The 912012-nt window shown below is 64.3% G+C and carries 816 protein-coding genes, 5 tRNA genes, 1 other RNA gene, 6 pseudogenes and 2 riboswitches (2 of these 830 running past the window's edge); of the genes and pseudogenes, 366 read left to right on the forward strand and 462 right to left on the reverse strand.

Annotated features, from left to right (window positions below; translation table 11 throughout):
- From C4E04_RS11900 to C4E04_RS12000, 21 genes are all read left to right on the forward strand, one after another.
- On the forward strand, positions 1-528 hold the 3' portion of the coding sequence (locus tag C4E04_RS11900) for a hypothetical protein (RefSeq protein WP_109597702.1). Its footprint begins 27 nt before the window's first position; only the last 528 of its 555 coding nucleotides appear in the window; the start codon falls outside the window, past its left edge; it ends in the stop codon at positions 526-528.
- Entirely contained in the window at positions 525-2120 is a 1596-nt protein-coding gene (locus C4E04_RS11905; RefSeq protein ID WP_109597703.1) for a phage portal protein, read from the forward strand. Before C4E04_RS11900 ends, C4E04_RS11905 begins: the two co-directional genes overlap by 4 nt.
- Positions 2117-4090 carry a phage major capsid protein gene (locus tag C4E04_RS11910; protein WP_109597704.1) on the forward strand — a complete coding sequence of 658 codons (1974 nt, stop codon included), beginning with the start codon at positions 2117-2119 and terminating at the stop codon, positions 4088-4090. Before C4E04_RS11905 ends, C4E04_RS11910 begins: the two co-directional genes overlap by 4 nt.
- An 84-nt stretch (positions 4091-4174) precedes the next feature.
- Positions 4175-4468 carry a Rho termination factor N-terminal domain-containing protein gene (locus C4E04_RS11915; protein ID WP_109597705.1) on the forward strand — a complete coding sequence of 98 codons (294 nt, stop codon included), beginning with the start codon at positions 4175-4177 and terminating at the stop codon, positions 4466-4468.
- A complete protein-coding gene (locus tag C4E04_RS11920) occupies positions 4468-4809 on the forward strand; it encodes a hypothetical protein (RefSeq protein WP_109597706.1) in 342 nt (113 codons plus the stop codon). Before C4E04_RS11915 ends, C4E04_RS11920 begins: the two co-directional genes overlap by 1 nt.
- Positions 4810-4811: 2 nt before the next feature.
- Complete coding sequence (locus C4E04_RS11925; RefSeq protein WP_210204566.1) at positions 4812-5354, forward strand: phage tail protein; 543 nt, start codon at positions 4812-4814, stop codon at positions 5352-5354.
- Positions 5330-5932, forward strand: coding sequence for a hypothetical protein (locus tag C4E04_RS11930; protein WP_109597707.1), 603 nt, complete (start codon positions 5330-5332; stop codon positions 5930-5932). Before C4E04_RS11925 ends, C4E04_RS11930 begins: the two co-directional genes overlap by 25 nt.
- Positions 5929-6564: a phage baseplate assembly protein V gene (locus tag C4E04_RS11935; RefSeq protein WP_109597709.1), complete on the forward strand. Its 636-nt coding sequence runs from the start codon at positions 5929-5931 to the stop codon at positions 6562-6564. The genes C4E04_RS11930 and C4E04_RS11935 overlap by 4 nt, the downstream gene beginning before the upstream one ends.
- 42 nt (positions 6565-6606) lie before the next feature.
- Positions 6607-6954: a GPW/gp25 family protein gene (locus C4E04_RS11940; protein ID WP_371681992.1), complete on the forward strand. Its 348-nt coding sequence runs from the start codon at positions 6607-6609 to the stop codon at positions 6952-6954.
- Positions 6954-7859, forward strand: a complete 906-nt coding sequence (locus C4E04_RS11945; protein WP_109597710.1) for a baseplate J/gp47 family protein — start codon at positions 6954-6956, stop codon at positions 7857-7859. Before C4E04_RS11940 ends, C4E04_RS11945 begins: the two co-directional genes overlap by 1 nt.
- The gene (locus C4E04_RS11950; RefSeq protein WP_162559374.1) at positions 7852-8472 is read left to right on the forward strand and encodes a phage tail protein I; all 621 of its coding nucleotides are present in this window, start codon (positions 7852-7854) and stop codon (positions 8470-8472) included. Before C4E04_RS11945 ends, C4E04_RS11950 begins: the two co-directional genes overlap by 8 nt.
- Before the next feature lie 17 nt (positions 8473-8489).
- On the forward strand, positions 8490-9698 hold the full coding sequence (locus C4E04_RS21185; protein WP_210204567.1) for a phage tail protein: 1209 nt from the start codon (positions 8490-8492) through the stop codon (positions 9696-9698).
- Positions 9699-9710: 12 nt separating this feature from the next.
- Complete coding sequence (locus C4E04_RS21190; protein ID WP_210204568.1) at positions 9711-10142, forward strand: hypothetical protein; 432 nt, start codon at positions 9711-9713, stop codon at positions 10140-10142.
- A gap of 27 nt (positions 10143-10169) precedes the next feature.
- On the forward strand, positions 10170-10493 hold the full coding sequence (locus C4E04_RS11965) for a hypothetical protein (RefSeq protein WP_109597712.1): 324 nt from the start codon (positions 10170-10172) through the stop codon (positions 10491-10493).
- A 134-nt stretch (positions 10494-10627) separates the two neighbouring features.
- Complete coding sequence (locus C4E04_RS11970; protein WP_109597713.1) at positions 10628-12061, forward strand: phage tail sheath C-terminal domain-containing protein; 1434 nt, start codon at positions 10628-10630, stop codon at positions 12059-12061.
- 12 nt (positions 12062-12073) lie between these two features.
- Complete coding sequence (locus C4E04_RS11975) at positions 12074-12580, forward strand: phage major tail tube protein (RefSeq protein ID WP_109597714.1); 507 nt, start codon at positions 12074-12076, stop codon at positions 12578-12580.
- 54 nt (positions 12581-12634) lie between these two features.
- Positions 12635-12919, forward strand: coding sequence for a phage tail assembly protein (locus C4E04_RS11980; RefSeq protein WP_109597716.1), 285 nt, complete (start codon positions 12635-12637; stop codon positions 12917-12919).
- A 140-nt stretch (positions 12920-13059) separates the two neighbouring features.
- Positions 13060-15336 (forward strand): phage tail tape measure protein, encoded by a 2277-nt coding sequence (locus C4E04_RS11985; RefSeq protein WP_109597717.1) that lies wholly within the window; start codon positions 13060-13062, stop codon positions 15334-15336.
- A complete protein-coding gene (locus C4E04_RS11990) occupies positions 15333-15749 on the forward strand; it encodes a phage tail protein (RefSeq protein WP_109597718.1) in 417 nt (138 codons plus the stop codon). Before C4E04_RS11985 ends, C4E04_RS11990 begins: the two co-directional genes overlap by 4 nt.
- Positions 15733-15945: a tail protein X gene (locus C4E04_RS11995; protein WP_109597719.1), complete on the forward strand. Its 213-nt coding sequence runs from the start codon at positions 15733-15735 to the stop codon at positions 15943-15945. The genes C4E04_RS11990 and C4E04_RS11995 overlap by 17 nt, the downstream gene beginning before the upstream one ends.
- Positions 15936-16979 carry a phage late control D family protein gene (locus tag C4E04_RS12000; protein WP_210204569.1) on the forward strand — a complete coding sequence of 348 codons (1044 nt, stop codon included), beginning with the start codon at positions 15936-15938 and terminating at the stop codon, positions 16977-16979. Before C4E04_RS11995 ends, C4E04_RS12000 begins: the two co-directional genes overlap by 10 nt.
- 68 nt (positions 16980-17047) lie before the next feature.
- On the opposite strand, the gene C4E04_RS12005 is transcribed toward C4E04_RS12000, so the two are convergent.
- Positions 17048-17122 (reverse strand) — tRNA-Lys (locus tag C4E04_RS12005).
- Positions 17123-17329: 207 nt separating this feature from the next.
- Between C4E04_RS12005 and C4E04_RS12010 the strand changes: the two genes are divergently transcribed.
- Positions 17330-19723: a transketolase gene (locus C4E04_RS12010; RefSeq protein WP_109597720.1), complete on the forward strand. Its 2394-nt coding sequence runs from the start codon at positions 17330-17332 to the stop codon at positions 19721-19723.
- A 147-nt stretch (positions 19724-19870) separates the two neighbouring features.
- Here C4E04_RS12010 and tgt read toward each other — a convergent pair whose 3' ends face one another.
- From tgt to coaD, 6 genes are all read right to left on the reverse strand, one after another.
- Positions 19871-21055, reverse strand: a complete 1185-nt coding sequence (tgt, locus tag C4E04_RS12015; protein WP_109597721.1) for a tRNA guanosine(34) transglycosylase Tgt — start codon at positions 21053-21055, stop codon at positions 19871-19873.
- A gap of 65 nt (positions 21056-21120) precedes the next feature.
- The gene (queA, locus tag C4E04_RS12020) at positions 21121-22203 is read right to left on the reverse strand and encodes a tRNA preQ1(34) S-adenosylmethionine ribosyltransferase-isomerase QueA (protein WP_109597723.1); all 1083 of its coding nucleotides are present in this window, start codon (positions 22201-22203) and stop codon (positions 21121-21123) included.
- A gap of 62 nt (positions 22204-22265) precedes the next feature.
- On the reverse strand, positions 22266-22733 hold the full coding sequence (locus C4E04_RS12025) for a peptidylprolyl isomerase (RefSeq protein WP_109597724.1): 468 nt from the start codon (positions 22731-22733) through the stop codon (positions 22266-22268).
- Positions 22734-22795: 62 nt separating this feature from the next.
- A complete protein-coding gene (locus C4E04_RS12030; RefSeq protein WP_109597725.1) occupies positions 22796-23266 on the reverse strand; it encodes a hypothetical protein in 471 nt (156 codons plus the stop codon).
- A gap of 66 nt (positions 23267-23332) precedes the next feature.
- Positions 23333-23884 carry a peptidylprolyl isomerase gene (locus tag C4E04_RS12035; RefSeq protein WP_109597726.1) on the reverse strand — a complete coding sequence of 184 codons (552 nt, stop codon included), beginning with the start codon at positions 23882-23884 and terminating at the stop codon, positions 23333-23335.
- 33 nt (positions 23885-23917) lie between these two features.
- Complete coding sequence (gene coaD / locus C4E04_RS12040; RefSeq protein WP_109597727.1) at positions 23918-24418, reverse strand: pantetheine-phosphate adenylyltransferase; 501 nt, start codon at positions 24416-24418, stop codon at positions 23918-23920.
- 341 nt (positions 24419-24759) lie between these two features.
- Here coaD and C4E04_RS12045 point away from each other — a divergent pair, with 341 nt between their 5' ends.
- Complete coding sequence (locus C4E04_RS12045; protein ID WP_109597729.1) at positions 24760-25371, forward strand: hypothetical protein; 612 nt, start codon at positions 24760-24762, stop codon at positions 25369-25371.
- Between the two features lie 48 nt (positions 25372-25419).
- On the opposite strand, the gene gyrA is transcribed toward C4E04_RS12045, so the two are convergent.
- Positions 25420-28110, reverse strand: a complete 2691-nt coding sequence (gyrA, locus tag C4E04_RS12050; RefSeq protein ID WP_245416320.1) for a DNA gyrase subunit A — start codon at positions 28108-28110, stop codon at positions 25420-25422.
- A gap of 405 nt (positions 28111-28515) precedes the next feature.
- Between gyrA and C4E04_RS12055 the strand changes: the two genes are divergently transcribed.
- Both C4E04_RS12055 and C4E04_RS12060 read left to right on the forward strand, forming a co-directional pair.
- Positions 28516-29073: a LemA family protein gene (locus C4E04_RS12055; RefSeq protein WP_109597731.1), complete on the forward strand. Its 558-nt coding sequence runs from the start codon at positions 28516-28518 to the stop codon at positions 29071-29073.
- Between the two features lie 12 nt (positions 29074-29085).
- On the forward strand, positions 29086-30105 hold the full coding sequence (locus tag C4E04_RS12060) for a M48 family metallopeptidase (RefSeq protein WP_109597732.1): 1020 nt from the start codon (positions 29086-29088) through the stop codon (positions 30103-30105).
- Here C4E04_RS12060 and C4E04_RS12065 read toward each other — a convergent pair.
- Positions 30102-30956 (reverse strand): protein phosphatase 2C domain-containing protein, encoded by an 855-nt coding sequence (locus C4E04_RS12065; RefSeq protein WP_109597733.1) that lies wholly within the window; start codon positions 30954-30956, stop codon positions 30102-30104. The genes C4E04_RS12060 and C4E04_RS12065 overlap by 4 nt on opposite strands.
- 69 nt (positions 30957-31025) lie before the next feature.
- Here C4E04_RS12065 and C4E04_RS12070 point away from each other — a divergent pair, with 69 nt between their 5' ends.
- From C4E04_RS12070 to C4E04_RS12080, 3 genes are all read left to right on the forward strand, one after another.
- On the forward strand, positions 31026-31658 hold the full coding sequence (locus tag C4E04_RS12070; RefSeq protein ID WP_109597734.1) for a MarC family protein: 633 nt from the start codon (positions 31026-31028) through the stop codon (positions 31656-31658).
- 95 nt (positions 31659-31753) lie between these two features.
- Positions 31754-33010 carry a calcium-binding protein gene (locus tag C4E04_RS12075; protein ID WP_109597736.1) on the forward strand — a complete coding sequence of 419 codons (1257 nt, stop codon included), beginning with the start codon at positions 31754-31756 and terminating at the stop codon, positions 33008-33010.
- 349 nt (positions 33011-33359) lie between these two features.
- Positions 33360-34616 carry a calcium-binding protein gene (locus tag C4E04_RS12080; RefSeq protein WP_162559375.1) on the forward strand — a complete coding sequence of 419 codons (1257 nt, stop codon included), beginning with the start codon at positions 33360-33362 and terminating at the stop codon, positions 34614-34616.
- A gap of 142 nt (positions 34617-34758) precedes the next feature.
- Here C4E04_RS12080 and C4E04_RS12085 read toward each other — a convergent pair whose 3' ends face one another.
- From C4E04_RS12085 to C4E04_RS12100, 4 genes are all read right to left on the reverse strand, one after another.
- Positions 34759-35871, reverse strand: a complete 1113-nt coding sequence (locus C4E04_RS12085) for a M20 family metallopeptidase (protein ID WP_109597738.1) — start codon at positions 35869-35871, stop codon at positions 34759-34761.
- Positions 35872-36250: 379 nt separating this feature from the next.
- The gene (locus tag C4E04_RS12090) at positions 36251-36757 is read right to left on the reverse strand and encodes a single-stranded DNA-binding protein (protein ID WP_109597739.1); all 507 of its coding nucleotides are present in this window, start codon (positions 36755-36757) and stop codon (positions 36251-36253) included.
- A gap of 123 nt (positions 36758-36880) precedes the next feature.
- On the reverse strand, positions 36881-37231 hold the full coding sequence (locus C4E04_RS12095) for a hypothetical protein (RefSeq protein ID WP_109597740.1): 351 nt from the start codon (positions 37229-37231) through the stop codon (positions 36881-36883).
- Positions 37232-37362: 131 nt separating this feature from the next.
- Positions 37363-39045, reverse strand: a complete 1683-nt coding sequence (locus C4E04_RS12100) for a M10 family metallopeptidase C-terminal domain-containing protein (protein WP_109597741.1) — start codon at positions 39043-39045, stop codon at positions 37363-37365.
- A 266-nt stretch (positions 39046-39311) separates the two neighbouring features.
- On the opposite strand from C4E04_RS12100, the gene uvrA reads away from it, so the two are divergent.
- The gene (gene uvrA / locus C4E04_RS12105) at positions 39312-42296 is read left to right on the forward strand and encodes an excinuclease ABC subunit UvrA (protein ID WP_109597743.1); all 2985 of its coding nucleotides are present in this window, start codon (positions 39312-39314) and stop codon (positions 42294-42296) included.
- A gap of 636 nt (positions 42297-42932) precedes the next feature.
- On the opposite strand, the pseudogene C4E04_RS21740 reads toward uvrA, so the two are convergent.
- The 11 genes and pseudogenes from C4E04_RS21740 to C4E04_RS21405 all read right to left on the reverse strand — a co-directional run.
- A pseudogene (locus C4E04_RS21740) lies at positions 42933-44147 on the reverse strand (ATP-binding protein); the annotation flags it as partial.
- A 69-nt stretch (positions 44148-44216) separates the two neighbouring features.
- Positions 44217-44927, reverse strand: a pseudogene (locus C4E04_RS21745) (PAS domain-containing protein); the annotation flags it as partial.
- Positions 44928-44931: 4 nt separating this feature from the next.
- Entirely contained in the window at positions 44932-45576 is a 645-nt protein-coding gene (locus C4E04_RS12115; protein ID WP_109601066.1) for a chemotaxis protein CheX, read from the reverse strand.
- Between the two features lie 53 nt (positions 45577-45629).
- Entirely contained in the window at positions 45630-46013 is a 384-nt protein-coding gene (locus C4E04_RS12120; protein ID WP_109597744.1) for a response regulator transcription factor, read from the reverse strand.
- Positions 46014-46142: 129 nt separating this feature from the next.
- Complete coding sequence (locus C4E04_RS12125; RefSeq protein WP_109597745.1) at positions 46143-46385, reverse strand: hypothetical protein; 243 nt, start codon at positions 46383-46385, stop codon at positions 46143-46145.
- Positions 46382-48379, reverse strand: a complete 1998-nt coding sequence (locus C4E04_RS12130) for a chemotaxis protein CheA (RefSeq protein WP_109597746.1) — start codon at positions 48377-48379, stop codon at positions 46382-46384. Before C4E04_RS12130 ends, C4E04_RS12125 begins: the two co-directional genes overlap by 4 nt.
- A complete protein-coding gene (locus C4E04_RS12135) occupies positions 48372-49148 on the reverse strand; it encodes a protein-glutamate O-methyltransferase CheR (RefSeq protein ID WP_245416321.1) in 777 nt (258 codons plus the stop codon). The genes C4E04_RS12130 and C4E04_RS12135 overlap by 8 nt, the downstream gene beginning before the upstream one ends.
- A 77-nt stretch (positions 49149-49225) precedes the next feature.
- Entirely contained in the window at positions 49226-50326 is a 1101-nt protein-coding gene (gene cheB, locus C4E04_RS12140; RefSeq protein ID WP_109597747.1) for a chemotaxis-specific protein-glutamate methyltransferase CheB, read from the reverse strand.
- Positions 50323-51792 (reverse strand): chemotaxis protein CheW, encoded by a 1470-nt coding sequence (locus C4E04_RS12145; RefSeq protein ID WP_109597748.1) that lies wholly within the window; start codon positions 51790-51792, stop codon positions 50323-50325. Before C4E04_RS12145 ends, cheB begins: the two co-directional genes overlap by 4 nt.
- Before the next feature lie 3 nt (positions 51793-51795).
- On the reverse strand, positions 51796-53790 hold the full coding sequence (locus tag C4E04_RS12150; protein ID WP_245416088.1) for a methyl-accepting chemotaxis protein: 1995 nt from the start codon (positions 53788-53790) through the stop codon (positions 51796-51798).
- A 410-nt stretch (positions 53791-54200) separates the two neighbouring features.
- Entirely contained in the window at positions 54201-54371 is a 171-nt protein-coding gene (locus C4E04_RS21405; RefSeq protein ID WP_245416089.1) for a hypothetical protein, read from the reverse strand.
- A 201-nt stretch (positions 54372-54572) separates the two neighbouring features.
- Here C4E04_RS21405 and C4E04_RS12155 point away from each other — a divergent pair, with 201 nt between their 5' ends.
- Positions 54573-55346, forward strand: coding sequence for a DUF2778 domain-containing protein (locus tag C4E04_RS12155; RefSeq protein WP_245416090.1), 774 nt, complete (start codon positions 54573-54575; stop codon positions 55344-55346).
- A gap of 24 nt (positions 55347-55370) precedes the next feature.
- Here C4E04_RS12155 and C4E04_RS12160 read toward each other — a convergent pair whose 3' ends face one another.
- Positions 55371-56519 (reverse strand): amidohydrolase, encoded by a 1149-nt coding sequence (locus C4E04_RS12160; RefSeq protein ID WP_109597751.1) that lies wholly within the window; start codon positions 56517-56519, stop codon positions 55371-55373.
- Positions 56520-56682: 163 nt separating this feature from the next.
- On the opposite strand from C4E04_RS12160, the gene C4E04_RS12165 reads away from it, so the two are divergent.
- Entirely contained in the window at positions 56683-57387 is a 705-nt protein-coding gene (locus C4E04_RS12165; protein ID WP_109597752.1) for a glutathione S-transferase N-terminal domain-containing protein, read from the forward strand.
- A gap of 420 nt (positions 57388-57807) precedes the next feature.
- Here the strand turns inward: C4E04_RS12165 and C4E04_RS12170 are convergent, their stop codons facing one another.
- Positions 57808-59484 (reverse strand): M10 family metallopeptidase C-terminal domain-containing protein, encoded by a 1677-nt coding sequence (locus C4E04_RS12170; RefSeq protein ID WP_162559376.1) that lies wholly within the window; start codon positions 59482-59484, stop codon positions 57808-57810.
- Positions 59485-59678: 194 nt separating this feature from the next.
- On the opposite strand from C4E04_RS12170, the gene C4E04_RS12175 reads away from it, so the two are divergent.
- Positions 59679-60044, forward strand: a complete 366-nt coding sequence (locus tag C4E04_RS12175; RefSeq protein WP_162559377.1) for a hypothetical protein — start codon at positions 59679-59681, stop codon at positions 60042-60044.
- A 9-nt stretch (positions 60045-60053) separates the two neighbouring features.
- On the opposite strand, the gene hutC is transcribed toward C4E04_RS12175, so the two are convergent.
- Entirely contained in the window at positions 60054-60818 is a 765-nt protein-coding gene (gene hutC, locus C4E04_RS12180; RefSeq protein WP_245416091.1) for a histidine utilization repressor, read from the reverse strand.
- A gap of 192 nt (positions 60819-61010) precedes the next feature.
- Here hutC and hutI point away from each other — a divergent pair, with 192 nt between their 5' ends.
- The 11 genes from hutI (at position 61011) to C4E04_RS12235 (ending at position 72297) form a co-directional block, all read left to right on the forward strand.
- Entirely contained in the window at positions 61011-62219 is a 1209-nt protein-coding gene (hutI, locus tag C4E04_RS12185; RefSeq protein WP_109597755.1) for an imidazolonepropionase, read from the forward strand.
- Positions 62216-63763 (forward strand): histidine ammonia-lyase, encoded by a 1548-nt coding sequence (gene hutH, locus C4E04_RS12190; RefSeq protein ID WP_109597756.1) that lies wholly within the window; start codon positions 62216-62218, stop codon positions 63761-63763. The genes hutI and hutH overlap by 4 nt, the downstream gene beginning before the upstream one ends.
- A gap of 64 nt (positions 63764-63827) precedes the next feature.
- Positions 63828-65492, forward strand: a complete 1665-nt coding sequence (gene hutU, locus C4E04_RS12195) for a urocanate hydratase (RefSeq protein ID WP_109597758.1) — start codon at positions 63828-63830, stop codon at positions 65490-65492.
- 9 nt (positions 65493-65501) lie between these two features.
- Complete coding sequence (locus tag C4E04_RS12200; RefSeq protein WP_109597759.1) at positions 65502-66101, forward strand: HutD family protein; 600 nt, start codon at positions 65502-65504, stop codon at positions 66099-66101.
- A gap of 170 nt (positions 66102-66271) precedes the next feature.
- Entirely contained in the window at positions 66272-67201 is a 930-nt protein-coding gene (locus C4E04_RS12205) for an ABC transporter substrate-binding protein (protein WP_371682064.1), read from the forward strand.
- Positions 67202-67312: 111 nt separating this feature from the next.
- Positions 67313-68089: an ABC transporter permease gene (locus C4E04_RS12210; RefSeq protein ID WP_109597761.1), complete on the forward strand. Its 777-nt coding sequence runs from the start codon at positions 67313-67315 to the stop codon at positions 68087-68089.
- Complete coding sequence (locus C4E04_RS12215) at positions 68086-68877, forward strand: ABC transporter ATP-binding protein (protein WP_109597762.1); 792 nt, start codon at positions 68086-68088, stop codon at positions 68875-68877. Before C4E04_RS12210 ends, C4E04_RS12215 begins: the two co-directional genes overlap by 4 nt.
- A 271-nt stretch (positions 68878-69148) precedes the next feature.
- Positions 69149-70834: a methyl-accepting chemotaxis protein gene (locus tag C4E04_RS12220; RefSeq protein ID WP_109597763.1), complete on the forward strand. Its 1686-nt coding sequence runs from the start codon at positions 69149-69151 to the stop codon at positions 70832-70834.
- A 220-nt stretch (positions 70835-71054) separates the two neighbouring features.
- Positions 71055-71546 carry a GAF domain-containing protein gene (locus tag C4E04_RS12225; RefSeq protein WP_109597765.1) on the forward strand — a complete coding sequence of 164 codons (492 nt, stop codon included), beginning with the start codon at positions 71055-71057 and terminating at the stop codon, positions 71544-71546.
- A 17-nt stretch (positions 71547-71563) separates the two neighbouring features.
- Positions 71564-71914 (forward strand): VOC family protein, encoded by a 351-nt coding sequence (locus C4E04_RS12230; protein WP_109597766.1) that lies wholly within the window; start codon positions 71564-71566, stop codon positions 71912-71914.
- An 83-nt stretch (positions 71915-71997) separates the two neighbouring features.
- Complete coding sequence (locus C4E04_RS12235) at positions 71998-72297, forward strand: porin (protein ID WP_109597767.1); 300 nt, start codon at positions 71998-72000, stop codon at positions 72295-72297.
- Here C4E04_RS12235 and C4E04_RS12240 read toward each other — a convergent pair.
- The 4 genes from C4E04_RS12240 to C4E04_RS12255 all read right to left on the reverse strand — a co-directional run bounded on the left by C4E04_RS12240 (position 72294) and on the right by C4E04_RS12255 (position 76053).
- Positions 72294-72665: a hypothetical protein gene (locus C4E04_RS12240; protein ID WP_109597768.1), complete on the reverse strand. Its 372-nt coding sequence runs from the start codon at positions 72663-72665 to the stop codon at positions 72294-72296. The genes C4E04_RS12235 and C4E04_RS12240 overlap by 4 nt on opposite strands.
- A 160-nt stretch (positions 72666-72825) precedes the next feature.
- Complete coding sequence (locus tag C4E04_RS12245; RefSeq protein ID WP_162559378.1) at positions 72826-73224, reverse strand: hypothetical protein; 399 nt, start codon at positions 73222-73224, stop codon at positions 72826-72828.
- A gap of 316 nt (positions 73225-73540) precedes the next feature.
- The gene (ilvD, locus tag C4E04_RS12250) at positions 73541-75385 is read right to left on the reverse strand and encodes a dihydroxy-acid dehydratase (RefSeq protein WP_109597770.1); all 1845 of its coding nucleotides are present in this window, start codon (positions 75383-75385) and stop codon (positions 73541-73543) included.
- Positions 75386-75522: 137 nt separating this feature from the next.
- The gene (locus C4E04_RS12255; protein WP_109597772.1) at positions 75523-76053 is read right to left on the reverse strand and encodes an Lrp/AsnC family transcriptional regulator; all 531 of its coding nucleotides are present in this window, start codon (positions 76051-76053) and stop codon (positions 75523-75525) included.
- Between the two features lie 124 nt (positions 76054-76177).
- Between C4E04_RS12255 and C4E04_RS12260 the strand changes: the two genes are divergently transcribed.
- Complete coding sequence (locus C4E04_RS12260; protein ID WP_162559379.1) at positions 76178-77122, forward strand: DMT family transporter; 945 nt, start codon at positions 76178-76180, stop codon at positions 77120-77122.
- Between the two features lie 80 nt (positions 77123-77202).
- Positions 77203-77613: a four-helix bundle copper-binding protein gene (locus C4E04_RS12265; protein WP_109597774.1), complete on the forward strand. Its 411-nt coding sequence runs from the start codon at positions 77203-77205 to the stop codon at positions 77611-77613.
- Positions 77614-77696: 83 nt separating this feature from the next.
- On the opposite strand, the gene C4E04_RS12270 is transcribed toward C4E04_RS12265, so the two are convergent.
- The 3 genes from C4E04_RS12270 to C4E04_RS12280 form a co-directional block, all read right to left on the reverse strand.
- Positions 77697-78578, reverse strand: coding sequence for a GyrI-like domain-containing protein (locus tag C4E04_RS12270; RefSeq protein ID WP_109597775.1), 882 nt, complete (start codon positions 78576-78578; stop codon positions 77697-77699).
- Between the two features lie 99 nt (positions 78579-78677).
- A complete protein-coding gene (locus C4E04_RS12275; protein WP_109597776.1) occupies positions 78678-79199 on the reverse strand; it encodes a DUF6790 family protein in 522 nt (173 codons plus the stop codon).
- 135 nt (positions 79200-79334) lie between these two features.
- Positions 79335-80075, reverse strand: a complete 741-nt coding sequence (locus C4E04_RS12280) for a hypothetical protein (protein WP_109597777.1) — start codon at positions 80073-80075, stop codon at positions 79335-79337.
- A gap of 399 nt (positions 80076-80474) precedes the next feature.
- Between C4E04_RS12280 and C4E04_RS12285 the strand changes: the two genes are divergently transcribed.
- Positions 80475-80630: a DUF1127 domain-containing protein gene (locus tag C4E04_RS12285; RefSeq protein ID WP_109597779.1), complete on the forward strand. Its 156-nt coding sequence runs from the start codon at positions 80475-80477 to the stop codon at positions 80628-80630.
- Between the two features lie 72 nt (positions 80631-80702).
- Here the strand turns inward: C4E04_RS12285 and C4E04_RS12290 are convergent, their stop codons facing one another.
- Positions 80703-81455 carry a glucose 1-dehydrogenase gene (locus tag C4E04_RS12290; protein WP_109597780.1) on the reverse strand — a complete coding sequence of 251 codons (753 nt, stop codon included), beginning with the start codon at positions 81453-81455 and terminating at the stop codon, positions 80703-80705.
- 91 nt (positions 81456-81546) lie between these two features.
- Between C4E04_RS12290 and trmFO the strand changes: the two genes are divergently transcribed.
- Positions 81547-82962: a methylenetetrahydrofolate--tRNA-(uracil(54)-C(5))-methyltransferase (FADH(2)-oxidizing) TrmFO gene (trmFO, locus tag C4E04_RS12295; RefSeq protein ID WP_109601074.1), complete on the forward strand. Its 1416-nt coding sequence runs from the start codon at positions 81547-81549 to the stop codon at positions 82960-82962.
- An 18-nt stretch (positions 82963-82980) separates the two neighbouring features.
- Here the strand turns inward: trmFO and C4E04_RS12300 are convergent, their stop codons facing one another.
- From C4E04_RS12300 to yajC, 6 genes are read right to left on the reverse strand one after another with little or no spacing between them, the layout of a single operon-like run.
- Positions 82981-84318: a chloride channel protein gene (locus tag C4E04_RS12300; protein ID WP_109597781.1), complete on the reverse strand. Its 1338-nt coding sequence runs from the start codon at positions 84316-84318 to the stop codon at positions 82981-82983.
- Between the two features lie 47 nt (positions 84319-84365).
- Positions 84366-85214 carry a phytoene/squalene synthase family protein gene (locus C4E04_RS12305; protein WP_109597782.1) on the reverse strand — a complete coding sequence of 283 codons (849 nt, stop codon included), beginning with the start codon at positions 85212-85214 and terminating at the stop codon, positions 84366-84368.
- A 13-nt stretch (positions 85215-85227) separates the two neighbouring features.
- Positions 85228-85614, reverse strand: coding sequence for an Mth938-like domain-containing protein (locus C4E04_RS12310; RefSeq protein WP_109597783.1), 387 nt, complete (start codon positions 85612-85614; stop codon positions 85228-85230).
- Between the two features lie 4 nt (positions 85615-85618).
- Entirely contained in the window at positions 85619-86557 is a 939-nt protein-coding gene (gene secF, locus C4E04_RS12315) for a protein translocase subunit SecF (RefSeq protein WP_109601076.1), read from the reverse strand.
- Positions 86558-86568: 11 nt separating this feature from the next.
- Positions 86569-88176: a protein translocase subunit SecD gene (gene secD / locus C4E04_RS12320; protein ID WP_109597784.1), complete on the reverse strand. Its 1608-nt coding sequence runs from the start codon at positions 88174-88176 to the stop codon at positions 86569-86571.
- Between the two features lie 34 nt (positions 88177-88210).
- A complete protein-coding gene (gene yajC / locus C4E04_RS12325; RefSeq protein WP_245416092.1) occupies positions 88211-88546 on the reverse strand; it encodes a preprotein translocase subunit YajC in 336 nt (111 codons plus the stop codon).
- Between the two features lie 190 nt (positions 88547-88736).
- On the opposite strand from yajC, the gene C4E04_RS12330 reads away from it, so the two are divergent.
- Positions 88737-89651, forward strand: a complete 915-nt coding sequence (locus C4E04_RS12330) for an ATP-binding protein (RefSeq protein WP_245416093.1) — start codon at positions 88737-88739, stop codon at positions 89649-89651.
- Between the two features lie 183 nt (positions 89652-89834).
- Here the strand turns inward: C4E04_RS12330 and C4E04_RS12335 are convergent, their stop codons facing one another.
- From C4E04_RS12335 to C4E04_RS12400, 14 genes are all read right to left on the reverse strand, one after another.
- A complete protein-coding gene (locus C4E04_RS12335) occupies positions 89835-91019 on the reverse strand; it encodes a peptidoglycan DD-metalloendopeptidase family protein (protein ID WP_245416094.1) in 1185 nt (394 codons plus the stop codon).
- A 215-nt stretch (positions 91020-91234) separates the two neighbouring features.
- On the reverse strand, positions 91235-91945 hold the full coding sequence (locus C4E04_RS12340) for a protein-L-isoaspartate O-methyltransferase (RefSeq protein WP_109597789.1): 711 nt from the start codon (positions 91943-91945) through the stop codon (positions 91235-91237).
- Positions 91946-91961: 16 nt separating this feature from the next.
- Positions 91962-92723, reverse strand: coding sequence for a 5'/3'-nucleotidase SurE (gene surE, locus C4E04_RS12345; RefSeq protein ID WP_109597790.1), 762 nt, complete (start codon positions 92721-92723; stop codon positions 91962-91964).
- Position 92724: 1 nt separating this feature from the next.
- Complete coding sequence (serS, locus tag C4E04_RS12350; protein ID WP_109597791.1) at positions 92725-94089, reverse strand: serine--tRNA ligase; 1365 nt, start codon at positions 94087-94089, stop codon at positions 92725-92727.
- 100 nt (positions 94090-94189) lie between these two features.
- Entirely contained in the window at positions 94190-94990 is an 801-nt protein-coding gene (gene tatC / locus C4E04_RS12355; protein ID WP_109597793.1) for a twin-arginine translocase subunit TatC, read from the reverse strand.
- The gene (tatB, locus tag C4E04_RS12360; RefSeq protein WP_109597794.1) at positions 94987-95529 is read right to left on the reverse strand and encodes a Sec-independent protein translocase protein TatB; all 543 of its coding nucleotides are present in this window, start codon (positions 95527-95529) and stop codon (positions 94987-94989) included. Before tatB ends, tatC begins: the two co-directional genes overlap by 4 nt.
- Before the next feature lie 77 nt (positions 95530-95606).
- Positions 95607-95849, reverse strand: coding sequence for a twin-arginine translocase TatA/TatE family subunit (locus C4E04_RS12365; protein WP_109597795.1), 243 nt, complete (start codon positions 95847-95849; stop codon positions 95607-95609).
- 55 nt (positions 95850-95904) lie between these two features.
- Entirely contained in the window at positions 95905-97026 is a 1122-nt protein-coding gene (locus C4E04_RS12370; RefSeq protein WP_174219270.1) for an ABC transporter ATP-binding protein, read from the reverse strand.
- Positions 97023-97751, reverse strand: a complete 729-nt coding sequence (gene scpB / locus C4E04_RS12375; RefSeq protein ID WP_109597796.1) for an SMC-Scp complex subunit ScpB — start codon at positions 97749-97751, stop codon at positions 97023-97025. Before scpB ends, C4E04_RS12370 begins: the two co-directional genes overlap by 4 nt.
- A gap of 1 nt (position 97752) precedes the next feature.
- Positions 97753-98553, reverse strand: a complete 801-nt coding sequence (locus tag C4E04_RS12380; RefSeq protein ID WP_109597797.1) for a ScpA family protein — start codon at positions 98551-98553, stop codon at positions 97753-97755.
- Between the two features lie 38 nt (positions 98554-98591).
- Positions 98592-99611, reverse strand: a complete 1020-nt coding sequence (gene nagZ, locus C4E04_RS12385; RefSeq protein ID WP_109597798.1) for a beta-N-acetylhexosaminidase — start codon at positions 99609-99611, stop codon at positions 98592-98594.
- 101 nt (positions 99612-99712) lie between these two features.
- Positions 99713-101053 (reverse strand): SPOR domain-containing protein, encoded by a 1341-nt coding sequence (locus tag C4E04_RS12390; RefSeq protein ID WP_109597800.1) that lies wholly within the window; start codon positions 101051-101053, stop codon positions 99713-99715.
- Positions 101054-101172: 119 nt separating this feature from the next.
- Positions 101173-102933 carry an arginine--tRNA ligase gene (gene argS / locus C4E04_RS12395; RefSeq protein ID WP_109597801.1) on the reverse strand — a complete coding sequence of 587 codons (1761 nt, stop codon included), beginning with the start codon at positions 102931-102933 and terminating at the stop codon, positions 101173-101175.
- A 78-nt stretch (positions 102934-103011) separates the two neighbouring features.
- Entirely contained in the window at positions 103012-104220 is a 1209-nt protein-coding gene (locus tag C4E04_RS12400; protein ID WP_109597802.1) for a deoxyguanosinetriphosphate triphosphohydrolase, read from the reverse strand.
- A 94-nt stretch (positions 104221-104314) separates the two neighbouring features.
- On the opposite strand from C4E04_RS12400, the gene erpA reads away from it, so the two are divergent.
- Positions 104315-104641 carry an iron-sulfur cluster insertion protein ErpA gene (gene erpA / locus C4E04_RS12405; protein WP_109597803.1) on the forward strand — a complete coding sequence of 109 codons (327 nt, stop codon included), beginning with the start codon at positions 104315-104317 and terminating at the stop codon, positions 104639-104641.
- A 78-nt stretch (positions 104642-104719) separates the two neighbouring features.
- Entirely contained in the window at positions 104720-106588 is a 1869-nt protein-coding gene (locus C4E04_RS12410) for a hypothetical protein (protein ID WP_109597804.1), read from the forward strand.
- A 466-nt stretch (positions 106589-107054) separates the two neighbouring features.
- Here the strand turns inward: C4E04_RS12410 and C4E04_RS12415 are convergent, their stop codons facing one another.
- Complete coding sequence (locus tag C4E04_RS12415; protein WP_109597806.1) at positions 107055-109355, reverse strand: NADP-dependent malic enzyme; 2301 nt, start codon at positions 109353-109355, stop codon at positions 107055-107057.
- Positions 109356-109457: 102 nt separating this feature from the next.
- On the opposite strand from C4E04_RS12415, the gene C4E04_RS12420 reads away from it, so the two are divergent.
- Positions 109458-110078 (forward strand): CatB-related O-acetyltransferase, encoded by a 621-nt coding sequence (locus C4E04_RS12420; protein ID WP_109597807.1) that lies wholly within the window; start codon positions 109458-109460, stop codon positions 110076-110078.
- Here C4E04_RS12420 and C4E04_RS12425 read toward each other — a convergent pair.
- Genes C4E04_RS12425 through aspS form a run of 3 tightly spaced genes read right to left on the reverse strand, consistent with a single transcriptional unit; the run spans position 110050 to position 113842 of the window.
- Positions 110050-111141, reverse strand: coding sequence for an acyltransferase (locus C4E04_RS12425; protein ID WP_109597808.1), 1092 nt, complete (start codon positions 111139-111141; stop codon positions 110050-110052). The genes C4E04_RS12420 and C4E04_RS12425 overlap by 29 nt on opposite strands.
- 2 nt (positions 111142-111143) lie before the next feature.
- Positions 111144-112037: a glycosyltransferase family 2 protein gene (locus C4E04_RS12430; protein ID WP_109597809.1), complete on the reverse strand. Its 894-nt coding sequence runs from the start codon at positions 112035-112037 to the stop codon at positions 111144-111146.
- Positions 112034-113842, reverse strand: a complete 1809-nt coding sequence (gene aspS, locus C4E04_RS12435) for an aspartate--tRNA ligase (RefSeq protein ID WP_109601081.1) — start codon at positions 113840-113842, stop codon at positions 112034-112036. The genes C4E04_RS12430 and aspS overlap by 4 nt, the downstream gene beginning before the upstream one ends.
- Before the next feature lie 501 nt (positions 113843-114343).
- On the opposite strand from aspS, the gene C4E04_RS12440 reads away from it, so the two are divergent.
- From C4E04_RS12440 to C4E04_RS12450, 3 genes are all read left to right on the forward strand, one after another.
- Complete coding sequence (locus C4E04_RS12440; RefSeq protein WP_245416095.1) at positions 114344-114730, forward strand: hypothetical protein; 387 nt, start codon at positions 114344-114346, stop codon at positions 114728-114730.
- Between the two features lie 44 nt (positions 114731-114774).
- Positions 114775-115935, forward strand: a complete 1161-nt coding sequence (rnd, locus tag C4E04_RS12445) for a ribonuclease D (RefSeq protein WP_109597812.1) — start codon at positions 114775-114777, stop codon at positions 115933-115935.
- 103 nt (positions 115936-116038) lie between these two features.
- Positions 116039-116629, forward strand: a complete 591-nt coding sequence (locus C4E04_RS12450) for a hypothetical protein (protein ID WP_162559380.1) — start codon at positions 116039-116041, stop codon at positions 116627-116629.
- Between the two features lie 81 nt (positions 116630-116710).
- On the opposite strand, the gene C4E04_RS12455 is transcribed toward C4E04_RS12450, so the two are convergent.
- The 7 genes from C4E04_RS12455 to C4E04_RS12485 form a co-directional block, all read right to left on the reverse strand.
- Positions 116711-117250: an NUDIX hydrolase gene (locus C4E04_RS12455; protein ID WP_109597814.1), complete on the reverse strand. Its 540-nt coding sequence runs from the start codon at positions 117248-117250 to the stop codon at positions 116711-116713.
- Between the two features lie 108 nt (positions 117251-117358).
- Positions 117359-117982 carry a 2OG-Fe(II) oxygenase gene (locus C4E04_RS12460; RefSeq protein WP_109597815.1) on the reverse strand — a complete coding sequence of 208 codons (624 nt, stop codon included), beginning with the start codon at positions 117980-117982 and terminating at the stop codon, positions 117359-117361.
- Between the two features lie 92 nt (positions 117983-118074).
- A complete protein-coding gene (ppx, locus tag C4E04_RS12465) occupies positions 118075-119598 on the reverse strand; it encodes an exopolyphosphatase (RefSeq protein ID WP_109597816.1) in 1524 nt (507 codons plus the stop codon).
- A 2-nt stretch (positions 119599-119600) separates the two neighbouring features.
- Positions 119601-121925 carry an RNA degradosome polyphosphate kinase gene (locus C4E04_RS12470; protein WP_174219271.1) on the reverse strand — a complete coding sequence of 775 codons (2325 nt, stop codon included), beginning with the start codon at positions 121923-121925 and terminating at the stop codon, positions 119601-119603.
- A complete protein-coding gene (locus C4E04_RS12475) occupies positions 121912-122604 on the reverse strand; it encodes a DnaA ATPase domain-containing protein (protein ID WP_109597819.1) in 693 nt (230 codons plus the stop codon). Before C4E04_RS12475 ends, C4E04_RS12470 begins: the two co-directional genes overlap by 14 nt.
- Positions 122597-123712: an AI-2E family transporter gene (locus C4E04_RS12480; RefSeq protein WP_371682065.1), complete on the reverse strand. Its 1116-nt coding sequence runs from the start codon at positions 123710-123712 to the stop codon at positions 122597-122599. Before C4E04_RS12480 ends, C4E04_RS12475 begins: the two co-directional genes overlap by 8 nt.
- 31 nt (positions 123713-123743) lie before the next feature.
- Complete coding sequence (locus C4E04_RS12485; RefSeq protein WP_109597821.1) at positions 123744-124277, reverse strand: CDP-alcohol phosphatidyltransferase family protein; 534 nt, start codon at positions 124275-124277, stop codon at positions 123744-123746.
- Positions 124278-124420: 143 nt separating this feature from the next.
- Between C4E04_RS12485 and purM the strand changes: the two genes are divergently transcribed.
- Positions 124421-125491 (forward strand): phosphoribosylformylglycinamidine cyclo-ligase, encoded by a 1071-nt coding sequence (purM, locus tag C4E04_RS12490; RefSeq protein ID WP_109597822.1) that lies wholly within the window; start codon positions 124421-124423, stop codon positions 125489-125491.
- A complete protein-coding gene (gene purN / locus C4E04_RS12495; RefSeq protein ID WP_109597823.1) occupies positions 125488-126135 on the forward strand; it encodes a phosphoribosylglycinamide formyltransferase in 648 nt (215 codons plus the stop codon). Before purM ends, purN begins: the two co-directional genes overlap by 4 nt.
- Positions 126136-126355: 220 nt before the next feature.
- Here purN and C4E04_RS12500 read toward each other — a convergent pair whose 3' ends face one another.
- The 3 genes from C4E04_RS12500 to ndk form a co-directional block, all read right to left on the reverse strand.
- Positions 126356-126718: a hypothetical protein gene (locus C4E04_RS12500; protein ID WP_109597824.1), complete on the reverse strand. Its 363-nt coding sequence runs from the start codon at positions 126716-126718 to the stop codon at positions 126356-126358.
- An 86-nt stretch (positions 126719-126804) separates the two neighbouring features.
- Positions 126805-128964, reverse strand: coding sequence for a molybdopterin-dependent oxidoreductase (locus C4E04_RS12505; protein ID WP_109597826.1), 2160 nt, complete (start codon positions 128962-128964; stop codon positions 126805-126807).
- A 330-nt stretch (positions 128965-129294) separates the two neighbouring features.
- On the reverse strand, positions 129295-129717 hold the full coding sequence (gene ndk / locus C4E04_RS12510) for a nucleoside-diphosphate kinase (RefSeq protein WP_109597827.1): 423 nt from the start codon (positions 129715-129717) through the stop codon (positions 129295-129297).
- A 219-nt stretch (positions 129718-129936) separates the two neighbouring features.
- On the opposite strand from ndk, the gene C4E04_RS12515 reads away from it, so the two are divergent.
- Entirely contained in the window at positions 129937-130347 is a 411-nt protein-coding gene (locus C4E04_RS12515) for a DUF2147 domain-containing protein (protein WP_109597828.1), read from the forward strand.
- A gap of 195 nt (positions 130348-130542) precedes the next feature.
- Here C4E04_RS12515 and C4E04_RS12520 read toward each other — a convergent pair whose 3' ends face one another.
- Positions 130543-131250, reverse strand: coding sequence for a glutathione S-transferase N-terminal domain-containing protein (locus C4E04_RS12520; protein WP_109597829.1), 708 nt, complete (start codon positions 131248-131250; stop codon positions 130543-130545).
- A 194-nt stretch (positions 131251-131444) separates the two neighbouring features.
- Between C4E04_RS12520 and C4E04_RS12525 the strand changes: the two genes are divergently transcribed.
- A complete protein-coding gene (locus tag C4E04_RS12525; protein WP_109601083.1) occupies positions 131445-131693 on the forward strand; it encodes a hypothetical protein in 249 nt (82 codons plus the stop codon).
- Positions 131694-132778: 1085 nt separating this feature from the next.
- Here C4E04_RS12525 and C4E04_RS12530 read toward each other — a convergent pair.
- Both C4E04_RS12530 and C4E04_RS12535 read right to left on the reverse strand, forming a co-directional pair.
- Positions 132779-133459, reverse strand: a complete 681-nt coding sequence (locus C4E04_RS12530; RefSeq protein WP_109597830.1) for a 3-oxoacid CoA-transferase subunit B — start codon at positions 133457-133459, stop codon at positions 132779-132781.
- Complete coding sequence (locus C4E04_RS12535; protein ID WP_109597832.1) at positions 133459-134193, reverse strand: CoA transferase subunit A; 735 nt, start codon at positions 134191-134193, stop codon at positions 133459-133461. The genes C4E04_RS12530 and C4E04_RS12535 overlap by 1 nt, the downstream gene beginning before the upstream one ends.
- Positions 134194-134382: 189 nt before the next feature.
- Here C4E04_RS12535 and C4E04_RS12540 point away from each other — a divergent pair, with 189 nt between their 5' ends.
- The gene (locus C4E04_RS12540) at positions 134383-136176 is read left to right on the forward strand and encodes an AsmA-like C-terminal region-containing protein (protein WP_109597833.1); all 1794 of its coding nucleotides are present in this window, start codon (positions 134383-134385) and stop codon (positions 136174-136176) included.
- Here the strand turns inward: C4E04_RS12540 and C4E04_RS12545 are convergent.
- The 4 genes from C4E04_RS12545 to C4E04_RS12560 all read right to left on the reverse strand — a co-directional run bounded on the left by C4E04_RS12545 (position 136170) and on the right by C4E04_RS12560 (position 140701).
- The gene (locus C4E04_RS12545; protein WP_109597834.1) at positions 136170-136973 is read right to left on the reverse strand and encodes an ABC transporter permease; all 804 of its coding nucleotides are present in this window, start codon (positions 136971-136973) and stop codon (positions 136170-136172) included. The two genes, C4E04_RS12540 and C4E04_RS12545, sit on opposite strands and share 7 nt — an antisense overlap.
- Positions 136970-137875 carry an ABC transporter permease gene (locus C4E04_RS12550; RefSeq protein WP_109597835.1) on the reverse strand — a complete coding sequence of 302 codons (906 nt, stop codon included), beginning with the start codon at positions 137873-137875 and terminating at the stop codon, positions 136970-136972. The genes C4E04_RS12545 and C4E04_RS12550 overlap by 4 nt, the downstream gene beginning before the upstream one ends.
- A 2-nt stretch (positions 137876-137877) precedes the next feature.
- The gene (locus C4E04_RS12555; protein WP_109597836.1) at positions 137878-139077 is read right to left on the reverse strand and encodes an ABC transporter ATP-binding protein; all 1200 of its coding nucleotides are present in this window, start codon (positions 139075-139077) and stop codon (positions 137878-137880) included.
- 142 nt (positions 139078-139219) lie between these two features.
- On the reverse strand, positions 139220-140701 hold the full coding sequence (locus tag C4E04_RS12560) for a DHA2 family efflux MFS transporter permease subunit (protein WP_245416096.1): 1482 nt from the start codon (positions 140699-140701) through the stop codon (positions 139220-139222).
- Here C4E04_RS12560 and C4E04_RS21410 point away from each other — a divergent pair.
- Positions 140685-140861, forward strand: coding sequence for a hypothetical protein (locus C4E04_RS21410; protein WP_245416097.1), 177 nt, complete (start codon positions 140685-140687; stop codon positions 140859-140861). The genes C4E04_RS12560 and C4E04_RS21410 overlap by 17 nt on opposite strands.
- A gap of 3 nt (positions 140862-140864) precedes the next feature.
- Here C4E04_RS21410 and C4E04_RS12565 read toward each other — a convergent pair whose 3' ends face one another.
- Entirely contained in the window at positions 140865-142064 is a 1200-nt protein-coding gene (locus C4E04_RS12565) for an HlyD family secretion protein (RefSeq protein ID WP_109597839.1), read from the reverse strand.
- A gap of 145 nt (positions 142065-142209) precedes the next feature.
- Between C4E04_RS12565 and C4E04_RS12570 the strand changes: the two genes are divergently transcribed.
- Positions 142210-142878, forward strand: a complete 669-nt coding sequence (locus tag C4E04_RS12570) for a TetR/AcrR family transcriptional regulator (RefSeq protein WP_109597840.1) — start codon at positions 142210-142212, stop codon at positions 142876-142878.
- Between the two features lie 70 nt (positions 142879-142948).
- On the opposite strand, the gene C4E04_RS12575 is transcribed toward C4E04_RS12570, so the two are convergent.
- The 4 genes from C4E04_RS12575 to C4E04_RS12590 all read right to left on the reverse strand — a co-directional run bounded on the left by C4E04_RS12575 (position 142949) and on the right by C4E04_RS12590 (position 147946).
- Entirely contained in the window at positions 142949-143635 is a 687-nt protein-coding gene (locus C4E04_RS12575; RefSeq protein WP_109597841.1) for a Crp/Fnr family transcriptional regulator, read from the reverse strand.
- A gap of 134 nt (positions 143636-143769) precedes the next feature.
- The gene (locus C4E04_RS12580) at positions 143770-144924 is read right to left on the reverse strand and encodes a DegT/DnrJ/EryC1/StrS aminotransferase family protein (RefSeq protein WP_109597842.1); all 1155 of its coding nucleotides are present in this window, start codon (positions 144922-144924) and stop codon (positions 143770-143772) included.
- Positions 144924-146528 (reverse strand): Gfo/Idh/MocA family oxidoreductase, encoded by a 1605-nt coding sequence (locus tag C4E04_RS21625; protein ID WP_109597843.1) that lies wholly within the window; start codon positions 146526-146528, stop codon positions 144924-144926. The genes C4E04_RS12580 and C4E04_RS21625 overlap by 1 nt, the downstream gene beginning before the upstream one ends.
- Positions 146529-146581: 53 nt before the next feature.
- The gene (locus C4E04_RS12590; RefSeq protein WP_109597845.1) at positions 146582-147946 is read right to left on the reverse strand and encodes a nucleotide sugar dehydrogenase; all 1365 of its coding nucleotides are present in this window, start codon (positions 147944-147946) and stop codon (positions 146582-146584) included.
- A gap of 244 nt (positions 147947-148190) precedes the next feature.
- On the opposite strand from C4E04_RS12590, the gene C4E04_RS12595 reads away from it, so the two are divergent.
- Positions 148191-150065: an ABC-F family ATP-binding cassette domain-containing protein gene (locus C4E04_RS12595; protein WP_109597846.1), complete on the forward strand. Its 1875-nt coding sequence runs from the start codon at positions 148191-148193 to the stop codon at positions 150063-150065.
- 217 nt (positions 150066-150282) lie between these two features.
- Here C4E04_RS12595 and C4E04_RS12600 read toward each other — a convergent pair whose 3' ends face one another.
- From C4E04_RS12600 to C4E04_RS12615, 4 genes are all read right to left on the reverse strand, one after another.
- Positions 150283-150657, reverse strand: a complete 375-nt coding sequence (locus tag C4E04_RS12600) for a hypothetical protein (RefSeq protein ID WP_109597847.1) — start codon at positions 150655-150657, stop codon at positions 150283-150285.
- A gap of 7 nt (positions 150658-150664) precedes the next feature.
- Complete coding sequence (locus C4E04_RS12605) at positions 150665-152224, reverse strand: S10 family peptidase (RefSeq protein ID WP_109597848.1); 1560 nt, start codon at positions 152222-152224, stop codon at positions 150665-150667.
- 66 nt (positions 152225-152290) lie between these two features.
- Complete coding sequence (locus tag C4E04_RS12610; RefSeq protein WP_109597849.1) at positions 152291-152743, reverse strand: DNA polymerase III subunit chi; 453 nt, start codon at positions 152741-152743, stop codon at positions 152291-152293.
- 58 nt (positions 152744-152801) lie between these two features.
- On the reverse strand, positions 152802-154292 hold the full coding sequence (locus C4E04_RS12615; RefSeq protein WP_109601085.1) for a leucyl aminopeptidase: 1491 nt from the start codon (positions 154290-154292) through the stop codon (positions 152802-152804).
- A 242-nt stretch (positions 154293-154534) separates the two neighbouring features.
- Here C4E04_RS12615 and lptF point away from each other — a divergent pair, with 242 nt between their 5' ends.
- Genes lptF through rsmA form a run of 5 tightly spaced genes read left to right on the forward strand, consistent with a single transcriptional unit; the run spans position 154535 to position 161249 of the window.
- Positions 154535-155695, forward strand: coding sequence for an LPS export ABC transporter permease LptF (gene lptF / locus C4E04_RS12620; RefSeq protein WP_109601087.1), 1161 nt, complete (start codon positions 154535-154537; stop codon positions 155693-155695).
- Between the two features lie 2 nt (positions 155696-155697).
- The gene (lptG, locus tag C4E04_RS12625; protein ID WP_109597850.1) at positions 155698-156783 is read left to right on the forward strand and encodes an LPS export ABC transporter permease LptG; all 1086 of its coding nucleotides are present in this window, start codon (positions 155698-155700) and stop codon (positions 156781-156783) included.
- Positions 156784-156814: 31 nt separating this feature from the next.
- Complete coding sequence (locus tag C4E04_RS12630; protein ID WP_109597852.1) at positions 156815-159364, forward strand: LPS-assembly protein LptD; 2550 nt, start codon at positions 156815-156817, stop codon at positions 159362-159364.
- Positions 159361-160380, forward strand: a complete 1020-nt coding sequence (pdxA, locus tag C4E04_RS12635) for a 4-hydroxythreonine-4-phosphate dehydrogenase PdxA (protein WP_109597853.1) — start codon at positions 159361-159363, stop codon at positions 160378-160380. The genes C4E04_RS12630 and pdxA overlap by 4 nt, the downstream gene beginning before the upstream one ends.
- On the forward strand, positions 160377-161249 hold the full coding sequence (rsmA, locus tag C4E04_RS12640) for a 16S rRNA (adenine(1518)-N(6)/adenine(1519)-N(6))-dimethyltransferase RsmA (protein WP_109597854.1): 873 nt from the start codon (positions 160377-160379) through the stop codon (positions 161247-161249). The genes pdxA and rsmA overlap by 4 nt, the downstream gene beginning before the upstream one ends.
- Before the next feature lie 17 nt (positions 161250-161266).
- Here the strand turns inward: rsmA and gmk are convergent, their stop codons facing one another.
- From gmk to C4E04_RS20895, 8 genes are all read right to left on the reverse strand, one after another.
- A complete protein-coding gene (gene gmk, locus C4E04_RS12645) occupies positions 161267-161923 on the reverse strand; it encodes a guanylate kinase (RefSeq protein ID WP_109597855.1) in 657 nt (218 codons plus the stop codon).
- Positions 161920-162810 carry a YicC/YloC family endoribonuclease gene (locus C4E04_RS12650; RefSeq protein WP_109597856.1) on the reverse strand — a complete coding sequence of 297 codons (891 nt, stop codon included), beginning with the start codon at positions 162808-162810 and terminating at the stop codon, positions 161920-161922. The genes gmk and C4E04_RS12650 overlap by 4 nt, the downstream gene beginning before the upstream one ends.
- A 111-nt stretch (positions 162811-162921) precedes the next feature.
- Positions 162922-164250: an endolytic transglycosylase MltG gene (mltG, locus tag C4E04_RS12655; protein ID WP_109597857.1), complete on the reverse strand. Its 1329-nt coding sequence runs from the start codon at positions 164248-164250 to the stop codon at positions 162922-162924.
- Between the two features lie 99 nt (positions 164251-164349).
- On the reverse strand, positions 164350-165612 hold the full coding sequence (gene fabF / locus C4E04_RS12660) for a beta-ketoacyl-ACP synthase II (protein WP_109597859.1): 1263 nt from the start codon (positions 165610-165612) through the stop codon (positions 164350-164352).
- A gap of 66 nt (positions 165613-165678) precedes the next feature.
- Complete coding sequence (locus C4E04_RS12665; protein WP_109597860.1) at positions 165679-165915, reverse strand: acyl carrier protein; 237 nt, start codon at positions 165913-165915, stop codon at positions 165679-165681.
- 234 nt (positions 165916-166149) lie between these two features.
- Entirely contained in the window at positions 166150-166887 is a 738-nt protein-coding gene (gene fabG / locus C4E04_RS12670) for a 3-oxoacyl-[acyl-carrier-protein] reductase (protein ID WP_109597861.1), read from the reverse strand.
- A 10-nt stretch (positions 166888-166897) separates the two neighbouring features.
- Positions 166898-167845, reverse strand: a complete 948-nt coding sequence (gene fabD / locus C4E04_RS12675) for an ACP S-malonyltransferase (protein WP_109597862.1) — start codon at positions 167843-167845, stop codon at positions 166898-166900.
- Between the two features lie 60 nt (positions 167846-167905).
- Positions 167906-168073: a hypothetical protein gene (locus C4E04_RS20895; protein ID WP_162559381.1), complete on the reverse strand. Its 168-nt coding sequence runs from the start codon at positions 168071-168073 to the stop codon at positions 167906-167908.
- 387 nt (positions 168074-168460) lie between these two features.
- Between C4E04_RS20895 and rpoZ the strand changes: the two genes are divergently transcribed.
- From rpoZ to C4E04_RS12720, 9 genes are all read left to right on the forward strand, one after another.
- A complete protein-coding gene (gene rpoZ / locus C4E04_RS12680; RefSeq protein WP_109597863.1) occupies positions 168461-168874 on the forward strand; it encodes a DNA-directed RNA polymerase subunit omega in 414 nt (137 codons plus the stop codon).
- Between the two features lie 163 nt (positions 168875-169037).
- Positions 169038-171218 (forward strand): bifunctional (p)ppGpp synthetase/guanosine-3',5'-bis(diphosphate) 3'-pyrophosphohydrolase, encoded by a 2181-nt coding sequence (locus C4E04_RS12685; protein ID WP_109597864.1) that lies wholly within the window; start codon positions 169038-169040, stop codon positions 171216-171218.
- Positions 171219-171224: 6 nt separating this feature from the next.
- Positions 171225-171917, forward strand: coding sequence for a gamma-glutamyl-gamma-aminobutyrate hydrolase family protein (locus C4E04_RS12690; protein WP_109597866.1), 693 nt, complete (start codon positions 171225-171227; stop codon positions 171915-171917).
- Positions 171918-172224: 307 nt separating this feature from the next.
- A riboswitch (TPP riboswitch) is annotated at positions 172225-172336 on the forward strand.
- Positions 172327-172935, forward strand: coding sequence for a YkoF family thiamine/hydroxymethylpyrimidine-binding protein (locus C4E04_RS12695; RefSeq protein ID WP_109597867.1), 609 nt, complete (start codon positions 172327-172329; stop codon positions 172933-172935). Its footprint overlaps the riboswitch before it by 10 nt.
- 49 nt (positions 172936-172984) lie before the next feature.
- Positions 172985-173569, forward strand: coding sequence for an ECF transporter S component (locus tag C4E04_RS12700; RefSeq protein ID WP_109597868.1), 585 nt, complete (start codon positions 172985-172987; stop codon positions 173567-173569).
- The gene (locus C4E04_RS12705) at positions 173544-175229 is read left to right on the forward strand and encodes an ABC transporter ATP-binding protein (RefSeq protein WP_109597869.1); all 1686 of its coding nucleotides are present in this window, start codon (positions 173544-173546) and stop codon (positions 175227-175229) included. The genes C4E04_RS12700 and C4E04_RS12705 overlap by 26 nt, the downstream gene beginning before the upstream one ends.
- A complete protein-coding gene (locus tag C4E04_RS12710) occupies positions 175223-175969 on the forward strand; it encodes an energy-coupling factor transporter transmembrane protein EcfT (protein ID WP_109597870.1) in 747 nt (248 codons plus the stop codon). Before C4E04_RS12705 ends, C4E04_RS12710 begins: the two co-directional genes overlap by 7 nt.
- Positions 175970-176070: 101 nt before the next feature.
- On the forward strand, positions 176071-176655 hold the full coding sequence (pyrE, locus tag C4E04_RS12715; RefSeq protein ID WP_109597872.1) for an orotate phosphoribosyltransferase: 585 nt from the start codon (positions 176071-176073) through the stop codon (positions 176653-176655).
- A gap of 243 nt (positions 176656-176898) precedes the next feature.
- Positions 176899-177558 (forward strand): NYN domain-containing protein, encoded by a 660-nt coding sequence (locus C4E04_RS12720; RefSeq protein WP_109597873.1) that lies wholly within the window; start codon positions 176899-176901, stop codon positions 177556-177558.
- A 31-nt stretch (positions 177559-177589) separates the two neighbouring features.
- On the opposite strand, the gene C4E04_RS12725 is transcribed toward C4E04_RS12720, so the two are convergent.
- Positions 177590-178378, reverse strand: coding sequence for a crotonase/enoyl-CoA hydratase family protein (locus C4E04_RS12725; RefSeq protein ID WP_109597874.1), 789 nt, complete (start codon positions 178376-178378; stop codon positions 177590-177592).
- Between the two features lie 94 nt (positions 178379-178472).
- Here C4E04_RS12725 and C4E04_RS12730 point away from each other — a divergent pair, with 94 nt between their 5' ends.
- Positions 178473-179081, forward strand: coding sequence for a TetR/AcrR family transcriptional regulator (locus tag C4E04_RS12730; RefSeq protein ID WP_109597875.1), 609 nt, complete (start codon positions 178473-178475; stop codon positions 179079-179081).
- On the opposite strand, the gene smpB is transcribed toward C4E04_RS12730, so the two are convergent.
- Together smpB and dapA are read right to left on the reverse strand one after the other, a co-directional pair.
- On the reverse strand, positions 179062-179535 hold the full coding sequence (gene smpB / locus C4E04_RS12735) for an SsrA-binding protein SmpB (protein ID WP_109597876.1): 474 nt from the start codon (positions 179533-179535) through the stop codon (positions 179062-179064). The genes C4E04_RS12730 and smpB overlap by 20 nt on opposite strands.
- Before the next feature lie 4 nt (positions 179536-179539).
- Positions 179540-180424, reverse strand: a complete 885-nt coding sequence (gene dapA, locus C4E04_RS12740) for a 4-hydroxy-tetrahydrodipicolinate synthase (RefSeq protein WP_210204571.1) — start codon at positions 180422-180424, stop codon at positions 179540-179542.
- Positions 180425-180599: 175 nt separating this feature from the next.
- On the opposite strand from dapA, the gene C4E04_RS12745 reads away from it, so the two are divergent.
- Both C4E04_RS12745 and C4E04_RS12750 read left to right on the forward strand, forming a co-directional pair.
- Positions 180600-182711 carry a lytic transglycosylase domain-containing protein gene (locus C4E04_RS12745; protein WP_245416098.1) on the forward strand — a complete coding sequence of 704 codons (2112 nt, stop codon included), beginning with the start codon at positions 180600-180602 and terminating at the stop codon, positions 182709-182711.
- A 44-nt stretch (positions 182712-182755) separates the two neighbouring features.
- On the forward strand, positions 182756-183649 hold the full coding sequence (locus C4E04_RS12750; protein WP_109601093.1) for an alpha/beta fold hydrolase: 894 nt from the start codon (positions 182756-182758) through the stop codon (positions 183647-183649).
- A gap of 222 nt (positions 183650-183871) precedes the next feature.
- On the opposite strand, the gene C4E04_RS12755 is transcribed toward C4E04_RS12750, so the two are convergent.
- From C4E04_RS12755 to C4E04_RS12770, 4 genes are all read right to left on the reverse strand, one after another.
- The gene (locus C4E04_RS12755) at positions 183872-185173 is read right to left on the reverse strand and encodes a porin (protein WP_109597877.1); all 1302 of its coding nucleotides are present in this window, start codon (positions 185171-185173) and stop codon (positions 183872-183874) included.
- Positions 185174-185677: 504 nt separating this feature from the next.
- Positions 185678-186793, reverse strand: coding sequence for a 4-hydroxyphenylpyruvate dioxygenase (gene hppD, locus C4E04_RS12760; RefSeq protein WP_109597879.1), 1116 nt, complete (start codon positions 186791-186793; stop codon positions 185678-185680).
- Between the two features lie 79 nt (positions 186794-186872).
- The gene (maiA, locus tag C4E04_RS12765) at positions 186873-187499 is read right to left on the reverse strand and encodes a maleylacetoacetate isomerase (protein WP_109597880.1); all 627 of its coding nucleotides are present in this window, start codon (positions 187497-187499) and stop codon (positions 186873-186875) included.
- Positions 187496-187996 (reverse strand): MarR family winged helix-turn-helix transcriptional regulator, encoded by a 501-nt coding sequence (locus tag C4E04_RS12770; protein WP_109597881.1) that lies wholly within the window; start codon positions 187994-187996, stop codon positions 187496-187498. The genes maiA and C4E04_RS12770 overlap by 4 nt, the downstream gene beginning before the upstream one ends.
- Before the next feature lie 115 nt (positions 187997-188111).
- Between C4E04_RS12770 and hmgA the strand changes: the two genes are divergently transcribed.
- Entirely contained in the window at positions 188112-189479 is a 1368-nt protein-coding gene (hmgA, locus tag C4E04_RS12775; protein ID WP_109597882.1) for a homogentisate 1,2-dioxygenase, read from the forward strand.
- A 111-nt stretch (positions 189480-189590) separates the two neighbouring features.
- Here hmgA and C4E04_RS12780 read toward each other — a convergent pair whose 3' ends face one another.
- Positions 189591-190679, reverse strand: a complete 1089-nt coding sequence (locus tag C4E04_RS12780; RefSeq protein ID WP_109601095.1) for a TRAP transporter substrate-binding protein — start codon at positions 190677-190679, stop codon at positions 189591-189593.
- A gap of 183 nt (positions 190680-190862) precedes the next feature.
- On the opposite strand from C4E04_RS12780, the gene C4E04_RS12785 reads away from it, so the two are divergent.
- The 3 genes from C4E04_RS12785 (at position 190863) to C4E04_RS12795 (ending at position 193111) form a co-directional block, all read left to right on the forward strand.
- Positions 190863-191879, forward strand: coding sequence for a fumarylacetoacetate hydrolase family protein (locus C4E04_RS12785; protein ID WP_109597883.1), 1017 nt, complete (start codon positions 190863-190865; stop codon positions 191877-191879).
- Positions 191876-192256, forward strand: a complete 381-nt coding sequence (locus C4E04_RS12790) for a VOC family protein (RefSeq protein ID WP_109597884.1) — start codon at positions 191876-191878, stop codon at positions 192254-192256. The genes C4E04_RS12785 and C4E04_RS12790 overlap by 4 nt, the downstream gene beginning before the upstream one ends.
- Positions 192257-192343: 87 nt before the next feature.
- On the forward strand, positions 192344-193111 hold the full coding sequence (locus tag C4E04_RS12795) for a tellurite resistance TerB family protein (protein ID WP_109597886.1): 768 nt from the start codon (positions 192344-192346) through the stop codon (positions 193109-193111).
- 46 nt (positions 193112-193157) lie between these two features.
- Here the strand turns inward: C4E04_RS12795 and thrS are convergent, their stop codons facing one another.
- The 3 genes from thrS to C4E04_RS12810 all read right to left on the reverse strand — a co-directional run bounded on the left by thrS (position 193158) and on the right by C4E04_RS12810 (position 196031).
- Positions 193158-195185 (reverse strand): threonine--tRNA ligase, encoded by a 2028-nt coding sequence (gene thrS / locus C4E04_RS12800; RefSeq protein WP_109597887.1) that lies wholly within the window; start codon positions 195183-195185, stop codon positions 193158-193160.
- A 73-nt stretch (positions 195186-195258) separates the two neighbouring features.
- On the reverse strand, positions 195259-195591 hold the full coding sequence (gene yidD, locus C4E04_RS12805; protein ID WP_174219272.1) for a membrane protein insertion efficiency factor YidD: 333 nt from the start codon (positions 195589-195591) through the stop codon (positions 195259-195261).
- Positions 195588-196031, reverse strand: coding sequence for an iron-sulfur cluster assembly scaffold protein (locus C4E04_RS12810; protein WP_109597888.1), 444 nt, complete (start codon positions 196029-196031; stop codon positions 195588-195590). Before C4E04_RS12810 ends, yidD begins: the two co-directional genes overlap by 4 nt.
- A 137-nt stretch (positions 196032-196168) precedes the next feature.
- On the opposite strand from C4E04_RS12810, the gene folE reads away from it, so the two are divergent.
- Both folE and hisI read left to right on the forward strand, forming a co-directional pair.
- A complete protein-coding gene (folE, locus tag C4E04_RS12815; protein WP_109597889.1) occupies positions 196169-196804 on the forward strand; it encodes a GTP cyclohydrolase I FolE in 636 nt (211 codons plus the stop codon).
- A 66-nt stretch (positions 196805-196870) separates the two neighbouring features.
- On the forward strand, positions 196871-197281 hold the full coding sequence (gene hisI, locus C4E04_RS12820; RefSeq protein WP_109597890.1) for a phosphoribosyl-AMP cyclohydrolase: 411 nt from the start codon (positions 196871-196873) through the stop codon (positions 197279-197281).
- Between the two features lie 10 nt (positions 197282-197291).
- Here the strand turns inward: hisI and C4E04_RS12825 are convergent, their stop codons facing one another.
- Complete coding sequence (locus C4E04_RS12825; protein ID WP_109597891.1) at positions 197292-198116, reverse strand: FkbM family methyltransferase; 825 nt, start codon at positions 198114-198116, stop codon at positions 197292-197294.
- Positions 198117-198278: 162 nt separating this feature from the next.
- Here C4E04_RS12825 and map point away from each other — a divergent pair, with 162 nt between their 5' ends.
- Positions 198279-199100: a type I methionyl aminopeptidase gene (gene map / locus C4E04_RS12830; RefSeq protein ID WP_109597893.1), complete on the forward strand. Its 822-nt coding sequence runs from the start codon at positions 198279-198281 to the stop codon at positions 199098-199100.
- A 47-nt stretch (positions 199101-199147) separates the two neighbouring features.
- Here the strand turns inward: map and C4E04_RS12835 are convergent, their stop codons facing one another.
- Positions 199148-199420, reverse strand: a complete 273-nt coding sequence (locus C4E04_RS12835) for a hypothetical protein (protein ID WP_109597894.1) — start codon at positions 199418-199420, stop codon at positions 199148-199150.
- A 147-nt stretch (positions 199421-199567) separates the two neighbouring features.
- Between C4E04_RS12835 and radC the strand changes: the two genes are divergently transcribed.
- Positions 199568-200257, forward strand: a complete 690-nt coding sequence (gene radC, locus C4E04_RS12840; protein ID WP_109597895.1) for a DNA repair protein RadC — start codon at positions 199568-199570, stop codon at positions 200255-200257.
- 597 nt (positions 200258-200854) lie between these two features.
- Here radC and C4E04_RS12845 read toward each other — a convergent pair.
- Both C4E04_RS12845 and C4E04_RS12850 read right to left on the reverse strand, forming a co-directional pair.
- Complete coding sequence (locus tag C4E04_RS12845) at positions 200855-201451, reverse strand: exopolysaccharide biosynthesis protein (protein WP_109597896.1); 597 nt, start codon at positions 201449-201451, stop codon at positions 200855-200857.
- Between the two features lie 141 nt (positions 201452-201592).
- Complete coding sequence (locus C4E04_RS12850; RefSeq protein WP_109597897.1) at positions 201593-201862, reverse strand: usg protein; 270 nt, start codon at positions 201860-201862, stop codon at positions 201593-201595.
- 238 nt (positions 201863-202100) lie between these two features.
- Between C4E04_RS12850 and C4E04_RS12855 the strand changes: the two genes are divergently transcribed.
- The gene (locus tag C4E04_RS12855) at positions 202101-203555 is read left to right on the forward strand and encodes a patatin-like phospholipase family protein (protein WP_162559382.1); all 1455 of its coding nucleotides are present in this window, start codon (positions 202101-202103) and stop codon (positions 203553-203555) included.
- A gap of 92 nt (positions 203556-203647) precedes the next feature.
- Entirely contained in the window at positions 203648-204499 is an 852-nt protein-coding gene (locus tag C4E04_RS12860) for a methionyl-tRNA formyltransferase (RefSeq protein WP_109597900.1), read from the forward strand.
- Positions 204500-204514: 15 nt separating this feature from the next.
- On the opposite strand, the gene C4E04_RS12865 is transcribed toward C4E04_RS12860, so the two are convergent.
- Both C4E04_RS12865 and C4E04_RS12870 read right to left on the reverse strand, forming a co-directional pair.
- Positions 204515-206077, reverse strand: a complete 1563-nt coding sequence (locus tag C4E04_RS12865) for an oleate hydratase (protein WP_109597901.1) — start codon at positions 206075-206077, stop codon at positions 204515-204517.
- A 173-nt stretch (positions 206078-206250) separates the two neighbouring features.
- Positions 206251-206778, reverse strand: coding sequence for a flavin reductase family protein (locus C4E04_RS12870; protein ID WP_109597902.1), 528 nt, complete (start codon positions 206776-206778; stop codon positions 206251-206253).
- Between the two features lie 273 nt (positions 206779-207051).
- On the opposite strand from C4E04_RS12870, the gene C4E04_RS12875 reads away from it, so the two are divergent.
- The 11 genes from C4E04_RS12875 to C4E04_RS12925 all read left to right on the forward strand — a co-directional run bounded on the left by C4E04_RS12875 (position 207052) and on the right by C4E04_RS12925 (position 217586).
- Positions 207052-207972 (forward strand): branched-chain amino acid ABC transporter permease, encoded by a 921-nt coding sequence (locus C4E04_RS12875; RefSeq protein ID WP_109597903.1) that lies wholly within the window; start codon positions 207052-207054, stop codon positions 207970-207972.
- Positions 207973-207984: 12 nt separating this feature from the next.
- Positions 207985-209400, forward strand: a complete 1416-nt coding sequence (gene livM / locus C4E04_RS12880; protein WP_109597904.1) for a high-affinity branched-chain amino acid ABC transporter permease LivM — start codon at positions 207985-207987, stop codon at positions 209398-209400.
- On the forward strand, positions 209400-210242 hold the full coding sequence (locus C4E04_RS12885; RefSeq protein ID WP_109597906.1) for an ABC transporter ATP-binding protein: 843 nt from the start codon (positions 209400-209402) through the stop codon (positions 210240-210242). Before livM ends, C4E04_RS12885 begins: the two co-directional genes overlap by 1 nt.
- Positions 210239-211012 (forward strand): ABC transporter ATP-binding protein, encoded by a 774-nt coding sequence (locus tag C4E04_RS12890; protein ID WP_109597907.1) that lies wholly within the window; start codon positions 210239-210241, stop codon positions 211010-211012. The genes C4E04_RS12885 and C4E04_RS12890 overlap by 4 nt, the downstream gene beginning before the upstream one ends.
- Positions 211012-211374, forward strand: a complete 363-nt coding sequence (locus C4E04_RS12895; RefSeq protein ID WP_109597908.1) for a DUF6867 family protein — start codon at positions 211012-211014, stop codon at positions 211372-211374. Before C4E04_RS12890 ends, C4E04_RS12895 begins: the two co-directional genes overlap by 1 nt.
- A 125-nt stretch (positions 211375-211499) precedes the next feature.
- Complete coding sequence (locus tag C4E04_RS12900) at positions 211500-212627, forward strand: branched-chain amino acid ABC transporter substrate-binding protein (protein ID WP_162559383.1); 1128 nt, start codon at positions 211500-211502, stop codon at positions 212625-212627.
- 163 nt (positions 212628-212790) lie between these two features.
- A complete protein-coding gene (locus tag C4E04_RS12905; RefSeq protein ID WP_109597909.1) occupies positions 212791-213402 on the forward strand; it encodes a helix-turn-helix domain-containing protein in 612 nt (203 codons plus the stop codon).
- 9 nt (positions 213403-213411) lie between these two features.
- Positions 213412-213963, forward strand: coding sequence for a GNAT family N-acetyltransferase (locus tag C4E04_RS12910; protein WP_210204572.1), 552 nt, complete (start codon positions 213412-213414; stop codon positions 213961-213963).
- A gap of 126 nt (positions 213964-214089) precedes the next feature.
- A complete protein-coding gene (locus tag C4E04_RS12915) occupies positions 214090-215571 on the forward strand; it encodes an ABC transporter substrate-binding protein (RefSeq protein WP_109597910.1) in 1482 nt (493 codons plus the stop codon).
- 228 nt (positions 215572-215799) lie between these two features.
- Positions 215800-216747, forward strand: coding sequence for an ABC transporter permease (locus C4E04_RS12920; RefSeq protein WP_109597911.1), 948 nt, complete (start codon positions 215800-215802; stop codon positions 216745-216747).
- Positions 216744-217586 carry an ABC transporter permease gene (locus tag C4E04_RS12925; protein ID WP_109597913.1) on the forward strand — a complete coding sequence of 281 codons (843 nt, stop codon included), beginning with the start codon at positions 216744-216746 and terminating at the stop codon, positions 217584-217586. The genes C4E04_RS12920 and C4E04_RS12925 overlap by 4 nt, the downstream gene beginning before the upstream one ends.
- An 8-nt stretch (positions 217587-217594) precedes the next feature.
- Here C4E04_RS12925 and C4E04_RS12930 read toward each other — a convergent pair whose 3' ends face one another.
- Complete coding sequence (locus tag C4E04_RS12930) at positions 217595-218605, reverse strand: LLM class flavin-dependent oxidoreductase (protein ID WP_109597914.1); 1011 nt, start codon at positions 218603-218605, stop codon at positions 217595-217597.
- Positions 218606-218820: 215 nt separating this feature from the next.
- Here C4E04_RS12930 and C4E04_RS12935 point away from each other — a divergent pair, with 215 nt between their 5' ends.
- Complete coding sequence (locus tag C4E04_RS12935; RefSeq protein ID WP_162559384.1) at positions 218821-219573, forward strand: hypothetical protein; 753 nt, start codon at positions 218821-218823, stop codon at positions 219571-219573.
- A gap of 222 nt (positions 219574-219795) precedes the next feature.
- On the opposite strand, the gene C4E04_RS12940 is transcribed toward C4E04_RS12935, so the two are convergent.
- Both C4E04_RS12940 and C4E04_RS12945 read right to left on the reverse strand, forming a co-directional pair.
- Positions 219796-221145, reverse strand: a complete 1350-nt coding sequence (locus C4E04_RS12940) for an amidase (protein ID WP_109597916.1) — start codon at positions 221143-221145, stop codon at positions 219796-219798.
- Positions 221146-221335: 190 nt separating this feature from the next.
- Complete coding sequence (locus C4E04_RS12945; RefSeq protein WP_109597917.1) at positions 221336-221971, reverse strand: TetR/AcrR family transcriptional regulator; 636 nt, start codon at positions 221969-221971, stop codon at positions 221336-221338.
- 81 nt (positions 221972-222052) lie between these two features.
- Here C4E04_RS12945 and C4E04_RS12950 point away from each other — a divergent pair, with 81 nt between their 5' ends.
- Positions 222053-222688, forward strand: a complete 636-nt coding sequence (locus tag C4E04_RS12950; RefSeq protein ID WP_109597919.1) for a glutathione S-transferase N-terminal domain-containing protein — start codon at positions 222053-222055, stop codon at positions 222686-222688.
- A 37-nt stretch (positions 222689-222725) separates the two neighbouring features.
- On the opposite strand, the gene pobA is transcribed toward C4E04_RS12950, so the two are convergent.
- Positions 222726-223895, reverse strand: a complete 1170-nt coding sequence (gene pobA, locus C4E04_RS12955; RefSeq protein WP_109597920.1) for a 4-hydroxybenzoate 3-monooxygenase — start codon at positions 223893-223895, stop codon at positions 222726-222728.
- Positions 223896-224033: 138 nt separating this feature from the next.
- Between pobA and C4E04_RS12960 the strand changes: the two genes are divergently transcribed.
- Positions 224034-224909 carry a helix-turn-helix domain-containing protein gene (locus C4E04_RS12960; protein ID WP_109597921.1) on the forward strand — a complete coding sequence of 292 codons (876 nt, stop codon included), beginning with the start codon at positions 224034-224036 and terminating at the stop codon, positions 224907-224909.
- 204 nt (positions 224910-225113) lie between these two features.
- On the opposite strand, the gene C4E04_RS12965 is transcribed toward C4E04_RS12960, so the two are convergent.
- The 13 genes from C4E04_RS12965 to C4E04_RS13025 form a co-directional block, all read right to left on the reverse strand.
- On the reverse strand, positions 225114-226190 hold the full coding sequence (locus C4E04_RS12965) for a 3-carboxy-cis,cis-muconate cycloisomerase (protein ID WP_109597922.1): 1077 nt from the start codon (positions 226188-226190) through the stop codon (positions 225114-225116).
- 12 nt (positions 226191-226202) lie between these two features.
- Positions 226203-227408 carry a 3-oxoadipyl-CoA thiolase gene (gene pcaF, locus C4E04_RS12970; RefSeq protein ID WP_109597923.1) on the reverse strand — a complete coding sequence of 402 codons (1206 nt, stop codon included), beginning with the start codon at positions 227406-227408 and terminating at the stop codon, positions 226203-226205.
- 2 nt (positions 227409-227410) lie between these two features.
- Entirely contained in the window at positions 227411-228196 is a 786-nt protein-coding gene (locus C4E04_RS12975; RefSeq protein WP_109597924.1) for a CoA-transferase subunit beta, read from the reverse strand.
- A 4-nt stretch (positions 228197-228200) separates the two neighbouring features.
- Positions 228201-229046 carry a CoA transferase subunit A gene (locus C4E04_RS12980; RefSeq protein ID WP_109597926.1) on the reverse strand — a complete coding sequence of 282 codons (846 nt, stop codon included), beginning with the start codon at positions 229044-229046 and terminating at the stop codon, positions 228201-228203.
- Between the two features lie 19 nt (positions 229047-229065).
- Entirely contained in the window at positions 229066-229692 is a 627-nt protein-coding gene (gene pcaG / locus C4E04_RS12985) for a protocatechuate 3,4-dioxygenase subunit alpha (RefSeq protein ID WP_109597927.1), read from the reverse strand.
- Positions 229692-230417 carry a protocatechuate 3,4-dioxygenase subunit beta gene (gene pcaH / locus C4E04_RS12990; protein WP_109597928.1) on the reverse strand — a complete coding sequence of 242 codons (726 nt, stop codon included), beginning with the start codon at positions 230415-230417 and terminating at the stop codon, positions 229692-229694. Before pcaH ends, pcaG begins: the two co-directional genes overlap by 1 nt.
- 6 nt (positions 230418-230423) lie before the next feature.
- Positions 230424-230786, reverse strand: coding sequence for a 4-carboxymuconolactone decarboxylase (pcaC, locus tag C4E04_RS12995; protein ID WP_371682066.1), 363 nt, complete (start codon positions 230784-230786; stop codon positions 230424-230426).
- A 22-nt stretch (positions 230787-230808) separates the two neighbouring features.
- A complete protein-coding gene (gene pcaD, locus C4E04_RS13000) occupies positions 230809-231603 on the reverse strand; it encodes a 3-oxoadipate enol-lactonase (protein ID WP_109597930.1) in 795 nt (264 codons plus the stop codon).
- Between the two features lie 8 nt (positions 231604-231611).
- Positions 231612-232328, reverse strand: a complete 717-nt coding sequence (locus C4E04_RS13005; RefSeq protein ID WP_109597932.1) for an ABC transporter ATP-binding protein — start codon at positions 232326-232328, stop codon at positions 231612-231614.
- Positions 232309-233073, reverse strand: coding sequence for an ABC transporter ATP-binding protein (locus C4E04_RS13010; RefSeq protein WP_109597933.1), 765 nt, complete (start codon positions 233071-233073; stop codon positions 232309-232311). Before C4E04_RS13010 ends, C4E04_RS13005 begins: the two co-directional genes overlap by 20 nt.
- Complete coding sequence (locus C4E04_RS13015; RefSeq protein ID WP_109597934.1) at positions 233070-234140, reverse strand: branched-chain amino acid ABC transporter permease; 1071 nt, start codon at positions 234138-234140, stop codon at positions 233070-233072. The genes C4E04_RS13010 and C4E04_RS13015 overlap by 4 nt, the downstream gene beginning before the upstream one ends.
- Positions 234079-234942: a branched-chain amino acid ABC transporter permease gene (locus C4E04_RS13020; RefSeq protein WP_109597935.1), complete on the reverse strand. Its 864-nt coding sequence runs from the start codon at positions 234940-234942 to the stop codon at positions 234079-234081. The genes C4E04_RS13015 and C4E04_RS13020 overlap by 62 nt, the downstream gene beginning before the upstream one ends.
- Positions 234943-235014: 72 nt before the next feature.
- On the reverse strand, positions 235015-236190 hold the full coding sequence (locus tag C4E04_RS13025) for an ABC transporter substrate-binding protein (RefSeq protein WP_109597936.1): 1176 nt from the start codon (positions 236188-236190) through the stop codon (positions 235015-235017).
- Positions 236191-236402: 212 nt separating this feature from the next.
- Here C4E04_RS13025 and C4E04_RS13030 point away from each other — a divergent pair, with 212 nt between their 5' ends.
- Together C4E04_RS13030 and purU are read left to right on the forward strand one after the other, a co-directional pair.
- Positions 236403-237185, forward strand: coding sequence for an IclR family transcriptional regulator C-terminal domain-containing protein (locus tag C4E04_RS13030; RefSeq protein ID WP_109597937.1), 783 nt, complete (start codon positions 236403-236405; stop codon positions 237183-237185).
- 73 nt (positions 237186-237258) lie between these two features.
- Entirely contained in the window at positions 237259-238122 is an 864-nt protein-coding gene (gene purU, locus C4E04_RS13035) for a formyltetrahydrofolate deformylase (protein WP_109597939.1), read from the forward strand.
- Positions 238123-238128: 6 nt separating this feature from the next.
- Here the strand turns inward: purU and C4E04_RS13040 are convergent, their stop codons facing one another.
- The 5 genes from C4E04_RS13040 to C4E04_RS13060 all read right to left on the reverse strand — a co-directional run bounded on the left by C4E04_RS13040 (position 238129) and on the right by C4E04_RS13060 (position 243534).
- Positions 238129-238881 carry a glycerophosphodiester phosphodiesterase family protein gene (locus C4E04_RS13040; protein ID WP_109597940.1) on the reverse strand — a complete coding sequence of 251 codons (753 nt, stop codon included), beginning with the start codon at positions 238879-238881 and terminating at the stop codon, positions 238129-238131.
- Positions 238882-238892: 11 nt separating this feature from the next.
- Positions 238893-239813 (reverse strand): ABC transporter permease subunit, encoded by a 921-nt coding sequence (locus C4E04_RS13045; RefSeq protein ID WP_109597941.1) that lies wholly within the window; start codon positions 239811-239813, stop codon positions 238893-238895.
- A gap of 2 nt (positions 239814-239815) precedes the next feature.
- Positions 239816-240727, reverse strand: coding sequence for an ABC transporter permease subunit (locus tag C4E04_RS13050; RefSeq protein ID WP_109597942.1), 912 nt, complete (start codon positions 240725-240727; stop codon positions 239816-239818).
- A 72-nt stretch (positions 240728-240799) separates the two neighbouring features.
- Positions 240800-242119 (reverse strand): extracellular solute-binding protein, encoded by a 1320-nt coding sequence (locus C4E04_RS13055; RefSeq protein WP_371681993.1) that lies wholly within the window; start codon positions 242117-242119, stop codon positions 240800-240802.
- Between the two features lie 35 nt (positions 242120-242154).
- On the reverse strand, positions 242155-243534 hold the full coding sequence (locus C4E04_RS13060; RefSeq protein ID WP_109597943.1) for a sn-glycerol-1-phosphate dehydrogenase: 1380 nt from the start codon (positions 243532-243534) through the stop codon (positions 242155-242157).
- Positions 243535-243711: 177 nt separating this feature from the next.
- Between C4E04_RS13060 and C4E04_RS13065 the strand changes: the two genes are divergently transcribed.
- A complete protein-coding gene (locus tag C4E04_RS13065; protein ID WP_109597944.1) occupies positions 243712-244671 on the forward strand; it encodes a sugar-binding transcriptional regulator in 960 nt (319 codons plus the stop codon).
- A gap of 7 nt (positions 244672-244678) precedes the next feature.
- Here the strand turns inward: C4E04_RS13065 and C4E04_RS13070 are convergent, their stop codons facing one another.
- Positions 244679-245251 (reverse strand): SH3 domain-containing protein, encoded by a 573-nt coding sequence (locus tag C4E04_RS13070; RefSeq protein ID WP_162559385.1) that lies wholly within the window; start codon positions 245249-245251, stop codon positions 244679-244681.
- Between the two features lie 25 nt (positions 245252-245276).
- Complete coding sequence (locus tag C4E04_RS13075; protein WP_371681994.1) at positions 245277-245777, reverse strand: invasion associated locus B family protein; 501 nt, start codon at positions 245775-245777, stop codon at positions 245277-245279.
- A gap of 210 nt (positions 245778-245987) precedes the next feature.
- On the opposite strand from C4E04_RS13075, the gene C4E04_RS13080 reads away from it, so the two are divergent.
- The 3 genes from C4E04_RS13080 (at position 245988) to C4E04_RS13090 (ending at position 248299) form a co-directional block, all read left to right on the forward strand.
- Complete coding sequence (locus tag C4E04_RS13080) at positions 245988-246422, forward strand: hypothetical protein (protein ID WP_109597948.1); 435 nt, start codon at positions 245988-245990, stop codon at positions 246420-246422.
- Positions 246423-246557: 135 nt separating this feature from the next.
- The gene (locus tag C4E04_RS13085; RefSeq protein WP_109597949.1) at positions 246558-247529 is read left to right on the forward strand and encodes an ABC transporter ATP-binding protein; all 972 of its coding nucleotides are present in this window, start codon (positions 246558-246560) and stop codon (positions 247527-247529) included.
- A gap of 8 nt (positions 247530-247537) precedes the next feature.
- Positions 247538-248299, forward strand: a complete 762-nt coding sequence (locus C4E04_RS13090) for an ABC transporter permease (RefSeq protein WP_109601105.1) — start codon at positions 247538-247540, stop codon at positions 248297-248299.
- Positions 248300-248410: 111 nt separating this feature from the next.
- On the opposite strand, the gene C4E04_RS13095 is transcribed toward C4E04_RS13090, so the two are convergent.
- Positions 248411-248501: transfer RNA gene (locus C4E04_RS13095), tRNA-Ser, on the reverse strand.
- A gap of 215 nt (positions 248502-248716) precedes the next feature.
- On the opposite strand from C4E04_RS13095, the gene C4E04_RS13100 reads away from it, so the two are divergent.
- A complete protein-coding gene (locus C4E04_RS13100; RefSeq protein ID WP_162559387.1) occupies positions 248717-248980 on the forward strand; it encodes a hypothetical protein in 264 nt (87 codons plus the stop codon).
- 21 nt (positions 248981-249001) lie between these two features.
- Here the strand turns inward: C4E04_RS13100 and C4E04_RS13105 are convergent, their stop codons facing one another.
- From C4E04_RS13105 to C4E04_RS13115, 3 genes are all read right to left on the reverse strand, one after another.
- The gene (locus C4E04_RS13105) at positions 249002-249793 is read right to left on the reverse strand and encodes a glycosyltransferase family 2 protein (protein ID WP_109597951.1); all 792 of its coding nucleotides are present in this window, start codon (positions 249791-249793) and stop codon (positions 249002-249004) included.
- A gap of 74 nt (positions 249794-249867) precedes the next feature.
- A complete protein-coding gene (gene gstA, locus C4E04_RS13110) occupies positions 249868-250488 on the reverse strand; it encodes a glutathione transferase GstA (RefSeq protein WP_109597953.1) in 621 nt (206 codons plus the stop codon).
- Positions 250489-250616: 128 nt separating this feature from the next.
- On the reverse strand, positions 250617-251423 hold the full coding sequence (locus C4E04_RS13115) for an endonuclease/exonuclease/phosphatase family protein (protein ID WP_245416325.1): 807 nt from the start codon (positions 251421-251423) through the stop codon (positions 250617-250619).
- A 335-nt stretch (positions 251424-251758) separates the two neighbouring features.
- On the opposite strand from C4E04_RS13115, the gene C4E04_RS21580 reads away from it, so the two are divergent.
- From C4E04_RS21580 to C4E04_RS13140, 6 genes are all read left to right on the forward strand, one after another.
- Positions 251759-251884 carry a hypothetical protein gene (locus C4E04_RS21580; RefSeq protein WP_256385737.1) on the forward strand — a complete coding sequence of 42 codons (126 nt, stop codon included), beginning with the start codon at positions 251759-251761 and terminating at the stop codon, positions 251882-251884.
- A gap of 169 nt (positions 251885-252053) precedes the next feature.
- On the forward strand, positions 252054-254582 hold the full coding sequence (locus C4E04_RS13120) for a heavy metal translocating P-type ATPase (protein WP_109597955.1): 2529 nt from the start codon (positions 252054-252056) through the stop codon (positions 254580-254582).
- Entirely contained in the window at positions 254579-255058 is a 480-nt protein-coding gene (gene cueR, locus C4E04_RS13125) for a Cu(I)-responsive transcriptional regulator (RefSeq protein WP_109597956.1), read from the forward strand. Before C4E04_RS13120 ends, cueR begins: the two co-directional genes overlap by 4 nt.
- 224 nt (positions 255059-255282) lie before the next feature.
- Complete coding sequence (locus C4E04_RS13130) at positions 255283-256032, forward strand: L,D-transpeptidase (protein ID WP_109597957.1); 750 nt, start codon at positions 255283-255285, stop codon at positions 256030-256032.
- 62 nt (positions 256033-256094) lie between these two features.
- Positions 256095-256754: a metallophosphoesterase family protein gene (locus C4E04_RS13135; protein WP_371681995.1), complete on the forward strand. Its 660-nt coding sequence runs from the start codon at positions 256095-256097 to the stop codon at positions 256752-256754.
- Between the two features lie 182 nt (positions 256755-256936).
- Entirely contained in the window at positions 256937-257386 is a 450-nt protein-coding gene (locus C4E04_RS13140) for a hypothetical protein (protein ID WP_109597960.1), read from the forward strand.
- Between the two features lie 85 nt (positions 257387-257471).
- On the opposite strand, the gene C4E04_RS13145 is transcribed toward C4E04_RS13140, so the two are convergent.
- Positions 257472-257732 (reverse strand): hypothetical protein, encoded by a 261-nt coding sequence (locus C4E04_RS13145; protein ID WP_109597961.1) that lies wholly within the window; start codon positions 257730-257732, stop codon positions 257472-257474.
- A 449-nt stretch (positions 257733-258181) separates the two neighbouring features.
- Between C4E04_RS13145 and C4E04_RS13150 the strand changes: the two genes are divergently transcribed.
- Positions 258182-259258: a transglutaminase-like domain-containing protein gene (locus tag C4E04_RS13150; RefSeq protein WP_109597962.1), complete on the forward strand. Its 1077-nt coding sequence runs from the start codon at positions 258182-258184 to the stop codon at positions 259256-259258.
- A 1015-nt stretch (positions 259259-260273) separates the two neighbouring features.
- Here C4E04_RS13150 and C4E04_RS13160 read toward each other — a convergent pair.
- Positions 260274-262076 (reverse strand): acyltransferase, encoded by a 1803-nt coding sequence (locus tag C4E04_RS13160; protein WP_162559388.1) that lies wholly within the window; start codon positions 262074-262076, stop codon positions 260274-260276.
- 201 nt (positions 262077-262277) lie between these two features.
- Between C4E04_RS13160 and C4E04_RS13165 the strand changes: the two genes are divergently transcribed.
- Together C4E04_RS13165 and C4E04_RS13170 are read left to right on the forward strand one after the other, a co-directional pair.
- The gene (locus tag C4E04_RS13165; protein ID WP_162559389.1) at positions 262278-263510 is read left to right on the forward strand and encodes a D-glucuronyl C5-epimerase family protein; all 1233 of its coding nucleotides are present in this window, start codon (positions 262278-262280) and stop codon (positions 263508-263510) included.
- Positions 263511-263819: 309 nt separating this feature from the next.
- Positions 263820-265157, forward strand: coding sequence for a hypothetical protein (locus tag C4E04_RS13170; RefSeq protein ID WP_162559390.1), 1338 nt, complete (start codon positions 263820-263822; stop codon positions 265155-265157).
- Between the two features lie 337 nt (positions 265158-265494).
- Here the strand turns inward: C4E04_RS13170 and C4E04_RS13175 are convergent.
- From C4E04_RS13175 to C4E04_RS21630, 8 genes are all read right to left on the reverse strand, one after another.
- Positions 265495-265570: transfer RNA gene (locus tag C4E04_RS13175), tRNA-Phe, on the reverse strand.
- A gap of 207 nt (positions 265571-265777) precedes the next feature.
- Positions 265778-266008 carry a DNA gyrase inhibitor YacG gene (locus C4E04_RS13180; RefSeq protein WP_109597968.1) on the reverse strand — a complete coding sequence of 77 codons (231 nt, stop codon included), beginning with the start codon at positions 266006-266008 and terminating at the stop codon, positions 265778-265780.
- Between the two features lie 15 nt (positions 266009-266023).
- On the reverse strand, positions 266024-266656 hold the full coding sequence (locus C4E04_RS13185) for a Maf-like protein (protein ID WP_109597969.1): 633 nt from the start codon (positions 266654-266656) through the stop codon (positions 266024-266026).
- A 122-nt stretch (positions 266657-266778) separates the two neighbouring features.
- Complete coding sequence (locus C4E04_RS13190; RefSeq protein ID WP_109597970.1) at positions 266779-267618, reverse strand: phosphatidylcholine/phosphatidylserine synthase; 840 nt, start codon at positions 267616-267618, stop codon at positions 266779-266781.
- Positions 267619-267804: 186 nt separating this feature from the next.
- The gene (locus C4E04_RS13195; RefSeq protein WP_162559391.1) at positions 267805-268551 is read right to left on the reverse strand and encodes a hypothetical protein; all 747 of its coding nucleotides are present in this window, start codon (positions 268549-268551) and stop codon (positions 267805-267807) included.
- Between the two features lie 2050 nt (positions 268552-270601).
- Complete coding sequence (locus tag C4E04_RS13200) at positions 270602-271303, reverse strand: phosphatidylserine decarboxylase (RefSeq protein ID WP_109597972.1); 702 nt, start codon at positions 271301-271303, stop codon at positions 270602-270604.
- A gap of 53 nt (positions 271304-271356) precedes the next feature.
- Positions 271357-273213 carry an ABC transporter ATP-binding protein/permease gene (locus C4E04_RS13205; protein ID WP_109597974.1) on the reverse strand — a complete coding sequence of 619 codons (1857 nt, stop codon included), beginning with the start codon at positions 273211-273213 and terminating at the stop codon, positions 271357-271359.
- A 162-nt stretch (positions 273214-273375) separates the two neighbouring features.
- Complete coding sequence (locus tag C4E04_RS21630) at positions 273376-274794, reverse strand: LysM peptidoglycan-binding domain-containing protein (RefSeq protein WP_305777679.1); 1419 nt, start codon at positions 274792-274794, stop codon at positions 273376-273378.
- Positions 274795-274923: 129 nt separating this feature from the next.
- Here C4E04_RS21630 and C4E04_RS13215 point away from each other — a divergent pair, with 129 nt between their 5' ends.
- Both C4E04_RS13215 and gltX read left to right on the forward strand, forming a co-directional pair.
- On the forward strand, positions 274924-275523 hold the full coding sequence (locus tag C4E04_RS13215) for a TIGR00730 family Rossman fold protein (protein WP_109597975.1): 600 nt from the start codon (positions 274924-274926) through the stop codon (positions 275521-275523).
- 150 nt (positions 275524-275673) lie between these two features.
- On the forward strand, positions 275674-277014 hold the full coding sequence (gltX, locus tag C4E04_RS13220) for a glutamate--tRNA ligase (RefSeq protein WP_109601109.1): 1341 nt from the start codon (positions 275674-275676) through the stop codon (positions 277012-277014).
- Between the two features lie 184 nt (positions 277015-277198).
- Here gltX and cimA read toward each other — a convergent pair whose 3' ends face one another.
- The 3 genes from cimA to cysS are packed head-to-tail and all read right to left on the reverse strand — an operon-like array spanning position 277199 to position 280766.
- On the reverse strand, positions 277199-278794 hold the full coding sequence (cimA, locus tag C4E04_RS13225) for a citramalate synthase (RefSeq protein ID WP_109597976.1): 1596 nt from the start codon (positions 278792-278794) through the stop codon (positions 277199-277201).
- The gene (locus C4E04_RS13230; protein WP_109597977.1) at positions 278791-279300 is read right to left on the reverse strand and encodes a GNAT family N-acetyltransferase; all 510 of its coding nucleotides are present in this window, start codon (positions 279298-279300) and stop codon (positions 278791-278793) included. Before C4E04_RS13230 ends, cimA begins: the two co-directional genes overlap by 4 nt.
- A complete protein-coding gene (cysS, locus tag C4E04_RS13235) occupies positions 279300-280766 on the reverse strand; it encodes a cysteine--tRNA ligase (protein WP_109597978.1) in 1467 nt (488 codons plus the stop codon). The genes C4E04_RS13230 and cysS overlap by 1 nt, the downstream gene beginning before the upstream one ends.
- A gap of 290 nt (positions 280767-281056) precedes the next feature.
- Here cysS and C4E04_RS13240 point away from each other — a divergent pair, with 290 nt between their 5' ends.
- Positions 281057-281386, forward strand: a complete 330-nt coding sequence (locus C4E04_RS13240; RefSeq protein WP_109597979.1) for a hypothetical protein — start codon at positions 281057-281059, stop codon at positions 281384-281386.
- 343 nt (positions 281387-281729) lie between these two features.
- On the opposite strand, the gene C4E04_RS13245 is transcribed toward C4E04_RS13240, so the two are convergent.
- Both C4E04_RS13245 and C4E04_RS13250 read right to left on the reverse strand, forming a co-directional pair.
- Positions 281730-283463 (reverse strand): NAD+ synthase, encoded by a 1734-nt coding sequence (locus C4E04_RS13245; protein WP_109597980.1) that lies wholly within the window; start codon positions 283461-283463, stop codon positions 281730-281732.
- A gap of 80 nt (positions 283464-283543) precedes the next feature.
- Positions 283544-284017: a cupin domain-containing protein gene (locus tag C4E04_RS13250; RefSeq protein WP_109597981.1), complete on the reverse strand. Its 474-nt coding sequence runs from the start codon at positions 284015-284017 to the stop codon at positions 283544-283546.
- 99 nt (positions 284018-284116) lie between these two features.
- Between C4E04_RS13250 and C4E04_RS13255 the strand changes: the two genes are divergently transcribed.
- Positions 284117-284770, forward strand: a complete 654-nt coding sequence (locus C4E04_RS13255) for a TetR family transcriptional regulator (RefSeq protein WP_109597982.1) — start codon at positions 284117-284119, stop codon at positions 284768-284770.
- Positions 284771-285012: 242 nt separating this feature from the next.
- Here C4E04_RS13255 and C4E04_RS13260 read toward each other — a convergent pair whose 3' ends face one another.
- Positions 285013-286398, reverse strand: a complete 1386-nt coding sequence (locus C4E04_RS13260; protein WP_109597983.1) for a class II 3-deoxy-7-phosphoheptulonate synthase — start codon at positions 286396-286398, stop codon at positions 285013-285015.
- Between the two features lie 452 nt (positions 286399-286850).
- Positions 286851-288518, reverse strand: coding sequence for a cadherin domain-containing protein (locus C4E04_RS13265; protein ID WP_162559392.1), 1668 nt, complete (start codon positions 288516-288518; stop codon positions 286851-286853).
- Between the two features lie 887 nt (positions 288519-289405).
- On the opposite strand from C4E04_RS13265, the gene C4E04_RS13270 reads away from it, so the two are divergent.
- Both C4E04_RS13270 and C4E04_RS13275 read left to right on the forward strand, forming a co-directional pair.
- Positions 289406-290488 carry a type III polyketide synthase gene (locus C4E04_RS13270; RefSeq protein ID WP_109597986.1) on the forward strand — a complete coding sequence of 361 codons (1083 nt, stop codon included), beginning with the start codon at positions 289406-289408 and terminating at the stop codon, positions 290486-290488.
- Between the two features lie 5 nt (positions 290489-290493).
- The gene (locus C4E04_RS13275) at positions 290494-291282 is read left to right on the forward strand and encodes a methyltransferase domain-containing protein (protein ID WP_109597987.1); all 789 of its coding nucleotides are present in this window, start codon (positions 290494-290496) and stop codon (positions 291280-291282) included.
- On the opposite strand, the gene murI is transcribed toward C4E04_RS13275, so the two are convergent.
- The 4 genes from murI to C4E04_RS13295 all read right to left on the reverse strand — a co-directional run bounded on the left by murI (position 291254) and on the right by C4E04_RS13295 (position 294666).
- On the reverse strand, positions 291254-292120 hold the full coding sequence (gene murI, locus C4E04_RS13280) for a glutamate racemase (RefSeq protein ID WP_109597988.1): 867 nt from the start codon (positions 292118-292120) through the stop codon (positions 291254-291256). The two genes, C4E04_RS13275 and murI, sit on opposite strands and share 29 nt — an antisense overlap.
- Before the next feature lie 31 nt (positions 292121-292151).
- On the reverse strand, positions 292152-293354 hold the full coding sequence (locus tag C4E04_RS13285; protein ID WP_109597989.1) for an alpha/beta hydrolase: 1203 nt from the start codon (positions 293352-293354) through the stop codon (positions 292152-292154).
- A 72-nt stretch (positions 293355-293426) separates the two neighbouring features.
- A complete protein-coding gene (locus C4E04_RS13290; RefSeq protein ID WP_109597990.1) occupies positions 293427-294149 on the reverse strand; it encodes an RNA methyltransferase in 723 nt (240 codons plus the stop codon).
- 223 nt (positions 294150-294372) lie between these two features.
- Positions 294373-294666: a hypothetical protein gene (locus C4E04_RS13295; RefSeq protein ID WP_109597991.1), complete on the reverse strand. Its 294-nt coding sequence runs from the start codon at positions 294664-294666 to the stop codon at positions 294373-294375.
- A gap of 276 nt (positions 294667-294942) precedes the next feature.
- Between C4E04_RS13295 and C4E04_RS13300 the strand changes: the two genes are divergently transcribed.
- From C4E04_RS13300 to C4E04_RS13310, 3 genes are all read left to right on the forward strand, one after another.
- Positions 294943-295326 carry a phospholipase A2 family protein gene (locus tag C4E04_RS13300; protein ID WP_109597993.1) on the forward strand — a complete coding sequence of 128 codons (384 nt, stop codon included), beginning with the start codon at positions 294943-294945 and terminating at the stop codon, positions 295324-295326.
- Positions 295327-295437: 111 nt separating this feature from the next.
- Positions 295438-296652, forward strand: coding sequence for an NADP-dependent isocitrate dehydrogenase (locus C4E04_RS13305; protein ID WP_109597994.1), 1215 nt, complete (start codon positions 295438-295440; stop codon positions 296650-296652).
- A gap of 152 nt (positions 296653-296804) precedes the next feature.
- On the forward strand, positions 296805-296999 hold the full coding sequence (locus C4E04_RS13310; protein ID WP_109597995.1) for a hypothetical protein: 195 nt from the start codon (positions 296805-296807) through the stop codon (positions 296997-296999).
- Positions 297000-297038: 39 nt separating this feature from the next.
- Here C4E04_RS13310 and C4E04_RS13315 read toward each other — a convergent pair whose 3' ends face one another.
- Positions 297039-297356 (reverse strand): hypothetical protein, encoded by a 318-nt coding sequence (locus C4E04_RS13315; protein ID WP_109597996.1) that lies wholly within the window; start codon positions 297354-297356, stop codon positions 297039-297041.
- 330 nt (positions 297357-297686) lie between these two features.
- Between C4E04_RS13315 and C4E04_RS13320 the strand changes: the two genes are divergently transcribed.
- Entirely contained in the window at positions 297687-298151 is a 465-nt protein-coding gene (locus tag C4E04_RS13320) for a GFA family protein (protein WP_245416100.1), read from the forward strand.
- Positions 298152-298166: 15 nt separating this feature from the next.
- Here the strand turns inward: C4E04_RS13320 and C4E04_RS13325 are convergent, their stop codons facing one another.
- From C4E04_RS13325 to recA, 5 genes are all read right to left on the reverse strand, one after another.
- Positions 298167-298931 (reverse strand): SDR family oxidoreductase, encoded by a 765-nt coding sequence (locus tag C4E04_RS13325; protein WP_109597997.1) that lies wholly within the window; start codon positions 298929-298931, stop codon positions 298167-298169.
- Between the two features lie 108 nt (positions 298932-299039).
- Positions 299040-301013: a VWA domain-containing protein gene (locus C4E04_RS13330; RefSeq protein WP_109597998.1), complete on the reverse strand. Its 1974-nt coding sequence runs from the start codon at positions 301011-301013 to the stop codon at positions 299040-299042.
- Between the two features lie 89 nt (positions 301014-301102).
- On the reverse strand, positions 301103-302269 hold the full coding sequence (locus C4E04_RS13335) for a cyclic nucleotide-gated ion channel (protein WP_109598000.1): 1167 nt from the start codon (positions 302267-302269) through the stop codon (positions 301103-301105).
- A 13-nt stretch (positions 302270-302282) separates the two neighbouring features.
- Positions 302283-304934 (reverse strand): alanine--tRNA ligase, encoded by a 2652-nt coding sequence (gene alaS / locus C4E04_RS13340; RefSeq protein ID WP_109598001.1) that lies wholly within the window; start codon positions 304932-304934, stop codon positions 302283-302285.
- Between the two features lie 370 nt (positions 304935-305304).
- Positions 305305-306396, reverse strand: coding sequence for a recombinase RecA (recA, locus tag C4E04_RS13345; RefSeq protein ID WP_109598002.1), 1092 nt, complete (start codon positions 306394-306396; stop codon positions 305305-305307).
- A gap of 287 nt (positions 306397-306683) precedes the next feature.
- Between recA and C4E04_RS13350 the strand changes: the two genes are divergently transcribed.
- The 3 genes from C4E04_RS13350 (at position 306684) to C4E04_RS13360 (ending at position 308535) form a co-directional block, all read left to right on the forward strand.
- On the forward strand, positions 306684-307049 hold the full coding sequence (locus C4E04_RS13350; protein WP_109598003.1) for a helix-turn-helix transcriptional regulator: 366 nt from the start codon (positions 306684-306686) through the stop codon (positions 307047-307049).
- Positions 307046-307582, forward strand: coding sequence for an SRPBCC family protein (locus tag C4E04_RS13355; RefSeq protein ID WP_109598004.1), 537 nt, complete (start codon positions 307046-307048; stop codon positions 307580-307582). The genes C4E04_RS13350 and C4E04_RS13355 overlap by 4 nt, the downstream gene beginning before the upstream one ends.
- Before the next feature lie 113 nt (positions 307583-307695).
- Positions 307696-308535: a hypothetical protein gene (locus C4E04_RS13360; protein ID WP_109598005.1), complete on the forward strand. Its 840-nt coding sequence runs from the start codon at positions 307696-307698 to the stop codon at positions 308533-308535.
- A 57-nt stretch (positions 308536-308592) separates the two neighbouring features.
- Here the strand turns inward: C4E04_RS13360 and cckA are convergent, their stop codons facing one another.
- Together cckA and C4E04_RS13370 are read right to left on the reverse strand one after the other, a co-directional pair.
- Positions 308593-311130 carry a cell cycle histidine kinase CckA gene (gene cckA, locus C4E04_RS13365; protein WP_109598007.1) on the reverse strand — a complete coding sequence of 846 codons (2538 nt, stop codon included), beginning with the start codon at positions 311128-311130 and terminating at the stop codon, positions 308593-308595.
- A 437-nt stretch (positions 311131-311567) separates the two neighbouring features.
- The gene (locus C4E04_RS13370; protein ID WP_109598008.1) at positions 311568-311975 is read right to left on the reverse strand and encodes a hypothetical protein; all 408 of its coding nucleotides are present in this window, start codon (positions 311973-311975) and stop codon (positions 311568-311570) included.
- Between the two features lie 263 nt (positions 311976-312238).
- Here C4E04_RS13370 and C4E04_RS21585 point away from each other — a divergent pair, with 263 nt between their 5' ends.
- Positions 312239-313516, forward strand: a complete 1278-nt coding sequence (locus tag C4E04_RS21585; RefSeq protein ID WP_256385739.1) for a hypothetical protein — start codon at positions 312239-312241, stop codon at positions 313514-313516.
- A gap of 67 nt (positions 313517-313583) precedes the next feature.
- On the opposite strand, the gene dksA is transcribed toward C4E04_RS21585, so the two are convergent.
- The 3 genes from dksA to C4E04_RS13390 form a co-directional block, all read right to left on the reverse strand.
- Positions 313584-314003, reverse strand: coding sequence for an RNA polymerase-binding protein DksA (dksA, locus tag C4E04_RS13380; protein WP_109598010.1), 420 nt, complete (start codon positions 314001-314003; stop codon positions 313584-313586).
- A gap of 273 nt (positions 314004-314276) precedes the next feature.
- Positions 314277-315329, reverse strand: coding sequence for a hypothetical protein (locus C4E04_RS13385; protein ID WP_109598011.1), 1053 nt, complete (start codon positions 315327-315329; stop codon positions 314277-314279).
- On the reverse strand, positions 315304-316677 hold the full coding sequence (locus tag C4E04_RS13390) for an MBOAT family protein (RefSeq protein ID WP_109598012.1): 1374 nt from the start codon (positions 316675-316677) through the stop codon (positions 315304-315306). Before C4E04_RS13390 ends, C4E04_RS13385 begins: the two co-directional genes overlap by 26 nt.
- Positions 316678-316963: 286 nt before the next feature.
- On the opposite strand from C4E04_RS13390, the gene C4E04_RS13395 reads away from it, so the two are divergent.
- Positions 316964-317389 carry a CopG family transcriptional regulator gene (locus tag C4E04_RS13395; protein WP_210204573.1) on the forward strand — a complete coding sequence of 142 codons (426 nt, stop codon included), beginning with the start codon at positions 316964-316966 and terminating at the stop codon, positions 317387-317389.
- 81 nt (positions 317390-317470) lie between these two features.
- A complete protein-coding gene (locus C4E04_RS13400) occupies positions 317471-318574 on the forward strand; it encodes a PHB depolymerase family esterase (RefSeq protein WP_109598015.1) in 1104 nt (367 codons plus the stop codon).
- An 11-nt stretch (positions 318575-318585) separates the two neighbouring features.
- Here the strand turns inward: C4E04_RS13400 and C4E04_RS13405 are convergent.
- Positions 318586-319269: pseudogene (locus C4E04_RS13405) on the reverse strand (YcjF family protein); the annotation flags it as partial.
- A gap of 320 nt (positions 319270-319589) precedes the next feature.
- Between C4E04_RS13405 and C4E04_RS13410 the strand changes: the two are divergent.
- On the forward strand, positions 319590-323597 hold the full coding sequence (locus C4E04_RS13410) for an autotransporter domain-containing protein (RefSeq protein WP_162559393.1): 4008 nt from the start codon (positions 319590-319592) through the stop codon (positions 323595-323597).
- A gap of 40 nt (positions 323598-323637) precedes the next feature.
- On the opposite strand, the gene C4E04_RS13415 is transcribed toward C4E04_RS13410, so the two are convergent.
- From C4E04_RS13415 to C4E04_RS13425, 3 genes are all read right to left on the reverse strand, one after another.
- Complete coding sequence (locus C4E04_RS13415) at positions 323638-324624, reverse strand: YcjF family protein (RefSeq protein ID WP_109598017.1); 987 nt, start codon at positions 324622-324624, stop codon at positions 323638-323640.
- A complete protein-coding gene (locus C4E04_RS13420; RefSeq protein ID WP_109598018.1) occupies positions 324621-326069 on the reverse strand; it encodes a YcjX family protein in 1449 nt (482 codons plus the stop codon). Before C4E04_RS13420 ends, C4E04_RS13415 begins: the two co-directional genes overlap by 4 nt.
- 151 nt (positions 326070-326220) lie before the next feature.
- Entirely contained in the window at positions 326221-327105 is an 885-nt protein-coding gene (locus C4E04_RS13425; protein WP_109598019.1) for a branched-chain amino acid aminotransferase, read from the reverse strand.
- A 158-nt stretch (positions 327106-327263) separates the two neighbouring features.
- On the opposite strand from C4E04_RS13425, the gene C4E04_RS13430 reads away from it, so the two are divergent.
- A complete protein-coding gene (locus C4E04_RS13430) occupies positions 327264-327947 on the forward strand; it encodes a haloacid dehalogenase type II (RefSeq protein ID WP_109601113.1) in 684 nt (227 codons plus the stop codon).
- An 85-nt stretch (positions 327948-328032) separates the two neighbouring features.
- On the opposite strand, the gene C4E04_RS13435 is transcribed toward C4E04_RS13430, so the two are convergent.
- From C4E04_RS13435 to C4E04_RS13445, 3 genes are all read right to left on the reverse strand, one after another.
- On the reverse strand, positions 328033-328725 hold the full coding sequence (locus tag C4E04_RS13435; protein WP_109598021.1) for a glutathione S-transferase family protein: 693 nt from the start codon (positions 328723-328725) through the stop codon (positions 328033-328035).
- 5 nt (positions 328726-328730) lie between these two features.
- The gene (locus C4E04_RS13440) at positions 328731-330116 is read right to left on the reverse strand and encodes a M20/M25/M40 family metallo-hydrolase (RefSeq protein ID WP_109598022.1); all 1386 of its coding nucleotides are present in this window, start codon (positions 330114-330116) and stop codon (positions 328731-328733) included.
- A gap of 78 nt (positions 330117-330194) precedes the next feature.
- Complete coding sequence (locus C4E04_RS13445; protein ID WP_109598023.1) at positions 330195-331736, reverse strand: helicase HerA-like domain-containing protein; 1542 nt, start codon at positions 331734-331736, stop codon at positions 330195-330197.
- 123 nt (positions 331737-331859) lie between these two features.
- Between C4E04_RS13445 and C4E04_RS13450 the strand changes: the two genes are divergently transcribed.
- Together C4E04_RS13450 and C4E04_RS13455 are read left to right on the forward strand one after the other, a co-directional pair.
- Complete coding sequence (locus C4E04_RS13450) at positions 331860-332240, forward strand: hypothetical protein (RefSeq protein ID WP_109598024.1); 381 nt, start codon at positions 331860-331862, stop codon at positions 332238-332240.
- A gap of 154 nt (positions 332241-332394) precedes the next feature.
- On the forward strand, positions 332395-333021 hold the full coding sequence (locus tag C4E04_RS13455; RefSeq protein ID WP_109598025.1) for a LysE family translocator: 627 nt from the start codon (positions 332395-332397) through the stop codon (positions 333019-333021).
- A gap of 21 nt (positions 333022-333042) precedes the next feature.
- Here C4E04_RS13455 and scpA read toward each other — a convergent pair whose 3' ends face one another.
- Positions 333043-335211, reverse strand: coding sequence for a methylmalonyl-CoA mutase (scpA, locus tag C4E04_RS13460; protein WP_109598026.1), 2169 nt, complete (start codon positions 335209-335211; stop codon positions 333043-333045).
- A 232-nt stretch (positions 335212-335443) separates the two neighbouring features.
- On the opposite strand from scpA, the gene C4E04_RS13465 reads away from it, so the two are divergent.
- Both C4E04_RS13465 and C4E04_RS20900 read left to right on the forward strand, forming a co-directional pair.
- A complete protein-coding gene (locus tag C4E04_RS13465; RefSeq protein WP_109598028.1) occupies positions 335444-336337 on the forward strand; it encodes a DUF817 domain-containing protein in 894 nt (297 codons plus the stop codon).
- Between the two features lie 39 nt (positions 336338-336376).
- Entirely contained in the window at positions 336377-336718 is a 342-nt protein-coding gene (locus C4E04_RS20900) for a hypothetical protein (protein WP_162559394.1), read from the forward strand.
- A 53-nt stretch (positions 336719-336771) separates the two neighbouring features.
- On the opposite strand, the gene C4E04_RS13475 is transcribed toward C4E04_RS20900, so the two are convergent.
- The 3 genes from C4E04_RS13475 to C4E04_RS13485 all read right to left on the reverse strand — a co-directional run bounded on the left by C4E04_RS13475 (position 336772) and on the right by C4E04_RS13485 (position 340080).
- Positions 336772-337167, reverse strand: coding sequence for a hypothetical protein (locus C4E04_RS13475; RefSeq protein WP_109598029.1), 396 nt, complete (start codon positions 337165-337167; stop codon positions 336772-336774).
- Between the two features lie 40 nt (positions 337168-337207).
- Positions 337208-339085: a methylmalonyl-CoA mutase family protein gene (locus C4E04_RS13480; RefSeq protein ID WP_109601115.1), complete on the reverse strand. Its 1878-nt coding sequence runs from the start codon at positions 339083-339085 to the stop codon at positions 337208-337210.
- Positions 339086-339168: 83 nt separating this feature from the next.
- Complete coding sequence (locus C4E04_RS13485; RefSeq protein ID WP_109598030.1) at positions 339169-340080, reverse strand: LysR family transcriptional regulator; 912 nt, start codon at positions 340078-340080, stop codon at positions 339169-339171.
- Positions 340081-340213: 133 nt separating this feature from the next.
- Between C4E04_RS13485 and gstA (C4E04_RS13490) the strand changes: the two genes are divergently transcribed.
- The gene (gene gstA, locus C4E04_RS13490; RefSeq protein ID WP_109598031.1) at positions 340214-340834 is read left to right on the forward strand and encodes a glutathione transferase GstA; all 621 of its coding nucleotides are present in this window, start codon (positions 340214-340216) and stop codon (positions 340832-340834) included.
- A 60-nt stretch (positions 340835-340894) separates the two neighbouring features.
- On the opposite strand, the gene C4E04_RS13495 is transcribed toward gstA (C4E04_RS13490), so the two are convergent.
- Positions 340895-341875: an alpha/beta hydrolase gene (locus tag C4E04_RS13495; protein WP_109598032.1), complete on the reverse strand. Its 981-nt coding sequence runs from the start codon at positions 341873-341875 to the stop codon at positions 340895-340897.
- Between the two features lie 263 nt (positions 341876-342138).
- Here C4E04_RS13495 and C4E04_RS13500 point away from each other — a divergent pair, with 263 nt between their 5' ends.
- The gene (locus tag C4E04_RS13500; RefSeq protein ID WP_371681996.1) at positions 342139-342810 is read left to right on the forward strand and encodes a DUF3750 domain-containing protein; all 672 of its coding nucleotides are present in this window, start codon (positions 342139-342141) and stop codon (positions 342808-342810) included.
- A gap of 55 nt (positions 342811-342865) precedes the next feature.
- Positions 342866-343851: pseudogene (meaB, locus tag C4E04_RS13505) on the forward strand (methylmalonyl Co-A mutase-associated GTPase MeaB).
- Positions 343852-344153: 302 nt separating this feature from the next.
- Here meaB and C4E04_RS13510 read toward each other — a convergent pair.
- Positions 344154-345161 (reverse strand): asparaginase, encoded by a 1008-nt coding sequence (locus C4E04_RS13510; protein WP_109598035.1) that lies wholly within the window; start codon positions 345159-345161, stop codon positions 344154-344156.
- Positions 345162-345350: 189 nt separating this feature from the next.
- Between C4E04_RS13510 and C4E04_RS13515 the strand changes: the two genes are divergently transcribed.
- Together C4E04_RS13515 and C4E04_RS13520 are read left to right on the forward strand one after the other, a co-directional pair.
- Entirely contained in the window at positions 345351-346658 is a 1308-nt protein-coding gene (locus C4E04_RS13515; RefSeq protein ID WP_109598036.1) for a UDP-glucose/GDP-mannose dehydrogenase family protein, read from the forward strand.
- Between the two features lie 87 nt (positions 346659-346745).
- Positions 346746-346982 carry an Lrp/AsnC ligand binding domain-containing protein gene (locus C4E04_RS13520; protein ID WP_109598037.1) on the forward strand — a complete coding sequence of 79 codons (237 nt, stop codon included), beginning with the start codon at positions 346746-346748 and terminating at the stop codon, positions 346980-346982.
- A gap of 15 nt (positions 346983-346997) precedes the next feature.
- Here the strand turns inward: C4E04_RS13520 and C4E04_RS13525 are convergent, their stop codons facing one another.
- The 3 genes from C4E04_RS13525 to C4E04_RS13535 all read right to left on the reverse strand — a co-directional run bounded on the left by C4E04_RS13525 (position 346998) and on the right by C4E04_RS13535 (position 351401).
- Positions 346998-348080 (reverse strand): transglycosylase SLT domain-containing protein, encoded by a 1083-nt coding sequence (locus C4E04_RS13525; RefSeq protein WP_109598038.1) that lies wholly within the window; start codon positions 348078-348080, stop codon positions 346998-347000.
- A gap of 160 nt (positions 348081-348240) precedes the next feature.
- Positions 348241-348687 carry a Crp/Fnr family transcriptional regulator gene (locus tag C4E04_RS13530; protein ID WP_109598039.1) on the reverse strand — a complete coding sequence of 149 codons (447 nt, stop codon included), beginning with the start codon at positions 348685-348687 and terminating at the stop codon, positions 348241-348243.
- A complete protein-coding gene (locus C4E04_RS13535) occupies positions 348684-351401 on the reverse strand; it encodes an ABC transporter ATP-binding protein (protein ID WP_109598040.1) in 2718 nt (905 codons plus the stop codon). The genes C4E04_RS13530 and C4E04_RS13535 overlap by 4 nt, the downstream gene beginning before the upstream one ends.
- Positions 351402-351587: 186 nt before the next feature.
- On the opposite strand from C4E04_RS13535, the gene C4E04_RS13540 reads away from it, so the two are divergent.
- The 10 genes from C4E04_RS13540 (at position 351588) to C4E04_RS13585 (ending at position 364395) form a co-directional block, all read left to right on the forward strand.
- Complete coding sequence (locus tag C4E04_RS13540; RefSeq protein WP_109598042.1) at positions 351588-352832, forward strand: glycosyltransferase family protein; 1245 nt, start codon at positions 351588-351590, stop codon at positions 352830-352832.
- Between the two features lie 11 nt (positions 352833-352843).
- Complete coding sequence (locus C4E04_RS13545) at positions 352844-354115, forward strand: glycosyltransferase family 4 protein (RefSeq protein ID WP_109598044.1); 1272 nt, start codon at positions 352844-352846, stop codon at positions 354113-354115.
- Entirely contained in the window at positions 354112-355251 is a 1140-nt protein-coding gene (locus C4E04_RS13550) for a glycosyltransferase family 4 protein (protein ID WP_245416103.1), read from the forward strand. Before C4E04_RS13545 ends, C4E04_RS13550 begins: the two co-directional genes overlap by 4 nt.
- A complete protein-coding gene (locus tag C4E04_RS13555; RefSeq protein ID WP_109598046.1) occupies positions 355239-357164 on the forward strand; it encodes a glycosyltransferase in 1926 nt (641 codons plus the stop codon). Before C4E04_RS13550 ends, C4E04_RS13555 begins: the two co-directional genes overlap by 13 nt.
- Before the next feature lie 37 nt (positions 357165-357201).
- The gene (locus tag C4E04_RS13560; RefSeq protein ID WP_109598048.1) at positions 357202-359067 is read left to right on the forward strand and encodes an ABC transporter ATP-binding protein; all 1866 of its coding nucleotides are present in this window, start codon (positions 357202-357204) and stop codon (positions 359065-359067) included.
- Positions 359064-360983: an ABC transporter substrate-binding protein gene (locus C4E04_RS13565; protein ID WP_109598050.1), complete on the forward strand. Its 1920-nt coding sequence runs from the start codon at positions 359064-359066 to the stop codon at positions 360981-360983. The genes C4E04_RS13560 and C4E04_RS13565 overlap by 4 nt, the downstream gene beginning before the upstream one ends.
- On the forward strand, positions 360980-361999 hold the full coding sequence (locus C4E04_RS13570) for an ABC transporter permease (RefSeq protein WP_109598052.1): 1020 nt from the start codon (positions 360980-360982) through the stop codon (positions 361997-361999). The genes C4E04_RS13565 and C4E04_RS13570 overlap by 4 nt, the downstream gene beginning before the upstream one ends.
- Positions 361996-363159 carry an ABC transporter permease gene (locus tag C4E04_RS13575; RefSeq protein ID WP_109598054.1) on the forward strand — a complete coding sequence of 388 codons (1164 nt, stop codon included), beginning with the start codon at positions 361996-361998 and terminating at the stop codon, positions 363157-363159. Before C4E04_RS13570 ends, C4E04_RS13575 begins: the two co-directional genes overlap by 4 nt.
- A 154-nt stretch (positions 363160-363313) precedes the next feature.
- On the forward strand, positions 363314-363922 hold the full coding sequence (locus C4E04_RS13580) for a hypothetical protein (RefSeq protein ID WP_109598056.1): 609 nt from the start codon (positions 363314-363316) through the stop codon (positions 363920-363922).
- A 95-nt stretch (positions 363923-364017) separates the two neighbouring features.
- On the forward strand, positions 364018-364395 hold the full coding sequence (locus C4E04_RS13585; RefSeq protein ID WP_109601119.1) for a putative quinol monooxygenase: 378 nt from the start codon (positions 364018-364020) through the stop codon (positions 364393-364395).
- 74 nt (positions 364396-364469) lie between these two features.
- On the opposite strand, the gene C4E04_RS13590 is transcribed toward C4E04_RS13585, so the two are convergent.
- The gene (locus tag C4E04_RS13590) at positions 364470-365942 is read right to left on the reverse strand and encodes a DEAD/DEAH box helicase (RefSeq protein WP_109598058.1); all 1473 of its coding nucleotides are present in this window, start codon (positions 365940-365942) and stop codon (positions 364470-364472) included.
- A 334-nt stretch (positions 365943-366276) separates the two neighbouring features.
- On the opposite strand from C4E04_RS13590, the gene C4E04_RS13595 reads away from it, so the two are divergent.
- From C4E04_RS13595 to wecB (C4E04_RS13610), 4 genes are all read left to right on the forward strand, one after another.
- Positions 366277-367497, forward strand: a complete 1221-nt coding sequence (locus tag C4E04_RS13595) for an MFS transporter (protein WP_109598060.1) — start codon at positions 366277-366279, stop codon at positions 367495-367497.
- An 83-nt stretch (positions 367498-367580) separates the two neighbouring features.
- Positions 367581-369101 carry a glycerol-3-phosphate dehydrogenase gene (locus tag C4E04_RS13600; protein WP_109601121.1) on the forward strand — a complete coding sequence of 507 codons (1521 nt, stop codon included), beginning with the start codon at positions 367581-367583 and terminating at the stop codon, positions 369099-369101.
- A gap of 32 nt (positions 369102-369133) precedes the next feature.
- Positions 369134-370618, forward strand: coding sequence for a glycerol kinase GlpK (glpK, locus tag C4E04_RS13605; protein WP_109601123.1), 1485 nt, complete (start codon positions 369134-369136; stop codon positions 370616-370618).
- 50 nt (positions 370619-370668) lie between these two features.
- Positions 370669-371712 carry a non-hydrolyzing UDP-N-acetylglucosamine 2-epimerase gene (wecB, locus tag C4E04_RS13610; RefSeq protein ID WP_109598062.1) on the forward strand — a complete coding sequence of 348 codons (1044 nt, stop codon included), beginning with the start codon at positions 370669-370671 and terminating at the stop codon, positions 371710-371712.
- A 174-nt stretch (positions 371713-371886) separates the two neighbouring features.
- Here the strand turns inward: wecB (C4E04_RS13610) and rfbA are convergent, their stop codons facing one another.
- The 7 genes from rfbA to C4E04_RS13645 all read right to left on the reverse strand — a co-directional run bounded on the left by rfbA (position 371887) and on the right by C4E04_RS13645 (position 379773).
- Positions 371887-372756, reverse strand: a complete 870-nt coding sequence (rfbA, locus tag C4E04_RS13615) for a glucose-1-phosphate thymidylyltransferase RfbA (RefSeq protein ID WP_109598064.1) — start codon at positions 372754-372756, stop codon at positions 371887-371889.
- A complete protein-coding gene (gene rfbD / locus C4E04_RS13620) occupies positions 372753-373661 on the reverse strand; it encodes a dTDP-4-dehydrorhamnose reductase (protein ID WP_109598067.1) in 909 nt (302 codons plus the stop codon). The genes rfbA and rfbD overlap by 4 nt, the downstream gene beginning before the upstream one ends.
- Positions 373662-373675: 14 nt before the next feature.
- The gene (gene rfbC, locus C4E04_RS13625) at positions 373676-374215 is read right to left on the reverse strand and encodes a dTDP-4-dehydrorhamnose 3,5-epimerase (RefSeq protein ID WP_109598069.1); all 540 of its coding nucleotides are present in this window, start codon (positions 374213-374215) and stop codon (positions 373676-373678) included.
- A gap of 79 nt (positions 374216-374294) precedes the next feature.
- Positions 374295-375353, reverse strand: coding sequence for a dTDP-glucose 4,6-dehydratase (gene rfbB / locus C4E04_RS13630; RefSeq protein ID WP_109598071.1), 1059 nt, complete (start codon positions 375351-375353; stop codon positions 374295-374297).
- A gap of 243 nt (positions 375354-375596) precedes the next feature.
- The gene (locus C4E04_RS13635) at positions 375597-376751 is read right to left on the reverse strand and encodes a DegT/DnrJ/EryC1/StrS aminotransferase family protein (RefSeq protein WP_109597842.1); all 1155 of its coding nucleotides are present in this window, start codon (positions 376749-376751) and stop codon (positions 375597-375599) included.
- Entirely contained in the window at positions 376751-378355 is a 1605-nt protein-coding gene (locus C4E04_RS21635; RefSeq protein WP_109597843.1) for a Gfo/Idh/MocA family oxidoreductase, read from the reverse strand. Before C4E04_RS21635 ends, C4E04_RS13635 begins: the two co-directional genes overlap by 1 nt.
- Before the next feature lie 53 nt (positions 378356-378408).
- Positions 378409-379773: a nucleotide sugar dehydrogenase gene (locus C4E04_RS13645; protein WP_109597845.1), complete on the reverse strand. Its 1365-nt coding sequence runs from the start codon at positions 379771-379773 to the stop codon at positions 378409-378411.
- A 301-nt stretch (positions 379774-380074) separates the two neighbouring features.
- Between C4E04_RS13645 and wecB (C4E04_RS13650) the strand changes: the two genes are divergently transcribed.
- Entirely contained in the window at positions 380075-381115 is a 1041-nt protein-coding gene (wecB, locus tag C4E04_RS13650; RefSeq protein ID WP_174219273.1) for a non-hydrolyzing UDP-N-acetylglucosamine 2-epimerase, read from the forward strand.
- Positions 381116-381186: 71 nt separating this feature from the next.
- On the opposite strand, the gene C4E04_RS13655 is transcribed toward wecB (C4E04_RS13650), so the two are convergent.
- The 14 genes from C4E04_RS13655 to C4E04_RS20910 form a co-directional block, all read right to left on the reverse strand.
- Positions 381187-383952: a VCBS repeat-containing protein gene (locus tag C4E04_RS13655; RefSeq protein ID WP_109598073.1), complete on the reverse strand. Its 2766-nt coding sequence runs from the start codon at positions 383950-383952 to the stop codon at positions 381187-381189.
- Between the two features lie 541 nt (positions 383953-384493).
- Positions 384494-386986, reverse strand: coding sequence for a glycosyltransferase family 4 protein (locus C4E04_RS13660; protein WP_109598076.1), 2493 nt, complete (start codon positions 386984-386986; stop codon positions 384494-384496).
- 315 nt (positions 386987-387301) lie between these two features.
- Complete coding sequence (locus tag C4E04_RS13665) at positions 387302-387727, reverse strand: HIT family protein (protein ID WP_109598078.1); 426 nt, start codon at positions 387725-387727, stop codon at positions 387302-387304.
- A 195-nt stretch (positions 387728-387922) separates the two neighbouring features.
- A complete protein-coding gene (gene asnB / locus C4E04_RS13670) occupies positions 387923-389860 on the reverse strand; it encodes an asparagine synthase (glutamine-hydrolyzing) (protein WP_109598080.1) in 1938 nt (645 codons plus the stop codon).
- Positions 389861-389979: 119 nt separating this feature from the next.
- Positions 389980-391881, reverse strand: coding sequence for an asparagine synthase (glutamine-hydrolyzing) (gene asnB / locus C4E04_RS13675; RefSeq protein ID WP_109598082.1), 1902 nt, complete (start codon positions 391879-391881; stop codon positions 389980-389982).
- Between the two features lie 6 nt (positions 391882-391887).
- Complete coding sequence (locus tag C4E04_RS20905) at positions 391888-392862, reverse strand: glycosyltransferase (protein WP_162559395.1); 975 nt, start codon at positions 392860-392862, stop codon at positions 391888-391890.
- 630 nt (positions 392863-393492) lie between these two features.
- Positions 393493-395001: a glycosyltransferase gene (locus C4E04_RS13685; RefSeq protein ID WP_109598086.1), complete on the reverse strand. Its 1509-nt coding sequence runs from the start codon at positions 394999-395001 to the stop codon at positions 393493-393495.
- An 809-nt stretch (positions 395002-395810) separates the two neighbouring features.
- Complete coding sequence (locus C4E04_RS21750; RefSeq protein WP_109598088.1) at positions 395811-396188, reverse strand: EamA family transporter; 378 nt, start codon at positions 396186-396188, stop codon at positions 395811-395813.
- A 73-nt stretch (positions 396189-396261) separates the two neighbouring features.
- A complete protein-coding gene (locus tag C4E04_RS13695; protein WP_109598090.1) occupies positions 396262-397005 on the reverse strand; it encodes a bifunctional 2-polyprenyl-6-hydroxyphenol methylase/3-demethylubiquinol 3-O-methyltransferase UbiG in 744 nt (247 codons plus the stop codon).
- Entirely contained in the window at positions 397002-397928 is a 927-nt protein-coding gene (locus C4E04_RS13700; protein ID WP_210204574.1) for a class I SAM-dependent methyltransferase, read from the reverse strand. Before C4E04_RS13700 ends, C4E04_RS13695 begins: the two co-directional genes overlap by 4 nt.
- Positions 397921-399918, reverse strand: a complete 1998-nt coding sequence (locus C4E04_RS13705; RefSeq protein ID WP_245416104.1) for an NAD-dependent epimerase/dehydratase family protein — start codon at positions 399916-399918, stop codon at positions 397921-397923. Before C4E04_RS13705 ends, C4E04_RS13700 begins: the two co-directional genes overlap by 8 nt.
- Positions 399915-400817 carry a transketolase family protein gene (locus C4E04_RS13710; RefSeq protein ID WP_109598092.1) on the reverse strand — a complete coding sequence of 301 codons (903 nt, stop codon included), beginning with the start codon at positions 400815-400817 and terminating at the stop codon, positions 399915-399917. Before C4E04_RS13710 ends, C4E04_RS13705 begins: the two co-directional genes overlap by 4 nt.
- Entirely contained in the window at positions 400814-401692 is an 879-nt protein-coding gene (locus C4E04_RS13715) for a 1-deoxy-D-xylulose-5-phosphate synthase N-terminal domain-containing protein (RefSeq protein WP_371681997.1), read from the reverse strand. Before C4E04_RS13715 ends, C4E04_RS13710 begins: the two co-directional genes overlap by 4 nt.
- A gap of 27 nt (positions 401693-401719) precedes the next feature.
- Positions 401720-403585 (reverse strand): hypothetical protein, encoded by a 1866-nt coding sequence (locus C4E04_RS20910; protein WP_162559396.1) that lies wholly within the window; start codon positions 403583-403585, stop codon positions 401720-401722.
- Positions 403586-404215: 630 nt separating this feature from the next.
- On the opposite strand from C4E04_RS20910, the gene C4E04_RS13720 reads away from it, so the two are divergent.
- The 3 genes from C4E04_RS13720 (at position 404216) to C4E04_RS21640 (ending at position 407558) form a co-directional block, all read left to right on the forward strand.
- Positions 404216-405004 (forward strand): ABC transporter permease, encoded by a 789-nt coding sequence (locus C4E04_RS13720; protein WP_109598094.1) that lies wholly within the window; start codon positions 404216-404218, stop codon positions 405002-405004.
- The gene (locus C4E04_RS13725; RefSeq protein ID WP_109598096.1) at positions 404997-406898 is read left to right on the forward strand and encodes an ABC transporter ATP-binding protein; all 1902 of its coding nucleotides are present in this window, start codon (positions 404997-404999) and stop codon (positions 406896-406898) included. Before C4E04_RS13720 ends, C4E04_RS13725 begins: the two co-directional genes overlap by 8 nt.
- A gap of 141 nt (positions 406899-407039) precedes the next feature.
- Positions 407040-407558 carry an acyltransferase gene (locus tag C4E04_RS21640; RefSeq protein ID WP_109598098.1) on the forward strand — a complete coding sequence of 173 codons (519 nt, stop codon included), beginning with the start codon at positions 407040-407042 and terminating at the stop codon, positions 407556-407558.
- A 100-nt stretch (positions 407559-407658) separates the two neighbouring features.
- Here the strand turns inward: C4E04_RS21640 and C4E04_RS13735 are convergent.
- A pseudogene (locus C4E04_RS13735) lies at positions 407659-408430 on the reverse strand (IS5 family transposase).
- Between the two features lie 396 nt (positions 408431-408826).
- Positions 408827-409861 carry a glycosyltransferase gene (locus C4E04_RS20915; RefSeq protein WP_162559397.1) on the reverse strand — a complete coding sequence of 345 codons (1035 nt, stop codon included), beginning with the start codon at positions 409859-409861 and terminating at the stop codon, positions 408827-408829.
- Positions 409862-410235: 374 nt separating this feature from the next.
- Here C4E04_RS20915 and C4E04_RS13745 point away from each other — a divergent pair, with 374 nt between their 5' ends.
- Complete coding sequence (locus C4E04_RS13745; protein ID WP_109598102.1) at positions 410236-411165, forward strand: Gfo/Idh/MocA family protein; 930 nt, start codon at positions 410236-410238, stop codon at positions 411163-411165.
- A gap of 65 nt (positions 411166-411230) precedes the next feature.
- The gene (locus C4E04_RS13750) at positions 411231-411545 is read left to right on the forward strand and encodes a hypothetical protein (protein ID WP_162559398.1); all 315 of its coding nucleotides are present in this window, start codon (positions 411231-411233) and stop codon (positions 411543-411545) included.
- A 683-nt stretch (positions 411546-412228) separates the two neighbouring features.
- Here the strand turns inward: C4E04_RS13750 and C4E04_RS13755 are convergent.
- Positions 412229-413056, reverse strand: a complete 828-nt coding sequence (locus C4E04_RS13755; RefSeq protein WP_109598106.1) for a creatininase family protein — start codon at positions 413054-413056, stop codon at positions 412229-412231.
- 110 nt (positions 413057-413166) lie between these two features.
- Positions 413167-414771: an ABC transporter substrate-binding protein gene (locus C4E04_RS13760; RefSeq protein ID WP_109598108.1), complete on the reverse strand. Its 1605-nt coding sequence runs from the start codon at positions 414769-414771 to the stop codon at positions 413167-413169.
- 443 nt (positions 414772-415214) lie between these two features.
- Between C4E04_RS13760 and C4E04_RS21645 the strand changes: the two genes are divergently transcribed.
- The 13 genes from C4E04_RS21645 (at position 415215) to C4E04_RS13830 (ending at position 431212) form a co-directional block, all read left to right on the forward strand.
- Positions 415215-416927 carry a hypothetical protein gene (locus C4E04_RS21645; protein ID WP_305777680.1) on the forward strand — a complete coding sequence of 571 codons (1713 nt, stop codon included), beginning with the start codon at positions 415215-415217 and terminating at the stop codon, positions 416925-416927.
- A gap of 9 nt (positions 416928-416936) precedes the next feature.
- A complete protein-coding gene (locus C4E04_RS13770) occupies positions 416937-418166 on the forward strand; it encodes a M10 family metallopeptidase C-terminal domain-containing protein (RefSeq protein ID WP_109598113.1) in 1230 nt (409 codons plus the stop codon).
- Between the two features lie 443 nt (positions 418167-418609).
- Positions 418610-420583 (forward strand): Hint domain-containing protein, encoded by a 1974-nt coding sequence (locus C4E04_RS13775; RefSeq protein WP_109598115.1) that lies wholly within the window; start codon positions 418610-418612, stop codon positions 420581-420583.
- Positions 420571-424158 (forward strand): calcium-binding protein, encoded by a 3588-nt coding sequence (locus C4E04_RS13780; RefSeq protein WP_109598117.1) that lies wholly within the window; start codon positions 420571-420573, stop codon positions 424156-424158. Before C4E04_RS13775 ends, C4E04_RS13780 begins: the two co-directional genes overlap by 13 nt.
- A 121-nt stretch (positions 424159-424279) precedes the next feature.
- Entirely contained in the window at positions 424280-424486 is a 207-nt protein-coding gene (locus C4E04_RS13785) for a hypothetical protein (RefSeq protein WP_109598119.1), read from the forward strand.
- The gene (locus tag C4E04_RS13790; protein ID WP_109598121.1) at positions 424455-424811 is read left to right on the forward strand and encodes a winged helix-turn-helix domain-containing protein; all 357 of its coding nucleotides are present in this window, start codon (positions 424455-424457) and stop codon (positions 424809-424811) included. Before C4E04_RS13785 ends, C4E04_RS13790 begins: the two co-directional genes overlap by 32 nt.
- 71 nt (positions 424812-424882) lie before the next feature.
- Complete coding sequence (locus C4E04_RS13795; RefSeq protein WP_109598123.1) at positions 424883-425197, forward strand: transposase; 315 nt, start codon at positions 424883-424885, stop codon at positions 425195-425197.
- Between the two features lie 1147 nt (positions 425198-426344).
- Positions 426345-426899: a rhodanese family protein gene (locus C4E04_RS13800; RefSeq protein WP_109601133.1), complete on the forward strand. Its 555-nt coding sequence runs from the start codon at positions 426345-426347 to the stop codon at positions 426897-426899.
- A gap of 10 nt (positions 426900-426909) precedes the next feature.
- Entirely contained in the window at positions 426910-427692 is a 783-nt protein-coding gene (locus tag C4E04_RS13805; protein WP_109598125.1) for a sulfite exporter TauE/SafE family protein, read from the forward strand.
- 165 nt (positions 427693-427857) lie between these two features.
- Positions 427858-428313 carry a TIGR01244 family sulfur transferase gene (locus tag C4E04_RS13810; RefSeq protein ID WP_109598127.1) on the forward strand — a complete coding sequence of 152 codons (456 nt, stop codon included), beginning with the start codon at positions 427858-427860 and terminating at the stop codon, positions 428311-428313.
- The gene (locus C4E04_RS13815; protein WP_109598129.1) at positions 428313-428699 is read left to right on the forward strand and encodes a DUF302 domain-containing protein; all 387 of its coding nucleotides are present in this window, start codon (positions 428313-428315) and stop codon (positions 428697-428699) included. The genes C4E04_RS13810 and C4E04_RS13815 overlap by 1 nt, the downstream gene beginning before the upstream one ends.
- Positions 428700-429227: 528 nt before the next feature.
- Entirely contained in the window at positions 429228-429716 is a 489-nt protein-coding gene (locus C4E04_RS13825) for a Spy/CpxP family protein refolding chaperone (protein ID WP_245416106.1), read from the forward strand.
- Positions 429717-429907: 191 nt separating this feature from the next.
- Entirely contained in the window at positions 429908-431212 is a 1305-nt protein-coding gene (locus C4E04_RS13830; protein ID WP_109598135.1) for an NRAMP family divalent metal transporter, read from the forward strand.
- Positions 431213-432412: 1200 nt separating this feature from the next.
- Here C4E04_RS13830 and C4E04_RS13835 read toward each other — a convergent pair.
- The gene (locus C4E04_RS13835; protein WP_109601136.1) at positions 432413-432847 is read right to left on the reverse strand and encodes a DUF1622 domain-containing protein; all 435 of its coding nucleotides are present in this window, start codon (positions 432845-432847) and stop codon (positions 432413-432415) included.
- A gap of 651 nt (positions 432848-433498) precedes the next feature.
- Between C4E04_RS13835 and C4E04_RS20920 the strand changes: the two genes are divergently transcribed.
- Complete coding sequence (locus tag C4E04_RS20920; RefSeq protein ID WP_162559399.1) at positions 433499-433720, forward strand: hypothetical protein; 222 nt, start codon at positions 433499-433501, stop codon at positions 433718-433720.
- 113 nt (positions 433721-433833) lie between these two features.
- Here the strand turns inward: C4E04_RS20920 and C4E04_RS13845 are convergent, their stop codons facing one another.
- From C4E04_RS13845 to C4E04_RS13860, 4 genes are all read right to left on the reverse strand, one after another.
- Positions 433834-434307 carry a YidH family protein gene (locus tag C4E04_RS13845; RefSeq protein WP_371681998.1) on the reverse strand — a complete coding sequence of 158 codons (474 nt, stop codon included), beginning with the start codon at positions 434305-434307 and terminating at the stop codon, positions 433834-433836.
- Between the two features lie 139 nt (positions 434308-434446).
- Positions 434447-435955 carry an arylsulfatase gene (locus C4E04_RS13850; RefSeq protein WP_109598142.1) on the reverse strand — a complete coding sequence of 503 codons (1509 nt, stop codon included), beginning with the start codon at positions 435953-435955 and terminating at the stop codon, positions 434447-434449.
- Positions 435956-436126: 171 nt separating this feature from the next.
- Positions 436127-436633: a hypothetical protein gene (locus C4E04_RS13855; protein WP_109598144.1), complete on the reverse strand. Its 507-nt coding sequence runs from the start codon at positions 436631-436633 to the stop codon at positions 436127-436129.
- A complete protein-coding gene (locus C4E04_RS13860) occupies positions 436633-437565 on the reverse strand; it encodes a formylglycine-generating enzyme family protein (protein WP_109598146.1) in 933 nt (310 codons plus the stop codon). Before C4E04_RS13860 ends, C4E04_RS13855 begins: the two co-directional genes overlap by 1 nt.
- A gap of 341 nt (positions 437566-437906) precedes the next feature.
- On the opposite strand from C4E04_RS13860, the gene C4E04_RS13865 reads away from it, so the two are divergent.
- The 5 genes and pseudogenes from C4E04_RS13865 (at position 437907) to C4E04_RS13880 (ending at position 443000) form a co-directional block, all read left to right on the forward strand.
- The gene (locus tag C4E04_RS13865; RefSeq protein ID WP_109598148.1) at positions 437907-438497 is read left to right on the forward strand and encodes an HdeD family acid-resistance protein; all 591 of its coding nucleotides are present in this window, start codon (positions 437907-437909) and stop codon (positions 438495-438497) included.
- A 1235-nt stretch (positions 438498-439732) separates the two neighbouring features.
- Positions 439733-440635 carry a hypothetical protein gene (locus C4E04_RS13870; RefSeq protein ID WP_210204575.1) on the forward strand — a complete coding sequence of 301 codons (903 nt, stop codon included), beginning with the start codon at positions 439733-439735 and terminating at the stop codon, positions 440633-440635.
- A gap of 173 nt (positions 440636-440808) precedes the next feature.
- A pseudogene (locus C4E04_RS13875) lies at positions 440809-442254 on the forward strand (DUF1254 domain-containing protein); the annotation flags it as partial.
- 234 nt (positions 442255-442488) lie between these two features.
- Positions 442489-442686 (forward strand): hypothetical protein, encoded by a 198-nt coding sequence (locus C4E04_RS21460; protein WP_245416328.1) that lies wholly within the window; start codon positions 442489-442491, stop codon positions 442684-442686.
- A gap of 26 nt (positions 442687-442712) precedes the next feature.
- Positions 442713-443000, forward strand: a complete 288-nt coding sequence (locus tag C4E04_RS13880) for a hypothetical protein (protein ID WP_109598150.1) — start codon at positions 442713-442715, stop codon at positions 442998-443000.
- Positions 443001-443326: 326 nt separating this feature from the next.
- Here C4E04_RS13880 and C4E04_RS13885 read toward each other — a convergent pair.
- Positions 443327-443402: transfer RNA gene (locus C4E04_RS13885), tRNA-Lys, on the reverse strand.
- 102 nt (positions 443403-443504) lie between these two features.
- Positions 443505-444362, reverse strand: coding sequence for a phenylalanine 4-monooxygenase (gene phhA / locus C4E04_RS13890; RefSeq protein WP_109598153.1), 858 nt, complete (start codon positions 444360-444362; stop codon positions 443505-443507).
- 125 nt (positions 444363-444487) lie between these two features.
- On the opposite strand from phhA, the gene C4E04_RS13895 reads away from it, so the two are divergent.
- Positions 444488-444964: an Lrp/AsnC family transcriptional regulator gene (locus C4E04_RS13895; RefSeq protein ID WP_109598155.1), complete on the forward strand. Its 477-nt coding sequence runs from the start codon at positions 444488-444490 to the stop codon at positions 444962-444964.
- A 240-nt stretch (positions 444965-445204) separates the two neighbouring features.
- Here C4E04_RS13895 and C4E04_RS13900 read toward each other — a convergent pair whose 3' ends face one another.
- The 6 genes from C4E04_RS13900 to cobT all read right to left on the reverse strand — a co-directional run bounded on the left by C4E04_RS13900 (position 445205) and on the right by cobT (position 450544).
- Complete coding sequence (locus C4E04_RS13900) at positions 445205-446938, reverse strand: Ig-like domain-containing protein (protein WP_162559401.1); 1734 nt, start codon at positions 446936-446938, stop codon at positions 445205-445207.
- Between the two features lie 315 nt (positions 446939-447253).
- Entirely contained in the window at positions 447254-447460 is a 207-nt protein-coding gene (locus C4E04_RS13905) for a hypothetical protein (RefSeq protein WP_109598159.1), read from the reverse strand.
- Between the two features lie 12 nt (positions 447461-447472).
- A complete protein-coding gene (locus C4E04_RS13910) occupies positions 447473-448264 on the reverse strand; it encodes an enoyl-CoA hydratase-related protein (protein ID WP_109598161.1) in 792 nt (263 codons plus the stop codon).
- Complete coding sequence (locus C4E04_RS13915) at positions 448261-448926, reverse strand: uracil-DNA glycosylase family protein (protein ID WP_109598163.1); 666 nt, start codon at positions 448924-448926, stop codon at positions 448261-448263. Before C4E04_RS13915 ends, C4E04_RS13910 begins: the two co-directional genes overlap by 4 nt.
- 70 nt (positions 448927-448996) lie before the next feature.
- Positions 448997-449518, reverse strand: a complete 522-nt coding sequence (locus tag C4E04_RS13920) for a thermonuclease family protein (protein ID WP_109598165.1) — start codon at positions 449516-449518, stop codon at positions 448997-448999.
- Positions 449519-450544 carry a nicotinate-nucleotide--dimethylbenzimidazole phosphoribosyltransferase gene (gene cobT, locus C4E04_RS13925; protein ID WP_109598167.1) on the reverse strand — a complete coding sequence of 342 codons (1026 nt, stop codon included), beginning with the start codon at positions 450542-450544 and terminating at the stop codon, positions 449519-449521.
- A gap of 78 nt (positions 450545-450622) precedes the next feature.
- Between cobT and cobS the strand changes: the two genes are divergently transcribed.
- From cobS to C4E04_RS13940, 3 genes are read left to right on the forward strand one after another with little or no spacing between them, the layout of a single operon-like run.
- Positions 450623-451459: an adenosylcobinamide-GDP ribazoletransferase gene (cobS, locus tag C4E04_RS13930; protein ID WP_109598170.1), complete on the forward strand. Its 837-nt coding sequence runs from the start codon at positions 450623-450625 to the stop codon at positions 451457-451459.
- A gap of 18 nt (positions 451460-451477) precedes the next feature.
- Entirely contained in the window at positions 451478-451675 is a 198-nt protein-coding gene (locus C4E04_RS13935) for a DUF1289 domain-containing protein (protein ID WP_109598172.1), read from the forward strand.
- A gap of 2 nt (positions 451676-451677) precedes the next feature.
- Entirely contained in the window at positions 451678-452388 is a 711-nt protein-coding gene (locus C4E04_RS13940) for a TIGR02281 family clan AA aspartic protease (RefSeq protein ID WP_109598174.1), read from the forward strand.
- On the opposite strand, the gene C4E04_RS13945 is transcribed toward C4E04_RS13940, so the two are convergent.
- The 5 genes from C4E04_RS13945 to dusA form a co-directional block, all read right to left on the reverse strand.
- Positions 452372-453223, reverse strand: coding sequence for a sulfite exporter TauE/SafE family protein (locus C4E04_RS13945; protein ID WP_109598176.1), 852 nt, complete (start codon positions 453221-453223; stop codon positions 452372-452374). The genes C4E04_RS13940 and C4E04_RS13945 overlap by 17 nt on opposite strands.
- Before the next feature lie 280 nt (positions 453224-453503).
- Entirely contained in the window at positions 453504-454280 is a 777-nt protein-coding gene (locus C4E04_RS13950) for an ADYC domain-containing protein (protein ID WP_109598178.1), read from the reverse strand.
- 53 nt (positions 454281-454333) lie between these two features.
- Positions 454334-454660, reverse strand: coding sequence for a hypothetical protein (locus tag C4E04_RS21200; RefSeq protein WP_162559402.1), 327 nt, complete (start codon positions 454658-454660; stop codon positions 454334-454336).
- A gap of 414 nt (positions 454661-455074) precedes the next feature.
- Positions 455075-455383: a hypothetical protein gene (locus C4E04_RS13960; RefSeq protein WP_109598180.1), complete on the reverse strand. Its 309-nt coding sequence runs from the start codon at positions 455381-455383 to the stop codon at positions 455075-455077.
- A gap of 221 nt (positions 455384-455604) precedes the next feature.
- A complete protein-coding gene (dusA, locus tag C4E04_RS13965) occupies positions 455605-456609 on the reverse strand; it encodes a tRNA dihydrouridine(20/20a) synthase DusA (RefSeq protein WP_109598183.1) in 1005 nt (334 codons plus the stop codon).
- 238 nt (positions 456610-456847) lie between these two features.
- On the opposite strand from dusA, the gene C4E04_RS20930 reads away from it, so the two are divergent.
- The gene (locus tag C4E04_RS20930) at positions 456848-457150 is read left to right on the forward strand and encodes a hypothetical protein (protein ID WP_162559403.1); all 303 of its coding nucleotides are present in this window, start codon (positions 456848-456850) and stop codon (positions 457148-457150) included.
- Between the two features lie 79 nt (positions 457151-457229).
- Here C4E04_RS20930 and ybaK read toward each other — a convergent pair whose 3' ends face one another.
- From ybaK to C4E04_RS14000, 7 genes are all read right to left on the reverse strand, one after another.
- Positions 457230-457712: a Cys-tRNA(Pro) deacylase gene (gene ybaK, locus C4E04_RS13970; protein WP_109598185.1), complete on the reverse strand. Its 483-nt coding sequence runs from the start codon at positions 457710-457712 to the stop codon at positions 457230-457232.
- A gap of 26 nt (positions 457713-457738) precedes the next feature.
- Complete coding sequence (locus C4E04_RS13975; RefSeq protein WP_109598187.1) at positions 457739-458335, reverse strand: urease accessory protein UreE; 597 nt, start codon at positions 458333-458335, stop codon at positions 457739-457741.
- Positions 458336-458393: 58 nt separating this feature from the next.
- On the reverse strand, positions 458394-458879 hold the full coding sequence (locus tag C4E04_RS13980) for a nucleoside deaminase (protein WP_109598189.1): 486 nt from the start codon (positions 458877-458879) through the stop codon (positions 458394-458396).
- A 167-nt stretch (positions 458880-459046) separates the two neighbouring features.
- Positions 459047-460045, reverse strand: a complete 999-nt coding sequence (xdhC, locus tag C4E04_RS13985; RefSeq protein WP_109598191.1) for a xanthine dehydrogenase accessory protein XdhC — start codon at positions 460043-460045, stop codon at positions 459047-459049.
- A gap of 10 nt (positions 460046-460055) precedes the next feature.
- Positions 460056-462500, reverse strand: a complete 2445-nt coding sequence (xdhB, locus tag C4E04_RS13990; protein ID WP_109598193.1) for a xanthine dehydrogenase molybdopterin binding subunit — start codon at positions 462498-462500, stop codon at positions 460056-460058.
- Between the two features lie 4 nt (positions 462501-462504).
- The gene (xdhA, locus tag C4E04_RS13995; protein WP_109598195.1) at positions 462505-463986 is read right to left on the reverse strand and encodes a xanthine dehydrogenase small subunit; all 1482 of its coding nucleotides are present in this window, start codon (positions 463984-463986) and stop codon (positions 462505-462507) included.
- A 119-nt stretch (positions 463987-464105) separates the two neighbouring features.
- On the reverse strand, positions 464106-464546 hold the full coding sequence (locus C4E04_RS14000; RefSeq protein WP_109598197.1) for a VOC family protein: 441 nt from the start codon (positions 464544-464546) through the stop codon (positions 464106-464108).
- Between the two features lie 192 nt (positions 464547-464738).
- Here C4E04_RS14000 and pepN point away from each other — a divergent pair, with 192 nt between their 5' ends.
- Positions 464739-467390 carry an aminopeptidase N gene (pepN, locus tag C4E04_RS14005; protein ID WP_109598199.1) on the forward strand — a complete coding sequence of 884 codons (2652 nt, stop codon included), beginning with the start codon at positions 464739-464741 and terminating at the stop codon, positions 467388-467390.
- Between the two features lie 248 nt (positions 467391-467638).
- Positions 467639-469912, forward strand: coding sequence for a PAS domain-containing sensor histidine kinase (locus C4E04_RS14010; protein ID WP_245416107.1), 2274 nt, complete (start codon positions 467639-467641; stop codon positions 469910-469912).
- A gap of 131 nt (positions 469913-470043) precedes the next feature.
- On the opposite strand, the gene C4E04_RS14015 is transcribed toward C4E04_RS14010, so the two are convergent.
- The 21 genes from C4E04_RS14015 to C4E04_RS14115 all read right to left on the reverse strand — a co-directional run bounded on the left by C4E04_RS14015 (position 470044) and on the right by C4E04_RS14115 (position 497307).
- On the reverse strand, positions 470044-471597 hold the full coding sequence (locus tag C4E04_RS14015) for a calcium-binding protein (protein ID WP_162559404.1): 1554 nt from the start codon (positions 471595-471597) through the stop codon (positions 470044-470046).
- Between the two features lie 251 nt (positions 471598-471848).
- Complete coding sequence (locus C4E04_RS14020) at positions 471849-473339, reverse strand: calcium-binding protein (RefSeq protein WP_162559405.1); 1491 nt, start codon at positions 473337-473339, stop codon at positions 471849-471851.
- Between the two features lie 804 nt (positions 473340-474143).
- Positions 474144-477095 carry a bifunctional [glutamine synthetase] adenylyltransferase/[glutamine synthetase]-adenylyl-L-tyrosine phosphorylase gene (locus C4E04_RS14025; RefSeq protein WP_109598207.1) on the reverse strand — a complete coding sequence of 984 codons (2952 nt, stop codon included), beginning with the start codon at positions 477093-477095 and terminating at the stop codon, positions 474144-474146.
- 89 nt (positions 477096-477184) lie between these two features.
- A complete protein-coding gene (locus tag C4E04_RS14030; RefSeq protein WP_245416108.1) occupies positions 477185-478633 on the reverse strand; it encodes an ATP-binding protein in 1449 nt (482 codons plus the stop codon).
- Positions 478630-479328: a response regulator transcription factor gene (locus tag C4E04_RS14035; RefSeq protein ID WP_109598210.1), complete on the reverse strand. Its 699-nt coding sequence runs from the start codon at positions 479326-479328 to the stop codon at positions 478630-478632. Before C4E04_RS14035 ends, C4E04_RS14030 begins: the two co-directional genes overlap by 4 nt.
- A 162-nt stretch (positions 479329-479490) precedes the next feature.
- Positions 479491-480699, reverse strand: a complete 1209-nt coding sequence (locus C4E04_RS14040; protein WP_109598212.1) for a trypsin-like peptidase domain-containing protein — start codon at positions 480697-480699, stop codon at positions 479491-479493.
- 116 nt (positions 480700-480815) lie between these two features.
- On the reverse strand, positions 480816-481265 hold the full coding sequence (locus C4E04_RS14045; RefSeq protein WP_109598214.1) for a cytochrome c-type biogenesis protein: 450 nt from the start codon (positions 481263-481265) through the stop codon (positions 480816-480818).
- 3 nt (positions 481266-481268) lie between these two features.
- A complete protein-coding gene (locus C4E04_RS14050; RefSeq protein ID WP_109598216.1) occupies positions 481269-483251 on the reverse strand; it encodes a heme lyase CcmF/NrfE family subunit in 1983 nt (660 codons plus the stop codon).
- Between the two features lie 12 nt (positions 483252-483263).
- Positions 483264-483743: a cytochrome c maturation protein CcmE gene (ccmE, locus tag C4E04_RS14055; protein ID WP_109598218.1), complete on the reverse strand. Its 480-nt coding sequence runs from the start codon at positions 483741-483743 to the stop codon at positions 483264-483266.
- Entirely contained in the window at positions 483740-484840 is a 1101-nt protein-coding gene (gene ccmI / locus C4E04_RS14060) for a c-type cytochrome biogenesis protein CcmI (RefSeq protein WP_109598220.1), read from the reverse strand. Before ccmI ends, ccmE begins: the two co-directional genes overlap by 4 nt.
- A 71-nt stretch (positions 484841-484911) precedes the next feature.
- Positions 484912-486246: a sensor histidine kinase gene (locus tag C4E04_RS14065; RefSeq protein WP_109601140.1), complete on the reverse strand. Its 1335-nt coding sequence runs from the start codon at positions 486244-486246 to the stop codon at positions 484912-484914.
- A gap of 59 nt (positions 486247-486305) precedes the next feature.
- Positions 486306-486980, reverse strand: coding sequence for a response regulator transcription factor (locus C4E04_RS14070; protein WP_109598222.1), 675 nt, complete (start codon positions 486978-486980; stop codon positions 486306-486308).
- A 15-nt stretch (positions 486981-486995) separates the two neighbouring features.
- Entirely contained in the window at positions 486996-487310 is a 315-nt protein-coding gene (locus tag C4E04_RS14075) for a PepSY domain-containing protein (RefSeq protein ID WP_109598224.1), read from the reverse strand.
- Between the two features lie 72 nt (positions 487311-487382).
- Positions 487383-487592 (reverse strand): hypothetical protein, encoded by a 210-nt coding sequence (locus C4E04_RS14080; protein WP_109598226.1) that lies wholly within the window; start codon positions 487590-487592, stop codon positions 487383-487385.
- The gene (locus C4E04_RS14085; RefSeq protein WP_109598228.1) at positions 487589-488149 is read right to left on the reverse strand and encodes a glycoside hydrolase family 108 protein; all 561 of its coding nucleotides are present in this window, start codon (positions 488147-488149) and stop codon (positions 487589-487591) included. Before C4E04_RS14085 ends, C4E04_RS14080 begins: the two co-directional genes overlap by 4 nt.
- Position 488150: 1 nt before the next feature.
- A complete protein-coding gene (locus C4E04_RS14090) occupies positions 488151-489680 on the reverse strand; it encodes a DUF2793 domain-containing protein (RefSeq protein ID WP_109598230.1) in 1530 nt (509 codons plus the stop codon).
- Positions 489681-489790: 110 nt separating this feature from the next.
- Positions 489791-490927: a GGDEF domain-containing protein gene (locus C4E04_RS14095; RefSeq protein WP_109598232.1), complete on the reverse strand. Its 1137-nt coding sequence runs from the start codon at positions 490925-490927 to the stop codon at positions 489791-489793.
- Between the two features lie 109 nt (positions 490928-491036).
- Positions 491037-494903, reverse strand: coding sequence for a glycoside hydrolase/phage tail family protein (locus tag C4E04_RS14100; protein ID WP_109598234.1), 3867 nt, complete (start codon positions 494901-494903; stop codon positions 491037-491039).
- Between the two features lie 14 nt (positions 494904-494917).
- Entirely contained in the window at positions 494918-495343 is a 426-nt protein-coding gene (locus C4E04_RS14105) for an NlpC/P60 family protein (protein ID WP_109598236.1), read from the reverse strand.
- Positions 495344-495528: 185 nt separating this feature from the next.
- A complete protein-coding gene (locus C4E04_RS14110) occupies positions 495529-496419 on the reverse strand; it encodes a DUF2163 domain-containing protein (RefSeq protein ID WP_109598238.1) in 891 nt (296 codons plus the stop codon).
- 249 nt (positions 496420-496668) lie between these two features.
- Entirely contained in the window at positions 496669-497307 is a 639-nt protein-coding gene (locus C4E04_RS14115) for a DUF2460 domain-containing protein (protein ID WP_109598240.1), read from the reverse strand.
- Between the two features lie 89 nt (positions 497308-497396).
- On the opposite strand from C4E04_RS14115, the gene C4E04_RS14120 reads away from it, so the two are divergent.
- A complete protein-coding gene (locus tag C4E04_RS14120) occupies positions 497397-497639 on the forward strand; it encodes a YdcH family protein (protein WP_109598242.1) in 243 nt (80 codons plus the stop codon).
- Between the two features lie 6 nt (positions 497640-497645).
- Here C4E04_RS14120 and C4E04_RS14125 read toward each other — a convergent pair whose 3' ends face one another.
- A complete protein-coding gene (locus tag C4E04_RS14125; protein ID WP_109598244.1) occupies positions 497646-498302 on the reverse strand; it encodes a phage tail tape measure protein in 657 nt (218 codons plus the stop codon).
- A 109-nt stretch (positions 498303-498411) separates the two neighbouring features.
- Here C4E04_RS14125 and C4E04_RS14130 point away from each other — a divergent pair, with 109 nt between their 5' ends.
- Positions 498412-498573, forward strand: a complete 162-nt coding sequence (locus C4E04_RS14130) for a hypothetical protein (RefSeq protein WP_162559406.1) — start codon at positions 498412-498414, stop codon at positions 498571-498573.
- 49 nt (positions 498574-498622) lie between these two features.
- Here C4E04_RS14130 and C4E04_RS14135 read toward each other — a convergent pair whose 3' ends face one another.
- The 6 genes from C4E04_RS14135 to C4E04_RS14160 form a co-directional block, all read right to left on the reverse strand.
- Positions 498623-498823: a rcc01693 family protein gene (locus C4E04_RS14135; RefSeq protein ID WP_109598248.1), complete on the reverse strand. Its 201-nt coding sequence runs from the start codon at positions 498821-498823 to the stop codon at positions 498623-498625.
- Complete coding sequence (locus C4E04_RS14140; RefSeq protein ID WP_109598250.1) at positions 498820-499167, reverse strand: gene transfer agent family protein; 348 nt, start codon at positions 499165-499167, stop codon at positions 498820-498822. The genes C4E04_RS14135 and C4E04_RS14140 overlap by 4 nt, the downstream gene beginning before the upstream one ends.
- Positions 499168-499219: 52 nt before the next feature.
- On the reverse strand, positions 499220-499630 hold the full coding sequence (locus C4E04_RS14145) for a phage major tail protein, TP901-1 family (protein WP_109598252.1): 411 nt from the start codon (positions 499628-499630) through the stop codon (positions 499220-499222).
- Between the two features lie 49 nt (positions 499631-499679).
- Entirely contained in the window at positions 499680-500090 is a 411-nt protein-coding gene (locus C4E04_RS14150) for a DUF3168 domain-containing protein (protein ID WP_245416109.1), read from the reverse strand.
- Positions 500087-500422, reverse strand: coding sequence for a phage head closure protein (locus C4E04_RS14155; protein ID WP_109598257.1), 336 nt, complete (start codon positions 500420-500422; stop codon positions 500087-500089). The genes C4E04_RS14150 and C4E04_RS14155 overlap by 4 nt, the downstream gene beginning before the upstream one ends.
- Positions 500423-500678: 256 nt before the next feature.
- Positions 500679-501239 (reverse strand): head-tail connector protein, encoded by a 561-nt coding sequence (locus tag C4E04_RS14160; RefSeq protein ID WP_162559407.1) that lies wholly within the window; start codon positions 501237-501239, stop codon positions 500679-500681.
- Between the two features lie 21 nt (positions 501240-501260).
- Between C4E04_RS14160 and C4E04_RS14165 the strand changes: the two genes are divergently transcribed.
- Complete coding sequence (locus C4E04_RS14165; RefSeq protein ID WP_109601142.1) at positions 501261-502016, forward strand: trypsin-like serine protease; 756 nt, start codon at positions 501261-501263, stop codon at positions 502014-502016.
- Between the two features lie 87 nt (positions 502017-502103).
- The gene (locus C4E04_RS14170; protein ID WP_109598261.1) at positions 502104-502913 is read left to right on the forward strand and encodes a trypsin-like serine protease; all 810 of its coding nucleotides are present in this window, start codon (positions 502104-502106) and stop codon (positions 502911-502913) included.
- A 19-nt stretch (positions 502914-502932) separates the two neighbouring features.
- Here the strand turns inward: C4E04_RS14170 and C4E04_RS14175 are convergent, their stop codons facing one another.
- From C4E04_RS14175 to C4E04_RS14200, 7 genes are all read right to left on the reverse strand, one after another.
- The gene (locus tag C4E04_RS14175) at positions 502933-504168 is read right to left on the reverse strand and encodes a phage major capsid protein (protein WP_174219275.1); all 1236 of its coding nucleotides are present in this window, start codon (positions 504166-504168) and stop codon (positions 502933-502935) included.
- Between the two features lie 77 nt (positions 504169-504245).
- Entirely contained in the window at positions 504246-504443 is a 198-nt protein-coding gene (locus C4E04_RS14180) for a hypothetical protein (RefSeq protein ID WP_109598265.1), read from the reverse strand.
- A gap of 107 nt (positions 504444-504550) precedes the next feature.
- Positions 504551-505087 carry an HK97 family phage prohead protease gene (locus C4E04_RS14185; protein ID WP_109598268.1) on the reverse strand — a complete coding sequence of 179 codons (537 nt, stop codon included), beginning with the start codon at positions 505085-505087 and terminating at the stop codon, positions 504551-504553.
- Positions 505087-505236, reverse strand: a complete 150-nt coding sequence (locus C4E04_RS20935; protein WP_162559408.1) for a hypothetical protein — start codon at positions 505234-505236, stop codon at positions 505087-505089. The genes C4E04_RS14185 and C4E04_RS20935 overlap by 1 nt, the downstream gene beginning before the upstream one ends.
- A complete protein-coding gene (locus tag C4E04_RS14190; protein WP_109598270.1) occupies positions 505233-505433 on the reverse strand; it encodes a hypothetical protein in 201 nt (66 codons plus the stop codon). The genes C4E04_RS20935 and C4E04_RS14190 overlap by 4 nt, the downstream gene beginning before the upstream one ends.
- A 328-nt stretch (positions 505434-505761) precedes the next feature.
- Positions 505762-506778: a hypothetical protein gene (locus C4E04_RS14195; RefSeq protein WP_109598272.1), complete on the reverse strand. Its 1017-nt coding sequence runs from the start codon at positions 506776-506778 to the stop codon at positions 505762-505764.
- A gap of 120 nt (positions 506779-506898) precedes the next feature.
- Entirely contained in the window at positions 506899-508077 is a 1179-nt protein-coding gene (locus tag C4E04_RS14200) for a phage portal protein (protein ID WP_109598274.1), read from the reverse strand.
- 140 nt (positions 508078-508217) lie between these two features.
- Here C4E04_RS14200 and C4E04_RS14205 point away from each other — a divergent pair, with 140 nt between their 5' ends.
- Positions 508218-508607 carry a DoxX family protein gene (locus C4E04_RS14205; RefSeq protein ID WP_109598276.1) on the forward strand — a complete coding sequence of 130 codons (390 nt, stop codon included), beginning with the start codon at positions 508218-508220 and terminating at the stop codon, positions 508605-508607.
- A gap of 4 nt (positions 508608-508611) precedes the next feature.
- Here C4E04_RS14205 and C4E04_RS14210 read toward each other — a convergent pair whose 3' ends face one another.
- The 4 genes from C4E04_RS14210 to C4E04_RS14225 form a co-directional block, all read right to left on the reverse strand.
- Positions 508612-509958 carry a DNA-packaging protein gene (locus tag C4E04_RS14210; protein ID WP_109598278.1) on the reverse strand — a complete coding sequence of 449 codons (1347 nt, stop codon included), beginning with the start codon at positions 509956-509958 and terminating at the stop codon, positions 508612-508614.
- Entirely contained in the window at positions 509873-510406 is a 534-nt protein-coding gene (locus C4E04_RS14215; RefSeq protein ID WP_162559409.1) for a hypothetical protein, read from the reverse strand. The genes C4E04_RS14210 and C4E04_RS14215 overlap by 86 nt, the downstream gene beginning before the upstream one ends.
- Positions 510407-510619: 213 nt before the next feature.
- Positions 510620-511114 carry a DUF1772 domain-containing protein gene (locus C4E04_RS14220; RefSeq protein WP_109598282.1) on the reverse strand — a complete coding sequence of 165 codons (495 nt, stop codon included), beginning with the start codon at positions 511112-511114 and terminating at the stop codon, positions 510620-510622.
- A gap of 351 nt (positions 511115-511465) precedes the next feature.
- The gene (locus tag C4E04_RS14225) at positions 511466-512512 is read right to left on the reverse strand and encodes an endonuclease/exonuclease/phosphatase family protein (protein WP_109598284.1); all 1047 of its coding nucleotides are present in this window, start codon (positions 512510-512512) and stop codon (positions 511466-511468) included.
- A gap of 168 nt (positions 512513-512680) precedes the next feature.
- Between C4E04_RS14225 and C4E04_RS20940 the strand changes: the two genes are divergently transcribed.
- The 17 genes from C4E04_RS20940 to C4E04_RS14305 all read left to right on the forward strand — a co-directional run bounded on the left by C4E04_RS20940 (position 512681) and on the right by C4E04_RS14305 (position 533418).
- A complete protein-coding gene (locus C4E04_RS20940; RefSeq protein ID WP_162559410.1) occupies positions 512681-512830 on the forward strand; it encodes a hypothetical protein in 150 nt (49 codons plus the stop codon).
- Positions 512831-512945: 115 nt separating this feature from the next.
- Positions 512946-514406, forward strand: a complete 1461-nt coding sequence (locus C4E04_RS14230; protein ID WP_109598286.1) for a sensor histidine kinase — start codon at positions 512946-512948, stop codon at positions 514404-514406.
- A 136-nt stretch (positions 514407-514542) separates the two neighbouring features.
- Complete coding sequence (locus C4E04_RS14235) at positions 514543-515631, forward strand: TRAP transporter substrate-binding protein (protein ID WP_109598288.1); 1089 nt, start codon at positions 514543-514545, stop codon at positions 515629-515631.
- Positions 515632-515764: 133 nt separating this feature from the next.
- The gene (locus tag C4E04_RS14240) at positions 515765-516370 is read left to right on the forward strand and encodes a DUF2939 domain-containing protein (protein ID WP_109598290.1); all 606 of its coding nucleotides are present in this window, start codon (positions 515765-515767) and stop codon (positions 516368-516370) included.
- Between the two features lie 344 nt (positions 516371-516714).
- Entirely contained in the window at positions 516715-517806 is a 1092-nt protein-coding gene (locus C4E04_RS14245) for an AI-2E family transporter (protein WP_109598292.1), read from the forward strand.
- A gap of 408 nt (positions 517807-518214) precedes the next feature.
- The gene (locus C4E04_RS14250) at positions 518215-518823 is read left to right on the forward strand and encodes a DNA-3-methyladenine glycosylase I (RefSeq protein ID WP_109601144.1); all 609 of its coding nucleotides are present in this window, start codon (positions 518215-518217) and stop codon (positions 518821-518823) included.
- Positions 518824-519408: 585 nt separating this feature from the next.
- Entirely contained in the window at positions 519409-520989 is a 1581-nt protein-coding gene (locus tag C4E04_RS14255; protein WP_109598294.1) for an ABC transporter substrate-binding protein, read from the forward strand.
- 84 nt (positions 520990-521073) lie between these two features.
- Entirely contained in the window at positions 521074-522045 is a 972-nt protein-coding gene (locus tag C4E04_RS14260) for an ABC transporter permease (RefSeq protein ID WP_210204638.1), read from the forward strand.
- A 10-nt stretch (positions 522046-522055) separates the two neighbouring features.
- Complete coding sequence (locus C4E04_RS14265) at positions 522056-522892, forward strand: ABC transporter permease (RefSeq protein ID WP_109598298.1); 837 nt, start codon at positions 522056-522058, stop codon at positions 522890-522892.
- Between the two features lie 7 nt (positions 522893-522899).
- A complete protein-coding gene (locus C4E04_RS14270) occupies positions 522900-524525 on the forward strand; it encodes an ABC transporter ATP-binding protein (RefSeq protein ID WP_109601146.1) in 1626 nt (541 codons plus the stop codon).
- A 20-nt stretch (positions 524526-524545) separates the two neighbouring features.
- Positions 524546-526243, forward strand: a complete 1698-nt coding sequence (locus C4E04_RS14275; protein ID WP_109598300.1) for a thiamine pyrophosphate-binding protein — start codon at positions 524546-524548, stop codon at positions 526241-526243.
- Between the two features lie 24 nt (positions 526244-526267).
- Positions 526268-527314 carry a histone deacetylase family protein gene (locus tag C4E04_RS14280; RefSeq protein WP_109598302.1) on the forward strand — a complete coding sequence of 349 codons (1047 nt, stop codon included), beginning with the start codon at positions 526268-526270 and terminating at the stop codon, positions 527312-527314.
- 26 nt (positions 527315-527340) lie between these two features.
- Complete coding sequence (locus C4E04_RS14285; protein ID WP_109598304.1) at positions 527341-528771, forward strand: aldehyde dehydrogenase family protein; 1431 nt, start codon at positions 527341-527343, stop codon at positions 528769-528771.
- 152 nt (positions 528772-528923) lie between these two features.
- On the forward strand, positions 528924-529592 hold the full coding sequence (locus C4E04_RS14290) for a GntR family transcriptional regulator (RefSeq protein WP_245416110.1): 669 nt from the start codon (positions 528924-528926) through the stop codon (positions 529590-529592).
- Between the two features lie 50 nt (positions 529593-529642).
- The gene (locus tag C4E04_RS14295; protein ID WP_109598308.1) at positions 529643-530899 is read left to right on the forward strand and encodes a Zn-dependent hydrolase; all 1257 of its coding nucleotides are present in this window, start codon (positions 529643-529645) and stop codon (positions 530897-530899) included.
- 142 nt (positions 530900-531041) lie between these two features.
- Complete coding sequence (locus C4E04_RS14300) at positions 531042-532103, forward strand: phosphotransferase (RefSeq protein WP_109598311.1); 1062 nt, start codon at positions 531042-531044, stop codon at positions 532101-532103.
- Between the two features lies 1 nt (position 532104).
- A complete protein-coding gene (locus C4E04_RS14305) occupies positions 532105-533418 on the forward strand; it encodes an aspartate aminotransferase family protein (RefSeq protein WP_109598313.1) in 1314 nt (437 codons plus the stop codon).
- Between the two features lie 9 nt (positions 533419-533427).
- Here C4E04_RS14305 and C4E04_RS14310 read toward each other — a convergent pair whose 3' ends face one another.
- Together C4E04_RS14310 and C4E04_RS14315 are read right to left on the reverse strand one after the other, a co-directional pair.
- Positions 533428-533748: a cupin domain-containing protein gene (locus C4E04_RS14310; protein ID WP_109598315.1), complete on the reverse strand. Its 321-nt coding sequence runs from the start codon at positions 533746-533748 to the stop codon at positions 533428-533430.
- 262 nt (positions 533749-534010) lie between these two features.
- Positions 534011-535006 (reverse strand): ABC transporter substrate-binding protein, encoded by a 996-nt coding sequence (locus C4E04_RS14315; protein ID WP_109598317.1) that lies wholly within the window; start codon positions 535004-535006, stop codon positions 534011-534013.
- A 121-nt stretch (positions 535007-535127) separates the two neighbouring features.
- On the opposite strand from C4E04_RS14315, the gene C4E04_RS14320 reads away from it, so the two are divergent.
- The 6 genes from C4E04_RS14320 (at position 535128) to C4E04_RS14345 (ending at position 540467) form a co-directional block, all read left to right on the forward strand.
- Positions 535128-535790, forward strand: a complete 663-nt coding sequence (locus tag C4E04_RS14320) for a TetR/AcrR family transcriptional regulator (RefSeq protein WP_109598319.1) — start codon at positions 535128-535130, stop codon at positions 535788-535790.
- A gap of 96 nt (positions 535791-535886) precedes the next feature.
- A complete protein-coding gene (locus C4E04_RS14325) occupies positions 535887-536702 on the forward strand; it encodes an ABC transporter permease (protein WP_109598321.1) in 816 nt (271 codons plus the stop codon).
- The gene (locus C4E04_RS14330) at positions 536699-537742 is read left to right on the forward strand and encodes an NAD(P)-dependent oxidoreductase (RefSeq protein WP_109598323.1); all 1044 of its coding nucleotides are present in this window, start codon (positions 536699-536701) and stop codon (positions 537740-537742) included. Before C4E04_RS14325 ends, C4E04_RS14330 begins: the two co-directional genes overlap by 4 nt.
- Positions 537729-538574: a GNAT family N-acetyltransferase gene (locus tag C4E04_RS14335; RefSeq protein WP_109598325.1), complete on the forward strand. Its 846-nt coding sequence runs from the start codon at positions 537729-537731 to the stop codon at positions 538572-538574. The genes C4E04_RS14330 and C4E04_RS14335 overlap by 14 nt, the downstream gene beginning before the upstream one ends.
- 22 nt (positions 538575-538596) lie before the next feature.
- Entirely contained in the window at positions 538597-539658 is a 1062-nt protein-coding gene (locus tag C4E04_RS14340) for a dihydrodipicolinate synthase family protein (RefSeq protein WP_109598327.1), read from the forward strand.
- Complete coding sequence (locus C4E04_RS14345) at positions 539655-540467, forward strand: ABC transporter ATP-binding protein (protein ID WP_109598329.1); 813 nt, start codon at positions 539655-539657, stop codon at positions 540465-540467. The genes C4E04_RS14340 and C4E04_RS14345 overlap by 4 nt, the downstream gene beginning before the upstream one ends.
- Before the next feature lie 59 nt (positions 540468-540526).
- On the opposite strand, the gene C4E04_RS14350 is transcribed toward C4E04_RS14345, so the two are convergent.
- From C4E04_RS14350 to C4E04_RS14375, 6 genes are read right to left on the reverse strand one after another with little or no spacing between them, the layout of a single operon-like run.
- Complete coding sequence (locus C4E04_RS14350; protein ID WP_109598331.1) at positions 540527-542470, reverse strand: CocE/NonD family hydrolase; 1944 nt, start codon at positions 542468-542470, stop codon at positions 540527-540529.
- Complete coding sequence (locus tag C4E04_RS14355; protein ID WP_109598334.1) at positions 542467-544053, reverse strand: ABC transporter substrate-binding protein; 1587 nt, start codon at positions 544051-544053, stop codon at positions 542467-542469. The genes C4E04_RS14350 and C4E04_RS14355 overlap by 4 nt, the downstream gene beginning before the upstream one ends.
- An 18-nt stretch (positions 544054-544071) precedes the next feature.
- Positions 544072-545103 (reverse strand): ABC transporter ATP-binding protein, encoded by a 1032-nt coding sequence (locus tag C4E04_RS14360; protein ID WP_109598336.1) that lies wholly within the window; start codon positions 545101-545103, stop codon positions 544072-544074.
- Positions 545100-546074, reverse strand: coding sequence for an ABC transporter ATP-binding protein (locus C4E04_RS14365; RefSeq protein ID WP_109598338.1), 975 nt, complete (start codon positions 546072-546074; stop codon positions 545100-545102). Before C4E04_RS14365 ends, C4E04_RS14360 begins: the two co-directional genes overlap by 4 nt.
- A gap of 10 nt (positions 546075-546084) precedes the next feature.
- Positions 546085-546987 carry an ABC transporter permease gene (locus C4E04_RS14370; RefSeq protein WP_109598340.1) on the reverse strand — a complete coding sequence of 301 codons (903 nt, stop codon included), beginning with the start codon at positions 546985-546987 and terminating at the stop codon, positions 546085-546087.
- A complete protein-coding gene (locus C4E04_RS14375; RefSeq protein ID WP_109598342.1) occupies positions 546984-547958 on the reverse strand; it encodes an ABC transporter permease in 975 nt (324 codons plus the stop codon). Before C4E04_RS14375 ends, C4E04_RS14370 begins: the two co-directional genes overlap by 4 nt.
- 202 nt (positions 547959-548160) lie before the next feature.
- On the opposite strand from C4E04_RS14375, the gene C4E04_RS14380 reads away from it, so the two are divergent.
- The 8 genes from C4E04_RS14380 (at position 548161) to C4E04_RS14415 (ending at position 557989) form a co-directional block, all read left to right on the forward strand.
- The gene (locus C4E04_RS14380) at positions 548161-549078 is read left to right on the forward strand and encodes a LysR family transcriptional regulator (protein ID WP_109598344.1); all 918 of its coding nucleotides are present in this window, start codon (positions 548161-548163) and stop codon (positions 549076-549078) included.
- Positions 549079-549209: 131 nt separating this feature from the next.
- Positions 549210-549827 (forward strand): phosphohydrolase, encoded by a 618-nt coding sequence (locus tag C4E04_RS14385; RefSeq protein ID WP_109601148.1) that lies wholly within the window; start codon positions 549210-549212, stop codon positions 549825-549827.
- Positions 549828-550017: 190 nt separating this feature from the next.
- The gene (locus tag C4E04_RS14390; RefSeq protein WP_109598346.1) at positions 550018-550536 is read left to right on the forward strand and encodes a tyrosine phosphatase family protein; all 519 of its coding nucleotides are present in this window, start codon (positions 550018-550020) and stop codon (positions 550534-550536) included.
- Positions 550537-550589: 53 nt separating this feature from the next.
- Positions 550590-553301 carry a DUF2339 domain-containing protein gene (locus C4E04_RS14395; protein ID WP_109598348.1) on the forward strand — a complete coding sequence of 904 codons (2712 nt, stop codon included), beginning with the start codon at positions 550590-550592 and terminating at the stop codon, positions 553299-553301.
- 37 nt (positions 553302-553338) lie between these two features.
- Positions 553339-553587, forward strand: a complete 249-nt coding sequence (locus tag C4E04_RS14400; RefSeq protein ID WP_109601150.1) for an exodeoxyribonuclease VII small subunit — start codon at positions 553339-553341, stop codon at positions 553585-553587.
- A gap of 85 nt (positions 553588-553672) precedes the next feature.
- A complete protein-coding gene (gene dxs / locus C4E04_RS14405) occupies positions 553673-555589 on the forward strand; it encodes a 1-deoxy-D-xylulose-5-phosphate synthase (RefSeq protein WP_109598350.1) in 1917 nt (638 codons plus the stop codon).
- Positions 555590-556008: 419 nt separating this feature from the next.
- Complete coding sequence (locus C4E04_RS14410; RefSeq protein WP_109598352.1) at positions 556009-556737, forward strand: TlyA family RNA methyltransferase; 729 nt, start codon at positions 556009-556011, stop codon at positions 556735-556737.
- Positions 556730-557989 carry a class I SAM-dependent RNA methyltransferase gene (locus C4E04_RS14415; protein ID WP_109598354.1) on the forward strand — a complete coding sequence of 420 codons (1260 nt, stop codon included), beginning with the start codon at positions 556730-556732 and terminating at the stop codon, positions 557987-557989. The genes C4E04_RS14410 and C4E04_RS14415 overlap by 8 nt, the downstream gene beginning before the upstream one ends.
- A gap of 33 nt (positions 557990-558022) precedes the next feature.
- On the opposite strand, the gene C4E04_RS14420 is transcribed toward C4E04_RS14415, so the two are convergent.
- From C4E04_RS14420 to C4E04_RS14450, 7 genes are all read right to left on the reverse strand, one after another.
- Positions 558023-559333: a GTP-binding protein gene (locus tag C4E04_RS14420; RefSeq protein ID WP_109598356.1), complete on the reverse strand. Its 1311-nt coding sequence runs from the start codon at positions 559331-559333 to the stop codon at positions 558023-558025.
- Positions 559334-559340: 7 nt separating this feature from the next.
- Positions 559341-564776 carry a DUF4082 domain-containing protein gene (locus tag C4E04_RS14425; RefSeq protein WP_245416111.1) on the reverse strand — a complete coding sequence of 1812 codons (5436 nt, stop codon included), beginning with the start codon at positions 564774-564776 and terminating at the stop codon, positions 559341-559343.
- A gap of 70 nt (positions 564777-564846) precedes the next feature.
- A complete protein-coding gene (locus C4E04_RS14430; RefSeq protein WP_109598358.1) occupies positions 564847-565359 on the reverse strand; it encodes a hypothetical protein in 513 nt (170 codons plus the stop codon).
- Between the two features lie 87 nt (positions 565360-565446).
- Positions 565447-566196: an SOS response-associated peptidase gene (locus C4E04_RS14435; RefSeq protein ID WP_109598360.1), complete on the reverse strand. Its 750-nt coding sequence runs from the start codon at positions 566194-566196 to the stop codon at positions 565447-565449.
- A gap of 10 nt (positions 566197-566206) precedes the next feature.
- On the reverse strand, positions 566207-567196 hold the full coding sequence (gene corA, locus C4E04_RS14440) for a magnesium/cobalt transporter CorA (protein WP_109598362.1): 990 nt from the start codon (positions 567194-567196) through the stop codon (positions 566207-566209).
- Between the two features lie 77 nt (positions 567197-567273).
- Entirely contained in the window at positions 567274-568104 is an 831-nt protein-coding gene (locus C4E04_RS14445; protein ID WP_109598364.1) for an NAD(P)-dependent oxidoreductase, read from the reverse strand.
- Positions 568105-568119: 15 nt separating this feature from the next.
- Complete coding sequence (locus tag C4E04_RS14450; RefSeq protein ID WP_109598366.1) at positions 568120-569901, reverse strand: acyl-CoA dehydrogenase; 1782 nt, start codon at positions 569899-569901, stop codon at positions 568120-568122.
- 89 nt (positions 569902-569990) lie between these two features.
- Between C4E04_RS14450 and C4E04_RS14455 the strand changes: the two genes are divergently transcribed.
- Positions 569991-570977 carry an L-threonylcarbamoyladenylate synthase gene (locus C4E04_RS14455; protein ID WP_371681999.1) on the forward strand — a complete coding sequence of 329 codons (987 nt, stop codon included), beginning with the start codon at positions 569991-569993 and terminating at the stop codon, positions 570975-570977.
- A gap of 10 nt (positions 570978-570987) precedes the next feature.
- Here the strand turns inward: C4E04_RS14455 and wrbA are convergent, their stop codons facing one another.
- Positions 570988-571587 carry an NAD(P)H:quinone oxidoreductase gene (wrbA, locus tag C4E04_RS14460; protein ID WP_109598371.1) on the reverse strand — a complete coding sequence of 200 codons (600 nt, stop codon included), beginning with the start codon at positions 571585-571587 and terminating at the stop codon, positions 570988-570990.
- A 174-nt stretch (positions 571588-571761) separates the two neighbouring features.
- Here wrbA and C4E04_RS14465 point away from each other — a divergent pair, with 174 nt between their 5' ends.
- Positions 571762-572682: a LysR family transcriptional regulator gene (locus tag C4E04_RS14465; protein WP_109598373.1), complete on the forward strand. Its 921-nt coding sequence runs from the start codon at positions 571762-571764 to the stop codon at positions 572680-572682.
- Between the two features lie 144 nt (positions 572683-572826).
- On the opposite strand, the gene C4E04_RS14470 is transcribed toward C4E04_RS14465, so the two are convergent.
- The 5 genes from C4E04_RS14470 to C4E04_RS14490 all read right to left on the reverse strand — a co-directional run bounded on the left by C4E04_RS14470 (position 572827) and on the right by C4E04_RS14490 (position 578916).
- Positions 572827-573813, reverse strand: a complete 987-nt coding sequence (locus tag C4E04_RS14470; protein ID WP_109598375.1) for an MDR family oxidoreductase — start codon at positions 573811-573813, stop codon at positions 572827-572829.
- Between the two features lie 89 nt (positions 573814-573902).
- The gene (locus tag C4E04_RS14475) at positions 573903-575144 is read right to left on the reverse strand and encodes an MFS transporter (protein WP_109598377.1); all 1242 of its coding nucleotides are present in this window, start codon (positions 575142-575144) and stop codon (positions 573903-573905) included.
- Between the two features lie 173 nt (positions 575145-575317).
- Positions 575318-576718, reverse strand: a complete 1401-nt coding sequence (locus C4E04_RS21650; RefSeq protein ID WP_109598379.1) for a M10 family metallopeptidase — start codon at positions 576716-576718, stop codon at positions 575318-575320.
- Positions 576719-576803: 85 nt separating this feature from the next.
- On the reverse strand, positions 576804-577991 hold the full coding sequence (locus C4E04_RS14485; RefSeq protein WP_109601154.1) for a cell wall hydrolase: 1188 nt from the start codon (positions 577989-577991) through the stop codon (positions 576804-576806).
- A 118-nt stretch (positions 577992-578109) separates the two neighbouring features.
- The gene (locus C4E04_RS14490; protein WP_210204641.1) at positions 578110-578916 is read right to left on the reverse strand and encodes a helix-turn-helix domain-containing protein; all 807 of its coding nucleotides are present in this window, start codon (positions 578914-578916) and stop codon (positions 578110-578112) included.
- Positions 578917-579091: 175 nt separating this feature from the next.
- Between C4E04_RS14490 and C4E04_RS14495 the strand changes: the two genes are divergently transcribed.
- Positions 579092-579493: a hypothetical protein gene (locus C4E04_RS14495; RefSeq protein ID WP_109601156.1), complete on the forward strand. Its 402-nt coding sequence runs from the start codon at positions 579092-579094 to the stop codon at positions 579491-579493.
- 33 nt (positions 579494-579526) lie between these two features.
- On the opposite strand, the gene C4E04_RS14500 is transcribed toward C4E04_RS14495, so the two are convergent.
- The 3 genes from C4E04_RS14500 to ppdK all read right to left on the reverse strand — a co-directional run bounded on the left by C4E04_RS14500 (position 579527) and on the right by ppdK (position 585494).
- A complete protein-coding gene (locus C4E04_RS14500; protein ID WP_109598383.1) occupies positions 579527-582289 on the reverse strand; it encodes a PAS domain-containing sensor histidine kinase in 2763 nt (920 codons plus the stop codon).
- Positions 582290-582450: 161 nt separating this feature from the next.
- Positions 582451-582801 (reverse strand): GFA family protein, encoded by a 351-nt coding sequence (locus C4E04_RS14505; RefSeq protein ID WP_109598385.1) that lies wholly within the window; start codon positions 582799-582801, stop codon positions 582451-582453.
- A gap of 14 nt (positions 582802-582815) precedes the next feature.
- A complete protein-coding gene (gene ppdK, locus C4E04_RS14510) occupies positions 582816-585494 on the reverse strand; it encodes a pyruvate, phosphate dikinase (RefSeq protein WP_109598387.1) in 2679 nt (892 codons plus the stop codon).
- A gap of 198 nt (positions 585495-585692) precedes the next feature.
- On the opposite strand from ppdK, the gene C4E04_RS14515 reads away from it, so the two are divergent.
- Entirely contained in the window at positions 585693-587729 is a 2037-nt protein-coding gene (locus tag C4E04_RS14515) for a calcium-binding protein (RefSeq protein ID WP_162559411.1), read from the forward strand.
- A 355-nt stretch (positions 587730-588084) separates the two neighbouring features.
- Here the strand turns inward: C4E04_RS14515 and C4E04_RS14520 are convergent, their stop codons facing one another.
- The 5 genes from C4E04_RS14520 to C4E04_RS14540 all read right to left on the reverse strand — a co-directional run bounded on the left by C4E04_RS14520 (position 588085) and on the right by C4E04_RS14540 (position 593992).
- A complete protein-coding gene (locus C4E04_RS14520) occupies positions 588085-588735 on the reverse strand; it encodes a L,D-transpeptidase (RefSeq protein WP_109598391.1) in 651 nt (216 codons plus the stop codon).
- Between the two features lie 97 nt (positions 588736-588832).
- Positions 588833-591076, reverse strand: a complete 2244-nt coding sequence (gene glyS, locus C4E04_RS14525) for a glycine--tRNA ligase subunit beta (RefSeq protein WP_109598393.1) — start codon at positions 591074-591076, stop codon at positions 588833-588835.
- 14 nt (positions 591077-591090) lie between these two features.
- Positions 591091-591483 (reverse strand): endonuclease domain-containing protein, encoded by a 393-nt coding sequence (locus C4E04_RS14530; protein ID WP_245416112.1) that lies wholly within the window; start codon positions 591481-591483, stop codon positions 591091-591093.
- A gap of 344 nt (positions 591484-591827) precedes the next feature.
- Positions 591828-592784, reverse strand: coding sequence for a glycine--tRNA ligase subunit alpha (locus C4E04_RS14535; RefSeq protein WP_109598397.1), 957 nt, complete (start codon positions 592782-592784; stop codon positions 591828-591830).
- A 326-nt stretch (positions 592785-593110) separates the two neighbouring features.
- The gene (locus C4E04_RS14540) at positions 593111-593992 is read right to left on the reverse strand and encodes a S49 family peptidase (RefSeq protein ID WP_109601158.1); all 882 of its coding nucleotides are present in this window, start codon (positions 593990-593992) and stop codon (positions 593111-593113) included.
- A 180-nt stretch (positions 593993-594172) separates the two neighbouring features.
- Here C4E04_RS14540 and C4E04_RS14545 point away from each other — a divergent pair, with 180 nt between their 5' ends.
- Entirely contained in the window at positions 594173-594469 is a 297-nt protein-coding gene (locus tag C4E04_RS14545; RefSeq protein WP_109598400.1) for a hypothetical protein, read from the forward strand.
- A 64-nt stretch (positions 594470-594533) separates the two neighbouring features.
- Here the strand turns inward: C4E04_RS14545 and C4E04_RS14550 are convergent, their stop codons facing one another.
- Positions 594534-595274, reverse strand: coding sequence for a tRNA1(Val) (adenine(37)-N6)-methyltransferase (locus C4E04_RS14550; protein WP_109598402.1), 741 nt, complete (start codon positions 595272-595274; stop codon positions 594534-594536).
- Positions 595267-595491, reverse strand: coding sequence for a DUF2007 domain-containing protein (locus C4E04_RS14555; protein WP_109598404.1), 225 nt, complete (start codon positions 595489-595491; stop codon positions 595267-595269). Before C4E04_RS14555 ends, C4E04_RS14550 begins: the two co-directional genes overlap by 8 nt.
- A gap of 111 nt (positions 595492-595602) precedes the next feature.
- Here C4E04_RS14555 and C4E04_RS14560 point away from each other — a divergent pair, with 111 nt between their 5' ends.
- The 3 genes from C4E04_RS14560 to C4E04_RS14570 all read left to right on the forward strand — a co-directional run bounded on the left by C4E04_RS14560 (position 595603) and on the right by C4E04_RS14570 (position 599231).
- Complete coding sequence (locus tag C4E04_RS14560) at positions 595603-596622, forward strand: polyprenyl synthetase family protein (RefSeq protein ID WP_109601160.1); 1020 nt, start codon at positions 595603-595605, stop codon at positions 596620-596622.
- A gap of 365 nt (positions 596623-596987) precedes the next feature.
- On the forward strand, positions 596988-597797 hold the full coding sequence (locus C4E04_RS14565) for a MetQ/NlpA family ABC transporter substrate-binding protein (RefSeq protein WP_109598406.1): 810 nt from the start codon (positions 596988-596990) through the stop codon (positions 597795-597797).
- Positions 597798-598325: 528 nt separating this feature from the next.
- A complete protein-coding gene (locus C4E04_RS14570; protein WP_109598408.1) occupies positions 598326-599231 on the forward strand; it encodes a LysR family transcriptional regulator in 906 nt (301 codons plus the stop codon).
- On the opposite strand, the gene mutY is transcribed toward C4E04_RS14570, so the two are convergent.
- A complete protein-coding gene (gene mutY / locus C4E04_RS14575) occupies positions 599219-600334 on the reverse strand; it encodes an A/G-specific adenine glycosylase (protein ID WP_109598410.1) in 1116 nt (371 codons plus the stop codon). The genes C4E04_RS14570 and mutY overlap by 13 nt on opposite strands.
- Before the next feature lie 60 nt (positions 600335-600394).
- Here mutY and C4E04_RS14580 point away from each other — a divergent pair, with 60 nt between their 5' ends.
- The 9 genes from C4E04_RS14580 to C4E04_RS14620 all read left to right on the forward strand — a co-directional run bounded on the left by C4E04_RS14580 (position 600395) and on the right by C4E04_RS14620 (position 608664).
- Positions 600395-600916 (forward strand): DUF721 domain-containing protein, encoded by a 522-nt coding sequence (locus C4E04_RS14580; protein ID WP_109598412.1) that lies wholly within the window; start codon positions 600395-600397, stop codon positions 600914-600916.
- A gap of 72 nt (positions 600917-600988) precedes the next feature.
- On the forward strand, positions 600989-601624 hold the full coding sequence (locus C4E04_RS14585; RefSeq protein WP_109598414.1) for a DsbA family protein: 636 nt from the start codon (positions 600989-600991) through the stop codon (positions 601622-601624).
- Between the two features lie 33 nt (positions 601625-601657).
- Positions 601658-605116: a chromosome segregation SMC family protein gene (locus C4E04_RS14590; protein WP_109598416.1), complete on the forward strand. Its 3459-nt coding sequence runs from the start codon at positions 601658-601660 to the stop codon at positions 605114-605116.
- Positions 605117-605324: 208 nt separating this feature from the next.
- Positions 605325-605699, forward strand: a complete 375-nt coding sequence (locus C4E04_RS14595) for an AtpZ/AtpI family protein (RefSeq protein ID WP_109598417.1) — start codon at positions 605325-605327, stop codon at positions 605697-605699.
- A 56-nt stretch (positions 605700-605755) separates the two neighbouring features.
- Positions 605756-606484, forward strand: coding sequence for a F0F1 ATP synthase subunit A (locus tag C4E04_RS14600; RefSeq protein ID WP_109598419.1), 729 nt, complete (start codon positions 605756-605758; stop codon positions 606482-606484).
- Positions 606485-606541: 57 nt separating this feature from the next.
- Positions 606542-606766 (forward strand): F0F1 ATP synthase subunit C, encoded by a 225-nt coding sequence (locus C4E04_RS14605; RefSeq protein ID WP_109598421.1) that lies wholly within the window; start codon positions 606542-606544, stop codon positions 606764-606766.
- A gap of 120 nt (positions 606767-606886) precedes the next feature.
- Positions 606887-607435: a F0F1 ATP synthase subunit B' gene (locus C4E04_RS14610; RefSeq protein WP_109598423.1), complete on the forward strand. Its 549-nt coding sequence runs from the start codon at positions 606887-606889 to the stop codon at positions 607433-607435.
- Positions 607436-607448: 13 nt separating this feature from the next.
- Positions 607449-607934: an ATP F0F1 synthase subunit B gene (locus C4E04_RS14615; RefSeq protein WP_109598425.1), complete on the forward strand. Its 486-nt coding sequence runs from the start codon at positions 607449-607451 to the stop codon at positions 607932-607934.
- Positions 607935-608001: 67 nt separating this feature from the next.
- Positions 608002-608664, forward strand: a complete 663-nt coding sequence (locus tag C4E04_RS14620) for an HAD family phosphatase (protein WP_109598427.1) — start codon at positions 608002-608004, stop codon at positions 608662-608664.
- Positions 608665-609178: 514 nt separating this feature from the next.
- Here C4E04_RS14620 and gcvPB read toward each other — a convergent pair.
- The 5 genes from gcvPB to gcvT are packed head-to-tail and all read right to left on the reverse strand — an operon-like array spanning position 609179 to position 614141.
- A complete protein-coding gene (gene gcvPB, locus C4E04_RS14625) occupies positions 609179-610750 on the reverse strand; it encodes an aminomethyl-transferring glycine dehydrogenase subunit GcvPB (protein ID WP_174219276.1) in 1572 nt (523 codons plus the stop codon).
- On the reverse strand, positions 610750-612090 hold the full coding sequence (gcvPA, locus tag C4E04_RS14630) for an aminomethyl-transferring glycine dehydrogenase subunit GcvPA (RefSeq protein ID WP_109598432.1): 1341 nt from the start codon (positions 612088-612090) through the stop codon (positions 610750-610752). The genes gcvPB and gcvPA overlap by 1 nt, the downstream gene beginning before the upstream one ends.
- Before the next feature lie 19 nt (positions 612091-612109).
- The gene (locus C4E04_RS14635) at positions 612110-612583 is read right to left on the reverse strand and encodes an OsmC family protein (RefSeq protein ID WP_109598434.1); all 474 of its coding nucleotides are present in this window, start codon (positions 612581-612583) and stop codon (positions 612110-612112) included.
- A 20-nt stretch (positions 612584-612603) separates the two neighbouring features.
- On the reverse strand, positions 612604-612978 hold the full coding sequence (gene gcvH / locus C4E04_RS14640) for a glycine cleavage system protein GcvH (protein WP_109598436.1): 375 nt from the start codon (positions 612976-612978) through the stop codon (positions 612604-612606).
- 20 nt (positions 612979-612998) lie between these two features.
- Positions 612999-614141 carry a glycine cleavage system aminomethyltransferase GcvT gene (gcvT, locus tag C4E04_RS14645; RefSeq protein WP_109598438.1) on the reverse strand — a complete coding sequence of 381 codons (1143 nt, stop codon included), beginning with the start codon at positions 614139-614141 and terminating at the stop codon, positions 612999-613001.
- A gap of 157 nt (positions 614142-614298) precedes the next feature.
- A riboswitch (glycine riboswitch) is annotated at positions 614299-614391 on the reverse strand.
- 172 nt (positions 614392-614563) lie between these two features.
- Between gcvT and C4E04_RS14650 the strand changes: the two genes are divergently transcribed.
- The gene (locus C4E04_RS14650; protein ID WP_162559412.1) at positions 614564-615871 is read left to right on the forward strand and encodes a hemolysin family protein; all 1308 of its coding nucleotides are present in this window, start codon (positions 614564-614566) and stop codon (positions 615869-615871) included.
- 12 nt (positions 615872-615883) lie between these two features.
- Here the strand turns inward: C4E04_RS14650 and C4E04_RS14655 are convergent, their stop codons facing one another.
- The gene (locus C4E04_RS14655) at positions 615884-616618 is read right to left on the reverse strand and encodes a FadR/GntR family transcriptional regulator (protein ID WP_109598442.1); all 735 of its coding nucleotides are present in this window, start codon (positions 616616-616618) and stop codon (positions 615884-615886) included.
- A gap of 181 nt (positions 616619-616799) precedes the next feature.
- Between C4E04_RS14655 and C4E04_RS14660 the strand changes: the two genes are divergently transcribed.
- The gene (locus C4E04_RS14660) at positions 616800-617774 is read left to right on the forward strand and encodes a bile acid:sodium symporter family protein (protein ID WP_109598444.1); all 975 of its coding nucleotides are present in this window, start codon (positions 616800-616802) and stop codon (positions 617772-617774) included.
- A gap of 39 nt (positions 617775-617813) precedes the next feature.
- On the opposite strand, the gene C4E04_RS14665 is transcribed toward C4E04_RS14660, so the two are convergent.
- On the reverse strand, positions 617814-618857 hold the full coding sequence (locus tag C4E04_RS14665; RefSeq protein ID WP_109598446.1) for a ketopantoate reductase family protein: 1044 nt from the start codon (positions 618855-618857) through the stop codon (positions 617814-617816).
- A 10-nt stretch (positions 618858-618867) separates the two neighbouring features.
- A complete protein-coding gene (locus C4E04_RS14670) occupies positions 618868-619482 on the reverse strand; it encodes an NIPSNAP family protein (RefSeq protein ID WP_109598448.1) in 615 nt (204 codons plus the stop codon).
- A gap of 140 nt (positions 619483-619622) precedes the next feature.
- Between C4E04_RS14670 and C4E04_RS14675 the strand changes: the two genes are divergently transcribed.
- Complete coding sequence (locus tag C4E04_RS14675; protein ID WP_109598450.1) at positions 619623-621116, forward strand: MFS transporter; 1494 nt, start codon at positions 619623-619625, stop codon at positions 621114-621116.
- Here the strand turns inward: C4E04_RS14675 and C4E04_RS14680 are convergent, their stop codons facing one another.
- The 9 genes from C4E04_RS14680 to C4E04_RS14720 form a co-directional block, all read right to left on the reverse strand.
- The gene (locus C4E04_RS14680) at positions 621117-622265 is read right to left on the reverse strand and encodes a M20 family metallopeptidase (protein ID WP_210204577.1); all 1149 of its coding nucleotides are present in this window, start codon (positions 622263-622265) and stop codon (positions 621117-621119) included.
- Positions 622266-622294: 29 nt separating this feature from the next.
- Positions 622295-623047, reverse strand: coding sequence for an SDR family NAD(P)-dependent oxidoreductase (locus tag C4E04_RS14685; protein ID WP_109598452.1), 753 nt, complete (start codon positions 623045-623047; stop codon positions 622295-622297).
- A gap of 23 nt (positions 623048-623070) precedes the next feature.
- A complete protein-coding gene (locus tag C4E04_RS14690; RefSeq protein ID WP_109598454.1) occupies positions 623071-623964 on the reverse strand; it encodes an ABC transporter permease in 894 nt (297 codons plus the stop codon).
- Positions 623961-624974 carry an ABC transporter permease gene (locus C4E04_RS14695; protein WP_109598456.1) on the reverse strand — a complete coding sequence of 338 codons (1014 nt, stop codon included), beginning with the start codon at positions 624972-624974 and terminating at the stop codon, positions 623961-623963. The genes C4E04_RS14690 and C4E04_RS14695 overlap by 4 nt, the downstream gene beginning before the upstream one ends.
- The gene (locus tag C4E04_RS14700) at positions 624971-625840 is read right to left on the reverse strand and encodes an oligopeptide/dipeptide ABC transporter ATP-binding protein (RefSeq protein WP_162559413.1); all 870 of its coding nucleotides are present in this window, start codon (positions 625838-625840) and stop codon (positions 624971-624973) included. Before C4E04_RS14700 ends, C4E04_RS14695 begins: the two co-directional genes overlap by 4 nt.
- Before the next feature lie 218 nt (positions 625841-626058).
- Positions 626059-627039: an ABC transporter ATP-binding protein gene (locus C4E04_RS14705; RefSeq protein WP_162559414.1), complete on the reverse strand. Its 981-nt coding sequence runs from the start codon at positions 627037-627039 to the stop codon at positions 626059-626061.
- 116 nt (positions 627040-627155) lie between these two features.
- On the reverse strand, positions 627156-628709 hold the full coding sequence (locus tag C4E04_RS14710; RefSeq protein WP_109598462.1) for an ABC transporter substrate-binding protein: 1554 nt from the start codon (positions 628707-628709) through the stop codon (positions 627156-627158).
- Positions 628710-628890: 181 nt separating this feature from the next.
- Positions 628891-630708 (reverse strand): CocE/NonD family hydrolase, encoded by a 1818-nt coding sequence (locus C4E04_RS14715; protein ID WP_109598464.1) that lies wholly within the window; start codon positions 630706-630708, stop codon positions 628891-628893.
- Between the two features lies 1 nt (position 630709).
- The gene (locus C4E04_RS14720) at positions 630710-631828 is read right to left on the reverse strand and encodes a mandelate racemase/muconate lactonizing enzyme family protein (protein WP_162559415.1); all 1119 of its coding nucleotides are present in this window, start codon (positions 631826-631828) and stop codon (positions 630710-630712) included.
- 382 nt (positions 631829-632210) lie between these two features.
- Here C4E04_RS14720 and C4E04_RS14725 point away from each other — a divergent pair, with 382 nt between their 5' ends.
- The 6 genes from C4E04_RS14725 to tcuB all read left to right on the forward strand — a co-directional run bounded on the left by C4E04_RS14725 (position 632211) and on the right by tcuB (position 640900).
- Positions 632211-633896, forward strand: coding sequence for a M28 family peptidase (locus tag C4E04_RS14725; protein ID WP_109598468.1), 1686 nt, complete (start codon positions 632211-632213; stop codon positions 633894-633896).
- A gap of 117 nt (positions 633897-634013) precedes the next feature.
- Positions 634014-634712, forward strand: coding sequence for a GntR family transcriptional regulator (locus C4E04_RS14730; protein WP_109598470.1), 699 nt, complete (start codon positions 634014-634016; stop codon positions 634710-634712).
- Between the two features lie 157 nt (positions 634713-634869).
- Positions 634870-635871 (forward strand): NADPH:quinone reductase, encoded by a 1002-nt coding sequence (locus C4E04_RS14735; protein ID WP_109598472.1) that lies wholly within the window; start codon positions 634870-634872, stop codon positions 635869-635871.
- A gap of 32 nt (positions 635872-635903) precedes the next feature.
- Positions 635904-637670 (forward strand): M28 family peptidase, encoded by a 1767-nt coding sequence (locus tag C4E04_RS14740; RefSeq protein WP_109598474.1) that lies wholly within the window; start codon positions 635904-635906, stop codon positions 637668-637670.
- Positions 637671-638367: 697 nt separating this feature from the next.
- Positions 638368-639756, forward strand: a complete 1389-nt coding sequence (gene tcuA, locus C4E04_RS14745; RefSeq protein WP_109601164.1) for an FAD-dependent tricarballylate dehydrogenase TcuA — start codon at positions 638368-638370, stop codon at positions 639754-639756.
- Positions 639743-640900, forward strand: coding sequence for a tricarballylate utilization 4Fe-4S protein TcuB (gene tcuB / locus C4E04_RS14750; protein WP_109598476.1), 1158 nt, complete (start codon positions 639743-639745; stop codon positions 640898-640900). The genes tcuA and tcuB overlap by 14 nt, the downstream gene beginning before the upstream one ends.
- A 107-nt stretch (positions 640901-641007) precedes the next feature.
- On the opposite strand, the gene C4E04_RS14755 is transcribed toward tcuB, so the two are convergent.
- From C4E04_RS14755 to C4E04_RS14805, 12 genes are all read right to left on the reverse strand, one after another.
- The gene (locus C4E04_RS14755) at positions 641008-641418 is read right to left on the reverse strand and encodes a PRC-barrel domain-containing protein (RefSeq protein WP_109598478.1); all 411 of its coding nucleotides are present in this window, start codon (positions 641416-641418) and stop codon (positions 641008-641010) included.
- 101 nt (positions 641419-641519) lie between these two features.
- The gene (locus C4E04_RS14760) at positions 641520-642149 is read right to left on the reverse strand and encodes a histidine phosphatase family protein (RefSeq protein WP_109598480.1); all 630 of its coding nucleotides are present in this window, start codon (positions 642147-642149) and stop codon (positions 641520-641522) included.
- 53 nt (positions 642150-642202) lie between these two features.
- Complete coding sequence (locus tag C4E04_RS14765; protein WP_109598482.1) at positions 642203-642871, reverse strand: phosphoglycolate phosphatase; 669 nt, start codon at positions 642869-642871, stop codon at positions 642203-642205.
- A 103-nt stretch (positions 642872-642974) separates the two neighbouring features.
- Positions 642975-644072: an ABC transporter ATP-binding protein gene (locus C4E04_RS14770; protein WP_109598484.1), complete on the reverse strand. Its 1098-nt coding sequence runs from the start codon at positions 644070-644072 to the stop codon at positions 642975-642977.
- 31 nt (positions 644073-644103) lie between these two features.
- Entirely contained in the window at positions 644104-645846 is a 1743-nt protein-coding gene (locus C4E04_RS14775; protein WP_109598486.1) for an iron ABC transporter permease, read from the reverse strand.
- Between the two features lie 83 nt (positions 645847-645929).
- Complete coding sequence (locus C4E04_RS14780) at positions 645930-647255, reverse strand: ABC transporter substrate-binding protein (RefSeq protein WP_109598488.1); 1326 nt, start codon at positions 647253-647255, stop codon at positions 645930-645932.
- A gap of 191 nt (positions 647256-647446) precedes the next feature.
- Complete coding sequence (locus tag C4E04_RS14785; protein WP_109598490.1) at positions 647447-648796, reverse strand: sigma-54 dependent transcriptional regulator; 1350 nt, start codon at positions 648794-648796, stop codon at positions 647447-647449.
- Positions 648793-650700 carry an ATP-binding protein gene (locus C4E04_RS14790; RefSeq protein WP_109598492.1) on the reverse strand — a complete coding sequence of 636 codons (1908 nt, stop codon included), beginning with the start codon at positions 650698-650700 and terminating at the stop codon, positions 648793-648795. The genes C4E04_RS14785 and C4E04_RS14790 overlap by 4 nt, the downstream gene beginning before the upstream one ends.
- A complete protein-coding gene (locus tag C4E04_RS14795; RefSeq protein ID WP_109601166.1) occupies positions 650697-652079 on the reverse strand; it encodes an ABC transporter substrate-binding protein in 1383 nt (460 codons plus the stop codon). Before C4E04_RS14795 ends, C4E04_RS14790 begins: the two co-directional genes overlap by 4 nt.
- Positions 652080-652685: 606 nt before the next feature.
- Complete coding sequence (locus C4E04_RS20945; RefSeq protein WP_162559416.1) at positions 652686-652850, reverse strand: hypothetical protein; 165 nt, start codon at positions 652848-652850, stop codon at positions 652686-652688.
- 83 nt (positions 652851-652933) lie between these two features.
- Entirely contained in the window at positions 652934-653521 is a 588-nt protein-coding gene (locus C4E04_RS14800) for a hypothetical protein (RefSeq protein ID WP_109598494.1), read from the reverse strand.
- 41 nt (positions 653522-653562) lie between these two features.
- On the reverse strand, positions 653563-654075 hold the full coding sequence (locus C4E04_RS14805) for an invasion associated locus B family protein (RefSeq protein ID WP_371682000.1): 513 nt from the start codon (positions 654073-654075) through the stop codon (positions 653563-653565).
- Between the two features lie 322 nt (positions 654076-654397).
- On the opposite strand from C4E04_RS14805, the gene coxB reads away from it, so the two are divergent.
- The 11 genes from coxB to C4E04_RS14855 all read left to right on the forward strand — a co-directional run bounded on the left by coxB (position 654398) and on the right by C4E04_RS14855 (position 666829).
- A complete protein-coding gene (gene coxB / locus C4E04_RS14810) occupies positions 654398-655258 on the forward strand; it encodes a cytochrome c oxidase subunit II (RefSeq protein WP_109598498.1) in 861 nt (286 codons plus the stop codon).
- A 26-nt stretch (positions 655259-655284) separates the two neighbouring features.
- On the forward strand, positions 655285-656901 hold the full coding sequence (gene ctaD / locus C4E04_RS14815) for a cytochrome c oxidase subunit I (RefSeq protein WP_109598500.1): 1617 nt from the start codon (positions 655285-655287) through the stop codon (positions 656899-656901).
- Between the two features lie 123 nt (positions 656902-657024).
- The gene (locus C4E04_RS14820; protein WP_109598502.1) at positions 657025-657981 is read left to right on the forward strand and encodes a heme o synthase; all 957 of its coding nucleotides are present in this window, start codon (positions 657025-657027) and stop codon (positions 657979-657981) included.
- A 4-nt stretch (positions 657982-657985) separates the two neighbouring features.
- A complete protein-coding gene (locus C4E04_RS21115) occupies positions 657986-658144 on the forward strand; it encodes a hypothetical protein (protein ID WP_174219278.1) in 159 nt (52 codons plus the stop codon).
- Between the two features lie 15 nt (positions 658145-658159).
- On the forward strand, positions 658160-658753 hold the full coding sequence (locus tag C4E04_RS14825) for a cytochrome c oxidase assembly protein (RefSeq protein WP_109598504.1): 594 nt from the start codon (positions 658160-658162) through the stop codon (positions 658751-658753).
- A 66-nt stretch (positions 658754-658819) separates the two neighbouring features.
- Entirely contained in the window at positions 658820-659680 is an 861-nt protein-coding gene (locus C4E04_RS14830) for a cytochrome c oxidase subunit 3 (protein WP_109598506.1), read from the forward strand.
- A gap of 120 nt (positions 659681-659800) precedes the next feature.
- Positions 659801-660172, forward strand: coding sequence for a DUF983 domain-containing protein (locus tag C4E04_RS14835; RefSeq protein ID WP_109598509.1), 372 nt, complete (start codon positions 659801-659803; stop codon positions 660170-660172).
- Positions 660169-660942, forward strand: coding sequence for an SURF1 family protein (locus tag C4E04_RS14840; RefSeq protein WP_109598511.1), 774 nt, complete (start codon positions 660169-660171; stop codon positions 660940-660942). Before C4E04_RS14835 ends, C4E04_RS14840 begins: the two co-directional genes overlap by 4 nt.
- Positions 660943-661054: 112 nt before the next feature.
- A complete protein-coding gene (thrC, locus tag C4E04_RS14845) occupies positions 661055-662470 on the forward strand; it encodes a threonine synthase (RefSeq protein WP_109598513.1) in 1416 nt (471 codons plus the stop codon).
- On the forward strand, positions 662467-663750 hold the full coding sequence (locus C4E04_RS14850) for a pitrilysin family protein (protein ID WP_109598515.1): 1284 nt from the start codon (positions 662467-662469) through the stop codon (positions 663748-663750). The genes thrC and C4E04_RS14850 overlap by 4 nt, the downstream gene beginning before the upstream one ends.
- A gap of 244 nt (positions 663751-663994) precedes the next feature.
- Positions 663995-666829, forward strand: coding sequence for an EAL domain-containing protein (locus C4E04_RS14855; protein WP_109601168.1), 2835 nt, complete (start codon positions 663995-663997; stop codon positions 666827-666829).
- Positions 666830-666843: 14 nt separating this feature from the next.
- On the opposite strand, the gene C4E04_RS14860 is transcribed toward C4E04_RS14855, so the two are convergent.
- Positions 666844-667455, reverse strand: a complete 612-nt coding sequence (locus tag C4E04_RS14860; RefSeq protein ID WP_245416113.1) for a YqgE/AlgH family protein — start codon at positions 667453-667455, stop codon at positions 666844-666846.
- Between the two features lie 98 nt (positions 667456-667553).
- Between C4E04_RS14860 and C4E04_RS14865 the strand changes: the two genes are divergently transcribed.
- Both C4E04_RS14865 and C4E04_RS14870 read left to right on the forward strand, forming a co-directional pair.
- Positions 667554-668387 carry a protein-disulfide reductase DsbD domain-containing protein gene (locus tag C4E04_RS14865; protein WP_162559417.1) on the forward strand — a complete coding sequence of 278 codons (834 nt, stop codon included), beginning with the start codon at positions 667554-667556 and terminating at the stop codon, positions 668385-668387.
- A 78-nt stretch (positions 668388-668465) separates the two neighbouring features.
- A complete protein-coding gene (locus C4E04_RS14870; protein WP_109598521.1) occupies positions 668466-668948 on the forward strand; it encodes a peroxiredoxin in 483 nt (160 codons plus the stop codon).
- A 9-nt stretch (positions 668949-668957) separates the two neighbouring features.
- Here the strand turns inward: C4E04_RS14870 and rnhA are convergent, their stop codons facing one another.
- The 3 genes from rnhA to ispH are packed head-to-tail and all read right to left on the reverse strand — an operon-like array spanning position 668958 to position 671371.
- Positions 668958-669446: a ribonuclease HI gene (gene rnhA, locus C4E04_RS14875; protein ID WP_109598523.1), complete on the reverse strand. Its 489-nt coding sequence runs from the start codon at positions 669444-669446 to the stop codon at positions 668958-668960.
- Entirely contained in the window at positions 669443-670408 is a 966-nt protein-coding gene (locus C4E04_RS14880; protein WP_109598525.1) for a homoserine kinase, read from the reverse strand. The genes rnhA and C4E04_RS14880 overlap by 4 nt, the downstream gene beginning before the upstream one ends.
- Before the next feature lie 3 nt (positions 670409-670411).
- Positions 670412-671371: a 4-hydroxy-3-methylbut-2-enyl diphosphate reductase gene (gene ispH, locus C4E04_RS14885; protein ID WP_109598527.1), complete on the reverse strand. Its 960-nt coding sequence runs from the start codon at positions 671369-671371 to the stop codon at positions 670412-670414.
- Positions 671372-671513: 142 nt separating this feature from the next.
- Between ispH and C4E04_RS14890 the strand changes: the two genes are divergently transcribed.
- Genes C4E04_RS14890 through C4E04_RS14900 form a run of 3 tightly spaced genes read left to right on the forward strand, consistent with a single transcriptional unit; the run spans position 671514 to position 675485 of the window.
- Positions 671514-673367, forward strand: a complete 1854-nt coding sequence (locus tag C4E04_RS14890) for a monovalent cation:proton antiporter-2 (CPA2) family protein (RefSeq protein WP_109598529.1) — start codon at positions 671514-671516, stop codon at positions 673365-673367.
- A complete protein-coding gene (locus C4E04_RS14895) occupies positions 673367-674746 on the forward strand; it encodes an MATE family efflux transporter (RefSeq protein WP_109598531.1) in 1380 nt (459 codons plus the stop codon). Before C4E04_RS14890 ends, C4E04_RS14895 begins: the two co-directional genes overlap by 1 nt.
- Positions 674747-674786: 40 nt before the next feature.
- Entirely contained in the window at positions 674787-675485 is a 699-nt protein-coding gene (locus C4E04_RS14900; protein WP_109598533.1) for a DUF937 domain-containing protein, read from the forward strand.
- Between the two features lie 5 nt (positions 675486-675490).
- Here the strand turns inward: C4E04_RS14900 and C4E04_RS14905 are convergent, their stop codons facing one another.
- Positions 675491-675817, reverse strand: coding sequence for a DUF1127 domain-containing protein (locus tag C4E04_RS14905; RefSeq protein ID WP_109598535.1), 327 nt, complete (start codon positions 675815-675817; stop codon positions 675491-675493).
- A gap of 206 nt (positions 675818-676023) precedes the next feature.
- Here C4E04_RS14905 and C4E04_RS14910 point away from each other — a divergent pair, with 206 nt between their 5' ends.
- Complete coding sequence (locus C4E04_RS14910) at positions 676024-676953, forward strand: LysR substrate-binding domain-containing protein (RefSeq protein WP_174219279.1); 930 nt, start codon at positions 676024-676026, stop codon at positions 676951-676953.
- A gap of 21 nt (positions 676954-676974) precedes the next feature.
- On the opposite strand, the gene C4E04_RS14915 is transcribed toward C4E04_RS14910, so the two are convergent.
- Entirely contained in the window at positions 676975-677919 is a 945-nt protein-coding gene (locus tag C4E04_RS14915) for a DMT family transporter (RefSeq protein WP_245416114.1), read from the reverse strand.
- 376 nt (positions 677920-678295) lie between these two features.
- Between C4E04_RS14915 and C4E04_RS14920 the strand changes: the two genes are divergently transcribed.
- Both C4E04_RS14920 and C4E04_RS20950 read left to right on the forward strand, forming a co-directional pair.
- The gene (locus C4E04_RS14920) at positions 678296-678796 is read left to right on the forward strand and encodes a hypothetical protein (RefSeq protein WP_109598539.1); all 501 of its coding nucleotides are present in this window, start codon (positions 678296-678298) and stop codon (positions 678794-678796) included.
- Complete coding sequence (locus tag C4E04_RS20950) at positions 678793-678951, forward strand: hypothetical protein (RefSeq protein ID WP_162559418.1); 159 nt, start codon at positions 678793-678795, stop codon at positions 678949-678951. Before C4E04_RS14920 ends, C4E04_RS20950 begins: the two co-directional genes overlap by 4 nt.
- A 28-nt stretch (positions 678952-678979) precedes the next feature.
- Here C4E04_RS20950 and C4E04_RS14925 read toward each other — a convergent pair whose 3' ends face one another.
- Both C4E04_RS14925 and C4E04_RS14930 read right to left on the reverse strand, forming a co-directional pair.
- Entirely contained in the window at positions 678980-679186 is a 207-nt protein-coding gene (locus C4E04_RS14925) for a hypothetical protein (RefSeq protein ID WP_162559419.1), read from the reverse strand.
- A 98-nt stretch (positions 679187-679284) separates the two neighbouring features.
- Positions 679285-679722 carry an Lrp/AsnC family transcriptional regulator gene (locus C4E04_RS14930; protein ID WP_109598543.1) on the reverse strand — a complete coding sequence of 146 codons (438 nt, stop codon included), beginning with the start codon at positions 679720-679722 and terminating at the stop codon, positions 679285-679287.
- Positions 679723-679853: 131 nt separating this feature from the next.
- Between C4E04_RS14930 and rocF the strand changes: the two genes are divergently transcribed.
- The 3 genes from rocF (at position 679854) to C4E04_RS14945 (ending at position 682383) form a co-directional block, all read left to right on the forward strand.
- A complete protein-coding gene (gene rocF / locus C4E04_RS14935) occupies positions 679854-680783 on the forward strand; it encodes an arginase (RefSeq protein ID WP_109598545.1) in 930 nt (309 codons plus the stop codon).
- Between the two features lie 3 nt (positions 680784-680786).
- Positions 680787-681842, forward strand: a complete 1056-nt coding sequence (locus tag C4E04_RS14940) for an ornithine cyclodeaminase (protein ID WP_109598547.1) — start codon at positions 680787-680789, stop codon at positions 681840-681842.
- Between the two features lie 79 nt (positions 681843-681921).
- Positions 681922-682383, forward strand: coding sequence for a GNAT family N-acetyltransferase (locus C4E04_RS14945; protein ID WP_109598549.1), 462 nt, complete (start codon positions 681922-681924; stop codon positions 682381-682383).
- Positions 682384-682497: 114 nt separating this feature from the next.
- Here the strand turns inward: C4E04_RS14945 and C4E04_RS14950 are convergent, their stop codons facing one another.
- From C4E04_RS14950 to C4E04_RS21655, 7 genes are all read right to left on the reverse strand, one after another.
- A complete protein-coding gene (locus C4E04_RS14950) occupies positions 682498-684201 on the reverse strand; it encodes an ABC transporter substrate-binding protein (RefSeq protein ID WP_245416331.1) in 1704 nt (567 codons plus the stop codon).
- Between the two features lie 138 nt (positions 684202-684339).
- Positions 684340-684621, reverse strand: a complete 282-nt coding sequence (locus C4E04_RS14955; protein ID WP_109598553.1) for a DUF2160 domain-containing protein — start codon at positions 684619-684621, stop codon at positions 684340-684342.
- Positions 684622-684634: 13 nt separating this feature from the next.
- Positions 684635-685411 (reverse strand): carbohydrate ABC transporter permease, encoded by a 777-nt coding sequence (locus tag C4E04_RS14960; RefSeq protein WP_245416332.1) that lies wholly within the window; start codon positions 685409-685411, stop codon positions 684635-684637.
- A 104-nt stretch (positions 685412-685515) separates the two neighbouring features.
- Positions 685516-686412 carry a carbohydrate ABC transporter permease gene (locus tag C4E04_RS14965; RefSeq protein ID WP_109598555.1) on the reverse strand — a complete coding sequence of 299 codons (897 nt, stop codon included), beginning with the start codon at positions 686410-686412 and terminating at the stop codon, positions 685516-685518.
- Positions 686409-687509, reverse strand: coding sequence for an ABC transporter ATP-binding protein (locus tag C4E04_RS14970; RefSeq protein ID WP_109601174.1), 1101 nt, complete (start codon positions 687507-687509; stop codon positions 686409-686411). The genes C4E04_RS14965 and C4E04_RS14970 overlap by 4 nt, the downstream gene beginning before the upstream one ends.
- Before the next feature lie 10 nt (positions 687510-687519).
- Entirely contained in the window at positions 687520-688608 is a 1089-nt protein-coding gene (locus C4E04_RS14975; protein WP_109598557.1) for an ABC transporter ATP-binding protein, read from the reverse strand.
- Positions 688609-688886: 278 nt separating this feature from the next.
- Positions 688887-690296, reverse strand: a complete 1410-nt coding sequence (locus tag C4E04_RS21655; RefSeq protein ID WP_109598559.1) for a M10 family metallopeptidase — start codon at positions 690294-690296, stop codon at positions 688887-688889.
- 278 nt (positions 690297-690574) lie between these two features.
- On the opposite strand from C4E04_RS21655, the gene C4E04_RS21755 reads away from it, so the two are divergent.
- The 3 genes from C4E04_RS21755 (at position 690575) to C4E04_RS14995 (ending at position 693440) form a co-directional block, all read left to right on the forward strand.
- Positions 690575-692062 carry a DNA-3-methyladenine glycosylase 2 family protein gene (locus tag C4E04_RS21755; protein ID WP_109598562.1) on the forward strand — a complete coding sequence of 496 codons (1488 nt, stop codon included), beginning with the start codon at positions 690575-690577 and terminating at the stop codon, positions 692060-692062.
- 95 nt (positions 692063-692157) lie between these two features.
- Positions 692158-692976: an isocitrate lyase/phosphoenolpyruvate mutase family protein gene (locus C4E04_RS14990; RefSeq protein ID WP_109598564.1), complete on the forward strand. Its 819-nt coding sequence runs from the start codon at positions 692158-692160 to the stop codon at positions 692974-692976.
- A gap of 155 nt (positions 692977-693131) precedes the next feature.
- Complete coding sequence (locus C4E04_RS14995; protein WP_109598566.1) at positions 693132-693440, forward strand: hypothetical protein; 309 nt, start codon at positions 693132-693134, stop codon at positions 693438-693440.
- A 3-nt stretch (positions 693441-693443) separates the two neighbouring features.
- On the opposite strand, the gene C4E04_RS15000 is transcribed toward C4E04_RS14995, so the two are convergent.
- From C4E04_RS15000 to C4E04_RS15010, 3 genes are all read right to left on the reverse strand, one after another.
- A complete protein-coding gene (locus tag C4E04_RS15000; protein WP_109598568.1) occupies positions 693444-693971 on the reverse strand; it encodes a peptide deformylase in 528 nt (175 codons plus the stop codon).
- A gap of 76 nt (positions 693972-694047) precedes the next feature.
- Positions 694048-695352 (reverse strand): NAD(P)/FAD-dependent oxidoreductase, encoded by a 1305-nt coding sequence (locus C4E04_RS15005; RefSeq protein ID WP_109598570.1) that lies wholly within the window; start codon positions 695350-695352, stop codon positions 694048-694050.
- A gap of 96 nt (positions 695353-695448) precedes the next feature.
- Entirely contained in the window at positions 695449-695688 is a 240-nt protein-coding gene (locus C4E04_RS15010) for a DUF3297 family protein (protein WP_109598572.1), read from the reverse strand.
- A gap of 167 nt (positions 695689-695855) precedes the next feature.
- Between C4E04_RS15010 and C4E04_RS15015 the strand changes: the two genes are divergently transcribed.
- From C4E04_RS15015 to C4E04_RS15025, 3 genes are all read left to right on the forward strand, one after another.
- Positions 695856-696299, forward strand: coding sequence for a MarR family winged helix-turn-helix transcriptional regulator (locus C4E04_RS15015; RefSeq protein WP_109598574.1), 444 nt, complete (start codon positions 695856-695858; stop codon positions 696297-696299).
- 80 nt (positions 696300-696379) lie between these two features.
- A complete protein-coding gene (locus tag C4E04_RS15020) occupies positions 696380-697915 on the forward strand; it encodes an MFS transporter (RefSeq protein WP_245416335.1) in 1536 nt (511 codons plus the stop codon).
- A 21-nt stretch (positions 697916-697936) separates the two neighbouring features.
- Complete coding sequence (locus C4E04_RS15025) at positions 697937-698998, forward strand: HlyD family secretion protein (RefSeq protein WP_109598578.1); 1062 nt, start codon at positions 697937-697939, stop codon at positions 698996-698998.
- Positions 698999-699117: 119 nt separating this feature from the next.
- Here C4E04_RS15025 and C4E04_RS15030 read toward each other — a convergent pair whose 3' ends face one another.
- Positions 699118-699327 (reverse strand): hypothetical protein, encoded by a 210-nt coding sequence (locus C4E04_RS15030; protein WP_109598580.1) that lies wholly within the window; start codon positions 699325-699327, stop codon positions 699118-699120.
- 65 nt (positions 699328-699392) lie between these two features.
- Between C4E04_RS15030 and C4E04_RS15035 the strand changes: the two genes are divergently transcribed.
- A complete protein-coding gene (locus C4E04_RS15035) occupies positions 699393-699842 on the forward strand; it encodes a hypothetical protein (RefSeq protein ID WP_109598582.1) in 450 nt (149 codons plus the stop codon).
- A gap of 858 nt (positions 699843-700700) precedes the next feature.
- Here C4E04_RS15035 and C4E04_RS15045 read toward each other — a convergent pair.
- Positions 700701-701114, reverse strand: a complete 414-nt coding sequence (locus C4E04_RS15045) for a VOC family protein (RefSeq protein WP_109598586.1) — start codon at positions 701112-701114, stop codon at positions 700701-700703.
- A 108-nt stretch (positions 701115-701222) separates the two neighbouring features.
- On the opposite strand from C4E04_RS15045, the gene C4E04_RS15050 reads away from it, so the two are divergent.
- Complete coding sequence (locus C4E04_RS15050) at positions 701223-701924, forward strand: HAD family hydrolase (protein ID WP_109598588.1); 702 nt, start codon at positions 701223-701225, stop codon at positions 701922-701924.
- Positions 701925-701951: 27 nt separating this feature from the next.
- Here C4E04_RS15050 and C4E04_RS15055 read toward each other — a convergent pair whose 3' ends face one another.
- The 3 genes from C4E04_RS15055 to C4E04_RS15065 form a co-directional block, all read right to left on the reverse strand.
- Positions 701952-702692: a 16S rRNA pseudouridine(516) synthase gene (locus C4E04_RS15055; RefSeq protein ID WP_109598590.1), complete on the reverse strand. Its 741-nt coding sequence runs from the start codon at positions 702690-702692 to the stop codon at positions 701952-701954.
- Positions 702689-703606, reverse strand: coding sequence for a class I SAM-dependent methyltransferase (locus C4E04_RS15060; protein WP_109598592.1), 918 nt, complete (start codon positions 703604-703606; stop codon positions 702689-702691). Before C4E04_RS15060 ends, C4E04_RS15055 begins: the two co-directional genes overlap by 4 nt.
- 84 nt (positions 703607-703690) lie before the next feature.
- On the reverse strand, positions 703691-704023 hold the full coding sequence (locus C4E04_RS15065) for a hypothetical protein (RefSeq protein ID WP_109598595.1): 333 nt from the start codon (positions 704021-704023) through the stop codon (positions 703691-703693).
- Positions 704024-704189: 166 nt separating this feature from the next.
- On the opposite strand from C4E04_RS15065, the gene C4E04_RS15070 reads away from it, so the two are divergent.
- Positions 704190-704501, forward strand: a complete 312-nt coding sequence (locus tag C4E04_RS15070; RefSeq protein ID WP_109598597.1) for a hypothetical protein — start codon at positions 704190-704192, stop codon at positions 704499-704501.
- A gap of 70 nt (positions 704502-704571) precedes the next feature.
- Here the strand turns inward: C4E04_RS15070 and C4E04_RS15075 are convergent, their stop codons facing one another.
- Positions 704572-705015, reverse strand: a complete 444-nt coding sequence (locus tag C4E04_RS15075; RefSeq protein ID WP_109598599.1) for an Rrf2 family transcriptional regulator — start codon at positions 705013-705015, stop codon at positions 704572-704574.
- An 80-nt stretch (positions 705016-705095) separates the two neighbouring features.
- On the opposite strand from C4E04_RS15075, the gene C4E04_RS15080 reads away from it, so the two are divergent.
- The gene (locus C4E04_RS15080; protein ID WP_109598601.1) at positions 705096-705524 is read left to right on the forward strand and encodes a group III truncated hemoglobin; all 429 of its coding nucleotides are present in this window, start codon (positions 705096-705098) and stop codon (positions 705522-705524) included.
- A gap of 4 nt (positions 705525-705528) precedes the next feature.
- Here C4E04_RS15080 and C4E04_RS15085 read toward each other — a convergent pair whose 3' ends face one another.
- The 6 genes from C4E04_RS15085 to C4E04_RS20955 form a co-directional block, all read right to left on the reverse strand.
- Positions 705529-706707, reverse strand: a complete 1179-nt coding sequence (locus C4E04_RS15085; RefSeq protein WP_109598603.1) for an NAD(P)/FAD-dependent oxidoreductase — start codon at positions 706705-706707, stop codon at positions 705529-705531.
- 103 nt (positions 706708-706810) lie between these two features.
- On the reverse strand, positions 706811-709213 hold the full coding sequence (locus tag C4E04_RS15090) for a glucose/quinate/shikimate family membrane-bound PQQ-dependent dehydrogenase (RefSeq protein ID WP_109598605.1): 2403 nt from the start codon (positions 709211-709213) through the stop codon (positions 706811-706813).
- A gap of 86 nt (positions 709214-709299) precedes the next feature.
- On the reverse strand, positions 709300-710247 hold the full coding sequence (locus tag C4E04_RS15095; protein ID WP_245416336.1) for an alpha/beta fold hydrolase: 948 nt from the start codon (positions 710245-710247) through the stop codon (positions 709300-709302).
- Between the two features lie 203 nt (positions 710248-710450).
- Positions 710451-710696, reverse strand: a complete 246-nt coding sequence (locus tag C4E04_RS15100; protein ID WP_109598610.1) for a hypothetical protein — start codon at positions 710694-710696, stop codon at positions 710451-710453.
- Positions 710697-710819: 123 nt separating this feature from the next.
- Positions 710820-712655: a DEAD/DEAH box helicase gene (locus C4E04_RS15105; protein WP_109598612.1), complete on the reverse strand. Its 1836-nt coding sequence runs from the start codon at positions 712653-712655 to the stop codon at positions 710820-710822.
- 66 nt (positions 712656-712721) lie between these two features.
- Positions 712722-713051 carry a hypothetical protein gene (locus tag C4E04_RS20955; protein WP_162559420.1) on the reverse strand — a complete coding sequence of 110 codons (330 nt, stop codon included), beginning with the start codon at positions 713049-713051 and terminating at the stop codon, positions 712722-712724.
- A 235-nt stretch (positions 713052-713286) separates the two neighbouring features.
- On the opposite strand from C4E04_RS20955, the gene C4E04_RS15115 reads away from it, so the two are divergent.
- From C4E04_RS15115 to C4E04_RS15130, 4 genes are all read left to right on the forward strand, one after another.
- Positions 713287-715266, forward strand: coding sequence for a calcium-binding protein (locus tag C4E04_RS15115; protein ID WP_109598617.1), 1980 nt, complete (start codon positions 713287-713289; stop codon positions 715264-715266).
- A gap of 531 nt (positions 715267-715797) precedes the next feature.
- Positions 715798-716121: a hypothetical protein gene (locus C4E04_RS15120; RefSeq protein ID WP_109598619.1), complete on the forward strand. Its 324-nt coding sequence runs from the start codon at positions 715798-715800 to the stop codon at positions 716119-716121.
- 155 nt (positions 716122-716276) lie between these two features.
- Positions 716277-716591 (forward strand): quaternary ammonium compound efflux SMR transporter SugE, encoded by a 315-nt coding sequence (gene sugE / locus C4E04_RS15125; RefSeq protein WP_109598621.1) that lies wholly within the window; start codon positions 716277-716279, stop codon positions 716589-716591.
- A gap of 114 nt (positions 716592-716705) precedes the next feature.
- Positions 716706-717878: a YihY/virulence factor BrkB family protein gene (locus C4E04_RS15130; RefSeq protein ID WP_109598623.1), complete on the forward strand. Its 1173-nt coding sequence runs from the start codon at positions 716706-716708 to the stop codon at positions 717876-717878.
- Between the two features lie 18 nt (positions 717879-717896).
- On the opposite strand, the gene C4E04_RS15135 is transcribed toward C4E04_RS15130, so the two are convergent.
- The 3 genes from C4E04_RS15135 to C4E04_RS15145 form a co-directional block, all read right to left on the reverse strand.
- Positions 717897-719267, reverse strand: coding sequence for a glutamate--cysteine ligase (locus C4E04_RS15135; RefSeq protein WP_109598625.1), 1371 nt, complete (start codon positions 719265-719267; stop codon positions 717897-717899).
- Between the two features lie 314 nt (positions 719268-719581).
- Positions 719582-720721, reverse strand: coding sequence for a carboxylate-amine ligase (locus C4E04_RS15140; protein ID WP_109598627.1), 1140 nt, complete (start codon positions 720719-720721; stop codon positions 719582-719584).
- A gap of 170 nt (positions 720722-720891) precedes the next feature.
- Positions 720892-721650: a 16S rRNA (uracil(1498)-N(3))-methyltransferase gene (locus C4E04_RS15145; RefSeq protein ID WP_109598629.1), complete on the reverse strand. Its 759-nt coding sequence runs from the start codon at positions 721648-721650 to the stop codon at positions 720892-720894.
- A gap of 207 nt (positions 721651-721857) precedes the next feature.
- Here C4E04_RS15145 and C4E04_RS15150 point away from each other — a divergent pair, with 207 nt between their 5' ends.
- Positions 721858-722322 (forward strand): hypothetical protein, encoded by a 465-nt coding sequence (locus tag C4E04_RS15150; RefSeq protein ID WP_109598631.1) that lies wholly within the window; start codon positions 721858-721860, stop codon positions 722320-722322.
- A 16-nt stretch (positions 722323-722338) separates the two neighbouring features.
- The gene (gene ubiA / locus C4E04_RS15155; protein WP_109598633.1) at positions 722339-723280 is read left to right on the forward strand and encodes a 4-hydroxybenzoate octaprenyltransferase; all 942 of its coding nucleotides are present in this window, start codon (positions 722339-722341) and stop codon (positions 723278-723280) included.
- Between the two features lie 6 nt (positions 723281-723286).
- On the opposite strand, the gene C4E04_RS15160 is transcribed toward ubiA, so the two are convergent.
- From C4E04_RS15160 to C4E04_RS15170, 3 genes are all read right to left on the reverse strand, one after another.
- Complete coding sequence (locus C4E04_RS15160; protein WP_109598635.1) at positions 723287-724507, reverse strand: multidrug effflux MFS transporter; 1221 nt, start codon at positions 724505-724507, stop codon at positions 723287-723289.
- A 62-nt stretch (positions 724508-724569) separates the two neighbouring features.
- Positions 724570-724989 (reverse strand): glyoxalase/bleomycin resistance/extradiol dioxygenase family protein, encoded by a 420-nt coding sequence (locus C4E04_RS15165; RefSeq protein ID WP_109598637.1) that lies wholly within the window; start codon positions 724987-724989, stop codon positions 724570-724572.
- A gap of 64 nt (positions 724990-725053) precedes the next feature.
- Positions 725054-725515: a MarR family winged helix-turn-helix transcriptional regulator gene (locus C4E04_RS15170; protein WP_109598639.1), complete on the reverse strand. Its 462-nt coding sequence runs from the start codon at positions 725513-725515 to the stop codon at positions 725054-725056.
- A 91-nt stretch (positions 725516-725606) separates the two neighbouring features.
- On the opposite strand from C4E04_RS15170, the gene C4E04_RS15175 reads away from it, so the two are divergent.
- From C4E04_RS15175 to lpxK, 7 genes are all read left to right on the forward strand, one after another.
- Positions 725607-726053, forward strand: a complete 447-nt coding sequence (locus C4E04_RS15175) for a nuclear transport factor 2 family protein (protein ID WP_109598641.1) — start codon at positions 725607-725609, stop codon at positions 726051-726053.
- 144 nt (positions 726054-726197) lie between these two features.
- On the forward strand, positions 726198-727580 hold the full coding sequence (locus tag C4E04_RS15180) for a hypothetical protein (protein WP_109598643.1): 1383 nt from the start codon (positions 726198-726200) through the stop codon (positions 727578-727580).
- A 120-nt stretch (positions 727581-727700) separates the two neighbouring features.
- A complete protein-coding gene (locus C4E04_RS15185; protein ID WP_109598645.1) occupies positions 727701-728504 on the forward strand; it encodes a 3'(2'),5'-bisphosphate nucleotidase CysQ in 804 nt (267 codons plus the stop codon).
- Positions 728505-728564: 60 nt separating this feature from the next.
- On the forward strand, positions 728565-728798 hold the full coding sequence (locus tag C4E04_RS15190) for a DUF4170 domain-containing protein (RefSeq protein WP_109598647.1): 234 nt from the start codon (positions 728565-728567) through the stop codon (positions 728796-728798).
- Between the two features lie 12 nt (positions 728799-728810).
- On the forward strand, positions 728811-729563 hold the full coding sequence (locus C4E04_RS21660) for a lysophospholipid acyltransferase family protein (RefSeq protein WP_109598649.1): 753 nt from the start codon (positions 728811-728813) through the stop codon (positions 729561-729563).
- Positions 729560-730849 (forward strand): 3-deoxy-D-manno-octulosonic acid transferase, encoded by a 1290-nt coding sequence (locus tag C4E04_RS15200; protein ID WP_109598651.1) that lies wholly within the window; start codon positions 729560-729562, stop codon positions 730847-730849. The genes C4E04_RS21660 and C4E04_RS15200 overlap by 4 nt, the downstream gene beginning before the upstream one ends.
- Positions 730849-731880, forward strand: a complete 1032-nt coding sequence (gene lpxK / locus C4E04_RS15205; RefSeq protein WP_109598653.1) for a tetraacyldisaccharide 4'-kinase — start codon at positions 730849-730851, stop codon at positions 731878-731880. Before C4E04_RS15200 ends, lpxK begins: the two co-directional genes overlap by 1 nt.
- Here lpxK and C4E04_RS15210 read toward each other — a convergent pair.
- On the reverse strand, positions 731872-732087 hold the full coding sequence (locus tag C4E04_RS15210; protein WP_109598655.1) for a DUF2093 domain-containing protein: 216 nt from the start codon (positions 732085-732087) through the stop codon (positions 731872-731874). The two genes, lpxK and C4E04_RS15210, sit on opposite strands and share 9 nt — an antisense overlap.
- Before the next feature lie 73 nt (positions 732088-732160).
- Positions 732161-733732, reverse strand: coding sequence for an exodeoxyribonuclease VII large subunit (gene xseA, locus C4E04_RS15215; RefSeq protein ID WP_109598657.1), 1572 nt, complete (start codon positions 733730-733732; stop codon positions 732161-732163).
- 203 nt (positions 733733-733935) lie between these two features.
- Here xseA and C4E04_RS15220 point away from each other — a divergent pair, with 203 nt between their 5' ends.
- The 8 genes from C4E04_RS15220 to C4E04_RS15255 all read left to right on the forward strand — a co-directional run bounded on the left by C4E04_RS15220 (position 733936) and on the right by C4E04_RS15255 (position 741916).
- Entirely contained in the window at positions 733936-735675 is a 1740-nt protein-coding gene (locus tag C4E04_RS15220; protein ID WP_109598660.1) for a calcium-binding protein, read from the forward strand.
- 232 nt (positions 735676-735907) lie between these two features.
- Positions 735908-736004, forward strand: an RNA gene (gene ffs / locus C4E04_RS15225) — signal recognition particle sRNA small type.
- Positions 736005-736050: 46 nt separating this feature from the next.
- Entirely contained in the window at positions 736051-737877 is a 1827-nt protein-coding gene (locus C4E04_RS15230) for a DNA polymerase III subunit gamma/tau (protein WP_109598662.1), read from the forward strand.
- Positions 737878-737887: 10 nt separating this feature from the next.
- Positions 737888-738208, forward strand: coding sequence for a YbaB/EbfC family nucleoid-associated protein (locus C4E04_RS15235; RefSeq protein ID WP_109598664.1), 321 nt, complete (start codon positions 737888-737890; stop codon positions 738206-738208).
- Between the two features lie 9 nt (positions 738209-738217).
- Positions 738218-738823 (forward strand): recombination mediator RecR, encoded by a 606-nt coding sequence (gene recR, locus C4E04_RS15240; RefSeq protein ID WP_109598666.1) that lies wholly within the window; start codon positions 738218-738220, stop codon positions 738821-738823.
- A gap of 325 nt (positions 738824-739148) precedes the next feature.
- Entirely contained in the window at positions 739149-739991 is an 843-nt protein-coding gene (dapD, locus tag C4E04_RS15245; protein WP_109598668.1) for a 2,3,4,5-tetrahydropyridine-2,6-dicarboxylate N-succinyltransferase, read from the forward strand.
- Positions 739992-739995: 4 nt separating this feature from the next.
- A complete protein-coding gene (dapE, locus tag C4E04_RS15250; protein ID WP_109598670.1) occupies positions 739996-741153 on the forward strand; it encodes a succinyl-diaminopimelate desuccinylase in 1158 nt (385 codons plus the stop codon).
- A gap of 172 nt (positions 741154-741325) precedes the next feature.
- Positions 741326-741916 carry a hypothetical protein gene (locus tag C4E04_RS15255; RefSeq protein WP_109598672.1) on the forward strand — a complete coding sequence of 197 codons (591 nt, stop codon included), beginning with the start codon at positions 741326-741328 and terminating at the stop codon, positions 741914-741916.
- A gap of 4 nt (positions 741917-741920) precedes the next feature.
- On the opposite strand, the gene truA is transcribed toward C4E04_RS15255, so the two are convergent.
- From truA to def, 4 genes are read right to left on the reverse strand one after another with little or no spacing between them, the layout of a single operon-like run.
- Positions 741921-742664, reverse strand: coding sequence for a tRNA pseudouridine(38-40) synthase TruA (gene truA / locus C4E04_RS15260; RefSeq protein WP_109598674.1), 744 nt, complete (start codon positions 742662-742664; stop codon positions 741921-741923).
- Between the two features lies 1 nt (position 742665).
- Positions 742666-743172, reverse strand: coding sequence for a GNAT family N-acetyltransferase (locus C4E04_RS15265; RefSeq protein WP_245416115.1), 507 nt, complete (start codon positions 743170-743172; stop codon positions 742666-742668).
- A complete protein-coding gene (gene fmt, locus C4E04_RS15270) occupies positions 743169-744101 on the reverse strand; it encodes a methionyl-tRNA formyltransferase (RefSeq protein ID WP_109598676.1) in 933 nt (310 codons plus the stop codon). The genes C4E04_RS15265 and fmt overlap by 4 nt, the downstream gene beginning before the upstream one ends.
- The gene (gene def / locus C4E04_RS15275; protein ID WP_109598678.1) at positions 744098-744619 is read right to left on the reverse strand and encodes a peptide deformylase; all 522 of its coding nucleotides are present in this window, start codon (positions 744617-744619) and stop codon (positions 744098-744100) included. The genes fmt and def overlap by 4 nt, the downstream gene beginning before the upstream one ends.
- 96 nt (positions 744620-744715) lie before the next feature.
- Here def and C4E04_RS15280 point away from each other — a divergent pair, with 96 nt between their 5' ends.
- From C4E04_RS15280 to C4E04_RS15300, 5 genes are all read left to right on the forward strand, one after another.
- Positions 744716-745900, forward strand: coding sequence for a DNA recombination protein RmuC (locus C4E04_RS15280; RefSeq protein ID WP_109598680.1), 1185 nt, complete (start codon positions 744716-744718; stop codon positions 745898-745900).
- 115 nt (positions 745901-746015) lie between these two features.
- The gene (locus C4E04_RS15285) at positions 746016-746519 is read left to right on the forward strand and encodes a ferritin-like domain-containing protein (RefSeq protein ID WP_109598682.1); all 504 of its coding nucleotides are present in this window, start codon (positions 746016-746018) and stop codon (positions 746517-746519) included.
- A 191-nt stretch (positions 746520-746710) separates the two neighbouring features.
- Positions 746711-747127: an HIT domain-containing protein gene (locus tag C4E04_RS15290; RefSeq protein ID WP_109598684.1), complete on the forward strand. Its 417-nt coding sequence runs from the start codon at positions 746711-746713 to the stop codon at positions 747125-747127.
- 22 nt (positions 747128-747149) lie between these two features.
- Entirely contained in the window at positions 747150-748052 is a 903-nt protein-coding gene (gene nudC / locus C4E04_RS15295) for an NAD(+) diphosphatase (RefSeq protein WP_109598686.1), read from the forward strand.
- A gap of 199 nt (positions 748053-748251) precedes the next feature.
- A complete protein-coding gene (locus C4E04_RS15300; RefSeq protein WP_109598688.1) occupies positions 748252-749271 on the forward strand; it encodes a LacI family DNA-binding transcriptional regulator in 1020 nt (339 codons plus the stop codon).
- Here the strand turns inward: C4E04_RS15300 and C4E04_RS15305 are convergent.
- The 16 genes from C4E04_RS15305 to C4E04_RS15375 form a co-directional block, all read right to left on the reverse strand.
- Positions 749229-750953, reverse strand: a complete 1725-nt coding sequence (locus C4E04_RS15305; protein WP_109598690.1) for a metallophosphoesterase — start codon at positions 750951-750953, stop codon at positions 749229-749231. The genes C4E04_RS15300 and C4E04_RS15305 overlap by 43 nt on opposite strands.
- Before the next feature lie 16 nt (positions 750954-750969).
- Positions 750970-751839, reverse strand: a complete 870-nt coding sequence (locus C4E04_RS15310; protein WP_109601177.1) for an inositol monophosphatase family protein — start codon at positions 751837-751839, stop codon at positions 750970-750972.
- 100 nt (positions 751840-751939) lie between these two features.
- Complete coding sequence (locus C4E04_RS15315; protein ID WP_109598692.1) at positions 751940-753091, reverse strand: ABC transporter substrate-binding protein; 1152 nt, start codon at positions 753089-753091, stop codon at positions 751940-751942.
- A 99-nt stretch (positions 753092-753190) separates the two neighbouring features.
- Positions 753191-754327 (reverse strand): ABC transporter ATP-binding protein, encoded by a 1137-nt coding sequence (locus C4E04_RS15320; protein WP_109598694.1) that lies wholly within the window; start codon positions 754325-754327, stop codon positions 753191-753193.
- Positions 754327-756186, reverse strand: coding sequence for an iron ABC transporter permease (locus tag C4E04_RS15325; RefSeq protein WP_245416116.1), 1860 nt, complete (start codon positions 756184-756186; stop codon positions 754327-754329). The genes C4E04_RS15320 and C4E04_RS15325 overlap by 1 nt, the downstream gene beginning before the upstream one ends.
- Entirely contained in the window at positions 756173-756355 is a 183-nt protein-coding gene (locus tag C4E04_RS20960) for a hypothetical protein (protein WP_162559421.1), read from the reverse strand. Before C4E04_RS20960 ends, C4E04_RS15325 begins: the two co-directional genes overlap by 14 nt.
- A 306-nt stretch (positions 756356-756661) precedes the next feature.
- Entirely contained in the window at positions 756662-757492 is an 831-nt protein-coding gene (locus tag C4E04_RS15330; RefSeq protein WP_245416117.1) for an inositol monophosphatase family protein, read from the reverse strand.
- A gap of 15 nt (positions 757493-757507) precedes the next feature.
- On the reverse strand, positions 757508-758131 hold the full coding sequence (locus C4E04_RS15335) for a protein phosphatase (protein ID WP_109598696.1): 624 nt from the start codon (positions 758129-758131) through the stop codon (positions 757508-757510).
- A 95-nt stretch (positions 758132-758226) separates the two neighbouring features.
- Positions 758227-759354: an ABC transporter ATP-binding protein gene (locus C4E04_RS15340; protein ID WP_109598698.1), complete on the reverse strand. Its 1128-nt coding sequence runs from the start codon at positions 759352-759354 to the stop codon at positions 758227-758229.
- A 35-nt stretch (positions 759355-759389) separates the two neighbouring features.
- Positions 759390-760628, reverse strand: a complete 1239-nt coding sequence (locus C4E04_RS15345; RefSeq protein ID WP_109598700.1) for an ABC transporter substrate-binding protein — start codon at positions 760626-760628, stop codon at positions 759390-759392.
- A 48-nt stretch (positions 760629-760676) separates the two neighbouring features.
- Positions 760677-762512 (reverse strand): iron ABC transporter permease, encoded by a 1836-nt coding sequence (locus C4E04_RS15350; protein WP_109598702.1) that lies wholly within the window; start codon positions 762510-762512, stop codon positions 760677-760679.
- A 405-nt stretch (positions 762513-762917) separates the two neighbouring features.
- Positions 762918-764612 carry an ABC transporter ATP-binding protein gene (locus C4E04_RS15355; protein WP_109598704.1) on the reverse strand — a complete coding sequence of 565 codons (1695 nt, stop codon included), beginning with the start codon at positions 764610-764612 and terminating at the stop codon, positions 762918-762920.
- A 1-nt stretch (position 764613) separates the two neighbouring features.
- On the reverse strand, positions 764614-765429 hold the full coding sequence (locus C4E04_RS15360) for an ABC transporter permease (protein ID WP_109598707.1): 816 nt from the start codon (positions 765427-765429) through the stop codon (positions 764614-764616).
- A complete protein-coding gene (locus C4E04_RS15365) occupies positions 765426-766370 on the reverse strand; it encodes an ABC transporter permease (RefSeq protein ID WP_109598709.1) in 945 nt (314 codons plus the stop codon). Before C4E04_RS15365 ends, C4E04_RS15360 begins: the two co-directional genes overlap by 4 nt.
- A gap of 21 nt (positions 766371-766391) precedes the next feature.
- The gene (locus C4E04_RS15370; RefSeq protein ID WP_109598711.1) at positions 766392-767939 is read right to left on the reverse strand and encodes an ABC transporter substrate-binding protein; all 1548 of its coding nucleotides are present in this window, start codon (positions 767937-767939) and stop codon (positions 766392-766394) included.
- 4 nt (positions 767940-767943) lie between these two features.
- Entirely contained in the window at positions 767944-768834 is an 891-nt protein-coding gene (locus C4E04_RS15375) for a hydrolase (protein ID WP_109601181.1), read from the reverse strand.
- A 206-nt stretch (positions 768835-769040) separates the two neighbouring features.
- On the opposite strand from C4E04_RS15375, the gene C4E04_RS15380 reads away from it, so the two are divergent.
- Entirely contained in the window at positions 769041-769730 is a 690-nt protein-coding gene (locus tag C4E04_RS15380) for a GntR family transcriptional regulator (RefSeq protein ID WP_109598713.1), read from the forward strand.
- Here C4E04_RS15380 and C4E04_RS15385 read toward each other — a convergent pair.
- Both C4E04_RS15385 and C4E04_RS15390 read right to left on the reverse strand, forming a co-directional pair.
- The gene (locus C4E04_RS15385) at positions 769727-771295 is read right to left on the reverse strand and encodes an ABC transporter substrate-binding protein (RefSeq protein ID WP_109598715.1); all 1569 of its coding nucleotides are present in this window, start codon (positions 771293-771295) and stop codon (positions 769727-769729) included. The genes C4E04_RS15380 and C4E04_RS15385 overlap by 4 nt on opposite strands.
- A 133-nt stretch (positions 771296-771428) precedes the next feature.
- The gene (locus tag C4E04_RS15390) at positions 771429-772589 is read right to left on the reverse strand and encodes a C45 family peptidase (protein WP_109598717.1); all 1161 of its coding nucleotides are present in this window, start codon (positions 772587-772589) and stop codon (positions 771429-771431) included.
- Positions 772590-772674: 85 nt separating this feature from the next.
- On the opposite strand from C4E04_RS15390, the gene C4E04_RS15395 reads away from it, so the two are divergent.
- The 3 genes from C4E04_RS15395 to C4E04_RS15405 all read left to right on the forward strand — a co-directional run bounded on the left by C4E04_RS15395 (position 772675) and on the right by C4E04_RS15405 (position 776443).
- Complete coding sequence (locus C4E04_RS15395; protein WP_109598719.1) at positions 772675-773565, forward strand: GntR family transcriptional regulator; 891 nt, start codon at positions 772675-772677, stop codon at positions 773563-773565.
- 73 nt (positions 773566-773638) lie between these two features.
- The gene (locus C4E04_RS15400) at positions 773639-774982 is read left to right on the forward strand and encodes an aminotransferase class III-fold pyridoxal phosphate-dependent enzyme (protein WP_109598721.1); all 1344 of its coding nucleotides are present in this window, start codon (positions 773639-773641) and stop codon (positions 774980-774982) included.
- A 30-nt stretch (positions 774983-775012) separates the two neighbouring features.
- On the forward strand, positions 775013-776443 hold the full coding sequence (locus tag C4E04_RS15405) for an aldehyde dehydrogenase family protein (protein WP_109598723.1): 1431 nt from the start codon (positions 775013-775015) through the stop codon (positions 776441-776443).
- Positions 776444-776478: 35 nt separating this feature from the next.
- Here C4E04_RS15405 and C4E04_RS15410 read toward each other — a convergent pair whose 3' ends face one another.
- Genes C4E04_RS15410 through C4E04_RS15420 form a run of 3 tightly spaced genes read right to left on the reverse strand, consistent with a single transcriptional unit; the run spans position 776479 to position 778606 of the window.
- Positions 776479-777015 (reverse strand): GNAT family N-acetyltransferase, encoded by a 537-nt coding sequence (locus C4E04_RS15410; protein ID WP_109598725.1) that lies wholly within the window; start codon positions 777013-777015, stop codon positions 776479-776481.
- Positions 777012-777866, reverse strand: coding sequence for a prephenate dehydratase (locus C4E04_RS15415; RefSeq protein ID WP_371682001.1), 855 nt, complete (start codon positions 777864-777866; stop codon positions 777012-777014). The genes C4E04_RS15410 and C4E04_RS15415 overlap by 4 nt, the downstream gene beginning before the upstream one ends.
- Positions 777863-778606, reverse strand: coding sequence for a 3-deoxy-manno-octulosonate cytidylyltransferase (locus tag C4E04_RS15420; RefSeq protein ID WP_109598729.1), 744 nt, complete (start codon positions 778604-778606; stop codon positions 777863-777865). The genes C4E04_RS15415 and C4E04_RS15420 overlap by 4 nt, the downstream gene beginning before the upstream one ends.
- Positions 778607-778869: 263 nt before the next feature.
- On the opposite strand from C4E04_RS15420, the gene C4E04_RS15425 reads away from it, so the two are divergent.
- The 17 genes from C4E04_RS15425 (at position 778870) to C4E04_RS15505 (ending at position 797590) form a co-directional block, all read left to right on the forward strand.
- A complete protein-coding gene (locus tag C4E04_RS15425; RefSeq protein WP_109598731.1) occupies positions 778870-779415 on the forward strand; it encodes a cytochrome c family protein in 546 nt (181 codons plus the stop codon).
- A gap of 138 nt (positions 779416-779553) precedes the next feature.
- Positions 779554-781395 carry an extracellular solute-binding protein gene (locus C4E04_RS21205; RefSeq protein WP_109598733.1) on the forward strand — a complete coding sequence of 614 codons (1842 nt, stop codon included), beginning with the start codon at positions 779554-779556 and terminating at the stop codon, positions 781393-781395.
- Positions 781392-783257 (forward strand): extracellular solute-binding protein, encoded by a 1866-nt coding sequence (locus tag C4E04_RS15435; RefSeq protein WP_109598735.1) that lies wholly within the window; start codon positions 781392-781394, stop codon positions 783255-783257. The genes C4E04_RS21205 and C4E04_RS15435 overlap by 4 nt, the downstream gene beginning before the upstream one ends.
- A gap of 12 nt (positions 783258-783269) precedes the next feature.
- On the forward strand, positions 783270-783665 hold the full coding sequence (locus C4E04_RS15440) for a DUF4260 domain-containing protein (RefSeq protein WP_109598737.1): 396 nt from the start codon (positions 783270-783272) through the stop codon (positions 783663-783665).
- The gene (locus C4E04_RS15445) at positions 783665-784774 is read left to right on the forward strand and encodes a microcin C ABC transporter permease YejB (protein ID WP_109598739.1); all 1110 of its coding nucleotides are present in this window, start codon (positions 783665-783667) and stop codon (positions 784772-784774) included. Before C4E04_RS15440 ends, C4E04_RS15445 begins: the two co-directional genes overlap by 1 nt.
- A gap of 1 nt (position 784775) precedes the next feature.
- Positions 784776-785942: an ABC transporter permease gene (locus C4E04_RS15450; protein WP_109598741.1), complete on the forward strand. Its 1167-nt coding sequence runs from the start codon at positions 784776-784778 to the stop codon at positions 785940-785942.
- Positions 785939-787567: an ABC transporter ATP-binding protein gene (locus C4E04_RS15455; protein WP_109598743.1), complete on the forward strand. Its 1629-nt coding sequence runs from the start codon at positions 785939-785941 to the stop codon at positions 787565-787567. The genes C4E04_RS15450 and C4E04_RS15455 overlap by 4 nt, the downstream gene beginning before the upstream one ends.
- 5 nt (positions 787568-787572) lie before the next feature.
- Positions 787573-788583 carry a cation diffusion facilitator family transporter gene (locus tag C4E04_RS15460; protein ID WP_109598745.1) on the forward strand — a complete coding sequence of 337 codons (1011 nt, stop codon included), beginning with the start codon at positions 787573-787575 and terminating at the stop codon, positions 788581-788583.
- 64 nt (positions 788584-788647) lie between these two features.
- Positions 788648-789868 (forward strand): phosphopentomutase, encoded by a 1221-nt coding sequence (locus C4E04_RS15465; protein ID WP_109598747.1) that lies wholly within the window; start codon positions 788648-788650, stop codon positions 789866-789868.
- Between the two features lie 161 nt (positions 789869-790029).
- Positions 790030-791292, forward strand: coding sequence for a GTP cyclohydrolase II (locus C4E04_RS15470; protein ID WP_109598749.1), 1263 nt, complete (start codon positions 790030-790032; stop codon positions 791290-791292).
- A gap of 116 nt (positions 791293-791408) precedes the next feature.
- Complete coding sequence (locus C4E04_RS15475; RefSeq protein ID WP_109598751.1) at positions 791409-792665, forward strand: URC4/urg3 family protein; 1257 nt, start codon at positions 791409-791411, stop codon at positions 792663-792665.
- 36 nt (positions 792666-792701) lie between these two features.
- Positions 792702-793331, forward strand: coding sequence for a uracil phosphoribosyltransferase (upp, locus tag C4E04_RS15480; protein WP_109601183.1), 630 nt, complete (start codon positions 792702-792704; stop codon positions 793329-793331).
- Positions 793273-794286 (forward strand): 2-dehydro-3-deoxygalactonokinase, encoded by a 1014-nt coding sequence (locus C4E04_RS15485; protein ID WP_109598753.1) that lies wholly within the window; start codon positions 793273-793275, stop codon positions 794284-794286. The genes upp and C4E04_RS15485 overlap by 59 nt, the downstream gene beginning before the upstream one ends.
- A gap of 138 nt (positions 794287-794424) precedes the next feature.
- A complete protein-coding gene (locus C4E04_RS15490) occupies positions 794425-795807 on the forward strand; it encodes a M17 family metallopeptidase (protein ID WP_109598755.1) in 1383 nt (460 codons plus the stop codon).
- A 75-nt stretch (positions 795808-795882) separates the two neighbouring features.
- Positions 795883-796230: a MarR family transcriptional regulator gene (locus C4E04_RS15495; RefSeq protein WP_109598757.1), complete on the forward strand. Its 348-nt coding sequence runs from the start codon at positions 795883-795885 to the stop codon at positions 796228-796230.
- Positions 796227-797090, forward strand: a complete 864-nt coding sequence (locus tag C4E04_RS15500; protein WP_109598759.1) for a C40 family peptidase — start codon at positions 796227-796229, stop codon at positions 797088-797090. Before C4E04_RS15495 ends, C4E04_RS15500 begins: the two co-directional genes overlap by 4 nt.
- Before the next feature lie 110 nt (positions 797091-797200).
- The gene (locus C4E04_RS15505; protein WP_109601185.1) at positions 797201-797590 is read left to right on the forward strand and encodes a hypothetical protein; all 390 of its coding nucleotides are present in this window, start codon (positions 797201-797203) and stop codon (positions 797588-797590) included.
- A gap of 175 nt (positions 797591-797765) precedes the next feature.
- Here the strand turns inward: C4E04_RS15505 and C4E04_RS15510 are convergent, their stop codons facing one another.
- The 10 genes from C4E04_RS15510 to C4E04_RS15555 all read right to left on the reverse strand — a co-directional run bounded on the left by C4E04_RS15510 (position 797766) and on the right by C4E04_RS15555 (position 807102).
- Entirely contained in the window at positions 797766-798707 is a 942-nt protein-coding gene (locus C4E04_RS15510) for a glyoxylate/hydroxypyruvate reductase A (protein WP_109598761.1), read from the reverse strand.
- On the reverse strand, positions 798704-800026 hold the full coding sequence (gene deoA / locus C4E04_RS15515; protein WP_109598763.1) for a thymidine phosphorylase: 1323 nt from the start codon (positions 800024-800026) through the stop codon (positions 798704-798706). The genes C4E04_RS15510 and deoA overlap by 4 nt, the downstream gene beginning before the upstream one ends.
- 1 nt (position 800027) lies before the next feature.
- The gene (gene deoC, locus C4E04_RS15520) at positions 800028-800789 is read right to left on the reverse strand and encodes a deoxyribose-phosphate aldolase (RefSeq protein WP_109598765.1); all 762 of its coding nucleotides are present in this window, start codon (positions 800787-800789) and stop codon (positions 800028-800030) included.
- Complete coding sequence (locus C4E04_RS15525) at positions 800782-801600, reverse strand: purine-nucleoside phosphorylase (RefSeq protein ID WP_109598767.1); 819 nt, start codon at positions 801598-801600, stop codon at positions 800782-800784. The genes deoC and C4E04_RS15525 overlap by 8 nt, the downstream gene beginning before the upstream one ends.
- 5 nt (positions 801601-801605) lie before the next feature.
- On the reverse strand, positions 801606-802010 hold the full coding sequence (cdd, locus tag C4E04_RS15530) for a cytidine deaminase (protein WP_109598769.1): 405 nt from the start codon (positions 802008-802010) through the stop codon (positions 801606-801608).
- Position 802011: 1 nt separating this feature from the next.
- Entirely contained in the window at positions 802012-802917 is a 906-nt protein-coding gene (locus tag C4E04_RS15535) for an ABC transporter permease (protein WP_109598771.1), read from the reverse strand.
- 2 nt (positions 802918-802919) lie between these two features.
- Positions 802920-804023 carry an ABC transporter permease gene (locus C4E04_RS15540; RefSeq protein ID WP_109598773.1) on the reverse strand — a complete coding sequence of 368 codons (1104 nt, stop codon included), beginning with the start codon at positions 804021-804023 and terminating at the stop codon, positions 802920-802922.
- Entirely contained in the window at positions 804020-804454 is a 435-nt protein-coding gene (locus C4E04_RS15545; protein ID WP_109598775.1) for a VOC family protein, read from the reverse strand. Before C4E04_RS15545 ends, C4E04_RS15540 begins: the two co-directional genes overlap by 4 nt.
- Entirely contained in the window at positions 804454-805977 is a 1524-nt protein-coding gene (locus C4E04_RS15550; RefSeq protein WP_109598777.1) for an ABC transporter ATP-binding protein, read from the reverse strand. Before C4E04_RS15550 ends, C4E04_RS15545 begins: the two co-directional genes overlap by 1 nt.
- 120 nt (positions 805978-806097) lie before the next feature.
- On the reverse strand, positions 806098-807102 hold the full coding sequence (locus C4E04_RS15555; protein WP_109598779.1) for a BMP family protein: 1005 nt from the start codon (positions 807100-807102) through the stop codon (positions 806098-806100).
- 152 nt (positions 807103-807254) lie between these two features.
- Between C4E04_RS15555 and C4E04_RS15560 the strand changes: the two genes are divergently transcribed.
- Positions 807255-808085, forward strand: a complete 831-nt coding sequence (locus C4E04_RS15560) for a molybdopterin-synthase adenylyltransferase MoeB (protein WP_109598781.1) — start codon at positions 807255-807257, stop codon at positions 808083-808085.
- 42 nt (positions 808086-808127) lie between these two features.
- Here C4E04_RS15560 and pheT read toward each other — a convergent pair whose 3' ends face one another.
- The 6 genes from pheT to C4E04_RS15590 form a co-directional block, all read right to left on the reverse strand.
- Positions 808128-810551, reverse strand: coding sequence for a phenylalanine--tRNA ligase subunit beta (gene pheT, locus C4E04_RS15565; RefSeq protein WP_109598783.1), 2424 nt, complete (start codon positions 810549-810551; stop codon positions 808128-808130).
- A 121-nt stretch (positions 810552-810672) separates the two neighbouring features.
- A complete protein-coding gene (pheS, locus tag C4E04_RS15570; RefSeq protein WP_109598785.1) occupies positions 810673-811755 on the reverse strand; it encodes a phenylalanine--tRNA ligase subunit alpha in 1083 nt (360 codons plus the stop codon).
- A 172-nt stretch (positions 811756-811927) separates the two neighbouring features.
- Positions 811928-812299: a 50S ribosomal protein L20 gene (gene rplT / locus C4E04_RS15575; protein WP_109598787.1), complete on the reverse strand. Its 372-nt coding sequence runs from the start codon at positions 812297-812299 to the stop codon at positions 811928-811930.
- A 40-nt stretch (positions 812300-812339) separates the two neighbouring features.
- Positions 812340-812540, reverse strand: coding sequence for a 50S ribosomal protein L35 (gene rpmI / locus C4E04_RS15580; protein WP_109598789.1), 201 nt, complete (start codon positions 812538-812540; stop codon positions 812340-812342).
- Positions 812541-812754: 214 nt separating this feature from the next.
- Complete coding sequence (gene infC, locus C4E04_RS15585; protein ID WP_245416118.1) at positions 812755-813276, reverse strand: translation initiation factor IF-3; 522 nt, start codon at positions 813274-813276, stop codon at positions 812755-812757.
- 132 nt (positions 813277-813408) lie between these two features.
- The gene (locus C4E04_RS15590; protein WP_174219282.1) at positions 813409-814653 is read right to left on the reverse strand and encodes a glycosyltransferase family 4 protein; all 1245 of its coding nucleotides are present in this window, start codon (positions 814651-814653) and stop codon (positions 813409-813411) included.
- 66 nt (positions 814654-814719) lie between these two features.
- Here C4E04_RS15590 and C4E04_RS15595 point away from each other — a divergent pair, with 66 nt between their 5' ends.
- Positions 814720-815466, forward strand: coding sequence for a carboxylesterase (locus C4E04_RS15595; RefSeq protein ID WP_109598794.1), 747 nt, complete (start codon positions 814720-814722; stop codon positions 815464-815466).
- Here C4E04_RS15595 and C4E04_RS15600 read toward each other — a convergent pair.
- The 3 genes from C4E04_RS15600 to argH all read right to left on the reverse strand — a co-directional run bounded on the left by C4E04_RS15600 (position 815463) and on the right by argH (position 817732).
- Positions 815463-815729 (reverse strand): DUF1150 domain-containing protein, encoded by a 267-nt coding sequence (locus C4E04_RS15600; RefSeq protein WP_109598795.1) that lies wholly within the window; start codon positions 815727-815729, stop codon positions 815463-815465. The two genes, C4E04_RS15595 and C4E04_RS15600, sit on opposite strands and share 4 nt — an antisense overlap.
- Positions 815719-816189, reverse strand: coding sequence for an Hsp20 family protein (locus C4E04_RS15605; RefSeq protein WP_109598796.1), 471 nt, complete (start codon positions 816187-816189; stop codon positions 815719-815721). The genes C4E04_RS15600 and C4E04_RS15605 overlap by 11 nt, the downstream gene beginning before the upstream one ends.
- 178 nt (positions 816190-816367) lie before the next feature.
- Complete coding sequence (argH, locus tag C4E04_RS15610; protein ID WP_109598797.1) at positions 816368-817732, reverse strand: argininosuccinate lyase; 1365 nt, start codon at positions 817730-817732, stop codon at positions 816368-816370.
- A 243-nt stretch (positions 817733-817975) separates the two neighbouring features.
- On the opposite strand from argH, the gene C4E04_RS15615 reads away from it, so the two are divergent.
- The 6 genes from C4E04_RS15615 to C4E04_RS15640 are packed head-to-tail and all read left to right on the forward strand — an operon-like array spanning position 817976 to position 824290.
- Positions 817976-819571, forward strand: a complete 1596-nt coding sequence (locus C4E04_RS15615; protein ID WP_109598798.1) for an ABC transporter substrate-binding protein — start codon at positions 817976-817978, stop codon at positions 819569-819571.
- A gap of 8 nt (positions 819572-819579) precedes the next feature.
- Positions 819580-820638, forward strand: a complete 1059-nt coding sequence (locus tag C4E04_RS15620) for an ABC transporter permease (RefSeq protein ID WP_371682002.1) — start codon at positions 819580-819582, stop codon at positions 820636-820638.
- A complete protein-coding gene (gene nikC, locus C4E04_RS15625) occupies positions 820638-821570 on the forward strand; it encodes a nickel transporter permease (protein WP_109598801.1) in 933 nt (310 codons plus the stop codon). Before C4E04_RS15620 ends, nikC begins: the two co-directional genes overlap by 1 nt.
- Positions 821567-822406: an ABC transporter ATP-binding protein gene (locus C4E04_RS15630; protein ID WP_109598803.1), complete on the forward strand. Its 840-nt coding sequence runs from the start codon at positions 821567-821569 to the stop codon at positions 822404-822406. Before nikC ends, C4E04_RS15630 begins: the two co-directional genes overlap by 4 nt.
- A gap of 7 nt (positions 822407-822413) precedes the next feature.
- Positions 822414-823190: an ABC transporter ATP-binding protein gene (locus C4E04_RS15635; protein WP_109598805.1), complete on the forward strand. Its 777-nt coding sequence runs from the start codon at positions 822414-822416 to the stop codon at positions 823188-823190.
- Between the two features lie 32 nt (positions 823191-823222).
- Positions 823223-824290 (forward strand): dipeptidase, encoded by a 1068-nt coding sequence (locus C4E04_RS15640; RefSeq protein ID WP_109598807.1) that lies wholly within the window; start codon positions 823223-823225, stop codon positions 824288-824290.
- Between the two features lie 100 nt (positions 824291-824390).
- Here C4E04_RS15640 and C4E04_RS15645 read toward each other — a convergent pair whose 3' ends face one another.
- From C4E04_RS15645 to C4E04_RS15660, 4 genes are read right to left on the reverse strand one after another with little or no spacing between them, the layout of a single operon-like run.
- Positions 824391-825230 (reverse strand): ABC transporter permease, encoded by an 840-nt coding sequence (locus C4E04_RS15645; RefSeq protein WP_109598809.1) that lies wholly within the window; start codon positions 825228-825230, stop codon positions 824391-824393.
- Positions 825231-825233: 3 nt separating this feature from the next.
- Complete coding sequence (locus tag C4E04_RS15650) at positions 825234-826097, reverse strand: ABC transporter permease (protein ID WP_109598811.1); 864 nt, start codon at positions 826095-826097, stop codon at positions 825234-825236.
- Positions 826094-827194, reverse strand: a complete 1101-nt coding sequence (locus C4E04_RS15655) for an ABC transporter ATP-binding protein (protein WP_371682003.1) — start codon at positions 827192-827194, stop codon at positions 826094-826096. The genes C4E04_RS15650 and C4E04_RS15655 overlap by 4 nt, the downstream gene beginning before the upstream one ends.
- 53 nt (positions 827195-827247) lie before the next feature.
- Positions 827248-828321, reverse strand: a complete 1074-nt coding sequence (locus C4E04_RS15660) for an extracellular solute-binding protein (protein WP_109598813.1) — start codon at positions 828319-828321, stop codon at positions 827248-827250.
- A 186-nt stretch (positions 828322-828507) separates the two neighbouring features.
- Between C4E04_RS15660 and pip the strand changes: the two genes are divergently transcribed.
- Positions 828508-829452 carry a prolyl aminopeptidase gene (gene pip, locus C4E04_RS15665; RefSeq protein WP_109598815.1) on the forward strand — a complete coding sequence of 315 codons (945 nt, stop codon included), beginning with the start codon at positions 828508-828510 and terminating at the stop codon, positions 829450-829452.
- Between the two features lie 24 nt (positions 829453-829476).
- Here pip and C4E04_RS15670 read toward each other — a convergent pair whose 3' ends face one another.
- Positions 829477-830262, reverse strand: a complete 786-nt coding sequence (locus C4E04_RS15670; RefSeq protein ID WP_109598817.1) for a 3-hydroxybutyrate dehydrogenase — start codon at positions 830260-830262, stop codon at positions 829477-829479.
- A gap of 195 nt (positions 830263-830457) precedes the next feature.
- Here C4E04_RS15670 and pxpB point away from each other — a divergent pair, with 195 nt between their 5' ends.
- Together pxpB and C4E04_RS15680 are read left to right on the forward strand one after the other, a co-directional pair.
- Positions 830458-831204 (forward strand): 5-oxoprolinase subunit PxpB, encoded by a 747-nt coding sequence (gene pxpB, locus C4E04_RS15675; RefSeq protein WP_109598819.1) that lies wholly within the window; start codon positions 830458-830460, stop codon positions 831202-831204.
- Entirely contained in the window at positions 831201-832226 is a 1026-nt protein-coding gene (locus C4E04_RS15680; RefSeq protein ID WP_109598821.1) for a biotin-dependent carboxyltransferase family protein, read from the forward strand. The genes pxpB and C4E04_RS15680 overlap by 4 nt, the downstream gene beginning before the upstream one ends.
- Positions 832227-832274: 48 nt before the next feature.
- On the opposite strand, the gene C4E04_RS15685 is transcribed toward C4E04_RS15680, so the two are convergent.
- The 9 genes from C4E04_RS15685 to uxaC form a co-directional block, all read right to left on the reverse strand.
- A complete protein-coding gene (locus tag C4E04_RS15685; protein WP_109598823.1) occupies positions 832275-834476 on the reverse strand; it encodes a malate synthase G in 2202 nt (733 codons plus the stop codon).
- A 154-nt stretch (positions 834477-834630) separates the two neighbouring features.
- Positions 834631-836139 carry a sensor domain-containing diguanylate cyclase gene (locus C4E04_RS15690; RefSeq protein ID WP_109598825.1) on the reverse strand — a complete coding sequence of 503 codons (1509 nt, stop codon included), beginning with the start codon at positions 836137-836139 and terminating at the stop codon, positions 834631-834633.
- Between the two features lie 136 nt (positions 836140-836275).
- A complete protein-coding gene (gene manD, locus C4E04_RS15695) occupies positions 836276-837484 on the reverse strand; it encodes a D-mannonate dehydratase ManD (RefSeq protein ID WP_109598827.1) in 1209 nt (402 codons plus the stop codon).
- A gap of 20 nt (positions 837485-837504) precedes the next feature.
- A complete protein-coding gene (locus C4E04_RS15700) occupies positions 837505-838989 on the reverse strand; it encodes a mannitol dehydrogenase family protein (RefSeq protein ID WP_109598829.1) in 1485 nt (494 codons plus the stop codon).
- 7 nt (positions 838990-838996) lie between these two features.
- On the reverse strand, positions 838997-839839 hold the full coding sequence (locus tag C4E04_RS15705) for an ABC transporter permease (protein WP_109598831.1): 843 nt from the start codon (positions 839837-839839) through the stop codon (positions 838997-838999).
- A gap of 7 nt (positions 839840-839846) precedes the next feature.
- Entirely contained in the window at positions 839847-840755 is a 909-nt protein-coding gene (locus tag C4E04_RS15710) for an ABC transporter permease (RefSeq protein WP_109598833.1), read from the reverse strand.
- 10 nt (positions 840756-840765) lie between these two features.
- Positions 840766-841839, reverse strand: coding sequence for an ABC transporter ATP-binding protein (locus tag C4E04_RS15715; protein ID WP_109598835.1), 1074 nt, complete (start codon positions 841837-841839; stop codon positions 840766-840768).
- 18 nt (positions 841840-841857) lie between these two features.
- Entirely contained in the window at positions 841858-843045 is a 1188-nt protein-coding gene (locus tag C4E04_RS15720) for an ABC transporter substrate-binding protein (protein WP_109598838.1), read from the reverse strand.
- A gap of 48 nt (positions 843046-843093) precedes the next feature.
- A complete protein-coding gene (uxaC, locus tag C4E04_RS15725; protein WP_109598839.1) occupies positions 843094-844497 on the reverse strand; it encodes a glucuronate isomerase in 1404 nt (467 codons plus the stop codon).
- Between the two features lie 213 nt (positions 844498-844710).
- Between uxaC and C4E04_RS15730 the strand changes: the two genes are divergently transcribed.
- The 5 genes from C4E04_RS15730 to C4E04_RS15750 all read left to right on the forward strand — a co-directional run bounded on the left by C4E04_RS15730 (position 844711) and on the right by C4E04_RS15750 (position 854389).
- A complete protein-coding gene (locus C4E04_RS15730) occupies positions 844711-845346 on the forward strand; it encodes a GntR family transcriptional regulator (protein ID WP_245416119.1) in 636 nt (211 codons plus the stop codon).
- Positions 845347-845408: 62 nt separating this feature from the next.
- A complete protein-coding gene (locus C4E04_RS15735) occupies positions 845409-846938 on the forward strand; it encodes a UxaA family hydrolase (protein WP_109601191.1) in 1530 nt (509 codons plus the stop codon).
- A gap of 171 nt (positions 846939-847109) precedes the next feature.
- Positions 847110-849095: an autotransporter assembly complex family protein gene (locus C4E04_RS15740; protein ID WP_109598844.1), complete on the forward strand. Its 1986-nt coding sequence runs from the start codon at positions 847110-847112 to the stop codon at positions 849093-849095.
- A gap of 8 nt (positions 849096-849103) precedes the next feature.
- The gene (locus C4E04_RS15745) at positions 849104-853384 is read left to right on the forward strand and encodes a translocation/assembly module TamB domain-containing protein (protein ID WP_162559423.1); all 4281 of its coding nucleotides are present in this window, start codon (positions 849104-849106) and stop codon (positions 853382-853384) included.
- Positions 853385-853498: 114 nt separating this feature from the next.
- A complete protein-coding gene (locus C4E04_RS15750) occupies positions 853499-854389 on the forward strand; it encodes a LysR family transcriptional regulator (RefSeq protein ID WP_109598848.1) in 891 nt (296 codons plus the stop codon).
- A 156-nt stretch (positions 854390-854545) separates the two neighbouring features.
- Here the strand turns inward: C4E04_RS15750 and C4E04_RS15755 are convergent, their stop codons facing one another.
- Positions 854546-858553 (reverse strand): Pls/PosA family non-ribosomal peptide synthetase, encoded by a 4008-nt coding sequence (locus C4E04_RS15755; protein WP_109598850.1) that lies wholly within the window; start codon positions 858551-858553, stop codon positions 854546-854548.
- 20 nt (positions 858554-858573) lie between these two features.
- Positions 858574-859335, reverse strand: a complete 762-nt coding sequence (locus tag C4E04_RS15760) for a 4'-phosphopantetheinyl transferase superfamily protein (protein ID WP_109598852.1) — start codon at positions 859333-859335, stop codon at positions 858574-858576.
- A 350-nt stretch (positions 859336-859685) separates the two neighbouring features.
- Here C4E04_RS15760 and C4E04_RS15765 point away from each other — a divergent pair, with 350 nt between their 5' ends.
- The 3 genes from C4E04_RS15765 to C4E04_RS15775 all read left to right on the forward strand — a co-directional run bounded on the left by C4E04_RS15765 (position 859686) and on the right by C4E04_RS15775 (position 861185).
- Positions 859686-860450, forward strand: coding sequence for a rhodanese-related sulfurtransferase (locus C4E04_RS15765; RefSeq protein ID WP_109598854.1), 765 nt, complete (start codon positions 859686-859688; stop codon positions 860448-860450).
- Positions 860447-860668, forward strand: a complete 222-nt coding sequence (locus C4E04_RS15770) for a SlyX family protein (RefSeq protein ID WP_109598856.1) — start codon at positions 860447-860449, stop codon at positions 860666-860668. Before C4E04_RS15765 ends, C4E04_RS15770 begins: the two co-directional genes overlap by 4 nt.
- Before the next feature lie 67 nt (positions 860669-860735).
- Positions 860736-861185 (forward strand): DMT family transporter, encoded by a 450-nt coding sequence (locus C4E04_RS15775; RefSeq protein WP_109598858.1) that lies wholly within the window; start codon positions 860736-860738, stop codon positions 861183-861185.
- Between the two features lie 34 nt (positions 861186-861219).
- Here the strand turns inward: C4E04_RS15775 and lpdA are convergent, their stop codons facing one another.
- From lpdA to C4E04_RS15800, 5 genes are all read right to left on the reverse strand, one after another.
- Entirely contained in the window at positions 861220-862617 is a 1398-nt protein-coding gene (gene lpdA, locus C4E04_RS15780) for a dihydrolipoyl dehydrogenase (RefSeq protein ID WP_109598860.1), read from the reverse strand.
- A gap of 4 nt (positions 862618-862621) precedes the next feature.
- Positions 862622-863941 (reverse strand): dihydrolipoamide acetyltransferase family protein, encoded by a 1320-nt coding sequence (locus C4E04_RS15785; protein ID WP_109598862.1) that lies wholly within the window; start codon positions 863939-863941, stop codon positions 862622-862624.
- A 1-nt stretch (position 863942) separates the two neighbouring features.
- Positions 863943-864956, reverse strand: coding sequence for an alpha-ketoacid dehydrogenase subunit beta (locus C4E04_RS15790; RefSeq protein WP_109598864.1), 1014 nt, complete (start codon positions 864954-864956; stop codon positions 863943-863945).
- A 2-nt stretch (positions 864957-864958) separates the two neighbouring features.
- Entirely contained in the window at positions 864959-866191 is a 1233-nt protein-coding gene (locus tag C4E04_RS15795) for a 3-methyl-2-oxobutanoate dehydrogenase (2-methylpropanoyl-transferring) subunit alpha (RefSeq protein WP_109598866.1), read from the reverse strand.
- 630 nt (positions 866192-866821) lie between these two features.
- Positions 866822-867619 carry a DeoR/GlpR family DNA-binding transcription regulator gene (locus tag C4E04_RS15800; protein ID WP_210204579.1) on the reverse strand — a complete coding sequence of 266 codons (798 nt, stop codon included), beginning with the start codon at positions 867617-867619 and terminating at the stop codon, positions 866822-866824.
- Between the two features lie 476 nt (positions 867620-868095).
- On the opposite strand from C4E04_RS15800, the gene C4E04_RS15805 reads away from it, so the two are divergent.
- The 4 genes from C4E04_RS15805 to C4E04_RS15820 all read left to right on the forward strand — a co-directional run bounded on the left by C4E04_RS15805 (position 868096) and on the right by C4E04_RS15820 (position 872239).
- Entirely contained in the window at positions 868096-869097 is a 1002-nt protein-coding gene (locus C4E04_RS15805) for an ABC transporter ATP-binding protein (protein ID WP_109598869.1), read from the forward strand.
- Between the two features lie 111 nt (positions 869098-869208).
- Positions 869209-870453 carry an ABC transporter substrate-binding protein gene (locus tag C4E04_RS15810; RefSeq protein ID WP_371682067.1) on the forward strand — a complete coding sequence of 415 codons (1245 nt, stop codon included), beginning with the start codon at positions 869209-869211 and terminating at the stop codon, positions 870451-870453.
- Positions 870454-870518: 65 nt separating this feature from the next.
- Entirely contained in the window at positions 870519-871433 is a 915-nt protein-coding gene (locus C4E04_RS15815) for a carbohydrate ABC transporter permease (RefSeq protein ID WP_109598873.1), read from the forward strand.
- Positions 871430-872239, forward strand: a complete 810-nt coding sequence (locus C4E04_RS15820) for a carbohydrate ABC transporter permease (protein WP_109598875.1) — start codon at positions 871430-871432, stop codon at positions 872237-872239. The genes C4E04_RS15815 and C4E04_RS15820 overlap by 4 nt, the downstream gene beginning before the upstream one ends.
- 156 nt (positions 872240-872395) lie before the next feature.
- Here C4E04_RS15820 and C4E04_RS15825 read toward each other — a convergent pair whose 3' ends face one another.
- The 3 genes from C4E04_RS15825 to C4E04_RS15835 all read right to left on the reverse strand — a co-directional run bounded on the left by C4E04_RS15825 (position 872396) and on the right by C4E04_RS15835 (position 879607).
- Positions 872396-873880, reverse strand: a complete 1485-nt coding sequence (locus C4E04_RS15825; protein WP_162559424.1) for a sensor domain-containing diguanylate cyclase — start codon at positions 873878-873880, stop codon at positions 872396-872398.
- Between the two features lie 61 nt (positions 873881-873941).
- Complete coding sequence (locus C4E04_RS15830) at positions 873942-877286, reverse strand: EAL domain-containing protein (RefSeq protein WP_109598879.1); 3345 nt, start codon at positions 877284-877286, stop codon at positions 873942-873944.
- 128 nt (positions 877287-877414) lie between these two features.
- Positions 877415-879607, reverse strand: coding sequence for a heavy metal translocating P-type ATPase (locus tag C4E04_RS15835; protein WP_245416339.1), 2193 nt, complete (start codon positions 879605-879607; stop codon positions 877415-877417).
- Positions 879608-879770: 163 nt separating this feature from the next.
- Here C4E04_RS15835 and C4E04_RS15840 point away from each other — a divergent pair, with 163 nt between their 5' ends.
- Positions 879771-880187: a helix-turn-helix domain-containing protein gene (locus C4E04_RS15840; RefSeq protein WP_109598883.1), complete on the forward strand. Its 417-nt coding sequence runs from the start codon at positions 879771-879773 to the stop codon at positions 880185-880187.
- Positions 880188-880200: 13 nt separating this feature from the next.
- On the opposite strand, the gene C4E04_RS15845 is transcribed toward C4E04_RS15840, so the two are convergent.
- From C4E04_RS15845 to C4E04_RS15855, 3 genes are read right to left on the reverse strand one after another with little or no spacing between them, the layout of a single operon-like run.
- The gene (locus tag C4E04_RS15845) at positions 880201-881100 is read right to left on the reverse strand and encodes a U32 family peptidase (protein WP_109598885.1); all 900 of its coding nucleotides are present in this window, start codon (positions 881098-881100) and stop codon (positions 880201-880203) included.
- 19 nt (positions 881101-881119) lie between these two features.
- Complete coding sequence (locus tag C4E04_RS15850; RefSeq protein ID WP_109598887.1) at positions 881120-882097, reverse strand: peptidase U32 family protein; 978 nt, start codon at positions 882095-882097, stop codon at positions 881120-881122.
- Positions 882088-882645 carry an SCP2 domain-containing protein gene (locus C4E04_RS15855; RefSeq protein WP_109598889.1) on the reverse strand — a complete coding sequence of 186 codons (558 nt, stop codon included), beginning with the start codon at positions 882643-882645 and terminating at the stop codon, positions 882088-882090. Before C4E04_RS15855 ends, C4E04_RS15850 begins: the two co-directional genes overlap by 10 nt.
- A gap of 110 nt (positions 882646-882755) precedes the next feature.
- On the opposite strand from C4E04_RS15855, the gene C4E04_RS15860 reads away from it, so the two are divergent.
- From C4E04_RS15860 to C4E04_RS15870, 3 genes are all read left to right on the forward strand, one after another.
- Positions 882756-884273: a UbiD family decarboxylase gene (locus tag C4E04_RS15860; RefSeq protein WP_109598891.1), complete on the forward strand. Its 1518-nt coding sequence runs from the start codon at positions 882756-882758 to the stop codon at positions 884271-884273.
- Complete coding sequence (locus tag C4E04_RS15865) at positions 884270-884848, forward strand: UbiX family flavin prenyltransferase (RefSeq protein WP_109598893.1); 579 nt, start codon at positions 884270-884272, stop codon at positions 884846-884848. The genes C4E04_RS15860 and C4E04_RS15865 overlap by 4 nt, the downstream gene beginning before the upstream one ends.
- Before the next feature lie 244 nt (positions 884849-885092).
- Positions 885093-885719, forward strand: a complete 627-nt coding sequence (locus C4E04_RS15870) for a glutathione S-transferase family protein (RefSeq protein WP_109598895.1) — start codon at positions 885093-885095, stop codon at positions 885717-885719.
- Positions 885720-885781: 62 nt separating this feature from the next.
- Here the strand turns inward: C4E04_RS15870 and C4E04_RS15875 are convergent, their stop codons facing one another.
- From C4E04_RS15875 to C4E04_RS15915, 9 genes are all read right to left on the reverse strand, one after another.
- Positions 885782-887269, reverse strand: coding sequence for an NAD-dependent succinate-semialdehyde dehydrogenase (locus tag C4E04_RS15875; protein ID WP_109598897.1), 1488 nt, complete (start codon positions 887267-887269; stop codon positions 885782-885784).
- 48 nt (positions 887270-887317) lie between these two features.
- Positions 887318-888595 carry a 4-aminobutyrate--2-oxoglutarate transaminase gene (gene gabT / locus C4E04_RS15880; RefSeq protein ID WP_109598899.1) on the reverse strand — a complete coding sequence of 426 codons (1278 nt, stop codon included), beginning with the start codon at positions 888593-888595 and terminating at the stop codon, positions 887318-887320.
- A 56-nt stretch (positions 888596-888651) separates the two neighbouring features.
- A complete protein-coding gene (locus C4E04_RS15885) occupies positions 888652-889578 on the reverse strand; it encodes a LysR substrate-binding domain-containing protein (RefSeq protein WP_109601195.1) in 927 nt (308 codons plus the stop codon).
- Positions 889579-889690: 112 nt separating this feature from the next.
- Positions 889691-890665, reverse strand: coding sequence for a formimidoylglutamase (gene hutG / locus C4E04_RS15890; RefSeq protein WP_109598901.1), 975 nt, complete (start codon positions 890663-890665; stop codon positions 889691-889693).
- A 6-nt stretch (positions 890666-890671) separates the two neighbouring features.
- The gene (locus C4E04_RS15895) at positions 890672-891436 is read right to left on the reverse strand and encodes an amino acid ABC transporter ATP-binding protein (RefSeq protein WP_109598903.1); all 765 of its coding nucleotides are present in this window, start codon (positions 891434-891436) and stop codon (positions 890672-890674) included.
- Positions 891433-892101: an amino acid ABC transporter permease gene (locus C4E04_RS15900; protein ID WP_109598905.1), complete on the reverse strand. Its 669-nt coding sequence runs from the start codon at positions 892099-892101 to the stop codon at positions 891433-891435. Before C4E04_RS15900 ends, C4E04_RS15895 begins: the two co-directional genes overlap by 4 nt.
- Before the next feature lie 30 nt (positions 892102-892131).
- Positions 892132-892875, reverse strand: coding sequence for a glutamine ABC transporter substrate-binding protein (locus tag C4E04_RS15905; RefSeq protein ID WP_109598907.1), 744 nt, complete (start codon positions 892873-892875; stop codon positions 892132-892134).
- Between the two features lie 19 nt (positions 892876-892894).
- Entirely contained in the window at positions 892895-893620 is a 726-nt protein-coding gene (locus C4E04_RS15910; protein ID WP_109598909.1) for an IclR family transcriptional regulator, read from the reverse strand.
- Between the two features lie 238 nt (positions 893621-893858).
- Positions 893859-894734 (reverse strand): GGDEF domain-containing protein, encoded by an 876-nt coding sequence (locus C4E04_RS15915; protein ID WP_109598911.1) that lies wholly within the window; start codon positions 894732-894734, stop codon positions 893859-893861.
- A 399-nt stretch (positions 894735-895133) separates the two neighbouring features.
- Between C4E04_RS15915 and C4E04_RS15920 the strand changes: the two genes are divergently transcribed.
- On the forward strand, positions 895134-897893 hold the full coding sequence (locus C4E04_RS15920) for an autotransporter domain-containing protein (protein WP_162559426.1): 2760 nt from the start codon (positions 895134-895136) through the stop codon (positions 897891-897893).
- Positions 897894-898093: 200 nt separating this feature from the next.
- Positions 898094-898816, forward strand: coding sequence for an MOSC domain-containing protein (locus tag C4E04_RS15925; RefSeq protein WP_109598915.1), 723 nt, complete (start codon positions 898094-898096; stop codon positions 898814-898816).
- A 32-nt stretch (positions 898817-898848) separates the two neighbouring features.
- On the opposite strand, the gene C4E04_RS15930 is transcribed toward C4E04_RS15925, so the two are convergent.
- The 5 genes from C4E04_RS15930 to C4E04_RS15950 all read right to left on the reverse strand — a co-directional run bounded on the left by C4E04_RS15930 (position 898849) and on the right by C4E04_RS15950 (position 905792).
- Entirely contained in the window at positions 898849-901983 is a 3135-nt protein-coding gene (locus C4E04_RS15930; protein ID WP_109598917.1) for an efflux RND transporter permease subunit, read from the reverse strand.
- 23 nt (positions 901984-902006) lie between these two features.
- Positions 902007-903209: an efflux RND transporter periplasmic adaptor subunit gene (locus C4E04_RS15935; RefSeq protein WP_245416120.1), complete on the reverse strand. Its 1203-nt coding sequence runs from the start codon at positions 903207-903209 to the stop codon at positions 902007-902009.
- A 193-nt stretch (positions 903210-903402) separates the two neighbouring features.
- Entirely contained in the window at positions 903403-904977 is a 1575-nt protein-coding gene (locus C4E04_RS15940; RefSeq protein WP_109598919.1) for a bifunctional diguanylate cyclase/phosphodiesterase, read from the reverse strand.
- 276 nt (positions 904978-905253) lie between these two features.
- Positions 905254-905329, reverse strand: a tRNA-Ala gene (locus C4E04_RS15945).
- 82 nt (positions 905330-905411) lie between these two features.
- Positions 905412-905792, reverse strand: coding sequence for a TIGR02300 family protein (locus C4E04_RS15950; RefSeq protein WP_109598921.1), 381 nt, complete (start codon positions 905790-905792; stop codon positions 905412-905414).
- Between the two features lie 165 nt (positions 905793-905957).
- On the opposite strand from C4E04_RS15950, the gene aroA reads away from it, so the two are divergent.
- The 4 genes from aroA (at position 905958) to C4E04_RS15970 (ending at position 909210) form a co-directional block, all read left to right on the forward strand.
- Positions 905958-907307 (forward strand): 3-phosphoshikimate 1-carboxyvinyltransferase, encoded by a 1350-nt coding sequence (gene aroA / locus C4E04_RS15955; RefSeq protein ID WP_109598923.1) that lies wholly within the window; start codon positions 905958-905960, stop codon positions 907305-907307.
- Positions 907308-907315: 8 nt separating this feature from the next.
- Positions 907316-907945, forward strand: a complete 630-nt coding sequence (gene cmk, locus C4E04_RS15960; RefSeq protein WP_109601199.1) for a (d)CMP kinase — start codon at positions 907316-907318, stop codon at positions 907943-907945.
- A gap of 67 nt (positions 907946-908012) precedes the next feature.
- A complete protein-coding gene (locus C4E04_RS15965) occupies positions 908013-908819 on the forward strand; it encodes a DUF1194 domain-containing protein (RefSeq protein WP_109598925.1) in 807 nt (268 codons plus the stop codon).
- A gap of 13 nt (positions 908820-908832) precedes the next feature.
- Positions 908833-909210, forward strand: a complete 378-nt coding sequence (locus C4E04_RS15970; protein ID WP_174219283.1) for a methylglyoxal synthase — start codon at positions 908833-908835, stop codon at positions 909208-909210.
- A gap of 6 nt (positions 909211-909216) precedes the next feature.
- On the opposite strand, the gene hrpB is transcribed toward C4E04_RS15970, so the two are convergent.
- Positions 909217-911685, reverse strand: coding sequence for an ATP-dependent helicase HrpB (gene hrpB, locus C4E04_RS15975; RefSeq protein WP_109598929.1), 2469 nt, complete (start codon positions 911683-911685; stop codon positions 909217-909219).
- Between the two features lie 40 nt (positions 911686-911725).
- Positions 911726-912012 carry the 3' end of an HAD family phosphatase gene (locus tag C4E04_RS15980; protein ID WP_245416121.1) on the reverse strand. The gene runs 331 nt beyond the window's last position, so the window shows 287 of its 618 coding nt (coding positions 332-618); its start codon lies off the right edge, out of view — the gene reads right to left on this strand; it ends in the stop codon at positions 911726-911728.

Raw genomic sequence — 912012 nt, forward strand, 5'->3', positions numbered from 1 at the left:
CTGCCGGCAACGGCAACCGCCGGCCTGAATTTTTCGGCCAGCGTGTCCGCGCCAGAATATCCGGCCCCTGACTGGGCGCTGGCGCTGTACCTGCGCGGGCCGAATCCCATCAACCTGAATTCAACCCCTGACGGCACCGCGCACACGTTCGCGGCCGCCGCAGCCGCCACGGCCGAATGGGCCGCTGGCGACTACTGGTATTCCCTGCGCGCGACGAACGGCACCGACACGGTGGAACTGGAAACTGGAACCATCCGCGTCCTGCCTGACCTGGTGGCCGCAGGCGCCGGATATGACGGCCGCAGCCAAGCGCAGATCGCGCTGGACGCCATCGAAGCCGTGCTGGCAAAGCGCGCGACCATCGACCAGGAACGATACCGCATCAACAACCGCGAACTGTACCGCACGTCGATTTCTGACCTGCTGAAACTGCGCGCGTTCTATGCGGCGCAGGTGAAGCGGGAAAACGGCATCAAGTCAGGCCGTTCGACATTCGGCCGGCAAATTGCCGTGAGGTTCACCGCATGAAATTCTGGAATTTCGGACGCACAGCAGAACCCGCACCGGCGCCGCTGGCGCCTGCAGAACAGACGCGCACGCGCACCCTGCTGTCCGTGCGCCGTGCTGCTGCGCGCATGTTCAAGGCGGCCAACGTCATGCGTACCGACAAGTGGGAAACGACGCCCACGACGCCGGACGAATTCATTTCTCGCCAGCAGCGCGTCCTGGTGGCGCGTTCCCGGCACCAGTGGGCGAATAACGATTACGTGCGCAACTTCGTGCGCCTGGTGCGCCAGAACGTGGTGGGTCCGCAGGGCATCATCCTGCAGGCCCAGGCGCAAAAAACGCGCGGCGGAAAGCTGGACAAGCCGCTGAACGACGCCATCGAAGCCGCCTGGGAAGAATGGAGCAAGGGCAAGAATTGCGACGTGACCGGGAAGCGCAGCCTGTGGAAAATCCAGCGCCTGGTGATGAACACCACGGCGCGGGACGGTGAATTCATCATCCGCAAGGTGTACGGAGCCGATGCTGGGCCGTGGGGTTTCGCCCTGCAACTGATCGACCCGCAGCGCCTGCCGCCCGATTACGACGTGTCCAGGCTGAAAAACGGCGGATTCATCCGCCACGGAATCGAGTTCAACCGCTACGGCCGCGCCGTCGCGTACCATTTCGGATCGGACGACGAAAGCGACAGCCAGTATTACCATGTGAGCGGGCGCGGGTATATCAGGATTCCAGCCGACGAAATAATCCATGGCTTCCTGGAAGAAATGGTGGGGCAGCGCCGTGGCCTGCCATGGTCCAGCACTTCGCTGTTTCGCCTGCACCACCTGGCAGGCTTCGAAAACGCCGCCGTGCAGAACGCGCGCGCGTCCGCCAGCAAAATGGGGTTCATCGAATACGCGGACGGGTTCGGCCCCGAATGCGAGGACGACGAAGGCGTGGAAATCGACGCGGAGCCGCTGTCGTTCCATGAGTTGCCACAGGGCGCGAAAATCGCGGAATGGAACCCGCAGTACCCCAGCGGCGAATTCGCGGTGTTCAACAAGGCCATGCTGCGCGGCGCTGCCGCCGGCTGGGGCGTGGCGTACAACAACGTGGCCGGGGACCTGGAAGGCGTGAATTTTTCCAGCATCCGCCAGGGCACGCTGGACGAGCGCGACCACTACAAAGACCTGCAGCAGTGGCTGATTGAAACGCTGATGCAAGAAATTTACGACGAGTGGCTGCCGCGCGCGCTGCTGTCCAATCGGATACTGGTGGCGAACAAACCGGTTCCGGCCAGCAAGCTGGACGCCTGCAAGCAAATTTCGTGGCAGGGACGGCGCTGGCAGTGGATCGACCCCACGGCGGACGTGAAGGCGGCCGTGGAATCGAAAAACAATTTGCTGGCATCGCCTGGGCAGATCATCCGCGAATCCGGCCGCGACCCGCAAACCGTGTGGCAGGAATCGGCGCGCGACGTGCGCGCCATGATCGACGCATACGTGGCCGAAGGTATCCCCGAAGCCGCCGCCACGGAAATGGTGATGCTGGCCATGGCACCGGGCCGTCTGCCGACGAAGGCAGGCGAGAAGCCCGCCGACAATCAACCCGACACCAAAAAGGCACCGGAATGAACGAAAAGGAACTGGCCAAGCGGCTGAAAGAAATCCGCGAACGCGGCCTGATGCAACGCGAAGCCAGCGTGGTGGGTGTGGACTTGAACGCGCGCACAGTCGAACTGTCGTTTTCCAGCGAGGAAGAATACCGCCGCTGGTTCGGCATTGAAGTGCTGGACCATTCGCCTGGCGCGGTACGCCTTGACCGCCTGAACGATGGCGCCGCCGTGCTGTGGAACCACAACTGGAACGACCAGCGCGGCGTGGTGGAATCCGCCCGCATAGACAAGGACCGCAAGGGCCGGGCCGTGGTTAGGTTTTCGAAGTCCGAAGATGGCGAAGAAATGCTGCAGGACATTGCGGACGGCATCATCACCAAGGTTTCCGTGGGCTACCAGGTGCACGGCATCAAGTTGAAAGAGTCGAAAGACGACGCGGACGTGTACCTGGTGACGGACTGGGAGCCTTACGAAATTTCCATGGTGAGCGTGCCCGCCGACGCCACCGTGGGCGTGGGGCGCGCTGCGGAAATCCCACAAGAGGAAATGCCCGCCAGCGCGGCGGACAATGGCACCATTCGTAATTCTGAACCGGCGAATAACCCGACCCCTAAAGGCAGGAATATGCACGAAAAAATCATGCGCGATGCGCAAGGCAATCTGGTTCGCGCCAAGGTGGACGACGCCGGCGCCATCCAGGAAATCATCGAAGTTATCGAGCGTGCCGGTGACGGCGAACGTTCGCACGTTCAGCGCGGCGCCGATGCCGAACGCAATCGCGTGCGGTCCATCACGGAACTGGGCACGCAATACGACCAGCGCGACCTGGCCATGGAATTCATCGGCAACGGCAAATCGCCCGAAGAATTCCAGCGCGCGCTGCTGGACAAGATGAACGAGCGCAGCGCCAAGCCGATCAAGGACGCGCCCAGCGCGAGCCTGGGCATGTCCGACCGCGAGGTGCGGAATTTCAGCGTGTTTCGCGCCGTGCGCGCCCTGCTGCCGAACGCCAGCCAGGCCGACCGGGACGCCGCCGCGTTCGAATTCGAATGCAGCCGCGCCGCCGAAAAGCAATACGGCAAGGAAGCCCAAGGCATTCTGATTCCGCAGGACGTGCTGGATCGCGCGTTCAACGCTGGCGGCGCCGCGAACACTCCGACCGGCGCGACCAGCGGCGCAAACGTGGTGGCCACCGAACTGCTGGCTGGTTCGTTCATCGAAATGCTGCGCAAGCGCACCACCATCATGCGCCTGGCGCAGACGATGGGCGGCCTGGTGGGCAATATCGAAGTGCCCAAGCAAACCGGCGGCGCGACCGCGTACTGGGTGGGCGAAGGCGCCGACGCGATCGAGGGCACGCCGGTTATCGGCCAGATCGCCATGACGCCCAAGACCGTGGCGGCCTACACCGACATCACCCGCCGGCTGCTGATGCAATCGACGCCGGACGCCGAAGGCATCGTGCGCCGTGACCTGATCGCCGCCGTATCGCAGGCCATCGACCTGGCCGGGTACTACGGCAGCGGCGCCGGCAACGAGCCGCGCGGCATCAAGAACTACACCGGCATCAACGCGGTGGACCTGGCTGGCGCCTCGCCCACCTACGCCGAAGTGGTGCAGATGGAATCTGAAATCGCCGCCGATAACGCGGACGTGGACAGCATGGCCTATGTGGTCAACGCCATCATGCGCGGCGCGCTGAAAACCACGCAGAAGTTCACCGGCACGAACGGCGCCCCGGTGTGGGAACCCGGCAACACCCTGAACGGCTACCGCGCCGAAGTCACGAACCAACTGGCGAACGGCGATGCGTTCTTCGGCAACTTCGCGGACCTGATCGTGGGCCTGTGGGGCGGGCTGGACCTGACGGTGGACCCGTACAGCCTGTCCAAGTCCGGCGGCACCCGCATCGTGGTGTTCCAGGACGTGGATTTCGCCCTGCGCCGCCTGGAATCGTTCTGCTACGCCAGCGCCAGCGTGGTCCCGTAATGGAAGGCTGGAACGGATAGCAGCACCCTAACAGGCCGCCCATAAACCGGCGGCCTGTTTTACAGCCACCGGAGATTTCCAAGCATGAAAACCTACGAACTGAAACTGACCCGCGCCATGGTGATCGAAGGCGGCGTGGTTCGCGCCGGCACCCGCGTGATGCTGGACGAGGCCGTCGCCAAGGATTTCCTGCGGCGCGGCAAAGCCGAATTGGTGAGCGCGCCGGCCGATGATGGCGATGGCGGCCAGGTGGACCTGGGCAAGCTGAACAAGGCCCAGCTGCTGGAGGTTGCAGAACAACTGGGCATCCAGGACGCCGCCGACATGACGAAGGCGCAACTGGTGGAAGCCATCGAAGCGGCCGGCGGGGCTGAATAATGTCGGCGCCGTCCTGGGAAAACCTGGACGATTTTCTGCAGGACGAAACGGCCGGCGGCTTCGCAGTCCCGGCCGTTATCACCCTGCAGGGCGCCGGCACGCGCACGGTATGGGGGATCTTCGATGACCCGTACCTGAACGCGGACCTGGGGGAATACGAAGCCGACACCAGCGCACCACGGTTCACCTGCAAGGAAGCTGACGTGGACGGCGTGGGGCGCGGCGATTACTGGCAGCGCCTGGATGCCATCACGCGCCAGCCTGTCGGGCCGGTTTACAGCATCATGACGGACCCGCAAAGCGACGGCGCCGGCATGGCCATCTTGCGCATGGAGCCTTAGCGGTGGGGATCATCGAACTGGACCTGGAGGCCCAAGGAATCCAGAGCGCCATCCTGGACCTGCAGGCGACCGAAGCGCAGGTGGCCAAGGCCCTGAATTCGACGCTGGGAAAAATGGCGGCCTGGATGCGCTCCAGATCGGTGAAAGGGCTGTCGTCCGAACTGCAGGTGCAACAGAAAATCATCCGTCGTCGCCTGAAATCGTTTCGGATGAAGCGCACGGCTGACGGGTCCAGCATCACCGTATGGTATGGCCTGGACCCTATCGCGCTGATCTACCTGGGCGCGCGCCAGACGAAGCAGGGCGTGGTCGCCGGAAAACACAAGGTTGACGGAGCATTCATCCGCACAGGGCGAAATGGATCGCGCCAGGTTTTCAAGCGGCGCGGCGCGGCGCGGCTGCCGCTGGACAAGCAGCGCCTGGATATCGAGGACAAGGCGAACACCTATCTGGAAGATAAGGTGATCGGTGACGTTGCGTTTGAGACGCAATTCCAGAAAACCTTTGAGCATGAATTGCAATGGCGAACGCGAACACAGAAATAGACCTTGGCGAATTGCACGCCGGCATCGAATCCGCCATACGGGCGCAATTCCCTGCGCTGAAACTGGTGGAGTTCTACCGCGAGGAAGAAGAACGCAAGCCGCCGACCGTGGACCAGATGCCCGCGTGCCTGCTGGAATTGTCTGAAATGGAACCCACGCCGGACGTGGACCCAGGCACCGAACAACTGGCGGTAAACGCGCGGTTCGAAGCGCGCCTGGTGATCGGGTTTCGCACGCCCCGCGCAAAGCTGGAAATCCGTAAGCTGGCCGCCGCGCTGGCCGTGTTCCTGCGCCTGAAGCGGTGGCCGCATCCGACGATTGCCGGAAAAACGATACCGACAGGGCCGGCCGAAGTGACCAGCATCGTGCCTGACAATTTCAACCCGGAACTGGACCGGTACGAAGTCTGGCGCGTGGAATGGCTGCAGCCGCTGCACCTGGGCACCAGTATCTGGAAAGACGAAGGCGTGACGCCGCAGACGCCGCTGTACAGTTTCAAGCCTGATATCGGCGCGGGAAACACCGACCAATACCTGAACGCAGCCCCTGACGCGGCGGCAAGCGGGGGCGGCGCATGAGTTACGCAGGGACTGACACAGACCGCCGGCTGGGCAACGTCATCAGTATCGGCCGTATCAAGGCAGTGGACCCTGCAAAGGGCCTGGCGCAGGTTGACATGGACGGGCCTGATACTGACTGGATACCGTGGGCGACGGCGCGCGCCGGCGGTGATCGCACGTACTGGTGCCCGGAGGTGGGCGAACAGGTGGTGGTGGCCGCCCCCAGCGGAGAACTGGGTAATGCGGTGATTATCGGCTGTCTGTTTCAGGACGCGCACCCGGAACCGGCCGACAGCGCAGACACGCATCGCACCGTGTACGCGGACGGCACCGTGGTGGAGTATGACCGCGCTGCGCACGCCATGAAAATCGACGTTTCGGCCAGCAGCGGAACCGTGACGGTTATATGCAAAACCGCGACCGTGCAGGCGTCCGAATCCGTTACCATCGACACGCCGGAAACCACCTGCACCGGAAACCTGACTGTGGCAAAAAGTCTGACTATGGGCGGCGGCGGCGGCAGTGTGAATATCACCGGGCCAGTGGCGATAAACGGGCCGACGCTGACGCACAACGGCAAGGAAGTGGGCAGCACGCACACGCACAGCGGCGTCCAGTCTGGCGGCAGCAGCACAGGCGCCCCGAATTGACGGAAATCCCACAAGAGGAAGCGGCCGCGCCCAGGCCGCACAATGCTGCGCATGAACGGGATAAACGCCACCACCGGTAAAAGCCTGGACGGAATCGCGCACCTGCGCCAGTCCATCCAGGACATACTAACGACGCCAATCGGCAGCCGTGTGATGCGCCGCGACTACGGCAGCCGCCTGTTTGAACTGGTGGACGCGCCGACAAACCGGGAAACCATCGTGGACATTTACGCGGCAACTGCCGAGGCCATCGCGCGCTGGGAACCGCGTTTCCAGGTTACGCAGGTGATGATTGCCGGCGCACAGCCCGGCCTGGTGGAACTGGACCTGTTCGGCAACTACCTGCCGGACGGCCAAGAAATCACCATTGACGGCATCGTGGTGCAATAATGGCCGGCGCATTTACCGCTGTTGACCTGTCCAGGCTGCCTTTCCCCGATGCGGTGGAAACGCTGGACTTCGAAGTCATCCTGGCCGACATGCTGGCGGACCTGCAGGCCCGCGATCCGTCGTTTTCCGCCATGGTGGAATCTGACCCCGCGCACAAGATTCTGGAAGTGGCGGCGTACCGCGAACTGCTGCTGCGCCAGCGCGTGAACGAAGCCATTAAGGCCGTGACGCTGGCGTATGCTACCGGCACGGACCTGGACAACATCGCCGCAAACTATGACGTGACGCGCCAGCTGATCGCGCCAGCGAACCCTGACACGATCCCGCCCACGCCGGCCGTATATGAAGATGACGCCAGCCTGCGCCGGCGCGTGCAACTGTCGTTCGAAGGGTTCAGCACTGCAGGGCCGGAAGGCGCGTACATTTTCCATGCCCTGGGCGCCGATCCGCGAGTGCTGGACGTGGGCGTTTACGGGCCGCCTGAAACCCCCGGCGTGGTCCAGGTGGCCGTCCTGTCGCGCGAAGGCGACGGAACCGCGCCGGCCGATTTGCTGGCCGCCGTATCGACCACGCTGTCTGCCCAGGACGTGCGCCCGCTGACCGACCAGGTTCAGGTGCTGGCCGCCACCATCGTGCCGTATGCCGTGGAAGCGACCCTGACATTTTACGATGGGCCGGACCCACTGGTGGCGATCGCAGCGGCGCAGGCTGCGCTGGATGAATACGTGGACCGTCAGCACCGCATGGGCCGAGACGTTACGCTGTCCGGCCTGTACGCGGCGCTGCACCAGGAAGGCGTGCAGAATGTGACGCTGACGCAGCCGGCCGCCAGCGTCGTGATCGCCTGGAATGAGGCGTCATACTGCACCGGAACCACCATCATCAACGGCGGCACAGATGAATAGCGCCACGCTGCTGCCGCCCAGCGCGACCGACCAGGAACGCGCCCTGGAATTGGCCACCGCCAGGCTTGGCGACGTGCCTGTGCTGGTGCGAGAGGCGTGGAACCCGGATACCTGCCCTGCTGAACTGCTGCCGTGGCTGGCCTGGGCGTTTTCAGTTGACGAGTGGCAGGAAAGCTGGAGCGAAGCGGAAAAACGCGGCGTGATTAAAAGCGCGCTGTACGTGCACAAGAAAAAGGGCACGCTGGCCGCGCTGAAACGAGCCGTGGCTCCGCTGGGCTACATCATCCGCATCATCGAATGGTTCGAAGAAACGCCGCATGGCGCCCCGTATACGTTCCGCTTGGAAGTGGGTGTGCTGGACAAGGGCGTGAACGAAACGATTTACCAGCAGATGGAACGCATCATCAGGACGTACAAAAACGTGCGTTCGCAAATGCTGTCCCTGACCATCAAGGGCGAGGTTTCAGGCAAAGCATATTTCGCTGCCGGGATGATGTCCGGCGTGGAAACCACGGTTTACCCTTATGTGGCGGAAGATATTGAAAGCATCGCCGGCATGTACTGGGCGGCCGGCGAACAATCGGCCGACACCGTGGCCGTGTATCCGGTTTAATTCAAAAGGAACGAACAGTGGCCGCGACTTATTACACACTGCTGACCAATATCGGACAGGCGAAGATAGCCAACGCCATCGCGCTGGGGCAGACTGTTGCCTGGACGCACATGGCCGTAGGCGATGGCAACGGCAACCCGACCACGCCGACACAGACGCAGACCGCACTGGTGCGCGAGACATACCGGGCGCTGATTAACCAGCTGACAGTGGACCCTGACAATCCGAACTACATGGTGGCGGAAATGATTATCCCCACCAACGTGGGCGGCTGGTCCGTCAACGAGGTGGGCATTTTCGACGCGGACGGCGACCTGATCGCGGTGGCCAATTTCCCCGCCACGTACAAGCCTCAACTGGCCGAGGGCAGCGGCCGCGACCTGGTGGTGCGGATCGTCATCCAGGTTTCGAACGCAAGCGTGGTGACGCTGAAAATTGATCCGGCCATTGTCCTGGCCAGCCAGAAGTGGGTGGCCGATCAATACGTGAAGAAAATCACGGTGGCAGGCGGCACAACCGGCCAAGTGCTGGCGAAGTCCAGCAACGCGAACGAAGCGTTTGCATGGGTTGACCCTACCGCAGCCGTCAGCGTGCTGGTGGATGCGAAGCCGGAACGGCAGACGCTGGCGGACCTGCAAACCGTGGTGAACCTGGCCGTGCTGACCACGCAGGCCCTGGCCGTCTACATCGAAGGCGTGCGCCTGATCGAAACGATCGACTACACCGTCAATAGCGCCACGCAATTCACGCTGGCACGTTCGTACCCTGGCGGATCGCGCATCCATATGTACCAGAACGACCCCACCAGCGTGATCGCGGACGCCAGCGAGGCGCAGCGCGGTTTCGTTCAACTGGCGACGACCGCAGAAGCGCAGGCGCTGCTGAATGACGCGCACGCGCTGACCCCGAAGAAACTGGCGGATGCGTTCAAGGGCGGCAATCAGTCTTTGGTGACGAGCGGCTATCAGAAGCTGCCGGGCGGACTGATTATTCAATATGGCACAGGAACAACGAACGGAAGTGGAAACCTAGCAATCACATTTCCGGTTGCGTTCCCTGTTGCTTGCCGGTCGCTTGTCGGAAGCCCCATAGCTCCGGGCCAAGGCGTCGCGGTTAGGTTATCTTCTGTGCCTACGCCTACCGCTGGAGGGTTACAAACCTTCAGCACGGGAACCGGTAATGCACAAAGCAACACCGAAGTTTATTGGCAAGCTATCGGTTATTAAAAGAGGAAGAAAATGTTCTACTCTGCAAGCACAGGCGGCTTCTACTCGAAAGAAATTCACGGCAGCAACATCCCCGCCGATGCAGTCGAAATCACGGACGATGAACACGCCGCGCTGATGGCGGGCCAGGCCGCAGGAAAGCGCATCGTGCCCGACGAAAATGGACGCCCGATCCTTGCCGATCCGCCGCCCGCACCGCCATCAATTCCGAAGCGCGTGACGCGGCGCCAGGGCCGGCTTGCATTGCTGGACGCCGGCCTGCTGGACGCGGTGGAATCCGCCATCGACGCCATCACTGATCCGACAGAAAAACGAGCCGCACAAATCGAATACGAGGCCGAAACATGGGAGCGCGGCAACGCATTCCTGATGGGCATGTGGGCGCAGATTGGCGGCACGGACGCCGACCTGGATGCGTTGTTCGTGGCAGCGAACGCAAAATAATTTCAGTTTCAATTACCAGGGAGGCGTATGGCCGAAGCACTGCGCAGCATCACGAACAAAACACTTTCGGGCAGCGGCTGGCAGGAATTGCCTGGCGGGATGATCCTGCAATGGATGCCGATCACGCACACGCTCGGGCAAGGCCAAAACCAAAGCTACACATGGCCAAAGCCTTTCCCGAATGCCGTTCTGCATATCCAGGCCACCGACAATTCGAACCCATCGGCTGGCGCTGTCGTGTGGGCCGTGAATGACCAGGGCCTGGCAGGATTTAACGCATTCTGGAACTACAGCAACCAGACCGGCGGGACGACGAGCCGCGCCGCGTTCGTGTTCGCAATCGGGAAATAACCCAATCCGAACGCCTGTTTACCGCCCATTCGTGGGCGGTTTTTTTGCGCGGAAATCCCACAAGAGGAAACAGGCGGCCACCATGGCGACAATGGGCGCATTCGTAATTTTGTGCCCGCCCGCTAAGGAACGCCATGGCCGTTGACCAATTTCTGCACGGTGTTGAAACCATCGACATTGACACCGGCGCGCGCCCCATTTCGACCGTTCGCGCCAGCATTGTCGGCATTGTCGGCACCGCCCCCAGCGCAGACGCCACCGCGTTCCCGCTGAACAAGCCCACGCTGATCGCCGGCAGTCGCCGCGAGGCCGCCAAGCTGGACACGCTTGGCACCGGCGAAGGCACGCTGCCGTCCGCCGTGGATTCGATCATGGACCAAGCCGGCGCGGTGATCGTGGTGGTGCGCGTCGAGGAAGGCGCCACCGACCAGGAAACGCTGGCCAATGTCCTGGGCGGTGTGGACGCGCTGACTGGCCAGTACGAGGGCGTGCACGCATTCAAGGCCGCCGAATCCATCCTGGGGTTCGCCCCGCGCATCCTGCTGGCGCCGGGGTTCACGCACACCCGCGTGGAAGGCGGCGTTATCACGCTGACCGGCGTGGAAGGCAGCGGCTACACTGACGGCACGTACACGCTGACCGAATCCGGCGGAACCGGCGGAACCGGCGCGATTGCCACGGCCACCATCGTGGGCGGCAAGGTGACGAAGCGCACCATCGTGAACAGCGGCAGCGGCTACACCGTCGCCCCCACGTTCTCGCTGCCGGCCGAAGCCGGCGCGGGCACCGGGGCCACGTTTGTGGCGACCATCGGCATGGCAGGAAACGCTGTGGTGGCCGAACTGATCGGCATTGCCGAGGCCCTGCGCGCCGTCATCATCGCGGATGGCCCGAACACGAACGACGCGGACGCCATCGCCTACGCCGGCGATTTCGGCAGCAAGCGCGTGTACCTGGTGGACCCGCAGGTGCTGAAAACCGACGACGCCGGAGCCCTGGTGACGGAATGGGCAAGCCCGTGCGTGGCCGGACTGATCGCCAAGTCCGACGCGGAACGCGGATGGTGGTGGTCCCCGTCGAATCAGAACATCAACGGCATCCAGGGAACGGCGCGTCCCATCGACTTCAAGCTTGGCGACTTCAATGCGCGCGCCAATCTGCTGAACGAAAAGAACGTGGCGACGATCATTCGCCAGGATGGCTATCGACTGTGGGGCAATCGCACCCTGTCGTTCGATCAGAAATGGGCGTTCCTGTGCGTGGTCCGCACCGCCGACATCATCGCGGACAGCCTGACCGCCGCGCACCTGTGGGCAGTGGACAGGGGCATCACCAAGAATTACGTCACGGACGTGGTGGAGGGCGTGAACGCATACCTGCGGTATCTGACCAACATCGGCGCGATCCTGGGTGGCGAATGCTGGGCCGATCCCGACTTGAACACGCCCGACCAGATCGCGCAGGGTAAAATCTTCTTCGACTTCGATTTCACGCCGGTTTATCCTGCCGAACACATCACGTTCCGCAGCCACCTGGTGAACGATTACATCAAAAACATCTTCGCATAAGGACAGCCCAAAATGGCCGCACGCGACATTCGCAAAAATTTCAGCCTGTGGGTGGATGGCCGCAATTACGCCGGCCAGGTGGAAGAATTCAACGCCCCCAAGCTGACCCTGCAGACCGAAGATTTCCGCGCCGGCGGCATGGACCTGCCGGTGAAAGTCACCATGGGCATGGAAGCCATGGACTGCGATTTCAGCCTGAAAGCCTACGACCGCGACGTGCTGGCGCTGTTCGGCGTTGTCGAGGGCGCAAGCGTGCCGCTGGTGGTGCGCGAGGCCCTGGAATCGTTCGACGGCACGGTTACGCAGGTGGTTCGGACCATGCGCGGGAAAATCACCGAACTGGACGAAGGCACCAGCAAGCCGGGGGAAATCCCGATGCTGAAAGTGTCGATGAACCTGACCTACTACAAGATGCAGCACGGCGACCGCGTGGTGCACGAAATCGACGCCGAAAACATGGTGCGAACCATCAACGGCGTGGACGCCCTGTCCGCCATCCGCAGCGCGCTGGGCATGTAAGCAACGGCCGGCGCAGACCGGCCGATTCCAACACGACAAACGACAGGTGAAACCATGGCCAAGCGCCAGACCCCCGATTACATCAAGCTGACCGAAGGCCAGGCGGCCGTTACGCTGTCCCGCCCCTTGGAAATCGACGGCGCGAAAGTGAACGTGCTGACGATGCGCGAACCGCTGGTGATGGACCAACTGGCAGCACAGAAAGCCGGCGCGGATTCGTCCAGTCAGGAAATTTCGCTGATGGCGAACCTGTGTGGGATCGTCCCCGATGACCTGCACAAACTGCCGCTGCGCGATTACGCGCGCCTGCAGGTGGCCTTCGGTTTTTTTACCGACTGACGCCCGATTATATCCGGCAGGGCGCCATCGCCCTGGCATCGCACACAGGATGGTCCCTGGCGGAAATCAAGGCGTTAAGCGCGGCTGAATTCGTGTGGTGGCTGGAAGGGCTGCCGAAGAAAACAGACTAGGAAACGGATGTGGCAAGCAAACGCCTAAGCGCATCAATCGTTATCGGCGGCGCCATTTCCGGTACGCTGCGAGGGGCGTTCGCCAGCGCAAACAAAAATCTGGTCCAGCTGGGCGCCGCCGTGCGCAAGCTGTCCGCAGAACAAAAAACGCTTTCCAAAGGCATCGACACGTTCGGCCGCATGGGCAAGAACGTGGACGGATTGCGAGAGAAATACACCCGCGTCACGGCGCAACTGGAAAAGATGCGCGCCGCCACCGAACGCCTGGCGCGCGCCGAACGCGCCCGCGAAGCGAACCTGGCCAAGCGGGCCGAACTGCGCGGCCAGATGGTGGACGCGGTGGCCATCGGGGCGGCTGCGGCGGCGCCGATTGCGGCGGCCGTGAAATTCGAAAATGCCATGCTGGGCGTAGCCAAGCAGCTGAATGGCGCGCGCGATTCAAGCGGCAAGCTGACCAAGACCTATTTCGACATGCAGGCCGCCATCCAGAAACTGGGGCGGGAATTGCCTGTTTCGACAAACGCCATTGCTGAAATGGTGACTGCCGGCCTGCGCATGGGCGTGGCGTCTGACCAGGTGCTGGAATTCGTGCGCCGCAGCGCGGAAATGTCCACGGCGTTCGAACTGCCGGAAGCCGACCTTGCCGAAAGCATGGGCAAGATTGCCGGCCTGTATAAGATCCCCATTCCGGCCATCGGCGCGCTGGCAGACAGCATCAACTACCTGGATGACAACGCCATCAGCAAGGGCGGCGACATCATCGAATACATGCAGCGCGTGGGCGGCGTGGCATCGGCCGTCAAGATCACCAGCACGGAAGTTGCTGCGCTGGGGTCCACGCTGCTGACCCTGGGGGAGCGCACGGAAACCGCCAGCACAGCCACAAATGCGATGATGCAGAAGCTGGCCGCTGCCGACAAGGGCACCAAGAAATTCAAGTCTGCCGTCCGGGAAATTGGCCTGTCCACGGCAACGATCCAGAAGGGCATGCAGGTGGATGCCATGGGCACCATGCTGAAAGTCATGGATGCCATATCCAAGCTGCCGATGGACAAGCAGCTGGGCGTGATGGTGGAACTGGTGGGGCTGGAACATTCCGACACCATGGCCAAGCTGGCGAACAACACCGGCGAACTGCGCAAGCAACTGGAACTGGCCAACAGCGAGGCAGCCAAGGGCAGCATGTCGCGCGAGTTTCAGGCGCGCATGCAGACCACGAACGCCCAGTGGACCGTATCAAAAAACCGCCTGACTGAAATCGGCGTGACCATCGGCAGCGTGATGCTGCCGGCGCTGAACGATCTGATGCAGACCGTGGGGCCAGTGGTTTCTAAGTTCGCTGAATGGGCGAAGGACAACCCGCTGCTGATGAAGGCCCTGGTGGGCACCGCCACCGCCCTGGTGGGCCTGCGCATCGGCACGCTGGCCTTCGGCTACGGCCTGACGTTCATCAAAGGCGCCGCCTTGTCCGCGTGGTCCGCCATCGCCAAGCTGCGCGCCGGCGTGACGCTGGCCACCGCGCGGTTCGGCGGCATCGGCGGCGTGGTGCGCCAGGTGGGGTTCGCGCTGGTTCGCACGCCCTGGGGCGCTGCCGTGGCCGGCCTGGTGGCCGCCGGCGTCCTGGTGTGGCGCGAATGGGATCGCATCAAATCATTTTTCAGCGGCCTGTGGACTGGGATCACCGAAGGGCTGGCGCCAGTCAAGGCGCGCATTGATGAATGGTCCGCATCGTTCCCTTTCATCGGCAAGGCCATTGACGCGGTGGGCACGGCGGTTTCCGGCGTCATCGACTGGTTTGGCCGGCTGTTTGAGCCGGTGAACCACAGCAAGGCAGAACTGGAAGCGGCCGGCAAGATGGGGCAGAACCTGGGCGAATGGATCGCCAAAGGCATCGACCTGGCGCTGGTGCCGCTTGGCCTGCTGATTGACGGCCTGCGCTGGGTTTCCGACAACATCGGCAGCGTGATTTCTTCCGTCAAATCCATCGCCACCGAAGGCGCCGACAAGGTTTCGTCCGCCTGGGATTCCACCAAGTCCTTCCTGGGGTTCGGTGATGACGAAGCAAAGCCGGCGGCGGGCGGCGGGCAGGCCGCGCCTGCGCTGCCATCGCCGGCAGCGCGCGGGGCGGGCAACAGCTACCAGGACAACAGCCAGACCACGATCCAAGTGACGCAGCAGCCAGGGCAGAGTCAGGACCAACTGGCCAAGAAACTGGCGGACGAAATCGAGCGGCGCAAACAGCAGCGCGAACGCGCCGCGATGACTGATGGGGCGTACGCGCAATGATCGGATACACCATCGCCGGGTTCACCATGATGCGCCTTGGCAACTTTTCTTTCGGCATCAACACGGCCGCATATCAGGAACTGCGGCGCGATGCTGAATACAAGTGGCCGGCACAAGAGCGGTTCGGCCAGGACGACGCGCTGCAGTACACCGGGCCAGGCCAGGAAAGCATCACGCTGTCAGGCGTTATCCTGACCGCATACCGGGGCGGCGCTGGGCAACTGAACCAGCTGCGAAGCCTGGCCGCACAGGGCCGCCCGCAGCTGCTGGTGTCCGGCCTTGGGGCCATCATGGGCCGGTGGGTGATCGAGCGCGTAAGCGAAGGCCAGACGGTATTCGCGGCCGCCGGGCATCCGCGCCGCCAGGAATTCACGGTTCAACTACGGAAATATGGCAATGGCTTTGGAATATAGGACCAGCGACGGCGATACCGTCGATTTCATCGCCTGGAAGCACTACGGCACCACGGACGGCCTGGTGGTGGAACAGCTGCTGGACGCAAACAAGGGGCTGGCAGATATGGGGCCGGTGATGCCTGCTGGCGTGCTGGTGCTGCTGCCTGAAATCGACACCACGCAAAAGGCGCAGGGTATCAAACTATGGGACTGACGCCCGCGTTTCGCCTTGTGGCGAACAGCGCCGACATTACGGCCGCCATCCTGGACCGGTTCGTAAGCCTGACCCTGACGGACGAAGCCGGCATGGAGTCGGACACGTTTGAAGTGACGCTGGCGGATCACGACCCGCTGGCACCCATTGCCATGCCGGCAACAGGGGCCGAACTGGAAGTGTTCCTGGGTTACGACAACATGGTGCAGCGCATGGGCCTGTTTGTCGTGGACGAAGTGGAACTGTCCGGCTGGCCTGGGCAGATGACCATACGCGGCAAGGCCGCGCCGTTTTCTACCAGCAAGGGCGGAAAAACCGACCTGCAGACGCAGAAATCGCGTAGCTGGGAAAAGGGCACGAAGATGGGCGCCCTGGTGGCAAAGATCGCCGGCGAACACGGCATGGAGCCGGCCGTATCCGAAAGCCTGAAATCCATCACGCTGCCGCACCTGGACCAGACAGAGGAAAGCGATATTTCGTTTCTGGTGCGCGTGGCCAAGAGGTACGACGCCATAGCCAAGCCGGCCGGCGGCAAGCTGGTGATGGCAAAGCGGGGCGAATCGAAGAACGCCAGCGGCGAAGAACTGCCGCCCATCCTGGTGCACGCCAGCCAGGTTTCCGCCTGGCGCATGACGCTGGCCAAGCGGGAAAGCCCTGGAACGGTGATTGCCTATTATCACCAGAAACGCAGCGCCAAGCGGATCGAAGTTAAGGTGGGCGAAGGTGAGCCTGTGCGCCGGCTGCGCCATTGGTATCCTGACGAGAAGGCCGCCAAGGATGCCGCCCAGGCGGAACTGGATAAGCGCGCCAGGGGCGAACACAAATTCAGCCTGACGATGCCTGGCGACCCCATGCTGGCCGCAGAATCGCCGCTGGTGGCATCCGGGTTTAGGGCCGGCGCCGATGGCGAATGGATTGTGACCCGCGCCGTGCATAGTTTGTCTAAAGGCAGCGGCTATCAGTGCGACGTGGAAGCCGAGAAGCCGAACGACGCGGAGGATGATGACGGCGCGGGCGCCAGTGAGGCAGCGTGATTCGCTGTTATGATTTTCGCAAACCGATACCAATACCGTTACCAAATCGGCGTTTTTTGGTAACGGTATGGTGGGCTGGCTGGGATTCGAACCCAGGGTCTACCGATTAAAAGTCGGGCGCTTTACCACTAAGCTACCAGCCCTTGACCGCCTGATAATCTACCTTTCAAAAAACTGTTTAAAAGTCAGATGCTCTACCGGCTGAGCTACGCGCTCCCAGAGGTGAGCCCGAAATAGGGGCTATCGGCTGGCGGGTCAATCAAAAAGGCCTAGTATGGGACCCGAATTCCGCAACCGCTGGGCGGCCTCGCGAATCCTTCGCGATTCCGCTCCCGATCCTGGGCATTCTCATGACCGATCCCCGCCTGCCCTTTCTCTCCGAGTTCGAGCGCAAGATCCTGTGGCTGTCGAGCTGGACCATCCACAACGCCAACCATGTCCGCCCGAACCAGGACGGGCTGAAGATCGGTGGGCATCAGGCTTCCTCGGCCTCGCTGTCCACCATCATGACGGCACTTTACCTTGCGGTCCTCCGGCCTGAGGACCGGGTGGCCGTGAAGCCCCATGCGAGCCCGATCTTCCATGCGATCCAATATCTCCTCGGTCATCAAACCCGGGAGAAGCTGGAGAATTTCCGCGGCTACAAGGGCGCGCAATCCTACCCGTCCCGCACCAAGGACATCGACGACGTGGACTTCTCCACAGGCTCGGTAGGCCTGGGCGTGGCCCAGACGCTCTTCGCCAGCCTCGTCCAGGACTACGTGAAGGCCCATGGCTGGCGGAAGGAGCATCCCGAGGGTCGCATGATCGCCCTCGTGGGCGATGCCGAGATGGACGAGGGCAACATCTTCGAGGCCCTGCTGGAGGGCTGGAAGCAGGGCCTGCGCAACACCTGGTGGATCATCGACTACAACCGCCAGAGCCTGGACGCGGTAGTCCGCGAGGGCCTCTATGCCCGCTTCGAGGCGATCTTCCGCTCCTTTGGCTGGGACGTGGTGGTGCTCAAGCACGGCTCGCTGATGCAGGAAGCGTTCCGCGAGCCCGGCGGCGAGAAGCTGCGGCAATGGATCGATTCCTGCCCGAACCAGCTCTATTCCGCCCTTACGTTCCAGGGCGGGGCCGCCTGGCGCAAGCGTCTCCTTGACGATCTCGGCTACCAGGGCGACGTGACGCGCCTGATCGAGCGCCGGTCCGACGAGGAGCTGGCGCGGCTCATGTCGAATCTCGGCGGGCACGACCTGCCGAGCCTCCTCCAGGCCTTCGAATCCGTCGACCACGACCGCCCGACCGTGTTCATCGCCTACACGATCAAGGGATTCGGTCTGCCGCTCGCGGGCCACAAGGACAACCATGCGGGTCTCCTCACGCCGACCCAGATGGAGGGCTACCGAGCGAGCGCCAAGGTGCGGCCGGGGCATGAATGGGACAAGTTCGAGGGACTGAGCCTGCCGCAGGCGGAGTTGGAGCGTTTCCTCGCCTCCGTGCCGTTCAACGCACAGGGCACGCGCCGCCACGAAGCGCCGAAGGTGCCGGTGCCGGAAACGCTCCCGACGCCGCAGCAGCCGACCATGTCGACCCAGCAGGGCTTCGGCCTCATCCTCAACGAGCTCGCACGTTCGAGCGAGCCGCTCGCGGACCGGATCGTCACCACTGCGCCGGACGTGACCGTCTCGACCAATCTCGGCGCCTGGGTGAACCGGCGGGGGCTGTTCGCCAAGGAAGAGATGAAGGACATCTTCCGCTCGGAGCGCATCCCCTCCACCTTCACGTGGGATTTCAGCCCGAAGGGTCAGCACGTCGAGCTCGGTATCGCCGAGATGAACCTGTTCATCCTGCTCTCGGCGCTGGGACTGTCCCATTCCCTGTTCGGGGAGCGGCTCCTGCCCATCGGCACCCTCTACGATCCCTTCATCGCGCGCGGTCTCGATGCCCTGAACTATGCCTGCTACCAGGATGCCCGCTTCATCGTGGCCGCGACTCCGTCTGGCGTCACGCTCGCGCCGGAGGGCGGCGCGCATCAGTCGATTGGCACGCCACTCATCGGCATGGCGCAGGACGGGCTCGCGTCGTTCGAGCCGGCTTTCGTGGACGAGCTCTCGGTGATCCTGCGCTGGGCCTTCGACTATCTCCAGCGTGACGGAGAGGGCCAGCCCAATGAGCGCTCCTGGCTGCGCGACGAGACGGGCGGCTCGGTCTACCTGCGCCTATCGACCCGCACGGTCGACCAGCCGCAGCGAGAAATGACGCCGGACCTCGCAGCCGACATCGTGGACGGCGCCTACTGGATGCGCAAACCCGGCCCCAATGCGCAGGTGGTGGTGGCCTATACGGGCGCGGTGGCGCCGGAAGCCATCGAGGCCGTGGGTCTCATGGCGGAGGACCGTCGCGATATCGGACTTCTCGCGATCACCTCGGCGGACCGTCTCAATGCCGGCTGGACCGCGGCCCAACGCGCACGCGAGCGCGGCCTCGTCCATGCCCGCAGCCATGTGGAGCGCCTGCTCGGGGACCTGCAGCCCCATTGCGGCCTCGTGACAGTGCTCGACGGCCACCCCGCGACGCTGGCCTGGCTCGGTTCCGTCATGGGCCACCGCACCCGTTCGCTGGGCGTGGAGCATTTCGGCCAGACCGGCACCGTGCAGGATCTCTACCGCCATTTCGGCATTGACGCGCAGGGCATCATCGCGGCCGCCGAGATGATCGCACCGGGCCGTCCGATCCGGCATTTGCGGGCGCTGGGCTGAGGCAGGCCACGCCGCTCACTTACCTCTCCCGTGTGGGAGAGGTCGAGCGCAGCGAGGGTGAGGGGTTGCGGCTTCTCCGGGGAGGGCACGCCCCTCACCCCTGCCCCTCTCCCCATGGGAGAGGGAGAAGCACCTTTTGAAGAACGCTCAGTCGTCCTCGCCGCCTGTGGGGACATTGTCCAGATGCCGGCCTTCCTCGCTGTGGCCGTCACGCTCACCCTTGGCCCAGCCTTCCTTGACCTCGGCGATGTGGTCTTCCAGGCGCCCTTCCGCGATGGCCTTGCGCAGACCGGCCATCAGGTCCTGGTAATAGGCCAGGTTGTTCCAGGTGAGCAGCATCATGCCGAGGATTTCGTTCGCGCGGACGAGATGGTGGAGATAGGCGCGCGAATAGGTGTTCGAGGCGACGCACTTCGAAGTCTCGTCGATGGGGCGGATATCCTCGGCGTATTTGGCGTTGCGCATGTTCATGCGCCCGTGCCGGGTGAAGACCTGGCCGTGACGGCCGGCGCGTGTGGGCATGACGCAGTCGAACATGTCGACGCCGCGGCGAACTGCCTCGACGATGTCATCGGGCGTACCGACACCCATAAGGTAACGCGGCTTCTCCTTGGGCATATGCGGCTCGACCGTCTCGATCATGCGCAGCATCACGTCCTGCGGCTCGCCCACGGCGAGGCCGCCGATGGCATAGCCCTTGAGGTCGAGACCCGCGAGTTCCTTCGCGCTCTCGATGCGCAGCCGCTCGACCGCGCCGCCCTGGACGATGCCGAACATCGCCTTGCCGGGCTGCTCGCCGAAGGCGATGCGGCAGCGCTCGGCCCAGCGCAGGGACAGGCGCATGGCCTTCTCGGCCACCTCGTCGGTACAGGGCAGGCGCACGCATTCGTCGAGCTGCATCTGGATATCGGAGCCGAGCAGGCCTTGAATCTCGATGGAACGCTCGGGCGTCATCACATGGGTCGAGCCATCGATATGGGACTGGAACGTGACGCCGGTCTCGTCGACCTTGCGCAGGGCCGCCAGGGACATGACCTGGAAACCGCCCGAATCCGTGAGGATCGGATAGGGCCAGTTCATGAACTTGTGCAATCCGCCGAGCCGCGACACGCGCTCCGCGCCGGGGCGCAGCATGAGGTGGTAGGTATTGCCGAGCACCACGTCGGCGCCGAGCGCCTTCACCTGATCGGGATACATGGCCTTGACGGTCGCGGCCGTGCCCACCGGCATGAAGGCGGGCGTACGGATCACCCCACGCGGCATCCGGATCTCACCGGTGCGCGCGGCACCGTCGGTCTTCGAAATGGTGAAGGTGAATTGCTCGGTGGTCATTCAATAACCCTGACGATCATGGTGAAAACAATCAACGAGGCGCAGGCGCACCTTGCCGACCACGCCTATTCTCCCCTGAACAGCAGGCTCGCATCGCCATAGGAGTAGAAGCGGTAACCTGTCTCGATGGCGTGCGCATAGGCGGCACGCATGGTGTCGAGACCCGCGAAGGCCGAGACGAGCATGAACAGGGTCGAGCGTGGGAGGTGGAAATTCGTCATCAGGACGTCTACGGCCCTGAACTGGTAGCCGGGTGTGATGAAGATATCTGTATCGCCTGAGAATGGCGCGATCGTACCATCGTCGCGGGCCGCGCTCTCGAGCAGGCGCAGGGACGTGGTGCCGACGGCAACGATGCGCCCTCCCCTTGCCCGGGCCTCGTTGAGGGCCTGCGCGGTCGCGGCCGAGACCGTGCCCCATTCCGCATGCATCCGGTGCTGCGCCGTATCGTCCGCCTTCACGGGCAGGAAGGTGCCGGCCCCCACATGCAGGGTCACGAAACGGCGGGTGATGCCGCGCTCGTCGAGGCGGCGGAACAGGTCGTCGGTGAAATGGAGGCCCGCAGTCGGTGCCGCGACGGCACCCTCATCCCGGGCATAGACGGTCTGGTAATCGGCTCGGTCCTTCTCGTCGGTGGGGCGCTTGCCGGCGATGTAGGGGGGCAGCGGCAATTCGCCGAGCCGCGCGATGGCCTCATCGAGAAACGGCCCGGCGAAGGAGAAGTGCAGGGTCACGTCCCCACCTTCGCCTTTTGCCTCCACTTCGGCATCGAGGCGCACCAGCTCGCAGGCCGTGCTTTCAGACGCCTCGCCGAAGCGGATCCGGTCGCCCACGTGAAGCTTTTTTGCGGGACGCGCGAAGGCGCGCCAGCGGTCGCCCCCCTCCCGCTTGTGCAGCATGATTTCGACCCGTGCGGCCGTATCCTCACGCACGCGCATCCCGTAGAGCCGGGACGGGATGACCTTCGTGTCGTTCAGTACCAGCACATCGCCGGGCCGAAGCAGATCCGGAAGATCGCGGACCACGCGATCCTCGAAAGGCGCACCACCGGGCCTGACCACAAGCATGCGCGCCGCATCTCGCGGCTCCGCGGGGCGAAGCGCGATGCGATCCTCAGGCAGATCGAAATCGAAAAGGTCGACGCGCATGGAATGTCCCGATTGTCATCCCGGAGCGCCTTGAAGCGCTCCGGGATAACGGTTCGATCAGCTTACGCTGCGTCCGCCGCGACCTTCATGGAGACGATGCGGTCCGGCTCGCGCACGGGCTCGCCGCGCTTGATCTTGTCCACGTTCTCCATGCCTTCCGTCACCTTGCCCCAGACCGTGTATTGCTTGTCGAGGAAGCGGGCGTCGTCGAAGCAGATGAAGAACTGCGAGTTGGCGGAATGCGGATTGTTGGTCCGCGCCATGGAGCAGACTCCGCGCACATGCGGCTCGGCGTTGAACTCGGCCTGAAGATCCGGAAGGTCGGAGCCGCCGGTGCCGGTGCCTTGCGGGCAGCCGGTCTGGGCCATGAAGCCGTCGATGACGCGATGGAACGCGATGCCGTCATAGAAGCCCTGGCGCGCCAGGGTCTTGATCCGCTCCACGTGCTTGGGCGCGAGGTCGGGCCGCAGCTCGATGACGACCCGCCCCTTGGTGGTCTCCATGATGAGGGTGTTCTCGGGATCTGCCATCGGTTTCTCCTGGTCTGGCATGTCTTGAAAGAAAGTCTTGGAAGAAAAGCGTTCCTGCCCGATCACATAGGCCGCGTGTCGGAGAAACGGAAGGTGAAAATGCGCCCGGCCACGGCCGCCCCGAGCTTGTCGGAGAACGGCAGAGGCGTGCAACGCGTAAAGGCTTCGCGCACGGATCGCGTGAAGGGCTCGCGCTGGTCCGGCTGGTTGCCTGCCCGGTAATAGGTGATGCGGGGCTGGCCCAGCACCTCACCGTTACGCTTGAAGGCGATGCGCAGCGTGATCTCCTGGCCCGAGAGGCCGCTGCCTGCGGGCGGCTTCCAGCAGGCCTGGAGCGCGTGGAAGATGCCCGTGAGCGTATCGATTTGGAGAGCGCGCTCCCCCTCGCCCGGGCGGATGATGCCGGTGACACCCTCGGGCAGGCTCGGTGCCGGGTCGAGCTCACGGAGCCTGTCCCGGCCGTCGTCGAGCGGGGACAGGTCCTGCGCTGCCGCAGGGCCAAGGCAGGATGCGAGGAAGAACGCGGCGAGCATCTGCCGCGCCCCTACGGATTTTCGAATCGTCCTTGCTGCCATCCGCCCGTCGCTCCGATTTATGCCTTACTTGGCGTCCGTCGCGAGCTGCATCTTCACGATTTTGTCGGGGCCTGACACCATGCCGTTGGCGGCGGAATTGCCCTTCTTGATCTTATCGGCCACGTCCATGCCGGACACGACCTCACCGAAGAGCGTGTACTGCCCGGTGAGCGGGCCGCAGCCCTCATAGCAGATGAAGAACTGGCTGTTCGCCGAATTCGGATCCTGCGAGCGGGCCATGCCGACCGAGCCCTTCTTGTAGGGCGTCTTCGTGAATTCGGCCGGGATGTTGGGCAGGTCGGACTTGCCCGTACCGGTCCCGGTGGGATCGCCGGTCTGGGCCATGAAGCCCTCGATCACCCGATGGAACGGAACGCCGTTGTAGAAGCCCTGCTTGGTCAGCGCCTTGATCTGCTCCACATGCTTGGGAGCCAGGTCCGGGCGGAGCCGGATCGTGATGCGGCCGTCCTTCGTGTCGAGATAGACCGTGTTCTGCGGATCGGCGGCCGGCTGCTGGGCTGCGGCGGGAACGAGGCCGGCGAGCACGAGCGCTCCGGCTACAAGCAAACGCTTCATGATGAGGAATCTCCTGATCGGGGATGATGAATTTTATGGCCGGTTGAATCTGGCCTTCAACCGCTGGACGACAAGGTCCGGCACGAAGGCCGAAACGTCGCCGCCCATGCCGGCGATCTGGCGCACGAGCGTGGCCGTGATGGGGCGGACCGGCGGCGAGGCCGGCAGAAATACGGTCTGGACTTCCGGCGCCATGGCGGCGTTCATGGACGCCATCTGGATCTCGTAGTCGAAATCGGTCCCGTCCCGCAGCCCCCGGACGATGAGGCTCGCCCCGTGGCGCCGGGCGGCCTCCACGGCGAGGTCGCCGAAGGTCGTCACCTCCAGCTCCGTCCCGGCCGCGGCCGCCACGGGCCCGCAGACCGCCCGAAGCAGGTCGACCCGCTCCTCGGTCGTAAGCAGGGGCGTCTTGGACGAATGAACTCCGATGGCGATCACCAGCCGGTCGACCAGGCCGCAGGCTTGGCGCACCACGTCCAGATGGCCGTTCGTGACGGGATCGAAGCTGCCGGTATAGAGCGCGGTGCGGGTCATTGCCCTAAGGCGTAGCTTGAGAACGGCCCGGGAGCAAGCGGTGCAGCAGGGGGGTGGGCAAGCCGTGCGGCTGCACACGTCAGGCTTGACCACAGCATGCAACAAGGGGGCGACCTCACGAAGGAGGGTCGCATGATCGTTCGTCTCCTGATCGTCGCCGCCACCGCCATTGCGGTCCTGAGCCCTGCCGCCCTCGCCAGCCTGACGTAATTGCTTCCGGCCCGGGCAAGGAGCCCTTCGGCGCAGCACCTCGCCAGCCACGGCCATATCGTCTCCAGGGACTTGTGGCTTAGCGGCGGTTCGATAAAAATGAAATCTAGTTTCATTGATTGGTGCCGCCCATGCCCTTCCGGTTCCGCCTTTGGACCCTCCTTGCGCTCCTATCCCTGGTCTCTTGGGCCACCTTGGCCCCGCCGGGCGCTCACGCGCAGGAGCAGAGGGGCTCCTCCGCCGTCATCGAGGGCCTCCCGTTTCCCGATAAGGTTGCGGGCCTCGTTCGCGGACCGACAACCACCTATCCGCAGGCGGGCTACGGCTTCAGTGTGCGCTACACGGGCGGGCGGCAGAGTTGGGCTGATGTCTATCTTTACGACAAGGCGCTCGATCTTACGGCACCATCGAAGGATGCTCTCAAGATCGAGATGTCCGCAGTGCTGCGCGAGATCCTGATGGTTGCGGATGCTCGTGGCGTCCGGAACGACACGAAGGTCGAGGCCACCACATTGGACGGCAGCATGGCGTCGGCCCGCCTCCGGATTGGCTCGGATAAGGCGCAGATTCTCTCCTTCGCGTTCCTGACTATCGCGCACGGCAAGTTCTTGAAGATCCGCTTCTCCACCCGGGACCTCCGGACGGGCCGGAAGCAGGCGGAAGCCTTCCGCGACGCGACATTCAAGCGGATCCAATCCACCAAGCCGGTTCTTCAGCCGAAGCGAGATCCCCGCTACATCTGACGCCGCCGAAGATGGCATGAAAAAAGGGCGCCCGAGGCGCCCTTTCTCTTAATCCTCGCCGTTGCCGGCACTCTCGTCGCCGGCCTCGGAATCGTCGCCATCCTCCTCGGCATCCTCGCCGTCGATGTGCTCCACCGAGACGACGCGCTCCTTGCCCTTCGTCGAAAAGACCGTGACGCCTTGCGAGTTGCGGCCGACCGTGCGGATGCCGTCCACCGGCACGCGGATCAGCTGGCCGCCATCGGTGACGAGCATGATCTGGTCGGAATTCTCGACCGGGAAGGAGGCCACGAGCTGGCCGTTGCGGCTGTTCACGGCCATGGCCGTAATGCCTTTGCCGCCGCGGCCTGTGATGCGGTACTCGTAGGACGAGGTCCGCTTGCCGTAGCCTTTCTCCGAGATGGTGAGGATGAACTGCTCGAGGGCGCTCATCTCCGTATAGCGCTCCATGGAGAGCGCATCGGCCGAGACGTTCTCCTCGTCGCCAGCCTCATGAGCCTCGCCCTCGCCGTTCATCTGCTCGCCCGTGACGGCGCGGCGCATCTTGAGATAACCCGCGCGCTCCTCGCTCGTCGCCTCCACGTGCCGCAGGATCGCCATGGAGATGATGCGGTCGCCGTCGGCCAGGTTGATGCCGCGAACGCCCATGGAGTCGCGACCCTTGAACACGCGCACCTCGGGCACCGCGAAGCGGATGCACTGGCCCTTCGCAGTGGTGAGGAGGACGTCATCGTTCTCCGTGCAGATCTGCACGTCCACGATACCCTCGCCCTCGTCCAGCTTCATGGCGATCTTGCCGCCCCGGTTCACCTGGACGAAGTCCGACAGCTTGTTGCGGCGGACCGTGCCGCGGGAGGTCGCGAACATCACGTCGAGCGTGTCCCAGGACGCCTCGTCCTCGGGCAGCGGCATGATGGTGGTGATGCGCTCGTCCTGCTCCAGGGGCAGCATGTTCACCAGGGCCTTGCCCCGGGCATTCGGAGCTGCGAGCGGCAGGCGCCACACCTTCTCCTTGTAGGCCTTGCCCTTGGACGAGAAGAAGATCACCGGCGTATGCGTGTTGACCACGAACAGGCGCGTGACGAAATCCTCCTCGCGGGTCGACATGCCGGACCGGCCCTTGCCGCCCCGGCGCTGAGCCCGATAGGTAGAGAGCGGGACGCGCTTGATGTAGCCCGCATGCGATACGGTGACGACCATGTCCTCGCGGGCGATCAGATCCTCGTCGTCGACGTCGGAATCCCAATCGACGATCTGGGTCTTGCGCGGTGTCGCATAGGCGTCGCGGATCTCGGTCAGCTCGCCCTTGATGATCCCCATGATGCGCTCGCGGGAGCGCAGGATGTCGAGATAATCCGAGATCTCGGCTGCGAGCTTCGACAGCTCGTCCCCGATCTCGTCCCGGCCGAGGGCCGTAAGGCGCTGCAGGCGCAGGTCGAGGATCGCGCGGGCCTGGGTCTCCGAGAGGCGGTAGGTGCCGTCCTCGTTGATCTTGTGGCGCGGGTCGTCCACGAGCGCGATGAGCGGCGCGATGTCCTGGGCAGGCCAATCGCGGCCCATGAGGGATTCGCGGGCGGTGTTCGGATCGGGCGCCGTGCGGATGAGGCGGATCACCTCGTCGATATTGGCCACCGCGATGGCGAGACCGCACAGGACGTGGGCGCGCTCGCGGGCCTTGTTGAGCAGGTACTTGGTCCGGCGGGACACGACCTCCTCGCGGAAGTCCACGAAGGCGCTGATCAGGTCCCGGAGGGTCATCTGCTCGGGACGGCCGCCGTTCAGCGCCACCATGTTGGCGCCGAAGCTCGTCTGGAGCGGCGTATAGCGGTAAAGCTGGTTCAGGACCACGTCCGCCATCGCGTCGCGCTTGATCTCGACGACGATGCGCATGCCGTCGCGGTCGGATTCGTCCCGCAGATCGGAGATACCTTCGATCCGCTTCTCGCGGACGAGCTCGGCGATCTTCTCGATCAGCGAGGCCTTGTTCACTTGGTAAGGGATCTCGGTGAAGATGAGAGCCTCACGCTCCTTGCGGACCTCCTCCACCTCGGACTTGGCGCGCATGACGATGGAGCCGCGGCCCGTGGTATAAGCGGAGCGGATGCCCGCATGGCCCAGGATCAAGGCACCCGTGGGAAAATCCGGACCCGGGATGATCTCGATCAGCTGTTCGGTGGAAATGTCCGGGTTGTCGATATAGGCGATGCAGCCGTCGATGACCTCGCCCAGATTGTGGGGAGGCATGTTGGTGGCCATGCCGACAGCGATGCCGCCGGCGCCGTTGACGAGCAGGTTCGGATAGCGCGCCGGGAGAACGGCAGGCTCGAATTTCGACTCGTCGTAGTTCGGATTGAAATCGACCGTGTCCTTGTCGATATCCTCGATCAGAGGCATCGCCGCCCGGGTCAGGCGGGACTCGGTGTAGCGCATGGCCGCCGGAGGATCGCCGTCCACCGAGCCGAAATTGCCCTGCCCATCCACGAGCATGACGCGCATGGCGAAATCCTGCGCCATACGCACCAAGGCGTCGTAGATCGACTGGTCGCCGTGCGGGTGGTACTGACCCATCACGTCGCCGACGATGCGCGACGACTTTACGTGCTTCTTGTCGGGCGTGTAGCCGCTCTCGTGCATCGCGTAGAGGATGCGCCGATGCACGGGCTTGAGGCCGTCGCGGGCGTCCGGAAGAGCGCGGCTCACGATCACGCTCATGGCGTAATCGAGATAGGAGCGCTTCATCTCGTCGACGATGGAGATCAGCTTGACGTCGCTGGCCGGCTGATCGCCCCCGGGGCCGCCGGTGCTCTTATCGTTCGGATCGGTCAAAGTCGGTCTTTCTCAAAACAGTCTGCCCTGAAGACCCGTGGCGGTTTTGCGACCGCATCGTTCAGGCCTGGGCGACCCTTGCGAATCCAAAGAAAATCAAGTTCTTAGATGGTCGATCGGGAGCCTTTTTTCAAGGCATTTCAAGCGTTTTCCAAAGGCGAGAGCGGCCTTTGGAGGGCACAAACCGCCACATGCCCGAGCCCCGGGGCGAAATCCTCTCTCCGGGCTCCCAAAACCGCCCTTTCTGAAATGTCATAACTTGCCGTTCCGGCATAGCCGTGGCATGGGTGACGCAAGGATATTCAGGGGGCAAATGCCATGAATTGGGTCGTTTGGGTGGGCATCGCCCTCGTGGTGCTCTTCGGGGTCTCGGTCTACAACAGCCTCGTCACGCTTCGGGCGCGGGTGAACCAGGCCTTTGCGGATATCGACGTGCAGCTCAAGCAGCGCCACGATCTCGTCCCGAACCTCATCGAGACCGTGAAGGGCTACGTCGCCCATGAGCGGGACACCCTCCAGGCCGTCGTGGAGACCCGCAACGCTGCCCTGAAGGCCCATGGGCCCGCCGACCAGGCGGCTGCCGAGAACGCCCTGTCCGGGGCCCTCGGACGGCTCGTGGCTCTCGGAGAGGCCTATCCGGACCTCAAGGCCAGCGCCAATTTCCAGCAGCTGCAGACGGACCTTGCCGATATCGAGGACAAGCTCGCCGCCGCCCGGCGCTTCTTCAACAACGGCGTCGCCGAGTACAATGCCGCCATCCAGCATTTTCCGGCGGTTCTCTTTGCCGGGCTGCTGGGCTTCCGGTCGCAGGCCTTCTTCGATGTCGGCGAGACGGAGCGCAAGGCCCTCGAGGCGCCTCCGAAGGTCGCGTTCTAGGCAGGCCTCCCCATGCTGCCGGCCTTCGGCCTCCACACCCATATCCAGGCCAACCGGCGGCGCTCGGCCCTGCTGATCGCCGGGCTCTTCCTGCTGTTCTACCTGATGTCCCTCGGGCTGACGCTCCTCGCGCGAGCCTTGCTGGACGACGGCTCCGGGGCGTTCGAGGCCCTCTTTCAGGCGGCTCTTTGGGACTGCCTGTGGGCCTCACCCCTCGTCACCGCCCTGGTGGCGTTCTGGGTCTGGTGCGGGTTCCGGTTCAACGGCTTCATCCTGGAGCTGACCACCGGCTCGCGCGCATTAAGCCGGAGGAGCGACCCTCGCCTCTACGGCCTCCTTCAGAACCTCTGCATCTCGCGGGGCATGACGATGCCCAAGCTGCGCATTCTGGACGTGAAGGCCCCGAACGCCTTCGCGACCGGCACGCGGCCGGAGCAATATACGATCACGGTCACGCGCGGCCTGCTCGACCTCCTGGACGACCGGGAGATCGAGGCGGTTCTTGCCCACGAGCTCACCCATATCCGCAACGACGACGTGCGGACCATGATGGTCGCCGTGCTGGTGGTGGGCGTCATGTCGTTCATTGGCGAGATGGTCTATCGCGCCCTGCGGGAGAGCCCGGACCTCCTGACGGATTCTTCCGATTCGAAGAAATCCGGCGGCGGGAAGCTCCTGGCCATCCTGGTCGCGGTGATCTTCATCATGCTGGCCTGGGCCCTCTCGGTGGTGATCCGGTTCTCGCTCTCGCGACGCCGCGAATATCTGGCCGATGCGGGATCCGTCGAGCTAACGAAGAACCCGGACGCCATGATCTCCGCCCTGCGCAAGATCGACCGCAAGGGCGAACTCGAAGGCGTGCCCTCGGCCGTGATGGAACTGTGCCTCGACAACCCGCGCTCGGGCTTCGCCGACCTCTTCGCCACCCATCCGTCCATCGAGGATCGGGTTGCGGCGCTGGTGCGCTATGCGGGTGGACACGCTCCGGCACCCGAGGCGGCCACAGCCGCCCCTGAGGCGCCGGCTGTCTAGGCCCTTAGCAGCAGGGCCGTGGCGTCATCGCTCTCCTTGAAGCGGGGAAAGCGCGTTCCGGACGGGTCCACAACGGTCTCGATCTCGCGCGCCCGATTCACCAGCGGCTCCAGCCCGTCCTTGAGCGCTGCCTCGACAAGGCTCTTCGCATCCATCTCGTTGTAGAGGTCCACCAGGGCCGAGAAGCCGTCGCTCGTGAGCAGGATGACGGTGCCGTCCTCGCACGGCACCTGCTCGTGCCGCAGGCGGTCCGCGGCTGCCGGGTCGAGGCCGAGCAAGGGCAGCCCCCTGCCCTCCTTCTGCCGCTGGCGCCGTTCCGTCAGCCAGTTCTGGAAGGCAGGTGCCTCGAAGATCGTCCGAGGGGTCGCGCCACTGGCACGCAGGAGTTCTGCAGCCTTGGCCGATTCGTAGACGCGCAGCTCCGGCGCCTCCCCGACGATGTGCAGCGCACCGTCCGGCTGGCGCACGAAGGCCGTGGTGTCCGCAAAGGTCCACACGTCCAGCCTGTCGCCCGCGCGATAGATCAAGGTCATGGCCCCGACCGGCCAGGTGACGGGGTCGCGGCGCTCCTCCGGAGCCCGGGCCAGAAAGATCTCCCGCGCCTCCTCCATCACATGGCGCAGCAGCGCGGGCCCGTCCCCGTTATAGGCGCGGGCCGCCAGATCCGAGAGGCGCTCGGTCGCGAAGCGCGCGAGCCACGTGGCATCGCTCTTCTCGTCCATGATCGGCGGCGTGCCGGGAAAGATCGAGGTGTCGATCACCCAGGCCCAATCGCCGGAGGCGCCGCAGGAATCCTCATTAGCCTTGTCGGGAGAGCCGGGCCGGCTGATCCGCTCGACAACCGTGAACATCGTATCGCTCCCTCTCGTCAAAACCCTCGAAGGACCCCATAAAGCAAAGCTCACGATAAGGTCCAGCCGATGCTCTTCGACTTCGTTTCCGCCGCCCTGGTCACGCTCCTCGTGACCCTCGATCCGCCGGCCCTTGCGCCCATGTTCATCTCACTGACGCGGGGCATGAACGCCGAGGAGCGCAAACGGGTCGCCATTCGGGCGAGCCTGATCGCCTTCTGCATTCTGGCCTTCTTCGGCCTGGGCGGTGAAGTGCTCCTGCGGCTCCTGGGCGTCGGCATTCCGGCCTTCCGCATCTCGGGCGGCCTGCTCCTGTTCTGGATCGCCTTCGAGATGGTGTTCGAGCGCCGCAACGAGCGCAAGCAGCACACGGCCGATATCGCCATCACGGAGGACCATATCCGCAACGTGGCCGCCTTCCCGCTCGCCATCCCGCTCATGGCCGGCCCCGGCGCGATCACGGCCGTCATCCTCCTGGCGGGGCGCGCAAACGGGGACGTGATCTATCTCTCGTCCCTCATGGCCCTGATCGCGCTGGGTGTCGCCAGCTGCTTTACGGTCTTCATGGCGGCCGAGCGCGTCTCCCGCATGCTCGGCGTCACCGGCAACATCGTCCTGAGCCGCCTCCTCGGCGTCATCCTCGCGGGCCTTGCGGTGCAGTTCATCATCAACGGCGTGGAGGCGCTGTTCAGGGCATCGTAAAGACCATTGCCTGTTTCATTCATTTCCTAACGTCAATTTTTGGAACGATACATCATCTAAATGATTATTCGTTATGATATTATAGGAGACTTAGAATGGCTCTCTTTGTGGGCGGTCGCAATGTTTACGCGGTCACAGGAACGGAATTTGGCGACACGATTTACGGACACACAAGCGGAACCGTCAATTCCGGGGCTATCGAGAGGCATAAACTTTATGGATATGGCGGCAACGACAAACTTTATGGCGACGCCTTCATCCTTCAAGGGAGTGCAACGGGTGGCGTAGACCTGTTTTATGCCGGTGAGGGCAATGATTACGTTTATGGCGACGCCTATAAGATTAGAGGCAACGCCAAGGGATACAATGACACCCTTTATGGCAATGATGGCCGAGATAATCTGTATGGGGACGCCAAGTTTCTCTACAATACCGCGCATGGCGGGAATGACCGCATCTATGGCGGGGACGGCAATGACAACATCTATGGCGACGCCGTAGGCCTGCTCAACTATTCCGCTGGCGGAAACGATTATCTCTATGGCCAACTAGGCAACGATTACATCTACGGTGACGCCTACCGGATGACGGGATATACTAAAGGCGGCAAGGATACGATTATCGGCAGCGCCGGTAACGACTACATCACCGGCGACGCGAAGCAGATGCAGTATGCATCCCAAGGAGGCAACGATCGTGTTCTTGGCGGGACCGGAAACGATTTTATCGCCGGAGACGGTACTGGCATGGCAGGGCTCACCGTAGGTGGCCATGACATTCTCTTCGGGGATGAGGGGAACGACAGGGTGGTCGGCGATGGTTGGATTCTCGAATCAGGGGCGAAAGGCGGCAATGACGTTGTTAGGGGCGATGCTGGCAATGACGTCGTTTATGGGGATGCGCCACAAATCAGAGTAGGCGCAGTGGGAGGCAGCGACTACGTGCTTGGCGGTGCCGGCAATGACGAAGTCTATGGCGACTTCCTCGTCGAGCCTGTTCGCCTGTATATGGATGCCGGCCCCAATGCCAACGATACAGTTGATGGCGGGACCGGCAACGATACCCTCGGAGGAGGCACCGGCAGCGACGTCTTCGTTTTCCACAAAGGCGACGGCACGGATGTCATCCGCGACTTCTCCGGCGTGAATTGGAGCGATTCCGACCATGACAGGATTGACTTGACCGATTGGCATTTTGCCTCGTTCAGCGCGCTGGAGCCCTACATTCACTACAACACGACCGCTCCTGGCGAGGTAACCATTACTCTCCCTGAAGGCGAAACGATCTATCTGGCAAACCTTCTGCAGAAGGGCGGGACACACCAGCTGACCGCATCCGACTTCATTCTTTAGCTTTAAATTTCAGGGGCCGGCGACACACCATAAGCCGGCCCTATCTAAATCTAACGAGCCGCTTCTGTACTCAAAATCCGCTGTCTTACAGCTCTCACCACAGCCTCGAGCTCAAACCCGGAACTGTAGTCTACTGTTTTCACGAAATTATTCATACATAAGCCCTTCCATTCTTAGGACCTTTTTCCAGTCATCTTCGTGGCCGCTCCAGTCCCTCTGCCGAAAAGCCCCATACGAAATTTGTCGCACGCGTAAAAATTCACATAAGCCAGGCTTGTATCGCGCTAAAACATTATAATAGAACTTACGATATGTGATCCCGTTACGGGATATGAGTGAGGAACACGCAATGGCAACGATTATAGGCGGCTCCGGCCGGCAGATTCTGAAGGGTACGCCCTCCACCGACCGCATTTTCGGCGATACTAGCGGGGCCTACTCGTTCCAGTCGGGTGGTGATGACAAGCTCTATGGATACAACGGCAGCGATACGCTGTATGGCGACGCCCTGCGCCTGACCGGTACCGCTCTTGGCGGCAAAGACCTGTTCTACGGCGGCAACGGCAACGATACCATCTATGGTGATGCCCTACAGCTGCGAGACTACGCCACTGGCGGGTCCGACACGCTCTATGGCCAAAGTGGCAACGATCACCTCTATGGGGATGCCAAATACCTTTATCAGAAGGCACATGGAGCAGGCGACAGGCTGGTCGGCGGTGACGGCATCGACACGCTCTACGGAGACGGCGTCGCACTCTTCAATTATGCCGTCGGCGGCAACGACATCCTTTCCGGCGATCGTGGAAAAGACACCCTTTATGGCGATTCCTACCGTCTCGAAGGACGCTCTTCGGGCGGCAACGATTCTCTCTCAGGCGGTGATGGCGTCGATTTCCTGTATGGCGATGCGAAATACATGAAATACGCCTCGAAAGGCGGCAACGACCAGCTCATTGGTGGCTCAGACGGGGACAGTCTGTTCGGTGATGGCGTGCGCATGACGGATCACTCAGTCGGCGGTTCCGACACGCTTTTTGGGGAGACGGGCGATGATGCACTCTATGGGGATGCCTATTACATGGGCTCAGCGACCCATGGCGGCAACGACAGCCTGATAGGCGCTGACGGCAACGATACCATCTTTGGCGACGCCTATAAGATCGAATATAATGGACGAAGCGGAGCCGATACATTGAGCGGAGGGGCCGGCGACGACGCCCTCTACGGCGACGATTTCCAGGACGGCAGCACGACGATCATATCGAGCGTGCTAGGAGGAAACGACCGCATTGATGGCGGGACCGGCAACGACTTCCTGGCTGGTGGATTGGGCAGCGACGTCTTCGTGTTCCACAAATGGGATGGACGCGACGTGATCTGGGACTTCTGTGGAACAGCCTCCAAAATTCCTCAGGGTGACAAAATCGACCTGTCCGACTGGCACTTTGCATCCTTCGATCAGCTGACGCCCTACATCCACTACAACTCGCTGGACACAGGCGCCGTCACCATCGATCTGCCGGAGGGCCAGACCATCATTCTGCTGCCGGTGGGCAATAACGGCGGCATTCAGCAACTCACGGCGGCAGATTTCATCCTTTGAAGCCACCGATCTGGGAGCAGCGTAAGAGCCTTGTGATGGCAGGGACGGTCTTGTCCCTGCCATACTGCATGTACCACGCGGCTCATGCTTCCCGGAAGGCGCAGGCCGATTTCCGGCCTAACGCGGAGATCGACAGTGGCGCTCAGCGCAGGGTCTCCAGGAGCCGAGTCATAAGCTTCTGGCGCGGCGCGATGGACGAGATCAGCCCGTATTCGTTGAGGGTGTGCGCCCCATCGCCGTCGATCCCGAGACCGTCCAGCGTGGGAATGCCGAGGGCTGCGGTGAAATTGCCATCGGAACCGCCGCCGACCTTGTCGGACGAGACCAGATCGAAGCCGATCTCGGCCGCGAGGCCTCTGGCGTGGTCGAAAAGCTTCCCCGTGCCTTCGGAGCGCTCGTAGGGCGGCCGGTTCATGCCGCCGGTCACGGTCACCTTGAAATCGGGGTTCTGCGGCCTCAGGCCGAGGAGCGCCCGCGTCATTTCCTCTCCGTCTGCAACCGTCTCGACCCGCAGGTCCACCGGGAAACGGCAATGCTGCGGGATGGTGTTAACCGCGGTGCCGCCGCTGACCATGCCGACAGTCGTCGTGATGCCACGGGCGTAATCCGTCAGGGCCTCGACCGCCTGGATCTGCCGGGCGGCCTCGTAGATGGCGTTGCGGCCATCCTTGTGGCGAGAGCCCGCATGGGAGGGGCGGCCTTCCACGTGCACGTCGAAGCGCCCCACGCCCTTGCGGGAGGTCACGATCCGGCCACCGTCGCGGGCAGGCTCCGTCACGAGCACGAAGGACGAGCGACGCCCGATTCCCTCGATCACGGGCCGCGTCATGGGGCTGCCGATTTCCTCGTCCGGCGTCACGATGAACACCATCGGCCGCGCCGCGGTGCCGCGCCGGGCCACATCCTTGAAGGCCTCGAGGGCGAAATAGGCGCCGCCCTTCATGTCGTAGACGCCCGGTCCGTAGAGCCGGTCGCCCTCGATCCGTAGCGGTAGGTCGCGCTCGATGGTGCCCACGGGATGGACGGTGTCGAGATGGGACAGGAGGAGGAGCGGCGCCTCGTCGCTCTGCGGCCCAGCGCGCAAAACGAGGGCGTCGCCCAGCCCCTGCTCTCCGGGAAGCCGCTCCACGGCCACGGGTGCATCGGCCATCTGGGCAACCACGAGATCCATCATCCGGTTCACGCCCGCCGTATCGTGCGTGGGGCTTTCCGTGCGGACCCAGGAGAGGAGCGTGTCGAGGGAGGAGGACGTCATGGCGAGGTTCGATCCGGGCTTGTTAAGGAGGCTGAGGGGCGCACGGTTTTTATCTCGCCCGGACGAGCCTGTCACCCGGGCCCGGGGTGCAGACCGCCCGTCTCAATACGGATAATTGCCACAGAAAGTACGGAAAAGCCCAGTTTCTGTATATGAGCATTCCCCGCCGATGATCTGTAGGCTTACGCTACGGATCTTTGCCTCTGAGGCATCGTCGCGCAGAAGATGGGAATGGCTCGAATAAGGGGAATCCACCATTATTGGATGAGCGGAGATGTCATTTCCTTTCGACCATTCCTTTGGGGCGACCCCTTTCCAGAGCGTGGGTGAGGATTTGCGCCCTTGTGAGGCCCCTCACCACACGCAGAGGTGAATTTGCCTAGAACGGAATGTCGTCGTCGAGGTCGTTGAAGCGCGAGCCGCCGCCGCTCGGTGCGGCCGCCGGACGGCGCTCCATCGGCGAGGAGCGGCCGAACTCGCCGCCGCGGCTGACCTGGCCTTGCTCCTCCTCGCCATATTCCGACGAGCCGCCGCCGCGGCTGTCCAGGATCGTCAGCTCGCCGCGGAAGCGCTGCAGCACCACCTCGGTGGTGTATTTCTCGGCCCCGCTCTGGTCCTGCCATTTGCGGGTCTGCAGCTGCCCCTCGATGTAGACTTTCGAGCCCTTCTTCAGGTACTGCTCGGCCACCCGGGCCAGGTTCTCGTTGAAGATCACCACCGAGTGCCACTCGGTCTTTTCCTTGCGCTCGCCCGAGGCCTTGTCCTTCCAGGTCTCCGAGGTGGCGATCCGCAGGTTCACCACCGGCTCGCCCGAATTCAGCCGGCGCACCTCAGGGTCACGCCCCAGGTTCCCCACCAATATCACCTTGTTCACACTGCCCGCCATGGGGATGCCTCCTGTTCGCTTCAGGCTGTTCTGTCGCCCTGAACCTTGCGGCACAAGGCGCAGCCAGGGTTCTGCACAGCTCTGTCCCCAATAATCGGAGCTTTCAGGTCGGCCGGGAGGTGCCTAAGGCTTCAGGGACTTCTGCGCCTCTTCCAAGAAATGTTGGCAGGCGTTCTCGTCTCCTGCCTTGTCGGCCTCCCTTGCACGTCCCAGGGCCTCCAGGCCCGCTTGCAGGGCCTTTCCCTCACCGAGCGCTCCTTCGGCTCTCGCGATCGACTCGGGCGTCGGCTCACGATGAAGGAGCGCTCCTGTACTTTCGCGGGAGGCGGAGCCTGCCCCTGCGGTCGTGTCGACCCGGGTATCCAGCTGGGCTTGCAGCCGGTCGATGGCCGCTATGCACGGCCCCGCATGACCGGCTGGGATCGAAAGAAAGACAAATGCTGCGGAAAGGGCCGCTGTTCGTGCGATGACCATGATGTGCTCTCCCATGCTGGTTGGCGCGGGACATCCCGGCTGCATCGAAGACTGACGGCATTATACCTGAAACGGCCAAAGCCCGCCGCTCCACAAACTGACGTGGAGCTGCGGGCAAAGAGTCATCTTCCTCAAATGACCATGAAGTCGTGATAGGTCATTTTGAGGCCCTTCTTGAGCGTGGCAAGCTCGACCGCCTTGTGACTGCCTGAGCCATCGGAATCATAGAAAAGCACGCCCTTCTTGTTGTCGTAGATCAGGTAATCGTTCTTGTCCTTGGCCTTGGAGCCGAGGGTGAAGAAGCCCTTGTTGAGCTTACCCGGCTTTGTCTCCGTGCCCTTGCCGAGCTTGGCCATGTACTTATTGTCGAGCCAGATCGTGTCGTCCTTCACGGAAAAGTCCGTGATCTTGTCCATATTGGCCTTGCTGGGCTTGGTGTTGAACACGAAGATGTCCTTGCCCGCCCCGCCGGTCAGCACATCCTTACCGAGCCCGCCATAAAGCTTATCGTTGCCGCCCTGACCGATCAGGGCATCGTTCTTGGAGCCTCCCGTGAGGACGCGATAGCCGTTGACAACCGGCTGACCGCCCGAGCCGGAGCCATTGCCCGCTCCAGGATTCGTGCCCGGCCCGGGAGCGGTGCCCGACTTCAAAACCCCGTTCACATACACCTTCTCGATCGCCGGGTCCGCGAAATCGAAGGTTGCGTAGACGGTGTCGGTGCCGCCCGAGTCGATCACGACGTCGTTCGGTGAATCGACATAGTACGTATCGTTGCCGGCTCCGCCGTCGAGGATGTTGGTCGCGCTGTTCCCGATCAGCGTGTCGTCGAACGCGCTGCCGGTGGCGTTCTCGATGACCACGCCATTGGCAATGGTAAATCCGCCTGAGATGCCTTTCTGTGCCGAGATGTAACCGCCTGCATGCGGATCGCCCTGCTGCAGGCTGGCGGCCCGCAGGTCGATCGTCACGCCGGCCGTCGAGCCTGCCGCGCTGATGGTGTCCGTGCCGCCCGCATCCCAGATCGAGGACCAGCCCGTGCCGGGTACATTCGCGGTCGGCAGGGTATAGACGTCGTTGCCGGCGGCGGTGGTCATGTTAGGGCCGTAGAGAGCCTGCAACGCCGCGATATCGAAGGCACCGAGACCGCCCTGGTAGCCATACTGCCCTTTCTCAGCATCGGGCGGAGCCGTGTTGAGGCCGTCATTGTCCGACATGATGGTATAGACGGTCTGGTTCAGGCCGAAATCGCCCAGGTCGTTGGGTGCATGTACACCGGGGAATGACGTCGCATCGCCCAACACGCCCCCGCTATGGGACGGTGCCAAGCCTAAGCCGATCCCAATCTCGTGAATCATATTCGAACGGCTTCGGCTGCCGAATTGGAAGTCAAATTGCGTCGTGCTGTTGAAGAGCCCCCAGCGCTGGCTGTAATCCTCGCTCTGGTCCGGCGACTCGTGCCACCCGGCAACGCTCAACATTGCTCCGTACCACCACCAGACGATGTTGGCGTCCCGGATATCCTGCACTCCCGAGAATGTAATGTTGGCTACGCTCGAGTAGAGGCCAGCGATCTCGTTGGCGAGTGCTTGATAGTCATTGAACCAGATCCCCCTGTAAGCGGGGTCCGTCAACCATCCATTTTCAAGCACAGGGTGCACGGTTGCCGTAGCGAGAAGGTAATCGCTGTCCTCTTGCCCGAGATAGGCGTAGAGCGGCTCCTGAGACATATCCCAGGCCTTGCCGCCCCAGATCAGCGCGTCGACATAAGGATTTCCATAGCCGCTTCCGGCAACATTCTTGAGAGTAGCCATCACCAAATTTCCCGCAACAGGACAGGATTCCGATATATATTTTGTAATAGTATACTATCCCATCGAAATCCACACCCTCAATTGTAACGGTGTACTATTACATGATACTGAGCACTTCTCCATTCGCCCCATTGCCCTCCGTACCCTCTTTGTTCTAGCATTGCGAACCTGGAATCATCCGCCGCATTGCGCCGGCGGGTGGTGCAACACATATCCGGGGACTGGCCTGACAGGGCCGACACTCTCTATTCAAGGCACTGCGGGCAATGGCTAAACTCGACGACCTGTTCAACCGCGCGAAGGCGGGAGACCCGGATGCGCGCGTCATCTCCGTCCGGGGCGCGCGGGAGCACAACCTCAAGAACGTCGACCTCATGGTCCCGCGGGACAATTTCGTGGTCTTCACGGGGCTGTCCGGCTCAGGAAAATCGTCCCTCGCCTTCGACACGATCTATGCCGAGGGCCAGCGGCGCTATGTGGAATCGCTCTCGGCCTATGCCCGCCAGTTCCTGGAGATGATGCAGAAGCCGGACGTGGACCAGATCGACGGCCTGTCTCCGGCCATCTCCATCGAGCAGAAAACCACCTCCAAGAACCCGCGCTCGACGGTCGGCACCGTCACGGAAATCTATGACTACATGCGCCTTCTCTGGGCGCGGGTCGGCATTCCCTATTCGCCCGCCACGGGCCTGCCCATCGAGAGCCAGACCGTCAGCCAGATGGTCGACCGCATCCTCGAACTGCCCGAGAAGACGAGGCTCTTCCTCCTGGCCCCCGTGGTGCGAGGCCGCAAGGGCGAGTACCGCAAGGAGATCGCCGAGTTCCAGAAGAAAGGCTTTCAGCGCCTGAAGATCGACGGCGAATATTATGCCATCGACGAGGTTCCGGCCCTCGACAAGAAGTACAAGCACGATATCGACGTGGTGGTGGACCGCATCGTGGTGCGGGCCGACATCGCGGCGCGCTTGGCGGATTCGCTCGAGACGGCGCTCGACCTCGCAGATGGCATCGCGGTCGTCGAATATGCGGACGAGAAGGACGAGAAGGGGCAACCGAAGCGCGTCGTCTTCTCGTCCAAGTTCGCCTGCCCGGTCTCAGGCTTCACGATCCCCGAGATCGAGCCGCGCCTGTTCTCGTTCAACAACCCCTTCGGCGCCTGCCCGACCTGCGGCGGCATCGGCCACGAGATGCGCATCGACCCGCTGCTGATCGTGCCCGACGAGAGCCTGCCCCTCAAACGCGGCGCCGTCGCGCCCTGGGCGAAGTCCACCTCGCCCTATTACGGCCAGACGCTGGAGGCCATCACCCGCCACTACAAGGGCTCCATGACCAAGCCCTGGAGTGAGTTGTCCGACAAGGTGCGCGACGTCATTCTCTACGGCTCGGGCGACGAGGCGATCCGCATGGCCTATGACGACGGCCTGCGCGCCTACGAGGTGAGGAAGCCCTTCGAGGGCGTGATCCCCAATCTGGAGCGCCGCTACAAGGAGACCGAAAGCGACTGGGCGCGCGACGAGATCGGCCGCTTCATGAGCGAGACGCCCTGCGCCTCCTGTGGCGGAAAGCGCCTGAAGCCGGAAGCGCTTGCGGTCAAGATCGCGGGTTCCGACATCGGCGATGCAACGGCCCTTTCGGTGAAGGACGCCCATGCCTGGTTCGGCGACCTCACCAAGAAGCTGACGAAAAAGCAGAACGAGATCGCCGGCCGGATCCTCAAGGAAATCCGCGAACGCCTCACCTTCCTGGTCGATGTGGGCCTGGAATATCTGACCCTTGCGCGCTCCTCCGGCACCCTGTCGGGCGGCGAGAGCCAGCGTATTCGCCTCGCGAGCCAGATTGGTTCAGGCCTGACGGGCGTCCTCTATGTGCTGGACGAGCCCTCCATCGGCCTGCACCAGCGCGACAACGAGCGCCTGCTCATGACCTTGAAGCGCCTGCGCGATCTCGGCAACACGGTGATTGTCGTGGAGCACGACGAGGACGCGATCCTCCAGGCCGATTACGTGTTCGATATCGGCCCGGGCGCGGGCATCCATGGCGGTAAGGTGGTGGCCGAGGGCACTCCGCCCGAGATCATGGCGAACCCGAAATCGCTCACGGGCAAGTACCTGACGGGCGAACTCTCCGTGAAGGTGCCGGAAAAGCGCCGCAAGCCCAACAAGAGCCGCATGCTGAAAGTGGTCGGCGCGAAGGGCAATAACCTGAAGAACGTGACGGCCGAGATCCCGCTCGGCACGTTTACGTGCATCACGGGCGTCTCGGGGGGCGGCAAGTCGACCCTCGTCATCGACACGCTCTACAAGGCTGTGGCGCGCAAGCTCAACGGCGCCCTGGAGCATCCGGCACAGCACGACCGCATCGAGGGCCTTGAGCATCTCGACAAGGTCATCGACATCGACCAGTCTCCCATCGGGCGCACGCCGCGCTCGAACCCGGCCACCTATGTGGGCGCCTTCACGCCGATCCGCGAATGGTTCGCGGGCCTGCCCGAGGCGAAGGCGCGGGGTTATCAGCCGGGGCGCTTCTCGTTCAACGTGAAGGGTGGCCGCTGCGAGGCCTGCCAGGGTGACGGCGTCATCAAGATCGAGATGCACTTCCTGCCCGATGTCTACGTCACCTGCGATGTGTGCAAGGGCAAGCGCTACGACCGCGAAACGCTGGAGGTGAAGTACCGCGAGAAATCCATCGCGGACGTGCTCGACATGACGGTCGAGGAGGCGCGCGAGCTGTTCAAGGCCGTGCCGTCGATCCGCGAGAAGATGCAGACCCTCGCCCGCGTCGGGCTCGATTACGTGCATGTGGGCCAGCAGGCGACGACGCTTTCGGGCGGCGAGGCGCAGCGCGTGAAGCTCTCCAAGGAGCTCTCCAAGCGCGCCACGGGCCGCACCCTCTACATCCTCGACGAGCCGACCACGGGCCTTCACTTCCATGACGTGGCGAAGCTCCTGGAGGTGCTGCACGAGCTGGTCGAGCAGGGCAACAGCGTCGTGGTGATCGAGCACAATCTGGAGGTCATCAAGACCGCCGACTGGATCATCGACATGGGCCCCGAGGGTGGCGACGGCGGCGGCCGCATCGTCGCCCAGGGCACCCCGGAAGACATCGCCCAGTCGACGGAGAGCCATACCGGCCGCTTCCTGAAGGAAGTGCTGGAGCGGCGGCCGCTTAAGAAGGTCTCCGAGGCGGCTCCGAAGAAAGCCGAGACAGCTTCGAAGAAGGCCAGGAAGGCACCCCGGCAGGCGGCGGAGTAAGCAAAAGGAATGCACCGCGACCATCATGATGACCGTGATGGAGTTGGAGCGTATGCGCGAATGCGACCTTTAGCCGATAAAATCTCTGGAAGTCTGAATCGGTGTGCCTCTCGTGGTAGAAAGTAAATTCCGTTGGAATCGAAGCCTCTTCCGTTTGTGGTTTCAGTCACCCCGGTACGGCTGGCGGAACCGTATAGCAGCCAAAGATCACGGCGATCGAGCCCTATGAAGGGAGGAAAGCCCTCCGCCCGTATCAGCCACTAGTTCCGTGGACCAAGGGGAATAAAACGGACTTTGTGCCCGGAACCTAGGTCCCGGATGGACGATGAATGCGCGGCTCACGCAACGACAAATGTCGCTCAGTTCCTAGCAAGCTCCAGATCACCATATGAGATTGCGGATAACTCTCGAGATGGGCACGAAACAATTCGTATGCATATAAGATTTGTTTTTTGCGAAAGCCGGCGTCAAACGTCATATTGATTTCATCTGCTTAGTGTTATGTCTCCACAGCTTGCCGCTGCTTGGAGCCCAGACACACGTTTAATGGAGTTTCATCGCTGCAACATGGTGAGCGACATTCAGGAGACTTTTCTATCTTTTAAGTCACGTGAGGCTGCTTCAGAATGAGTTTTCCTATCTCATACCTTGGATCATATTTCTGATCCGAGTTGCTAGTGCCTCTACTGCGAATGGCTTGGCTATCATCTCCATTCCGGGCTCGAGAAAGCCATTTGCCAGTGTCGCATTCTCGGCATAGCCGGTGATAAAGAGGACTTTCAGGCTAGGACGCGTCTCGCGGGCTGCATCGGCAAGTTGTCGCCCATTGATCCCGGGCAGACCGACATCCGTGACGAGCAGATCCACATGTTGTCGTGATTGCAGGATTTTGAGACCCGCAGGTCCATCCGGCGCTTCGAGGGCACGATAGCCCAGATCCTGCAGGACCTCGACGATAAGGTTACGGATGACCGGCTCATCCTCGACCACAAGCACCGTCTCGCCCGCCTCTGCACGGGGGGCCTCAGCAAGAGACGCTGCAGACAGTTCCTCCTGAGCTGCCCCGTGGTGGCGAGGCAGGTAGAGCCTGATCGTCGTACCTTTGCCCACCTCTGAGTAAATCTTGACGTTCCCTTCGGATTGCTTTGCGAAACCATAGACCATCGAGAGACCTAGCCCCGTGCCACGGCCTAGGGGCTTCGTCGTGAAAAAGGGTTCGAAGACCCGTGCAATGACATCCGGTGGAATTCCCGTCCCTGTGTCCGTGATGCAGATCGCCACATATTGTCCTGGCCGAAGGTCGGGCTCGGAGGCCGTGTAGACATCGTCGAGATAGGCATTTGCCGTCTCGATGGTGAGCTTTCCTCCATCTGGCATGGCATCGCGCGCATTGATGGCGAGATTCAGAATGGCACTCTCAAGTTGGTTGGGATCGCATAGGGTCGTCCACAACCCACCTGCGGTGACAATCTCTAAAGCATGTAATGGGCCGATGGTACGACGGAGCAGTTCCTCCATGGAGGCGATAAGCTGGTTGGCATTGACAGGCTTTGGATCAAGCGGCTGCCGACGTGCGAAGGCCAGCAGACGATGTGTGAGCGCAGCAGCGCGCTGGGCCGAGCTCATTGCAGCTTTGGCATAGCGCTCAATATGCTCCGTCCGGCCTTGAGTGATGCGGGTCTGCATGAGGTCAAGGGAGCCGACGATCCCGGCGAGGAGATTGTTGAAATCGTGAGCAATGCCGCCCGTGAGCTGCCCGACCGCCTCCATCTTCTGGGCCTGGCGAAGCTGATCTTCAGCCCTTAAAAGCTCTCGTGTCCGCTCCTGGACGCGCTCTTCCAAGGTATGGTTCAGCTGTCGCAACGCCTCCTCGGATGCCCGTCGCTCGTTTATATTACGGAGAATGGCTGTCACGAATACGCGCTTGTCACTCTGCCAGCGCGCGGCGGAAACTTCCAGAAAGCTGACAGATCCGTTCTTGCGTCTCGCCATAACCTCCACGGGACGGGCCATGATGTCCCCTGCAAGAATACTTGCCCAAAGCTCGTTCCACATCTCTGGTTCGTCCAGGAGTGAAGCCATTTTCAGACCGACGAGATCGCGGGCTCCATAACCGAATTCCTTAGCCGCCGATTGATTGGCAAGCTGGATGATGCCTTGCGCATCAAGGGTGAGGATTGCGTCTGGGGCACTAGACACGACAGCGTCGTAGCGCGCATTCTGGCGCTCGCGTAAGACTTGTTCCCGTTGAACCGCAACCGTGACGTCAGCAATTTGCACCAGACACTGGCGATGGGGCAGCGCTCCGAGCGGACGGACAGAGATATTATGGATAAGGTCTCTCCCGGAACGTGTCCGCAACGGCAGGAGAAGACGGTGCAGGGAATGAGTTAAAAGTCTTGATGAACCTGTTTCCAGAACGTCCGCAATCGCTGCTTTGAGGCCGGGTGAGATCGCTCCTGGAAACAGCTCGTCCAAGCGTTTTCCGGAAGCCTCTTGAGAGGAGATTTCGCTTGCCGACGCGAACCATGAGTTCCAGGCAACCACATGCATGCTGCCATCGAGCACAATGAGGCCGGTATCTAGGGTGTCGAAAACCGTCGATAGAAGTTCATCTTCAATTCGATGCATGTGATCAGGATGCCATCCCGTCCGTCGCCCGTTCGATGAACTCGCTGAGTAGGTTTTTGAGTACGGCCAGTGAAGGAATATCCATCAGCATGACGATGTAACCGCTGATATCCCGTTGCCGGACCGTAAAGTTGATATAGAGGAACATCACTACGTCGCTACCCTCGAGCGGCGGCGCGAGGCTGAAGAGCTCTGTTCCTTTTCCCCGAATAATTTCAGGCAGGGACATTTTGAGGCTGCGGTGGAGCATGTTGGCGATCGTGCCTAAGCAGCCGTTTAGGAGAATGTTGCCGGTCTCTGCCAGAGCTTCCTGCTCCAGCTCGATGATATCTTCGAGTGAAAGCTCTCCACCGGTCACTGCTCTGACGAGTTCAAGGCTTTTGGTCTCCGGAAAAATCAGCAGGGCGCGGCCTGTGATATCACCTTCGAAGACTTGATGAACCGCCACGAGTTGGCCGGCCTCACGCCCTTCAAGAATCTCGATAGCCCGTGCGCGATGCACGAGTTCGACCGCCGGCACCGACAGATGTACCTGCTCACCGACCATCTCGCGGAGGCTGAACGCGGCACGGCTGACACCGATGTTCACGAGCTCAGTCAGAGCATCGAGCTCCAGCTCGTTCAGCACTTCGGATATCGCTGATGCCATCATCTCATGCCTCGGCCGCGACATATCGCCAAATGCTTCCAAAACAACATCCCTTATGCCGCACTCGACCGCAGGCGCAGGGCTGCTCCGGAAATGAATCCCCTCAACCCCTCTTCGGTCAGTGGCTTGCTGACAAAAGTAGCATTCACCTCGCGCGCACGGGCGATCACCTCATCCTGGATATTGGCCGTAATGACCGCAATCGGCATTGTTGGATGGATAGAGCGAATCTCCTTGGCCAACTCGAGACCGTCCATCTCAGGCATATTGAAATCGATCATAGCCACATCGATCTTCCGCTTGCCTAAGGTGTCGAGGGCTTCTTGAGCATTGCCGGCTTCTATCCTGTCCCATTCGGGCTGGAGCGCAGCCAAAGTCTTGGCTGCTACGATGCGCGCAAGCTTGCTATCGTCAATAATTAGAACCGTTATTGCCACTCGGATACCCCGCTAGGCATAAACCGCCCGGAACGACCAGTTAAGTATGGAGGAGATGGGCTAGGTGCCTCTTTTAGAGGATACTGAAAGAATAACAACTTTTTAGCCCGTCTGCGGCTCTGATTTGGCTCATTTCCCGCCTGCCAAAGCGGGGAAAATCCAGTCTCGAAGAAAGGTATCCTTGGTCGTTCCCCTGATGGCGGGCCGAAAAGCCATCAAAATTTGCAGCACAGCCGTGTGGATATGCCGGACTTCCGTTAGATCCACGATCCTCGCTTGATCTGCCTGGAGCCAGCCCAGCAATGGTTCCGCATCCTCAACGCGACAGTCCTCCTCTAGATGGATAATATTGCCATCCAGACGTACGCTCATCTGATTAGCTCCGGAACATCGAGAATCATGAGGACTTTGCCGTCGCCGAGCAACGTCGTCCCGATGACGCCAGGCATTCCCGCGAGAATACCCGTCATAGGTCGCATTAGAACGTCCATCCTCTGGTCAAATCCATCCACTGCAATCCCGACCAATTCGTCGCCAAGTGCCATCACCATGACTTTCAGGACCTGGGACGGTACCGAGAGGCGCGGCACCTCCAGAAGGTCAGCAAGCCTCAGGAGGGGAAGTGTCTTGTCCCGCAGGACAAAGGCCTCAGATGTCCCAATGGCGAGAATACGGGAGCTCGGCACGAATGTCGTCTCGATAATCCCATCGAGAGGAATGCCGTAGAGTTCGTTGGCAAGCCGCACAACCATGACCTTCGTCATGACAATTGTCGACGGAAGCGACAGTGAGATCGTCGTGCCTCGACCCTGCAGGCTCCGGACATTGGTTTGGCCGCCCAGGCGCTCTACTGCAGAGCGAACGGCATCCATACCCACTCCCCGGCCCGACAGGTCGGTCACCTCCGAGGCTGTCGAGAAACCCGGAGCGAAGATCAGATTGACGACTTCGGCATCGCTCAAGCGATCAAGATTCTCTTCCGAAGAGATGCCGCGTTGGCGCGCCGTCTCTCGGATCGTCGCCGGGTCGACGCCGCGCCCATCGTCCTCGACCTCGACCCTAACACGGTCGCCATCACGGAGCGCCCGCAGCACGATTCTAGTTTTTGCTGACTTTCCAGCCTCTACGCGGAGATGTTCGGGCTCCGCGCCATGGCCAACAGCATTGCGGAGAAGATGCAGGAGAGGCTCGAAAAGACCTTCTACGATAGCCTTATCCGCCTGAACCTCCTCGCCTTCCATGGTAAAATCGATTGCCCTGCCCAGCTGTCCTGCGATCTCACGCACCGCACGCGGGAAGCGCCGGAAGATATCCCGCATAGGCATCATGCGAACATTCATGACAGCCCCGTGCATTTCGGTTACGAGGCGCTCGATGGCGGCGTGGTTCGCTAGCAGGCTCTGCGCAAGATGCTTTCCATCCAGCCCGTCGCTGATCTGCCCTGCAAGGTGTCCCAGTGCATTCTTGGCAATGACCATTTCACCGATGAGATCGGCCAACCTGTCGATCCGGGTCGCATCGACCCGGAGAGTCCGCGTACCAGCCGTTTCGGTTGAACCGATCGAGATCCTAGATGCCGCTTCATTGAGGACTGTGCCGAGGACTTCGCTTTCGACAGATCGGGTGATCTCATGAATGACGACTTGATCCGGGACAAATCGGAATACTGCCTTGACGCTCTCTATTTCGGCACCGGTGAGTGCCTCGAAACGCAGATTGCAGGCGAACGGGTCAAACTCTGCAGCAGGTGGCCAAGGGTCCCGGTTCTTCACTCGGAGCGCCAGGAGATCCGGAACTGATCGCAGGAGGGCAATCGGGTCGTCACCGGCAAAAAAACTATCGATGCGCGGTATGTACCGGATTGCCACAATGGGAGCATTCTGTGGCCTCAAGCCTACTAGATTGCGGCTCTCCTGCGTGAAAAGCTCCTTAATCCACTCGTGTTCAGCTTCTGGGATCGCGACAGCCGTCTGTATGGGAGGCTCGTCGAGAAGGGAGCGCAAAGCTCTTGCTAAGCGGTAGCCTTCGTCCGCGGCACCTGTCGGGAGCTGCCCTGCCTGTTCAATCTCGGCGACCCATCGCTCTATCTGACCAAGACATGTGAGGAGGATGTCTATCGCGTGGGTATCAATGCTGGTTCGCTTCTCCTTCAGAGCGCCTAGCAGGTCCTCCGCGGCATGAAGCGCAAGCCCCATGGGCGCAAAATCGAAAAGGCCGACTGAACCCTTAAGGGTATGAACGGCTCGAAATGCACTGTTCATAGTCGCGGCCGCCTGAGGATCGCGCTCTAGAGCCAAGAGGTCATCCGTTGCCTGCTGGATGAGCTCATGCGCTTCGGTGATGAAGTGCTTGAGAAGATCATCCATCGCGGTTGCTCCCGGGCCGTTGATAGACAACCGCGTCGTCGAAGCGGCAAAGGTCGAAGCGCTTAGAGATTCGACTCATCGACTCAGTATGACCGAGACAAATGTAACCTCCGGGATTCAGGGAGTTGTAAAGATTGCTGACTGCTAGGAGCCGGGAGGAGTCATCGAAATAAATGAGGACGTTGCGGCAGAAGATAATATCGAAATGGCCTTGCGCGGCGACGGAAACGGAATTGACCAGATTGGTGGACGTGAACTTCACCGACTCCCGCATATCCTGGATCAGCCTGCGCTGGCCGCTCCGGGCAGGTTCGAAATAGCGGGCGATGACATCGGTGGGTAGTCGCGAAAGGGCACGCTCGCCGTAATATCCAGCTTGGGCGGCCGCGAGGGCCTGTGTGTCAATGTCGGAGCCAACAATCTCAATATGATAGGCATCGACCATAGGCCAGTTCTCGAGCAGCCAGATGGCAATGGAATAGGGCTCCTCGCCGGTCGAGCACGGAGCCGACCAGATCCGCACCAGATCCCCCGGTTGCCTGCCCTGTACGATACTGGGCAAGAGCGAGCGGCTCAGACAACGGAGCTGGTGCTCTTCACGGTAAAAATAGGTTTCGTTCACCGTAAATGCGTTGATCAGTTGCTCGACTTCTTCCTCGTCGGACTCAAGACACGTGAAATAGGCGGAGAATGTGCGTGTTCCGGTCGCCGTCATGCGTTCAGCGATGCGCCGTTCGATATAGTACCGCTTGCTTTCGCCGAAGATCATACCTGTGCTGCGATGCAGGAACTGACAAAGACGGCGGATCTCATCTGGCGTCAGCGATTCTGCTTTGCGCGATCTACTCACGAGCGGCCTACCATTCCCATGATCTGATCGGCGATCCGCTCTAATGGAGCAATGACCTGTGCGCCGCCGCGCCGAACGAGCTCGCCTGGCATTCCCCACACGACAGCGCTCTCTTCCGCTTCTGCGATGGTGCGACCGCCTTCTCCCTTCAGGCGCGTCATGGCCTCAGCGCCATCGCTGCCCATCCCGGTCATCAGCACACCGAGCAATCGCTCGGCTGCGAAATGCTGCATGGCGCTATCCACCAGTCGATCAACGCTCGGGTGCCATCGATGCTCCGGCAGCGAGGGGGCTGCCAGAACCAGCGGGCCATTTGGACGGTTGCCGATGATGACATCCGCATCGCCCCGGCCGATATAGATGTAGCCGGGAGCAAGCGGCATCGGATGAGCCACTTCTATTACTGTCAGAGCGCACAACTTATCGAGCCGACGCGCCAAGGGGCCCGTGAAAGAGCTCGGCATGTGCTGCGCCACCACGACGGGCCATGGGAAGCGGGCTGGCAGCTGGGACAGCACGGTATCCAGTGCCGGCGGCCCCCCCGTAGAGGCCCCGATCAATACAACACCATGAGCCGGTGCAAACTTGATCTGCCGTCTAGGGAGCGCTTCAGTTGCAGGGAGCCGTGGCAATGCGGAGTGGGGCCGATATTCCAAACCACTGCGCAGCCTGACCCGCTCAGCCAGTCTGAGGCTGCTGGGCAGTCGAGCCCGTGATGCGGCCCGAACCGTCCCGACAATCTTAGGGGCGAGAGTGTCGATTTCCAGCGAGATGGCTCGGTCAGGCTTTGTGATGAAGTCGACGGCTCCAAGCTCGAAGGCTTCAAGAGTCGTGCTGGCGCCGGCCTCCGTGAGAGAGGAGACCATCACCACGGGACATGGGCGCTCGAGCATGATCCGGTCAAGACAGGTGAGCCCATCCATCTCGGGCATGTTCACATCAAGCGTGATGACATCTGGCTTGAAAGCCGTCAGCTGCTCCAATGCTTCGATACCATTGCGAGCGAAGGCAATCTCGAAATCTCCCTCAGCGGTGAATATCCCTCCGAGGAGGCGCCGCATCAAGGGAGAGTCGTCGACGATGAGCAGCCGGGTCACGAAGGGGGCCGCTCCGAGGCTTCCTCACACATGGCTGCGAGCAGATCCTTCTCGGCTCTATCGAGCAGCTCCCGCGGGTTGAGCAGAAGGATCATTCTGTCTTCAACTTCAATGTTGGCAATGCGGTCGATCACTTCGCTCCCGTCCGCTGCCAAGTCCGGGGTTGGACGAAGCTGGTCTCGCGGTATGCTGATAACGTCCGACACGGCGTCGACGATGAACCCCGCCTGCATCTGGTCGATCCTCACGACGACGATACGCTCCCGCCGCCGCTCCCCCTCTCCGTCGAGATTGAAGCGCCGTCGCTGATCGATCACGGGAACGACATTCCCCCGCAAGTTCATCACGCCCTCGATGAAGGCAGGAGCCTTGGGTAGAGGCGTCAGCGTGTCGGGTACGCGGACCACTTCATCGACGGACCCGATAGGCAGCCCGTATTCTTCACCTCCCAAGCGGAAGATGATGAACTGCTCGTCGGCCACCGAAGGTCCGGCGTCTCTACTCATATCCTGGTTCTGCTCCGTTTGAGATACGATCTGCTCTACTAGAGGGCGATCCTTGAAAAGATGCTCGGTGGACAGCACAGAGACCAGCCGCCGTCCATTCTCGAGGCGACATATGCCCTGGATCTGAGCCTCTGTATTCCCTCGTGTCAGGATCGTCGGAACGGGATCAACCGCGCCTTCGGGAAGCTGGAGAATTTCTCTCATTCCGTCTATGGAAAGTCCGACAAGCCCCTTGCCGACCCGCGCCACGACGACCCTGGTCTTGCCGCCGGATTGCGGTCCAGCTTTCCGAAGACCGAGAAGCTCACGCAATGACACCAACGGCAGCAACTGCCCACGTAGCGCGATCACGCCCAACATAACCGAATCCGTCTGCGGAACTGCCGCGATATCCTCTGGCAGGGTGACCACTTCAAGAATGGAGGCAAGCGGCAGCGCGAAATCCTGTCCGGCTACGGCAAAGCACACGAGAGCAACCTTGTTTTGGACTGCACTATCCTGCTCGTGAAGTCCATGCACAGCTGAGGATCGCTTGCGGTGAGGCCGGTGGGCGAAGCGATAAAAATCCTTAGCCAGTAGTGTGTCCAGATCCACCATTCTAACGGGCGCGAGGCCTTCGCGATCTGTAGCCGCGTCTTCAGAAGCAAGAGCGGCCCTCCCAAGCGAGGCTACTTTGTCGATCAGGAGTCCGACTGGATCGCCTCGGTCGATCACCACGACACGTGACTTAGAGGAGGGGCCTCCTTCCTGCCCAAGAAGGCCGCGCAGTGATATCACTGGCATCACGGCCCCTCGAAGATTCGCCACGCCGAGCAGGCTTGGCGGCCCGAGAGGAACGCGGGTCACGGCCGGGGGACGGATAACCTCGGCGATATCAGACGTTGGGAAAGCGAAACGTTCATCCCCTACGTGTACCGTTAGAAACGACTGTGTGACAGCCGACGAGGCCGCCTCGCTCATGCGCTACGACTCCACCGTCTGGAGCTCGTCCGTCAGGGAGGCGATCTCCTCGATCGCAGCGGCCAGATCCTCGGCGCCCCGTGCCTGTTGGCGTGCTGCGGTGGCGGCCTGTGCGGCGGCACTCCCAGCCTGCTCGGCAACTGCCGCAACCTGCTGAGTGCCGAGCCGAACCTCACGCACTGCCGTTAGGATCGCTTCAGAGCCGGATAGAATGGCGGTGCTGCCCTGACGGAGGGCATGGATATCCGCTTCCACAGCCCCGAGCCTTTCGGCGATCAGGGCATTCCTAGCTGCCTCAGCCTGTGTAATTGCAGCACTTTGCTCTAGGTCACGCCTGACGATGGCGATCTGATCGCGGATCTGGCGAACGACATCCTTGATCCGGTCCGCGTTTTCGGAAGCGTCTCGCGCTAGATTGCGGATATCGCCGGACACGATCGCAAAGCCACGGCCAGCCTCGCCTGTCCGAGCAGCTTCGATGGAACCGCTTACAGCCAGCATGTTCGTCTGGACCGCTACAAGGGCAATGCCGTCAACGATCTTCTCAATCCGGCGGCCGGATTCGTCCAGGCCACCCATCAACTTGATCACGGCCTGCGTATCCTTCAGAGCCTCCTCGACACCAGCCGCCAGTCTCATTGTTGCGGTACGGTTGTCCTGTAGATCGACCGCGAGAGCCTCGATACGCTCGACCGCAGTGCTGGATACGTCCCGCGATGCAGCCGTTGCCCGCTCGATCTGCTCCATGGCGGCGTTGGCCTGTTGCGTGGCCGCTGCCTGCATCTGAGCCCCTCGACTGATTTGATCGACGGCCGCCATGATCTCACCGGCGGCTCCTGAGAGTTCCTGGATTGCAGCTGACAGCTCCTCGGCGGCGGACCCGACCTGCTCTGCACTAGATGACCCTGCGGCGCCACCTTGGAGATCGTCTGCGAGAGCGGCCAAGGCCTGTGCGGTCTGCTGGCTTTGATCGAGCGATATACTCTGCTGTTGAACGGCACGCTGTGCCTCGGCCGCGGCCGCAGCCTGTTCCTCGGCCGCACTGGCGACCTGCTCCGCGCCCCGTTGGGCCTCTCGGATGGCAGTCTCAGCTTCGACGGCCGTAAGGAGAATCGCTTGGCTTCCCTTGGCCAAACGGGACACATCGTTGCGGATCTTGTCGAGAGCAGTCACAACGGCGCGACCGATCTGGGCTTCACCGGATGCGGTTTCTGCCCCGGTCCTGATGCGCTCTGCGACGGAGCGAACTTCGTTGCCGATACCTTCCGCGAGTACCTGAATATCCTGCGCACTTTTCTCCGACGCGCCGGCAAGCGCGCGGACCTCGTCGGCAACAACCGCAAAGCCGCGCCCGCCCTCTCCGGCCCGGGCAGCTTCAATCGCCGCATTCAGGGCCAGAAGATTCGTCTGGTCGGAAATTTCTCCGACCGCGTTAGTAATCTCACCGATCTCGGTAGCTCGCTTCTCAAGAAGCGACACGATTTCGACCATCGTCCGTTGACGGGTCGCATTGGTCTCGACGGCGGCGACAGAAGCATCGATTTGGGCCCCTGTCTCGATCAGAAGACTCTGAAGACCTGCTGTTCTCGTCTGAATGGCTTCGGCATGCGTCCGTGCATCCGCAAAGGACGCGCTCAGGTTCAGGATGGCAGAGAGGGATTGCTGTGAGGCTCCGGCTGCCTCCTCGGCCCCGCTCGCAATTTGCTCCATGGAGCGCCGAAGTTCCTCTGCCGCGGACGAAGACTCGGCAACACCGCTCGCCAATTCCTCCGTCGCAGCCCCAATGCGCTCGGCGGCCTGCAGCCTCCGCGCCTTAGCTCGTTCAAGGGTCCGGCGTTGGGAGGTTACTCCTCGCCCTGTAGGTATGTTTGCTACAGGCGCTTCGTCGCCCGGCGGGCGCGTGGGCCTCTTGCCCGGAAGCTCGGACGTCTTGACCAGTGGCATAGAGATCCCTTGAGATTTGTTCGCGCTGTACGGGAATGCCGTCTCGACCGCCAAGCCATCCGCCAGCTTCGTCGAAACGGAAAAGAGAAGATCTGCCATTTATAATTGCGGATCACGTCCCGGCAAGGCATCCCTTGGATTTATGCCAGCAAAAGCCGCATGTTAGAATTTTCTCGGCATATAATCCTCCCTCGCCATTATTAAATTCACAATCAGTGAATACGGAGATCAGGGCGTAATACTATGTATAGGCGCCCCGTGCGCCGGCGCACGTTTGTCGCGGGGCCGATTATCCGTCCTTTAACCAAAACGTCGTTTCATAGGCGCCATCGAAATGTCTTTCTGCGCAAGGCACTCCCGGTGCGCCGTCCGTCCGGGCGGCGTGCTCCGGCCTCATCGTTGGCCGGCAGCCTTGCGCAGCGGCGTGTTGCGTAGAGTTCGCCATGGTGCACATCTCCTATCCGTCAGGCGGCCGCGTTCGGCGCCGCAGGCAGCGGAATCCTCTTCTGACGGTTGCTCTCCCGTTTGCTGCGCTCCTGGCGCTTGCCGCTGGTCCCGTGGCATTTCTGAGCGGCCGCACGGCGCAGGACATGGCCGTCCCGGCGCCAGGTCCGGCCGTCAAGACAAGCGTTCAAGAGGCCGCCCCCGCCGTCCCGGTGAGGACGTATGACCAGGCATTGATTGACCCCAAGCCTACCCTCGCGCCTCAACGGCTGAATTTCGCGCGGAATGCGCCCCTCGCCCCCGCTTTCAGCGCATCTACTGCGCGGCAAGCGGCCCAGGCCGTGGCATCCGCGCCGGAAGTCCAGCCGCAGCCGCTCCCCCCGGTCCCGCCCATGAGGGTCGCGCAAGCAGATCCGCCTGTGATCGCGCCCTTGCCGGTGCCACGACCGGCCGATTTGCGGGTGCCACGCCCCACCGAGCCTGCACAGGCCGTTCGCACGCCCGCCGGGCCGACTCGCGGCGCAGCCCTCGCGAGCGCAGCGCCCTCACGCCCAGCCCGGGCGGAAGAGGCGACCAACAACCCCTCCTTCATCGAGCGGCTCTTCGGCATAAAGAAGCCTTCTCCACCCGAATCCGCGCTCGGCTATGCGGCATTGGAAAACGGCACCGGCAGCATCGCACCGCGCGCCAGCTTCAACCCGAACCCCGGGGTGTCGCCTGGTACAGGGACCGCCGTGTACGATATCAGCGCCAAGATCGTCATCATGCCGAACGGCGAGCGGCTCGAGGCCCATTCTGGCCTCGGCGACAAGCTCGACGATCCGCGCTTCGTGCATGTGCGGATGCGCGGCGCCACGCCACCCGGGACCTACGTCCTCACTGAGCGCGAAAAGCTGTTCCACGGTGTACGCGCCCTGCGCATGACGCCCGTGGGCGGCAGCGCCGCCATCCACGGGCGCGACGGGATCCTGGCCCATACCTACATGCTCGGGCCGAACGGGGATTCGAATGGCTGCGTCTCGTTCCGGGATTACGACCGCTTCCTTCAGGCCTACCTGAGGGGCGAGGTGAAGCGCATCGTCGTCGTAGCTGGACAGAAGCTGGACATGCTTCCGCGCGTTGTCGACAGTCCCTCCCCGCGCCAGCGGTCCGCGCGGGCTACATGAAGAGGAACGGTTACAAATCGAGCCCTATCCCAGCAGGTCGCGCAAGGTCCGCATGAAGACGCGGGCGCCGATTCCGATCAGGTCGTCGGGGAAGTCGTAATCGGGATTGTGCAGGCTCGGATGGTTCTCGCCCGCTCCGAGGAAGAACATGGCCAAAGCGGCCTTGTCGCCGAAATGGCCGAAATCCTCGGAAGGGCGCATGGGCAGGTCGCCCTGGTCCCATTGCACGCCCTCGGCATCGAGGGCCCGACCGAGATGGGCGACCGCCTCGGGCGCGTTCTCGCAATGGCGGAACACGTCATGATAGGTGATCTCCAGGCCGAGCCCGTTGCCGTTCGCAACCTCAGTGGCCAGCGCCTCGGCGCGGCCGCATAGGCTCTTCATTCCGGCATCCGTGAGAGTCCGAAGGGTCGCCCAAATCTCGGCACGACCGGGCGCGATGCCGAAGGCTGGCTCGCCTACCCGGGCATGGGTGACGGTCACCATCGTAAAGCCCTCATCCAGGGGGCCTCCTCGGCCCAGAGCCGTCAGTGCCGGCATGAGAGCCGCAACAGCCTCGACCGGCGAGAGGCCGAATTCCGGCATGGACGCATGGGCGGTCTTACCGGTCAGGACAATACGCATGCCTCGGGAGGCGCAACTCACGGGTCCGGCGATCAGCGCCGCCTTTCCCAGCGGCAGGCCGGGCAAATTGTGCAGCGCGAAGGCGAAATCCGGCGTGATCTCGGAATAGCGCGGATCGGCCACCACGGCGGCGGCTCCGGCGCCGTTCTCCTCGGCCGGCTGGAACATCAGGATGGCGCGCCCGCGCTGTGGGCGATTGCGGCCGAGGCCCCGCGCCAGGGCGGCCAGGATCGCCATGTGCCCATCGTGTCCGCACAGGTGCGCCTTGCCGGGCGTGGTGGAGCGATGCGGGATGTCGGCAATCTCCTCGATCGGCAGCCCGTCGAGCTCCGCGCGGATCATGACGGAAGGCCCAGGCTCCCGGCCCTCGTAGATCGCCGCGACCCCATGCCCGCCGAGGCCCGTCACGATTCGGTCAGCGCCAGCGGAAGCAAGGAACGCCTCGACTTCCCGGGCAGTCGCGGCCTCCTCGCCCGACAATTCGGGCATCTGGTGGAGCCTGCGTCGCCACGCGGTCAGCTCGATCACATCCTGGTTCGTGAGGAACATGCGGTCATCTCCCAGCTTGCGCGAAGGGTATGGCCGGCACCGACCCCCCGCAACTCCACCGGCGCGGCCCCGTATTCCGAAACGCCAGCGGGGTTTGCATTTTCGTCACTTGACCTCGGAGGCCCGTTCGTCCCGGATGGTGCCACCCAATTCGGAGTCTCGGATGACAGACCTGTCCGCCTTCCCCATCACCAAACGCTGGCCCGCCCAGCATCCTGACCGCCTCCAGCTTTATTCCCTGCCGACGCCGAACGGCGTGAAGGTCTCGATTGCCCTTGAGGAAATCGGTCTCCCATACGAGCCGCACCTCATCGAGATCGGCAAGGACGAAACCTGGACACCCGAGTTTCTCTCGCTCAACCCGAATGGCAAGATTCCGGCGATTCTCGATCCCGACGGTCCCGGCGGCAAGCCGCTCGCCCTGTTCGAATCCGGCGCGATCCTGCTCTATCTCGCGGAGAAGACCGGCAAGCTCCTGCCGACCGATCCGGCCCTGCGCTACGAGACCATCCAATGGGTGTTCTTCCAGATGGCGGCTGTAGGCCCGATGTTCGGCCAGCTCGGCTATTTCCATAAGTTCGCGGGCCGCGAGATCGAGGACAAGCGTCCCCTCGAGCGCTATCGCGCCGAATCGAAGCGTCTGCTCGGCGTGCTCGATAAGCGGCTCGAAGGACGCGAGTGGATCATGGGAGCGGACTACACCATCGCGGACATCTCGCTCCTCGGCTGGGTGCGCAACCTCGTCGGCTTTTACGGCGCGCGTGAACTCGTGGAGTTCGACGCTCTCGCCAATGTCCCTGCCTGGCTGGAACGCGGCCTCGCCCGCCCCGCCGTGCAGCGGGGGCTCGACATCCCGAAGCGCTCCTAAGCCTTCTTCGAACCATCCGGGCCCGCTTCTTCGGAAGCGGACCTCGATCCGCGAGAGCTGACCAGGACTAGAGCATCGTGCGGAAAAGTGGACCCGGTTTTCCGCGTCAACGATGCTCTTACCCAAAGAGAAAGCATCGGATGAGTCCCAAAAGTGCAAATCCACTTTTGGGTCCGATGCTTTAGGGCAAGCAGCCAAGACCGACGGAACAAGACGGGGGCGAAGCTCGACGTGATTCTTCTCCTTGTGCCCGTGTAGTGGCATGAGGCGCCATGTCCTGGAATCTTGGTGCTCGTGCCCTCGCCTCCATCTCCTCCCCGCAAGGGGGAGGAGAGTAGGAATGCGCTGCCGGGGTCATTACGCAAACACTTAAGATCCATGGAGGAGCAGAGCCGGCATGGATCTCGGAGTTCCCTTTGCTCAAATGACCATGAAGTCGTGATAGGTCATTTTGAGGCCCTTCTTGAGCGTGGCAAGCTCGACCGCCTTGTGACTGCCTGAGCCATCGGAATCATAGAAAAGCACGCCCTTCTTGTTGTCGTAGATCAGGTAATCGTTCTTGTCCTTGGCCTTGGAGCCGAGGGTGAAGAAGCCCTTGTTGAGCTTACCCGGCTTTGTCTCCGTGCCCTTGCCGAGCTTGGCCATGTACTTATTGTCGAGCCAGATCGTGTCGTCCTTCACGGAAAAGTCCGTGATCTTGTCCATATTGGCCTTGCTGGGCTTGGTGTTGAACACGAAGATGTCCTTGCCCGCCCCGCCGGTCAGCACATCCTTACCGAGCCCGCCATAAAGCTTATCGTTGCCGCCCTGACCGATCAGGGCATCGTTCTTGGAGCCTCCCGTGAGGACGCGATAGCCGTTGACAACCGGCTGACCGCCCGAGCCGGAGCCATTGCCCGCTCCAGGATTCGTGCCCGGCCCGGGAGCGGTGCCCGACTTCAAAACCCCGTTCACATACACCTTCTCGATCGCCGGGTCCGCGAAATCGAAGGTTGCGTAGACGGTGTCGGTGCCGCCCGAGTCGATCACGACGTCGTTCGGTGAATCGACATAGTACGTATCGTTGCCGGCTCCGCCGTCGAGGATGTTGGTCGCGCTGTTCCCGATCAGCGTGTCGTCGAACGCGCTGCCGGTGGCGTTCTCGATGACCACGCCATTGGCAATGGTAAATCCGCCTGAGATGCCTTTCTGTGCCGAGATGTAACCGCCTGCATGCGGATCGCCCTGCTGCAGGCTGGCGGCCCGCAGGTCGATCGTCACGCCGGCCGTCGAGCCTGCCGCGCTGATGGTGTCCGTGCCGCCCGCATCCCAGATCGAGGACCAGCCCGTGCCGGGTACATTCGCGGTCGGCAGGGTATAGACGTCGTTGCCGGCGGCGGTGGTCATGTTAGGGCCGTAGAGAGCCTGCAACGCCGCGATATCGAAGGCACCGAGACCGCCCTGGTAGCCATACTGCCCTTTCTCAGCATCGGGCGGAGCCGTGTTGAGGCCGTCATTGTCCGACATGATGGTATAGACGGTCTGGTTCAGGCCGAAATCGCCCAGGTCGTTGGGTGCATGTACACCGGGGAATGACGTCGCATCGCCCAACACGCCCCCGCTATGGGACGGTGCCAGCCCTAGACCGATCCCAATCTCGTGAATGATGGTCGACCGGACCTGGCCGCCATGCTTGAATCCACCCGGTGAGAAGCTGTTGAAGATGCCCCAACGTTGGCTGTAATCCTCGCTCTGGTCCGGGGATTCATGCCATCCGGCCACATTGCCCATTCCTCCATACCACCACCAGACGATGTTGGCGTCCTGGACATCGTCGGGCATGGCGAACGGAATATTGGCCACGCTCGCATAAACACCGGCAACCTCAGCAAAGGTATCCTTATAAATATCGTACCAGCTGGTACGGAAAGACCCGTCCGAGTACCAATCGTTCGGAAACGCAGGATGCACAGTTCTCGCGGCATCAAAGTTGGAATTTTCGCCGAAAAAGACGAGGAGCGGCTCCTGGGACACGTCCCAAGCCTTGCCGCCCCAGATCAGCGAATCGACATAGAGGTTTCCGTAGCCGCTTCCGGCAACGTTCTTAAGAGTAGCCATCGTCTGCTTCTCCAGCACGAAAGTGATGTTCTATGATATTTCATTACCTGAAATGTCATTCCGTGCGCAACCGCACGTCTGCAAGTCGTCGCAGGGCCTGTCCACGCGGGCGTTTTCCTTGCAGTGTCTCCCTCGAATCGTCACAGGTCGCGAAGCACTGCAGACTGGACAGCCTGGTTCATGGGGAGAGAAACTTGGCTCTTAGGAATGCTGTGATTTCCACTGCGCAGATGAAACGATGCCTTCGCCCAAACTTCATAAAGAGCGCCGCCCTCCTCCTCGGCGCATGCCTCCTCGCAACACCCGTTGGGGCAAGTTCCGACGATGCGTGGCAGGCGATGCGGGACAAGCTGCGGCAGGGTTGCCTCGCCCAGGCGAAGATAATGGGTCTTGGGCAGGTGGAAGTGGCCATCGATCCCTTCGGGTCTGAGAGCTACGCGCTGGCCATCCTCACACGGCGCACCTCGGGTAAAGATAAGAAACCGCCCGTCGCCAGCGTATGCCTCATGGATAAGGCGAGCGGCCGCGTCGAGATCGGCGGAGAGATTCCGCTTAAATGAGGCGGCTCCTCACGGCCCGGCAGTCGCCCCCGGCGTGGCAGGCGAGAAACGACCCACCAAATGATGCCGGTCGCCTGGATAGGCGATGCGTGCCTCGGTCACGAAGGCCCCGGCCTGCCAGGTACGGCGTTCCAGGACCAGGCAGGCGGCGCCGGTCTGGATCTGCAGCCGCTTGGCAAGGGCGCTATCCGCACTCATGGCGCGTACCACATGTTCGGCGTCCGTCCAGGGCACGCGCCGCAGAAGCCACGTGCCGGGAGGATCCTTGGCGAATGTCTCGTCCGCCGCCTCGGGCACCGTCGCAAGATTGATCAGCCTCTGCTCATAGGCGCCCGGCACCTCGTCCATCAGATGCAGGGTCGTCAGGGACAGCATCTCGGTGCCGGCGGGCAAGCCGGTGCGTTGCGCCGCCGCGGCATCGAGAGGCTCGATCGTCCGGCGCAGGATCTTGAAGCGATAGGTCGTTCCGGTGCGGGCAGCCTCCAGGGCGAAATCTTGAATCTCCAGGACTGCCCGCTCCTTGCTGGGCTCCGCCACGATGGAGCCCGCGCGCCGGCGGCGGGTGATGAGCCCGTTAGCGGCTAGGGTCGAAAGCACCTTGTTCACGGTCATGCGCGAGCAACCGTATTCGGCCATCAGCTCGTGCTCGAATGGCACCCGGTGGCCCGGCGGCCACTCGCCGGACATGATCCGCGCCTCGATATCGTCCCGGATCCTCTGGTAGAGATGTTTCCCGCCGGAGGACTCGATCTTCGCCATGTCTGCGCCGCTCATGCGCCGATCCTCGCCGTCAGCGATCACGGTGGCGCTGTCCGCCCGGAATTGTCTGCGCCCACGCCGTCATCGCCCCACCTCCCCGATCCCGACGCCTCACCGGCAACTCCATCGCACGGCGTCGAATAAGTCTAGACAATAAAATTTGTTCGCGCTTATGTATAGACATTAACCGCCTGAGAGGAGCCCGCCATGCGCTTCGACCGGATCTGGCACAATGCCCGCCTCGCCACTCTTTCCGAGAGCCGAGAGGGGCTTGGGATCGTAGAAAACGGCGCCGTTGCGGCTCAGGGTGGAAGGATCGCCTTCGCTGGGCCGGTGAGCGACCTGCCGTCCCGCTGGGACGCTGCGGAGCGGATCGACTGCGAAGGCCGCTGGATTACGCCCGGTCTCGTAGATTGCCACACCCACCTGGTCTTCGGCGGCGACCGGGCCCATGAATTCGAATTGCGCCTCAAGGGCGCGAGCTATGAGGAGATTGCCCGCGCGGGCGGCGGCATTCTCTCGACCGTCAAGGCGACCCGCGCGGCCGACGAGGATTCGCTCGTGGCCGGCGCCCTCCCCCGCCTCGACCATCTCATCGCCGAAGGCTGCACTACCGTAGAGGTCAAGTCGGGCTACGGCCTCGACCGGGAGACCGAAGCGCGGATGCTGCGCGCCGCGAGGCGTCTTGCGGCCGAGCGGCCGGTAACGGTGGTCACGACCTTTCTCGGAGCCCATGCCCTGCCGCCAGAGGCGAACGGTGAGAAGGACGCGTATATCGAGTCGGTCTGCCGGGACATGCTACCCGCCCTTGCTCGCGAGGGACTGGTCGATGCGGTCGACGCCTTCTGCGAGGGCATCGCCTTCTCGCCGGAGCAGACGGCTCGCGTCTTCGAGGCCGCCAAGGGCCTCGGCCTGAAGGTGAAGCTCCATGCCGACCAGCTTTCGAACCTCCACGGCGCGAAGCTCGCCGCCGGCTTCGGGGCCCTGTCGGCGGACCATCTCGAACATACCGATGAGGACGGCGCTGCCGCCATGGCGAAGGCCGGTACCGTTGCGGTGCTCCTGCCCGGCGCCTTCTACATGCTTCGCGAGACGAAGCTGCCGCCGTTGGACGCATTCCGTCGCCATGGGGTGCGGCTCGCTCTAGCGACGGACTGCAATCCAGGCACCTCGCCGCTGACCTCGCTCCTTCTTACCATGAACATGGGCGCGACCCTGTTCCGCCTGACCGTCGAGGAATGCCTTGCGGGTATCACCCGCGAGGCGGCCCGCGCCCTCGGTCGGCTAAGCGAGGCTGGGACCCTGGAGGTCGGCAAGCAATGCGACCTCGCCATCTGGAACATCGAACGCCCGGCCGAGCTGGTCTACCGCATCGGCTTCAACCCCCTGCATGCCCGTATCTGGAGAGGACAATGACCGGAACCGTCACGCTCACGCCCGGCTCCGTCGCGCTGACGGACTGGCACAGGGTCTATCGCGGTGCGGCCGTCGCGCTCGACGCCCAATGCCGCCCGAAGATCGAGGCAGGCGCCCGCACCATCGAGGCCATCGTCGCAAAGGGCGATCCGGTCTACGGTATCAATACGGGCTTCGGAAAACTTGCGAGCGTTCGCATCGGCGCAGCCGATCTGACGACGCTTCAGCGCAATATCGTGCTCTCCCATGCGGCAGGCGTCGGCGAGCCTCTGCCCGTGCCGGTGGTGCGGCTCGTCCTGGCGCTCAAGCTCGCAAGTCTCGCCCAGGGCGCGTCGGGCGTCCGATGGAGCACCGTGGAACATCTCGCCCGCTGCCTGGAAGCGGGGCTCGTTCCGGTCATTCCCGGCCAGGGATCGGTGGGAGCTTCCGGAGACCTCGCGCCCCTGGCCCACATGACCGCGGCCCTGATGGGCGTCGGCGCCTTCTCGGTGAAGGGCGAGACGGTTCCGGCCGAGATAGCGCTTCGGGATGCGGGCCTCGAACCCCTTGTCCTCGGTCCCAAGGAGGGCCTTGCGCTCCTCAACGGCACACAGGTTTCTACGGCTCTCGCGCTCGCAGGCCTCTTCGAGGCGGAGCGAGTGTTCCAGGCCGCGCTCGTGACCGGGGCTCTCGCGACCGACGCCGCGAAGGGCTCCGACGGTCCGTTCGATCCGCGCATTCAGGATCTGCGCCGCCATCGCGGGCAGATCGAGGTGGCGGCCGCCCTGCGGGCCCTGATGCGCGGCAGCGCGATCCGCGCCTCCCACCTCACCAACGACGAGCGGGTGCAGGATCCCTATTGCCTGCGCTGCCAGCCGCAGGTGATGGGCGCCGTGCTCGACCTGCTGCGCCAGGCCGGTAACACTCTCGCGACCGAGGCGAACGGCGTGTCGGATAACCCGCTCGTCTTCTCCGAAACCGGGGAAGTGATCTCGGGCGGCAACTTCCACGCGGAGCCGGTGGCCTTCGCGGCCGACATGATTGCCATGGCGTTGTGCGAGATCGGCTCGCTCTCCGAGCGGCGCATCGCCATGCTGGTTGATCCGGCGCTTTCGGGCCTTCCGGCCTTCCTCACCCCGAAGCCCGGGCTCAATTCCGGCTTCATGATTCCGCAGGTCACGGCCGCCGCCCTCGTATCCGAGAACAAGCAGCGTGCCTATCCGGCGAGCGTCGATTCCATCCCGACCTCCGCCAACCAGGAGGACCATGTGTCGATGGCGACCCATGGGGCGCGGCGCCTGATCCCCATGGCGCAGAACGCCGCGAACGTGATCGGCATCGAGCTTCTGGCCGCCGCGCAGGGTTGCGATTTCCATGCGCCCATGCGCTCCAGCGAGTCCCTGGAGGCTGCCCGTGCGATCCTGCGCGCCAAGGTGCCCCACCTGGCCGACGACCGTCACATGGCGCCCGAGATGGAACTTGCCGCGGCCCTCGTGACCTCCGGGGCGCTCGCGGAAGCGGCCGGTCATGCGTCCCTCCCGTCCGTCACCGGGAGACAGCCGTGACGTCCGCTGCCTTAGTGCCCTGCCCCGCATTTTCGACATATCCGGCCTAAGAGAGGAACCGCCCATGCCCCGCATCGACAATGCCCGCGTGATCCGCGCCGCGCACGGAACCGAGCTGTCGGCCAAGAGCTGGCTCACGGAAGCGCCCCTGCGCATGCTCATGAACAACCTCGACCCGGACGTGGCCGAGAAGCCCGGCGAGCTCGTGGTCTATGGCGGCATCGGACGCGCCGCGCGGGACTGGGAGAGCTTCGACCGCATCGTCGCGGCCCTGAAGAACCTTGAAGCCGATGAGACGCTCCTGGTGCAGTCGGGCAAGCCCGTCGGCGTCTTCCGCACCCACGCGGATGCGCCGCGGGTGCTCATCGCCAATTCCAATCTCGTCCCGCATTGGGCGACCTGGGACACGTTCCATGAGCTCGATCGCAAAGGCCTCATGATGTACGGCCAGATGACCGCGGGGTCCTGGATCTACATCGGCAGCCAGGGCATCGTGCAGGGCACCTACGAGACCTTCGTGGAGGTCGGCCGGCAGCATTATGGCGGGGACCTTTCCGGCCGCTGGATTCTCACGGCGGGCCTCGGCGGCATGGGCGGCGCGCAGCCGCTCGCGGCCACCATGGCAGGCGCTTCCTGCCTCGCGGTGGAATGCCAGCCGAGCCGCATCGAGATGCGCCTGAAGACCGGCTATGTGGACCGCCGGGCCGACAGTCTCGACGAGGCACTCGCCATGATCGAGCAATCCTGCCGGGAGAAGAAGCCCCTCTCGGTCGGCCTTCTCGGCAATGCGGCCGAGATCTTCCCCGAGATCTACCGCCGCGGCATCCGCCCGGATGCGGTGACTGACCAGACCTCTGCCCACGACCCGATCAACGGCTACCTGCCGAAGGGCTGGAGCCTCGCCGAATGGGAGGCGAAGCGCGAGAGCGATCCCAAGGCCGTCGAACACGCGGCCAAACGCTCCATGGCCGAGCACGTGCGCGCCATGCTCGATTTCCACAAGGCCGGCGTACCGACCCTCGATTACGGCAACAACATCCGTCAGATGGCCAAGGAGGAAGGCGTTGAGGACGCCTTCGCGTTCCCGGGCTTCGTGCCGGCCTATATCCGCCCGCTCTTCTGCCGCGGCATCGGCCCGTTCCGCTGGGCGGCCCTGTCAGGGGATCCGGAGGACATCTACCGCACCGACGCCAAGGTGAAGGAGCTCCTGCCGGACAACAAGCACCTGCACAACTGGCTCGACATGGCCAGGGAGCGCATCAAGTTCCAGGGCCTGCCGGCCCGCATCTGCTGGGTCGGCCTCGGCGACCGTCACCGCCTTGGCCTCGCATTCAACGAGATGGTCGCGAAGGGCGAGTTGAAGGCGCCCGTCGTGATCGGCCGCGACCATCTCGATTCCGGCTCGGTGGCGAGCCCGAACCGGGAGACCGAGGCCATGAAGGACGGCTCGGACGCGGTCTCCGACTGGCCCCTGCTGAATGCGCTCCTCAACTGCGCGTCCGGCGCCACCTGGGTGTCCCTGCACCATGGCGGCGGCGTCGGGATGGGCTTCTCCCAGCATTCCGGCATGGTGATCGTCTGCGACGGCACGCCGGAAGCCGCCAAGCGCATCGAGCGCGTTCTGTGGAACGATCCTGCGACCGGCGTCATGCGCCACGCGGATGCGGGCTACGAGATCGCGATCGACTGCGCCCGCGAGCATGGGCTCAACCTCCCCAGCCTGCGCTGAGACTTTCTGATGGCATCACGTGTGATCCGCGCCGCCGATCTCGCCAGGGTTCCCTGGAAGAACGGCGGCGGCACCACCGCCGAGGTCGCGGTTTTTCCGCCGGGCACGGACCTCGACGGGTTCGGCTGGCGCATCAGCATGGCCGATGTCGCCTCGGACGGACCCTTTTCGGTCTTTCCGGGCATCGACCGGACCCTGATCGTGGCCGAGGGTGACGGGATCGAACTGATCGTGGAAGGCGTGCCCTACCGCCTGGAGGGAAGCGGCGCCAAGCTATCCTTCTCCGGGGATGACAGCACCGCCGGAAAGCTGCTGTCCGGCCCGATTCGCGACCTCAACGTGATGACGCGGCGAGGGCATTTCCAGCATCGGACACGCATTCTCGAATCCGGCGTCGCACTGCTGTCAGAGGGTCTTGCCGCAGCCTTCATCGTCGCTCTGGGCGGCAGCCTCGATGTGCAGACGGACGGAATCGTCCATGCCCTCGCGCCCCTCGACACCCTGTCGATCGAGCCGACCTCCGACCTTATCCCCCTGTCTGGCGCCGGACGCGCGGTCCTGATCGAGATCGAGCCCACGGCAGCGGAGGAGGATGACTCCCAGGCATGATACGAAAGGGTGTACCTTCGTCATGTCTATACATTTGACATCGCGCCGCGCGCGTGTTGCGATCCGCTTCACGCGCTTGCAAAACCCGTACAGAACAGAGCGACCAGAGGCGTCGGCGGGTCCCGTCGGGCAAGGCGAAGGGTGAAGTGGAGGTCACGATGAAAGCAATCATGGGTGGATTGGCGCTCCTTGCGCTAGCGACAGGCGCCGCCTCGGCGCAGGAGACGAAGGTGGCGGTCGGCATCTCGGGCTGGACGGGCTTCGCGCCACTCACGCTCGCCAAGGAAGCCGGCATCTTCAAGAAGAACGGCCTCGACGTCACCTTGAAGAAGGTCCCGCAGGCGAGCCGTCACCTCGCCATCCAGTCCGGCGACATTCAATGCGCCGCAACCACGGTCGAGACCTGGGTCGTGTGGAATGCCAACGGTGTCCCGACGAAGCAGATTTTCCAGCTCGACAAGAGCTACGGCGCGGACGGAATGGTGGTGCGCAGCAACACCGCGTCCATCAAGGACCTGAAGGGCAAGACCGTGGCGGCCTCCGCGCCCGGCACCTCGCCCTATTTCGCGCTCGCCTGGATGTTGAAGAAGAACGGCCTCTCGGTGAAGGACGTCACGGTCGTCAACATGGAGCCCGGCCCTGCCGCCCAGGCCTTCATCGCCGGCCAGAACGACGCGGCCATGACCTACGAGCCCTATCTCTCGTCCGTGCGCGCCGCCCCCCAGGCCGGAAAGATCATCGCCACCACCCTCGACTATCCGATGGTCATGGACACCTTCGGCTGCACGCCGAAATTCCTCGAAGACAACCCGAAGGCCGCCAAGGCGCTCGCCGACAGCTACTTCGAGGCCCTTGACATGATCGCCAAGGATCCGGCCAAGTCCTACGAGATCATGGGTGCCGACGTGAAGCAGACCGGAGAAGCCTTCGGAGCCTCCGCCAAGTTCCTGCGCTGGCAGGACCGCGAGGCGAATAAGAAGTTCTTCGGCAGCGAGTTCAAGACCTTCTCGGACGAGGCCGCGGACCTTCTGCTGGAAGTCGGCATCATCAAGCAGAAGCCCGACATGAACGCTCTCGCCGATACGCGCTTCATCCAGTAGGAACGAACGCTCCTGCGGTGTTCCGGCCTCACGTCGGAACGCCGCTCCCTCATCGAACCTCCGTTGCCGCCCGGCAGACTCCTACCCGTCGGGCGGCGGAACAGTGCTTGCATGAACCGACCCCTCGAACCTGTGAGCCAGGGCGTCCGCATCGTCCTCGGCATCTCTTTCTTCGTGCTCTTCGTCGCGGCCTGGGCCATTGCGACCCTGGGCGGATTCGTGTCGCGCACGTTCCTGGCCGACCCGATCACCATGCTCAATGACGGGTGGCTGCTCCTCACCCGGTTCGGCTTCCTCACCGATATCGGCGTCACCGTGTGGCGGGTGCTCGGCGGCTTTGTGATGGCTGCCATCGTCGCCGTGCCGCTCGGCGTGATGATGGGCGCCTACAAGTCCATCGAGGCGCTCCTCGAGCCCTTCGTATCCTTCGCGCGCTATCTGCCGGCCTCCGCCTTCATTCCGCTCCTCATTCTCTGGGCGGGCATCGGCGAGATGCAGAAGCTCCTGGTCATCTTCATCGGATCCGTCTTCCAGATCATTCTGATGGTGGCAGTCGCCGTGGGCAACACGCGCCGCGACCTGGTCGAGGCCGCCTATACGCTGGGCTCGAACGATCGCGGCGTGGTCAAGCGCGTACTCATCCCGGCCAACGCCCCCGAGATCGCCGAGATCCTGCGGCTCGTGCTCGGCTGGGCCTGGACCTACGTGATCGTCGCCGAGTTGATCGGCTCCTCCTCGGGCATCGGCCACATGATCATCGACAGCCAGGCGCTTCTCGCCACCGGCCAGATGATCTTCGGGATTATCGTCATCGGGATCATCGGCCTGATCTCGGACTTTCTGTTCAAGGGCCTGAACCGGGCGCTCTTTCCGTGGCGGCTCGCATGACCAGCACGATCCTGACCATCGACAACGTTTCGCGGGTCTTTCCCGGCATGCGTGGGGGCGAACCGGTACGCGCTCTCGAGCCTACGAGCCTCACGGTGGCCGAGAACGACTTCATCACCATCCTGGGCCCGTCGGGCTGCGGAAAATCCACCCTCCTGCGCATCGTCGCGGGCCTCGACCGGCCGAGCACGGGCCAGGTCTCCCTCAAGGGCCGGGCGATCAAGGGGCCGGGCGCCGACCGGGGCATGGTGTTCCAGTCCTACACCCTGTTCCCGTGGCTGACGGTGGCGGACAACATCGCCTATGGCCTGCGCGAAAAAGGAGTGCCGCTCGCACAAAGGCGCGAGATCGTGGCCTCCTACATCGAGAAGGTGGGGCTGCGCGGATTCGAGAACCATTATCCCAAGCAGTTGTCCGGCGGCATGCAGCAGCGCACGGCCATCGCGCGGGCGCTCGCGAACGATCCCGCCATCCTGCTCCTCGACGAGCCGTTCGGCGCCCTCGACAACCAGACCCGCTCCCTCATGCAGGAGCTTCTGCTGGGGATCTGGGAGCGCGAGCGCAAGACCGTGCTGTTCGTGACCCACGACATCGAGGAGGCCATCTTCCTCGCCTCTCGCGTGATCGTCATGACAGCGCGGCCGGGCCGGATCAAGGCTGACATTCCGGTCGACCTGCCGCATCCGCGCCACTACACCATGAAGACCAGCCCGGCCTTCTCGGACCTCAAGGCGCAGCTCACGGAAGAGATCCGCGTCGAGGCCATGCGGGCAAGCGAGATCCATTGACGGAAGGCTTGGGCGAACCTCGGCAGGGTGCTATTTTTGTAATATTCACTCAGTATTGGCGCGCATGTGCCGCAAAGAAAACTGCGCCCAAGACTGCGCTTCGCGACATTTTCCGCATCACCCGTAAGCTCTTCGTAACGATACCTCCTGTAGATTTCCATTGACCGGCTGCGCCGGCCTCTCCGCGACATTCAGGATATCGTGCCGGCGACGAAGCACGACGTGTGCGACGAGGCCTGCCTCGGCCGGACAAAGGCCATTGGGGGCACATATGTCTTTAGCGAAACTCTGGAATATCAGCGGGCGGTTCTATGCGGGCATGGCGATGAGCATCGTCGCCCTCGTCGCGCTCGCCATCTACGGATCCTCGACGATATCGAACGTCCTCGTCGGCCAGAAGCAGGCCGAACTGAAGCATCTGACGGATGTGGCCGTCAGCATCATGGCGGATTTCGAGGCCAAGGCCTCGCGCGGGGAAATGAGCGTCGACGACGCCAAGAAGCAGGCCTTGGCCTCCCTCGAAATCCTGCGCTACAGCGGGGAAGAGTATTTCTTCGCCCATAACTTCAATCAGATCACGGTCATGCACCCGTTCAGCAAGCAGCTGATCGGCAAGGACCAGTCGGGCCTGAGAGACCCCACCGGGCGCCCCTTCGTGACCGAAATGGTCAATGCCGCCAAGGCAGGCGGCGGTTTCGTCGAGTATCAATGGCCAAAGCCGAACCAGACCGCTCCCAGCCCGAAGCTGACCTATGCGGCGCCCTTCCCCAAGTGGCAGATCATGATCGGCACGGGCGTCTATATCGACGATCTCCAGGCGCTCGCATCCTATTACCGGAACCTGTTCCTCGGCCTGATCGGCGTGGCGCTGGTTCTTCAGCTCGCCGTAGCCTTCGGCCTCGGGCGTAGCATCTCGCGGCCGATCCAGAAGCTCGTTGCCAGCATGCGGGGCCTCGCGGCGGGCAATCTCGACACGCCGGTCGAGGGAACGTCGCGGCACGATGAAATCGGCGTCATGGCCGGCGCCGTCCAGGTGTTCAAGGATGCGATGATCGCGAAGGCCGAGGCGGACGCCGTGGCGGCACAGGAAGCCGATGCCAAGACACGCCGGGCCGAGATGCTCGACCGGCTGACGAAGCATTTCGAGGCCAACGTAATGGCCCTCACGGACGGTCTGACAGCCGCCTCCTCCGAGATGCAGGCGACGGCCCAGTCCATGGCCCAGGTGGCAGACCGTACGACCCATCAGGCCGTGAACGTGGCCTCGGCAGCGCAGCAGACCTCGATGAACGTCCAGACCGTCGCGGCCGCCACCGAAGAGCTCTCGATTTCTATTCGCGAGATCGCCTCTCAGGTGAACCAGTCCTCGCAGATCGCCGACCGTGCCGTGGCCGATGCGCAGCGCACCAACGAGACCGTGCAGGCACTGGCCGAGACGGCCGAGAAGATCGGAACGGTGATCCAGCTCATCAACAGCATTGCGGGCCAGACCAACCTTCTTGCGCTCAACGCCACCATCGAGGCGGCGCGCGCAGGCGAGGCCGGCAAGGGCTTCGCGGTCGTGGCCTCCGAGGTGAAGGAGCTTGCGAACCAGACCGCCAAGGCCACGGACGAGATCTCGTCTCAGATCGGCTCCGTGCAGCAGGCAACCGCAGAGGCCGTCAACGCGATCCACTCCATCGTGAAGACGATCTCGGAAATGTCCCAGATCTCCGTTTCGATCGCGGCCGCCATGGAGCAACAGGGCGCCGCGACGTCGGAAATCTCCCGCAACGTGCAGGAAGCGGCACGTGGCACCGAGATGGTCACGGGCAGCATCGACGATGTCCGTAACGGCGCTGGAGAGACGGGCGCTGCCGCCTCGCAGGTACTCGGCGCCGCGCAGGGATTGGCGCAGCATTCCTCCAGCCTCGGCGAGGAGGTCGCCACCTTCCTGCAGGGCGTGAAGGCCGCATAATAGCCTCCTGCAAGGCACCGAACGAAGTTGGGGCCGGACATATGTCCGGCCCTTTTTTCATCAGCACAACGTATAGTCCGTATCGGAAATCCTCTGAATTTTTGCAGCCCATGCCTGGCACGCACGGTTTTCGGCTTCCCTGTCTGCGTGAGGCACGGCAAGAAGATTCCGGGCCGGCAATCAACCGGCTTTCCCTCCTTAGATTCCGCATAAGGACGACATGATGACGGATCTCCAGCGATTGGCCCTGCAGGTTCAGGAAGCCTGGGCCGCGCCCGACCAGCCCCGCGCCGTTCTCGAGGCCGCCGGGGAGGCTTTCGCTAAAGCCGTGGGCTATCGCCTCTACACAGTCACGCGGATGCTCGCGGGCGGGAAGGAGGTGGAACGCATCCACTCGACCAACCCGGAGGTCTACGCTGTCGGTGGCCGCAAGCCGGTGCTGCCGAACGCCTATACGCAGCGCGTGCGCAGCGAGATGAAACCGTTCCTGGCCAAGACTCCCGCGGGCTTCGCGCCGCTCTTTCCGGACCATGAAACCATTACGGGCCTGGGCCTCGGCTGCGTAATGAACCTGCCCATCGTCTTCGGCGGCGCGGTGCTGGGGACCGTCAATTTGCTCGACCGGGAGGGCGTCTACGATGAGAGCCACGTAGAGCCGGCCATGCTCATCGCGCGGCAGATCCTGCCGGCTCTCCTCGAACAGGGTGCCTGAAGACGAAGGAGGTTTCCATGAAGGTGAAACGGATCGTCGCCAATATCGCGAGCCAGGATTTCGAGGCTGCCCGGCGCTTCTATCACGATGTGCTCGGTCTCGAATTGCTCATGGATCACGGCTGGCTCGTCACTTACGGCTCGCGTGAAGCCATGAATGTCCAGATCAGCATTGCGGTGCAGGGCGGCTCCGGCACGCCGGTTCCCGACCTTTCGATCGAGGTGGACGATGTCGACACGGCCCTCGAGCGCATGAAGCAGGCGGGGTTTCCCATCGAATACGGACCCGCCAATGAGCCCTGGGGCGTGCGGCGCTTCTTTGTGCGCGATCCCCTCGGCCGTCTGGTCAACATCCTGACGCATCTCTGAGACGCTCCAGACCCCTTCGACAAAAGGCGCGCAAAGCCGCCCATCCTGCGCTATGGTGCGAGTTGTCTGGACTGGAGAGGCCGATGCAAAGACCCTTTCTCATCCTGGCCGCCGCCGGCCTCGGGCTGGCGGGCCTCGCCGCCAGCACCTTCCCGGCGGCCGCCTGCCCGCCGGGCTTTTCAGCCCTCCAGGGCTCCGACACCTGCGTGCGCATCAGCGGCCGTGTCCGTGCCGACACGGTGATCGGCTCCAGCCGCTCGCGGGGCTCCGATTCCGTACGCACCGGCGCCAGCGGGCGCGTCCAGCTCGATTTACGCAAACAGACCGAATACGGACCGTTCCGGGCGGTCATCCGCGCAGAGGGAATGTCGCGGGTACCTTAAGACCCTCGCTTGGCATTGAATGTCACCCGCAGGCGCTTCCAGATCGGATAGTCCTTTGCAAAGGGCGCCAGGATGGCAAACGGAGCGCATCGTTCAAATGCCCTGACGGCTGCCCGCGCGACGGGAGACTCAGGATCGCCCTCCACGACAATCGGCGCCTGGGCGAGCGTCCCGTCGTGGTTCAAGCCGACTTCGAGCTTCACGGGAGGGTCGTTCCGCGCAGTGTACGGGATGACGAAGCATGATCGAACCTGGGGTTTCAGGATTTTCTCGAGCTCATCTCTCGGGCTCTGCGCATGCACCGTGCAGGCGGCCGCACCTAACGTAAGGGCGAAGGCAGTGACCCTGACGATCCGCCGGTTCATCATTCCGGAACCTCAACAGGATACCTCCCTCTGCGGCGGGAGGATCTTCCAGCTGAACCAGAACATGAAAGAAATATAGTTACGACATCTGTTGGGTCTCACCCACAGAGTAAGCCCCACCGGCGGGGCCGGCGGGGCTTGGCTTAGCTCTCAGCGCTAACTGTTAGCGTGGGCGCGTATTGCCATAGGTATAGGGATTGGTCACCTGCGACCCGCTGGCATTCGGAACCGGACCGGGTCCGTACATGGGCTCATACGCAGGCGCAGGCTGCATGAGGATCGAGCCGGTATTCGTCACGTCCATGCCGGGGGCCGTGCCCATATTGTAATAGGAGCACGGATTGGTCGCCATCGACCCGCTGGCGTTGGGCGGCGGCGGGCAGGTACCGACCGTCACTCCCTCTCCGGGGACCATAGCCCCGGGCGGGCCATAAGCTCCAGGGTTCGTTGTGAGCGATCCGCTCGCGTTCGGCACAGGGGTCGGATAAAGATAAGGCTGCGCCATGGCGCCGGCCGTGCCGGCGATGAACACGAGGGCCGCCGTCATCATCGTTCGTCTCATGTCGTCTCTCCCTGCTTGAGATGCGGTGCACGGACGGCACCGTCAGGTCAGAGGCCAACGCGAGCCCTTTCTCAAAGTTTCGAGCCGGAACGGCGGCAAGCCGTCATGACAGGGGCTGCCAGCCAAGCTGACGACATAAGGCCAAGCCTTTGAACACAAAGGAATATCTTCGAAACGAGCAATAGGATGCGAAGCGTGGCCGGACTTCAAACCTGCGTGAATCCGCCGCTCCCGGCTCCATGAAAAAAGCCCCGCCGCAGGATTGAGCAGCGGGGCCATTTGAATGGCGTTTCGTCAGCAGGCTCACGGCCTGCGTTTAATCCGGCAGGACGCGCACAGCACCGCGGGCGGCGCTGGTCGCCATGGCCGCATAGGCCTTCAGCGCGGTCGAGACCTTGCGCGGACGCTCCGCGTGGGGCTTCCAGGCCTTGGCGCCCCTCGCCTCCTCGGCGGCGCGCCGGGTGGCGATGACCTCATCGGACACCGCGAGCCGGATCGTGCGGTTCGGGATATCGATCTCGATCCGATCCCCCTCCTCCACGAGGCCGATAAGGCCGCCTTCCGCGGCTTCCGGCGAAGCGTGGCCGATGGAAAGGCCCGAAGTGCCGCCCGAGAAGCGGCCGTCGGTGATGAGCGCGCAGGCCTTTCCGAGACCCTTCGATTTCAGGTAGCTCGTGGGATAGAGCATCTCCTGCATGCCGGGACCGCCGCGCGGCCCTTCGTAGCGGATCACCACCACATCGCCGGCCTTCACGGCTCCGCCGAGGATTCCCTTCACGGCATCGTCCTGGCTCTCGAAGACCTTGGCCGGGCCGCTGAAGGTGAGAATGCTCTCATCGACGCCCGCCGTCTTCACGATGCAGCCGTCCTCCGCAAGATTGCCATAGAGCACCGCGAGGCCACCATCCTTCGAGAAGGCATGGGATTTCTCGCGGATCACGCCCTTCTGACGGTCGAGGTCGAGTTCCTCCCAGCGGCGGTCCTGGCTGAAGGCCACCTGGGTCGGCACGCCGCCCGGCGCAGCCTGAAAGAAGGTGCGGACGGCCTCGCTGTTGGTGCGCATCACGTCCCAGCGGTCGAGCGCGTGGCCCAGGCTCTCGCTGTGGACGGTGGAAGTGTTCCGATGGATGAGGCCAGCGCGATCGAGCTCGCCGAGAATGCCCATGATGCCGCCGGCGCGATGCACATCCTCGATGTGGACATCGGCCACTGCGGGCGCGACCTTGCAGAGCACAGGCACCCGGCGCGACAGGCGGTCGATGTCCTTCATGGTGAAATCCACCTCGCCCTCGTGGGCGGCGGCCAGTAGGTGCAGCACTGTGTTGGTGGAGCCGCCCATGGCGATGTCGAGGGTCATGGCGTTCTCGAACGCCTCGAAGCTTGCAACGGAGCGCGGCAGCACGGATGTGTCGTCCTGCTCGTAATAGCGGCGCGCCAGATCCACGATCAGGTGGCCAGCCTCCACGAAGAGGCGCTTGCGGTCCGCATGGGTCGCCAGCACCGTGCCGTTGCCCGGCAGCGAGAGGCCGAGCGCCTCGGTCAGGCAGTTCATGGAATTGGCCGTAAACATACCCGAGCAGGAGCCGCAGGTCGGGCAGGCGGAGCGCTCGACGGCCTGCACTTCCTCGTCGGTGTAGCTGTCGTCGGCCGCCACCACCATGGCGTCGACAAGATCCATGGCCTTGAGCTTGCCGCGCAGGGTCAGCTTGCCGGCCTCCATGGGCCCGCCGGACACGAACACGGTCGGGATGTTGAGGCGAAGCGACGCCATCAGCATGCCGGGAGTGATCTTGTCGCAATTGGAGATGCACACCATCGCGTCCGCGCAATGGGCATTGACCATGTACTCGACCGAATCCGCGATGATTTCGCGGGACGGCAGGCTGTAGAGCATGCCGTCATGGCCCATGGCGATGCCGTCATCCACCGCGATGGTGTTGAATTCCTTGGCGACGCCGCCCGCCTTCTCGATCTCGCGGGCGACCATCTGGCCCAGATCCTTCAGGTGGACGTGGCCGGGCACGAACTGGGTGAAGGAGTTCACCACGGCAATAATAGGCTTGCCGAAATCCTCGTCCTTCATGCCCGTGGCGCGCCAGAGCCCGCGGGCGCCGGCCATGTTGCGGCCATGGGTGGTGGTACGGGAACGATATTGCGGCATAGCGAGACCTAAAATTGCAAAAGACGCACGAAGGGTGGAGGTTTATTACACAGGCCGGAGCGTCCGTCCAAGCCAAAGGATGTCGCGCTGGCGGCACAGCGGACGAGGCAGCCATGCCGGGGATTCATGCCTGACGCTCAGTCGCAGTCCGGCTCACCTGCCGAGCCAACCGCCTCGCGACCTCCACTACGCTTGAGATGGGATAGGGGCAGCGGCGCCTCGGACTTGGTCCGGGTCAGGACGAAGTTGGAGCGGATGTCGCCAATCATGGGCAGGGTCAGGAGCTTCTCGGTCAGGAGCCGCTCATAGGCCTTCAGGTTGGGGACTACGATCTCGACCACGAAATCCGCCGTTCCCGAGACCATGTGGCAGGCCACCACCTCGGGCATTCCGGAGAGTGCCTCCTGAAGGGCCCGGGCGTTGTCGCGCGAGTGCTTCTCGACCTTGATCTCCACGAAGACCGTCAGGCCGAGACCGACAGAGTCCCGGTCGAGCACGGCCCGATAGGCTCGGATGAAACCGTCCCGCTCTAGCCGGCGCACCCGTCGCAGGCAGGGCGATGGAGACAGCCCGACCCGATCCGCCAGCTCGTTGTTGGTCAGCCGACCGTCATCCTGCAGGGCCGCGAGAATTTTCAGGTCAATGGCATCGAGGGCAATGTAGGGCATTTGCGAAGCCTGTAGTCCATCCGGCGCAATTTCCTGCCAGGATATGAGCATATCCGGGCTGAACTTCGCAAGGACATGCCCTGCCCCTCTCTGCCATCCTGCGCTCGCATCGCGGAGAATTTCCATGTCCGGCACATCCCTGTCCGATTCTACCTCCGGCAGGCTTTCGCCTGCCCTCGCCCTTAACCGCAGCCCCCGGCTCGGATGGATCGCGGGCCTCGTCACGGTCATCATCTGGGCTTTCTGGATGGTCGGGACCCGCCATGCGGTGACGCACGACCTCCCGCCGGCAGCCGTCGGCATCGTGCGCTTCGCGGTTCCGGCGCTCCTTCTCGCGCCGGCGGTGTGGCGCAGGGGTTTCTGGCCCAAGGATCTGCCCTTCCGAACGAAGCTCGGCCTCCTGTGCTCCGGCGCCCCATTCTTTCTCATCGTCGCCACCGGTATGGAATCCGCGCCGGCGGCCGATATCGGCCCCCTGCTGCCCGGCACCATGCCGCTTTTCGTTGCCCTCATCGGGTATCTCGTCCTTGGCGAAACCCTCGGGCGGACGCGCCTTTTCGGCTTTGCTATGATCCTTCTCGCGGTCCTATGCGTCGCGGGCCCCAGCCTCCTCGGCGCGGGCAACGGGGCATGGCGCGGGCACCTGCTGCTCCTGAGCGGCGCCTGCCTGTGGGGGATCTTCACCCATGCTTACAAGCGCAGCCGCCTGACCGCCCTTCAGGCTGCAGGCCTCGTCGGGCTCTGGTCGCTGGCTCTCCTGCTCCCGCTCGGCGGTCCCGCCCTCGTCCGCGCCGCCGGGGACGGACTTGCGGACGCGATCCTCGTACAGGCGGTGCTCCAGGGTTTCCTGTCCGGCGTGGTGGGTCTCGTGCTCTACGGCTACGCCATCGATCGACTCGGCGCTTCCCGGGCCGCGGCCCTGTCACCCCTCGGTCCCGTCCTGGCCGCGATCCTGGCCATTCCGCTCCTGGGCGAAATACCGAGCCTCAACGCGGTCCTGGGCATCGGTCTCGCGACGCTCGGCGTCCTCCTGGCGAGCGGAATCTTCGCGGCCAAAGAGAAAGCCTGAACGATTGCCTGCGGGAACCATGCGGATCGTCAGGCTTTGGCACACGGGCTGGGCACCCCTCGACAAACAGGAGAGCCGTTATGCACGCACAGGAGATGATCCGCTCCCATCCGCAGGTCCAGGGCCGGACAAACGATGCGCTGATCCGCTGCATCGAGGAATGCTACGACTGCGCCCAGATCTGCACCTCCTGCGCCGATGCCTGCCTTGGCGAGGAAATGGTGCAGCAACTCAGGCAATGCATCCGCCTCAATCTGGATTGCGCCGATATCTGCATGGTCACAGGAACAATGGCCACGCGACGGACCGGCTCGAACGAGGAGCTGCTGCATCGGATGATCGAGACCTGTGCCATGGCCTGCCGGCTCTGCGCGGAAGAATGCGAACGCCATGCTCAGCATCACGAGCATTGCCGGGTCTGCGCAGAGGCCTGCCGCCGCTGTGAGGAGGCCTGCCGCAGCGCCATGAGCGGCATGGGCTCCCGTCACTAGGCCTACACCCATCAAGACCGAGCTTGGAAGGACGCGGCCTGTCCGTTTTTCAGTCCGGAGGGACAGGCCGCTGCCGGAAAGCGCTATTTCAGCGGCAGAAACACTTCCGCGACCGCCTCGTGCTCTGGCACCTCCGGAAAGAAGCTCAGCCTCTGGCAATAGATCGGGAAGTCGCGCGCTTCCTCGCCACTGGACGGAAGCCAGTCGCGGTAAAGAAAGAGCGCGGCGGGCTCCAGATTATCCGTGTTGCCGACGACGCGCAGCACCGCGCAGCGCCCGCCGGGGATCTCGCCCGCCTTGATCTGCTCGCCATTCGCCGCGACCGGTTGGTCGGTTCCGACACAAAGATCCACGCTGTAATCTGCGGGCGATTCAGGTCTCCGCTCGGAACGCCAGACCGTGAAGGTTGCGTTCGTCCTGGGATGCAGGCCGGAGGCCCTGCGCCACGCGATGAACCGCTGGATCGTGGCACCCAGCATCGCCGGATCGCCCCGATGCTCCATGATTGCCACGGGTGTGGGGGGCACTTCGCGGATCGTCACGTCGTCGGTGGTGAAAGTCTTCTGCATGAACTTGCTCCTCGCATTGTCGAGAGGCCCGAAGGCCGCAAGCCACCGCTCCCAGTCGGGAGATTTTCGGAACGACGAAGGCGATTGCCCGAACCGTTGCCGAAAGGCGCGGGCGAAGGCGTCCGGTGCATCGTAGCCGGCATCCATCGCAATGTCCGTGACGCTTTGGGCGCCCATATAGGCCAGCCGGTGCGAAGCGCGCTTCATCCGGGCGAGCTGGACATAGCGATGCACGGACAGCCCGAAGGTTGCCGTGAACTGCCGGTGGAAGTGAAACTTTGAGAAGGCCGCAACACCGCTCAGCGTTTCCAGATCCAGATCGCTTCCGAGGTTCCGGTCGATATAGTCCAGAACCCGCTGCATCCTGGCATGGTAGTTTCGAAGCGCCGCCTTCATCGTCCCTCCTGAGTGGCGGCTCCAGCTAATGGGTGACAGCCTTATCGCGCTCGACCGATCTTGCGGATTTGTTCCGCGCTGCAGAGCATGGTGAAGATCCTACCGTGCATAGTTCAGGCGAGGGTCCTGCTCCCGGCTCAGCCAGAGCAGCACGAAGCCGATCAGCGGGATGAAGATGTCCGTGTAGAAGATCACTCCCGCATTGCCGGGCGCATAATTGTGCGCCTCCACCATCTGGATCACGTGGCCGATGGCGGCTCCCCAGAGAAAGCATGCGGGCCCCAGAATGGCCGCGAGGCGCATGCCCGCCCCTCCCCTGGAGGCCAGAAACCCTACCAGCGAAAAACCGAGGCTCGCGAAGCCCACCTCCTTCTGGAACGGGCTCGTCTGCCAGCCGATGAAGCTGGCGGCCATTTCCGAGAAGAAGACATGCATGACGAAATTGTAGAGGAACGTGACGCCCAGCGCGAAGAACAGGAACCAGGACAGCATCGCCTCGACGACGACCGGGCGCGACCAGGGCTTTGGATGGCGCAGGAGCGCGATGAGGGCCGCGATCAGCCCGGCGACGAAGAACGTGAGCGTAAAATTGCTCAGAAGGAAAACGATGACCTGTTGCATGGCGCCCCCGCGGCCCAGTTGGTTTCAGGGCACTGTGGCGCTTTGCGACCTTTGCCGCAAGACGAACCCGCACCGTGGCGCGGCATGAGAAAGGGGCCGGAAACCGGCCCCTTTCGCGGGTTCAAACCAGGGGTCTTATCGGGTCATGCCGCCATCGGGCCGCTGCAGGCGCATCTCGGTGGTACCGCTCTCGGTGCGGCTGCGGGTCGAGATCGAGCCCGTCGCCTCGGGAGACGAGGAGCGCTCACGTACCGAAGTCGACACATTCACGTCCCGCGAGGGACGGACGCTGGTACGACGCTGCTCCACCGAGACGCCAACCCGCGGCGCCTCCTCGCGGACATGTCGCACAGTGCGTCGGGTCACGGACACGCTCGGCTCGTCCACCTCATAGCGGCGGACAGTGTGCCGGCGGACCTCCACGGGCTCGTGCACCACGTAATGGCGGCGCTTCTTCACAACGACCTTCGTAGAGGGCTTCTTCTTGGTCTTCACGACGATCTTCTTGGCCGTGGGCTTCTTCTTGACCACGGTCCGATGCACGACAGTATCGGGCTCGTCATAGGACGTGACCGTGCGGTGGCGGGTCACCGAGACGCTTGGCTCCTCGACCTCCCGGATCGTGCGGGTGCGGTGGACCGTGACGCCGCTGCGCTCGCGGGTCTCGACGCCGGCGCGGATACCGCCGTCCATATGGGTGCGGACACGGGTTTCAACCCCGGCGGCCGGAGCCCGACCCTCGGTGGAGCGGCGCAGGACGGTCGTGCCGGTCTCGGTCCTCACCTGCGACGGGGAGGCATCCGGGGCGGACGGCGCCTGGGCATAAACGGTGGTGCTCAACAGGGCCAGACCCACGCTCAAGGCGATCTTCTTCATTGCACATCTCCTCCTAAGCAATTGTGCGGAGAAAACGGCACTTGGCGATACGGGTTCCTGAATTTCAGAATATTACAAACTATTTATTCAGCGTGAACTAAGATGAATATTCATTCATAACTCGTGCATGCCTATAGGCGAGCCAGACTCTTGGCAGGTTGAACAAATTTCCTACAGCAAAGCTTCTCAAGACTTCGGGAAAGGCATAAAAGCTCGACCAGGCTCCGATGCGCAGGCGACATGACTCGTTAACGCGCTTTAGCTCGGTATGCTACTAAAGCATAACAGCCCTCTGATATCGCCACTCCTCTTCGGCACCGCACTCCCTTATATGCTGCATTGCACACGCAAGAACAAAGGCCGCCGGTCGCCGGGGCCGGCTAACTCGAGGAGCTTCCAATGTTCGTGACCTACATTCTCTCTAAAGTCCGCGCCTACATGCGTTATCGTGAGACCGTCCGTGAGCTTTCGCAGCTTTCCGACCGCGAGCTCGACGATCTGGGCATCTCCCGCTTCCAGATCGAGAGCATCGCTCGCGAGCACGCTGTCGCCTAACTGATTGCTGCACTGCAGCAAAAGCCCGCGCCCGCCTTTCGGCGGGCGTTTGCTTGTCTGGGGATGAATTCCTCACCGGCCGCCAGAAACGGGAAGGTTGGCGCCTGTGATGTAGGAGGCCGCGTCCGACATCAGGAACAGGACCGCCTCGGCGATTTCCTCCGGCTCTCCGATCCTCTGCAAAGGAATACTGGTGCGCAGCCTTTCCACCCGCGCTGCATCGCCCGTGCTCTTTTCGTGAATTTCGGTTCGGGTCATGCCCGGCGAAACCGCGTTCACGCGTATTCCGTCATCTGCCAGCTCCCGGGCGAGCCCCGTCGTCAGGGCATCGACCGCGCCCTTGGACGCCGCATACCAGACATATTCGCCGGGGCTTCCGAGCCGGGACGCAACGGACGAGATATTGACGATCGAGCCGCCCTTTCCGCCCTGGCGGGTGGAAAGGCGTCGCGCCGCCTCCCTGGCAACCCATAGGGCCCCCAGCACATTGATCTCGACACAGTCGCGAATCGTCTCGTCGGGCGTCCGTTCCAGGCGTCCGGACCGGCCGGTGATGCCCGCATTGTTCACCACATGAGAGAGCGAGCCCAAAGCAGCCTGCGCCTCGTCGAAAATGCGCACCACGTCGGCCGAAACGGCCATATCGCCCTGGCACGTCACCACCGCAGCACCGGCTGCCCGGCAGGCTTCCGCCACGCGCTCCGCAGCCTCCCGCTCCGATCTGTAATTGATCGCTACGTCATAGCCGCGCTCGGCGGCGCGCTGCGCCACCGCGGCGCCTATGCCGCGGCTTCCACCTGTTATAAGCACGACCGGTCGTGTCATGGCCATCATCCTGAACCTGGCTGGAAAGGGAAAGGCCCAGCTTGACCTGCGCCGGACGGCCGGTCAACAAAGCCCGTTCGAGAGGAATTCCATGAGCAAGCTTCAACCGATCCATGTCGTCGGCGGCGGCCTCGCCGGTTCGGAAGCGGCCTGGCAGATCGCGCAGGCCGGCGTCCCCGTCATTCTCCATGAGATGCGCCCTGTCCGCGGCACCGACGCCCACAAGACCGACGGCCTGGCCGAACTCGTCTGCTCGAACTCCTTCCGCTCCGACGATGCCGAGACCAACGCGGTCGGCCTGCTCCACCAGGAGATGCGCGCCCTCGGCTCGCTCATCATGGCGAAGGGCGACATCAACCAGGTTCCGGCCGGCGGCGCCCTGGCAGTGGATCGGGATGGTTTCTCGGAGGCAGTGACTGCAACGCTCAAAGCTCATCCCCTCGTCACCATCGAGCGGGGCGAGATCGCCGGGTTGCCTCCGGAGGACTGGTCCTCCGTGATTGTGGCGACCGGCCCGCTCACGTCGCCTGCCCTGGCGGAGGCGATCCTCGGCCTTACGGGGGAGACGTCGCTTGCCTTCTTCGACGCCATCGCGCCCATCGTCTACCGCGAGTCCATCGACATGGACATCGCGTGGTTCCAGTCGCGCTACGACAAGATCGGCCCCGGCGGCACGGGCAAGGACTACATCAATTGCCCGATGACGAGGGAGCAGTACGAGGCCTTCGTGGATGCGCTGATCGTCGGCGACAAGACCGAGTTCAAGGAGTGGGAGAACACCCCCTATTTCGACGGCTGCCTGCCCATCGAGGTGATGGCCGAGCGCGGACGAGAGACGCTCCGCCATGGCCCTATGAAGCCGGTCGGCCTCACCGATCCGCGCAACCCGGACCGGAAGCCCTATGCGATCGTGCAGCTGCGCCAGGACAATGCCCTCGGCACCTTGTTCAACATGGTGGGTTTCCAGACCAAGCTGAAATACGGAGCCCAGACGGGCATCTTCCGCATGATCCCAGGCCTGGAAAAGGCCGAGTTCGCGCGGCTCGGCGGCATCCACCGCAACACCTATCTGAATTCGCCCAAGCTCCTCGACCCGGTGCTGCGTCTCAAGGCCATGCCCCGCCTGCGCTTCGCGGGCCAGATCACCGGCTGCGAGGGCTATGTGGAGAGCGCGGCCGTGGGCCTGATGGCAGGGCGCTTCGCGGCGGCGGAACGGCTCGGCCGTCCGCTCTCACCCCTGCCCGCCACCACGGCGCTCGGCGCCCTCGTCAACCACATCACCGGCGGCCATATTGAGACCATCGACGAGGGCCCGCGCTCCTTCCAGCCGATGAACGTGAATTTCGGCCTGTTCCCGCCGGTGGAATTTGCCGCCAAGGACGAGGCCGGCAAGCGCCTGCGCGGCCCGGCCAAGTCGGTCGCCCGCAAGAAGGCCCTGACCGACCGCGCCCGCGCCGACCTCGCGGCCTGGAAGGCGAGCCAGGAGATGCCGGCAGCGGCGGAGTAAAGACCTAGGGCTTGCCGGTCAGGATGCGTTAGGCGAAACGGGCGGCTCCTTGGGAGACGTCTCGGCTCCTTTCGGCGGAGCAGCCGGAATGAACGCCTGTGCGAGAGCGTGGTAGATCGGCTCTGTCCCCATGAACCGGGAGACGCTGTAGCCGATCAGCGCCGTCGCCATGAGCGGCAGCGCCATGGCATGGTCATCGGTCATTTCCATCACGATCACGAAGGATGTGATCGGCGCCTGCACGACACCGGCAAAATAGCCGACCATTCCGAGAATCACGACCGCTGCGACGGGGGTTTCGGGCAGGAGAGCCGAGAGGTTCGATCCAAGCCCGGCCCCGATGGCCAGCGACGGGGCAAAGATTCCGCCCGGAAGTCCGCTCAAGGACGAGAGGATGGTTGCCACCATCTTCATAAGCCCGAACGACGCCGGAACGCCGGACCCTCCGTCGAGCAGGGCCTTCGCTTCCTGATAGCCGGTTCCGTAGATCGTGCCGCCCGATGCGAGCCCGAGCAGGGCAACGAGCAGCCCGCAGCTCGCTGCGAAAACCACAGGGTAGCCGGACATGAAGGCCCGCAGCGGCCCTGTCCTCAGACGCGAAACCATCACGACGACCTGGCTGAATATCCCTCCGAGAAAGCCGCCGCAGACGCCGCAGAGCGGAACTGCTAGCCACTGCGTGACCGATACGAGGGACACGGCGGTGTGGCCGAAATAGGTGTAATTGCCGAGCAGAGCCATCGATGCCATGCCGGCGATGATGACGGTCGTCAGGACGAGACCGCTGGTTCGCTGTTCGAAGGAGCGGCTCATCTCCTCGATGGCGAAAACGATGCCGGCAAGAGGCGTGTTGAAGGCGGCCGCCACACCGGCCGCGCTGCCGGCCAGGATCACGCCCTGGTAGTGCCGCTGCGAAATCCTTCCGACCGCGTGGAGGATGGAGGCCCCGACCTGCACGGTCGGCCCTTCCCGGCCGATGGACGCTCCACATAACAGGCCCAGAAGCGTCAGAAGGACCTTACCAAAGGCAATGCGGAGAGATACGAGGTGCTTTCTGAGCGTCTCGTCATGCACTTCGCGCGCCGCGATGGCTTGGGGAATTCCACTACCCTGCGAACCCGGAAAGAAACGCTTCGCCACCGCAACCGACACGGCAAAGCCGAGGGGTGTCAAGACGAGGGGCAGATAAGGCGAGATTTTCAGCAGGTCCCGGAAAATGACCTGCGCCTCGTCCGCCGCAATCGCGAACAGGGCCGCAGCGAGACCCGCCAGCGCACCGCCGCACCAGAACACCGTGCGGCTGCGCCAATACGGAATCGAGCGCAGGACCCGGAGCCGGTCGAACGAGCTATGCACGCAACCAACCTTTCATCAACGTTCGTCTACACAAAGGCACGAGAGCCTTAGAACGCGCCCCGCCACAGGGCCCAGATCTTGCGCCATCGAGGGATATCGACCTCCGTATGGAAAGGGTCGTAATCGCGCCGCTCCATGGCCTTCAGGTAGGGCTGGACGAGAGCCAGGGATCGGAAGGCCGGCTGGGCCTCGGCGGGTATCGTGGCCTGCAGGGTCCTGACCTGTTCGAGATGCCGCCGGGCAACGGCGCGCATGTCCCCGAGCGCTCCCTTGAGGCCCGGGCCGCCCCGTCCGGTCACGATATCGTCGCGCACCACCCCGTGGCGGGCGAGGATCTCGGCCGGGATGAAGACCTGGCCCTGGCGAGCGTGCCAGGGGAAGGCCCTCAGCAGCCCCGTCACCGCATAGGCGACGCCCGCATGGCCGGCCGCATCCGCATGGCCCGGATCGGTGCCGCTCATCAGCACGATGCCGGCGAGGCGGACGAGGCTCGAGGCTGTCTCGCCGCAATAGCCTTCCAGGTCGTTGAGCGACGGCATGGGATCGTCGTAGAGGTCGAAGATGCGCGCATCGATCAGGCTGACCAGCGCCGAACGCGGCAGGCGGAACTTGACGATGGTGTCGTCGAGGGCGGCCGCGATCGGGTTTGCGCGCACGTCTCCCCTCACCTCGCCCTGGAGCGCATCCCGCCACCATTGCAGGCGGATTTCCCCAAGCATGGCTTCGCGCACGGAATCGCGCACGCGGGCGATCTCGTAGTTGAAGGCGTGGAGTGCGTGGAGGTGCGGGCGCTTGTCAGCCGGGGCGAACTGGCTCGACCAGAACCGGTCGGGATCGGCCTCGCGGACGAGCGTCTCGCAATGGGAATAGGCGAAAGTCAGGTCCTCGGCGGCCATGTCAGGGCACCCTTCAGGCCACGGCAATCAGCGCCGCCGCGACCTTGCGGTTCTCGGCCAGCAGGATGTTGTAGGTGCGGGCGGCCGCCCCGCTCTGCATCACGTCGAGGCCGATATGGGCCTCGCGGAAGCGCTGGCGCAGACGCTCCGGAACGGCCGCGACGTCCAGGCCGGTCCCGAGGAGCAGAAGGTCGATATCCTCCGCCTCCGCAAAGGCCGGGCCGAGGGATTCTGCCGTAATCTCCGCGACTGACGAGACCGGCCAAGCCATGATGCCCGACGGCAGGACCAGGATCGATCCGCGATGGGACATGTCCGCGAAGCGGAAGCCGCCATTGCCGTAGGCATCGATGGGATAACGCCCCGGCACGAAGCCGTCGTAGATGCGTCCGCCGCTCATGGCCTCACTCCGCCGGAGCGACCTTGCCCTCCGGCGCCTTCGCGGTCTCCGTGCTGCGCAGGCCGATATAGATCAGCATCGGCGACGAGATGAAGATCGCCGAATAGGTGCAGATCACCACGCCGTAGAGCATCACCTGAGCAAAGCTCTCGATGGCGCGGCCGCCGAAGATCACGAGGGCGACGAGCGACAGCGCCGTCGTGGTGGCGGTCATCACCGTGCGCGACATGGTGGTGTTGATCGACAGGTTCAGGAGTTCCTTGACCGGCATGGTCTTGTAGCGGCGCATGATCTCGCGCGTACGGTCGAACACCACCACGGTCTCGTTGAGCGAATAGCCTACGATCGTCAGGATCGCGGCAATCGACGTCATGTTGAACTCGTGCTGGGTGATCACGAAGAAGCCGACCGTGAGCACGATGTCATGCAGGGTGCCGATAATGGCCCCGATGGCGAGCTCGCGCTCGAAGCGGAACCACAGGTAGAACAGCACCGCGACCACCGACAGGATGATGCCGATGGTGCCGGACTGGACCAGTTCGCCCGAGACGCGCGGCCCCACGGTCTCGACGCGGCGGAACTCGTATTCGCCCCCGAAGGTGTCGCGCGCTTTCTGGACGACGGCGCTCTGCGCGGCCTCGCCGCCCTCCTGGATTGGGAAGCGCAGCGACAGGCCGCCGGCCGTGCCAAATTCCTGAACCTCCACGTCGCCGAAGCCGAAGCTCTGGGCCGTCTGGCGGATCTTGGCCACATCGGCCTGGCCCGATTTGGCCTGCAGCTCCATGAGCGTTCCGCCCTTGAAGTCGATGCCGAAATTCAGGCCGACCGTCATGAGCAGAATCACGGTCAGCACCGACAGGGTCGCCGACAGGGGGAACGAGAAGCGCCGGAGGCGCATGAAGTCGAAATGGGCGTGTTCGGGCCAGATACGGATGAGGCGCACGATCAAATTCCTTAGAAAGGAAGAACTTTCGGACGCATCCAGTGGTACCAGAGCGCAATCATCATGCGCGTCAGGGTCACGGCGGTGATCACCGTGGTCAGGATGCCGAGGATGAAGACCACCGCGAAGCCGCGCACCGGCCCCGATCCGAGGAAGAACAGGATGACGGCCGCAATGGCCATGGTGCTGTTCGAATCGACGATGGTCGCGAAGGCGCGCTCGAAGCCGGCCTGGATCGCGGACGGAATGGAGCGCCCAGCATGGGCCTCCTCACGGATGCGCTCGTAGATGAGCACGTTCGAGTCCACGGCGGTGCCGATGGTGAGCACGATGCCGGCGATGCCCGGCAGGGTCAGGGTCGCCTCCAGCACCGACATGAGGCCGAAGATGAGGCCCACATGGACGAGGAGCGCGATGTTGGCGAAGAAGCCGAAGACGCCGTAGGTCACGAACATGAAGATCATGACCAGAATGGCCGCCACATAGGTGGCCTTCTTGCCCGCCTCGATGGAGTCCTTGCCGAGGCCCGGGCCGACCGTACGCTCTTCCACGACGGTCAGCTTGGCCGGAAGCGCGCCGGCCCGCAGGAGCACGGCGAGGTCCTGGGCCTGCTGCACGGTGAACCGGCCCGAAATCTGGCCTGATCCGCCCGTGATGGCCGACTGGATGGTGGGCGCCGAGATCACCTCGTTATCGAGGACGATCGCCAGCGGCCGGCCGATATTCTCCGAGGTCGCCTGCCCGAAGCGCTGGGCGCCGCGGATGTTGAAGCGGAAATTGACGATGGGCTCATTGGTGCGGCTGTCGAAGGCCGGCTGCGCGTCAACGAGATCGCCGCCCTCGACGATGACCCGGCGCTCCACCGGCACCTTCTGGCCGCCGGCATCGCGCATGGGGAGCATGTCCACGTCGGTGGCGCCCTGCTGCCCGAGCATGCGGAATTCCAGCTTGGCTGTTCGGCCAAGGAGTTCCTTGAGGCGCTGCGGGTCCTGGAGACCCGGCACCTGCACGAGGACGCGGTCAGCGCCCTGCCGCTGGATGCTCGGCTCCGTCGTGCCGCCGAAGTCGATGCGCTTGCGGACCACCTCGATGGACTGGTCGACTGCCCGGCGCACCTTCTCGTTGATGCCCGCCTCCGTGTAGGTGAGCGTGATCAGGCCGTCGGGCGTGCTGGAGACCTCGACGTCGCGGCCGCCGCCCTGGCCGAGCACCGCATTGCCGATGGGCTGGGAGAGCTCGCGCAGGCGCGGCAGGATCTTGTCCCGCTCGGCTGCGTCCGGCACGCGGATCTGCACTCCACGGGGATTGAGCTGAATGCCGCCCTGAGGCGACACCCGGGCCTCGCGGAGCACCCGGCGCACGTCGTCGCGCAGCTGGGTGCTCTGCGTGCGGATGAGGTCCTGCACGTCGACCTCGAGGAGGACGTGGGATCCACCCTGAAGGTCGAGCCCGAGCACCACCGCGCGGGAAGGGATCAGCCAGGACGGCACCCATCCTGGCAGGGAGTGCTGGAATGCTTCGCGCTGCTCGCGGCTCATCAGGCTCGGAACGGCGAGAAGAAGGCCGATCAGGATGACCGCCATGGTGGCGATGATCTTCGACTTCGAGAAGCGCAGCATCGTCAACTCAACCTTTTCTGGGAGAAGGCCCTGTTCAGGCCTTCACCGGCTCGCTCTTGGTCCGGACTTCGGAAATGTTGGAGCGCGCGACCTTCACCTTCACGCCGTCCGCGATCTCGACCTCGATGTCGGTGCTGTCTTCGAGGACACGCGTCACCTTTCCGACGATTCCGCCGGAGGTCACCACGACGTCGCCGCGGCGCACGTTCTTGATCATCTCCTGATGCTCCCGCACCCGGCGCTGCTGCGGACGGATGATCAGGAACCACATGATGACGAAAATGAGGATGAAGGGGACGATATTCGTGATCAGCGAAGTCATGTCTCCCCCGGTGGGGGCCCCTTGCGCGAAGGCGGGCGTGATGAACAAGCGGCTCTCCATGGAGTAAGGCGCGTGGCTGGCCTTGTGGCCTGCCCGCGCCGGGACAGTGTCAGAACGGGGCGGACTATACCCATCGACTTCGCGAAATCAATGAAGTTGCGGGGATTTCCAGAGTCTCCCGCCATGGACGGTATCCCGCTTCCGCGATAAGCAAGGGTTTTTATCCCTCATGAGCGTCATGTCCAAGCCTCTCTCCGACCCTTCCCGCCCCTCGGATCCGAGTTCCGCCCTTGCGTCCCCAGACGCTTTGGAGCTGCTGCGCCGCATTGCGGACGCTCTCGACCGGCTCTCGCCCACGGCTCGGGTTCACGCGGATTTGACCGCGGCGGACGCCTTCGTCTGGCAACCGGCCGCCCGCCGACTCGTGCCGGTGCCGAAGGTCAACCGGGTTGAGATGAGCCTCCTGCGCGGCATCGACCGGGTTCGGGACACCCTGGCCGAGAACACTCGCCGCTTCGCCTCGGGCCTTCCGGCCAACAATGCCCTGCTCTGGGGCGCCCGTGGCATGGGCAAGTCGTCGCTGGTCAAGGCGGTCCATGCGGAGGTGAACCATGTGAGGGCACCCGAATCGCCGCCTCTCAAGCTCATCGAGATCCACCGGGAGGATATCGAGTCCCTGCCGGACCTGATGTCCCTGCTGCGCGCGGATCCGCACCGCTTCGTGATCTTCTGCGACGACCTCTCGTTCGATTCCGACGACACCTCCTACAAGTCCCTGAAGGCGGTGCTGGAGGGCGGCATCGAGGGCCGGCCGGGCAACGTGATCTTCTACGCCACGTCGAACCGCCGCCATCTCCTTCCACGGGACATGATGGAGAACGAGCGCTCGACGGCCATCAACCCGGGCGAGGCCGTGGAAGAAAAGGTTTCCCTCTCGGACCGCTTCGGGCTCTGGCTCGGCTTCCACAAATGCAGCCAGGACGAATATCTCGACATGGTCTTCGGCTACGTGGACCATCTCGGCCTCACGGGCGACCGGGACACGATCCGCGCCGAGGCCCTCGAATGGGCCACCACCCGCGGCGCTCGCTCCGGCCGCACCGCCTGGCAGTACATCCAGGATCTGGCTGGAAGGCTGGGGAAGGCGATCTGACGAGCGCCGCCCCAATCCCCTCCCCGTCACTGCGGGGTGGTCCGTAAAATCAGGCCCGGAATGACGAGAGTGGTTCGGGGACATCCTGCCTTGTAGACGCGAAAAAGGGACGGTGGCTGAGCTCCACCGTCCCCTTCCGGGATCAGCCTCGGGTCTCGAAAGCCGACCTAAACTGCTTGGCGATCAGCCGCCGAGATGCTTGAGCGGGTCGACCGGAGTGGCGCCCTTGCGGATCTCGAAATGGAGCTGGGGCGAAGTGACGTTGCCGGTCTGGCCGGAAGTGGCGATCACCTGGCCGCGCTTGACCTGCTCGCCGCGCTTCACGTTGAGCGAGCCGTTATGGGCGTAGGCCGAGACGAAGCCGTTCTCGTGCCGGATCAGGACGAGGTTGCCGTAGCCCTTCACCTCGCTGCCCGCATAGGTGACGGTTCCGGCCTCGGCGGCCTTCACGGGCGTTCCTTCGGGGACCGCGATGTTGATGCCCTCGTTGCCGCCATTCGCGCCGAACCCGGCGATGACACGGCCACGGGCCGGCCAGCGGAAGTCGCCCGACGGCTCAACGCTGGCGGTCTGCTCCGGCTCCTGGACGGGCTCTTTCTTGGCGACAGGCTGCGGTGCGGGCGCAGCGGCCACCGCCGGAGCGGCGGGCTGGGGCGCAGCCACAGGCTTCAACGGCTGAGGCTCGGCCACGGCCGCGACCTTCTGCGGCTCTACCGGACGCGGCGCAGACACGAGGGGCTCGCTGCCGGCGGTCGCGACCTTCACGGGGGCGACCGGCTCGGCTTTGGCCACGGCGGAGCCGGGGCGGACATGCTTCGGCGCGCCGACCGGTTCGACCGGCGCGGCATCGGCCTTCTTGTTCTCGACGAGACGGAATTTCGGCTGAGGAGCAGCGGGCTGCGCGACAGGAGCAGGCGCGGGAGCCCGAGCGGCCGAGGCGACCTGCGTGCCGGAACCCGCGCCGTAGACCGGGATCACCAGACGCTGGCCTGGGCGGACCTGAGAGGGGCTCGTCAGGCCGCTGGCCGCGATGATCGCGCTGGCCGGGACACCGTAGCGCTGGGAAATTCCATTGAGCGTATCGTTGCTGCCGACTGTGATCGTCGTTCCGCCAGCGGAGGACCATCCGCCAGTGCCACCGGGAGCGCTGCGCACCGGGGCGGGCGCGGAAGCGATCTGCGTCGGCTGCGCGGCAGGCTGAGACAGAGGCTGGGATTGAATGGGCGGCAGAGCCTGTGACTGCACCGGCGAGGTCGGCATGGCGGCCATCTGCTGCGGCTGAGGCTGGGCCTGCGGCGCGGATGCGCTGCTGTCGAACCTGTCGCTTGCCGAGAATGGATTGGAGAACGGATTGTCGGCGAAGCGCATCGTGTCCGAACTACAGGCTGCCGCGGCACTCCCGATCACGCTCACCAGAGCGATCCGCGAAATCGCGACCCAATGCCCAGAACCCCTACGCTGCCGCATAACTTTACCCCAACCGACGCAACTCGATGGCGGGATTAAAACCGTATTGAGGTTAAGCAACCGTTTCCGGTCTGAATTTTGTCGTAACCGTAAGTGAAAAATTTTTGCGACGCCCGTCAGAGCGTCTCGGCGACGCCCCGCACGAGAGGCGAGAGGCGCAGAACAGCGCCGAGTTCCTGGCGCAGTTCGCCCTCCTCGGTCCGCTCGACCGTCACGAGCCGGGGCGGAGCACCCTCCCCGGCCAAAGCCCCCACGAGGCGCCCACCCGGCCCCAGCAGCGCCGTGAGCGCATCGGGGATCTCAGGGACCGTGCCGTTGAGGAGGATGCGGTCGAACCGCTCGCGCGGGCGCAGAGCGAGCCCGTCCCCGACCTCCATGCGGACCTTGCCGGCCTCGACGATCTTCAGGTGCTGACGCGCGGCCTCCGCGAGGGTGTTGAAGCGCTCGACCGTGGAGATGTCCGCGCCGAGCCGCGCCAGGAGCGCCGTGACATAGCCTGTTCCGGTGCCTACCTCGAAGACGTGCTGGCCCGGAGAGACCCGAAGGGCGAGCAGCATGGCCGCGACAGTGCCGGGGCCCGTCATGGTCTGCCCGCAGGGCAGCGGGAGAGCGACGTCGGTCCGTGCCAGGTCCGTGAAGCGGCGGGGCGCGAAGACCTCGCGGGGGACGAGTTCCATGGCGCGCAGGAGAGCCGTATCGCGGATGCCCCGCGCCCGCAGCGACAGGATGAAGGATGCGACACCGACCGCCTGCTCCTCGGCGCGGCGATCTTCCTGCCCGTCGAGGGGAAGGTCGATCCGGTCCGGTCGGGGAGCCTGGTCCGTCATGGGGTCGGCAGGCTCCTCACTCGAAGGCCCGCGCGTAGCGCGTCAGGCTGGGCTCGTCCGTCATGTCGAGACGTAAGGGCGTCACGGCGATCCGGCGGTTGGCGATGGCCCAGAGATCCGTGCCGTTGCCGGGCGTGAAGGGTTTGCGCTCGAAGGCGATCCAGTAATAGGGATTGCCGCGTCCGTCCTCGCGCTCGTCGAGGCGAAGCAACTCCTGCGTCCGCTGGCCCTGGTTGACCACCGCCGCGCCCTCGACCTCCTCCGGTTCGCAACCCGGGAAGTTCACGTTGACAAGGGTCCCCGGATCGATGCCGAGATCCAGGATCCGGCGGATCACCTTCGGGCCGTGATGCTCCGCGCAGTGCCACGGGAGTTCATGGCGGCCGCCGGCCCCATAGGCCTGGGAGAGCGCAATGGACGGAACGCCGAGGATCGTGCCCTCGATGGCGCCCGCGACCGTGCCCGAATAGGTCACGTCCTCGGCCACGTTCTGGCCGCGGTTGACGCCGGACAGGACGAGATCCGGCTTGGCGCCCCTCAGCAGGTGACGCACGCCCATGATCACGCAGTCGGTCGGCGTGCCCTTCACGGCGAAGTGGCGCTCCGAAATCTCGCGCAGGCGCAAGGGATCGTTGAGGGAAAGCGAATGGGCGACGCCGCTCTGGTCCGTTTCCGGCGCCACGACCCACACGTCGTCCGAGAGGGACCGGGCAATGGCCTCGAGGCTCTTCAGCCCCGGGGCGTGGATGCCGTCGTCGTTGGTGCAGAGAATGCGCATGTCAGGCCTGCCGCTCCAGGCGGGCGAGGCCGCCCATGTAAGGCTGCAGCACCGTCGGGATCGTCACGCTGCCGTCCGGATTCTGGTAGTTCTCAAGCACCGCAACGAGGGTGCGGCCGACCGCGAGGCCGGACCCGTTGAGGGTGTGCACAAAGCGCGGCCCCTTGCCGTCCGCAGGGCGGTAGCGGGCATTCATGCGCCGGGCCTGGAAATCGGTGCAGACCGAGCAGCTCGAAATTTCCCGGTACGTCCCCTGCCCCGGGAGCCAAACCTCGATGTCGTAGGTCTTGGCGGACGCGAAGCCCATGTCGCCGGTGCACAGGGTCATGGTGCGGAACGGCAGGTCGAGCTTCTTCAGCACGTTCTCGGCGCTGGCGAGCATCCGCTCATGCTCGTCCGTGGAAGTCTCGGGCGTGGTGATCGACACGAGCTCGCATTTCACGAACTGGTGCTGGCGGATCATGCCGCGGGTGTCGCGGCCAGCCGCACCGGCCTCCGCCCGGAAGCTCGGGGTCAGGGCCGTGAAGCGCAGGGGCAGCTCTTCTTCGGAAAGGATCTGCTCGCGCACCAGATTGGTCAGCGAGACTTCGGCCGTGGGGATCATCCCGTAGCGCGCATCCTTGACGGCCTTGCGGACCGTCTCGGCAGGCGCCTCTCCTGCGATTGCCGCGGCCAGGATCTCCTCGAGGGACGAGCCCGGAATGGCCCAGAACTGGTCGTATTCGAATTTCGGCAGCTGCGCGGTGCCGAACATGGCCTCGTCGCGCACGAGAAGCGGAGGGTTCACCTCCGTATAGCCGTGCTCGGTCGTGTGCAGGTCGACCATGAACTGGCCGAGCGCGCGCTCCAGCCGGGCAAGGCCGCCCTTGAGCACCACGAAGCGCGAGCCGGAGATGCGGGCCGCGGCCTCGAAATCCATCAGGCCGAGTTCCTCGCCGATCTCGAAATGCTGCTTCGCGCTGTTCAGCGTCCGCGGCGTGCCGGAGCGGTGGCGCTCAACATTGGCGGTCTCGTCGGGGCCGACCGGCACCTCGTCCTTCGGAAGATTGGGAATGGCCGCAAGGGCCTCGAACAGCGCCTTCTCGGCCTCGCGCTCCTCCTGCTCCAGGGCCGGCACGCTCGCCTTGAGGCGAGCGACCTCGGCCATCAGCTCCTGGGCGCGGGCCTCGTCCTTCTTGGCCTTGGCCTGACCGATCTCCTTCGAGAGCGCGTTGCGGCGCTCGAGGGCGGTCTGGAGGGCCGAGACGGCGCTCTTGCGGCGGTCGTCGAGGGCGATCAGGGACGCGGACAGGGGCTCCAAGTTCCGGCTCAGGAGGCCCTTGTCGAAAGCCGCGGGATTCTCGCGGATGAAACGAATGTCATGCATGGGACCGACCGTACTGAAAGACGCGGCCCTTGTGTTGCACCATGGCCGCCCCCTGAATCAATGCCGAGACTGGCGGGCGGCCATTAAAGGGAGATGGCCCCTATCCGGCTGCCGCGCGCGCGGCCTCGGCTTCCGCGCGCTGCTTCTCGACCATACGGACGGAGAAGATGGACGCCTCGTAAAGAAGCAAGGTGGGGATCGCAAGGGCGAACTGGCTGATCACGTCCGGCGGCGTAAGGACGGCCGCCAGAATGAACACCACTACGATGGCGTAGCGGCGCTTGCTCTTGAGAAACTCGGAATCGATGAGCCCGGCCCGGGCCAGCAGGGTCAGGACGACCGGCAGCTGGAAGCAGACCCCGAATGCGAAGATCAGCGTCATGATGAGCGAGAGATACTCACTCACCTTCGGCAGGAACTCGATGCTCGGGGACGAATCGGTGGCAAGCTGCTGCATGCCGACCGAGAAGCGCATGAGCAGCGGCATCGCGATGAAATAGACCACCGCGGCCCCGATTGCGAACAGGATCGGCGTCGCGAAGAGATAGGGCACGAAGGCCCGCCGCTCGTTCTTGTAGAGACCCGGCGCGACGAACTTGTAGATCTGGATCGCGATGATCGGGAAGGCCAGCAAGCCCGCGCCGAAGGCCGCAACCTGGATCTGGGTGAACAGGTATTCGAGCCCGTGGGTATAGACGAGATGCGCCTTCTCGGGCGAGCCGACCGCGACCACATAGGGCCAGACGAGCGCATTGTAGATATACCGCGCCCCGGCGAAGCAGACGAAGAACATCAGGACGAAAGCCACAAGGGCCTTGATCAGGCGGGAGCGCAGCTCGGTCAGATGCTCGATCAGAGGCGCGCGCGACGCCTCGACCTCATCCTCTTCGACGTTCGTCATTCGGATTTCGTATCAGGTTTGCCCGTCGCCGGGATAGCCGGATCCGGCAGGGTCGGCGAAGCCTCCCCTCGGACCTCAGCCTCATGTTTCAGGGCAGCGGCGATGGATTCCGCCGGATCGACGATCGGCGGAACGGAGGGGATCGGCAGGGCGATGGTCGGATCGGCAGGCGCGGAGGGATTGGCCTCCCCCCTCCCCTGGGCGGCAGCCTCGGCCACCGTCTCGGTCGGGCTCTTGGGCTGAACGGACGTCGATTCGACCGCCCCTTTCAATTCGTCCCGGATCGTCTGCATGGGATTGAAGCCCCGGTTCACGGATGCCACGGAATCGTTGAGGCCCTGGAGCTGGCGCTTGGCATCGTCGAGCTCGGCCTCACGCATGGCCTCCTGGAACTGGCCCTGGAACTCCGAGGCCATGCGGCGCAGCTTTCCCGTCACCTGGCCGACGGTGCGCAACGCCTTCGGCAGGTCCTTCGGCCCGATGACGATCAGCGCCACGGCGCCGATGACCATCACCTCACCCCAGCTCATGTCAAACATGGCGCGGTCCCAACCCTGCCCTCAACGCTACTCTCTCCCGCGGGGCCCGCGAAGGCTCCGGACGGCCCCGGCGGTGATCAGCCGACCTTGTGGTTCGTCGTGGCCGTGGGAGACGGAGTCGTCGCCTGGTGGTCGATGGTCCGCACGGGCTCTGCGGGCTCCACGGGCTTGGCGGCAGTGTCGTCCTCGGCCATGCCCTTCTTGAAGGCCTTAATGCCCTTCGCCACGTCGCCCATCATGTCCGAAATCTTGCCGCGTCCGAACAGCAGGACGACGATCAGACCTACGACGATCCAATGCCAGATACTCGCGCCACCCATGGCAATCCTCCTGCGCCTCCCACGGGCGCGGTCTCAACTGAAACGTGCCGCCAACCTAGGGATCGGAGGCGGCGAAAACAAGGACATCCTTCGGATCGATCTCGATTCCCACATCCTGTCCTTCCTTAACGGGAGCAGGATCATGGATGCGGGCCTGGAGAGGCCGGTCGACGCCCTGGACGTCGATGTGAATCATGTCGACCTCCCCGAGAAAGCGCCGCGACACCACCCGGCCCGGCAGGCAGAAGCCAGAAGGCTTGAGCCGCAGGCCCTGTGGCCGCACGCAGATCACCGCGGGACCGTCGGGAAGGTGCGAAGCCGGAAAAACGCCGACCGGGCAGGATGCCTGCCCTCCTCTTACCACGCCGCGAACCTCGTTGAAATCACAGAAGAACCGTGCGGCAAAAAGGCTGACCGGGTGCTTGTAGATCTCCTCGGAGCTGCCTTCCTGGATCACGGTGCCGGCCCGCATGAGGACGATCCGGTCCGCGATGCGCATCGCCTCCTCCGGATCGTGGGTCACCACGATGGTGGTCGCGCCCGTTTCGCGCAGGATCGCGACCGTCTCGTCCCGGATCGCATCGCGCATGCGCCGGTCGAGGTTGGAGAACGGCTCGTCCATGAGCAGGACGCCGGGGCGGGGCGCAATGGAGCGCGCCAAAGCCACCCGCTGCTGCTCGCCCCCCGAGAGGGTATGCGGAAACTCGTCCGCGTAATGGTCGAGCCCGACCCGGGACAAGGCCCGGTGGGCCGCGATCCCCGCCTCGGCGCTCGAAAGGTCCCGCAGGCCGAACATGACGTTCTGAAGGATCGTCATATGGGGGAAGAGCGCGTAATCCTGGAACATCAGCCCGATGCCGCGGCGCTCAGGCTCCACATAGGCGTCAGGACCGCTCACCTCGAGCCCGTCCATCAGGACCCGGCCCGAGCTCGGCGTCTCGACGCCGGCCGCGATGCGCAGAAGAGTCGTTTTTCCGCAGCCCGAATGGCCGAGAAGGCAGACCAGCTCGCCCGGCTCGACCGTGAGCGACACCCCGTCGAGGGCGCGCATGGCGCCATAACTCTGGACGATGTTCTCGAAGGTCAGCCGGGCCGGAATGGAAGCGCCCGCCGTCCCGCGCTGTCCCCAGCGCGGCAGGCGGAATCGGTCCCGCATCTGGGCGCGTCCCTCGGTCATTCCTTGTCGGCCTCGTCGGCGCCGCCCTCGTGCATGTCGAGAGGCTGGAAGAGATCGTCGTTGTCGAGCGGGTCCTCGTCCTCGCGCAGGGCCTGGTCGTCGGACGGCACGGGCACGGACAGGTCCGGCGGCACGCGCCCTTCGATGAAGCCCGCCCCCTTGAGCTCCTCGAGCCCCGGGAGGTCCTCGATGGCGTCGAGGCCGAAATGCTCCAGGAAGCCGGGCGTCGTGCCGTAGGTCACGGGCCGTCCGGGGGCCTTGCGGCGTCCGCGCAGGCGGATCCAGCCGGTTTCGAGCAGGGTATCGAGGGTGCCCTTGGAGGTGGCGACGCCGCGGATTTCTTCGATCTCGGCCCGGGTCACAGGCTGGTGATAGGCGACAATGGCCAGGGTCTCCATGGCGGCGCGGGAGAGCTTGCGCTGCTCCATCACGTTCCGGGCAAGGACGAAGGCCAGATCGCTGGCGGTGCGGAAGGCGAAGCGCCCCGCCACGCGCACGAGATTGACGCCCCGGCCGGCATAAAGGGCCGTCAGGTCCTCGATGATGGCGCCCACATCCGCCCCTTCGGGCAGGCGTCCGGCCAGATCATCCACGCTGAGCGGCTCGGCGGACGCGAAGAGAAGGGCCTCGGCGATACGCATGGCCTCGTCGTGATCCGGAACCTGCGGAGCCGGGACCTCGGCAGTATCGTCGGTTTCGTCGGCAATGTTGTCGCTGGTGTCCATGTCAGGCTCCCGCCTCCGCTGGATCCGCGACCGGCTTGACCCAGACGGGGGCGAAAGCCTCGTCCTGACGGACCGAGAGCTTGCCCTCCCGCACCATTTCCAGGGCCGCGGACAAGGTGGAGGCCAGCACGGTCGGGCGCATCGAAGGCTCGACCATGTATTCCACAAGATAACTATCGAGGGTGGTCCAGTCGCTCAGGTGTCCGACCAGCCGCTCCAGGGCCTCGCGGGCTTCGAGCAGGGACCAGACATTGCGCTTGTGCAGGGAAACCCTGGTGTTGAGCTGGATCTGCCGCTGCCGGGCATAGGCCTTGAGAAGGTCGTAGAGGCTCGCCTCGTAGCGGGCGTCCCGGCGGACCACCACCGGCTCGGGCGCGCCGCGGGCAAAGATGTCCCGGCCGAGCCAGTCCCGCTCGCCGAGCTTCTTGGCGGCCTCGCGGATGGCCTCCAGCCGGCGCAGGCGCAAGGCCAGCGCCGTGGCGAGGTCCTCGGCGCTGGGCTCCTCGCCCTTGGGCGGTTCCGGCAGCAGGAGGCGCGACTTCAGGTAGGCGAGCCAGGCGGCCATGACGAGATAATCCGCCGCCAGCTCCAGGCACATGCGGCGGGCTTCCTCGATGAACGCGATGTATTGCTCGGCAAGCGCCAGGATGGAGATCTTGTGGAGGTCCACCTTCTGCCGGCGGGCAAGCTCGAGCAGAAGGTCGAGGGGCCCCTCGAACCCGTCCACGTCCACATGCAGGGCGGGCTCGCCTTCGGCCCGCTCCACGGGGTCGACATCCTCGAAGGGTAAGGCCTCTGCCATCAACGACACTCTCTCGGACCAGCGCGCAGCATTGTAGCCTATGCCACCATGGCGAGCGCGGCATCGAGCCTTGCGCGGGCATCCACAGGATCAAACGGCTCAGTGTCGTGGCGGATCCGCCTCAGCGCAGCCTCGGCCCGACGAAGGGCATCTCCCTCGAGGACCGGCGTGCCCTCGGCGACGGCGCTCATCTCGTCCATGCGGCCATTGCAGTGGAGGGCCATGTCGCAGCCGGCCGCGAAGGCCCGCTCGGTCCGCTCCCGGTAAGAGCCTGACAGGGCCTGCATGGAGAGATCGTCCGTCATGACGAGGCCGTCATAGGCCAGATGGCCGCGGACGATCTCCGACATGACGATCGGTGATGTTGTGGCCGGATTGTCGGGGTCGAGGGCCGTGTAGACCACGTGGGCCGTCATGGCGAGGGGCATGTCCGACAGGATGCGGAAGGGCGCGAAATCGTGCCGCTCCAGCTCCTCCCGGGAGGCTTCCACGACGGGCAGCGCCAGATGGCTGTCGGCCCCGGCCCGGCCGTGGCCCGGCATGTGCTTGACCACCGGCAGGACGCTGCCGGCCAGCAGTCCCTCGGCGGCCGCACGCCCGAGGACGGCCACATCGGCGGGCGTCCGGCCATAGGCCCGGTCGCCGATCACGTCATGGGCGCCGGCGATCGGCACGTCGAGCACGGGCAGGCAATCGACCGTGATCCCGACCGCGCGCAGGTCATGGGCAATCAGGCGCGCGCCGAGACGGGTCACCTCGCGCCGCACCAGCGGATCGTTGGCATGGAGGCGGCCATAAGTGCTTCCGGACGGATATTTCGGCCAATGCGGAGGTCCGAGCCGTTGGACCCTGCCGCCCTCCTGGTCGATCAGGATCGGCGCATCCTCGCGACCGACCGTCTCCCGCAAAGCCGCGCACAGGGCCCGGACCTGGTCCGGGCTCTCCACGTTGCGCCTGAACAGGATGAAGCCCCAGGGCGCGGCGTCCCGGTAGAACGCGGCCTCGTCGGCGGTCAGGGCGGTGCCGGAGCATCCGGCAATAAAGGCGCGGGTCATCATTCCCGGGCCTTAAGTCCCCTGCCCGGCAGGGTCAAGAACAACCGCCGCCGCAGGGCTGCGGCGGCGCATTGCGTTGTGGGTTCGCGGAGGTCAGTTCTTCGTCAGTTCTTGGCCACGAAGCACTGGCCGCCCTGCCCCTGAAGCTTGGAGCAGAGGGTCGAGGCCTCGTCCCGTGGCATGGGGCCGACGCGCACCCGATAGATGGTATTGCCGTTGACCTCGGCCTTCCGGATCAGGGCCGGCTGACCCTCGAGATCCGGATATTTCTTCTGGAAGCCCGCGAGGGCCTTCTGCGCCGCACTCTCCGAGCTGGCGAGACCGAGCTGGACCGCGAAGCCGCCGGCCGCGACCGTCTCGGCGGGAGTCGCCGGGGCCGGAGCGGTGGCGGCCGGCTGGGCCGAGGCAACGCGCTGCGGCTTGGCAGGCTCGCTCGGCGCTTCCGCAACCGGAGCGGGCTTGGGCGTCGCCGGAGCCGGTGTCGCTGCCGCAGGCTTCGGCTGGGCCGGAGCCGGGGCCGCCTGCACGGCGGCCGGCATGGTCATGGTCGGAGGAGCCGCAGCAACCGCAGTCGCCTCGGCATTGCCGCCCTCCGGCTGGACCGTGCTGCCGTCCGGACGGATCGTCACGGTCCGGACCTTGCGCGGCTCGCCAAGATTGAGCCCGGCCTGCTGCGCCCCGCCGGTCGCGCCGGTGGATTCGGAGGCATTCATCCGGACGGCCTGCTTCACGTCGACGGGCTGCTCGGAATGGTTGACGACCTTGGTGTCCGGATTGTTCGTCCGCTCGTAGATCTGCTTGTTCTGGTTGGGAATTTCGACGCCGCCGGGGTTCTGCGGCTGAACCTTGACCGGGTCGTTATTGGCCGTGATCAGGGGCGGCTCGCCGCCCCCGAGTGCCGCCTGGGAACCGCTCATCATGAAAGCCGCACCGCCACCGAGGACCACGGCACCGAGCACGGCGCCGATGGCGATCATGCCCTTGCGCGAGCGGGGCCTCTCGGCCACGTCGTACCCGTCCATGTCGTCCTGGTAGGCCGGGGCATGGGGGTCGTTTCCGTCGTAGTATTCCTGTCCGTAGGCAGCCTCGTCATAGGCCTGAGCCTGAGCGGGGGCCTGCGGCTGCTGATACGCGTAGGCCTGCCCCGCCGGGGCCACCGGCTCGCCATAGGCGTGGGGATCGTACGAGGGCTGAGGGCTCTGGGGAGCCGGCGCCTCCGGGCGTACCGCGAAGAAATCGTCCATGGGCGGCTGGGCGGACCGGGGCCGTGCGGGCGGTTCGTTCGCCAGGAGGGACTGGAATGGATCCTCCTGCCCAACGATCCGCGCGAGCTCGGCCAACGGGTCACCGCGGCCGCCGGAGGCTGCAGGCTGTGCGGGGGCGCTCTGCGCCTGGGCGATTTGCCGCTCGATCTCGTTCAGATCGACCGCAAAACGGGGCTTCATTGATTCGCTCATCGCGCCGGACCTCCGGGTAATGCGATGCGAACGCCCATCGTCCGCATCGGCACGACGTTAGGGAACCCGGCACAGGCGCTCAGAGACGGGATTCCCGCCTCGGAACGTCAACGCATCTCGTCGGGAGCCGTAACGCCCAGGATTGCAAGTCCCGCCGCCAGCACACCCTTCAGGGCATGCACCAGTGCGAGCCTCGCTTTTGTTGAATCTTTATCAGTTTGATTAACAAAGCGTAATTGCGGCAAGTCTTTGCCTTTATTCCACAAACTATGGAAGGCGCTGGCCACGTCGTAAAGGTAGAAAGCCACCCGATGAGGCTCGTGCGCCTCTGCGGCCGCCTCGGCCATGCGGGGGAATTGGGCGATTCGATGAACCAGATCCATCTCGGATTCGTCCGCGAGGAGCGAGAGATCAGCCCCGCCCAGGGCCTGCGGCGAAAAGTCACCCTCGGGAAAGGCCTCGCGGGCCTGCCGGAACACCGACGCGCAGCGGGCATGGGCATACTGGACGTAGAAGACCGGGTTGTCCTTGGACTGCTCGACCACCTTTGCGAGGTCGAAATCGAGAGTCGCGTCGTTCTTGCGGAACAGCATCATGAAGCGGACCGCGTCGCGGCCGACTTCATCCACCACATCACGCAACGTCACGAAGTCCCCGGCCCGCTTGGACATTTTCACAGGCTCGCCGCCCCGGAGCAGGCGGACAAGCTGGCACAGCTTCACGTCGAGATCGCCCTTGCCGCCCGTGACGGCCTTCACGGCCGCCTGCATGCGCTTGACGTAGCCGCCATGGTCCGCGCCCCACACGTCGATCATGGACGCGAAGCCGCGCTCGAACTTGGAGCGGTGATAGGCGATGTCGGAGGCGAAATACGTAAATGAGCCGTCGGACTTGAGAAGCGGACGGTCGACCTCGTCGCCGAACTCCGTAGCCCGGAATAGGAGTTGCTCCCGGTCCTCCCAATCCTCGTCCTTCTGCCCCTTGGGCGGCGGCAGGCGGCCCATATAGACGAGGCCCCGCTCCTGAAGCTCGGCAATCGTCTTGGCGACCTCGCCTCCGTTGTCCTGCTGGAGCGAACGCTCGGAGAAGAACACGTCGTGGCGGATGTTCAGCGCCGCGAGATCCTCCCGGATCATGTCCATCATGGCGCTGATGGAGGCTTCGCGGACGAGCGGAAGCCATTCGGCCTCCGGCTTATCGAGAAGTCTTTTCCCGTGCTCGCGGGCCAGGGCTTCACCGACGGGCTTGAGATATTCGCCCGGATAGAGTCCCTCCGGGATCGCGCCGATCTCCTCCCCCAGGGCCTCCCGGTAGCGGAGATAGGCCGAGCGAGCGAGCACATCGATCTGCGTGCCCGCATCGTTGATGTAGTATTCCCGCGTCACCGCGTGGCCCGAGAAAGCCAGAAGGGCCGCCAGGGCATCCCCGAACACGGCACCGCGGCCGTGGCCCACATGCATCGGGCCGGTAGGATTGGCCGAGACGTATTCCACGTTGACGGGCGTTCCCGCTCCCCGCCGGCCACGGCCGAAGCCCTCCTGGTCCACGACGGCCGCGCGCAGCACGTCGTGGAGGGTCTGTGGAACAAGCTTGAGGTTGATGAAGCCAGGGCCGGCCACTTCGCCCTTGGCCACCCGCGGATCCTCGCGCAGATCGGCCACGATCAGGTCCGCGAGTGCGCGCGGATTCATGCGCGCTTCCTTGGCGAGAACCATGGCGGCATTGGTCGCGAGATCCCCGTGGGACGGATCCCGCGGCGGCTCTACGACCACGCGGCTCACGTCGAGGCCGGAAGGAATCTGGCCCGCCTCGGCCAGACGGCCGAGCGCTTCCGCAACCCGCTGCTCAAACAGTCCGAAGATGTTCATGGTACTCTGTCTCGATCGGGCGAACGGCCCTTCAACGCATGGCGCGCATGGCGCCGTCGGCAAAAAGTGGTTCGTGCGCTAGCGCAACTCGGGAGTTACGTCAAACAGTCGCCGGTGCTCCAGGATGGCGTAGCCATCGGTCATTCCGGCAATGTAATCGGCCACCCGGCGGGCGAGACGGGCCTCGTCGGCCCCCTCCAGCCCCTCCCGCCATTCCTCCGGCATCGCCTCCGGCTCCGCCTTGAAGCGGGTGAACAGGTCTCGCAGGATGTCGTCGGCCTTGCGGCGAACGCCCATCACGGACGGGTGCCGGTACATGTGAGCATAGAGGAAGCGCTTGATGTCCGCATCTGCCTCCCGCATCTCCCGGGAGAAGCAGATCACGGGCTCGGAGGCCCGCCGGATCTCCCCAGCGCTCTTCGGATCGAGAGCGTCGAGGCGCCGCTCTCCCTCGCGCACCACGTCCTCCACGAAGCGGGTGATGACCCGGCGGGTCAGTTCGTGGATGCGCCGGGAGAGGTCGAGGCCGGGATAGCGCCCGTCGATCTCGCGCAGCAATTCGTCGAGGAACGGCACCTCCCGCAATTCCTCGATATCGAAGAGCCCGGCTCGCAGGCCGTCATCGATGTCGTGGGAATCGTAGGCGATGTCGTCCGCGATGGCGGCGGCCTGCGCCTCGCCGCCCGCGTGGGTGGCAAGTTCCAGGTCCTGGATCGCGTTGTATTCGAGGATGGCGAGCGGGACGCCCCGCGCGGCATAACGCAGGGTCGGCTTCCCCTCGGCATCGGTCAGGGGGCCGTTATGCTTGACCAGCCCTTCAAGGGTCTCCCAGGTCAGGTTGAGCCCGTCATAATCCGCATAGCGCCGCTCGAGCCGGGTGACGATGCGCAGGGCCTGGGCGTTGTGGTCAAAGCCCCCGAACTCAGCCATGCACGCCTCAAGAACATCCTCCCCGGTATGGCCGAAGGGAGTGTGGCCGAGATCGTGGGACAGCGCCAGGGCCTCGGCCAGATCCTCGTCGAGGCCCAGGGAGCGGGCGAGCGCCCGGGCGATCTGGCTCACCTCGATGGTGTGTGTCAGCCGGGTGCGGTAATGATCGCCCTCGTGATAGACGAAGACCTGAGTCTTGTGCTTCAGGCGGCGGAAGGCCGTGGAATGGATGATGCGGTCCCGGTCGCGCTGGAATTCGCTGCGGGTGGGCGAGACGGGCTCCGGGTACAGTCGGCCCCGGCTGGCTCCCGGGTCGCAGGCATAAGGAGCTCGCCATCTCTCGCCAAAGGGCCGCACGCGTCTTCCCCGGGTTGAAGCCTCGTCTGCGGGCACTTACCTTGCTCTCAAGACATTGTCCAAGGTTACGTTTCTGGACGAACTGGATCCACGAATGGCCGAGATTACCCTCACGCCCCGCGCAGCCCGCCGTATCAACGAGATCATGGCCACCGAACCGGCCGGCTCGATGCTGAGAATCAGCGTCAACGGAGGCGGTTGTTCCGGGTTCCAATACGCCTTCGACGTCGAGACCACTCGGCAGGAGGACGACCTTCTGGTGGAGCGGGACGGCGCCTCGGTCCTCGTGGACCAGGTCTCGATCCAGTATATGGACGGCTCGGTCATCGATTTCGTGGACGACCTGATCGGCCAATCCTTCAAGATCGAGAACCCGCATGCGACCGCCTCCTGCGGCTGCGGCACGTCGTTTTCCCTCTAAAATATCCGCACGCGATCCTTTATCGTCGCCCGGCCCGCGCCGCCGGCCGGGCGCGTCGGCGCATCTTCGGGGACCATCATGGGCTTTCTTCACCGTTCGGGCGTGTGCGCCCTGGCCCTCGCGGCGGGCGCCGCAGGCCTGCAATTCGAGCCCGCCTTTCTCCGCGACATGGCTGTCGAAGCGCCTGGCTACCGTGTCTCCGTCGGAGCCCTGAGGGCGCCCCTCTGGAGCGCGGCCTTCGCGCAATCCGCCGACAGCTTCACCCTGGACAATGTCGAGGTCTCCATCGGCACGGCCCGGTTCCAGGCCAAGACCGTGGAGTTCAGCGGCGTAACCACGCCCAGGGCCGAGATCGAGGCCCTCTTCTCGACCGCGACGACCGACCCCCTGGCGACCCGCCTTTCCCGCATCGATGCCACCAAGGTCACGATTCCCGACCTGAAGGTCCAGCAGAATGTCGGAGGCAGGAGCGAAACCGCCACCTACAAGAACGTCGTACTCTCCAACATCCGCCAGGGCCGGATCGCCGAGGCCGTCGCCGGCGCGACCGGCGCCGAGATCGGGGACAGCCAGGATAGGATGGTGGTGAGCTACGGCCGCCTGTCGCTGAGCGACCTCGATGCGCCTGCCTTCGCCCGCCTCTACGAGGTCAAGGAGGCCGCGCCCGGCCCGCTCACGAAGATCTATGGCGCCTTTTCCATCGAGAACCTCGACTTCGTGGACGGGAAGAGCGGAACCCGAGGCCGGATCGCCCACCTCGGCGGCCGGGATTTCATGGCGCGCGGCACGCGGGATTCATGGGCCGGGACGCTCGCGATCCTCACGGAGCTGGCCGACCGGGAAAAGCCCACCGAAGCGGAGCAGAAGCGCCTTTTGACGACCACGGCCGATTTTCTGACCGCTTTCGACATCGGCCAGATCGAGGCGACGGATATCGAGTTCAAGGCCCGGCCCGAGGGCCGCAAGGGAGAGGCAGTCTCGACGATCCGGCGGATGGCCTATGCGAGCGCCAAGAACGGCGCGCCGGCCGACGCCCGGGTGGAGGGCATGGAAGTCCGCCAGGATGACGGCCGCATCGGCATCGAGACTATCGCGTTCACGGGCTTCTCGTTCGCGTCCACCTTCGAGACGCTGAAGAACCTCGGCGACAAGCCCCTCAAGGACCTCGACGCCTCGACCCTGCGCGGCCTCGCGCCGACCCTCGGCACGATGCGGATCGCCGGAATCCATATCGACGTCCCCGGCACGACCACCAAGACCAACGGCTTCGACCGCGTGAAGGCGAGCCTGAAATCCTTCGAGGTCACGGCTGGCGAGCCCCTGAACGCTATTCCCACCACCCTCAGCGTCGGGCTGAACAACTTCGCCATGGACCTGCCCGAACGCAGCACGGACGAAGGAATCCGGACCCTGACGGATATGGGCTACCGGGCGCTCGACCTTTCCATGGGCCTCGCGGCCCGCTGGAAGGAGGATACGCAGGAGCTCGCGCTTCAGGACGTGTCCGTGCAGGGACAGGATATGGGCCGCATCGCCCTGACCGGGACCCTCTCTGAAGTCGGCCGGGACGTCTTCAACCCGGACACAGCCCTCGCGACGGTCGCGCTGATCGGAGCCCGCGCGAAGGAGCTGCGCCTCACGGTCGAGAATGGCGGCCTCTTCGACCGCTATCTCGCCCAGGCCGCCAAGGAGCAGAAGACATCCCCCGAAGCGTTGCGCCGCACCTATGCGGCCGGCGCCGCCATGGTCGTGCCGACCGTGCTCGGCAGCTCCCCCCAGGCCAAGACCCTAAGCCAGGCGATCTCCCGCTTCATCGCCAAGCCCGGCCGCCTCACCGTAACGGCGCGGGCCAAAGACCCGTCCGGCCTCGGCATCGCCGACCTGGTCGCAGCCAGCGACCCATCCTCCGTGGTCGAACGGCTCGACATCGCGGCGAGCGCGGAATAGCGGGGCGGCTTCTACTGTCATTCCGGGGCGCCGCAGGCGAGCCCGGAACCTACAGCCGCTGACGGTACAGGATAAGGCGCAGCGGTTATCATTAGCTTTGTTTTGGGATGCTGGTGTTTATGGGTTCCGGGTTCCGCTGCGCGGCCCCGGAATGACGCGGGAGGTGCCGACCTGCTCTCCTGCCCACGGATTCCGAGTGTTCTCGGGAAGCACCAACGGGCTCTCCTCCCCCTTGTGGGGAGGAGGTGGAGGTGGGGGTGTTGGCTCTGAACTGAATCCAGCTTAGCGCCCACACCCCCACCCTTAATCCCTCCCCACAAGGGGGAGGGAATTCTGTGGTGCCAGGCTGCTACCGCCCACAGGTCCACTCTTGTCCAGCCATCCACGCCTTCTCCGTCGGGTGTCGCAAAAACAAAAATCCCCGGCGCAAGGCCGGGGATGATGTGAAACGGACGAACTGGGTCGGTCAGGCCGACACAGACTCCTGCTCGGCTGCCTGCGCCTCCACGACCGCGATCGCCGTGAGGTTGACGATGCCGCGCGCCGTTACGGACGGGGTCAGGATATGGGCAGGCTTGGCCGGGCCGATGAGGATCGGGCCCACGGGCAGGGAATCGGCCAGCATCTTGGTGAACTGGAACGCCACGTTGGCGGCGTCGAGATTCGGCATGATCAGCACGTTCGCCTCGCCCTTGAGCCGCGAGGTCGGGTTGACCCGGTCACGGATCGTCTGGGACAGGGCCGCATCCGCCTGCATCTCGCCATCCACTTCGAGATCGGGCGCCCGCTCGTTGATGCAGGCGAGTGCCTCGCGCATCTTGAGCGCAGAGCGCGTATCCGCCGCGCCGAAATCCGAATGGGACAGGAGCGCGATCTTCGGCTCTAGGCCGAAGCGCCGCACGTGGCTGGCGCAGGCGATCGTCATGTCGGCGATCTCCTCGGCGTTCGGATCGGGCTGCACATGGGTGTCGGCCAGGAAATAGGCGCCCTTCGATGTGATCACCAGCGACAGGGCCGCCATTTCGTGGACGCCGGGCGCGAAGCCGATGATGTCCTTGATATGCTTGAGGCGCGACTGGAACCGGCCTTCCAGGCCGCAGATCAGCGCATCCGCGTCCCCTCGCCTGACGGCGAGCGCGCCGATCACGGTGGAATTGGTACGCACCAGGGTCTTGGCGGCGTCCGGCGTAATGCCCTTGCGCCCCGCCGCTTCCACGTAGGTCGCCACGTAATCCCGGTAGCGCGGATCGTCCTCGGGGTTCACCAGGTCGAAATCCCGGCCGATTTCCATGGACAGGCCGAAGCGCTTGATGCGCGTCTCGACCACGTTCGGACGGCCGATGAGGATCGGCTTGGCAAGCCCCTCCTCGACGATCACCTGGACGGCCCGCAGAACCCGCTCGTCCTCGCCCTCGGCGTAGATGACGCGCTTCGGGTCCTCCTTCGCCTTCGAGAAGATCGGCTTCATGATGAAGCCGGAGCGGAAGACGAAGCGGGTGAGTGAGTCCGCATAGGCCTCCAGGTCCGCGAGGGGCCGGGTGGCGACGCCGCTCTCCATGGCGGCCTTCGCGACGGCGGGTGCGATGCGCAGGATGAGGCGCGGATCGAACGGACTCGGAATGAGCGACTTGCGGCCGAACGGATGGGCCTCGCCCCCATAGGCGCGGGCCACCACCTCGGACGGGGCCTCGCGGGCGAGCCCGGCAATGGCCTTCACGGCCGCGGCCTTCATCTCCTCGTTGATGGTCGTCGCGCCAACATCAAGCGCGCCGCGGAAGATGTACGGGAAGCACAGGACGTTGTTGACCTGGTTTGGATAATCCGAGCGCCCGGTGCAGATCATGGCGTCCGGCCGCACGGCCTCCGCCTCCTCGGGCATGATCTCCGGGTAGGGATTGGCGAGCGCGAGGATCAGCGGACGGGGCGCCATCTTTTCCAGGAGGGCGGGCTTGAGCACGCCGCCGGCCGAGAGGCCGAGGAAGACGTCCGCATCCGGGATCACGTCCGCCAGGGTGCGCGCATCCGTCTTCTGGGCATAGACCGACTTCCACCGATCCATGAGTTCGTTGCGTCCTTCGTGGACGACGCCCTCGATGTCCGTAACCCAGATGTTCTCGCGCTTCGCGCCGAGCGAAACCAGCAGGTTGAGGCAGGCGAGCGCCGCGGCGCCGGCGCCGGACGTGACGATCTTCACCTCATCGAGGCGCTTGCCGGCGAGTTCCAGGGCATTCGTCACGGCCGCCGCCACGATGATGGCGGTGCCGTGCTGGTCATCGTGGAAGACCGGGATGCCCATGCGGGCCTTGAGCTGCTCCTCGACCTCGAAGCATTCAGGCGCCTTGATGTCCTCGAGGTTGATGCCCCCGAAGGTGGGCTCCAGCGCAGCGATCACCTCGACGAGCTTGTCCACGCGCTTTTCGGCCACCTCGATGTCGAACACGTCGATGCCGGAGAACTTCTTGAACAGGACGGCCTTGCCCTCCATCACGGGCTTCGAGGCCAGCGGGCCGATATCGCCCAGGCCAAGCACGGCCGTGCCGTTGGAGATGACCGCGACGAGGTTCTGCCGCAACGTAAGGTTAGCAGCTTCGGACGGATCGGCCGCAATGACCTCGCAGGGCGCCGCGACCCCGGGCGAATAGGCCAGCGCAAGGTCGCGCTGGTTGCCGAGGGGCTTGGTCGGCTGGATCTCGAGCTTTCCCGGACGCGGGTTGCGGTGATAGAAGATCGCTCCCGTTTTCAGATCCTGCGAGATGTTTTCAGCCATCCCCTACGCTCCTCACGCCAACGCGCATCGTTTCAAGTGGCCGCACTTGTGCTCGCCTTGCCTGTCCGCGTCAACGCTCTTGTCCGCAGGTGAGCCTTGCAGATGAGACTTCGCCATCGCATCAAGAACTGGCGCAACCCGCACAACCAGACACGGCTGCATCTCGCACGCCTGGCGACCCGTTATGGCTTCGAGATCGGCGAGTTCTCCTACGGCCGGCCCAAGGTGCGCTTTCCGGAATCGGGCAAGAAGCTCACCATCGGGCGCTATTGCTCCTTTGCCGACAAGGTCGAGATCCTGCTCGGCGGCAACCACCGCACGGATTGGGGCACGACCTACCCGTTCTCGGCCCTGCGCGAGCTCTGGCCCACGGCGCCGCAGACCCAGGATTACCACACCTCCCGGGGGGACGTGACCATCGGGCACGATGTGTGGCTGGGCTCCGGCGCGATCATCATGTCGGGCGTGACGGTCGGCCATGGGGCCGTGATCGCCGCCCAGGCGGTGGTGACGAAGGACGTGCCGCCCTATGCCATCGTGGGCGGCAACCCCGCGAAGGTGATCCGCTACCGGTTCGACGAGGCGACGATCCAGGGGCTTCTTGAATCGGCCTGGTGGGACCTGCCGCGGGAGCGGATCGCGGTCCTCATCCCGCTCCTTCAGAGCGACCGGGTGCGGGAACTGATCGCCGCCGTCAAGGTGCTGCAGGCTCAATCGTCTTGATGGTCCGGCGCCCGAGGGCCTTGGCCTTGATGGCGAGCGCCGGCTTCTCGACCCCGTACCAGGACAGGGCCGCCACGAGCAGGGCCAGGACCAGGGAGGGCCCGAGCAGGACGACCGCTGCCGTCGCCGGGAACAGGGTATGGAGCGCCTGCTGCAGCGGCCAGCCGTAGAGGTAGGTCCCGTAGGACAGGTCGGCCTTAGGCTCCCAGGACAGGCGCGTCGCCAGAGGCGCGAGCGCCAGCCAGATCACTCCATAAGCGGAGGTCAGGAAGAGCAGCGTCTTGTAGAGGAATGAGCCGTGGGCGAGCGCGGTCGCGGCCACAAGGGCGACGAGCAGCCATCCGGACAGGCGGGCGCGGCTGCGCCACACATAGAGCGCACCGCCGAAGGCAAAGATCAGCGGCAGGCGGAGCGCCGTCTCCAGGCCCTTGGGCGCATCGGGATGAAGGAGGTCGAGAGCTGCGAGCGCCACCGCGAGGCCCGCGACCAGCGCCAGGGCCGCGCCCCTGGCCCGCAGGAGGCCCACGAGCCCGAGCGCCAGCACGCCCACGTAGCACAGAACCTCGTATTTCAGGGTCCAGACCGTCCCCATGGGGAACCGGAACGGATTGCCGTCGAAGACGCCGGGCAGCGCGATGTTGCTCTTGAAGCTCGTCAGGGTCGCGGTGATGAACCGCCTGAGCCCGTCGCTCTGGAGGTACTCGGCCAGCGGCAGGCGGGTTATGGCGCCGCCGAGGAGGAGCGAGACCGCCAGGGTCGCGACGATGAGCCCCGGCGCGATGCGCAGGGCCCGGGCCGTCACATAGTCCCGCCAGCCGCGCCGGTCGAAGCTCATGGTGACGAGGAAGCCCGAGATGGCGAAGAACCCGTTCACGGCGTGCTCGCCCAGGGTGAACCCGGTCCAGGCGGTGAGCGGCTCGTCCATGATCTCACCGGTCGTGACGCTGAAGGCGTGGGACACCACCACGGCCAGGGCGAGAGCCAAGCGGATCAGCGTGAAGTTGTTCCTCTCCTGCCCGAGAGCGGTGGAGAGCGTCGGCGCCTCGCCGAGGAAGGCCGGCATTCTCATGACAATCCCTCCTGGCTCAGGGCATCACGGCCGCGCATGAAGGCCCAGGCCCCGGCCGCCGATCCGCCATAGCGCTCGATCAGGCTGCGCCGGAAGGTCAGGCAGGCCAAAAGGGTCTTCAGGGCATTGACGGCGAACATGGACGGCGCCGGGTTCGGCAGCCCGTATTTGCGGCTCACATAGGCGCGCGACCAAGCCTGGTGCCAGCGGGACCGGAAGACGAGGCCGGGCCTGCGCCCGCTGGAGCGCCCTCGCCCGTGCCGCACCACGGCCTGCGGCACATAGACCAGAGATCGGCCCGAATCCTCGATCCGCCGGCAGAGGTCGTCGTCCTCGTAGAACAGGAAGATCTTTTCGTCGAAGCCGCCGAGTTCGAGAAAGACGTCGCGGCGCATGAGGAAGCAGGCGCCCGAGAAGAACGGCGCGCAGGCCTCGCCCTCCGGAAGCACGAGTCTGCCGGCCGGATTGGGAAGGCGCTTCGCCAGGAGCGAGCGCGGCTGGAAGAAGACCCGCCCGCTGGGTTCGACGATCTGCGGCGCCAGGAGGCCCGCATCGGGATGGCGCCGCGCGGCGTCCAGAAGGGCCGCCACGGCCCCTTCCTCGACGGTCACGTCCGGATTGACGATGAGGACGAATTCCGTCCCGGCTGCCCGGACCCCGGCATTGTTGGCGCGGCCATAGCCCTCGTTGCGGGCCTGGCGGACGACTTTCGCGCTCATCCGCTCGGCAAGCGCGACGCTCTCGTCCACTGAGGCGTTGTCCACGACAATGACGGGCACGCCCTCGACCCGCAGCGCATCGAGGCATTCGGGCAGCGCATGGGCGCTGTCGAAGGCGACGACGATGGCGGTGACCACGGGCGCGTCCCGGTCGCGAGAGCCGCGGCTCATTTCTCCGGCAGGTTCAGCCGGATATGGAGCTCGCGGAGCTGCTTGGGCGTCACCTCGGAGGGCGCGCCGAGAAGCAGGTCCTCGGCCTTCTGGTTCATCGGGAAGAGCGTGATCTCGCGCAGGTTCTGGGCGCCGCAGAGCAGCATCACGATGCGGTCGATGCCCGCCGCCATGCCGCCGTGGGGCGGCGCGCCGTACTGGAAGGCGCGATACATGCCGCCGAACCGCTCCATGACCTCCTTCTCGCCGTAGCCAGCGATCTCGAAGGCCTTCACCATCCGGTCGGGACGGTGGTTGCGGATCGAGCCCGAGGCCATCTCGTAGCCGTTGCAGACCATGTCGTACTGGAGCGCCGTGATCTTCAGGATCCGGTCCTTTTCGGCCGGATCGAGCGCCATGAACGCCTCATGGTCCATATCGGCCATGGAGAAGGGGTTGTGCGAGAAGTCGATCTTCTTCTCGTCCTCGTTCCACTCGTATTGCGGGAAGTCGGTGATCCAGCAGAAGGCGAACTGGTTCTTGTCACCGAGGCCCAGCTCGTCGCCGACGCGCACGCGCGCCTTGCCGGCGAGCGCGGCCGCCTTGTCCTCGACGCCGGCCGAGAAGAACACCGCGTCGCCCGCCTTGAGGCCGGTCTTCTCGCGGATGACCGCCTGGGCGGCCTCGGGAATGAACTTGGCGATCGGCCCCTTGCCGGTCACCTGCCCGCCTTCTTCGTCGAACACGATATAGCCGAGGCCCGGTGCGCCCTCGGAGCGCGCCCAGTCGTTCAGCTTGTCGAAGAACGAGCGCGGCTGCGCGGCGGCACCCGGCGCCGGGATGGCGCGCACGACGCCGCCGGACTTGATGACGTTCTTGAAGGCGTTGAACGTCACGTCCTCGCGGGTGAACACCTCGGACACGTCGGCGATGACGAGCGGGTTGCGCAGGTCCGGCTTGTCCGAGCCGTATTTCAGCATGGCCTCGAAGAACGGGATCCGCGGGAAGATTTCGGTCACCGGCCGCCCGTCTGCGAATTCCTTGAAGGTGTCGCGGACCACGGGCTCCATGGTGCGGAACACGTCCTCCTGCGTGACGAAGCTCATCTCCACGTCGAGCTGGTAGAACTCGCCCGGCAGACGGTCGGCGCGCGGATCCTCGTCGCGGAAGCAGGGCGCAATCTGGAAGTACCGGTCGAAGCCGGAGATCATGATCAGCTGTTTGAACTGCTGGGGCGCCTGCGGCAGCGCATAGAACTGGCCGGGATGGATGCGCGACGGCACCAGGAAGTCGCGGGCGCCCTCGGGCGACGAGGCCGTGAGAATCGGCGTCGTGAACTCGAAGAAGCCGCTCTCCTTCATGCGTCGGCGTAAGGAGTCGACGATGGCGCCGCGCTTCATGATGTTGTTGTGCAGCTTCTCCCGGCGCAGGTCGAGATAGCGGTACTTGAGCCGGGTCTCCTCCGGATATTCCTGCTCGCCGAAGACCGGCAGCGGCAGCTCGTCCGCGGGGCCGAGCACCTCCATGTCGGTGATGTAGACCTCGACCATGCCGGTGGGCAGGTCGGGATTCTCGGTCCCGGCGGGGCGCTTGCGCACCTTGCCGTCGATCCGCACCACCCACTCGGACCGGACGGTCTCAGCCAGCCTGAAGGCCGGCGAATCCGGATCCGCCACGCATTGGGTGAGGCCGTAATGGTCACGCAGGTCGATGAAGAGCACCCCGCCATGGTCGCGGATGCGGTGAACCCAGCCGGACAGACGGGCCGTCTGGCCGACATCGGATTCGCGCAGAGCGCCGCAGGTGTGGGAGCGATAACGGTGCATAGGGGCGGACATGGAAGCCTGCATCAAGGAGCGGTTCGGATCAAAGGCGCAACATTCATGCGCGCCCCGGGATGTCAAGGCGGAACGGTCATTTCTCGCCGCCAAGTTCGGTCGGCGGGGGATAGTGCTGGAGGTGCGGCCTCGCTCTCCTTTTCGGATCTTGGGTGTTCGCGGGAAGCACGATCCAGCCTTCCTCCCCACAAGGAGGAGGGAAATCCGTCGTGCCACCCCCGTCATTCCGGGGCCGCGCAGCGGAGCCTGGAACCCATAAACACCAGTGTCTCGGAATTGAGAGCCGCGAGAGCCGCTGCGTTCTATTCGTGAAGCTCAGCGGTTATGGGTTCCGGGCTCGCACCTGAAGGTGCGCCCCGGAATGACGACGGAGGTGCTTCTCCCCTCCTTTGTAGAGAGGCGAAAGGGCAGTGCCTCCTCCATCCTAGCCGGCCCGACCCCGGCCAAAAATCACCGCCGACATGCCCTCTGATTCTTGCAGAACAAAGCATGAATCACCATATCCCGTCTATGATTCCCGCTCACGTCACATCCCTGCTGAGGCCACCCCGGAACGCTCCCGTCGAGGAGCGGACGGAGGGTGCATGGCGCGTCTATCCCATGGAGGGCGCGCTGGAGCTTCACTATACGGATCAGGCCGGCAACCCGAGCCGGCGCTGGATCATCGCGCGCGAGCTGAAGGTCGGCCCCGGCAAGACTCTTCTCGGCGGAATCGACATGGCCGACGATGGCTACAGGGGCTTCCGGGCCGACCGGATCGAGCGGCTTATCGATGCGGAGACCGGCCTCGTGGTGGACCGCAACATCATCGACTGGCTGATCAAGCGCGCCGAACGTCAGGCCAAGGAACGGAAGAAAATCCAGGATCGGCCGTAAGTCGGGGGTCGCGAGATCGCCAAGCTTGGGCTAAAACGGCCTTTATGGACTTGATCTCTACGACAGACGCCCTCCGCCAGGCCTGCGAGCGCCTCGCCGCCCATCCGTTCGTGACCGTCGATACGGAATTCCTGCGCGAGACCACTTATTACCCCAGGCTCTGCCTGATCCAGATGGCTGGGCCCGATCCGGCCGACGCCGTGCTGGTCGACCCGCTGGCGCCCGACATGGACCTGGCGCCCTTCATGGCCCTCATGGCGGACCGGAATGTCGTGAAGGTCTTTCACTCGGCGCGCCAGGACCTGGAAATCGTCTGGAATCTCGGGCAGATCGTGCCCGAGCCCCTGTTCGACACCCAGGTGGCCGCCATGGTGTGCGGCTACGGTGATTCCGTATCCTACGAGCAGCTCGCCAACGACCTCGCCAAGGCGCGTATCGACAAGTCCTCCCGCTTCACCGACTGGTCCCGCCGCCCCCTGACGGACGCCCAGCTTACCTATGCGCTCTCGGATGTCACCCATCTGGTGAAAGTCTACGAGGCCCTGGCGGCCCAGCTTGAAAAGAACGGCCGGCTCGCCTGGCTCGACGAGGAGATGGCGATCCTCTCATCGCCCGAGACCTATCAGGCCGACCCGGAAAATGCCTGGAAACGCCTCGCCGGACGCCTGCGCAAGTCCAAGGAAGTGGCGGTGCTCATGGAGGTGGCGGCCTGGCGCGAGCGTGAGGCCCAGAGCCGCGACGTGCCGCGCGGGCGCATCCTGAAGGACGATGCCCTCATCGATCTCGCCGTATCGGCTCCCCGCAGCGTGGAAGCCCTGGGCCGCCTGCGCACCATTCCCAACGGTTTCGAGCGCTCCCGCACCGGGGCCGACATCCTGGAGGCGGTTTCCCGCGGCCTCGCCCGCGACCCCGCGACCGTGCCCATGCCCGAACGCAGCCGCGGCCGCGGCAATACGGGCGCCGTGGTCGACCTCCTGAAGGTGCTGCTCAAGGCGGTCGCCGAGGAGGAGGGCGTGGCCCCCAAGATCATCGCCACGGTGGACGACCTCGAGGCCATCGCCGAAAACGATATGGCGGATGTTACACCCCTGCACGGATGGCGTCGCGCCCTCTTCGGCGAGAAAGCCCTGGCGCTCAAGAACGGCCAGCTCGGCCTCGTGCTGGAGCGGGGGCGGGTGAAGATGCGGGAGATTTCAGCCCCGTAATAAATTTTTTGATACTTCGTTGCAGTAACATTACGGTGTGAGGGACTTATGAGGTCGCTCGCCCGTGATATTCTTTGCCCGCATCTTCATGGCTACTCTTGCCATGACCACCCTCCCCTCTGCGGTTTTCTCGGCCGATAAGTTCCACCAGCGCTTCAGGAGTGAGGCGATCGCGCTTTTCCATGAAGCGCTTGCGGACTACGGCGGAAGGTACGAGCAATGCGAGCTTCCCCGAGAGTGGCAGGAAACGGGTATATCGTCGTCCGATCTGCGGAGGTACTTGGGAGAACGGCCAAAGAGAAGCCTATCGGCCCCGTACCTCACAATCAAACCGGCCGACGTTCTGGACCCTAAAGGCGAAAAGCCGGAAGCTTTCTGCAGCGAAGAGGAGGCCGATGCCAGGAGCCAGGCTTTTGTGAAGTCCTATCAGGGCGCTGCTGGAATAGGAGAAAAGAAGCCGAACGGCCCTCACCTCCTCACCACGTTGCGACGCATTACGTTGGGTTTTCCCGTTTTCAACTCCCGCTTCACGCGCGCCGTCATTTTCAGGACAAGGAGCGAGTTGAGCATGGTGTCTCCGCGTAATGCCAGTGCCCTACGACCTCTGCCCGAACTTACGGTATGGATCGAGATCTATCGCAAGAACAAGGGCAAGTGGGACTTGCACGCGTACCATCTCTTGGGAATCACTTGAATCGGCATATGCCTCATGGATGGCGGTCGCGCAGTCCAGCCTTAAGGATGAGTGACGATACCGCCATAACATCGGTCCAAATTAGACCAGACCTTTGAGGCGCAGGAGACCAAGGGCCGCAACCGTTGCGGCGTCCTTGATTGTGCCGTTCGCGATCATCGACAGCACCTCGTCGAGCGGAAAGGCCCGGCTGATCATGTCCTGCTCGGTCGCCTCCCGGCATGTCTCGCCCTGCGTGAGGCCCTGGGCCAGGTAGATATGGAAGCCCTGTTCGGAATACCCGTAGCATTCGAAGAGATGCCCCACATGCCGCATGGTCGCGGCCGTCAGGCCCGTTTCCTCGCGCAGCTCGGCACGGGCGAGATCCTCCGGATCCGTGTCGGGAGCGCCTTCCCATGACCCTTGCGGCAGCTCCCAGTACCTTCCTTTAACCGGATACCGGAACTGCTCGACGAGATGGACAAGACCGTTCTCGATGGGAGCGATGACGGCGAAATCCGTTTTCTCGACGACGCCGTAGATGCCGGGCGTCCCATCCTGTCGGACGATGGCGTCCTCGCGGACCCGCATCCAGCGGTTCTCGTAGACGATCCGCGTCGCAGTGGTCTCGATGTCCGGCACGATGTGCCTCCCATCCTGGTTCGTTCAGGATAAAATCCTGCCCCGACAAAGACTTGGCCGGGACGATGCCCGGCCATGCCTGTCTCTCGAACTCGACTTGTCGGGTTCTTACCGCCCGAAGATCCCCTTGAAGAACTGGGCGATCTTGTTGTGCTTCTTCTTGCGGTCCACGTCGGCCTGGCTCTTGACCCAGGCGATCTGGACTACCCGGCGCTCGCCCACGAAGGGCCGGTGGCCGTGCCAGGAATTGTCGGAGCGCAGGAACGCGAACATGGTGCCCATGGTCGGCGGGACTTCCATGGCGTAGGGCTCGAAGTTCTGGCCGTCGTAGAGCACCCGCAGGCGGCCGCCGTCGCCCTGGTTCCAGTCGTCGTTCATGTAGACGAGCATGGTCATGACCTTGGAGGGGCCGTCCGTATGGATCGCGCCGTATTTCGGCTGCGAGCGCTTCATGATGGTGGTGAGGCGCGGATACTGGTGCAGATCCACGCCGAACTTCTTGGACAGTTCCTCGGTCAGCTCCGGGCCTTCCAGCTCTTCGATCAGGGTCTTGAAGCGGCCGTGAAGCTTTACCTCGTCCACCGTGAGGTAGCCGGGCTTCTCGATGTCCGGGAAGTCGCGCCGAAGGTCGTCGATGACGTCCGCCTTGAGAATGTTCTCCGTCAGCAGGAAGTCGTAAGGATCCTTGGATGTCTTGGCATTGCGGACGGCATTCAGATCGATTGTTTGCATGGAGGACTCCCTGGCCACGAAGCCCGATTTTCTACCCCAGTTAGAATAAAACGTCACCTCCCGCCCGGAAATCCGCCTCCCGGGGCGGGCCGTCACAGGATCTCGATGACCGGCTCCATGTTGAGGAGCTTCGCCAGGGCCTTGACCCGGCCCACCAGGCGCTCGTTGGCGAGGTCCGCCCGGTGGCCGGGCAGTTGCAGCACGACGCTCCGCCCCCGGGCGACCAGCGGGGTCTGCGGCAGGACGCCTTCCATCGCGACCGAAACCGGATAGGCCACCCGCATCATGGCGGCGAGCAGGCGGGCCCGCTCCATGAGCCTAGGCCCTGCGAGCGCGACGATCCGCGAGCCAACCTTGTCGGGCGAGAGCCCCTCGTGGCGGAAGAAGATCGACAGCGCCAGATAGGCTCGTCCCGGATGGTCGAGGCCCACGAAGGCGCCGTAGGCGATGAGGTTGAGGCTCTGCTCGCCCCGGTAGTCTGGATGGGCCCGCCAGCCGATATCGGCGAGCAGGCAGCCCGCATGGCGCAGGCGCTGTTCGTATTCGGTCTCCGGCAGTCCGACGGAATCGATGAAGCGGCTCGTCCACTCCCACAGCTCAACCCCGTGACGGGGCGAGCGGGAGCGCAGGAGGTTGAGGTCCCCCGCGGCCCGCAGGAGCGGGTCGAACTGGCGCTTCTCATCGTCGAGCTTGTCGTAGAGCAGACCTTCGCGGACGCCGAGCGCCGAGATGGCGATTTCCCGCGGGGCACCGAGGCGGATGATCTCCTCCAGCAAAATCGCCCCGTAGGCCAGGAGCGGCCGGCGCGCTTCGGAGACGCTCTCGATATCCTTGAGGGTCTTCGCGTCGGCTTCCTCGATCAGATGGAGGAAATCCATGCTGTCCCGCGGATCGACGATGTAGTTGTGCATCACGTGGAGTGGGTAATCGGTCACGGCCTGATGCAGCCGGGCCAGGGCGCGCCAGGTTCCGCCCACCGCATAGAAGGTGCGGCCCTGGAGGCTTTCGAGCTGTCCGGCCGCCCGCTCCAGGGAGGAGCGAACGATCTTCTGGGCCTTCTTGGTGGAGCCGCCGCTCAGGTCCTGAAGGGCGAGGCCGCCGAGGCGCATGGTGACCCCCTCGCCGACCTGGTTCCCCTTCACGTCCACGAGTTCGAGACTGCCGCCGCCCATGTCGCCCACGACACCGTCCGGCCTGTAAAAGCCCGATACCACCCCATAGGCCGAGAACTGCGCCTCCCTGGCGCCCGACAGAAGCTCGATCGAACAACCACAGGCGCGCTCCGCCGCCTCGAGAAAAGCGGGGCCGTTGGAGGCATCGCGCGCCGCGGCCGTGGCGAGCACGTAGATGTCCGACACGTCCATGGTGTCGCACAGCACCCGGAAGCGGGCGAGCGCGCGCAGGGCGCGCTCCACCGCGTCCTCGTCGAGCTTTCCGGTAGTGGCCACGTGGCGGCCGAGGCCGCAGAGCACCTTCTCATTGTAAATCGGCGTCGGCGCCCGGGACACGCCCTCATAGGCGACGAGACGGACCGAGTTCGATCCGATGTCGATGATGGCGACGGGGCGGCCGATCTTGAGCCGCCCCTGCGCCTCGCTGCGCTCGACGAGCACCATCGTCAGCGCAATCCGCGCTTGGCGAGCGCCTTGGGGCTCGACGTTTTCAGGGATTTGCCCCGGCCGGACAGACTGGGATTCGTCATGAAATACCTGTGAGCATTGAACGGCTCCTCGCCTTTGGCGGGGACGATCCGCCGGCTCGTGCCGTCGGAGAGCACCATCCAGCTCTGCTCGTTGTCGAGGAGGTTGGCGAGCATGATCTGGTCGAGAACCTGCTGATGGACCGTCGGGTTGAGGATCGGCAGGAGCGCCTCGACCCGGCGGTCGAGATTGCGCGGCATGAGATCCGCCGACGAGATGTAGACATGCGCCTTCGGGTTCGGCAGCCCCTGCCCGTTGCCGAAAGCATAGATCCGCGTGTGCTCCAAGAACCGGCCGACGATGGACTTGACCCGGATATTCTCGGACAGGCCCTTGATGCCGGGACGCAGGCAGCAGATGCCCCGCACGATGAGGTCGATCTGCACGCCCGCCGCGCTCGCGTCGTAGAGCGCGTCGATGATGACGGGATCGACCAGGGAGTTGCACTTGCCCCAGATCGAAGCCGGGCGCCCCGCCTTCGCGTGGGCGATCTCCTCGCCGATATGCTGGAGAAGCCGCTGCTTCAGGTTGATCGGCGACACCGCCATGCGTTCCAGCTCCGCCGGCTCCGCATAACCGGTGACGAAGTTGAAGATGCGCGACACGTCGCGCCCGATCACCGGATCGGCCGTGAAGAACGAGAGGTCCGTGTAGATGCGGGCCGTGATTGGGTGATAGTTGCCCGTTCCCACATGGCAATAGGTGATGAGCTGGCCACCCTCGCGCCGCACCACCATGGACAGCTTGGCGTGGGTCTTCAGCTCGATGAAGCCGAACACCACCTGGGCGCCGGCGCGCTCCAGGTCCCGCGCCCAGCGGATATTGGCCTCCTCATCGAAGCGCGCCTTCAGCTCGACCAGAGCCGTGACGGACTTACCGGCCTCCGCGGCCTCGGCGAGCGCGGCCACGATGGGGGAGTTCGACGAGGTGCGGTAGAGGGTCTGCTTGATGGCCACCACGTTCGGATCCCGCGCCGCCTGGTGAAGGAACTGCACCACCGCGTCGAAGGATTCGTAAGGGTGGTGGACGATGATGTCCTTCTCGCGGATCGCCGCGAAGCAATCCCCGCTATGCTCGCGGATGCGCTCGGGAAAGCGCGGGTTGTAGGGTTTGAACTTGAGATCCGGCCGATCGAGGCTCACGAGCTGGGACAGGTCGTTGAGGCCAAGCATCCCTTCCACGACGAAGAGCTCGTCCGCGGCGATCTCCAGCTCGTCGACCACGAACTGGCGCAGGTCCTCGGCCATGGCGACTTCCGCCTCGAGCCGGATCACGCTGCCGCGACGGCGGCGTTTGAGGGCCGTCTCGAAGTGCCGGACGAGGTCCTCCGCCTCCTCCTCCACTTCGAGGTCGGAATCGCGGATGACCCGGAATGCCCCCTGCCCCTGGACGTTGTAGCCCGGGAACAAGCGGCTCGTGTAGAGCACGATCATCTGTTCGAGCGCGATGAAGCGGGTCGCACCGGTTTCCGAGAAATCCGGCAGGCGGATGAAGCGCTCCGCCCGTACGGGCAAGCGGATCAGCGCGTTCAGCACCTTCCCGTCACTCTGGCGCACGAGCTTGAGGGCGATGGAGGAGCCGAGATTGGGGATGAACGGAAACGGATGAGCCGGGTCGATGGCGAGCGGCGTCAGGACCGGGAAGATATGGTTGAGGAAGTAATCCTCCAGCCAGGAAGCCTCTGGCTTGGTCAGGCCCGATCCTTCCACCAGGACGATCCCCTCCTCCTGCAGCGCACCCTTGAGCTCGCGCCAGCGCTCCTGCTGATCGGAGGCGAGCTTAGAGACCTCTACGGCGATCTTGGCGAGCTGCTCCTGCGGCGTCAGCCCGTCCTGCGACGTGGTCGCCACGCCGGAGCGCACCTGCCCGCGCAGGCCCGCCACGCGCACCATGAAGAACTCGTCGAGATTGTCGGCCGAGATGGACAGGAAGCGCAGCTGCTCCAGGAGCGGGTGGTTCCGGTTCGCAGCCTCCTCCAGGACGCGCCGGTTGAACTGGAGCCAGGAGAGCTCCCGGTTGATGAAGCGCTGCGGGAACTGGCGCAGGACCGCCCCGTCGAGCTCGATATCCGGCGGGGCCTTGGGGGCCGGGGTCTCGCTAACGATCTCGGCTTCGTCCAGGACAAGGGCGCTGCGCACGTCTACCTCCACGGCTTTCCGCGACGTCCGTTTTGGTTTGGATTTCGTGACGGTTTCGCGACGGCCCGGTGCCGAAGGCTTCACGTCTTCTTCAGTCGATCTCATCCGTATCCCGAATGCCCCCGAGAACTTCCGATGCGATGGCGCGCGAGACGCGGCGTCCCCGACTGAGGGCCTCCTTGTCGAGGAGCGTCACCACCTCGGCCGCTTTCGTGAGCGACCGTTCGATGCGCAAGGCAATGTAGTCGACAACGCTGGTGTCGACCACCAGTTGCCGGTCGACGAACAGCTTTACCAGGACGGCCTTGAGAAGCGCGTCGTCCGGCGGATCGAGGGAGACGCTCGGAGCGAGGCGCAGCCGCGACAGCAGGTCCGGCGTGCGGACGCCCCAGGAATCCGGCGCGGACTCGCAGGTCATCAGCACGGAGGCCTGTCGCTCGCGGGCCAGGTTAAGCAGGTGGAACAGGGCAGCCTCGTCCCGCTCGGCCCGGTCTATATCCTCGATCACCAGGGCACCGTTCGAGACGAGGTGCGGAACCTTGTCCCGGGTCACCTCGAAGGCGTCCACCGTCCAGGCATGGGCGGTCTCGGCCCAGATCGCCGCCAGGTGGCTCTTGCCGCTGCCACGGGGCCCGGTGAGCAGGAGCACCGTGTCGGGCCATTCGGGCCAGCTCTCGATCGTGGCGTAGGCCTGTTCGTTGGATGGGCTGACGAGAAAGTCCTCCCGTCCAAAGCGCGGGTCGAGGGGCAGGTCGAAGGCGAGCTGCTTGGGGCCCTCACGCATCGTACTCGATCCGCTTCTTGTCCGCCTCGGGGCCGGGCATGAGGATCACCGGATCCGTGCCGCGATAGAGGGGGCTCGCCAGATATTGCCTGAGGGCGAAGCGCGCGATGACGCCCATGGCGGCCGCAAGCGGGACCGCCAGGAGCAGGCCCACGAAGCCGAACAGGGCGCCGAAGGCGAGGAGCGCGAACATCAGCCAGACCGGGTGGAGCCCCACGGAGTTGCCCACGAGCTTCGGCGACAGGATATTGCCTTCCACGAATTGCCCGAACACGAAGACGCCAAGCGTCGCGAGGATCCAGGTCCAGTCCGGCCAGAACTGCACGATGGCGACGCCCAGGGACAGGATCAGCCCGGTCAGCGAGCCCACATAGGGAATGAAGCTCAGGATGCCGGACGTCATGCCGATCATCGCGCCGAAATTGAGCCCGATGAACGAAAGGCCGACCGCATAGAAGGTCCCGAGGATGATGCAGACCAGGGCCTGCCCCCGCACGAAGCCCGCGATGGCCGAGTCGATGTCGCGCGCGATGGCCCGGATCGTCTCCCGCTGCCGCACCGGCATCCAGGAATCGATGGTGGCGACCATGCGGTCCCAATCCACCAACATGTAGAAGGCAACCACGGGGGTGACCACCAGGAGGGAAAAGATGCTGAGCAGGGCCTGTCCGCCGGACCACAGGGACTGGAGGAAGGTGCCGACCCAGGCGATGCCCTGGCTCAGGAGGTTGCCCACGGAGGTCTGCATTTCGGGCAGCGCACTGGCACCGCCGATCTTCTCGATGAGCGGGCCGCCCTGCTCCACGACGAGTTGCTGCAGCCGCGCCACGTAGCTCGGGAGCCGCTGGACGAACGCCCCCACCTGCTGGGCCCCGAGGGGAACCACCACGACCAAGAGGACGATGAAGATCAGCACGAACAGGATCAGGATGACGAGGCTCGCGCCGAGGCGGCCGATGCCGATGCGCTGGAGCCGGTCGGCCAGGGGGTCGAGGAGATAGGCGAGCGCGAAGCCGGCCACGAACGGCAAAAGGACCGTCCGCAGGACGAGAAGCAGCACCACCGCGACCACCAGGGTCACGGTCCAGAATACGATCTGCCGCTGGATCGTCATTACGTGTTCCCGTCTCGCTCGCGCCTTAGCCGGTCATATGCCGGAGCCATCCTCCGAGATAGGCACCCGCCGACGCAACGGTCAAGGCGGCGACGACGCCCATCATGGCGGTCCGGACTGGATCGCTCACCTCGATGCCGAAGGCGCTGGCGCCGAGAACGAAGGCCGCGAAGGCGATCTGGGCTCCCGTGTTCAGCTTGCTGACCCAGATAGGCTTGATCGCCACCGGCCTGTGCATGACCCAGGACAGGAGCACGGCCCCGACGATCATGGCATCCCGTGACACCACCGCGATGGCGACCCAGCCCGGGATCGTGCCCGTCACCGCCAGGGTGACGTAGATCGAGACCAGGAGCGCCTTGTCGGCAATCGGATCGAGATAGGCCCCGAACTCGCTGCGCATGTCGAAGTGCCGGGCGATGAAGCCGTCCGCCGCATCCGACAGGCCGGCGAGGACGAAAAGCACAAAAGCCGTCTCCCACCGCCCCTGCATGATCATGACGATCACGAACGGGACGATGACGAGCCGCGCGATGGTGATGAGGTTCGGGATCGTCATAGGCCAATGATGGGGTGCCGGCCCGCCCTCCGCAACGGCAAAGCTTGCCCCGGGGCCCTCCGGTGCGAAGGCGCCCGGACCAGAAACCCCCTTGCCTTTCCGGCCCCTCTCGCCTTACTGCCCCGCAAGGACGAGGATTGCCGATGAGCGAGAAACAGCAGAACGGGCTCACCTATGCGCAGGCGGGCGTCGATATCGATGCCGGCAACGCCATGGTCGATCAGATCAAGCCCCTGGTGCGCGCCACCCGCCGACCAGGTGCGGACGCAGAGATCGGCGGCTTCGGCGGCCTGTTCGACCTGAAGGCTGCAGGCTTCAAGGACCCGATCCTGGTGGCGGCCAATGACGGGGTCGGCACCAAGGTGAAGATTGCCATCGACACGGGCATCCACGACACGATCGGCATCGATCTCGTGGCCATGTGCGTGAACGACATCATCGTTCAGGGAGCCGAGCCACTCCTCTTCCTCGACTATTTTGCGACCGGAAAGCTGGAGCCCGAGGTCGGCGTCGCCATCGTCAAGGGCATCGCCGAAGGCTGCCAGCAGGCGGGTTGCGCGCTGATCGGCGGCGAAACGGCCGAGATGCCGGGTCTCTATGCTCGGGGCGATTACGACCTGGCGGGCTTCGCGGTCGGTGCCGCCGAGCGCGGGACCCTGCTGCCCAGGGAGGTGAAGGCCGGGAACGTGCTCATCGGCCTGCCCTCCTCCGGGGTCCATTCCAACGGCTTCTCCCTGGTCCGCCGGATCGTCGAGCTGTCGGGCCTTGCCTGGGACGCCCCCGCGCCCTTCGCGCCCGGTCGCAGCCTCGCAGAGGCGCTCCTCGAGCCGACCCGCATCTACGTGAAGAGCCTCCTTGCAGCCCTGAAGGCGGGAGACGGCATCAACGCGCTCTGCCACATCACGGGCGGCGGCTTTCCGGACAACATCCCGCGTGTGCTGCCCGACGGTGTCGGCGTGCGGCTCGACCTCGACGCCATTCCGGTCCCGCCGGTCTTCGGCTGGCTCGCGGCGACCGGCGGGGTCGCCGAGGCCGAGATGCTGCGCACCTTCAATTGCGGGATCGGCATGATCGTCGTGGCGGAAGCTGACAAGGCCGAGGACGTGATGAAGCGCCTTCGCGCCGCAGGCGAGAACCCGGTCCGCATCGGCGAGGTGATCGCCCATGAGGGCGGCGAGCAGGTCCGGACCGCGGGACACCTGTCTCTCAGATGACCCGCCGCCGCATCGCCATCCTGATCTCGGGGCGTGGCTCCAACATGGTCTCGCTCATCGAGGCCGCGCAGGGAGCGGATTTCCCCGGCGAAATCGCTCTCGTCCTTTCGAACCGTCCCGACGCGGGTGGGCTCGAGCGGGCGAAAGCGGCCGGAATCGAGGCGCTCGCCATCGATCACAAGGCCTATTCCACCCGGGAAAGCTTCGAGCAGGCCCTCGACGCGGCCCTGCGCGAGCGGTCCATCGACTTCGTCTGCCTCGCGGGCTTCATGCGCGTGCTGACATCCTGGTTCGTGGAGCGCTGGGAAGGCCGGATGATCAACATCCACCCGTCCCTCCTGCCGCTCTTCCGCGGCACGCACACCCACCAGCGCGCGCTGGGGGAAGGCGTGCTGGTTCATGGCTGCACGGTGCATTTCGTGGTGCCGGAGCTCGATGCCGGCCCCATCGTAGCCCAAGCGGCTGTGCCGGTCGTCCCCGGCGACACGGAGGACAGCCTGAGCGCCCGCGTGCTCGCCCAGGAGCACCTTCTCTATCCGGCGGCCCTGCGCATGATCTGCGACGGCAGCGCCAGGCTCGCAGACGGCCGGGTCGTGTTCTCGGAAAGCTGGTGCGCCGATACGGCTCTACGCTCGCCGGACTGAATCCCTATAGGGCCAGTTCGGTGTGGTCGGGGATGAGACGCACGACTGGGACGAGCACGACGGAATCCCCTCTCCCTTGTGGGGAGGGCTAGGGTGGGGGTGTTAGCGCTACGGTCTGAAACTTCAGAGCCCACACCCCCACCTCCAACTCCTCCCCACAAGGGAGAGGAGAGTCCCGCAGCGCTTCCCTTCGCGTTTCCTGGAGGAGAGGACCGGCGCCTTACAGGCTCGGGCGCTGCAGTTTGCAGGAATCGATGGCGCCGATGGCCTTGGCGCGGGCGGTCTCGTTGAACACGCCGGTATCGCGATAAGCCTGGACCTCCTCGGCGCTCATGGCGCGCATGGTGCGGCCGGCATAGCAGTCGCATTTGCGCGACAGGGAGGCCTCGCTCACGTTCTGGAGCTTCGCCTGCGTCACCGCGCAGGCCTGGCGGACGCGCGCCTGCAATTCGCCCATGCTCGCAGTCTTGAGCGCCGGATCCGGCTGATACTGGGTCGGCATGTTGGAGGCGGCCGCGAAGGCGGCATGGGTCGAGGCGGCAATGGCGAGGGCGGCCAGCACCGGGCGAAGAACGGCTCTCATGAGGGCTCCTGATGGAATATGCGATGAAGCTTAAGGATAGGCTCGTCCCGGCAGGGTCAAGGGGCTGTCGCCAATAGCCTTAAGACTTAGACAATAGCGGGCTGCGCTGCGTCCATCGCTTCCGTAACAGAAGGCGGCAACGGGAAATCCCGCCCGGGCTCCGCCTTGGCGAGTGCGACCCGGTTGTCGTGGAACGCCGCGCCGCCATAGGGCGCGACCTGATCGGCGCCCGTGAGCGTGTTGATGCCGCGCCCATATGGGTGCGCCGCATTGGGCCACACGCCTTCGGCGATCAGAACCCCGCGCCGCACGCCCTCGAACAGGCGTGCCCGGAGATAGACCTCGCCGCGCTGGTTCCTGAGAACGACCCAGTCGCCATCCGCGATGGCGAGCGGCGCCGCATCGGCCGGGTGGATCATCACCTCCGGCCGCCCCTCCTTCGCCCGGGAGGTCGGCGTCTCGTTGAAGGTGGAGTTGAGGAAGTTCCGGGCCGGGCTCGTGGCGAGGCGGAACGGATGCTCGTCGGTGGCTTCCTCCGTCACCGGCCAGTGGTCAGGAAAGGAGGGCAGCGCCGTCCACGGCCCCATGGCGCCGTTATTGCCGGACGGGATATGCGTCCAATCGGGCCGGAACCGGAACTTGCCGTCCGGGTAGGCGAAGCCGTCGAGGTAATGGGCCTCGTGGAAGGGAGGCTGCGCATCCTTATGCACCTCGGCCTCCAGATCGTCGATCGAGCCCCAACCGGAATGCCGCAGGGTCCAGTCGATCAGCGCCCGCGGCTCCATGTCGAAGCCTGGATGCACGGCGCCGACCCGTCCGGCGATGGCGCGGATCACCTCGTGGTTCGGGCGACACTCTCCCGGCGGCTCCACGAGCTTGGGGCCGATCTGGAAATGCTGGTGCCCGCCTGCCGAATAGAGATCGTCGTGCTCCATGAACATGGTTGCCGGCAGCACGATGTCGGCCATGAGCGCCGTCTCGGTCATGAACTGCTCGTGCACGCACACGAACAGGTCTTCCCGAGCGAAACCCCGCTTCACCAGCTCCTGCTCCGGCGCGACCGAGACCGGATTGGTGTTCTGGATCAGCATGGCCTTCACGGGCGGTCCATGGAACAGCGCCTCCGGATCGCCGGTCAGCACGCGGCCGATCTGCGACTGGTCGAGGCGGCGCACCGTGGTGTCGGCGACGTCGAGCGCCTCGATCATCGTCTTGTTCCAACGATAGATCGCGCTGTTGCTGTGGAACGCTCCGCCGCCCTCGTGCTGCCAGGCGCCGGTCACGGCCGGGATGCACGAAGCCGCATGCATGTTCACGGTTCCGTTGCGCTGGCGGGCGAAGCCGAAGCCGAGGCGGAAATAGGTCCGCCGGCGCTCGCCCACGAGCCGCGCGAAGGCTTCGATCTCGGCGACGCTCAGGCCCGTGATCGCAGCCGCCCATTCGGGCGTGCGGCTTTGCAGATGCGCCTCGAATTCGGCCGGATGGTCGGTGTAGCGCGCAAGGTATTCGCGATCCGCATGACCGTCCCGGAACAGCACGTGCATCACGGCGCAGGCCAGCGCGCCGTCCGTGCCCGGCCTCAGGAGCAGGGCCATGTCGGCCTGCTTCATGGTGGCATTCATGTAGATGTCGATGGCGACGATCTTGGCCCCGCGCTCCTTGCGGGCGCGCAGGGCGTGGGTCATGACGTTGACCTGGGTATGCACCGCATTCGTGCCCCAGATCACCACGCAATCGGCCTTCGCCATCTCCCGCGGATCGGGGCCCGCGAGCCGGCCCGTGCCGGCCACAAAGCCCGTATAGGCGGTCGCCGTGCAGATGGTGGAATACTGGCCCGAATACCGCTTCACGTTGCGCAAGCGGTTGATGCCGTCGCGCATCACGTAGCCCATGGTGCCGGCGTAGTAGTACGGCCAGACGGAGGCAGGGCCGAAATCCGCCTCCGCCTCCAGAAACTTTGCCGCCACGATGTCGAGCGCCTCGTCCCAGGAGATCCGCTCGAACTGCCCGGAGCCCTTGGGACCGGTGCGCTTCAGGGGATGAAGCAGGCGGTCCGGATGGTGGATGCGCTCCCCATAGCGCGCCACCTTCGCGCAGACGACGCCCGCCGTGTAGTCGTTCGTCTTCGCCCCATGCACGCGCCCGATAGAGCGCCCGTCGATCACCTCCACGTCGAGCGAGCAGGTCGACGGGCAGTCATGCGGGCAGACGGAGGGACGGCGCTCGATGCGCGGGCTGTGATTCATGGCCGGCCATCTTCGGACAAGTGCGGCCGAATGGAAAGCGCATCACCTAGGAGAATGCTCGGAGGGAGGCGCGTTCCATCATTCCGGGGCCGCGCAGCGGAGCCCGGAACCCATAAACACTGACGGCGCAGGATCGGAGCTATGGCAGCCGCTGCGCTTCATCCTCAATCGTTGGCGGTTATGAGTTCCGGGCCCGGCCCTTTGGGCCGTCCCGGAATGACGGAAAAAGCACTACCCTGCCCTCCTCCCCACAAAGGAAAGAGAAAGCTCCAAAAACAAAAATCCCCGGGACATGCCCGGGGATCCTGAAGGCAACGCCTGGAAGAAGCGTTAGCCGACGATCTCGTTGCCCGAGAAGAACTGGGCGATCTCGATCTTGGCGTTGTCCTGGCTGTCGGAGCCGTGGACCGAGTTCTCGCCGATGGACTTGGCATAGAGCTTGCGGATGGTGCCTTCGGCGGCGCTCTCCGGGTTGGTGGCGCCCATGATCTCGCGGTAGCGGACCACGGCATTCTCGCCTTCCAGCACCTGCACGACCACCGGGCCGGAGGTCATGAAGTCCACGAGTTCGCCGAAGAAGGGACGCTCCTTGTGGACCGCGTAGAAGGTCTCGGCCTCGCGGCGGCTCATGAGGATACGCTTCTGCGCCACGATGCGCAGGCCCGCCTTCTCGATGACGGCATTGATGGCGCCCGTCAGGTTCCGCTCGGTCGCGTCGGGCTTGAGGATGGAGAACGTGCGCTCGGTGGCCATGAAACTCACTCTTGAGAAGAGAAATAGGGAAAGTGCGGCGCTTATAACGGCGCGGTCCATGGGCCTCAAGGGCTTTTCGCGCCTGCGAAGGCCCTCCCGCCCCGCCCGGAACCGGACGGGAAGGCGATTCTTCGGTGCATAACCCGATGGTCCTGGAGCGGAAATGCCCTAGTCTCGACCTTGAGGTCCCTCGAGAGACCGTCTTTTCGGGAGCGAAACATGAAGCCTGCCCACCTCGCCGCCGCCCTCGGCCTCGCCCTCCTGGCAGGGCCAGCTCTGGCGCAATCCGCCGATCCGAGCGGCACCTATCTCAGCGAGAGCAAGGAGACGCGGGTGAAGGTCGCGAAATGCGGCAGCGCCTATTGCGGCACCATCGTATCCGTCCAGGGCGAGACGAAGGACGTGAACAACCCGGACCCGAAGCTGAAAGGCCGCAACCTCGTCGGCGTCCAGATGATCTCCGACCTTCGGCCCTCCGGCGAGGACTTCACGGGCCAGCTCTACAACTACAAGGACGGCAAGACCTATACGGGCAAGATGAGCTTCAAGGGCGGGAACGCCATGCAGCTCTCCGGCTGCATCCTCGGCGGCCTCATCTGCCGGTCCCAGACCTGGACGAAGGTGAACTGATCCTTCGGTCGCTTCGGGACGGCGCTACCTTGCTCTCCCCCACGGATCTCGCGTGTTCGCGGGAAGCGCACCCCAGCCCTCTCCCCCTTGTTGGGGAGAGTTGGAGAGGGGGGTGTTGGCGCTGGACTTTCAGACCGTAGCGCTCACACCCCCACCCTCCCCACAAGGGGGAGGGAATTCTATGGTGCCAGCCTGCTACCGCGCCTTCTGGCCGAACAGGACGGCTTGGACGGCGGGGTCTGTCAGGTCGGTCTTCTCCCGGTCCTCGGAGCTGACCGCGATGCCGCGGGCGACGGCCGGGCGCGCGAGCACGGCGGCGAGCCAGCGCTTCACGTGCGGGAAGTCTTCGATGTTCTGCCCCTGCCGCTCCCAAAGCTTCGCCCAGGGCGCAATGGCCATGTCGGCGATGGAATATTCGCCGGCCACGAAGTCCCGGTCCTCGAGCCGCTTGTTCAGGACGCCGTAGAGACGGTTCGTCTCGTTGGTGTAGCGGTCGATCGCGTAAGGAACCTTCTCGGGCGCATAGATGCGGAAATGGTGGGTCTGGCCGAGCATGGGGCCGAAGCCGCCCATCTGCCAGAACAGCCACTGGTCGACCTCCACGCGGTCGCGCTCGTCCTGCGGATAGAACTGGCCGGTCTTGCGGCCGAGATATTGCAGGATCGCGCCGGATTCGAAGACCGAGATCGGCTGCCCGTCGGGCCCGTCCGGGTCCACGATGGCGGGCATCTTGTTGTTCGGCGAAATCGTCAGGAATTCGGGCCGGAACTGGTCCCCCTTGCCGATATTCACCGGGTGAATCCTGTAGGGAAGCCCCGTCTCCTCGAGCATGATGGTGATCTTCCATCCGTTCGGAGTCGGCCAGTAGTAGAGTTCGATCGGTTGTTGGGCGGACGCCGCCATGACATGCCTCTCTGGTCGTTGACTGAACGCTCGTCGCGTGACGTTAAGACATAAGATCGGGACGCGAGCCAGCTTTGGCAACGATTTCCGGTGGACAGGATGCATGGCCGCCCCGGCACCCTTGCATGTTTCAAGGTTTCATATGAGATGCCCGGAGCGCCTTTTCCGACAGCATGGCGCCTCAGGGGGTTTCCATGACGAACCGTGTCTCACGCACCATCTGCGCCGCTGCGGCAGCACTTCTCCTCGCAGCGCCGCTCCCGGCCCTGGCCCAGGCCAAGAAGGAGCCCACCGCCGGCCAGCTCGCCGCCCGCGAGCGCATGGCGAAATGCAGCGTCGAATGGAAGGAGGCCAAGGCCTCCGGCAAGGTCACGAAAGAGATGAAGTGGCCGAAATTCTGGAGCGAGTGCAACAAGCGCCTGAAGGGCGGCGACAAGGCCTGAGGCTAAAGCGGGGCGGGCTCCGTCGCGCAGTGATAGCGCGATGGGCCTCTCCTCCGGTGAGGTCAAGCCTATGGCGGAGGAAGCGGCACGCTGCTTTCCGCCCTGGATCTCAGGGAAGCGCTGCGCGGCTCTTCGCCTGCGGATCACAGATGTTCGCGGGAGGCGCCGACGTGCCCTCTCCCCACGGATCTCGGGTGTTCCCGAGATCCGCTCCCATCAGACGCAAGTCGGGAACACCCGACTTGCGGTGGGGGAGAGTTGGAGAGGGGGGTGTTGGCGCAGGACTTTCAGACCGTAGCGCTCACACCCCCACCCTGGCCCTCCCCACAAGGGGGAGGGAAAGCCGTCCCGCTCTGCCCCGCTTGTTCCGCTTTCGTTCTTGACTTGACACTAAAGCTAAGCTATATCCTTGCGCATCTGCTCCCGCCGAGGGGCGCGCTCGCGAGGCGTCGCCGAATGCGGGGAGCGGAACGGTCCTGCGGCAGTCTCTTACGCACGAGACTGGGCAGGTGGCCCCGGCAGAGCCGGAGGTCCGGGCTGGCCCGGCGCCGCGTGCGGTTCTCACCGCAAGGCCGCGTCCGGGCAGTACGTGGACCTTCCGCGGCCGGTCCGCCGAAACAAACCGTGCGCGCTGACGCTTCGGCTCACCGCATTTTCCACCATCCCAGCAGAGCCGGAGCGATCCTCTCGTCCCCCTCGATCCTGCTGTCTCCTCCGGGCTTCACCGCCCGGAGGACGCAGCGGCATGCCTTCCTTGCGCATCGTCATTCCAAACCGCTTCACCGTCATTCCGGGGCCGCGTCAGCGGAGCCCGGAAACCATAACCACCAGCGTCGCAGAACAAGGAGCAGCGGCAATTGATGCGTTCTCTCCGGCACCGTCAGCGGCTATGGGTTCCGGGCCCACGCCATAGGCGTGTCCCGGAATGACGGTGGTGCGCCCTTTCGTCGATCCGGAGGAGAAAAGCGCCTCACGTCCGCTCTGGACTGGATCCGTCATCATCCCGGCCTCGAGAACCCTGCCGTCCCAAACAAAAATCCCCGGCACCAGGCCGGGGATGGGAATGCGCAAAGCGGCGCAGCAGGTCAGGCGGCCGATTGGCGGCCCTCGGCGAGGGCGACGCGGAAATCCGCCTCGGTCTTGGCCTTGATCTCATCGACCGTGACGCCGTCGGCGAGCTCGGTCAGGGCCATGCCGCCATTGCCTTTCTTGTCGATGGTGAAGACGCCGAGATCCGTGATCACGATGTCGACCACGCCCGCGCCGGTGAGCGGCAGGGTGCAGGCCTTGAGCAGCTTCGCGGATTCCGAGCCGTCCTTGCCCTTGGCCACGTGCTCCATCACCACGACGACGCGCTTGACGCCCGCCACCAGGTCCATGGCGCCGCCCATGCCCTTCACCATCTTGCCGGGGATCATCCAATTGGCGAGGTCTCCGTTCTCGGCCACCTGCATGGCGCCCAGGATCGACAGGTCGATATGGCCGCCGCGGATCATGCCGAACGAGTCGGCGCTGGAGAAATAGCTCGTGGTCGGCAGTTCCGTGATGGTCTGCTTGCCGGCATTGATCAGATCGGCATCCTCGTCCCCTTCGTAAGGGAAGGGTCCCATGCCGAGCATGCCGTTCTCCGACTGGAGCTGCACCCGCATCCCCTTGGGGATGAAGTTGGACACGAGGGTCGGGATGCCGATGCCGAGATTGACGTAAAAGCCGTCGCGCAGCTCCTTCGCGGCGCGCTCGGCCATCTGGTCGCGGGTCCAAGCCATCACACTTCCTCCCCTGCCCCGGCTCCGGCCATCTCGGGCCGCTTGCGGGTCGTCCTCTGCTCGATGTGCTTGGTCGGGTTCGCCACGTGCACGATGCGCTGCACGAAGATACCCGGCGTGTGGATGCAGTCGGGGTCGATCTCCCCGGCCTGGACGAGATGCTCGACCTCCGCGATGGTCACCTTCGCGGCGGTCGCCATCATCGGGTTAAAGTTTCGGGCGGTCTTGCGGTAGACGAGGTTGCCCTCCGTGTCGCCCGTATGGGCGTGGACCACCGCGAGGTCGGCGAAGATCCCGCGCTCCATCACGTATTTCTCGCCGTCGAACTCGCGCACTTCCTTGCCCTCGGCGATGAGGGTGCCCACGCCCGTCTTCGTGAAGAAGGCCGGGATGCCGGCGCCGCCCGCCCGGATACGCTCGGCGAGCGTCCCTTGCGGGTTGAATTCCAGCTCCAGCTCGCCCGCCAGGTATTGCTGCGCGAAGAGCTTGTTCTCGCCCACATAGGACGAGATCATCTTGCGGATCTGGCGCGTCTCCAAAAGCCGGCCCAGGCCGACCCCGTCGACGCCGGCATTGTTGGATACGAAGGTCAGGTCCTTCGCGCCGGATTCCCGGATCGCCTCGATGAGGGCCTCGGGAATGCCGCACAGGCCGAACCCGCCCGCCATGATGGTCATGCCATCCTTCACAAGCTCGGCCATGGCCGAGCGAGCATCCTTGTAAACCTTGTCCATCAAACCCCTCTTTGGGCTCATGCCGTTTCGTCCCGCCCGGGGCGGTTGGCGCCACCCTGCAACCTGGCCTCAATTTAGACAATCCCTTCGTATGGATATAAGGATAACCGACGGCCGCGCCCGCTGCGCTGCTGCAACCTGCCCGCCGGGGCCTTCCCACGGCGGGCCCAAAGGCCCCGATCACCGTTCATGTCCCGCCGCGTCGTTCTTCTCATCGCCCTGGTCACGCTCGCCCTGCTGGGCGCAGCCTCGGCCCCCTGGACTCTGAATCCGGGTGGCCTCGCGGCAGCCGTGACCGAGCACTTGGAGGGACGATACGGGCTTGCCGTCACGGTGTCCGGACGCAGCACCTTCGCGCTCCTGCCGACGCCGCGGGTGAAATTCGAGGAGGTCTCTCTCTCGTATCCCAAGCAATCCCTGAAGGCGGAAGGCGCCACCCTGCGGGGCGAATTGCGGATTCTCCCCCTCTTCCTGGGCCGGATCGAGCTGTCCGAGATCGCCCTGAACGATGCCCGCATCACCGCCTCAATGGAGGCGCTGCGGCGGATCGACTGGGCGCGCCTGTTCAAGGACCGCATGGGCGAGACCCATGCCCGGCGCCTCGTCCTCGCGGCCTCGTCCATCCAGTGGTCGGATTTCCCCGATGCCGGGCTCTCCGACGTGAACCTCCTCATCAACTGGAGCGGAGCGGGCGATCCCCTCCATGCGGTCGGCGGCGCCGTCTGGCGTGGCGAGAAAGTCATGGTCGAGCAGGCCTCCTTCGACCCGATCCGCCTCGCATCGGACCAGCTCAGCCCCCTCGCGCTCACCCTATCGGCTCCGTCAGGGCGCCTCTCCCTCCAGGGCGAGGCTCAGATCGGGGACGATCCGCGTTTCACCGGGCAGAGCCTCGTCAGCGCCACCTCCCTGCGGGACTTCGCGCGCTGGAGCGGGACTGGCCTGCCGTTCGGCTCCCTCATGCAGGCGGTCGTCGTCGAGGGAGACCTGTCGGTCAACCGGCGACGCATCTCCTGGCCATCGGTGACCGTGACCCTCGGATCGGACACCCTCGAGGGTACCCTGGCCGTGCGTCTCGATGCGGAACGCCCCGTCATCGCCGGGACCCTGGCCGCCGGTCAGCTGGACCTGTCGGATTTCGTCCAGCCGCTGGCTCAGGCCCGCACCGGTTCGGGCGCCTGGAGCGAGGAGGCCATCAATCTCCTCCAGGTCACCGGGAACGATCTGGATCTGCGCCTGTCGGCCTTGAAGGCCCGCCTCGGACGCCTGCATCTGGGCGACATGGCTGCCAGCATCCTGGTGCGCCCGGGCCGCATCGAGGCCTCCCTCGGGCGCGCGGATTTTCACGAGGGCACCCTCAAGGGCCGGTTCTCCCTCGTGGCCCAGGAGAAGGGCGTCGACCTGAAGAGCCAGGGCGCCTTCGAGGGCGTGAACGTGGCGTCTTTCCTGGCCGAGATCGGCCAGCCGCGCTGGATCACGGGCGTCGCCCAGGGCCAGTTCGCCCTGGAGGGTGTCGGCGCCAGCCCGGCCGAAGTCGCACGCCGCGCCCAGGGCCGCTCCACCGTCACGGTCAAGCAGGGCGAGCTCGTCGGCCTCGCGCTCAACGACGCCCTGAGGCAGGTGGACAAGCGTCCCCTGTCGGCGTCGCTTTCGTGGAAGGGCGGCCGGACGCCCTTCGATCAGGCGCAGGCCCAGCTCGCGATCGACGGCGGGATCGGTGACATCGTGGAGGGCCGCATCAGCGCCCCGACTCTCTCGACCAGCCTGCGCGGGCAGGTCTCCCTGCCCGAGCGCGGCCTCCGGATGAAGGTCGAGGTATCGCCGCTCACGACAAGCCCGAGCCTCGCGCCCGCCATCGTCTTCGACGTGTCCGGCGGCTGGGACGACATCATGATCACGCCGGATGCGCGCTCGCTCATCGAGCGGTCCGGAGCGGCCCGTCCCCTTTTCGGCGTGGAGGCCGCTCCCCTCGCGACCGCTCAGTGAGCCTTGCGCCGGGAGCGGAGGGCCGAGCGCTTGGTGAGGAGCGTCGCAGTCGCAACGCCCACGGCCACGATCCCGATCAGGATGGCGGAGGCAGCGTTCACCTCCGGTGACAGGCCGAGACGGACCTGGCTGTAGATCTTGATCGGCAACGTCGTCGCCCCCGGGCCCGCATTGAAGCTCGCGACCACGAGATCGTCCATGGACAGCGTGAAGGCGAGCAGGAACCCGGCCACGATGGACGGGGCGATCAGCGGCAGGGTCACGGAGAAGAAGGTCCGCAGGGGCGGCGCGCCCAGATCCATCGCGGCCTCTTCGAGAGACCTGTCGAAGTTCATGAGCCGCGCCTGGACCACCACCGTGACGAAGCACATGGTCAGCGTCGTGTGGGCGAGCGTGATGGTCCAGAAGCCGCGATCGAGACCGATGGCCACAAAGAACAGCAGCAGGGACAGGCCGGTGATCACCTCCGGCATGACCATGGGGGCATAAACCATGCCGGTGAACAGGGTCCGGCCCGTGAAGCGGCCGTAGCGGGTCAGGGCCAGGGCCGCGAGCGTGCCGAGTACCGTCGAAAGGCTGGCGGACAAAAGCGCGATCCGCAGCGTTACCCAAGCCGCCTCCATGAGCGCCTCGTTGCGGAACAGCGCCACGTACCACTGGGTCGAGAACCCGCCCCAGACAGTCACGAGCCGCGATGAATTGAACGAGAAGACGATCAGGAGAAGGATCGGCAGGTACAGGAACGCGAAGCCGAGCACCAGCGCCGTGACGTTGAAGAGACTGAGGCGGCGGTTCATGGCCGGGTCTCCAGGCGGCGAGCCTCTACGTCGCGATAGACCACGATCGGCACCACGAGAATGATGAGGAGCAGGATGGCGACCGCGGAGGCGAGCGGCCAGTCCCGGTTCGAGAAGAACTCGCTCCAGAGTTGCCTGCCGATCATCAGGGTCTCCGACCCGCCCAGGAGATCGGGGATCACGAACTCGCCGACCGCCGGAATGAAGCACAGGAGCGAGCCCGCGATCACGCCTGGCATGGCGAGCGGCACCGTGATGGTCCAGAAGGCGCGCCAGGGCGGGCAGCCGAGGTCGAGCGCGGCCTCGATGAGCGTGTCGTCCATCTTTTCCAGGATGGCGTAGAGCGGCAGCACCATGAAGGGCAGATAGGCATAGACGATGCCGATGAAGACCGCCGTCTCCGTATTGAGGATCGTCAGCGGCTCGGCGATCAGCCCGATCCCCATCAGGGCCTGGTTGAGCAGCCCCTCGGGCTTCAGGATGGCGATCCAGGCATAGATGCGGATCAGGAAGCTCGTCCAGAACGGCAGGATCACCAGCGCCACCAGGAGCGACCGATGACGCTCCGGCGCCCTCGCCATGGCATACGCGATGGGAAAGCCGACCAGGAGCAGGAGCACCGTTGAAATCGCCGCGATCCGCACGGACGACAGGGTCGCCCTCAGATAGAGATCGTCGCTCGTCAGCACCTCGAAATTCTCGAGATCGAGCTGACCGAAAAAGCCGATCAGGTCGCTCCAGTCGAAGACGGGCTTGTAGGGCGGCTGCGCCACTGCCGGATCGGACAGGCTGATCTTGAGGACGATCAGGAAGGGCAAGAGAAAGAACAGGCCGAGCCACAGATACGGCACGGCCGGCACCAGCGACGAGGCCAGTTTCTTCGGAAGGGATCGCGCCATCATGGCTAGTCCGCCAGAATCACGGCCGCGTCCGGCGCAAAGGTCACATGGACCCGATCGTCCCAGTCGATGGGATTTTCCACGTAGCGGGAGCGGTTGGCCCGCGTCACGCGGATGATGGCGCCGGAATCGAGCATGACCCGGTAGACAGTCCAGTCGCCCAGATAGCCGATGTCCCAAACCTCACCGCTGAGCACGTTCTGAGCGCCGGACTCGGGCGCCTCCCGTTGGATCGACATCTTCTCGGGCCGGACGGCAATCGCCACCGCCTGGTCCCGGTGCAGCACCTCGTCCGGATCGTCGATGGTCAGCGGCTCCCCGGTCGCGGCGGAGCGGACCTGCCACAGGCCCTGCTCCTGGCCGAGCACATGACCTTCCAGGATGTTCACGTCTCCGACGAACTCGGCGATGAAGCGGTTCTTGGGTTGCTCGTAGATCTCGCCGGGCGTCGCCACCTGGGCGATCCGGCCATGGTCCATGACGGCGATCCGGTGGGCCATGGTCATGGCCTCTTCCTGATCGTGGGTCACGACGATGAATGTCATGCCGAGCTCATGCTGGATGTCCATGAGCTCGAACTGGGTCTCCTCCCGGAGCTTCTTGTCGAGGGCGCCCAGCGGCTCGTCGAGCAGGAGCACCTTCGGGCGCTTGGCGAGTGCCCTGGCCAGGGCGACGCGCTGGCGCTGTCCGCCCGAGAGTTGCGACGGAGAGCGCTTGGCGAGCTTCTCGAGCTGCACAAGACGGAGCATCTCGCCGACCCGGGCGGCGATCTCCCCTTTGGGCAGGCCATCCTGCTTCAAGCCGAACGCGATGTTCTTCTCAACGCTCATATGCGGAAAGAGCGCATAGGACTGGAACATCATGTTCACGGGCCGCCGATAGGGCGGCACGCCCGAGAGCCCTTCTCCCGCCAGGGTGATGCGGCCCTCGCTCGGCTCCTCGAAGCCCGCGATCATGCGCATGAGCGTGGTCTTACCGCAGCCTGAAGGTCCAAGCAGGCAGAAGAACTCGCTCTCAAAAATATCCAGGGACAGATGATCGACGGCGACGGCCTCGCCGAATCTCTTTGTGACGTTCTCGACCCGGATAAGCGGCTTGGCGTTCGGGTCCGACCAGGGAGCGAAGGCGCGGCGCACGGCGCCGACAGAAGCGGACTTGGACGGAGGGGGCTTGGGAGGAGGAGGCAATTTCGTCGGGAACCCCATAGAGGCTGATGGAAAACGACGCGCAAACTATGCTGTCCGGGCCCAGAGAACAACAGGGTAAACGCTTCGTTTCCCCTGTTGCCTGAACAAGCCGCCTGCGGGGCCGGAACCTCTCCCGGCCGCAGCCTTCCCGAAGGCCGATTTAATGCCCCCCGCCACCCCCGGCCGGGGCTGCCCGCGGCTTCCTGATGAAGGGCAGCGCGCAGAGAAGTGCCACGAACAGGAAGGTGAGCAGGTAGAACACGTCCGCGAAGGACATGACCGTCGCCTGCAGCCTGACCATGCGCGACAGGCTCTTGAGCGCCGCCGCGCCGGCATCCGGGCCGAGGCTATGGTAGGCCCGGGTCATGGCGTCCAGGGTCTCGACGGCAGTCGTATTCGCCCAGTTGACGCTGTCGTGCAGGCGCTGGAGGTGCAGGTCGAGCCGGTTGTTGAGGATCGTGTTGATCAGCGCGAGACCGACCGCGCCCCCAAGATTTCGGGTCAGGTTGTAGAGGCCCGAGGCGTTCTTGATCCGCTCGGGCGGCAGGGTCCCGAGGGCGATGTTGTTGATCGGCACCATACAGATCATCAACCCGACGCCGCGCAGGACCTGAGGCAGGAACAGCTCCCAGAAATCCCAATCCTTGGTCAGGCCCGTGATGAGCCATGTGCCGAGGGCGAAGGACGCGAAGCCAATGCCCATCATGATCCGCGGATCGAGGCTCCGCGACAGCCGCCCCGCGATGGGCGCCGTCAGGAACATGCAGGCGCCGGAGACGAACATGGTCTCGCCGATCTGCAGGGCCGAATAGCCCCTCACCTGGGCGAGATAGAGCGGGTAGAGATAGGTCAGGCCATAGAGCCCGATGCCCATGACGAAGCTGAATGAGGAGCCGGCCAGGAAGTTGCCGTCCTTGAAGGCGCGCAGATCCACGATCGGCTGCTTCGCCGTGAACGCCCGGTAGAAGAATCCGATGGCGCCGACCGCGCAGATCACCGCGAGGATCGCCACCGCCTCATCCTGGAACCAGTCGTTGGTCGGGCCTTCTTCCAGCACGTATTCGAGAGACCCCAGAAAGGCCGCCATGAATGCGAGGCCGGACCAGTCGAAGGATTTGAGCAGGTCGAGATCCGGCTCGTCGAAATCCACCAGAAGATAGGTCGAGATCGTCACGAAGATGCCGGGCACGATGTTCACGAGGAACAGCCAGTGCCAGGAGAACAGCTCCGTGAGATAGCCGCCGATGGTCGGCCCCACCGTCGGCGCGAGCGTCGCCACGAGACCGATGAGCGGCGAGATTACGGGCCGCTTCTCGGGCGGGAAGACCGTATAGGCCGAGGCGAACACGGTGGGGATCATGCCGCCGCCGATGAAGCCCTGGAGCGCGCGCCAGACGATCATCTCGTTGATCGACGTCGAGGTGGCGCACATGAGGCTCATGAGGGTGAACCCGCTCGCCGAGATCACGAACATCCAGCGGGTGGAGAGCACGCGCGACAGGGTGCCGGACAGCGGGATCATGATGACCTCCGCGATCAGGTAGCTCGTCTGAACCCAGGAAATCTCGTCCGTGGAGGCCGACAGGCCCGCCTGGATCTCGGACAGGGACGCGGAGACGATCTGAATGTCCAGGATCGCCATGAACATGCCGAAGACCATGCAGAAGAACGCAAAGGTCCGGCGTCGGTCGAGCGCAGCCGGCTTCGCCGGGGCTGCGGGCCCGGAGGGCGAAGGAATCGAAGCCGGCGACCTGGCGGCAGTGGCGGCCATGGTGGGTCCTGACAGGTTGTCCTGGTGGTAGCGGTCAGTGCTGGGCAGTCTTGACCGCCTGAGCAGGCTCGCGGACGTCCACGCTCACGACGACCGAGAGACCGGGGCGCAGCATGCCCTTCCGGGCCGCATCCTCGGAGACCGCGATCCGCACGGGCACGCGCTGGACGATCTTGGTGAAGTTGCCCGTTGCATTCTCGGGCGGCAGCAGGCTGAACACCGCGCCGGAAGCCGGCGAGACGCTCTCGACGGTGCCGGGAATATCGGCGTTCGGGAACGCATCCACCTCAAGGTGCACCTTCTGGCCGGGCTTCAGCTCGGCAAGCTGGGTTTCCTTGAAGTTGGCGTCCACATGCACGCTGTCGAGCGGCACGATGGCCGCGAGCCGCGCGCCGGGCTGGAGATAGGTGCCGACCTCGACGGCCTTGTTGCCGACGACCCCGTCGACCGGGGCGCGGATCTCCGTAAACGAAAGATCCCGCTCGGCCTTCTCGACCGCGGTCTGCTGCTCGGCCGCGACGCGTTGCGCCTCGATCTGCTGGGCGTCGAGGACGTCCACATTGGCCTGGGCCAGGGTCAGCGCGGCCTGGGCACTCTTTACGTTGGCCTCGGCGCGGTCGCGCTCGGCCTTGGCGTTCTCGAAGGTGGCCTTGCTGGCGTAGTTGGACTGGGCGAGCTGCTGCTGGCGGGCGAAGTCCCCGGCGGCACGCTCGGCATCCGCCTTGGCAGCTGCGACCTGCGCATCGGCCTGCGCCACGGAGGCCTTGGCAGCCTCGATCTGCCGCCCGATGCGCGCGACGGCGCTCTGCTGGGTCGCGAGCTTGTCCTTGGCGGATTGCAAGGCCAGGCGGTAATCCCCGTCGTCGATCTTGGCGATAAGGTCGCCGGCCTTCACGCTCTGGTTATTGGACACGGCCACGGAGGCCACATAGCCCGAGACCTTGGCGGACAGGATCGTGATGTCGGCCTGCACATAGGCATCGTCCGTCGACACCGTGAAGCGGCCGACCGTCCACCAATGATAGCCCTCATAGCCGCCGAAGCCGAGACCCGCGAGGAGAACCGCCGGGAGAACAACTTTCTTGCCGAAGCCGGCCTTGGCCTTTCCTTTCGGAGCAGGACCGGCCTTGGGAGCAGCCGCCTCTTCGGGCACGGCCACGGGCTCCGGGGCCTTGTCGGCCTGCGGAGCGGGACCTTCGCCTTTGGAGCGGGCGTCTTCGTCGCGATATGCCATGTCGTGCCAAACCTTCGTGTGCAGGATGCGCGAGCCTGGAGCCGCGGCGGAACGCACACTGGAAATCTATCAAGGTTGCTCTTATATCGTTTGACTGAACGGTTCGGTCAATGGCAAAACCGACATCAGAGGTGATAAAACGCACATGAGCAGTTCCATTGTTGCGCCGGAGCGCCCCGTCGCAGACGAGGGTGTCGACAGCGCGAAGCGTCGTCAGATCCTGGAAGGGGCGCAGCAGGTCTTCCTTGCGGAAGGCTTCGACGGCGCAAGCATGGGGGAGATCGCCAAGGCGGCCGGAGTTTCCAAAGGAACCCTCTATGTGTATTTCGCCAGCAAGGAGGCGCTTTTCGCCGCCCTGACCATCGAGAAGAAGCAGAGCCTGGCCGAGGTCCTGTTTCAGATTGATGCGGACAACCCTGACGTCAGGTCGGTCCTCGCCAGCCTCGGAAGCAGCTTCCTGAGCCATATCGGCGATCCCGAGCACATCTCATCGGTCCGCATGGTCATCGGCGCCGCAAACAAGCTTCCCGAGCTCGGCCGCATGTTCTACGAGGCCGGCCCCTGCCGAGGCATCGAGCGGCTGAAGGCCTACCTGGACCGCCAGGTCGCAGCGAAGCGCCTCGCCATCGAGGATACGAGCGTCGCGGCCCAGCATTTTCTTGACCTCTGCCAGTCGGGTGTCATGCGCCGCCTGCTTTTTGCCGTCGGGTCCCGGCCCGACGAACAGGAAATCCGGAAGAACGTCGAGAATGCCCTGCGGGTCTTCTTCGCCGCCTATGGGCCGAAGGCAGCGGACCAGAAGGAGCGCGGCTGAGCGCCCTGCCCGCTGCGCAGTCTCCCCCTTAGGTAAAACTAATGGTCTGAAGGAAGGGATGAAGCGCTTCCTACGCGTCGTCGCGCAAAGCTTCCGCCACCCGCGCCCGAAGCACGTCCGGCTGGCGCAGGATCAGGGCGCCCCGGGTCCGCTCGATGAGTCCCTCCTGGGACATCAGGGTGAATTCCCGCGTTACCTGCTCGCGGCGGCACCCGATTCGGGCCGCCATGATGTGGTGGAAGGGCGGCGGCGTGATCACCCGCTCGCCGTTCCGATCGGTCCGGGGAACCGACAGGCGCAGGAGTTCGGAATAGAGCCGGTGCCGCAGGTCGAGGACGGTCTGCTCCACAAAGCGGGCATTCAGCTCGCGGATCCGGGACGCCATGAGACAGAACAACCGCTCCGACACCTTGGTGTGCGCAAAGATCAGCTCCCGGAACACGGCCGCGGGCATGACGCAGGCTTCGCCTTTGGTCAGGGCCGTGACATTCGCCGAGCGCTTGATACCGTCCAGGGCGGCCAGCTCCCCGAACAGCTCCCCGGCCTTCATTTCGTCGAGGATGACTTCCTTGCCCGAGGCCGTCCGCATGAGGACCCTCACCTCCCCTGAGAGGAGGAAATAGACGTCCGTGGACAGGTCGTCGAAATCGACCAGGATCTCCTCCGGATCAAATCGGCGCCAGTTCGCCCGCGCCTCGTAAGGCGTGAGATCGAGCCCGAGATCCTTGAAGAGCTGAACGCCAGAAAGCCGCGCCATGTTCGCCCCCTCATCGACGGTCCCGCCTTCATAGCAGCAAGTCAAGGCCAAGCTAGGGGCAAATGTTGTTACGTCAAATGAAAAGAGCCAGGTCCGCACGGACCTGGCTCCTTCCTAGGGACTATCCCGAATTCTTATTCTGCGGCGTTTTTGTGTTGGTTTGCGAGGGCGGTTTTGACGGCTGCGATAATGCGGTCCTGCACGGCCGGCGTCAGATAGGGGTGCATCGGCAGGCTCACCACCTCCTGCGCCAGGCGCTCCGACACCGGCAGACCGTTGCCCGCCACAGGATAGCCCTTGTACGCCGTCTGCTGGTGCAGCGGCTTCGGGTAATACACCGCCGTCGGAACCCCGGCCGCCTTCAGGTCCGCCTGGAACCGCTCGCGGTCAAAGCGGCCCATCCGCAGCGTGTACTGCGCCCACACCGAGGTGTACCCTTCCGGCACCTCCGGCACGATCGCCACGTCGCGCAGATGCTCGTTGTAGTACTGCGCCACTCGGTTGCGTGCCTCGATCTCGCTCGGGAAGATCTTCAGCTTCTCGATCAGCACCGCCGCCTGCATCGTATCGAGGCGGCCGTTCACGCCGATGCGCACGTTGTCGTACTTCTCCGTCCCCTGCCCGTGCACCCGGATCGAGCGCAGAACCGTGGCCAGCTCGTCGTCGTTGGTGAAGATCGCGCCACCGTCGCCGTAGCAGCCCAAGGGCTTCGCCGGGAAGAAGCTCGTGGTCGTCGCATCGCCGATCACGCCGACCTTGCGGCCCTTGTAGGAGGCGCCGAAGCTCTGCGCCGCGTCGCACATCAGCCACAGGCCCTCACGGGCGCAGAACGCCTCGATCGGCGCATAATCGGCCGGCAGGCCGAACAGGTCCACCGGCACCACCCCGACCGGGTTGAGCTTGAGCGACCGGGCCGTCTTCAGCCCCGCCTCCAGGCTCGCCATGTCCAGGTTGAAGGTGTCCTCGTGCACGTCCACGAAGATCGGCGTCGCGCCGACCCAGGCCACCACCTCGGCCGTCGCCGCAAAGGTAAAGCTCGGGCACAGAATGGCATCGCCCGCCTTCACGCCCTTGGCCATCAGCACCATCGCCAGCGCATCGGTGCCGTTGGCGCACGAGATCGAATGCTTGGCGCCGCAGAACGCCGACAGATCCGCCTCCAGCGTCGCCACCTCCGGGCCCATGATGTAGCCGCCGTGGTTGACCACGCGCAGGATGGCCTCGTCCATGGCGGCGCCGATCCGCGCACGCTGGGCCAACAGGTCAATGAACGCAATCGGGTCCGACATCAGGCAATCTCCTCAAGGGTATGGGGGCCGGTCTCGCGGTAGCGGCGGCCGGTTTCGGGGCAGACGAGATCAGGGCCGAGCTTGGCCCCCGCATGGCTCATCCAGCCGATGCGCCGGGCCGGAACCCCGGCCATCAGCGCAAAGGCCGGCACGTCCTTGGCCACCACCGCGCCTGCCGCAATGAACGAATATTCCCCAAGGGTATGGCCGCACACGATCGTCGCATTGGCGCCGATCGAGGCGCCGCGCCGGACCAGGGTCGGCCGGTACTCGGACTTGCGCGCAATCTCGGAGCGCGGGTTGTTCACGTTGGTGAACACGCAGGACGGACCGCAGAACACCCCGTCCTCCAGGGTCACGCCCTCATAGACCGAGACGTTGTTCTGGATCTTCACGTTGTCGCCCACCGTCACCTTCGGGCCGATCACCACGTTCTGGCCGACATTGACGTTCTTCCCCAGCCGCACGTTGCCGAGAATGTGGCTGAAGTGCCAGATCTTCGAGCCCGCGCCGATCTCGACGCCGGCATCCACATAAGCCGTCTCATGGATCGTCACGCCCGGATAATCCTTGGCCACCCGCGGCGCGGCAGGCGCTGCCGCCTTCGCGGCCGTCGGCTCGGCACCGTCGCCGCCCCGCGCCCGGCGCAGGGAAGCGGCCGCCCGCGACAGCACCGAGAGCACCCGCAGGCCCTCGCGCCCGTCCGTGCGCGGGGTTGCGCCGGTGCGCACGCAATCGATGAAGTGCAGGCATTCCTGCTTCAAGGGCTCGTCCTGCGGCACCGTGACCGGCACCGCGTCCGCCTTCACGGGCACCGGCATGGCGTCCTTCCACTCCACCTTGTGCGGGTAAAGCAGTAGCTTGCGCTCCCAGGCCTCGCCGTCGTCGAACACCGCCATGGCGTCGGAACCGACCACCACCAGCTTCTGCTCCTTGAACGGGTGCAGCCACGACACGAACACATGCGCCCGCTCCCCGCCCGGGAAGGCCAGATGCGTCGTCGTCACGTCCGCGATGGCGTCATGCAGGTAATAGCCGCCGACCGCCTCCACCTTCTCGGGCTCGCTGCCGATCAGCGACAGGATCATCGACAGGTCGTGCGGCGCAAACGACCACAGGATGTCCTCCTCGCGGCGGATCTTCCCGAGATTGAGCCGGTTCGAATAGACGTATTGCAGCCGCCCGAGCTTGCCCTCGCGCACCAGCCGCTTCAGTTCGAGGAAGATCGGGTGGTACTGCAGCAGGTGGCCGACCATGAGCCGGCGGTCGAGCCGCTCGGCCAGCGCGCACAGCTCCTTGGCCTCCTCCACCTCGAGCGCCAGCGGCTTCTCGACGAAGACGTGCTTGCCGGCCTCCAGCGCCTGCTTGGCGAGCCGGTAATGCAGCGCCGCCGGCGCCGCGATCGCCACCGCATCGATGCCCGGATCGGCCAGCGCCGCCTCGAAGTCCAAAGAGCGCCCGCCATGCTTGGCGATCAGCGCCTCGACGGTCGGCTGGTGGGCGTCGACCAGGGCCTCCAGCGCCCCGATCTCGGCGAAGTTGCGCACCAGGTTCTTGCCCCAGTAGCCGCACCCGACCACTGCCACCCGCACATCGCTCGCCATCGTGTCTGCCTATCCGCTCGTCTTGCTGTTGCTCTTGGTTGGGCTCGTTCCGCTCAGGCCTTGATGACCCGGCCCTCCGCAATGCCGGCGCGGGCGCAGGCGTTGCGGGTGTCCACCACCACCTTCGCGGCCTCGACCACCAGGCGGTAGTCGACGGCATCGTGGTCGGTGGCGATCAGCACCGCGTCGTAGCCGGCCAGGGTCTGCGCATCGAGCGCCACGGACCTGCGGCCGGCCAGCGCCGCATGCTCGCGGGTCGGCGGAATCACCGGGATGAAGGGGTCGTGATAGTCCACATGGGCGCCGCGGGCCTCCATCAGCTCGATGAGCTTGAGCGAGGGGCTCTCGCGCATGTCGTCCACGTTCTTCTTGTAGGCGATGCCGAGCATCAGGATCTTCGAGCCCGCAAAGGCCTTGCCGTTGCGGTCGACCGCCTCGGCGAGCTTGTTGACCACGTAATAGGGCATGCGGGTGTTGATCTGGCCGGCCAGCTCGATGAAGCGGGTCGCGATGTCGTATTCGCGCGCCTTCCAGGTCAGGTAGAACGGGTCGATCGGGATGCAGTGCCCGCCCAGGCCCGGGCCGGGATAAAACGGCATGAAGCCGAACGGCTTGGTCTTGGCCGCGTCGATCACTTCCCACACGTCGATGCCCATGGCCGCATAGACCACCTTGAGCTCGTTCACGAGGGCGATGTTGACCGCCCGGAAGATGTTCTCGGTCAGCTTGACGGCCTCGGCGGTCGCGGCGGAGGAGACCGGCACGGTCTTGACGATGAGCTGGCCGTAGAGCGCCTCGGCCAATGCGAGCGCCTCGGGCCCGTCGCCGCCGACCACCTTCGGGATGGTCGAGGTGCCGAAGTCCGGATTGCCCGGGTCCTCGCGCTCCGGCGAGAAGGCCAGGAAGAAGTCCTGGCCGCTCTTGAGGCCGGTGGCCTCGAAGATCGGCCGGATGACCTCGTCGGTGGTGCCCGGATAGGTGGTGGATTCCAGCACCACCAGCTGGCCCCGGCGCAGGCGCGGCGCGATGGCGCGGGCGGTGTTCTCCACATAGGAGAGATCCGGCTCGCGATGCTTGGTCAGGGGGGTGGGCACCGCGATGAGGATGGCATCGGGCTCGGACAGACGTTCGAAGTCGGCCGTGGCCTCGAACTTGCCCTCGCGCACGGCGGCGCCGATCAGCTCGGCCGGGATGTGCTTGATGAAGCTCTCGCCGCGGTTGAGCTGGTCGACGCGGGGAGCATCGATGTCGAAGCCGAGGACCGTAAATCCGGCCTTGGCGGCCGTCAGCGCCAGCGGGATGCCGACATAGCCCAGGCCGACGATGCCGATGCGGGCCTTGCGGGCCTTGACGTTCGCGATCAGGCCAGCCACGTCCACGGCCGCCGCCTCGGTCTTCACCGCGCGATTTGAATCCATCCCAGGCTCCTGACTATACCCCTTTTGCGGCCTCAAACCCGAAGATCGGACCGTCCAGCCAGGGGCGGCGCGGGGCAAGGCAGCATGCACAATTTGTGCGCTCCTGTGATGGCATTACCTCGCAAAGTCAAGTGAAAGCCACACCCCTGCCCGTGCGCGGAGCCACGCCTCCACGCCCCACACACCGCCAAAACAACGCAAATTCCAGCCTTGCACCAATCCAGCCAAAACGCCAAATAGCCGCATGCTTCACGTCAATGACCTGACTTACCGTATCGGCGACCGGATCATCCTGGACCGGGCCTCCTTCGCCCTGCCCACAGGCAGCAAGGTCGGCCTCGTCGGCCGCAACGGCGCCGGCAAGACCACCCTCTTTCGGATCATCCAGGGGGAGATCGCGCCGGAAAGCGGCGATATCTCGCTTCCCCGGGGGGTCCGTATCGGCGCCGTCGCCCAGGAGGCCCCCGGAGGCCCCGAGACCCTCATCGAGGTGGTGTTGGCCGCCGACAAGGAGCGGACCTCTCTCCTTGCGGAAGCTGAGACCGCGGACGGGCTGCGGCGGGCCGAGATCGAAACCCGGCTGATGGATATCGACGCCTATTCGGCCCCGGCCCGGGCGGCCGCGATCCTGCACGGCCTCGGCTTCGATGCCGAGGCCCAGAATCGGCCATGCTCGTCCTTCTCGGGCGGCTGGCGCATGCGCGTGGCCCTGGCGGCCGTGCTCTTCGCGGCGCCTGACCTGCTCCTTCTCGATGAGCCGACCAACTACCTGGACCTTGAGGGGACCCTCTGGCTCTACGATTATCTGGGCCGCTACCCGCACACGGTCCTGGTCATCAGCCACGACCGGGAACTCCTCGACACCTCCGTCAACCACATTCTGCACCTCGACCGGGGGAAGCTCTCCCTCTACCGGGGCGGCTACACGTCCTTCGCCAAGCAACTCGCCGAGAAGCGCGAGCTTACGGCGAAGATGCGGGCCAAGCAGGAAGCGGAGCGCAAGCATCTGCAGTCCTTCATCGACCGCTTCAAGGCCAAGGCCTCCAAGGCCCGTCAGGCTCAGTCCCGGGTCAAAAGGCTCGCCAAGCTCGAGCCGGTGGCCGCCATCGTGGAGGACGACGTCCTGCCCTTCGATCTGCCGGGCCCGGAGCGCCCCATCGCGCCGCCCCTGATCGCCGTGGAGAGCGCGGCCGCCGGCTATGGAGAGCGAATCGTCCTCGACCGGCTGAACCTCACGATCCAGCCGGACGACCGGATCGCGCTTCTCGGCGCCAACGGCAACGGCAAGTCGACCTTCTGCAAGCTCATCGGCGGTCGCCTCCCGCCCGCGAAAGGCGAGATCCGCTGGCCGGGCAAGATGGAGGTCGCCTATTTCGCCCAGCATCAGGTGGATGAGCTCAATCCCGCGGCGACTGCCTACGAGCACGTGGCCGCCCTCATGCCTGACGCCCCCGTCGCCAAGGCCCGTGCCAGGGCTGCCCGATTCGGATTCCCCGGCGCCAAGGCCGACACCCCCGTCTCGGCACTCTCCGGCGGCGAGAAGGCACGGCTCCTCATGGGGCTGGCGGCCTTCCAGGGCCCTCACCTGCTCATCCTCGACGAGCCGACGAACCATCTCGACATCGATAGCCGCACGGCCCTGATGGAGGCGATCAACGATTATACGGGCGCCGTCATCCTGGTGAGCCACGACCGCTTCCTGATCGAGGCCTGCGCCGACCGCCTGTGGGTCGTGGGCAACGGCACCGTGAAGCCCTTTGACGGCGACATGGACGATTACCGCCAGCTCGTCCTGTCCGGCGAGCTGAGTGCCGAGCGGCGTGACGAAAAGGCCCTGCCCGGCTCGTCCTCCCGGACCGACGAGCGCCGCGCCGCAGCCGAGCGTCGGGTCGCCCTGGCGCCCCTGCGCAAGAAGCTGGAGGCGCTCGAGGCCCGGATGGCCAAGTTGACGGAGGTCATCGGCAAGGTGGACGCAGCCCTCGCGGATGGCAGCGCCTTTCAGAAGGACGCCGCCAAGGCCACCGAACTGTCGAAGATGCGCGCCGAGGCGGCCCAGACCCTTGCGGCTGTCGAGGAGGAGTGGCTGGCGTTAAGCGGCGAGATCGAGGAAGCCTCCTGACCGCCCTGCTCGTCCGGGCATTCTGTGCTTCCTCTCCTCATCATTCCGGATTGCCGTCAGGCAAGTCCGGAACCCATAACCATTAACGGTTCAGGAGAAAGCGCAGCAGCTGCCACTGCTCCTTGTTCTGAGACGCTGGCGTTTATGGGTTCCGGGCCCACGCCATAGGCGTGTCCCGGAATGACGGCGAAAGCACCCGCAACGATGACAGCAGGCCTTATTTCAACACCCGGTCCAGGCGGTTGTTGACGAAGAAATAGAGCTCGCGGCCGCCGGGCTCGGAATAGAGCACCTGCACTTCGCGCTGCCCCTTGCCGCTTTCGCCCACGAGTACGTCCGTCGGGGGCTTGCCCTTGAGGCGCACGAGATCACATTCCCCGATCCCGGGCTCAATGGCAGCCGCCGTGCCGGGAGCCGCGCCCTGGCACTGGCCGTCCGGCCCGAGGACGGGGCCCGAAAAGGCCGGAGCGGCGGAAGCTGCCGCGGCGATCTGGGGGGCTGCCGCAACGGCGGGAGCTTCGGTGCGGCCACCGGTGCAGGCCGCAAGGCCCACAGCCATGGTAGCGAGGGTAAAGACGGGCGTGATGCGCATGCTCGTGTCAGTCCTTTTTGGCGGCCCGCGCCTGCAGGGCCTTCTCGAAGAGCGCCTGAGCGTCGCTCCTGAAGGCCTGCCGCGAAGCTTGGCGCGAATAGAACATGTGGCCGCCGTCGTAAACCTGGAGCGACAGACGCCGCTCGGGACCAAGGTCGGGAATCTGGTTGAGCTGAAGCTGGGTCGCGTAATAGGGCGTGACGAGATCCGTGAAACCGTGGACCACGAGGACCCGCATGGCGCCGTCGAGCGCCATGGCGCTCTTCAACTCGCCTGTGTTCTCCGGCGCCTCACGGCCACCACCCCAGCGCCAGGCCCGGCTCACGCCCTCGTTCAGAAGGTTGTAGCGCCCTTCCGCCTTGTAGTTGAGGGTGCGGGTCAAGTGATCGAGCATCGCGCTCGTGAGCGGAGCCGTCATGGCTGAAAGGACAGGATCTTCGAATCGCGAAATATTCGCATGGGGCTCAGGATCGGCCGTGGCGACATTCGCGTCGTAGGCGCTCACCACCTCGCCTGTCTGACGCCGCAGCTCCCGCTGGAATGTGCGCGCATCGATGCGTCCGGCGAGCCGCCGGGTCAGGTCCGGGTTCAATCCGGTCAACTCAGCCACGCGCCGGCTGATGCGATCTACGGCCTCTCGGTCCTGAAGTCCGCGCATCAGGTCCATGAGATAATCACCCGAGGCATAGCGCTCGGTCTCCTGCAGGGCCTCCCGGGTCACCGGGCCGCGCCGCGCGAGGGACGACGCCGCCAGGGACGGCAGCAGGGCCGCATCCGTCCAGGGCGCGCCGCCGCGCTGGTCGAGCCAGTCGAAATCCAGCACCGGCGAGACCAGCACCAGCCCGCTGAAACCGATGCCCTGATCGTTCTGCAGCTTCTGGGCCAGGAGCGGGCCGCGGAAGCCGCCATAGCTCTCGCCCACGAAGAACTTCGGGGATTGCAGGCGCCCCTTCTCCTTCAGCCAACGCATGACGAAGGCCGCAAGGCCATCGATGTCGCCCTGCACGGAATAGAAGCGCTCCCGAACCTGGTCGCCGCCGAGCACGCGGCTGTAGCCCGTGCCCGGGGGATCGATGAAGACGAGGTCCGTGAAATCGAGCCAGGTCTCGGCATTCGGCACGAGGGCGGGCGCTGCCGAAGGGCTGATCGTCGCCCCGTCGAGATCCAGGCGCCAGGGTCCGATCGCCAGAAGATTGAGATAGGCCGAGGCGGCGCCGGGCCCGCCGTTCACCGCGAAGGTCACGGGCCGCGAGGCTGGGTCGGCATCGTCCCGCGTATAGGCCACGAAGCCGATCTCCGCCTGCGGCGTGCCTTGCGTGTCCGTGAGGGTCAGGCTCCCGGCAGTCGCGGTCAGGCGGATCGTTCGGCCGGGCAGGTCGATCGTATGATGGGTCACGGATTCGGGCGGGAGGCGCTGCGCCTCGGCGGATGGCCGCTGCTGTCGCTGTTCCTGCCGGGGCTGGTCCCCGTGCTCCTGCCCTGCCCGCTCCTGGGCATGGGGAAGAGCCGGCATGGCAAGTGCGAGCGACAGAGCGGCAATGGCGGACAGGCGCGGCATTCGTTTCATCGGATCATCCTCGGGGCATTTCTGAAACGGGGGAGCGCAACCTCCGTTCCTGTTCGTCGGCGGCGCTCACGCCTTTCTCTGCCAGCGCCCGCGCTCGTCCTGCTGCCAGTACGTGGCATCATGGCCGCCCTCCTTCACGGCACGCCAGTGGTCGCGCGCCAGGGCAAGAGCTTCGAGATCGTTGCCGTCGAACAGGATGGCAATGCGCTCGTAGGCTGACAGATCCTCCGGCAGGCCCGCTCCTTCAACCAGGAAGCGGATCTGCGCGCCGTTGGGATTCCCTCCGCCCAGGGTGATGAGCACGGGCTGGTCGGCCGCGTGCGCCTCCCGGTCCGTGCCATGGGGCAGGAAGCTCTCGTCTGTGAAGGTCCACAGGTGGTCGTCGAGGGCGGACATGCGCTCTTCCGTCGTCACCTGAACGACGGCCCGCCAGCCCCGCTCCAGGGATTTCTGGAGCAGGGTCGGCAGCACCGCCTCGAGGGGCCGCTGCTGGAGGTGATAGAAGAGAACTTCCGTCATGCACCCCTGCACGGCTTGGAGATGGGGGATTCGGGATCCTTCCCGGCGCCGGTCATTCTCAGCCCTCGTAATGGTCCCGCACGAGGCGGTCGAGCAGGCGCACGCCCCAGCCGGAACTCCAGCCCTTGTTGGTCTCCGACTGCGGCGAGCCCATGGCGGTTCCGGCGATATCGAGATGCGCCCAGGGCACATCGTTGACGAATTTCTGAAGAAGGGATGCCGCTGTGCTCGAGCCCCCGTGCCGGCCAGCGGAGTTCTTCATATCGGCGAATTTCGACTCGATCATCTTGTCGAATTCCGGCCCGAGCGGCATCCGCCACACGCGCTCGCCCGTCGCCTTGCCGGCCTCGGCGATGCGCTGTGCGAGTTCGTCGTTGTTCGAGAACAGGCCCGCATATTCCTGCGCCAGAGCCACGAGGATCGCACCCGTGAGGGTCGCGAGGTCGATCATGAATTTCGGCTTGAACCGGTCCTGCACGTACCAGAGCACGTCCGCCAGGACGAGGCGCCCTTCCGCATCGGTGTTGATGATCTCGATGGTCTGGCCCGACATGGTGGTGACGATGTCGCCCGGGCGCTGCGCGCTGCCATCCGGCATGTTCTCTACGAGGCCGATGGTGCCGACTACGTTGGCCTTCGCCTTGCGGCTGGCGAGCGCGTGCATCAGGCCCACCACGCAGGCGGCGCCCGCCATGTCGCCCTTCATGTCCTCCATACCGCCACCGGGCTTGATGGAGATGCCGCCCGAATCGAACACCACGCCCTTGCCGATGAACGCGATGGGCTGAGCGCCGGCCTTGCCACCGTTCCAGCGCATGATTGCGACGCGGCTCCCTCGGCTGGAGCCCTGACCGACCCCGAGGAGTGCCCGCATCCCGAGCTTCTGCATGGCCTTCTCGTCAAGGATCTCGATCTCGACGCCGAGCTTCGTGAGCGCTTCCGCCCGGGCGGCGAATTCCTTCGGCCCGAGGACGTTCGGCGGCTCATTGACGAGATCCCGCGCCAGCAGGACGCCGGTGGCAATCCCGTCGGCCGCCTTGAAGGCCTTCTTGGCGGCAGCCGGGTCGGAGACCGCGAAAACGAAGCGGCCCGTGCCGTTCGGTTTCGAATCGTCCTTCCGGGTCTTGTAGCGGTCGAAGGTGTAGCGGCGCAGCCGCACGCCCAGGGCCATGTCGGCCACGTTCTCGGGGCTCGCCTCGACGCCCGGCAGATCGACCCACACGGTTGCGGTCTTGCCCGCTACCTTTCCGGCCACCAGGCCACCGAGCTGGGCCCAGTCCAGGCCCGCGCGATCCTTCTCGGCCCCGATTCCCACCACGACGAGTCGATCAGCCGAAAGGCCCGCGGGTGCAGCGACGACCATTGCGGACTTGGCCTTGCCTTTGAAGCTCTCGACCGCCGCTACCTTGGCGATCAGGTCGACCGCCTTCGGGCCGAGCCGCTTGGCCACGGCGGACGAAGGCTTGAGGGTCTCTCCGACGAACACGACGAGGTCGCCGCCTTCCGCAGCGACAGGGGCCTGAAAGTCGATTTTGATGCTGTCGGCCATGAGATCCTCTTGGAAATCCTCTTGGAAGGCACTGGAAACTATCGCGAATTGCAGGGCCCGCCGGGCCCGGGGCGGAACGGCGCTCCGCCTGCGACCTTTGGTGACATACCGCACTTCGCCCGCGGGATCACGCAGCATTGCCGTGAAAGAGGCACAATCTCAAGCTGTTGGAGACGCGCCGAACTTGCCTTTCGGGTCTGTGACAGAGTACCCAGGACCCTGGGCTGGCCATGATGGGCTACATGACGCTTCTCGAACGATATATCCTCAAGATCACTTTCACGGCCTTTGCGGCCTGCCTCATCGCGCTCACGGGCGTGATCTGGATCACGCAGGCCCTGCGCGAGCTCGACCTGCTGACCGGCAAGGGTCAGACATTGTTCATCTTTTTCACAGTGACGGGCCTCTCCCTGCCGGCCCTCATCAACGTGATCTCGCCCGTAGCCCTGTTCCTGGCCACCCTCTATGCACTCAACAAGCTGAATGGCGATTCGGAGCTCATCGTCATGAGCGCCGCCGGAATGCCGCCGCGGCGCCTGCTCAGGCCCTTCCTGGCGCTCGCGGCCTTCGTCTGCTTCGTCGTCGGGATCATCACCGTCTACGTCATGCCGGCGAGCTTCCAGGAGCTACGCAATCTCGTGACCAAGATCCGCGCGGATTTCGTGGCCACGATGGCCAAGGAAGGCCAGTTCATCACCCTCGATAACGGCATCACGTTCCATTACCGCGAGAAATCCGGCGATGCGCTCCTGGGCATTTTCATGCAGGACCAGCGGGTGAAGGACAAGGCGGTCGTCTATCTGGCCGAGAAGGGCCAAACGGTGGAATCGAACGGCCAGGCCTATCTGGTGCTCGAAAAGGGCAGCGTTCAGCGTAAGGAGCCTAACAGCCGGGATTCTTCCATCGTGGCCTTCGAACGCTATGCGGTGGATCTCGCGGCCTTCAACGAGGAAAACGGGGATATCGTCTACAAGCCCCGCGAGCGAAGCACGACCCAGCTCCTGTTCCCGGACAAGAGCGAGTTCCTGTATCAGTATCAGGAGGGACGCTTCCGGGCCGAGCTGCATGACCGGCTCTCCGCCTGGCTCTATCCCCTCGCCATGATGACCATCGCGTTCGCGGCCCTGGGTGAGGCGCGCACGACCCGTCAGGGAAGAGGCCTGGCCATGGCCTCGGCGGTTCTGGGAGTGGTGGTACTCCGCATCGCCGGCTTCGCGGCTTCCAGTGCCGTTGTGCGGTCGCCCTGGGCGGTCGCCGGCGTCTACGGCGTTCCCCTGGCGGCCATCGCCATCTCCCTGTTGATGATCTTCCAGGGTTCGGCCATGCGTGCGGTCCGGGTCCGCCTCGGTGCGCTCCTGCGCAAGCTCCTGCCGTCACGCGGCGACCGGTTCCAGAAGGCCTGACCATGCTGATCGGCGCTACGCTCGGAAGCTATTTCTCCCGGCAGTTCCTGAAGACGATCTTCCTCGTCTTCGCCACGGTCTTCGCCCTCGCCTATACGCTCGATTTCGTCGAGCTCATGCGCCGCGCCGGCGAGGCCGAGGGAGCAACCCCGGCCATGATGGCCCAGCTCGCCCTCTTCCGGACCCCGGCCATCGCCGAGCAGATCATGCCCTTCGCGGTCCTGTTCGGCAGCATGGCGACCCTGCTCCAGCTCAGCCGCAAGCTCGAGCTGGTGGTGGCCCGTGCCGCCGGGGTCTCGGCCTGGCAGTTCCTGCAGCCGGGGCTCTTCGTAGCCCTCGTGATCGGGGTCTTCTCGGTGACGGTCTACAACCCGGTCTCGGCCGCTCTCAAGCAGCGGGCCACCAATATCGAGGCGAAGGTCTTCGCCCGGGCCTTCCAGCCCAACGGCAAGGCCTTGTGGCTTCGCCAGAAGAGCCTGGACGGCCAGGCCATCTTCAGGGCCGAAGGCTCCCTGGCCGATTCGGCCACCCTCACGGGCGTGACCGTCTACACCTTCGACAATACGGGGGCGTTCAGCCAGCGAATCGAGGCCGGCGAGGCGACCCTTCACGAGGGATATTGGGAGATCAAGGAGGCCCGGGTCCTCTCGGCCGTGGAGGAGCCCCACGTTTATGAGCGCTATCTGATCGCCTCGAATCTCCAGCCCTCCCAGGTTCGCCAGAGCTTCACCGAGCCGGACGCGGTGCCTTTCTGGAAGCTCAAGGAAACCATCGACCGCCTGGAAAAGGCGGACCTCAACACCACCGCCTATCGCCTCCATTATGACGTGCTTCTGGCACGGCCTCTGCTCTTCATCGCGATGGTTTTCGTAGCGGCATCCGTTTCGTTAAGATTCTTTCGATTTGGCGGTGTGGCCATGATGGTTCTGGGTGGCGTTGCCGCCGGCTTCGTGCTTTATGTCGCCACGGAGCTTATGGCGGAGCTTGGAGCCGCCGGCATCATCAGTTCGGTGGTCGCCGCCTGGCTCCCTGCCGTCGTAGGCAGCTTACTGGGGACACTCGCCCTGTTGTACCAAGAGGACGGCTGATGTCCTCGAGGGTGGGGCGTTGCGGGGAGTGATGATGGTTCGGGTCAAGACAACGATCGCAACGTCTGCGGTCGCGATGGCGCTTCTCTGTGCCGTCGGCTCGACCCCCGTTCTCGCCCAAACTCTCAACGAGCGTCTGGGCGGCCAAGCGCAGACCGGGACGGGCACGGACCGCCTCCTCGTCGATGCCCAGGAAATCATCTACAACAACGACAAGAACACGATCTCGGCCTCGGGCGACGTACAGCTCAATTACCAGGGCCGGACGCTCCAGGCCGACCGGGTCACCTATGACCGGAACACAGGCCGCGTCTATGCCGAGGGCAATGCCCGCCTGACGGACGAGAAGGGTGGCGTCACCACAGGTTCCCGGTTCGAACTGACTGACGACTTCAAGAGCGGCTTCATCGATTCCCTGCGCGTCGTGCAGAAGAGCGTGGAGAACGGCTACCCGGTCACGACCCGGTTCTCCTCCCCCCGCGCTGAACGGGCCGAGGGTGAGACCACAGTGTTCGAGCGCGGCACCTATACGGCCTGCGAGCCCTGTAAGGAAAACCCGGAGAAACCTCCGCTCTGGCAGGTGAAGGCTGCCAAGATCATTCACAACAACAGCGAGCAGACCATCTACTACGAGGATGCAACGGTCGAGATTTACGGAATCCCGGTCGCCTATCTGCCCTATTTCTGGACACCGGATCCGACCGTGAAGCGCAAGACCGGCTTCCTGTCGCCGCGCTATGTCTATTCCAGCTCGCTTGGCTACGGAGCCTCGATTCCGTTCTTCTGGAATCTCGCGCCCAACTACGACCTCACCTTCACGCCGACCTACATGTCCCGGCAGGGGCTGCTCGGCCAGGTGGAATGGCGGCACCGGCTCGAAAACGGCACCTACAACATTCGTGCTTCGGGCATCTCGCAGCTCGACCCCGATGCCTTCCTGAAATCGCCCTATGGACCTGGCGACCGCACGCAGCGCGGTTCCCTCGAATCCACCGGTCTGTTCTATCTGAACGAGCGCTGGAAGTGGGGCTGGGACATCGCGCTCATGTCGGACAAGTGGTTCATCCAGAACTACCGCATCCGCAGCGAGAGCCTGAACAGCATCTATGTGAAGGAGTCGATCTCGACCCTGTACCTCCAGGGCCAGGGCGACCGCTCGTTCTTCGACATGCGCGGCTACTACTTCCAGGGCCTGTCGAGCACTGACTGGCAGAAGCAGCAGCCGGTCGTCCACCCGGTCGGCGACTACAACAAGCGCATCACTCCCGCGGGCATCGGCGGCGAGCTTACGATCGACGCGAACGTGACGAGCCTGACCCGGCAGGCCGCCCAGTATCAGCAGGTTCCGAAGCCGGTCACCTACCTGTTCGGCCTGTACGAGACCTGCGCGGTCTTCGACAAGGCGTCCTGCCTTGTACGCGGCATCAGCGGCACGACGACCCGGGCCTCCCTGAACCTGTCCTGGCGCCGTGAATTCATCGATCCGGTCGGCCAGTCCTGGACTCCCTTCGCGTATGTGAGAGGGGACGCCTACAGGATCTCGCCTGACCTGACCGGCTACCAGAACAACGAGCTGCCGAACTTCATCAGCGGCGATGACGAGACGGTCTTCCGCGGCATGCCGGCGATCGGCCTGGAATACCGCTTCCCGTTCATCGCGAGCCTCGGCACGTCCGGCAAGCAGGTGATCGAGCCCATTGCGCAGATCATCGCCCGCCCGAGCGAGACACGGATCGGCAAGCTTCCGAACGAGGACGCGCAGAGCCTGGTCTTCGAGGACACCTCCCTGTTCGACTGGGACAAGTTCTCCGGCTACGATCGCGCCGAGGGCGGCACCCGCGCCAATGTGGGCATCCAGTACACGGTCACGGGCGCGAACGACTTCTACGCGAATATCCTGTTCGGTCAGTCCTACCAGCTCGCCGGTACGAACTCCTTCGCGAAGCCGGATCTCGTGAACACGGGCCTGTCCTCCGGCCTCGACAGCCGCGCCTCGGATTATGTGGGCCGGTTCCAGATCTCGCCCAACAAGAACTTCACGTTCGTGACGCGCGGGCGCTTCGATAAGGACAGCTTCGACGTCAACCGGATCGAGACCGGCGTGACGGCGAACTTCAACCCATACATTCCGTTCTCAGCCAGCCTCACCTATGCCCGCTATGCGGCTCAGCCCGAGATCGGCTTCGATCACCGGCGCGAAGGCATCCTGACTTCGGGCACCTGGAACATTACGCCGAACTGGTACCTGACGGGCTCGCTACTTCTCGATCTCGACCGTTATCTCCTGGCCCGCGATGTCTTCGCCACCCAGTACGCCATCAACCCGGCAACGGCCCATTACGACCGCCAGAAGTCGGTCTATGTGAGCTCCATGTCCCTGGGTCTCGGCTATGCGGATGAATGCACGGTCTTCTCGGTGACCTATTCCGTGTCGCCCCGCGACGTGTCGATCACGTCCGGCGAGAAGGACCGCAACCACACGGTTCTCCTGCGCCTCGAGCTGCGGACTCTCGGCGAGGTATCTATCAACCAGAACCTGGGCGGAGGCGAGTCGGCGCAAGACGGTGTCGCAACCCAGTGACCGCGCCGACACAGCGCCCTCTCCTCTTGACGCAGGGCGACCCTGCAGGGGTTGGCCCTGAACTCACCCTAAAAGCCTGGCTCCAGCGCCGCGAGGCAGGCTTGTTCCCCTTCGCGGTTCTCGCCGATCCCGCCCATCTCGCCAGCCTTGCGGCGGCTCTCGGCTGGACCGTTCCGATCCGGACTGTCTCGCCGGCGGAGGCTGCCTCGCACTTCGACGAGGCCCTCCCGGTCGTCCCGCTTCAGGCACCTGTCACGGCCGTTCCGGGCAAGCCGAATCCCGCCCAGGCCCGGGCGGTGATCGAGTCCATCGAGACTGCCGTCGCCCTGGTGCAGAACCGCGAAGGCGCGGCCGTCGTCACGAACCCCATCGCCAAGCACGTACTTTACGAAGCGGGCTTCCGGCACCCGGGCCATACGGAGTTCCTGGCCTTTCTTGCGGCTCAAGGCGGGGTAGAACCACATCCGGTCATGATGCTCTGGAGCGAGACGCTCGCCGTGGTGCCCGTGACCGTGCACATCCCTCTCTCGGCTGTGCCCACGACCCTGACGACGGATCTCATCGTCCGCACCGGCCGGATCGTGGCAAAGGACCTTCGCGAGCGCTTCGGCATCTCGCATCCACGACTCGCCGTAGCGGGGCTCAACCCCCATGCGGGCGAGAACGGCGCCATGGGCCGCGAGGACGGCGACATCGTCGCGCCGGCGGTCGAAATCCTGCGCGCGGAAGGGATCGAGGCGACCGGTCCCCTCCCGGCCGATACCATGTTCCACGCGCGGGCCCGCAGCCGCTATGACGCGGCGCTCGCAATGTATCACGACCAGGCGCTGATCCCGATCAAGACCCTCGCGTTCGACGAGGCTGTGAACATCACCCTGGGCCTGCCCTTCATCCGCACCTCGCCGGACCACGGCACGGCTTTCGACATTGCCGGAATGGGCATCGCGCAGCCGGACAGCCTGATTGCCGCCCTGCGGCTCGCCGCCCGCCTCTCGGGCCGGAGCGCTGCGCCATGAGCCAGATCGACGACCTGCCGCCCCTGCGCGAGGTCGTGCGCACGCACGGGCTGATGGCAAAAAAGTCCCTCGGCCAGAACTTCCTGTTCGATCTCAACCTGACGAGCCGCATCGCCCGTTCGGCCGGGCCGCTGGAAGGCGCGACCGTGATCGAGGTCGGCCCGGGCCCGGGCGGCCTCACCCGCGCCATCCTGGCGGCCGGAGCCACGAAGGTGATCGCCATCGAGCGCGATTCCCGCTGCCTCCCGGCCCTGGCTGAAATCGCCGCGCGCTATCCCGGCCGCCTGGACGTCATCGAGGCCGACGCCCTGACCTTCGATCCAAGACCACTGGTCGGAGAGGGGCCGGTGCGGATCATCTCGAACCTTCCCTACAATGTGGGCACTGCCCTCCTCACCGGATGGCTCACCGGCGAAGCCTGGCCGCCCTGGTGGGTCTCTCTCACCCTGATGTTCCAGCGGGAAGTGGCCGAGCGGATCGTCGCCGACGAGACAGACCCAAAGAACTACGGACGCCTCGGAGTTCTCTGCGGCTGGCGTACGCAGGCGCGCATCCTCTTCGACGTGCCGCCATCCGCTTTCGTGCCGCCGCCCAAGATCACCTCGAGCGTCGTCCACCTGACGCCCCGTCCCGTTCCCCTCGCCTGCCGGGTCAGAACGCTGGAGGCCGTCACCCGCGCAGCCTTCGGCCAGCGCCGCAAGATGCTTCGCCAAAGCCTGAAACCCCTCACGCCCGACCCTGCTGCCCTTATCGGTGCCGCCGGTCTCGACGAGACGGTTCGGGCCGAGAATGTGCCGGTCGAAGGCTATGTGGCGCTGGCGAATGCCCTCGACGCAGCGCGATCAGGCGCGGAGCCGGGCAGCCGGTAAGGTTTCAGGCCGAAGCCTTATTCCACCGGCGCGGCGAGCAGGTCGTCGATGAAGGGGCCGAGTTCCACCTGACGCTCCCGGCGAAGGCGCTCCGCCGCCAGAATCGATTTCAGGTCTCCGAAGGTGCGGTCGAGATCGTCGTTGACCAGAACGTAGTCGTAGGCCGCCCACTGGGCGATCTCGTCCCGGGCATTGCGCAGGCGGCGGGCGATCACCTCCGGCGTGTCCTCGGCCCGGCGCTCCAGGCGGGCCTTCAGCTCGGCCATGGAGGGCGGCAGGATGAAGACGCTGACCACGTCGTCCCGCATCTTTTCGACAATCTGTCGTGTGCCCTGCCAGTCGATGTCGAACATCATGTCCTCGCCGCGCGCAAGGGCCTGTTCGACCGGCTTGCGGGGCGTTCCATAATAGTTGCCATGGACCTGAGCCCATTCGAGCAGATCGCCCCGGTCGCGCTGCTCCTCGAAATCGGCAACGCTTTCCATGAAGTTGTAGTGCACCCCGTTGATCTCGGAGGGGCGCTTCGTGCGCGTGGTGACCGAGATGGACAGCCGAATCCCCCGATCCTCCCGGACGAGATTGCGCGTCAGGGTCGACTTTCCGGCCCCCGACGGAGACGAGAGGATCAGCAACAGGCCACGCCGCTTGAGTTCAACCACTGTACGCTCCGTCATTCCACGTTCTGAACCTGCTCGCGGAACTGCTCGACCACCGATTTCAGATCGAGCCCGATCCGCGACAGGGAGACGTCGTTCGCCTTCGCGCAGAGCGTGTTGGCCTCGCGGCCGAATTCCTGCGCCAAGAAGTCGAGCCGCCGGCCCACCGGTCCGCCCTCTGAGAGAAGCCCCCGGGCGGCCTCCACATGGGCACGCAACCGATCGAGCTCCTCCCGGATATCCGCCCGGGCGGCAATCAGAACCGCCTCCTGATGGAGGCGCGCCGGATCGAGGGAGGCCCCTCCGGCTTCGAGGATCTGGGTGATCTGCGCCTGAAGTCGCGCCCGGATCACTTCTGGCTGGCGGGCCGGCGCAGCCTCGGCCTGGTCCACGAGTTCGGAAATCCGGTCGAGCTGCTGGCCCAGCACGTTCGAGAGCGCCCGTCCTTCCTGGAGCCGCACCTCTTTCAAAGAATCGATCAGGCCGGTTACCGCTGCCTTGAGGGCCGGCAGGAGAGCATCGTCCTGCCCCGGTTCGGCAACGCCCTCATCGACCTCTACGACGCCTCGGACGGCCAACAGGCCATCCAGGGAAGCAGGCTTCACGGTTTCGGGCAGGGACAGGCCGCCGATGGCGCCGAGAAGCGATTGCAGCGCCTCCTGGTTCACCCGCAGCCGAGGGGCTGTGGAAGCCCGCGTGAGGGTCAGGTTCAGCTGGCCCTGGCCTCGGGTCAGTGCCTTGAGGAGCTGGTTGCGCGCCTCCTCGCCCACGGCCTCGAGCCCAGGCGGCATCCGCACGCGCACTTCGAGCCCGCGACCGTTCACGGTCTTGATCTCCCAGGCCCATTGATAGGGACCTGTGATGCCGGCTTCACGGGCGAAGCCGGTCATGCTCGCAATCGCCATGCGGTAAACCTCGGGCGCGTTGGAAGAATGGCGCAACCTATAATGACCGCCGCGCCGCGCCACAAGCGGCCAGGGCACCCGAAGCGAGGCCTTGGAGGAGGCGGATACGGCTCAGGGCTCGCTCAGCACCGGGACCGTCTTGGCCGAGTTCAGGTCGAAGGTCTTGTTCTTGAGTGGGTCCTTGTCGGTGCCCTCGCTCGCGTCGAAGGCCTTGCTGCGCTTGCCGTCAGGCAGGCCCCCCGCAGGCGGCGAGATGGTCCCGCGCATATCCGCCTCGGGATCCACTCGGTCCACGTCCGGCTCGGTGGCCGGCCGGGTCTTCTCGAGCTGCCGCCAACGGGCGACGTTGCGCTGGTGCTGGTCGTAGCTCTCGGCGAAGGCGTGGCCGCCCGTTCCGTCGGCAACGAAATAAAGCTCCTTGGTCCGCGAGGGATTCGCCACCGCCTCCAGGGCCGCCCGGCCCGGATTGGCGATGGGTCCGGGCGGAAGCCCCTCGATGACGTAGGTGTTGTAGGGGGTTGCGGTCTCGATCTCGCTCTTCAGGATACCGCGGCCGAGGGTACCCTTCCCGCCCACGAGGCCGTAGACGATCGTCGGATCGGACTGTAGCTTCATGCGCTTCATGAGCCGGTTGATGAACACCCCGGCAACCCGGGGGCGCTCGTCGGCGCGGCCGGTCTCCTTCTCGACGATGGAGGCCAGGATGACGAGCTCCTGGGGCGTCTTAACCGGCAGCTCCGAGGAGCGGCGCTGCCAGATCTGCGTCAGGGCCTGACGGTGCGCCGCCTGCATGGAATTGATGATCTGCTGGCGGGTCGTCCCACGCTCGAACTTGTAGGTGTCGGGCAGCAGCGTCCCTTCCCGCGGGGTCTCGAGCACGTCCCCCGTCAGGATGTCGTTGTCGTAGAGCCGGCCGACGATCTGCTGGCTGGTCAGGCCTTCCGGAACGGTCACCGAATGGAGGATCGCCTTGCCCTGGACCAGGGTCTCGATGGCTTCCTCGATGCTGATCCCGGCCTTGAACATGAACTCGCCGGCCTTGAGCTGGCCGCGCTGCCGATTGACCAGGGCATAGATCTCGAAGAGCAGCGGCTGGTTGATGACGCCTTCATCCTTGAGGATGTCGGCGATCTCGTTGGTCCCGGTATTCTTCGGGATCACCACGACCTTGTCGTTCGGCAGCGGCCCTTTGGCCGTGACCTCCCGGTGCATCACGCCGAAGCCGAAGGCCGCCGCGACCGCAAGCGCGACAAAGAGGGTCAGCAGTCCGCTGAAGAGCGAGAGCATACCCCCGCGCCGGCGGCGCAGACGGGGCGGAGGCGGCGGGGCCGCCATTGGCTTGATGGCCTCGCTCGGGGAGCGCGGCGCGACGCGGGGCTGCTGCACGTCCTGGGACGCCATGTCAGCCGGAGGAGGAGTTTTCTTCTTTCTGCCGAACATCACGTCGCTTTTCCGGTGTCCGCCGGCGGGATTCCGGCCCGGTGGACACCCTAATGGGGATTATGGCGAAAAGCCGTAACGCGCCGTCGCGCAGCCGTTTTAAGCCGCGCGGCGGAAGATCAGGGACGCGTTGGTGCCGCCGAAGCCGAAGGAGTTCGAAAGAGCCACGTTGATCTCTTTCTTCTTCGCCTTGTGGGGCACGAGATCGATGGCCGTCTCGACCGAGGGATTGTCGAGGTTGAGCGTCGGCGGCACGATTCCGTCCCGCATGGCCAGGACCGAGAAGATCGCCTCAACGGCACCGGCAGCGCCGAGAAGATGGCCGATGGCCGACTTGGTGGACGACATGGCGAGCTTGCCGGCCGCGTTGCCGACGATCCGCTCCACGGCCTTGAGCTCCAGCTCGTCGCCGAGCGGGGTCGAGGTGCCGTGGGCGTTGATGTAGTCGATCTCGGAGGCCGAGATGCCCGCGCGCTTGATGGCGGCGCTCATGCAGCGATAGGCGCCGTCCCCGTCCTCGGACGGGGAGGTGATGTGATAGGCATCGCCCGACAGGCCGTAGCCGATCACCTCGGCATAGATCTTGGCGCCGCGGGCCTTGGCGTGCTCGTATTCCTCGAGCACCACCACGCCGGCACCCTCGCCCATGACGAAACCGTCACGGTCCTTGTCGTAGGGGCGCGACGCCCGGGTCGGGTCGTTGTTGAAATTCGTGGATAGCGCCCGGCAGGCCGCGAATCCCGCGATCGACAGGCGGTTGATCGGCGATTCCGTGCCGCCTGCCACCATGACCTCCGCGTCGCCGAGAGCGATCAGGCGCGCCGCGTCGCCGATGGCGTGGGAGCCGGTGGAGCAGGCCGTCACGACCGCGTTGTTCGGGCCCTTGAGCCCGTGCGCGATGGAAACGTAGCCGCCCGCCAAGTTGATGAGGCGGCCGGGAATGAAGAAGGGCGAGATACGGCGGGGGCCGCGCTCGATCAGGGTCGCGGAGGCCTCATAGATGCCGCCGATGCCGCCGATGCCGGAGCCGATCAGGACGCCTGAGGCGCACTGGTCCTCGTAAGTCGTGGGCTTCCAGCCCGCGTCGTCGAGGGCCTGGGTGGCGGCCGCCATGGCATAGACGATGAAGGGATCGACCTTGCGCTGCTCCTTGGGCTCCATCCACTGATCGGGATTGAAGGTGCCGTCGGAACCGTCGCCGGTCGGGAGCTGGCAGGCAATCTGGCAGGCGAGATCGTCGATCTCGAAGCCTTCGATTCTCTGAGCGCCGCTCTCACTCTTCAGGATCCGAGACCAGGTGGTTTCGACACCGCATCCGAGCGGTGTGACCATGCCAAGACCTGTGATGACAACGCGCCTCATGCCGTTCCCTGTCCTTTGAACAAAAAATGGGCGTCGGATGGAATCGTCCGACGCCCGAAAGCCGTTTTAGGCCGCATTCTTCTCGAGGAAGCGGATGGCGTCGCCGACCGTCACGATGGTCTCGGCCGCATCATCCGGGATCTCGACGTTGAACTCTTCCTCGAAGGCCATGACGAGCTCGACGGTATCAAGGCTGTCGGCGCCCAGGTCGTCGATGAAGTTGGCATTGTCGGTCACCTTCTCGGCGTCGACGCCCAGGTGCTCGACAACGATCTTCTTCACGCGATCAGCGACGTCACTCATCGTTTTTTCCTCAGTGGCTGCCGCCTCAGGAACTGGGCGGATTGAAAATGAAACTCAGATCAGCTGCTCAGCTGTTAACGCCGAAACGACTGCCTTATGCCGTGCAAAGCCGCATTTTTCAGCGCCGGTCAACCCCTCCGACCCGAACGAACCCATGATTAACACAAGCTTATCGGGTCTGGCGAGAGGCACGCCCGCGCTCGCAAACAGATTCCGCGGCCGGGCGTAAGGGCTTTAGAACATGGCCATTCCGCCGTTCACGTGCAGGGTGTGGCCCGTCACATAACCGGCTTCGGAAGAGGCGAGATACACGGCCGAGGAGGCGATTTCATCCCCCTTGCCGAGGCGACCCATGGGAATCGTCCCCAGGATCGCTTCCTTCTGCTTGTCGTTGAGCGCATCCGTCATGGGAGATTCGATAAAGCCCGGCGCGATGCAGTTCACGGTGATGTTGCGGCTCGCCACCTCGGCCGCCAGGGCCTTGGTCATGCCCACGAGGCCGGCCTTGGAGGCGGCATAGTTCCCCTGCCCCGGATTGCCCGTGGAGCCGACCACCGAGCCGATATTGACGATGCGCCCGTAGCGGCGGCGCATCATGCCCTTCACGGCCGCGCGGGAGAGGCGGAAGGCAGCCGTCAGGTTGACGGCGATCACCGTGTCCCACTCCTCGTCCTTCATGCGCAGGAACAGGTTGTCCTTGGTCACGCCGGCGTTGTTGATCAGGATGTCGAGGCCCTCCATCGCCGATTCCGCTGCCGGGACAAGGGCTTCGACCGAATCCTTGTCGGACAGGTTCGCCTCGACCACATGGACGCGCTCGCTTAAGGAGGCGGCGAGTTCGTCGAGGGCCGCGCGGCGGGTGCCCGACAGGGTGACGGTCGCGCCCTGGGCATGGAGCGCGCGGGCAATGGCGCCGCCGATGCCGCCGGTGGCGCCGGTCACGAGAGCCTTGCGGCCGGTGAGATCGAACATGAGGCTCTCCTTATCCTTTCAGGGAAGCTGTGAAGGCCGCCACGTCCTCGGGCGTGCCGACCGCCGTGCCGGTGGCGCCCGGCGCGATGCGCTTGACAAGGCCGGTCAGGACCTTGCCGGACCCGACCTCCACGAAGGACTCGACGCCCTGATCGGCCATGAAGGCCACGCTCTCGCGCCAGCGGACCGTGCCGGTCACCTGCCGGACGAGCCCGTCGCGGATGGCATCCGGCTCCGTCACGGGAGCGGCCGTCACGTTAGCCACCAGGGGGACCGCGGGCGCGTTGACCGTCACCTTGGCCAGGGCCTCGCGCATGGCCTCCGCGGCCGGGGCCATCAGGGCGCTGTGGAAGGGGGCGGAGACGTTCAGCATCACGGCGCGCTTGGCACCCTTGCCCTGAGCGATGGCGACCGCCCGCTCCACGGCAGCCTTGTGGCCCGAGACTACCACCTGGCCGCCGCCATTGTCGTTGGCCGCATCGCAGACCTCGCCCTGGGCTGCCTCACGGGCAACCTCGAGGGCCACGTCGTATTCCAGGCCCAGAAGGGCCGCCATGGCGCCCTGCCCGACCGGAACAGCACCCTGCATGGCGTTGCCGCGGATCCGCAGGAGCCGGGCCGTATCGGCGACCGACAGGCTGCCGGCGGCCGCGAGGGCTGAATACTCGCCGAGCGAATGCCCGGCCACGAAGGCCGCCTGGGTCTTCAGGTCGAGACCGGCCTCGGCCTCGAGAACTCGCATGGCCGCCAGGCTTACGGCCATCAGGGCCGGCTGGGCGTTGGCCGTGAGGGTCAGCTCGTCCGCCGGGCCGTCCCACATGAGGGTCGAGAGCTTCTGCGAGAGCGCATCGTCCACCTCGTCGAACACGGCCCTGGCCTGCGGAAAATTCTCCGCGAGAGCCTTGCCCATCCCGACCGACTGGCTGCCCTGCCCCGGAAAGACGAATGCGCTCTTCATGGGAAACCGCCCTTAAATTCACGAAAATCCGGGCGGGACTCGCACCGTGGCGCGGCCGAGTCAAGGTGCGGAGCGGGCGCCCTCGCACTTGCCCTGTTCATAGATCCAGCGTCCGCCATCATCGAGGCAGACCGAAATTCGCCCGGATACGGTGAAGTTCGCCCAGGCCCAAACGAGTGCGGTCAGGACAAGAAAGGTCAGGGCTACGTAGGCGAGCGACCGGGTCATGGCTTGCCTTCCGAACAGAGTCACATATTTACGTAACGTAATAATCCTGTCCGGCACAGCCGTGCGGAAGCACACCCGACAAGACCAGACGTTAGTGACTCGATTTGCCATCGCCTTGTCATTCCGGGGCGCCGCAGGCGAGCCCGGAACCCATAACCGCTAACGAGCCAGAATAAAGCTCAGTGGCTATCGGGATGCCTTGTTCTGAAATATCAGTGTTTATGGGTTCCGGGCCCGCGCCACAGGCGCGTCCCGGAATGACGGAGTGGCAGGCTTGATCAGAAGTAAAACTGGGTCCCTATTGCCCGGCAGGTCCCTTGTCTTCCCGAGGGATCCGGTGTAACGGGTGCTGCTTCCGAAATTTCCGAACCTAGAAGGAGCCTCTTCATGGCTCGTGTGACCGTCGAAGATTGCATCGACAAGGTCGACAACCGGTTTGAGCTCGTGCTGCTGGCCAGCCATCGCGCCCGCCTGATTTCCTCGGGTTCGCCGCTCACAATCGACCGCGACCGCGACAAGAACCCCGTCGTGGCCCTCCGCGAGATCGCGGACGAGACCATCGCGCCCGACGACCTGAAGGAACAGCTCATCCATTCCATGCAGAAATACGTGGAAGTGGACGAGCCGGAGGCCGAGGCCGTTCCTCTCCTCGGCAACACTGCTGCGGCTGCTTCCGCCACCGCGCGCAGCGACAACGACACGGATGTCCAGTTCGACCGCATGAGCGAGGAAGACCTGCTCCGCGGCCTCGAGGGCCTCGTTCCCCCGAGCAGCAGCGCGGACGACGACGAGCGCGAATAAGCCCGCGCCTTCTCTCGCAGGACAATTCACCGAAAAGCCCGGCTTCTGGCCGGGCTTTTTCATGCGCGGCAGTGCAGCAAGAATCCTTGCGGTCATGCACCCTTCCACAATATCCTTTTAACTTCAGCCAGCTACACGGAAGCGAAAAGGAGATAGCGGCCGGATGATGCGCCAATATGAACTTGTCGAGCGGGTTAAGCGCTACAACCCCTCGACCGATGAGGCGCTCCTCAACCGCGCTTACGTGTATGCCATGATGGCTCATGGCAACCAGAAGCGGGCCTCCGGCGACCTGTTCTTCGGGCACCCCCTCGAGGTCGCGGCCATCCTGACCGATCTCAAGCTGGACGATGCCACCATCGCGGCCGCCGTCCTCCACGACACGGTGGAAGACACCCAGGCGACCCTGGAGGAGATCAACAAGGCATTTGGGCCGCAGATCGGCGCCCTGGTGGACGGGCTCACCAAGCTCAAGCGTCTGGATCTGGTCTCCAAGCAGGCGGCGCAGGGCGAGAATTTCCGCAAGCTGCTCCTTGCCATCGCGGACGACGTGCGGGTGCTCTTGGTCAAGCTCGCCGACCGTCTCCACAACATGCGCACGCTCCAGTTCATGCCCCCGGAGAAGCGCAAGCGTATCGCCGAGGAGACGCTGGATATCTACGCACCCCTTGCCGGGCGCATGGGTATCCAGGAGATGCGCGAGGAGTTGGAGGACCTGTCCTTCCAGAACCTCGACCCCGAGGCCTACGAGGCGATCAGCCGCCACCTGCGCGAGGTGACGGCCCGAAGCGAAAAACTCGTCGAGGAGATCGAGCGCGACCTCACGGCCAAGCTCAAGGCGCAGGGGATCGTCGCGACCGTCACGGGGCGCCAGAAGCGCCCCTATTCGATCTGGCGCAAGATGGAGCGCAAATCCGTCTCGTTCGAGCAATTGTCCGACATCTTCGGCTTCCGGGTGATCGTCGGCACCGTGGACGAGTGCTACCGGGCGCTCGGGGTGGCGCATACCAGCTGGCCGATGGTGCCGGGCCGTTACAAGGACTACATCTCGACCCCGAAGCAGAACGACTATCGCTCCATCCACACAACGGTCATCGGCCCCGGCAGCCAGCGCGTGGAGCTTCAGATCCGCACCAAGGCCATGGACGAAGTGGCCGAATACGGCATCGCGGCCCATGCCCTCTACAAGGAGGGCGTGAACGACAATTCCCGCCTGGCCATGGAGAGCCGCGCCTATCAATGGCTGCGCCGGACCATAGACCTGCTCGCCGAGGGCGATACCCCCGAGGAGTTTCTGGAGCACACCAAGCTCGAACTCTTCCACGACCAGGTGTTCTGCTTCACGCCGAAGGGTCGCCTCATCGCCCTGCCCCGCGGCGCCACGCCCATCGACTTCGCCTATGCGGTCCACACGGATGTCGGCAACACGGCGGTGGGCTGCAAGATCAACGGCCGGATGTCGCCCCTGCTGACCGAGCTGCAGAACGGCGACGAGGTAGAAATCGTCCGCGCCGCCGGGCAATCGCCGCCGGCCGCCTGGGAATCCCTGGTGGTCACCGGCAAGGCCCGGGCCTCGATCCGCCGCGCCACCCGCGCGGCCGTACGCCAGCAATATACGGGCCTGGGGCGGCAGATCCTGGAGCGCGCCTTCGAGCGAGCGACCCGCACCTTCTCGGACGAGAAGCTCAAGGGCGCCCTGCCCCGCCTGGCCCGATCCTCCATCGAGGACGTGCTGGCCGCGGTGGGCCGGGGCGAGATGTTCTCGGGCGATGTGGTTCGGGCCGTCTATCCCGACTACAAGGAGGAGCGCCGCGGGTCCGGAGCCGACGGCGGCGCCCAGGGCGAGCGGAAGCCGAACGGCCCCGCCAAGGAGCTCGGGGAACAGGGCACGAATGCCATCCCGGTCCGCGGCCTCAATGCCGACATGCCCGTGCGCTTCGCGCCCGAAGGCGGCGCGGTGCCGGGAGACCGGATCGTCGGCATCCTCACGCCCGGCGAGGGCGTGACCATCTACCCGATCCAGTCCCCGTCGCTCGCGGCCTTCGACAACGAACCCGACCGCTGGATCGACGTGCGCTGGGACGTGGAGCCCGACGACCCGCAGCGCTTCCCGGCGCGCATCAAGCTGCAATCGATCAACGAGCCGGGTTCGCTCGCGCAGATCACCCAGGTGATCGCCGACCATGACGGCAATATCGACAACGTGAACATGAAGCGCCGCACGCAGGACTTCACGGACATCACCATCGATCTCGCCGTGTGGGATCTCAAACACCTCAACGCCATCATCGCGGAACTGCGCACCAAGCCGGTTGTGAGCCGCGTCGACCGGGTCAACGGATAGGACATCATGACGACCAAGCCTCGTATCGCCATTATCCTCGGCGAGAACACCAGCGCGGGTGGCACCCGCTACGACATGACCAAGGGCTATTTCAACGCCGTTGCGCGGGCCGGGGGCCTGCCCTTCGGCATCCCTTACGTGGCAGACCTGGTTGCCACCGTGGCCGACGAGTTCGACGGCTTCGTCAGCGTCGGCGGACGGATCAACTTTCCGCAGAGCTGGTACGTGGACGGTGACGCTTCGCAGTTTCCCGTCTCGGACCGGCTCGCCGTCGACCAGGCCCTGATGGAAGCCTTCCTCGAACGGGACAAGCCCGTGCTCGGCATCTGCAACGGCATGCAGATGCTCGCCTGCCTCCATGGCTGCCGCATGGTCTCGGATATCCGCGCGACGCGGCCCGACATCATCCCGCACGATGGGGACGACCTCCAGCACGAGGCGCGGATCGTGTCCGGCACGGCACTCGCGGCCATCCTCGGCACCGGCCGCATCGACGTAAACACTTTCCATCGTGAGGCGGTGGTCGATATCTCGGACCGGGCCGTCGCCAGTGCCCACGCGCCGGACGGCGTGATCGAGGCCATCGAGATCCCGTCCCGCCGTTTCGCAGTCGGCCTGCAATGGCACCCGGAAGCCATGTCCGCCGACCACCGTGGCCACCGGGTCTTCGACGCCTTCGTGGAAGCCGCGCGCTCCTGATTGCGGGAGGCGCTAAGCGGCTTTCCTCCACGGACCTCGCGTGCTCTCGGGAAACGCCGCCCTGCTCTCCTCCCTCGCAGATCTCGGATACCTGCTGGAAGCGCCACCGTGCCCTCTCCCCCCTTGTGGGGGAGAGTTGGAGAGGGGGGTGTGAGCGCCACGTTCTGAGACTTCAGCGCCGACACCCCCACCCTAGCCCTCCCCACAAGGGGGAGGGAATACCGTCGCGCTTCCTCCGCCATTCCAATGCAGATCAGAAGCGCCACCGCGGGAATTGCCTTTCCTCTACGGAAGGTTTAAGCATGTCGCCATTCGACAGGGGTGCTCCGTATTGCCGGGGCTGAGATGGCGGCGCGAAGCCGACGGACCCTCAAGCTGATCTGGATAATACCAGCGGAGCGAGGCGAGCATGTTTTCCGGCGCGCAGATTTCCCTTTATCCCATGGCGGACGACTTCGTCCGCACCATCCTCGACGCCATTAAGGCGCTCGATCCCTACCGGCCGTCCTTCCGGATCGAGACGGACGACGTCTCGACCCTCATCGTCGGCCCGCCCGACCAGCTCTTCCCGGCCATGCGCGACCTCTTCGCGGCGGCCGCCAAGGGCGGCACCCATTGCGTGCTGGCCGCGACCGTGTCGCGCGGTTGTCCGGGAGAACCCGACGATCCAATCTGCACGCCCATCGCGGCGGGCGAGCCTGCCCTGCCCCTCGACCGGCGTGTCGCGGCCGCGCTCGCGGCCGTGCGCGAAGCGCCCCTCCTCGGCCAGCCGGTCGCAGCACAGTTCTCGCTCTATCCGCTCGGCAGCGGCCACCACATGGACGAGATCTACGGCTGCATCGACTTTCTCAAGCAGTCAGGCGTCTTCGACCGGTCGAAGAACTTCTGCACCAAGCTGCGCGGCGATGCCGGTCCGGTCTTCGCGACCTTGAGCGAGGCCTTTCTGCGCTTCGGCGCGCCCGAGGGCCATGTGGCCCTCGACATGAAGGTGTCGGCGAACAGCCCCACCCGCGCGTAAAGCGCTCGCCTGCCCTTTTCTCTGCCCACTCACAAACCGGGAACGTGCCATGTCTCGTCACCAAGGCTGGACTCTCAAGGAAACCCTCATCGTCACCGTCCTGGGCGCCGTCTTCGCGGTGCTTTATCTCGCCTGGGTCCAGGTCTGGCTGATCGCCCAGGCTGTCTTCGGCTCGCTCACCATGGATGTGGTGATGGGCTTCTGGTTCCTGGCGTCGATCGTCGCGGCGGCCATCATCCGCAAGCCTGGCGTCGCCTTTGCGGCGGAGGTCCTGGCCTCGGGGGTCGAGATCCTTCTCGGCAGCCCGGGTGGCCTGATCCTCCTCCTCTCGGGCGCCATCCAGGGCGCAGGAGCCGAGGCGGTGTTCGCCGCGACCCGGTGGCGGAACTACTCGCTTCCGGTCCTCATGGCGGCAGGCGTGGGCGCCGCGATCTTCTCGTTCGCCTATACATGGATCCGCTTCAATTACGGCGCCCTGGAGCCCGGCGTGCTCATCGCCATGTTCGCACTTCGCTGCGCGAGCGGCGCGCTCCTCGGCGGCTGGCTCGGCCATGTGATCGTGGAAGCTCTCTACCGGACCGGCGCGCTTTCGGGGCTCGCCATCGACCATGACAAGCGGATCGTCGCGGCCTGAGGTGCCGCCCGTCGCGCAATGGCGGGACATTGCGGTCCGCTACCCGTTCGAGAAGCGGGATGCGGTCGGGCCGGTGGCGCTCGATGTACGCCCGGGCGAGCGGCTTCTGCTGCTTGGCCCGTCCGGTTCGGGCAAGTCGACCCTGCTCCTGACCCTGACGGGGCTCATCCCGCGCAGCATCCCGGCCGAGATCCGCGGCGCGGTCGCGCTTTTCGGCATGGATGCCACGGAACGCGAGCCCTGGGCCTGGGCGAAGGACGTGGCCCAGTATTTCCAGGACGCGGACCAGACCCTGTGTGGGATGCGTGTCGAGGACGAGATCGCCTTCGCGCTCGAGAACCGCACTCTGCCGCCGGCCGTCATCGCCGCGTCCGTGCGCGCCGCCATGGAACAGGTCGGCCTGCCGGAGACCTGGCGGCAGCGCCGTTCCATGACCCTGTCGGGCGGCGAGCGCCAGCTTCTCGCCCTCGCCGCGACCCTTGTGCAGGACGCGCCGCTCTTCGTTGCCGACGAGCCGACCGCGCATCTGGCGCCGCAGGCGGCAGAACGGCTCCATGGTCTGCTGATGCGGAAGGATCAGGACCGCACGATCCTGATCGTCGACCATCGGCTCGACGGGCTGATCGGCTCCATCGACCGGGTCGCCGTGCTGGGCCGGGACGGCACCCTCGTGGCCGAGGGCGCGCCACGCCACCTGTTCCGCGAGAAGCGCAGCCTGCTGCGCTCCCTCGGAATCTGGTGCCCGACCGCGAGCGACCTCGACGAGGTACTCGCGGAGGCAGGCGTCGCGTCGCCGGTTCCGCCCCTCTCGGTGCCGGAGGCGCTCGCCCATCTCGAACCCGACGCGGCTCCCGAGGCGGACATCGCTAAGGCCCGACCTGCCGTGGAGGCATTTCTTGCTGCCTGCCGACCGGATCCTGCTCCCTCTGCGCCGGGCCGTCTCCTGGCGCGGCTCAGCAGTGCCGATTGCGCGCCCTTCGGTGGGCCGGCCGTGCTGCGCGGCATCGATCTCGACATTCACGCAGGCGAGATTCTGGGCATCCTTGGGGCCAACGGGGCGGGAAAATCCACCCTCGGTGCCAGCCTCGCGGGCCTCCTGCGGTTGAAAGGCGGCACGCGCAGCGGCGCTCCCGGCGGGCTCGCATTCCAGCGTCCCGAGACTCAGCTCGTGGCCGGCACGGTCCGGGAGGAGATTCTCTCCGGGCTGGAGCGGCGCATGCCTGAGGACGAGAAGCTCCGCCGCCTCGTGCAGGCGCTCGCCGCATGGGGCCTCTCCGGACTGGAGAATCGGCATCCCTTCACGCTCTCCCAGGGCCAGAAGCGGCGGCTCGCCCTCGCGGCCCTGACGGCCGGGGACCGATGGCCGCTTCTGGTGCTCGACGAGCCGACCGCGGGCCTCGATGCTCGGGGCGTCGCAACGCTCGCCGGCAAGATCGCGGCCCTGAAGGACGAGGGCCGCGCCCTCGCGCTCATCACCCACGACATGGATTTCGCCCTGCGCCTGTGCACCCGCTGCGTGGTGGTCGGCGAGGGACAGATCCTGGCTGAAGGTCCTCCGGACACTCTTCTGTTCGACGCTGCGCTCCTGCGGCGCGCGGGATTGGCCGAGCCGTCCTGCGCCCCGGCACGCCGCTGGCTGGAACGAGTCTCCCGATGCTGAGCGCCGTCAACCCCATCGCCAAGCTCGCCGTATGCGTCGCGTGGCTCTTCGCCGCCATGCTGGTCTTCGACGCGCGCTTCCAGGTCGCGTGCATCCTGATCCCGGCCCTCGCGCTCGTCACTCTCGGCCGCGTCTCTCCGCTTCGGCTCCTTCTCCTGGCGATCCCCTTCGCGCTGTTCGGGTTCGGCTTCCTGACCACGTCCCTGCTTTTCCACCGGGAGAGCGGCTTCGCCCTGCAGGTGGCCGGAGAGGCGCCCCTCAGGTCTCCGGCCTTCTCGGCAGGTCTGACCCTGTTCCTGCGCGCGCTCGCCTGCGGAGCGATCTCCATGGTCTTCGCCCTGACGACCGACCCGGACCGGGCCGTGCGCGCCCTCATGACGACCCTCGGCCTGCCCGCACGGATCGGCTATTCTCTGTTCGCCGTCATGCAGCTCGTGCCGGATCTGGCGGCAGAGGCGCAGCAGATGCGCCTTGCCCGCGCCATGAAGAGCGGGCGCCCGCCGCGACGCGTCCCCGGCCCTATCGAGCTCTTCAGCCTGGTCGTCCCGCTCCTCGCGGTCGCGATCCGCCGCGCCGGCCGCACCGCCATCGCCATGGAGGCACGGGGCCTTTCGCCCACAGGACCACGCACGATCATGAACGCGCCGGGCTTCGGCCCATGCGACTGGGTCTTCGGCCTTTCGGCTATGGCGGTCCTGGCGGCCCTCATGCTGGGTGTCGTCCTGCTTCCGGCCGCGTGACATCAGGGCCACGGAACAGCGCGTGCACCAGCACGATGCGGATCTCCCCTTGCGCCCTGCGAAAGCGCCTGCCAAAGAGCGGCGACGCAGGAGACGAAGCCATGACCCCCGATGACGTTCTCGACGAATTCCGCTCCGCCGGTGCGCTTCTGGAGGGACACTTCATTCTCTCGTCGGGCCTGCATAGCCCGGTCTTCCTGCAGAAGATGTTCGTGTTCCAGGACCCTGCCCGCACGGAGCGCGTCTGCCGCGCCCTCGCGCAGAAGATCCGCGAGGCCTACGGCCCTGTCGACTACGTGGTCTCGCCCGCCATCGGCGGGATCGTGCCCGGCTACGAGACGGCGCGGCACCTGGGCTGCAAGGCGATCTTCGTGGAGCGGGAGAACGGGACCTTCGCGCTGCGGCGCGGCTTCGTGATCCCGGAAGGCGCGCGGGTCGTCATGGTGGAGGACATCGTAACCACGGGCCTGTCCTCTCGCGAATGCCTCGCGGCCCTGCGCGAGCATCCGGGCCAGATCCTCGGCGCCGCCTGCCTGATCGATCGCTCCGGCGGCAAGGCTGACCTCGGCGTTCCGCTGGTTTCCCTGGTCCAGCTCGATATTCCGGCTTATCCGGCCGACAAGTTGCCGCCAGAACTTGCCGCTCTCCCGGCCGTGAAGCCCGGAAGCCGCAACATTACAGCTTAGCTTAGCATTGTTTCTCTTTGGAGAAATAAGGCGTTTTTAAAGCATTATCTTGACACCAAAAGGCCGCATGGCTTTACTATGGTGCATTAAGTTTTTACTCGTCTGATGGGTTTTTAGAACAGCCTGTTTCCAGGCACGTCGCAAATAGATCGCGCGATTGTATTTGAACCGCGAAAAGTTTGATGTCGCTTTGCTAAGCAAGTTGTTTTGATGGGCCCAGCCGGATCAAGCAAGAGATTACATATGGCAGGCCAGCAACGGATCGCGCTCTTCATCGATGGAGCCAATCTCTACGCGACCACGAAGACCCTCGGCTTCGACATCGACTACAAGCGCCTGCTCAAGGAATTCCAGAGCCGAGGCACCCTGATCCGCGCCTTTTACTATACGGCCCTGGTGGAAGATCAGGAGTATTCTTCCATCCGCCCCCTGATCGACTGGCTCGACTATAACGGCTACCGCGTCGTCACCAAGCCGACGAAGGAGTTCGTGGATTCGGCCGGCCGCCGCAAGGTCAAGGGCAACATGGATATCGAGCTCGCGATCGATGCCCTGGAGCTCGCTCCCTATATCGACCACATGGTCCTGTTCTCGGGCGACGGGGATTTCCGTTCCCTGGTCGAGGCCATGCAGCGCCGGGGCGTGCGCGTCTCCGTCGTGTCCACGGTCACCACCCAGCCGCCCATGGTGGCCGACGAGCTGCGCCGTCAGGCCGACGAGTTCCTGGACCTCGCCCAGCTCGCCTCCAAGATCGGCCGCGACCCGACCGAGCGGCCGCAGCGGGCCGTGGGAGAGAACGGGGAGCGCCCGGAGCGTCCCGCGCGCCACGCGCAGCCGCAGAGCGGCGGTCTGGAGCGCCGCTACGGCATCCGCCAGCCCCAGGACGACGATTTCGAGGTCTGAGTCAGATGCCCGCCGGGCGGGCATCCTTTTCTCAACGTCCCTGCCAGACAGGCCGGCGCCGCTCCATCCAGGCGCCGAGCCCCTCCGCGAGATCGGCCGTCGGAACCAGGGCGGCGAACTGCTCGCCTTCTGCCTGAAGGCCCTCACCGATCGTCATGTTCAGCCCTCGTGTGACGGCCGCCACGATGCTGCGCGTCGCGAGCGGCGAATGACGCATGATCCGCTCCGCCAGGGACTTCACGGCCGGCCGGAGCGCGTCATGGGGCACGACCTGATTCACGAGCCCTAGCTCCAGCGCGCGCTCAGCCGAAAAGGCATCGCCCGTCAGGAGAAGTTCGAGCGCCCGCTTGCGGCCGGCAAGACGCGGGAGGCGCTGCGTCCCGCCGAAGGTCGGCGGCATTCCGAGTATGATCTCGGGCTTGGCGAAGACCGCCCGCTCGCTCGCGACGGCGAGGTGAACCGCTTCCGTGATCTCGCAGCCGCCCCCGTAAGCCGGCCCGTTGACGGCCGCGATGACAGGCTTCGGAAAAGCCTCCAGGCGGGCCGTCAGGGCCTGCCCACGTCGCACGAAATCCCGCATAGCCCGGGCCGCGCCCCTGCTGACGCTGCGGGAGAATTCGGGAATGTCCCCTCCGGCCGAGAAGGCCCGGCCGGAACCCGTGAGGACGACCACGCGGATCGCATGCTCCACCTCGATCTCGTCGAGCAGTTCGAGGAGGCAGTCGATGGTCTCGTAGTTCAGGGCATTGAGCTTTGCGGGCCGGTTCAGGGTCAGCCAGGCGATGCCGTCCTCGATGTTCATCAGCACAGTGTCCGACATGGTCTACTCTCCACAGACGTGATTGCGTCCGGAAAAGCTATGACGGAGAGACCGCTCATGTATACTCACTGGTCAGTATACATGAGGTGCCGCGATGGCGACGAACCAGACCCGCGAACGCATCGTCTCGGCGGCATCGCGGCTGTTCTACGATGAGGGAATCAGGGCCGTGAGCATGGACGCGGTCGCCGAAAAGGCGGGCGTCACCAAGCGGACCCTCTATTACCATTTCGACAGCAAGGACGATCTGGTGGCCGCCTATCTGTCGGCCCGGGACCAGCCGAACCTCGCGCTGTTCCGACGCTGGTTCGCCGAAGCCGACGGAGGGCTTCCCGAAAAGGTAAAGAGCATCTTCGCCCATCTCGCCCGCTCGGCCCGCCATCCGAAATGGAAGGGCTGCGGGTTCTTGAGAACCTCGGCGGAACTCGCGAACCTGCCCGGGCATCCGGCCATGAAGATCGGCGCCGCGCACAAGAAGAAGTTCGAGGATTGGCTGGCCGAAACCTTCGCGGCGAACGGCATCGACAATCCACATTCTCTCGCGCGGCAGATCGCCCTTTTGCTCGACGGCTCATTCGCGGCCGTCCTGCTGCATCGGGATCCGAGCTATATGGATCATGCGGGCGCGGCTGCGGCCACCCTGGTGGCTGGGGCCGCGAAGAAAGACCGGGCTGAGGCAAACCTCAGCCCTTCTCGCGCATGAGGCGAGCCTTTTCCCGGTTCCAGGTGCGCGTCTTCTCGGTCTCGCGTTTGTCGTGCAACTTCTTGCCTCGCCCGAGGCCGAGCTCGACCTTCGCCCGCCCACGGTCGTTGAAATAGACCTTGAGGGGGATGACCGTGAAGCCCTCGCGCTGGGTGGCGCCGATCAGCTTGTTGATCTGCCGCTTGTGCAGGAGCAGCCGCCGGGGCCGGCGGGTCTCGTGGTTGAAGCGGTTCGCCTGGAGATATTCAGGGATATAGGCGTTGAACAGGAAGAACTCCTCACCGGAGGGGCCCGCATAGGCCTCTCCGATGGTCGCCTTGCCCTGGCGCAGGGATTTGACCTCCGTGCCGGTCAGGGCGATGCCGGCCTCGTAGGTATCGACGATCTCGTAGTTGAACCGCGCCTTCCGGTTATCGGCAACGATGCGGTGGGCATTTTTCGGATCGCTTTTCATCGTCTCACGCGTTGATCAGGCCCGCATGGGCCATGGCGTCCCGCACGCGCTTCCGGGTCGGCTCGGACACGGGCAGCAGGGGCAGGCGCACATCGTCCCCCATGAGGCCGAGCAGGGACGCGGCATACTTCACGGGCGACGGGTTGGTTTCAATGAACAGGGCTTCGTGGAGGGGCATCAGCCGGTCCTGGACTTTCAGGGCCGTGGCGTAATCGCCCTTCAGGCAAGCGTTCTGCATCTCGGCGCAGAGCCGCGGCGCCACGTTGGACGTGACCGAGATGCAGCCGTGACCGCCATGGGCCATGAATCCGAGAGCCGTGGCATCCTCGCCGGAAAGCTGGATGAAGTCCGGCCCCATGGCCTGCCGCTGCTGGCTGACCCGGGCCATGCTGGCGGTCGCGTCCTTCACGCCCACGATGTTCTTGAGCTCATAGAGCCGCGCCATCGTCTCCACGGACATGTCGATCACCGACCGGCCCGGGATATTGTAGATGATGATCGGAATGCCCACGGCGTCGTTGATCGCCTTGAAGTGGGCGTAGAGACCTTCCTGGGTCGGCTTGTTGTAGTAGGGCGTGACGATCAGGAGCGCATCCGCGCCGACCTTCTCGGCATGGCGCGAGAAGCCGATGGCCTCTTCGGTGCTGTTCGACCCCGCCCCGGCGATGACCGGGACCCGGCCCTTCACCTCCTCGACGCAGATCTGGACCACCCGGTCGTGCTCCTTGTGGCTCAGCGTCGGGCTCTCGCCCGTCGTGCCAACCGGAACCAGGCCCTTGGTGCCGTTCTCGATCTGCCAGGCGATGTGTTTCCGGAACGCCGCCTCATCCACGGCCCCATCCTTGAAGGGGGTTACAAGCGCCGTGATGGAGCCTTGGAACTGCGTCATGTTCTTCCTCGCGATAGCAGCGTTCAATGGAGTTTCAGGCCTGCGGGCCTACACATAGGGGCTGCGGCGCATCGGCGCAAACGGCCCCGTCGAGAGTTGTCCTAGCCCCTGACATGGTGTTTCCTCAAGCATAACGTCGCCGAAACAGGGCATCGTACGACGACAAGGGGATCACATGAGCCTCACGACCCGTCTCTTGCCGCGCCTGCTGGCGTCGGTTGTCCTTGTCCCGCTCGCCTCCCCGGTCGTCATGGCGGCCACCTCGCCCGAGGAGGCCGGCCCTCCGCCTCGTGTCGCGCCGGCGACCATCCCAGACCCGGAAACCACGGGCTCGGTGGACGGCTACGGCTTCGTCCCGCCCATCGTTCCGCTGCAGGACCGGGATTACCTGCCCCTGATCCTGAAGGCCTACCGCTCCGGCGATGGGGCCGAGGCGCAGATCCTCGAAACCAAGCTGACGCAGCCCGCATCCCTGGCGCTGGCCGAATGGTTCGCCATCCGCAGCGGCGCCCCCATGGGGTTCGACCGGATCACGGGCTTCCGCAAGGCCTACCCCGACTGGCCGCAGACGGCCCAGTTCCGGCGCCGGGCCGAGGAGGCCCTGGTGGCAGAGCGCAGGCCCTCCGCCCAGGTCCGCGCCTTCTTTGCGGAGCAGAAGCCCGTTACGGCCGGCGGGAGGATTGCGCTCGCATTCGCATACAAGACGGACGGCCAGGACCAGGAGGCCAATGCGCTGATCCGCCAGGTATGGCGGGAGGATTCCTTCGGGCCCGAATGGGAAAGCCGGATCCTCGACCGCTTCCCGGGCGTGCTGGCGCAGGCCGATCACCGTTTCCGCATGGAGCGGCTCCTGTTCAAGGAGAGCTGGGGGGCGGCCCAGCGGGCCGCCGGCTATGCGGGCAAGAACTACGAAACCCTCGTCAAGGCCAGGACGGATCTCTACCGGGGCAAGAAGAAGGCCGAGAAGGCTTTTGCATCCGTGCCGGCCGACCTGCGCAAGGACCCGTCCTATCTCTTCTCCCGCGCCCTTTACCTGCGCCGTGCCAACAAACTGGCCGAGGCGGCCGCCGTCATGGCGCAGGCCCCGCGCGACCCGGAACTCCTGGTCGACGGGGACGAGTGGTGGGCTGAGCGCCGCCTCGTCGCCCGCGCCCTCCTCGACAAGGGCGACGCCCGAACAGCTTATCAGGTCGCAAGTCAGGCCGCGCCGGAATCGCCTGCCCAGCAGATCGAGGCAGCCTTCCATGCGGGCTGGATCTCCTTGCGCTTCCTGAAGGATCCGGCCGCGGCCGGGCAGCATTTCGCGGAGGCCGAAAAGGTCGCGACCACGCCAATCTCCCTCTCGCGGGTCATCTATTGGCGGGCCCGGGCAGCGGAGGCCGCAGGCTCCTTCCGGGAGGCACAGCTCCTCTACGAGCGAGCCGCCGACCGGCCGACGACCTATTACGGGCAGCTCGCCCGAACGAAACTCGGCCAGCCCATTGCCCTGCGGAGAGTGGAGCCGCTCTCGGCGGATGAGCGCAGGGCTTTCGAGTCCCTCGTTCCCGTTCAGTCGCTGGCGGCGCTTCATGAGATCAACGAGCCGGAGCTGGTGCTCGGCCTTTATACGGAACTGGCCCAGTCCTTTGGCGATCCGGGGCAGCTCGATGCGCTCGCGGGCCTTGCGGCGGAGCGGAAAAACGCCCGCGCGGCGCTGATCGTCGGCAAACTGGCCTCGCAACGGGGCTTCCCGCTCGATATGCATGCCTATCCGTTGGCGGCCGTCCCGGACTTCGAGCCGGTGGGCGAGGAGGTGGAGCCAGCGATGGTCTATGCCATTGCCCGCCAGGAAAGCGCCTTCAACCCCCGCGCGATCTCGAGCGCCGGAGCCCGTGGGCTCATGCAGCTGATGCCCGCGACCGCGAAGGAGACAGCCCGCCGGGTCGGCCTCGGCTTCGATCTCGACAAGCTCCTGGCGGACGCGGCCTACAACGCCAAGCTCGGTTCGGCGCATCTGGGCGAACTCATGGGGGATTGGAAGGGTTCGCACATCCTGGCCTTCGCGTCCTACAATGCGGGCGGCGGTAACGTGCGGAAATGGATCAAGGCCTATGGCGATCCCCGCGAGCCGGAGGTCGATGCTATCGACTGGGTGGAGCGGATCCCCTTCTCCGAGACCCGGAACTACGTTCAGCGGGTGCTGGAGAACCTCAATGTCTATCGCCAGCGCCTCAAGCAGCCCGCCCCCCCCGAACCATCCCAGGCAGGCAAGGATCTGACGGCAGACGCGACCAAGCCGGTGAATTGAGGCAGGATGCGGCCCTGGCGCAGAGGGATTCGGAGCAGCAGCGGATGAACGACCCCTATCGGGATCTTGTCGTGTCGGCCTCGGACGGCCTGCGCCTCTATGCGCGTGATTACGGCCCGGAGCTTTCCAGCGCCCTGCCGGTGGTCTGCCTTCCCGGCCTCGCCCGGACGTCGGAGGATTTCCATGACCTCGCCGAGAGCCTGAGCCACGATGCCGCCCGGCCGCGCCGGGTGCTCTGCGTCGATTACCGGGGACGGGGCCGCTCGGAATGGGACAAGGACTGGCGCAACTACGACGTCCGGATCGAGGCAAACGACGTCCTCCAGGTCCTGACGGCGGCGGGCGTTCACAAAGCGGCTTTCGTTGGAACCTCCCGTGGCGGCCTCATAACCATGGCGCTGGGCGCGCTGCATCCGACGGTTCTTGCAGGAATCGTGCTCAACGATGTCGGTCCCGCCATCGAGGGCAAGGGCCTGATGCGGATCAAGGGCTATGTGGGCAAGCTGCCTACTCCGCAAACCCTGCAGGAAGGTGCAGACCTCCTCCGGCAGCTCTCGGGCTCCCAGTTCCCGGCCTTCGGGCCGGAACAATGGCTCAAGCAGGCCGCTGGAACCTGGCGGGTAGAGAGCGGACGTCTAGTCCTGCGCTACGATCCGCTCCTGATGAAGTCCCTTGAGGCCCTGGACCTCGAAATGCCCCTGCCGGATCTGTGGCCCCTCTTCGAGGGTCTCAAGCCGTTTCCGGTCCTGGCCATCCGCGGAGCCAACTCGGACCTCCTGAGTGCCGCAACCCTGAAGGCCATGCAGGAAACCCATCCCCGTCTTAAGGCGATCACCATTCCGGGCCAGGGCCATGCCCCGCTCCTCGAAGGCGATCTCATCGATGCGATCAAAGGCCTGATCGGCGAGGCGGAGCGGGATCAGGCCATCGCAGCCTGAGTCTCCTTCCAGCGCCCGAACGCCGTCCATATCACGAGGTCACGGCCATTCCGCCGGCTCTGTGCGCCTGGCTTCCTTCCCGGCTGCTCTCCGACGAACGCTGATCCGTCCCAACCTCCGTCGCGAGGGAGCCCGGTTCAGCCGGAGTTCCATGCTGGACGGAAAGCAAAGAAAAACCCCGGTGTTTCCACCGGGGTTTCCCTAACCAATCGGTTGAACCGATTAGAAGTCGCGCTGGACGCGGAAGCGGCCTTCCCAGCCGTTGGAGTTGCGGTAGCCAATGCCCGTGACCGGGTTGATGCCACGCAGATCCGTGTTGGCGTAGATGACTTCCACACCGAGGTCGAGGCCCGACACCGGCTGCCAGAAGATGTTGGCGCCGAGGCGGTACTCACGGAAGTCAGCCGGGGTGTTGAAGGCCTGGCGGCTATCCGAGCTCAGGTACGAACCGAAGAAGTTCGAACGGATCTGGGGGGTCCAGTAGTGACGCAGACCACCGGCGATCGACCAGGCGCGGCTCTTCTTCAGGTCGCCCGTGACCGGATCGATGCTGGCATCGACGAGGGTCGGGGTGCCGTTCTCGAAAGCAGCGAACGGGGTGATGACCGTGCCGGCGTTGCCGCCGTCGAGGTAGGCCGGAGCGCCGTCAGCGAAGGTCGCAGCGAACCACAGAGCGTCGCCGGGGGCGAGCTGCGGGAGGTTCACGCCGACCGAGGCCGAAACCGCGAAGCCGTACTCGGTGTCCGGGTAATCGGCGACGACGCCGAACGGCGTAGCAACCGACATCAGGTTGTTGCTGCGGATCTGGTGGACAGCACCGGAGAGCTGAGCCGTACCCCAGGTGCCGGTGTACTTGATGTTACCGACGAGGTCCGGAGCGCGCTGACCAGCGTAGTTCGCATTCGCCCAGGTGTTGCCGAACACGAGGCCTTCACGACGCTCGAGACCGTCTTCCAGCGAGATCGTCGCCGAGAAGCCGTTGCCGAACGAGAAGGTGTAGGCGAGCAGGTCGACGTCGGGAGCGTCGTCGAAGCGCAGCGTGCCCATGTGACCGGTGGGCAGGTCGCCGTTCGAGAAGAACGACACGACGCGACCGGCGGTCAGGCCACCGAACTGCACGAAGGCTTCAGCAACGTTCGGGGACTGGCTGATGCGGCCCGTGTTGGCCACGCCGAACGGCGTGCCGGACGAACGGGTGATCTCGAAGCGCACGAACGTACGGAGCAGGCCGTAAGCGGTCGCGGTACGAGCGTCGAGCTGGATGCGGCCACGAGCGCGGAAGCCGATGGCGTCATCAGCACGGACGAGCGGCTCGCCGTACACGTAGTCCGCACGGACGCGGCCACCGACGCGCAGGCAGGTTTCCGTGCCCGGGATGTAGAAGAAGCCTGCACCGTAGGTGGAGCAGACGCGAACGTATTCAACAGGAGCAGCCTTCTTCACGGGAAGATCGGCAGCTTGAGCGCCCGCAACGGCGGCGAGACCCGCGACCGATCCGAGCAGAAGGCTCTTAACGAGCTTCATTGGTTGACCTCCAAAGTTTCGAGACCCTGGGGGGCCGGGTTTTGTGCCTCGACAGCTTCTACGAAGCGTAAAACACGTCCCTTATCCCCTAGAGACCTGACGACCCCACCATCGTGGTTGGAACCGACAAATCACGACTGGGGTGCCCCCGTCGCTGTCGACACATTAGCCAGACCGGCCCGGCAGGCAACAGAATGAAGGCGCAAAAGGGGCCGCGAGAGGGGGTTTCCCCGGAGATGTTGCACAAAGGCAACGATCATGGCAGGCAATATTTACGCTTCGTTAGGACTTTGGCCATTTTCCTAACAAACCCTTAAAATACAAGGGTTTCCTTGGCGGGTATTCTGGCATCCGGGGCCGCCGGCTTCGCGCCTGAGGCAAGTTCCGTAAGGTCCTGGTCCGTGGAAAAGTCCGGCCGAATTGTGGAAGCCTTGCGGGAGAATCGCAGAAGGCCGGGACTGGCCCGGCCTTCCTCGAATCGTCTTTTCGGTCCTTTCGGAAAGATCAGGCGACCTTCGGCTTGAGGACGCCGCGGCGAATCTGGTCCTCCTCGATCGACTCGAAGAGCGCCTTGAAATTGCCCTCCCCGAATCCGTCGTCGCCCTTGCGCTGGATGAATTCGAAGAAGATCGGCCCGATCGCGGTCTTGCCGAAGCGCTGGAGCAGAACCTTGGTGAAGCCGCCCTCGACGACCCCCTCCCCGTCGATGAGGATGCCGTTCCGCTTCAGGCGCTCGACCGGCTCCTCATGTTTGGGCAGTCTCTTGTCGATGCGGGAATAATAGATCTCGTTCGGAGCAGGCATGAATTCGAGGCCGGCCCCGATCAGCTGCTCGATGGAATCGTAGAGATCGTGGGAGCCGAGGGCCACATGCTGGATTCCCTCGCCCTTGTACTCCTGGAGATATTCCTCGATCTGTCCGCTCTCGCCCGCATCCTCGTTAATGGGGATACGGATCTTGCCGTCCGGGCTGGTCATGGCGCGGGAGTGGAGACCGGTCAGCTTGCCCTCGATGTCGAAGTACCGGATCTGCCGGAAGTTGAAGAGCTTCTCGTAGAAGGCGGCCCATTCGTTGAGGCGGCCGCGATAGACGTTATGGGTCAGGTGGTCGATGTAATAGAGCCCCACGCCTTTCGGCTTAGGATCCTTCTCGCCGATCCACTCAAAATCCACGTCGTAGATCGAGCCTTTGGCGCCGTAGCGGTCGACCAGATAGATCTGCAGGCCGCCGATGCCCTCGATGGCCGGGATTTGGAGCTCGTTCGGCCCGGCATGGGTCTCGACCGGCTTTGCACCGAGAGAGAGGGCCCGCTCATAGGCGTATTTCGCATCGACCACACGGAAGGCCATGGCCGGGGCGCTGGGCCCGTGCTGGCTGGCGAAACGCTCCGCGAAGGAGCCGGGCTCGGAATTGACGATGAAGTTGATGTCGCCCTGGCGATAGAGCATCACCTTCTTCGAACGGTGCCGGGCAACCAGCGAGAACCCCATCGTCTTGAAGAGGCGGTCGAGCTCCTCCGGATTCGGATGGCAATACTCGACGAACTCGAAGCCGTCGGTGCCCATCGGGTTCTCGTCCGTGATAGCCGGGGGCGGCGCATCGTGCGGGAACGGTCCCATCTCTTCCTCCTGTTGATCCTCCGGCCCGATAGAGGCCGGCCGTTGCGATGGCGCTCCGCCGACGGCGGGGCGCCTGGTCTCAGGCTGCGTCCGGCTGGCTGGCCGGCGCGGCCTTGCGGAAAGCTTCGAGGCCCGCGCAGGCCGCATCGACGGCCGCGATCTTCGGGTAAGCGTCGAGGGGAATGTCGAAGCGCCGGGCATTGAAGACCTGGGGCACGAGATAGAGATCCGCCAGGGTGACCCGGTTGCCGAACGCATAGGGGCCCGGCTCGATCAGCTGTTCGATGGCGTCGAACCCTTCCCGCACCCAGTGGCCGTACCATTCGTTCACGGCTTCCAGGTTCTGGCCGAAGCGGTTCTTGAGGTAGGCCAGAGTGCCGGAATTATTCAGGGGATGAATGTCGCAAGCGACGATGCTCGCCACCGCGCGGACCTTGGCGCGCTGCACGGCCCCCAGCGGAAGGAGCGGCGGCTCGGGATAAACCTCGTCGAGATATTCCAGGAGGGCGGGCGACTGGGTCAGCACTGTCGTGCCAAGGTCGAGGGACGGCACCCGGCCTTGCGGATTCACTCCTTGGTAGCTCTGCGCCTTCTGCTCCCCCTTAAGGAGGTTCACCGGGACCGACTCGTAGGAGACGCCCTTCAAGTTCAGAGCGATGCGGACCCGGTAGGCCGCCGAGGAGCGGAAATAGGTATAGAGCTTCACGGCTGGATATCCTCTTCGGGCACCATCGCGCGGGCCCTGGTGGTGAGCCGGTCGACCAGGGCGCCGAGGAGCGCCTGTTCCTGCGGCGTGAGAACGGACATGACGCGGCTCTCGAAGCCAAGGGCTTCGGGCACGATGGAATCATAGATGCGCCGCCCCTCCTCGGTCAGGGCCAGCCACTCCTCGCGCCGGTCGCCCTCGTTCGGGCGACGGCGGATCAGCCCGCGCTGCTCCAAGGCCGAGACGGCGCGGGAGACGGTCGATTTGTGCATGACCCCGTGGGCCGCGATGTCCCGCGCGGTGCGCTCATCGTACTGGCCAAGGGTCGCGACCACGCGCCAGGCGGGAATCGAGAGACCGAAGCGCTCCGCATAGATCTGGGCGAGCGCGTTCGAGGTCAGGCTCGCCAGGACGTTGAGCCGATAGGGCAGGAATTCCTCGAGAACCAGCGTGGCCTCGGCATTTTTCTGGCGGGCGTTGGATCCGGATGCCGTCATTGACTCAAACCGTTGCTCATGCAACTAATACGCCATAATCGTTGCATTGGCAACCGCCTCGGATTTTCCAGGGCAGCGGGATCGCGCCTTGCTGCCGGTTGTGGAGGAGATGACGATGAATGTTCAGAACGTCTCCGGCTTTCGAGCCCCCGACCAGCGCAGGAGCGCTCTCCTGCCGGGCTACATGTCAGGCTTCGGCAACTCGTTCGAGACGGAGGCTCTAGAAGGTGCCCTCCCGGTCGGGCGCAATTCACCCCAGAAGCTCCCCTACGGCCTCTATGCCGAGCAGCTCTCCGGCTCTCCCTTCACGGCCCCGCAGGCCACCAACCAGCGCTCCTGGCTCTACCGGATCCGCCCGACCGTGAAGCATTCGGGCCGCTACGAGAAGATCGACAAGGGCTTCATGCGCACCGCCCCGGCCGCACGGGAGGAGAGCGAGCTGCCCCTCGGCCAGCTGCGCTGGGATGCGCTGCCATTCCCCGACCGGGACTCCACCTTCGTGACCGGCCTGTTCACCGTCACGACGGCGGGGGATTCCGATACCCAGGTCGGCATGGCGGCTCATCTGCTCCTCGCCACACGCTCCATGGAGAACGAGTACTTCTTCAACGCGGACGGCGAATACCTGATCGTCGCGCAGGAGAATGCCCTGCGCTTCTGGACCGAGTTCGGCATCATCGATATCGGGCCGGGCGAGATCGCTATCATTCCGCGCGGCGTGATCTTCAGGCTCGAACTGCCCTCAGGGCCGGCGCGCGCCTATGTGTGCGAGAATTACGGCGGCGCCTTCACGCTGCCGGACCGCGGCCCCATCGGCGCGAACTGCCTGGCCAATCCGCGCGATTTCCACACGCCCGTCGCCGCATATGAGGACAGGGAGGAGTCGTCCTGGCTCTACGTGAAATGGGGCGGCGAGCTCCATCGCACGCGGATCGACCAGTCACCCCTCGACGTGGTCGCGTGGCACGGCAACTACGCGCCCTACAAATACGACCTGCGGCACTTCTCGCCCGTGAACGCGGTCCTGTTCGACCATCCCGACCCGTCGATCTTCACCGTGCTGACCGCGCCCTCAGAGACGCCCGGCACCGCGAATGTGGATTTCGTGATCTTTCCCGAGCGCTGGTCGGTGGCCGAGAACACGTTCCGCCCGCCCTGGTATCACCGCAACCTGATGTCGGAGTTCATGGGCTTGGTCTACGGCGTCTACGACGCTAAGCCCGAAGGCTTCGTGCCGGGCGGCATGTCCCTGCACAACCAGATGCTGCCACACGGACCGGACACGACGGCGTTCGAGCATGCGAGCAACGTGGAGCTGAAGCCGGTAAAGCTCGAAGGCACATTGGCCTTCATGTTCGAGACGCGTTTTCCTCAGCGAGTGACGAAATTCGCGGCCGAATCCGCTTCCATACAAAAGAACTACATCGATTGCTGGAAGGACCTGAAGAAGCACTTCGATCCGAACAGGCGGGAGCCCAAGTAAGGCGGACGCGTGAAAGTGTCCGACATTCCAGAATCTCTGCCGTCATTCCGGGACCAGCCTAAAGGTCGGTCCCGGAATGACAATATTAGGTGCGAAACGGACGGCGATGCCTCAGGTCCGTCCGCGGGTGCGGATCATGAAGGTATCGAAGGCATACTCGTTGAGCTGCCACCAGGGCAGGACGTCGTTCCGGTAGGCGACCATCGAATCGTAGCCCTTCTTGAAGTCCGGGCTCTTGGCCGAGAGTTCCGCATAGAGCTCGTTCGCGGCCTTCAGGGACGCCTCCATGATGGGCTGCGAGAAGGTGCGAAGCTCCGCACCCGCGCCGACCATGCGCCGGAGGGCGCCGCCGTTCACGGCGTCATACTTGCCCAGCATCCAGTTATTCGCGGCCTCCGAAGCCTGCGCCATGATAGCCTGGTAGTTCTTCGGCAGCTCGTCCCACTTCTTCTGGTTGACGACGAGGTGCAGCATGGCGCCGCCCTCCCACCAGCCGGGGGCATAGTAGTACTTGGCGACCTTGAGGAATCCGAGCTTCTCGTCGTCGTAGGGGCCGACGAACTCGGCCGCATCGAGGGTGCCGCGCTCGAGGGCCGGATAGACATCGCCGGGGGCAAGCTGCTGGGGCACCACGCCGAGCTTGGCGAGCACCATGCCGCCGAGGCCGCCGATGCGGAACTTGAGGCCCTTCAGGTCGTCGACCGTGTTGATTTCCTTGCGGAAGAAGCCGCCCATCTGGGCGCCGGAATTGCCGCAGACGAGAGACGTGACGCCGTAGCGGGCCAGGATGTCGTTGATGATCTCCTTGCCGCCGGCGAAGTGCCACCAGGCCTGCTGCTGGCGTGCATTGAGGCTGAAGGGCAGGCCCGTGCCGAGGCCGAGCGCCGGCTCACGGCCGATATAGTAGTAGACCGGCGTGTGGGCGCATTCCACCGAGCCGTTCTCGACTGCGTCGAGGGCCTGGAGGCCACCGACGATCTCGCCCGGGCCGAAGACCTGGATCTGGAACTTGTTGTCGGTCGCCTCGGCCATGTACTTGGCGAAGGTCTGGGCGGTCCCGAAGATCGTATCGAGCGACTTGGGGAAGCTCGAGGTCAGGCGCCAGCGGATTTCCGGCGCCGATTGCGCAATGGCGGGCGCAGCGACCGTCCCGGCGGCCGTGGCGAGCCCGGCACCCGCGAGAAAGGTTCTTCTTTTCATGGTGGTCGACATAGGCGTTTCCCCGCAAGTCGTTTCGTTGCAAGCTCGAGCACCGTGCGCAGGCGGACCTGGTTTGCGCGCGGCGCTCTTCCTCAGAAAGAAAACATCGGACTGCTCCGAAGGCGGGATCCCGCCCTCAGGTCCGATGCTCTCCAGTGAAGCATATCAACCTGGTCGGTGGTTATGAAGCTTTCTTCCCTTAAGCAAGGCCGTGACGGCCGTCTCGTCGTGGTTTCCCGGGATCTCACCCGCGCGACGGACGCGTTTTTCATCGTCCCCACGCTCCAGCAGGCCCTCGACGACTGGGAACGGGTCGCGCCCCTCCTCCAGGACCTGTCCGAGCAGCTCGAGCTCGGCTCCGTACCGACGATCCGGTTCCATGAGCATGATTGCGATTCGCCCCTGCCCCGCGCCTATCAGTGGGCGGACGGCTCGGCCTACGTGAATCACGTGGAGCTCGTGCGCAAGGCCCGCGGCGCCGAGATGCCGGCCTCCTTCTGGACGGATCCGCTCATGTACCAGGGCGGCTCGGACGCCTTCCTCGGCCCGCGGGATCCCATCGTGGCGGTGGACGAGGCCCACGGCATCGATTTCGAGGCGGAAATCGCCGTGATCACCGGAGACGTGTCCATGGGCGCCTCCCGGGAGGAGGCCGCAGAGGCCATCCGCCTCGTGATGCTCGTCAACGACGTCTCCCTGCGCAACCTGATCCCCGCGGAACTCGCCAAGGGATTTGGCTTCTTCCAGTCAAAGCCCTCCTCCGCCTTCTCGCCCGTCGCCGTCACGCCGGACGAGCTGGGCGAAGCCTGGGACGGCGGGAAGCTGCGTCTGCCGCTCCTGTCCAGCCTCAACGACAAGGCCTTCGGGAAACCCGATGCCGGCACCGACATGACCTTCGACTTCCCGACCCTGATCGCCCATGCGGCCCGGACCCGTCCCCTGCGGGCTGGAACGATCATCGGCTCCGGCACCGTGTCGAACAAGGATCCGGACGGCGGCCCCGGACGGCCGGTGGCGGAGGGCGGCGTCGGCTATTCCTGCATCGCCGAGCAGCGGACCGTGGAGACGATCCTCAAGGGCGAGGCGAAGACGCCCTTCCTGCGCTTCGGCGACACGGTCCGCATCGAGATGAAGGACCGTCATGGTCATTCGATCTTCGGCGCCATTGAGCAAACCGTCGAGGCGCAGGCCGAGGCGTGATCCTGCGCCTGGACCATGTCCAGCTCGCCATTCCGGCAGGCGCCGAGGAAGCCTGCCGCCGCTTCTATGTGGGCGTGCTGGGGATGGACGAGCTGGAAAAGCCCCCTGCCCTCAAGGCCCGCGGCGGTCTCTGGCTGCGCGGCGGCGATGCCGTCGTGCATCTCGGAGTCGAGGAGCCCTTCCGCCCTGCCCTGAAGGCGCATCCCGGTTTCGTCGTCGCCGATCTCGACGCCCTGGCCGCAACCCTGATGGATGCGGGCCATACTCCCCTTTGGAACGAAGCTTTGCCCGGAATTCGCCGTTTCTACGTGGCAGATCCTTGCGGCAACAGGCTCGAATTCCTCTCCACGGACATCCCGTCGCCCGGATCATCCTGACGGCCGGGGCATCGCCGCGGAACCGTTTCGGGAAGGAGGGCTTTTCAACGGCCAGGCACGAGCGCCGGCGAAACGGGGAGAACGGACATGAATCTCGGCAGCATTCTTGAAGGCCTCATGAACGGCCAGGGCCAGGCGCGTGGCCAGCCGCCGGGCGGGAGCCCGATGCCGAACCAGGGCAACCTAGGCAACCTGCCGGGCAATCTCGGCGATCTGGCCAAGCAGGTCTCGGGCAGCATGGGCGGGATGGGCGGCCTCGCGGGCGGTGCGCTCCTCTCGCTGATCCTCGGCTCCAAGGCCGGCCGCTCGGCGGGCGGATCCCTGCTCAAAGCCGGTGGCCTCGCGGTGCTCTCGGCCGTCGCCATGAAGGCCTATCAGGATTGGCAGAACCGGCAGGCTCCCGGCACGAATGCGGGCCCGGCGAACCTGCCCGCGCAGATTCCGCAGGACAGCGGCTTCCATATTGGCGAGGAGAAGGACGCTCACGGGCGGGAACTCGGCGTGGCGCTCGTCCAGGCCATGATCTCGGCCGCCAAGTCGGACGGGCATCTCGACGGCGAGGAGACGACCCGTATCCAGGACCAGATCCAGAAACTCGGCCTCGGCGCCGAGGAGAAGGGTTTCCTGATGGACGTGATGGGCAAGCCGGCAGATCCCGCGGCCATTGCGCGGCTCGCCAGCACTCAGGCCCAGGCTGCGGAACTCTATGCCGCCTCCCTCATGGCGATCGGAGACGCCGATACGCCGGAGGAGAAGGCCTATCTCCAGCAACTTGCGACCCAGATGCAGCTGCCGCCTGACCTTGTGGCCCATCTCGACGCGCAGGTGCACGCCCTGAGACACCAGATGGCCTAAAGCTATTGTCCCCGGGCATGGCCCGGGGACATTTTCGCGATGACGCTCAGGCGACCGTGCGGGCGACCACGTGGTGGCCGTCGAGGGTCAGGTGCTCGTCCGGCTCGGCCAGGGCCTTCGCGGCGCGCTTGCGGTCCGGCGTGATCGCCTCGTCGGCAAGCACCTTCAGGGCCTCATCGAGGGTCATGGTTTGCTGGTTAGGACTTCCCAAGCGGCGGATTGAAACCGTCCGCTCGGCGGCCTCTTTCCGACCCACCACGAGAAGCACGGGCACCTTCACGAGCGAATGCTCGCGAACCTTGTAGTTGATCTTCTCATTGCGCAGATCCGCCTCGACGCGGAGGCCTGCAGCCTCGGCGGCGCGCACCACCTCCATGGCATACTCATCGCCCTCGGACGTGATGGTGGCGACCACGACCTGCACCGGCGCGAGCCAGAGCGGGAAATGCCCGGCGAAGTGCTCGATCAGGATTCCGGTGAAGCGCTCCATGGAGCCGCAGATCGCACGGTGCACCATCACGGGCGTCTTCTTCTGGCCGTCCTGGTCCACATAGAAGGCGCCGAACCGCTCCGGCAGGTTGAAGTCCACCTGCGTGGTGCCGCACTGCCAGTCGCGGCCGATGGCGTCGCGCAGCACGTACTCGAATTTCGGCCCGTAGAACGCGCCCTCACCCGGGTTGATCGCCGTCTTGATGCGCCCGCCTGACTGCTCCTCGATCTGCTTGAGCACGCGGGTCATCACGTCCTCCGCATGATCCCACAGGGCGTCGGAGCCGACGCGCTTCTCGGGACGGGTCGAGAGCTTCACGACGATCTCGTCGAAGCCGAAATCCGCATAGGTCGAGAGGATCAGGTCGTTGATCTTCAGGCACTCCTCGGCCATCTGATCTTCCGTGCAGAAGATATGCGCATCGTCCTGCGTGAAGCCGCGCACGCGCATCAGGCCATGCATCGCGCCCGATGGCTCGTAACGATGCACGGCGCCGAATTCGGCGAGCCGCAGCGGCAAATCGCGATAGGATTTCAGCCCGTGCTTGAAGATCTGCACGTGGCCCGGGCAATTCATCGGCTTGAGGGCGAAGACACGCTTGTCTTCCGCCTCGTCACCTGCCGACTGCACGGCGAACATGTTCTCGCGATACCAGCCCCAGTGACCGGAGGTCTCCCAGAGAGAAGCGTCGAGCACCTGAGGTGCGTTGACCTCCTTGTAGTCCGCCTTCAGGCGGCGGCGCATATAGGCGATCAGCTCCTGAAAGATCGTCCAGCCCTTGGAGTGCCAGAAGACGACGCCCGGCCCCTCCTCCTGGAAATGGAACAGGTCCATCTCGCGGCCCAGGCGCCGGTGGTCGCGCTTCTCGGCCTCTTCGAGCTGCTTCAGGTAGGCCTCAAGGTCCTCTTGGCTCGCCCAGGCGGTCGCGTAGATGCGGGTGAGCATCGCGTTGTTGGAATTGCCGCGCCAATAGGCGCCCGCCACCTTCATGAGCCTGAAGGCGTTGCCGATCTTGCCCGTGGAGGTCATGTGCGGGCCGCGGCACAGGTCGAACCAGTCGCCCTGGAAGTAGATCTTGAGATCCTGGCCTTCCGGGATCGCATCCACGAGTTCGACCTTGTAGGCCTCGCCCTTCTCCTTGAAGATCTGCTTGGCCTTGTCGCGGCTCCAGACCTCCTTGGTGAAGGGTTTGTCCCGGGCGATGATCTCCCGCATCTTCGCCTCGATGGCCGGGAAATCCTCCGGCGTGAAGGGCTCGTTGCGGGCGAAATCGTAGTAGAATCCATTCTCGATCACCGGGCCGATGGTGACCTGCGTCCCGGGGAAGAGTTCCTGCACGGCCTCGGCGAGCACGTGGGCGCAATCGTGCCGGATCAGCTCCAGGGCGCGCGGGTCGTCCCGGTTCAGGAACTCGATCTTGGCATCGCGCCGGATCGGGTCGGACAGGTCGGCGACCGTGCCGTCGAGGGCCATGGCGACCGTGCGCTTGGCCAGGGACTTGGCAATGCCCTCGACGATCTCGCGCCCGGTCGTTCCGGGTTCGTATTGCCGCTGGGCGCCATCGGGAAATGTCACTGTAATCATCAGGTTCTCCTTGCTCACTCCTGCCAACGGAGCAGGTAAGCGGGGGCCGACGGGTGTTGGAACGGGAAAGGAATCAGCCGCCGTCAGGTTCGACCGACTCGCAGATGATCGCAGGGGCGTTCACGCCTCTCCAGCGACCGAAGGTCCAGGGCTTATACCAGGCGGCCCCTTCGGGCAACGTTTCCGGCACGTAATCGAGCCCCGACGTGCCGAACGGGCCACAGCGGCAGATGCGCGCGACCCCCATCCAGCCCCCGGCCCAGAAACCATGCCTCTGGATGGCCTCGTCGGTGTAGTCCGAACAGGAAGGCAGATGGCGGCACTGGCGGCCGACGAGACCCGAGAGGGTGAGCTGGTAGCCGCGAATCGCGTAATGGGCCGCCTGCTGGACGGGGCTCGGCATCATCCCGCCTCGGCCTTCCGGGCCTGCACCCGGTCGAGGGCCTCCACCACGGCGTCGAAGGTGAGGAGAATGGAGGCATGCCGGGCCTTGAACTCCCGGACTGGCTCCAGCACCGCCAGATCCGCCCATTTCCCGCCCGGAGGTTCGCCGCCGGATTTAAGCATCCGCCGGGTGACCTCCCGAACCTCCCGCAATTCCTCGGCCGTGGAGCCGATCACGTGGCGGCCCATGATCGACGAGGAGGCCTGGCCGAGGGCGCAGGCCTTCACGTCCTGGGCGAAGCCCGTCACCACCCCGTCATCGACCTTGAGATCAATGGTCACGGTCGAGCCGCAAAGCTTCGAATGGGCGGTCGCGCTGGCATCCGGATCCGCGAGGCGCCCGAGATGCGGGATCGCGGCGGCGAGTTCGAGGATGCGGCGGCTATAGATCTCGTTCAGCATAGGGCTCATGAGGTGACAGTCGGGCGTCGATGCACAATATAAGCCTGACGATCCCATTCCGCGACCCGGCCCATTCGGGCGGCCGGTCGCATCCCAAGGGCGCCGTCCGCCCTAAAAACGAAAGAACGAGGCTCCACATGGATGATGTGGTTAAGTCCCTGTCCAAGAAACTGAATCCCCTTAAAGACGGACCTGTCGAGCGCCCCACCCGGGAAGAGGCTGAGGAGGCCGTCCGCACCCTGATCCGGTGGGCTGGCGACGATCCGCGCCGGGAAGGGCTTCTGGACACCCCCAAGCGGGTGACGAAGGCCTTCAAGGAACTGTATTCGGGCTACAAGGACGACCCGCGCGAGGTGCTGGACAAGATCTTCGCCGAGGTGGAGGGGTACGACGACATCGTCCTGGTGCGGGATATCCCGTTCTATTCCCATTGCGAGCACCATATGGTGCCGTTCTACGGCATGGCCCATATCGGCTATTATCCGTCCAAGGGCGTGGTCGGCCTGTCCAAGCTCGCCCGTCTGGTCGAGGTCTATGCGCGCCGGCTCCAGACCCAGGAGACCATGACGGCCCAGATCGCCCTTGCGCTCCAGGAATCCCTTGAGCCGCGGGGCGTCGCCGTGATGGTCGAGGCCGAGCATATGTGCATGTCCATGCGCGGGGTGCAGAAGGCGGGCGCCGTTACCCTGACGACCCAGTTCCTCGGCGCATTCCGCGACGACCCGGCCGAGCAGGTGCGCTTCCTCACCCTGCTGCGCCAGGGTAAGGCTTGAAGAAATCCCTTCCCGTTCCTTCGCGAGTCGCATGAGTGCGGCTCGCTGCCCTTCGAGGTTCCTGCCATGTGCGCGTCCCATGTTTTCCCCTCCCCCGGCCCAAAGGCGGAGCTGGAGGAAGGTACGGTGCTCACGCCACGCTTCGGCCCCGACGGGCTCGTCACCTGCGTGACCACGGATGCGGCGACCGGCGAACTTTTGATGGTGGCCCACATGAATGCCGACGCCCTGGCCAAAACCCTCGAGACCGGCGAGGCCTGGTACTGGTCCCGGTCGCGGGGCGAACTCTGGCACAAAGGCGCCACGAGCGGACAGGTCCAGACGGTGGTCGAAATGCGGGTCGATTGCGACCAGGACGCCCTCTGGCTCAAGGTGACGGTCGCGGGCGACGGCGGCTGCTGCCACACGGGCCGCCGCTCCTGCTTCTACCGGAAGGTCGTCCGCCAGGACGGGACACCCGCGCTGGTCTTCGGCTGAAAAGCGGGCCTCAGGCCCGCTCGAAGACCAGGTTCATCCGCGTCTGCAGGATCAGGCGGTAGCCCTTTGACGCAAGGAGCGCCGGCAGATCGATCTGCCAGCGGTCGCGGCCGTCCTCGATGATGAAGAGCGACGGATAGAGGGAGGTCGGCGCATCCCGGAAGAACGGATCGAGGATCAGGTCCTCGGCCCCCTCCACGTCGAGCTTCATGGCGTCCACCCGGGTGAACCCCTCCCGGTCGAGCAGATCGACCAGGGTCACGGCCGGGACCCGGATGGCGTCGGTCTGGCTGGAGCTGACGATCTTCACGCTCGATTCGCCCCGGTTGTTGGGATCGAGGAAGAGGGTCAACTCGCCGGTCTTGTCAGCCACCGCGCAGGCGACCGCCTTGACGGTACCGAAGGGGTTCTGGCGGATATTGTAGGCGAGGCGGTCGAACACCTCCGGCTGCGGCTCCACGGCCAGGATCCGGGCCTTCGCGCCGGCCCGGGCTGCGACGAAGAGCGCATACCAGCCCACGTTGGAGCCCACATCCACGAACGTGAACCCCTCGCCGATCCGAGACGCGAGAAGCTCCAGCTCCGCCGGGTCGAAATATTGCGGCGTGAAGAGAATCCGCTTCTCGCACACATTGTTATAGGGATGGAGCCGCATGCGCACGCCAAAGGTCTCGACATCGACCGGCGCGCCCTTCAGGGAGTGCAGCACGAGGTGCCGCAGCATCAGGGCGATGCGGCGGGTGGCCCACCGCTGGGGCAGGCGCCGCGTGCCCTCGATGGCGAAGCTGGCCAGTCCGGAGGGCGCATAGGCGCCGTAGGGGCGTGAATCGTTCATATCGTTCTGAAACCGTCGCGGCCGGCGAACCGGCGCTCATTCGGGCTTGAAATTTGGGGTGGTCATGGCATCCCCGGGCGCCAATCGCAAGCGGGCGGCTCTCTCTTTGCTTGCGTCGGGCGTGCCAATCCTTACATTCGGGACACGATCCAGGAACAGAGAATGACCGAGACCGACACCATCGAACGCAGACGCGCCGCCGAGATTCCGCTCCATGGCCCGGAGGCCTTCGAGGCCATGCGCCGCGCCGGCCGGCTGGCTGCGGAAGCGCTGGACATGCTGGTCGACAAGGTCAAGCCCGGCGTCTCGACGGATGCTCTCGACAAGCTGTCCTTCGAGTTCATTCGGGATCATGGGGCCTATCCGGCCTGCCTCTATTACCGGGGCTATACGAAAACCATCTGCACCTCGATCAACCACGTGGTCTGCCACGGGATCCCCAACGACAAGCCCCTGCGGGACGGCGACATCGTCAATATCGACATGACGGTCATCCTCGACGGCTGGCATGGGGATTCGAGCCGCATGTTCTATGTGGGCGACGTGCCCCGCCGGGCTCAGCGCCTGTGCGAGATCACCTACGAGGCCATGATGCGCGGCATCGCGGTCATCCGTCCGGGCGCGACAACCAACGACATCGGCGCCGCGATCCAGACTTATGCGGAGGCCGAGCGCTGCTCTGTGGTGCGCGATTTCTGCGGCCATGGCCTCGGCCGGGTGTTCCACGATTCGCCCACCATCCTCCATTACGTGGAGCCGGCCTACAACGTGGAATTGAAGCCCGGGATGCTGTTCACAGTCGAGCCGATGATCAATCTCGGCCGTCCTCAGGTGAAGGTGCTCTCCGACGGCTGGACCGCCGTGACCCGGGACCGTTCCCTCTCGGCCCAGTTCGAGCACACGGTCGGTGTGACGGAAACCGGCGTCGAGATCTTCACCCTCTCGCCCGGGGGCTACGACAAGCCTCCCTATGCGGTAGGCTGACTAGCCTCGCCTACTAACATTCCCGTGGCAGTTCTGATGAAGCGCCGCTACCAGAAGTAGCGCACCATCAATTTGTACGAGCCCAAGAATGCCGTGCGGAAAACCCACGCAAGGAACACCACAAGCACGACGACGCCCACCCAACTCTGGAAGAGCCAATTCGTAGGGCCGAAATCTATGAAGGACATCCAGACGAGGGCAAAGAAACAGAAGATTCCTGCGGCCGCTAAACACGCGAATGCGATCACGGCGGCCGCGGCGATCATAATCCAGAACTTATAGGTTCTCACTGTTCCCCGGCCGAGGTCGGCGCTTGACACGAGCCTATCTCATCCTCTCTACGTTATCCAGTTTTGAAATAGTGTTGCCTTCGGATTGGTCCCTGCAAAATGCCATGGGATTCATTCGGTTGGTTTGCACACGCGTCAGAGAGGCAAAGTGCAGGCCATGTACGACGACGGGCCGGTATGACGGAGCCACCAACTCTCCCCCACTACTACGGCCACCGGGACCGGCTGCGCGCCCGCTTTTCCGAGGTCGGGGGCGATGCCCTGCCCGATTACGAGCTTCTGGAACTGGTCCTGTTCCGCTCCATTCCGCGCCGGGACGTAAAACCCATCGCCAAGGAGCTTCTCAAGCGGCTCGGCACCTTCGCGGAGGTGCTCGCCGCCCCGCCGGCCCGCCTGATGGAGGTGGAGGGGATCGGCGAGAGCGTGGTCACGGATCTCAAGATCGTCGAAGCCTCCGCCCGCAGGCTCGCCAAGGGCGAGGTGGCGAAGCGGCCGGTGCTCTCTTCCTGGGCCTCAGTGATCGACTATTGCCGCACCGCCATGGCGTTCATGGACAAGGAGCAGTTTCGCCTGCTCTTCCTCGACAAGCGCAACGCCCTGATCGCCGACGAAGTCCAGCAATCGGGCACCGTCGATCACACGCCGGTCTACCCGCGCGAGGTGGTGAAGCGGGCCCTCGAACTCTCCGCTTCGGCGCTTGTCTTGGTCCACAACCATCCCAGTGGGGACCCGACCCCCTCGGCCGCCGACATCCGGATGACCCGCGAGATCATCGACGTGGCCAAACCCCTCGGCATCGTGGTCCACGACCACATCATCGTGGGCCGGGAGGGGCACGCGAGCCTGAAGGGGCTGAAGCTGATTTAAAGATCCGTCGTCACTCCGGGACGGCCCCATCATTTCGGACACCACCCACCTCCCTCCGTCATTCCGGATTGCCGTTAGGCAAGTCCGGAACCCATAACCGCCAGCGCTTCAGAACAAGGGATAACGGCAACCGCCGCGTCTTATCCCGCATCGCCAGCGGTTCTGGGTTCCGGGCTCCGCTACGCGGCCCCGGAATGACGGCTCTCACATGATTTCTACGTTATGTTGATACACCGACGGCGATCCGCTACGCTGGGCCATGGCCTTGAGAAAACGCCTCGCAATCGGAGCCCTTTGTGCCGCTCTGATCCCGATCCAAACAGGATTGACGGCGGAACTTCCAGTCAAAGGACCTCGGCCATGGCCGACGAATGTTGTTTTCGGCCCGGCTTGCACAAGCTTCGCAGGCATTACTTCCTGCTCCAATCAAGCCACGGTACGCCGCTCAATCCTACCAATGCCGCTGAGCGTGCAAGCGGCGCTCCTGTTCGTAACATTCGACACCTCGCCGATGACGATGTGCCTTTGCGATGCGCTTGAACGTTTTCCGGCCCTCGTGTTGCCCGGGGATCCCGGCCATCTTAGGGATTTCACCCGCTAAAACAGCGTCTCCAGCCCTGAAAAGATCGCGTACATGAAGCCGAGGCTTAAGGTGAGGCCGAAGGTGCCGATCACGAGGCCGAACAGGACCACGATCCCGTCCCGCTCCACGAGGCCGAGGCCGACGAGGCAGATTGCGAGGCCCATGGGGATCTGGCCGACGAAGGGCGGCGCGAAGAGAAGCCCGAAGGCCATCACCAGGATGACGAGGCCCATGAGGCGCATGGCGAAGGGCGTATCGAGAAAGGTCATCCGGGGCCTGGAGAAGCGTTCGAGCCGGCGGAAGACCGGCAGGGCCCGGGTGACGGCGCGCTCCACGTCGACGGATGCAATGGAGCGGTTGAGGAGTGCGTTCGGCAGCCAGGGTGTCGGGCGGCCATAGACGATCTGCACGGCGACCAGGGCCAGCAGCAGGCCGCAGACCAGGGGGATCGGCGGCGGCATGGGCAAACAGTTCGGCAGCGCCAGCAGAACGATGAGAAGCGCGAAGGCCCGGTCCTGCAGCACACTCATGATGTCGCGGACGGTCAGCCGCTCTCCCGGCTGGGAAGCCAGGGCCGCCAGGACCTGAGAGGTACGCGCGTTGGAAAACAAGGAACCTCGGCAGGTTCGAAGATGCTCAAGAGACGCCTCTCTACCCGAGAAGGGTCCTGGGGCCAAGTGCTCTAGCCCAAGTGCCCCAGGCCAACCGCTTCAGGCCAAGTGCCGCAGACCGGCTCACATGCACACTTGCGGTCAGTGAAGGTTGATTTCCCCGTCCACGGCCCGGAATTCCGTCGGGCCGATCAGGTGCGCGTGGCTCACGGTGACGGAATGAAGCGGCCCGGCCAGCTCCCGCTGCCAGAAATCCAGGAATTCGATGAGCACCGGAAACCGGGGCGCCAAGTCGTATTCCTGCCAGATATAAGTCTGCAGGAGATGGGGATGATCGGGCATACGGTAGAGGATGCTGGCTGTGGTGAGGCCATAACCCTCGAGCTGACGGATAAAATCCCTGGAAACCATGCGAAGTCCTTCCTGACGATACTCACGCCCGCCGGAAGCCGACGCGAAAGGCTACCGGCGCTGAATCAAAGCCCGGGCGAGCTTGAGAGTTCCGCAGCGACAGTCCCGGCCGCGGTGCAAGGCCGGTAACCTTGTCGGGCTTTCCACATGGGCGCCGTGTCCCAAGGGAAGCTTGCCTATTGTGACTCTGCTCCTGCCATCGTATTCCGTTGCAAAATCGGCTGCGGGGATGAAGACGATGAACCGGGGTTTATGGCGGCGCTGGCTCATGGCGGGCGCTCTGGCGATGGCGGTCTCCGCCTGTGCCGGAGGTGTCATCAATACGCCGATTAATGGTCCCATCGCCAAAGTGGCGGATCAGGGCGGCTGGCCCCTCGGCCCCGACCAGTTCGGCTCCACGGTGGTGGGCGTCGCGTTTTCGGGCGGCGGCATGCGCGCCTCGGCTTTCTCGTACGGCGTCCTCAACGAGCTCGACCGCTATCAGGTGATGACCGATCGCGGGCCGCAGCGGATGACCGACATGATTGACCTGGTCTCCGGCGTGTCCGGCGGCTCGGTGACGGCGGCTTATTTCGGCCTGAGGGGCCGCGACGGCCTTCCCACCTTCCGGTCCCGTTTCCTGGAGCAGAACGCCGAGCAGGGCTTCGATACGGACGTGTCCCTGGCCAACGTTCTCAGGATCGTGAACGACGGCGGCGTCAACGACCGCTCCAAATTCCCGAAATGGCTGGACGACAACCTGTTCGACGGCGCCACCTATGCGGACCTCTTCGCCCGCAAGCGGCCCCTCGTCTGGATTGCCGCGTCGGACATCTACAGCCGGGTGCCCTTCGTTTTCGAGCCCGTCACCTTCAGCGTCCTGTGCAGCGACCTGAGCAAGGTTCGCCTGTCGGAGGCGGTGGCGGCCTCGGCCGCGGTGCCGGGCCTCTTCGTGCCCCTCAACGTGGAGAATTACGGCTCGTCCTGCGGCGGCCACGTCCCGCAATTCTATCAGCGCGGCGCCGATGATCCGGCGGCTCCGGCCACCCTGAAGGCCAGCGCCGAAGCCATGGTCCGCTACCGCAACGATCCGGAACGCTTCCGCTACGTAAAACTCCTGGACGGCGGCCTCACGGACAATTTCGGCATCCATTCCCTCGCCATCGCGCGGACGAACCGGGACCGGCCCTATATGCCGATGACGGCCGAGCAGGCCGTGCGGGTAAAGCGCTTCCTGTTCCTGGTGGTCGATGCGGGCCGCGGTCCGGCCGGCAACTGGCCCGCGCACCTGGCTTCGCCCACCGGCATGGAGCTCGCCGGGATCGTCACCGACGTCGCCATCGATTCGGGCGTCTACAAGGGTTACGACTACTTCACGACCATCATGAAGGGCTGGCAGAGCGACTTGAAGCGCTGGCGCTGCTCGCTCTCCAGCGACGAGGTTCTCAAGCTGCGCGGCACCCTGGACGGCTGGCGATGCGCGGACGTGACATTCACGGTCGGACGGGTTTCGTCGGAGGATGCCGGCCCGGAAATGCGCCAGCGCATGGACAAGGTGCCGACCCGGTTCCAGCTCGACCCCGCCACCCTGGACACGGTCATCGAGACGGGTGCGACCGCCCTGCGCAACAACGCGATCTTCCGGCGCTTCATCAAGGGCGTACCGCAGCGCATGCTGACCGCCACCCTGGACGGTGATACGCCTTCTCCTTAAGCCTCCGCCGCCCTGCTTGACCGGGGCGGCGAAGACCCGAATTCCCTCCCCGGGCGGATCCCCCTTCTCTGCCCTGGAGACCTGAGCAGGACATGCGCTTCGCTTTCGCCGGCATCGACTTTCTGGGCGACGTCTTCGAGACCTTTCTGGCCCGAGGCTGGGAGCCAGTGCGCCTCTTCAGCCGGCCCTGCGACGGGATCTACGATTTCAACGAGACGACGGTGGCGCGGGCGCGCGCCCTCAAGGTGCCGGTGCAGATGTCGCGCATCGGGCCGGCGGACCTCGTCCAGCTGAAGGCCTCGCACTGCGAGGCGCTGATCGTCGCGGGCTATCCCTGGCTTATCCGAGGGTGGGAACATCACCTGCCCTATGGGGTGAACTTCCACCCCTCGCCTCTGCCCATGGGCAGAGGCCCCTATCCTCTCTTCCAGGCCATCCTCGACCGGGTCCCCGAATGGGGCGTCACGGCTCATGTGCTCCATCCGGCCTTCGACACCGGCCCCATCCTGGCCCAGGAGCACTTCCCCCTCGCGGCCGACGAAAACCACGACAGGCTCCTGGCCCGGTGCCAGATGTCGGCCCGACGCATCGCCTCTTGGCTGGCCGAGGACCTGCCGGGGCTCTGGGACCGGGCCACGCCCCAGGGGCCGGGGAGCTACTGGCCGCGCATGACCCGGGAGGACCGCACCCTCGACTGGACCCGGAACGTGGAGGACGTCCTGCGCACCATTCGGGCCTTCGGCTCCATCGAGGCCTTCGCCCTGGTGAACTCACGGCTCATCTATGTCTGGGAGGGCTCGGGTTGGCGGGAGGCGCATAGCCAGCGGCCGGGCACCCTCGTGCATCGGCATCGCAACCATCTGGTCGTCGCCGTCCGCGACGGCTTTGTGCAGCTCACAGGCTGGAGCGCCTATGCGCCCCAGGGCCCCCGTCAGAGGGACTGAGGGCTTGGCGACACCCTAAGCGAGGACCTTCAAGGCATTGTAGAGAGCCTCAGGGTCGTGGTGTCCCTGATAGACCGGAGGCGGACCGACATCGAGCTTGAGGAAACTTGACACGGCCTCGCGGGCCGAGCGGACGGAGTATTCCATGGTGAAGGCGGTTTCCAAAGGAAGCTCGGCGAATTGCCCGATGAACCCGACATTCACCGAGCCCTCCGGCACGACGGGTGCCCGATCCGTCCTCCCGCGCGGGAGGAGAATGCTGGTGGCATAGGGCAGGAGGCATGGAATGCAGATCGACGAGGACATGATCGTCTCCAGATGCTCCTCGAACCGGAGATGGTGAAGCACCTCCCGGAGGATCTCGGCGCCGCTGCATTCAGACATGGGCTTGTGAACGACATTGCCGATCTTGTCCGGTTCGGTCCCGTAGCCCCACCACACCATGGTCCCTGAAGGCTGATCGACGAATTCGGGCTGGTGGAAGAGAACCAGGGTCACAAGCCAATGGGAATCCTTCAGCGTCATGAGCCCGCCTCGGCCCGGCTCGCTGCCGGAGAGAGCCGCGATGAGCCGGAAGAATGTCGGATCCGTGGTCGTGACCGTGAACGTCACCCACTTCGTGTCCTTCACATGGTCCGGGCCGAAGAACACGTCCGGCCTGCCGAACCCTTTGCGGCCCTGCGCGAGCTTCTGCCAGAGGGCGAAGGACCGCCCCTCCAGGTGCGGCTCGGGCGGCGTGGTCGCGGTGCCAAACGAAAGGTCCGTCGTCTGGGAGCCGTTCGTGATGAGGACGAGATCCTCTTCGCCGATCTCGACGGTGGTCTCCGCTCCATCGCGGACATAGTCCAGGGCATTCGCAACGATCTCCCCGGACGAAACCTTGCTTTCCACGTCCCGCACGAAGGCCCCGGTCAGGAAACTAACTCCCTGGCGCTCCAGCCAGGCTGCGATGGGCTTAATGAGATCCTCGTATTGGTTATACCGCGTCCGGTGGATCGTCCGCAGCGTCGAGAGATCCGGCAGGATATGCAGGAAACGATAGATGTAGCGCCTCATTTCCGCTGCGCTGTGCTGCGGCAGGAACGCCATCATCGAGGTCCAGAGGATCCAGAACTCGGTCCCGAAAAAGCTCTCGGAAAAGCACTCGTCGATGCGCCGGCCTTCCAGCATTGCCTCAGGGGTGAGGGCCAGCCGGACAAGGTCGAGCTTGTCCCGGGTACTAAGGCCGAAATGGGGGGACGGCTCTACCCTTCCGTCCCGCCCGACGATGCGCGCCCTGTCATCGTATCCGTAGCGGGCATTGAACGCGGCGAGCTCCTCGGCAATGGATCGTCCCGGATCGCTCGCAGAGGGCACGAGCGAGAGGAGCTCGCGCGTGCACCGATATTCCTTCTCGAAGACGCGACCCGTCGGCAGGATGTAACCCGAGGCGGGATCCCCCGCCATGGTCATGGCGCCTCCCAGGCGCTCGCCCGCCTCGTAGACCGTGATGTTGGTCGCCAGGATTCCGCCGTCCCGGATGAGATAGGCAGCTGCGGCCAGGGAAGCCATTCCCCCGCCGACGAGATGCGCCTTCATGGCTCGCCTCCCTGGGCGACCTTGAACCGGGCGATTCTACAATCTGTCCTGACCCGCCGGATAGGTCGCCGGGCGGTTCCTCTGAGGGCGGGCTCGAATTCATAGGAAGCATGCCTCCCTCGACGGAGGTCGTCCGGAAGTTCAGCGGCGGAACCCGGCCGGGAGCCCAGCGATCAGATGCGGTGGTAGAGGCGGCCCTGATGGGCCAGCGCCGGCTGCTCTTCCCCGAGCCGAACGCCGACGATGCGGCCCACGATCACGTAATGGCTGGCCACAAGGCGGGCGTCGTCGAGGCGGCAGTCGAAGGCCACGAGACTGGACATGAGGAGCGGCGCCCCGGTTTCGAGCACGCCCCAGGTGCCGAGCGCAAAGCGGTCCTGACCCTGAAGATTCGCCCGCCCGGCAAAAGCGTCGGCCACCGGCACGTCTCCGATGCCAAGGGTGTTTACACAGAAAACCCCGTTGGCGATCAACGCCTTGGCGGTGCGCCCGCTCGCATTGACGCAGACCAAGAGCGAAGCCGGATCGTCCGTGACCGGCGTGACGGCAGTCGCCGTGAAGCCCGCACGCCCGGCGGAACCATCGGTGGTGACCACATGGACCGCTGCGGCGACACGGCTCATGCCTTCCCGGAAGAGGGCGGCGTCGACGGCGGGGCGGCCGGCGGAGGCGGGATCGGGGGTGGAATGAGTCTTCAACATGTCTTTTCGCAGAAGCCTCTTCCACCCTTTTGCATGAAGCACAAGCCCATAAGCCGCATATGGTTGCGATCCCGGATTTGGGAAGCCGCCCGGCCCACGCTCCCCTGTCTACTCCCATAAAGTCGAGTGATGGGAGACTTAACAGAATGTTGTCGCAGGGTCCGCGGTTTGCTAGAGACCCCTCCTCCTTACGTCCCGCTTGGCCTCGATCATTCATCGTGCTTTGCTGGGACCCTTCAAGAATGACCCCATCCAGAGGGGCAAGGGTAGGACATGGAAATTTTTGTGCAGCAGCTCATCAATGGGCTGACGCTGGGGTCGATCTACGGCCTCATCGCAATCGGCTATACGATGGTGTTCGGCATCATCGGCATGGTGAACTTCGCCCATGGCGACGTCTTCATGCTGTCGGCCTTTTTCGCTCTCATCCTCTTCCTGATCGTCACGACCTGGCTCGGGGTTTCGTCCATCGCGCTGGCGCTGCTGATCGTGCTGGTGGTGTCGATGGCCCTGACCTCCCTGTGGGGCTGGGCGGTCGAGCGCATCGCCTACCGGCCCCTGCGCGGGTCCTTCCGCCTGGCGCCGCTGATCTCGGCCATCGGCGTGTCGATCTTCCTGTCGAACTTCGTCCAGGTGGCCCAGGGCGCCCGCAACAAGCCCACCCCTCCCATGGTGCGCGACGTGATCGTGCTCTTCCAGGGCGAGAGCGGGTACAACGTGGCCCTGTCCTACAAGCAGATCATCATCATGGTCTCGACGGTCGTCCTGCTGACCATCTTCTGGTACATCGTCCAGAAGACCTCCCTGGGCCGGGCGCAGCGCGCCTGCGAGCAGGACCGCAAGATGGCGGCGCTCCTCGGCATCAACGTGGACCGGACGATCTCCCTCACCTTCGTGATCGGCGCAGCTCTCGCGGCGGTCGCCGGCACGATGTACCTGTTGTATTATGGCGTGGTGAGCTTCAGCGACGGCTTCGTCCCTGGCGTGAAGGCCTTTACGGCAGCGGTCCTTGGCGGCATCGGATCCCTGCCCGGCGCGGTCCTCGGAGGCCTGATCATCGGCCTTATCGAGACGTTCTGGTCGGCCTATTTCACCATCGAGTACAAGGACGTGGCTGCGTTCTCGATCCTCGCCATCGTCTTGATCTTCATGCCCTCCGGCATTCTCGGGCGGCCTGAGGTCGAGAAGGTTTAAGGAGCCTCGCGCATGAACGCTCCTCCAATCGCCACCTCGTCGGCCGACCAGTCGGCCGTACCGAACCGCTTTGACCTTGCGGCCGCCCTCAAGGACGCCTTCGTCACGGCGCTCATCACCCTCGGCCTCTCGTTCCCGATCCTGGCCTACAAGACCGACCAGAACGCCGCGACCCTCTCCCTGACCCCCCGCTGGGGCCTCGTCGCGATCGTCTGCGCCATCATCTTCGGGCTCAGGCTGTTCCAGCACGCCTTCATGGCGACCCGGGCGGCCCGGCAGGCACTGCCCGACCCGCACCAGGCGACCGAGCCGGTCCATGCGGAGCCGAGCGCCTATCAGAAGGTCTCGCGCTTCGCGATTCCCTTCTTCCTGGGCATCGCCCTCGCGTTCCCGCTCCTCGTCTACCTGATCCAGGGCGGCCTCACGGAATCCCGCTACTGGGTGGATCTCGGCATCCTCATCCTCACCTACGTGATGCTGGGCTGGGGCCTGAACATCGTGGTGGGCCTCGCGGGCCTTCTCGACCTGGGCTACGTGGCCTTCTACGCGGTCGGGGCCTATTCCTACGCCCTGCTCTCCACCACGTTCGGCCTGTCCTTCTGGATCTGCCTGCCGCTCGCCGGCATCCTGGCGGCCTTCTGGGGCATCATCCTGGGCTTCCCGGTCCTGAGACTGCGGGGCGACTACCTCGCCATCGTCACCCTCGCGTTCGGCGAGATCGTCCGCCTCGTGCTGATCAACTGGGTGGACCTGACCAACGGTGGCGCCGGCATCTCGTCGATCCCGCGCGCGACCTTCTTCGGCTTGCCCTTCACGGCGGGCGAAGGCGGCTTCGCGAGCACGTTCGGGCTCGAGTTCAATGGCATGCACAGGATGATCTTCCTGTACTACCTTATCCTCGCGCTTGCCCTGCTCACCAACTTCGTGACCATGCGCCTGCGGCGCCTGCCCATCGGGCGGGCCTGGGAGGCCCTGCGCGAAGACGAGATCGCCTGCCGGTCCCTCGGCATCAACACCACCAACACCAAGCTCACGGCATTCGCGATCGGCGCCATGTTCGGCGGCTTTGCGGGCTCCTTCTTCGCGGTCCGCCAGGGCTTCGTCTCTCCGGAAAGCTTCAACTTCCTGGAATCGGCGATCATCCTGGCCATCGTCGTGATGGGCGGCATGGGCTCGCAGATCGGTGTCGCCATCGCGGCCGTCGTGCTGGTCGGCGGCCCCGAGATGCTTCGCAATCTCGACTTCCTGAAGGCGGTCTTCGGAGAGGGCTTCGATCCCAATGAGTACCGCCTTCTGCTCTTCGGCGCGGGCATGGTCGCCATGATGGTCTGGCGCCCGCGTGGCCTGATCTCGGAGCGTGAGCCCTCGGTGGTCCTGAAGGAACGCAAAGCCATCTCGGCATCGCTCGTGAAAGAAGGACACGGCTAATGCGCTGGCTCCAGAACCCCCTTCTCGACGTCCAGCATCTCACGATGCGCTTCGGCGGACTGGTCGCCATCAACGACTTGTCCTTCCAGGTCGGGCGTGGCGACATCACGGCCCTCATCGGCCCCAACGGTGCCGGCAAGACGACCGTGTTCAACTGCATCACGGGCTTTTACAAGCCGACCGAGGGCATGGTCGTGCTCCGCAAGCCGGACGGCAACCAGCTTCTGCTGGAGCGTCTGCCCGGCCATAACATCAACTGGAAGGGCCGGGTCGCCCGTACCTTCCAGAACATCCGCCTCTTTTCGGGCATGACCGTGCTCGAAAACCTGCTGGTGGCGCAGCACAACTCCCTCATGATCGCCTCGGGGTTCACGTTCCTGGGCGTGCTCGGCATCGGCGGCTACCGCAAGGCCGAGAAGGAGGCCATCGAGCGCGCGCGCTTCTGGCTGGAAAAGACCCGCCTGATCCACCGGGCGGACGACCCTGCCGGCGACCTGCCCTACGGCGACCAGCGCCGCCTGGAGATCGCCCGCGCCATGTGCACGGACCCGCTCCTGCTCTGCCTCGACGAGCCGGCCGCGGGCCTCAACCCGCGTGAATCCCTCGAGCTCAACGAGCTGCTCCTGGCGATCCGCAAGGATCACGGCACCTCGATCCTGCTGATCGAGCACGACATGTCGGTCGTGATGGGGATTTCGGACCACGTGGTGGTGCTCGATTACGGCACCAAGATCGCGGACGGCACCCCGGCCGAAGTCAGGAGCGATCCTCGCGTCATCGCGGCCTATCTGGGCGTTGCGGACGAGGAAGTGGAAAAAGTCGAAGCGGAGATCGGCGCATGAGCACCGCTGCCATCAGCCCGTCGGGCTCGCTCCAGGGCGGCCCGGCGCGCCAGCCGCTCCTGAGCGTGCGCGGCGTCAAGACCTATTACGGCAACATCATCGCCCTCAAGGGCGTGGACATGGACGTGCACGAGGGCGAGATCGTGACTCTGATCGGCGCCAACGGTGCCGGCAAGTCCACTCTCATGATGACGATCTTCGGGAACCCGCGGGCGCGGGAGGGCACGATCACCTTTGCGGGGCGGGACATCACCAAGATGCCCACCCATGAGATCGCCCGCCTGTCGATCGCGCAGAGCCCCGAGGGACGGCGCATCTTCCCGCGCATGACCGTGTTCGAGAACCTGCAGATCGGCGCGTCCATGAACGGGCTTGCTCATTTCGACGAGGATCTGGAACGGGTCTGCACCCTGTTCCCACGCCTCAAGGAGCGCCTGACCCAGCGCGGCGGCACCCTTTCGGGCGGCGAGCAGCAGATGCTGGCCATCGCCCGGGCGCTCATGAGCCGGCCCAAGCTCCTGCTTCTGGACGAGCCGTCGCTGGGCCTCGCGCCCCTGATCGTCAAGCAGATCTTCACGATCATCAAGGAGCTCAACGAGCGCGACGGGATGACCGTCTTCCTCGTGGAGCAGAACGCCTACCACGCCCTGAAGCTGGCCCACCGCGGCTACGTGATGGTGACGGGCAACATCACCATGAGCGGCACCGGGCGGGAACTGCTCGAAAATCCCCAGGTCCAGGCCGCCTACCTCGAAGGAGGGCACCACTGATGCAGGGCATCCTTTACGAAGAACCCTCGATCTGGCTCTTCCTGTTCGTCACCGTGATCCTGGGCGGCGCGGCCGCATGGATGACCGGCCGGGCCATCGCAATCACCTGGCGCCCCTTCTGGCAGCTCCTGGTCTATTTGCTGATCCTCGCGGCCGCGGTGCGGTTCATCCACTTCGCCCTGTTCGGCGGGACCCTGCTCTCCGTCCACTACTACGCGGTCGATGCCATCGTGGTCCTGATCATCGGAGCGCTCGGGTTCCAGTACTACCGGGCACGCCAGATGACGACCCAATATCGCTGGCTCTACGAGCGGACGGGACCGTTCGGTTGGAAGGAAAAAGCCTCTCATACGAACGGTTAAGCCCTAGAAATTCCAGCGTGACTTCCGCTCAAAAAGAGTCATGATGTCACGCGGACGGCGGGCCTCGGCCTGCTGAACCGGCCCCGAGGAAGGGGGCCTATAAAACCACCCAGAGGAGTGACCTCATGAAGAAATTGCTGTTGACCGGCGTCGCGCTCGGTCTTGGCCTCGCCTTCTCGGGCGCGGCCAACGCGCAGATCAAGATCGGCGTTGCCGGCCCCATCACGGGCCCGAATGCCGCTTTCGGCGCGCAGCTCAAGAACGGCGTCGAGCAGGCTGTCGCGGACATCAACGCGGCCGGTGGCGTCAATGGCCAGAAGCTGGAGCTTGTCGTCGGCGACGACGTGTCCGATCCGAAGCAGGGCGTGTCGGTGGCGAACAAGTTCGCGGCCGAAGGCGTGAAATGGGTCGTCGGCCACTTCAACTCCGGCGTCTCGATCCCGGCCTCGCAGGTCTATGAGGAAGCCGGCATCATCCAGGTTTCGCCGGCCTCCACGAACCCGCAATATACCGAGCGCGGCATGTGGAACACGTTCCGCACCTGCGGTCGCGACGACCAGCAGGGCCTCGTCGCCGGCGGCTATCTGGCCGACAAGTTCAAGGGCAAGAAGGTCGCCATCGTCCACGACAAGACTCCTTACGGAAAGGGCCTTGCGGACGAGACCCAGAAGGCCATGAATGCCAAGGGCCTTAAGGAAGTCGTGTATGAAGGCATCAACCCGGGCGAGAAGGACTATTCGGCGCTCGTGTCGAAGCTGAAGCAGGCCGGCGTTGACGTGGTCTATTTCGGCGGCCTTCACACCGAGGCGGGCCTCATCATCCGTCAGATGCGTGACCAGGGCCTCAACGCCCCGCTCATGTCGGGCGACGGTATCGTGTCGGCCGAGTTCACCTCGATTGCCGGCCCCGGCGCCGAGGGCACTCTGATGACCTTCGCGCCCGATCCGCGCAAGAACCCGAACGCCAAGGACGTGGTGGCCAAGTTCAAGGCCAAGAACTACGACCCCGAGGCCTATACCCTCTACTCCTATGCCGCAGCCCAGGTCCTGGCCGAGGCCGCCAAGCAAGCCGGCAGCAATGATGCCAAGAAGGTTGCGGACGTTCTTCATTCGGGCAAGCCGATGAAGACCGTGATCGGCGATCTCTCCTTCACCAAGAAGGGCGACATCACCCGTCCGGACTACGTGATGTATGTCTGGAAGAAGGGCGCCGACGGCAAGATCGACTACTCGGGCAACGAGATCGGCATGTAATCGGCCCGATTTCGACCCCGGTCGAAACGAAACCCGCTCCGGCAACGGAGCGGGTTTTTTCGTGGGCTGGATCGCTGTTGCGTCTGGTCTCTCGTCCCCTTCCGAAGACCTTACGGCCGACGAATTGGTTGACTCCATTATAGTGGATTTCTAATCTATTTTCATGGAAACGGAATCCGACATCAACGGCCACCTGGCCGCGCGCCTGCGCGGGCTGCGGGCTCAGAACGGTCTCACGCTGGACGAGCTGTCGGAGCGTACGGGCGTGAGCCGCTCGATGATCTCCCTTATCGAGCGAGGCGAAAGCAGCCCGACAGCCGTCATTCTGAACAGGCTCGCGGCGGGGCTCGGCGTCAGTCTCGCGTCTCTCTTCGCCGAGGCGGGCCGGGCCGAAGCGTCGCCCCTGGTCCGCCATGCCGACCAGCGGGTCTGGCGCGATCCGGAGAGCGGTTACCTGCGCCGCGCTTTGTCCCCACCCGGCCATCCCTCCCCCATCGAAATCGCGGAAGTCATTCTGCCGCCCGGCGCGCGGGTGGCCTACGATTCCGGTCCCCGCACCGCCAGGATCGGCCAGCAGGTCTGGGTCCTCGAAGGCGAGGTGGAGGTGACGACGGGCCGGGATTCCCATCGCCTCGCGGCAGGCGACTGCCTCTGCATGGGCATTGATCGCCCCAACATGTTCCACAACCCGGCCGACCGGCCTGCCCGCTATCTGGTGGCCCTGGCGGCCACATCCCTGCGGCCATGGCCAGGCGAGCGGCCGGTCCCGGACTGAGGAACTCTCATGAACTCTTTCGTGAACTCATCCGTCACGTTGCGCTCCCTCTCTCCCGGTGAGGCCGCGGAGCAGGTGGGGGCCCTGTCGGCCGTGCTCATCGATTGCGTCGAGGGCGGCGCCTCGGTCAGCTTCATGGCGCCCCTGACCCGCGAGAGAGCCGACGCCTTCTGGACAGGCGTGGCGGAGGGCGTCGCGGCGGGCGAGCGCATCCTCCTCGTGGCGCAGGAGCCGGAGAGCAGCCGGATCCTCGGCACGGTTCAGGTCATCCTCCGGCAGCCGGAGAATCAGCCCCACCGGGCCGACGTCGCCAAAATGCTTGTTCACCGCACAGCGCGTCGGCGAGGCGTCGGTGCATCCCTCATGCGCGCCGCCGAGGCAGCCGCCCTTGCAGCGGGAAAATCCGTCCTGGTGCTCGACACCGTGACGGGCAGCGCCGCAGAGCGCCTCTACACGCGCCTCGGCTGGGTCCGGGCCGGCATCATCCCGAACTACGCCCTCTGGCCCCAGGGCGGCTTCTGCGACACGACGGTGTTCTACAAGCAGCTCAAGCCCACGTGAGGTGGGCGGATCCATATCCCATCCTCGCGGGCTGCCTTTAAGACAATCCGGCACGAGGCATCTTCCATCCGGCCTTCGAGTGCGTCTAAGCTGGCCCGCCAACAAAACCGGATGGAACATCGCCCCATGTCGAAGCGCATTCTGGCCGCTGCCCTCATCCTCTCAGCCAGCTTCGTCCCGGCCTTTGCCGCGAAGACGTCGCTGGTGATCGGCATGCCGATCGAACCGCCGGGCCTCGATCCCACGATCGCGGCGCCGGTGGCCATCCGCGAGGTGACCTGGGCGAACCTCTATGAAGGTCTCATGCGCATCGACCGGGACGGCAAGGTGCAGCCGCTCCTGGCGAAGAGCTGGGACATCGCGCCGGACGGGCTGACCTACACGTTCCATCTGCAGACGGGCGTGAAATTCCACGACGGCTCGGCTTTCGATTCCGCCGACGTGAAATTTGCCTTCGACCGCGCCCGGGCGCCGACATCGACCAACGCGCAGAAGCAGATCTTCGCGCCGATCGATTCCATCGAGACGCCCGATCCGGCAACCGTCGTGATCAAGCTGAAGGAAACGTCCGGTAACTTCCTCTATTATCTCGGCTGGGGAGACGCCGTGATCGTCGCGCCCGAAACGGCGGAGAACAACAAGGCGAGCCCGGTCGGCACGGGCCCGTTCAAGTTCAAGTCGTGGACGCGCGGCGACCGAGTCGAGCTCGTGCGCAATCCCGATTACTGGCAGAAGGACAAGACCAAGCTCGAGACCGTCACGTTCCGCTTCATCAACGATCCGCAGGCCCAGGTCGCGGCCTTGAAGGCGGGCGACGTGGACGCGTTCCCGAATCTCGGTGCGCCGGAGCTGTTCAGCGAGCTGAAGAAGGATTCGCGCTTCACGGCGGTTGCGGGCAACACGGAGGGCGAGATCGTCGCCGGCATGAACAACGCCAAGAAGCCCTTCGACGATGTGCGCGTGCGCCGTGCCCTCATGCATGCGGTCGACCGCAAGGCCCTCGTGGAAGGCGCCTATTCGGGCTACGGCCAGCCTATCGGCAGCTTCTTCTCGCCCAACCACCCGGCCTTCGTGGACATGACCGGCGTCATTCCCTACGACACCGAGAAGGCGAAGGCGCTGCTCAAGGAGGCGGGCTACGGCAACGGCCTGTCCATCACCATCAAGGCGCCGCAGATGGCCTATGCCAGCCGCTCGGCGGAGCTGCTCGCCGCCATGTTCGCGGAAGTCGGCGTCGACATGAAGATCATACCGACCGAATTCCCGGCCAAATGGATCGAAGAGGTCTTCAAGAACAAGGATTACGACGTCACCATCGTGGCTCATACGGAGCCGCTCGACATCGATATCTTCGCCCGCGACAACTATTACTTCAATTACAAGAACGACAAGTTCAAGGCGCTGATCGCCGAGGCCGGAAAGACCACGGACGAGAAAGCGCGCTTCGCCAAATACGCGGAGGCGCAGAAGATCCTGGCCGAGGACGTGCCGGCCCTCTTCCTCTTCCAGCTGCCAAAGCTCGGCGTCTGGAACGCGAAACTGAAGGGATTGTGGGAGAACTCCCCCGTTCCGGCGAACGACGTGACCGAGGTGTCGTGGACGGATTGACGGACGCTCTGGGCTGAGAGCCTGGAGGAATGCGGGGAAGCGCAGCCCTGCTCTCCTCCCCCTTGTGGGGAGGAGTTGGAGGTGGGGGTGTCGGCTCTGAATTCTCAGAATGTAGCGCTCACACCCCCACCCTAACCCTCCCCACAAGGGGGAGGGAAATAGGTCGTGCTTGGATTTGCGGTATGCGCACCTCTCCACCGACCGCCAACCGCCGGATGATCTGATTTCATGTTGCGTCTCGTCATCTCCCGCCTCGTCTCGCTGATCGTGACGCTCGTCGCCGTGTCGCTGGCGATCTTTCTGATCCTGGAGGTGCTGCCCGGCGATCCTGCGGCGATCATGCTCGGCACCGCTGCCCGGGAAGACACACTGGCGGCCCTGCGCCACGAGCTCGGGCTCGATCAGCCTGCCCTCGTGCGCTATCTCGCGTGGGTCGGCGGACTGCTGCATGGGGATCTTGGCCAATCCATCACCTACAAGATGCCGGTCTCGACCCTCGTGGGAGAGCGCATGGCCGTGACGCTGCCCTTAAGCCTCCTCGCCATCCTCATCTCGACCGCTCTCGCACTGCCCCTCGGCGTCGCGGCGGCGGCGCGCCGAGACGGGCCGGTGGACCGGGCCGTGCTGGTGTTCAGCCAGCTCGGCGTGGCCGTGCCGAATTTCTGGATCGGGCTCCTGTTCATCCTGTTCTTCGCAACTTGGCTCGGCTGGTTCCCGGCAGGCGGCTTCCCGGGATGGAGCGCTGGCATTTGGCCGGCCTTCCGGGCTCTCCTCCTTCCGGCCGTCGCGCTCGCCCTCCCCCAGGCGGCGGTGCTCACCCGCGTGACGCGCTCCGCGACCCTGGAGGTGATCGGCGCCGATTTCGTGCGCACGGCCCGCGCGAAGGGCGTCGACAGAGGCGCGACCCTGCGCCGGCACGTGGTGCCGAACGCGCTCATCCCGGTCACCACCATCCTCGGCCTTCAGCTCTCGTTCTTTTTCGGCGGCGCGATCCTCGTGGAGAACGTGTTCAACCTGCCGGGCCTCGGGCGCCTCGCCTATCAGGCCCTGAACCAGCGTGACCTCGTGGTTATCAAGGACATCGTGCTGATCTTTTCGGGCCTCGTCATCGTCATCAACTTCCTGGTCGATATCGGCTATGCGATCCTCGACCCGCGCCTGAGGAGCCGCGCATGAAAACCGCTCCGCGCTTTCGCCCGAATGCTGCTCTCATGGTCGGCGGCATCCTGACGGCCTTTCTCATCGGGACCGCTCTCCTGTCCCTCGTCTGGACGCCGGAGCCGCCCACGCGCGTGCGCATCGCCCTGCGGCTGAAAGGGCCGCTGGAGGCCGGCCTCCTCGGCACCGATCATTTCGGCCGCGACGTCGCTTCCCTACTCATGGCCGGGGCCTGGAACTCACTTGCCATCGCCTGGCCGGCAGTGCTTCTGGGGGCCGCTATCGGCACCGCCATCGGCTCCGCGGCCGCGGCCTGGAGGGGTATCGCGGACGAGATCGCCATGCGCGCCTCGGACGTGGTCTTCGCCTTTCCGGCAGTCCTGTCCGCCATCATGATTGGCGCGCTCGTCGGCTCAGGACCGACGGCTGCCATCCTGGCGATTGCGGTGTTCAACATCCCGGTGTTCGCCCGCGTGACGCGCGGCGTCGCCCTCCAGATCTGGACGCTCGACTACATCGCGGCCGCGCGGGCGCTCGGCAAACCGCCCCTGCGCATCACCCTGGAGGATGTGATCCCCAATATCGCGGGCGCGCTCATCGTCCAGGTGACGATCCAGCTCGCCCTCGCGATCCTGACTGAGGCTGGCCTCAGCTATCTCGGCCTCGGCGTGCGCCCGCCGAATCCGAGCTGGGGCCGCATGCTGAGCGACGCGCAGACCTATCTCTCCCAGGCGCCGCACCTCGCCATCGCGCCGGGCCTCGCCATTGCGCTGTCGGTGCTGGGACTCAACCTGCTCGGCGACGGCCTGCGGGACGCCCTCGACCCGACCCTACGCGGGCGCAGCGCACCCGCCTGAGCGGGTTATCATCCGGCAGGCGCAAGCTCACGGTTCAGCGCCTTATGCACGTCCGCTAGGATCTCGTAGGAGCGCAGGCGCTTGCCGTGGTCGAAGATCGCCGAGGCGACGATCAGCTCGTCCGCCTGCGTCTTCGCGATGAAATCCGCAAGCCCTGCGCGGACCGTGTCCGGCGCGCCGACAATCGAGCAGGAGAGCATGTTCATGGCCTGGGCCTTCTCGGACGGGGTCCAGTAGCTCTCGATATCGTCGATGGGCGGCTGCAGCTGGCCGCGGGTGCCGCGGAACAGGTTGGTGAATTGCTGCTGCGGCGAGGTGAAGAGGCGGCGCGCCTCCTCGTCCGTCTCGGCCGCAATCACGTTGAGGCCCACCATCGCGTAGGGCCGGTCGAGCTGTTTCGAAGGCTGGAAGCGCTCCCGATAGACCTGGAGCGCCTGCATGAGCGCACCGGGCGCAAAATGCGACGCGAAGGCGTAAGGCAGTCCCAGCATGGCCGCGAGCTGCGCGCCGAACAGGCTCGAACCGAGAATCCAGAGCGGCACGTTGCTGCCGGTCCCAGGCACGGCCTGCACGGCCTGCACCGGCTGGAGTGGCCCGAGGAGCGCCTGCAGTTCAAGCACGTCCTGCGGGAAGGTGTCGGCGCTCAGCGGGTCCCGACGGAGGGCTCTCAGGGTCAGCTGATCGGTACCGGGTGCGCGCCCGAGACCGAGATCGATCCGGCCCGGGAACAGGGCCTCCAGGGTGCCGAACTGCTCGGCGATGACGAGGGGCGAATGGTTCGGCAGCATGATGCCCCCGGCTCCCACGCGGATCCGCTGCGTGCCGCCCGCCACGTGAGCGATCACGACGCTGGTCGCGGCGCTCGCGATGCCCACCATGTTATGGTGCTCCGCCAGCCAGAAGCGGTTGTAGCCCCATCGTTCCGCGTGCTGCGCCAGATCGAGCGTATTGCGCAGGGCCTGCGCAGGTGTGGCTCCCTGGGGAACGGGCGCGAGATCGAGAACCGAAAGGGGCGGCATGGCGAGAGATCCTTCCTGAGCGGTGCGGACCCGCGAGGCTGACGGTCCACCGGAGCGGCCTATGAGATCTGTCCTGTTCAGGGCGGATACAAGATCAGCCCATCCGGCACGGGATAACGTTTCCTATCAGCCAGCGCGCATTGCGACCTTACGCTACGTCATACCCTGGCCATAATCATTAACAGAGTTTAACCCATCGAATGGACCCGGTGGCGATGAAAACAAGAATCTGGTTGAGCCTTGGAGCCTCGGTGCTGGCCCTGCATCTGATGAGCGGTGTCGCCGAAGCCCGGAAGGTGTCTTACGAAATTAACGGCAAACGATACACCTACGACACCAACGACCCCTATCAGGTCGAGTCTGCACGCAAGCGCATCGAGGCCGCCAACGCGGCCGATGCCGCCCACGCGAAGGCCGAGGCCGAAAAGGCCTCCATGCCTCTCGTATCCGTCTTCGGGTCGCAGGCCCAGAAGGAGGCCGCCGAGGCCAAGGCACGGCTGGAGAAGGTCCTTGCCGAGCAGGAGGCCGCGGACGCCGCTCAGAAGCAGGAGCGCAGTGCCGCGAAGGAGACGCAGAACCGCCGCCAGGGTGAGGATGAAGCCCGCGATCCTGATCCCGAGCCCGACATCGCGGCTGAGAAGAGCAAGAGCGCTGCCCTCGACAAGCCGCAGCCCGCGAATGTCACGCGCACGGAGCCGCCCGCGGAGGCTCCGACTTCCGATACAAAGCCGATGGTCAAGACGGTCTCGTTCGACATGGAATCCGGCATCAAGACGACCATCATGTCGGATGGCACCATCCAGGAGGAACCTTTCGACAGCAACATGCTGGCGAAGCTCGCCTTCGAGCAGGACGGCACTGGGAGCCTGACCGAATTCGTCAACCAGATCCGCAAGGTCTTGCCGGAAGACACGACAGGCTCCACGACAAGAGCCGACGCTCACGCACCCGCGTCATCACAGCCCTGAGTTCCTGTTTCTTCGCCGCTACACGACTTACTCACCTCTCATAGAGGGAGAGATGTTGTGCTCGTCATTCCCGGGCCGCGTCAGCGGAACCCATAGCCGTTGACGACGCAGGATAAGGTGCAGCGGTTATTGCAAGGCCAACTTCTAAGACACTGGCGTTTATGGGTTCCGGGCCCGCGCCACAGGCGCGTCCCGGAATGACGGGAAGGCACTGCTCGACGCTTAAAGCCGCGGCCAGTCCCTCTGTGCACCGCGCAGGTTCTCCCAGGCATGGGACAGGCGCATCACGCCCACATCGTCGAAGCGCCGGCCGACGATTTGCAGGCCGATGGGCAGGCCCGCCTCCGTGAAGCCTGCATTGACCGAGGCTGCGGGCTGATCCGACATGTTGAACGCGACCGTGTAGCCGATATGCTCGAACGGCTCCTCGGGGTCGTGGATGGGGGATGCCAGCTCCGCCTGATAGGCAACGACCGGCGACACCGGTGAGAGCACGAAATCCACGTCCTTCGTCGCCTCGACGGCTGCGTGGCGCATCACCATCATCTGGTTCATGCCAGCGTAGACCTCGGCGCCCGTGAGCGCTTTGCCGCCCTCAGCCCAGGCGCGAATATAGGGCAGGACGCGCCCACGCTGGTCCTCGTCGAGCGCGCCGATATCCATCCAGGCGCGCTGGCGCCAGAAATCGTCCAGACCGTCCAGCATCTCCCGCGTGACGAAAGGCGGGATCTCGACGATCTCGGCACCCGCCTGCGCGAATGTCTGAACCGCCGCCTCAATGCAGGCCCGCACCTCCGGATCGAGCGCGATGCCGATGCCAGCCTCCATCATCACGCCGATCCGCAGGCCCTTGAGCGTGATGTCGAGGTCGAGCCAGGGCAGATCCTGGAACGGCAGGCTCATGGTGTCCCGCATATCGGGGCGCACGAGGCTTCTCATCATCAGCGCCGCGTCGTGGACAGTCCGTGTCATGGGGCCCGCCACGCGGCCGTAATACGGCGGATCGATGGGGATGCGGCCGAAGCTCGGTTTGAGCCCGAACACGCCGCACCAGGAGGCCGGCAGGCGGATCGAGCCGCCGATATCCGTGCCTACATGGAACGGACCGTAGCCCGCTGCCGCGGCAGCGCCCGCCCCGGCGGAGCTGCCACCGGGATTCTTCGACAAGTCCCAGGGGTTGCGTGCCAGGGGATGGAAACTGGAGAGGCCCGACGAAAGCATGCCGTAATCCGGCATGGTGGTCTTGGCCAGGATAACGACGCCGTCCTCGCGCAGACGGGCCGCGGGCGGCGCATCCGCGGCCGCGGGCACCAAGTCCCGCGCCGCGGTGCCGAGCGGAACCGGCGTTCCGCGGGTGGCGATGTTCTCCTTGATCGTGCCGGGAACCCCATCGAGGGCTCGAGCCTCGCCGCGCATCCAGCGATCCTCGGAGGCTCTCGCGGCCTTCAATGCAGCCTCAGGATCGAACGCGTAGAGCGCCTGGAGCTGAGGCTCATAGGCTTCGATCCGCGCGATCACCGCCTCGACCACTTCAACGGGCGAGATCTGCCCTCGGGAATAGCCGTCGAGCATCTCGGCCGCCGTCCAGTCCGAAGGGTTGGCGGCTTTTCCGGAATGGGCGGAATGGGAAACGGATGGGGCGGTCAACTCTCGGCTCTCCCTTGGGTCATTCTTTGGATTCGTGCCGCCATGCTGCGCTATCGGTCGCGCAGCGTAAACCGCTTTAAGGGCAGATCGGGAGAGCGTCCGCCGCACAGGAAACTCAGGTCCCGGTGGCTCCGCACATCACCGCGACGGACTTTTGCGCCAACGCACGCAACTCCTCCCGGGGCGTCCCCATGCGCGCACGGATGGCGAGGGTATGGAGCGTCGAGGACGCAATGACGGCAAGCGCCGCAGCATCCGCATCGGCACGGAGCTCACCGCTCTCCTGAGCGGCACGGATCCTGTCCTCGAAGGCCTTGTCCAGCGTCTTCAGCCCCTGCGCGAAAAGAGAGCGGATCTCCGCGTCCTGGACGGCCTCTGTCGTTGCGGTGCCGATGGCGAAGCAGCCGCGGGGCGGCCCCTCGCCCGAAAAGTAGATCGCGAGAGACTTGTCGTAGACCGTCATAAGCTCGTCGGCCAACGGCCGCCGGTTGGCGAGCGCGTCCTGCATCTCGGCGCGCCCTTGGGCCCAGTAGTGATTGAGCGCCTTCAGGTACAGGGAGTGCTTGTCACCGAAAGCCGCATAGAGGCTCGGCCGGTTCATGCCCGTCGCGGCCGAAATGTCGTCGAGGGAGGTTCCGGAAAATCCGGCTGCCCAGAACGTCTCCAGAGCCTGACGTAAAGCCGTCTCGGGATCGTAAGCCCGAGGTCGGCCACGCCGCTTCCGCTCGCCCTCCTCTATTTTTTGTACCATCTCGAAAGAAATTCCTTGACCGGTGTTGGAGCTTCAATAATTTATACAAGTCGGTAAAAAATTCAACGCATGAGGCCTGTCATGGATCTCTACTTCTCCCCCCTCGCCTGCTCGATGGCATCTCGGATCGCGCTCTACGAAGCGGAGGCCCCCGCCCGTTTCGTAGAGGTCGATTCCCACACGAAGCGAACCCTCGACGGTGAGGATTTCCACGCCGTCAACCCGCTCGGCCTCGTCCCGGCAATCCGCGCGGACGACGGCGAGATCCTCACGGAGAACGCCGCCATTCTCCAGTACATTGCCGACAGTTTCCCTGAGGCAAAGCTTGCTCCCGAGGGCGGCATGGCCCGCTCGCGGCTGCAGCAATGGCTGTGCTTCATCGGGACCGAGATGCACAAGGCGCTGTTCACGCCGCTCTTCGACCCGTCCCTGCCCGAGGAGGTAGTTGCAAAGACCCTGGAGGCTGGCGACAGGCGGCTCGCCTACCTCAACGACCATCTGACGGGCCGCGAATTCCTGCTCGATCAATTCAGCGTGGCCGATGCCTATCTGGTGACGATCCTGAACTGGAAGATCGCGACGCCGGTCGATCTCGAGAAATGGCCTGCCGTTCACTCCTATTACCGTCGCCTGAAGAAGCGCCCCAGCGTCGCACGGGCTCTTTCGGAGGAAGGCGCGCTCTATGCGGCCGAACAGGAGCGTCGCAAGGCCGCCTGACCCTTCGGGCCGCGGCGGAGAATTCACCGCTGCGGCCCTATGCGGGCAGCCCTGTGTAGTTCTCGGCGAGCGACCGGGAGGCCGCTTCGGAACCGACGAGATAGTCGAACTCGGCCCGCTGGATTCGCCGTCCGAAGGTGTCCGTCTCCGGGAAGGTGTGCAGGATCGAGGTCATCCACCAGGAGAAGCGCTCCGCCTTCCAGACGCGCTTCAGCACCCGGTCGGAATAATGGTCGATACCAGTATCGGAGCCCTCGCCATAGAACTCGACAAGCGCATCTGCCAGGCAGCCGACATCGTTGAGGGCGAGGTTGAGCCCCTTGGCGCCTGTGGGCGGAACGATGTGGGCCGCGTCGCCTGCCAGAAACAGGCGGCCGAACCGAAGCGGCTCCGCCACGAAGCTGCGCAGGGGTGCGATGGACTTCTCGATGGACGGGCCGGTCACGAGCCGCTCCGCCGTCTCGGAATCGACCCGCCGCCGTAGCTCGTCCCAGAAGCGATCGTCGGACCAGGCATCGACCTTCTCGTCCGCCGCCACCTGCACGTAGTAGCGGCTGCGTGACGGCGAGCGCATGGAGCAGAGCGCGAAGCCGCGCGCGTGATGCGCATAGATGAGTTCGTCCGAGACCGGCGGCCTGTCGACGAGGATCCCAAGCCAGCCGAAAGGATAGACGCGCTCATAGGTGCGCAACGCTCCTTCCGAAACGCTGGCACGGGACACACCGTGATAGCCGTCGCAGCCCGCGATGAAATCGCATGCGATTTCATGGGCGACACCGTCCTTGACAAAGCGGACCGTAGGGCTCGTGCCGTCGAAATCGTGGAGCGACACATCCTCGGCCCCGTAGATGGTTTTCGCGCCGGACCCGTCGCGGGCCTGCATCAGGTCCCGCGTCACCTCTGTCTGTCCGTAGACCATCACGGTCCGGCCGATCAGGGCGCAGAAGTCGAAGCGGTGCCTGTCCCCGTCGAAGCAGAACTCCACCCCATCATGGACGAGGCCCTCCGCATGCATGCGCGTCCCGACACCGGCCCTGTCGAGGAGGTCAACGCTGCCCTGCTCCAGCACGCCGGCGCGGATGCGGCCGAGCACATAATCCTGGCTGCGCCGCTCGAGGATGATCGTTTCGATCCCCGCCTGATCGAGCAGGCGCCCGAGCAGAAGTCCCGCCGGGCCCGCCCCGATGATGGCCACCTGGGTCCGCATGGTCGCTTACCTCCGATCCGGCAGCTTCGCGCCGCATCTCTGTTAAGAGAAAACTCGCAAAGGCTCGGGCGCGGCGCCATGGACAAAGCGGGCATTGAATAGGACAATTCGAACATCGCCAGCCGTGGGACTGATGCCATGGACACCATTCCGACCTATGCCCTTTATGGCGAATATGAGGACGATCCGAACACCGAATGGATCCATGGCGAGACGATCCAGTTCCGCAGCCGCTTGCACGATTACGTGATCGCGCCGCACCGGCACGAGCGACTTTTCCAGGTTCTCCATCTCGCCGGCGGCGAGGCGGATTTCGTGTTGGACGGACAGCGCCACCGGCTCGTTGCCCCTTCCATCGTGACCCTGCCGCCCATGGTGGTGCACGGCTACACCTTCACGCCCGACGTGGAGGGGACGGTGCTGACATTTTTCGCGCACCGGCTCGACGCCATGCTCGCCGCCGCGGCAGAGGTCGCGCCCACCTTCGGCTTAGTGCAGGTCATTCCGCTGGTGGCCGGCTCGTCGGAGGCCGGGATGGTCGCGGAACACGTGGCGGCGATTGCCGGAGAACTTGCGAGCCGTCACCCGGGTCGCCTTGGCGCCATTGAGGCGCATCTCGCGCTCCTTCTCATCCGCCTTCACCGCCTGCATGGAGAAGCGCGAGAGACTGCGCCGGACGCGAAGGACCGGGCGCTGCGCCATCTCATGCGGTTCCGCCAACTCGTGGACGAGGAATTCCGCAGCCACAAGCCCGTCGAGGCCTATTCCCACAGACTCGGCCTGACGGCGACCCATCTCAACCGGCTCTGCCGCGAGCATCTCGGCGAAACCGCGCTCGGCATCATCCACAGCCGCCTCGCGCTGGAAGCGCGGCGCTACCTGACCTTCACATCCTTGAGCGCGAAGGAAGTGGCCCTGGCGCTCGCCTTCGAGGACCCTGCCTATTTCACACGCTTCTTCAAGCGTCGGACAGGTCTCACGCCGACGGAATTTCGGGCACTGCGCAATGGGTAGTTTGCCGTGATTCGGGAACGGCTTTTCTGTCATTCCGGGACGGCCTTCGGCCGGGCCCGGAACCCATAACCACCAGCGTGTCAGAAGAAGAAGCGACGCTAATCGCTGCGCCCTTCTCGTAAAGCTCAGTGGTTATGGGTTCCGGGCTCGCCTGCGGCGCCCCGGAAGGACGGAAAAGTGTTCCGGAACAGCGGGCAGTGCCTCTCAGGCGCCCTTCCCTGCCATAGAAGACGAGACGAATTGCATCCCCTCCGCCAGGATCTGCGCCTTAACGAGACCGGCGCCCGTGGCTTCTGCCATCTGGGGCAGGACCAGCCATTCGAGCGTCCAGGCAGTGCCCGAGCGCTCGTTCTCGTGGACGAGTCCCTGATGGAGGGTGCCGAGCAAGCCCGCATTGAAGCGGGCGAGCGCCACGAGCACCTCGGCCTGGACGGGATTGGACTTATGCGGCATGGCCGAGGAGCCGCCGCCCGACGCAAGGTGGACCTCGCCGACCTCGTTCTGCGCCATGAGCGCGATGTCCTGTCCGAACTTTCCCAGGGTTCCCGAGACGAGCGAAAGCCAAGCGGCAAACTCGCCGATCCGGTCGCGCTGGGAGTGCCAAGCCGACGCGAAGCCGAGGCCGAGCCGTTCCGCCAGTGCATCGGCGAGCGCATCGCCGTGGCCGTGGAAGGTCTCCCGGTTGCCGATGGGACCGCCGAGTTGCAGGACGAGCAGGCGCGGCAACATTTCGCGCAAGGTGTCGGTGTGCCGCTCCAGGGGCTGGATCCAAGTGTCGAGCTTGTCGGCAGCCGTGAATGGCAGCGCCTGCTGCATGCGCGTATGCGCCATGAGCGGCACGGCACCGTCCCGCGTCTTCAGGAGACGGAGCGACTCGATGAGCGTTGCGATGCGACCGACGAGAAGAGCCGCAAGATCCTTCAGGCGCAGGATGAGGCCCGTATCGACGATATCCTGGCTCGTCGCCCCAAGATGCACCGCCCTGTCATGCGGTTCGCCGACGGCCCGGCGCAGCTGGCGGACGAGCTCAGGCACGACCACGCCGTCCTGCGCCAGCCCCCTGGCAAGGGCACCCCAGTCAGGATCGAAGCGGCTGCACGCCTCCACGATCTGGAAGGCCGCATCTTCATCGATAATGCCGAGCTCTGCTTCAGCCTGCGCGAGCGCCGCCTCCACCCGCAGCATGGCGGCAAGCTCCGCCTCGCTGGAGAAAAGCGCCGCCACCGCGTCGTCGCCGACGAGGGCCTTAAGCAGCGGAGGGGAAAGCGGGTCGCTCGCCATAACGCCGCGAGCCTAGACGGCTTCGAGCGCGATGGAAATGCCCTGACCCACGCCGATGCACATGGTGGCGAGCGCCCGCTTCTTTCCGCCCAGCTTGAGTTGGAGGGCAGCCGTCCCGGCAATGCGCGCGCCCGACATGCCGAGCGGATGGCCGAGCGCGATGGCGCCGCCGTTCGGGTTCACATGCGCCGCATCCTCCGCAATGCCGAGCTCGCGCAACACCGCAATCCCTTGGCTGGCGAAGGCCTCGTTGAGTTCGACGACATCGAAATCCAACGGCGATAGGCCAAGGCGGGCGCACAGCTTTCGCGTAGCAGGGACCGGGCCCATGCCCATGATGCGCGGGTCGATCCCCGCGGTCGCGCCGCCGACCACGCGGGCGAGCGGCTCGAGCCCATAGCGTCGCATGGCCGCCTCGGACGCCACGATGAGCGCTGCGGCGCCATCATTGACGCCAGAGGCGTTGCCGGCCGTTACCGTGCCGTTCCGGCGGAACGGGGTCGAAAGCTTGGCGAGCGCCTCCAGGGTGGTGTCGCCCCGCGGATGCTCGTCCTTGTCGACCACACGCGGATCGCCCTTTCGCTGCGGAATCGTGACTGGCACGATCTCCTTGGCGAGGCGCCCGCTGTCCTGGGCGGCAACGGCCTTCTTTTGTGAGCGCAGCGCAAAGGTGTCCTGGTCCTCGCGGGAGACGCGGAACTCCTCGGCCACGTTCTCGCCAGTCTCGGGCATGGAATCGATGCCGTACTGGCTCTTCATGAGCGGGTTCACGAAGCGCCAGCCGATGGTGGTGTCGTGGATCTCGGTAGCGCGCGAGAAGGCACTCTCGGCCTTCGGCATCACGAAGGGTGCGCGGGACATGGATTCGACGCCGCCGGCGATCATCAGTTCGGCCTCGCCGGCCTTGATGGCACGGGCGGCCGTGATCACCGCATCCATGCCGGAGCCGCACAGGCGGTTGAGGGTGGTGCCGGGAACGGCGGTGGGCAGGCCGGCCAGCAAAAGCGCCATGCGCGCCACGTTGCGATTGTCCTCGCCCGCCTGGTTGGCGCAGCCGTAGATCACGTCGTCCACGGCTGCGAAATCGACACTCGGGAACCGATCCATCAACGCCCGAAGCGGCACGGCGCCGAGGTCGTCCGTGCGCACAGACGACAGGGCGCCGCCATAGCGGCCGATCGGCGTGCGCAGATAGGCGCAGATATAGGCCTCGGGCATTCTCAGGCTCCCTTCTTGCCGCCATGCGCCCGCTCGGTGCGGGCCTGCAGGTCGCGGAGTGTTTTCAATTCGAGTTCCGTCGGCGGAGGTGTCTCCTCGACATGATCTGCGAAGCGGACCTTCCAGCCGCAGGTTTCCTGCACCTGCTCGCGGGTCACGCCCGGATGCATGGACACCACCGTGAACTCCTTCGTCTCGGGATCGGGCTTCCACACGGCGAGATCGGTGATGAGCAGGGTCGGGCCCTTGGTCTCGATCCCGAGGCGCCTGCGGTGGTCGCCCCCCTCCCCGTGCCCGAAGGACGTGAAGAAGTCGATCTTTTCCACCATGCCGCGGGTCGTCTGCTTCATGGTGATGAACACCTCCTTGCAGGAGGTGGCGATTTCCGGCGCGCCGCCGCCACCGGGCAGCCGCACCTTGGGTTTGTGATAATCGCCGATCACCGTGGTGTTGATGTTGCCGAAGCGGTCGAGCTGCGCGGCCCCCAGGAAGCCGATGGAAATGCGCCCGCCCTGGAGCCAGTAGCGGAACATCTCAGGCACCGACACGGTGGTGAGCGCCGTCTCGCACAGCTCCCCGTCGCCGATGGAGAGGGGCAGCACGTCCGGCGCGGTACCAATGGTGCCGCTCTCGTAGATCAGCGTGATGTCGGGCGCGTGCGTCAGCCGCGCCACGTTGCAGGCCGCAGACGGCGCGCCGATGCCCACGAAGCACACATCGTCGTTCGAGAGAGCGCGTGAGGCCGCAATGGTCATCATCTCGTTGGGGGTGAAATCCGATCCGCTCATGTCCTCAAAGCCCCTTCACGCGGGACGCGAACACGTCCGGCCCCACATCGAGCACGTTCTCCTTCATCCAGCGGGAGAAGAGCTCCCGGTCGGACGAGATCCTGTCCCATTCGAGATAGGAGGCGTTGTCGCGCGCATAATAGCCGTGGGTGTAGGAGGGATGCGCGCCGCCCGGCACCTGCACGACGGACGCCACGGTCCAGTGCGGAAGCACGCACAGATTCGGGTGGAGGCCCTCGAAATCCTCGACGATCTCCTCCACCGTCACGACCGCGCGCTTCGCCGCGAGCACCGCCTCCTTCTGCACGCCGATAATGCCCTCGATGAGCACGTCGCCACGCCGGCTCGCCTTTTGGGCGTGGATGAAGGCCACGTCCGGCCGGTGCGCCGGCACCGCTGCCAGTTCCTCGCCCGTGAACGGGCAGGAAATGGTCCGGATATCCGGGTTGACATCTTTAAGCCCAGCGCCGCGATAGCCCCGGAAGACCGCGCACGGCAGACCCGCAGCGCCCGCCTCATAGGCGTTCGCCATGGCCGCATGGCTGTGCTCCACCGTCTCGATGGAACGCGGCCAGCCGTTCTCGATGGCGTCGCGCATGCGGCGCAGGAGGCCGACGCCCGGATTGCCCGCATAGGAGAACACGACCTTCCGGGCGAGCCCCATCCCGACGAGCTGGTCGTAGATGATGTCCGGCGTCATGCGGATCAGCGTCAGGTCCTTGATGCCCTGACGGATCACCTCGTGGGCGGCCGCATGGGGAATGAGATGAGTGAAACCCTCGAAGGCGACGGTGTCGCCGTCGCGAAGATTCTCGGCGACGGCCTCCTTGAGGCTTTGGAACTTGGCCATAATGCGCTTTCGGTAACGGTCAGATGTCGAAGAACACGGTTTCCTTCTCGCCCTGAAGGCGGATGTCGAAGGTGTAGATGGCCAGCCCGTTCTCCTCGGAGCGAGGGGCGATCAGGGTCGGCACCCGGACCTTGTGCTCGATCCGGGCGAGCACCGGGCATTCCGCATTGGCGCCCTCCTCGTCGCCGAAATACATGCGGGTGTGCAGGCCGATATTGATGCCGCGTGCGACGATCCAGAACGTGATGTGCGGCGCCATGAGGCGCCCGTCCGGAAACGGCACGCGCCCGGGCTTGATCGTCTCGAACCTGTATTCCCCTGTGGTCCCGTCCACGGGCTGGCGTCCCCAGCCGGTGAAGTGCGGATCGGCCCGCCCGCGCCTCTCCTGGGGGGAGTTGTAGAGGCCTTGCGCGTCCGCCTGCCAGATCTCGACGAGCGCATCCTTCAGCGGCGTGCCGCTGCCGTCGAAGATGCGACCCTTGACGACGATGCGCTCGCCCTTCGCCTCGGGGCCGACGAGGACGAGCCCCAGATCCTCTTTCCACACTCCGGTGATCTCGACCCAGTTCGGCGTCGCGCCGATATGCACATAGGGACCGGCCGTCTGGGATGGCGATTCCTTCAATTGTCCGAGCTTCTGGACCATCAGTTCCCCTCCTGGCGGTTCTCGAACAGGGTCGAGCGGCGACCGCGCAGGACGATGTCGAACTTGTACGCCAGCGCGTCCATGTGGATCGTGTTGTTGCGGTCGAGGGCGGCAATCAGCTGCTCGATGGCGGCCTTGTCCGGAATGGTCGTGACGATCGGGCATTGCCAGATCATCGGATCGCCCTCGAAATACATCTGCGTGATGAGCCGCTGCGCGAAGGCATGGCCGAAGACCGAGAAGTGGATATGGGCCGGGCGCCAGTCGTTCACGCCGTTGGGCCAGGGATAAGCGCCGGGCTTGATGGTGCGGAACGAGTAGCGGCCTTCCTGGTCCGTGATGGTGCGTCCGCAGCCGCCGAAATTCGGATCGATGGCCGCCAGATAGGTCTCTTTCTTGTGGCGGTAGCGCCCGCCCGCATTGGCCTGCCAGAACTCGAGGAGCGCCCCAGGCACCGGCCGGGCATTCTCGTCGAGCACGCGACCATAGACGATGATGCGCTGGCCGATGGGATCGCCGGTCTTGGCGTAGTTGCGGATGAGGTCGTTGTCGAGGGGCCCGATCCTGTCATGCCCGAAGACCGGACCCGTCATCTCCGAGACGGTGTTTTCGAGCGAGAGCAGCGGATATTGCGGCGAGCGCAGCACCGACGTCTTGTATTGCGGCGTGAAGGCCGGCGGATGCCAGCTCCGGTCGCGCTGATAGAATGATCCCTGGTCCGACATCTCACATCACTCCTGCGAGCCCTGCTCCATCTCGGCATAGGCCTTCTTGACGATTTTGAAGGCGTGGTTGGCCGCCGGAACGCCCGCATAGACGGCCACATGCAGCAGCGCCTCGCGGATGTCCTCCTTCGTAGCGCCCGTGTTCCGGGTGGCGCGCACGTGCATGGCGACCTCGTCGTCATGGCCAAGTGCGGCCAGGAGCGCGATGGTTACGATGGAGCGCTCGCGCCTGGTGAATTGCGGCCGCGACCACACCGAGCCCCAGGCGCCCTCGGTGATGAAGGTCTGGAAATCCGTATCGAACTCCGTCATCTGGGCGCTTGCCCGGTCCACATGGGCATCACCCAGAACCTCGCGGCGCACGGCCATACCTGCTTTGAAACGTTCGCTCTCAGACAAGTCCGGCCTCCTTGAGATGCGCCTGTATGACTGCCGTCAGCTCCCGCGGGCGCTCGATGCAGGGAATGTGCCCTGCCCGTTCGATGACACGGAATGCGGCACCCGGGATGAGCGCAGCAGTTCGCTGCACCAGTTCCGCCGGGGTCGATCCATCCTCACTACCTGCTACACAGAGCGTCGGGGCGGCGATCCGCCCGGCATCCCCCGTCAAATCCGCGTCGCGGATGGCCGCGCAGGTGCCTGCATAGCCGGCAATGGGCGTGCGGACGAGCATGTTGCGCCAGCCGGCATGCTCGCTGGCGCGGGTCTCGCGGAAGTCAGGCGTGAACCAGACCTTCAGAAGCCCGTCGGCAATCGCCTCGATTCCATGCTTTTCCACGATGGCGATCCGCTCGGCCCAGCCCTCGGCCGTGCCGATCCGTGCCGCCGTGCAGCAGAGCACGAGCGCATTGAGCCGGGCGGGCTCGCGCACCGCGATCCGTTGCGCGATCATGCCGCCGACCGACAGCCCCACAATGGCGGCGCTGGGCACGTCAAGTGCATCAAAGAGCGCCAGAAGATCGTCCGCGTGGTCATCCATGGAATAGGGACCGGGCGGTGCGTCCGACAGGCCGTGCCCGCGCAGATCGTAGAGAATGACGCGGAAGCGGTCGAGAAAGGCCGGGGCAACCTCCTGCCAGATACGGAAATCGCTTCCCAGGGAATTGGCGAAAACGAGGGCCGGCCCCTCGGAGCGTCCGAAGACCTGATGATGAAGGACGATGCCGTTGGCGCGCGTGAATGCCATCATGTTCCTCAATGCAGGGAGCCGACGCCGATGAACTGTTCGACGAGATCCTGGTCGTTCCGCAGGGCTTCGCTCGGCCCCTGCCAGACGATGCGGCCACGTTCGAGGATCATCACCGTATCGGCAAAATCGAGAGCGCTCTCGATGCGCTGCTCCACCAGCAGGATCGTCATCTCGCCGCCAGAGGCGAGGCGTGAGAAAGCAACCATCAGCTCGTCGCAGATGACGGGAGCGAGGCCCTCCAAAGGCTCGTCGAGAAGGAGCACGGAGGGACGCCCCAGGATGGTGCGTGCCGTGGAGAGCATTTGCTGCTCGCCGCCGGACAATTGCCAGCCGAGATTGCGCCGCCGCTCGCGCAGGCGCGGGAACATCGCATAGGCCTCCTCCAGCGCGCTGCGCGGACGGTCCTTCAGGCCGGCGATCAGGTTCTCCTCCACCGTGAGGGAGCGGAAGATGTCGCGGGTCTGCGGCACGAGGCCGAGGCCGCCGAGAGCCCGGTCGCAGCTCTTCAGCCCCGTCACATCCTTGCCGCCGAGAAGGATCTCGCCGCCATAGCGCTTGGTCAGCCCCATGATGCTCGACAGGAGCGTCGTCTTGCCCATGCCGTTGCGGCCGAGGATCGACAGGCGTGCGCCGGCCGGCACCGAGAACGAGATGTCCTCGATCACTACGGTCGGGCCATAGCCCGTCCTCAGGTTGCGAACCTCAAGCGACTCTGCGGGCATGGGCATAGTTTCCGAGATAGGCCTCACGGACCCTGTTGTTCGCGGCGACCTCCGATGGCAGGCCCTCGAAAATAATCTCGCCCGCCGCCAGGACCACGACGCGCCTCGCGAAGCGGAAAACGAGGTCCATGTCGTGCTCGATCATCAGGACGGCGAGGCTGGGCGGCAGATGCTCCAGAGCCTGCTCGATGCGCGGCGTCTCGCTCGACGGCACGCCGGCGGCCGGCTCGTCGAGAAGCAGGACCTTGGGCCGGAGCGCCATCGCGATGGCGATTTCGAGGAGCCGCTGCTGGCCATAGGCGATCTCGCGGACCTTCCGCCGCGCCACGTCGAGAAGGCCGAGGGTGCCGAGCAAGGCCTCCACCTCCCCGGCGACCTCAGGGTCACCCCGGAAACGGCCGAGGATGCGCGACGCCCGCCCCTCCCGCTGGAGCACCGTGAGGGTCACGTGCTCCTCCGGTGTCATATCGGAAAACAGGCGCGTGACCTGGAAGGTGCGCACGAGCCCCTTGCGGACACGCCGCACGGACCCGAGCCCGGTGACATCCTCCCCGTTGAGGATCACCCGCCCGGCGCCGGGCTGAAGCTGCCCCGTCACCAGGTTGACGAAGGTGGTCTTGCCGGCCCCGTTGGGGCCGATGAGCGCGACCCGGTCCCCCGCGGTCATGGCGAGGTCGATGCTGCGGCTCACCGCGAGACCACCAAAGGACTTGGACAGACCCTCGACGCGGAAGAGATCGCTCATGACTGCCCTCCCCGGTCATCGCCCTTTACGGACGCGGCAGGAAAAAGCCGGCCCGCGAGGCCGCCGAGCCCTCCGGGCGCCACGAGGACTACGGCGATCAGCAGGGCTCCCACCATGGTCATCCAATGGAACGGATTGATGGCCGAAACCACGTGCTCGAAACTCATGAAGATCACGGTGCCGACGAGGGCGCCGTAGAGGCTGCCGAGCCCGCCGAGCACCAGCATCACGAGGGAATTGGCCGAGAGCTCGAAGCTCACGCTGTCGAGGCCCACCACCTGGGTCGAGAGGGCCGCGAGCGCCCCGCCAGCCCCCGCGACCGCGCCCGAGATGACGAACATCTTGAGCAGCACGGGGAACACGAACGCCCCCATGGCGCGGATGCGGACCGGATCCTCCTTGATGCCGCGGCAGAGCATGCCAAAGGGCGACGCCACCACGAATTTCAGGAGGATGAAGACGCCAATGAGGAGCCCAAGCCCGAAGAGATAGGCCGTGCGGCCCCACAGGTCGAACGCGAATGTCCCGAAGAGCGGGCTCGGGCTGAAGCCCGCGAGCCCGTCGCTGCCGCCCGTATAGGCCGAGGCCTTGTTGGCGGCCTCGTGGGCGAGCTGCACGAGGGCGATGGACAGGACGAGCTGGGCGAGGCCATGGGCCCTGAGCATGACCGTGCCCATCACGAGACCTGCCGCCGCGCCGGCTGCCGCCCCGATGAGGATCAGCGTCATGGGCTCCGTGACGCCGCGCAGGCAGGCCATACCGGCCGCATAGGCGCCCGCGCCGAAGAGGGCCGCATGGCCCAGGGTCGCGACGCCGCAATAGCCGACGACGAGATCGAGAGACAGGACCAGGAGCGCCACGGCGATCACGCGGGTAAGCAAAGCGAGGTTGTCCGGAAACAGCCAATAACCCGCCGCCCCCGCGACCGCGATGACCACCACGCCCACGACGTCGCGCAAGAGGCGCGAATCCGCGAAGCGCCCGGATGTGGTGCTCTCCCGCACGCTACTGCGCCCTTCCGAGGAGACCGCGCGGGAAGATGCAAACGATGGCGATGACGGCAGCATAGAAGAAGAAGTTTCCGAATTCGGGCATGAGGTAGCGCCCGGTCGTGTCGATGGCGCCGAGCACGAGGCAGGCGAGCAACGCCCCCGGGATGGAGCCTGCACCACCGACCGAGACCACCACCAGGAAGGTCACCATGTAGCGCAGGGCGTAATAGGGCTCGATGGGCAGGAACTCGGCCCCGACCACGCCGCCGAAGGCCGCAAGCCCCATGGCGATGGCGAAGCTGACCGCATAGACCACCTGCGTGCGCACACCGAGGGCATCGGCCATGCCGGCATTGTCCACGGTGGCGCGCAGGCGGATGCCGAAGGAGGTCTTCTCGATGAGGAACCACAGGCCTGCCGCGACTATGAGGCCGCAAGCCATCACGAAGAGGCGGTGCCCGGCCACGGCCCTAAAGCCGAGATCCACGGGCGCCGACAGGCTCGCGGGCAGCGGGATGGTCTTGAGGGTCGGGCCGAAGAAGTAGTTCGTGATGCCGATCACGCAGAACGTGATGCCGATGGTCATCAGCACCTGGGTCAGCTCGGGGCTGCCGTAGATGCGTCGGTACAGGAAACGCTCGATCGGTATCGAGACCGCTATCGTCCCCAAGATTGAGAGGAGGATCGCGACCGCGTAGCCGGTGCCGAGCTCTTTCTGGGCGTAGGACGCGATGTAGCCGGCGATCATCGCGAAGGCGCCATGGGCGAGGTTCACCACCCGCATCAGGCCCATGGTCAGCGACAGGCCGATACAGATGATGAACAGCGCCATGCCATAGGCGAAGGCGTCTATCGCGATGCTGAAGACGGTCTGCATAAACACGTTCCGATCCGCAATGGCTGTCCGGGCGCGGCCTCGAAAGGCCGCACCCGCATCGGGTCCGGGGCCTTACTTGGCGAGGCCGGGATCCTTCTGGTCAGCGAAGGTCTGGATCTCCTTGTTGTAGAGATGGCCGTTCGCGTCCTTGGCCACTTCGCGCAGATAGATGTTCTCCGTGATGTGGCGGGTTTCCGCGTCGATGCTCACGGGGCCGCGTGGGCTCGTCCAGGAGAGGCCCTTCACGGCGTCCACGGCCTTCTGCGCATCCTGCTTGCCGTCCGTGGCCTCGATCATCTTGTAGATCACGTGCATGCCGTCATAGGCGCCCACCGCAGGGAACGAGAGATTGTCGATCCCGCCGATGGCCTTGGAGGCCGCCTCGACGAAACGCTTGTTCTCCGGGGAATCGTGCGACACCGCATAGTGGAACGTGGTCAGGAGGCCGAGCGCCCCATCGCCGAGGGCCGGCAGGTCGGATTCCTGCGTCAGGTCGCCCGGCGCCAGGAACTTGACGCCCGCCTGCCTCAGGCCGGTCTCGTTATAGGCCTTCACGAAGCCGAGAGTCGTCGGGCCGGAGGGCAGGAACGCGAAGACCGCATCCGCCTTCGAGTCGCGGATGCGCTGCATGATCGGGCTGAAGTCGTTGGTGTTGAGCGGCATCCGCACCGACTCGACCACCTGCCCGCCGGCCGCCTCGAAGGCCTTCTTGAAGGCCACCTCGGCGTCAACGCCCGGGCCATAATCGCTGACCGCCGTGATGACCTTCTTGATGCCCCGCTCGATGGCGATCTTGCCGAGCGGCGTCGTGGTCTGGGCGGTCGTGAAGGAGGTGCGCACCACCAGCGGCGACTGGGTCATGATGGACGAGGTGGCGGCATTGAAGATGACGAGCGGCGTGTTGGCCTGGGTCAGGAGCGGCGTGATCGCCATGGCGTCGGGCGTGAAGTAGACGCCGCCGAGATACTGCACCTTGTCCTTGACGATCAGCTCCTGCGCGAGGGCCCGCGATTGCTGCGGATTGGCGGCCGGCAGGTCACGGTAGATCACCTCGATGTCGTGGCCCTTCACGGACTTGCCGCTGAGGGCCATGTAGGCCTCGACACCGGCCTGGAAATTCTTGCCCTGCAGGGCGAACGGTCCCGAGAACGGGCCGATGATGCCGACCTTGATGGTATCCGCCGCGGCCGCGACCGTTCCGGCGAGCAGCGCGCCGAGAGCGGCGCCGAGAAGCTTCCGTCCAGACATTCCTCAATCTCCTCCCTGGAGCCGCCTCGGCCTCATCGAAGGGGACCTGCGGTCTCTCGTTAGCCTATGGTCCCATATTCTGTTCGCATTGCGAACATTGAAAACCATACCGAACATGAAGTACAACTTCCCCAACGGTGTCAAGGCTCCATGAGTCTGATCGGGACGTCCCATCGGGAGGCCTGCGCACCGTCATGCAGGGCGGAGTTTGCATGCATAAGATCGAAACGGAAGCGGGCACTGCCGAGGATCGCGATTTCGTCGCCAGCCTCGAGAAGGGTCTTGCGGTGATCGAGGCTTTCGACGCGGACCGGCCGCGCCTGACGCTCACCGACGTGGCGAAGCTCACGGGAATCACCCGCGCGGCCGCCCGGCGCTACCTGAAGACTCTGACCCGGCTGAACTATGCGGATTTCGACGGCCGCTATTTCAGCCTCAGCCCGCGCATCCTGCGCCTGGGCTATGCCTATCTTGCCTCCTCGTCCCTCTCGGCGCGCCTTCAGCCCTTCCTGGAGAAGATCTCGGCCCAGACGGGGGAATCGAGCTCGGCCGCGATCCTCGACGGGGACGACATTGTCTATATCGCCCGCTCGGCCACCCAGCGCATCATGTCCGTGAGCCTGGGCGTCGGCACAAGGCTTCCGGCCTATTGCACGTCGCTCGGCCGCGCCATCCTGGCCTATCAGCCCGACGACGAGCTGGAGGCCTATCTCAAGCGCGTCCGCCTGGAGCCACACACGCCGAAGACCATCACGAAGAAACAGGATCTCCGCGCCGCACTGGAGGCTGTCCGCATCGAAGGCTGCGCCATCATCAACGAGGAACTGGAACTCGGCCTGCGCTCCATCGCGGTGCCGCTCTTTCAGGCAAACGGCACGGTCCGGATCGCCCTGAATATCGGGACCCAAGCGGCCCGCACCCCGGCCGCCGAGATGAAGCCTCGCTTCCTCCCGCCCCTGCTGGAAGCGACCGAGACCCTGCGGGGAATTCTCTGAGCGAAGCCGCCTGGGGATTCCAACCGGGCCGAAACTTGCCTATGGGAAGCCTCCCCCTGAATCGGAAAGCCGCATGTCCGCCGAACAGTTCATCCTCACCTTGTCCTGCCAGAACCGCCCCGGCATCGTCGCGGCCGTCTCCACGCATCTGTTCCAGGCTGGCGGCAACATCCTCGAGGCGCAGCAATTCGACGATATCGAGAGCAACCGCTTCTTCATGCGGGTGGTGTTCAATTACGTCGGCGATCTACAGCCCGTCGATTTCCAGCGCCAGGCCTTCGCGCCGGTTGCCGAGGCGCACGGCATGGACTTCTCCATCAGGAGCAGGAACGAGCGGCAGCGCGTGCTCATCCTCGTGTCGAAGTTCGACCATTGCCTGGCGGACCTTCTCTATCGCTGGCGGACCGGGGAGCTACCGATGGAGATTTCAGGGATCGTCTCGAACCATCCCCGCGAGGCCTTCGCACATCACGACTTTTCAGGGCTGGACTTTCACTACCTGAAAGTCACGGCGAGCACGAAGGCCGAGCAGGAGAAAGCGCTCTGGGACATCGTGCAGGCGACTCGGACCGATCTCGTGGTCCTGGCCCGCTACATGCAGGTGCTCTCCGACGATCTGGCCGCAAAGCTCGCGGGCCGCTGCATCAACATCCACCACTCCTTCCTGCCGGGCTTCAAGGGCGCCAAGCCCTACCATCAGGCCCATGCGCGCGGCGTGAAGCTGATCGGCGCGACGTCCCACTACGTGACGGCGGATCTCGACGAGGGTCCGATCATCGAGCAGGACGTGGAGCGCATCAGCCACCACGACACGCCCGACGACCTGATCCGCAAGGGCCGGGACATCGAGCGCCGGGTGCTGGCCCGCGCCATTGCCTGGCATCTCGACGGGCGGGTGCTCCCGAACGGCGCCCGGACGGTTGTGTTCCGGGACTGAGCCGCGTCAGGCCGCCGCGTCCGTCAGGCGGCGACGCACCGCGAGGGCGAGGTCGGGCCGGTCCGTCGTGATCTGGCGGATGGGCCGGGCGAGCCAATGGGCAAGGTCCGCCTCCTCGTTGGGAACCCAGGCGCCGAGCTTCTCCGTGCCGAGGGCCGCCAGGAACGGCTCCATGGTGTGGGCGAGAAGCGCCTTCTCGACCGCGATGGTGCAGCCGGGAATGGCTGTGAAGCGCGCGATCGCCCGGTCGAGGCCGCCCAGCATCTCGGCAGAGCGCCGGTCCATGGAGGCGAGCACGCGGATGACGGGGTCGAGCCCTCTCACCAACTCCAGGACTTCCGGCGCGAAGCAGGTCAGGAACGAGCGCTCCCGAAGCCCGCGGCGGCAGATGGCCTCCAGCGCGAGGGCCTCGAGCCCCTCATAAGGATTGCCGACCGCATCAGTCTTGATCTCCACATGCAGTTCGAGATCACTCTTCCCCAGCACGTCGAGGACCTCTTCGAGGCTCGGGATGCACTCGTCACTGTCGCGCAGGCGGATGGCCTGAAGCTCGGCCAATGTCTTTTCGCCCACCGGGCCGGTGCCATGAGTGGTGCGCTCCAGGGTCGGGTCGTGGATCACGGCGAGCTTGCCGTCCCGGGTCTTGTGCACGTCGAACTCGACACCTTCGACGCCAAGATCCGCCAGCCTGCGGAAGCCGTCGAGGCTGTTTTCGGGCCAGAGGTTCCGGGCGCCGCGGTGGCCGATGATCATGACCATGGGAGAAAGCCTTACTTGCTGCTGTCGACGAGCCCGCGCACGAACCAGCGCTGCATGACGAGGACCACGATGACCGGCGGCAGCATGGTGAGCAGCGCGCCGCTCATGGCCACGTTCCAGGCCGGCTCGGTGTCGGAGCGGGGGATGAGGTGTTTGACGCCGATCACGGCCGTCGCCATGTCCTTGTCGGTGGTGAAGAGGAGCGGCCAGAGATACTGGTTCCACCCGTAGAGGAAAAGGATGATCGAGAGCGCCACGATGTTGGAGCGCGACAGGGGCAGCAGGATCGTCCAGAAGAAGCGCATGGCCGAAGCCCCGTCGAGCCGCGCCGCCTCCAGAAGCTCCTCGGGCACCGTGAGGAAGAACTGCCGGAACAGGAAGGTGGCGGACGCGGAGGCGATCAGCGGCAGGATCAGGCCCTGGTAGGTGTTGATCATGTTCCATTCGAGGGCGATCTCGACCTGGTGCCCCGTGAACCACTCCCATACGGCCGAGAGGTTGAGGGCGTCGATGATCCATTGGATCGGCAAAGCCGCATTCGCGACCGACTCGTAGGTCGGCACGATGCGCACCTCCACGGGCAGCATCAGCGACACGAAGATGAGCCAGAAGGCGAGGATCCGGAACCGGAACCGGAAATACGTGATCGCGAAGGCCGACAGGAGCGAGATCGACACCTTGCCGACCGTGATGCCCACCGACACGATGAAGGAATTCACCAGGAGCTGGCCGAAATCCACCTTGTTCCAGGCCGTGACGAGGTTCTCGACGAAATGGCTGCCCGGTAGCCAGGGCATCGGAACCTGCTGCACTTCCTCCATGGTCAGCGAACCGGCGATGAAGGCGAAATAGAGCGGCAGGCACACGAGCACGATGCCGCCGATCAGGATCAGGTGGCAGACGAGCGTGAGGACGGGGGAACGTTCGACCATGGTCAGATGCTGTAATTCACCTTGCGCTCCACATACTTGAACTGCAGCAGGGTGAGCAGCAGCGCGAAGGACATGAGCAGCACGGATTGCGCCGCCGAGGAGCCGAGATCGAGATTGATGAAGCCGTCCTGGTAGACCTTGTAGACCAGGATGTTGGTTGCGCCCGCCGGGCCGCCATGAGTGACGGCGTCGATGATCGCGAAGGTCTCGAAGAAACCATAGACGAAGTTCATCGTGGTCAGGAAGAACAGGGTCGGGCCGAGGAGCGGCAGCGCGATCTGGAAGAAGCGCTTGATCGGACCCGCGCCGTCGACCGCCGCCGCCTCCATGAGGGACCTCGGCACTGCGAGCAGGCCCGCGACGAGGAAGATGTAGTCGTAGCAGATATGCTTCCAGGAGGCCGCGAGCACCACGAGCAGCATGGCGTCGCTGCCGTTGCGATTGGGATCCCACTCGAAGCCGAGAGCCTTGAGGAGGAACGCCACCGGGCCGACCGACGGATTGAACAGGAAGGCCCACATCACGCCGGCAATCACGGGCGCGATGGCATAGGGCAGGAGAATGATGCCCTTGTAGCCCGACTGGAAGCGCACCACCCGGTCGGTCGCGAAAGCGAGGATGAGCGCGACCACGATGGTCAGCACGTTCTGGGCCAAAGTGAACTGCACCGTGACCCAGACCGAGTTGCGATAGCTCTCGCTCGCGAAGAGGGCCGTGAAGTTGTCGAACCAGACGAAATGCACCGACGCGCCGAAGGGATCCGTGAGCAGGAAGGCCTGCATCAGCGCCCGGACGGACGGAATGAAGAAAAAGAACAGAAGGATCAGAAGCTGCGGCAGCAGCAGCAGGGTCGGCAGACCGGCCGTCCTGAAATGGGCCTGCTTCAGGCCGGGTTCGTGAGTGCGTGCGACCACGTCGAGGCTCCGCTCAGCGGGTGGGAGGAAGCGGCACGGAGGGGAGGAAGGAACTCCGTGCCGCCCCGGCCGTCAGTACTTGCCCTTGTTGAGGCGCTCATACTGGCGGAGGATCTCGTTCCCCCGCTTCACGGCATCGTCCATGGCCTGCTGGGCGTCCTTCTTGCCCGCAAACATAGCCTCCACTTCCTCGCGCTGGGCGAACATGGACTGCGTGAAGTTGCCGAAATGGAAGCCGAGGGAGTTCTCCGTGGGCGTGCCGCGATTGAGCTGAAGGATCGCGATCTCGCGGGTCGGGCTCTCCTTGTAGTAGTTCTGCGACTTGGCGAGCTCATAGGCCTTGTTCGTCAGGGGCACGTAGCCCGTGGCCTTGTGCCACCACAGCTGGGTCTCGGGTTTCGCCAGGAAGTCGAAGAAGGCCGCGACTGCCTTCTCCTCATCGGACTTGTGGCCCTTGATGACCCAGAGCGCAGCGCCGCCGATGGTGCTGTTCTTCGGCTGGCGGCCCTCTTCCCACGGCAGGTAGGTGGCGCTCCAGTTGATCTTGGAATTCTTCTCGATGCCGCTATGGGCGGCCGTCGAGGCGAAATAGGTGGCACAGGTGCCGGAGGTAAAGAGCTGCTCGGGGCTGAAGCCCTGGCCGGCGATCTTCAGCACATCGTCGTCGAGCCAGCGCTTCAGGCGCGCCACCTGGGGCACCACCAGGGTCTTGTTGTAGACGAACTCCGTGTCCAGCCCATCGTAGCCGTTCGCCTTCGTGGCGTAGGGCTGATCGTTGATGGCGCTGTAGTTCTCGATCATGCTCCAGTGATAGTCGGTGGCGAGCGCCGTGCCGCACTCGGCCGCGCCGGACTTCTTGATGGCGTAGAGCTGCTTCTCGAACTCGCCCCAGGTCTCGGCCGGCTTCTCGAAGCCCGCTTTCTGGAACTGATCCTTGTTGTAGTAGAGGATCGGCGACGAGGAATTGAAGGGCATCGCCGCGAGCTTGCCCTTGTAGGAGTAGAACCCGGCGACCGGCTTGATGAAGTCGTTCCAATCGACCTTGTGGCCGGTCTTGTCCATCAGCTCCTGAACCGGGACAATGGCGTCCGAGAGCAGCATGGTCATGAAGCCGCGCTCATAGATCTGCACGATATGGGGCGGGCGCTTGGCGCGATAGGCCGCGATGGTGCTGTTGATCACCTCGTCGTAATTGCCCTTGTTGACCGCCACGACCTTGTACTGATCGTTGGACTCGTTGAATTTCTTGACGAGTTCCTCGACGCGTTCGCCGTTGACGCCGTTCATGGCGTGCCACCATTGCACCTCCACGGGCGCCGCCATCGCGGTGCCGGAGAGGCAGAGCGCCAGGACGCCTGCGGCGGCCGGAGCCTTGAGAGAAAGAAATGTCACGGTAGGTCCTCCCTTTCGTTTGTCGTTTCGTTCGCTCAGGCAGAGGCGGTGTGCCGCGTCTCCGCCCCTGAACGCCGCCCCCAGAAACCATCCTGGGCAAAGAGAGCGGCGATTCCTCTGTCGAGCCAGCCCAGATCGTCGAGAAGATCCAGGATGGTGTAGCGCCGCCGGATCAGCCGCGCACGGCGGTAATCCGCCGCGAGTTTGGCGAGCGGTACGCCGAGATCGTTCGGATGCGCCGGCGCGCCCGCCTGGCGCAACCACGCTTCCATCGTGTCTGCCGGGACGCAGGTGCCGCGCAGGTCCTCCCGCAGAGCGGGCCAACGTTCGACCAGGATCGCGAGGCGCTCCGCACGACGGCCGGCATTCGCGGTCTTCACGGCCATTTCGACCCGTGCGCTGTCGGCGAGATGCCCCTCCGGGAAACCCGCGGCGATCTCCGCCTCGATCCGCTCCGGCGAGGATGCGCCGGAGGCGGCACGGACCGTCTCGGATGTAATGTCCTGGGCAAGAAACCACTCATAGAGCGCAAGGAGCGCCACGGTGCCGATGCCGACGCAGGCCCCGTGCGCGGCAGGCTCGCCCTGGAAAGTGAGGCGTTCCATTTCCCACACATGGGAGATCAGGTGCTCGGCGCCGCTGGCGGGCCTGGAATTGCCGTGGGCCTGCATGGCGAAGCCCGCGACGAGCAGGCCGTTGACCAGGTCGCCCGTGGCATCCGGATCGCCAGCCGCCACCGCGCCGGGCCGCGACAGCCATTCTCGGACATTGTCCTGCACCATGGCGAAGGGCTCAGGGTTGACGGCTTCCTCGCCGAGCGCGTCCGCGAGCTTCCAGTCGGCACCCGCGACGATCTTGCCCGCGAGGTCGCCATAGCCCCAGCCGGCCATGCGGCGGGGTGCCTGCGCGACGATGTCGAGATCCGCCACCACGGTGACCGGCGGCGCACAGCCGAGGGTCCGCTTGAACCCATCGTCGAGGAGAGCCGCACCGGAAGCCGCATAGCCGTCCATGGAAGCGGCGGTCGCCACGCAGACGTAAGGCACGCCCGCCACCTCGGCGGCATATTTCGTCAAATCGTTGATCACGCCCGACCCGACCGAGACCGGAACGGCGCCGCGCTCGCGAATCGCCGCTGCAATGTCCCGCGCAGTTGCCGCATGGGGCTTCACCCGGGGCTTCTCATGAAGGACGATCGGCTCCGCGACCGCAAATCCTGCTCCTGAGAGCACGGATGCCGCTTGGCGGCCCGCCACATCCATTGTGGTGTCGTCGGCGATCACGAGCAACGGCTTTCCCTTGAAGTCCCTGGCCCCTTCAGGCAGCGCCGCCAGAGCGCCCGGTGCGACGAACACGCTGCGTGTGACTGCAGCTTTCCCGATTGCCCGGTCGAGTACGCGTGCCTGATCGGCCATCGATCCCTCACTGGAAATACATTTGAATAGTTTGTATTACATTTGTATGACGAACGCAACGGAACTGTCGAGTCCTCCTCCCCGGCCCTTTCCGCGTCGAATGGGCGGGTCGCCTTGTGAAGTGAGGGCACTTGTGACAATTCCGGTCCGCAACAGCGTTTCCCGAGGGCTCCGGCCATGACCCGTCCCGAAGAGCAGATCGAAGCCCGCGTCGCTTGGCTCTACTACATGGAGGGGCTGACTCAGGCCGAGATCGCCGAGAAGCTCAAGATGACGCGCCTGCGGGTGAACCGCATGCTGGTGGAGGCGCGCACCAGCGGCCTCGTCAGCATCACGCTCAATTCGCGTTTCGCGAGCTGCCTCGCCCTGGAACGGGTCTTCGTCGAGGAGCTGGGCCTCAAGGCTGCGATCATCATTCCGACGCCGGAGGACCCGGATCTCATCCCGATCCTGCTCGGGCAGGCAACGGGCGAGTATCTCTCGACCTACCTGGAGGAGAATCAGGTGTCCGGCCTGGGCCTCGGCTGGGGCGCCACCTTGCGCGAGACGATCCGCAATATGCGGGCTGGCCGCTATCCGGGCCTGTGCGTAAACTCGATGATGGGCGGCCTTACCCACGGGCTCGAGCTCAACACCTTCGAGACCGCCAGCGGCCTCGCCAACCGGCTCAATGCCCAATGCCAGTATCTGGCGGCGCCGATCTATGCGGGCAGCCCGGATTCCCGCGACATCATCCTGGCGCAGGACGTATTTCGCGAGACCTTCGAGCGGATCGCCGCCAACGACATCGCGGTGCTGAGCATCGGCGACCTGTCCGAACGCTCACTGCTGGTGCGCTACGGCCTCCCGCGCGACGTCTCCACTGACGACCTGCGCTCCAGGGGCGCGGTCGGCGACATTATGGGCCAATTCTATGACGAGAACGGCACGCCCATCGACCACCCGCTCAACCGCCGCGCCATCGCGCTGCCCCTCGACGACCTCTCGCGGATCCCCACCGTCGTCCTGACCTCGGGCGGCGCCAACAAGACCCGAGCCGTTGCGGGCGCCCTGCGGGCGAAGCGTGCCTCGGTCCTGGTCTGCGACGAGGATACGGCACGGCAAGCCTATGCGCTCCTGCGCGGAGGCACGGCCTAAGCGCCCCTCAGAGCATGTTGCGCATCACGCCCCAAACGCTGCGGTCCGGGATCGTCTCGTCGGGATAGACGCCCCATAGGCGCGTCTGGCGGACATAGCCGCTCGCCTCCTGGCCCTGCACGCGGACGGAACACCACATCCGATCGCACCATTGCAGGCCGACGAGCACACGGGGCTGAAGGCGCGCCGCGACGGCGGATGTCGGGCGCCTCCCCGCCCGAAGGTCGACGGCGCTCTCGCTCCACGGGGCCACCAGGGCGGTGCGGCGGGACGACAGGAGCATTGCGGCGATCCATCCCTCGCTCCCGTCGCTGGCGCGGATGCGCCGCCAATTGCCATAGGACGCGAGCACCTCCACCGGCAGGCCGCGCTTCTTGTAGACCCAGCGGATCGGATAATCCCGCCCGGGCCCGACGCGGACATTGGCCACGGGTCGCTTCAGGGACGCGAAATAAGGAAGCGCCACCGGCCTCCCGGCCGAAACCGGTGCGGCCGGCCCAGCGGCCTGCGCGCCCACCCTACCGGCATCGACCGCCAGGAGCGACAGGAGGCAGGCCAGCCACGCGGCACGATGGGTCATTCTCGGGGCCATCCTCGCCTCCCGGTCAGCGGCAGGATCGTGTCGCCTTCCGCATCGCAGCCGTCACGCCCTTGAGCGAGAAGGTATATTCCGTCCGGTTTCCGCGGCTGGAGAGAGCCTCGACGGTCATGAGCTTGCCCTTCTGCAGAGCCGCCATGAACTCCCCTTCCCGCTCCTCCCGGCGGAGCCAGGCATAGGCGCCGCGCGGCAGCATCGTGAAGGCGGTCCCGTCCACCGAGACCTTGATGGCCTCTGCGCCGAAATCATATCCGGCGCGGAGGCTGGCCTCCGTCTCGCTCGGGCCCTGCCGGCGATGGCGGATAGCAAAACTCACGCGACCGTGATCGAGATTTTCAGGTTTCATGGTCTGCGCTTCCGCATAGATATAACAAACCCTCGTCTTTCCTTCGTATGACGACCAGGCGCTCCAGTTCTCGAATGTTCCCAAAGGCTTGATCTCCTGTGCAAGAACGCTGGAGCAGGAGGCCACGAGGAAAAACAATGCTGAGAGTGTGGATCGTTTCATTAAGGGAATACTCGTTATGTGCTGTGCGGGAACGCGCGAACCTTTTCAGCCGGATCTTACCGTAGCGTTAAGATGACCCATCATCGGCCCGGCCCAAGCCACCCTTGCCCGAAAGTCACCACACTCACGCTCTAGCGCAGGGCCGCCCTGGCATGGCGGACCGCCTCCCCGTCCCCAAATCCTTCCCGCCCAGGCGCAGAGGAGATTGCGATGATGGATGGACTGGGCGAGCTCGCACCGATTGCCGCGGCTTCGTTCCTGGGCCTGTGCCTGGTGTGGCTGCTCTGGCGCGCCCTTCGGCGCCTTGTGGCGCCCCGCGCCGAGCGGCAGGAGCCAGCCTTTTCCGAGCCTGTTCCCCAGCCCGTGGAGCCAGTCCCCGCCCGTCGGGAACCCGTTCTGGCCCCGTCTCAACCCGGGCCTTCCCAGCCTGTACCGCAGCCGAGCGTTCCTGACGCCGCCGACATTCTGGCCCTGAAGGCAAGCATCGATGCATTGACCCGGCAGATCGCCTCCCTGGAGAAGCGGCTGGTTCCCGCCCATTCCAACGAAGTGGTCGTCGAGAAGCCTGTGCCCTCCGCCGCAAGGCCGTTGTCGGTGGATATCCTGGCCGAAGTCCCCCTCGTGGTGCCGGAACGCCGGCGCTGAACCCAACCCACAGGACCGTCCTGGCCCGGGCTTGCTGAATCGCGGGCGTGGTCGTAAACCCTTTGCCCCGCCGACGGGGCGAGCGTCGACGGGCCATCCGGCATCAATCGCTCTGCGCCGAGGGGAAGGTGGCTCATGAAGCCGCTCGAGGACAGGCACGGTTCGGGAATCCCGCGGGAACGGGACCCGGTCATCTCAGTATCCGGGCTCAACAAGGTCTATGCTTCGGGCTTCCAGGCCCTGCGGAATGTGGACCTGGATATACGCCAGGGAGAGATCTTCGCTCTCCTCGGGCCGAACGGCGCCGGCAAGACGACCCTGATCAGCACCATCTGCGGGCTCGTCAATCCCAGCACAGGCCGGGTAATGGTGGCGGGCCACGACATCATTCGCGACTACCGCGCCGCCCGCACCAAGATCGGCCTCGTGCCGCAGGAACTTGCCACGGACACGTTCGAAACCGTCCAGGATACGGTGAAGTTCAGTCGCGGCCTGTTCGGCAAGGCGCCCAATCCTGCCCTGATCGAGCGGATCCTGCGGGATCTCTCCCTGTGGGACAAGCGCGACACCAAGATCCGCGCCCTTTCGGGCGGCATGAAGCGGCGCGTGATGATCGCCAAGGCGCTCTCGCACGAGCCCGAGATCCTGTTTCTCGACGAGCCGACCGCCGGCGTCGATGTGGAGCTGCGGCGCGACATGTGGGCCATGGTGAGACGCCTGCGCGAGAGCGGCGTCACCATCATCCTCACCACGCACTACATCGAGGAGGCCGAGGAGATGGCCGACCGGGTGGGCGTGATCCGCAAGGGCGAGATCATCCTCGTGGACGAGAAGGCGGCGCTGATGCACAAATTGGGCAGGAAGCAGCTCACCCTGCACCTGCAGGCGCCGCTTCAGGAGGTTCCCCCGGGCCTCGGCATCGAGGGGCTGGAACTGTCAGCCGACGGCACGGAACTCGTCTACACCTTCGATGCCCAGGCCGAGCAGACAGGCATCGCCAACCTTCTCAGGCGCCTCGCCGAACACGGCATCGACTTCAAGGACCTGAACACGTCCCAGAGCTCCCTCGAGGAGATCTTTGTCAGCCTCGTGGGAGGACGCCCGTGAACCTGCCGATCAATCTTCACGCCATCAAGGCAATCTACGCGTTCGAGATGGCGCGCATGTGGCGCACGCTTCTCCAGAGCATCGCCTCTCCGGTCATCTCCACCTCGCTCTATTTCATCGTGTTCGGGTCGGCGATCGGCGGGCGCATGGCGGAGGTCGACGGCGTCAGCTACGGGGCCTTCATCGTGCCGGGGCTGATCATGCTGTCGATCCTGACCATGAGCATCTCGAACGCCTCCTTCGGCATCTACATGCCGAAATTCACCGGCACCATCTACGAGGTCCTGTCCGCGCCGATCTCCGTCGTCGAGATCGTGATCGGCTATGTGGGCGCGGCCGCGACCAAGTCGATCATCCTGGGGCTCGTGATCCTGATCACCGCCCGGCTCTTCGTGTCGTTCTCCATCGAGCATCCACTCTGGATGATCGGGTTCCTCGTCCTCACCTCGGTGACCTTCAGCCTGTTCGGCTTCATCATCGGCATCTGGGCGGACGGGTTCGAGAAGCTGCAACTCGTGCCGATGCTGATCGTCACGCCGCTCACATTCCTCGGCGGCACCTTCTATTCCATCGGCATGCTGCCGCCCTTCTGGCAGAAAGCGACCCTGTTCAACCCGGTGGTCTATCTGGTGAGCGGCTTCCGCTGGAGCTTCTACGGCGTCTCCGACGTGGCCGTAGGCATCAGCCTCAGCATGACCCTGGTCTTCATGGCCCTGTGCCTGGTCATCATCGCGGCCATGTTCCGGACGGGGTATCGGCTGAAGACGTGAGCCGAGCGCCTGCGCGCTGGACGTTTTTTCGGACCCAGGCCCGCCGCGCCAGCGCGCGGCAACCAGGGCCGCAGAAACTCTTCGCAGAACAAGCGCTTCAGGAAAATCAGGTGGCGGAGACGGAGGGATTCGAACCCTCGATACCCTTTTGGGGTATGCTCATTTAGCAAACGAGTGCCTTCAGCCTCTCGGCCACGTCTCCAGCAACGGGGAATCTGGTGCAGATCGCCCCGTCCGCGGCGCATATGGCGCGACAAAGCCCCCTTCGTCAAGGTCGTTGTGTCGCAAGATCGCCCTTTCCAGGCGTCTCCTGTGGGCCGGAGCCGTTCGCGGTTTTTCCTGTGCGCCGCTGCACCTCCTACGGGGCTCATCTCTCCTAGCGTTCCTTCGACGGGAATCGCACAGGAGGTCGTGTTCGTGGATTCGGAACGGGACATTCGGGAACAGTCCCCCTGCTCGGACGCAGGGGTGGACGGGGCCCTTGCGGAGATCAGGGAGCGGTTCCTGGCTCAGGCGCCGCGGGACGCGGCCGGACGGCTCCTGTTCGCCGCGATGCTGACTTTCGCGGGTCTCTGGATCGGTCTGTTCTCCTGGCTGGGCTCCTATGCCTACGAGCTCTCCGGCGAGTGGGCGAGCCGCGCAGCCATGAAGCCCCCTTCCCTGCTCATCGGGCAGAGGTGACAAGCATTCTGGCGCCAAGCACTAATCCTGCTGCTGGCTGGGCCCCTTCAAGGCATTCAGGCGGCGCTTCTCGTAGTGCTTGGCGAGCCGCAGGTGCCGGGAGATGGCGTAGTTCATAGCCGTCAGGAAGCCGTAGGTGCCGCGCAGGGCATGGCGGCGGCCGATATAGGCCTTGATGAACGCCGCCGGCAGCTCGAAGAACACCCGCCAGGTGGGGATCGTAACGCCCCGGATCTCGAGATCGACCGCCTGCTGGTCCGAATAGCGGTTGAGCTTGGCCAGCTGGTCGCCGAGGGAGCGCACGGACCAGTGATGAATAATCCCCTTTAGCTTTCCGACTTTGGCTCCAGGCGTGAGATCGACCCGGTCGTGCACCAGCGAGGGTGAATAGCGCCCCCAATCCTTCCGGTAGAGGCGAACGGGATAAAGGGTATAGGCCAGCGGGTGCGGCGCCGCCTCGCCCGGGAAGATCTCCGCAATCCCGATCCGATAGGCCTGCTTCGGCGGCTCTCCGCCTGCGAAGAGCGCGCGGATCTCGGCAGCGAGCTTCGGCGGCACGACCTCGTCGGCGTCGAGGTTCAGCAGCCAATCGTAGCGGCACTGGTCCTCGCCAAAGCGCTTCTGGGGGCCATATCCCGGCCAGGGATTGTGGATGACCCGCGCGCCGAGCTCCTCCGCCACGGCCTGGGTTCCGTCCGTGGAGCCGGAATCGATCACCACGAGATCGTCCGTCAGGTCGCGGACCGCCCGGATGGTGTCGCCGATGCGATCGGCCTCGTTCTTGGCAATGATGAAAACAGAGATGGGGAGCATGACGAAAGAGCCGGGTGATCGGGCTGACTAGCCGCCGCCGCCGCATCTGGCAAGAGCGCTGGCATCCCAGCCCGTCAGCCCCCGCAGCCGCCCGCGAGGAGCCCCTCATCCTCCATGGCTTTTCGGACCTTCGGTCGGCTGCCGACCCGCTCCATATAGGCGACCATGCGCGGATAGGCCGTGAGGTCGATCTTATGAAAGCGGCACCAGTTCAGAATGGTGAACGCGTAGGCATCCGCCACCGTGAAGGTGCCCCCCATGAGATAGGCCCGGCTCTCGAGTGTCAGATTGAGGAAGGCGAAATGCCCGTGGAGGAGCTTCAGCGCCATCCGGCGGCATTCCTCCGAAACAGGCATCCACAAGGGGCCGAAGCCCTTGTGCAGATCGCTCGCCACAAACGCCAGCCATTCCTGGACCTGAAACCGCTCCAGGGAGCCGCACCGGGGGATCAGGCCGGAACCGGGCGCCTGGTCGGCCAGGAACTGGACGACCACCGATGCCTCCGTGAGGAGTTCGCCGTTGTCGAGCATCAGGGCCGGGACGTCGCCTTTGGGGTTGACGCTGAGGAAATCACGGCCCGAGGCCGTCGTCTTCGTCGTCAGGTTGACCTTGTCCAACTCAAGGGAAAGCCCGGCCTCGGAGGCAACGATATGCGGCGCAAGAGAGCAAGCTCCCGCGGAATAATAGAGCTTCATGGTCCTCTCCGGCTCTGCGGCCGAGCTTGGTCACGCAGCGGAACCGGCGGAGACTAATATGGCGAATGCAACGTAGCAATATTGTCTTCTTTGCACCCGGAACAGAAATGTTGCATCCGTGCAAAGATTCAGGTCAGTTCCTTTGAGGTAGCTTGAGCATAATCGCTCTCGGCGCTCGCAGGGCCGGGTTGAACGCGCAATTCCGCCAGCAGCGGAAAGTGATCCGAAGCCACCCGGGTGAGCTCATTGCGCACGGGTGCCGCTCCGATGATATCCACCGATTTCGTGACGAAGACATGGTCCAGCCGCAGCACGGGCGCCCGCGTGTGGAAAGTCGGCTGGGGTTCGCCGGCGGGATTCGACAGCTGCGCATCCCTCAGGCGGCTGGCGAGGAGGCGGTAGGACCGGGAATAGGGCGGCGCATTGAAATCCCCGAGCAGCACGGCGGGGTCGGCGCACTCGGGATGCCCGGTCCATTCCTCTCCCAGGAGCGCGGCTGCCTGAGCGCGTCTTTCCCGGGAGCGAAGGGAAAGATGGGCGTTGATCACGTTGAGGGGGTGTCCCTCCACGTCCACCGAGACCCAGAGCGCGCTGCGTTTTTCGAAGGACGACCCTGAGGACAGGCACGGCAGGCGCCCGGACTTGATGATGCTGGAGGAATGCCGGGTCAGGATGGCGATGCCGTACTGATCCCCGAGCATGCGGATCGTCGGCTGGAAATGCAGGTCCATGCCGAGCTGCTTCGCCACCATCTCGGCCTGGTCCGGATGTCCCTTATGGAGCCGTCCGGCCCGGACTTCCTGGAGGGCCACGACATCGGCCTCGCAGGAGGCGATGACCTCGGCGATCCGGCCAGGCGAAATCTGCCGGTCCGTCCCGAGCCAGCGATGAACATTGTAGGTGAGAATACGGACGTTCCGCCCCGGCTTTTCCACGTGCTTCAAAGCTCAGTCTCGATCATCTGGGGATAGGCGGTGCGCAAGGTCCGCATCCAAAAGTCCTGAATTCCGCTAGTGGTGGAACATGGTGGTTCAATGGCCGGGCACAGGCCGAGGTTCCAGCTACCCGCAATATGGCAAGGCTCGCGCCAGGATTCGCCCCCAACCATAGGCTAGGACCGAAGGTCGCATTCCTTTCGCCACCAGCCTTACGTAATGTCATTACGTGAAGATGCTAATTAATACGAAATGTCTGTTCCAGTCCGTGCGTCTTTATCTTAACAGTAACTGACTCGGAGCATGAAGCTTCGTGGATGCCAAGCTTGAATCGCATGTCCTCTCGTTCTGACAAACGCCCGGGCGAAGATCTTCTGGCACGTGTCCTCGACTGGGCCGGATTATCGTTCGGCATCGGGGTGCTGATCGTCGTCGCGACATTCACCATTCAGGTCCACTGAAGGCTGAGGGTCTGCGGCCGGCCGCGCAGCCTCCGCCGCCCCTAGTCCCTGAACCTCTCCATCCACTCCCGGTTCTCCTTCCTTTCCAGTGCGTCCATGCGGGCCTTGACCTTCCCATGATGGGAAGGATCATAAGATCGGGCCAGGATATGGAATCAGGAGATTCATCATGGCCGATACCCGACCCACTGCGGACCTCACCCTCGACATTCCCATCGAGGGGATGTCCTGCGCGTCCTGCGTCGGCCGTGTCGAGAAGGCCATCAAAGGCGTGAACGGTGTCACTTCGGCGAGTGTCAACCTGGCTACGGAACGGGCCCGGGTATCATTCGACCCGTCACGCGCGGCGCCTGAGGCCGTGGCCGAGGCGATCCGCAAGGCCGGTTACGAGCCCAGGGCCGAAAAGATCGACTTGGCCGTGGAGGGCATGACCTGCGCGTCCTGCGTCGGGCGTGTGGAGAAGGCGCTCGCGCGGGTTCCGGGCGTCATCGAGGCCAACGTCAACCTCGCGACCAGCCGGGCCTCGGTGCGGTATCTGGGCGGGAGCGACATGACGGCCCGCCTCGTCGCGGCCGTGGAGAAGACCGGCTATACGGCCCGCCCGGCCGCTCCTGCGGGCGCCGAGACCGACCGGGAAGCCGCGGCCCGTGAGGCCGAGAACACCGCCCTTCGCCGTTCCCTCGCCTTCGCGGCCGTGCTGACCCTTCCGGTCTTCCTCATCGAGATGGGCTCGCATTTCATCCCGGCCGTCCATGACTGGGTTATGGCGACCATCGGCCATAGGGAGAGCTGGTATCTCCAGTTCGTTCTGACGACCCTCGTGCTGTTCGGGCCGGGCCTGCGCTTCTTCCGGAAGGGCGTTCCGGCCCTGCTGCGCCTCGCGCCCGACATGGATTCCCTCGTCGTGCTCGGCACCAGCGCAGCCTATGGCTACTCGCTCGTCGCGACCTTCCTGCCCGACCTCCTGCCGGCCGGCACCCGGAACGTCTACTACGAGGCCGCCGCCGTCATCGTGACGCTGATCCTGCTCGGGCGCTTCCTCGAAGCGCGGGCCAAGGGGCGGACCTCGGAAGCGATCAAGCGGCTGATGGGCCTGCAGGCCAAGACCGCCCGGGTCCGCCGGGATGGCGCGTTCCAAGAGCTTCCCCTCGACGAGGTCCGCACCGGAGACGTGGTCCAGGTGCGGCCGGGCGAGCGGATCCCTGTCGACGGCGAGGTGATCGAGGGCTCGTCCTTCGTGGACGAATCCATGATCACCGGCGAGCCGGTGCCGGTCCAGAAGGCCGAAGGCGCCGCCGTCGTCGGCGGCACCGTTAACAAGACCGGGAGCTTCACCTTCACGGCCACGAAGGTCGGTGCCGAGACCGTTCTGGCCCAGATCATCCGCATGGTCGAGGAGGCGCAGGGCTCGAAGCTTCCGATCCAGGCCATGGTGGACCGGGTTACGGCCTGGTTCGTACCGGCCGTCATGGGGGCGGCCGTGCTGACCTTCGCGGCATGGCTGTGGTTCGGGCCGGATCCGGCCCTGTCCTTTGCGCTCGTGAATGCGGTCGCGGTGCTCATCATTGCGTGCCCCTGCGCTATGGGCCTCGCCACGCCGACCTCGATCATGGTCGGAACAGGCCGGGCCGCCGAACTCGGCGTCCTCTTCCGCCAGGGCGAGGCGCTCCAGAACCTGAAGGATGTGGGGATCGTGGCTCTCGACAAGACCGGCACCCTGACCCTGGGCAAGCCGACCCTGACCGATTTCTCCGTAGAGACAGGCTTTGAGGAAGCGGACGTTCTGCGCTTCGTTGCGTCCGTGGAGAGCCGATCCGAGCACCCTATCGCCGAGGCCATCGTGGCGGCGGCGCAGGGCCGTGGCCTAACCCTGGCGGAGCCCGAGCGATTCGAGGCCGTTCCGGGCTTCGGCGTCTCAGCCCTTGTCGAGGGACGGCGGGTCGAGATCGGAGCCGACCGGTTCATGGACAGGCTCGGCCTGAAGGTCGCGGCCTTCGCGCAGGTCACGGAGCGGCTCGGCCAGGAAGGCAAGAGCCCCCTCTACGCAGCCATCGATGGCCGGCTCGCCGCCGTGATCGCTGTGGCGGATCCGCTGAAAGCCTCCACCCGGGAGGCCATCGCGGCCCTGCACGGGCTCGGCCTGAAGGTCGCCATGGTGACGGGCGACAACCGCCGCACGGCACAGGCCATTGCCCGACAGGTCGGGATCGACGAGGTCGTGGCGGAGGTGCTCCCCGACGCGAAGGTGGAGGCGGTCCGCCGCCTGCGCACACAACATGGGCGCATCGCCTTCGTGGGCGACGGCATCAACGATGCGCCGGCCCTTGCGGAGGCGGATATCGGCCTCGCCATCGGCACCGGTACGGACATCGCCATCGAGAGCGCCGACGTGGTGCTCATGTCCGGCGACCTGCGCGGCGTCGTCAACGCCATCGCGCTGTCGCGGGCGACCATCCGCAACATCAAGCAGAACCTCTTCTGGGCCTTTGCGTACAACGCCATCCTGATCCCGGTCGCGGCGGGTGTCCTCTATCCCGTGGATGGCGTGCTGCTCTCGCCGATGATCGCGGCAGGCGCGATGGCCCTGTCGAGCGTGTTCGTCGTCGGCAACGCGCTGCGCCTACGCAGCTTCCGGCCTCCCCTGCCGGGCAGCGTGGGCTCGGCCGAAATCGGCCGCATGGTAGGAGAAGCCGCATGAATATCGGACAGGCGGCGGAGCGCTCCGGCGTTTCCGCGAAGATGATCCGCTACTACGAATCCATCGGGCTGATCCCGAAGACCGTACGGACGGAAGCGGGCTACCGGGTCTATTCGGACGCGGACATCCACACACTGCGCTTCATCCGCCGGGCACGGGACTTAGGATTCTCGGTGGAGCAGATCGGCGAGCTGGTGTCGCTCTGGCAGGACCGCAGCCGCGCAAGCACCGACGTGAAGGCCATCGCGCTGGAGCACATCCAGGCCCTGGAGCGCAAGATCGCGGAGCTTCGCTCCATGACCGAGACTCTGAAGCATCTGGCGCACACCTGCCACGGGGACGCGCGGCCCGATTGTCCCATCCTCGAGGAGCTTGCGGGCGCGGAGGTCGTTCACGATTGCGCGAAGCGCGAGACCGTCTTCGGCCTCGCTCGTACGCCTCACCGGACTGGCTCGAAGGCAGGACAGGGTTCCTGACGGAGCCCTGCTCACGGCCAAGCCGTTGTTTCCAGCCATGATTTGCCTCTGGCGTTGCCAGCCGGTGTGGCCCAAGGGGCACAGGTCCGGCCTGCCTTGTTTTCGCCATGAGGGATCCACTTTGCAGCCACGCCGCGGCTTTGAACCTTTTCTCCAGTCTTTGCGCCCTATCTGCGCACTCAAACGGATTCCCTCAAAACCAAGAAACCACGAGTCTCCCACTGATGTTTGTTGCCGATCTGATCCAGAGCCCTTCCCTGCGGCCCCTTCTCCGTCGCATCGGCGCGATCCTGGTGCCCCTGGCCATGGCCGGATGCGTCTCCACCCAGCCGCCTCAGCCGGCCGCCCGCGTCGTCGATCCGACTTATGCGGCCATGTATGGTCCGAAGCCTGACGAGACGTTCCCGCTTCCGGCCACGGACATCTCCGAGGTCGATCCGCGCTATCTCCGCCGCGAGGTGGCCTATAACGGTCCCGAACAGCCCGGCACGATCGTCATCGACACGGACAACCGCTATCTCTACCTCGTGCGGGAGAACGGGCGGGCGCTACGCTACGGCGTCGGCGTCGGATCCGAGGGACGGGCCTGGAGCGGTCGTGCCCAGGTGGGGCGCAAGGCCCAATGGCCGCGCTGGACCCCGACCCCTGCCATGATCAAGCGCGAGCCGGAGCGCAACGGTCCCTGGGCCGGCGGCATGCCTCCCGGCCTCGGCAACCCCCTCGGCGCACGAGCGCTCTATCTCTACAAGAACGGGCAGGACACCCTCTACCGGATCCACGGCACATCGGAGCCATGGTCCATCGGCCAGTCGGTCTCGAGCGGCTGCATCCGTCTGTTCAACCAGGACATCATCGACCTGTTCAGCCGTGTCCCGGTCGGCGCGCCGGTCGTGGTGCTGAACCGGGGCCTTCCGAGCGAGCCGAGCGACGGGATGCGCATCTCCGCGAACGAGGCCGTGACTGAGAGCTTCTGACGCCCCTGCCCTTCCGGGCAAGGGCTCTTCCGGGTGCAGCAGGGCCCGCCCATATGAGGGCCATGCTGACCTACGCTATCGGCGACATCCATGGGCGCCACGATCTTCTCCGGCGATTGCTGGAGGAGATCTACGGCCATGCGTCAGGGCGCCCGCATCGCCTGGTGTTCCTGGGCGACTATATCGACCGGGGGCCCGACAGCGCCGCCGTGGTCGCAGATGTGCGAAGGCTTCAGGCTGATGCGCCCGGGCGGGTCGTGGCGCTCATGGGCAATCACGAGGCGATGCTGCTCGCAGCCGTCAGGCATCCCAAGTCGGCGGCAATGCAGTGGCTGGCGAACGGCGGCCTCGCCACGCTCGCGTCCTACGACGCCGCAGCTCCGGGCGACATTCCGGCCGACGTGGTGGCGTGGATGGCCACCCTGCCCACGTCCTACGAGGATGAGTGGCGCTATTTCGTCCATGCGGGCGTCATGCCGGGTCGGCCCTTAAGCGCGCAGAGCGAGATGGACAAGATCTGGATCCGCGAACCATTCCTCTACAACGAGTACGACTTCGGCAAGCATGTGGTGCACGGTCATACGCCCGTGCGGGACGCAACGCCCGAATGCCTGCGCCACCGCACCAATCTCGACACTGCCGCAGTCTTCGGCGGCGCGCTTACGGCCGGTATTTTCGAGGATGGCCAGGGCGCGCCGCAGGACATTCTGCAGGCGCGCTGAGCGCCGACGCTTCCGGTCCCCTGCTCTTTCGGATGAGTGCTCGTTCGGGCTCTTCGCGGCGTTGATGCCGCGTGCATTCAATGGCCCGGAAGCTTGGCGCTGGAGACGGACCCATGCACCTCCGTTCGAATTGGGGCCGCTGGCTCCTACTGGTACCGTTGCTGCTTACCGGATGTGCGGGCGTGAATGTCAGCCGCGTGACCGACCCCAATCAGCCCGGCATCCGCTATTGGCGGCCGGCAATTTATGTGGCGCTTCAGAAATCGGTGGCGAAGGACGAGACCCAGACCTGCGAGTTCAAGACGCTGACCCTGCCCGACAAGTCCGAGGAATACGCCATCACGTTCACGCCCGGGATGGGCACCGCCAATGTCACGCCAACGCTCTATGAGGGATGGCGTTTGGACAGCCTGAACGCAAACCTCGATTCCAAGACGGCAGAGAACCTCAACGCGGTCACGGGCCTGTTCAAGGCAATTGTTGCTGGGACACCCGGGGCGAAGTCCGCAGTAGCCCCTCCTAATCGAAACCGGGCGAAAGAACTTCCTTGCCTAGGCGTCTATAGATTGGAATACGATCAGATGGGCGTGTTGACCGGCTTCAAGCCCATTCCGATGCCCGGTCTTTATTGATGCAGACGAGACGGCTCGCTTTTTTGCGAAGGGAGATCTCTGCCTCATGGACGAAGGGGCTCCGAAGAGCCCCTTCCCTGGTCGCTCAGCGACGCACGACCCGGCAGCGCTGGACGCGCTCCTTGATGATTCTGCCCCGCACGCGGCGCTCGACCGTCTCCCAGCGGCAGATCCGGCGCGGAGGACCGAAGCGGCGCCCACGATCATGGTACTGTGCCTGCACGATGCCACTTCCATCGGAGAATGCGCTTCCCTTGGCGAAGGGCGCCGCATACGCGGCATTTCCGCTCAAACCGATGAACGCCGCCAGGGCGACCGCAGCAAGACCGAGTTTCTCGAACGTCATAGCAATTCCTTGTTCTTAGCCCCCGCGGGGCAAAGACACTCCGGCCCGTGAACAAGCGGTTAATGCTAGGACGGTGATTGGCATCAATCTCGGCTTGTACTTGAGATGATGCTTGGAGGCGGCCGCCGACCTCGGCTCCCTGTTCGTGGTGATTTTCTTGATCTAATAGGATAAGGAGAAGCAACGATAGACTGACATGAAATGTGATTTTGTTGCATGAAAAATTCAGGTTATGCAACTGCTCACTTTATAAAGTTATATCGCCGAAACGTTTGAACCCGCTGAGGGCATCGGGTATTATCCCGCCCGCGAAACACATGCCTTTTCAGCCCAGTTATTTCGTGTTTAGTTGAAATCATGAATGGTTCTAGGCTAGTAACTAGCTTCGGACCGCGAGGCCTGAAACGTTGCATATACTCAGATTTTTAGGTACGTTCCTCTTAATACTTATGCCCAGCCTTATCTCACTAGGCAAAGCTTCTGCCCAGGGCGGCCCAACCGTTACTCCATCAAGCTTGGCTGGGGTCAGCTATGTAGGGAAGCCTATCTCTATCAGCATTGATGGATTTGTTGGCGACTACGAGTACCGCGCCCTCGTTCGGCACGAGACGGATCCGTCGTGGAATTTCGATGCTCCTTGGCATGAATCTCCAAATCTCGAAGTGACGCCGGACAGGGAGGGAGTGCTATCAATTAATATTCAGGTCAGACAAACCGGTTCGGACACCCTGTCTCTAAACAAGTGGATCGGGCAAACACAGGTCTTTTCCAGCGTAAAGGCAGTTACGCTATTGGCTCAGCCGCTCAATAGATTCAAAAGGGCATCTATCCCATCCGACTTGAGCGAGATTGCAAGCCGCCTAGACTGGCGTGCAAGCGTACATTCCCCTAGCGATTTTGCTGCATTCGTACGTAGCCACATGTCACGCTCTGGAGATCTCCGGACAATCGTGCAGTCGGACGATGGTATTTTCGCTCTTAGTGCAATGCAGATTGTCTCCGGCCTCTGGCATTATGGCAACTTCGACAATTTGTCGGTCACGGGCTGTGTCCGTAACAACGAAAATCTTCCCGAACCCAAGAGTTCGATAAAATTCGCTGAGTACCTTAGCGCAGAAATCGGATGCTGTGAGGACTACGCAACTGTTCTTAGCATGGCGCTTGAGATCGCTGGAATTCAAAACCGTGTTGTTTTGCTGGAAACGCACGCCTTGAATGAAGTGTTCATTGACGACGAATGGTGGACGCTCGATGCGAATATTGGCGTCGCATACCAAGCTGCTTGGGAGCAGGTCGTCGATGGGGCATCAGAAGTTAATGTCTATACGTTTCCCCATGAGGGTATGCGCCTCGGCTCTCGCATCTATAGTGCTCCGCTAAACAACATTCGCACATCCTTCGTCGCGCAACTCGCGGCCGGGTTAATGTTCAAATTCGACCGGTATTTACCTACTGATTGGATCTCTAACTACAATAATGATGGCTTTTTCCCTTCAGGCACGCGAAAGATAACAGCCGTAGAATAGCCCTCTCACTCACTGGAATTTCTCATCAAAAGTTCATGAAAAAGAACAACAGCGCAGGCATAACCTGTTGGAAATTCATTTTACAACAAGAACCTAAGGCGGCTTCTTTTCCGCCTTAGGATATGGGAGATCAGTCTGGTCTCGGCCAGTAACTTAATAAGCATTTTAGCGCCCAAAACAGGGCGACGGACTAGTTTTACTCTTCTGTCGTCACGGCACGGGACTGCACCCGCCTGCGGCCGCGATAGTGGCGGACGAGGACATAACCACCGGCGAGAATCAGGAATGGCAGGCCAGCCCCTGCCAACGGGCCCGGAGCGCCTTTGTTCTGGCCCGGAGCGCCGGGATTGCCGCCAGGGCCTCCTCCCCACGAAGGCGGGCCCGGAATGCCACCCGGGGCAGCTGTCGCTGACAGGAACCCGAATAAACTCATGCCTGCAGCCGTAATGATGGCCTTATGCAAAGTACTCATCGACACCTCCCAAGGTTCAAGATGTCCCTTGTAGCGGAAGGTTTTGCACCAATGGTGGCCTGTACTTCGGAAGTGTCATGCTCTACCCCATCGTGGCTCCGTTGAGCTAGAGCATCGTGCGGAAAAGTGGACCCGGTTTTCCGCGTCAACGATGCTCTTACCCAAGGAGAAAGCATCGGACCCAAAAGTGCAAATCCACTTTTGGGTCCGATGCTTTAGGAAGTGACAGGGCGAGATGAAGCGACCCGGCTGCGCATTCGGGTTGGGTATTCAATCATTCAAATCGGGCAATCGTTCAACCATCGCGCATGGCCGAGCTTCTAATGGGAGGCGGCGAGAATCCGAGACCTGCTCAGACGCCCCCTAACACGAACCTATATCGCATTTTACTCGGCTCGCCGAGCTGTTAATTCATTATGCAAAAGGAGATGGTGCCCAAGAGCGGGATCAAACCACTGTCATTACGAATTTAAGTTGGAAATAACCAGTTGAAACTCCTCATAGCTGTTACCCCCACGGCTGGCAGGGCGAATGCCTCCCCGGTTAAGGATTTGCCCTATCAGCAGCGCTCATAAAGAACAGGAAGGCAATTACGATCAAGTAGAGCTGGACGCCGCCCAGAACGACGGCGCTATCCTTAAAGCGCCGCGAAAGAGCCAAACCCGGCACTTCTATGAAACGGTGGAGCAGGACGGCGAGCGGGACGCAAATGAGCAAGCTAGTCAATAAAAAGTAACCGTAGACCTGCTCAGAGGAAGCAAAGAGGCCGCTGCTGAGATAACGCTGGGATAGCTGCATTGCCGGAACGTGCAGAAGGTAGATAATGAACGACAGGATACCTGCAGTTCGCAGAAGCCGCCCCGCTTCCCCTCCAAACCCGATTTGCTCCAGCCATCGAGCCGTCGCGATCGATAACCCGAGCAGGGCGATAAATACGAGACGTTGGATCCCAGAGACAGAAACAGCCTCCGTTACAGGATAGATACCATAATACGCTACGGCCAAGACCATGATAGCCATCCAACCATATCCGGCACAAAGCTTGACGGCCCAAGGATAAGGTCGGATCGCCAGGCTGGACAGATTTCTCATCGGCAAGACAGCCAAGGCCATGCCAGCCATAAACACATCGAAATGCTTAAACACGAGGTATTGGGACCAGCCGACCTCTGCTAACTGGTCCAGTGTTAGGCGAGATACCGCTATTCCAAGGGCAGCAATGGTCGCGGCTCCGATAAACCGAAGATAGCCGGGGGCGTCCCTCAACCGTCGGACCGAGAGAACGGCTCCGAAGAAAAAGACAGGCATCAGCGCGTAGAACTGGAATTCTGTCGAGATTGACCACCACACGCTGTGTTGGACAACACCGTTGAGGATCGCTTGATCGAAGATATAGGTCAGGGACGCATAACGCCACCACGTGCCTGGAGGTAGATCGGCAGCGAGGGTTGGATATAACAGTGGCCTCGCCGCAAGCACCAGCACAACAACAGTCACAAACACGGGCATGATCCGAGTCAGGCGCCGAAGCCAAAACTCCGTGACTGGATTCGCTTTGCTTGAGCCGGCCAAGAGACTCAAGGTCAAGGTATAGGCACTTATAAAATAGAATATTTCGACACCTAAATGCCCATTTGCCACCAGCCTTTTGAATAAAGGAACATGGGCAAATGCCGGAAGCTGCGAATACCCTGCCATATGGTGGAGGACAACAAGGAGCACTGCGATGCCCCTGGTGACGTCAATAAACAGCAGCGCTTGACCGGAACTAGGCGTCATCGCCCTGACAAACCGCCCAGCGATTGCAAATACACTGACGACTGCACTCACCAAGGCGAGTACCAAAGCCACCCTCTTGAATGGAAACCCAGCTCCTTTTAGGTCGATGTGATCGACGATGAAGCTATATTGGCCGATCTCAATAGGCCGGATGCGAAGGAGCGAGACCGTTGTCTCGCTAGGCAATGGCACCTGAATGCTCTCCGGACCGACCACTTTAGCCGGCGGCTGGACAACAGTTAGCGGCGGCTGATCATCAAGAAGAATCTCGATTCGGTTGGTGCCAGCAGCATAATTTCCTAGTCCAAGAGTAATAAGCCGGACAGGCTGTGCAGAGGCAAAATGATAGGATATTTCAGCCTTCGGGTCCCTAGTAAAGGAAGCACGGCTTTCTGAATAGGGCGTGAGGTCAATGAAGTCCCACGTCCCTGTTTTTTGCAGAATCTCATCGGCAATTCGAATACGATTTCCGCTAGTTTCCAAGAATAAGACAGTTATCGCAATCCAGAAGATTAAGAACCCCGGAAGATAGCTTTTCGTTATTGAGGGCCACCAGATCCGAGCCACTGCGAGGCATCCTATGCTTACTGGGAGATCAGCGGGCATACTCCGAACTGCCTCTAAAGCGCAACAAAAGAATGTTATCGTGGTGTTTACGCCAGCGACCGAAAGTTAGCTGGGTTGCTCAACCAATTCTGGTCTATTAGATGGTCTGTTTTCGAAAAGCAGGATCTATGATCCACCGGCTTCACTTGCAGGGCTAGCAAATTGCGCAACAAACATATCTGGGCAGCGACGACTGTTGTGGTCATCGCGATTGGAGCGACTGCCCTTTTTGAACACAGAGCCGACCGCAAGCTAAAGCGAATGCTAGCTGAGAGCGCAGCGATCATGCTCCAGGTGCGAGACCAACTGGCTACCATCCGGACGAGCACTGATGAAGCCAAGATCAAGCTCTCGTCTGCTGATGACCTTCAAGGAATTTTGAACGACCTTCAGAGAATCCGCGAGACGTACACTCAAAGGCAGACTGGCCTTGAGAAAGCTGAGCATTATATCAATAATATTAAGGGTGAGATCAATCGGCGGCTCGACGTTATTAGCAGCGAGATCACTCGACGCGATGCGACTGTGACGCCTGTGACGGGTCTATCCTGGATTGATTTGCACGGTCAGCAAATAAAAATTCTAGAGACTCCACTTCGCTTTGACATAGACGTGTTGAAAGTCGCGTCCCTTCGTCACCCTAAGGGACTTAAGTACGACCCAAGCAAACTTCCTGTCCCATGGCCGAAGCAGTACGTTGAGCAGTTCAAGCAGGAATTCAATCCATACACATTTGCCAGCAATTGCTCAGCCGTTGCTCAGCAGATTCGTGAGGGCAATGGAGATTGGATTCAACAGATTACGTATCTCTTGACCCAACTTGCTAAATATACAAATGCCCAGGATGAGATTTTTTATAATTTTGACTACCAACAGGTCGGGGACATTTTCAAAGCGGGGTGGAAAAGCGCGCTCGGGAATGCTCTTGTTTCTGTTGGCCTACTTGAGATCTACGATGCCACAAAGGATGATAAATATCTAAACCTTTCTCGGCGTTACTTGGCACCTCTCACAACAGCCTGGCAAGACGAGGACATCGTTAGATTAGACCAAGCGAATTACCTTTGGTTTGAAGAAACGCCACCTGCGAATGGTCGGCCAATATCGGTGTATAACGGGCACGTCTACACAACGCTTGCCTTATATCGCTATCAGCAGCTCACGGGGGACAAGTCGCTGGAGCCCTATCTTCGAGCTGGCCTTGCGACAGCGGCGCGTTACCTACCGGAGTCGAGACGACCGGGCAAGATCCCTGTCTATTCACGGTACGACGAAACCCCGGACTACGGCCCATTGCGAGCATATAACCAGGCAAACGCGCTATGGGAGATCACCGGTAACCGCATCTTCAAAGACCTTGCTGATGGCCTGATGACAGATATCCCAGTTCGATGACCTCCCCGTCAGCTCGTCCTTGCTTGTTGTCATGTGGTCGGGCGCCTAAGGTCACTGCAGTACAATCCATCCCTGCACTGTAGCAATAAGATTCCGATGCGCTTTGTCCTTGCTTTCCTTCTCGCTCTCCTAGCAGCCCCAGCCCTTGCATATGAAGGTGCTCCTGTCTCTGTCGCTCCGTTGCCCGATGGCAGGATCCTCGTTGCGCGGTACGAGCACCTCGACCGCTACAACCCCGACTTAGGCGACCGGCAGCCACTCCGCCCGGTTTTCCCTGAGGGCGTCTCGGCTCACTGGAATCCGACAGGCGTGTACGTTTTCGGCGGCAGAGTTTATGTGGCGAACTACAGTGGCCACAACATCCTAAAGGGCACGGTGCAAGGCGACGAATACTGGGTCGAGCAAGTGATCAAGCACCCAGACATGACGAGCCCGGAGAACGTCGCGGTCGATGCTGATGGGATCGCGGTCGCGGATTACGACGGCGAAGCAATCTTGTATTTCAACCACGATGGCACACTACGCTGGCGACGGAAGCTGTCTGTGGCCCACGGTGTCGCCCTTGCCTATGGAAATGTTTACGGCGCGTCACTCTCGCCCGAGGGACTTGTCAAGCTCGATCCACGTACGGGCGATCTCCTAGCCCAGAACACCACCTACGGCCAAAAAGGGTTCATTTATCCGACTGCGATCTTCTCCGTGAGGGACAGCACATTCCCGGGGGATCTCGCGGTAATCGACGCCAACCGCGGTGCCGTGATATTCATCGACCGCGACTTGAACCTCATCGAGACCTTCGGGCGTAATTCCCCTCACTTATGGCTGCGGCCCTATGGCGGCGAAATCCTCGGTAACCGCATGCTGGTGACGGACACGGAAGGCCGGCGACTGGTTTGGTTGACGCCTGGGCGTGACACGATGGTGGCCGCCGATCATGGGCAACGCATCCACGCCGGGCACGCCCAAGAGCGCGGCGCGGATGGCGCTCAATGTGCCTACATCCCTCTGCCCAGAGCGCCAGGCATCCCGCAGGATATTGCCCTGCGTGGCGGCTGGCAGGGCGGCTGTGTTGTTCAGGATGGCAAGACCACTTCCCCTACAGTCATCTTCCCAAGAAACAGTTTTCTAGGGTGGCGCCCAACAATCTACTTCAACGCCCTCTGGGGGGCCACGGTCGAGAAGGACGGCCAATCCTATACCATCTACGGGTCGCCTTCGCGATCTATCTACATGGTCACGGATGGTAGCGATTACGTGTTCGTACCTCAGGATCCACGTCTCGTGATCTGGGGACCGGATGGCGCCGAGGCGGAACTCCGTCGGATCACCGAAGACGCCCAGTCTGATCTCGCCGCGCTCAAGGCCTCGTCGGAGCGCTGCGGAAGATTGACGGCGTTCCTGCGCTACGGAGACGTCAAGGGTGAAGACTTGGCGACCACCCTCTCCAACATCACGGTTTATCCCAGTGCTAAGGCGCTGGCGGAGCGCTGGATCAAGGGCGAGCAGATCACGGATCAAAGCATCGACGATCTTGCCAGGTCGGCAGCCGGCGGCATCTACATATCGATTGACGACATCGCCATGCTACGCCGGATGGTCGGAACAACTTACGAGAGCGAAGCGGCGCGGTTTCGGGCGTGCAAATGAGGCACGGCCTATTTGCGGGAGCAGCAACTCGGTCGTGACCGAGCTGCTGCTGAAATGCATGTCGTTCAGCTCGCCCCAGGCGCGACTCGACGCTTCGGGCCCGGCTTCGGAGGAACACGGGGTTCGCGGGGATTGGAACTGTCTCTCCACCGATCTGTAGGGTGACGGGCTCTCAGACCTCAATGGAGGTCTCGCGCTACACGAACACGGCGTGGCAAAAAGTGCGGACTGAACGGCCGACGGGTGGATTCTCGAAGTCCCATTTTCAGAAGCCGGAGAAACGCGATGGGCCCCAACCCGTAGGATGCCGAGGAAAATCAAGACCGAAAAGTAAAAATGGTGCCCAGGGGCGGAATCGAACCACCGACACTGCGATTTTCAGTCGCATGCTCTACCAACTGAGCTACCTGGGCGTCCGGCGCGGCGCTTGGCCGTTTTTCGTCGGAGGCCGGTTGTATAGTCAGAGCCGCGACGCATGTCCAGCACCCTGAGGCGCCTTCGCGTGGAAAATTTTTCGCACTGCACTGGGTCAAGCTTCCGCTCAGGCACACGGCAGCCTTAAGGGATTGCGAAGGCTACGCTTTCCGGCACGGTGCGATATACGTCCGTAAAGGTGTCGGTCAGAATTCCCGGTCACTCTCGTCCCGATCTTCATCGTCCTCGACTGCTGGAATCGCGTAGCGACCCGAAAACCAGCGCTGCAGATCCACGTCGGCGCAGCGCTTGGAGCAGAAGGGCCGGAAGTCCGGATTCGTCGGCTTGCCGCAGATCGGGCATTTGCCGCCAGAGGTCTTGGCAGCGGAAGCCTTACTGGCTGACTTCTTTGGCTTGTTCTCGTTGGCCGCATTCATGGCGACGTCCTCCGTTCAGGCGGCATTGAGCCAGCTGAAGCGGACGGGATAGCCCTCCCCGTCGAGCAGCGCGACGGTCTCGTAGAGGGGCAGCCCCACCACGTTGGAATAGGAACCGACCAGCTTCACCACGAAGGTTCCGGCCAATCCCTGGATGGCATAGCCGCCCGCCTTGCCGCGCCATTCGCCGGACGCAAGATAACGCTCGAACTCGTCCCGCGCGAGGCGCTTGAAGCGCACCCGCGTCTCCACCATGCGCAGACGCACCCCGTCCTTCGGCGTCACGAGGCAGATGGCCGTATAGACCCGGTGCGCCCGGCCGGAGAGGAGCCGCAGGCAGGCTGCCGCCTCATCCACCACCTCGGCCTTGGGCAGGATCCGCCCGCCGGCCACCACCACCGTGTCGGCTGCCAGAATAAAGGATTCCCGCAGGTCGTCCTGGTTGCGGGCGGTGCGGCGCGCCACCTCCGCCTTTTCCCTGGCGAGACGCTTGGCGAGCTCGCGCGGGTTCTCGGATTTCCGGGGCGTCTCGTCCACGTCCGCCGGGAGGAGCGCATCAGGCTCGATCCCGGCCTGCTGCAGGAGGGCCAGGCGGCGGGGTGAGGCCGAGGCCAGAACGAGCTTGGGACGCCAGCCGGCATTCGACATCTCGGGGAGGACGCCACGATCTTCTCCAGGCATTGAGGGCCGTCAGCCGGCCCCGCAAACAATCACGATACAGGTTATGGGCTGAACTGCCCCGCCACAAAATGGAACCGCGAAACGGCGTTTCAAGCGTCCGGCGGCGGCACCTCCGGCCCGGCGGTCTCCATGCGCGCCTCCAGCCGCTCCAGGCGGCGGTAGCGCATGACGCTGACCGGGATCGACGCCAGGAACAGGAACGTGATCACCGTCAGCATCTCGAACGGGAAGCTGACCAGGAGCCCGAAGAGGGCCACCGATACCACGAAGATGGGCAGCACCCAGTGGCGCGGCACGTATTTGCCGATGGTCTTGCCCGAATAGACCGGGATGGTGGACACCATCAGGAACGCGAGACCCAGCAGATACACGAGAACGATCGGCGCCACCGAGGCGTCGACGATGGGCACGCCGAGGAAGTGCAGGTAGATCGGCAGGAGCGACGTGATGGCGCCGGCCGGCGCCGGCATCCCGGTGAAGAAGTTCTTCTGCCATTCGGGCCGGTTGGGCGTGTCGAGCATCACGTTGAAGCGCGCGAGCCGCAGCACCATCGCGATGGCGAAGACCAGCACGGCGATCCAGCCCACCGATTTCAGCTCATGCAGGACGAAGCTGTAGAGCACGAGCGCCGGCGTCACGCCGAAATTGACGAAATCGGCCAGGGAATCGAGTTCGGCGCCGAACCGGGACGTGCCTTTCAGCATCCGGGCCACCCGCCCGTCGATCCCGTCGAGCGCCGCCGCCACGATGATGGCGAAGACCGCCGGCTCCAGCCGCCCCTCATAGGCGAGGCGGATGGCCGTCAGCCCGAGGCAGAGTGCCACCAGGGTGATGATGTTGGGCACGATGACCCGGAACGGCACCGGCTTGAACAGCCGCTTGCGCGGCTCGTCCGGATCGGGCGCGAAGGGAGGAAAAAGATCGCTCATGCCAAGGTTTTAAGGTCACCCCCTCCGGCCCGCAAGGCCGGCTTTGGTTTTGCCCTCAACACTTCTGCGGGGAAAACCCCGCCCTAAAGCCTCGGGCGTGAAATCAAACTCACGTCCGAGGCTTTAAGCCTTTGTTTTTGAGCATCTTTTCACGCAAAACCGGTCCCCACTTTTGCGTCCGAGGCTCTAGCCTCTCACAACCCTCAAAGCCGCAAGGCGGCGGCGCTCCCTACGGTTGAGGTTGGACGCGAAGGGGCAAGACACCGCAAAGGCCGGCTCGCCATTCACCGCCTGCGCCTCGCCCTCGTCGCGAAGCCCGGCGATCCAATCTGGCAAGTACGGCCTGTCATCGAGCGATACCACCCAGTTCTCCTGAAACGGCGCATCCAGCGGCGTGCCGCCCGGCCAGGGTGTGGCGTTGTAGAATCGCCCATCGGCCCCTGTCAGCGTCCCGTCGGGCCTGATCGTGTAGTTCTGCTGCCGCAGCACCCGCGCCAAGCTCCAGCCTTCGCTTGAGCCGTCCGCTCGCCGCTCGGCGATGCAGACGATTCCCGCTCTCACCACGGCCTTGTGCGGTCTGCCCGCCCGGTCGGCAAACAGCACCGTGACAGGCGCATCCTCCTCCGACCCGATCGCCGCTCCGGTACGCGCGCGCACTAGGACTGGCCCGCCCGTGCGCTCCTCCACAATCGCCCGGTCCCGGCGAAGAACGTCCGCAATCTTGAGCCATTCACCGTTGTCGGAGAGCACCACATGGCCCGGCGTCATGCGCAGACCGCGCAGGTCGATGATCGACTTCGTGACATTCTGAAAGGTGCGCCTGACGCGAGCAGGCTTCCTGGCGCCAAGGCCATCATTGCCCTTGGGATCGAAGGCCATGACAAGATCGTCAGGGCGGACGTCCTGGATCGGCTTCTCCGACCCATCCGCCATCAGAACGGGTGTGTCGGCGAGGAAGCAATGAACCTCAAGGGACGAGCCCGGCTTATCCCAAGTCGCAGCGCGAATCTCCAGGAGTTTCTCCTTGCTCAGCAGGAGAACACTTTGTCCTGGAATTGGCTTGGTTATGGAAAGGGGTGGCTGAAGGCCCATGGCAACAGCCAAGGTCTCAATCACCGCATTGCTGTTGCTAATTCCGAGGGATGTTGATGTAGAAAATAGCCCTATTACTGGATAACCAATTTCTAGAGCATTGATTTCCTTAGCCGCTAGAGTAGCTGCCGCCATCATTGCCTCGACCTCAGCTCGAGGTCCGCTGAAAAGCGTCTGCGACGGCATAGTCGGATCATAATTCGGACTCACGCCGGGAATAACAACTGCTTCTATCCTGTTAAGAGTAGAAAGGCCTATTGCTCCTCGGACGCCATTAGGCGCTACTGCTAGACCTTCATAGCTTTGTACAATTGTCCCAGTCGAATCCCTTACGCTGATGACGCCATGGGAAGCGATGCCGAGTTCTTTTGTAGAATACCCAATCGTCCAATCGCCCACGATTAGTACTTTCTATCTTTGTAATAAGGGTCAAATTCGTAACCAAATTTTATCTTTATTTTCGGACAATTAGATCGGCCAAAATCAACCTTGACCTCCCATGATTGCCTAGCAATATTCGGGGTGAACTGGCCCATAAGATATTTAAATCTGCTGGTCTGACAAACCTTGTTGCGACACACAAACCCTGCTTCCAGCAACTCTTGAACATCGCGGCGTCCACAAAATTTCGAGAAATACGGCTTTAACTCTGAAATGACGTACTCTTCTTCAGGAATTGACTGTCTTTTCAGGAGTAATCTATCGAATTCGCTATCAATAAAATTACTATGAATTTCATATACTTGGGCTAATGCCCTTGGCTCTACGAAGCAAACAAAAGTCTGCGTCGCCAGAACAGCGCAGGTCCATCGTCCTAGACCCGTTTTTGAAGACGACATGGCGCAAGCGAGCCTCAAGTGTGACCACAACCTAAATTTTCATAGGCTACTCAAAATACAACTATATATTTGGAGGGGGCCCTTGTATTCTACGACGAATTGTTTTCTAGGGTCCGCGGATACTATGAAATTAAATGATCGGTCACCTACTGGAAAACACCCTCCCCAAGCATTTGAGATAGAGTTATGGGAAAATGTGCCGGTTGCTGATAGTGTCTAGCTGCCAAATGCAACAGGATTCCATATGATATCGCGACCGGTCGGCGCTTTTTTCTCCCTACACTCTGCTCCCTGATTATATTTTTGCTTACGATTGCACAAATCAATCCGACTACTGCTTCAGATAGCCCTTTTAGATTATAAACAATTATTGATATTGTAGAAGAATTTAATGTCTCTACTCTATTGTGAGAACAATCGCGATCCATATAAATTATATTGCAATATATATCTGTTTCACTACTGGATAAATCTTATTCCAATAATTTTATCGACCGTCATATATATATATATCAATAATTAGTTGGACCAGAAATTCACACCGATCCTCGGGCATCCAGGTTTATTTACTCGGAAACTCCAACGTCTGACGTTTCTCTTGGAATCGAATATACTTCCGTAAACCCATGTTCGACTTGTCACACAGACCCGATTCTTACACTGAAAATTTGCAGCATAAAGTTCCGCAAATTCCTTCTTATTACAGAAATTTTCAAAATATGACCTTGTGTATTCTATAGCGTATTTTTCGACCTCTATAAGACGAGCGTAACGGAGGATCCTATCGAAGGGGGTGTCGAGAGCATCGCTCTCAATTTCGTATACCTGCGCCAAGCTCCGTGATCCGGACAGGCAAACAAAAGCCTGCGCCATCAGAACAGCGCAGGCCCATCGCCCCATACTCGTTTTCAGTATCCTCATGGTGCAGCCGAGTCCCCGCGCGACTGCAACCTAGACTTTCACGGTCTCCGGAGAACACAACTCTCTATTTGGGGAGGATACCTCTCGGCGTTCCTCCCCAGAGAGCACTGCTCCAGGTATGGGTGCCCGCCCTACCCCACCCGGTACTGCCGCGCAGGCTCGTTGACCGAGAGGTCCGCCAGCAGGGTTTCGCCCGCTACGGAGGTCTGGCCGAGGCCGACGAGGACCTGGGCGGTGAGTGGGACGTAGATGTCGAGGCGGGAGCCGAAGCGGATCAGGCCGAAGCGCTCCCCGGTGCTCAAGGAATCGCCCGCCTTGACGAAGGACACGATGCGCCGGGCCACGAGGCCGGCGATCTGCACCACGCCGATGCGGGTGCCGCCGGTCTCGATCACGAGGGCGTTGCGCTCATTGTCCTCGCTCGCCTTGTCGAGCTCCGCGTTAAGGAAGAGACCCGGCGTATAGAGGATCTGCAGGATGCGGCCCGTGACGGGGGAGCGGTTCACGTGGCAGTCGAACACGTTCATGAAGACCGAGATTCGGGTCATCGGCTCCTGGGGCAGATCGAGTTCCGCGGGCGGCACCGCCGTGGTGATGAGGCTCACGCGCCCGTCGGCGGGCGAGACCACGAGGCCTTCGCGGATCGGGGTCACGCGGGGCGGATCGCGGAAGAAGTAGCAGACCCAGACGGTCAGGATCGTGCCGATCCAGCCGAGCGGCGACCACAGCATGGCCAGCAGGATGGTCGCGATCAGCGCGATCAGGATGAAGGGATACCCCTCCTTGTGGATCGGGACGAAGATGCGGCGCATCGATTCCAGGATATCGGACATTCTCGGCTAGCCTCTTGTGACCTGGAGGGGGATGGCAGGGGCGGCGGGATCCGTCAACCCGCCACGCTTTCGCGCTCACGCTCCTCCGCCTCGGCGCGCTTGAGGGTCTCGCGGGCCTCGTCGGCCTCGCGCTGGCGGTTCCACATGGCCGCATAGACCCCGCCCTGGGCAAGCAGGCCCGCATGGGTGCCGCGCTCCACGATGCGCCCGTGATCGAGCACGATGATCTCGTCGGCGCCGATGATCGTGGACAGGCGATGGGCGATCACCAGAGTGGTGCGACCACGGCTGACCCGGTCGAGAGCGTCCTGGATCTCCTTCTCGGTAAAGGAATCGAGGGCCGAGGTCGCCTCGTCCAGCACCAGGATCGGCGGGCCCTTCAGGATCGTGCGCGCGATGGCCACACGCTGCTTCTCGCCGCCCGAGAGTTTCAGGCCGCGCTCACCGACCGGCGTATCATAACCCTCCGGCAGGTGACCGATGAAGCGGTCGATCTGCGCAAGGCGCGCCGCCTCCCTCACCTCCTCGGCGGCAGCATCCCAGCGGCCATACTGGACGTTGTAGCCGATCGTATCGTTGAACAGCACCGTATCCTGCGGGACCATCCCGATGACCTTACGCAGGGACGCTTGCTGCACTTCGGAGATGTTCTGCCCGTCGATGAGGATGCGCCCGCTCGTGGGCTCGTAGAAGCGGAAGAGCAGGCGCGAGATGGTGGACTTTCCGGCGCCCGAGGGGCCCACGATGGCGACCGTGTGGCCGGCCGGCACCTCGAAGCTCACGCCCTTCAGGATCTCCCGCTCGGGATTATAGGCGAAATGCACGTCCTCGAAACGGACTACGCCCTTCGCCACGTGGAGCGGTTTTGCATCCGGCCGGTCCTCGATCTCCGGGTTGCTGTCGAGGATCGTGAACATGTCGTCGATGTCGATGAGAGCCTGCTTGATCTCGCGGTAGAGCATGCCCATGAAATTCAGCGGGATATAGAGCTGCACCAGCATCGCATTGACGAGCACGAAGCTGCCGATGGAGGTCCGCCCCGCCATGATGTCCCGCGCCGCGAGAATCATCACGACGGTCATGCCGATGGTGAAGATGACCGCCTGTCCGGCATTCAGCACCGCGAGCGACGTGTAGGTCTGGGTCGAGGCCTTCTCGAAGCGCTCCATGGACTGGTCGTAGCGGATCGCCTCCCGCGCCTCGGCGCCGAAATACTTCACGGTCTCGTAGTTGAGGAGCGAATCGACCGCCTTCGTGTTGGCGTCCACGTCCGATTCGTTCATCCGCTTGCGGATGGAGATCCGCCATTGCGTCGCCTGATACGTATAGGCGAGGTAGACCACCACCATCACGAAAACGACGAGCGAGTAGAGCCAGTCGAACTGCCAGGCCAGGATGCCGAGCACCATGGCGAATTCGACGATGGTCGGGATCAGGGTGAGCACCGCGAGCCGCGACAATTCCTCGATGCCGTTGCGGCCACGCTCCAGCACGCGGGTCAGGCCGCCGGTCTTGCGCTCCAAGTGAAAGCGCAGGGACAGCCGGTGCATGTGCTCGAAGGTCTGCATGGCGAGCTTGCGGACCGCATGCATGGCGACCTTGGCGAAGAGCCCGTCCCGCACCTGAGTCAGCACGGCCATGAGGATGCGCGTGAAGCCGTAGACCAAGGTCAGGAGAACCGGCGCGCGCCACAGCCACGATCCCGCCGTGGCGGCCGCCTCCGTCCCCTGCTGGCCGGTTCCGGAGACCACTGCCACGAGGGCGTCGGTGGCCCATTTGAACGCGAAGGGCGTGACCATGGTGGCGCCCTTCGCGACCAGAAGGAGCGCGAAGGCCAGAAAAACCCGCATCTGCAGGTCCCGGCGGCCATGGGGCCACAGATAAGGCCAGAGTCGGTTGACCGTGACCATGAAGCCCGGCGTTTTTTTCGCGGCCTCGCGGGGGAGGACGCCGAGGAGGAGGACATTTTTACGAGAATCCGATGACAGTGCCGGATGTCCATATAGGCGATCGGCGGAACGAATTCATCCCGCCGCTTCGCGCCCGCATGTCACCCGGGCGGGTAACCCGCCTCAGTTGGTCTCTCTGGCCTCGTCGGAGGGCAAAACGAAGACCTGGCCGGGATAAATCAGGTCCGGGTCGCGGATCTGCTTCTGGTTGGCGCCGTAGATCACCGTGTAGCGGACGCCGCGGCCATAGATCCGCTGGCTGATCCGCCACAGGCTGTCACCCTTGGACACGATGGCGGTATCGATATTGGGAACGATGACGGTGCTCGGGGTGATCTGCCCCTCCGGAAGGGCCGAGGCGAGGCGGTTGCCGGCACTGGGTGCCGCAACTGCCGGGACGGGAGCCTGTTCGCCGGCCCCCGCCACCTGCGGCGCTGCGCCCGCCTGGTCGGGCCCGGCCTTGGCCTGGGGCTGAGACATGGCTCCCTGGGGAGCCGCGCCTTGCGCAACCTGGGCCGGCGCGGTCTCGACGGGCACATTGAAGCCAACCTCGGCCCGGGACTTCACCTGTCCCGAAACCGGGTCCACATCGTCGAGGCGCACCCGATAATCGCCAGGCTTGACCCCGCTCGCGATCGCAAAGGAGAGCCGGCCGTCCGCCCCTGCGCCGCCGGGCGCCACAAAGGTCTCGTTGAGATAGAGGCGCACCGTGGCGCCGGGCGCGGCCTGTCCGGAAACGTAGAGCCGTCCGGGCTCAGACTCGACGCTCATGATCTTGATCTCGGCACGGGGGGCCGGCTGGGCCGCAGGAGGCGTGGACGCGGCGGGGGTCGGAGCCGGCTGAGCAGCACTTGCTTGGTTCTGGGGTTCGGGCGCGGCAGGGGCCGGCTCGGCGGCTTTGGGGGCCGGAGGCTCGGGATTGGACAGGAGCACCGTCGGCTTGTCGGGCGCCGCCAGAGCTACGAGCGGGCGGCTCTCGCCCGTAATCGCCACTGTCACGCTTTCGCGGGAGCGCTGCCGCGTGCCGTCGGGCGCGATGGATTGGAGCACGATCTGGTGAGAACCGGGCGGGAATGGCGGCGGCGTGATCGCGAAGAGGCCGGAGGCGTCCGCCACGCCGCGGGCATGGACCTGCTCGCCGTTCAGAAGCTCGATCGTCGCTCCAGGCGCGGCGCGGCCCGCGATGACGCTGTCACCGTTGGGCTCCACGCGCACGATGTCGAAGGATGGAGCGACCGGCTCGGAGGGCTTTCCATCTGCGGCGGCCTTGGCGGGAGCGGCAGGCGGCGGAGCGGCCGTGGCCTTTGCCGGTCCCTGGCTTTCGGATGTCTTCTGGGGTTTCGACGGGACAGCCTGAGCCATGTCGGAAGGCTGCGGCGCCTTGTCCCCGGCCTGCTGAGCCGGCGCCGGAGAGGCCGTACCGGCGCCCGCGGGCTTGTCTTGACCGCTCCAGTTCAGCACGCCGAACAGCGCCAGCACGACCGCGATGGCCGTCGCGCCAAGAACGGCGATGGTGCCCCTGCCCAGTTTCTCGTCAGCCATGATGCCTTTGTCTCAATCTGGCACTTTCGTGCATTAAAGCTGTTTATCTTTCAAAAGGCTACGGCCATAAGGAATAACATAATGCCTTACGACTCAACGGGGGCTAGCTCCCATTTTCCCGACGTTCCAATGCCTGCGATCAAATCCATTTGCGTGTACTGCGGCTCCGGTTTCGGAGACGACCCCGTTTTCGCCGAGAATGCGGCGGCATTAGGCCGCGCAATGGCTGAGCAGGACATCAGCCTCGTCTATGGGGGCGGCAATGTGGGCCTCATGGGCACCATCGCGCAATCCGTGCTCGATCATGGCGGCTACGTCACGGGCATCATTCCGGACTTCCTGAAGGCCCGGGAAAGGCTCCTGGAGGCCGTGCAGGAGACCATCACGGTCCCGGATATGCACACCCGCAAGCGCCTGATGTTCGAGAAGGCGGACGCCTTCGTGGCCCTGCCCGGCGGCATCGGCACCCTGGAGGAGCTCGTGGAGCAAATGACCTGGGCGCAGCTAGGGCGGCACACCAAGCCGATCCTAATGCTCAGCACCAAGGGTTTCTGGAAGCCTCTCCTGAGCCTTCTCGCGCACATGCGCAACGAAGGCTTCATCCGCCCGGGCCTCGAGCTCAACTACCTCGTGGCCGAGCAGGTCGAGGACGTAATTCCCATGCTCACGGCCTCAGTCCGCCGCGTAGGCCTCGTGGCCAATGCCGACATGATCGAGCGGCGTTTTTAGCGTTAGCATTTCTTGCGCTGTGGACATCCGGATCACGGACCAGATAGTCACGCTTTGAAGGGCGAATAGCGTAGCGGCAGAGGCTCTCCCTTTCCTCGCGGCCCGGCTGGCCTCTTGCGCTGCCTGCCGCCCTTCGTCATAGGGTTTTTCATGTCAAAGCCCATCGTCCGCTTCGCCCCGTCCCCGACCGGGCACATCCATATCGGCAACACCCGTGTCGCTTTGCTCAACGCGCTCTTCGCGCGCCGGGAGGGCGGCACCTTCGTGCTGAGGTTCGACGACACCGATCTTGCGCGCTCCAAGCAGGAATATGCGGATTCCATCGAGACAGACCTCGCATGGCTCGGCATTCCGCCGGACGTGGTGGTGCGCCAGTCGGAGCGGTTCGACCTCTATGACGATGCGGCAGAGCGCCTGAAGGCGCTCGGGCGCCTCTATGCCTGCTACGAGACCCCGGAGGAGCTGGAATTCCGTCGCAAGCGGCAGCTCGCCCGCGGCCTGCCGCCGATCTACGACCGCGCGGCCCTCAAGCTCACGGACGAGGACCGGGCGAAGCTCGAAGCCGAGGGGCGCCGCCCCCATTGGCGCTTCCGTCTCGACCACGCGACCGTCGCCTGGGACGATCTCGTGCGCGGCCATGCCCACGTGGATTGCGGCTCGCTCTCGGACCCGGTGCTGGTGCGTGAGGATGGGACCTATCTCTACACCCTGCCCTCGGTGGTCGACGACATCGCCCTGAAGATCACGCACGTGATCCGCGGCGAGGACCACGTCACCAATACGGCGGTACAGATCCAGATCTTCGAGGCGCTTGGCGCGAAGGCGCCGCTCTTCGCCCATCACAGCCTGCTCATTACGGCGAGCGGCGAAGGCCTGTCGAAGCGTCTCGGGCACCTCTCGGTCAAGGGTTTGCGCGAAGCCGGGCTCGAGCCGCAGGCTGTCGCGTCGCTCGCGGTCCTCGTCGGCTCCGCCGAGGCAGTCCGGCCGGTGGCCGATCTCGACGAACTCGCCCGCCTCATCGACTTCTCCCATATCTCCCGCGCCCCGGCGAAATTCGACGAGCACGAGCTCGACCAGCTCAATGCCCGCCTGATCCACGAGATGTCCTACGAAACTGCCCGCCCCCGCCTTGCGGCTCTCGGGGCCGATGGGGGCGAGGCATTCTGGCTCGCGGTTCGCGGAAACCTCGGCAAACTGGTGGACGCGGCCGAGTGGTGGACCGTGGTGCAGGGCCCCATCGTGCCCCTCATCACCGACCGGGCCTTCATCGAGGAGGCGCGCCACCTGCTGCCTCCGGAGCCCTGGGACGGAAGCACCTGGAAGACCTGGACCGAGGCCGTGAAGATCGCGACCGGCGTGAAGGGCAAGGCCCTGTTCATGCCCCTGCGCATGGCGCTCACGGGCCTCGACCACGGCCCGGAACTCGGCGCTCTGCTGCCATTGATCGGGCCGGAGCGCGCGAAGGCGCGGCTGTCGGGGGATGCGGCTTAGATAACTGGCCTCATTCCGAGTGCGTTCTTCCGTCATTCCGGGGCCGCGAAAGCGGCGCCCGGAACCCATAAACACCATTGTTTCAGAAGAAAGAGCTGCGATAACTACTGCGCCTCTCTCATAAAGCTCAGCGGTTATGGGTTCCGGGCTCGCCTACGGCGCCCCGGAATGACGGTGCGATGCGCTAAAGCCCCGCGCCGCTCTTCAACAGCTTGTAGACCATCGAATCCGTCAGCGCCTGGAAGGAGGCGTCGATGATGTTCGCCGAGACGCCGATGGTGGACCAGCTGTCGCCCTCGCCGTCCGAGAACTCGATGAGCACGCGGGTCACGGCGTCCGAGCCGCCCTGGTAAATGCGCACCTTATAGTCGATGAGTTCCAGGTCCTGGATCAGGTCCCGGTATTTGCCGAGATCCTTGCGCAGGGCCACGTCGAGGGCGTTGACCGGACCGTTGCCCTCGGCGGCCGAGATCAACACCTCGTCGCCGACCCGCACCTTCACGATGGCTTCCGACGCCGTGACCATCTCGCCGACCGCGTTGAAGCGGCGCTCCACGTTCACCGAGAAGCGCTCCACCTGGAAGAAGGCCGGAACCTCGCCGAGCATCCGCTTGACCAGCACGTAGAAGGAGGCGTCCGCCCCCTCGAACGCGAAGCCCTCCGACTCCTTGCGCTTGACCTCGTCGAGAATGCGCGACACGCGCGGATCGCCCTTCTCGAACGTGAATCCGAGGCGCTTGAGTTCCGCCAGGATGTTGGACTGGCCGCCTTGGTCCGAGACCAGGACCTTGCGCATGTTGCCGATGCTCTCCGGCTCCACATGCTCATAGGTGCGTGGATCCTTCAGCACCGCCGAAGCATGGATGCCGGCCTTGGTCGCGAAGGCGCTGGCGCCCACGAAAGGCGCATGGCGGTTCGGCTGGCGGTTGAGGATCTCGTCCACCTGGCGCGACACATGGGTAAGTTGGTTCAGGGCCTCGTCCGACACGCCGAGGTCGAACCGGGCCGCATAGCCATTCTTGAGCTTCAAAGCGCCAATGAGCGTCACCAGATTGGCGTTGCCGCAGCGCTCGCCGAGGCCATTAAGGGTGCCCTGGATATGGCGCGCGCCCGCCTCGATGGCAGCAAGCGAATTGGCGACCGCGCAACCGCAATCGTCATGGGCGTGGATGCCGAGATGGGCGCCCGGCACGACCTTGGCGACCTCCGACACGATGGCGCTCACCTCGTGGGGCAGCGTGCCGCCATTGGTGTCGCAGAGCACGACCCAGCGGGCCCCGGACTCGTAAGCCGTCCTGGCGCAGGCGAGCGCGTAATCCGGATTGGCCTTGTAACCGTCGAAGAAGTGCTCGCAATCGACGATCACCTCACGGCCCTTCTCGCGCGCAGCCGCGACGCTGTCGCGGATTCCCGCGAGGTTCTCGTCGAGGGTCGTCTCCAGCGCCACATGGACGTGATAGTCCCAGGACTTGGTGACGAAGCAGATCGCATCGGCCTCAGCATCGAGCAGCGCCGCGACGCCGGGATCGTTGGCGACTGAGCGGCCAGGCCGCTTCGTCATGCCGAAGGCCGTGAACTTCGCGCCCTTGGTGCGCTTCTCGGAGAAGAACTCCGTGTCGAGGGGGTTCGCGCCCGGATAGCCGCCCTCCACATAGTCGACGCCGATCCGGTCGAGGAGGCCCGCCACCGCGCGCTTGTCCTCCAGCGAGAAGTCGACACCCGTGGTCTGCGCGCCGTCGCGCAGAGTCGTGTCGAAGAGATAGACGCGTTCGCGGGTCATGACGAAGGGGTCCGGGCCTCGGATGGGGCGAGGTGCTTTTCCATGGTGGTATTGGCGACCCATTCGTCGCCGAGCGGGATGGTGTTCCGGCGCTGGGACGTGAAGCCGCGACGCTCGAAGAACGTCCGCGCCGTGTCGCTTGCATCGACCGTGAGGCGCGTCGCCCCGCGGGCCTGGGCCAGCTTCTCGACAGCATCGTAGAGCATGGCCGCGACGCCCTGCCCGGCTACGGCAGGATGGACATAGAGAAAGTCCACATGCTCGTTGTTCTTGAGGCACGCGAAGCCGACTGGCGAGCCGCCCAGGGTGGCGAGCAGGGTCAGGCCCTCCGCGAGGCGTTTGCCAAAATTCTCGTCGTCGGCAAGCGCCGCCCAGGCCTCACGCTGCGCTTCGCTGTAATCCTCCTCCGCAAGCTCCATGACGCTTGCCTGATAGATGTCGACGAGCCTCGGAAGGTCGCCGGGCAGGAAAGGCCGCAGGGCCGGTTTCGGCAGAGACTGTCCCATCAGCGTGCGACCTCCCAGGTGGTGGTGCCGTCCTTGTTGTCCTTCACGACGACGTTGAGGGCGGCGAGCTCGTCGCGGATGCGGTCGGACTCGGCCCAGTTCTTGGCGGCGCGGGCCTCCTTGCGGGCGGCGATCAGTGCCTCGACGGCCGCGGGATCGACCGCGAGCGAGGCCTGTCGGCGAGCCTTCCAGGCTCCCAGTGTGTCCGACAGGAAGCCCATGGCGCGAAGGTTCGCTCCAAGCTCCTCGTGCGCCCCCTGTCCGTCGAGGGCATGCAGCTCCGCGATCATGCGCGGCGTGTTGAGGTCGTCGGCCAGGGCCTCCGCCACCGCGGGCGAGAAGGACGCGCCCTCCCCCTGGGCGATGCCATACCAGCGGTCGAGCGTTTTCTCGCTCTCCTCCAGGCCCCGCACCGTCCAGTCGATGGGCTGGCGGTAATGGGTGCGCAGCATGTTGAAGCGCAGCACCTCGCCGGGCCAGTCCTTCAACAGGTCGTGGATCGTGAGGAAGTTGCCGAGGGACTTCGACATCTTCTCGCTTTCCACCTGCAGGAAGCCGTTGTGCATCCACACATTCGCCATGCGCGGCATGTCGAAGGCGCAGCACGATTGCGCGATTTCGTTCTCGTGGTGCGGGAAGACGAGATCGATGCCGCCGCCATGGATATCGAAGGTTTCGCGCTCCGCCGGATCGTCGCAAGACAGACGGGTCTCGAACGCCTTGATCAGGTGCTGCCACGCCATGGCCGAGCACTCGATGTGCCAGCCCGGACGGCCGGGCGTCGCGATGCCGGCGGGCGAAGGCCAGGCGGGATCCTGCGACCCGGAAGGCTTCCACAGGACGAAATCCATGGGGTCGCGCTTGTAGGGCGCCACGTCCACCCGCGCGCCCGAAAGAAGCTCGTCGAGGGAGCGCTTGGAGAAGGCGCCGTATTGCGGCACGTTCGGGAGCTTCTGCATCGCGGCCACGCTGAAGAGCACGTGCTCCTCGGCCACATAGGCGGCACCGCGCGCGATCAGCCGCTCGATGATCATGCGCATCTCGTCGATATGCTCGGTAGCCCGGGGCTCGACGAAACGGGGTGGCTCACCGGGCTCGTTCACGTCATCGGGCATCAGCACGCCGAGAGCCCGGATATCGGCATGGAACTGCGCCTCGGTCTTCTGCGTGACAAGGCGGATCGCCTCGTTATGGGGCAGGTCCGGATAGTCCCGCACGGCGCGCGCGTTGATCTTGTCGTCCACATCCGTGATGTTGCGCACATACGTCACCGCCCCCGCGCCGTAGACATGCCTCAGGAGGCGGAACAGAAGGTCGAAGACGATGATGGGGCGCGCATTGCCGATATGGGCATAGTCGTAGACGGTGGGGCCGCACACGTAGAGGCGCACGTTCTTCGGGTCGATGGGGACGAAATCGTCCTTCGACCGGGTCAGCGTGTTGTAGAAGCGAAGCTTCGCCGCCATGAAACCATATCCCTTCGGGCCGCAGGCCGGAGAATGGTTTCGATCTTGGAATGAGAACGAGACGGCTCCAGCCAGCGGGTGAGCTAGCTGCAAATAATCCCGGAAATGAGGATCGCTGCCGTTTTCATGCCTTGATCAATGCCCTCTTGCCGCGACTTCGTCAAGGTTCCCTCCCGTTAGGCATAAATTATTTGCATTCTTGCAGGAAACACCCATGAGGGCACCGCGTTAGCGGAATATTCATGTCCCTTCGTGACAATGGTTCACGAGTTTCAAGTAGTGAGGTCTACATGCGCCGCGCATATGCCATGCTCGGGTTGGGTACTGCTATGTTCGTGGCTGCGACCACGTCGCTGACGCTTCTTCCCAACGACACCCAGGCCTCCTCCACCGAAGCCACCTTCATCGTGCCTGCCGCGGACGGCTACGGCGTCGCCGAGTGCCTGATTTCCGGCCAGACCTGCGGGCAGGCCGTGGCCGATACCTGGTGCGAGGCACAGGGCTACGCCCGGGCCCTCTCCTTCCGCCAGACCACCCCCGACGAGATCACCGGGTCCGTTCACAAGGTCTCCCTGGAGACCGGCGACCTGCAGCCGGTCGCGATCACCTGCGCAAACTGATCCGAGCGCATCGTTCCACTTCACTCCCGGGAGGCTTAAGATGCGCCACCGTCATTCCGGATTGCCGTCAGGCAAGTCCGGAACCCATAGCCGCTGACAGTACAGGATGGAGTACCACGGCTGCCGTCGCTCTCTATCCTCTACAGACGATGTTTATAGGTTCCGGGCTCCGCTGACGCGGCCCCGGAATGACGCGGAAAGCACTACCTGCTCTCCGCCCTCCTTGTGGGAAGGGAAACCCGTCGCGCCCCGTCGCCGTCGCGCGTAACCTCCCCGGCGCCCCTCTCCCTTCAAACACCAGTGCAAAGGCAGGGATCCCCAGCACAAGGCTGGGGGATGAGGATCACACGTCCACGGAGGCTTGGCGCGGCTTGCCGATGGCGCGCTCCAGGGCTTCGTCGGGGCGGTGGGCGACAAGGCCCTGGTCCCGGAAACGGTTGACGATGGGATAGCGGCGGTCGCGGCCGAAGTTCTTGCGCGTCACCTTCACGCCGGGGGCGGATTGGCGACGCTTGTATTCCGCAATGTAAAGCAGCCGCTCGACCTTCTTCACGGTCTCCAGGTCATGGCCCTTGGCGACGATCTCTGACACCCGTAGCTCATCTTCCACGAGACCGCGGAGGATGTCGTCGAGCACCGGATAGGGCGGCAGCGAATCCTGGTCCGTCTGGTTCTCGCGCAGTTCCGCGCTCGGGGCCTTGGAGAGGATGTTCTCGGGGATCACGACCCCGTCCGGCCCCAGCGCCCCCTTCGGCTTCCAGCGGTTGCGCAGGGCCGAGAGACGATAGACCTCCATCTTGTAGAGGTCCTTGATCGGGTTGAAGCCGCCATTCATGTCGCCGTAGAGGGTGGCATAGCCCACCGACATTTCGGACTTGTTGCCGGTGGTCACCACCATGGGACCGAACTTGTTCGAGATCGACATGAGAATGGTGCCGCGGGCGCGGCTCTGGAGGTTCTCCTCCGTGATGTCCCGCTCCCGGCCGGCGAAGAGCGGCTGCAACAGGGCCTCGAACCCTTCCACAGCCGGAGCGATCGGCACCGTGTCGTAGCGGACGCCGAGTGCCTTCGCGCAGGCCTCCGCGTCCTGGAAGGATTCGCTCGATGTGTAGCGGTAAGGCAGCATGATGCAATGGACGCGGTCCGCCCCCAGAGCGTCGACCGCCATGGCGGCGCAGATAGCCGAGTCGATGCCGCCCGAAAGCCCGAGCACCACGCCCGGGAAACGGTTCTTCTCCACGTAGTCGCGCAGGCCCAGCACGCAGGCGGCGTAATCCGCCTCGTCGCCCTCCTCCACGGTGACGAGCGGCGCCTCCCGGCAGGCCCAACCCTCTTCGCCCTTCTCCCAGACCGTGAGAGCGACCGTCTCCTCGTAGGCCGGGAGCTGGCAGACCATCGCGCAATCGGCGTTGAGCACGAAGGAGGCACCGTCGAAGACGAGTTCGTCCTGCCCGCCGATCTCGTTGAGATAAACCATCGGCAGACCGGTCTCGGTGACCCGTGAGGCCGCGATGTTGAACCGCTCCTCGGTCTTGCCCCGCCAATAGGGCGAGCCGTTCGGCACAAGCAGGATCTCGGCGCCGGTCTCGGCCAGGCACTCCACCACGTCCCCGGACCAGATGTCCTCGCAGATCGGAAGGCCGAGGCGGATGCCGCGGAAATTCACCGGCCCAGGCAGCGGGCCCGGCTCGAAGATCCGCTTCTCGTCGAAGACGCCGTAATTGGGCAGGTCCACCTTGAAGCGCACGCTGATGCTGCCCTGGTCGAGCAGCGCATAGGCGTTGTAGAGATTGCCGTTGTCCCGCCAGGGAAGCCCGATCAGCATGGCCGGCCCGCCATCGGCCGTCTCGTGGGCGAGGCGCTCCAGCGCGGCCCTGCAGACATCCTGGAAGGCGGGCTTGAGAACCAGATCCTCGGCCGGGTAGCCGGCGAGGAACAGTTCGGTGAACATCACGATATCCGCGCCGAGCCGGGCCGCTTCCGCACGGGCGGAGCGGGCCTTCTCCTCGTTGCCGGCGACATCGCCGACGATGGGATTGAGCTGCGCGAGGGCGATCTTGAGACGGTTCTGAGCCATGGCTCCTCGCATGTAGCGCGCAGGTCCCGGCTCAGCAATCCGCCGCTGGAGCTTTCCTCCGGAGCTTTGCGGCTTCGGGCCTAACGAGCCGGCTCATGAGCAAGCAGGAATTCCAGCCCGTTCCGGCGCCCGATCTCCAGCAGGCGCGGAATGTCCGGCTCGCCCTCAGGTGCAGGCAGCTCCCGCGTTCCGGCGGGCATCGGGTCGCCGGCCTCCCGGAAGAACCCGTCATGAGCGCGGCCCGGCGCGTTGATGATCAACAGCCGCCCCGGTGCCTCCCCGACATTCTTGAATGCGTGAACGGCCCCGTTCGGGACTTTCACGAAATCTCCGGCGGCTGCCGTGACGGTCTCGTCACCGACGAGGAATTCGAACGCACCTTCGAGCACGTAGAAAGCCTCATCGTCGGAAGGATGCCGGTTCGGCGGCGTGCCTGCGCCGGGCGCCGTCAGGGTTTCGACGAGGCAATAGGCGCCGCCCGTATCCGGGCTGCGGGCATGGAAGCGCAGGAGATTTCCAAGGAGATGGTAGGTGTCGGTCTCGGTGCCGGTCATGGCGGAACCCTTTTGATGGCGGATCGGGATACACACACCAACTTGAACGAACGAGACGAAGATATCATAATGAGACACACGTCTCAAGAAGCACGCCCTATGCGCCTCGACATCGGACGAACCAATCAAAAGGCACGGACCCGGCAGGCTCTGCTCGCAGCGGCCCGGTTGCTGATGGAGCGCAATGAGCCCGTCAGCGTCGCGGCAGCCGCCGACGAGGCCAAAATCTCCCGCGCTACCGCCTACCGGTACTTCTCGAATGCCGATGTCCTGTCCCTGGAAGCGGTCCTCGACGGCCGGGTCGCCACGCCGCAGGAAATCGTCGGCGACGCGCAGGACGTGCGGGAACGGGTCCACCGGGTGCAGCGCTATCTGTTCGCCCTGACCAGGGGCTCCGAGGCCAAGTTCAGGATCTTCCTGGCGCGTGCTCTGGATTCCTGGGTGGCCGATGGCGGCCGTCCGGACCGCCAGATCCGGGCCGGGCGCCGGCTGCCCATGTACGAATTCGCCCTTGCGCCCGTCCGCCCCCGCATGACCGAGGAGGACTTTACCCGGCTGGTTCTTTCGCTGTCGGCTGTCTCGGGGATGGAGAGCTATCTCGCCCTCAAGGATGTGTGCCGGGTCGATGATGCGACCGCCGACACGGTCGCGGCTTCGGTCATCGACGCGGTTCTTGACCGATTCCTGCCGAAGGACCTGGGCCGGGCTGAGGTGGACAGTCAGGTGGGCGGATCGGAGCCGATGAAGACCTGAAGAACTGCCAGGCTCCGACGGAACCCGAAACGGCCTAGTTCGTTGTCACGACACGAGACGAACGGGAGACAGCGATGTTAAAAGGCGGCCTTCTCTGGCTTATCGGCATTCCGCTGCCGATCATTCTTATTCTCTTCTTTCTCGGTTACTTGCACTGAGACAGATTTCGACCTCCAGGGACCTTCAACTTATCAAAAGGGGCGCTTTCGCGCCCCTCTTTTTCTTGCCTTGGCAGAGATCGACTACTCGGCGGCTACCGCGTCGGGCCGCTCACGACCCTGACGCTCCTGCTTGACCAGCTCCGAGGTCAGGAAGGCGATCTCCAGAGCCTGCTCCGCGTTGAGGCGCGGGTCGCAATAGGTGTGGTAGCGATCCATCAGATCCGCGTCGGTCAGCGCCCGGGCGCCGCCCGTGCACTCCGTCACGTTCTTGCCGGTCATTTCCAGGTGGATGCCGCCCGCATAGGTGCCCTCGGCCTGGTGGACGGCAAAGAAGTCGCGCACCTCGCTCATGATTCGCTCGAACGGCCGGGTCTTGTAGCCGGAGGCCGCCTTCACGGTGTTGCCGTGCATCGGATCGCAGGACCATACCACCGTGCGGCCTTCCTGCTTCACGGCCCGCACGAGCGCCGGCAGATGCTCGAACACCTTGTCGGCACCAAAGCGGCAGATCAGGGTCAGACGGCCAGCTTCGTCCTCAGGATTCAGCTTCTCGATGAGCCTCAGGAGATCGTCCGGCTTCAGGGACGGGCCGCATTTGAGGCCGATCGGGTTCTTGATGCCCCGCATGTATTCCACGTGGGCATGGTCCACCTGACGGGTCCGGTCGCCGATCCAGACCATGTGGCCGGAGGTGGCGTACCAGTCGCCGGTGGTGGAATCGACCCGGGTCAGGGCCTGCTCGTAGCCTAGGAGCAGGGCCTCGTGGCTGGTGTAGAAATCCGTCGAGCGCATCTCGGGATGCGTCTCCGGGTTCACGCCGATGGCCCGCATGAAGTCGAGGCTCTCGGTGATCCGCTCGGCCAGCTCGCGATAGCGCGAGGATTGCGGGGAATCCTTTACGAAGCCCAGCATCCAGCGATGGGCGTTCTCGAGATTGGCGTAGCCGCCGGTCGCGAAAGCCCGGATCAGATTGAGGGTCGCGGCCGACTGGCGATAGGCCATGAGCTGCCGGCGCGGATCGGGAATGCGCGATTCTGGCGTGAACGCGATATCGTTGATGATGTCGCCCCGGTAGCTCGGCAGTTCCACGCCGCCGACCGTTTCCGTATCGGAAGAGCGCGGCTTGGCGAACTGGCCGGCCGAACGGCCCACCTTCACGACCGGCGAGCTGCCCGCGAAGGTCAGCACCACGGCCATCTGCAGGAACAGGCGGAAGAAGTCGCGAATATTGTCGGCGTTGTGCTCGGCGAAGCTCTCGGCACAATCGCCCCCCTGGAGGAGGAACGCCTCACCCTTGGCAACCTTACCGAGGGCCTTCTTCAGCTTTCTGGCCTCGCCTGCAAAAACCAGCGGCGGAAACCCGGCGAGCTGCTGCTCGACGTTTCCAAGCGCCTCGAGGTCCGGATAGGCCGGGACCTGCTGGATTGGCTTGTTTCTCCAGCTTTCGGGCGTCCACCGCTCGTTCATGACACACTCCTCGTGTCGTTTGATGATCCTCATCGTTCACCGCAATAAGCGGCACGAAAGGGCACCTATACACGACATATTCCAAAAGGCGAGTGCAGAGAATCGCGCACCCTGGTCTTTCTTGCCTCGAGTTCCAAGCACGTCCAGGGCCCGAAATTCGGGAAGATCGGCCCTCCTCAGATGCCTGCTCTCCCCTTTAGCAAGCCGAATATTTCCGGGATCGCGGAGAGAAAGAAGAGCGGTGGAGAGGGGCCACACGCAAGTAGGACGAAGCGCGACCGGATTCCCTCCCCCTTGTGGGGAGGGTCAGGGTGGGGGTGTGAGCGCCACGTTCTGAGAATTCAGAGCTGACACCCCCACCTCCACCTCCTCCCCACAAGGGGGAGGAGAGCAGCGCAGCGCTTCCCCCGAGAGCTTGAGCCGTGGGGAGGAAAGCCGGTTGAGGGTCTCCCTCAGATGAAGAAGAAGTCCTTTTCGGTCAGCTTGAGGCCCTTCTTGAGGGTCGCAATCTCGACCGCAGCCTTCGACCCGGACCCATCCGCATCATAGGACAGCACGCCCGTCTTCTTGTCGTAGATGAAGAAGTCGTTGGCATCCTTGGCCTTGTCGCCCACCGTGAAGAACTTGCTCGCCATCTTCGCCGGCTTGGCCTCGCTGCCCTTCTTGATCGCCGCATAGAGGCTCTTGTTGGCCTTGAACAGGCTGTTCTCCAGCCAGAGCGTGTCGTCCTTGACGGTAAAGTCGGCGATCTTGTCGAGGTTGGTCTTCTTGTTGAACTTGGCATCGAACACGAAGATGTCCTGGCCCGCGCCGCCATACAGCACGTCCTTGCCGGCCCCGCCGTAGAGCCTGTCATGGCCGGACAGCCCCTTGAGCACATCGTGGCCGTCCGCGCCGGTGAGCCGGTCAACCCGCGCCGTGCCGCGCAGGCTCAGCGCCACCGGGCCGGACGGGTTGCCGGCCCCACCGGACGAGCCGCCCCCTCCGCCGGCGGGCGTGTCGGCCACGTCGGTCACCGTGACGGTCACTGTCTCGGAGCGGGCAAGACCGTAAGCATCGGTCGCCGTGAGGGTGAGCTCATAGGCGTGCGGGCCGGTCTCGTAATCGGGCGCCTTGAGCAGCACGAGCTTCGTGCCGTCGAGCTTGAACGTGCCGGTCGGATCGGTGAGCGCATAGGTGATGGCATCGCCGTCCGCATCCGTGGCCGAGACGGTGGCGACCGTCGTGCCGGCGGGCGTGTTCTCGGCCACCGCGGAGGCCGACAGGGTGAGGCTGGCGGGCGCGGTGTTGGAGAGCACGACCGTCTTGTCGGCGAACTGGGCAAAGCGGATGTTGCTGAGCGTATCGGTGCCGTCGCGGCCGGACACTTTGTCCTGCACCTTGAAAAAGAGTCCTCCCCCCTCCAGGCTTTGAATAGAGTAATCGGCGGCTTTGCCGGAGAAGACCGCCGTGTTGACGCCGCCGCGGCCGTCGAGGGTATCGTCGCCTTTGCCGCCGGTCAGGACATTGTTGCCCGCATCACCTTTCAGCAGGTCGCCGGCTTCTCCGCCGATGACGTTCTCGATGTTCTGCAGCGTATCGGTATGGTTCGGCCCGACCGCCTGCGGCCCCGCCAGGCTGAGATCGATGATCACGCCATATGTTCGGTCTTCATACGAGACCGTATCGATGCCGGCGCCGCCATCCACGACGTTGTTGCCCGCTCCGGGCAGGAGGACGTCGTTGCCGCCATTGCCGGTCAGGGTATCGTCACCGTGTCGCCCCTCGAGGCGGTTGGCGCCGTCGTCGCCGATGAAGGTGTCCTTTCCGGCGGATCCTGTGAGGTTCTCGATATGGATCAGAGTATCCATCCCCTCGCCGGTGTTCTGCGCGGTGGTGAGGCGCAGGTCGACCGTCGCAGCATGGTCGAAGGCGACAGTGTCGAGGCCGCCGCCGCCATCGATTAGGTCATCGCCGAGGCCGCCATAGAAGACCTCGGTGCCGGCGCCGCCATAGGCGGAATCCTGCCCGTCGCCGAGACTAATATATCCAAAGAGAACGCTGCCCAGCTCCCCGTGATAGGTATCATTGCCTTTCGTGAGATCGACGATGCCCTTGATCGTTCCGCTGTTGGTGATCACGTCATCCCCGAGCGAGGCATAAATGGCATAATCTTGATTTCCTGGAAAATCGACGGCTAGCCGACTTTCGATGATTCCTGTGTTGGTGAGCACGAGACTGTCGGTTGGGCGTTGCCCAGAGAAGTTGATCGCTTGAGACTGCAGCGAGCTGATGTGGCCCGCATTCTCGATGATCGACGGGCCAATGAGACTGATGGTCGAAGCTCTAGTAACGCTACCTGAATTCGGGTCTGCGTGGACGTACCCTTCTGCCCCAATGGCGATGTACGAAGGGCCGCTAACCGCAATTGCGCCACGCAGCTTTCCGTAGACCTCACCGTTGATCGTGAGGCGCGTCGGAACAGCGGCGGTCGCGGCGCTCTGGACATAGACGCCGAAGGACGCCGCCCCCGTCGCCCTGAATAGGCACCCTCGTCGACAAAGAGGATATCGTCCTTTTCCATCGTAAGGGCCGGCGTATTGTCCGCCGTCGTCCCAAGAGGTTCCTGTGGGGTAATGGTATAGGAGTTGGGCATCCGGACGATCCGAAGAAAAGGAGGATAAGATTTCTCCAATTTATGCTATGTAATAGCATTTATACAATTGAAAGCCTGCAAGGATCACTCTCGGCGGCGCATCGCCGCAGGCCGTTTTGCCCGATCACTGCAGAATCTGCGCGGACTCAGGAAGCTAAAAGAGCCGCGTTACTGATACAGTCCAAGGAAAGCCAGCCTATCACACCTACTCACTCGCCAATCCCCGGCCATGCCGCCCTTCAATGTCACCCTCGTCTTCTTCAGGGCACTTCCAGAGTCACACTGATGTGATGGCCCTATGCCGTTTCGGCGGAGGGATCGGCTGGCCGCCATGGTATTCTCGGGTCCTCGACGGTGTTTCGGACGGTCACCATGACGGATGCTTACATCAACGGCATCGGCACCGCGGTTCCACGCCACGACGTGCACGAGACCTTTATCGCTTCCGTCGACCGGCGCCTGCCCGATCGGCGAAGCCAGATCCTGTTCCGGCGCATGGTCCAACGAGCCGGGATCGATCATCGCTATTCCACCCTGGAGCCCAACCCGAACCTGGACGAGAGCGTCGACCGGGAGGGCCTCTACCGGTCCGGCAGCTTCGCCGGAACGGCGGCGCGCATGGCCCGTTTCGAGACGCAAGCGGTCGAGCTCGTCCTGGAGGCGGTCGAGGCGCTTGGCCTCGGAGACCGCAAGGATGGGATCACGCACCTGGTGGTGGCGAGCTGCACGGGGTTCACGGCTCCAGGCCTCGACCAGCAGCTCATCGACCGCCTCGGCCTGCCCCCCTCGATCGAGCGGACGGCGATCGGTTTCATGGGCTGCGCGGCCGCCGTCAACGCTCTCAGGATCGCCCGCCATATCGTGCGCTCGGACCCCACCGCCAAGGTGCTGACAATCAATCTCGAGCTCTGCACCCTGCATCTTCAGGATTCTTCCGACATGGAAATTCTCCTGAGCGCCCTTCTCTTCGGCGACGGCTGCGCCGCAAGCCTGGTCTCGGCGACGCCCGAGGGCATCGAGCTGAAGGATTTCCGCTCCGTGACGATCCCGGACTCGCAGGATCTCATTACCTGGCGCATCGGCGATACGGGCTTCGAGATGGCGCTGTCCGGTGAGGTTCCGGCCCGGATCGCAAAGGCGCTGCGCCAGGAGGCCCTGCGCAATGACCGTGACGGCATTTTGCATGGCCAGAGCAAGGACGAGGTCGACCTGTGGGCCGTCCATGCCGGAGGGCGGACGATCCTCGACGCGGTCGAGCAGGGCCTGAGCCTCGGCCCGGACGCCCTGCGCTGGTCGCGGGATGTGCTGCGGGATTTCGGGAACATGTCCTCCGCGACCCTGATGTTCGTGCTCCAGAGGATGATGCAGGCCCGCGTCTCCAACGCGCTCGGCCTCGGGATGGCCTTCGGACCCGGACTGGTGGCGGAAACCTTCCGCTTCAGCCTTCCTGGCTAGCCAATATGGACACGGGCCTCTCCCGCCGCAGCGAGGCCGTGGAGATCATGGACGGCCAAGCCGTTCCTTTCGAGGAGTACCGCGCCTATCTGGCCGATCTCGCACGGGTCAACACGGCAACGCTGGCGCACCGGCCCATTCTTCGCTGGCTCGATGACGCCGTCCGTGCAGTGCCTCGCGAGGTCCCGCTCACCATCCTGGATGTCGGCTACGGCCATGGCGACCTGCTCCGTCGGCTCCGGCGATGGGGCATCGCGCGCGGGCGGACGCTCGACCTCCTCGGGATCGACCTCGACCCCGCCAGCGAAGTCATCGCGCGGGATGCGACGCCGGCAGGCGACGCCATCGACTACCGCACGGGAGACGTCCTTCGCTTCGAGCCGGAACGATCCATCGACTACGTTCTCTGCTCCCAGACCGCGCATCACTTCTCCGACGCCGATCTGGTGATGCTCGTCCGGTGGATGGAGCGCGTGGCCATACGCGGGTGGTTCATCGCCGACCTGCACCGGCACGCCCTGGCGTTCCACGGCTTCCCCCTCCTGGCCCGCCTGGCCGGATGGCACCGTTTCGTGCGGCACGATGGGCCGATCTCCATTGCCCGAAGCTTCCGCCGCGCCGACTGGGAGCGCATCCTGCGTGACGCGGGGCTCGACCGGTCGATGTCGACGATCCGCTGGCACATTCCGTTCAGATTGTGCGTCGGGAGATTACGCGGCGCTTCGACGTCTTCCGGCCGCAGAGGAGCAGCCGGAATGTCCTTCCCTACTTCAGCGGCCAATCCTCGATCGTGACGGCCGGCAGGCCCTTTATCTGCAGAGCCGTCCGAAGCGCCTCGTTGAGGCCTCGCCCGGCGGTGAAGACCGCGAGAGACTCCTCATCCCCTTCCTCGTGGCCCGGCACCGGGCCGCCGAGGAGGTGCACCACCCGGCGGGCGATGGCGGGGGCGGGATCGATCCAGGCCACCGGCCACGGGGCGAGCGCCTTCAGGCGCGGCAGCAGCAGCGGGTAATGGGTGCAGGCGAGCGCGACCACGTCCGTCCGACGTCCACCCTCCTCCACGAAACAGGGAGCAAGCTCCGCCGCAAGGTCCGCATCCGGAACCGGGCGACCTTCCAACTCGGCCTCCGCATAGGCGGCGAGCTTCGTGGAGCCGACGAGATTGACCCGGCAGCCCGACGCATAGGCCGCTACGAGGCCGCGGGTATAGTCCCGCGCTACCGTGCCGGGCGTAGCCAGGACCGTCACGACGCCGCTGCGGGTGATCTCGGCGGCCGGCTTGATGGCCGGCACGGTGCCGACGAAAGGAAACGGGAAGCGCCGGCGCAGGTGGGGCAGCACCAGGGTCGAGGCGGTGTTGCAGGCGATTACCGCGAGGTCAGGACGGTGGAGCACGGCGAGCCGCTCCATCACGGTCAGCACGCGGGCGACGAGGGCCTCCTCGGACAGGCGGCCATACGGAAAGGCCGCATCGTCCGCCGCGTAGACGAACCGGGCATCCGGGCGTGCCTTCAGGACCTCGGAGAAGACCGTAAGGCCCCCGAGACCGGAATCGAAGACCAGGATGGTCGGTACGGGAGCCGGCATGACCGCGGGGTTATAGGCGGTTCCGGCCAGAAGATCGACACGCATGGAGGGAGATCTCCGTTCGCCCGGCCCCGGTTCAGGAGCGGCCGCCCAGGAAGTCGGACAGGCTCTGGCGCGTCTCCGTGGGCGCGAGGTTGAGCTTGCGCCGCGGGCCCCTCTCGGGCTTCTCGTCCTCGACCTGCCCCTTCGGCATCTGGGCCGAGAGGCGGCGCACGGGCCAGCCGTCGGTCCAGGTGGTCATGTCGATGAATTTCGGGTCTCGGGCCAAGGAAGCCGCGTCACGGCCCGCGAAGGCCGCCTCCGCGGCCATGTCGAAGGTCTTCCAGAACGCAAGGTAATCGAGCGCATCGGTCGGGTTGTTCCCGAGCTGCGCGGTCAGGATCGTCTGGGGGCCGGACAGGGACATGTCGGCGCTCCACTTCCAGGTATTCTTCTGCTTCGGATCCCGGGGCGGATCCGGCGGGAGCTTGATGGCCGAGGCATCGTATTCGGGTTTCGGGGAGCCGGGCGAAGCCAGGGTCGCGGTCAGGGCCGGAAAACCGTGGTCGTCGGAACTGGCGCGCATGAACAGCTTGCGGCTTGCGGGCACGCCCTTCGAGGCCTCGAAGATCCGGCGAGCAGCACGGTCGCTCGGCAGATGATCGCGATCGCCGCTCATGGCGATGAGGAGGGTCGAGGGATCCACGGTCGAGAGATCGCGCAGCATGATGCCCCGCTCCTTCTCATTTGACGCGATGCCGCCCGGCATAAGGCCGAAGATCAGCTTGGGAGCCGGCACGTCCGATTCGGCGACACCCGCCGCCACGTTGAACGCAATCGGCACGCCAGCGGAATGCCCGATGAAGGCCACACGATTCAAATCAGGCCGCGCCTTCTCGTCGTTGGCCAGATGCCCCAGTCCGTCACGGATCAGGGTCTCGGCCAGATCGGTGGCACTCGCAGGGCGGGTGCGGTTCACTTCCTGGAAACGCGGGAACAGGACGAGATAGCCCTTGCGGGCCAGGTGATCGATAAAGCCGCCATAGAGGGCCGGGTTCACGGCTCCCCAGGAATGGAAGAAAACCACCACCGGGCGGGGCGCCACAGGCGTGTCGTTGCCGTAGAAGACGAAGCTTCCCGCGCTGACGGTGCCGGTCCCGGTCTTGATGACCTCGGCGATCTTGTAATCCGCCCCGCCCGGCCCCTGCTCCGGCTGCTTGGGAGGTGAGGCCGCGAGGACCGCCGGGGCGATCAGGCAGGAGCCAAGAAGGAGAAAAGCGGAAAGCGGGCGGCGCATCATGCGTCTCTGGTCTGGTCAACGCGCGAAAGATCTCGCGCCCCGCACTAAAGCAGAAGATCTTTAATGGTTTCTCTAGGGTTTTCTTTCCGCAAGGGCACGAATCGCTCCGCGCAGGGTGCGCACGTCCTGCTCGGTCAACGCGAGGCGATGAAAGATGTCGCGCATGTTGCGGACCATGATCGGCCGCTTGTCCTCGGGGAAATAGTCCAGGGAATCGAGCGCGCCTTCGATATAATCGAAGAACGAGACCAGCATCTCCCGCGGGGCCGGCAGGCTTTCCGTGCCGCCCGCGAAAGGCAGCGCGCTGCCCGTGGCCTGCCGCTGCCACTCATAGGCCATGAGAAGAACCGCCTGGGCCAGGTTGAGGGAGGAGAATTGCGGATCGACCGGGAAGGTCACGATGGCGTCCGCAAGGGAGATTTCGTCGTTCTCGAGCCCGGTGCGCTCCCGGCCGAACAGGATGCCGACCCCCTGCCCTTCCCGGACGCGCCTATGCGCCTCCGCCATGGCGGGCTCCGGCCCGAAGACCCGCTTCATCTGCCCGCGCGCACGGGCCGTGGTGGCGAGGACGAAGTTGAGGTCGGCGATCGCCTCCCTGGCCGTGTCGTAGAGCTTCGCGCTCTCCAGGATATGTGTTGCGCCCGAAGCCGCCGAATGGGCCCCCTTCTTGGGCCAGCCGTTACGCGGCGAGACGAGCCGCAGTTCGGAGAGGCCAAAATTCGCCATGGCGCGGGCGACCATGCCGATATTCTCGGCGAGCTGCGGCTCCACCAGGATGATGACGGGATGGTTCATGGGACATTCTCGAGAGGTGCGATCCGCGAAGGCATGACACGACCCGGAGGAGCAAAGTCAAGCGGGCCCCAGGCTCCTGCATCACGGTGGTAGGCTCAATGGCACTGGACCAACGGGTGCCTCCCAAAAGAAAACCTCCCCGCGAGGCTCTCGCCGGGAGGTTGAAGATGGGCCAATGGAGGGGCGGTTTTCCGCCCTGCCATCGACCGCTTGGCCTGCGCGCTTACCAGCAGCCCCAGCCGCAATAGTAATGCGGACGGGCCGCGGCCGCGCCGATGGCTGCGCCGCCGATCACGCCGACAGCCGTGCCGACCGCAACCTGGCTCGCGGCCTGGTTCGACTGGGCCACGTTGTTGCGGTAATTGGCGTCGGTGCAGCGGGCATAGGCCTTCGTGCCGGGCTTCAGGCCCGATTCGACGCAGACGTTCTGGGCATTCGCCATGGATTGCTCCGCGGTCTGGCATCCAGCCAGCAGCAGGGCGGTGGCCCCCATTCCGATGATGATAGCAAGACGCATGTTCAGCTCCCCAAAATTGAAAAATCGGCAGATCGCCCGCGGGTACAAATGGAATATCATGTCATGAGTCAAGCGATATTACGTTAAGTTACCCAAGGGACTGTGCATAAATTCATGACGGCCACGCTGTAAAAGCGGTGCGGCACCACACAGGCCGGGCAATGGATACCCAGGAACCGCAAGGAGCGGGCCCGGAACCTTCGAGAGCCTTGGCCATTTTCCCATCCGCCGTGCGGGCCGCGCGTCACGGCCCTGACCCGACGGAGAATCCCGACCATGTTCCGCCTGCCCCCCCTTTCGGCCGCCCTCGTCGTTCTGCTGACAATGGCGGGCGGGGCTTCGGCGGCACCCGCCGCCGTGACCACGCCGCCTGCTGCCCCGCTCTTCCACGGCCATTGGTGCGGTGCGGGCGACGAAAACCGGGCGGCGCCTGTCGACGCCCTGGATGCCGCCTGCCGGGCACATGACCTCTGCTACGAGCAGAGGGGGCGCGGCGCCTGCACCTGCGACAAGGCTTTCCTGAAGGCGACCGGCCGGCTGATCACCAATCCGAAGACCGACGAGACCCTGCGCAGCAAGGCCGCCACCGCCAATTCCCTGTTCAGCGCCACCCCATGCGTGGAGACCGGGCGCAAAGGCGCCCGCGCGGCCCGGCGCTAGGCCTTCGGCGAAAGTCGACCCTTCCTTCCCGGCCCCAGTCGCGCTATAGCCCGCGCCACGATGCCCGCTGTCCGGCGGGCTGTCCGAAGGCTTCAAGCACAAGGTGAGATCATGGCGAAGATCAAGGTGGCCAATCCGGTCGTCGAACTCGACGGCGACGAGATGACCCGTATCATTTGGCACTTCATCAAAGAAAAGCTGATCCACCCCTATCTCGACATCGACCTCAAGTACTACGACCTCGGCATCGAGCATCGCGACGCCACCAACGACAAGGTCACGGTCGAGGCCGCGGAAGCCATCAAGAAGTACGGCGTCGGCGTGAAGTGCGCCACCATCACGCCGGACGAAGCCCGCGTGAAGGAGTTCAACCTCAAGGAGATGTGGAAGTCGCCGAACGGCACGATCCGTAACATCCTGGGCGGTGTGATCTTCCGCGAGCCGATCATCTGCAAGAACGTTCCGCGCCTCGTGCCCGGCTGGACGCAGCCGATCATCGTCGGCCGCCATGCCTTCGGCGACCAGTACAAGGCCACCGACTTCAAGGTGCCCGGCAAGGGCCGCCTGACGATCAAGTTCGAGGGCGAGGACGGCACGGTCATCGAGAAGGAAGTCTTCAAGTTCCCGGACGCCGGCGTCGCCATGGCGATGTACAACCTCGACGAGTCGATCCGCGACTTCGCCCGCGCGTCGATGAATTACGGCCTGAACCGCAAGTACCCGGTCTACCTCTCCACGAAGAACACGATCCTCAAGGCCTATGACGGCCGCTTCAAGGACATCTTCCAGGAAGTCTACGAGAACGAGTTCAAGCAGAAGTTCGAAGCCGCCGGCATCACCTACGAGCACCGCCTCATCGACGACATGGTGGCCTCGGCCCTCAAGTGGTCGGGCGGCTATGTGTGGGCCTGTAAGAACTACGACGGCGACGTGCAGTCCGATACGGTCGCGCAGGGCTTCGGCTCGCTCGGCCTCATGACCTCCGTGCTGATGACGCCGGACGGCAAGACCGTCGAGGCGGAAGCCGCGCACGGCACCGTCACCCGTCACTACCGCGAGCACCAGAAGGGCAAGGAGACCTCGACGAACTCCATCGCGTCGATCTTCGCCTGGACCCGCGGCCTCGCGCACCGCGCGAAGCTCGACGACAATGCGGACCTCGCCAAGTTCGCCAACACCCTCGAGAAGGTCTGCGTCGACACGGTCGAATCCGGCTACATGACGAAGGACCTCGCGCTCCTGGTCGGCGCCGAGCAGAAGTGGCTCTCCACCACGGGCTTCCTCGACAAGATCGACGAGAACCTCAAGAAGGCGATGGCCGCGTAAGGCGAGCCCTTTCTTTCCTGCTTCGCGAAAGCCCGGCTCCGGCCGGGCTTTTTGCTGCCTGGTCTCCAGCCTGCTCATCCCGGAGGACGTGCGCCCTTCTTGCCGCTCCGGCGCGGCGCGCCAGATATCCGCGAAAGGAAGAAGGAAACCCCATGAGCAAGGACGACGCCATGCCCGACAGCTCCCTGGACTACGCCGTGCGCGAATACCGGCGCCTCCTGGACGAAGCCCGCCGCGGCGAGCGCCCCTGGGATCACAGCGCCACCGTGAGGGCCCTGGCCGAGAAAACGGGCGTCACGGTGGAGGAACTCGAGGCCAGGCTCGGCCCATCTGCATCCCATTCTTGAGCAAGACTCTCCCGGCCAGGTCGGGCCGGAACCGGAGTGTCAATCTTCGCGGGAGGCAGCCGCCGCGCTGGCCGCAATAATGTCGTCCACGCGCGAGCGCGCGTAATCCCACGCGCTGAATGAAACGGGGTCCATGTCGCCGGACACGACGATGTAGGGATCGTCTCCAAAGGTCGTGTAGAGGTCGTACATTTCGGACGATGTAAGGCCGTCTCTGAGGTATCCTACCAGACAGGTATCGACAATCGTGCGGGCTGCCGCCAGCGCCTGTTCCTTCGTGTCGAAGGTCCCCGCTTCGTACTCCTCGTCTGGGTCCTGATAATGAAAATTGTCGGCAACAATGACCTTGTATGGCAATCCCGGCTGCCTTTCCCCGTGTCAACCAAGCACGCACTAGATACCCGCACGGCGTTTCAGACGCCAAACGCGCATTCGGATTGCCTGCGCTGCATCATCTGAAAAACATGCTCTTTGGAGAAACGCACCACATTAGGTCGGAAAGCGCAATGTCGGAGATTACCGGCCTGCTCGGGGAAGCACGTTGCGATCGCAACTATGGGATTGGCGACGGCCCGGCACCCCCCCTTTGCGGGAAGGAGCTTGACCGCAGAAGGAGTTGAGGCTGCGATGTAGCATCACTGGTGAGCAGGACGGTGGTAGTCTGCTCCTACCGTCAAGGAGATGTGAGTGACCGAACCTCAGCACTACCCCGCAACCGGAGGCTGCCAGTGCGGCGCGGTGCGCTATGCCCTGCGCTCCGCGCCGACCGGCGCCGGCATCTGCCATTGCCGCATGTGCCAGAAGGCCTTCGGCAACTACTTCGGCGCCTTCGCGGGGGTTCCGATGGCGGACCTCGTCTGGACCCGGGGCGAGCCGGGCATGTTCAGGAGTTCCGAGGCGGCCGAGCGGGGTTTCTGCCGCGATTGCGGCACCCCGCTCACCTTCCGCTACCGTGAGAGCGGGCGCATCTCCGTGTCGATCGGAAGCCTCGACGCGCCGGAGGGGATCCGGCCCGAGATCCAGTACGGCATCGAGAGCCGCCTGCCCGCCTTCGAGAACCTGCACGCGCTCCCGGGCGAGCGGACGGAGGACGCGGTGACGCCGGAGGATCTCATCCGGATGACCTCGCGCCAGCACCCCGACCACGACTGAAGGCGCCTGCCCCGCTTACGTCCGGTTGACGGACACGCCGCCATCGGCGAGGAGCGCCGCGCCGGTCGTGAAGCTCGATGCGTCTGACGCCAGAAAGAGCGCCGCGCGGGCGATCTCGTCCGGGCGCGCCAGGCGCTTGAGAGCGTGGAGGCCTTCCACGAAGGCGCGCGCATCGGGCGTCGGCATCCAGGCCTCTGCCATCGGCGTATCGGTGCCGCCGGGCAGGAGCGCGTTCACGCGGATGCCTTGGGAGCCGAACTCAACGGCAAGCGCCTGCGTGAGCCCGATCAGCCCCGACTTGCTCGCCGCATAGGAGGCAGCGCCCGGAAAGCCGGCCGTGTGGCCCACGAAGGTAGACGTGAAGATCAGCGACCCGCCTCCCCGCTCCATCATGGCCGGGATCTGGTATTTGGCGCCCAGGAACGCCGCCGTGAGATTGACGGCGAGCGCCTCGTTCCATCCATCGAGGGTGAGGCCCGGCGTCGGGCCCATCTCGCCGTTGGTGCCCGCATTGTTTAACGCGATATCGAGCCCGCCGAAGCGCTCGGTCGCGGTGTCGACAAGCCTCTTGGCGAAGGCCTCCTCGCGCACGTCGCCCGCGACTGCGAGCGCAGTACCGCCCGCCTCTTCAATCTCGCGCACCAGCCGCTCCAGCGCATCGGACCGGCGCGCCGCCACCACAACCCGTGCACCCTCTTGGGCGAAGAGCTTCGCGGTCGCGTAGCCGATTCCGGAGCTGGCGCCCGTCACGATGGCGGTCTTGTTCACGAGTGTCGTCATGGATGTCGTCCTTTCCTCGAGCATTGTGCTCGCGGATCAGTTCCGACATTCCCGCACGGGCAGCGACCCGTTTCCGCCGCCCGTTTCCTGTGATGGACGGCTGAGGGATCACTCCACCTTCAGCGCTTTGCGGGCGATGACCTTGTCGCCGTCGAGACCCGGGGCCGCCATGACATAGCGCACCTCGTACAGGCCAGGCTCGTCGGGCGCCGCCATGACGATGCGAGGCGCAGCCGCATCCACGGACTGGAACTGCGCCGCCCCATTGTCGGCCTCCGAGGGGGCCGAAATGGCGATATAGTCCCCCGCCCCTATGGGGCCGGTATAGGCCACCGTGATCTCCGCGCCCGCCTTGATACGGTCCGGCGCCGTAACCGTCGCGCGGGCCGGTTCGACCGTGAGAGGGCTCGCGGCAAGGATCTTGTAGACGCCGCCCGATTCCAGCACGAACCGCACCTCGTAGGCGCCGGGCTCGCCCGGAACATGCAGGACGACCTGCTCCCTGTCCTGCGGATATTCATAGGAAATCCACGCCTGCGCGGGCGCGCCCTTCTTGACGATGCCCACGAAGGTGTCGCCGCCGCCCTTGCCCTGGAAGCCGACCGGAATCATGGAGCCGGCCATGGCCTTGGGAGGAGACGACAGGGCGGCGCTCGCGGCCGTGACCTCGACCTTGCGGGAGGCCAGGATCTTCGGGTCGAGACCCGAGATATAGCGGACTTCGTAAATGCCCGGCTCGGCCGGCAGGCGCAGCGTCGCGGGGGAGCCGTTCTGCGCATAGACCCAGGAGCTGCCCTCAAAGGCGTTGGCATCCGTGCCGGGTTTAGCAAGGCCGACCCAGTCCTCCGCCGCATCGGGCCCCTTAAACGACACAGCGATTTCGGAGCCGGCCGCGCCCTTCGCGGGCGCCTCGATCGTCGCCGTCACGGCCGTGACGGTGATCTTCGCGCGGGCCAGCACGGCGCCCAGCGCATCATGGACGTAACGCAGCTCGTAGTCGCCTGGCTCGCCCGGCACACGGACCTTCAGGGGATTTCCATCCGCCGTGTAGCTGAACTGCCGGATCTCCAGCGGCTCGCCGGTCGACGACGCGAGAGAGATGTAATCGCCCTGACCGTTCGGCCCGGTCCATCGCACGTCGACCATGCCGGTGGCGGGCACGCTGGCCTTGACCGGCTCCAGGCTCGCCTTGGGCAACTCGCCCGCAAGCGGCACGACAATCCGGCCGGGCGCATCACGGGTGACATTCACGCCCACCTGCCCGGCCTTTGCGCCCGAGATGGCGGATATCCGGTAGCGGCCGGGCGGAAGCGCGATGCTGGAGAACGTCCCCTCCGCGAAAGCGCCGGCCTCGCCGTCGCGGGTGATCGTGAAGGTCGCGTCGGATACGGGCCGTCCTCCTTCCGTCGCCTCAAGCGGCACCGCGCGGGTGACGACGGCCGCTTTCGGCTTTGCCTGAACGGTGGTCTTCAGGGCCTGTCCAAGTTCGCCGGCATTCGAAGCGGCCAGGAACGTGCCGCCCGTGCGCTCCGCGATGCAGGAGAGTTTTGGCCGTTCCACGGCCGAAACATCGAAGCCGATCACATGCGCGACGAAGCCGGCATTCCGGCGCTTGAGCTCCTCGGCGAGCGCGCAGGGATCGCCCTTGCAGGTTTCGACCCCGTCCGTAACGATGATGACATTGCCCGGCTTGCCGGCCGGAAGCTGGCCCGCCGCCTCCTTCAGAGCGGCGGTGATCGGCGTCTTGCCCCGGGGCGTCAGCCGACTTGCGAGCGCCTGCACCTTCGCTTCATCCACGGCACCGACCGGAAGGATGGTTTCGATATCGCCGCAATCGCCTGCACGGCGATGCCCATAGGCTACGATGCCGAGGCGCGCGCCCTTCGGGAGAGTTCCGACGAGAGCCGAAACCGCATCCCGCGCGACCTCCATCTTCGCCTTGCCGTCGATCCGCCCCCACATGCTGTTCGAAGCATCGATGACAAGGACGGTCGGAGCCGCACCCTTTTCCTGCGCATTCCCTTGGGTCATTCCAAGAAGCGCGCAAAGCAGAGCGGCCGATACAAGAAAGCTGAGACGCATTGTAACGTATCCCGAAAACCGGGCGTCACATCTGATATAACAGACCTTACGTCAAGGCATGCGGGGCGATTCCGCGCAAAAACCTTTGGCTATACGCTCCGTCTGTCTTCCCTCGTGCGGACCACCTCCTCGACATGCCGCCTCATGGAGGGGTTGGTTTCCAGGAGGAGATGGAAGTCCTCGGCATCGAGCACGAGCAGCCGGCACGGCGTCGCGGCCCTGACCGTGGCGCTGCGGCGCCGCCGCTTCAGCACCGCCATCTCGCCGAAGAAATCTCCGGGGCCCAGCCGCACGACGTCGCCGGGGAGCATGATCTCCACCTCGCCGGAGGCCAGCAAATACATGGAATGCGCCTTCTCGCCCTTGCGCACGATGATGTCCCCGGGCGCGCAGGTCTGCGACCGCAGATACTGCATCACCCGGCCGATCTCTCCGGTGCTGAGCCCCGAGAAGAGCGGCACGCGCGCCGCCATGCTCCAGGTGATGATGAAGTCGCGCCGATGGATCTCCCGCGAGAAGGCACTGGCGATGATGCCCACGGGCAAAGCCAGCATGACGAGCCCCGCAACCGCCGTGATCCCGGCGATGACGCGTCCCAGCGGCGTCACGGGAACCACGTCCCCGTAGCCCACGGTGGTCAGCGTCACGACCGCCCAGTACATGGCCCTCGGGATGGTTCCGAACGCATCGGGCTGCGCCTCGCGCTCGACGAGGTTCATCACGGATGCGGCGAGGAGAATGGTGCCGAGGAGGATGATGCCGCAGGCGACGAGCGCCCGGCGCTCGGAGGCGATCGCCCCCGCGAGGCTCGTCAGGCCGGGCGAGTAGCGAGCGAGCTTGAAGAAGCGGAAAAGCCTGAGGAGCAGAAGCGTGCGCAATCCGCCGACATCCCAATAGGCGAGATAGAAGGGAAGGATGGCGAGGAGATCGACGATGGATTGCGGATGCAGCGCCCATGTGACGCGAGCCCGCCACGGCTTGAGATGGCGCCACGGCGCATGTTCCGGCGCGCACCACAGGCGCGCGGCATATTCCACCGTAAAGACGGCGCCGCTGACGATCTCGATAGCGAGAAACAGTCCCCGATAGGATTCCTGGATGGTGGGCTCGCTTTCGAGCACCACCGCCGTCACGTTGACCACGATGAGCCCAACCAGAACGGCATGGACCGCGTGGATGAGCGGATCGCCGACGCTGCTGCGCTCGAGGATTTCGTAGAGGCGGTGCCGGACCGGATGAGAGCTTTCCCGGGGCACGCCTCTACCGTCCCTAGGCGGCTGTTGACAAAGCCGCCTCGATGGCCGCGAGCGCGGCTTCGGCCTGCGCCCCATCGGGCCCGCCGGCCTGCGCCATGTCGCGCCGTCCGCCGCCGCCCTTGCCGCCCAGCTTCTCGGCGCCGGCGCGCACGAGGCTAACCGCATCGACCTTTGCGGTCAGGTCCTCGGTGACGCCCACGACGATGCCGGCCTTGCCGTCCTCGGCGACGCCCACGATGGCGACGACGCCGGAGCCGAGGCGCTTCTTGCCCTCATCCGCGAGGCTCTTGAGATCCTTCATCTCGACGCCGGAGACGGCCCGGGCCATGAGCTTGATGCCGCCGACATCGCGCACCGGCTCGCCCTCGCCGCCGCCACCGCCCATGGCGAGCTTGCGGCGGGCCTCGGTCAGCTCGCGTTCGAGCTTGCGCTTGTCTTCCAGGAGCGCCGCGAGGCGGTCTGCCGCCTCGTCCACGGGGGTCTTGAGCAAGCCCGCGATCTCCCGGAGCCTGCGGCTCTCGCCCTCCAGATAGCGCCGCGCCGCATTGCCGGTCATGGCCTCGACGCGGCGCACGCCCGCCGCCACCGCGCCTTCGGACACGATGGTGACGAAGCCGATATCGCCCGTGCGGTTCACATGGGTGCCGCCGCACAGCTCCACCGAGAAGGCCCGGTTTCCATCGCCCGTGCCCATGGAGACCACGCGCACCTCGTCGCCGTATTTCTCGCCGAAGAGCGCGCGGGCGCCGGATTCGATGGCCTCCTCGACGCCCATGAGCTTGGTGACGACCGGTTCGTTCTGCAGCAGCACCCGGTTGGCGATGGTCTCGATCTCCACCAGCTCCTCGTCGCCGATGGGCTTGGGATGGCTGAAGTCGAAGCGCAGGCGATCCGGAGCGACGAGCGAGCCCTTCTGGGCCACATGGTCGCCGAGCACCTGCCGCAGGGCCTCGTGCAGGAGGTGGGTGGCCGAATGGTTGGCCCGGATGGCAGAGCGCCGCTCGTGATCGACCGTCAGCTCGACGGATTGGCTGAGCTTCAGCGTCCCATGCTCGACGAGAACGTGATGCACGAAGAGGTCGCCGAGCTTCTTCTCGGTGCCGGTGACGCGCGCCCGCGCCCCCTCGCCCTGCATGATGCCGGTGTCGCCGACCTGGCCGCCGGACTCGCCGTAGAATGGGGTCTGGTTGAGCACCGCGAGGCCGGTCTCGCCGGCCTTGAGCTCCTTCACCTCCTGGCCGTCCTTCAGCAGCGCGAGGACGAGGCCCTCCGCGGTCTCGGTATCGTAGCCGAGGAATTCGGTGGCGCCGACGCGCTCCTTGATGCCGAACCACACGGTCTCGGTCGCAGCCTCGCCCGAGCCCGACCAGGCCGCGCGCGCCTTCTCGCGCTGGCGCTCCATGGCGGCGTTGAAGGCATCCGTATCGACTCCGATGCCGCGCGGCTTGAGCGCATCCTGAGTCAGGTCGAGCGGGAAGCCGTAGGTGTCGTAGAGCGTGAAGGCCGTCTCGCCCTTGAGGTTCTGGCCCTTCGTAAGATCGCGGGTCTCCTCGTCGAGGATCGAGAGGCCACGCTCCAGGGTCTTGCGGAAGCGGCTCTCCTCGAGCTTCAGGGTCTCGGTGATGAGCGCCTCGGCCCGCACCAGCTCCGGATAGGCCTGCCCCATCTCGCGCACAAGGGTCGGCACGAGGCGGTACATGAGCGGATCGCGCGCGCCGAGGAGCTGCGCATGGCGCATGGCGCGGCGCATGATGCGACGGAGCACGTAGCCGCGGCCCTCATTGGACGGCAACACGCCGTCCGCCACCAGGAACGAGGAGGCGCGCAGGTGATCGGCGATCACCCGGTGCGAGGCCTTGCGCTCGCCCTCCGGCGCCACGCCGGTTGCGTGCGCCACGGCCTCGATGAGGGCGCGGAACAGGTCCGTGTCGTAGTTGGAGTGAACGCCCTGGAGGATCGCCGAGATGCGCTCCAGCCCCATGCCGGTGTCGATGGAGGGCTTGGGCAGGCCGATCCGGTTGCCGGGCTCGATCTGCTCGTATTGCATGAAGACGAGGTTCCAGAACTCCAGGAACCGGTCGCCGTCCTCCTCCGGGCTGCCGGGCGGGCCGCCCCAGAGGCTCTCGCCCTGGTCGATGAAGATCTCCGAGCAGGGGCCGCAGGGGCCGGTATCGCCCATCTGCCAGAAATTGTCCGAGGTCGGGATGCGGATGATCTTGGAATCCGAGAAGCCCGCGATCTTCTTCCACAGGTTCGCGGCCTCGTCGTCCGTGTGGTAGACGGTGACGAGGAGCTTGTCCTTGGGCAGGTCGAATTCCCGGGTGATCAGGTTCCAGGCGAGCTCGATCGCCTGCTCCTTGAAGTAATCCCCGAAGGAGAAATTGCCCAGCATCTCGAAGAAGGTGTGGTGGCGCGCCGTGTAGCCCACATTGTCGAGATCGTTGTGCTTGCCGCCCGCGCGCACGCATTTCTGGGACGTGGTGGCGCGGCTGTAGGGCCGCTTCTCGACGCCCGTGAAGACATTCTTGAACTGCACCATCCCGGCATTGGTGAACATCAGCGTCGGGTCGTTGCGGGGCACGAGCGGGCTCGAGGCCACGACCTCGTGGCCGTTCTTGGCGAAGTAATCGAGGAAGGTCGACCGGATTTCGTTGACGCCGCTCATGGAATTCAAAGCTCGGTAGGGGCAAGGCCCGAAAAACACACAGGGTGGCCGGTTTTAGACGCAGGCTGAGGCGCTGTCGAGGCATTCGCATCAGGATGCCTGCGCATGGACGAATATGGCACAGGGCCAGGCTTTCGGGCCTGGTCCCTCGGTGCAAGGCGCGCCATGGTTCTGGCACCGCACAGCTGAACCCGGTCCTCCGGACCATTCCAGATTGACGGGAGAGTATCATCCCCCTCTGTCGGCAGGAAAAAAGAAAGGCCGCCGCGATCTCTCGCGACGGCCTGCCATTTTGCCCTTGAAGGAGAGCAAATCTCGATTCTGCGGGACCGTTGTCGAACAACCGGTGCCCGCTTGTCCGGGTCGTGCGTTACGCAGCGCCCTCGTCCAGGTCCTCGGCCGTCGGGGTCGCCTGCTCCAGGATGCGGTCGGCCAGGAGGCCGGCATTCTGGCGGATGAGCGCCTCGATCTTGCCGGCGACCTCCGGATTGTCGCGCAGGAACTGCTTGGCGTTCTCGCGGCCCTGGCCGAGGCGCTGGCTGTCATAGGAGAACCAGGCGCCGGACTTCTCGACGATTCCGGCCTTGACGCCGAGATCGATCAGCTCGCCCACCTTGGAGACGCCCTCGCCGAACATGATGTCGAACTCGACCTGCTTGAAGGGCGGCGCGACCTTGTTCTTGACGACCTTCACGCGCACCGAGTTGCCGATCGGATCGTCCCGGTCCTTGAGGGTCGAGACACGGCGAATGTCGAGGCGCACGGAGGCATAGAACTTGAGCGCATTGCCGCCCGTCGTCGTCTCAGGCGAGCCGTACATGACGCCGATCTTCATGCGGATCTGGTTGATGAAGATCACCATCGTGTTCGAGCGCGAGATCGAACCGGTGAGCTTGCGCAGGGCCTGGCTCATGAGACGGGCCTGGAGGCCCGGCTGGACCTCGCCCATCTCGCCGTCGAGCTCGGCCTTCGGGGTGAGCGCCGCCACCGAGTCGATGACCAGCACGTCCACGGCGCCGGAGCGCACGAGCGTGTCGGCAATCTCCAGGGCCTGCTCGCCCGTGTCGGGCTGGGAGATCAGCAGGTCGTCCAGATTGACCCCGAGCTTGCGGGCATAGACCGGATCCAGGGCATGCTCGGCATCCACGAAGGCGCAGACGCCGCCCTTCTTCTGGGCTTCGGCGATGGTGTGCAGGGCGAGCGTCGTCTTACCCGACGATTCCGGCCCGTAAATTTCGATGATGCGTCCCCGCGGCAGGCCGCCGACCCCGAGCGCGATATCCAGGCCGAGGGACCCGGTCGAGATCGTCTCGATCTCCACCGGCTGCTGGCCCTTGCCGAGCCGCATGATCGAACCCTTGCCGAAGGCGCGTTCGATCTGGGAGAGCGCCGCGTCGAGAGCTTTCGACTTGTCTTTATCCATTGATGAGCTTTCCACCAGTCTCAGAGAAGACTGCGACATGACCACGAATCCTTATGGCACGGAGGGGGACTGAATCTCAACGCGGTGTTGAGGTCATATATGTACCCTTTTTGTTCTCTGAAGCAAGTTCGTTTTTTGTTCTACGGCAACCTTATTCACAGGCTTAGCAAGGCGCGATTGAGCCCGCCCAACATGGTCTGGCGAAGTGGGCGTCAGGCTCGACAATCTCAACGACAGTCGGCGATGAAAGCCTTTGAGCAGGCCATGTCTCGACAATACTAAACCAATCGGTTGACTATTCTGCGGGCACCTGTATATTTAACCACATGGTTGAATTACAGACACCCCAGCTAGATACCGTCTTCCACGCCCTCGGCGACGCCACACGCCGGCGGATGCTCCGTGATCTTGCGGGCGGTGAGCGGACGGTCGGGCAGCTTGCCGAACCCTTCGCGATCTCGCTCGCGGCCGCCTCGAAGCACATCAAGGTGCTGGAGAGCGCGGGGCTGATCCGCCGCGAGATCCGGGGCCGCACTCACCTGTGCCGCCTCGATCCAGGACCGCTCGCCAGCGCCCATGCGTGGCTGAGCGCCTATGAACGCTTCTGGACCGAACGTCTGGACGTGCTCGAACGACTCCTCCGCGAGGAGGACGCCCGCAAAGACCCTACCCCCAAAGGAGACGATTCATGACCGACCTCGCGCCACTGGACACCTACGGAGTGCTCACCGAGCCCGCCACTCTGACGATCCAGCGCCTTCTGCCCGGCCCCATCGAGCGGATCTGGTCCTACCTTACGCAGAGTGACCTGCGCCGCCGGTGGCTGGCGGCGGGCGAGATGGAGATGTCGGTCGGAGCGCCCTTCGAATTCGTCTGGCGCAACGACGAACTCAGCGACCCGCCCGGCCAGCGGCCACCGGGCTTTCCTGAAGAACACCGCATGCAGGCCCGGATCACCGAGCTCGATCCGCCCCGTAAGCTCGCCATCACCTGGGGAACCACCGGCGGAGTTTCCTTCGAGCTGGAGCCTCAGGGCAACGAGGTACTGCTCACCATCATCCACCGCCGCGTGCCCGACCGCTCGGTTCTCCTCAACGTGAGTGCGGGCTGGCACATGCATCTCGACCTGCTGGCTGCCGCCGTGAAAGGCGAGAAGCCGACGAGGCCATTCTGGGAGGGCTGGAGCCGCCTGAAGGCGGAATACGACCGGCGCCTGCCGGCCTGACGCCTGCTCGGCAAGGCTTCCCTTCAAACGGATCCCATCTGCGGCGACGCGGGCGGACCTGACGGTGCGCCCGCCGGCAGCTTGCGTCCATAACCCAACGCCAGGACAACAGAATGCTCACGCTATTCCCCAGCAAAAGAACCGCGACCTGCCTCAACATCCGCGAAGCGAGTGCCGGCGCCCGAAGCCAGGCGAAAGCCCGCCTCTGGTCCTGGGCAGCTCCTCTCCTTGCCTTCGCGATGCTCGGAATGTCGGCGCCGGTGGGCCGGGCCGCCGAGGCGACACTCGCACCGATGCCTGCGGATCTCGAGACGCGATACGCGCTGAGCGCATTGCCGCCCGCACTTCGGGAGCCGGCGAGTGTCTTTCTTCTCGATCCAGGCAAGGGCTATCGACTTTCAAGGCAGGGTACGAGCGGAGTGGCCTGTCTCGTCGAACGCACCGCCTGGGAATTGGCCGACTTCCGCAACGATATCTACGTCCCGATCTGCTTCGACGCCGAGGGCGCGCGGACATACCTGAAGGCCATCATGGACGCGGCCGCGCTTCGTGCCGAAGGAATGGGCCCTGTCGCGCTGAAGACGGAGATCGAGCACCGTTTCCAAAACCGGACCTATGCGGTTCCCGGAAAGGCGGGTGTCTCCTACATGGTCGCCCCGGTTATGCGCACCGTTGGACCGCCTGAGATGAAGGTGCACACCATGCCCATGCCGCACTTCATGGTCTACGCACCCGGCGTCACGAACGAGGACATCGGAGCGGCGCCCGATCTCGGCGCCCCTTCCAGCCTTCTCTTGCCGTTCATCGACCGGCAGGGCGTTGCCGAACACAGCTACATCATCCTGCTCGTCGGCGAGGCCGAGAGGGCGAGGATCCTGGCAGACGAGAAGGTCCTGATGGATGATCTCTGCGCCTATCGCGAGGTTCTCTGCCTCGAAAAATCCGGGCACTGATCCGCGGCGCGGCAACCCCCTTTTCTAGGGGACGACTCCGTCCGCCCCGGAATCGCTCTACCGCCCCATCACCTGCTTCACGGTCTCGACCAGCTGGCGCAGGCTGAAGGGCTTGGGCAGGAAGTTGAATTCCTCCCCCTCCGGCAGGTTCTTGCGGAAGGCATCCTCGGCGTAGCCCGACACGAAGATGACCTTGAGGTCCGGATAGAGCCGGCGCAACTCGCCGAGCAGGGTCGGGCCGTCCATCTCGGGCATCACCACGTCTGAGACCACGAGATCCACGGGCTCGCCCCGCTCCTCCATGACCTGGAGAGCCTCGATGCCGGAGGCGGCCTCCAGCACCGTGTAGCCGCGGGCCGAGAGGGCGCGGGCATTGACGGCGCGGACCGGGTCCTCATCCTCGACCAGCAGGATGGTGCCCTGCCCGGTCATGTCGGCTGCGGGCTTCTTGGCCGTGTCTTCCTTCGCGGCTTCGGGCTGTTCCTGAACTTCGGGAATGTGGCGCGGCAGGTAGATTCGGAAGATCGTGCCTCCGCCGACCTGCGAATCCACGTCGATGAAGCCGTTCGACTGCTTGACGATGCCGAAGACCGTGGACAGGCCCAGCCCCGTGCCCTTGCCAACCTCCTTAGTGGTGAAGAACGGCTCGAAGATCTTCTCCAGGATGTCGGACGCCATGCCGGTGCCCGTATCGGCCACCTCGACCATGACATATTCGGCCGGCGGCATGCCGCTGACATGGAGGCGCGCGGCCTCCGCCTCGCTGACGTTCGCCGTGCGGATCGACAGCTTGCCGCCGTCCGGCATGGCATCCCGGGCATTCACCGCGAGGTTCATCACGACCTGCTCGAACTGGTTCAGGTCGGCCTTCACGAACCACAGGTCGCGGCCGTGGTTGAGGTCGAGCTCGACCCGCTCGCCGAGCAGGCGCTTGAGGAGCATGGACAGGTCGTAGAGCCGGTCGTTGAGGTTGAGCACCTCCGGCCGGAGGGTCTGCCGGCGCGAGAAGGCGAGCAGCTGACGCACGAGACTCGCGGCCCGGTTCGCGTTCTGCTTGATCTGCATGATGTCTTGGAAGGACGGATCGGTCGGCCGGTGGCTGCCGAGCAGGAGGTCGCTGTAGCCGATGATCGCCTGGAGCACGTTATTGAAATCGTGCGCCACGCCCCCGGCGAGCTGGCCGACCGCGTTCATCTTCTGCGACTGGGCGAGCTGCTCCTCGACCTTCCTGAAGTCGGTGGTGTCGAGCGCATAGAGAACGGCGATCTCTCCGTCCGTTCCGGTCAGGCCCACGGACGTGACCCACACCCGGACAGAACTGCCGTTGCTGCCCGCCGTGTGAAGCTCGAGGGGCTGAATGTCGCTGCGGTCTTCGGCGGCCGCCTTCAGGGCCGCCTCTACCTGTGCGCCCTCCCCGGCCCGGAATGCCTCGATGATCGATGGCCCCTCCCCGTTCTCGCCGGTGCGCGGCAGGGTTCCGAACAGCCGCGTGAACGGGGCATTCGCCTGCACGATCCGGCCGGCCCGGTTCACGGTCGCGATGGCGATGGGCGTGTTGTTGAAGAAGCGGGCGAACCGCACTTCCGCAGCCCGCTGACCCTCGTCCACATCGAGGCCGGGAGAGCGGTTGAGGACCAGGGTGCGGGAAGCGCCCATGCGGCCGTTCTGCCCGAAGGCGATGCGGTGATAGAGCCGCACGGGCAGGAACTGGCCGTTGCGCCGCCGCAGGTCGAGGTCGAAGGTCTCGGTGCGGACGCTGCCGGGGTCGCCCGAGAAGGAGGTCATCATCGCCACCACGTTGCGCGGCACGATGTCCGAAAGGCTCAAGCCTCCGGAGCCGACCTGGGCGAGGTCGTAATCGAGCCAGGAGGCGAGGGTCGCGTTGAGATAGACGATCCGCCCGTTCGGATCGATGGACAGGAAACCCGCAGGCGCATGATCGAGATAATCGATGGCGTGCTGCAATTCCTGGAAAACGTTTTCCTGGCGCTCCCGCTCGTGGGTCACGTCCGCGATGGACCAGAGCGAAGCCTCCCGCCCCCCCGGCCGCGGCAACGGCCGCACGCGCACGCGATACCAGCCGAATTCCTGCGCCCCGCCGAGGGATGGCGACAGGCGGATCTCCTCCGCGCCGGACCGATGCTCGCGGGCCGCCTGGGCGAGACGATAGATGGCCTCCGACACCTCGGCCGCCCCGGTGAAGAGACGCTCCACCGGCCGCACGTCGCCCGCGACGGAGGCGCCCGCCATGGCAAGATAGGTCTCGTTGGCATAGACGACGCGGCCGTCGTCCTCGACGGCGATCACACCCTCGGCGGCCGTGTCGGCGATTACTTTGGTGATGTCGTTGCGCACCGTCCGGCCCGAGAACCGGATCACGCCGATCGCAGCCGCGAACAGGAAGAACACGCCCGCCATGGCGAAGAAGGCCAGAAGGCCGAGGATCAGGAGCTGCGCCTGATCGGGCTCGAGGAAGCGCAGGCCGAGGATCGCACCCACCAGGACGGCCGCCAGAAGGAGAACCAGCCCGATATGGCCGTGCCGGTCGGACCGGTCGATCGTTGCGCTCTTGGGCATCTCGCCTTGGTGAGCCATGGGCTTTCTATCTCTCCGAGGAACGGCGCGTTCGGCTTCGGCATCCGGCGCGGCGGACACGCGTCATGCGCCCATCCTATCCGGAAATTCTTGACCGACCTCTAAAGCATCGTCCCCAAAAGTGGATTGCGCTTTTGGGATCGATGCGATGCCTCCTCTATAGATCAGAGCGTCGCCGAAGCGAAAAACCGGACGCCGACTTCGCCCTATGCTCCAAGGCGATCGCGCCTGCGGGACCAAGCGCCGGAAGCCGCTCGCAGACACCCGGCCGCTTGGACGCCAGCGCCCAGAAGCGCATTTGTGTTTAGATTGAAGGTCTTGGCAAGAGTTTCGACGATGCCGGATCAGTCATCGCCCTTCGCGGTCATGACCCGGCAATCGGACGCCTCAACGGGCCGGTCGCGGCGAGGCTGGATTTCCGGCGGTCCGCCGGTGCCCTACCAGCACAGCGCGGCGGTCACCTGGTACTTGGTCCGACAGGAAGGGCCGTCGCCTGTCTGGATCTGCTCGATGGAGCGGGGACGGCAGGCATTGACGCTTGCGGTATCGATGGCCCGGCCGGCCTCGTATCCCTGAGCCTTGCAGATGTTCAGGGCGGCCCTGCCGCAATCGGTCTCGCCCTCCTCCGTCACGTGGCAGCGCTCGGAGCCGTAGACGATCCGCGAGACGCGCGGCAGATCCGGAGTGACGTCCTGGATAGCCTGCATGCCGGATTTCAGCCGGGATCCCAGCTGACCGGACCAGGTCGCCTTCTCGGCCGCGGGATCCTCAGGACCGGCGCACCCGCCGGCCGCCATGAGAGCGGCCACGAGAGGAATGCCGATGCTTCCCCGGAAAAGCGGCATGGATTCGCCCCTTCGTGAGTTCCAGTGTTGCGGGCATCCCATGGATACCGGCCCTTCGCAAGAGCGAAGCCCGCGCCTTTCCCGTTCATGACGACGCAGGACGGAGGCGCCGGACATCAAATCAACATATTGAAAGACTTCCAGGGCACCGTCGCGGTCGTTAACCATCTGTTAACCTTGCTGCTCGCTTCGGTTCTCGATGTGATACAAACGGCATCGAGAACAGGGCCTGGCAAGGTCTTCCCAACGCTTGAGAGTTCATCGTGCAATCTCTTTTAGGTATCGAAGCGTCACGAGCGGCCCAATACGTCATCGCATTCGCGATCATCCTCGTGTTGGTTGCCCTCTTCGGCTTGGTTCTTCGCAAATTGACGGGCGGACGCCTCATGCTCCCGGGCCATGACCGGGGACGCAGCCGCCAGCCGCGCCTTGGCGTGGTCGACATCTACGATCTCGACCGGCAGCGGCAGCTCGTCCTGCTGCGTCGGGACAACGTGGAGCATCTCCTGCTCATCGGCGGTCTCAACGACGTGGTGATCGAGACCAACATCGTCCGCGTCGCCGGCGCCCGCATTCCGGCTCCCGACGCGGGAGCGCCGGAGCGCTTCGAGCCGTCCTTCGATCAGGCCCCGCGCCCGCAGGTGGAGCCGTCCGGACGTCCGTCCATCGAGACGCAGCTTGCCGCCCAGCTCGGCGCCTTCATCCGGCGCCCTTCCGAAGAATCCGACGTAGATCAGGAATTGGCCCCCGTCGCGTCCGTCACGGCCCCGGCACCTGCCCGGCCGGAGCCCATGCTCAAGCCCGACCAGGTGACGGTCACGGCTGCGGCCAGCGTGGAGCCCATGCGGCCTCAGGAGCCGCCGCCGGCAAGCTTCCTGCGCGCTCCGGCGACGCATGAGCCTCCGGCTCCGCCCGTGCGTCCGGAGCCGCCTCCGGTCCGTCCGGAGCCGCGCCCCGTCACACCGCCGCCACCGTTCCAGTCGCGTCCGACCCCGGTGCCGCCCCAGCCTCCGATGACGCCTGCCCCGACGCCCGCGCCCGCGCCCGAGGTAGTGCTGCCGCCTCTCGCGATGCCCGTCGAGACGAAAACACCCGACGCTGCCATCCTGTCGGACATGGCGAAGCAGCTCGAGGAAGCCCTCAAGCGTCCGGCCCAGCCGGTCGCGCCGCCGCAGCCCCTGCCGCTCGAAGAGCCGGTCGCGGGGCCGATGGACGACATTCCTGAGATCAGCGACGATCTGGACGAGGACGAGCTCCTGGTCCCGGCCACGAAGGACGAGGAGCCTGAGCTGCCCGAGCCGGAGCACCGCGAACCGCCGCGCCCTGCCCCGGAACCTGAGCGCCCCGTCGCGACACAGCCGCAGCCAATGGTCGCTCCTGCGCCCGTGCCCCCACCGCCCCCTGCCGCCCCGGCTCAGGCTGAAGCGGCTCCGGGGCCGGCCTCAGCCCCGAAGGTGAGCGATCCCTTCTCGGTTGAGGAGATCGAGGCCGAGTTCGCCCGGCTCCTGGGACGCCCGCGCGATCCCGCCAGCAAGGGCTGACGTAAGCCCTGCGACGAATGCTCCAAACAAGAAGGGCTCCGTTTCCGGAGCCCTTTCTCTTTGGGGATCAATCGTCGCGGTAGACCCGCTCGTTGCGCTCGTGGCGTTCCTGCGCCTCGAGCGACAGGGTCGCGATGGGACGGGCCTCGAGGCGCTTGAGCGAAATGGGATCGCCCGTTTCCTCGCAATATCCGTAGGTGCCATCGTCGATCCGCGCCAGGGCGGCATCGATCTTGGCGATCAGCTTGCGCTGCCGGTCCCGGGCCCGGAGCTCGATGGCCCGGTCCGTTTCGGAGGAAGCGCGATCTGCGAGATCGGGATGGTTCTCGTTCTCGCTCTGCAGGGCGGCCAGGGTTTCCTGGGCCTCCTTCAGGATCTCGCCCTTCCACCGAATAAGCTTACGTCTGAAATATTCCCGCTGGCGTTCATTCATGAAGGGCTCGTCCTCAGTCGGACGATAACCCTCATCGATTACGGTGCTTGTCATTGTGGGCCGTTTATCCCCGATGAACTGTGGCGCCCCTATATCGCCAAGCGAGCCCCGGGACAACGCGCAAGAGCGTCATCGATTTGTCTAAGACGCCGCAGCCCGAAGGAGCCCCCTCCCCCGGAAGGGCAATGGACCAGCCCTGAAGCCGAGTCGGCCGATGGGCGCAGGCCGAGCTGCCGCAAGCCCTGCGGCGCGCACGATCCGGCGTCCTTTCGAACGGAATGCGTCTGTCCGACCCCAGAAATACGAGACCGCCCTAGGTTCGATGTCCTAGCGCAGGCTCTCCAAAGCCTTCACGATATCGTTCTCAATCGCCATGGCGATGGGCTGCCGGTAATGGCTCAGGTCGAAGAAGTAATCGGGATTGTGGTTCTCCGGCCTGTCGATTCGCCAGTCCACCACGGCACTCCTGGGGTGCCCGGCCAGAGCCGCCTTCATGGCCGCCTTGCAGGCCTTGTCGAGGTAGCCGTCCTCCGTCCGCTCGGGCGGAAGATAGCTCTTGTACCGGGCCGGATGAACGACAATGAGCGCAGTCTCGGCCGGCAGGGACTCCGCAAGGGCCTTCAGCTTGTCGGCCACCGGAAACTTGCGCTGCCCTTCCTTGGGATCTCGCTCGAAGGTGGGCTCGCTGGCGAAATAGGGCTTTTCGAGCCGGGCGCGGACCTCCGGGCGGGTGTCATAGCCGAGGTTCAGGTAGTCGGGCTCGTAGTCCCAGTAGCCGTCCGGGCGTGCCCGCGCGGGATTCTTGCCGAATACGTAGCCGAAGCGGCGCGGCAGCTCCTCGAGGATGTCGTAGCGCATCAACCCCTTGGCATATTCCACGGGGTTTGCAGCGTAGAGCCAGAACGGGAACGGCCGGAAATTGGGCATCTCCGGGTCGGAGGTGCACCAGGTCTCGTCGGAATCGACCACGAGGGCCTTCACGGGGCCCTTCCGGTGCTTGAGGAACCAGTCGATGAGGACGAAATGCTCCTTCGGCCCGGTGGCCGGGACCGCAAGCTGCAGGAAGTTGAAGCCGGTCCGCTTGTTCAGCCGATCCGGGGACAGGAGCTGGATCTGGGAATTGCCGAAGATCGCCGCATCGAAGGAGGGATCGCGCCCCCGGCTCGCATTGGCCGTGCGGGGACCCTGGGGACGCACGCCTTCACGCCCGAAAAGCAGGGAGCGGCCCGTATCATAGGGGTCGATCACGTAGGCGGCCGCGATGACGCCGAGGACGGCCGCAACCGTCAAGCCGACGAGGAAGACCGAGAAGCGCCGCCAGGACGTCTCGGTGGCTTCGGTGGCCGCGATGGCCTCAGAACTGGAAGTAGATGAATTCATAGTTCACGTCGTCGCCGATCTTGAACAAGACGATCACGAAGAGGAGCGCGAAGAGAAGCGCGATCCAGCGCCGGGGCGGCAGCTTGTGGACCAGGGTCCAGGCAGTCGGCCCGATGAACGCAAAGGCCGCGCCGACAGCGATGGCCCGCCACTTCATGCCCGCCCCGTCGGCCCCGAGGCCGAGCATTCCCTGATAGATGCGCCAGGCCGCATCGAAGCTCTGGGCCCGGAACACGATGATGGTCAGCACGAAGAAGCTGAACATGCAGAACCAGCCGAGGATCTTCGGCATGGTGAACCCGGCCTTGCGCCACAGGGTGTTGGCCGCAAGGCCCACTCCGTGCATGAAGCCCCAGGCCACATAGGTCAGCCCCGCCCCGTGCCAGAGGCCGCCGAGGGTCATGGTGGCCGTGAGCGCGCCGATCTGGATGGCCAGGCCCCGGCGGCTACCGCCCATGGCGATGTAGAGATAATCCCGCAGGAAGCGGGACAGGGTCATGTGCCAGCGCCGCCAGAAATCCTGCAGGGAGATGGCCCGGTAGGGCGAGTCGAAGTTCTGCGGCAGCACGATGCCGAACAGGAGCCCGAGGCCGAGGGCCATGTCGGTATAGCCCGAGAAATCGAAATAGACCTGGAACGTGAAGCCCAAAGCCGCCTGCCAGGCCTCGCCCATGCCGATGGCGTGGCCGGCCATGGCGCTTTGGTAGATCGGGTTGGCGTATTCGGCCAGCTGATCGCCCAGGAACACTTTCTTGGCGAGGCCGAAGACCAGGAGCATCAGGCCGCGGGCGAAGCGCTCCGCAGCGTCGGAGCGCGCATAGGGCCGCTCCTCGAACTGGTGCATGATCTCGCTCCAGCGCACCAGCGGACCGGCCAGCACCTGCGGGAAGAACGCGATGTAGAGGCCGTAGCGGACGAGATCGAAGCGCGGCGCTTTGCCGGCCTTCAAATCCGTCAGGTACATGATGTGGTGGAAGGTGAAGAACGAGATGCCGAGCGGCAGGGCGATGTCGTAATGGGGCGCCGCGATCCCGGGGATCATGTCGGCCAGGTCGGCGAAGAAATTGAAATACTTGAAGATCGCCAGGACGATCAGGTTCGCGCCGATGGCGAGCGGGATCAGGACATCCCGCCCGGAGCGGATGAAGGCACGGGCGACGAGCCAGTTGACCAGGATCGAGACGATCAGGAGCGGCGCGAAGCGCCAGTCCCAGTAGCCATAGAAGACGAGCGAGAGGAGGAGCAGCACCGGCAGGCGCCATTCGGGCCTGAAGCGCTCCACGAGCCAATGCACCAGAAGCGCAATGGGAAGAAAGGCAAAGAGAAAGACGAACGAATTGAAGAGCATCGCAATCGGAACGGGTCAGACGGCGCGCCACGCTCCCTTCCGCGCCAGAAGGCGGGTCCTTGTGCGGGAATACGCCGCCGCCGTCAACGCTCCAGAGGGTGGCGCGCTGCCGCTCCCTGCAGAGAGGGGGTGACGGCGGCGCAATGCTGCTCTTCGCTCCGCAGACATGCCCGGGAGGCCAAGACATAACGACGCGTTCGCTCGGTCCGCGCATTGGACACAGGAGTCAGAACCCTTGTAATTCATCCGGCATCATCCATATACCATCCATGCAGATGGTATATGGATGATGCCAATGACGAGAGTGCAGGATCTCAGGCCGCGGATCCCGGAAACCGAGAAGATCACGATCAACCTCGGCTACGTGGATCTCGGGCACATCGATCTTCTGGTGCAGGAAGGTTTTTATTCCAATCGCACGGATTTCATCCGGACCGCCATCCGCAACCAGCTCGACCGTCACGGCGACGCGGTCCGGCAATCGGTGGCCCGGCACCGGCTCGATCTTGGCCTGCATCACTATACGCGCCGGGACCTTGAGCAGGTCCGGGCGGCCGGCGAGACATTGCATATCCAGGTTCTCGGGCTGGCGGTGATCGCGAACGACGTCTCGCCGGAGCTTGCCCGGGACACTATCGCGTCCATTCACGTCCTTGGTGCGCTGCAGGCGAGCCCGGCCGTGAAGGCGGCTCTGGGCGACCGCATCCGCTGACGTTTCCCCTCGTGGCCTCCTCCCCGGCGGACGGTGGCCTCCTGTTCTTTTAGACCTTTGCCAACAATAAGGACCAAGTTCATGGCCGTGCTTTCGAAGATCGACATGATGGAGGCGACCCGTCTCACCCGCGAGGGGCGCCTCGACGAAGCCATGGGCGTCCTCCAGAAAGCGCTCGGAACCCCGCCCATGGGCGGATCCACGATGGAGGGCGGGTCTCCGTTCCCGAAGACGGTCCACACGCTCCTCGACCGTCTGGGCCAGGGCGGTGGCCTGAGCGAAACCCTGCGCCGCCCCGCGGTCCGGGACCAGCCGGTTCCGGAAGGCGCCCGTTTCGAGGAGCGCACTTACGCCGATGTGGCCGGCAGCCGGACCTACAAGCTTTACGTTCCGAGCGGCTACCTGGGCGAGGCGGTCCCGCTCGTCGTGATGCTCCACGGCTGCACCCAGTCCCCCGACGATTTCGCCGTCGGCACCGGCATGAACGACCTCGCCGAGGAACATACAGTCCTTGTCGCCTACCCGGCGCAGGCTCCCTCGGCCAATGCCTCGAAATGCTGGAACTGGTTCAAGGCAGGCGACCAGAAGCGGGATCGGGGCGAACCCTCGCTCATCGCCGGCATGACGCGCGAGGTCATGCGCGATTTTGCGGTCGATTCCGAACGCGTCTATGTCGCGGGCCTTTCGGCCGGAGGGGCCTTTGCGGCCGTCATGGGCGCAACCTACCCGGATCTTTATGCCGCCATCGGGGTCCATTCGGGATTGGCCTGCGGCGCGGCCCGCGACATGCCGTCAGCCTTCGAGGCGATGCGGCAGGGCGGATCCGCAACGGCGAGAAAAACGGATTGGTCTGGCGGATTCACGGCCCCCGTTCCGACGATCGTGTTCCATGGCGACCGCGACACCACCGTCAATCCCCTCAACGGCGATCAGGTGATCGCTCAGTCCAAGGCAGCGGCGGCTTTGAACATGGAGGTCCATCGCGGCGTGTCTCCAGGCGGCATCGCCTATACGCGCAGCGTCCAATCGGACGAGACCGGACATCCCGTGCTCGAACAATGGGTCCTGCATGGGATGGGCCATGCCTGGTCCGGGGGGAGCCCGGCCGGCTCCTATACCGAACCCCGCGGCCCCGATGCCAGCAGAGAGATAATGCGCTTCTTCCTGCAGCACCCGAGGACCTGACTTCCCATGCCTCAGGTCGCCGCCGCCTCCGTGCGGCTGACGAGCTCGCCGGCCACGTCGCCGATCTTCGGGGCCTCCTCGCGGATGAAGGGCAGCGGCCGGCAGACCGACAGGGCCGCGAGGCCGAACCGGGCCGTCATGAGGCCGTTCAGCACCCCCTCGCCCAGCTTGGCCGAGATCCGGGCCGCGAGGCCGAGCCCGAGGACCTGCTGGAGGACGCTGTCGCCCACCGCCATGCCGCCCGTGACGGCAAGGTGATTGAAGGCCGCCTTGGCGAGGCGCAGGAAGCCGAAGAGGCCCGGCCGGCCGCCATAGATCCGCGCGAGAGTCCGCAGGAGCCGCACGGCCGCGAAGATCACGAAAGCCACGTCCACGATGGCCCGGGGGCTCACGGCCGTGACCAGGGAAACCTGCTTGGCCGCCCCCGCGATGGCGCGCTTCGCCTGGGCATCGAGAGGCGCAAGAAGCTCCCGCTCGGCCATGGCGAGGCGATCGTCCGCGTCGATGATCTCGTCCATCACGTTCATGAGCCGGGCGCTGCCCTGGACGGCGCCGGCCCGGGAGCCGTAGAGGTTCAGGAGTTCCGACACTACGGTCTTGGCGGCCTTGTGGTCCTTCACGGCGAGCGCATCGATGGCCGCTTCCCGCAAGCGCTCGATCTTCTGCTCCCGCCAGATCCCCCTCAAAGCCCCCCAGGGAACAGTTGCCGTTGGGTAACATGGAGAAAGAAAGATCTTCCGCAGAGGAATCTGTCGTAGAATGGTAGGCTTTTCCTCACAATACTGCACGGCCCAACCGACTGGCATCCGATTTGCGCCTATGCCTACGAGGATCGTGCATGAGATTGTCGCCCTCTTCCCGTCGCGCATTGTGGCATTCCACTACCCGAATCCGCGCGGTTTCCACCTTCCGGCCGCGCTCGGCAGGCGCGAGGCTTGTCCGCACCGCCCTCCTGAGTGCGGTCGCCCTACCGACGTCCGCCTGGGCTCAATCGACATCGGTATGGAACGGAGGGATGCCGGGATCATATTGGCAGGACAGCTCCAACTGGAACATGCTTCCATCATCGAGCGACCTGGCGGTCATCGATAACGGCGATGTCGTTTATGTCGACGGGAGCCAGGGCTTCGCCGACGCGGGGATCCTCAGGATCGGATCGACCTTCGGCGCAGTGGGCGGAACGGTCTCGATCGTGAATGGCGGGTCGCTTTCGCTCGGATCAGGGGCCACATCAGGAATTGGCTACGAGACGGGCACCATCGGCAATGTCATCGTGGAGGGTTTCAGCTCGCGGTGGAACGGCTCGTCCAGCAACCTCACGGTCGGATACCGCGGAGAAGGAAACGTCATCGTCAGGAATCTCGGCACGATGAGCGTTTCCAACCTCTATATCGGCGACCTCAGTGGGAACGGTACTGTGACGGTATCGTCCGGCGGCACGCTCAACGTTTTCCAGGGCACTCACCTGGGGCGCGGGTTCGGCTCATCGGACGCGATATTGAATGTCTATAGTGGTGGCGGCGCTTTCCTGAACTCGCTTTCCACCGGCCTGTTCGCGCCCAGCACGGTCAATGTGAGCGGCCCGGGCTCCTGGCTTTCCGTGGCATCGACCTTTGCCCTGGGAGAAGGCTCCGCCGGAGGCACGCTCAACCTGGGCGACGACGGCAAGATTACCGTCGGCAACGGTTCCGGCACCATCACTATCGGGGGCGGCGGCGCAGGCTGGGGAATCTTCAGTGTTGGTGGTGCGGCCGGTTCTCCGGCAGTCGCGCCTGGCACTATCCAGGCTGCAGCCGTCAACCTGTCCGCCGGGAGCCTCCTAAACTTCAATCATACCGCGTCCGCTTACGTCTTCTCACCGCAAATTACCGGTTCGGGACAGGTACACGTGAATAGCGGCACGACCGTATTGGAGAGGGCGAACACCTATTCGGGCGGCACGGTCGTCAATTTCGGTGCCCTCATCGCCAATGCGAGCGGGGCCCTCGGCTCCGGTGCCGTCTCCCTGAACTCGGATACGGCGTCTCTGACCTATGGCGGCGCGGGCGTGAGCGCCGGACCCGCGGCGATCACGCTTAACAATTCGAGCAAGGTCACCTTCAGCAACGGAGCGAGTGCCGGTTCGGCGAGCATCACTATCGCGAACGATCCCTCACCGAGCCTGGGGATGGGCCTGTTCTTGACGGAGAACTCCACGGCCGGCAATGCCACCATCACGAATGTTTTCGGGGGTGGCTACCAGACCGTCACCTTCAGGGGCACCAGCACTGCGGGATCCGCGTCGATCACGAACGGCAGCGGCGCCGTCACGGCTTTCGAGAATAACAGTTCGGCGGGCGCTGCCAGCATCACCAATAATGGCGGGAGCACGTTCCTCCAGAACAACGCGACGGGCGGAACCGCGACCTTCGTTAATACCAACGGTTCGCTCGAAGTGTCTGGATCGAGCAACCTGGAATCCGCCACCGTCACCAACGGGGCGATGGGACGGACCTACATCTACGGCAATGCGTCGGGCGGCAAAGCGCGGATCGTCAACAATTCCACCGGCTTTCTCGATATCTCGGGTCTGAGCAGCGCCGGCACCACTCTCGGTTCGATCGAGGGCGCAGGAGAGGTGCGGCTCGGTTCCAAGAACCTGACGGTCGGTTCCAATAATCTGAGCACGACGGTTTCTGGTCTCATTAGCGGCCTGGGGGCGCTGACCAAGGTCGGCACAGGCACCCTGACACTTACGGGGGTCAACTCTTATGCGGGCGGCACCACGATCAGCCAGGGCACACTCGAAATCCAGAGCGCTGCGGCCCTTGGCTCACTTGGCAGAAGCCCTGTTATCCTGAACGGCGGACAGCTACGCTCGAACATTACCTCACTAGATGTATTATTGAATCCTGTGAGATTTGCGGATAGCAGCGTCATTTCGGTCGCGCCTGGCCAGACCTTCAACATCAATCTCGCCGAGGTTGATGCCGGCGTTACTCTGCGCTTCGGTACTGCTTCTGATACCGGAACTCTCGTTCCTGTCGGCATTAACCTTGCTACAGCCGGCTCCACTACCGTCGAGGTGAATGGCGGCACGCTTCGCGCCGGCGGTCCCCAGCTTCCCAAGCTGCTCGCCGCTGCCGACAGAACGACAATCGCTGACGGCGCCACACTGGATCTAAGCACCCTTGGGGCCACGATCCGGAACCTACGGGGCGCGGGCACCCTTATGGGCAGAGACGACACGGTCCAGATCATGAGCGGGGATTTCGCTGGCCGCATCACTGGCGATGTTGCGCTCTACAAGATCTCATCGGATTCCCTGAAACTTGACGGCGCCAGCACCCTGACCGGCCCGACCTATGTCCAGGCCGGACAACTGGCCGTCAACGGCTCGCTCGCCTCCTCGCCCGTCACGGTGACAGGGGGCACGCTGTCCGGCACCGGCACGGTGGGGCGGCTTAGCCTGCAGAGCGGTGGCACAGTGGCACCGGGCAATTCCATCGGCACCCTGAATGTCGCCGGTCCCCTCTCGTTCGGCCCCGGCGCGTTCTATGCGGTCGAGATCGACGGCGCCGGCCGCTCCGACCGCATTGCCGTCACCGGCACCGCCACGCTCAACGGCGGTACCGTGCAGATCCTGCCCGACCAGGGCATCAACTTCCTGGCCGACCATGCCTACACCATCCTGACCGCCCAGGGCGGGCGCACCGGCACCTTTGCGGGCACCCAGAGCACGGACTTTGCCTTCATCACGCCGACGCTCGGCTATACGGCTGATGCGGTCACGCTCACCATGGTCCGCAAGACTGTGCCGCCAACCCCTCCGGCTCCGCCTCCGCCGGTTCCCCCGGCGCCGCCTGTGCCGATGGCCTTCCACACCGTGGCGGTGACGGAAAACCAGTATCACACCGCCGATGCGGTCGAGGCGCTCGGGGCCGGCAACCGGCTCTACAACACTGTGCTCGGATCGACCGTCGCGGGCGCGCGCCAGGCCTTCGATGCGCTCTCGGGCGAGGCGCACGGCTCGGCCGTGACGGCGGGCTATGCCCAGGCCGGGCTGATCCAGACCACCCTGCTCACCCGCCTGCGCCAGCCGCTCACGTCCCTGCCGCTGCTCGCCCAAGGCGCCTACGGCGCCGCCTTCGCGGCCGACCGGCCCGGCCAAGCCGTGATGCCGGTCGCGGTCACGCCCGCTCCCATCGCCCCGCGCTACGCCCTGTGGGGGGAAGGCTTCGGGGCCTGGGGCAAAACCCGCTCCGACCGCAATGCCGCTTCGCTCGACACCTCCACCGGCGGCTTCCTGATCGGTGCCGATGCCCAGGTCACGGACGGCTGGCGCCTTGGCCTCGCCGGCGGCTATCTGCGCACCTCGTTCGATGTCGATGCCCGCCTCTCGTCCGGCTCGAACGAGAGCATCTTCGGTGCCCTCTACGGCTCTGGCCAATGGGGCGCCCTCACCCTGCGCCTCGGCGCGGCCTATGCCCGCCACGACATCGACTTGAGCCGCACCATCACGTTCCCGGGCTATGCCGATGCGGTCAAAGCCTCCTATGACGGTTCGACCCTGCAGGCCTTCGGCGAGCTCGGCTACCGGCTCGGCTTCGGCGCGCTGGCGCTCGAGCCGTTTGTCGGCGCGTCCGTGCTGCGGCTGTCGACCGACGGTTTCCAGGAGCAGGGCGGGGCTGCCGCGCTGACCGGGTATGGGCGGACCTATGATCTCGGCACCACGACCGTGGGCTTAAGGGCCGAGGCGCGCTTGAGCGAGACGGTGCCGCTGACGCTGAGCGGCCTGCTCGGCTGGCGGCATGCCTATGGCGATGTGGCGCCCGAGGCGCTGCTGGCCTTTGCGGGCGGAGCCTCGCCGTTCACGGTGGCGGGCGTGCCGGTCGACCGGGATGCCTTGGTGGCCGAGGCGGGTCTCGACTGGCGGGCCTCGGAGGCGATCAGCTTGGGCGTCAGCTATGCCGGGCAGATCGGCGCACGGGCGCAGGAGCATACCGTCAAGGGCAACTTCGTCTGGCGCTTCGGCACCTATTGAGCCGGACCACAAGGTCCCTTCCTGAAGACAAGGCAGCGGCTCAGGTCGCCGCCGCCTCCGTGCGGCTGACGAGCTCGCCGGCCACGTCGCCGATCTTCGGGGCCTCCTCGCGGATGAAGGGCAGCGGCCGGCAGACCGACAGGGCCGCGAGGCCGAACCGGGCCGTCATGAGGCCGTTCAGCACCCCCTCGCCCAGCTTGGCCGAGATCCGGGCCGCGAGGCCGAGCCCGAGGACCTGCTGGAGGACGCTGTCGCCCACCGCCATGCCGCCCGTGACGGCAAGGTGATTGAAGGCCGCCTTGGCGAGGCGCAGGAAGCCGAAGAGGCCCGGCCGGCCGCCATAGATCCGCGCGAGAGTCCGCAGGAGCCGCACGGCCGCGAAGATCACGAAAGCCACGTCCACGATGGCCCGGGGGCTCACGGCCGTGACCAGGGAAACCTGCTTGGCCGCCCCCGCGATGGCGCGCTTCGCCTGGGCATCGAGAGGCGCAAGAAGCTCCCGCTCGGCCATGGCGAGGCGATCGTCCGCGTCGATGATCTCGTCCATCACGTTCATGAGCCGGGCGCTGCCCTGGACGGCGCCGGCCCGGGAGCCGTAGAGGTTCAGGAGTTCCGACACTACGGTCTTGGCGGCCTTGTGGTCCTTCACGGCGAGCGCATCGATGGCCGCTTCCCGCAAGCGCTCGATCTTCTGCTCCCGCCAGATCCCCCTCACCTCCCGTCCGATGAGAGCCAGGAAGGCGAGCGTCGCCAGGATGGCGAGGACGAGCGCAACCCAGCCGAGCCAGGGCGCGACTGCGTAGAGATCGACGATCAGCTTCTCGACCCCCAAGCCGAGCGCCAGCACGAGCAGGCCTGACAGGGCCGAGAGCAGGATGCCGAGCCAGGGCGCCCGGCGCTTCTCGGCCATGGGCACCAGGGTCCCGTCGGCGGCCTCGATGGCATCGAAGGGCTCGTCCGTCACCGTGATGGAACCGTTGGCGAGGTTCGGATCGTCCAGGCGGAAGGCGCGCGGGGGGCGGCTCATGCGAAGCGGTCTCCGAGCAGGAATTCAAGGGCGCGGTCGAGGCGGATATGGGGCATCCTGGCCATCCGGCCGGCGGCATCGACAGGCAGCTTGGGAGGCCTGAAGCGAGGGAAGCGTAAGGAGCCCGGCGGCACCGCCCCCTGGAAGACTTGCTCGGCCGTCTCGGGCAGCTCACCGGGGAAGATCGCGGCCTCCGTCTCGCCGTCGAAGATCTCGTCGCCGACCCGCTCCCCGGCCTCCGGCACCCCGGCGACAGCCCGCAGGGTCTCGCGGCCCTCGCGGATCGTGGTCTCGCGGGTGGCGCGGACGGAGGCCAGCGCGACCGTGCCGACCCGCGCGCCCGCCGCCTCCGTGCGCCGGGCTGCGCGGTTGACGAGCAGGCGAAGGATCGCGTCGAGCCGGTCGTGATCGGTATGGTGGATATGGTCCGCCTTCGTGGCCGCGAAGAGCACACGGTCGGCCCGGGGCGAGAACAGGCGCGACAGGAAGGTGTTGCGGCCGATCCGGAAGGCCATCAGGACCTGATCGAGAGCCTCCTCCAGCTCGGCCAGTGCGACCGGCCCGGCATCGATGGCCGCAAGCACGTCGACGAGGACGATCTGGCGGTCGATCCGCTGGAAATGGTCACGGAAGAAGGGCTTCACGACGTGAGTCTTGTAGGCCTCGAAACGGCGCTCCATGAGGGCCGCAAAGCTCCCCGGCGCGGGGCTTTGCGCGGGCGGAAGGTCGAGCGGCGCAAAGGTGAGCGCGGGCGAGCCCGCGAGATCCCCCGGCATGAGGAAGCGCCCGGGCGGCGTGGTCGCAACGGCCTCCTCGCTGGAGCGCAGGGCCGAGAGATAGGCCTTGAAGGCCTTGCTCGCCTTGGCGGCCAAAAGCTCGTCGGGCGGGCCGGCAGGGTCGAGCTCCGCCAGGACCCCGTGCCAGGGCGCTGCGAGAGCACGCCTGTCGCGCCGGCGGCTCGCCTCGACGGTCTGGCGGGACCATTCCGCATAATCGGCTTCGAGCAGCGCCAGGTCGAGCAGCCACTCGCCCGGGTAATCCACGATGTCGAGGGCGAGCGAAGCCGGGCCCGTGCGCCAGCCGGACTTGCGCTCATATTCGATATCGACGCGCAATTCGCTGATGCGGCTCGTCGATTGGGGCCAGCGCCGGTCGGCGGTCAGGGCCGCCATGTGCTCCTCGAAGGGAAAGCGCGGGATCGCGTCGTCGGGCTGGTGGGCCAGATGTGCCCGCCTGATCCGCCCCTCGGCGGAGGCTCGGAAGGCCGGCAGGTTGGTGCCGCGGGTCAGGTGATGGACGAGCGCCGTCGTGAAGACGGTCTTGCCGGAGCGGGCGAGCCCCGTGACGCCCAGGCGAAGCGAGGGCTGGACGATCTGGCCCGAGGCCTCCCAAAGCGACTGCGCCGCCGAACCGGCCCGGGAGGCGATATTGGTAAGCACTGACACGAGGGCCCCGACCTTTGCTGTGGACGCCTATCAGATGGGCCCGATCGCGCCGAATGCAAAGCAAGGAGGGTATTTTTTCCGGGACCGGACGGGAGGTTGCCGCCGGCCCCGGAAGAGATCGTGCCTGCCGGAGCAGGCACGCAGGAAACGATCAGGCGGCCCGGCTGACGCCCTTGTCGTGGGCGAACGCCCAATAGAGCTCGCGGGCCTTGCGGTAGAAGGCGCCAGGCTGGAGGTCGCGGCTGTCGATGCGCAGGACCGGCATGACCTTGGAATAGTTGCCCGAGATGAAGATCTCGTCCGCGTTGGCGAAATCCTCGTAGCGAAGCGTGCCTTCCACAACCTCGACGCCGTCGTCGCGCAGGAGGCGGATCACCCGCTGGCGGGTAATGCCGTTCAGGAAGGAGCCGTTCGGGGCGGGCGTGTAGACCACGCCATCCTTGGCCATGAACACGTTGGACGTGCCGGTCTCGGCCACGTTGCCGAGGGCGTCGCACACGAGCGCGTTGTCGAAGCCCTTCTCACGCGCCTCGCGAATCACGCGGGCATTGTTGGGATAGAGGCAGCCGGCCTTGGAATCGGTCGGCATGGATTCGAGGGTCGGGCGGCGGAAGCTCGACTTCATCACCGACAGGCCGCCCGGCACGGGCATGGGCGCCTCGAACACCGAGAGGCAGAACTGGGTCGATTCCGGGTCCGCCGCGATGGTGGCCATACCCTCCGCCTCGCCCCAGTACATGGGCTTCACATAGAGCGCGGTGCCGGGCGAGAACTTCTTGGCGCCCTCGTGCACGAGTTCCTGGATGACCTTGGGGTCCATGGTGGGCTTGAGGCCGATGGTCGTGGCGGAGCGGTTCACGCGCTCGCAATGCCGGTCGAGATCGGGCGAGACGCCCTCGAACACGCGGGCGCCGTCGAACACCGACGAGCCGAGCCAGGAAACATGGGACCGGGGTCCGATCAGGGGCGGGTTGCCCTCATGCCAAGCGCCGTTGAACCAGTTCCATGTCTGCGAATACCAGGCCACTGTCGTCATCCTTCAAGGTCAGGGTTGCTGCCCCATCGAATCCCCTCCCCGCCCCAGCGTCAATGTCCGGGCCGGCCTTCCGCACATAAAGACTTGTGATGGATCACATGAACGAGCCTGATCCCTGCGCCCGTTGCCAGATCGACCCCAGGGTGCCAGGCTTCGCCATGGCTTCCTCCGCTTCCCTCCTGTCGGGCGTCAGTGCGGTCGTCTTCGACGCCTACGGCACCCTGTTCGACGTGCATTCGGCAGTCGCGCGCCATGCAGCCGCCATCGGCCCTGAGGCGGCCCGGTTCTCGGAAGTGTGGCGCGGAAAGCAACTCGAATATTCCTGGGTCCTGTCGCTCGCCGGACGCTACGAGCCGTTCTGGATTCTCACCGAACGGGCGCTCGATTATGCGTTCGCGCGTTTTCCCGATGTGGATCGGCGTCTGCGGCCCGCCCTGCTGGAAGCCTACCGCACCCTCGACGCCTATGGCAATGCCGGACCCACCCTCGCGGCGCTGCGACAGCGGGGCCTGCGCACCGGCATTCTCTCCAACGGCGATCCGGCCATGCTGGAGGCCGCCGTCGCGTCGGCCGGGCTTGCCGAAAACCTCGATGCGGTGCTCTCCGTCGATGCCGCGCAGGTCTTCAAGACCCATCCGCGCGCTTACGACATCGCGCTCACGGCCCTGTCGGTCGCGGCCGACGAGGTGGCGTTCGTTTCGTCCAACCGCTGGGACATCGCCGGCGCAACCGCCTTCGGCTTCCGCACGATCTGGATCAACCGCGCCGGCCTGCCGGACGAATACGAAACGCTCGCGCCGCGCGCGGTCGTGTCGTCCTTAGAAGATCTGCTTCGCGTTTAGAGAGGTTCGACAGACCGGGCGCGGTTCGCTGCTAAAAGAACGTGGCTACCAACGAAAAGACGCTTTCGCACAAGCGGAAGCGGCTTCAGGCGGCCGGTTTCGCGCGCAGATCCTGCAGCAGCATTCCGGCTTCCGCAGCCTCGCGCTCGTGATCGGGCTCGCGCCAGGTTTCGGCGAGACCGGCCTTGTACCAACTTTGCATTGCGGGCAGAGCCAGGAGGCGTGCCACATAGGTCATCGCCTGCCCTTCGAGTTGCAGTCCGTAGGTCTGAACCCGGAACGCCACCGGTGCGAAGAAAGCATCGACGGCCGTAAAATTTGCACCCGCCAGAAACGCCCCGCCGAAGCGGGACAGCCCCTCGTTCCACAGTTCGCCGATGCGGGCGATGTCCTGCTTCAAGGCATCAGACATCGCATTCGGCCGCACCCGGATGCCGCAGCTCATGGGACATGCGCTCCGCAGGGCCGTGAAACCTGAATGCATCTCCGCTGTCGCGCAGCGCGCCCAGGCGCGCGCCTGAGCGTCCTCAGGCCAAATCCGCCGGTGCCGCTCGGCGAGATATTCGGTGATGGCGAGCGAATCCCACACCACCGTCTCGCCGTCCCTCAGGCAGGGCACTTTCCCGGTCGGGGAGAAGCTCCGGAACGTATCGTAGCTCCCGCCTTCGGGGAACGGCACAACCCGTTCCTCGAAGGGAATGTCGCATTCACGCATCAGCACCCAGGGCCGCAACGACCAGGACGAGTAGTTCTTATTGCCGATGAAAAGCTCGTACATGCGCCTCACTTCTGCGCCAGGGCCGCCAGAATCCGCGCCCAGGAGCGCGTGCCCTTGTGGAAGCTCTTGAGGTCGTATTTCTCGTTCGGCGAGTGGATGCGGTCATCGTCGAGGCCGAAGCCGACGAAGAGCGTGTCGAGGCCGAGCGTGCGCTTGAAATCGCCGCCGACCGGGATCGAGCCGCCCATGCCGATGACGACGGGCTCTGCGCCCCATTCGTCATGAAGAGCGCCCTTGGCGGCCGTGAGGGCCGGAAAGTCATGCGGCAGCGCGAGGGCGCGGGAGCCCTTGTGGTGGATGAACTCCACGGAGCAATCGGCCGGGATGCGCTCGCGCACGAAAGCCTCGAAATTGGCCGAGATCTTCGCCGGATCCTGATCGCCCACGAGGCGGAAGGAGACCTTGGCCCGTGCCTCGGCGGCAATCACGGTCTTGGTGCCCTCGCCCGTATAGCCGCCGATGATGCCGTTCACGTCGCAGGTGGGGCGCGACTGGATCTGCTCGAGGAGAAGACGGCCCTTCTCGCCGGCCGAGTGCTTGAGGCCCACCTGGCCGAGGAACTCCTCCTCGGTGAGGTTGAGCTTCTTCCACTGATCGAGCACCTGGGTCGGCGTCTCGTGCACGCCCTCGTAGAAATCCTTGATGGTGATGCGGCCGTTCTCGTCGTGGATCGCCGCGATAATCTTGGACAGGATATGGATGGGGTTCCGTGCCGCGCCGCCGAAAGAGCCGGAATGAAGGTCCCGGTCCGCGCAGCGCACGATCACTTCCTCATAGACCATGCCGCGCAGGGAGGACGTGATGGCCGGCGTGTTCTGGTCCCACATACCGGTGTCGCAGACGAGCGCCACGTCGGCCTTCAGCTCGTCCTTGTTGGCCTCGATGAACTCGGGGAGAAACTTCGAGCCGTCCTCCTCGGCGCCCTCAACCAGGAACGTGATGTCGATGGGCAGCGAGCCGGTCACGGCCTTCCAGGCGCGGCAGGCTTCCACGAAGGTCAGCACCTGCCCCTTGTCGTCCGAGGAGCCGCGGGCACTGATCGCCTTGCGGCCGTCGGGCAGCGTGATCATGCGCGGCTCGAAGGGCGGCCGCTCCCAGAGATCGAGCGGATCGACCGGCTGCACGTCGTAATGGCCGTAGAACAGTACGTGCGGCTTCTTGGATCCCTTGGCATGGCCGACCACCGCCGGATGGCCGCCGGTCTCGCGCAAGGAGGTCTCGACGCCGAGGCCCTTCAGCTCCTCCACCAGCCACTGCCCGGCCTTGCGGCAATTCTCCTTGTACGCCGGATCCGTCGAGATGGACGGGATCGTCAGCCACTGGAACAGGCGCTCCAGGGACGAATCGAGGTCGGAATCGATCTTGGCGAGGACTTGGTCGAGCTGGGACATGGCTTTCCGCTGCGTTGAACGAATCGAGAGCCGCGACAAGGTGCGCTGAACGGAACGGAGCGGCAAGGGGGAGCCGCACTACCGCCGCAGCAACCCGCCCAGGGTTCCGCGTACGATGGCGCGGCCGATGGAGCTGCCCTGGCGGCCGCCGATGGACTTGCCGATCTCGGCCGCGATGCTGCCGACCGTCTGGTTGACGACCGTCCGGGTCACCTCGCGGGTGACGCGCTGACCCACTGTCAGCGTGCCTTTGCGCTGGCCCGTGGTGCCGAACAGGCTGCCCAGCATATCGAGGATGCCGCCCCCGCCCTGCTGCGCCGCCTGGGCGTCCGCGGCGGCCTTCTCGGCCCGCTTCGCCAGCATTTCGTAGGCGGATTCTGAATCGATGGACTGCTCGTATTTGCCCCGCAGGACGCTCGACGCAATGATCTGCTGGCGCTCTGACGGGTCCATCGGTCCCACCTGCGCCATGGGCGGGGCGATCAAGGTGCGCTCCACCATGGAAGGCGCTCCCTTGCCCTCGAGAGTTGAGACCAGGGCTTCGCCGACGCCGAGTTCCGTGATCGCCTTCTCGGTATCGAAGGCCGGGTTCTGCCGGAAGGTCTGCGCCGCCACCCGCACGGCCTTCTGCTCCCGGGGCGTATAGGCGCGAAGCGCGTGCTGCACCCGGTTACCGAGCTGAGCCAGGACTGTCTCGGGCACATCGGCCGGGTTCTGGGTCACGAAATAGACGCCGACGCCCTTCGAGCGGATGAGGCGCACGACCCGCTCCACGGTCTCGAGCAGGGGCTTCGGCGCATCGCTGAACAGAAGATGCGCCTCGTCGAAGAAGAACACGAGCTTGGGCTGGTCGAGATCGCCCACCTCCGGCAGTTCCTCGAACAGCTCGGACATGAGCCATAAAAGGAAGGTGGCGTAGAGGCGCGGATTGGCCATGAGCTTGTCGGCCGCCAGGATATTGACGATGCCGCGCCCGTCCCGGTCCGTCCGCATCAGGTCCTTGATGTCGAGGGCCGGCTCGCCCAGGAATTCGTCGCCCTTCTGGTTCTCCAGCACCAGAAGCTGGCGCTGGATGGTGCCGATGGTGGCTTTCGAAACGTTGCCGTAGGTGGTGGTCAGCTCCTGGGCGTTGTCGGCGATGAGCTGGAGCAGCGCGCGCAGGTCCTTGAGATCAAGGAGGAGGAGGCCCTGCTCGTCGGCGATGCGGAACGCGATGTTGAGCACCCCCTCCTGCGTATCGTTGAGATCGAGGAGGCGCGAGAGGAGAAGCGGGCCCATCTCGGACACGGTCGCGCGCACCCGGTGGCCCTGCTCGCCGAACAGGTCCCAGAACACCACCGGAAACCGGTCGGCCTTGTAGTCGATACCGATGTCCTTCGCGCGCTTCACGAAGGCGTCCTTGGCGCTGCCTTCGGCGCCGATGCCCGAAAGGTCGCCCTTGATGTCGGAGGCGAAGACCGGAACCCCGGCCTGGGAGAACCCTTCGGCCAGAACCTGCAGCGACACGGTCTTTCCGGTGCCCGTCGCGCCGGTGATCAGGCCGTGGCGGTTGGCGAGAGCCAGATCGAGATATTCCGGCTTCGTGCTCCGTCCGATGAAGATCTTGCCGTCCTGCAGCATCGTGGTCCTCCAAATGCCTCCCCAGTCTAGAAAATCCCTCCCCGGCTTTCCACTGGAGACCGCCTTGATTTCGGAACCGTCCAGCGCGAATTATCCGGACCATATTTCCCTAAGGAGATTCTCATGGAAGAGCTCATCGCCCGCATCACCGAAAAAACGGGCCTGGAGGCCTCCGTCGCCAGGAAGGCGATCGGGCTCATCCTGGCCTTCCTCCAGAAGGAGGGCCCCGCGAACGAGGTCAACCAGCTCATCGCGGCCCTTCCGGGCGCCGAGGAGGCCATCGCCCAGGCCGGCAGCGGCGGGGGCGGCGGCCTCATGGGCATGGTGGGCGCCATGGGGGGCGGCGTGATGGCGCTCGGCGGCCAGCTGATGGGCGCCGGCGTCTCCATGGGCCAGATGCAGCCCCTGGGCCGGGAGCTCTTCGCCTATGGCCGCGAGAAGGCCGGCGAGGACGTGATGGGCCCCATCGTGGGCGCAGTCCCGGGCCTGTCGCAGTTCGTCTGAGCCTTTACGGCCCCGCTCCGGCCTCGGCATTACGCAACGTGCCGAGGTCGCAAGAGCCTTTTCGCAAGAGCCTTGTCGCAAGGCGACGAGGCCCCTCCCTCGACACGGCCTTGCGCCTGTGGCTCTATCCCCTGGTCGACTATAGGGGACCGACATGAGCTTCGAAACCTGGCTTGCCTTTGCGGCCGCATCCACCGTCCTGCTCGTCATCCCGGGACCGACGATCCTGCTCGTGGTCTCCTATGCGCTCGGCCAAGGCTGGCGTACCGCGCTGCCCATGGCCATCGGCGTCGCGCTCGGCGATTTCACGGCCATGACCTTCTCGCTCCTCGGCCTAGGCGCGCTCCTGGCGGCTTCGGCGACGCTGTTCACGCTCTTGAAATGGGCAGGCGCGGCCTATCTCGTCTGGCTCGGCATCAAGCTCTGGCGGGCCGGAGGTGCGATGGACGCCAAGCCGCGAGCCGACGCGGCCTCCTCGTTGAAGATGCTGAGCCATGCCTGGCTCGTGACGGCTCTCAACCCGAAAGGCATCACGTTCTTCGTGGCCTTCCTGCCCCAGTTCATCGACCCCAAGGCTGATCTCTTCCCGCAGGTCGGCATCTTCGCCGCAACCTTCCTGGTGCTCGCCTTCGCCAATGCGTTCACGTATGCGCTGATCGCCTCCCGGGCGCGCAACGCGGTGCGCAATCCGCGCACCATGGGCATCGTCAACAAGATCGGCGGCAGCCTGCTGATCGGCGCCGGCATCGCGACCGTGGGACTGAGGGCGGGCCAGTCCTGAGAAGGCGAGAAGTCGACGGACCTACTCCGCAGCCACTTTCGAACCGTAGCCGAGCCTGCGGTTCAACTCCGCGATAAGGTCGACGGCCGCTGAGGCGATCACGGTTCCGGGCGGGAAGATGGCCGAGGCGCCGGCCTTGAGGAGGGTGTCGAAATCCTGCGGCGGGATCACGCCGCCGACCACGATCATGATGTCGTCGCGCCCGTATTTCGCCAGTTCGGCCTTCAGTTCCGGCACCAGGGTCAGGTGGCCGGCCGCCAGCGACGAGACGCCCACGATGTGCACGTCGTTCTCCACCGCCTGCCGCGCCGCTTCCGCGGGCGTGGCGAAGAGCGGGCCGATATCCACGTCGAAGCCGAGATCCGCGAAGGCGGACGCGATGACCTTCTGGCCGCGGTCGTGCCCGTCCTGGCCCATCTTGGCCACGAGGATGCGCGGGCGGCGGCCGTCATTCTCCTCGAACTCCTCCACGAGCCGGCGGACCTTCTCGACCATGGGCGATTCCATTCCGACCTCCCGCTTGTAGACGCCGGAGATCGCCTTGATCTCGGCCCGGTGACGGCCCCAGACCCGCTCCAGGGCGTCGGAAATCTCGCCCACCGTCGCCTTGGCGCGCGCGGCCTGAACGGCGAGGTCGAGCAGGTTGCCCTCGCCTGCTGAAGCCCCCTTGGAAAGGGCGTCGAGGGCAGCATCGACATCCGCCTGACGGCGCTCGCCCTTCAGACGCCTGAGCTTCTCGATCTGGCTCGCGCGCACGGCAGCGTTGTCCACTTTCAGGATCTCGATGGAGGCCTCGTCCGTCGGGCGGAAGGCGTTGACGCCGACGATGATCTGGTGGCCGGAATCGATGCGCGCCTGGGTCCGCGCGGCCGCTTCCTCGATCTTGAGCTTGGGGATGCCCGCCTCGATGGCCTTCGCCATGCCGCCGAGGGCCTCCACCTCCTGGATGTGGCTCCAGGCCTTCTCGGCGAGTTCCTGCGTCAGGCGTTCGACGTAATAGGAGCCGCCCCACGGATCGATGATCCGCGTCGTGCCGCTCTCCTGCTGCAGGAAGAGCTGCGTGTTGCGGGCGATCCGCGCCGAGAAGTCGGTGGGAAGCGCCAGCGCCTCGTCGAGGGCGTTGGTGTGGAGCGACTGGGTGTGCCCCTGCGTCGCCGCCATGGCCTCGATGCAGGTGCGTGCCACGTTGTTGAACACATCCTGCGCGGTCAGCGACCAGCCGGAGGTCTGCGAATGCGTTCGAAGCGCCAGGGATTTCTCGCTCTGCGGATCGAACTGCCGCACAAGCTTCGCCCAGAGCAGGCGGGCGGCGCGCATCTTGGCCACTTCCATAAAGAAGTTCATGCCGATGGCCCAGAAGAAGGACAGGCGCGGCGCGAATTGGTCAATGGTCAGGCCAGCAGCCAAGCCGGCGCGGATATATTCGACCCCGTCGGCGAGCGTATAGGCAAGCTCGAGGTCCTGCGTCGCGCCCGCCTCCTGCATGTGGTAGCCGGAGATCGAGATGGAGTTGAACTTCGGCATGTGCGCCGACGTATAGGCAAAGATGTCCGAGATGATGCGCATCGACCCTTTCGGCGGGTAGATATAGGTGTTGCGCACCATGAACTCTTTGAGAATGTCGTTCTGGATCGTGCCCGAGAGCTTCTCGGCCGGAACCCCCTGCTCCTCGGCGGCCACGATGTAGAGCGCGAGCACGGGCAGCACCGCGCCGTTCATGGTCATCGACACGCTCATCCGGTCGAGCGGGATGCCGGCAAACAGCGTGCGCATGTCGTAGATCGAGTCGATGGCGACACCCGCCATGCCCACGTCGCCCGCCACCCGTGGGTGGTCGGAATCGTAGCCCCGGTGGGTCGCGAGGTCGAACGCGACCGAGAGCCCCTTCTGGCCGGCCGCGAGGTTGCGCCGGTAGAAGGCGTTGGAATCCTCGGCCGTGGAGAAGCCCGCATATTGGCGCACGGTCCAGGGCTGGTTCACGTACATGGTCGGATAGGGACCGCGAAGATATGGCGCGATGCCCGGATAGGTATCGAGGAAATCGATCCCCGCCCGGTCCGCCTCCCCATAGGCCGTCTTGACGGTAATCCCCTCCGGCGTGAGCCAGGGCTCCGCCTTCGGATTGTCGGGACGGGCCGGCATGGGCGGATCGGCCCAGGAAACGCTCGAAAAGTCCGGGATGCGGGTCATGGTGCCATGCAGCTCTGATCGGCGCGAAGCGCAAACATCTCGGCCGATTTTAGTCGTCCGACCGAGGCAGGGCCACCCTTAAAAGGTCTCATGGCGGCTTGGCGAACAGGTGGGGATTTCGGCAAAGACCTGGACAAAGATCTGGGTATTAAACGACGGATGTCCCGGTGATCTCTCGTTCGGCTCAAGAATGTGATATGAAACATTGTTCTATTGCAATCCAAGCCTTCCAATGCTCCGCCGCCTTCCGCCCATCAAGCCTGATAGCGCCGCCCGTCTCTGGCCGCCCTTGGAACGCTTCATCGAAATGGAGGAGCGCCTTGGACGGGCCGCCGAGCGCCGCGGGTGGGTTTCGGCTGGACTCTACGAATTCCTGCGCTTCGGTCTCAAGGAGGCATGGGCTTGCCTGTTCGGTGGCGCGATGTGTGCGCTCCTGCTTGCAACCCACTTCTTCTACCCCAGCGACGTTCCGCTGGCCCGATACGATTTCCTCTTCCTTGCCGCCCTGACGATCCAGATCTTTCTCATCGCTTGTCGGCTCGAGACGTTGGACGAGGCCAAAACCATCTTCATCTTTCATCTTGTCGGGACGCTTATGGAGCTGTTCAAGACGAAGGTCGGGTCCTGGATTTATCCCGAGCCAAATTTCTTTCGTCTGGGAGGTGTACCGCTCGTCACCGGCTTCATGTACGCGTCGATAGGATCTTATGGCGCGAGAGCTTGGCGCCTGCTGGATTTTCGCTTCGAGAAGCATCCGCCTTTTGCCGCCACGGTAGCGCTATCAGTTGCGATTTACGTGAACTTCTTCACGCACCATTACATGGCCGATCTGCGCTATGGTCTTTTTCTTGCGGCCGCCCTGCTGTTCGGGCGCACCACCCTCTATTTCAAGGTCTGGCGCGTGTATCGGCGCATGCCGCTTCTGCTCGGCTTCCTGCTCGTGACCTTGTTCATCTGGTTCGCGGAAAACATCGGGACTTTCACGGGCATGTGGCTCTACCCGTCGCAACTCAAGGGCTGGTCGATGGTGCCGGTGGGCAAGATTGGATCGTGGTTCCTTCTCACGATCATTTCCTACGTGCTCGTCTCGGCGGTCAATCGCCCGAAGCCGCTGGGGGAAGCCTAACTCTGCCTCTCCGCGTTCCACGTGCCTGCGCAGGCGCGGTTGCCCGAGGCAGTCCAGGTTCCGGTGCCGCGGCTTCCGGCCAAGCGGCCCCTGACGGCCGCGCGTGATGCTGCCCGAGACCTCACCGTTGCGGCGCACCTGGCCGGTGACGGCGAAATTCTCCGGGCCGCCGTAGCGGACGCGGCCTTTCTCGATCACGACGACGTAACGATAGGCACGGTCGCAGGCGCCCTGCTCGGTCACGACTTCGACGCTCCACGTACCGTCGAAGGTGCGGGTCTGGGCCTGCGCTGGCGCAACAAGGGTAGGCGTCGTTACCAATACGCCCATACCCAACAGCTAGGAGTTCGCTCGAACCATGGCATCCTCCCAGGCAGATAAAGAAGCTGCCGCGTCAACGGAGGGGTTTCCCGCGAGTTCCGCCCGCAAAAGCCTCAGCTTGCAATGGTGCTCGAGCGCTTCTGGGCGGTCCAGCGGCCTGTGCAGCCGAGCATGTTCAGCTTCCATGTTCCGGCACCGGACCCGCCGGCCAGCCGGCCGACCGCATCAACCTTGGCGATGCTCCGATAGATATTGAGGTCGACTGATCCGTTGGGCCGAACCTCACCCTTCACGGTGGTGGGTGAGTCGCCGGGGGCCAGGAGGTAGCGTACGGCGCCGTCCTCGATGGCGATGGAATAGTTGTAGCTGCGTTCGCAGAGCCCTGAATCCGTCACCATCTGCACGCTCCACGTGCCGTTATGGACGGAAGAACCGGACGCGGCCATGACGGCACCGGCCGGGAGGGCTGCAAGGCATAGAGCGGCGGCAAGACGATGGGCGGCGATCATGAGCGCTCCTCTCGATGGAGGGGATACGCACCGCCGGGCTTCAGGCTCCAGCGTGGTCGAGGGCCCGGCTCAGGAGCCCCAGAACGTCGCATCCCACATAGATGAAATCGGTGACCCCGGCCTCCCGCAGGCTTTGCTCCATCTCTCCGGGGCGACCGGCCAGGTAGATGGGACCCTTGACTGAATCCCGCAAGGTCTTGGCGACGTCGACGGCCTTCTCTTTGTAGATTTCATCCGAAGAGCAGATGCAAACAAGCTGGGCTTTACTGGCGGACAACGCTCCGACAAGCTGATCCAGATTTGCAAATCCATCGTTGGAGATGGCTTCTATTCCTCCGGCTTCGAAGAAATTCTTGGCGAAAGTCGCGCGGGCCGTGAAGGTTGCCAGCGGGCCGAGATTGGCCAGGAAGATCCGGGGCCTCGCGCCCGTGCGGACCAGGGCAGCATCCGACCGGTCCCGCAGGCGCTCGAAAGGTTCGGCATCGCGAAGGCTGGGAAGCGGCGAGATATGGACCGCCTCGGCGGGCGTCGCATTCCCCTGCCCGGCCGGCTTTCCATCCCACAGGGGCGAGCGGAGAAGAACCTCGACCGTCGCCTCGCCCAGATTGGGGAATTCGCTCGTGCCGGTGATCGGCTCGCGACGGGTCGCGACTGCACGGGCCCGCCCGGCCTGCGTCTCGGCGATCTGGGCCTGCAGTGTCCCGCGCATGAGGCTCTCGACGATGCCGCCGTCGCGCTCGATGTCCTGGAAGGCCGACCAGGCCTTTTCGCAGAGCGCCTCCGTCAGGGCCTCGAAGCCGCCCGCCCCGGCGGCGGGATCGGCCACGCGCCAGAGGTTCGATTCATGAAGCAGGATGAGCTGCGTGTTGCGGGCAACCCGCCGGGCAAAGGCGTCGGGCAGGCCCAAAGCCGCCGTGAAGGGCAGGATTGTAACCGCATCCGCCCCGCCGATCCCGGCCGAGAAGGCCGCGATGGTCCCGCGCAGCATGTTGACCCAGGGGTCGCGTCGGGTCGTCATGCGCCAGGCCGTCTCCGCATGAAGGCGGATCGGCTTCGGCGCGAGGTCCGACATCTGCTCCACGCGGGCCCAGAGCCGGCGCAGGGCGCGGAACTTGGCCACCGTCAGGAACTCGTCCGCATCGGCGACCAGAAGAAACGAGAGAGCATCCCGCGCCGCCTCGAGGGAATGGCCGTATTGCTCCAGGGCGCGCAGATAGGCGACGCCCGTGGCGAGCACGGCGGCCAGCTCCTGAGCCTCTCCGGCGCCCGCCTCGTGATAGGGTCGCCCGTCGGCCAAAGCCGTCCGCCCGGCGAAGCCGCGTTCCGTGAGGTCGGCCAGGGTCTCGCCGAGCCGACCGGCCACGACGGGCCAGGGCGCCGAGAGGATGCCGAGCGCCGCCATGGCGCCGATGGGGTCGAGGCCCAGATCGGCGGAGATCTGCGACAGGGCATGGCCGCGCCGCTCCGCCAAGGTGGCGAAATGGCCCGCCACGATCCGCCCGCGCCCGCCGGCATCGAGACGGATATGGATGAGGTCGAGCATCACGCCGGACAAGGCCCGGTCCAGCTCGTCCACGCTCTCGGCCGCAAGGCCGAAGCCGCGGGCCGAGGGAGCCTTGCGCGTGACGAGGGCGAGGGAATCCGCCCCGCCCTCCAGATCAGCCAGCGCGAGGGCATTGGCAGCCGCGAGATCCGGATGGTCCATCCGTTGGGTGATCCGCCAGGGCGCCGCCTCGGTCCGGACGATGGGAGATGTCTCTTCGGCCTTGGGATAGAGCGGCTGGATGCCGAGACCTTCATAGGTCCGGGAGACGAGCTTCTTCTCGAAATCCGCTCCCTTCAGCACGCCCTCGACCAGCCTGAGCCACTGCTCGCGGGAGGGCGTGGGGAATTCGGCCGCGAGGGTGAGGTCGTCCATGGCAAGCATCCCGTGCGAAAGCTGTCACAGGCCTTGTAGCCGGTTCGCTCCGGGAACCAAAGACCGCGTGCCTCCGCTTTTCGTCAGGAGGCGGGCGAGAGGCCCGTCAGGAGTGGACGCTCGGCCACGAGCCCCTCTCCCACCACGTCAAAGAAAGCGCGCACGCGGGCGGTGCGGCGCAGGTCCGCATGGGTGACGATCCATAATTCCCGGGTGAGTTCCGGGATCGGCTCCTGCACGAGACGGACCAGATCCGGCTCCCGGTCGCCGAGATAGCAGGGCAAAACGGCGACGCCGATTCCGGCCTTCACGGCCACGAGCTGGTTGACGATGCTGTTGGTCCGATAGGCGAAGGCCTGTGCGGACACGTGCTCGGCCAGCCAGTCGGCCGCATTGATGCCGGTGGTGCCCTCCTCCCATCCGACGACCGGAAAAGCCGCGAGCCCAGTAGGGCCGTCGACCGGCTCCGCCTGGGCCAGGAGAGCCCGTGAGCCGTAGGCGGTCCAGGCAATGTCCGAGATCTTGCGACCGTGAAGATCGCCTTCCCGTGGGCGATTGACGCGCAAAGCCACATCCGCCTCGCGCCGAGACAGGCTGAGGATCCGGTTGTCGATGACGAGCTCCACCAGGATTCCGGGGTGAAGCGCGCGAAAGCGGGCGATCTGCGCCGTCAGAACCCGGAACGCGAGGGTCTCCGAGGACGTGACGCGCAGGCGGCCGCTGAGGCTGCGGTCGCGGCCGACGATCTCCCGGTCGAGGGCCGTCGTCTCGGTCTCAATCCGCTCCGCCGCCGCGGCCATCCGCTCGCCCGCCTGGGTCGGCGCATAGACCCCGCCCGGAAGACGCTCGAACAGGCGCACCCCGAGCGTGCCCTCGAGGGCTCCCAGCCGCCGGAAGGCTGTGGAATGGTTGACCCCGAGATCCTTCGCGGCGCCGGTCAGGCTGCCACTGCGGGAGATCGCGAGGACAAGGCGCAGGTCATTCCAGTCATCCATGGCGGCAGCGTAGCGTCGCGCTTGCGATGACGCAAGTGACACTGTCAAACACACAGACGGATATGCACCAGAGCAAGTCATATTCTTTTTCCGGTTGCTGCTGCGGCGGCATTCTCGAAAAAGGATCCCCACCATGAAGCTCTATTATGCGCCCGGCGCCTGCTCCCTTGCCGTGCATATCGTGGCCCGCGAGACCGACATCCCGCTCGACCTCGCGAAGGTCGATCTCGCCAGACACCGGACCGATACCGGCGCGGACCTCGCCACCGTCAATCCGAAGAATGTCGTACCGGCTCTCGCGCTGGATAACGGCGAGGCGCTGACGGAGGCGGCCGTCATCCTGCAATGGCTGGCCGAGCGGGCCGGGCGAAGCGACCTCCTGCCGGCCGTCGGCACCCTGGAGCGCTATCGTGTCCTGGAATGGCTGAACTTCGTCGCCACCGAGCTGCACAAGGGCTTCAGCCCCTGGCTCTGGCATTCGGACACGGCGGAGGCGACCAAGAAGGCGGTTCACACGAAGCTCGCGCTCCGGTTCGGCTTCATGGAGGAGCGGCTCGGGACGAGCCCCTACCTTGCGGGCGACGATTTCACGGTGGCGGACGCCTATGCGTTCACGATCCTGAACTGGTCGCACATGCTCAATGTCGATCTCGGGCCGTTCCCGCGCCTTCGCGCCTATCTCGACCGGATCGCTTCCCGCCCGGCCGTGCGCGAGGCCATGCAGGCCGAGGGGCTGCTGAAGCAGGCGGCCTGACGCGAAACTCCGTCGTTCCGGGCGGGCATCCCTCCGGAACGACGCCATCCTCTTCGGGCGCTACATCCGCTCGCGCTCGATGGCGCGCTTGACCACCTGCTCCACCTCTTTGTTCGAGAGGAACAGGTCGTGGTTGATGATGCCGCCGCCGAACTCGGACGCGTCGGCGACGCGGACGCCCAGGGCCTCCAGCCGCTCGCGGTCGGCCGCGCCGGCTCGGATGATGCCGCCGGCGAGGCGGCTCGAGACGGCGAGCGCCCGGTCGTTGGTGGAACTGATGACTGTTATCTTCTTGGCGTCCGGGCCCAGGCGCTCGATGCTGCGGGCGAAGAGATCGATGTCGATGTCGGGAGCCGCCAGCACGATGGCGCCGATCCGCTCCATGGCGCTCGGGCCCCCATCGGTGCGCAGCATGCGCAGGGCCTCCAGGGTCAGCAGGGTTCCCATGCTGTGCGCCACGATATGGACGCGCCCGCCGCTCGGCGTCTTCGCGATGGCGGCAAGCAGATCCTCCAGCGGATCGCGCGACCACATGGCGGCCTCCCGGTCGGCCACGTAGCTCAGGGTCGAGCCTGCGGACGGCCAGGTGAAGAGCCCCGTCACGCCGGAGAACTTGATGCCCTCCGAGAGCTGGATGGTCGAGGTCGCGGCGGTCTCGAAGCTTTCGCGATAGCCGTGGATGTAGAGCAGAAGGTCGCGCCCCAGGGCCGCCTGCGCGAAGGAGGATGCGGCGTTCGTCCGGGTGACGCCGTCGACGGACGCGATGTTCCACCCGCCTCGGCCGATGAGCGAGCGGCTCGGGGGCGTCAGGCGTGCCTCGGCAAAGATGAGATCTGCGGAGCGTTCGCTGCTGAACCAGGGTTTCTGGATCGGATCGCCGACAGGCAGACGCGTGGTCGCAATCAGAAGACGCGGATCGCTCACGAGCCCGGGCCTGGGCGCCGCGGGCGCGCTCGTCAAAGCGGTTTCGCCGCCGAGACAACCCGAAAGGACAAAACCGACAAGACCGATGGCAGAGAGGCGGGCAAGGCGTGGGAACATGGAATCGACGCGATCGACGGAGGAAGGGAATCCGGCACGGCTGTTTTGCCGGGGATGATGGCGAGGGCAAGGCGGCGCCGGATCGGACGTGCGGGACTTCCGCCCTATGGTAAACCAATGGTGACCGGGAATGGGCGCGGCCTGCCTTGAAGGCCGGCACTTGGACGCCTATCCTCGCAACAATGATACGGCTCCTCCGCGCATTCCTCGTCTTCCTCGGCCTCTTCCTGTTACCTCTCGGTGCCCATGCGATCTGGTGGGCGATGCGCGACGACGTAGCCCCGACTTGGCGTGATGCGGACTGGTCGAGCGCGAAGCTCCTGCCGCAGCCGGCCGCCGCGCCCCAGGCCATCGTGGCGGTCTATGCAGCACGGGTCGGGCGCTGGCGCGGCATCTTCGCCCACCACACCTGGATCGTCGTGAAGGAGGAAGGCGCCGACAGGTACACGCGCTTCGACAAGGTCGGCTGGGGCAGCCCGGTGCGCACCAACGGATGGGTGGCGGACGGGCGCTGGTTCGGTAATCCGCCGCAACCCATCGTGCTCATCAAGGGCGAGGCCGCCACACGGCTGATTCCGCAGATCCGGCAGGCAATCACGACCTATCCTTACGGCAGAGCGGGCGACTACAATGCCTGGCCGGGGCCGAACTCCAACACCTTCGTGGCGCATGTGATGCGCTCCGTGCCGGAACTGGGAGCCGCCCTGCCGCCGACCGCCCTGGGCAAGGACTGGCAGCCCTTCCGCGACATCGTCGGCCTGACGCCGAGCCGCACGGGATTCCAGGTCTCGCTGGGTGGCTATGCGGGTTTCTCGCTCGGCTGGGTGGAGGGGATCGAGGTCGATCTGCTCGGCCTCGTCGCCGGCCTCGACCTGCGCCGCCCTGCAATCAAGCTCCCCGGCTGGGGACGGATCGGCATGGATCCGGTCCTCTGACGAAAAGCGCCGAAACCGAATCCCCCTTTGCCTGAAAACGCGCTAAGCCTCCTCCATGACCGGGGGCATGCCACAGAAGAATCTCGTCACGGCCGAAGCAGTCGCCCGCGGCGACCGGGCGGCGCTCGCGCGCGCCATCACGCTGATGGAATCCCGCCGCCCCGACCACCGGGCGGCCGCACGTGACCTGCTCCAGGCGCTGATGCCGCGCACCGGCCGGGCCGTGCGGGTCGGCATCACGGGCGTGCCGGGGGTGGGCAAATCCACGGCCATCGATTCCCTCGGCAGCCTGCTCACGGGGCGCGGCCACAAGGTAGCGGTGCTCGCGGTCGATCCCAGCTCCACCCGCACGGGCGGCGCCATTCTGGGCGACAAGACCCGCATGGCGCGGCTCGCCGTCGATCCCAACGCCTTCATCCGGCCCTCCCCGTCGTCCGGAACCCTCGGGGCGTCGCGGCCAAGACCCGGGAGACGATGCTGCTCTGCGAGGCGGCGGGCTTCGACGTGATCCTCGTCGAGACGGTGGGCGTCGGCCAGTCGGAGACCGCGGTGGCGGACCTCACCGACTTCTTCCTCGTGCTCATGCTGCCTGGCGCCGGGGACGAGCTGCAAGGGATCAAGAAGGGCATCCTCGAACTCGCGGACATGATCGCCGTCAACAAGGCGGACGATGCGGAGGCGCGCGCAAAAGCCGCCGCCGCCGAGTACCGGGCCGCCCTGCGCATTCTGACTCCCGCCTCCGCCAGCTGGGTCCCGCCTGTCCTGACGATTTCCGGCCTGACCGGACAGGGCCTGGACGTTCTCTGGGACAAGGTGCTCGACCACCGCAACCGCCTGGAGGCGACCGGGGAACTCGCGACGCGGCGGCGGGCGCAGGACACCAAATGGATGTGGGCCCTCGTCCACGAGCGGCTGCACGACCGGCTGACCCACGACCCCGCCTTGCGCCGGCGCGTCCCCGAGATCGAACGGCAGATCGCAGCGGGCCACCTCTCGCCGACCGCCGGCGCGGAGGAAATCGTGGGGCTTCTGGGGATCTGATCGAAGCAGAGACTCGCTACGCCACCGATGACCTCTCCCTGAGGGAGAGGTCGGACCTGCGTTCCGGGTGAGGGGTTACGCCTTCTCCCGAGATGGCTCTCCCCTCTCCCCATGAGAGAGGGGGGGAGCAGCGGAGAGGTCGCGCGACAGAGACGGAGCACGACCTGTTTCCCTCCCCCTTGTGGGGAGGGATTAAGGGTGGGGGTGTAAGCGCTAAGTTCTGAGATTTCTGCGCCGACACCCCCACCTCCACCTCCTCCCCACAAGGGGGAGGAGAGCAGATCGGCGCTTTCCCGCTACCTTCAGGCTATGAGGTCCCGCGTCACACGGATGCGGCCGACCTCGATGCCGTTCCAGTTCTTCAGAACCGGCTGGGCCAGGGCCTCGACCGTGGCGCGCTCGGTGTCGTCGAGCTTCAGGAAGCGAAGGACGAGCGACGCCATCATGGCTTCGGCGGCACGGCCGGCCCCGTCATCCACCTTGAGGGAGATGCCGTAGCCGAGTTCCGGGAAGGCCGCGCAATAGACGCCCTCTGCGCCGGCTTTGACGAAGGCGCGCTCGCCCATGACCTCCATGAGCCGGGTGTCGAACCGCCCCGTGCCGGCGACCATGAAGGGGTGCCGCGCGACGGCCTTGCGGATCCGCTCGGCGGCCGACTTGCAGCCCGGCGCGATGCCGACGCCCGCTCCGAATTTGGCGAAGCCGAACGCGAGGGCCGGCAAGGGAATCGCGTAGGTCGGGATGGAGCAGCCGTCGATGCCGCTCACGTCCTCCGTATGGGAGGCGCCGGTCAGGTCTTCGAGGGCGCTGCGCACGGCCTGCTGGACCGGGTGCTGCGCCTTTACGTAGCCCTTCGGATCGTCCCCCATCCCGCAGGCCAGGCAGATGAACCCGGCATGCTTGCCCGAGCAGTTGTTGTGCAGTTGCGTCGGCTGTCCGCCCTGGGCGGCGAGCGCCCTTGCCGCAGCCTCGCCCAGGGGCCAGTGCACCCCGCATTCCAGGCACGGCTCGCCCTGTCCGGCCTTGGCCAGCATGGAGGCGGCCGCCGCCACATGCGCGGGCTCGCCCGAATGGGACGCGCAGGCGAGCGCGATTTCCTCGTCGGTCAGGCCGTATTTGTCGGCAATCCCGCTTTCCACGAGCGGCAGGGCCTGGAGGGCCTTCACGGCTGAGCGCGGGAAGACGGGCCGCTCCACATCGCCGAGCGTCAGGACGGTGCTGCCCTCCGCATCGACGACAGCCACGCTGCCCCGATGCCATGATTCGACCAACTGCCCCCGCGTAACCTCGACGAGAATAGGATTGTCCATGAATGGCCCCGATTTGAACCGCGGTGTTTTGTCCGTGACCTGTCCGGATGTCAAAGGGATCCTTGTTTCAAAACGCCTTCATGGCGCCCAAACCGGGGGTCGGAGGGTTCGGCCGAAGCCTTTTCGGGGCGCTTGCGGCCAAGCCTCCGCGCCCTTAAACCGGGCCGCTGAACAAAATGGGATCTCCCGATGCGCATTGCGATGATAGGGTCAGGGTATGTCGGGCTGGTATCGGGGGCGTGCTTTGCCGATTTCGGCCATGATGTGTGCTGCGTCGACAAGGACCCGGCCAAGATCGAGGCTCTGAACCGCGGCGACATCCCGATCTTCGAGCCCGGCCTCGCCGACCTCGTGGCTACCAATGTCCGCGCCGGGCGCCTGACCTTCACGACCGCCCTGCCCGAGGCCGTGGCCTCCGCCGAGGCCGTGTTCATCGCAGTCGGCACCCCTTCCCGCCGCGGGGACGGCCATGCCGACCTCTCGTATGTCCACCAGGCTGCCCGCGAGATTGCCGCCGCGATCTCCGGCTATACGGTGGTGGTGACCAAGTCCACCGTCCCGGTCGGCACCGGCGACGAGGTCGAGCGCATCATCCGTGAGACACGGTCCGAGGCCGATTTCGCCGTCGTCTCCAATCCGGAATTCCTGCGCGAAGGCGCGGCCATCGCGGACTTCAAGCGCCCGGACCGGATCGTCATCGGCACCGAGGATGCCCGCGCCGCTCAGGTCATGACCGATGTCTACCGGCCGCTCTACCTCAACCAGGCACCGCTGATCGTCACCTCGCGCCGCACGGCCGAGCTGACCAAGTACGCGGCCAATGCGTTCCTGGCGACCAAGATCACCTTCATCAACGAAATCGCCAACCTGTGCGAGCAGGTCGGCGCCAATGTGCAGGACGTGGCCCGCGGGATCGGGCTCGACAACCGCATCGGCACCAAGTTCCTGCATGCCGGCCCGGGCTATGGCGGCTCGTGCTTCCCCAAGGATACGTTGGCGCTGATCAAGACGGCGCAGGATTACGACGCGCCGGTGCGCATCGTCGAGACGGTGGCGGCGGTCAACGATCAGCGCAAGCGCGCGATGGGGCGGAAAGTCATTGCGGCCTGCGGCGGCTCCGTGCGGGGCGAGACGGTGGCGGTGCTGGGGCTGACCTTCAAGCCGAACACCGACGACATGCGCGAGGCGCCCTCGATCGACGTGATCCGCACGTTGCAGGATGCGGGCGCGCGGGTGCGGGCCTACGACCCGGAGGGGATGATTGCGGCCCAGGCCGTGCTCTCGGACGTCGAATATGCGCGCGATCCCTATGACTGCGCCCGGGGCGCGGCCGCTTTGGTGATCGTGACCGAGTGGGACATGTTCCGGGCTTTGGACCTGCCGCGGCTGAAGGCGGCGCTGGCCAAGCCCGTGGTGGTGGACCTGCGTAACATTTACCGCCCCGAGGACATGCTCAAAAACGGCTTCCAGTATACCTCCGTCGGGCGGCCATCCTAAACCGGCCGACGCCGCAGGTTCACGCGGGCGCCGTCCCGTGCCATAGAACGATCAGGTTCAAGACCCCTCACCCATCCGGAGCACCCGATGCAGACCTTCTTCGTCGAGATCAAATGCAAACTCGGGAAGACCTACGAGGTCGCGAGCCAGCTCGCCGACCGGGAGATCGCGTCGGAGATCTACTCCACGGCCGGCAATTACGACATTCTTGCCAAGTTCCACGTGGACGACGACGTGGATATCGGCCACTTCATCGCCAAGAACGTGCAATCCGTCGAGGGCATCGCCGACACCCATACGATCATCACGTTCAAGGCGTTCTGATCCGGGCTCTCCGGCTCAAGGAACCAGCGCGTTCGCCTCGATGGTCCGCTCCACGATATGCGGCTGCGGGCGCGTGAACTCGGCGATGTACGGGCGCAGATCCTCGTAGCGGTCCATGCGCCGGACGATCTTGGAATCGATCCGGTTGTAGAGCTCGGCGACGCTCACGGCGCGGCGCTTGCGCCCCTTCCCGTCCATAAACAGACCGGCATTGGCCTTGGCGGCCCGGGGGAAGAGCTTCGCGGCCCTGGTATTCGGGTCCTTGTCGAGCATCTCCAGGAAGCGCACGGCGCTGCCTGCGCCCAGGAAGTGGGCGAGATAGAGCTCGGCCTCCGCCAGCTCGCGCTCTCCCTGCTGGCGCAGGGCATATTCCACGTCCTTGATCAGCTCCCCGGCCATGAGGGCCGAAAAGTAAGGATCGCAGCGCAGGCTCAGGATCCAGGCCTTGTCCTTGTCATCGACGACCGGCTCCCCATCGACCATCCGGATCGCCTTGGCGGCGGCCGCGAAGCCGTAATCGGCCGCATGGGAATAGACGGTTTCGAGCCAGGTCCGGTCGATGAACTGGAAGAGGCCCTGGGCCGAGGAGGTCGGCGCCTTGGCGTCCGGCGAGAGGCTCGATTCCACATCCGCCAGGGTCATCATGTAGACCGGGTCGACGCCCGTCACATGGGCGGCCTTCAGGATGGAATGGACGAGCCAGCGCGGCACGTTGCGGCCGCTGAACGGGATCATCTCGTCCGGATTGCCCGGAGGCTCCGCCATCGTCTCGATCCGCAGGGGCGGCTCCGAGACCGTGGCGCTCGGGAAGGCCTCCTCGACAATCGAGCGGAAGAGGCCCGGTGCGCTCGCCAATTGAGGCGAGAAGGTGACCGTTTCGGGCAGGATCGCTTCGGAAGGGACAGAGGGCCGCGCCATCACGGCGCTCGGCAAAGTCGCGACGGCGGCCGGGCCGGCGGTCGGGACCTGAAGGCCGGCGCAGAGGCCCAGCGCCAGGAGAGCATGAACAGGGCGACGACCCCATCGCCCCTTGGTCTTGGACGCATCTTGCGAAGGATGCGGAGCAGCGCCTTGCGGCGTCCTCACATCGGTCGACATCTACTTTTCCCGCTGGGCCCCGCCGGATGGCTGGGCCCCCCTTTGTGTCATTCTGGGACAAGGGTTGGCCGCAAGTTGTGTCGATAATCGGTCAGCTTGACCGTAAGAATGTGTTTTTCCTGGGAAATTTCCAGTTAACGAAGGGTTTTCATCCTAAATATCAGGAACCCGATTGCGCCACGAGCTGGGCATTCGTCTGTTCGAGGCGCTTTGCCAGCTCCCGCATGACCGCCAGGGACATCTGCGGGAACTGGGCCAGAAGCTCCAGGAAGACCCTCTTGTCGATCCTCAGGGCCGTGGTGGGCTCCGCCGCCATGATGGAGGCGGAGCGCGGCGTGTCGGAGAGAATGCCCATCTCGCCCACGAGCGCGTTTTCGCCCAGCTCGGCCACCTTGATCTCCCCATGGGGCGTATCGAGGAGTACCTGGGCTCTCCCGTCGAGGATCACGAAGGCGGCGTCCGCCGCGTCTCCCTGGGAAAAGAACCGTTGCCCGCCGGCGAACTGGACCCGCTCGCTGGTGAAGGCGAGAAGCTTCAATCGGGCCGGATCGATGTCGCGGAACATCGGCACCTGGCGCAGTGATTGAACCTCGGCCTCAAGGGTCATGCAACCTCTCCTGCTATGGGTTGGGAGTCCGGCGCGGGCGTCTCGGCCCGCCTTGCCGGAGCATTCCGGGTATCTGTGAGGATCTGCCCGTCGCGGAAGCGCACGAGCACGTCGAAACCGTTCGCCTGCCGGTCGTTGGGGAGCACCATGAACAGGCTCCGCCCTTCCGTCAGTTCGAAAAGGACCTCGATCATCTTTTGGCTGCGCGCCTCGTCGAAGGCCGAGAGCGCACCGTCGAGCACCAGGATGTCCGGGCGCTTCACCAGGCAGCGGGCAAGGTTGATGCAGGCCCGCTCCTGCGGCGAGAGAAGGCGGCCCGCGGTGCCGACCTGATGGTCGAGCCCGATCCGCTCGATGTCTTCAAGCAGGTCCATGTCCCGTACGACGGTGGATACCGCCTCGGCCACCCGCGCCTGCGCATTGGCGACCCGGTAGCTGATGCGGCCGAAAAGAAGGTTATCCCTCAATGGGGCAGCCGCACAGATCTTTTCCGGATCATAGAACTCGACACCGTCCGCATCGGCCGTCTGAAGCATCTCGCGCACGAGCCGGCGCGCATGGACGAGCAGAAGCTTCAGATGATCGTCGAGGAGCCCCAAACGGTGACGGGGCTCGATATAGGCCAGGGGCAGGGACAGGAGCTTGGCCCGCTCCTCCTTGGAAAGGGCCGCGTTGGAACGGGAATGCCTGCGCAGGATCGCCTCGAACTCCGTCAGCTCCTCGGCGCCGATGAATGAAAACTGCTCGAACAGGGAATGGCCCGGCGGCAGCCCTTCGAAAATCTCCGTCATGGTCTCGGCGATCTGCAGGCCCATATGGACGAGATCGTCGCTGAGTCCAGCGCGCTCGATGGCGTCCCGGAAATCGGGATTGTAGGCCAGGTTGCGCCCCCGGAATTCGTCCGTCTTCGGAACACCGAACAGGAGGTTCTCGGCGATGGTGGTCTGGTCGTTGTAGCTCTCGGGATCGAACGGATCCACGAGCCCGGCCATCCCCTCGGCCTGGAAGGTCTCGCGCAGGCGGTGGCGTGCCTCGACGATTCGCTCCGCCAGCTCGGGCTCCTGATCGGGGACGATCCATCCGGCAAGACCGAAGAGATAGATCTCCCCGCCCATCCCGAGCTTGTTGAGAATCTTCACGAGGATCCGGTCGAGATCCTCCTCGTCCTCGGCACCGACCTGCGCGTAGTCGATCCACTGGTCCCCGATGCTCTCAACAGGGTTCCCGGTCCGCTGAGCCTCCAGGATCCGGCGGTTTTCCTCGCGCGTCGATGTCCCGTCCTGCCCGAGCGGGCGATGGCGCAGGCCGTAGATCAGGTTCTCGCGGATCGTGCCGGGAAACAGGATCGGATCGATGCCCGCATAGGCCAGTCGCCGGCCGCTCACCGTGAGGGGAATCTGATGAAGCTCGCGCTCGCCGATGCGGATCTGCCCGCTGAAACCGTTGGTCCGCCGCGCCAGGATACGCGCCAGGATGCTGGCGGCGCCTCCACCGTTCGACACGATGGCGACCTTTGCGGGCAGCATGATCTCGAAGGATGCGCCATCGAGGACCATGCCCCCATGGGCATCGCTGACGCGCAGCTCTTCGGCCTGGAGAAGCCCCGTGAGAGCCTCGTCCCGCTCCTTTCCGTCCCGCGCCGTCAGAAGCGGGAGAAGCCGCTCCTCGGCAAAATGCTCGGTAACCTGGTCGTATTTGACCTGAACGTCGAGGCGCTGCTGGTCCCAGTCGATCAGCTCCTTGAGGGGCGGCGGCAGCTCCCGGTAGGCCCCGATGACGGCGACGAGCTGGCCGATGTCCAGGGTGCCGCGGATCGCGAAATAGCCGCCCACCGCATAGAAGAAGAACGGCGTCAGCTGGGACAGGAAATTGTTGAGGAATTTGACGACGAATTTGCGATTGTAGATCTGCACGCGCAGGTCGAAGAGACGGAAGAGCCGATGGCCGATCTCGGCCTTCTCCCAGCCATAGGCATTGTGCACATGCACGGCCTCGATGCCGTCGAGCACCTCGCCGATGCGCCCGGCGAGCTCCCGCGAGGCGAGCTGGCGCTGTTTGCCCAGCCGCAGCAATTCCCGGCGCAGATAGGGGATGACCGTGAACTGGATCCCCACCACCGCAATCGCCATGAGGCCGAGCCAAAGGTTCTGCACGATGATGAAGAACAGGGCTGTGAGGGCCTGCGTGCCGAGGAAGATCGGCGTGATGAACGCATCCCCGATGAAGCCGCCGACCGGCTCCACCTCGTCCTTGATGATGGTCGCGGTCTCGGACGACTTAACCGTACGTAAGGCCTCGGGCGTGAAGCGCAGCACCATGGTGAACAGGTCGAAGCGCATCCGCCGGAGCATGCGCTCGCCCAGCACCCCCTTGGCGACGTTGATCCAGTATTTGAACGCGCCGTTGATGATGACGAAGAACAGGAACAGGCAGGAGAGCCCGAGCAGGAGCCCTATGCGGCCGACTTCGAATCCGTCGAAGATGTGGAAGGACTGGCCCCCGAGCCAGTTGGGCAGGTGCAGGTCGAGCTTGAGAAAGGGCGCGGTCGCCTGTCCCTCCCGGAAGGCTTCGCCCTGGATGGCCTGATTCACGATCTGGCGGGGCAGGTCCAGAGAGGCGAAGTAAAAGGGCTGGGAAGCGAGCACGACGGCGCACACGATCAGCTGATCGCGCTTCGAGTGCGTCCAGATATATCGAAACAGGCTCTTTTCCATCGGCGCGACGATACCATCTTCGGTTCGTCAAACCATCCCTCTTCGCCTCTTTCCCTCTGGACGTTCTGCCATAACTTCCTTCATGGGTGTGTTGTGTGCTCTTGCAACGGAATGGGCAGCTGCCCTAACGTTCGGTGGGCGCCGGCAAAGAATGCCTCTGTGTAAAAACCTTGTCAGGACTTGAGGATGGATCACCTAACGCAGCTTCCGTCGGGGCGCTCCGACGGCGCCCGGGTCCTGATCTACAGCCATGACACGTTCGGCCTGGGGCACCTGCGCCGCTCCCGGGCCATCGCCAACGCCATCTCGCAGGAGCAGGCCGATTGCTCCATCGTGATCATCTCGGGTTCGCCCGTGATCGGCAATTTCGAGTTCGGCAGCGGGGTGGACTACATCCGCATTCCGGGCGTGACCAAGCTTCCGGACGGGGATTACCGTAGCCTCAACCTCAATCTGGACCTCGACGAGGCGGTCGGCCTGCGCCAGGCCCTCATTCTCCAGGCTGCCCAGTCGTTCAGGCCCGACGTGTTCATCGTCGACAAGGAGCCCGCAGGCTTCCGGGGCGAGGTGGTTCCCGCGCTCGATTATTTGGAAAGCCAGGGCTGCCGACGGGTGCTCGGCATTCGCGACGTCATGGACGAGCCGGCACTGCTGGTGCCCGAATGGGAGCGAAAGGGCGCGAAGGACATCCTGATCCGCGCCTATGACGAGATCTGGGTCTACGGGCTCGAGGACGTCTACCGCCCGCTCGCGGCCCTCGACCTTCCGGCCGAGGTAGAGAAGCGCATTACCTATACGGGCTACCTGCGCCGGGAAGTGCCGCCGACCCCTTCCCTCACCCGCTACCCCAAGCTCACCAAGCAGCCCTTCATTCTGGTGACCACCGGCGGGGGCGGCGACGGGGACGACCTGATCGACTGGGTGATCTCGGCCTACGAGCATGACGAAGACATCGCCATGCCGGCCCTCATCGTGTTCGGCCCCTTCGTGAACCGGGACATGCGCCGCTCCTTCATGGAGCGGATCGCCCGGCATCCGAAGCTCGACGCCATCTCGTTCGACACCAAGATTGAGCACCTGATGCAGAAGGCAGCCGCCATCGTCGCGATGGGCGGCTACAACACGTTCTGCGAGATCCTGTCCTTCGACAAGCGGGCCCTGATCGTGCCGCGCACCCGGCCGCGGCTGGAGCAGCACATCCGGGCCGTGGCGGCGGAGCGCCTGGGGCTGGTTCGGATGCTGAGCGATTACGGAGCGCCGCGCACCCCTGACCGGATGGCCGAGGCCCTGAAAGGCCTCGCAGACCAGCCGCGACCCTCTGAGGTGGTGATCCCGGGTCTTCTCGAAGGGCTTGACCGGGTCCAGGAGCGGCTTAAGGCTCTCATCGGGTCCAAGGCTCCCTTCCTCCCCGCCCGGCACGCCGCAGAATAATATCGACAAGGATGCCATCCGCTTCTTCCCCGCAGCGCATCGCGATTGCCGTCAAAGGCTATCCGCGCCTGTCCGAAACCTTTATCGCCCAGGAGATCCTCGCCCTCGAGAACCGGGGTCTCTCCCTGGAGATCTGGTCCCTCCGGCACCCGACCGAGAAGGCCGTTCACCCAATGAACCGCCAGATCAGGGCGCGGGTCTCCTATCTGCCGGAATATCTCTACGAGGAGCCCCTGCGCGTGCTGAAGGGGGCGGCCTGGAGCATCCGGCAGCCCGGCTTCAGGGCCTTGATGCGCGCCTTCTTCGCCGACCTGAAGCGGGACTTCACGGCCAATCGGGTGCGCCGCCTGGGCCAGGCCTTCGTCATGGGGCGCGAACTATCGCCGGACGTGAGGCACCTGCACGTCCACTACCTGCACACTCCCGCCTCCGTGGTGCGCTACGCGGCCCTCCTGACCGGCCGCACCTGGACCTTCTCGGCCCATGCCAAGGATATCTGGACCACGCCCGACTGGGAGAAGAGCGAGAAACTGGCCGAGGCCCTCTGGGGCGTGACCTGCACGGCCGAAGGCGCCCGGCACCTCCAGGCCCTCGCGCCGCGTCCGGATCGGGTGTCCCTCGTCTATCACGGGCTCGACCTGTCCCGCTTCCCTCCGCCTCCGGAGGCGCGCCCTGCCCGGGATGGGACGGATCCGGCCGATCCGGTCCGCATCGTCTCGGTGGGCCGGGCCGTGGCCAAGAAGGGCTTCGGCGACCTCCTGAAGGCCCTGGCGGCCTTGCCGCCGGATCTGCACTGGCGCTTCGCCCATGTGGGCGGCGGCGAGCTTCTGGAGAGCCTGAAGACCCAGGCGAAGCAGAACGGAATCGCCGACAAGGTCGCGTTTCTGGGTCCGAAGGCGCAGCCGGACGTGGTCGCTCTCCTGCGGGAGGCGGACCTCTTCGTCCTCCCATCCAAGAAGGCGCGGTCCGGTGACCAGGACGGCCTGCCGAACGTCCTCATGGAGGCGGCCGCGCAGAGCCTCGCCATCGTGGCGAGCGATTTCGCCGGCATTCCCGAATTCATCCGCAGTGGCCAGGAGGGTGAGCTTGTCCCGCCGGGCGAGTGGGAAGCGCTCTCCAATGCCCTGAACCTGCTGGCCCGGGAGCCGGAACGGCGGCGCGCCTATGGGGCAGCGGCCTATGAGCGCCTGCGGCGAGAGTTCTCCATGGAAGGCGGCATCGACGTGCTGGAGGAGCGCTTCCGCGCCCTTAACGAGCGTGCGCCCGAGAGCGCGGCTGCGTGACCCGGCTTCCCGTCGCCTTCTACGCCCCCCTGAAAAGCCCGAACCACCCTTCCCCGTCGGGCGACCGGGCCATGGCCCGGCTTCTCCTGAAAGCCCTGGAGGAAGCCGGATTCCGGCCGGACCTCGCCAGCGAGCTGCGGACCCTCGACCGGGACGGGAATGCCGGGCCTCAAGAAGAGATCAGGACCCGCTCCGACGAGGAGGCGATCGCCCTGATCGCCGCCTATGAGCGCCTGCCCCCGTCCGAACGGCCGCGCCTGTGGTTCACCTATCACGTCTATTACAAGGCGCCGGACTGGATCGGCCCCCGGGTGGCCGAGGCCCTGGGCATTCCCTATGTGGTCGCCGAGGGCTCGCGGGCGCAGAAACGCGCGGACGGCCCATGGGCCATCGGCCATCGCGGCGCCGAGGAGGCGCTCGACCACGCCGGGATCGTGTTCGCCATGACGGACCACGACAGGAAAGCGCTCGAGGCTGCCCGGCCCGCCCATCAGGCCATCGTCGACCTGCCTCCGTTCCTGGACATCGCCGAATGGGGCCCGCTTTCGTCTCGCCCCGCCCGACAGGACCCGCGGCTCCTCGCGGTCGCGATGATGCGCCCAGGCGACAAGCTCGCGTCCTACCGGATCCTGGCCGAGGCCCTGAGCCGCCTCGGGGACAGACTCTGGAGTCTCGATATCGTGGGCGACGGCGAGGCACGGGAGGAGATCGAGGCGCTGTTTGCCCCCTCCGGCGGACGGGTCCGGTTCCACGGTCAGGTCGAGGACAGGGAACAGCTGCGCGCTCTCTACGAAGAGGCCGGTCTGTTCGTGTGGCCGGCCGTGAACGAGGCTTACGGGATGGTCTTCCTGGAAGCGCAGCTTTTCGGATGCCCGGTCGTCGCGGGTGCCTATGGGGGCGTCGCAGGCGTCGTCCGGGACGGGACGAGTGGTCTTCTCGTGTCGCCCGGCGACCCGGACGCCTTTGCGCGAGGGATCGCAACCCTCCTCGACGACCCGGATGAGCGCAGTCGCATGGGAGAGGCGGCCCGCCTGTTCGTGACGACGGAGCGCAGCCTCGCACATGCTGCCACCCGCCTGCGCGACACCCTGATGCCGCTGGTCGAGACCGGGAGCCCGTCGTCATGCGGGTCCTGATCGCCGTAACCCATCTCCTCGGGGGAGGACATCTCACCCGCGCCGCAGCTCTGGCCCGGGCCTTCGCGGAGGCCGGCCACGACACCACCCTCGTGTCGGGCGGAAGCCCTATCCCCCTGCCGTCCCTCGGACAGGTCCGCCTCATTCAGCTGCCTCCGGTCCGAACCGTTGGGACCGATTTCAGGACCCTTCTCGACGAGGCCGGAGCGCCCGCCTCTGCCGAAAGGCTGGCGGACCGACGCGACCTCCTCCTGCGGACCCTCGATGCGGTACGCCCGCAGGTCGTGATCACAGAGCTTTTCCCCTTCGGCCGCAGGGTGTTGGCGGCGGAATTCGAAGCTCTGCTGGAGGCCGCACAGGACCTCGCGCCGCGCCCTCTCATCGTGGCGTCGATCCGCGACATCCTCGTGGCCCCATCGAAACCGGAGCGGCTCGACGAGACCCGTCGACGTCTGGCGCGCTTCTACGACACCGTCCTCATGCACGGAGACCCGGCCCTCGTTCCCCTGGAAGCATCCTGGCCCGTGGACGATGCGCTTCGGGACATGCTGCACGTCACCGGCTACGTGGACGAAAGCCCCGAGACCGTCGCCTCCGGCAGCCGGAGCGGCATCGTCGTATCCGGTGGGTCGAGCGCCACGAGCCTGCCCGTCTACCGCGCAGCCCTGGAGGCGGCGCGGCTCATCACCGACCGTCCCTGGCACATCCTGGTCGGCCGCGGCGTCGCGGAGGCCGATATCGAGTCGCTGGCGCGGGAAGCGCCGCCCCACGTGAAGGTGGAGCGGACGCGGCCCGATTTCCGTGCCCTGCTCGGCACGGCCGAATTGTCGGTGAGCCAGGCCGGCTACAATACCTGCGTCGATCTCCTGCGCGCCGGGGTACGGGCGGTCCTGGTGCCCTTCGAGGCCGGCCGGGAGACCGAACAGCGCCTTCGGGCCGAACGCCTCCGGAGCCTCGGCATTGCCGAAATCGTGCCCGAGGCGGACCTTTCAGGCGAGACTCTGGCCGAAGCCATCCGCCGCCGCCTCGCGGCGCCCCCGTCGGGGCCACTTCCCGTTTCCCTCGACGGGGCACGGCGCAGCGTCGCCATCGTGGAGGGCCTCGTCCCGTCCGCGCCCGCCCTGCACGGAAAGCTCGACTGGTCACCCCTCGACAAGGCCCTGGCACGCTCAAGGGACCAGGGCCTGCCCATCCGCTTTTGGTGGCGGGACGATGACGCTGTAGCGGCGACACCCCAGCTCGACAGGCTGCTGGAGCTGGCGAACCGCTACGAGGCCGGAATCGCCCTTGCGTGCATTCCGGCCCATCTCGAGCCGTCGCTTACCGAACGCCTCCGCGGCGAGGACCGAGCCTTCGCCCTGGTGCACGGCTTCAGCCATACCAATCATGCGCCCCCGGGCGACAAGAAAGCCGAGTTCGGGCCGCATCGGCCCGTCCAGACCATGGCACAGGAAGCCGCGGACGCTCTGGCGCGGGCGCGCCCCCAGCTCGGAGAGCGGCTTTTGCCGGTCTTCGTGCCGCCCTGGAACCGGATCGCGCCCGCGCTGGTCCCCGCCCTGCCCCGCCTGGGCTACCGCGCTCTCTCGACCTTCCGGGACCGGAGAGCAGCCCGGACAGCCGAGGGCCTGGTGATCGTCAACACCCACGTGGACCCTATCGACTGGCACGGCACCCGCAGCCTTTTGGATCCCGACGGGCTGGTCCGCAATCTCGCGGATGCAGTGGAGCGGCGGCTTTCCGGGGACGCCGATGCCCTGGAGCCGGTCGGGTTTCTCACCCATCACCTCATCCACGACGAGAAGCTCTGGACATTTTGCGAGAACCTGTTGGTTTATCTGTCACGAAACAATGCAATTTTCGCATCCATCGGCGGGTTACCATATGACAAAATCGGGATCACTGCCGACCCGTAATGCGTTATTGTGACGTGCTGCGTAGCCGGAGGAGTTCATGGACAAGCCGCTCCTGTCGATCCGCGACCTTGCGGTCGACTTCGAGACCGAAACCGGACGGTTTCGGGCCGTCGATGGCTTGTCCTTCGACATTCCCAAAGGGAAGACCGTGGCCCTTGTCGGGGAATCCGGCTCCGGCAAGTCGGTGACGGCCCAGGCAATCCTCCAGATCCTTCCGAAGAAGGCCCGCATCAGCGCAGGCTCGATCCTGTTCGACGATCCGGCCCGGGATCTGCCGCTCGACATCGCAGGCCTAGATCCGGCGGGCTCAGGGATGCGCGAATTGCGCGGCGGCCGCATTTCCATGATCTTCCAGGAGCCCATGACGTCCCTGTCGCCGCTCCACACCATCGGCGACCAGATTTCGGAAGCGCTCGTCATCCACGCGAAGGTCTCCCAGGCGGAAGCCCTGGAGCGCACCAAGGACGTGTTGGCCCGCGTCGGCTTTCCCGATCCGCGACGGGCCCTGCGGACCTATCCGTTCGAATTGTCCGGCGGCCTGCGGCAGCGCGCGATGATCGCCATGGCGCTCATCACCCATCCGGCCCTTCTGATCGCCGACGAGCCCACGACCGCGCTTGACGTGACGACCCAGGCGCAGATTCTCGACCTCATCAAGGAGCTGCAGGTCGAGACCGGCATGTCGGTCCTGCTCATCACGCACGACCTCGGGGTCGTCGCCAACGTGGCTGACGAAGTGGTCGTGATGTATCGCGGCAAGGTCATGGAAGCCGGTTCGCGGGAGGCGATCTTCCGCCAGCCGGAGCATCCCTATCTCCAGGCGCTCATGCGCGCGGTCCCACGCTTCGCCATGGGCGAGGACGAGCGGCTGACGCCGATCCGTGAAGTGAAGAGCGCCACGCTCGCCGAGGCCCATAAGCCCGAGCGCGTGGAGCCGAAGGGCCCCATCCTCAAGGCCGTGGACCTCACGAAGACCTTCACCCTGCGGTCCGGCTGGTTCTCGGGCAAGCTCCGCACGATCCACGCGGTCAACGGAGTGTCCCTTGCGCTGCCGGCCGGCGAGACCCTGGGGCTCGTGGGCGAATCCGGCTGCGGCAAGACCACGGTCTCCAAGATCATCATGCGGGCGATGGAGCCGAATTCCGGCACGGTGCTCTTCGACGACGGCACCGGGCCGCGCAATGTGCACGAGCTCGACGGCGAAGCCCTGAAGGATTACCGGCGCAGCGTCCAGTTCATCTTCCAGGACCCGTTCTCATCCCTCAACCCGCGGATGACCGTCTACGAGATCCTGACCGAACCGCTGATCATCCACGGCATCGGCGACGAGGACATGCGCTACCAGCGCGCCAAGCAGCTCCTCGACATGGTGGGCCTGGACCGTCGCGCCCTGCGGCGTTACCCGCATTCCTTCTCGGGCGGTCAGCGCCAGAGGCTTGGCATCGCGCGGGCGCTCGCGCTGGAGCCGCGGGTACTGATCTGCGACGAGCCGGTCTCGGCCCTCGACGTCTCGGTGCAGGCGCAGGTGCTCAACCTTCTCAAGGACCTGCAATCGGCCCTCGGCCTCTCCTACCTGTTCGTGTCGCACAATCTCGCGGTGGTGGATTACATCGCGGACACCATCGCGGTGATGTGCCGGGGCTATATCGTCGAGCAGGCACCCAAGACGTCCCTGTTCCGCAATCCGGTGCATCCCTACACTCAGGCGCTTCTCGCCGCCGTGCCGGATCCCGATATCGACCGGCCGCTCGACTTCGCGAAGCTGCGCGCAGGCCGCTTCTCTCATCCGGGCGAATGGCCGGAGCCTTTCCGGCTCAAGGACGGCGAGACCGGAATCATGAAGGAAATCGAGCCGGGCCACCTTGTGCGGCTGGGTCGGCTCCCCTTGGAGGAGGCCGCATGATGTCGATGCTTCCGCGCCTGAAGGCCGGCCTGCTGGCCCTTCTGCTCGCCTGCCCGGCCCTGCCCGCCCTCGCGGCCGATTATGCCGAGCAGCCCTATTTCGCCGAGAAGGTCGCCCGGAAGGAGCTGCCGCCGGTCTCGGAGCGGGTGCCCCAGACGCCTTACGTCTCCGAAGAGGCTAGCGGCCAGTACGGCGGCGACATCGTCACGCTGGTGGCCCGCGCCCGCGACATCCGCTACATCAGCACCTACGCCTATTCCCGTCTGGTCGGCTACGACCGGAACCTGGAGCTGCGGCCCGACATCCTCGAGAAGTACGAGGATGAGGACGACCGGGTCTTCACCTTCACGATCCGGGAGGGCCACCGCTGGTCCGACGGGCATCCGTTCACGGCAGAGGATTTCCGGTACTATTGGGAAGACGTTGCCCTGAACAAGGACCTGTCGCCCGCCGGAGTGCCCGAATTCATGATGGTGGGAGGCAAGCCGGCCAAGTTCGAGGTGCTCGACGAGCGCACGGTGCGCTACACCTTCGACAAGCCCAATCCGCGCTTCCTGCCCCACCTCGCCGGCCCGGTCGATGCGGCCATCTATCGCCCGGCCCATTACCTGAAGCAGTACCACGCGAAATATGCCGACAAGGCGAAGCTCGACGAGGCCGCCAAGGCCCAGAAGCTGAAATCCTGGGCGGCCCTGCACAACCGCCTCGACGACCTGAAGGAGCACACCAACCCGGACGAGCCTGTGCTCCAGGCCTGGCGCGTCACCAACCGGGCGCCCGCCAACCGCTTCGTCTTCGAGCGCAATCCCTTCTACCACCGGGTCGACGCCCATGGGCATCAGCTGCCCTATATCGACCGGATCATCATGGACGTGTCCTCGGGCGGGCTGTTCGCCGCCAAGGCCAATGCGGGAGAGGTGGACCTCCTCTTCCGCGGCATTTCCATGAGCGACATTCCGATCCTGAAGCAGGGCGAAAAGGCCCATGACTACACCACGCTCCTGTGGCCCTATGCCCGCGGCTCCGAGCTTGCGCTCTATCCCGATCTCAATGCGAAGGATCCGGTCTGGCGCGCGCTCAACCGGGATGTGCGCTACCGCCGGGCCCTGTCGCTCGCCATCGACCGCAAGACCCTGAACAACGTGTTCCTCTTCGGCCTCGGGATCGAGGGCAACAACACGGTCATGGAACAGAGTCCCCTTTCGTCCCCGGGCCTGCGCACCCTCAACGCCACCTACGACCCGGCCGAGGCCTCGCGGCTCCTCGACGAGATCGGCCTCTCCAAGCGCAATGCCGCCGGCACCCGGCTGCTGCCGGACGGGCGCGAGTTGGAAATCATCGTCGAGACGGATGGAGAAGCCAGCCACATCGTCGATGCTCTGACCCTCATCGGCGAGTTCTGGCGCGAGATCGGCGTCAGGCTCTTCGTGAAGCCCCAGGACCGGACGGTGCTGCGCAACCGGGCCTTCGCGGGGCTGACCAACATGGTGGCAGGCCAGGGTTTCGACAACGCCGTCCCGACGGCCATCATGCCGCCCAGCGAGTACGCCCCCATGCGCCAGGACAATTACGCCTGGCCGCAATGGGGCCAGTATGTGGAAACCAAGGGTAAGAACGGCGAGCCCGTGGACATTCCCGAGGCGCAGCGCCTTCTCGATCTCTATTCGGTCTGGATGAACACCGCGAACCACAACGTTCAGCGGGACGTCTGGACCGAGATGCTGCGCAACCACGCCGAGAACCAGTGGTCCATCGGCACGGTGGCGGGCGCCCTGCAGCCCATCGTGGTGCGCAACGGCCTCAAGGGCCTGCCCGCGAAGGCCCTCTATAGCTGGGAGCCGACGGCGCTGATCGGCATTTACCGGATCGACGAGATGTATTGGTCCAAGGCCGCCCTGAAAGAGGCCCGCAGATGATCCTTTTCCTGTTGCGTCGTTGCGTCACGATGATCGTGACGCTCCTGATCATTTCGGCTCTCGTCTTTCTCATCATCAAGCTCCCGCCGGGAGACTTCCTGACCAACCAGATCGCCGAGCTGCGTGCGCAGGGCGAGGCGGACGCCGCCGCGAAGGCGGAGTTCCTCATCAAGCAATACGGGCTCGACAAGCCTGTTTGGCAGCAATACCTCGTCTGGCTCGGCGCCATGCCCGGGCAGAACGGATTCTCGGGCCTGCTGCAGGGCGACTGGGGCTGGTCCTTCGAATATGACCGCCCGGTCACAGAGGTGGTGGGCGACGCGCTCTGGCTGACCCTCGTCGTCAACATCGCGGTGGTGATCTTCATCCACCTGATCTCGATCCCGATCGCCATCTATTCGGCGACGCGCCAGTACTCGGTCGGGGACTATATCGCCACCTTCATCGGCTATATCGGCTTGGCCACGCCCAGCTTTCTCCTGGCGCTCATCCTGCTCTACTACTTCAACCGATGGTTCGGGGTCTCGATCGGCGGTCTCTACGACGCGCGCTTTGCGGGCCAGCCCTGGACCTGGGCCAAGATCCAGTCGCTCCTCGCCCACCTGGTCGTGCCCACCCTGGTGATCGGTCTCGCGGGCACAGCCGCGATGATCCGGCGTATGCGCGCCAACCTGCTCGACGAACTTGGAAAGCAATATTACGTGACCGCGAAGGCGAAGGGGCTCGCGCCCAGCCGCGCCCTGCTGAAATATCCGTTCCGCATGTCGCTGAACCCCTTCATCGCCGATATCGGCAACCTGCTGCCGCATCTGGTGTCCGGCTCGGTGCTGGTTTCTCTCGTGCTCAGCCTCCCGACCGTCGGGCCGATCCTGCTCAGCGCCCTGAAAAGCCAGGACCAGTTCCTCGCCGGCTTCATCCTGATGTTCGTGGCGGTGCTCACGGTGCTCGGCATGCTGGTCTCCGACCTCCTCCTGGCCTGGCTTGACCCGCGCATCCGGGTGGGAGGCGGCCGATGACCGAGGTCGTTCCGCTCAAGGGTCACTACGTCAACAAGGAGCCGTTCGACCCCGGCGCCACCGAGCCAACCGGGACCGAGAGCGAGAGCTTCTACCGCGCCTCCTCCTGGCGCCTGATGTGGTGGAAGTTTCGCCGCCACAAGGTGGCCGTGGCGGCCGCCGCCATCCTGCTGGCCTTCTACCTGCTGATCCCCTTCGTCGAGGTGATCGCCCCCTACAACCAGACCAAGCGCAACGGGGACTTCATCTACGCGCCGCCCCAGTCCGTGCATCTGATGCATGAGGGCCGGTTCGTGGGCCCCTTCGTGTACCCTTACAAGTTCTCCTTCGACCTGGAGAGCTTCCGCCGGGTCTATACGACCGATACGTCGAAGCCCGAACCCATCCGCTTCTTCTGCCGGGGCGACTATTACGAGTTCTGGGGGCTCGTGACCTGGAACGTCCATCTGTTCTGCCCGCCCGAGAACGGGACCCTCTTCCTCTTCGGCACCGACAGGCTCGGTCGCGACATGTTCTCACGCATCATCTATGGGGCGCGGATCTCGCTCACCATCGGTATCGTGGGCATCGCCGTGTCGTTCACGCTCGGCCTCCTGTTCGGCGGGCTCGCGGGCTATCTCGGAGGCTGGGTGGACCATGTGATCCAGCGTCTGATCGAGATCCTGCGCTCGCTCCCGGAGCTTCCCCTGTGGCTTGCCCTGTCGGCCGCACTACCGGCCAACTGGAGCCCCATCCTGGTCTTCTTCGGCATCACCATCATCCTCGGCCTGCTCGACTGGCCGGGTCTTGCCCGGGCCGTGCGCTCGAAGCTGCTCTCCCTGCGTGAGGAGGATTTCGTGCGCGCCGCGGAGCTGATGGGCGCCTCGAAGGGGCGCATCATCGCGCGCCACCTCATCCCCAACTTCATGAGCCACCTCATCGCGTCCGCAACCCTTGCGATCCCGTCCATGATCCTCGGCGAGACTGCCCTGTCGTTCCTGGGGCTCGGCCTGCGGCCGCCGGTGACGAGTTGGGGCGTGCTGCTCAACGAGGCCCAGAATCTCGCGGCCGTCCAGCTTCATCCCTGGCTTCTCTTCCCCATCGTGCCGGTGGTGATCGTCGTCCTGGCGTTCAACTTCATGGGCGACGGCCTGCGCGACGCAGCGGACCCCTATCACTAGCCTGGAGACCCCGGCGATATTCGGGCGCTCTGGCAGACCGTGACCAGCAGGTCTAGAACCGAGGCCGAACTTGACGCTACGGTAGTTTATTGACGGATTGTTAAGGATAACGTGACCAAACTCCCGGCCATTCGTCCTCAACAGGGTCTGGGCCATGCGTGTCATCTTCGAGAAGGTGCTCTGGCAGGTGGCGCATGCCGACGCGCAGGCCGCGGCCCGGTCTCGAAAAGCCGGCCGTCCCGGGAGCCGCATGGAGGACATCATCCGCAAGCGCGATGCCGTTGCGGGGCGTGTCGTCCTCGGTTTCGGCTGCGCCCTCGCGGTCTCGTCCATTGCATTTGCGGGCTATGCGATCCAAGGCGGCGTGGAACGCTCGGACTTTCCCATGACCGTGCCTTCCCTGGCGAGTGCCTCGCAAGGGGAGAGCCGCGTCGCCTATCGCACCCGGATCCGGGAACCAGCCGTGACAGGGTCCACCGCCAGCCGGACGGTGATGACCCAACGTGACACCGCGGGCCCGGACGAGGCCGATTCCGGACGCGGCTACGTCCTCAGAAAGGTGCTGCGCAGGGGCGCCCTCGTGGAGGGTCCGGACGGGCTGCACGAGGTCGCGCCAGGCAGCGACCTGCCGGGTGCCGGGCGCGTCGTCTCCATCATCAGGTCCCAGGCCGGATGGGTGGTGGTGACCTCCGAAACCGTCATCCGGGAAGGCGCGGTTCTGGGCGCCGGCACCTCGCTCATGGCGTCCCGCGGCGCGAGCTGACGCCTTTTCGCGCCCTCCTTTACCTCTCAGGTCATCGCTTCCAGGTCGTTCCCACGGCAATCTTCGTCCGTCTCGGAACGAAAAGGATGATGACCATGCGGCACGATGCTCCCCTGACCGAACGTGAAGATACGGCGCGCCCCGCTCCGGGCGGCCCGCATGCCTTCACGGTCGAGTTCCGCCTGAAGCCCGGCTGCGCGGAGGCGTTCATGGATCTCCTGACCCCGGTTCTCGACGCCATGCGGCACGAGCCGACATTCATCAACGCCGTCCTGCATCGCGATCCGGAGGATGCGAACCGGTTCATGCTCTACGAAACCTGGGCAGATCTCCAGGACGTCATCGAGGTGCAGATCGGCCGGCCCTACCGGCAGGCCTTCTGGGACCGCCTCCCCGACCTGCTGGCGGAGCCGCGACGGATCGGAACCTGGCAGCCCATGCGTTCCGACTTTGCGTTCTTTTCGGCCTGGTGAAACGGGAAACCCTTCTGCGGCCAAACAAAAAGGCGCCCCGAAGGGCGCCTTTTCTCATGCGTTATGGGCGGGGATCAGCGGCGCGGAGCCTTTTCGAGCCACGCCACCTGGGCACCGTCCCGGCGCCCGTCGTTGCGGGCGCGGTTCGGCTGGCCCTGGGACGGCCGCTGCGGCTGGCGCTGGCCCTGAGCGTTCTGGGCCGGGCGCTGCTGGCTGCCGTTCGGCTGGGCGCCATTTCCGGCAGGCTTCTGCCCGCTGCGACCACGACGACGCCGGGGACCGCGTTCCGCGTTCGGATCCGCGTCCCGCGACTGACCGTGGCCCTGATGGCCGCGGGCATGGGGAGCCGGACGGCCGCGCTGCTGCTGGGGCTTGCGCGCTGGCTCCTGGGGCTCCTGGCCGATGGGACCGGCCGAGAAGCCTTCGGGCAGCGCCGCAACCGGCACCTGCATGCGCGTGAGCTTCTCGATGTCCTTGAGATAGGCGCGCTCTTCGTCGTTGCAGAACGAGATCGCCAGCCCGTCCGCCCCCGCCCGGGCCGTGCGGCCGATGCGGTGGACATAGGATTCCGGCACGTTCGGCAGGTCGTAATTGATCACGTGGCTCACGCCTTCCACGTCGATGCCGCGGGCCGCGATGTCGGTCGCCACGAGCACCCGGCATGTACCGTTACGGAATGCCGAAAGAGCCCGTTCGCGCTGCGGCTGGGACTTGTTGCCGTGGATGGCCGCAGCCGCAATGCCGGCCTTGTCCAGGGACCGGACAACCTTGTCGGCACCATGCTTGGTGCGGGTGAAGACCAGGACGCGGTCGATGGATTTGTCCTGCAGCACGATCTCGAGCAGCGCCTGCTTGCGGCCGGTCGACACGAACATGACCTTCTGCTCCACGCGCTCGGCCGTGGTCGCGACGGGGGTCACGGCCACCTTGGCGGGATCGCGCAGGAAGGCATCGGCGAGCGTCGAGATGGTCTTCGGCATGGTGGCCGAGAAGAACAGGCTCTGACGGTCCTTCGGAAGCAGGGTGACGATGCGCTTCAAGGCATGGATGAAGCCGAGATCGAGCATCTGGTCGGCCTCGTCGAGGACGAGGATTTCGACATCGCGCAGGCTTAAGGACTTGCGGTCCACCAGGTCGAGCAGGCGGCCCGGCGTGGCAACGAGGATATCGACGCCCGGCGAGAGCTCACGCTCCTGCTTGCCAATGGTCACACCGCCGAACACCACCGAGGTGGTGAGCTTCAGGTTGCGCCCATAGACGCGGAAGCTGTCGGCGATCTGGCCGGCGAGTTCGCGTGTCGGGCTGAGCACCAGCACCCGGCAGCTCTTGCGGATGCGGGCACGGGGATTTTCGTTGAGGCGGTTGAGGATCGGCAGCGCGAAGGCAGCCGTCTTGCCGGTTCCCGTCTGGGCGATGCCGCACACGTCGCGGCCTTCCATGGCATAGGGAATGGTCTGGGCCTGAATCGGCGTCGGCTTCTCGTAGCCCTCGGCAGCCAGGGCCTTCAGGATCGGCTGGGCCAATCCGAAATCGGTGAAGTGAGTCAAGGATGGTGTCTTTCGAACAGATGCGGTGAGCCGCAGGGCAAGGTCTGCCGACATGTTCGGGCGATTGCTCGGGCTCGTGGCGACCGCCCGCGTGATGGGGCTGTCGGATGATCAAGCGATTGAAGAAAGGGGCCGGGGTCTCCACCCTCCGGTGGATATCCGTCACGCAGCCCCGCTCAAGCGGCTCCATGAAGAGCGCTGACGCCGTCCCTGTGCATATGAGGCTTTCGGGCCTGTTCGTCAACCGCCCGGGCTGACATAAAGCCCATAGCCGTCTAATCGTCGGGCCGCCGCACCGGAGGCCGAAGGTGCGGGACGGAACGGTTCGCAGCCTATGTCCCTCCCCACATCCTTCCCCGACCGCATGCCCTGGGGCTTCGTTTCGGCCCTGTCCCTAACCCAGCTCGTCTCCTACGGGTCGATCTTCTACGCCTTCGCGCTGTTCATCGAGCCGATGGGCCAGGAGCTCGGCTGGTCGAAATCCGCCCTGACGGCCGCCTATTCCCTCGCCCTCGCCTCCTCGGCTCTCTCGGCATTTCCGGTCGGCCGCCTGATCGATCGCGGGCACGGCCGCGCCGTAATGACCGGCGGATCCGTCCTGGCCGCCGTGCTTTTGGCCTTCTGGTCCCGGATCGAGAGCTATCCGGTCTTCGTCCTGATCTGGATCGGGCTGGGCATCTCCATGAGCGCGGTGTTCTACGAGCCGGGCTTCGCGGTGCTCGCCCGCAGGCTGGGCGCCCGCCTGGCCCGGCGCGGCATCACGGTCATGACCCTGGTTGGCGGCTTTGCCAGCACAGTCTTTATTCCCCTGACGCATCTGCTGATCGATGCCTTCGGGTGGCGCGGCGCTCTCCTGGGGCTCGCGGCCTTCAATCTCGGCATCTGCGCCCTTTTCCACGCCATCGCCATCCCACCGCTCGCTCGTCCCAAGCCGGGCATCGCCCCCACGGGCGCACCGTCAGCGGCCGGGAACCCGCGCCATCTTCTGCGGAACCCCTCGTTCTGGTGCTTCGTGGCGACCTCCATCGCCCAGGGCATGATTTCCACAGGGATTCCGCTCCACCTCATCCCCCTTCTCATCGAGCGGGGCTTTTCCCTGGACGCCGCGGTGGCGGCCTTCACGGTCATCGGGCCGGCCCAGGTCGCCGCCCGGCTCGCCATGGCGGTCGGCGAGCGGTCAGTCAGCATCTGGACCCTCGGCATCCTCACCATGCTGTTCAGCGTCCTGGCCTTCGCGCTCCTGCCCTTCATCCCGCCCGGATCCTGGCTGATTGCGGTCTTTGCAGCCCTTTACGGCGCCTCCAACGGCATGGTGACCATCGTCCGGGCCCTTCTGCCGCCCGAACTGTTCGGACGTGAGAATTACGGGGCCATCCAGGGCATGATCGCCATGCCGGTGCGGATCGCCATGGCGACGACGCCTTTTGCGTTCGGCGCCCTCTGGGCCTGGTGGGGCAGCTACGGGATCGTGCTTGCCGTCCTCCTGGCCCTGGCCCTCTGCTCTCTGGCCTGTTTCATGCTAAACCTCGCCTTCGCCCGCAGGGTGCGTACATAGTTCAGTTTTTGCTTGCCTTAGACGGCTAAAGGAAACATGTGCTGGGTGCCGGCGCGGGCCGGCTCGAAGGAAAGACCCGTTTCGTGACGACAGTGACAGATCTTCTGATTGTAGGCGGCGGCATCAACGGCGCGGGCATCGCCCGCGATGCGCGAGGGCGCGGCCTCTCCGTGGTTCTTTGCGAGCAGGGCGATCTGGCCGGCTATACGTCGTCCGCCTCGACCAAGCTGATTCACGGCGGCCTGCGCTACCTGGAATATTACGAGTTCCGCCTGGTCCGTGAAGCCCTGTTCGAGCGCGAGCGCCTTCTGGAGGCCGCCCCTCACATCATCTGGCCCCTTCGGTTCATCCTGCCCCACGAGAAGGGCATCCGCCCGGCCTGGTTCGTGCGCCTCGGGCTCTTCCTCTACGACCACTTGGCGCCGCGCAAGAAGCTGCCGGGCACCGAGACCATTCACCTGACGCGCCACCCGGCCGGCAAGGCCCTGAAGCCCGGCTTCGACACCGCCTTCGTGTATTCCGACTGCTGGGTCGAGGACAGCCGCATGGTCGCCCTGAACGCCCTCGATGCGGCAGAGCGCGGCGCGGATATCCGCGTGCGCACCAAGCTCGTCTCCGCCCGTCGCGAGGGCGAGACTTGGCTCGCGACCCTGCAGAACGTCGAGACCGGCGAGACCACGGATGTCCGCGCCAAAGTCATCGTCAATGCGGGCGGCCCCTTCGTGGCCGACGTGCTCAACGCCAAGCTCGGCCTCAACACGCAAAAGAGCGTGCGCCTCGTGAAGGGCAGCCACATCGTGGTGCCGAAGCTCTTCGAGACCGAGCAGGCCTTCATCCTGCAGAACACGGACAAGCGCATCGTCTTCGCGATCCCCTACCAGGGCAAGTTCACCCTCGTGGGCACCACGGACATCCCGGTCGAGTCTGTACCCGACAAGAAGGTGACGATCAGCGACGACGAGATCCAGTATCTCTGCAACGTGGTGAACCATCACTTCCAGCGGCAGGTGACTCCGGCGGACGTGGTGTGGACCTATTCGGGCGTGCGCCCGCTCTTCGACGACGGCTCCATCAACGCCTCGGCCGTGACGCGCGACTACGTGTTCGATCTCGACAAGCCGGAGAGCCAGGCGCCGGTCCTGTCCATCTTCGGCGGCAAGATCACGACCTTCCGCAAGCTCGCCGAACATGCGCTCGACGAGCTGAAGCCCTTCTTCCCGGCCATGAAGCCCGCCTGGACCGAGACCGCGAAACTCCCGGGCGGCGATTTGTCCGATGCGGATTTCGACCGTTTCCTCACCGGCGTGAAGGCGCGCTGGCCCTTCCTGCCCGAGGCACTGGCCCACCGCCTGTCCCGCGCCTACGGCACGCGGATCGAGGAGTTGCTCGGCTCAGCGAAGTCCATGGCCGATCTCGGCGAGGATTTCGGTGGCGGGCTAACGACCGCCGAGATCGACTATCTCGTACGCCGCGAATGGGCGCGCACCGCCGAGGACATCCTCTGGCGGCGGTCCAAGCTCGGCCTCCATGTCCCGGCCGGCGCGCCGGACCGGATCGACGCCTATCTGGCAGGACGCAAAACGACGACGGTCGCCGCGCAGTAATGATCGGCCGTTAAAGCCTCGGGGGAATGTTCATGGCTCAGTATGTCGGCGCCATCGACCAGGGCACCACCAGCACGCGCTTCATCGTCTTCGACCGGGGCGGAAGCATCGTCTCGGTCGCCCAGAAGGAGCACGCGCAGATCTACCCGAAGCCCGGCCACGTGGAGCACGATCCGCTCGAGATCTGGCACAACACGCTGGCGGTGGTCGAAGAGGCTTTGGCCAGGAAGAACTTGAAGGCGACCGACCTCGCGGCGATAGGCATCACCAACCAGCGCGAGACGACCCTTCTCTGGGACAAGGCCACCGGTAAGCCGCTCTATAACGCGCTCGTCTGGCAGGATACGCGCGTCGACCCGCTCGTCGCGGAATTCTCCCGTGAAGGCGGCCCGGACCGGTTGCGAGACAAAACCGGCCTGCCCCTTACCAGCTACTTCTCGGGCTTGAAGCTGCGCTGGCTTCTCGACAACGTCCCGGGCGCTCGGGAGAAGGCGGCGGCCGGCGAGGCGCTCTTCGGCACCGTCGATACCTGGCTCGTGTGGAACCTGACCGGCGGGCGGTGCCATATCACAGACGTGACCAATGCCAGCCGCACCCAGCTCATGGACCTGCGTCAGCTCGAATGGGACGACGAGATCCTGAGCCTCTTCGACATTCCCCGCGCCTGCCTGCCCACCATCGTCTCGTCGAGCGAGGTCTATGGCGAGGCCGTGGGGCCGCTCAAGGGCGTTCCCATCGCGGGCATCCTGGGCGATCAGCAGGCGGCGCTCGTGGGCCAGGCCTGCTTCCAGCCAGGCGAGGCCAAGAACACCTACGGCACCGGCTGCTTCATGCTGATGAACACCGGCGAGACCCCCTACCCGTCCACCTGCGGCCTCCTGACCACGGTGGGTTATCGCTTCGGGCAGAAGAAGCCCGTCTATGCCCTCGAGGGCTCGATCGCGATCGCCGGCGCGCTGGTGCAGTGGCTGAGGGACAATCTCGGCCTCATCCAGGCCTCGACCGATATCGAACCGCTGGCCCGCACGGTCGAGGACAATGGCGGCGTCACCATCGTGCCGGCCTTCTCGGGCCTCTATGCGCCCCACTGGAACGCCGGCGCGCGCGGCCTGATCGGCGGCCTGACCCGCTACGCCAACAAGGGGCACATTGCCCGCGCGGCCCTCGAGGCCACGGCCTTCCAGACCCGCGAGGTGCTGGACGCAATGACCAAGGACACCGGCATCGCCGTGAAGGAGCTGCGCACCGACGGCGGCATGGTGGTCAACGAATTGCTGATGCAGTTCCAGGCCGACATCCTCGACGTGCCGGTGGTTCGGCCGCAGGTGATCGAGACCACAGCCCTCGGCTCGGCCTATGCGGCAGGCCTTGCCACGGGCTTCTGGGCCGGAACGGACGATCTCGTGAAGAACTGGGCCGTCGACCGGCGCTGGACGCCGGAACTCGACTCCGCTGCCCGAGAGCGCTTATACGCCCATTGGCGAAAAGTGGTGGGGCGCTCGCTCGACTGGAACTGAGGCTTTAGCCGGAACACGCCTTCCGGCTCTCTTCGATAGGAAGAAACGCGATGTCACGGACAGTTCTGACGGTTGTTGGTGCGCGGCCGCAATTCATCAAGGCGTCTCCGGTGAGCCACGCGCTTCTCGCCCATGGCGGCTTTTCCGAGATCCTGGTCCATACCGGCCAGCATTTCGATGCCGCCATGTCGGACGTGTTCTTCGACGAGCTCGACATCCCCCCGCCCAAGCACAACCTCGAGGTCAACAGCCTCGGCCACGGTGCCATGACCGGCCGGATGCTCGAAAAGCTCGAAGAGGTGATGATTGCCGAAAAGCCCGACTGGGTGCTGATCTACGGCGACACCAACTCCACCGTGGCCGGCGCGCTCGCGGCCGCCAAGCTGCACATTCCGGTCGCCCATGTGGAGGCGGGCCTGCGCTCCTTCAACCGGCGCATGCCCGAGGAGATCAACCGGGTCGTGGCCGACCATCTGAGTGCCCTGCTGTTCTGCCCGACCCGCACCGCCGTCGACAACCTCCGGACGGAAGGCATCACCAAGGGCGTGCATGCGGTAGGCGACGTCATGTACGACGTGACCCTGGCGGCGGTGGAGCGGGCGCGGGGCCGCTCGCGCATTCTGGAGACCCATGGCCTGGCGCCGAAGACCTATGCGGTCGCGACCATCCACCGAGCCGAGAACACCGACGATCCGGCGCGCTTTGCCCGGGTGATGGACTGGCTCTCGCAGCGGGCGCGCGAGACCCCGATCGTGATGCCGGTGCATCCGCGCACGCGCAAGCTCATGGAGAAGAGCGGCCTGACGCCGGAGGGCGTGCGCCTGATCGATCCGCTTGGCTATCTCGACATGGCCTGGCTGACGCACAATTGCGCGGCGGTGTTCACGGATTCGGGTGGGCTTCAGAAGGAGGCCTATTTCCACCGGGTGCCGTGCGTGACGCTGCGCGACGAGACGGAATGGGTCGAGACGCTCGAAGCGGGCTGGAACCGCCTGTGGACCAGCGAGGGCTACCAGCCTCGGGCTGAGATCGCCGATTACGGATCAGGCCACAGCAGCCGCAAGATTGCAGACCTGCTCGCAAAAGGACCATGACGACATTCGCCAACCGTATAGTTTCTCCACGCTGGCGGCAGACCGGTCCTTAAGCAGCCTTCCTATAAGATCTAAAGGCAGTCCGGGCTGCCCTTACGGTGCGCACGCATGCCATCCGGGCGAAGAGTAAGGCAAGTCTGGGCACCGATCCAGGGCATGATGCGACGAGAGGCCTTAGGCCTGGTCGGCAACTTGTCTGAGGTAGTCGCCATAACCGCTCTTGGACAGGGCTCCAGCAAGATTCAATAACTGATCCCGGTCGATCCAACCGAGATTGAAGGCGACTTCTTCCGGACAGGCCATGCGAAGGCCCTGGCGTTTCGTCAGGGTGCGCACGAATTCGGTCGCCTCTAGCAGTGCGTCTGGGGTGCCGGTGTCGAGCCAGGCGAAGCCGCGACCCATCTGCCTCACATGGAGCTGTCCGCGCTCGAGATAGGCCCGGTTGACATCCGTGATCTCCAACTCCCCTCTCGCAGAGGGCTTAAGGCGGGACGCGATATCCACCACCTGGGAGTCGTAGAAATAGAGCCCCGTCACGGCCCAGTTGGATTGAGGCTTGAGGGGCTTTTCCTCGATCGAGACCGCCTTGCCGCCTCCATCGAAGGCAACGACCCCATAGCGCTCCGGATCGACGACCTGATAGGCGAAAACGCTTGCGCCCTCTCCCTGGCTTCCTGCGGCCCGAAGGAGTTCCGGCAATCCGTGACCGAAATACAGATTGTCGCCGAGGATCAGGGCCGATGGTTCACCGGCCACGAAGTCCGCACCGATGATGTATGCCTGCGCAAGGCCCTCGGGCTTCGGCTGTTCGGCATAGGAGAGACGAAGCCCCCAACGCTCTCCATCGCCGAGCAGCTGCCTGAACCGCGGCAGGTCCTCCGGCGTCGAAATCAATAGGATGTCCCGGATTCCCGCCAGCATCAGCGTCGTCAGCGGGTAGTAGATCATGGGCTTGTCGTAGACGGGCAGAAGCTGCTTCGAGGTGACGTAGGTCATCGGATGAAGCCGCGTGCCCGAGCCCCCTGCCAGAATGATGCCTTTCATGGCTGCAACTCCTGCCTTTGAAGATCTTCGATGAGACGCCGGACGCAGGTGCCGAGGGACGAGCGCCACGGGGGAAGGACCACACCGTGCACGGCCGCAAGCCTGCTGCAGTCGAGGCGTGAGTTACCCGGCCGTTTTGCGGGGGTCGGATATTCGGCCGTGCCGATGGGCCGGACACGGGCCGTCGGACCGCCATGGCGCGCGGACTCGACAAAGACCTCGCTCGCCAACTCCGCCCAGCTGGCGCTGCCAGTGCCGGCGATATGGAATATTCCGCGATAGGTCGGCTCTGTCGGATGGGCGACGAGATTACGACAGACATCCAGGATGCCGTCCGCGAGATCGAGCGCACTCGTTGGAGAACCGACTTGATCCGCCACCACGGATATCTCCTCGCGGCCGGCTGCCAGCCGCAGCATCGTCCTGACGAAGTTCGTGCCGAAGGGGCTGTAGATCCACGCTGTCCGCAGGATCGCGTGGTTGGGGCCTGCACGGGCAACGGCTTCCTCGCCGCGCAATTTGGTGGCGCCGTAAATGCCGAGCGGACAGGTGGGCGCACCCTCCGTGTAGGGATCGAGCGCCGTCCCGTCGAAGACGTAGTCCGTCGAAAGGTGAACGACCGGAATGCCGAGCGCGGCAGCCGCTGTGGCCACGGCACCGGCTCCCGTCGCGTTGATCGCCTCGGCCAGGTCAGGCTCTCGCTCCGCCTGATCCACCGCCGTGTATGCGGCCGCATTGACGATCACGTCGTCTTCGGCCTGACCGAGCGTGTCCTGGAGGTTGGCCGGATGCAGAAGGTCGAGTTCAGGACGCCCCATCGTGACAACGGTTGCTCCACGGGAAGGGGCGCGCTCGACCAGCGAGCGGGCAACCTGCCCGTGAGTACCAATGACGAGGATGCGCATGGATTGTCGGAGTCTCAGGGTGAATCGGCGAACAGCTCGGAAAGGCGCGGATTGCGGGCATCCTTGTCGGACAGAACGGCATGCTCCAGCGTGACCGGCCAATCGATGCCGAGCGCAGGATCGTTCCAGGCAAGGCCCCGGTCGTGTGCGGCAGAGTACGGCGCGGTTACCTTGTAGATGACCTCGGTGTCGGGCGCGAGAGTGCAAAAGCCATGTGCAAACCCAAGTGGGATATACACCTGTAGGCAGTCCTCAGCGGAGAGCTCGATAGCCACATGCCGGCCAAACGTAGGCGAAGCACGCCTCAAATCGACTGCGACATCAAGGATACGACCGCGCCCGACCCGAACAAGTTTGGCTTGTCCGAATGGCGCAGTTTGGAAATGTAGTCCGCGGACCGTACCGGCCGCGACCGAGAGCGAAAAGTTATCCTGAATGAACTCGTCCCCTATGCCCGCGGCGGCAAATGCCTGGCGGTTGTAGGTCTCGGTGAAATAGCCTCTCGCGTCGCCGAAGATCTGCGTTCGGACCAGCTTCACGCCCGGAAGCTCCATCGGCTCAACTTGAACCACAGCCAACAAGTCTCTCCTCAATCGCAGAACAACCGTATCACATAATGTGGGAGGGCTAGGTTCAAGCTACGATGCCCAGCCGCTCACCTTGATAGACTCCTGAGCGCACGCGCTCCCACCATCTGCGATTGTCCAAATACCATTGGACCGTGCGGCGCAGGCCGGACTCGAAGGTCTCATCCGGGCGCCAGCCGAGATCGCGCTCGATCTTGGAAGCATCGATCGCATAACGCTGGTCATGACCAGGGCGATCAACCACGAAGGTGATCAGTCGGTTGCGTGGACCAATTTCCCGGCTCGGAGCCAGCTCGTCGACCAGATCGCAAATGGCGCGCACCACATCGATGTTCTTTCGCTCGTTATATCCCCCGATCATGTAGGTCTCGCCAGGAGACGCGCGCTCGGCAGCAAGAATCAGCGCACGGGCGTGATCGTCAACGAAAAGCCAGTCGCGCACATTCTCGCCCCGTCCGTAAACCGGAAGGGATTTGCCCTCCAGGGCATTCAGAATGGTCAGCGGGATGAGCTTCTCGGGGAAATGGTAGGGGCCGTAATTGTTGGAGCAGTTAGTAACGATCGTCGGCAAGCCGTAGGTGCATTGCCAAGCCCGCACCAGATGGTCGGATGCCGCCTTTGAGGCCGAATAGGGAGAGGTCGGCCCATAGGGATATTCCTCATGGAAGAGACCGTCCTCTCTAAGGGAGCCAAAGACCTCGTCCGTGGAAACATGATGGAAGCGGAATGCGTCTCGCTGTGCCCCTGGTAGCGCGCGCCAATAGCCTAGAACGGCCTGGAGTAAGGCATATGTTCCTACAATATTGGTTTTGATGAACTCGCCCGGACCATCGATAGACCGGTCCACATGGCTCTCGGCAGCCAGATGCATGACGACGTCGGGCCGGTAGCTTTCGATCAAATTCCGCATCCGATCGAGGTCTGCGATATCGGCCCGCTCGAACCGATATCTCGGATTGTTGGCGACCGGCTCCAGAGAATCCAGATTGCCCGCATAGGTCAGCTTGTCGATGACCAGCACCTCGTGCGGCGTTTCGCGCAAGAGCATTCGTACGACAGCGGATCCGATGAAGCCTGCGCCACCCGTAACAACAAATCGCTTCATGGTTTCCTTTCGCTCGAATGCTCTCTCAAGATTGAACGGCCAGTAGGAGTAGACCTTCGCCCCCAGGCGACAGTGCTCCAATGTTGCCGCCGGAGCTACGGCTGCGCAAATGAAATTTAGGAGTGCCCAGATGCTCAGGGAATAATACCCCTGACTCTGGATTGCGGCATTGCTTTGGCTTTTGACAGCAAAAGGGCCAGCTTTTTCAAGCTGACCCTTGGTCTTTTACTGTCGAACCAGCCCTTATTCTGCGGCGTTTTTGTGTTGGTTTGCGAGGGCGGTTTTGACGGCTGCGATAATGCGGTCCTGCACGGCCGGCGTCAGATAGGGGTGCATCGGCAGGCTCACCACCTCCTGCGCCAGGCGCTCCGACACCGGCAGACCGTTGCCCGCCACAGGATAGCCCTTGTACGCCGTCTGCTGGTGCAGCGGCTTCGGGTAATACACCGCCGTCGGAACCCCGGCCGCCTTCAGGTCCGCCTGGAACCGCTCGCGGTCAAAGCGGCCCATCCGCAGCGTGTACTGCGCCCACACCGAGGTGTACCCTTCCGGCACCTCCGGCACGATCGCCACGTCGCGCAGATGCTCGTTGTAGTACTGCGCCACTCGGTTGCGTGCCTCGATCTCGCTCGGGAAGATCTTCAGCTTCTCGATCAGCACCGCCGCCTGCATCGTATCGAGGCGGCCGTTCACGCCGATGCGCACGTTGTCGTACTTCTCCGTCCCCTGCCCGTGCACCCGGATCGAGCGCAGAACCGTGGCCAGCTCGTCGTCGTTGGTGAAGATCGCGCCACCGTCGCCGTAGCAGCCCAAGGGCTTCGCCGGGAAGAAGCTCGTGGTCGTCGCATCGCCGATCACGCCGACCTTGCGGCCCTTGTAGGAGGCGCCGAAGCTCTGCGCCGCGTCGCACATCAGCCACAGGCCCTCACGGGCGCAGAACGCCTCGATCGGCGCATAATCGGCCGGCAGGCCGAACAGGTCCACCGGCACCACCCCGACCGGGTTGAGCTTGAGCGACCGGGCCGTCTTCAGCCCCGCCTCCAGGCTCGCCATGTCCAGGTTGAAGGTGTCCTCGTGCACGTCCACGAAGATCGGCGTCGCGCCGACCCAGGCCACCACCTCGGCCGTCGCCGCAAAGGTAAAGCTCGGGCACAGAATGGCATCGCCCGCCTTCACGCCCTTGGCCATCAGCACCATCGCCAGCGCATCGGTGCCGTTGGCGCACGAGATCGAATGCTTGGCGCCGCAGAACGCCGACAGATCCGCCTCCAGCGTCGCCACCTCCGGGCCCATGATGTAGCCGCCGTGGTTGACCACGCGCAGGATGGCCTCGTCCATGGCGGCGCCGATCCGCGCACGCTGGGCCAACAGGTCAATGAACGCAATCGGGTCCGACATCAGGCAATCTCCTCAAGGGTATGGGGGCCGGTCTCGCGGTAGCGGCGGCCGGTTTCGGGGCAGACGAGATCAGGGCCGAGCTTGGCCCCCGCATGGCTCATCCAGCCGATGCGCCGGGCCGGAACCCCGGCCATCAGCGCAAAGGCCGGCACGTCCTTGGCCACCACCGCGCCTGCCGCAATGAACGAATATTCCCCAAGGGTATGGCCGCACACGATCGTCGCATTGGCGCCGATCGAGGCGCCGCGCCGGACCAGGGTCGGCCGGTACTCGGACTTGCGCGCAATCTCGGAGCGCGGGTTGTTCACGTTGGTGAACACGCAGGACGGACCGCAGAACACCCCGTCCTCCAGGGTCACGCCCTCATAGACCGAGACGTTGTTCTGGATCTTCACGTTGTCGCCCACCGTCACCTTCGGGCCGATCACCACGTTCTGGCCGACATTGACGTTCTTCCCCAGCCGCACGTTGCCGAGAATGTGGCTGAAGTGCCAGATCTTCGAGCCCGCGCCGATCTCGACGCCGGCATCCACATAAGCCGTCTCATGGATCGTCACGCCCGGATAATCCTTGGCCACCCGCGGCGCGGCAGGCGCTGCCGCCTTCGCGGCCGTCGGCTCGGCACCGTCGCCGCCCCGCGCCCGGCGCAGGGAAGCGGCCGCCCGCGACAGCACCGAGAGCACCCGCAGGCCCTCGCGCCCGTCCGTGCGCGGGGTTGCGCCGGTGCGCACGCAATCGATGAAGTGCAGGCATTCCTGCTTCAAGGGCTCGTCCTGCGGCACCGTGACCGGCACCGCGTCCGCCTTCACGGGCACCGGCATGGCGTCCTTCCACTCCACCTTGTGCGGGTAAAGCAGTAGCTTGCGCTCCCAGGCCTCGCCGTCGTCGAACACCGCCATGGCGTCGGAACCGACCACCACCAGCTTCTGCTCCTTGAACGGGTGCAGCCACGACACGAACACATGCGCCCGCTCCCCGCCCGGGAAGGCCAGATGCGTCGTCGTCACGTCCGCGATGGCGTCATGCAGGTAATAGCCGCCGACCGCCTCCACCTTCTCGGGCTCGCTGCCGATCAGCGACAGGATCATCGACAGGTCGTGCGGCGCAAACGACCACAGGATGTCCTCCTCGCGGCGGATCTTCCCGAGATTGAGCCGGTTCGAATAGACGTATTGCAGCCGCCCGAGCTTGCCCTCGCGCACCAGCCGCTTCAGTTCGAGGAAGATCGGGTGGTACTGCAGCAGGTGGCCGACCATGAGCCGGCGGTCGAGCCGCTCGGCCAGCGCGCACAGCTCCTTGGCCTCCTCCACCTCGAGCGCCAGCGGCTTCTCGACGAAGACGTGCTTGCCGGCCTCCAGCGCCTGCTTGGCGAGCCGGTAATGCAGCGCCGCCGGCGCCGCGATCGCCACCGCATCGATGCCCGGATCGGCCAGCGCCGCCTCGAAGTCCAAAGAGCGCCCGCCATGCTTGGCGATCAGCGCCTCGACGGTCGGCTGGTGGGCGTCGACCAGGGCCTCCAGCGCCCCGATCTCGGCGAAGTTGCGCACCAGGTTCTTGCCCCAGTAGCCGCACCCGACCACTGCCACCCGCACATCGCTCGCCATCGTGTCTGCCTATCCGCTCGTCTTGCTGTTGCTCTTGGTTGGGCTCGTTCCGCTCAGGCCTTGATGACCCGGCCCTCCGCAATGCCGGCGCGGGCGCAGGCGTTGCGGGTGTCCACCACCACCTTCGCGGCCTCGACCACCAGGCGGTAGTCGACGGCATCGTGGTCGGTGGCGATCAGCACCGCGTCGTAGCCGGCCAGGGTCTGCGCATCGAGCGCCACGGACCTGCGGCCGGCCAGCGCCGCATGCTCGCGGGTCGGCGGAATCACCGGGATGAAGGGGTCGTGATAGTCCACATGGGCGCCGCGGGCCTCCATCAGCTCGATGAGCTTGAGCGAGGGGCTCTCGCGCATGTCGTCCACGTTCTTCTTGTAGGCGATGCCGAGCATCAGGATCTTCGAGCCCGCAAAGGCCTTGCCGTTGCGGTCGACCGCCTCGGCGAGCTTGTTGACCACGTAATAGGGCATGCGGGTGTTGATCTGGCCGGCCAGCTCGATGAAGCGGGTCGCGATGTCGTATTCGCGCGCCTTCCAGGTCAGGTAGAACGGGTCGATCGGGATGCAGTGCCCGCCCAGGCCCGGGCCGGGATAAAACGGCATGAAGCCGAACGGCTTGGTCTTGGCCGCGTCGATCACTTCCCACACGTCGATGCCCATGGCCGCATAGACCACCTTGAGCTCGTTCACGAGGGCGATGTTGACCGCCCGGAAGATGTTCTCGGTCAGCTTGACGGCCTCGGCGGTCGCGGCGGAGGAGACCGGCACGGTCTTGACGATGAGCTGGCCGTAGAGCGCCTCGGCCAATGCGAGCGCCTCGGGCCCGTCGCCGCCGACCACCTTCGGGATGGTCGAGGTGCCGAAGTCCGGATTGCCCGGGTCCTCGCGCTCCGGCGAGAAGGCCAGGAAGAAGTCCTGGCCGCTCTTGAGGCCGGTGGCCTCGAAGATCGGCCGGATGACCTCGTCGGTGGTGCCCGGATAGGTGGTGGATTCCAGCACCACCAGCTGGCCCCGGCGCAGGCGCGGCGCGATGGCGCGGGCGGTGTTCTCCACATAGGAGAGATCCGGCTCGCGATGCTTGGTCAGGGGGGTGGGCACCGCGATGAGGATGGCATCGGGCTCGGACAGACGTTCGAAGTCGGCCGTGGCCTCGAACTTGCCCTCGCGCACGGCGGCGCCGATCAGCTCGGCCGGGATGTGCTTGATGAAGCTCTCGCCGCGGTTGAGCTGGTCGACGCGGGGAGCATCGATGTCGAAGCCGAGGACCGTAAATCCGGCCTTGGCGGCCGTCAGCGCCAGCGGGATGCCGACATAGCCCAGGCCGACGATGCCGATGCGGGCCTTGCGGGCCTTGACGTTCGCGATCAGGCCAGCCACGTCCACGGCCGCCGCCTCGGTCTTCACCGCGCGATTTGAATCCATCCCAGGCTCCTGACTATACCCCTTTTGCGGCCTCAAACCCGAAGATCGGACCGTCCAGCCAGGGGCGGCGCGGGGCAAGGCAGCATGCACAATTTGTGCGCTCCTGTGATGGCATTACCTCGCAAAGTCAAGTGAAAGCCACACCCCTGCCCGTGCGCGGAGCCACGCCTCCACGCCCCACACACCGCCAAAACAACGCAAATTCCAGCCTTGCACCAATCCAGCCAAAACGCCAAATAGCAACCGGCCCTTCACGATAAAATCTGATTACGTTTCAATATGCGCTTAGAGAGTTTATGAGATGCGACTTACAGTTCTGACGGTTGTTGGTGCGCGGCCGCAATTCATCAAGGCGTCTCCGGTGAGCCATGCGCTTCTCGCCCATGGCGGCTTTTCCGAGATCCTGGTCCATACCGGCCAGCATTTCGATGCCGCCATGTCGGACGTGTTCTTCGACGAGCTCGACATCCCCCCGCCCAAGCACAACCTCGAGGTCAACAGCCTCGGCCACGGTGCCATGACCGGCCGGATGCTCGAAAAGCTCGAAGAGGTGATGATTGCCGAAAAGCCCGACTGGGTGCTGATCTACGGCGACACCAACTCCACCGTGGCCGGCGCGCTCGCGGCCGCCAAGCTGCACATTCCGGTCGCCCATGTGGAGGCGGGCCTGCGCTCCTTCAACCGGCGCATGCCCGAGGAGATCAACCGGGTCGTGGCCGACCATCTGAGTGCCCTGCTGTTCTGCCCGACCCGCACCGCCGTCGACAACCTCCGGACGGAAGGCATCACCAAGGGCGTGCATGCGGTAGGCGACGTCATGTACGACGTGACCCTGGCGGCGGTGGAGCGGGCGCGGGGCCGCTCGCGCATTCTGGAGACCCATGGCCTGGCGCCGAAGACCTATGCGGTCGCGACCATCCACCGAGCCGAGAACACCGACGATCCGGCGCGCTTTGCCCGGGTGATGGACTGGCTCTCGCAGCGGGCGCGCGAGACCCCGATCGTGATGCCGGTGCATCCGCGCACGCGCAAGCTCATGGAGAAGAGCGGCCTGACGCCGGAGGGCGTGCGCCTGATCGATCCGCTTGGCTATCTCGACATGGCCTGGCTGACGCACAATTGCGCGGCGGTGTTCACGGATTCGGGCGGGCTTCAGAAGGAGGCCTATTTCCACCGGGTGCCGTGCGTGACGCTGCGCGACGAGACGGAATGGGTCGAGACGCTCGAAGCGGGCTGGAACCGCCTGTGGACCAGCGAGGGCTACCAGCCTCGGGCTGAGATCGCCGATTACGGATCAGGCCAAAGCAGCCGCAAGATTGCTGAAGCCCTCATGAAAATTTAGTGGAACTGCACCCTGTGGGGAGCGGCTCTTTCCTTCCCCACAGATTATGCGAATGATGCAACGTTGCTAACTCAGATTATAAAAAAATCGTTCGCTGAAAGATGCTGGACCCCTACTATTCGAAAGCTCTCTGAAATTCCCTGAGATGTGTTCGAAACAGTCCAGGTATCACCAGAATGCGTGAGGCTCACTTCGTCAGATGAGCCAAATCCGACCAGCCATAACTCGTCTCCCCCCTCCTTCCCGGCTCCTTTGAAATCCGCGATGACGTCCCCCTGCACTTGACCCTTCTGCAGATAGAAGCGATCGTCATCCTGCTGCCCAAAGCCTATAGACTGCAGCATCTCGACTCCGCTCTTGCTAGGCCGGTCCTTCAGGAGATCGCCTTTGCCGTCACCGTCGAAATCACCGAGTGCATAGCGGTCATTTCCACCTCCAATCGCTGACCATTCAGACGTTCCAACGAACTTATTGCCATTGCTCCTGAGGACATAGGAGCCAGCGGACGTGCTCCAACTGTTCCCCATAAGATCGTCCTTCCCGTCCCCATCTACGTCTTGGACAACCCATCCTCGATCGTCGCTTCCGAACTGTGACCAGACGCCGTCGTACTTGAAGGAGCTCCCAGTCGACAGGAAGACCTCAGCTCCCTTGCCACTCGTATAGCGCATGAGATCCGTCTTCCCGTCTCCATTGAAATCGCCGACGTACCAAGGGTTCTTTCCATGGCCCGTCTTCGCCCAGTTGCCTGCGTCTTCCAAAGAGCTCCCGTTCGATAGGAGGACACGCGTCGCCCCACTCGTGGATGAGCGCAGGACGTCGGACTTTCCGTCCCCGTTGAAATCGCCGACAATCCAGCCATCGGACCCGGAGCTGGCGCCCGTCCATTGACCTGCAAAGTCGAAGGCAGCACCGTTGGACAGGAACACGTTCGTCACGGTTTTCGACCATGAGGCAAGCAGGTCATCCTTGCCGTCGCCGTTGAAGTCGCCCACAAGCCAGTCCTTCGGACCTGAACCGTAGCCGGTCCAAGATCCGCTCGGAACAAAAAACCCGTTCTTGGAGAGGTAAACTTGGTTTGGAGATCCTTTGAGGGGATCGGCAGCAAGGATGTCGTCCTTGCCATCACCGTCGAAATCACCGACGGTCCAAGGCTTCGACTTTGTGCCGATATAGGCCCAGATGCCTTTCGACCGCACGACGCCATCGCCGATAAGGACATCGGCTCCGGCACCGCCGTCGATGACATCTCGCGATTCGTGCCCTCCGAGCGAACTCAGCGCCTGTCCGCGCTCCCAAAAAGCTGTGTCCTGGGGCGTTCCCCAATGGAGCTTGCCATGGATGTCTCTATAGCTGGCCACCTGCTCCGGACTGTCGTACCAGGCCAGGAGATCACCGCCGCGCGTCGTTCCCTTATCTAGGGTATCGATCACTCTCGCACGCAAATCCATGCTTTCCGGGCGCCAGGCGAATGAGCGCTGAGCGCTCATGCCTACAGCCTCCCCGGCTGTCAGAGAGTTGTAGCCATCAACAAGGGCGAGATGGCCTACGGTTGGGTCCACGAGCAGGCCCCCCCGCTTATCAGAGATCAGCAATTGGCTATGGTGACCGGTCGCACCCCCATTCCATTCGACCATCGCCACATCGGCACTTGAGGAGGGCGAAAGAACGTTGAACAGACGCCATGCCAGTAAGGAATGGCTTTGATCGTCCAAGGTTTCGGCTTGCAGCAGAGAGTCGAGGCCACTGGCGCTTCCGCCTCCCAGGGGCTTCGCGTCGTAGGCGAACACGGACGTGAAAGCGAGGCGGATCTTGTCCTCGGACAAAGCACTGAAGCGCGATCCAACGGTCGCAAGAAAATCTCCCCGTCGCGCAGCATAAATGTCATTGATCGCGCCTGCATTCGCGACGACGGCGGCGATTTCGGAGTCGGTGAAGAAAGCCGATGTTCTCTTGGCCGCGTCATTGTCATCGAACCGTGCGCCTTTGGACGCAAGAGAGCCCCCTATGACTAGGTCTTCTCCTGCGCCTCCCTTCAGGCGGTCTCCAGCTGCGCGTCCGATCAGCGTGTCGCCCTTACCCGCCCCTATGATGACATTGACGTCCTTTGCGCGCGCCAGGGCCGAGTCGATTGCGTATCGGCCCGTAGCGCTCGTCTTTACAAAGCTCTCGCGCTGCGGCGTCGGCGCAGATGTCTGACTGATATAGAACGGATCGTAATCCGTGACCTCATACCAGTTGACAAACTGACCGGCACGGAAATTGCCGTGCTCGAGAGTATCAAGAAGCTTCGTGTTGAATTCTGCCAATTCCGACCGGAACCGGAAGGACGCAATGTGCTGCGGTGGAATCTCCTCGCCTGCCATAATCGAGTTGAGTCCGCCGGTACGGATGATGAGACCTGCGGTCGGATCGAGCAGAAAGGCATCCTTCCCAGGAACCCCGACCATGACTTGTTGATGAGACGCGATAGGCCCGCCGCGCCAGCCTACCATCGCAACGTCCAGCTTCGAATTCGGTGCGAGCGCGTCGAAGATGAAGCGGGTTAGCAGGGAGTAGTTGCCGCAATGCAAGCCTGACGATTGCATCAGCCCCTTTAGGTCAGTTGCCGTACTCGCTCCATAAGGCTTTAGTTCATGCGCAATGATGGCGCTGAATGCCGCCTTGTAATAATCGGTAGGCAATCCCTTCAATCCTGATCCAAGCTTGTGGATGAAGGCATAACCCTTCAACTTATAGAGTCGCTGCAGGGCGGCACTGTTGAAATCAATGACATTGCCCGCTCCGTCTCGAACAACAATGCGGTTCAATTCGGCCTGTGAAAAAAAGCCCGACAAAGCAACCTCCAAATTTTAAAACTCGTCACGGTCAATGCGAAGGATCGATAGGCATGAAGGAGCTATCGACGGGTACCTCGCCCGCTAACGGTATGATATTACATTTATATGAATGATGCTTTATAATATTACTTACGCGACGTAAAGCCTGCCGACCCCTTAGGGATGGAACATTCTTAAGTTCTGACTCTGTCCCCTGAGACCAGTCCGCTCTTGCAAGAGCTCCAACGGAACAGCCCTAAATTGGGCCTCACGAAATAGCGCTTTCCGAAGGGGACTTGATCCAAGGTACCAACGAGCAGCCGACCTCCTCACAGGTTAGGAAATATGGCGGGAGGCTCTTGGCTCTCCGGCAGCCAAGGCGGTTTGTCTGGCTTAAAATCTCGGCTGATGCGTTAGCGCCGGTTTCGAAGGGCTATCCAAAGCGCCTCAAAAAACTTGCCGAGGAAAGGGAACGTCTGCCCGCGTGGTGAGCCCGACATTTCGTCGAGCGTCGAGTAAGGCATTGATAAAGCGCGTCTGGTTGTCTCAGTAATAGAACCTAGCTACGCACGGCCGCGATCTGAGAGCTCAAGAAGGCGGCGAATGCTACTTCCTTGTCTAGCCCTGTCGCGTCTAGAGGGCCTGCAGGCCTCGTTCTGGCATCAAGCGCATGGGATTCCTCAAACGCCCGGACTGGTACCCAAACCGATTCAGGAAGCACGGGGGATCGCAGGATACGGGGGAGTCCTATGGACTCGATGAACCGCAACTGTGACAGAACGCCGAAGATCGGCCGGGCCATCGCGACTGCCACACGTCGCCATCCTCGAAGCTGTTGCACCTTTGCCCACCGCAAGCGCGCATCCCAGCCAATAACGAATTGGCGGAGGTCCTCCGGCATCAGGCGCACCAGTTCGACTCTGCGGATACACTGAGTGTAAAAGACCTCCAATGCCTCTAGGGGAGCCAAAACTTCACGCAATAAATTCACGTAGCGATCGAGCGCTTTGGCCTCACTGAGACCCTCGGCGTCAGTCTCATTCGCCACAAGTGCCTGGATTCGCTTCATTTGAGCCACGCCCTCTTCCTGAAGAACCAGGAAGGATCCGAATTGCTCTATTTCGGAAACCGTCGCATAGGCTTGCAGCTCCTCGGGCGGGATAACGGCGGCCAGTGCGCGATACGCCTCTCGATACTGTCGGCAGAACCGATTGAATTGACGCCTACTGTCGAGGAGAAGACTTTCCAGCCGAACAGCTTCCACCTGCAAGTCGAAATGCTTGAGAGCGCCGACCCACTTTTCGACAAAAGCAGAGGTCTGTCGCACGAGCTCCATGCAGAGCTGCGTCTTGCTTCTCGCCTCGCTCAAATCCTCGAGCTTGTCCTCGCCTCTGGAGAGCCGCTCTCGAAGCGATCCTATGCCAGATAGAAACTCGCGGTTTTCGTCGCTTTTACGTTCTCCTGTGCCGGAGATGGCATCAATAGCGCTTTTGGCAGCCTCGATCATCTCCGGACGAACGAAAGAAGCCTGCCTCACGGCCGCTTTTGTTCGCGATGGTTTTGACGCCATCCGTAGACGAGAGCTGACTTTGAGATCACCAACTGCGCGGGTCAATCGCTCCAGCTCATTGGCATAAAGCGACAGCTCCTCGCTCCAGAATGTAAAACGACTCTTTATCACGTCGGGATGGATCGCTGTACCTCGGTCGTCGATCCAGGAGAAATCCATCTCACGATGCATATCTGCGGGCCGCTGAGCTAAACTCCTTGCCTCTTCCAAGAGCGAGGCGCTAATTCCGGCCCAGTTGAAGGTCGTCTCGAAATAGCGACGGCCATTTGCCCCAAAAAGCGCGCGCTCACTGTCATCGTTCGCAAGGCGATGGATCGAAGCGAGTAAGTCTGCCTCTCGGTCGAAATCGACTGATAGACCGCATTGTGCCTTCCGAATCTGATCGGCCACATAAATCAGATCATTCGCAAGGATTGGCAGTCCCGCAGCCATGTACTGCGACAGCTTGTTAGGACAACAGAAGATATGATTCTTTGTTTTCGGCTCATATGAAATGAGACCGACATCTGCCGCCATTGCAGCCTGTACCAGCTCGGTTTCTTTTACGGCGTCCGGAAAAATAATCCTTCTATCGAGGAGGCCTGTCGCCCTGGCCCTTTCAATCAACTCTTCCTTATAGGAACTGTCTGGGCCACGGAGGTGTAGGATGCAGTGCTCGTCCGTCTTGGGCCAGACGTCGATTAGTAGTTCGATCCCGCGGAGTTCGGCAAATCCGCCCTGGTAAAGAAAGACGATCTCTTTACCGTCCTTGGGCACCGGAGCTGCATCAAAGAACTCACCTTCGGAAAGCGGCACCGCATTCGGGACAGAATGGAACGGAACACCATACTCGTGGCCTAAAGCCTCGGCTAAGGGATCAGATACTGTGATACGGTAAGCCGCCTCCCTCATATAGAGTCGCTCGAATGCAGACCATGCCTCGATTTCCCAAGGAGCGAACTTCGGGAAGGCGTGTGGCCAGAACTCGTGGGCGTCATAGATGAAAGGGCAGTCGGCGATCTTGGCTAATGCTGCCGCTGCCGGAACTGTATCGAGATCACAGGCAACAATGAGATCGGCGCCACCGACATTCCGAGCGGCCTCAAGGAGCGCGAGGTTTGTGTTATAAAGATACTTTGCCAAATCTCTGAAGCGTTGAACTCCATCCTCTTCGATCTGACCTCCGACACTTTCAATGACGGTTCGGGGTGCTGCTGAGCAAAGATACTGCAGATAAAGCAGACCGCTGACAGCAGGGGTTGAGTTTATCTGAGAGGCGCCGATCAGCCGCCCAACATCGCTTCGATGAAAGTTCCGATGCACGCGCACCTGCGTTCGATAAGGCGCAACCTGTGTCACCAGTGGAAGTTCGCGATGCGCTGACGGTTCGTAAATTCCTACTTCACAGACATTAAAGTCGCCTGCAAGGGAAGCAGCGAGCCAGCCTATACGCGGATCCCTGTCGGGATCGTGGCCAGCCAGAATAATAGCATTACGGCGCATGAATTTCTCTGAAAGACTTAACAACCAGGCCGAGTCCGAAATGCCTTATTAGCAAGGGGAAGTTTTCGCAACTAACGTTCAGGCAGCGAAGTCCGGCGAGTGCAATTTTGTTATAACATTTTAATATCTAAATCAAGTGTGTTTCTACCAATCTGGAGGGCTTCCCGGAAAAACCGACCTTAAGGATCCGCCCAAGGCCAAAACGACCTCTGTAGTGCATTTTGAAAGAGTCATATATCGGGTTGCAACGGCTCACCGCGATCTAGGCCGCTGACACAGGCTCGAACGGAAAATGTGGAGTCAAACGGCCTAGGGCTAGCCCGCGTTTAACGCTGTTCTTAAGCGCTCGGCGTAGCCAGCAAGAACGTCCGGAGATTCCAATTTGGTTGTGTGAGGTAGAAGGTCCACACCTTCGAAGCGCGGAATAACATGTATATGCATGTGGAAGACTACCTGCCCACCGGCGCTTTCGTTAGACTGAATTATGGAGATACCATCGGCCTCAAAAGTCCGCATCGACGCAACAGCAATTCGCTGCACAGCTTCCATGACCATGTTCAGATCGTTAGAAGAAACGTCAAAAAGGTTTCGCACCTTTGCTTTGGGGATCACAAGAACATGCCCCTTGCTGCGTGGCATTACATCCATAAATGCCAGCACGGCTTCGGTCTCATATACCTTATGGCACGGCAACTCCCCACGCAGAATCCGCGCGAAGACATTATGATCATCATAGGGCATTGCCGGTCTTTCCTATTTTCGGCAGCCAGGGGCGTGGAGAATTCAATTAACCTTTGCCGCTCTATTCGTATATATTGCAACATATTAAAGAATCGCAGGCTAAAATCTCTTTCCACGTAGAGTATTTGACACCGCTTAAACCTTGAACTCAAACGGCCGCGTGCTCAGTGCAATGCGCGCCGATGCTTAAGCTCCCTAGGCAACCTCACGGAACTCACGTTCGGCTCGATCAAGCCGCGCACGGTATTCAGACGCGCGGTCGTGGAACATTTGATGCCAAAGTTCAAGGCTGAGCAGCCCCCAAGTTTTACGCGAGAACCTCTCGCCCTTATCGAAATTCGCCAGAATCGCATCCGAGTTCATATAGGCCCTATGCCGATTCCGCTGGGTCTGGAAAATGTCCGAGACGAAATCCTTCAACTCACCCGAGAACCACTCCTTCAGTGGCACAGGAAAGCCCATCTTATCGCGGCGATGGGTGATCTTGTCAGGTAGAGCATCGGCAAATGCAGACTTTAAAAAGTGCTTCATTTGCCCGCCGGTAAACTTGATGTTCGCCGGAATGGTGGCAGCAAACTCGACAATGCGGTGATCGAGCAAAGGCACCCGCGACTCGAGTCCATGAGCCATGGACATGCGGTCCTCGACTTGCAGCAGCGCTGGAAGCAAGCACTTGAAGTCGAAATGAGTCATCGAGTCAAAATACGCCTCCTTGCGGACATTGCGCTCAGAGTTGAAGATCCCTTTGAAACGTTCGAAGACAGCGTTCTGGTCAATAGCCGACCAGTCAATTTCATCCTCCATGTCCGCCGCCCGATCAATGAGCCGGAAATACCGCTCATCGAGAGCGCCAAACAATCCTTTAGAGAAGAACTGACGGATGAGAGGCTTGTACTCCTGAAGGACCGTGAGGTGTGGAATAATTGACTCTGGCGTTACGACAAAACTGCCGTTCTTATGCGTCCCCTCGATAGCCGCCTTGAGAGACTGCTCAAGATATGCGATCAGATAGCGCGCATATCCCCCGAAGATTTCGTCCCCGCCTTGGCCGCCTAGAACCACCTTCACGTGGCGCGCAGCAAGTTCGGAGACCATGAACTGTGGGAACGATCCCGGCCCTGCGACCGGTTGGTCGAGATGGTAGATAACCCGCCCAAGATTATCCCTGAAATCAGCTGCAGTAATTTCCATCTGATGCAGCTCGATCTCGGCACTTCGTGCCGCTTCGAGTGCAAAATCGCTTTCATCGTAACCCGGAAAGTCGACGAACTTTCCATGGAATCCAACGCCACCAGCGGCCTCTCGGCCAGACGCCAGAATAGCAATCAGACTTGAGTCGATACCACCCGAAATATAGGCGCCGACCGGAACGTCCGACCGCAAATGAACATCGATGGAGTCGTGGAGGATCTCACGCATACGGTTCTCGAACCAGCGCGGCGTGTGATCCATATCTACGTTGTAATGGACGTCCCAGTAGCGGTGCGTTCGGACCTCGCCCTTCTCTATGATAATGGCGTGTCCAGGCAGAAGGACGTGAATGCCCTTGAAGAGGCTCTTTTCGCCGATCGTGTACTGGAATGTAATGTACTCCGCCAACGCGTCCGGATCGGTTGCGATCTCAGGAAGAAAGGGAAGTAACGCCTTGATCTCTGAAGCGAAGTAGAAAACACCGTCAACAACGGTATAGTAGAGTGGTTTGATGCCAAAACGATCACGAGCTGCAAAGAGCCGTTCGCCATCATAGATGGCAAAGGCGAACATGCCGCGGAGATGGCTGAGACAATCAACCCCCCATTTTGCATAGGCGGCCAGAAGCGTCTCGGAATCGGACCGCGATCTAAAGTGCCAGAAGCCCGATAATTCGGCCATCAACTCCTGGTAGTTGTAAATCTCGCCGTTGAATGTGAGTACATGGCCACTCTGGCCGACCATCGGCTGATGTCCGGAAGGCGAGAGATCGATAATCGCTAAACGTCGATGGGCCAAACCACAGACACTGTCTGAAGAAGCCCAAATCCCCTCGCCGTCTGGCCCGCGGTGCGCGATGAGTTCGTTCATCGTGGCAAGTGCAGGCTTCAGCCTCGGAATTGCTTTGCGGTCAATTGAAATCGCGCCGGCTATCCCACACATTTAAATAACCTATTCTTTAAAGCATAGACCTAGTCTAGGTTACTTTCCCTAGACACGATGGTCCATATAACAGTGCTTACAGTTCTTGTCAGCTGTTGAGTTCTGTAGAGGAAGACCGCCTACAGGCTGACACCGAAGCGCTCACCCCAGACCCCTAGGTTGACGATCCGCCACAGGGTGAAATCAACACTGCGACGGCCATCGAGCATATCCGCCATGAGAGCGCGTGTCCCTTTTGGCTCTAGTAGATCCGGATAGCGCCGGATCGTTGCTTCGACGCCATCCTGAATAAGATGACGCAGAGGCCCTCTGAACCAAGCCTCCTCAGGAGTCGAAAAGCCTAGCTTGTCGCGTCGCTCTCGAACAGCCTCAGGTAGAGTATGGCTCATCGCCTTGCGTAATACACGTTTGGTGTCCGACCGGACAATCTTGTGTGCATTGCCCAGTGCTAAGTTAAACTCTACGAGTCGATGGTCCAAAAAGGGTACACGCGCTTCAATGGAATGTGCCATCGAATTTCGGTCCTCCCAGTGAAGAAGCATCTGGAGATTGGACGCAAAGGTCAGGACAACGCAAAGAGATGCAATGTCTGTAACCGGCGAAAGGCCGTTAACTTGAATGGCTTTCTCGAAGGCCGAAGGCTCTGCCTGCAAAGATCGGAGTACATCAGATCCCATCCAGTCATGGTTAATAATGGCTTGGCGCTGGCGGAGGAGAAAGCCTCGTACCTGCGATGGCAGGACAGGCCCAATGAATCGCTTGAACTGGTCAATGAAGGAAACTCCGTGGACCCGGTCACGCTCGATCATCGTCCGCAATAATGTAATATAATCCCTGCGCCGGATGAGGTCCGACATGTAATAGGAATAGGAGGAATGATAGCCGGCAAGTTGCTCGTCGGCCCCCTGACCGTCGAGCATTACCTTGATGCCCGCGCGCTTGGCCTCTTCGAATACACACCATTGAGAGAAGATCGAGGTCGACCCGAAGGGTTCGTCCTGATGCCAAGTGATATCACTTGCTCGGGCGAAGACGTCCTCCCCTCGTGGGAAGATGTAATGAGGATGGGCGCCGGTCCGAGCAACCACTGCCTCCATGAAGGGCTTCTCGTCGACACTCTTCTCCGCATAGCAGGCAGAGACGGTATTCACCTTCGCGCCTCGGCCCTCGGCATCAAGCATGTCAGACATCAAGCAGACGATCGAGGAAGAGTCCAGACCGCCAGATAGGCAAGACCCGACAGGAACATCGGACCGGAGATGCATGCGGACGGAATCGGTCAGGAGCTCGCGGAACCGTTCTGCAGCCTCAGCCTCGGAAATGTTCAGGGTAGAGTGAGCAGGAAGCTGATACCAACGCCTCGGCTTGCAATAGCCACTCCAGGGCTGAGAGGCGTCGATGGTCACACAACAACCGGCTTGGAGTTGCACAACTCCCTCGAACATCGTCTCTGGCGTGTGATCGCTGATGCCCGAGGCTAGAAAATCCCGGACGCGGGCTAGGTTCATCCGGTTTTCGATACCTCGGAGTCCTAGCAGCTGCTTGATCTCCGAACCGAAGGCAACCCCATGGGAATTGACCACCATGTACATCGGCTTGATGCCGAACCGGTCCCTTGCGGCAAACAAACGCTGTTCCCGAGCGTCCCAGATGAGGAATGCGAACATACCCATCAGACGGTTGAGGCATTCATCGCCCCATTCCCGGTACGAGGCGAGCAGGACCTCACTGTCGCTGTCGGACTTAAAGAAATGCCCCTTATGGCGCAACTCTTCACGCAACTCTAGATAGTTGTATATTTCGCCGTTGAACACTAACCAGAAGCGGCCCGTCTCGTCTGCCATAGGCTGGAGGCCGGCATCGCTTACGTCGATGATGGCAAGACGTCGATGCCCAAGAGCGACAGGTCCCGCCTTGGAAGGAAATTCACGCCACCCTGACCCATCGGGTCCGCGATGTGCGATGATATCGATACGCTGGCGCTCGGGGTCAAAGCCGATGGACGTATAGATCCCGCACATGGTTCATTACCTTCCGTTAGTCGCCAGATGGGTGCAGGCGGACACGAGTCTCTCGCTCTCTTTCTGCCAATTGAGTTCGCGCGCGGCATCAAGCGAACGGCGCTTGTATTGCTCAATCACCACATGGTCGAGAGAATTGATGGTCGCAGCAATCACAGATGGGTCCATACCCGTGAACAGCCGGCCGTGATCAAACGTCTTGATGAGTCGCGCCATTTCCGGAAGGTCGGAGACGCAAAGTGCGAGTCCTGCCATAGTATACTCGAAGAACTTATTGGGCAGAGCAAAGCGATTGTGCAGGGAATGGTTCGGCAGAGCAAATAAACCTACGTCGAAGGCATTTGCCTCGCGCACAAGGTCGACCATCGGAACCGCCGGCACCAAGGACACACGGTCCTGGACGCCAACCTCGAACATGAGACGGTTCAAGGCGTCATAATACTCAGCCAAGGCCGGCCCTCTGATTGTCAGATTGAATTCCGGACGCCAAAGAGAGACGCTACGTATGCATTCCTCAAGCCCCCGTCCCGGGGCAACGATGCCATGATAGAGTACTTTTATGATCTCACCGGTCCCTCGGAAAGGCATTTCCTGATAGGATGGCGTGTTACGGATGACGACCGGCCGCTCCCTTAGCTCATAGAGCTCCATGAGGCGGTCTGCGATTCCATCCGATACACAAGTGACTAAAGCGGCCTCTTTTATGCACTCCCGCTCGATCGCCACGGTGACAGGCCGATGGAGCAGGCGCCACCTCAATTTCTCCGTATACTCATCAGCGGCCAACTCATGAGTATCATAGACGAGGACTGCCCCACTTTCCTGGGCGAGGCGTCGAGCAATTGGCAGAGCAGTCCAGTCATTGGCCAGCCAGACATCCGGCCTCTGCATTTTTCCAAGGCTGTACAGGTCTCCGAACCTGGAATTTAACAGCCAAAAGGTACGCTCCGCAGATTTCGGCCAGAGGCGCGGTGCCTGCATACGGGTAACATAACGGATCTGCCCAAGACGTCGAAAGGCTTGGCGCTTGATCCAACCTAGTCCAGCGTATCGGGCGGCAATCCTACATGTATTTTCAGCGACCTCCCAAGCTCGTCTCCTGCTATCGGAACCATCCTTCTTAGACTCTCGGGCTGATTGTTTAGGCGCAGCCGTACCCGAACGGCTCCTCTCATCTGTCGCCCATAAGGGTGCAATCGGATCAGCGAGCGATGCCCCGATCAGGGCACCTCCCCCCTGCAGTGAAACGAGATTGCTCTCGTCAAGCAATGGCCAGTCGGGCGGCGGTGATTGCGATCCAGCGAGACCAATCCCGACGACATCCCACCCAGCCCTGGAGAAAGCGTCGCCCTGTCGGCGCACCCGAGGGTCGTCCGGGATCTGAGAGAGCGCAACTATGCCAACCGAAAGACGCCTGCCCGGCACGACTTCGCCTGTTTCTGATAAAAGCCTGGGATCATTCATGAATGAGTTAATTTCACTGCAACAGCACTCGCGGGCAAAACCTGCCATAAATTCCCCGCACGCAATATAAGACAGGCTTACCTGAGTCCAGCAATCCAGGCGGATATCATTGCATATAACAGGGCTTACTGCTCCCCCAACCCGCGCCTAGGCAAGCAACTGATCGAGGTCAATCATTGCTTTGGGAGGCTCTGATAGGCCTCTATAGCGCTCGGGAAGCGGCAACCGTGCATAGATTTCCTTCAACTTCGCAGCTTCCACCGGCCACTCCCAAGCGGATCCCCTACGTTCCAATGCTTCACGAGCCTTTTGAAGAACCTGATCCTGAGGGTCAAACGCACGGTTGATCGCCTGGGCGATTTCTGCAGCATTTGACATTGAATGGACGAGGCCAAAACCCTCGCCTTCCACAACCTGACGGAGAAACGGAAGGTCATTACAGATGATAGGCAACCTCGCCGCGATAAACTCAAAGAGCTTGTTAGGCGAGCAGACACGATGATTAAAATCGACAGGTTGATAAGGAATTATTCCCGCATCGGCTTCTGAAGACCAAGATACTAGCTCGTCCCAAGGCACAGGCGGCAGAATATGCACCCTCCGAGCGACCCCAGCTTCCCGAGCCAACCGATGAAACTTATCGACGTCGCCATACCCCATCATGACAAGGTGGACCTCTGGACGAACTGCCGCAAAGGCGCTGACCAGCTCCGTTAACCCTCGACCGACATCAGCGATCCATCCCTGATACATCAAGATCTTAGCGCCTTGTCCAAGCCGCAATTTCCGACGCAATCTACCCTTGAAGCCTCCCCTGAAGCCTGCCAAGGCGTCACCGCCAGTAGCGTTCATGATAATGTCAAAAGGTTTGCAGTCGTAACAATACTCCATAAGACGGGAACAGTACGGATTCACCGTGATCGTGGCGTCGCAGTACTTGAGAAGAAGCTGCTCTTTGGAGTGGAGGAAACGCGTTTCAGCATCCGTCAAAGTTGAAATTTGCGGATAGACCTCATGGGCATCATAAATAAGAGGAACTCCAAGGACCCTTTTAGCGTAGACGCCCGCGAGAAGTTGCGGCAGATCATGCACATGAATCACATCAGGATCTAAATAAAGAGTCCGGTAAAATAAAGCACGCTCCCAGAGATTGACTTCGGGAAGGTCTGCGAGCAGTTCAGGATCCAAAGTCGGCGCCTGCGCGAGTTTCTCCGCCGTCCCTGCCCAGAACTGCTTGATGTACCGCAACTTGAACTCCTTCAAACGAAGGCGAAACTTTGACCTAAACCTATGGAGGCCGCTTTTGAGTTCAGCTCCGCGCCTTTCCTGTTCAAGGTCAAGCTCATTTGTCATGCGAGCAATGCCGAGCTTCACCATCAACGCACGAAGCTTCGCAAATCGAGGCCCAGACAGACCCGCGCTTCCCTCCTGCCCCGCAAGGTCAAAACCCAAATCATCGAAAGCACCTTCCAGATAGCCAAGGTCCAGATCAATCCACATGACCTTAACCCTACCCAGCCGGTCACCTGCAGGGGCCTTGCCATCCTGACGAGCGACGACGATAACCTCGTGCCCCTCGTCAATCAGTGATTCTGCTTCAAGAAGGATTCGCCGGTCGACGGATTTTCCATCGTCTGTGAGCATGACGATACGCATTGGTCTTTTCGCTTTTGCTAGAAATCCGAACTCGCGAAGCCCATTTCAACTGGACAGTCTTAACCGGCAGTTTGGCAGGAATGCAGAGAGTGGACCCATAGAGCCTAAGCGCCGCTTTCGCAAGCACTGCACGCCTCTCCCAAACATGCTCTAGCTACGCAGGACCTTCAGCAACCGGCACTCTCATGGCACATCCATTGACTAGCGCGTCTAGCAGACGCGCCGATAAAGCCACATAGAAAAAGCAACATCTAAGCAAACTATGATAATAATGCGCCTGCAATTAACATTGTCACCCAAAGAATAAGATGCCAACCTACAATTTAAAATGAACATCAATATATAAAGATAAGCTTCATCATATAAACTCCACCGCTTTATTCGCGCGGAAATTAACCATTGCATCCATCTAATGCCCTATGCGTAATTCCAACAAATATATACAAAATAGGTAGCGCAAACAAAAAAATACCTCATATGAAAGCGATTTTTGCGCCTAAACCAAAGTACAAATAATCCCCAACGCTATTGCAATAACCCCAAGCCAAAACAAAGGCGCCACGCGTTCTTTAAAGAAAATTTTGCCGCCCAGGGGAACCAATATATAAGCTCCGGCCGCAAAAGGTATAAGCTGTGAGAGCCTAACTGTTTGTAGAACCCAAACGGACACGACCGATGAAAGCAGCATCAGACATGCACTGATCGCGAGGAGACCGAACCCAGAAAACGAAACTGGCTGCGAAGCCGCAGCCTTTACGCATAGTTGCGCGATACTGCTGCCTAACACCGCCGCGATACAAAGACTGAATTCAAGAAGAGACATTAGCCGGAACTGCGTTTCGCGTAGTTAGAAAGATACCGAAACAGATAAAAGCCATACCAATTACATATTTCAAGCTTATAATATCGTTGAAAATTAGAACACTGGCGACGGGTGTCAGTACATATATGGACGCCGTCCATGGATACGCCTGCGAGAGCGGCAATCGTCTCAGCGCGAGCACCCAGGCCACCGTCCCGATAAACATAAAGATAGCGGCGAACGCTAGCCAGGGATTGAAGAGCCACCCTTTCTGTAGCTCCGGGTGAATTGTAGAATATATAGCTGCTGCCTTAAACAGAACCTGCACAGAGGTCATGCAGCCGACCATTATACCGACTGCTCCCCACGCAATTCGTATATCCATGGATACACCCTATTCGCCCATTGATATGGCCGCACACATGAACAATCGGCCATTCATCAACTTCAGCTTGCCGCTACTGCTTCGAGGCTATAATTAAACATTGCCCACAAGCAACCGCATTAATAACGGGGATCTTTTCCACGAAAGGTTCAACCGATTTACAAGCTCTTGCCAACCAATCTGGACAGAACATAGGAACTAGATTAACGTGTTGAACTGCTTTTACTTGAAAATCTGCGGCTTTAATCCAGGCCCTTAATGTCGGCGACAGAAACGACTGCTCCTCATGCTCGATATGGTAGCGAGAGACCCGCTCTAGGATCTTTAAGATCGGATTAAACCCGTTAGGCTCTAGGATGATCATTGTGTCGGCTAACGCTGCCGCACAGGCAACTGCCCGCTGAGGGTCAGGAAGGTGGTGGAGGACACCACGCAAGACGACACAGTCAAATGGGGGACGCCCTCTTAGGAGATTTGGATCATAGATGTTTCCTACTTCGAAATGAGCCCGATCTGAAACACCCGCCTCCAGAGCTCGTTTAGTTGCAGCATCCGTGGCGGCTGAAGCTGGATCGATTCCCAAAACCTCCTCTGCTCCTAGCGTGAGGAATTCGAGGCTATATGCTCCATCTCCGCAGCCGAGATCTAGAACGCGCTTCGATTTGAACGCATAAATATCAGCAATACTCTTACTGATCCGCGCGTTCGCAAGCCGAGACGAAATCTTCTCGGCCGTATAAACATACGATCCAGTACGCTTCACATCGTCATCGAAGCGGCTGACATTGGTCTTTACTAGGTTTCGATTGTTACTCATTTGGAACTGCCAATCGCTTTTTGTCCGACAGCTAGTAGGTTTCCAACGTTTAGAGGTATTCTGACCTCCGCCGCCCCAAAGCGTTTTAAAACGTTCTCAACCCTATTCTTCAGTTTATCGTGCATTGGCGTCAACCTGAGCCAATAGCGCAACGGGTAAGTATTTGTAATCGTCTGAACCCGGATGTGATCGAACCCAGCCTCTCGTAGCAATGTACTGACAGACTCGGGGCTAAAGAGTTGCAGGTGTTCGATATCGATAATCGGCGAACGCATGCCCAAGGCTCGGTTCAATAATCCCCGCCAATTATGAACGACTACAGCAACTAGCCCGCCTGGCTCGAGGAGCTCATAAACCGTCCTCATGAGCTGGCCAGGTTCGGAGACGTGTTCAAGCGTCATAAAGCTGCAGACGAGCGAGGGACGAACGTCGGCCACGATCTCGGCAGAGAACATCCCTTCTCGAAGCAAAGGGCGGATCTCTTCTGGGGCCGCGTCAATTGCAGCCTTGGAAGGTTCAACACCTATTGCCTTGCCGAAGCCCCAACGCAAAAACCAACTCAGCAGATACCCGTTTCCAGCACCGATATCGATCGCCGCAGTTCGGGAGGTAAGTTCGGATACATACGGAGCCAGAGCGTTGGCATAACTTTCTGCAGCGCATCTCGCCTCTTCGGCGGAATCATATGCTGCCTCGGCATAAGCACTTGTAAGGAAAGACAGGTCGGGCGGTGCAGGAGCATAGATCAAGTTACAGCTTGTGCAGCGAACGAGCCGATGGCACATGAATTCTGGCTGCTTCCTAGATGCATAAGTATAATCCGTTACTCTCGTGTTATCGAGACGCTCATCAGCGAAATGAACGCTTTCTCGCGCTCCACATGCAGGGCAGACACGCTCGTTTATTTTTTTTGGATCAGACAAGTGTATTCCCCTCGCCTGCAATATGAAGCTGCGCTTGTTTTACCTCGCCACGCACAATGATATTCTTTCTAATGAAAGCCGGTCTTCCCTTCGTCTCCTCAAGAATCTTACCAATATACTCTCCAAGCAACCCCAGGCCGAGAATTGTCGCAGAGCCGAAGAACATAATTAACAGTGACAGAAACGTAATCCCCTTCGGGACAGAGTCTGGAGCTGCGATCCGGACGATGATGGCAACTAGAGCCAATAGAGAAGTACCAGCAAACGCGAGACCGCCAAAAGCACTCAGAAGGTGGAGGGGCATGCGAGAAAAGGAGAAGATAGCTTTTTTAGCCCATCCGATATTCCGAATCCAGTTATTGGTGCTGACTCCAAACATCCTTTCAGGCCGGACGTAATCGACTCCCATTTGATTAAAGCCGACGAATGCCCGCAACCCCCGCAGGAACGCGTCGTGCTCACGACATTGTAACATCCAATGCACGACGGTTCGATCGAGCAATGAGAAATCGCCTGCATCTTTTGGGATAGGCACGTCACTCATAGCCGCCAACAATCTATAGAAACCTCTGTAGCAGGCCTCGAGCCAAGCAGGCATCTCGCGTTTAACACGACGCCCGTAAACAACGTCAGCCCCTTCCCGCCACTTCGTAATGAACTCTTCTATGATTTCAGGTGGATCCTGTAGATCTCCGTCAAGAAGCACGCAGGCTTCCTTACTAGCGAGCTCCATGCCACTTCGAAATGCGGACTGAGATCCAAAGTTGCGCGAATGACTTATACCAATCACGTGCGGATCTTGCGCAGTAATCTCCCGGATGACTTCAGCAGAATTATCAGGTGAATTATCGTTGACAAATATTATTTCGTAATCGACCCGAGCTCTATTAAATGCCTTTACTAGGCGTTCATGCATTATAGGAATCGCCTGTTCGTCGCGATAACATGCGACAACAGCCGAGATGGAGTTCTTCTCTTTACGTAGCTGTGGTTTCTTTGTGAGCTTCCCAAACTCGGCATGGGTAAGAAAATCACGCCACCAGTCACGTGTGGTGAGTAGTCCGTTCTCTAAGGAAAGTCGGGCCCTCCATCCGAGAAGCTCGAGTGCCTTACTCGGATCCGCATACCAAGCGTCGACGTCCCAAGCGCGTCCAACAGCACTGTCGAACTCGGGAATGGCATCGATATCGAAAGTACGACGCGCCAAGTCCGCCAGCTCTCCAAGGGACGTCTGAACACCTGTGCCTATATTGATCGACTCGCCTGCCAATTGGGGGCCCATCGCTGTCGCGGCATCGACGAAAGCGTGCACAACGTCGTCAACATGCACAAAATCCCGAGCGATCTCCGGCCTCGCAAATTGTGGAAGCTCTCCATGGAGAGACTTCTCGCATAGAACGGGAATTAGGCGCGACGTATCCTCATAAGGACCATACACAGAATAGAGCCGGAGGTTCACAACAGGAACGCTACGAACCTTTCCATAGTAAGCGACTGCGTGACTTGTCGCGGCTTTACTGACGGCATAGTGGCTATTGGGAAGAAGTCTTCCATCCTCCGTCGGCCCAGCTGCATTCAGTCCATACTCCGAAGAGCTCCCAGCATGAACGAACGCTGCTAGTTCCAACCCGGAAACAGCCTCCATGAGCTGTATAAAGCTCAGGTAGTTGGTCGCATGAATTCGTTCAAAATTCTGCTCGAAAGAGTATGCACCGAAGGATGAGCAATCGAAAATTGTCCTCGGCGCCACCTTAGCGAGGGCCGAATGAACCGTTACGGGATCCTCAAGGTTAAGGAAGTTTAGGTTAGCGGCTGGGATACCGTCTAAACGCCAGGAATCTCCTGAAAAAAAAGTTCCGACGACATCCTCTCGCTCGCTCAGGAGCGCACGAAGCAAGTTTGCCCCGATGAAACCGCTCGCACCGATAATCAGAATCGGACCGTGGAGCTTTCGGATTTTTGTCGAAATGCTCATTGAGCGAAGGGTCATGAACTCGCCTCTCCACCGGTCACGAAGGCCAGAATAGCCTCTTGATCCAAGCCAGATATTCTCCGGTGATACGCCTGAGAGCCAAAACGCTCGGTAGGATATCCGTGAGCGTAGCGATGAACGAAGCGCCGGATGGGCTTATTGTGAGTCGCCAAAAAGTGACTAAATTGCATTCCTAGTCCACCAGCGGCTACATGCTCTTCAACGACGATCACGGGCCGCCCATCACGAGCGTGCTTAAGGATGTCATCTGGAACGGATGTCAGAGGCAGTTCAGATACAGCCCAGACTGCTGGCCGCTTGGATCGCTCAATCCTCTCGAGGGCCCCCCATGCGAGGCCGGCGAGTGGCCCAAGGGCAACGATAGCACCGCGATCCCCATCAAGGACAAGGCGCCACGGCTCGTAAGTAGGAACTGCGGTGCCTTTAGGACGAGCATCGTAGCCCAACCGCAAGTATGTTGGCCCGCCAATAAATCTCAGCATGGCCGGAATGTCTTCGTCGAAGGCTGGGACTAGTACCCGGACGCCAAGAGCTGTCATGGCCGCGCAATCTTCCAGCGCATGATGGGTCGGTCCCATATGACCGTAGGCGTAGCCGCCACCATTTCCGACCAAACAGACTGGCAGGCGGCCGAGGCAAATGTCATTGCGGATTTGCTCGAACGGGCGTGCGTAGCAGAACGGCGCGATGCTGTACACGAAGGCCTTTAAACCTTCACGGACAAGCCCGGCGGCGACCCCGACCATATTTTGTTCTGCAACGCCCATGTTGATGAAACGTTGGCCAAAGGCAGCGCGGACCCCCTCCAATGCCATGAACCCTAGATCGCCTGTCAGGAAGAACTGGTCCGGGTGATTGCATTGCTCGATCAGTGTTGAAGCAAAAGCGTTCCTCATCGCGATCCCTCGGTGCTCGCGCCCCTAGCATCCACATTAAAGTCGTCTGGCAGCGGCAAATAGTGCGAATCCAGCCGATCCTCGTAATGCAAACCGCGCCCCTTCACCGTCTTTAGAACGACGATGTGCGGCCTGTTAGCCTGGCCTGCGCCGAGCCCCCCCATGATCGCCGCTATATCGTGGCCGTCGACTGACACAACGGAACCTCCAAAAGATTCCAGGCGCGACGTTAGATCATTAAACGACACCACCTCCTCTGTCCGACCGAAACCCTGCCATCCGTTCTGATCAATCAGGATTGTTAGATTGTCCAAGCGTTGATGGACAGCAAAGGTTAGCGCCTCCCAACATGCTCCCTCCTGCCATTCACCATCAGAACACAAGCAGAAAACCCGCTTACCACTTCCCTTATGTCGGGCAGCCAAGGCAAGACCCGCGGAAAGCGAGGGCCCATGCCCGAGGCTTCCTGTAGAGAAAAGAAGCCCAGGGATGCCAGTGCCCGAAGGGTGCCCGGGAAGAGTGGTATCGTCCCGACAGAAGCTATCCAGCTCTGCGTCGCTTAACTTCCCTACGCTCCAAAGCGCTACATAAAGAGCACCTGCTGAATGCCCCTTGGACAAGACGAATTGGTCCTCGGGCTTCATACCCCAGTGATGAAGTGCGACAATAGCTTCTAAGCAGGAAAGATTCCCCCCGACGTGACCCGCTTTGGCATGCAGATGCATGCAAAGGAGGCGCCTGCGGGCTCTCGAAATTACTTCATCAACAATAGCTTGCTGATCCATAGATGTACTCGGCGTCTTATCCTGGGAGAGCTTCATTCCAGCTCGGGTTGGCAGGAAGCGCTTCATAGCAAAGCCGAACGCCAAGGTCATCCATTCAAGGAAATTTTGTTGCTGCGGCTATTGCGCAACCGACCTTCTTTTCTGTTCACAGCCAAGCCGAGCCTCTTCAGGGGTTCGATTTGGTTTCAGGAGATATTGTTCATAGCTCGTCGGAAATGCTCCTTTAGGAGATGAAAATTTTCCTACACGTACATAGTCCTGATCCAAGCTGATCCCGTAGCGCTGCAGGACATCGTCAGAAATCTTCAGAGGGCCTCCTGGCTCGACAAAAACCCAAGCTCGCGCAATCTCGTCGCAGGACACTCCATCGAGAGCAGACCCAGCAAAAGCCTGACTTCCTGCATAACCGCCCGGCAACCAGGGCTGTCCGATCGCCTTGGCACTCAGAACCACGGCAATCCCTGGATAATGCCCAGATAGATTGATCAAAGGAGTGCGCGGCCTGAAATTCTCCGCCTGCCCAACCTGTCTTAGCGCCGCAAAATACGCTGCAAAATCGCGGGAAACTCTCATCCGAGTCCCCCCCTCTCCGAAGTACACGAGTTCGTTGTTCTGACGCAGGGCCTGAGTCTGCCGATACGGATAGTTCATGCTGATCGATAGAAGTCCAATCACGACAAGCTGAGATGCAACCAGAACCGGCAAAAACAGAGCCCATACCTCAGGCGACGGAGACGCGATTCTTAGAAGCACAAGGCTCGCAGCAACCCAAAAAATTGCAGCCATAGGCCCTGTCATCCAGTAATTATTTGAAGTACCGAACGCGTAGATATATGGAAAGAAGATAAGACATCCGAATAATGCGATTAAACTTCGATTCTCAGAGGCAACAAATCTTGACCTTCCAATAATAACGGCAGCCAACATACCACCGATGGGAGCTGAGAGCAGCAGTGTCGACTGAAAAGTTGTATAGGGATAATCAACAGACACAGCCCCAACTAGAAAACCCACCGTCACCATCGCACCGAAAGCGCAGACTATTATTCCCACCTTTCGAGAAACGAAAACCGCGACTAGGATGAGTACAAGGACCACTACAGCAACAACTTCCATAACATAGGCTATGGTGTCCGTTACAATAAATGTGCCTACGCGGAACATGCTTCCAACAGTATGCCCTGCCTCCAACGTTCCGTAGAGATTTGCAGCCCGGATCAGGCGCTCACCAAAGCCACGGGGCGAGCCATCAATCAGCCAAGCAGATCCGAGCAAAAGCACAGCCGCCGTGGTAACGGACAGAAGAAACAAACGGATGTTCAGTTTCCGTGAAATAGCAAGATACGCGACCACAACAATCGCAAGAGCGACGGCGGATGGCGGCTTCGCCATTAGCACTAACCAACCGGCCGCGCCTATCGTGATCCAACCTATTTTACTTTGCAGCGAAAGCTGCCCTTCGGCGAGGATGACACCTATGCCGGCCAGCAATAATCCCTGGAGCCCCAAGCTGTTATAGTTGGGGGTTGGCAGCCATGGGGCAAATATTGCAAGTGAGGTTGCCGCAAGCGACGCTGCAAGGCCGACGACGACGAAGTTATAAACCGCTGACCGTATACTTAGAAGGGGGCGACATTCGCCCAGAAGTCGGCGAAACAAAAATACACCGAAGATGAAAGCAAGACCGAATGTAATAAATAAGTTCGCTCTTCTTACATAAACGACATCACCAGAAAGCAAAACATACAATATGTGATAAATGAACCCGAATTGAGTGGCAGATTCTGTATAATCCCATGGCCGCGCCATCCATAATACGTAATAACTCTCATCAGTTAAATCTATTCCATAATTGCTTTTAGCTAAAATGAACCCAAAAACGGCACTGCTTCCAATAAGTATAGCAAGCATCGACAAGCACAGAGCAAGCGGATAGGCAGATCGCCCGCTCCCACCCTCCAAGATTTGGCTAGAATCGCGCATTACCATCTCATAATCTGCCCTATACGAGGAACATTTGCAGAATCGGAAAATCTACCTTGGTGCCGGAGAAAATAAACCAAGGCGCGGCGCAGATATCATCAAAATTCTCATCCCGCCATATGAGCGCCTTTGCAGGATCAGATCCTACCGTGCCACTTCGATCCCCACACATGAGCACTTCCAGATTTCTGCCTGCGGCCCCTCAATGCGAAATGCCTCTCATCGGCCATTGATTTGCGACCACGCATCAGGCTCTGCCGCACATTATTTCCCGGAGCCGGCAAGTCGTTAAGAACAGTCGAACTCGTTCGATCGCCCCAAGCGACAAAACCGTTTTCGCCATGGTGTTTCCTGTCGCCCTCCGTGAACCGCACCTTGAGACACGAATTAGCCTTCCGGGAGCATTTGCTCAGGCGATCCAAAATTGCTATAGGCTCCTCGCCGACGGACCGCGATATAGTCGCTTCGGCACGTCTCTTCTCTTGAATCAAAACCAGGAAAAGTTCGAGGTAAGACACTGGAGGCCCGCATGGTGAATGCATGTGAATTCTTATAAGAACTGAATTATCGCTAGAATCTTTGATACAAAAACCTTAAAACGGCAACCCGCCATCGGTGCTAAATAGTCTCATGCTTTCCTTACCTTACCGAATCCTGTGGTCCAACCGCCAGCGCATATTCGCTCTATCAGTACTAGAGTTGTCTTCCCGGTATGCCAGCAGTGTTCTTGGGGCACTATGGATAGTAGTATTTCCTCTATTCTTTCTTTCGATCTATGCTTATGTCTATCTATTTGTGTTTAAGGTTCAGGCTGCTAATGTCGACTCTTTGACACTTATCCTCATTATTTTCGGCGCCCTTGTTCCTTTCATTAGCTTTCAAGAAACCCTGAGCGTTGGGGCTATGACGATCGTGAGCAACAAGCCGCTCGTAAATGGAACCTTGTTTCCAATCGAAATCCTTCCTCCGCGTGTTGCCTTGTCGAGCTTCCCGGTGCTCTTCGTTGGTCTTGCTCTCGTGATCGTTACACGAATTTTTCAAGGACAAGCTTCACTGACTTTACTACTTCTTCCAGTAGCCATTGCTCTACAGTTCTTATTTCTGTGTGGCATTGCGTGGCTGGTCTCCACAATGACTGTTTTCTTCCGAGACTTCGGCCAGATCGTCGGGCTACTCTCAGTCGTTTTGATGCTCTTGTCTCCCATTGGATATTCGAGAGAGCAGGTTCCTGATACGTTGGGTTGGATTTCACTCATCAACCCACTCTTCTATATGATCGAGTTCTATCGGGACATTCTCATCCGGGGTGACATTGATCCTAAGATTGCCGTCACCTGGGTCATCACCGCTTTCGGGACTTTCCATATCGGATTTTTTCTCTTCGAGCGCCTAAAACTGTTGTTTGCTGACTATGTCTGATCCCATCATCGAACTAAAGCATGTCTCCCGCGTGTTCCGGATGAGTTCCGGAACCAAGTGGCAGCGCATCATGACGAGCCTGGGGCTCATAAACAACTCCGAGAATATTCAGGAGTTCTGGGCGCTTCGAGATATCAATCTCCAGATCGCGCCGGGCCATCGCCTCGGTATTATCGGCAGGAACGGTGCTGGTAAAAGCACTTTGTTGCGAATTATTGCTGGACTGCTGCAGCCTAGCGAAGGGTCCGTATTGGTTCGCGGAAATGTCGAGACCATGATGCATCTTGGCACCGGATTTCATCCAGATCTAACGGGCCGTCAGAATGTAAAGGCAGCCCTTGCACATAAGGGGATTTTTGGGAAGGAAGCAGCTGATACTCTTGAAGAGATCATCGACTTCACCGAACTCGATGAGTTTTTTGACATGCCTCTGCGAACCTACTCAAGCGGTATGAATGCGCGGCTTGGGTTTGCAACGGCAACGGCTGTTAAGCCTGAGGTACTCATCATTGACGAGGTTCTGGGAGCCGGTGACGCCTATTTTGCGAGCAAAAGCTACGAGCGCATGCGCCGCCTAACTTCATCGGGCGCTACTGTTTTGTTCGTATCACACGATATGAGTGCGGTGGAACAGCTTTGCGACGACGCAATCTGGCTCGAGCGCGGCCAACTCAAGTCGTCAGGCTCCACGATAGATATCTCTCGTGCTTATGCAGCTAGCGTACGGCGGGAAGAGCAGCTCCGTATGAAGCTCCGGAACAGCATGCTCGGCGCAAAGAACTTCTCCGCACTGAAAAACCGGCTGGATCATCCATTCCAACTTATCGTCCGCATCTTCGTCGAAGAGGGCAATCTCGACGTATCTGAAGCCACCCTGCTGTCTGGGGAAGATGAGATTGGATCGGTGGTGGTTGGAGCGCCTCAGGACAGCAATTATCGCGAGATCGCCTTCGCTCTCGTAGACAATGAACTTGGGCGCTGGAGCAAACCCAAGCAAGACCAGGATGGAAGGTTCTTTCGCTCTATCAGTTCTAAGAGTGCAGCGCCCGGATCCGGCGCCATCGTTTATAACCTCGACTTTATTGATATTGATCAAGAGTGGTCATTTACCGCCCTCGTACGGGAAGGTAAGGGACAGATACAGGTTTGGGACGGCAAGACTTATACTTCAATTGCCGACTTCAAAGCTGGAAGCGAGTTTTGCCCTGTAGAAATCTCCATTCCTAAGGCGATCTTAGCGTCATTCCTCGCCTCCGAGGGAATCGATGTTCCTAGCCAGACACTGCCCCCTTCAAGCGTCCCCGATATGGAAACCAATCCTCCTGTCGAGACCTTGAGCACAACGGGCGAGATTGAGGTCGCAACACAGACCGAGATTGCCGCCTTAGAAGGGTCAGCAGATCAAGCTGCTCGTAGCAGAATGCTTGAACTGGATGTTAAGTCATCCATGATCACGATCACTGATGTTCTCTTGGAGGATGCATCGGGGGACGAACAGACCCACTTCCTCTCTTTGCAGCCGATGCGCATCCGCATTCGGTACAATGCCATGGCGGAGGTCGAAAGGCCGGAGTTTGCCGTTACTTTCTATCGTGAAGGGGTGTGCGCCCTCCAGGTACTTTCGGGCGACGTTCCAAGTAATCCAGGAGTCATTTCTGCCGGATCAAAAGGGGAGGCCGTGATTGAGTTTCCGTCGCTTCCCATCGGCCGTGGAAGCTATATGGTGTCGGTTGCTATCTTCCCGCAGTCCGTCCGCACCGACCGAAGTGGCGACCATATCGCCTATGCCTTGCTCGACCGCCGTTTCCAGATCAAGGTTGCTCAACCCGAAGATGATCTTATCGATCGAGGTATTGCACGGGGTCCCAGCATGTGGTCGTTTTCGGGAACATAGACTTGTAATTCTATGAGCGTAGCCACGGGTTCAGTTCTGGGCTGGGGTAACCGCACACATGCATAGTCACCCTCGCCGTGATTGCCTTCAAGGCTAGCATTCGTTATGTAGCAGTTCCCCGTTCCGACCTCACGGCACATCATGTCAGCTCGCATCCATCCATCGGCCGAAGTTCACACACTCGCTAAAATTGGCGAGGGTTCTCAGGTGTGGCACCAAGCTCAAATCAGAGAACGTGCAGAACTTGGGGACAACTGCATTGTTGGAAAGAACGTCTATGTTGATTTCGAAGTCTGCATTGGCAACAACTGCAAACTTCAGAACAACGTAAGCATCTTCCACGGCGCGCGATTAGAAGATGGCGTTTTCGTTGGCCCGCACGCGGTCCTGCTAAATGACAAACTTCCCCGTGCCATCAACCCGGATGGCACGCCAAAATCTGCGGCTGACTGGATTGTAAGTGGGGTCACGGTTGGATATGGCGCTTCCATCGGCGGTAGAGCTGTTATTCTGCCTGGTGTCACCATCGGGCGATGGGCTATGGTCGGGGCTGGAGCAGTCGTAACCAAGGACGTTCCAGACAATGCACTGGTTTATGGAAACCCTGCCCGTGTTCATGGGTATGTGGACAGCGCAGGAAACAGGATGGATCCCGGGTAAAGAGCAGTCTGCCATTCGTTCAACCTGTTTCTCGATTGGAAGTACGTGGCACTAAGATTGTTTAATAGAGCCGGTCTGAGTGCGTTAAGCTCAAGACTTGTTAATTGAGGTAGAAGGCGGCGACAGCCGCGAGGCAGATAGCCGAGAACAAGGTGTGAGCGCAGCGGTCATAGCGGGTGGCAATCCGGCGCCAGTCCTTGAGCTTGGCGGACATGTTCTCGACCTTGTGCCGTTGCCGATACAGAGCTCTGTCGGAGGCTATCGGCACCTTGTTCCTGGTCGACGGAATGCATAGTGTGATGTCCTTCTCGACAAGAGCCTCCCGGAGCCAGTTGCTGTCATAACCCTGATCTGCAATCAGCGTAGAGCCCGACGGCAGCACGCTGAGCACGAGCCGAGCGCCCCTGTGGTCACTCATCTGGCCCCCCGACAGCAAGATAATCCGCTTGCCGGCGCCATCGCAGACAGCGTGGAGCTCAGCTCACCTTTGTGTGCCCGATACGCCGGGGAACATCCCCTTTTTGAGCAGGCCTGCCGCGGCCCGGTGCGCCTTCAACTGGGTGGCGTCGATCATGATCCGCTCCGGCTTTGGACCTTCACCGGCCAGGGCCGCGAAGATCCGGTCGAACACGCCCAACCTGCTCCAGCGCGAACCTGTTGCAGAGTGTCTTGTGCGGCCTGTACTCCTTCGGCGCGTCCTTCCGCTGCAGGCCGTTGCGGATCACGTAGACGATCCCACTGACCACCCGTCGGTCATCGACCCGTGGGACCCTATGAGCCAACGGGAAGTACGGGGAGATCCGCGCCAACGGGCGCTCGCTGAGCAGAAACAGATCGCTCTCATCGCTGCCTCCATTACGGAGGCACTGAATCACTCCTCAGGCCAAACTAATAGATCTTGACCCTAGAAGCCCAAGCACGAGAAGCGCCCCCCTGCGGCCCAGATTCACCACCCGTACAAGGGCCTCATCCTACAGATCCTGGCCGACCCGGACGGGCCAGTCAGTTGGACTGACGATATCCATGGGGTGACAGATCCGCTCTAGCTTGCTCGCCGGCGGATCCCGCAGGAGTTGATCCGAAATCCGGCACCAAAGCGCAGTGAATGAGACTAGCCGAGGAGCCGGGAAGCTCCCCCTACAGTCCACAATTTCTCGAATCCCACCCAACTCTGTGGCAGCCCATCTCAAGGCCTCAAGGAGAAGGTGGTTCTCCGAAGCATAAAGCCAGCCTACTTCAAGCGCGCACACTTATCACAAATACATTCTTCATAATTTCTCATAGTATTCGACAAGTTTTTTAGCAACAACCAAACCTTGATGAAAATTTTCAGCATATGAGACTGATCTTGCTCCAATTTCCTTCCATTTCCTTCGATCCTCGATGATCTTCAGCAGATCTTCTTCGAGACGATCAATCCGGCAATTCACGATAGGGAGCTCGGGCGGAAAGCACTCCCGCAAATCATCGCGGATATACGCGAGGGTAGGCTTACCAAGTGCCATGGCTTCGACGGCCAAGACCCCATACGCACCAACAAGAAGCTGATCAACAACGAGATCTGCTTCTCTCAATGATGCCATAACCACATCATGACCTACGCCGGACAGGAAGACGAGTTCGACCTTGACACCAGCCCTCTTTAGGTTCTGGACGGCATCTTCTAAAAAGCGCGATCCTTTGAGGCGTGAGGCAGACGGAGCGTGCACAATATAAACGGTATCATCAGCCTTATTACCCCGCACATTGGTTTTGCGCCGGAATGCCGGCGTTGCCGAAGCAGCTAATTTACGCACGTGAGCAAGGTCAACAGCCTGCGGCAGCCAAATAGCCCGAGGCTCAAACTCAAGGAGATCGGGTGTCGTTACCGTGATCAGATCTGACATTTCGCGCCGGATTTCCCGGCTAACAGTTCGGTTGGCACTGCAGGAGATTGGCCAACACTCGGCACAAGCGCTAATTCGATGGCGCTCTAAAACTAGCTTAGAATCACGGATATCACATCCGTGATAATGAAGGATCACTTTCTTTCCTGCACTCTTAAGTATCTCCAAATCTCCAAGTGATTGTCCAAATAAGGAAGAACCAAAATGGAAATTAAATATGTCGAAGTTATCTAAATAATACCTGATTCTATCAGAAGGGTCATAGTTTACCACTTCGGAAATGCGCTCTGATTGAAACGTATTCCCGAAACAAACCGCCTTTGAGTCTAGCCCAAGAGCGCGCTCATATGCTGCAAGACTGGCAGGAACACCAGCAATATTATGTAACCCATGGAATACACGATGCTTCAATACCATTACGTCACCCGGACCATGTCCTAACATTCGTTTCTAATAATTAATAGGAACCGAACATCTTTTGCTCTGCAGTCCGCGCCAACCTGCACTGCTGCGCTTACAGAACCTATCAAGCCTCAATGCCCTATCTGCTTGTTGATGGCAACAGTCCTATCTGAGGCTTCGTTTTATAACTCTACTATGAACCTCGCCACCAGGCTTGCAATGCTCGAATTCACCTTGCCTTGAACAAGAGAGAAAACGCATCAGTCTAGGCTGCTTATCGCAATCCGTGCCATCGACCATATCAGCCCCAATGCCCGCCCTGTACATTTCCGACAGTGTTAGTGTATGAGTGCCCGAAATGGCAGCTTATTGTATAGGGTAACGGGGAAATGGACCTGAGCACTTTGAGGGTTGGTGTCATCGGCGTTGGCATCATGGGTCAAAATCATGTGCGCGTCCTATCTGAGATGACGGCGATAGAGCTGGTTGCGATTTCAGACCCGAATACTGAGGCATTTTCGAAACTTCGACTCCCTCCCCAGACACGCACTTATTCCGATTACAGTGAACTGTTGGCCCATGATCTTGATGCCGTTGTCGTGGCCGTTCCTACCGTCCACCACCATTCCATAGTCATGAAGGCCCTTGAGAGAGGGATCAACGTACTCGTCGAAAAACCGATTGCAAGCACCATTGCCCAAGCTGAGGAAATGGTGGCGCTGGCAGACGATCGCCAACTCGTGCTCATGGTCGGGCACATTGAGCGCTTCAACCCGGCGGTACAAGCAGTCAAGACGGCCCTTACACATGAGCGACCCATCTCCATTTCCATTACCCGGGTTGGACCGTTCCCGCCCCGCATCGCGGATGTAGGGATCATAGTCGATCTCGGGGTGCATGATATCGACCTCATCCGGTATCTGTCAGATTCCGACATTGTCGATGTTCAGGTTCAAAAAGAAAAGACGAGAGGATTGAGAGAGGATATTGCTCTCATGCAGTTCAGGACTCAAAATAATATTCTAGCACAAATTAACACGAATTGGCTTACTCCTTTTAAGGAACGCAGAATTGAGGTTTCCGGTCGAGAGCAATTCATAAGCTGCGATATGCTCACACGGAGTGTGGTGACTTATTCCGACTATAAGACGGATGGCAGTTTCGTCACGCGCCACCTAAGTGTTGCGCAAATCGAGCCTCTCCGAGCCGAGCTTCTCGCATTTAGCGCGGCCGTCAGAAAGAATTCAACTCCTCCTGTCACAGGTCGAGATGGGCTTCAGGCACTCAAAGCGGCCCTTGCCTGCTTAGAGGAGGCTTAAGCGGAATTTCTTGCTTGCGCGCCTCAGTTTTGATACTTTATATATCGCCGCTCGAGGCAGAAATTATGTCAATCGCCATCAGCCGTATTATAGAGTTTTATTTACGTTTCGACCAAAAACCAAAAGAAATTATAAGTATGATCAATACGTTGGGACTTCGCGTTGCCCGCGCAGCACTTTACGCCGTTACAGTTTATGCATTACTGCTGAATCAGAATTACTATGATCTCAACTTATTTATATTGTCCCTCTCGATATTCGGAATTGCCTTATTTAACGACATGTATGGCGTTCTACGTGTGCTAATAGTATTTTTGCTCATTATCGTCTTCCTTCCTGAAAAAGCATCTCTGATTCAGCTTTTCTCCCAACTGTTCTGACAAGGCTATCGAAACTCCGATTAAGCAACCCCCTCCCTGCTCGTCTGATTTTCAAAGCGGACTTGTCGGCAGGGCGCCATGGAACGCGGATGTCTCAGGTCGTTAATCACTATGTCAGGCATTGCTATGAATTGCAGAGTCAGCATCATGCCAAATGCAGCGAACCGATGGAGACAGCACCGTTTTACATCTCAGAAGAACAGTTGACTGAGACGGCTCAAGGGGAGTCACTTGGGTACACGGCCGAAGGCCGGGGATCAGGCGCTGAAGATCTCCACTCGCTACGGGAGTCGCACAGTCGCTGTGGCAGAGGCAGTCGAATAGCAAATTCGACACGCAGTCTCTGACGTTATGGTCGTCAGCAAGGCCGACCGACCCACAGACATGGCTAGGCGGTCGGCTTGGCTGACTTCCTCAATTGTCACAGATTCACAGCTATAGGCGAGCGTGATCCGCCCTGAAGGTGTCGGAGTAACGAATCCAAAGGCTAGCTTCGTTTAAAAGACAGCACTTTACGCGCGCACCTGCTGCGTCAAACCGACGTTAATGGCCCCACAACAGTTAACCCGCTCAATTAGCCATCCGGGAGGGGAAAGACTCGTTGGTCGATGGCGGTTTCGTAGCCCCCCTGCCCTACACTATTCCCGACCCCTATCTCAAATCTCGGCAGCATGAAGCCCCCATTAAACGTCAGCTTGGACGCCGGAGGTCGTGCCCTGGCCACGGTCCTGCTGCCAGATGAGATCCGGAGCTGACCAGAGGCGCTCGTCCCGAATGCCCTTGGCTAATACGGCAGCATGAATTCCAAGGAAGCGCTCTCCTTTCTCCCGGCTGGCCGGGCGCGGGTCGCCCCAGGTACCCGTGATCGGAGCTCGTTCAGAGAACGAATAGAACCGTGAGAAGCCTTGTGGTGCCTCGGTGCGCATGGGTGCTTGCTGCACGGCCTCGTCGAATTTGTCGACACGCACGATGTCACCGGCAATCGCCATCATCACCGAGGTTTCGCCCTCACAGGCATGTCTCGGCATTTCCGTTTCGGCTATCGCAGCGATCTCATCATGCGCCATCATCCATGGCGTGGTCGCGACGATAGGCATGGCAAATGTCACCGCGAGTTCTCGTATGGCAACCGCCAGCGGGTCGATGTTGCCGCCATGGCCATTGACGATGAGGAGGCGCTTGAACCCAAGAGCCTTCAATGAGCGTACGATCGAGCGGAGAATGCCGTAATACGCCCCATAGTCGAGACTGATCGTGCCGCCGAATGGGAGGTGATGTTCGCTCATGCCGAGCCAGAGGCCCGGTAGCACGGCCACGGGAGTTTCGTCCGCCACCAGGCGCGCTGCCTGGATTGCAGCCGCACTGGCGCTGGCCGTATCGGTGATCACCGGAAGGTGGGGACCATGCTGCTCGAGGGAGCCTACCGGGAGAATCGCCAGAGCGTTCGAACGTGCTGCCAGAGCCCTGAGATCCGGGGCCGTCATTCGGGCCCATTCCACTTCAATCGTCATAGATTTCCTACTGTCCTTCCTCGTTGCCAATCAAGCAGCTCAACACCCTGACCTTCTCGAACCCCTCCCCATCTTGGTCCGTGGGATATGTGAAGTGATTTTCCGCGTAGCTATTTCTTGAGCGATACGCCGTAGAAAGGCTGGCCTCCGAAGAAATGCATCTTGTATCCAGAGACTTCCTTGCGAACCGGCGTAAAGGCCTGGGCATTGGCGAAGAGTATTGCCGGCGTATCGTCATGGAAGATTTTCTGGAGGTCGACATAGATCTTAGCACGCTCGGCCTGATCGCTGATGGAGTTCGCGCGAGCAAGCTTTTCGGAAAACTCTTTGTTGCACCAACGGGCTCGGTTGCCTCCCGTGGCGACCGCATCGCAACTCCAACTCAGGGACAGAAGCTGGCTGGGATCCGGGTAGTCCCACGTGCTGCCGCTCATCGCGACTTCGTGCTCGCCCTGACGGGTGCGCTTAAGGTATTCGCCCCACTCGAATGACATGATTTCGGCCTGGACTCCGACTTTGGCCCAGTCTGCCTGGATCAGTTCAGCCGCACGACGTCCATTCGGCATGTAAGCCCTAACGACCGGAATGGCCCATAGAGTCGTCTTGAATCCATTGGGATAACCGGCCTCTGCGAGGAGCTTCTTAGCCTTCTCGGGATCATACTCGCGAAGCTTGAGATCGTCATTATGACCCCACAAGGTCGGCGGGATTAGAGCTGCTGTTGGCGTACCGGTGCCCTGGTACACAGCTTGGACGAGAGCGGGCACATTCGTGGCATAGGCCAGGGCCTCACGAACACGACGATCGTCGAACGGCTTCTTCTGATTGTTGAAGGCCAGGTAACTCATGTCCGCGATGGTACCGGACTGAACGTTCAGGTTGGGATCAGCCTTCATATCGGCCAAATCGCCCGGGTTCGGATAGCGACCGATATGGCACTCGCCGGTTTTGACTTTAGCGTAACGTACGCTCGGGTCGGACGTGATCACGAACACAAGGTCGCTCACCTGCGCAGCTCGGTCTGACAGACCAGCGGCCTCACCCCAGTATTGGGGGAAGCGCTTGAAGCGTACGGTGGCATCCTTTTGATAGGCCACGAAGCTGAAGGGGCCCGTCCCGACAGGCACCTGATCAACCTGGTCCGGCGTACCAGCCTTCTGCATGGCATCAGCATACTCGGCTGACAGGATGGACATCGGCTCGACCGAAAGCGCACCGAGGAGCGCAGCCTCAGGTCTTTTGAGCACGAACCGGACGGTATAGTCGTCGACCTTTTCGACAGCCTTCAGAAAAGGAGCTACGAGCCCTTCGTAGTATTCGTAGCTTCCCCTTCCGATCTTATGGAACGGATGCTTCTCATCCATCATCCGTTGAAACGAGAAGACAACGTCATCAGCGTTGAATTCCCGGGATGGCTTGAATGTCCGGCTCGATTGCCAGTTCACGCTTTTCCTTAGCTTGAAGGTATATTCAAGGCCGTCATCAGAGACGCTCCATGACTCAGCGAGGCCCGGAACGATCTTGGAGCCTCCACGCTCGACACTGACGAGCCTGTCGTAAATCTGGGCGGCAACATCGAATGCCGTGTTGGCGGTCGAGAATTGAGGATTAAGAAAATCCGGGCTGGCCTCCGTACACACCACTAAGGTTTCAGCAGAGGCAATGCTCATCATGGTAAGGAACGCGAAGCTGGCGGCGGCGGTGCGGCAGAGCATTGGGTTCTCCAGGATAGCGGATCTAATCAGATCTTAACCCGACATGAGCCGACGGCAAGGTCGCAGGCTAGCTTGGCCCCATGAAGATCCCCCATGAGAATTCTCTTGTCGATCGATGTTAAATGTCTCGTGTGATCTCATTCTAATATTACACGAGCAAGTACGTCTCATCAGGACATATTGGCAGAGGCCTCAACTGCCTGCAGCGGAAGCTGTCCTCAAGTTCGCGAGCGCAGCCACAGATAGATTATTGCAACATATTTACAACTTTCCAGGGGAGTGATTATGTTCACACCCTCGGCACTGCATACAAAAACCCTTTAAAAACTTGTCGTTAGGTTATGATTGATGCTCTCGCCCGCCTGCCTGCTGCTGCAATCGCTTACATATCTGAGCCCGCTAATAATGTCCTCATCGTCTCCGCAGATGAGGTCCCAGGCGCCTTGCTTGCGGGGGGAGAGGGCGTTGATACCCTTCGGCTGAACGAGGGCGGGACCTTCGACCTGAGGCTTGCCGCAGTCTTCGACAGCATCGAGACCGTGCAAGGCTCCGAGGGGCACGATACCATCGTCCTCGATGAGGCGCGCTTTGCCGGCATCATGACCTTCGACGGCGGTGCTGCTGCGGCAACTCACTGGGATGAGCTGGTCCTCTTCGGCCAGGCCTTCGACTTCACCGCCCGGACCCTGAACGGTATCGACCGGATTTCGCTCCAGACCGACAAGGCGGTCCTGACGGTGGTGGATCATGACACTGCCCTGCTCGCCTCCGGCCTCGTCAGCCAGAACGACAGGCTGGTCGCGGCGAGCGTCACCTTCACGCCCGCGGAGCTGACGCGGCTGCACCGGCAGGGCCTCGACACCATCGTCGATGCGGCCGGCACTCATGTGAATACGGCTCCCCTCATCCAGGCACTCGCCGGAGACCGGGTCGAGACGAAGGCCGGCCGCACGGTCTTCATCGATGCCGGCCGCAATGCCGTCGTGTCCGACGATGACGGAGCCTATGCGCTTTTGAACATCAGGGCCCCGCAGGGGCTCGATGCGCCGGGACGGCTCGGGATCGACACGACCGGAGCGGTTGCCCTTTCGGCAGGATATGCGGCCGGCAGCCTCGTCATGGTCGGCGGTGTCGAGGTCGGCATGCTGTGGGAGGCGGGCGATGCCGGTCTCAGCATCGCCTTCAACAACCTCAACGCCACCTCGGCCCGGGTGCAGGAGCTCATCCGGGCCGTGACCTTCACGAGCGCCGCCCTGCCGCCGCAGGCGAGCACCGAGCAGCCCGTGACGGTGACGCTCACGGATGCGGGCGGGCGCCACTCCACCGCCAGCCTAGTCATCTGGCAGGACGTGCCGGTCGTGCCACCGCACCTGACGCTCAGTCACGCCAGCGTGCCGGAGTTGTCCGGCCCCGGCACGCTGGTCGGCCTGCTGACGGCGGAGGTGCTGGGCAAGGGCGACAGCTTCACCTACACGCTCCTCGACGATGCGGGCCATCGCTTCACGCTCGAAGGCGACCGCCTGCTGGTCGCGAGCAACGCCCGGCTCAATTACGAGGAAAAAACCTCCCATCGTGTGGTGGTGCGCGCCACCGCCCCCGACGGCACCCATCTCGACCAGGCCTTCACGATCGTGGTCAGGGACGTGGCGGATGAGATCGTCTACGGCACGCCGCGCAACGACGGCATGCGCACGGCGACCGGCACGGACGGGAACGACACCCTGATCGGCGGCAGCGGCCGGGACACGCTCTCCGGCGGCCTCGGCAACGACACGCTCATTGGACGCCTCGGCAAAGACGTGCTGATCGGCGGCGAGGGACGGGACCTGTTTGTGTTCGACACCAAGCCGAACCCGCGCACCAACGTGGACAAGATCGTCGATTTCTCGGTCCGTGACGACACGGTGGCGCTCGACAACGGGATCTTCAAGGCGCTCGGGACGAAAGGCACCTTGAACAAGCCGGCGAAGCTGAATCCAAAGATGTTCTGGAAGGGCGCTAAGGCGCACGATGCCGACGACCGCGTCATCTACAACCCGAAGACCGGAGCGCTGTTCTACGACGCGGACGGAACCGGGACGATGGCAGCCGTGAAGATCACTGTGTTGGCGAAGGGGCTGAAGGCCATGTCGTACAAAGATTTCTTCGTGATTTAGCGTGCACCCATGACAGCAAAGTTCATCCGCGCTCTGCGCAACGATTGGAAATACATCAACAATTGGCGCGGCTTCGCGAACCCGTCGGATGGCGAAGGTGTCGTCATCACCTACAACTTCATGACCAAGGTACCCGACGAACCGCGGGTCGATCCGTTGCCGGAGATCAACACGAGCTTCACCCGCTACAGCATTACCGAACAGAAGGTCGTGCGGGCAGCGCTGAAGATCTGGTCGGCCTATGCCAACATCAAGTTCGTCAAGGTCGACACTCAGGATGCCGGCATCATGTTCGGTCAGCACCGGATGTATGATCCTGTCGAGGGGTTCGCGGGGACGCTACTCTACGATCCGGCCAAACAGGCGATGCGCCCGACCGATGTCTGGCTGAAATCGAAGGGGTTCACGGACGGTTTCCTCACCACCCATCGCGGCCTCGAAGTGACACTTCACGAGATCGGTCATGCGCTCGGGCTCAAGCACCCCTTCGCCGGGAAGGCGCGGCTCACCGGCGACGATCGCGATTCCTCGATCATGTCCCAGGACTATAGCGGGCCGTACAACAAGCCCGGGATCTATGACATCGCGGCGCTCCAGTCGATCTACGGGCCACCGCACAAGCGCATGAGCACGAACACCTACAAGATCGGCAGTGACAAGCTGATCTGGGACGGCGGCGGCATCGACACCGTTTCAGCCGCATCCGCCAAGGCAAAGGCCTACATCGACATGAACGACGGCTCCTGGAGCTGGGTCGGCAAAAAGGCAAAGTCCCTGCTCGATGACGGGCAGAGCTGGACCGGACACTTCACGCAGATCGAGAAGGCGATCGGATCCCGCTACGACGACAAGATTGTCGGCAACGAACTCGACAACACCATCCAGGGCGGCAAGGGCAATGACACCATCACCGGAGGCGGCGGAGCTGACAGGCTCTTTGGTGGCGCAGGTAGGGACACCTTCGTGTTCAAGAGCTATGCCGACATGGGCACGCTCGAACATCACGACGAAATTATGGATCTCCAGCCCGGTGACAAGATCGATCTGCGAGCACTTCACACCACGTTCCTTGGAACCGGTGCCTCCGACGCTCTGCTGAGCTCAGGCGTGGCTGGGCAGGCTTATTTCAATTGGAGCACGCAGGAGCTGAGATTGGACGCAGATGGGAATGGGACCGCCGATTTTGCAATCTCCATGCATCGAAATGCGATCGATCCAGGAGCTCTAGTAATGATTTGAAAGATCATGTGTTCAAACGATGCTGTTGGTCGAGAACTCTAACTTGCAAGCTCGCATATACGGGTTTTTCGAGTCTGCATTGATTACGTAGGGGGAGTAAATGAAATTTGTTGCTTTGCTACTGTCGTTCATCTTTGGGGGATTGCCGGGGTGATGTTTTATAGTTTTTCACACCCTTATAATCAGATTCTAACGATATTAGAGAGTCCTATAAACCATCCCGGCTCACTGATTATCTGCAGAATGGACGAGCATACTAGGCTTAAGGATTATCTATTGTCTAATGATCAGAACCTCGACGTTATTCGTACTCGCGACAGCGAAAATGCGGTGGTTCTAATTGAGAGCGGTACTCTTATTGCAATTACATTTTCTACATCGAAGTCCAGACTGCCAAGCTACGGTTGCTTTGAGCGGTCCTAGAGAGAATCTTGGGAGCAAAAATGTCAGTAACAGTCCTTGAGGGCAAATCTCTCGAATTGCAGTTTCAGCAATTCAAAGAGTACGCAAAAGACATTACGGAGTGGTCCAGGTCGCAATACAATGAAATTGTAGATAAGGCGGCAGCTCCCCTTGAGGCAGCAATGGATGAGCATGGCATTCCTCGAGAACAGGGGCTTGCACGGAACGCTATTGCGCACGCTCTAGCTGCTGCTCTTGTATCTTATGACCAAGGGTTTGTCGCCGCGCATGCACTCGCGATAGGAAAGGAGATTGCTCAAACAATAGTTAATGATAATGATCTGCAAGATTTTAAGAAAGATATGTATAATAATTGGATTGGAAGCACTATAGCGGGTTATGCTATAGCCAATAATCTCACTAGAGAAGAAATTAAAGAAAAAGTCTTTCAAGCATACTATTCTGGGGAATTAATTGTAGGTTTGCGAGATCCTCGAATTGATCATTTCTTTTCAATTAAATCGAATTTATCGAAATTTGCCGATGATCTCTATAACAAGATCGATGGTTCGCTAAGTCATTGCTTCCCATCTGGAACGCTAATCTCACTCGGGCATAATCGGCACAGCCTAATAGAGGATCTTGCCGTTGGTCATACGGTTCTAGCCTATGACGATTTGAGCGTTCGGGCAAAGAAAATTACTCGAATCTTTCGTGGAATAACAACGGAATGGCTCATTCTATCATGTGGTCTTACAGTAACGCCCGGCCATCGTTTCATTAATGAGTACGGCACATTCGAGCGCATTGAAGACATCGTCGGAAGGGCGGGCCAAATTGTCCGAGAGGATGGGTCATTAGAGTATGTAACTGCTAGGCGGATTGAATATTCACATGAAACTCGGCATCTCTACGAGGAGGCTGAGGAGTATATTTCAGTTAGTTCAAGCGGGAATGCATTGCAATCTCAATTCCGCCGGGGCTGGCGAACCTACAATTTTGAAGTGGAAGATCTTCATACGTATATTGCAGGGGGAGTGAGAGTTCACAACGACTCTCTCCAAGATTATCTTGATCTCTCCGTCATGATGAAGAATGAGTCGTACGTGGCGGCGGCGTATGGTGCGATGATGGATCGTGGATGGGGCGTCCATGCTTTCGCATCCGCAGCTTGGGCCGATGCATCGTTCATGTCACAAGACTTCGCCGGCCATTTGAACGATATGGTCGGAGCGTACAAGGATGCGGTGAATGCCAAGGACTTCAAAACCGCTGAAGCCATCCGCGAGGGTCTTGAGAACCTCCGGGCGACTGGAATTGAGCCTAGTCTTGCCGAGCACCAGCGAGGACTGGCTGAAAACCTAAATTCCGCATCGCGCGACGCATATCCAGGTCGGATTGCAGGAAGCGAGAATGCTCTAAAGGGAACTGACAAGGCCCTCGGTGAAATGCGTGGCTATACCGGTGACGGCACGAATCCAAGCGTTGCCGGCCCAGCCGCGCCGACTGGGGATCCGATGGCGGACTCGGCTCCACATAGTGGTGGCGAAGGTGGCTTGTCCTTGAATGCAAGGACCACTGATAGCGAGTCAACAGCTCCAGTCATCACGGTCAATGGATCGACTACTCTAGCAGAGCTTCCCGATGGCACGAAGTTCGTGGAGACGACTGGCCCAGGGAAGGAAAGCGCGGCTGTAATGAAGGGCGATGATGTCCTCGCGCTCAGCAGCACAATAAAGTTGGCTGATGGTACGAAACGTGAAGAGGTCTATACCGCTATACCTGGTGGAGGGTTCCAGTCAGGTGTAACCGTCTATTCGTCCGAAGGCGATGTACTCTCGTACACGATGAGTGTGAATCGTCTCGTCGTATCTGAATACCGGCGCTCTAACGACAAGTCCCAGACTTGGCATCTCTATGCTGACGGGGGATTTTGCGGCAAAATGTTTTTGTCGATGCGGAGGGAGGTGGTTGGGTTTGGGAGTATGACCTTAACCGAACGATGCCGTGGCTGACGAGAAAAACCTGGTATTCGCCAAAGCAGATCAGCCATGTTCTCCTTGCCAATGACAAGGGCCCGAAGGAGATCCAAAGCTACATCGCGAATTTCACGCTTCCGAGCGATGTGAACAAACTCACCCTCATGGATCGTGCCAGGAATGGTACAGGCAATTCTCGTAATAATCTCCTGACAGGAAACGATCTCGCCAACAAGCTTAGTGGTGCTGGGAGCAATGATACCCTCAAAGGCGGCGGTGGCGATGACACGCTGCGAGGCGGTGATGGTAACGACAGCCTCTACGGCGAAGCGGGCCGCGACGTGCTGCGCGGCGATGACGGCAACGACGCGCTCTACGGCGGCATCGGCGACGACACGCTCTACGGTGGCTTGGGGAACGACAATCTCTCCGGCGAAGGTTGGGACGACAAGCTGTTCGGGGAGGATGGCGACGACACGTTGTCCGGTGGCGAAGGCTACGATGCGCTTTATGGCGGAGCCGGCAACGATCGTCTCGATGGCGGCACGCAGGGTGACATTCTCGATGGCGGTGAGGGCGACGACACGCTCTCCGGCGGCAGCGAGGGGGACGAGCTCTATGGCGGCAGCGGCAATGACCTGCTCGACGGCGGCTCCGGATCCGACCGCCTCTTCGGCGATGCCGGCAACGACAGCCTGCTCGGCGGCGAGGGTTCGGATGAGCTCTATGGCGGTGATGGCGACGACACGCTGAACGGCGGCATTGGCCACGACTTCCTCGTCGGCGGTGCGGGCGACGATTGGCTCGTCGGTGGCGACGGTCGTGACGATCTGCGCGGCGGTGACGGCAACGACCGTCTCGAGGGCGATGCGGATGACGACGAAGCCTCGGGCGGCGACGGCAACGACACGCTTCATGGCGGCGACGGCAACGACCGCCTGCGCGGCGATGCGGGCGACGATATCCTCTATGGCGACGATGGCCGCGACGATCTCGATGGCGGCGCGGGCAACGATCTTCTCTTTGGCGGAGCCGACAATGACGCGCTGCTCGGCTCCGGTGGTAACGACACGCTCTATGGCGGCACCGGCCATGACGGCCTGGTCGGCGATGCCGGCGACGATGCGCTGTATGGCGAAGCCGGAGACGATGTCCTCAAGGGCGGCGCGGGCGCGGACCTCCTCGCCGGAGCCATTGGGGCCGATACGCTCTATGGTGGTGCCGGGATGGACAGCCTGTCGGGTGGCGAAGGCAACGATCAGCTCTATGGCGATGCGGAGGCCGACAGCCTCGACGGCGGCGCGGGTGACGACAAGCTGTGGGGCGGCGACGGCCGTGACGCACTCGACGGCGGCGACGGTAACGACGTGCTCACGGGCGAAGCCGATGACGACACCCTGCGCGGCGGGCTCGGCGACGACATGCTCTCGGGCGGGGCCGGCAACGACAGTCTCGACGGCGGCGGCGGGCGCGATCAACTTTTCGGCGGTGAAGGCAACGATATATTGATTGGGGGGCCTGAGGTCGACTACATCGACGGCGGCGAGGGCACCGACACCCTGGTGCTCACCGGCCTGCATTCCGACTACAAGATCCGCTTCAACGAGGCGATCAGCCGCTTTTCGATCGTCGACCTGCGCGCCAGCTCTCCGGACGGCACGGACCTTGCGGCCATCGAGCTGTTCCAGTTCAGCGACGGCACTTTTACCAAGGCCGAGCTCGATTACGTGATCGGGACGGACCGGGACATCGCCTGGGACGTGGACAACAGCGACGGTTCGAGGAGCACGCTCGGCTGGCGCCCCTGGGCGGTGAACCCGGCGCAGTTCGAGATCTTCATCCAGCACCGCACCATCGCCAACGTGCTGATGAGCGAGACCGTCTTCCATCCGGACGGTTCGCGGTTGGCCTCTGCGTGGGACACGAGCGCGGACGGCAAGGGAGAGGCATGGGCCTCCTACGTCCAAACCTACGACACGCAGGCCCGGCTGACCAAGCAGCAATACGAGAACGACGACACGACGCGCCTGATCGAGGAGTGGGACTACGACGGCGCGCAGGCCTGGAGTCACCGCGCAACGTGGTCGATGAATGTCGCCGGGACGTACGAGGACTACCACCAGATCGACACGCTGCACGAACCGGATCCCGGGCCGGATCCAAGCATCGTCGATGTGATCGAACGCCTGAAGGATCCGGCGAACCAGGCGCCTTGGGACGTGATCGTCCGCGAATACGATATCTACAGCCCGAACTCCGATCATTGGCTGACGGAGGACACGAAATACGACGATGGGTCGCGCATCCTGAAGGGCAAGGATTATGCGCTGGATACGAAGAACCACGGCTCGCCGCCGGCTCCGTATGCACGGGATGAGTGGCAGAACTTCGAGGAGCGCTACGATACGAGCGCCCGGAAGTACTATGAATCCTATACCTATTACGGCGCGACCGAGACCGACCAGACCCACACCGTCATCAAGGAATGGGACTACAACGGCCAGAACTGGGCGGATTCCACGCTCTACATCGAGGGGACGGACCGAAAGGTCTGGCAGGAGATCAACTACGACACCGACCCGACCTACTCCAAGATCCGCTGGGACTGGCACTACAGCCCAGGCGATTGGTCGGAGCAGGTGACCTACTGGAACAAGGCCGGACAGGATGTGTGGCTGGAGCAGATCTGGCGCAACGGCGACGGAACGGTCGACCGTGGCAAGGTGATTCAGAAGGACTGGACCACCGAGGTGAAGTGGCAGCGCTACGAATACGACTATAAGCACGATACCAGCCAGATCACGCAGGAGCGCGTTCTTTACGACGACACAACCTATGAGGTGATCGACCACGATCTTGAGGGGCAGCACCCTGACTATAATGTCAAAACGGTCACCTACACGAGCGAGGCGCAGACGACACGCTTGTCCGAGCGGATCATCCTGGATAGTCCGAATAAGTACGGTGCGATGCTGACGGTCTCGTTGTGGGACGTGACCAATGCCGACCCTGACTGGGCGAGACTTGAGACACACTACCAGCCCGATCCGGAACATGAGGGGCAGGTCCGGCCTGTCCATCAAAAGCAGTATTTCAGCATGTCGAAGGACAATCCCTATTATCTCCGCACGTGGGATTACGGGACAGTCGAGGATTGGCAGTACTCAGTTGAGCTTTACGACAAGAACGGGGATCGCTACGCCCGCAATTACAAGATGGACGACGATACGTGGCGGACCTACGACTACGACCAGAACGGCGAGAAATGGACCAATATCAAGCAGTATCTGCTCGCGGATAAGAAGACGCGCTGGCAGAAGGAAACGCTTTTTGACGACGACCACTTCGTGATCCAGAAATGGGATGTCGATGGCAGCGAGACGTGGAGCTACTATTATATCCGCAAGGAGCATGAAGTCGACAAGAACAGCACCTGGGAGTGGTACATCGACGACAATGGCCAGACGCATTATAAAGTCGGTGATGCGAGCGGCCCTGCCGAGGAGATTCCTGATCCACCATTGCATACCAATCCTGATGACGGGGTCTTAGGCCCGCCGCTCAGCAAGGTGGCATTCGTATCATATGTATCTGAACCTCACTTTCTTTAGGGTTATTGCGTACTGCACATCAGATTGACTTATACCCGGCCAGGGAATTGCTGACTCGGATTTGCGTCGGGGTGCCTGACGTGATTCACTCCGGAGCGGGGGCGCTGTTGAGGGGATCAGCATGGCCGCTCTCCGGATCCGGCAGGACTATTCACCATCCGACTTACGCCAACGGGCTGCTCGCGAGAGGGACGCCGGGGCCAGCCTGCGGTTGCTGGCGATCACCAATGCGCTGGAGGGTATGACCCGGGCCGAAGCCGCTCGGCTGGCTGGCATGGAGCGTCAGGCTCTGCACGATGCCATCCAGCGCTTCAACACTGAGACCTGACGGTCTGCATGACCGCCCCCGAACCGGCCGCCCGGAGAAGCTCAGCCCTGGTCAGCAGGTGGCGCTCAAGGCCCATATCCTGCGCGGGCCGGAGCCCAAGCGCGATGGAGTGAGCGCCTGGCGTCTGGTCGACCTGTGCGAGCATGTCGAGCGGACCTATGGCGTGAGCTACAGTGAGTGGGGGCTCTCGTGCCTGCTCAAGCGGCTGAACCTGTCGCGTCAGAAGACCCGGCCCTCGCACCCGAAGGGCAATCCGGCCGCGCAGGCGGCGTTCAAAAAAGGAATTCCCGTCAAAGCTGCAGGGCCTCGCGGCCCAGCACCCTGAGGCGCGTCTTCAACTCTGGTATCAGGACGAAGCGCGCTTTGGCCAGAAGGGCCGGACGACACGCGTCTGGTATGAGCGTGGGGCGCGTCCACCGGGTGTGGTCGATCAGCGCTTCGAGAGCTTGTATCTGTTTGCCTCCTGGCACGGACGAGACCTTCGCGTTGGCGCGGCCGCGGGTGAACGCCGACGCCATGACGATCTTTCTGGAGCAGTTTGCCCAGCAACTCGAACCCGGTGCACACGCGGTGCTCGTGCTGGATCAGGCCGGCTGGCACGACGCGCGGGCTTTGCACATGCCAGAGACGATCACGCTGTTGCCCTTGCCGCCGGCCTCACCCGCGCTGAACCCGGTGGAACGCGTCTGGCTCTACCTGCGCGAGCGCTAACTCTCGCATCGCATGCTCAACGATTATAAAGCGGTGTTGGACGCGGTCTGCCGCGCCTGGAACCGGCTCCTCGACGAGACCGGCCGTTTCACAACATTGACGGCCTACCCGTATCTCACTGCGTCAGGAATTCCATGAGCGGGTATTAGTATCTATGGTTGGCTGGCTGGATTGTTTCAGGCACAAATCCGACTTCGCAGATCCATCGAATAATCTGTTAGAGTGTCTGAGGATAACTCCAAGAGTATCCTTGGAGTTGCGATGTGTCATGGATGGCTGAGATAGGTCACAATAGCCGCCGAACCGGACTGGTATCGATAACCGCTCGATGAATTAGTTTATCTGCGTCGACAAAGCACTTTGCGCCCTTCATTCATGACCGGGATGATAAAGGCGTCACTTAGCGCAGAAGAGACAACACAGGCACCTTGGCGAAGGACTATGGGATAGAGCCCCCTGACAAAGTCGATGCTCGCTATTCACAATGCTGCGAATTTTATCCTCGTCTCGTAAGAATATCGCGGACGCTCCATTAAAGTAGTCATGATCACAAAGCTTTATGACGCAAAGCTTCGCATGGCGCGTAGAGGGTACTAAAATTGGACAGTTCTGCTCTGTTACGTATATTCAAATAATTTTTACAAAAAAACAGAGGAATATTATGAAAAAGTTTGTTCCACTCGTAACCGTTATGGATCCACCACCCGCGTTATGCTGAGAGCGCCCAATGTCCCTTGGTGGGGCGGCCGAAATTTCATCTGCAGAAATCAAAGTCGCTACATTGAAGGCCGCGACTACGAACCGACGAACCTCAGTGATTTGATCACCACTGCAGGTCATCGCTTCTTGCCATCCTACCCTGCAGGTCTGGCGCACCTTTAGGATTCTGCTCCCGGGCCTGATCGACCCTGCCGGGAGCGACGGAAGAGCTTGCAATCCACCGCAGAGCGAGCCGCTCTGCAAAATCGACCGGGACATCAAGGCCCTAACTGATCTCTAGAGCAGGCTTCACCTCACACGGGACCAGATGCCGGCCACCACGCCGCATCACCGGCGCGAGGAATGGGTTGACTTTAAATTAGAAGTCACTAAATAAGACTTATCTAAATTAAAGACCTGTTCCACATTCCCCATGTCAGAGGTGACCATGTCCCTTCCCGTCCTCACACCTGCCGAAGCCAAGCTTAGGCTCGACCAGGGCGCCGTTCTCGTCGACATTCGCGAGACGGACGAACACGCTCGTGAGAAGATTCCCGGCGCCCACCTGATGGCCCTATCCCGCCTGGACGAGGCCAACCTGGGCCAATGGGACGGGAAACCCATGATCTTCCACTGCAAGAGCGGAGCCCGCACCAAAGCCAATGTCGGCCGTCTGTCAGCCAAGGTTGGCGGCGCCTGCGAGGCCTTTATCATTGACGGAGGCATCGACGCCTGGAAGACGGCCGGCCTGCCCGTCACGGTCGATCGCCGCCAACCGCTGGAGTTGCAGCGCCAGGTGCAGATCGGGGCCGGCAGCATGGCGTTCCTCGGAACCCTCCTGGGCGTTCTGGTGTCGTCCTGGTTCCTCTTCGTTCCGGCTTTGGTGGGCGCGGGTCTGATGGTGGCCGGCATCACCGGGTTCTGTGGCATGGCACGGATCCTGATAAAGGCCCCCTGGAACCGGAGGGTCTACGCTCCGACCCAGAAGGCTTCCATGGCCTAAGGACATCATGATGGACCTGTCCCTCACCCAAAGCGTCCTTGGCCTGGCCTCGGGCTCGCTTGTCGGCTTCACGCTCGGCCTCGTGGGCGGGGGCGGCTCGATCCTGGCGGTGCCGCTGCTGGTCTATCTCGTCGGCGTGTCCAACCCGCATCTGGCCATCGGCACGAGCGCGATTGCGGTGGCGGCAAATGCCGCCGCCAACCTCGCCAACCATGCTCGCGCCGGGAACGTGAAGTGGCGCTGCGCACTCGTCTTCTCCGTCGCCGGCGTGATCGGGGCCTTCGGCGGCTCGACGCTGGGCAAGATGGTCGACGGGCAGCAGCTGCTGGCGCTCTTTGCTGTGCTGATGCTGGCGGTCGGAGCCCTGATGCTGCGCAAGCGCTCGGCCGGTGGCGAGCCGGCCGTGCAACTCAGTCGTGAGAACTTTCCTAAGCTCGTCGCCATCGGAATGGCGACAGGAGCGCTGTCCGGCTTCTTCGGCATCGGCGGCGGCTTCCTGATCGTGCCAGGTCTGATCCTGGCGACCGGCATGCCGATCCTGTTCGCCGTGGGCTCCTCTCTTGTGGCCGTGACGGCCTTTGGGCTCACGACCGCCTCCAACTATGCCCTCTCGGGCCTCGTGGATTGGACCTTGGCGGCGTTATTCATTGCAGGCGGCGTGCTCGGAGGGCTCCTCGGTGCCCGGTCGGCAAAACACCTCTCCGCGAAAAGGGGCGCCCTTAACACGGTGTTCGCCGGCCTGATCTTTGTAGTGGCGATCTATATGCTGGTGCGTAGCCTCAACCTGCTCTGAAACTGGAAACAGGAGGTGCCCGTGGAACAGACACTGCAGCAACGGCCAGGTGAAGCCGCACGACGACCATCAGAGGGCGATGGTTTGGTCCGATGGATTCGCCAATTTCGCTGCCCCTCATGATCCAGCTCTTCCGTTCTCAGTTCCTTGAAAGGAAACAACACCATGAAGGTCTCTAAGTTGACGCCCAATATTTCGGTCGCGCACCAACTGGTCGAGAAGGATCTCGAGGAGGCTGCGGCAGCCGGATTCAAGGCAATTATCAACAACCGCCCCGACGGTGAGGCTCCGGATCAGCCCCGAAGCGAGGAGCTTTCGGCGACCGCGAAACGCCTTGGACTCGTGTACCATCACATCCCGGTCGTTCCGGGCCAGATCTCAACCGATCAGGTCGAAGCATTCAGGACAGCCCTCGGCAACGCGGACAAGCCTGCCCTCGCCTTCTGCCGCACGGGGACCCGCTCGGCCACTTTGTGGGCGCTCGCCGCCAGCGACAGGCTCTCGCCGAACGAAATCCTGCAGACGACCTCGGAAGCAGGGTACGACCTGGAGGCATTGAGGCCTCGCCTCGAAGCAGCCGTTGCGGCGAATTCACAACCCCTTGATGATGGAGGAGCATAATGGCCTACTATTTGGCGAAAAGCGTTTCCATGCCGTTCGACGAGGCGGTTGCGCGTACCACCGAGGCCCTGAAGCAGGAGGGCTTCGGCATCATCACCGAGATCGACATCCGGGACACGCTCAAACGCAAGATCAACGTGGATTTCCGCCCCTATAGGATTCTCGGAGCCTGCAACCCGGCCCTCGCCCATGAGGCGCTGCAGACCGAAGACAAGGTTGGCACGATGCTCCCATGCAACGTCATCGTGCAGGAGCTCGCACCCGGCCGGGTCGAGGTCGCGGCAGTCGACCCTGTCGCATCGATGCAAGCGATCGACAATCCTAAGCTGACGGAAAAGGCGCGAATCGTTCGTTCGAAATTGGAGGGTGCAATCTCCCGGATCTGACGCCCCCTCGATGCTCTCGTGCTCGCCATTGTGAAATCGAGTGAGTAAACGCCTAGTCCATAGGGGCGCTTTGCCGGTTTCACTCAGATCGGTAAAATGGCCCACTAGGAACCTGGCGCCCAACGCCCCGTTGACTTCGTTGTTGCAGGAAGCCGCTTTATGATGGCGATCCTGTCGGATGGCCACGCAATGCACGAGCGAATCCGTCAACCGGCCGGTCCTGAGCCAGAAAGCAGAGATCGTCTGCTGGCCCGACTGCTTGACCGGCCGCGGCATACTGGCAACACGTCTCTCGGCGATCCAACAGCAGCCCGAGCGACGATCTTGGACGACAGTGACCAAAGCGACTGAGGCTATGCGGTCCCGGATGGGCCGCCTCCAACTGGAGAACATGCCATGAAGACTTCCCTTCTCGCTGCCACTCTGATCACCTTCGCTGGCTCCGCATTGGCACAAGTGCCATCGACGGCTCCTGTGCAACCCCAGACGCCAGGGGCCCAATCCGAGACACGAATGCCGATGGGCCCAATGATGCAAGGCCGGGGCATGCCCGGCAGCATGATGGGCGGTCCCGGTCGACGCATGATGGGCTGGTTCTCGCCTGAGGACATGAACGCCTTTATCGATGCCCACATCGCTGCCATTCATGCGGGGCTGAAGCTGAATGCCGATCAGGAAAAGCTCTGGCCTCCCGTCGAGAGCGCCATGCGCAATCTCGCGACCCTTCACCTCGGCCATATGCAGGCCATGCGCGAGACCCCTCGCATGATGACGGGCGATCCGGTCGGCATGCTCCGCGCGGTGGCTGATCGGATGAGCCAAGGGGCAGATGCCATGCGCAAGCTCGCTGACGCCGCCTCGCCGCTTTATGCGACGCTCGATGAAGCCCAGAAACGACGTCTCCAGGTTCTCGTGCGCATGGGCTCCCGAGCTATGATGGGCCGCAGAATGATGGGGCCTGGCATGATGGGTTCTGGCGGCGGGATGATGGACGACGACGATGAAGACAGCCCTTGAGTCCCGGCCAAGCCGATATCCATCTACAGTTTCGCACATATTACCCGAGCGCAGCGATGCCTGGATGATCAGGCGAGGGCTTTAGACCAGCCCTATATGATGTATTCTTGCTGCTCGGGTGCTCGGCATCCTTGAGAGTCCGGCGACGGACGACAGGTGCCCCTCGCCCGTACGCCAAGCAGGTGCCAATCATGGCCAAGGTCGACAGCGACGATCCTGAAGGGCCAAGCCCTACCATCCCGGCGACCAAACCCCGCCTGCTGCAGGTGCTTGGCCCGGGCCTGATTACGGGAGCCTCTGATGATGATCCGAGCGGCATCGCTACTTACAGCCAAGCGGGAGCGCAATTCGGTTATGGTCTGACCTGGGCCATGCTGTTCACCTACCCGCTGATGTCCGCCGTGCAGATCATCAGCGCACGGGTGGGTCGTACGACCGGGCACGGGATCGCCGGCGTCCTGCGGCAACACTATCCCAACTGGCTCCTGCAAACCATCGTGGTGCTGCTCCTGGTCGCCAACACCATCAATCTTGGAGCCGATCTCGGCGCCATGGCGGACGCGGTCGCCCTGCTTCTGCCCGGCCCGAACTGGGCCTACATCCTCGTCTTCTCGGGTGTGTGCATCTACATGCAGGTGTTCCTGCAATACACCCAGTACGTGGCGATTCTGAAATGGCTGACCGTAGCCCTCTTCGCCTATTTTGCCGCGTTTGTCACAATCCACGTCGAGTGGGGCAGCCTTGCCCGTTACCTTTTCGTCCCCCACCTTGAGTGGCGAAAGGAATATCTCACAACCGTCGTGGCGGTCCTTGGCACCACGATCAGCCCCTATCTGTTTTTCTGGCAGGCTGCCGAGGAGGTCGAGGATATCCACGCCTACCCGCGCCGCAAGTCCCTGCGGAAGGCTCCGCGGCAGGGCAAGGCAGCCCTGCATCGTATCGAGCTCGATACGATGGTCGGCATGGCGTTCTCCAACCTCGTGGCCCTCGCCATCATGGTCACGACGGCAGCGACGCTTAATCTGAACGGCATCACCGACATCCAGACATCGGCACAGGCGGCCGAGGCGCTGAGGCCCTTTGCGGGAGAATTCGCTTTTGTCGTGTTCTCTCTTGGCATCATCGGCACCGGGATGCTGGCCGTGCCCGTGCTCGCCGGTTCTGCCGCTTATGCCATCGGCGAGGCGCGCAAGTGGCCCGTGGGGTTTTCTCGCCGCCCGCAGGAAGCCAAGGCGTTCTACGGCACGATCGCGCTCGCGACGCTGATCGGCATGGCGATGAGCCTCACCACGATCAACCCGATCAAGGCGCTCTACTGGGCAGCCGTGCTCAATGGCGTCATCGCCGTTCCGGTGATGGTCATCATGATGTTGATGGCCTCCCGTTCTGATATCATGGGCCGCTTCCCGGTCCGAGGCGGCCTCCGGATCCTCGGCTGGGGCTCTACTGGCGTTATGGCCGCCGCCGTGATCGCCATGCTGGCCACTTCACTATAATTGACTCCAACGGCCCATCACTCCCCATTTCAGGTGCGTGACTATCTCAAAGCTACGTCTCCTGATTTCGCTAGCTCTTCCCGCACGCAATCAGCTCAAATGTGAGACCAAGGCTGGAGTATTAAACAAGAAGGTGGGAGAGCAAGGCCAATCGCAGATCCGTTGAGGCCTTTAAAGGGAAGCGGGCAAATGCCTGAACTGGCATGTCTGCGTTCGAGGAAGTCCCAACAAACGGAATAAGGCAGGGATGACAATGACAGGTATCGCCCGGAGCCGGCTCAAATGATGTTTTAGTTCGGAATATTGCCCGTTTTTATTTGTGCACTTGCTTTCTATACGCCAACTAGTTACCCGCCGCGTAAGTCTCTTCATTCCGGAAAACCGGATCCGCCAGAATTACCCCGGAACTCGACCAAGGTCAGAGACCCGCGCTCCTGCGGATAAAGGATCGTATTTCTGATGTAAGGCATTATGCTTTGACACCAAGAAAGCTGCCGTGCCTATACGTCCAGATTCGATATTTCCGGCGCTGCCGCCTTGCACCCTGGCGCCAAATATATGAGGCGCCAAGGTCAAAGTGTCAGCCACCTGATAATTGATTGACCTTCTCTTTTCACCCCTGGCCGGGTGCCATAGCAAGGGTTAGCCCAAGCCTGATTAGGAACAATTCAGACTTTGAGCGTCATGACTCGATATGGCCCCTGAGGTTGCGTGAAACATCGGTCGCTGCGTGATTTTCGGAAGATGCAAAGTGCTGCGCAACGAACGTATGCCGCCGTTCACTACCGATGCTTAGACAGATGGCGCACTCAATGTAATCTGAAATCTCCTGAATGAAATCACTGGGGCGCATTACCAACCACTTTCTCTCGGAATGATTGGCGGCCGTAGAAGGATTCTGACTGACTAACCATGTCTCTGCCACCCAAGGCCCGGCTTGTATGAATACTCACACCGCACGTGAATACAGGACGAACCGCCTCTCTCCTGCCATGCTCAGTTGGTCAGCTTTCATCGTGACATAAGGCCCTGATTCAGTCAGGCGTGCGGGCGCCGCTTCTAAGCACATGGATCGGCCAAGTCTGAGCCATGTCAGCGGGTCCACTTATTGCTACAACGGAGAATTTCGGAAGGGTCAGCTTTGTGTCAGGACCGGACCTTGCCCAGCTAGTGAGGCTATCGAGATGTGACTTAACCCCTTCAGGACCCTCTCGGCGTCTTGCCTGGCATCACTCCTGATCTGGCGCTGCTGTCGTCATCGGGCTTTGTAGGCGTGGGTGTCGCGTCCTCGGCATGCCGCTTCTGGCGTTCACGGATCTCTGTCAGGTCGATCTCCAGAAAATAGTTGAGGAATGTCCGGATCACGGCGATCGCCGCAAGACGCCCTATCGCTTCCCAGCTCTCGGTGATCGAGGTCTCGACGATGTCGGCGGCGAGTTGGAAGGTCAGGGCCGCCACGAGCCAGCGCCCATACCGCAGCCAGGTTTTCCGCGCTCCGTAGCCCGACGGCGAGGATAGCATCGCGCTTAGCCCTTTGGCGAAGGCCTCGACCGTGCCGATGACGATCATCACGAGCGCCAGCGCATCGATAATGATGATGATGGGTTCGCTGACAGTGACAAGCCATCCCTTCATCGGCGCCCCCGGCTGCATCTGGACGAGGCGTGGCCTTCCGCAATCGTTGCAGAGCCTCCCGGGAAGACGGTCCTCCAAACGCCCATCCTGCCGGCGCCGCCGATCCTGTACGCATGAGCCTTATCGATTGTCTCGACGAGAGGGTTCGCCCTGAGCTCCCAACTACAGGTGAAGAAGAACTGGTTCAGCAAGGGCTGCTCCCAGAACAAGATACGCTCCTTGTCGAAGTAGTGACGTACTGACGAACTGACAGAAAGTTCGGTCTGCTCGGCGTCGTCACCCGCACGACGACGTCAGGAATTGCGTATTTCGACGGATCGTCGCGCCTGGATGAATGGGCATCATGCTCCATGCATGGTTCTCCCGCCCGCAGATTACTCCACGCTGGACGATGTCTCTCCCGGCTCGAAGCGGGGCACTGGCCCGTTTCCGCTTACGGCCTCCGACATCTGTGCCAGGACATCTTCGGCGATGAGGCTGATCAGCCTCTAAATATTTGATATGCTTGGCCATTCGCGCGCCGGCAAGAGACAGATGGGCCGGAACAAGGGGCGTGACGCAACGTTGGAGGGGTCTGGTACCCAGCCGAACGTCAGCCTGCGGCAGCCTTGCCGCAGGCACGGGTGGCCTGTGACAAGTTTGGAGAGTTGCGTGTTCCTTGATGACAAGTTTCCTTATGGCGGCGGGCCGAGTGGCCCATCGTGCCAAGCCTGCAAGCGGATGATCCTGCCAAGCGACCGCACGAAGCGGGTGGTGTTCCGGAATGATCCCGACGGATCCCAGGGGCTCACCGGCGACTATCACCTGGCTTGCAGCCGGCGGTTCGAGTCGCTGGCGCACGTGATCAATCTGACCCCATGGTGCGGATTCTAGACGCCTCATAAGCCTAAGGGCCCCAATCCGAGCTGGAATAGCGTCTGCTCTGGGTTGCCGTTCCATGGCTGGCATTCTGGGCGCTGAGTGTCGCGATCAAAGGCTCCTCCCTCTCAATTGAAGGGACCGATTTGGAAGATCATGCTGACGATCGCCGTGATGCCGGTAACCAGCAGGAGAATGGCTGTGATCAGGGTCAAGGACACCGGGAAGCGGCTCTCGCCGTGGATCAGATGATCGGCAGCCATATCCTTACGTTGCGCGCGCAGGCCAAGCATGTACTGGCTGTGATAGACGATACCGCCGATCAGCATAAGGATGCCGAGCGCGACCAGTGTGATGCCGAAGTTCCGAGCGGAGCCAGCGTGTGTCAGCGTGCCGGCTTCGCGCAGTCTCTGGAAGAACTGGAAGATCGTAAATCCGAAGCCGATGAGCGACAGCGATGTCCGGATCACGGCCATCAGGGTCCGGTCGGCGCTCATGCGGGTGCGCTGAAACGACATGCCGGTCCGGCGTGCGGACAATTCCACAGCAACGTCATCGCTTACAAGGCGTCTCGGTTTAGGATCAGCCGTCATCAGGATCATCCTCGTTCGGAACGACCACAGTCGAGAACGACGCCCGCCGCCGGCTCGTATAAACCGTGGCGCTCTGCTGCCGTCGATGTCCGCGGCCCATGGCGGTCAGGTCCTCCCTCGCAAACCGCTCCAGCAGGACTTGGAAGGTTCAGTGGTGCCCCCCTCCGGCGGTCTCCGTGATCTTCTCCATAACCTGATCAATGCCGAAGCTCGCCGCCTTCTGACGCGGCGGAAATTCCTTAAACGTCGCAAGAAATTCCGCCACGCCTGCCTGTGCGGGAACGAGCATGAAGGCGTGGTCCAGCAGCCAATCGTAATAGGTGTTGGAGGTGATGTCCGCGCGCTCATAAGGATCGGTGCGCAGATTGAAGATCTTGGGCACCCGCAGGGTCACCATCGGCTCGGCCCAGATCTGGAGCGTGCCGCGGGCCCGCTGCTCCATGAAGGCGAATTTCCAGTTATCGAAGCGAAGGCAGGCGAGATCGCCGTCATCCGTGAAGTAGAAGAACCCCTTTCGCTCGTGTCGTTTGGCCTTTCCGGTGAGGTAGGGCATGAGGCTGAAGCCATCGACGTGAACCTTGAAGGTCTTGCCGTTCGCCTTGTAGCCACCTTTCTTGAGCTTCTCCTTGATGTCCGGGTCTCCAGCCGCTTCGACGATGGTCGGCAGCCAGTCGAGATGACTGACGATCTCGTTGCAGACCGTCCCAGGCTTGATCACGCCCGGCCAACGCACGAGGCATGGCACGCGGTATGCACCTTCCCACATCGAGTTCTTCTCGTTGCGGAATGGCGTCATGCCGGCATCCGGCCAGGAGTTCATGTGTGGACCGTTGTCGGTCGAGTACATGACCATCGTGTTGTCGGCGATGCCGAGCTCGTCGAGCAGGTCGAGCATCTGTCCGATGTGCTTGTCGTGCTCGATCATGCAATCGTGATACTCGGACTGCCAGCGTCCAGCTTGGCCGCGGATGCGCTCCTCGATGTGGGTTCGGAAGTGCATGTGCGTGGTATTGAACCAGACGAAGAAGGGCTTGCCATCCTTCGCGGCCTTCCTGATGAAATCCTGTGCGGCCTTGAGGAACTCGGTGTCGACGGTCTCCATGCGCTTCCTGGTGAGCGGGCCCGTATTCTCGATCTTTTGCCCGCCCTTGCCGTCCGACCAGCAGTGCAGCACGCCCCGCGGACCGAAGTTCTTCCTGAAGTCGGGGAAGTCCTTTTCACTCGGGTAGTCGGGAAGCTCCGGTTCCTCCTCGGCGTTGAGGTGATAGAGATTGCCGAAGAACTCGTCGAAGCCGTGCATTGTCGGCAGGTGCTCGTCACGGTCGCCGAAATGGTTCTTCCCGAACTGACCGGTCGCGTACCCCAAAGGCTTCAGCAGTTCAGGGATGTTCGGGTCCTCGGCCCGCATGCCGAGCGCAGCGCCCGGCAGTCCGACCTTGGTCAGGCCGGTCCGCAGCCCGCACTGGCCGGTGATGAAGGATGCACGTCCCGCCGTGCAGCTCTGTTCGCCGTAATAGTCGGTGAAGAGCGCGCCCTCCTCCCCGATGCGGTCGATGTTTGAAGTGCGATAGCCCATCAACCCTCTCGTGAAGATGCTCAGGTTCGATTGGCCGATATCGTCACCCCACAGAATCAGGAAGTTCGGTTTCTTCGCCATTGCACGGCTCCTCTAGGTCATCCTGGCTGGACGAAACACGCAAACGCATTGGCTGGTCGCCCTGCGTCGCGTCCATTTCTCTTGAGGGACACGGCAGCGCAGCAGCTCATCACGGCATTCAGTGCGATGATGGAGGGGTGTGGAAGCGGAGCGGCCCACATGATGCATGTCTCACGATGCCGGACCGGCGGACCGACGGCGGATCCACCACCCGGCCAGACGGCTGAACGGCCCGCGCAAGAGAACGTAAGGAAGAAAGGCGAGCAGGATCGCAATGAGCACCGTCTCGGCTGGGTAGAACGCATCCAGCACGACCGCCTGGTAAATCCGATCCATGAGGAAACCCAGCAGAATGATGCGCGCTGTCGCGATCACGCCCTCGCGCAGGCGCCCAGTGCTCTCGTTCCGGTCTGTGAGCAGGCCCCACAGGTATGGCGAACGGTTTAGGCGCGCGTCCTTTGTCCCATCGTGGAAGGCCACGATGGCCGCCATGGCCGGCTGAAGGATGAAGCGGAAGGTCATGGGTCCCGCGGGCCGCTCGACGATGTTTCGCCCGATCCGCCCCAGGACCTCGGTCGAGAGCCCGTACCAGAACAGGCCAAGCCCGACGAGGACCGCGGCAATGATGACCACAAGGCGAGCCAGCAGCAACTGGTTGGCAGTGACGGTGTCGGCCATCACGTCCCCCTTGCACCAGTGGCCTCACGCACCACGCATCGGAAGCCGACATGGCTGGTGGAGGTGTCGACCGGCTCAGGATGACGCGCGGCGGGACGGTAGCGGCGGCAATAGCTCGGGGCGCAAAGATGCGAGCCGCCCTTGAGCACTTTGCGCGGAATCCGGATCTCCGGCTGGCATGGATCGTAGCTCGCCTCCTCGCGTCCGCCGCGCGGGTTCTGCGGGATGCAGCACGGCTTCGTCGCATCATTCGGGTGCTTTGGTGCGTAGAAATCCGACGTCCATTCCCAGACATTGCCGATCATGTCATAGAGCCCATAGCCGTTCGGCAGATATGCTCCGACTGGTGAGGTGCGCTCGTAGCCGTCCTCGCGCGTGTTCCGGAACGGGAACTCACCCTGCCAGGTGTTGGCCATGTGCCGCCCGCCCGGTGTGAGTTCGTCGCCCCAGGCGAACTCGGCGCCATCGAGGCCACCGCGGGCCGCGTACTCCCACTCCGCCTCTGTCGGCAATTCCTTGCCGGCCCAGCGGGCATAAGCCTCGGCATCGGCGCAGGTGACATGCACCACCGGGTGATCGTCCAAGCCTTTGATCGAGGAGCCCGGTCCGTACGGCCGGCGCCAGTTCGCCCCGAATACGAACGACCACCATTGACTCCAGTCGTTCAGGTTAATCGGGTAATCCGGCGGGCTGAACACGAGCGAGCCGGCCTTGAGCATGTGCGGCAGGGCGCCCGGGTAATCCTTGGGGTCGGGCCGCTTCTCGGCAAAGGTGACGTGCCCGGTCGCGCGAACGAACTCGCGAAACTGCCGGTTGGTGACCGGTGTCGTATCCATCCAGAGGCTGTCGACGGCAACGCGATGGACCGGCGCCTCCTCAGGATAGTGCTTGTCCGAGCCCATGCGGAATGTCCCGCCCGGGATCCAGACCATTCCGGGATGCGGCAGGCTCCGGCACTGAGTTCTATCGACGAACGCGCTGATGGTGGACACGGACCATTTCGACTCCGGCTGATCCGAAAATCTCACACGGATCGCGTGCAGTCGCTTGACCGGAGTGGACAATCCGTTGACCGGACAGGACAGTGGGCGTGTGCCCGAAATAAAACCAGCCGCTTGTCCAGTTTTGTCAAGCGAATGTCCGGCCCGATCAAGCATGAAGGGTAAAGCTGCCTAGACTTCCTGCAGCGGCTAGGCTCCCGCTGCTGAGGCGTGTCTGCCGCTACACCTATCGGAACCCTTAGTGCGCTGCGGTCGTCAGGAGGGAGAGCCGAATGTCCCAAGCAAGCCTCACCCCTCTCGACGGCACGGGTGTCAGCGCTTCGCTGGCCCAAAGCCATAGGTCGCTCTATGCCGTCGGCATCCTGCTCATTGTAGCCGGCTTGGCTGCACTCGCACTCCCGTTATTCGTCGGCCTGGCCGTGGAGGCGGTGGTCGGCTGGGCCTTTGTGATCGCAGGCGTCTCCCAGCTCCTTTATGTCTTCAGAGCCAAGGGCTGGGGCGGGTTCGCCTGGCAACTCCTGATCGGCGCGGTCTTTCTGCTCGGCGGCATTACCCTCCTCGCCAATCCGGTAGCCGGCCTGATCAGCCTGACACTCGTGATCATAGCCACCTTCATGGTCAGCGGCGCCCTCAAGATCCTCGTCGGCTTCCGGCTCAGACCCATGGATGGCTGGGGCTGGTTCGTGCTGCTCGGCCTCCTGTCGCTGGCTGTCGGCCTGCTGATCTGGAACCGATTGCCGAGCTCGGCGGCCTGGAGCCTGGGTCTGCTCGTCGGCATCGACTTCCTGTCGACGGGTCTCGTGTTCCTGCGCTTCGGCTATCTGGCGGGTCAGACCGCGCGCATGACCGGCGCACCGGCCTGATACGGCCGATGATGGTTTTGCCTGGTCCCGACCCCGTCGCGCCGCATGGACTCGAAGTCATGGCTTCGCGATCACATGCGGGCGCGGATCCTGAGGGACGCGCCCAGCCGCGTCTAGCGGGCAGGGACTCTCGTGAGCGGCTTGCACACGCCGCCGACCATTTGCTCGCCTCGCTTGCAATGCCTGCTTGAGGGAGTTGCCCGTGCCGAAGCCGCTCGGGTCGTGCTACCGGTGGTGCGAGGGCCGCTGTAATATCCTTCATGCTTGGGAGATGCTCTCGTGAGCGGCTTGCACACGCCACCGACCATTTGCTCTCCCCGCTTGCAGGGCCTGCTCGAGGGAGTTGACTGTGCCGGGGCTGGTCCACTGAGAGCGACAAGTAAGGCAGCCGCCGATATCAGTCCGAACAGAGTTTTCATAAGAGCCTCCTCATAGGGTTTCCGAAGAAGCGAAGTGCGCCTACATGAGCGATAACGCTGACGTCCCCATCGTTCGACGCCGCTTGGACGCGTCGCTGCCGAAAATGCAGCCCTCAGCGCGCCCGCTTCTCAAAAGGGGCGGATGCACCGCATCCTTCCTTGAGCGCTCCATTCTGATCATATCGGTCCAGACCGCTCTTGATCCACTTGGACAATTCCTGAACATTTCTGGACAGCGATCGGCAGATCGCGCTCAAAAACCTGTTCAATATTGTCGCATCTAACGGAGCGGACGATACGATCCGTCCCTTGCCATGCGCTACGTTCGCTTGAGGCCAAGTATGCCCTCCGAAGGTATATGCCCCGCGAAAGTCCCCTCCTCGCATTATGCGCCATGGGCCGCTGATCTGCCTCTCGATCAATGGCGCTCACTCAATACGATCGCATGAGTGCCCGCCATGCGTCCGTGGGGTGCCGATCCGCTCTGACATGGCGTTCAGGTCCAGGATGGGCACTCCAGAAGGGGAACCGCGCCTAATCGTCATTGACGATATGCTGCCTTTCGGATGAGCATCCGAGGCGGTACTGCCCCTCGCTGGCGTCGCGGCCGGCCCATGTTCGAATGTGACACGCGCCCTCACGGGCGTGTGGCGTTCCTGAGATCATGGACAACTTTCGAGGAGGTTCACATGGGACGCTCTCAAGCCATCCTGCTGGGCGCTGCCGCGTCGCTGGCGGCGCTGCCCAACATGGTCCTGGCGCAGGGGCTGCGGGCCGGCATGACCCTTCTCTTCCCAAAATGAACGGACAGCTCCCATGCGCCATCGCCTGCGCCGCCTGCGTTACGGCCTTTTCGTCCCCTTCGGCTTCCTGACCGCGATGGGCGGAACGGCACTCGCGGCCGACCTTGCGCCCGCTCCCGCGGCTGCCGTCGAAGCTCCAGTCGCAGCGCCTCCCGCATGGAGCTTCCGCTTCACGCCCTATGGCTGGATCATCTCGCTGAATGGCACCCAGACGGTGCGCGGGCGCTCCGAACGCGTGAATGCGAGTTTCCTCGACATCCTCGAGAAGAGCGACAGCCTGGTCGCCCTCATGGGCGACGTAGAATTGCGCAATGGTCCCCTGGCTCTCTTTGGTGACGTGGTCTGGACCAAGATCGGTTTGGACCGGAGCACGGTCCGGTCGCGCACGCTGGCGCCCGGTGTGCCGGGAACTCTCGGCGCCGCCCTCAACCTGGATGTCGAGATGGCCATCGTCGAGGCCGGTGCATCCTATGAGGTGGCCCGCTCGGGGCCGCTGGCTTTCGACGTCCTCGGGGGAGTCCGCTACTGGCATCAGACCGCCGACCTCTCGCTGGGCATCGCCGCCGGTGTGCAGACCGCCGATCTCGTGATTGCCGGGGCACGGGCCATCGCCCGGTCCGGTTCGGTCGACTGGCTCGATCCGCTCGTCGGGGCACGCATCCGCTACGCAGTGGCGCCGGGGCACGAACTCTTCCTGCGCGGCGACATCGGCGGCTTCGGCGTGGGGAGCGACTTCTCCTGGCAGGCTTTCGGCGGCTACAGCTTCGACTTCGGCACCTACAACGGCATCACGTTCTCGGGCGTGATCGGCTACCGGGCATTGTCCGTCGACTATGCGCAGGGCGAGGGCCGGCAGCGTTACGGGTTCGACATGCTCGTGCATGGCCCAGTGCTCGGCATCAGCGCCAGGTTCTGATCACCGACAGGGATTTCAAGTGGCGGGTTATGGACCGTGCCCCGCCGTACATCGACACTCACTTCGGCGTCCGAAAACGTCAAACGAATGTCCACATCGATCAAGCAGTTCAGCTCCTAAGGTCCACAATGGTCGGCAGTTCTGCCGTGACCGGCGCGAGAGGAGCCTCTCCCATGACCCGCTTACGTTTGTCCCAGACCGCTGCGGCGGCCCTGATGGCAGCCGCCCTTACGTCTCTCGGGGGAAACACTTCCTGGGGGCAGCCGGTCGAGGCAAGCCCCCGCCTGTCCGCCACGAGCCTGAAGGAGCAGGAGGCGTTCGCCATCGCCAAGGATGCCTATGTCTACGGTTACCCGCTGGTCACCATGGAGATGACCCGCCGTGTCACCACCAATGTCGCCCAGCCGGGCGGAAACCGCGCGCCGATGGGTCAACTCGTCAGCCTGCGCGAGTACCCGACATCCGCCTTCCGGGATATCACCGCGCCGAACGCCGACACCCTCTACACCTCCGGCTTCATGGATGTCGGCCGGGAGCCCTATGTTCTCTCCCTGCCCGATATGAACGGGCGCTACTTCCTGTTCCCGATCCTGTCCGCTTGGACCAACGTCATCGCCAGCCCGGGCAAGCGCACCACCGGCACCGGGCCGCAGACCTATGCCATCACTGGCCCGAACTGGAAGGGCACGCTGCCGGACGGTGTGAAGGAGATCAAATCGCCGACCGATATGGTCTGGATCCTCGGCCGCATCTATTCCACCGGCACACCGGAGGACTACAAGGCCGTCTGGGCGCTCCAGGATCAGGTCAAGCTCGTGCCGTTAAGCGCCTACGGCAAGCCCTATACGCCGGCGGCCGGCAAGATCGACGACGCCATCGACATGAAGACAGCCGTGCGCAAGCAGGTCAACCGCCTCGAGCCTGGACCGTTCTTCAACCTGCTGGCGCAACTCATGACAGACAACCCGCCTCCGGCGGAAGACGCCCCGATGCTCGCCCGCATGGCCAAGATCGGCATTGTGCCAGGTCACGCCTTCGACACGAGCCAGCTCGATCCGGAGATTGCCAAGGGGGCCGAGCGCGCGCACCGGGCCGGCTGGGAGGAAATCGCCGGCGGCGTCCGCACCATGGGATCCCTCGAAAACGGCTGGATGGTCGCCAGGACCTTGGGGCGCTACGGGACCGACTACGCGAAGCGCGCCACGGTGGCGGCCTTCGGGCTGGGTGCCAACCTGCCCCAGGATGCGGTCTATCCCACGACCAGTGTCGACGCCTCCGGTCGTAAGCTCACGGGAGCCGAGAAGTACGTGATCCACTTTGAGAAGGGGCAACTGCCGCCGGTCGAGGCGTTCTGGTCGCTGACCATGTATGACGCCAACTTCTTCTTCGTCGCTAATCCCATGAACCGCTACACCCTGAGCCAGCGCAACCAGTTCACGTCGAACCCCGACGGGTCCATCGACCTCTACCTCCAGAACGAGTCGCCCGGGGCCGGCAAGGAGGCCAACTGGCTGCCGGCCCCAAAGGGCGACATGAATTTGATGCTGCGCCTCTATTGGCCGAAGGAGACCGACCCATCGATCCTGACCGGCACCTGGAAGCCGCCGAAAGTGGAACGGGCTGACGAACGTCCGGCGGCGGACCAAGCCAGCCTCGTGTCGACGCCGAACAGCGCCTCGATTACGTCCGGCCCCAGTACGACCGGCAGCGCCGGGGTCGGTCCGGTGGCAGGCTCATCGACGGTCGGCGTTGCGGCGGTGGACGTGCGCACCCTCTACGGCGGCTTCAGCGTGAAAGATCAGATCCTCGGGCGCCAGGTCTACAACAACAACGGCGAGCGGGTCGGTCATGTGGTGGACCTGATTGTGGCGCCCGACAAGACGGCCACCTACGCCATCGTCGGAACGGGCGGCGTCCTCGAACTCGGTGAGCATCTGACGGCGGTGCCCGTCAGCCAGTTCACCCTGAAGGACGGTCAGATCATGCTGCCTAACGCCACCCGGCAGTCACTGGAGGCGATGCCTCGGTTCGTGCGGGCGAGCAATGAGTAGGTGATGTCGTGAAGAGGAGAGGCATCATGATCAGGTTTATCGCCGCTCTCGGTCTTGTTCTTGTCACGACGGGCGCATTCGCGCAGGTCGGGCCATCGACGACAGGTCGGCCCTGCGCCGCCGACCGCGCTTTGGTGAGCGCCCGAGGGGCGGTCGTTCTAAGCACCGGCCAGTACACCTATGGCCGCTTCGTGCGGGATTCACGCTACTGCCAGGTCGACCAATATGCAGAGCCCGCCTATGTGCCGAGCGACGATACGGCCCAATGCTTCGTTGGCTATCGCTGCGCGGACGGGCCGGACGACGATTTCTGATCGACGGAGTGCGCTCCTCGACAGGAGGCGGTCATGGCTTATCTGCCAACACGGCCACTTGATTGCCCTGCTGACTCGTTATGAGCGTCACGTCCACGACAGCGACGTCAATGTCCGGTCGGGGTTCGAACCGATCTCTGTTGAGCCACTCCTCGGAGCCTGGAAAATGCAGGTTTCGTGGAGAAGAAAAATGCCGGCTGAAGAAACGTACAGAAATTGCTCAATCGCCGAGAACCGGGGCAGCGAGACAGCCCCTATCCAGCTGAACCATTGAAAAACGTCGCCGTCTCTGGCCGCCTGGAAATTCAGCGATTTTCTTAGAGAAATGGTGGGTGTGCAAGGATTCGAACCTTGGACCCGCTGATTAAGAGTCAGCTGCTCTACCAACTGAGCTACACACCCGTCGCCGAAGCGAATTCGGCGCCGCGTTGTTCGCCGAAGAGGCCGTGCGTGTAACAAACGACACGGCCCCTGTCTACCCCATTCAGAGAGGTTTTTGCACGATCAGGCGGCGGATTTCGCTTTGGCCGCGTGATAGCTCCCGTCTCCCTGTGCAAGAACGTCGTCCTCAGGCTGGAGGTCGCCAGGCTTGATGTCGTCCTGGCCCTCGAGGTGCTGCCAAAGTGGGATCAGCCGATCGAGATCGAGGCTCGGCCAGGCCTCAACTCCGTCGAGGACGAAATAGGTCTCCTGATAGTCGTCGATGCGATAAAGGGTGCGCATCACGCGCCCCAGATCGAACCTGACCCGGTTGGGTGACTGGCTCTCAAGTGCGAATATAGTCTCGCCCGGCGAGGAGGCGATTCCCGCTCCCACGATCCGCAGGCCATCCGGGGTTTGGGCAAGGCCGAACTCCACCGTGTACCAATAGAGCCGCGCCAGACGCTTCAGGGCCCCGTGCTCGGCGGCCACGAGCCCCGCCTTGCCGTAGGCCTCCAGGTAATCCGCATAGACCGGCTGCATGATCAGCGGCACATGGCCGAACACATCATGGAAGATGTCGGGTTCCTCGATATAGTCGATCTGCTCCGGCTTGCGGATCCAGAAGCCTGCCGGGAATTTCCGGTCAGCTAGGAGACGGAAGAACGCGAGGTCCGGAATGAGCCCGGGCACCGCCACCACCTCCCAGCCGGTCGCCTCGCGCAAGCGCCGGTTCATGACCCGGAAATCCGGAATGCCCTCCTGGCCGATTCCGAGCCGATCCAGCCCCTCCAGGAACTGGTTGGCGATACGGCCTTTCAGGATCTCGCGCTGGCGTGTCGCGAGGGTCCGCCAAGTGGCGTGGTCGGTCTCGGTATAATTTTCGAAGCTCTGCTCGACGAGGTAGTCGCGCGGATCGTCGCTTCCGGTGGCACTGTTCATGGACGTTTCCTCCATCCCATGAAAGCAAGGATATCACCCGACCAGGGTCATTTTCCGCCCATGACGCCCTGGATCTGCGCCCATGAGGTCATAAAATGACCTGAGGATCGCAAAGTGAGACAACCATGCCCCGCCATCTCTCTCCCTCCGACAGGCGCATCCTTCGCGTGCTCCAGCGCGAGGGCCGCATCACCAATGCGGCCCTGGCCGACAAGGTGGGGCTTGCCCCCTCCCCCTGCCTGCGGCGACTCAAAGCGCTTGAAGATGACGGCGTGATCGAAGGCTACCGGGCGATCGTCAGCCGCAAGACTCTGGGCTTCGAGGTGGAGGCCTTCGTGTTCATCAAGCTCGAGCAATCGGAACCGGGCTGGCGGACCCGCCTGGTGGAGCGGCTCAAGGACTATGAAGAGGTGATCGCCTGCCATGCGCTCGCTGGCGAAGTCGACCTGATCGTCCACGCGGTCGCAAAGGACATCGAGAGTTTTGGGGAGTTCACCATGAACCGGCTGCTTACCCTGCCGGGTGTCGCCGATGTGCGATCGAGCTTCGTCCTGTCGAGCATCAAGCCGAATGCTCCGGTGCCAGTGCCGGAGCATTCCTAGCACCGAGGCTGCGATCTGTATGGTCGGCTTGCTGTATGGTCGACTTGGCCCCCGTCTGCTCTCCGCATAAGGCGACTTAGTCAGTGCCGGCGAGAGTATTGGAGATGGACCTCAGGCGCTCCCGAGATCCGAAAGGAGAGGTGGGTCCTGATATCCTGGAGACGTGGCGATGCCACGACCCCAGCCCGAAGGACGCCCCCGGGAGGATGGGACGCCCATCGACCCGCCCTGCCTTGGCTCTCAGACGAAGAAGAAGTCCTTGTAGGTCATCTTGAGGCCCTTCTTAAGTGTGGCGATCTCAATAGCCTTGTGGCTGCCAGAGCCATCGGAGTCATAATAGAGCACTCCCTTCTTCCGGTCATAGATGACGAAATCGTCCTTGTCCTTCGCCTTGTCGAGGCTGAAGAACTTGCTCGCCATCTTCAACGGCTTGGCCTCCGTACCCTTCTTGATCGCCGTGTAGAGTGCCTTGTTGGACTTAAAGAGTGCATTGTCGAGCCAGATCGAGTCGTCTGCGACAGAAAAATCCGTGATCGTGTCGAAGTTGCTCTTCTTGTCGAATTTGGTCGTGAACACGAACACGTCCTTGCCGGCTCCGCCGGTGAGCATATCCTTGCCGGCTCCGCCGTCGAGCCGATCGTCCCCGGCCTCACCTTGAAGAATATCGTCGCCAGCAAGGCCCTGGATCACATCATTCCCGGCCTCTCCCGTAAGTGAGTCCACGCCTGCTGTACCGATCAGGGTCAGGGGATTGGTTTCGACCACATTGGTGACTGCAAGCGACAGGCTCTGAGTGGCCGCAAGGCCGTAAGGATCATGAGCCGTGACCGTAAAGTCGAAATGTCGCAACCCGGCCTCATAGTCGAGCGGCTTGACGAGCACGAGAGAGGTTCCATCGAGGCGGAAAGTACCGGTTGGATCGACGAGTGTGTAGGTAAGCGCATCGCCATCGGCATCGTGGGCGGAGAGGCTCGCCACCACCGTGTTCATCTGCGCCGTCTCCGCCACAACAGAGGTTGATAGCTTCACGCTATCTGGAGCGGAGTTGATGAGGACGACAGTCGAGTTGTCACCGTTGAACTTTGCAAACCTGACGTTCTTGAGGGTGTCGCTGCCGTCCTGCCCGGCGCGCTTGTCGACGATGGTCGTCACGGCGCCAACGGTGCTTATGTCGTAGTCCACACGAGAGCCGGAATAGACCGCAACGTCGTTGCCGCCACCTCCGTCGATGGTATCGTCACCGGCACCGCCCAGGAAGGCTTCAAATCCTCCTCCACCATAGGCGCGGTCGCTTCCGCCGCTGAGAGAGATGACGCCGGTCACGCTGCCGCCACGACCGTCATAGACATCGTCTCCGTTACCGAAGGTTGCGTTCCCAAGAAGACGGCCGTGGTTGGTGAGCATGGCCGCAGCTGTCCCATCGGCAACCTCGAAAGCGCCCTGGTCGCCGCCGACAATCGTCCCACTGTTTGCAACCGAGACGAAGCCCGTCATTGCGCTCACGAAAATGCCAGCGTGACTTCCCTGGATAACGCCGCTGTTGTTCAGGGAGACGCCGCTTCCAGCGATCCAGACTCCGTGGCCGTTTCGGCCAACCATCGAACCTTCGTTGAAAATCAGCGAAGGACCATCCGTGCGGATAGCGCTGTCGGCGACGACCGAACCGAGATTCTGAAGAGCGTTATCGCCCGCCATAAAGTAGATGCCATACCGGGCTGCAACAGCCAGGCTGCCCGCATTCAAGGTCGCGGTTCCACTCCCCCCGAATGAGATCGCGTCCGACAAACTGCTGACGACCCGGGCACTGGCGCCCAGAGTTGCGTGACCAGCACCAGCTGCATGCAGTCCGGCCGCACCGGCACCTCCCGCTGCAACTGTCACCCCCGCCGATACGGTGACTGCATCGCCATCGGGAATATCGTATCCATGGGCCAAATCGCCGGTCGCAGAGATGTTTGTCGAAATGATAGCCATGACTGTTCCTGTAATGATATTACAGGTCCAATAATCAACGTTTGCCTTTTAGGCAAGAAGCTTACTTGAGCAAGCTACGGAAGCTGCGTACCTGCTGCCAGAATTGCGCAAAGGTCCTTGGCAAGACATGACCTCAAAGAAATAATCTTTTAGTATCAGTTACTTCTATAGCCTCAGCCCTGAAGTATCAGTTTCCGGTAGCGCATCCAACCGCTGCGTACCAAGAGACAATCTGCTGAGCGTGCGCATCAGAGCAGCGCTTTGCCACAGGATCAGCAGCGTCAGCCTTCCAAAATGAGAACTCGCGACGTTCCGCTACCGCCGCGTCATGGTCAGGTAGACGATGAAGCCGCCGATGCCGAGGGCGAGGACGGCCAGGACGATCTCGCGGGTCTCGCCCGTGAAGGCCGCGTCCCGGTAGGCCTGGGTCAGGGCGGCGGATCTCTGGGGATCTTGCGAGACGAGCATCGTCAGGAACGCGCTGAAAACCAGAAGACCGATGATGATGTAGGTGATCCGCATGGCAGTCTCCCCTCACCGGCCCTCGAAGGCCGGCGCGCGTTTCTCGCGGAAGGCCCGGATGCCTTCCATGAAGTCCCGGCTGAAGCCCGCCTCCCGTTGCAGTTCCGCCTCGAGGGCGAGTTGGGCTTCCAGATCGTTCGAGAGGCTCTGCGCGAGGGCCTGCTTGGTCAGCCGGTAAGCAAGCGCAGGACCACGGGCGAGAGCGGCCGCGAAGACCGCGACATCCTCCCGGAAGGTCGCATCATCGAAGACCTTGAACACGAGGCCCATGGCCTTGGCGTCCTCGGCAGAGACCTGCTCCGCCGTAAGCATCAGCGCCAGCGCCCGTTTCGGGCCCACGAGACGCGGCAGGATCCAGGTGCCGCCTGCGTCCGGCACGAGGGCGATCCTGGAAAAAGCCTCCTGGAGATAGGCGGAGCGTGCCGCCACGACGATGTCGCAGGCGAGCGCGATGTTCATGGAGGCGCCCACCGCGGGACCGTTGAGAGCCGCGATTGTGAGCTTGGGATAATTCGCGAGCCTGAGGACCAGAGGATTGTAGTCGCGTGCGAGAGGCGGCCCGAGATCGACCCGGCCCTTCTCGTCGCGGGGCAGGTCCTCGGTCAGGTCCTGGCCGGACGAAAAGGCGCGTCCCTCCCCGGTGAGCACCACGACCTTGACGGCGTCATCCTCGGCGAACCGTGCGAGCACGTCGCGCAGCTCCGCGTGCTTTGTGGCGTTGAGGGCATTCAGCTTGTCGGGCCGTGCGAGCATCACGGTGGCGACGGGTCCGTCCGTGGTCACGCGCAAGGTGGTCAGGCTCATGCGGCAGGCTCCTTTTCGTCGCGCGCGAGCATAGAGCGGACTTCGTCGCGAAGCACGGGCAAAAGCTCGGCCTCGAACCAGGGATTCTTCCTGAGCCAGCCGTTGTTGCGCCAGGAGGGATGCGGCAGCGGCAGGATGCGCGGATGCTGTGGAGCCGAGAGAATCTCGCGCCAGCGCCGCACGGTCTGCGTGAGCCCGTCACGGAAATTCTCGCCCAGATGCCAGGCCTGGGCGTATTGCCCGATCAGCAGGACGAGTTCGAGGTTCGGCAGCGCCGCGAAGATCGGCGCGCGCCACGTTTCGGCGCATTCCCGGCGCGGGGGCAGGTCGCCGCCCTTCGCGTCCTGGCCCGGAAAGCACGCGCCCATGGGCACAATGGCGACCTGGGCAGGGTCGTAGAAGGCCTGCGGATCGAGGCCGAGCCACTCTCGCAGGCGCGCCCCGGACCGGTCCGAGAAGGGGATGCCGCTGGCATGGGCCCGGGTCCCCGGTGCCTGGCTCGCGATGCAGAGGCGCGCCGTGGGGCTGCCCTGGAGGATCGGGCGCGGCTCATGGGGAAGCGCCGGGCCGTGACGGGGCGCATCGCGGCAGATGCGGCAGGCTTCGAGCTTGCGGGCGAGAGCATGAAAATCGTCGGCATGAAAATCGTCGGGAGGGGGCATTCCAGGCAGATGGGAATCGAAACCGCCTCGGTGAAGGCGTCAGGCGAGGACACGAGGTCGCGCAGGCCCGTCAATAGAGATGGCTTCGCCGCCATTCCTGGGGTCGGTCGAAAGTGGTGGACCAGATCCCCTTCCCCTGCAGGCGCGCCTTCGCCTCGAGGATACGGTAATCGCCATAGGCGACCGCAAAGCCATCGGACACCATGCGCGCCCCGATATCCTCCCCGTCCACGAAACAGCGGGCAAGCAGGCGCTGGTAGCGGTCGCGCCCGGAGACCCGGCATTCCACGTGACGGTTGAGGATCATGCCGAGCAGGGTATCGCGGGCCTTCTCGCCGCACAGGATCGGAGTTCCGTTCCGCATGCAGGATTGATTGAGCTCAGGCGCATCGATCCCCTTGAGGCGGATCCGGTTCTCGCCGATCCGGATCGTGTCCCCGTCCAGCGCGAAGGCGCGGCCCGAAACCTCCCGCCCGCTCGGCTCGAACAGGATCCGGGCGCAGGCGGCCAGGAGGATCGCAAAAACCAGGGACGTGAGCCCGAGATAGGGTCGGGAGGGTCTGAGACGTCGGCGAACGAAACGTGAGGGCATTCAGGGCAACCGCTCCGATACACCGGCTTGGCTGAAAGTGGCCATATCACGATGTATCGTAGCGGCAGTTTTGACAATCCCCATGGCGAGCGCAGCCCCGCTACCCTCCCCGAGGCGCATCCCCAAGGCCAGGAGCGGGATTTTGCCCAGGCGCTCCAGCACGTCCCTGTGGGCGCCCTCGGCCGAGAGGTGGCCGGCGACGCAATGGTCGATGGTCGCTGGGTGGATGGCGTGGAGGATCGCGGCCGCGGCGGTGGACACGTAGCCGTCGAGGATCACCGGGATGTGCTGCAGGCGGGCGGCCAGGATCGCGCCCGCCATGGCGGCGATCTCGCGCCCGCCGAGGCGGCGCAGGATCTCGAGCGGATCCTTCAGGTGATCGCGATGGAACGCGACCGCCTCCTCCACGGCCACAACCTTGCGGGCGAGCCCCTCATCATCGACACCGCTGCCGCGCCCGACCCAGTGGGCGGCCTCGCCCCCATAGAGGGCCGTATAGATCGCCGCCGCCGTGGTGGTGTTGCCGATGCCGAGTTCGCCCACGGCGAGCAGGTCCGTGCCGCCCGCAATGGCCTCCATGCCGAACGCCATGGTGGCGACGCAGGCCTTCTCGTCCATGGCGGGCTCGACCACGATGTCCCCGGTCGGCATGTCCACCGCGAGATCGAAAACCTTGAAGCCGAGGCCGAGGCCGGCGCAGATCTGGTTGATGGCGGCGCCGCCTGCCGAGAAGTTTTCCAGCATCTGCCGGTTCACGGAGGACGGATAGGCCGAGACGCCCCGTCCGGCCACGCCGTGGCTGCCGGCGAAGACGCAGACGAGGGGCCGGTCCACGGTGGGACGCGGCTTGCCCTGCCAGGCGGCGAGCCATTCGTTGAGCCATTCGAGACGGCCGAGGCTTCCGGCCGGCTTCGTCAGCTGCGCCTCCCGCTCCCGCACGGCCGCGACCGCGGCCTCGTCAGGCCCCGGCATGGTGGTAATCAGGCGCCGGATATCGTCGAACGGGGAGGTCTCAGGGGCACTCATGGGGGCTCCGGCCCGAATGGGCGTTGCGGAAGACGAGATGGCGTGACCTATAACGGCCAAGCCGTGGAGGGTGAAGCTATGTCCGACCAATTGCAGCAGGCTGATGGCATTTCGCCGAAACCTTGGCAGGAATTTTTCACCGATCTGGCGCGAGCCCTGCGCTTCTATTCCCGCCTGCCGGTGCCCGTCCTGCCTTGGGAGGCCGACCCGCACACGCTCCCGGATTTCGGACGAATCATCCGGGTGCTGCCCCTGGCAGGCCTCGTGCTCGGAATCCTGCCCGCCCTCGCCTTCGCGGCCGCCCTTGGCCTTGGCCTCGGCCCCTGGCTCGCAGCGATCCTCTCGGTCGCGGCCGCAACGGTCACGACGGGCGCCTTCCACGAAGACGGGCTCGCCGACACGGCCGACAGCTTCGGCGGCTCAACCCGGGAGCGGCGGCTCGCCATCATGAAGGACAGCCTGATCGGTTCCTTCGGCGCCTGCGCCCTGGTGCTGGACCTTGCCCTGCGCATCGCTGCGCTAGCGACCCTCGCCGAGCGCGTGGAGCTTTCCGCCGCCATGGGGGCGATTCTCCTCACGGCCGCCCTGTCCCGCGTGGCGGGGCTCGTGCCCCTGGTGTTTCTGCCGCCTGCCCGGCCCGACGGCGCCGCCCAGGCGGTAGGCCGCCTCGGCCGGGAGAGCTTTTGGCTCGCGGCAGCACTCGCGGCAGGGTTTGCGCTCCTCCTCGGCCTCGCCGCCGGGCTACCAGCGGCCGGAATCGCCGCCATGGTCCTTGCAGCAGCTCTCGCGGGCATCGCGTTAGCGGGTTTGGCCAAGCGCCATATCCAAGGGCAGACCGGCGACATCGCGGGCGCCGCCCAGCAGGTCGCCGAGATCGCTGCGCTGATCGGCCTCTTGATCGCGCTTCGTCCGTAACGACATGATGATCAGATCATGAGCCGCGTCTCCAGCCCCTGCATCCGCGTCTGCACCCTCGATCCCGAAACCGGCCTGTGCGAGGGCTGCGGCCGCACGCGCGACGAGATCGGGCACTGGTATCGCCTCACCGAGGACGAGCGGCTGCGCATCATGGCGGAGCTGCCCGAGCGCATGCGCCGGGCCTTCGCGCTCGACGGGAGCGAGCGCGAGTGACGATGCCGGGCATCCGCGTCCTGGGCAGCGCCCTCCTGGCCGCGGCCTTCCTGACCGGCACCATGGGCGAGGCGCCCCTGGCGGAGCTCAGCCCGGGCCAGACCGCCCTGCTCCTCGCTTTCGCGGGCTGCTCCCTGTTGATGGCGGCCGCCATCGTGGACGGCTTCTCACGGCACTGGACCCACGGAATCGAGGCGGTGGCAATCAGCGGTGGGCTGATCGTGGCGGCGCTTGTCACCTATGCGGCGCGGGACGATCTGCAGATGGTTCTGGACCGGGCCATCGGCGACATCGCGGATGGGCGCGCGGTGGTGACCGACAAGGGCGAGGTGGTGGCGGCGCGGCGGACCGACGGGAGCTTCATCCTGAACGGCAAGGTCAACGGGCGCGAGGCCCGCTTCGTCTTCGACACTGGCGCGAGCACCGTGGTCCTACGGGCCGAGCATGCGGCCGATTTCGGCTTCAGCGAAGAGGAGCTGCGCTTCTCGGTTCCGGTCGCGACTGCCAACGGCTCCGCCCTGGCGGCGCCCGTCACGCTCCGCGCGCTCACGATCGGCTCCATCACGGAACATGACGTGCCGGCCCTCGTGACCCGCTCGGGCGCGCTCCATGCCAACCTGCTCGGCATGAGCTTTCTGGAGCGGCTCACGTCCTACGAGGTCCGCGGCAACCGGCTGATCCTGCGGCCGAAGGACGTTACGCCAGCAGGCTGACGAAGAAGCGGGCGCAGACCGTCAGCAGGAAGATCCCGAAAGCGATCTCCAGCTTGCGCTTCGACAGGCGATGGGCGAGCCGCGCGCCGACCGGCGCCAGCCAGGCGCTGGTGGGGATGAACAGCAGGAAGCCGACGAGCGAGATGTAACCCAGCGCCAGGGGCGGCTGGAGGGCGACCACGTCGGGATAATCCGCCATGCGCGGCCAGCCCGCATAGATGTAGCCGATGGCGCCGGGGATCGAGATCAGGATGCCGAGCCCCGACGAGGTCGCCACCGCCTGGTGGATGGGCCGGTTGTAGAAGGTCATGAACAGGTTCGAGAGCTGCCCGCCGCCGATGCCCATGAGGGCCGACAGGACGCCAATGATCCAGCCATAGACGACCATGACGGGCTTCCCGGGCAACTCTGTGCCGAAGCGCCACGAATCCTTGCCGAAGAGAAGCCGGATTGCCGAGATTCCGGCCACCACGACGAAGACGGTCTTGAACAGGTCGGCCGGCGCGTAGCGGGCGATCACGCTGCCCATGATCACGCCGACGACCACCGGCACCGCCCAGACCCGCAGGATCGACATGTCGACCGCGCCCTTGGCCTGATGGGCCCTGAAGGAGCGGATCGAGGTCGGAATGATGATCGCGAGCGAAGTGCCGACGCAGAGCGGCATCCGCACTTCCTCGGGAACACCGACGAAGCGGAACAACTCGTAGAGGATCGGCACCGCGACCGCCCCGCCCCCGACGCCGAACACTCCTGCCAGAAGCCCGGTAACCGCCCCTGCGCCGAGCAGGGCGACGATCAGCCATGAAAGGTCGAAAAGGGAGATACCGAGCATTGCGGGGAGCTTTCCAGACGAAGGACGTCGATATGTGACGGAGATCGGCCAACAGGGCAAGCATATCGGTGGTGCGCCTCTCCCCGTGTGAGAGGTCGCGCAAACCTGGGATGATGCACCACGTGCTCCCCTCCCCCTTGTGGGGAGGGTTAGGGTGGGGGTGTGAGCGCTGAGCTGAATCCAGGCCGGCGCTCACACCCCCCTCTCCAACTCTCCCCCACAAGGGGGGAGAGGGCAGGCTAGCGCTTCCCGAGTCACTCGAAATACTCGGTAGATGCACTCAATGTGCAGCCGAGCGGTTGAAGAGCAGCGCGCGCGGGTCGGCCCGCATGGCAGCCTCGGTGCAGGATTCCGGACCGAGATGCCCGGCGAGGCGGGGATAGCGCTCCGCCAGGGCCGTGAGGGAAACGTTCTCGGGGATCCGCGGATGCGCGACGCAGAGGGCGCCGTCGGGGCCCCAGGCGGCCTCGAAGGACAGGGACGGGTTCGGCTCTGAAACCTGGATGTCGAAGCGGTCGTAGATGTCGACGAGGGTGCCGTCGCGGGTGGTCGGCCGGTCGTCGCCGCCGTAATCGGCGCGCAGCATGTGGATGCAGGCGCGGTGGAGGTCCTGGAGAGGGACGCCATCCCGCGTTTCCCAGGGCCGGTAGCCCATGAGCACGCATTTGCCCTCGGCGCCGCTGGTGCACGTGAAGGTGAAGCCGCCATTGCGGTCGGGCAGCGCGAGGGCGAGTTGCCGCCCCTTCGGGTCCGGCCGGCAAATGTTTGCAGGCGGCTCTCCGGGCCGGTGTGTGGAAAGGCTGAAGAGCGGGATGGGCCCGCTCGGTGCAGCCTCCTCCACCACGACGGAGTCGATGCGGACTTGGGCCTCCCCGGCTGGACCTGCGAGGTTCAAGGTCAGCCCGGCCAGCGCTTCCCGCCGCAGAACGCGGCCATCGTCGAGGCTCAGCACGGGGTCCGCCCCTTCCATGCGCAACTGGCCGTCGACCGCAAGGCAGCTGCCGGAGAAGCCGAGACCCAAAAAGAGAGACAGAAGGAATGTGGCCAGGCTTCGCATGGAAGGCTCCGCAGCAGGAATGGAGCCTCCGACAGGAGGCTCCGGAGATGCGCCTAGCGCAGGCGGACGACCGAACCGTCCTGCAGCGTGAGGGAGGCGGGCTGCACGGCGCTTGCTCCAGCGGCCAGACCCTTGGCCTCCTGGCCGTTCACGCTGAGCCCATTGACGCTCAAGCCGTTGACGCTCAAGCCGTTCACGCTCAGACCGTTAACGCTGAGGCCATTGACGCTCAGCCCATTCACGCTGAGGCCATTCACACTGAGCCCATTTACACTGAGGCCGTTCACGCTCAGGCCGTTAGCCGTCTCGTGGGCCATGGCGCCTGTTGCCGAAAGGGCGATGGCGGCACCGAGCGTCAGGATATGAAAGCGCGTAAACATGATCTTCTCCATGAAAGGATTTGGGAATGGACTTTGCCGGCGCAGCCCCATGGCGACGCTGACGGAGAGGAATATTTATTGAATAACGTTACAGTCAAGCTACATTATTGCACGAAATGGCAATATAGTTTCGAAACCTTTGAAGCGCAGTGGTAGGCCATGTTGTCGGCGGGCCTGGCGAACATAAAATGCGAGCCATTCCGCAGCACCCTAAGGATTAACTACCTATTAACTCTAGGGCTCCTTCGACACGAACTCAGGGTCACGCGCGCCGGTGCACATGCCACCTTCCAGGCACCCGAAGCGTCCCCCGGACACGGGCTGATCCTGCCCTGCCGGTGACGGAGACCTCCAAACGCAAAAGGCCCTCCCGCCGGAGCGGGAGGGCCCGTTGGACCGATATAAGGTCGGTTCTTACTTCAGGGAAACGGACGATCCATCCTGCAGGACGATCCCCTTCACGCGGACCGTACCGGCCTTCGTGCCATTGGTGGCGAGACCGTTGGCCGACAGTCCGTTCGCGGAGAGCCCGTTTGTCGCGAGCCCGTTCGCCGAAAGGCCATTCATAGCCAAGCCGTTCATAGCCAAGCCGTTCATGGCCAAGCCATTGGCCGAAAGGCCATTTTGGGCCAAGCCGTTGGCCGTGAACGTCGCCCCCGCTTCCGTCGCCAGAAACAAACCGGCGGCGGCCGCGAGGATCGCGGCACTGGTGGAAAGACGCATGGTGATACTCCCTTTTGCAAGTGACGAAGGCCTCGCAAAGCGCGACCTTCATGCGGGAGTCATCATAAAGCGAATAATGTTACAGGAAAGACTTCCCGACCTTCGAAACGGTCGCGAATGGATTTCTACTGTGCAATAACGCACCTGTACTATATCTATAGTTGTAAAATACAACCCTTGGGCACAACCAGTTCATTGAGGCCCCGGCCTCAGCTCTCCAGCTAGGCCGGAATCGAATCCATAGCAGCCTGTCGCTCCACGGCACGGGACACATGGGCGACGGCCTCCCGCAGGGTCTCGAGGCCGGCGCCCGGCTTCAGCGCCTCAGTCGCAAGGTGCCGGCGGTAGGCCCTGGCGCCCGGGCGTCCGGTGAAGAGGCCGAGCATGTGCCGGGTCATGGAATGGAGGCGCTCGCCCTCCGCGAGCCGGGCGGCCACATAGGGCTCATAGGCCTCGACCGCCTCGAAGGCATCGGCCACCTGGGGAACCTCTCCATAAACCTCGCGGTCCACAGCCAGAAGAATCTCCGGCTCCTGATAGGCCGTCCGTCCCACCATCACGCCGTCCACGTGCTGCAGATGCGTCTGCACCTCCGCCATGGTCTTGATGCCGCCGTTGATCGCGATGGTCAGGCCCGGGCGGGCCTTCTTCAGCCGGTACACCCGGTCGTAATCGAGAGGCGGAACATCCCGGTTCTCCTTGGGCGACAGGCCCTGGAGCCAGGCCTTGCGGGCATGGACCGTCAGCTCGTCGCAACCGGCGGCCACCACCGCATCGGTCAGCCGGTCGAGGGCCTCTTCCGGGTCCTGCTCGTCCACGCCGATGCGGCACTTGACCGTCACGGGCAGCGCGACCGCGGCCTTCATGGCGGCGACGCATTCGCCCACCAGCTCAGGCTCCTGCATGAGGCAGGCGCCGAAGCGCCCGTTCTGCACCCGGTCGGAGGGGCAGCCCACATTCAGGTTGATCTCGTTATAACCGAATTCGGCGCAGATCCGGGCGGCCTTCGCCAGCTCCGCCGGATCCGAGCCGCCGAGCTGCACCGCGACCGGATGCTCCGACGGGTCGAAGCCGAGCAGCCGCTCCCGCGGCCCGAAGATCACGGCGCCCGTCGTCACCATCTCGGTATAGAGCCGCGCCCGGCGCGACAGGACGCGATGGAACGCCCGGCAATTCCGGTCAGTCCATTCCATCATGGGCGCAACGGTGAAGAATTTCTGCATCATCTCAAGCAAGGGTCGGCCGATCTCGTCAGCGGGCCTTTTCCAATATGGCGACGGCGAGCACAAGGAAAATAGGCGCGAGTCGGTGTCACAGGGCAAATCTGCCCGCATCCTCCGAAGTTTTCGGCGAAAAAGTTCCCACTTGCGACAGTATAAATCCAATGCCCGGCAAAGCTGGAACTACAGAACGAAGCATACGTTCCTCGAATCTCATGTGCATCAGCGCCGAAGGAGTGCAGACGTGAAGAAGATCGTTGGACTTTCCTGTGCCGCAGCCCTGCTGCTGGCAGTTCCAGCCGCCAGCTATGCACAATCCACTGGCGCAGGCACCAATAGCAACCCGAACAGCGCAAGGCAGTATGCGCCAGGACAGCAGGACCGGAGCAAGCTGACGCGCCCGGGTGTCTCGAGCGTCTCGCCTGGCCACAAGATGCAAACCGACACGACAGGGTCGGTCACCGAGCCGGGTGCGTCCGGCTATGCGCCCGGTCACGAGAAAAAGCTGCCTCTGAATAAAACCAACTCCTCCTCGCATCGTAAATAGCCGCAGCCGGCTTTAGGCAGCGATGTCGCGACGAACGCGGAAGGGCCTGCCCTTCCGCGAGCGCCCGAAAAGCAGGCCTTCAGGAGTTCTCGGCGACCACCGCCGCGACTTTCGCGCCAAGTACCTGCACTGCGTCTCCGGGCTGGAGCCGAACCTGAAGTCCGCGCTGGCCGCCGTTGATGAAGACAGTCTCGTAAGCCAGCGCCGCCTCGTCCAGCACGGTCGGCACGCGCTTCTTCTGCCCGAACGGGCTGATGCCGCCCACGTGGTAGCCGGTCAGGCGCTCTGCGTCGGCGGGCTTCATCATCTGGGCGGATTTCGCGCCGAGCACCGCCGCGAGTTTCTTCAGGTTCACCTCCCGGTCGGAGGGGACGATGGCGCAGGCCGGTTTCCCGTCGACCGTCACCATGAGGGTCTTGAGCACGCCGCCAGGCTCCACGCCCAGAGCCTCCGCGGCCTGCAGGCCGATCCGCTCCGCCTGGGGATCGTAATCGTAAGCATGCACCGTGAATGGAACGCCCGCTCCCTGCAGGGCGAGCGTGGCGCGGGTGGTCTTCGACATGCTGGGTTCAGTGCCGCGCAGGCCGGTCAGTGATCGTGCTTGTGGCCATGGTCGTGGTGATGGTGGCCACATCCGCAGCCGGGACCATGCTCGTGATGAGCATGCTCATGCTTATGTTCGTGGCCGTGATGATCATGGGCGTGCCCATGATCATGATGGTCATGACCATGGTGATGATGGTGGTCGTGGTCGCAATGGTGGGCGCTCTGTTCCGGCCGGAAGGCGCGCTTCACCGGGGTCGCGACGCAGCCCTGCCCGCGGGCGAGCTCGGCCAGGGCCGGGGTGTTCTCCACATAGAGGGCATCTGCCGTGATCTCCGCAAGGCCGTGCTGACTGCCGAGATGCCAGGCGAGGCGCATAAGGCGCAAGGGATTCTCGGCCCGCACCTCGAGAAGGTCCTCGGCAGCGGCCTTCACCTGCACGAGGCGGCCGTCCTCGAGCCGCAGGGCGTCCCCGTCGTTGATCACCGTCTCCATGTCGAGGTCGAGATGGATCTCGGTGCCGGCCTCGGCCTTCAGATGCGCATGGCGGCGGCTGCGGGCCGCTTGGTCCAGGACGATCGTGTCGACGACCCGGTCGGACTTCACGGCAGGCTTGCGGACGAGGGTGGTGGCGCGCGGCATGGGAACTCTCGAAAGGCTCTGATCGGAAACCGATAGATAGGATGGGTGGGAGCGGTTGCTAATAGGTGACCTTGTCGGGCTTTTCGGCCCAGGCATCGAACACCGCCCTCGCCTCCAGGCTGGGCACGTGGTCCATGGCGATGATCCGCTCGGAGGCGGGCTTCGGGATCTCCTCGTAGATGAGGCTGTCGTCGAAACCGATCTCGGCCGCATCCTCGCGGGTATTGGCATAGACGATGCGCGAGACCCGCGCCCAATAGGCCGAGGCCAGGCACATGGGGCACGGCTCGCAGCTGGTATAGATGGTCGCGCCCTGGAGCGAGAAATCGCCCACTGCCTCGCAAGCGCGGCGGATGGCCACCACCTCCGCGTGGGCGGTCGGATCCTTCGCGGACGTAACTTGGTTCCAGCCCTCGCCCAGAACCTTGCCGTCACGCACCACCACGGCCCCGAACGGGCCGCCAGCCCCATTGTTCATGTGGTCCCGGGACAGCGCGATGGCGCGGGCCAGGAAACGCTGATCTTCACTCTTGATATCGCTCATGGGGTGGTTTTACCGCCTGGGCCATGCGGAAGCGAGAGTTTTTGGAAGGACCCTCACCGTGGAGCATGGTCCGTCATTCCGGGGCGCCGCAGGCGAGCCCGGAACCCATAACCACCAGCGATTTAGGATAAAGAGCGATGGATGCCGTCGCTTTCTATCTTCCATCGTCAGTGATTATGGGTTCCGGGCTCTCGCTCTGCTCGCCCCGGAATGACGGGAGATGTCCCCGAAACGACCGTGCCCGCGACCCTCTCACGCGCCTGGAGGAGCTGGGCGGTCACCGAGGCGGCGATCACGGCGGGGTCTTTGCCGGTGATGCCGGGCAGCCCGATGGGGCAGACGAGATCGTGCAGGCGCTCCTCCCCAAGGCCGAGTTCCCGGAAACGCTTCTCGAACCGTGCCCGCTTCGTGGCGCTGCCGATGAGGCCCACATAGGGAAAGCCCCGGCTTAGGGCCGCGGCCGTGATCGCCATGTCGAGGGGATGGTCGTGGGTCATGACCAGGATGAAGGCATTGGCTGGCGCCGCGGCGATCTCCGCCTGCGGGTCCTTCAGAAGGACCGGTACGGCATGGGCCGGAATGTGGGCCGGAAAAGCGTCCTGACGCGGATCGAGCCAGCGGACCGCGAAGGGAAGCGGCGCCAGGGCCAGGACGAGCGCCCGCCCCACGTGGCCCGCGCCGAAGAGGAGAACAGGTGTGCGCTCCTCTCCATGGGTCTCGCGCCACCGGGTCCAGGAATCGTCGCCGACCGCCGACGAGACCTCGCGCCGGACGCGGCCCGCCTCGTCGAAACGGCATTCCGTCGTGAACAATCCGCCCGCGGTCTCCGCCTGCGCCAGGGCTTCGAGATCCGCCATGTCCCGCCGGTCGAAGGTCTCGACGAGGATCTTCACCCGCCCGCCGCAGCACTGGCCGAGATCCGGGCCGAGGGCCTGGTCCAGGACCCGCGCCGGCCCGCGCCCCTCGCCCAGCATCTCCTGCGCGACGGCGAGCATCTTCATCTCGAGATGGCCGCCGCCGATGGTGCCCGAAAAGCCGCCGTCAGGGCGCACGACCATATGCGCATCCGTTTCCCGCGGCGCGGAGCCCTTCACCTCGTGGACGCTGACCAGGGCCGCCGTGCCATGCACGCTCACGAAATCGACCAGACGGCGCCAGGTGTTCACCCCGGGTTCCTCACCCCAACGCCCTCCCCCGCAGGGCCTCGCAGGCGCGCAGGATCGCCTCCGGAGTCGCGGGAGCATCGAGAGGAACGGGCCGTGACGGATCGAGGGCGTGGACCGCGTCCGCAAGGGCGCAGAACACGCTGTTGGCCAGCATGATCGGCGGCTCGCCGACCGCCTTCGAGCGGTAGACCGTCTCCTCCGGGTTCGCGTTGGGATGGAGCGCCACGCGGAAATCGGCCGGCACGTCGGAGGCAACCGGGATCTTGTAGGTGGACGGCGCGTGGGTGAGCAGGCGCCCCTCCCGGTCGAAGACCAGCTCCTCGGTGGTCATCCACCCCATGCCCTGCACGAAGCCGCCCTCGATCTGGCCGATGTCGATGGCCGGGTTGAGGGAGCGGCCCACGTCGTGGAGGATGTCAGCCCGCAGAAGCCGGTTCTCGCCCGTCAGCGTATCGACGACGACCTCGGAGCACGCCGCTCCATAGGCGAAGTAGAAGAACGGCCGGCCAGTGGCCTTTTCCCGATCCCAGGTGATCTTCGGCGTCTTGTAATGACCCGCCTCGGAGAGCGCCACGCGGGCGAGCACGCATTTCTTGGCGAGCTCCGTGAAGGTGAGGCTCTCGTTGCCGGCGAAGACCCGGTCGTCCCGGAACTCCACCTGCTCCACGGGTACACCGTAAAGCTCCGCCGCATGGGCCGCCATGCGCTGCCGGATCGCGCCCGCCGCGATGCGTGCCGCCATGCCGTTAAGGTCGGAGCCCGAGGACGCGGCTGTGGGCGAGGTGTTGGGCACCTTCGCGGTCGTCGTGGCCGTGATGCGCACCCGCTCCATCGCGATGCCGAATTCCTCGGCGACCACCTGCGCGACCTTGACGTAGAGCCCCTGCCCCATCTCGGTGCCGCCGTGATTCAGGTGAACGGAGCCGTCCTGATAGACATGCACCAGCGCGCCTGCCTGGTTGAGATGGGTGAGCGTGAAGCTGATGCCGAATTTTACGGGCGTGAGCGCGATGCCGCGCTTCATGATCGGTGAGGAAGCGTTGAAGGCTGCAATCTCTTCGCGTCGTGCACGGTAAGCGGAGGTCTCCTCCAACTGGCGCACCAGCTCCACGAGCGTGTCGGTTTCCTCCACCTCCATGCCATAGGGCGTGAGGTTGCGGCCCGGCGCGTAGAAATTGGCGTAGCGCACATCGAGAGGGTCACGCCCCGTCGCCCAGGCGATCTGGTCCATCACATGCTCGACGGCGAGCATGCCCTGCGGACCGCCGAAGCCGCGGAAGGCCGTGTTCGAGACCGTGTTGGTCTTGAGCCGCCTGGAGGCGATCCGCGCGGCGGGCATCCAATAGGCATTGTCCGCATGGAACATGGCACGGTCGACGACACCGCCGGACAGGTCCGCCGAATAGCCGCAGCGCGCCAGGAGATCGACCGCATAGCCGGCGATGCGGCCGTCATGGTCGAAACCAACCTGCCAGTCGCAGCGGAAATCGTGCCGCTTGCCCGTGAGGACGAAATCGTCGTCCCGGTCGAGCCGTAGCTTGCACGGGCGGCCAGTGACCCGCGCGGCGAGCGCTGCCGTGACGGCCCATTGCGTCGCCTGGCTCTCCTTGCCGCCGAAACCGCCGCCCATGCGGCGTGTCTCGCAGGTCACGTAAGCGTCCGGCAGGTCGAGCACGCGGGCAACCACGTGCTGTACCTCTGTCGGATGCTGCGTGGAGGAATAGACGTGGACGTCACCGTCCTCTCCGGGCACGGCGAGCGCCACCTGGCCTTCGAGGTAGAAATGCTCCTGCCCACCGACGCGGAACTGCCCTTCCAGGCGATGCTCCGCCTGCGCGATGGCGGCCTCAGCATCGCCCCGGCCAAAAGCATAATCCGGCAGTACCGTCTCGCCGCGCTCAAGCGCATCCTCGACCGTGATGCTCGGCGCCTCGGCCTCGATCTCCACCACGGCATGGCGCACGGCACGGCGCGCCGCCTCGCGGGTCGTGGCGACGACCGCAAAGAGGGCCTGGCCGTGGAAGCTGACTTCGCTTTCGACGAAGAGCGGATCGTCCCCGAAGGCGGGCGAGACATCGTTCTTGCCCGGCACGTCCTTCGCGGTCAGGACCGTCACGACACCTGCCTGCGCGAAGACCTGCGTCAGGTCCAGCGACACGAGCCGCCCCCGCGCCTTCGGCGACTGGCCGATGGCGATGTGCAGCGTCCCGTCCGGCTCGCGGATGTCGTCGATATATTGGGCGAGGCCCTGGACATGCTTGAAACCGGAATCGTGCGGCAGCGGCCGATGGACGTGGCGGAGAGGCTCGGCCTGCTCTCCTCCCCCTTGTGGGGAGGAGTTGGAGGTGAGGGTGTGAGCGCCACGTTCTGAGAGTTCAGCGCCGACACCCCCACCCTGACCCTCCCCACAAGGGGGAGGGGAATCCGTCGCGCTCGTTTTCAATCTTTCACCCATCACCCTACTCCGCCGCCTCGAGCGCCTCGCGAATGCCGACGATCCGCGTGGCGCGGGTCTCGCCGGAGGCGATTTCGCTCAGGGCCTTGAAGAGGAGGTTGCGAGCCACCGTCGTGCGGTAGGCCGCGGAGGCCCGGTGGTCGGTCATCGGCTGGTAGTCGCTCGACAGGGCCGCCATTGCGTCGCCCCAGGAGGCGGGCTCGTCGAGGGAGATTCCGACAAGCGCTTGCTCGGTCTTGGCAGCCCGCTTAGGCGTGCCGGCCATGCCGCCGAAGGCAATGCGCGCGGATGCGATGCGGCGGCCGTCGAGGGTGAGGCGGAAGGCGCCCATGACGGCCGAGATGTCCTCGTCGAACCTTTTCGAGACCTTGAGGGCGCGGAAGGCCTCGTTCGGCCGGATCTTGGGCACGAGCACGCGGCGCACGAATTCGCCGGGCGCCCGGTCCTGCCGGCGATAGGCGATGAAGAAATCTTCGAGCGGAAGGACGCGGATCGTCTCGCGGCCACGCAGTTCGAGGCTCGCTCCGAGAGCGATCAGCGCCGGCGGAAGGTCGCCGATGGGCGACCCGTTGGCGATGTTGCCGCCGACCGTTCCCGAAGCGCGAATCTGCGCGGAGCCGAAGCGCCGCACGAGCTCGCCGAGGTCGGGATCGATGCGCGCGAGCGACGCATGCGCGGCCCCATGGGTCACGGTCGCGCCGATCGCGAGCAATTCGGAATCGTCCTCGATCCGGTCGAGCCCGGCCACGCGACCGAGCCAGATGATCCTATCGAGATCCGCCATCGCCTTGTTGATCCAGAGGCCCACATCAGTGTTGCCCGCGACCAACGTCGCGTCCGGATGGCGGGCATAGAGCGCCGCAAGCGAATCCTCCGTGGCGGGAGCTGCGAAGAAACGCGTCTCATCACCCACGAACACGTCCTGCGTGTCGGACAGGGCCGCAAGCCCCTCGGCAATGCGCGCGCCCTCGGCCGCGAAGGCATCGGCGGGCGTGCCGTCGCAGGCCTTCAGGGCCGCATCGACAATGGGACGGTAGCCGGTGCAGCGGCAGAGATTGCCCGCGAGCACATCGTTGACGCTCTCCCGGGTCACGGGGCGCTCTGCCCCGTGGTAGAGCGTGAAGAGGCTCATGACGATGCCAGGCGTGCAGAAGCCGCATTGGGAGCCGTGGCCCTCGGCCATCGCGGCCTGGACGGGGTGAAGCTCCCTGCCGGCCGCGAGATCCTCCACGGTCACTACCTCGGCGCCGTCTACCTGGCCCAAGAGCAAGATGCAGGCATTGACCGGCTCGTAATGCACTCGCCCGCCGCGGATGCGGCCGAGCGCAACCGTGCAGGCGCCGCAATCCCCCTCGGCGCAGCCCTCTTTCGTTCCGACGTGGCGCTGCTGCAGTCTCAGATAGTCCAGAAGCGTGGTGCGGGGGTGGAAATCGGCAACCTCGACCGGCCGCCCATGCCGCCAAAAGCGGATCGCTTCTCGTGTCACGATGATCCTCCGCCGGAAAAGCCCGGCTCGCCATGGTGAGCCGGGTCGCGGGACGGAGCAAGGCCTTTTCGTGGGGCTCCGGGCTGAAGGACCCGGAGGCCCTCCGGCTGCAGGTTAGGCTACCAGGTGCCCGTATTGGGCATGGAAGCCCAGGGCTCCTGCGGCGGCTTGGGTTCCCCACGCTGGAGCAGCTCGATGGAGATGTTGTCGGGGGTCCGGATGAAGGCCATGTTGCCGTCGCGGGGCGGCCTGTTGATGGTCACGCCTGCATCCATCAGCTTCTGGCAGGTGGCGTAGATATCGTCCACCCGATAGGCGAGATGGCCGAAATTGCGGCCGCCCGAATATTCATGCTCGTCCCAGTTGTAGGTGAGCTCCAGCAGGGGCGCCCGGGATTCCTTGGCCTTCTCGACATCGGCAGGAGCCGCCAGGAAGACCAGGGTATAGCGCCCTTTCTCGTTATCCATCCGGCGGACCTCGACGAGGCCGAACTTGTTGCAGAAGAAGTCCAGGGATTGCTCGAGGTTCGACACGCGAACCATCGTGTGCAGGTACTCCATATTCGTCTCTCCGTTCGATCGCGGCTAGGTGATGGCGCATTTGGGCGCGAGATCAAGTCCCGGCCTTTCGGATCGGCCAAGGAAGCTTCATTATTCATACATCGTTTACCTATCCCTGCCTTCCCTGCATGAAGCTTGCAAGGTCCGGCCGGGACCATGTTTCGCAACCCAGTTTCACCCAGGTGAGTCCGCATGCGCCCCGACGAGTCCCAGATCATCCAGCTGAAGGATTACCGGCCCAGCGATTTCCTGATCGACCGGGTCGTTCTGGATGTGCGGCTCGACCCGCGCGCCACCCGCGTCATTGCCACGCTGACCATGCGGCCGAACCCGGAGGGCCGTGCGGATGCGCCCCTCGTCCTCGACGGGGACGACCTGAACCTACGGGCCGTGAGCCTCGATGGGCGCGCCCTGCCGGGCGGTGAGTACGAATCGGGGCCGCAATCCCTGACGATCAGCCAGCCGCCGCGCGGGCCCTTCACCCTGACAGTCGAGACGGAGATCGACCCCACGGCGAACACCAAGCTCATGGGGCTCTATCGCTCCGGCGGCAATTACTGCACGCAATGCGAGGCCGACGGCTTTCGCCGCATTACCTATTTCCTCGACCGGCCGGACGTGCTGTCCGTCTACACCACCCGCATCGAGGCGGACCGGGACGAGGCACCGGTGCTGCTCGGCAATGGCAACCCGGTGGAGAGCGGAGCGATCGAGGGCACCAACCGGCACTATGCCGTATGGCACGACCCGCATCCGAAGCCGTCCTATCTCTTCGCTCTCGTGGGCGGGCGGCTCGGCCATGTGGGCAAGGCTTTTACGACCATGGGCGGGCGCAAGGTCGCGCTCAAGGTCTATGTGGAGCCCGGGAAGGAGGAGCGCGCCGGCTATGCGCTCGATGCCCTGGAGCGCTCCATGCGCTGGGACGAGAGAGTCTTCGGGCGGGAATACGATCTCGACGAGTTCAACATCGTAGCCGTGTCGGATTTCAACATGGGCGCCATGGAGAACAAGGGGCTCAACATCTTCAACGACAAATACGTGCTGGCGAGCCCCGAGACCGCGACCGACGCGGACTACGCCAATATCGAGGCGATCATCGCGCACGAATATTTCCACAACTGGTCGGGTAACCGCGTCACCTGCCGGGACTGGTTCCAGCTTTGCCTCAAGGAAGGCCTGACGGTTTTCCGCGACCAGGAATTCTCGTCCGACGAGCGTTCCCGCCCCGTCCACCGTATCGCCGAGGTGAAGACCCTGCGTGCTCGGCAATTCGCCGAGGATGCGAGCCCCCTCGCGCATCCCGTGCGGCCGCAGCAATACCGCGAGATCAACAATTTCTACACCGCGACGGTCTACGAGAAGGGCGCCGAGATCGTGCGCATGCTCAAGACCCTGATCGGGGACGAGGATTTCCGGCGTGGGATGGATCTCTATTTCGAGCGCTGCGACGGCACTGCCGCGACGGTAGAGGACTTTCTCGATGCCTTCGCGACCGTCACAGGCCGCGACCTGTCGCATTTCGCGCGATGGTATGCGCAGGCCGGGACGCCAAGAGTCACCGTGCGCGGCGTCTATGATGCAACGGCGCAGACCTATCGCCTCGACTTCACGCAGGCGACACCGCCCACGCCCGGACAGCCGCAGAAGGAACCCATGGCCATTCCGGTCCGGCTTGGCCTCGTCGCCCGCGACGGGACCGCGCTTGCGGCCCATTGCGAGCGCGTGAGCCCGCAGAACGTCTTCCTGTTCGACAAGGCGCAGGACAGTCTCGTGTTCACCGGTGTCACCTCTGCGCCCGTCCCGTCCCTGTTCCGGGACTTCTCGGCGCCGGTGCGCACCACCCTCGAACTCACGAACGAAGACCTCCTCATTCTTCTGCGGCACGACACGGATGCGTTCAACCGGTGGCAGGCTGGCCAGACGGTGGCCATGCGCCTCCTCGTCGGCCTCGCAACCGGCACTGTCGCGCCCGATGGAGATTTCGACGCCCTGGCTTTCGCGCTCCACGATTTCCTGGCCCGCGACGCCGAACGCGACCCAGCCTTCGCGGCGCTGGTCCTGACGCTGCCGGGAGAGGCGGACGTGGCGCAGGAGATCGGGACCGATGTGGACCCGGATGCGATCCATCGCGCACGTCTGGAACTACGCCGTATTCTCGGCACCACATGCCGTGAGGCTCTGCATGGGATTTATGTGCGCCTCGCCGAAAGCGGGCCCTACAGCCCCGATGCCGCAAGCGCCGGGCGCCGTGCCCTGCGCAATGTGGCGCTCGATCTTCTGGCCGCTGCGGATCCGGATCTGGGAGAGCAACTCGCGAGCGCGCAATTCTCGGCCGCAAGCAACATGACCGACCGGCTAGCCTCGCTCAGCGTGCTGACGACGCTTCCGGGAGAAGCGCGCGAGAACGCGCTTGCCACCTTCGGCGAGCGCTACGCGACGGAACCCCTGGTGCTCGACAAGTGGTTCACGCTCCAGGCCGCGATCCAGGAGGAGGACACGCTGCGGCGCGTCAGGAGCCTGATGGAGCATCCCGCCTTCTCGATCGGAAACCCCAACCGCGTGCGCTCCCTGGTGGGCAGCTTCGCGATGCTCAATCCGACCCAATTCAACCGACCCGACGGACAGGGCTACGATTTCGTGGCCGACATGGTCCTGCGCGTCGATCCACTGAATCCACAGCTGGCATCCCGCCTGCTCACCGCTTTCGGCTCCTGGCGGATCATGGAAAAAGAGCGCCGAAACCGTGCTCGCAGCGCACTTCTTCGTATTGCCGAAAACGCGAGTCTTTCCCGTGACGTAGGGGATATCGTGCACCGTTCGCTCGAAGAAGCACAGAACAGGTAAGCTTTTGAAAAGAGACAAATTTCGACAAAAGTCGAAAACCGCCATCTTCCCTAACGGAGTATTAAAAATTTTGGCCTAATGAGTCCTCGCATAGCTGGACAAATCACTCGGCGATGATTCTATTGTTAGTGATTCGGGAAGATGCGGCACGTCCTACCGAATAGGGACATTGAGGGATTCCGGAGGGAGATCGCATGGCGGGGGCGGCGACCGCATGCGTACCCGCGCGTGCGGGTACAATTCTAGGGGTGACGCGAACCGACGCGCATCCGACCTATCGTCGGCTTGAGCAATATGAGCCCCTGCTCCGCTTGGCCGTGCCTGCTCTGCTCGCTCTCTTTCTCATCACGCTCGCTGCAAGCGCCTGGATCCAGGTGCGCAATGGCCGCGAGGAGACCCTTCTCGACGCCGTCGGCGACATTGACATCATCGCATCCCTGTCGGCCGCGAAACTCGGCCCGCACAAGGCACCGACGAATGCGGCGGATGCTGCTGCACGGATGCAGGCCCTCGTGAAGGGCATGCCGGCGAGCGCCCTGTCACGCAGCCGCATGCTGCTGCTCGCAGATGCCTCGGGTCTTGTGATCGCGGTTCACCCGGCGATCCAGGATGCGCCGAAGTCTCTCAACGAGATCCTGGGCGACGCTCAGCCCCTCACGACTTTCGCGGACCGGGCCGGCGTCATGACCATCCGCCTGGCCTCGGGCCAGCAGGGCATTGCCACGGTTCGGTCGCTGCCCGCTTCCGCAGGCCAGATCGCCGTCGTGCAGCCGCTCCCCCATGTGCTGTCCGGCTGGTGGGCGCGCACTGTCGGGCATGTATCCCTGCTCGGCGCGACCATCGTGGTTCTTTTGGGAATTGGCATTGCCTATGTGATGCAGGCAAACCGCGCCCGCGCTGCCGACGAGGTGTGTGAGAAGGTCCGCGACCGGATCGACTCCGCGCTGAACCGCGGTCGCTGCGGCCTGTGGGACTGGGACATCGGACGCGGACGCCTCTACTGGTCCGATTCCATGTACGAACTCCTCGGCTACGAACGGCAGGACGAGTTCCTGTCCTTCGGCGAGGTGAACGCCATGATCCACCCGGACGATCAGGATCTCTATACGCTCGCCGAGCAGCTCGCCTCAGCCAAAACCTCGTTAGTAGATTATGAGTTTCGCATCCGCAGCGCGGGCGGCGAATGGGTGTGGTTGCGTGCCCGTGCGGAGCTGATGAACGATCCGGACGATGCGGCGAGCCACCTTGTGGGAATCGCCGTGGACGTGACGGAGCAGCGCGGGCTCGAAGAGAAGACCGCCAGGGCCGATGCGCGCCTGCACGATGCCATCGAGGCGATCTCCGAGGCTTTCGTCCTGTGGGACGCCAATAACCGCCTCGTCCTCTGCAACTCGAAATTCCTCAAGCTGCACGAACTCGCTCCGGATGCGGAGATCCAGGGTAAGTCCTATGCGGACGTGATGGCGCAGGGCCGCCCGCCGGAAATCCAGCACCAGTTCATGCGGGCCCAGAAGCAGGACGTGGGCGCACGCAGCTATGAGGCGCGGCTTCAGGATGGCCGCTGGCTGCAGATCAACGAGCGGCGCACCAAGGACGGCGGCTATGTGTCGGTGGGCACGGACATCACGGCCCTCAAGCGCCACGAGCAGCGCCTCGTCGAATCCGAGAAGGAGCTGATCGCGACCGTTCTCGACCTCAAGCAGTCGCGCCAGAAACTGCAGGCGCAGACGCAGCAGCTCGCGGATCTGGCCGAGCGTTATCTCGACCAGAAGGCGCAGGCTGAAAGCGCCAACCGAGCAAAGTCCGAGTTCCTGGCCAACATGAGCCACGAGCTGCGCACGCCCCTCAACGCCATCATCGGCTTTGCCGAGGTGATGCAGAGCGGCATCTTCGGGCAACTCGGCTCCGACAAATACGAGGAATACTGCACGGACATCCGCTCGAGCGGCGAATATCTCCTGTCGGTCATCAACGACATTCTCGACATGTCGCGCATCGAGGCCGGCCGCACCACGCTGACGAAGCAGCCCATTGCCGTGAATGCCTCGATCCAGCGCGCCCTGCGCCTCGTGAACGAACAGATCAAGGCCAAGAACCTGTCCATCACGGTCGACGTCAATCCGGAGGACATCGTCGTCCCGGCAGACGAGCGCGCGATCCACCAGATCCTCGTCAACCTGCTGCAGAACGCCACCAAGTTCACGGGCGACGGCGGATGCATTACGGTTCGCACACGCCATGCGGGCGACGCCGTCAACATCTATGTCGAGGATAACGGCATCGGCATCCCCGCGAGCGCCCTGCACAAGCTCGGCCAACCGTTCGAGCAGGTCGAGACCGAGTTCTCGAAGAGCTACAAGGGCTCAGGTCTCGGACTTGCCATCGCCCGGTCTCTGACCGAACTGCACGGCGGATCCCTGCGCATCCGCAGCCAGGAGGGCGTCGGAACCATCGTGCTGGTCCACCTGCCGCTTGCAGAGAGCAGCAGCGCGGAGATCGCACTGGCGGACGCGGCGGCATAAAAGAACAATTTTACAATAAACAGCTCTCCCCATGACGCCGGCTCATGTTCCGCATACGCGAATAAACGCAGCACCTCGCAGTGCCGCGTTTATCAGGTTCGATGATCCGTCTATGCGTCTTGCTTCAGGCCTTACATTACGTAGAAGTTGGAGGCGCTAAGTTGCGCACCCGCTGCGGACATTGCTGCAAACTTGACAGCCGCCAGCGCTCCTGAGCCGTCTGCATCATAGGATAGATCGCCCGTAGCTTGATTGTAAATGATCCGGTGCTCAGCTGTCGTAGCTCCTACGCCCGCCGTGAAGGCGGCGCTCGATAATACGCCGAGACCAACACTCGTAAATACATGGCGGCTGAGCACAATCTTGTCATTGTCAGAGACAGTGAAGTCTCTGATATCGTCGACGTTGCCGCTTCCAAGAGCTGCCGTGAACGCGAACGTATCGGTTCCGCTGCCACCGACTAGAATATCTGAGCCCCAACCTCCATCGAGCCAATCAGCGCCGCTCCCACCGTAAAGATAGTCACCACCTCCTTTACCAGTCAGGTTGTCAGCTCCGCCTTCTCCATAGAGCTGTACGCCGATGCCGCCACCGCGGTCCACGCCGGTGAGGATGTCGTTGTAATCAGTGCCCTGAAGGACCTCTACATTGAGAACCTGATCGCCCTGAGCGGCACCGCCATTCTCATTCGTCGTCAAATTGACATTTATTCCGCTCGACATACCAAGATATGACGCCACGTCCCAGCCGTTGCCGCCATCAATTGTGTCAGCGCCTTGACCTCCGAACATCCAGTCGTTGTCGTCCCCTCCATAGAGACGATCTGCGCCTTCCTTGCCGATGAGATAATCATTACCGCCTTTACCGGAGAGCTCTACACCGTGTCCGCCCTCTCGCAGTACGCCTGTAATCGTATCCCCATAGTTCGTACCTTCGACGAGTTCGATGTTGAGCAGCCGGTCACCAGTAGCTGCGCCACTGTTCTCATTTGTGGTTAGATTCACAACCACGCCTGAAGTAGAGGAGAGAAGATACGAGACCACATCCCAGCCGGCGCCGCCATCCAGCAGGTCACCACCAGCCCCACCATCGAGCCAGTCATTGCCGTCACCGCCGTTGAGATGGTCCGCCCCGGAGCTGCCAATCAGGGAATCGTGCCCACCTTCTCCGTAGACAAAGCCACCTTTTGTTATGACGTCATTGCCTGTTGTGGCAAAGGTTGCAGTCACGAATAGGGCATGGCTGCCAAGATTGATAAAGACAGTCCCTTCGTGCGTGCTCTGAGCGCCGGAATCGCCTCCGTCAGGGGCCTCATCATCGTCTTCACTCGTAGGATTAGTAGTAAAGTTTGGATTCCAAATCATATCCTGAGTGGCCATGCGAGGCAGGCCATTGTCCCCATAGTAGACGATGCCGCCGTCCGCACGAATGTAAAAAATTACGCCATTGGCGGGAGTAATTGTTTCATAGAGACCGTCATTGTAGGAATGCTGGACCTCTGAACTTGTTATGATTGTGTTGCCCTCGAACTCGCGGGTAACAGAATTATACCGATACGCGCGGATGTTTGACAAACCTGGCAGTCCACCAGGATCAGAGGGAGCACCAACTGTGCCCGCTAGAGGAGTGCCGGCCAGAACCATCTGCTCTGTCCATCTCATTTGGTCCCAGAGATTAAACGCCATCTTTTTCTCCATCGATTGGGTGCGGGTTGGCCAGCGCGATCGTGCCCCTTAAGCCATTAGAGTCCGCAATTTAAGGTTATATCATTGCATTAATGGAGATCAATAGGTGTAGCCTATCCAGTGTTTCGGCAGCGATTTTGCCGTTTGCTTTTGTGTTTGCGAAAGTCAAATCGGAGTGAAACTGGCGATTCGATAGGAGTGTGTAGCTCGTTGAACTACACACTCCTTTGTCACAGCGCCCTCTGTCCTCGTCAAAGGACGAAGATGTTGCTTGCTTCCAGCGCGGTTCCGGCCGTCAGCACCGCAAACTTGATCGCCGCCTGGGCACCGGAGCCGTCCACATCGTAAAACAGCTCGCCCGTGCTCTGGTTGTACAGAATATGCTGCTCCGCCGTGGTCGCCACCGTGCCGAGCTTGAACGCCCCGGACGATAGCGAGCCGGACGCCATGTTGGCGAACGCTCCCCGGCTCAGCACGATCCGATCCCCCTCAGCCGCCGAAAAGTCCTCGATCCGGTCCACATTGCCGGCTCCGAGCGCCGTCAGCATCGCGAAGCTGTCCTGGCCGGCGCCGCCATTCAGGATGTCCGATCCGCCCCCGCCGTCGAGCCAGTCGTTGCCGCTGCCGCCGAACAGGTAATCGCCCCCGCCCTTGCCGGTCAGGTTGTCGTTGCCGCCCTCGCCGTAGAGCTGCACGCCGCTGCCGCCACCACGATCCACGCCCGTGAGATAATCGTTGGCATTTGTGCCCTGCAGCACCTCGATATTGGAGATCCGGTCCCCGGCCGCCGCCCCGCCATTCTGGTTGGTGGTCAGGTCGACCGTGACGCTGCCGTTGGCCGACAGATAGGACACCACGTCCCAGCCCTCGCCGCCGTCAAGGATGTCGCTGCCCGGTCCGCCATCGAGCCAATCGTTGCCGGCGCCGCCATAGAGCGCATCGCCTCCAGCCTTGCCGGTCAGGCCATCGTCGCCACCCTCGCCATAGAGCTGCACACCGTTGCCGTTGCCCCGGTCGACGCCGGTGAGCATGTCGTTGGAGTTTGTGCCCTGCACGACCTCGACATTGGTGATCTGATCGCCGGCTGCCGCTCCGCCATTGGCGTTCGTGGTCAGGTTGACGGTCACCCCGCTGGCAGCACTCTGGTACGAGAGCACGTCCCAGCCCGCACCGCCATCCAGGATGTCGCCGCCGGGCCCGCCATCGAGCCAATCGTTGCCGTCGCCGCCATAGAGCGCATCGCCGCCGCCTTTGCCGATCAGCCCGTCGTCGCCGCCTTCGCCATAGAGCTGGACGCCAGTGCCGCCACCGCGATCCACACCCGTGAGCATGTCGTTGAAGTTCGTACACTGCAGAACCTCAACATCGACGACAACGTCACCGAGGGCAGCGCCGCTATTCTGGTTGGTCGTCAGGTCGACCGTGATGCCGCTCGTGGCGCTTAGATACGACACCACGTCCCAACCGTCGCCGCCATCGAGAATGTCGCTGCCCGCCCCGCCATCGAGCCAGTCGTTGCCGGCCCCGCCGTAGAGAGCATCATCGCTGGCCCTACCAGTGAGACCGTCGTTCCCCTCTTTCGCAAACAGGATTCCCGATCCGGACATGGCATCGTTGCCAGTCGTGCCAAAGGCTGTTTCGACGAGGATGCCCGACGTCGCTGACTTCTGGATGAAGGTATAAGTCGTGTAGTTGCCGGGAATGAAGTCAGGCGGGTCGGCGTCCCACGGATTGTCCAGCAATGTTTCGAGATCGCAACCGAGTCCGTCCTGAAAATTAGCAGGCCCCAGCTGTCTATAGGACGATCCATCTGGGAACCTCACAGTCACCGTATCCCACCACCAGTGAACGCGACCATCGAGCCTCCAATACTCTGCCGGCAGGAGGTGATAGTTGATAGGCGTAGCTGGAGCCTGGTCTAGCCGATGGCTTATCTCGAAAGCGCATTGACCTGGTGAAGGCTCATTTACAAAGGTGATTCCAAGCTCCTGGTCATAAAGGAGATCCATATCGATATAGGGCTCGTCCCCAGAGGAGTTTTGCTCCGTGGCAGGCTCATCGCCAGAGAAGAGTGCATCAAAGACCCCGCCGATGACATGGCCTGTGATGCTTCCGCCGCTTCCTGTCCCGCCATACCAGATACCGGTATAAGCCCTGCCCCCGGCGGCTCCGCCACCGCCGGAGTTGTTCCAGTAGGACTGGAAAGCATCCCAAATCGAATAGGCCATTGTCTTCTCCCCCTTAACTCGCGACCGGAGTGGATCGGCTTGCACCGTTCCGGCCTTTGCTGCCCGTCGCACGATGACGGTTCGGCAGATCCGGTCGTAACCCAGACCGAACGAGGAAGAGATTATATAACTTTATTACATCGACAAGTTACACATCGCACATTCGCTCCGCTCTGACTGTGCGCAGGCCAATGATGCTAGGATCAACGCAACCGTAAGACGCGCCAAAGTTACGCTACGTCTGGCCATGGAGATCCATCAAAACAGCGAATACTTAGCCTATTCTCTAGCTGCACTCGCTCGGCGAAGCCGATGCTTTCAACCTGAAGATGCAACAAGGACAGCCCGAAAAAGCTTGTGCACGTCGCTCCGGACGTCCTTGAGGCGGTCGAGCAGGGCTTGGGGCGTCGGCAGTCCGGCGACCGTCGCGAGCCTCTTCAGAAGCACGGGTGGGACCGAGGCGCCATCGAAGCGGCCCTCGATCATCAGGCGCTGCCACTGGAACAGGTCGCTCATAAGCATGTCGGCGTCTGTGAGGGTGGCCCCGTCGGCTTCTGAAATCAGGCCCGCTATCCGTGCGCGGGCAAGGACTTCCGCGGTCGTCGACCCCGGTATCGCCGGGATCCTGTCCGGATAGGCTAGGATGAGCGCCTGGGCGATGAAATCGAGATCCGTCAGGCCGCCGCGGGCCAGCTTCAGGTCCCAGGGGTCGCTGTCGCCTTTCTCGCGTCCGATCAGGTCACGCATGGCGCGCACCTCGCGAAAGACATGCTTCGGATCCCGCGCCGTCGCCAGGATGGAGGCGATCAGGGTCGAGACCTCCGCGCCGAAATCCTCATCGCCGGCCAGAACCCGGGCCCGGGTGAGGGCCATGTGCTCCCAGAGATCCGCCTCCTCCTTCTGATAGGCGGCAAATCCTCTGATCTGCGAGGCGACGGGGCCCTTACCCCCCTGTGGACGGAGGCGCAGATCCACTTCGTAGAGGCGGCCGCGCCGGGTCGGCACCGTGAGCGCCGCCACGAGGCGTTGGGTGAGGCGTGTGTAGTAGACGACCGCGTCGAGCCTGCGCGGGCCGCTGCTCTCCCGGTCCTCCTCGTTGAAATCGTAGATGACGACGAGGTCGAGATCGGAGCCCGCCGTCAGCTCCCGCGAGCCCAGACGACCGAGGCCGAGGATGGCGATGCGTCCACCCGGCACCGTCCCATGATCGGCCTCGAACAGGGCACGCACCTGATCGAAGGATGCGCGCAGGATCGCCCGCGCAATGGCCGCATAGGCCTGCCCTGCCTGTGTCGGCGAGAGGATACCGGAGAGAAGCCGGGCACCGGTGACAAAGCGCATCTGCCGCGCGGCGTCTCGGGCACGGTCGAGGAAATCCTCATAGTCGCCCGGCTGGCCGATCAGCTGCCTGACCTGCGCCTCGATGGCATCGTCATCGCTCAGCGGCTGACCGAAGGCCGGATCGATCAGCGCATCGAGAACATGAGGCGATTGTGCCACCGTGTCGGCGAGGCGCGGCGCGGTGCCGAGAAGGTCAGCGAAAAGCAGGCGCAGGCGGTCATGGGATTGGAGAATGGTGAGAAGCTCCACGGCTGCGGGCATGCGCCCGAAGGCCCGGTCGAGCGCTGCGAGCGCGCCATCAGGATCGGCGGTTCCGCCCAGGGCGGAAAGCAGCGCCGGGACGAGCTCGGTCAGAACCTCGCGGGCGCGGTTGCTCGTGATCGCAGAGCGGCGGCCGAAATGCCAACCGCGGATCGTCTCGGCGACGCGGGCGGGATCGTGAAAGCCGAGACGCTCCAGGGTCGCCAGGGTGTCCGGGTCGTCGCTCGTGCCCGTGAAGACGAGGTTGCCCACGTCGGAGGCGAGCTCCGGCCCCTCCTCGAACAGAAGCGCGTAATGCCCCTGTACGATGCGCGCCTGCTCGGTGAGCGCATTGGCGAAAGCCTTGAGCGTGGGATAGCCGCAGAACTTCGCGAAACGGGTCAGCTCCTCCTCGTCGGCGGGCAGGCGCTGTGTCTGCTCGTCGGCCACCATCTGAAGGCGATGCTCGATGCCGCGCAGGAAGCGGTAGGCATGGGATAGCTCGTCCCTCGCCTGCTCGGTGATCCAGCCCTCTTCGTGAAGCGCGCGCAGCATGTCGAGGGTGCGGCGTCCCCGCAGGGCCGGGCGGCGCCCGCCGAAAACGAGCTGCTGCGTCTGTACGAAGAACTCGATCTCGCGTATGCCGCCACGCCCGAGCTTGATGTCGTGGCCGGCGACCGCAATCTCGTCATGCCCGCGCACCGCATGGATCTGCCGCTTCATCGCATGCACATCCGCAATGGACGCGAAGTCGAAATACTTGCGCCAGATGAAAGGGCGCAGGTCGTCGAGGAACCGTTCGCCGAGTGCGAGATCGCCCGCCACCGGCCGGGCCTTGATGAGCGCCGCGCGCTCCCAGTTCTGGCCGACCGTTTCGTAATAGGTATAGGCCGAGGGCAGCGACACCGCGGTCGGCGTCGAGCCGGGATCCGGGCGCAGGCGATAATCGACCCGGTGCACGTAGCCATCCGGCGTACGCTCCTGCAGAAGCTTTGCGAGCTGCTGGGCAACGCGGGTGTAGAAGGTCGCGGCTTCCGTATTGTCGGATAGGGCCTCAGTGGCGGAATCGAAGAACACCACGAGGTCGATGTCGCTCGAATAGTTGAGTTCCCCTGCCCCGTGCTTGCCGAGCGCCAGAACCGTGAAGCCCGAGCCTTCGCCCGGCGCATCAGGATCCTTCAGGATAATGCGGCCGAGATCCGCCATCTCGGTGAGAACGAGGTTGACGCCGCCGCTCACTGAGGCATCCGCGAATTCCGACAGGGCCTGCGTGACCTCCTCCACGCTCCAGACCCCGCCGATATCGGCGAGCGCTACGAGCAGCGCATGGGTGTTACGGTTGTGACGGAAGAGGCGCACCACCTCGTCGCGGGGGATTTCGCCCGCCTTGAAGCGGCGGAAGAGATTAGCCTGGTCGTGAACGACGGCGCGGTGGGTTTCCTCAGGAGAGGCTGCCATCAGGGCCGCAAGGCGGGCCGGCTCATTCCGGATCAGCTGCCAGAGAAAGGCGGAATGATCGGCGAGCGACAGGAGCAGGTCGCGCGGGAGCCCCTCCCCCAGAGCGATGGCGTCGGGTGTGTCGGCGACTCGCTCGTTGAAATCCGCCAGCTGGGCCTTGGCCTTCCGGCGGTCCGACACGGGCGGCGCCTGCCTCAGGCGGTCAAGAAGGGAAAGGCTGGGGTCAGACACGGTGGCTCCGGGAAACGCTCATGCCGGGCCAGTCTCCACGGCAGGCGATGGGAGGCAACCGAAATATGTGCTCCCGTCCCGCCCGGGTTTTAGGCAGCTGCCCCCGAACCGAGCAGGGGCACACCGGACGTCCGTAACGGCAGGACGAGCACGGCCCGGAGACCCGGACCGTTATCCTCCAGCCGCAAGACGCCCCCGTGTAACCTTGCGACGGCCGTGGCAAGGCTCAGTCCCAGGCCGAAGCCGGGGCGCGAGCGGGCCGTCTCCAGGCGCACGAACCGTTCGAGCACATGGCCGCGCTCCGCCTCCGGAATACCGGCCCCGCGATCCGCCACCACAACCTCCACCGAGGAGCCGACCCGTCGCGCCGCGACTGCGATGGGCCGAGCCGGACCGCCGTCGTCCGGCGGCGCGCCATATTTCAGGGCATTGTCGAGGAGATTGGCGACAGCCTGCCCCAGGAGTTCGCGGCTGCCGTGGATCGGCAGATCGTCCTCCACCTGGATCTCGAGCGGGATGCCGGCTTCCTCGGCGAGGGCCTCGTAAAGTTCGGCGACATCGCGCACCGCCTCCGCCGCATCGAAATCGGACAGCCCCTCCCGGGCATTGCCGGCCTCCAGCCGTGCGATCATCAGGAGCGCGTTGAAAATCCGGATGAGGTTGTCGCTCTCCTCGATATTGGTTTCGAGCGCGGTCTTGAGTTCCTCGGGTGTCTTGGCGAGGCGCAGGGCCTCGTCGGCCTTGTTGCGCATGCGCGTGAGCGGCGTCTTGAGGTCGTGAGCGATGTTGTCGGACACCTCACGCATGCCGTGCATCAATTCGCCGATGCGATCCAGCATGTTGTTGAGGTTGTTCGCGAGGCGGTCGAGCTCGTCACCGGTCCCGGCCACTCTCAGCCGGCCGCTGAGGTCGCCCGCCATGATGACCCGGGTGGTCTCCGTCATGTCGTCGATGCGCTTGAGAACCCGACGCGTGATGAACCACGCCCCGCCGCAGCCGAGCACGCTGATGAACAGAAGCGAATAGCCGAAAGCGCGGCGGATCACGTTGCGCAGGCGGGCGCTCTCCTCCATGTCGCGCCCTACGAGCAGGCGAAAGCCGCCGGGCAGCAGATAGACCCGCACAAGCGCGTGGCTCGGCGGCGCGTCCGCATCCTCCGTGCGGGCGTAATCGGTCTCGAACTGGCCGGGCTGGTCGATCACACCGGGCGGCAGGGCGCCCACATTGCCGGCGATCTTCTCGCCCGTATTCGTCGTGACGAGGTAAAGGGACGCGCCCGGCGCGCGGGAGCGCCGCTCGACGATGTTGACGAGGCGGCGCAGGCCGCCGATGCGGTATTGCTCGGACAGGCCGTTGATCTCGGCGTCGATGGTGGAGGCGAACTGGTCGGAGAGCAGGCGCTGTGCGTTCCAGGCCACGTAGCCGAGAGCCGCAAACGCGAAGAGCGCGAAAACCAGGAGATACGCGAAGGACAGCTTGAAAGCGGTGGTGCGGAAGAGTGCTCCGAGGGCCGACATCGCGGACGCGGCCCTGGTCATTCCTCACCCTCTGCAGGCCCGACCCGCACCGTGTACCCGGCGCCCCGAATGGTGTGGATGAGCGGCTTGTCGAAGCCCTTGTCGATCTTGGCCCGAAGCCGCGACACGTGAACGTCGATCACGTTGGTCTGCGGATCGAAATGATAGTCCCACACATGCTCCAGGAGCATGGTGCGCGTCACTACCTGATTGGCGTTCTTCATGAGGTATTCGAGCAGACGGAATTCGCGCGGCTGCAGCGCGATTTCCTGCCCTGAGCGCGTCACCCGGTGCGACAGGCGGTCGAGTTCGAGATCCGCGACGCGGTACGTTGTGGGCTCGGCATTCGGCGCCGCGGCCCGGCGACGGGAGAGCACCTCGACCCGGGCGAGAAGCTCCGAGAACGCATAGGGCTTGGGCAAATAATCGTCCCCACCGGCGCGCAGGCCCTTCACCCGGTCGTCGACCTGGCCGAGAGCCGAGAGGATCAGGACGGGGGTCTCGACCTTCTGCTCTCGCAACGAGCGAATGAGCGACAGCCCGTCGAGCTTGGGCAGCATGCGGTCGACCACCAGCACGTCGTAGTCGCCAGCCTCGGCCATGGCATAGCCGTCAAGCCCGTCCGCTGCCTGATCGGCAACGTGGCCCGCTTCCCGAAACGCCTTGACGAGGTAGGAGGCCGCCTCACGGTCGTCCTCTATGATCAGAATCCGCATGGCGATGCTTATAGCAAAAGATGTCGTCAGCAAAAATGAGCCCGGCGGCAGACCGGCCCTGGAGGGGGAGACCGATCTGCCGCGGGCGAAGATGCCGGGCCCGACGCGAGGGACATGCGGCTGGGGGAGAGCCCGGCATCCATCTTGTCGCCTCGGAGCGCGTTACGCACCCTTCGGCTGAGTTGCGACTTCCAGGGTAACGGTCCGTTCCTTGCCGTCCCGGTAGAGGGTGAGGGTCAGGCTCTTGCCCGGGGCGACCTGGGCCACCTTGCGGGAGAGGTCCTTGGCCTCCTTGATGGTCTCGCCGTCGACCGCCACGATGGTGTCGCCGGTCTTGACGCCCGCCTTCTCGGCCGGGCTGCCCTTTACGGTGTCGGCCACGAGGGCGCCCTTGGGCTCCTTCAGGCCGATCGCCTCGGCAATTTCCTTGGTCACCGGCTGCATCTGCACGCCGATGAAGCCGCGGGTGACGGTGCCCTTGTCCTTCAGGGACGCGACCACCTGCTCGACCGTGCTGGCCGGGATCGCGAACGCAATGCCGACGCTGCCGCCGGAGGGCGAGAAGATCGCGGTGTTCACACCCACGACCTCGCCCGCGAGGTTGAAGGTCGGCCCGCCCGAATTGCCCTTGTTCACGGGCGCATCGATCTGGATGAAGTCGTCATAGGGGCCCGCGCCGATGTCGCGGTGCTGGGCCGACACGATACCGGCCGTGACCGTGCCGCCGAGGCCGAACGGATTGCCGACCGCCAGCACCCAGTCGCCGATCCGCGCCTTCTGGGGGGCGAGGCGGACGTACGGGAAGTCGCTGCCGCCATCGACCTTGATCAGGGCGAGGTCGGTCTTCGGGTCGGTGCCGATCACCTTGGCGCTCAGCTCCTTGCCGTCGTCCATGGTCACGGTCACCGAGGAGGCGTTCTCGACCACGTGGTTGTTGGTTACCGCATAGCCGTCAGCCGAGATGAAGAAGCCGGAGCCGAGAGCCTGGCCGAACTGGCGCGGCTGCTGGCCGCGTCCGCGCGGGCCGCCCTGGTTCGGGAACTGGTCAGGAAGCTGGCGGAAGAACTTCTGGATGCCGGGAGGCAGGTCGTGCATGCCGAACTGGTCTTCGTCATCGCCCTGGTCGCGGCTCGCCACGTTCTGGACCTTGACCTTGACGGAGATCACCGCGGGCTTCACCCGGTCGATCACGTCCGCGAAGGACGGCATGCCCTGGACAGGCTGCGCCATCGACCGCAGTTCCGCATGGGCTGGGTTGGGGGCAACGAGGCCGGTCTCGACGGCTCCGCCGGCGATCAGGGCGGCGACAGCGGCGGCACCGAGCCATTTCGTCATGCGCTTGCGGGCAGGCGTGGAAGCTTTGTCCAACATGGTCTGTCTCTCCTCGAAGAACCTTTTGGGTTCGTGATGAGAGCAAACATGGTCCCTCCCCCCTTACGGTACACTCACCTGGGCATGAAATGTTCGTAAGGTTGGGGCGGCCCCCTTCAGTCCCGCTTCAGCAGGGCCTCGAGCGCTCTGCGCTCGTCCTCGTCGAGGGTGGCGCTCGCCCTGGGGCGGCGCCTCAGATGGATGAAAGCGCCGATGGCCCCGCAGATCAGGACCAGGAGCGGCGCCAGCCAGAGCAGGAGGTTGTGGGCGCTGAAGGTCGGCTTCAGGAGCACGAATTCGCCGTAGCGCTGGACGAGGAAATCTCTGACCTGCCGGTCGGTGTCGCCGGCCGCGAGCCGCTCGCGCACGAGGAGTCGCAGGTCCCGGGCGAGCTGGGCGTCGGAATCGTCGATGGACTGGTTCTGGCAGACCATGCAGCGCAGCCCCGCCGAGATCTCGCGGGCGCGATGCTCCAGCACCGGGTCCTTCATCACCTCGTCGGGCTGTACCGCGAGGGCCTGGCCGCAGAGGATGAGGGCCACAAGGAATGCGAGAACGATCCGCATCGTCTACTCCGCCGGAACCGGGGCCACGGGCCCGGTCTTCGCGCGCGCCGGGGCGGCGATCCGCAGGCGGCGGTCCGTCAGCGACAGGGCGCCGCCGAGGGCCATCACGACCGCGCCGAGCCAGATGAGCAGCACGAGCGGCTTGTAGTAGAGCCTTACGCCCAGCGACCCGTCGGGCTGCATCTCACCGAGGCTTACATAGACCTGGCTCAGGCCCGAGGTCAGAATGCCGGCCTCCGTGGTCGGCATGCCGCGGGTCACGTAGAGACGCTTCATGCTCTCCACCGTCCCGACCTCGCGGCCGCTCCGGAACACCCGGAAGAGCGCCGCATCCTCGCGGTAATTGTCCGCCTGACGCGGCACGATGCGCTCCAGGCGCATTTCATAAGGTCCGGCGCCGAGACGATCCCCTGTCTTCAGGGTGCCGAGGGTCTCCACGTCCCAGGCCGTGAACGAGATGCCGAGCACAACGAGGCCGACGCCCGCATGGGCGATCACCGTGCCCCAGGTGGAGCGCGGCAGGCCGCGGGCCTTCGCCCAGGCGATGCTCAGAGGCTTTCCGCGGGTCCACGAGCGGGTGACGATCTCGTTGAGGGAGCCGAGAATCAGGAAGACGCCGAGCCCGATGCCGAACGGCGCTCCGACGGGGCCGCCATGGGTGTAGGCGAGGATGACGAGGACGACGAGAAGCGACAGGCCGAAAGCCGCATAGAGCCGCTGGGCCGTGCCAAGGAAGTTCCCGCGCTTCCAGGCCAGGGTTTGCCCGAAGGGCAGGAGCAGGAGCAGCGGCAGGATGAGGGGCAGGAAGGTGGCGTTGAAGAACGGCGCGCCCACGGAGATCTTATCACCGGTCAGCACCTCGAGCGCGAGGGGATAGAGCGTGCCGATGAAGACCGTCGCACAGGCGCTCGCGAGAAAGAGGTTGTTCACCACCAGCGCGCCTTCCCGCGAGATGGGGGCAAACAGGCCGCCCTGCTGGAGCATCGGTGCCCGCCAGGCGAAGAGCGCGAGCGATCCGCCGATGAAGACGATGAGGATGCCCAGAATGAAGGTGCCGCGGGCCGGATCCACCGCGAAGGAATGAACCGAAGTCAGGACGCCGGAACGCACGAGGAAAGTGCCGAGGAGCGAGAGCGAGAAGGTCAGGATGGCGAGCAGGATCGTCCACACCTTCAGGGCATCGCGCTTCTCCATCACAACGGTGGAATGAAGAAGGGCCGTGCCGGCGAGCCACGGCATGAGGGAGGCGTTCTCGACCGGATCCCAGAACCACCAGCCACCCCAGCCGAGTTCGTAATAGGCCCAGTAGGACCCCATGGCGATGCCGAGCGTCAGGAAGCACCAGGCGGCGAGCGTCCAGGGGCGGACGATCCTGGCCCAGACCGCGTCGATGCGCCCGTCGATCAGGGCCGCGCAGGCGAACGCGAACGAAACCGAGAAGCCCACATAGCCGATGTAGAGAAGCGGCGGGTGGATCGCGAGACCGGGATCTTGCAGGAGCGGGTTGAGGTCCTGCCCCTCAGGTGCCCCCGGCACAAGACGCCGGAAGGGGTTCGAGGTCATGAGGATGAACAGCAGGAACGCCACCGTGATGGCGGCCTGAACCGCCAGGGTGTTGGCCTGGAGCCGCGCCGGGATGCTGTTGCGCGCCAGCGCCACCACGCCTCCGAAGAGGCAGAGGATCAGCACCCACAGGAGCATCGAGCCTTCGTGGTTCCCCCACACGCCGGAGATCTTGTAGATCAGCGGCTTGGTCGAGTGGGAATTCTCGACGACGTTGAGCACCGAGAAGTCGGACGTCACATACGCCATTGTCAGGGCCAGGAACGCGAAGGTCACGCAGCCCAGCACGGCGAGCGCCGAGGACGGTGCTACCGCCATCAGCACAGGATCGTTCGCCCGCGCGCCCCAGAGCGGGACGACGAACTGGATCAGGGACAGGCCCAGCGCTAGCGCGAGCGCGAAATGTCCGGCCTCGACCAACACGGAGGCAACTCCCTAGTTCTGCTGCGTCGGCTCGGACGCCTTCGCTTCACCCTGCCAATGGCCCTGGCGCTTGAGAGCGTCGGCCACCTCGCGGGGCATGTAATTCTCGTCGTGCTTGGCAAGCACCGTGTCGGCCCGGAACACGCCGGACGAGTCCAGGCGCCCTTCGGTGACGACCCCCTGCCCTTCCCGGAACAGGTCCGGAAGAAGGCCCTGGTAATGCACCCGGATCGAGCTCTGGGCGTCCATGACCTCGAAATCCACCTGCTGATTGTCGCTGCGCCGCACGGAGCCCTCCTTCACGAGGCCGCCGAGGCGGAAGCGGGTGCCGGGCGCCACGTTCTTGGCCTGCACGTCGGCAGGCGAGTTGAAGAACACGATGGTGTCGTTCATCGCATAAAGCACGAGGCCGAGCGCGACCGCCAGGACGCAGCCGGCGACGGCGATGATGGTGAGGCGACGGGTCTTTCGAGTTCGGATCTTGCGGGTCATGGTGCGGAATCGGTCAGTTTCAGGTCCTGCGCCAGCGCGTCGATGGTCTGCAGGGCGGGCTTGTCCTGCGCCAGCGCCTCCCGGGCGCGACGCGCGGTAGCCACAGCCTTGTCGCGCTGTCCCAGAACCGCATAGGAGCGGATGAGGCGCCCCCATTCGTCCACGCTGCCGCCCTGCTTCTCCAGACGGTCCGCGAGGCTCTGGACCATGCCGGCGATGGCATCGGCATTGGGGCCCTCTCGCATTGTCTGGCCGGATGCGCCTTGATCTGCATCAATCCGGGTGAGTTGCTCCTGCACGAAGCCGCGCCAGGGCGCATCGGGGGGCGCGGCGGACAGAATGTCCCTGTAGGCGGCCCGGGCCTGGTCGATCTTCCCATCCTGCTCGGCCGCCCGAGCGAGGTAGAGCCGCGCCTTGGCGGAAGCCGGATCGAGGGACAAGGCCTCCTGGAAAGCGGCTTGCGCTTCCGCCGTGACCGTGCCCTCCCGGGCGATCACCAGGGCCTCGCCGTAATTGGCGAGGCGCCCTGCATCGCGACCCAGGTAGCGCAGGGCCGATTCATAAGCTTTTGCGGCATCGTCCGCGCGGCCCATCCGCAGGTAAACGGGAGCCAGAACGTCCCAGCCGCGCCCGTCCTCCGGCTGCTTGGCCAGATGCGCCTCGATCTGCGCGACGGCTGTGCCGACATCGAGCTTGTCCGCCTCGCGCTGCAGCTGGGCGCCGGGCGGCGCGCTTAGGAGATGGGGGGAGCCGTAGGCCCCGTAGATCGCAAGCGCCACGATGGGCAGCACCGACAGGGCAAGCGTCGAGGCTGCGCGCCGGCGGCGCAGGGCCGGCTCGCCGACAGCGACGGCCGCCACGTCCTTCAATCCGCTGGCGCGGAGCAGCCGCCGTGCGGCCTCCGCCTTCGCGGCTTCCGCCTCCTCCGGCAGGAGAACGCCCCTGTCCCGGTCGCGCTCGATCTCGGCAATCTGGTCGCGGTAGAATTGAGTATTGGGATCGGCCTGCCCCGCCAGTGCGCCAGAACGCGACAGCGGCCACAGGACCGCCATCACGGCCGCCGCCGTCATCGCCATGAGAATGACCCAGATCATCATGAGTGCCTACTTACCGCGGGCTTCGCTCAAGCACGACGGTGGCACGGTGTCACGCGCAAATCCTTCCACGGTCAATTTCCGCCCCCAGGCAATTCAAGGATGGCCCTTAGCCCCCCTAGAGGCGAGGCATCGAGCCGCAGAGCTCCACGATAGAGCACCGCGAGGTCGCTGACGATTGAAAGGCCGAGGCCCGAGCCCGGCTTGGTCTCGTCCAGCCGCCGGCCGCGCTTGATCATTTCGGTCCGTGCCGCCTCCGGCAAGCCCGGACCGTCGTCGTCGATCAGGAGGCGGAAACAGGGACGCTCGTCGTCCTCGGGCAGCATCTCGGCCGTCACGGAGATCCGGCTCGCAGCCCATTTGGCCGCGTTGTCGATGAGGTTTCCGGCCATCTCCTCGAGATCCTGGCGCTCGCCCCTGAAGCGCAGGCTGGCGGGAATCGCAACCTCGATGTCCAGGTCCTTGTCCCGGTAGATCTTGGTGAAGGTCCGAGTCAGGCCCTCGATCACCGGCTCGACCTCCGTCAGGGTTCCGAGGGTGCCGGCGAGCGCCGCCGCCCGGGCGCGGTCGAGATAGTAATTCACTTGGTCGCGCATGAGAGCGGCCTGCTCGCGGATCCGGGCCGCCACGTCTTCGGGAGCGTTCTCGGCCTCGTTCACGACGATGCTGAGCGGCGTCTTGAGCGCATGGGCGAGATTGCCGACCTGCGTGCGGGCCCGCTCCAGAATTTCCCGGTTCGTCTCGAGGAGAAGGTTCAGATCCTTGGCGAGGGGCGCAATGTCGCGGGGATATTCGCCCACCACCCGCTCCGCCTCGCCCCGCCGAATGGCCCCGAGGGCATTGCGCAGGTTGGCGAGAGGCCGCAGGCCGAACCGAATCTGTAGAAGTGTCGTGAAGCCGAGGGCCAGGCCCAACAGCGTGAACGTGACCGTGAGTGCGAACAGGAAACGGCGCACATCGTCGACGATCTCGTCCGCCGGACCGGCGACGCGGATGACGAAGCGCCCATCTTCTCCCAGGTCGATGTCCCGCTCGACCATGCGCAGCTCCCGCTCGTCCGGGGCCTTGCCGTAGCCGCGCCGGATCTGGCCGAACACGTCCGTGCCCGGCGGGGCAAGCGCCGGGAGCTGCCCGCCGAAAAGGGATTTCGAGGAGCGCACGTCCCGCGGGGCTGCGTCCGGCCGGCCGACCTGCCAGTACCATCCCGACAGGGGCAGCTCGAAGCGCGGATCGCCCACGGGCCCGAGATCCCGGTCAGGATCGCCGGGCGCCACGAGGTTCGACGCAAGCGTATTGGCATAGACCAGGAGGCGCTGGTCGAAGGCCCGTTCCGTGTTGTCCCGGTAGAGGGTCGACAGGATGAGACCGGAAATCAGGAGAATCGCGAAGCTCCAGAACACCGCCGACATCGCGAGGCGGACGGCGATCGAGCGGCTCGCCAGCCGCTCCAGGAGCGACGATTTCGCCGTCACGTCCCGGTCGTCTGGCCAGTGTCGAGGAGGTAGCCGAGCCCGCGCACCGTCTGGATGATGTCGACGCCGAGCTTCTTGCGCAGTCGGCCGATGAACACCTCGATGGTGTTGGAATCGCGGTCGAAATCCTGGTCGTAGAGGTGCTCGGTGAGCTCCCCGCGCGACACGATGCGGCCCGTATGGTGCATCAGGTAGGACAGGAGCCGGTATTCGTGCGACGTGAGCCGGATCGGGTTTCCGTCCACGGCCACGCGGCCGGAGCGCGTATCGAGCTTGACCGGCCCGCAGGTGATCTCGCTGGTGGCGTGGCCCGTGGCCCGGCGCAGAAGCGCCCGCACCCGCGCCAGCAATTCCTCGATGTGGAAGGGCTTCGTCACGTAATCGTCGGCGCCGGCATCGAAACCCTGGACCTTGTCGCTCCAGCGATCACGGGCCGTCAGGATGATCACCGGCATCTTGCGCCCCTCGCGCCGCCAGGCGTTCAGCACTGAGACGCCGTCCACCTTGGGCAGGCCGAGATCGAGGATCGCGGCATCGTAGGGTTCCGTCTCACCCAGGAACTGCCCCTCCTCCCCGTCGAAGGCGGAGTCGACGGCGTAGCCCGCATGTTCCAGGGCCGTCACGATCTGCTGGTGGAGAGTCCTGTCGTCCTCGACAACGAGAAGGCGCACGCTTCCAACTTCCTCTTAGTGAACCGATTTGACGCGGCCGGACGGGCCGTCGATCGTCACTTGCACGATACGGCCGTTCTTTTGCAAGGCCATGATAACATAAACGAGGGCGTCGTTGCTGCGGCAGAGGCTGGCGCGCACCACGTCGGCATTAGGCACCTGGCGGCGCGCCGTGATCACGGCCGAGGCCGGCGCCACGATGCCCTTGGAGGCGACGGCCTCCTGCATTTCGCGCGGCAGCAGGCAATCGTCATGGGACACCGTCGCACTCTGTGCGTGCGACGCCCCGACGAGGGCCCACAGGGCTATGATCGATAAAACCAGACGCATGAGGGGACTCTGCCGCAACCGCACTGAACGGTTCCTGAATGTAATACTGAAGCGACGCTCCTTCTGAAGCAATCAGCCTGCGACCCGCTTGGTCGCCAGAATCCGGAACACCGTGGAGGCGATAAAGCTTGCGGCCGCAACCAGTTGCACCACGGCCTCGACGAACGGATCCGCATCGAGCGCGGAGGCGTCGAACCCCAGGACGCCGAGGAGGAGTGCCACGAGCCCGACAAGGTTGGCCCAGACGGTGCGGCTGGCAAGGATCGCTTTGGTATCGGTCATGAGAGATCTTCATTTTGTGAAGTCATGAGGGATGATCGAAGCAGGAGAGCCTCCCGCTCGATGGTGAGAACCCGCCTGCGCCAGCCCCGTCCGAAGACGGACCAGCCCGGCAGGCGGGACAGGAAGTCCAGGCGGGCGCGGGACAGACGGCGGACGAGGTCAGCTGCGTCGGCGGCCCGAGCGGCCGCGAGGGTTCGCGGCCCGAGGATGCCGTCCGCCGTGACCCCAAGGGCCTCCTGCAGCAGACGCACGGCCCGGGATGGCCCGGAATGGACAGCCATGTCGAACACCGCGAGGCCGATCCCCGGCGGCAGGGCATCGCCCTGGATCGCGTCCCAATAGAGCCGTCGATAGATCGACGCCGCTTCCGCTCGCGTGAGCCGGCGGACGTCCTCCACGGAAGCGGGCCGGCCGCGGGCCTGAGAGAGGGTTCCGCGCGTGACGCCGAGATTAGTGGCCCCGCCCGGGTCGTCGGGATGGTGGACGAAGCCGCCCTCCTGGATGAGCACCCGGTCAAGGGCCGCCTCGAAGAGTGCGTGCGGGCTGGGTACGGTCATGTCAGATCTCCGCCTGCAGCCCGATATGGGCGGACGCACCGAGATGGAGGCTGCCTACGGCTCCGGCCGAACCGCTGAAGGCTGTGCCCGCCTGGAGGCGGAGGATGGCCGAGGACGGGCTTGCGGCCATGGTCGTGACCGTGACCCCGCCCGACTGGCCGAGCCAAGTCCCCGTTGCACCGTCGAGGAAAGCAAACTGACCGCTGGTCGGCGAGGCCGCGATCCAGCTGAAGGCATTCGTGACGACCGTAGGCGTCGCCCGCATGGGAACCGGCAGGAGCACCGGGCAGTCGATGAGGTTGGTCGCCCGGCGCTGGCCGAGGGCGGGCAGCACGCCCGGTGCCCCGATGGGCGAAAGCCTCTGATAGTAGCGCCGGCACCGCATTTCCTCGATCTCGGCCGGCTCCCGCAGCCAAGGCGTGGGATTTGTGCCGATCTCGAGCTTGATACGCCTGAATGTGGCCGTGCCTCCTGCCACGAGGATCGTCCTGAGATGGCCGGTCTCGCTCATGTCGAGCGTCACCGTGACGGAGGTCCGTCCGGCGCCGGCCGGGAGAACCGCTTCACGCGTGCCGATGGTGACGGCGAGCGGCGCGGAAAGATCCTCGACCGAGAGGGTCAGAGTGCGGCCGCTGAAATCCGGCGCCCCGAGCAGGGTCTCGGCCAGGGTGACGTCAATCGTCTGTTCCAGGCTTCCCTGGAACGTCATCGTGCCATCGGCGCCACGCGACAGCTGGAGGCCGCCGCTTCCCGCCCGCCAGCGGTCGAAGCCGTAGCTCCCGGTGGAAAGCGGGCCGCCCGCATAACCCCGCTGGTTCACCGTGAAGCCGGGATTCATGAAGAGATTGGTACCGAGCGGCACCGTTCCGCACGGGAACGAGACGATTCCGCTCCTGCGGTCGACCATCATCGCGTCCCGCCAGGAAAGTCCGTCGGAGGAGACGCGCAGGCTGAAATCCTCGTTGCCGATCAACCCCGCTTCCGCGCGTCCTCCATAGTCGGTCTGCCAGAGCAGGGAGAGAACATTGCGAATGTCCGGCTTGTTGAGGACGAGGCGCAGATCGTCGGTCCCGCCCTGGTCGGCCCTGCGCGCATCGAGGAGGACTGCGTTGAGCCGCGCCGCGAGACGGTTGAGGTCGTCGGCGTCCGTACCGATGCCGAGGCGGTCGAGCGGCCCGAGGCTGCGCACATAATGGCCGATCTCCTTCCAGTCCGTGCCGCCGAACAGGAGAAACACATCCTCGGCCTCCACATAGGCCCGCCACCCCGGGTGCGGCGCGAAGAAACGCCAGATCCCGAGATCGAACAGGGCGATCTCCCCCCCATGGCCCGCGAAGCCTCCGCTCGCGCCGGTGCCGACGAGATAGCGGTCTCCCTCGGTCGGGTCGGCCGGCGGGCTTTCGCGGTTGCGCTCCCTGACCGAGAGCTGGACGAGTGCATCGAGAAGGGCGATGGCCTCGTTATGAGTCACGTGCTTCTGCGCCTGCGCTGCAGCGAGCAGCGGCAGCGCCAGATGAGGCGTTGTCGACATGCAGGAATCCTGTTGCTGAAAGATGGCCGGCAGGCTCTGCCGGCGAGAGAGCTTGCGAGGGATGGTTGCAGGAGCCCGGCCTCGGGCCTCCTCGCAGAACCGGGCCTGCGCTAGGCCTCGGCGCCCTTGAAGGACGTCACGACGTTCCGCCCCCCGTCCTTCGCCCGGTAGAGGGCGATGTCCGCCTCACGGAGGAGGCGCTCGACCGGAACATTCACGCCCGTCGCGCAGCCCGCACTGACGGTGACGGCGACCTTGGCGCCCTGCGCAATCGTGTTGACGGACGAAAAGGCCCGCCGGATCCGGTCCGCGAGTTCCTCCGCGGCCAAGCCGTCCAAAGGAACCAGTGCGGCGAATTCCTCGCCGCCGAGGCGGGCGAAGACACCCCTTGGGCAATGTTCCGACAGAATCCGACCGAAGATCACCAGGACCTGGTCGCCGACCTCGTGGCCGAAGCGGTCATTGATCGCCTTGAAGTCATCGAGGTCGAACAGGAGGCAACTCACCGGAGCCTTGCGCCGCGCGATCATGACTGCCGCATTCTCGAAGAAGGCCCGCCTGTTCGGGATCCCCGTGAGGGAATCCGCAAAGGCGGCGTGCTTGTACTCCCATTCGAGCTGCTCCTTCGCCATGGACAGGAACACGAAGGCGAGAGTCGGCATGAAGGTCGCCATGGCGAAAGCTACGGGCCCCGGCCAGTTCGGCGTCGGAACATCCACCCAGAAGGCCAGCGCGAGAGAGAAGCCGAGGGTCCCACGAAAGATGTTGAAGACCGCCAGAACGGACAGGAGCACCACTGCGAACGTCTGCGAGGTCAGGGGCTGCCGGGAATACCGCAGAAGCTCCCAGGCCGAGAGCGCCGCATAGGTGGTGCCGATCGCCGACACAATGGCGAGCCGCGCATCCGCATTGTCGAGCACGACCAGGGACGCAAGGCACCATAGAATTACGCCGGTGACGACGGACGGCATCGTGACCGGACGGCCGTTGAAGACCCGGCATCCGGTGTACAGAACACCATAAGAGAGAATGAGAAAGCAGTTCGCGACGAGCAGAAGGTCGGCTGTCTTGTTTCCGCCTGCGAGAAGCACGAGTCCCATGGCGCAAAAGACCAGGAGAAATGTGGCTCCCCACCAGGCAAGCGCCTGAACCCGTCTGTTCAATGTCCAGGAAAACAGAAGCAACGCGCCGAGTACAGCCGTCAATTGGGCAAAGACTGCACTCAAGGTCGGGAGATCGAGCTTCATACCTCCATAGATATACTGACGCTGCGTAATTAAGAGCAAGCGCGTTTTTCTGTATTTCCGTCGTTGGCATCGTCTTATTTGAAGCCAACAAACAGATAACGTAACGTCATTATACTTCGACCGTGACCGCCCGCGCGAAACCGCTTCCCGCCACAGCGCCGACTTGGCTCACGCGCAGGCTCAAGGCACTTTGCGGGGCTCCGAAATCGGCAATCTCCTGATCCGTTCCGTAGAGAACGGAAGGTTCAGCGCTCACAAGCGTGCGCAGCACCGCAGGGCCGGACAAGATATCGACCTCGTAGCGCTCGAACTCCTCACCTAAAGGCACCTCGGCAGCCTCCCAGGAATCCCCGTCGCGACGGGTGCGGCGCAGCCAGGACAGGCGGATGCCGTCGGGCTCCCGCCGTGCCACGACCCGGACCGGGCTGAAGGGCTTGAGGGCCTCGCGGCCCGGCGTCGCGACGATTTCGATGAAGGCCGGGTCCGCATGGTCGCGCCCGGCCGGCCCGATGCGGTAGATCAGTCTCTGGCCGAGATCGCCAACATTGTCCGTGAGCGGCATCACTGCCTCGTCGAGGCGCACGATGGCGGCCCCGGCCGCCACCCCGCGCCCTGTCTCCGCCTCGCTGCCGCCGAGCCCGCGCAGGAACCGCGACAGGCGGAAGCGGCGTTCGCCGATCATCTCAGCCCTCGCGGCCGACAGGATTTCCCAACGTCCGTCCGACCCTCTCACGGCGAACAGGTTGCCGCCCGCGAGAGCCTCCGTATCGTCGATGGCACTGATATTTCCGGACGAGACCTCAATGTCCAGGGTCGCATGCGGGTCCCACCGCCAGATGGGCCCCGGCCCGAGCTCCGACAGCGTGACCCCGACGATGGACGGCAGATCGACGAAACGATGGAGCGCGAAACTCGCACCGTTCGCGGAGCGCCACACCGCAACAGCACCCGGCCAGGGTGAGGCCGCAACCGCGATATATTGCAGAGGCGTCGGGTCGTATGGGCTCACGGGCAGATCGAGAACAACGACATAGGGCTTGCCCGGAACAGGCGGCGGTCGGCGCGGCGGCTTCGGAAAGGAAGCACCCGGCGTCTCGAACACTGCCGGCTCGACGGCCCGCGTTGTCACCCGGCGCGTCGGCCCGTCGGCGATGCGCAGCACCCGATGGAGCTTCGCGCCCGCATCGGTCGGCAATGCGACGACGTCGCCGGGCTCCAGGTCGACACGACGGGGCGACAGCTCGAATTCCGCGCCCTCACGCCCGGCCCAGAGATCCTGCAGCCAGGCATCGGCCAGGCGCTGCGCTTCGGCACGGCGGGTCACGACGGCGCTGTCGGCCCGCGCCTCGCGCCGGCTGACGCCCTCGAGACGGCGGGACGCGACGGCGGCGCGGCGGTAGTCGCCCTCCCCGTCCGTGTAGCCGATCTCCACCTGCTGCGGCAGGTCGGTTTCCTGCGCGCGAGTGAGCTTGAGGGAAGGCTCCCGATCGCCGAGAACGAAATCATCCCGGTCGAGAGTCATGACTGTGCGGCCGCCACGTCCGCGCCAGAGGATGCCGCCGCCGCTCGCCACTGCGTCGACCCCGAAAAGTCGCATCAGCGGTTCGAGGGCGCCCCGTGCCGACATGGGCCGGTCGATCGCATAGCCGTCCACGAACCCATCCACCGGAAGGGACGCCGGAGCCGTAAGGCCGAAATCCTTCAGGATCGCGACGATCAGCCGGTCGAGGGCCGTGCCTTCGATGCGGCCGGTGATCCAATGCCCCGTCTCCCAGTTGCGGCCGTCGCTCCAAACGGAGGTGAAATCCGGAAAGGCCGGAAAGGGCCGTGCATCCCAGGCCCAGACGAACATGCGGCCCGCATCGACCATGCGCCCGCCATAGACGGACGAGACCGGGTTGAACGCGGACGAGAAGCCGTCGAGCGTCGGATCGAAACGCGAGAGGATCGCCTCAAGTCCACGCGCCTGCGCAAGGTCGTCGCGCACGCCGCGGGAAAACGGCGGATAGGCGGATTCCGAGGATTTCGGATCCGGAAAGACGTTGGGGCCGTTCGGACCCTTGTCCACGGCCGGAATGCCGATCTCGGTCAGCCAGATCGGCTTCGACTGCGCCCTCCAGGCCGTGGTGCGCACTTCGACGCCGCCGACGCGCTCCACATGCCGGTTCGACCACCAGGAGACGAGATCCTTGGCGCGGTAGATCCAGGGTTTGCCGTAGGTGCCGTCGGTAATAGGCGTGCGCCTCTGCGCATTGCGGTCCGCCGCGCTCGCATAATACCAGTCGAAAGCCTCGCCGCTCCCGAGCCTGCCGCGAAGATAGGCGACGTCGTAAGGACTGCGCGCGACCGCGAGGTCCGCATGGTCCGGCCCGTCGCGCCAATCGGAGATGGGAGGATAATAGTCGATGCCAACCGCGTCGATGGCGGGATCCGCGAAGAGCGGGTCGAGGGGAAAGCGAACTTCGTCGCCGTCATCGAGCACATGGGCACCGTATTCGGTCCAGTCCGCCGCATAGACGATCTTCGTGCCGCTCCTTAAGGCTGTGCGCACATCCTGCGCGAGAGCCTTCAGGGCATCGACCGCCGGATAGATGCCGGACGCGGCGCGCACGCGCGTGAGACCGACAAGCTCGCTGCCGAGGATGAAACCCTCCACGCCGCCCGCCTCCTCGGCGAGATCCGCATAATGCAGCACCAGGCGGCGAAAGCCCCAGGAACGCTCGAACCATTGTGAGACCTGTGCGGCTGCGGCGGCAGTCCCGTCCGGCGAGCCGGGCTGTCCCGGCGCCGGGTGGCAGGTGATACGCCCGCGCCAGGGATAGGCCGCCTGCCCGGTGCCGCCATAGGGATTCGGCAGGGTATTGCCGATAGGCACATCCATCATCACAAAGGGATAGAGCACCACCTTCAGGCCACGCGCCTTCAGCTCACGAATGAGCCGGAGCACGGTGTCGTCAGACGGGGTGCCGCCATAGGCCGGTGCACTGTCCACCTGCGAAACCGGCTTCGCGTCCTCGCGCGTGAGGCCGGCGACGGACCAGGAGGCCCCGTCCGTCTTCTTCGCGTTCGTATCCACGCGCGGCTCGATGGTGCAGGACCCGGCGCGCAAATCCGTGCCGAACCAGCTCACCACGAGCGAAACGCGCTCCAGATTGGGGCAGAGGGATTGCAGCGCATCGAGCGAGGCATCCACATCCGTCGCACGCTGGAGCTGGTGGCGGTTTTCCGGCTCGGTGGCGCCAAGCCCCAGGACCTTCGCGACCGGCAGGTCGTGGTAGCCGAACTCGGTAGCGCCGGGGATCAGGCAGACGGCTCGCACCATGCGATTCAGCCCACCCACGGGACGCACCACCTCGAAGGAGAATTGCGGTACACGGTTGCCGTAATCGGCGAGCGGCAGACGCTCGAACACCACATAGGCGAGGCCGCGATAGGCGGGCGCGTCGGCGGCGCCCTCCTTGGCGACGATCAGCGGGTCGGGATCCTGGGCCTCACTCCCACCGTGGATGCGCATGACGATGGTGTTGAGGTCGATCTCCCGCCCGTCCGCCCAGACACGCCGGATGAACGCGATGGGACCCTCGCACAGGCCGACCGCCAGATTCGCGTAATAGGAATAGGTCACGCTCTTCGTCTGCGCGCCCTTCTGACCGAGGCTCTTGCCGCCCTGCGCGCCCGAGCGCTCCGTCTTGGTATTCGCCACCTCCTCAAGGCGTGTCGCCCAGATGAGTTGACCGCCGATGCGCACGCGGCCGTAGACGCGGGGGATCGGCGCGCCCTCCGTCGAGGTGAGCCCGTCGATCTCCTTCAGGCGCGGGCCTTCCACCACCTTGCCGCTCTCGGAGGAGCCGAGCAGCGCGTTGTCGATGGCTGCGCCCGCAAGCGCGCCGAGAGCACGGCCGGCAAGCGCGCCGAGCGGGCCCGCAATTGCGCCGCCCACGGCGGAGCCGATGGTTTGAAGAACGAGTGTGGCCATGATGCTTTTCGATGTCAGGCGTTCGGGAACGTGAACACATGGGCGAGATGACGCCGCCACCAGGGGCGGAACGCCACCTCGGCGACGGCGGCGCCGTCATGGGCATGGACCATCGCGTCGGCGGAGGACGCGACGGCGCAGTGCTTGGCCGACAGCCCCTCCCGCCAACGGAACAACAGAACATCCCCCGGCGCGACGGACAGATCATCCCGCGCAACGAGATGGCGCCGCGCCGCCGCGAGCAGCGCCTCGCCACCGGCCTCCGCCCAGTCAGGCGAATAAGGCGGCGGCAGCTCCGGCTCCGTTCCCATCACGTCCCGCCACACGCCGCGCAGCAGGCCGAGACAGTCGCAGCCGATGCCCTTGAGCGAGGCTTGATGGCGATAGGGCGTGCCGATCCACGCACGCGCGGCAGCGACGATGAGAGCGGGAGCGGGCATGTTTAGTATCCGTGGGGGAGAACGGCGCGCGCCACTGTCATTCCGGGGCGCCGTAGGCGAGCCCGGAACCCATAGCCACTGACGATACAGGAAAAAGCACAACGGCTGCCGTCGCTCTCTATCCTCTATCGTTGGTGTTTATGGGTTCCGGGCTCCGCTAACGCGGCCCGGAATGACAAGGTGGGTCACCGGAAGAAGCTGCCGCCATCGAGGCCGGGCTCGCCCTGGCGCGGCACGCGGATGACGAAATCGTTGCCCGGCATGTGAGGAAAGCCGCGAAAATTGACCGCGTTCCGGAACTTGTCGCGGCAGGTCGCGTGGGTCTTGTCGCAACCCGCCGTGACGCGGAACGTATCGCCGACCGCGATGGCCTGCGGTGCCCGCTGCCACAAGTCGAACTCGTCCGTTCCGCCGACGGCGCGGTGGACTTTCACCTCAACGGAGGTCCCGGCATTCGCACCGGTCAGCCATGTGAGGCGCCCGCCTGTGCACCAGCCGTCCGCGAGGCCGATGCGGGACGCAGCAATGGCGAGCGCACCATCCGTGCGGGTTACGGTTCCGGTATCCGCATAGGCGGAGGAAGAAAGGTTCACGCCGCAGCGTGCGTCGCCGAGGTCGGCCGAGCAGGTGGCACGGAACAGGCGTCCGCGCTCCTCGTCGAGACGGTGCATGAGCCCCCTCACCTCCGCGACAAAACTGCCATCCGCACGGCGGATCTCGCCGATGGAGCCGATATCGAGGAGCAGTCGTTGCTCTGCATCGGCCCAGTTGACGAGCCAGGTCTCGACGCTCGCATCGTCATAGAGGCCCGACGCGATGTCGGTCTCCGTCAGGCCGGCGGAGACCAGAGCCCCGGAGACCTCGCCTCCGCCGACTGCGAGGCCGAGCTCCGACGTCGCCTCCGCGGCTTCGAGCCCGGTGCGCGCCGCGAAGACTGTTCCACCGAAGGCAAGGTCGCGGTCATGGTCGGTAAAACCGAGAGTCACGCCGTCGCGGCGGATCAGCCTCCAGCAATGGCACAGGCTTGTCGCGCCCTCAGCCAGATGGGCCGAGAGGTTGGAGGGAATGGTTCGCATGGGACACCGTCCGAATATAATGAAGCTGCGGCTCCCCCCTCTGAGGAGAAGGTCGCGCGATAGCGACGTGGCAAGACATAATCCCCTCCCCCTTGTGGGGAGGGTTAGGGTGGGGGTGTCGGCGCCAACATCTCCAAATGTAGCGCTCACACCCCCACCTCCACCTCCTCCCCACAAGGGGGAGGAGAGCAGGACAGCGCTTCCCGAGAGCACTCAAGATCCGTGGGGAGCGGAACACGTTGGCGTGCCTCACGGCACGATTTCGATGAGCGGGATCTGCGGGATGGCGCCGGCCTCGAAGGCCGACAGGTCGATATCGAGTTCGTCCGTGTCGAAGCGAACCGGAACGTCGAAGGAAAACCCCGCGGTGATTGCCGCACCGGCGGCCGGGGGCGTTGTGAAGGTCACGAGGCCTGTGGTCGGATCGCACGCGAATGCCAGGCCCGGAGCTTGCTCGACCCCGTCGAGCGCAACCCGAACGGTGGTGCCGTCCGGCTTGGCGATGACGCGCCGGTAAGGGTCGTGGCCCGTCCCGTAAGTTTTTACGAGCTGGAACTGACGCGTCGTGCCGTCGCCGGTGCCGATCGGTTGATCGAGCGGCGTCGGCGCCCGCGAGGGCGGGCCGGAGCGCCAGTCAGCCCGGTCGCGGAAGCGGAAGCCGACGAGACGTCCGCGCCGCTCCTCGAAGAAGGCAATGACTGCGTGCAGCGCATCGAGGCTGCGCACGCCCAGACCCGCATCGTAGCGACGGCGGGAATGGGCCCAGCGGCTGTTGCGATGCTCGCGCCCCGAGGCGAGGGTGACGATATCCGTGCGCCGCACCGGCCCGCCCCTGCGGCCGAGGCCGATATCGAGGGGGAAGCGGACCTCATGGAAATCGGATGCCATGACAGGCTCCTTGACGGGAATGAAACGGAACGTGCGTGCGTCGCGTTGTCGTCGCGACGTGCCATAGGGACTGAAGGAGACCCCGCCCGATGACCATGACCCCGAACCTCGCCGACGACTTTCCCGGCAAGGCCGACCGGATCCAGCGGTTGAAGACCAGCAACAACCACTTCGCCCGGCTCTACGACGAGTACGATGAGCTCAACCGCACCATCCAGCGGGTGGAAAGCCGCGTGGAGCCCACCACCGAGGATGTGGAGGAGGAGATGAAGCGCCGGCGCGTCCAGCTCAAGGACGAGATCGCCGCCATGCTGGATGCGGACGGGGCCTGAGATTCCTCACAGGCCGCGCTGGCCGCGCGCGACGGCCCGGGCAAGCGCGGCCGAGACTTGCGCCTCGGATCGCCGGAAGCTCTCCGCATCCGGCGTCGAGACGTTGACCGTCACCGAAAGCGGCCGCCCGCCGCCTCCGGACTGAACGCCGAGGCGCCCATCCGGCCCGCGCGCCAGAGGCATGATCGCCTCCGCGCCTCGCTCGCCCATTACGCCGAGCCCACGCCCCAGCGGAAAGTATGCCGGCGCGCCCACCACGCCCCCTTGGGCGAAGGGCATCACCATCCCGCGTGAGAAGACGCCGCCCTTCGCGAAGGGCGCAGGCGCATCGCCGCCCCCGCCAAAAAGAGAACCGATCCCCTTGAAGAGGCCTCCGAAAAGGCCGCCGAGGCCGTCCGTCGCCGTGGATTTGACGCTCTGGCTCAGGGCCGATTGCAGGGGAGCCAGCGCCAGACGTAACCCTGTTTCCACAAGAGACTGGCGCAGCGACTTCAGAACCCCGTCGAATTTCTTGCCTTCTGCAACATTCTTCGCGAAAGCACGGGACAGGGAGTCACCGAATTTGTCCGAGAGGCCGATGAGTGCCTGGAGCTGACGCTCCCTGTCCTTGTCCGCTTCCGCATGGGGGGCGTTGTCTTTGAAGACATCAACTTGTTCAGCCACGTTGAGGATCCTGTGTGTTGTTGTCCTGCCGTCGACGGTGATGTCAGGCTGCAATTCGGCTCCCCGGCCCGATCTCGTCTTCAACCGCAACGGGCTGTCCAAGGAGGACATGTCCCGCGCGAATGCCGAATGTAATCTCGAAGCCGAGAAAGCCGCGATGCGCGCACGCAATAGCGTGACGGCGGGTGAGAACTGGCGAAAGATCTACTTGCTCTGCATGGAGAGCAAAGGCGCCCGATATCTCGGGACGACCGACCAACATCCTTCATGACCACCGATTTTGCAGCGGCCGTAAGATCACGGCATCGGAGGCCGCTCGCCTACCCGTCCGGAAAGGCGTCCATCAGACGTCTGAGATCGCCACGGCCTGCAGGCTCGGGCGCTTTCCCTCCGCCCAATCCCTCGACCGCGGCCGCGATTTCGCGCGGCGTGGCACGCCAGAAATCCTGAGGGCTCCACCGCAGGAGGCCGAGGCAAAGGCGCATGATGTCCTCCCACGGGAAGGCCTGCGGCCCGCTCATGCCTCCTGCGGCGACCGAGGGTTTTCGGGCAAAGCCTTCCCGCCGAACGTGACGATGAGGAGGTCCGCGATGGCTTGTGCCACGGGCGCGATACCGTCGTGCAGCGGCAGCTCCGCGGCATCCGCGTCGGTCATGGCATGTCCTCCTCCGCGCAGGGCGGCGGCCAGGATCGCCACGAGATCGCGGCTCGACAGGCGGCCGCTGCCGAAGCGCTCCGCCAGAGCCGTCAGGTCCTGCACCCCAAAGGCATCCTCCAGTTCCGCCAGCGCGCCGAGGGTGAGGCAGAGCGTGTAGCGCCGCCCGCCGAGTTCGAGGGCCACCTCGCCCCGTCGTCCATTCGCCATGATGTCGTCCTTCTCGATGTCCTGATGTCGATAGGTTTTGCCGCGTCGGCCATCATAGGACCACGAAGTTCAGCGCCCCGGCGGATTCGAGAGCCATCTCGAACGTGACCTCGCCAGCGTGGTCGCCGCGATATTCGAGGCTCGTGATCTGGAACAGGCCCTCGATACGACCGAAATCCGGTACCACGATCTGGTAGGTGAGAATGTCGCCATCGAAGAAGGCCTGGCGCATGCGCGTATCCGAAGCCTCGTCCTTGAACACGCCGGCTCCCGTGATGCCTGCGCGCCGCACGCCGACACCGGCGAGAAGCTCGCGCCAGCGTCCGGCGGATTCCGCGTTGGTCACATCGACCGTTTCGGCGTTGAAGGCGATCTGGCGCGTGCGCAGTCCCGCCACGGTCACGAAGCCCGAAGCCCCGTCGGAGATCTTGATGAGCAGATCCTTGCCCTTCTGAGCAGGCATGGGAAATCCTTTTGCTGAAAATGTCCGGCCACGACAGGTGGATGAAAATTCACGCCACTTCCGTGAGGGCGCGTAGGCGCAAGGTCGCGCGGGTCTGTTGCGTGTCACGGTCTCGGACGGCCGTGAGTTCCGTCGCCCGTAAGGTGACGAGGCGGTGGCCCTCCAGGGGAATCCGCGCATCGTCGAGAATGTCCGAAAAACGCTCTGCGGCCGCGAGCGCATCGCGGGCGCTGCCACGCTCGCCCCAGACGACGATGCTGAGAACCTGGTCGTGACCGCGATCCGTATCGGTCGACCAATCCTTTGCGGTCACGTCCCCGAAGAGGGCATAGATGGGAGCAGCCGCCCGGGGCGGCTCGTCGTAGAGCCGCAGAGTGCCGCCCATGAGGGACAGGAGTTCCCCGTCTTCGAGCGCACGGTCGAGGATGGCGCGGCGCAAGGCAAGAACAGGGCTCGTCACGGCTTCATCTCCTCTACAAGGCATACGAGGTCACGCCGCGACCCGTCGGGATCGGCGGCGATGCGGATGGCGAAACGGCGCAGGCCCGCGGTCAGGCGCATGGCCCCCGTCACGCCCTCGCGGTAGCGCAGGGTGACGCGGTGGGTGAGCGCCTGCTCCGGCCGGCCGGCCCGGACGCGCTCCGCGCCGGACAGCATCTCGATGGCACCCCAGACCTGCGGACCGGGCGCATAGGAGCGGATCACCCCGCCGAAGCCGTCCGGCCGCTCCAGCGGCAATTCGAGCACGAAACGGCGCGACCGCGCGCCGATGGGAACGGGTTTTGTTTTCATGAGAGGAATGAAGAAGATCGTGTTCTGGAAAGAGCGCTCCGGTCGTTAAAAGGGCTCTCCGCCGTCATTCCGGGGCCGCGCAGCGGAACCCGGAACCCATAACCGCTGACAGTGCAGGAGAAAGCGCAGCGTTTGCCGCTGCTCCTTATTCTGAGCCGCTATTGGTTATGGGTTCCGGGCCCGGCCCTTTGGGCCGTCCCGGAATGACGGAGAGTGCTTTTAGCGACGGCGGCGCTCCGCGATGACGGAAGCGGCTCTAAATCCGGGCCCGCCGGAACGGGGCCACGAGGGGAAGCGCTTCGGGCGGAAGGGCCTGGGGGCCCGCCACGTCGCCGCGGTTCTCGTACCAGCGTGCCACCAGGATCCTGATGGCGAGCCGCAGGGTCGCGGGCACGTCCTCGGGCGTCTCGCCGTAACCCGCCTGCAGATCGATGGCGATGCCGCTCTGCACCCGGCCGGGCTCCGGCATCCGCCGGAACAGGATCCTCGGCGGATCGCTGACGAGATCGCTCTCGTAATCCTCCGGCGAAAGAACCTCCGGCGTGCCGGCCGCATCGTAAACCTGCACGCCCTCCACGGACAGAAGCGGCGAAAGGGGCAGGAGCACGGTCCCGCCCTGTGGCCAGCGATGCAGCATGAGCCGCCAGCGCTGTGCGATCAGGATGCGGCGGGCGCTTGCCTCCACCATGAGCCGTGCGGCCTTGACGAGCCCACCGATCAGGGTGTCCTCCGCATCGTCGTCGACGCGCAGATGGGCCTTCATCTCAGCCAGCGGAACCGGCTCGACGGCGGGGCCTTCGACGAGTATCGGAAACATCGAACGGGAATCCTTCATGTCATGAAATCTGTCATCGTTGCTCTCCCGGCCGTCGCGGCCGCCCTTCTGACGACCGTCTTCGCGACGCAGGCGCGGGCCATCGTGGGCGGAGCGGAGCATGACGGCGCCCTCGCCCAGGCGAGCGTGATGGTGCTGAGTTCGAATGGCGGCGTGTGCAGCGCCGTCGTGGTGGCTCCGGACGTGGTGCTGACCGCCGCCCATTGCGTGACGGGTGCGGCCGAGCACCGGGTCCATTTTCGCGACGAAACCGGGGAGCCGGTGCTGATCACGCCGTCCGCGAAAGCCGTGCATCCGGGCTACGACGCGAAGGCCGTGGAGGCGCGCCGGCGATCCATCGACCTCGCGCTCCTGCGTATTCCGGAAAAACTGCCCGCCCGTTTCCGGACGGCCGTTCTCAGCACGGCGCATCCCCGGGCCGGGGAGCCCGTGACGGTGGGTGGCTTCGGGCTCGCCCGGGAGGGCGACCCCAAGACCACCGGCACGTTCCGCACCGCGGGGCTCACGGTCGTCGAGCCGTACGGAGCAAGCAGCATTCTCCTGTGGACCCAGGGCAAGGGCGCTATGGGCGCTTGTCAGGGCGATTCCGGCGGTCCCATGACGGCAGGCGACGCCGTGGTGGCCGTTACGAGCTGGTCGTCCCCCGCCAAGGGGCAAGGCTGTGGCGGCACCACACAGGGCATTTTGCTCGGCCCGCAAAAAAGCTGGATCGACCGAATCCTCACGGGCTGGAACCGCAAGGCGGGATGGAACGAATAGGTCCGCCGCGGGTCTCATCCACACAGGCTCGCGGCCTTTCGGCGAGTTTCCCTTGCGTCAAATCTGGCCAGATCCCAAAGTCGTTCCATGCGCTTCGAAAATGTCACCGGCGCGATCGCCGGCCTCGTCTCCTTCCTCTTCCTCGCTGCTCCGGCCCAGGCGGTCCTGCAGGGCACGCCGCTCAGGGAGCCGGACGGGCTGCGGCGCTCCGTCGTGGCGGTGGAGAGCGGCGACGGCGAGTTGTGCTCCGGTGCCCTCGTGGCGCCGGATCTCGTCCTCACGGCCGCCCATTGCCTGACGGACCGCGTGGCCTATCGGATTGTGGGGGTCGACCGGGGCTTCCGGAAGCAAACGGTTCGCGTCGCGGCCATTGCGGTCCATCCCACCTTCGTGCCCGGCACGACGCCTCGCACCCAGCCGGGCGTCGATCTCGCGCTGCTGAAGCTCGAGCGACCGCTGGGCGGTGATTTCGGCCCCTTTGATCTGCGCACGGCGGGCGGGATCGCGGAGGGCGAAATGGTGACCGTGGCAGGGTTCGGCGTGTCCTCGGAACGGGTGAAGAGCTCCGCACGCACCCTGCGCCAGGTCCAGCTCCTCGCGGTCGGGAATGTCGAGGTGGCCAACCGGGTAGTGATCGCCACCGACCGCACGCGGCTTGCCGAGACCGCCGGAGCCGGGGCCTGCCGGGGCGATTCCGGCGGGCCGGTCCTTGTCACGTCGCAGGGCGGCTATCGCCTGTCCGGCATCGTGAGCTGGTCTAGCGGGGCGCTGCGCGCCAACGGGCCCAATGCCTGCGGCGGGCTTACGGCCATCACGTCCCTGCGGGAGCACATGAACTGGATCCGGCAGGCGACGAGCAGCCTCGACGGCATGGCGGATTCCTGGGCGCGGCGCTGACCGCGCCCCTTGGAGTTCCTTACGCCGCAAACTTCAAGAGCTTGATGGCCGCGTAGTCCTGAACCCCGCCGCCGACGCGCTTCGTGGTGTAGAACAACACGTAGGGCTTCGCCGAATAGGGATCGCGCAGCACGCGCACGCCCGCCCGGTCGATCACCAGGTAGCCGCGCCGAAAATCGCCGAACGCGACCGCGCAGGCCCCGGCCGCGATATCAGGCATGTCTTCCGCCTCCACGACCGGGAAGCCCATCAGAGTCGCGGCCTGGCCGAGGCTCGCGGGCGGAGCCCAGAGATACTGGCCGTCCGCATCCTTGAAGCGGCGGATCGCGCTCTGTGTCCGGCGGTTCATCACGAAGGAGGCGTTCTGCCGGTAACCGGCCTTGAGGGCATAGACCAGCTCCACCAGCACGTCGGACGGATTGGTGGCGGGAAAGTCCGCGCCGCCCGTCTGCACGGTGCCGAGGCGGCCCCATTCCCAGATCTCGTCCTCGACCGTGTCGACCGCCAGGAAGCCTTTGGGCTTGTTGACCCCGTCACCGTTCACGAAGGCGGCACCTTCCTGCTCGGCGAAGGCGGCCTCGACCTCCTCGGCGATCCAGCGGTCGATATCGACCACCGCATCGTCGAGAAGCGTCTGGGTCGCGGCCGGCATGGCATAGAGCTCCATGGCCGGAAAGCTCATCTCCGAGAGAACCGGCCCGGCAGTCTGCGGACGCGGCGCAGTCTCGCCCACCCAGCCGGAGGCCGGGCCCGTGGCCGAGAAGGCGCGCTTGTACTGGCCGCCGGAGATCACCTTGACGGACGAAATCGCCCGGATCGGCGAGACACTCGCCAGACGTCGCAGCACCTCGCGCTCGACGGTATCGGGCACGAGATAGCCACCGTCGGGACCGCTGCTCGCCGAGAGCGCCTTCTCCTCCAGCCGCTTGAGGCCGGCGGCCTCGCCGCTGCGCATATAGGCCCGGAAGGCCTGCTTGTGCTCGGACAGAAGCGGATCGCGGGTGTCGGCCTCGGCGCCCGCGAGCGGCGGACGGGCCCGATCAAGCGACAGGCGCTCGACGCGCCGCTTGGTCTCGTCGAGGGCGCCCTCGATGCGCATGAGCTTCTCGTCCGTGACGACATCGCTCATCAGGCGGGTCTCGATCTCGCCGAGGCGGGTGTCGTTGGTTTCCTTGAAGGCCTCGAAAGCGCGGGCGAAATCCTCGAATGCGGAAGATACGTTGTCGGAGAGGGATTTGGTTTCTGCAATGGACATTATGAACATCGTGGGGGTTGAGAGACATGAAAAAGCCCGCCGGCGGCGGGCTTTCGGACGATAGGATCTGGCTTCGGTCAGCGGGTCGCGCGCCTGACCTGGCGGGTGACCGTGGGCCCGGTGACGGCGCCGACAGCGCCGCCCGCGACGGCACCGGCGGGACCGGCGACGGCGCCGACGCCGGCACCGACGGCCGCGCCGCCGACCCGTTCCTGCGTCGTGGTGCAGCCAGCCGCCGCGAGGGCGAGAAGGGCCGCGAAAGCAAGTGACTTCATGGCAGGTTCTCCCGAATGAGCGGATGCGGGACAAGGCCCCGCCGGGGCGACCCGCAGCCTCCGCGCCTCCGCGGGCTCCTGTCCAACGCCGGATCCGGGCGCGCGGTTCAGGAAAAAAGGCGTACCGCCGTGGCGCGGATGCATTGCGCGAGATCTTCCCCGGCCTGCTTGACCCGGTCCACCCGTGCGCCGGGGAGCATCGGGAAGGTCACGATCGAGATTTCCCACAGGTCGAGCTTTTCCAGGCGCCGCAGGCCCGTGGGACGCTCGGCGCGGGCACGCTCGACACGGAAGCCGATGGAGAGACCGTCGACAGCCCCCTCCCCCAGCAGGGAATGGATCTCGCGGGCGCGCTCCACCGCCAGGTTGAGCCGGCCGCGCACCTTCAGGCCGCGGCGGTCTTCCACGATGGAAAGCCACCGCCCGATGGGTTCGGACGGATCGTGCTGCCAGAGGAGGCGGATATTGCCCGCACCGCGCTTTTTCAGGCTGTCCGCGAAAGCGCCCGGCATGACCACGTCCTTGCCGAGATCGGCGATGCCGAACAGGCTCGCATAGCCTTCGAAGACGCCCTCCCGGTCGATGGCGCGCACGGGCTCGGCCACGAGCTTCACCTCCCGCACGATGGACGTGGCGCGGCGCATCAGCGGGCTCCTTTCCGGGACGTCTTCCGGCGCCCGGCATCGAGCCGCTCGAGCTGGCGCACGAAATCGCGGAACACGAGAGCCGGAGCATGTGCCACCTCGCGGGCGGCTTTCGGCTGGCGCGGCGCGCGCGGAACGGAGCGGATCATGACGGATCTCCCGATTGACGGCGGTTGAAGAGGGACAGTTCGCGCACGAACGCATCGAAGCGGCGGTTCGCGGCGAACAGATCGCGAAGCGTCATGGCAAGCAGGCCGGAGGCGCCGCTCGCCCAGACGAAAAGGGCAAGGTGAGCGAGATCGCCGCGGCTGATCACAGCCTCGGCGATCCTGTCGAATATGTTCATTGTTTGTTCCTGACAAAAGAGGATGCGAGTCAGGTTTCAGGGGCTGTGAGGGACGCGCAACGGGCGCATCACGCAGGCGTTTGGGTTTATGCAACCCATCTTCCTTCCGTCATCCCCGGGGCGTGCTTGCCCCGGGGATGTGCGCCTTTTCGGCTCTCTGTCAATTGAAGACGGAGATGGTCTGAACACATCAGGTCGCTACAGAACATGAGAGATGTGAGACTTTTCCAGAGAGCGTACGCTCTCCGGAAAAGGAGAAGGCGCCATGTCTCGAACGGTCGCTTCTCATGCGCGAGCGGGATCATGGTTCTGCCTCTGCTCCCGCATCCTAGATGATGACGTAGCGTCCATTCGGCCCAAGGCTGCCGGACAGGGGCGCTCCACTGTCCAGGAAGATATCGTAGGCATTGAAGCTGCTACTCGCCGAGACCGTTGAACACTTTCCACGTATCGAGCAGCCCGAAGCCGCGGTCAGGTTAAGATCACCGCTGACCGTAATGTTGTCGAACAAGCAATCACCGCTGTTCTTCGAGGAAGTTCCCCCGCCACTGAGGTAGAGACTGTTTCCGGTTCCCGTACCCGCATATATGCCTAAGTTGATGACACTGAATTTCTGCGCATTATAGAAGCCTGCACCGAGATACCGGCACCGGAAGATCTGAATGTTCGTCGCATGGCAGACCCTGACGCCCTGAGGCGAAGTGCGGCCTTCGCCGTTGACCAACCAGCCAGTGTGCCACTTGGAAACGCTATCAGCGCTCGTGATATAAAGATCGCTGAACTCCATCTGATCAGGCTGGTGATACTGGCCGTCCCAAACGCCATTCGCGTCCAGCCTCTTCACATTCCCCTGCTGAAGGATGCAGGTGGCGTTGGTATCGCCCAGTCCTGCCTCGATAAGGAGCCCCAGTCCTTTCAATGCACCGCCCGTCGCCGATCCGTTGAACCAGAAAAGCGGTTGCTGTCCGTTCTGGAAGTAGATCTGCGAGGCCTGCGAGCCAAACCCCTCGATGATGTGCCCACCAAGCGTTTGCGGGTCCGGTGGTTGGATGACGGTAAATGCTCCCGGGGGAATCAGCAGTTTCCCCCGCCCGTACCGCGCCCGAAGTGCCGCAAGCGCATCCGTGATAGCGGGCCCGGCATCGGTCCCTGTAACAACGCCGCCCTGCTGTGTCGTCCGATAAGTCCACTGGCCTGCGCCATAGCGCTCATCCATGAAATCCCGCAGATCCGCGATGGGAGATTGGGGCGAAGCCCAGGCCGTTTTCAGAACACCCGCAGTTCCATCAAAGTAAGCTGTTTTACCGTCAACAAAGTTGGTTGTATCAAGCTGAACATCAATCATTATCAAATCCTATGTAACAGCGAATTTCCTATCAATTTTCCAACCGCACCATTTGTATGAACACGGTTGAGCACTCCACCCGTAACATCGCGGCTTTCGCCTATTCCATGATGACCTCCTTCAAGATGCATGCCCCTTCGCCGGTGTGCGAAGATTTGTCAGCCCATACCCCACCGCCTCGCGCTTCTCGTCCTCGCTGAGGAAGGTCGCGGCCGAGACGCGGCGCCAGAGGCTTTCGCGTTCCCCGGACAGGGCCTCGATGGCATCGAGATCGGGTTCGAGGTGGAGCAGCTCGCCATAGGCGGGAGCGAGCCAGTGGGCGAGCGCCTGCGCGGTGCGCTTGACCAACGGGATCACGGTCTGGCGGTAGAAGGCGCGGTTCGCCTCCGCGTAATTGGCGTGGGTGTTGTCGCCCGGCAGGCCGAGCAGCAGGGGTGGTACGCCGAACGCGAGTGCGATCTCGCGGGCGGCCGCCGCCTTCGCCTCGACGAAGTCCATGTCCTTCGGCGTCAGCGAGAGCGGCGTCCATTGCAGGCCGCCTTCGAGGAGCAGCGGCCGGCCCGCATTGGCGGCGCCCTGGTAGTTCGCTTCCAGCTCCTCCTTGAGGCGCGCGAACTGCACATCAGTGAGCAGGTCGCCCCCCGCCACGAGGGCGCCGGAGGGGCGCGCAGCATTGTCGAGCAAGGCCTTGTTCCAGGCTCCCGCCGCATTGTGGATGTCGAGCGCCGTCGCGGCCGCCTCCATGGGCGACAGGCCGTAATGGTCGTCCGACGGATGGAACAGGGTGAGGTGAAGGATCGGCCGCACGGGCTCCGCCCCTTGCGCGAAGCGGATCGTCTGCCCACCCACCGTGTAGTCGTAGGCGGCCGCCCAGCCGTCCTGGCCCGGCACCACGCGCATCCGGTCCGGCCGCAGGGCGTGAAGCTCCCGCGGCGCGCCGTCGACGCTCACCGCCTCCACATAGGCATTGCCCGACACGAGCAGATGGCCGAACACGGTTTCGAGGAAACCCTGCCCGCCGTCCCGCCCGTTAGGATGAGCGAGAAGATCGAGGAGCGGATGCTCCGTCAACTCCGCGCCACGGCGCTTGAGGACGAGCGGCAGGGAAGCGGCGGCCTCGGCCACGAGCCGCACGGCCCGGTGCACGACGGCATTCTTCTGGAACCCCTCCCGGGCCAGGGCCGCATAGTCGCGCGGCGTCCACACGGCCTGCCCGGCCACGTAGAACGCGACAGAGGACGGCGCGCGTGAGGCCTTGGCGTCGGGCGGCCGGAACCAGCGGGTCAGCATCGTCAACATGAAAAGCTCCGTCCGGCCCGGCGGCCGGCAAAGAAGAGTTTGCGCAACACCGTGCGGCGCTGCACATTCGGCGAAGTGCCTGGGTTAAAACATCCGGCCCAGTGCACCGGGAAAGTCATTCGAAAGAAAGTCCGAGCGCCATGCGCGACATGCTTCTGTTGATCGGCCGCATTCTTCTTGCGGCGATATTCGTCATCTCCGGCATCACCAAGTTCTATGCCCTTGGCGCGACGGCCGGTTACATCGCCTCGAAGGGCCTGCCGGTGGCCTGGCTCCTGGCACCCGTGACGGCAATCGTCGAGGTCGCGCTCGGCCTGGCCGTGATCGCCGGCTTCAAGACCCGCTGGGCCGCCGCCGCTTTGGCGTTCTTCAGCCTGCTGACGATCCCGTTCTTCCACGATTTCTGGAACATGGCCGATGCGGAGCGCAACCTGAACCAGATTCAGGCGATGAAGAACATCGCCATGGCGGGCGCCTTCCTGATCCTCATGGCCGCCGGACCGGGACGGCTTGCGATGGAGCGCGACTGACGCGTCACAGGACGCGCACCCGCGGCTGGGCCTTCTCACGCAGCATCAGCTCCGTGAGCGCCCAGACGAGCGCGTCCAGGCGGTCCGGAGATCGGCCGCCGCTCAGGCCGCCCGGGCCGAAATCGCAGAGCTCGTCCTCGAGCTCGGGAAATACGCCCGCATGGCGGACCCGGTCCTGCGCGTAGAGCACCGAGACGGGCTCGGCGCGCAGATACTTTCCGCGCGTCGCGCGCACGCCGACCACCGGCACGCCCGGGTCGATCTCGCGGATCACCTGGAGCGCCATCTCGCCGCCCTGGTTGGTCTCGACCACGAGGGCGTCAGCCTCGAGCCGCCGATAGAGCGCCACGGCCTTCTCGCCCCATTGCGGCGGCTTCAGCCCGGCGGCGGTCTCGTCCGCCAGCACATAGGCCGTGCCGCCCTCGTCGATCCCTGCCGCCACGATGCCGCAGGCATCCGCACGGCGGGAGGACGTGGCCGGCGGATCGACCGCCACGACGATGCGGCCCAAGGGCGGCACCATCGTGCAGCGGTTCAATTCCAGCCCGGCGCGGGTCCACAGGGCGTCCGGACGGTCCTCGACGATCTCGCCGTCGAGTTCCTGGCGTCCGAGCCGGGTTCCTGCATAGCGGCCGACGACCGCCTGCAGGAAGGCCGGCGCAAGGTTGTCGGCATTGTCGGCGGTCCGGGCTCGCGACACCGCCACAAGCGGGTCCGACAGGAAGCGCCGGAGCAGCGGGATCGGACGCGGCGTCGTCGTCACCATCTGGCGCGGATGCGCGCCGAGGCGCAGGCCGAATTGCAGCATGTCCCAAGCCTCGTCCGCATGACGCCACTTGGCGAGCTCGTCCACCCAGGCGGCCTCGAATTGCGGGCCGCGCAAGGAATCCGGATCCTCCGCCGAGAAGACATGCGCCACCGCGCCGTTCGGCCATTCGAGCTTGCGGAGGGAAGGCGACCAGGTGGGCCGCTCCGCGCGTCCATGAATGGCAAGAAGACCGGCAGGCCCCTCCACCATCACGTTGCGCGCATCCGCGAAGGTCTCGCCGACCAGCGCGATGCGGCGTAAAGGGGGCTCGGCGAAATCAGGCTCGCCCAGCGCGATGCCGCGCACCCATTCGGCGCCCGTGCGGGTCTTGCCCGCACCGCGCCCGCCGAGCAGGAGCCAGATCGTCCACGGGTCGCGCAGACGGCATAGGCCCGGCAGGCGCTGCGCATCGCGACAGCGGAGCGGCCAGTGGCGCAGGACGCGCTCGAAATCCTCCTCACACCAGGAGGCCGTCGCGTCCGCGAGCCTCCTCCTCCGCCACAATGCGCTCAAGGTGGCGAGCAAGCTCGTCGCGGAGGTCATGGAGGGAGCGGGCGGGAGCCACATCTTTTCGCTCGCTGACATCGTGGCTGCTGCCTTCCTGCTCCAGGAGCGCCTGCGCGGCCGTCAACGTCCTGGCATAGGACGCGAGGGTGCGGGCGGTCCTGTCGTGGTCGAGGGTTTCGTCAGGGCGGCGCTGCTGTGCCACCAGGGCGTCGATGCGCGCCCGCGTCACTGCCACGAGCGACTGGGCCGCCTCGCGAAGGCCGCCCGGGCTGTTGCTGTCGGAATCCGGAGCGCCGGCCTCCGCCGCACTGGCGAGGGCCTCCGCGCGGGGCGGCCAGGCCCATAGACGGCGCAACCGCCGGAACGTCGTGACGCTTGTGCCCAGAAAGGACGCGATGGACTTCACCGGAACCGAGGGATGATGGACATAATAATCGTAAGCCCGCCGCTTCATGGCGGCGGTGATGGAAACGGATGCTCTCATGAAGATCGTCTGCGGGAGCGGCCCTTGGCCCCGCATGTACAGGGCCTGTCGGGCATCGCTCTCTTAAAAATTCCAACAAAAACCGCCCCGGCACGAAACCGGAGCGGCGATGAACCGACGTGAGCGACGGGGGGCTCTTGTCACTCACACTTTGTCAGTGTTCTCGTTTTGTACCCTAAGAGCGCACCGCTGTCAAGCCTGCTCTTCCGGGTCTCACCGAAAGACCCGGGAATCCTTGCGCGGCCCGCCTCTGTCGAGAACCGACAGGATCAGCACCGTGAAGCCCGCGAGCTTGAGGAAAGTCATGATGATGTGCCCAGTCTCCCAGCGATTCCGGACCGCGAAGAAGTTTTCGGGAATCGGCCCCGGCTGCCAGGTGGCGAGCACCGCATTGGCGGGCGCGACCACGCTCAACCACACGCCGAGACTGACCAGATAGAGAACCGCTCCGGCAACGGCGAGGCGAAACCCTGCCTCCTTCCGCAGCCCGTAGGCGAGCACTCCCGCGAGCAGGATCGCCCCGATGTCGAGAGGCCCGCCCAAAATGCCGAAGAGGCGGTATTGTCCGTTGAAGACCGTGGCCTCCCGCCAGAGCTCCGGAGACCAGACCATCAAACGCGGCGCGGCTTCGAGCAGATGCGCGAACGATCCGCCGAGGCTGAGGGCGCCAATGACCAGCGTAAGGCAGCGCAGAATAAGCCATCCCATCCCGAAACTCCGAAATCGGCTTTCAATCGGGCCGGAGAATCACCCTGCCCGGCCACCGGGCCTCCCGTGCGCTCATCCCGGAACCCGCGGACCCTGTCCATCATTGCATGGTGAGAAAGTGTTCGCTGTTTGTGCCGACCCGCACGGCACCGCGGATAACATTTCGCGATTTCCCGACCGGAACGGGAACACAACGCAAATAAAAAATGAACGAATACGTCACATGAGACGTAATTTCGGGACGATACGCATATTTATAACTTATCGAATACGATCCGTCAAATATGATTACATACCAGGCTGCTTTCGGCCGTTCCGCAGTTGCTTTCATCTGCCTCGCCGGAAAGGCATTCAGGGCTGTTCGAGTGCATCCTCGAAAAAGAACTCGGCCGCAATCATCTCGTGGTCGGAAATCGGCTGCCCTTCGGGATCGAGAGCTGGCAGCACTTCGGGGGCGGCCGCCTTCATGCCGCGCACGACGAACCAGTCGAGCTTGCCGAAGGGCGGCTGCGGCCGGCCGTGCCGCCCCGTGCGCTGCGTCGGCAAAGGCAGGTTGGCGCCGGCCCAGGCGAAGCCCGCATCCGCGAGGTCTCGGAAGAGGGGTTCGTGACGGCCCGGATCGTCGAGGAGATGCTCGGCTTCCGCCGGATCGTAGGACAGGGCCTTGGTATTGAGATCACCGCCGAGGATCCAGGCATCGTCGGGGCCGAGTTGCTCCACGGCCCGGAGCAGGGCCTGGACCTGCGCACGCCGATCTTCCGGATCGGTCTTGCTCTCCAGGTGGAGACTTGCAAGCCAAAGGGGCCGTGGCGCATCCGCCACCCGCGCGACGACGGCCATCCGCCCTCCGATGCGCTGCTCCGATCCCTCGTATCCCGGAAACCAGAATCCGCTCTCCTCCAGCGGGACGATATGCGGATCCGCCAGGGCCAGCCTCGTCACGAGGGCGTTGCCGTGAAAGCCCTGCCGGTTGTGCTCGCCTGCATAGTCGCGCATCTCCTCGGCATTGCCGAGATCAAGCTCCACGAACTCGACGCCGTAGAGATACCCGATGCCCGACGGGTCGGACATTTCCCGCACGGGATGTCGGTTGCCGGATCGCGCCATGCCGAGATCGACCTCGCTGAGGAGGGCCGCGTGGGCGCCGGCGCGGTCGAGGAGCCCGAGCGTCGCTTCCGGAGCCTCCAGGCGTTGCGCATTGAACGCCGCGATGCGCAACCGCCCCGGCCAGGGCTGCGGCACGCGGGGTGCCCGCGCCTCGATGAGGTGGAGCGCCTCCACGTCTCGCAGGAATTCCGAGTGCCGCTCCGGAGTTGCGGGAGACTTGCGCGCAGCATCGAGAAGATCCGCAGGCGGCGCCGGAAGGTCCGGTACCGTCGTGTCGATGAGGGGGCGCATGGGGACTCCGGTAGCAGGCCGCGAAAGGGCGAAGGGGAATCGGAGCATGGGCGAACCCGGACGGGAAGAAAAGCAGCGAAGAAGTGAAAAAATTTTTCGCCGTTAGGAACTTCTTTTGGTATGGGGTGTTTATCGGCGGGACCGAGGATATTGTTGGGGAGAAAGCCCATGCTTACCTGGGCTGGCATCGTTGCGCTCTTAATCGGCGTTGTCACCTATTTCTCCGGCGAAGCCACCGTCATTCTGCGGGGCGCGGCGGAACTCGGTGCTGTCATCGCGCTCTTCATGCTGGTCTGCGCGGCCGAAGCCTTCAACTAAGCAAAACACGCGCCGCCGAAGGCTCAAACCTTCCGCACCATCGCAACCTATCCTGTGCCTTCCCCTGGTTTCCTTTCGCTATCCTTCAAATGTAACGATATAGTATGATACAACAATGAGCGCCGATCCTTTCCGTTCCGCACCGCTCCAGGAATCCTCTCGTCCTGCCGAACGGATATCTGCCGCCGATATGCATGCCCCCTCATCCCTGGCGAGCCAACACGGCGAGATCGACCGGCGGCTCACCTTCGTGCTCGATGAGATCGGCAGCCCGTTCTATGCGCTCGATGCTTCCGGGCGTTTCGTCTCGGTCAACCGCGCTGCTGAAATCTACTACGGGCTTCCGCGCCAGGCGCTTCTCGGACGCGTGATCTGGGATGCCCTTCCGGGCACCGCACAGATGCTGCGCACGGCTTTCGACTCCGTGTTGGCGACTGGCGAGCCGATCCTGATCGAGACAAACCCCGACAATGCGGCCGCCCCGCTTTCGCTCAAGGCCTTCCCGTTTCGCGACGGCGTCGGCGTCAGCTTCAGCGCATGGGACGCACAAAGGCGGGCCGAGGAAGTGCTGCGCGAAAGCCAGGCGCAGCTCGCGGCGCTGGCCGACAACCTACCGCTCGGCGTCGTGTATCAGATGAACGATGCGGTCGGTTTTCAGGAGCGGCGGTTTCTTTATCTGTCGGCAAGCTGCGAGAGGCTCAACGGCATTCCGGCCGAGCGGGCCCTCCACGATCCCTCCCTGCTTTTCGAGCTCATCCTTCCGGAATATCGCGAGGCCATCGCGAAGAAGCAGTTCGAAGCCCATCGCGACCGCGTCCCCTTCGACATCGAGTTTCCGATCCGCCATGCCAGGACGGGCGAGGTCCGCTGGCAACGGATCGTCGACGCGCCGCGGCAATTGCCCAGCGGCGCGTATGTGTGGGACGGGATCCAGATCGACATCACCGAGCACAAACAGGCTGAGGAGCATCTCAGGCTTCTCGTCAACGAACTCAATCATCGGGTGAAGAACACCCTCGCGACGGTCCAATCCCTGGCCGCCCAGAGCTTCGCCCGCGTCAGCGCGGAACCGGACGATCCTGCCGCAAAGGCGCGGCAGGCCTTCGAGGCCCGCCTTTTCGCCCTTGCTCGGGCCCATGACGTGCTCACCCGCGAGAACTGGGAGGGCGCACGGCTCGCCGATGTTGTGCGGGAGGTCTTCGCGCCCTACCAGCGCACCACCGGGGGCCGTGACGCGATCACCGCGACAGGCCCGGACCGGCGGGTGCCGCCCGCGGTCGCGCTCAGCCTTTCCATGGCTCTCCATGAACTATGCACCAACGCGCTCAAATATGGGGCTCTGCGGGAGCCCGGCGGACAGGTGCACATTGCATGGTCGGTCTCGGCAGGCCCGCCGACGGAGCGGCTGACGATGCGATGGACGGAACGGGGCGGCCCGGCTGTCGTACCACCCGCCCAGAAGGGCTTCGGCTCCCGGCTTATCGAAGACGGCCTCCCCCGCGAACTCGACGGCAGCGTCCGTCTCGACTTCGACCCGGATGGGGTGGTCTGCACCATCGACGTCCCCCTTTCCTGACGTCGCCCAGCGACCCCTAGGGCCTACGTCTCAACCATTCGTCGAAACCCGGCCGAATCCGTCTTGCGGGCCGAGACACTTTTGTTGTCAATACCATCACAAGTGACACAGTCACGATTCCAGGGAGAAACGACCTATGAAACGCCGCCAGTTTTTGCAGGCCGCCACACTCGGCGCAGCCTCGACAGCCGTCGCGGCTCCGGCGATCGCGCAGTCGATGCCGGAGATCAAGTGGCGCCTGCAGTCCGGATTTCCGAAGTCCCTCGACACGATCTACGGCGCCGCCGAGGTGATCTCGAAGTTCGTCTCCGAGGCGACGGACGGCAAGTTCCAGATCCAGCCCTTCGCGGCCGGCGAGATCGTCGGCCAGCCGCAGATTGCCGATGCGGTCGGCAACGGCACCGTCGAGGTGGGCCATACCTGCTCGTATTACTATTTCGGCAAGGACCCGACCTTCGCGCTCGGCACAGCTGCGCCCTTCGGCCTCAATGCCCGTCAGATGAACGCCTGGCTCTATCACGGCACCGGAAACGACATCCTCAACGAGTTCTATGCCAAGCATAATCTCTATGGCATGCCGGCCGGCAATACGGGCGTGCAGATGGGCGGCTGGTTCCGTAAGGAAATCAAGACTCCGCAGGACCTCCAGGGCCTGAAGATGCGCATCGCCGGCATCGCCGGCCTGATGCTGGCGAAGCTCGGCGTGGTGCCGCAGCAGATCCCCGGCGGCGACATTTACCCGGCTCTCGAGCGCGGCACCATCGACGCCGCCGAGTGGGTCGGCCCCTACGACGACGAGAAGCTCGGCTTCTCGAAGGTCGCGCCGTACTACTATTATCCGGGCTTCTGGGAAGGCGGCCCCGCCATTCACCTGTTCATCAATCAGGGCAAGTGGAAGGAACTGCCGAAGGCCTATCAGTCCATCCTGACCGCGGCGGCCGGCTATGCCAACAACGACATGCTGGCGAAGTACGATGCCCGCAATCCGGCGGCCCTGCGTCGCCTGCTCGGCGCCGGCACCCAGCTGCGTCCGTTCTCGCAGGAGATCCTCGAGGCGGCCTACAAGGCAGCGAACGAGGTCTATGACGAAGTCTCGGCGAAGAACCCGGATTTCAAGAAGGTCTACGAGAGCATGCGCGGCTTCCGGAACGAGGAATATCTCTGGTTCCAAGTGGCCGAGTACTCATACGACACCTTCATGATCCGCGCTCGCGCCCGCGGTTAAACAGCTCACGATTTCGTGAAGGACAGGGCGGCCCCAGGGCCGCCCTTTTCCGTTCGGCCTGAGGACTTATGTTTTTGCCTGGCTTTCGTGCTCAACGACGGCCCCGGACCCGGCAAGAACACAGGCGGACATCATGACCTGGACGCTGCGCATCACCTTCCTGCTCTTTCTTGCGTGGCTGATCTTTCTGGTCTCGCCATTCGTGGCGCTCTACGACCTCGCCAAGGCCGTGGAAGCCCGGGATGTCCCGCGGATCGAACAGCGCATCAACCTGCGCGCGCTACGGACCTCCTTCTCCCGCCAGATCCTCGGTGAATATCTGAAGACGCCGAACGGACAGGAGATCGGCGGGATTGATCCCGACGCCGCATCCCATGCAGGTGCGGCCGTGTTCGATCCCTATATCCAGACGCTGGTCACGCCGCAGACCCTGATGGACCTGTTGCATAAGGGCTGGTCTCAGCACGGGGCCAGCGGCGCGGCCCCCGATCTTTCGGCCATCGATTTGAGAACTTTCGACGCTTCCGCCCTCCGCAGGGCCTGGGACCTGTTCATCGCATCCGAATCCCAAGGCTTCCGGAGCATCATCATCCCCTTGCCGCCGGACCGGCCGAAGGACGAACAGTTCCGGCTTACCTGGCGGCTCAGCGGCACGACCTGGCGTCTGACCGGGCTCGATCTGCCCAAGACCTTGCGGGAGGAGCTTATCCGGCGGATACCTCCGCCCTCAGGATCCTAGAAGGCGAATGGTTCTTTCAAGCAGAAAGATGCGACCGCAAAGATATCCCGACAACCTGCCGGTATTGCGAACAGTACACAGCATTAACTTTGCAGAAGGAGCCACCCCACTGTAGCAAGTGGAAAGACAGTCCCGAGCAAGAAGCAGATCACGCCGGACGACATCGCAAAACCCTCCTGTTCTTGAAAACTCCTCCCTTCATCTTCTGTTCCGACACTATTTCACCGTCTGCGGCCGGTGAATTCTGGGAATGTATCCTGGGGTACCTCGGCTTTTCGCCGATTTCGCCCGCAAGGAACTGAGCTGTCCGGTTCCGATTGTCAGGTAGGCCAGGACGGACAGCGATGAACGATTCCCCTTCTTCCCAACAGATGCGTGTGAGCGACAACGAATTCATTCGGAAGGCGCTTATCCTCATCGGGCTCGTGGTGTTCGTGCTCGTCCTGTGGCAGCTCGCGAATGTGCTGCTCCTGGCCTTTGGGGCCATTCTCGTGGCCCTCGTTCTCCATGCCCTCGGGGACGCGCTGACACGCTACCTGCGTGTCCCTCCCCGTTTCAGCCTGGCCGTGGCGAGCATTCTCGTCTTTGCCCTTTTCATCGGGCTCGCCTGGCTCTTCGGCTCCAACATCCGGGCACAGATGAACAGCGTGGCCGAACAACTGCCCCTCGCCCTCGACGCCTTCGGACGTAAGCTCGGCATCGGCCCCATCTCCGAAAGCCTCTCGGAATTGTTGAGCCACATCCCGAGTAGCGGCATCGCACAGCGTATCGCCGGAATCGGAGGCGTCCTGATCGGCGGCGTTACGGATGCGGTCCTGGTGGTGATCTCCGGGGTTTACATCGCGGCCGCGCCGCGGCTCTACGTCAAAGGCTTCGTGCAGCTTTTCCCCATCAGCCAGCATGAGCGGATCGCAAGCGCCCTCGATGCCTGCGGCCAGGCGCTGCGCCTGTGGCTGGCCGCCCAGCTCATGTCCATGGCGGCAGTCGGTATCCTGTCCACTTTCGCGTTCTGGCTGATAGGCCTGCCTTCACCGCACGCCCTGGGGCTGATCCTCGGCCTCATGGACTTTATCCCCTTCCTTGGCCCGGTCCTCGGCGCCCTGCCGGCGGTCCTGATCTCCTTCACGCTCGGCAGCGATACGGTGGTCTGGACCCTGATCGCGGTCGTGATCGTCCAGCAGATCGAGGGCAACCTTATTCTGCCCATGGTGCAGCGGAAGATGGTGAGCATTCCGCCTGCGCTCGCCATGTTCGGCATCGTCATCGGCGGCGTGGTGTTCGGGACCCTCGGGCTGATGCTCGGATTCCCGCTTCTCGTGGTGTGCTTCGTTCTGGTGAAGAAGCTCTATGTGCGGGAGGTCCTGGGCGAGCCTACATCCGTCCCGGGAGAGTCGAAGGAGGAAGCGGCCCACGCATCTCCTCCGCCGCCTGCATGAGCGGACCTACAGGCTGAAGAAGCCGGCTTCGCCCAACAGAATGGCACGTTCATTTTCAAAGGAAGACAAACGTAGCAGAAGGAGCCGTCTTCCGGCGGAAGAGCGGCTCCTCGAGTGGCGTCATGATCATGCGCCAAGTTTTCCGGATATAACCGGCAAGAATTTTTCGATTGTCGTCAGAAATTAGGACCATCACACGACGATTGTCATATCGCATCCAGCGCGACGATCCTTACGAAATCTTCTTCGGCGGAGTCATTATCGTAGCCTCCTCTTCGAGTGGCACCTTGATAATTTCTGCCGTTCCTTCATCCGAGTCAAGCGTGTACTGCACTCTCGGACCGCCTATGGACGACCAGGCGGGAGGAAACCCTTCCGGTTTCGCTCCGATAAAGCTAAACCATGAGCATGACCGACGGACTGATCCGACATCCCGATCACAAGCTGCGCTGCTGGTGGCCCGGAACCGATCCATTCTATGTCGCCTATCACGACACCGAATGGGGCGTGCCGGAATTCGACGACCGCGCCCTGTTCGAGAAACTCATTCTCGACGGCTTTCAGGCCGGCCTGTCCTGGATCACCATTTTGCGCAAGCGCGAGAATTTCCGCCAGGCTTTCGCGAACTTCGAGCCGGCCGTGATTGCCCGTTTCGATGCGGCGCAGGTGGAAGCGCTGATGCTCGATCCCGGCATCGTCCGTAACCGCGCAAAGATCGAGAGCACCATCGCGGGCGCGCGTGCATGGCTCGACATCCAGGAGCGCGGCGGATTCTCCCGGTTCCTGTGGGATTTCGTGGATGGGCGCCCGGTCCAGAACAACCTGAGGGACCGCTCGGAGGTTCGACCCGAGACTGATGTTTCGCGGCGAATCTCGAAGGCGCTGAAGGCCGAGGGCTTCAACTTCGTCGGCCCCACCATCGTCTACGCGTTCATGCAGGCGGTCGGCATGGTGAACGACCACCTGATCGGCTGCTTCCGCCATGCGGAATGTGCGGCCCTCGCCGAGAAGCGGTGACATTGGCGGCCTGACCGAAACGCTGCCGATCCCTTGCGTCCCATTCCAGTTTCGCAGTTCGGGCCCGTAATGCACGCCTGATGCCGGCGCTGCAGCGGATCTGGCGCGCCCCTGTCGTTACGCCTCAAGCCCAAGCAGCCGCGCCGCAGGGGCGCGCCGGTCTTCTCCCCGTTCTGATGACGCCAAGAACCGGCATTGGCCGAAAGACGCACGGCCATTTTGTGCATCCGCAAGAAGACCTCTTGACGGCAAAATTTGATGCATCATAATCGACTCAACTTGAGACATATAAGAAAACGCTCAGGGAGGACGCCCATTCCCGGCTAGTGCGCCGAGAATATCTTATTCCGCTCCCATGAAGAATCGAGGAAGAACTTGCTGCTGCCCCAGCAAATTGGAGCAGCTTTGCAAAGCATTACTCTATCGCCTGCCTATATCATAACCATTGCGGCGATATCTGCTTCACAAAATCAACTCAAAATCGAGCGCGATCCTTTCTACATCGTTTGCGCTCATCCAATAACCAAGAATGTCGCCCCGTGCGGCCAAGAACAAGAACCGAAACCCTGCCTACCGGAGGACACCATGAAGAAACGAAATGTAAGCCTGCTGGCGGCCGCGGCCGCCCTGTTGTGCGCGAGCGTCTTTGGAACGGCCCATGCCCAGGAGACCCCCACGAAGGGCGGCACGCTCAATATGATCGCGCAGCCCGAACCCCCGATGCTGATGGTCGGGCTGAACACACAGGGCCCGACCCTCTACGTCGCAGGGCAGATCTATCAGAGCCTTCTGACCTACGGCACCGACCTGGAGCCCCTGCCCTCGCTGGCCAAATCCTGGACCGTTTCGCCCGACGGCCTGACCTACACGTTCACGCTGCAGGACAATGTGAAGTGGCATGACGGCAAGCCGTTCTCTGCAGAAGACGTTGTCTTCACGGCCGACAAGTTCCTGCGTGAGGCCCATCCGCGCTGGCGCCTGATCGCCACGACTTATGTGGAGAGCATCACGTCACCGGCGCCGAACCAGGTGGTGTTCAAGCTCAAGACGCCGTTCTCGGCCTTCCTCCACGCCTTCGAGCTCAGCTCCTTCCCGATCATTCCGAAGCATCTCTATGATGGCACGGATTACCGCACGAACCCGGCGAACCAGACGCCGATCGGCACGGGCCCGTTCAAGCTGAAGGAATGGAAGCGCGGCTCCTACATCCACCTCGTGCGCAACGAGGATTACTGGAAGCCCGGCAAGCCCTATCTCGACGAATTGTATTTCCGCATCATTCCGGACGCCGCCTCTCGTGCCGTGGCCTTCGAGAAGGGCACCGTCGACGTGCTGCGCGGCGGCGATGTGGAAGGGTTCGAGGTGCGCCGCCTCGTGAAGATGAAAGATGTGGAGAACACCACCAGCGGCTGGGAAGCCTATGCGCCGCTCGTGTTCCTGCAGATGAACATGCGCAACAAGCCGTTCTCGGACAAGAATGTCCGCCAGGCGATCATGCATGCCATCGACCGCGACTTCATCGTGAAGAACATCTTCTTCGGTCTCGGCAAGGCCGCCACCGGCCCGATCGCTTCGACCACGCTCTATTACAGCAAGGACGTTCCGGCCTATCCGTTCGACATGGCGAAGGCCAAGAAGCTGGTTGCCGATTCCGGCCTCAATCCTTCCGAATACACGATCCGCCTGATGCCCCTGCCCTATGGGGCGATGTGGGATCGCATGACCGAGTATGTGAAGCAGCAGATCGAGCAGCTCGGCTTCAAGGTGAACATCCAGGGCACCGATGCCGGCGGCTGGTCGCAGAACACGGCAGACTTCAACTTCGACCTGACCTTCAACTTCACCTATCAGTACGGCGATCCGGCGCTGGGCGTGGCACGTCACTACCTGTCGAGCAACGTCATCAAGGGCACGCCCTACGGCAACAACCAGAACTATCTGAACCCGAAGGTGGACGAGCTCTTCGCCAAGGCGGCCGGCGCCGTCAACAAGGAAGATGCCGCCAAGGCCTATGCGGAAGCCCAGAAGATCCTCGTCGACGACGTGGCCCTCGGCTGGCTGTTCGAAATGCACAACGTCACGGTCAACCGCAAGAAGGTGAAGAACCTCGTGACCACGGGCATCGGCCTCAACCAGTACATGGACGAGGTTTGGATTTCTAAGTAACCCGCGCGAAACCCCGGCGGCCGGCATGAGGACCATGCCGGCCGTCCTGCCATCGTGCCGGAGAACGGGAGACTAACCTTGAAGATCCTCGAATTTGCCGTTCAGCGCCTGTCCAAGGCCATCCTCGTGGTGATCGGCGTCGTCATTCTCAACTTCCTGCTCATCCACATGGCCCCAGGCGACCCGGCATCCGTACTCGCCGGAGAGGCGGGATCGGGCGATGCGAAGTTCATCGAGCAGCTGCGGGCCCAGTTCGGCCTCGACCAGCCGCTCTACTGGCAGCTCTGGACCTATCTGAAGGGCGTGCTCACGGGCGATCTCGGCTATTCGTACCGCAACCAGGTTCCTGTCACGACGCTGATCCTCGAGCGGCTGCCCGCGACGCTGCTTCTGACCGGCTGCGCCTTCATCTTCTCGCTCGTTCTCGGCATCGTGCTCGGCGTGCTGGCCGCCTATCGGCGGGGAAGCATCACGGACAGCGCCGTGATGACCGGCGCGCTCGTCTTCTATGCGACTCCCCTCTTCTGGGTGGCCCTGATGGCGGTCCTCGTCTTCTCCATCCATCTCGACTGGCTGCCGCCCTTCGACATGGAGACCATCGGGGCCGACATGACCGGCTGGGAGCGCGTCCTCGACATCGCCCACCATCTCATCCTGCCGACGGTCACGCTCGGCCTGTTCTTCACGGCAATCTACACACGCCTCACCCGCGCCTCGATGCTCGAGGTGATGGGGCTCGATTTCGTCAAGACCGCCCGCGCGAAGGGCGTTCCCAAGGCACGGATCATCCGCCGCCACGTGCTGCGCAACGCCATCCTGCCCATCTTCACCTTCGCGAGCATGCAGGCGGGCCAGCTGGTCGGCGGCGCCGTTCTGACCGAAACCGTGTTCTCCTGGCCCGGAATCGGCCGGCTGATGTTCGACGCCCTCATGCAGCGGGACTACCCGGTCCTGCTCGGCGTCTTCCTGGTCACAGCCATCGTGGTGGTGATCGTCAATCTGGTGACCGACCTGCTTTACCGGGTCGTCGATCCGCGCATCGAAGCGGCAGGTTAGGAGGCCCGTCATGTCGTTCTTTCTTCGCTTCGCCCGCAATTACGGCGCGCTCCTTGGCCTCGGCATCCTGCTCCTTGTCGTCGCGGTGGCGGCCCTCGCGCCGCTCCTGTTTCCCGTCAGCCCATGGCAGAGCGTGGGTGACCCGTTCCTGGCGCCGTCTGAGGATCCATCCTATCCGCTCGGCACCGACATGCTCGGGCGCGACATCGCGGCGGGCCTCGCCTACGGCGCCCGCGTGTCGCTGCTCGTCGGGGTCGTGTCGACGGCAGTCGCGGTCGTCATCGGCGTCACCCTCGGTGCGCTCGCGGGCTTCTATGGTGGCCGGACCGACGATCTCCTGATGCGCTTCACGGAATTCTTCCAGACCATTCCGGCCTTCGCGATGGCGGTGGTCCTGGTGGCGATTTTCAGCCCGAATATCGTGTCGATCACGCTTGCAATCGCGGTCGTGTCATGGCCGCCGGTGGCACGGCTGGTGCGGGCAGAGTTCCTGAGCCTGCGCTCGCGGGAATTCGTTCAGGCCGCCATCGTGGTCGGGCAGACCGGGCCGCGCATCATCCTGACGCAGATCCTGCCCAACGCCATCTCGCCGATCATCGTCACGGCCTCGCTGATGGTGGCGACCGCCATCCTGACCGAGAGCTCCCTGTCGTTCTTAGGGCTCGGCGACCGGAACATGATGAGCTGGGGCTTCATGATCGGCGCCGCGCGCACGATGCTGCGCGAGGCCTGGTGGATGAGCGTGTTCCCGGGAGTTGCGATCCTCCTGACCGTGCTCGCCATCAATCTGATCGGCGAAGGCCTAAACGACGCCATGAACCCGCATCTGCGCGGAAGGAAGGGCTGAGATGGAAATGGCCCGTACCCCTCTCCTGAGCGTTCAGAACCTTTCGATCCCCCTGCCCGAGGGCCTCGATCGCCGCTACGCGGTCGAGAACGTCTCGTACGACCTTCATGCCGGAGAGATCCTCTGCGTGGTCGGAGAGTCCGGCTCCGGCAAGTCGATGACGGCGAATGCCATCATGGGATTGCTGCCGAGCTATCTCAGACCCTCCGACGGGCGCATCATGTTCCGCGGACGGGACCTTCTCACCATGTCCGAGGCGGAGCTGGAGCGCGAGCGCGGCCGCTCCGTCGCGATGGTCTTTCAGGAGCCTCTCTCGGCCCTCAACCCGCTCATGACGGTGCGCGACCAGATCGCCGAAGTGTTGGAGGTCCACCACGAGGGCAACGCGGAGACGCGCGACCAGCGTGTGCTCGATCTCCTTCACTATGTGGGCCTGCCCGACCCCGCGACCCTGCGCGATGCCTATCCGTTCCGCCTGTCGGGCGGTCAGCGCCAGCGCGTGATGATCGCTATGGCGCTGGCACTCGAGCCCGCCATGCTGATCGCCGATGAGCCCACGACGGCGCTGGACGTCACGACACAGGCCCAGATCCTCGAACTGATCAAGCGCATCCAGCGCGCCAAGGGCATGGGCGTCATGTTCGTGACCCACGATTTCGGCGTGGTTGCGGACATTGCGGACCGCGTCGTCGTCATGGAGCGCGGGCTTGTGGTGGAACAGGGCACGGCGGACGAGGTTCTCAACCGGCCGAAGCATCCCTATACGCGCCGCCTGATCGCCGCAGTCCCTCACCGCGAAGCGCATACGACGCGGCCGGCCGCCGACAAGGAGCCTCTGCTCGAGGTCAAGGGGCTGCGCAAGACCTATCGCAGCGGCGGCGGCTTCTTCTCGAAGCCGCGGATCGTGAACGCCGTCAACAATATCAGCTTCACCCTGCGCCGCGGGGAGACCCTCGGGATCGTCGGCGAATCCGGATCCGGCAAGTCGACCCTCGGGCGCTGCATCCTGAAGCTTACGGATGTGGATGGCGGACAGGTGCTGTTTCGCGGCAAGGATGTCGTGCCGCTTTCGGCAGGCGCGTTCCGGCCCCTGCGCCGGCACATGCAGATGATTTTTCAGGACCCTTTCGCGTCCCTCAATCCACGCCAGACCATCGGCCGCATCCTGACCGACGGGCCGGTCGCGAACGGCGTCCCGTACGCGCAGGCGGAAGCCAAGGCCCGGGAGCTGCTCGGTCTCGTCGGGCTCGAGCCTTCGGCCTTCGACCGCTATCCACACGAGTTCTCGGGCGGCCAGCGCCAGCGTGTCGGCATCGCGCGCGCCCTGGCACTGGAGCCGGAGCTGCTGGTGGCTGACGAGAGCGTCTCCGCCCTCGATGTCTCGGTCCAGGCACAGGTCCTCGAGCTTCTCCAGGACCTGCAGCGCAAGCTCAGCCTGGCCATCGTCTTCATCACCCACGACCTGCGCGTCGCGGCGCAGATCTGTGACCGCATCGCCGTGATGTACAAGGGCGAGATCGTCGAGAACGGGCCGCCGGAGCAGGTCTTCGACGCTCCGCGCCATGACTATACCCAGCGCCTAATCGCCGCCATTCCGGGACGGGAATGGAATCCGCGCGCGGCCGTAATGTGACTTTCGAGGGAGAACCAGACATGACCGCTTCGTTGCTGCGCCCGGGTGGCGAGATCCTCGTCCGCCACCTCATCCTGAACGGGGTGCGCCGCATTTTCATGGTGCCGGGTGAGAGCTTCCTGCCCTGCATCGACTCCCTCTACGATCACCGGGACGAGATCGCCACAGTGGCCTTCCGGCAGGAAGGTGGCGCCGCCTATGCGGCCGAGGCGCACGGCAAGCTGACCGGGGAACCGGGCGTCTGCTTCGTGACCCGCGGCCCGGGCGCGACCAATGCCAGCATCGGTCTGCACACGGCCTATCAGGACGGCACGCCGATGGTCCTCTTCGTCGGACAGATCGGCTCCGACACGACGGAGCGCGACTGCTTCCAGGAGGTCGATTACCGGCGCATGTTCGGCCCCATGGCGAAGTGGGTGGCGAGCATCGACCGGACCGACCGCATTCCCGAATTCGTGGCCCGCGCCTTCCAGGTCGCCCGCAGCGGCCGCCCGGGTCCGGTCGTTCTGGCCCTGCCGGAGGATACCCTGTGGGGTAAGGCGGTCGTTGCGGACGTGCCGCCGGCACCCCGCGCCCATCCGCATCCCGCCCCGGCCGAAATCGAAAAGCTCGCGGAGCTTCTGGAGGGCGCCGAGCGGCCGTTCATGCTCGTGGGCGGCGCCGGCTGGACCGACGAGGCCCTGGCGCAGATCCGCGGCTTCGCTGAGCGTTACGACCTTCCGGTCGGCGTGTCCTGGCGGCGCCTCGAATGCTTCGACAACCGCCACCCCAACTATGCCGGTCACGTCGGTTACGGCATGAGCCGCGATCTCGCCCGCCGCGTGGAGGAAGCCGATCTTCTGATCGCGGTGTGCACCCGCCTCGACGAGCCGACCACGGAAGGTTACGTCCATGTGACGAGCCCCCTGCCCCGGCAGCGGCTGGTGCATATCCATGCCGACCCGAACGAACTTGGGCGCGTCTATCGTTCGGAACTCGCCATCGTGGCCGATCCCGTGGGCTTCGCGGCCTCCGTCTCGGGCCTCTCGCCGAAGGCCGGAATCCGCTGGACCGGCAGCGCCAAGGCCGCGAATGCGGAATACCGGGCGACGCTGCAGCCGGGCCCGATGCCGGGCGGCGTGAACCTGTCGGAGATTTCTGCCTCCCTGCGGGACGTGCTGCCGAAGGATGCCTGCATCACCCTCGGCGCCGGCAACTTCGCGCTCTTCCCGCATCGTTTTCTGCAATTCTCGGGCCTCGGCACGCAGGCCTCGCCGATCTGCGGCGCCATGGGCTACGGGCTGCCTGCCGCCATCGCGGCGAAGCTCGCCTTCCCGGACAGGACCGTCGTCTGCTACGCCGGCGACGGCTGTTTCCAGATGACCATGCAGGAGCTTGGCACCGCCGCACAGAACCGGCTCGGCATCGTGGTGCTCGTCTTCAACAACGGCATGTGGGGGACGATCCGCCAGCATCAGGAGCGGGAATATCCGGGCCGGGTCTTCGGCCTTGCCCTGACCAATCCGGATTTCGCCGCCCTGGTGCGCGCCTATGGCGGCCTCGGCGAGACAGTGACACGCACGGCCGATTTCGCCGGCGCGTTCGAGCGCGCCCTGGCCTTCGCCCAGCGGGAATCGATGCCGGCGCTGATCGAGGTCCAGTACGACCCCAACGGGATCACGCCCGACACCACCCTGACGGCCGTGCGCGACGCCGCCTTGGCGCGCGCTTCCGCCTGAGCTTGTGAAGAGGAGCATTGCTCGATGCGAGCATTCTTTCATCCGGACCAGAGCCTCCACGATCCGCAGCAATTCATGCGGGTCGGGGTCATCAGCGATCCCAAGGACCTTCCGAGCCGCACCGAGGCCCTGCTCGCTGCCCTGGCAAGGCGGGGCATCACGCCGGAGCAGCCGTCCGATTACGGCACCGAGCCCGCGCTGACGATCCACAGCAAGCCCTTCCTCGAATTCCTCGAGAGCGCCTACGAGCGCTGGCGGGCCATTCCGGGAGCCGGCCCGGAAGTTCTGCCGAACGTCTCTCCCTATTGGAACGGCAGCCCGGCGCAGGACCGGCGGCCCGCCTGCCGGTCCAGTTCAGTCGTGGCGCAGGCCGGCTATTATCTCGGCGATCTCGCGGTGCCGATCAGCGCCCATACCTGGACCTCGGCCCTGCGCTCCAGCCACACCGCGACGGCTGCGGCGGACGCGATCCTGAACGGCACCGATGCCGCCTACGCGCTCTGCCGCCCCTCCGGCCACCATGCCCGCGTGGATCGTGCATCGGGCTTCTGCTACCTCAACAACTCGGCAATCGCGGCCCAGCGCCTCCGGTCACGCTTCGAGCGCGTCGCGGTGCTCGACGTCGATGCCCACCACGGCGACGGCACTCAGGAAATCTTCTATCGTCGCCCCGACGTGCTGACCGTCTCGGTCCATGTGGATCCGGATGCTTATTACCCCTACTATATCGGCTATGACGACGAGCGCGGCCATGGCGAGGGCGAAGGCTACAACCTGAACATTCCCGTTCCGCCCAAATCGAGCGACGCGGTCTACCATCGGGCCATCGAGCAGGGCATCGAGAAGGTCCGGGCCTTCGGGGCCCAGGCCCTGGTGGTCGCCCTCGGCTACGACAGCCACCGGGAGGATCCGATCGGGCTGCTCGACGTGTCTACGGAAGGCTTCCGCGGAATGGGTGAGCGGATCCGCGCCATCGGTCTTCCGACGGTCGTCGTTCAGGAAGGTGGATATCAGGTTTCCGTGATCGGCGACTGCTTGGAGCAGTTCCTCGCCGGACTCACGGGCAGGTAAGATCCTTTTCGAGAGGGGATGAGACGATGAAGCAGGCTCTTCAGTTTTATGTGAACGGCGCGTGGGTGGATCCTATCGGCAAGGAGACGCTCGAGGTGATCAACCCCGCCACCGAGGAGGCCTATGCGCGCATCGCGCTGGGCACCAAGGCGGATGTTGACCGGGCCGTGGCCGCCGCGAAGCAGGCTTTCACGACCTTCGCCCGGTCGAGCCGCAAGGAGCGCATCCAACTTCTGGAGAGCGTGATCGCGGTCTACAAGAAGCGCTACGAGGAGATGGCGGAAGCGATCTCCGACGAGATGGGAGCGCCGCTCGCCTTCTCGCGCGACGCCCAGGCGGCCGCCGGGCTCGGGCATCTGTCGCAGGTTCTCGAAGTCTTGAGGATCTACGAGTTCGACGAGGTGATCAACAACACGCTCGTCACCCGCGAGCCGGTCGGCGTGTGCGGCTTCATCACGCCCTGGAACTGGCCGATGAACCAGATCGCCTGCAAGGTGGGGCCCGCGCTCGCGGCCGGCTGCACCATGGTGCTCAAGCCCAGCGAAGTGGCGCCGATGTCCGGCATCCTGTTCACCGAGATCATGCACGAGGCCGGTGTGCCGGCCGGCATCTACAACATGGTGAACGGCGACGGCCCGACTGTCGGGCAGGCCCTGTCGACCCATCCTGACATCGACATGGTCTCCTTTACGGGCTCGACCCGCGCAGGCATCGCGGTCGCGAAGGCGGCAGCCGACACCGTGAAGCGCGTCTCGCAGGAGCTCGGCGGCAAATCCCCCAACATCATCCTGCCCGATGCCGATTTCGGGATGGCGATCACGCATGGCGCCCGCTCGTGCTTCAGCAACAGCGGCCAATCCTGCAACGCGCCGACCCGCATGCTGGTCCCGGCCGATCGCCAGGAGGAGGTCATCGCCATCGCGAAGGCGATCGCCGAGCAGACAATCGTCGGTGACCCGCGCTCCGCCTCGACGACCATCGGCCCGGTGGTGAGCAAGCTCCAATACGACAAGATCCAGAAGCTGATCGAGGCCGGCATCGCCGAAGGCGCACGCCTCGTCGCCGGCGGGCCCGGCCGCCCGGAGCATCTCAACCGCGGCTACTACATCCGCCCGACGATCTTCGCCGATGTGCGCAACGACATGACCATCGCGCGCGAGGAGATCTTCGGCCCGGTGCTGTCGATCCTGCCCTATGAGACCGAAGAGGAGGCGATCGCGATTGCCAACGACACGGTCTACGGGCTGTCGAGCTATGTCACGTCCGGCAGCATCGACCGCGCCCGCGAGGTGGCCCGCCGGATCCGTGCCGGCATGGTGCACATCAACGGCGCCCCCGGCGATCTGGCGGCGGCCTTCGGCGGCTACAAGCAGTCGGGCAACGGCCGCGAATGGGGCAAGTTCGGGCTCGAGGACTTCCTCGAGGTGAAGTCCATGTTCGGCTATCAGGCCGCCTGATGGAAGCGGAACCGGGGTCGCCAGGCGGCGGCCCCGTTTTCCAGCTGCGGTCATTCCCAGGGGATGTTATAATAACATCACAATTGCCCCGTTTTGACTGATCGATGATCGGGAGCAGGCGGGAGTGGCTTTCTTCCTCATGGAGTGCCTGCGTGGACTTCGAATTCAAGACCATCGACCACAACAATCTCGGCGAGGTCGTCTACCAGAACATCGCCGAGGCCCTGATCAAGGGAGCGCTTCGGCCTGGTGCGCGGCTGAAGATCCGCGACCTCGCGCAGGAAATGGGGACGAGCGTCACGCCGGTCCGCGATGCCATCCTGCGCCTCGTGCACGAGGGTGCGTTGCTCCTGAAAAGCCCACGGGACATCCGCGTCCCGGTTCTCCAGCAGGAACGCTATCTCGAGATTCGCACCATCCGGCTGAAGCTCGAAGGACTGGCGGCCGAGCGTGCCGCAACCGTGGCCGAGCCTGCCGACATCAAGCGGCTGGAAGCTTTGGTCGGCGAAAACGAGAGGGCGCTGTCGGCGCAGGAATTCGCCCGCGCCACGGAGATCAACCAGGTCTTCCATTTCGAGCTCGCAAACATTGCCGCCATGCCGGTCCTGCGCGGTATCCTGCACAATCTCTGGCTCCAGATGGGGCCTGTCATTTCGGCCGCTTACGAGGACGGCGGCCGGACCATGATCGAGCATCACTACGTGGTGCTCGACGCCATCCGCCGCCACGACGCTCAGGCCGCCAAGAACGCGATCCGCGAAGACATCCTGCAAGGCGGCGGCGTCATTCTGAGCAGCAACGTCCTGTCCGACGACATGTGACGTTCACGCAATCTCCTACCTGAGCATGTGCTCCAGCCTTTGAGGATATCATGACCCTTTCGGCCTCCTCCCGCGTCAATCTCGAGCGCTTCTGGAGCACCATCGAACGCTCGGCCGAGATTGGGAAAGGACGGGAAGGCGGGCTGTCGCGCCTCGCCTTGAGCGATGCCGACAAGGAGATCCGCGACGTCTTCGTCGCCTGGTGCCGCGAGGCAGGTCTGTCCGTGAGCGTCGACCAGGTCGGCAACATCTTCGGTCGTCGCGAGGGGCAGGACAATTCCCTGCCGCCGGTCCTGATGGGAAGCCATCTGGACACGCAGGCCAATGGGGGCCGGTTCGACGGCATCGTGGGCGTCCTCGGCGCCTTGGAGACGGTCCGGACCCTGAACGATCTCGGCCATGTGACCCGCCGTCCGATCGAGATCGTCAACTGGACCAACGAGGAAGGGGCGCGGTTCTCGCCGCCCATGCTCGCCTCAGGCTGCTTCGCGGGCACCTATCCGCTCGATTGGGCCCATAAGCGGCCGAGCGATGACGGTGCCACGTTCGGGGAGGAGTTGCGCCGTATCGGCTATCTGGGCGAGGCGCCCGTCGGCAGCCGTGAGCTCGATGCCTATTTCGAACTCCATATCGAACAGGGTCCCGTCCTCGATGCCGAGAAGGTACAGGTCGGCGTGGTCACGCATGCCTACACGTCCTACGGCTTCCTGGCGGAGTTCAAGGGCGAGACCGCCCATGCGGGCCCCTGCGCGATGGATCTCAGGCGCAACGCGTTGATCGCCGCCGCGCGCCTTCTCGTCACAGTCGACGATCTCGGCTGGGATTACGCCGCCACGGGCGGCAAGAGCACCGGGTCGCGGCTTGTGGCGTGGCCCAACAAGGCCGGGATCATATCCGACTGGGCCCAGGCCATCTGCGACGTCCGCCACGACGATCCGCGCGCGGCAGCCGCAATGGCCGAGCGAGTCCGTCGCGCAATTGGCGAAGCGGCGGCGCGCGCAGGCTGCTCGGTCGAAATTCTCGATAGCTGGAACTGGGGCGGCGCGATCTTCGACCCGGAGCTTGTCTCCGGCATTCGCCGCCAAGCCGCGTCCCTTGGCTACACCCATCGGGACCTGCCGAGCCAGGCAGGGCATGATGCCTATTTCCTGGCCCGTGTCTGCCCGACGGCCATGATCTTCACGCCCTGCCGGGATGGCATCACCCACAACAACAACGAGCTGGCCACACGTGAGGACATCGAGCCGGGGCTGAACGTTTTGCTTCACAGCGTCATCGCCCGGGCTGACAGGCAGGGCGTTCTGTGAGCCGGGGAGCCTTGAGGCTCTTTTAATCGTCTACGGCATGGCCGTTCCGGCAACGCAAAGCCCAGAACGGCCTTGTTGGTCTAAGATATATGATGCATCATGCAGCATACGGCCAAGCAAGGCCTGACCGAGGGAATTGAGCATGTCGGTATCTGCGCAACATGGGGTGGGATCCTTGCTGGCAACCGCCGTACCGGCCTTCTCGGTCGAGGAGGCCCACCTTCTCGCCCGCGACGTCTTCGGGCTGGATGCTGCCGTCAGCGAATTAAGCGGTGAGCGCGACCGCAATTTCCATCTGCGCGTCAACGAGACCGATCATTATGTCCTCAAGATCAGCAACCCTGCCGAGGACATGCAGGTGACCAAATTCCAGACCGAGGCGCTGCTGCACATCGCCTCGCTCGATCCATCCCTGCCCGTCCCGCGCGTCCACAGGACCCTGGGCGGCGAGACCGAGTGGATCCTCAACCGCCCCGCCGAAGGGCCGCGCATCGTACGCGTCCTCACGTTCCTTCATGGCGAGCCGCTTCATCGCGTGCCTTCCAGCGCGGCCCTACGCCGCAATCTTGGCCGCGACTTGGCTCGCCTCGACCTCGCCCTAAAAGGCTTCTCCCACCCCGCCGCCGGCCATGAGCTGATGTGGGACCTCAAGCATGCAAGCCGCATCCGAGATCTCCTGGCTCACATTCCCAATGCGGCACAACGGGCACTGGCAGAGCGGTTCCTCGATAATTTCGAGGCCCACGCGCTTCCGGCCCTGCCGCGGCTGAGGGCCCAGGTCATCCACAATGACATGAACCCCCACAACGTCCTCGTCTCGACTGACGGTTCGGAGCGGATCGAGGGCATCATCGATTTCGGCGACATGGTTCATGCGCCTCTGATCGGCAATCTTGCGGTCGCGGCCGCCTATCAGCCGACCACGCTCGACCATCCCCTGGCCGGCGCTGCTGACATCACGACGGCATACAATGCGGTTCTTCCTCTGGACGCGGCGGAGATCGACATCCTCTTTGATCTGATCGCCACACGCATGGTGCTCATCGTCGGAATTTCGGCCTGGCGCGCCGCGCGCTATCCGGAGAACCGCGATTACATTCTGCGCAACAATCCCCAGGCCTGGACTGGTCTTCAGCGCTTTGACCGCCTGTCGCGCGGCGAAGCACAGGAGCATTTCCATCGCGCCTGCCAGCGGAGCGAGTGACATGACGGCCATTCCTGTCGACACGACGGATGTGAGGAAGCGCGAGCGCGCCATCGTTGCGCGCCGTCAGGCGCTGCTCGGTCCCGCCTATCGGCTCTTCTATACGGATCCGGTCCATGTGGTGCGCGGAGAAGGCGTCTGGCTCTACGATCCGGACGGCAAGGCCTATCTCGACGTCTACAACAACGTCGCCTGCCTCGGGCACTGTCATCCGCATGTGGTTGCCGCCCTGGCGCGGCAGGCTTCCGTCCTGAACACGCATACGCGCTACCTGCACGAAGGCATTCTCGATTACGCGGAGCGGCTGCTCGGCTATTTCCCGGTCGAGATCGGCAACGTGATGTTCACCTGCACCGGCAGCGAGGCGAACGATCTCGCCCTGCGCGTCGCAAAGGCCCATACGGGCGGGACGGGCGTCATCATCACGGATTTCGCCTATCACGGCGTCACCGAGACCATCGCCGGCATGTCCCCTTCCCTCGGCTCGGCGATGCGGCTCGGGGACAACGTGCGCAAAGTGCCGGCGCCGGATGCCTATCGCGGCAGCAGACAGGATGTGGGCGCGGTTTTCGCCCAGAATGTCCGCGTTGCCATCGACGACATGCGCGCGAATGGGATCAAGCCCGCGGCCCTCCTGGTCGACACCGTGTTTTCGAGCGACGGCATCTTCACGGATCCGCCCGGCTTCCTGTCCGGCGCTGTCGCGGCGATCCGTGAGGCGGGCGGTGTCTTCGTCGCGGACGAGGTGCAGCCCGGCTTCGGGCGCACTGGCACGGCCATGTGGGGTTTCCAGCGTCACGGGATCGTGCCGGACCTTGTCACAATGGGCAAGCCGATCGGCAACGGCCATCCCATGGCCGGCATGGCCGCGCGACCGGAGATCCTTGAGACATTCGGGCGGAACCTGCGCTACTTCAACACCTTCGGCGGAAACCCCGTCTCCGCGGCCGTCGGCATGGCGGTGCTCGACGTGATCGAGAACGAAGGCCTGCAGGATAATGCCCGCGTGGTCGGCGACTATCTCAAGGCCGGACTGGAGAGCCTCGCGCAGCGCCACCCGCTCATCGGCGACATCCGCTCCGCAGGCCTGTTCATCGGCGTCGAGCTCGTCCGGGACCGTGCCTCGAAAGAGCCGGCCAGCGACGAGGCGGCGCGCGTGGTCAATGGAATGCGCGAACGCCGCGTCCTCATCAGTGCGGCGGGGCCATCGGCCAACATCCTGAAGATCAGGCCGCCACTGGTCTTCTCGAAGGACAATGCCGATCTGTTTCTCACGGCTCTGGACGAGACGGTGACCGAAGTCACCGCCTCCTAATCCAGCGCGTCAGGCGCTCGTGACGAGAGCGTCCGGCTTCTTGATCTCGATTTCGATGAATGCGATCGGATGGTCCGATCCATTCATGACGTCGTGCTCGATGCCCGGCTGACGCATGTAGGATTGTCCGGCGACGAGCGGGATGTCCTTCGCCTGCTTGCCATCATGGATCCGCAGAATGCCATCCGTCAGCATGATGACGAAATAGGCCCATTCGTGCCGGTGCCAGCCCGTGACGGCGCCAGGGCTGAAATCCCAGCGGGTGATGCGGATCGCCGTATCGTCCTGCTGCACAGTCGGAACCGCCGGTACGTTACATTTGAAGGCCATTTCATCCTCTCTCTGTGGTCTGGAAGGTGGGCGCATCCACTTCTGTCCTCGCGTTCAACGGTGTGCATTCCGGATGAAACGGAGAGACACGGATCGTGCATCACGCGATGCCGTAAGCGCCTCCACCACTCTACATCTTTGAACCCCGGCGTGAAGCTTCTTTTACGAACGCACACGCTGTCTGCAAAAACGCCGGGCTCTAAGGCCCGGCGCGTTGAATTGACGATCATGCATTCGATGAGGATGCGCAGACGCGTCCCGTTCAGTTGCCCGACATCTTGATGGACGTGTCGAGGAAGTCGTTCGTGTAGATCTCGCTCGGATCGAAGGCCTGCTCCATACCGAAATAGGTCTTCACCATCTCGTGATCCTTCTTCACACGCTCCGCGTCGAAGGCGCCGAGAGCCACCGAGGTCGTCGTGGGATCGCGCATCAGTTCCTTGATGCGCTTCCATTGGTCACGCTGGTTCGCCTCGTCGAGCCCGCTGACGTTCTCGAGCAGCGCCTTGAGGCAGGGCGTCTCGTCCTTCACGCACGCCGCGAACGCCTTCTGGCTGACCTGCGTGAAGGCCTTCACAAGATCCCGGTTCTTCGCCAGGAAGTCGCCATTGACGATGATGGAGTTCCCGTATGGGTTGATGCCGATATTCCGCCAGGCCAGGAATCCGAGATCGTCCCCAAACTCGCGCACCTTCAGGTCGTGCTCGTTGTAGAAATCGCTCGTGATATCGATGGCCTTGCTCTTCAGGGAAGGCATCTTGGCCTGGGGGCTGACATTGACGAAGCTCACGGCAGCCGGATCGATGCCGACCTGCTTGGCGAAGGCTGGCCACATGACGCGCGACGCATCCCCCGGAGGGTTGCCGATCTTCTTGCCCGGGAAATCCTTGGGGCCCGTGATGCCGTTGCTCTTCAGCCAGTAGAAGCCCTGGGGCGAGTTGGCATAGATGGCCATCACGGCGACGAGCTTCGCGCCCTTGCCACGGGCGAGAAGCGAGGTCGCAAGATCGGAAATCCCCATTTCGGAAGTCCCGGCCCCGACCCGCTGCGCAGAGACGCCCGACCCCTTGCCGGTCTCGATGACGAGGTCGATCCCCGCCGCCTCGTACCAGCCCTGTTGCTTTGCGTAATAATATGGCGAATGATCGGCCGTCGGGACCCAGTTCAGCACCAGGTTCACCTTTTCCTTGGCCGATGCGGCCACGGGGGCCAGCAGCGCGGCCGCGGCGAGAGCGGCGATGGACGCAAATCTTGACATGGTTCGTAGCCTTTCCGTCTGGTTGGATGATTGTTGTGTCGGTCTCCCGAAAAAAGACTAGCCTTAGGATGCAACTCAGATCAACTAGTTGGTTGACGACCTGAGAAACGAGAGAGATGTCATGGAAGACACGTCGCGCGCCAGAGAAGCGTCGGGCGACAGGCAGGCCCGGCGGGACCCAGAAGGATCCCGCAGGGCCCTCTTGGACGCGGCCGTGGTGGAATTTGCCATGAAGGGCCATGCCGGCGCGCGGGTGGACGAGATCGCCCGCCGAGCCGGCGTCAACAAGCAGCTCGTCTACCATTACTTCGGCAACAAGGACGACCTGTTCCGCGCTGCCCTCGGCGAGGTCTATGGCGAGATCCGCGCGCGGGAACGCGCGCTCAACCTCGGCAATTTGCCGCCCATGAAGGCCATGGAGCGGCTCATCGCCTTCTCGTTCGACTATCTTCTCGAACACCCCGAGTTCATCGCGCTCCTGAACGACGAGAACCGCTTCGGCGCACTGCATGTCAGCGGCTCGGCGGAGGTGCGCACCATGAACTCCCCGCTGGTCGAGCTCATCGGCGAAACCCTTGTGCGCGGCGTGCGCGAAGGTGTTTTCCGAAAGGACATGGACCCCATCAACCTCTACGTCTCGATTGCCGGGCTGTCCTATTTCTTCTTTTCCAACAACCGAACGCTCTCGGCCGTCTTCGGGAAAAACCTCGGCGCCCCGAGGGCCGTTTCGGCCCGCCGACGGCACGTCATCAAGTTCGCCATGGCGGCCCTTCGCCCGGATTAGCCCACGGCTTGCATTTTTCAACCAACCAGATGGTTGATTTCTATTCCCGGGTTAGCTTAGGCTTGCGGCCGCGATACGGCACCGGGAGACATCTCAATGACCACCAGCGTGGAGATGCCTGACGAAACCATCTCGTCCGCCCTTGCGGCGGAGAGGGCCGCCGCGATCCGTCGATGGCTCGTGATCGCGACCGTCCACATCGCGGTCGTCGTGCTCTGGCAGGTGGCCGTCACGGTCTTCCCGGTTCCGGCCTTCGTGCTGCCTGCCCCGACGGCCGTGCTCGCCACCCTGGCGAAGCCCAATTATGCCTGGCTCGACAACACTCTGGTGACCGCGGCCGAGATCTTCGGTGGCTACGCGTTGGCGGCCCTGGTCGGGGTCGGCTTGGCGCTGCTGTTCTCCTGGTCCAAAGTGCTGACGCTGCTCGTCTTCCCGCTCCTCGTCACCCTGAACATGATCCCGAAGGTGGCCCTCGGCCCGCTCGTGATCGTGTGGTTCAGCTACGGCATCGGCACCAATATTCTCATCACCTTCACGCTCTGCCTCTTTCCCATCCTGCTGACGACGGTGCGCGGGCTGAACGAGGTGGAGCCCGACATTCTCGACCTCGTCCGCTCCCTCAAGGGCTCGCGCTGGCAGGCCTTCCGCTACATTCAGCTGCCGGGCTCGCTGCCTTACATCTTCTCTGGCATGAAGGTCGCGGCGATCCTTGCGGTTGCAGGTGCGGTGGTGGGCGAGTTCATCGCCTCCGAACGCGGCCTCGGCTACCTGATGATCCAGGTCCAGGCCTCTCTCGATACGCCCGCCATGTTCATGGCCGTGGTATTGCTGACGCTCCTCGGCATCGGTCTCTACATGACGGTGCTTCTGATGGAGCATCTCTGGGTTCCCAAAGACGCGAGGATGAAATGACGGCTTGGCTCGACGACGCTCCCTTTCCCGATCGGTTCGACGCGGCTGAGGACCTGGATGCCTTCATGACACGCCCGACCCGCGCACTCGCGGCGGACCTGGCAGCCATCGACGGCGATATCATGATCCTGGGCGTCGGCGGCAAGATGGGCCCGACCCTTGCGCGCCTTGCCCGCAACGCTGCCCCCGACAAGCGCGTGATCGGGGTCGCCCGGTTCAGTGAGCCGGGCCTGCGCGAGGAATTGAAGGCGCACGGCGTCGAGACGATTGCGTGCGATCTTACGGACCGCGCCGCCGTCGAGGCCCTGCCCCGCGCGCGTAATGTGGTCTTCATGGCGGGCCGCAAGTTCGGTGCCCAGGGCAACCAGGCACTCACCTGGGCGATGAACGTGCATGTGCCCGGACTCGTGGCAGAGGCCTTCCGCGAGTCCCGCATCGTCGCCTTCTCGACCGCCTGCGTCTATCCCTTCGTGGATATCGGCAGCCAGGGCGCCACCGAGGACAGCGTGCTCAACCCGCCCGGCGAATATGCGTTCTCGTGCATCGGCCGCGAGCGGATCTTCGAGCATTTCTCCAATGTCTATGGGACGCCGGGCCGGCTGTTCCGCTTGAGCTATGCCATCGACCTTCGCTACGGAGTCCTCTTCGACGTGGCCCAGAAGGTCCGTGACGACGAACCGATCGACGTCACCATGGGCCACGTCAATGTAATCTGGCAGGGCGATGCCAATGCCCAGGCCCTGCGCTGCCTGCGCCAGGCGACCGCGCCGACGAGCCCCATCAACGTCTCCGGGCCCGAGACCGTCTCCATCCGCTGGCTCGCCAAGGCCTTTGGCGAGCGCCTCGGCAAGAAGCCGAAGATCGTCGGCCAGGAAGCGCCGACCGCATGGCTCGTCAACACCTCGCAGGCCGCGAGCCTGTTCGGCTATCCCAGCGTGTCCATCGGCCGGATGGTGGATTGGGTCGCGCATTGGGTGTCTGACAATCGCCCCAGCCTCGGCAAGCCCACCCATTTCGAGGTGCGCGATGGCGCCTATTGAGGCCGTCCACCCTGCACCGCTGACGACCGACCGCATCGCCGGCTGCATGGCCCTGTCGGCCGAAGCGGGCTGGAACCAGCTGGCCGAGGACTGGTCCCTGTTTCTCACCCACGGCACCGTGTTCGGGGTCGTGGGCGCGGACCAGGAGCCTGTCGCGACCGGTGCCGCACTCCCCTATTCGGGCGGCTTCGGCTGGATCGGCATGGTCCTGGTCACGCAGAGCCGCCGCCGCGAGCGGCTCGGCACGCGCATCCTGGAGGCGTGCCGGGATGATCTCGCCGGCAGAGGCCTCGTGCAGGTTCTGGATGCGACGCCCGCCGGCGAGACGGTCTACCGCCCCCTGGGCTTTGTCCCGATCTTCGGGCTGACCCGCTGGCAGGGACAGGGCGGCTCCCCCGGCCCACTCCCGGAAGGTGTTCGCGCAATGTCGGCTGAGGATCTGCCGAGGGTTGTTGCAGCCGATGCGGAAGCGTTCGGGGCCGAGCGCGCATTTCTGCTGAACAGTCACTTCGCGCGGGCGCCACGGCACGCCTTCGTCACGAGCGATCTCAAGGGCTTCGTGCTCGCGCGGCCCGGGCGCCTCGCGACGCAGATCGGGCCCATCGTTGCGCCGGACGAGCAGACGGCGGGCGCGCTCCTGGAGGCCGCTCTCGGCTCCGTGCCGGGTCCGGTCTTCCTCGATCTTCTCGATTCCTGGCCAGCGCTGGCGCGGGCGCTGGATCAGCGCGGCTTCACAGTGCAGCGCCCCTTCCTGCGCATGGCCCGCGGCCAATCCGAGGCATTCGGGAATCCACGGCATCTCTTCGCAGTCGCAGGCCCCGAATTCGGCTGACATTCCCATAGGACCCATCGGCATGGCTCTTCACCGCTCCAATCTTCCCCACGAGATCCTCGATATCCTCCGGAATGGAACAGCGATCCCGGCCCATCCCCTGGCGCTCGATTCGGAGCGTCGCTTCGACCGGCGCCGGCAGCGGGCCCTGACCCGCTATTATGTGGATGCGGGCGTCGGCGGCCTCGCGGTCGGCGTCCACACGACCCAGTTCGCCATTCGCGATATCGGCCTCTACGAGCCTGTTCTCGCAGCGGCCGTGGAAGATGCCCATGCCTGGACGGACAGGCCGCTGGTGATGGTTGCCGGGCTCTGCGGCAGGACCGAGCAGGCCGTGGCGGAAGCGAAAACCGCACAGCGCCTCGGCTATCATGCGGGCCTGCTGAGCCTCTCGGCCCTCAAGGGTGCGACGACTGACGAGATCATCGAGCATTGCCGGCGCGTCGCGGATGAGATCCCGCTCGTCGGCTTCTACCTGCAGCCCGCAGTCGGCGGGATGACACTCGAGGCCGATTTCTGGGAGCGCTTCGCGTCCATCGACAATGTCGTGGCCATCAAGGTTGCGCCGTTCCACCGCTACCGGACCCTGGACGTCGTGCGCGGGCTCGTCGCCGCGCGCGCGGAGGAACGCATCACCCTCTACACTGGCAACGACGATCACATCGTGCTGGACCTGCTCACGCCCTTCACGGTGATGCGCGACGGGGAGCCGGTGACCGTGCGCTTCCGCGGCGGGTTGCTGGGCCACTGGTCCGTGTGGACGCGCGGCGCGGTCCATCTGCTGAAGAGGCTCCAGGCCGCGGTCGCGGCGGGCCCGATACCGGCCGATATCCTGGCCCTCGACTCGCGCGTGACGGATTGCAACGCGGCCTTCTTCGACGTGGCGCATGATTTCCACGGCTGCATCGCGGGCTGCCATGAGATCCTGCGCCGGCAAGGGCTCCTCGAAGGCACATGGTGCATCGATCCTCACGAGGGGCTCAGCCCCGGACAGGCCGCCGAGCTCGACCGGGTCTCCCGCGAGCACGCGGACCTCTCCGACGACGCTTTCGTGGCCGAGAATCTCGAACGGTGGCTGTCATGACGGCCGCATCCCTCACGGCCGGCACGGCACCCCGCTCCGCCTCCGGAGCGGAGCCGATGATTCACCTGCGCAATGTGCGCAAGACCTACCGCAATGCGGGCCGGGAATTCATCGCGATCTCCAACGTGACGATGGACATCGCAGAGGGCGAGCTGGTCTCCCTCGTCGGGCCGAGCGGATGCGGGAAGAGCACCCTCCTGAAGATCCTGGCCGGCCTGCACGACGCAGACGAAGGCGAGGTGAAGATCGGAAACAGCACCTCTGCTTTCACGCCGGGGCGCGATATCGGCATGGTGTTTCAGCAGGCGCTTTTGCTGAAATGGCGCACCATTCTGGAGAACGTCACCCTGCCGGCCGAGATCCTCGGCCTACCCCGGCGCGAAACGCAGGAGCGGGCCCGCGACCTCCTGGCGATGGTCGGGCTGGCGGGCTTCGAGGGCAAGTATCCCTATCAGCTCTCCGGTGGCATGCAGCAACGCGCCTCCATCGCGCGGGCACTGGTCCATGATCCGAAGGTGATCCTGATGGACGAGCCCTTCGGGGCCCTGGATGCGCTGACCCGCGAGAAGATGAACCTGGAGATGCTTCGCATCTGGCAGCAGAGCCGCAAGACGATCATCTTCGTCACCCACTCGATCCAGGAGGCCGTGTTCCTCGGCTCCCGCTGCGCGGTGCTGACCGCAGGACCCGCCCGCATGGCCGACACATTCAGCATCGACCTGCCCTTCCCGCGGACCCTCGACATGAAGACCACGGAAGCCTTCGGCAATTACGCGAAACGGATCTATCGCCTGTTGGGGATGGAGTAAGAGCCCGTCCCTGCCCTCCCGGAAGACCGCGGAGGGCAGAAACGTGTGATACGCCGCCTCTATTCGCTCCGGATGCCCTTCAGGGTCCTGATCTGCCGCGCAGGCACGCAGGGAAGGATGATCCGCGAGGCATGGACCGCGTCGCAATAGACGGAGTTGCGCGCGACCCTGCGGGTCCGCCCCATGCCCTCAGGCTCACCTGTGTTGGGGTTCACGTCGAATTTCGGGAAGTTGGACGACGAGATGTCCAGCCGGATCCGATGGCCTTTGGCGAACAGGTTCGCGGTCGCGAAGGGCTCGATGGTGATCCTGAAGACCTCGCCCGGCACGATCGGCTCCGGGTTCTCCCAGGACTTGCGGTAGCGGCAGCGCAGAATGCCGTCCGTCAGGTTCATGGCGTATCCGGTTGGATAGTCCCGGGACGGCGGATGGACGTCGATCAGCTTCGCGGTGAAATCCGTATCCAGAGCATCGGACGAGACCCAGAGCTCGACCGTGATGGGACCGACGACCGCGAGATCCTCATCCAGCGGCTGCGTCTCAAACGAGAGCACATCCCGGCGCGCCGAGAGCGGAAGACCCGGATGACGGCAACCGAAGAATTGCGGCGCCTCCCGCTGGTCGAAGACGCCGCCTTCGAAGACCGGCTGGCCGCTGGTGAGCGCGCCGCCGATCGTCGGCACCGGATCGGAGGGATCGAAATCGTAGCTTAGGGCCGCTACGTTCTGCTCGGCAGGCGTCTCGCGAAGCTCTCCGTTGTGGTGGATGTAGAAGGGCCGGAACTCCGTCTCGGGCAGCGGCCAAGATGTCGCCTCGATCCAGCGGCCGCCATGATCGAGCTTGCCGGCTTCCGTCTTGCGTCCCGTTCCGCCGCCCATGAGGAACAGGCGGACCGGCGGCTCGGCATCGACGCCGTTCGCGTCCGCCTTGAGCCAGCGCGTGAACCATCGCCGCCGGAATTCCAGCCAGGATGGCGTCACGTTGCCCGAAATCGTGGCGTTCTCGCCGAAATAAGCATCGCCCGCGAAGGTCGTGTTGCGATTGCCGTGCAGCCACGGCCCCATGATCACGGAGACCGGCCGCTCTCCGCTGCGGGTCAGGCCTTCGTAATTGTCGAAGGTCGTGCTGACATAGGCATCGTACCAGCTCGACAGGAGCGCGACCGGGACCTGCGGGAAGGTGTCGTAGGACCCTTCCGCATAGATGCCGACCTTCTTCCAGAAATCACCGAACGTGCCCTGGCGCCACTGCTCCAGCACGTAGCTCTCGTATTCGGGCACCCACCGCACCGGCGAGCGTCCCTCGGACCACGGCATGACATGGAACCAGGACTTCAGGTCCTCGGCCTCGAGGGCGCCGAGGATCAGCGGATCGTTCTGCGCCTCCGGGCTCTCCTTGGCGTTGTTGTAGGCCCAGGTGAGCTGCTTGAGCTCGAAGGCGCCGCCCTGGCGAATGCCCGTGCGGTACGCGCTCGAGAAGCCGCCGGAATCGAGCACCATGCAGGCGAGCCCCGGCGGGTTCAGGCAGGCGAGAGCCGCCTGCGTATGCGCCGCATAGGACAGCCCCATGGTGCCGATCTTGCCGTCGCACCAGGGCTGCTCCACGATCCACGCGCAGGTGTCGTAGCCGTCCGGACCTTCAGAGAGGTACTTCGTGAACGTGCCCTCCGAATTGTAGCGCCCGCGGCAATCCTGATAGACCACCACGAAGCCGGCCCTCACGAAATGCATGGCGACCTCGGCCCGCGTCATGGGCCGCTCCATGCCGGGCTCGATCTCCGAGCGCGAGCGCTGCGTCTTGCCGTAGGGCGTCCTCTCCATGATGGCCGGGAGGGCCCCCTCGACGGGCTTTCCGCCGACGGCCGGGCGGTACACGTCCGTCGCGAGATGGACCCCGTCGCGCATGCGGACCATCACGTCCCGATGCACCACCACGTCGTCGGCGAGGACCTCCACGGCAGCAGCCGTGGAGGAGGCGGTCTGTCGAACGGCCTGTGAGGTCATTGGGCGATACCTGCGAGCGGAGCCATCAGGTCCTCACCCCTGTTGGGCGTGTAGGTGACGTTCGCCTTGGAGGCCCAGTACACCTTCGGCCAGAACAGCGGAATGACGCCGACATCCGTCATGGCGATCCGGGTCGCTTCCTGCAGGAGGGCGACGCGCTTCTGCGGATCGAACTCCGATGTGGCCTCCTTCATCTTCGCGTCGAACTGCGCGTTGGAATAGCGCGTGCGGTTGAAGGAGCCCGTTCCGGCTTCCTTGTTGGGCGTCATCAGGAGGTTGCGGAGGCTCGTCGCCGAGGTGGGCGTCGTGGTGCCGAGGGAGAAGATGAAGGCGCTGAACTGCTGCTTGCCCGCCGCGGACGCATAGACGTTGTAGGGCTGCGCGACGACGCCGTTCACCTTGATGCCGCCGCGGGCGAACATCTGGCCGATCCCCTGCGCGGTTTCGGCATCGCCCGGGAAGCGGTCATTGGAGGTATGCAGCGTCAGGCCGAACCCTTGAGGGAAACCGGCCTCGGTGAGCAGCTTCTTGGCGCCTTCCGTGTCGGCGGCCGGCGCCTTCAGGGACGGGTCGAAGCCGCCGATTCCATCGGGAACGATCTGCCCGGCCGCCTCGCCGGCCCCGTCCAGGATCCGGTCGACGATGAGCTGGCGGTTGACGAGCTTCGACAGTGCCTGGCGGACGCGCACGTCCTTGAGCGGGTTCGGGTTCAGAGGCTTGCCGTCCGGCCCGACCACGAACGGGCTCTCGTCGCGGCTCGCATCGAGCGCGAGATAGACGACGCGTGCAGAGGGGATCGACCAGAGCTTGAGGCCGTTCACGCCCGAGAGGGTCTTCACGTCACCCGGCGGCACCGCATCGATCAGGTCGACGGAGCCGGAGCGCAGGGCTGCGACGCGGGCCGCATCGTTGGCGATGAACTTGATCGTGACGTTCTCGAAGGCGGGCTTCTTGCCCCAGTAGGAATCGTTGCGCACGAGCGAGATGTGATCGCCCGGCACCCATTCCTTGACCTTATAGGGGCCCGTGCCAACCGTCGCGGAACGGTCGTTGAAGGCCTCGATGGTCTTTCCTTCGGCGAGCTTCTTCTGGACGATGTAGACGAGGCCCACCTGCTCGATGAAATCGGGCGTGGGGTTCTTCGTCTTGAACTCGATCGTCTGCGGATCGACGATCGTCATGCTGGCGATGGAGCCGACATTGCCCGTGAAGGGCGCGGGGCTATTCGGGATGTCCTTCACGCGGGTAAGGGAGAACACCACGTCCTCGGCGGTGAGCGGGCTGCCGTCCTGGAAGGTCACGCCCGAGCGCAGCTTGATGCGCCACGTGGTCGGGTCCACGTTCTGCCAGGATTCCGCGAGCGCAGGCGTCACCTGCAGGTTCGGATCGGGCGAGATGAGCCGGTCGAAGATCTGGGCGGCGATATTCTGGTTGTTGCCGGTGCGCGAGAAATGCGGATCGAGCGCGGAGGGCTCCGTGGAGCTGCCGATGATCAGGTCCGCCGCATAGGACGGCGAAAGCCCGAGGAGGCCGACCACCGAGACGGTGATGCTCAGGCACTTCAGGCGGGACAGAGGCTTCATGGTGTTCTCCCTTCTGGATCAGAGTGCGGCGGCGGTCTGAGGCCGCTCGCCGGGCGTGGTCACGTCGTTGAGGTGGCAGGCGCTGATATGGCCCGGCGCGATTTCCCGCAGCGCCGGAGCCTCGCGCCGGCACCGATCGAAGGCGTGCGGGCAGCGGGGGTGGAAATGACACCCGCTGGGCGGGGACAGGGGCGACGGGATCTCGCCCTTGATGGACGAGAAGGTGCGCCGCCGGTTGGCGATGGAGGGCACCTCATCGAGGAGCGCGACCGTGTAAGGGTGGTTCGGCCTTGCGAAGAAGGCCTCGGCCGGAGCGCTCTCGACGATGCGGCCGAGATACATGATCGCGACCCGGTCGCTGATATGCTTCACGACGCCGATGTCGTGGCTGATGAACAGATAGGTCAGCCCGAGGTCGCGCCTCAGCTCCATGAACAGGTTGATGATCTGCGCCTGGATCGACACGTCGAGGGCCGCGACGGATTCGTCGCACACAATGAATTGCGGCTTGACCGCGAGGGCCCGCGCGATGCCGATGCGCTGCCGCTGACCGCCGGAGAATTGGTGTGGAAAGCGCTCGCGGTAGTTGGGATCGAGCCCGACGCGCTCCATGAGGCCGGCGACGTAATCCGCCTTCTCGCGCCGCGGCACGAGGCCGTGTGCGACAGGCGCCTCGCCGATGATGTCGATAACCCGCTTGCGCGGATTGAGGGACGACATCGGGTCCTGGAAGATCATCTGGGCCGCAAGGCGCGCCGCGCGGGCCTCCTTGTGCGGAAGCTCCCGGCGGTCCCGGCCATTCCAGAAAACGGTTCCGTCGCTCTGGGGCATGATGCCCGCCATGACGCGGCCGAGGGTCGATTTTCCGCAGCCGGATTCGCCCACGAGGCCAACCACCTCGCCCGGCATGATCCTGAGATCCACATGGTCGACCGCGTGGACGACCTGAGGCTTCACGTCGGCCCCGAGATAACGCGCGAGCCGCTCCGCATAGTCCAGTTCCCGGACGAAGCGTTTCGAAACTCCGGCGGCTTCGATCAGCGGCGTCATGCGGCTCTCCTCGCCTGCGGGTGGAAGCATCGCCATGCGACGGGACCGGCGCTCTCGAGCGGCGGCTCCGTTCCGCAGATCTCCGTTGCGAAAGCGCAGCGCGTCCGGAACGCACAGCCGGAAGGCCTGTGGAGCGGAGACGGCGCCATGCCCGGAATGGCCTTCAGCGGTGCTCCGCGCGGCACATTCGCGGCGACCGATTGCAGAAGCCCGATCGTATAGGGATGAACGGGGCGGTCCAGCACATCGTCCGTGGGCCCGGTCTCGACGATGCGGCCGGCATACATCACGGCGATGCGGTGCGCGAGGCCGGCCACGACCCCGAGATCATGACTGATCCACACGAGCGCCATGCCGAGCTCCTTCGAGAGCGTCTGGATCTGCGCGAGGATCTGCGACTGGATGGTGACGTCGAGCGCGGTCGTCGGCTCGTCCGCGATGATGAGGTCAGGGCGGTGCAGGAGCGCGATCGCGATGGCGACGCGCTGGCGCATGCCGCCGGAGAACTGGTGCGGATAGGCCGCAAGCCGCTCCTCGGGCGACGGGATGCCGACCATGCCGAGCGTATCGCGGGCCCTCGCACGTGCTTCCTTCACGCTCACCTTCTCGTGGGCCAGGACCGTCTCGACCATCTGCGTGCCGACGCTGAGCACGGGGTTCAGCGTCATCATGGGATCCTGGAAGATCATTGCGATCCGCCGGCCGCGCAGCTTCTGCATCTCGTGGGTCGGAAGCCCGACGAGATCCTGCCCCTGGAAGAGGATCCGCCCGCCGACGACCCGACCGGGCGGGTCGACCAGCCCGAGGATCGAGAAGCCGGTGATCGACTTGCCCGATCCGGATTCGCCCACGAGCCCGAGCACCTCGCCGCGGGCGACCTCGAAGCTGACGCCGTCGACGGCTTTGACGACGCCCTTCTCGGTGAAGAAATGGGTCTGGAGATTTTCGACGATCAGGGTCGAACCGGTCATGCCATTCCCCTCACCGCTCGAGCCGCGGGTTCAGCACTTCGCGCAGGCGGTCGCCGACGATGTTGATGCTGAAGACGAGGAGAACCAGCAGAATGCCCGGATAGACGCTGATCCAGTACTGTCCCGACATGAGAACCTCGTAGCCGTTGGCGATGAGAAGGCCGAGGGACGGCTCGGTGATCGGCAGCCCGATGCCGAGGAAGCTCAGGGTCGCCTCCGCCGAAATGGCGTTCGCGACCTGCAGCGTGCCGATCACGATCAGGGGCGGAAGGCAGTTGGGCAGCAGGTGCCCGAAGAGGATGCGCGTCCGGCTCAGGTCGAGGCAGGCCGCCGCCTCCACGTATTCCTTGCCCTTCTCCACCAGGGCGGCGCCGCGCACTGCCCGGGCGAAGAGCGCCCATTGCACCAGCACCAGGGCGAACATGACCTTGCCGATGCCCTGGCCGATGGTGGCGAGCAGCATCAGGGCCACGAGGATGGTCGGGAAGCCGAGCATGAGATCGACGAGGCGCATGATCAGCGTGTCGACGCGGCCGCCGAAATAGGCCGCCATCAGGCCGAGCGCGGTGCCGATCCCGAGCGCGATGACGCCGCTGACCACGCCGACTGCGAGGCTCGTGCGCAGGCCGTAGATCATGGCCGACAGCATGTCCCGTCCCTGCCCGTCCGTGCCGAGCCAGTAGATGCCGCCATCCATGCTCTCGGAGCCCGGCGGCAGCCGCGCATCCATGATGCTGATCTGCATCAGGTCGTAAGGGTTCTGCGGCGCGAGCCACGGCCCGACGGCCGCCGCGAGGAGCAGCAGCACGAGGACGACGGCCGCGACGGTGGCTTTCGGGCTCTTGAGCAGGCCGTTGAGCGCGCGTCCCAGCAGCGTGTCGGAGGCTGGTCTCCGAAGGATGGCGGCCGTCATGATGCGCTCCCCAGCCGGATCCGCGGGTCGAGCAGCGAATAGAGAATGTCGACCACGAAGTTGATGACGATGAACAGGGTGACGACGACGAGCAGGTAGGCCACCACCACCGGCCGGTCGAGGCGCATGATCGAGTCGATCAGCAGCTTGCCCATTCCCGGCCAGGCGAAGATCGTCTCGGTCACGATCGCGAACGCGATGAGGCTGCCGAACTCGACGCCGACCACCGTGACAATGGGGATCATGATGTTCTTGAGCACATGCACCGAAACGATCCGGCGCTCCGAGAGCCCCTTGGCCCGCGCGAACTTCACGAAGTCGAGCGGCATGGTTTCCCGCACGCCGCTGCGCGTGAGGCGGATGACGAGCGAAATCTTGAAGAGCGCGAGATTGAGCGCCGGCAGGATGAGATGCATCACGCCGGACCAGGTCGCGAGGCTCGTCCTGATGCCGAAAAGGCTCCCGACCTCGCCGCGGCCCGTGGACGGCAGCCATCCCAGCCAGACCGAGAAGATCATGATGAGCATCATGCCCTGCCAGAAATTCGGCAGGCTGAAGCCGAGGATCGAACCGGTCATGACGGTTTCGTCCACGGCCGTGCCGGGCTTCAAACCGGCCCAGAGGCCCAGCGGGATGCCCAGGACAAGCGAGAGCGCGAGTGCCACGAAGGCGAGTTCGAGCGTCGCCGGCATCCGGTTGAGGATGAGGTCGATGGAAGGCTGGTTGAACACGAAGGAGCGGCCCAGATCGCCATGAAGGGCGTTCCAGATGAAGGTGCCGTATTGCTCGATGAGGGACCGGTCGAGCCCGAGCGCCCGGATCGCCTGCTCCCGCTCGGCGGGCGAGGCATCGCCGGCGATCAGGATGTCGACCGGATTGCCGATGGCGTAGATGCCCGCGAAGACGATGATCGACGTGATGAAGAGAACCAGCAGACTTTGCGAAAGTCGTCTAATAATGAAAACAGTCATAGGAAAGGCTCCGGCGGCCGGAGCCGGCAGCCCGCACAGACTTTCGGAGTTTTCCGCAGATAACGTTCCATCGATACGCTTTCATTCGGACAGTGTGGGATAATTACGCATCGCCCGGGGGCACGCGCAACAGTATGAGGAAATGAGATAGGTCAATGAAATTTTGGGAAAGCGCGGCGGCGCCTGAGGCACGTTCCGGACCATGAACCTGAAGCAGCTCGAAGTCCTGAAGGCCATCGTCGCCACGGGCTCCACGGTCGGCGCCTCGACGATCCTGGGAATTTCGCAATCTGCCATCAGCCGGCATCTGACGGGCCTCGAGGCCGAAATCGGCTTCGAACTCTTCATCCGCGACAAGGGACGCCTCATCCCAAGGCCAGAGGCCAAGGCGCTCGTGCCCGAGGTGGAGGAACTCACCGAGGTGCTGGCCCGCGTCCGGCGGAAGGCCGCCGACATCAAGGCGGGATCGAGCGGCGACACGCTGCTCAGGGTTGCGTTCCCGCACAGCATCACGACCACGCTCCTGCCCAAGGTCCTCTCCCAGTATTTCGAGCTCCATCCCAAGGCCGTCGTGGAGACGCTCTCTGGCCCCTACGGGGCGATCGAGCAGATGATCCAGGCGCGCAGCGCCGATCTGGGCTTCGTGCGCCTGCCGACCGAGGACCAGAGCTTCAAGGTGCGGCCGCTCCTGCGCGGCGAAACCACATGCGTCATGGCGAAGGGACATCCGCTGGCCTCGAAGGAGCAGGTGGAGCTGAAGGATCTGGCGCGGAACGATCTCATCCTGCTGGGGCGGCAAAGGACGGCACGGCACGAGCTCGAATACGAGCTGCGCAACGCCAGGGCGCCCCATCACTGCCGCGTGGAGGTCCATTCGGTCGAGGCGGCCTGCGCCTGTGCGGCGGCCGGCCTCGGGGTGGCGGTCGTTCCGGCGCTGATCGCAAGCTTCTTCCGCTCGCCCGAGATCGTGATGCGCCCCTTCCGTCCGGCCCGCATCTCCGATTACGGGATCATCACCCTTCCGAGCCTCCCCCTGTCGAAGCGGGCGGAGGATTTCGTGGCGCTCTTCGCCCAAGAGGTCATCTCGAAGGCCACAGGCACGGTCAGCATCGACGCATGAGCCCGCCCGGCAGCGCCGGTCGGCATCTCTAACGGATCTGCGGGCATCGGTGGTAAAGGACGGCGCGAGGCTCCGGGGACGGATTCGGCACGGACCTCCGCATGATTTATGTCTCTTTCGAGAAGGCTGCGATGACGAGCACAAGGGCCTGGGTACGCCTGCCATCCGGCAAGCGGCTCGATCTTCTCCACCCCACTCCCTTCGACTGGGACGACGAGGATCTGGCGCTCGGCCTGGCGCGGACCTACCGGTGGGGCGGTCACTCGGCATGGCCCCTGCCCCTCTCGGTGGCCCAGCACTCCTTGAGCGTCATGCTCCTGAGCCGCACCCTCCTGGGGGCCGAAAACACGCCCCAGCGCGAGCTCAGGGAATTGCTGCACGATGCGGATGAGGGCCTGCTCGGCTTCGATTGCATCTCGGTCATCAAGCCTTTCCTGGGCGAGGGCTTCCGCACGCTCACGGAGCAGCTTCAGAATGCGATCTTCGTCCGCTACGGCCTCCAGAAATGGACCGCGAGGGAGAAGGCACTTCACAAACGGGCCGACCGCATCTGCGCGGCGACCGAGGCCGTCCACGTGGTCGGCTGGAGCATCGAGGAGGCCCGCCGCACCCTGAAGATCCCCCACGAGCCGCTCTGGAACGACCCCCTCGTCGCGCAATATGGCGGCACGCCCTGGGAGCCGTGGCCGCCGACGGTCGCGGCCGAGCGTTTCCTCGCGGAGCTGCGGCGCCTGACCGCGAAGGCGTAAAGGCCTTTGAGACGCCCTGTCGCGGGTGAGTGCCCGTCCGTATGGTCACGCCGCCCGCCGGAGCATCGGACGCAAAAGTGGGAACGGTTCTGCGTGAAAAGATGCTCAAAAACAAAAGCTTAAAGCCATGAATCCTCCTATGATCCCTCCTCTGCCCTGATGGGCTTCCTCCCATACGAGGCTCAAGACCATGCCGACCCTGCACGTCTGCCCCCTGTCCCGCCTGCACGACACGGTGACGGAAATCCGCGCCAGCCACGTGGTGACCCTGATCAATGTGGGCTCGGCCGTGGAGCGCCCGCCCGCCATTGCGCCGGAGCGGCATCTTTTCCTCGGCGTGAGCGACATCGTGGAGCCGATGGACGGCCATATCCTGCCGGCCGCCGAGCATATCGAGCGGCTGCTTGCCTTCGTCGGGACCTGGGAGCGGGAAAGCCCCCTCGTGTTCCATTGCTGGGCCGGGATCAGCCGCTCGACCGCCGCAGCCTTCATCTCGGCCTGCGCGCTCGCGCCGGAGCGGGACGAGGCCGAGATCGCCCAGGCCCTGCGGCTCGCCTCCCCCACGGCGACGCCCAATGCCCGCTTCGTCGCCCTTGCGGACGACGTGCTGGGACGGCGCGGCCGGATGGTCGAGGCGGTGCGCGGCATCGGCCGCGGGGCCGAGGCTATGGAGGGCACACCCTTCATGTTACAGCTTAGCAGGGGCTAGACGATTCCGCCTGCGGCGGGGCTCTGTCCTGGAAAAAAGCCTGAGGAAACGCTTTGGACATTGAGTTCCTGCTGCTCGTTCTGCTCGCCCTGTCCTTTCCGGTCAGTGCCATCGTCGGCCTTGTCCTGGCCGTCAAGGCACGGCGCAGCGTCGCGCTTCTGACCACCCGGCTGGAGCGGCTCGAACATCTCCTTAGGGAAGGCGCCGCCCCGGTTGCCGCCGCGGCCGAAATCCGGCCGGAAGAGCCGGAGGCCGTCCCGGAAACGCCTTTCGCCGAACCCGGAGCCTTTCCGGCCGAAGCGGAGCCTCCCCGCGCGCCCGTCCCGGCCATCGCGTCGGCCCCGCCTGTCGAGGCGGCCCTGCCCGGCCGGGCGGCAGGCGGGCGCGGGCTGGAGGAGAGGCTCGGCACCCGCTGGGCCGTGTGGGTCGGCGGCCTCGCGCTGGCGCTCGGCGGCCTCTTCCTGGTGCGCTATTCCATCGAGCAGGATCTCCTGAGCCCCGGCACCCGGATCGCCCTCGGCGGCCTCTTCGCCCTTGCCCTGGCCGGAGCCGGCGAATGGCTGCGCCGGCGGGAGCAGGGTGTCGCCCTGCCGGGCATTCCGTCCGCCCATGTGCCCGGCATCCTGACCGCGGCCGGCACCTGCACGGCCTTCGCGTCCGCTTTTGCGGCCTACGCCCTCTACGATCTCATCGGCCCGGGAACGATCTTCGTGCTCCTCGGCCTCATCGCCGTGCTGGCCATGGTGGCCGCGACCCTGCACGGACCTGCCCTTGCGGCACTGGGCCTCGTGGGCGCCCTGGGAAGCCCGCTCCTCGTCTCGTCGGAGGCGCCACAGCCCTGGGCGCTCGTGATCTACCTCTCGTTCGTGGTGCTCCCGGCCTATGGGGTCGCCAGACTTCGCCTCTGGCGCTGGCTTGCGCTCGCCGCCGCCATCGGCGCCCTCCTGTGGGCCCTGCCGATCTTCTGGACCGGCGAAGGGTCTGCCCTGCCGGCAATGGTGCATCTCGCCCTCCAGGCCGGCCTCGCGGCCTTCTTCCTGGCCATCGACCCCTATCGGGACGCCCAGGGCGAGGAGCCGGCGATCCTGGACATCCCGGCAAGCGGGGTCCTCCTGGCCTTCGGCGTGGCGGGCATCGCGGCGGCGACCTCGGTGAGCGCCGGGGACGCACGCTCCGTTTTCTCGGCAGCGCTGATCCTCATCCTGCTCACGGCCGGTCTGCGGGTGCCCCAGGTTGCGCCCGCCTCCGCCTGGGCGGCGCTCACCGCTGTCGGCACCCTGACGTTCTGGCCGATCCGCACCCTGCTCGGCCAGGATCCCGAGAACATCTTCTATCAGTCGGGCGATCTCTTCACGGCCCGGCCCGACGCGCTCGGCATCTACTTGGCCTTCGCGGCCCTCTCGACACCCCTGATCGCCGCAGCCGCCCTGATCCGGCTATCCCGCTCTCCCGGCCTGCCCCTGCGGCTCGCTGCCTGGTATGCGGGCGCTGCGTCCGTCGGGCCTCTCCTGGCGCTCGTGGCCGCCAATTGCCGCGTCGCCGCGCTGGAAAGGAGCCTGTCCTTCGCCCTCGTGGCCGCCCTTCTCGCCCTTCTCCTGGTCTATGCCACCATATGGCTGCGCCGGAACCCGGACGCGGAGGCCCCAACCCTCCGCCTCGGGATCGGCGCGACCGCCTCGGCGGCCCTCGGCGCCCTGGCCCTGGGCCTCACCTTCGCGCTGGACAAGGGCATGCTGACCGTCGCGTTCGCGCTCACGGCGCTCGCCACCGCCTGGGTATCGGAAAGGATCGCCATTCCGGCGCTGCGCTACGCTGTCGGGGCCATCGGCCTCATCGTGACGGCGCGCCTGGCCTGGAGCCCGACCATCGTCGAGGGCAATCCGGGGCCGGTTCTCGTGAACTGGCTGCTCTGGGGCTACGGCATCCCGGCCGCCGCCTTCCTCCTGGCGAGCCGCCTTCTGGAGAGGTCCGGCCGGGATACCGTCGTCCGCCTGACCGAGAGCCTCGCGATCGTCTTTACGACCTTCCTGGTGTTCTTCGAGATCCGCCATGCCCTGCATGCGGGCGATCCCCTGGCGGCCGATTTCGGGCTCCTGGAGGCCGGCCTCGTGGCAACCGAGAGCCTCGCCTTCGCGCTGGTCCTGACCCGGCTCGACCTGAGCCGCTCAGACCCGGTCTATCGGGTGGGCTCGCTGATCTTCAAGGTCGTCTCCGTCTTCCTCTGTGCAGGCGGCCTGCTGATCGCCGCGAACCCGCTCCTGACGGACGATCCCGTCCAGGGCGGCGTTTTCTTCAACGCCCTGATCCCGGCCTATCTCCTGCCGGCGGTTCTCTCCCTGGCGCTCGCGCTCCAGGAGCGGCGGACGAGACCGGCGGCCTATTCCTGGACCTCCGCCATCCTCGGCCTCCTTCTCCAGATGACCTATGTGGGCCTGGCGATCCGGCGAATCGTCCAGGGGCCGGAGCTCGGCCTGTGGCGCGGATTCGGCCAGGGCGAGCAATGGGCCTATTCGGTGGCGCTGCTTCTCACGGGCATCGCGCTCCTCGGCATCGGGCTCCTGCGCGATATTCGCTTTGCCCGCCTCGCCTCGGCAGTATATCTTGTGCTCGCCGTCCTGAAGGTGTTCATCGTCGATCTGGCCAATCTGGAAGGCGTCATGCGGGCTTTGTCCTTCATCGGCCTCGGCCTTGTTCTCATCGGCATCGGTCTCGTTTATCAGAGGCTCCTCGCACAACGGCCGGCCGGTGCTCCGGCCACACGATAGACCCAGGACGGAGGACGATATTTTGGCGGACGGCGGCATGAGCGACACCACTTCCATCAAGGCACTCCCTTTCGAGAAGGCCCTGGCCGAGCTGGAGGAAATCGTGCGGCGGCTCGAGCGCGGCGACGTCCCCCTCGAGGATTCCATCGCGATCTACGAGCGTGGCGAGGCCCTGAAGAAGCATTGCGAGCAGCTTCTCAAGAAGGCCGAGGCCCGAATCGAGAAGATCACCATCGGCCCCGACGGCCAGGCCTCCGGCAAGACGCCCCTCGACGTGGACGAGTAAGGGCTGCGGCCGCGCACGCGCGCCCCTCTTTCAACCTATAGTTATGGGCCCAAATCCGGTGGCCGAAGCCTTGGAGTGAAACGCCTTGGCGACCTTGTCCACTCCCCTCCTCGACACCATCGCGACCCCGGAGGATCTCCGGCGGCTTTCCGAAAACCAGCTCCGGCAGGTGGCGGACGAGCTGCGGGCAGAGACCATCGGGGCCGTCTCGGTCACGGGCGGGCATCTCGGCGCGGGTCTTGGCGTGGTGGAGCTCACGGTCGCGCTCCATTATGTGTTCGACACGCCGCGCGACCGGCTGATCTGGGACGTGGGCCACCAGGCCTATCCACACAAGATCCTGACCGGGCGGCGCGACCGCATCCGCACCCTGCGCAAGGCGGGCGGCCTGTCCGGCTTCACGAAACGGGCCGAGAGCGAATACGACCCCTTCGGAGCGGCGCATTCCTCCACGTCGATCTCGGCCGGCCTCGGCATGGCCGTGGCGCGGGATCTGAAGGGGCGGACGAACAATGTCGTCGCGGTGATCGGCGACGGCGCCATGTCGGCCGGCATGGCCTATGAGGCCATGAACAATGCGGGTGCCATGCAGTCGCGCCTCATCGTCATCCTCAACGACAACGACATGTCGATCGCGCCGCCGACGGGCGCCATGTCGTCCTACCTTGCGCGGCTCGTCTCCGGCGGCACCTACCGGGGCATTCGCGAGGCCGCGAAGCAATTGGCGAAGAGGCTGCCGAAATTCATCTACGACAAGGCCGCCAAGGCCGAGGAATTCGCCCGCGGCTTCTGGACCGGCGGCACCCTATTCGAGGAACTCGGCTTCTACTATGTGGGCCCCATCGACGGGCACAACCTCGACCATCTCCTGCCGGTGCTGAAGAATGTGCGGGATTCCGAGACGGGCCCGATCCTCGTCCACGTAGTCACCCAGAAGGGCAAGGGCTATGCGCCCGCGGAAGCTGCGGCCGACAAGTACCACGGGGTCGTTACCTTCGACGTGGTGACGGGCGCCCAGGCCAAGGCGAAGGCCAACGCTCCCTCCTACACCAAGGTTTTCGGCGAGAGCCTGATCCGAGAGGCCGCCAAGGACGACAGGATCGTGGCCGTCACGGCCGCCATGCCGACCGGCACGGGAATCGACATGTTCGGCCAGGAATTCCCGGCGCGCACCTTCGACGTAGGCATCGCCGAGCAGCACGCGGTCACCTTCGCGGCTGGTCTGGCGACGGAGGGCTACAGGCCGTTCTGCGCCATCTATTCCACCTTCCTCCAGCGCGCCTACGACCAGGTGATGCACGACGTCGCCCTGCAGAACCTGCCTGTGCGCTTCGCCCTCGACCGGGCAGGCCTCGTGGGCGCCGACGGGCCGACCCATGCGGGCGCCTTCGACATCGCGTTTCTGGGCTGCCTGCCCAACATGACCATCATGGCGGCGGCCGACGAGGCGGAGCTGGTCCACATGGTCGCGACCGCGGCCGCCCATGACGGCGGTCCCATCGCGTTCCGCTATCCACGGGGCGAAGGCGTTGGCATCGACCTGCCCGCGGAGGGCCGTCCCCTTCCGATCGGCAAGGGCCGCATCGTCCGCGAAGGCAGCCGAATCGCAATCCTCTCCCTCGGCACCCGCCTGTCCGAGGCGCTGAAGGCCGCCGAGGAGCTCGAATCCCGCGGCCTTTCGACCACGGTCGCAGATGCCCGCTTCGCCAAGCCGCTCGACGAGGATATGATCCTCCGGCTCGCCCGCGAGCACGAGGTGCTGATCACCGTGGAGGAAGGCTCCATCGGCGGCTTCGGCGCTTTCGTGCTTCAGCTTCTCGCCGACAGGGGCGCCCTGGACCGGGGCGGCCTGAAGGTCCGCTCCCTGGTCCTGCCGGACACCTATATCGACCACGACAAGCCGGAGCACATGTACGCGAAGGCCGGACTCGACGCGGCGGGCATTGTCACCCGGGTCTTCGAGGCCCTCGGTCAGGAGGTCTCCCGTAAAGCGCGGGCCTGACGGAAGAGGCATTTTCTCGTGTGAGGGGCGCTCTCCACTGTCATTCCGGGGCCGCGAAGCGGAGCCCGACCCGAAGGGCCACGCGAAGCGGGGAAACCCATAGCCGCTAACGCCGCAGGAGAAAGCGCAGTGGTCATCGTTAGCATTGTTCTGAGATACTGGTGTTTATGGGTTCCGGACTTGCCTGACGGCAATCCGGAATGACGGAGGATCCGCCAACCTGCTCTCCTCCCCCTTGTGGGGAGGAGCTGGAGGTGGGGGTGTAGGCGCAGGACAGAATCCAGCTTAGCGCCGACACCCCCACCCTTAATCCCTCCCCACAAGGGGGAGGGAAACACGTCGCGCTCCATCCTAACCACGCTCGACCTCTCCGTTCGGGAAGGGTAAGTGTCCTCCATCATGAGCGAATTGAGGCCTGCATGACCCGTAAACGTGCCGACGTGGTTCTCGTCGAGCGAGGATTCTTTACGAGCCGTGCGCGGGCACAGGAGGCGATTGCGGCCGGCCTCGTCACGGTGGACGGTGAACGTCTGCGCAAGCCGTCCGATCTGGTGCCCGCCGAGGCGGTGATTGTCGCCGAGCAGCCGCATCCTTACGTCTCCCGCGGGGGCGTGAAGCTGGCGGCCGCCCTCGACATCTTCGCCATCGACCCGAAAGGCCTCGTCTGCCTCGACATCGGCGCATCGACGGGCGGCTTCACGGATGTGCTGCTGAAGCGCGGCGCTGCCCATGTCTATGCGGTGGATGTGGGGCATGGCCAGCTGCACCCTTCCCTCGCGCAGGACGAGCGCGTGACAAGCCTCGAAGGCACGGATGCCCGCGCCCTGACGCCTGCCCTCGTGCCCCAACCGGCGGACCTGCTGGTGTCGGATGTGAGCTTCATCTCCCTGAAGCTCGTGCTGCCGCCCGCCATCGCACTGCTCAAGCCCGAAGCGACACTGGCGGTGCTCGTCAAGCCGCAATTCGAGGCCGGGCGCGACCGGGTGAAGAAGGGCATTGTCCGCGACGCGGAGGTCCACCGCGCGGTCTGCGAGGACATGAGAGATTTCGTCGCCGGGCTCGGCTTCACCGTGATGGGCATCGTGCCCTCCCCCATCGAAGGCGGAGACGGCAATCGGGAATTCCTGCTGGGAGCGCACCGTGGGTGAACGGGTAACGATCGAGCGCCTGGGCGCGAAGGCGGACGGGATTGCGGCGACGGCCGAAGGGCCCGTCTTCGTGCCCTATGCCCTGCCCGGCGAGACGGTGGAGATTGACCGGGACGGGGCGCGGGCGCAGCTTCTGCAGGTCATCGAGCCCTCGCCCGAGCGCGAGACGCCATTCTGCCCCTATTTTGGCGAATGCGGCGGCTGCGCCACCCAGCATATGCGGCACGGCTTCTACCAGGCCTGGAAACGGGACGTCCTGGTCCAGACCCTGCGCCATGCCCGCATCGAGGCGCCCCTCGACCCGCTGATCGACGCTCACGGAGAAGGACGCAGGCGCGTGACGCTCCATGTGCGCTTTCCCGACGGCGCGATGCATGTGGGCTACATGGCGGCGCGCAGCCACCATGTGGTGGAAATCGACCATTGCCCTATCGCGGTGCCGGCCCTGCAACGGGCCGCGCCCACCGTAGCGCGCGCCATCGGCGTGCATCTCGCCAAGACCCGCAAGCCTCTCGACATCCAGATCACCGCGACGCGCGCGGGCCTTGACGTGGACATCCGCGGCCATGGCCCTATGAAGGACAAGGACCGCCTCGGCCTGGCCGAGCTTGCAGCCTCGCTCGACCTCGCGCGTCTCTCGCTCCACGGGGATGTGATCGTCGAGCGCCGGGCGCCTGCCCTCCTCATGGGCCGCGCCGCAGTTGTTCCACCGCCGGGCTCGTTCCTGCAGGCGACGGAGCGCGGGGAAGCCACCATGGCGGAATTCGCCGTCGAGGCGTGCCAGGGAGCCAAGCGCGTGGCTGACCTATTCTCGGGCTGCGGGCCTTTCGCGTTGCGCCTGGCGGAGCGCTCCGAGGTCCACGCGGTCGAGACGGACAAGGGCTCCGTCGCAGCCCTCGACAAGGCGGCGCGGGCCACGCCCGGCCTGAGGCGCGTGAGCGTGGAGGCCCGCGACCTGTTCCGCCGCCCGCTCCTTCTGCCGGAACTCAATGTCTATGACGCCGTGGTGATTGACCCGCCCCGCGCTGGCGCGGAGGCTCAGGCCCGGCAGATCGCCGCCTCGAAGGTCCCGCTCGTGGTGAGCATTTCCTGCGACGCCGCCACCTTCGCGCGGGACGCCGCAATCCTGATGGAAAGCGGATACAGGCTCGAGCGGGTCGTGCCTATCGACCAGTTCAAGCACTCTCCGCATCTCGAAGTCATCGGCATCCTGCGCCGCGATACGGCCGGAAAGAAAAGGCGGCGCCCCTGATATTTGCTGAGGTGCGCAGAATCGTGAAGTGCCTCAGGCACGAACCGAAGCCTGCAGGCCCGGTGGGCGCTGAACGGGCGGCGGTGCAGCACGCCCGGCCTCTCTCGCGTGACCCTGAAGATCCGGCGCATCGCCGAGGCCGAGATCGCCGTCGCCGAGATGCCTATAGGCAGCGGGATCGAAATGGGTCTCAGGCCCCTCGAGGCATTCCGTCAACGCCGCGCGCATACCTGCCTCATCAAGCCCGTTGCCGATAAAGACCAGCTCCTGCCTTCGGTCGCCCCAGACCGGGTCCCAGCGCGGCCTGAGGTAATTGTGGAATTGGGGGACGTTCGGCCACTGCTCCCGCGGCACCGCGCACCACCACAGCCCTTTGAAGTTCACCCGCGTCTGCGCGCCCGCGACCGAATACTGCACGACATGATCGGGATGGTTTGCCAGCCACAGGTTCCCCTTTGCCCGCAGCAGCCCGGGCCATTGCCGATCGAGGAAAGCCTTCAGCCGCCCAGGATGGAAGGGACGCCGGGCCCGGAAGACGAAGCTCGAAATGCCGTATTCCTCCGTCTCGGGCGTGTGATGTCCGCTGCCGTGAAGCTCCTTGAACCAGAGCGGATGCATGGCCGCCCGGCCCTCACGGAAAAGGCCCGTATTGAAGAGGCTCTTACTCGCGACCCTGCCGAAATCCGTCTCGAGGACGGCAGCCTCCGCGTTCAGCGCACGGACGATGCGGCGGACCCGGTCCCGCTCGTCAACGTCAACGGACGAGACCTTGTTGATCACGATCAGATCGGCGAACTCGATCTGGTCAACGAGCAGATCTGCCAGCGTCCTCTCATCGTCCTCGGTCGCAGCCTGCCCACGGTCGCGCAGCAAATCACGGCTGCTGAAGTCCTTCGCGAGGCTATGTGCGTCAACAACCGTCACGACCGCGTCGAGGCGGGCGATGTCAGCGATCGCGAAGCCGTCTTCGTCCCGGAATGAGAAGGTCGCGGCAATCGGCAGCGGCTCGGCGATCCCGGTCGCCTCGATCAGCAGGGCATCGAAGCGGTTTTCCCGAGCAAGGCGGGCGACCTCTTTGTGGAGGTCGTCCCTCAACGTGCAGCAGATGCAACCGTTCGTCAGCTCCACCAGCTGCTCCGTCGTATGGGAAAGGTCGGCGCCGCCCGAGCGAATGAGCTCGGCATCGATATTGACCTCGCTCATGTCGTTCACGATGACGGCGACGCGGCGGCCCTCTCGATTGTTGAGGACATGGTTCAGGAGCGACGTCTTTCCGGCACCGAGAAAGCCGCACAGGACGGTGACCGGCATGAGTCCTTTGTCGTGGTTCAGAAAAACCGTCATCGCATCCTCAGGCCGTCAGCGGGTTGAAGACCACATCGACGAAGTAGTTGGTGGCATTGTAGCTGCTTGTGGGGAAGAGGCTCGTCGAACCATAGGCATAGACGCCGTTATTGCCGGCAGACGCCGTAAGCGGCCCATTCGTGACGGCGGACGCGAACCCATTGCTGGTAGCGGCATAATGACCGTTGCTGTGATAGGACACCACATAGGTCTCGTTCGGGTTGATCGTGATCGGGTTCGAGAAGTAGGCAGTCTGCCAGCCGCTTGCGCTCTCGTTGGAGAACGCGACGGTGCCGAGCAGCGTTCCGGTCGAGGTCCACAACCGACCCTCGTGCGTTCCGGTGTCGCTGGTGCCCTTGTAGAACTTCACTCCGCTCACCGTCCCGGCCGCGCTCGATTGGAACCTCATTCCGAGCTCGACGGGCTTCGAATCGAAACTCGATGTGGTTTCGGGAGTGGTCGACGGCGAGAAGAGGGAAACCGGCATCGAGGTCGGTGCGAGCACCGACAGGCTGACATTGGCCGAGGCCGTTCCGCCTTGGCCATCGGAGATCGTGTAGGTGAAGCTTGCGGCGCCCGTATAATCGGTCGTCGGCGTGAACGAAACGGTCTTATTCTGCGCATTATAGACCACGGAGCCGTGAGCCGGGTTGCTGACGCCTGTGATCGTCAGCGTATCGCCGTTCGAATCCGTATCGTTGCCGAGAAGCGAAGCCGCCTGGATCGTCAGCACATTGTTTCGGGCTGTCGTGAAGCCGCTGTCGGCATTCGCGACCGGTGGCTGGTTCGCCGTTGGCGTCGGGTTGAAGAGCACATCTACGAAGTAGTTCGCGGATCCGTAGCTGTTGGTGGGGAACAGGGCCGATGCCCCGTAGGCGAAAACGCCGTTGTTGCCGGCCGGCGCCGTCAGCGGCCCGTTCGTGACGGGAGCGGTGAAATAGCCGGACGTCGAGGCATAGTGCCCGTTGCTGTGGTAGGACACCACATAGGTTTCGTTGGCGTTGAGGGCAATCGGGTTCGAGAAATAGGCAGTCTGCCATCCGCTCGCGCTCTCGTTGGAGAACGTGACGGTGCCGAGCAGCGTTCCGGTCGAGGTCCACAGGCGTCCCTCATGGGAGCCCGTATCGCCAGTGCCTTTGTAGAACTTCACTCCGCTCACCGTACCGGACACGGAGGCCTGGAACTTCATGCCCAGCTCGACGGAGTTCGAGTCGTTGTTCGACGCGACATTCGGGGTGAGCGAGGACGGAAGCACGGAAATCGGCGCAGAACCGGAATCGAGCACCGAAAGGCTCACATTGGCCGAGGCGGTGCCGCCGCGGCCGTCCGAAATCGTATAGGTGAAGCTCGCCGCTCCCATGTAACCGGCCGTCGGCGTGAACGTGACGGTCTTGTTCTGGGCGTTATACGCCACGCTGCCATGGGTTGCATTGCCGACACCCGTGATCGTCAGCGTATCGCCATTCGGGTCCGTGTCGTTGCTGAGAAGCGATGTCGCCGCAAGCGTCAGGGCGTTGTCCCGCGTCGTCGTGAAGCCGCTGTCGGCATTCGCGACTGGTGGCTGGTTCGCCGTTGGCGTGGCGTTGAACAAGACGTCGACGAAGTAGTTGGCGGACCCATAGCTGTTGGTCGGGAACTGGGCGGAGGTTCCATAAGCGAAAACGCCATTGTTGCCGGCCGGCGCCGTCAGCGGCCCGTTCGTGACGGGGGCCGTGAAGTAGTTCGGCGTGGACGCATAATGTCCGTTGCTATGGTAGGAGACGACATAGGTCTCGTTCTGATTGAGAGCGATGGGGTTCGAGAAATAGGCGGTCTGCCAGCCGCTTGCACTCTCGTTGGCGAACGTGACGGTGCCGAGCAGCGTTCCGGTCGAGGTCCACAACCGGCCTTCATGGCTGCCAATGTCGCCCGTGCCTTTGTAGAACTTGATTCCGCTGACCGTTCCGGACACCGATGCCTGGAACTTCATGCCGAGCTCAACGGACTTCGAATCCGTGCTCGATGTGTTCGTGGGCGTGACGGAGGGTGAGAAGAGGGAAACCGGAAGCGCACTCTGGTCCACGACCGACAGGCTGACATTGGCCGAGGCCGTGCCGCCGCGACCGTCGGAGATCGTGTAGGTAAAGCTTGCAGCGCCCGTATAATCGGTCGTCGGCGTGAATGTGACGGTCTTGTTCTGGGCATTATAGGTCACAGAGCCATGAGCCGCGTTGCTGACGCCCGTGATGGTCAGCGTATCGCCGTTCGGATCCGTATCGTTGCCGAGAAGCGAAGCCGCCGGGATCGTCAGCACGTTATTGCGGGCCGTCGTGAAGCCGCTGTCGGCATTCGCGACTGGAGGCTGCTGCGGGCCCGCGTCGAAGATGACATCGACCCAGTAATTGGCATTGCCGCCGTTGGAATTCGGGAAGAGCGTTCCGTCCCCATAGGCGAAGACGGAGGCACCGATCGGCGCCGTCAGCGGCCCAGCGGTGATCGGGGTGGTGAAGTAGTTGGAAGTCGAGGAGTAGTAACGGGTGTGATAGGACGCCACATAGGTGGTACCGGGCGCGATGGTGATGGGCGTCTCGAAAGTCGCCGTCTGCCAGCCCGAATAAGACATGTCGTCGAAGGTCGCGGTCGCGAGCAGCGTGCCGTCACCGGTCCAGAGATGCGCGACCCTGTCGCCCAGGATCTGAGCCGGCTTGTAGAACCGGATCCCCGTGATCTTACCGGCTGTCGAACTCGTGAACTTCATGCCGAGTTCGACGCTGCGGGCATCGATATTGAACAGGGTGCTCGGCGTGTCCGCGAAGTTGAAGAAGCTGTCGGTGAGCGCCGGCTTGACCGAAATATTGACGGGGGCGGTCGGCGTACCCAGGTTCAGGCTGTCGTCCACCGCGCGTGCGAGGACTTGGTAGGTCCCGCTGTCCTGCGTGTTCCACGTATAGGTCCAAGTGTTGCGACCAGTCGCCTTGTGCCAGGACTGGCCGCCGTCGGTGGACACCTCGACGCCGGCCACGACGCCACCCACATCGGCAGCCGTACCGCTGATCGTGATCTTCTGGCCTTCGTAGATATTGGACGTCCCGTTCGGGAAGGTCAGGCTCGCGGTGGGCGCGGTATGGTCGGTCGATGCGGATGCGAGAACCAGGCTCGCCTGGAGGGTCTGCGGCTGGATGCCCATATCGGCGAACAGGTTCACCATCGCCTGCTGGACATTGGGATCGACCGGCGTCGCCTCGACCGAGTTCTGATCGTCGAGGCCCCAGGACCAATAGACTGTGCCGGCGCCGAAGACGAGCGCGCCGCTCTCAGCCCGGTAAAGGGTCAGGCTGTGCGTCGCCGTGCCGGGCCCGACCGTCGATCCGTAATCCTGAAGCAGCGTGTTCACGTTGACGGTCGACAGGGACATGTTGATGAGCCCGGCCGGCCGGAAGCCGTTATCGACGTCGGAATCCCATTCGTAGCCGAGCAGATTCTGGACGAGCGAGCCCGTTTGGCCCGGCTGCAGATTGGCGATGTCCGTGTTCCGCCAGAACCGCAGCTTCGACATCTCGTAGGGAATCGTGATCGTGTCCTTGCGGTAGGAATCCACCATGAACATGGTGCCGGTCAGGGAGTTTTCGGGCTCCTGTCCCGGATCGGCGAAGCGTGGGTCGCGCCAGGTTCCGGTGCCGGTACTGGACGGGTCGATATCGGCATGCGCGAGGCTCTCCTTGTAGGTAACGAGCGTCCGGTATGGCGTTCCGTTTCCGTCGATGCTGTTTTCCCAGCGGATCTTCCAATAGGCCTCGTTGCCGCTCCAGAACGCGAGATTGACGCCGGCATCCCTCGCCGCCTCGACATTCGCGCGCTGCTCGGCCGACCAATACTCGTCATGGCCCACCGATAGGAACGCCTTGCTGTTGAGAAGCTGTGCTCCATCCCGGGCCGAATCCACGCCCGAGATGTAGTTGATGTCGTAGCCGTTCCGCTCCAGCCAGCGGATCGCCGGATACTCGGCCCCGAAGATGAAGTCCCAGGGCCCGCCGCGAGGGCTCGTTTCCGTAATGAACGGCCGGTTGTAGCTCACCTTATAGGCGCGGCCGATGGCCGTCAGGCCACAGCTGCAGTTCGGCGGCACGTAGGAGATCATATCCTCGGGATTGAGGGGAACGTCACCGTAATACAGGCTCGCGCCGCCCCAGGCGTTGTAGGCCTGCCAGGTCGTATCCGAGGTCTGGAACGTGATGTCGCTCTTGTCCTGATCATTGCGGACGATGAACGGGATCATGTTCTCGCCCGGCGTGCCGTCTTCGCGCACGAGCTTGGCGAAGTAGACGCCCGATACTGCGTCCGCTGGGACTTGCCAGCTCGCAGACACGTTCCAGTTGCCGCAATCGATGAGGCCGGTGGAATAATCGACGATGGGGTGCGGCTGAACCTGGGCGGTCGTCAGGTTCTTCTCGATGGAATCGACCTTGCGGGCACCGGCGCCGCCATAATAGCCGATCCGATAGATATCGAGGCGGTACTTGGTCGAATCCGTCGCGATCTTGAAATCGATCGTGGTGCCGTGATTGACGCTGATATCAGTGGCGAAGCCCTGGATGTTGTTGTCGCCTACGCCGTTCTTCAGCCCCCATTCGCTTTCGGGATTACCGCGTTTCTGGTTCTCGAGCACGATGGCATTGCTGGTCGAGCTCGGCGCTGCGAGCGTCGCCGGTCCCGCGGCGTCCGTGAGCGTCTGACTCGCCGAGGGCGTGCTTCCCAGGCTGGCGGTTGGAGCGGATGCGGCCGACAGGGGCGAGGTCGATTCCGAGCCCGTGACAGGCGGCGTGTCCGGGCCGGTGCCGGTCCCGGGCGTCGATGTGGGTGTACCGGACGGCGACGCGGCGGGCGGCTGCGACACCACCGTGACGGGCTCCGATGTCCGAATGGACATCGTCTGGAAGGGCATGAACGGCGTGGTCTGAAGTGCGTCGGGCGAGAGTCCGATCCGTTCGGTCGGGGCAGGCGACGCGGTCGGCGTCGTCATTGGATCGAGGTGGCTTGCAGGCTTCTCGGTCGCGAAAGCCTGCCCGGCGGGTCCGGACGCCTCCTGCGGTGCCTCTGCGCCTCCGGAGGCCGGCGCGGGAGGTGGTCCCGCCAGGACGCCGGGGCTGGCGGATCCCGTCATCGAAGGGGCCTGTCCCGAGCGAAGCGGGTCCCCCGTATCATTCGTCTCGGGGTCGAGCCCCAACCTGTCCTGTGCGCCGGAACCGAGAAAGCGCAAACGCCTCAGCATGTTGAGGATCAGCTGGTCATCCGTCACGCGCATGGCCGTCTCTCCCGCGAATCCAGACAGGCGGCGAGCGCGGAACACGTTCGCCTCGGCCGAGGATATTCGGCATTTTCCCGTCCCAGCAGGCGCGCAATGGTAGACCACACTTCGGGATAGGGTCAGCACGCAGGGAGCGACGGCGCGCTCCTTCGTGGCCATTCATAGCTCTTCCGGATATTCGCGCCCTGCGGGAAAGGGCCTTAGAGGCCCGTGCACGCGCCGCGGCGGATCACTGAAGCGGAGGGCGAGAGCCCGAAGCTCCTCCCCGCGCGACCTGGAGGGGGACGCGTTCCTCGGCGGACAGCACGCCGTCGTGATTCTCGTCGAACTTGTCCCAGGTGGCGCCGGCGACCTGCCCCATTCTCTGTACTGGGATCCGTGGGACGGACCGGCTCCCGAGCTTGCGAGGCGTGTAGTAAGCCTTCAGGTAGGGCGTCCTTAGATAATACCGGATCTGCGCAACGCGGGGATCGCCCTGCGCCAGTCCCCTGGCATCCGCTTCCGTCAGCACGCCGTCCTGGCCGGCGGCACTGCGAGCGAATGCGATGGTGGCGGCCACATATTGCTTCCGGTCCCGCGCCCCGAGAAGCGCATTTCGGGCAGCCGGAGGCAGCGCCTGCGCCACCTGCTCGCGAGAGGCGTCCTTGAGGGAGGTCGGCTTGCCGGCCGTCTCTCTGGCCGAAACCTGGAGTGGCACCGCGGCCGCCAGGGCGGCAAGAAGGCACAGGCGGCAGACGATCATCGGGCTCTCCTCCACGGCAGTGCATACTCTTCACGAAACGGCATCAAACATGATCGCAGAGGCCGGGACAAGGCGATCAGGTCGGCCCTAGAACAGGCTTCCCTGCTCGTCCTCATCACTGGAGCGCGGTTTCGCGGCCTTGCGTTTCGCCACGACGGGCGCCGGCTCCGGCGCCGGAAGAGGCTCCTGAACGCCTGGATCGTCGTTCTCGACCTTGTTCACCCGACGGCTCACCGGAACCATGTCGAGCCACTCCTCCGGGCAGGGGCGAACGAGGCGCATGGCCCTGTCTGTCTGCTCGTCCCGCACGTCGAGCCAGTCACCGATGGCGTCCTGTGACAGGATCACGGGCATCCGGTCGTGGATGGCCGAGAGCACCCCGTTGGCATCCGTGGTCACGATGGCGGCCGTGTCGATCTCGCCGCCGGCAGGGTCCGTGTAAGTCTCCCACAGGCCCGCCAGCGGCATCGGGCCGCGCTCCCGCAGCCGGATCAGGAACGGCGCCTTCTCGCGCCCGTGGCGCTGCCATTCGTAAAAGCCGTCCGCCAAGAAGATGCAGCGCCGCCGCTTCAGGGCCGCCTTGAAGGTGGGTTTGGTCTCGAGCGTCTCGCCCCGGGCATTGATGACGAGAGGGAACTCCTTCGGGTCCTTGGCCCAGGAGGGCAGGAAGCCCCAGCGGACGAGCCTGAAATGGCGCTCTCCGCGCTCCTCCAGGACAACCGGCACCGGCTGCGTCGGGGCCACGTTGTAGCGCGGCGGAAAATTGGGCTGCTCAGGATAGCCGAAGATGGCGCGATAGGCCTCGGGCGGCAGGGTGATGGCATAGCGGCCGCACATGGGAATGTCCTCAGAGCCAGCGTTTCCAGCGGAAGAACACATAAGGCAGGATCGCCGCGACGACGATCAGGATGATGGCCAGCGGATAGCCGAACTCCCAATGCAGTTCCGGCATGATCTGGAAGTTCATGCCGTAGATCGACGCCACCAGGGTCGGGGGCAGGAAGATCACGGAGACCACCGAGAACAGCTTGATGATGTCGTTCTGCTCGATGGTGACGAGGCCCAGGGTGGCATCGAGCAGGAACTGCAGCTTGTTGGACAGGAAGGTGGCATGTTCCTCGATGGATTGCACGTCGCGGATGGCGGTGCGCCATTCCGCCTGAAAATCCTTGGATTTCTGGGGACGCGGCATGCTGGCCGAGAGGAAGAGCAGGAGCCGCTCGACCGTGACCATGCTCTCGCGGACGTTCGAGATGATGTCGCCCTTGCGCCCGATGGACTTGAGGGCGGCCCGAAAGCTCGCCGCCCGGCGCGAGCCCATCCGCTCGTTCTCGAAGATGGACTGCGACAGCCGGTCGATCCGCGATCCGATCTGCGCCAGGATCTCGGCCGCCCGGTCGATGACGGCCTCGATCAGTCCGTCGAGGACGGCTTCCGGCTGCGGGCGGCAGCCCCCCGGCTTGATGGCCCGGGCCGCGAACATCGCGAAGGACCGCGGCTCCCCGTAGCGGACCGTCACAAGGGCCCGCTCCGTCAGGATGAACGAGACGTCGATGAGCTTAGGCGTCTCGCTGTCGGAATTGCAAAGGACCCGCGCGGTCATGTAGCGGGCGTTGTTCTCGCGATAGAGGATTTCGGAGGGCTCGATATCGGCCATCTCCTCCCGGGTCGGGATTTCGATCGCGAGATGCTGCTCCACGAGCCGGTCCTCGTCCCGGGTCGGCTCGATCAGGTCGATCCACAGGGCATCGTCCGGAATGATCTCTCCGGGCCGGAGAATGTGCCGCTCCAGGGATTCCGTCTTCGACACGTCGGCCGGCCTGTGGACGATGATCATACCCGTCTCCGTCTTGTTTCATGGAGCATTACCGGGTTTTCATGACGGGCGCGAGGGCAGCCGGACATGCCCTATCGTCAGGCCCCGTCCGGAACGAAGAAGTCCGGCATGAGGGGCTTAGCCGGGTCGACCCGGTACTTCTCGAAATCCGTGACGCCCTCCCCTTTCAGGAAGGTATCGTCGATGAGGAAATGGCCCGAGAAGGTCCGTGACGGCTTCAGGAAGACCGCATGGGCCGCATCGGCCAGGATCTCAGGGGTCCGGCTCGCCTGCACGATCTCCTCACCGCCCAGGAGGTTGCGCACGGCGCTCGTCGCGATGGTGGTGCGCGGCCAGAGCGCGTTCACGGCAATCCCCTTCTCACGCAGTTCCCCGGCGAGGCCCAGCACGCACAGGCTCATGCCATATTTGGCGAGCGAATAGGCGAGATGGGGTGCGAACCACTTTTCCTTCATGTCGAGGGGCGGCGACAGCATGAGGATGTGCGGGTTCTCGGCCTTCTCAAGGTGCGGGATTGCATATTTCGACACCATGAAGGTGCCGCGCGTATTGACCTGATGCATCAGGTCGAAGCGCTTCATCTCGGTCTGCAGCGTGCGCGTCAGGCTGATGGCGCTGGCATTGTTGACCACGATGTCGAGGCCGCCGAAGGTCTCGACCGTGCGGGCGACGGCCTCCTTCACGGCTTCCTCGTCCCGCACGTCGACCGTCAGGGGCAGCGCCTTTCCGCCAGCCTTCTCGATTTCCTCGGCAGCCGTGAAGATGGTGCCGGGCAGCTTCGGGTGCGGCTCGGCGGTCTTCGCCGCAATGGCCACGTTGGCGCCGTCCCGCGCGGCGCGCAGGCCGATGGCGAGGCCGATGCCGCGGGAGGCGCCGGTGATGAAGAGCGTCTTGCCTTTGAGACTCATGAGATCGATCCCGGATCAGCCTGCGAGGACCGCAGGAGCATCGTGCAGGAAGCCGGCGCCGCCGAGAACCGTGTCCTCGAGCCCTTTCGCGCCGACCGCGATGTTCTCGGCGAAGAAGCGGCATAGGGCGATGCGGCCCGCATGGGCCGGATCGGTATCGCCTTCGCCGATCATCCGGTTGGCCGCAAGAGCCGCCTCGGCCAGGGCCGCGCCGCCCTGGGCCAGGGCAAAAAGGCGCAGGTAAGGCGTCGCGCCCGCGAGTGCCTCGGCGGGCGCGTTCGCCAGGACGAGCTTGAGGAGATGGCCGGTCGCCCGGTCGAGGCACTCGACGGCATCGCGCAGGCGCGGCGCGGTGTTGCCGAAAAGGGGCGTGCCCTCGCGCACGATGCGGGCGACGACGGCCCGCATGGCGGCGATCTGCGCCCGGACCGTATCGCCACCCGAGAGCGGGAGCTTGCGCATGACGAGGTCGATGGCCTGAATGCCGTTGGTGCCTTCATAAATCGGCGCGATGCGCGCGTCGCGCAGGTGCTGGGCCGCGCCGGTCTCCTCGATATAGCCCATGCCCCCATGAACCTGGACGCCCAGGGACGCGACCTCGACCCCAATGTCGGTCGAAAAGGCTTTCGCCACAGGCGTCAGGAGCGAGGCCTGCTCCTGCGCCCTGCGTCGTGCCGCCTCGTCCCGGGCGAGATGGGCCCGGTCGAGGGCCCCGGCGGTCATGTAGCAGATCGCCCGTGACGCAGCGGTGAGCGCCTTCATGGTGAGGAGGTTGCGCTGCACGTCCGGGTGCTCGACGATGGGGCTCATCCCGTCACCGGCATGGCCCGGCGCGCGGCCCTGGCGGCGCTCCTTCGCGTAAGCGAGAGCCTGCTGGTAAGCGCGCTCCGCGATGGCGACACCCTGGAGGCCCACCGCAAGACGGGCATTGTTCATCATCGTGAACATGCAGGCGAGGCCGCGGTTCTCCTCGCCTACGAGCCAGCCGATGGCGCCCTCGTGATCGCCGAACGCCATGGTGCAGGTGGGCGAGCCATGGATGCCGAGCTTATGCTCGATGCCGGCGCAGCGCAGGTCGTTGCGGGTGCCGTCGGGGAGAACCTTCGGGACCAGGAAGAGCGAGATGCCCCGAGTCCCGGCCGGTGCATCGGGCAGGCGGGCGAGGACAAGATGGACAATGTTGTCCGTCAGGTCGTGCTCGCCGTAGGTGATGAAGATCTTCTGGCCACGGATGCGGTAGGTGCCGTCACCGACAGGTTCGGCGCGGGAGCGGAGCGCCGCGAGGTCCGAGCCGGCCTGGGGCTCCGTGAGGTTCATGGTCGCCGTCCACTCGCCGGAGACGAGCTTCGCGAGATAGCGCTCGCGCAACGCATCGGTTCCGTGGGAGATCAGGGCCTCGATCGCGCCCATGGTGAGGACCGGCCCGATGCCGAACGCCATGGAGGCGGAGTTCCACATCTCGACGCAGGCGGAGTTGAGCAGGATCGGAAGACCCTGGCCGCCGAAATCCACCGGTCCGGGCAAGGCGTTCCAGCCCGCCTCCGTCCAGGCCCGGTAGGCCTCCTTCCAGCCCGGCGCCGTGATCACCTCCCCGTCCTTCAGGGTCACGCCGTGACGGTCTCCCTCGCGGTTGAGGGGGGCGATCACGTCAGCGGCGAAACGGCCCGCCTCCTCCAGGATGGTCTGCGCCAGATCGTCCGAGAGGTCGCCATAGAGCCCCTCCCCCAGGGCCCGGTCGAAACCCGCCACATGGCGCATCGTGAAGGCGATATCTGAGACCGGGGCGCGGTAGGTCATCGCGTTTCCTTTCGGAAGAAGGCTTTTGATGTTGACGCATATCGCCACGCCATTAAACCCGCCCGGCGAGCGAAAAGGATAGTTTAGACGTGAACGATCGCGGGTCAATGGTGACGCAGCGCCTTGCGGCGGACGAAGCCGGCCTCGCCCGTGCGGCCGAAATCCTGCGCGACGGCGGGCTGGTGGCGTTCCCGACCGAAACCGTCTACGGCCTTGGCGCCGACGCAACCCGCGCGGAAGCGGTCGCCGGGATCTATGCGGCCAAGGAGCGCCCGCGCTTCAACCCCCTGATCGCTCATGTAGACGGCCTGCCGGCCGCGCTCTCGCAAGGGATTTTCAACGCGACGGCCCGACACCTGGCGGAAGCCTTCTGGCCCGGCCCGCTGACCCTTGTGGTCCCGGTCGCGCCGGGCTGCACGGTCAGCGACCTGGCCCGGGCCGGGCTCGACAGCGTCGGGCTGCGGGTCCCGTCGCATCCTGTCGCCCGGGCGCTGCTTACTGCTGTGGGACGCCCGGTCGCGGCGCCCTCAGCCAACCGCTCGGGACGGGTGAGCCCGACGGCGGCCGATCATGTGCTGGGGGATCTCGACGGGCGCATCGCCGCAGTGCTCGACGGGGGCGAGACCCAGGTCGGCGTGGAATCGACCATCGTGTCGTGCCTCGAGGACAAGCCCCGCCTGCTCCGTCCGGGCGGCGTGCCGCGGGAGGCCATCGAGGCGGCAATTGGAATGAAGCTGGAGGCCAAGCCCACGGCGGGCGACGGGCCGCTGGCCCCAGGAATGCTCGCCTCCCACTACGCGCCGCGGGCGCAGGTGCGCCTCGACGCGGAGGAGATCCAGCCCGGAGAGGCGGCCCTCCTGTTTGGCCCCGCGCAGCCGCGCGGCATCGGGAATGCGCTCGCGATACGCAACCTGAGCGAAACGGGCGACCTCGCCGAGGCCGCCACGCATCTCTTCTCGTTCCTCCGCCAGCTCGACGCCTCGGGTGCACAGGCCATCGCGGTGGCGCCGATCCCCGAAGCGGGGCTGGGCGAGGCGATCAACGACCGTCTCGCCCGGGCGGCTGCGGAGAGGTAATCGGTCGCTCCTACTTCGCGACCTTTGCGGCAATCTGCGCCACGTGGCGGCCCTGGTAGCGGGCAGCCTCGAGCTCGACCGCGCTCGGCTGACGCGAGCCGTCGCCGGCCGCAATTGTCGAGGCGCCGTAAGGCGAGCCGCCCTTCACTTCCTCGACGCCCATCTGTCCCGCGAACGCATAGGGCAGGCCCACGATGATCATGCCGAGATGCAGGAGCACGGGATGGAACGTGAGGATGGTCGATTCCTGCCCGCCATGCTGGGTGGCGCTCGACGCGAAGACCGATCCCACCTTGCCCACGAGGGCGCCGCTGGCCCAGAGGGCCCCGGTCTGGTCGAGGAAGTTCTTCATCTGCGCCGTCATATTGCCGTAGCGGGTCGGCGTGCCGAAGATGATGGCATCGTATTGGGGAAGCTCGTCGACGGTCGCGACGGGCGCCGGCTGATCGAGCTTGTAATGGGCGTTCCGGGCAACCTCTTCGGGAACAAGCTCGGGAACGCGCTTCACCACGACCTCGGCTCCCGCCTCCCGGACGCCCTCGGCGACCGCATAGGCCATCTGCTCGATGTGACCCCAGGACGAATAGTAAAGAACCAGAACCTTCGCCATTCCAATCTCCAATATGTTCAGGTTGTCGGGATGCAGAAGAACGGCCGGGAGCGTGCAGATCGTCGCCCCAGTCGAATTCGTCCACCGCAATTGCTATGGTCGGGAAGGATAATCTTTCCTCCCTGCAAGACCAGTGTTAGTATTGCAGGATAATTCTTGCATGGATGCAAAGTCGTGGCGAAGCAGCACCTTGTCTGGGACGATTTCAGACTCGTGAAAACCATCGCCGAGGCGGGAGGCCTCGCCGGGGCGGCGGAACGACTCGGCGTCAACCACTCCACCGTTTTCCGCCGTCTCGGCCAGATGGAGGAGAGCCTCGGCGTCAAGCTCTTCGAGCGGCACCGGACCGGCTATGTGCTGACGACGGCGGGCGAGGAAATGACCGCTCTCGCCGAGCACATGGAAGAGAACGTCGCCACGTTCACGCGCAAGCTCGCCGGGCAGGCGGTGGCGCCCACCGGGGAATTGCGCGTCACGACCAACGATACGCTGCTCGTGCACATGCTCACGCCGGTCTTCATGAAGTTCCTGGATGCCTGCCCGGAAATGCGCCTCGACGTGGTGCTCGCCAACCAGGCGCTCAACCTGTCGAAGCGTGATGCGGATGTGGCGATCCGTGCAACCGACAACCCGCCCGAAACGCTCGTGGGCCGCCGGGTCGCGACCATCGCCTGGGCGATCTACGGGCGCGCATCGGACTTCCCGGCCGAGTCCCGGTCCATGGACATTCCGGGCCTCTATCAGCGCCCCTGGGTGGCGCTCGGCGACAACCTCGCCACCCTCAAGGCCGCGCGCTTCGTGCGCGATCAGGTTCCGCACGAGAAAATCGTCTACAAGGTGAACACGGTCCTGGGCCTGGCGGAGGCCGTTGAGGCGGGCCTCGGCATCGGCCCCCTGCCCTGCTTCATCGCGGATGCCAAGCCCAGCCTAGTGCGCCTGTCGGACATCAACCCCGACTTCTCGGCCGGGCTGTGGCTCCTCACCCATCCGGACCTGCGCCAGTCGGCACGGGTAAGGGCCTTCATGGACTTCATGGCGACCGAGATCAGCCGGCAGAAGAAATGGCTCGAGGGAAGCGGCGTCAGGACATCCTAAAGCATCGGCCCCAAAAGTGGATCTGCACTTTTGGGATCGATCCGATGCTTCTTCCTTGTGTGAGAGCATCGTTCAAGCGGAAAACCGGGTCCACTTTTCGCTGACGCGGCCCTCTGGGTCCGCACGATGCTCTGGCGAGGACCGTCAGTCGATCTCGACCACGATGCGGCCACGAACCTTACCCTCCAGGATGGCGCTTCCCGCCTCCATGACCTGCTCCAGACCGATCGAGGCCGTCATCGCTTCGAGCTTATGCAGGTCGAGGTCGTGAGCAAGCCTGCTCCATGCCTCGAGGCGTAAGCCCCGCGGGGTCATCACCGAATCGATTCCGAGAAGGGAAATGCCCCGTAGGATGAAGGGCGCGACCGAGCCCGGCAGATCCATGCCACCGGCCAGGCCGCAGGCCGCAACCGCCCCGCCATACTTTGTCATCGAGAGCACGTTGGCGAGCGTGTGGGAGCCTACCGTGTCGATCCCGGCGCACCAGCGCTCCTTGCCGAGCGGCCGGGCCGGGCCGGAGAGCTCGCTGCGCTCGATGATTTCCGCTGCGCCGAGAAACTTCAGGTAGTCCGCCTCCTGAGGCCGGCCCGTGGAGGCGATCACGTGCCAGCCGGCCCGGGCGAGAAGCGTGACCGCGACCGAGCCGACGCCCCCTGCCGCGCCCGTGACGATGGCAGGACCGTGCCGGCAGCGCATTCCGTGGCGTTCCAGGGCCATGAGGCACAGCATGGCCGTGTAGCCGGCAGTGCCGATGGCCATGGCCTGAAAGAGGGTGAGCCCCTTCGGCAGATGGATCAGCCACTCGCCGCGCACCCGCACCTTCTGCGCATAGGCGCCGAGATGGGTCTCGCCCAGCCCCCAGCCGTTGAGGATGACGGAATCCCCCGGCTTGAACTCGGGATGGGAGGAATGCTCGACCGTACCGGCCAGATCGACCCCGGGGATCATCGGAAAGCGCCGCACGACCGGCGAGCGCCCGGTGAGCGCCAGCCCGTCCTTGTAGTTGAGGGTGGAGTATTGCACCCGGACCGTGACGTCACCTTCCATCAGGTCGGCCTCGTCGAAGCTCCGATGCTCTACCTGCTGCCCGGTCTCGGTCCTGTCGATCACGATCGCCTTGAAGGTCGCCATTCCGCTCCTCCGCTCCATCACGTCAGTTTTGGCGCCGCGGGAGGATGAAGCAAGCGGAAAGGCCTGGATTTCCCTTCAGGCGGCCCGCCTCACTCGGCGGGCTGCAGGCGGACCGGCCGCTCCACGGGCTTCTCGACGATGGGCAGGTTGATCAGCGCGGACGCGACGCCGAGCCCGATGGAGAGCCACCACACCAGGGTGTAGTTGCCGTAAGCCTCGTAGAGGATGCCGCCGAGCCAGACCCCGAGGAACCCGCCGACTTGGTGCGAGAAGAACGCAAAGCCGTAGAGCATGGCCATATAGCGCGTGCCGAACATCAGCATCACGAGGGAGGATGTGGGAGGCACGGTGGAGAGCCACAGAACGCCGATGGCGACGCCGAACGCGATGGACGTGACAGGGGTCGCCGGCAGCAGGATGAAGACCGCGATGGCGACGGCCCGGCCGAGATAGATCCAGGCCAGGAGCCATCTTTTCGACATGCGGGTCGAGAGCCAGCCCGAGGTCAGGGACCCGAAGGCATTGGCGAGGCCGATCACCGCGAGGGTCCAGCCGCCGACCGCGGCCGAGAGCCCGGCATCGCGCAGATAAGCCGGCAGGTGGACCGTGATGAAGGCGAGCTGGAAGCCGCAGGTGAAGAAGCCGAGGACCAGGAGCACGTAGGAGCGGTGGCGGAAGGCCTCCCCGAGCGCTTGGCGGATCGACTGACCGGGCACGGGCGCCGGGCCGCTCCGGCCTGCCGCCTCCATGGGCCGCGTCGCCAATGCAATCGCGAAGGGCAGCACCAGAAGGACGCTCGCGGCGAACACCAGGAGCGCCTGGTGCCAGCCCATCGAGTCGATCAGCACGTTGCCGATGGGCGGGAACAGGAACTGGCCGAAGGAGCCCGCCGCCGTACCGGCGCCGAAGGCCATGGGCCGCCAGGATTCGGGCAGGAGCTTACCGAAGGCTCCGAGCACCAGGTTGAAGGAACAGCCCGACAGGCCGAAGCCGATGAGCACCCCGGCGCCCAGATGGAGCAGGCCCGGCGTCACCGCATAGGCCATGACCACGAGCCCCAGGGCATAGAGGACCGCACCGACGCACAGGACCCGGAAGGCCCCGTAGCGATCCGCGATTGCCCCCGCGAAGGGCTGACCGAGGCCCCAGAGGAGGTTCTGCACCGCGATGGCGAGGCCGAACACGTCGCGGCCCCAGCCGAACTCCATGGTCATCGGGATCTGAAACAGGCCCGAGGAGGCGCGCGGCCCGAACGTGATGAGGGCGATCATGCACCCGGACAGGACGATGAGCTCCGGCGAGAACCGGGAGCGGGATGCGGGCTCTGACATGATCAGGATCCTCGAAATCGGAAGGCGCGGATATTAGCGCAGACGAAACCGGCACAACATCGAATGTTTATTGTTCGCTGCATAAGCGACGCTAATGGATCGCGCCCACTTTTCTCCCGGAAATCCTTGGAAAAAGCCCGTAGCCGACAAGGCGTCTGCAGGCTCTCCGGGCGTCAGACGACGAGGAAATCCGATGCGCTCACCATGAGTTTGGCGTGCAGGAGCGCGAATCGCACCGGGGCCTGATGGCCCGATCCGTCCGGATCGTAGGAGAGCGCTCCGCTTCCGCGATCATAGAGGATGTGGTCGCCGGAATTGGCCGCTGCACCCATGTGGAAGGCGTCCTCGGCCAGGGCTCCGGGCTTCAGGGCTCTGAAGATCCGGTCGTCGAGAAGGATCTTATCCTCTCCCGGCCGGAAATCCGCGATTCGGTCCACGTTCGTTTTGCCGTTGAGCGTCGTGTCGAACACGAAAGCATCCTTTCCCCGGCCGCCGAACAGGACGTCATTGCCGACACGGCCCTGGAGGGTATCGTCTCCGTCGAGGCCGCTCAGGGTGTCGTTTCCGCCATGGCCGCGCAGGACATTGGCGGATGCATTTCCCCAGATCCGGTCGTCTCCGGCTCCGCCGGCTGCATTTTCGATGAGGACGCCCTTGGCGATGGTGTAGCCGCCCGAGATTCCTTTCTGGGACGAGACATAACCGCCCGCATGAGGATCTTTCGCCTTTAAGGTCGCGGGTCGCAGGTCGATGGTCACGCTTTCGCGAGCATGAGCGGCACTGATCGTATCGATGCCGCCCGCATCCCAGATGCAGGACCAGCCGGTCCCCGTGCCGTTGCGTGTCGGCAGGGTATAGACATTCCCACCCTTGGCCGTCTCGGGATTCGGGCCGTAGAGTTCCTGCAGCGCCGCGATATCCAGGGCGCCGAGCCCGCCCTGAGCACCGAACGCGGTGTCCTGCGGCCGCTGGTCCCAGCCCACATTATAGGACATGACGGTCCAGATGCCCTGGTTGAGCCCGTAGCGGCCCGTATCCTCCGATGAGGACACCCCGGGGAAGCGGGTTGCGTCCGCCTCCCAACCGCCATCATGCGGATGGGAAAGCCCAAGGGCATGTCCGATCTCGTGCATAATCGTATTGCGGCCGTCACCGCCCATATGCAGGTTCTTCCATTCCGCCGTGGGATTGAAATAGCCCCAGATCGGCTTCTCGTTCGGCACCTCGTGGATGCCCGCCGAGCCGTCCCATATCTCGGTCTTCCACCAGACGACATCTGCATCCGCCACGGAGTCGGCCGGCGCGAAGGTCACCCCGGAGACCTTGGCGTAAAGGGACAGGGCCGCTTTGAAGACGCCCTTCTCGGTCGCGGTCCAGGCCTCCACATCATCCCGGCCCCAGAGATAGTCGCTGGCTCCGTGGATCTCGCTGGCGGCATCGAAGGTTGCGCTGCTGCCGAAGAAATATCGGATCGGCCCGGCTTCCGGATTCCAGGCCGCCTGGCCCCAGATCAGGGAATCCACATAAGGGCTCCCGTAGCCGGCACCGGCGACATCCGTCCTGACCGCACCCATGATCCGTTCCTGCAAACAAGTGACGTTAGGAACGATATATCAGGATAACAAAGGGGTCACGTGTGCGACGGCACTTTCCGAACGGTCAGGTTTGCCCCGGCCGCAGCTTGTAGAAGACGTGGCGGCCGATCACGTCCATCTTCTTGAGGCGCTTGGCCCAGTAGGGACGTACGTAGTTGGCGTGGTAGTGGGTCGCACCCCCGACATCGGCCAGATAGGTCTTGCCCTCGAGAACCGCGCTGGCGATGCGCTTCGCCCGATCCCAGGATTCCGACTCGCTGACGCGAAGGGCCTTGCCCTCGCACGCGAAGGTGAACTGGCAGGCCAGGTGTCGGTGGCGGTTCTGGTACACGACCCCGCAGATCGAGGACGGATAGAGGCCGCTCTTCACCCGGTTGAGCACCACCTGTGCGACGGCGGCCTGTCCCTCTTCGGATTCGCTGCGCGCCTCGAAATAGACCGCCTCGGCGAGGCAGCGCTGTTCCTTGCTCAGGTTGTCCGGATCGATGAGGTCCGCATAGCGCGGGCGATCCTCGTCGCTCCGGGCCATGGACGTGATGCCCAGGCCGTTCTTGTCGATGCGGGAAACCGGCGCAGCCGCAATCTCGATGGGCGTGGCTTCCGCCGGAGCCGGCGTGGTCGAAGACAGGACGACCGCGCGCTTGACGAATGGTGTCGTGGGGCTGCCGGCAGCCCCCGTGGAGCCCGCGGCGGCGGCGGCCGGGGACTGGACGGAGGTTGCCTGCCGGGTGGTCGTCAGCTCCGGAGCCTGCCAGGGCTCGAAGCCCTGCTGCTCCATCTCGGGACCTTCCAGCTTGCCTTCCATGAGAATGGTGGGCGGCAGGAGGTTCTCATTGCGGTTGAAGAGCAGGCGCGACCCCGACGGCGTGAGGCTCGCGCGGATGTCCTGCGCCCTCTCGGAGAGGGCCGTGCGGAGGGGCGCGGCCCGGCCGCTCTTGCGGGTCCGGTCCACGGCCGGAAAGACACTGCCTGCGCCGGCCTTCAGGGAATCTTTCGGCGGATCACCTTGCGGGATCTCCGACAGGGCGTAACGGGGCGTCGCCCGCAGGATATCCCGGCCGAGATCGAGCCTTTTCACCAGAGCGGCGCCGCCGATGGGGGGAACGAGACCGGCCTCGGTGAGGCGCACCACGGGGCTGCGGGCCGCGAAGCTGAAGCCGGATTGCACGTCGTTGCTGGCCGAAGCCGTGAACGAAACCAGGAGGCCTGCGGCCAGCGCCCAGGGCGCCGTGGTAGCGCAGATCCATCTCACCCGAGAGCGACGATACCGAAGACGCACGCGACCCAAACCCTACAAAAACCGACACAAGGAGCCTCGAACGGGAGGCTCCTACCGGTTCCGTTTATGGCCGATTAAGGTTGATGCCCGGTTAAAGTCCGGCCTCCGCGCTCTTCCGCAGGATCGCAGCCGTCTCGGGATCGGCCGGAAAGAAGGCCTCGATGGCGAGCTCCGACAGGGTGACGTCCACGGGGGTTCCGAAGACCGTGGTGGTGCTGAAGAGCGTCAGTTCGCCCTCCTCCGACCGGAGCCGGAGCGGCACGAGCACACCCGCATAATCCTGGCGGGGATGCGGCGTGCGGGAAGTCCCGGCCGGGGCCGGATAGGCGCGCAGCTCGTCCATCAGCTTCATCAGGACCGCATCCGCGGTCATCTCCACCTGATGATGGAGACGGGCCAGGATGTGGTCCCGCCATTCGGAGAAATTGGCGATTCGCGGAGCGAGACCTCCCGGATGCAGGCTGAGGCGCAGCACGTTCACGGGCGGCTTGAGGAGCACGGGATCGACGGCGCCGACAAGCGGCATCAGGGCGCCATTTGCGGCCACGAGCGACCAGTGGCGGTCGACCGCGAGCGCAGGGTAAGGCTCGTGCCCCTTCAGCACCAGGTCGATAGCCTGACGCGCGGCCTGGAGAGCCGGGTCGTCCAGAGGGCGCTGGGAATAGACCGGCGCATAGCCGGCCGCCACCAGCAGGATGTTTCGCTCACGCAAGGGAATGTCGAGCCGGTCGGCCAGGTGCAGGACCATCTCGCGGCTCGGCTGCGAACGTCCCGTCTCGAGAAAGCTGAGATGCCGGGTCGAGATGTCGGCCTCGAGTGCGAGGTCCATCTGGCTCATGCGCCGGCGCTGCCGCCAGTCGCGCAGGTGATCGCCGATCGTGAGGGTGGTGTTCGACAGGATGGGGTTCGACATGACCCGACCATAACGGAAGCGTCGCCATGCTTCCATGACGTCCGGGGTAATCGACCCGCCCCTCGGCCCCGGCCATCCTCATGGCACGGTCGACGGAGCGGCGGGATCGAAACCCGGGCCGCCTCCGGACCGCAAGACACCTTTCGAAAAGGAGCCTGCCATGTCGGTCGTCGTTTCCTCCCCTCTCCTGCGCCAGGCCCTGGTCGCGGATGCGTCCACCAGCGGCGCCTTCGGGCTCCTTCTGCTGCTCGCAGCCGGGCCTCTCGCTTCGACGCTCGGACTTCCGGAGCCCTTGCTGCGCCTATCCGGCGCCCTGCTGGTGCCCTACGCGATCCTCATCGGCTCTCTCGGCCTGCGGGATCGGCTGCCCCGTGGACTCGTCTGGGCGGTGGTGATCGGCAATGTGATCTGGGCCGCGGACAGCCTGCTGCTGCTCGTCAGTGGCTGGGTCGAGCCGACACGGGCGGGTTACGCCTTCGTCATCGCGCAGGGCCTCGCGGTCCTGATGTATGCGGAGTTCCAGTTCGTGGGGCTGAAGCGCTCCCGGAGCGCCTTCGCCTGATGCAGGCGAAGCCAACCTGAAGGCGATGGTCCGTCACGCCCGGCGGATCATCGCCTCGATCTTGTCCACGAGGGCGTCGAAGGCGAGCGGCTTCGGGATCACCTCCATGCCCGGCCCCAGGAAGCCTTCCTTCAGCAGGTTGTTCTCCACATAGCCGGTCATGAACAGGACCTTGAGGTCCGCACGGTTCTCCCGCGCGGCGTCGGCGAGCTGCCGCCCGTTCAGGCCCGGCAGCCCCACATCGGTGAGAAGCAGGTCGATCTGCTTCGTCGTCTGCAGAATGCGCAGGCCCTCGGCGCCGTCCGCCGCATCGAGAACGCGGTATCCCATGTCCTGGAGCATTTCCACGACGAGCGCACGGACCACCGGCTCGTCCTCGACGACGAGCAGCGTGGCTCCCGCAGTCGTGCGCCCCTCCCCGGCGGCTCCGGGCCTCTCGCTCGGCGGATGCTCGTCGCCCAGATACCGCGGCAGATAGATCGTCACCGTCGTGCCCCGCCCGAGTTCGGACGTGATGCGCACATGCCCACCGGACTGCTTCACGAAGCCGTAGACCATCGACAGGCCGAGCCCGGTCCCCTGCCCCATCGGCTTCGTGGTGAAGAAAGGTTCGAACGCCTTTTCGATCACGTCCCGGGACATGCCGGCTCCATCGTCGGCGACCGAAAGCAGCACGTAATCCCCGGCCGCCACCCCATGCTCGGCGGCGGCTGCCGCGTCCGCAACGGTCAGGTTTGCGGTCGCGATGACGACCCGCCCCCCGTCCGGCATGGCGTCGCGCGCATTGATGACGAGGTTGAGGACGGCATTCTCGAGCTGGTTCGCGTCGCAATGGGTGAGCCAGAGCCCCTTTGCGAAGCGCTCCTTCACGCGGATCGTCTCCCGGGTCGTGCGCCGCAGGAGCTCGGCCATCGCGGCGATGAGCATGTTGGCGTCGACGGGCTTGGGATCCAGCGGCTGGCGGCGAGAGAAGGCGAGGAGCCGGTGCGTCAGCGACGCGGCGCGCTTCGCCGACGACATGGCGGCCTCGATATAGCGCTCGATCCGGTCGCCCCGGTTCTGGGCTATGCGCGTGCGGATCAGGTCGAGGCTGCCGATGATCCCGGTCAGGAGGTTGTTGAAATCGTGCGCGATGCCGCCGGTGAGCTGCCCGACCGCCTCCATCTTCTGGGATTGCCGGAGCACCTCCTCGGCCTGGAGCAGGGCCTGGGCGGCCTCGCGTTCGGCCGTGACGTCGCGGCCGATCGCATGAATGGAGCCCTCGTCGGGCGCGATGGTCCAGGAAATCCAACGGAAGGAGCCATCCCTGTGCCGAATACGATTATCGTAGCGCAGGTGCCCCGTACATTCGCCGGTCGATCCGCCGACCTTCTCGGCATCGTCCGGATGCAGGAGTGCCGTGAATGAAGCCCCGAGAAGATCGGCCTCGTCCCAATCGAGCAGGGCCTTCCAGGCGGGGTTCGCGGCCGCGACGAGGCCCTGGCTGTCGATCACGATCATGAGGTCCGTCGACAGGCGCCACATGCGGTCGCGCTCGCGGGTGCGCTCGACGACGCGCTCCTCGAGCCGCGCGTTCATCGCCTCGAGCTCCTGCGCGGCGACGTTCTGGTCGTGGATGTCGGTATTGGTTCCGATCCAGCGGATGACCTTGCCGTCAGCGTCGTGGATCGGGACGCCCGTCGACAGGAACCAGCGATAGGTCCGGTCGCTCGCACGCCGGAGCCTGAACTCGCTGGAAAAGACCGTCCCGTGCTCCAGGGCCTGCTTCCAGGCCTCGGCCGTCGCCTCCTGGTCGTCGGGATGGATCAGATCCTTCCAGGCCCCTTTTTCGAGATCATCGACCGAGACCTCGGTGAAATCGTAGAAGCGGCCGTTGAACCATTCCGCGCGGCCGTCTTGCCCGGCCTCCCAGACCTGATGGGGAACGGCCTCGATCAGCGCCCTGGCGCGCTCCTCGCTGGCCCGCAGGGCCTCCTCGGCCTTCTTCCGCTGGGTAACATCCCGGAAGAAGCTGACGATACCGCCCGGAACGGGGCAGATTCGCAATTCGAGCCAGCGGTCCTGTCCGAAGCCGAGATAACGGCGCTCCACGCAGACCTGAACCTGCTCGGTCAGACACTTGCGGTAGACATCCTCCAGGAAGGACCCTTTCGAGGTCGGCCAGGCGTCCCAATGGGTCTTGCCGACGATCTCATGCTCCTCGCGCCCGTCCGATTTCAGGGCGGCCGGGTTCAGCCTGAGGACGTGGAACTCCTCGTCGAAGGCCACGAAGCCGTCGTCCAGCAGGTCGAGAATCATGTCCGCCCGGTCGCTGCTGGCCTTGAGCGCGAGGGCGGCTTGAACCCGCTCGGTCACATCCGTCCCCTGGAGGACGATTCCCTCGACGCGCCCGTCCCGGTCGAGAAGGGGACGACCGGCGAAATCGACGAAGCGCTCCTCCGGGGAAGTCCCGGCCTCGGGCCGCAGATCGACCCGAAATTCCTGAAGGCTAAAGGGCAGACCCGTGGCATAAGCCTGATCCAGCCTCTCGATGAGCCGGGGATCCGCAAAGGCGAAGCCCGCGATGGGCCTGTCGGTGATGCCCTGCTCTTCGGCGAGCCGGCAGAACTCCTCGTTTGCCCAGGCGATCCCGTGTCCTGGACCCCGCAACAGGCAGAGGAAGCCCGGCGTCAGCTCAAGGGCCGCCAGGATGGACGCCGCCTCGGAGCCCGTGCGGGCGGAATCGTTCGTCCGGGCTGGCGACCCGAAGGAGTGACGGGACGCAACATCCTGCTGAGTGCCGAGGCTCTGCGGCATCCTGATCTTTCAAGAAAAGCCAGCCGGCCAGCCGGCTTCATCCCATGACTGCGCATTCCGTCCATCGCTGACGCATGGACAAGCTTCATCCTACATAAATGTCATTACATAACAATGCAACAGACCCTCTGCCGTCCTGGTGCGGAACCGCACCGGATTGGTCAGAAGCTGCGGCCGTCGACCGGGATCGTCGTCAGGGTGCTCAGTTCGATTCCCTCGAGGCAGCGCACGTTGATCGCCGCCATCTTCTCGCCCGACGAGGGTTTCTGGCCGTCTGCGAAGGGTGCGCAGCCGCAGGTCGGGCAGAAGCGGTGCTGGATGGCGTGCTTGTTGAAGGTGTAGGTGGACAGCTCGTCCCCACCCTGTGTGACCTTCAGGGCTTCACGCGGGACGAAATTGAGCAGGTAGCCCTTGCGGCTGCAATGGGAGCAGTTGCACTCCATGACCTGTTCGAGGTCGGTCTCGACCTCGAACGTGACCTTGCCGCAATGGCACGAACCCTTGTGGAGCATTCTCGTCCCTATCTTTAAGCCTGGCTGGCGGCGTTAGCCCCGAGCGCGGCCTGCGCCGCCGCGAGCCGCGCGATCGGCACACGATAGGGAGAGCAGGACACGTAGTCGAGTCCGACGCTCTCGCAGAAGTGGATGGATGCGGGATCGCCGCCGTGCTCGCCGCAGATGCCGAGCTTGATGCCCTCGCGTGCCTTGCGCCCGCGCTCCACGGCGATGCGGATCAGCTCGCCCACGCCCTCCTGGTCGATGGTGACGAAAGGATCGGCCGCGAGAATGCCCTTCTGGGTATAGCTCCCGAGGAAGGAAGCCGCATCGTCGCGCGAGATGCCGAGCGCCGTCTGGGTGAGGTCGTTGGTGCCGAAGGAGAAGAACTCGGCCGCTCCGGCGATATCGCCGGCCCGCAGGGCCGCGCGCGGCAGCTCGATCATCGTACCGACCTGATATTCCACCGCGACGCCCGTCTCCTTGTGGACCGCCTCGGCCATGGCGACGATGCGCGCCTTCACCAAGTCCAGCTCCGCCTTGGTCATGACGAGGGGCACCATGATCTCGGGCACGATGGGCTTGCCGGTGGCACGCCCCGCCTCGACGGCCGCCTCCAGGATGGCGCGGGCCTGCATCTCGGCGATTTCCGGATAGGCGACCGCCAGGCGGCAGCCCCGGAAGCCGAGCATTGGATTGAACTCGTTGAGCTCCACGGCGCGGCGCTTCAGCTTCTCGACCGGAGCGTTCATCGCCTCCGCGACTTCCTCCATCTCGGCTTCCGTGTGCGGCAGGAACTCGTGCAGCGGCGGATCGAGAAGGCGGATCGTGACGGGCAGCCCGCTCATGATCGTGAACAGTTCGACGAAATCGGCCCGCTGCATCGGCAGGAGCTTCGCCAGCGCCGCGCGGCGGCCCGCCTCGTCGTCCGCAAGAATCATCTCGCGGACCGCGACGATGCGGTCGCCCTCGAAGAACATGTGTTCCGTGCGGCAGAGGCCGATTCCCTCCGCGCCGAAATTGCGCGCCGTCTTCGCATCGAGGGGCGTCTCGGCATTGGCGCGCACCTTCATGCGGCGGACCTTGTCGGCCCAGCCCATGAGAGTCGCGAATTCGCCCGACAGCTCCGGCTGCAGCATCTTCACCTGGCCCAGCAGCACCTGCCCGTTGCCGCCGTCGACGGTGATGATGTCGCCCTTCTTCAGGGTCTGGCCGGCGACGATCATGGTCTGCGCATTGTAGTCGACCCGGATGGATCCGGCGCCGGACACGCAGGGCTTGCCCATGCCGCGCGCCACCACGGCCGCGTGGGAGGTCATGCCGCCGCGGGTCGTGAGGATGCCCTCGGCCGCATGCATGCCGTGGATGTCCTCCGGCGACGTCTCGATCCGCACGAGAATGACCTTGCGCCCCGCCTTCTTGGCCGCTTCCGCATCCTCGGAATTGAACACGATCTCGCCGGAGGCCGCGCCCGGCGAGGCCGGCAGGCCCATGGCCAGAACCTTGCGGTCCGCCTTGGGATCGATGGTGGGATGGAGAAGCTGGTCGAGCGCCGCGGGCTCGACCCGGGTGATCGCCTCTTCCTGGGTGATCAGCCCCTCGGAGGCGAGCTCCACGGCGATGCGCAGGGCCGCCTTCGCGGTGCGCTTGCCGTTGCGGGTCTGGAGCATCCAGAGCTTGCCCTTCTCGACCGTGAATTCCATGTCCTGCATGTCACGGTAGTGCTTCTCCAGGATGCCGTAGATGCGCACCAACTCGTTGTAGGCCTCCGGCATCGCCCTCTCCATGGAGGGCTTGTCGGAGCCGGACGCCACACGCGCCTTCTCGGTGATATCCTGCGGGGTGCGGATGCCCGCCACCACGTCCTCGCCCTGCGCATTGATGAGGAACTCACCGTAAAGCTCCCTCTCACCCGTGGAGGGGTTGCGCGTGAAGGCGACGCCGGTGGCCGAGGTCTCGCCCATATTGCCGAAGACCATGGCCTGCACGTTCACGGCCGTGCCCCAGCTCGCCGGGATGCCGTGAAGCTCGCGATACTTGATGGCGCGGTTGTTCATCCAGGAGCCGAACACCGCCCCGATGGCGCCCCAGAGCTGCTCCTCCGGGTCCTGAGGGAAGGCACGGCCCAGCTCCTTCTCGACGATGGCCTTGTAGCGCGGGATGAGCGCCTTCCAGTCGTCGGCCGAGAGGTCCGTGTCGAGGGTATAGCCGCGCCGGTCCTTGTACTCGTCGAGGGCTTCCTCGAAATAATGATGCTCGAGGCCCAGCACCACGTTCGAATACATGGTGATGAAGCGGCGGTAGGAATCGTAGGCGAAACGCTCGTCGCCGGCGCCCTTCGCCAGGGCCTGCACGGTGAGGTCGTTGAGGCCGAGATTGAGCACAGTGTCCATCATGCCGGGCATGGAGGCCCGGGCGCCGGAGCGCACCGAGACGAGGAGCGGGGTCTCGGCATCCCCGAAGGTGCGGCCCGTGAGGCTGCCCACGAAGGCGAGCGCCTTCTCGACCTCGCCCTTCAGCTCCGGCGGGTAGGAGCGCTCATGATCGTAATAATAGGTGCAGACTTCGGTCGTGATGGTGAAGCCGGGCGGGACTGGGAGACCCAGGTTGGACATCTCGGCGAGGTTGGCGCCCTTGCCGCCGAGCAGGTTCTTCATCCCGGCTTCGCCCTCAGCCTTGCCGTCTCCGAAGGCATAGACCCACTTTGTCATCTTCCGCCCCTTTGGCTCATATGACCTGCCGTCATGCAGGTGCTGGCTTGAAGCATGCCGAACCAAAACGCAACCTGAATGGCCAAGGTTCCTGCTGGGGGCATTCGCCGAAGGCCGTTTCGCCCACGGCCTCTGGCAATGGGGAGTTCATTTCATCTGAGTATAATGTTTCATTTAACCGATACTCGCGGACCGCCCATGCCCTCACCCATTATCATCGATACCACCCCTCCCTCGACAGTTACTCTCACGGCCGACCAGAGTTCCGTTACGGTCAATCCTGGGATCGGCATCGTCGGCCCGGACGACGGTTTTGGAATCGACGCCACGGCAGGCGCAGGCGGCAGCATCTTCGTGTATGGGTCCCTGTCTGCCGGGGGCGGAATCTACGACCCGTCGACGACACGCGACTCCTACAACATCGTGGTCTATGCCCAGGCCTCCATTACGGCGACGACGGGCTACGGCATCGCCCTTCAAAAGAAGGCAACGGTCATCAACCATGGCCATATCGACGCCATGCAGTTCGGGATCAGCATGGGCGACGGCAACAGCGTGGTGCTGAATAACGGCTCGATCGAGGCGAAAACCGGCATTCAAGCCTATGGCCACGAGACGATCGTCGAGAACAGCGGCTCGATCGTGACTACAGGCAACGGGATCGTTGCGATCGGTAACAATTACACCATCACAAACAGCGGCTTCATTCAGGCCGGCAGCCACGGCATCATCCTGGCCGACACGGCGGGTGTCGCAACCGTCGTCACCAATACCGGCACGCTCGGCGGAACCGTTCTTGCCTTCCGAGGAAGCGCTTTCGACAATGAGTTCATCAACCGCGGTGCCGTTATCGGCAATATCGATCTTCGCGCCGGCAACGACTTCGTAGATAGCCGGCAGGGAACGGTCACGGGCAAGATCATCCTGGGAACGGGGAACGACACGGCGCTCGGCGGAGCCGCGAACGATGTCTTCTGGGATGGACTCGGCAGCGATTCCATCGATGCCGGTGATGGCATCGACACGCTCAGCTACGAATCTTCCGTCGATGCCGCGGCACCTGTTCATGTGGATCTCGGGCTCACGACGGCACAGACCAGCCTCTGGGGCACCGATACTTTCGTGAACTTCGAGAATGTCATCGGCGGCGCGGCCGCCGACACGATCACAGGCAGTAACGGCGGCAATTTGCTCAAGGGGCTGACAGGCTCCGACAGCCTGAGCGGCGCGGGAGGCAACGATACGCTGGAAGGCGGTGCCGACAACGACGTCCTCGATGGGGGCGATGGTCTCGATACCGCCGTCTATGATGGTGCGGTCATCGTCACGGTGGATCTCCGGCTCGAGACCGTGCAGGATACCGGAGCCGGCAACGATGTCCTGACCGGAATCGAGAACCTCGTCGGTGGGTCGGCCGGCGACCGCCTCACGGGCAATGACGTCGACAATATCCTGGTCGGCAAAGGCGGCGCGGATCTCCTCTCGGGCGATGCGGGGACGGACCGCCTGGAGGGCGGAGCCGGAAACGATGTTCTGGATGGCGGCTCGGGGGCCGACACCGCCGTGTTTTCGGGCACCCGAGACAGCTACACCATCGTGGCCAATGCGGACGGGACCGTCACGGTCACCGACGCGCGCCCCGAAGGCGACGGCAAGGATGTGCTGAGGAATGTCGAAACCCTGACATTCGGCGATCTGTCCCTTGCGGCCCCGATCTATGCCGCACCGTCTCCTGTACCGTCCCCCACACCGTCTCCCGCACCGTCTCCTGCACCGTCGGCTCCTTCGGGCTCCGCGGCTCTCGCTCTCCATGGGACGTCGAAGGCCGACCATCTAACGGGCGGGAACAGTGCCGACTGGCTGTGGGGCCGCCTTGGCGCGGATGTGCTCACGGGCGGCACGGGGCGGGACATCTTCGTGTTCGACACCAATCCGAAGGCGAAGAAGAACACCGACAAGATCACCGACTTCGTCGTCAAGGACGATACGATCTACCTGGAGAACAAGTACTTCAAGATCGGCTCCAAGGGCACTCTCAAGAAGCCGGCCGCCCTGTCGAGCAAGATGTTCTATGTCGGCGCCAAAGCCCACGACAAGGACGACCGCATCGTCTACGACAAGAAGAAGGGCGCTCTCTACTACGACGACGACGGCAACGGTGCCCACAAGGCGGTAGCCTTCGCCATCCTCAAGAAGGGCCTCAAAATGACCTATCACGACTTCTTCACCATCTAAGCGCCGTGTTCCCTCCCCGGTGGGGAGAGGTGAAACACACACCGTCATTCCGGATTGCCGAAAGCCTGTCCGATTTGAAGGGCCACGCAGAGCATGGAACCCCCTGGCCGCTGACGGTGCCGGATCAGACGCAAAGGCGGTCGCGGCGCTCCATCCCGGAATGTCATCATTGTCCGGGATTTGTTTCCTCGGCGACCGGCCGGGAACTGTTGAACGGCCAGGTTAAGGAAAGAGCCGCTCCTTTCGCGTGGAATTTAGCGAAAGGAGGTGCCTCTCCGAAGAATCAGGCACCCGCGCAAAGAAAGTCCGCCGGAGCGGTGGCTCCGGCGGATCGCGATGCACGATGCGCGATGTCTCAGACCCGGTAGCGGCCGTTGCGCTTCACGTAGACTGTGGCGCCGACGGGAACGCGCTCGTAAAGATCCGCGACGTCCTCGTTAAGCATGCGTACGCAGCCGGACGAGACCTGCTCGCCGATGCTCCAGGGCTCATTGGTGCCGTGGATGCGGAACAGGATGTCGCGGCCGCCCTGGTAGAGGTAGAGGGCGCGGGCGCCGAGCGGGTTGTCGAGACCGGCCTCGCGGTAGCGCGGCAGGTCGGGCTTGATGCTGACCATGGTCTTGGTGGGCGACCAGGCGGGCCAGACTCCCTTGCGGCCGACCGAGGCGACGCCCTTCCAGGAAAAGCCCTGCTTGCCGACGCCGACGCCGTAGCGGATCGCCTTGTTGTCCGGCTGGACCAGGTAGAGCATGCGCTCGTCGATATCGACCACGATGCTGCCCGGCTTCTCGGGGCCTTTGTACTCCACCGTCTGGCGGGCGTACTTCGCATCCATCCTGCTGCGATCAACCAGCGGAATGTCGTAGGGCTTGTCGGGCGCGAGGCCGACATACCAGCCCGCGTAAGGATCCGCCTCGGCGGCAGCCTGGGGCGGTGTCTGAACGCTTTGGCACGCGGCAAGGGACACGCCCAGAAGAGCGCACGGCAGAAGGCGACGAAGAATCATCACAATGGGACCGAGAGAAACTGAGTTGCGGCCTGCCTACCGCGAAGCTGTCCGCAATGCTGTGCCCTCGCTGCAACAGCGAGGGCAGAATGCGCCCTCACCCCTCGATACGGGAAAAATCCGCAACAGTCCGAGTCGCTTCGCGGATTGCGTTCAAGAGTCGCAGGCGGTTCTCCCGCATCTCCGCATCCTCGGCATTCACCGTCACTTTGTCGAAGAAGGCATCCACGGCCGGGCGCAGGGCTGCGAGCGCCCGCATGGCGCCCTCGAAATCCTCGCGCATCACATGTTCGCGCGCATGGGCGGAGGCCGCCTCCAGCACTTCGAGCAGCACCTTCTCTTCCGGCAGGCCGCGCTCGTGAACGAGCTGCTGATTCGGCGCCGCATCGTAAGAGCGCCCGTCCTTCTTTTCCTCGATGCGGAGAATGTTCGCCGCGCGGCGGAAGCCCGCGAGAAGATTCGCACCATCCTCCGTGTCGAGGAAGCGCCCGAGCGCCTCGACGCGCCGCACGATCATGAGCAGATCGTCCTGTCCTTCGAGCGCGAACACCGCATCGATGAGATCGTGCCGCGCACCCTGATCGCGCAGATAGACCTTCAGGCGGTCGGCGAAGAAGGATAGGAGATCCTCTAAATCAAGTAGGGCCATTTCCAGCATTTTCTGCCGGAATCCTTTCTCGAAGCCCTCCATGAACTTCGTGAATTCCGCGGACAATCTTGGATCAGGAACGATTGATAGGGCAGCTTTAAGCGGACGGGCGGCGAGTTCAGAATTACTTCGATAAATTGCGGACGAAAGTCTGCCGTGTTGCGCGGCCAAGAATGCCGGCAGGTCAAGCCTAATCTCGTTCTCCAGAATGAGGCGAACAACGCCCAACGCCGCGCGCCGCAGCGCATACGGGTCCTTCGAGCCCGTCGGCTTCTCGTCGATGGCCCAGAAGCCCACGAGGGTGTCGATCTTGTCCGCGAGTGCCACCGCGACCGAGACCGGATCGGTCGGCACCCGGTCGGAGGGGCCGAGGGGCTTGTAGTGCTCCTCGATAGCCGCCGCGACGCTGACGGGCTCGCCCTGGATCGCCGCGTAATAACGGCCCATGAGGCCCTGCAGCTCGGGGAATTCGCCGACCATTTCGGTGACGAGGTCGGCCTTGGCGAGACGGGCTGCGCGCTCCGCCTCGGCCGGATTGGCGTCGACGAGGGGCGCGAGTTCCTTCGCGAGCGCCGCGATGCGCTCCACGCGTTCGTATTGCGTGCCGAGCTTCTCGTGGAACACGATGGATTTCAGCTTTTCGAGCCGGTCCTCCAGCTTCACCTTCTGGTCGGTTTCCCAGAAGAACTTGGCGTCCGAGAGACGGGCGCGGACCACGCGCTCGTTCCCGCCCACGATGGTCGCGCCGCCGTCCGTCGCCGCGAGGTTCGAGGTGAGAAGAAACTTGTTGGCGAGCTTGTCGGTGCGCGGGTCACGCAGCACAAAGCATTTCTGGTTGGCGCGGATCGTGGCGCGGATCACCTCCGGCGGAATGTCGAGGAAGGCCTCGTCGAAGGAGCCCATGAGCACCACGGGCCATTCCACGAGCCCGGCCACCTCCTCCAGGAGGCCCTCGTCCTCGACGAGCTCCAGCCCCTGCGCAAAGGCGAGGTCGCGGGCATCGTGCAGGATCATGTCCTTGCGCCGGTCAGCGTCGAGCACCACCTTGGCGCGCTCGAGGGCAGGCGCATAATCGTCGAAGCGGCGCACCTTGATGGCGCCGGGCGCCATGAAGCGATGGCCGTAGGTCTCATTTCCGGCCTCGACCCCATCCACCGAGAAGCGCACCACCTCCGGATCCTCGGTCTCGGGCCCGAAGGTGCAGACGATGGATTGCAGGGGCCTGACCCAGCGCAAGGAGCCGGGCTCTCGGGAAGCAGCACCCCAGCGCATCGATTTCGGCCACGGGAAGCTTTTCACGATCTGGGGAAGGATCTCCGCCAGCACGTCCTGGGTGGCCCGGCCCGGACGCTCGATCAGCGCCACGTAGAACTCGCCCTTCTTGGGATCCTTCTCGATCTTCGCCTCATCGAGGGAGGAGAGCCCCGCGCTCTTGAGAAAGCCCTGGACGGCCGCCTCCGGGGCGCCGACGCGCGGCCCTTTGCGCTCCTCGCGCACGTCCTGGCCCTTCACGGGCAGGCCGACGATGTTGAGCGCCAGCCGCCGCGGCGTCGCGAAGGCCTGGGCCCCCTCGTAGACGAAACCGCGCTCCACGAGCGCATCCGTCACGAGCTTCTTCAGGTCCTCAGCGGCACGCCGCTGCATCCGGGCGGGAATTTCTTCGGAGAAGAGTTCGAGGAGAAGATCGGGCATGGAAGTCGTCGCGCTCACTCCCCTCCCCCTTGTGGGGAGGGGCTGGGGGTGGGGGTGCCGGCGCCAGCGCCGTTTGAGGATGCGGTGTAAAGAGCCGCATGGATCGTGTCGAGTACGACATCGATCTGGAGCATCACTTCGTTATTCCAGAACCGGAGGACGCGGTAGCCCTCTGCGGCGAGCCATTCCGTGCGGACCGCATCGCTCCGGAGGCCCTGGTCGAACCCATGCTGGCTGCCATCCACCTCCACGATCAGTCTGGCCGTATGATGGACGAAATCGGCCACATAGGGCCCGATGGGAGATTGACGACGGAAATGACCGGATTCCACCGGAACGCGCTTGAGGTGCCACCAGAGGCGCTTCTCCGCTTCGGTCATGCGCCGGCGAAGCGATCGGGCACGCAACGTTCCTGGCTTACGGGTCGACGGCATTGTTAGTCTAGCATTTGTACCGAAGCAGTTCGTAACCTTGCAACGATTCCGGTCGAATGCGCCACATTTGCCTTCGAGCCCGTGAGCTCCCGGGACGCACTGCACGGCTCTCCTTCCCACGGATCTCGGGTGTTCCTGGGAAAGCGCTGCCCTGCTCTCCTCCCCCTTGTGGGGAGGAGCTGGAGGTGGGGGTGTCGGCGCAGGACTGAATCCAACTTAGCGCTTACACCCCCACCCTAGCCCTCCCCACAAGGGGGAGGGAAAACCGTCGCGCTTACGCTCCTCGCATCGCGCTCCGTCCCATCGGAACTTCCCCCTCAAGGGGAGGGTGAAAAGGCGGTTACGCCGCCGCCTTCCGTCTTCAGCCAGGCGGCGCCGCAGGCCTTGGCGAGCTCGCGGACGCGCAGGATGTAGCTCTGGCGCTCGGTGACCGAGATCACCCCCCGGGCATCGAGAAGGTTGAAGATGTGGCTCGCCTTGATGGCCTGGTCGTAGGCGGGCTGGGCCATGAGGTGGCGCTGGTCGTTGGCGCCTGGCTTCGGCTCGCCCTCCTCCAGATACTTGCGGCAGGCCGCCTCCGCGTCGCGGAAATGGCGGAACAGCATCTCGGTGTCGGCATATTCGAAATTGTGCCGGGAATATTCCTGCTCGGCCTGCCGAAAAATGTCCCCGTAGGTGACCTTCCGGTCGCCCTCCTGGCCGTTGAAATTGAGGTCGTAGATCGACTCGACGCCCTGGAGATACATGGCCAGGCGCTCAAGGCCATAAGTGAGCTCGCCCGCCACGGGGGCACATTCGAAGCCGGCCACCTGCTGGAAGTAGGTGAACTGCGACACTTCCATGCCGTCGCACCAGCATTCCCAGCCCAGCCCCCAGGCGCCGAGGGTCGGGCTCTCCCAATCGTCCTCGACGAAGCGGATGTCGTGCACGGCGGTGTCGATGCCGATGGCCTCCAGGGACTTCACGTAGAGGTTCTGGATGTCCGGCGGGTTCGGCTTCAGGATCACCTGGAACTGATAATAATGCTGAAGCCGGTTCGGGTTCTCGCCGTAGCGCCCATCCTTCGGGCGGCGGGAAGGCTGCACATAGGCCGCGCGCCAGGGCTTGGGACCCAAAGCCCGCAGGGTCGTGGCCGGATGGAAGGTGCCGGCGCCCATCTCCATGTCGTAGGGCTGGAGGATGACGCAGCCCTGCTCCGCCCAATAGCGCTGGAGCGTCAGGATGAGACCCTGGAAGGACCGCGCAGGATTCATATGCGCTTCATCGCTCGTCATGTCGGCGTCCGGTCTTGAGGATGTGTGATCCGCACCCTTGAGATGCAGGGCCGCGCAAGTCAAGGGTTCGGGGCAGCTATCGGGGAGTGCGGGAAGCGCGTCGCTGCTCTCCTCTCCACGGACCTCGAATATTCGCAGGAAGCGCTGTGCAGCTCTCCTCCCCCTTGTGGGGAGGAGCTGGAGGTGGGGGTGTGAGCGCCAAGCTCGATTGAGTTCAGCGCCCACACCCCCACCCTAACCCTCCCCACAAGGGGGAGGGAATTCCGTCGCGCTTCGTCCCGACCTCACATCTCACTTGCCATGGCCAACCATGACAAAACAACGTCTTACAGCCCCAGCCGGGCCCAGGCGGCCCGCTCCTCCAGGGCGCCGAGCATCGCGGATGGATCCACGAGACCCGTCTCGCCCAGGGCGCGGCGGCCGAGGAGCCGGCCGAGGAGCGGCGGGCGCGGGGGCTCGATGAGCCGCAGCTGAACCTCGTCCCCATAGCGCTGGCGCAGGATCGTGCGGATGTCGCCGACCCCGTCGGCGAGTCCGAGGCGCACCGCCTGCTCCCCAACCCAGAAGGCGCCGGAGAACAGGTCCGGCTCGGTCTCGTCGAGCTTGGCCCCGCGCCGGGAGCGTACGAGGCCGACAAAGACCTCGTGAATGTGCCGCTGCAGGTCCTTGAGCCGGGCCACGTCCCGCGGATCCTCCGGCTGGAAGGGATCGAGCATGGCCTTCTTCTCGCCGGCCGTGTAGACGCGCCGCTCGATCCCGAAGCGCTCGATGAGCCGGTCGAAGCCGAAACCGGCGGACACGACGCCGATCGAGCCGACGATCGACGAGGGATCGGCGAAGATCTCGTCGGCCGCGCAGGCGATCATGTAGCCGCCCGATGCCGCCGCATCCTCCACGAAGGCGAAGACCGGCAGCTTCTTTTCCTCCGCAAGCGCCCGGATGCGCCGGAAAATCAGATGAGACTGGGCGGGCGAGCCGCCGGGGGAATTCACCACGAGGGCAACCGCCTTCGCGCCCTTGAGCGAGAAGGCCCGCTCCAGCACCGGCGCAAGCTGGGTGATGGACAGCCCCGGCCGCAACGGCATCGCCATCCCGATGGCGCCGGACAGGCGCACCACCGGCACGACCGGCAGACGGGCGCGGAACCGGGCCGGGACAAGAAATTGCAAGCGCTCGGGGAGACGGGAGATCAGGGAACCTTGAGCCATGACGTTCATGTAGTGCGGCCGAAATGTTGTTGGAGACCCTGCACCGGATTGGCCAAGATGAACATTCCTTTAGGGAAACCTTTGGCGTCTGTTCAGTTAGGTTCTTTTAAAGAATAGGACCTAGAACAGCCCGATCGATACTGTGTATCGGCCAGGCTATGCCCGAGCAAGGAGATCCAGATGCGACACTTTCTTTTCGGTCTCATTGGCATGAGCGCCTTAGGCTTCGGCGCTGTTGCCGCCCAGCCTGCCTCGGCCCAGCCCTTCTATCCGGGGTATCAGGAGCGTCCCTTCGTCGAGACCGTGCAGTATTACGGCCCTCCGCCCGGTCATTATCGCCGCTGGCACCGTCCCCCGCCGCCCCGCTATGGCTATTACGGCCGGCCCTATCGCCCGGCCGTGCGCTGCTGGGTGCGCCCCGAGCGGGTCTGGAACGGCTATCGCTGGGTGAGCCGCCCGGTTCGGATCTGCCGCTGAGCGGGTCTTCCACAAATCGAACGAAATGGGGCGCCCTCAGGCGCCCTTTTTCATGCGCCCCGCGTCACGACAATCCGGCCTCACCCCGATGGATCCCGGCTGCCAGGGGCGTGAAACGCCCTTCCGGACCGTGCAGCACAAGGGGCGGCAGGACCGCTAGGGGGGCGCGGCTGCCCTTCGTGCCCGACAGAAGCAGGCGAATCGCCGGACGGTCAGCCGTCGGATGGACGAACCGGACCGCAAGATCGCCGAGCCGTCCCGCCACGGCCGCGAGGCATTCCCCGAGCCGGTCGGCGCGATGGATGAGGACGAGCCGTCCCCCGGGCCGGAGGAGCGCCATGCAGGCGGCAAGCCAGGCCTCGAGCCCACCGGCCGGGAGGGCATGGGCGGCCGAGCGGCCGGGATCTGGCGACAGGCGTGAGCGCCCCTCCTCCAGGAAGGGCGGATTAGTGAGGACGAGGTCGGCGCTTTCGGCCGCGAGCCCTGCTGCCCGCCGCGCCGCGCGGTCGAGCACATCCGCCACCGCCACCGCCGCGTCCACGCCGTTCTCCCGGCAATTCTGGCGGCAGAGTTCCGCGAGATCAGGGTCACGCTCCACGAAGACGAGGTCCGCGGCCTTCTCCCGGGCCGCCACCATGAGGCCGACGGCGCCCGTGGCGGCCCCCACGTCGATCACCCTGTCGCCCGGTCGGACGGGTGCCGCGGCCGCGAGCAGGACCGCATCGGTGCCTGCCCGGTGACCCTTTCGCGGCTGAAGCAGGGAGACGCGCCCGTCGAGGAGCGAATCGGTCGTGACGTCAGACATGGCGCAGCTCGGCATCGAGCCCCGCTTCCCGGATGAGGCGCCTCGCCTGGGCGACATGGTCGTCCGGAACCAGGATGCGGCGCGGAAAGGCGCCGGTCATGCCCTCCAGCGCGCTGATATGCATGTCGGCGACCAGAACGGGGATATTGGCGTTTTCCAACAAGGATTGTAGGAAGCCGATCAGAACGAGATCGCTGCTTCTGACGATTTCGACCATCGGCGCCGGGCTCCTCCTGCGGCAAGCTCCGCATTGCTGCATGAGATCCGCCATGCCACGGTGTCCAGATATTCCTTCCGGCGTCCTGCGCCGGCAACCCGGGTTGAGAGCGTGGGCGTCGTCGTACCCTTCGAAGACAAGCATCCTGAGCGGAATGCGAGCATCGAGAAGCTCGTCTCCCTTGTGTCCTCGGACATGGAGCGGGTCAATGCGATGATCCTGTCGCGGACCGGCTCCGACGTCACCATGATCCCCGAGGTGGCGAACCACCTCATCTCGTCCGGTGGCAAGCGCCTGCGCCCGATGCTGACCCTCGCGACCGCCGGCCTCTCGGGCTACGAGGGCGACGGGCACGTGAAGCTCGCGGCCAGCGTCGAGTTCATGCACACCGCCACCCTCCTCCACGACGACGTGGTGGACGAGAGCGACATGCGCCGGGGCAAGATCGCGGCCCGTATCAAGTGGGGCAACGAGGCGAGCGTCCTGGTGGGCGACTTCCTGCTCGGCCAGGCCTTCCGCATGATGGTGGAGGTCGGCTCGCTCCGCGCCCTCGACATCCTCTCGGCCGCCGCCACGGTGATCGCCGAGGGCGAGGTGATGCAGCTCGCCGCCGCCAAGAACACCGAGACCACGGAGGACGAATACCTCGCGGTCATCCGGGGCAAGACCGCGGAGCTCTTCGCGGCCGCCTGCGAGGTCGGCCCGGTGATCGCCAACCGTCCCAAGGCCGAGCAGGCCGCCTGCCGCTCATACGGGATGAATCTCGGCATCGCGTTCCAGCTCGTGGACGATGCTCTCGATTACGGCGGTACGGCCGCAACGCTCGGCAAGAACGTGGGCGACGATTTCCGCGAGGGCAAGATCACCCTGCCGGTGGTGCTTTCCTTCCGGCGCGGCTCGGACGAGGAGCGCGCCTTCTGGCGGCGTGCCCTGGAGCAGGGCGAGGCGGGCGATACGGATCTCGACCAGGCCATCGCGATCATGCGCCGCCACCGGGCGCTTGAGGACACCATCGAGCGCGCCAGGCATTACGGCGCCATGGCCCGCGACGCCCTCGCGCTCTTCCCGAACGGGCCGATGAAGCAGGCCCTCCTCGAAACCGTCGATTTCTGCATCGCCCGCGCCTACTGACCGGCATCCGCCATCCGACGCGTTTCATAAAAAGAACATTTCGGTTGACATAGCGTCCGACCCGACGCATGGTTCCTTTGCTGATGGGCGGTTCCGACCGCCCGTCAGCCGCGGTGATTTGAGACGAGCAGCTTGCGCCGCGTCATCAAACGCTAAAGCGCCACGGAGCGACCTCCGCCTCGTGGTTCACGGGATCTGTGCCATGACGCGCCTTCATTCTCTGCCGCTTCTCCTGCCGGGCCGAATGCCCGCCGGGACCTGCCGGCCGCGACGCCTCACGGCCTGATCCCCTCCCCTCCAGAACCGCAATGTCCGCCCGGCCCTTCACGGCCGGCGACCGAATGCGCCTTGAAAGGTTGAAACCCATGTTCGACATCACCCGCCGCACACTTCTCTCTGCAACCCTCGTCCTCGGCACGGCCCTTGCGACGACGCTGCCTGCCGCTGCCGCCGACCAGACCATCAAGGTCGGGGTCATGTCCGGCGCCGAGGAGGAGGTCGCCGAGGTGGTGAAGAAGGTCGCGGCCACCAAGGGGCTGACCGTGCAGCTCGTGCCGTTCTCCGATTACGCCCTCGTCAACGAGGCGCTCGCCCGCGGCGACCTCGACGCCAACGCCTTCCAGCACAAGCCCTATCTCGACGCCCAGATCGCGGCGCGCGGCTATAAGATCGTGCCTGTCGGCTTCACGTTCGTCCAGCCGATCGGGCTCTATTCCAAGAAGCTCAAGGCCGTGGCCGACCTGCCGAAGGGCGCCAAGATCGGCCTTCCGAACGATCCGAGCAACGGCGGGCGCGCCCTCAACCTCCTGGCCGCACAGGGCCTCATCAAGCTGAAGGACGGCAAGGGCCTGTCGCCGAGCCTCCTCGACATCGCCGAGAGCCCGAAGGGCCTCGTCTTCTCCGAGCTCGATGCCGCGCAGCTTCCCCGCGCCCTGCCCGATCTCGACGCGGCGGTGATCAACACCGACCACGCCATCAACGGAGGCCTCGACATCCGCAAGGACACGATCGCCGTCGAGGCGCGCGAGGGCAATCCTTACGCCAACTTCATCGCGGCCCGGCAGGGCGAGGAGAACCGCCCCGAGATCAAGACCTTCGTGGCCTCCTACCAGTCCCCGGAAGTCGCCGCCTTCCTCGACACCCGCTTCAAGGGCGCGATCATCCCGGCTTGGTAAGGAACTGCTTGCGTCATTTCCTTACATTCATCCCCGGGCTTGTCCCGGGGATTTTTGTTTCGCGCCGTGGAAAAGGAGTGGGTAGCCGGGACAGCCCCGGCCATGACGGGGAGTACACCGTCATTCCGGGGCGCCGTAGGCGAGCCCGGAACCCATAACCGCTGGCGGTGCAGAATGGGATGTAACGACTGCCGTAGCCGCATGTTCTGAAATGTTGGTGTTTATGGGTTCCGGGCCTGGTCCTGCGGACCATCCCGGAATGACGGAGTGGCACGGCAGATTTCCCTCCCCACAAGGGAGGAGAGCCGCGGTGCGCTTCCCGAGAACACCCGAGATCTGTACCGAGGAGCCCCCGCTGCGGCGCCCTAGAGTGATGCGCGAGGCCCAGCCTCACCTCCCCAGGAATGAAGACGGCTCCCACGAGACTGGCGGGCTGTGTCGGGTCGCGGGAGGCACGATGGTGGCGCGAACGCTCCGCCGGAGACATGCCCCTATGCGCGACCGACCCAACGGCTTTAATCTCGTTTCATGGATTCTCCTTCTCTCGACCCATCCCGGGACGCCCAGGCGGAACCGTCCTGGGACGACCTCAAGATCTTTCTGGCTGTGGTGGCTCATGGATCGATGAACGGCGCCGGACGGGCGCTGGGCCAGAGCCAGCCGACCATTGCGCGGCGCGTGCGCACCCTGGAGGAATGCCTCGGCGTCGATCTGTTCCAGCGCGGCCCCAACAGCCTGAACCTCACAGATGCGGGGCGTGCCGTGCTGGAGGCGGCCTCCCCCATGGCGGAGGCTGCCCGCTCCGTCCCCAAGCTCGCGGCTGCCTATCGGCCCGACCCGGAGGCCCCGGTGCGGCTGACTGCGACCATGTCGGTGACCATGTTCCTGTCGCACCATGCGGCAAGGCTCGCCAGCGCCACGGCTCCGACCGAGATCGCCTATATCCCCATGCGGCGGAAGGCGGATCTCGCGGCCGCGGAGGCGGACATCGCCCTGCGGCTGCGGCGGATGCCCGAGGAGGAGGACCTGATCGTCCGCAAGATCGGCCGCATCGCCTTCGCGATCTATGCCCGCACGCCGGACGTCGCCGCCGTGATCGTGCCACCGGAAGATCCCAACCTGTCCCGGCAGGCCGCCTTCATCGCGCACTACGCAAACGGCCGCCCCATTGCGGCGAGGATCGGGGACGTGCCGATTCGCTATCAGGCCACGAAGGCGGGCCTGGGGGCAGCCGTGCTGCCCTGCTGGCTGGGGGACGCCGAGCCGGAACTCGTGCGCGTGGCGGATCCGACCGACGAGATGGTCGAGGACATCTTCCTCGTCACCCACCGGCGCGGCCGCGACCGGGAGAGCGTCGCCCGGGTCTCGGCCGCTCTGGTCGACCTGTTCCGGCGCGAGCGCGACGCACTCGCCGGAACCCGTCAGGCCGACTGAGCGCGCTTCCCCTTCGGCGTCCCTTTTACGGGTGCCGCCTCCCCCAGAGCATGGGCCAGCACCTTCTTCATGACGCCCGGCAAGGCCTCGCCGGGCAGCTCCCGGCGCGGCGTCCAACGCATGTCGTCCGGGGCGGGCGTGCCTTTCGGGACCTTGGCGAAGAGCACGGTCAGCTCGAGGGGGAAATGCGTGAAGACGTGACGTACCGTGCCCGGGAGGCGCTGCCAGCGGGCCTCGATGGGGGCGTCCAGCACGGCGCGGGAGGGCTCGTAATCGGTTTCCCAGGCGCTCGTGGGCGCCTCGGCCATGCCGCCGAGAAGCCCCTGGGGCGGGCGGGTCCGCAGGAGCACGCTGTCGTCGGCGCGCAGCACCACGAAGGCTGCGCCCTTGCGCAGGGGCCCGGTCTCCTTCTTCTGCTTCCTCGGAAAGGTCTCCTGCAGGCCAGCGGCCCGGGCCCGGCAGGGCTTCATCCATGGACATAAGGCGCAGGCGGGCCGTTTCGGCGTGCAGATGGTGGCGCCTAGATCCATGAGGGCCTGGGCGAAATCCCCCGGACGGTCCGTCGGGACCATCTCCTGGGTCAGGGCCCGAATCTGAGGCTTGGCTTTGGGGAGCGGATCCTCGATTGCGAAGAGCCGGGACACCACCCGCTCTACATTGCCGTCGACCGCCGCGGCCGGTTCTCCGAACGCGATGGCCGCCACCGCAGCCGCCGTATAGGCGCCGACGCCCTTGAGCTTCAGGAGTTCGGCCTCGATCGCCGGAAAGCTCCCGCCATGCTTGTCCACAACCGCTTTCGCGCAGGCATGGAGGTTGCGGGCGCGGGAATAATAGCCGAGCCCTGCCCAGGCCTGCATCACAGCCTCGACGGGTGCCTCCGCCAGGGCCGTGACGGTGGGGAAGCGTTCGAGAAAGCGCTGATAGAAAGGTTTTACGGCCGCCACGGTCGTCTGCTGCAGCATGATCTCGGACAGCCAGACACGGTAAGGGTCCGCGGTTTCGCCGGGCTTCGCGCGCCATGGCAGGTCGCGCCGGTGACGGTCGTACCAGGCGAGCAGATCGGCGGGGTCGGGCTTGGTGACGCGCAAGGCGGACGTTAACATGTGTCGTGGAATACCGGTCCTGTCGGAAGATTCCAACGCGGCTTTTGGATCGAAATCAACATGCGCCAGCCGAGGCCCAGGCCCCGCCCTCGCCCCCTTGCCGATTTTCTCGACTCGTGCCTCGGCCCGAGCCTTGCGGCGCAGGGCTTCGCCACCTCGGACGTGATCGTCGCCTGGCCGGACATCGTCGGCGAGCGCCTGGCCGCCTTCACCCAGCCCCTCAAGATCGAGTGGAAGCGCAAAGGCCCCCATGCGGACCCGGAGGCGCGGCCCGACCCCGCTACCCTCGTGGTCAGGGTCGAGAGCGCCTTCGCGCTGGAGATGCAGCACCTCGCCCCCGTGGTGATCGACCGGGTCAACACCTATTACGGCTGGCGCTGCATCGGGAAGCTGGTGCTCAAGCAGGGTCCGGTCCGGCGGGCCGAGAAGCCCCGCCCGGCCGTCCGTGCCCTCTCGGAGGCCGACCGCGAGCGCCTCGCGGCGGTCGTCCAGCCCATCGAGGACGAGACTCTGCGCGCTGCCCTGGATCGATTGGGGCAGGCCATCGTTGGTTCGGGCGGCGGGACGCGCACGAAAGCGTGACGGAACGGACGCTTGCCAGGCGGCGCGTCTCACTCTACCGCAGGATGAAGTCTCTCACGGAGCATTTTGCAGATGATCACCCGGCGTCAATCGCTTCAGCTTCTCGGTACGGCCGCCGTGGCCGCCTTCGTGACCACGAGCCTGCCGGCCTTTGCGCAGGACGCTTCGGCCCAGGACCTGGCCGTTCAGGGGCCCCTCGGGGACGTTGCGCTCGGCCCGGAGGGCGCCAAGGTCACGATCATCGAATACGCCTCGCTGACCTGCTCCCACTGCGCGCATTTCCACAACGATACCTGGCCCGAGTTCAAGAAGCGCTATATCGACACCGGCAAGGTGCGCTTCGTCCTGCGCGAGTTCCCCCTCGATCCCCTGGCGACGGCAGGCTTCATGCTCGCCCGCTGCGACGGGAACGACAAGTATTATCCGATCACCGACCTGCTCTTCGAGCAGCAGAAAAACTGGGCCTTCGTGGACAAGCCCCTCGACGCCCTGCGCCAGATCATGAAGCAGGCCGGTTTTTCACAGGAGAAATTCGACGCTTGCTTGCGGGACCAGAAACTATATGACGCGGTAAACGCGGTGAAGAACCGAGGGATCTCGCAGTTCAAGGTGGACTCGACGCCGACTTTCTTCATCAATGGTCAGCGTCACCCGGGAAGCATGTCGATCGATGAGCTTGAGCAGATTATCAAGCCCCTACTGGGATAACCCCTCCTCCCGGGAGAGAGCGGGGGCGCGTCGATGAAGCTGACGCGCCTGCGCATTGCCGGATTCAAGACCTTCGTCGAGCCGACCGATTTCCTGATCGAGCCGGGCCTCACCGGCGTCGTCGGGCCGAACGGCTGCGGCAAGTCGAACCTCGTCGAGGCTTTGCGCTGGGTTATGGGAGAAAACTCCCACAAGAACATGCGCGCCACCGGGATGGACGACGTCATCTTCTCCGGCTCAGGCGGGCGCCCGGCCCGCAATTCGGCCGAGGTGATGATCACCATCGACAATGCGGAACGCACCGCTCCGGCCGCCTTCAACGACGCCGAACTCCTGGAGATCTCCCGCAAGATCGAGCGCGAGGAAGGCTCCACCTACCGGATCAACGGCAAGGAGGTGCGCGCCCGCGACGTGCAGATCCTCTTCGCGGATGCCGCGACCGGCGCCCGTTCGCCCGCCCTGGTGCGCCAGGGGCAGATCAGCGAGATCATCTCGGCCAAGCCCCAGTCCCGCCGCCGCATCCTTGAGGACGCAGCCGGCATCGCGGGCCTCCATGCCCGCCGCCACGAGGCGGAGCTCAGGCTCAAGGCCGCCGAGGACAACCTGCTGCGCGTCGAGGACGTGATCCGCGAGCTGGAAAGCCAGGTCGACAGCCTCAAGCGCCAGGGCCGCCAGGCGGCGCGCTACAAGAACCTCTCGTCCGAGATCCGCCGGCTCGAAGCCCTGATGTACGCCATCGGCTTCGCCGAGGCCCGCGAGCAGGCGGCCGCCTCCGAGCAGCAGGCGGCCGACGACCTGAAGGCGGTGGCCGACCGCACCGAGGAGCAGACCAAGGCCGCGACCGCCCAGGCGATCGCCGCCCATGCGATTCCCCCCTTACGGGAGGAGGAGGCCAAGGCCGCGGCGGCCCTCCAGCGCCTCACCCATGCCCGCAACGAGCTCGAATCGGAGGAGCGGCGCTCCAAGGAGCGCGTGACCGAGCTGGAGCGCCATATCGGCGACCTGCACCGGGACCTCGCCCGCGAGGCGGCCCAGCGCAGCGACGCGGAGGCGACCATCGGGCGCCTCACTGAGGAAGAGGCTGAGATCGCGCTGACGACCGACGGCGCGGACGACACCCGCGTCGAGAGCGAGGAGCGCCTCCATGCCGCAGAGGCGGCGCTCAACGAGGCCGAAGCCGCCCTGAGCGCCCTCCAGGCCCAGACCTCAGACCTCAATGCCCGCCGGGCCGCCCTGGAGCGCGCGATCCGCGAGGAGATGGAGCGGGCGGCCCGCTTCGCGGCCGAGCGGGAGCGGATCGAGCGGGATATCGCGGCCCTTGCGGCCCCTCCGGAGGACGGCCCCTCGGCCGATATCCTGCGCGAGGAGATGGCCCTTGCCGAGGAAGTGGCCGAGAACGCCGAAGAAGCCGTGATCGCCGCCCGCGAGGCGCTGGCAGCCGCCCGCGAGGGCGAGAACCGCCTGCGCCAGCCCCTCAACGAGGCCGAGCGCAAGGCCCAGCGCCTGGAGACCGAGGCCCGCACGCTCGCCAAGCTCGTCACCTCGGCGACCGGGGACCTCTGGCCGCCGGCCCTCGACCAGATCACCGTGGACAAGGGCTACGAGACGGCTCTCGGCGCAGCGCTCGGGGACGACCTCGACGCCTCCACCAACCCTTCGGCGCCCGCCCATTGGGCGGAGACCGGCCCGGGCGAGAGCGACCCGGTCCTGCCCGAAGGCGTGACCTCCCTGGCAGATCTCTGCCGAGCCCCCGCGCCCCTGCGGCGGCGCCTGCGCCAGATCGGCGTGGTCACCAAGGAGGACGGCCTTCGCCTGCGCGGCCTCCTGAAGCCCGGACAGCGCCTGGTTTCCCAGGAGGGCGATCTGTGGCGCTGGGACGGCTTCACGACCGCCGCGGAGGCGCCCTCCCCGGCTGCCCGCCGCCTGGCCGAGAAGAATCGCCTCGGCGACCTGGAGCGGGAGGCCGCTGCGGCCCGGAAAGAAGCCGAGCGCCTGCGTCACGAGGCCGAGGAGGCCCTGGGCACGGTCCGCACGGCTGCATCCCACGAAATGCAGGCCATCGAAGCCGCCCGTCAGGCGCGGCAGGCACTCGATGCGGCCCGCACCCGCCTGACCCAGGCGGAGCGACGCGAGGCGGAGCTCGGCCAGCGCCGCTCGGCCCTTCAGGAGGCTCTGGCCCGGCTGTCCGACAGCGAGAGCGAGGCGCAGGAGCGCGTCGCCGATGCGCAATCCGCCCTAGAGGATCTGGCCCCGGCGCCCGATCTGGAGAATCGGCTCCTGGAGGAGCGCACCCGGGTGGCCGAGCGCCGGGCTGCCGCGTCCGAGGCCCGGGCGGCCCTGCAATCCCTCGTCCACGAAGCCGAGATGCGGCGCAGGCGGCGGGAGGCCATCGCGGCCGACATTCGCCTGTGGACGGAGCGCGCCGCCCGCGCCGCCAGGGCTCTCGAAGATTTGGGTGAGCGCCTGGAGCGTGCCCAGGACGAGCACCAGAGGCTGCTCGACGCGCCCGACACCTACCTGCTGCGCCGCCGCGCCCTGATGGCCGAGGTTGAGGAGGCCGAGGCCCGCCGCAAGGAAGCGGCCGACCGGCTGGCCGATGCCGAGACCCATCTGGCCGAGACGGACCGGGCCGCCCGGGCGGCCCTGGAGGCCCTTTCGGCCGCCCGTGAGTCGCGCGCCGGCTCCCAGGCCCGGCACGAGGCCGCAGTCCAGCGTCTCGCCGAGATCACCCGCGCCATCGCCGAAAATCTCGACACCACCCCGGCCGGGCTGATCGAGCTGGCCGGCCTCAAGGACGGAATCGAGCTGCCGAGCCAAGGCGAGATCGAGGCAAAGCTCCACAGCCTGAAGAACGACCGGGAGCGCCTCGGCGCCGTGAACCTGCGGGCCGAGGAGGAACTGAACGAGCTCGAGACGAAGCACGGCTCCATCGCGACCGAGCGGGACGACCTCGTCGAGGCGATCAAGCGCCTGCGCGGCGCCATCGGCAGCCTCAACCGCGAGGGCCGCGAGCGCCTGCTCGCAGCCTTCGACGTGGTGAACGCCCACTTCCAGCGCCTTTTCAGCACTTTGTTCGGCGGCGGCACTGCGGAGCTGACCCTGGTCGATTCGGACGATCCGCTGGAAGCGGGGCTGGAGATCCTGGCCCGCCCGCCGGGCAAGAAGCCGCAGAGCATGACTCTGCTCTCCGGCGGCGAGCAGGCACTCACCGCCACGGCCCTGATCTTCGCGGTCTTCCTGACCAACCCGTCGCCCATCTGCGTTCTGGACGAGGTGGACGCACCGCTCGACGACGCCAATGTGGAGCGCTACTGCGACCTGCTCGAAGAGATGGCCCGCAGCACCGAGACCCGCTTCGTGGTCATCACCCACAACCCGATCACCATGGCGCGCATGGACCGCCTGTTCGGCGTCACCATGGCCGAGCGGGGCGTGTCGCAGCTGGTCTCGGTCGATCTTCAGAGCGCCGAGCGCATCCTTGAGACGGTGTAAGGGTTTTGCCCCACCGTCATCATTCAGCCCCAGAATCGTGACCGATTCCGCGCCAAGCTGTCGCTCAGAGAATTATTTTCATTACTTTTCAATAACTTAACTCTTTCCCGACGGTCCTTGACAGGGGGGACCCTCCCCCATATGTTTCGCGCGGCTTTCGGGGCCGGGATTCCAGACCTTTCCCGCACCGCTGACAGAGGAGAACGCCATGGCGGACCCTACGAAGCGGAACGGTGAAAACGGTCAGGAGCCGACCAGTTCCGACGATGCTAACCTGACAGCGAGACTGAAATCCCTCGATGCGCGGATCGACCAAGCGACCGCACAGCGAACCAGGACTACAGAATCGCCGTCCCGTTCGAAGTCCGATTCGAGCGCGCTCAGCCAAGGCATTCGGCTTTCGGCGGAGTTCGTCTCAGGAGTCGCGGCAGGCGGGATTGTCGGGTGGCTCGTCGATCATCTGTTCGGAGTCTCTCCCTGGGGGCTCATCGTTTGCATCATCCTCGGCTTCTGCGCCGGGATGCTCAATCTTCTACGAGCAGCGGGAGTGCTGAAAAGCGCCCGTTACGATGACAAGCGGTGACCTATCCCATTCCCCGGCCATACGGCGACAGGCAACAGCGGTTTTAAGAGCGGATCATGGCAAGCCCGATTGAGCAATTCCAGATCAAGCCCATCATTCCTGTCATCAACTTCACCAATTCGTCGCTGTTCATGGTCGGCGCCGTCGCGGTCATCGTCGGCGGCCTGCTGCTTGCCACCCGCAAGCGCGCCGTCGTGCCCGGCCGCGCCCAGTCTGTCGCCGAGGTGCTGCACGATTTCGTGGCCGGAACCTTGAGAGATGCGGCCGGCGAAGAAGGAATGAAGTTCTTCCCGTTCGTCTTCTCCCTGTTCATGTTCGTGTTCACGGCGAACATGCTCGGCATGATCCCGGGCTTCTTCACGGTCACGAGCCACGTGATCGTCACCTTCTCGCTGGCGCTCCTCGTCATGGGCACCGTGGTGATCTACGGCTTCATGCGGCACGGCACCCACTTCCTCGGTCTCTTCGTGCCGTCGGGCGTGCCGGCTTGGCTTCTGCCCTTCATCGTCGTGATCGAACTGATCTCCTTCCTGTCCCGGCCGATCTCCCTGTCCCTGCGTCTCTTCGCGAACATGCTCGCGGGACATATCGCGCTGAAGGTTTTCGCCGGCTTCGTGGTGGCGCTGCTCGGCGCCGGCGGAGCCCTGGCGATCCTCTCTCCGCTTCCGCTTCTCATGGCGGTCGCTCTCATGGCGCTCGAGTTCCTCGTCGCCGCTCTGCAGGCCTACGTCTTCACGGTGTTGACCTGCATCTACCTCAACGACGCGCTGCACCCGGGCCACTAGGTCTGCGCTGCGTTAGTTCCCTCCCTCCCGGTCAAACACCCCTTTAAGGAGATCACGATGGATCCGGTTGCTTTCAAGTTCCTTGGCGCGGGCCTCGCCTGCATCGGCATGGGCCTCGCCGCTATGGGCGTCGGCAACATCTTCGGCAACTTCCTCTCGGGCGCCCTGCGCAACCCGTCGGCCTCGGACAGCCAGTTCGCTCGCGCGTTCATCGGCGCCGCGCTCGCGGAAGGTCTTGGCATCTTCTGCCTCGTCGTCGCCCTCGTCCTGCTGTTCACCTAAGATTTTCACGGTGATCGGGAGGGCGAAGCGCTGAGCGCTTCGCTTCGACAAAGGTGACGGCGGGACACCGCCGTCATTCATCGTTTCTAGGATGACCCATATCCTGTCAGGATCAGCTCCATGGCTCAGGCCCAGACGACCCATGCTGCAACGGAAGCGCACGGCGGCGCTCACGAAGACATCGGCTTTCCGCCCTTCCAGACGGAAACCTATGCGGGCCAGATTATCTGGCTGACGATCACCTTCGTCGCGCTTTACGTCCTGCTTTCCAAACTGGTTCTGCCGCGCCTGTCGGGCATCATCGAGAACCGCCGCACGACGATTGCGAGCGACCTCGACGAGGCGGCCGCCATGAAGACCCGCGCCGAGGAAGCCGGAGTTGCCTACGAAAAGGCGCTCTCAGAAGCCAAGGCCCGCGCCCAGGCTCTCGCCCAGGAGGCCCGCTCGAAGGTCTCGGCCGAGACGGACGCCAAGCGTAAGGCCCTCGAGGCCGATCTCGGCCAGCGCCTCGCCGAATCCGAGGCGGTCATCGCCCGGAAGAAGTCCGACGCCATGGCCAATGTCCGCGGCATCGCCGCCGAGACGGCCAGCGCCATCGTCGAGCGCCTGACCGGCAAGGCTCCGGCTCCGCAGGCGGTGGAAGCCGCCCTCGACCAAACCAAGGCTTGATCAGGAGATCCACATGCTGTCCAGCGCTGAATTCTGGGTCGCCGTCGCCTTCTTCATCTTCTGGGGCATCCTGTTCTACTACGGGGTCCCGGCCAAACTCATGAGCTCGCTCGATTCCCGCGGCAAGCGGATCGCAGACGAGCTCGCCGAGGCCAAGCGCCTGCGCCAGGATGCCGAGAAGCTCCTCCGGGAGTTCGAGGCCAAGCGCGCGGCCGCCGAGCGTGAGGCTGCCGACATCGTCTCCACCGCCAAGGAAGAGGCCGAGCGCCTTGCCCAGGAAGCCCAGGAGAAGATGGCCGACTTCGTGAAGCGCCGCACGGCTTCCGCCGAGGCGAAGATCGCCCAGGCCGAGGCCCAGGCCTCCGCCGAAGTCCGCGCCGCCGCCGTCGACGCCGCTGTCCGGGCTTCCGAGCGCGTCCTGCGCGACGAGCTGTCCGGCCCGGTGGGCGCTTCGCTCGTCGAGAAGAGCCTGAGCGACGTCCGCGCGAAGCTGCAGTAAGGCTTTGCCGCACAACTAAATCGGAAGGCCGCCTCCGGGCGGCCTTTTTCGTTTGAAGGGAAACATCATGCTGCTGATTTTCGATTGCGACGGCGTCCTGGTCGATTCGGAGGTTCTCGCCTGCCGGCTCGACGCCGAGATCCTCACAGGGCTCGGCTTCCCCTATTCAACCGACGAGATCCTCACCCAGTTCGTCGGCGTCAGCCTCAAGGACATGATCGCGCGGATCGAGGCGGAGCACGGACGGTCCCTGCCCGAGGATTTCGGCGAACGCCTCAACCAAACCCTGTTCGCCCGCTTCGAGGAAGAGTTGCAGCCGGTCCCCGGCGTGCGCGACGCGATCCTCTCCCTCCCCTATCGGCGCTGCGTCGCCTCGTCGTCCACCCCTGACCGTATTGCCCTGTCCCTGCGCGTGACGGGCTTGACCGATCTCTTCACGCAGGTCTTCAGCGCCACGGAGGTCCGGCACGGCAAGCCGGCTCCGGATCTCTTCCTCCATGCGGCCTCGCAGATGGGAGCCTCGCCCGAGACCTGCCTGGTGATCGAGGATTCCGCCGCCGGTGTCCGCGCCGCCTGCGCGGCCGGCATGCGTGTGATCGGCTTCACGGGCGGCGGCCATTGCGGCCCCGAACACGCCGAGAAACTGCGCGCCGCGGGGGCCCCCTTCATTCTGGAGCGGATGGAGGATCTGCCGGAGACGGTGCGCCGGCATGCAGAGCGGGTCTCCTAGCGCGGCGGAAGAGGGTGTAAGGCAGGCGAAGCTCTACCGTCATTCCGGGGCCGCGTAGCGGAGCCCGGAACCCATAAACACCAGCGCTTCAGAATTGAGCGCAGCTTTTCCCGCTGTGGCATTCTCGTAAAGCTTAGCGTTTATGGGTTCCGGGCCCAGCGCTCCGCGCTGCCCCGGAATGACGCGGGGAGCGCTGCGCTGCTCTCTGTCCACGGCCCCCGGGCAGGCCGTGGGAAGCGACAACCTGCTCTCCTCCCCCACGGATCTCGGGTGTTCCCGAGATCCGCTCCCTCAAGACGCAAGTCGGGAACACCCGACTTGCGGTGGGGAGGAGCTGGAGGTGGGGGTGTGAGCGCCAAGCTGGATTGAGTTCAGCGCCGGCACCCCCACCCTTAATCCCTCCCCACAAGGGGGAGGGAAACAGGTCGCGCTCCGCCCCGCTCCGGACATTTCCTAAAATGCAAACGGCCGGGACATGCCCGGCCGTTCGATGGTCTTACGAGTGTCTGCGGCTCTACTCCGCCGCTTCCGCGACTGACGCCGGCGGCGTCCACTTGAGCACGGGGCTGCGGGCCGCGCGGGTCTCGTCCAGGCGGCGGCGCGGGGCGTGGTAGGGAGCGCCCGTGAAGCGGCCCTTGTCGTTGCCGGTCGTTGCCGCCATGGCGAGGTCGCGCAGGGTCGCGATGAAGAGGTCGAGGGACGCCTTCGATTCGGACTCAGTCGGCTCGATCAGCATCGCGCCATGCACCACCAGCGGGAAGTACATGGTCATCGGGTGATAACCCTCGTCGATCATCGCCTTGGCGAAGTCGAGAGTGGTCACGCCTGTGTCCTTCAGCCAGGTATCGTCGAACAGGACCTCGTGCATGCAGGGCTTGTCGCCGAAGGGCTGCGAGAAAAGGTCGGAGAGCGAGGCGCGGATGTAGTTGGCGTTGAGCACCGCATCCTCGGAGGCCTGACGCATGCCGTCGGAGCCGTGCGAGAGCATGTAGGAGAGCGCGCGCACATACATGCCCATCTGGCCGTGGAAGGCCGTCATGCGGCCGAACGGCGTCTCGGCCGCATCCTCCTCGTGCTCCACCAGAGTGAGCTCGCCGTCCTTCACGGTCACGAACGGCACCGGCGCGTAGGGCGCAAGCCGTGCGGAGAGCACCACCGGACCGGAGCCCGGGCCGCCGCCGCCATGGGGCGTCGAGAAGGTCTTGTGCAGGTTGATGTGCATGGCGTCGACGCCGAGATCGCCCGGACGCGCCTTGCCGACGATGGCGTTGAAGTTCGCGCCGTCGCAGTAGAAATACGCGCCTGCATCGTGGATCGCCTTGGCGATCTCCGACACTTGATTCTCGAAGAGGCCGCAGGTGTTCGGGTTCGTCAGCATGATCGCGGCGACGTCGGGCCCGAGGAGCTTCTTCACGTCCTCCACATGCACCCAGCCGTCGTCACGGGCCGGCACCGGCTTCACGACGAAGCCGATCAGCGCGGCGGTCGCCGGGTTCGTGCCATGGGCCGAATCGGGCACCAGCACCACGTTGCGGGTCTTGCCCTCGCCGCGCGCCTCGATGGCCGCCTTGATCGCCATCATGCCGCAGAGTTCGCCATGAGCGCCGGCTTTCGGCGACAGGGCGACGGTGGTCATGTTGGTGAGCGTCACGAGGTAGCGGGCAAGCTCGCTCATCAGCTCCAGCGCGCCCTGCACGGTCGAGGCCGGCTGGAGCGGATGCACGTCTGAGAAGCCCGGCAGGCGCGCCATGCGCTCGTTGAGGCGCGCATTGTGCTTCATGGTGCAGGAGCCGAGCGGGAACAGGCCCGTGTCGATGCCGTAATTCATCTGGGACAGGCGCACGTAATGGCGCATGGCCTCTGGCTCGGAGAGACCCGGAAGGCCGATGGCGTCCTTGCGTTCCATCCCGCCGAGGCGGGGCGTAAAGGCCTCCGGCTCATCGAAATCGACGCCGGTCGTCTCGGTGTGACCGATCTCGAAGATCAGCGGTTCGATCTGGGCGAGCGCCTTGTTGCCCGTGAAGGTCGGGTGCTCGTTGGTGCCGGCCGTGCCGGCCGAAGAGGGACGTCCCTGGCGGTTCAACATCACAGAACCTCCTTCAAGGCGGCCACGAAGGCCGCGCGGTCATCATCGGTGTTCACTTCGGTGGAGGCGACGAGCAGCAGATCGTCGAGACCCGCGCCCGGCAGAAGCCGCGAGACCGGCACGCCGCCGAGCACGCCCTTCTCGGCTAGGCGCTCCACGACCTCCGCGGCGGGCTTCGCGAGCTTCAGGGTGAACTCGTTGAAGAAGGTCCTGTTGAGGACCTCGACGCCCTTCACGCCCGAAAGCAGATCGGCGAGCTTCACGGCATTGGCGTGGTTGATGCGGGCGAGCCGCGTCAGGCCCGCTTCGCCGAGCAACGTCATGTGGATCGTGAAGGCGAGCGTGCACAGCCCCGAATTGGTGCAGATGTTCGAGGTCGCCTTGTCGCGGCGGATATGCTGCTCGCGGGTCGAGAGCGTCAGCACGAAACCGCGATTGCCGTCCGCATCCACGGTCTCGCCGCAGAGACGGCCCGGCATCTGACGGATATATTTCGACTTCGCGGCGAAGAGGCCCACATAAGGCCCGCCGAAATTCAGGGCATTGCCGATGGACTGGCCCTCGCCCACCACGATGTCGGCGCCCTGGCTGCCTGGCGATTGCAGAAGCCCGAGAGACACGACTTCCGTGAACACCGCAATCAGCAGCGCGCCGTGCTGATGCGCCTTCTCGGCGATCGGCTTCAGGTCGCGCACGTTGCCGAACACGTCCGGCGATTGGACGACCACGCAGGAGACGCTGTCGTCGATCTGGGAGAGCAGGTCCTCCGTGGCCGAGACGTCGGGCGTGAGCGTCACGACCTCGTCGCTCGCCATGTCGGAGAGCGTCTTGACCACGTCGATGTAATGCGGATGCAGGCCGCCCGAGAGCACGGCCTTGCGGCGCTTGGTGACGCGATGCGCCATGAGCACCGCCTCGCCGGTTCCGGTGGAGCCGTCATACATGGAGGCGTTGGCCACCTCCATGCCGGTCAGGGCCGCAACCTGCGTCTGGAACTCGAACAGGTATTGCAGGGTGCCCTGCGCGATTTCCGGCTGGTAGGGCGTGTAGCTCGTCAGGAACTCGGAGCGCTGGATCAGGTGATCGACGGTCGCCGGCACGTGGTGCTTATAGGCTCCGGCGCCGACGAAGAACGGAACCGACGAGGCCGGAACGTTCCGGGCGGACATGCGAGACAGGATCCGCTCCACCTCCATCTCGCCCTTGCGGCGAGGCAGGTCGATGAGGCCCTGGAGAAGCTTGTCCTTCGGGATGTCGGCGAAGAGATCGTCGACGGTTTTGACGCCGATGCGCGCGAGCATCTCGCCGCGGTCGGTATCGGAAAGGGGGAGGTAGCGCATCAGACGAAAACCCTATGCGTTAATGCGACGGGATGCCGGCCACCACCACGTCCGCGAGGACGGAATTGGCGATGTAGCATTCCTGGTGAGCGAGGTGGTGCATTTCGGCGAGCTGCTCCGGCGTCGGCACCTTGTCTCCGGAGAAGACGATCTTCGGATCGAGGGTCACCTGGGAGACGTAGAGCTTGCCTTTTTCGTTCTTGGACATGACGCCGCGCGCATCGTCCTCGTAGGAATCGACGACGAAGCGCTTCTTGGCTGCGACGTAGAGGAAGGTGAGCATGTGGCAGCTCGAGATCGACGCCACCAGCGCCTCCTCGGGATCGACCGCATTCTCCAGCGAATAGGGCAGCGGCACCGATGCGGGCGCCGAGGAGGCCTGGACCGTGATCCCGCCGTCGAAGGTCCAGCGATGACCGCGGCTGTAGCGGTTGTCGCTGAAGACCGCCCCGTCGCGGTTCCAGGAAACCTTTGCGGTGTATTCGTGCGCCATGGTCCAGGCCTTTGTGGGATTTAAGAGATGGACTTCACGAATTCCTGGTACTGCTCTTCGGTCAGCAGCCCGTCGAGCTCACCGGGGTTCGTGAGGCGGATCTTCAGGAACCAGCCGCGGCCGGCCGGGTCCTCGTTGACCGTGCCGGGGTTCTCCTCGAGGCCGGAATTGACCTCGAGCACCTCGCCGGAAACCGGCGCGTAGACTTCGCTCGCGGCCTTCACGCTCTCGACGACGGCGGCTTCATCGCCCTTGGCGAGGGACTTGCCGACGCTGGGCAGCTCCACGAACACCACATCGCCGAGCTGGCTCTGTGCATAGTCCGAGATGCCGATGGTGCCGGCGTCGCCCTCGACGCGGATATATTCGTGGTCCTTGGTATAGCGCGTGGTCATTGGTGATCCCCCTTGGAATGTCAGCGCTTGTAGCGGTGCGGTGTGAACGGCATGGCCGCGACCTTGGCCGGAAGCGGCTTGCCGCGCACCATGAGATGGAGGTCCGTTCCGACGGCCGAAACGTCCCGTGAGACATAGCCCATGGCCACCGGGCCATTGACGGTGGGCCCGAAGCCGCCGGACGTGACGATGCCGACTTCGCGGCCGTCGGGCGTGGTGATGAGCGTGCCCTCGCGGGCAGGCGCCCGCCCCTCGGGCTTCAGGCCGACGCGGACGCGGGCCGGGCCTTCCTTGATCTCGCGCTGGATGCGCGCGGCGCCCGGAAAGCCCCCCTCCTCGCGGCGGCGCTTCTGGATCGACCAGGTCAGGCCGGCCTCGATGGGCGAGGTGTTGGTGTCGATGTCGTGACCATAGAGGCACAGGCCCGCCTCGAGGCGCAGGGAATCGCGGGCGCCGAGGCCGATGGGCTTCACCTCGGGATCCGCCAGGAGCGCCCGCCAGAGAGCGACCGCATCCTTGTCGGCCACAGAAATCTCGTAGCCGTCCTCGCCCGTATAGCCCGAGCGCGACAGGTGGACGTCGAGGCCTGCGAGCTTCGTCGGCCGGACGGCCATGAAGGTCATGTCCGCAGTGTCGGGCGCCAGGCGCGCCATCACCTCGGCCGCCTTCGGCCCCTGGATGGCGAGAAGCGCGCGGTCCTCGAAACGGACGAGCTTCACGTTGGCCGGGAGGCGCGCTTCCATATGGGCGTAATCCGCCCCCTTCATGGAGGCGTTGACCACGAGCAGGAGCCGGCCGTCCGCGGCCGGATCGGCCGGGCGGGTAACCATGAGATCGTCGAGGATGCCGCCCTCCTCCGAGAGCAGCTGCGAATAGCGCTGCTGGCCGGGCTTGAGGTTGACGATATCGGCCGGCACCAGGGCCTCAAGGGCGCGGGCCGTGGTCTCGTGGTCGGGCCCGACCAGGGCGGCCTGGCCCATATGGGACACATCGAACAACCCCGCATGCTCGCGGGTCCAGGTGTGCTCGGTCAGGATGCCGGTGGGGTACTGGACCGGCATGTCGTAGCCAGCAAAGGGCACCATGCGGGCGCCAAGCGCCACATGCTCGGCATGGAGCGGGGTTTTCAGGAGCGGCTCGTCGGCACGGGCAGGCTCAGCCATGGGAATCCCTCAAAAGGCGCGCGTTTCATCGGGCCTTCGCCGGCCCGCTTCAGCGCCCCCTCTGTCCCGAGACCTGAGAGATTTCCCCCGCCTGCGCGGCAAGGTTACGCCCGTCGGTGGGCGATGCTTGACAAGCGTCGCCACTTTCCAGAGTGCCAGCTCCCGCGCGGTCCTTTGGCCTGAGCGTTTCCGGGGCGGTTGCGCCTTCGGCGCCGGGCTTTGAGGGCCCGGTCTCTCCCGCGGGGATCATCGGCTCGTCCACCTCTGAAGAGGAAATGCGATCCTGTCAATAAAGCAGGGGGCCGCACCGGGACCCGTCCCCGGGTCGATTGACGGCCCTCCCCCGAGGCCCCATGTTAGGGACCAGCTTTCACAGAAGGGGGAGACGCGCGGCCCGAGCCGGTCGGCGGCTTCTGACGTCGTTGCTCGAACTGGTCATCGCTTTCGTCCTCATCGCCCTTAACGGCGTCTTCGCGCTTTCCGAACTGGCTATCGTTTCCGCCCGCCGGGCTCGCCTCAAGGCTTTCGCCGATCAGGGCCGCCGCGGCGCCGCAACGGCCCTGACCCTCATGGAGGATTCAGGGCGCTTCCTCTCCACGGTCCAGATCGGCATCACCCTGGTGGGCATCCTGGCCGGTGCCTTCTCGGGCGCCGCGCTCGGCGGCCGGCTCACCGAGATCCTGGCCGCCAACGGTGTCCCACAAGGGGCAGCCGAACCCCTGGGCTACGGCATCGTCATCGGCCTGATCACCTATTTCTCCATCGTGGTGGGCGAGCTCGTCCCCAAGCAGCTGGCGCTCCGGAACCCGGAGAACATCGCCTGCCTGGTCGCTCCCCTGATGCTGCTCGTCTCGAAGGTCGCCGCCCCTGCGGTCTGGCTTCTCAACGCCTCGACCCGCCTGATTTTCGGCCTGTTCGGGTCGAGCGCGGAAGGCGAGAGCACCGTCACCGAAGAAGAGATCAAGATGCTCGTGGGCGAGGCCGAGAGCGCCGGCGTGATCGAGGAGGAGGAGCGCCGGATGATCGGCGGCGTGCTCCGTCTCGGGGACAGGCTGGCCCGCGCCCTCATGACGCCCCGCACCGACGTGGACTGGATCGACCTTGAGGACGGGCCGGAGGCGATCCGCGAGCTTCTCATGACCACGCCCCATTCACGCCTGCCCGTGAGCGAGGGCAACTCGGACAACATGATCGGCGTCGTCGAGGCGCGGGAACTCCTGGCCGCAATCCTGGCCGGAGAGGAACTCGACCTGCGCAAGCACGTGAAGACCGCTCCCGTGATCCCGGACACTCTCGACGCCCTCGATGCCCTGACGGTCCTGCGTGATTCCGCCGTGCCCATGGCCCTGGTCCATGACGAATACGGCCATTTCGAAGGGGTCGTGACCCCCGCCGACGCCTTGGAGGCCATCGTCGGCGCCTTCCGGTCGGACGGAGAGGCGCCCGAGCCGGATGCGGTGCGTCGCGACGATGGCTCCTGGCTGCTGTCCGGCTCCATGCCGGTGGACGAGATGGCCGAAGTCCTGGTTCTCCCCCTGCCTGAGAACCGCAGCTATCACACGGTCGGTGGCCTCGTGATCAGCGAGATCCAGCATCTGCCCGCGGTGGGCGAGCATGTGGACGCTTTCGGCTGGCGCTTCGAGGTGGTCGACCTGGACGGGCGCCGGATCGACAAGGTCCTTGCCATTCCGTTGAACCAACGAGCAGGAGCTACGGCTCCGGTGCCTTAGAGGGTCTTCTCCTCAGGGGGCTTCCGGCCAGAAATTTGCCTCGCGGCCCGATGCCGGCGCGTGCGTCCCCATGATCGCCTGGATAGCCCTGAGATGGTCCGCCATCACGCGTTGCGCCGCATCGGCGTTGTGCTCCGCAATGGCGTCCACGATGGCGCCGTGCATGCGGCCCTGCTGCGCCGCATATTCCCGCTTGCGCGCCTGGCGGAAGGCCCTGTCGTGCTGGCGCTGCCACCGGGCGCGACCGCGCACCGACGACAGGACATCGAGAAAGGCGATCAGCAGAGGGTTGCCGGAGATCCGGGCGATCCCTTTGTGAAAGGCATCGTCCGCCTGTTCGTAAGCCTGCCAGTCGGGCGCCGTGCTGCTCCTGAGCGCATAGTCGCGCAGCAGCGCCACATCCTGGGGAGTCGCGTGCAAGGCTGCGAGCCCGGCGATGGGCGGTTCGATCAGGAGCCGGGCCTCGAGCACGTCCGCCGGAGAGGCGAGCTCGGCCAGAACCGAGGGGCGGATCGGCTCCGTGGCGGGGCGCGGGCCCATGAAGGTCCCCTGCCCCACATGGCGCCAGATCAGCCCCTCCTTTTCGAGAATGTCGAGCGCAGCCCGCAGGGTTGCGCGGCTGCAGCCGAGCTGGGCGGCCAGGACCCGTTCCGGCTCCAGCCGGTCCTGCGGACCATAGGCCTGCCGTTCCAGATAGGTGCGCAGCCACTGGACCGCATCGCCTGTCGTCACGCGTGTTCCGGGCATCGCACTCCAGACCAATTTTCAGACCAATTCGAATTTCCTTTATGTAGCAGGTCCGGGGCTGTTACGACAGGCTGAGCGGCCGAAGCGGACGCCCTGGTCCAGGCCGGGCACTCCCGGCGCCACCCTAACACCCGATCCGATCGCCCGATGGCGCCCGGACCACCCGAGCGGACATGCGACGATGCGCAAGATCGACCCGTTTCTCCTGCTAATCATGGCAGCCGTGGCCCTTGCCAGCATCCTGCCGGCACAGGGCTCCGCTGCCGAGATCCTCGGCCATCTCGGCATCCTCGGCATTGCGCTGCTGTTCTTCGTCCATGGCGCCGCCCTGCCACGGGAGGTGGTGCTAAACGGGCTCGTGCAATGGCGGCTGCACCTGCTCATCTTCGCCATTACGTTCGTGGTGTTTCCCCTGGTGACGATGCCCTTTGGGGCGCTGCCGCCGCAATGGATTCCGCCGGATCTGCTCCTGGGCTTTCTCTATCTCTCGGCGCTGCCCTCGGCCGTGTCATCCTCCATCGCGTTCACGGCCATGGCCAGAGGCAACGTGCCGGCGGCCATCTGTAGCTCGGCGGCCTCCAATGTCTTCGGCCTGCTGCTGACGCCCCTGCTCCTCTCGCTACTGACGCGGACTTCCGTCGAGGGTGGGTTCGACCTCACCCAGGCCCTGGCGGATGTGATCGTGCAGCTCCTGGTCCCGTTCATGGCAGGCCATTTGGCCCGGCCCTGGCTCGCCGGCCTCATGGCCCGCTACGAGCATCGGATCAACCTGCTCGACCAGGGCATCATCCTGCTGATCGTCTATGCGGCGTTCTCCCAATCGGTGGTAGATGGGCTCTGGTCCCATCTCCCGCCGAGCAGTGTAGCCCTCGCGGCGGCACTCTGCCTTGTTCTTCTGGGAATCGTTCTGGCCATCACGGCCTTTGCGGCCCGCCGGCTCGGCTTCTCCCGGCAGGACGAGATTGCGGCCGTCTTCTGCGGGTCGAAAAAGAGCCTCGCATCCGGCCTGCCGCTCGCGAAGGTGCTGTTCGGAGTGGCGCCGGGCTTCGGCATGATCGTGCTGCCGATCATGTTCTACAATCAGATCCAGATTCTTGTGGGCGCCGTCATTGCGCGCCGCTATGCGCAAAGCGAAACGGCTCAGGCACCGGGCTGAACGGAAGGCCCGGCACTGGCCTTACCCGCACTCGGAACCTTACCGGGCCGTGGCATGCTCCATCTCTCGGGCGGCAATTTCGGCGAGAACAAGAGCCTGGTCGATACCCTCGGCCGGAGCGCCGGCTTCGACCGCCTGCACTCGCTCGATGAGGGCAGCGATCGTCGCCACAGGCAGGCCGTGACGACGACCAATCTCGACCACGGGCCCGAGCTGGTAGGGCACCTCGGTCGGGCGGCGGCGGACCATGATGTCGCGCCAGACCCCGCTGTAGAGCTTGGTCGAACCCTTCCGGCTCGCGATGATCGCCTCGATGCAGGCATCGGCGTCCGCATCCCGACCCGTCAGGAAAGCCGCCGGGTCGAATGATTGGAACGGCATCGGCCGCACACGCTCCGCGACGGCAATTGCCAGAACCGAGCGGATGAGCCAGCGGATCAACGGTCGCAGGCGCGGCTCGGAGAGGAAGCCGACGATGGTTTCTTGCGTGATCCCTTCGGCCTTCAGCACCGTCGCCCAGGCAAGCTTGCTCCAGAGATAGCCATAGATGTTGTCGGTCAGGATCGCATCCGGCTCGAAATCCTTCAGCGTGGCATGAAGATCGACCACGCGAGGCGTGAGCGCACCATCGAGTTCTCCGACGACAACGGCACCGCGCCCGCCGAAGGTGATGCGGCCCGGCTCCTGCCAGTCGGAGCCAAAATTCACGAAAGCGCCCATTGTCCGCCTGTCGCCCGCGACTGCCGCAATCTGCGGCTCGTTCATGCCGTTCTGGCAGGACAGAACGTAGCCGTCGTCGGCGAGATGCGGCATCAGCCCATCCAGCGCCGTCGCCGTGTGCTGAGCCTTTACGGCCAGGAAGATGCGGCCATAACGGCCCTTCACCTCGCCGGGCAGCATCGCCCGGCAGCGCACCGAAAAGGCATCCACAGGACCGTCGATCTCCAATCCGCGCCGCTCGATGGCACGCACGTGATCTTCGACCAGATCGGCGAAATGGACCTCGTGTCCTGCGCGCGCCAGGAAGGCGCCGATGGTGCCGCCAATGGCTCCGGCGCCCCAGATGAGGATCGGATCGCTCATTCCTGATCTCCTATTGCAGCGGCGAGCACGGCAGCGGCAGGCAGATCATTGCCTGCATCGGCGGCGGCAGCGATCCCGGGAAGGCGTTTGGCGGCCAAATGCCCGCCTTGACCGCCTCGGAGCGAATCCGCAGCCGTTCGTCGAAACTTGAATAGGGCCAGAGGTGGGTGAAACGTGGGGGTCCGTCGAGCGCAGTTCCGGCGGCAAGGACCGGCGACATCTCGGCTCGGGCCGGCAGCTTACGCTTCCAGGCTTCCATCAGAACCGGCAGCGTCCCAACGCGAAGATCGTAAGTCCGCAACTCGTAGCAGGGACCAAAGCGCCCCGCCGGCACCGGGTCAATCCAGGAAAAGGGCAGATAGGCCTCGGCGCTGTAGCCGGTCATCAGGCTTTCGCAAAAGAACGGGTCGGTCGCCATAGCTAGTTGCCGCCGCTCGGCCATGAACTCCATGTCCGTCACGTAGCCGCGCATCAGCACGATCCGGTTCAGCGTTCCGACCTCAGTCGCCCAGCAACCGAGCATGCGGCCCCCTGCGGCACCTTTCGCGATGTACTCCGCCAGCCTCTCGGACGCTTCGGCATGATGTCGGGCAGGGACGCTCAGAAAGACATACTCATGGATCATCGCGACCAGCCCACTACTAAGATCAAAATCTGCAAAAACTTGTCATTGTTATTTGGATACGTCAATGTACATTTGTATGCAAAGAGCCGAAGCGGCGGCCCTCCCCACCCTTCAACCGCGCCTGTTCAACGGAAAAACCCATGACATCAGACCTGGCATCGAAACCGGATGAGTCGCGCCGGCTGTTCCTGCGGGTCTTCCCATCAATCATGCTGCCGATGTTCATCGCGATTTCGGACCAGACGCTGGTCGCGACCGCCTTGCCGGCCATCGCGGCGGATCTCGGACAGGTAACGCTGATCACCTGGATCGTCGTCGCGTTCCTGATGATGAACAGCCTGGCCGCACCAGTCTATGGCCGCTTCGGCGACTTGATCGGACGGCGGCAGATGATGCTGATCGCGCTGACATTCGTCATCCTGGGAGCGTCGATCGTCATCACGGCCACGAACGTCCATGTCATCATTTTCGGACGCGCCATTCAGGGGCTCGGCGGCGGGGGGCTCATGAGCCTGAGCCAAGCCCTGATCGGTCAAATGGTCCCGCTGCGAAAGCGCGGCAGCTATCAAGGCTATCTGGCGGCCGTCAATGCCACGGCGACCGTTGCGGGACCGATGCTCGGAGGCCTTCTGACGCAACAGTTCGGTTGGCGCATCGCCTTGGCACTGACGATCCCGCTGGCCCTGATCGCGCTGGTGCTCACATTACGACTGCCGAAGGTGCCGAGCCGTGGTTCGGTTGCCAATTTCGATGCTCCAGGCCTGATCTTCTTCGCCGCAACGGTGGTTCTTCTCCTGCTCGCCGTTCAGCAACTTGAGGGAATAGCGCGGGGCGGCTCCCCGTTCCTCATGCTGCTCCTGGTCTGCGGCGCCGTCGCTACCTTGACCCTGCTTGCAAGACGCGAAAAGCGGGCCGCAAGCCCGCTTTTTCCCCTGCCCGTCCTGTCGCATCCAGCGATCTGGCGCAGCGCCTGTTTCGCGGCCTGCCATGGGGCGACCTATGTCTCCCTCGTCGCCATCACACCGCTCTATCTCATCGCTGCGCGTGGTCTCAATGCCAACATGGTCGGCTTCCTGCTTCTCACGTTAACGATGGGCGTCGGCGTCTCGTCGATGATCACCGGTCATCTGGTCAGCCGGACCGGGCGCACGATGGTGTTCCCTTCGATCGGCGTGACCGTCCTGGCAGCGCTCCTGCTGGTCTTCGCCTGGCGTTCGCCGACCTTGAACACATGGCAACTGCCGATGTTCTATTTCGCGATCTCCCTGTGCATCGGCACGGTCATGGGGGTTCTGCAGGTGACGGTGCAGTACGTCGCTGGACCGGAGAACCTCGGCGTGGCGGCGTCCGCTGTCCAGTTCTCGCGCACGCTCGGCGCCTCCCTGGGCACCTCGCTTGTCGGCGCCGTCATCTTCATTTCGCTACAAGCAGGGGACGGGCGCGCGGCCGAAGCCTTCGGGATGGCCCTGCGTGGTGCGATGGAGCTGCCCGCCAGCGAGGCGCTGCAGATCCGCGGTGAAATGCTGGCCGCCTTCCGCCCCGGCTTCCTCACCGTCGCGGCCTTTGCGGTGCTTGGATGCCTGATGGGGTGGTCGAACCCGGTTCGCCGTATGACCGCCGAACCGAGTGAATGATCAGGAGAGCGTCTGCATCAGCCGCTCGAGCAGCAATGCCCTGTGGGGAATGGTCGAGACGACCAGACGTTCGCTGTGGCTGTGGCTGCTGCCCTGCCCGTCGACGCCAAGACCGTCCAAGGTCGGCGCATAGCTGGCCGTGAAATTGCCGTCGCTGCAACCGCCAGTCTGCACATCATCGAGCTGGAATCCGTACGTCGCAGCAAGCCCCCGTGCGGTCTCGAACAGGTCCGCGATGCCGGCAAGCTTTTCATAAGGTGGCCGGTTGAGCCCGCCCGTGACGGTGATGGTGCAATCAGGATCGTACGGCTTGAGGTTCAGCACTTTGGCGACCGCCGCCTCGGCCACGGCCGGGTTCGGCACGCGCATATCGACCTCTGCCTTACACTCATAGGCAACGACGTTAGGCCGGGTGCCTCCGCTGACGACGCCGACATTCACGGTCAGACCGCTCTCGTAGTCGGTCATATTTTCCAGATCGAGGATCTGGCGCGCCATTTCCTTGATCGCACTGCGCCCATGGACATGCCGGGAGCCGGCATGAGCAGCACGTCCGTGAATCGTGATGTCGAACCGCGCCGTTCCCTTGCGAGCCGTCACGCAACGACCGCCGTCACGCGCTGGCTCAGTCACGAGGACATATTTGGCGCGCTTGGCCTCCTCCTCGATCCGCGCCCGCGATGTGAGACTGCCGATCTCTTCGTCCGAGACATAAAGATGGCGGATCGGCAAGGGCGTGCGGTTGCCTCGGGCAATCAGCTCCCGCAAGGCCGCAAAAGCCAGGTACGCTCCCCCTTTCATGTCGGAAATGCCGGGCCCATAAGCGAGATCGCCTTCGACCCGGAACGGCAGGACACTGGTCAATGTCCCCTCCGCATGGACCGTATCGTAGTGGCTCAGAATGAGGATCCCCTTCTCGTCTTCCTCTCCCCAAGGGGATTGCACGAAGACATGGTCTCCACAGCCATCGCGGCCCGGAATTCGCTCGACCCGGGCACCGGCAGCGCTTGCATCGGCCTCGACCTTATCGGCCATCCGGTTCACCAGATCGGCGTTCAACGAGGGGCTTTCGATCTCGACCCAGGATCGGATCCCTTCCAGCATCTTCTCGGGCATGTATCGGGCCAAGGCGGCTGTATCGTCGCTCATTCAGAACCTCCTGCAAGTGATCTTCACGCTCAGAGCGAACCGCCGTCGATCGACAGCACCTGCCCCGTGACATATTTCGACAGATCGGAGGACAGCCAGAAGACGCCATTGGCGATGTCTTCAGCCTCGCCCAGGCGGCGCAACGCGGTTTGGGCGAGCTTGGCCTGGCGCTTCTCCGGAGTGTATCCCTCCCAGCGGCGCACCTTGGCCTCGTCGGTCAGCACCAGGCCCGGCGCAACCGAATTCACCCTGATGCCATGCGGGCCGAGCTCGACGGCAAGCTGCCGGGTCAGGCCGACCAGCGCATGCTTGGATGCGCAGTAGCCCTGAACTCCGGTGAGCGAGGGCTTCAAACCTGCGCCCGAGCTGATGTTGATGATCGCTCCCCGGCCGTTGCGCTTCATTCCTGCCGCGGCCGCGCGGCTCGTCACGAAGGAGGCATGGATGTTGACGTTGAAGAGGCGGTCCCACGACTCGTCCTCGACTTCATCAATGGGCTGAAACGGCGTGCCGAGCGATCCGCCGGCGTTGTTCACCAGAACGTCGATCGGTCCACCGGACTGCGCCTCGACCTCAGCGATCCAAGCTGCCGCCGCCTTGCGGTCGGACAGATCGACGATGGCCGTCGTCAAACCGGGAAGCGCGGAAATCTGTTTGAGCCCCTCGGGCTGGATGTCGCAGCCCCAGACCCGGGCGCCCATGCGGGAGAAACCTTCGGCAATAGCGCGGCCGAAGCCGGATGCGGCGCCCGTGAGCGCCACAGTCTTGTTCTCGAAATTCATCCTTCTCTTCTCCTTTGAGACGGTCAGCCACGAGACTTCGGATCGAGAATGTCGCGCAGGCCATCTCCGAGCAGGTTGAAGGACAGCACGGTCATGAAGACGAAGAGGCCGGGGAAGATCGACAGGAAGGGGGCCGTCGTCAGATAGCGCTGAGCTTCCTGCAGCATGGCGCCCCACTCCGGTGTCGGCGGCTGCGCCCCGAGTCCAAGGAAGCTCAGGACGGCCGCGGCCAGAATGGCCTCACCCAATGAGAGCGTGGAATAGACCACCAGTGGGCCGAGGATGTTCGGCAGGATTTCCCGCAGGATGATCCGCCGGTCCGTCGCTCCGATACAGCGAGCCGCCTCCACATATTGCAGCCTCGCGGTCGCGATGGTTGCAGCGCGGGCCACACGGGCGAAGCGCGGAATGCGGACGATGCCGATTGCAATGATGCCGTTCTGCAGGGACGGTCCCAGCACGGCGGCGATGAGGACGGCCAGCAGCACGTAAGGCATGGCCATTACGACATCCATCAACCGCATGAAGGCATTGTCGAGCCAGCCCCGATAGTAGCCCGCCAGAATACCCAGCGTTACGCCGAAGACGAGCGAGATGCTGACCGCAAGGAAGCCTACGCTCAACGAGATGCGGCTGCCCAGGATCACCCGTGAGAACACGTCACGGCCGATCTGGTCGATGCCGAAAGGATGCTCCCAGCTCGGCCCCACCAGCACACCGCTGGTGAACTCATCGGCCTCATAGGGCGCAATCAGAGGCGCAAAGATCGCAATCAGGGCCAGCAGGATGAGAAAGGCCAGCCCGAACATGGCGCTCTTGCGTTCAGCCAGGCGCGAGAAGGCAATACGCAGCCGGGTCGTGAACGTCTTCCCGCCTGCGCTCGGGACCGGCACGGCGTCAATGGTCTGATGTGTCATTGCCGCACCCTCGGATCAATGAAGCCATAGGAAATGTCGACGATCAGGTTCACGAAGACGATGATGATCGCGTAGATGATGATTGCTCCCTGAACGACCGGATAGTCGTTTGCCATGATGGCCTGCATCATGTGGCGGCCGAGCCCCGGCCAGGAGAACAGCGTTTCGGTCACGATGGACCCGCCGAGATAGACGCCGATCTCAAGCCCGATGATGGTGACCACGGGGATCAGGGCGTTGCGCATCACGTGCCTGGCAACGACCATGGGGAAGCTGAGTCCTCGCGCGAGGCCTGCATTCACATAGTCTTCGTTGATGACCTCCAGCACGCTCGCCCGGGTCGTCCGCGCGATCAGTGCTGCCGGCGCCGTTGCCAGCGTGACGGCCGGGAGGACCATGTGCGAGAGCACATCGACGAAGGCCTTTCCGTTCAGCGTCAGGATGCTGTCCAGGAGACTGAATCCGGTCACCCGCGTCAGAACAGTACTGTAGGAGAGCATGCCGCCGGTCGGGAAGATATTGAAATAGACCGAGAAGACGACGATGAGGATCATTCCGAACCAGAACACGGGCAGCGAGATGCCCGAGAGGGTCAGGAACATGGTCGCAGAGTCGAACCAGCTTCCTTTCCGGATCGCCGCGATCGTGCCGGCAATAACTCCGAAGATCGAGCCGAGCAGCGTCGCAAGAATGGCGAGTTCCGCCGTGGCCTTCAGCCGGTCGAGCAGGATCGGCAGGACCGGATCGCGGCTCTGCAGGCTTTGTCCCAGATCTCCATGGAACACGTTGCCCAGCCAGGAGAGATATTGGACGTAATAGGGCCGGTTGAGGCCCATCTCTTCGCGCAGCCGGTCAACGGCTTCCTGCGAGATGCTCTCTCCGCCCATCATGGTAATGACCGGATCCCCCGGGATCGCCCGCATGAAGGCGAAGACGAGGATCGACAGAAGCAGAAGAACCACGAGACTGTTCAACAGCCTCGATAGGACCGTAGAAAAGACGCGCTTCATGCTAAGGCTCCGTTCGGTGCAGGGGCGATCGGCGCCTCATTGTAGAGATGGCAGCGCACTTCCCGGTCGTCGACCATTCGTGGTGCAGGCAGGACCGTATCGCAAATCGCTCCTATGCGTTTGGTGCAACGGGTATGGAACGGACACCCTTTCGGAACCCGGACGTTCGAAGGGATCTCACCCTCAAGTGGAGCACGGTCTGTCTGCGCACCGGCGACAGGCTTCGGCGTGGCCGCCATGAGGGCCGCCGTGTAAGGATGAAGCGGATTGGCGAAGATGCGCTCGACCGGGCCGGTCTCTACGATACGCCCCAGGTACATCACCGCAAGACGGTCGACGAGATATCCGATCAGGTTCAGATCGTGCGAGATGAAGAGGCAACCAAGCCGCAGGTGACGGCGAAGATCTTCGATCAACGCGATGATCTTAGCCTGCACCGAAACGTCCAGAGCGGAGGTCGGCTCATCCAGGACGAGGAACTTCGGATCCAGAATCAGCGCTCGCGCAATGGCGATCCGCTGCCGCTGCCCACCGGAGAATTCGTGCGGGTAACGGTCGAAATGAGCCTCCGTCAGCCCTACCCGCTCGAGCATCTGAACCGCCAGCCTGCGCCGTTCGGCCGAGGTGCCGCGATTGTGGACGACCAGCGACTCCATGATGATGCTGCCGGCGGTCCGGCGCGGATTCAGGGAGTTGTACGGATCCTGGAAGACCATCTGCACCTGTTCGCGCAATTCGAGCGCGGGCAGATTGTCGATTGGAGTGCCGCTTAAGGTTACGCTCCCGCCGGTCGCCGGCTGGAGCCGCACGAATGCGCGCGCAAGCGTGCTCTTCCCGCACCCCGATTCTCCGGCGATGCCGACCATCTCTCCACGGCGCACCGAAAGATTGACGCTTTGCACGGCACGGACGGCCGGTATCTCGCGCTGCCTGTTCAAAGGCCAGATGCCCTGGCCGCGGATAGGAAAGCTGACCGAGACGTTACGCGCCTCGAGAACCTCGTCATCTTGCATTGTCGCCGCAGCCGGTGCTGCGGAGGTCTGAATGATCATTTTGCGCCCTCGATGATCTTCTGTTTCTCCGCTCATTCCGGCAAGCAGGCCACGAAGTGGCCCGGCTCGACCTCGATCATGTGCGAAATTTCAGGGCTGATGGACCCGTCCGGCAGACGCCGGGTCGAGTAGCGGTAACCCGCAGGAGGCGGGACATGACGGGTGGCGCGACCGATCGGCTTGCCACGGTCCGCGGCTGATGGCAGGGAGGCCATGAGCGAACACGTATACGGATGCACCGGGTTGCCGAACAGCATCTGAGCCGGCGCCATTTCGACGATCTGCCCCAGATACATCACGGCGATCCGGTCACAATTTTCCGCCGCAACACCCAGATCGTGCGTGATGAGGATCAGTGCCGATCCCAAATCGCGCCGCAGATCGCGCAAGAGCCGCAGGATCTGCGCCTGGATGGATACGTCGAGAGCCGATGTCGGCTCGTCCGCGATGATGAGCTTCGATCCCCCGACGATTGCGATCGCGATCATGACGCGCTGCGCCATACCGCCGGACAATTCGAAGGAATAGCTGTCCATGATACGCGCGGGATCAGGCAGACCGACCTTGGCCAGCGTGGAGATCCCAAGCTCTTTGGCCCTGGCGCGTGATACGCCCTGCGCCTGCACGGCAGCCTCGATGATCTGGTTACCGATGGTGGAGACCGGATTCAGCGCCCGCTTGGCCTCTTGAAAGACCATCGAGATCTGTCGCCCACGGATCTTGCGCCATTCCTTTTGGCTGAGCTTGATCAGCTCTTGGCCCTCAAGCTTGATTGAGCCTCCCTCGATGCTCCCCGGATGCGGCACAAGGCCCATGATGGCGCGAGCCGTCATGCTCTTGCCGCTGCCCGTCTCACCGACGATGCCGAGGCATTCTCCCGGAGCCAGATCGATATCGATCCCTTCCAGCGCGCGCACGAGCCCCGTCTTGGTATGAAAATGAAGCCGTAGTCCGCGGATCTGCAGCAGCGGCGCCGCTGCTGCGCTGTTCTCGGGGATCTGAATGGACGTCACGCGGTGCACCTGTACATTCTCGTTGAGCAGATGTGACATAAGACTAGAGCCGCCGGGCCCGAGGCCCGGCGTCAGAGCGTTGTCCACGGGCGAAGATATCGCCCGTGGCTGTCGCGTCATTTCGCCAGCGTGGCGCTGTTCAGGTAAACCTGGTTTGCCGGATTGCGGTACACACCCTTTACTTCGGAGCGAACACCAAGGCTGTAAACCGGGTGTACGAGGAAGACCGCGGCAGCTTCATCGGCGATGATATTCATCGCTTCCGCGTAAAGCTTCTGGCGTTCGGCGTCGTCATAAGTCGAGCGAGCCTTGTCCAGCAGCGCATCAACCTTCGGGTTCTTGAACCGCGACGCGTTGTCTTCACCGATGAACTGCGAGTGGAATGTGGGGTAGATCACCCCTTCGGGATCGACAGTCGAAGCTGTCCAGCCGCCGACCGTTATTCCGAAATCGCCTGCGCGACGGCGTGTAATCCAGTCCGCCCAGGTTGCCATCGAGACAGTCGCCTTGATGCCGACGGCCTTGAGATCCGCTTGGATGATCGCAACACCATCGGTGGGCGACGGGAAGTACGGACGCGGATTGGCAAAGGACATGAACTGGAGTTCGAAGCCGTCCGGATAGCCGGCCTCGGCCAGGAGCGCCTTGGCGCCCTTTGGATCATAGTCGTACTTGGGCAGGTCCTTCGAATGTCCGAGCTCGCCGGGGGGCATGGCCTGCTGGCCGATCTCACCCAGTCCGAAGAACGAGACCTTGTAAACCCGCTCTCTGTTGATCGCCTTCTGGATCGCCTTGCGGACACGAATGTCCTTCAGCGGCCCTTTCTCGACATTCAACCAGATTCCGGAGAAGCCGACCGCACCGATGGTCTGGATGTCCAGGGACTTGTCGGCCTTCAGGTCGTTGATCCGGTTGAACGGCACGTCATCAGTCAGGTGGATTTCGCCCTTTTGCAGAGCAAGCAGACGCACATCATTCTCTGGAATGACACGCAGGACCACGCGCTCGACCTTGGGCACTTCCCCCCAATACTCGTCGTTCCGGACCAGTTCGATCAGGTTGTTCTTTTCCCACCGCACAAACTTGAAGGGACCGGTGCCTACCGGCCGCTCCACGAGTCCATCCGGTTTTCCGGCGATCGACTTCGGGTTGACGATGTAGGCGGGGTAGATCGCAAGGTTATAGAGAAGCGCCGGCTGCGGCAGCGAGAAGTGGAGTTTGACGGTGTGATCGTCGACCACTTCGACCGACTTCATCGCCCCCAGCTTACCGCCCCAGCGGACGAAGCGCGGCGAGTAGGAAGGGTTTTCCTTGATGAACTGGCGCTCGAACGAAACCTTCACGGCTTCAGCCGTAAACGGCGTCCCATCGTGGAACTTCACGCCATTGCGCAGCTTGAAGGTCCAGGTCAGGCCGTCTTCCGAGCGTTCCCATGACTCGGCCAGGGCCGGAGCGATCTTGGTGGTCGGTCCGTCGAACCGGACGAGGCCATCGAAGACCCAGTCCGCAACCTTGAAGTCCTCGCTCGACGTGGCCATAGCGGGGTCGAGCGAAAGCGAGTCCGCGCCACGACCATAGACCAGAGTTTGCGCCCAGGCGGCAGGTGCCGCGCTGAACGCCGCTATCGCCGCGACGAACAGCCCGGCAACAGCGGATCTGCTTAGCAACATTGATGTCTCCCTTACTTAAAGTCCCTGCTGGAAAGGTACGAACTTCAGGCTACCGTGCCCCGTCAGGTGTTCGTCACCTGATCAGGATGCCGCACTTTGTGTATTTGTTTGTATACGGTTGCATCCGGATTGAACGCTGTCAAACGAAATTGGCTCAATCCGGCTCCTTTTTGCGTCATCGTCAGGATGAAGAATTGGGCACGACCGGCAGCCGGATGGAGCTGGGACGTGAGGCATCAAGGTGCACCGTATTGACGGCCACCCGCTTCCGCCGTGCCTCCCCCTCTGGCTCACCCGTATTCGGATTGACGTCGAATTTGGGGAAGTTCGAGGAGGATACATCGACCCGGATGCGGTGGCCGGCGCGGAACAGATTGGCCGTCGGCAACAGCGTAACTTCGATCCGCGTGATCTCGCCCGGATTGCGCAGGCGCGGATTTTCCGGGTCCTCCGCATAACGGAGCCGCATGATCCCGTCCGTCAGCCACACGGCATAGCCATGGGGATAGTCTTCATTGGGCGGATAGACATCAAGGAGCTTCACCGTGAAGTCCGTGTCGGGACCATCGGTCTCCACCCAGAGTTCGGCCGTGACCGGGCCGATGATCGTCATGTCCTCCTTCAGCGGTTCGGACTGGAAGGCAAGCACATCGCTCCGGGAAGCCAGGGGGATATAAGGCGCCTGACAGCCCAACAGCTTCTCGGTTTCGACCTGATCGAAAATTCCGCCCGGCACCACGATCGCCTCACGATTCAGCGCATGGCCGATGGTCGGCACCGGCTTCGACGGATCGAAATCGTAACTGAGCGATGCGGAATCCTCAGTTTGCGCCTTTGTCGTCAGATCACCATTAGCGTGGAGATGATAATGGCGGAAGTCGGTGTCCGGTGCCGGCCAATCGACAAGGCTGCGCCAGTGGCCCCCATGTTCGAACCGGCCGTCGCCGTTGCGCCGCCCGCTGCCGCCGCCCATCACGAACACGCGAACGGACGGCTCGTCGAAAGGCTTCCCTTTAATGACGTGGTCGAAGAAGCGCAGCCGATAGGTCCGCCAGTCCCCACACCAGGAGTCGATGGCCGCATCAGGCCCGAACTCGACATCGCCAAAGGCGGTCACGGAGCGGTCGCCGTGGGTCCAGGGGCCGAGGATCAGGAAATGACGACCCTTTCCGGCCTTCTTGAGACCCATGTAGTTTTCCGCCTGTCCCCACGGATAGATATCCAACCAGGAGGACATCTGAATCGTGGAGGCCGGAGCGTAAGTCTCGTAATAGCCCTCGGCCCACAGGCCCGGCTGGCGCCAATAATCGTCGAAGGACCCATGGCGCCACTCGTCGAAGATATAGGCTTCGTAATCTGGATGATGGCGCAGGGGCGAATGTCCGGGCTTCCACGGCAGCCTCTGGTACCAGTCCCGCAGATTCTCGGCCTCGAGCGCAGCCTTCATCACCGGATTGGCCTTGGCCTCGGGCGACATGATGGCCTGGGCCAGCGCCCACGTGACCTGCTTCAGCTCAAAGGCGCCGAAGCAGCGAGCGCCATTCTTCCAGGCATTGGCGAAGCCACCTGAATCGACAGCCTGGGCCACGACGCCCGGAGCGTTGACGGAGCCCAGGGCAACCTGCGTGTGACCGCCATAGGAGAGACCAAGCGTACAGATCCGCTTGTCGCTCCAGCTTTGCTGGACGATCCAGGCACAGGTATCGTAGCCGTCATAGGCCTCGTGCACGTACTTCGTGAACTGGCCCTCGGAGTCATAGCGGCCGCGCACATCCTGGTAGATCATGCCGTAGCCATGCTCACCGTAGAAGGCCGCCATGGCGGCGCGGTCACGCGCCTTGAACTCGTCCCGGGTCAGTTCGCTGCGGCTGGTGATCGTGCGGCCATATGGTGTACGCTCGAGAATGACCGGGAAGGGCCCCTCCCCCTCCGGCAGATAGATGTCGGTCGCCAGCTTCACGCCGTCCCGCATCTCGATCATCACGGTCTCAAGTCGCATCCTATGCCCTCTTCTCCTGCCTCGTCATCGAGGCCTGGTCTGTTTCCCATGCGACGGCCACTCCGAGCCCCGCCCCTTCCGGGATCGAAGCAAAGCCCCGTTGCAGCTCGAAGCCTTCGGCCGGGTTCTTCTCAAGACGATCCGGCCAGTTGATCTCAGGCAACGCAATCACCGGGTGCGCATGGATCAGATGGATCGCGGCCGCCGTGCCGATCGTCGTCGAGAGAGAGCCGATCTGACACACGATCCCCGCAGCCGCCGCGATGGCGGCGATCTGCGCTGCAGGATAGAGGCCACCGGCCTTCGGTAACTTGATGTTGATGTAATCGCAGGCGCCGATCGCGATGGCGCGCAGCGCATCATCCGGCCCGTGAATGGACTCGTCGAGCATGACGGGGATGCTCGAGCGGCGGCGTAGCTCCGCATGGCCCGTGAGATCGCCCGCAGCCAAAGGCTGTTCGACAGCGAGGATGTCATAGGACGCGGCCTTATCGAGGAACCGCAAGGCCTCGCCTATGGTCCATCCCTGATTGGCATCGATCTTCAATCGGAAATCTGGACCATTTTCCTCGCGGATGGCGCGCAGTGCGGCAAGCTCCTGGTCCGCGTGGCTCCCGACCTTCACCTTAATCGTCGTGTAGCCGGCCTCGATATTGCGCCGCGCCGCCGCAACCATATCCGCGACCGGCCCAGTCCCGATGGCACGGGACGTGGCGACGGGCCCTCTGGGCACGCCGCCGAGCAGCACCGAAACGGGCGCTCCCAGCGCGCGCCCAAGCGCATCATGCGCGGCCATGTCGATAGCCGAGAAGGCAGCGCGGTTCCCATGAGGGAAGACCTGGCGCATCGCCTCGTGCAGTCCACGTATGTCGCGAATATCATGGCCGATCAGCGCCGGCGCGAGATAATCACGCAATGCGATCAACATCGTTTCCGATGTTTCACCGGTAATGAAGGGCACGGAAGGTGCCTCTCCAAATCCTGTGTGGCCGCCTTCGGTTACAAGCTTCAGGATGACATAGGATTGACGCGTATCACCCGCATGGAGCGAGGTCGTCAGCGGATCGCGCGAGACCGTTTCGTAAAGGCGAGCGGTCATCGACGTAATGGCAAATTCCATCTGGACGCCCTCCCAGAGCATCACTACACGGCCTGAACCTGCTTGCTGTCTCCAGGGACGAAGCTTGGCGTCCGAGGCGCTCCATTCCAGCAGTCAGAACAAAGGCGACGGTCGTTTCTCCCACAGCACGAAGGTCTGAAGACCCTTCCGGCTTCCAGCCGGTCTCCACCGCACATCGGGTCCGACAAGGAATGGCCACAGGAGAGCCGCTGATCGGCCCTTCCCCTCAACTCAACCATCTCGTCGATCCCTGTCTCTGCTCTGCTTTTTTGTTAGCGCAGAGTCTTATTGATCGAATGCATCTGAATGTATACAAATGAATTCAATGCAAGCTGTCAAGCCGCTTACACTGCCTTCCAGAACCGCGACAAAGGAAATTGGGATGCCCCAGACCACGCCCACCGCACTGGCCGCTCAAGTTGATGGCGCCGCCTTGATGGATACCGTCCGCACCTTGGCAAAATGGGTCAAGCTCTCGGGCACGCCGGAAGAGCGCGAGAGCTTCGACTACGTTAAGTCAGTGCTCGACAAGATGGGTTGGCGCACGGAGATGATCCTGCACGAGGCCTATATCAGCCTCCCCGGCCGGGCCCGTGTCGAGGTCGACGGAAATGTTCTGGGCTGCATCACCCATTCCCACTCGGCCCAATCGCCCGCAGCGGGAACGACCGGCGAACTCGTCTATCTCGGCGAGGGTACGGCCGAGGACTTCAAGGGCAAGGACGTCGCGGGAAAAATTGTCGTCATCGAAGGCATCGCCAAGCCACCGCAGGCCTGGCTTTCATCTCAAGCCGGTGCGGCGGGACAGATTCACATCACTCCTGGCAACATGCTGCATGAGATGTGCATTTCGCCCGTCTGGGGCAGCCCGTCGGCGGAAACGATCGGCCTGATGCCGAGCACAGTGATCGTCACGGTATCGGGTGCCGACGGCGAAATGCTGAAGCAGCGCATCGCAGCGGGCCAGACCGGCGGCGTCACGCTCTTTGCCGAGGTCGACACGAAATGGACCGAAACACCGATTCTCGTCGCTGAGCTGGACGCTCCGAATGCGGCACCGGACGCCCCCTTCGTCATGTTCTCGGGCCATATCGACACCTGGTATCATGGCGTGATGGATAACGGCACCGCCAATGCCACCATCATCGAGGTCGCACGCCTCGCGCAGGCCCATCGCCAGGAATGGAAGCGAGGTCTGAGGCTTTGCTTCTGGTCGGGCCACTCCCATGGGCGCTATTCGGGATCCGCCTGGTATGCGGATGCGAAATGGCGGGAGCTCGACAAGCGCTGCGTGGCCCACGTGAACGTGGATTCGACCGGCGGAAAAGGGGCCAATGTGCTGACCAACAGCGGCTCGAACGCCGAGCTCCGCGCGATCGCCACCGACGCGATCAAGGCTGAGGCGGGCCAGGATTACGCCGGCAAGCGCCTGGGGCGCCAGGGCGACGAGTCCTTCTGGGGCGTCGGCATCCCGTCCATGTTCGGCAGCCTCAGCCATCACGCCCCGACCCCCGGCGAAAAGGCCCATATGCATCTTGGCTGGTGGTGGCACACCGCGGAGGACACGCTCGACAAGATCGACGAGGCAAACCTTGTCCGCGATACCAAGGTCTTCGCTCATGTCATCTGGCGTCTGCTGACCGATTCTCTGGTTCCGCTGGACTATACGATCCACGCCGACGACCTTCTGGCAGAGCTCGGTAAGCTGGGTGACGCGGTCGACTTGTCCGAAGTCCGGGCCGGGGCGATTCGGCTACGCCAGAACATGAAGGCCCTGAAAGCCAAGGCCAGCGGTGCGGACGAAAAGGGACTTGCGGCCATGAATGCCGCCCTTCTCAAGGTGTCCCGCGCTCTCGTGCCCATGGATTCGACCAAGGGAGACCGCTTCGTCCACGACCCTGCGCTGCCGCAGCCCGGCTGGCCGGTTCTGCAACCGGTCCGTGCATTGGCGGGCCATTCCAAGGGTTCGGATGCCTGGCAATTCCAGAAAGTCAGCGCCACCCGCGCGGTTAACCGGATGGTTCATGCCCTTGACACGGCCAACGAGACGCTAGAGTTGCACCTTTGACCTACTCGCCCGGCCTTTACTGACAAGTCTCTTTTGGAGAGTTGAGGCTCCATGTACAAGTGCTTCTAACCCATGGAGCGAGGACCGGTTAGGTCTGACGAGGGAGACTTGAATAGAATGGCCGGACGCGCGGTAAACTCGAGCATCCCAGGGCAGTCCCGCTCTGATTATGTCTATGATCAGATCCGCGCCGGTCTACGGCGCGGAGAAATAAAGCCGGGGCAGCGGCTGCTGGAGGCCGACCTGGCCCAGCAACTCAACGTGAGCCGCACCCCGATCCGCGATGCCATCCGCCGTCTGATCTCGGAAGGTCTTGTCACAATTGCCCCCTCCCGTGGGGTCATGGTGACCGAACTCAGCAAACAGCAGGTGCGAGAGATCTATGCTCTACGCGAAGTCCTGGAAGGTGCTGCCGCACGACTTGCCGCACAGTTCGCCACCAAGGATGAGCTTGCCATCCTGCGGCAAGCCTTGGAATCCTCGGCAAACATCGACGAGCCTGCTCGTTATGCCGACTTTAATGCGGTTTTTCACCAGGCCATCCATGATGCGGCGCATAACAAGTATCTCGCCCTGGCACTGAACCAGCTTGCGAACTCCCTTGCGCTTCTGCCGGGGACGACCTTCCAGGCACCTGGGCGCCTTGCGACCGCAAAGCAGGAGCATATGGCGATGCTGGAGGCCATCGAAAGCCGGGACCAGGACCTGGCGGAGCTTCTGGCCCGCAAGCACATCCGCCACGCCCACATGACACGGGCGAACATGATGTTCGACTCCTCCTGGCAGGACAGCAGGATAGCTGCGACCGACGACTGAGCCGCCCCTGGCGGCGACCTGCCACCTCCCTGAGCAATAACTTCCCGAAGGTAACAGAAAGAGGTTGCCTGCGCAGACCCATCGTGGCTATTCTTCGTATACATTTGTATCCATCTGCGGACACAATGAGCAAGACGAACTCCGAAGGGGCGATGAGATGAAGGCTGCCTGGTACGAACGAAACGGTCCTGCACGCGACGTCATGATCGTGGGGGAGATGGAGATACCGGAGCCGGGCCCTAATCAGGTTCTTGTCCGCATCCATGCCTCGGGCGCCAATCCACATGACGTGAAGGCGCGCTCCGGATGGACCGGGAAGGCCCTTTATGCCGACAAGGTTGTGCCTCATGCGGATGGAGCCGGCTTTATCGAGAAGGTTGGCCCCGGCGTTCCTGCCTCTCGCGTAGGCCAGCGCGTCTGGACATTCCGGGCAGACGCCGCCCGTCCTGGCGGCGGCACTGCGGCCGAATTCGCCGTGGTGAATGCCGCCCATGCGGTGCCGCTTCCGGACAACATCCCTCTCAGCACCGGCGCCTCTTTAGGCGTGCCCGCCATTACGGCCCACACGGCCGTCCTGCGCGATGGGACTGTCGCCGGCCAATGGGTTCTGGTGCATGCGGGCGCCGGAGCCGTCGGTCAGTTTGCGATCCAGTTCGCTCGCTGGAGCGGGGCGCGCGTGATCGCTTCCGCCAGCACACCCGAAAAGGCCGACATCGCCCGTGCATGTGGGGCCGATGAGGTCCTGGATTATCGGGACCCGGATTTCGTCGCGAAGGTACGCGACATGACGGATGGTTTGGGTGTGGACCGGATCGTCGAAGTCGATCTGGGCGAGAACCTCACTGCAGATATCGGCGCGATCCGCATGAATGGCGTCATTGCCAGCTATTCCTCCACGCGGGTTCCCAAGCCGGAAGTGGATTACTACGCAGTCGCCGCCAAAGGCATCACGCTCCATACCGTGCAGGGTCGGCACCTGTCCGAGGAGCGTCGGGCCGCTGCAGTGCGCGATATCTCCGCTTTGCTGTCGCGCGGTCTTCTGAAGGCTCCCGAACCCGCCGTGTTCGCCTTCGACGATGTCGCCTCAGCCCACGAGATGATCGAGGCCGGCGCCGGCATCCGCAAGGTGATGCTCGCTGTGCGTTCGCTCGACGCCTGATCTCCCGCCCGAGAAACTACAGGAACACGACCATGAATGAAGCCCTCCAGGCCGCCGCGCGCGATCTGATCTCGCCTGAAGCCCTGACCGAAACCGTAGCCTACCTCTGCTCGCTCGGAGAGAAGGTTTCGGGCTCGGACGAAGAGGCAAAGGCCTGCGACTACATTACCGGCAAGTTGCGCGAATATGGCTATGAGCCGGTCGTGCACCGCTTCGACTCCTACCTGTCCTATCCACGCTCGGCCGCTCTCCACGTCGGCGGAGCCGATGGCTACGACCTGCCCTGCGTCGGCGTTGCTTTCGGCACCTCCACGCCGGAAGGCGGCTTCACGGCCGAGGTCGTCCTCGTCGGTTCGGGCAGCGAAGCCGAATACGAGGGCAAAGATGTTGCCGGCAAGATCGTCCTCGTCACCAAGCTTCCTTCGCCCGGCAATTCGGTCGTCGCCGCCGCCAAGGGGGCCAAGGGCATGATCTGCATGTCCGCCGGCAAGCAACGCCACAAGATGACCATCACGCCGGTCTGGGGAACGCCTGAATTCGACCAGGCCAAGGACATTCCGCGCCTTCATCTCGTTTCGATCAGCAAGACTGATGGCGACCGCATCCTTGCAGACCTGGCCAAGGGCCGCGTCGAAGCCACCATCGTCACCGATGTGTTCGAAGGCTGGCGCAGCGTTCGCCTGCCGGTCGCGGAAATCAAGGGCGAGGAGCCGCTGTTCTCGCTGGTGGGCGCCCATTACTGCTCATGGTTTGACGGCTCGACCGACAACATCACCGGCGATGCCTGCGTGCTGGAACTCGCGCGCGTCCTGAAGCAGTTCGAGGGCAAGCTTCGGCACGGGCTGCGCTTCGCCTGGTGGCCAGGACACTCCCATGCCCGCTATTCGGGCTCCACCTGGTACGCCGACACCTTCTTCCACGATCTGCACGAGAATGCGATCACCTACTTCAACATCGACAGCCCTGGCGTGAAGGGCGCGACAGTCTACGTCCCGCGGCACCAGATGGCGGAACTGTCGGCCTATAACGAGAAGACGACCAAGGATGTCACGGGCTGGACCACGCTTAATTCGTCGAATGCTCAGCTCGCATTGGGCAAGCGCAAGGACAAGTACGTCAGCCCGACCCGCCCCTCGCGCGCGGGCGACCAGTCCTTCTGGGGCGTCGGCGTCACGTCCCTGGCCGTCTACTCGATGCTGACCCCCGAAGACGAGAACCGCGACCTGAATGTCGGCGGCTCGGGTGGCGCCTGGTGGTGGCATTCTGAGCACGAAACCTTCGACAAATATTCGCCGGAGGTGCTCAGCCAGGATGCAAGGCTTTACGCGACGATCCTCCTGGGTCTTTCGACTGCCGATGTGTTGCCCTTCGACCCAGCGGCGATCACGGGCGATTACCTGGACAGCCTGCGGGAATTCGAGGAGGCAGCGGGAGAGCATCTGCCGATCGCCGAACTCGCCGATGAAGTACGCTCCCTGAAGGCAAGGCTTGAAAAGCTGCGTGCCAGCGCTGGGAGCCGCGCGGCCGATAAGAGCGAAACCGCCCGCCTGAACCGGCTCTTCCTGCGCGTTTCCAGGCTGCTGAACCCGGTGCTTTACCAGTCCGGCTCCGACTTCCATCACGATCCGGCGCTGGGCAGCCGTGCCCTGCCCTCCCTGAGCCCGGCGCTGACGCTCGGCAAACTGTCACCCGACAGCGACGCCTACCGTTTCACGCGCGTCGGCCTGCTTCGTCGGATGAATCGGATCCGCCACCAGCTTCGTGAAACGAGCCGCCTGCTGGCAGAAAACGGGCATTGATCTCATCACCTCTGGCCCTGCCGCTGGCAGGGCCAGAGGTAATTCCTCCAATCAGAGGAAGATCCAGTGTGAACTTCCCTCAATGGGAGGAAGTCACGGTAGACCGCCCTCGGTAAGGGGCGGCCGGCCCGAGTACGAATGCCACACCGCGCATGGACTCGGTGCTCCCCTTCCTGCGAGCAATGGTGGTCGGGGCCTTCCAGCACGAGGAACCTGGCAGAGCGACCTGGACACTTCGCTGCCGATAGGCGCCGAAGTTTAGCCGGCCGGTTTCTCCCTATGTGAAGATCGCTTCACCATCCGCCCCGAGAATGCGGTCAATCTGTGGGGCGCCACATAATCGGGGTTGACTGGAGCAAGCTCTTGGATATTTCTGTATACAAAGGTGTTCAAAGTTTAAATCATAGACCAAGGCGATACTGAGAGCGGCATACCTCACTGCTGGTGAAGAACCGAACAGACCTCATTGAGAGTGATGCACCTGGCGCCTCGTCAACGCTGCGACGCTGTTTCCCAGCCCGCAAGCCAAGTTTGAAAAGCAGGGACCTGCTTCGGGCCGCACCAGCCGGAGCTCCGACAGCTATGCCGGAGGATTGGAGAGATGAAGGTGGGAATCGCGGTCTCAAGGGACTTTCCGCAAGAGCAGACAAAAGTGGCCTTACGTTCCGAAGCGCAGGTTAAGCCCGTTCCGGTCGAGCTGACACGCAGATACGACGTCCTTGTGGTCGGCGGCGGGAACGCTGCCCTTTGCGCGGCCATCAGCGCCCGTCGCTCCGGCGCTTCCGTGCTCGTCCTCGAAGGCGCGCCGAAATTCTATCGTGGCGGCAATACCCGCCACACGCGCAATATGCGCTGTGCTCACGACGCGGCCACCGAAATCCTGACTGGCCCCTATACGGAAGAGGAGTTCTGGGAAGACCTTCTGCGTGTGACCGGCGGGCAGACCGACGAGGAACTTGCCCGCTTCATGATCCGTGAATCCAAGGAGATTCTGAACTGGATCGTCGAGCAGGGCGTGCGTTGGCAGCCATCGCTTGGCGGAACCCTCAGCCTCGGTCGTACGAACTCGTTTTTCCTGGGCGGCGGGCGCGCGATGCTGAATGCGCTCTACTTCACCGCGGAGCGCCTGGGCGTCGATGTCCTGTACGACGCGGAGGTCGTCGACCTGGATATTCGGGACGGTATGTTCCACTCCGCCACGGTCGCCTATGGCGGACAGCGGCATGAAGTCCACGCCGCAAGCCTGGTCGCGGCCGCCGGAGGCTTCGAGGCCAATATCGAGTGGCTGAAGCAGTATTGGGGTGACATCGCCGAGAACTTCCTCATCCGCGGCACGCCCTATAACCGTGGCTCCGTGCTCAAGATGCTGCTCGACAAGGGCGTGCAGAAGATCGGCGACCCCACCCAGTGCCACGCGGTGGCAATCGATGCCCGTGCGCCTAAATTCGACGGCGGCATCATCACACGGCTCGACTGCGTCGTCTTCGGCATCGTGGTGAACAAGAACGCCGAGCGCTTCTATGACGAGGGCGAGGATCTCTGGCCGAAGCGTTACGCCATCTGGGGGCGGCTCGTTGCGGCCCAGCCCGACCAGATCGCCTATATCATCTTCGACGCTCCATCCCTCGAGATGTTCATGCCGTCGCTCTACCCGCCCATCAAGGCGGACAGCATCGCGGAACTCGCCGGGAAACTCGGCCTCGACCCACAAGCACTCGAAACCACGGTCGAAACGTTCAACGGGGCTGTGCGCCCTGGCACCTTCGACCACACAATCCTGGACGATTGCCGGACGGAAGGGCTCACCCCGCCGAAAAGTCACTGGGCCCGGCCGATCCGCAATGCGCCTTTCTATGCCTATCCGGTCCGTCCCGGCATCACCTTCACGTATCTGGGTACGAGGGTGAACAAGGAGGCGCGGATGATCATGGCCGACGGGAGGCCCGCAGCCAACATGTTCGCCGCCGGGGAGATCATGGCCGGCAACGTGCTCGGCAAAGGGTATGCCGCCGGCATCGGAATGACCATCGGCAGCGTCTTTGGGCGCGTCGCCGGACGAGAGGCCGCTAAGAATGCATGCAACTAAAGCCCTCGAAGAAGCCGACCGTCTGATGACGGTCTGCAATTCCTGTCGCTATTGCGAAGGACTTTGCGCCGTGTTCCCGGCGATGGAACTGCGGCGCGCCTTCACGGACGGCGATCTCAATTACCTGGCCAATCTCTGCCACAGCTGCGGCGCCTGCTATACGGATTGTCAGTTCTCGCCGCCACACGAGTTCAACGTCAATGTCCCGCAGACATTGGCGAAAGTCCGTAACGACTCCTACAAGCTTTACGTCTGGCCGCGCGCGTTGGCGCCTCTCTTCGAGCGCAACGGCCTGGCGATCAGCCTTATCGCGGCCCTCAGCGTGGGCATCTTCTTCTTCGGCCTGATGGCGTTCAACGACCCGGCCGTGATGTTCGGGGTACAGACCGGGCCGGGAGCGTTCTACCGGATCATGTCCCACAATGCGATGGCAGGGGTGTTCGGCGCTGCGTTCTTCTATGCGATTGCGGCCCTGATCATGGGCTTTCGCATGTTCTGGCGCGACATCGGCGAAACCCGGGAGACGCTGACCAACGGCGTCTCGGTCTGGCAGGCGATGAAGGACACTATGGCTTTGCGCTATCTCGATGGCGGAGGGCCCGGATGCTTCAACGAGGATGAGCGGCCCACCGACCGTCGCCGGCTCTACCATCACATGACGTTCTACGGTTTTTTCCTCTGCCTGGCTGCGACGAGCACGGCGACGCTCTATCACTATCTGCTCGGCATGGAAGCGCCCTACACCTGGTATGACCTTCCCGTGATCCTTGGAACGTTTGGCGGGATTGGTCTCGTCGTCGGCCCGGCGGGTCTCATCTGGGCGAAGCTCAAGCGCGATCCGGCCCTGAGGGACGAGAACGGGCGCAGCATGGAGATGGCGTTCGTCGTGATGCTGTTCCTGGTGAGCGTCACCGGCCTGCTGCTGCTGATTCTTCGGGCCACGCCCGCCATGGGAACGATGCTGGCGCTTCACATGGGCTTCGTGTTCGGCTTCTTCATGACCATGCCCTACAGCAAGTTCGTCCACGGCATCTACCGGTTCGGAGCCCTTGTGCGCTACGCGAAGGAACGTCGCGCGCTTCATGAGCCGACGCCGTCGAAGGCCAAGGCTTTGTCCATCCCCGATGCCAAAGCGGGAGCTTGACGTACCATTGGTTGTCACGCTCCGATGAGACAAAGGAAAGGGCGCGGTTCGCATAAGCAAACCGCGCCCAATTTCTTCCTACCGCCGAGAAGTGGGCGGAAGCGCCGTTACTCCTTCCAACGTCCTTCGTACTTGAACTCCGGAACGGCCTTAAGCTGATCCTTTGTGGCGTTGATCGTCGCATGCCACTTCTTGTCGTTCTCGTTATAGCTCACGTTGACCATGCCCGGATCGACGACGATGTTCCGGTCGCCGACGCCGAGGAATCCGCCGACCGAGATTACATACCCGACGACGCGACCTTGGCTGATGACAATATCCTCGATCTCGCCGACCTTCTCGTTGGCACTATTGCGAAGGTCCAGGTCGTCCAGCTGGCCGCTCATGATGGCGTCCTGCGGAACCTGCACGGCATGGGCAGCCGGTGCCGAAGCGGCCGGCGCGGCGGGAGCCGTCTGGGCGTAGGCTGCGCCGCTGAGGAATGTGGCGGCCGTGAAGGCGATCATGAATGAGCGCATCGTTCTCTCCTTTTTGATGTTCGTGCAGAGAACCGCTTCGTAACGCCAAGGTTCCGAACGATGCTGACGATTGAGGAGGATACGCTCCGTGCAAACGCAGTCTAAACGGGAGAATGGTCCAGCCCGCGTGCCCTCAGATCGCCCGGCATCGGCGCGATATTGTGCGCCACAAGCCGTGCTTTGTGCGGACGAGCCGAACGGTCGATATCAAAGATCGTAAGGGCAGCCGGCGCCACAGGCGACAGGCTGGAGGGAGGCAGGCCCAAGAGGATGTCGCAGGACGCCCGGACCACCCCTTCATGCGCGACGATGACGACATCGCCATCCTGCTCATGAAGGGCCTCTTCGATGGCCGCTCCGATACGGTCGCAAAACTGGCGCCACGTTTCCCCACGCGGCGGCGTATAGGATCCGAGCCGCCATTCACGATAAGTGCCCCTGTCGGAAGTCTCGATCTCGTCGATCAGACGGCCCGTCCATTCCCCGAGATCCATCTCGCGCAGGCGCTCATCGGTTGCAACATCGGCAAAGCCGAGGATTTCGGCCGTCCGGCGCGCACGGCTCAGGTCCGATGTTACCACGTGTGCGGGAGCAGGCCCCTCGGCGAAGAACCGCGCCGCGCGCCGCGCTTGGTCGATCCCACGCTCTGAAAGGGGTGCATCCGCATGCCCCTGAAGGCGGCGCTCGGCATTCCAGACGGTCTCGCCGTGCCGCACCAGGATAAGCTTCATGGTCGTGGTTCCGGTGTGGAGGTTAGGATTCTTCTTCAAGCTCGCCGGAAGCGTCAGGCTGCCGCGGCGCTTTCGACGACCGGCAGAAGCTCCGGCATGGTGTCGATGAGTCTGTCGGCACCGAGTTCTGCGTGCGGCTTGTGGCTGTAGCCGTAGGTCACGGCGACGGCACGGGTCCCGGCTGCGCGGGCAGCCTGCACATCGTGATAATTGTCGCCGACCATCAGCGCCGCTTCGGGCGTCACACCCAGTCGTTCCAACGCGGCGAGGAGTGGGGCCGGATGCGGCTTGCGCTCAGGCAACGTATCGCCTCCGACAACGGCACCGAAGAACCTATGCAGGCCGAGCGTTTGGAGAATATCCATCGTCGCCGCATAGGGCTTGTTGGTCACGACCGCCAGGACGAGACCCCGGTCCCTCAGGCCCTCCAGCGTCTCCGGTACGCCCGGATAGGCTTCGGTATAACGAGCCGCATCGGCCTCGTAGATTTCAAGGAATCTAGCGGCGAGCGCCGACAGGCGGGACAGGTCTCCGCCCGTCGCCGTCAGGGCGCGCTCGACCAGCTTCACGACCCCGTCCCCGACCATCGCCTTAACCTCATCGAGGCTGACATTCCGCAGGCCCTGCTCCGCCAGGAGCACGTTTGTCGCATTCTGAAGGTCGCGCGCACTGTCGACGAGAGTACCGTCGAGATCGAAGATGATGGCTTTCAGCGATGTCATGGAATGACCTTGAACCGGTTCACGAGAAAGGGCGCCGCAGACGAGAGGCGGATCGCTCCGCCTCTGCGGTCAACGGCATGGTCCGGACCTGGATAGCGCGGCCTCAGGCCGCGAGCCAGAGCGCGGAACGCAGGGACAGGCCTACATCGACCCGGTCTCCCGGCTGATGGAGAGCATCACCCGTCTGGAACGGCGTATCGATGGAGACCTCAGCGGAGCCGATCTTGACGCCGTAGCGGAGCGTGGCGCCGAGGAACTCGCTATGCACGATGGTCCCGGGCAGCCAGACGTCGCTCTGCCTATCCCGTCCTAAGGATGCATGCTGGGGTCGGAAGACGAGCTTCGCGCCCTCCGGTACGACCACATTGGCCGGGATCGGCAGGCGCACGCCCCCTTCGATGTCGAAGAAGCGCTCCCCCGCCTCGCGCAGAACCCGGCCCGGCAGGATATTGGCGGTGCCGAGGAAGTTCGCGACGAACAGGTTGGCGGGCTTCTCGTAGAGCTCCATGGGCGTGCCAACCTGCTGCACGATGCCGTCGTTCATAACCGCGATGCGGTCACAAATGGTGTTGGCTTCCTCCTGGTCGTGGGTGACGAAGATCGTCGTCAGTCCCAGCCGCTGCTGCAGGTCGCGCAGTTCCCGCCGCACCTGGACGCGCATCTTGGCGTCGAGGTTGGACAGGGGCTCGTCGAGGAGCAGCACCTTCGGCTCGATCGCGATGGTGCGTGCGACGGCAACCCGCTGCTGCTGGCCGCCGGAGAGCTGCGAGGGACGCCGGTCCGCCAGGTGGGCGAGCCCGACAAGCTCCAGGGCGGCAGTCACGCGCTTGTCGATTTCGGCCCTCGGCACCTTCCGCTCCTCGAGGCCGAAGGCGACGTTCCGCCTGACCGTCATGTGCGGCCACAGAGCGTAGGACTGGAACACCATTCCGACATCGCGTTTCCAGGGGGGCAGGCGGGAAACGTCCCGCCCTCCCACGAGGACCTCGCCGCCATCGGCGTGGTTGAAGCCCGCAATGAGGCGCAGCAGTGTGGTCTTTCCGCAGCCGGATGGGCCAAGGAAGGCGAAGAACTCGCCCGGCCGGATGTGCAGGTTGATGCCCTTGAGGACATGGTTGGCGCCGTAGGACAGGTCGACATTGCGGATATCGACGTCCACGGCATTGGCCCGAAGGGCCGTAGCGGGAAGAGGCTGGTTCATGGGTCTCGTTTCCTCGTTCTCGTAGGCGGCATCAATGTCCGGCCGCCTTGGCCTTCTGGCTTTTCTCGATGATCAGATGGGACGCGAAGGTGCATAGGGCGACGAGCAGAACCGCGATGACGCCCAGCGCAGCCCCGGGACCCCGCCCGGCCGCCGACTGCATGAACACGTAGAGTCCATAGGCGAGCGGCGCGTCCGCGTTCGACTGGACAAGCATGAGTGTCGCCGAGAGCTCCACGGCTGCCGTCGCGAAGCTCGTGACGAAGCCGGCCAGGATGCCGCCCGCCATCAAGGGCAGGACGATCCGCCGGATCGTGCGCGTCTTCGTGGCGCCGAGGTTCTCGGCTGCCTCCTCGAGCGAGACGGAGATCTGCTGCAGGGCCGCGTAGCAGGCCCGCAGGGCATAGGGCAGACGCCGGATCGCGAGCGCCAGCACGATCATGATCCACAAGGCGGCCAGAGGCGTGCCGTCGGGAAGCTGCACGCCGTAGAAGGTGCGCAGATAGCCGATGCCGAGCACCACGCCTGGGATCGCCAGGGCAGCGGTCGCCGCCCAGTCGAGCCATTCCCGGCCAACGAGCCGCGTCCGCAGCACCAGATACGCGATGGCCGTGCCGAGGACGACGTCGATGAGCCCCGCGATGGACGCATAGATGAACGTGTTCTTCACGTACACGAAGCTCTCGCCGAACACGCGCCCGTAATGGGCCACGGTGAAGCCGTCCGGCAGCGGGCTGAAGGACCAGATCGTCGCGAAAGAGAGGAGCAGCAACCCGATATGGGGCGCCAGGACCAGGAGCAGGATGAGCAGGACCGCCGCATAGGCGATGACGCTCTCCCAGGGGCGCATCCGGCGCTTTGCGAGGCCGCCGCCGCCGCGCTGCACGGTGGCGTAATCCTTGCCGCGCATGGCGCGCGCCGAGATCCACATGGCCAGGATCGACATGCAGATGAGCACGACCGAGATCACGTATCCCATCGGGTCCGCGATGCCGATCGACGTGACGCGCAGATAGGCCTGCGGCGCCAGCATGTCCTTGACGTTCAGGAGCAGCGGCGTCGCGAGATCGTCGAACACCTTGACGAAAACCAGCGACGCGCCCGCGATATAGCCCGGCATGGCGAGCGGGAAGACGATGCGGCGGAACAGGCGGAAGCCCGAGCTGCCGAGATTCTGCGCCGCCTCCTCCATGGCCCGGTCGATGTTGCGCAGGGCAGCCGAGAGGTTGATCAGGATGAACGGGAAATAATGGACGGCCTGAACGAAGATGACGCCGTTCAGCCCTTCCATGAAGGGAATCTTGAAGCCGAACCAGTCGTCGAGAAGGAGGTTCACCGTGCCGTTGCGCCCGAACAGGAGCAGCATCGCGACGGCGCCGACGAAGGGCGGCATGATCAGCGGCAGGAAGCCCAGCGTCTGGATGATCATGGCGCCGCGGAACTCGAAGCGCGTCGTGATATAGGCAAGCGGCAGCGCGAAGAGAGACGCGACGACCACCGACATTGCGGACGCGTAGAACGAGTTCCAGAACGAGCGGATGAACAGGTCCGTCCGGGCGAAGTCCAGGAAATTGACGAGGGTGAACCCGCCGGTCCCCTTCTCGGTGAAGGCGACGTAGATCACCGTTCCGACGGGGATGACGAGGAAGAGGACGAGAAAGGCGGCGATCCCGAGTGCCAGGGCGATCTGCCCCGGCGTCGCCGATGTCCTGAAGAAATGCCTGGGGGGCGCGGACGGCGCATGCGCGCGTCCGACCGTCGTGGCGCCGGCCATGAGCGCTCTCCTAAATCCGAAAAGGGGATGCTGCGGGCGGCCCGCTACAGCGAGCCGCCCAGGGGACCGATCGGAGGATCAGGTCAGCGTGCGAGCTTCAGCGCCTGCTCGGCCTTGGCCTGGGCCTGCTGGTAACGCTCCTTGGCGAAGGCGGCCCATTGCTGCTCGAGCTCGGCCTGGCGGGCACCCTTCTGCTTGCCGCCCGTGAAGGCACCGGCGATCTCCGGCGAGGAAGCCTGCTGCTCGGTGACCGGCATGGCGGCCACGAGGTCGCGCGCCTCCTTCACGAGAGCCTTGGCGTCGGCATTGTCCTTCTTGGCGAGGGCCGCTTCGGCGTCGTGGATGGCCTTGGTGGCTGCCTTGAGAGCATCGAGCTGGAACGTGATGGTCTGGTCGTAGAGTACGTCGACGACGTTCGTGCGCTTCTCCGACACGTCCACGTCGAACTTCACCTTGGAGCCGAGGGACGGATCCTTGAAGGGATTCGGATAATCCGCCGGAGCCTTGGCGTAGACCGCCGGGTTGACCGGCAGACGGCGGATGCTCGGCTCGAGCAGCACTTCCTGACCCGCGGGAGAGACCAGGTAATCGACGAAGGCCTCGGCCCCGGCCTTGTTGGGCGCGTTGGCGATCACGGCGACGTTCGCCGGCACGATGGTCGTGACGGTCGGGTAGACGAACTTCACCGGGAAGCCCGAAGCCTGGGACGAGAAGGCGAAGAAGTCGATCACGATGCCGTAGCCGACCTGGCCCGAATTGACCGCCTCCGGCACACCGAAGGAGCGCTCCGTGATCTGGCTGAAGTTGCCGGACACTTCCTTAAGGGTCCGCCAGCCCTTCTCCCAGCCCTCGCCCTGGAGAATCGTCTCCACGGTCAGATGGGTCGTGCCCGAGCGGGACGGCGCCGCCATGGCGACGTGATCATGGAAGATGGGCTTGGCGAGATCCTGCCAGTCCTTCGGCTCAGGCAGCTTGTTGGCCTTGGCATAACGGTCGTTCCACATGATGCCGTAGCCGGATGCCGCAAAGCCGGAATAGAAGTTCTCCGGGTCGTTGATCGGATAGGAGCCGATCTTGTCCGGAATGCCCTCTGCCTTCGGCTTGTACTTCTGCAGCAGGCTCTTGCCCTTGAGAACCTCGAAGGCATCCGGCGCCGAGGCCCAGAAGACATCGACCTGATTGTTGGCTTTCGTCTCCTCGACGAATTTCACGCCCGCGTTGGTGTTCCGGTTCTGGACATCCAGGGTCACGCCCGGATGCGCTTTCTCGAAAGCCTGCTTGAACGGGTCGGTTACGTCCTTCGAGAACGAGGTCACGACCGTGACCTTGCCGGATTGGGCGAAGGCGGTTCCCGTAAACAGGGCGGCGCCGGCGATGAGCGCCGCGGCGGCGGCGGAATGGCGAAGCATCAGTTTCCTCCAACGTGATGGCTCTATGTTGGGCCCGCCCGAAGGCGGCCGACGATGCTTCATGCAAGAATCGTGCCAACCTGCTTTTCAGCTCACCGCCGATGGCACGGGGTACGCCGTCCGCCCGGAGTTCGTGATCGGAGGGAAAGAAACGTAACGTCAGCTCCACCGGATGGGTCAGAACCGTAACATCACTCTTTCAGTTCGCCCGCGCGGCCGAGATCGTATTTGCGCATCTTCAGGTAGAGGGTCTTGCGCGTGATCCCGAGCGCTTCGGCGGTGGCGCCAATGCGCCCTCCCATGCGCGCGAGGGTCTCGTCGAGCACGCGCCGCTCAGCGATTTCCATCTGCTGTTCGAGGGTCATCATCTCGCGGGAGCCGGCTTCGGCCTGCGGCGCCTCGTCGTCGTCCAGGCCGAGGAGATACCGCTCGGCGGCATTCCGCAATTCGCGCACATTCCCGGGCCAGTCCTGCTGCTGGAGCCGCTCCTGGAACGACGGGTCGAGCGCGGGAGCCGCCCTGCCCTGCCGCGCTGCCGCGAGCGCCAGGAAGTGGTGAAATAGCCGGGGAATATCGTCCCGCCGCTCCCGCAGCGGCGGCAGGCGGACCGTGACGACGTTCAGCCGGTAGACCAGGTCTTCACGGAAAGCGCCCTTGCCGGCGAGTTCGGCGAGGTCCGCCTTCGTGGCCGCGACAACGCGGATATCGACCGGGATCTCCTTGTTGGACCCAAGGCGCTCGATGGTCCTTTCCTGAAGCACACGCAGCAGCCGGATCTGTGCCGTCATGGGCATGGACTCTATCTCGTCGAGAAAGAGCGTGCCGCCACTCGCATGCTCGATCTTGCCGATCCGCCGCTCGCGAGCGCCCGTGAAGGCGCCAGGCTCGTGGCCGAACAACTCACTCTCGATCATGGTTTCGGGCATGGCGCCGCAATTGACCGCCACAAACCTCCCCTTCCGACGACGGCCGAAATCGTGGAGCGCGCGGGCCGCAACCTCCTTGCCGGTGCCCGTCTCACCGAGGAGAAGAACATCGGTCTCAGCCTCCGCGAGCGTCCGCAGGTTTCGCCGCAGGCGCTCGATGACGGTGGAGCGGCCCACGAGCCGGCCCGCGAAGGGATCCTGATCGGCGGAGCCCGCCTTGAGAGCCCGGTTCTCCAGAATGAGGCTGCGATGCGCAAAGGCGCGCCGAACGGTCTCGACGAGCCGGACAGGATCGGCCGGCTTTTCGAGGAAATCCCAGGCGCCTGCCCGCACGGCCTTGATGGCCATCGGCACGTCGCCGTGGCCCGTGACCAGGATGACCGGAATCTCGGGATCGACCGCCTGGACGGCCTCTAGGAAGTCGAAGCCGTCCTTTCCGGGCATGCGCACGTCGCTCACGACGACGGCCGGAAGATCCGGCGACAGGACGCTCAGCCCTGCCCCAGCGGACGCGAAAGCCGTCACGTCGAGGCCGTCGAGTTCCAGCGTCTGCCGATAGGCGTCGCGCACCTCCGCGTCGTCGTCGACAAGGATGACCCTGGGCTGAAGGCTCATGACGGATCCGCTGCCGTCAGCTCGATCACGAAGGTCGTGCCATCCCGTCCGGTCTTCGCCAAAACCAAATCTCCTCCAAAGTCTTTCGCGATGTTGTACGACATGGAAAGCCCCAGGCCGAGCCCCAGGCCGGCGGGCTTCGTCGTGAAGAACGGGTCGAAGATTGCTCCCCGGTGGCGCTCCTCGATCCCCGGTCCGTTATCTGCGACCGTTAGACTGATCCGACGCCCTGCTGTTCGTGCGACGATCTCGATGCGCCTCTCATTCCGCCCATCGAGGGCATCGAGCGCGTTCGACAGAAGATTGACCACGACCTGCTCCAGCCGGACCTCCTCGGCCCGCACCGCGAGGGGCGTCTCGGGAAAGCTCACGCGCACATCGACCCGTTCCTCCGTGATACGCTGCTCGAACAGGGTCAGGGCGCCCTCGACAGTCGCGCGCAGGTCGACCGTGTCCAGCGCATCGGCCGGACGGCGGGCGAACCTCTTGAGGTGCCTGATCAGCTCGGCCATCCGGGTCGTCAGCTGCTGGATGCGGTCGAGGCTCGTCCTGGCATCGTCCGTCCGGCCGCGTTCGAGCAGGACCGCGCCGTTATGGGCATGGGAGCGGATCGCCGCGAGGGGCTGGTTGAGCTCGTGGCTGATCCCGGCCGCCATCTGCCCGAGCGCCGCGAGTTTGGCAGCCTGGACCAGGTCGTCACGGGTCTGTCGGAACACTGTCAGCGCCCGAGCAAGATCCCCGAGTTCGTCATCCGTGGGTGGAGGCAGGGCCGGCATGGACGGACCGCTCGCAATGGTCGTCGCCGCCGCGGTCAATCCCCGCAGACGCACCACGAGACCGCGCCGGACATAGAACCAGCCGACCAGGATCGTGATCCCCAGGGACGCGACCGCGATGGCGAAGAGGAGGTTGCGGCCGACCACGATGGCATTGGCGGAGCGCTCCGCCGCACGCCGCGCGATAGCCTCCGTCCGGCTGACCTCCTGGGAGATCAGCGCGCCGAGCTGAGTGACCAGCCGCCTGTTGTCCGCAAGAAGGCCCTGAGCCTCGGCGATGGCTTCGAGCTCCGCCCGCTTCACGGCCGCAAGACCGGTCTTCGGATCGGAAACCGTCAGCAGGCGCGCGGCGATCTGACTGATCGTGATCGTATCGGTCCAATTGGCGAGCGTTTTCGTCTCGACATCCAGCTGGTCCGCCATCTCGCCGATGAAATTGCTCGTCTCCTGAAGATCCTCGATGGTCGGGACCGTTGCGAGCCGCCCCAACAGGCCCACGATGAGGTTGGCCTGTGCATTGATGGTCAGCAGCGCCTCGCTCTTGCGGCTTTCCTCCCGCAGGGTCCGGCGCCCGGCCTCGGCGGCTTCGCCCGGCGCGACGCGGCCGATCGCCGATTCGATGTTGAAGCGCGCATCGTCGATGAGCGGATCGACCTCCTCGATCAGGTCGGCCTGGAGCCACCGCAGTTCCTCGCTGATCTCCCGCGAGCGCTCGTGCAGGGGAAAGCGCCTGTCCGCGACCCGGTCGATGGCATCGAGATTGGTCTTGATCGCCTCCGTCACGATGAACAGATCGGGCGACAGCGACCCGTTGTCATTCCGCTCGTTGAGAACGGTCCGCAGAGCCGTGAGGCGGTCGACGAGGGTCTCGCGGATGCGGTTATAGGCCTCCTGCCGCTCGGCGACGGCAAGGTCCGGCGTGCTCGCGATCACGTTGGCGCCCGCCTCCGCAAGACGTGCCGAGAAGGACAGGGCCGGCAGGTGAGCCTTCGCGACGGAGTTCAGCTCCTCACTGAGCCGGGCATAGGACAGCCACCCCACGATGCAGGCGCCGACCGCAAGGCCGCCCACACCCAGAAAGGCGATCGTGAGGCGGCCACCGATGCCCAGTCTCCTGCGATAGATCATGGCCGCCCTGCCTCCGGGAGGCGCTTCGCCTGCTCGCCGGCAGCTTCCAGTCTGAGCGCGGCCTCGGACAGGGCCTTCGCGGCCCGCCGCATGTTCTCTTCGATTCCCTCTTTGATGCGGGTCTCGAGCTGGATCTGGGGCTCCGGCCTCGGCAGGCCCCGCGGCACCCTGATCAGGCCTTTCCAGCGCTCCCGATCCATGGCCTCGTCCCGGCCGAGAGGCGGCCGCGTCAGCGCGGCCCGAGCCTCGCTCACCAGGCGGGCGGCCTGCGTGTCGGCCCGCTCGGTCAGGGCGGTTTCCAGCGCCCGAACCGAGCGCCAGAGACGCCCGAGCTCGGCCCTTCGGAAGGTGATCGCCTCGTCGAAGAGGATGTTCACGAGCTCGTAGCGCGCGGCCGAGAGGCTCGCGTCGAACAGGCTCCTGGCGAAGAGCCCATCCCGGGAGAAGGGCAAACCCTCGGCAGCCTTGTCGGCCGGATAGGCAGCGGGGGAGATCGGCAGCCGGGCCACGGCGGGATCGAGCAGGAGGGCCTGTCCCTCGGGCGACAGCACGAAATCGACGAAGCGCTCGGCCCCCTCGCGATTCTCTGCATCGGCCGGAATCGCGATGCTCGCGGGCACGAACAGCGTCTCCTCGGGAAGGATGAACCGGGTCGATCCGGCAGGACCGCTCTCCGGATTGGCCAGGAAATCGATCGAGGGGCCGATTCCGAAGCGGCCGCGGGCGACGCCTGCCGACACCCCGAAGCTGCGGGCCGTCACGGTGGCCAGGTTGCCGCCGATCTCGGACCAGATGCCCCAGCCGCGCTCCCATCCGTAAACCTGGAGGATGGCCTCGACCATGAGGTGCATGGTGCCCGACCTGGACGGGGAGCTGATGCCGATATGTCCGGCATAGATCGGCGCCGTCAGATCGCTCCAGCCCTTCGGGACCGGCAAGCCTTTCTCGTTCAGGTAATGCGGATTGTAGACGAAGCCGTAGCCCGAGAGCGCGAAGCCGAGATAGGTCAGGTCCGGATCGTTCACCGGATAGCCGGCGATGAAATCCGGCGCGCCCGTCGGGCGAGGCTTCAGCCGCGCCAGGCGCCCGGCGCCCTTCAGAATCTCGAAGGCATCGGGCGCCGAGGCCCAGAAGATGTCCGCCCTATGCCTCTCGCCGAGAATGTCGACGACGGCGGCCGTCGTCTTGCGCTGTACGAATTCGAGGGCGATCCGTGGATGGCGCTGCCCGAAGGCAGCCCGGAAAGGTTCGAAGAACTGCGGCGGGAAGGAGGTCAGGATCCGAACGGGACGCACCTGCTCGCTCGCTCCGGCCGGCATGGCCGACAAGGTCAGCAAAGACAGGATAGCCGCCCATGCGGCAATGAAGGTGCGGAACATGTATCCGTCCGGAAAGCCCGATTCTGGGCGCATCATAGGCTGCCGGGAAGCCGACAGGACAGGCACCCTTTTCGACTGACATTCCCGGCACCCGTGATTCGCCCGGGCTATGAAGAGCAGAGCTGCCGGGCGTTATCCACCGCCGAGACCTGCCGCAAGGGAACCGTTCCGGATGTCCGGCGGTTGAGGAATGGAACTTGGTGATTGTTCCTCCCTCTGGACCTTGCTCCCTCCCCTCGGAGGGAGCTTTTTTGTGGGTCACCGCCGGCGTCCCAAACGACAAAGGCCGCGCCGGTCTTTCGACTCTCTGCGCGGCCCCTGGACAAGCCTGCCCCCAGGCCCGTTCTCAGGTCGATATCTGATTTGCCGGGACGTCCGCAATGCGACCGAAAACGGCACGCGCATCATGTCGCAGGATTTTTCTCTTTCGTCGGGAACCCAGTCCGAACCTGAGCGTTATGAGGCTTCCGGCCCTACGCCCCCGTGGGCTGGTCCACTTCGGGCGCCCTTCATGGGCGCCCTTTTTCGTAAGGGCACTCACCCATCGCCATAACGAAATGCCCCGCTTTCGCGGGGCACCGTCGCTCGACGAATTGTATCGGAGCCTTACTTCGCCGGCACGCTTTCCCTAACGGGCTCGGCTTTCTCGGCGGCCTTGCCGGCATCCTGGCGAAGCTTGTCGACGGTCTCGGCGCGCTTCGCCTCGGTTTCCTTCCGACGCTCGGCTTCCGCCTTGGCGTCAGTCATAGAGGATTGGCGATAATAGCACATGCTGACCTCCCTTCATGGGACGTCAAGGCAACGCAGCGCGAGAACCGGGGTTCCGGTCCGGAGCTGCGACAGAGCGCGGCTTCTTAGCCCCGCTTGCGCCGCGCCGGGGCGCTGCTGCCGAGGCCGACCTCGATCTCGAAGGTGGACGCATCCATAGCCGGGACCACGATGCCCTCCTCGATCACCGCGAAGGAGCCCTGGGTGTCGCCGGCGGGAATCGCCACGCTCGTGCGCTTGGACCGGTTCGCGATGACCCTGGAGCCGCTCTTCACGACGATCTGGACCGGAACGTCGTAGCGACCCGGCGCACCGCCTGCTCCGAGGAGGGCGCGTCCCTCGACGCCGACCTTCACGACGGTCGAGCCGTCCGGCTGGCCGGCGCATTCGCGGGCAAGATTGCTGATGGCGATCTGGCTGCGCAGGTTGCCCTGATCACCCACATGGCCGCCCGAGAAGGCCTGGATCGCCGAGCCTCCCTCCATCACGTCGACCGAAGGGCAATAGACGTCCTCGAGGACCTTCTTCTGGGGCGGCGGCACCGAGGGGCCGGCGAGCAGGACCATGTTGCCCAGGCTCGACCCGCCCTCTCCCGGCGCTCCGCAGCCGCCCAGGAGGGCCACAAGGCCCATCGCCGCCAGGGCAAAGCCCGCCTTCGCGCTCCATCCGCTCATGATGTACCCCCCAACGTCTTTAAAACTGGCCAGGCCGCTCTTTAAGGCAGCGCGTCGAATCCGGCCGCGAACCCGTTCAGCGACACCGGAATGCCGATCCCCTCCTCCGGGGTCTGGAACACGATGAAGGTGGCCGTCTGGCCGGTCTTCATCTGGTTCACGAGGTTGTCCTCCATGACCACCTCGGCGACGCATCCCGTGGACAGGCAGCGCACGAAGCCCGCGCGGCCGATGTCGGTCTGGTCGATCTTGAGGCCCAGGCCGGAGGGCAACAGAATACCCAGCGGTGCCACGACGCGAAGCAGGCGACTCTTCCCGTCGGCGGTTTTCAACACAATAATCACCAGGGTGACGTTGGGACGGTCCTCGGCCGCCACGTTCTGCACGAGGGCGCATTGCTCGCTCGTGGCCCCGGCCGGGGTTTCGCAGCGCATCTGCCAGTCGCCGTACGTGTTCTTGACCATGCCCTGAGCCTGGACGCCGCCGGCATAAGCCAGTCCGCACAGTCCAAGCACAGCGGCCGCCGCGCGGCCAACCCAACGAGACACGCTCACAGGCACCTCCGTCCTCGATTCCATCGTGCAAAGGGCGGCTGTGCCGCGCCAATCCGTTAAGGTCCGTTGGGACCATGCCGAGGGCCGGAATGTCAAGCGAGAGGGCCCCTTGGCAGGCGATATTGATCGCGAACGGGCCCTTTGGCGGTTATGACGCACAAATTGCAACGCTTGCACCGTTGCACTCCCGTCCATCCTGTGGTCATAGACGCAGATCAAAGGTGATGGCGCAGGCCGGGCACCGCATTTTGCACGCCCACGCCCTCCCCGATCCTACTCGTGGCCAGGCCGGCCACTATATCTTAGGAGCTTTGGAACACCGATGCGGATCGAGACCTCAAGACTTCGATCGGTGACTGCCCTTTCCACGGCGGCGGTCGCACTTGTGTTGGGCATAAGTGAGGCAGCCGCAGGCACCGGCGCCCCTTCCCCTTGGGAAATGAGCATGCAGGGCATGGTCACGGAGGTGGGACGCGACCTGTCCAACTTCCATACCTACCTCGTCTGGCTCATCGCCGCGATCTGCCTCTTCGTGCTGGCGCTGCTCATCATCATCGTAGTCCGCTTCAACGAGCGGTCGAACCCGGTTCCGTCGCGGACGACTCACAACACCATGCTCGAGGTGGCCTGGACGATCGTCCCGGTCCTGATCCTCGTGGCGATTGCGATCCCGTCCTTCCGGCTCCTGCGTCAGCAGCTCGTGGTTCCCCAGGCCGACCTGGTCGTGAAGGCCACCGGCTACGCCTGGTACTGGGGCTACGAGTACCCGGCCGACCAGGGCGGCGGCTTCAAGTTCGATTCGAACATGATCACCGAAGCGAAGGACCTGAAGCCCGACCAGCCGCGCCTGCTCGGCGCCGACAACCCGCTGGTGGTTCCGGTCGGTAAGGTCGTGAAGGTCCAGGTCACGGCCGCCGACGTGCTGCACTCCTTCGCCATGCCGTCCTTCGGCGTGAAGGTCGACGCCGTCCCCGGCCGCCTGAACGAGACCTGGTTCCGGGCCGAGAAGGAAGGCGTCTATTTCGGCCAGTGCTCGGAGCTTTGCGGCAACGGCCACCCCTATATGCCGATCGAAATCCGCGTCGTGAGTGAGCAGCAATATGCCGCCTGGCTCGCCGAGGCGAAGCAGAAGTATGCTTCCGTCGACGGCTCCGGCTCGCTCAAGCTTGCGAACGCTCAGTAACTTAGCAGGACCACAGAGGTCTCATCATGGCAAATGCAGTTGATGCCGCTCACGCGGATCACCACGATCACCCGACCTTCTGGCGCCGGTGGTTCTATTCCACGAACCACAAGGACATCGGCACGCTCTACATGCTGTTCGGCTTCACGGCCGGCCTCGTGGGCGCCGCCCTTTCCATCGGCATGCGGCTCGAACTCCAGGAGCCGGGCCTCCAGTTCTTCTCCAATCCCCAGGCCTTCAACGTCTTCGTGACGGGCCACGGCCTCATCATGGTGTTCTTCATGGTGATGCCGACCCTGATCGGCGGGTTCGGCAACTGGTTCGTGCCGCTGATGATCGGTGCGCCGGACATGGCGTTCCCGCGCATGAACAACATTTCGTACTGGCTCACGGTCGCGGGCTTCGGCCTGCTGGTCTGCTCCCTCTTCGTCGAGGGCGCGCCGGGCTCCAACGGCTTCGGCGGCGGCTGGACCGTCTATCCGCCTCTGGCAACGGCCGGCCATCCCGGTCCGGCGCTCGATTTCGGCATCCTGGCGCTCCACCTCGCCGGCGCCGGCTCGATCCTGGGCGCGATCAACTTCATCACCACCATCCTGAACATGCGCGCTCCCGGCATGACGCTGCACAAGATGCCGCTCTTCGCCTGGGCCATGCTGGTCACCGCCTTCCTCCTCCTGATGACGCTCCCGGTTCTGGCCGGCGCCATCACGATGCTGCTGACGGACCGTAACTTCGGAACGACCTTCTTCGATCCGGCCGGCGGCGGCGACCCGATCCTGTACCAGCACCTGTTCTGGTTCTTCGGTCACCCCGAAGTGTACATCATGATCCTGCCGGCCTTCGGCATCATCAGCCACATCGTCTCCACCTTCTCCCGCAAGCCGATCTTCGGTTACCTCGGCATGGCCTATGCCATGGCGGCGATCGGCGTGGTCGGCAGCGTGGTGTGGGCGCACCACATGTTCACGGTCGGCCTCTCGCTCCAGACCCAGGCCTACTTCGTGTTCGCCACCATGGTGATCGCGGTGCCGACGGGCGTGAAGGTGTTCTCGTGGATCGCCACCATGTGGGGCGGTTCGGTCCGCTTCACGGCCCCGATGTACTGGGCCGTCGGATTCATCTTCGTGTTCACCGTGGGCGGCGTCACCGGCGTCGTGCTGGCGAACGCTCCGGTCGATCGGTACATGCACGACACCTACTACGTGGTCGCCCACTTCCACTACGTGCTGTCGCTGGGCGCCGTGTTCGGCATCTTCGCGGGCATCTACTACTGGTTCCCGAAGATCACCGGCTACATCATGCCGGAGTGGATCGGTAAGACGCACTTCTGGATCGCCTTCATCGGCGCCAACGTGCTGTTCTTCCCGCAGCACTTCCTGGGCCTCTCGGGCATGCCGCGCCGCTATGCGGATTATCCGGACGCCTTCGCGGGCTGGAACCTGGTCTCGTCCATCGGCGCTTACATCTTCGCGGCCGGCCTCCTCTTCTTCATGTTCGGCGTGATCTACGCCCTCGTGCGCAAGGAGAAGGCTGCCGGGAACCCGTGGGGCGAGGGCGCGACGACCCTGGAATGGACCCTGTCCTCCCCGCCGCCCTTCCACCAGTTCAACGACCTGCCGCGCATCGCGGATACGGGCCACTAAGCATCAGAGCCGGGCGGCACCCGCCGCCCGCTCCTCCCCCGAGGGCTTGGGTCCAAGCCTTCCGGCGAGGAGTTGACATCGAAAGACCCCGGGCAGGCCCGAGGTATTTGGAAGTTCACCGACATGAGCACTGTAACGAATAGCCTGACCGACGCTCGCCGCGAGAGCCTCGTCACCGCAGGGGTCTCGCAGGGCGACGTGTCCGATTTCTTCGCGCTGCTGAAGCCGCGCGTCATGTTTCTGGTCGTGTTCACGGCCCTGGTCGGCATGGTCGTCGTTCACTCGAACGTGCATCCCGTCCTGGCCTTCGCGTCGCTCCTCATGATCGCCATCGGGGCTGGCGCTTCCGGCTGCCTCAACATGTGGTGGGATGCGGATATCGACGCGGTCATGACCCGGACCCGCAAGCGTCCGATCCCGGCCGGAAAGATCCAGCCGGGCGAGGCGCTGGCCTTCGGCACGTTCCTGTCGGTGGCCTCCGTGATCATGCTCGGCCTCGTGAGCAACGTGCTCGCGGCCGGCCTGCTCGCGTTCACGATCTTCTTCTACGCCGTGATCTATTCCATGTGGCTGAAGCGCTCGACGCCGCAGAACATCGTCATCGGCGGTGCGGCAGGCGCCCTTCCGCCGGTCGTCGCCCAGGCGGCGGTGGCCGGATATGTGGGCTGGGAGAGCATCATCCTCTTCGCCATCATCTTCATCTGGACCCCACCCCATTTCTGGGCGCTCGCCCTCGTCAAGTCGGGAGATTACGAGCGCGCCGGCATCCCGATGATGCCGAACGTGGCCGGTCCCGATTCGACCCGTTTCCAGATCCTTGCCTATACGCTCGTCCTGGCGCCCCTCGGCCTCGCGCCCGTCGCTTTCGGCTTCGGCGGTATCGCCTATGCGATCGTCGCGACGCTCGGCGGGCTCGGCATGCTGGCCCTCGCCGTTCAGGTCTACCGCCTGCGGAAGGGAGAGCCCGCCATGCGCGTGGCGCAGCAGCTCTTCGCCTTCTCGATCCTCTACCTGTTCCTGCTCTTCGCGACGCTTCTGGCGGAGCATGGGCTCGGCTTCTTCCGTCCGGTCTTCGGGTAAAGCCATGGCAGAGCTCCCTCCCCGCCGTCTGACACCGGAAGAGCTGAAGCGCCGTCGCAAGCGCTCGATCGCCATCGGCCTGGCGCTCGCGGCCTTCGTCCTGCTGGTCTACGTAGTCACCTTCGCCAAGCTCGGCGTCGGCGTCCTGCAGCGCCCCTTGTAAAGGGAGGAGGAAACGATGAGCGAAGCCCCCCATGTCCAGCGCAACATCCGCCGCACGCTCCTCACCTGCGTGGGCGCCGCGGTTGGCATGATCGGTCTGGCCTATGCCTCGGTGCCGCTCTACGACCTGTTCTGCAAGGCCACCGGCTATGATGGCACCCCGAGCGTGCGCACGGCGAACGATTCGACCGTCCTAGACCGTGAGATCTCCATCCGGTTCGATTCCAACGTCGCCCCGGGCCTGAACTGGCGCTTCTCGCCGGAGACCCCGGAAATCAAGGTGAAGCTCGGCGAGACTACCACGGTCCTCTACAAGGTCACCAATACGGGCAGCAAGCCGACGACGGGCATCGCCACCTACAACGTCCAGCCCGACCAGGCCGGCAGCTATTTCTCGAAGCTCGAATGCTTCTGCTTCACCGAGCAGACCCTGCAGCCGGGCGAGACCATGGAATCGGCCGTGGTCTTCTACGTCGATCCCCGTCTCGTGGAGGATTCCGACGTGAAGGACCTCAGCTCCCTGACCCTCTCCTACACCTACTTCCCGTCGAAGGCGGGCAAGCCGGTGGTGGAGGCCGCAACTTCATCCCAGAAACCCATCGTTCAATAACAGACGTGACAAGCTGGACGGAAACGTCTTAAAGCGAGACACTTTCGAGGCACGGAGACGATACGAATGGCCGAGGCCCACGCCAAACATCACGATTACCACCTTGTCGACCCGAGCCCGTGGCCGCTCATCGGCGCGTTCAGCGCCTTCGTGATGGCGTCCGGCTTCGTCACCTGGTGGAAGGACGTCCCGGTCGCCGGGATGCATATCGGCGCCTACATCTTCGGCGCCGGCATCATCGGCGTCATCTACACCATGATCAGCTGGTGGTCGGACGTGATCCGCGAGGCCAATGACGGCCATTCCCACACCCGGGTCGTCCAGCTCCATCACCGCTACGGCATGATGATGTTCATCGCCTCCGAGGTGATGTTCTTCGTCGCCTGGTTCTGGGCCTATTTCGACGTCGCCCTCTATCCCAACGAGGCGATCCAGTACGCCCGGACCGAGGCCCTCGGCGGCACCTGGCCCCCCAAGGGCATCGAGACCTTCGACCCCTGGCACCTGCCGCTCCTGAACACCCTCATCCTGCTGACGTCGGGCACCACCGTGACCTGGGCGCACCATGCGCTCCTGCAGAATGACCGTAAGGGCCTCAAGGCCGGTCTGTGGATGACTGTGATCCTCGGCCTGATCTTCAGCTGCGTTCAGGCCTACGAGTACAGCCACGCCACCTTCGGCTTCAAAGGCAACATCTACGGCGCCACCTTCTTCATGGCGACGGGCTTCCACGGCTTCCACGTGATCATCGGCACGATCTTCCTGGCCGTCTGCCTCCTGCGCACCTATCGCGGCGAGTTCACGCCCAAGCAGCATCTCGGCTTCGAGTTCGCGGCCTGGTACTGGCACTTCGTCGACGTGGTGTGGCTGTTCCTCTTCGCCTCCATCTACGTGTGGGGCTTCGGCGGCCACGTCGCCGGGCACTGACACCGCAGGCATCAGATCGATCCAACGGGGGCGGCGACAAGCCGCCCTTCGTTTTTGGCGCCCTCGCGCCTATGTGACAGGCCGTGCCTCCCTGTCGAAAGCACCTCCCGGAGACGCCCCGTGGCCCAGGACCCCGCCCTGCCGAACCCAGCCCTTACGGGCCTTGCCGGCCATTGCCCGCGCTGCGGCAAGGGGCATCTGTTCACGGGCTACCTGACCCTGCGTCCCTCCTGCGAGGTCTGCGGCCTGGACTATTCCTTCGCGGATACGGGCGACGGACCGGCCTTCTTCGTCATGTCCATCGTCGGAATCGTGGTCGTGGCCCTCGCTCTCTGGGTCGAGTTCGCCTTCGAGCCGCCGATCTGGCTCCATATCGTCATGTGGTTCAGCCTGTCCGTCATCCTCAGCATCGCCCTGGTCCGCCCCCTCAAGGGGCTGATGGTGGCGCTCCAGTATCACCACAAGGCCGGTGAAGGACGGTTCGGCAAGTGACCAAGGCGGCCTCCCCTGTCTCCTCCCCTGTCTCCTGGCGCGCGCTCTTGGCGCCGGGCCTTGCGACCCTCGTCGCCCTGGCGATCCTCCTCGGCCTGGGAACCTGGCAGCTCCAGCGCAAGGCCTGGAAGGAGGGGCTGATGGCCCAGATCCAGGCCCGCGCCTATGCGGCGGAGCCCGGCGCCATTGTGCCGGAGGCCGAATGGGGCCGCTGGCAACCCGCGGACGACGAGTTTCGCCGCGTCCGCATCACGGGCACCTTCCTCCAGGATTTCGAGACGCCGGTCTATGGCCTCGCGCCCGGAGCGCCGGGCCACTCGGCCATGCAGGGCTATTACCTGATGACGCCCCTGCGCCTGCAGGACGGCGCCATTGTCATGGTCAACCGGGGCATCGTGCCCATGGAGCTGAAGGACCCCGCCTCCCGCCCCGAGAGCTGGCCCACGGGAGAGACGACAATCACCGGCCTCGTCCGCGCGCCTGAAGAACGCAACATGTTCACGCCCGCCGACGACCCGGCGCGCAAGTCATGGTTCACGCGCGATCCCCAGGCCATCGCGAAGGCCCATGGCCTCGAGCGGGTCGCGCCCTTCTACGTTGAGGCGGACGCGACGCCCAATCCGGGCGGCTGGCCGAAGGGCGGGCAGACGCGCCTCGAACTGCCCAACAATCACCTGCAATACGCGGTCACCTGGTACGGACTTGCCCTTACGCTCGTGGGCGTCTTCACGGCCTTCGTCTGGCGGAGGCTTCATCCATCCGAAGCCTGATGCCCTCACGGGTGGAGGGATGCGCGAACCGCCTCCGGCTGCAGGGTCGGTTATGGCTTGTCCTGGCCGGCTACGGCTCCTAATGTCCGCCCACCTTTCAGGAGATTGACCTGTGCTTCACGTCTCGACCCGGGGCGAGGCCCCCGCGCTCGGATTCGCCGATGCCCTGCTGGCTGGTCTTGCCCGCGACGGCGGCCTCTACGTGCCGGAAAACTGGCCCGGCCTGACGCGCGACACGATCCGGGGCTTTGCCGGGAAGCCCTATGCGGCCGTGGCCAAGGCGGTGCTGGGGCCCCTCGTGGACGGTGAGATCGCCGAGAGCGCCCTCGGAGCCATGATCGAGGAGGCCTACGCCACCTTCCGCCATGCGGCCGTGTGCCCGCTGACCCAACTCGGCGACAATCTCTTCGTGCTGGAGCTGTTCCACGGGCCGACACTGGCCTTCAAGGACGTGGCCATGCAGCTCCTCGGCCGCCTGATGGATCATGTCCTGAAGGAAAGGGGCGCGCGCGCCACCATCGTGGGCGCAACCTCCGGGGACACGGGCAGCGCCGCCGTCGAGGCCTTCAAGGGCCTCGATAGGGTCGACGTCTTCATCCTCTACCCCCATGGCCGCGTCTCGAACGTGCAGCGTCGGCAGATGACGAGCGTCGACTCGCCTAACGTTCACGCCCTCGCGGTGGAAGGCACCTTCGACGATTGCCAGGCCATGGTGAAGGGCATGTTCAACCATGCCCGCTTCCGGGACGAGCTTCAGCTCTCCGGGGTCAACTCCATCAATTGGGCCCGCGTGGCTGCCCAGGCGGTCTATTACTTCACCTCCGCGGTGGCGCTCGGCTCCCCGCACCGCCCGGTCTCCTTCTCGGTGCCGACGGGCAATTTCGGCGATATCCTCGCCGGCTGGGCCGCCAAGCGCATGGGCCTGCCGATCGAGCAGCTGATGATCGGCACCAACGCCAACGACATCCTGGCCCGCACGCTCCAGACGGGCACCTACGAGATCAGGACCGTCCAGCCCACCGCCTCCCCGTCCATGGACATCCAGATCTCGTCCAATTTCGAGCGCCTGCTGTTCGAGGCCTATGACCGCGACGGGGCGGCGATCCGCCGCCTGATGGCAGGGCTTGCCCAGTCGAGGGCCTTCACCCTCGACGAGGCGCCGCTCGCCCGTATCCGGCAGGAATTCGCCGCCGAGGCCGTCGGCGAGACCGATGTGGCGGCCGAAATGGCCGAGACCTACCGATCCACCGGCTATGTGCTCGATCCGCACACCGCCGTCGGTACCCGGGCCGGGCGTGCTCTGCTTAAGGAACGCCCTGACGTTCCGGTGATCGCGCTCTCGACCGCCCATCCGGCCAAGTTCCCGGACGCGGTCGAGAAGGCGACCGGGATCCGCCCTGCCCTTCCGCCCCATATGGCCGATCTCATGGAACGGCCGGAGCGCTTCACGGTGCTGCCCAACGACCAGGGCGCCGTCGAATGTTTCATCCGGGAGCGCGCCCGCGCGGTCCGAGGTGTGGCGGCATGAACCACCACTTCGTGCGCGAGAAACGGATCGACATCACCCGCCTCGCCAACGGCCTGACCGTGGCGACGGAGCAGATGCCCGAGATCGCCACGGCGACCCTGGGGGTGTGGATCGGGACCGGCTCCCGCCATGAAGCGCCCCAGGAGCATGGCCTCTCGCACCTGATCGAGCACATGGCGTTCAAGGGAACCGAGCGCCGCACCGCCCGGCAGATCGCCGAGGACATCGAGAATGTGGGTGGGGACATCAACGCGGCGACGAGCGTGGAATATACGAGCTACTCGGCCCGTGTTCTCGGCGAGAACGCGGACGTGGCCCTCGACGTGCTCGGCGACATCCTCACGGGCTCCCTGTTCGATCCGGTCGAGCTCGCCCGCGAGAAGAGCGTGATCCTCCAGGAATACGCGGCCGTCGAGGACACGCCGGACGACCTCGTCTACGACGCCTTCATGGAGACGGCCTTTCCGGGCCAGCCTATCGGCCGCCCGATCCTCGGCACGCCGGACACGGTCGGCAGCATCGACGGCGCGATGATTCACGCCTTCCTGGCGCGGGAATACATCCCGGCCAAGATGGTGGTCGCGGCCGCAGGCGACGTGGACCACGGGCAGATCGTGGCGCTGGCCGAGCGGTGCTTCGGCGCCCTGCCGTCCGTGCCCCAGCGTGAGCCGGAGCCCGGCCTTTACGGCGGCGGCGAGCGGCGGATCCAACGCAAGCTCGAACAGGCCAACATCGTCCTCGGGCTGCCGGGCCTGTCCTTCAAGGATCCGGGCTATTACGCGGCCCATCTTTTCGCCCATATCCTCGGCGGCGGCCTCACGTCCCGGCTGTGGCACGAGGTGCGCGAGACCCGGGGCCTCGCCTATTCGATCGAGGCCTTCCACTGGCCGTTCTCCGATTGCGGCCTCTTCGGGGTCGGCGCCGGGACGGCCGGCAAGGACGTAGCCGAGCTGATGGACGTGACCCTCGCATGCATGCGCAAGGCCACCGAGGATATCGGCGAGGTCGAGATGACCCGCGCCAAGGCCCAGATGAAGGTGGCCCTCCTGACCGCCCTGGAGACGCCGGGCGGGCGCCTCGAGCGGATCTCCCGCCAGCTCCTGTCCTGGGGCCGCATCATCCCGAGCGACGAGATCGTCCGGAAGGTGGATGCCCTGACGGTGGATCATGTCCGCGAGGCCGGCCGGAGCCTGCTCCGGGGCGCTCCGACCCTGACGGCGATCGGTCCCTTGAAGGGATTGCCTCCCCTTGCCGAGGTCGCCCAGGCCCTCCGTCCATAGGGTCGAAGCGCGAACTTTGTTGCAAATCCGGGCGCTTTTCCTCAATCCCGCCGCAAAGTCGCCCCATGGCCAAGGCTTAACTCCTCCAGGCCGTGAGTCTTGCGGACAAGTCGGGCCCATTCCCGACTTCGCCTTGCCCTCGCGCCCCCCGACCGATACCAATCCTTTCCACCTCGTAGCCGGACGGAAGACCGAAGCGTTGCGGATCGTTTCTTTCGCCATAACCGTCATCCTGACGGCCTTCATGTGCCTCGCGTGGCCCGCTTCGGGCCTGGCCGTCGAATCCGTCCGCGTGGACCCCAAGGTTCCGGCCATCGACCTCACACCCATGATCGAGCGCTACCGCTCGGACGGGGACGAGATCCGGATCTCTACCGCGCCAGGGCGGGACGGCATCGTCCGCCGCATCGCCGTGAAGGCCCGCGAGGCCGGCACGCGGCCGGACTGGATCGTCTTCGCGCTCACCAATGACAGCGACGAGCAGGTGGACCGCCTGCTGGTCGCGCCGCATTTCCGGCTGACCTCCTCGGGCGTGATCTGGCCTGACCTTGGGTCATCCCGCATCGCCGCCATCACGGCGAGCCAGGGCATCAGGCCCGAGCGGGACGACAGCGCGGATGCGGACATTTTCCTCGTCACCCTCGATCCCGGCACGACCGTCACCTTCGTGGCGGAGCTGCGCTCCAACAACCTGCCCCAGCTCCATCTGTGGGATGCGGATGCCTACAAGGAGCGGGTGAACGGCCTCACGCTCTACAAGGGCATCATCATCGGCATCGCGGGCCTGCTCGCCCTCTTCCTCACCATCGTGTTCGTCGTGAAGGGCGCGCTGATCTTCCCGGCCGCCGCCGCCCTCGCGTGGGCGGTTTTGGCCTATGCGTGCATCGATTTCGGCTTCTTCCAGCGCGTCTTCCCGATCACCGAGAAGGCCGAGCAGATCTATCGGGCCGGCGCCGAGGCGGTGCTTGCCGCGACCCTGCTGGTGTTCCTGTTCGCCTATCTCAACCTGAATCGCTGGCACGTGCGCTACAGCCACGTAACCGCCTTCTGGCTCGTCTTCCTGGGCGCCCTCATCGGCCTTGCGGTCATCGACCCGCCCGTGGCGTCCGGCGTCGCGCGCATCTCGATTGCGGCGGTGGCCGGCATCGGCTTCGTCCTGGTGATCCATCTCGCGACCCACGGCTACGACCGGGCCGTGATGCTCGTGCCGACCTGGCTCCTGCTCATCGCCTGGGTCACGGCCGCGAGCTTCACCGTGATGGGCCATCTGGTGTCCGACCTCGTGCCCCCGGCCCTGATCGGCGGTCTCGTGCTCATCGTCATGCTGATCGGCTTCACGGTGATGCAGCACGCCTTTGCGGGCGGTGCCTTCGCGCATGGCTTCGTCAACGACACGGAGCGGCGGGCGCTGGCCCTCGCGGGTGCCGGCGACATCGTGTTCGATTGGGACGTCGTGTCCGACAACATCTTCGTCAGCCCGGAGGTGGAGCATCAGCTCGGTCTCAAGCGCGGAGCCCTGGAAGGGCCCGCCTCCGCCTGGCTCAATCTGGTCCATCCCTTCGACAAGGACCGCTACCGCGCCGCCCTCGATGCGGTCATCGAGCAGCGCCGAGGCCGCCTGACCCAGGATTTCCGCCTCCGCGCCGCCTCGGGCGGGCACCACTGGTTCCGCCTCAAGGCCCGTCCGGTCATCGGCACCGACGGCGAGGTGATCCGGGTTGTCGGGACCCTGGCGGACGTCACGGATTCCAAGACCGCGGAGGAGCGCCTGCTCCACGACGCCGTGCACGACAACCTGACGAGCCTGCCAAACCGACAGCTCTTCTACGACCGGCTCGAAGCCGCCCTGATATTCGCGAGCCAGGACGATTCCTTACGTCCCACGGTCCTCGTGCTCGATATCGACAAGTTCAAGGGCACCAACGATTCGGTCGGCTATGCGGCCGGCGACTCGATCCTGCTCACCCTCTCGCGCCGCCTCGGCCGCCTGCTGCGGCCGCAGGATACCCTGGCGCGGATCTCGGGCGACGAGTTCGCCATTATCCTGCTCTCGGAGCGGGAGCCGGACCGGATCATCGCGTTCGCCGACATGGTCCGCCGCGCCGTCACGACCCCGGTCACCTATGCGGAGCGGGAGATCTTCCTCACGGCCTCCATCGGCCTTGCGCTCCACGATCCGCAGATCGCGACCCGCCGCGAGGAAGTCCTGCGCAACGCCGAAATCGCCATGGCCCATGCCAAGCGCCAGGGAGGCGACCGTATCGAGGTCTTCCGCCCGACCATGCGTTCGGACCGGAGCGACCGGTTCACCATGGAGGCGGATCTGCGTCGGGCGCTCGACCGCAACGAGATCAAGGTTCTGTTCAAGCCCATCGTGCGGCTGGAGGACCGGACCATCGCGGGCTTCGAATCGATGCTGCGCTGGGACCACCCCCGGCTCGGACGCATCGGCCCCGAGGACTTCATGTCCCTGGCCGAGGAGACGGGTCTCATCGTTACCCTCAGCTTCTACCTCCTGGAACAGACGGCGCGGGAACTCTCCGCCTGGCAGGAGGCGCTGGAGGTGGAGCCGCCGATCTTCGCGAGCGTCAACATGTCGAGCCACCACCTGCTGCGGCACGACCTGCTCCAGGACGTGAAGGCCGTGATCGCCCGCACGGGTGTCCTGCCGGGCTCGCTCAAGATCGAGATGACCGAGAGTCTGGTTATGGAGAACCCGGAATATTCCGCCCAGATGCTCACCCGCCTGCGGGATCTCGGCGCGGGACTGTCCCTCGACGATTTCGGAACGGGCTACTCGGCCCTGTCCTATCTCCTGCGTTTCCCGTTCGACACGATCAAGGTGGACGAATCCTTCGTGCGCCAGATGGCGGCCGGAAAGCCCGTCATCCTGCGCTCCATCATCAAGATGGCACACGAGCTCGGCATGGCGATCGTGGCGGAAGGCGCGGAATCGGAATCGGAGGCCATCGAGCTCTATCAACTCGGCTGCGAATACGCCCAGGGACCGGTCTTCGGTGAGCCTATGTCGATGCTCCAGGCGCGCCAGCTCGTGGGCGCCGCCACCGAGGCGGCCTAAGCTTCAGGACGTGATCAGGCGTGACCGGCCTGGATCGACAGCATTGCCGGATCGACCCCGATGCGGCGCAGGGCCATTTCGTAGCGCAGCTCCGCGGAGGCGTTGAAAATCAGCTCCGCATCGGCCGGGCAGTTGAGCCAGCCATTGGCCTGGATCTCCGTTTCGAGCTGACCCGCCTCCCAGCCCGCATAGCCCAGCGCCAGGATGGCATTCTCAGGTCCCTCGCCTTTGGCGATGGCCCGCAGAATATCGACAGTGGCGGTCAGGCAGACGCTCTCGTCGATGAGGAGGGTCGATTGGGCGATATGGTAATCGGCAGAGTGCAGGACGAAGCCCCGGCTTGTCTCCACAGGACCGCCCATGAGCACCTGCATCCGCCCCACGTTCTGAGGCAGGAGAATGCGTTCCAGCTCCGGGACGATCTCGAGCTGCACCAGGAGATCGGGCATGCTCACGTTCTGGGCAGGCCGGTTGAGGACGATGCCCATGGCGCCGTCATCCGAATGGGCGCAGATATAGATCACGGCCCGCGCGAAGCGCTCGTCCATCATTCCGGGCATGGCGACGAGGAGCTGGCCATCCAGGTAACGGGACTTCATATCGGTCGAAGGCGACAATAGACTCATTTCTCGCATCTGTGTTGCAGGCACTGCTCACGGGATCGTGGATGGCAGCGCCCGGAAGAAACCGCATAAGGGAAGCGCGTCAGGGAGGCGTCAGTTCCATGACATTTCGTTTAACTTCCGCATCTGCGGCCCTTTTGTTTATTCTAGCGCTCTTCCCGGGTCTTGGGCAGGCCCAGACGGCGACCTCTCCGTCCTGGGTACAGGGATTTCACTCCCGCGCGCGGCTCCTCTCGGGTGGACCCAGAGGAGACGCCTGGCTCGGCGGCGTCGAGATCGCTCTCGATCCAGGTTTCAAGACCTACTGGCGTACCCCCGGCGATTCCGGGCTGCCGCCCCGGTTCGACTGGTCCGCCTCCGACAATGTCGCCTCCGTCGATGTGAAATGGCCGCCGCCGTCCCGACAGGTGGATGCGGGCGGCACGGCCTATGTCTACCACGATGCCGTGGTCCTTCCGGCGCTCGTGAAGCCTGCCGACCCGGCGAAGCCCGTGACCCTTCGCCTGACCGTCGATTACGGAGTGTGCAAGGATATCTGCATTCCGGCCCACGCGGAGCTTACGGCCGCCCCGGAAGCGGATGCGGCTCAGCGCGCCGCGCTGGAGAAGGCCCTGGCGAGTCTTCCCCGTCCTCAGCCCCTCGGTGCTCCGGGCGATCTCTCCATCCTGTTCGTGGCGCCCTCCGGCAGCGACAGGCCGGGCCTCAAGGTGACGGTGCGCGCTGCCGAAGGCACCAAGCCCGCCCTCTTCGCCGAAGGACCGGAGAACTGGTATTTCTCGACCTCCGAGGCCGGTCCCGACGGGGCCTTCGCGGTCGTCGTCGAGGACAAGCCGAGGGATGCGTCCGGCCCCGTTCCGATCCTGCTCACCCTCGTGGCCGGCGAGCGCGCGGTGGAGACACAGGTGATGCTCGACGGGAGCGGACAGCCGCGCTAGAGCATCATGCAGGAAAACCTGTCTACCCCTCCTTCGCGAAGAGCGCGAAAGCACCAGCCCATTTCTGGAGAAACGCCTATGACCATTCAGGTTGGAGATCGCCTGCCGCAGGTGACGTTCCGCATCATGACGCCGGACGGCCCCGTGGCGAAGACCACCGACGACCTCTTCAAGGGGCGGACGGTGGTGCTCGTGGCCGTTCCGGGCGCCTTCACGCCCACCTGCCACCGCAACCACCTCCCGGGCTACGTGCAGAAGCTGGACGAGATCAAAGCCAAGGGCGTCGACGCGGTCCTCGTGACGGCCGTCAACGACGTGTTCGTGCTCGATGCCTGGTCGAAGGCGGCGGGCGCCGAGAACATCGAGTTCATCTCCGACGGCAATGGCGACTTCGCCAAGGCGCTTGGGCTCGCCATGGACGGCTCGGGCTTCGGCCTCGGAACACGCTCGCAGCGCTACGCGATGCTCGTGGAGGACGAGGTCGTGAAGGTGCTCAACGTGGAGGATGCTCCCTCCAAGGCCCAGATTTCCGGGGCCGAGAACCTCCTGAAGAGCCTCTGATCGAGCAGATCAGACGGATGCGGGCGGGGCCTTCGGTCCCGCTCGATTGCCGTTCCGTTTGAACGGCTGAAGCGCCGCGACGGCAAGTTGGTCCACCCGCACGTTGGTGGGATCGTCCGCGTGGCCCTTGACCCAGTGCCAGGCCACCTTGTGGCGGCCGGCCGCCTCGTCGAGCGCGCGCCACAGGTCTTCGTTCTTCACGGGCTTGTTGTCGGCCGTGCGCCAGCCGCGCCGCTTCCAGTTGTGCATCCAGGCCGTGATGCCCTGGCGCACATATTGGGAATCCGTGAACAGATCGACCGTGCAGGAGCGCTTGAGGGCGTTCAGGCCCTCGATGGCGGCCTGCAGCTCCATGCGGTTGTTGGTGGTCTGCGCTTCGCCGCCGGAAATCTCCTTCTCGACGCCGCGGAAGATCAGGATTGCGGCCCAGCCGCCCGGCCCCGGATTTCCGGAGCAGGCGCCGTCCGTGTAGATCGTAACGCGCTCGGGCTCGCTCATGCGGCGAGTCCCAGCTCGCGGGCGTGCCTCACATGGCGATGGAAGTTGAGCTTCCGGTCGTATTCAAGGGGGTCTTTCGGCTTCACCAGGGCGCCCGGCGGCACGTTGAGCCAGTCGACCAGACGGGTGAGCATGAAGCGCATGGCCGAGCCGCGGCACAGGACGGGAAGCGCCTCGACCTCCTCGGCCGCGAGCGGGCGGACCGACCGGTAGCCGGCAAGCAGCGCCCTGCCCTTCGTCAGGTTGAAGGAGCCATCCGCCTCGAAGCACCAGGCATTGAGGCAGATGGCGACGTCGTACGCGAAGGCATCCGTGCAGGCGAAGTAGAAGTCGATGAGACCCGACACCTCGGCGCCGATGAAGAACACGTTATCGGTGAACAGGTCCGCATGGATGATGCCGGACGGCAGGCCCGAGGGCCATTCGGCCGCAAGAGCTTCCAGCTCGCGCCTTGTCCGTTCCGCCAGCCTGGCCGAGACCGTATCGGCTTGCGTCTCGGCCTGGGCGAAGAGAGGCGGCCAGCCGTCGATGGAAAGGGCGTTCGGCCGAACCTGGCCGAAATCCTGGCCCGCCAGGTGAAGCCGCGCCAGGGCCGCGCCAAGGGCGCCGCAATGCTGCGCGGTCGGGCGGCGGACCGCGATACCGTCGAGGAAGGTACAGATCGCAGCCGGGCGCCCGGCAAGCCGGCCGAGAGCCTCTCCCTGGCTGTTATTGACCGGCAGGGGGCAGTTCAGGCCCTTGCGGGCCAAGTGCTGCATCAGGTCGATAAAGAAGGGCAGATCCTCCTGCCGGACCCGCTTTTCGTAGAGGGTCAGGATGTAGGAGCCGGCCGTGGTGTGGAGGAAGTAATTCGTATTCTCCACCCCCTCGGCGATGCCCTTGTAGGACAGCACCGTGCCGATATCGTAGGTGGCGAGGAAAGCTGCGAGCTCCTCGTCCTGGACTTCCGTGTAAACCGCCATGATCTATTCTGCCGCCTGTTCACGCAGCTCGCGGGGCAGCGGAAAGAACACGCTCTCGTCCGCCGTTGAAATGCTCTCGACCGAAACCTGATACCGCTCGGCGAAGGCGTCGATGATCTCCTCGACCAGCACCTCCGGAGCCGACGCGCCGGCCGTGATGCCGAGCCGCCGGATATTGCCGAAGAGGCTCCAGTCGATGTCCTCCGCCCGCAGGATCAGCCGCACGATCGGGCAGCCCTCCCGCTCGGCCACCTCGCGCAGGCGCTGAGAATTGGACGAATTGGGCGAGCCGACCACGATCATCGCGTCCACCAGGGGTGCCACCCGCTTGACCGCTCCCTGGCGGTTCGTCGTGGCGTAGCAGATGTCCTCCTTGTGCGGCCCCACGATGGTCGGGAAGCGCGCCCTCAGGGCATCCACCATCTCCTGGGTGTCGTCCACCGAGAGCGTAGTCTGGGTCACGAAGGCGAGGTTCGTCGCGTCGGCAGGCTCGAATCGGGCGATGTCCTCGACGGTCTCGACCAGGGTTGCGGCGCCTTCCGGCAGCTGCCCCATGGTGCCGATCACCTCCGGATGGCCGCGATGGCCGATCAGGATGATGTGACGGCCGCGCTTGAAATGGACCTGGGCCTCCCGGTGGACCTTCGTGACCAGCGGGCACGTGGCATCGATGGCGAAGAGCCGGCGGGCGGCGGCGGCCTCGGGCACCGATTTGGGCACCCCATGGGCCGAGAAGATCACGGGCGCATCCCCGTCGGGCACCTCGTCGAGCTCCCGCACGAACACCGCGCCTTTGCGCCTGAGGCTCTCGACCACGTATTTGTTGTGGACGATCTCGTGGCGCACATAGACCGGGGCGCCATGGGTCTCCAGGGCCTTCTCGACCGCGTCGATGGCACGAACGACCCCGGCGCAGAAGCCGCGTGGGGCACAAAGCAGGATGTCGAGAGGCGGGTTCGTCATGATGCGGCGATGTGGCGAGACAGGGCCCGCCCTGTCAAGCGGGAGCGACGCTTATTCGCGTGACGTGACCCCTGAAGAAAGTCTCGCGCTCGGGAGCAAGACCCCCTAGAAAGAAGCATTCTCTCACCAATTGCGATCACCGATGGCGGACACGGCCTCCCACGTCAGCTTCCTTCCCCCGATCCTGACCTTCTGCGGCGCGGCCGTGGTCGCGGTCCCGCTGTTCCGCCTCCTCGGCCTGAGCGCGGTGCTGGGCTATCTCGCGGCCGGAATCGTCATCGGCCCGTCGGGCCTCAGCCTCGTCGGGGAGCGCGAGACCATCGCGACGGTGGCCGAGCTCGGCGTCGTGCTGCTTCTCTTCATCATCGGGCTGGAGCTCAAGCTGAGCCATCTCTGGTCCATGAAGCGGGACATTTTCGGCCTGGGCATGGCCCAGCTCGTGCTCACGGCCCTGTGTCTCGGAGGCGGCGCCTACGCCTTCGGCTTCTCGTCCAAGGGCGCCTTCGTGACCGGGGTCGCGACGGCACTCTCGGCCACGGCCATCGCCCTGCAGATGCTGGGCGAGCGGAACGATCTCCAGACCCCTTACGGCCAGCGCTCCTTCGCGATCCTGCTGTTCCAGGACCTGTCGGTCGTGCCGCTCCTGGCGATCCTGCCCCTCCTGGCTTCCGGCCTCAACGCCATCGAGCAGAACTCCCTGTCCGACCGGCTGGTGACCGTCGGGACGACCCTCGGGGCTATCGGGCTTGTCGTGCTCGTCGGGCGCTACGGGCTCAATCCTTTCTTCCGCATCCTGGCGCGCAGCGGTGCACGGGAGGTGATGACCGCCTCCGCGCTCCTGGTCGTGCTGGGCGCGGCCCTGCTCATGGAGGAAGTCGGGCTCTCCATGGCCATGGGCGCCTTCCTGGCCGGCCTCCTGCTGGCGGAATCGAATTTCAGGCACCAGCTCGAGGCGGATATCGAGCCGTTTCGCGGCATGCTGCTCGGCCTGTTCTTCATGAGCGTCGGCATGTCCATCGACCTTGCCCTCGTGCACAGGCAATGGATGGCCCTGGCCATTGCGGCTCCGGCCGTGATCCTCGGCAAGACTCTGATCCTGACCCTGCTGTCCAGGATCTTCGGCGCCTCCTGGCACGACGGGCTGCGCTCCGCCATCCTCCTGAGCCCGGCCGGCGAGTTCGCCTTCGTCCTGCTTCCCTTCTCGTTGGGGCTCGGCCTTCTGACCCCTGCCGAAACCCAGCTCGTGACGGCGCTGGCGGCCATCACCATGCTCCTTGGCCCCATCGTTGCGACGGCGCTGGAAAGGCTCATCGGCGCGCGCAGCCGCGACGACGCCCATCCCGGATCCGCGGCCCTGCCGGGGCAGGAAGGCGAGCTGTCGAGCCGCGTGCTGGTGATCGGGTTCGGTCGCTTCGGCCAGATCGTCAATCAAGTCCTGCTCGCCCAGGGCATCGAGGCGACGGTCATCGACAAGGACGTGGAGCGTATCCGGGACGCGGCCCGCTTCGGCCTCAAGGTCTTTTACGGCGACGGCACCCGCCTCGACGTGCTGCGCGCCGCAGGGGCCGAGAAAGCCGAGGTCGTCTGCATCTGCACGGACCATCCGGACGTCACCCGGAAGATCGTCGAGATCGTCCACCAGGACTTCCAGAACGCCCGCAGCTTCGTGCGGGCTTACGACCGCATCCATGCCATCGATCTCATGGGCATGAACGTGGACTACCAGATCCGGGAATGCTTCGAATCGGCGATCGTCTTCGGGCGCACGACCCTGGAGGAGCTGGGCTTCGACCCCGAGACGGCAGCGGAGAGCGCCGACGAGATCCGCAAGCGCGACATCGCCCGGCTTGTGCTGCAGAAGTCGGTCGGCGACATGGGCGGCGCCGAACTTGTGGTGGGCGCGAAGATCACGCCCGAACCCCTTCTGAAGCCCTCCGGCAAGGCCCGCGGCCTCAGCCCAGAGACCCGAGACATCCTCAACGAAGGAATTTTCTGATGGACGCGCCTCGCGTCGAGACACCGCGTCCGGCGGAAGCGGCGGTGCCGCGCTTCGTGGCGGGCTCCACCATGCGCCACGTGCTGGTCATGACCGGAACGGGCGCGGCCGGCCTGATCGCCATCTTCATCGTCGATTTCATCTCGCTGCTCTACATCTCCTGGCTCAACGACCCGAGCCTTACCGCAGGCGTGGGCCTCGCCACCGTAGTGATGTTCTTCACGGTCTCGATCAATGTGGGCCTGATGATCCCCATCGGCGCCCTCGTATCGCGCGCCCTCGGCGCACGCGATCCGGCCCGTGCCCGCCGCTGGGCCACATCGGGGTCCGCGCTCATGGTCCTCGTGGCGAGCCTCGTCAGCCTTGCGATGCTGGCCGTGCTGCCCTGGATGCTGGAGGCCATGGGCGCGTCCGGCCGGACCTTCCAGGTCGCCCACGACTTCCTGTGGATCGCGCTCCCGACCAACGGCGTGATGGCTCTCGGCATGGGCCTGTCCAATGTGCTGCGCGCCGCCGGAGACGCCAAGCGCAGCATGTACGCGACCCTCTCGGTCGCGGCCGTCACGGTCCTTTTCGATCCGCTCTTCATTTTCGGCCTTGGACTTGGGTCGAACGGCGCGGCCCTGACCATCGACCTGGCGCGCTTCGCCTATGTCTATGTGAGCTTCCGTTATGTGATGCGCCACCACGACCTCCTGTCCTGGCCGCGCCTCGACCATGTGCTCACGGATTCCCGCTCGTTCTTCGCCATCGCGGTCCCGGCGATCCTGACCAACATTGCGGCGCCGGTCTCCAATGCGTTCTTCACGAGCATCATGTCCCGCTTCGGGGACCAGGCCATCGCGGCGTCCGCGATCATCGACCGGGTGACGCCGGTCGCCTTCGGCGGCCTCTTCGCGCTTGCGGGCGCCATCGGTCCGGTCATGGGGCAGAACTGGGGCGCACGGCAATATGGCCGGGTCAGGCAGGTCCTGAAGGACGCGCTCACGTTCATGGTGATCTATGTGGGCAGCGTCTGGCTGCTCCTCTATCTCGTCCGGGTACCGCTGACCCTGCTCTTCAATGCGCCGCCCCTGACGGCCGACGTCGTCCAGTTCTTCTGCCAGTACAGCGGCCTGATCTGGTTCTTCGTGGGCCTCGTCTTCGTCGCCAACGCGTCCTTCAACAATCTCGGCTTCCCGCTGCTGTCGACGTTCTTCAACTGGGGTCGGGCGACCCTGGGCATGATCCCCTTCGCGTATGTGGGCGCCGAGATGGGCGGGCCGAAGGGTGCTCTTTTGGGGATCGGCGCCGGTTCCGTCGCATTCGGCATCGGGGCGATCATCACTGCGTTCTGGACAATTCGGCGCTTGGAGCGTCAAGCTACGGTGCCCCTGTAGACCGTAGTCCCAGCGGGCCTTTCGCGGAAAGGAGCCTGCGATGCTCAACTGGTTCGATCTGATGCGGCAGGCCCAGGAGAACCCCGGCTTCGACCTCCTGACCCGCCAGTTCCGCCTTTCGGATGATCAGGCCACGAAGGCCCTGGCGGCCTTCCTGCCGGCCTTCGCGATGGGCATGCAGCATCTCATGCTCACGGCGCCGTCGAATCCGTTCCTCCAGAGCCTGGCCGGGACCGCCTCCGCCAATCCCTGGCAGGCCATGGGCCAAGCCTTCTCGCCCCAGGCTCCGCAGAACGGCAAGCTGGTGATCGACAGCATCTTTGCTACCGATGAGGCGAGCCGGCGCGTTGCCCAGCAGGTCGCCGATTTCACGGGCCTCAATATCGACCTCATGCGGCAGATTCTGCCGCTGATGGCCGGCCTCCTTGCCGGGACCCTGCACGGGATGATGACGAGCCAGGAGCGCATGGCCGAGATTCTCTCGCCGCCTGCGAAAAAACCCCGGAAGGTTGCACCCGCCGAACCATGGGCCGAGCTCTGGACGGGATGGATGCAGGCTTTCCAGCCGAACGGGGGAGAGGCCGGGACACGCAAGCCCTCGCCGTCGTCGCCGAAAGAGGATGCGCTTCCACCCTGGCAGGGCGTGATGCAGCAGGGACACGAGATGCAGATGCAGTATCTCGCGTCCCTCCAGTCGATTCTGGACGAGGCCTGGAAGCCGCGTGGCTCAGGGCGCTAACGCCCCTAGGCTTGGGCGCCCGAGAACCGCGGCTTCACCATGGGAACGGCAGGCCGAGCCTTTGCGGGGACGGCCTTTTCGCCGCGCGAATGCTGCCCGACGGATCGAACCAAGACCCAGGACGGATCATGGAAAAGGGACTCGGAGAGAGCGCCTTCCACATCGCCCCGAACGAGGCCGATATCCTTGAGCATGCGGTCGTCGAACTCGGCCAGGTGCCTGATCTCATGGCGATGTTGCAGAGCCCTGGCGAAGTTGGCGACGGAACGGACGAACACTCCCAGAAACGTCGCTCCGGGGAGACTCGTGACGGAGGTGGCGGACCGGTTCATGACGGAATCCTTCGCGTTCGGATTTCAGCGGGACAGGCGGGCACGGAGGCGCGCTCCCACAGGGACTTCAGGGCATTTCCAGAAGGACGACAGGGCGTGCCTTCAAGGCAAAATTCATCGATAAGCCATTGATGAGAAATGGCTTTCCGAGATCGTGCGCATCATTGATACGCCAGTCCTATCATCACTTGAAGCGATTGTTTGAGATGTGTATCATCAGCAATCGTGATGAACGGAGAATCCCCGTGCACCTTCTGGATATCGATCAGCTGCGGACTTTCGTCGCCATTGCGGATACGGGCTCCTTCACCCGCGCGGCCGATGTAGTTCACAAGACGCAGAGCGCTGTTTCCATGCAGATGAAGCGCCTGGAAGACCGGATCGGTCGTCCGGTCTTCGAGCGTGACGGGCGTCTCTCGAAGCTCACCGAGGAAGGCGAGCGGCTGTTGGATTACGCCCGCCGCATCGTGCGCCTGAACGCCGAATGCATGGCCTCTTTCAACGACAACGAGCTGGTCGGCCGGGTCCGTCTCGGCCTGCCGGACGATTATGCGGATCGCTACCTGCCCGAGATCCTGGCGCGCTTCTCCCGCTCCAACCCGAAGGCCGAGGTGACGGTGATGTGCGAGCCGACACACAACCTCATCGAGCGGGTGCAGCACGGGGATCTGGATCTCGCGATCATCACCCATGTGGACCGTCGCGGCCCGTCCGAGATCGTGCGCATCGAGCAGCTGCTCTGGGTCACGTCCGGCCGCCATGCAGTGCATGAGGAGAAGCCGATCCCGCTGGCGCTCGGACGTCCGAACTGCGACTGGCGCCACTCGGCCACGGAAGCGCTGGAAGGCGCCGACCGTGCCTTCCGCATCGCCTATGTGAGCTGGCATTCGACCGCGGTGGGTGCCGCGGTCCTGGCCGGGCTTGCGGTCTCGGTGCTGCCGGAGAGCGCGGTGCGGCCCGGCATGCGCATTCTTGGCCCATCCGACGGCTTCCCTGCCCTGCCCTCGTGCAAGATCGGCCTGATCCGCGCCCGTGGCGGCGAGAATCCGCTGGCGGACGCGCTCGGCTTCCACATCAAGCAGTCCCTCGACAATTTGGGCTCGACCCGCCCGCTTTTGGCTCCGGCGGCCGAATAGGCCGGCGGACCGGCCTTTTCGTCAGGTCCGGGCCGCGGGACGGCGCAGCACCAGCACGTTCCCGGCCAGCGCCAGGACCACCCCGATGGCTGCGAGGGGCGTCCAGACATAGCCCTCGACCAGGGTCGAGACCGCGAGCGCAATGATCGGGAACAGCACGGTTGCATAGCCGGCGCGGGCAGCGCCGAGCCGCCGCAGGAGCGTGAGATAGGACGCGAAGGCGAGCACCGACGCACCGACCGCGAGATAGACCAGCGCGCCGAGATAGGTCACCGTCGGCTCGACGATGAAGGCATTGCCGCGAACGAGGTTCAGCACGAGGAGCACGACCACTCCGTAGGTCATGGCCCAGGCGTTGGCGGAAATCAGCGGGATGCCGCGGCGCTGCACCACGGTCGAGATCATGTTGCCCGAGCAGAAGAACAGGGTGCCGAGCACGCACAGGCCGAGCCCTTTCAGGGCTGCAAGGTTGAAGCCCGCTCCGGTGATTTCCGGCCAGAACAGCAGCACGATCCCGGCGGCCCCGAGGCATCCGCCCAGGGCGACCCTGGCGTCCACCTTCTGGCGGAAAATCACGAAGCCGAGAACGAGATTGAAGATCGACGCCAGGGAGAACACCACGGAGAGAAGCCCCGAAGGCACCGTGAGGCCGCCGTAATAGAAACAGATGAAGTTGAACGAGAACAGGCACACGCCCACGGCCATGAAGCGCAGGTGGTCGGCCAGCGAGAAGCGCAGGCGCATTCCGGCCACGAGGGCCCAGCCCCAGGTGCAGAGCGCCGCCAGGACGAAGCGCCACAGGACCGACATTTCCGGCGCCACCACCCCGAGCTGGGCATGGATGCCGATCCAGCTCACACCCCACAGGAGGACGGTCGCCACATAGAGTCCCAGGGTGCTGCCTTCGAGCCGGGCCGGCTCTGCCTCTGAGACGGCCCCGGCCCGGGGCATGGTGGCTTGCGACATGGTCATCGTTTCCCGCGAAAGGTGACTCGATTACGCCGCCGGACCCATCAAGGCAAATGATGAAATATGATCAATTCCGCCTGAAGCGGTGATGAAACATTCCTGAGCAGCATCGGCGAACCACGGAATGCGCAAGTATACAAATTCCGAAAGGGAATATCAGGCGAATAAAGAAATCACCGGCACCACTCATAAGTCTTCGGGGTTCTTCACTGCGAAAAGCGCGATCAACGCAATATCGCCCACAGAAAAACTATGGGTCCTAACTCGCCTTTCCGACAGAACTGCACAATACTCTCGCCGGAATGGGAGGGTTGAAATCATGAAGGCCGGACTGTGCTTGGAAATACCTCTGCGGCATCCTTCGGGGCGGCGGATGAGCCGCACCTCGGCCTGGGCTACGGCCTTTACGATACTGGGCCTCCTGACCGCGCCGGCCGCGTTCTCGCAGGAGGCTCCGACTCAGCAGGCGAAACCACATAAAGCGGACGCACAGAACACCGCTTCCTCGCGCATCGTGGTCGTCGAGTGGCGGATCAAGAAGGGGCGCGAGCAGGACTTCCTCGATTACTGGTCGACCAAGGCGACAGTTGCGGACCGGACAGGCCTCGTGGGCGAATTCCTGAGCCGGGTGGAGGACCGCAACCAGTTTCCCTGGATGGTGTGGGATCTCGATTCTAACTGGACCACGTTCCTGAATGTGGGCTTCTGGCGCACCGGCTCCGATTTCCATGAGCAGATCGGCCGGTTCATCGACAACGCGAAGCCGCCCCTCGACTTCGAGGCGCAGAAGCGCAGGCGCGTGCTCATAGCGCCCGAGCGCTGGCGCGTCGGCGAGACGCCGTTCCCGGTTTCCGACGCCGCAGGCGTGAAATGAGCGAGCCCCATCCCGAGCGGGAGACGCGGCACGCCGCGCGCCAGCGCTCGAGGCCGGGGCAGCCTCTCCGGCTCCGTCATATCCTCCTGGCGATCCTGCTGGCGGCCTTGATCGTTCTCCCGGTCTGGGGCGTGACCTGGTGGCTTCTTCCCTGATGCCGGGAAGGTTGCAGGTTTTCGGGCGTTAATCGCCGCAGGCCGCGTGCGACCGGGATCGGGACGGGAGCGCCTGAGCAGCCACCGTAAGACGACGCTGCTGCGCCATGCGCCGGCGCACCGACACGGCAAGGGAGCGGACCTGCCGCTCGCATGTTCCGTCCCGCGCCATGAGCTGGCGCACGATGGGATCCGAGAGCAGTTCCTTCAGGCTTGGCTCGCGTCGTTCCGGCATCGAAACCTCCGTCTCGTTCCTCATACCAGGATGCCTAGGCGATTCCTGTGACGGGGGTATGGCGGACGGACGCCCAGGAGGCCGTGCTGCGTCGCACTCTACAGCCGCGCCCGGGTACTGCGTGGAGTGGCGAGCAGAAGGTTGGTCTCGGACGCGATCACGCCGGGGATGAGGCGGATGCGCCGCAGCACCGCATCGAAATCGGTCAGGTTCGCGGCGCCGAGCTCCACCACCAGGTCCCACTTGCCGTTGGTGGTGTGGATGGCGCCAACCTCCGGAAAGCCCCCAAGAGCATCCACGACCCGATCGGCCGCGCGTCCCTCCACCTCGATGAGCATAATGCCACGCACGGGCAGCGACACTGCATCCGCCCGTAGGATCACTGTGTAGCCCACGATGTCGCCCGAGCGTTCGAGCCGTTCCATGCGCGCCCGCACGGTCGCCCGTGAGACGCCGAGCTCCAGGGCAAGATCGGACACGCTGCGCCGTCCGTTATGGCGTAGGAGCGTGATGAGGCGCTGGTCGAGTTCGTTCATGGTCCGCCGTTTTGGAAAGCCAATCTGCTCATTTTGAGCAACCACCTCGACATATTTGTCAATCTTTATCGTTCGTTTCGCCAAGCACCTTCGCTAGCTTGGCGAAACCATCACAGAGACGGAGACACCGAATGACGCGCAGGCCATGCATCCTCCTGGGACTTCCGGTGCAGGAGGGCACCGGGCGCCTCGGCTGCGACATGGGCCCGAGCGCCTTCCGGACCGCCGGCCTCGCGGGCGCCCTGCGCGACCTTGGCTATACGGTCGAGGACAGGGGCAATCTCGGCCCGGCTCCGCGCCGCGAAATCACCCACGACAATGGGGCGATCAAGTTTCTGCCCGAAGTGGTCGCCTGGACGGAATCCATCGCTCAGGCGGCCTACGAAGCCGCGGGCGACGGAATGCCGATCTTCCTTGGAGGCGATCACAGCCTTTCGGCCGGCTCCATGACGGGCCTGAGCCGCCGGGCCGCCGAGGAGGACCGCCCGTTCTTCGTCCTGTGGCTCGACTCGCACCCGGACTTCCACACCCTCGAGACCACGCAGAGCGGCAATCTCCATGGGGTGCCGATGGCCTATGCCACGGGCCGGGGCGGCTTCGACGGCTATTTCCCGGCGCTCCATGCCCCCATTCGGCCCGAGAATGTGTGCATGATGGGCATCCGCAGCGTCGACCCGGCGGAGCGGGCGGCGCTGGCCACGACCGGCGTGACGATCCACGACATGCGCGCCATCGACGAGAACGGGGTCGCGCCCCTGCTCGAAGCCTTCCTCAAGCGCGTGGCCGCGGCCCGGGGCCGGCTGCATGTGAGCTTCGACGTGGACTTCCTCGATCCCGGCATCGCACCCGGCGTCGGTACCACGGTGCCGGGCGGCGCAACGTTCCGCGAGGCGCACCTGATCATGGAACTGCTCCACGACAGCGGCCTCGTCACGAGCCTCGACCTGGTCGAACTCAACCCGTTCCTCGACGAGCGCGGCCGCACGGCCCTGCTCATGGTGGATTTCGTCGCCAGTCTCATGGGCCGTCGCGTTCTCGACCGCCCGACCCGGAGTTTCTGAGCCATGACCGACAAGCTCAATATCGTCCCCTTCGTCAGCGTCGATCACATGATGAAGCTCGTCCTCGCCATCGGCGTGGAGCGCTTCCTCGTGGAGCTGGCGGAGGAAATCGAAGCGGATTTCCGCCGCTGGGAGCTGTTCGACAAGACCCCGCGCGTGGCCTCGCACAGCCGTGAAGGCGTGATCGAGCTCATGCCCACCAGCGACGGGGAGGTCTACGGCTTCAAATACGTCAACGGCCATCCCAAGAACACCCGCGAGGGCCGACAGACCGTCACGGCTTTCGGCGTGCTGGCCGACGTGGGGAATGGCTACCCGGTTCTCCTGACCGAGATGACGATCCTCACGGCCCTGCGCACGGCCGCGACGTCGGCCCTCGCCGCCAAGCACCTGGCCCCCCGGGGCGCACGGGCCATGGCGGTGATCGGCAACGGCGCACAATCGGAGTTCCAGGCGCTGGCCTTCAAGGCACTTGTCGGAATCGACCGGCTGCGCCTCTACGACATCGACCGGACGGCGAGCGTGCGCTGCGCCCGCAACCTGGCCGGTATGGGTCTGGACATCACTATCTGCAATTCCATCGAGGAGGCCATGGAGGGCGTGCAGATCGTCACCACGGTCACGGCCGACAAGCAGAATGCCACGATCCTTACCGACAACATGGTCGGCTCGGGCCTGCACATCAACGCGGTGGGCGGGGATTGCCCGGGCAAGACCGAACTCCACCCGGACATCCTGCGGCGCTCCGAGATCTTCGTGGAATACCCGCCGCAGACGCGCATCGAGGGCGAGATCCAGCAGCTTCCCGCCGACTACCCGGTCACCGAGCTGTGGCAGGTGATCGCCGGCAGCGTGCCCGGTCGCACCGATGCAGGGCAGATCACCCTCTTCGACTCCGTCGGCTTCGCCATCGAGGACTTCTCGGCCCTGCGCTACGTGAAGCGCCAGATCGAGCGCACGGGGCTCTACGAGGAGCTGGACCTGCTCGCCGATCCGGACGACCCGCGCGATCTCTTCGGCATGCTCCTGCGCGCCAAGGCTTCCGCCCCGGCGGCGTGAACCCGCGGGCTTTAAGGAAATCGAAGCATTGCCGGGTCACGCTCCGCCTCTCGGGTGACAAAGCCTTGCGGAGCGACACATGCGCGAGACCCTCTCGATCCGTCCCATCAGGCGGGAAGACCATGCCCAATGGCAGCCTTTGTGGGACGGATACAATGCCTTCTACGGGCGCTCCGGACCGACGGCCCTCGATCCTGCCGTCACGCGAATGACGTGGGAGAGGTTCTTCGATTCCTATGAGCCGGTCCATGCGATCGTCGCCGAAAGCGGAGATCGGCTCATCGGCCTCGCGCATTACCTCTTTCACCGCAGCACGACTGCGATTGCGCCGAGCTGCTACCTGCAGGATCTTTTCACCACCGAAGAAGCCCGTGGCAAGGGCGTCGGACGCGCGCTCATAGAGGGCGTCTACCGGCAGGCCGCTCTCGCCGGATCACCGCGGGTCTATTGGCAGACGCACGAGACCAATGCGACGGCCATGCAGCTCTACGACCGGGTGGCGGAGCGCTCGGGCTTCGTCGTCTATCGCAAGCTGTTCTGACTCGGATTGGGGAAATGCGGGCTTGTGAAGCCTGAAGCAGCGTTTGCCGGAACGGGCTCTTAAGCCGTTCCGGCAAACTTTGGTGCCGTGCCTTTAAGGCGCCTTCAGATCAGGCTAGCTGCGCTTCGGTGGCGAAGCGGGCCAGCTCTTGATCAGCGTGTCGTAATCCACCGTCTCGCCCTTCGGCTTCTCGTTCTCGAGCTTGCGCTGGGGTGCGATCTGGCCGGCGGCGGCCGCCTTCTTGAACCACTCCTCGGCCGAGGTCTTGGGGTTCAGCTTCGGTCCGCATTCGCCCTGCACGTTCGCCCGCTCCAGACGGCCGAGCACCTCGTCCTGCGCAGCCGCAAGCGCATCCATCGCTTGCTGCGGGGTCTTGGCGCCCGATGCCGCATCACCGATGTTCTGCCACCAGAGCTGCGCGAGCTTGGGGTAATCCGGCACGTTGTTGCCGGTCGGCGTCCACTGCACGCGGGCCGGCGAGCGATAGAACTCGATCAGGCCGCCGAGTTTGGGCGCGCGCTCCGTGAAGCTCTTGTCCCAGATATCGCTTTCGCGGATGAACGTGAGGCCCACATGGCTCTTCTTCAGCGAGACGCTCTTCGAGGTCACGAACTGGGCATAGAGCCAGGCGGCCTTGCGGCGCTCCACGGGCGTTGACTTGAGGAGCGTCCAGGAGCCGGCATCCTGGTAGCCGAGCTTCATGCCGTCCTTCCAGTAGGAGCCGTGGGGCGAAGGCGCCATGCGCCATTTCGGCGTGCCGTCCTCGTTCACCACCGGCAGGCCCGGCTTCACCATGTCGGCCGTGAAGGCGGTGTACCAGAAGATCTGCTGGGCGATGTTGCCCTGCGCCGGGACCGGGCCGGATTCCGAGAAGTTCATGCCGTTCGCCTGCGGCGGGGCATATTTCTTCATCCAGTCCAGGTACTTGACAATGGAGTAGACAGCCGCGGGCCCGTTGGTGTCGCCGCCGCGCTCGACAGAGGAGCCGACCGGACGGCAGCCCTCCATGCGGATGCCCCACTCGTCCACCGGCAGGCCGTTGGGGATCCCCTTGTCGCCATTGCCGGCCATGGAGAGCCAGGCGTCGGTGAAGCGCCAGCCGAGAGACGGGTCCTTCTTGCCGTAATCCATGTGGCCATAGACCTTGACGCCGTCGATCTCCTTCACGTCGTTGGTGAAGAATTCCGCGATGTCCTCATAGGCCGACCAGTTCACCGGCACGCCGAGATCGTAGCCGTACTTGGCCTTGAACTTCTCCTTCAGGTCCGGCCGCTGGAACCAGTCGTACCGGAACCAGTAGACGTTGGCGAATTGCTGGTCGGGCAATTGGTACATCTTGCCGTCCGGCGCCGTCGTGAAGGACTTGCCGATGAAGTCGTTCACGTCGAGCATCGGGTTGGTGACGTCCTTGCCGTCGCCCGCCATCCAGTCGTCGAGCGCAATGGCCTGCTTGTAGCGGAAATGGGTGCCGATGAGGTCGGAATCGTTCACCCAAGCGTCGTAGATGTTGCGTCCGGACTGCATCTGCGTCTGGATCTTCTCCACCACGTCACCTTCCTGGATGAGGTCGTGGTTCACCTTGATGCCGGTGATTTCCGTGAATGCCTTGGCGAGCGTGCGGGCCTCGTATTCATGGGTGGTGATCGTTTCGGAGACCACATTGATCTCCGTGCCGGCGAAGGGCTTCGCGGCATTGATGAACCACTCCATCTCCTTCATCTGCTCGTCCTTGGACAGGGTCGAGGGCTGGAACTCGCTGTCGACCCATTTCTTCGCCTCATCCATTCCGGCGAAGGCTGTGCCCGTTCCGAGCACCATCGCGACGGTGCTCGCCGTAACAAGAAGCCTGAAACGCGATCTTACGATCATTGGTTCTTCCTCCCGTGTCGGCCGGCCTCTCGGCCGGTCGGGTTGCTCTCCTCGGCGCAGCGCCGCAGAGATTCTGGGGCCCTGCCCTCACACGTAGCGGAACGCGCCCGCCGCGTAGACGAGGGAGAGGCCAAAGGCCCACCATAGATCGGGCCCGACGAGCCCGAGCCAGGCCAAATGGATGAAGGCGGCGCCCAAAAGGCTGATGAACAGCCGGTCGCCCCGTGTCGTGGGAATGCGCAGGATCCCGACCCGCTCTGTCTCCGAGCGATAGACGGCGAGAACCGTCATGACGAAGAGCAGGCTCGCGATCCCGACGAAGAACAGCGCCGTCTGCCAGGTCCAGGCCATCCAGGCGAAATCGGACATCGGACGCGCTCCCTTAGACCCGGCCCAGGGCAAAGCCCTTGGCGATGTAGTTGCGCACGAACCAGATCACGAGGGCGCCCGGCACGATGGTGAGCACGCCCGCCGCCGCGAGCAGCCCCCAATCCATGCCGGCCGCCGAGACCGTGCGGGTCATGGTGGCGGCGATGGGCTTCGCGTTCACCGAGGTCAGCGTACGCGCGAGCAGCAGCTCGACCCACGAGAACATGAAGCAGAAGAAGGCCGCGACGCCGATGCCGCTGGCGATCAGGGGCATGAAGATCTTCACGAAGAAGCGCGGGAACGAATAGCCGTCGATGGCGGCCGTCTCGTCGATCTCCCGCGGCACACCGGACATGAAGCCCTCCAGGATCCACACGGCCAGCGGGATATTGAACAGGCAATGGGCCAGGGCGACCGCCCAGGGCGTGTCGAACAGGCCGATGGCCGAATAGAGATTGAAGAAGGGCAGCGCGAAGACCGCAGGCGGCGCCATGCGGTTGGTGAGCAGCCAGAAGAAGAGATGCTTGTCGCCCAGGAAGCGGTAGCGCGAGAACGCATAGGCGGCCGGCAGCGCGACTGAGATGGACAGCACAGTGTTGATGATCACGTAGGTGAGCGAGTTGATGTAGCCCGAATACCAGCTCTCGTCCGTGAAGATCTTGATGTAGTTCTCGAAGGTCAGCTGTCGCGGCCAGAGCGTCAGGCCGCTTGTGATCTCCATGTTGGTCTTCAGGCTCATGTTCACGAGCCAGTAGATCGGCAGCATCAGGAACAAGAGATAGAGGGTCATCACGGCCGCTTTCCCGCCGATCCGCGGCCTGGCGACGGCGGGATGCGCCGCTGCCGCCCGCTCTATCTTCGCGGCCTTCGTCCGGCCCATGACGACCGTGTCCGTCATCCCTCGACCCTCTCGCGCTGCGCATCCACGTTGGTCATGACGGTGTAGAACACCCAGCAGATGGCCAGGATGATAAGGTTGTAGACGATCGACATGGCGGCCGCCTTGCCGAGATCGAACTGCCCGAGCGCCAGCTTCACCAGATCGATGGACAGGAACGTGGTGGCGTTGCCCGGCCCGCCGCCGGTGAGCACGAAGGGCTCCGTGTAGATCATGAACGAATCCATGAAGCGCAGCAGGACCGCGATGAGCAGGACACGGCGCATCTTGGGCAGCTGGATCGTGCGGAACACCGCCCAGCGTGAGGCGCCGTCGATGCGTGCCGCCTGATAATAGGCATCCGGGATGGATTTGAGGCCCGCATAGCAGAGGAGCGCCACGAGGCTCGTCCAGTGCCAGACGTCCATGACCACGATGGTGATCCAGGCATCGAGGGAGTGGCCCGTGTAGTTGTAGTCGATCCCGAGCCGGTTCACGGCCCAGCCGAGAAGGCCGATATCGCCGCGGGCGAAGACCTGCCAGATCGTGCCGACCACGTTCCACGGAATGAGGAGCGGCAGCGCCATCAGAACGAGGCAAAGCGCAACGCGCCACCCTTCCCGCGGCATGGACAACGCGACCAGGATCCCGAGTGGCACCTCGATCGCGAGGATGATCGCCGAGAACAGGAGCGTGCGCCAGAGCGCGCCAAAAAAGCGGCTGCCGAGATCGCGCGAGGGGTCGAGCAGGTCCTGATACCAGCCGACGCCGTTCCAGAAGAACTGGTTGTTGCCGAAGGTGTCCTGCACCGAATAATTCACCACCGTCATGAGCGGCAGCACGGCCGAGAAGGCGACGAGCGCGAAGACGGGCAGGACGAGGAACCAGGCTTTCTGGTTGAGGGTCTTCGTCATGCGGCGCCTCCCTCGGCCGGCTCACCCGCGACGAGGTGGCCGTCCGCGTAAATGTGGATATGGCGCGGATCGAGCGTGAGCGCGGCCTCGTCGCCCGTCACGGACACATCGTCCGGCACGCTTGCGGCGAGCGGACGCCCGGCCATCTCGACCCGGGCGATGCGGGCGCGGCCGATATCGTCGATGCGCCGCAGCCGCACCGGCAGGCCCGCACCCTTCGGCTGCAGCGAGACGAATTCGGGCCGGATGCCGAGCTCGATCCGTCCTGTTCGGGACAGGCCCGGATAGGCCCGCCGGAGGGCTACGGGCTCGTCGCCCACATAGGCGGTCGCGCCCTCGACCCGACACGGCAGGATGTTCATGCCCGGCGAGCCGATGAAATGGCCCACGAAGGTGTGAGCAGGCCGCTCGAAGAGCTCTTCCGGCGTTCCGGTCTGCACGACGGCGCCGTCATGCATGACGACGACCTTGTCGGCGAAGGTCAGGGCCTCCGTCTGGTCGTGCGTCACATAGATCATGGTGATGTCCAGCGCCCGGTGGATCTCCTTCAGGGTCGAGCGCAACTGCCACTTGAGATGCGGATCGATCACCGTCAGCGGCTCGTCGAAGAGGATCGCCGCCACATCGGGCCGCACGAGGCCGCGCCCCAGGGAGATCTTCTGCTTCATGTCGGCCGTGAGATTGCTGGCCTTGCGGTCGAGCACGCGGGTCAGGTCGAGAAGCCGTGCGATCTCGTCGACGCGGGCCGCGGTCATGTCCCGCGGAGCGCCGCGGTTTTTCAGCGGGAAGGCCAGGTTCTCGCGCACCGTCATGGTGTCGTAGACGACCGGGAACTGAAACACCTGCGCGATGTTGCGCGCTTCCGTCGGCAGGTCGGTCACATCCCGCTCGTCGAAGCGGATGCGGCCGCGCGTCGGGTGCACCAGCCCCGAGATGATGTTGAGCAAGGTCGTCTTGCCGCAGCCCGAGGGGCCGAGCAGCGCATAGGCACCGCCCTGCTCCCAGACATGGTCGATTTCCTTAAGGGCGTAGTCCTGAGGCCCGCGCGGATCCGGGCGGTAGGAGTGAGCGAGATGGTCGAGGGCGATGCGAGCCAAGGCGATCTCCTCACGCGGCCTGTTGCGCGGCATCCGCCGACGCGAGGCGCCCCGCTTCGTCGAACAGGAACAGGTGGCGCGGATCGAGATAGGCCGTGACCGACGCACCCGGATCAAGGCGCTTCACGCCCGGCACCAGTGCGACGAACCGATGGCGCCCGGCTTCCAGATGGATGAAGCTCTCCGACCCGGTGATCTCCACCACCGCAACGATCGCCGGAATGGGAACGGCATCGTCCGATACTCGCTCGAGCCCGAGATGGTGGGCGCGGAACCCGACCGTATACCTACCGTCGGGCACCTGCGCGAAGGCGCCCGTCGCGCGGATCTCTCCACCCGTATCCAGCGCCACGGCGCCTCCTGCCACCCGGGCGCCCAGCATGTTGAGCGGCGGATCGGAGAAGACCCGGGCCGTGATGAGATCCTGCGGGCGCCGATAAACCTGCGGCGTGGGGCCAAACTGCGTCACGCGGCCCTCGAAGAGGGTTGCGGTGTTGCCACCGAGGAGCAGGGCCTCGGAGGGTTCCGTGGTGGCGTAGACGAAGACCGCGCCCGACGCGGCGAAGACTCGCGGCAGCTCCTCCCGCAACTCCTCGCGCAGCTTGTAATCGAGATTGGCGAGGGGCTCGTCGAGCAGGACGAGATCGGCGCGCTTCACCAGGGCCCGGGCGATGGCGGTCCGCTGCTGCTGGCCGCCCGAGAGACTGAGCGGCTTGCGGTCGAGATAGGGCTCGAGCTTGAGGAGACGCGCGGCCTCCTGCACGCGGCTCTCGATTTCGCTCCTCGGAAGACCCGCCACCCGCAGGGGCGAGGCGATGTTCTCGTAGACCGAGAAGGACGGGTAATTGATGAATTGCTGATAGACCATCGCGACGCTGCGGCGCTGCACGGGCCAGCCCGTCACGTCCTTTCCGTCGACAATGACCCGGCCTTGCGTCGGCGCATCGAGGCCCGCCATCAGCCGCATGAGCGACGTCTTGCCGGCAAGCGTCGCTCCGAGGAGCACATTGAGGGAGCCGCGCTCCAGGGAGAGGGACACGTCCGCGACGTGTATCTGCGTGCCGACCGTTTTTCCGACCCTATCGAGAACGAGCGCCATGGCTCATGTCCCGCAGGCAAGGAGGAGCGATGCATCCCGACATCAACCGCGGCGGTGCCCGGGTTCCGAACTTGGAAAACCCGTCGTGTCCGACGTCGCGGAACCGTTTCTCCAAGCGCTTCCTCCCTGAAGCCCTCGCGCGATTCGGTCGTTTTTGTTCTTATTGTTACGGAAGCTTAAGTTGAGCGCACACGGAGCGCAAGGGGCTGGCGCAAGGGCCCGCCCCACCACGAAGGGTGGGCTGTCCCGGCCTGAAGCGCGACCGGAACAGCAATTTCTCACACGAGCAGGAAATCGCCGGCTGTCAGCTTGAGGCCCTTGTTCACCTGTGCGAACTGCACCGCCGCCGCGCGGCCAGTGCCGTCAGGATCGTAGGAGATGAGACCCGTCGAGGCGTCGTAGACGATACGGTCGGACCCGTCATGCGCCCGGGTCCCGGTCCAGAACTCCGCCGCAGGCAGGAAGCCCGCCGTTCCGGCTGCGCCGAAGATCGTGTGGTCGAGCATGATCGTGTCGTCTGCTGGGTTGAAGTCCGTGATCCGGTCCAGATTGGTGCTCCGGCTGAGCGGCGTGTCGAACCGGAACGCGTCCGCGCCGGCGCCGCCCGTGAGAATGTCGTTGCCGCTGCCCCCGATCAAAACGTCGTTGCCGTCGAGACCGCTGAGGCGGTCGCTGCCCGCGCCGCCTTTCAGGGTATTGGCGGCCGCATTGCCGGTCATCGTGTCGTTGCCCGCTCCGCCGATGGCGTTCTCGATCAGCGAGCGCGGGTCGCCCTCGTACAGCAGCGCATTCGCCACATTGCCCTGGGCCATGTGGCCGCTGCCGAGTTGCGCCAGCTGGGCCTTCGACAGGGTGGACCAGGCGCCGGGCCGCAGATCGACCGAAAGGCCGGTGGCGTAGTTGGAGAAGTCATAGGTGTCGGTGCCGCCGCCATCCCAGATCGTCAGAAAAATGCGGTTGGCGCCCGGTGCATCCTGCCCCTGCCCGTCCACGAAGGCCTGGCCCGTCGCCGGATCGAAGCGGTAGACCGTGTTGCCGTCATGGGTGGAGAAATTCGCGCCGTACATGTGTTGCAGGGCCGCGATGTCGTCCATCATCAGCGACTGGGCGTAGCCCCAGGTCTCGTTCTCCACATATTGCCCGGCCGCGCCCACATAGGAGCGGTAGGTCATCACCGAATATTCCATGGAATCGTGCGCATAGGGCAGCGCGCCGTAGCCGCCGGCCTCGTTGCCGTGCTTCAGCCCGAGCGAATGCCCGAGCTCGTGCAGCATGGTGTAGAAGCCGTAATTCCCGGGATCCGGCGCGTCGTACCAGCCCTTCGAGGTGCCGAACCAGGTATCGCCCGCCTCCTGATAATCGGCCGGCGTATAGGTCCAAGCGGAGGAAGGCATGGCCGACGAGGCAAGACGCAGGGTCGCGTGCGCCGTGGACGTCTCCTGCATTTCGGTGAAGGTCACATCCGCAACGGCCGCAATTGCGCCGAGAACCGCATGAGCAGCGGCGATCTGCTGAGCATTAAGTGGCGCGAAGCCGTCCTGCGGCTCGCCCTGGCCGTAGCCGGAGCCGTAATAGGAGGCCTTTGTCGGAAAACTGTAGGTGAGGTTCTGGGTGTTCCACATCTGCCCTGAGAGCAGGGCGTCGATATCCTGGTTGCCGGTGCGCTGGACCGAAATTGTGCCCGTCATTGCTGTTCCTTTTGGCCGGTCTTGTCCGAAAAGCCTAAGGGAACGCCTCCGGCAGGCCATGTCTCTTTAGGGGTAGTGCCGCGGCTAAATGACTGCGCCGTTTGAGAATTTTCGCCCAATTCTGGATGTCGTGAAAAGATCGGGACCATAGGCCCAGGGACAGGCAGGAAATCCTCAGAACCGGGCGAAGGCCGCGATTGACCGATTCGGGACCCAGGCCGGGCGTTCACGTCCGAAAACCGCGAGCGTCCCGGCCGCCATGGTGGCAGGATGACCACATGACGAATCTTGACCCCGCCGCCTGCTACAGAGCCCTGCAATCCCGCGACCGGCGCTTCGACGGGCGCCTCTTCGTGGGTGTCACGTCCACGGGGATCTATTGCCGCCCCATCTGCCCGGCGAGCACGGCCAAGTTCGAGAATTGCCGGTTCTATCCCTCGGCAGCCGCCGCCCAGGAGGCGGGCTTTCGCCCCTGCCTGCGCTGCCGGCCCGAGACTGCGCCCGATCTCGGGTCCTGGCGCGGCACCTCGAATACGGTCTCGCGGGGGCTCGCCCTCATCGCGGAAGGTGCCCTCGACGGCGAGGAGGCGAGCGTCGAGGCGCTGGCCTCGCGGCTTGGCATCGGTGAGCGCCAGCTGCGCCGCCTCTTCCAGGAACATCTGGGCGTCTCGCCCCTCGCGGTCGCGCAGACCCGGCGCATTCTCTTCGCCAAGCAGCTAATCCACGACACACGCCTGCCCATGTCCGAGATCGCGCTGGCCGCGGGCTTCGGCAGCGTGCGCCGTTTCAACGAGACCTTCCAGGCGCTCTACCGCCGGCCGCCGAGCGCGATCCGCAAGCGCAGTGTGAACGCGCTGCCCGAAGGATCAGCCGCGACCACGGGCGTGACCGTCCGGCTGCGCTACCGGGCCCCTTACGACTGGGACGCCATGCTGGCCTTCCTCAAGGCTCGTGCCATCGACGGGGTGGAACGGGTCGAGGGGGGCGTCTATCGCAGGACGGTCCTGCACGAGGGCATGACCGGCACGGTGGCAGTGTCCCATCTGGCCGAGAAGGAGAGCCTGGAGGCGGTCATCCGCTTCCCCGGCGTCCAGGCCCTGCCGTCCATCGTGGCGCGCGTGCGGCGCGTCTTCGATCTCGGCGCCGACGTGATGACCGTAACGAGCCACCTGGCGCAGGATCCGCAGCTCGCCCCTCTCGTCACCGCGCGGCCGGGCCTGCGCGTCCCGGGCGGCTGGGACGGGTTCGAGGTCGCCATGCGGGCGATCCTCGGCCAACAGGTTTCCGTTGAGGCAGGCCGACAGCTCGGCAGCAGGCTCACGCGGATCTGCGGCACGCCGTTTCCGGAAAGCCAGGCCCAGAACGACGACCTCACCCTCGCATTCCCGACCGCCGCCCAGGTGTTGGCTGCGGATATCAGCTCCCTCGGCATGCCCAACGCCCGCAAAGCCGCCCTGAAGGCGGTAGCGGAGGCCGCGGTGGCGGAGCCGGACCTGTTCCGGCCGCTCGGCACCGTGGAGGAGACGGTCGCGCGGCTCAGCGCCATCCGCGGCATCGGCGAATGGACGGCCCATTACATCGCCCTGCGGGCCGTGCGGGAGCCGGATGCCTTTCCGGCCAGCGATATCGGCCTGCTGCGCGGCGCTGCCGGGCGGGACGGCGCCCGCCCCTCCCCGGCGGAGCTGCAGAAGCGCGCCGAGGCTTGGCGCCCCTGGCGCGCCTATGCGGCGCAGCACCTCTGGGCGGCCGACGAGAAGAGCGCCTGATCACCCTCTTCCGATCCGTATCGGGAATCGGATTCCATTTGCCACGGCCAAGCCATGGCCCGCCATTTTCACTCCTTCACGACCGGAGACTTGCCATGCCCGCACGGCCCGACGCCGCAACCGCCTTTCATCGCCTGCACCAGGGCCCCGAGCTTCTGATCCTTGCCAATGCCTGGGATGCCGGCACCGCGCGCCTGATGGAGAGCCTGGGCAGCCGGGCCATAGCGACGACGAGCGCCGGCGTCGCCTGGGCCCACGGCTATGCGGATGGGGACACGTTGCCGGTCGATCTCCTCGTGGGAACGGTGGCGGCCATCGCCCGCACTGTCGCGATCCCGGTCACCACCGACATGGAAGGCGGCTATTCCGATCGGCCGGAGGAAGTCGGCGAGCTCGCTGCGCGCCTCATCGATGCGGGTGCAAGCGGCATCAATATCGAGGACGGATCGGCTTCGCCCGACCTGCTTTGCGCCAAGATCGAGGCAATCCGGCAGGTTGCAGAGAGGACCGGCGTCAACCTCTTCATCAATGCGCGGACCGACGTCTTCCTGCGCGGTCTCGCCCCGCAGGAGGCGCGCGTGGACGAGACGCTCACCCGCGCCAGCCGCTACCGCGATGCCGGTGCGAGCGGAATCTTCGTTCCGGCCGCGACGGCGCCGGACGACATCCGCCGCATCGCGACCGGCACCGACCTGCCGCTCAATGTGATGGCCCGTCCCGGTTTGCCCGCAGCCGCGGAATTGGCTCGGCTCGGGGCACGTCGTCTCAGCGCCGGTTCCGCGCTGTCCGAAGCGCTGCTGAACCGGCTCTCGGATCTCGCGAAGGCTTTCCTCGAGGCGGGAGATTCCGACCTCATCTGCAGTGCGGCCGGTTCCTACGGAAGCCTTAACGCCCTCATGAAAAAGCGCGCCTGACAGGGGTTCTGCCCGAGGGCTGACGAGGGGACCAGCGCATTTCCCATGGAACCGGGCGCATCCGGTTCGCATTCAGAATGGGTTCACGGGCGAACCCCAAGAATCGCACCCGTGACCGCTCGAATCGTGCTGGTCGACCCTGTGGAGAGAGCTCTATGTCGAAACGCGTTGCCCTGGCCTGCCTGGCGCTCGTCGGCGCCCTGATCGCCGGCACTCCCGCAGGTGCTCAGCCTTACTATGGCGATGATTACTACGGCCCTCCGCCCGGCCCGCGCTATGCGCCACGCTACCGCGACATGGACGAATATCCGCCGCCGCGCAGAGCCCGGGGTCCACGCGGGCAGTGGGATTGCAATTCGAGTCGATGCATCAACATGGCGACGGGCGAATTGTGGGAATCGACCTGCAACTACCGTGGCTGCTTCCCGCTCCGTCCTGCCCGGCAGCGAGGCTACGGCTGGTAGGCTCTAAGCCGAGGAGTGAGCCGGCGCCGCGTTTCTGTGCCGGCTCAGCTTGCCGTACCGCTTGATCGCCCGGTCGCGCCTGAGCCGTGACAACCGGTCGAGCCAGAAGATCCCGTCGAGCTGGTCGATCTCGTGCTGCAGGCACACGGCCAGGAAGCCTTCTGCCTCCTCCTCCCGCGCTTGGCCTTGAAGGTCCTGGAATGCGACCCGCACCCGCGCGGGCCGTTCGATCTCGTCGGTCACGCCCGGCATGGAGACGCTGCCTTCCATGTGCCGGATTCTATCCTCAGAAACCTCAAGGATGCGCGGATTGGCATAGATCCTCGGTTCCGCATCGCCCTTGAGCGCAATGACCACCAGCCTCAAGGGAATGCCTACATGCGGGGCCGTGATGCCGACGCCCGGCGCCGCACGCATCGTGTCCACCAGATCACCTGCCAGATCGCCTAGGGCGGCATCGAATGTCGTCACCGGTTCGGCCGGGATGCGCAGGCGGGGATCCGGATAATAGACAAGGGGCCTGACCGCCAAGGATCGTCTCCATCGCAAGGGAGTGCGAGCTTTGGGCGACATCGGCGCTGTACGCAAGCGCCTCGGGATGAGAGCGTCAGGAGCGCTGCAGAGACCGGGCGACTTCCGCGGCCGCCCGCTCGCCTTCAAGGAAGGCGCCGCCCACCGTCATGGCGCCGCCACCGGCGCTCGCCTCGCCGGCCAACCAGATCCGCTCCGCGATCGGCATCCGCAGCGCCTGACGCGCCGCGAGATGGCCGGGCTTCGCGATGGAATAGGAGCCGTGGGCATAAGGGTCGTTCCACCACCCGGTGAGGCGCCCGCCCCTGACGGCGCCGCGAATGCGGCCGCCGACCATGGTGGCAAGGCGCTCGACCGCGTAATCCGTCGCGGCCTGCTCCCCTGCGGCGCAGAGCTCGCGAGCATAATCTCCGCCGAGATAAGCGAGGGCGATGTCCTGCCCGTCGGGCCAGAACTCGAAACTCATGGCCTCCCCGTCCGCCCGGATATCGGTGAGGTCCGTCGCCTCGACGGCGCCGAACTGCGCCCGGTCGACATGCAGGGCGATCTTGGTGAGCGCTCCCATATGGAGCCCTGACAGCGCAGTTGCGGTTTCGTCCGGCAGGCCCGGCACGAAACGCAAAGCTCCGGCCTGAAGCACGCCTACGGGCACCGTGACGATAACGGCCCGGGCCGTCAAAGCACCATGCGGTGTCTGTGCCGCGGCGCGCCCATGGTCCAGGTGCAGCGCCGTCACCGGCACGTTCAGGCGCACCGGAACGTCCGCCCCGTAGAGCGCCACCAGCGCGCCGTAGCCGCCGGAGGGAATGAGGTCATCACCGCTCCAGAGCTGGTCGTAATCCTGCACGGAGACACGACCCGGCTCCTCGCCGAGGGCGAAGAGCGTAATGCCCCCGGCCGCCGCAGCGAGCTCAGGCGCCCTTCCCTGCACGGTGTCGGCGAACGAGGCATCGACGGATCCCGTTGCTTCCAGCAGGTTTTCCAGGTCCCGATAGGCAGCACGGCGCCTCCGGCGCTCGGTCTCGGGCAAGGGCACCCCGTCGTGGAAGACCCGGAAGCCTCCGCCTGTGGCCTCCACGTCGAGGGACACGTTCAGATCCTGCGCGATCTGGCGCCAGGGGTTGCGCTCAGCCCAATGGATGTAATGGGCGCCCGCATCGAAGAACGGGCCAAGGGTCCGATCCGTATAGGCCCGCCCGCCGATCCGGCTGCGGGCCTCGAGAACCGTGACGGACAATTGGGCCCGGCGCAGGGCCTTGGCGGCTGCAAGCCCAGCCGCGCCCGCGCCGACCACCAGGACATCCGTATCCGCAGCCAAGGCCCGCCGCACGAAGGGGAGCGAGACGGCGCCGGCGAGAAGACTGCGACGGGTAACATGCATGGGGCCGCGCCTTTATCGGGACGATGTGCGGAACATCTCCGTCCGATGACGGAACGCCCTCACTCTAGGCCCGATTGGCGCGAATTTAGGGCGTTCTCACACGTCCCGGAAATAGGGCTCCACGGGCCCCTTGAGCTTGATCGTCAGCGGGTTGCCGTGACGATCCCTGCTGTTGCCCGCAGCAACGCGGATCCAGCCCTCGCTGACGCAGTATTCCTCCACATTGGTCTTCTCGACGCCCTTGAAGCGGATGCCGATACCCCGCTCCAGGATCGCGGCATCGTAATAGGGGCTGTCAGGGTTGTTGGAGAGGCGATCGGGAGGGGTCTCGGTCATGGCAGGGGCCTTCTTGCGCGTTTCTTTTGCCCATAGCGCCTTACGGCCGTTTCTCCAACTCCCCCGCGAATCCTGCAGGGCACCCCTGCAATCCGCTTCTCTTGCTTGGTCCCGACGACGCCTTTATATAGCGGACATATTATTAGCAACCTATCAATGTGCCTCCTATGGAAACCTCCCGTGCGGATACCCGCGTCACGTTCATCGATGAGCTCACGAAGGTCAGCCGCAAGCTGCGCACGGCCTTCGACGCCCAGGTGAAGGCCCGGGAGCTGACCATGGCGCGCGCCCGCACGCTGCTGCGCCTGCTCCGGCACGACGGCATCACTCAGACGGAGCTCGCATTCGAGCTTGAGATCGAGGGTCCGACCCTGGTCCGTCTCCTCGACCATCTCGAGACCCAGCGGTTGATCGAACGTCGGCCGGTGGAGGGGGACCGTCGCGCAAAACGGGTCGCCCTGACCAAGGAGGGCCGGGCTCAGGCAGGCCTCGTCAGCGGCCTCGCGGATGACATACGGGAAACCGTTCTGACCGATGTGGCGGAGGATGACCTGCAGACGGCGATCCGGGTCTTCCGTGCCATGTCCCGCAACATCGAGGCGATCGCATGAGCGACGCCGACGAGACGAAGGCAGCGCCACCGGCGCCGCCGCCCTTCGTCCCGAAGCCTCCGTTTCTCGCCGCCGGCTACATGCTGGCCGGAGCGCTGCTTGCGCTCACGCAGGGGCTCGGCATGAACCTCGTGTCGGCGAACCTCCTGCAGATCCAGGGATCCCTCGGGGCGACAACCAACGAGGCCACTTGGCTGATGGCGGCCTACATGGCGCCCAATGTCAGCCTCTCGCTGCTGCTCATCAAGATCCGGGCGCAATACGGCCTGCGCAACTTCGCGGAACTCTCCATCGTGGGTTTCGTGCTGGTGTCGCTCATGCATCTTTTCGTGAACGACCTTCAATCCGCCGTCGTCGTGCGCTTCTTCAGCGGGATCGCGGCCTCGCCCATGTCGTCGCTAGGCTTTCTCTACACGCTCGAATCGTTCCCGCCTCAGAAGAAGATGAATGTCGGCCTGTGCCTTGCGCTGACGAACATCGCGCTCGCCATGCCGATCGCGCGGCTCGTCTCGCCCTTCCTTCTGGAATTCGGCCAGTGGCATGGGCTCTATCTCATGGAAATCGCGCTGGCGCTCATGAGCTTCGCGGCCGTGTACCTCCTGCCGCTTACGCCGCCGCCGCGCGCCAAGGTGATCGAGCGCCTCGACGTTATCAGCTACCTGCTGCTGGCCGTGGGCTTCGGCTCGCTCGCCATCGTGCTCACCCTCGGGCGTCTCTACTGGTGGTTCGAGGCGCCGTGGATCGGCGTTCTGCTGGCGGCCGCCATCGCGTCGCTGACCGCCATGGCGACGATCGAGCTCAACCGGAAGAACCCGCTGATCGACGTGCGCTGGCTTACCAGCCGGGAGGTGCTTCACTTCACCGGCGCCCTGCTCGTATTTCGCATCGTGCTGGCAGAACAATCGAGCGGCGCGTTCAGCTTCTTCCAGGTGCTTGGCCTGCAGAACGAGCAGCTCGCCAACCTCGCCTGGATCATCCTGGCCGCGAGCATCGCCGGAGGGGTGATTTGCGCCGTGCTGATGAAGCCTGGGCGGGAGCCGCATATCCATGCGCTCTCCTTATGCCTCATCGCCCTCGGAGCCTACTGGGACAGCCTGGCCACGAACCTTACGCGGCCAGCAGAGATGTATGCGAGCCAGGCGATGATCGCCTTTGCGAGCGCTCTCTTTCTACCGCCTGCCCTCGCCGGAGGCATGATGTCCGCCCTGAAAAAGGGGCCGAACTACATCCTGAGCTTCATCGTGGTGTTCCTGCTCACGCAGAGCCTCGGCGGACTCTTCGGTTCGGCCGTGTTCGGCACCTTCGTGACCTGGCGCGAGAAGGTGCATTCCCACGCCCTCGTGCAGCACATCACCCTCCTCGACCCGCTGGTGGCCCAGCGCACGAGCCAGCTCGGCGGTGCCTATGCGCGCGTCCTCACCGACTCGGCCCTGCGCAACGCGGAGGGTCTCGCGCTCCTAAGCCAGCAGGCGACCCGCGAAGCGAACGTGCTGGCCTACAACGACGCCTTTCTTCTCGTCGCGGTCATCGCAGCCTTCGCGCTCATGGCCCTTCTCGCTCACGTGGCCTTCACGGCCATCGCGTCCCGCATCGCCCCTCAACCTGCCACAACCTGACGAAACGCCTGTCCGACCCTCATGACACGTCATCTCCGCTCCACCGCCACCCTCATCGCCGTCGCGCTCGGAATCGCCGGGATTGCCCTGGTCCTTTACGCTTGGCGCCTCCCGCCCTTTGGAAGCACCATCGAGACCACGGACAATGCCTATATCCGCGGCCAGGTGACCCTCATCAGCCCGCAACTGGCAGGATACGTTGCCGAAGTGGCCGTTCAGGACTTCCAGTCCGTCAAGGCAGGCCAGGTGCTCGTGCGCCTCGACAGCCGCATCTATGAGCAGAAACTGAAGCAGGCGCAGGCGACCCTTGCGGTCCAGAAGGCGACGCTTGCCAATTCGGAGCAGAAGCGCCGCTCGGACGAGGCGCGGATCGGAGCCGGCGAGGCGCAGGTGAACGGCGCCAAGGCGGCGCTGGCGACCGCGCAGGCCAACTGGAGCCGAGTCGAACCCCTGCTCAAACGGGGCGTGACGACCCAGAGCCAGGCGGATCAGAGCAAGTCGGCCCTCGAACAGGCGAAGGCCGCCCTGAGCCAGGCGGAATCGTCCCTGGAAGTGGCGCGGCAGGACCTCGCCGCAACGCTCGTCAACCGCCAGTCCCTCGAAGCCGCCGTGCAGAACGCCCAAGCAGCCGTGCGCCTGGCCGAGATCGACCTGCAGAACACAACGATCAGGGCGCCGCAGGACGGGCGCCTGAGCGAGGTCGGAGCCCGCCTCGGGCAATATGTGACCGCCGGCAGCCAGCTAATGGCCGTGGTCCCGGAGCGGGTCTGGGTAATCGCCAATTTCAAGGAGACTCAGCTCGCCGCCATGCAAATCGGCCAGCCCGTGACCTTCACGGTCGATGCCCTGGAGCATGCGAGCCTGCACGGCCATGTGGAGCGCTTCTCGCCGGCTGCGGGGTCAGAGTTCAGCGTCCTCAAGCCCGACAATGCCACCGGCAACTTCACCAAGGTGGCGCAGCGGTTGCCCGTGCGCGTCGCCATCGATCCGGGACAGGAGCTCGCCGAGCGGCTCGCGCCCGGCATGTCCGTGGTGGTGAGCATCGACACGGCCGCGCCGACCACGACCGATATGAAAAGCTGAACCGCGAGTGCTGCTCACAGGGACGGCCCCTTACAGGCGCGCCCTCGGCCAGTCCGAGCGGGATTGAAAAGCAAGAGGCTTTCAAGACGTTGGATGCGCGCCGGCTCTCTCTTCGGCCGTTATCGGAGAATCTCCACAACGGCGCTGAGCTGGTGCTCATAAGCCATCCGGCTGTACGCTTCTCCGGTACTCTTGATCTGGTAACGGGGTGCGCCCTCGCCGGAAGGCAATTGCTTGATGACGACGAACGCACCGCTCCAGCTTGGACCAAGGAAGCGCTTGTCGACGAACATGACAGGCTGACCGCAGACAAAGCGATGATTGGACATGAAGATTCCTTCGCTAGCCGGCCGGACAGGCAGGCGGGGATCAATGGACGAATAAGACAACGAACATGCCGAAGGAGAACATCAGAGCCAGCGTGCCGAACGCAATCCAGCTTCTCTGGTTTTCTGTGAGCGCGAAAACAGGCCTAGACATGGGCTCCCCCTGCCGCCAGGCGATCACGCCGCGGCGAAGAGCGATCATCGAGCAGTGGAAGATTAAGGTTGGCCGCGCTCATTTCGGGCGCATCATCGCCATTCCTACCCAGGAGCCGCCTAAACGCGTGAATCGGCTGCGGTGTCCGGCACAGCTCGTGCTCCCCGGCGAGCCGCTCATGGGCACGATAACTGGAGCCAATCAAGTATTGCGGTTCGACAGAATTGGATTTGACGACAGCCATAACGACATAGGGGGCTCTCCAGGGGTGCCCGGAAAGACGTCGCTCGTTGTAAAGAACGGTTTCTCCGACCGCATAGCGAGGGATCTGCATGGTGCGTTCCTTCAGGATCAGCTCGTGTAGGCCGCCATGCACGAACGAACGGGACACCTTTGCGGTCGGTGTTAGCTCAGGACCGATAACTTACGTTCCGGCGGACACACTCTCCTTGGAGAGGTCCCTGCAGGAGCCTCGGCACCGAAGTTCCAGGATCGATTTTCCGAACCTGGTCTGAATACCATATAGGGCTCAGGATAATATTTACATGGGCAAATCCGAAATAAAATGCAGTTTATCGGTTTTTCTACCTTAATTCTTCTGAGAGGCGTAAACTTGAATACAATTTCGCTCCTTGAGCCATCAATATTCGCCCGATGGACCTCGCTCAAGGATGCATAGCGTCCGGGTCGTTTCCGGGCCATGGGAACGACCAGGCCAAAGGTTCTGGAGGCCGCTATGAACGATGAGAACGTGGCGCTTTCGATTATCGTCAACGCCATTCAGCTCGAGACGCAGCATTCGTCGAGCCGAGACGGTTCTGAAGCAGGAGGGTATGGCCTCGATCTGGACGCCACACAAAGGATCGCAAGAACGATCCTAACGGCTCTCGCCGAACAGGGATTTCAAGTGACGCGGGCGCCATCCGAGCCCCGATAAATCTCGGCCGGCCAGAACAGCTCCTGGGTTCATTCTGACAGAGGAAGCGGTCCCATGAAGGCAAAGACACTCCCAAACCCAACGGACCCTAAGCAGGAAGACGCCCTGCGGCGATGGGACAGCGAGGGGGAGCCCCTCCATCGGGGGACCGGTCGCACCGGCAGCCTGGCAAGTCCCGGAAGGCAGACAAGTTAGCGAGAGAGAAGAGACAGGTCCATTAGTGTTGACCTTTGGGCCTTTCCGCTCAGCGTTCTCGCAACCTGAAGCATGGTCCCGGTGAAGCTCTCAATAGGTCGGCCAGAGGCCGGGCGTCGCGAGCTCCAGGAGATGTCCGTCAGGGTCGCGGAAGTAGATGCTGCGGCCGCCTCGCGGCCAGTCCGTGCGGCCCTCGATGGCGACGCCCTTCCCGGCGAGGCGATCCTCCCAGGCTGCGAGGTCCTCCGCCGAAACGGCGAGCGCGATGTGCTGGGGCCCGCTTCCGTCATGGGGCGGGATGGTGCCTCCCGGCATCGTGACGGTCTCGAGCGTAGCGCCCCGCCGGAACAGGAGGAGGACACTGCGCCCGGCGACATCGAGGGCGCAGAGGCGCTGATCAGCGAAGATGGGCTTCAGGTCGAGCACCGTCTCGTAGAAGGCCTGTGCCCGGGGCACGTCGTCCACATAGAGGGCCGTCTCCAGAACTCCGTTCAGCTTCGGCATTCCGCCAATCCTTTCCATGCGGCTGCGGCCCGCAGGCTGCGGCCTTTCCAGGGCAGAATTCTAGCCCTAGATTCCGCCCCCCGAAAACCGACCTGTACGATCCGGCCCATGGCACCTCCCCTCTCGACCATCGGCTTCGATGCCGACGATACGCTCTGGCAGAACGAGCATTTCTACCGGCTCACGGAAGAGCACTTCACGTCCCTATTGGCCGAGCATGGGGAACGGGAGGTCCTGTCGAGCCGCCTCCTCGAGGCCGAGCGGCGCAATCTCGGGCTCTACGGCTACGGCATCAAGGGCTTCACCCTCTCGATGATCGAGACCGCCATCGAGATCACGGAAGGGCGCGTGCCCGTGGCCGTGATCGAGCGCATCCTGGCGGCCGGCCGGGAGATGCTGAACCACCCCGTGGAAACCCTGCCCCATGCCCGCGAGGCCCTGGAGCGCCTGGCGGGGCGCTACCGCATCGTGCTCATCACCAAGGGTGACCTGTTCGACCAGGAGCGGAAGCTCGCCCAGTCGGGACTGGGGGATCTGTTCGACGCCGTGGAGATCGTCAGCGAAAAGTCCCCCGCGACCTACGAGCGCCTCTTCGCCCGGCACGGCGACGGGCCGGAGCACAGCATGATGGTGGGGAATTCCCTCAAATCCGACATCGTTCCGGCCATCGCGGCGGGGAGCTGGGGCGTCTATGTTCCCCATGCGCTGACCTGGGCGCTGGAGCACGCGGAAGAGCCGGTCTCGGCGGCACGCTTCAGGCGCCTTGCCCATCTGGGCGAGCTGGTCGATCTCGTCGAGGCGATCGGCTGACGCCTCGGGCGCGGATCCTGAGCGCCTTCAGCGGGGCGGCAGGACCTGCGCGATCTCGGCCTCGCCCATGATGCGGTATTCCCCCGGCGCGATATCGTCCGGCAGGGTGAGGCCGCCCATGCGGTCCCGGTGCAGGGCGACCACATGGTTGCCGACCGCTGCGAACATCCGGCGCACCTGATGGTAGCGTCCTTCCGTGATGGTCACGAGGGCCTCCGTCGGCGAGAGCACCTCCAGTTCGGCCGGCAGGAGCGGCTTGTCCTCGTTGTCGAGCATCAGCGTCCCTGAGGAGAAGATTGCGGCCTCGTCGCCCCGCAGGGGACGGTCGAGGGTGACGCGATAGCGCTTGGAGACGTTGCTGCGCGGCGAGATGATGCGGTGGAGCAGGGTGCCGTCGTCGGTCATCAGCAGCAGGCCCGACGTTTCCTTGTCCAGGCGGCCGACCGTGGAGAGCGCCGGGTCGCGGCGGCGCCAGCGGGGCGGCAGCAGACCATAGACCAGGGGTCCCGCCTCCTTGTGCGAGCAGGTGACGCCGAGCGGCTTGTTCAGCATCAGCAAGAGGCCGGGCGGCGGGTCGAGAGGTTCGTCGTCCACCTGCATCCGCTCCGGCAGATCGCGCGTGACGGCGATGCGCTGATCCGGCTCCTCGATGATGGCGCCGTCAAGGGTTACGGCCCCTGCGTCCACGAGTTGCTGCACCTCCCGCCTTGAGCCATAGCCCAGATTGGCGAGCAGCCGGTCGAGCCTGAGGGTGGCAGCCTTGCTCATGCGTGGGCCTCGTAGATCTTGTAGAGGCCGGTCTCGGCCTTCAGGGCGATGCGCCGGAACAGGGGCTTCATCACGGCCTCGTAGGGAAGATGGCGGTTGGCGACGAGCCAGCACGCGCCGCCGGGACGCAGGGCCTCGGCCGCACGGCGGATGAAGCTCTGCCCAAGGGCGCGGTCCTCCGCGCCGCCATCGTGGAAGGGCGGGTTCATGACCACGAAATCGAGCCCGGTCTCGCCCGCGCCGGAGGCACGCACATCGGCCCAGCGCGCCTTTGCACGCGGATCCGCCACGTTGCGGCGGGCCGCCTCGACGGCACGGCGGTCGATATCGACCAGCGTCAGCGCCTTGACCTCAGGCGAGCGGAGGATGGCCCGCGCGAGGATGCCGAGGCCGCAGCCGAGATCCGCGCCGCGGCCCGAGAAAGCCGGGAGGTGCTCCAGAAGCAGGGCGCTGCCGGGATCGACCCGATCCCAGCTGAAGATGCCTGGCTGCGTCCACAGGCCGAGATCCTCGTTGAACCGCATCCCGCCCGCAGTGACCGCCTCCTCGATGCCGGAGAGCTCAGCCGGACGGGCCACGGTGCAGATCCGGTAGTGCCGCCTTGGCTCTTCGGCGACCATGCAGCCGAAGCCCACAAGCTCCTTGCGCAGCCGCGATCCGCCCTTGTCCTTTGGGGCCAGCACCGTCAGCCGCCCTTCAGGCGCGAGCGCCCTCAAACCGAGGGCAAGGGTATAGCGCCGTTCCAGGGTTCCGGGCGGGGCGAGCATCGTGAGGCTCTTAAGCCCGCCCTCGGCACAATCCTCAAGCGCCTGAGCGCCGGGCTCGAGCGGCGAGAACGGAATGGCTCCCTCCGGCACGGCCGCCAGCTCGTCCGGAGGAGCGCCGTACACGCCATCGGGTTTCGTCTCGTCCAAAGCTTAGGTCACCCCTGCTGATCTCCCGGGCTCCTATAGCGGTGCCGGCCCGGCGGCGCGACCCTTTTCGTCCCGGAACGAGGCTCAGCTCGTCGTCTCGGTGCAGCGGTGCCAAGTCTGGACGGGACGCTCCGGCCCGAAGCGGATCTGCACCACGGTCTCGCTCAACAGGCGCATGGACACTTCCTGTCCCCCGTCGGGCTCGCTCTGCGGAGCCGTATAGAGGAAGGAATGGCGCGTATAGGCGCCCTGCATCCGCGTTCCGCCCGGCGTGACGATGGCGGGGCCGGCGATGGACAGGTGGCGCCCGTCATCGCTGCACCATTCCCCGTCGATGGCGTCCGCAAGGGCCGGGGTCGCGCCGATACAGGCTGCGAGCGCAACAGCCGGCCAGAGGATTCGTCCCTGTCGCATCATGACGGTCTCCCTCCTTCGCCGGGCATGATCCGCCTCTCCGACCTGCTCCGTCAATCGTGACAGATACCCGAGCCGCGGCCCTGCAACTCCCGGGCCTAGCACGGCGTTTTATCTTTGCCGGACGGATGTCCCGCTCCGACGATCATTCAGACCGAGGAGGTCCCAAATGCGCTACCTGTTCGTCAGCACGATCGCGGCCGCCCTGGCTTTGGGCACCGGAGCCATGGCGCAGACACCCGTCCCGAATGCCAGCGGCTCGCAGACCACGAACCCGGCGACCTATGGGGCAACCGCCATGCAGCCTCAGGCGCAGCAGCACATGACCAAGCAGCCGATGAAGAAGCGGCATGCGACGCGCAAGCACCATGCCCCGACGACCACCGGCAGCGTGCACCGCACACCGGTTCCGAATGCCAGCGGATCGCAGGTGACGGCCCCTGACACTTATCGGGCCAATGCCTATCAGAACCGCCGTTAAACCTCTGCGCGGTCCGGTCCGGATAGGCTGAACTGTCCGGACCAACGGGGGCCACAGAGGGTAAGAAGATTCAGGCGGCGGCCGAGATGCCGAGCCGCTCCTTGATCATGGGCCGATGCTGGATAAGGTCGGCGAGCGTGACCTTTTCGAGCTCGGCCAGGAAGGCGTCGAGCGCCCGCGACAGGGCCCCGGTCAGGCGGCAGGCGCCGCTGAGGACGCATTCGGAGGGCCCGTCTCCGAGACAACTGACGAGGCGCATGTCGTCCTCGAGCGAGCGAACCACGGTTCCGATACGGATCTCGGCAGGACTTTGAGCAAGCCGGAGCCCCCCTGCCCGGCCCCGGACGCTGCGCACGAGGCCAAGGCCGACAAGGGTCTGGGCCACCTTCATCAGGTGGTTCTTCGAGACCCGGTGACGCCGGGCGAGCTCCTCGATAGTGACGAGCCGGTCGTTAAGAACGGCCAGGCTCATCAGCATGCGAAGAGCATAATCGGTATGCGCTGTCAGCTTCATGGGACCCTCAAAGAGGTATTGAAAATACCTGTTTTGGCGCATACACAAAAGGTGCCCCGAGGAACCTTTTGCACCCGTTCATGACCCCCCGCCCCATCCCTCTCACCGAACCCAAAGCCTCGATTACCGAGGATCTGATCCGCGAGCTGGTGAACACCTTCTACAGCCGTGTCCTGGAGGACGGGACGCTGGGGCCGATCTTCCGGAAGGCCCTGGAATCCCGATGGGACGAGCACCTCGACATCATGGTGGATTTCTGGTCCTCCGTCAGCCTGGGCACCGGGCGCTACGGGGGCAAGCCCCATGTGGCCCATCGCAGCCTCGGCCTGATCGAGGAACATTTTCACCTCTGGCTCGCCCTGTTCGAATCCACGGCCCGGGAGGTCTGCCCCGCCGATGCGGCGGCGTTCTTCATCGACCGGGCGCACCGGATCGCCGACAGTCTCCAGATCGGTCTCAATATCGGCCCCAAGGCCCTCCGCCTGCCGAATGCACCTGCCGGCGCGTAAGGCTTTACACGGCCTGTCCGGCGCACCAGCCCGAGGACCAGGCCCACTGGAAATTGTAGCCGCCGAGCCAGCCGGTCACGTCCACCACTTCGCCGATGAAGTACAGGCCGGGTACCGCCTTCGCCTCCATGGTCCGGGAATCCAGCGCACGGGTATCGACCCCGCCGAGCGTCACCTCGGCCGTGCGATAGCCCTCCGAGCCCGCGGGCTTGAAGCGCCAGCGGTTCACGGCCTCGTCGATCCGGCGCAGCACCTTGTCCGAGAGGTCCGCGAGATTGCCGCTCACCCGCTCGGTCTCGGCTATCAGCTGCGCCAGACGCTTCGGCAGGAACTGTGAAAGCGCCGTCTGCAAAGCCTGACGCCCATTCTGCGCCCTGGCGGCGCGCAGTTCTTCGAACAAATTGGTCCCTGGCAGCATCGCGACCACAATCTCGTCGCCCTCCCGCCAATAGGACGAGATCTGCAGGATGGCGGGCCCGCTCAGGCCCCGATGGGTGAACAGCATCGCCTCGGAGAATTGCGTCTTGCCGCAGGAGACGACCGCATCCACAGACACGCCCGCAAGCGGCTTCAGCCGTTCGAGCAGGCCGGGCTCCAGGGTCAGGGGCACGAGAGCCGGACGGGTCTCGGTGACCGGGATGTCGAACTGCCGCGCAAGATCGTAGCCGAAGCCGGTTGCGCCCATCTTGGGGATCGACTTGCCGCCTGAGGCCACCACCAGGGAGCGGCAGCGGACTGCCCCGTTCGTCAGCCGCAGGTGAAATCCCTCCTCGTCCCGTACCGTCTCCTCGACAGCGGTCCCGAGCCGCAGGACAGCGCCATGGCGCTTCATCTCGGCCAGGAGGAGATCGACGATCTGGCGCGAGGAGCCGTCGCAGAAGAGCTGGCCTAAGGTCTTCTCGTGATAGGCGATGCCGTAGCGCTCCACGAGGCCAATGAAATCGTGCTGCGTGTAGCGCCTGAGAGCCGAAATGCAGAAGCTCGGATTCTGCGACAGGTAGTTCCGCGGTGCTGCGTGGAGATTGGTGAAATTGCAACGCCCGCCGCCCGAGATGCGGATTTTTTCGCCCGGAGCGTCCGCCTGGTCGAGGACGAGCACCGAGCGCCCGCGCCTGCCTGCCTCGGCGGCGCACATCATGCCCGCCGCACCGGCGCCGATCACCACCACATCGAATTGCTCCACGACCCGCCGTTCTCCTTTCGGACGGCGTTCCACCCATGGAGGACGCCCGTTTCAGGCGCCGTTGGTACGCGATGGATGCTCTCCGGCGCAAGCGGCCGGCATATCAGGAACCGGGCAGCGCATAGGCGATGACCGCATCCCCGGCCTTGGTGCCGAGCGAACCGTGGCCTCCCGCCACCACTACCAGGAACTGGCGACCGCTCCTGGGCGACAGATAGGTCATCGGGGTGGCCTGCCCACCCGCCGGCAGACGGTCCTGCCAGAGCTGGCGGCCCGACGCGACGTCATAGGCGCGCACGTAATAATCCAGGGTCGAGGTCAGGAACGCGACGCCGCCTGCCGTCATGATCGGCCCGCCGAGGCTTGGCACGCCCATCTTGAAAGGAAGCGGTACAGGCGAAGAATCCCGCACCGTGCCGTTCCGGTGCTTCCAGGCCACCTCGCCGGTGCGCAGGTTCAGGCCCGCCACATAGCCCCAGGGCGGCGCCTGGCAGGGAAGGCCGAGGGGCGAGAGCAGCGCATGCAGATCCACCGCGAACGGCGCGCCGAAATTCGGGTTGAGGCTGCCGGTCTCCTGGCTGCCCTGGATGTCGGAGCCGCTCGAAGGCTCCTGCGGGCTCTGCTTCGGCGCCTCCTCGCGCGGGACGAGGCGTGACACGAAGGCCATGTAGCTCGGATTCGCAAAGGCGATCTGGCGTACCGGATCGACCGCGATGCCTCCCCAATCGATCACGCCGAAATTGCCCGGATAGACAAGGGATCCTTGCGTGGAAGGCGGCGTGAACATGCCCTCATAGCGCAACTGCCGGAACTGGATGCGGCAGGCGAGCTGATCGAAGAGGGTAGCGCCCCACATGTCGCGCTCGCGCAGGGGCTGGTCCGGCGCCAGGGAAACGGACGAGAAGGGCTGGGTCGGCGAGGTCCGGTCGCCCGGCGCTGCGCCCTGCGGCACGGGCTTCTCGTCCACGGGGAAGATCGGCTGCCCGTTGCGGCGGTCGAGGATATAGATTCCGCCCTGCTTCGTCGGTGCGACGAGAGCCGGGATCGTCTCGCCATTCCGCTTGAGGTCGATGAGGCTCGGCTGCGCGCCGATATCCATGTCCCACAGGTCGTGGTGGACTGTCTGGTAGACCCATCGCACCTTTCCGGTCGCGATATCGAGAGCCAGGATGGAGCTGGAGAAGCGCTCCATATTCTCGGTCCGGCGGCCGCCCCACTGGTCGGGCGTCGCGTTACCCATGGGCAGATAGATCATGCCGAGCGCCTCGTCGGCGCTGGAGACGCTCCAGCTGTTGGGCGAGTTGTGCGTGTAGGTCTCGCCTGGGCCGATAGGCTCGGTGCTGTCCGGCTCGCCCGGATCCATGTTCCAGACGAGACGCCCCGTGTAGATGTCGTAGGCGCGGATCACGCCCGAAGGCTCGGTGGTCGAGACATTGTCGCTCACGTTGCCGGCCACGATGACGAGGCTCTTCGTCACCACCGGTGGCGAGGTCGAATAATAGAAGCCTGGCTGCAAGTCGGGCATGCCGGCCCATAGATCCACATGCCCGTCCTTGCCGAAGCTCGGACAGGTCTTGCCGGTCGCGGCATCGAGCGCGATCAGCCGCGCATCGGCGGTGGGCAGGAGGATGCGCTGCGGGCATTCGCCGTTCGGCGGCAGGTTGTCGGGCGTCGACGCATGATAGGCCACGCCGCGGCAGGTGAGATGCTGCAGGCCTTTCGACTGGTTGATCTTGGGATCGTAGCGCCAGCGCTCCTGCCCGGTTTCCGCATCGAGCGCGATGGCGAAATCATGCGGCGTGCAGAGATAGAGCGTGTCCCCCACCTTCAGGGGCGTGACCTCGTAGGTGGTCTCCTGCGGATCTCCCGGACCACGGATATCACCCGTGTGATAAGTCCAGGCGACTTTCAGGCTCTTCACATTGTCCGGCGTGATCTTGGCGAGTGGCGAATAACGGCTGCCGAAGTTTGAGCGGCCCCAGGCGTGCCAGTCGCTATCGGGAACGCCGGCATAATCCGGCTGCGCCGCCGCCACGGCATCGGTGGGAAGGGCGCCATCCTGGTTATGATAGTCCTCGAAGAGCGCCGCGATGCCGACCACGGCGGCGATCACCAGGGCACCGGCCAGCGGCAGGCCTGCAGCGCGCCAGGGATGCGGATCGTCCGCCCGCGCCAGGGGGCGCGCGATCCAGGGAAGCAGCAGGACGAGACCAACGATGAACACCACGTCGCCCCGCGGCGCGAGCTGCCACCAGTCGAGCCCGATCTCCCAGACCGCCCAGGCCAGGGTGCCGAGCACGAAGGCCGCATAGAGCCAGAGCGCCTCAGGTCTGCGGACGATGAGGAGGACGCCCGTGGCGATGAAGACCAGCCCCGCAACGGCATAGTACCAGGACCCGCCCAGGCTCACGAGCCAGACGCCTCCGGCCAGCAGGGCCAGACCCAGGACCATGAGGCAGATCCCGACAATCCAAAGGACGAAAGGCGTGCGGCCCGTTGACGGCATACGGGAGCTCCGGCGAGAGGGGATGCCCCGTCAACGCCACCACGGCGGAAGGGTTGCCTGTCCGGCCCGGCGCCTCTCGCCCGGCCTTAGGCGCGGACCTGCGCCGCCATGGCCGGGGATGGGGCCCGCGGGCGGGCCTTCGCCCGTGAGGCGACCCCGTCGACCGCCTGGATGACCGCGTCGGGGGCGAGATGCTGGATCATATGGCCAAGGCCGGGCAGCGCCATATAGACGCTGTTGGGCAGATCCTCCTGAAGACGCTCCGACTGGCGTCCCGAATAGACGATCTCGTCGGAATCACCGGCTACGATGACGGTCGGGACCGTGATGTCGGGATAATGGCCCTGCATCTCCATGGCGGCCGGGATCATGAGCGCCGTGTCTTCCGCAACGGCGCGCAATTGAGAGGGCCGCAGCACCAGCGCCTTGGGGAAGCGCTCCTCGAAACGACGCGGAACCGGCGCAGGTGCGAAGATCTTGCGGATGAGCTTCGGAAGCAAAGCCTTGGCGGCGAGCGGCCCCACCGTATGACGCATGAGGTCGCCGAGGACCGGGATGGCGGGCGGCGAGAAGAGCACCACATCGGCCCGGGCCGTCGGGTAGTAATATCCGGACAGCAGCACGAGGCCCCGCACGAGCGTCGGCGCCTCCAGGGCCAGGCTGAGGGCAATCAATGTGCCCCAGGAATGGCCGAGGACCAGCGCATCCCGGACACCCATCAGCTGCAGGGCGCTCTCGAACAGGCGCGCATAGGCGCGCGGCGTCCACAGGCGGCGCGGCCGCGAGCTGTAGCCGAAGCCGGGCCGGTCGAACACGATCACGCGATAGTCCTTGGCCAGGCGGTCGACGATGCCGCTGATCAGGAAATCCTGGATCATGGATCCATTGCCGTGCAGGAGCACGAGCGGTTCGCCCCTGCCCCGCTCGATATAGTGGAGGCGCACGCCGTCCACGGTCATGAACCGGCCGATGGGCGGGTACTCACGCTCCGCCTCGGTCGCCTGCATGGATGTGTAGAGGGCCGCGGCTCCCATGACGGCCGCACCGCCGATCAGGGCCGGCGTCAGCCAGTTGGTCCCCGGTCCGGTCTCCCGCCGCGCCGGCGCGAACGCGGCGTGGCCTTTCCCCGTATGAAGGCTGTTGTGCATGAGACGTCTCCCTGGTCACAGGGAACGAACGCGCAATGCTCCACGAGGTTGCTCCGGGCCCGGGCCCGACCCTTCGGGCAGATCGCCGCTCACGGCCCCTGCACGCTCGTCCAGATCTGCTCCAGCAGGTCGGGATCCAGCACCCGTCCGGAGGCGGTGAGCACATAGGCGTTCTTGCCGGGCGGCGGCTCGGCCGTCATGGCCCAGTGCAGGGCCTCGCGTAAGGAATCGAAGCGCTCCGCATGGTTCCAGTCGATCAGGCCGCCATCGAGATGCGCGCCTGCCCTCTCGAACGCGACCGACGCACGCGAATCCAGGTCTTCCTTGGTGACCATGGCGGGATCCTCCGTTTCGCCCCGAAACGTCAACGGAGGGGAGCGTGGCCGCGTTCCAAGTCTAGCCGGAGATGGACTAGCGCCGGACTTGGACTAACCGGACTTGGACTAACCGGGCTTGGACTAACCGGGCTTGCCCTTCCGGGCGAAGGGGCGCTTGGGCTTGCCATTGCCTTCCCGCTTCGATGGCCCCCTGTCCTCGCCCCTGTCTTTTCTCTTGCCTTCGCCCTTAGGCCCTCCCTTGGGCCCCGCCTTGAAGCCACCCTTCCTCGGAGGCGCCTTCTCGGTCTTCCCGTCGTGGTCGCTTCGTCCGCCCGGTGCCTCCGCGGGCTCGATGCGGATATCCTCGTCGTTGGTCTTGCGCACGGCAGCAGCAAACTTGGGCGCGATCGACTGGGCTATCTCGAACTTGGTCTCCCGGTCGAAGATCCGGATCGAGCCGATTTCCTTCTTGGTCACGTGGCCCAGGCGGCAGATGATCGGCAGAAGCCAGCGCGGATCAGCATTGTTTCGGCGGCCGACACTCATGCGGAACCAGACCATGTCCTGGCCGCCGCCGTAATCGGCACGGCCCTCGCGAGTCCTCTGGGTGTCGCGCTCCTTCTCGCGGGTGCGCTTGTCGAGCCGGTCGCGCGGGCCGCGGTCGGCACCCGGATCGAACACTTCTTCCGGGGCCGGCAGGCGGGCACGGAGCACGCGCGCGAACGCGGCCGCGATCTCCTCAGCCGAGAGGCGGGACAGGAGCGCCTGCGCGGTCGCGAGGTCGTCTTCCGTCGTTTCGTCGGTCAGGGCCGGATCCTGCAGGATGCGCTCGCGGTCCCGGCGGCGGATTTCGTCGGCCGAAGGCGGGCCGCCCCAGGTGGCTTCCAGGCCGGCATCGTCGATGAGGCGCTCGGCCTTGCGGCGGCGGGTATACGGAACCAGGAGCACGCAAACGCCCTTCCGGCCCGCCCGCCCCGTGCGGCCGCTGCGGTGAAGCAGGGTCTCGGGGTCGTTCGGCAGGTCGGCATGGATCACGAGCCCGAGATCCGGCAGGTCGATGCCGCGGGCCGCGACGTCGGTGGCGACACAGACCCGTGCCCGCCCGTCGCGCAGAGCCTGGAGCGCATGGTTGCGCTCATTCTGCGTCAGTTCGCCCGACAGGGCGACGGCCGAGAAGCCACGCTCCACCAGGCTGGCATGGAGGTGGCGCACGGTCTCGCGGGTATGGCAGAACACCATGGCGCCCCGCGCCTCGAAGAAGCGCAGCACGTTCACGACCGCGAGCTCGATCTCGTTGGGCGCGATCCGCACCGCCTGGTAGTCGATGTCCCCGTGAGGCTGGTTCTCGACTAGCGTGTCGACCCGCAGGGCGTCGCGCTGGTAGCGCCGCGCCAGGGCCGCGATATTGCGCGGCAAGGTGGCCGAGAACAGGAGCGTGCGCCGCTCCGGGGGCGTCGCGTCGAGGATGAATTCCAGATCCTCCCGGAAGCCGAGATCGAGCATCTCGTCGGCCTCGTCCAGGACCACGGCGCGCATCTGCGACGGGTCGAGACGCCCGCGCTCCAGATGGTCGCGCAGGCGGCCCGGCGTGCCCACCACGATGTGGCAGCCATCGGCGAGCGCCCGCTGCTCGCGGCGCACGTCCATGCCGCCGACGCAGGACGCGACCCGCGCCCCGGTCGGCCCATAGAGCCAGATCAATTCCCGGTGGACCTGGAGCGCCAGCTCTCGGGTCGGCGCCACAATGAGCGCGAGCGGTTCCGCAGGCGGCCCGAAGCGCTCCGCCTCCCCCAGAAGGGTCTCAGCGAGGGCGAGCCCGTAGGCGACGGTCTTGCCGGAGCCCGTCTGGGCCGAGACGAGCAGGTCCCGCCCTTCAGCCTCCGGCTGGAGCACGGCGGCCTGGACGGGGGTGGGTTCACTGTAGCCTTTCTCGGCGAGGGCGCGTTCGAGGCTCGGATTGGTCTTGGGAAAGGGCATGGATTCGCGGCGTGGGCCGCCCCCTAGGGAGGGTTTGGAATATGGCGGCTTGAAGGGGGACGACGCTTACGCGTCGTCCTGGTCGTCCATCTCGTCGACAGTTACGAGGAACATCACGTCGATGCCGTCCTCGTCATCGTCCTCATCGGAATCCTCGACCTCTTCCTCGTCCCAATCCTCCTCGTCCTCCGCGATGGCGTCGTCGAAGGCCTCGATCTCGTCGTCGGAGGCCCGGCGCACCGTGAAGGCCGCGGAACCATCCCACAGGGGCTGGCCCTCGCTCGTGAAGGACTTGAGGTCCTCCCGGAAATCCTCGCTCATGAAGAGTTCGCGGGCCTGCTCCTCGTCGGCATTGGTGATGGCGATCGCCTTGCCGGCGATTTCAAGGGTGAACATGGGCATATCCTTCTCGGAGTGGAGGCGGGGTTCACGGCATCAACGCCGATACCGGCCGTTCCGGTCAATCGTCGCGGGGCCGTCGGCAGCTCGACGGTTCTTTATAGGGCATAGGCCGCCCTGAACAGAGCAGGAGCCAGGAATTCGGCAGGAGACAGCTTCGGGAATTAAAGATACATTATATCGTCAAGAATAAGAATCGGCTTCAACCGAACCTGGAGCGAAAGGTGGGCCCATGTCCAATGCACAATTGTCGAACGACCAGATCTTCGAGTGGGAAAGCATCACCCAGCCGTCTTATTGGGGTGGGCAGATCCTCGCGCCCAATGGCCAGGCTGCCATGTCCCAGATCGTCGCTACAGGGGCCAATACCGTCACGATCATTCCAAACTTCTTTCAGACGGATAAGAACAGCAATTCGGTAGGATTGAAGATCGTCGATCCGACCAAAGCGTGGGCCAACGAGAGCGACACCTTCGATGTGGTCAAGGAATCGATCCTTTCGGCCAAGGAGAAGGGGCTCAAGGTTGTCCTCAAGCCGCATCTGGAAACAGACCACCCTCGCGTCTGGCGCGCCGAACTCACTCCTAGTGATCCCAAGGCTTGGTTCGAAAGCTACAAGGCTACGATGGTCGAATACGCCAAGGTGGCGCAGGCAGCAGGCGCGGAGATGATCTGCGTCGGCACCGAAATGAACAGCATGATCGATCCGACCAAGGTCTGCAACGACGGCAAGACCTACACCGAGAAATGGACTGAGATCATCGATGCCGTGCGCACCGTCTATTCCGGCAAGGTCACCTACGCAGCCACCTATGACACGGTCATGAAGGTCGGGTTCTGGGATAAGGTCGATTTCATCGGCGTCGACGCTTACATTCCCTCTTCGACGGTGAACGATCCGACGGTCGACCAGATCGTCGATGCCTGGATCAAGCCGCATTTCAATCCCTGGATCCGGGATACCTTGCACGGCGGAAAGTCCGTCGTCGAGTATTACAAGGCGCTCTCGGAGCAATACGGCAAGCAGGTGATCTTCACCGAGGTCGGCTACAAGAGCATGGACGGCGCGAACAAGGATCCTGGCGTTTTCGGCGGCAGCGGAACATACGATCCCCAGGAGCAGGTCGACGCTTATACTGCACTTTACAAAGTCATGGAGAATTACGGCGGCCAATGGCTCGGCGGCGCCTTCCTATGGAGCTACTACTCCTTCGCAAACCCGATGGATCCTCAAAGCGAAGGAGGGGCAGAGGTCCCGTGGACCGATTACACGACGCAGCACAAGCCCGCCAATGATGTCGTCACCTACCATTACTCAAGCCCCGCCCACGAAAAGGGCCTCACCTGGACCGGCACAGCCGCCGCGGACAAGCTCGACGGCGGCTATCACAATGATACGCTTGTCGGTGCGGGCGGGAACGACACCCTCTGGGGCGGAGCGGGCGCCGACCGCCTCGACGGCGGCGCCGGCACCGACACGGCCATGTTCTCCGGGGCGAAATCCGCCTATGGGCTGGTGAAGAACACCGACGGCAGCATCACGGTGACGGGTCCAAACGGCACCGACACCCTGCAGAACGTCGAGATCGCCAAGTTCGACGACGCCACCCTCGACCTGTCCACCGTAACCCCACCGCCTCCGTCCGATGGCGGCTCTTCGGGCGGTAGCGGAGGGGGCGGCAGCCCGTCCGGTCCGGTGTCGCTGAGCCTGCGCGGCACGGCGCGGGTTGACCGGCTCACCGGCGCGGACGGCAACGATGTGATCAAGGGCCTCGCTGGCAACGATATGCTCAAGGGTCTGTCCGGCAACGACAAGCTTTACGGCGGGGCCGGCAAGGACGTGCTGTATGGTGGCGCGGGCCAGGACATCTTTGTGTTCGATGCCAAGTTCAACAAGAAAACCAACCTCGACAAGATCGCCGACTTTACCGTCAAGGACGACACGCTCTGGCTGGAGAACAGCCTGTTCAAGGCCAACAAGAGCCTCTATGCGGCGATCAAGAAGGGCAGCGAGGCCAAGCCGGCGAAGATGGCGAGCAAGTTCTTCACGGTGGGCGACAAGGCCAAGGATGCCAACGACTTCTTCATCTACGACAAGAAGACGGGCGTGCTGTCCTATGATGCGGATGGGTCCGGGTCGAAGGCTGCGGTCGAGATTGCGACCCTCAAGAAGGGCCTCAAGCTGACCGAAAAGGACTTCTTCTTCATCTGAGGGAGACCCTCAACCGGCTTTCCTCCCCACGGCTCAAGCTCTCGGGGGAAGCGCTGCGCTGCTCTCCTCCCCCTTGTGGGGAGGAGGTGGAGGTGGGGGTGTCAGCTCTGAATTCTCAGAACGTGGCGCTCACACCCCCACCCTGACCCTCCCCACAAGGGGGAGGGAATTCTGTCGCGCAACTCCCGATCTCGTAACTTCCCCGTCATGGTCGGTTCTGGCGCCGCCCTGTCCCAGCAAGGGCAAGGCAAGCACGATGGCAGAGACGTGATCGAGCGTGCGCGCGGCGGCCATAGGGGCGCCTTACTCTGCCGCCATGCCTGTCCGGACTTCCGGCCACGGCGCCTGGCCAAGCGCCCGAAAGTGCCGGGCCTCCTTACACGAAGGGGGCACGTGGGGTGCGGCGGGGCTATGCTCGGCGGATCGCAGCCCTGGGCGGAAGCGCTTTTGAAAGAGCGCTATTCCGGCTACGGCGCTTGACGAAGCAGCTTTTTATGACGTCCAACTCATTTCATTAGGGAAGTTTATTCGATGCCGCGATATTGCCTTGCCCTCCTGGGCCTTCTTGCCGGAGCTGGATGGATCATTGCCGCAACGGTCCCGGCCCTCGCCCAGGGCGAGGCAGCGTCGGACGCAGAGGGTTCAAAACCGCTCAGGCTCACCGTGCGCCCTTCCGGCTTCGATGCGGACGCGGAGAATCAGGCTCGCCAGGAGCGCCTGCTCCGGCGCCTGGAGCAGGCGGATTACTCAGTCCGCTCCATCTGCGTGAATTGCGGCGACGCCTGGAAGCACCAGACCTACGCACCCTTCAACCCGCTCCAATCCCTCGGCATGCCGCATCCGTCGGACGACTAGGGTCCGGACGGCCCATGCGTGGCCGTCAAGCCCCCATGCCCCAAGGCAGCCTTGAAGGGGCACAGCCGTGACCCGTATATTGCCGGCGGCGGGGACGACCCCGCTTTCCCCCACATCCCGGTAGGGACGCCCCTGCCATCGACGGAGGTCCTGTCATGGCATGGATCTATCTCTTCGTCGCCGGTCTCTTCGAGATCGGCTGGGCGATCGGCCTGAAATACACCGAGGGCTTCACGCGCCTCGTCCCTTCGGTCCTGACGGGCGCCAGCATGATCGCCAGCGTGCTGCTGCTCGGCCTCGCCCTGAAGGCTTTGCCCGTGGGTACGGGCTATGCGGTCTGGACCGGGATCGGCACGGTCGGAACCGCAATCCTCGGGATCTATCTCTTCGGAGAGCCGGCCACCGCCGCCCGCCTCGCCTGTATCGGCCTGATCGTCGCGGGCATTCTGGGCCTCAAGCTGGCGGCCTGAACCGAGGCGATCCGTTCCACACTCTTGCCCGAACCGCGGCCCCTCCAAGCGGGGCCGCGGAACCGGCCGTCCCATTGCGCTGTTGGAGACACGACACGCCATTGGGACGAGACCATGTCATTGCAGAGTACCGACCGGACACCATCCTCGCTGACCACCACGAGCCTGATGATCCTGCTCGGATGGACCGTGGTGCGCCTCGTCACCCTTGGCGGCCGGCCGCAGCCGGCAGCAGCAGCCCGCAGGCCGGCGGGCGCCGGTCATACGGGAGGCGCGACCACACCCGGCCGAAAATCCGCCGATTTCGGCGCCAGGACGGAGGGCCCCGCATCGCCCCATGAGACCGGGCGCGGACGGCAGGCGGACTCGCCGACCGAAATCCCCGCCCAGGGATGGAAGGATATTCTCTGGCGCGTCTATGAGCGGGTGCAGCACGATCGTGTCATGCTCGTCGCGGCCGGCGTCACCTTCTATGCCCTTCTCGCGATCTTCCCGGCCATCACGGCCCTGGTATCGATCTACGGCCTGTTTGCGGATCCGGCGACGATCCAGAGCCACCTGAGCATGCTTTCGGGCGTCCTGCCGGGCGGTGCGCTCGAGATTATCGGCGAGCAGGTGACGCGGATCGCCAGCAACGGCTCGGGCACGCTGGGGCTGAGTTTCCTCATCGGTCTCGCGGTCGCCCTGTGGAGCGCCAATGCGGGCATGAAGTCGATCTTCGATGCCCTGAACATCGTCTACGAGGAGGAGGAGAAGCGCTCCTTCATCATGCTGAACGTGGTTTCGCTCGGCTTCACGCTCGGTGCCATCGTGTTCATGCTCATGGCCCTGGGCATGGTCGTGGTGGTGCCCATCGTGCTCAGCTATCTGGGCCTCGAGACATGGACCGAGACCCTGGTGGCCCTGCTGCGCTGGCCGGCTCTCCTGATCGGCATCGTTCTCGCCCTGGCGCTGGTTTACCGTTACGGGCCGAGCCGCGACAATGCGAAATGGCGCTGGATCACGCCCGGCAGCCTCATTGCCTCCGTCCTGTGGCTTGCGGGCTCGATGCTGTTTTCCTGGTACGTGGCGAATTTCGGCAAGTACAACGAGACCTATGGATCCCTGGGCGCCGTTATCGGCTTCATGACCTGGATCTGGATCTCGACGATCATCGTGCTGCTCGGAACCGAGATCAATGCCGAGATGGAGCACCAGACCGCGAAGGATACGACCGAGGGACCGCACCAGCCCCTCGGCACCCGCGGCGCCACCATGGCGGACACGCTCGGCGAAGCGAAGGCCTGAACCCTCGCCTCGGCAGGCTTAGAACACGCATTCCCGGAAGGCGGGCTCCACCGAGCCGTTCCAGGCACCGTGATAGCGCTCGAGGAGACGCTCCGCCGGGGTGACGCCCGTCTCGACGATCTCCTGCGCATAGGCGAGATGGCGGGTTTCATCCTGCCCTGCCGCATCCTTGAAGGCTCTGCGCCGGAGGCCGGCTTCCGAGAGCGCCAGCGCCTCGCGGGCGATCTCGCGTACGCTGCGGCCTGCGATCTCGGCCTTGAGCGCAAGGGTCGGCACATCGGCGCGCAGGCGGTTGCGCTCGGCTGCGCTCCAGCCCTTCACGAGCTCCCAGGCCCCGTCGAGGGCGGCGGAATCGTAGAGAAGACCCGCCCAGAAGGCCGACAAAGCCACGATTTGCTCGGGCGGCCCCACATCGGCGCCGCGCATTTCCAGATAGCGCTTGAGGCGCACTTCCGGAAACAGGGTGGAGACATGGTTCGCCCAGTCGGAGCGCGTGGCGCGCTCGCCCGGCAGGCGCGCGAACCGCCCCTCGAACAGATCCTTGAAGGACGCACCCGCCACGTCGTGATAGGTCGAATCGCGCTTGACGAAATACATCGGCACGCCGAGTGCCCAGTCGACATAAGCCTCGTAACCGAAGCCGTCATCGAAGGCGAAATCCATCATGCCCGTGCGGTCGCGGTCTGTGTCGAGCCAGATAGCGGAGCGGCGTGACAGGAAACCGTTGGGCTTGCCGTCCGTGAAGGGCGAATTGGCGAAGATCGCCGTGGCGATGGGCTGGAGCGCAAGCGAGACGCGCAGCTTCCGCACCATGTCGGCTTCGGATTCGTAATCCATGTTCACCTGCACGGTGCAAGTGCGATACATCATGTCGAGGCCGAGCGAGCCGACCTTCGGCATGTAATCGGTCATGATCTTGTAGCGCGCCTTCGGCATGACCGGGGTCTGGGCACGGGTCCAGAGCGGGCTCATACCCAGGGTCAGAAATCCGAGGCCGAGCTCCTGCCCGACGGCCTTCACGTGATCGATGTGAAGCGCCGTCTCGTCCGCCGTTTCATGCAGGGTCCGCAGGGGCGCGCCCGACAGTTCGAACTGCCCGCCCGGCTCCAGGGAGATCGCGCCGCCTCCGGCCTCGTCGAAGAGCCCGATGGGCTGCTCCTGCTCGAGGATGGGCTCCCATCCGGTGCGGGCCTGCAGACCCTCCAGGAGCGCACGGATTCCGCGCCCGCCCTCATAGGGGACCGGGGAGGCATCGGCCGTGTAAAAGGGGATCTTCTCGTGCTCTGTGCCGAGCCGCCATTCGCTTCGCGGCTTCTCGCCGTCAGCGATCCACGCGACGAGTTCCGCACGCGTGGTGATTGGGGTCGTATCCGATACGTCCCGCGCCATGAACCACCTCATCAAAAAGCGCGTTCAAGGCGCGCCGACTCAGGTCGCGACTAGATAGGCGCGTTACGGACAAGCTGCAATGCGGTGACGGAAGAAAGCTCAATCGTAATATAGTTCTGCCACCGAGCCCTCCGTCATTCCGGGGCGCCGCAGGCGAGCCCGGAACCCATAAATACTGAGTTTTTCGAGAAAGACGCAGCGACAGACGTTGTTCTTCACCCTGAAATGCTGGTGGTTATGGGTTCCGGGCCCAGCGCATCGCGCTGTCCCGGAATGACGGCGAGTAGCATCACAACAGATCTCGGCAGCCCGCGCTAATGCCGAACCATGGTATCGCCGGTGGTTTCGGCGGAGAGCCAGTCCACGACGCCGAACAGGGCATCCCGGTTGGACAGGCCGCGGCCGACCGCTTCCGTGTACAGGGAAAGCTGCCGGTCGGCGCTGGTGCCGCGGGCGATGATCCAGCGGCAGAGATCCAGCTCGCTACGGCAGCCCAGGGCGTCCGCGTCCTCGGCCACGAGCGCAAGGGTCTCGTCGAGCATCTGCCGCACGGGCTTGGCGCTGCGCGTCGCCTCATCTACGAAGCTGCCGTGGATCCCATAGCGCTGGGCCCGCCAGCTGTTCTCGTCGTTGATGGCCCGGGAAGCGCCGGTCTGGCCCGCATTGAGGGCCTTATCGCGGCTCAGGTGCCGCACGAGGCAGCGGTAGAGGGCCGCGATGGCGAGGGTGTCGTCGATACGCGTGCAGCTGTCGGCGACCCGCAATTCCAGGGTCGGATGCTTCAGGGACGGCCGGATGAACCACCACACATAGCTGGAATTCTCGATGGCCCGCGCCGCCACGAGGGTATCGATGTAGCGCTGGTAGTCCTTCTCGTCCGCGAACAGATCCGGCAGGCCGGTGCGCGGCAGCTCGCGATAGGCCGCAAGCCGGTAGCCGAGGAGGCCTGTGCGCTGCGACTGCCAGAACGGCGAGGAGGTCGACAGGGCCAGGAGCAGCGGCAGGAAGGGCTGGATGCGGTTCATGATGTCGACCCGGGTCGCAAGATCCGGGATTTCCACATGGACGTGCATGCCGCACACCACCGTGCGGCTGCCGACCATCTGCAGGTCGTGCATCACCTTGCCGTATCGGGGCTGCGCATTGGGCCGCACCCGCGCCCAGACGGCCAGCGGGTGAGTGCCCGCCGCCATGACGGACAGCCCGTGCTCACGGGCGATCTGACCGACGGAGGAGCGCAGGCTCGAGAGCTGAGCGCGGGCCTCGGCGAAGTCGGCGCTGGGTTTCGTGGCAATCTCGATCTGCGGCTCGAGCATTTCGTGCGTGATGCCGTCCTCGAGATTTTCGTGGCAGGACGCGAAGAACTCCTTCACTTTTGCGCGGGCAACATCCCGCTTGGCGGCATCGTTGACGAAGTACTCTTCCTCGATGCCGAACTTGAATTCCCCACCCATACTTGAATTCCTCTTATCTTATTCTTGAGTACTTCCGAACTAGACGCTCGCCCGCTTCGACGGCGCCCAAACTCCTCTTCAATGAGGCGAGATTGGGGCGAACCGGAAGGGAACTGCCAAGCTATTGAGGCTAGCGGGAAATCTTCGTCGTGCGTCGTTGGAAGATCGGATCAGACCCAGTCTCCCAGCACCGACTGGACGACCGCCAGGGCTGCGACAGCGGCGGTGTCGGCACGCAGGATTCGCGGCCCCAACGATACGCGGATACATCTTTCGTGGGCGGCGACAAGAGCTCTCTCCTGGTCGACGAAACCCCCTTCGGGGCCCACAATAACGGCGAACTTGGCCGGCTGGTTCCACCCCTCGTTCACGGCTTTTCGCAGCGCCTCCACAGGGTTGGCGATGGGGGCGTTCTCGTCGCAGAAGAGGATTAGCCTATCCTGCTCCAAGTCTTTGATGAATTTCGGGAAATCGACCTCTTCCCGAACCTCCGGAAGGCCCAGGATGCCGCATTGCTCGGCCGCCTCGACGGCATTACTCCGCATGCGCTCCAGATTCACCCGCGTGGCCTGGGTCCGGCGGGTCAGGACCGGCTGGAGAACTCCCGCGCCCATCTCGACCGCCTTCTGGACCATATAGTCGAGCCGCGCATGTTTCAGGGGCGCGAAGGCATAGACGAGATCGAGCGGATAAGTCTGCTCGCGGGTGCGGGCGACACAGACGAGATCCGCGGCCTTGCGCCCTTCCACCGCCACGGCCGCCCTCCACTCCCCATCCCGGCCGTTGAAGACCAGGACCGCATCCTCGGCCTTCAGACGGAGCACGTTCAGGAGATAGTTGGCCTGCGCCCGGTCGAGCGCGATGCGCGCGCCCTCGGCAAGCGGCGCATCGACGAACAGGCGGGGGGCGTTGAAATCGTAGTGGGCCATGGCGACTCCGCAGGTGGGGACAGGATTAGCAAGTCCGTCTCCCGGACGGGAGGGCGCCGGGCAGGCTGTTCCCCCGGAATTTTGCGTGCGCCCGATCACATCCTGCGCAGGGGAGACCATTCGCCCCTTGGCCGGGGGAGTTTGAACGTGTTAACGGAACGGCTGCCCGCGATCCGTCGCGGACTTCCAGATCCGGGGAATGTGTCGATGCTGCCTATTCGTTCGCACCTTGCTGCCACCTTTGCCGTCGCGGGCGTCTTCATGGCCGGCCCTGCCTTCGCGCAGGCGAGCGGTTGCGGAGATGCGCAGAAATTCCTGACCGAGCGCCAGAGCCTGATCCAGCAGATCAACAAGCTCGGCGGCGGCGGCAAGAAGAAGACCGTCGATCCCCGCGCGGCCTGCGGGATCTTCACCAAGCTCGTGTCCAACGGCAGCGTGGGCCTCAAATGGCTCGAGACGAACAAGGTCTGGTGCCAGGTGCCGGACGAGTTCGCCAAGGGTCTCGAAGAAGACCACAAGCGCGCCGTGGAGATGAAGGGCAAGGCCTGCTCGGCTGCCGCCAAGCTGGCCGAGATGGAGAAGCAGGCCAAGAAGCAGCAGCAGCAGGGCGGCGGATTGCTCGGCGGCGGCGGACTGACCGGCTCCTACACCATGCCGAAGGGCGCCCTCTAAGGGCCGGCCCGTTTCCGTGCCGGAGCGTCCCGCCGCATCCTCCCTGCCGGATGCCGTCCGCGGCCATTGGGCCGATCGGCTGGCGCCGGCGGCCCTTCGCCCATACTTACGCCTCGCCAGGATCGAGCGGCCCATCGGATGGTGGCTGCTCCTCCTGCCCTGCTGGTGGTCGGCGGCCCTCGCCGCCGTCGCGGGCGGGCTCCCCTGGCCGAACCCTTTCCATTGCCTGCTCTTCCTGATCGGCGCCGTGGCCATGCGCGGAGCGGGCTGCACCTATAACGACATCGTCGACCGGGATCTCGACACCCGCGTGGAGCGCACGCGCGACCGCCCCCTCCCGTCGGGCCAGGTCGGGCTCAAGGGCGCCCTCACGTTTCTCGGCCTTCAGGCGTTGGTGGGCCTGTTGGTCCTGCTCCAGCTCAACGGCTTCGCCATCGCGACGGGCTTCGCGTCCCTGGGGATCGTCGCGCTCTACCCGTTCATGAAGCGCTTCTTCTGGATGCCGCAGATCGTCCTCGGCCTCGCCTTCGCCTGGGGCGCGCTCATGGGCTGGGCCGCGGCCTTCGGCTCCCTGAGCCTGCCTGCCCTCCTCCTCTATGCGGGCAGCATCGCCTGGGTCGTTGGCTACGACACGATCTATGCCCTCCAGGACATCGAGGACGACGAGATTGCCGGGATCAAGTCCTCGGCCCGGTTCTTCGGCGAGAGGGTCCGGCTCGGCGTCGGCCTCTGCTACGGCCTGGCGCTCGCCTTCATGGCCCCTGCCTTCTGGCTGGCCGGAGCCGGCCTCGTGGCCTTCGCGGGGCTTGGCCTCTTTGGGCTCCACCTCGCCTGGCAGGTGGCGCGGATCGACCGCGCCGACGGCGCTCTCGCCCTGCGCCTGTTCCGGTCCAATCGGGATGCGGGCCTGATCCTGTTCGCGGCCATGACCCTGGAATGCCTCCTGCGGAGTCTTTGAAACGCCTTAGACTCCATATTCCTGCTCGACCGGCTGCACCGCCACAGGCTCCGGCCGGCGCAGGCTCACGAGGCTTAAGGCCAGCGCACCCACCGCGCAGGCCGCGATGGCGCCGACCATCGGCAGGGACGTGCCGTCGAACATCAGGCTGACGATCACGATCATCACGCCGCCCGCCACCATCTGCAGCGTACCGCCGAGCGCGGAGGCCAGACCCGCGATGGGCCCGTGATCCTCGAGCGCCAGCACCATGGTGGCCGGAATGACGAGACCCAGGAACGCGAAGGACGCGAAGAGCAGCACGACCAACACCGTCAGGCTGTCGATCCCCGCCGCCGTGAGGGCGAAGAGCAGAACCGCGAAGAAGGCGTAGCAGGAGGCGGCGGCTGCCACGACCCGCTTCATGCCGAAACGGGAGCCGAGCGTCGCTGTGAGCTGCGAGGCGCCGATGAAGCCCACCGCGTTGAGCGAGAAGGTGAAGCTGTACTGCGTCGGCGTCAGGCCGAAATGATCGATATAGATGAAGGACGAGCTCGCCAGGAACGCGAAGAAGCTCGACATGCCGAGCCCGCCCGTGAAGGTGAGCGCCAGGAAGTGCCGGTCCCGGAAGAGCTGCCCGAACCCACCGAAAACCTCACCGAGGCTGACCTTGATCCGCTCCGCGGGCGGGCGCGTCTCGGGCAGCGAGAAGGCGAGCAGGACGAGGCTCACGGCCGCCGCCGCCGTGACGGCGACGAAGACCGCGCGCCAGCCGAACGGCACGATGAGGGCGCTGCCGGCCAGCGGCGCCAGGATGGGCGACACGCTGATCACCAGCATCACCAGCGACATCAGCCGCGTGGCCTCGATGCCCGTATGCAGGTCCCGGATGATCGCCCGCGGGATGACCATGACAGAGGCCGCGCCGATGCCCTGCACGAAGCGGAAGACGATCAGCGCCTCGATGCTGCCGGCCAGGATGCACCCGACGGAGCCGGCCGTGAAGAAGGCGAGCCCCACATAGAGCGGGGGCTTGCGCCCGATCATGTCCGAGACCGGCCCGTAGACGATCTGGCAGAGGCCGAAGGCCACGAAGAAGGCCATGAGGGTCATCTGAGTCGCGGCGGTCGAGGCCCCCAGGTCCGACGCGATCGTCGGCAGGGCCGGAATGTACATGTCGATCGCGAAGGGCCCGATGGCCGAGAGAAGGCCGAGGACGAGAGCGGTTCTGGCGTAGCTGGAACGCATGGGAGATCCTTGGGGATCATTCGAAGGATGTGAGGATGGACGGGGCTGGGCGGCCCGGTCTTTTAAGCTTGGGCCTGAGGCAGCATGGCAACGAGCATCCAGCGATGGCCGAAGGGATCCTCGACCATGGCGAAGCGCGCCCCGAAGAAGGCATCGTGCGGGTCCATCACGCCCTTGCTGCCTGCCGCGACGGCCTGCTTGAAGATGGCGTCCACCTCCTCGGGCCTGTCGTAGGAGACCGAGATGGAGACCGGAGACGGCCGGCCCGGCACCGGCGCCGACCCGCCATCGAACTCCTCAAACTCGTCCGAGAGCATGACGGTGCCGCCGTTAATGGTGAGATGCGCGTGCATGATGCGCCTGCCGTCCTGGGCCGGCATGCGGGCATTTTCCTGCGCGTCGAACGCCTTCTGGTAGAACGCGATGGCGTCGGCGGCGCCCTTTACAGTGAGATAGGGCGAGATTCTGGGCGCGTTGTCCATGGTTCCTCTGGGGTGTTGTTGGCGGTGGCGTGATGGGAGGCGGCGCACCGCCCGAATGAAGCGTTCAGGACAGGGCGCGCAGCCCGGCCCGCAGGTCGTCCGGGGAGGACTGGACCAGATTTTCGACCACGGCCTGCGTCTCCCGCCAGACCGGCAGGGCCGCGGCCAGGAGAGCGCCACCCTCAGGGGTGAGCGCGAGGCGGCGGCTGCGCTTGTCCTCGGGATCCGGCTCGACCCGGATAAGCCCCCGCCTCTGGAGAGGCTTCAGGGCAGCCGTGAGGGTGGTGCGGTCCATGGCGAGGAGCGACGCGACGCTGCCCATGTTCGGCGGCTGGGGGCGGTTGAGAGACATCATGAGCGAGAACTGGCCGCTCGTGAGGCCGAAGGGACGCAGAACTTCGTCGTAGCGACGGGCCAGGGCTCGCGCCGCGCGCTGGGCATGAAGGCAGAAGCAGGCATCGCGGACCTCGAGCGTCACGGCAAAGGGAACGCCGTCGCTTTTCGGCGCATCGTCGAGTTTTGACATGAGGGATATTATGTTGATATCAACATTAATGTCAAGGAAGCGGCCTGAGAGCTGCCTTCGAATCCGACGAATCCCAACCTGGAGCGGCTACATGCATGGCGGATTGTTCACACCCCGCCCCGAGGATGCGATCCATGCACGGATCGAGGGGTGGTGCGAGGCTGTCCGCGCCCGCGATGTGGAGAGCATCGCGGCCTATTACGCGCCCGGCATCCTGGCTTTCGACGCCGTGTCCAGCCTCCGGTTCGAGGGCCTCGACGCCAATACGCAACATTGGCGGGACTGCCTGGCCTCCGGCGAGGGAGAGATGATCTTCGAGGTCCGGGACATCGCGGTCACAGCCGGGGTCGATCTGGCCTTCGCGCATTTCCTCAACCGCTCCGGCCGCCGGGACGGGGACGGCCGGGAGGATGCGGTCTGGCTGCGGGTCACCCTGGGCTACAGGAAGCATTTGGGCCAATGGCTCATCGTGCACGAGCATGTCTCAGTGCCGTTCGATCTGGAGAGCCATGAGGCCCTGATCGACCTGCACCCTTGAGAGAGACCAGGTCTCCCGGGAAAGCCGCGGCGGCTTGGCCGTTTGACCCTGACCCGATCATGCCTTAAGCGGCGCCATTGTTTCACTATCCGCAGACGCCGCGCCTTGCCGCCCGCCCGCGAGGCTGCGCCACCAGGGAATCGCATGAATCCGACGCGACGCCAGATCCTCGGCTCGCTTTGCGCTCCGGCGCTCCTGGCCGGCTTCACGAAGCGGCCGGGCCTCGCCTTCGCGGGCTTCTCGCAGGACGGCAGCGCCTATCAGCGCTATCTCGGCATCTGGAGCCGCTATTTGTCCGGTGCCTCGGTCGAAGACGCGGAGGCCACGTCCCTCCTGGAGCACCCGGAGAGCTTCAGGGAGCGGCGCGAGGCCTTTCCGGAGGCCTCTGCCTTCGGGGTCTTCACCAGCTGCACGCCCCATCGGGACGTGTTCTACGACTGCCTCGATTTCAGCCTGCGCTGGCTCACCGCGCCCGACAATCCGGACCCTGCCCTGCCGCCGCTCTACAACCGGGGCCAGCTCTATTCCTGGCAATGGTCGTTCTGGGGCCGGGCGGCCCTGGAGCTCTACGAGGCCACGGGCGAGACAAGGTTCCTCACCCTCCTCGTAGGCGCCGCGCACAACGTGATGGCCGCGCGGGACGACCGGCACGGCATCGTCGACGAGAACCAGAAGCGGGTGGTCAAATCCTGGGGCTCGGTGATCTCCTTCGGCGGCCCCCAGATGCGCGGCACCGACGTCACGGCCACGGGGCTCATCACGCTGCCGATCCTCCAGCTCGCCAACAGGCTCGCGGCGCGCGGAGAGCTCGACGAGGAGGTGGCCGGCCTCGCCCAGCAATGTGCGCCCTCCTTCGACGAATACGAGATGTTCTATGTAGACCTGCCGACATTCGACGCAGGCTGCTACCGATACGCGTTCATTCCCCAGGCCATCGACCCCACGAACCACATCAACGCCTTCGGGGCCGGCCTCGTGGAGCTTTATGCCTTCACGAAAGAGCAGCGCCATCTGGAACGGGCGCGCAAGCTCCTCAACTTCTATCGCGGCTCGATGGTCGTCGACCGGGACGGCGCCATCTCGACCCCCTACGAGCAGGATCCGGAATTCAAGAAGCATCCGAAATCGGAATGGTTCTGGAAGATGACGGTTTCGGCCGAGCTTCCGCTTGCGCTCGCCCGCCAGGGCCTCCTGGTGAAGGAGGAGGAGATGATCGGCATCGCCCGGACCTATGCGGACGTGGTGATGGCCGAACCCGGCGGCATCAACGCCATGACGCGGCGCAGCGACAAGGCCCGCATGATCGACTTCACCAAGCCCCTCGACAGCGAGACGCCCGAATACCGCAGCTACGTGCCCATGGTCGCCGCGAGCCTGTTCTTCGTGGATCGGGAGCGCCGCATCGGCGACAAGCTCCTGCGCTACATGCTGCATTATCCACAATGGTTCACGAACGGCCTGTTCAGCGGAGGCGGCGTCGCCATGCTGGCTCGCGCCTATTCGCTGAGGCGAGGCTTCCGACTGTAGCGGCCTGCTCTCAAGGCGGCGGATGCCCGGGAAAAGAATCCGCGCCCTGCGACGAAAATCGCCGTCGGGCGTTACGATTGCGATAGCATTCGAATCAGGTTTGCCCCATCTGTAGCTCCAATGGATGCTCCCCTGACGCCCCAAGATCATGCCCTGGCCGCCGCCATGCGCGACGCGGCGCGGGAGGCCGGCGCCCTGGCCCTTCCGTTCTTCCGCGAAGGCACGCAGACGGCGGCGCGCCTGTGGTACAAGGAGCGCAGCTCCCCGGTGACCGAGGCGGACATCGCGGTCGATTCCTTCCTCAAGGACCGCCTGACCCGCATCCTCCCCGAGGCCGGGTGGCTGTCGGAGGAGACGGCGGACGACCCGGCCCGGCTCGGGCGGTCCTATGTGTGGATCGTCGATCCCATCGACGGCACCCGCGCCTTCGCGACCGGCCACCCGGACTGGTCGGTCTCCATCGCGCTGGTCAGGGACGGACGGCCGATCCTCGGCGTCGTCCATGCGCCGATCCATGACCGCCTCTACGAGGCCTGCCTGTCCCAGGGGGCGTTCTGCAACGGCATCCGCATGACGCTTCCGTCAGGCCCTGCCCTGGAGCCTTTGCGGGTCGCGGGTCCCAAGCCCCTCATCGACCGGGCCGAACGCCATCTGGGCCATGTGGAACGCCTGCCTAAGGTGCCGTCCCTGGCTCTCCGGCTCGTCCGGGTCGCCGCGGGGTCGATCGACGTGGGTCTCGTCTCGGCGAATGCGGCCGATTGGGACATCGCGGCCGCAGATCTGATCATTGCCGAGGCCGGCGGAGTCCTGTCCGATTTCAGCGGCAATCTGCCGCCCTATAACCGCCCCGATCCGTGCCACGGCGAAATGCTTGCCGCTGCGTCATGGTTGCATCCTCGGGCCGTTGGCGCCATGAGGACTTGAGAATCGGGTTTTCCCGTAGCAACAAGCCCTCTCCACCGTCTGGAAAGAGATCACACCATCATGACCGACATGCCCGGTAAGCAGCTCCTCCATCTCGTGTTCGGGGGCGAGCTCGAACAGCTCGACTCGTCTACCTTCAAGGACCTGTCGAAGCTCGATATCGTCGGCATCTACCCGAACTATGCGACCGCCCATACGGCCTGGAAGGCCAAGGCGCAGGCGAGCGTGGACAACGCGCATATGCGCTACTTCATCGTCCATCTCCATCGCCTGCTCGAGCCGAGCCAGGGCTGACCTGAACCCGCGATGAGCCTGGTCAAGCGCATCACGCGGTCGCGCCCCGTCCAGGAAGCCCTCGGCTTCCTGGTGGCGAGCTATCTGGGGCTCGTGCGGCGCACCAACCGGTTCGTCATGGAACCGGCGGATGCCTATGACCGGATCGGCCCGATGATGCCCGTGATCGCCGCCATGTGGCACGGGCAGCATTTCATGATCCATTTCGCTAAGCGGCCGCAGGACCGGGCCGCGAGTCTCGTCTCCCGCTCGGGCGACGGGGAGTTCAATGCCATCGCGCTTCGCCATCTCGGCATCCGGGCCATCCGCGGCTCGGGCGCCCGTGGGCGCGACATCCGCAAGAAGGGCGGTGTCTCGGCCATGCGCGCCATGCTGCGCGCACTCGGCGACGGCGAGATGGTGGTCATGACCGCCGACATTCCCAAGATTGCGCGAGTTTGCGGCGAAGGCATCGTGACCCTGGCGCAGCTCTCGGGCCGCCCCATCGTGCCGGTCGCGGTGGTGACGAGCCGCAGGATCGATTTCGACAGCTGGGACCGGGCGAGCCTGGGGCTCCCGTTCGGCCGCGGCGCCATGGTCCTCGGCGACCCCATCCAGGTCCCCCGCGAGGCGGACGCGCAGACCCTGGAAGCGGTCCGCCAGGCTGTCGAGCGGGAACTCGACGCCGTCCATGCCCGCGCCTATGCGCTGATCGGCGCGAAGGATCCCGGCGCCCGCGTGAAGGAACACCGCGCCCGGGCCCTCGCCGGAGGCTCCCGCGCATGAGGGTACCGCTTCTCGCCAGGACCTACCGTACCCTCACGGCCGTGCTGGAGCCGGCTGTCATCGGCCTCCTCTACTGGCGGCAGCGCAAGGGCCGCGAGGACAAGACCCGCCTCGGAGAACGGCAGGGCTATCCCAGCCGCCCGCGGCCGAAGGGCCATCTGGTCTGGGTGCACGGGGCGAGCAATGGCGAGACCCTGTCCCTGATGCCCGTGGTGGAGCGCCTGACCCAGCGGGGCCTCTCGGTCCTGGTCACGTCAGGCACCCGCACCTCCGCGGCTCTCATCGCCCGCCGCCTCCCGCCCGGCGCGGTGCACCAATACGTCCCCCTCGACGTGCCGCGCTATGTCCGGCGGTTCCTCAAGCATTGGCGGCCCGACCTCGCCCTCGTGGCCGAGTCAGAGATCTGGCCGAACACGGTCCTGGCCCTGGATGAGCGCCAGATCCCCCTCGTCATGGTCAACGGACGCATGTCGGACCGCTCCTTCCACCGCTGGCAGAAGCTGCCCCGCATCATCCGGGCCCTTCTGGAACGGTTCGCCCTCTGCCTCGCTCAGACGACCGAGGACGCGGAGCGCCTGGCCCGGCTGGGGGCACCGCGTGTCTTCGTGACCGGCAATCTCAAGTTCGACGCCCCGCCGCCTCCAGCCGACCCGCGCGCTGTCGCGCATCTGTCCGGCCTGATCGCCGGCCGCCCGGTCTGGCTCGCAGCCAGCACCCATCCGGGCGAGGAAAGCGCCGCCCTGGCGGTGCACCGGGCGCTGGTGCAGCGTCATCCCAACCTGCTGACCATCGTGGCCCCGCGCCACCCGCAGCGGGGGCAGGAGGTCGCGGCCCTTGCCGGGCAGGCAGGCCTGCGCGCGAGCCGCCGCTCGCAGGGCATGGCGCCGGACCGGGCGACGGACGTCTATGTGGTCGACACCATCGGCGAGATGGGCCTGTTCTATCGCCTGTCCCCCGTAGTCCTCATGGGCGGGACCCTGGTCCCGGTCGGCGGACATAACCCGATCGAGCCCGCCAAGCTCAGCGCCGCGATCCTCCACGGCCCGCACGTCCACAACGCGGCGGAGATCTACGCGGCCATCGACAAGGCCCGGGGCGCTCTGCTGGTGAAGGACAATGCGGGCCTTGCCCGGGCCGTCAGCGAACTTCTGGGCAACGCCGCCCTCACCCGGGCGATGGCGCGGGCCGCCGGCGATGCCGTGCAGGCCCTCGGCGGGGCGGTGGACCGCACGATCCAGTCCATCGAGCCCTTCATCGTCCAGGCGAAGCTCGGGGCCCGGCGCTGATGCGCGCGCCCCGCTTCTGGGGGCGGACGCCCCCTTCCCTTCTGGCTCATCTCCTCACGCCCGTTGGGGCGCTCTATGGCGGCATTGCCGCCTCGCGGATGCGCCGACCGGGGAGCAGGGCCGGATTGCCCGTTCTGTGCATCGGCAACTTCACGGCCGGCGGGGCCGGCAAGACTCCGACCGCGCTTGCGGTGGCCGAGATCCTGACAGGTGCAGGCGAGCGCCCAGCCTTCCTGTCTCGGGGTTATGGCGGGCGCCTGAAAGGCCCCGTCCAGGTCCAGCCCGAACATCGGGCCACAGATGTGGGCGATGAGCCGCTTCTCCTCGCCCGAAGAGCACCGGCAATCGTCTCCCGCGATCGGCCTGCGGGCGCACGGCTCGCCGTCGAGACCGGGGCGACCGCCATCGTCATGGATGACGGGCTGCAGAACCCTTCCCTCGTCAAGGACTGCGCCATCGCGGTGGTCGACGGGGCGACCGGCCTCGGCAACGGCCTCCCGCTGCCGGCAGGTCCCTTGCGAGCGCCCTTGGAAGCGCAGTGGCCCGCGGTCGATGCCGTCGTGATCATCGGCGAAGGCGCGCCCGGCGCATCCGTGGCCGCGGAGGCGGTGCGCAGGGGAAAACAGCTATTCCGGGGCGTTCTCGAACCGGAAGCAGCCGCCGTCGAAAGCCTCCGCGGCAAGCCGCTCCTGGCCTTTGCGGGGATCGGCCGGCCGGAGAAGTTCTTCTCGACCTTGCGGGATTGCGGCCTTGCCGTGGAACGCGCCCTGCCCTTCGCCGATCATCATGCCTTTACGGCGAACGAGATCGAGGCCCTGCGCAGCGAGGCGGAGAGGCGAGGCCTCCAGCCCGTCACGACCGAGAAGGACCTTGCCCGGATCGCCGGCACGAAGGACCTGCCGGCCTGGCCCGAACTAAGGGCCCTGCCCGTGCGGCTGCGCCTGACGGATCCGGTGGCCTTCCGGACATTCATTCTGAGCCACGTCGCTGAGCGCCGCACTGACGTCCCTTTGTCCTCTCCCTCAGGATGAGGACGCCGCCTGCAGGACGCGGGTCATGACCGCCTCGGGAGACGAATAGGCCTCCTGGCGCTCGACGCTCCAATACTTCAACTCGTCGAGCGGAATGGGCTTGCCGGTCACGGCGCAGCGCACGAAGGCGCCCGGCTTGAGGACCCGCAGGTCGCTGTCGAGATATTGCACGACGGCCTCGCCGCCGATCGGCTCGAATCTGTTCATGGGGTCTGACATCACGCCGTCTTGGTCAACGGTCTTCACATAAGACCGCCCTGACCTGGTTTTCAATGCCGCATCAGAACAGGGCGCCCTGCTCTTCCGCGACGGCGACCTTGGGCCGGTGCACTTTTGGCCTGAGGCCGCGGCCGCCGGTGGCCTGGGCCGTGCCGTCGGCGAATTCGAGCACCAGGGCCTGGCCGTCCATCACCTCCTCGGCCCCGCGCAGAGGCTGGCCGTCCGCATCCCGCACCAGGGCGAAACCGCGCGCCAGGACAGACTTGTAGTTCAGGCTGTCGAAGAGCTGGCCCAGCGACTCGAAGCGCTTGGCCTTGCGGTCGATCTGACCTCGGAGGGCCGGCTCCAGCCGTTCCGAGACCCGCCGGACCAGATCGGCCGACTGGGACAGGCGCGTGCGCTCGGCCCTCAGCAGGGTATCGCGGGCCACGACGAGGCGCTGGCCCGCCTGCTTCAGGGCCTCCTGGCGCTGGACCAGGGAACGGCTCACGGCCAGATGCGGCCGTTGTCCCACCGCGTCGAACTTCCCCCGCATGGCCGCCACCCGGGCGACCGGCGAGACTCGCGAGAGCTGGCGCGACAGGTCGAGCAGCCGGGCCTCATGGGTGCGGGAGTTCCGCGACAGGGCGGGCAGGAGCCTCGCGACGGCGAGGTCGAGCCGCTGGCGCTTGGGCGCGAACAGCGCATCGGGGGCAGGCAGAGCCCGGGCCGTGGCGCGCAGGTCCGACCGGCGCCGCTCCAGGATGCGGAATACGGATTCCACATGGCGGCGGGCGAGATCATGGACGCCCGCCATCAGCTCGACCCGGACCGGCACCACCATCTCGGCCGCCCCCGTGGGCGTGGGCGCCCGCCGGTCTGCCACATGGTCGATCAGAGTCCAGTCGGTCTCGTGGCCCACGGCGGAGACGAGCGGAATGTCGCTCTCGGCCGCGGCCCGGACCACGATCTCCTCGTTGAAGCCCCACAGATCCTCGATGGAGCCGCCGCCGCGGGCGACGATCAGCACGTCGGGGCGTGGGATCCTGCCCCGTGGATCGAGGGCGTTGAAGCCACGGATGGCGGCCGCAACCTCGTCCGCGCAGGTCTCGCCTTGCACCCGCACGGGCCAGACGAGCACATGGCGCGGGAAGCGGTCCTCCAGCCGGTGGAGAATGTCGCGGATCACCGCGCCGGTCGGCGAGGTGATTACGCCGACGACCTGCGGAAGGTAAGGCAGCCGTCGCTTGCGCTCCTCGGCAAAAAGCCCCTCGGCCGCGAGCTTGCGGCGGCGCTCCTCCAAGAGCGCCATGAGGGCGCCGACGCCCGCCGGCTCCAGGGAATCCACCACGATCTGGTAGGTGGACTTGCCCGGAAAGGTTGTAATGCGGCCCGTCGCGATGACCTCCAGGCCCTCCTCGGGCCGGATCTTCAATCGCGAAAAAGTGCCCTTCCAGATCACCGCGTCGATTCGGGCGCTCTGGTCCTTGAGGCAGAAATAAGCGTGTCCGGACGAGTGCTGCCCCCGGAAGCCCGAGATCTCACCGCGCAGGCGCACATAGCCGAACGCCTCCTCGAGGGTGCGCTTGAGGGCGCCCGCAAGGTCGGAAACCGACCATTCCGGCGCGTTCGAAGGTGCCTTGTCCGCCATCATGGGCAAACCCTACCCCCTGCCCCGCCCCCGTGCCAAGGGCCCGGCGGGCACCGCTCACAGCCATCCGGTCGCAGGCCGGTCTGGTGCCATGTGCGGTTTCGCACGCAGCCCACGTTGAAGAGGAGCGCTTCGAGGAACCATCCGGAACGATAGTTTACGAAACAACGTTGCGATGGCAATTTGCCCCAAAAGGGGAGACCATCATGGCTGACGATATCTACTACACGATCGACGATGAACGCACGACCGAACAGGACTTCACACCCGCGACGGCTGCCAACATAACGGTCACCGTTACCGAGACCGGCCGCGTCACGACACCGACCGGGGACGGCATCGTGATCCTCTATCCGGCAAACTTCTGCGATGTCACGATCAACGGCTTCGTGTCGAGCCCGGGCCATGACGGTGTCTCCATCCTTATAGGAAAGACCCTCGTGGGAGCGACAGGACACGTTGAGGGAAGATACGGCTTCTTCTGCGCCAATACCGCGACCCTGACCAACCACGGCACGATCACGGGCACGATGGACGCTGTCGTCGGCTCGGACAATCTGACGGTCGTCAACGATGGCACCATCGTGGGTGGACAATATGGAATCAATTTCAATACGCGACTCAATCCACTCAACGTCACGAACGACGGCACGATCACGGGCAAATACTCAGCCATCTTCAGCGGGAAAAGCAACGATATCGTCGTCAACAGGGGCCTTCTGTCCAGTACCGAGGCCACGACCGTCACGCTGGGGGACGGCAACGACTCTTACGACAGCACATCCGGCGGGCGCGCGACAGGAATCGTCGATCTCGGCAGCGGCTCCGACACCGCCCGCGGCGGCGACGCGGATGACGTCTTCGACGGCTTCTACGGAGACGATCTCCTGGTCGGCGGCGGCGGGCATAACACCCTGATCGGCGGAGCGGGTGCCGATACCCTCGATGGCAGCAATGGTGTCAGCCTGGCGTCCTATGAACGGTCGAAAGCCGGCGTGACCGTCGATCTGTCCCACGAGGCCGGCAATACGGGCGATGCCGCAGGCGACCATTTCATCGAGATCCGATCCGTTCGGGGTTCTGCCCACAGCGACACGCTTGTGGGCGCGGGCGAGAACGACACCCTCTGGGGCGGAGCGGGCGCCGACAGCCTAGACGGCGGGGCGGGCACCGACACGGCCGTGTTCTCCGGGGCGAAATCCGCCTATACGCTGGTGAAGAACAGCGACGGCAGCATTACGGTGACGGGCCCCGACGGCACCGATACCCTGCAGAATCTCGAATTCGCCAAGTTCAATGACGCCACCCTCGACCTGTCCACCGTAACGCCTCCCCCGCCGCCGCCTCCGTCCGATGGCGGCTCTTCGGGCGGTGGCGGAGGGGGCGGCTCGTCCGGAGGCAGAGGGGGCGGCAGCACGCCTACCGGCCCAGTTTCGCTGAGCCTGCGCGGCACTTCACGGGCCGACCGGCTCACCGGCGCGGACGGAAACGATGTGCTCAAGGGCCTCGCCGGCAACGATGTGCTCAAGGGGCTGGCCGGCAACGACAAGCTCTACGGCGGGGCCGGCAAGGACGTGCTGTATGGCGGCGCAGGCCAGGACATCTTTGTGTTCGATGCCAAGTTCAACAAAAAGACCAACCTCGACAAGATCGCCGACTTTACCGTCAAGGACGACACACTCTGGCTGGAGAACAGCCTGTTCAAGGCCAACAAGAGCCTCTACGCCGCGATCAAGAAGGGCAGTGAGGCCAAGCCGCTGAAGATGGCGAGCAAGTTCTTCACGGTGGGCGACAAGGCCAAGGATGCCAACGACTTCTTCGTCTACGACAAGAAGAAGGGTGTGCTGTCCTATGATGCGGACGGCTCGGGGTCGAAGGCTGCGGTCGAGATCGCGACCCTCAAGAAGGGCCTCAAGATGACCTATAAGGACTTCTTCTTCGTCTGAGGTCGTCAAGACCAGGTTGTAGCCATCCGGCTACAACCTGGAAACTGCAAGGACCCTGAACACATGGATCCACGGCATAAGCCTCGGGGATGACCCGCGCCGAAGCGACAGGGATGTGGAATCCATGCATTCTCCCCGTTCTCCACAAAGCGGAAAGCCGCAGGGGAAGTAGCCTTCGGGGCGCGGCATCGGCGAGCTTGCGTTTGGGGGCCGAAGGTCCCATATAGGCCTCGGGAGGTTGGCGAGGGACGTCTCACTCGCCAACCGGGTCAGGTCCGGAAGGAAGCAGCCCTAACGAGACCGAACGGGTCTTCGTCCAGCCTCCCACCCCGGCGCCCGCAGCGGTGCTCCTGTCGCTTCCAGTTTTTGCAGCCGATGGACGAAACCACAGCCGGCACGCCCCCGAATGACGAGCCGGCCCTGCCGGGCTTTCCCTCTGCGCCGGCGCCCGCCGCGTCCGGCAACGGGGCTTATCGCGTCCTCGCCCGCAAGTACCGCCCCCGCACCTTCGACGACCTGATCGGCCAGGAGGCCATGGTCCGCACCCTCTCGAATGCCTTCGAGACGGGCCGGATCCCACAGGCCTGGATGCTCACGGGCGTCCGCGGCGTCGGCAAGACCACCACGGCCCGCATCCTGGCCCGGGGCCTCAACTACCAGACCGCCGACGGGACCGGCGGCCCGACCATCCACATGCCTGGCCTCGGCGTTCATTGCGAGGCGATCATGGAATCCCGGCACGTGGACGTGCTGGAGATGGACGCCGCCTCGCATACCGGCATCGACGACGTCCGCCAGATCATCGACGGCATCCGCTATTCGCCGGTCTCGGCCCGCTACAAGGTCTACATCATCGACGAGGTGCACATGCTCTCCGAGAAGGCGTTCAACGCCTTCCTGAAGACCCTCGAAGAGCCGCCGCCCCACGCCAAGTTCATCTTCGCCACCACCGAGATCCGCAAGGTCCCGGTCACCATCCTGTCCCGCTGCCAGCGCTTCGACCTGCGCCGCATCGATGCCGACAAGCTCGTGGCCCATCTCGGCCGCATCTGCGACGCCGAGGGCGTCCGGGCGGAGCCCGAGGCGCTCGCGGCCATCGCCCGGGCGGCAGAGGGCTCGGCCCGCGATTCGCTCTCGCTTCTCGATCAGGCCATCGCCCACGGGGCCGGCATCGTGAAGGCCGAGACCGTGCGCGACATGCTGGGCCTCGCCGACCGCACCCAGGTCATCGACCTGTTCGAGGCGGTCATGCGCGGCGACGTGCCGGAGGCCTTTGCGGGCCTGCGGACGCAATACGATTCCGGCGCCGACCCGGCCGTGGTCCTCTCCGACCTCGCGGCTTTCGCGCATGTGGTGACACGGCTGAAGCTGATCCCCGAAGCCGCGAAGGACCCCGCTTTGTCCGAGGCCGAGCGGAGCCGGGGGCTCGATTTCGCCCGTAAGCTTCCCGTTCGGGCTCTCTCCCGCGCCTGGCAGATCCTGCTGAAGGGCGTCCCGGAGGTGCAGGCCTCCAACCGGCCGGTCGCGGCCGCCGAGATGGTGCTGGTGCGCCTCGCCTATGCGGCGGACCTGCCGACCCCGGACGAGGCCCTGCGCGCCCTGCGGGACGGAAACCCGCTGCCTGCGGGCGGCCCGCCTCCGTCGCCTGCGCCCTCGCCGTCGGGGCCTGTCTCATCGGGGAACATGGCGCTTGCCACCTCCCAAGCCCGCCCGCAGCCACGGCTGGAGCCGCAGGGGGCGCCCGCGCTCCGCCTGCGCCGCTTCGAGGACGTGGTCGCCATGGCCGGTGAGAAGCGCGAGATCGTGCTCAAGGCCGCCCTCGAGCGGGACGTGCGCCTCGTCCGCTTCGAGGAGGGCAGCATCGAACTGAGCCTCGCCGAGGGCGGCAGCCGCACCATTGCCAACGACCTTTCCCGCGCGCTCCAGCAATGGACCGGCCAGCGCTGGATGGTGGCCCTGTCGTCCGAGGAGGGCGCGCCGACCCTGCGCGATCAGGCCCTTGCGGCCGAGCGGGAGCGCCGGGAGGGCGCCGCCAGCCATCCGCTGGTCCAGGCGGTGCTCGCCAAGTTCCCGGGCGCGCAGATCGTCAACGTGGTCGAGCGCAAGTCCGAGGATCAGGCATCCGACGCCGAGACCGAAATTCTCGGCGAGGCGGACGCGATGGCGGCCCACGAGACCGAGGCCGACGACGACCTGGATTGAGGAGACCGTCATGAAAGACATTATGGGATTGATGAAGCAGGCTCAGGCCATGCAGCAGAAGCTGCAGGACGCCCAGGCCGAGCTCGACACCGTCGAGGTCGAGGGCACCGCCGGCGGCGGGGTCGTGACCGTGCGGGTCTCGGGCAAGGGCGCCCTGAAGGCGATCAGCATCGATCCGTCGCTCATGAACCCGGACGAGAAGGAGATCCTCGAGGATCTCATCGTGGCCGCCATGAACGACGCCCGCGGAAAGGCCGACAGGGCCGCGCAGGACAGGATGGCGGAGCTGACCAAGGGCCTGCCGCTGCCGCCCGGCATGAAGCTGTTCTAAGGGATCGCGATGGCCCAGAACGTCGCCGGACCCGAGATCGAGCGCCTGATCCAGCTCCTGGCCCGCCTTCCGGGCCTGGGGCCGCGCTCGGCCCGGCGCGCCGCGCTGCATCTCATCAAGAAGCGCGACACGCTTCTCAACCCGTTGAGCGAGGCCATGCGCGTCGCCAACGAGCGCATCGTCGTGTGCTCGTCCTGCGGCAACGTGGATACGTCGGATCCCTGCACGATCTGCCGCGATCCGCGCCGCGACACCTCGATCCTCGTGGTCGTCGAGGATGTGTCGGACCTCTGGGCCCTGGAGCGCTCGGGGGCCGTCAATGCCCGCTACCACGTGCTCGGCGGCGTGCTCTCGCCCCTCGACGGCGTGCGCCCTGAACACCTCAATCTCGATCGTCTCGTGGCCCGCGCCTCCGAGCCCGGCGTCGCGGAGGTGATCCTGGCCCTCAACGCGACCGTCGACGGCCAGACGACCGCCCACTACATCACCGAACTCCTCGCCCATCTCCCCGTGAAGGTCACGAAGCTCGCCCACGGCGTGCCGGTTGGCGGCGAACTCGACTACCTCGACGAAGGCACCCTCTCGGCAGCGATCCGGCAGCGGACGGCTTTCTGATCCCCAAAGATCTCGGATGCTCGCGGGAAGCGCGACCCGCCCTCTCCCCCCTTGTGGGGGAGAGTTGGAGAGGGGGGTGTGAGCGCCACGTTCTGAGAGTCTTGCGCTAACACCCCCACCCTTGCCCTCCCCACAAGGGGGAGGGAATCCTGTCGTATCGTGTCCCGGTTGCGCGCGTCCTTCCCCGGATTTCGCCTTGTCATAACCGGCTCACGCCCTGGAACAGCGCACATCGCTCCCATTCCGGCACGGATCAGGTGACAGGCCGGGGCGCCGTTGCTAAGCAGACCTCCCGCCATTCTCTCCAAAGCCTGTGAGCCGATCCATGTCCCATACCGATCTCGCCCGCACCGTCGACAACGCCTGGGAGGACCGGGCGAATGTGAGCCCCGGCACCAAGGGCGCCGTGCGCGACGCCGTGGAAGAGGCCATCAGCCTGCTCGATTCCGGCAAGGCCCGTGTCGCCGAGAAAGTCGGCGGCGAATGGCAGGTGCATCAATGGCTGAAGAAGGCCGTGCTCCTGTCCTTCCGCCTCAACGACATGGAAGTGATCAAGGGCGGCCCGGGCGAGGCCACCTGGTGGGACAAGGTCCCGTCCAAATTCGCCGGATGGGGCGAGAATCGGTTCCGGGATGCGGGCTTCCGCGCAGTCCCCAACTGCACCGTGCGGCGCGGCGCCTATATCGCGCCCGGCGTGGTGCTGATGCCGTCCTTCGTCAATCTCGGCGCCTATGTGGACGAAGGCACCATGGTCGATACCTGGGCGACCGTCGGCTCCTGCGCGCAGATCGGCAAGAACGTGCACCTCTCCGGCGGCGTCGGCATCGGTGGCGTGCTTGAGCCGCTTCAGGCGAATCCCACCATCATCGAGGACAATTGCTTCATCGGCGCCCGCTCCGAAGTGGTGGAGGGCGTCGTGGTCGGCGAGGGCTCGGTGCTGTCCATGGGCGTCTTCATCTCGGCCTCCACCAAGATCATCGACCGCAATACCGGCGAGGTCTTCGTCGGCAAGGTCCCGCCCTATTCGGTGGTCGTCCCCGGCTCGCTCCCTGGCAAGCCGCTGCCCGACGGCACCCCCGGCCCATCCCTCTACTGCGCCGTCATCGTGAAGCGCGTCGACGCGCAGACCCGGGCCAAGACGGGGATCAACGAGCTGTTGAGGGATTGATCCGATGGATCACTCCCCCGTCTCCCTCGCACAATCCCTCATCCGCTGCCCTTCAGTGACCCCCGCCGAAGGCGGAGCGTTGGCTTACATCGAGAGCGTCCTTCGGGAAGCGGGTTTCGCGGTGCATCGGCCGGTCTTCTCCGAGCCCGGCACGCCGGACGTGGAAAACCTCTATGCCCGCTATGGCACAGGGAGCCCCTACCTGCTCTTCGCCGGCCATACGGACGTGGTGCCGCCGGGCGATGTCGCCCGCTGGCGGCACGATCCGTTCGGCGGGGTGATCGACGGGGGCGAGCTCCATGGGCGCGGTGCGGTCGACATGAAGGGCGGGATCGCCTGCATGATGGCGGCGGCGCTCGCCTTCCTCCGCGAGCGGCCGGATTTCGGAGGCTCCATCGGCTTCCTCATCACCGGGGACGAGGAAGGACCAGCCGTCAACGGCACCGTGAAGCTTCTCGAATGGGCGAAGGCCCGGGGCGAGCGCTTCGACGCCTGCATCCTGGGTGAGCCGACCAATCCGGAGCGGCTCGGGGACATGATCAAGATCGGCCGGCGCGGCTCGCTCACCGGGCATGTGACGGTCGAGGGCAAGCAGGGGCACGTGGCCTATCCGCACCTCGCCGATAACCCGATCCCTCACCTCATGCGGCTGCTCTCCGCCCTCATCGGCGAGCCCCTCGACCACGGCACGGAGCATTTCGACGCCTCCAATCTCGAAGTCACGACCGTCGATGTGGGCAACCCGGCCGCGAACGTGATTCCGGCCGCGGCACGGGCCACCTTCAACATCCGCTTCAACGATCGCTGGACGCCGCAGAGCTTGGAGGAGGAGCTTGCCCGCCGCCTGCGCGAGGCTGCCGGCAACCATGTGCGCTATACGCTCACCGTCGAGCCGACCAATGCGGTCGCGTTCCTGACCGAGCCCAATGCCTTCGTGACCTTCATCGCCGAGGCAGTCGAGGCAGAGACCGGGATCCGGCCCAAGCTCTCCACCACGGGTGGCACGTCGGATGCGCGCTTCATCGTCCGGGATTGCCCAGTGGTCGAGTTCGGCCTCGTGGGCCAGACCATGCACCAGGTCGACGAGCGCGTGCCGGTCGCGGACCTCGACAGGCTCGCGGGCATCTATCGGAAGCTGCTCGATTCCTATTTTGCCGCCTGATCGCCGGTCCGGACTTCATCAGGAGCCGGGCCGTCGATAGGAATCCCTTGCTTTCGGGGCATTCGGGCGAGCCGGCCGAACGTTGTTCGCCTTCGACGAAAGTCGACGAAGTTCGGAACGTTCGCGGATTTTGCCGGTTTTCGTGGGCACTCGTCTTCCCGGAGTTCAGCCCATGATCGTGACGGCCGACGAAGTTAATCGCTCGTTCAAAGGCACCCTCGACCTGCTCAACAGCCGTGCCGAGGGTCTTCAGGCCTTCGACATGAGCGAGCGAGGATTCTGGCGCTCCTTCGCGGCGATCTGGCTCACGCTTCCGGCCTATATCGTCTCGGTCGCCTTCGAGCGGCTGCGCCTCGGTCTGCTGGTGCCGAACCATCCGCTGCTCGACAGTTTCTGGATCGATGCGGTGGTCGCCTTCGGCCAGGTGGCGAGCTTCGTGGCGTTGCCCGTGGCGATGATCTGGGGCACGCGCAAGCTCGGCCTGACTCACCGCTACGTGCCGTTCGTCATTGTGATGAACTGGGTCAGCGTCATGACCATGCTGGTCATGTCGGTGCCGGTCCTCCTGCTGATCCTCGGCTGGGCGCCGCCCCCGCTCGCCAGCCTCTTCAGCCTGGCGTTCTTCATCATCGTGCTGCGGGCGCAGTGGTTCGCCACCAAGGCGACCCTGGGCCTTCCGGGGCTTCCCGCCTTCGGGATCGTCGCCTTTGGCGTGCTGCTCAACAGCCTCATCCAGGCGGCGATGCGCGGCATCCTGACCTGAGGCCTCAGTCCGGGTAATCGACGCCGATCAGGTAGAGGCCCATGGAAGGCGCCATGGGCCCACAGCGGGTCCTGTCCCGAGCATCGAGGGCATTGCGAACCTCGTCCACCGTCCAGCGTCCGGCACCGGCCCGTTCCAGGGTTCCGACCATGGAACGGACCTGGTGGTGCAGGAACGAGCGGGCGGAGGCATAGATCCGGATCTCGTTCCCGGTCCGCTCCACATCGAGGCGGTCAAGGGTCCTGACCGGGCTGTTCGCCTGGCACTCGGCGGCCCTGAAGGTGGTGAAGTCGTGCCGCCCGATCAGGGTCTGGGCAGCCTCGTGCATCACGGCCGCGTCGAGGGGCCAGGCCACATGCCAGGCCCGGTTGATCTCAAGGGCCGGCGGGGAGCGCCGGTTGAGAATGCGATAGACGTAGTGGCGCTTGATGGCGGACATCCGCGCATGAAACGTGTCCGGCACCTGCACGGCCGAGAGGATGGAAACTGGCGCAGGCTTCAGATGGGCGTTGGTGGCGTCCCGGACCGTGTCCTGCCGCCAGTCCTTGGCGAGATCCACATGGACCACCTGATGGGTCGCATGGACGCCGGAATCGGTCCGGCCTGCACAATGGATCCGCACTGTCTCGCCGGCGAAGCGCGCAATGGCCTCCTCGACCGCCTGCTGGACGGACAGCCCGTTCGCCTGATGCTGCCAGCCCGTGAATGGCGTGCCGTCATATTCGACGACGAGCTTGTAGCGGGGCATGTCAGGCCAGCTCCGCGAAGGCGTTCGCATAGGCGACCGGTCCGCGCGCGTTCCGCCCCGCCTCGGTCAGGAACAGAGCCTGGAGGTAGGGGCCGTCATAGGGCGTCGACAAAGCAGATGTATCCTCGGCCTGGAAGCCGAATTCCCCGTAATAGGCCGGATCGCCCAGCACCAGGACCAGATCCGCTCCCTCATCGGCCAGACGCTGGAGCCCGTCCTCGATGAGGGCGGTCCCAATGCCCTGTGCGTGGAAGTCCGGGAGCACCGCCACCGGCGCAAGCGCGAGAGCCCGGATGCCTGGCGCTTCCGGGAGGGTGAGCGGCGAAAAGGCCACATGGCCGAGAACCGTGTCGGCGCAAGCGACAAGTGACAGGGAGAGATCGCCGTCCCGGCGCAGCCGGTCCACCAGATCCGCCTCGGCATCGCCGCCGAAGGCCGCGACGTGAAGGGAGCGGATCGCGGTCCGGTCCCCGGGCTCCTCGGGCCGGATCCGCAGGCCGGACGTCATGCGAGGCTCAGCCCTGCGGCCAGCCTGACGCCGCGCAGGAATGCATCGGCCGCCATGGGACCTTTGCCGGCCCGCTGCACTTGGAGGAGACGGACCGCGCCGTCGTGGCAGGCGATGAGCCCTTTGTCGTCGAGGAGCGTGCCCGGCGCGCCGCTTCCGCTCTCAAGGGCCGTGCGCAGCACCTTCACGCGCTCCGGGCCCTTGCCGAAATCGGCCGTGAAGAAGGCGCCCGGGAAGGGCGACAGGCCGCGGACATGGTCGTGCACCGCCTGGGCGGTCTTTGCCCAGTCGATCCGGGCCTCCTCGTTGGTGATCTTGTGCGCGTAGGTGACGCCCTCGTCGGGCTGGGGCGTGAAGTTCAGGCCGCCGCGGGAAAGCGCCGCGAGCGCCCGCACCATCAGGTCGGCACCGAGGACCATCAGCTTGTCGTGCAACTCGCCGGCCGTCATGTCCGGCGCGATGGCGACCCGCTCGGCCATGGCGACAGGGCCGGTATCGAGGCCTTCCTCCATCTTCATCACAGCGACGCCGGTCTCGGCATCTCCGGCCATGACCGCACGCTGGATCGGCGCGGCGCCACGCCAGCGCGGCAGAAGGGAAGCGTGCAGGTTCAGGCAGCCAAGGGAGGGGGCATCGAGGATCGGCTTCGGCAGGATCATGCCGTAGGCGACGACCACGGCAACGTCGGCCTCATGGGCGCGGAAGATTTCGGCCGCTTCCTCGGTGCGCAGGGTCTTAGGGGTCAGGACCGGCAGCCCGAAGCGCTCCGCCATCCGGTGCACGGGTGAGGGCCTCAGGTCCATGCCGCGCCCGGCCGCTGCCGGAGCCCGCGTGTACACGGCGACGACCTCGTGGCCCTGGCCGACGATCTCGGAGAGCGTCGGGACCGCGAAGTCCGGCGTCCCCATGAAGATGACGCGAAGGCTCATGCGCCGCCGGCCTCCCGCTTCGCGGCCTTCTTGAATTTCGTCATGACCCGGTCGCGCTTGAGCTTCGAAAGGTAGTCGATGAAGAGGATGCCGTTGAGATGGTCGATCTCGTGCTGCACGCAGGTCGCCAGCAGCTCGCCGGCCTCCTGCTCGATGGTCTCGCCGTCGAGATTCATGTAGCGGAAGCGCACCCGGTCCGGGCGCTCGACTTCCTCGTAATATTCCGGGATCGACAGGCAGCCTTCCTCGTAGGTGCGCTTCTCCTCGGAGGCCCAGACGATCTCCGGGTTGATGAGCACCATCGGCTGATGCTCGGTTTCCGACTTGGAGACGTCGATGGTGACGATCCGCTTGGGAACCCCGATCTGGATCGCCGCAAGGCCGACGCCCGGCGCATCGTACATGGTCTCGAGCATGTCCTCGGCCAGCGCCCGGATCTCGTCCGTGATCTTGTTCACGGGCTCGGAAACGAGGCGCAGCTTGGTGTCGGGGAGGATTACGAGGGGTCTGATCGTCATGATGGGCGGAGATAAGCCGTTGCGCCGGGATGGTCAAATCGTTCGTCTTATGTTCGGATGATTCCGTCAACCGGAACCTTTGCCTACGGACCCCACATGAACGATTCCGTCCTTCTCCTCGGCGCCTATGCCCTTCCGTTCGGAAAGGTGATGGCTGGGATCGCGGCCGTCTGCCTCCTGCTCCTGATGGTCATGACCCTGGTGCTCCTGCGGAGCCGGCGGGAGCGGGCCTTCGAGGCGGCCGTGGCGGCCGAGCGGGCCCGCGAGATGGACGACAAGATGGCTGAGATGACCCGCATCCAGGCCGAGATGACGGGGCGGATGCAGACCATCGCGGAGGTCTTCGGCACCCGCCAGAGCGATTTCGTGCGGCTGATCTCCGAGCGGATCGACGGCTTGCAGCACCGGGTCGGCCAGGGGCTGGAGGCCACGACCCGCCACCAGTCGGAAAACCTGTCACGGCTCAACGAGCGCCTCGCGGTGATCGATGCGGCACAGCGCAACCTCAAGGATCTTGCGGGCGAGATCGTCGGCCTCAAGGACGTTCTCTCCAACAAGCAGGCCCGCGGTGCCTATGGGCAGGGCCGCATGGAGGCGATCGTGCGGGACGGGCTCCCGAGCGGCGCCTTCGAATTCCAGCCGACCCTGTCCAACCGCACCCGGCCTGACTGCCTCGTGAGGCTGCCCGGCGATTCCCGGGGTCTGGTGGTGGACGCCAAGTTCCCGCTCGAAGCCTTCATCCGGTTCCGGGACGCGAGGGATGAAGATGGAAAAGTCCGCGCCGCTGCCCGAGTGCGCAACGATGTCCTGATCCATGTGCGCGACATCGCCGAGAAATACCTCATCCCGGGCGAGACGCAGGATATCGCGATCATGTTCGTGCCGGCGGAGTCCATCTACGCGGACCTCGCCGAGCATTTCGAGGACGTGGTCCAGAAGGCCCATCGGGCGCGGGTCGTGATCGTCTCGCCGTCCCTGCTGGCGCTGGCGATCCAGGTCATGCAGTCCCTGGTGCGCGATGCACGCATCCGCGAAGAGGCCCATGTGATCCAGGTCGAGGTGCAGAAGCTTCTGGAGGACGTGGAGCGCCTCAACGGGCGCGTGGCCAAGCTCGACGCCCATTTCCGCCAGGCTCAGGAGGATGTCGGGCAGATCAGGGTCTCGACCGAAAAGATCGTCAAGCGCGGCCAGAAGATCGAGACGCTGGAATTCGACGAGGGCGATGCCGAGAAGGCCGAGTGGATCAGGCTCCACGGGCCGGGCCTGCGCGCCGTCGAGTGACCGAAGGCCCCAGTCCAGGCGGGGAACAGAGCAAGCGGCGGGACGTTCTTGAAGCGTCGGACACGATCCCCCGCCGGTGCTGCGCACTGGCTCCCCCAGCCGAAGGATATGCGCCATGGGTCTTTTCTCGAAGGACATCAAGACGCTGGATGATCTCTTCATCCACACGCTCCAGGACATCTACTACGCCGAACAGCAGATCACGAAGGCCCTGCCCGAGATGATCTCCAAGGCGACCGATCCGCAGCTCAAGCAGGCCTTCCAGTCGCATCTCGGCGAGACCGAGCAGCAGGTGAAGATGGTCGAGCAGGTGTTCCGGATGCACGGCCACGATCCGAAGGGCGTGACCTGCCCGGCAATCGACGGAATCATCGACGAGGCCCAGGACATCGCGGGCGATATCGACGACCCGCAGGTGCTCGACGCGGCCCTGCTCGCTGCCGCGCAGGCGGTAGAGCATTACGAGATCACCCGCTACGGAACCCTGGTCGCCTGGGCCAAGCAGCTCGGCCGCGAGGATTGCGCAGGCGTCCTGCACCAGATCCTGGAACAGGAAAGGGCCACGGACCAAAAGCTGACCCGCATCGCGGAGAGCAAGGTCAACACCCGCGCAGCCTGACGCTCGGATCCGCTTCAGTTCATCGTTACGGGAAAGGCGGCCCCATGGCCGCCTTTCTGTTCATGAGCCGTTGTCTTGAAGAACAAACAGGTTATCCATCGCGCCATGATCCAGGGATGGGGCGCAGAACCTGCCGAAGGATGATACGGGCGGTATAGGCATGGGGCATCAAGCTCGGCTAAGTTGCGCCAATGACCTCCGCGTTCTCCCTCGATTCTCGCCTCGAAGCCGATACGATTCCCGTCGGCGACCTTGCCTTGTCGTCGGTCCTGCTCCTGAACGACGCCCGTTTTCCCTGGTTCGTCCTGGTTCCCCGCCTGGCGGGCGCCAGCGAGCTGACCGATCTCGACGCGGCGCAAGCCGTGCAGCTCATGGACGAGATGCGCATCGCCGTGCGGGTCATGACGGCGCTCGCCAAGCCCGACAAGGTCAATGTGGGGGCGCTCGGAAACATCGTGACGCAGCTCCATGTGCATGTGGTCGGGCGGTTCCGCTCCGACCCGGCCTGGCCGGGCCCCGTCTGGGGCCACGGGACGCGCACCCCCTACCCCGCTCACGCGGCCGCCGCCCTGGTCGAGCGCGCCGCCACCCTGTTCGCGGCCGCCTGAGCCGATCCCGAAAGACGCTTCCATGACCTCCCTGATGGCCTACATCACGAACCGGCTCGTCCGTCACAGCGTCGAGCACGACCCGGAGGCACTGGCGCGCCACGCGCGGGATCCGGAGGCCGCCATCGTCCTCCTGGCCGGGGACCTGCCGGTCCTGACGGCGGGCGAGCCGGGCACCTGCTTCCTGCCCGCTTCCGTGCTCGAAAGGCTGCCCGCCCACCGGGAGCAGGTCTTCCTCGGATATCTCCAGGACAGGCCGGTGATCGCCACCCTGGCCGACCCGGAGGCCGCAAAAACCTTCGAGGAGGATCCGGCCTTCACGGTCGAGAACCTGCGTGCCGTCGCGGTGAACGGCCTCGTGCCGGCCGAGGAGCTTGGCACGCTCGCCATGGCGAAGTCCCTGCTCGACTGGCATGCCCGGCACCGCTTCTGCGCCAATTGCGGCGCCCCGACGTGCCACGCCCAGGCGGGCTTCCGCCGCGACTGCGACGCCTGCGGGGCGCAGCACTTCCCCCGCACGGACCCGGTCGTGATCATGCTGATCACCCGCGGCGACCGGTGCCTGCTCGGGCGCCAGCCCCGCTTCGCGCCGCGGTCCTATTCGTGCCTGGCGGGCTTCCTGGAACCGGGAGAGACCATCGAGGACGCGGTGCGGCGGGAGGTATTCGAGGAGGCAGGGATCCGGGTCGGCGCCGTGCGCTACTTGGCCTCCCAGCCCTGGCCCTTCCCGTCCTCGATCATGATCGGCTGCGCCGGCGAGGCGGAGAGCGACGAGATCGTCTTCGACACGGCCGAGCTGGAGGATGCCCGCTGGTTCTCCAAGGACGATGTCCGGCGCATGATCGCCGGAACCCACGAGACCTTCGCGGCCCCCTCGCCGATCGCCATTGCGCATCATCTCCTGCGCCAGTGGGTGCGGGATTAGGCTAAGAGGCCCCTTCCGGCGCGGGTCCCGCACACGCTTGCAGGAACGGAGACCGCAGAAACGACCTTTCTCATCAAGATTGTGCATTGCAACCCGGATCGGTCGTTTTAGAATACACAAAGGGCTTCACCCCTTCTTCATGCACAGCTATGCAAGCTGACAGACGCCGAGATCGACAACCTTTGCCATAGGGACGGCAGTGCCCGACATCAAGCCGAACAGAACCTTCGTGAGCGCCCAGCGGGTCGCGGAACTGGCGGGCGTCTCGCGCTCGGCGGTGTCCCGCACCTTCACGGCCGGGGCGAGCGTTTCGGAGACGACACGCAAGAAGGTCATGCAGGCGGCGGAGACGCTCGGCTACCACGTCAACCATCTCGCGCGGGGCCTCATCCACGAACGCAGCGACATCGTCTGCCTGATCGCGGCGGATCTCAACACGCCGTTCCAATCCCGCATGCTCGAGACCATGACCCGGCGCCTTCAGGAGATCGACAAGGTCGCCATGGTCATCAACACGTCCGGCGAGAGCGAAAGCGTCGCGGGCGCGCTGCGCAAATCCCTCAACTACCGGGCCGATGCGACCGTGGTCTTCTCTGGAGCGCCGAGCGCCTCCCTTATCGACACCTGCATCAACAATGGCCAGCACGTCATCCTGATCAACCGCGACGACCATCTGGACGGGCCAGAGAATATCATGGTCGACAGCGCGACCGCCGCACGGGAGGCATTCCACATGCTGCGGCGGGCCGGCTGCCGGCGGATCGCGGTCGTCTCCTCGGATGTGGGAACGCCCAGCATCGTCGGCCGTGCGAAGAACTTCCAGCTCGCGGCTGCGGAAGCGGGCCTCGACGTCACCGTGACGCGATACGGACCGACCGCCTATGCGTCCGGCGCGGAGGCCGCCCGGATGCTTCTCAGCCGCTCCGACGCCCCTGACGCGGCCTTCTGCGTCACCGACCTCCTGGCCTTCGGCTTCATGGATGTGGCCCGGCACGAATTCGGAATGTCCATTCCGGACGACATCTGCGTCATCGGCTTCGACGACGTGGAGCAGTCGGGATGGTCGTCCTACAATCTCACGACGTTCCGGCAGCCGATCGACCAGATCGCCGACCACATCGTCCGCCATCTCGACGAGCCGCTGGCCATCCGGAAGGGCGGCGAGCCGACCCGCTTTCAGCCCCTCCCTGTCTGGCGCAAATCGGTCCGCCCGAAATAGGCCGACGCGCCGTCCCGGATCTCGCCGGTCTCAAGGTCGACCGTGAAATCCCGCGAGGGCGGGCTTGCCAGATATTGGCCGAGCATGCGCAGGAATCCGGCGAGGCGGAACTGGATGCTTGCAGGCTCCCACGCGCCCGCCGCGTAGCGCGACATCAGGGTCCGGTAGGCTGCAAGCCTTTCGTCCGGGATCTCGTCGAGCGCCAGTTGCCGTCCTTTTCGAAGGCGGTACCAATCGGCCACCATTTCGATGAACGGAAGTGTGAGGACGCTCTCCGGCATGGCACGAGAGTTCGTGCCTGTTTCCCCTCCGGCGAGCCTAAAGAGGTCTCCGACCGTGAGCCCGTGCACCGCATCGGCGAAATCCTCGGGCCATTCCCGCGGCAGGTAGCGGTGGCGAACCAGCTGGGCGAGATGACGGCTCAGGAACTCAGGATAGCTGCGCGTCTGCAGGATCCCGCCGAAATCCATGCCCCTGCGCCGGGCCTCGACCCCGTAGGCTGGAAAGGCCGCATCGAAACCCGGCACGTCGCGTAAAGAGACCGTCTCGACCGAGAGGCTCGTCTCCTCGAATGTCGCAATCTTGTAGGCAGCCGGAAACGCCGTGAGCGAGGGCACCGCGACATTGACCAGGAAGGCTCCGCCCCGGCGCAGGAGTGCCGTCTCGTTGACGTGCCAATGGCCGCTGAAATGCACGCCGATTCCGGCCTCCGCGAACGCCTCGGCCACCGCCGGTCGCGGCATTCTCCGGGCAAAGGCCGTCCGCCCGAACAGGCGAACCTCGTCGTCGAGCGTCGTGCTCAAGGGACCGATGACCGGATAATGCGAGAAGACCAGAAGCCGCTTGTTCAGGGCCGCGGCGCGGCGCGCGACGTCGCCTGCCCAGGACAGGAGAAACGGCTTGTCCGTCAGCATCGCATTCCAGCCGGCCTCGCTCCGGTCGACGAAGCCTTCGTCCCCGCCGCTCCTCGGCTTGTAGATGTTCGCGTCGAGGGACAGGATCCATAATCCCTCGACGGGCTCGACGAGATAGGAGGCGTCGATCATCTGCGCCTCCGTGAGGCCGTCGTCGGAGCGGACCTCGTAGGTTCTGTCCGCGAGCGCATCCGATCCGCCGAAGGGACATTCCCACAGGAGGTCGGTATCGCGCCGGAAATAGCCGAGCTCCGCCATGTCGGGCAGTGCGTCCGTATAGCCGTCGCAGAAGGCGGCCTCCGTCACGATGCGGCCCGCCGAGCGCCCGCGCGACGCATCCCTGTCGCTCGTGACCAGAATGTGCGTGCCGTCCGTATTGAGGAAGCGCTTGCCCATATGCCGCCCGGCCAGCGCAAACAGGTCATGATTGCCGGGGGTCGCGAAGAACCGCATGCCGTAGCGCGTCGTGTAGTCCCGCAGCAGGGCGAGCGCTGCGGCGCGATTGAAGGTCTGCCCATCATCCAGAAGATCGCCGACAATGACCACGAGCCGAATGTTCCGCGCCGCCACATCGTCGAGCGCGGCGCGCAGGGCATGGCTGCTCTCGTTGAACACCCGTGTCGACGCGACCGTGTCCGCCAGCGTCCGGACGGACGCGAAATCCTCCCGGGCGCCGTGAGGCCGGAAGGAGGTGTCATGGACATGCGGATCGGCGATGATGGCGACCTTCGGCAGCGCTGCCGTTCCAGAGGCGAGAAGGGACGTCACGGGATTCCTCGGCTTCTCAGGCTCTGGCGGCCGTTACGCGCGGACCGGTGGCAAGCACCTGCCGCCTCTCCGAGATGTTTTTGGCGATACCGGTCAGGGTCGGATAATTCCCGCCCTGGCCGATGGCGACGTAACCCGGGTAGGCATAGTCCTTTGCAGTCTCGTCGACCTTTCCGAGCGTGAGCGGAAGATAGGTTCCGCGCGCCTGCCGGAGGATCAGGATCGCGGCCGTAACGTCCCAGGGATTGACGCCGAAGCCGGCAGCCGCATCCACCCAGCCGGCTGCCACATGGGCGATGCTGAGCGCCGCGCTGCCTGGGCGGCGGACAGTCGAAAACGTTTCGATCAGCACGCCGATATCGTCGAGCGCCTGGCGCTTGCCGTCGAGGCGGAAGTCGCGCGACACGGGGTATCCGGTGATAAGGGTCGCATGCTGTTCCTGCGGCACGGCTGACGACACGATGCGCTGGCCGTTGAGATAGGCGCCATCCAGATCGGCCGTGAACATGTTGTCGGAAACCGGATCGTAGACGACGCCCGCCACGATCTCGCCTTCGACCACGGCCGCGATGGAGACGCACCAGAAGGCAAAGCCCCGCGCGAAGTTGTTGGTGCCGTCGATCGGGTCCACATACCATTGGATGGAGCCGTTGCCGACGGTGCCGCCTTCCTCGCCGAGCAGAATGGAATCCGGAACCTCGCGCATGATGAAGGCGGTGATGGTTTCCTCAGAGCGCTTGTCGTGCTCCGTCACTACGTCGTGAAGGTCGACCTTGTAGTCGACCGCGATAGTCGAGCGGAAGGCCTCGCGCAGCGGATCACGGACTTCGAGCGCGGCCCGCCGGGCGACATCGAGAAGGCGGGACGATTCCCTTGAAACGGTCATACGGACACCATGATGGAGAGAGGTTTGCCGGACCCGGCACGAGAAGGTGCCGGTGAGGACGTGACCATATCCGGCCATGCTCTCACCGGCGCCGGATGACTTACTTCTTGTAGTTCACCTGCCAGAAATCCTGCCAGTCCTGGCGGGTGTCCCAATCGCTGAGCCCTGTGGACGCATCGTATTGAAAGAGCTTTTCCGAGACGGTCCCGATCCCCGAGGGCTCGTCCTCCGGGAGCTTGATGTCGATATTGGTCGGCATCTTGCCGTCCTGCATCTGGGGCCCGATGCCTTCCGGCGTGAGGAGATAGTGGATGAACAGCTTCGCGGTGTTGGGGCTCTTGGTCTTCTGCGCGATCAGGCCAAGCTTGGTGTAGGTCCAGCCGACCCACGGCTTGATGTCCGTGCACAGGCCGAGCTTGTAGCCCTTGTCGGCATTGTCCCGGAACTTGGCCGAGCTGACGAGTCCGAAGAAGGGTGCCTTCTGCCCGGGTGCGCCGATAGCCTCGGAGATGGGGTCGTCCCCGTCCGTAACGAGGGGCCCATTGGCCGCGAAGGCTTTCAGCCAGGCTGCGGTAGCGCTCGCCTCGTCGGTCTTCAGGTCCTTGCCGAAATGCGCCTTATAGGCGGCCGCCACCTCGGCATCCCCATGCTGGGCCATCTGGTTGAACCAGTCCGTGTAGCTGCCTTTGGTGAGCGGATCGACGAAGGCGACCTTCCCTTTCCACTTGGGCTCCGTCAGCTCCCACATGTTCTTGACCGGGCACTTGTCGTAGACCTCCGTGTTGTAGGCCCACACATTGGCGTTGGTCGAAATGGCGAGGGGCTTCTGGAACTGAGCCGGAATCTTCTTCGCCATCTCGGGCGGCACCCAGCTCTCGACGAAGTTCTGCGGAATCAACTGCGCGAAGGCGGCCGGCGTGTCGGTGATCAGCACCACGTCGCCCTGGACATTGCCCGCGCGGCCTTCCCGGATGATCATCTCGAGCTGGCTGTTGGCCGAGACTTTCATGCCGGTGGCCTTCAGGCCGTATTTCTTGCTGAACCCCTTGGCGATCTCGACGATCTTTCCGGTGCTGTCGTAGACATTGATCGGGCCCTCATTCTTGGCCGCCGCGATGAGCGCCTCGAGATCCCCGTCCTGGGCAGACGCGCCGGGGGCCTGCGCCAGCAGCAGAAGCGCCGCGAGGCCGGCGGCCGGAAATGCAGCGCCCGCTTTTCTCCGGCGCCCAGCCCGTGAATTGACCTTCATCATCGTTCCTCTCCCTTTTGTCGTTTCGCCTTTGGCTTAGCCGGCGCGGTGCGGAGTGCCCCCGGGTCCGCACCGCTGCCGGCCGGTTCGACGCCGCATCCCCTATTGTGTCGGGGCGCGACGGCGGACGCTCCTGTCGAACGCGGTGGAGCGTTGTCCCTTGGCGTCGAAGACATGCAGCACCTCGGGCTTCGCCCAAAAGTGCGCCTTCGTTCCCAGGTCCATCTCCGGCGCCTCGTGCATCGTCATGAAGAGCGGGTCCCCTTCTCCGGCGAGTTCGAGAATCCAGCTGCCGCCTGTCGGCAAAATTCCCGTGACTTCGACCGGGCCGCTGAAGCTGCCTTCCGGAACCTGGTCCGGTGACAGGGCCAGGCGGAGCGCTTCCGGCCGGATCCCGACCGAGCCGATGCTCTCCGGGCCCGAATGCCAGCGAGCCAGATAGTGGCGGGCCGCGCCAGCCAGCCCGGAACTGTCCGCGCCTTCGAGTGTCAGGATGTTGATGGGAGGACTGCCGACAAACTCGGCCACGAAGCGGTTCGCAGGCAGATCGTAGATCTCGTTCGGCGTGCCGAGCTGCTGGAGCGTGCCCTCGTTCATCACGGCGATCTTGGTCGCAAGCGTCATGGCCTCCCACTGGTCGTGGGTCACGAACACGATCGTGGTGTTGAACTCCCGATGGATCCGCTTCAATTCCGCCCGCATCTCCAGGCGCAGCCGCGCGTCGAGATTCGACAGAGGCTCGTCGAGCAGCAGGATGCCGGGATTGACCGCGAGCATGCGGGCAAGGGCCACACGCTGCTGCTGGCCGCCGGACAGTTGCGAGGGATAGCGGTGACGGTATTTTTCGATGTCGAGGGCCCGCATCACCCGCTCGACCTGCGCCTCCCGCTCGGCCTTCGGGACCTTGCGCAGGCGCAGGCCGAAATCCGTATTGTGCTCGATGGTCAGGTGCGGCCAGAGTGCATAGCTCTGGAAGACGAGCCCCATCTCCCGCTTCTCAGGCGGAACGAAGACGCCCTGGCGGACGGAATCCACAACCCGCTCGCCGATCCGGATCTCTCCATCCGAAAGGTTTTCGAGACCGGCGATCATGCGTAAGGTCGTCGTCTTCCCGCAGCCCGAGGGCCCGAGCAGGCACATGAACTCCCCGTCGCCGATCTCGAGATCGAGGTTGGAGACCGCGTTCGCCGCGTTGGTCCCATAGCTTTTTTGCGCATCGCGCAGGGTAATAGTCGGCATCAGCCACCGAGTCCTTCTGCGATGTTGGTCCTGGTCAGTTTCTGCGCCGCAAGCGTGCCCGCATAGGCGATGCCCGCGACGATCAGCACGACGGCATTCGCCGCCTGCGTATAGTGATAGTCCACGAGACGCATGGAGAAGGTCGTCAGGACATCGGTGCTCGGCACCGCGAGGACGACGAACAGACTGAGCCCCTTGATCCCCGAGATGAAGGGCAGCAGGATCCCAGTGACCAGCGATCCCTTCTGGATGGGGATGACGATCGACAGCATGCGCCTGAACCATCCCGCGCCCGCGACCTGTGCTGCCTCCTCCGGATCCTTGCCGAGCTGCATCATGGCCGAGACGCCGGCGCGAGACGCGTAGGGCATCTGGTCCGCCATGAGGGCCAGCATGAGGATCGCGCTTGTCCCGTACAGAGCCGGGACCGGACCGCGCTGCACGGCGAAGAGCGACAGATAGGCCGTCGCAAACGCGATGCCGGGCACGAGATAGGGAAGGAACGTGACCTGACGCAGGAAGGTCGCGAGGGGCCGGAACGGCGTGCGCACCGCTACGTATCCCACGAGGAGCCCCAGGAGGCCGGACGTGACCGAGGCCAGGCCGACGATCCACAGGGTGTTCCAGGCCGCGCGCCAGAGATCCGGGCTCAGCAGGATCCCGGTCCGGAGGGCGACGCTGTCCAGATCCCGCCCGATCCAGTAGTTCAGGGTGAAGTTGTCGAACGCGAAGCGGCCCGGCACTTCCATGATCGTGGAGAGGAACAGGGTGAGCAGCGGCAGCCCGACGCTCAGCATGAAGACCGTCGCGGCGAAAAGCGTCGCGAGGATCCGCAGCCGACCGAGGCGCGTCAGCCGGTTCATCGTGCCCTTCGAGCCGACGGTGACAAACCGGCGGGCCTCCTTGACGAGCCTGGCGTCGATCAGCAGCGTGACGATGCCGATCAGCATGATGGCGCCTGCGAGCACTGCGGCGACGCCGCTCTGCCGGGATGAAATGCTTCGGAAGAGAGAAGTCGAGAGCACCTCGAACTTGACCGGCAGGCCGAGGACGTAAGGCACGCCGAACTCGCCGAGGCACTTGGCGAAGATCAGCACCATGGCGGAGAGCAGCGCTGGGCGCATGAGCGGCAGGATGATCCGCCACGCGACCTGATATTGCCGCGCGCCGAGAATCCGAGCCGAGTCTTCGAGCTGAGAGTCGAAGCGGCGCAAGGCCGAGCCGAACAGCAGGATGATGAACGGCGTGTAGTGCAGCGCGAGGACGATGGTGATCGGAACCTGCCCGTAAGCCAGCCAGTCCGGCGGCGTGAAGCCCAGCGCCTCGATCCATCCCGGCTGCCCGCCGACCGTGCGGTTCTTGAACAGAGTTGTCCAAGCCAGTGCGAAGGTCCAGGCCGGCAGCATGTAGGGAACGATGAGCGCCGTGGCGAACCACTTGCGCCCGAGCATGTCGGTCCGGCTGATCAGCCACGCCAGCGGCGTGCCCACCAGGAACGAGATCACAATCGCGCCGAACGCCACCGAAAGCGTGTTCAGCAGCGGTGTCCAGAACAGGGCAGTCGAGATGGGAGCCAGGAAGGCCCGGTTGAGATAATAGAGGGTGAGCTCGCCGAAGGGCCGGCCGATCCGCCTCTCGTCACCAAACTGCACATGCACCGCGTCGGTCAGCATGGAGGCGATCGGCACGACGATCAGATAGGCGAACAGAAGCGCCGTTAGGATGCCGATGACGGTCGTCGGCTCTCTCAAGGAGAGTTTGAGCCTGTAGCGCAAGCGCTGGAAAGTCGTGGGCGGCAACGGGGCGATCCCGCCACCCGCGAAGGAGGCATCTCTCGTAGATGAACTAAGAGGCCGCATGTTCGGCCACCGTGACGCTTCGGGCGAATTTCAACTGGCGCCGTGTTCCCGGAACCTCGATCCATTTCCGGGACATGCCGCCGGAATGGTGCCGCCCGGTCCGGCCAGCAGGCGCGGACCCGGACAGTGAAATCCAGCCATCAATCCCGATGGCAATGCGACGCCTCACGTCTTCCTCCCGTGGTGGCCGCGACTTGCATCATGCTGCTGATGGGAAGCTGCCGGGTTTCTCGAGTTCGCTTTGCGATCCGGCCCCGGTCTTTTGCTTCATCGCTGCAAGCCCGCGGCGATGTTTGGTTTCGAACTACTGGCCTGATGGTCTCCGGTTGAACAAAACACCCGCCTAAAGCGTGAGAACCGGAATTAGAGCACGGCATGCACACCTGTGCAAGAACGATGACGGCTTCGCTTTGCTGTCCATGGCGCGCTTTCTTCTTACTGGCAGGAGAAGTTGCTCTGAAGTTCAGGCGATCTGTTAGTCTACGCCCGTCAGCCGAACGAGGCGCTCTCTCAAGCCCGGCGTACAGCCGAGCACGGCGTTGCCGTCGCGCAGGCCGTCATTGGCCAGGAAATCGTTCACCCAGCCTCTGGCCTCCTCGATGAGAAGCAGGCCAGCCAGCGCGTCCCAGGAATTCATGTGCAGTTCGCAATAGCCGTCCAGACGCCCGGCCGACACATAGGCCAGAGCCAGGGCCCCCGACCCACCCCGGCGAACGCCTGCTCCGTCGTCAAGCAGACGGCCGATCAGGTCCACGTACTGGCTGAACGGCAGCCGGTTCGACCATCCTGCCTCGATGGTCGAGGAGTTGATCTCGTCCAGCCCGCTGACCCGGATGGGTTCCCCGTTGAGCGTCGCCCCCCTGCCCCGCTCTGCGACGAACAGCTCGTCGGCCATCGGATCATAGATGATGCCGATCTGCGTCCGTCCGTCACGCACATAGGCGAGCGAGATGCAGAATTGTGGGATGCCGCGCACGAAATTGGCCGTGCCGTCGATGGGATCGACGACCCAGACATTGTCGTCGAAAGAGCCGCCGCCCTCCTCGCCGAAGAACGAATCCTCGGGAAAGCTCTCCAGCAGCCTGGTGCGCAGCAGGCCTTCCACCTCGGCATCGACCGCCGAGAGATAATCCTGGTGGCCCTTGAGGTTGATGTTGGAAAGGCCCGGTCGCCCGTTGAAGCGCCTGCGCGCCAGGAAGCCCGCCTCGCGAGCCGCCGCGCAGGCCACGGGCAACCGCAGGCTGGCGCTCGCCGGAAGAGCATGAATGGCCGGCTCGACAGCCTTGGCCGTAGTGTTCGCCAACATGGTGAAATTCCTGTTTTATGAATGTGAGGCCGCGCGCTTCGGCGCCGAGTGCTTTTCCTGCTCGATCCGGTGGATCCACGATGCCGCGTGGCGGGCGGCTTCGGTGAGCATCGGCTTGGGCGTCTCCATCCACTCGCTGGGATGAAGCTCGCGGGCGGCCCGGAGATGTGCGATCGCCGCGTCGAGGGTGGGAAAGCGGTCCGGCATCTGGATATGGATGTAGAGCGCCGCCAGAATGACCGAGCGGCTGCGGCCGCCCCGGCAATGGAGCAATACGTTGCCCCGGCGGCGATGCGGATAGGTGCTTCGGTCCGGCAATTGCTGGTGCAGGGCGCCGTCCAGCAGGTAATATCCAGCAAGGAGCATCGTATCCGGATTGCCGTCATCGTCGATGAGACCGAGCTTGTAGTTGCGGATCGGCCCGTGGGGCGACGTGGTTTCGGAGGATTCCGCCCCCGCCAGATAGTCGATGTCCAGGTTGACGGCGCAGTTGACCACGATGGCTACGTCGTTGCGCTCCAGGAGCGCCTTGTCGGCCGCGGCCGCGGCGCCGCCCACGAAAAGCTTGATCCCGAAGGGCGGCAGGTCATCCACGATGAGGCTCATCGGCGGACGGTTGAACTTGAACGGATTCGTCATGGAATGTCGTGTTCCTCGATCTTCAGAAAAAATGCTGGCTCAATGCGCTTCGGCCGAAAGACGTCGCGCCTTTCCGACGTGATCCGAGCCGGCCGTCATGCGGCATGGGACGCCTGCAGGGCAGGTTTTGCGGCTGGAATGCGGGTGCCGCTCCGCTTGTCGAAGAAGGAGAGCCTGTCGGCCGGAAAGTCGATCCAGATATTCTTCTTCGGAAGAGCGGTCTCGAAGCGTGGAATGAGCGCCGTGATCCGATGCGCCCCAACCAGGAGCGAGATGATCGTCTGCGAGCCCGTGGGCTGGACGATATCGACCTCCGCCGCAAGGCTCGCCGGGCCCGCCTTCTCGGCGATGACGATGTTTTCCGGACGGATCGCGAAGGTCACGGGCCCGTCGGCGCTCTGCAGGCCGGCCGGGACGGGAATGTCGGTCTCGCCGAAGCGCACGACCCGCTCGCCCCCGGCCGTGCTCAAGGTTCCGTCGAGCAGGTTGATCCGCGGATCGCCGATGAACTCCGCGACGAAGAGGTTCGCCGGATCGTGATAGATCTCGTAGGGCGTGCCCTGCTGCTGGATGACGCCGTCCTTCATCACTACGATGATGTCGGACATGGTCAGCGCCTCGACCTGATCGTGCGTGACATAGACGGTCGTCGCCTGAAGCTCCCGGTGCAGGCGCTTGAGCTCCGTGCGCATCTCGGTCCTGAGCTTGGCGTCGAGGTTCGACAAAGGCTCGTCCATGAGGAGAATCGCGTTGCGTGCCGCGATGAGGCGGGCGACGGCGACGCGCTGCTGCTGCCCTCCGGACAGCTCGGACGGATAGCGGTCCTCGAGCCCGGTGAGCTGGACCTTCGCCAGCGCTTCCGCAAGACGCTCCTTTACCACCTGCGGAGGCTGCTTCGCCTCCGAGAGCGCCAGGGTGATGTTCCGGTCCACCTTCATGTTTGGCCAAAGGGCATAGCTCTGGAAGATGAAGCCGAGCCCGCGCCGCTCGGGCGGAACGAAGGTGCCGGTCCGGCTGGAATAGACGGTCTTTCCGCCGAGAAGGACCTCGCCCGTCGTCGCCTGCTCGAGGCCGGCGATGACGCGCAAGGTCGTGGTTTTGCCGCAGCCCGACGGCCCGAGCAGGGTCACGAAGCTGCCCTTCGGGATGTCGAGATCGAGGCCCGGAATGGCCAGATGGCTTCCGTACGACTTCGTGATGTTGCTGAGGACGATTTCAGACATGGGCACTCTCTCGCTAGGAAGCCGTTCGGCTTACGTTATCGGCTCGTCTCGGCCATCCAGAAGTCGCTGATCTTCGCGATGTTGTCCCGCACGAATTCAGGCGACGCGGTGAGCTTCTTGGCCTTCGGCCACATCTCGCTGTGCGGCGGCGCCGGAACGTCGGTGCGCGGCGAGAAGGTGCCGATCTGGTAGAAGGCTGCCATACCCTGCAGAAGCTCCAGGGATTTTCCGGACCGGAACGGCGGCTTCAGCTCGGACGAAAGGTTCAGGTCCTTGCTGCCCATCAGGAAGGCCACGAAGAGCTTCGCGGCATTCGGATGCGGCGCCTGCCCGGCGATGGTCACGTAGGTCGGGTAGGAGTAGAGGGCCGACGGCTTCAGATCGTACGGGATCGCATTCGCGTAATTGTCGCTCTGGTTCTTGGTCAGATAGTGGATGACCGAGAAGGCCATCGGCGGCTTGGCCTGCCCGCGCAGGCCGACGGCGGTCGCGATCTTCGAGCTGTTGTCGGAAATCACGATGTCGTTGCCGATCAGGCGGTGCAGGAACTCGTAACCGGCATTCTCGACCCCGGACGAGAGCTCGAGCTTCTTGCCGTAATGCTCTTCATAGGCCTTCTGCATTTCGTCGGAATGCTCGACGATGGCCGCGAGCGTCATAAGCGTGGTGAGAGAGCCGGCCGGCGACTTCATGGAGAAGCGGCCCTTCCATTGCGGCTCGGTGAGCTCCCAGATGCTCTTGATGGGCGGCTGTGGATAGGCTTCCGAATTGTAGAAGATGCCGTAGGCCTCGATCACGTGCGTCAGCAGGGGCTCGCGGTGTTCGGCCGGGATCTTGTCCGTCAGGTAGGACGGTACGTAATTGACGATGCGGTGATTGGGCAGGAGATCGAACACCATCTGCTCGGTGCCGCCCGAATAGACGACGTCCGCCGCATAGACGCCGGCCTGATGCTCGCGCACGACCTTCTCGATGGTCTTCTCCGACCCGAGGTCGTAGGCCTTGACCTTGATCTCCGGATAGAACTTCGCGAAGTCCTCGGCCACCTTCATCATGGTGCCGGTCGACGAATAGACGACGACCTCGCCTTCCTTCTTGGCGTTGGCGACGACCTCGTCCCAGTTCTCGTTCTTCTGATAGGGCCCGAGCTGGCTCTTCTGCAGCCAGGCATCCCATTTGGGATCAGCCTGCTGTGCCAGGGCGGGCGCCGCCAGGGCGACGGTCAGGGCACCGGCTGCGAGCAGGGCTTTGGCGGTGCGGAATGTCGGTGTCATGGTGGGTTTCCTCCGTTCTTTTCCCTTCACGTCGGTTCGGCAGGACTGTCAGGCCGCTCCGACGCGCGCTTTTTTCGACAAGGCGCGGACGACCAGGTTGACCGCGATCACGATGGCGACAAGCAACACGGTTGCGACGCCCACGAGCTGAGGCATGTCCTGGTTCTGGTAGTTGTAGATGACGCCGGCGAGCACATTGGTCGAAGGCGTGACAAGCAGGATGATGAGCGACAATTCCCGCATGATGCTGATGAAGCTGAGCAGCATGCCCGAGAGAAGGCCGCCGGCCGCGATGGGAACGACGATCCGCATCATACGGCGGAGCCAGCCGATGCCCTGGACGCGCGCAGCCTCCTCCAGGGACTTGTCGATCTGCAGGAGCGCCGCAATGCCCGTGCGCGACGTGAAGGGCAGCGTCTTGACCGAACAGATCAGCACGAGCAGCGCGAAGGTGCCGTAAAGCGCCGGAATGGGCCCGAACGGGCGGGCGAACATGCCGATATAGATCGCCCCGAAGGCGAGCGCCGGGAAGATGTATGGCAGGAAGGCCACCAGCTCCAGGGCCCGGGACGTCAGGGAGCCGCGTGTCCTGACCACCACATAGCCGATGAGGAAGCCGAAGATTCCTGTCGTCATGGCCGTGAGGAACGACAGCTTGAGGCTGTTCCAGGTCGCGTCGATGATGTTCCCGTTGTCGACCAGAGCCGCCTGCAGCTGGTCGATCCCCTCGCCTCCTCCGCCGATCCAGTAATGCAGGGTCAGGTTGCTGAGGCTGTAATTGCCGGCCGTCTTGATGAGCGATTGCAGGACCAGGAGGACGAGCGGGAATGCGACCGCCGCGATCATAAGCAGCATGATGAGGCCGAAGAGCGGCCAGCGCCAGGGACCGAGATCGATCTCCTTGCTGCGGAAGCCTTTGCCCGAGAGCGTCACGAAGCTCTTCCGAACGCCGATGAGCCGCTGGTTGATGAAAATGAAGAGGCACGCCAGGACCACGAGAACGAGCGCCAGCAGAAAGCCGTCGCCGGCATTGCGCGTTCCCATGGCGGCGTAGATCTGCGTCGGCAGCACATAGTAGCGCACGGGCATTCCGAGAACCGCGGGCGTACCGAACGATCCGACCACGCGGATGAAGGTCATCACCACGGCAGAGCCGATGGCCGGCAGGAGCAGGGGCGCGGTGATCCAGAGAAGCTGCTTGATGCGCGAGAGACCCGCCATCGCGCCCGCCTCTTCGAGCTGGCTGTCGACGCTCGTTACAGAGCTCGAGACGGACAGATACGAATAGACGTAATAATGAAGCGACAGGCAGATGATGATCGGCAGCGGCCCATAGGCGATCCAGTCCGGCGGCTGGACGCCGAAGAAATACGCGAAGGCGCCGGATGCGCCACCGATGCGGTCGTTCTTGAAGAACGTGATCCACGCAAGAGCCATCACCCAGGACGGCAGCATGTAGGGGATCATCACCAGCGTGTGCAGGAAATTCCGGAACGGGATATTCGTGCGCACGATCAGCCATGCGAGGCTTGCACCGAGCGTTAGGCAGATGGCCGTGGCCGCAAAGGCCGTCACCAGCGAATTGAGGAAGGGCTTGTAGAAGATCGCCCAGGACAGGCGCCCGGCAAAGACGCGCTCGTAATGGAAAAGCGTGAACTCGCCCGGCTGCGCCTTAGGCAGGTAGGCGCGGTCGTAAGGTTGGACCGTAAGGGTCTCGCGGATCAACTCGAACAGGGGCACGAGGACCAGCGCGCCGAGGATCAGAGCAAGCAGCATGCCGAGGAGGCGTTCGGGCTGGGTCAGGAAATGCCAGAGGCGGCTCAGGAGAGCTCTCGCGGGAGAAACACTCGATGGAATCTGCGCAGGCGCCGCCGAACTCGTCATTCCGTCACGTCCTTCCAGGAGCCGGAATCCGGCCCGCTCGCGTTTCCTCATGCGACTGACTTTTGATCCGCTCTCGCGCGGCCTTGCCGCAGGCGATCAGTTCGCATCTCGTCCACCCTGCATGACCCGCAAAGCCAGGACTTGCGCGGTTGAGTGCGACGATGAGGTCAGGCTTGCACGCGTGTGCAATTTTGGCAAGTGCCTTTATGAGGGAGGATGTACTCAAGGGATGACTTCAAGCCGGAAATTCACGTGATCCTGTCATCTGAACAAGGCTGAGCCCCCGTGCAAGGTCATCCACAGGTCCGGTGCAACAGGCCTTCTGACAGGATCGCAAAAAAGAACCGGCTGCCGAGGCGCGTTGCTCGTGCGCCCCAGCAGCCGGTCTGAAGATTATTGCTGGCCTCAGGCGCGGGACGCGTAGGCCCCGGGTCGAGCAATCTCGGCCTCTTGGCCCGGAGCGGCCTCCTCGTCGCGCCAGCGCAGGCGCACGCCATCCTGTTCCGTGCGCACCAGGATCGGAATCGCCGAAAGAAGGCGCTTGGTATAGGGATGCTGTGGCCCATCGAACACGGCGTCGCGCGTCCCCTGTTCGGCGATCTGCCCGTCCTGCATGACGATGACCCGGTCCGCGACCTGTTCAACCACGCCGAGATCGTGACTGATGAAGAGGCACGAGAATCCGTGCCGCTCCTGCAGGTCCGCGAAGAGGTCGAGCACCTGCGCGCGCACCGTCACGTCGAGGGCCGAGACGGGCTCGTCCGCGATGACGAAAGCAGGCCGGCGCACAACCGCGCGGGCAATGGCGACGCGCTGGCGCTGGCCGCCCGAGAGTTCGTGCGGATAGCGCTCCGCATATTCGCCGCCGAGGCCGACCTCGTTCAGCACCTCACGGACGCGCTCGGTCTTTTCGCGGCTGCTCATATTCGGCACGAGGCGCAGGGCCTCACGGACGAGCGCCCCGATGGTCATCCGAGGATCTAGGGAGGAATAAGGATCCTGGAACACCATCTGGCAGTTGAGGCGGTAATCGTTCCAGCCCTCGCTTCCGGGTACGATAGAGCGTCCCGCAAAGCGGATCTCCCCGCCGGTCGGGTTGAGGAGCCCCGCGATCGCGCGGCCCAGGGTCGTTTTGCCGGAGCCCGACCCGCCGACCAGCGCCACAACCTCCCGCGGTCGGATAGCGAGATCGATCCCGTGCAGCACCCGCTTGCCCGCCTCCTTGCGCAGGAGGCCCTGCCGGCCGCCGTATTCGACCACGAGATTGCGGATTTCCACGATGGGCACCGCCGTGTCTGGAATATCCCGCGCCGGAAGGCGATGCGGCATCGCGGTCAGGAGCTTGCGGGTATAGGGGTCCTTGGGCTCGCGCAGCAGGTCCTGCGTGGGCCCTTCCTCCACGATCTCGCCCTTCTGCATCACGATGATCCGGTCCGTATAGCGGGCCACCATCGCAAGGTCGTGGCTGATCATGAGGACGGCCGTGCCCCGCGCCCGCGTGAGCTCGACCATCAGCTCCAGCACGTCCCGCTGCACGAGGGCATCGAGCGCCGTCGTCGGTTCGTCGGCGATGAGGAGCGCCGGCTGCAGGAGCATCACGGAGGCCAGCATGATGCGCTGGCGCATTCCTCCCGAGAACTGGTGGGGATAGGATTTCAGCGCCCCCTCCGGGTCCTTGAGACCGACGCGGCGGAGCATGTCGAGAATGAGCGTCCGTCTTTCCTCGGCACTCAGCTTCCGGTGAAGCGCCAGACCCTCGTCGAGTTGCCGGCCGATGAGCATGGACGGGTTGAGGGAGGTCATCGGCTCCTGGAACACCATGCCGACGCGCGCCCCGCGCAGCTTCCTCAGTTCACCCGGGGAAAGCTGCGCGATATCCCGGCCTTCGAACCGGATGGTGCCGCCGGTGCGGCGAATGGCCGGTGGCTCGAGCCCCATGACGGCGCGCGCCGCAAGGGTCTTTCCGCTGCCGGATTCCCCCACGATGCCGACGATCTCGCCGGGCGCCACCGAGAAGCTGATGCCCTTGACGACATCCATCCCGCTGCGTGCCACCGTGAGCTTCAAGTCCTCGACGCTGAGAAGTTCGGTCTTGGCCATGTCACACTCCTCGCATGCGCGGGTCGAGCTTGTCGCGCAGGGCATCGCCTATGAGGTTGATGCCAAGAAGCGTCAGCGAAATGCACAGGCCAGGGAAGATGCCGAGCCAGACGGCCTGGGCGATGAAGGCGCGGCTGCTGGCGAGCATATTACCCCAGGTGGGCGCGGGCGGCGGCACGCCGAGCCCCAGGAAGCTCAGGGCGCTCTCGGACAGGAGCACCCAGCCGAACATGGAGGTGGCGAGCACCGTCAGCGGCGCGACGCAATTGGGCAGGATGTGCCGCGCCATCGTGAAGGCCTCCGAATTGCCCATCACCCGTGAGGCCTCGACGAATTCCTTCTCGCGCAGGGACAGCACGGTGCCGCGCACCACGCGCGCCACGGAGGGCGTATAGGCCAGGCCGAGCGCCAGGATGATGCCGTACTTGTTCGCGCCGATGACGGCGAGCAGGCCGAGCGCCAGAAGGATGCCCGGGAAGGCCAGGAGCGCATCGTTGAAGGCCATGAGGATGCGGTCCGTCCAGCCGCGCACATAGCCCGCGAAGACGCCGAGCGCCGTGCCGGCCACGACGGCTGCCGTGACCGTGAGGAGGCTGATCCAGACGCTGGTGGCCGCGGCCGCCATGAGACGGCTTAAGACATCGCGGCCGAATTCGTCGGTGCCGAGCCAGTAGACGGGCCCCGGCGGCTGCAGGCGGGCCGCGAAATTGATCTTGAGCGGATCGAAGGGTGTCCAGAGCGCACCGGAGAGCGCGCTGAGAATGACGACACCGACGATCGCGCCACCCAGGATCGTGTTGGGAGCTGGTAGTTTCATTCCGCAGTCACCCTCGGGTCGAAGACAGGATAGAGAAGATCGACGATCAGATTCACGAGCACATAGACGAACGCTACGAAGAGCAGGCATCCCTGGATGACCGGGTAGTCGCGGGCGAAGATGGAATCGACGAGAAGCCGCCCGAGGCCAGGGATCGTGAACACCGTCTCGACCACCGCGATGCCGCCGAGCAGGTTGCCGAGGACGAGGCCGATCAGGGTCCAGGTCGGTCCGAAGGCGTTCTTGAAGGCATGCCGCCACAGCACGGCGCTCTCGGAGAGCCCCTTCGCGCGGGCATGGGTGATGTAGTCGAGCCGCAGCACCTCGAGGGTGCTCGCCCGCGCCATGCGGATCAGGACGCCCATCTCGTGGAGGAACAGGGTCATGACCGGCATGATGATGTAGAGAAGCGCTGCCGTCGGGTTCTCGGTGAAGGAGACATAGCCGACGACGGGCAGCCATTCGAGCTTCAGGCCGAAGAGCAGCAGAAGCAGAAGGCCAAGCCAGAATGTGGGAATGGACAGGAGCAGGGTTGCCGTACCCACCAACGCCAGGTCGAGGGTGCTGTTCTGCCGCCAGGCCGCGATTACGCCGGCCGGAACCGCGACCGCACTGGCGAACAGAACCGCCACGAGCACGATCCTGGCGCTGATCCAGAACCTGTCGAGCACGAGCGGCAGAACCGGCTGGCTTGACGTGATGGAGTTGCCGAGATCGCCCTGCAGGACATTGCCGAACCAGATGCCGAACTGAACCAGAAGGCTCTGGTCGAGACCCAGACGCTGCCGCAGGTCGGCGAGACTCGCGGGATCCGCGAGGTCGCCGAGCATAAGGGAGGCCGGATCCCCCGGAATGAGACGGATCAGGACGAACACCGAAACCGCCATGATGAGCAGGGTCGGGACGGCCATGAGGATCCGTCTGAGTGCGAAGCGCAGCATGGTCGTCCCTCCCCGTCTCGATCAGTTCGCCACGACGCGGGCACCCCAGACGCGGGGCTTGCCCTCCCACGGATCCGCACCCTGGACGCGCTTCGTGTGGGCCCAGGCTTCCTGGCCATTGGCAAAGATGATGAGCGGCGTTGCCTCCATCTGACGCCGGTGAAGCTCGTCGAAGATCTTCTGGCGTTCAGCCTGGTCGGAGATTTCGGACGCCTTCGTGATCAGCACCTCTGTCTCCGCGTCGTCCCACACCTTGCGCGGCTGCTTGTCCTTCGGGCCGGAGAACTGCTCGTAGCTCAGGGCAGGATCCAGGCGCGCCGAATACGAGAAGGACATCATCTGGTAATTGCCCTTGTTGTACCGATCGAGCTGGGTCGCCCATTCGAGCACTTCGATCTCCGCATTGATGCCGACCGCCTGCATCATCGCCTGGGCGATCACGGCCGCGTTGAAGCTCGGCACGTGGACGCGCTTGTTGGCGATGATCTTGATCGGCTCGCCCTTGTATCCGGCCTCCTTCAGGAGCTGCTGCGCCTTGGCAGGGTCATAGGTGTAGCCCTTGCGCTGCGCGTCGGCGTAATAGGCCGACGTGACGGCCACGGCCGAGTTGTTGGGCCTGCCGTTGCCGTTCGAAACCGCTGCCACGAGCTGCGGCATGTCGATGGACGCCGCGATGGCCTGCCTCAGCTTCACGTTACCGAGAAGCGGATCGCGGGTCTGGAACAGGAAGGTGTGCTTCGTCGCCGACGGGAAGAGGCCGACCTCCACATTCGCGGCTTTCTTCAGCTCCGGCACGTCGGTGTCGAGCACCTGTGCCACATCGACGGCGCCCGAGACGAGCGCGGCCTTCACGGTGGAGGCGTCAGGCACCACGAGGAACTTCACCTCCGGCAGAGCAGTCCGCTTGGCTCCGACAAGGCCGTCCGGCTTGTCCCCGGGCGGGGACTGGTATTCGTCGAAGCGCGTGAGGGTCACGAACTCGCCGCGGCGCCACTCGCCGAACTTGAACGGGCCCGTGCCGACCGGCTTGTCCCAGCTCCCATCTTCCTTGGCCGAACTCTTGTGCAGGATCGCCGTCATGCCGCAATCGGTCCGCGCCATGGAATCGAGAAAGAGCGCGCTGGCGCGGTCGAGGGTCATGGTGACCGTAAGAGGATCGGTCGCCTCGACCTTCTCGACCTTCAGGCCGGAGCGGCCGTCGAAATCAGAGCGGCAGCGCCAGTCCGTCTTGGGATCCATGTAGCGGTTCCAGCTCCACAGAACGTCCTCGGCGGTCAGATCCGCTCCGTTGTGGAACTTCACGCCCTTGCGAAGGCGGAACGTATAGGTCTTTCCATCCGGCGACAGGCTGACGGACTCGGCCAGAAGCGGCGCGACGGTCCCGTTCTCCCTATAGCCGACGAGCCCCTCCACCATGTGCAGCACCACCGCATCGGTGTTGTCGTCTCGGTTCACGCCAGGATTGGTGCTGCGGATATCGGCGTTGAGCGCCACCGTCACGGACTGAGCCGCAGCGGGAGCCGCCGTCACGAGCGCCGCCCCGAACGCGGCCACAATGGTCTTATTCATGATCCTACCCCTCTGCTTTCTCATTCCGTCCGGCCCGCCTGTTCTTCAGGACATCGGCAAAGAAATTCTGAACATGCCCGACGACGCGATTGCCGTCGTGAGGCACGTTCGGCACCAGATCGAAGCGCACATTGATGCCCTGCGCCTCGAAAGAGCGGCGCAGGCTGTCCAGGCGCTCGGGGCGTGTCCGCCCCGCATCGTTGGCGCCGGGCATCCAGTGGCGCCCGCCCTCCCGATGGGTGATCTCCCAGGTCTCGAGATCCGCGGCGCCGACGATCATCTGCACCGGAACGCGCGTCATGGCCTTCACGTCGATGTCGATGCCGAAGCGTTCCTTCACATCCCGCGTCCCGACCCACCAATCGCGAGTCGGGTCGAGCAGCGTCACCGAGCCGGGCGCGCCGACGGACGCTGCCCAGAGACGGTCCGGGTGGAGCATGAGGAACCGATGGGTGAAGTGGCCGCCGCCGGAATAGCCGAAAAGGGCGAAGCGCGCGACGTCAAGATCATAGCGCTCGCCGACCTCCTCGACGATGGACAGGAGCACCCGATCATAACGGATATCGCCCTCCTGCATGTACTTGAAGCCGTCCCGGTTGCCGTCGCCCAGCACTCCGACAGGGAAGAGCGGACAGAGGATGACGCAGTTGTTCCAGCGGCCGAACTCCGCGAAGGCATCGCGGTAGGACATGAAGGCGCGCCCCGTCCCGTGCATGGCCACGACGAGATCCGGAGGATCGCCCTGCCCCAAGGTCGGTGGCACGTAGAGGCAATAGGAGAAGCGCGGATCGCTCCGGCTGGCCACGACCGTGGTGTGGCCGAGATCGTAGATCTGGCGGCCGCGGTCGACCTTGCCGGCCCCGTCGGGCGGGGGTGAGGCTTGAGCTATGTCCATGGGGTAAACCTGATTGGCGTAAAGATTGGCGCCAAAATGTTTGCATCTGGAAACGGTCTTGGCAATACTCGCCGAGGCTTTTTTCTTGTGCGGCGCGCGACCGGCCATTTATTGACTCTGGGCATCAGGCATCTCCGGCGGCCCTTCCGGCCGGAGGCTGCCGCCTGAACGGCGCCGTTTCCTGCAACCGAGGGTCCCCTGCCCCGATGACTGCCAAGACCGACAGTTCCCCCGCCAGCCTCGTCGACATCATGGCGCGCGACATCCAGGCCGGCGTCTTCACGCCGGGCACCTGGCTGAAGCAGATCGATCTCGAAAACCGTTACGGCGCAACCCGCATGGATGTGCGCCGGGCCCTCGACCAGCTGGCGACGAAGCGCCTGGTCCGCCATGTTCCGAACCGCGGCTACCACGTCCATGCCCTGGACGACCGGCAGGCGGACGAGATCCGCGATGTCCGGGTGATCCTCGAGACCGCAGCGGCGGAGAGCATGGTGCAAAGCGTCAATGCGGCCGACCTGCGAGACCTTCGCCGGCTCGCCGCCCGGTTCGAGGAGCTGATCCTGACCGGGACGATTCTCGAGCAATACGAGGCGAACATCGCGTTTCATGTGCGTCTCCTGAAGCTCTGCACCAACAGGGAACTGGTCAACGTCGTCACGGAGCTGCGTGGGCGCGGCCCCTCGGCGCCCGCAACGCAGTGGAAGACCCGGGCGCGCATCGAGCAGTCCGGCCGCGAGCATTTCATGATGATCGATGCGCTGGAGGCGCGGGATGCGGAGGCGCTCAGGCGTGTTCTGGCCGCTCACATCCGGCAGACGGGGATGCCCGTGGAATCCGAGGCTCAGCCTCCCCGGTCAGGAGAGGCTGAGCCCGATTCACGACGCGTCGTCTAGTTGGCGACCTTCACCTCCCAGGCGCGCGGCTTGGACAGGACGGATGCGGTATAGCCCTGGACGTTCTTGCGGAAGGCGCTCGCCTCGACGCCGTTGTAGAGCATCACGAACGGCACCTCCGTCAGGAACCGGCGATGGAGATCGTCGAAGATCTTCTGGCGCTCTTCGGGAGCGGCCGTGACCATGGACTTCTCCAGCAGAGCCTGGGCCTCCGGGCTGTCCCACACCTTGCGCGGCTGCTTGTCCTTCGGACCCATGACGGATTCGTAGCTCAGCGAGGGGTCGAGCCGCGCCGAATACGGGAAGGCCATCATCTGGTAATTGCCCTTGCTGTAGCGGTCGAGCTGGGTGCCCCATTCCAGCACCTCCAGGTTCGCGTTGATCCCGACCGCCTGGAGCATCGCCTGCATGATGACGGAGGACGCGAAGGTCTGCGGATAGCGCTTGTTGGTGAGGATCACGACCGGCTCACCCTTGTAGCCGGCCTCCTGCAGGAGCTTCTTCGCCTTCTCGGGATCGTACGTATATCCCTGATCATGCGCCGCCGTGTGGTAGGAAGAACTCAAGGGGACGATGGAGTTGTTGTGCTTCGCCAGCCCCTCGGTGACCGCCTGGGCAATCTGCGGCGTGTCCAGCGCCGCTGCGATGGCCTGCCGCAACTTCACGTTCGAGAGCAGCGGGTCCCGCGTCTGGATCAGAAGCGTACTCAGGCCCATGTTCTGCGCGATGGACAGGCCCAGATTTGCATTCCCTTTGACCTCCTTCACGTCCGCGTTGGCGACATCCGGCACCACATCGACGTCGCCGCGCAGGAGCGCGGCCTTCGCGGCGGCACTGTCTGGAATCACGATGAAGCGGACCTCGTCCACGAGCGGTCGCTTCGACCCGGCATAGCCGTCGGGCTTGCCTTCACCAGGATTCGCGTAGCCGTCGAACTTGGTGAGCTTGACGAACTCACCGCGCCGCCACTCGGCCAGTTTGAAGGGACCGGTACCGATGGGCTTGTCCCAGCTCCCGTCGGCCTTCACCGAATCCTTGTGAACGATGCCGGTCATGCCGCAATCCGTACGCGCCAGCGTCGCCAGGAAAAGCGCATCCGGCTTCGTCAGGCGGAAGATCACCGTGTTCGGATCCGGGGTCTCGACGGCCTCGACTTGCGAACGGCCGCGCCCGTCGAATTCCGAAAGGCAGCGCCACTCCGTCTTCGGATCCGTATAGCGCTTCCAGTTCCAGGCCACGTCCTCCGACGTCAGGTCGGCACCATTGTGGAATTTGACGCCCTTGCGCAGCTTGAATACGTAGGAGAGCCCGTCCTGCGAGATGGACACGGACTCTGCCAGTAAAGGCTTGATGCTGGCGTTTTCCCCATAAGCCACGAGCCCTTCGACCGCGTGAAGGACGACCGCATCCGTGTTGTCGTCCCGGTTCACGCCCGGATTCGTGCTGCGGATATCGGCATTGAGCGCGATGCGAAGCGCTGACTGCTGCGCAAAGGCGGGCAGCGCGGACGCGGCCATCAGGGCCGACACGCAGCCGGCAAGAAGAAGGTTCGTCTTCAGTTTCATCGTGGTCCTCCACACGTCTTCACAAGTCCTGCTCTGTTGTTGTGATCGGCAGCTGTTGGTCGCTGCTTAGAACCGCTTCCACCGGTGGAAGCGGTTCTCTCCAGTGTCTCCCGGCGCACTCGCCCAGGATGCCTTAGACGGCTTTTGCAATCGGCGCGGATACCGCCTCGGAGGGCCGCTGGATCTCCATGTCGAGCCTGTAGGTCGTGAAGGCGCGGTTGAGTGCCGGCAGCATCGCGACTTCCATGATGCCGAGCATGGGCTCCATCACGATCATTGCGACGGTCGCGCTCAGGTTGCTGCTGAGGTTCCGGCGCGGCGGGCGGCAAACCGACCATGGCGTTTCGAAATCGTCGAACAGGGCGTTCTTCACCGTATCGCGCGTGACGGCGCCGAGATGCGGCTCGATGAGCGCGCGCACGCGAAGATCGCGATAGAGACTGTCGGGCGTATTGGCGATCCCGGTATCCTTCAGCTTCGAGAGGGCGACCGGGCTCTGGAAATGGTTCGCATGAACGATGAGCCCACGCTCGGGAAGAACCTGGAAGGTCTCGTCCGGCGCACATTCGAAATCGATCGCGATGCCGTTGGCCTGGCTGACGATCATGTTGTTCGCGGCGGATTTCGGCGTGGCGTAGACCGCACGCATCGAGACCGCCAGCTGCTTCTGCTCCAGCACCTTGCGGCGGATCAGCGCCAGGGGGACGCCGAGGCGGCGGTAATCCCGGTCTGTTTCGAGATAGTTCGCCGTGATGGCGATGCCGGCCGCATTGAAGCCCGAGCGGCCGAGGGCGCCCGCCTCGGTGAAGGTCAGGATATCGGGCCCGTCCTCCCGGCGGATCTTCAAAACCACCGCGGTCTCGGCGCATTCCACCTTCCAGTCCCAGTTCTGGGCATGGATCAAGCGCCCATCCCGGGCCGCCTCGGGCAGAACCACGACCCCCGTGCAGCCATCCGGATCGTCGTCCGGCACATTCCGCTCGTCGTCGGGACGCTGGGCGAGCTTCAGGATCTCGGTGCGCGCGTTGAGGAGCACGACGGATTCGAAGGCCACCCCGGCGCCTTCCGCAATGCCGCGCATCTCCTCGAGATAGGTGGAGTCAAACCGGTCGATGGTCGGCTCGAAACGCTTCACGAGCCGGGCAATGCCCTCAGCCGTCAGGTTGTCGCGTCCGAGCTGCTCTGAATAGTGCTCGATCCCGAGACGCACCCGGTCCGCTGCCTGCTCGCCATATTGGCGGCCCCGCTCACGGGGGGAACCGGATACTTCGACGAGCGGACAGGTTGGTGTCATTAGGGTAGCCTCTCAACGGGTCTGGCGTTTATTGCAGATCTATTGTATTTCATCATGACAGAATACAATCAAGAGGGAAAGTGACGTGCATTCTCCGACCCGCTTGCAGCAGGATCTGGCCGACCGCATCGTCCAGCTCGTGAATGAGGACGGCCTCGCGATCGGCGACCTGCTGAACGAGAACAGCCTGGCGCGACGCCTGGAAGTGTCCCGAACACCTGTGCGCGGCGCCCTCCAGCACCTCGAGAACCAGGGCATCGTCGCCCGCAGGCCGAATCGCGGCGTCGAGTTGATCGCTCTTCCCCAGCCGAACAGGGCTCCGCCTCCGGCCGCTGTCGACGAGGACGAGGAGTGGCTTGTCCGGATCGCTCGCGACCAGCGAAACGACGCCCTTCCGCAGGAGATTTCCGAAGTCGAGATCATGCGCCGCTACGGCCTCAACCGCCCCACGGTGCAGCGGGTGCTGGCACGCCTGGCTGAGCTCGAGATGGTGGAGCGCAAGCCCGGCTACGGCTGGCGTTTCCTGACAGGACCTCGGGATACGGCGACCCATGACGAGAGCTACCGCTTCCGCATGATGGTCGAGCCGATGGGGATCCTCGAACCTGGCTTCCGCCTGGAGCCGAGCTGGATCGAGCACATGCGCCGGCTCCACAACGAGACCCTGGAGCGCCCCTGGACCGAATCCTCCAGCGTTGCCTTCTTCGAGATGAACGCAGCCTTCCACGAGGGCCTGGCCGCCGCCTCAGGCAACCGGTTCGTTCACGCGGCAATCCGCAACCAGAACCAGCTGCGGCGCTTCTCGCAATATGACTGGAAGTTCGGCTTCGAGCGGGTCGTCGTGAATTGTCGCGAGCATCTTGAAATGCTCGATTTTCTGGATCGCGGCGAACGGGAGATCGCGTCCCTGCTCATGCGCCGCCACCTGGAGCGGGCAAGCCAGGTCAGGTCGCGCCACAGCCCCGATCCCGGCTGAACCGTAATTGTATTTCTAGAATATAAAATTCAACACGAATTCCCTTCGGAACCCATCCTTGCAGGAGCACCCGATGACTGCCTCGCCGCAGATTTCCGCACGCCCGCTCGCCAACGACGTGGGCGATGCCTTTTGGCTTCCCTTTACGGCCGTGCGCCAGTTCCGGTCGAGCCCGATGATGTTCGTCGGAGCCGAAGGCATGCACTACGTCACGGATGACGGGCGGCGGGTGCTGGACGCCATGGCGGGCCTGTGGTGCGTCAATGCGGGCCATGCTCAACCCCGGATCGTCGAGGCCATCCGCGAGGCAGCCGCCCGGCTCGATTTCGTCTCCTCGTTCAAGATGGGCCATCCTGGGGCATTCGATCTCGCCCGCCGCCTCACAGGCGTCGCGCCCGAGGGCTTCGACCATGTGTTCTTCACCAATTCCGGCTCCGAATCGGTCGATTCCGCTCTGAAAATCGCCCGGGGCTACCACCGCGCTCGGGGCGATGCGGGGCGGACGAAGTTCATCGGTCGCGCCAAGGGCTATCACGGCATGGGCTTCGGCGGCCTCTCGGTGGGGGGCATCGGACGCCACAAGCGCGATTTCGGCCCGCTCCTGCCCGATGTCTTCCACCTCTCCCTGCCCTATGACCGGGCCTCGATGGGCTTCTCCCACGGGCAGCCAGAGGCAGGGGCCCATTACGCGGACGAGCTGGAGAGCCTGCTGCAAATCAATGATCCGGCGACCGTCGCGGCCGTGATCGTCGAGCCTGTCATCGGCTCGGGCGGCGTCTATCCGCCGCCGAAGGGCTATCTCCAGCGCCTGCGCCAGATCTGCGACAAGCACGGCATCCTGCTGATCTTCGACGAGGTCATCACAGGCTTCGGCCGTCTCGGCACGCCCTTCGCAGCCCAGGCGCTCGGCGTCACGCCGGACATCATCACCTGCGCCAAGGGCATGACCAACGGGGCCGTGCCCATGGGCGGCGTCCTTCTCCGCGACTTCGTGTTCGACGCCTTCATGGCGGGGCCTCCGGAGGCCATCGAGCTCTTTCACGGCTACACCTATTCGGGCCATCCGCTCGCCTGCGCGGCGGGTCTTGCGGCCCTGGACGTGTATGCGGAGTTCGGTCTCTTCGAACGCACCGCCGCCATCGCGCCGGTGTGGGAGGCATCTCTTCACAGCCTGAAGGGCGAACCCCATGTGGCAGATATCCGCAACATCGGCCTTCTCGGCGTGGTGGAGCTGGCGCCCCGCGCCGGCGAGCCGGGTGCCCGGGGAGGCCGCTGCGCGCAGATGTGCTACGAAGACGGCGTCCTGGTGCGCGCCTCCGGAGATCTCATCGTGCTCTCCCCGCCCCTGATCATCGACGAGGAGCAGATCGGGCAGACGGTCGAGAGCATCCGCTCCGCGCTGCATCGCATGGACTGAGGCCGACGCAACTAGCCGGAGAACGAGACCGTGCAGCATCACCATGACTTCTATATCGACGGCCGCTGGACCAAACCGGCCGGGCAGGACCTCATCGACGTCGTCAATCCCGCGACCGAGGAGGTTGTCGCCACCATTGCGGCGGGCGGGAGCGGCGACGTGGACAAGGCCGTCGCAGCCGCGCGGCGCGCCTTCGAGACCTATGCCTGGACGACCCGCGCGGAGCGCCTGGATCTCCTGAACAGGATCGTCGAGATCTACCGGCAGCGCACCGATGATCTCGCGGAGGCCGTCTCGACCGAAATGGGCGCGCCCATCGCCTTCGCACGCGAGCGCCACGTGCCGGCGGGCCTGGGCCATCTGACCCGCGCCATCGAGGTCCTGAAGGACTACGTGTTCGACGAGCGGATCAACGCCACCCTGATCGCCCGCGAGCCTATCGGCGTGGTCGGTCTGATCACGCCCTGGAACTGGCCGCTCAACCAGATCGCCTGCAAGGTCGGCCCGGCGCTCGCGGCCGGCTGCACCATGGTGCTGAAGCCCAGCGAAGTGGCGCCCCTGTCGGCCCTCATCGTGGCCGAGATTCTGCACGAGGCCGGCGTGCCCGCGGGCGTCTTCAACCTGGTGAACGGCGACGGCCCGCATGTGGGCCAGGCCATCGTGAGTCATCCGGACATCGACATGGTCTCCTTCACGGGCTCGACCCGCGCAGGCATCCTGGTCGCCAAGGCGGCGGCCGACACGGTGAAGCGGGTCCACCAGGAACTGGGCGGCAAGTCTCCCAACATCCTCCTGGACGATGCGGATTTCGACGCTGCAGTCACCCATGGAGCACGAGGCTGCTTCGCCAATAGCGGGCAATCCTGCAACGCGCCGACCCGTCTCCTCGTCCCGGCGGACCGGCAGGAGGAGGTGATCGCGATCGCCCGGCGCATCGCCGAAGAGACCGTGGCCGGCGACCCGAGAGCCGCCACGACCACCATTGGACCTGTCGTCAGCCGCACACAGTTCGAGCGCATTCAGCATCTCATCGAAACCGGCATCAAGGAGGGCGCGACCCTCGTGGCCGGCGGGCCCGGACGTCCGCAGGGGCTGAACCGGGGATATTATGTGCAGCCGACGGTCTTCGCCGATGTGCGAAACGACATGACCATCGCCCGGGAAGAGATCTTCGGCCCCGTCCTCAGCATCCTGCCCTATGAGACTGAGGAGGAGGCCATCCAGATCGCAAACGACACGGTCTATGGCCTCTCGAGCTATGTCACGTCGGGCGATATCGAGCGCTCCCGCCGCGTCGCGCGCAGGATCCGCGCCGGCATGGTGCACCTGAACGGATCGCGCGGCGACACGGCCGCCGCTTTCGGGGGCTACAAGCAGTCAGGCAACGGCCGCGAATGGGGTCGCTTCGGCTTCGAGGAGTTCCTCGAAATCAAATCCATGTTCGGATACTACCCCGCTTAAGGCACAACCGGGCCGCGCCTGTCGCGCGGCCCGTCTCAAGCGAGGACGGGAATCGGCTCGAACCGGTAGACGATCTCGGTCACTCTCTGGCCGCACAACTCCAGTTCCTGCTCCGGCCCGGCCAGTCCACCGAGCGTCTCGTAGAAACGGCGGGCAGCCTCGTTGTCCTTGAGGACCCAGAGGCCCGCGGACGCGAAACCGTGGCCCACGAAGTGACCGAACAGGCCTGCCATGAGGGTCCTTCCGAGCCCCCGGCGCTTGGCCTGATCGAGGAGGTAGATCGCGTAGATCTCGGCATCCGTACCGAGCGGCTCCGCTCCTTCGGAGCGCACCGGGCCGCCGGCCGCGAAGCCGACGATCTCGCCCTCCCGGTTCCGGCCGACGAGGGCCAGCCTCCCCGGATCGGTTTCGGCAAGGTTCTGCCGCCACATCCGGGTCCGCTCCTCGACCGAAAGGCCCGCGAGGGAGGCAGGGTTCAGGAGACCCGCATAGGATTCGCGCCAGCCCTGCACATGGACCCGGGCGATGGCTTCCGCATCCGCGACCGTCGCCGGGGCGACGTGAAAACTCACTCGGCCGCTTCCCTGATCTTTTCCCGGAAGGGGCTCGCCGGATAGACGCCGAGGATGCGCAATTCGCGGGAGAAGAAATCCAGCTCCTCCAGGGCACGCCTCAGGTTGAGGTCCTCGGGATGGCCGTCCACCTCCGCGTAGAACTGCGTCGCCGTGAAGCCGCCCTCCAGCATGTAGCTTTCGAGCTTCGTCATGTTGATGCCGTTCGTCGCGAAGCCGCCGAGCGCCTTGTAGAGGGCTGCCGGCAGGTTGCGGACGCGGAACACGAAGCTCGTGACGAGAGGCCCCTGCCCGGCCGGCGCCCATTTGGGCGTCTTGGACAGGATTACGAAGCGGGTCGTGTTATGCGCCTCGTCCTCCACGTCCTCCGCGAGAATCTTGAGGCCGTAGATGTCGGCGGCCATGCGCGGCGCAAGCGAGGCCTTCGTCCTGTCCTTCCACTCCGCCACCTCGCGGGCCGAGCCCGCGGTATCGCCCGACACATGGGCCTTCAGGCCGAGCTTGCGGATGATCTTGCGGCACTGGCCGAGCGCGTGAACATGGCTGTGCACGCTCTTGATGGTGCCGAGATCCGCGTCCGGCAGGCCCATGAGCTGGAAATGGATGGGCAGGAAATGCTCGCCCACGATGTGGAGGCCGGATGTCGGCAGGAGATGATGGATGTCGGCCACGCGCCCGGCGATGGAATTCTCGATCGGGATCATGGCGAGGCCGGCCTGGCCCTCGTCCACGGCCGCGAAGGCATCCTCGAAGGTCGGGCACGGCAGAACAGTCCAGTCGGGCAGGACCTGCTCGCAGGCCGTATGGGAATTGGCTCCCGGCTCGCCCTGGAACGAGATGAGCTTGTTCATGATGTCCTCCGGGCGGCGATCATGGCGCGCGCGCGTTCGAGATCCTCAGGCGTATCGACCCCAAGCGGCACGCCGCCCACGACGACCGCGTCGATGCGCATGGCGGCCTCGAGCGCGCGCAGCTGTTCGAGCTTCTCCCGCATCTCGAGGGGAGACGGCGGAAGGGCCACGAAACGCTGCAGGGCTTTGCGCCGATAGGCATAGAGGCCGATATGATGATAGAGGGGGCCGTCTCCGTAGGGAGCGGTGGCCCGGGTGAAGTAGAGCGCGCGGAACCGGCCGGGAGCGATTTCGCTTCCCACCATCTTGACCACGTTCGGGTTGGTCCGCTCCTCCAGCCGCTCGATGGGCGCCACAAGGGTCGCGATGTCGACAGCCGCATCGGAGAGCGGCGCGACCGACGCCGCGATAGCGGCGGGATCGATCGTGGGCAGGTCGCCCTGGACGTTCACCACCACGTCGTGACGCCCTTCCGGATCGAGCTTTTCCACAGCTTCGAAGATCCGGTCCGAGCCGGAGGCGTGATCCGCGCGGGTCATCACGGCCTTGCCGCCTGCCCGGGTCACGGCCTCGGCGATGGCCTCGGCGTCCGTCGCGACCGCGACCGGGCCGACTCCGGCCTCCACGGCTCGGCGCCAGACATGGACGATCATCGGCTCGCCGGCGATTTCGGCCAGGGGCTTGTTCGGCAGGCGCGTGGCCGCGAGGCGGGCGGGAATCAGGACGAGGGAGTCGGACATGAGGGGCACATCGGCAGGATTTCGGGGGTCCTTACCAAGGCTGGGCAGATTTGTCATGGTCCACGCCGCCTCGGCCTTGCATGAGGCAGGCCGGTCTTTTCGGAGCTATGCGACCAAGAGGCCGGCCAAAAACCGCCGGACCCCATTGTCAAACCCCCGTCTCTGCGGCTAAGCAACGCCACGGTCGCGGGCCCCCTCGCCCGCGCGCCATCCGTTTCGTCGCGCCGGTTCCGCCGCAGATTAAGGCGAGGAGAGCCTGATTCATGAATATCGAGACCAATAAGATCGCGGGCGCCGTGTTTGGGACGCTGCTCTTCGTGGTCGGCGTCAACGTCATCGCCAGCGGCATCTTCGCGCCGAAGACCCCCGCCGTCCCTGGCTACGATCTTCCGGCTCCCGAGGAAACCGCGGCCGCAGGCGGCGGCGAGGCTGCAGCAGCCCCGTCCGTGCCGCTTCCGGTCCTCCTGGCGAAGGCCGATCCGGCGAAGGGCCAGTCGGCCGCCAAGAAGTGCCAGGCCTGCCACAGCTTCGAGAAGGGCGGCCCGAACAAGGTCGGTCCGGATCTCTACGGCGTGGTCGGACGCCCCGTCGCGTCGCACGAGGGCTTCAATTATTCGGGCGCCCTGAAGTCCAAGGGCGGTGAGTGGAGCTACGAAGAGCTCGACAAGTTCATCACCAACCCGAAGAAGGACGTGCCCGGCACCCTGATGGCCTTCGCGGGCGTCGCCAAGCCCGAGGAGCGGGCCGACATCCTGGCCTACCTCCGGACCCTCTCGGACAACCCGGTGGCTCTGCCGGCCGCCCAGTAAGGCGCTTTCAGCACCCATTCGTCGCAAAGCCGGGCCTAAAGCCCGGCTTTTGTTTTGGGCCCACGCCCTTGCGCTCGTCCCATTCCGGACAAAAATGTATCGGTTTGTGAAAAGACACCTCACGTTCAGGAGTGCCTTGTGATCCGCCCCACCCTGCTGAGCCTCCTCGCCTGCCTGGCCTTCTCGACCGTCGCAGCGCAGGAAACGCCCTGGCGCCATGGGTCGGCCCTGCTCGGCGAGCCGAAATATCCGGCCGGTTTCAAGCACTTCGACTATGTGAACCCGCAGGCGCCCAAGGGCGGCCTCGTCCGCTTCGGCGCTCAAGGGACCTTCGACAGCTTCAACATCGTCGTGGCAGGCGTGAAGGGCGCGCCCGAGCAGGGCCTCGGCCTCGTCTACGAGACCCTGGTCACCCCCTCGCTCGACGAGCCGAGCGCCTCCTATGGGCTCCTGGCCGAGGCTTTTTCGTATCCGGAGGATTATTCGTCCGTCTCGTTCCGCCTGCGCCCCGAGGCCCGGTGGCAGGACGGCAAGCCCGTCACGGCCGATGACGTGATCTATTCCTTCGAGGTCCTGAAGGCGAACAGCCCCACCTATGCCTTCTATTACAAGAACGTGGTCAAGGCCGAGAAGACCGACGACCGGGAGGTGACGTTCACGTTCGACCAGAAGGGCAACCGGGAACTGCCCCAGATCATGGGCCAGCTCCTCGTCCTGCCCAAGCACTGGTGGGAGGGCACGGGTCCCGACGGGCGCAAGCGCGACGTGACCCAGACGAGCCTGGAGCCGCCTTTGGGCTCCGGACCTTACCGGATCAAGAGTTTCGAGGCCGGACGCAACGCCACCTACGAGCGCGTGAAGGACTACTGGGGCGAGACCCTGAACGTGAATGTCGGGCAATATAATTTCGACGAGGTCCGCTACGAATATTACCGCGACGCCACGGTGCTCCTCGAAGCCTTCAAGGGTGATCGGATCGACTTCCGGACCGAGAACAGCGCCCGGAACTGGGCGACCGGCTATGATTTCCCGGCCCGCCAGCAGGGCCGCGTCGTCCTGGAGGAATTCCCGATCCGGGCTTCCGGCGTGATGCAGGCCTTCGTGCTCAACCTGCGGCGTGACAAGTTCAAGGATCCCCGGGTCCGGCGCGCCTTCAATCTCGCCTTCCCGTTCGAGGAGATCAACAAGACGATCTTCTCTGGACAGTATGAGCGCATCTCGAGCTATTTCTACGGGCTCGAGCTCGCCTCCTCGGGCCTGCCCGAGGGCCGGGAGCGGGAGATTCTGGAATCCGTGAAGGACAAGGTTCCGCCTCAGGTCTTCACGACGCCCTACAAGAACCCGGTCGGCGATACGCCCGAGACCGTGCGCGCCAACCTGCGCGAGGCGGACCGCCTGCTGCGCGAAGCGGGCTGGGAGCTCAAGGACCGCCGCCGTGTGAACGCCAAGGGCGAGGTGCTGACCGTCGAGCTCCTCGGCAGCAGCCAGAACGACGAGCGGGTCTACCTGCCCTACAAGGCCTCCCTCGACCGTCTCGGCATTGTTACGAGCGTCCGGATCGTCGATGACGTGCAATACGTGAACCGGACCCGGTCGTTCGATTTCGACATCATTTCGGGCATCTGGGGCCAAAGCCTCTCGCCCGGCAACGAACAGCGCGAATTCTGGGGCTCCCAGGCGGCCGGACGGGAAGGCTCCCGCAATCTGGCTGGGATCAGCGATCCGGGGGTTGATGCCCTGATCGACAAGGTGATCTACGCCACGGACCGGGACGACTTGGTGGCGGCCACGAAGGCCCTCGACCGGGTGCTGCTGGCTCACGATTATGTGGTTCCGCAATGGACCTACCGGAAGCAGCGGACCGCCCGCTGGGACCGCTTCAGCCATCCAGAGACCATGCCGCGCTACGGCGCCGCCGGCTTCCCGACGATCTGGTGGTACGACACCGCCAAGGCCGCCAAGACGGGAGCAGCGCGATGACCCGGCCCACCCGCCGCACCGTCCTTCTCGGCAGCGCCGCGGCCGCCCTCCTCGGCAGCCGTGCCGGTACGGCCCTCGCGCAGGAAGCGACCTCCGGCGAGGTCCACGGCCTGTCCAGCTTCGGCGACCTCAAATACGGGCCGGATTTCAAGCATTTCGACTATGTGAACCCGCAGGCGCCCAAGGGCGGCTCCCTGGCGATCCAGATCCGGCAGGCGGTCGGCAACCAGAACTTCGACACCTTCAACACCCTCAACGTCTTCGTCCTGAAGGGAGATGGCGCCGCCGGGATGTCCGCGACCTTCGACAGTCTGATGGCGGGTTCCGGGGATGAGCCCGACGCTCTGTACGGCCTCGTGGCGCGGGCGGTGCGCATCTCCGACGACAAATCGACCTATCGCTTCCTGCTGCGCCCGGAGGCGCGGTTCCATGACGGCTCGCGCCTGACCGCCAATGACGCGGCCTTCTCGCTCAACATCCTCAAGGAAAAGGGCCACCCCACCTTCAGGCTTCTCCTGACGCAGCTGGAGAGCGCCGAGGCGGAGGGCGATGACGTGCTCCTCGTCCGGCTTTCGCCCAAGCGGAGCCGCGACCTGCATCTGGTGATCGCCGGAATGCCGATCTTCTCGCAGGCCTGGTGGCAGGGCCGTGACTTCGAGGCCTCCACCCTCGAGGCGCCCCTCGGGTCGGGCCCCTACAAGGTCGGCCATTTCGAGCAGGGCCGCTTCATCGAGTTCGAGCGCGTTCCGGATTACTGGGCCAAGGACCTGCCGGTGAATGTCGGGCAGAACAATTTCGACCGGATCCGCTACGAATATTTCCGCGACAGGATCGTCGCCTTCGAGGCCTTCAAGAACGGGACCCTGAACTTCAACGAGGAGTTCACGTCCCGCACATGGGCCACCGGCTACGATTTTCCTGCCCTTAAGGAAGGTCGCGTCAAGAAGGAGGAGATCCCCAACGAGGCTCCGTCCTCCATCCAGGGCTGGTACTTCAACACCCGCCGTGAAGCCTTCAAGGACCCGCGGATCCGTGAAGCGATCGGGCTTGCGTTCGATTTCGAGTGGACCAACGCCAACATCATGTACGGGTCTTACGAGCGCCTGACCTCCTATTTCGAAAATTCCGAGATGAAGGCGGTCGGCCTGCCCTCGCCCGAGGAGGTCGCTCTTCTCGAACCGTTCCGGAAGGAGCTGCCGACATCGGTCTTCGGCGAGCCCTATATGCCCCCGGTCTCCGACGGCTCGGGCCAGGACCGGCGCCTTCTGCGCCGTGCGGACGAACTGCTGCGCGAGGCGGGCTGTAAGCGCGAGGGCGGCGTGCTCAAGCTGCCGAACGGGCAGCCCTTCACCATCGAGTTCCTCGACTTCCAGGCTGCCTTCCAGCCGCATGTGCAGCCCTTCCAGGCCAACCTGAAGCGCCTGGGCATCAACGCGCAGTCGCGCATCGTCGATGCGGCCCAATACCAGCGGCGGATGGAGGTCTACGATTTCGACATCGCCTCCCGTGCCCTGACGGGCTCGTCCACCCCGGGCGATTCCTTGCGGGTCGTCTATGGCTCGCAGGCCGGGCGGTCACCGGGCTCCTACAACGTCGCTGGCATCGACAACCCGGCCGTGGATGCGCTCATCGAGGTCATCGGATCGGCGAAGACGCGCCAGGAGCTGGTCACCGCCTGCCGGGCCCTCGACCGGGTCCTGCGCGCCGGCCAGTACTGGGTGCCCATGTGGTTCAAGCCCGCGGACTGGTTCGCCTATTGGGACATGTTCTCCCGGCCGGCCGTGAAGCCGAAGCTGAGCTCCGGCGCGCCCGGGACCTGGTGGTACGACGCCGAAAAGGCCCGGCGGATTGGACGAGGCTGAAGCTTGCACACAATGCGAAGCATAGCCGCCGTCAGAGGCGGGCCGCGCCTGATCCTGCGTCTCGAAGGCTTGGCGCTTTTTTCGCTCGCCACCGCGGGATTTGGCCTGTCCGGATTGTCCTGGTGGCTCTATGCGGCCCTGTTTTTCGTGCCCGATATCAGCTTCGCCGGCTATTGGGCGGGTCCTCGGAAGGGGGCTATCCTCTACAATGCGCTTCATTCTACCATTGCGCCGGCCGTTCTTGCCGGATTGGGGCTGCTTATTGCAAAGCCGCTCCTGCTGGGGCTGGCCGCCATCTGGGCGGCCCATATCGGATTCGACCGCATGTTAGGATATGGCTTGAAATACTCGTCTGCCTTCAATGACACTCATCTCGGCCGCATCGGCCGTCAGAGTGAAGACGCCTGATGCTCGCCTATATCGCGCGCCGCATCCTCCTCATGATCCCGACCCTGCTCGGCATCATGCTGATCTCCTTCACTATCGTGCAATTCGCCCCGGGCGGACCGGTGGAGCGTATCATCGCGCAGCTTCAGGGCCAGGATACGGGCGCCACGTCGCGCATCTCCGGCGGGGGCGGCGATTTCTCGGGCGGCCAGAACGCCGGGGGTGGAGGCGGTGAATCCTCGTCCTCGCGCTATCGCGGCGCACAGGGGCTGGACCCGCAATTCATCAAGCAGCTGGAAGTGCAGTTCGGCTTCGACAAGCCCGCCTCCGAACGCTTCCTCAAGATGCTGTGGGATTATGCCCGCTTCGATTTCGGCAAAAGCTATTTCCGCGACATCTCGGTGCTCCAGCTCATCAAGGAGAAGCTGCCGGTCTCGGTCAGCCTCGGCCTGTGGATGACCCTGCTTTCCTACGCGATCTCGATCCCGCTCGGCATTCGCAAGGCCGTGCGGGACGGCTCGGCCTTCGATATCTGGACCTCCGGCATCGTGATCGTCGGCTATGCCATTCCGGGCTTCCTCTTCGCGATCCTGCTGATCGTGCTCTTTGCCGGCGGCTCGTTCTGGCAGATCTTTCCCTTGCGGGGTCTCACGTCGGAGAACTGGGAGCAGCTCTCCCTCGGCGGCAAGATCCTCGATTATTTCTGGCACATCACCCTTCCGATCATCGCCATGGGGCTCGGCGCCTTTGCGACCTCGACGCTGTTGACGAAGAACTCCTTCCTGGACGAGATCCGCAAGCAATATGTCCTGACCGCCCGGATGAAGGGCCTCTCGGAGCGGCAGGTGCTCTACGGCCACGTTTTCCGCAACGCCATGCTGATCGTGATCGCGGGCTTTCCAGGCGCCTTCATCAGCGCCTTCTTCGCAGGCGCGCTCCTGATCGAGACGATCTTCTCCCTCGACGGGCTGGGCCTCCTCTCCTTCGAGTCCATCGTCAACCGCGACTATCCGGTGGTGTTCGCGAACCTCTACATCTTCTCGCTCATGGGCCTTGCGGTGAACCTGATCTCGGATCTCACCTATACGTGGATCGACCCGCGCATCGATTTCGAGACGCGGGAGGTATGAGATGAACGAGAACGTGCCCGTCGCCTCCCCGGCCGCGAACGCGCCCCTGGCACCGCCTCTGCCGCGGCAAGGCTTCATCCGCCTCTCGCCGCTGAACCGGCGGCGCTTCCAGAACTTCAAGGCGAACAAGCGCGGCTACTGGTCGTTCTGGATCTTCATGGTCCTGTTCATCTTAAGCCTGTTCGCGGAATTCATCGCCAACGACAGGCCCCTCCTCGTCTCCTACAAGGGCGAGCTGCTCTATCCGGTCTTCGTGGATTACCCGGAGGAGAAGTTCGGCGGGTTTTTGGCACAGACCGATTACCGCGATCCGGTCATCGCCAAGGAGATCGACGAGAACGGCTGGGCGATCTGGGCGCCGGTCCGCTTCTCCTACAACACCCACAACCTCGATCTTCCGGTGCCGGCCCCGGCGCCGCCCACCTGGATGCTCACCGATGAGCAGTGCCGCCCTATCGCGGAGAGAAACGGTGGCACCGGATGCCGGGACATCGAGTGGAACTGGCTCGGCACGGACGACCAGGGCCGCGACGTGGTGGCGCGACTGATCTACGGCTTTCGCATCTCGGTCCTGTTCGGCCTGATCCTCGCGGGCATTTCGTCCGTGATCGGCGTGCTCGCCGGCGCCGTCCAGGGCTATTTCGGCGGCTGGACCGACCTTCTGTTCCAGCGCTTCATCGAGATCTGGACCGCGATCCCGGCTCTCTATCTGCTCATCATCATCTCGGCGATCATCACGCCGAGCTTCTTCGTGCTGCTCGGCATCCTGCTGCTCTTCTCCTGGGTCTCCCTCGTGGGCGTGGTGCGGGCCGAGTTTCTGCGGGCGCGGAACTTCGAATATGTGCGCGCCGCGCGGGCGCTGGGACTGTCCAACGTCACCATCATGTTCAAGCACCTTCTGCCCAACGCCATGGTGGCGACGCTGACCTTCCTGCCGTTCATCCTCAACGGCTCCATCACGACCCTCACGTCCCTGGACTTTCTCGGCTTCGGCCTGCCGCCCGGCTCGCCCTCGCTCGGCGAGATGCTCGCCCAGGGCAAGGCCAATCTCCAGGCGCCCTGGCTCGGCCTCACGGGCTTCTTCGTGATCGCGCTGATGCTCAGCCTGCTCATCTTCGTCGGCGAGGCCGTGCGCGACGCCTTCGATCCGCGGAAGACGTTCCAATGACAGAGCCGCTCCTTTCCGTTCAGGATCTCACGGTTGCGTTCCGTCAGGACGGGCGCGACATGCTCGCGGTCGACCGGATTTCCTTCGACATCAAGGCGGGCGAGACGGTGGCGCTCGTGGGCGAATCCGGCTCCGGCAAATCGGTCTCAGCCCTGTCGATCCTCAGGCTCCTGCCCTATCCGTCCGCTTCGCACCCATCGGGGCGCATCCTGTTCAAGGGCCAGGATCTGCTTGCATCCGACGAGGATGCCATGCGCCGGGTGCGCGGCGACGACATCACCATGGTGTTCCAGGAGCCGATGACCTCGCTCAATCCGCTCCATACCATCGAGCAGCAGGTCGGCGAGATCCTGAAGCTGCACCGGGGCCTGTCCGAGAGGGCCGCCCGCGACCGCACCCTCGAGCTTCTCGCGCTCGTCGGCATCCGCGACGCGGAGAGCCGCCTCGGCGCCTATCCGCACCAGCTATCGGGCGGTCAGCGCCAACGCGTGATGATCGCCATGAGCCTCGCCAACGAGCCCGATCTCCTGATTGCCGACGAGCCAACCACGGCCCTCGACGTGACCGTGCAGGCGCAGATCCTCAAGCTCCTCGCGGAGCTGAAGGGCCGGCTCAACATGGCGATGCTGTTCATCACCCACGATCTCGGCATCGTGCGCAAGGTGGCCGACCGGGTCTGCGTGATGCTCAAGGGCAAGATCGTCGAGCATGGCACCGTCGCGGAGGTCTTCGAGAACCCGCAGCATCCCTACACGCAGAAGCTCCTGGCCGCGGAGCCCAGGGGCCGCGCCAATCCCGTGCCGGCCGATGCCCCGACGGTGGTCGAGGCCGGGCCGATCAAGGTCTGGTTCCCCATCAAGCGCGGTTTCCTGCGCAAGACCGTGGGACACGTGAAGGCGGTGGACGGCGTCTCGGTGCGCATCCGCCAGGGCGAAACGGTCGGCGTCGTCGGCGAATCCGGCTCGGGCAAGACGACGCTGGGCCTCGCCATCCTGCGCCTCGTCTCGTCGGAGGGGCCGGTCGTGTTCCTCGGCAACCGGATCGACGGCCTCGGCTCGCGGCAGGTCCGCCCCCTGCGCAAGGACCTTCAGGTCGTCTTCCAGGATCCCTACGGTTCCCTCTCGCCACGCATGTCGGTGGCCGAGATCGTCGAGGAGGGCCTTCTCGTCCAGGAGGGCGGCCTGTCCTATGCGGATCGCCGCGCCGTGGTGGCGCGCGCACTCCACGATGTCGGCATCGATCCCGCCACCATGGACCGCTACCCGCACGAATTCTCGGGCGGCCAGCGCCAGCGCATCGCCATTGCACGCGCCATGGCGCTGGAGCCCCGCTTCATCATGCTCGACGAGCCGACCTCGGCCCTCGACATGTCGGTCCAGGCGCAGATCGTCGAATTGCTCCGCGACCTCCAGAAGCGGCGCAACCTCGCCTACATGTTCATCAGCCACGACCTCAAGGTGGTGCGGGCGCTCGCCAACCACGTCATCGTCATGCAGAACGGCAAGGTCGTCGAGGAAGGCTCGGCCGAGACGATCTTCGCCAAACCGCAGACGGATTACACCCGCGCCCTGTTTGCCGCGGCCTTCAATCTGGAAGCGGACACTCTCCACGCCGTACGCGAGTGAGACCCATGAGCGCGCACCACCCTTCCGACGGCCATTCCCATCACGGTCACAGCCACGCGCATGGAACGGGGCACGGACGCGCCTTTCTCATCGGCATCGCGCTCAATCTCGGTTTTGTGGGCATCGAGGCGCTCTACGGGTTCCTCGCGGATTCCATGGCTCTCCTGTCGGATGCGGGCCATAACTTGAGCGATGTGCTCGGCCTCGCCATCGCGTGGGGCGCGGCCCTGCTCGCGAAGCGCAGCCGGACGGAGCGCTTCACCTATGGCCTGCGCTCCAGCTCCATCCTGGCCGCGCTCTTCAATGCGCTCCTTCTGCTCATCGCCGTGGGCGGCATCGCGTGGGAATCAGTCCAGCGCCTGATCACGCCTACGCCTGTTGCGGCCGGTACCGTCATGGTGGTCGCGGGCATCGGCATCCTCGTGAACGGCTTCACGGCCTTTCTCTTCATGAGCGGCAGCAAGGGCGATCTCAACATCCGCGGCGCCTTCCTGCACATGGTTGCGGATGCGGCCGTCTCGCTCGGCGTCGTGATTGCGGGCGCGGTCATCCTATGGACCGGGGCGAGCTGGCTCGATCCCATGATCAGCCTCGTCATCGCGGTGGTCATCCTCTGGACGACCTGGGACCTCCTGCGCCAGTCGCTCACCCTCTCGCTCCAGGGAGTCCCGAGCGGTGTCTCGGTGCCCGAGGTCCGGGAAGCGCTGAAAGCCCTGCCGGGCGTGGCCCGCGTGCACCATCTGCATGTGTGGGCCGTGAGCACCACCGAGACGGCCCTGACCGTTCATCTGGTCATGCCCGAAGGCCACCCGGGCGACCGTTTCCTTGCGGAGACCCAGCAGGAGCTGAAGCGGCGCTTCCATATCGGCCACGCCACCCTGCAGATCGAGATCGAGGCACCGGAAGGCCATCATCACGACACCGAATGCCAGCTCGACGGGTACGGCCACGATCATGAGGGCCACGCTCCCGAACCTCACGACCACCGGCACGACCATGGCGGGCATCGTCACTGAGATCACTGCCGCACCACGATTGAAGACATAACCCATTACGTTTCCCGGATTGAAGGTTTCCACCATGCCCCGTGCTCTTGTCATCGTGCTCGATTCTGTTGGCATCGGCGGCGCCGAGGATGCGCATGTTTATGGCGACGAAGGCGCCGACACGGTCGGGCATATCGCCGAGGCCTGCGCGGCCGGAAACGGCGATCGCTCCGGCCTGCGCCAGGGTTTGCTGAACCTGCCGCATCTCACTGCGCTCGGCCTCGGCCTCGCCTGCGAAGCTTCGACCGGGCGAATGCCGCCGAGCCTTGCGCCGCAAGGTCCCGTGAAAGGCGCCTGGGGCTACGGCGTCGAGACCTCCAAGGGCAAGGACACGCCTTCGGGTCACTGGGAGATCGCGGGCGTGCCGGTGGATTTCGACTGGGGCTATTTCCCGGACACGCAGCCGACCTTTCCGAAGGAACTGACCGACGCCATCGTGGCACAGGGCCGGCTTCCCGGCATCCTCGGCGACAAGCACGCCTCCGGCACGGCGATCATCGACGAATACGGCCCCGAGCACATGCGGACCGGCAAGCCGATCTGCTACACCTCCGTCGACAGCGTGCTGCAGATCGCCGCGCACGAGGAGAGCTTTGGCCTGGAGCGGCTCTACGAGCTGTGCGTGATGGTGCGCAAGCTCTGCGACCCGTACCGCATCGGGCGCGTCATCGCCCGGCCCTTCGTCGGTACTGCCGAGACGGGATTCAGGCGCACGGGCAACCGCAAGGATTTCGCGACCCCGCCGCCCTCCGAGACCATTCTCGACACTCTGGCGAAGGCCGGCCGCGCCGTCGTGACCGTCGGCAAGATCGGCGACATCTTCGCCCATCGCAACACGGGCGAGGAGATCAAGCCGCATGGCAACGATGCCTGCCTCTCGGCCGCGATCGACGCCATGAAGTACTTGCCGGAAGGCGGTTTCGTGTTCGCCAATCTCGTCGATTTCGACAGCGAATTCGGCCACCGCCGCGACATTCCGGGCTATGCGGCCACCCTCGAGGCCTTCGACCGGCGCGTGCCGGAGATTGCCGCGATCCTGCGCGAGGGCGATCTCGTGGTGGTCACGGCCGACCACGGCAACGATCCTTCCTGGCGCGGCACCGACCATACCCGCGAGCACACGCCGATCCTCTGCTTCGGGCCGGGCGTGAAGGCCGGACCCATCGGACGGCGCGAGAGCTTCGCCGATATCGGCGCCAGCGTCCTGACCCATCTGGGCGTAAGCCATCTCGGGCGGGGCGATTCCTGGGTCTGAGGCCCGGAATCCGGCCGGGCGGAAGGCCCTGAGGGGCGACGATCTCCGCCATTGACGCCCTGGTTACTTTGGATCAGTCTTCCGTAGATCGTAAGGAGGCTCTCCTGGCGATCCTGTGAGCGGTCATTGGGGAGTCTTCCCGTTCTTGCGTGGAAGGTCACATGAACTCGCCCAACCGTTCGACCCATATCCGGCTGACGTCCCATCCCGAGCCGAATGCGGCCACCCTCCGACGTCCCATCCGGTGGGGCGCGGCCGATCCGCGGGAGCGAGGGCCGATCATCGCCTCCGTGACCAACCCGGCCGACCGCAACGTGATCGGTGCCCATGGCGGGTCCTATTCCCTCTACCGGGCCCTGGCGATCTCCGCCCGCGCGCTCAACCCGCTCGCCCGCCCGGACCTGCACAATACTCATCCGACCGCCGAGATCGGCCCCTATCCGCAATGGTCCGAGCCGGGCCGGATCGTCTCCCTCGATCCCTGGGGCCATCTGGTGGGCCAGGTTTTTCGGGACGAGATCTCAGGCGGCGTCGATATCCGGCCGACCATCGCAATCACCAAGGCGCGGCTCAACATGCCCGAGATCCTCGCCGCCATGGGAGCGAAGCGGCTCGAGGCGGATGGCGGCGTGCTCCATGGCTCCGGCGACATCTCAGTCACCAAGATCGCGGTCGATCCGGTCTGGCACCTGCCCGGCATCGCCGAGCGCTTCGGCTGCTCCGAGGGAGAATTGCGCCGTACGCTCTTCGAGCAGACCGGCGGCATGTTCCCGGAGCTGGTGACGCGGCCCGACATGAGCGTCTTCCTGCCGCCCATCGGCAACACCACCGTCTATGTGATCGGCGACGTGGCAGGTCTCGGCGATCCCAAGCGCCGGATCGCCTGCCGCGTTCACGACGAATGCAACGGATCGGACGTGTTCGGCTCCGACATCTGCACCTGTCGCCCCTATCTCGTGCACGGGATCGAAGAAGCCGTGCGCGAGGCGCAGAATGGAGGCATCGGCGTCATCGCCTATAACCGGAAGGAAGGACGAGCGCTCGGCGAGGTGACGAAGTTCCTCGTCTACAATGCGCGCAAGCGTCAGGAGGGCGGCGATTCCGCCTCGACCTATTTCGAGCGGACGGAGTGCGTGGCCGGCGTTCAGGATGCGCGGTTCCAGCAGCTCATGCCCGATGTGCTTCACTGGCTCGGCATCCGCCGCATCGACCGGCTGATGTCCATGTCGAACATGAAATACGATGCGATCACGGGCTCCGGCATCGAGGTCGGGGAGCGCGTGCCGATCCCGGCGGAGCTGGTGCCTCCGGACGCGCAGGTGGAGATCGAGGCGAAAAAGGCCGCGGGGTATTACACGCCAGACGGCGCACCGGATGCATCCTCTCTCAGCCACGTGAAGGGGCGCGATCTTGAGCGCTTCTGAGGAAGAGCCTGCAGGCCGGTCTTAACCTTTCTCCCAATCGGCCCGGCGGCCCGCCACCGCCGGGCTCCTGTTTGTGCTATCGCTCTCACATCTCAAGGACAGCATCGGAGCCCTGCGTGACGGATCAACCGCCATTGTCCCCCGAAACGAAAGCCGCCCTGAGCCTCCTGAACGCGGCCGCGGTGCGGGAGCGCTCGCACCAGCTCCTGGAGCAGGGTCTCGCGGGCCAGCTCCTGCATTTCACCGTCCACCCGGAACGGCTCGAGGCCTGCGCGGTCGCGGTGGTAGAGACGATCCGTCAAGCCTATCCGTCCCTCCACGTTCCCTTCCATGCCCGCTGGCGGCATTTCTCGGCGGGCGGCCACGAGCGCTGGGGTGCGGTGATGCACGGCGCCCCCTGGACGGATGCGGGGGAGATGGCCCGCGCGGCGTTCGACCTTGCCATCATGTCCGTCCTGCTCGATGCGGGCGCAGGTGCGCAATGGCGCTACGAGGAGGGACGCACGGGCGAAACCTTCGTCCGCTCCGAGGGCCTCGCGGTGGCGAGTTTCGACATGTTCGTGAGCGGCGCCTTCTCGAGCCGCGCCGAGGACCCGTTCCGGGTCGACGCGGACGTGCTCCTCACCCTCACGGCCGAGGATTTGGCCCACGGCTTCCAGGCCTCTTCGGACAACCCGCTGGTCGGCCTCGACGGGCGCGCCGCGCTCCTCAACCGCCTTGGACGGACGGTCGCGACCAATCCGGACATCTTCGGCCAGCACGACGATTCGCGCCCGGGCGGCCTATTCGATGTGATCGCGGCAGGCGCCGATCCGGACGGACGTATCCGGGCGCCGGCCATCCTGGAGGCGGTCCTGACCTATCTCGGCCCCATCTGGCCGGCCCGGATCGTGCTGGGCGGGATCGACCTCGGCGATACCTGGCGCCATCCGCTGGTCGATGCACCGGACGACACGAAGGGCCTGATCCCGTTCCACAAGCTGTCCCAGTGGCTGAGCTATTCCCTCATCGAGCCGTTGGAATGGGCGGGCTATACGGTGGTGGAGATCGACGGGCTGACCGGCCTGCCGGAATACCGTAACGGCGGCCTCTTCCTCGATACGGGCGTGATCGCCCTCAAGGACCCCGCCGAGGCCGCCGAGGCCCATACGGTCGATTCGACCCTTGTGGTGGAATGGCGCGCGCTCACGGTCGCGCTGCTCGACCGGATTGCCGAACCCATCCGCCGGACGCTAGGGTTGGCGCAGGATGATTTCCCGCTCGCGAAGGTGCTGGAAGGCGGCACCTGGGCGACGGGCCGCAGATTGGCTAAGGAACGCCGCAGCGACGGTTCGCCCCCTTTGACCATCATCAGCGACGGGACGGTGTTTTAAATGAATCAGCATAAGACGATCAAAGGCGTACACAGCATGCAGGGCGTCACCGTAGTCGACCATCCGCTGGTGCAGCACAAGCTGACCCTCATGCGGGAAAAGGAGCGCTCGACGAAGGGCTTCCGCCAGCTCCTGAACGAGATCGGGATGCTGCTCTGCTACGAAGTGACTCGCGACCTCCCGGTGGAGCGCATCGAGATTGAAACGCCGCTCACCACCACGGAGGGAGTGCAGATCGCCGGCAAGAAGCTCGTCTTCGCACCCATCCTGCGCGCCGGCGTGGGCTTCCTCGACGGGATGCTGACCCTCGTGCCCGCGGCCCGCGTGGCGCATATCGGCCTCTATCGCGATCCGGAATCACTCCAGGCCGTCGAATATTACTTCAAGGCTCCGTCCGACCTCGCGGACCGCATGATCCTCGTGCTCGATCCCATGCTGGCAACGGCCAACTCGGCCGTCGCGGCCATCGACCGCCTGAAGGAGCGCGGCGCGAAGGACCTGCGCTTCGTCTGCCTGCTGGCGGCGCCCGAAGGCATCGAGAAGCTGCGTGGCGCGCATCCGGACGTTCATATCTGGACCGCTTCCATCGACGAGCGCCTGAACGACCATGGCTATATCGTTCCGGGCCTCGGCGACGCAGGCGACCGGATGTACGGAACGCGCTGAGCCTCCCGTCTCGGGACCGATCTCCATCAACCCACGGGAGCACGCCTTGCGCTTCATCGTCGCCGATTGGGGTACGACCCGCTTCCGCGCCTATCTCGTGGAGAACGAGACGATCCTCGACACGGTCTCGTCGGAGGAAGGCGTGTCGGCCCTCAAGGCCGGACAGCACCAGGGGGTCTTCGCCAGGCAGTGCGGGCACTGGCTCCAGGCGGAGCCACAGGCACCGGTTCTTCTGGTGGGCATGGTCGGCAGCCGCGAGGGCTGGGTCGAGGCGCCCTATGCCCATTGCCCGGCAGGGCCCGCCGAGATCGCCGCCGCCATGATCGAAGTCGACCTCGGTAACGGGCGCCGGGGGCATATTGTGCCGGGGCTGTTCTGCGAGCCGGCCCCTGGCGCCGCCGACGTGATGCGCGGCGAGGAGACGCTGGCCCTCGGCTCCGGCGTTACGGACGGGATCGTCTGCGCGGCCGGGACACACCCGAAATGGATTGTCATGAAGGACGGCCGGCTCGAGCGCTTCGCCACCTCCATGACGGGCGAGATGTACGCCCTCCTGCGCGAACACTCGATGATCGGCCGCCCGGCCACCGAACCCGAGGACCCTCGCGGGTTCGATCTCGGTCTCGATGCGGCCGAGCGCAACAATCCGGCGAAGGGCAGGCCCATGGGCCTCCTCCACCTGCTCTTCGAGGCACGGGCCGCCGTCGTGTCCGGGCGGATGAAGACGGACCTTCTCGGCCCCTACCTGTCAGGCCTTCTCACGGGAGACGAGATCAACAGCGCCCTCTCGTCCTTCCCTGGCCTGGAGAATGTGACGATCCTGGCCGATTCCCACCGGGCGGAGCTCTATGCCCGCGCCCTGGCCCGCCATGGGGTCGCGGTCACGGCCCGGCCGTCTCGCGATGCCCTGATCGCCGGCCTGGTGCGCATCGTCCGTCACGTGCCGCCCCTGTGATGCAAGCCCTGCCCGGGACGCATGACGCCGGCGCGGGACTTGATCGCCCGGCCCTTCTTTGCGGGTGGAAACCGGGCAGCAGACGCATACAATCCGGCCCAGCTACCTCATGAGTCTTCCTCCTTCCTGAGCTCCCCCATGCCTCATCCCCTGCTTGCCTCCTCCGACGCTGCATCCCTGCCGATCTGGCTCGTCAACGACAAGACCTGGCCCGAGATCGCCGCGACATTGCCCGCCCAAGCCCTGGCCTTCGCGAAGGCTCAGGCTTTCGAGGCCAAGGCCGGCAGCCACTGCCTCCTCCCCGACCAGGAAGGAAAGCTGCTCGGCGTGCTCTTCGGGCTCGATGCCTCGGACGCGAAGCGGGTCGACCCCTTCCTGCCCGGCAAGCTCGCGACGCTCCTTCCGGAGGGCACCTACCGGTTCGAGACGGCGGCACCGAACCCGGCCCTGGCGACCCTGGCCTGGCTTCTGGGCACCTATTCGTTCGACCGCTACCGCAAGCGCACGGAGAAGACGGTGCGCCTTGTGCTGCCGAAAGGCGTCGACGGCGAGGAGGTGACGCGGATCGCCCAGGCGGTCGTGACGAGCCGCGACCTCGTCAACACCCCGACCAGCGACCTCGGTCCCGACGGGATCGAGGCGGCAGTGCGCAAGCTCGCCGACAAGCACGGGGCTACCTTCAAGAGCATCGTGGGCGACGACCTGCTGGCCCAGAACTTTCCGATGATCCACGCGGTCGGGCGCGCTTCGGCGACCCCGCCGCGCCTCATCGACCTGACCTGGGGCAAGGCGGATGCGCCAAAAATCACCCTTGTGGGCAAGGGCGTCGCGTTCGACACGGGCGGCCTCGACATCAAGCCCGCCGCCTCCATGCTGATGATGCGCAAGGACATGGGCGGCTCCGCAGCCGCGCTGGCGCTTGCCGATATGATCATGGGTGCCGGGCTTCCGGTGCGCCTGCGGCTGCTGATCCCCGCCGTGGAGAACTCCATCTCGGCGAACGCCTTCCGCCCGGGCGACATCCTTCAAAGCCGCAAGGGCCTGACCGTCGAGATCGGCAATACGGATGCGGAGGGCCGGCTGATCCTCGCCGATGCGCTTGCCCTCGCGGACGAGGAGAACCCGGACCTCGTGGTGGATTTCGCGACGCTCACGGGCGCCGCCCGCGTAGCGCTCGGCCCCGAGCTGCCGCCCTTCTACACAGCCGACGACGCCCTTGCGGCGGAGATTGCCGAGGAAGGCCTTGCGGTGAACGACCCGGTCTGGCGCATGCCTCTCTGGCATCCCTACCAGAGCCAGCTCGATTCCAAATATGCGGACGTGAACAACACGGGCGGCCCGATGGCCGGCTCGGTCACGGCGGCCCTGTTCCTGAGCCGCTTCGTGTCCGCCGCAAAAGCCTGGGTGCATTTCGACATCTTCGCCTGGAATAACGCGACCCGCCCGGGTCGCCCCGAGGGCGGCGAAGTCCAGGCGGCGCGGCTGATGTATGCACTCCTCAAGAAGCGCTACGGTTCCTAAAGCATAAGCGCAGACGTCCATTGCGCCCCCGGTTTCGAGGCCGAATAATCCGGCTCCGAAACGAAGGGTGGCGCCATGGCCGTCGCGTTGCGCGCATTCCAGTCCCTCAAGCTCTGGCACGACGTCCATCTCGACCTCGTGCATGAAGGAAACGACCTGTCGGCCCGGCAGGTCGCCATCCTGCTCACCATCTACCTTGAGCCGCCGCCGCACACGGTCCGCGGCCTCGCCCGGAAGCTCGGCGTGACCAAGCCGGTCATCACCCGGGCCCTCGACACCATGGGCAAGCTCGACCTCGTCTCCCGGCGCCGGGACGAGACCGACCGTCGCAACGTCGTCATTCAGCGCACAGTCGCTGGCGCTCTAGCAGTGGAGCGGCTAGGAGACATCATCTCGGCCCGTGCCAAGGAGCTACCTCCATGACCTTCGACCGCCGTATCACGCCCGTCCGGGCCGATCTCGCCGACGAGAAGCTGCGCGGACAGGTGGAAGCGGAGCGGTTCTCCGCCGGGACGCTCAGGCGCGTGCTCACGGCCGCCACGCCCCTCCACCGCCACCCCTCGCCCGACGCCCCGGTCGACACGCAGGCGATCTGGGGCGAGGCCGTGACGGTCTATGACGAGCATGAAGGCTGGGCCTGGGTACAGCTCCACGATGACGGCTATGTAGGCTATCTCCGGAGCGAAGCTCTTGGCGCACCGGGCGCGGAGCCGACCCACCGGGTCAGCGCCCTGCGCACCTTCGTCTATCCGGGCCCCAACCTGAAGCTGCCGCATAGCGGCTGGCTGACCTTGAATTCCAAAGTTGCCGTGACCGGCATCGAGGGCGATTACGCGCAGCTCGCGACAGGCGGCTTCGCCTATGCGCCTCACCTCTCGGCGCTCGGGACCTGGGAGAGCGACTATGTCGCGATCGCGGAGCGCTTTCTCCACACGCCCTATCTGTGGGGCGGAAAAACTAGTCTGGGCCTCGACTGTTCGGGCCTCGCCCAGACGGCCCTGAACGCAGTGGGCATTGCGGCCCCCCGTGACAGCGACATGCAGGAGGAGCGCCTGGGAACGCCCGTCCCGGTCACGCCCGGGCTCGATGGCCTTCGGCGGGGCGATCTGGTGTTCTGGAAGGGACATGTGGGGCTGATGGCGGACGCCACGCGCCTCATCCATGCCACCGGCTACACGATGCAGGTCCTCGTCGAACCCCTGGCGGTCGCGGAGGAACGCATCCGCCTCACGAGCTACGGCCCGATCAGCTCCATCAAGCGCCTGCCGTCGCTGGGCGGTTAAGCCGATTTCCGAGGGGGCCGGCTCCCGCACCAGAGCCGTGGTGTTATTCCGCGTCCTTGATGGTAGGCATGCTTCGTTTCGGCGCGCCGAACCAGAAGGAGCCAGCCGCAATGAAGTGCCTGCGCATCTATGCCACCCCGGATGGCGAGTCGCATTTCGATGAAGTCGAATTGCCGACGACGAAGAGATCGGTGCACCCCGATGCCGTGCCGTTCGACGTTACGGGAAGCTATCCGGCATCCCGCGTCCGCATCACCCACATCCCGGCGGGCATGCGCGAGGTGGCTTGGCATACGGTCCCGGAGCCGGTGCTGACGGTCAGGCTGGACGGTTCGGTTGAATACGAGACGAGCGACGGAGAAGTGCGCCACGTCCAGGCGAGTAGCTTTGTGTTGGTGGAGGACACGCACGGCAAGGGCCATCTGTCACGCCATTCCCCAGAGGCGCAGACTGTCATCTGGATCTCGCTCCCGAACGGCCTCGAATTACCGCCCGCCTAGAGCATCGTTCGGAACAGTGGACCCGGTTTTCTGCCCCGAACGATGCTCCAGCTCAGAGAAGAAGCATCGGATTGATCCCAAAAGTGGGTCCACTTTTGGGTCCGATGCTGTAGTCACGCACGGCAACGAGGGGTGAAACCGAAGCCTCGGCAACGCCTAGGTTTCGGTTCAGGCCTTAATACCCGCGCACCCGGTCGACCAGGCTCTCGAACGGTTCGCCTGCCTCGTGCCGGCGGATCTGCTTCACGATGTAGCGCGCCGTTGCGTCCGGATCGCTCACGGCGGAATTGTGCGGCGTCACGGTCACGTTGGGATGGGTCCAGAGCCCGGACTCCTCCGGCAGCGGCTCCACCTCGAACACGTCGAGGGTCGCGGCCTTCAGGGTGCCGTCGTCGAGAGCGGCGAGGATATCCGCTTCGACCTGGAGCCCGCCCCGTCCCGTATTGATGAGGACCGGCCCGCCGAGCCGCCCGTCCTGGGCGAGTTTCGCGAAGAGGGACCGATTGAGGATGCCCCGGGTCTCGGGCGTGAGGGGCAGAAGGCTCACGAGAATGTCCGTGCGGGCAAGGAAGCGCTCAAGCCCGTCATCGCCTGAGAAGACCTCGAACCCTTCCACGGCTTTCGGCATGCGGCTCCAGCCGGCCACGTCGAAGCCCATCATCTTGAGCTTGTGGGCGGCGTCCTGGCCCAGAACGCCGAAACCCATGACGCCCACCCGGACATCGCCGGCAGTCGGCGGCGCCCTGTCGGAATCCCAGATGCGGGCGCGCTGAGCCGCATCGTAGCGGCGGAAGTCCCGCAGATGCATGAGGCAATGCATCACCACGTACTCGCTCATGCGGTTGGTGAGATCGTCCTGCGACACCCGCACGATCGGCACGTCCGGAAGATTGGGATAGCCCATCAGGTGATCGACCCCGGCCCCTAGGGAGAAAATGGCCTCGAGCGCGGGCAGGTCCGACAGGCTGCCGGGCTTCGGCCCCCAGGTGGCGACGTAGCGCACGCGGGAGCGGTCGAAATCCTCGCCGAGCACGACGACCGGATGCTCGGGCAGATAGAGCCTGAACCGCTCGACCCAGGGCTGCGGGTTCCACGTGATAGCGACGAGAAGGGTCACGCTTTCGCTCCGATCCGTTCGAGGACGAGGGGTCCCGGACGGACTGCGCCGTCACCAAGAGTATAGGCCGCGCGGACGGCCCGTTCCGCGGCCTCGGCGGCCGCTTCGCTGCGGGCATGGACCATCGCGAGCGGACGGTCGCGGCCGACCGCCGCGCCAACCGGCGCCAGATCCGTGAGGCCCACCGCATGGTCGATAGGGTCCTGCGGACGGGTTCGCCCTCCGCCCAGAGCGACGACGGCCACGCCGACATCGCGGGTCGCGATCCGCTGCACGATGCCCTCGCGCTCCGCATGAATGGGGCGGACGACCGGAGCAGCCGCGAGGTGGCGGCCAGGATTGTCCAGGAAGTCCGCAGGCCCACCGAGCGCCACAATCATGCGCTGGAAGATCTCCGCCGCCTTGCCGGAGGCAATCGCCGTCTCGATCCGGGAGCGGGCCTCGTCCGTGCTCGCCGCAAGTTTGCCCAGCACCAGCATCTCGGCGCAGAGCGCGACGTTCACCTCGTGGAAGCGCGCGTCACGACGGCGGCCGGTCAGGTAATCGGCAATATAGGCCACCTCGACCGCATTCCCGGCCGCGGAAGCGAGCGGCTCGTTCATGTCGGTGAGCAGGGCGCTCGTGGGCAGCCCGGCGCCATTGGCGACGAGGACGAGGCTCTCGGCAAGAGCGCGCGCATCGGCCGGATTGTCCATGAAGGCGCCGGAGCCGAACTTCACGTCCATGACGAGGCCATGGAGGCCGGCCGCCAGCTTCTTCGACAGGATCGAGGCGGTGATCAGGTCGATGGATTCCACCGTCGCGGTCACGTCGCGAATGGCGTAGAGCCGCTTGTCGGCAGGCGCGAGATCCGCCGTCTGGCCGATCACGGCGCAGCCCACCTCACGGGTGACGCGCCTGAAGGTGTCGATGTCCGGCTGGGTCACGTAGCCGGGGATCGAGTCGAACTTGTCGAGGGTGCCACCCGTATGGCCGAGGCCGCGGCCCGAGATCATCGGCACATAGCCGCCGCAGGCCGCAACCGCAGGCGCCAGGGCAAGGCTGATGGTATCGCCCACGCCGCCCGTCGAATGCTTGTCGAGGACAGGCCCGGGCAGGTCCCAGGTCAGCACTTCGCCGGAATGCACCATGGCGCGCGTGAGCGCCACCCGCTCCTTCACCGAGAGGCCGCGGAAGAACACCGCCATGGCGAAGGAGGCCGCCTGCCCCTCCGTGACCTGTCCTTCCGTAAGGCCCTTAATGAAGGCGTGGATATCCTCGGAATCGAGGGTGCCTCCATCGCGTTTGCGACGGATGATTTCCTGCGGCAGAAGTGTCATTTCAATAGGCTCCGACAGCGGTGCTGCCTGCCCGCCCCTCGATGGCGGCGATCAGGGCTTCAAAGACGCTGCTGGCACCGATGCGGAAGGTTTTGGGCGTCGCCCAGTCCGGCCCCATGATGCGGTCGGCGAGCCCGAGATAGATCCCCGCATCCGCAACGGTGCGAATGCCGCCCGAAGGCTTCAGGCCGACCGGGCGCCCGGATGCCTTGATGACGTTGAGCATGATTTCGGCCGCCTCCGGCGTGGCGGAGACTGGCGTCTTGCCGGTCGAGGTCTTGATGAAATCCGCTCCCGCCTCGATGGCGAGGCGGCTTGCCTCCTCGATGAGCGCGGGCTCCATGAGCATGCCGGTTTCGAGGATCACCTTGAGGGTCCGCCCCTGATCGACGACCTCGCGCACCACTTCTACCATCTCCGAAGCGATCGCCCGATCACCGCGGCGGAGCGCCTCGTACGGAAGGACAAGATCGATCTCGTTGGCGCCGTCGCTCAGGGCCTCACGCACATCGTCTGTGACCCGGTCCACGTCCTCGCCACCGGCCGGAAAGTTGACCACCGTCGCGATGCGCACGGGCGAGCCCCGAAGCGCCTCCCGCGCGCGCCCCACGAATTGCGGCCAGATGCAGACGGCCGCCACCGGACCGTGGGGATCCTGGGCCCTGGCGCAGAGGGCGTCGATCGCCTGGTCCGTGCAGGTATCCGTCAGGTCCGTCAGATCGAGGCAGCGCAGGGCGCGCTGGGCGAGGCTGGCATCAGACATCGGAAAGCTCCGCAACGAAGGCGCGCACGAGACGCTTGAATCGGTCGGCGGCTTCCGCCGCCGTATCCTTGGTTTCCTGGTGTGAGGGAGAGGCCCCCTCGATCCCGGCCGCCAGGTTGGTGACGACCGAGACGGCCGCGACCTTCAGGCCATAGTAGCGCGCGAGGATCACCTCCGGCACCGTCGACATGCCGACGAGATCACCACCGAGCGTCTGGACCATGCGGATCTCCGCAGGCGTCTCGAAGCTCGGGCCCGAGAGCCAGGCATAGACGCCTTCGGGCAGCGCGATACCGGTCTTGTCCGCCGCGCGGCGGAGTGCTGCGCGCAGGCCCTCGTCATAAGCGCCCGTCAAGGAGACGAAACGGCTTTCGGTGTGGTCGCGCAGGAGCGGATTGGCGCCCGAGAGGTTCAGATGGTCGTTGATGGCCACGAGGCTGCCGGGGCGGATCTGCGCCCTCACCGAGCCGGCCGCATTGGTCAGGACCAGGGTCGGAATCCCGAGTTCCTTCACGAGCGCGACCGGCACGCGCATGGCGCCTGCATCGCCCGTCTCGTAGTAATGCGCCCGCCCCTGGAACAGGAGGACACGCCTCCCCTCCAGCAGGCCGGCCACGAGGCGTCCCGCATGGCCGGACACGCCGCTTCTCGGAAAATGGGGAATATCCGCATAGGCAAGGCTCACGGCCTCGTCCAACTCGTCCACGAGGGTGCCGAGGCCCGTACCGAGGACGATGGCCGCGTCGAAGGTGCCTTCAATGCCGTTGGCGCGCACGAACGCGACGGCTTCCTGAACGTTCGAATGAATCATGATTCCTACCGAATGCCCAGGTTGTCGGGCCCGAACGAGAACGGCAACAGCGCATCCAGGGTGAAGCTTTCGCGGATTCCGTTCGGTCCCGCAACATGGATCGGCGTATCGGGCTGCGCGAATTCCCGAATGCGCTGGCGGCACCCGCCGCAGGGGGTGACAAGATTCTCCCCCTCGCCCATCACCACGATAGCGGCGATCCGGCTCTCGCCGGCCGCGATCATGGCCGAGATGGCGCCTGCTTCCGCGCAGCTGCCGACCGGATAGGCCGCGTTCTCGACATTGCAGCCGGAAAAGACCCGGCCGCTCGGCGTCGCGATGGCGGCGCCTACCTTGAAATTCGAGTAGGGCGCATAGGCGCGCTCCTGGATGGCCCTGGCGGCGGAAAAGAGCTCGTCGAGCGACACCATGTCAGCGCTCCTTGACATAAGGGATACCCGAAGCGCGCGGCGGGATGGCCGTCCCGATGACGCCCGCCAGGAGGATCACGGTCATCAGATAGGGCAGCGCCTGGATGGCCTGTACCGGTACCTCACCGATCCCCGGCAGCGCAATGCCTTGCAGGCGGATCGAGATGGCGTCGAGAAGCCCGAACAGGAAACAGGCTCCGAGTGCGGGCCAGGCGCGCCACTTGGCGAAGATGAGGGCCGCAAGCGCGATGAAGCCCTTGCCGGCGGTCATGTTCGGCAGGAAGCCGGCCGACTGGCCGACCGAGAGGTAGGTGCCCGCCACCCCGCACAGCACGCCCGCGATGGCGACGGCGGTGTAGCGCAGACCCGCGACGGAGATCCCGGCCGTGTCCACGGCCGCCGGGTTCTCGCCAACGGCGCGCAGGCGCAGGCCGAAGCGGGTGCGGCCCAGCACGAACCAGGTCACCGGCACGGCCAGGAGCGCGATATAGACAAGGGCGGAATGGCCGAAGAGCAGCTCGTCGAAGCGCTGGTCGCCTTCGAGGGGAGGTGTACGCCCACCCTGCCCGTACCAGGCATTGCCGACGATGGCCGTGAGGCCCGCGGCCAGCATGTTGATGGCGACGCCCGAGACGATCTGGTTGCCGCGCTGGCTGATGGCCGCAAATCCGTGGATGAGCGCGAACACCACCGATGCGCCGATCCCGGCCATCAGCCCGATCCAGGCGGAACCGGACGCATAGGAGGCCGCCGCGGCCGCAAAGGCGGCGACAAGCATCTTGCCCTCGAGCCCGATATCCACGACGCCCGATTTCTCCGACCACAGGCCTGCAAGGCACGCGGCGAGAAGCGGGACGGAGAGCCTGAGACCGGAATCGAACAGGGTGACGAGATCGGCAGGATTCATGATCAGGCCCTCGCCAGTGCCGGGCGCGGCATCATGCGCGCCACGAGACGCCGGAACAGGCCTTCGAGGGCGCCCGCGAAGAGAATGATGATGCCCCCGATCACTACCACCATGTCGCGGGTGATCGCCGGCTGCTCGAAGGCGAGCTCGGCGCCGCCCTGGTAGAGAATGCCGAACAGGAGCGACGACAGGATGATGCCGGCCGGGTGGGCGCGCCCCATGAGCGCAACCGCGATGCCGACGAAGCCGTAGCCGGCCGTGAATTCGAGGAGCAGGCGGTGCTGGTAGCCCATGAGCTCATTGACCGCGAGGCCGCCGGCGAGCGCGCCGGAAAGCACCATCGCGATGATGATGATCCGTGCCGGCGAAATGCCCGCATAGACCGCAGCCGAGGGGCTCGATCCGACCACGCGGATCGCATAGCCGAGGCGGGAGCGGTAGATAAGGAGCCAGACGGCGTAGGATGCGGCGAGCGCCAGGAGCAGCGTGAGGTTGAGCTGCGAGGGCGGAATCTCGATGCCGAAAACCGCGAAGACCTCGTGCATGAACGGAATGGAGGCCTGCGGCGGGAAGGCCGGAGTCTCGGGGTTCATGTTCTGCGGCGCGCGCAGGACATTCACCAGAAGGTAGACGATCAGCACGCTGGCGAGCCAGTTGAACATGATCGTCGTGATGACGATGTGGCTGCCGCGCTTGGCCTGCAGATAGCCCGGAACGGCCGCCCAGGCCGCCCCGAAGGCCGCGGCTCCAAGGATGCCAAGAGGGATCAGGATGAAGCCCGGCAGGAACGTGAGATTGTTGAGGACAAGCGCGACCCCAAGGCCCGCGAGCGTCGCCTGCCCCTCCCCGCCGATGTTGAACAGGCCCGCATGGTAAGCGACCGCGACCGCGAGGCCGACGAAGATGAAGTCGGTCATGTAGAACAGGGTGAAGCCGAGCCCCTCCCCGGTTGCCAGGCTGCCCTGGAGCAGCAGGCGCGTCGCCGTCAGCGGGTTCTCGCCGATGCCGACCACCACGAGGCCGGCCACCAGGAAGGCGGCGACCACCGAGACGGCGGGCACCAGGATCGTGTCGGCCCATCTGGGCAGGTCGATGGGAGCGCTCACGTGAGACTGTCCGGCAGATAAAGATGGCCCTGCTCGTCGAGCGGGAAGGACGGGTTCCAGGCCACCTCCCAGAGGTGGCCGTCCGGATCGGCGAAATAGCCCGAATAGCCGCCCCAGAACACGTCCTGCAGGGGCTTGACCGGCCTGGCGCCCGCCTCGACCGCGCGGGCATAGACGGCGTCGGCCTCGGCCTTGGAGCGGGCGTTGTAGGCGAGCGTGACGGCCGCAAAGCCCGTGGGCCGGTCCTCGACCTCTGCATCCTTCGCAAGGTCGGCGCGGCCGAACAGGCCGAGCGCGAGGCCATTGGCCTGGAAGAACGTCACCTCGGGCTGGCTCGACGAGGAGGCCTTCCAGCCCCAGGCCTCGTAGAAGGCGCGGGCGCGGACCATGTCGGAGACGCCGAGGGTCACAAGGCTCAGGCGGGGTTGCATCATGCGGCCTCGTCGGTCACGCCGGCCATCAGGAGGCCGAGATCCTGCTCGCTCGTCTCCGACGCCTTGCGCTCGCCGGTGATCTGCCCGCCGCACATGGTGAGGATGCGGTCGGACAGGTTCATGATCTCGTCGAGCTCGACGGAGACGAGTAGAATGCCGACGCCCGCGTCGCGCAGGGCAATCAGGCGGCGGTGGATGAACTCGATAGCGCCGATATCGACGCCGCGGGTGGGCTGGCCCACGAGCAGCACCCTGGGCCCGCGCTCGATCTCCCGCGCCAGCACGATCTTCTGCTGGTTGCCGCCGGAAAACTTCGAGGTCTTCAGCCGCGGCGCCGGCGGGCGCACGTCGTACTGCGCCATCTTCTCCGAGAGATCCGCCACCATGCGGTCGTGATCGAGAATGGGCCCGTGTCCGAGCCGGGGCTCGTCGCTGAAGCCCAGGATGGCGCTCTCGAAGGCCGGGAATGCGGGCACGAGCCCCATGCGCAGGCGGTCCTCCGGCACGTGCAGGAGCCCGAGCTGGCGCATGCGATGGGGGTTGTGGTCCGCGAAGGTAATGTCCTGTCCGTCGAGGCGGACGCTCCCGAGCACCGGCTGGCGCATCCCGGCCAAAGCCTCCAGGAGCTCGCTCTGCCCGTTTCCGGACACCCCCGCGATGCCGACGATCTCGCCCGCCCGGATGGTGAAGGATGCATTCGCGACGCGCAGCACGCCGCGGGAATCGACCACCGACAGGTCCTTCACTTCGAGCAGTGGCGCGCCAGGCGCGCGCTCCGCCTTCTCGACGCGCAGAAGCACCCGGCGGCCGACCATGAGCTCCGCCAGTTCGGGCGGCGACGTGGACGCGGTCTCGAGGGTTGCAACCATCTCGCCCCGGCGCATGACCGAGACGCGGTCCGTCGCGGCCATGATCTCCCGCAGCTTGTGGGTGATGAGGATGACGGTCTTGCCCTGGGCCTTCAGGGCCCGGAGCAGATCGAAGAGTGCGTCCGCCTCGGCAGGCGTGAGCACGGCGGTCGGCTCGTCGAGGATGAGGATGTCGGCGCCGCGATAGAGCGCCTTGAGGATTTCCACGCGCTGCTGCAGCCCGACCGACAGGTCTCCGACCGTCGCGTCCACGTCGATCTGCAGCCCGTAATCCCGGGACAGCCGCGCCAGCTCGGCCCGGACCTTTGCCTCGCCCCGGCGCAGCAGAGCGCCGCCCTCGGCGCCCAGCATCACGTTCTCGACCACCGAGAGAGGCTCCACCAGCATGAAGTGCTGATGGACCATGCCGATGCCGGCACGGATCGCATCGGCCGGAGAGCGGATGGAGACGAGATTTCCGCCGACGCGGATTTCGCCGGAATCGGCCTCGTAGAAGCCGTAGAGGATCGACATGAGCGTCGATTTGCCCGCGCCGTTCTCCCCGACGATGCCGTGGATCGTGCCGCGCGCCACATCGAGGCTCACGTCCTTGTTGGCGTGAACGGCCCCGAAGCTCTTGTTGATGGCGAGAAGCTGGATGGCAGGATTCATCGATAAGCTCGGGCGTCGTCCCACGCCGGGTGGCACGAGGAGAAAGGGACCCGGCACCGGCAACCGGCGCGGGTCCCTTCCGACGTTACGGCTTCGTCAGGCAATGACAAGCCCGACGGCTCATTGGACCGGGCACTTGGAGTCCGACATGTAGTCGTGCACCTGGATGGCACCGGACTTGATGTCAGCGGCGGCCTTGTCGGCGGCGGCCTTCATGTCGGGCGTGATGAGCGACTTGTTGTTGTCGTCGAGCGCCCAGGCCACGCCGTCCTCCTTGAGGCCGAGCACGTTGAGGCCCGCCTTGAAGGTGCCCTTCTTGGCCTGGTCGAACACGTTGTAGGTGGCGACGTCCACGCGCTTGACCATCGAGGTCAGCACCTTGCCCGGATGCAGGCCGTTCTGATTGGAATCGACACCGATGCCGAGCTTGCCCGCATCCGCAGTGGCGCGCAGCACGCCGATGCCGGTGCCGCCAGCCGCGTGGTAGACCACGTCCGCGCCACGGTCGATCTGGCTCTTGGCGAGCTCGCCTCCCTTCACCGGGTCGGCCCAGGCGGCGCCCGTGGTGCCGGTCATGTTCTGGAACACTTCCGCGTCCTTGTTGGCGTATTTCACACCCTGGACGTAGCCGCAGGCGAACTTACGGATGAGCGGGATGTCCATGCCGCCCACGAAGCCGACCTTGCCGGTCTTGGACGCCTTGGCGGCCAGGAGGCCTACCAGGAAGGAGCCCTCATGCTCCTTAAACACGATGGATTCCACGTTCGGCTTCTCGACCACCGCGTCGATGATCGCGAACTTGGTCTTCGGGAACTCGTCCGCCACCTTCTTGAGGGCCGATTCCTGGCTGAAGCCGACGGCCACGATGGGGGAATAGCCGTCCCGGGCGAAGCGGCGCAGGGCCTGCTCGCGCTGGGCGTCGTTCTGGGGCTCGAAATCGCGGTACTCGGTCCCGGTGTCCTTCTTGTACTTCTCGGCGCCCATATGGACGCCCTCGTTGAAGGATTTGTCGAACTTTCCGCCCAGGTCGTAGACGACGGCCGGCTTGAACGCATCCTGTGCGAAGGCCACCGAGGCGGAGAGAGCGAGGCCCGCAAGAGCGAGGCCGAACTTGGTTGCTGTCATCGGCATGTTCCCTGTATCGCCCGGGCTGTTACCCGGTTGCGCCCTGACGATGGCATGGGATGGGCCATGCCGCCAAGCACCTGTCAAGCGACGCCTGATCTTTCCTACAAGGAATGGTTGAAGCCGGGGGAGATGTCTATAAGGTCGCACTCATGCCGCTGAGCCCGGACGAGATCGACCGTTATGCCCGCCATCTGGTCCTGCGGGACGTGGGTGGCCCGGGACAGCTCAAGCTCAAGGCCTCCCGGGTGCTGGTGATCGGCGCCGGAGGGCTGGGCGCGCCGCTGATCCAGTATCTCGCGGCCGCAGGAATCGGTCGGATCGGGATCGTGGACGATGACCGGGTGTCCCTGTCGAACCTCCAGCGGCAGGTCATCCACGGAACGCCCGACCTGGAGGATCTCAAGGCCGAGAGCGCCGCCCGGGCTGTCCACCGCCTGAACCCGCATGTGGCCGTCGATATTCATGCCGGCAGGCTCACGGCCGAGAATGCCAGGAGCCTCGTCGCGGCCTACGACATCGTGGCCGACGGGTCGGACAATTTCGAGACCCGCTATGCGGTCTCGGATGCCTGTTTCGCCGAAAAGAAGCCCCTCGTGACCGCCGCCCTGGGGCAGTTCGACGGGTCGCTCACGACCATCAGGGCGCACGAGACGGACGCCTCCGGCCGCCCGAACCCGACCTATCGCTGCCTGTTCCCCTCCCCGCCCCCGCCCGGAGCCATCCCGACCTGTGCGGAGGCCGGCATCCTCGGGGCGCTTGCAGGCGTGATGGGAAGCCTCATGGCCATGGAGGTCCTGCGCGAGATCGTCGGCTTTGGCGAAAGCCTCGTCGGCCGCCTCCTCATGGTCGACGCCCGCTCCATGCGCTTCGAGACGCTGCAATACGGGTGGGATGAGGGAAATCCGTTGAATGGCTCAACAGCCGCGGCGTCATCCCGGTCGGAGCGCAGCGGAGAGCCGGGCTTGCAGGAACAACCCTAAGACGATCCTGGGGCCGCGCAGCGGCCCCAGGTTGACGTTTCGTCAGGAGCGCAGCACCGCGCCGGTCTTCTTGCCGACCTCGGCGACGATCTTGGCCGAAATGGCCTCGATCTCGGCGTCTGTCAGCGTCTTCTCGGTCGGCTGGAGGGTCACGGCGATGGCGACGGACTTCTTGCCCTCGTCAATCCCGGCGCCCTCGTAGATGTCGAACACGGTGACGCCTGCGATCAGCTGGCGCTCCGCACCTTGCGCGAACTTCACGATGTCGCCCGCCGCCACGTCGCGGCCGACCACGAACGCGAAGTCGCGGGTGACCGGCTGGAAGTCGGACAGGGCGAGCTTCGGCTTCATCTTGGTCGGCTTCGCCTTGGGCGGCGGCAGCACGTTGAGGTTCACCTCGAAGGCCACCAGCGGCCCCTTCAGGTCGAGGGCCTTGAGGATCTTCGGGTGGATCTCGCCGAAGACGCCGACCACGTTCTTGGGCCCGAACTGCAGCGTCCCGGAGCGTCCCGGATGGAACCAGGACGGCCCGCCGGGCACCACCTGGAGGCCGCCGGCCGGAATGCCCAGAGAGGCCAGCAGCGCCATGGCATCGGCCTTGGCATCGAACACGTCTACGTTCGAAGCGCCGCCATCCCAATGACGCCCGACACCTTCGGCCCGGGCAGTGCCGCGCCGCACCGCCGCGGCCTTGGTCGCCTGGCCTTCCGGCTCGTCTGACGCGAAGGTCTGGCCGACCTCGAACAGGGCGACGTCCCCATAGCCGCGGTCGGCATTGCGCTGGGCCGCCTTCAGAAGGCCCGGCAGCAGGCTCGGGCGCATGTCCGAGAGATCGGCCGCGATGGGATTGGCGAGCACCAGGCGCGCATCACCGCCACCGAACAGCGCGGCTTCGTCCTTCGCGATGAACGACCAGGTCACGGCCTCCACGAGTCCACGGACCGCCAAGGCCCGCCGGGCCAGGATGGTGCGCTTCTGGAGAAGGGTCAGGATCGGCTTGGCGACGGTCGCCTCAAGCCGCGGCATCGGCTGCGGCAGGATGCGGTCGACCCCGGCGATGCGGATGACCTCCTCGACCAGGTCGGCCTTGCCCTCGATGTCGGGCCGCCAGGACGGCGGAACGACGCCGACGCTGTCGCCTGCCCCTTCGACCTTGAACCCGAGCTTCTCCAGGATCTGCTGCGATTCGGCCGGCTTCACGTCGAGGCCGGACAGGCGCGGCACCTCGGACCACGGGAAAGTAATCACCCGCCGCGTCTCGGGCACCTGCCCGGCGACGACGGCCTCGCTCGCCTCGCCGCCGCAGAGGTCCATGACCAGCTTGGTGGCAAGGTCGAGCCCCGGCAGCGTGAAGGCCGGGTCGATGCCGCGCTCGAAGCGGTAGCGGGCATCCGTGATGATCCCGAGCTTTCGGCCGGACTGGGCGATGTTGAGCGGGTCCCACAGGGCCGATTCGATCAGCACGTCGGTGGTGTTCTCGTCGCAGCCCGAATGCTCGCCGCCCATGATGCCCGCAATGGATTCGACGCCCGCCTCGTCGGCGATCACCACGTTGCCGGCATCAAGCTTGTATGTGCGTCCGTCGAGGGCGAGCACCTCCTCGCCCTCCTTCGCGCGGCGCACGGTGAGGTTGCCCTTCACCTTCTTAGCGTCGAAGACGTGGAGCGGGCGGCCCCGGTCGAAGGTCATGTAGTTGGTGATGTCGACCAGCGCGTTGATGGGCCGAAGGCCGATGGAGAGCAGGCGACGCTGCATCCATTCCGGCGACGGGCCGTTCTTTACCCCGCGCACGAGGCGGAGCGCGAAGGTCGGGCAGAGCTTCTCGTCGCCGGGCGCGAAATCGAGGCGGATCGAAACCGGGCAAGCGCCCTTGCCCTGAACGGACGGAACGGCCTCGCCCTTGAGAGTACCGAGGCCCGCCGCCGCGAGATCGCGGGCGATGCCGTGGATCGACGTGCAATCGGGCCGGTTCGGCGTCAGGTTGATCTCGATCACCGGATCGTCGAGGCCCGCATAGGCCGCGTAGGCCTGCCCCACCGGCGCGTCGGCCGGCAGGTCGATGATGCCGTCATGATCGTCGGAGATTTCGAGCTCCGCGGCCGAGCACAGCATGCCCGCGCTCTCGACGCCGCGGATGGTGCCGATTCCGAGCGTGATGTTCTTGCCCGGGATATAGGTGCCGGGCGGCGCGAAGACGCTCTTCATGCCGGTGCGGGCATTGGGCGCGCCGCAGACCACCTGGATGGGGGCGCCTTGGCCCGTATCCACCATGCAAACGCGCAGGCGGTCCGCATTCGGGTGCTGCTCGGCGGAGATCACATAGGCGACCGTATAGGGCGCCAAGGTCTTCGCCTTGTCCTCGACCCCTTCGACCTCGAGGCCGATCCGGGTGAGCGTCTCGACGATCTCGTCGAGGGACGCTTGGGTGTCGAGATGGTCTTTCAACCAGGAGAGGGTGAATTTCATGACACTTTTCCTTGAGTGTCATCCCGGACCGGCAAAGCCGGATCCGGGATCGTGATCGGAATGGGGCGCTTTACTCGTCTTGCGGTTCCGGCTCTTCGCGATGCTCAGGCCGGAATGACGCTCAGGAGGTCAGGCCACTGACGAGGCTCGGGATGTCGAGCGGGCGGAAGCCGTAATGGTTCAGCCAGCGCACATCGGCCTCGAAGAAGGGGCGAAGGTCCGGCATGCCGTATTTCAGCATGGCGATGCGGTCGATCCCCATGCCCCAGGCGAAGCCCTGGTACTCGTCCGGATCGAGGCCGCAATTCCGCAGCACGTTCGGATGGACCATGCCGCAGCCCAGGATTTCCAACCAGTCCTCGCCCTCGCCGAAGCGGATTTCGCCGCCCTTGCGCGAGCACTGGATGTCCACCTCGGCGGACGGCTCCGTGAACGGGAAGAAGGACGGGCGGAAGCGCATCTTCACCTGGTCGACCTCGAAGAAGGCCTTGCAGAACTCCTCCAGCACCCACTTCATGTGCGCGATGTTGGCCTGCTTGTCGATGACGAGGCCCTCGACCTGATGGAACATCGGCGTGTGGGTCTGGTCCGAATCGTGCCGGTAGGTCCGGCCGGGGCAGATCACCCGGATCGGCGGCTTCTGGGCCATCATGGTCCGGATCTGGACCGGAGACGTGTGCGTGCGCAGCACCTTGCGCTCGCCCTTTTCGTCGGGGGCGAGGAAGAAGGTGTCGTGCATCTCGCGGGCCGGATGCCCTTCGGGAAAGTTCAGCGCCGTGAAGTTGAGGTAGTCGGTTTCGATGTCCGGCCCTTCGGCGATGGAGAAGCCCATATCGGCGAAGATCGCCGCCAGCTCCTCGATGACCTGGCTGATGGGGTGAATGCGGCCGCGGGTCTCCGGGCCGTCCTGGACCGGCAGGGTCACGTCCACGCGCTCGGCTGCGAGGCGGGCGTCCAGGGCCGCCTCGGCCAGCACGTCCTTCCGGGCCGCAATGGCGCCCTGCACCTTGTCGCGCAGGCCGTTGATGAGGGGGCCGCGCTCCTTGCGCTCCTCGGGCGTCATCGCGCCCAGCGTCTTCAGAAGCTCGGAGACGGAGCCCTTCTTGCCGAGTGCGGCCACGCGCACGGCTTCAACGGCCGCCTCGTCGCCGGCGGCCTCGACCTGGGACAGCAGGTCACGTTCGAGTTGATTGAGATCGGTCATCGGTCCGTTGCCAGAATGGATGCGCTTGAGTGGGGCGCGGCGCGGGAACCGTCAAGCCGTCCGAGCCGCAAAATGATCATCGACGGCAGATGGAGCCGTCGGCGCGGAGGGTCTCGGGGCAAGAATTGGGGGCGCGGCCGGAAAACCAGCCGCGCCGAAGCCAGGTTGTCGCTTACGCGGCCTGCTGCTGCGGCAGCGAGGCCTTGGCGCGCTCCACATAGGCGGCGAAGGCCGCCGGCTCGTGGATGGCCATCTCGGACAGAACCTTGCGATCGACCTCGATCCCAGCCTTGCCGAGACCGTCGATAAATCGGGAATAGGTCAGGCCATGCTCGCGAACCGCCGCATTGAGGCGCTGGATCCAGAGAGCGCGGAAGGTGCGCTTCTTGTTCTTACGGTCGCGATAAGCATATTGCATGCTCTTCTCGACCGCCTGCTTGGCGATGCGGATAGTGTTCTTGCGGCGGCCGAAGAAACCCTTGGCGGCCTTCAGAACCTTCTTGTGCTTGGCGTGGGCGGTAACGCCCCGTTTGACGCGGGCCATTTAAAAAACTCCTTCAAAATCCGGGATGTGGAAGACCGCCTCAGCCGTTCGGCAGGAAGTACTTCTTCACGTTGTAGGCATCACCCTCGAACATCGTCGTGGTGCCGCGCAGGTTGCGGATCTGCTTCTTGGTCCGCTTGATCATCCCGTGGCGCTTACCGGCCTGGGCGTAAACGACCTTGCCGGTGCCAGTGATCTTGAAGCGCTTTTTGGCGCCCGATTTCGTCTTCAGCTTGGGCATTTGGCTCTCCTTTGGTCAGGCCTCGAGGGCGGCAAGCCGCCTCAAAACCCTGTCATTGCTGCATGAGCAAGACGAACCGCCACGGCAGCCCTATCGGCCGGGCGGTTCGGTGAAGGCCGGCTTATGGCAGAGGCCGGCCCAAAAAGCAATGGCCGCCGGAGCGCCGGCGGCCAGAGAATTCCGTCCTGCCCCTACGAGGAGGCGAGGCGTCCCGTCAGCGGGGCGCCAGTACCATGACGACCTGACGGCCCTCGAAATTGGGCTCCATCTCGACCTTGGCGAGGTCGCCCACATCGGCCTTCACGCGATCGAGGACCTTAAGGCCCAGATCCTGGTGCGCCATCTCGCGGCCGCGGAAGCGCAGGGTGATCTTGACCTTGTTGCCTTCCTCGAAGAAGCCCTTCATGGCCTTCATCTTGACGTCATAGTCATGATCGTCGATGCCCGGGCGAAGCTTGATTTCCTTGACCTCGACGGTCTTCTGCTTCTTACGGGCCTCGGAGGCCTTCTTCTGCTCGAGGAAGCGATATTTGCCGTAATCGAGGATCTTGCAGACGGGCGGGGAAGAATTCGGTGCGATCTCGACGAGGTCGAGGCCGGCATCCTCAGCGATGCGCAAGGCGTCGAAAAACGGCATGACGCCGCGATTCTGGCCGGTATCGTCAATCAGCTGCACTTCGCGAACGCCGCGAATGTCCCGGTTGGCGCGCGGTCCGTCCTTCTGCGGAACCGGCATAGCTCTCATTGGTCTGCGAATGGCTCGTATCTCCTGTTATGCGGCCCGAGAGCAGCCATAGGGCATCCAGCCCTCCCCGACTCTCTCACGGTACCGCGAATGCTCTGACATTTCGCGCAAACGCGCGGGAAGTCAACTTGTTCTACGTGGGTAATGCCCTTCCAGGAGGGCAGAATAGACATCGAGGGTGCTCGATACCATCCGTTCCAGGGAGAAATGGTGCTCCACATGGGACCTTGCCCGGTTCCCCAGGGCAATACGGGCGCTGGCCCCGAGGGACAGGGCGTGGCCGAGGGCATCCGCAAGGGCATCCGCGTCTCCCGGCGGAATCCGCCACCCCGTCCGCTCCTGCGGCAGCACCGCCGGGGGCGATAGGACGGTTTCCGGCACGGCCCCGAGATCGGACACCACCACGGGCGTCCCCATCGCCTGGGCCTCCACGGCTGAGCGGCCGAAGGCCTCGGGCTCCGTGGACGGCACGGTCACGACGGAAGCGGCCAGGAAGGCGGCCGGCATGTCGGTGCAATGGCCGACCCGGCGCACGATCCCGGTCAGCCCGCGGGACTCGATAAGGGCGTCGAGCTCCTTCACGTAGGAATCCCGTCCCTGCGGATCGCCGGCCAGGATATAGGCCACATCCGAAACCCCTGCGCTCCGCAACCGGGCAGCCGCCTCGATGAGGACCTTCTGCCCCTTCCAGCCCGTCAGGCGCGCTGCGAGCAGGACCATCCGCTCATGGGGCGAGACCTTCCACGCCTTGCGCAGGTTCTCGACCCGCTCCGGCGAGACGGCGGAGGGTGAGAAAGCCGCGAAATCCGTGCCGCGGTGAATGACCCGAATTCGGTCTCCCGCCTGGGGATAAAGGGAGCGGATGAGGTCGCCCGTATAATGGGAATTGGCGATCACCGCGTCGCCCCGGGCCATCACCGAATTGTACAGCACCTTCACGGACGAGCGCCCGGCATAGCTGCCGTGATAGGTCGTGACGAAAGGAAGGTTCAAGGAGCGCGCGGCCCCCAGGGCCACCCAGGCCGGAGCGCGGGACCGGGCATGAACGAGGGCCACCCGCTCCTGGTGGCAGATCCGGGCGAGACGCCTCACATTGAGGAGCATGGAGAACGGGTTCTTCGTGGCGGCCGGGAATGGAACCCAGATGCCGCCCTTCGTCTGCAGCTCGCCCACGAGCCGCCCGCCCTCGGTCGCGACCAGGGCGCGGGCACCCGCATGAGCGAGGCCCTCGGCCACGTCGACCGTGGTCCGCTCGGCACCGCCGGCCTCGAGTTCGGGGATGATCTGCAGGATGGTCCGCCCCGCCAGCGGATGGATGTTGGACGACGGAAACGGAGCTCCCCCGCTGGATCGCTTTGAGACGTTCACCGATGTAAGAGCCTTCTCCAGGAATTGACCGAACGTTGCTTTAAAGCAGTTGAGGATGAGTTAACCATGCAGCATGCCGTCGCCGGAGCCCCTCACATTGCCGTTCTGGCCCGCGAGGGCAAGGGTCCGCCCGTGGTCTGGCTCGGAGGCTTCAAGTCCGACATGCGCTCGACGAAGGCGGAGGTGCTCGATGCCTGGGCCGCAAAGGCCGGCCGCGCCTTCATCCGCTTCGATTACAGCGGCCATGGGGAGTCGGGCGGCGACTTCGCCGAAGGGACCATTTCCCAATGGCTGGAGGACAGCCTGGCGGTGCTGGCGTCCCATGTGGAGGATCGACCGATCCTGGTCGGTTCGTCCATGGGCGGGTGGCTTGCGCTCCTCGTCGCCCGCCGCCTGCTTGAGACCTGCCCCGACCGGGCGCCACGCGGCATGGTCCTGATCGCTCCTGCGGTCGACTTCACCGAGCGGCTCATGTGGGATCGTTTCCCCGACGACATCAAGCGCGCCATCGACGAGACGGGCGTCTACAACAGGCCCTCGCCCTATTCGCCGGACCCCTACCCTATTACGAAGCGGCTCATAGAAGACGGGCGCCGACATCTTATCCTCGGCACGCCGATCCGGACGGATTGCCCCGTCCATATCCTACAGGGAATGGAAGACCCGGATGTGCCATGGGGTCACGCCCTGACGCTGGTCGAGCATCTGCCCGGCGACAGCACGTCCCTGACACTCGTGAAGGATGGCGACCACCGCCTGTCCAGGCCGGAAGACCTCGACCGCCTCGTGCGGGCGGTCGAGGCGATGGGTTAGTGCAGGCTCACGGTTTCGAGATCGTGCGCCCAGGCATTGGCGACCGCTGCATCCCGGGTATCGGTCAGCACGATGGGTTCGCCGCTGGCGGACAGGAGTGCAAAGAGTTTCAGTCCCGGCTGGATCTCGGGCGCCTGTGGAAACAGGCGGGTGATCTCGTCGGATAGGATCGGCTTCACATAGGCCATCTGGCCTTCTCCAAGGGCGGCCAGCTCCGCCTTGTCGAGAAACTCGCCGTTCTGGAGCTTGGTATTAGTGTTCATCAGGACTCTCCTTGGCGGATGCCGTTACGCCTCGTCCGGGGGCGCCGATATCGATCTTGCGGATGATCCGCTCCGGCTCGGGCCGGGCGAGGTCGATCGACAGAAGCCCGTTGGACAAATCGGCCCCCAGCACCTCCATGCCATCGGCCAGGAGGAACGCGCGCTGGAACTGCCGGGCGGCGATGCCGCGATGCAGGAAGTGCCTTGCCTTGTCGTCGATCTGCCGCCCCCGGATCACGAGCTGATTTTCCTCCAGGGTCACCTCGAGCTGGTCCCGGGTGAAGCCCGCGACCGCAAGGGTGATTCTGAGGCGCTCGGGATCCTGTGCGGTCCGGGCGAGACGCTCGATATTATAGGGCGGATATCCGTCGCCTGCGGCCTTCGCGACCCGGTCGAGCGCCTGCTCGATCTCGTCGAAGCCTAGAAGAAACGGATGCCCGAAGGGCGATTGACGCGACATTCTCGAAGCCCAAGGTTAAGAGGCACTTCGTTGGGTTTGAGCCCGCCGATGCGGCGCTCAGGCGCCCGGTTCCGGGCGCCGTCCTCAATATGGAGACGGCTCCGGCCTGCATCAAGACCTTGGCCGAGCAAGCCGGCCTTCATCCTTAACTCGCTGTTCGAGAAGGATTTTAAGCGACTCAGACCTGCTCCCGCCACCAAGCGATCTGCTCGGAGACGCGCACCGGCGAGGTTCCGCCGAAGCTGGTCCTGGAGCGCACGGAGTTCTCTACGCTGAGCACATCATAGATGCCGTCGTGAATCCGCGGCTCGACCGCCTGCATGACGTCGAGGGGCAGATCCTGGAGCAGGCTTCCGCGCTTTTCCGCTTCCGCGACGATCCGGCCGGTGACGTGGTGGGCATCCCGGAACGGGATGTTCAGGCTGCGCACGAGCCAGTCGGCCAAGTCCGTCGCCGTGGAATAACCGGCTCCTGCCAGGGCGGCCATGCGCTCCGACACGGGCTCCAGGTCTCGGATCATGCCGGTCATGGCCGCGAGGACGAGCTCGAGGGTATCGGCCGCATCGAAAAGCGGCTCCTTGTCCTCCTGAGTGTCCTTCGCATAGGCGAGCGGAAGCCCCTTCATGACCGTGAGCAGGGCCGTGAGGGAGCCGAAGATGCGCCCGGTCTTGCCGCGCACCAGCTCGGCCGCGTCGGGGTTGCGCTTCTGGGGCATCATGCTGGAGCCGGTCGTCCAGCGGTCCGGCAGGCGCACGAAGCCGAAGGGCGCCGACATCCAGATCACGATCTCCTCGGCGAGCCGGGACAGGTGAACGGCGCAGATCGCGGCGGCCGACATGAATTCCAGGAGACTGTCCCGGTCCGAGACGGAATCGAGGGAGTTACGGGTCGGGCCGTCGAAGCCAAGGGCCTTCGCGGTCATGTGCCGGTCGATCGGGAAGGAGGTTCCGGCGAGCGCTCCCGCGCCAAGCGGGCTTTCGTTGAGGCGGCGCCGCGAATCCCGGATCCGGCTGCGGTCGCGGCCGAACATCTCCACATAGGCCATAAGATGATGGCCGAACGTGACCGGCTGCGCGCCCTGGAGATGGGTGAAGCCCGGCATCACGGTCGCCGCATGGGGCTCGGCCTTGTCGAGGAGGGCCTGGATGAGATCGGTCAGCTGCGCCTCGGCCCGGTCATGCGCATTGCGGACCCAGAGCCGTATGTCGACCGCGACCTGGTCGTTGCGGCTGCGGGCCGTGTGGAGCCGCGCCGCCGGATCGCCGACGATATCGCGCAGCCGGCTTTCCACATTCATGTGAATGTCTTCCAGGGCCGTCGAGAAGGCGAAGGAGCCGGATTCGATCTCCCCCAGGACGCGCTGGAGCCCCTGGTGAATGGCGTCCCGGTCGCTTTCGGAGATGATGCCCTGGCTCGCCAGCATGGCGCTGTGCGCAATCGAGCCTTGGATATCCTCGGAGGCCAATCGCTTGTCGAAACCGATGGAGGCATTGATGGCTTCCATGAGTGCGCTGGGAGAGGACGAGAACCTCCCGCCCCACATGCTGTTGGCACCCGACTTATTGGCTTCTTCTGACACGATGTTTCACCCGGACGTTTCGGTCTGAAGCCTTTGCCACAAATTGCCTCTCAAGGCCAAGCCGCATTGACAGAATGCCCGCCCTTTACGCATGTTGCGCAGCGTTTACCACTTCAAAACCAGTCGCGAGACTCGACAGCGTCCATCCGATCTGCATTCTTAATCGCGCACAACAGGCGCAAGGCAGCGCCGCAAGGGAATTGGCCAATGAAACACCTCCCCAAGCTCCTCCTATCGGCAGCCATGGTTACGGCCATGGCGACCTCGTTCTCGGCCGTGCAGGCCGCGACCCCGCCGGACACCCTGGTCCAGGCCTGGCAGAGCGACGACATCATCTCGCTCGATCCGGCGGAAGTCTTCGAATTCAGCGCGTCCGAGATCATCGGCAACACCTATGAGCGCCTGATCCAGTACGACATCAACGACGTGTCCAAAATCTCCGGCCAGGCCGCCGAGTCCTGGACCGTCTCGGACGACGGCAAGACCTATACGTTCAAGCTGCGCCCGAACAAGAAGTTCGCCTCCGGCAACCCGATCACCGCGGAAGACGTGGTCTATTCGCTCCAGCGCGCGGTCGCCCTCGACAAGTCGCCCGCCTTCATCCTCGGCCAGTTCGGTCTGACCAAGGACAACATGAAGGACAAGATCAAGCAGACTGGGCCGCTCGAACTGACCATCGAGGTCGACAAGCCCTATGCCCCGACCCTCGTCCTCTACTGCCTCGGAAACTCCGTGGCCTCCATCGTCGACAAGAAGCTCCTCACGCAGAACGAGAAGGACGGCGATTACGGCTATAACTGGCTGAAGACCCATTATGCAGGCTCGGGCCCGTACATCATGCGGGACTGGAAGGCGAATGAAGTCCTCGTTCTGGAACGCAATCCCAACTATGATAAGAAGACCCCGCTCGCCCGCGTGATCTTCCGCCACATCAAGGAAACGGCGAGCCAGCGCCTGCTTCTCGAGAAGGGTGACATCGACGTTGCCCGGAGCCTGAACCCGGAAGAGATCGACGCCGTCGCCAAGAATCCGGACATCAAGATTCAGAGCGCCCCGAAGGGGACGGTCTACTATCTGGGCCTGAACCAGAAGAACCCGAACCTCTCGAAGCCCGAAGTCCGCCAGGCCCTCAAGTACCTTGTGGATTACTCGGCCATCGGTGACACGATCATGAAGTACAAGGGCGTCGTTCACCAGAACTTCCTGCCCAAGGGCTTCCTGGGTGCCACGACCACAAATCCCTACAAGCTCGACGTGGCCAAGGCGAAGGAGCTTCTCGCCAAGGCGGGCCTGAAGGACGGCTTCTCGGTCACCATGGATACGCGCTCGACGGCCGAGATCATGGGCATCGCCCAGGCCATGCAGTCGACCTTCGCGCAAGCCGGCATCAAACTCGAGATCCTGCCCATGGACTCGAAGCAGGCCCTCACCAAGTACCGCGCCCGCCAGCACGACATCTATATCGGCAACTGGGGCTCGGACTATCAGGACCCGAACTCGAATGCCGATACGTTTGCGGCGAACGACGACAATTCGGACAACGCGAAGGCGAAGCCGCTCGCATGGCGTAACGCGTGGGATCCGGGCCCGCTGACGGCCAAGACCCGTGCCGCCGTCATGGAGCGCGACTCCGAGAAGCGCGCGCAGATGTACAAGGAACTCCAGAAGTCGGTTCTCGACGACGGCCCGTTCGTGATCTTCCTGCAGATGACAGAAGTCGCGGCCGTGCGTAAGAACGTGCAGGATTTCATCCTCGGCCCGTCCTTCAGCGACAACGACGTCTCCAAGGTCAAGAAGAACTGACATAGACAATGGTTTCTGCAGCCATGAGCCGGGGCGGAGAGCACGCAAGTGCCCTCCGCTCCTTCCTTAAGAGAGCCGCCCAGTTCGTCATCGTTCTCGCAACGACGCTGCTGGGCCTCGTCGCCGTGACCTTCTTCATCGGCCGCATCGTGCCGATCGACCCGGTCATCGCCATCGTGGGCGATCGCGCTCCGCCGCAGGTCTACGAGCGCGTGCGCAACGAGCTCGGCCTCGACAAGCCGCTGATCGAGCAGTTCGTCATCTACGTGAAGAAGGCCGCCACAGGAGATTTCGGCAATTCCGTGCTCACCACGAACCCGGTGATGACGGATATCGCCAACGTCTTTCCGGCAACGCTGGAGCTTGCGACCCTCGGCACCATCATCGGCACCATCATCGGCATTCCGCTCGGGGTTCTTGCAGCCGTAAGGCGCGGAAGCTGGATCGACCAGATCGTGCGCCTTTTGGGGCTCGTCGGTTATTCGGTACCGATCTTCTGGCTCGGCCTGATGGGCCTGCTCCTCTTCTACGCGAAGCTCGGCTGGGTCGCAGGGCCCGGACGAATAGACGTCACCTATTCGTATCTTTACACGCCAGTCACCGGGATCGTGCTCATCGACACCCTCATGCAGGGCCAGATGGATGCATTCTGGGACGCGGTTTCCCACGTCATCCTGCCGGCCTGTCTCCTCGGCTATTTCTCGCTCGCCTATATCAGCCGCATGACACGCTCCTTCATGCTCAACGAGCTGGCGCAGGAATACGTGATTGCCGCCCGCGTGAAGGGCCTTTCGGAATTCCGTGTGATCTGGCGCCACGCGCTGCGCAACGCCGCCGTTCCGCTGATCACCGTGATCGCTCTTTCGTACGCGAACCTGCTGGAAGGCTCCGTGCTGACCGAAACCGTTTTCGCGTGGCCGGGGCTTGGGCAATACATCACCAACTCCCTTCAGAATGCGGACATGAATGCCGTGCTCGGCGGAACCATCGTGATCGGAACCGTCTTCGTGCTGCTCAACCTCGTGTCCGACCTCCTTTACCGCCTACTCGATCCGAGGACACGCTGATGGCCGGCGCCCCTCCCCTTCCCCAACCCTCCGGCCTTCAGGCCTGGCTGCTCTCGTCCGAGCCCGCCTCCCGCTGGCAGGCCCGCCTCGGGCGCGGCTATCTCGGCTGGCGCGCGTTCACGAAAAATCCGCTCGCCGTCCTGGGCCTTATCATCGTCCTGCTGCTCATCCTTGTCGCGATCTTTGCGCCGCTCATCGCGCCCTACTCGCCGATTGCCGGAGGCAATCTGCGCACGGAGCGCCTATTGCCGCCGAGCGAGACGTTCTGGTTCGGCACCGATGATCAGGGACGCGACATCTTCTCGCGGGTCGTCTACGGCTCCCGCGTCACGCTTTGGGTCGTGATGCTGGTTGCCGTGATCGCAACGCCGATCGGGGTCCTCATCGGCACCGTCGCGGGGTATCTCGGCGGATGGGTCGATACGGTCCTGATGCGGATCACCGACATTTTCCTTGCCTTCCCTCGCCTCATCCTGGCCCTGGCCTTCGTGGCAGCACTCGGCCCGGGCATCGAGAACGCGATCATCGCCATCTCGATCACATCCTGGCCGCCTTATGCCCGTATCGCCCGGGCAGAAACGCTGACGGTCCGCAACAGCGACTTCATCGCGGCCGTGAAGCTCCAGGGCGCCTCCACGCCCCGGATCATTCTCGGCCACATCATTCCGCTGTGCATTTCGTCCATCATCGTTCGCGTCACCCTCGACATGGCAGGCATCATCCTGACCGCCGCCGGCCTCGGCTTCCTGGGCCTCGGCGCACAGCCGCCCATGCCGGAATGGGGCGCGATGGTCGCGACGGGACGCAACTACCTCATCGACCAATGGTGGGTCGCCGCCATGCCGGGCCTTGCCATCTTCATCGTCAGCCTGGGCTTCAACCTGCTGGGTGACGGCCTGCGCGACGTGCTCGATCCGAAGGCCGCGAAATGACGAAGCCGCTGCTCGAAGTCGAGGACCTGCGTGTCCGCTTTCACCTGCGCACCGGCACCATCGAGGCGGTGCGGGGCGTTTCCTTCCAGCTTGGCCGTGAGCGGCTCGGCATCGTCGGCGAATCCGGCTCCGGAAAGTCGCAGACGGGACGGGCCATTCTCGGTCTGACGCCGCCGCCCGGGGAGGTCACGGCAAAACGCCTGACCTTCGACGGGATCGACCTTCTGACCGCCTCAAGGCGCACTCTGCGGCACCTGCGCGGGGGTCGCATCTCCATGGTGATGCAGGACCCGAAATATTCGCTCAATCCTGTCATGACCATCGGCGAGCAGATCATCGAGGCCTATCAGGCCCATGCCAAATCTGCCGGTCGCGGGGAGGCACGCGACCGGGCCCTCGCCATGCTGGAAGCCGTGAAGATGCGCAATCCTGAGCGTGTCTTCTCCCTCTATCCGCATGAGGTTTCAGGCGGCATGGGCCAGCGCGCCATGATCGCCATGATGCTCGTGACGGAGCCCGACCTGCTGATCGCCGACGAGCCGACCTCTGCGCTTGACGTCACGGTCTCGATGGAGGTTCTGCGGATCCTCGACGAGCTCGTCTCCGAGCGCGGCATGAGCCTCATCTTCATCTCCCACGACCTGAAGCTGGTCTCCTCGTTCTGCGACCGCGTTCTCGTGATGTATGCCGGGCGCGTGGTGGAGGAGCTTGAGGCGAAGCACCTGCGCGAAGCCAAGCACCCCTACACGCAGGGCCTCATGCGCTGCCTGCCGACACTTGCGGACGACGTTCGCCCGCTCCCGACCCTCAACCGCGACCCTGCCTGGGCCCTATAAAGATCCGATGCTCGATATTCAGAACCTCAAAGTCGTCTACGGAACGGGCCGTCTGCGCGTCGAGGCTGTGAAGGATGTCAGCTTTCATGTGGAAGCAGGCGCCTCTTACGGGCTCGTCGGGGAATCCGGTTCGGGCAAGTCGACGGTCCTGAGGGCCATCTGCGGTCTCGCGCCGATTTCCGCGGGCCGCGTGCTCGTTGACGGGCAGGCCGTGAAAACGCCCCGGGACAAGGCCTTCTACCGCACCGTGCAGATGGTCTTTCAGGATCCCTATGCTTCGCTGCACCCGCGCCACACGGTTGATCGGACCCTGTCCGAGCCGCTCGCCATCCATGGCGAGAAGGATGCGGAGGCACGCATTCTGCAGGCCCTGCGCGAAGTCGGCCTCGGGCCCTCGTTCCGGTTCCGCTATCCGCACCAGCTCTCCGGCGGCCAACGCCAGCGCATCGCCATCGCGCGGGCGCTGATCCTGCGCCCGAAGGTCCTGCTCCTCGACGAGCCGACCTCCGCGCTCGATGCTTCCGTGCAGGCGGAAATCCTGAACCTGCTCGACGAGTTGCGGCGCAAGATGGGCCTGACCTACATCCTCGTCAGCCACGATCTCGCCGTCGTTGCGCATCTGTGCGACCGGCTTCTCGTCATGCGCCATGGCGAAGGCGTCGAGGAAACCACCGCTGCGGCTCTCCGCTCCGGCCAGGCCTCGAGCAGCTACACGCGCGAACTGATCGAGGCGAGCCGCGGTTTCTCGCGGGATGCGGTGAAAGCCACAACCGTTGCCTCCTAGTCCTTCCACATTCCACCAGCCTGCGTGAGCCCATGTCCCAATCTTCCCTGATGCCGGTCTTCGACGGCCACAATGACGTTCTCTTGCGCCTGATGCGCGGCAAGATGCAGCCCGAGCGTGCCTTTCTGGAAGGCGACAATATCGGCCATCTGGACTGGCCGCGCATGAAGGAAGGTGGCTTTGCGGGCGGCTTCTTCGCGGTCTACGTCCCCTCGGAGGGAGGCGGCGTCGATGTGGACGCGCTGATGTCCCAGCCGCAATACGACGTACCGCTCCCTGGGCCGCTGCGTCTCGATCATAGCCAGCAGGTCACTGTCCATATGGCCGCCCTGCTGCTTCGGATCGAGCGCGCCTCCAAGGGCGAGGTCAAGGTGTGCCGCACTGCCGCGGACATTCGAGAGTGCATGAAGAGGGGCGCCCTTGCAGCCATCCTGCACATCGAGGGCGCAGAGGGGATCGATCCCGATCTGTACATGCTCGATGTGCTCTACGGCAGCGGTCTGCGTTCCATCGGGCCAGTCTGGAGCCGCTCCAACATCTTCGGGCACGGCGTGCCGTTCCGCTATCCGTCGAGCCCCGATACGGGACCCGGCCTGACCGACCTCGGCAAGGAATTGATCAAGGCGTGCAACCGCCTCAAGATCATGATCGATCTGTCCCACCTCAACGAGAAGGGGTTCTGGGACGTGGCGAAGCTGACCGATGCTCCCCTCGTGGCGACGCATTCCAACGCTCACGCCATCTGCCCCCATTCGCGCAACCTGACCGACAAGCAGCTCGCAGCCATTCGCGAGAGCCGCGGCATGGTGGGTGTCAACTTCGCGACTTCCTTCATCCGCGCGGACGGCCTGCGCAGTGACGAGACGACCCTTGAGGAAATGATCCAGCATATGGACCACCTCATCGAGCATGTGGGCGTCGACGGTGTCGGCTTGGGCTCCGACTTCGATGGCGCCACCATTCCGGCGGAAATCGGCGATGCGCGCGGCCTGCCACGGCTTGTCGATGCCATGCGTCGGCACGGCTATGACGAAGCCACCCTGCGCAAGCTCTGCTACGAGAACTGGATCAACGTCCTGGAGCGCACCTGGGGCGCCTAGAAACGCGAATGGTGAGACGGGCCGGCCGCCTCACCGGCAAATGAGATCCTCAAGAGCGGAGCCGTTCCACGGACGTGGGGCGGCTCCGAAGCTTTGCGGCTCAGGCTTGCGCCTTCGACGTCAGGGCGAAGAGACTGGCAATTCCGCCGACACCCAGCATCAGCAGCAGGCTGACGGCATTGATAGCCGGGGTCGCGCCTTCGCGCATCTGGCCATACATGGTGATCGGCAGGGGCGGCTCGGAACCGACCAACATCAGGGTCGTGTTGAAGTTCTCGAACGACATGAGCAGCGCGACCAGCCCCGCCCCGATGAGCGCAGGCCGTAGGAAGGGCAACGTGACGGTCCTCAGCACATGTGCCCGGCTCGCGCCGAGATCGAAGGCCGCCTCCTCGAGCGCACGGTCGAATTTGCGCAAGCGCGCCGCAATGATCAGCGTCGCAATGGTGAGGATGAACGACAACTGGCCGAGAATGACGAGCGGCAATCCCGGACGAAGGGGATCGAGATCCGTCTGAAGAGCCTCCTCCAAGCCGTTCGCGACCCGAGAGAAGAATGCAAGGATCGATATGCCGAGGATGACGCCCGGGATGACCAGGGGCCAGAGCATCATCATGGCGACTAAGGACTTGCCGGGAAATTCCGCCCGCTCCAGCACCCAGGCATTGACCGTGCCGATGAGAACGGCAAGAAGCGCCACCGGGATCGCAACCTTCAGGCTGTTGCCGATACTGTCGAGCCAGATCGGATCGACAAGGACGCCGGGCTTGCCGAAAGCCGAACCGTTCCCGATGAACCATTCCAGTGTCCAGCCTCTCCAGGGCGGCGACGGGAACGGACTGGCATTAAAGGCGAAGATCGCGACGACCAGGAGCGGCGCGAACAGGAACAGATAAAACGCCGCGATATAGAGCTTCCAGGCGATGGTCGGACGGTTCATGGCTCAAGCCTGCCGGAGGGTCGTTCCAAGGCCCTGCCCGCTCAGACGCAGGCCGGCCCAGACGATCACGGATGAAAGGACGAGCAGAAGCATGCCGAAGGCGGCACCCTGCGGCCAGTTGAAGCGCGTGATGAACTGCGCATAGATCTGCTCGGTGAACCACAGCCCATTCTTGCCTCCCAGCAGCACCGGCGTCGCGAAATTGCCGACCGTGAGCATGAAGACGATGATGGAACCCGCAACGATGCCCGGCATGGCATGCGGGATGACGATTCTCCGCAGAACGGTCCAGCGGCTCCCTCCGAGATCATATCCCGCCTCGACCACCGATGGTTCCAGGCTTTCGAGCGCATTGGCGAGCGGCACGATCATGAACAGCAGTCCGCCATAGACGAGGCCGAGGATGACGGCGCCGTCGTTGTAGAGCATCTCGACCGGCTGGCTCGCGAGGCCTGTGCTCTGAAGCAGGTAGGAGATAAGGCCCGTCTCGCGCAGGAGGATCATCCAGCCCAGGGTCCTGACGAGCTCGGACACCCAGAACGGCAGCAGACACAGGAGAAGCAGCATCGCCTTCAGGCGGCCCTGCGCGACGCGGGCGATATAGAGCGCGATCGGGAAGGCGAGCACCAGCGTCAGCGCCGTGACGAGGATCGACATGATCGCCGTACGCGCGAAGGTGCGCCAGTAGAGCGGCTCCGTGAAGAATTCCAGATAATTGCCGAGGCCGAACCGGTAGACCCGCGGCCCAACGCGTTCGCTCAAGGACAGGATCAGGATCTCCACATGTGGGAGAACGATCAGAAGGCCGAGCCAGATCAGGGCCGGCGCCAGCAGCAGGAAAAGGGTCAGGCGCTGCGCCGGTTTCATGCCGCGAAGACCTTCATGGCATCCGCAGTCCAGCCGACATGGATCGGAGCGCCGACCTCGATCCCGGCCAGAGGCCCGGCCTGAGGCAGGACCGCTCGGATTGGCTGGTCGAAACCGGCCGTGTCGATCAGAAGGCTCGAATTGGCGCCATCGAACAACACGGCTGCCACACGCCCCTCGAAGCGGTTCGGAAGAGCCTGCAGGCTCGTTACGTCCGATGAAAGGGCGATGGCCTCCGGCCGGACGAAGCAAAGCACCGATTTCGCCGACACGGCCCCCATGCCCTGGACGACGCCGCCCGAGGCGAGCCTCACCTTTGCGGTTCCGGAGGCCTCGCCGCCCCCCTCCCCGGCCCAGCGGTTCGTTTCTCCGACGAAGCTCGCCACGAAGGGCGTCATGGGGTTGTGGTAAAGCTCCCGCGGGCTTCCCACCTGCTCGAAGCGGCCCTGGTTCATCACGGCGATCCGGTCGGACATGACCAGCGCCTCGGACTGGTCGTGCGTGATGTAGACGAAGGTGGTGTTGAAGGTGGCCTGAAGTTGCTTGAGCTCGATCTTCATGTGCTCGCGCAGCTTGAGGTCGAGGGCGCCCAGCGGCTCGTCGAGAAGCACGAGTGTCGGCTCCAGCACCAGGCAGCGGGCGATGGCGACGCGCTGCCGCTGACCGCCCGACAGGGCGGTGACCCGGCGCTCGGCAAAGCCTTTCAGACCCACGCGCTCCAGCATGAGCATCGCGCGCCGTTCCGCCTCCGCCCGCCCAACGCCCCGGCAGATCAGGCCGTAGGCCACGTTCTCGCCGACGCTCATCATGGGAAAGAGCGCCAGGCTCTGGAACACCATGTTGACCGGGCGACGGTTGGCCGGCACCCCGACCATCGATGTGCCGCGGATGCGGATATCGCCGGATGTGGGCTCCTCGAAACCGGCGATCATGCGCATGAGCGTGGTCTTGCCGCAGCCGGACGGGCCGAGGATCGAGAAGAACTCACCAGGGGCAACGGAGAAGGACACGTCGTTCACGGCGAGGTGGGAACCGAACCGCTTGGTGACGTTGAGGAGGTCGAGATCGCTGGAGGAAGCCATGGGCACCGTACGCATGAAAACTCATCCCCCGGCCAAGCCGGGGGATGACAATGGCAGAGAGCGGCGCGTTACGAACCGGCCTTCAGGCGGTCGAGAACCTTGCCCTCGATCTCCTCGATTCCAGCCGGAACGGCCGGATACCACTTGATGTTGTCGATCGCGGCCTTCGGGAAGCTCTCGGCGAACTGGTCCTTCAGCTTGCCCTGCATCAGCTTGTCGGCGCCGTTAGAGGCCGTGAAATTGCCGGCGGACGCAGCCACCTTCGCGGCAATCTCGGGACGCATGTTGAAGTTAATCCACTTATAGGCCGCGTCGTCGTTACGGCCCTTGGCCGGGATCGCAAAGGTATCAACCCAGCCCAGCGCGCCGGATTTCGGTGCGATGAACTTGATGTCCGGATTCTCGGAATTCAGCTTCCAACCGCCCGTGTCCCAAGCCATGGCGGCGACCACTTCACCGGAGCGCAGGGCGTTCAGGAGCTGGTCCTTGCCGTCCCAGAAGAACTTCACGTTCTTCTTGCACTCGGCAAGCTTGGCGCCGACCTTCTCCATCATCTCGGCATATTTCTTCTGGTCCTTATAGGCCGCGAAGGGATCCATGCCGTTGGCGAACGCGAAGGCGATGAGCGTCGGGCGCTTGGCGCGGAAGCTCGACTTTCCGGCGACCGCGGCGCTGCAGAGATCCGGATAGTCGGCAACGTTCGGGGCCGCCTTCGTGTTAACCACGAGCCCGTCCGTTCCCCAGATGTGCGGCACACCGTAAACCTTGCCGTCGACGGTGGTGTTCTTCTTGGTCGCCTCAAGCATCGACGCGATGAAGAGGTCGGACTTCAGCTTCGACATGTCCAGCGGCTTGTAGATGCCGAACTCCTGCTGCGGTCCAGCGATGCGGTCCTGGCTCGGCTGGACGAGATCGAAGCCAGAGCCCTGGGTGGCGCGCAGCTTCGAGATCATTTCCTCGTTGTTTGAAAGCGTGATCTCGACTTCGATGCCGGTTTCCTTGGTGAATTGCTGCACCACGTCGGCCGGTGCGTAATCCGCCCATGTGAGGAGCCGCAGCTTCTCGGCTGCCTGCGCGCCGCCAGCGATCATGAGGGCGGCGAAAGCCGTAGCCAGCTTCAGGCTGGCGCGTTTGGTCAACATCGTAATCCTCCATTATGGTCCGGGTTCGGCCCGTGTTCCCCAGTTGCAAAACTATATGACAGCCGGACGACGCGCTACTGCCTTGAAAGGATTATGCTCCGGTTTCCGAGCCGGCTCAATTTCACCTGGACGGCTGACAAGGGGCTGGGCCACGGGATATGAAAGGTGCTCATCCGGAGCTTGACCATGCGTACCCTCTACCCCCCGATCGAACCCTACGACCATGGCTTGCTCGATGTCGGCGACGGCCATCGGGTCTATTGGGAGCTATGCGGCAATCCGAACGGAAAGCCCGTGGTTTTCCTTCACGGAGGCCCCGGCGGCGGCTGCTCGCCGTCGCAGCGCCGCCTGTTCAATCCGGAGAAATACAAGATCCTGCTCTTCGATCAGCGTGGCTGCGGGCGCTCGACCCCCTATGCCAGCCTCGATCACAACACGACCTGGGACCTGGTGGCCGATATGGAGCGGCTCCGCACCATGGTGGGTGCTGAAAAGTGGATGGTGTTCGGCGGCTCCTGGGGCAGCACCCTGGCCCTTGCCTATGCGGAAACTCACCCCGAGCGGGTCAGCGAACTCATTGTGCGGGGCATCTTCACCCTGAGGCGCTCCGAGCTTCTCTGGTATTATCAGGAAGGTGCTTCCTGGATGTTCCCGGACAAGTGGGAGCGTTTTCTGGCGCCCATCCCGCCCGAGGAGCGTGGCGACCTGATGGCCGCCTATCGCCGCCGCCTGACCGGTCCGGACATGGCGGTCCGGTTGGAGGCCGCAAAGGCCTGGAGCCTCTGGGAAGGTGAAACGATCACCCTGCTTCCGGACCAGGACTACTCGGACCAGTTCGGAGACGATCACTACGCCCTGGCCTTCGCCAGGATCGAGAACCACTATTTCGTGAATGGAGGCTTCTTCGAGGAGGGGCAGCTTCTGCGGGACGCTCATCGCCTGCGGGACATTCCCGGTGTCATCGTCCAGGGTCGCTACGACGTGGCGACGCCGCCGGCGACCGCCTGGGCGCTTCACAAGGCTTGGCCGGAAGCCCGGTTCGTCATGGTGCAGGATGCCGGCCATGCCTATACGGAGCCTGGCATCCTGCACTATCTCGTCGAGGCGACGGACGCCTTCACGGGGACTTAAGTCCCCGCGCCGCACCGCGATGCGTTACTCCGCCGTCCAGCCGCCGTCCATGGAGAGGTTGGTGCCCGTGATCTGACTGGCGGCGTCGGAGCAGAGGAACACCGCGAGGGCCGCCACCTGGTCGGGGGTCACGAACTGCTTGGTCGGCTGAGCCTCGAGCAGGACGTCGTTGATGACCTGCTCCTTGGTCATGTTCCGCGCCTTCATGGTGTCCGGAATCTGCTTTTCGACGAGCGGCGTCCAGACATAGCCCGGACTGATGCAATTGACCGTGACACCGGAGGTGGCGGCCTCCAGCGCGACCGTTTTCGTCAGCCCGGCAATGCCGTGCTTGGCCGCCACATAAGCCGACTTGAAGGGCGAAGCGACGAGAGAATGGGCCGAGGCCGTATTGATGATGCGTCCCCACTTGCGCGCCTTCATTCCTGGAAGCGCCGCCCGGATCGCATGGAAGGCCGACGAGAGATTGATCGCGATGATCTGGTCCCATTTCTCGACGGGAAAGTCCTCAACCGGGGAGACGAACTGGATACCGGCATTGTTGACGAGGATATCGACACCCCCGAAGGTCTCCTCGGCGAGGCGGATCATACCGGCGATCTCCTCGGGCTTGGTCATGTCGGCAGGGGAGTAGATGGCCTTGACGCCGAAGCTGCCCTCGATTTCGGCCCGGTTCTTCTCGATTTCCTCGGCCGGACCGAATCCGTTCAGGACAACAGACGCCCCCTCTTTCGCGAGGGCCCGTGCGATGGAAAGGCCGATGCCGCTGGTCGAGCCGGTGACGACGGCTGTCTTGGACTTCAAGGTCATGACGTGCTCCGGATATCCTGATAGAGGCTTCACGCAAGGCTCTGGCATAACATGGGGCGGGCAAGCGGCGGGAGTCCATGAATTTTCTCCCTCTCCGGGGCCGACGGACACGCTTCCGTCATGCTCTCGGGGCATTGCGTCGATCCAGGAAGAGCCATTGAACCCCTGGCCCCGATGTGAGATGGGCGATTGAGCATGAACGCATCTCTCGACAGGTCCACAGTGCAGGCACCCAGAATCCTTCCATGCGGCGATTGCGCTCTGTCGGTCGAGTTCGGGGATACCATCGACCCGGAGATCAACGGCAAGGTCCTGGCCCTGGATGACGCCCTGCGCGTAGCGGCGGTGCCGGGCATCCTCGAGACGGTTCCGACCTATCGCTCCCTGATGGTGCATTTCGACCCTACAATGGCCGATTACGCGGGTCTGTCACAGCGGCTGCTGTCGGAAGCCCAGGCGCTGACATCGCAAACCGTCGCGGGGCGGCGCTGGAAGGTACCTGTCGTCTATGGCGGCGCCTATGGCAGCGATCTTGACGACGTGGCCGAGCGCCACGGCATGAGCCCTTCGCGCCTGATCGAGCTGCATGCCGGGGCGGTCTACCGTATCTATATGATCGGCTTCATGCCCGGCTTCGCCTATCTCGGCGGTCTCGACCCGCAACTTGCGACCCCGCGCCGTGTCCAGCCCCGCGCCAGGATCCCCGCAGGCTCCATCATCATCGGCGGAGCTCAGGCCGCCGTCGCGTCGATCGAATGCCCGAGCGGCTGGCACCTTTTGGGCCGTACCCCGGTTCGAAGCTATGCGCCGGATCGCGACCCTGTCTTCCTCTTCTCGGCCGGAGACGAGATCGTCTTCGATCCCATCGACGAAGCGCGTTGGGCAGCCCTGGAGCGCGCCGCAGAAGCCGGAGAGCCGGTCGCCGAACAGGTGACGCCATGACCGCCCTCGTCGTGAAGTCCTGCGGCCCCATGACGTCCCTTCAGGACCATGGGCGATACGGATATCAGCGCTTCGGCGTCTCGCCATCCGGCGCCATGGATCGGCGCGGCTTGGCCCTGGCCAACGCCCTTGTCGGAAACCCGCCCTGGACCGCCGCCATCGAGTTCGTGCATCTCGGCGGTATCCTGTCGGTAAGTGGCGGCGATCTCCATATCGCTGTCGCCGGCGCGGATTGCGTCCTGAAGATCGACGGCAAACCTGTCCCGCCACGCAGCACTGCGACGCTCGAGGACGGGCAGACGGCCGAGATCGGTCCTGCCAGAAGCGGGACCTTCGCCTATCTGGCCGTGGCGGGTGGCTTTTCGGCCCCTCCCCAACTTAGGAGCCAGTCCCTTCATCTTCGCTCCCGTATGGGAGGGCTCGAAGGGCGCCCGCTGCAGGCGGGAGACCTCCTTGAATGTCGGGAAACCGCTCATCCAGGGGCTCATATGCACCTTCCGGCCGATTTTGCGCAGGAGGACGGCCCTATCCGCGTCATGCTCGGGCCGCAAGACGATTACTTTGCGCCAGAAGCGATCCGCGCCTTTCTTGAGAGCGAATTCACTGTCAGCTCCCATGCGGATCGTATGGGCTTCCAGCTCACAGGTCCCACGCTGGCACATGCCAAGGGTTTCAATATCGTCTCCGACGGGATCGTCGAGGGCCATATCCAGGTGCCGGGCAGCGGTCAGCCGATTGTCCTGATGCGCGACCGCCAGACCGCCGGGGGCTACCCGAAGATCGCCACCGTGATCAGCGCCGATCTCGACCGCCTCGCACAGGTGAGGCCGGGCTCCCCGATCCGGTTCCGCGCCGTCGATCGGGACGAGGCGGTGGCCGCAGCCCGCGCCTTCAAGGCATGGGTGGAATCCCTTCCAGCTGCCCTTATTCCCCTCCGATGGACACCGACGACCGAAGATTTGCTGGCAGCCAACCTGATCGGCGGCACCGTTCACGCATTGGACCCGGTATTGCCGGAGTAAGAGACGCTCTCAGGGCCCCGTCACACAAGCCGCGCCGAGGAGCGGCGCCTATGATGTCCTGACGCCACTCTGCTCGATCCGGTCCGGCGCCCCCTGAGCTTTAGCCTCACGACGGCGGCGGTGCAGGATCCATTCCGTATAGCCGTTGGGCTGCTCCCGGCCTTTGAAAACCAGGTCGCAGGCAGCCTGGAAGGCAGGGCCATCGAAGCTTGGAGCCATCGGCCGATAAAGCGGATCGCCGGCATTCTGGCGGTCGACGACCTCCGCCATGCGCTTGAGCGCCTGCATCACCTGCTCCTCGGTCACGACCCCATGGAGCAGCCAGTTGGCGAGATGCTGGCTCGAGATGCGCAGGGTGGCACGGTCTTCCATGAGACCGACATCGTGGATGTCCGGCACCTTGGAGCACCCGATTCCCTGATCGACCCAGCGGACCACGTAACCCAGGATGCCCTGGCAGTTGTTGTCGATCTCCTCCTGCACGGCCTCGGGCGCCCAGTTCGACTGGGACACGGGAATGGTCAGGATGTCGGAGAGCTTCGCGGGGGGGCGGGCCTTCAGCTCACGCTGACGGGCGTGAACGTCGACCTCGTGATAATGCAGGGCGTGAAGCGTGGCTGCCGTCGGAGACGGCACCCAGGCGGTGTTCGCTCCTGCGCGCGGATGCGCGATCTTCTGCGCCAGCATGTCGGCCATCTTGTCGGGCGCGGCCCACATGCCTTTGCCGATCTGGGCTTTGCCGGGCAGGCCACAGGCGAGACCCACATCGACGTTGTTGTCCTCGTACGCCTTGATCCACGGCATCGCCTTCATGTCGTTTTTGCGGACCATAGGGCCCGCTTCCATGGAGGTGTGGATCTCATCGCCGGTACGGTCCAGGAAGCCCGTGTTGATGAAGAAAATGCGCTCCGCGGCCGCGCGAATGGCAGCCTTCAGGTTGACCGTGGTGCGCCGCTCTTCGTCCATGATGCCCATCTTGAGCGTATTGCGCGGCAGCGACAGCATGTCCTCCACGGCGGCGAACAGGTCGTTCGCAAAGGCCACCTCGTCCGGCCCATGCATCTTGGGCTTGACGATGTAGATCGACCCGGTGCGGCTGTTCCGGACCTCTCCCGCTCCGCGCAGGTCCTGGATTCCGATCAGGGACGTGATCGCCGCGTCGAGCACGGTTTCGGGAATTTCCCTCCCGTCCTGATCGAGAACCGCATCGGTGAACATGTGATGCCCGACGTTGCGCACGAGCATCAGGCTGCGGCCGTGGAGGCGCACCTCCTCGCCGGACGGGGCGCGATAGACGCGATCAGGATTGAGGCGCCTCTCGATCGTCCGGCCGTTCTTGTCGAAGCGCTCGACAAGATCTCCCTTCATGAGGCCGAGCCAGGTGCGATAGACCTCCACCTTGTCGTCCGCATCGACGGCCGCGACGCTGTCTTCCAGATCCATGATTGTCGACAGGGCAGCCTCGACGATCACGTCTGCTACGCCTGCCGGATCCTCGGACCCGATTGGGCTGGTGTGGTCGACGCGGATATCGAGATGCAGGCCGTGATGGCGAAGGAGAACTCCTGAGGGCTGCCCGGCCTCGCCCTGATAGCCGACGAACTGCATTGGATCGGCAAGTCCGGTCTCCGTTCCGTCCTTGCGCCTGACCGTGAAGACCCCCTGCTCCACCGTATAAGCGACCGCATCCTTATGGCTTCCTGCCGCCAGGGGAACCGCCCGGTCGAGGAAATCCCTGACCCAGGCAACGACCTCCCCGCCCCGCACCTTGTTGTAGCCCCCGCTCCGGCCGGCTCCGCCCTCTTCGGAGATGACGTCCGTTCCATACAGGGCATCGTAGAGGGAGCCCCAGCGGGCATTGGCGGCATTCAGGGCATAGCGCGCATTGGAGACCGGCACGACGAGCTGAGGGCCGGCCAGCCGGGCAATTTCCTCATCCACATTTGCCGTACCGACAGAAAAAGTCGCCGGCTCAGGGCGCAGATAGCCGATTTCGCGTAGAAAATTCTCGTAATGGGCCTGATCGAAGGCCTGCCCCGCGCGGTCCCGGTGATAGGCATCGATCTGGTCCTGCAACCGGTCGCGGGTTGCAAGAAGGTCACGATTGCGGGGAGCGAAGGTTCGTACAAGACCTGCAAGACCGCTCCAGAACCCTTCCGGCGACAGGCCTGTCCCGTCCAGGGCCTCTTCATTGACGAAATCGTAGAGGACCGGCGCAATCTGCAAACCATGCATCTGGATACGCTTCATTATTCCCGCTTTCCTGGCCTATTCGCCCGCAGCCTATCTTAAGGCCCCTTGCGGGAAAAAGGAGGGGAGATTTACCAAAAGGTCGATAGGCCACCCTCTATCCCGCCAAGAACCCAGCCTTCGGGAGACCGGCATTGTCGGGCCGACACTCCCGTCAGGAGATGCGTCCGCCCTCTGGGTTGAGCGACTGGGTTGCGAGCCCATGCGCATAAAAGGCACGCTTCGCCTCATACATCGCCAGATCGGCTTTCTTCACGATGTCCTCGAGACGCTGGCCGCGATCCCCCGTGGCCATCCCTATGGCGAAGCTCAGAACTTGACCTGAATAAAACTGGTTGTTCACGACGAGCAGACGCTCGATGTTCTCCATGACCATTGCTCCCTCGCGCTCATTGGTGCTCGGGAGAAGAAGTGCGAATTCGTCCCCGCCGATACGGGCCGCATAAGCAGGTTTCTGGATTGCCTCATTCAGAACCTCACCGGCACGACGAAGCAACGCATCCCCAGCCGCATGACCAAGCTGATCGTTCGTCGCCTTCAGGCCGTTGAGATCCGCCACGATGATCGTGACCGGGAAAGGACCCTTGCGCTCGAGACGGTTCAGCTCGTCGACGAAGAACGAGCGGTTGCAGAGCTTCGTCAGGACATCATGCTTGCCGAGATATTCCAGATAGGCCTCGGCCTTCTTGCGGGCCGTGATATCCGTCAGCGCCACCTGGACGAGAGACCAATCATGCTCGTGGCCCGGAAGGACCGAGAATTGGAGATGGAGATGCAGCTCATCGCCCAGGAGCGAGTAGTTCATCACCTCCCGTCTCTGGAAAATTCTTCCCTCCCAGAGATCGATGAGCTGCTCTCTGAAATGGGGCTGCATGTCGTCGCGAAAAACCTCGGGCAGGCTCCGAAGCAGGGTGTCCTTGTCGGGAGCGGCAAACAGTTCGAGCGTATGCTGGTTCACGTCGATCACGCGGATCTCGCTCATACAGCGCTCGACGAATTCCGGATGGACATCCGTGAACACGCGAAAATCGCTGATGCCTCTGTCACGGACCTCATCAAGGAGCCGCTTGACGCTGCTGAAATCCTCGACCCAGAGCGAAATCGGAGAGTGTTCGAAGAGGCCCCGCGCATATTCCTCGCTTTGAGCGAGCATCCGCCGGGCCGTCTCACGTTCGGTGACATCCTCGATGGCGATCAGAACCCGTTCCCAGTCATTCTCATGACCAGGAAGGATCGTCCCCTTCAGCTGAATATCGAGACGACGGCCCGACAGAGTATAGTTGACCGTGTTGCTGAAGAACTCGCCCTGCCCGTCCCAGAGCTGCACCAGCTCGTCGATATGGGTCTTCAGCATGTCATTTCGGAATATATGCCCGAGGTTCTGCACGAGGTGCGGAAGATCTTCGGCTTCAAACAGCGCCAGTGTCTTTCGATTGACCTTGAGAACACGAATACAATCGGAGCAGATCTGAACTCGGCGCGGATCTTCCTCAAGATATTCGCGCAACGAAGTAACGCCGTCGCGCCGCCATGTCTCGAAGAGGGACCTGATACCGCTGTAATCCTCGAGCCATAGGGAGACGGGCGCGAGGTCGAACATCTCGGCATCATCATTGAGGCCGCCACCGGCCTTCAGTGTAGGATCGGTTTGAGAAAGCGGCATGGAGCGTCTGTCAGCCCTGGTGAAGGGGCATGGAGGAGTGCCCCTTCCATCGCTTTATCGCAAGCCGTTCCCGGAACCTAGATGGAACTTGCAGAAAGCAACTCCATATCGTTTCTATCGTGCTCGGTATTCCGCCCTACCAGCTCCACATAGTGCCATCCTCAAGGCGAGCCACAGGCAGATAGGCGCGCTCATACGGATATTTGGCGGCGAGCTTCTCATCAATGTCCACCCCATGCCCGGGAGCATCTCCAGGGTAGAGGAAGCCGTCGGCAAACGTGTAAGCGTGAGGGAAGACCTCGTCCGTCTGCTCCGTATGGCGCATGTATTCCTGAATTCCGAAATTCGGCACCCAGAGATCGAAGTGTAGGGCCGCCCCCATGCAGACGGGAGAAAGGTCGGTAGCCCCATGAGAGCCGGTTCGGACCTGATAGAGCTCGGCCAGAGCGGCAATCTTGCGGAGCTGCGTGATCCCTCCCGCGCGGACCACCGTCGTCCGGATATAGTCGATCAGCTGGTTCTGGATCAGTTCACGGCAATCGTGAATGGAGTTGAAGATCTCGCCGATCGCAATCGGCGTGACCGTGTGCTGACGGATGAGCTTGAGCGCATCCTGGTTTTCCGCGGGCGTCGGGTCCTCCATCCAGAAGAGGCGATAAGGCTCCAGGCTTTTGCCGAGCCGTGCCGCCTCGATCGGCGTCAGACGATGATGCACGTCGTGCAGGAGATGGAAATCGGGCCCAAGGGCCTGACGCAGGGCGTCGAAAAGCTTGGGCGCGAAGTTCAGATACTTTTCGGTGGACCAGATCTGCTCTTCAGGCAGCCCCTTCGTCGCCGGTTCGTAGAACAGCTTTCCCCGTGCGATGCCATAGGCGGTGTCCAGACCGGGGACACCGGCCTGCGCGCGCACCGCCTTATAGCCGAGAGACAGATAGTGCCCGACCGCGTCTACAGTTTCGGCAATATCCCTCCCATTGGCATGGCCATAGACCATGACCCCCGAGCGGCTCTTTCCACCGAGAAGCTGGTAAAGCGGTTGACCGGCAATCTTCGCCTTGATGTCCCAAAGCGCTGTATCGACGGCCGCAATGGCCGACATGGTCACCGGTCCGCGGCGCCAATAGGCTCCCTTGGCCAGATACTGCCAGATGTCCTCGATCTGCTGCGGATCCCGCCCGATGAGGCATGGGATCACATGCTCCTCGAGATAGGCGGCCACCGCCAGTTCACGGCCATTCAGGGTCGCGTCACCGATCCCGTAAACGCCCTGGTCGGTCACGATCTTGAGCGTGACGAAGTTCCGGCCGGGGCAGGTTACAATGCAATAAGCTCTCTCGATCTTCATGGTCGCTTCCGGAAATCTCGTCAGAAGGAGGAAAGTGTCGTTTCGCGAACGGTCGCTTGCGCGCCCTTTCGGAAGAGTGTGTCCAGCGCACTTGTCACGGCGTTTGTGAAAGCCTGGTTTTGCGGTAGGTCGTCACCGAAGATCTCGCCAATACCGAGCAACCCCTGTGCGATATCCCGCGGCTCGGGCCCCGCCTCATCCGCAGTACGACGCAGGCGTTCCGCCATGGGATCGCGCACATCAATAGGCTCTCCGCGCTCGTCGCGCCCCGTCACGTATCGCATCCAGGCTGCGACACCGAGGGCAAGGCGGCGGATCGGCTCGTCCTTAGCCAGTCTGTCCCTGACCGTTCCCAAAAGGCGCTGCGGTAACTTTTGAGAGCCGTCCATGGCAATCTGTGCGGTCCGATGCCTCAGGGCTGGGTTCTTGAACCGTGTCACCAGAGCTTGCTTGTAGGATTGAAGGTCGGTTCCCGGGGGAAGATGCAGGGTCGGCGTCACTTCCTCATCCATCAGGCCCTGGATCAACCGTTCGAAGGCCGGATCGGCCATCGTGTCCGCAACGGTTTCGTAGCCTGCCAGATATCCCAGATACGCTAGCGTGGAGTGGCTCCCGTTGAGAAGCCGCAGCTTCATGTGCTCGAACGGCTCGACGTCGGAGACGAACTGTGCCCCCGCATTCTCCCAGGCCGGGCGCCCCTGCGGGAAATCATCTTCGATCACCCATTGCGTGAAGGGCTCCGTCATCACGGGCCAGGCATCAGTCGCGCCAAGCAGGCGCGAGATCCGCTCACGGTCCTCGTCCGTCGTCGCCGGAACGATCCGATCCACCATGGTGGAGGGGCATGCCACATGCTCCCGCACGAATGCCCCGAGGTCGCGATCAAGCATCTCCGCATAGCGGGACAGAACGCGCTTCACGGTCCGCCCATTCGCCGGAAGGTTGTCGCAGCTCATGACAGCAAAGGGCGGGATACCTGCGCTCCGGCGTCGGCGGAGTGCCTCCACAATCAATCCAGGGGCCGACCGGGGCAGAGAAGGATGCGACAGGTCGTGGACGATTTCCGGATGGGCTTCGTTGAGTGCTCCCGTCGCTGGATCATAGCAGTAGCCCTTCTCGGTCACGGTCAGGGACACAATCCGCGTCGCGGGGTCGGACATGATCCTGATGAGATCCTCCAGCGCCTCTGGAGCCACGATGACCTGCAGGACGGAACCGATGACCCTGAGCCTCTCCCCTTCATCCGAACGAATGGACAAGGTGTAGAGGCCATCCTGCGGCTCCAGAGCGTCGCGGGTCGCAGGATTACGCAGGCTCGCCGCGACGATGCCCCATGTTGGATCATCAACCAAGATGTCATCCGTGTAGACGGCCTGATGAGCACGGTGGAAGGCTCCGATCCCCAGATGCACGATGCCGGCCGTGACGGTGCTCCGGGCATAGCCGGGAACCTTCACGGAGGCGGGCAGCCTGGGAAGTACCGCATGGCTCAGACGCGTCGTCATGGGGGCCTCAATGTGCTGGCTGCTGCTTGGCACGGGTCACGATCTGAGTGGGGTTGATGAAGCGCAGGGCGATGATCAGCCAGATCAGGGTCGTCACCATGTAGATCACCGCCATGGCGTCGATGGACTGAACCGCACGCACGCCGGCCGCAAAGACTGCATAGTAGAGCGCAACTACCAAGGTTTGGCTCGTCGGCCCTGCGACCAGGAAGGTGAGCTCGAACATGGCAATGGTCCGCACCAGAACCAGCAGCAGGGCGGCCAGGATTCCGGGCAGAAGCAAGGGCATCAGCACATGGACGAACAGCTTGAACGTATTGGCGCCGAACACACGCGCAGCCGCTTCGAGCTTCGGGTCGATCTGCTCGATGAAGGGGATCATCACCAGAATGACGAACGGCACGGTCGGTACCAAATTGGCCGCGACGACACCCCAGAAGGTGCCGGCCAAACCTGTCCGATAGAGCACAGTCGCGAGAGGAATGCCGAAGGTGATCGGCGGGATCAGGAGAGGCAGAAGGAACAGGAGGACGAGAAGTCGCTTGCCTGGGAAATCCCTGCGGGCGAGAGCGTAGGCTGCGGTCACGCCCAGCAGGCCGGATATCACCACCACCATGCCGACCACCTGGAACGTGACGATGAGGATGTCTCCGAGCTGGAACTCGCTCCAGGCGGACGCATACCACCGCGTGGTCCATCCGACAGGGAGCCAGGTACCCAGCCACCGCGTCGCGAAGGAGCTCGTGACCACGGTTGCGATCATGGCGAGCAGATTGACAATAAAGAATCCGACCAGGACCCAAACCGCCGTGGCCCAGAGCTTGGCTCCCCAAGTGGTGTCGCGGATCATCGAACCATCATCCTTTCGCGCCGGTGGCTGGGCCGCGGTAGAACAAACCACGGGCAGCAAGAACCGCGACGACGATTGCAAGCTGAACGAAACCCATGATCATCGCGACGGCAGACGCCATCGAATAATCGTATTCCTCGAAGGCCGCCTGATAGGCCGCAATTGAGATCACGCGCGTTGCCCCTGCCGGCTCGCCCAGCAGGACAGCGGATGGGAATACCGAGAAGGCCTGCACGAACGACAGGCAGAACGTAATGGCGAAACCCGGCATCAGGAGAGGAAGATAGATGTGCCGGAAGCGCTGCCACGCATTCGCGCCCAGGGTCGCGCCAGCCTGTTCGAGAGCTGGATCGATGCCCGTGACATAAGACAGCGTCAGCAGAAAAGTGAACGGAAAGCCCGTGATGAGGAGCGACGCGAACACGCCCCAATAATTGTGCACGAGGCGCAAGGGGTGAGAAATGAGCCCCAGTGTCATGAGGGTGCGGTTGAACCATCCCTGAGGCCCGAGATAGTTCAGGAGTCCCTCGGCGACCAGGACGGTGCCCAGGGTGATCGGCAGAACGAGGATGGTGGTCAGGAGACGCTGGCGCCGCATGAGCCTGACACGAAAGGCGACCGGCACGGCAAGGACGAGGTTCAGCACCGTCACCGGGATCGCAAGCGCCAGGGTATTGATGATTGTGTCATAGAGATAAGCATCCGAGAAGAAGCGCTGGTAATTGGCGAGCCCCCCCCCGTTCTTCGGCTCGAATGACAGGATGAGGCCGAAAGCGAACGGATAGACGAAGAGACACAAGCTGAAGACCGCAGCCGGAACGACGAGGAACGTGACGGCATCGAAGCCCCGAAGGGCGAGTTTCTGACGGAGGCTCGGCCCAGCCGTCGCGGCGGGAGCAGGAACATGCGCGTGCATAGCGTTCTCCCTAGACCGGCTCGGCAAAGACGAGCGCGCGTCCCTCGTCCACATGCAGGTGAACCTTCGCGCCGGTCTCGAGAGCATGCGGCGAGCGGAAAACGAGTTCGAGGCCACTTGCCGTGTGAGCGGTACCGACGAACTCCCGGCCGCGATACTCAGCGGTATCGACCGTGACAGACAACGCATTACCGCCCGGCTCTCCAACAACGAGATCGTCCGAGCGGATTGCCACATAGGCCGGAGCTCCGATCGAAACCGACTCCCCTGTCACGCCGCTGATCCGAGCCCCCTCGATCTCGACCACCGTGCGGTTGCGGTCGCTCGAGACCGCCGTACCCTTGAGCTTATTCCGGAAGCCCATGAAGTCGGCCACATCGAGATGTGCCGGCGCCTCGTAAAGCTCCTTAGGTGTTCCGACCTGCCGCACCACCCCATCTCGCAACACGACGATCCGGTCTGCGAGGGAAAGAGCCTCGTCCTGATCATGCGTCACGTAGATCGTAGTCGCGCCGAGCTCGTTATGAATCCGACGAATCTCTGCGCGCATCTCAAGACGGAGCTTTGCATCGAGGTTCGACAGGGGTTCATCCATCAGTACGAGAGGTGGCTCGATGACGATGGCGCGCGCGATGGCGACACGCTGCTGCTGGCCGCCGGAAAGCTGCCCAGGCAGTTTGTGCCCCTGCCCCTGCAAGCGAACGAGGCTCAGGGCCTCGTCGACCTTGCGCTCGATCTCGGCCCTGGCCACGCCTCGCATCTTAAGGCCGAAGCCGATATTTTGGCGCACATTGAGATGGGGAAAGAGCGCGTAATTCTGGAACACCATTCCGAACCCACGCTCTTCAGGCTTCAGTGTATCCACCCGGTTCTTGTCGAGCCAGATGGATCCGCCGGTGACAGGTAGGAGACCCGCGATGCAGTTCAGCGTCGTCGACTTGCCGCAGCCCGACGGCCCCAGCAAGGCGATGAACTCCCCGCGTTGGATTATCAGGTTGATGTCGCGCAGGGCATTGAGCGCCCCGAAGTCGCGGCTCACACCGTTGAGCCGTACCTCGTGGAACTGCGAAAGTGCGATTGCCATCGCGGGTCCCTCTCTTTTTTACTTACGCTTCGAACCGCCGATCTGCTCGTCCCACATGCGGAATGCGACGACCATCTGATCAGGCTGGAGAGGCAACTCGATCGGATTGTCGGCGATCAGCTTCTCATATTCGGGACGGCCATATTCCTTGATGGCTGCCTGGCTTTCCGGCGGGGCCATATCCAAGGTCACGCCCTTCACGGCCGGACCGGGATAGAAGTAGCCTTCGTCATAGGTATAGGCCTGCTGCTCCTTCGTCAGAAGGAAATTCATCAGGTCCAGCAGCACGGCGACCTTCTCGTTGGAAAGGCCCTTCGGCACGCACATGTAATGGGCATCCGCCACCCAGTGGAAGCCCTTGAGAGCCGCGACCTTGGCCTCCTTCGGCACAACGCCGAGCACCCGCGGGTTGATGTCCCATCCGGTGGTGGACACGGTCATGTCCCGGGAGCCTTCGCCGAGTTCCTTCATCACCGCGCCGGTGCCCGAAGGATAGTACTCAATGTACTGCCCCAGCTCCTTGAGATAGGCCCAGGTCTTGTCCCAGCCTTTTGCCGGATCCTGAGGATTGCTGTCCCCGAGGATATACGGCAGCCCCATGATGAAGGTCCGCCCCGGCCCTGAATTGGCCGGACGTGCATAGATGAGCCGGTTGGGGTTGGCCTTCGCCCAGGCAAGCAGCTCTTCGGCCGTGGTCGGCACGTTCTTGACCTTGTCGGGCATATACTCGAGAAGCGGCCCTGACGGATAATAGGTGACCACGACTCCCTGCCCCTGAGCCAGAGTCTGCATCTTCGCCGCGGCCGGAAGATAGATTTCGTCGAGCTTGGGGAGTGCATTTGCATGGGCAGGGAGAAGCTCGATCCAGAGCTTCTGCTCGATGCCGGCCGAGAGTGCATCCGTGCCGGTCAGAACCAGGTCGATATCCACCCGTCCTGCATCCTGCTGGGCCTTGATCTTACCCGCAAGTTCGGGCGCCGGCGCTTTGGTGAAGGTAATCCGCGAGACGAGATTGGGCTTCGCCTTCCGATAGTTCTCGATAGCCTTCTGCGTCAGCGCCAGGTTGCCAGCAACGTCGATGACGTTCAGGGAAACAGGCTCCTTCGGTAGCGCCAGCTGCGCGAAAGCTCGCCCTCCAAAGGCCGCGATGCCCGCGGCGCCGGCTACGCTGCCGACGAATGTTCTTCTGGTCAGATAGTCCGTCATTCTCTTCCTCCCGTTATACGGCACGGTTCTTGGGCTCCGTGTCCGGCTTCACAGCCTGTAGGCCTCTTTGGCGAGGCGATAAGCGAGATCGTGAGCCACCTCGCGCGCTTCGTCCTCATCAAGGCGATGCGACGTCACAAGGTGAGCGAGAAAGGCGCAATCCACACGGCGTGCCATGTCGTGGCGCGCCGGGATCGAGAGATAAGCACGCGTGTCGTCATTGAATCCCACCGTGTTGTAGAAGCCCGCCGTCTCGGTCGTCAGCTCGCGAAACCGCCTCATGCCTTCAGGGGAATCAAAGAACCACCAGGCAGGACCCAGTTTGAGCGCAGGATAATGTCCGGCGAGCGGGGCGAGCTCACGGGAGTAGCTCGTCTCGTCAAGGGTAAAGAGGATGATCGTCAGGTCACGCTCGTTTCCGAAGCGGTCGAGCAGAGGTTTGAGAGCGGTCACATAGTCGGTGCCTGAGGGAATATCTGCCCCCATGTCGCGCCCTAAGCGGGAGAAGAGCACTTTATTGTGATTGCGGAAGGAGCCGGGGTGGATCTGCATGACCATGCCGTCATCAAGGCTCATCGCGGCCATTTCGGTCAGCATCTGAGCCCGAAAAAGCTCCGCATCCTCGGCGGAAACAGATCCAGTGGACACGCGCCGGAAGAGAGCTTCGGCTTCCGGACGAGGCAGGTCTGCCGTTCGTGCGGACGGGTGCCCGTGATCGGTCGAGGTTGCGCCGTAGTCACGGAAGAACGCTCTGCGCCTGCGATGGGCCTCGAGATAGCCGTCCCAGCTCGACGTATCGCACCCCGTGATTTCGCCGAAGTGCTTCAGGTTGTCACGAAACCCTTCGAAGTCCGGATCGACGACAGGATCGGGGCGATAGGCCGTGATCACCCGGCCATGCCAGCCGGACGTTCTGATGGCCTCATGATGTATGAGAGGGTCGAGCGGGCTTTCCGTCGTTGCGATCGCCTCGATGCGGAACCGCTCGAAAAGCGCACGCGGGCGGAATTGCGGCGTTCGCAGCGCAGCATCGATCTGGTCGAAATAGACATCGGCATTGTGCGACGACAGCCGCTCGGTGAATCCAAACAGTGTCGAAAAAGTATGGTCAAGCCAGAGGCGGGTCGGAGTGCCGCGAAAGAGATGATAATGGGCCGCAAAGCGCCGCCAGATGGCGCGGGCGTCACGCTCCGAGGGCGGCCCATCGCGCCTTGAGATTCCGAGATCCTCAAGCGGCACGCCCTGGCTGTAGAGCATGCGGAAGATGTAGTGGTCCGGGATAACGAAGAGCGTGGCCGGATCAGGAAAGGGCTTGTCCTCCGCATACCAACGTGGGTCCGTATGACCATGAGGAGAAATGATCGGAAGGTCTCGAACGGCGCCATACAGCCGCCGGGCGACAGCACGTGCATCTGGTTCATTGGGGAATAGCCGGTCCGGATGGATCAGCATATGGCCTCACTCCCTCGACGCCGCTTCGGCTTGTCATCCGCCGTTTTGAGCTGTCTATGGCCCTTAGGTTAGAGTGACTCCGGCCGCTTTGCAATGGTCTACTAGTATGGTAGTGTATCAATTATGAATGAAAAAAGCCTCCCGAAGCTTGATCTGCGCCCGGAATCGATCGCCCGGCAGGTGACGCGCACACTTCGCCAGGCCATCGTCACCATGCAGCTCGCTCCTGGAGAGATGCTGTCAGAACAAGACTTGGCCCGACGCTTCGGCGTCAGCCGCTCCCCTGTGCGGGAAGCCCTGATCAAGTTGAGTGAAGCGGGCCTTGTGCGGGTTCTCCCTCAGCGGGGGACCCAGGTTGTCAAGATTTCCCGCGCCGGGGTCGAGAATGCCCGCTTCATCCGCGAAGCCGTGGAGACCGCCGTCGTACGCGAGGCTGCCCTTAAAGCCAGTCCGTCGATGCTGGCTGAATTGAATGCAAGCCTCACGCGTCAGCGCCGCGCGCAGCGCTCGAAATCCACGGAGGACTTTCTTGCTCTCGACGAGGAATTCCATCGTCTCCTGGCCGAAGCAGCCGGTCGCCTTGCCGCCTGGGAGATGATCGAGGACGTCAAACCGCAGATGGACCGTGTTCGCTTTCTCGATATGACTCAGGCCACTCCTCGGCATGTGGTCGTGGCGCAGCATGAGATCATCGTCGGTGCCATTCGTGATGGAAATCCATCGGCAGCACAAAAGGCGATGCAGGAACATCTAAGCGAGATTCTCCGCTCTCTTCCTGAAATGCAGGTTCAGCATCCGGATCTTTTCGAGCCGGAACCGACCACTCTCTCCGCGGCTCTGAGCGCATGATTGTGCCTCGCGCTCCAGCCGCCGGCACGCTCGGGAGCCGGCCGGGTTAAATGGCAAGCACCATGAACGAACGCAGCCCCCTGCCCCGCACCATCCGCCTTCATGAGCGGGATAATGTGCTCGTTGCCGTCGATCCTTTAAGTCCCGGGCTCAGCCTCCATGGCCTCACGGTTAGGGAGCGGGTTCCGCGAGGCCATAAGATGGCGACGACACGGATTGCCGAAGGGGCTCCGGTTCTCAAGTTCGGACAGATCATCGGCTTTGCCATGCGGCCCATCGAGCCGGGAGAATGGCTTCACGATCATAACATCCAAGTCCAAGCATTTTCGCGCGAATATCACCTTGCGGAGAACGTCGAACCGTCGTCCATCCTACCGCTCGAAGAACGTGCAACGTTTCAAGGCTTCCGTCGCGCCAATGGCAAGGTCGGGACGAGAAATTATCTGGCTATTCTCACAAGTGTAAATTGCTCGGCCACCGTAGCCCGCTTTATTGCCCGCGAAGTGGAGCGGTCGGGTCTGCTCGACGACCGTCCTCAGATCGACGGCATCCTTCCTCTGGTCCATGGGACCGGATGCGGCATGGATTTGCGCGGAGAGGGATCGGAAATTCTAAAGCGGACCCAGTGGGGTTATGCGTCCAATCCAAACATTGCCGGCGTCCTCATGGTCGGGCTCGGCTGCGAGGTCTTTCAGATCACACGCTGGAAGGAGCTCTACGGGATTCAGGAGAGCGAAAGCTTCCGCACGATGACAATTCAGGATGTCGGCGGAACACGGAAAACCGTCGAGGCAGGGGTCGCCGCCATCGCGGACATGATTCCGGTCGCATCGAAGGCCCGCAGAGAGACGGTACCGGCATCGGAGCTCATGCTTGCCCTGCAATGCGGCGGCTCGGACGGGTATTCGGGCATCACTGCGAACCCGGCCCTCGGCGCGGCTGCGGACCTTCTGGTTCGCCATGGAGGCACGGCCATTCTGTCCGAAACGCCCGAGATCTACGGTGCCGAGCACCTGCTCATCCGCCGCGCCGCCGCGCCGGAGGTCGGGGAGAAACTCCTCGGGCGCATCGCCTGGTGGGAGGATTACACGGCCCGCAACCGAGGCGAGATGAACAACAATCCTTCGCCCGGAAACAAGGCCGGAGGCTTGAGCACCATTCTCGAGAAGTCGCTCGGGGCAGCGGCCAAGGGCGGGACCACGCCTCTAAATGCCGTCTATGACTATGCTGAACCGGTGATCGCGAAGGGGCTCGTCTTCATGGATACGCCGGGCTACGACCCGGTCTCGGCGACGGGTCAGGTGGCGGGCGGCGCCAATCTCTTATGCTTCACGACGGGGCGAGGCTCCGCCTATGGCTGCAAACCGACTCCCTCCCTCAAACTCGCGACCAATAGCGAAATCTATCGTCGCATGATCGACGACATGGATATCAATTGCGGCGATATCCTCGAGGGCGTTTCGATCGAGGAAAAAGGTCGGGAGATCTTCGAAGCCATCCTTCAGGTCGCGTCCGGCCGCCGGACCAAGTCCGAAGAGCTCGGATACGGGGAGGCAGAATTTCTGCCGTGGCAAATCGGAGCAACAATGTAGCAACTGTCGGCGACCCTGGTTCCATCTTCAATACCGGTTAACGGTAACCGTCAATTTCCGCCCCTCTCGACAGCTTCGTCTTTAAAAAATCCCCCTCGACCCATTCCGCTTCCGGGTGCGATCACAAAATGTCCGCATTCTTGCCGCTGTTGAGGACGCGAGGAGGGATGAATGCATTTGTGGCCTTGGCGCGGCGTCGTCTCGCTTTCCGTGTGTCTTCTTGCCGGCGCTCTCATGCTGCCAGGCAGCTCCGCGCAGGCGTTCGATCTGTTCGGCCTGTTCGGGAAGGACGAGGAGCCACCGGCCGCCTCCCCGAACGCCCTGCCCTATGTCCTGACCTATGATATCTCCGGTGACAGAAAAGCCGTTGAGCAGCCTCTGAAGGATGCCTCGCAGCTTTACTCCCTCCGGCAGGAGTCTCCCCTTGAAGGCGATTCGCTGGTCCGTCGCGCCCAGGCGGATTTCGGCCCAATGCTCGATGCCCTCTGGGGCTCAGGTTATTACAATGCCACCCTTGCCTTCCAGGTCGGCAACGCCTCACTGACCCTTGGAGGAAACTCCATTGCGGCCGCTCAGGCGGCAGAGACTTACCGGGGTCGTGCGCCTGTGCCCGTGCGTGTCGTTGTGCAGACAGGCCCTCTTTTTACGCTGCGCCGAATTGAGGTGGACAGTGCAACGACCGGACAGCCATTTTCACCTCAGACGTTGCCGAGCCGGATCATCGGGCTGAACCCTGGCGATCCAGCGAGGGCTGCGGATCTCCGTGCTGCCAGAGCGCGCATCGTCGACTATTTCCGCAGCCAGTCACGCCCGCTGGCGAAAGCCGTCTCGACGGAGCCGATCGTCTTTCATCCGGCACGGATCATGGACGTTGCCTACACCATCGATCCTGGGCCTGTTGCGTCTTTCGGAGAGATTGCCATCTCCGGAACCGAGAATGTGGACCCCGCGGTCGTGCGCTCCTTCATCTACATTGAGCCGGGCGATCCTTACTCCCCTAAGGCTCTCGCGGATACACGAAAATCCATCGGCGCGATCCAGGCCCTCGGCTCCGTCAGAATCCGAGAGGCCGAGGCGCTTGACGCAAATGGCCGCTTGCCGATCTTCGTCGAGGTCACGGAGCGCAAGCCCCGCGTCATCGGCTTCTCTGCGCGATACTCGACAATCGACGGCCCTGCCCTGCATGGCTACTGGGAGCATCGCAACCTGTTCGGCGGCGCCGAGCGGCTACGCCTCGAATCCGATCTCTTTCTCGCTCCCCGCAACGATGGAACGAGGATTAAGAGCATTCAGGATCTTGAACCGTCCGACTTGGGGGGCCGCTTCAGCGCGAGCTTCATGAAGCCCGCTCTGGGAGGATCGAGAAACGACCTTCTTCTCGATGCCCTTGTCGAGAGAGACCGAACCGGAGGCGACCGGTACGGCGGATATACGAGCCGTTTCGTGAATGGCACGGCCTTTATCCGCCACCGCTTCAGCGACACCTTCTCGGTCCAGGCGGGAGCACAATTGCAGAAAGGACAGTCCAGCGATGTCCTCGGCAAGATTGACTACTTCCTGATGGGGCTCCCCGCCTCGCTGTCTTACGATTCCACAGACCGTCCTCTCGACCCGACCCGCGGCGCCCGGGTCACGGCCTCGCTGACGCCCTTTCCGAGTTTTCTCGGATCCACGGTAGGCATGACTGTAGGCAAGCTTGAAGCTTCGACCTATTATTCGCTCGATGAGGATGCTCGCTACATTCTCGCTGGGCGGATCGGTCTGGGCACCATCCTCGGTCCGGAGTTGGATGAGATCCCCGCCAATTTCCGCTTCTTCGCGGGGGGCGGCGGCTCCGTGCGGGGCTATCGCTATCGTAGCCTTGGACCTCAGGGGCCCTTCGGTTATGTGGTTGGCGGCAGAAGCCTTCTGGAGGCGTCGTTCGAGGCACGTATCAAGATCACCGATACGATCGGGATCGTGCCGTTCTTTGATGCAGGGAACGCCTTCGAGTCGAGCTACCCCGACTTCAAGGATAAACTGCGCATGTCGGCAGGGCTCGGCCTTCGCTATTATACGGCGATCGGCCCCATCCGCCTCGACATTGCCACCCCGCTCAATGGACGCCCCGGTGATAAGCCGGTCTCGTTCTATGTGAGCATCGGACAGGCTTTCTGATGATGGTCATGCGCCGCCTCGTTCCAACCGCCATTCTCCTCGCCGGGATCATCTGGCTCGGATTGACGCTCGTTTCCCGCAGCGCCGAGGAAGATCGCGGATTTCTCGCGGACCTGATCTCGCGAGCACTATCCACGCCAAGCACGCGCGTCTCCATCGGGGCAGTGGAAGGGGCGCTTTCGTCGGATGCCACGATCCGCAACATCACCATCGCCGACCGTGATGGCGTCTGGCTCCGGCTGGACAGTGCCCGCCTCGTCTGGCGTCGTCTGGCGCTCCTCTCGCGGCGCCTCGAAGTCGATCGCCTCGACATCGGAAAGCTCGAAATCCTTAGAAGGCCGCTACCGGCCGAAGAAGAAGTCCCGGGAGCGGATCAACCCCTTCTTCCGGAATTGCCCGTCAGCGTCCAGGTTCGGGACTTCGCCTTGCGAGAGCTTGCTTTGGGACAGCCCATCCTGGGCGTCCCGGCACAATTGTCTGCGACAGGCGCGGCCTCACTCGGCAGCCCGTCCGAGGGACTCAACCTGAGATTCGACGCTCGTCGCCTGGATGCCCCCGGGCAGCTTACCGCCCGCTTGCTCTATGCATCCGAGAACCTTCAGCTGACCCTTGCGCTCGATGAACCGGCCGGAGGAATCCTTGCGAGAGCCTCGAACATTCCCGGCCTGCCGCCGGTCAAGCTCGACCTTTCCGGAACCGGAACACTCGATGCCTTCGGGGCTCAACTGACCTTCGACGCCGGCGACACAATTGGCGCAAAGGGCCAGGCCAACCTGCGGCGGGCAGGCTCTGCGAGGCTCCTGGACATCGACACGCAAGCCCGCATCGAAGGCCTCCTCCCCTCCATTGCGGCTCCAGTCTTCGCCGGAACAACGACCCTGAATGCGCAGATCTCCTTTGCGGATGACAGCTCTGTCGAGATTCCGCAGCTGTCCGTCGCCTCGCACACGGCAAGGCTCGACGTCGCAGGCCGCGTCGCCACCGGTGGAATGCTTGACCTGAAAGTAACCGCCCGTGCCCTCCCGACCGTAGAGGGAAAGACGGTGGCTGGCCTCGCTGAAATCCGCAAGCTGGCCTTCGACGGCAGCATCTCAGGCCCCCTGGCCTCCCCCCTGGTCGGAGGCAAACTCGATGCTGAGGACGTGCGGCTGCCGTCGGGGCGTTTCGGCAAGATTGCCGCAACATTTTCTACCTCTCCCAACGGCCCTCTTTCCGAAAAGACGACCCGGATTGCCTTTTCGGCAGATGCCTCTGCGAGCGGTGTTGTACTGACGGATCCAGCCTTGGCGAATGCGGTCGGGACGCAACTCACCCTGACGCTTCGCGGCACCGGAACCCCGGACGGGACGGCGAATGTCGAGGCCGCCCATCTCACCACACGGACCTTTGACGCAACCTATGCCGGTCAGCTCGGAAGCCGAGAAGCTCAGGGCAAGCTGTCCCTCACGGCGCAGGACCTGTCCCGCTTCGCGGATATCGCTTCGCTGCGCCTCCGGGGCGCGCTCGCCTTGACGGCCGACGTAACGGGATTGCTTTCCCCAGGCCCCGTCATCGCATCACTCAATGGAAATGCCACGCGCTTTGCGACGGGCATCGCGCCTGTCGATGGATTGATCGGCGGTCAGCTGACGCTCACCGGCACCGTTCAGACCCTGCGTGGAAATGGATTCGGATTCCGCGACCTCCTTCTCAAGGGCGCCTATGCGGATCTCCGCCTCAATGGCGACGGAACCTTTGAAAGGGTTGATCTCAACGCGGCTCTGCAGCTTCCGGACCTCTCGCGAGCAGATGGTCGCTTGACCGGGCGAGCCACGGCCGCCGCGACGCTGACCGGGTCGTTGTCGCGCCTGATGGCGGAGGCTCATGCGCAGGTTGACGACGCAACAGCTCTCGGCCGTCCCGTGCCTCGCCTTGCCCTCGAGGCTTCCGTTGGCGACCTGACAGGGCACCCCGCTATGCATGCGACCCTCAGCGGCGAGATTGACCGTAAGCCGGTGAGCGGAACGCTCCATGTGAGCCAGAATCCCGAGGGCGCATGGAGCGTTGACCCGCTCGACGTGAAGGTCGGCTCCGCCACAATTGTCGGACAGGTCTCAGTGAGTGCCGATCGTCTTGCTGCAGGACAGATCAAGGTTGATGCGCGCAATCTCGACGATCTGTCGCCTCTCGTTCTGACACGCCTTTCCGGAGACATGGCGGGGACGCTCATCCTCTCCTCCGAGAGCGGGCGGCAGAATGCCAGCCTCAGGGCCAATGGCAGCCGCCTCCGTGCAGCAGAAATCAATATCGACCGCTTTACGGCCGACCTCTCAGCCACAGACCTTTATGCAAGGCCCATCATTGATGGGTCTCTCGCTGTAGACCGCGCAAGGATAGCCGGACAGGATATTTCGCAGATCCGGCTGGATGCCAAAGGGAGCCCCGCCGCGAGTGACATCAACCTTTCAGCGAAGGCGAGCGGCTTCGATCTCACGGCGCGCGGGCGTGTTGTTCCGGCGATGCCGACCCGGCTCGAAATTGCGACACTGGTCGCACGGCGGGATCGGCGGCAGATCTCGCTCGCGCAACCGGCGACGCTGATCTTCGATGGCGGAACTGTCGATATCCAGCGCTTTTCTCTGGCCGTCGACAGAGGCACAATTTCGGTCGAGGGGCGGGTTGGAACAGAGATCGACCTGACACTCGACGCGCGGGCTGTGCCCCTATCCGCTGTAGACATATTGGTGCCTGGGACTGGCCTCGCGGGGGCCCTGAATGGCAGCGCCAGAATGAGTGGAACAGCCAGCCGCCCGGCTGGGAGCTGGCGCTTGCGAGTCTCGGACCTCGTGGCACCGCAGACCCGAAATCTCGGGCTTCCGGCCGTCGATCTATCCGCTGAAGGCGAACTCCGGAATGGCCGGACCTCCATCAATGCCACAGCCAATGCCGGCAGAGCGGGCACGCTCCGGGTTTCAGGCGATGCGCCATTGGACGCCAGCGGCAGTTTGAACCTGGCCGTGCAAGGGCGCATCGATCTCGGCATAGCCAACGGTTATCTCTCCATTTCCGGCCAAAGTGTTACGGGCGTGGCGAATGTGGATGCGCGCATCGCGGGCACGGCCCAGGCGCCATCCGTGAATGGGAGCGCCAATTTGACGGGCGGCAGCTTTACGGATGCGGTCCAGGGTGTGCGCTTGTCCGACATTCACGGCCGTGTTGTCGCTCGAGATACGGACATCACAATCGAGCAACTGGTCGCGTCGACCCGCAACAATGGCCGCCTTTCGGCGACAGGACGCGTCAGGATCGATCCCTCCGCAGGCTTTCCGGGCGAGATCCGTATCACGGGCCAGCATGCGGAACTCGTGTCGAATGACATTGTCACGACAACGGCGGATCTTGCCCTTTCATTGTCAGGGGCGCTGGCCAGGAACCCTCATATAGACGGTGAAGTCAGGATCGCCTCGATGGAGGTTCGAATCCCCGAGAGGCTCCCTGCGACCATCAGGCCGCTTACAGGCACCAAGCATGTCGATCCGACCCCGACTGCGGCAGCCCGGCTTGCGCTCGCGGCCAAAGCCAAGGCACGTTCGCGTCGTGCTCCTCCCTTCGATGCTGCGCTCAATCTCACGGTCTCGGCACCGAACCGTATCTACGTAAGAGGCCGCGGTATTCAGGCCGAACTGGGAGGAAATCTTCAGCTGACGGGCAATCTAGCCAACCCCGTGGCTATCGGCGCCTTTGAGCTGCGCAACGGGCGGCTCACGGTCGTCGGGACCCGCCTCGATTTTACTCGAGGAAACCTGACCTTTACGGGCGATCTCACCCCTGCGCTCGATTTCGCAGCCGAGACACGGGCCGGCGATGTGACAGCCCAGGTCTTTGTAACGGGAACCGCGCGTGAGCCGCGCTTCACATTCTCGTCGGATCCCGACCTGCCGCAGGATGAGGTTTTGTCGCGCATTCTCTTCTCAAAGGCCTCTGGCGGCCTCTCCGTTGGACAGGCTCTGCAGCTGGCCCAGGTTGCTGCGCAGTTTGCCGGCGGTGGCGGCGACGACGTCTTCGAAAGCCTTCGGAAATCTCTCGGCGTGCAGGGACTGGACATTTCCTTCGGCGCAGATGGAAGCCCGGCCGTCGGGATTTCCAAGGCTCTGAGTGATCGTGTCAGCGTCGGCGTGAAGGCAGGTGCCTCCGCAGAGCAAAGTGGGGTCAGCGTGGACATCGACGTGACCCGCAGGATCCGCATTCAGGGTGAGGTCGGCGCGAATGGCAGCACGTCCGTTGGCGTCGGAGCCGAGTGGGAGTACTGACTGCCAGGATCGCTGAAGTGAAAGCGGCGTCTTGCAAGACGGAACAGTGTCCTCTTTCTTGATGACAAGAGAGGATCTGAATGGCATCCCTCTTAAAGGAGTTGGAGGGCGAGCGTGGATTGGGACAAGATCCGGTTGTTCTACGAAGTTGCCGAGGCAGGCAGCTTTACCCGCGCGGGCGAACGCCTGGGCCTCAACCAATCGTCAGTGAGCCGACAGATCAGCGCGCTTGAGCACGAACTGAAGGTTCCTCTCTTTCACCGCCACGCTCGCGGCCTCCTCCTGACCGAACAAGGTGACGTTCTCTTCCAGGCTGCGCAGGAAATGCTCATGCGGCTGGAATCGACTCGCAGCCGGCTGACCGAGACGAGCCAGTTGCCAGCCGGCAACCTCAAGGTCACCGCCACTGTTGGGTTGGGAGCCATATGGCTCGCGCAACGAATTTCCGAGTTCATCGAACTCTATCCGGACGTCAACATTCAGTTGATCGTCACGAATGAGGAACTCGATCTCGCTATGCGAGAAGCGGATGTCGCGATCAGGCTGCGCCGACCTGCCCAGCCGGACCTCATTCAGCGCCGGCTGTTCACTGTGCATTATCATGCCTACGCATCCCTCGCCTATCTGGAACGCTTCGGCGAGCCTAAGACCGTGGACGATCTCGACAACCATCGGATCCTTTGTCTCGGTGGGAATCAGCCGCCTTTCGTCCTTGCCGTTCACCAGCTTGCCGTTCTGGGACGTGACGCGAAGGATCCGCGGCCAAGGCATCTGGTGGTCAATGACAGCCTGGCTTTGCGCCATGCCATCGAATATGGCGCAGGCATCGGCATGGCTCCGGCTTATGCGATGGAGGGAAAGCCCAATGTCGTTCAGATTCTGCGCGACATCGAGATGCCCTCGCTCGACACCTATCTCGTCTATCCGGAGGAAATGCGTTCGGTTGCGCGCGTCCAGGTCTTCCGCGATTTCCTGGTGTCGAAGGCGCAAGGCTGGGCTCACTAAAGGCACTTTCGAGCCCGTCTGCGCATAGTCGAAAGATCTAAACCCACCACATGGCGGAGCGGCCTCGCGCAGCTCCCAAGGCTCAAAGAAAAAGCCCGGACAGATCATGTCCGGGCTTCTTTCGTGGCAGTCTTTCAGATGTGGCGCGCAGCACGCTTATGCAATTTCGAGCCGCTCCGGCTGGGAGGTTCTTTCTGCGACATTTCGGGAGCGCGCTTGCGCAGGAGAGCCGTACCATTCACTTCCAGCCGGGATGGCTTCGCCCTTCATCACGAGAGTCAGGGGGCCGAGCTTCGAGAACGCCCCGAGTTCCGTGTCATACAGAACGGTTGAGCCGGAGCCGACCGAGACGCCCGCGCCTACATGAACCCGCCCAACCTTCATCAGACGATCTTCATAGAGATGCGTCTGCAGACAGGCATTGGCATTGATCGCTGCATAATCGCCAATCGTGACGCAATCGAACTCGGTGATATCCGTCGAGTCCATGTAGATGCCCTTACCGGTCTTGGTTCCGAAAAGCCTAAGCGCCCAAGGAAGGAAAGGCGTTCCGCGGAAATGATCGAGGATGCCCTTCCCGGCCATTCCCCAGTACATAACCGCGACGGCTTCCGTGCGCAGTGCCCACCAGGACCACATGGGGCGCATGGTCGGCTTGTAGGTGCCCATCCATAGCCATTTGTAGGCAGCAGCGGTCAGGAGCTGTCCGACAGCAATGACGACGCTGGCTACCACGCAGAGGACAAACGCCGTTCCCCAGTGCTTCTGAAGCACAGAGGGAGCGAGCACTTCCATGGCCATCGTCGCGAAAGTGATGAAGAGTGCTGTCGGGAGCGTGATGTTGAAGCCTTCAAACAGAGCACGCACGATCTTGAGACGCCGCGGCGGCTCATAGGTGTCGGCGACCGCAGCATTGAAACGCTGGCGGACAGGCAGCTGGATCGGAGGAGAGCCGAACCAAGTCTCGTCCGCTCCAACATTGCCACCTTCCGGAGGCTTTGACTTGACGCCGATCAGCGCACCGTTCTCAATCGCATAGCCGGGCGGAACGACGGCGTCGTTTCCGATGAACACCCGGGATCCTGTCTTGACCGTCCCGAGCGTCATCCACCCGCGACGCATTTCCTCGTCTCCGAGGACAACATCGTCCGCGATGAAGTTCTGGTCGCCGAGATCGATGAGGTCGAAACGGCCTGCCAGATTGGTGGAGATCTCCGATCCCTTCCCGATCTTGGCCCCCATCAGACGGTACCAGGCTCGCATGTACACTGTCGCGAAGAGCGAAGACAGAACGTCTAGCATGACTTCCGTCGCGAGACTGACGACCCATTTGCGGGCATAGAGGCCGCTATAGACCGAATACACGCCAGCCTTCAGCCGAGGCAGAATGATCCACCGGATGGCAGCGATCAGCAGGACGGTCGCAAAGATCATGATCGCGGCGGCCGGCATCGCCAGGAGCGGCATGTAGTAGAGGTAATGAATGCCGATGATGGGGTTGATGACCGTGTCGACCATTTCCATCAAGTGGAAGGCCGGAACGATCGGGATCAGCGCAATCGGCGGTGCAATCACCAGCATGGCAATGAAAAATGCCGTCAGCGACATCCGGCGGATCGGACCCGCCTCGGCCGGACGGGGCAGGTGCGACGGGTCGACATCCGCTACCTTCCTTCCAGGCGAACCGCGCCAAGCCTCCCAAGCGCCGACCTTCGTGCCGGCTGGCAGAGCCGAGAGATCGGCCAATTCGGCTCCCTCGCCGATCGTCACGTCGTCCTCGATGACGCAGGACGAGCCGATGGACACATCGCGCCCGATTTCGACCGGACCGATGATCAATTCGTTCCCAACGACGCGCGCATTGGAAATGGTAACCTTCCCGCCGATACTGGCGTGATCCCCGATGGTCACCAGATCGAAAGCTCCGGCGTCGATCTCGGCGATGAGCGCCTCCTTACCGACCTTTGCGCCAAGGAGCCGAAGATAAATGCGAATAGCGGGAGACCCCTGGAACCACTTCATGTGGACCAGACTCAAGAGCCGCTGAACGAGCCAGAGGCGATAGTAATAGACGCCCCATAGCGGGTATCGGCCGGGCTTGATGCGACCAATGATCAGCCATTTCGCCCCGACGGCGAAGAAGGTCGTAAAGACGTTCACCATCATGTAGGCGACGAAGATCAGCGCCGTGTCGAGCACGATGGAGGCATCATCGCCCGTGATGAGGGTATAGCTGATGAAGATGCACAGCCAGGGCGCCGACATCAGCGTGAGAAGGAGCGGGAGCGCCGCAGCCTGCGCCATGCCGCAGAGGATCCGGCGCAAGAGCGGCGGCGGATCGAAACCCGTGACGGACGCACCGGCCTCCTCGTCTACAAGACGAGCATCCAGGCGCTCTGCAATCTTGCGCAATGAGCGTCCCGTATAGACATCCTGGAGCGTAATAGAGGACAGGTGTCGGCTCTCACGCACGAAAGACACGAACCGCGCAGCAAGAAGCGAGTGGCCTCCCAGATCAAGGAAGAAATCAGCTTCCAATGGAACGGCCTGGTTCGGGAAGACGCGCTTTGAAGCGGCAAGAAGCGCTGCTTCGGTCTTCGTTGCGGGCTCGTCCTGGTCCAAAGCGACGATCGGAGCCGTCAAGGCGCAGGCTTTAAGAGCCTTACGATCGACCTTTCCCGAGGCCGCCAAGCGCGGCAGATCAGCAACAGTTTCGAAGTGAGCCGGGACCATGTAGGCAGGCAGACGCTCGTGCAGAGCCAGCCTGAGCTGGGTCGGATCGGGCTGGATCCCTCGCTGTGGCAGCAGGAACGCCACGAGGCGATCGATCCCATCGTCCTGACGCAGGATGACGGCCGCCTGTGAAATACCCGGGAAGCTCGCCAGCACGCTCTCGATCTCGCCAAGCTCGACCCGGAACCCGCGGATCTTCACCTGATCGTCGATACGTCCCTGAAATACGATGCGACCATTCTCGTCGATCGCGACTGCATCGCCCGAGCGGTACAGGACCGGATCGGAACCATCGGAATCGAACGGATTGGGAATGAACTTCTCTGCCGTCAGGTCTGTTCGGCCCACATAGCCGGCGGCAATTCCCGGTCCGCCGATGAGCAGTTCCCCCTGCACGCCGGGTGCCACGAGCCCCAGAGCCTCATCCACCACGTAACAGGTGTAGTTCGGGATAGGGTGGCCGATGGTAACGGGATCGCCGGCTTTCAGCTCCGCCATGGTGGCGACTACCGTCGCCTCCGTAGGACCGTAGCTGTTGAAGAGACGTCGGCCGTTCGCCGCAAAGCGCGCGACGAGTGCAGGCGGACAGGCCTCGCCGCCAAGGATCACCAGGCGCAGCGAAGGAAGTTCGTCTCCGAGCATGGATAGCAGCGTCGGAACGGTGTCGATGACCGTCACGCCGGCGTCCCGCATGGTGCGCGCCAGAGCCTCTGTGTCGCTCAAGAGCTCCTGCCGCGCCACCCAGAGACTGGCACCTGCCATATACGGCACCCAGATCTCTTCCATCGAAAGGTCGAAGGCTACGGAGCAGCCCTGGAATACGACGTCGTCCCCATGGATGCCGTAAACGGCGTTCGAAGCTCTCAGGTAGTGGCAGATATTGCGATGGGTGACCGCAATCCCCTTCGGCTTTCCCGTGGAGCCAGACGTATAGATCACATAGGCGGTATGATCGGGCGTGAGGCCTCGGCTCCGGGCATCCGGCAAAGGCCCTTCGGCCCTTGATGAGAGAGTATGCGGCGCGAAGGCGGCGATCCCAAGGGATGCAACACGTGGCTCCCATCCGTCCGCAACGAGGATGCCCTTGGCGCCGACATCCAGCAGGCATGCGCCGATCCGCTCCACGGGGGCCTCGGAGTCGAAGGGTAGCCACGCGGCCCCGGCCTTCGTGATGGCAATCTGTGCGATGAGGAGGTCGGATCCCCGCGGCATCCAGAGCCCTACAACGTCGCCGGGCCCTATGCCGGCCGCAGCGAGGCCGCCGGCCATGGCATCGGCTCGTTTGTTCAGCTCGCGATAGGAGAGACGAACCTCACCGTCGATGACGGCCAGCTTGCCAGGGGCACTTTGCACCGAGGCCTCGAAGATCTCGGACAGGACCTCGTCACGCAGGAATTCTGGGCGAGCGGGGCCGCGAAGGGGATTAAACATGGGAGCAACGTTTTGGTGTTTCAAAGGCTAAGTTCCATAGAGCGTCCGGCGAACTGGTCCGTCCGCATGGGAATGTTCGGAACCGGTGGGCCGCGCCAACACGCGGGAGCTTCCGCGATTTGGGAAAGGGCAACAGACTCATAGGTCGCAAGAGAGAGCACATGATGTTCATCGAGCCGGATCTGGCGAACGAAAGCATCATGGATTGGCGCCCTCGCGGCTCGCGATGGTGCAACCCGAAAAATGCCCTCGCCGATTTGACGAGCTGCCATGTGTCCTGGATCGACCATGACGTCGCCTGTCAGCTTCAGCGAGGCTTCCTTGATCGACCAGAGCATGGTTTCGGCCCGATCCCTCCTCTCAGCTAGGTAAGGCAGGAGGCGCAGATCCTCCTCGGACACGGCAATCGAAACAGGCCTGGTCGCATCGTGACTCCGGGGTAGGACCTCGACATCCACCCCCACCTCCCGCTCACGGGACACGGCAACCACGATATAATCACCCGCATGGCTCATGTTGAAATGGGGGCCACCGCGGCAAACGGGCTTCCCACTCGGTGAAGCCTCGATCGTGAGATCCTGGGGCGCCTGCCCGGCCTCGGCCGCAAGGGCCAGGCGCAGAAAGCCATGCGAGAGCCCGTATGACAGCCGGTCCTCTTCGCGCCTCAGGCGGCTCATGCGTTCGCGCTCGGCCGCGCCGGCTCCATGCTCGAAGGCGGCAAGGCAGGACAAACGCGCCTGCTCGGTCAGAGACCCGAGAGCAAGGATGGAAAGCGAGATCATGGCCGAACCGCCACTTCCTCAACGATATATGGAAGCAAACCCGAACGTAGACCTACCATCATGAAGGAGTGATGAACGCAACTGCGACGAAAGACGCGCCCAAAGCTAAGAAAAGGCAGGAACCGAGCCAAATCCGAATGATTTCAAGGTCAGGCGGGGATTTCGGTCTCACCGGGATATCTGGGCGATAATGACGCATGCCCAAGGCCAGCTTCTTTCCTGACGCCGACGCCTGGAAGGATCTCGCTCTGAAGAGCCTGCACCGTGGCATGACGGCGGGAGGCCTCGCGAGTAAAGTCTTGGTCTAGGGGAGGGTTTCCCCTCGCCCAGGGGGCTGGTAATGCACCGCAATGACATACAAAGTCGCCGCTCTTTATCAGTTTGCCCCTCTCCCCGATTTTCCGCAGATCAGGGAGCCGCTTTTCAGGCTATGCGAAAGGCTCGGGCTGAAGGGGACCCTGCTCCTCGCCCATGAGGGCATCAACGGCACGGTCGCCGGCACAACTGATAGTATCGACTCTTTCATTCTGGAACTGCGCGACGGTCCCTTGTTCAGCGGACTCCTCAACAATCTCGAGTTGAAATTCTCACAGGCGGAGGCAATGCCCTTCGGGCGCCTCAAGGTCAGGCTCAAGAAGGAAATCGTCACGATCGGAGACCCGACCGTAGATCCCACGCAAGTCGTCGGCACCTATGTGTCAGCCTCCGACTGGAACCGGCTCCTGGAGGATCCTGAAGTGATCCTGATCGATACCCGTAACGACTTTGAGGTCGCGATGGGCACATTCGAGGGGGCCGTCGATCCCCGGCTCCCACGCTTCAGTGCATTCCGCGACTTCGTCGAGAGGAACCTCGACCCTGAACGGCATAAGAAAGTTGCAATGTTCTGCACAGGCGGCATTCGGTGCGAGAAAGCCAGCGCCTTCATGCGCGCTCAAGGCTTCGAAGAGGTCTATCACCTCAAAGGCGGCATCCTGAAATATCTGGAGGAGATCCCGGAAGCCGAAAGCCGGTGGCGAGGCGCCTGTTTCGTCTTCGACGAGCGTATTGGCCTCGGGCACGGCCTTGTCGAAATGCCATCCGCGGCCCCTCAGGATACGGAAGCCGACCGGTGAGCGACACGAGCGATCCCCATTCCCGCATCGATGCCCTGGAGATCCGCATCGCCTATCAGGATCAGGCCCTCGATGACCTCAACCAGACCGTACTGGCGCAGTGGAAGCAGATCGACAGCCTCACCCGGCAGATCGCGAACCTTATCGACCGGGTCAAGGAGGCGGAGGAGAAGGTCGGTGCTCCTCCCAGAACCGAACCACCCCCTCCCCATTATTGACACGTGAAGGCAGTTCGGACGACCACGGCCGCACATCTGAGGAATCGCCCGCTGGCTGGAGACCGTCATGAACCTATCGATCCTGCTCCCCTTCCTAGGCATCGTTGCCGGTGGCGCCATGCTGGCCGCGCAGGCTCCCGTCAACGCCGCACTCGCGAGGGTGCTAGGCGATCCGCTGCAGGCGGCCTGCCTCTCATTCGGGATCGGGTTCCTGGTTCTTTGCATCATCAGCGTGGCACGGGGTGAATGGCCAGCGGGCTCTGTTCTGGCCGCTGCACCCTGGTGGTCCTGGCTGGGCGGCGTGCTCGGCGCTTTCTATGTCGCGGTCGTCATCTGGGGCGTTCCTCAGCTCGGGGCCGTGAGCACCATCGCGGCCCTCGTTTTCGGACAGCTGATTGCCGCCCTCGTGCTGGATGCAATTGGCGCGTTCGGTCTCCCCGTTCACGCCATATCATGGCAACGCCTGCTTGCGGCAGCCCTGATCTTTGCAGGATTGGTTCTGTCCCGCTCTGGCTGAGCGCTCCTGCGATGTATGCCAGCGAATATGCCTCTCAGATGTGGAGGCCGTGGCCGAGAGCCTTGAGAGCTGCTTCCTGGAAGCCTTCCCCTTGTGTGGGATGCGCATGAACGGTCCCGGCAATGTCCTCCAGGCGGGCTCCCATCTCGAGCGCCAGAGCGAATGCGGTGGCGAGCTCCGATACACCCTGGCCAACGGCCTGGATGCCGAGTACGAGGTGATTGTCCGCCCGGGCGATCACGCGCACAAAACCCTGCTCGCCAAGTTTTGTCATGGCACGTCCGTTCGCCGTGAACGGGAAATGTCCCGTTATGAACTCATGCTGCCCCGCGCGCGCCTCCTCAGGACTCATGCCGACCGAGACGATCTCCGGATCGGTGAAGCAGACAGCCGGCATGGCCCGTTTGTCCCATATGCGTTGATGTCCGGCGATAATTTCCGCAACCATTTCCCCCTGAGCCATGGCGCGGTGAGCCAGCATAGGTTCTCCCGTCACATCCCCGATGGCATAGATCCCCCGCATGGATGTACGACACCTGTCATCGATCCGGATGAAGCGCCCATCCAGGTCGAGGACGAGCTCCTCCATTCCCCATCCTTCCGTTGCAGGCCGCCTTCCGACAGTCACAAGAACCTTGTCCGCTGGAAGCCGGTCTTCGCTGCCCTCTGTTGTCCGAACGATTAGATCTCCGGCCTTCACGTCGAACCCCGCAGCAGAGGTACCGATCATGACCTTGATTCCGAGTTCCTGCAGTCGTTTGGAGACAGGCTGCGTCAGCTCCGCATCGTATTGGGGCAGGATCCGCGCCTGCGCCTCGACTACCGTCACTTGCGAACCCAGCTTGGCGAATGCCGTACCCAATTCAAGGCCGATATAGCCACCGCCGATCACGACGAGACGCTCCGGCACTTCCGTGAGGGACAAGGCCTCCTTAGAGGAGAGGATGGGTCCGCCAAAGGGCAGGATCGGCAGCTCGACAGGAGCGGAACCTGTTGCAATCACCACATTCTCGGCCCGGATGACCTGCAGGCCCGTCTCGGTCTCGACGGCAATCGTTTTCCCATCGCGAAACGTCGCCCAACCTTGAACGATCTTCACCTTGGCCTTCTTGAGGAGGGTCGAAACGCCGCCGTTAAGCCGTCCGACAATGCCATCCTTCCAGGCCATCGTTCTGGCAAGGTCAAGAGCAGGTTTGGACACTGAGATGCCAAGGGGGGACGAATTCTCCGACCATTGAACGACCCGGTCGTACTCCTCAGCAGCATGGATCAGTGCCTTGGACGGAATGCACCCGATATTGAGGCACGTGCCGCCCGGCTTGCCGGCCTCGACGATGACGGTATCAATCCCCAGCTGGCCCGCCCGAATGGCGCAGACATAACCACCCGGCCCTGCACCAATGACCAGCAGCTTGCAGGAAATATCCTTCATCAGCTCAGCCTTCCATGAAGATCAACGCCGGCGTTTCCAAAAGCGACTTGATGCGCTGGATGAAGACGGCCGCGTCCCAGCCATCGACAACCCTGTGGTCGAAGCTGGAAGAGAGATTCATCATCTTTCGGGGAATGAAGGACGACCCGTCCCAAGCAGGTCTGACCGCCATTTTGTTGACGCCGATAATGGCGACCTCTGGATGATTGATCACAGGCGTGGTTGCAATGCCGCCCATGGCGCCCAGGGACGTGATGGTGATGGTGGATCCGGTCAGGTCCTCACGTGTCGCAGTTCCGGCCTTCGCCTCATCCGACAGACGGTTGAGCTCAGCACCGCAGCTCCAGAGGTCCCGCGCCTCCACGTGCTTGACGACGGGAACGACAAGCCCCGCACTCGTCTGGGCTGCAATGCCGATATGGATGCCGCCATGCTGCCGGACAATCCCCGCCTCATCGTCATAGTGCGCGTTCAAGTGCGGCTGTTCGGCAATGGCCTTGACCATGGCGCGCATGAGAAACGGCAGAATGGTCAGTTTCGGCTGATCCTGCCGCCGTAGTTGGTTCAGGGCTGCCCGCAGATCCTCCAGCGCCGTCATATCGACCTCTTCCACATAGGTGATATGCGGAATGCGCGACTTCGAGAGTGCCATCTTCTCGGCAATCCTGCGCCGCAGCCCGATTACCTTGACTTCTTGAACGGACGTATTCGGAACAAGCCCATACCCCTTCGACGACTGACGCCCGTGAGCGATGAAGTCATCGATATCCTCATGCGTGATCCTGCCGGCTGGACCCGAGCCCGGCACTTGGCGAAGGTCGACACCAGCATCCCGTGCCCGCTGCCTCACAGAAGGAGACGCCAGGGGCTTTTCCCCTTCGGCCCGAACTGTTGACAGCTTGGGCTCTCGATCCGAAGGGCGCGGCGGCGGGGGATTTTCCTCTCGCGGCAGCTGCCTCGGATGTTCTGCAGCCCTGTCTGCCTGCACTGGTTTCGATGCACTCTGCAAGGCCTCAGGCGTCACCGAAGGCGGCCCTTCATGCTGCGCTTCCTGCGGTCGTGTCGCCGGGGCATTTCCTTCGCCCTCGATCTCCAGTCGGATCAGGGGTGAGCCGATCGCCACGACATCACCGACCTCGGCGCCAAGCCACAGGATTTTTCCCTCGACCGGAGATGGAATTTCGACGGTTGCCTTATCGGTCATGACGGCCGCGAGAACAGCATCCTCCCGGACCAGATCACCGACCTTGACGTGCCACTCCACCAGCTCCGCCTCGGCGATCCCTTCACCCACATCCGGCATTTTGATGACGTGCTCGCCCATCTCAGCCCTCCATCGTTTCAATCAGAGCACGCGCGACCCGAGCAGGTCCTGGGAAGTAGTCCCATTCTTGGGCGTGCGGGTAAGGCGTGTCCCACCCGGTCACACGCGCGATGGGTGCTTCCAGGTGATAGAAGCAAGCCTCCTGAACGAGAGCGGAGAGTTCGGCACCGAAACCTGATGTGAGTGTCGCCTCGTGGATGACAACGCACCGCCCAGTCTTCTTGACGGACGCTACAATGGTGTCCATGTCCAAAGGCAGCAGGGTCCTCAGGTCGATGATCTCCGCATCAATATTCGTTTCGGATGCCGCTGCCTGAGCGACGAACACCATGGTTCCGTAAGCCAGAACCGTGACGGCCGTTCCCTCGCGCACCACCTTCGCCTTGCCCAGTGGAATCGTGAAGTGGCCGCTTGGCACCTCGCTGAGATCGTGCTTCGACCAGGGCGTCACCGGGCGATCATGATGTCCATCGAACGGCCCGTTGTAGAGGCGCTTCGGCTCCAGGAAGATGACGGGATCGGGGTCTTCAATCGCGGCGATCAGGAGGCCCTTGGCGTCGTAAGGATTGGAGGGAACGACGGTCTTCAGGCCTGAAACATGCGTGAAGAGAGCTTCAGGACTCTGGCTGTGGGTCTGCCCTCCAAAAATACCACCGCCTGTCGGCATGCGCACTACCATGGGACAGGTGAACTGGCCATTTGAACGATAGCGCAGCCGCGCAGCCTCGGAGACGATCTGATCGTAAGCCGGATACATGTAATCGGCGAACTGGATCTCGACGCAGGGCTTCAGGCCATAGGCCGCCATGCCGATAGCGGTGCCGACAATCCCCGACTCGCTGATCGGCGTATCGAAGCAGCGTGTTTTGCCGTACTTCTGCTGCAACCCCTGCGTACAGCGAAACACGCCGCCGAAATAACCGACATCCTCTCCGAAGACCACGACATCGTCGTCCCGGGCCATCATCACGTCCATGGCATCGCGGATCGCCTCGACCATCGTCATTCTCGCCATGGTCAAACTCCAGCCTGCTGGCGCTGCTTACGAAGATGAGGCGGCATCTCGGCATAGACGCCCTCGAACATGTCGCGTGCGGAAGGTTTTCCGCCGGCATGCAGGGTGCCGTAGCTCTCGGCCTCCTTTTGCGCGGCAATCACGGAATCGAGGATTTCCGCCTCTGTCTGCTTATGGCGCTCCTCCGACCAGACGCCTCGAACGATCAGGTGGTTCTTCAGCCGGATGATCGGATCGCCCAAGGGCCATGCATCGGATTCCGTCTTCGGGCGATAGGCCGAAGGGTCATCCGAGGTTGAATGGGCGCCAACCCTGTAGGTGACATACTCGATGAGGGTGGGACCGAGGTTGCGGCGGGCACGCTCCACGGCCCATTTGGCGACAGCATAGACAGCAAGATAGTCGTTCCCGTCGACCCGTAGGGAGGGAAGACCAAAGCCTAAGCCCCGCGCCGCAAACGTGCCCGAGCCACCTCTGGCAATGCCCTGGAAGGTCGAGATGGCCCATTGGTTGTTGACGATATTGAGAACGACAGGCGCCTTATAGGTCGAGGCGAAGACGAGGGCTGCGTGGAAATCGGATTCTGCCGTCGAGCCGTCCCCAATCCAGGCAGCTGCGATCTTCGTGTCGTTCTTGATGGCTGAGGCCATCGCCCATCCGACGGCCTGCACGAACTGCGTCGCGAGATTTCCGGAAATCGTGAAGAATCCGTGATCCTTTGCGGAATACATGATGGGCAGCTGACGTCCCTTGAGGGGGTCACGGGCATTCGAATAGACCTGACACATCATGTCGACCATCGAATAGCCGCCGGCGATCAGGAGCCCCGCCTGCCTGTAGGTGGGAAAGTTCATGTCGCCGGGCGAAAGCGCCTTGCGGAAGGCACAGCCGATGGCCTCCTCCCCGAGATGCTGCATATAGAAGGACGTCTTACCCTGTCTCTGCGCCGTCAACATGCGGGCATCGAATGTCCGCAAGGTCATCATGTGCCGCATGCCTTCGAGCAACTCCTCATCGCTCAGGAGGCCAGCCCATGGCCCGACGGCCTCCCCGTTGCGGTTGAGGACCCGGATGATCGAATAAGCGAGATCACGAATGCTCTCAGGGTCGGCGTCTATCTCAGGGCGGGGAACCGCGCCGGCCTTTGGGATCCTGACATTTGAGAAGTCCGGCGCCCCTCCCGGCCGGACAGCGGGTTCGGGGACATGCAGGGTCAGCGGTTCATAGCTCGTCATGGACTCAAGGCCTCCTGCGGAGAATCTAGCAGCGAAACCCTTTTCGGCTATAGGCCAAGGCTTACCCGACCCTAAGACCATATGCCTATCAGCACGGCTGAGCCCACAGCCGGGGGCCGATGTATCGGATCTTGGCTCTGTAGATATCCTTCTCGGCCCTTTTGGCCCTTGCATGGTGAGCAAGGCCGATCGACGTTCGAGAGTGGCCGAACTTGGCTGAGCCCCCTCGTCCTTATTGGCCTCTGGCAAGTGCTTTCCGTGCTCATGGGCAGCCAGCCTCTGCCCAATCGAGCGACAGTTCGCTCGACTCTCGCCCAGGGGACGAGCAGCGGAGAGCTCCTGTTCCACCGGGGCCTATTGCTGGCCCACATGCATAGCCTTGATCGTCGCAGCGCTCATCGACACAGGCATCAGACTTGCCCTCGGGCTTTCCGCCCTGATCGGAACTGGCCGTATTCCTCGCGTCGTTTGTCTGACCGTCATAGTCCTTACCGCCGTCATTTTGTTCTGTATCCGCCAGGATCTCCTGCAAGCGACATTTCTCAGACCGACGTGTGGGACGTGACAGCTGTTCTCGACAAGCTTGATTGGCGCATCTCCGCGAAGCGGATGTTCGTCGTTCTTATGTGTCTAGACTTCCGACACGGCGCCGAGATGTGCGATATGGAAGGCAACTTTGATGGCTGAAAGGCCGGTCGCGAGCGCCCCCTCCGGAGCGCGGTCGGAAACGATGTCGGTCAGCGTATCGAGCGGACAGACAAGTTCGAGATGGCGCCGGTTGAATTTCGTCGCATCTGCCAGGAGCACCCTGCGCTCCGCCCGTTCAAGCATGGTCCGCTTGACCCAACTGGCCTGCGTCTCCACGTCTGTCGGCCCCTCCATCGTCAATCCGCTAGCGCCGATGAAGGCAATATCCGCATTGAATCGTTTCAGGTAGGCGCAGGTCTCTGAACCATAAACTCCCCCCTCGCGCGAAGAGAAATCGCCAGGACAGAACAGGACGCGAGAATTGCCTTGCTGGACCAGAGCATGGGCTACAGCAAAACAATTGGTGATTACGGTAATTCCCTCGGCTCTCTGCGCGAGAACCTGGGCGAAGCGGGCGGTTGTCGAGCCGGAATCGATCATGAGAACATCGCCCGCCTTGACAAGCTCGACAGCGACTTGAGCGATCGCATCACGCTCTCGAACCGCAAGAGTATCCCGGTCCTGGAACTCCGGCTGAAATCCCAGCTGGCGCCCGGCCGCACCGCCATAAGTACGGCTCACAAGCCCACGCTGGGTCAATTCGTCGATATCGCGCCGCACGGTTTCGGCGGATACGCCAAGCCGGCGGGCGAGGTCTGATGTCCTTACAGCCGGACTTAGGCCGAGCTCGGCTATGATCAGTCGTTGGCGAGACGCCTTTTTGCCCTCGGGCAGATGCACTCACACGCCTCCCTGACATGACGGAATTTGTTGTAGCCCCATCAAATCCTTTGGGACATTCCACATAAGTATGCTTGATATCCCAAGTTTGGTCTCCTAGCCTTCCAGAAAGGTGCATAACCTGCTCACACAAGTCCGAAGGTGATGCCTTTGCCTCAGGTTTTTTCAGGACAATGTCCGCGCCTCACAGCGGGCATGGGGCGGCATCCTCGTCCCGGACAATACGACGACGTCCGTGCAGGTGCCTGGCCCGGGAAATGGCAGCCGTCGCGCTTCTTAGACGAGTCAGATTTCAACTGTCACAGCAGCGAAACAAGCTTTCAATATTGGTTCGCCACTTTGCTCGGCCAAAGGAGAAAGCAGAGCACCCATCGGGAAGGACCAGGACGAGATGCTCTGCAAAACCGTCAGCCCGTTCTGGGAAGCAAGAACAGAATAACGCTCTCCATCTTTCATCGAGTACAGGTTCCAGGTGAATGTCCGAAATCGTAGTCGACGCCGTGTCCAAAACCTGGGGAGGTGTAGGGGGAGTGAACCGCATCAGCTTTAAAGCCGATGCAGGTACGCTCCTGGTGCTCCTCGGCCCATCCGGATGCGGCAAGTCCACGACTCTGCGCCTGATCGCGGGGCTTGAGGAGGTCGATTCCGGCACGATCACAATCGGCGGGCGGGACGTAACCCATCTTTCGCCTGCCGAGCGACGCATCTCGATGGTATTCCAGTCCTATGCGCTTTTCCCCCACCTCAATGTAGCCGAGAATATCGTCTTCGGATTGAAGGTCCGCCGTGTAGGACGAGCGGAGCGGGATGAGCGCCTCAAAAAGGTGGCTGATATCGTCGGCCTGAGTCATCTGCTCGAGCGCAAACCGTCCCAACTCTCGGGCGGCCAGCGTCAGCGCGTTGCCCTTGGCCGTGCCATCATTGCAGAAGCGCCCGTTTGTCTGATGGACGAGCCGCTGTCGAATCTCGACGCCAAGCTCCGCCACGAGATGCGGACAGAAATCCGCAGCCTGCAGCAGCGCCTCGGCATGACCATGGTCTACGTCACTCACGATCAGACCGAGGCCATGACTATGGCGGACCGGGTCATTCTGATGCGAGACGGGCATATTGAGCAGAATGGAGCCCCGCACGAGCTTTACAATCATCCTGCAAGCGATTTCACGGCCCGCTTCATCGGCACCCCACCCATGAATATCATTTCATGGCACGACAACGCGATGCTCGGCATACGACCGGAACATATTACGCTTGTGGAGAGCAATGGAATTCCGGCCACGGTGAAGGCTGTCGAATATCTCGGGGCAGACAGCATCATTCTCTGCGACACGGAAGGCGGCACGGTTTCGGTTCGTCAAACGGGTTATTGTTCGCTTCCACCCGGAACCAGTGTCGGCCTCGCTTGGCATAACCGTCACATACATCTGTTTGATAAGGACAGCGGAAGACGCCGTGAGACCGAGACCTCGGTCCATTGAGCTTCTTTCACTGAAAGGCGCAGGCGGTCTCTTCCGCAGGCGCATGGCTCCAGGAGATCCAAGGGGAGGATCATGAAGTTCAAAGCCAAAGCCCTGCTCACGGCGGGTCTCATGACACTAGCCGGCTTCGGTGCGAGTGCCGCCCATGCCGTCGATCTGACGATGTACTATCCCGTCTCGGTCGGCGGTCCCGTTACCAAGATCATCGACGACATGGTGCAGCGGTTCCAAAAGGAAAACCCGGATATCAAGGTCGAGGCGGTCTACGCGGGCAACTACACCGACACCATGACCAAGGCGATGACCGCCATGAAGGGTGGTCAGCCGCCTCAATTGTCGGTGTTGTTCTCCACCGATCTGTTCACGCTCATGGACGAAAAGGCGATCGTGCCGATCGATGAGATCGCCGGCTCCGACGGCAAGCAATGGCTCGACAGTTTCTATCCTGCCTTCATGGAAAACGGGCGCATAGAAGGCAAGACCTGGAGTGTTCCGTTCCAGCGCTCGACCATCGTCCTCTACTACAACAAGGATGCCTTCAAGGAGGCAGGTCTCGATCCCGAGAAGCCGCCGACAACCTGGGCCGAGATGGCCGAGATGGCCAAGAAACTCGTGAAGAAGGACGCTTCCGGCAATGTGACCCGTTGGGGCGTCGAGATCCCGTCCACGGGATACGGCTACTGGATGTTGCAGGCGCTGGCCATCGAGAATGGTCAGAAGCTCATGAATGAGGCCGGCACCAAGGTCTTCTTCAACGAAAAGAAGACGGTCGATGCGCTGCAGTATTGGGTCGATCTCTCGACCAAAGAAGGCGTGATGCCGAAGGGAGCCATCGAATGGGGCACCCTGCGGACGGATTTCCTCGAAGGCAAGACCGCCATGATGTGGCACACCACCGGCAACCTGACCGCCGTGAAGGAAGGTGCGAAGTTCGACTTCGGCGTCGCCATGCTGCCTGCCAAGGAACAGCGCGGCTCCCCGACCGGCGGCGGCAACTTCTACATCTTCAAGAGTGCCAGCCCTGAGCAGCAGCAGGCTGCCGTGAAGTTCATCCGCTGGATGACAGCCCCTGAACAGGCTGCGGAATGGAGCATCAAGACAGGCTACGTAGCCGTTACGCCGGCGGCTTACGAGACGGAGACCATGAAAGCCTACGTGAAGGGCTTCCCTCAGGCCGTCGTAGCCCGCGATCAGCTGCAACATGCCGTCGCCGAGCTGTCGGTGCACGACAACGGGCGCATTTACAAGATCGTCAATGACGCCGTGCAGGCCGCCGTAACGGGTTCTCAGAGCCCGAAGGAGGCACTCGACAGCGCTCAGAAGCAATCCGAGCGCGTCCTGAGCCGCTATAAATAAAGCCTAAGGGATGTGCCGCGGCGGAATGCGCCGCGGCACATCCCGATCCCCAGCCGGAGAATTCAATGGTCGCCGTTACGAGCGCTGCCAAGCACAAGGCCTCCCGACGCAGATACTGGCAGACGAATGTCAATGCGTGGCTACTTTTGCTGCCCGCTGTCGTCCTGCTCGCGACCTTTACGCATTATCCAATTCTTGCAACTCTCTATCACAGCTTTTTCTCGCTCGGACGCAGTGGTCCGGCGGAATTCGTGGGCTTCGAGAATTATGCCTACATGCTGGATGACGATGTCTTTTGGCAGGTACTCCGCAACAACATTATCTTTGCGCTTGCCACTGTACCGACCAGCATTGTCCTTGCGATGATGATGGCAGTTTGGGTGGACAAGAAGATCTCGGGCCGGTCGTTCCTAAGGCTCGCATTCTTTACACCGACCGTTCTTCCCATGATCGCTGTCGCGAACATTTGGCTGTTCTTCTATACGCCGGATTACGGCCTGCTCGATCAGTTCCTGAAGACCTTAGGCTTTTCAGGACATAACTGGCTCGGCGATCCGGCAACCGTCATGACCTGCCTCACGATCATGGTTGTCTGGAAGGAGGCCGGCTTCTTCATGATCTTCTATCTTGCAGCTCTGCAAGTCATCCCGCCGGACCTCAAGGAGGCTGCGGCTGTCGAGGGTGCAGGACGCTGGTACTTCTTTCGCCGCGTGACATTGCCCCTTCTGATGCCGACGACGCTGTTCGTCTCCATCAATGCCCTGATCAACTCCTTCAAACTCGTGGATCAACTGGTCATCATGACCAAAGGTGGGCCGAACAACGCAAGCTCACTGCTGCTCTATTACATCTACGAGGTAGCTTTCACCTTCTGGGATACCGCCTACGCGGCCACACTGACGGTGACGCTGATCTCAATCTTGGCCGCTGTTGCCCTGACCAAATTCGTCTATCTCGATCGTAGGATTCACTATCAATGAAGCAGAGCAGCTCTTCGATCGAGACAATTGCAGCGTGGATCCTGGCGCTTCTGTGGCTTCTCCCTCTCGCCTACAGTTTCTGGAGCGCATTTCACCCGTCCGAGTACGCCACAAGGTTTGATCTGACGGCTCCTCTGACGCTCGATAATTTTGTGCGCGCTTGGCACCAAGCTCCGTTCGCCCGCTATTATCTGAACACGCTGATGCTGGTGACTCTGGTGCTCGCAGGTCAGCTGGTCATTGCGACGCTGGCAGCCTACGCCTTCGCGCGCTTTCGTTTCGCGGGCCGCGAAGTTCTGTTCGCGCTTGTTCTCGTCCAACTTATGATCATGCCTGACGTTCTGATCGTTGAGAATTATCGCGTCATCAGCATTTTGAACCTGCTTGACACGATCCCGGCTATTGCCCTGCCCTACATGGCCTCCGCCTTTGGCATCTTCCTGCTGCGCCAGACCTTCAAAAGTGTGCCGAATGAGCTGGTTGAGGCAGCACGGGTGGAAGGCGCCTCATCTTTTGGCGTCCTCTGGCGGGTTTTTGTCCCTCTCGGCAAGACCACCTATATTGCCTTCGGGCTCGTTTCCGTCAGTTATCATTGGAACAATTTCCTCTGGCCTCTCATCGTCACAAACTCCGTGGAGAGCCGCCCTCTTACGGTCGGCCTTGCGGTGTTTGGGGCTCCAGAGACAGGCGTCGACTGGTCAGTCATCACCGCGGCGACCGTGATGACCATGGCACCGCTGCTTCTGGCTTTTCTTCTATTCCAGAGGCAGTTCGTTCAGTCCTTCATGCGAGCCGGTATTCGCTGACCGAGGCAGTAAATGCGCTCCAAGAGGAGTGCCGTGGGGAAAGGCTTGTCGGCCAATGGTCCGATCCGCCGACTTGGTACAACGATAATCGTTCGGAGCGGCCCTTCGCCAGAGCATTGGTCGATACCAATGACAGGCTATCATGAGCTGAATCGGCTACATCCTCGTTGTCGACGGTGGCAGCGCATCAACCAAACTCTTCTCTGAAACCCGAATGCAGTTTCGTCCGGCAGCCTTTGCGCGATAGAGCGCAGAATCCGCAGCCTCAAGGAGAATATCTCGGCTGCTGCCCTGCACAGGCCAAGCTCCCGCTGCGCCGATGCTCACCGTCGCCGTACGGAAGAAGCTTGGTTCATGCTCTATCCCCAGATTCATAACGCCCGTTCGGATCGTCTCTGCCAGAGCATAGGCTGCGGACAGATCCGTTTCGGGAAGGACAATGATGAACTCTTCGCCGCCATAGCGGGCTGCAAAATCTCGAGGGCGACGAAGAGCTGCATCGATCGTTATGGCGACGGTGCAGAGCACACCGTCCCCCTTCATGTGCCCATAATAATCGTTATAGCTTTTGAAGAAATCCACATCGACGAAAAGTAGCGAGAGAGGAGATCCCGAGCGGATCGCCTGTCGCCATTCGCGCTCATAGAATTCATCAAAAGCCCGTCGATTTGGAAGACCGGTCAGGCCATCCGATCGGGCAAGTCGCTCCAGCTCCATTTCGGCTTTCGTTCGCCGACCCAATTCCCGCCAGAACAACACGATCAACCTTGCCAGAGCCAAGCAGAGAACACCCGCAATTGCCGCCAGAACAAGAGCCCTTCGCCACCAAGACGCCAGGATATCTTGAACGGATTGAGATACGGTCAGGACAAGAGGAAACTCACCGATCCTATCATACGTATATTGGCGGCGGACCTGATCGATCGCCGCGACTCCCTCGAAGCTGCCGGAACCGTCTTGAAGAAAGCGACGGAAATTCGCCGAGTCACCAAAGCGACGGCCGATCTCGCGCTCGCTATAGGGATGTCGCATGAGCAAAGTACCGTCACTTAGAAACAGGGATATCGATCCCCTTGGGCCGACGTCCAGCCCTTTCAGCATGCTTTGGACGTCGTCCAATCCGACTTCGGCCGCGACAACACCGATGAATTTTCCATCCGGATGTGAGAGGCGTCGGCTGAAGGCGAGGCTGAGTTTCCCTGTCCTGATCTTGCTCGTATAGGGATGACTGACGTAAAGCCCAATGAAGGATTGCTCCTTGTGGGCCCTGAAGAATTCATCGTTTGCGAAATTGAGATTTCTCGGCGCAAGCACTGATCCTCCATCGGCGATGAGATTTCCGGCTTCGTCGAGGAGCAGAATGGAGCCGGTAAAACTAGCCGAAACAGCCCGGTCGAACAAAATTCTATGTTGGATCTCGGGGGGCAATCTCGAGAAGCCGCGGTATCCGAAGCCCTCGACAACTCCCTTTAACGCAAGATCAATTGCGCTCACGTTGCCTCCGATGTCCCGGGTCAAGGTCATCAGCAGGTTCCGCGAAGTCTGCTCGGCTTCTCGCCAAACCTCTTGACGCTCGCTCCAGAGCCCGTGAACCGACAAAGCCAGAATGCCGATGGCAATTGCTCCGGCTATGAAGTTCAAGCGGAGTTGCCCCAGAGAATGCCTTCCTGGACGCTTCAGACGTGTGATATCCTTAAGCCATTCACGGGACATGGTTAGAGGCGAAATCTGAGAAGAGCCGCGGCACCGCCGTACCAGGAAGTGGCCGGGAAAAGAGGTAGCCCTGGCCGTTGTCGCACCCCAACTCGCGAAGCCGTTGAGCCTGACCGATCGTTTCAACGCCTTCAGCCGTAATTTCGATTCCTAGGCTTTTTCCGAGATCGATGATCGCCCTAACAATCGCTTCGTCGTCGGCATCCTGCTCAAGGTCCGTGACGAAGCTTCGATCGATCTTGACGTGCCCGACGGGAAATTGCTTGAGATGAGTCAGAGAGGCATAGCCTGTCCCGAAATCATCGAGCGCAACCAGAATTCCGTGCTCATGAAACTGACGGAGAACTGAGCTAATCGCTTCGGTGCCTCGTCCTAAAAGCACCGTTTCCGTAACCTCGACTTCGAAGCGATCCGGTGGAACTCGCCACCGATCGAGAACGCCAATGATCTCTTCGGCGAGTCCAGGCCGATTGAACTCAGCCGATGAAAGATTGATTGCGAGCCGCCCGAAATCCAAGCGGCTATCGAGCCAATGTCGCATATCCGTGGCTACAGCCAAGAGAATAGCCTTGCCCATTGCAGATGCTAGGTCATGATCCTCGAAAACGGAGCCGAAATGCGATGGCGTCAGGACACCCCTTGTAGGATGAATCCATCGTGCCAAGGTCTCCAGTCCAACGATTCTTCCGGTTTTGAAAGAAACCTTCGGCTGGTAAAACGGGACGAACTGCCCGCTGGAAAGCGCAGCACGAACCTCGTCCCCCAAAGAGAGACGGCTCTCAACGTCGACGCGCAACTTGCTCGAATAGACCGCCACGCGGTTTCGCCCTTGCGCTTTTGCCTGGTAGAGAGCGATGTCGGCATCCTTCAACAAATCCTGCGGTGTAACATCGTGCTCCGGGAACATCGCGACTCCGATGCTAGCTTTGCTGATGAACGCGCGGCCTCCATAGACGAAAGGCTGTCGGAGCGCATCGATAATCCTTTGGGCAAGATCGTAGGCGTAGTCCAGCGTGACGGGGTGCGTGACGATGACCGCGAACTCATCCCCTCCAAACCGAGCAACAATATCCCTTTCCCGCGCAAGGCTCCTCAGGCGAGCTGCCGTCGTTTTCAGCAGGGCATCGCCGGCATCATGGCCCATGGCGTCATTGACGTCTTTGAAATGATCAAGATCGATGAGCAATATGCTGACCGAGGAACCATCTTGCATGGCATCGGCAAGGGCCTGCTTGAGCCGATGCTGGAACAGCGCCCGATTTGGCAAACCCGTTAGCACATCGTGGTTGGCAACCCGCCAAACCTCCTCCTCGGCTGCCTTCCGGTCCGTAATGTCGAAAGTGATACCGACAATGCAGTTCGGACCCGCCTGCTCAGCGCGGATTCCAAGCCACATCATCTCTCCATCAGGAGGTTGGTAGCGAAACTCCATTGTGTCGAAGGCAGCGCGATCCGTCTGCATAACGAATGCTTCCACGCCCGCTCGGTCATCCGGATGGACCCGATCGAGGAAGTCGGATGATGGACCCGAGCCGATGCCGAGGAACTCCAACGATGTGCCCGAGCGTGTGACACATCCGGTCGAAAGATCCAATTCCCACGCAACCATACGCCCGGTTCGCAATGCCAACTTCAAACGGTCGACAGTGGCGCGTAGCGCTCTTTCCGAGTTTTTCTGATGGGTGATATCCTGAATCGTTCCAATTCTTCTAACCGGGAGGCCTCTGCTGTCGAGGAGGGTCCGACCGCTTACCGTAACCCAGCGCTCATCACCATTGTCGGCCCTCACGATTCTGCACTCACCGCTGTAGTTCACGGCGCCTGAAGTGGAATCCGGGAGCATTTTCCGCTTCATATCGGCGCGATCATCAGGATGTACATGCTCCAGGAATGTCGTCCCCGAGACGGGTGCATGTAACGGAATACCCACAATGTTCCGCGCCTCGAGCGTCCATTGGTGCTTTTCTGTTTTAAGATCCGTGTCCCATATGCCGAGAGGCGTCGTTTCGGCAGCGAGCCGCAATCGCTCCTCGCTGGCGCGCATCGTTTCTTCAGCATGCTTGCGATCATGGATGTCGGCGATGGTCCCGACCCATTCCATGACCGAGCCTTGCGGGTCCTTCAGCGGGACAGCTCGCGCTGCGACCCATCTGTAACTTCCGTCAGTCCGCCAGACCCTGAATTCGGCGTCATACGATACGCCGGATGTCAGAGATGTCTTCCAGCGTGCGAGAACACGGTCCCGATCTTCAGGATGCACGGCATCGATCCATCCCTGGTCGATGTACTCTGTCGTACTTTGCCCTGACAATTCGCTCCAACCCCACCCTTCCAGGATACGGCCATCTGGAGCGGCAATCCAAAAGACCATGGCGCTGGCTTCGAGTAGAGCGCGGTGTCGTCGTTCATTGTGCGCAAGAGCGCTCTCGGCCTTCTTCAGCTCATGGATATCGGTACAGGTTCCGAACCATCTTTCGATATTGCCATTTTCATCGCGGAGAGGCTCCGCACGACCAAGGATCCACCGGCAATCGCCGGACCGATGCCGCAATCGGTACTCGACTGCGTAATCCTCTCCCGTCGCAACGGCGATACCCCATTGTCTCTGTACATGGCTTCGGTCATCGGGGTGGAGCAATGCCAACCAACGCTCGCCATTGGCTTCAGCCAAGGCCGTGCCCGTAAAATCGTACCATCGCCGATTGTAGTAATCATTGCTGCCGTCGGCGTCGCTCGCCCAAACCATTTGGGGGATCGCATCGATCAGCGTCCGTGAACGAACCTCACTTTTAGCGAGAACATTATTGAGCCTCCTAAGCTCGAGATGGCTCATGACGGCCCGTGCCAGAGTGAGGAGAGTATCGGATTGCTCCTCGGTCAGTCCTTCAGGTCGGGGGGCTCGGTCGAGAACGCAGATTGTTCCGAGTGGACACCCGTCCTTGGTTTCAAGGCGAGCGCCTGCATAGAAGCGAATGTGAGGATCGCCTCTGACGAACGGGTTGTCAGCAACGCGCGGGTCTTCCAGCGTATCTGGAATGATCAGCAGGCCCGACCGATGCAAGGCATGGATACAAATGGAGAGTTCCCGTAGCGTTTCTCGAATGCCGAGGCCGATCTCGGATTTAAACCATTGCCGCTTCTCGTCGATCAACGAGATCAGTGCAATCGGAGCATTGCAGACATTTGCGGCGATCCGAGTTAGCCCATCGAGAGCCGCTTCTTGTTCAGAATCGAGGATATCGTAGCTCCGCAAAGCGGCAAGGCGCTCCCCTTCACGCCAAGAGATCGGCTTCTCCGAAGATTCTCGATCCTTCATAACGTTGCGCGCCAGCATCCAGACGATCCGGAAGGGCTAACTCGTAGGAATTGCAATAGTTGCGCCTCTGCGCCAGGACGCGAAGGTGTGCTCTGTTCCGAAGGTTCAGCTCACAGGAACCAAAAAGCTCGGCCCCGCCGCAGGCTTCATGTCCCTTCTCTGGTCCTGAGCAGACGCATAGCATTGGCGGTGACGAGAACCGTGGCGCCTGTATCGGCCAGAATCGCAGGCCAGAGGCCTGTCACGCCGATGATGGTAGTGACCAAGAATACGGCCTTGAGGCCGAGCGCAATGGCAATGTTCTGTCGAATATTCGCCATCGTGTCCCGAGACAGGCGGACCATGCACGCAATGTCGAGCACGCGCCCATGCAGGACGGCGGCATCGGCGGTCTCCAGGGCGACATCCGTGCCGCCCCCCATGGCGATGCCGATATCCGCCGCGGCCAATGCGGGAGCATCGTTGATGCCGTCACCGATCTTGGCGACCACATGGCCCCTGGCCTGAAGCTCACGAACGATGGCTTGCTTGTCCTGAGGCAGGAGCTCGGCCCGAACATCGATGCCAAGCCCGGCACCAATTGCCTCGGCCGTACGGCGGTTGTCTCCGGTCACCATCAGGGCATCCATACCGGCCCGTTTCAGCGCCACGAGTCCCGCCTGCGCATCTGCTCGCGGCTCATCGCGCATGGCGATCAAACCAGCGATCTGATTGTCCACCAGCAATACCGAAACAGTCTTGCCCTCTTCATTCAGCGCAGCAATGCGCTCCGCCTGCTCCATCGTGAAAGGAGCCCTCTCGGCTGCGGCCTTGGGTGAGCCGAGGAATAGCGACGTTCCTCCGACGCTGCCTGTCACTCCTTGACCGCCGATGGCACCTGCATCCATCGCAGGCTCAAACGGGACGTTGCTCTCGCGAGCTTTCGCAAGAATGGCCCTGGCAAGAGGATGGCTGGATCCGGTCTCGAGGGAAGCGGCCAGGCTAAGAACTTCGTGTTCCGCGCGACCGAAGGGCATGACGTCCGTCACCTGGGGCCGCCCTTCCGTCAGGGTCCCGGTCTTGTCGAAGGCCGCCAGTGTCACCTTACCGATGTTCTCAAGCACCGCTCCGCCCTTCATCAGCAGGCCACGCCGCGCGCCAGCCGACAAGCCAGCCGCAATGGCAGCAGGCGTCGAAATCACCAAGGCGCACGGACAGCCGATCAGCAGGACAGCCAAGCCCTTATAAATCCACTCACCCCATTCGGCGCCGAACAGGAGTGGCGGAACGACGGCCACGAGACCACCGACGACGACGACAGCCGGAGTATAGTAGCGAGAGAAGCGATCGATGAAGCGCTCAGTCGGGGCTTTGCTTTCCTGCGCTTCTTCGACGAGGCGCACGATACGCGCGATGGTGTTGTCCTGCGCTGCCGCATCCACACGGATGCGAAGCACGCCGTCACCGTTGATGGTGCCCGCAAAGACATTTTGCTCAGGCCCCTTTCGCTGCGGCGTACTCTCACCGGTGACGGGAGCCTCGTCGATGGCGCTCTCTCCCGATAGGATCGTGCCGTCCGCTGGAATACGATCACCAGGGCGGACCAGAATGATGGAGCCTATAGGGAGGCTCTCTGCGGAGACTTCCTCCGTTTTGCCGTCTCGCTCCAGGAGAGCGGTCTTGGGCACGAGCTTTGTCAGGCCTTGGATACTGGCTCGGGCACGACTGGCGGCAACGCCCTCAAGGAGTTCTCCGACCAGGAAAAGGAAGACGACCATGGCCGCCTCCTCGGTTGCGCCAATGATGACGGCCCCGAGCGCCGCGATGGTCATAAGCATTTCAATGGAAAACGGGGTTCCGAGACGGGCAGCCACGATAGCGCGCCGGGCAATCGGCACCAGGCCCACCATCATGGCGAGAAGGAACGCCCAGCGCCCCACATTTGGCACCGCAAGGCCGACCGCATAGGCCGCCACAAGGGCGAGGCCGCAGGCGATGGTCAATAGACCACGCTTGCTCTTCCACCACGGTCCTTCGCCGGCACCGTGGTCATGCATATGCGAATGAAGGCCTGTGACGCCTTCGGCATCATGACCATGTCCATGGGACCCATGATCGTGGTCGTGATCATGACAATCATGGTTCCTGGAGGCTGAAGGGGACGTTCCGGCATCTGTCGGTACCTGTCCGGTGATCCTATAGCCGAGCATTGCGATTTGCTTGGCCAGCGCCTCCGGAGCGACCGTGTCATCGTGAAGAACCGTTACGGTTCCGGCCGAGACGGAAACGTTTGCATCCGCCACACCATGAATACGTCGCAGGGCCGTGTCGATTTTCGCCGCGCAGGACGCACAATCCATCCCCGAGACGCGGTAGCGGGTGCGCTGCTCTTTGGAAAGCTGAGGCGCGGGCCCCTTCCGAGAGGTATCGGGCAGATCGCAGGCGTCACACATTGCAAACCTCTTCACTTCGATTCGAACAGAGCCTACATTCTCTAGTGACTAGAGGTTCAAGAGGGTTGTGATGGATTTGGCTATAGGAGAATTGTCCCGACGGACGGGCGTAAAGGTGCCGACGATCCGCTATTATGAGCAGATCGGGCTTCTGCCCTCACCCGTGAGGACAGAGGGCCAGCAGAGGCGGTACGGCACCGAGGAGGTGCGCAGGCTCAATTTCGTCCGGCATGCCAGAGAGTTGGGCTTCGAGGTCGATGCCATTCGGCAGCTCCTGAGCCTTGCGGCCAAGCCGGATCGCTCCTGCGGCGAGGTACATGATGTCACGAAGGCGCATCTCGACGAGATTAACAGCCGTATCGCGCGCCTGACCGCTTTACGCGACGAGCTTCAGGGAATGGTGGCTTGCGACCATAAGCGAATTGCCGAGTGCCGCATCATCGAGGTTCTTGCAGATCATGGCCTCTGTGAACATCAGCATCATTAGGCGGACATTGTTCTCATTCAGGTGACCTCGCCCGATAGTCGACGCCTGCCTTTCCGAATAAGAACCCGTTGGAGAAAGGGATCTCGCCACAGATCTCGCTCAGAGCCCGCCTGCCCTCCTCTGGGCTAAGCCTGCCATCCGCCACATCCCGGAAGGCGGCTGCAACCGCAACCATATCGCATGTCTGCGGTGAAAGCCTGCAGGAGGCGATGCCGAGGGCGGCAAGATCCGGAATGTTCTCGATCAGGTTGGCGTAGGTCGTCGAGAGCGTCTGAACCCCGTTCACGGCGAGGAAACGCTGGCCATCCAGGGTATCGACCGGCAGGCCATCCGGATCCTTGCCACATACGAACTGGCAATTGTCCTTCGTCAGCTTGTGAAGCCGCGCGTGATAGCACCGCGCCGAGATGGCGAGCGGTAAGCGCCCGAAAGCCCAGACCTCGAGAGCCACATCCGGACAGGCCGTCGCAAGAGCCGAAATGGACGAGACCGGCAATTCGGGCGGCAGGCAGACCTGCCGGGCGCCGTTGCGTCCCAGCCATGCCAGCGTCCCCTCATTGTACACATTGACATAAGGGCCGATGGCGTGGGGACGTCCGGCAAGATGGACGAGCGCCGTCACATCGTTCACCTCGACCAGAAGATCCGCCTCCTTCGCGAGGGATGCGATCTGCTTTCTTTCCCTTTCCAAGGTCACGAGCGCCAGAGAGCTGAGCAGGACTTCCTTCCCGGCCCGCATCAAGCGCTCCACCACTTCTGGGACAACGTCCTGAAAGAACGGAAGGCGCTTCGAACAGACGACCTCGCCGACGCAGACTGTGTCGACAGGCATCTCGTCTGCGACACGGTAGTAGAAGTCCCGCCAGATAGAGGGTTCCCAGTTATACAGGACGGGTCCAAGAGTCAGTTTCACGCTCGCTCCCCTCACCGGCTCAGCGCCAGGTCTTGCGATAGGCCCCGAGGGTGTTGCTCTGCCCCTCGCTCATGGGCTGCAGCGCTCCGGCCGGAATGGCGCGGCCTTCGTTCAGGGCCGAGATGGCCTCGCGGAACGAGCGCACGACATTCTCGATATATGCGCGGCTCCGCTGCCGGCCTTCGATCTTGAGCGCCGTGACTCCGGCCTCTTTCAGGCCCGGCAGGAGCGTTGCCGCATCAAGACTGACGGGGTCCTCGAAGATGTAGCCCGTTGCGAGCCCCGTCTTGAAGCGCCCCTTGCACAGAGTCGGATAAGCGGCAGGCTCGCCTGGCGCAAATTTGTTGATTGTAAATCCTCCGAGGCGTGACACGACGCTGCCGCCGGTCTCCTCGTAAGTTACGTGACTTGCGGGCGAACAGACACCATTCATGTTGGGCGACAGTCCTGTTGCAAAGGACGAAAGGGAACAGCGCCCTTCGGCCATCACGCAGAGGCCGCCAAATACGAAGACCTCCACCTCACAGGTCGTCGCACGTGTGATACGGGCAATCTCAGGGACGCTGAGCACGCGTGGCAGGACAACCCGCTTTGCATTGAACTCATCAACATAAAGACGGATGGCGTCAGGATTGGCCGCGGCTGCCTGCACGGACACGTGCAGGCGCATTTCGGGGTACGTCTCGGCCGCGTATGCCATCAAGCCGATGTCGCAGAGAATGATCGCATCCGCTTTGGCCCTCACGGCATCGTCAACAGCCTCGAACCAAAGGTCCAATGCGCCGGCGCGCGGAAAAGTGTTGATCGCGACGAGGACTTTCGCGCCCCTCCGGTGGGCATAGGCCACACCTTCCGCAAGTTCTTCGGGACTGAAGTTGAGTCCTGGAAAGTTGCGCGCGTTGGTCTCGTTGCGAAAGCCGCAATAAACACCATCCGCGCCGGCATCCACGGCGGCCCGGAGAGAAGACGGCGTCCCGGCGGGGCAAATCAGTTCCACGTCGAACCCTCTCTCCCATGGCGATAGACCTTTATGGACGGGCCATGTGCCCGGCCTCTCCGGCAGAGCATAGCTTCTCCGAAGCGGCCCAGAGGGCCCAGCAAAGAAGCTGCCTCACGCAATACATCGACTCCCGCGTCATCGATCGCGTTCCGCAGCGCAAGGACCGCCTCGATGTCCCCCTCGACCACGATAGTTCGGGAGAAGAACAGCGCATCGCCATCATATGCTCCGTTCGCCATGCCGAGCAGGGCCAGAAACGGACCAGAGATTCTGGCGTCGAGACGTTCAGGCAGGACACGGAGAACAACGATCCGCGAGGCATTCGGCGTCGTGTCTAGCAGGAACGCGAAAGGCAGATCCACCGGGGCCAGGCCATAGCGCTTTCCCGCATAGGACCCGAGGCGCTCGAACATGCGCGGGTGCTTTTGCACGATCCGCCGCATGACGGCCGACAGGAAGATCTGCAAAGGCCGAAGCGGAAGAGGCCGCAAAGCGGCCGCGGCCAGCACCGGTAACGTTGCAATGGGCGTATGTCGTGTCGTCATGCAAACATCCTTGCCACTGCTTTATCCGAAACTGCCAAGCTCGTGTTTGCGCTGGAGCAAAGACGGAAGCACCTGCTCTCCTCATCAAGAGGTATGTACCGAGGATGCTCATGTCCCACCGCCACCTGCCAATCTTCGCAGATCTCCGAGACTTCATGGCCTTCCTGGAGGCCAGGGGGCAGCTCGTCCGGATCCGTGAGCCGGTTTCCACCATGCACGAGATCACCGAGATCCATCGGCGTGTGCTCAAGGAGCATGGCCCTGCTCTCCTGTTCGAGCATGTCATCCAACCTGATGGCAGACAGGCCGAGATGCCGCTCCTCACCAATCTCTTCGGGACGGTCGAGCGTGTCGCATGGGGACTCGGGACAACACCAGATGGCCTGCGCGTCTTTGGCGAAACGCTCGCAGAACTGCGCGAACCGCGCCCTCCCCAAGGTCTCGCGGATGCGTGGAGCAAGCTGCCGCTGGCACGCGCAGCCCTTGCCATGCGACCGAAGGAGGTTGAGAGCGCGCGAAGGATCGTTCTCACTGAAGGAGACGTCGATCTCGGGCGCCTCCCGGTCCAAACCTGCTGGCCCGGCGAGCCCGCGCCGTTGATCACCTGGCCTCTGGTCATCACACGGCCACCGGACAGCGTTCGCGTGGATGACTACAATATGGGTGTCTACCGCATGCAGGTGCTTGGACGGGACAAGGCCATTATGCGCTGGCTCGCGCATCGCGGCGGGGCGCGTCATCACCGTCTGTGGAAGGACAATGGGCAGCCCATGCCGGTGGCGGTGGCGATCGGAGCCGACCCGTCCACCATCCTCTCGGCCGTTCTGCCTCTTCCGGAAACACTGTCGGAGCTTCGCTTCTCGGGCCTGCTGCGCGGCCGACGTCCCCGGCTTATGCCCTGTGCGACCGTTCCCCTCCAGGTTCCGGCGGAAGCGGAAATCGTGATCGAAGGCTTCGTCTCGGCACACGAAACGGCTCCCGAGGGGCCCTTCGGAGACCACACTGGTTACTACAATGCGGTCGAGCTGTTTTCGGTCTTGCACGTAACGGCCGTCACCATGCGGCTGAACCCGATCTACCTTTCGACCTTCACGGGCCGCGCTCCCGACGAGCCCTCCCGCATCGGGGAAGCACTTAACGAACTGTTCGTTCCCATTCTGAAGCGTCAGTTTCCCGAGGTCCGAGACATATGGCTGCCGCCGGAGGCATGCTCCTATCGGATTGCCGTCATCTCCATCGCGAAGCGCTATGCGGGCCAAGCCCGGCGCGTGATGCTTGGCCTGTGGTCCCTCCTTCCGCAATTCACCTATACGAAGCTTCTCATCCTCGTCGACGAGGACATCGATGTCCGCTCGTGGGATGACGTCATGTGGGCGGTGGCAACCCGCTCGGATCCCTCGCGCGATCTGGTCACGATCTCCGACACGCCCATAGACTACCTGGATTTCGCATCTCCCAAGGCAGGGCTCGGCGGCAAGCTCGGCATCGACGCGACGAACAAGATCGGGTCCGAGACGGATCGCGAATGGGGCAAAGTTCTCGCGATGGATCCGGCCGTTTCAAAGCGGGTGGACGCCATCTGGGATCGCCTCGGTCTTGACCAGAGCGTTTCAAGGAGAGCCTCGTGACGATACCTGCCCGGGTCGTAGTTGGGATCAGCGGCGCATCCGGCGCCTTGCTCGGCATCAGGATCGTCGAGATCCTCGCTGCCGCGCAATGTGAAACCCATTTGGTGGTCTCCCGAAGCGGAGAGCGGACGATGGCACACGAAGCCGGAACCGACGCGCTCCAGCGGCTTCGGAGCATCGCCACGTGCTGGCATCCGATCGACCATGTCGGTGCGACCATCGCGAGCGGGTCCTTCCGCACTGCCGGCATGATAGTTGCGCCCTGCTCGATGCGAAGCCTGTCCGCCATTGCGTCGAGTGCTGCGGACAACCTCCTCGTGCGGGCAGCGGATGTTCATCTGAAGGAGCGACGCCCGCTCGTGCTGTTAGCCCGGGAGACGCCGCTTCACCTGGGCCATATCCGCCTGATGGCCGCCGCTACGGAGATCGGGGCCATCATCGCTCCTCCGGTTCCGGCCTATTACCGCAGGCCGCAATCGGTGGCCGAGATCGTCGAGCACACGGCACGGCGTGCCATCGACCTGCTCAAGTTGGATATCCCGGCCCTGGCCGAGCCCTGGGACGGGCTCGCATAGTTTTTCTTTCTCTGTGCCATGGTCCGGCACTTCGGATGGTCCAGGCCCGAACACCGGGGGTGGTTTCGTTGAGGCCGGCCTCCGCCAACCCTGTTTCCTATAACGAAAGTCGCGGCCTCCTGGCTGATGCTTTCGGAATTGCGGGCGAGCACTTTCGCCGCGATGCCATCCCGGCGGCTCATTGCAATTATCGAGCCGACACGCTCTTCTTAGGAAACGATACGTGTCTGCAAAGGGACGCTAGATGCCGGATTATGAACTCATCGCCTCCAAGGGTTGCGGCTCGGCCATGATCGAGATGGCGCTGGAACTGGCGGGATTGCCGCATCGGGTCACGCTCATTCCATACCTGGAGCCGGGGCCCGGGAGGGAGCGGCTGCTTTCGCTCAATCCGCTGGGACAGGTGCCGACGTTGGTCCTGCCGGACGGGACCGTCATGACCGAGAGTGCTGCCATGGTGCTGCACATCCATGACGCGGCCCCGCATGCGCGCCTTGCTCCACGGCAGGACGATCCGGCCCGCGCGGCCTTCCTCAACCTGCTCGTCGTTCTGGTCGGCGCGCTCTATCCCACCTTCACGTTTGGGGATGATCCGAAGCAGTTCGGCCTCGACGAGAATGGCGTCTCTGTCCTGCGGGCGCAGACCGATGCACGGCGCATGCGGATCTGGCAGCTCGTAGAATCCCTGATTTCGCCGGCGCCTCACGTGCTCGGCCGGTCCATGTCCGGACTCGATCTCTACGTTGCGGTCATGACGCGCTGGAGGCCGGGCCGCGACTGGTTCGCGACGCATTGCCCGAAGCTGCTTTCCGCCGCGGAGGCGGCGGAGTCGAACCCGGTCGTCGCCGGGGTGATCGCGCGGAATTCGTAACGGATTCATGCATCGGCCGCTGCGAACTTTGATCCGCAGCGGCCGAAAAAGAACGGGCGTTCTTACATGCCCGAAAGGCAGAGGTACTTGGTCTCGAGGAAGCCCTCGATTCCATATTTCGAGCCTTCGCGCCCAAGGCCCGACTGCTTCACGCCTCCGAACGGCGCCGCCTCGTTGGCAAGCAGACCGGTGTTCACGCCCACCATGCCGCTTTCCAGCCCTTCGGCCACGCGCCAGACGCGTGCCAGATCCCGGGCGTAGATGTAGGACGCCAACCCGTATTCCGTATCGTTGGCCATTCCGATCACCTGCGCCTCATCCTTGAAGGTGATGATCGGCGCCAGGGGCGCAAAGGTCTCCTCGCGGGCCACTTTCATGGCCTGCGTCACGCCGGTGATTACCGTCGGCTCGAAGAAGGTTCCGCCCAGGCTCGCCCGGCGCCCGCCCATGACCAGGCGCCCGCCCTGCTCCAGGGCATCCGCCACGTGCTCCTCCATCTTCGCCACGGCCCGCTCGTCGATCAGCGGCCCCATGGCGACGCCCGGTTCCGTTCCACGCCCGAGCTTGAGGCTTGCGGCCTTGGCGGCCAGCTTCTCGACGAAGGCCTCGGCTACGCTTTCCTGCACATAGATCCGGTTGGCGCACACGCAGGTCTGGCCGGCATTGCGGAACTTGGAGATCATCGCCCCTTCCACGGCCGCGTCCAGGTCGGCATCGTCGAAGACGATGAACGGAGCGTTTCCGCCCAGTTCCAGGGACAGGCGCTTGATCCCGTCCGCCGCCTCCCGCATCAGCCAACGGCCGACCCGGGTCGAGCCCGTGAAGGAGATCTTGGCCACCTTGGGATTGTGGCAGAACTCCAGCCCGATCGGCTCAGCATCACCCGTTATGACCGAGAACGCTCCCTTCGGAACGCCGGCCCGCTCCGCCAGCACTGCTAGCGCGAGGGCGGAGAGCGGGGTCTGCGCCGCCGGCTTGAGCACCATGGTGCAGCCGGCGGCCAAAGCCGGTCCTACCTTGCGGGTGATCATGCCATTCGGGAAGTTCCAGGGGGTAATCGCCGCACAGACGCCGACCGGCTGTTTGAGCACCACGATCCGCTGATCGGGACGGGCGGCGGGAATTACGTCGCCATAGATGCGCTTCGCTTCTTCGGCGAACCATTCGAGATAGGCGGCGTTGGACACTACCTCGCCCTTGGCCTCGGCCAGCGGCTTGCCCTGTTCGGTGGTCAGGATCAGGGCAAGATCATCCGCATGGGCGAGAATGAGCTCATACCAGCGCCGGAGCACGGCGGCGCGCTCCTTGGCCGGACGGGCCGCCCAATCCTTCTGCGCCGCATGGGCGGCATCGATGGCCCGGCGTGCAATCTCGCGCCCGAGGTCGGGCACACTGGCGATGAGCGCGCCGTCGCTGGGATCGATCACCGGAATGGTGCGCCCCTCCGGTGACGAGACCCACTCTCCTGCCACATAGGCCAGGTCCGTCAGGAGAGCGGGATCCTTCAGGTTCAAGACCCGGGACGCGGCGGGCTTGTGATGAGCAGTCATTGGAAACTCCAAAGATGCGAAGTTGACGAAGCGAGGTCCTGTTTCGGCTCAGGCCGCGAGAGCGGTTTCCAGGATCTTGAGCCCTTCGTCGATGATGTTCTCCTCGGCCGTGAGGGGCACCAGGATGCGGATGGTGTTCGCATGAGTGCCGCAGGAAAGGAGGATCAATCCGTTCTCGTGCGCGCGCTGAATGACGCGGCGGGTTGCGTCGGGATCCGGCTCCCGGCCGCTGCGATCCTTCACGATGTCGAACGCGATCATGGCGCCAGGGCCGCGGACGTCGGAGATCGGGAGCAGATCGTTCCGTCCCTCCATCCGCCGCAGGGATGCGTGCAGACGCTTCCCGATGGCCTCGGCCCGTTCGAGCAGCTTCTCCTCCTCGAAGACATCGAGCACGGCGAGGGCCGCCACGCAGGCGAGCGGATTGCCCGCATAGGTCCCCCCCAGGCCGCCCGGATCGGCAGCGTCCATGATCGGCGCCTTGCCGATGACGCCAGAAAGGGGGAAGCCGCCGGCCAGGCTCTTGGCGACGCAGATGATGTCCGGGGAGACGTCGTAATGCTCCATCGCGAACATCTTTCCGGTGCGGCCGAAACCGGTCTGCACCTCGTCTGCAATGAGCACGATGCCGTGTTCGTCACAGACCCGGCGCAGGCCGCGCATCAAGGAATCCGGCGCCTGATGGAAGCCGCCCTCGCCCTGCACGGGCTCGATGATGATGGCCGCGATCCGTGAAGGATCGGCGTCAGCCTTGAAGATGAAGTCCAGATACTTGAGGGATTCCTCGACGGTCACGCCGTTCTGGTCCGTCGGGAACGGCACGTGCCACACTTCCGACAGAGCGGGGCCAAGGCCTTTCTTGTAGGGCACGACCTTTCCGGTCATGGCGGAAGCCAGCATGGTCCGGCCATGGAACGCACCCGTAAAGGCGATGACGCCGGAACGGCCGGTGGCCGCCCGGGCGATCTTGATGGCGTTCTCGGTCGCCTCAGCTCCCGTCGTGAAGAGCGCGGTCTTCACGGGCCCCTGAATGGGCGCGAGAGCGTTGAGGCGCTCGGCGAGGGCGATGTAGGGCTCGTACATGACGACCTGGAAGCAGGTATGCGTGAAGCGCGACATCTGCTCCTGGACGGCCGCGAGGATCTTGGGATGGCAGTGCCCCGTATTGAGCACCGCAATGCCGCCGGCGAAATCCACGTAACGGTTTCCTTCCACGTCCCACAATTCGGCATTGCGGGCCTTGGAGGCCGAGAGCGGCGTCGTGTGGCCGATGCCGCGGACGACGGCGGCGTTGCGGCGGGACAGAAGTTCGGCGTTTGTCGTCATGGAAAGACCCCGTGTGTTGGCGGCACGCAGGCTAGACGGGAGGCAGCGACGAACAATCAGCTATTTGTCGCCATCGATGCATTCAATGCATCGGTCCCGGATCCCTCGGACAGAATATCCTTCACCCAGACCCGAAGCACCGCCACGGCCGGGTCCCGCCACCGGCCGGCGGGTACCACCAGATAGTACCCGCCCAGCCTGACGTCGGAGGGGACGACCTCGACGAGGCGACCGGCCGCCAGATCCTCCTCGACCAGGAACCTGTTGGCCAGAGCGATGCCCTGGCCCAGGCGTGCCGCTTCGACCGCGAGATGCGCGTGCCAGAGGCGCGGCCCCCGCAGGGGCGGCACGGACGCGATGCCGGTACTGTGGAGCCATTCCTCCCATTGCTCGGTCGATTCCTCATGCACGAGCGGGAGAGCCAGGAGATCCTCCGGCTTTCCAAGACCCGGATATCGGGCGACGAATGCAGGGCTTGCCACCGGAAATACCCGCGGCCGCGCCATGAGCTCCGAGCGCAAGGCCCGTTCCGGCGGCGGCTCCTTCAGGTAGACTATCTCGGCATCCGCCTCGGAGCGGGAGAAATCGGGCCGCGACAGGGTCGGCTGCAGGATGATTTCGAGACCCTTCAGCTTTTCCTGCAATTCCGGCAGCCGCGGCAGGAGGCGCAGGTTCGCAATGCCCGGCATGCACCAGATATTGAGGCTGTCGCGATGGACCGGACGGGTTTCGCGAACAGCCTGACGAAGGAGATCGAATGCCTGGGTGACCTGCGCGTGGAAGGCCTCACCGGCAGGCGTCAGCGACAGCCCCCGCCCGCGCGGCTCGACGAGATCCACCCCCAGATCGAGCTGCAGATTCTGCAGGTGGCGGGAAACGACGGTCGGGCTGACGGAAAGCTCGTCCCCGGCCGCCCTCACGCTTTTCGTGCGTCCGACGGCCTCGAAGGCTCTCAAGGCGCTGAGGGATGGAAGCCGGGTCATCTCGAACGGTCCCGCGCCGGACAGGGCCGGCCGCACGGCCCCTCTTATAGGCAAGATTCCCATGCCGTGCCAGAGCGAGGCTCGGGCCTGTCCGGCCCCAAGCACCAGCAGTCTAGAGCGGTGCGGAGAGGCGCTGCCCGGAGCCGAAGGCCAGGCGATAGGCCAAGCGGGCCGCCACACGGGCCGTGTGGTCGTCCCGGTCGAGATCCGGATTGAACTCCGCAATGTCAGCCAGGGCCAGTTTGCCGGATGCCAGCACCTCGTCGATCACGTCCTCCACCGCCTCGAGGCTGATGCCACAGGCGGCGGGCGCCGATACGCCCGGCGCCACGGACGCCGGAAGCGTGTCGAGATCGATCGTCAGATAGACCCTGTCCACCGCCTCCAGGCGGTTCGCCAGGGCCCGTCGCAAGGTGGCAGGATCGGTCTTGCGGATCTGCTCGTCGAGCCAGTACTCGACGCCGAGACGGTCCGCCCGCTCGAACAGGGCCGTCGTGTTCGAAAGCTCGCTGATTCCGATGCAGAGATAGTTGAAGGCGCCGCCGCGCGCCTCGCACAGTTCGGCGATCTGGCGGAACGGCGTCCCGGAATTCGGCGCGGACGCCTGTCGCAGGTCGAAATGGGCGTCAAGATTGATCACCAGCACTCTGGTGGCGGCGAACCTTTCACCCAAATGATCGGCCAGGCCAAGAAAGCTTCCAAAGGCAATCTCATGCCCCCCGCCGAGAATGACGGGACGCAGGCCCTGGTCGAGCAAGGCAGACGCCTTTCCGGCCAGGCGCTCCTGCGCGGCCGTCAGGTTGCCGTCCCGGCAGGCGACGTCGCCGGCGTCGTAGAGCACGACCGGACGATGCACCGGCAGACGCCCCAGAAAGCTACGGATGACCTCCGGACCCCGCGCAGCACCGACGCGGCCAAAGTTGCGGCGCACGCCCTCATCGCTGGCGAAGCCCAGGAGCGCGGCTCCGGCTCCGGCGCTGGCTTCAGAATCGAGGGGGCGCACTACGTCCTTGACGCGAAAGACAGAGCCATCCTCCCCCCGGTCGCCCGGAAGGCCGACGTGGGGGATATCGTCTTGTACGGACATGGAATTTCAGCCCCGGGTGAGGACGGCCTGAAGGAACGAGCGGGTGCGTGGGCTGTGAGGATTGCCGAAGACCTGGTCCGGCGGGCCGGCTTCGATGATGCGGCCAGCATCCATGACCATCACCACGTCGGCAACCTCGCGGGCGAAGCCCATCTCGTGCGTCACCACGATCATCGTCATCCCTTCCTTGGCGAGCGCTTTCATCACCTGCAGCACCTCGCCCACCAGTTCGGGGTCGAGCGCCGAGGTCGGCTCGTCGAAAAGCATGACCCGGGGCTGCATGGCAAGCGCGCGCGCAATCGCCACACGCTGTTTTTGCCCGCCCGAAAGGGTGGAGGGATAGGCATCGGCCTTCTGGGCCAGCCCAACTTTCGCGAGAAGGTCCCGGGCCAGGGTTTCGGCCTGCGCCTTCGGCATCCTGCGGATCTGGCGCGGCCCGACGGTGACGTTCTCGAGCACCGTCAGGTGCGGAAAGAGATTGAAGGACTGGAAGACCATGCCGACCTGCATGCGCAGGGCATTGAGCTCCCGGTCCGGGATGAGCTGTCCTTCCTTGACGAGGTTCGTGTCGCAGATCGTGATCGATCCTTCCTGCGGCACCTCGAGGGCGTTGCAGCAGCGCAGAAGCGTGCTCTTCCCCGACCCGGACGGTCCGATGATCACGACGACCTGGGACGGCTGCACCGACAGGGACACGTCCGTGAGAACCCGGTGCGAGCCGAAGCTCTTGCCGATGCCGGCAACCTCGACGATGGGCTTGGGACCGCTCATTGCACGACTCCCCCGGCGCGCAGCCGCGTTTCGATATGGCGGAGAAGCAGGCCGGTCAGGCTGGTGAGGATGAGATAGACGAACGCGATTGCGAGATAGACCTCCAGGGACCGGTAGGAGACAGAGATGATCTTCTGTCCCTCGTGCATGAGGTCCGCGATCGTCAGGAGGGACACGAGCGCCGAATTCTTGATGAGCGCGATGAACTCGTTGCCGAGCGGCGGGATCATTCGCACCACCGCCTGCGGCAGGATGATGATGCGCATCGCCTGTCTGTAGGACATGCCCATGGAACGCGCGGCTTCCATCTGGCCGCGATCAATCGACTGGATGGCGCCTCGGACGATCTCCGACACATAGGCGCCCGAATAGATCCCGAGCCCGAGCACACCGCACAGGAAGGCGGGCAGCAGGATGTTGAACTGGGGCAGGCCGAAGAACAGCAGGAACAGCTGCACCAGGAGCGGCGTGCCCCGGATGAACGTGACGTAACCCGTCGCAAGGCCATAGATCAGCCTCCTGCTCGGATCGAGCCGGGCAATGCCCACGAGGAGGCCGAGCACGGAGCCCAGCAGGAGCGATGCGCTCGTCACCTCGATGGTGACGATGGCGCCGTGCAGGAGCTGGGCCCAACCCAGCCAAACGGGGGTAAAGTCAAGAGTCATCCGGGACCCGCCTGATGAGAGATGGAAGGGTTACTGACCGGCCTCGAACCACTTCTGGACGAGCTTGTCGTAGGTTCCGTCCGCCTTCACCTTGGCGATGGCGTCGTTCAACTCCTTGGTCAGTTCGGGCAGGTCCTTGCGGACGGCCATCCCGTACTCCTCGACCGTGAGCTGCTTGTCGATGACCTTCACGGTCGGACGGCTCTTCGCGAACAGCTTCGCGGCGGGCTTGCCGGTCACGGCCGCATCGACCCGACCGATCTCGACCAGGCTGAACATTTCCTGGTTCTTCTCCACCTCGACGCGCTCCACCTTCGGGAACTTCTCCTGCAGATAGGCAACGGACTTGGTGCCGACCTGCACGGAGACCTTCTTGCCCGCGAGATCCTCAGGCCCGTTGATCGTGGTGTTGTCCTTCTTCACCAGCATCACGAGGCCGCCGGGATAATAGGGATCCGTGAAGTCGACGACCTTCTTGCGCTCGTCCGTGATGTAGATCGCCGAGACGGCCATATCGAAGCGCTTGGCGAGAAGCCCGGGGATGAGTCCCTTGAAGTCGATGGAGGTCCACTCGACCTTCTTGCCCATCTTCTGCGCCACGGCCTCGACGAGCTCGATATCGAACCCGGTCAGCTTTCCATTCTCCTGGAATTCGAACGGCATGAAGGTCGCGTCCGTCGCCACCCGCAGGGTTTCGGGTGTCTGGGCCTGAGCGACGCTCAGGCAGGCCAGAGCCCCGGCCACGCCGAGGGCAAGCTTACGAAACAATGTCATGGGATTTCCTCTCCTTTGCTTAGACTTGAAGATTGGTCGAAATGGCCTTGGCGGCCGCGAGCGTGAACCGGATGAACTCGTCGCGCCGCTCGCCGACACGGGAGCTCGGCGCCATCAGGCTGATGCTGCCTTCGAGGCGTTCGCCGTGTGAGAAGATCGGGACGCTCGCACCCCAGACGCCGGCATCGACCTCCCCCTCGCTTTCGGCGTAGCCACGCCGCTGGATCGTTTCCAGATCCTTCAGGAGAGCGGAGCGAGCCGCGGCGTCCTGCGCGAGCAGGCGGTTCAGCACCTCGTCACGGACGCTCTGAGGCAGGAAGGCCAGGAGAGCCTTTGCGGAAGCGCCCCGGCTCAAGGGCTGAGACCGCCCTTTGCTGAACGAGCAGCGCAGGGATTGCGGGCTTTCGATCATCTCGAGGCAATAGACCTCGGTGCCCAGGGCCTTCATAAGGCCGACGCTCTCCTGCGTCATCAGACACAGCCTCTGCATCTCGGGCAGGGAGGCGGCAAGGACCTGGGAAGTCCGGTCGAAGTTCTGCGCCATTCTCAGGCAGACGGGGCCCGGGCCGTAGCCGATGTCGCGCCCCAGATCCACGATGAAGTCCCGCTCCTTCAGCAGGGTGAGGTGCCGGTAGGCGCTGGAAAGCGGAATGTCCGCAAGCTCGCTGACGCGCTTCGCCGAAAGCGGCTCGCGGGCGGTCGCAACCGCCTCCAGCACGTCCAGAAGTCGCTCGACTGCCGACATCCTCGCTCCAAATTCTTATTCTGTGAGATTCATATTTCCATGCCGTGGGAAATTCAACAATGAATTTCCAACGTCGGTTGCCCTCGTGCCGCATTGGAAACGAAGTTACGTACTTCAGGGAGGGCGGGGATGCGTGCACCAAGAGCCGGCCCGACGAAACGGACACGGCATGGCGCAGCGCGGCATGCGGGGCTGCAGCGACTTTTGATGGGAAAGAGATGGCGCCGATGGCGGAAGGTCAGGCGCGGAGCAGGAGCGCGGACGGACTTTCCGGACAGATCCTGTACGCCGAGCGTCCTTTCGCTTGGCTTTCGTCCTTGGCGGCATAAAGCGCCGCATCGGCCTTTTCCACGAGCTCCTGCGCGGTTCGTCCCGACTGAGGATGGAAAGAAATGCCGATGGACACCCCGACATTGACCGTTTGACGATCGACCGAGACCGGCTGGTCCACGAGGCTCATGACCTTCTCGGCAATCTCCTGAGCAGCCGCGAAGGCTCCGCCGCGCTCCGAAGCTTCGAGCCCATATGCGATGATCGCGAACTCGTCGCCTCCCAGGCGGAAGACACCGTCCCGCTGGCGCGTGCCTGCACGCAGGCGCCGCGCCACGTTTCGAAGGACGGCATCTCCCATGGGATGCCCGAAGTGATCGTTGACCTGTTTAAAATGATTGAGGTCGAGCAGCAGGATCGCCGCAACCTCGCGCGCCTCCGCAGCCCCCTCTTCCGGGTTCACGAGGGTCGCAAGCGCTGCGTCGAATGCAGCGCGATTGGACAATCCGGTGAGGAAGTCGAGCCGGGCCTTCATTTCGGCCTCGGCGGCCCGCTGCTCAGCCCTGGCTCTCTCGGCAACCTCGCGGCGCACCTCCTGCAATCGTCGCCATGAGAAGATCCAGAGACTTACGCACAGAAAGACGCCGAGCAGGACCGTCTCGTGAAAGTCGATCCGCTTCTCGGACGGGAGACCCTCAATGAAGCCGAAGATCGTGAATTCGTACGAGACCCAGAGCAGGATGAGGAAGGCCGTTGCAAGGAGGAACAGATCCTGACGAGCCTGTCTCTGAAGCCACCGGTACCCCTCGGGAGGCGCATTCACGCGGTCGAAATCCTGGCTCATTGTCTTAATCTGCACCACCCATAGAAATCTGCAGCGCAGATTTGAATGTCACCGTAGAACATTCGACGGCCCTTCCAAGACAAACGTCTTGAATGGGGACGCTGCACGTCGAGGCCTCTGCGCCGCGCGGGATTCTCTGTAGCGCTCCGCCCACGGAGCTCGCTGACACCCAACTCGACCTCAGCCGGCAACATCAAGTGGCCCATTAACCTGTAAACTACCTAACCTCCAGCGATAAATTTTCGTCGAAACACACGACTGTTCTTTCATTTACAAAAACTTCCCTTGCGGAATTCATTCCATTTTGAGACATGCGATTTCACTGCGGTCATCGGTTCCGGAATCGCCAGGGGGGAACGAATGGTTCATCGTACAAGTCAAGCACGCAAGAATATAACTATGGCCAAGGGCCTGTTCGCCCTGACGGCAGTCTCGGCGACTGCTCTCTCCTGGCCTGCCCTTGCGGTCAATCTCAACGATCCTGCCGAACAGGCGGCAGGCGGAATCACAAATTACTGGGATCGCGGCAATACGCTGCCGAACGTCGTCGCGCTCTACACCGACCGTGGCGAGTGGTGCACGGGCACCCTCATCAACAGCCGCACGATCCTGACGGCATCCCATTGCATCATGGACGAGGATACGGGCGCGATCAGAAACGACCCGTCCGCCCTGAACGACCAGATCCGCTTCGGCAGCAACGCAAGTGTCGCAACACCGAACGACCGCGCCGTCAGCGGTGCCTATGCCCACCGCGGCTATGATCCATCGGGTTACGGACTGCATGACATTGCGCTCCTGTCCCTGAGTGGCCCCGTCAAGAACGTCGTTCCGGTCACACTGATCGGCCCCAACGATCCTCTTCCGGCGAAGGGCTCCCTCGTCCTCATCAGCGGATATGGCCGCTCCGGCACGGGCACGGATCCGGACATCAACAACGACGACAAGCGGCGCATCGCCTACACAAATATCGGCGGATATGAGCCGACGCAGCCCGGCAATCCGCGCTCCATCGCGGCTCAGTTCCGGGTTCCCGGCTCGCCGTCGAACCCGGACAGGTTCGGGCTCGATGCCCAGGGCGTCCCCCTCCCGGATCTTCAGGGGCAGCCCGGCCCCGGCGACAGCGGCGGACCGCTCTTCCTTGTGACGGAAAACGGACTTGTCCAGATCGGCACGGTCATCGGCGGCGGAAACGGCTACGGCGCGATCGATTACTGGACGCCGGTGCAGGATTATTACGGCTGGATCCTCGAGAACAATCCCCTCCGCACGACCTCATCCAACGTGGGAAGCTTCGCCTGGAGCAACCCGAGCGCATGGACCGATACGCTGGGTCGCAGCGAGGTTCCCAATAACCAGGACGGCGGCTTCACGGGGTTCGGCGAGGTCGGTCGCTACTATGAGGTCTCCCTGAAGGCGGCCTCGACCATCACGGCCGACATGGACGCGACCGTCGACAGTCTCACCATCGCTCATTCCCAGGCGACGCTCGCCATTCCGGCGCAGCATACGATCACGACCCTGCTCGACACTCAGATCGACAGCGGTGCCCTGCGGGTCGATGGGCGGCTCGGCGTTCAGAACCTCTTTGTCATGGGCGGCGTCCTTTCCGGCACCGGCACGGTTGCGTCCTCAGGGGAAGTGATCAATGCCGGCGGCATGGTATCGCCCGGCCAAGCGAATGCCCTCGGCACCCTCACGATTGCGGGGAATTACCGGCAGCTGTCGGACGGCACCCTGGCAATCCGTGTGACGGAGTACGGTTCAGACCGGCTCGCCGTCACCGGCACCGCACGCCTCGACGGAACGCTCGCTCTCGCCGGAACACCCACGGCCATCGACACCAGCAAGAACTACACCGTGCTTACGGCCGCCCAGGGCGTCGACGGCCGCTTCGCCCAGGTGAACTCGAACCTTCTGTTCCTCAACCCCGCCCTGGCCTACCAGTCGGATCTGGTCAGCGTCTCGTTCGTGCGCAACAAGCGAGCCTTCGACACGGTTGCGGCGGATGCCAATGACGACGCGGTCGCGGACGCCATTGCGACCCTCGAGCCCTCGAACCCCATCTATCAATCGGTCGTCGCCGGCACGACCGCGCAGGAGATCCGTGACACCTTCGACCTCCTCTCGGGCGAGGCGCACGGCTCGGCCGTGACGGCGGGCTATGCCCAGGCCGGGCTGATCCAGACCACCCTCCTCACCCGCCTGCGCCAGCCGCTCACGTCCCTGCCGCTGCTCGCCCAAGGCGCCTACGGCGCCGCCTTCGCGGCCGATCGGCCCGGCCAAGCCGTGGCCCCGGTCGCGGTCACGCCCGCTCCCATCGCCCCGCGCTATGCCCTGTGGGGGGAAGGCTTCGGGGCCTGGGGCAAAACCCGCTCCGACCGCAATGCCGCTTCGCTCGACACCTCCACCGGCGGCTTCCTGATCGGTGCCGATGCCCAGGTCACGGACGGCTGGCGCCTTGGCCTCGCCGGCGGCTATCTGCGCACCTCGTTCGATGTCGATGCCCGCCTCTCGTCCGGCTCGAACGAGAGCATCTTCGGTGCCCTCTACGGCTCTGGCCAATGGGGCGCCCTCACCCTGCGCCTCGGCGCGGCCTATGCCCGCCACGACATCGACTTGAGCCGCACCATCACGTTCCCGGGCTATGCCGATGCGGTCAAAGCCTCCTATGACGGTTCGACCCTGCAGGCCTTCGGCGAGCTCGGCTACCGGCTCGGCTTCGGCGCGCTGGCGCTCGAGCCGTTTGTCGGCGCGTCCGTGCTGCGGCTGTCGACCGACGGTTTCCAGGAGCAGGGCGGGGCTGCCGCGCTGACCGGGTATGGGCGGACCTATGATCTCGGCACCACGACCGTGGGCTTAAGGGCCGAGGCGCGCTTGAGCGAGACGGTGCCGCTGACGCTGAGCGGCCTGCTCGGCTGGCGGCATGCCTATGGCGATGTGGCGCCCGAGGCGCTGCTGGCCTTTGCGGGCGGAGCCTCGCCGTTCACGGTGGCGGGCGTGCCGGTCGACCGGGATGCCTTGGTGGCCGAGGCGGGTCTCGACTGGCGGGCCTCGGAGGCGATCAGCTTGGGCGTCAGCTATGCCGGGCAGATCGGCGCACGGGCGCAGGAGCATACCGTCAAGGGCAACTTCGTCTGGAGGTTCGGGACCTATTGAGCCGGACCCATCGATCTCTTGCCTGATGAGGGCGCGCCAGTGGCGCGCCCTTCGTCGTTCAAGGAAGGGCCGGCGCCCTTCAGTGATGCCGCGATGTTGACGGCCGCATCCGTAGACCGATACTCCGTGGAAACATCACCGCGTACGAAAACCTCCTTCGTCATTCGGCCCTCACATCCCTGCCCTATCGGCCTGTCATCATGAGAACCGCATACCGCATCGAGCAGCTTCTCACGGGATCCGTGGCGCCGCTCGGGCCGCGCGGGATCCCGAGCGGCATAGCCAAGCGCCCACGCCCGGACCGTGTCTGGCTCGGCCCTGAAGGATTGACCGGAGACGAACAGGGCGACCGCCGACATCACGGCGGCCCTGAGAAGGCCGTGCACCACTATGCCTTCGACCACTACGCGACCTGGCGCGCCGCGCTGGGGGAACGCGACGTGCTTTTTCGGCCCGGAGCCTTTGGCGAAAATCTCTCGACGACGGGCCTCACCGAGGCGGAGGTCGCCATCGGCGACATCTTCCGCGCCGGCGAGGCGCTGATCCAGGTCAGCCAGGGGCGCCAGCCCTGCTGGAAGCTCAATGCTCGCTTCGGCGTTCCCGACATGGCGACACGCGTCCAGACCAGCGGCCGCACCGGTTGGTATTACCGCGTGATCGAGCCAGGGTTCGTGGAGGCCGGCGATGAACTCGTCCTGGTCGAGCGCCCGGTTCCCTCTTGGACGATCGAGCGCCTGTGGCGCGCGCTCTATGTCGACAAGCTGAACATCCCGGAGCTCACCGCGATGACCGCTCTCACGCTTCTATCGGAAAACTGGCGCAAGCACGCCGAGAAGCGCCTCGCGACCGGTCAGGTCGAAGACTGGTCCCGCCGCCTCGTCGGCGACCCGGGCCAAGCACCTGCGGCGCCGGAGCGTTCCTGAAGCGGAGTGCCCCGTTCTGCGAGCGACTGGCCTCATTCGGCCGGCGCCGGAGGAGCCGGCGCCTCAGCAGGCTCCTGGCGTTTCCTGTCGCGCGTCACCAGTCGGAAGAACAGCGGGACAAAGAAGATCGCCAGGAAGGTCGCGGCCAGCATGCCGCCGATCACGCCCGTGCCGATGGAGTGGCGGCTGGCCGAACTGGCGCCCGTCGCGGTCGCCAGCGGCACGACACCGAGGATGAAGGCGAGCGAGGTCATGACGATGGGCCTGAACCGGAGCCGCGCTGCCTCAAGGGCGGCCTCGTAGGCCGGCATTCCGGCGCGGTAGCGCTCTGTCGCAAACTCGACGATCAGGATCGCGTTCTTGGCCGCCAGGCCGATGAGGGTGACGAGACCGACCTGGAAATAGATGTCGTTCTCGATGCCGCGCAGCCAGATGGCCAGGATGGCGCCAAAGACCGCGAACGGGACCGCCGCGATGACCGCGAACGGCAGCGACCAGCGCTCGTACTGCGCCGCCAGGATCAGGAACACCATGATGAGGCCGAACACGAACCCTTGCGTGCCCGTTCCGGCCGATTGCAGTTCCTGATAGGCGGATCCAGTCCAGCCGATGGAGTAATCGGACGAGAGGGTCTGGGCGACCACCTGCTCCATGGCCGCGATGGCCTGGCCGGACGAATAGCCAGGCGCCGGATTGCCCTGGATTTTCGCCGCCGGGAAGACATTGAACCGGTCGACTACATCCGGCCCGACGATGCGGGTGGCCGAAACCAGAGCGTTCAGAGGAACCATCGTGTCGTTGGCGGAACGCACGAAGACGTGCCGCAGATCATCCGGCGTCTGACGGAACTGGGCCTCGGACGACAGGCTCACCCGATAGGTGCGGCCGAACAGGCTGAAATCGTTGACGTACAGGCTCCCGAACGTGCTCTGCATGGTGTCGAAGATGGTCGTGATCGGCACGCCCAGCGCCTTCGCCTTGTCCCGGTCGACATCGATCCGGTACTGGGGCACACCCGTGTTGAACGTGGTCGAGACACCCGCAAGCTCCGGGCGCTGGCTGGCCGCCTGAATCACCTGCTGAGCCGCCTGGGCGAGGCTCTCCAGATTGCCGCCGGAGCGGTCCTGAAGATAGAACTCGAAACCGCCCGTGGTGCTCAGGCCCATGATGGGGGGCGGGTTGAAGCCGATCACGACCCCGTCACGGAAATTGGCGTTGAGGGCTGCAAAAGACGGCGCGAGATTGCGCGCATCAAGGCTCGGATCCGTGCGTTCCGACCAGTCCTTGAGGGTGACGAAGGACACGCCCGCATTGGTCTTCTGCGCCCCGGACAGGAAATCGAAGCCTGAAATCGTCACCACGTCGGCCACGGCCGGGTTCTGCATCGCCCCTTCGGTGACCTTCGCGGTGACGGCGATCGTCCGGTCGAGGGAAGCGGCCGGCGGCAGCATCGTCACAAGGAAGAAGGACCCCTGATCCTCCGCCGGCACGAGCCCTCCCGGGACCCGCTGGAACAGCCACCAGGTGGCCCCAAACATCAGGACAATGATGGCCAAGACCGCCAGGGCGCGCCGCAGGAAGAAGGCGGTGCCGCCGACGAAACGCTGGGTCAGCCAGTCGAAGCCGCGGTTGAAGACGCGGAACGGCAGCCAGGGCTCCTGATGTCCCTCCTTGAGAAAGACCGCGCACAGGGCCGGCGTCAGGGTCAGGGCCACGATGCCGGACACGACCACCGACACCGCGATGGTGACGGCGAATTGCCGGTAGAGCTCGCCGGCCAGCCCGCCGAGGAACGACACTGGGATGAACACTGCGCAGAGCACGAGCACGACGGCCACCACCGGCCCGCTGACCTCGTGCATCGCCTGGATCGCCGCCTCGCGCGGGCTCTTTCCCTCCGACGACATGATCCGTTCGACGTTCTCCAGAACGATGATGGCATCGTCGACCACGATGCCGATGGCCAGGATGAGCCCGAACAGGGTGAGGAGATTGATGGAGAAGCCGAGCAGATACATGCCCGCGAAGGTGCCGATGATCGAGACCGGTACGGCGAGGACCGGGATAACCGTCGCCCGCCAGTTCTGCAGGAACAGGAAGACCACCACGACCACCAGAATGATGGCCTCGATGAAGGTATGGACCACCGCCTCGATCGATGCGTTGATGAAGAGCGTGGTGTTGAACGGCACGTCATAGCGCAACCCGTCGGGGAAACGCCGCGAGAGCCGCTCCATCGCGGACTCGATGGCCCGCGAGACCTCCAGCGCATTGGCGTCGGGCTGGAGATAGATGCCGATGGGCACCGTCGGCGCTCCGTTGAGGGTCGAGACGGTCGAGTAGTTCTGCGAGCCGAGCTCGACCCGCGCCACGTCCTTCAGCCGCAGCGCCCCGCCGTTTTCATCGGAGCGCAGGATGATCTGCTCGAACTCGCGCGGATCCGCAAAGCGCCCCTGTGTCGTCACCGAATAGGTGAAGGCCTGGCTGCCGGGCATCGGCTCCTCGCCAAAGCGGCCCGCCGCGAACTGGGCGTTCTGCTCCCGGATGGCGTTCGCAATGTCGCCCGGCGTGAGGTTGTACTGGGCGACCTTGTCGGGCTTGAGCCAGATGCGCATCGAATAGTCGGAAGCGCCGAAGAAGGAGGCATCGCCTACGCCGGGCGTTCGCCGCAGCTCGTCGATGATGTTCACGAGCGCGTAGTTCGAGATGTAGATCGTGTCGTAGCGCCGATCCGGGGACGACAGGGTGACGATCTGCAGAATCGACGATGACTGCTTCGTGACCGTGACGCCCTGTCGCCGCACCTCTTCGGGCAGGACCGCTGTCGCGCGCTGGACGCGGTTGTTGACGTTGATGGTCGCCTGGTCCGCATCGGTGCCCGTCTTGAAATAGACCGCCAGGCTCATGGTGCCCGACCCCGTGGAGGTCGATTGCATGTAGATCATGTCCTCGACGCCGTTGACCTGCTGCTCCAGGGGCGCTGCCACGGTCTCGGCAATCGTCTGGGCGCTCGCGCCCGGATAGGTCGCCGAAACCACGACCTGAGGAGGAACGATCTCGGGATATTGCGCGATCGGCAGGACCCGCATGGCGAGGAGCCCGGCCAGCAGGATGACGATGGACAGGACCGAGGCGAAGATCGGGCGGTTGATGAAGAACGTCGACATGATGGGCGCGCTCCTGCGGCGGGTCAGCCGGGCGGCTTCGCGGCCGGCGCCGGCTGCGCTGCTGGTGCGGACGTGGTGCCGGAGGATACCGGCACCGGCCTGACGGGCTGGCCTGGGCGGACGCGGATCACGCCATCGACGATGACCCGCTCACCCTTGCGCAGCCCATCGCTGATCACCCAACCCTCCTTGAGTTCCGGGCCCAGCCGGACGGGCCGGACCTGGGCGACGTCGTGCTCTCCGAGCACATAGACCGTAGGCCCCTGTGGCCCCTGGCTTACCGCCTGCTGCGGCACGACGATCGCGTCCGGGAGCGCAATGCCCATGAGGCGCACCCGCACGAACTGGCCGGGTAGAAGGACACCGTCGGGATTGGGAAAGACCGCTCGCGCCTGGATCGTCCCCGTCTGCGGGTCGACACGCTGGGCCGCCGTATCGATCTTGCCGGTCTGGGGATAGCGCATCTCCGGGGTGAATTGCAGCTCGACCGTCAGATCCTTTTCGGAAATCGGGTTGTCCCGATGCTCGTTCAGGACCCGGAACGCGCGGCCCTCCTCATCCGTGAAGGAGAAGTTCACATAGGCGGGATCGAGCGGCGTAATAGTGGTCAGAAGTGTCTGCTGCGCCAGGATAAGCGAGCCGATCGAGGGCGACTGCAAGGCCGTGATTCCGGAAACCGGAGCTGTCACGGTGGTGTAGTCCAGGTTGAGCTTGGCGTTCTGCACTTCGGCTTCGGCGAGCTGGACGCCGGCGCGGGCCTGGTCCCGACGGGAGCGGGCCTCCGTGAGCTGCGCCTCCGTGGAAATGGCGCGGCGGGCGAGCGGCTCGATCCGGTTGAAGTTCTCCTCAGCCTCCTGCAGGGCCGCCCGCGCCTGATCCAGCTGCGCCGTGGCCCGGTTCAGGGCCACCTCGTAGGTAGCCGGGTCGATTCGGAAGAGCACCTGGTCCTGCTTGACGCGCGCACCCTCCTCGAATTCCCGCTTGAGAAGAAGCCCGCCGACGCGCGGGCGCACCTCGACATCGCGGAAGCCTGCGACGCGACCGGCGAACTCCACCGGATAAGGCACCTCTGCAGGCTGAGCCACGATGATGCCGACCTGTGGCGGAGGCTGCGCGGCCTGGGCCTGGGGCACTGATGGCATGTGGGATGGACGGAAGACGAGGACGTAATATGCACCTGCGGCCACCAAAGCGGCCAGGACGACGAAGAGGATGCGCCTGATCACCTTGCCCTCCGAGGCCTCGGGGATGATTCATAAGCCGTAGGGAGCGATCGGCCTCCGATCGCTTCAGCCTGGGAATGCCGCAGGCCGCGACATCTTAGCTTACCTTAGAGGAGACATAAGCAAACGGACAAGATGGACAATTCCATCAAACGGCTAATTTTCCCATTTACATCGCGAGAGCTGAGGGTTTTGTTTAAGGCCTTGCCGGGAGGACGAACTGGTAGAGCTGGGCCCTGCGGTACGCATGATGCGCCTTGAAATACGCCGCCGCCTCGTCCACCGGCAGCGCCGGACTGAACAGGAATCCCTGGCCTTGGTCGCATCCCAGCATCTGCAGGCAGCGAAGCTGCGCGGCATCCTCCAGACCCTCGGCCACCGTCTGCATTCCGAGCCTCTTGGCCAGATCGAGCGTTGCACGCACGATCGCCCGGTCGTTCGGACTCGTGGCCAAGTGCACGATGAATGAGCGATCGATCTTGATCTGGTCGACCGCATAGCTCTTCAGATGCGTCAGGGACGCGAACCCGGTTCCGAAATCGTCGAGCGCAATCGAGACGCCGAGCTGCCGCAGCGCCCCCAGCGTCTGGGCCACATCCGCGCCCCTGTCGTCCAGGAGCACCGACTCGGTGATCTCCACCGTCAGCTGCGAAGGTGCAATTCCCTGTGCGGCGAACAGCCCGGCCACTTTCTCGGGATAATCGCCCCGTTTGAGCTCGGGCGCGGCCGCATTGACCGACACCTTGCAGCGCGGCAGCCCAGCCTTGCTCCAGTGCTGGAGATCCCGGCTGACGGCGCTCAGCATGTGCTCGCCCAAAAGGGTGGACGTATCCGGATCTTCCAGGGCCGCCTGGAATTGGCCCGGCGCCAGGATCTCGCCGGACGGGCGCACCCAACGGGCCAGGGCCTCGAACCCGCAGGCGCGCCGGTCCGTCAGACGCATCTGCGGCTGGTAGAACGGCTGGATCTCGCCGGCTTCGAGCGCACGCTGGAAAGCCGCCAGCTGCTCAAGTCGGCCCAGCGCGGCGGCGCGCATGTGCGGGGCATAAATCTGCGCCTGCCCGCGCGCTTCGTTCTTGGCCCTGTGCAGCGCCAGATCGGCATTCTGGATCAGCTCGTCGACCTGGCGTCCGTGCTCCGGAAAGAGCGCGATGCCGAGGCTGGCACCGGACCTGAGCCGCGGCAGGTAACGGCGCATGATCGCAGCCGTGACCTCGAGCAGGCGGCCCGCCAAAGAGGTCACGTCTTCACGTGCGGGACTATCGGTCACCAGAAGGGCGAACTCGTCGCCGCCAAAGCGGCCGATCGCGTCGTTCCGGCCCAGCAGGGCCCTGAGGCCGCGGGCAATGTCGATCAGGACGTCGTCGCCGATCTGGTAACCGAAGGAGCCGTTGAGATCCTTGAAGCGGTCGAGGCCGAGCAGGATGAGGGCGAGCCGGCTGCCCGCCGCCTCGGCTCGGGCGATGGCTTCGGCGCAGCGGCCCTGGAAGTGGTTGCGACTGTAGACGCCCGTCAGGCCGTCCTCCGGCGCGTGGGCCCGCGTCGGCTCCCAGGCCGATCCGTCCTGGCCAGCGCCATCCTGGCTCGGCCCCTCCTGATGCGATGCCTCGTGGCTCGACGTTTCCTGAGCAGACGAAGAGCGGCCGGAGCGGGAGCGGGTTTGGCGCGGCGCGGCAGCCGGCTCAGGGCTGCCCAACAGATCGAGCGTATCCTGCCCCGAGGAATTGTAGACGGAGAGGATCGCGTCGCGCGACAAGAGCATGCGGGTCATCCGGCGGCCTTCCCCTTTGCATGCCGGCGATCCTCCAGCCAGGGTTGGTGGCAAAAACCGCGTCACCGGAGGGCGAACGCGGCCATTCGGAAAACCTTGGCCGTCCGGCCTTTAAAATTTGCTGAAGCAACAGGGTTAACCAATTCGCCCGGAATGGTGCGAATGGGAGACCGCAATCGATGCCGGGGAACCGCAGAGGCGCACAACATCCGCACGGCGGGCACGAGCCGCGAGGCGGAGGCTCTGGGGCGGAAATTCAGATGTCCGGGAAGTCTTTGGTGGAGCCAGGCGGAATCGAACCGCCGACCTCTTGAATGCCATTCAAGCGCTCTCCCAACTGAGCTATGGCCCCACGCTGGCCGCGGTGTTGGGGCACCGCGGAAAGGGTCGCTGCCGAAGCAGCGGCGTCTCTATAGTCGGGTCCGATGCGAGGTTCAAGCCTCTTCATCGTCCTCCAGATCGCTGTCGATCAGGTCGGAGACATCGTCGTCGCCCTCTTCCTCATCCTCGAGGAAGGTGTCGTCATCGGCGACGTCGTCGGCCACATCGATGTCGTCGTCGCCGGGCAGGTCCTTCTCGGCCTCGCCGGCCTCGACCTCGTCGAGCGAAATCATTTCGGCGCCCGCCGTCTCGAGCTCGGTCTCGTCCTCATCGTTGGCCGCATGAGCGACCGCAGGAGCGGCGACGCGGCTCATGGCGGTCGCCTGGAAGACGGTGCCGCATTTCGGGCAGACAGCGGGATCCCTGCTGAGATCGTAGAATTTCGCGCCGCAGCTCATGCACTGGCGCTTCAAGCCGAGTTCCGGTTTGGCCACGGGTAATGCCTCAATCTGGATAGTTGGGAAGGCTCCGTTAGTCGCGGGGGCATCCCTTGTCAAACAAGAAATTTCCCGGGAAGCCCAAAGCGGGACCCCGTGCGGGATGACGGCACCGAAAGTGCATGTTAGGAGCCGCCCTGCAAGACAATAAAGGGGGCCATCATGGGACACGCGCACGGAATAGCATCACCCGTCACCGGCCGGGCCGGCGGGGCCTTGAAGGGGCGCCTTCGTGTCCCCGGCGACAAGTCGATCTCCCACCGCTCCATGATCTTCGGCCTGCTCGCCATCGGCGAAACCCGGGTCGAGGGCCTCCTGGAAGGCGATGACGTGCTCCGCACTGCAGAGGCCTGCAAAGCCCTCGGCGCCCAGATCACCCGCGAGGGCCCCGGCCGCTGGCGTATCCTCGGCGTCGGCATCGGCGGCCTGAGCGAGCCAGCCGGCATCCTCGATTTCGGCAATGCGGGCACCGGCTCCCGGCTGATGATGGGCGTGGCGGGCAGCCACCCGATCACCACCACCTTCGACGGCGACGCCTCCCTGCGCAAGCGCCCGATGCGCCGTATTCTCGATCCCCTTGTCCGGATGGGCGTCACTGTGGTCAGCGAGGCGGAGGGCGGGCGCGTGCCCCTCACGCTGCGCGGGCCGCGCGAGACAATCCCGATCACCTACGAGACCCCGGCCGCCTCCGCCCAGATCAAGTCCGCGATCCTGCTCGCGGGCCTGAACTCGCCTGGCCGGACCACCGTGATCGAGCGCGAGGCGACCCGGGACCATACAGAGCGGATGCTGCGCCACTTTGGCGCAACGGTCGAAGTCGTCCCCCACGGGGAGGACGGCCGCGCCATCACGCTCCAGGGCCAGCCTGAGCTGAAGGGCTCTACCGTCGTGGTGCCGAGCGACCCCTCGTCGGCGGCTTTCCCGATCGTTGCGGCGCTGATCACGCCCGGATCCGACGTGGTGATCGAAGGCGTGATGATGAACCCGCTCCGCACGGGCCTCATCACGACGCTTCTTGAGATGGGAGCCTCCATCGAGCGCCTGAACGAGCGGGACGAGGGCGGCGAGACGGTCGCGGACCTGCGCGTGCAGGCGAGCCGCCTGACCGGCGTCACGGTTCCGGCCGCGCGGGCGCCCGCCATGATCGACGAATATCCGATCCTGGCCGTCGCGGCCGCCTTCGCCGAAGGAACCACCCGGATGCAGGGCCTTCACGAGCTCAGGGTCAAGGAATCCGACCGTCTGGCGGCCGTCGCGGCAGGCCTCGCGGAGACGGGCGTCCCCCACGAAATCGAGGGCGACGACCTCGTGGTCCATGGCACGGGCGGTAAGGTCCGGGGCGGCGGTCGCCCGATCGCCACCCATCTCGACCACCGCATCGCCATGTCGTTCCTGGTCATGGGGCTGGCGACCGAGGAGCCGGTGACGGTGGACGACGGCGCCATGATCGCCACCAGCTTCCCGACCTTTATCCCGCTCATGCGCGAGCTCGGCGCCACCATCATCGACTGATGCGCGCCATGATCATCGCCATCGACGGCCCTGCCGCGTCCGGCAAAGGCACCCTCGGCAAGCGCCTCGCGGACCATCTGGGCTTCGCCCATCTCGATACTGGCCTCCTCTACCGGGCGGTCGCGGCCGTCTTGATGGCCCGCGGCACGCCCCTCACGGACCGGGACGCCGCGGCGCTGGCGGCCCGGACCCTCGACGTCTCCCATCTCGACGCGCCGGACCTGCGCGGCGCCAGGATGGGCGAGGCCGCTTCGGTCATCTCCGCCTACCAGCCCGTCCGGGATGCCCTGCTCGACTTCCAGCGGCAGTTCGGCGGCCAGGGGCCGGGGGCCGTGCTCGACGGCCGGGACATCGGCACTGTCGTCTGCCCGGACGCCGACGTGAAGCTCTTCATCACGGCAACCCCCGAGGAGCGGGCCCGCCGCCGCCATCTCGAACTCCTGCGGCGCGGCGAGGATGTGGCCTACGAGACGATCCTGGCCGACATCCGGCGCCGGGACGAGCGGGACATGACACGGGCCACCGCCCCGCTCAGGGCCGCGGACGACGCCGTCACGCTGGACACCACGGACCTCGATGCGGACGCGGCTTTCCAGGCGGCCCTCGCGGTCGTGGAGGAAAAACGGCGCAAAACTTGACCTTGCGTCATGCCGAGAAGCTGGCACACTTCATCGGACCAGACCGGCTCCTCGAAGGAGATGACCGATGGTTCGCTCCGGCTGCATGCGCCTTGCCGCAGGTCTCGTCCTGGCCCTGACCTTTCTGGTCGTATCTCCCCGGGCCAAGGCCCAGACGGAGGTGGACCTTGCCCTCGTCCTGGCGGTCGACATCTCCTTTTCGATGGATACGGAGGAGCAGGCCCTGCAGCGGGAGGGATTCGCCCAGGCGTTCCGCTCTCCCCTCGTCCACGAGGCGATCCGGGGCGGGCTTCTGGGCCGCATAGCCGTCACCTACATGGAATGGGCCGGATCGGCGGACCAGAAGGTAATCGTCCCCTGGACGGTCCTCGACAATTCCGAGAGCCTGATGGCTTTTGCGGACAGGATCGCGTCGACGCCCCTGCGGCGCGCCCAGCGCACCTCCATTTCGAGCGCCATCGATTTCGCGACGCGCCTTTTCGACGAGCTCGACGTCAGCCCGACCCGCCGGGTCATCGACGTCTCGGGCGACGGCCCCAACAACCAGGGCCGCACGGTCGAGCAGGCCCGGAACGACACCCTCGCCAAGGGAATCGTCATCAACGGCCTGCCGATCATGCTGCACAAGCCCGGCTACCTCGACATCCCGGATCTCGACATCTATTACAGGGACTGCGTCATCGGAGGTCAGGGGGCGTTCATGGTTCCGGTTCGCGAGCGCGACCAGTTCGTCAACGCCATCAAGACCAAGATCCTGCTCGAGGTCGCCAATCTCACGCCTCGTCAGGATTTCCGGATCGAGCGCATCCAGGCTCCCCCCCGCGCCAATTGCCTGACGGGCGAGATGCAGTGGCGCGACCGTTGGAACAACTGACACCAGACCCATCATGAACAAGCTGACCTTGGCGCTCGTGGCCCACGACGCCAAAAAGGACGACATGGCCGATTTCGTCGCCATGCACGAGAATTCCATTCGCCCCTTCACGCTCTTCGCCACCGGAACCACCGGCGGACGCGTGATGGAGCGCTGCCCTGCGCTGTCCGTCACGCGGCTGAAGAGCGGCCCCCTCGGCGGCGATCAGCAGATCGGTGCGATGATCGCCGAGGGGAAGATCGACGCCCTGTTCTTCTTCGTCGATCCCCTGTCCCCGCACCCTCACGACGTGGACGTGAAGGCGCTCATGCGCCTCGCCCTCGTCTACAACATCCCGATGGCCCTCAACCGGGCCACGGCAGAGCGCCTCATCATCAGCTTCGATCCTTAAGACACCTTATGTGCCGCGCGGCTTGGCCCTGCGGGTCGGCGGTGCGCTGACCGGATCCTCCGGCCAGGGATGCTTGGGATATTGCCCGCGCATGTCGGCGCGTACGGCCGCCCAGGAGCCGCGCCAGAAACCCGGCAGGTCGCGGGTGATCTGGATCGGTCGATGGGCCGGCGAGAGCAGATGCAGGATCAGGGGCACACGCCCGTTCGCCAGGGTCGGGTGCCGGTCGAGGCCGAACAGTTCCTGGACGCGGACCGCCAGGACGGGGCCCTCCTCGCCCCCGTAATCGACCGGAATCATGGACCCCGTCGGCACCTCCACATGGGTCGGCGCCTCCGTGTCGAGCCGCCGCCGGAGGTTCCAGGGCAGAAGTTCCCTCAGGGCCTCGCCGAGAAGGTCCGGGCCGATTTCGGACAGGCCGGATTTGCCGACGAGATGGGGCGCGAACCATTCCTCGGCGGTCGCGGCGAGCGCCTCGTCCGACAGGTCGGGCCATTCCTCCCCCTCGGCCTTGCGCAGGAACATGACCCGCTCGCGCCATTGGGCGAGAGCCTTCGACCAGGGCAGGGCCGACAGGCCGAGAGAGGCCAGCCCGGCCGCGAGGGCGCGGGCGCTTTCCTCCGTAGCCGGAACCCGCAAGGGGCGCTCGCCCAGCACGAGGGCGCCGTAGCGCCTCACCGAGCGGGCACGCAGAGACCGGGCCTGCCGGTCGAACACCACCTCGTCCCGCCGCTCGATCTCGTCGCCGAGCAGGGCTTCGATCGCGTCCGGCGCAATGGGCGCCGCCGCCAGAATCCGCGCGGAGGCTGCGCCGCCTGCGATCTCGGCAATGGCCAGATAGGGGTTCCTGGCCAGGCGCTCGTGCGGCTCCAGGGAGGCGCCGCGCCCATTGGCCATGAGGTATTCCCCGGGCTTGCCCCGCGCCTTGGCGATACGGTCCGGATAGGCCAGCGCCAGAATGGCGCCGAACGACAGCTCGCCTCCGGCCGAAGACGCGGAGCCCGCGCTGCGTGCCCAGCCCTCCGCCAGACGGCGCATGTCCTCGGCTCGCCGGGAGCGGTCACGGCGGAAGCGCTCGACCCGGTCGGACACGTCCGCCATATCGCCCCCGAGTCCCCGCTCGACGAGCACGGCCGCAATATCGGCCGCGTCCCGGGCCCGCCCGGCCTCGCCGGCGGCCAGCACCATGCGGGCGAGCCGGGGCGGCAGGGGAAGGTCGCGCAGGCGGCGGCCGGTCTCGGTGATCCGGCCCTGCCCGTCGAGGGCGTGGAGCTGTTCGAGCAGGGCCCTCGCCTCCTTCAGGGCCGGAGCCGGGGGCGGATCGAGGAAAGCGAGAACCGTCGGGTCCGTGACGCCCCAGGCGGCACAATCGAGAAGGAGCGGCGCAAGATCGGCGGAGAGGATTTCCGGGCGGGCGAAAGGTTCGAGCGCGCCGGTCGCCGCCTCTTCCCAAAGCCGGTAGCAGAGGCCGGGCTCCGTGCGCCCTGCCCGGCCCCGGCGCTGATCGGCGGCGGCGCGCGAGACGCGCACGGTCTCCAGCCGCGTCAGGCCGATGCCCGGCTCGTAGACCGGCACCCGCGCGAGGCCGGAATCCACCACGATGCGCACGCCCTCGATGGTGAGCGAGGTCTCGGCGATGGAGGTCGCGAGGACGACCTTGCGGCGGCCGGGCTTCGCCGGGCTCACCGCAAGGTCCTGCTCGGCCCGGTCGAGCGCCCCGTAGAGAGGCGCCAGGTCAACGGCCGGATCGGAGATGCGCTCGCGCAGAAGCGCCTCGACGCGGCGGATCTCCCCCTGCCCCGGCAGAAACGCCAGGACCGAGCCGGGCTCCGCCCGCAGGGCCCTGGAGACCGCATCGGCCACCTGCTCGTCGATGCGCCGGTTCGGATCGCGCCCGAGATAGCGTGTCTCGACCGGATAGGCCCGGCCCTCCGACGTGATCACGGGCGCATCGCCCAGAAGCCGGGCGACCCGGGCACCGTCGAGGGTCGCGGACATGACGAGGAGGCGCAGGTCCTCCCGCAGGCCGCCTTGAGCGTCGAGCGCCAGGGCGAGGCCGAGATCGGCATCGAGGGAGCGCTCGTGGAATTCATCGAAGAGGATGGCCGCAATACCGTCGAGGGTCGGATCGTCGAGGATCATGCGGGCGAACACGCCCTCGGTGACCACCTCGATCCGGGTCCGGCGGCCGACCTTGGAACCGAGGCGCACCCGAAGGCCGACGGTCTCGCCCACTGCCTCGCCCAGGGTCCGGGCCATCCGGTCCGCCGCCGCCCGGGCGGCGAGCCGGCGCGGCTCCAGCACGATGAGCTTGCGCCCCTCGGTCCAGGGCTCGTCGAGGAGCGCGAGGGGCACCCGCGTGGTCTTACCCGCCCCCGGCGGCGCCACGAGGACCGCGTTCGGGCGGGCGCGAAGGCTCGCCGCAAGATCGGCGAGCACCGCGTCGATGGGAAGGGCTGTCTCGAAGGCGCGCATGCCGCCTGATGGCGCATGGCGCGCCCGAGGGCAAGCCGGATCAGGCGGCGATGCCGTAGCGGTCGAGCTCGGCCGCGAGGTCCATCGGCTCGACGAAGTGGATGGCATGCATGCCCACCGCCCGGGCGCCCTCCACATTGGCCTTGGAATCGTCGATGAAAACGCATTTCCCGGCTTCGAGACCGTAGCGGTCGAGGAGGAGCCGGTAGATCTCCGGTTCGGGCTTCAGGAGGCGCTCATCGCCGGACACGATGGTGCCGTCGAACCCGTCCAGGAACGGAAAACGCTTCTTCGACAGGTCGAATTTGGGGGCCGAGAAATTCGTGA

It is taken from the genome of Microvirga sp. 17 mud 1-3 (genome assembly GCF_003151255.1).
GTDB lineage: Bacteria > Pseudomonadota > Alphaproteobacteria > Rhizobiales > Beijerinckiaceae > Microvirga.

What these genes read in the sequence shown, in the direction of transcription:
- C4E04_RS13685 (WP_109598086.1), bottom strand. Translation starts at nt 395,001, where the DNA reads ATGCGTATCGTCATGCTCACAGACGATGGAAAATCCGTCGACCGGCGA.
- C4E04_RS14505 (WP_109598385.1), bottom strand. Translation starts at nt 582,801, where the DNA reads ATGCTCCACAAGGGTTCGTGCCATTGCGGCAAGGTCACGTTCGAGGTC.
- corA (WP_109598362.1), bottom strand. Translation starts at nt 567,196, where the DNA reads ATGATCATCGTCCACAGGCCGGCCGACGTGTCGAAGACGGAATCCCTG.
- C4E04_RS13750 (WP_162559398.1), top strand. Translation starts at nt 411,231, where the DNA reads ATGTCAATCGCCATCAGCCGTATTATAGAGTTTTATTTACGTTTCGAC.
- cimA (WP_109597976.1), bottom strand. Translation starts at nt 278,794, where the DNA reads ATGACCCGCGAACGCGTCTATCTCTTCGACACGACTCTGCGCGACGGC.
- C4E04_RS14570 (WP_109598408.1), top strand. Translation starts at nt 598,326, where the DNA reads ATGGATTCTCCTTCTCTCGACCCATCCCGGGACGCCCAGGCGGAACCG.
- C4E04_RS14965 (WP_109598555.1), bottom strand. Translation starts at nt 686,412, where the DNA reads ATGACGAAGACCCTCAACCAGAAAGCCTGGTTCCTCGTCCTGCCCGTC.
- C4E04_RS14785 (WP_109598490.1), bottom strand. Translation starts at nt 648,796, where the DNA reads ATGAGCCTTCAGCCCAGGGTCATCCTTGTCGACGACGACGCGGAGGTG.
- C4E04_RS14270 (WP_109601146.1), top strand. Translation starts at nt 522,900, where the DNA reads ATGGCCCGTACCCCTCTCCTGAGCGTTCAGAACCTTTCGATCCCCCTG.
- C4E04_RS14960 (WP_245416332.1), bottom strand. Translation starts at nt 685,411, where the DNA reads ATGACCCTCTATCTCTTGTTCCTGATGCTGCCGATCTACTGGCTCGTG.
- C4E04_RS15360 (WP_109598707.1), bottom strand. Translation starts at nt 765,429, where the DNA reads ATGAAACTACCAGCTCCCAACACGATCCTGGGTGGCGCGATCGTCGGT.
- fabD (WP_109597862.1), bottom strand. Translation starts at nt 167,845, where the DNA reads ATGAAGAGCGCATTCGTCTTTCCGGGGCAGGGCAGCCAGTCGGTCGGG.
- C4E04_RS12605 (WP_109597848.1), bottom strand. Translation starts at nt 152,224, where the DNA reads ATGAAACGAATGCCGCGCCTGTCCGCCATTGCCGCTCTGTCGCTCGCA.
- C4E04_RS14880 (WP_109598525.1), bottom strand. Translation starts at nt 670,408, where the DNA reads ATGGCGGTTTACACGGAAGTCCAGGACGAGGAGCTCGCAGCTTTCCTC.
- map (WP_109597893.1), top strand. Translation starts at nt 198,279, where the DNA reads ATGACCGAGACCGACACCATCGAACGCAGACGCGCCGCCGAGATTCCG.
- C4E04_RS15485 (WP_109598753.1), top strand. Translation starts at nt 793,273, where the DNA reads ATGGCTATATCGTTCCGGGCCTCGGCGACGCAGGCGACCGGATGTACG.
- ccmI (WP_109598220.1), bottom strand. Translation starts at nt 484,840, where the DNA reads ATGATGATCTGGGTCATTCTCATGGCGATGACGGCGGCGGCCGTGATG.
- C4E04_RS15310 (WP_109601177.1), bottom strand. Translation starts at nt 751,839, where the DNA reads ATGACCGTTTCAAGGGAATCGTCCCGCCTTCTCGATGTCGCCCGGCGG.
- C4E04_RS14195 (WP_109598272.1), bottom strand. Translation starts at nt 506,778, where the DNA reads ATGATTGATGTTCAGCTTGATACAACCAACTTTGTTGACGGTAAAACA.
- C4E04_RS15885 (WP_109601195.1), bottom strand. Translation starts at nt 889,578, where the DNA reads ATGACCCGGCTTCCATCCCTCAGCGCCTTGAGAGCCTTCGAGGCCGTC.
- pheS (WP_109598785.1), bottom strand. Translation starts at nt 811,755, where the DNA reads ATGACCGATCTCAATCAACTCGAACGTGACCTGCTGTCCCAGGTCGAG.
- C4E04_RS12200 (WP_109597759.1), top strand. Translation starts at nt 65,502, where the DNA reads ATGGCATCACGTGTGATCCGCGCCGCCGATCTCGCCAGGGTTCCCTGG.
- C4E04_RS15460 (WP_109598745.1), top strand. Translation starts at nt 787,573, where the DNA reads ATGAGCGCGCACCACCCTTCCGACGGCCATTCCCATCACGGTCACAGC.
- C4E04_RS15090 (WP_109598605.1), bottom strand. Translation starts at nt 709,213, where the DNA reads ATGCCGTCAACGGGCCGCACGCCTTTCGTCCTTTGGATTGTCGGGATC.
- C4E04_RS21410 (WP_245416097.1), top strand. Translation starts at nt 140,685, where the DNA reads ATGTCCAGGATCGCCATGAACATGCCGAAGACCATGCAGAAGAACGCA.
- C4E04_RS14170 (WP_109598261.1), top strand. Translation starts at nt 502,104, where the DNA reads ATGCGCTTCGAAAATGTCACCGGCGCGATCGCCGGCCTCGTCTCCTTC.
- C4E04_RS14780 (WP_109598488.1), bottom strand. Translation starts at nt 647,255, where the DNA reads ATGCTTCGCCATTCCGCCGCCGCCGCGGCGCTCATCGCCGGCGCCGCC.
- C4E04_RS14475 (WP_109598377.1), bottom strand. Translation starts at nt 575,144, where the DNA reads ATGTCAGAGCCCGCATCCCGCTCCCGGTTCTCGCCGGAGCTCATCGTC.
- C4E04_RS14520 (WP_109598391.1), bottom strand. Translation starts at nt 588,735, where the DNA reads ATGATTCTTCGTCGCCTTCTGCCGTGCGCTCTTCTGGGCGTGTCCCTT.
- C4E04_RS21190 (WP_210204568.1), top strand. Translation starts at nt 9,711, where the DNA reads ATGTTCTACTCTGCAAGCACAGGCGGCTTCTACTCGAAAGAAATTCAC.
- C4E04_RS12750 (WP_109601093.1), top strand. Translation starts at nt 182,756, where the DNA reads ATGAACGACCCCTATCGGGATCTTGTCGTGTCGGCCTCGGACGGCCTG.
- C4E04_RS15690 (WP_109598825.1), bottom strand. Translation starts at nt 836,139, where the DNA reads ATGCCGCTTTCTCAAACCGATCCTACACTGAAGGCCGGTGGCGGCCTC.
- C4E04_RS11975 (WP_109597714.1), top strand. Translation starts at nt 12,074, where the DNA reads ATGGCCGCACGCGACATTCGCAAAAATTTCAGCCTGTGGGTGGATGGC.
- C4E04_RS13535 (WP_109598040.1), bottom strand. Translation starts at nt 351,401, where the DNA reads ATGGAAAAGAGCCTGTTTCGATATATCTGGACGCACTCGAAGCGCGAT.
- C4E04_RS14710 (WP_109598462.1), bottom strand. Translation starts at nt 628,709, where the DNA reads ATGTTGCTAAGCAGATCCGCTGTTGCCGGGCTGTTCGTCGCGGCGATA.
- C4E04_RS11950 (WP_162559374.1), top strand. Translation starts at nt 7,852, where the DNA reads ATGAATAGCGCCACGCTGCTGCCGCCCAGCGCGACCGACCAGGAACGC.
- C4E04_RS20950 (WP_162559418.1), top strand. Translation starts at nt 678,793, where the DNA reads ATGAGCGAGCCCCATCCCGAGCGGGAGACGCGGCACGCCGCGCGCCAG.
- C4E04_RS15635 (WP_109598805.1), top strand. Translation starts at nt 822,414, where the DNA reads ATGCTCGATATTCAGAACCTCAAAGTCGTCTACGGAACGGGCCGTCTG.
- rplT (WP_109598787.1), bottom strand. Translation starts at nt 812,299, where the DNA reads ATGGCCCGCGTCAAACGGGGCGTTACCGCCCACGCCAAGCACAAGAAG.
- C4E04_RS15335 (WP_109598696.1), bottom strand. Translation starts at nt 758,131, where the DNA reads ATGACGAATCCGTTCAAGTTCAACCGTCCGCCGATGAGCCTCATCGTG.
- C4E04_RS13120 (WP_109597955.1), top strand. Translation starts at nt 252,054, where the DNA reads ATGGCCGATACCCGACCCACTGCGGACCTCACCCTCGACATTCCCATC.
- mltG (WP_109597857.1), bottom strand. Translation starts at nt 164,250, where the DNA reads ATGTTCGGCAGAAAGAAGAAAACTCCTCCTCCGGCTGACATGGCGTCC.
- C4E04_RS15425 (WP_109598731.1), top strand. Translation starts at nt 778,870, where the DNA reads ATGAATATCGAGACCAATAAGATCGCGGGCGCCGTGTTTGGGACGCTG.
- C4E04_RS11930 (WP_109597707.1), top strand. Translation starts at nt 5,330, where the DNA reads ATGGCGAACGCGAACACAGAAATAGACCTTGGCGAATTGCACGCCGGC.
- C4E04_RS12575 (WP_109597841.1), bottom strand. Translation starts at nt 143,635, where the DNA reads ATGGCGCGGCTTTCTGGCGTTCAGCTCTTCAAGGATCTCGGGCTCGAT.
- C4E04_RS14380 (WP_109598344.1), top strand. Translation starts at nt 548,161, where the DNA reads ATGAACCTGAAGCAGCTCGAAGTCCTGAAGGCCATCGTCGCCACGGGC.
- C4E04_RS15915 (WP_109598911.1), bottom strand. Translation starts at nt 894,734, where the DNA reads ATGAGCCAGGATTTCGACCGCGTGAATGCGCCTCCCGAGGGGTACCGG.
- C4E04_RS13865 (WP_109598148.1), top strand. Translation starts at nt 437,907, where the DNA reads ATGTCCCAAGCAAGCCTCACCCCTCTCGACGGCACGGGTGTCAGCGCT.
- C4E04_RS15560 (WP_109598781.1), top strand. Translation starts at nt 807,255, where the DNA reads ATGCCGCTGAGCCCGGACGAGATCGACCGTTATGCCCGCCATCTGGTC.
- pxpB (WP_109598819.1), top strand. Translation starts at nt 830,458, where the DNA reads ATGAACGCATCTCTCGACAGGTCCACAGTGCAGGCACCCAGAATCCTT.
- C4E04_RS13245 (WP_109597980.1), bottom strand. Translation starts at nt 283,463, where the DNA reads ATGGCTCAGAACCGTCTCAAGATCGCCCTCGCGCAGCTCAATCCCATC.
- C4E04_RS21115 (WP_174219278.1), top strand. Translation starts at nt 657,986, where the DNA reads ATGGCAGAGCTCCCTCCCCGCCGTCTGACACCGGAAGAGCTGAAGCGC.
- C4E04_RS11920 (WP_109597706.1), top strand. Translation starts at nt 4,468, where the DNA reads ATGTCGGCGCCGTCCTGGGAAAACCTGGACGATTTTCTGCAGGACGAA.
- C4E04_RS13285 (WP_109597989.1), bottom strand. Translation starts at nt 293,354, where the DNA reads ATGATGCGCCGCCCGCTTTCCGCTTTTCTCCTTCTTGGCTCCTGCCTG.
- secD (WP_109597784.1), bottom strand. Translation starts at nt 88,176, where the DNA reads ATGCTGCGCTTCTCGAAGTCGAAGATCATCGCCACCATGGCGGTCATC.
- C4E04_RS14685 (WP_109598452.1), bottom strand. Translation starts at nt 623,047, where the DNA reads ATGAATTTCGAGAACAAGACTGTGGCGCTCACGGGCGCCGCATCCGGC.
- C4E04_RS14155 (WP_109598257.1), bottom strand. Translation starts at nt 500,422, where the DNA reads ATGAAAACAAAACCCGTTCCCATCGGCGCGCGGTCGCGCCGTTTCGTG.
- C4E04_RS12570 (WP_109597840.1), top strand. Translation starts at nt 142,210, where the DNA reads ATGAGCAGTTCCATTGTTGCGCCGGAGCGCCCCGTCGCAGACGAGGGT.
- C4E04_RS13795 (WP_109598123.1), top strand. Translation starts at nt 424,883, where the DNA reads ATGAGCGTGGGGCGCGTCCACCGGGTGTGGTCGATCAGCGCTTCGAGA.
- C4E04_RS12930 (WP_109597914.1), bottom strand. Translation starts at nt 218,605, where the DNA reads ATGCCGCCCCTTTCGGTTCTCGATCTCGCGCCCGTTCCCCAGGGAGCC.
- C4E04_RS14830 (WP_109598506.1), top strand. Translation starts at nt 658,820, where the DNA reads ATGGCCGAGGCCCACGCCAAACATCACGATTACCACCTTGTCGACCCG.
- C4E04_RS14915 (WP_245416114.1), bottom strand. Translation starts at nt 677,919, where the DNA reads ATGTCGCAAGCCACCATGCCCCGGGCCGGGGCCGTCTCAGAGGCAGAG.
- gyrA (WP_245416320.1), bottom strand. Translation starts at nt 28,110, where the DNA reads ATGAAGCGCTCCTATCTCGATTACGCCATGAGCGTGATCGTGAGCCGC.
- C4E04_RS13775 (WP_109598115.1), top strand. Translation starts at nt 418,610, where the DNA reads ATGTCAGTAACAGTCCTTGAGGGCAAATCTCTCGAATTGCAGTTTCAG.
- C4E04_RS12220 (WP_109597763.1), top strand. Translation starts at nt 69,149, where the DNA reads ATGTCTTTAGCGAAACTCTGGAATATCAGCGGGCGGTTCTATGCGGGC.
- C4E04_RS13725 (WP_109598096.1), top strand. Translation starts at nt 404,997, where the DNA reads ATGTCTGATCCCATCATCGAACTAAAGCATGTCTCCCGCGTGTTCCGG.
- C4E04_RS14035 (WP_109598210.1), bottom strand. Translation starts at nt 479,328, where the DNA reads ATGCGGATTCTGATCATAGAGGACGACCGTGAGGCGGCCTCCTACCTC.
- C4E04_RS15220 (WP_109598660.1), top strand. Translation starts at nt 733,936, where the DNA reads ATGGCTGACGATATCTACTACACGATCGACGATGAACGCACGACCGAA.
- C4E04_RS14420 (WP_109598356.1), bottom strand. Translation starts at nt 559,333, where the DNA reads ATGACGGTTTTTCTGAACCACGACAAAGGACTCATGCCGGTCACCGTC.
- cysS (WP_109597978.1), bottom strand. Translation starts at nt 280,766, where the DNA reads ATGGCGGCGAAGCTTCGCTTCTACAACACGCTGACCCGGTCGAAGGAC.
- C4E04_RS15465 (WP_109598747.1), top strand. Translation starts at nt 788,648, where the DNA reads ATGCCCCGTGCTCTTGTCATCGTGCTCGATTCTGTTGGCATCGGCGGC.
- C4E04_RS15775 (WP_109598858.1), top strand. Translation starts at nt 860,736, where the DNA reads ATGAACCTATCGATCCTGCTCCCCTTCCTAGGCATCGTTGCCGGTGGC.
- C4E04_RS14095 (WP_109598232.1), bottom strand. Translation starts at nt 490,927, where the DNA reads ATGAAGCTCGATCTCCCGACCTTGAGTGCAGTCTTTGCCCAATTGACG.
- C4E04_RS14665 (WP_109598446.1), bottom strand. Translation starts at nt 618,857, where the DNA reads ATGAGCGATCCGATCCTCATCTGGGGCGCCGGAGCCATTGGCGGCACC.
- C4E04_RS14770 (WP_109598484.1), bottom strand. Translation starts at nt 644,072, where the DNA reads ATGAACCAGCCTCTTCCCGCTACGGCCCTTCGGGCCAATGCCGTGGAC.
- C4E04_RS13255 (WP_109597982.1), top strand. Translation starts at nt 284,117, where the DNA reads ATGCGCCTCGACATCGGACGAACCAATCAAAAGGCACGGACCCGGCAG.
- ctaD (WP_109598500.1), top strand. Translation starts at nt 655,285, where the DNA reads ATGGCAAATGCAGTTGATGCCGCTCACGCGGATCACCACGATCACCCG.
- C4E04_RS12910 (WP_210204572.1), top strand. Translation starts at nt 213,412, where the DNA reads ATGAACTCTTTCGTGAACTCATCCGTCACGTTGCGCTCCCTCTCTCCC.
- C4E04_RS15705 (WP_109598831.1), bottom strand. Translation starts at nt 839,839, where the DNA reads ATGATCCGCGACACCACTTGGGGAGCCAAGCTCTGGGCCACGGCGGTT.
- C4E04_RS15645 (WP_109598809.1), bottom strand. Translation starts at nt 825,230, where the DNA reads ATGAACCGTCCGACCATCGCCTGGAAGCTCTATATCGCGGCGTTTTAT.
- C4E04_RS14995 (WP_109598566.1), top strand. Translation starts at nt 693,132, where the DNA reads ATGTCGAAACGCGTTGCCCTGGCCTGCCTGGCGCTCGTCGGCGCCCTG.
- C4E04_RS12095 (WP_109597740.1), bottom strand. Translation starts at nt 37,231, where the DNA reads ATGGTCATCGCACGAACAGCGGCCCTTTCCGCAGCATTTGTCTTTCTT.
- C4E04_RS14580 (WP_109598412.1), top strand. Translation starts at nt 600,395, where the DNA reads ATGCGCCAGCCGAGGCCCAGGCCCCGCCCTCGCCCCCTTGCCGATTTT.
- C4E04_RS13070 (WP_162559385.1), bottom strand. Translation starts at nt 245,251, where the DNA reads ATGACCCATCGTGCCGCGTGGCTGGCCTGCCTCCTGTCGCTCCTGGCG.
- C4E04_RS15535 (WP_109598771.1), bottom strand. Translation starts at nt 802,917, where the DNA reads ATGAATCCTGCCGATCTCGTCACCCTGTTCGATTCCGGTCTCAGGCTC.
- C4E04_RS13415 (WP_109598017.1), bottom strand. Translation starts at nt 324,624, where the DNA reads ATGAGCCGCCCCCCGCGCGCCTTCCGCCTGGACGATCCGAACCTCGCC.
- C4E04_RS14300 (WP_109598311.1), top strand. Translation starts at nt 531,042, where the DNA reads ATGTCGGTATCTGCGCAACATGGGGTGGGATCCTTGCTGGCAACCGCC.
- C4E04_RS11915 (WP_109597705.1), top strand. Translation starts at nt 4,175, where the DNA reads ATGAAAACCTACGAACTGAAACTGACCCGCGCCATGGTGATCGAAGGC.
- C4E04_RS15075 (WP_109598599.1), bottom strand. Translation starts at nt 705,015, where the DNA reads ATGAAGCTGACAGCGCATACCGATTATGCTCTTCGCATGCTGATGAGC.
- C4E04_RS12410 (WP_109597804.1), top strand. Translation starts at nt 104,720, where the DNA reads ATGGGCTTTCTTCACCGTTCGGGCGTGTGCGCCCTGGCCCTCGCGGCG.
- C4E04_RS12420 (WP_109597807.1), top strand. Translation starts at nt 109,458, where the DNA reads ATGAGACTTCGCCATCGCATCAAGAACTGGCGCAACCCGCACAACCAG.
- C4E04_RS14390 (WP_109598346.1), top strand. Translation starts at nt 550,018, where the DNA reads ATGCCGACCCTGCACGTCTGCCCCCTGTCCCGCCTGCACGACACGGTG.
- C4E04_RS14435 (WP_109598360.1), bottom strand. Translation starts at nt 566,196, where the DNA reads ATGTGCGGCCGCTATGCCATCACCCTGCCGCCCGAGGCCTATCGCGCC.
- C4E04_RS14295 (WP_109598308.1), top strand. Translation starts at nt 529,643, where the DNA reads ATGACCCTTTCGGCCTCCTCCCGCGTCAATCTCGAGCGCTTCTGGAGC.
- C4E04_RS15630 (WP_109598803.1), top strand. Translation starts at nt 821,567, where the DNA reads ATGACGAAGCCGCTGCTCGAAGTCGAGGACCTGCGTGTCCGCTTTCAC.
- C4E04_RS13275 (WP_109597987.1), top strand. Translation starts at nt 290,494, where the DNA reads ATGGACACGGGCCTCTCCCGCCGCAGCGAGGCCGTGGAGATCATGGAC.
- C4E04_RS13080 (WP_109597948.1), top strand. Translation starts at nt 245,988, where the DNA reads ATGATGGATGGACTGGGCGAGCTCGCACCGATTGCCGCGGCTTCGTTC.
- C4E04_RS15030 (WP_109598580.1), bottom strand. Translation starts at nt 699,327, where the DNA reads ATGTCCAATCATCGCTTTGTCTGCGGTCAGCCTGTCATGTTCGTCGAC.
- C4E04_RS12825 (WP_109597891.1), bottom strand. Translation starts at nt 198,116, where the DNA reads ATGAACGATTCACGCCCCTACGGCGCCTATGCGCCCTCCGGACTGGCC.
- C4E04_RS15450 (WP_109598741.1), top strand. Translation starts at nt 784,776, where the DNA reads ATGAACGAGAACGTGCCCGTCGCCTCCCCGGCCGCGAACGCGCCCCTG.
- C4E04_RS21660 (WP_109598649.1), top strand. Translation starts at nt 728,811, where the DNA reads ATGAGCCTGGTCAAGCGCATCACGCGGTCGCGCCCCGTCCAGGAAGCC.
- C4E04_RS13880 (WP_109598150.1), top strand. Translation starts at nt 442,713, where the DNA reads ATGATCAGGTTTATCGCCGCTCTCGGTCTTGTTCTTGTCACGACGGGC.
- C4E04_RS12550 (WP_109597835.1), bottom strand. Translation starts at nt 137,875, where the DNA reads ATGATGGCGCGATCCCTTCCGAAGAAACTGGCCTCGTCGCTGGTGCCG.
- C4E04_RS12145 (WP_109597748.1), bottom strand. Translation starts at nt 51,792, where the DNA reads ATGAGCGAGGCGGCCTCGTCGGCTGTCACACAGTCGTTTCTAACGGTA.
- asnB (WP_109598082.1), bottom strand. Translation starts at nt 391,881, where the DNA reads ATGTGCGGGATCTATACGTCCATCGGCTTTGACCCCGAGCGCCAGCGT.
- C4E04_RS15185 (WP_109598645.1), top strand. Translation starts at nt 727,701, where the DNA reads ATGGATGCTCCCCTGACGCCCCAAGATCATGCCCTGGCCGCCGCCATG.
- C4E04_RS15905 (WP_109598907.1), bottom strand. Translation starts at nt 892,875, where the DNA reads ATGACATTGTTTCGTAAGCTTGCCCTCGGCGTGGCCGGGGCTCTGGCC.
- C4E04_RS15855 (WP_109598889.1), bottom strand. Translation starts at nt 882,645, where the DNA reads ATGACGACACGACATACGCCCATTGCAACGTTACCGGTGCTGGCCGCG.
- C4E04_RS15265 (WP_245416115.1), bottom strand. Translation starts at nt 743,172, where the DNA reads ATGACGTCCGGCCTGCGGATCCGGCCCGAGGAGCCCGGGGACCGGACC.
- C4E04_RS14205 (WP_109598276.1), top strand. Translation starts at nt 508,218, where the DNA reads ATGCGCGACATGCTTCTGTTGATCGGCCGCATTCTTCTTGCGGCGATA.
- C4E04_RS13555 (WP_109598046.1), top strand. Translation starts at nt 355,239, where the DNA reads ATGCGGGTCCTGATCGCCGTAACCCATCTCCTCGGGGGAGGACATCTC.
- C4E04_RS13945 (WP_109598176.1), bottom strand. Translation starts at nt 453,223, where the DNA reads ATGCTCGGTATCTCCCTTTTCGACCTTTCATGGCTGATCGTCGCCCTG.
- C4E04_RS14245 (WP_109598292.1), top strand. Translation starts at nt 516,715, where the DNA reads ATGAACGATTCCCCTTCTTCCCAACAGATGCGTGTGAGCGACAACGAA.
- C4E04_RS13645 (WP_109597845.1), bottom strand. Translation starts at nt 379,773, where the DNA reads ATGGATTCAAATCGCGCGGTGAAGACCGAGGCGGCGGCCGTGGACGTG.
- serS (WP_109597791.1), bottom strand. Translation starts at nt 94,089, where the DNA reads ATGCATGACATTCGTTTCATCCGCGAGAATCCCGCGGCTTTCGACAAG.
- C4E04_RS15965 (WP_109598925.1), top strand. Translation starts at nt 908,013, where the DNA reads ATGGTTCGCTCCGGCTGCATGCGCCTTGCCGCAGGTCTCGTCCTGGCC.
- C4E04_RS13145 (WP_109597961.1), bottom strand. Translation starts at nt 257,732, where the DNA reads ATGACGTTCGAGAAACTCGGTCTTGCTGCGGTCGCCCTGGCGGCGTTC.
- C4E04_RS13020 (WP_109597935.1), bottom strand. Translation starts at nt 234,942, where the DNA reads ATGCAGACCGTCTTCAGCATCGCGATAGACGCCTTCGCCTATGGCATG.
- ccmE (WP_109598218.1), bottom strand. Translation starts at nt 483,743, where the DNA reads ATGACCCGCAAGATCCGAACTCGAAAGACCCGTCGCCTCACCATCATC.
- C4E04_RS13570 (WP_109598052.1), top strand. Translation starts at nt 360,980, where the DNA reads ATGATCCTTTTCCTGTTGCGTCGTTGCGTCACGATGATCGTGACGCTC.
- C4E04_RS15290 (WP_109598684.1), top strand. Translation starts at nt 746,711, where the DNA reads ATGACCTCCGCGTTCTCCCTCGATTCTCGCCTCGAAGCCGATACGATT.
- C4E04_RS11910 (WP_109597704.1), top strand. Translation starts at nt 2,117, where the DNA reads ATGAACGAAAAGGAACTGGCCAAGCGGCTGAAAGAAATCCGCGAACGC.
- C4E04_RS13760 (WP_109598108.1), bottom strand. Translation starts at nt 414,771, where the DNA reads ATGCTCTGCCGCACCGCCGCCGCCAGCTTCGCGTTCCTTACCATGATG.
- C4E04_RS14800 (WP_109598494.1), bottom strand. Translation starts at nt 653,521, where the DNA reads ATGAGCGGATGGAGCGCGAAGGCGGGCTTTGCCCTGGCGGCGATGGGC.
- C4E04_RS21630 (WP_305777679.1), bottom strand. Translation starts at nt 274,794, where the DNA reads ATGGCTGACGAGAAACTGGGCAGGGGCACCATCGCCGTTCTTGGCGCG.
- C4E04_RS13185 (WP_109597969.1), bottom strand. Translation starts at nt 266,656, where the DNA reads ATGTCGAATGCCGGCTGGCGTCCCAAGCTCGTTCTGGCCTCGGCCTCA.
- C4E04_RS15140 (WP_109598627.1), bottom strand. Translation starts at nt 720,721, where the DNA reads ATGGGTGGGGAATTCAAGTTCGGCATCGAGGAAGAGTACTTCGTCAAC.
- C4E04_RS11980 (WP_109597716.1), top strand. Translation starts at nt 12,635, where the DNA reads ATGGCCAAGCGCCAGACCCCCGATTACATCAAGCTGACCGAAGGCCAG.
- C4E04_RS14000 (WP_109598197.1), bottom strand. Translation starts at nt 464,546, where the DNA reads ATGGAGTACCTGCACACGATGGTTCGCGTGTCGAACCTCGAGCAATCC.
- C4E04_RS15910 (WP_109598909.1), bottom strand. Translation starts at nt 893,620, where the DNA reads ATGTCGGCAGTCGAGCGACTTCTGGACGTGCTGGAGGCGGTTGCGACC.
- C4E04_RS13485 (WP_109598030.1), bottom strand. Translation starts at nt 340,080, where the DNA reads ATGGATGACTGGAATGACCTGCGCCTTGTCCTCGCGATCTCCCGCAGT.
- thrS (WP_109597887.1), bottom strand. Translation starts at nt 195,185, where the DNA reads ATGATTACAGTGACATTTCCCGATGGCGCCCAGCGGCAATACGAACCC.
- uxaC (WP_109598839.1), bottom strand. Translation starts at nt 844,497, where the DNA reads ATGCTGATCCATCCGGACCGGCTATTCCCCAATGAACCAGATGCACGT.
- gabT (WP_109598899.1), bottom strand. Translation starts at nt 888,595, where the DNA reads ATGACGACAAACGCCGAACTTCTGTCCCGCCGCAACGCCGCCGTCGTC.
- C4E04_RS15190 (WP_109598647.1), top strand. Translation starts at nt 728,565, where the DNA reads ATGACCGACATGCCCGGTAAGCAGCTCCTCCATCTCGTGTTCGGGGGC.
- C4E04_RS15655 (WP_371682003.1), bottom strand. Translation starts at nt 827,194, where the DNA reads ATGCGTACGGTGCCCATGGCTTCCTCCAGCGATCTCGACCTCCTCAAC.
- glyS (WP_109598393.1), bottom strand. Translation starts at nt 591,076, where the DNA reads ATGCCCGATCTTCTCCTCGAACTCTTCTCCGAAGAAATTCCCGCCCGG.
- C4E04_RS14430 (WP_109598358.1), bottom strand. Translation starts at nt 565,359, where the DNA reads ATGATCGTCTGCCGCCTGTGCCTTCTTGCCGCCCTGGCGGCCGCGGTG.
- C4E04_RS13395 (WP_210204573.1), top strand. Translation starts at nt 316,964, where the DNA reads ATGATGCCAATGACGAGAGTGCAGGATCTCAGGCCGCGGATCCCGGAA.
- C4E04_RS12615 (WP_109601085.1), bottom strand. Translation starts at nt 154,292, where the DNA reads ATGGCCGACAGCATCAAAATCGACTTTCAGGCCCCTGTCGCTGCGGAA.
- C4E04_RS11940 (WP_371681992.1), top strand. Translation starts at nt 6,607, where the DNA reads ATGCTGCGCATGAACGGGATAAACGCCACCACCGGTAAAAGCCTGGAC.
- C4E04_RS14110 (WP_109598238.1), bottom strand. Translation starts at nt 496,419, where the DNA reads ATGCGAACCATTCCCTCCAACCTCTCGGCCCATCTGGCTGAGGGCGCG.
- C4E04_RS15495 (WP_109598757.1), top strand. Translation starts at nt 795,883, where the DNA reads ATGGCCGTCGCGTTGCGCGCATTCCAGTCCCTCAAGCTCTGGCACGAC.
- C4E04_RS15420 (WP_109598729.1), bottom strand. Translation starts at nt 778,606, where the DNA reads ATGTCCGACTCCCTCGTCCTGATTCCCGCCCGCCTCGCGGCCACGCGC.
- C4E04_RS14105 (WP_109598236.1), bottom strand. Translation starts at nt 495,343, where the DNA reads ATGCCCGCTCCCGCTCTCATCGTCGCTGCCGCGCGTGCGTGGATCGGC.
- C4E04_RS12155 (WP_245416090.1), top strand. Translation starts at nt 54,573, where the DNA reads ATGAGGGTCGCGCAAGCAGATCCGCCTGTGATCGCGCCCTTGCCGGTG.
- pheT (WP_109598783.1), bottom strand. Translation starts at nt 810,551, where the DNA reads ATGAAATTCACCCTCTCCTGGTTGAAAGACCATCTCGACACCCAAGCG.
- C4E04_RS15600 (WP_109598795.1), bottom strand. Translation starts at nt 815,729, where the DNA reads ATGAACACTAATACCAAGCTCCAGAACGGCGAGTTTCTCGACAAGGCG.
- scpA (WP_109598026.1), bottom strand. Translation starts at nt 335,211, where the DNA reads ATGACCCGCATCCCGGACTTTTCGAGCGTTTCCTGGGCCGATCCGCCC.
- C4E04_RS14065 (WP_109601140.1), bottom strand. Translation starts at nt 486,246, where the DNA reads ATGTCGGCGGTGTTCTGGAGCTTCGCGATTCTCCTGATTTCCGGTCTC.
- C4E04_RS12865 (WP_109597901.1), bottom strand. Translation starts at nt 206,077, where the DNA reads ATGAAGGCGCATCTCGTCGGCGGGGGAATGGCTTCCCTGGCCGCAGCT.
- C4E04_RS14220 (WP_109598282.1), bottom strand. Translation starts at nt 511,114, where the DNA reads ATGGGATGGCTTATTCTGCGCTGCCTTACGCTGGTCATTGGCGCCCTC.
- hmgA (WP_109597882.1), top strand. Translation starts at nt 188,112, where the DNA reads ATGAATGTTCAGAACGTCTCCGGCTTTCGAGCCCCCGACCAGCGCAGG.
- C4E04_RS12785 (WP_109597883.1), top strand. Translation starts at nt 190,863, where the DNA reads ATGAAGCTTTCTTCCCTTAAGCAAGGCCGTGACGGCCGTCTCGTCGTG.
- C4E04_RS14585 (WP_109598414.1), top strand. Translation starts at nt 600,989, where the DNA reads ATGATCACCCGGCGTCAATCGCTTCAGCTTCTCGGTACGGCCGCCGTG.
- C4E04_RS13425 (WP_109598019.1), bottom strand. Translation starts at nt 327,105, where the DNA reads ATGACGACAGTGGCCTGGTATTCGCAGACATGGAACTGGTTCAACGGC.
- C4E04_RS12285 (WP_109597779.1), top strand. Translation starts at nt 80,475, where the DNA reads ATGTTCGTGACCTACATTCTCTCTAAAGTCCGCGCCTACATGCGTTAT.
- C4E04_RS15790 (WP_109598864.1), bottom strand. Translation starts at nt 864,956, where the DNA reads ATGGCGAGAATGACGATGGTCGAGGCGATCCGCGATGCCATGGACGTG.
- C4E04_RS14235 (WP_109598288.1), top strand. Translation starts at nt 514,543, where the DNA reads ATGAAACGCCGCCAGTTTTTGCAGGCCGCCACACTCGGCGCAGCCTCG.
- C4E04_RS15445 (WP_109598739.1), top strand. Translation starts at nt 783,665, where the DNA reads ATGCTCGCCTATATCGCGCGCCGCATCCTCCTCATGATCCCGACCCTG.
- C4E04_RS12600 (WP_109597847.1), bottom strand. Translation starts at nt 150,657, where the DNA reads ATGCGCATCACGCCCGTCTTTACCCTCGCTACCATGGCTGTGGGCCTT.
- C4E04_RS13935 (WP_109598172.1), top strand. Translation starts at nt 451,478, where the DNA reads ATGAGCCGCGTCTCCAGCCCCTGCATCCGCGTCTGCACCCTCGATCCC.
- aspS (WP_109601081.1), bottom strand. Translation starts at nt 113,842, where the DNA reads ATGCACCGTTATCGCTCCCACACCTGCGGCGCTCTGCGCGAATCCGAT.
- C4E04_RS15095 (WP_245416336.1), bottom strand. Translation starts at nt 710,247, where the DNA reads ATGGGAGCCGCGGCCCTCTACACATCCATGCAGGCGACCGAGGCGGAG.
- C4E04_RS13975 (WP_109598187.1), bottom strand. Translation starts at nt 458,335, where the DNA reads ATGCCGCGCGCCACCACCCTCGTCCGCAAGCCTGCCGTGAAGTCCGAC.
- fabG (WP_109597861.1), bottom strand. Translation starts at nt 166,887, where the DNA reads ATGTTCGATCTCACCGGCCGCAAGGCTCTCGTGACCGGCGCCACCGGC.
- C4E04_RS12925 (WP_109597913.1), top strand. Translation starts at nt 216,744, where the DNA reads ATGAAAACCGCTCCGCGCTTTCGCCCGAATGCTGCTCTCATGGTCGGC.
- C4E04_RS12560 (WP_245416096.1), bottom strand. Translation starts at nt 140,701, where the DNA reads ATGGCGATCCTGGACATTCAGATCGTCTCCGCGTCCCTGTCCGAGATC.
- rfbC (WP_109598069.1), bottom strand. Translation starts at nt 374,215, where the DNA reads ATGGAGCTTCCGGGCGTGAAGCTGGTCCGAACGCAGATCTTCGGCGAC.
- C4E04_RS15740 (WP_109598844.1), top strand. Translation starts at nt 847,110, where the DNA reads ATGCATTTGTGGCCTTGGCGCGGCGTCGTCTCGCTTTCCGTGTGTCTT.
- C4E04_RS15280 (WP_109598680.1), top strand. Translation starts at nt 744,716, where the DNA reads ATGAACGATTCCGTCCTTCTCCTCGGCGCCTATGCCCTTCCGTTCGGA.
- C4E04_RS14225 (WP_109598284.1), bottom strand. Translation starts at nt 512,512, where the DNA reads ATGCGCCCCCTCATCGACACGACGGTACCGGACCTTCCGGCGCCGCCT.
- alaS (WP_109598001.1), bottom strand. Translation starts at nt 304,934, where the DNA reads ATGAGCGGCGTCAACGAAATCCGGTCGACCTTCCTCGATTACTTCGCC.
- mutY (WP_109598410.1), bottom strand. Translation starts at nt 600,334, where the DNA reads ATGTTAACGTCCGCCTTGCGCGTCACCAAGCCCGACCCCGCCGATCTG.
- C4E04_RS13450 (WP_109598024.1), top strand. Translation starts at nt 331,860, where the DNA reads ATGGAAGAGCTCATCGCCCGCATCACCGAAAAAACGGGCCTGGAGGCC.
- deoC (WP_109598765.1), bottom strand. Translation starts at nt 800,789, where the DNA reads ATGTCTGATGCCAGCCTCGCCCAGCGCGCCCTGCGCTGCCTCGATCTG.
- C4E04_RS14400 (WP_109601150.1), top strand. Translation starts at nt 553,339, where the DNA reads ATGAGCGACACCACTTCCATCAAGGCACTCCCTTTCGAGAAGGCCCTG.
- C4E04_RS15900 (WP_109598905.1), bottom strand. Translation starts at nt 892,101, where the DNA reads ATGACTCTTGACTTTACCCCCGTTTGGCTGGGTTGGGCCCAGCTCCTG.
- dapA (WP_210204571.1), bottom strand. Translation starts at nt 180,424, where the DNA reads ATGACGCAGTTCCAAGGCTCCATCACGGCGCTTGTAACCCCCTTCAAG.
- argH (WP_109598797.1), bottom strand. Translation starts at nt 817,732, where the DNA reads ATGTGGGGCGGGAGGTTCTCGTCCTCTCCCAGCGCACTCATGGAAGCC.
- C4E04_RS14945 (WP_109598549.1), top strand. Translation starts at nt 681,922, where the DNA reads ATGCGCGAGACCCTCTCGATCCGTCCCATCAGGCGGGAAGACCATGCC.
- C4E04_RS15285 (WP_109598682.1), top strand. Translation starts at nt 746,016, where the DNA reads ATGGGTCTTTTCTCGAAGGACATCAAGACGCTGGATGATCTCTTCATC.
- C4E04_RS15615 (WP_109598798.1), top strand. Translation starts at nt 817,976, where the DNA reads ATGAAACACCTCCCCAAGCTCCTCCTATCGGCAGCCATGGTTACGGCC.
- tcuB (WP_109598476.1), top strand. Translation starts at nt 639,743, where the DNA reads ATGCATGCAACTAAAGCCCTCGAAGAAGCCGACCGTCTGATGACGGTC.
- C4E04_RS14635 (WP_109598434.1), bottom strand. Translation starts at nt 612,583, where the DNA reads ATGGCGCACGAATACACCGCAAAGGTTTCCTGGAACCGCGACGGGGCG.
- dksA (WP_109598010.1), bottom strand. Translation starts at nt 314,003, where the DNA reads ATGACAAGCACCGTAATCGATGAGGGTTATCGTCCGACTGAGGACGAG.
- C4E04_RS13215 (WP_109597975.1), top strand. Translation starts at nt 274,924, where the DNA reads ATGCCTGCGATCAAATCCATTTGCGTGTACTGCGGCTCCGGTTTCGGA.
- C4E04_RS12125 (WP_109597745.1), bottom strand. Translation starts at nt 46,385, where the DNA reads ATGAGCGTACGTCTGGATGGCAATATTATCCATCTAGAGGAGGACTGT.
- C4E04_RS13370 (WP_109598008.1), bottom strand. Translation starts at nt 311,975, where the DNA reads ATGCCGCTTTTCCGGGGAAGCATCGGCATTCCTCTCGTGGCCGCTCTC.
- C4E04_RS13105 (WP_109597951.1), bottom strand. Translation starts at nt 249,793, where the DNA reads ATGCTCCCCATCTCTGTTTTCATCATTGCCAAGAACGAGGCCGATCGC.
- C4E04_RS15760 (WP_109598852.1), bottom strand. Translation starts at nt 859,335, where the DNA reads ATGATCTCGCTTTCCATCCTTGCTCTCGGGTCTCTGACCGAGCAGGCG.
- C4E04_RS13565 (WP_109598050.1), top strand. Translation starts at nt 359,064, where the DNA reads ATGATGTCGATGCTTCCGCGCCTGAAGGCCGGCCTGCTGGCCCTTCTG.
- nikC (WP_109598801.1), top strand. Translation starts at nt 820,638, where the DNA reads ATGGCCGGCGCCCCTCCCCTTCCCCAACCCTCCGGCCTTCAGGCCTGG.
- glpK (WP_109601123.1), top strand. Translation starts at nt 369,134, where the DNA reads ATGGCTCAGTATGTCGGCGCCATCGACCAGGGCACCACCAGCACGCGC.
- gcvH (WP_109598436.1), bottom strand. Translation starts at nt 612,978, where the DNA reads ATGACCACGCGCTATACCAAGGACCACGAATATATCCGCGTCGAGGGC.
- C4E04_RS20915 (WP_162559397.1), bottom strand. Translation starts at nt 409,861, where the DNA reads ATGGTATTGAAGCATCGTGTATTCCATGGGTTACATAATATTGCTGGT.
- C4E04_RS15435 (WP_109598735.1), top strand. Translation starts at nt 781,392, where the DNA reads ATGACCCGGCCCACCCGCCGCACCGTCCTTCTCGGCAGCGCCGCGGCC.
- C4E04_RS13905 (WP_109598159.1), bottom strand. Translation starts at nt 447,460, where the DNA reads ATGCGGATCACCTACATCATCATCGGTCTTCTGGTTTTCAGCGCGTTC.
- C4E04_RS13560 (WP_109598048.1), top strand. Translation starts at nt 357,202, where the DNA reads ATGGACAAGCCGCTCCTGTCGATCCGCGACCTTGCGGTCGACTTCGAG.
- C4E04_RS14375 (WP_109598342.1), bottom strand. Translation starts at nt 547,958, where the DNA reads ATGACTGTTTTCATTATTAGACGACTTTCGCAAAGTCTGCTGGTTCTC.
- C4E04_RS15035 (WP_109598582.1), top strand. Translation starts at nt 699,393, where the DNA reads ATGCCGAAGGAGAACATCAGAGCCAGCGTGCCGAACGCAATCCAGCTT.
- purU (WP_109597939.1), top strand. Translation starts at nt 237,259, where the DNA reads ATGTCCGCCGAACAGTTCATCCTCACCTTGTCCTGCCAGAACCGCCCC.
- C4E04_RS12000 (WP_210204569.1), top strand. Translation starts at nt 15,936, where the DNA reads ATGGGACTGACGCCCGCGTTTCGCCTTGTGGCGAACAGCGCCGACATT.
- C4E04_RS12160 (WP_109597751.1), bottom strand. Translation starts at nt 56,519, where the DNA reads ATGTTCCTCACGAACCAGGATGTGATCGAGCTGACCGCGTGGCGACGC.
- C4E04_RS15620 (WP_371682002.1), top strand. Translation starts at nt 819,580, where the DNA reads ATGGTTTCTGCAGCCATGAGCCGGGGCGGAGAGCACGCAAGTGCCCTC.
- C4E04_RS12055 (WP_109597731.1), top strand. Translation starts at nt 28,516, where the DNA reads ATGAATTGGGTCGTTTGGGTGGGCATCGCCCTCGTGGTGCTCTTCGGG.
- C4E04_RS12025 (WP_109597724.1), bottom strand. Translation starts at nt 22,733, where the DNA reads ATGGCAGATCCCGAGAACACCCTCATCATGGAGACCACCAAGGGGCGG.
- C4E04_RS14165 (WP_109601142.1), top strand. Translation starts at nt 501,261, where the DNA reads ATGAAATCTGTCATCGTTGCTCTCCCGGCCGTCGCGGCCGCCCTTCTG.
- C4E04_RS13250 (WP_109597981.1), bottom strand. Translation starts at nt 284,017, where the DNA reads ATGACCGGCACCGAGACCGACACCTACCATCTCCTTGGAAATCTCCTG.
- C4E04_RS15470 (WP_109598749.1), top strand. Translation starts at nt 790,030, where the DNA reads ATGAACTCGCCCAACCGTTCGACCCATATCCGGCTGACGTCCCATCCC.
- C4E04_RS12710 (WP_109597870.1), top strand. Translation starts at nt 175,223, where the DNA reads ATGCTGAGCGCCGTCAACCCCATCGCCAAGCTCGCCGTATGCGTCGCG.
- C4E04_RS12100 (WP_109597741.1), bottom strand. Translation starts at nt 39,045, where the DNA reads ATGGCTACTCTCAAGAATGTTGCCGGAAGCGGCTATGGAAATCCTTAT.
- C4E04_RS14540 (WP_109601158.1), bottom strand. Translation starts at nt 593,992, where the DNA reads ATGGCTCAAGGTTCCCTGATCTCCCGTCTCCCCGAGCGCTTGCAATTT.
- C4E04_RS13780 (WP_109598117.1), top strand. Translation starts at nt 420,571, where the DNA reads ATGCCGTGGCTGACGAGAAAAACCTGGTATTCGCCAAAGCAGATCAGC.
- C4E04_RS13075 (WP_371681994.1), bottom strand. Translation starts at nt 245,777, where the DNA reads ATGAAACGATCCACACTCTCAGCATTGTTTTTCCTCGTGGCCTCCTGC.
- C4E04_RS13150 (WP_109597962.1), top strand. Translation starts at nt 258,182, where the DNA reads ATGCCCAGCCTTATCTCACTAGGCAAAGCTTCTGCCCAGGGCGGCCCA.
- C4E04_RS15685 (WP_109598823.1), bottom strand. Translation starts at nt 834,476, where the DNA reads ATGAAGCGTATCCAGATGCATGGTTTGCAGATTGCGCCGGTCCTCTAC.
- murI (WP_109597988.1), bottom strand. Translation starts at nt 292,120, where the DNA reads ATGCGTGTCGATCTTCTGGCCGGAACCGCCTATAACCCCGCGGTCATG.
- C4E04_RS12755 (WP_109597877.1), bottom strand. Translation starts at nt 185,173, where the DNA reads ATGAAGCTCGTTAAGAGCCTTCTGCTCGGATCGGTCGCGGGTCTCGCC.
- C4E04_RS14360 (WP_109598336.1), bottom strand. Translation starts at nt 545,103, where the DNA reads ATGACGCCGCTGATCGAAGCCGCCGGAGTTTCGAAACGCTTCGTCCGG.
- C4E04_RS13845 (WP_371681998.1), bottom strand. Translation starts at nt 434,307, where the DNA reads ATGATCCTGATGACGGCTGATCCTAAACCGAGACGCCTTGTAAGCGAT.
- C4E04_RS12525 (WP_109601083.1), top strand. Translation starts at nt 131,445, where the DNA reads ATGACGAACCGTGTCTCACGCACCATCTGCGCCGCTGCGGCAGCACTT.
- C4E04_RS13580 (WP_109598056.1), top strand. Translation starts at nt 363,314, where the DNA reads ATGCGTGTCATCTTCGAGAAGGTGCTCTGGCAGGTGGCGCATGCCGAC.
- ndk (WP_109597827.1), bottom strand. Translation starts at nt 129,717, where the DNA reads ATGGCCACCGAGCGCACGTTCTCCATCCTCAAGCCCGACGCGACCGAG.
- pip (WP_109598815.1), top strand. Translation starts at nt 828,508, where the DNA reads ATGCGTACCCTCTACCCCCCGATCGAACCCTACGACCATGGCTTGCTC.
- xdhB (WP_109598193.1), bottom strand. Translation starts at nt 462,500, where the DNA reads ATGGGTGAAAGATTGAAAACGAGCGCGACGGATTCCCCTCCCCCTTGT.
- C4E04_RS14790 (WP_109598492.1), bottom strand. Translation starts at nt 650,700, where the DNA reads ATGATCTATCGCAGGAGACTGGGCATCGGTGGCCGCCTCACGATCGCC.
- C4E04_RS14890 (WP_109598529.1), top strand. Translation starts at nt 671,514, where the DNA reads ATGGCGGACACGGCCTCCCACGTCAGCTTCCTTCCCCCGATCCTGACC.
- C4E04_RS12920 (WP_109597911.1), top strand. Translation starts at nt 215,800, where the DNA reads ATGTTGCGTCTCGTCATCTCCCGCCTCGTCTCGCTGATCGTGACGCTC.
- C4E04_RS13410 (WP_162559393.1), top strand. Translation starts at nt 319,590, where the DNA reads ATGCCGGGATCATATTGGCAGGACAGCTCCAACTGGAACATGCTTCCA.
- C4E04_RS12035 (WP_109597726.1), bottom strand. Translation starts at nt 23,884, where the DNA reads ATGAAGCGTTTGCTTGTAGCCGGAGCGCTCGTGCTCGCCGGCCTCGTT.
- scpB (WP_109597796.1), bottom strand. Translation starts at nt 97,751, where the DNA reads ATGGACACCAGCGACAACATTGCCGACGAAACCGACGATACTGCCGAG.
- purM (WP_109597822.1), top strand. Translation starts at nt 124,421, where the DNA reads ATGAGCGAGAAACAGCAGAACGGGCTCACCTATGCGCAGGCGGGCGTC.
- C4E04_RS15500 (WP_109598759.1), top strand. Translation starts at nt 796,227, where the DNA reads ATGACCTTCGACCGCCGTATCACGCCCGTCCGGGCCGATCTCGCCGAC.
- trmFO (WP_109601074.1), top strand. Translation starts at nt 81,547, where the DNA reads ATGAGCAAGCTTCAACCGATCCATGTCGTCGGCGGCGGCCTCGCCGGT.
- C4E04_RS13015 (WP_109597934.1), bottom strand. Translation starts at nt 234,140, where the DNA reads ATGCTGCCGTCATCGCCATCGTTTGCATCTTCCCGCGCGGTCTCCTCG.
- C4E04_RS13435 (WP_109598021.1), bottom strand. Translation starts at nt 328,725, where the DNA reads ATGTACGAGCTTTTCATCGGCAATAAGAACTACTCGTCCTGGTCGTTG.
- C4E04_RS13720 (WP_109598094.1), top strand. Translation starts at nt 404,216, where the DNA reads ATGCTTTCCTTACCTTACCGAATCCTGTGGTCCAACCGCCAGCGCATA.
- C4E04_RS15350 (WP_109598702.1), bottom strand. Translation starts at nt 762,512, where the DNA reads ATGACGAGTTCGGCGGCGCCTGCGCAGATTCCATCGAGTGTTTCTCCC.
- C4E04_RS13260 (WP_109597983.1), bottom strand. Translation starts at nt 286,398, where the DNA reads ATGAACGAGCGGTGGACGCCCGAAAGCTGGAGAAACAAGCCAATCCAG.
- C4E04_RS12290 (WP_109597780.1), bottom strand. Translation starts at nt 81,455, where the DNA reads ATGACACGACCGGTCGTGCTTATAACAGGTGGAAGCCGCGGCATAGGC.
- C4E04_RS13390 (WP_109598012.1), bottom strand. Translation starts at nt 316,677, where the DNA reads ATGCTCTTCAATTCGTTCGTCTTTCTCTTTGCCTTTCTTCCCATTGCG.
- C4E04_RS13200 (WP_109597972.1), bottom strand. Translation starts at nt 271,303, where the DNA reads ATGTCCGATATCCTGGAATCGATGCGCCGCATCTTCGTCCCGATCCAC.
- C4E04_RS14555 (WP_109598404.1), bottom strand. Translation starts at nt 595,491, where the DNA reads ATGGTCGAAATCGTCAGAAGCAGCGATCTCGTTCTGATCGGCTTCCTA.
- C4E04_RS12860 (WP_109597900.1), top strand. Translation starts at nt 203,648, where the DNA reads ATGCGCTTCGCTTTCGCCGGCATCGACTTTCTGGGCGACGTCTTCGAG.
- C4E04_RS13060 (WP_109597943.1), bottom strand. Translation starts at nt 243,534, where the DNA reads ATGGCCGATCAGGCACGCGTACTCGACCGGGCAATCGGGAAAGCTGCA.
- C4E04_RS12975 (WP_109597924.1), bottom strand. Translation starts at nt 228,196, where the DNA reads ATGAGCGGATCGGATTTCACCCCCAACGAGATGATGACCATTGCGGCC.
- C4E04_RS12590 (WP_109597845.1), bottom strand. Translation starts at nt 147,946, where the DNA reads ATGGATTCAAATCGCGCGGTGAAGACCGAGGCGGCGGCCGTGGACGTG.
- C4E04_RS14765 (WP_109598482.1), bottom strand. Translation starts at nt 642,871, where the DNA reads ATGACATCGCTGAAAGCCATCATCTTCGATCTCGACGGTACTCTCGTC.
- C4E04_RS12260 (WP_162559379.1), top strand. Translation starts at nt 76,178, where the DNA reads ATGTCCGGCACATCCCTGTCCGATTCTACCTCCGGCAGGCTTTCGCCT.
- C4E04_RS12895 (WP_109597908.1), top strand. Translation starts at nt 211,012, where the DNA reads ATGCAGGGCATCCTTTACGAAGAACCCTCGATCTGGCTCTTCCTGTTC.
- C4E04_RS12215 (WP_109597762.1), top strand. Translation starts at nt 68,086, where the DNA reads ATGACCAGCACGATCCTGACCATCGACAACGTTTCGCGGGTCTTTCCC.
- C4E04_RS13715 (WP_371681997.1), bottom strand. Translation starts at nt 401,692, where the DNA reads ATGACCTTGGCGTTCGGCTTTGCTATGAAGCGCTTCCTGCCAACCCGA.
- C4E04_RS14620 (WP_109598427.1), top strand. Translation starts at nt 608,002, where the DNA reads ATGCTGCTGATTTTCGATTGCGACGGCGTCCTGGTCGATTCGGAGGTT.
- C4E04_RS12520 (WP_109597829.1), bottom strand. Translation starts at nt 131,250, where the DNA reads ATGGCGGCGTCCGCCCAACAACCGATCGAACTCTACTACTGGCCGACT.
- C4E04_RS15895 (WP_109598903.1), bottom strand. Translation starts at nt 891,436, where the DNA reads ATGAGCGGTCCCAAGCCCATCGTCGAGGTTGCCGGCATCGGCAAGAGC.
- C4E04_RS12230 (WP_109597766.1), top strand. Translation starts at nt 71,564, where the DNA reads ATGAAGGTGAAACGGATCGTCGCCAATATCGCGAGCCAGGATTTCGAG.
- C4E04_RS12170 (WP_162559376.1), bottom strand. Translation starts at nt 59,484, where the DNA reads ATGGCTACTCTTAAGAACGTTGCCGGAAGCGGCTACGGAAACCTCTAT.
- C4E04_RS12665 (WP_109597860.1), bottom strand. Translation starts at nt 165,915, where the DNA reads ATGAGTGACGTCGCTGATCGCGTGAAGAAGATCGTTGTCGAGCACCTG.
- C4E04_RS14370 (WP_109598340.1), bottom strand. Translation starts at nt 546,987, where the DNA reads ATGACGGCCGCCATCCTTCGGAGACCAGCCTCCGACACGCTGCTGGGA.
- C4E04_RS12650 (WP_109597856.1), bottom strand. Translation starts at nt 162,810, where the DNA reads ATGGCGATTGCGAGCATGACCGGCTTCGCCCGTGAAGCCGGCATCACA.
- C4E04_RS14250 (WP_109601144.1), top strand. Translation starts at nt 518,215, where the DNA reads ATGACCGACGGACTGATCCGACATCCCGATCACAAGCTGCGCTGCTGG.
- C4E04_RS15745 (WP_162559423.1), top strand. Translation starts at nt 849,104, where the DNA reads ATGCGCCGCCTCGTTCCAACCGCCATTCTCCTCGCCGGGATCATCTGG.
- C4E04_RS12390 (WP_109597800.1), bottom strand. Translation starts at nt 101,053, where the DNA reads ATGAAGCCCCGTTTTGCGGTCGATCTGAACGAGATCGAGCGGCAAATC.
- cueR (WP_109597956.1), top strand. Translation starts at nt 254,579, where the DNA reads ATGAATATCGGACAGGCGGCGGAGCGCTCCGGCGTTTCCGCGAAGATG.
- C4E04_RS15605 (WP_109598796.1), bottom strand. Translation starts at nt 816,189, where the DNA reads ATGTCGCGTCAATCGCCCTTCGGGCATCCGTTTCTTCTAGGCTTCGAC.
- C4E04_RS13895 (WP_109598155.1), top strand. Translation starts at nt 444,488, where the DNA reads ATGCCCCGCCATCTCTCTCCCTCCGACAGGCGCATCCTTCGCGTGCTC.
- C4E04_RS15080 (WP_109598601.1), top strand. Translation starts at nt 705,096, where the DNA reads ATGACCCCCCGCCCCATCCCTCTCACCGAACCCAAAGCCTCGATTACC.
- C4E04_RS14950 (WP_245416331.1), bottom strand. Translation starts at nt 684,201, where the DNA reads ATGGTGCTCGGAACGGGCACAGCCTTCGCCGGAATGGATGAGGCGAAG.
- C4E04_RS13770 (WP_109598113.1), top strand. Translation starts at nt 416,937, where the DNA reads ATGACAGCAAAGTTCATCCGCGCTCTGCGCAACGATTGGAAATACATC.
- C4E04_RS15010 (WP_109598572.1), bottom strand. Translation starts at nt 695,688, where the DNA reads ATGACCGAGACCCCTCCCGATCGCCTCTCCAACAACCCTGACAGCCCC.
- C4E04_RS12610 (WP_109597849.1), bottom strand. Translation starts at nt 152,743, where the DNA reads ATGACGGAAGTTCTCTTCTATCACCTCCAGCAGCGGCCCCTCGAGGCG.
- C4E04_RS12935 (WP_162559384.1), top strand. Translation starts at nt 218,821, where the DNA reads ATGAAAACAAGAATCTGGTTGAGCCTTGGAGCCTCGGTGCTGGCCCTG.
- C4E04_RS14280 (WP_109598302.1), top strand. Translation starts at nt 526,268, where the DNA reads ATGCGAGCATTCTTTCATCCGGACCAGAGCCTCCACGATCCGCAGCAA.
- truA (WP_109598674.1), bottom strand. Translation starts at nt 742,664, where the DNA reads ATGCCCCGCTACAAGCTCGTCGTCGAATATGACGGCACGCCATTCACG.
- C4E04_RS15415 (WP_371682001.1), bottom strand. Translation starts at nt 777,866, where the DNA reads ATGAACAAGCTCATCTCGTTCCAGGGCGAGCCGGGAGCCAATTCCCAT.
- C4E04_RS14695 (WP_109598456.1), bottom strand. Translation starts at nt 624,974, where the DNA reads ATGAAGCGCGTCTTTTCTACGGTCCTATCGAGGCTGTTGAACAGTCTC.
- C4E04_RS13025 (WP_109597936.1), bottom strand. Translation starts at nt 236,190, where the DNA reads ATGTCTGGACGGAAGCTTCTCGGCGCCGCTCTCGGCGCGCTGCTCGCC.
- C4E04_RS15175 (WP_109598641.1), top strand. Translation starts at nt 725,607, where the DNA reads ATGCATGGCGGATTGTTCACACCCCGCCCCGAGGATGCGATCCATGCA.
- C4E04_RS13595 (WP_109598060.1), top strand. Translation starts at nt 366,277, where the DNA reads ATGTCCCTCCCCACATCCTTCCCCGACCGCATGCCCTGGGGCTTCGTT.
- C4E04_RS13270 (WP_109597986.1), top strand. Translation starts at nt 289,406, where the DNA reads ATGACGGATGCTTACATCAACGGCATCGGCACCGCGGTTCCACGCCAC.
- C4E04_RS13230 (WP_109597977.1), bottom strand. Translation starts at nt 279,300, where the DNA reads ATGGGACAGTCTCTGCCGAAACCGGCCCTGCGGCCTTTCCTGCCCGGC.
- C4E04_RS12330 (WP_245416093.1), top strand. Translation starts at nt 88,737, where the DNA reads ATGTCCAAGCCTCTCTCCGACCCTTCCCGCCCCTCGGATCCGAGTTCC.
- C4E04_RS14670 (WP_109598448.1), bottom strand. Translation starts at nt 619,482, where the DNA reads ATGATCCATGAGTATGTCTTTCTGAGCGTCCCTGCCCGACATCATGCC.
- C4E04_RS15860 (WP_109598891.1), top strand. Translation starts at nt 882,756, where the DNA reads ATGTCCCACCGCCACCTGCCAATCTTCGCAGATCTCCGAGACTTCATG.
- C4E04_RS13810 (WP_109598127.1), top strand. Translation starts at nt 427,858, where the DNA reads ATGAAGGTCTCTAAGTTGACGCCCAATATTTCGGTCGCGCACCAACTG.
- C4E04_RS15210 (WP_109598655.1), bottom strand. Translation starts at nt 732,087, where the DNA reads ATGAACAGATTCGAGCCGATCGGCGGCGAGGCCGTCGTGCAATATCTC.
- ispH (WP_109598527.1), bottom strand. Translation starts at nt 671,371, where the DNA reads ATGACGAACCCGCCTCTCGACATCCTGCTTTGTGCCCCACGCGGCTTC.
- purN (WP_109597823.1), top strand. Translation starts at nt 125,488, where the DNA reads ATGACCCGCCGCCGCATCGCCATCCTGATCTCGGGGCGTGGCTCCAAC.
- pcaF (WP_109597923.1), bottom strand. Translation starts at nt 227,408, where the DNA reads ATGCCCGAGGCCTATATCTGCGCCTATCTGCGCACGCCGATCGGCCGC.
- C4E04_RS15235 (WP_109598664.1), top strand. Translation starts at nt 737,888, where the DNA reads ATGAAAGACATTATGGGATTGATGAAGCAGGCTCAGGCCATGCAGCAG.
- C4E04_RS15365 (WP_109598709.1), bottom strand. Translation starts at nt 766,370, where the DNA reads ATGCTGCGCTTCGCACTCAGACGGATCCTCATGGCCGTCCCGACCCTG.
- C4E04_RS14135 (WP_109598248.1), bottom strand. Translation starts at nt 498,823, where the DNA reads ATGAGCGGGCCGCAGGCCTTCCCGTGGGAGGACATCATGCGCCTTTGC.
- C4E04_RS13355 (WP_109598004.1), top strand. Translation starts at nt 307,046, where the DNA reads ATGACCGACCTCGCGCCACTGGACACCTACGGAGTGCTCACCGAGCCC.
- C4E04_RS14870 (WP_109598521.1), top strand. Translation starts at nt 668,466, where the DNA reads ATGACCATTCAGGTTGGAGATCGCCTGCCGCAGGTGACGTTCCGCATC.
- C4E04_RS13835 (WP_109601136.1), bottom strand. Translation starts at nt 432,847, where the DNA reads ATGAAGGGATGGCTTGTCACTGTCAGCGAACCCATCATCATCATTATC.
- rpoZ (WP_109597863.1), top strand. Translation starts at nt 168,461, where the DNA reads ATGGCTCGTGTGACCGTCGAAGATTGCATCGACAAGGTCGACAACCGG.
- C4E04_RS12980 (WP_109597926.1), bottom strand. Translation starts at nt 229,046, where the DNA reads ATGGCCAAGTTCCAAAGCCTCAAGGAGGCCGTCGCCGAGAATCTTCGC.
- C4E04_RS11970 (WP_109597713.1), top strand. Translation starts at nt 10,628, where the DNA reads ATGGCCGTTGACCAATTTCTGCACGGTGTTGAAACCATCGACATTGAC.
- C4E04_RS21755 (WP_109598562.1), top strand. Translation starts at nt 690,575, where the DNA reads ATGACGAATCTTGACCCCGCCGCCTGCTACAGAGCCCTGCAATCCCGC.
- C4E04_RS12165 (WP_109597752.1), top strand. Translation starts at nt 56,683, where the DNA reads ATGACAGACCTGTCCGCCTTCCCCATCACCAAACGCTGGCCCGCCCAG.
- C4E04_RS12380 (WP_109597797.1), bottom strand. Translation starts at nt 98,553, where the DNA reads ATGGCAGAGGCCTTACCCTTCGAGGATGTCGACCCCGTGGAGCGGGCC.
- hutC (WP_245416091.1), bottom strand. Translation starts at nt 60,818, where the DNA reads ATGAGCGGCGCAGACATGGCGAAGATCGAGTCCTCCGGCGGGAAACAT.
- C4E04_RS20895 (WP_162559381.1), bottom strand. Translation starts at nt 168,073, where the DNA reads ATGACCCGGTCGCTCGCCTACGTAGCCCTGACCTTTCTTGTCCTGACC.
- C4E04_RS15005 (WP_109598570.1), bottom strand. Translation starts at nt 695,352, where the DNA reads ATGCATGTTACCCGTCGCAGTCTTCTCGCCGGCGCCGTCTCGCTCCCC.
- C4E04_RS21750 (WP_109598088.1), bottom strand. Translation starts at nt 396,188, where the DNA reads ATGGATATACGAATTGCGTGGGGAGCAGTCGGTATAATGGTCGGCTGC.
- C4E04_RS12115 (WP_109601066.1), bottom strand. Translation starts at nt 45,576, where the DNA reads ATGGCATCAGCGATATCCGAAGTGCTGAACGAGCTGGAGCTCGATGCT.
- C4E04_RS14725 (WP_109598468.1), top strand. Translation starts at nt 632,211, where the DNA reads ATGCCCCAGACCACGCCCACCGCACTGGCCGCTCAAGTTGATGGCGCC.
- C4E04_RS12415 (WP_109597806.1), bottom strand. Translation starts at nt 109,355, where the DNA reads ATGGCTGAAAACATCTCGCAGGATCTGAAAACGGGAGCGATCTTCTAT.
- phhA (WP_109598153.1), bottom strand. Translation starts at nt 444,362, where the DNA reads ATGAACAGTGCCACCGGAAGCGACGATCCGCGCGACTACCTCGTCGAG.
- C4E04_RS11965 (WP_109597712.1), top strand. Translation starts at nt 10,170, where the DNA reads ATGGCCGAAGCACTGCGCAGCATCACGAACAAAACACTTTCGGGCAGC.
- manD (WP_109598827.1), bottom strand. Translation starts at nt 837,484, where the DNA reads ATGAAGATCGAGAGAGCTTATTGCATTGTAACCTGCCCCGGCCGGAAC.
- C4E04_RS12530 (WP_109597830.1), bottom strand. Translation starts at nt 133,459, where the DNA reads ATGGCTTGGACCCGCGACCAGATGGCCGAGCGCGCCGCGAAGGAGCTG.
- C4E04_RS15555 (WP_109598779.1), bottom strand. Translation starts at nt 807,102, where the DNA reads ATGACAGCAACCAAGTTCGGCCTCGCTCTTGCGGGCCTCGCTCTCTCC.
- C4E04_RS13180 (WP_109597968.1), bottom strand. Translation starts at nt 266,008, where the DNA reads ATGAATGCGGCCAACGAGAACAAGCCAAAGAAGTCAGCCAGTAAGGCT.
- C4E04_RS13745 (WP_109598102.1), top strand. Translation starts at nt 410,236, where the DNA reads ATGGACCTGAGCACTTTGAGGGTTGGTGTCATCGGCGTTGGCATCATG.
- C4E04_RS14350 (WP_109598331.1), bottom strand. Translation starts at nt 542,470, where the DNA reads ATGACCTCACAGGCCGTTCGACAGACCGCCTCCTCCACGGCTGCTGCC.
- C4E04_RS13325 (WP_109597997.1), bottom strand. Translation starts at nt 298,931, where the DNA reads ATGACGACACTCGTGAACAAGACCGCCATCGTGACGGGCGCCAGCTCC.
- C4E04_RS15795 (WP_109598866.1), bottom strand. Translation starts at nt 866,191, where the DNA reads ATGACGAGCTATGAACCGCTGACCCTGCATGTCCCCGAACCCGCTGTC.
- C4E04_RS13130 (WP_109597957.1), top strand. Translation starts at nt 255,283, where the DNA reads ATGTTTGTTGCCGATCTGATCCAGAGCCCTTCCCTGCGGCCCCTTCTC.
- C4E04_RS14940 (WP_109598547.1), top strand. Translation starts at nt 680,787, where the DNA reads ATGACCGACAAGCTCAATATCGTCCCCTTCGTCAGCGTCGATCACATG.
- C4E04_RS13515 (WP_109598036.1), top strand. Translation starts at nt 345,351, where the DNA reads ATGCGCATTGCGATGATAGGGTCAGGGTATGTCGGGCTGGTATCGGGG.
- C4E04_RS15545 (WP_109598775.1), bottom strand. Translation starts at nt 804,454, where the DNA reads ATGCAACCCCGCCTGAGCCTTGTGACCCTCGGCGTCTCCGACATGGTC.
- C4E04_RS14385 (WP_109601148.1), top strand. Translation starts at nt 549,210, where the DNA reads ATGACGAGCACAAGGGCCTGGGTACGCCTGCCATCCGGCAAGCGGCTC.
- uvrA (WP_109597743.1), top strand. Translation starts at nt 39,312, where the DNA reads ATGGCTAAACTCGACGACCTGTTCAACCGCGCGAAGGCGGGAGACCCG.
- cmk (WP_109601199.1), top strand. Translation starts at nt 907,316, where the DNA reads ATGATCATCGCCATCGACGGCCCTGCCGCGTCCGGCAAAGGCACCCTC.
- rnhA (WP_109598523.1), bottom strand. Translation starts at nt 669,446, where the DNA reads ATGAGCGAGCCCGAGCGCGTTACGATCTACACGGACGGCGCCTGCTCC.
- C4E04_RS14335 (WP_109598325.1), top strand. Translation starts at nt 537,729, where the DNA reads ATGGCGCCTATTGAGGCCGTCCACCCTGCACCGCTGACGACCGACCGC.
- C4E04_RS12700 (WP_109597868.1), top strand. Translation starts at nt 172,985, where the DNA reads ATGTCTCGTCACCAAGGCTGGACTCTCAAGGAAACCCTCATCGTCACC.
- C4E04_RS15875 (WP_109598897.1), bottom strand. Translation starts at nt 887,269, where the DNA reads ATGACTGCTCATCACAAGCCCGCCGCGTCCCGGGTCTTGAACCTGAAG.
- C4E04_RS15065 (WP_109598595.1), bottom strand. Translation starts at nt 704,023, where the DNA reads ATGATGCGACAGGGACGAATCCTCTGGCCGGCTGTTGCGCTCGCAGCC.
- C4E04_RS14090 (WP_109598230.1), bottom strand. Translation starts at nt 489,680, where the DNA reads ATGTCGACAACGCCTCATCTGGCGCTGCCGCTGCTCGCTGCAGCGCAG.
- C4E04_RS12555 (WP_109597836.1), bottom strand. Translation starts at nt 139,077, where the DNA reads ATGGGGTTCCCGACGAAATTGCCTCCTCCTCCCAAGCCCCCTCCGTCC.
- C4E04_RS12440 (WP_245416095.1), top strand. Translation starts at nt 114,344, where the DNA reads ATGAATCACCATATCCCGTCTATGATTCCCGCTCACGTCACATCCCTG.
- C4E04_RS12305 (WP_109597782.1), bottom strand. Translation starts at nt 85,214, where the DNA reads ATGGCCGCCGAGGACCTGACTTTCGCCTATTCCCATTGCGAGACGCTC.
- C4E04_RS13635 (WP_109597842.1), bottom strand. Translation starts at nt 376,751, where the DNA reads ATGTCGGACCCGATTGCGTTCATTGACCTGTTGGCCCAGCGTGCGCGG.
- sugE (WP_109598621.1), top strand. Translation starts at nt 716,277, where the DNA reads ATGGCATGGATCTATCTCTTCGTCGCCGGTCTCTTCGAGATCGGCTGG.
- C4E04_RS13045 (WP_109597941.1), bottom strand. Translation starts at nt 239,813, where the DNA reads ATGGTCGAACGTTCCCCCGTCCTCACGCTCGTCTGCCACCTGATCCTG.
- C4E04_RS13870 (WP_210204575.1), top strand. Translation starts at nt 439,733, where the DNA reads ATGCGCCATCGCCTGCGCCGCCTGCGTTACGGCCTTTTCGTCCCCTTC.
- C4E04_RS13290 (WP_109597990.1), bottom strand. Translation starts at nt 294,149, where the DNA reads ATGAACCATCCCGTCATCATCCTGGTGGAGCCGCAGCTCGCCGAGAAT.
- C4E04_RS12720 (WP_109597873.1), top strand. Translation starts at nt 176,899, where the DNA reads ATGGCAGGCCAGCAACGGATCGCGCTCTTCATCGATGGAGCCAATCTC.
- C4E04_RS14905 (WP_109598535.1), bottom strand. Translation starts at nt 675,817, where the DNA reads ATGAACCGGTCCGCCACCTCCGTCACGAGTCTCCCCGGAGCGACGTTT.
- C4E04_RS14795 (WP_109601166.1), bottom strand. Translation starts at nt 652,079, where the DNA reads ATGTTCCGCACCTTCATTGCCGCATGGGCGGCTATCCTGTCTTTGCTG.
- C4E04_RS13540 (WP_109598042.1), top strand. Translation starts at nt 351,588, where the DNA reads ATGGATCACCTAACGCAGCTTCCGTCGGGGCGCTCCGACGGCGCCCGG.
- pepN (WP_109598199.1), top strand. Translation starts at nt 464,739, where the DNA reads ATGCGCCCCGACGAGTCCCAGATCATCCAGCTGAAGGATTACCGGCCC.
- cobS (WP_109598170.1), top strand. Translation starts at nt 450,623, where the DNA reads ATGTCCGACCAATTGCAGCAGGCTGATGGCATTTCGCCGAAACCTTGG.
- C4E04_RS12500 (WP_109597824.1), bottom strand. Translation starts at nt 126,718, where the DNA reads ATGAGAGCCGTTCTTCGCCCGGTGCTGGCCGCCCTCGCCATTGCCGCC.
- C4E04_RS12255 (WP_109597772.1), bottom strand. Translation starts at nt 76,053, where the DNA reads ATGCCCTACATTGCCCTCGATGCCATTGACCTGAAAATTCTCGCGGCC.
- C4E04_RS15490 (WP_109598755.1), top strand. Translation starts at nt 794,425, where the DNA reads ATGCCTCATCCCCTGCTTGCCTCCTCCGACGCTGCATCCCTGCCGATC.
- C4E04_RS12850 (WP_109597897.1), bottom strand. Translation starts at nt 201,862, where the DNA reads ATGGTTTCCAGGGATTTTATCCGTCAGCTCGAGGGTTATGGCCTCACC.
- coxB (WP_109598498.1), top strand. Translation starts at nt 654,398, where the DNA reads ATGCGGATCGAGACCTCAAGACTTCGATCGGTGACTGCCCTTTCCACG.
- C4E04_RS15455 (WP_109598743.1), top strand. Translation starts at nt 785,939, where the DNA reads ATGACAGAGCCGCTCCTTTCCGTTCAGGATCTCACGGTTGCGTTCCGT.
- C4E04_RS21640 (WP_109598098.1), top strand. Translation starts at nt 407,040, where the DNA reads ATGTCAGCTCGCATCCATCCATCGGCCGAAGTTCACACACTCGCTAAA.
- C4E04_RS13010 (WP_109597933.1), bottom strand. Translation starts at nt 233,073, where the DNA reads ATGAGCGATCTCTTCCGCGTCGAGGGTCTGTCCAAGTCCTTTGGTGGT.
- C4E04_RS12630 (WP_109597852.1), top strand. Translation starts at nt 156,815, where the DNA reads ATGATGGTTCGGGTCAAGACAACGATCGCAACGTCTGCGGTCGCGATG.
- C4E04_RS14720 (WP_162559415.1), bottom strand. Translation starts at nt 631,828, where the DNA reads ATGGAATTTGCCATTACGTCGATGACCGCTCGCCTTTACGAAACGGTC.
- folE (WP_109597889.1), top strand. Translation starts at nt 196,169, where the DNA reads ATGGATGATGTGGTTAAGTCCCTGTCCAAGAAACTGAATCCCCTTAAA.
- cdd (WP_109598769.1), bottom strand. Translation starts at nt 802,010, where the DNA reads ATGGTGTCGCTCGACGAGCTCTTTTCCGCCGCCAGGGCCATCCAGGAG.
- C4E04_RS12485 (WP_109597821.1), bottom strand. Translation starts at nt 124,277, where the DNA reads ATGACGATCCCGAACCTCATCACCATCGCGCGGCTCGTCATCGTCCCG.
- C4E04_RS12470 (WP_174219271.1), bottom strand. Translation starts at nt 121,925, where the DNA reads ATGAGATCGACTGAAGAAGACGTGAAGCCTTCGGCACCGGGCCGTCGC.
- C4E04_RS12565 (WP_109597839.1), bottom strand. Translation starts at nt 142,064, where the DNA reads ATGGCATATCGCGACGAAGACGCCCGCTCCAAAGGCGAAGGTCCCGCT.
- C4E04_RS14030 (WP_245416108.1), bottom strand. Translation starts at nt 478,633, where the DNA reads ATGACCAGGGCCGCGTCCGCGATGTCGGCCCTCGGAGCACTCTTCCGC.
- tatC (WP_109597793.1), bottom strand. Translation starts at nt 94,990, where the DNA reads ATGACGAACGTCGAAGAGGATGAGGTCGAGGCGTCGCGCGCGCCTCTG.
- C4E04_RS15735 (WP_109601191.1), top strand. Translation starts at nt 845,409, where the DNA reads ATGAACGAACGCAGCCCCCTGCCCCGCACCATCCGCCTTCATGAGCGG.
- hutI (WP_109597755.1), top strand. Translation starts at nt 61,011, where the DNA reads ATGCGCTTCGACCGGATCTGGCACAATGCCCGCCTCGCCACTCTTTCC.
- pobA (WP_109597920.1), bottom strand. Translation starts at nt 223,895, where the DNA reads ATGCGGACCCAGGTGGCCATCATCGGGGCGGGCCCGGCGGGACTTCTG.
- dusA (WP_109598183.1), bottom strand. Translation starts at nt 456,609, where the DNA reads ATGATGCAGAAATTCTTCACCGTTGCGCCCATGATGGAATGGACTGAC.
- queA (WP_109597723.1), bottom strand. Translation starts at nt 22,203, where the DNA reads ATGCGCGTCGACCTTTTCGATTTCGATCTGCCTGAGGATCGCATCGCG.
- hisI (WP_109597890.1), top strand. Translation starts at nt 196,871, where the DNA reads ATGTGCGCGTCCCATGTTTTCCCCTCCCCCGGCCCAAAGGCGGAGCTG.
- C4E04_RS14855 (WP_109601168.1), top strand. Translation starts at nt 663,995, where the DNA reads ATGTGCCTCGCGTGGCCCGCTTCGGGCCTGGCCGTCGAATCCGTCCGC.
- C4E04_RS13910 (WP_109598161.1), bottom strand. Translation starts at nt 448,264, where the DNA reads ATGAGCCTGACCACCTTGCGCGTGACCACGGACGGACCCGTCGCCACC.
- C4E04_RS15930 (WP_109598917.1), bottom strand. Translation starts at nt 901,983, where the DNA reads ATGTCGACGTTCTTCATCAACCGCCCGATCTTCGCCTCGGTCCTGTCC.
- C4E04_RS15330 (WP_245416117.1), bottom strand. Translation starts at nt 757,492, where the DNA reads ATGTTGGCGAACACTACGGCCAAGGCTGTCGAGCCGGCCATTCATGCT.
- C4E04_RS13815 (WP_109598129.1), top strand. Translation starts at nt 428,313, where the DNA reads ATGGCCTACTATTTGGCGAAAAGCGTTTCCATGCCGTTCGACGAGGCG.
- C4E04_RS14615 (WP_109598425.1), top strand. Translation starts at nt 607,449, where the DNA reads ATGCTGTCCAGCGCTGAATTCTGGGTCGCCGTCGCCTTCTTCATCTTC.
- C4E04_RS13860 (WP_109598146.1), bottom strand. Translation starts at nt 437,565, where the DNA reads ATGGTCTGGATCCCGGGCGGGACATTCCGCATGGGCTCGGACAAGCAC.
- hrpB (WP_109598929.1), bottom strand. Translation starts at nt 911,685, where the DNA reads ATGCGCGCCTTCGAGACAGCCCTTCCCATCGACGCGGTGCTCGCCGAT.
- C4E04_RS13465 (WP_109598028.1), top strand. Translation starts at nt 335,444, where the DNA reads ATGCTCCGCCGCCTTCCGCCCATCAAGCCTGATAGCGCCGCCCGTCTC.
- C4E04_RS12705 (WP_109597869.1), top strand. Translation starts at nt 173,544, where the DNA reads ATGACAAGCGGATCGTCGCGGCCTGAGGTGCCGCCCGTCGCGCAATGG.
- recR (WP_109598666.1), top strand. Translation starts at nt 738,218, where the DNA reads ATGGCCCAGAACGTCGCCGGACCCGAGATCGAGCGCCTGATCCAGCTC.
- C4E04_RS21635 (WP_109597843.1), bottom strand. Translation starts at nt 378,355, where the DNA reads ATGGCGAGCGATGTGCGGGTGGCAGTGGTCGGGTGCGGCTACTGGGGC.
- C4E04_RS14410 (WP_109598352.1), top strand. Translation starts at nt 556,009, where the DNA reads ATGACCCGTAAACGTGCCGACGTGGTTCTCGTCGAGCGAGGATTCTTT.
- C4E04_RS13205 (WP_109597974.1), bottom strand. Translation starts at nt 273,213, where the DNA reads ATGGTCACGGTCAACCGACTCTGGCCTTATCTGTGGCCCCATGGCCGC.
- C4E04_RS12900 (WP_162559383.1), top strand. Translation starts at nt 211,500, where the DNA reads ATGAAGAAATTGCTGTTGACCGGCGTCGCGCTCGGTCTTGGCCTCGCC.
- C4E04_RS12340 (WP_109597789.1), bottom strand. Translation starts at nt 91,945, where the DNA reads ATGACGGACCAGGCTCCCCGACCGGACCGGATCGACCTTCCCCTCGAC.
- C4E04_RS13920 (WP_109598165.1), bottom strand. Translation starts at nt 449,518, where the DNA reads ATGCCCTCACGTTTCGTTCGCCGACGTCTCAGACCCTCCCGACCCTAT.
- C4E04_RS12245 (WP_162559378.1), bottom strand. Translation starts at nt 73,224, where the DNA reads ATGAGACGAACGATGATGACGGCGGCCCTCGTGTTCATCGCCGGCACG.
- wecB (WP_109598062.1), top strand. Translation starts at nt 370,669, where the DNA reads ATGTCACGGACAGTTCTGACGGTTGTTGGTGCGCGGCCGCAATTCATC.
- rfbD (WP_109598067.1), bottom strand. Translation starts at nt 373,661, where the DNA reads ATGCGCATCCTCGTCATTGGTACTCACGGGCAGGTTGCCCGCTCGCTG.
- C4E04_RS13040 (WP_109597940.1), bottom strand. Translation starts at nt 238,881, where the DNA reads ATGGTCATGATCATCGGCCACCGCGGCGCCCGGAACCTCTGGCCCGAA.
- C4E04_RS15390 (WP_109598717.1), bottom strand. Translation starts at nt 772,589, where the DNA reads ATGACACCAACCTGTCCGCTCGTCGAAGTATCCGGTTCCCCCCGTGAG.
- C4E04_RS14760 (WP_109598480.1), bottom strand. Translation starts at nt 642,149, where the DNA reads ATGAAGCTTATCCTGGTGCGGCACGGCGAGACCGTCTGGAATGCCGAG.
- C4E04_RS15525 (WP_109598767.1), bottom strand. Translation starts at nt 801,600, where the DNA reads ATGATTCATTCGAACGTTCAGGAAGCCGTCGCGTTCGTGCGCGCCAAC.
- infC (WP_245416118.1), bottom strand. Translation starts at nt 813,276, where the DNA reads ATGCCGGTTCCGCAGAAGGACGGACCGCGCGCCAACCGGGACATTCGC.
- C4E04_RS12270 (WP_109597775.1), bottom strand. Translation starts at nt 78,578, where the DNA reads ATGAAGGCGGCGCTTCGAAACTACCATGCCAGGATGCAGCGGGTTCTG.
- ppdK (WP_109598387.1), bottom strand. Translation starts at nt 585,494, where the DNA reads ATGACAAAGTGGGTCTATGCCTTCGGAGACGGCAAGGCTGAGGGCGAA.
- C4E04_RS12885 (WP_109597906.1), top strand. Translation starts at nt 209,400, where the DNA reads ATGCGCTGGCTCCAGAACCCCCTTCTCGACGTCCAGCATCTCACGATG.
- livM (WP_109597904.1), top strand. Translation starts at nt 207,985, where the DNA reads ATGAACGCTCCTCCAATCGCCACCTCGTCGGCCGACCAGTCGGCCGTA.
- dapD (WP_109598668.1), top strand. Translation starts at nt 739,149, where the DNA reads ATGTCCCATACCGATCTCGCCCGCACCGTCGACAACGCCTGGGAGGAC.
- C4E04_RS12505 (WP_109597826.1), bottom strand. Translation starts at nt 128,964, where the DNA reads ATGAATCACAGCCCGCGCATCGAGCGCCGTCCCTCCGTCTGCCCGCAT.
- lpdA (WP_109598860.1), bottom strand. Translation starts at nt 862,617, where the DNA reads ATGAAGGATATTTCCTGCAAGCTGCTGGTCATTGGTGCAGGGCCGGGT.
- recA (WP_109598002.1), bottom strand. Translation starts at nt 306,396, where the DNA reads ATGTCGCAGTCTTCTCTGAGACTGGTGGAAAGCTCATCAATGGATAAA.
- C4E04_RS14100 (WP_109598234.1), bottom strand. Translation starts at nt 494,903, where the DNA reads ATGGCCACACTCGTTCTTCAAACCATCGGCTCCGCCGTGGGCGGCGCA.
- C4E04_RS12070 (WP_109597734.1), top strand. Translation starts at nt 31,026, where the DNA reads ATGCTCTTCGACTTCGTTTCCGCCGCCCTGGTCACGCTCCTCGTGACC.
- C4E04_RS15055 (WP_109598590.1), bottom strand. Translation starts at nt 702,692, where the DNA reads ATGAGCAAGGCTGCCACCCTCAGGCTCGACCGGCTGCTCGCCAATCTG.
- C4E04_RS12085 (WP_109597738.1), bottom strand. Translation starts at nt 35,871, where the DNA reads ATGACGTCCTCCTCCCTCGACACGCTCCTCTCCTGGGTCCGCACGGAA.
- C4E04_RS14310 (WP_109598315.1), bottom strand. Translation starts at nt 533,748, where the DNA reads ATGGCCTTCAAATGTAACGTACCGGCGGTTCCGACTGTGCAGCAGGAC.
- C4E04_RS11995 (WP_109597719.1), top strand. Translation starts at nt 15,733, where the DNA reads ATGGCTTTGGAATATAGGACCAGCGACGGCGATACCGTCGATTTCATC.
- C4E04_RS15340 (WP_109598698.1), bottom strand. Translation starts at nt 759,354, where the DNA reads ATGTCTGAAATCGTCCTCAGCAACATCACGAAGTCGTACGGAAGCCAT.
- rfbA (WP_109598064.1), bottom strand. Translation starts at nt 372,756, where the DNA reads ATGAAAGGCATCATTCTGGCAGGGGGCTCGGGCACGCGGCTTCATCCG.
- C4E04_RS13695 (WP_109598090.1), bottom strand. Translation starts at nt 397,005, where the DNA reads ATGAGTAACAATCGAAACCTAGTAAAGACCAATGTCAGCCGCTTCGAT.
- C4E04_RS14080 (WP_109598226.1), bottom strand. Translation starts at nt 487,592, where the DNA reads ATGACCGATACCAAAGCGATCCTTGCCAGCCGCACCGTCTGGGCCAAC.
- C4E04_RS12945 (WP_109597917.1), bottom strand. Translation starts at nt 221,971, where the DNA reads ATGGTACAAAAAATAGAGGAGGGCGAGCGGAAGCGGCGTGGCCGACCT.
- C4E04_RS14285 (WP_109598304.1), top strand. Translation starts at nt 527,341, where the DNA reads ATGAAGCAGGCTCTTCAGTTTTATGTGAACGGCGCGTGGGTGGATCCT.
- C4E04_RS20955 (WP_162559420.1), bottom strand. Translation starts at nt 713,051, where the DNA reads ATGTTCACCCTTGAAATCGCCGGCAAGGCGATCGCCATCACCAATGCC.
- C4E04_RS12030 (WP_109597725.1), bottom strand. Translation starts at nt 23,266, where the DNA reads ATGCTCGCCGCGTTCTTCCTCGCATCCTGCCTTGGCCCTGCGGCAGCG.
- C4E04_RS15700 (WP_109598829.1), bottom strand. Translation starts at nt 838,989, where the DNA reads ATGACGACGCGTCTGAGCCATGCGGTACTTCCCAGGCTGCCCGCCTCC.
- C4E04_RS15835 (WP_245416339.1), bottom strand. Translation starts at nt 879,607, where the DNA reads ATGGATTGTGCGTCCTGCGCGGCGAAAATCGACACGGCCCTGCGACGT.
- C4E04_RS15815 (WP_109598873.1), top strand. Translation starts at nt 870,519, where the DNA reads ATGGTCGCCGTTACGAGCGCTGCCAAGCACAAGGCCTCCCGACGCAGA.
- C4E04_RS12075 (WP_109597736.1), top strand. Translation starts at nt 31,754, where the DNA reads ATGGCTCTCTTTGTGGGCGGTCGCAATGTTTACGCGGTCACAGGAACG.
- gcvPB (WP_174219276.1), bottom strand. Translation starts at nt 610,750, where the DNA reads ATGTTGAACCGCCAGGGACGTCCCTCTTCGGCCGGCACGGCCGGCACC.
- ybaK (WP_109598185.1), bottom strand. Translation starts at nt 457,712, where the DNA reads ATGTCGAAGACCACCCGCGCCACGCTCGCCCTGCAGGGAGCGGGCGTT.
- surE (WP_109597790.1), bottom strand. Translation starts at nt 92,723, where the DNA reads ATGCGCATTCTCTGCACCAACGACGACGGCATCCACGCCCCGGGGCTG.
- C4E04_RS15070 (WP_109598597.1), top strand. Translation starts at nt 704,190, where the DNA reads ATGCGCTACCTGTTCGTCAGCACGATCGCGGCCGCCCTGGCTTTGGGC.
- C4E04_RS14470 (WP_109598375.1), bottom strand. Translation starts at nt 573,813, where the DNA reads ATGGCGACCTTCAAGGCGATCGTGATCGACAGGACCGAGACCGGGCAG.
- C4E04_RS15355 (WP_109598704.1), bottom strand. Translation starts at nt 764,612, where the DNA reads ATGGCCAAGACCGAACTTCTCAGCGTCGAGGACTTGAAGCTCACGGTG.
- C4E04_RS15200 (WP_109598651.1), top strand. Translation starts at nt 729,560, where the DNA reads ATGAGGGTACCGCTTCTCGCCAGGACCTACCGTACCCTCACGGCCGTG.
- lptG (WP_109597850.1), top strand. Translation starts at nt 155,698, where the DNA reads ATGCTGATCGGCGCTACGCTCGGAAGCTATTTCTCCCGGCAGTTCCTG.
- rocF (WP_109598545.1), top strand. Translation starts at nt 679,854, where the DNA reads ATGACGCGCAGGCCATGCATCCTCCTGGGACTTCCGGTGCAGGAGGGC.
- C4E04_RS13495 (WP_109598032.1), bottom strand. Translation starts at nt 341,875, where the DNA reads ATGTTCCCACGCCTTGCCCGCCTCTCTGCCATCGGTCTTGTCGGTTTT.
- C4E04_RS14900 (WP_109598533.1), top strand. Translation starts at nt 674,787, where the DNA reads ATGCTCAACTGGTTCGATCTGATGCGGCAGGCCCAGGAGAACCCCGGC.
- C4E04_RS21200 (WP_162559402.1), bottom strand. Translation starts at nt 454,660, where the DNA reads ATGTTTACGCGCTTTCATATCCTGACGCTCGGTGCCGCCATCGCCCTT.
- C4E04_RS14215 (WP_162559409.1), bottom strand. Translation starts at nt 510,406, where the DNA reads ATGAGAGCATCCGTTTCCATCACCGCCGCCATGAAGCGGCGGGCTTAC.
- C4E04_RS12135 (WP_245416321.1), bottom strand. Translation starts at nt 49,148, where the DNA reads ATGATCTTCGGCGAAAGCAAGCGGTACTATATCGAACGGCGCATCGCT.
- C4E04_RS14145 (WP_109598252.1), bottom strand. Translation starts at nt 499,630, where the DNA reads ATGCCTGCTCAGAAGGGCAAGGATCTGCTCATCAAGATCTCCGACGGG.
- C4E04_RS12875 (WP_109597903.1), top strand. Translation starts at nt 207,052, where the DNA reads ATGGAAATTTTTGTGCAGCAGCTCATCAATGGGCTGACGCTGGGGTCG.
- tgt (WP_109597721.1), bottom strand. Translation starts at nt 21,055, where the DNA reads ATGACCACCGAGCAATTCACCTTCACCATTTCGAAGACCGACGGTGCC.
- C4E04_RS13525 (WP_109598038.1), bottom strand. Translation starts at nt 348,080, where the DNA reads ATGTCGACCGATGTGAGGACGCCGCAAGGCGCTGCTCCGCATCCTTCG.
- C4E04_RS15050 (WP_109598588.1), top strand. Translation starts at nt 701,223, where the DNA reads ATGGCACCTCCCCTCTCGACCATCGGCTTCGATGCCGACGATACGCTC.
- C4E04_RS13330 (WP_109597998.1), bottom strand. Translation starts at nt 301,013, where the DNA reads ATGCGTCTCAGCTTTCTTGTATCGGCCGCTCTGCTTTGCGCGCTTCTT.
- C4E04_RS14545 (WP_109598400.1), top strand. Translation starts at nt 594,173, where the DNA reads ATGCGACACTTTCTTTTCGGTCTCATTGGCATGAGCGCCTTAGGCTTC.
- C4E04_RS15680 (WP_109598821.1), top strand. Translation starts at nt 831,201, where the DNA reads ATGACCGCCCTCGTCGTGAAGTCCTGCGGCCCCATGACGTCCCTTCAG.
- C4E04_RS15045 (WP_109598586.1), bottom strand. Translation starts at nt 701,114, where the DNA reads ATGCCGAAGCTGAACGGAGTTCTGGAGACGGCCCTCTATGTGGACGAC.
- nagZ (WP_109597798.1), bottom strand. Translation starts at nt 99,611, where the DNA reads ATGATGACCCGCGCCTTTATTGCCGGATGCTCCGGCACCGCCCTGACC.
- C4E04_RS14865 (WP_162559417.1), top strand. Translation starts at nt 667,554, where the DNA reads ATGACATTTCGTTTAACTTCCGCATCTGCGGCCCTTTTGTTTATTCTA.
- C4E04_RS12855 (WP_162559382.1), top strand. Translation starts at nt 202,101, where the DNA reads ATGAACCGGGGTTTATGGCGGCGCTGGCTCATGGCGGGCGCTCTGGCG.
- C4E04_RS14185 (WP_109598268.1), bottom strand. Translation starts at nt 505,087, where the DNA reads ATGCGCCGCGCCACGTCCATCGTGCGGGAGGTGAAGCTCGTGGCCGAG.
- C4E04_RS13190 (WP_109597970.1), bottom strand. Translation starts at nt 267,618, where the DNA reads ATGAGCGATCTTTTTCCTCCCTTCGCGCCCGATCCGGACGAGCCGCGC.
- C4E04_RS14775 (WP_109598486.1), bottom strand. Translation starts at nt 645,846, where the DNA reads ATGGCCGGCGCCACGACGGTCGGACGCGCGCATGCGCCGTCCGCGCCC.
- C4E04_RS14450 (WP_109598366.1), bottom strand. Translation starts at nt 569,901, where the DNA reads ATGACCTACCGCGCCCCGGTCTCAGATATCGCCTTCACGATGCGCCAT.
- C4E04_RS15230 (WP_109598662.1), top strand. Translation starts at nt 736,051, where the DNA reads ATGGACGAAACCACAGCCGGCACGCCCCCGAATGACGAGCCGGCCCTG.
- C4E04_RS13030 (WP_109597937.1), top strand. Translation starts at nt 236,403, where the DNA reads ATGCATAAGATCGAAACGGAAGCGGGCACTGCCGAGGATCGCGATTTC.
- C4E04_RS15660 (WP_109598813.1), bottom strand. Translation starts at nt 828,321, where the DNA reads ATGTTGACCAAACGCGCCAGCCTGAAGCTGGCTACGGCTTTCGCCGCC.
- C4E04_RS14955 (WP_109598553.1), bottom strand. Translation starts at nt 684,621, where the DNA reads ATGTCCGATTTCGCCTGGATGGCCTGGACCTGGCAGACGGCGCTGTTC.
- C4E04_RS14755 (WP_109598478.1), bottom strand. Translation starts at nt 641,418, where the DNA reads ATGCGCTCATTCATGATCGCCTTCACGGCCGCCACATTCCTCAGCGGC.
- C4E04_RS13585 (WP_109601119.1), top strand. Translation starts at nt 364,018, where the DNA reads ATGCGGCACGATGCTCCCCTGACCGAACGTGAAGATACGGCGCGCCCC.
- C4E04_RS14910 (WP_174219279.1), top strand. Translation starts at nt 676,024, where the DNA reads ATGTGTATCATCAGCAATCGTGATGAACGGAGAATCCCCGTGCACCTT.
- C4E04_RS11935 (WP_109597709.1), top strand. Translation starts at nt 5,929, where the DNA reads ATGAGTTACGCAGGGACTGACACAGACCGCCGGCTGGGCAACGTCATC.
- tatB (WP_109597794.1), bottom strand. Translation starts at nt 95,529, where the DNA reads ATGTTTGACATGAGCTGGGGTGAGGTGATGGTCATCGGCGCCGTGGCG.
- C4E04_RS12535 (WP_109597832.1), bottom strand. Translation starts at nt 134,193, where the DNA reads ATGGACAAGGTTTACAAGGATGCTCGCTCGGCCATGGCCGAGCTTGTG.
- yidD (WP_174219272.1), bottom strand. Translation starts at nt 195,591, where the DNA reads ATGATGCCGAGCCCCGTCCAGCAGGCGGCCCATTACGCGATTCGCGGC.
- C4E04_RS21650 (WP_109598379.1), bottom strand. Translation starts at nt 576,718, where the DNA reads ATGGGTGCGGTCAGGACGGATGTCGCCGGTGCCGGCTACGGGAGCCCT.
- C4E04_RS15325 (WP_245416116.1), bottom strand. Translation starts at nt 756,186, where the DNA reads ATGCGGCCTCTTAGTTCATCTACGAGAGATGCCTCCTTCGCGGGTGGC.
- C4E04_RS15595 (WP_109598794.1), top strand. Translation starts at nt 814,720, where the DNA reads ATGCAGCATGCCGTCGCCGGAGCCCCTCACATTGCCGTTCTGGCCCGC.
- C4E04_RS14325 (WP_109598321.1), top strand. Translation starts at nt 535,887, where the DNA reads ATGACCACCAGCGTGGAGATGCCTGACGAAACCATCTCGTCCGCCCTT.
- pcaC (WP_371682066.1), bottom strand. Translation starts at nt 230,786, where the DNA reads ATGGCCGTGCGCCGCGAGGTTCTGGGTGATGCCCATGTGGACCGGGCA.
- ppx (WP_109597816.1), bottom strand. Translation starts at nt 119,598, where the DNA reads ATGGTGCTCGTCGAGCGCAGCGAGGCGCAGGGGCGGCTCAAGATCGGC.
- C4E04_RS14735 (WP_109598472.1), top strand. Translation starts at nt 634,870, where the DNA reads ATGAAGGCTGCCTGGTACGAACGAAACGGTCCTGCACGCGACGTCATG.
- C4E04_RS13005 (WP_109597932.1), bottom strand. Translation starts at nt 232,328, where the DNA reads ATGCCCGCAGAGTCGCTTGAGGTTCGCAACCTGAGGACGGGCTATGGC.
- C4E04_RS12210 (WP_109597761.1), top strand. Translation starts at nt 67,313, where the DNA reads ATGAACCGACCCCTCGAACCTGTGAGCCAGGGCGTCCGCATCGTCCTC.
- C4E04_RS13500 (WP_371681996.1), top strand. Translation starts at nt 342,139, where the DNA reads ATGCGCGACGACGTAGCCCCGACTTGGCGTGATGCGGACTGGTCGAGC.
- C4E04_RS15160 (WP_109598635.1), bottom strand. Translation starts at nt 724,507, where the DNA reads ATGCGTTCCAGCTACGCCAGAACCGCTCTCGTCCTCGGCCTTCTCTCG.
- C4E04_RS15400 (WP_109598721.1), top strand. Translation starts at nt 773,639, where the DNA reads ATGACTGCCTCGCCGCAGATTTCCGCACGCCCGCTCGCCAACGACGTG.
- wecB (WP_174219273.1), top strand. Translation starts at nt 380,075, where the DNA reads ATGCGACTTACAGTTCTGACGGTTGTTGGTGCGCGGCCGCAATTCATC.
- C4E04_RS14730 (WP_109598470.1), top strand. Translation starts at nt 634,014, where the DNA reads ATGGCCGGACGCGCGGTAAACTCGAGCATCCCAGGGCAGTCCCGCTCT.
- C4E04_RS13950 (WP_109598178.1), bottom strand. Translation starts at nt 454,280, where the DNA reads ATGCGAAGCCTGGCCACATTCCTTCTGTCTCTCTTTTTGGGTCTCGGC.
- C4E04_RS14230 (WP_109598286.1), top strand. Translation starts at nt 512,946, where the DNA reads ATGAGCGCCGATCCTTTCCGTTCCGCACCGCTCCAGGAATCCTCTCGT.
- C4E04_RS12795 (WP_109597886.1), top strand. Translation starts at nt 192,344, where the DNA reads ATGAATCTCGGCAGCATTCTTGAAGGCCTCATGAACGGCCAGGGCCAG.
- C4E04_RS20905 (WP_162559395.1), bottom strand. Translation starts at nt 392,862, where the DNA reads ATGCAGGCACCGCGCCTCTGGCCGAAATCTGCGGAGCGTACCTTTTGG.
- C4E04_RS14425 (WP_245416111.1), bottom strand. Translation starts at nt 564,776, where the DNA reads ATGGCCACGAAGGAGCGCGCCGTCGCTCCCTGCGTGCTGACCCTATCC.
- C4E04_RS14925 (WP_162559419.1), bottom strand. Translation starts at nt 679,186, where the DNA reads ATGCCGGAACGACGCGAGCCAAGCCTGAAGGAACTGCTCTCGGATCCC.
- C4E04_RS12130 (WP_109597746.1), bottom strand. Translation starts at nt 48,379, where the DNA reads ATGGATGATCTTCTCAAGCACTTCATCACCGAAGCGCATGAGCTCATC.
- C4E04_RS12090 (WP_109597739.1), bottom strand. Translation starts at nt 36,757, where the DNA reads ATGGCGGGCAGTGTGAACAAGGTGATATTGGTGGGGAACCTGGGGCGT.
- C4E04_RS12965 (WP_109597922.1), bottom strand. Translation starts at nt 226,190, where the DNA reads ATGGCGAGCGACCCGCTTTCCCCTCCGCTGCTTAAGGCCCTCGTCGGC.
- C4E04_RS15120 (WP_109598619.1), top strand. Translation starts at nt 715,798, where the DNA reads ATGCCGCGATATTGCCTTGCCCTCCTGGGCCTTCTTGCCGGAGCTGGA.
- C4E04_RS15170 (WP_109598639.1), bottom strand. Translation starts at nt 725,515, where the DNA reads ATGTCAAAACTCGACGATGCGCCGAAAAGCGACGGCGTTCCCTTTGCC.
- hppD (WP_109597879.1), bottom strand. Translation starts at nt 186,793, where the DNA reads ATGGGACCGTTCCCGCACGATGCGCCGCCCCCGGCTATCACGGACGAG.
- rpmI (WP_109598789.1), bottom strand. Translation starts at nt 812,540, where the DNA reads ATGCCCAAGCTGAAGACGAAATCGGGCGCCAAAAAGCGCTTCAAGATC.
- C4E04_RS14715 (WP_109598464.1), bottom strand. Translation starts at nt 630,708, where the DNA reads ATGCGACTTGAGACCGTGATGATCGAGATGCGGGACGGCGTGAAGCTG.
- C4E04_RS14275 (WP_109598300.1), top strand. Translation starts at nt 524,546, where the DNA reads ATGACCGCTTCGTTGCTGCGCCCGGGTGGCGAGATCCTCGTCCGCCAC.
- C4E04_RS13575 (WP_109598054.1), top strand. Translation starts at nt 361,996, where the DNA reads ATGACCGAGGTCGTTCCGCTCAAGGGTCACTACGTCAACAAGGAGCCG.
- C4E04_RS15970 (WP_174219283.1), top strand. Translation starts at nt 908,833, where the DNA reads ATGAACAAGCTGACCTTGGCGCTCGTGGCCCACGACGCCAAAAAGGAC.
- C4E04_RS14115 (WP_109598240.1), bottom strand. Translation starts at nt 497,307, where the DNA reads ATGGCATCCGATTTCCATGAGGTCCGCTTCCCCCTCGATATCGGCCTC.
- C4E04_RS15650 (WP_109598811.1), bottom strand. Translation starts at nt 826,097, where the DNA reads ATGAAACCGGCGCAGCGCCTGACCCTTTTCCTGCTGCTGGCGCCGGCC.
- C4E04_RS12810 (WP_109597888.1), bottom strand. Translation starts at nt 196,031, where the DNA reads ATGCTGAACGAGATCTATAGCCGCCGCATCCTCGAACTCGCCGCCGCG.
- C4E04_RS13360 (WP_109598005.1), top strand. Translation starts at nt 307,696, where the DNA reads ATGCTCACGCTATTCCCCAGCAAAAGAACCGCGACCTGCCTCAACATC.
- def (WP_109598678.1), bottom strand. Translation starts at nt 744,619, where the DNA reads ATGACGATCAGACCCCTCGTAATCCTCCCCGACACCAAGCTGCGCCTC.
- C4E04_RS15925 (WP_109598915.1), top strand. Translation starts at nt 898,094, where the DNA reads ATGAGAACCGCATACCGCATCGAGCAGCTTCTCACGGGATCCGTGGCG.
- C4E04_RS13305 (WP_109597994.1), top strand. Translation starts at nt 295,438, where the DNA reads ATGGCGAAGATCAAGGTGGCCAATCCGGTCGTCGAACTCGACGGCGAC.
- C4E04_RS14655 (WP_109598442.1), bottom strand. Translation starts at nt 616,618, where the DNA reads ATGCCCGGAACACGCGTGACGACAGGCGATGCGGTCCAGTGGCTGCGC.
- C4E04_RS12450 (WP_162559380.1), top strand. Translation starts at nt 116,039, where the DNA reads ATGACCACCCTCCCCTCTGCGGTTTTCTCGGCCGATAAGTTCCACCAG.
- C4E04_RS13300 (WP_109597993.1), top strand. Translation starts at nt 294,943, where the DNA reads ATGTTCCGCCTGCCCCCCCTTTCGGCCGCCCTCGTCGTTCTGCTGACA.
- C4E04_RS13830 (WP_109598135.1), top strand. Translation starts at nt 429,908, where the DNA reads ATGGCCAAGGTCGACAGCGACGATCCTGAAGGGCCAAGCCCTACCATC.
- C4E04_RS14040 (WP_109598212.1), bottom strand. Translation starts at nt 480,699, where the DNA reads ATGTTGGACAAAGCTTCCACGCCTGCCCGCAAGCGCATGACGAAATGG.
- C4E04_RS14550 (WP_109598402.1), bottom strand. Translation starts at nt 595,274, where the DNA reads ATGTCTGACGTCACGACCGATTCGCTCCTCGACGGGCGCGTCTCCCTG.
- C4E04_RS14015 (WP_162559404.1), bottom strand. Translation starts at nt 471,597, where the DNA reads ATGGCGTTTAATCTCTGGGACCAAATGAGATGGACAGAGCAGATGGTT.
- C4E04_RS21625 (WP_109597843.1), bottom strand. Translation starts at nt 146,528, where the DNA reads ATGGCGAGCGATGTGCGGGTGGCAGTGGTCGGGTGCGGCTACTGGGGC.
- C4E04_RS14610 (WP_109598423.1), top strand. Translation starts at nt 606,887, where the DNA reads ATGGCTCAGGCCCAGACGACCCATGCTGCAACGGAAGCGCACGGCGGC.
- C4E04_RS14255 (WP_109598294.1), top strand. Translation starts at nt 519,409, where the DNA reads ATGAAGAAACGAAATGTAAGCCTGCTGGCGGCCGCGGCCGCCCTGTTG.
- C4E04_RS15670 (WP_109598817.1), bottom strand. Translation starts at nt 830,262, where the DNA reads ATGACCTTGAAGTCCAAGACAGCCGTCGTCACCGGCTCGACCAGCGGC.
- C4E04_RS15870 (WP_109598895.1), top strand. Translation starts at nt 885,093, where the DNA reads ATGCCGGATTATGAACTCATCGCCTCCAAGGGTTGCGGCTCGGCCATG.
- radC (WP_109597895.1), top strand. Translation starts at nt 199,568, where the DNA reads ATGACGGAGCCACCAACTCTCCCCCACTACTACGGCCACCGGGACCGG.
- C4E04_RS13900 (WP_162559401.1), bottom strand. Translation starts at nt 446,938, where the DNA reads ATGGCTATCATTTCGACAAACATCTCTGCGACCGGCGATTTGGCCCAT.
- C4E04_RS21580 (WP_256385737.1), top strand. Translation starts at nt 251,759, where the DNA reads ATGTCCTCTCGTTCTGACAAACGCCCGGGCGAAGATCTTCTGGCACGT.
- C4E04_RS12890 (WP_109597907.1), top strand. Translation starts at nt 210,239, where the DNA reads ATGAGCACCGCTGCCATCAGCCCGTCGGGCTCGCTCCAGGGCGGCCCG.
- C4E04_RS12310 (WP_109597783.1), bottom strand. Translation starts at nt 85,614, where the DNA reads ATGAGCGGCGGACGCATCTACGACGGCTTCGTGCCGGGGCGTTATCCC.
- erpA (WP_109597803.1), top strand. Translation starts at nt 104,315, where the DNA reads ATGGCCGAGATTACCCTCACGCCCCGCGCAGCCCGCCGTATCAACGAG.
- C4E04_RS15550 (WP_109598777.1), bottom strand. Translation starts at nt 805,977, where the DNA reads ATGAATCCTGCCATCCAGCTTCTCGCCATCAACAAGAGCTTCGGGGCC.
- C4E04_RS14690 (WP_109598454.1), bottom strand. Translation starts at nt 623,964, where the DNA reads ATGACACATCAGACCATTGACGCCGTGCCGGTCCCGAGCGCAGGCGGG.
- rsmA (WP_109597854.1), top strand. Translation starts at nt 160,377, where the DNA reads ATGAGCCAGATCGACGACCTGCCGCCCCTGCGCGAGGTCGTGCGCACG.
- pyrE (WP_109597872.1), top strand. Translation starts at nt 176,071, where the DNA reads ATGACCCCCGATGACGTTCTCGACGAATTCCGCTCCGCCGGTGCGCTT.
- C4E04_RS14675 (WP_109598450.1), top strand. Translation starts at nt 619,623, where the DNA reads ATGACATCAGACCTGGCATCGAAACCGGATGAGTCGCGCCGGCTGTTC.
- C4E04_RS13790 (WP_109598121.1), top strand. Translation starts at nt 424,455, where the DNA reads ATGCCATCCAGCGCTTCAACACTGAGACCTGACGGTCTGCATGACCGC.
- C4E04_RS12065 (WP_109597733.1), bottom strand. Translation starts at nt 30,956, where the DNA reads ATGTTCACGGTTGTCGAGCGGATCAGCCGGCCCGGCTCTCCCGACAAG.
- xseA (WP_109598657.1), bottom strand. Translation starts at nt 733,732, where the DNA reads ATGATGGCGGACAAGGCACCTTCGAACGCGCCGGAATGGTCGGTTTCC.
- C4E04_RS15710 (WP_109598833.1), bottom strand. Translation starts at nt 840,755, where the DNA reads ATGCACGCGCATGTTCCTGCTCCCGCCGCGACGGCTGGGCCGAGCCTC.
- fabF (WP_109597859.1), bottom strand. Translation starts at nt 165,612, where the DNA reads ATGAGGCGCGTTGTCATCACAGGTCTTGGCATGGTCACACCGCTCGGA.
- C4E04_RS11905 (WP_109597703.1), top strand. Translation starts at nt 525, where the DNA reads ATGAAATTCTGGAATTTCGGACGCACAGCAGAACCCGCACCGGCGCCG.
- C4E04_RS14315 (WP_109598317.1), bottom strand. Translation starts at nt 535,006, where the DNA reads ATGTCAAGATTTGCGTCCATCGCCGCTCTCGCCGCGGCCGCGCTGCTG.
- C4E04_RS14850 (WP_109598515.1), top strand. Translation starts at nt 662,467, where the DNA reads ATGAACCACCACTTCGTGCGCGAGAAACGGATCGACATCACCCGCCTC.
- C4E04_RS13240 (WP_109597979.1), top strand. Translation starts at nt 281,057, where the DNA reads ATGCGCCGCGCATATGCCATGCTCGGGTTGGGTACTGCTATGTTCGTG.
- C4E04_RS12915 (WP_109597910.1), top strand. Translation starts at nt 214,090, where the DNA reads ATGTCGAAGCGCATTCTGGCCGCTGCCCTCATCCTCTCAGCCAGCTTC.
- C4E04_RS15730 (WP_245416119.1), top strand. Translation starts at nt 844,711, where the DNA reads ATGCAGCTCGCTCCTGGAGAGATGCTGTCAGAACAAGACTTGGCCCGA.
- C4E04_RS13085 (WP_109597949.1), top strand. Translation starts at nt 246,558, where the DNA reads ATGAAGCCGCTCGAGGACAGGCACGGTTCGGGAATCCCGCGGGAACGG.
- C4E04_RS14500 (WP_109598383.1), bottom strand. Translation starts at nt 582,289, where the DNA reads ATGCCGCAGAGCCTCGGCACTCAGCAGGATGTTGCGTCCCGTCACTCC.
- C4E04_RS13445 (WP_109598023.1), bottom strand. Translation starts at nt 331,736, where the DNA reads ATGCTGCAGGACGGCAAGATCTTCATCGGACGGAGCACGAAGCCGGAA.
- C4E04_RS15150 (WP_109598631.1), top strand. Translation starts at nt 721,858, where the DNA reads ATGCTGCCTATTCGTTCGCACCTTGCTGCCACCTTTGCCGTCGCGGGC.
- C4E04_RS11945 (WP_109597710.1), top strand. Translation starts at nt 6,954, where the DNA reads ATGGCCGGCGCATTTACCGCTGTTGACCTGTCCAGGCTGCCTTTCCCC.
- C4E04_RS13310 (WP_109597995.1), top strand. Translation starts at nt 296,805, where the DNA reads ATGAGCAAGGACGACGCCATGCCCGACAGCTCCCTGGACTACGCCGTG.
- C4E04_RS14595 (WP_109598417.1), top strand. Translation starts at nt 605,325, where the DNA reads ATGGCGGACCCTACGAAGCGGAACGGTGAAAACGGTCAGGAGCCGACC.
- C4E04_RS15370 (WP_109598711.1), bottom strand. Translation starts at nt 767,939, where the DNA reads ATGAATAAGACCATTGTGGCCGCGTTCGGGGCGGCGCTCGTGACGGCG.
- C4E04_RS14660 (WP_109598444.1), top strand. Translation starts at nt 616,800, where the DNA reads ATGCGCAAGATCGACCCGTTTCTCCTGCTAATCATGGCAGCCGTGGCC.
- C4E04_RS12540 (WP_109597833.1), top strand. Translation starts at nt 134,383, where the DNA reads ATGTCCCGCCGCGTCGTTCTTCTCATCGCCCTGGTCACGCTCGCCCTG.
- C4E04_RS12365 (WP_109597795.1), bottom strand. Translation starts at nt 95,849, where the DNA reads ATGGGTGGCGCGAGTATCTGGCATTGGATCGTCGTAGGTCTGATCGTC.
- C4E04_RS12225 (WP_109597765.1), top strand. Translation starts at nt 71,055, where the DNA reads ATGATGACGGATCTCCAGCGATTGGCCCTGCAGGTTCAGGAAGCCTGG.
- C4E04_RS13710 (WP_109598092.1), bottom strand. Translation starts at nt 400,817, where the DNA reads ATGAGGAACGCTTTTGCTTCAACACTGATCGAGCAATGCAATCACCCG.
- gstA (WP_109598031.1), top strand. Translation starts at nt 340,214, where the DNA reads ATGAAGCTCTATTATGCGCCCGGCGCCTGCTCCCTTGCCGTGCATATC.
- smpB (WP_109597876.1), bottom strand. Translation starts at nt 179,535, where the DNA reads ATGAAAAGCGATCCGAAAAATGCCCACCGCATCGTTGCCGATAACCGG.
- C4E04_RS12770 (WP_109597881.1), bottom strand. Translation starts at nt 187,996, where the DNA reads ATGACGGCATCCGGATCCAACGCCCGCCAGAAAAATGCCGAGGCCACG.
- C4E04_RS14160 (WP_162559407.1), bottom strand. Translation starts at nt 501,239, where the DNA reads ATGTTTCCGATACTCGTCGAAGGCCCCGCCGTCGAGCCGGTTCCGCTG.
- dapE (WP_109598670.1), top strand. Translation starts at nt 739,996, where the DNA reads ATGGATCACTCCCCCGTCTCCCTCGCACAATCCCTCATCCGCTGCCCT.
- C4E04_RS12950 (WP_109597919.1), top strand. Translation starts at nt 222,053, where the DNA reads ATGGATCTCTACTTCTCCCCCCTCGCCTGCTCGATGGCATCTCGGATC.
- C4E04_RS12460 (WP_109597815.1), bottom strand. Translation starts at nt 117,982, where the DNA reads ATGCAAACAATCGATCTGAATGCCGTCCGCAATGCCAAGACATCCAAG.
- C4E04_RS15375 (WP_109601181.1), bottom strand. Translation starts at nt 768,834, where the DNA reads ATGGACATAGCTCAAGCCTCACCCCCGCCCGACGGGGCCGGCAAGGTC.
- C4E04_RS13755 (WP_109598106.1), bottom strand. Translation starts at nt 413,056, where the DNA reads ATGACGATTGAAGTGGAATGGGCCCGAATGACGGCCCCGGATCTCAGG.
- C4E04_RS12240 (WP_109597768.1), bottom strand. Translation starts at nt 72,665, where the DNA reads ATGATGAACCGGCGGATCGTCAGGGTCACTGCCTTCGCCCTTACGTTA.
- C4E04_RS13545 (WP_109598044.1), top strand. Translation starts at nt 352,844, where the DNA reads ATGCCATCCGCTTCTTCCCCGCAGCGCATCGCGATTGCCGTCAAAGGC.
- C4E04_RS13915 (WP_109598163.1), bottom strand. Translation starts at nt 448,926, where the DNA reads ATGCCCCCTCCCGACGATTTTCATGCCGACGATTTTCATGCTCTCGCC.
- C4E04_RS15840 (WP_109598883.1), top strand. Translation starts at nt 879,771, where the DNA reads ATGGATTTGGCTATAGGAGAATTGTCCCGACGGACGGGCGTAAAGGTG.
- C4E04_RS12745 (WP_245416098.1), top strand. Translation starts at nt 180,600, where the DNA reads ATGAGCCTCACGACCCGTCTCTTGCCGCGCCTGCTGGCGTCGGTTGTC.
- rnd (WP_109597812.1), top strand. Translation starts at nt 114,775, where the DNA reads ATGGACTTGATCTCTACGACAGACGCCCTCCGCCAGGCCTGCGAGCGC.
- upp (WP_109601183.1), top strand. Translation starts at nt 792,702, where the DNA reads ATGCAGGGCGTCACCGTAGTCGACCATCCGCTGGTGCAGCACAAGCTG.
- deoA (WP_109598763.1), bottom strand. Translation starts at nt 800,026, where the DNA reads ATGACACTTCTGCCGCAGGAAATCATCCGTCGCAAACGCGATGGAGGC.
- C4E04_RS14210 (WP_109598278.1), bottom strand. Translation starts at nt 509,958, where the DNA reads ATGACCTCCGCGACGAGCTTGCTCGCCACCTTGAGCGCATTGTGGCGG.
- gltX (WP_109601109.1), top strand. Translation starts at nt 275,674, where the DNA reads ATGTCAAAGCCCATCGTCCGCTTCGCCCCGTCCCCGACCGGGCACATC.
- C4E04_RS15785 (WP_109598862.1), bottom strand. Translation starts at nt 863,941, where the DNA reads ATGGGCGAGCACGTCATCAAAATGCCGGATGTGGGTGAAGGGATCGCC.
- C4E04_RS13530 (WP_109598039.1), bottom strand. Translation starts at nt 348,687, where the DNA reads ATGACCCTTGAGGCCGAGGTTCAATCACTGCGCCAGGTGCCGATGTTC.
- C4E04_RS13800 (WP_109601133.1), top strand. Translation starts at nt 426,345, where the DNA reads ATGTCCCTTCCCGTCCTCACACCTGCCGAAGCCAAGCTTAGGCTCGAC.
- C4E04_RS21655 (WP_109598559.1), bottom strand. Translation starts at nt 690,296, where the DNA reads ATGACGGGCACAATTTCGGTCCAGCGCACCGGCAACCAGGATATCGAC.
- C4E04_RS14860 (WP_245416113.1), bottom strand. Translation starts at nt 667,455, where the DNA reads ATGAGTCTATTGTCGCCTTCGACCGATATGAAGTCCCGTTACCTGGAT.
- C4E04_RS14365 (WP_109598338.1), bottom strand. Translation starts at nt 546,074, where the DNA reads ATGACCGGTTCGACCCTGATCGTCGAAAATCTCCAGACCCATTTCTTC.
- C4E04_RS14175 (WP_174219275.1), bottom strand. Translation starts at nt 504,168, where the DNA reads ATGTCCATTGCAGAAACCAAATCCCTCTCCGACAACGTATCTTCCGCA.
- C4E04_RS14700 (WP_162559413.1), bottom strand. Translation starts at nt 625,840, where the DNA reads ATGGTCGGCATCGCCGGAGAATCGGGGTGCGGGAAGAGCACGCTTGCG.
- C4E04_RS15440 (WP_109598737.1), top strand. Translation starts at nt 783,270, where the DNA reads ATGCGAAGCATAGCCGCCGTCAGAGGCGGGCCGCGCCTGATCCTGCGT.
- ilvD (WP_109597770.1), bottom strand. Translation starts at nt 75,385, where the DNA reads ATGCCGCAATATCGTTCCCGTACCACCACCCATGGCCGCAACATGGCC.
- C4E04_RS13195 (WP_162559391.1), bottom strand. Translation starts at nt 268,551, where the DNA reads ATGGCGGATGGGTCGGAGAAGCCGATCCAGGACGTCCGCCCTGACGAT.
- gmk (WP_109597855.1), bottom strand. Translation starts at nt 161,923, where the DNA reads ATGACGGAGCGTACAGTGGTTGAACTCAAGCGGCGTGGCCTGTTGCTG.
- C4E04_RS15830 (WP_109598879.1), bottom strand. Translation starts at nt 877,286, where the DNA reads ATGCTGGCGCGCAACGTTATGAAGGATCGAGAATCTTCGGAGAAGCCG.
- pcaG (WP_109597927.1), bottom strand. Translation starts at nt 229,692, where the DNA reads ATGGTCCAGAAGCTCGGACAATTGAAGGAATCGCCATCCCAGACGGCC.
- C4E04_RS15640 (WP_109598807.1), top strand. Translation starts at nt 823,223, where the DNA reads ATGTCCCAATCTTCCCTGATGCCGGTCTTCGACGGCCACAATGACGTT.
- C4E04_RS14895 (WP_109598531.1), top strand. Translation starts at nt 673,367, where the DNA reads ATGGACGCGCCTCGCGTCGAGACACCGCGTCCGGCGGAAGCGGCGGTG.
- C4E04_RS15145 (WP_109598629.1), bottom strand. Translation starts at nt 721,650, where the DNA reads ATGGCCCACTACGATTTCAACGCCCCCCGCCTGTTCGTCGATGCGCCG.
- C4E04_RS13135 (WP_371681995.1), top strand. Translation starts at nt 256,095, where the DNA reads ATGCTGACCTACGCTATCGGCGACATCCATGGGCGCCACGATCTTCTC.
- C4E04_RS15100 (WP_109598610.1), bottom strand. Translation starts at nt 710,696, where the DNA reads ATGGTCACCAAGGAAGACCTGGATTCGCGTGCGTCGGTCGCGTTCGAG.
- C4E04_RS13805 (WP_109598125.1), top strand. Translation starts at nt 426,910, where the DNA reads ATGGACCTGTCCCTCACCCAAAGCGTCCTTGGCCTGGCCTCGGGCTCG.
- hutH (WP_109597756.1), top strand. Translation starts at nt 62,216, where the DNA reads ATGACCGGAACCGTCACGCTCACGCCCGGCTCCGTCGCGCTGACGGAC.
- C4E04_RS14975 (WP_109598557.1), bottom strand. Translation starts at nt 688,608, where the DNA reads ATGGCGCTCGTTCTCGATAGGGTCGGAAAAACGGTCGGCACGCAGATA.
- C4E04_RS11990 (WP_109597718.1), top strand. Translation starts at nt 15,333, where the DNA reads ATGATCGGATACACCATCGCCGGGTTCACCATGATGCGCCTTGGCAAC.
- rfbB (WP_109598071.1), bottom strand. Translation starts at nt 375,353, where the DNA reads ATGAAGCGATTTGTTGTTACGGGTGGCGCAGGCTTCATCGGATCCGCT.
- C4E04_RS20940 (WP_162559410.1), top strand. Translation starts at nt 512,681, where the DNA reads ATGCTTACCTGGGCTGGCATCGTTGCGCTCTTAATCGGCGTTGTCACC.
- C4E04_RS14320 (WP_109598319.1), top strand. Translation starts at nt 535,128, where the DNA reads ATGGAAGACACGTCGCGCGCCAGAGAAGCGTCGGGCGACAGGCAGGCC.
- C4E04_RS12335 (WP_245416094.1), bottom strand. Translation starts at nt 91,019, where the DNA reads ATGCGCTTCGCCGACAATCCGTTCTCCAATCCATTCTCGGCAAGCGAC.
- C4E04_RS12080 (WP_162559375.1), top strand. Translation starts at nt 33,360, where the DNA reads ATGGCAACGATTATAGGCGGCTCCGGCCGGCAGATTCTGAAGGGTACG.
- C4E04_RS12730 (WP_109597875.1), top strand. Translation starts at nt 178,473, where the DNA reads ATGGCGACGAACCAGACCCGCGAACGCATCGTCTCGGCGGCATCGCGG.
- C4E04_RS12425 (WP_109597808.1), bottom strand. Translation starts at nt 111,141, where the DNA reads ATGCCGGCCTTCCTCGGCGAGGCGCCGACGCTCTCCACCGCTCTCGGG.
- hutG (WP_109598901.1), bottom strand. Translation starts at nt 890,665, where the DNA reads ATGTCCGTACAAGACGATATCCCCCACGTCGGCCTTCCGGGCGACCGG.
- C4E04_RS14180 (WP_109598265.1), bottom strand. Translation starts at nt 504,443, where the DNA reads ATGAAGTCACTTGCTTTCGCGGCCCTTCTCGCCCTCGCGGCGGCTGGC.
- C4E04_RS13065 (WP_109597944.1), top strand. Translation starts at nt 243,712, where the DNA reads ATGACCCGTCCCGAAGAGCAGATCGAAGCCCGCGTCGCTTGGCTCTAC.
- C4E04_RS14140 (WP_109598250.1), bottom strand. Translation starts at nt 499,167, where the DNA reads ATGGCGAATGGACGACGGGGCGAGGTGGCCCTCGAACTCGGCGGGCGG.
- wrbA (WP_109598371.1), bottom strand. Translation starts at nt 571,587, where the DNA reads ATGGCGAAGGTTCTGGTTCTTTACTATTCGTCCTGGGGTCACATCGAG.
- C4E04_RS20945 (WP_162559416.1), bottom strand. Translation starts at nt 652,850, where the DNA reads ATGTGCTATTATCGCCAATCCTCTATGACTGACGCCAAGGCGGAAGCC.
- C4E04_RS14600 (WP_109598419.1), top strand. Translation starts at nt 605,756, where the DNA reads ATGGCAAGCCCGATTGAGCAATTCCAGATCAAGCCCATCATTCCTGTC.
- C4E04_RS14920 (WP_109598539.1), top strand. Translation starts at nt 678,296, where the DNA reads ATGAGCCGCACCTCGGCCTGGGCTACGGCCTTTACGATACTGGGCCTC.
- C4E04_RS13295 (WP_109597991.1), bottom strand. Translation starts at nt 294,666, where the DNA reads ATGCGTCTTGCTATCATCATCGGAATGGGGGCCACCGCCCTGCTGCTG.
- C4E04_RS14515 (WP_162559411.1), top strand. Translation starts at nt 585,693, where the DNA reads ATGCCCTCACCCATTATCATCGATACCACCCCTCCCTCGACAGTTACT.
- C4E04_RS13350 (WP_109598003.1), top strand. Translation starts at nt 306,684, where the DNA reads ATGGTTGAATTACAGACACCCCAGCTAGATACCGTCTTCCACGCCCTC.
- C4E04_RS20910 (WP_162559396.1), bottom strand. Translation starts at nt 403,585, where the DNA reads ATGCGCGATTCTAGCCAAATCTTGGAGGGTGGGAGCGGGCGATCTGCC.
- nudC (WP_109598686.1), top strand. Translation starts at nt 747,150, where the DNA reads ATGACCTCCCTGATGGCCTACATCACGAACCGGCTCGTCCGTCACAGC.
- C4E04_RS14565 (WP_109598406.1), top strand. Translation starts at nt 596,988, where the DNA reads ATGTTCGACATCACCCGCCGCACACTTCTCTCTGCAACCCTCGTCCTC.
- C4E04_RS13400 (WP_109598015.1), top strand. Translation starts at nt 317,471, where the DNA reads ATGGCCGTGCTTTCGAAGATCGACATGATGGAGGCGACCCGTCTCACC.
- C4E04_RS13480 (WP_109601115.1), bottom strand. Translation starts at nt 339,085, where the DNA reads ATGGACGACCTCACCCTCGCGGCCGAATTCCCCACGCCCTCCCGCGAG.
- cobT (WP_109598167.1), bottom strand. Translation starts at nt 450,544, where the DNA reads ATGAGTGCCCCTGAGACCTCCCCGTTCGACGATATCCGGCGCCTGATT.
- C4E04_RS14740 (WP_109598474.1), top strand. Translation starts at nt 635,904, where the DNA reads ATGAATGAAGCCCTCCAGGCCGCCGCGCGCGATCTGATCTCGCCTGAA.
- C4E04_RS14190 (WP_109598270.1), bottom strand. Translation starts at nt 505,433, where the DNA reads ATGAACATATTCGACAGGATCGCCGAGGCTGTGATCAGCCGCGGCGAT.
- argS (WP_109597801.1), bottom strand. Translation starts at nt 102,933, where the DNA reads ATGAACATCTTCGGACTGTTTGAGCAGCGGGTTGCGGAAGCGCTCGGC.
- C4E04_RS14590 (WP_109598416.1), top strand. Translation starts at nt 601,658, where the DNA reads ATGAAGCTGACGCGCCTGCGCATTGCCGGATTCAAGACCTTCGTCGAG.
- C4E04_RS15180 (WP_109598643.1), top strand. Translation starts at nt 726,198, where the DNA reads ATGAATCCGACGCGACGCCAGATCCTCGGCTCGCTTTGCGCTCCGGCG.
- C4E04_RS12690 (WP_109597866.1), top strand. Translation starts at nt 171,225, where the DNA reads ATGACGACCAAGCCTCGTATCGCCATTATCCTCGGCGAGAACACCAGC.
- C4E04_RS12595 (WP_109597846.1), top strand. Translation starts at nt 148,191, where the DNA reads ATGCTTCACGTCAATGACCTGACTTACCGTATCGGCGACCGGATCATC.
- C4E04_RS15805 (WP_109598869.1), top strand. Translation starts at nt 868,096, where the DNA reads ATGTCCGAAATCGTAGTCGACGCCGTGTCCAAAACCTGGGGAGGTGTA.
- C4E04_RS14130 (WP_162559406.1), top strand. Translation starts at nt 498,412, where the DNA reads ATGTCCCGCGCGAATGCCGAATGTAATCTCGAAGCCGAGAAAGCCGCG.
- C4E04_RS12205 (WP_371682064.1), top strand. Translation starts at nt 66,272, where the DNA reads ATGGGTGGATTGGCGCTCCTTGCGCTAGCGACAGGCGCCGCCTCGGCG.
- C4E04_RS12060 (WP_109597732.1), top strand. Translation starts at nt 29,086, where the DNA reads ATGCTGCCGGCCTTCGGCCTCCACACCCATATCCAGGCCAACCGGCGG.
- C4E04_RS13430 (WP_109601113.1), top strand. Translation starts at nt 327,264, where the DNA reads ATGGCTTCCTCCGCTTCCCTCCTGTCGGGCGTCAGTGCGGTCGTCTTC.
- C4E04_RS13705 (WP_245416104.1), bottom strand. Translation starts at nt 399,918, where the DNA reads ATGACCCTTCGCTCAATGAGCATTTCGACAAAAATCCGAAAGCTCCAC.
- C4E04_RS12725 (WP_109597874.1), bottom strand. Translation starts at nt 178,378, where the DNA reads ATGTCGGACACTGTGCTGATGAACATCGAGGACGGCATCGCCTGGCTG.
- C4E04_RS14305 (WP_109598313.1), top strand. Translation starts at nt 532,105, where the DNA reads ATGACGGCCATTCCTGTCGACACGACGGATGTGAGGAAGCGCGAGCGC.
- C4E04_RS12010 (WP_109597720.1), top strand. Translation starts at nt 17,330, where the DNA reads ATGACCGATCCCCGCCTGCCCTTTCTCTCCGAGTTCGAGCGCAAGATC.
- C4E04_RS12960 (WP_109597921.1), top strand. Translation starts at nt 224,034, where the DNA reads ATGGACACCATTCCGACCTATGCCCTTTATGGCGAATATGAGGACGAT.
- C4E04_RS14990 (WP_109598564.1), top strand. Translation starts at nt 692,158, where the DNA reads ATGCCCGCACGGCCCGACGCCGCAACCGCCTTTCATCGCCTGCACCAG.
- C4E04_RS14200 (WP_109598274.1), bottom strand. Translation starts at nt 508,077, where the DNA reads ATGTTGACGATGCTGACCCGCTGGTTCCGGCCGCCCGACGCCAAGGCC.
- C4E04_RS14340 (WP_109598327.1), top strand. Translation starts at nt 538,597, where the DNA reads ATGGCTCTTCACCGCTCCAATCTTCCCCACGAGATCCTCGATATCCTC.
- C4E04_RS14825 (WP_109598504.1), top strand. Translation starts at nt 658,160, where the DNA reads ATGAGCGAAGCCCCCCATGTCCAGCGCAACATCCGCCGCACGCTCCTC.
- C4E04_RS15130 (WP_109598623.1), top strand. Translation starts at nt 716,706, where the DNA reads ATGTCATTGCAGAGTACCGACCGGACACCATCCTCGCTGACCACCACG.
- C4E04_RS15920 (WP_162559426.1), top strand. Translation starts at nt 895,134, where the DNA reads ATGGCCAAGGGCCTGTTCGCCCTGACGGCAGTCTCGGCGACTGCTCTC.
- C4E04_RS13855 (WP_109598144.1), bottom strand. Translation starts at nt 436,633, where the DNA reads ATGGCCGACACCGTCACTGCCAACCAGTTGCTGCTGGCTCGCCTTGTG.
- C4E04_RS13520 (WP_109598037.1), top strand. Translation starts at nt 346,746, where the DNA reads ATGCAGACCTTCTTCGTCGAGATCAAATGCAAACTCGGGAAGACCTAC.
- C4E04_RS14085 (WP_109598228.1), bottom strand. Translation starts at nt 488,149, where the DNA reads ATGACCGTACCCAGCCCGCACGCACTCTTCGAGGCGGCCCTTGACCGG.
- C4E04_RS13665 (WP_109598078.1), bottom strand. Translation starts at nt 387,727, where the DNA reads ATGCCCTATGATGATCATAATGTCTTCGCGCGGATTCTGCGTGGGGAG.
- coaD (WP_109597727.1), bottom strand. Translation starts at nt 24,418, where the DNA reads ATGACCCGCACCGCGCTCTATACCGGCAGCTTCGATCCCGTCACGAAC.
- C4E04_RS13385 (WP_109598011.1), bottom strand. Translation starts at nt 315,329, where the DNA reads ATGAATTCATCTACTTCCAGTTCTGAGGCCATCGCGGCCACCGAAGCC.
- lpxK (WP_109598653.1), top strand. Translation starts at nt 730,849, where the DNA reads ATGCGCGCGCCCCGCTTCTGGGGGCGGACGCCCCCTTCCCTTCTGGCT.
- C4E04_RS15720 (WP_109598838.1), bottom strand. Translation starts at nt 843,045, where the DNA reads ATGACGGACTATCTGACCAGAAGAACATTCGTCGGCAGCGTAGCCGGC.
- pcaH (WP_109597928.1), bottom strand. Translation starts at nt 230,417, where the DNA reads ATGTCGGACCAGGGATCATTCTATCAGCGCGACCGGAGCTGGCATCCG.
- C4E04_RS12870 (WP_109597902.1), bottom strand. Translation starts at nt 206,778, where the DNA reads ATGTTGAAGACTCATTCCACCCCCGATCCCGCCTCCGCCGGCCGCCCC.
- C4E04_RS14820 (WP_109598502.1), top strand. Translation starts at nt 657,025, where the DNA reads ATGAGCACTGTAACGAATAGCCTGACCGACGCTCGCCGCGAGAGCCTC.
- C4E04_RS15940 (WP_109598919.1), bottom strand. Translation starts at nt 904,977, where the DNA reads ATGACCCGCATGCTCTTGTCGCGCGACGCGATCCTCTCCGTCTACAAT.
- lptF (WP_109601087.1), top strand. Translation starts at nt 154,535, where the DNA reads ATGACGCTTCTCGAACGATATATCCTCAAGATCACTTTCACGGCCTTT.
- C4E04_RS12235 (WP_109597767.1), top strand. Translation starts at nt 71,998, where the DNA reads ATGCAAAGACCCTTTCTCATCCTGGCCGCCGCCGGCCTCGGGCTGGCG.
- C4E04_RS12580 (WP_109597842.1), bottom strand. Translation starts at nt 144,924, where the DNA reads ATGTCGGACCCGATTGCGTTCATTGACCTGTTGGCCCAGCGTGCGCGG.
- C4E04_RS12685 (WP_109597864.1), top strand. Translation starts at nt 169,038, where the DNA reads ATGATGCGCCAATATGAACTTGTCGAGCGGGTTAAGCGCTACAACCCC.
- C4E04_RS12265 (WP_109597774.1), top strand. Translation starts at nt 77,203, where the DNA reads ATGCACGCACAGGAGATGATCCGCTCCCATCCGCAGGTCCAGGGCCGG.
- pcaD (WP_109597930.1), bottom strand. Translation starts at nt 231,603, where the DNA reads ATGGCATTCACGCGCGCCAACGGCATCGTCCTTCATCATCAGGTCTTC.
- C4E04_RS13785 (WP_109598119.1), top strand. Translation starts at nt 424,280, where the DNA reads ATGGCCGCTCTCCGGATCCGGCAGGACTATTCACCATCCGACTTACGC.
- C4E04_RS14930 (WP_109598543.1), bottom strand. Translation starts at nt 679,722, where the DNA reads ATGAACGAACTCGACCAGCGCCTCATCACGCTCCTACGCCATAACGGA.
- C4E04_RS12695 (WP_109597867.1), top strand. Translation starts at nt 172,327, where the DNA reads ATGTTTTCCGGCGCGCAGATTTCCCTTTATCCCATGGCGGACGACTTC.
- C4E04_RS13510 (WP_109598035.1), bottom strand. Translation starts at nt 345,161, where the DNA reads ATGGACAATCCTATTCTCGTCGAGGTTACGCGGGGGCAGTTGGTCGAA.
- C4E04_RS20935 (WP_162559408.1), bottom strand. Translation starts at nt 505,236, where the DNA reads ATGATCCGCTCCGTTCCGCGCGCGCCGCGCCAGCCGAAAGCCGCCCGC.
- C4E04_RS15315 (WP_109598692.1), bottom strand. Translation starts at nt 753,091, where the DNA reads ATGATGAAGGTCAATTCACGGGCTGGGCGCCGGAGAAAAGCGGGCGCT.
- C4E04_RS12515 (WP_109597828.1), top strand. Translation starts at nt 129,937, where the DNA reads ATGAAGCCTGCCCACCTCGCCGCCGCCCTCGGCCTCGCCCTCCTGGCA.
- C4E04_RS14535 (WP_109598397.1), bottom strand. Translation starts at nt 592,784, where the DNA reads ATGACGAGCGATGAAGCGCATATGAATCCTGCGCGGTCCTTCCAGGGT.
- C4E04_RS15320 (WP_109598694.1), bottom strand. Translation starts at nt 754,327, where the DNA reads ATGCCGACTATTACCCTGCGCGATGCGCAAAAAAGCTATGGGACCAAC.
- C4E04_RS14120 (WP_109598242.1), top strand. Translation starts at nt 497,397, where the DNA reads ATGACCATGACCCCGAACCTCGCCGACGACTTTCCCGGCAAGGCCGAC.
- asnB (WP_109598080.1), bottom strand. Translation starts at nt 389,860, where the DNA reads ATGTGTGGGATAGCCGGCGCGATTTCAATTGACCGCAAAGCAATTCCG.
- fmt (WP_109598676.1), bottom strand. Translation starts at nt 744,101, where the DNA reads ATGAGCCTTCGCGTCATCTTCATGGGGACGCCGGACTTCGCGGTCCCG.
- C4E04_RS14355 (WP_109598334.1), bottom strand. Translation starts at nt 544,053, where the DNA reads ATGAAGCCTCTGTCCCGCCTGAAGTGCCTGAGCATCACCGTCTCGGTG.
- C4E04_RS12280 (WP_109597777.1), bottom strand. Translation starts at nt 80,075, where the DNA reads ATGAAGAAGATCGCCTTGAGCGTGGGTCTGGCCCTGTTGAGCACCACC.
- C4E04_RS12430 (WP_109597809.1), bottom strand. Translation starts at nt 112,037, where the DNA reads ATGAGCCGCGGCTCTCGCGACCGGGACGCGCCCGTGGTCACCGCCATC.
- C4E04_RS15810 (WP_371682067.1), top strand. Translation starts at nt 869,209, where the DNA reads ATGACACTAGCCGGCTTCGGTGCGAGTGCCGCCCATGCCGTCGATCTG.
- C4E04_RS12780 (WP_109601095.1), bottom strand. Translation starts at nt 190,679, where the DNA reads ATGAAAAGAAGAACCTTTCTCGCGGGTGCCGGGCTCGCCACGGCCGCC.
- C4E04_RS15345 (WP_109598700.1), bottom strand. Translation starts at nt 760,628, where the DNA reads ATGACACCGACATTCCGCACCGCCAAAGCCCTGCTCGCAGCCGGTGCC.
- C4E04_RS13455 (WP_109598025.1), top strand. Translation starts at nt 332,395, where the DNA reads ATGAGCTTCGAAACCTGGCTTGCCTTTGCGGCCGCATCCACCGTCCTG.
- C4E04_RS13475 (WP_109598029.1), bottom strand. Translation starts at nt 337,167, where the DNA reads ATGATCGCCGCCCATCGTCTTGCCGCCGCTCTATGCCTTGCAGCCCTC.
- C4E04_RS15015 (WP_109598574.1), top strand. Translation starts at nt 695,856, where the DNA reads ATGGAAACCTCCCGTGCGGATACCCGCGTCACGTTCATCGATGAGCTC.
- C4E04_RS15025 (WP_109598578.1), top strand. Translation starts at nt 697,937, where the DNA reads ATGACACGTCATCTCCGCTCCACCGCCACCCTCATCGCCGTCGCGCTC.
- C4E04_RS13980 (WP_109598189.1), bottom strand. Translation starts at nt 458,879, where the DNA reads ATGAGCGATATCAAGAGTGAAGATCAGCGTTTCCTGGCCCGCGCCATC.
- cckA (WP_109598007.1), bottom strand. Translation starts at nt 311,130, where the DNA reads ATGGCTCACCAAGGCGAGATGCCCAAGAGCGCAACGATCGACCGGTCC.
- C4E04_RS12940 (WP_109597916.1), bottom strand. Translation starts at nt 221,145, where the DNA reads ATGCTCGACGGCTATTCCCGAGGGCAGATCTCGCCCGTTGAAGTGGTC.
- C4E04_RS15135 (WP_109598625.1), bottom strand. Translation starts at nt 719,267, where the DNA reads ATGGCGCGGGACGTATCGGATACGACCCCAATCACCACGCGTGCGGAA.
- C4E04_RS12370 (WP_174219270.1), bottom strand. Translation starts at nt 97,026, where the DNA reads ATGACCGAGGGACGCGCCCAGATGCGGGACCGATTCCGCCTGCCGCGC.
- C4E04_RS13850 (WP_109598142.1), bottom strand. Translation starts at nt 435,955, where the DNA reads ATGGCGAAGAAACCGAACTTCCTGATTCTGTGGGGTGACGATATCGGC.
- aroA (WP_109598923.1), top strand. Translation starts at nt 905,958, where the DNA reads ATGGGACACGCGCACGGAATAGCATCACCCGTCACCGGCCGGGCCGGC.
- C4E04_RS13940 (WP_109598174.1), top strand. Translation starts at nt 451,678, where the DNA reads ATGCCGGGCATCCGCGTCCTGGGCAGCGCCCTCCTGGCCGCGGCCTTC.
- C4E04_RS15115 (WP_109598617.1), top strand. Translation starts at nt 713,287, where the DNA reads ATGTCCAATGCACAATTGTCGAACGACCAGATCTTCGAGTGGGAAAGC.
- C4E04_RS12275 (WP_109597776.1), bottom strand. Translation starts at nt 79,199, where the DNA reads ATGCAACAGGTCATCGTTTTCCTTCTGAGCAATTTTACGCTCACGTTC.
- C4E04_RS14605 (WP_109598421.1), top strand. Translation starts at nt 606,542, where the DNA reads ATGGATCCGGTTGCTTTCAAGTTCCTTGGCGCGGGCCTCGCCTGCATC.
- C4E04_RS14445 (WP_109598364.1), bottom strand. Translation starts at nt 568,104, where the DNA reads ATGAGTCTCAAAGGCAAGACGCTCTTCATCACCGGCGCCTCCCGCGGC.
- C4E04_RS15380 (WP_109598713.1), top strand. Translation starts at nt 769,041, where the DNA reads ATGACTGCCAAGACCGACAGTTCCCCCGCCAGCCTCGTCGACATCATG.
- gcvT (WP_109598438.1), bottom strand. Translation starts at nt 614,141, where the DNA reads ATGGCTGAGCCTGCCCGTGCCGACGAGCCGCTCCTGAAAACCCCGCTC.
- C4E04_RS15020 (WP_245416335.1), top strand. Translation starts at nt 696,380, where the DNA reads ATGCTGGCCGGAGCGCTGCTTGCGCTCACGCAGGGGCTCGGCATGAAC.
- C4E04_RS15165 (WP_109598637.1), bottom strand. Translation starts at nt 724,989, where the DNA reads ATGGACAACGCGCCCAGAATCTCGCCCTATCTCACTGTAAAGGGCGCC.
- C4E04_RS14345 (WP_109598329.1), top strand. Translation starts at nt 539,655, where the DNA reads ATGACGGCCGCATCCCTCACGGCCGGCACGGCACCCCGCTCCGCCTCC.
- C4E04_RS12905 (WP_109597909.1), top strand. Translation starts at nt 212,791, where the DNA reads ATGGAAACGGAATCCGACATCAACGGCCACCTGGCCGCGCGCCTGCGC.
- C4E04_RS15715 (WP_109598835.1), bottom strand. Translation starts at nt 841,839, where the DNA reads ATGGCAATCGCACTTTCGCAGTTCCACGAGGTACGGCTCAACGGTGTG.
- C4E04_RS15765 (WP_109598854.1), top strand. Translation starts at nt 859,686, where the DNA reads ATGACATACAAAGTCGCCGCTCTTTATCAGTTTGCCCCTCTCCCCGAT.
- C4E04_RS15505 (WP_109601185.1), top strand. Translation starts at nt 797,201, where the DNA reads ATGAAGTGCCTGCGCATCTATGCCACCCCGGATGGCGAGTCGCATTTC.
- C4E04_RS14265 (WP_109598298.1), top strand. Translation starts at nt 522,056, where the DNA reads ATGTCGTTCTTTCTTCGCTTCGCCCGCAATTACGGCGCGCTCCTTGGC.
- C4E04_RS15255 (WP_109598672.1), top strand. Translation starts at nt 741,326, where the DNA reads ATGATCGTGACGGCCGACGAAGTTAATCGCTCGTTCAAAGGCACCCTC.
- C4E04_RS13825 (WP_245416106.1), top strand. Translation starts at nt 429,228, where the DNA reads ATGATGCAAGGCCGGGGCATGCCCGGCAGCATGATGGGCGGTCCCGGT.
- C4E04_RS13660 (WP_109598076.1), bottom strand. Translation starts at nt 386,986, where the DNA reads ATGCGCCGTAATGCTATTATTCTGGCTGGCCACGATCCCGACAGGGAT.
- C4E04_RS13440 (WP_109598022.1), bottom strand. Translation starts at nt 330,116, where the DNA reads ATGTCCCAGCTCGACCAAGTCCTCGCCAAGATCGATTCCGACCTCGAT.
- C4E04_RS14680 (WP_210204577.1), bottom strand. Translation starts at nt 622,265, where the DNA reads ATGAGCGACGATACAGCCGCCTTGGCCCGATACATGCCCGAGAAGATG.
- C4E04_RS14495 (WP_109601156.1), top strand. Translation starts at nt 579,092, where the DNA reads ATGTCGGTCGTCGTTTCCTCCCCTCTCCTGCGCCAGGCCCTGGTCGCG.
- hutU (WP_109597758.1), top strand. Translation starts at nt 63,828, where the DNA reads ATGCCCCGCATCGACAATGCCCGCGTGATCCGCGCCGCGCACGGAACC.
- C4E04_RS12475 (WP_109597819.1), bottom strand. Translation starts at nt 122,604, where the DNA reads ATGCGTGAGGGCCCCAAGCAGCTCGCCTTCGACCTGCCCCTCGACCCG.
- C4E04_RS14045 (WP_109598214.1), bottom strand. Translation starts at nt 481,265, where the DNA reads ATGCGGATCGTTCTCGCATTCCTTGTGGCCCTCATCCTCTGCGGCCAG.
- C4E04_RS14330 (WP_109598323.1), top strand. Translation starts at nt 536,699, where the DNA reads ATGACGGCTTGGCTCGACGACGCTCCCTTTCCCGATCGGTTCGACGCG.
- C4E04_RS15105 (WP_109598612.1), bottom strand. Translation starts at nt 712,655, where the DNA reads ATGCCCTTTCCCAAGACCAATCCGAGCCTCGAACGCGCCCTCGCCGAG.
- C4E04_RS12545 (WP_109597834.1), bottom strand. Translation starts at nt 136,973, where the DNA reads ATGAACCGCCGCCTCAGTCTCTTCAACGTCACGGCGCTGGTGCTCGGC.
- C4E04_RS15755 (WP_109598850.1), bottom strand. Translation starts at nt 858,553, where the DNA reads ATGTTTAATCCCCTTCGCGGCCCCGCTCGCCCAGAATTCCTGCGTGAC.
- C4E04_RS14075 (WP_109598224.1), bottom strand. Translation starts at nt 487,310, where the DNA reads ATGCGTCTGGTTTTATCGATCATAGCCCTGTGGGCCCTCGTCGGGGCG.
- C4E04_RS15820 (WP_109598875.1), top strand. Translation starts at nt 871,430, where the DNA reads ATGAAGCAGAGCAGCTCTTCGATCGAGACAATTGCAGCGTGGATCCTG.
- C4E04_RS13960 (WP_109598180.1), bottom strand. Translation starts at nt 455,383, where the DNA reads ATGCGTCTTTCCACCAGTGCCGCGATCCTCGCGGCCGCCGCCGGTTTG.
- C4E04_RS15385 (WP_109598715.1), bottom strand. Translation starts at nt 771,295, where the DNA reads ATGAAACTGAAGACGAACCTTCTTCTTGCCGGCTGCGTGTCGGCCCTG.
- gstA (WP_109597953.1), bottom strand. Translation starts at nt 250,488, where the DNA reads ATGAAGCTCTATTATTCCGCGGGAGCTTGCTCTCTTGCGCCGCATATC.
- C4E04_RS12045 (WP_109597729.1), top strand. Translation starts at nt 24,760, where the DNA reads ATGCCCTTCCGGTTCCGCCTTTGGACCCTCCTTGCGCTCCTATCCCTG.
- C4E04_RS14240 (WP_109598290.1), top strand. Translation starts at nt 515,765, where the DNA reads ATGACCTGGACGCTGCGCATCACCTTCCTGCTCTTTCTTGCGTGGCTG.
- gcvPA (WP_109598432.1), bottom strand. Translation starts at nt 612,090, where the DNA reads ATGCGCTACCTCCCCCTTTCCGATACCGACCGCGGCGAGATGCTCGCG.